Source organism: Streptomyces sp. NBC_01116, assembly GCF_041435495.1.
Lineage (GTDB): Bacteria > Actinomycetota > Actinomycetes > Streptomycetales > Streptomycetaceae > Streptomyces.
This window is the reverse complement of record NZ_CP108644.1, coordinates 7,952,107-8,621,271: the sequence shown is the minus strand read 5'-3', so window position 1 is coordinate 8,621,271 and position 669,165 is coordinate 7,952,107. Positions and strand designations below refer to the sequence as shown.

Annotated in this window: 478 protein-coding genes, 1 tRNA gene, 11 pseudogenes and 3 riboswitches; of the genes and pseudogenes, 232 read left to right on the top strand and 258 right to left on the bottom strand. The window is 72.0% G+C overall.

Annotation, left to right across the window (positions count from 1 at the left end):
- The coding region (locus OG245_RS37330; protein ID WP_371627759.1) for an RHS repeat-associated core domain-containing protein at positions 1-5,820 on the bottom strand (5,820 nt) is incomplete at its 3' end.
- A gap of 877 nt (positions 5,821-6,697) precedes the next feature.
- Here OG245_RS37330 and OG245_RS37325 point away from each other — a divergent pair.
- A pseudogene (locus OG245_RS37325) lies at positions 6,698-12,861 on the top strand (RHS repeat-associated core domain-containing protein).
- A 1,053-nt stretch (positions 12,862-13,914) separates the two neighbouring features.
- On the opposite strand, the gene OG245_RS37320 reads toward OG245_RS37325, so the two are convergent.
- Both OG245_RS37320 and OG245_RS37315 read right to left on the bottom strand, forming a co-directional pair.
- Positions 13,915-14,598: a transposase gene (locus tag OG245_RS37320; protein ID WP_371628097.1), complete on the bottom strand. Its 684-nt coding sequence runs from the start codon at positions 14,596-14,598 to the stop codon at positions 13,915-13,917.
- Positions 14,599-14,716: 118 nt separating this feature from the next.
- On the bottom strand, positions 14,717-15,082 hold the full coding sequence (locus OG245_RS37315; protein ID WP_371621465.1) for a DUF4440 domain-containing protein: 366 nt from the start codon (positions 15,080-15,082) through the stop codon (positions 14,717-14,719).
- A 174-nt stretch (positions 15,083-15,256) separates the two neighbouring features.
- Between OG245_RS37315 and OG245_RS37310 the strand changes: the two genes are divergently transcribed.
- From OG245_RS37310 to OG245_RS37280, 7 genes are all read left to right on the top strand, one after another.
- The gene (locus tag OG245_RS37310) at positions 15,257-15,613 is read left to right on the top strand and encodes a hypothetical protein (RefSeq protein WP_371621466.1); all 357 of its coding nucleotides are present in this window, start codon (positions 15,257-15,259) and stop codon (positions 15,611-15,613) included.
- Between the two features lie 2 nt (positions 15,614-15,615).
- A complete protein-coding gene (locus tag OG245_RS37305; protein WP_371621467.1) occupies positions 15,616-15,945 on the top strand; it encodes a DUF6233 domain-containing protein in 330 nt (109 codons plus the stop codon).
- A gap of 301 nt (positions 15,946-16,246) precedes the next feature.
- Positions 16,247-16,684, top strand: coding sequence for a hypothetical protein (locus OG245_RS37300; protein ID WP_371621468.1), 438 nt, complete (start codon positions 16,247-16,249; stop codon positions 16,682-16,684).
- A 125-nt stretch (positions 16,685-16,809) separates the two neighbouring features.
- Positions 16,810-17,298, top strand: a complete 489-nt coding sequence (locus OG245_RS37295) for a hypothetical protein (protein WP_371621469.1) — start codon at positions 16,810-16,812, stop codon at positions 17,296-17,298.
- A 287-nt stretch (positions 17,299-17,585) separates the two neighbouring features.
- A complete protein-coding gene (locus OG245_RS37290; RefSeq protein ID WP_371627758.1) occupies positions 17,586-19,700 on the top strand; it encodes a helix-turn-helix domain-containing protein in 2,115 nt (704 codons plus the stop codon).
- Between the two features lie 3 nt (positions 19,701-19,703).
- A complete protein-coding gene (locus OG245_RS37285; RefSeq protein WP_358728147.1) occupies positions 19,704-20,261 on the top strand; it encodes an XRE family transcriptional regulator in 558 nt (185 codons plus the stop codon).
- 96 nt (positions 20,262-20,357) lie between these two features.
- On the top strand, positions 20,358-23,912 hold the full coding sequence (locus tag OG245_RS37280; RefSeq protein ID WP_371627757.1) for a Helicase associated domain protein: 3,555 nt from the start codon (positions 20,358-20,360) through the stop codon (positions 23,910-23,912).
- On the opposite strand, the gene OG245_RS37275 is transcribed toward OG245_RS37280, so the two are convergent.
- Together OG245_RS37275 and OG245_RS37270 are read right to left on the bottom strand one after the other, a co-directional pair.
- Positions 23,883-24,653 carry a hypothetical protein gene (locus OG245_RS37275; RefSeq protein WP_371621472.1) on the bottom strand — a complete coding sequence of 257 codons (771 nt, stop codon included), beginning with the start codon at positions 24,651-24,653 and terminating at the stop codon, positions 23,883-23,885. The two genes, OG245_RS37280 and OG245_RS37275, sit on opposite strands and share 30 nt — an antisense overlap.
- Entirely contained in the window at positions 24,647-25,255 is a 609-nt protein-coding gene (locus OG245_RS37270; protein WP_358728159.1) for a hypothetical protein, read from the bottom strand. The genes OG245_RS37275 and OG245_RS37270 overlap by 7 nt, the downstream gene beginning before the upstream one ends.
- 188 nt (positions 25,256-25,443) lie before the next feature.
- Here OG245_RS37270 and OG245_RS37265 point away from each other — a divergent pair, with 188 nt between their 5' ends.
- The 4 genes from OG245_RS37265 to OG245_RS37250 all read left to right on the top strand — a co-directional run bounded on the left by OG245_RS37265 (position 25,444) and on the right by OG245_RS37250 (position 30,917).
- Positions 25,444-26,841, top strand: a complete 1,398-nt coding sequence (locus OG245_RS37265) for a DNA-binding protein (protein WP_371621473.1) — start codon at positions 25,444-25,446, stop codon at positions 26,839-26,841.
- A 190-nt stretch (positions 26,842-27,031) separates the two neighbouring features.
- The gene (locus OG245_RS37260; RefSeq protein ID WP_371627762.1) at positions 27,032-27,769 is read left to right on the top strand and encodes a TnsA-like heteromeric transposase endonuclease subunit; all 738 of its coding nucleotides are present in this window, start codon (positions 27,032-27,034) and stop codon (positions 27,767-27,769) included.
- A complete protein-coding gene (locus OG245_RS37255; RefSeq protein ID WP_371621474.1) occupies positions 27,766-29,880 on the top strand; it encodes a Mu transposase C-terminal domain-containing protein in 2,115 nt (704 codons plus the stop codon). The genes OG245_RS37260 and OG245_RS37255 overlap by 4 nt, the downstream gene beginning before the upstream one ends.
- Positions 29,874-30,917 carry a TniB family NTP-binding protein gene (locus OG245_RS37250; protein WP_371621475.1) on the top strand — a complete coding sequence of 348 codons (1,044 nt, stop codon included), beginning with the start codon at positions 29,874-29,876 and terminating at the stop codon, positions 30,915-30,917. The genes OG245_RS37255 and OG245_RS37250 overlap by 7 nt, the downstream gene beginning before the upstream one ends.
- Positions 30,918-31,393: 476 nt before the next feature.
- Here the strand turns inward: OG245_RS37250 and OG245_RS37245 are convergent, their stop codons facing one another.
- Entirely contained in the window at positions 31,394-31,528 is a 135-nt protein-coding gene (locus OG245_RS37245; RefSeq protein WP_371627756.1) for a hypothetical protein, read from the bottom strand.
- 183 nt (positions 31,529-31,711) lie between these two features.
- Here OG245_RS37245 and OG245_RS37240 point away from each other — a divergent pair, with 183 nt between their 5' ends.
- Positions 31,712-32,395 carry a hypothetical protein gene (locus OG245_RS37240; RefSeq protein ID WP_371627755.1) on the top strand — a complete coding sequence of 228 codons (684 nt, stop codon included), beginning with the start codon at positions 31,712-31,714 and terminating at the stop codon, positions 32,393-32,395.
- 169 nt (positions 32,396-32,564) lie between these two features.
- Here the strand turns inward: OG245_RS37240 and OG245_RS37235 are convergent, their stop codons facing one another.
- The gene (locus OG245_RS37235; protein WP_371627754.1) at positions 32,565-33,335 is read right to left on the bottom strand and encodes a transposase; all 771 of its coding nucleotides are present in this window, start codon (positions 33,333-33,335) and stop codon (positions 32,565-32,567) included.
- 38 nt (positions 33,336-33,373) lie between these two features.
- Positions 33,374-33,970, bottom strand: a complete 597-nt coding sequence (locus tag OG245_RS37230; protein ID WP_361758145.1) for a hypothetical protein — start codon at positions 33,968-33,970, stop codon at positions 33,374-33,376.
- 169 nt (positions 33,971-34,139) lie between these two features.
- On the opposite strand from OG245_RS37230, the gene OG245_RS37225 reads away from it, so the two are divergent.
- Positions 34,140-35,405: an IS701 family transposase gene (locus tag OG245_RS37225; protein ID WP_371627753.1), complete on the top strand. Its 1,266-nt coding sequence runs from the start codon at positions 34,140-34,142 to the stop codon at positions 35,403-35,405.
- A gap of 202 nt (positions 35,406-35,607) precedes the next feature.
- Here the strand turns inward: OG245_RS37225 and OG245_RS37220 are convergent, their stop codons facing one another.
- A complete protein-coding gene (locus tag OG245_RS37220) occupies positions 35,608-36,030 on the bottom strand; it encodes an RICIN domain-containing protein (RefSeq protein WP_371627752.1) in 423 nt (140 codons plus the stop codon).
- A gap of 124 nt (positions 36,031-36,154) precedes the next feature.
- On the opposite strand from OG245_RS37220, the gene OG245_RS37215 reads away from it, so the two are divergent.
- On the top strand, positions 36,155-36,325 hold the full coding sequence (locus OG245_RS37215) for a helicase associated domain-containing protein (RefSeq protein ID WP_371627751.1): 171 nt from the start codon (positions 36,155-36,157) through the stop codon (positions 36,323-36,325).
- A gap of 149 nt (positions 36,326-36,474) precedes the next feature.
- Here OG245_RS37215 and OG245_RS37210 read toward each other — a convergent pair whose 3' ends face one another.
- The 3 genes from OG245_RS37210 to OG245_RS37200 all read right to left on the bottom strand — a co-directional run bounded on the left by OG245_RS37210 (position 36,475) and on the right by OG245_RS37200 (position 40,214).
- Positions 36,475-36,711, bottom strand: coding sequence for a hypothetical protein (locus OG245_RS37210; protein WP_371627750.1), 237 nt, complete (start codon positions 36,709-36,711; stop codon positions 36,475-36,477).
- A gap of 1,053 nt (positions 36,712-37,764) precedes the next feature.
- Positions 37,765-39,207: an SLC13 family permease gene (locus OG245_RS37205; protein WP_371627749.1), complete on the bottom strand. Its 1,443-nt coding sequence runs from the start codon at positions 39,205-39,207 to the stop codon at positions 37,765-37,767.
- 254 nt (positions 39,208-39,461) lie between these two features.
- A complete protein-coding gene (locus tag OG245_RS37200; protein WP_371627748.1) occupies positions 39,462-40,214 on the bottom strand; it encodes an IclR family transcriptional regulator in 753 nt (250 codons plus the stop codon).
- 99 nt (positions 40,215-40,313) lie between these two features.
- Between OG245_RS37200 and OG245_RS37195 the strand changes: the two genes are divergently transcribed.
- Positions 40,314-41,480, top strand: coding sequence for an alanine--glyoxylate aminotransferase family protein (locus OG245_RS37195; RefSeq protein WP_371627747.1), 1,167 nt, complete (start codon positions 40,314-40,316; stop codon positions 41,478-41,480).
- Between the two features lie 49 nt (positions 41,481-41,529).
- Positions 41,530-44,481, top strand: a complete 2,952-nt coding sequence (locus tag OG245_RS37190; protein WP_371627746.1) for an FAD-binding and (Fe-S)-binding domain-containing protein — start codon at positions 41,530-41,532, stop codon at positions 44,479-44,481.
- On the opposite strand, the gene OG245_RS37185 is transcribed toward OG245_RS37190, so the two are convergent.
- The 5 genes from OG245_RS37185 to OG245_RS37165 form a co-directional block, all read right to left on the bottom strand.
- Positions 44,470-45,561, bottom strand: coding sequence for an IS630 family transposase (locus OG245_RS37185; RefSeq protein ID WP_371628096.1), 1,092 nt, complete (start codon positions 45,559-45,561; stop codon positions 44,470-44,472). The two genes, OG245_RS37190 and OG245_RS37185, sit on opposite strands and share 12 nt — an antisense overlap.
- A 148-nt stretch (positions 45,562-45,709) precedes the next feature.
- Positions 45,710-46,864 (bottom strand): transposase, encoded by a 1,155-nt coding sequence (locus OG245_RS37180; protein ID WP_371627745.1) that lies wholly within the window; start codon positions 46,862-46,864, stop codon positions 45,710-45,712.
- 138 nt (positions 46,865-47,002) lie between these two features.
- Positions 47,003-47,449 (bottom strand): ATP-binding protein, encoded by a 447-nt coding sequence (locus OG245_RS37175; RefSeq protein ID WP_371627744.1) that lies wholly within the window; start codon positions 47,447-47,449, stop codon positions 47,003-47,005.
- A 611-nt stretch (positions 47,450-48,060) separates the two neighbouring features.
- On the bottom strand, positions 48,061-48,942 hold the full coding sequence (locus tag OG245_RS37170; RefSeq protein WP_371627743.1) for an NAD(P)-dependent oxidoreductase: 882 nt from the start codon (positions 48,940-48,942) through the stop codon (positions 48,061-48,063).
- Between the two features lie 216 nt (positions 48,943-49,158).
- The gene (locus tag OG245_RS37165; protein WP_371627742.1) at positions 49,159-49,392 is read right to left on the bottom strand and encodes a hypothetical protein; all 234 of its coding nucleotides are present in this window, start codon (positions 49,390-49,392) and stop codon (positions 49,159-49,161) included.
- Between the two features lie 464 nt (positions 49,393-49,856).
- On the opposite strand from OG245_RS37165, the gene OG245_RS37160 reads away from it, so the two are divergent.
- Positions 49,857-50,150 (top strand): hypothetical protein, encoded by a 294-nt coding sequence (locus OG245_RS37160; protein WP_371627741.1) that lies wholly within the window; start codon positions 49,857-49,859, stop codon positions 50,148-50,150.
- Between the two features lie 98 nt (positions 50,151-50,248).
- Here the strand turns inward: OG245_RS37160 and OG245_RS37155 are convergent, their stop codons facing one another.
- Both OG245_RS37155 and OG245_RS37150 read right to left on the bottom strand, forming a co-directional pair.
- Positions 50,249-50,620: a hypothetical protein gene (locus tag OG245_RS37155; protein WP_371627740.1), complete on the bottom strand. Its 372-nt coding sequence runs from the start codon at positions 50,618-50,620 to the stop codon at positions 50,249-50,251.
- A complete protein-coding gene (locus tag OG245_RS37150; protein ID WP_371627739.1) occupies positions 50,617-51,672 on the bottom strand; it encodes a hypothetical protein in 1,056 nt (351 codons plus the stop codon). Before OG245_RS37150 ends, OG245_RS37155 begins: the two co-directional genes overlap by 4 nt.
- 981 nt (positions 51,673-52,653) lie before the next feature.
- Here OG245_RS37150 and OG245_RS37145 point away from each other — a divergent pair.
- The 5 genes from OG245_RS37145 to OG245_RS37125 all read left to right on the top strand — a co-directional run bounded on the left by OG245_RS37145 (position 52,654) and on the right by OG245_RS37125 (position 56,712).
- Positions 52,654-52,818 (top strand): hypothetical protein, encoded by a 165-nt coding sequence (locus tag OG245_RS37145; RefSeq protein WP_371627738.1) that lies wholly within the window; start codon positions 52,654-52,656, stop codon positions 52,816-52,818.
- A 995-nt stretch (positions 52,819-53,813) separates the two neighbouring features.
- Complete coding sequence (locus tag OG245_RS37140) at positions 53,814-54,086, top strand: terpene synthase family protein (RefSeq protein WP_371627737.1); 273 nt, start codon at positions 53,814-53,816, stop codon at positions 54,084-54,086.
- Between the two features lie 46 nt (positions 54,087-54,132).
- Positions 54,133-54,483, top strand: a complete 351-nt coding sequence (locus OG245_RS37135; protein WP_371627736.1) for a hypothetical protein — start codon at positions 54,133-54,135, stop codon at positions 54,481-54,483.
- A 281-nt stretch (positions 54,484-54,764) separates the two neighbouring features.
- On the top strand, positions 54,765-56,111 hold the full coding sequence (locus OG245_RS37130) for a cytochrome P450 (protein ID WP_371627735.1): 1,347 nt from the start codon (positions 54,765-54,767) through the stop codon (positions 56,109-56,111).
- A 280-nt stretch (positions 56,112-56,391) separates the two neighbouring features.
- Positions 56,392-56,712, top strand: a complete 321-nt coding sequence (locus OG245_RS37125) for an STAS domain-containing protein (RefSeq protein WP_371627734.1) — start codon at positions 56,392-56,394, stop codon at positions 56,710-56,712.
- Positions 56,713-57,016: 304 nt separating this feature from the next.
- On the opposite strand, the gene OG245_RS37120 is transcribed toward OG245_RS37125, so the two are convergent.
- The gene (locus tag OG245_RS37120) at positions 57,017-58,351 is read right to left on the bottom strand and encodes an aspartate aminotransferase family protein (RefSeq protein ID WP_371627733.1); all 1,335 of its coding nucleotides are present in this window, start codon (positions 58,349-58,351) and stop codon (positions 57,017-57,019) included.
- A gap of 75 nt (positions 58,352-58,426) precedes the next feature.
- On the opposite strand from OG245_RS37120, the gene OG245_RS37115 reads away from it, so the two are divergent.
- A complete protein-coding gene (locus OG245_RS37115; protein ID WP_371627732.1) occupies positions 58,427-59,176 on the top strand; it encodes an SDR family oxidoreductase in 750 nt (249 codons plus the stop codon).
- A gap of 173 nt (positions 59,177-59,349) precedes the next feature.
- On the opposite strand, the gene OG245_RS37110 is transcribed toward OG245_RS37115, so the two are convergent.
- From OG245_RS37110 to OG245_RS37080, 7 genes are all read right to left on the bottom strand, one after another.
- Complete coding sequence (locus OG245_RS37110; protein ID WP_371627731.1) at positions 59,350-59,880, bottom strand: DUF6309 family protein; 531 nt, start codon at positions 59,878-59,880, stop codon at positions 59,350-59,352.
- A complete protein-coding gene (locus OG245_RS37105; protein ID WP_371628095.1) occupies positions 59,877-60,656 on the bottom strand; it encodes a phytanoyl-CoA dioxygenase family protein in 780 nt (259 codons plus the stop codon). The genes OG245_RS37110 and OG245_RS37105 overlap by 4 nt, the downstream gene beginning before the upstream one ends.
- Positions 60,657-61,038: 382 nt before the next feature.
- Positions 61,039-61,953, bottom strand: coding sequence for an XRE family transcriptional regulator (locus OG245_RS37100; RefSeq protein WP_371627730.1), 915 nt, complete (start codon positions 61,951-61,953; stop codon positions 61,039-61,041).
- 1,356 nt (positions 61,954-63,309) lie between these two features.
- Positions 63,310-64,824: an FMN-binding glutamate synthase family protein gene (locus tag OG245_RS37095; RefSeq protein WP_371627729.1), complete on the bottom strand. Its 1,515-nt coding sequence runs from the start codon at positions 64,822-64,824 to the stop codon at positions 63,310-63,312.
- Positions 64,825-64,978: 154 nt separating this feature from the next.
- Positions 64,979-66,664, bottom strand: coding sequence for an acetolactate synthase large subunit (locus OG245_RS37090; RefSeq protein WP_371627728.1), 1,686 nt, complete (start codon positions 66,662-66,664; stop codon positions 64,979-64,981).
- Positions 66,665-67,382: 718 nt separating this feature from the next.
- Positions 67,383-69,161: an acyl-CoA dehydrogenase gene (locus OG245_RS37085; protein WP_371627727.1), complete on the bottom strand. Its 1,779-nt coding sequence runs from the start codon at positions 69,159-69,161 to the stop codon at positions 67,383-67,385.
- A 100-nt stretch (positions 69,162-69,261) separates the two neighbouring features.
- Positions 69,262-69,435, bottom strand: coding sequence for a hypothetical protein (locus OG245_RS37080; RefSeq protein WP_371627726.1), 174 nt, complete (start codon positions 69,433-69,435; stop codon positions 69,262-69,264).
- A gap of 139 nt (positions 69,436-69,574) precedes the next feature.
- On the opposite strand from OG245_RS37080, the pseudogene OG245_RS37075 reads away from it, so the two are divergent.
- Together OG245_RS37075 and OG245_RS37070 are read left to right on the top strand one after the other, a co-directional pair.
- A pseudogene (locus OG245_RS37075) lies at positions 69,575-69,784 on the top strand (HTH domain-containing protein); the annotation flags it as partial.
- A gap of 489 nt (positions 69,785-70,273) precedes the next feature.
- Entirely contained in the window at positions 70,274-71,290 is a 1,017-nt protein-coding gene (locus tag OG245_RS37070; protein WP_371628094.1) for an IS630 family transposase, read from the top strand.
- 152 nt (positions 71,291-71,442) lie between these two features.
- On the opposite strand, the gene OG245_RS37065 is transcribed toward OG245_RS37070, so the two are convergent.
- Complete coding sequence (locus tag OG245_RS37065) at positions 71,443-71,820, bottom strand: nuclear transport factor 2 family protein (RefSeq protein ID WP_371627725.1); 378 nt, start codon at positions 71,818-71,820, stop codon at positions 71,443-71,445.
- Between the two features lie 818 nt (positions 71,821-72,638).
- Between OG245_RS37065 and OG245_RS37060 the strand changes: the two genes are divergently transcribed.
- Complete coding sequence (locus OG245_RS37060) at positions 72,639-73,610, top strand: winged helix-turn-helix domain-containing protein (RefSeq protein ID WP_371627724.1); 972 nt, start codon at positions 72,639-72,641, stop codon at positions 73,608-73,610.
- A 177-nt stretch (positions 73,611-73,787) separates the two neighbouring features.
- Entirely contained in the window at positions 73,788-74,171 is a 384-nt protein-coding gene (locus OG245_RS37055) for a hypothetical protein (protein ID WP_371627723.1), read from the top strand.
- A gap of 650 nt (positions 74,172-74,821) precedes the next feature.
- Here OG245_RS37055 and OG245_RS37050 read toward each other — a convergent pair.
- Positions 74,822-74,914, bottom strand: a complete 93-nt coding sequence (locus tag OG245_RS37050) for a DUF6247 family protein (RefSeq protein WP_371627722.1) — start codon at positions 74,912-74,914, stop codon at positions 74,822-74,824.
- Positions 74,915-75,274: 360 nt separating this feature from the next.
- On the opposite strand from OG245_RS37050, the gene OG245_RS37045 reads away from it, so the two are divergent.
- Complete coding sequence (locus OG245_RS37045; RefSeq protein ID WP_371627721.1) at positions 75,275-76,678, top strand: cytochrome P450; 1,404 nt, start codon at positions 75,275-75,277, stop codon at positions 76,676-76,678.
- A 328-nt stretch (positions 76,679-77,006) separates the two neighbouring features.
- Here the strand turns inward: OG245_RS37045 and OG245_RS37040 are convergent, their stop codons facing one another.
- Both OG245_RS37040 and OG245_RS37035 read right to left on the bottom strand, forming a co-directional pair.
- Positions 77,007-78,050 carry a dihydrodipicolinate reductase gene (locus tag OG245_RS37040; RefSeq protein ID WP_371627720.1) on the bottom strand — a complete coding sequence of 348 codons (1,044 nt, stop codon included), beginning with the start codon at positions 78,048-78,050 and terminating at the stop codon, positions 77,007-77,009.
- Between the two features lie 214 nt (positions 78,051-78,264).
- A complete protein-coding gene (locus OG245_RS37035; protein ID WP_371627719.1) occupies positions 78,265-79,743 on the bottom strand; it encodes a glycosyltransferase family 39 protein in 1,479 nt (492 codons plus the stop codon).
- A gap of 123 nt (positions 79,744-79,866) precedes the next feature.
- Between OG245_RS37035 and OG245_RS37030 the strand changes: the two genes are divergently transcribed.
- From OG245_RS37030 to OG245_RS37020, 3 genes are all read left to right on the top strand, one after another.
- Positions 79,867-80,547 (top strand): response regulator transcription factor, encoded by a 681-nt coding sequence (locus OG245_RS37030; protein WP_371627718.1) that lies wholly within the window; start codon positions 79,867-79,869, stop codon positions 80,545-80,547.
- On the top strand, positions 80,534-82,192 hold the full coding sequence (locus OG245_RS37025) for an ATP-binding protein (protein ID WP_371627717.1): 1,659 nt from the start codon (positions 80,534-80,536) through the stop codon (positions 82,190-82,192). The genes OG245_RS37030 and OG245_RS37025 overlap by 14 nt, the downstream gene beginning before the upstream one ends.
- A gap of 165 nt (positions 82,193-82,357) precedes the next feature.
- Positions 82,358-82,675, top strand: a complete 318-nt coding sequence (locus tag OG245_RS37020) for a hypothetical protein (protein ID WP_371627716.1) — start codon at positions 82,358-82,360, stop codon at positions 82,673-82,675.
- Positions 82,676-83,129: 454 nt separating this feature from the next.
- Here the strand turns inward: OG245_RS37020 and OG245_RS37015 are convergent, their stop codons facing one another.
- From OG245_RS37015 to OG245_RS36995, 5 genes are all read right to left on the bottom strand, one after another.
- Positions 83,130-83,450 (bottom strand): hypothetical protein, encoded by a 321-nt coding sequence (locus OG245_RS37015; protein ID WP_371627715.1) that lies wholly within the window; start codon positions 83,448-83,450, stop codon positions 83,130-83,132.
- Between the two features lie 428 nt (positions 83,451-83,878).
- Positions 83,879-84,007 carry a hypothetical protein gene (locus OG245_RS37010; protein ID WP_371627714.1) on the bottom strand — a complete coding sequence of 43 codons (129 nt, stop codon included), beginning with the start codon at positions 84,005-84,007 and terminating at the stop codon, positions 83,879-83,881.
- A gap of 112 nt (positions 84,008-84,119) precedes the next feature.
- Positions 84,120-84,557 (bottom strand): hypothetical protein, encoded by a 438-nt coding sequence (locus OG245_RS37005; RefSeq protein ID WP_371627713.1) that lies wholly within the window; start codon positions 84,555-84,557, stop codon positions 84,120-84,122.
- Positions 84,551-84,853, bottom strand: coding sequence for a hypothetical protein (locus tag OG245_RS37000; protein WP_371627712.1), 303 nt, complete (start codon positions 84,851-84,853; stop codon positions 84,551-84,553). The genes OG245_RS37005 and OG245_RS37000 overlap by 7 nt, the downstream gene beginning before the upstream one ends.
- Positions 84,854-85,594 (bottom strand): hypothetical protein, encoded by a 741-nt coding sequence (locus OG245_RS36995; protein WP_371627711.1) that lies wholly within the window; start codon positions 85,592-85,594, stop codon positions 84,854-84,856. It abuts the gene before it with no gap.
- A 487-nt stretch (positions 85,595-86,081) separates the two neighbouring features.
- Here OG245_RS36995 and OG245_RS36990 point away from each other — a divergent pair, with 487 nt between their 5' ends.
- A complete protein-coding gene (locus tag OG245_RS36990) occupies positions 86,082-87,023 on the top strand; it encodes a phosphotransferase family protein (RefSeq protein ID WP_371627710.1) in 942 nt (313 codons plus the stop codon).
- Between the two features lie 308 nt (positions 87,024-87,331).
- Here OG245_RS36990 and OG245_RS36985 read toward each other — a convergent pair whose 3' ends face one another.
- On the bottom strand, positions 87,332-87,604 hold the full coding sequence (locus OG245_RS36985; protein WP_371628093.1) for an NAD-dependent epimerase/dehydratase family protein: 273 nt from the start codon (positions 87,602-87,604) through the stop codon (positions 87,332-87,334).
- Between the two features lie 36 nt (positions 87,605-87,640).
- On the opposite strand from OG245_RS36985, the pseudogene OG245_RS36980 reads away from it, so the two are divergent.
- Positions 87,641-88,067: pseudogene (locus OG245_RS36980) on the top strand (methyltransferase domain-containing protein); the annotation flags it as partial.
- Positions 88,068-88,392: 325 nt separating this feature from the next.
- On the opposite strand, the gene OG245_RS36975 reads toward OG245_RS36980, so the two are convergent.
- The 7 genes from OG245_RS36975 to OG245_RS36945 form a co-directional block, all read right to left on the bottom strand.
- Positions 88,393-89,475, bottom strand: a complete 1,083-nt coding sequence (locus OG245_RS36975; protein WP_371627709.1) for a protein kinase family protein — start codon at positions 89,473-89,475, stop codon at positions 88,393-88,395.
- Positions 89,476-89,887: 412 nt separating this feature from the next.
- On the bottom strand, positions 89,888-90,811 hold the full coding sequence (locus tag OG245_RS36970; protein ID WP_371627708.1) for a calcium-binding protein: 924 nt from the start codon (positions 90,809-90,811) through the stop codon (positions 89,888-89,890).
- Between the two features lie 1,174 nt (positions 90,812-91,985).
- Positions 91,986-92,627, bottom strand: a complete 642-nt coding sequence (locus tag OG245_RS36965; RefSeq protein WP_371627707.1) for a ScbR family autoregulator-binding transcription factor — start codon at positions 92,625-92,627, stop codon at positions 91,986-91,988.
- 1,459 nt (positions 92,628-94,086) lie between these two features.
- Complete coding sequence (locus tag OG245_RS36960) at positions 94,087-94,572, bottom strand: hypothetical protein (protein WP_371627706.1); 486 nt, start codon at positions 94,570-94,572, stop codon at positions 94,087-94,089.
- 61 nt (positions 94,573-94,633) lie between these two features.
- Positions 94,634-95,494, bottom strand: a complete 861-nt coding sequence (locus OG245_RS36955; RefSeq protein ID WP_371627705.1) for an IS5 family transposase — start codon at positions 95,492-95,494, stop codon at positions 94,634-94,636.
- 388 nt (positions 95,495-95,882) lie between these two features.
- Positions 95,883-96,368, bottom strand: coding sequence for a hypothetical protein (locus tag OG245_RS36950; RefSeq protein ID WP_371627704.1), 486 nt, complete (start codon positions 96,366-96,368; stop codon positions 95,883-95,885).
- Positions 96,369-96,979: 611 nt separating this feature from the next.
- Positions 96,980-97,705 (bottom strand): ScbR family autoregulator-binding transcription factor, encoded by a 726-nt coding sequence (locus OG245_RS36945; RefSeq protein ID WP_371627703.1) that lies wholly within the window; start codon positions 97,703-97,705, stop codon positions 96,980-96,982.
- Positions 97,706-98,030: 325 nt separating this feature from the next.
- Between OG245_RS36945 and OG245_RS36940 the strand changes: the two genes are divergently transcribed.
- The gene (locus OG245_RS36940) at positions 98,031-98,960 is read left to right on the top strand and encodes an aminoglycoside phosphotransferase family protein (RefSeq protein ID WP_371627702.1); all 930 of its coding nucleotides are present in this window, start codon (positions 98,031-98,033) and stop codon (positions 98,958-98,960) included.
- Positions 98,961-99,225: 265 nt separating this feature from the next.
- Here OG245_RS36940 and OG245_RS36935 read toward each other — a convergent pair whose 3' ends face one another.
- The 7 genes from OG245_RS36935 to OG245_RS36905 all read right to left on the bottom strand — a co-directional run bounded on the left by OG245_RS36935 (position 99,226) and on the right by OG245_RS36905 (position 108,246).
- On the bottom strand, positions 99,226-99,900 hold the full coding sequence (locus OG245_RS36935; protein ID WP_371627701.1) for a response regulator: 675 nt from the start codon (positions 99,898-99,900) through the stop codon (positions 99,226-99,228).
- A gap of 1 nt (position 99,901) precedes the next feature.
- Positions 99,902-101,086, bottom strand: coding sequence for a sensor histidine kinase (locus OG245_RS36930; RefSeq protein ID WP_371627700.1), 1,185 nt, complete (start codon positions 101,084-101,086; stop codon positions 99,902-99,904).
- A 4-nt stretch (positions 101,087-101,090) separates the two neighbouring features.
- Positions 101,091-103,361 (bottom strand): MMPL family transporter, encoded by a 2,271-nt coding sequence (locus tag OG245_RS36925; RefSeq protein WP_371627699.1) that lies wholly within the window; start codon positions 103,359-103,361, stop codon positions 101,091-101,093.
- 101 nt (positions 103,362-103,462) lie between these two features.
- A complete protein-coding gene (locus OG245_RS36920) occupies positions 103,463-104,203 on the bottom strand; it encodes a MerR family transcriptional regulator (protein WP_371627698.1) in 741 nt (246 codons plus the stop codon).
- Positions 104,204-104,566: 363 nt separating this feature from the next.
- Entirely contained in the window at positions 104,567-106,111 is a 1,545-nt protein-coding gene (locus OG245_RS36915) for an alpha/beta fold hydrolase (RefSeq protein WP_371627697.1), read from the bottom strand.
- A 137-nt stretch (positions 106,112-106,248) separates the two neighbouring features.
- Positions 106,249-107,526, bottom strand: coding sequence for a peptide synthetase (locus OG245_RS36910; protein WP_371627696.1), 1,278 nt, complete (start codon positions 107,524-107,526; stop codon positions 106,249-106,251).
- A 45-nt stretch (positions 107,527-107,571) separates the two neighbouring features.
- Complete coding sequence (locus OG245_RS36905) at positions 107,572-108,246, bottom strand: DUF3159 domain-containing protein (RefSeq protein WP_371627695.1); 675 nt, start codon at positions 108,244-108,246, stop codon at positions 107,572-107,574.
- A gap of 439 nt (positions 108,247-108,685) precedes the next feature.
- Here OG245_RS36905 and OG245_RS36900 point away from each other — a divergent pair, with 439 nt between their 5' ends.
- The 11 genes and pseudogenes from OG245_RS36900 to OG245_RS36850 all read left to right on the top strand — a co-directional run.
- Positions 108,686-109,342, top strand: coding sequence for a GntR family transcriptional regulator (locus tag OG245_RS36900; RefSeq protein WP_371627694.1), 657 nt, complete (start codon positions 108,686-108,688; stop codon positions 109,340-109,342).
- A 50-nt stretch (positions 109,343-109,392) separates the two neighbouring features.
- Complete coding sequence (locus tag OG245_RS36895; RefSeq protein WP_371627693.1) at positions 109,393-110,295, top strand: dihydrodipicolinate synthase family protein; 903 nt, start codon at positions 109,393-109,395, stop codon at positions 110,293-110,295.
- Entirely contained in the window at positions 110,292-112,046 is a 1,755-nt protein-coding gene (gene araD / locus OG245_RS36890) for an L-arabinonate dehydratase (RefSeq protein ID WP_371627692.1), read from the top strand. Before OG245_RS36895 ends, araD begins: the two co-directional genes overlap by 4 nt.
- 268 nt (positions 112,047-112,314) lie before the next feature.
- The gene (locus tag OG245_RS36885; protein WP_215103325.1) at positions 112,315-113,247 is read left to right on the top strand and encodes a carbohydrate ABC transporter permease; all 933 of its coding nucleotides are present in this window, start codon (positions 112,315-112,317) and stop codon (positions 113,245-113,247) included.
- Positions 113,244-114,155 (top strand): carbohydrate ABC transporter permease, encoded by a 912-nt coding sequence (locus tag OG245_RS36880; protein WP_371627691.1) that lies wholly within the window; start codon positions 113,244-113,246, stop codon positions 114,153-114,155. The genes OG245_RS36885 and OG245_RS36880 overlap by 4 nt, the downstream gene beginning before the upstream one ends.
- Entirely contained in the window at positions 114,152-115,393 is a 1,242-nt protein-coding gene (locus OG245_RS36875; protein ID WP_371627690.1) for a Gfo/Idh/MocA family protein, read from the top strand. The genes OG245_RS36880 and OG245_RS36875 overlap by 4 nt, the downstream gene beginning before the upstream one ends.
- Positions 115,390-116,244 carry a PmoA family protein gene (locus OG245_RS36870; protein ID WP_371627689.1) on the top strand — a complete coding sequence of 285 codons (855 nt, stop codon included), beginning with the start codon at positions 115,390-115,392 and terminating at the stop codon, positions 116,242-116,244. Before OG245_RS36875 ends, OG245_RS36870 begins: the two co-directional genes overlap by 4 nt.
- Positions 116,241-117,845 (top strand): family 43 glycosylhydrolase, encoded by a 1,605-nt coding sequence (locus OG245_RS36865; RefSeq protein WP_371627688.1) that lies wholly within the window; start codon positions 116,241-116,243, stop codon positions 117,843-117,845. The genes OG245_RS36870 and OG245_RS36865 overlap by 4 nt, the downstream gene beginning before the upstream one ends.
- Positions 117,842-119,176, top strand: a complete 1,335-nt coding sequence (locus OG245_RS36860; RefSeq protein WP_371627687.1) for a sugar ABC transporter substrate-binding protein — start codon at positions 117,842-117,844, stop codon at positions 119,174-119,176. The genes OG245_RS36865 and OG245_RS36860 overlap by 4 nt, the downstream gene beginning before the upstream one ends.
- A 295-nt stretch (positions 119,177-119,471) precedes the next feature.
- Positions 119,472-120,815 carry a polysaccharide lyase family 1 protein gene (locus tag OG245_RS36855; RefSeq protein WP_371627686.1) on the top strand — a complete coding sequence of 448 codons (1,344 nt, stop codon included), beginning with the start codon at positions 119,472-119,474 and terminating at the stop codon, positions 120,813-120,815.
- Positions 120,816-121,063: 248 nt separating this feature from the next.
- A pseudogene (locus OG245_RS36850) lies at positions 121,064-121,805 on the top strand (pectinesterase family protein); the annotation flags it as partial.
- Here OG245_RS36850 and OG245_RS36845 read toward each other — a convergent pair.
- Positions 121,793-123,361: a polysaccharide lyase family 1 protein gene (locus OG245_RS36845; RefSeq protein ID WP_371627685.1), complete on the bottom strand. Its 1,569-nt coding sequence runs from the start codon at positions 123,359-123,361 to the stop codon at positions 121,793-121,795. The pseudogene OG245_RS36850 and the gene OG245_RS36845 sit on opposite strands and share 13 nt — an antisense overlap.
- Positions 123,362-123,681: 320 nt before the next feature.
- Positions 123,682-124,242, bottom strand: coding sequence for a TetR/AcrR family transcriptional regulator (locus tag OG245_RS36840; protein ID WP_371627684.1), 561 nt, complete (start codon positions 124,240-124,242; stop codon positions 123,682-123,684).
- Positions 124,243-124,316: 74 nt separating this feature from the next.
- On the opposite strand from OG245_RS36840, the gene OG245_RS36835 reads away from it, so the two are divergent.
- Positions 124,317-125,189: an SDR family oxidoreductase gene (locus OG245_RS36835; protein ID WP_371627683.1), complete on the top strand. Its 873-nt coding sequence runs from the start codon at positions 124,317-124,319 to the stop codon at positions 125,187-125,189.
- A gap of 60 nt (positions 125,190-125,249) precedes the next feature.
- Here the strand turns inward: OG245_RS36835 and OG245_RS36830 are convergent, their stop codons facing one another.
- From OG245_RS36830 to OG245_RS36820, 3 genes are all read right to left on the bottom strand, one after another.
- Positions 125,250-126,722 (bottom strand): FGGY-family carbohydrate kinase, encoded by a 1,473-nt coding sequence (locus OG245_RS36830; protein WP_371627682.1) that lies wholly within the window; start codon positions 126,720-126,722, stop codon positions 125,250-125,252.
- Positions 126,723-126,873: 151 nt separating this feature from the next.
- The gene (locus OG245_RS36825) at positions 126,874-127,650 is read right to left on the bottom strand and encodes a DeoR/GlpR family DNA-binding transcription regulator (RefSeq protein ID WP_371627681.1); all 777 of its coding nucleotides are present in this window, start codon (positions 127,648-127,650) and stop codon (positions 126,874-126,876) included.
- Positions 127,651-127,655: 5 nt separating this feature from the next.
- Positions 127,656-128,306, bottom strand: a complete 651-nt coding sequence (locus tag OG245_RS36820; protein WP_371627680.1) for a histidine phosphatase family protein — start codon at positions 128,304-128,306, stop codon at positions 127,656-127,658.
- A 266-nt stretch (positions 128,307-128,572) separates the two neighbouring features.
- On the opposite strand from OG245_RS36820, the gene OG245_RS36815 reads away from it, so the two are divergent.
- The 6 genes from OG245_RS36815 (at position 128,573) to OG245_RS36790 (ending at position 135,895) form a co-directional block, all read left to right on the top strand.
- Positions 128,573-129,628 (top strand): 2-hydroxyacid dehydrogenase, encoded by a 1,056-nt coding sequence (locus tag OG245_RS36815; protein ID WP_371627679.1) that lies wholly within the window; start codon positions 128,573-128,575, stop codon positions 129,626-129,628.
- Between the two features lie 144 nt (positions 129,629-129,772).
- A complete protein-coding gene (locus OG245_RS36810) occupies positions 129,773-131,239 on the top strand; it encodes an FGGY family carbohydrate kinase (protein WP_371627678.1) in 1,467 nt (488 codons plus the stop codon).
- A gap of 167 nt (positions 131,240-131,406) precedes the next feature.
- Positions 131,407-132,441, top strand: coding sequence for a substrate-binding domain-containing protein (locus OG245_RS36805; RefSeq protein ID WP_371627677.1), 1,035 nt, complete (start codon positions 131,407-131,409; stop codon positions 132,439-132,441).
- An 83-nt stretch (positions 132,442-132,524) separates the two neighbouring features.
- Positions 132,525-133,388 (top strand): ATP-binding cassette domain-containing protein, encoded by an 864-nt coding sequence (locus OG245_RS36800; protein WP_371627676.1) that lies wholly within the window; start codon positions 132,525-132,527, stop codon positions 133,386-133,388.
- Positions 133,385-134,641 (top strand): sugar ABC transporter permease, encoded by a 1,257-nt coding sequence (locus tag OG245_RS36795; protein ID WP_371627675.1) that lies wholly within the window; start codon positions 133,385-133,387, stop codon positions 134,639-134,641. The genes OG245_RS36800 and OG245_RS36795 overlap by 4 nt, the downstream gene beginning before the upstream one ends.
- A gap of 57 nt (positions 134,642-134,698) precedes the next feature.
- On the top strand, positions 134,699-135,895 hold the full coding sequence (locus OG245_RS36790; protein WP_371627674.1) for a hypothetical protein: 1,197 nt from the start codon (positions 134,699-134,701) through the stop codon (positions 135,893-135,895).
- 6 nt (positions 135,896-135,901) lie between these two features.
- Here OG245_RS36790 and OG245_RS36785 read toward each other — a convergent pair whose 3' ends face one another.
- The 6 genes and pseudogenes from OG245_RS36785 to OG245_RS36760 all read right to left on the bottom strand — a co-directional run bounded on the left by OG245_RS36785 (position 135,902) and on the right by OG245_RS36760 (position 140,505).
- On the bottom strand, positions 135,902-136,669 hold the full coding sequence (locus OG245_RS36785) for an urease accessory protein UreD (protein ID WP_371627673.1): 768 nt from the start codon (positions 136,667-136,669) through the stop codon (positions 135,902-135,904).
- Positions 136,666-137,415 (bottom strand): urease accessory protein UreG, encoded by a 750-nt coding sequence (gene ureG, locus OG245_RS36780; protein WP_371627672.1) that lies wholly within the window; start codon positions 137,413-137,415, stop codon positions 136,666-136,668. The genes OG245_RS36785 and ureG overlap by 4 nt, the downstream gene beginning before the upstream one ends.
- On the bottom strand, positions 137,408-138,073 hold the full coding sequence (locus OG245_RS36775; protein ID WP_371627671.1) for an urease accessory protein UreF: 666 nt from the start codon (positions 138,071-138,073) through the stop codon (positions 137,408-137,410). Before OG245_RS36775 ends, ureG begins: the two co-directional genes overlap by 8 nt.
- Entirely contained in the window at positions 138,073-139,776 is a 1,704-nt protein-coding gene (locus OG245_RS36770) for an urease subunit alpha (protein WP_371627670.1), read from the bottom strand. The genes OG245_RS36775 and OG245_RS36770 overlap by 1 nt, the downstream gene beginning before the upstream one ends.
- Before the next feature lie 88 nt (positions 139,777-139,864).
- Positions 139,865-140,206 (bottom strand): annotated as a pseudogene (gene ureB, locus OG245_RS36765) (urease subunit beta); the annotation flags it as partial.
- The gene (locus OG245_RS36760) at positions 140,203-140,505 is read right to left on the bottom strand and encodes an urease subunit gamma (RefSeq protein WP_371627669.1); all 303 of its coding nucleotides are present in this window, start codon (positions 140,503-140,505) and stop codon (positions 140,203-140,205) included. The pseudogene ureB and the gene OG245_RS36760, both read right to left, overlap by 4 nt.
- Before the next feature lie 524 nt (positions 140,506-141,029).
- Between OG245_RS36760 and OG245_RS36755 the strand changes: the two genes are divergently transcribed.
- From OG245_RS36755 to OG245_RS36735, 5 genes are all read left to right on the top strand, one after another.
- Positions 141,030-142,220 (top strand): NAD(P)/FAD-dependent oxidoreductase, encoded by a 1,191-nt coding sequence (locus OG245_RS36755; RefSeq protein WP_371627668.1) that lies wholly within the window; start codon positions 141,030-141,032, stop codon positions 142,218-142,220.
- Between the two features lie 10 nt (positions 142,221-142,230).
- Positions 142,231-143,169: a sigma-70 family RNA polymerase sigma factor gene (locus OG245_RS36750; RefSeq protein WP_371627667.1), complete on the top strand. Its 939-nt coding sequence runs from the start codon at positions 142,231-142,233 to the stop codon at positions 143,167-143,169.
- A 388-nt stretch (positions 143,170-143,557) separates the two neighbouring features.
- Positions 143,558-143,836: a DUF3253 domain-containing protein gene (locus OG245_RS36745; protein WP_371627666.1), complete on the top strand. Its 279-nt coding sequence runs from the start codon at positions 143,558-143,560 to the stop codon at positions 143,834-143,836.
- A gap of 241 nt (positions 143,837-144,077) precedes the next feature.
- Entirely contained in the window at positions 144,078-144,626 is a 549-nt protein-coding gene (locus OG245_RS36740) for a GNAT family N-acetyltransferase (RefSeq protein WP_371627665.1), read from the top strand.
- A 182-nt stretch (positions 144,627-144,808) separates the two neighbouring features.
- Positions 144,809-148,153, top strand: a complete 3,345-nt coding sequence (locus tag OG245_RS36735; RefSeq protein WP_371627664.1) for a S8 family serine peptidase — start codon at positions 144,809-144,811, stop codon at positions 148,151-148,153.
- Between the two features lie 137 nt (positions 148,154-148,290).
- On the opposite strand, the gene OG245_RS36730 is transcribed toward OG245_RS36735, so the two are convergent.
- From OG245_RS36730 to OG245_RS36715, 4 genes are all read right to left on the bottom strand, one after another.
- Positions 148,291-148,878, bottom strand: coding sequence for a hypothetical protein (locus OG245_RS36730; protein ID WP_371627663.1), 588 nt, complete (start codon positions 148,876-148,878; stop codon positions 148,291-148,293).
- The gene (locus tag OG245_RS36725; protein WP_371627662.1) at positions 148,875-150,398 is read right to left on the bottom strand and encodes an ATP-binding protein; all 1,524 of its coding nucleotides are present in this window, start codon (positions 150,396-150,398) and stop codon (positions 148,875-148,877) included. Before OG245_RS36725 ends, OG245_RS36730 begins: the two co-directional genes overlap by 4 nt.
- Positions 150,395-151,078, bottom strand: a complete 684-nt coding sequence (locus OG245_RS36720; protein ID WP_371627661.1) for a response regulator — start codon at positions 151,076-151,078, stop codon at positions 150,395-150,397. Before OG245_RS36720 ends, OG245_RS36725 begins: the two co-directional genes overlap by 4 nt.
- Before the next feature lie 93 nt (positions 151,079-151,171).
- Positions 151,172-151,798 carry a class I SAM-dependent methyltransferase gene (locus OG245_RS36715; protein ID WP_371627660.1) on the bottom strand — a complete coding sequence of 209 codons (627 nt, stop codon included), beginning with the start codon at positions 151,796-151,798 and terminating at the stop codon, positions 151,172-151,174.
- 116 nt (positions 151,799-151,914) lie between these two features.
- Between OG245_RS36715 and OG245_RS36710 the strand changes: the two genes are divergently transcribed.
- Entirely contained in the window at positions 151,915-152,733 is an 819-nt protein-coding gene (locus OG245_RS36710; RefSeq protein ID WP_371627659.1) for an APH(3'') family aminoglycoside O-phosphotransferase, read from the top strand.
- 172 nt (positions 152,734-152,905) lie between these two features.
- Here the strand turns inward: OG245_RS36710 and OG245_RS36705 are convergent, their stop codons facing one another.
- The 3 genes from OG245_RS36705 to OG245_RS36695 form a co-directional block, all read right to left on the bottom strand.
- A complete protein-coding gene (locus OG245_RS36705; RefSeq protein ID WP_371627658.1) occupies positions 152,906-154,873 on the bottom strand; it encodes an NAD-binding lipoprotein in 1,968 nt (655 codons plus the stop codon).
- 171 nt (positions 154,874-155,044) lie between these two features.
- On the bottom strand, positions 155,045-155,872 hold the full coding sequence (locus tag OG245_RS36700) for a class I SAM-dependent methyltransferase (protein ID WP_371627657.1): 828 nt from the start codon (positions 155,870-155,872) through the stop codon (positions 155,045-155,047).
- Positions 155,873-156,125: 253 nt separating this feature from the next.
- Positions 156,126-157,538, bottom strand: a complete 1,413-nt coding sequence (locus OG245_RS36695) for a lipase family protein (protein ID WP_371627656.1) — start codon at positions 157,536-157,538, stop codon at positions 156,126-156,128.
- A gap of 357 nt (positions 157,539-157,895) precedes the next feature.
- Here OG245_RS36695 and OG245_RS36690 point away from each other — a divergent pair, with 357 nt between their 5' ends.
- Together OG245_RS36690 and OG245_RS36685 are read left to right on the top strand one after the other, a co-directional pair.
- Entirely contained in the window at positions 157,896-158,513 is a 618-nt protein-coding gene (locus tag OG245_RS36690) for a TetR/AcrR family transcriptional regulator (RefSeq protein WP_371628092.1), read from the top strand.
- A gap of 69 nt (positions 158,514-158,582) precedes the next feature.
- Positions 158,583-159,128, top strand: coding sequence for an MOSC domain-containing protein (locus OG245_RS36685; protein ID WP_371627655.1), 546 nt, complete (start codon positions 158,583-158,585; stop codon positions 159,126-159,128).
- A gap of 144 nt (positions 159,129-159,272) precedes the next feature.
- Here the strand turns inward: OG245_RS36685 and OG245_RS36680 are convergent, their stop codons facing one another.
- Positions 159,273-159,821 (bottom strand): hypothetical protein, encoded by a 549-nt coding sequence (locus OG245_RS36680; RefSeq protein WP_371627654.1) that lies wholly within the window; start codon positions 159,819-159,821, stop codon positions 159,273-159,275.
- A 195-nt stretch (positions 159,822-160,016) separates the two neighbouring features.
- Between OG245_RS36680 and OG245_RS36675 the strand changes: the two genes are divergently transcribed.
- The 3 genes from OG245_RS36675 (at position 160,017) to OG245_RS36665 (ending at position 163,194) form a co-directional block, all read left to right on the top strand.
- Complete coding sequence (locus OG245_RS36675) at positions 160,017-160,889, top strand: alpha/beta fold hydrolase (RefSeq protein WP_371627653.1); 873 nt, start codon at positions 160,017-160,019, stop codon at positions 160,887-160,889.
- Positions 160,890-161,836: 947 nt separating this feature from the next.
- Positions 161,837-162,493: a DedA family protein gene (locus OG245_RS36670; protein ID WP_371627652.1), complete on the top strand. Its 657-nt coding sequence runs from the start codon at positions 161,837-161,839 to the stop codon at positions 162,491-162,493.
- Between the two features lie 149 nt (positions 162,494-162,642).
- Positions 162,643-163,194: a tellurite resistance TerB family protein gene (locus OG245_RS36665; RefSeq protein WP_371627651.1), complete on the top strand. Its 552-nt coding sequence runs from the start codon at positions 162,643-162,645 to the stop codon at positions 163,192-163,194.
- Positions 163,195-163,325: 131 nt separating this feature from the next.
- On the opposite strand, the gene OG245_RS36660 is transcribed toward OG245_RS36665, so the two are convergent.
- The 3 genes from OG245_RS36660 to OG245_RS36650 all read right to left on the bottom strand — a co-directional run bounded on the left by OG245_RS36660 (position 163,326) and on the right by OG245_RS36650 (position 165,614).
- Positions 163,326-163,523, bottom strand: a complete 198-nt coding sequence (locus OG245_RS36660) for a ferredoxin (protein WP_371627650.1) — start codon at positions 163,521-163,523, stop codon at positions 163,326-163,328.
- Positions 163,524-163,528: 5 nt separating this feature from the next.
- Positions 163,529-164,779 (bottom strand): cytochrome P450, encoded by a 1,251-nt coding sequence (locus OG245_RS36655; protein ID WP_371627649.1) that lies wholly within the window; start codon positions 164,777-164,779, stop codon positions 163,529-163,531.
- Between the two features lie 343 nt (positions 164,780-165,122).
- Positions 165,123-165,614 carry an FBP domain-containing protein gene (locus OG245_RS36650; protein WP_371627648.1) on the bottom strand — a complete coding sequence of 164 codons (492 nt, stop codon included), beginning with the start codon at positions 165,612-165,614 and terminating at the stop codon, positions 165,123-165,125.
- 82 nt (positions 165,615-165,696) lie between these two features.
- On the opposite strand from OG245_RS36650, the gene OG245_RS36645 reads away from it, so the two are divergent.
- Positions 165,697-166,269, top strand: a complete 573-nt coding sequence (locus OG245_RS36645; protein ID WP_371627647.1) for a TetR/AcrR family transcriptional regulator — start codon at positions 165,697-165,699, stop codon at positions 166,267-166,269.
- A gap of 63 nt (positions 166,270-166,332) precedes the next feature.
- Positions 166,333-167,517: a GDSL-type esterase/lipase family protein gene (locus OG245_RS36640; RefSeq protein WP_371627646.1), complete on the top strand. Its 1,185-nt coding sequence runs from the start codon at positions 166,333-166,335 to the stop codon at positions 167,515-167,517.
- 205 nt (positions 167,518-167,722) lie between these two features.
- Here the strand turns inward: OG245_RS36640 and OG245_RS36635 are convergent, their stop codons facing one another.
- Entirely contained in the window at positions 167,723-168,301 is a 579-nt protein-coding gene (locus tag OG245_RS36635; protein WP_371627645.1) for a snapalysin family zinc-dependent metalloprotease, read from the bottom strand.
- A gap of 289 nt (positions 168,302-168,590) precedes the next feature.
- Between OG245_RS36635 and OG245_RS36630 the strand changes: the two genes are divergently transcribed.
- From OG245_RS36630 to OG245_RS36620, 3 genes are all read left to right on the top strand, one after another.
- Positions 168,591-169,475 (top strand): NAD-dependent protein deacetylase, encoded by an 885-nt coding sequence (locus OG245_RS36630; protein WP_371628091.1) that lies wholly within the window; start codon positions 168,591-168,593, stop codon positions 169,473-169,475.
- Between the two features lie 185 nt (positions 169,476-169,660).
- Positions 169,661-171,076, top strand: coding sequence for an NAD-dependent succinate-semialdehyde dehydrogenase (locus tag OG245_RS36625; RefSeq protein ID WP_371627644.1), 1,416 nt, complete (start codon positions 169,661-169,663; stop codon positions 171,074-171,076).
- Between the two features lie 67 nt (positions 171,077-171,143).
- Positions 171,144-171,974 (top strand): aldo/keto reductase, encoded by an 831-nt coding sequence (locus OG245_RS36620; protein ID WP_371627643.1) that lies wholly within the window; start codon positions 171,144-171,146, stop codon positions 171,972-171,974.
- 72 nt (positions 171,975-172,046) lie between these two features.
- On the opposite strand, the gene OG245_RS36615 is transcribed toward OG245_RS36620, so the two are convergent.
- The 5 genes from OG245_RS36615 to OG245_RS36595 all read right to left on the bottom strand — a co-directional run bounded on the left by OG245_RS36615 (position 172,047) and on the right by OG245_RS36595 (position 177,182).
- Entirely contained in the window at positions 172,047-173,069 is a 1,023-nt protein-coding gene (locus tag OG245_RS36615; protein WP_371627642.1) for an ABC transporter substrate-binding protein, read from the bottom strand.
- Between the two features lie 16 nt (positions 173,070-173,085).
- Positions 173,086-173,868, bottom strand: a complete 783-nt coding sequence (locus tag OG245_RS36610; protein ID WP_371627641.1) for an ABC transporter ATP-binding protein — start codon at positions 173,866-173,868, stop codon at positions 173,086-173,088.
- A complete protein-coding gene (locus OG245_RS36605; protein WP_371627640.1) occupies positions 173,868-174,977 on the bottom strand; it encodes a FecCD family ABC transporter permease in 1,110 nt (369 codons plus the stop codon). Before OG245_RS36605 ends, OG245_RS36610 begins: the two co-directional genes overlap by 1 nt.
- 100 nt (positions 174,978-175,077) lie before the next feature.
- A riboswitch (cobalamin riboswitch) is annotated at positions 175,078-175,206 on the bottom strand.
- Positions 175,207-175,308: 102 nt separating this feature from the next.
- Complete coding sequence (locus OG245_RS36600) at positions 175,309-176,463, bottom strand: endonuclease/exonuclease/phosphatase family protein (RefSeq protein ID WP_371628090.1); 1,155 nt, start codon at positions 176,461-176,463, stop codon at positions 175,309-175,311.
- Between the two features lie 23 nt (positions 176,464-176,486).
- Complete coding sequence (locus OG245_RS36595; protein WP_371627639.1) at positions 176,487-177,182, bottom strand: M15 family metallopeptidase; 696 nt, start codon at positions 177,180-177,182, stop codon at positions 176,487-176,489.
- An 86-nt stretch (positions 177,183-177,268) separates the two neighbouring features.
- Here OG245_RS36595 and OG245_RS36590 point away from each other — a divergent pair, with 86 nt between their 5' ends.
- The 3 genes from OG245_RS36590 to OG245_RS36580 are packed head-to-tail and all read left to right on the top strand — an operon-like array spanning position 177,269 to position 179,413.
- Positions 177,269-177,967 (top strand): response regulator transcription factor, encoded by a 699-nt coding sequence (locus tag OG245_RS36590; RefSeq protein WP_371627638.1) that lies wholly within the window; start codon positions 177,269-177,271, stop codon positions 177,965-177,967.
- Positions 177,960-179,084, top strand: a complete 1,125-nt coding sequence (locus OG245_RS36585; protein WP_371627637.1) for a sensor histidine kinase — start codon at positions 177,960-177,962, stop codon at positions 179,082-179,084. Before OG245_RS36590 ends, OG245_RS36585 begins: the two co-directional genes overlap by 8 nt.
- Positions 179,081-179,413, top strand: a complete 333-nt coding sequence (locus OG245_RS36580; RefSeq protein ID WP_371627636.1) for an antibiotic biosynthesis monooxygenase — start codon at positions 179,081-179,083, stop codon at positions 179,411-179,413. The genes OG245_RS36585 and OG245_RS36580 overlap by 4 nt, the downstream gene beginning before the upstream one ends.
- A 92-nt stretch (positions 179,414-179,505) precedes the next feature.
- Here the strand turns inward: OG245_RS36580 and OG245_RS36575 are convergent, their stop codons facing one another.
- Complete coding sequence (locus OG245_RS36575) at positions 179,506-180,051, bottom strand: AAA family ATPase (RefSeq protein WP_371627635.1); 546 nt, start codon at positions 180,049-180,051, stop codon at positions 179,506-179,508.
- A 132-nt stretch (positions 180,052-180,183) separates the two neighbouring features.
- On the opposite strand from OG245_RS36575, the gene OG245_RS36570 reads away from it, so the two are divergent.
- The 3 genes from OG245_RS36570 to OG245_RS36560 all read left to right on the top strand — a co-directional run bounded on the left by OG245_RS36570 (position 180,184) and on the right by OG245_RS36560 (position 194,994).
- Positions 180,184-192,921 (top strand): amino acid adenylation domain-containing protein, encoded by a 12,738-nt coding sequence (locus OG245_RS36570; RefSeq protein ID WP_371627634.1) that lies wholly within the window; start codon positions 180,184-180,186, stop codon positions 192,919-192,921.
- Positions 192,922-193,186: 265 nt separating this feature from the next.
- Positions 193,187-194,074, top strand: coding sequence for an SIS domain-containing protein (locus OG245_RS36565; protein ID WP_371627633.1), 888 nt, complete (start codon positions 193,187-193,189; stop codon positions 194,072-194,074).
- 50 nt (positions 194,075-194,124) lie between these two features.
- A complete protein-coding gene (locus tag OG245_RS36560) occupies positions 194,125-194,994 on the top strand; it encodes a class II fructose-bisphosphate aldolase (RefSeq protein ID WP_371627632.1) in 870 nt (289 codons plus the stop codon).
- 86 nt (positions 194,995-195,080) lie between these two features.
- Here OG245_RS36560 and OG245_RS36555 read toward each other — a convergent pair whose 3' ends face one another.
- From OG245_RS36555 to OG245_RS36535, 5 genes are all read right to left on the bottom strand, one after another.
- Positions 195,081-196,118 carry a hydroxyacid dehydrogenase gene (locus OG245_RS36555; RefSeq protein WP_371627631.1) on the bottom strand — a complete coding sequence of 346 codons (1,038 nt, stop codon included), beginning with the start codon at positions 196,116-196,118 and terminating at the stop codon, positions 195,081-195,083.
- Positions 196,115-197,044, bottom strand: coding sequence for a carbohydrate ABC transporter permease (locus OG245_RS36550; RefSeq protein WP_371627630.1), 930 nt, complete (start codon positions 197,042-197,044; stop codon positions 196,115-196,117). The genes OG245_RS36555 and OG245_RS36550 overlap by 4 nt, the downstream gene beginning before the upstream one ends.
- Positions 197,041-198,042, bottom strand: a complete 1,002-nt coding sequence (locus tag OG245_RS36545; protein ID WP_371627629.1) for a carbohydrate ABC transporter permease — start codon at positions 198,040-198,042, stop codon at positions 197,041-197,043. The genes OG245_RS36550 and OG245_RS36545 overlap by 4 nt, the downstream gene beginning before the upstream one ends.
- A 79-nt stretch (positions 198,043-198,121) precedes the next feature.
- Entirely contained in the window at positions 198,122-199,429 is a 1,308-nt protein-coding gene (locus OG245_RS36540; protein WP_371627628.1) for a sugar ABC transporter substrate-binding protein, read from the bottom strand.
- A gap of 223 nt (positions 199,430-199,652) precedes the next feature.
- Positions 199,653-200,789 carry a substrate-binding domain-containing protein gene (locus tag OG245_RS36535; RefSeq protein WP_371627627.1) on the bottom strand — a complete coding sequence of 379 codons (1,137 nt, stop codon included), beginning with the start codon at positions 200,787-200,789 and terminating at the stop codon, positions 199,653-199,655.
- Positions 200,790-201,191: 402 nt separating this feature from the next.
- Here OG245_RS36535 and OG245_RS36530 point away from each other — a divergent pair, with 402 nt between their 5' ends.
- Positions 201,192-203,621, top strand: coding sequence for a polysaccharide lyase 8 family protein (locus OG245_RS36530; protein ID WP_371627626.1), 2,430 nt, complete (start codon positions 201,192-201,194; stop codon positions 203,619-203,621).
- Positions 203,622-203,699: 78 nt separating this feature from the next.
- Here the strand turns inward: OG245_RS36530 and aac(3) are convergent, their stop codons facing one another.
- Positions 203,700-204,554, bottom strand: coding sequence for an aminoglycoside 3-N-acetyltransferase (gene aac(3) / locus OG245_RS36525; protein ID WP_371627625.1), 855 nt, complete (start codon positions 204,552-204,554; stop codon positions 203,700-203,702).
- A gap of 140 nt (positions 204,555-204,694) precedes the next feature.
- Between aac(3) and OG245_RS36520 the strand changes: the two genes are divergently transcribed.
- Positions 204,695-205,207 (top strand): DinB family protein, encoded by a 513-nt coding sequence (locus OG245_RS36520; protein ID WP_371627624.1) that lies wholly within the window; start codon positions 204,695-204,697, stop codon positions 205,205-205,207.
- A 64-nt stretch (positions 205,208-205,271) separates the two neighbouring features.
- Here OG245_RS36520 and OG245_RS36515 read toward each other — a convergent pair whose 3' ends face one another.
- The gene (locus tag OG245_RS36515; RefSeq protein WP_371627623.1) at positions 205,272-205,772 is read right to left on the bottom strand and encodes a GNAT family N-acetyltransferase; all 501 of its coding nucleotides are present in this window, start codon (positions 205,770-205,772) and stop codon (positions 205,272-205,274) included.
- Positions 205,773-206,237: 465 nt separating this feature from the next.
- Here OG245_RS36515 and OG245_RS36510 point away from each other — a divergent pair, with 465 nt between their 5' ends.
- Positions 206,238-207,746 carry a hypothetical protein gene (locus OG245_RS36510; RefSeq protein ID WP_371627622.1) on the top strand — a complete coding sequence of 503 codons (1,509 nt, stop codon included), beginning with the start codon at positions 206,238-206,240 and terminating at the stop codon, positions 207,744-207,746.
- A gap of 57 nt (positions 207,747-207,803) precedes the next feature.
- Here OG245_RS36510 and OG245_RS36505 read toward each other — a convergent pair whose 3' ends face one another.
- Positions 207,804-207,974, bottom strand: coding sequence for a DUF6381 family protein (locus OG245_RS36505; RefSeq protein WP_371627621.1), 171 nt, complete (start codon positions 207,972-207,974; stop codon positions 207,804-207,806).
- A 153-nt stretch (positions 207,975-208,127) separates the two neighbouring features.
- Positions 208,128-208,562, bottom strand: a complete 435-nt coding sequence (locus tag OG245_RS36500; RefSeq protein ID WP_371627620.1) for a hypothetical protein — start codon at positions 208,560-208,562, stop codon at positions 208,128-208,130.
- A gap of 193 nt (positions 208,563-208,755) precedes the next feature.
- Here OG245_RS36500 and OG245_RS36495 point away from each other — a divergent pair, with 193 nt between their 5' ends.
- Together OG245_RS36495 and OG245_RS36490 are read left to right on the top strand one after the other, a co-directional pair.
- A complete protein-coding gene (locus OG245_RS36495; RefSeq protein WP_371627619.1) occupies positions 208,756-209,250 on the top strand; it encodes a helix-turn-helix domain-containing protein in 495 nt (164 codons plus the stop codon).
- Complete coding sequence (locus OG245_RS36490; RefSeq protein WP_371627618.1) at positions 209,243-209,629, top strand: DUF4180 domain-containing protein; 387 nt, start codon at positions 209,243-209,245, stop codon at positions 209,627-209,629. The genes OG245_RS36495 and OG245_RS36490 overlap by 8 nt, the downstream gene beginning before the upstream one ends.
- 129 nt (positions 209,630-209,758) lie before the next feature.
- On the opposite strand, the gene OG245_RS36485 is transcribed toward OG245_RS36490, so the two are convergent.
- Positions 209,759-210,742, bottom strand: a complete 984-nt coding sequence (locus OG245_RS36485; RefSeq protein WP_371627617.1) for a sporulation protein — start codon at positions 210,740-210,742, stop codon at positions 209,759-209,761.
- Between the two features lie 383 nt (positions 210,743-211,125).
- Here OG245_RS36485 and OG245_RS36480 point away from each other — a divergent pair, with 383 nt between their 5' ends.
- The 5 genes from OG245_RS36480 (at position 211,126) to OG245_RS36460 (ending at position 215,259) form a co-directional block, all read left to right on the top strand.
- Positions 211,126-212,463 (top strand): hemolysin family protein, encoded by a 1,338-nt coding sequence (locus tag OG245_RS36480; RefSeq protein ID WP_371627616.1) that lies wholly within the window; start codon positions 211,126-211,128, stop codon positions 212,461-212,463.
- Entirely contained in the window at positions 212,460-213,476 is a 1,017-nt protein-coding gene (locus OG245_RS36475; protein WP_371627615.1) for a hemolysin family protein, read from the top strand. The genes OG245_RS36480 and OG245_RS36475 overlap by 4 nt, the downstream gene beginning before the upstream one ends.
- A gap of 125 nt (positions 213,477-213,601) precedes the next feature.
- The gene (locus OG245_RS36470; RefSeq protein ID WP_371627614.1) at positions 213,602-214,222 is read left to right on the top strand and encodes an L-threonylcarbamoyladenylate synthase; all 621 of its coding nucleotides are present in this window, start codon (positions 213,602-213,604) and stop codon (positions 214,220-214,222) included.
- Positions 214,223-214,297: 75 nt separating this feature from the next.
- Positions 214,298-214,918 carry a hypothetical protein gene (locus OG245_RS36465; protein ID WP_371627613.1) on the top strand — a complete coding sequence of 207 codons (621 nt, stop codon included), beginning with the start codon at positions 214,298-214,300 and terminating at the stop codon, positions 214,916-214,918.
- Between the two features lie 116 nt (positions 214,919-215,034).
- The gene (locus OG245_RS36460) at positions 215,035-215,259 is read left to right on the top strand and encodes a hypothetical protein (protein WP_371627612.1); all 225 of its coding nucleotides are present in this window, start codon (positions 215,035-215,037) and stop codon (positions 215,257-215,259) included.
- On the opposite strand, the gene OG245_RS36455 is transcribed toward OG245_RS36460, so the two are convergent.
- The 4 genes and pseudogenes from OG245_RS36455 to mptB all read right to left on the bottom strand — a co-directional run bounded on the left by OG245_RS36455 (position 215,244) and on the right by mptB (position 219,349).
- Positions 215,244-215,813, bottom strand: a complete 570-nt coding sequence (locus OG245_RS36455; RefSeq protein WP_371628089.1) for an AAA family ATPase — start codon at positions 215,811-215,813, stop codon at positions 215,244-215,246. The two genes, OG245_RS36460 and OG245_RS36455, sit on opposite strands and share 16 nt — an antisense overlap.
- Before the next feature lie 35 nt (positions 215,814-215,848).
- Positions 215,849-216,790: an ATP-binding cassette domain-containing protein gene (locus tag OG245_RS36450; protein WP_371628088.1), complete on the bottom strand. Its 942-nt coding sequence runs from the start codon at positions 216,788-216,790 to the stop codon at positions 215,849-215,851.
- A gap of 135 nt (positions 216,791-216,925) precedes the next feature.
- Positions 216,926-217,525 (bottom strand): annotated as a pseudogene (locus OG245_RS36445) (ATP-binding cassette domain-containing protein); the annotation flags it as partial.
- 309 nt (positions 217,526-217,834) lie between these two features.
- Positions 217,835-219,349 (bottom strand): polyprenol phosphomannose-dependent alpha 1,6 mannosyltransferase MptB, encoded by a 1,515-nt coding sequence (gene mptB / locus OG245_RS36440; RefSeq protein WP_371627611.1) that lies wholly within the window; start codon positions 219,347-219,349, stop codon positions 217,835-217,837.
- Positions 219,350-219,546: 197 nt separating this feature from the next.
- Here mptB and OG245_RS36435 point away from each other — a divergent pair.
- A tRNA-Trp gene (locus OG245_RS36435) sits at positions 219,547-219,622 on the top strand.
- 15 nt (positions 219,623-219,637) lie between these two features.
- Here OG245_RS36435 and OG245_RS36430 read toward each other — a convergent pair.
- Positions 219,638-219,907, bottom strand: coding sequence for a hypothetical protein (locus tag OG245_RS36430; RefSeq protein ID WP_371627610.1), 270 nt, complete (start codon positions 219,905-219,907; stop codon positions 219,638-219,640).
- 154 nt (positions 219,908-220,061) lie between these two features.
- Between OG245_RS36430 and OG245_RS36425 the strand changes: the two genes are divergently transcribed.
- The 6 genes from OG245_RS36425 (at position 220,062) to OG245_RS36400 (ending at position 225,608) form a co-directional block, all read left to right on the top strand.
- Positions 220,062-220,682 (top strand): DinB family protein, encoded by a 621-nt coding sequence (locus OG245_RS36425; protein ID WP_371627609.1) that lies wholly within the window; start codon positions 220,062-220,064, stop codon positions 220,680-220,682.
- Positions 220,683-220,805: 123 nt separating this feature from the next.
- A complete protein-coding gene (locus OG245_RS36420) occupies positions 220,806-221,639 on the top strand; it encodes a PP2C family protein-serine/threonine phosphatase (protein WP_371627608.1) in 834 nt (277 codons plus the stop codon).
- 63 nt (positions 221,640-221,702) lie between these two features.
- Positions 221,703-222,728 (top strand): MASE1 domain-containing protein, encoded by a 1,026-nt coding sequence (locus tag OG245_RS36415; protein ID WP_371627607.1) that lies wholly within the window; start codon positions 221,703-221,705, stop codon positions 222,726-222,728.
- A 332-nt stretch (positions 222,729-223,060) separates the two neighbouring features.
- The gene (locus OG245_RS36410; protein WP_371627606.1) at positions 223,061-223,255 is read left to right on the top strand and encodes an antitoxin; all 195 of its coding nucleotides are present in this window, start codon (positions 223,061-223,063) and stop codon (positions 223,253-223,255) included.
- Between the two features lie 265 nt (positions 223,256-223,520).
- A complete protein-coding gene (locus OG245_RS36405) occupies positions 223,521-225,122 on the top strand; it encodes a sigma-70 family RNA polymerase sigma factor (protein WP_371627605.1) in 1,602 nt (533 codons plus the stop codon).
- Between the two features lie 108 nt (positions 225,123-225,230).
- Positions 225,231-225,608 (top strand): VOC family protein, encoded by a 378-nt coding sequence (locus tag OG245_RS36400; RefSeq protein ID WP_371627604.1) that lies wholly within the window; start codon positions 225,231-225,233, stop codon positions 225,606-225,608.
- Positions 225,609-225,705: 97 nt separating this feature from the next.
- Here the strand turns inward: OG245_RS36400 and OG245_RS36395 are convergent, their stop codons facing one another.
- Both OG245_RS36395 and ctaD read right to left on the bottom strand, forming a co-directional pair.
- A complete protein-coding gene (locus OG245_RS36395) occupies positions 225,706-226,047 on the bottom strand; it encodes a hypothetical protein (RefSeq protein WP_371627603.1) in 342 nt (113 codons plus the stop codon).
- Between the two features lie 42 nt (positions 226,048-226,089).
- Complete coding sequence (gene ctaD / locus OG245_RS36390) at positions 226,090-227,763, bottom strand: cytochrome c oxidase subunit I (RefSeq protein WP_371628087.1); 1,674 nt, start codon at positions 227,761-227,763, stop codon at positions 226,090-226,092.
- Between the two features lie 400 nt (positions 227,764-228,163).
- Here ctaD and OG245_RS36385 point away from each other — a divergent pair, with 400 nt between their 5' ends.
- Positions 228,164-228,823 (top strand): NADPH-dependent F420 reductase, encoded by a 660-nt coding sequence (locus OG245_RS36385; RefSeq protein ID WP_371627602.1) that lies wholly within the window; start codon positions 228,164-228,166, stop codon positions 228,821-228,823.
- Positions 228,824-228,913: 90 nt separating this feature from the next.
- Here the strand turns inward: OG245_RS36385 and OG245_RS36380 are convergent, their stop codons facing one another.
- The 3 genes from OG245_RS36380 to OG245_RS36370 are packed head-to-tail and all read right to left on the bottom strand — an operon-like array spanning position 228,914 to position 230,558.
- Positions 228,914-229,252: an Asp23/Gls24 family envelope stress response protein gene (locus tag OG245_RS36380; protein WP_371627601.1), complete on the bottom strand. Its 339-nt coding sequence runs from the start codon at positions 229,250-229,252 to the stop codon at positions 228,914-228,916.
- Complete coding sequence (locus OG245_RS36375; RefSeq protein ID WP_371627600.1) at positions 229,249-229,980, bottom strand: hypothetical protein; 732 nt, start codon at positions 229,978-229,980, stop codon at positions 229,249-229,251. The genes OG245_RS36380 and OG245_RS36375 overlap by 4 nt, the downstream gene beginning before the upstream one ends.
- Entirely contained in the window at positions 229,971-230,558 is a 588-nt protein-coding gene (locus tag OG245_RS36370; RefSeq protein ID WP_371627599.1) for an RNA polymerase sigma factor, read from the bottom strand. The genes OG245_RS36375 and OG245_RS36370 overlap by 10 nt, the downstream gene beginning before the upstream one ends.
- Before the next feature lie 310 nt (positions 230,559-230,868).
- Between OG245_RS36370 and OG245_RS36365 the strand changes: the two genes are divergently transcribed.
- The 5 genes from OG245_RS36365 to OG245_RS36345 all read left to right on the top strand — a co-directional run bounded on the left by OG245_RS36365 (position 230,869) and on the right by OG245_RS36345 (position 233,995).
- Entirely contained in the window at positions 230,869-231,393 is a 525-nt protein-coding gene (locus OG245_RS36365) for an Asp23/Gls24 family envelope stress response protein (RefSeq protein ID WP_371627598.1), read from the top strand.
- A 4-nt stretch (positions 231,394-231,397) separates the two neighbouring features.
- Positions 231,398-231,625, top strand: a complete 228-nt coding sequence (locus OG245_RS36360) for a hypothetical protein (RefSeq protein ID WP_371627597.1) — start codon at positions 231,398-231,400, stop codon at positions 231,623-231,625.
- Complete coding sequence (locus tag OG245_RS36355) at positions 231,622-232,662, top strand: DUF6286 domain-containing protein (protein ID WP_371627596.1); 1,041 nt, start codon at positions 231,622-231,624, stop codon at positions 232,660-232,662. Before OG245_RS36360 ends, OG245_RS36355 begins: the two co-directional genes overlap by 4 nt.
- 4 nt (positions 232,663-232,666) lie before the next feature.
- Positions 232,667-233,257, top strand: a complete 591-nt coding sequence (locus tag OG245_RS36350) for a hypothetical protein (RefSeq protein ID WP_371627595.1) — start codon at positions 232,667-232,669, stop codon at positions 233,255-233,257.
- Positions 233,258-233,473: 216 nt separating this feature from the next.
- Positions 233,474-233,995: an SRPBCC family protein gene (locus OG245_RS36345; RefSeq protein WP_371627594.1), complete on the top strand. Its 522-nt coding sequence runs from the start codon at positions 233,474-233,476 to the stop codon at positions 233,993-233,995.
- A gap of 226 nt (positions 233,996-234,221) precedes the next feature.
- Here the strand turns inward: OG245_RS36345 and OG245_RS36340 are convergent, their stop codons facing one another.
- Positions 234,222-235,064 carry a pentapeptide repeat-containing protein gene (locus OG245_RS36340; protein ID WP_371627593.1) on the bottom strand — a complete coding sequence of 281 codons (843 nt, stop codon included), beginning with the start codon at positions 235,062-235,064 and terminating at the stop codon, positions 234,222-234,224.
- A 188-nt stretch (positions 235,065-235,252) separates the two neighbouring features.
- Here OG245_RS36340 and OG245_RS36335 point away from each other — a divergent pair, with 188 nt between their 5' ends.
- Together OG245_RS36335 and OG245_RS36330 are read left to right on the top strand one after the other, a co-directional pair.
- Positions 235,253-235,747 (top strand): hypothetical protein, encoded by a 495-nt coding sequence (locus OG245_RS36335; RefSeq protein ID WP_371627592.1) that lies wholly within the window; start codon positions 235,253-235,255, stop codon positions 235,745-235,747.
- 65 nt (positions 235,748-235,812) lie between these two features.
- The gene (locus OG245_RS36330; protein WP_371627591.1) at positions 235,813-236,040 is read left to right on the top strand and encodes a hypothetical protein; all 228 of its coding nucleotides are present in this window, start codon (positions 235,813-235,815) and stop codon (positions 236,038-236,040) included.
- Positions 236,041-236,078: 38 nt separating this feature from the next.
- Here OG245_RS36330 and OG245_RS36325 read toward each other — a convergent pair whose 3' ends face one another.
- Positions 236,079-237,158: an enoyl-CoA hydratase/isomerase family protein gene (locus OG245_RS36325; protein ID WP_371627590.1), complete on the bottom strand. Its 1,080-nt coding sequence runs from the start codon at positions 237,156-237,158 to the stop codon at positions 236,079-236,081.
- Between the two features lie 214 nt (positions 237,159-237,372).
- On the opposite strand from OG245_RS36325, the gene OG245_RS36320 reads away from it, so the two are divergent.
- On the top strand, positions 237,373-239,505 hold the full coding sequence (locus OG245_RS36320) for a SpoIIE family protein phosphatase (RefSeq protein ID WP_371627589.1): 2,133 nt from the start codon (positions 237,373-237,375) through the stop codon (positions 239,503-239,505).
- 245 nt (positions 239,506-239,750) lie between these two features.
- On the opposite strand, the gene OG245_RS36315 is transcribed toward OG245_RS36320, so the two are convergent.
- A complete protein-coding gene (locus OG245_RS36315) occupies positions 239,751-240,395 on the bottom strand; it encodes an LAETG motif-containing sortase-dependent surface protein (RefSeq protein ID WP_371627588.1) in 645 nt (214 codons plus the stop codon).
- Positions 240,396-240,641: 246 nt separating this feature from the next.
- Between OG245_RS36315 and OG245_RS36310 the strand changes: the two genes are divergently transcribed.
- Positions 240,642-241,343, top strand: a complete 702-nt coding sequence (locus OG245_RS36310) for a histidine phosphatase family protein (RefSeq protein ID WP_371627587.1) — start codon at positions 240,642-240,644, stop codon at positions 241,341-241,343.
- Positions 241,344-241,397: 54 nt separating this feature from the next.
- Here the strand turns inward: OG245_RS36310 and OG245_RS36305 are convergent, their stop codons facing one another.
- The 3 genes from OG245_RS36305 to OG245_RS36295 form a co-directional block, all read right to left on the bottom strand.
- The gene (locus OG245_RS36305; protein WP_371627586.1) at positions 241,398-241,886 is read right to left on the bottom strand and encodes an N-acetyltransferase family protein; all 489 of its coding nucleotides are present in this window, start codon (positions 241,884-241,886) and stop codon (positions 241,398-241,400) included.
- Between the two features lie 39 nt (positions 241,887-241,925).
- Complete coding sequence (locus tag OG245_RS36300; protein WP_371627585.1) at positions 241,926-243,077, bottom strand: DUF6397 family protein; 1,152 nt, start codon at positions 243,075-243,077, stop codon at positions 241,926-241,928.
- 109 nt (positions 243,078-243,186) lie between these two features.
- Complete coding sequence (locus OG245_RS36295; protein ID WP_371627584.1) at positions 243,187-243,600, bottom strand: roadblock/LC7 domain-containing protein; 414 nt, start codon at positions 243,598-243,600, stop codon at positions 243,187-243,189.
- A 140-nt stretch (positions 243,601-243,740) separates the two neighbouring features.
- Between OG245_RS36295 and OG245_RS36290 the strand changes: the two genes are divergently transcribed.
- Entirely contained in the window at positions 243,741-244,169 is a 429-nt protein-coding gene (locus OG245_RS36290) for a PPOX class F420-dependent oxidoreductase (protein ID WP_371627583.1), read from the top strand.
- A gap of 25 nt (positions 244,170-244,194) precedes the next feature.
- Here the strand turns inward: OG245_RS36290 and OG245_RS36285 are convergent, their stop codons facing one another.
- Entirely contained in the window at positions 244,195-244,776 is a 582-nt protein-coding gene (locus tag OG245_RS36285) for an ATP/GTP-binding protein (RefSeq protein ID WP_371627582.1), read from the bottom strand.
- A gap of 322 nt (positions 244,777-245,098) precedes the next feature.
- Here OG245_RS36285 and OG245_RS36280 point away from each other — a divergent pair, with 322 nt between their 5' ends.
- From OG245_RS36280 to OG245_RS36260, 5 genes are all read left to right on the top strand, one after another.
- The gene (locus tag OG245_RS36280) at positions 245,099-245,482 is read left to right on the top strand and encodes an ArsR/SmtB family transcription factor (RefSeq protein WP_371627581.1); all 384 of its coding nucleotides are present in this window, start codon (positions 245,099-245,101) and stop codon (positions 245,480-245,482) included.
- Positions 245,466-248,234, top strand: a complete 2,769-nt coding sequence (gene mgtA, locus OG245_RS36275) for a magnesium-translocating P-type ATPase (protein WP_371627580.1) — start codon at positions 245,466-245,468, stop codon at positions 248,232-248,234. Before OG245_RS36280 ends, mgtA begins: the two co-directional genes overlap by 17 nt.
- A gap of 88 nt (positions 248,235-248,322) precedes the next feature.
- Positions 248,323-248,487 (top strand): Sec-independent protein translocase subunit TatA, encoded by a 165-nt coding sequence (gene tatA, locus OG245_RS36270; protein WP_371627579.1) that lies wholly within the window; start codon positions 248,323-248,325, stop codon positions 248,485-248,487.
- Positions 248,488-248,637: 150 nt separating this feature from the next.
- The gene (locus OG245_RS36265) at positions 248,638-249,213 is read left to right on the top strand and encodes a TerD family protein (protein WP_371627578.1); all 576 of its coding nucleotides are present in this window, start codon (positions 248,638-248,640) and stop codon (positions 249,211-249,213) included.
- A gap of 78 nt (positions 249,214-249,291) precedes the next feature.
- Positions 249,292-249,894 (top strand): methyltransferase domain-containing protein, encoded by a 603-nt coding sequence (locus tag OG245_RS36260; RefSeq protein ID WP_371627577.1) that lies wholly within the window; start codon positions 249,292-249,294, stop codon positions 249,892-249,894.
- Between the two features lie 90 nt (positions 249,895-249,984).
- Here OG245_RS36260 and OG245_RS36255 read toward each other — a convergent pair whose 3' ends face one another.
- Complete coding sequence (locus tag OG245_RS36255; protein WP_371627576.1) at positions 249,985-250,890, bottom strand: oxygenase MpaB family protein; 906 nt, start codon at positions 250,888-250,890, stop codon at positions 249,985-249,987.
- Between the two features lie 202 nt (positions 250,891-251,092).
- On the opposite strand from OG245_RS36255, the gene OG245_RS36250 reads away from it, so the two are divergent.
- Entirely contained in the window at positions 251,093-251,953 is an 861-nt protein-coding gene (locus OG245_RS36250; RefSeq protein WP_371627575.1) for a hypothetical protein, read from the top strand.
- Between the two features lie 32 nt (positions 251,954-251,985).
- Here OG245_RS36250 and OG245_RS36245 read toward each other — a convergent pair whose 3' ends face one another.
- Together OG245_RS36245 and OG245_RS36240 are read right to left on the bottom strand one after the other, a co-directional pair.
- Positions 251,986-252,168: a hypothetical protein gene (locus OG245_RS36245; RefSeq protein ID WP_050362970.1), complete on the bottom strand. Its 183-nt coding sequence runs from the start codon at positions 252,166-252,168 to the stop codon at positions 251,986-251,988.
- An 80-nt stretch (positions 252,169-252,248) separates the two neighbouring features.
- Entirely contained in the window at positions 252,249-253,319 is a 1,071-nt protein-coding gene (locus OG245_RS36240) for a fatty acid desaturase (protein ID WP_371627574.1), read from the bottom strand.
- Between the two features lie 256 nt (positions 253,320-253,575).
- Between OG245_RS36240 and OG245_RS36235 the strand changes: the two genes are divergently transcribed.
- From OG245_RS36235 to OG245_RS36215, 5 genes are all read left to right on the top strand, one after another.
- Positions 253,576-256,683 carry an SNF2-related protein gene (locus OG245_RS36235; protein WP_371627573.1) on the top strand — a complete coding sequence of 1,036 codons (3,108 nt, stop codon included), beginning with the start codon at positions 253,576-253,578 and terminating at the stop codon, positions 256,681-256,683.
- Positions 256,680-258,083 (top strand): SWF or SNF family helicase, encoded by a 1,404-nt coding sequence (locus OG245_RS36230; protein ID WP_371627572.1) that lies wholly within the window; start codon positions 256,680-256,682, stop codon positions 258,081-258,083. Before OG245_RS36235 ends, OG245_RS36230 begins: the two co-directional genes overlap by 4 nt.
- Before the next feature lie 495 nt (positions 258,084-258,578).
- On the top strand, positions 258,579-259,166 hold the full coding sequence (locus OG245_RS36225) for an N-acetylmuramoyl-L-alanine amidase (protein ID WP_371627571.1): 588 nt from the start codon (positions 258,579-258,581) through the stop codon (positions 259,164-259,166).
- A 108-nt stretch (positions 259,167-259,274) separates the two neighbouring features.
- Complete coding sequence (locus OG245_RS36220; protein ID WP_371627570.1) at positions 259,275-260,534, top strand: GAF domain-containing protein; 1,260 nt, start codon at positions 259,275-259,277, stop codon at positions 260,532-260,534.
- Positions 260,535-261,157: 623 nt separating this feature from the next.
- Complete coding sequence (locus tag OG245_RS36215) at positions 261,158-262,681, top strand: aldehyde dehydrogenase family protein (RefSeq protein WP_371627569.1); 1,524 nt, start codon at positions 261,158-261,160, stop codon at positions 262,679-262,681.
- 169 nt (positions 262,682-262,850) lie between these two features.
- On the opposite strand, the gene OG245_RS36210 is transcribed toward OG245_RS36215, so the two are convergent.
- A complete protein-coding gene (locus OG245_RS36210) occupies positions 262,851-263,243 on the bottom strand; it encodes a hypothetical protein (RefSeq protein WP_371627568.1) in 393 nt (130 codons plus the stop codon).
- 165 nt (positions 263,244-263,408) lie between these two features.
- Between OG245_RS36210 and OG245_RS36205 the strand changes: the two are divergent.
- The 4 genes and pseudogenes from OG245_RS36205 to OG245_RS36190 form a co-directional block, all read left to right on the top strand.
- A pseudogene (locus tag OG245_RS36205) lies at positions 263,409-263,970 on the top strand (transposase family protein); the annotation flags it as partial.
- On the top strand, positions 263,967-264,560 hold the full coding sequence (locus OG245_RS36200) for a hypothetical protein (protein WP_371627567.1): 594 nt from the start codon (positions 263,967-263,969) through the stop codon (positions 264,558-264,560). The pseudogene OG245_RS36205 and the gene OG245_RS36200, both read left to right, overlap by 4 nt.
- A gap of 299 nt (positions 264,561-264,859) precedes the next feature.
- Entirely contained in the window at positions 264,860-265,411 is a 552-nt protein-coding gene (locus OG245_RS36195) for a hypothetical protein (protein ID WP_371627566.1), read from the top strand.
- The gene (locus tag OG245_RS36190) at positions 265,408-266,196 is read left to right on the top strand and encodes a hypothetical protein (RefSeq protein ID WP_371627565.1); all 789 of its coding nucleotides are present in this window, start codon (positions 265,408-265,410) and stop codon (positions 266,194-266,196) included. The genes OG245_RS36195 and OG245_RS36190 overlap by 4 nt, the downstream gene beginning before the upstream one ends.
- Before the next feature lie 206 nt (positions 266,197-266,402).
- Here the strand turns inward: OG245_RS36190 and OG245_RS36185 are convergent, their stop codons facing one another.
- Together OG245_RS36185 and OG245_RS36180 are read right to left on the bottom strand one after the other, a co-directional pair.
- Entirely contained in the window at positions 266,403-267,311 is a 909-nt protein-coding gene (locus OG245_RS36185; protein WP_371627564.1) for a RimK family alpha-L-glutamate ligase, read from the bottom strand.
- A 227-nt stretch (positions 267,312-267,538) separates the two neighbouring features.
- Positions 267,539-267,772 (bottom strand): carbohydrate-binding module family 14 protein, encoded by a 234-nt coding sequence (locus tag OG245_RS36180; RefSeq protein WP_371627563.1) that lies wholly within the window; start codon positions 267,770-267,772, stop codon positions 267,539-267,541.
- Positions 267,773-268,390: 618 nt separating this feature from the next.
- On the opposite strand from OG245_RS36180, the gene OG245_RS36175 reads away from it, so the two are divergent.
- Positions 268,391-268,696 carry a chaplin family protein gene (locus OG245_RS36175; RefSeq protein WP_371627562.1) on the top strand — a complete coding sequence of 102 codons (306 nt, stop codon included), beginning with the start codon at positions 268,391-268,393 and terminating at the stop codon, positions 268,694-268,696.
- A gap of 32 nt (positions 268,697-268,728) precedes the next feature.
- Positions 268,729-269,961, top strand: coding sequence for a hypothetical protein (locus tag OG245_RS36170; protein WP_371627561.1), 1,233 nt, complete (start codon positions 268,729-268,731; stop codon positions 269,959-269,961).
- Positions 269,962-270,198: 237 nt separating this feature from the next.
- On the opposite strand, the gene OG245_RS36165 is transcribed toward OG245_RS36170, so the two are convergent.
- The 4 genes from OG245_RS36165 to OG245_RS36150 all read right to left on the bottom strand — a co-directional run bounded on the left by OG245_RS36165 (position 270,199) and on the right by OG245_RS36150 (position 273,691).
- Positions 270,199-271,278, bottom strand: coding sequence for an arylcarboxylate reductase (locus OG245_RS36165; RefSeq protein ID WP_371627560.1), 1,080 nt, complete (start codon positions 271,276-271,278; stop codon positions 270,199-270,201).
- Positions 271,275-272,237, bottom strand: a complete 963-nt coding sequence (locus tag OG245_RS36160) for an ACP S-malonyltransferase (protein WP_371627559.1) — start codon at positions 272,235-272,237, stop codon at positions 271,275-271,277. The genes OG245_RS36165 and OG245_RS36160 overlap by 4 nt, the downstream gene beginning before the upstream one ends.
- Positions 272,238-272,543: 306 nt before the next feature.
- Entirely contained in the window at positions 272,544-272,897 is a 354-nt protein-coding gene (locus OG245_RS36155) for a helix-turn-helix transcriptional regulator (protein ID WP_371627558.1), read from the bottom strand.
- Positions 272,898-272,929: 32 nt separating this feature from the next.
- Complete coding sequence (locus OG245_RS36150; RefSeq protein ID WP_371627557.1) at positions 272,930-273,691, bottom strand: thioesterase II family protein; 762 nt, start codon at positions 273,689-273,691, stop codon at positions 272,930-272,932.
- A gap of 737 nt (positions 273,692-274,428) precedes the next feature.
- Here OG245_RS36150 and OG245_RS36145 point away from each other — a divergent pair.
- From OG245_RS36145 to OG245_RS36135, 3 genes are all read left to right on the top strand, one after another.
- A complete protein-coding gene (locus OG245_RS36145) occupies positions 274,429-274,581 on the top strand; it encodes a hypothetical protein (protein WP_371627556.1) in 153 nt (50 codons plus the stop codon).
- 404 nt (positions 274,582-274,985) lie between these two features.
- On the top strand, positions 274,986-276,869 hold the full coding sequence (locus OG245_RS36140; RefSeq protein WP_371627555.1) for a BTAD domain-containing putative transcriptional regulator: 1,884 nt from the start codon (positions 274,986-274,988) through the stop codon (positions 276,867-276,869).
- A gap of 100 nt (positions 276,870-276,969) precedes the next feature.
- Positions 276,970-277,632, top strand: coding sequence for an O-methyltransferase (locus OG245_RS36135; RefSeq protein ID WP_371627554.1), 663 nt, complete (start codon positions 276,970-276,972; stop codon positions 277,630-277,632).
- Positions 277,633-277,674: 42 nt separating this feature from the next.
- Here the strand turns inward: OG245_RS36135 and OG245_RS36130 are convergent, their stop codons facing one another.
- The 10 genes from OG245_RS36130 to hemA all read right to left on the bottom strand — a co-directional run bounded on the left by OG245_RS36130 (position 277,675) and on the right by hemA (position 340,990).
- Entirely contained in the window at positions 277,675-278,775 is a 1,101-nt protein-coding gene (locus OG245_RS36130; protein ID WP_371627553.1) for an HAD-IIIC family phosphatase, read from the bottom strand.
- Between the two features lie 35 nt (positions 278,776-278,810).
- On the bottom strand, positions 278,811-279,926 hold the full coding sequence (locus OG245_RS36125; RefSeq protein ID WP_371627552.1) for an acyl-CoA dehydrogenase family protein: 1,116 nt from the start codon (positions 279,924-279,926) through the stop codon (positions 278,811-278,813).
- Entirely contained in the window at positions 279,919-280,200 is a 282-nt protein-coding gene (locus tag OG245_RS36120; RefSeq protein ID WP_371627551.1) for an acyl carrier protein, read from the bottom strand. Before OG245_RS36120 ends, OG245_RS36125 begins: the two co-directional genes overlap by 8 nt.
- A gap of 22 nt (positions 280,201-280,222) precedes the next feature.
- Positions 280,223-281,092, bottom strand: coding sequence for a 3-hydroxyacyl-CoA dehydrogenase family protein (locus OG245_RS36115; protein WP_371627550.1), 870 nt, complete (start codon positions 281,090-281,092; stop codon positions 280,223-280,225).
- A gap of 17 nt (positions 281,093-281,109) precedes the next feature.
- Positions 281,110-287,478 carry a type I polyketide synthase gene (locus tag OG245_RS36110; protein WP_371627549.1) on the bottom strand — a complete coding sequence of 2,123 codons (6,369 nt, stop codon included), beginning with the start codon at positions 287,476-287,478 and terminating at the stop codon, positions 281,110-281,112.
- 31 nt (positions 287,479-287,509) lie between these two features.
- Positions 287,510-297,904, bottom strand: coding sequence for a type I polyketide synthase (locus OG245_RS36105; protein WP_371627548.1), 10,395 nt, complete (start codon positions 297,902-297,904; stop codon positions 287,510-287,512).
- 85 nt (positions 297,905-297,989) lie between these two features.
- The gene (locus OG245_RS36100; protein WP_371627547.1) at positions 297,990-309,860 is read right to left on the bottom strand and encodes an SDR family NAD(P)-dependent oxidoreductase; all 11,871 of its coding nucleotides are present in this window, start codon (positions 309,858-309,860) and stop codon (positions 297,990-297,992) included.
- A gap of 37 nt (positions 309,861-309,897) precedes the next feature.
- The gene (locus tag OG245_RS36095; RefSeq protein ID WP_371627546.1) at positions 309,898-325,092 is read right to left on the bottom strand and encodes a type I polyketide synthase; all 15,195 of its coding nucleotides are present in this window, start codon (positions 325,090-325,092) and stop codon (positions 309,898-309,900) included.
- A 16-nt stretch (positions 325,093-325,108) separates the two neighbouring features.
- Complete coding sequence (locus OG245_RS36090) at positions 325,109-339,496, bottom strand: type I polyketide synthase (RefSeq protein ID WP_371628086.1); 14,388 nt, start codon at positions 339,494-339,496, stop codon at positions 325,109-325,111.
- 249 nt (positions 339,497-339,745) lie between these two features.
- Positions 339,746-340,990: a 5-aminolevulinate synthase gene (hemA, locus tag OG245_RS36085; RefSeq protein ID WP_371627545.1), complete on the bottom strand. Its 1,245-nt coding sequence runs from the start codon at positions 340,988-340,990 to the stop codon at positions 339,746-339,748.
- 209 nt (positions 340,991-341,199) lie between these two features.
- Here hemA and OG245_RS36080 point away from each other — a divergent pair, with 209 nt between their 5' ends.
- The 3 genes from OG245_RS36080 (at position 341,200) to OG245_RS36070 (ending at position 344,950) form a co-directional block, all read left to right on the top strand.
- Positions 341,200-342,744 (top strand): AMP-binding protein, encoded by a 1,545-nt coding sequence (locus OG245_RS36080; RefSeq protein WP_371627544.1) that lies wholly within the window; start codon positions 341,200-341,202, stop codon positions 342,742-342,744.
- Between the two features lie 6 nt (positions 342,745-342,750).
- Positions 342,751-344,346, top strand: coding sequence for a long-chain fatty acid--CoA ligase (locus OG245_RS36075; protein ID WP_371627543.1), 1,596 nt, complete (start codon positions 342,751-342,753; stop codon positions 344,344-344,346).
- 358 nt (positions 344,347-344,704) lie between these two features.
- The gene (locus OG245_RS36070) at positions 344,705-344,950 is read left to right on the top strand and encodes a hypothetical protein (protein ID WP_371627542.1); all 246 of its coding nucleotides are present in this window, start codon (positions 344,705-344,707) and stop codon (positions 344,948-344,950) included.
- A gap of 300 nt (positions 344,951-345,250) precedes the next feature.
- Here the strand turns inward: OG245_RS36070 and OG245_RS36065 are convergent, their stop codons facing one another.
- From OG245_RS36065 to OG245_RS36050, 4 genes are all read right to left on the bottom strand, one after another.
- Complete coding sequence (locus OG245_RS36065) at positions 345,251-345,418, bottom strand: hypothetical protein (RefSeq protein WP_371627541.1); 168 nt, start codon at positions 345,416-345,418, stop codon at positions 345,251-345,253.
- Between the two features lie 995 nt (positions 345,419-346,413).
- Positions 346,414-347,754 (bottom strand): glycosyltransferase, encoded by a 1,341-nt coding sequence (locus OG245_RS36060; protein ID WP_371627540.1) that lies wholly within the window; start codon positions 347,752-347,754, stop codon positions 346,414-346,416.
- A 136-nt stretch (positions 347,755-347,890) separates the two neighbouring features.
- Positions 347,891-349,042 carry a non-hydrolyzing UDP-N-acetylglucosamine 2-epimerase gene (wecB, locus tag OG245_RS36055; protein WP_371627539.1) on the bottom strand — a complete coding sequence of 384 codons (1,152 nt, stop codon included), beginning with the start codon at positions 349,040-349,042 and terminating at the stop codon, positions 347,891-347,893.
- A gap of 81 nt (positions 349,043-349,123) precedes the next feature.
- The gene (locus OG245_RS36050; protein ID WP_371628085.1) at positions 349,124-349,876 is read right to left on the bottom strand and encodes a response regulator transcription factor; all 753 of its coding nucleotides are present in this window, start codon (positions 349,874-349,876) and stop codon (positions 349,124-349,126) included.
- An 876-nt stretch (positions 349,877-350,752) separates the two neighbouring features.
- Between OG245_RS36050 and OG245_RS36045 the strand changes: the two genes are divergently transcribed.
- Positions 350,753-351,160, top strand: coding sequence for a hypothetical protein (locus OG245_RS36045; RefSeq protein WP_371627538.1), 408 nt, complete (start codon positions 350,753-350,755; stop codon positions 351,158-351,160).
- 127 nt (positions 351,161-351,287) lie between these two features.
- Entirely contained in the window at positions 351,288-351,482 is a 195-nt protein-coding gene (locus OG245_RS36040) for a hypothetical protein (RefSeq protein WP_371627537.1), read from the top strand.
- A gap of 126 nt (positions 351,483-351,608) precedes the next feature.
- Here the strand turns inward: OG245_RS36040 and OG245_RS36035 are convergent, their stop codons facing one another.
- The gene (locus OG245_RS36035) at positions 351,609-353,018 is read right to left on the bottom strand and encodes an MFS transporter (RefSeq protein ID WP_371627536.1); all 1,410 of its coding nucleotides are present in this window, start codon (positions 353,016-353,018) and stop codon (positions 351,609-351,611) included.
- An 86-nt stretch (positions 353,019-353,104) separates the two neighbouring features.
- A complete protein-coding gene (lhgO, locus tag OG245_RS36030; RefSeq protein ID WP_371627535.1) occupies positions 353,105-354,352 on the bottom strand; it encodes an L-2-hydroxyglutarate oxidase in 1,248 nt (415 codons plus the stop codon).
- A 125-nt stretch (positions 354,353-354,477) separates the two neighbouring features.
- Here lhgO and OG245_RS36025 point away from each other — a divergent pair, with 125 nt between their 5' ends.
- From OG245_RS36025 to OG245_RS36015, 3 genes and pseudogenes are all read left to right on the top strand, one after another.
- Complete coding sequence (locus OG245_RS36025; RefSeq protein WP_371627534.1) at positions 354,478-355,140, top strand: GntR family transcriptional regulator; 663 nt, start codon at positions 354,478-354,480, stop codon at positions 355,138-355,140.
- A 586-nt stretch (positions 355,141-355,726) separates the two neighbouring features.
- Positions 355,727-356,452, top strand: coding sequence for an IclR family transcriptional regulator (locus OG245_RS36020; RefSeq protein ID WP_371627533.1), 726 nt, complete (start codon positions 355,727-355,729; stop codon positions 356,450-356,452).
- Between the two features lie 153 nt (positions 356,453-356,605).
- Positions 356,606-357,139 (top strand): annotated as a pseudogene (locus tag OG245_RS36015) (IS630 family transposase); the annotation flags it as partial.
- A 91-nt stretch (positions 357,140-357,230) separates the two neighbouring features.
- Here OG245_RS36015 and OG245_RS36010 read toward each other — a convergent pair.
- A complete protein-coding gene (locus OG245_RS36010) occupies positions 357,231-357,860 on the bottom strand; it encodes a class I SAM-dependent methyltransferase (protein WP_371627532.1) in 630 nt (209 codons plus the stop codon).
- 36 nt (positions 357,861-357,896) lie between these two features.
- Here OG245_RS36010 and OG245_RS36005 point away from each other — a divergent pair.
- The 3 genes and pseudogenes from OG245_RS36005 (at position 357,897) to OG245_RS35995 (ending at position 360,587) form a co-directional block, all read left to right on the top strand.
- Positions 357,897-358,806 (top strand): annotated as a pseudogene (locus OG245_RS36005) (IS5 family transposase).
- Positions 358,807-358,846: 40 nt separating this feature from the next.
- On the top strand, positions 358,847-359,617 hold the full coding sequence (locus OG245_RS36000; protein WP_371627531.1) for a transposase family protein: 771 nt from the start codon (positions 358,847-358,849) through the stop codon (positions 359,615-359,617).
- A gap of 104 nt (positions 359,618-359,721) precedes the next feature.
- Positions 359,722-360,587: pseudogene (locus tag OG245_RS35995) on the top strand (IS5 family transposase).
- Between the two features lie 30 nt (positions 360,588-360,617).
- Here the strand turns inward: OG245_RS35995 and OG245_RS35990 are convergent.
- Both OG245_RS35990 and OG245_RS35985 read right to left on the bottom strand, forming a co-directional pair.
- Entirely contained in the window at positions 360,618-361,061 is a 444-nt protein-coding gene (locus tag OG245_RS35990; protein WP_371627530.1) for a nuclear transport factor 2 family protein, read from the bottom strand.
- A gap of 192 nt (positions 361,062-361,253) precedes the next feature.
- Positions 361,254-362,024, bottom strand: a complete 771-nt coding sequence (locus OG245_RS35985; protein ID WP_371627529.1) for a transposase family protein — start codon at positions 362,022-362,024, stop codon at positions 361,254-361,256.
- Positions 362,025-362,363: 339 nt separating this feature from the next.
- On the opposite strand from OG245_RS35985, the gene OG245_RS35980 reads away from it, so the two are divergent.
- From OG245_RS35980 to OG245_RS35935, 10 genes are all read left to right on the top strand, one after another.
- Positions 362,364-363,104: an aspartate/glutamate racemase family protein gene (locus OG245_RS35980; RefSeq protein WP_371627528.1), complete on the top strand. Its 741-nt coding sequence runs from the start codon at positions 362,364-362,366 to the stop codon at positions 363,102-363,104.
- Between the two features lie 127 nt (positions 363,105-363,231).
- Complete coding sequence (locus OG245_RS35975; RefSeq protein ID WP_371627527.1) at positions 363,232-364,215, top strand: membrane dipeptidase; 984 nt, start codon at positions 363,232-363,234, stop codon at positions 364,213-364,215.
- A gap of 44 nt (positions 364,216-364,259) precedes the next feature.
- On the top strand, positions 364,260-365,867 hold the full coding sequence (locus OG245_RS35970) for a phytoene desaturase family protein (protein ID WP_371627526.1): 1,608 nt from the start codon (positions 364,260-364,262) through the stop codon (positions 365,865-365,867).
- On the top strand, positions 365,864-367,498 hold the full coding sequence (locus tag OG245_RS35965) for an ABC transporter substrate-binding protein (protein ID WP_371627525.1): 1,635 nt from the start codon (positions 365,864-365,866) through the stop codon (positions 367,496-367,498). The genes OG245_RS35970 and OG245_RS35965 overlap by 4 nt, the downstream gene beginning before the upstream one ends.
- A gap of 13 nt (positions 367,499-367,511) precedes the next feature.
- Positions 367,512-368,462, top strand: coding sequence for an ABC transporter permease (locus OG245_RS35960; protein ID WP_371627524.1), 951 nt, complete (start codon positions 367,512-367,514; stop codon positions 368,460-368,462).
- Positions 368,463-368,481: 19 nt separating this feature from the next.
- Positions 368,482-369,429, top strand: coding sequence for an ABC transporter permease (locus OG245_RS35955; protein WP_371627523.1), 948 nt, complete (start codon positions 368,482-368,484; stop codon positions 369,427-369,429).
- A 14-nt stretch (positions 369,430-369,443) separates the two neighbouring features.
- Positions 369,444-370,466: an ABC transporter ATP-binding protein gene (locus OG245_RS35950; RefSeq protein WP_371627522.1), complete on the top strand. Its 1,023-nt coding sequence runs from the start codon at positions 369,444-369,446 to the stop codon at positions 370,464-370,466.
- Positions 370,463-371,560: an ABC transporter ATP-binding protein gene (locus OG245_RS35945; protein WP_371627521.1), complete on the top strand. Its 1,098-nt coding sequence runs from the start codon at positions 370,463-370,465 to the stop codon at positions 371,558-371,560. Before OG245_RS35950 ends, OG245_RS35945 begins: the two co-directional genes overlap by 4 nt.
- A 58-nt stretch (positions 371,561-371,618) precedes the next feature.
- Positions 371,619-373,133, top strand: a complete 1,515-nt coding sequence (locus tag OG245_RS35940; RefSeq protein WP_371627520.1) for an aldehyde dehydrogenase — start codon at positions 371,619-371,621, stop codon at positions 373,131-373,133.
- An 84-nt stretch (positions 373,134-373,217) separates the two neighbouring features.
- The gene (locus OG245_RS35935) at positions 373,218-373,505 is read left to right on the top strand and encodes a muconolactone Delta-isomerase (protein WP_219613403.1); all 288 of its coding nucleotides are present in this window, start codon (positions 373,218-373,220) and stop codon (positions 373,503-373,505) included.
- Between the two features lie 226 nt (positions 373,506-373,731).
- Here OG245_RS35935 and OG245_RS35930 read toward each other — a convergent pair whose 3' ends face one another.
- The 8 genes from OG245_RS35930 to OG245_RS35895 form a co-directional block, all read right to left on the bottom strand.
- Entirely contained in the window at positions 373,732-374,781 is a 1,050-nt protein-coding gene (locus OG245_RS35930; RefSeq protein WP_219613402.1) for a glycosyl transferase, read from the bottom strand.
- Between the two features lie 14 nt (positions 374,782-374,795).
- Entirely contained in the window at positions 374,796-375,917 is a 1,122-nt protein-coding gene (locus OG245_RS35925; RefSeq protein ID WP_371627519.1) for a hypothetical protein, read from the bottom strand.
- Positions 375,914-377,680, bottom strand: a complete 1,767-nt coding sequence (locus tag OG245_RS35920; RefSeq protein ID WP_371627518.1) for an ABC transporter ATP-binding protein — start codon at positions 377,678-377,680, stop codon at positions 375,914-375,916. The genes OG245_RS35925 and OG245_RS35920 overlap by 4 nt, the downstream gene beginning before the upstream one ends.
- Positions 377,677-378,423, bottom strand: a complete 747-nt coding sequence (locus OG245_RS35915) for a nitroreductase family protein (protein ID WP_371627517.1) — start codon at positions 378,421-378,423, stop codon at positions 377,677-377,679. The genes OG245_RS35920 and OG245_RS35915 overlap by 4 nt, the downstream gene beginning before the upstream one ends.
- Complete coding sequence (locus OG245_RS35910) at positions 378,414-380,123, bottom strand: hypothetical protein (RefSeq protein WP_371627516.1); 1,710 nt, start codon at positions 380,121-380,123, stop codon at positions 378,414-378,416. The genes OG245_RS35915 and OG245_RS35910 overlap by 10 nt, the downstream gene beginning before the upstream one ends.
- Complete coding sequence (locus OG245_RS35905) at positions 380,107-380,835, bottom strand: TOMM precursor leader peptide-binding protein (RefSeq protein WP_371627515.1); 729 nt, start codon at positions 380,833-380,835, stop codon at positions 380,107-380,109. Before OG245_RS35905 ends, OG245_RS35910 begins: the two co-directional genes overlap by 17 nt.
- Positions 380,814-382,097: a YcaO-like family protein gene (locus OG245_RS35900; RefSeq protein ID WP_371627514.1), complete on the bottom strand. Its 1,284-nt coding sequence runs from the start codon at positions 382,095-382,097 to the stop codon at positions 380,814-380,816. The genes OG245_RS35905 and OG245_RS35900 overlap by 22 nt, the downstream gene beginning before the upstream one ends.
- 1,299 nt (positions 382,098-383,396) lie before the next feature.
- A complete protein-coding gene (locus tag OG245_RS35895; RefSeq protein ID WP_371627513.1) occupies positions 383,397-385,784 on the bottom strand; it encodes a helix-turn-helix domain-containing protein in 2,388 nt (795 codons plus the stop codon).
- A gap of 161 nt (positions 385,785-385,945) precedes the next feature.
- Here OG245_RS35895 and OG245_RS35890 point away from each other — a divergent pair, with 161 nt between their 5' ends.
- The 5 genes from OG245_RS35890 (at position 385,946) to OG245_RS35870 (ending at position 392,553) form a co-directional block, all read left to right on the top strand.
- Positions 385,946-387,037: an alpha/beta hydrolase gene (locus tag OG245_RS35890; protein ID WP_371627512.1), complete on the top strand. Its 1,092-nt coding sequence runs from the start codon at positions 385,946-385,948 to the stop codon at positions 387,035-387,037.
- Between the two features lie 34 nt (positions 387,038-387,071).
- Positions 387,072-388,229, top strand: a complete 1,158-nt coding sequence (locus OG245_RS35885) for a serine hydrolase domain-containing protein (RefSeq protein ID WP_371627511.1) — start codon at positions 387,072-387,074, stop codon at positions 388,227-388,229.
- A gap of 259 nt (positions 388,230-388,488) precedes the next feature.
- On the top strand, positions 388,489-388,713 hold the full coding sequence (locus OG245_RS35880) for a hypothetical protein (protein ID WP_371627510.1): 225 nt from the start codon (positions 388,489-388,491) through the stop codon (positions 388,711-388,713).
- A gap of 361 nt (positions 388,714-389,074) precedes the next feature.
- Complete coding sequence (locus tag OG245_RS35875; protein WP_371627509.1) at positions 389,075-391,102, top strand: protein kinase family protein; 2,028 nt, start codon at positions 389,075-389,077, stop codon at positions 391,100-391,102.
- Positions 391,099-392,553: a serine/threonine-protein kinase gene (locus OG245_RS35870; RefSeq protein ID WP_371627508.1), complete on the top strand. Its 1,455-nt coding sequence runs from the start codon at positions 391,099-391,101 to the stop codon at positions 392,551-392,553. Before OG245_RS35875 ends, OG245_RS35870 begins: the two co-directional genes overlap by 4 nt.
- Before the next feature lie 45 nt (positions 392,554-392,598).
- Here the strand turns inward: OG245_RS35870 and OG245_RS35865 are convergent, their stop codons facing one another.
- Positions 392,599-393,132, bottom strand: a complete 534-nt coding sequence (locus OG245_RS35865; protein WP_371627507.1) for a hypothetical protein — start codon at positions 393,130-393,132, stop codon at positions 392,599-392,601.
- A 578-nt stretch (positions 393,133-393,710) separates the two neighbouring features.
- Here OG245_RS35865 and OG245_RS35860 point away from each other — a divergent pair.
- Positions 393,711-394,187, top strand: coding sequence for a hypothetical protein (locus OG245_RS35860; protein WP_371627506.1), 477 nt, complete (start codon positions 393,711-393,713; stop codon positions 394,185-394,187).
- Between the two features lie 132 nt (positions 394,188-394,319).
- Here the strand turns inward: OG245_RS35860 and OG245_RS35855 are convergent, their stop codons facing one another.
- The 4 genes from OG245_RS35855 to OG245_RS35840 all read right to left on the bottom strand — a co-directional run bounded on the left by OG245_RS35855 (position 394,320) and on the right by OG245_RS35840 (position 401,871).
- Complete coding sequence (locus OG245_RS35855; RefSeq protein ID WP_371627505.1) at positions 394,320-398,918, bottom strand: hypothetical protein; 4,599 nt, start codon at positions 398,916-398,918, stop codon at positions 394,320-394,322.
- Between the two features lie 8 nt (positions 398,919-398,926).
- Positions 398,927-399,814, bottom strand: coding sequence for an alpha/beta fold hydrolase (locus OG245_RS35850; RefSeq protein ID WP_371627504.1), 888 nt, complete (start codon positions 399,812-399,814; stop codon positions 398,927-398,929).
- Between the two features lie 282 nt (positions 399,815-400,096).
- On the bottom strand, positions 400,097-400,435 hold the full coding sequence (locus OG245_RS35845; RefSeq protein WP_371627503.1) for a thioredoxin family protein: 339 nt from the start codon (positions 400,433-400,435) through the stop codon (positions 400,097-400,099).
- Positions 400,436-400,731: 296 nt separating this feature from the next.
- Complete coding sequence (locus OG245_RS35840) at positions 400,732-401,871, bottom strand: PucR family transcriptional regulator (protein WP_371627502.1); 1,140 nt, start codon at positions 401,869-401,871, stop codon at positions 400,732-400,734.
- A gap of 131 nt (positions 401,872-402,002) precedes the next feature.
- On the opposite strand from OG245_RS35840, the gene OG245_RS35835 reads away from it, so the two are divergent.
- Positions 402,003-403,013 (top strand): ferredoxin reductase, encoded by a 1,011-nt coding sequence (locus OG245_RS35835; protein WP_371628084.1) that lies wholly within the window; start codon positions 402,003-402,005, stop codon positions 403,011-403,013.
- Positions 403,014-403,020: 7 nt separating this feature from the next.
- Complete coding sequence (locus OG245_RS35830) at positions 403,021-404,139, top strand: fatty acid desaturase (RefSeq protein ID WP_371627501.1); 1,119 nt, start codon at positions 403,021-403,023, stop codon at positions 404,137-404,139.
- Between the two features lie 183 nt (positions 404,140-404,322).
- Here OG245_RS35830 and OG245_RS35825 read toward each other — a convergent pair whose 3' ends face one another.
- A complete protein-coding gene (locus OG245_RS35825) occupies positions 404,323-404,850 on the bottom strand; it encodes a DapH/DapD/GlmU-related protein (RefSeq protein WP_371628083.1) in 528 nt (175 codons plus the stop codon).
- Between the two features lie 609 nt (positions 404,851-405,459).
- Positions 405,460-405,699, bottom strand: coding sequence for a hypothetical protein (locus tag OG245_RS35820; RefSeq protein ID WP_371627500.1), 240 nt, complete (start codon positions 405,697-405,699; stop codon positions 405,460-405,462).
- Here OG245_RS35820 and OG245_RS35815 point away from each other — a divergent pair.
- From OG245_RS35815 to OG245_RS35795, 5 genes are all read left to right on the top strand, one after another.
- Complete coding sequence (locus tag OG245_RS35815) at positions 405,698-405,826, top strand: hypothetical protein (protein WP_371627499.1); 129 nt, start codon at positions 405,698-405,700, stop codon at positions 405,824-405,826. The two genes, OG245_RS35820 and OG245_RS35815, sit on opposite strands and share 2 nt — an antisense overlap.
- A gap of 150 nt (positions 405,827-405,976) precedes the next feature.
- Positions 405,977-406,465: a MarR family winged helix-turn-helix transcriptional regulator gene (locus OG245_RS35810; RefSeq protein ID WP_371627498.1), complete on the top strand. Its 489-nt coding sequence runs from the start codon at positions 405,977-405,979 to the stop codon at positions 406,463-406,465.
- 532 nt (positions 406,466-406,997) lie between these two features.
- A complete protein-coding gene (locus tag OG245_RS35805; RefSeq protein ID WP_371627497.1) occupies positions 406,998-407,402 on the top strand; it encodes a type II toxin-antitoxin system PemK/MazF family toxin in 405 nt (134 codons plus the stop codon).
- A gap of 153 nt (positions 407,403-407,555) precedes the next feature.
- Positions 407,556-408,821: a DUF6357 family protein gene (locus OG245_RS35800; RefSeq protein ID WP_371627496.1), complete on the top strand. Its 1,266-nt coding sequence runs from the start codon at positions 407,556-407,558 to the stop codon at positions 408,819-408,821.
- Positions 408,822-409,085: 264 nt separating this feature from the next.
- Positions 409,086-409,526, top strand: a complete 441-nt coding sequence (locus tag OG245_RS35795; protein ID WP_371627495.1) for a hypothetical protein — start codon at positions 409,086-409,088, stop codon at positions 409,524-409,526.
- Positions 409,527-409,578: 52 nt separating this feature from the next.
- On the opposite strand, the gene OG245_RS35790 is transcribed toward OG245_RS35795, so the two are convergent.
- Positions 409,579-410,730: a pyridoxal-phosphate dependent enzyme gene (locus tag OG245_RS35790; protein WP_371628082.1), complete on the bottom strand. Its 1,152-nt coding sequence runs from the start codon at positions 410,728-410,730 to the stop codon at positions 409,579-409,581.
- Positions 410,731-411,071: 341 nt separating this feature from the next.
- Positions 411,072-412,286 (bottom strand): MFS transporter, encoded by a 1,215-nt coding sequence (locus tag OG245_RS35785; protein ID WP_371627494.1) that lies wholly within the window; start codon positions 412,284-412,286, stop codon positions 411,072-411,074.
- A gap of 86 nt (positions 412,287-412,372) precedes the next feature.
- Here OG245_RS35785 and OG245_RS35780 point away from each other — a divergent pair, with 86 nt between their 5' ends.
- Positions 412,373-412,831: a winged helix-turn-helix transcriptional regulator gene (locus OG245_RS35780; protein ID WP_371627493.1), complete on the top strand. Its 459-nt coding sequence runs from the start codon at positions 412,373-412,375 to the stop codon at positions 412,829-412,831.
- Between the two features lie 30 nt (positions 412,832-412,861).
- On the opposite strand, the gene OG245_RS35775 is transcribed toward OG245_RS35780, so the two are convergent.
- Complete coding sequence (locus OG245_RS35775) at positions 412,862-413,812, bottom strand: arsenic resistance protein (protein ID WP_371628081.1); 951 nt, start codon at positions 413,810-413,812, stop codon at positions 412,862-412,864.
- Between the two features lie 158 nt (positions 413,813-413,970).
- Between OG245_RS35775 and OG245_RS35770 the strand changes: the two genes are divergently transcribed.
- The 3 genes from OG245_RS35770 (at position 413,971) to OG245_RS35760 (ending at position 417,032) form a co-directional block, all read left to right on the top strand.
- The gene (locus OG245_RS35770) at positions 413,971-414,552 is read left to right on the top strand and encodes a dihydrofolate reductase family protein (RefSeq protein ID WP_371627492.1); all 582 of its coding nucleotides are present in this window, start codon (positions 413,971-413,973) and stop codon (positions 414,550-414,552) included.
- A gap of 110 nt (positions 414,553-414,662) precedes the next feature.
- A complete protein-coding gene (locus OG245_RS35765) occupies positions 414,663-415,268 on the top strand; it encodes a TetR/AcrR family transcriptional regulator (RefSeq protein ID WP_371627491.1) in 606 nt (201 codons plus the stop codon).
- Positions 415,269-415,373: 105 nt separating this feature from the next.
- Positions 415,374-417,032, top strand: coding sequence for an acyl-CoA dehydrogenase family protein (locus OG245_RS35760; protein WP_371627490.1), 1,659 nt, complete (start codon positions 415,374-415,376; stop codon positions 417,030-417,032).
- Positions 417,033-417,141: 109 nt separating this feature from the next.
- On the opposite strand, the gene OG245_RS35755 is transcribed toward OG245_RS35760, so the two are convergent.
- Complete coding sequence (locus OG245_RS35755; RefSeq protein WP_371627489.1) at positions 417,142-417,882, bottom strand: TioE family transcriptional regulator; 741 nt, start codon at positions 417,880-417,882, stop codon at positions 417,142-417,144.
- Positions 417,883-417,940: 58 nt separating this feature from the next.
- On the opposite strand from OG245_RS35755, the gene OG245_RS35750 reads away from it, so the two are divergent.
- From OG245_RS35750 to OG245_RS35715, 8 genes are all read left to right on the top strand, one after another.
- Positions 417,941-419,143, top strand: coding sequence for an erythromycin esterase family protein (locus OG245_RS35750; protein WP_371627488.1), 1,203 nt, complete (start codon positions 417,941-417,943; stop codon positions 419,141-419,143).
- 114 nt (positions 419,144-419,257) lie between these two features.
- Positions 419,258-420,157: an LLM class F420-dependent oxidoreductase gene (locus OG245_RS35745; RefSeq protein ID WP_371627487.1), complete on the top strand. Its 900-nt coding sequence runs from the start codon at positions 419,258-419,260 to the stop codon at positions 420,155-420,157.
- A gap of 125 nt (positions 420,158-420,282) precedes the next feature.
- The gene (locus tag OG245_RS35740) at positions 420,283-421,377 is read left to right on the top strand and encodes a Rieske 2Fe-2S domain-containing protein (protein WP_371627486.1); all 1,095 of its coding nucleotides are present in this window, start codon (positions 420,283-420,285) and stop codon (positions 421,375-421,377) included.
- A 331-nt stretch (positions 421,378-421,708) separates the two neighbouring features.
- The gene (locus OG245_RS35735) at positions 421,709-422,470 is read left to right on the top strand and encodes a DeoR/GlpR family DNA-binding transcription regulator (protein ID WP_371627485.1); all 762 of its coding nucleotides are present in this window, start codon (positions 421,709-421,711) and stop codon (positions 422,468-422,470) included.
- 195 nt (positions 422,471-422,665) lie between these two features.
- Positions 422,666-424,033: a sugar ABC transporter substrate-binding protein gene (locus OG245_RS35730; RefSeq protein WP_371627484.1), complete on the top strand. Its 1,368-nt coding sequence runs from the start codon at positions 422,666-422,668 to the stop codon at positions 424,031-424,033.
- Positions 424,030-424,992 carry a carbohydrate ABC transporter permease gene (locus OG245_RS35725; protein WP_371627483.1) on the top strand — a complete coding sequence of 321 codons (963 nt, stop codon included), beginning with the start codon at positions 424,030-424,032 and terminating at the stop codon, positions 424,990-424,992. The genes OG245_RS35730 and OG245_RS35725 overlap by 4 nt, the downstream gene beginning before the upstream one ends.
- Positions 424,989-425,879 carry a carbohydrate ABC transporter permease gene (locus tag OG245_RS35720; RefSeq protein ID WP_371627482.1) on the top strand — a complete coding sequence of 297 codons (891 nt, stop codon included), beginning with the start codon at positions 424,989-424,991 and terminating at the stop codon, positions 425,877-425,879. Before OG245_RS35725 ends, OG245_RS35720 begins: the two co-directional genes overlap by 4 nt.
- Positions 425,876-426,865, top strand: a complete 990-nt coding sequence (locus tag OG245_RS35715; RefSeq protein ID WP_371627481.1) for a zinc-dependent alcohol dehydrogenase family protein — start codon at positions 425,876-425,878, stop codon at positions 426,863-426,865. The genes OG245_RS35720 and OG245_RS35715 overlap by 4 nt, the downstream gene beginning before the upstream one ends.
- A 470-nt stretch (positions 426,866-427,335) precedes the next feature.
- On the opposite strand, the gene OG245_RS35710 is transcribed toward OG245_RS35715, so the two are convergent.
- The 6 genes from OG245_RS35710 to OG245_RS35685 form a co-directional block, all read right to left on the bottom strand.
- Positions 427,336-427,764: a DUF4190 domain-containing protein gene (locus OG245_RS35710; protein WP_371627480.1), complete on the bottom strand. Its 429-nt coding sequence runs from the start codon at positions 427,762-427,764 to the stop codon at positions 427,336-427,338.
- A gap of 86 nt (positions 427,765-427,850) precedes the next feature.
- A complete protein-coding gene (locus tag OG245_RS35705; RefSeq protein WP_371627479.1) occupies positions 427,851-428,408 on the bottom strand; it encodes an FABP family protein in 558 nt (185 codons plus the stop codon).
- A 279-nt stretch (positions 428,409-428,687) separates the two neighbouring features.
- Positions 428,688-430,409: an ABC transporter ATP-binding protein gene (locus OG245_RS35700; RefSeq protein WP_371627478.1), complete on the bottom strand. Its 1,722-nt coding sequence runs from the start codon at positions 430,407-430,409 to the stop codon at positions 428,688-428,690.
- Entirely contained in the window at positions 430,402-432,120 is a 1,719-nt protein-coding gene (locus OG245_RS35695; RefSeq protein ID WP_371627477.1) for an ABC transporter ATP-binding protein, read from the bottom strand. The genes OG245_RS35700 and OG245_RS35695 overlap by 8 nt, the downstream gene beginning before the upstream one ends.
- Complete coding sequence (locus tag OG245_RS35690) at positions 432,117-433,001, bottom strand: alpha/beta fold hydrolase (RefSeq protein ID WP_371627476.1); 885 nt, start codon at positions 432,999-433,001, stop codon at positions 432,117-432,119. Before OG245_RS35690 ends, OG245_RS35695 begins: the two co-directional genes overlap by 4 nt.
- Before the next feature lie 8 nt (positions 433,002-433,009).
- Positions 433,010-433,807, bottom strand: a complete 798-nt coding sequence (locus tag OG245_RS35685; protein WP_371627475.1) for a siderophore-interacting protein — start codon at positions 433,805-433,807, stop codon at positions 433,010-433,012.
- A gap of 141 nt (positions 433,808-433,948) precedes the next feature.
- Here OG245_RS35685 and OG245_RS35680 point away from each other — a divergent pair, with 141 nt between their 5' ends.
- Positions 433,949-434,938, top strand: coding sequence for an ABC transporter substrate-binding protein (locus OG245_RS35680; protein ID WP_371627474.1), 990 nt, complete (start codon positions 433,949-433,951; stop codon positions 434,936-434,938).
- Positions 434,939-435,008: 70 nt separating this feature from the next.
- On the opposite strand, the gene OG245_RS35675 is transcribed toward OG245_RS35680, so the two are convergent.
- The 8 genes from OG245_RS35675 to OG245_RS35640 all read right to left on the bottom strand — a co-directional run bounded on the left by OG245_RS35675 (position 435,009) and on the right by OG245_RS35640 (position 489,754).
- Positions 435,009-450,503: an amino acid adenylation domain-containing protein gene (locus OG245_RS35675; RefSeq protein WP_371627473.1), complete on the bottom strand. Its 15,495-nt coding sequence runs from the start codon at positions 450,501-450,503 to the stop codon at positions 435,009-435,011.
- Positions 450,500-466,072 (bottom strand): amino acid adenylation domain-containing protein, encoded by a 15,573-nt coding sequence (locus tag OG245_RS35670; RefSeq protein ID WP_371627472.1) that lies wholly within the window; start codon positions 466,070-466,072, stop codon positions 450,500-450,502. Before OG245_RS35670 ends, OG245_RS35675 begins: the two co-directional genes overlap by 4 nt.
- Positions 466,069-483,708 carry a non-ribosomal peptide synthase/polyketide synthase gene (locus OG245_RS35665; RefSeq protein ID WP_371627471.1) on the bottom strand — a complete coding sequence of 5,880 codons (17,640 nt, stop codon included), beginning with the start codon at positions 483,706-483,708 and terminating at the stop codon, positions 466,069-466,071. The genes OG245_RS35670 and OG245_RS35665 overlap by 4 nt, the downstream gene beginning before the upstream one ends.
- 221 nt (positions 483,709-483,929) lie before the next feature.
- Entirely contained in the window at positions 483,930-485,957 is a 2,028-nt protein-coding gene (locus OG245_RS35660) for a multicopper oxidase family protein (RefSeq protein WP_371627470.1), read from the bottom strand.
- The gene (locus tag OG245_RS35655; protein WP_007458086.1) at positions 485,954-486,172 is read right to left on the bottom strand and encodes an MbtH family protein; all 219 of its coding nucleotides are present in this window, start codon (positions 486,170-486,172) and stop codon (positions 485,954-485,956) included. The genes OG245_RS35660 and OG245_RS35655 overlap by 4 nt, the downstream gene beginning before the upstream one ends.
- 164 nt (positions 486,173-486,336) lie before the next feature.
- On the bottom strand, positions 486,337-487,488 hold the full coding sequence (locus OG245_RS35650; protein ID WP_371627469.1) for a FecCD family ABC transporter permease: 1,152 nt from the start codon (positions 487,486-487,488) through the stop codon (positions 486,337-486,339).
- Positions 487,485-488,552: a FecCD family ABC transporter permease gene (locus OG245_RS35645; protein ID WP_371627468.1), complete on the bottom strand. Its 1,068-nt coding sequence runs from the start codon at positions 488,550-488,552 to the stop codon at positions 487,485-487,487. Before OG245_RS35645 ends, OG245_RS35650 begins: the two co-directional genes overlap by 4 nt.
- A gap of 308 nt (positions 488,553-488,860) precedes the next feature.
- Entirely contained in the window at positions 488,861-489,754 is an 894-nt protein-coding gene (locus OG245_RS35640) for a siderophore-interacting protein (RefSeq protein WP_371627467.1), read from the bottom strand.
- 190 nt (positions 489,755-489,944) lie between these two features.
- Here OG245_RS35640 and bla point away from each other — a divergent pair, with 190 nt between their 5' ends.
- Positions 489,945-490,889, top strand: a complete 945-nt coding sequence (gene bla / locus OG245_RS35635) for a class A beta-lactamase (protein ID WP_371627466.1) — start codon at positions 489,945-489,947, stop codon at positions 490,887-490,889.
- Between the two features lie 23 nt (positions 490,890-490,912).
- Here the strand turns inward: bla and OG245_RS35630 are convergent, their stop codons facing one another.
- The 3 genes from OG245_RS35630 to OG245_RS35620 form a co-directional block, all read right to left on the bottom strand.
- Positions 490,913-491,476 (bottom strand): type 1 glutamine amidotransferase domain-containing protein, encoded by a 564-nt coding sequence (locus tag OG245_RS35630; protein WP_371627465.1) that lies wholly within the window; start codon positions 491,474-491,476, stop codon positions 490,913-490,915.
- Positions 491,477-491,606: 130 nt separating this feature from the next.
- Positions 491,607-492,698 (bottom strand): glutamate--cysteine ligase, encoded by a 1,092-nt coding sequence (locus tag OG245_RS35625; RefSeq protein WP_371627464.1) that lies wholly within the window; start codon positions 492,696-492,698, stop codon positions 491,607-491,609.
- A 30-nt stretch (positions 492,699-492,728) separates the two neighbouring features.
- A complete protein-coding gene (locus tag OG245_RS35620) occupies positions 492,729-492,956 on the bottom strand; it encodes a DUF5133 domain-containing protein (RefSeq protein ID WP_371627463.1) in 228 nt (75 codons plus the stop codon).
- 334 nt (positions 492,957-493,290) lie between these two features.
- On the opposite strand from OG245_RS35620, the gene OG245_RS35615 reads away from it, so the two are divergent.
- The gene (locus tag OG245_RS35615; protein WP_164220640.1) at positions 493,291-493,539 is read left to right on the top strand and encodes a hypothetical protein; all 249 of its coding nucleotides are present in this window, start codon (positions 493,291-493,293) and stop codon (positions 493,537-493,539) included.
- Positions 493,540-493,634: 95 nt separating this feature from the next.
- Here OG245_RS35615 and OG245_RS35610 read toward each other — a convergent pair whose 3' ends face one another.
- From OG245_RS35610 to OG245_RS35555, 12 genes are all read right to left on the bottom strand, one after another.
- Positions 493,635-493,763 (bottom strand): LPFR motif small protein, encoded by a 129-nt coding sequence (locus tag OG245_RS35610; protein WP_018955864.1) that lies wholly within the window; start codon positions 493,761-493,763, stop codon positions 493,635-493,637.
- Positions 493,764-493,972: 209 nt separating this feature from the next.
- The gene (locus OG245_RS35605; protein WP_003964323.1) at positions 493,973-494,176 is read right to left on the bottom strand and encodes a cold-shock protein; all 204 of its coding nucleotides are present in this window, start codon (positions 494,174-494,176) and stop codon (positions 493,973-493,975) included.
- A 233-nt stretch (positions 494,177-494,409) separates the two neighbouring features.
- Positions 494,410-494,787, bottom strand: coding sequence for a DoxX family protein (locus OG245_RS35600; RefSeq protein WP_371627462.1), 378 nt, complete (start codon positions 494,785-494,787; stop codon positions 494,410-494,412).
- A gap of 66 nt (positions 494,788-494,853) precedes the next feature.
- The gene (locus OG245_RS35595) at positions 494,854-495,171 is read right to left on the bottom strand and encodes a hypothetical protein (protein WP_371627461.1); all 318 of its coding nucleotides are present in this window, start codon (positions 495,169-495,171) and stop codon (positions 494,854-494,856) included.
- Positions 495,168-495,608, bottom strand: a complete 441-nt coding sequence (locus OG245_RS35590; RefSeq protein WP_371627460.1) for a hypothetical protein — start codon at positions 495,606-495,608, stop codon at positions 495,168-495,170. Before OG245_RS35590 ends, OG245_RS35595 begins: the two co-directional genes overlap by 4 nt.
- Before the next feature lies 1 nt (position 495,609).
- Complete coding sequence (locus OG245_RS35585; RefSeq protein ID WP_371627459.1) at positions 495,610-496,473, bottom strand: hypothetical protein; 864 nt, start codon at positions 496,471-496,473, stop codon at positions 495,610-495,612.
- Positions 496,474-496,580: 107 nt separating this feature from the next.
- Positions 496,581-496,979, bottom strand: coding sequence for a DUF6221 family protein (locus tag OG245_RS35580; RefSeq protein WP_215103238.1), 399 nt, complete (start codon positions 496,977-496,979; stop codon positions 496,581-496,583).
- A 94-nt stretch (positions 496,980-497,073) separates the two neighbouring features.
- Positions 497,074-497,529, bottom strand: coding sequence for a VOC family protein (locus OG245_RS35575; RefSeq protein WP_371627458.1), 456 nt, complete (start codon positions 497,527-497,529; stop codon positions 497,074-497,076).
- A gap of 3 nt (positions 497,530-497,532) precedes the next feature.
- Complete coding sequence (locus tag OG245_RS35570; protein WP_371627457.1) at positions 497,533-499,215, bottom strand: MFS transporter; 1,683 nt, start codon at positions 499,213-499,215, stop codon at positions 497,533-497,535.
- A gap of 155 nt (positions 499,216-499,370) precedes the next feature.
- On the bottom strand, positions 499,371-500,387 hold the full coding sequence (locus tag OG245_RS35565; protein ID WP_371627456.1) for an NAD(P)/FAD-dependent oxidoreductase: 1,017 nt from the start codon (positions 500,385-500,387) through the stop codon (positions 499,371-499,373).
- Positions 500,384-500,917 carry an isoprenylcysteine carboxyl methyltransferase family protein gene (locus OG245_RS35560; protein ID WP_371627455.1) on the bottom strand — a complete coding sequence of 178 codons (534 nt, stop codon included), beginning with the start codon at positions 500,915-500,917 and terminating at the stop codon, positions 500,384-500,386. Before OG245_RS35560 ends, OG245_RS35565 begins: the two co-directional genes overlap by 4 nt.
- 15 nt (positions 500,918-500,932) lie before the next feature.
- Positions 500,933-501,985 (bottom strand): type III polyketide synthase, encoded by a 1,053-nt coding sequence (locus OG245_RS35555; protein ID WP_371627454.1) that lies wholly within the window; start codon positions 501,983-501,985, stop codon positions 500,933-500,935.
- A gap of 118 nt (positions 501,986-502,103) precedes the next feature.
- Here OG245_RS35555 and OG245_RS35550 point away from each other — a divergent pair, with 118 nt between their 5' ends.
- The 4 genes from OG245_RS35550 to OG245_RS35535 all read left to right on the top strand — a co-directional run bounded on the left by OG245_RS35550 (position 502,104) and on the right by OG245_RS35535 (position 507,876).
- A complete protein-coding gene (locus OG245_RS35550) occupies positions 502,104-503,066 on the top strand; it encodes a UbiA family prenyltransferase (RefSeq protein ID WP_371627453.1) in 963 nt (320 codons plus the stop codon).
- Between the two features lie 164 nt (positions 503,067-503,230).
- Positions 503,231-506,182 carry a CARDB domain-containing protein gene (locus tag OG245_RS35545; protein ID WP_371627452.1) on the top strand — a complete coding sequence of 984 codons (2,952 nt, stop codon included), beginning with the start codon at positions 503,231-503,233 and terminating at the stop codon, positions 506,180-506,182.
- A gap of 135 nt (positions 506,183-506,317) precedes the next feature.
- The gene (locus tag OG245_RS35540) at positions 506,318-507,397 is read left to right on the top strand and encodes a dihydrodipicolinate reductase (RefSeq protein ID WP_371627451.1); all 1,080 of its coding nucleotides are present in this window, start codon (positions 506,318-506,320) and stop codon (positions 507,395-507,397) included.
- The gene (locus tag OG245_RS35535; protein ID WP_371627450.1) at positions 507,394-507,876 is read left to right on the top strand and encodes a carboxymuconolactone decarboxylase family protein; all 483 of its coding nucleotides are present in this window, start codon (positions 507,394-507,396) and stop codon (positions 507,874-507,876) included. Before OG245_RS35540 ends, OG245_RS35535 begins: the two co-directional genes overlap by 4 nt.
- 90 nt (positions 507,877-507,966) lie before the next feature.
- On the opposite strand, the gene OG245_RS35530 is transcribed toward OG245_RS35535, so the two are convergent.
- Entirely contained in the window at positions 507,967-509,610 is a 1,644-nt protein-coding gene (locus OG245_RS35530; protein WP_371627449.1) for a GMC oxidoreductase, read from the bottom strand.
- Between the two features lie 156 nt (positions 509,611-509,766).
- Positions 509,767-510,609: a transglycosylase SLT domain-containing protein gene (locus OG245_RS35525; protein WP_371627448.1), complete on the bottom strand. Its 843-nt coding sequence runs from the start codon at positions 510,607-510,609 to the stop codon at positions 509,767-509,769.
- Between the two features lie 5 nt (positions 510,610-510,614).
- A riboswitch (cyclic di-AMP (ydaO/yuaA leader) is annotated at positions 510,615-510,802 on the bottom strand.
- Between the two features lie 452 nt (positions 510,803-511,254).
- Between OG245_RS35525 and OG245_RS35520 the strand changes: the two genes are divergently transcribed.
- Positions 511,255-512,646 (top strand): FAD-dependent oxidoreductase, encoded by a 1,392-nt coding sequence (locus OG245_RS35520; RefSeq protein ID WP_371627447.1) that lies wholly within the window; start codon positions 511,255-511,257, stop codon positions 512,644-512,646.
- A gap of 214 nt (positions 512,647-512,860) precedes the next feature.
- Here OG245_RS35520 and OG245_RS35515 read toward each other — a convergent pair whose 3' ends face one another.
- Complete coding sequence (locus OG245_RS35515; RefSeq protein ID WP_371628080.1) at positions 512,861-515,395, bottom strand: SpoIIE family protein phosphatase; 2,535 nt, start codon at positions 515,393-515,395, stop codon at positions 512,861-512,863.
- A gap of 160 nt (positions 515,396-515,555) precedes the next feature.
- On the bottom strand, positions 515,556-516,173 hold the full coding sequence (locus OG245_RS35510; RefSeq protein ID WP_371627446.1) for a hypothetical protein: 618 nt from the start codon (positions 516,171-516,173) through the stop codon (positions 515,556-515,558).
- Positions 516,174-516,442: 269 nt separating this feature from the next.
- Between OG245_RS35510 and OG245_RS35505 the strand changes: the two genes are divergently transcribed.
- Positions 516,443-517,945: a helix-turn-helix domain-containing protein gene (locus OG245_RS35505; protein WP_371627445.1), complete on the top strand. Its 1,503-nt coding sequence runs from the start codon at positions 516,443-516,445 to the stop codon at positions 517,943-517,945.
- 114 nt (positions 517,946-518,059) lie between these two features.
- Positions 518,060-519,067 (top strand): PHP domain-containing protein, encoded by a 1,008-nt coding sequence (locus OG245_RS35500; protein ID WP_371627444.1) that lies wholly within the window; start codon positions 518,060-518,062, stop codon positions 519,065-519,067.
- A gap of 118 nt (positions 519,068-519,185) precedes the next feature.
- On the opposite strand, the gene OG245_RS35495 is transcribed toward OG245_RS35500, so the two are convergent.
- Positions 519,186-519,377 carry a DUF6381 family protein gene (locus OG245_RS35495; protein ID WP_371627443.1) on the bottom strand — a complete coding sequence of 64 codons (192 nt, stop codon included), beginning with the start codon at positions 519,375-519,377 and terminating at the stop codon, positions 519,186-519,188.
- 269 nt (positions 519,378-519,646) lie between these two features.
- Here OG245_RS35495 and OG245_RS35490 point away from each other — a divergent pair, with 269 nt between their 5' ends.
- Positions 519,647-519,829, top strand: a complete 183-nt coding sequence (locus tag OG245_RS35490; RefSeq protein ID WP_371627442.1) for a DUF6480 family protein — start codon at positions 519,647-519,649, stop codon at positions 519,827-519,829.
- A gap of 265 nt (positions 519,830-520,094) precedes the next feature.
- On the opposite strand, the gene OG245_RS35485 is transcribed toward OG245_RS35490, so the two are convergent.
- Together OG245_RS35485 and OG245_RS35480 are read right to left on the bottom strand one after the other, a co-directional pair.
- Positions 520,095-520,274: a hypothetical protein gene (locus OG245_RS35485; protein WP_371627441.1), complete on the bottom strand. Its 180-nt coding sequence runs from the start codon at positions 520,272-520,274 to the stop codon at positions 520,095-520,097.
- A 75-nt stretch (positions 520,275-520,349) separates the two neighbouring features.
- Positions 520,350-520,739, bottom strand: coding sequence for a hypothetical protein (locus tag OG245_RS35480; RefSeq protein ID WP_003964352.1), 390 nt, complete (start codon positions 520,737-520,739; stop codon positions 520,350-520,352).
- Between the two features lie 87 nt (positions 520,740-520,826).
- Between OG245_RS35480 and OG245_RS35475 the strand changes: the two genes are divergently transcribed.
- Positions 520,827-521,192: a DUF779 domain-containing protein gene (locus OG245_RS35475; RefSeq protein ID WP_371627440.1), complete on the top strand. Its 366-nt coding sequence runs from the start codon at positions 520,827-520,829 to the stop codon at positions 521,190-521,192.
- An 18-nt stretch (positions 521,193-521,210) separates the two neighbouring features.
- Here OG245_RS35475 and OG245_RS35470 read toward each other — a convergent pair whose 3' ends face one another.
- From OG245_RS35470 to OG245_RS35405, 14 genes are all read right to left on the bottom strand, one after another.
- Positions 521,211-522,800: a hypothetical protein gene (locus tag OG245_RS35470; RefSeq protein WP_371627439.1), complete on the bottom strand. Its 1,590-nt coding sequence runs from the start codon at positions 522,798-522,800 to the stop codon at positions 521,211-521,213.
- A gap of 318 nt (positions 522,801-523,118) precedes the next feature.
- Entirely contained in the window at positions 523,119-523,862 is a 744-nt protein-coding gene (locus tag OG245_RS35465) for a hypothetical protein (RefSeq protein WP_371627438.1), read from the bottom strand.
- A gap of 112 nt (positions 523,863-523,974) precedes the next feature.
- Positions 523,975-524,169, bottom strand: coding sequence for a hypothetical protein (locus tag OG245_RS35460; protein WP_371627437.1), 195 nt, complete (start codon positions 524,167-524,169; stop codon positions 523,975-523,977).
- A 117-nt stretch (positions 524,170-524,286) separates the two neighbouring features.
- Complete coding sequence (locus OG245_RS35455) at positions 524,287-525,165, bottom strand: phosphatidylinositol-specific phospholipase C/glycerophosphodiester phosphodiesterase family protein (RefSeq protein WP_371627436.1); 879 nt, start codon at positions 525,163-525,165, stop codon at positions 524,287-524,289.
- Between the two features lie 266 nt (positions 525,166-525,431).
- The gene (locus OG245_RS35450; protein ID WP_217223512.1) at positions 525,432-526,112 is read right to left on the bottom strand and encodes an ABC transporter ATP-binding protein; all 681 of its coding nucleotides are present in this window, start codon (positions 526,110-526,112) and stop codon (positions 525,432-525,434) included.
- Entirely contained in the window at positions 526,105-527,034 is a 930-nt protein-coding gene (locus OG245_RS35445; protein WP_371628079.1) for an ABC transporter ATP-binding protein, read from the bottom strand. Before OG245_RS35445 ends, OG245_RS35450 begins: the two co-directional genes overlap by 8 nt.
- 65 nt (positions 527,035-527,099) lie before the next feature.
- The gene (locus OG245_RS35440) at positions 527,100-527,957 is read right to left on the bottom strand and encodes an ABC transporter permease (protein ID WP_371627435.1); all 858 of its coding nucleotides are present in this window, start codon (positions 527,955-527,957) and stop codon (positions 527,100-527,102) included.
- On the bottom strand, positions 527,950-528,915 hold the full coding sequence (locus OG245_RS35435) for an ABC transporter permease (RefSeq protein ID WP_371628078.1): 966 nt from the start codon (positions 528,913-528,915) through the stop codon (positions 527,950-527,952). Before OG245_RS35435 ends, OG245_RS35440 begins: the two co-directional genes overlap by 8 nt.
- A 23-nt stretch (positions 528,916-528,938) precedes the next feature.
- The gene (locus OG245_RS35430; RefSeq protein WP_371627434.1) at positions 528,939-530,555 is read right to left on the bottom strand and encodes an ABC transporter substrate-binding protein; all 1,617 of its coding nucleotides are present in this window, start codon (positions 530,553-530,555) and stop codon (positions 528,939-528,941) included.
- A 135-nt stretch (positions 530,556-530,690) separates the two neighbouring features.
- A complete protein-coding gene (locus OG245_RS35425; RefSeq protein WP_371627433.1) occupies positions 530,691-531,809 on the bottom strand; it encodes an acyl-CoA dehydrogenase family protein in 1,119 nt (372 codons plus the stop codon).
- Positions 531,806-532,999 (bottom strand): acyl-CoA dehydrogenase family protein, encoded by a 1,194-nt coding sequence (locus tag OG245_RS35420; protein WP_371627432.1) that lies wholly within the window; start codon positions 532,997-532,999, stop codon positions 531,806-531,808. The genes OG245_RS35425 and OG245_RS35420 overlap by 4 nt, the downstream gene beginning before the upstream one ends.
- Positions 532,996-533,961 carry an NADPH:quinone oxidoreductase family protein gene (locus OG245_RS35415; protein ID WP_371627431.1) on the bottom strand — a complete coding sequence of 322 codons (966 nt, stop codon included), beginning with the start codon at positions 533,959-533,961 and terminating at the stop codon, positions 532,996-532,998. Before OG245_RS35415 ends, OG245_RS35420 begins: the two co-directional genes overlap by 4 nt.
- Positions 533,962-534,080: 119 nt before the next feature.
- The gene (locus tag OG245_RS35410) at positions 534,081-534,680 is read right to left on the bottom strand and encodes a helix-turn-helix domain-containing protein (RefSeq protein WP_371627430.1); all 600 of its coding nucleotides are present in this window, start codon (positions 534,678-534,680) and stop codon (positions 534,081-534,083) included.
- Positions 534,681-534,766: 86 nt separating this feature from the next.
- Entirely contained in the window at positions 534,767-535,498 is a 732-nt protein-coding gene (locus OG245_RS35405; protein ID WP_371627429.1) for a PIG-L deacetylase family protein, read from the bottom strand.
- A gap of 170 nt (positions 535,499-535,668) precedes the next feature.
- Here OG245_RS35405 and OG245_RS35400 point away from each other — a divergent pair, with 170 nt between their 5' ends.
- The gene (locus OG245_RS35400) at positions 535,669-536,241 is read left to right on the top strand and encodes a rhodanese-like domain-containing protein (RefSeq protein WP_371627428.1); all 573 of its coding nucleotides are present in this window, start codon (positions 535,669-535,671) and stop codon (positions 536,239-536,241) included.
- A 62-nt stretch (positions 536,242-536,303) separates the two neighbouring features.
- Here the strand turns inward: OG245_RS35400 and OG245_RS35395 are convergent, their stop codons facing one another.
- A complete protein-coding gene (locus OG245_RS35395; protein WP_371627427.1) occupies positions 536,304-537,599 on the bottom strand; it encodes an alpha/beta fold hydrolase in 1,296 nt (431 codons plus the stop codon).
- A gap of 151 nt (positions 537,600-537,750) precedes the next feature.
- On the opposite strand from OG245_RS35395, the gene OG245_RS35390 reads away from it, so the two are divergent.
- Complete coding sequence (locus OG245_RS35390; protein ID WP_371627426.1) at positions 537,751-538,914, top strand: ABC transporter ATP-binding protein; 1,164 nt, start codon at positions 537,751-537,753, stop codon at positions 538,912-538,914.
- Between the two features lie 48 nt (positions 538,915-538,962).
- Here the strand turns inward: OG245_RS35390 and OG245_RS35385 are convergent, their stop codons facing one another.
- Entirely contained in the window at positions 538,963-539,262 is a 300-nt protein-coding gene (locus OG245_RS35385; RefSeq protein ID WP_371627425.1) for a DUF2087 domain-containing protein, read from the bottom strand.
- Between the two features lie 295 nt (positions 539,263-539,557).
- On the opposite strand from OG245_RS35385, the gene OG245_RS35380 reads away from it, so the two are divergent.
- A complete protein-coding gene (locus tag OG245_RS35380) occupies positions 539,558-540,463 on the top strand; it encodes a nitroreductase/quinone reductase family protein (RefSeq protein ID WP_371627424.1) in 906 nt (301 codons plus the stop codon).
- A 13-nt stretch (positions 540,464-540,476) separates the two neighbouring features.
- On the opposite strand, the gene OG245_RS35375 is transcribed toward OG245_RS35380, so the two are convergent.
- The 3 genes from OG245_RS35375 to OG245_RS35365 are packed head-to-tail and all read right to left on the bottom strand — an operon-like array spanning position 540,477 to position 542,792.
- Positions 540,477-541,427: an ABC transporter substrate-binding protein gene (locus OG245_RS35375; RefSeq protein WP_371627423.1), complete on the bottom strand. Its 951-nt coding sequence runs from the start codon at positions 541,425-541,427 to the stop codon at positions 540,477-540,479.
- The gene (locus OG245_RS35370; protein ID WP_371627422.1) at positions 541,424-542,089 is read right to left on the bottom strand and encodes an ABC transporter permease; all 666 of its coding nucleotides are present in this window, start codon (positions 542,087-542,089) and stop codon (positions 541,424-541,426) included. Before OG245_RS35370 ends, OG245_RS35375 begins: the two co-directional genes overlap by 4 nt.
- A 25-nt stretch (positions 542,090-542,114) precedes the next feature.
- Complete coding sequence (locus OG245_RS35365; RefSeq protein ID WP_371627421.1) at positions 542,115-542,792, bottom strand: ABC transporter permease; 678 nt, start codon at positions 542,790-542,792, stop codon at positions 542,115-542,117.
- A gap of 147 nt (positions 542,793-542,939) precedes the next feature.
- Between OG245_RS35365 and OG245_RS35360 the strand changes: the two genes are divergently transcribed.
- The 15 genes from OG245_RS35360 (at position 542,940) to OG245_RS35290 (ending at position 558,243) form a co-directional block, all read left to right on the top strand.
- Positions 542,940-543,632, top strand: a complete 693-nt coding sequence (locus tag OG245_RS35360; protein ID WP_371627420.1) for a hypothetical protein — start codon at positions 542,940-542,942, stop codon at positions 543,630-543,632.
- Positions 543,629-544,309, top strand: coding sequence for a DUF4166 domain-containing protein (locus tag OG245_RS35355; protein ID WP_371627419.1), 681 nt, complete (start codon positions 543,629-543,631; stop codon positions 544,307-544,309). The genes OG245_RS35360 and OG245_RS35355 overlap by 4 nt, the downstream gene beginning before the upstream one ends.
- Positions 544,306-544,953, top strand: coding sequence for a TetR/AcrR family transcriptional regulator (locus OG245_RS35350; RefSeq protein ID WP_371627418.1), 648 nt, complete (start codon positions 544,306-544,308; stop codon positions 544,951-544,953). The genes OG245_RS35355 and OG245_RS35350 overlap by 4 nt, the downstream gene beginning before the upstream one ends.
- A gap of 220 nt (positions 544,954-545,173) precedes the next feature.
- On the top strand, positions 545,174-546,232 hold the full coding sequence (locus OG245_RS35345; RefSeq protein ID WP_371628077.1) for a tetratricopeptide repeat protein: 1,059 nt from the start codon (positions 545,174-545,176) through the stop codon (positions 546,230-546,232).
- Complete coding sequence (locus tag OG245_RS35340) at positions 546,229-547,278, top strand: polyprenyl synthetase family protein (protein WP_371627417.1); 1,050 nt, start codon at positions 546,229-546,231, stop codon at positions 547,276-547,278. The genes OG245_RS35345 and OG245_RS35340 overlap by 4 nt, the downstream gene beginning before the upstream one ends.
- Before the next feature lie 114 nt (positions 547,279-547,392).
- A complete protein-coding gene (locus OG245_RS35335; RefSeq protein ID WP_371627416.1) occupies positions 547,393-547,983 on the top strand; it encodes a cysteine hydrolase family protein in 591 nt (196 codons plus the stop codon).
- Between the two features lie 370 nt (positions 547,984-548,353).
- The gene (locus OG245_RS35330; protein ID WP_371627415.1) at positions 548,354-549,520 is read left to right on the top strand and encodes a glycosyltransferase; all 1,167 of its coding nucleotides are present in this window, start codon (positions 548,354-548,356) and stop codon (positions 549,518-549,520) included.
- Positions 549,521-549,672: 152 nt separating this feature from the next.
- Positions 549,673-550,998, top strand: coding sequence for an exopolysaccharide biosynthesis polyprenyl glycosylphosphotransferase (locus OG245_RS35325; protein ID WP_371627414.1), 1,326 nt, complete (start codon positions 549,673-549,675; stop codon positions 550,996-550,998).
- Positions 550,999-551,000: 2 nt separating this feature from the next.
- Complete coding sequence (locus tag OG245_RS35320) at positions 551,001-552,359, top strand: O-antigen ligase family protein (protein WP_371627413.1); 1,359 nt, start codon at positions 551,001-551,003, stop codon at positions 552,357-552,359.
- Positions 552,356-554,068: a murein biosynthesis integral membrane protein MurJ gene (gene murJ, locus OG245_RS35315; protein ID WP_371627412.1), complete on the top strand. Its 1,713-nt coding sequence runs from the start codon at positions 552,356-552,358 to the stop codon at positions 554,066-554,068. The genes OG245_RS35320 and murJ overlap by 4 nt, the downstream gene beginning before the upstream one ends.
- Positions 554,058-554,870 carry a polysaccharide deacetylase family protein gene (locus OG245_RS35310; RefSeq protein ID WP_371627411.1) on the top strand — a complete coding sequence of 271 codons (813 nt, stop codon included), beginning with the start codon at positions 554,058-554,060 and terminating at the stop codon, positions 554,868-554,870. The genes murJ and OG245_RS35310 overlap by 11 nt, the downstream gene beginning before the upstream one ends.
- Complete coding sequence (locus OG245_RS35305) at positions 554,867-556,003, top strand: glycosyltransferase (protein ID WP_371627410.1); 1,137 nt, start codon at positions 554,867-554,869, stop codon at positions 556,001-556,003. Before OG245_RS35310 ends, OG245_RS35305 begins: the two co-directional genes overlap by 4 nt.
- The gene (locus OG245_RS35300) at positions 556,000-556,677 is read left to right on the top strand and encodes a lipopolysaccharide biosynthesis protein (RefSeq protein WP_371627409.1); all 678 of its coding nucleotides are present in this window, start codon (positions 556,000-556,002) and stop codon (positions 556,675-556,677) included. Before OG245_RS35305 ends, OG245_RS35300 begins: the two co-directional genes overlap by 4 nt.
- Complete coding sequence (locus OG245_RS35295) at positions 556,674-557,822, top strand: GNAT family N-acetyltransferase (protein ID WP_371627408.1); 1,149 nt, start codon at positions 556,674-556,676, stop codon at positions 557,820-557,822. The genes OG245_RS35300 and OG245_RS35295 overlap by 4 nt, the downstream gene beginning before the upstream one ends.
- Positions 557,823-557,961: 139 nt before the next feature.
- The gene (locus OG245_RS35290; RefSeq protein WP_371627407.1) at positions 557,962-558,243 is read left to right on the top strand and encodes a chaplin; all 282 of its coding nucleotides are present in this window, start codon (positions 557,962-557,964) and stop codon (positions 558,241-558,243) included.
- Between the two features lie 67 nt (positions 558,244-558,310).
- On the opposite strand, the gene OG245_RS35285 is transcribed toward OG245_RS35290, so the two are convergent.
- Together OG245_RS35285 and OG245_RS35280 are read right to left on the bottom strand one after the other, a co-directional pair.
- A complete protein-coding gene (locus OG245_RS35285) occupies positions 558,311-559,174 on the bottom strand; it encodes a tyrosinase family protein (RefSeq protein WP_371627406.1) in 864 nt (287 codons plus the stop codon).
- 19 nt (positions 559,175-559,193) lie between these two features.
- On the bottom strand, positions 559,194-559,667 hold the full coding sequence (locus OG245_RS35280; RefSeq protein WP_371627405.1) for a tyrosinase family oxidase copper chaperone: 474 nt from the start codon (positions 559,665-559,667) through the stop codon (positions 559,194-559,196).
- A gap of 253 nt (positions 559,668-559,920) precedes the next feature.
- On the opposite strand from OG245_RS35280, the gene OG245_RS35275 reads away from it, so the two are divergent.
- The 3 genes from OG245_RS35275 (at position 559,921) to OG245_RS35265 (ending at position 565,285) form a co-directional block, all read left to right on the top strand.
- Positions 559,921-561,210, top strand: a complete 1,290-nt coding sequence (locus OG245_RS35275; protein WP_371627404.1) for a cytochrome P450 — start codon at positions 559,921-559,923, stop codon at positions 561,208-561,210.
- A 122-nt stretch (positions 561,211-561,332) separates the two neighbouring features.
- Complete coding sequence (locus OG245_RS35270) at positions 561,333-562,580, top strand: glycoside hydrolase family 26 protein (RefSeq protein ID WP_371627403.1); 1,248 nt, start codon at positions 561,333-561,335, stop codon at positions 562,578-562,580.
- A 239-nt stretch (positions 562,581-562,819) separates the two neighbouring features.
- Entirely contained in the window at positions 562,820-565,285 is a 2,466-nt protein-coding gene (locus OG245_RS35265; protein ID WP_371627402.1) for a SpoIIE family protein phosphatase, read from the top strand.
- An 89-nt stretch (positions 565,286-565,374) separates the two neighbouring features.
- Here the strand turns inward: OG245_RS35265 and OG245_RS35260 are convergent, their stop codons facing one another.
- The 11 genes from OG245_RS35260 to OG245_RS35210 form a co-directional block, all read right to left on the bottom strand.
- Entirely contained in the window at positions 565,375-567,177 is a 1,803-nt protein-coding gene (locus OG245_RS35260; RefSeq protein ID WP_371627401.1) for an ABC transporter ATP-binding protein, read from the bottom strand.
- Entirely contained in the window at positions 567,174-568,913 is a 1,740-nt protein-coding gene (locus OG245_RS35255; RefSeq protein WP_371627400.1) for an ABC transporter ATP-binding protein/permease, read from the bottom strand. Before OG245_RS35255 ends, OG245_RS35260 begins: the two co-directional genes overlap by 4 nt.
- Positions 568,910-570,562, bottom strand: a complete 1,653-nt coding sequence (locus OG245_RS35250) for a nitroreductase (protein WP_371627399.1) — start codon at positions 570,560-570,562, stop codon at positions 568,910-568,912. The genes OG245_RS35255 and OG245_RS35250 overlap by 4 nt, the downstream gene beginning before the upstream one ends.
- Before the next feature lie 14 nt (positions 570,563-570,576).
- Positions 570,577-571,944, bottom strand: coding sequence for a YcaO-like family protein (locus OG245_RS35245; protein WP_371628076.1), 1,368 nt, complete (start codon positions 571,942-571,944; stop codon positions 570,577-570,579).
- Positions 571,941-573,593: a CocE/NonD family hydrolase gene (locus tag OG245_RS35240; protein ID WP_371627398.1), complete on the bottom strand. Its 1,653-nt coding sequence runs from the start codon at positions 573,591-573,593 to the stop codon at positions 571,941-571,943. Before OG245_RS35240 ends, OG245_RS35245 begins: the two co-directional genes overlap by 4 nt.
- Positions 573,590-574,597 (bottom strand): hypothetical protein, encoded by a 1,008-nt coding sequence (locus OG245_RS35235; protein ID WP_371627397.1) that lies wholly within the window; start codon positions 574,595-574,597, stop codon positions 573,590-573,592. The genes OG245_RS35240 and OG245_RS35235 overlap by 4 nt, the downstream gene beginning before the upstream one ends.
- 143 nt (positions 574,598-574,740) lie before the next feature.
- Positions 574,741-574,875 carry a streptamidine family RiPP gene (gene amiA, locus OG245_RS35230; RefSeq protein ID WP_007452728.1) on the bottom strand — a complete coding sequence of 45 codons (135 nt, stop codon included), beginning with the start codon at positions 574,873-574,875 and terminating at the stop codon, positions 574,741-574,743.
- Between the two features lie 73 nt (positions 574,876-574,948).
- Positions 574,949-575,857, bottom strand: coding sequence for an ABC transporter ATP-binding protein (locus OG245_RS35225; RefSeq protein WP_371627396.1), 909 nt, complete (start codon positions 575,855-575,857; stop codon positions 574,949-574,951).
- Positions 575,858-575,984: 127 nt separating this feature from the next.
- Positions 575,985-577,040: a FecCD family ABC transporter permease gene (locus tag OG245_RS35220; protein WP_371627395.1), complete on the bottom strand. Its 1,056-nt coding sequence runs from the start codon at positions 577,038-577,040 to the stop codon at positions 575,985-575,987.
- Positions 577,037-578,098 carry a FecCD family ABC transporter permease gene (locus tag OG245_RS35215; protein WP_371627394.1) on the bottom strand — a complete coding sequence of 354 codons (1,062 nt, stop codon included), beginning with the start codon at positions 578,096-578,098 and terminating at the stop codon, positions 577,037-577,039. Before OG245_RS35215 ends, OG245_RS35220 begins: the two co-directional genes overlap by 4 nt.
- Positions 578,095-579,078, bottom strand: a complete 984-nt coding sequence (locus OG245_RS35210; protein ID WP_371627393.1) for an ABC transporter substrate-binding protein — start codon at positions 579,076-579,078, stop codon at positions 578,095-578,097. Before OG245_RS35210 ends, OG245_RS35215 begins: the two co-directional genes overlap by 4 nt.
- A gap of 211 nt (positions 579,079-579,289) precedes the next feature.
- Between OG245_RS35210 and OG245_RS35205 the strand changes: the two genes are divergently transcribed.
- Positions 579,290-580,567: a hypothetical protein gene (locus tag OG245_RS35205; protein WP_371627392.1), complete on the top strand. Its 1,278-nt coding sequence runs from the start codon at positions 579,290-579,292 to the stop codon at positions 580,565-580,567.
- 69 nt (positions 580,568-580,636) lie between these two features.
- Here the strand turns inward: OG245_RS35205 and rpsN are convergent, their stop codons facing one another.
- Both rpsN and rpmB read right to left on the bottom strand, forming a co-directional pair.
- Complete coding sequence (rpsN, locus tag OG245_RS35200) at positions 580,637-580,942, bottom strand: 30S ribosomal protein S14 (RefSeq protein WP_371627391.1); 306 nt, start codon at positions 580,940-580,942, stop codon at positions 580,637-580,639.
- The gene (gene rpmB / locus OG245_RS35195; RefSeq protein WP_371627390.1) at positions 580,942-581,178 is read right to left on the bottom strand and encodes a 50S ribosomal protein L28; all 237 of its coding nucleotides are present in this window, start codon (positions 581,176-581,178) and stop codon (positions 580,942-580,944) included. The genes rpsN and rpmB overlap by 1 nt, the downstream gene beginning before the upstream one ends.
- Before the next feature lie 71 nt (positions 581,179-581,249).
- Between rpmB and rpmG the strand changes: the two genes are divergently transcribed.
- The 5 genes from rpmG to OG245_RS35170 all read left to right on the top strand — a co-directional run bounded on the left by rpmG (position 581,250) and on the right by OG245_RS35170 (position 584,988).
- Positions 581,250-581,414, top strand: coding sequence for a 50S ribosomal protein L33 (gene rpmG / locus OG245_RS35190; RefSeq protein WP_003964410.1), 165 nt, complete (start codon positions 581,250-581,252; stop codon positions 581,412-581,414).
- Positions 581,415-581,483: 69 nt separating this feature from the next.
- Entirely contained in the window at positions 581,484-581,738 is a 255-nt protein-coding gene (locus tag OG245_RS35185; RefSeq protein ID WP_371627389.1) for a type B 50S ribosomal protein L31, read from the top strand.
- Complete coding sequence (locus tag OG245_RS35180) at positions 581,735-582,889, top strand: GTP-binding protein (protein WP_371627388.1); 1,155 nt, start codon at positions 581,735-581,737, stop codon at positions 582,887-582,889. The genes OG245_RS35185 and OG245_RS35180 overlap by 4 nt, the downstream gene beginning before the upstream one ends.
- Before the next feature lie 142 nt (positions 582,890-583,031).
- Positions 583,032-583,280 (top strand): 30S ribosomal protein S18, encoded by a 249-nt coding sequence (rpsR, locus tag OG245_RS35175; protein ID WP_371627387.1) that lies wholly within the window; start codon positions 583,032-583,034, stop codon positions 583,278-583,280.
- A gap of 94 nt (positions 583,281-583,374) precedes the next feature.
- Positions 583,375-584,988, top strand: a complete 1,614-nt coding sequence (locus tag OG245_RS35170; protein WP_371627386.1) for an MFS transporter — start codon at positions 583,375-583,377, stop codon at positions 584,986-584,988.
- A gap of 216 nt (positions 584,989-585,204) precedes the next feature.
- Here OG245_RS35170 and OG245_RS35165 read toward each other — a convergent pair whose 3' ends face one another.
- Positions 585,205-585,648: a subtilase-type protease inhibitor gene (locus tag OG245_RS35165; protein ID WP_371627385.1), complete on the bottom strand. Its 444-nt coding sequence runs from the start codon at positions 585,646-585,648 to the stop codon at positions 585,205-585,207.
- Between the two features lie 416 nt (positions 585,649-586,064).
- On the opposite strand from OG245_RS35165, the gene OG245_RS35160 reads away from it, so the two are divergent.
- Genes OG245_RS35160 through OG245_RS35150 form a run of 3 tightly spaced genes read left to right on the top strand, consistent with a single transcriptional unit; the run spans position 586,065 to position 590,145 of the window.
- Complete coding sequence (locus OG245_RS35160; RefSeq protein WP_371627384.1) at positions 586,065-587,015, top strand: ABC transporter ATP-binding protein; 951 nt, start codon at positions 586,065-586,067, stop codon at positions 587,013-587,015.
- Positions 587,016-587,023: 8 nt separating this feature from the next.
- Complete coding sequence (locus tag OG245_RS35155) at positions 587,024-587,998, top strand: iron-siderophore ABC transporter substrate-binding protein (protein ID WP_371627383.1); 975 nt, start codon at positions 587,024-587,026, stop codon at positions 587,996-587,998.
- A 2-nt stretch (positions 587,999-588,000) separates the two neighbouring features.
- Positions 588,001-590,145 (top strand): iron ABC transporter permease, encoded by a 2,145-nt coding sequence (locus tag OG245_RS35150; protein ID WP_371627382.1) that lies wholly within the window; start codon positions 588,001-588,003, stop codon positions 590,143-590,145.
- A gap of 90 nt (positions 590,146-590,235) precedes the next feature.
- On the opposite strand, the gene OG245_RS35145 is transcribed toward OG245_RS35150, so the two are convergent.
- The 11 genes from OG245_RS35145 to OG245_RS35095 all read right to left on the bottom strand — a co-directional run bounded on the left by OG245_RS35145 (position 590,236) and on the right by OG245_RS35095 (position 600,721).
- A complete protein-coding gene (locus OG245_RS35145) occupies positions 590,236-590,901 on the bottom strand; it encodes a TOPRIM nucleotidyl transferase/hydrolase domain-containing protein (RefSeq protein ID WP_371627381.1) in 666 nt (221 codons plus the stop codon).
- 76 nt (positions 590,902-590,977) lie between these two features.
- Positions 590,978-592,183 carry an MFS transporter gene (locus OG245_RS35140; protein WP_371627380.1) on the bottom strand — a complete coding sequence of 402 codons (1,206 nt, stop codon included), beginning with the start codon at positions 592,181-592,183 and terminating at the stop codon, positions 590,978-590,980.
- Positions 592,180-592,629 (bottom strand): nuclear transport factor 2 family protein, encoded by a 450-nt coding sequence (locus tag OG245_RS35135; RefSeq protein WP_371627379.1) that lies wholly within the window; start codon positions 592,627-592,629, stop codon positions 592,180-592,182. Before OG245_RS35135 ends, OG245_RS35140 begins: the two co-directional genes overlap by 4 nt.
- A 91-nt stretch (positions 592,630-592,720) precedes the next feature.
- Positions 592,721-593,299 (bottom strand): MaoC family dehydratase, encoded by a 579-nt coding sequence (locus tag OG245_RS35130; RefSeq protein ID WP_371627378.1) that lies wholly within the window; start codon positions 593,297-593,299, stop codon positions 592,721-592,723.
- Positions 593,300-593,386: 87 nt separating this feature from the next.
- Positions 593,387-594,745: a hypothetical protein gene (locus tag OG245_RS35125; RefSeq protein WP_371627377.1), complete on the bottom strand. Its 1,359-nt coding sequence runs from the start codon at positions 594,743-594,745 to the stop codon at positions 593,387-593,389.
- A complete protein-coding gene (locus OG245_RS35120; RefSeq protein ID WP_371627376.1) occupies positions 594,732-595,757 on the bottom strand; it encodes an ornithine cyclodeaminase family protein in 1,026 nt (341 codons plus the stop codon). Before OG245_RS35120 ends, OG245_RS35125 begins: the two co-directional genes overlap by 14 nt.
- Positions 595,754-596,626 carry a CoA ester lyase gene (locus OG245_RS35115; protein WP_371627375.1) on the bottom strand — a complete coding sequence of 291 codons (873 nt, stop codon included), beginning with the start codon at positions 596,624-596,626 and terminating at the stop codon, positions 595,754-595,756. Before OG245_RS35115 ends, OG245_RS35120 begins: the two co-directional genes overlap by 4 nt.
- Positions 596,623-597,876, bottom strand: a complete 1,254-nt coding sequence (locus OG245_RS35110; RefSeq protein WP_371627374.1) for an aminotransferase class I/II-fold pyridoxal phosphate-dependent enzyme — start codon at positions 597,874-597,876, stop codon at positions 596,623-596,625. The genes OG245_RS35115 and OG245_RS35110 overlap by 4 nt, the downstream gene beginning before the upstream one ends.
- Entirely contained in the window at positions 597,873-598,742 is an 870-nt protein-coding gene (locus tag OG245_RS35105) for a cupin-like domain-containing protein (protein ID WP_371627373.1), read from the bottom strand. Before OG245_RS35105 ends, OG245_RS35110 begins: the two co-directional genes overlap by 4 nt.
- 39 nt (positions 598,743-598,781) lie before the next feature.
- Positions 598,782-599,795 carry a 4-hydroxy-2-oxovalerate aldolase gene (gene dmpG / locus OG245_RS35100; protein WP_371627372.1) on the bottom strand — a complete coding sequence of 338 codons (1,014 nt, stop codon included), beginning with the start codon at positions 599,793-599,795 and terminating at the stop codon, positions 598,782-598,784.
- On the bottom strand, positions 599,792-600,721 hold the full coding sequence (locus tag OG245_RS35095) for an acetaldehyde dehydrogenase (acetylating) (protein ID WP_371627371.1): 930 nt from the start codon (positions 600,719-600,721) through the stop codon (positions 599,792-599,794). Before OG245_RS35095 ends, dmpG begins: the two co-directional genes overlap by 4 nt.
- A 751-nt stretch (positions 600,722-601,472) precedes the next feature.
- On the opposite strand from OG245_RS35095, the gene OG245_RS35090 reads away from it, so the two are divergent.
- The 4 genes from OG245_RS35090 to OG245_RS35075 all read left to right on the top strand — a co-directional run bounded on the left by OG245_RS35090 (position 601,473) and on the right by OG245_RS35075 (position 607,579).
- On the top strand, positions 601,473-602,774 hold the full coding sequence (locus OG245_RS35090) for an MFS transporter (RefSeq protein WP_371627370.1): 1,302 nt from the start codon (positions 601,473-601,475) through the stop codon (positions 602,772-602,774).
- Positions 602,775-602,857: 83 nt separating this feature from the next.
- Positions 602,858-604,246 (top strand): hypothetical protein, encoded by a 1,389-nt coding sequence (locus tag OG245_RS35085; protein WP_371627369.1) that lies wholly within the window; start codon positions 602,858-602,860, stop codon positions 604,244-604,246.
- Between the two features lie 469 nt (positions 604,247-604,715).
- Positions 604,716-606,716: an ABC transporter ATP-binding protein gene (locus OG245_RS35080; RefSeq protein ID WP_371627368.1), complete on the top strand. Its 2,001-nt coding sequence runs from the start codon at positions 604,716-604,718 to the stop codon at positions 606,714-606,716.
- Between the two features lie 248 nt (positions 606,717-606,964).
- Positions 606,965-607,579, top strand: coding sequence for a YdeI family protein (locus OG245_RS35075; RefSeq protein ID WP_371627367.1), 615 nt, complete (start codon positions 606,965-606,967; stop codon positions 607,577-607,579).
- A 79-nt stretch (positions 607,580-607,658) separates the two neighbouring features.
- Here OG245_RS35075 and OG245_RS35070 read toward each other — a convergent pair whose 3' ends face one another.
- The 10 genes from OG245_RS35070 to OG245_RS35025 form a co-directional block, all read right to left on the bottom strand.
- Positions 607,659-608,291 carry a hypothetical protein gene (locus OG245_RS35070; RefSeq protein ID WP_371627366.1) on the bottom strand — a complete coding sequence of 211 codons (633 nt, stop codon included), beginning with the start codon at positions 608,289-608,291 and terminating at the stop codon, positions 607,659-607,661.
- A gap of 95 nt (positions 608,292-608,386) precedes the next feature.
- Positions 608,387-609,655, bottom strand: coding sequence for an ACP S-malonyltransferase (gene fabD, locus OG245_RS35065; protein ID WP_371627365.1), 1,269 nt, complete (start codon positions 609,653-609,655; stop codon positions 608,387-608,389).
- Entirely contained in the window at positions 609,655-610,719 is a 1,065-nt protein-coding gene (locus tag OG245_RS35060; RefSeq protein WP_371627364.1) for a ketoacyl-ACP synthase III family protein, read from the bottom strand. Before OG245_RS35060 ends, fabD begins: the two co-directional genes overlap by 1 nt.
- Positions 610,716-619,127 (bottom strand): type I polyketide synthase, encoded by an 8,412-nt coding sequence (locus OG245_RS35055; RefSeq protein ID WP_371627363.1) that lies wholly within the window; start codon positions 619,125-619,127, stop codon positions 610,716-610,718. The genes OG245_RS35060 and OG245_RS35055 overlap by 4 nt, the downstream gene beginning before the upstream one ends.
- Positions 619,120-623,622, bottom strand: coding sequence for a beta-ketoacyl synthase N-terminal-like domain-containing protein (locus tag OG245_RS35050; RefSeq protein WP_371627362.1), 4,503 nt, complete (start codon positions 623,620-623,622; stop codon positions 619,120-619,122). The genes OG245_RS35055 and OG245_RS35050 overlap by 8 nt, the downstream gene beginning before the upstream one ends.
- A 24-nt stretch (positions 623,623-623,646) precedes the next feature.
- Positions 623,647-634,467 (bottom strand): amino acid adenylation domain-containing protein, encoded by a 10,821-nt coding sequence (locus OG245_RS35045; protein WP_371627361.1) that lies wholly within the window; start codon positions 634,465-634,467, stop codon positions 623,647-623,649.
- Between the two features lie 946 nt (positions 634,468-635,413).
- The gene (locus tag OG245_RS35040) at positions 635,414-636,574 is read right to left on the bottom strand and encodes a Dyp-type peroxidase (protein ID WP_371628075.1); all 1,161 of its coding nucleotides are present in this window, start codon (positions 636,572-636,574) and stop codon (positions 635,414-635,416) included.
- 386 nt (positions 636,575-636,960) lie between these two features.
- On the bottom strand, positions 636,961-637,632 hold the full coding sequence (locus tag OG245_RS35035) for a hypothetical protein (RefSeq protein ID WP_371627360.1): 672 nt from the start codon (positions 637,630-637,632) through the stop codon (positions 636,961-636,963).
- Between the two features lie 548 nt (positions 637,633-638,180).
- The gene (locus OG245_RS35030) at positions 638,181-638,576 is read right to left on the bottom strand and encodes a multidrug efflux SMR transporter (protein WP_371627359.1); all 396 of its coding nucleotides are present in this window, start codon (positions 638,574-638,576) and stop codon (positions 638,181-638,183) included.
- Positions 638,577-638,891, bottom strand: a complete 315-nt coding sequence (locus tag OG245_RS35025; protein ID WP_371627358.1) for a multidrug efflux SMR transporter — start codon at positions 638,889-638,891, stop codon at positions 638,577-638,579.
- Between the two features lie 84 nt (positions 638,892-638,975).
- On the opposite strand from OG245_RS35025, the gene OG245_RS35020 reads away from it, so the two are divergent.
- On the top strand, positions 638,976-639,671 hold the full coding sequence (locus tag OG245_RS35020) for a TetR/AcrR family transcriptional regulator (protein WP_371627357.1): 696 nt from the start codon (positions 638,976-638,978) through the stop codon (positions 639,669-639,671).
- 229 nt (positions 639,672-639,900) lie between these two features.
- Here OG245_RS35020 and OG245_RS35015 read toward each other — a convergent pair whose 3' ends face one another.
- From OG245_RS35015 to OG245_RS35005, 3 genes are all read right to left on the bottom strand, one after another.
- Positions 639,901-641,580 carry a VanW family protein gene (locus OG245_RS35015; RefSeq protein ID WP_371628074.1) on the bottom strand — a complete coding sequence of 560 codons (1,680 nt, stop codon included), beginning with the start codon at positions 641,578-641,580 and terminating at the stop codon, positions 639,901-639,903.
- Between the two features lie 368 nt (positions 641,581-641,948).
- Positions 641,949-642,230: a hypothetical protein gene (locus OG245_RS35010; protein WP_371627356.1), complete on the bottom strand. Its 282-nt coding sequence runs from the start codon at positions 642,228-642,230 to the stop codon at positions 641,949-641,951.
- Positions 642,231-642,801: 571 nt separating this feature from the next.
- Entirely contained in the window at positions 642,802-643,407 is a 606-nt protein-coding gene (locus tag OG245_RS35005; protein WP_371627355.1) for a hypothetical protein, read from the bottom strand.
- A gap of 140 nt (positions 643,408-643,547) precedes the next feature.
- On the opposite strand from OG245_RS35005, the gene OG245_RS35000 reads away from it, so the two are divergent.
- The 3 genes and pseudogenes from OG245_RS35000 (at position 643,548) to OG245_RS34990 (ending at position 645,500) form a co-directional block, all read left to right on the top strand.
- Complete coding sequence (locus tag OG245_RS35000; RefSeq protein ID WP_371627354.1) at positions 643,548-643,934, top strand: helix-turn-helix domain-containing protein; 387 nt, start codon at positions 643,548-643,550, stop codon at positions 643,932-643,934.
- Positions 643,935-643,954: 20 nt separating this feature from the next.
- Positions 643,955-644,089, top strand: a pseudogene (locus OG245_RS34995) (LuxR family transcriptional regulator); the annotation flags it as partial.
- Positions 644,090-644,144: 55 nt separating this feature from the next.
- Positions 644,145-645,500 carry a hypothetical protein gene (locus OG245_RS34990; RefSeq protein ID WP_371627353.1) on the top strand — a complete coding sequence of 452 codons (1,356 nt, stop codon included), beginning with the start codon at positions 644,145-644,147 and terminating at the stop codon, positions 645,498-645,500.
- A gap of 743 nt (positions 645,501-646,243) precedes the next feature.
- Here the strand turns inward: OG245_RS34990 and OG245_RS34985 are convergent.
- Positions 646,244-647,209, bottom strand: a complete 966-nt coding sequence (locus tag OG245_RS34985) for a pirin family protein (RefSeq protein WP_371627352.1) — start codon at positions 647,207-647,209, stop codon at positions 646,244-646,246.
- 148 nt (positions 647,210-647,357) lie between these two features.
- Here OG245_RS34985 and OG245_RS34980 point away from each other — a divergent pair, with 148 nt between their 5' ends.
- Positions 647,358-647,723, top strand: a complete 366-nt coding sequence (locus OG245_RS34980) for a tetratricopeptide repeat protein (protein WP_371627351.1) — start codon at positions 647,358-647,360, stop codon at positions 647,721-647,723.
- Positions 647,724-647,832: 109 nt separating this feature from the next.
- Complete coding sequence (locus OG245_RS34975) at positions 647,833-648,495, top strand: hypothetical protein (RefSeq protein WP_371627350.1); 663 nt, start codon at positions 647,833-647,835, stop codon at positions 648,493-648,495.
- Positions 648,496-648,589: 94 nt separating this feature from the next.
- Here OG245_RS34975 and OG245_RS34970 read toward each other — a convergent pair whose 3' ends face one another.
- Positions 648,590-649,345: a CbtA family protein gene (locus OG245_RS34970; protein WP_371627349.1), complete on the bottom strand. Its 756-nt coding sequence runs from the start codon at positions 649,343-649,345 to the stop codon at positions 648,590-648,592.
- A gap of 59 nt (positions 649,346-649,404) precedes the next feature.
- Positions 649,405-649,620, bottom strand: coding sequence for a CbtB-domain containing protein (locus OG245_RS34965; protein WP_371627348.1), 216 nt, complete (start codon positions 649,618-649,620; stop codon positions 649,405-649,407).
- 45 nt (positions 649,621-649,665) lie between these two features.
- Positions 649,666-649,758, bottom strand: a riboswitch (adenosylcobalamin (AdoCbl) riboswitch).
- 126 nt (positions 649,759-649,884) lie between these two features.
- Between OG245_RS34965 and OG245_RS34960 the strand changes: the two genes are divergently transcribed.
- Positions 649,885-650,475, top strand: coding sequence for a histidine phosphatase family protein (locus OG245_RS34960; RefSeq protein WP_371627347.1), 591 nt, complete (start codon positions 649,885-649,887; stop codon positions 650,473-650,475).
- A 232-nt stretch (positions 650,476-650,707) separates the two neighbouring features.
- On the opposite strand, the gene OG245_RS34955 is transcribed toward OG245_RS34960, so the two are convergent.
- The 3 genes from OG245_RS34955 to OG245_RS34945 all read right to left on the bottom strand — a co-directional run bounded on the left by OG245_RS34955 (position 650,708) and on the right by OG245_RS34945 (position 654,732).
- Positions 650,708-651,430 (bottom strand): 4'-phosphopantetheinyl transferase, encoded by a 723-nt coding sequence (locus OG245_RS34955; protein ID WP_371627346.1) that lies wholly within the window; start codon positions 651,428-651,430, stop codon positions 650,708-650,710.
- Positions 651,427-652,407, bottom strand: a complete 981-nt coding sequence (locus OG245_RS34950; RefSeq protein WP_371627345.1) for a metallophosphoesterase — start codon at positions 652,405-652,407, stop codon at positions 651,427-651,429. Before OG245_RS34950 ends, OG245_RS34955 begins: the two co-directional genes overlap by 4 nt.
- A 156-nt stretch (positions 652,408-652,563) precedes the next feature.
- The gene (locus tag OG245_RS34945; protein ID WP_371627344.1) at positions 652,564-654,732 is read right to left on the bottom strand and encodes a hypothetical protein; all 2,169 of its coding nucleotides are present in this window, start codon (positions 654,730-654,732) and stop codon (positions 652,564-652,566) included.
- A 69-nt stretch (positions 654,733-654,801) separates the two neighbouring features.
- Between OG245_RS34945 and OG245_RS34940 the strand changes: the two genes are divergently transcribed.
- Positions 654,802-655,689 (top strand): glycosyltransferase family 2 protein, encoded by an 888-nt coding sequence (locus OG245_RS34940; RefSeq protein WP_371627343.1) that lies wholly within the window; start codon positions 654,802-654,804, stop codon positions 655,687-655,689.
- 16 nt (positions 655,690-655,705) lie between these two features.
- Here the strand turns inward: OG245_RS34940 and OG245_RS34935 are convergent, their stop codons facing one another.
- Together OG245_RS34935 and OG245_RS34930 are read right to left on the bottom strand one after the other, a co-directional pair.
- Positions 655,706-656,929, bottom strand: a complete 1,224-nt coding sequence (locus OG245_RS34935; RefSeq protein WP_371627342.1) for an MraY family glycosyltransferase — start codon at positions 656,927-656,929, stop codon at positions 655,706-655,708.
- A 674-nt stretch (positions 656,930-657,603) separates the two neighbouring features.
- The gene (locus tag OG245_RS34930; protein WP_371627341.1) at positions 657,604-659,181 is read right to left on the bottom strand and encodes an amidohydrolase; all 1,578 of its coding nucleotides are present in this window, start codon (positions 659,179-659,181) and stop codon (positions 657,604-657,606) included.
- 402 nt (positions 659,182-659,583) lie between these two features.
- On the opposite strand from OG245_RS34930, the gene OG245_RS34925 reads away from it, so the two are divergent.
- From OG245_RS34925 to OG245_RS34885, 9 genes are all read left to right on the top strand, one after another.
- A complete protein-coding gene (locus OG245_RS34925; protein WP_371627340.1) occupies positions 659,584-659,724 on the top strand; it encodes a hypothetical protein in 141 nt (46 codons plus the stop codon).
- A gap of 17 nt (positions 659,725-659,741) precedes the next feature.
- A complete protein-coding gene (ddaH, locus tag OG245_RS34920; RefSeq protein ID WP_371627339.1) occupies positions 659,742-660,554 on the top strand; it encodes a dimethylargininase in 813 nt (270 codons plus the stop codon).
- Between the two features lie 63 nt (positions 660,555-660,617).
- The gene (locus OG245_RS34915; protein ID WP_371627338.1) at positions 660,618-661,031 is read left to right on the top strand and encodes a hypothetical protein; all 414 of its coding nucleotides are present in this window, start codon (positions 660,618-660,620) and stop codon (positions 661,029-661,031) included.
- A gap of 107 nt (positions 661,032-661,138) precedes the next feature.
- Positions 661,139-661,996: a helix-turn-helix domain-containing protein gene (locus tag OG245_RS34910; protein ID WP_371627337.1), complete on the top strand. Its 858-nt coding sequence runs from the start codon at positions 661,139-661,141 to the stop codon at positions 661,994-661,996.
- 168 nt (positions 661,997-662,164) lie between these two features.
- Complete coding sequence (locus OG245_RS34905) at positions 662,165-663,253, top strand: iron-siderophore ABC transporter substrate-binding protein (protein ID WP_371627336.1); 1,089 nt, start codon at positions 662,165-662,167, stop codon at positions 663,251-663,253.
- Positions 663,254-663,300: 47 nt separating this feature from the next.
- Complete coding sequence (locus OG245_RS34900) at positions 663,301-664,380, top strand: FecCD family ABC transporter permease (protein WP_371627335.1); 1,080 nt, start codon at positions 663,301-663,303, stop codon at positions 664,378-664,380.
- Between the two features lie 116 nt (positions 664,381-664,496).
- Positions 664,497-665,510, top strand: coding sequence for a FecCD family ABC transporter permease (locus tag OG245_RS34895; RefSeq protein WP_371628073.1), 1,014 nt, complete (start codon positions 664,497-664,499; stop codon positions 665,508-665,510).
- 59 nt (positions 665,511-665,569) lie between these two features.
- A complete protein-coding gene (locus tag OG245_RS34890) occupies positions 665,570-667,387 on the top strand; it encodes an ABC transporter transmembrane domain-containing protein (protein WP_371627334.1) in 1,818 nt (605 codons plus the stop codon).
- Positions 667,384-669,132, top strand: a complete 1,749-nt coding sequence (locus OG245_RS34885; RefSeq protein WP_371627333.1) for an ABC transporter ATP-binding protein — start codon at positions 667,384-667,386, stop codon at positions 669,130-669,132. The genes OG245_RS34890 and OG245_RS34885 overlap by 4 nt, the downstream gene beginning before the upstream one ends.
- Positions 669,133-669,165 lie beyond the last annotated feature (33 nt).

Genomic DNA, 669,165 nt, shown 5'->3' with positions numbered 1-669,165 from the left:
TCGTCCGTCGAGGTCGTATTTGTTGAGGGGGTCGGCGGTGACGTATTCGTAGGCGTTGGCGTTGCCTCCGTATACGGGGTCGATGCTGAGGAAGCGTCCGGTGGTGGGGTTGTAGAGGCGGACGCCCATGAGTGTGAGGTTGTTGGGTGTTTCGGTGGAGCGTTGTTTGGCGCCGAGCCAGTTGTAGCGGGTGGGGGTTTGGCCGGTGCGGGGGTTTCCGTATTCGTCGCTGTCGAGTGCGACGGGGGGGTTGTTGATGTCCAGCGGGAGTTGCAGGGCGATGTCGCCGTGGATGGTTGTGAGGTGGAGGACGGTGTCGCCGGTTTTGGTGGTGGTGGCGGCGAGGTCTCCGGAGGTGGATTCGATGTTGCGGGTGAGGGTGCCGGTGGTGTCCTCGGTGATCCAGCGGGGGCTGTCGCTGTCGCTGTCGTAGTGGTTGGTCTTGGCTCCGGTCTGGGTCCAGGTGGTGCCGGTGGCGGTTTCGGTCGTCCAGGAGCGGAAGCGCAGTGCGGCGTCGAGCTGCCAGGTCTGGCGTTCGGTGCTGGTGGTGACCTGGTGGGCGAGGTCGTTGGCGTAGTAGCCGACGGTGCTGCCGGGCAGTGCGGTGGTACGGCCGAGGTTGTCGTAGGTGTAGCCGGTGTCGACGAGCCGGTCGGCGCTGTCGTAGGTGTGGGTGGTGGTGGTGCCGCCGGTGGTGGGGCAGGCCTCGGTGGGCTCGCCGGTGGCGGTGGTCAGGCCGGTGCGGTTGGTGCGTTTGTCGAAGGTGTAGGTGCGGCGGGTGCAGGTCTCGCCGGCGGTGTCGTGGACGTTGGTGAGGCGGCCGGCCTTGTCGTACTTGTAGTTCTGGGCGGACCAGCCCTGGTGGCTGGTGACCTGGCCGTGGGCGGACTCGGTGACGGTGTCGGTGTAGAGGCTCGTGCCGTCACTGTCGCGGGTGTAGGCCCGTGAGACAGCGGCTCCGGTCGGGTCCTCGGTGGCGGTCATGGTGTATCCGCCGGGCAGTTTCTCTGTGGCCAGGGATCCGTCGGCGTCGTAGGACGGGACGAAGTCACCGGCGACGGAGTCGCTGATCTTGGTGGTCAGGCCGCGGGGCTCGAGGTTGTGGTTGTAGGTGTAGGTGGTGGTCGAGGGGACCGTGTCGGACAGCTTGACGGGCCGGTCGAGCAGGTCGTACTCGGTCGTGGTCTTCCCCCCGTCGGCGTCGGTGTAGGTCGCCTGGCGGCCGAGCTTGTCGTAGGTCTTGGTGATGGTGCCCGCGGTCGGGGAGGTGATCTTGGTGATCTGGCCGGTGACCGTGTCGTACTCGTTGGTCGTCTCGGGGACGGCCTGGCCCAGGCCGCCGGTGACGGTGGTCTTCAGCGGGCGGGCGGCCGAGTCGTGGGTTGTGGTGGTCGTGCGGGTGGTGCCGTTGGCGGTGTCGGTGGCCTGGGTGACCTGGCCGAAGTACCCGTACTCGGTCGTCGTGTCGGGGAGATTGGCGGGCTGGCTGCCGCCGCCGGTGATGGCGCCTGCGGGACCGGTCCAGCAGGGCTGGTCGGCCCACTCGGGGCGGCCCTTGCACCATCCGGTGCCGTCCGCTGCCCAGTACTCGGTGATCCGGGTGGCGGCGTCGCTTCCGGTGCTGCCGGGCAGCCCCTGGGAGATGACACGGCCCTGGGCGTCGTAGCCGGTGGAGGTTCCCAGGTTCAGGCCTCCGGCGTCCTGGAGGGACAGCACGGGCAGGCCCTTCACCCAGTCGTACTGCGTCTGGGTGACGCGCTTCTCACCCATGAGGGAGTAGTGGTCCCGCACCCGGGCGCCGGTGATTTCCAGGGTGACCTGGTCCTTGACCGTCGCAGTTCCGTTGGTGGGGCGGCCCTCGTCGTATTCCTTGACCGTCCAGGAACGGGCCGGAACCGAGGTGCCGGCCGGAACGACCGTGGTGGTGCCGTCCTTGAGGTCCTCGGCCAGGTCCACACGGTGCAGCGGCCCGAACTCCTCCAGCTCGCGGGTACCTGTCTCGTTGTAGAGCGAGGTGGTCGACAGCACCTGAGCACGCTCGGACGAGGACTGGGCGATGATGCCCAGGTCGGTGAGGGTCTCCTTGTGCGCGTCGGTGGCGCCGAGCGCGAGTTCCCGGTTCCCGGCCGTCAGCTCACGGACGGTGTTGCCGAACCGGTCGTACTCGGTCGTGGTGATGTTCGCACCCGGGCTGAGGCTGTTGACCTGACGGCCGGAGACGTTCAGGTAGTTCACTGCGGCCCGCGCGTAGTTGCCGGGCGCCAGGTCCTCACCGGAGTTCGAGGTGGGAACGACGTCGGCGGGAAAGACGGCGGTGGCGTCGGTCGGGGCGTCGAACTGCCCCCACGCGGCCACGTTGCCGGCGCCCATCGCCACCGGAGCCTTGGCCCCGGTCAGCGGCACGCCGTAGACGACGGTGCTGACAGCGGTGCCTTCAGTCTGGTCGAGCGTGCCCTGCTTGAGTCCGGCACGTGAGACGTTCAGCAGCATGCCGTCGTTGGGGACCGAACCGCTGCCGGCGTTGCCGTAGTCGAAGGAGTAGGGCAGCTGCCCGTCCGATTCGGTCCATGTCACCCGGTCGCCCCAGTAGGCGTACTGGGTCTGGGCCTGCCGGCCTACCCGCGGGTCCCAGGACTGGCGCAGGGCGCCGGTGGAGTCGTAGCGGTAGCCCGCCACCGCGGTCGCCGTCGCGGCGGCGGCGCCGGGCGCGGTCGCCCACAGCTTGATCTGCTTGACCTGTCCGGTGAAGTCACCGAACTGGGCGTCCGAGCCGGTGCCCGTCGCCGTGGTGGCGGTGGCGTACTCGAACTCCAGCACCCGGCAGCCCTTGGTCGCCGGAGCGGTCTCGCAGGCCGCAGTCGTGACCGCGGAGGTCGGGGCGATGACCCGCTTGGGCCGCGCGAGCTTCTTGCCCGCCACGGTCACCGTCTCAGAGACGATCTTCGTGGTGGAATGCGTCAGCCCGTCCACCAGCGTGCTGGAAACCTGCCACGTCGTCGCGGCCGGATCGGGCTTGGTGAACGTGGTCACCGAGCCTTCGGTGTCCGACAGGGTGAACGTGGTGCCTACCGTGCCCTTGAGCGTCAGGCTTTCCAGCCCCGGCTCCGATACCCAGCCGGTCTTGGCGGCGTTGGCGGTGAAGTGGAGCGCGTCGCCCTCGAGCATCACCACGTCGACCGCGGTGTCGGAGACCCTGCGGACGTGGGAGTACTCGGACTCGCTGAGCTCGGCGACCGTGCCAGCCACCCAGTGCTTGCCGAAGATCGGGGCCTGGCCCTCCTGCTTGGCCGCCTTGTCCGGCACCCGCGAGGACGCCGTACGCGTGACCGACATCTCGAAGGCGGAGGCGTCCGTCTCGGAGAGGGTGTAGTCACCGGTCAGCAGGTTCAGAGAGCCGGGTCCGACCTCGGTCGTGGCCGCACCGTCGGCGTTGCGGTCCACCACCAGGTTCAGGGCGGGAGACGCGCTGGCCGCCGAGTTGGGGCCGGTGAAGTCGGCCTTCAGCTGGATGCTGCCGTCAGGGTTGACGGTGTCGGTGGTGTTCCACACCAGCGGAGCGTTCTTCCCGTTGACCAGCGGAACCGGCCAGGCCGTCAGCGCGGTGCCTCCGGAGGTGACGTCACCTGCGGGGATCTTCACCCACGGGTCGGCCTCCGAGCGGCGCCAGGAGAAGGACACCTGGTTGTATTTGCCCGCTTCGGCCTCGGCCACCAGCGGCAGACGCCGCGCGGTGCGTTCTCCCTCCGAGGGCTGGGAGAACCCGCCCGAACCGGCGTGGAAGATGTACTCGCGGGCCTCGGACTTGTTGTCCGCCTTGTCGGCCGACCGCACCTGCAGGGTGTGGGTGCCGTTACGGGGCGGGGTCACGCTGATCGCCTTCGCCGCGGACGAGCCGCCGGTGACGACCTTCGTCCAGGTCACCCCGTCCAGCGACCACTCCAGCCAGTTGTGATCAGCGGCCGGCGGCGTCACCGTGAACGTGCCCGGCTGGCCCGCGCCCTTGACCCACTGCCCGGAGGGGTAGTCGGTGGAGGTGATCTGCGTCGGCGCCGACGGTGCGGAGGTATCGACCGTGAACGTCTTCCACGCCGACCAGCCGGTGTTGTAGTGCGCCCCGTCGTAGGGGCTGGTGCGGAACTTGTAGGTCTTCCCGTTGACCAGCACGCCGGCGGGGACCGTCACGGACGCGGCCTGGCCCGATGCCACGTACTTCGAGACGATCGGACTGCCGACCTGCGTGTTGGTGACGTTGTCGTAGACCTGGAAGGTCCCGTTGACCTTGTCACCGTTCGCGTCGACGAACGTGTCCCGCAGCGTCGGTGTGAGGGTGTTCACGACGTAGTTGCCGGCGTAGGAGAAGAACGGAGGACCGGCCTCCTGCTTGGTACCCGTGCGCGGCCGGTGGTTGTAGGTCACCGACAGCTTCGGCGGGTTCTTCGCCGCGTTGGCGGAGTTCACCCGCTTCCACTGGGCCGTCACCGTCTCGCTGGTGGCCCGCAGACCCGTGTGCCCGCGGGTCGCCTTGGCACTGGCCCACTCCTGCGCCAGCGCCGTCACATCGGCGTTGATCCAGCCGTCCGTGACCGAGCCGCAGGCAGGGTTGCCCTTTGTCTCAGTGGAGGTGGCCTTCTTCGCCGTCCAGGCCGGCTGCGCGGTCCAGCGCGACGAGGTGGCCGGAGCCCCGGTGGACCACACCTCCCACGGATACGCCTTGCAGTCGGTGTTCGCAGAGTGGAAGTTCCACAGGCTCAGCTTCGCGCTGGAGACCAGCGAGTCCGCGATCGGCGCCGTGTTCCAGGTGATGAAGGAACGGGCCGTCCGGGGTGTCCCGTTCGCGTTCGTCGTGCCCGGGTTGCCGAGGTCGAGCTCGGTATCGGTGGACAGATCGGTCGTCTCACCCTGCTGCACATAGGTGTCGAACAGGTTCCCCAGCGCCGAGGTCGAAGGATCGACCGTGACCGGGTACTGCGTCTTCGGGTCCGCCAGGAACTCGGCGTCTGGCGTGACCACCAGGTCCACACCGCCCGGCGACTTCACGACCTTCATCGCGACGGGAGAACGCCGGGTGTGCTCGCCGGAGGCCTTGTCGACGCTCGCGTCCCACATCACCGGCGCCGGCATCACGGCCGTCTTCTTCGACTTCTTGTCCGTGAAGAGGACGCTGCCGTCCTTCTGCTGCTTGACCTTCAGACCCTTGGTCCTCAGCGGAAGCGTGTAGGAGAAACCCGCGGCAGGCGGGTTCTTCAGCTCGACAAACTGCTCGAACCCGGTACGGGTTGCCTCGACAATCACGTCGGCACCGGGCACCGCGTTGACATACGTGGCACGCGTCCCGTCAAGCTCGGGCGCCGGCAGACCGCCTCGCCACTGCAGCGTGATCTGCCCGTCACCCTCGCCCAGGGTCACCAGGTCAGTAGCGGGCGCCGCCTGAGAAGCCTTCAGCGACGAAGCTCTCTTCCCAGTCTTCCCTGACAGCCGCAGCCCTTCCGGATGAGCATGCGGGGCGACCGACCCGTCGGGCAATGCCTCCAGATCCACATTCACATCGCGCCACTGATCGGAATCATCCCTGAACCGGACAGGGCCAGCCGCGATCTCCGTCGTGAGGGAACCGTCCTTATTCACCCACGTCGTGGAGGAATCGGTCCTCTCCGACAGAGCTTCCACCCGTTTGCCCGACAAGCGGGCAAGGACACGGGCCGACGAAAGATCCCCTGCCTCCGTCGCGTACTTCCGCGATTCCTTGTCCGCAGGCTGGGCACTCTGCCCGGCAGGACCGGCAATCGCCGTCTCCGCCCCCTGCAGCACCGTAACCGCCATGGTCAGCGCGATGGACGTGGCAACCCCACGCTTCCACGCACCAGGCGCAGGCCGGGCAACACGGTGCCAGGCCGTAAACCGTTGATTCATCGAGAGAAACCCCCCAAGAAAAGCTGCCTTTTGGCAGCAAGGGAAACTAACCAACGTCAAAAGATGGCAAAGAGGGCTAACTGACCACAAAGGAGATCTTCACACAACGGTCACGAAAAACTTGTCTGGAAACAGCTCCACTCACAGGGAACTCTGAAACCAGACAACAAGCACGAAACGAACCTCCCCAAGCGGCACCCCCACCTCAACAAAACCCCACGAATGCAGGATCTGGAGTGCCGCGCGAAGCGACCGTCACGCGCATCCCCTCCCTCACACGGCCGGACCCTTTGCTTGCAAACCAAAGGTCCCGCCTACAACTGAGGGGCATCAACTCTCCTTCGACTCAAATGAGAGTTGATGCCTCAGTTGTAGGCATGACGCTTCGGTTCGCAAGGCATCCGCGCCTCCCGCGTCGCGGGGACCCGTCGTGACGGCGGCTTCGCACGGCAAGGCCAGAGCCTGCGAGCTACCTCGTGGGGTTTTGTTGAGGTGGGGGTGCCGCTTGGGGAGGTTCGTTTCGTGCTTGTTGTCTGGTTTCAGAGTTCCCTGTGAGTGGAGCTGTTTCCAGACAAGTTTTTCGTGACCGTTGTGTGAAGATCTCCTTTGTGGTCAGTTAGCCCTCTTTGCCATCTTTTGACGTTGGTTAGTTTCCCCTTGCTGCCAAAAGGCAGCTTTTCTTGGGGGGTTTCTCTCGATGAATCAACGGTTTACGGCCTGGCACCGTGTTGCCCGGCCTGCGCCTGGTGCGTGGAAGCGTGGGGTTGCCACGTCCATCGCGCTGACCATGGCGGTTACGGTGCTGCAGGGGGCGGAGACGGCGATTGCCGGTCCTGCCGGGCAGAGTGCCCAGCCTGCGGACAAGGAATCGCGGAAGTACGCGACGGAGGCAGGGGATCTTTCGTCGGCCCGTGTCCTTGCCCGCTTGTCGGGCAAACGGGTGGAAGCTCTGTCGGAGAGGACCGATTCCTCCACGACGTGGGTGAATAAGGACGGTTCCCTCACGACGGAGATCGCGGCTGGCCCTGTCCGGTTCAGGGATGATTCCGATCAGTGGCGCGATGTGAATGTGGATCTGGAGGCATTGCCCGACGGGTCGGTCGCCCCGCATGCTCATCCGGAAGGGCTGCGGCTGTCAGGGAAGACTGGGAAGAGAGCTTCGTCGCTGAAGGCTTCTCAGGCGGCGCCCGCTACTGACCTGGTGACCCTGGGCGAGGGTGACGGGCAGATCACGCTGCAGTGGCGAGGCGGTCTGCCGGCGCCCGAGCTTGACGGGACGCGTGCCACGTATGTCAACGCGGTGCCCGGTGCCGACGTGATTGTCGAGGCAACCCGTACCGGGTTCGAGCAGTTTGTCGAGCTGAAGAACCCGCCTGCCGCGGGTTTCTCCTACACGCTTCCGCTGAGGACCAAGGGTCTGAAGGTCAAGCAGCAGAAGGACGGCAGCGTCCTCTTCACGGACAAGAAGTCGAAGAAGACGGCCGTGATGCCGGCGCCGGTGATGTGGGACGCGAGCGTCGACAAGGCCTCCGGCGAGCACACCCGGCGTTCTCCCGTCGCGATGAAGGTCGTGAAGTCGCCGGGCGGTGTGGACCTGGTGGTCACGCCAGACGCCGAGTTCCTGGCGGACCCGAAGACGCAGTACCCGGTCACGGTCGATCCTTCGACCTCGGCGCTGGGGAACCTGTTCGACACCTATGTGCAGCAGGGTGAGACGACCGATCTGTCCACCGATACCGAGCTCGACCTCGGCAACCCGGGCACGACGAACGCGAACGGGACACCCCGGACGGCCCGTTCCTTCATCACCTGGAACACGGCGCCGATCGCGGACTCGCTGGTCTCCAGCGCGAAGCTGAGCCTGTGGAACTTCCACTCTGCGAACACCGACTGCAAGGCGTATCCGTGGGAGGTGTGGTCCACCGGGGCTCCGGCCACCTCGTCGCGCTGGACCGCGCAGCCGGCCTGGACGGCGAAGAAGGCCACCTCCACTGAGACAAAGGGCAACCCTGCCTGCGGCTCGGTCACGGACGGCTGGATCAACGCCGATGTGACGGCGCTGGCGCAGGAGTGGGCCAGTGCCAAGGCGACCCGCGGGCACACGGGTCTGCGGGCCACCAGCGAGACGGTGACGGCCCAGTGGAAGCGGGTGAACTCCGCCAACGCGGCGAAGAACCCGCCGAAGCTGTCGGTGACCTACAACCACCGGCCGCGCACGGGTACCAAGCAGGAGGCCGGTCCTCCGTTCTTCTCCTACGCCGGCAACTACGTCGTGAACACCCTCACACCGACGCTGCGGGACACGTTCGTCGACGCGAACGGTGACAAGGTCAACGGGACCTTCCAGGTCTACGACAACGTCACCAACACGCAGGTCGGCAGTCCGATCGTCTCGAAGTACGTGGCATCGGGCCAGGCCGCGTCCGTGACGGTCCCCGCCGGCGTGCTGGTCAACGGGAAGACCTACAAGTTCCGCACCAGCCCCTACGACGGGGCGCACTACAACACCGGCTGGTCGGCGTGGAAGACGTTCACGGTCGATACCTCCGCACCGTCGGCGCCGACGCAGATCACCTCCACCGACTACCCCTCCGGGCAGTGGGTCAAGGGCGCGGGCCAGCCGGGCACGTTCACGGTGACGCCGCCGGCCGCTGATCACAACTGGCTGGAGTGGTCGCTGGACGGGGTGACCTGGACGAAGGTCGTCACCGGCGGCTCGTCCGCGGCGAAGGCGATCAGCGTGACCCCGCCCCGTAACGGCACCCACACCCTGCAGGTGCGGTCGGCCGACAAGGCGGACAACAAGTCCGAGGCCCGCGAGTACATCTTCCACGCCGGTTCGGGCGGGTTCTCCCAGCCCTCGGAGGGAGAACGCACCGCGCGGCGTCTGCCGCTGGTGGCCGAGGCCGAAGCGGGCAAATACAACCAGGTGTCCTTCTCCTGGCGCCGCTCGGAGGCCGACCCGTGGGTGAAGATCCCCGCAGGTGACGTCACCTCCGGAGGCACCGCGCTGACGGCCTGGCCGGTTCCGCTGGTCAACGGGAAGAACGCTCCGCTGGTGTGGAACACCACCGACACCGTCAACCCTGACGGCAGCATCCAGCTGAAGGCCGACTTCACCGGCCCCAACTCGGCGGCCAGCGCGTCTCCCGCCCTGAACCTGGTGGTGGACCGCAACGCCGACGGTGCGGCCACGACCGAGGTCGGACCCGGCTCTCTGAACCTGCTGACCGGTGACTACACCCTCTCCGAGACGGACGCCTCCGCCTTCGAGATGTCGGTCACGCGTACGGCGTCCTCGCGGGTGCCGGACAAGGCGGCCAAGCAGGAGGGCCAGGCCCCGATCTTCGGCAAGCACTGGGTGGCTGGCACGGTCGCCGAGCTCAGCGAGTCCGAGTACTCCCACGTCCGCAGGGTCTCCGACACCGCGGTCGACGTGGTGATGCTCGAGGGCGACGCGCTCCACTTCACCGCCAACGCCGCCAAGACCGGCTGGGTATCGGAGCCGGGGCTGGAAAGCCTGACGCTCAAGGGCACGGTAGGCACCACGTTCACCCTGTCGGACACCGAAGGCTCGGTGACCACGTTCACCAAGCCCGATCCGGCCGCGACGACGTGGCAGGTTTCCAGCACGCTGGTGGACGGGCTGACGCATTCCACCACGAAGATCGTCTCTGAGACGGTGACCGTGGCGGGCAAGAAGCTCGCGCGGCCCAAGCGGGTCATCGCCCCGACCTCCGCGGTCACGACTGCGGCCTGCGAGACCGCTCCGGCGACCAAGGGCTGCCGGGTGCTGGAGTTCGAGTACGCCACCGCCACCACGGCGACGGGCACCGGCTCGGACGCCCAGTTCGGTGACTTCACCGGACAGGTCAAGCAGATCAAGCTGTGGGCGACCGCGCCCGGCGCCGCCGCCGCGACGGCGACCGCGGTGGCGGGCTACCGCTACGACTCCACCGGCGCCCTGCGCCAGTCCTGGGACCCGCGGGTAGGCCGGCAGGCCCAGACCCAGTACGCCTACTGGGGCGACCGGGTGACATGGACCGAATCGGACGGGCAGCTGCCCTACTCCTTCGACTACGGCAACGCCGGCAGCGGTTCGGTCCCCAACGACGGCATGCTGCTGAACGTCTCACGTGCCGGACTCAAGCAGGGCACGCTCGACCAGACTGAAGGCACCGCTGTCAGCACCGTCGTCTACGGCGTGCCGCTGACCGGGGCCAAGGCTCCGGTGGCGATGGGCGCCGGCAACGTGGCCGCGTGGGGGCAGTTCGACGCCCCGACCGACGCCACCGCCGTCTTTCCCGCCGACGTCGTTCCCACCTCGAACTCCGGTGAGGACCTGGCGCCCGGCAACTACGCGCGGGCCGCAGTGAACTACCTGAACGTCTCCGGCCGTCAGGTCAACAGCCTCAGCCCGGGTGCGAACATCACCACGACCGAGTACGACCGGTTCGGCAACACCGTCCGTGAGCTGACGGCCGGGAACCGGGAACTCGCGCTCGGCGCCACCGACGCGCACAAGGAGACCCTCACCGACCTGGGCATCATCGCCCAGTCCTCGTCCGAGCGTGCTCAGGTGCTGTCGACCACCTCGCTCTACAACGAGACAGGTACCCGCGAGCTGGAGGAGTTCGGGCCGCTGCACCGTGTGGACCTGGCCGAGGACCTCAAGGACGGCACCACCACGGTCGTTCCGGCCGGCACCTCGGTTCCGGCCCGTTCCTGGACGGTCAAGGAATACGACGAGGGCCGCCCCACCAACGGAACTGCGACGGTCAAGGACCAGGTCACCCTGGAAATCACCGGCGCCCGGGTGCGGGACCACTACTCCCTCATGGGTGAGAAGCGCGTCACCCAGACGCAGTACGACTGGGTGAAGGGCCTGCCCGTGCTGTCCCTCCAGGACGCCGGAGGCCTGAACCTGGGAACCTCCACCGGCTACGACGCCCAGGGCCGTGTCATCTCCCAGGGGCTGCCCGGCAGCACCGGAAGCGACGCCGCCACCCGGATCACCGAGTACTGGGCAGCGGACGGCACCGGATGGTGCAAGGGCCGCCCCGAGTGGGCCGACCAGCCCTGCTGGACCGGTCCCGCAGGCGCCATCACCGGCGGCGGCAGCCAGCCCGCCAATCTCCCCGACACGACGACCGAGTACGGGTACTTCGGCCAGGTCACCCAGGCCACCGACACCGCCAACGGCACCACCCGCACGACCACCACAACCCACGACTCGGCCGCCCGCCCGCTGAAGACCACCGTCACCGGCGGCCTGGGCCAGGCCGTCCCCGAGACGACCAACGAGTACGACACGGTCACCGGCCAGATCACCAAGATCACCTCCCCGACCGCGGGCACCATCACCAAGACCTACGACAAGCTCGGCCGCCAGGCGACCTACACCGACGCCGACGGGGGAAGACCACGACCGAGTACGACCTGCTCGACCGGCCCGTCAAGCTGTCCGACACGGTCCCCTCGACCACCACCTACACCTACAACCACAACCTCGAGCCCCGCGGCCTGACCACCAAGATCAGCGACTCCGTCGCCGGTGACTTCGTCCCGTCCTACGACGCCGACGGATCCCTGGCCACAGAGAAACTGCCCGGCGGATACACCATGACCGCCACCGAGGACCCGACCGGAGCCGCTGTCTCACGGGCCTACACCCGCGACAGTGACGGCACGAGCCTCTACACCGACACCGTCACCGAGTCCGCCCACGGCCAGGTCACCAGCCACCAGGGCTGGTCCGCCCAGAACTACAAGTACGACAAGGCCGGCCGCCTCACCAACGTCCACGACACCGCCGGCGAGACCTGCACCCGCCGCACCTACACCTTCGACAAACGCACCAACCGCACCGGCCTGACCACCGCCACCGGCGAGCCCACCGAGGCCTGCCCCACCACCGGCGGCACCACCACCACCCACACCTACGACAGCGCCGACCGGCTCGTCGACACCGGCTACACCTACGACAACCTCGGCCGTACCACCGCACTGCCCGGCAGCACCGTCGGCTACTACGCCAACGACCTCGCCCACCAGGTCACCACCAGCACCGAACGCCAGACCTGGCAGCTCGACGCCGCACTGCGCTTCCGCTCCTGGACGACCGAAACCGCCACCGGCACCACCTGGACCCAGACCGGAGCCAAGACCAACCACTACGACAGCGACAGCGACAGCCCCCGCTGGATCACCGAGGACACCACCGGCACCCTCACCCGCAACATCGAATCCACCTCCGGAGACCTCGCCGCCACCACCACCAAAACCGGCGACACCGTCCTCCACCTCACAACCATCCACGGCGACATCGCCCTGCAACTCCCGCTGGACATCAACAACCCCCCCGTCGCACTCGACAGCGACGAATACGGAAACCCCCGCACCGGCCAAACCCCCACCCGCTACAACTGGCTCGGCGCCAAACAACGCTCCACCGAAACACCCAACAACCTCACACTCATGGGCGTCCGCCTCTACAACCCCACCACCGGACGCTTCCTCAGCATCGACCCCGTATACGGAGGCAACGCCAACGCCTACGAATACGTCACCGCCGACCCCCTCAACAAATACGACCTCGACGGACGATGGAGCTGGTGGAAGAAGAAGCGCCGGAAGCACGCTAGCTATGACATGTTGCATTCAACGGTAATGTTCGGGGCCTACTTCACCCCTGGAGGGTGGGCTCGGTCAGCCAAGAATGCCTGGAATATCCGGAAGATCAGAAGGTCGTGCGGGGGGAGATGGGGACGGTCTCGCTGTGTGGGTAGCGCTCTTTCTGTAACAGGAATACCCAGCGCCTACTGGCACGGGAGGAATGTCGTTCGCCACGGCCGTAGGTTCGCCTGGAACGGTATGGCCCACATCTACAATCGCGCCACCCCCCGGTGGTACCCGAAATACACCATCCGAAGGTGGCGTGGCCGATTCTGACGGCTCGCATCGGACAATAAACTTCAGCCGAGAGGCCCGTCTTCGCCCTGCCGAGGCAGGGCGAAGACGGGCCTCGCCCGAGAGGGATTACCCCCGTGACACTTGAGTGTAAATGGTGAATTCCAAAAGAGAATCAACGCTCACCTCGCTGCTAGTCGTACTAATTCACGCTTGCGCACTATGGGCAGCCATAACGCAAAGACTGGAAATCTTCTTACTCTTCATCCCCCCCGCAGTCGCTTCACTTGCCGTTCCATTCCTCATACATAAATCAATCACGCTCCGTCGGTCCGGTTTGCGAAAAGATGATCCGGGTCGCGATAATTCATGAGTGATTTGCGCAATAGGCCTACGCCGGCATCACCGTCAGTCCCGAAGCCCGCGCATCAAGAATTTGCCGTGCCCGCCACGGATTTCCTCAAGTAGGCTCGGACGCGCACAACAGGACAAAGGTTGCCAGAAAGCCTCAACCAGCGGCGAAGAGTGGACACTTCGATGCGATCTGAGTGCGCGCTGCGAGATCGTCGGCAGGCACACTTCGCCAAGCAGAGCCGGACGCGATGATTCCGGTCAAAAGTTACTTTAAGGAGTATTCTGTGTCAGATGGGATTGAGTTGTGGCTGCGCAGAACTGGGTTCTGGTGGCTCATATGCTTTGGCGCAGCAGTCTTCTCTGTTGACCACGATGGGTGGCTCCGGCTCTCTGCTGCCACAGTCACGCTCGTAGCTCTGAGCGGGGGACTTCTAGGCACATGGTGGCTGATCCGTAGTCCGGAGCCCTCTGCTGAAGCCCTCGACCGGCTAGATGGCAAGGGTGAGGAAACTGGCCCGATCGGAAAACCTTCGGTCGTGACAGTGGCGGGCGATGGCCTAGCGGCGTCTTCTCCAGGCGAACCAGTTCAGTGCGTGGGTGACGGGATCGTGGTCGGCTCGGGGATGAGGCAGGAGAGTGTCCAGGAGCCGCCGGATCTCCGCCACGGTGAGCGGGACGAGAGCTGATCCGTTTCTGCAGCCCCTTTTACGGCCTCGACGGCGGCCTGGGCGGCGAGTGCGGTCAGAACGGCGTGGGCGAGCATGGCGAGGGTGGTGTGCCGGTACCAGCCGGGGTAGCGGCGGACTTCGTACTCGTCAAGGCCACATTCGTTCTTCGCGGCTTGGAAGCATTCCTTGACCGCCCACCGCCCACCGCCCACCGCCCACCGCCCACCGGCTGCCGGCGCCCCGGGAGAGTTCTTCGGTCTCGATGCCGACGGGCGCGTGAGCGAGGTAGTAGGCGATCTCGGCGGGGTCGGAGAGACTGCGGCGGGCCAGCACCCAGCGGTGATGGGTCGGCAGATCCGGATCGAAGATGATGTTGGCGGGCAGTTTCGCCGCGGCCCAGTGGTAGACGCGTGGGCCCTTCGCCCCGTCGCCACAGGACAGCCGCTGCCGGGCATCGACGGGGGGCTTCGTCGATGAGCTCGTCGATGCGCCAGATCCCGGCCAGGGACTTGATCTGCTGGGACTTGAGCACCGCCACCACGTAACCGAGGCCAAGCTGTTCGAGCAGGCGGCGGAAGTTCCAGTCCTGCCCGTACGCCTCATCCGCGGTCACCCAGGCAGCCGGTAGACCCGCGGCCAGACAGCGGCGCACGATGTCTCTGGCCAGCTCCCCCTTGGTCGCGAAGCCCCGCTCGTCGGGGATCTTCGCCGCCTGGCAGCGGTCACGGTCGGAGGTCCAGGACTTCGGTAGATACAGATCCCGGTCCGCCAGAGCTCGACCCGAACCGGAGTCGGACCAGGCGGTGAAGCAGCCGCTCGCCCGGCGGGTGCGCAGCGCCCAGCCCGCCGCCCCGCTCGGCGGTCGGTGGGGTGCCTCAACCGGTCAGAGTGGCCTGGTGGAAGTACATCCGCCAGCCCGACGCTGTCAGACGCCACAGAGAGCTCCGCCATGCCCTGCGGCCCTGGTTGTCGGCGAGGTACGTCAGATGAACGACACCTGGAGCGAGGGCGGTGCCGGTCATCTCGCTGACCTTGACCGGGGACTCGGGGGACACCGAGTCTCCGCTCGTCACGGTGAGGATCGACTCCACGTCCCACCGGCGCCCGGAAGCCCCGAACTCGATGAACTCCGGATCCAGAAGCTCCAGGACACGGTCCGGGGAGGCGCGCACCTCGGGATCGAGGAGCCGCATCTCCCCGTCGATGGCCGCCTGCATGGCCCGCTCACTCTCATCCGTCATGCGCAAACCCTACGGACGCTGCTTGCGAAGGCACAGTTGATTGATCGCTCGCCGCGACGACGGCACCGCGGTGCCGTCAGAACTCGCGAACGCACTCCGTCGGCCGGGGGAGCGGCGGCCGGATCCCGGTGCGGCTGCTCGCATCCGAAAATCGAACAGACGTACCATTAGGGGGTGTCCAAGAACGAGACCGTCTTCGACTTCCCGAGCGATCTCCTCGATGCCCAGGTCGCTCTTCACCGCGCCCGCCACGCCTCCGAGGAATACGCCCGCACCCTCCCCTGGTCCGCCGAGCCCATGGCCGGGTGGGAAGCCGACAGGCAATTGCACTCCTCCTACCGGTCCGGCAAGCCGGACAGTCCCGGCTACACCGACGACCAGCGGTCCGAGGTGGCCCGTCTGCGTGCGGAGGTGCTGCGGCTGTCCGCCGTAGTGTCCACGCACCCGTTCTGGGAGACGGTCGAGAACGGCAAGGTGGTCGAGGCCAGGATGCGGCTGAAGCACGCCCACGAGTCGGCAGCCGAGGCGTAGTCGTGCCCGACGATGACGCCCCGGAGGGCCGGCCGGCCGAGGGGCCATCGCTGCTGGAGAAGAACAGGGCGTTGGAGGAGTGGCTGCGCTGGCAGCTCGGGCAGGTTCAGAAACGCATCCGGGACCTGGAGGAGCAGGAGCGTGCCGCGCTGCGGTGGAAGATCCAGCAGAAGACGCCGACGTCGCCAGCACTGCTGCACCGCGGGGACTGTGGGCTCTACCAGGCCCGGATCGGTTTCATCGACCGGGACTATGCGCTGGTCGCGGTGACGATGCCGGATATCCAGTCGTGTGAGGCGTGCCGGCCGGGTGCAGGGCTCGGTCAGGAGTAGGAGCGGCTGTTCCGTGGAGATGTTCACGCCGAACGGGCCGTCGGGTGCCGAGGCCGGGGCCGTCGTCGGTCATCCGCGTCACTGGTGCAGTGGGTGGGAGGTGGCCCGGGGCCTCTCAAGAGACCTCTGCCCGTTTCCGGGACACGCGACCGGGTACCGCGCACCGACGACGGTACCGTTCCGTCGTCGGTCGCGGGGACAGAAGTCGGGACATGGGGTCGCCGTGATGGTGGGACACCCGTTCCGGTGACCGCTGGCGAAAGCCCTCTCGGACAGGGGCAGGACCGCCCACCATCAGGCCGTGACCACACTTCCCCGTTCCGATCGTCCCGCCCCGGCCCCCGCGCGTCGGCCTCTGGGAGCCGCCGGCTTCGCCCTTGTTGGTCTGCTCGGTGCGTACAGCCTGTTCTGGGGGGTTGTCTGTTTCCCGTCCCTCAACGCCCTGATCGCCACGCATGATGTGCCTGCCTCGCCGGTCCCCGCGGTCGTGGCGATGCTCGGCCCCGCCCTGTTCTGGGCGTTCATCGGGCTGGGGCTGGGCCTGAGCTGCACAGGCTGGGCGGCGGGGCTCGCTCTGACCGCGTCCCTGATCACGCTGACCTACGCCTCGCTCGCCGCGCAGTCCACCGGACACGGGTTCACCTACTGGTTGTTCCTCACGCTCCTCGTCGTCTGCAGCCTCGCTGCGTTCTGCCTCATCCCGAACGTCCTCGTCCGGATCGCTGTCGGCCGCCGCTGAGGAGGGCGGCCACCGTCGAGGTGGCGCCCGCACACACGGAAATCGGCCTTAAGTAGCACTTTCAGCCGTCTTTCCGTCATGAGGCGGTTTGGGTTGCGGTGCTGCTCAAGGATGACGTGGTGAATATGTCGAAACCCTCTCGCTCACCGCGTACGGCCCTGGCCGTCGCCGCTGTCGCCGGCCTCGCGCTGGCAGGTTGCACCCAGTCCCCGGCCAAGCACGACGACCGGCTCACCAAGGCCGCCGGCATTGCCCGGGTCACGATCGTCTGCTCGAAAGACCTGTGGAACGAGACGAAGCCGGACGGTGTGAACCCCAGCAACGGACCCACGATCACGGTGAAGGCGACGGTGTCCGGGATCTCCACCGGCCCGCGCGCCAACCGGGGGCTTGTGGAGGTGTCGATGACCGGCACGAACCTCGTGGCCTACCTCAAGGAACTGGACGCCAACGCTCACACGTCGAAGTGGAACAACACCCCGGAGAACGCGGCGGCTTCCCGCCGGGTGTACAACGCTATCGCCCCCGCGATCGACCGGATCAAGGCCGCCACGAGTCCGGATGATCCGGAGCCGGAGATCGTCATCGACGACACGATCCCCGAGAAGGTGTAGCCCACGCTCTGCTGACTCCGGAGGGCTGCACCGTGGACTCACGGTCTGGCCGAGGTCAGGGGCACAGAGCCCGAGTCCGTCCGCCTGTGAGCCTCTTGGGGTGTTTCCGCAGGTGAAAGTCCTTCTGGCGAGTCTGTGAGATGTGAGACCGAAGGCCGTCCGGCATCCGCTGGACGGCCTTCCGCGTGTCCACACCTCGCCCGCCAATAAATCAGAACGGGTTAAAAAAAGAGGCTAAAAGCTAGGGTAAACACTGCTAGGGTGAGGGCACGAAAGGAGACCCACCCATGGCGTCTGAGGAAGAGCTGTTCGCGAGCGTGGACGCGCTGTTGGAGGAGGAGCCGCAGCTCCCGCCTCCGGCGGAGCGTGCCCGGCTGCGTGAGGCCGCCGGCATTACCCAGGCCCGCCTCGCGGTCGCGCTGAAAACGTCGACGCAGACGGTGAAGAACTACGAGAACGGCCGCTCAGAACCGAAGTCGCCGCGCCTGGAGGCTTACCAGCGGCTCCTGAAGGGGTGGGCAGCGAAGTACCCCGCGCACACTTCCCCGGCCGCGCCCGCACCGGTCGTCGCGCCGCAGCCGGAGGTGCCCGAGACGTTCACCGGCTCGGCCGCCCCGGAGCAGGCGGAGGTTGCCGCGCCGGTTCAGGCCGCGGCCGTCCTGGCGGTGTCCGAACGTCCCGCACGTTCGGTGACGTCGCGGCGTCCGGCGGCCAAGAAGGCTGCCGCGCCCGCCGTCGACCCGCGCTTCCCCCACGGCCCGCTCGCCGTGCTGGACGGCGACGGCTCCGCGTACGGCGCGGGCGGGATCGTGCTGGACTGCCCGGCGGCCACGATCCCGGAGCTGGTGGAGTGGACGCTGCGCGAGTCCGGCCTCGGTGCCGCGAAGCTCAACCGGTACGGCAAGGACTCCGACCCGCTGATCGTGCTCACCGCGGCCGCCGCCGTGAAGCTCGGACTGCCCGAGCGCCTGGAGGGCCACGAGCAGCGCCGCTCCCTGCGCCTCCCGGAGGACCACCCCGTCGTCAAGCAGGTGACGAAGGCCAAGTGGCAACTCACCCAGCGGGGCTTCGGCCCGTGGGCCCGGATCTACCGCAAGGCGCAGGGCCGCGAGCGGCAGTGCGTGCAGCTGGCAGTCCTGTCGTGGAACGCGCTCGATGAGCGGTCCTGGCCCGGTGTCAGCGAGATGGAGCCGGCCGATATCGCCCGCGTGCTGGGGGTGTACGCGATGCGGGTCATCACGCCGCGCGGCTCGACGGCCGTGTCCGGGCTGGAGCTGATGACGGCGCTGCGCCCGCCGACGAAGGCCGTGCGGGACGAGGAGACCGGGAACTGGGTGTCCGGCTACAACGCGGGCTCGCTCGGGACGGAGCCGATGGACCCGGCGCCGCCGGAGGCCACCCCGGAACACCCCGTCGTCGTGAACTCGGGCTGGAAGGGCGGCTTCCTGAACGAAGAGGCCTACCAGTGGGTGCGGTCGGTTCAGACGCTGTCCGATGAGGAGTGCACCCTGCCCTTCGCGGTCGGCCTGGACCTCAACACGGCGTTCCTCGCCGCTGCGGCCCGCCTGGTCGTCGGCCTCTCCGCCCCGGACCACTTCCACACCCCGAAGTTCAACCCGAAGATCCCCGGGAGCTGGCTGGCCGACCTCAGCCACATCGAGCTGGACCCGCGCCTGCCCTCCCCGTTCACCCCCGACGGCACCCGGCCGACGGGACCGGCCTGGTACCAGACGCACACCCTCGCCTACGCCCAGGAGCTCGGGCACGACGTGCACCCGGTCGAGGCGTACCTGCGCCGCGAGACCGGGGCGTACCTGGACCCGTGGCACGACCGGCTGAAGAACGCCTACGTCGACACCCTCGCCGACCTCGGCGTCACCAAGGACCTCACCGACGTGGAGTTCCTGGCGGCGATGGAGCAGCACAAGCAGAACGACCCGGCGCTGGCCGCCGTCCTGTCCGCGATCAAGGCCACGGTGAAGGGCGGCGTCGGCAAGCTCCGCGAGCGCCCGCAGGGCAAGTCCTACAAGGAGGGCGAGACGTGGCCGGCCCTGGCCCGGCCGACGTGGCGCCCCGACATCCGGGCCGCCGTCATCAGCAAGGCCCGGGTCAACATGCACCGCAAGCTCAACAACATGGTCAAGATGACCGGCCTGTACCCGCTCGCCGTACTCTCCGACTGCGTCGTCTACCCGAGCCCGGGTGAGAGCCCGCTCGACTTCCTCCCCTACGCCGCGTCCGGCAAGCCGCAGCCCGGCGCCTTCCGCCTCGGACCCACCCCGGGCCTGGCAAAACTGGAAGGCGTCCAGTCGATGCTGTGGGCGGTCGACCTCATGGAGAAGGGTCTCAACCCCGCCCGCCACATCAAGGGCGGCGACGCCGTCCTGGACGAAGGAGAGTAGACCGTGGGGGAGATCGAGGACGCCATCGAGCGGGCCGACCGGGAGAGCTTCACCCGCCAGCCGCCCAAGACCCTCAAGGGCCAGATCGGCTATCTGCTCAAGCAGATGGGCAGCGCCAAGGCCGTCGCGGCGGAGCTCGGGGTCACCGCCGACTCCGTCAACCGCTACCGGCGCGGCGCCCGCAAGCACGCCCGCGCCGACGTCGCCGCGAAGATCGATGACGCCGTACGGCAGCGCTGGCAGCCCATGGTCCGCAAGCGTCGGCAGAAGCAAGCCGCCGCCACAGGCGGGATCACCGTGGAAACCCGGGCCCGGTTCGGCTACACCGCGCCGGTCGGCACCACCGACGACGGACGATTCCGGCGACTCACCGTGCACCTCCCCGCGACGTACGCACAACGCCTCTTCGACGCCCGTGAATCCGGAGTCAGCGAGCAGGAGATGCGCGGCATCATCGCCGAAGGCTTCAAAGAGATCTACTTCCAAGACGGCGGAGACCGAGCGGCAGGTCTCTCCGACGTCACCCTCAACGACATCGACTACCTCGACCTCGACTACTGACCGGACACCGGCCGCGGGCCCGGCACTGCCTGTTGTGGTCGGGTAGCCGGATCACACTGTTGAGCCGAAGCACGATAGCTGTCACAAGCGACGGGGGTGGGGAAGCTGTTGCTGGCCGCGGGCGCCTTTCGGGTGGCTCCTCTGCAAGGTGAGATGACGCTGTCGTTCCTGGAGCGGATCGCGGACAGGTACGGCCTGTCAGTGCGGAGTCTGCTGTCGTCGGTTACCGAAGTGGCCGGCCGCCAAGGCGTGGCCGGGGCTCTGCAGGGCGACAGTGAGGTGTTCTTGAACGCTGCGGCCCGGGACCGGGTCGCAGCGCTGTCTCGGGTGCCGCAGGTGGATCTAGGCCGCGCGTTGCCAGCCTGGATGCGAGAGGAGCCGCTGGGCCCCTCGAAAGAGAGGCCGACGGCGCGGCTCCACAACGGGGTGGAGACGGTTGCTGCCTGGGGTCCGGCGTGCCCGGGCTGTGTGGCTGCGCGGACCGGTCGCGTTGCACCGGCCCGGGTGTACCTGGCGGCGCACCAACGAGTCTGCCTACGCCACCGGTACTGGTTGATGAGCGTGCCTGGCAGCGGGGGCCGTGTCGTCGAGCTGGCCGGATGCCCGGAGGTGGTCCAGGCCCAGGAGGATCACCGGAAGCTGCTGCGCCGCTCCCCCGTCGCTGGTTCGGCGTTCGAGGTCGCTGAGGCGGTCACAGCCTGGTGGTGGGCCCAGCAGTGGCCTGAGGAGCACCTGTGGCCGATGCGGCTGGATGCGGCCATGCCCGCGGGCGAGGATCCGCAGCGGTGGCGGATCCTGGGGCGGGATCTGGTCACCTATCCCGAGGCCGTCGCCCTCGCAACGCTTCTGGCCAGCCCGGCCTGGCGGCTCCGTGTCGCTGCTGGCGGTGGTGGTCACCTGCCCTACCGGTTAGCTGATGTGCCCTGCGTGCCCTGCGAGCTAGGCCATCGCTTGTGGCGGCCGTGGCTCACCGAGCGTCTTGCCGCCTGTACCCACGGACCGCTGTTTGCCTGGGCGTACCAGTGCATCCGTACCAAGGGCGGCGGTGTAGACGACGAACAGCGGCTGTGGCAGGTCCCCTTGGCGTTCCGGCCCCGGCCTCTCGCCGACGCTCTGGCGGGTTACCAGCATCGGCAGACCGCAGGCACAGAGGGCCTGCCGGCTCAGAAACGGCTTCGGGGCCACAGCGTGCACGCCGAGAGCGCCTTCGCCACCGGCCTGGCCCACGCGCGCACCTACGCCGCCCAGCACGGCCACCTCGCCACCCAACGCGACACCCGCGTCGGCTCCTTCGCCCTGGGAAAATGGGTGCACAACCAGCAGACCCATGCCCTGGCCCTGCCGGAAGAGAAGGCCGCCGCCCTGAAGGATGTGGATCCGTGGTGGAACATCCCCTGGTCGGTGAAGTGGCAGCGCTCCTACTACCGCGCCCGCGATCACGCCAGGCGCCACGGCCCCCTCACCGCCGCCGATGGCTTCCCCGCCACCCACGTGCTGACTGGGGAGTGGCTGTATCTGCAGTGCACCGACTACGACTCACTCCATCCTGAGCAGCGCCGTCTGCTGGCCGTCATCGGCATCACGGCCCAGGCGGCCGCCAGCGCACGCCCACGCCGAACGAGCCGGACAGCGGGCATCGATACGGCTCTTGTCCGTGCGCGCGCCTTCGTCGCCGAGCACGGATGCCTTGCTCTGGCCACCAAGAACATCTCTTACCAGGGATTTCCGCTGGGGCAGTGGCTCAATGCCCAGCGTTCCCTCGGTCGCCGTCAGGACGAAGCCGGCCCGCACCTGCAGGTACTCGACGAGATCGACGTGTGGTGGAACCCGCCGTGGCCCTTGGCGTGGCAGCGGACCTGGCACCGGATCCGCGCTCATGTCCGAGACCGGCGCCAGGCGGCTGCGGGAGGGCACTGGCCGGACGGCAGTGACGGCTGGGCCACGTGGCTGTCTGTACAGTGCATCGGCTACAAGCAGTTGCGTCCGCCGCAGCAGCATCTGCTGGCGGAGATCGGCATCACCGCCGAAACCGCCGCTGTTCGCCCCCACGAGGTCATCGCGCAGCTCTGCGGTACGGCCCCCGGGCTGGCCCACGCGCGCACCTACGCCGCCCAGCACGGCCACCTCGCCATTCCCCGGAGTGCGTATTGCGAGGGGTTTCCGTTGGGCCGGTGGCTGAGCGAACAGCGCCGCAAGGCGCGGGAGCACCATCGCGGTACGGGCGGTACGTGGCCAGTCAGTACGCTCCTGGCGGCGCTCGACCCCTGGTGGAGTCCGACCTGGTCCTTGGAGTGGCAACGCAATTGGAGTCGCGTGCGGAAGCGGTCAGAGTCCGCGTACGCAGTCGACGACGGCGGTAGTACGAGCATTGCGGACCTTGAGGAGGAGCTGGCCGGCTGGCTGAGGCGTCAGTGCGCCGGCTACGGCACGCTCCACCCCGAACAGCATCATCTGCTGGCCAGGATCGGCATCACCGCCGAAACAGCCCGCGCCGCCCAGCCACCGGCTCCCTCCACCGAGCCCGATCTTTTGGACACCGCGCTCGCACACGCCCGCACTTACGCCGCCCGATACGGCCACATCGCCGCTCCCACCAGCACCATCCTCAACGGGTTCCGGTTGGGAAAGTGGCTGGCTTGGCAACGACGGCGCGCCCATCAGGGGCGCCTCTCCTCTGCCCGGGCCAAAGCCCTGGCCATGATCGATCCGTGGTGGAATCCGGCCTGGCCCCTGCAGTGGCAGCAGGCCTACCACCGCCTGTGCACGGCAGCTGCGGGTGCCGACGGCGTAACGCCCACGAACCACCCCCGAGGCCTTTACCGCTGGATCCGTGTCCAGCAGGAGTCCTGGGAGCATCTCCACCCCGGCCAGCAGGATCTCCTGACCGCCCTCGGCATCACACCCCACACTCCTGTAGGCGAACGCCCCGCCCCGGCCACACGCTCCTACCCCGTCAGCCCCGGACTCGACCACGCACGCGCCTACGCCGTCCAGCACGGCCACCTCACCCCGGACAAACACACCCGACAAGACGGCTTCCCCCTCGGCACATGGCTGAGCCGCCAACGCCGCAACGCTCGCGCCGGCACCCTCTCCGCCACCACCGCAGCCGCCCTCGCCAGCCTGGACCCGTGGTGGAACCCGCCCTGGCCCTATACCTGGCACCGCACCTACCAGCAATACCGCACCGCGATCAACGGAAGCACGCCCCTCCCCGACGCACTCCACCGCTGGATCGCCCAGCAACGCGCCCGCTGGCACACCCTCCACCCCCACCAACAACACCTCCTCACCCACAGCGCTGATTCGACTGACCACAGCACGCGCTTCTGGGACTCCGTAGCTAGCCCTACTCGGCCTGCTGCACGCTCACAGCACGCCGTGGCCACTCAGCCTGCAGAAGCCGAGCCAGCGGAAAGGGCAGCCGGATGTGGAAACCCCGCGCGGAGGCGGCGTCCCGTCATGCCGGCAGCTACGGCCCGGCCTCCTCACGGCTGCGGCTGCTCCCGAGCCCGGTCACGGTGTGAGACTGCGGGAGGGTGTGATGGATGCCTGTTGCCCAACTGCGGGCATAGGTCACGACGTGGAATCCGCCGGTGTGGTAACCGCTACTGCGGATCGTCACCTCTGTTTCGGAGAGCTCGACAGTGAGACTGCGTCGCGCGCCCCACGGGCCCACCAGATAGTGGTTGCCCGCCACGGCAATGTAGCCGTCCGTGTCTGGGACGGCTCTGCCCTGGCATCGGGTGGCGAGTAGTGCCAGAGCGCGGCGAGGAAGGCTGACATCCGGTCGGCGACGTCGGTGGTCATGCGTGCGGTGAGGGCGTCGACAGCATCGCGGGTGGGAACGCGTTCTCCCGCGCGGGCGGCTTCCGCTCCCTGGACGACCGTATTCAGGAATTCCTCGGTGGCCGGTCTGTCGAGGGTGCCGCGGCCGCCTTCGAGGACGGAGCGAGACACCAGCTGAGGGATGCCGGGAGAGTCGTCGGCCGGCTGGAGGGCGCCGAGCGCGGAAGCGTCGAGGAGGAGCGACGTGCTGCTGCCGGGTAGCGGGGGGAGGTCTCCTCGTTGCCGCGTGGAGGGCAGTTGACCGAGCGCGAGAAGCACCGGCCGGTCTGCACGGGGAAGACGTTGCAGGTCGTCCTCGAGTTCGCGCTGGTCCGATGTGGTGCGCAGGTAGATGAACCGGCGGGGTGTGCGGGGTCTGCCGGGCCATTCCAGGACCATGTCGGGGACGTGGGTGTGGTTGAAGAATTCGGTTTTGGTGACGGTGGCGCCGGGGTCCATGCGGCGCAGGTGCCGGGCGACGATGTCCTTGACCTGGGTGAACATCATCCGGTCGTCGGGCTCGTCCATGGCCTGGGCAATCGACTGTTCGACGAGGTTCACCACGAGCCCTCTCTGCGGGTGAGTTCGGCGGCGACGATGGCTGCCCAGTCCTTGAGCGGCAGGAGGGTTTCCTGCTTGTCCGAAAGGACGATCAGCCACAGGCGTGCGGCGACCGACTGGGCGAGTTCGCTGTCCAGGATTTTTCGGGCTTCCGCGGGGTCGCTGGTGCCGAAAACGCGGCTGCTGTGCTGAAGGACTGCGCTCTCCACCTGGTCAGGTGAGTTGAGGGTGGACCAGGAGTTCGCCCGGAACGGTGCCCAGGTGATCCACATGAAGTGGTCGCTGAGATGGTGCTGGGCCTGGGCGGCGACATAGCACTTGGCGAGGAACTCGTCGAACTGCGTGCCCTGGTCGCTGGGTTGGGCGTAGTTCTTGACCTCGGCGCAGAACATGTCGTTCTGGTAGGGATCGCCGCGCATGGCGCCGCCCAGATCGAAGGAGAAGGTCCGACCTCCGTACGGCCAGGCGAGGGTCAGCCGACGGCCGCAGGACTCCGAGTCCGTGTTCGCGTACGCACCGAAGATGCGCATCGTGCCCTCGAGCCACTGCTTGGCTCTTCGAGCCCCCGAGAAGCCCTTCACCTGAGCGTCTTCACCAACCACCACAGGCGTAGCTTAGTGCGATCGGATCATCACGGTGTGCTCGAACGGGCTAATCTCCCGTCGCGTTGCGGCCGTTGGCTTCAGGAAGGGGCAGCTGCGGCCCTGAGGAAGTGAGCCAAGGACGGCCGCAGGATGGAAGGAACTGCCGCGAAGACGCCCTCCTTGATCGGCGGACACGAGACCGTGGTGGAGTGATCCTTCCTCCCGGCCTTCTGCGTACCGCTCCCCTGCACGGAGAGACGACGTCGTCGCTGATCTGCCGCATCGCCGGCCGCTACGGTCTCGAAGCAACGGCGTTGCGGTCCTGCTGGAAGTGGCGCAGCCACCAGCCTCGGCACGACGGAGGGGGCGCGCGGGCAGACGCCGAGGTGTTGTTGAACACGGCGGGGCGGCGGCTCCTGGCAGGCCTGTGCGGCGTCGAGGACGGTGTGCTGGCGCGGGCGTTGCCGTCCTGGGGGCGGGAGGATGCCAGGCTGCCGGCCGCGGATGCCGGGGAGCCGGTGGCGGCGTGGCGGATCGGTGGTGCGGTTGCCGGGCCGGTGGCGTTCGGCTGTCGTCTGTGCACGGCCCGGCGTACGGGGGCGGCTGGGCGGTCGGTGCTGTACGCCTCGCGGTGGGACCGTGTGTGTGTCCGGCACGGGCGGTGGCTCCTTGATGCGGATGCCGACCAGCCTCACGAGTATCTGGACGTGCGGCGTCTGCCGGAGGTGGGCGCGGCGCAGCGGCGGTGGGCGGGGGTGGTGCGGCGTGCGGTGCGGGCGGGGGCCGAGCCGGAGAGGGTGTTCGCGCTGGCGCAGGCGGTGGTGGCCCGGTGGTGGGAGCAGGCGCTGCATTGGGAGCGGGAGAAGGTCTGGCCGTGGCGGTTGCATCGGGTCGCGGGCGGTGATGCCGGGGGTGATCTGGAGTGGTGGCGGATCGTGGGGCGGGACGCGGTGGTCTTTCCCGAGGTGGTGGCCGTAGCCGACGCATTGCTGGATCCGGGCATGGCCGAGCTGGTGTGGGTGGACAGCGGTGCCGGGCGGCCGCAAGCGTTGCCCGTCGACGGGTTGTTCTGCCGTCGGCTCGGTGAGCGGGTAGGCCGGGGCTGGCTGGGGCCGCTGGTTGCGGCGGATCATGGCGGTCCGCTGATCGCGTGGATGGGCAGCGTGATCCGGCTGCGCCGCGGGGCCGGTGGGCCTCCCGGATATGACAACGACCCCTGGTGGCTGCGCCGGGAGCATCAGCCGGTGACGATGGCGGGGCAGTTGCGGGTGCTGGGCAAGGAGAAGAAGGCACCCGGTTCGGGGACGATGTGGCGGGCGGTGGTGCCGGCCGAGCAGCGGATGCGGATCGGCAGTCTCATCGGCAGTGCCGAGGAGCAGTTGCTGCAGCTGCGCGGCGTGCAGAGCGGGCCGACCGCCGAGGTCGCCCGGCAGCTGCTGCAAGGCCTCGGTCACAGTGCCGGTCTGGTCGAGGCGGCCTGGAAGCGGACCGCGGTGGCGGCGGTGAACGGCGGGGTGCCGTTGGAGGAGGTGGCCCGGTGGGCGGATATGTCCCCCGGGACACTGAGAAGGATGCTGACGGCAGGCGGGCAGGAAGAGGACGGCTGAGATCAAGGTGGGCCCGGGCGCATCGCCTGTTAGCTGATACAGCACTCGTTTGTGGCAGAAACCCTGAAAACGACGATGCTTGTCGGCGGGAGCGGCTTGGCTGACGCGGGTGATCAGCACAGGAGAGGCCGCCCGGCCCGGGGGCCGGGCGAGGCGAGTGGCCGTGGATCGTGGGAGCGGGTTCGAGGCGATGTTCCTCGATCCGGTGGGGCAGCCGGTTCAGCAGCGGTGGGCGGATGCCGCCATGACCGTGGGATTCGAGGAGTTGCGACCGGTGTCGGCGTTCCCGGTGATCCCGGGGCGCCGCTGGGGGCCGGGTCTGTGGTGGTCGGCAACCACCGGGCGGCACGTGGCCGCGGGTTCGAACGCGATGCGTACCCAGCTGATGGTCCTGGACCGCGACCCCGATGTGACCGGGCTCGCGGGGCGTCCGGTACGCGTGTTGTGGCGCGAGGAGCGGGGCCGGGTGCGTTCCTGGGTGCCGCAGCTGTTCGCCCGGTACCGCGACGGCACGGGTCTGCTGGCCGACTGCCCCAGCCACCCGGAGGCCGGCGGCGACCGGGCGGTGAAGGCCGCCGAAGCGGTGAGCGCGGCGTGTGAGGAGATCGGCTGGACCTACCGGCGCCTTGCGCCGCTCGACGACGTCCGGGCCGCCAATCTGAAATGGCTGGCCGGCTACCGCCACCCCCGCAACGCCGGCCGCACCGGCCTCATGCCCGCGGTGGTGGAGGCGTTCGCGCGGCCGCGGCCGCTGATCGAAGGTGCCGAAGCGGCCGGTGACCCGATCGAGGTCCTGCCGGTGGTCTTCCACGCCGTGTGGCACGGGCGGGTGACGGCAGCCCTGGAGGCGCCGCTGCATGAACGTGTCCTGGTCGGTCCTGCGGGCTGGAGTGGCCCGGGGCCGGGCATGGCGGGAGGGGCTCGGTGACCGCGCGGCGCAATGCCCGGCCATCGGTGAAGGTCGGGGCGCAGGTCCGGTTCCGCGGTGTGAAGTGGCAGGTGGTCGCCCTGTCCGGGCAGACCATTCACCTCGTCGGCCCGGGCGGCGGTGGCGAGGCGGTGCTCGCCGGGTACCTGTTCGCCGATCCCGGCTTCAGCGTCATCGGGGCCGATGTGCCGCAGGCGGTCCCGCAGTGGGGGCTGTTCGAGACCGCCCCCGCCGCGGCGCGGGAGAAGGCTCTGGCCTGGCAGCGGCACGTGAGGGAAGTCGAATGCGGCCTTGCCGGCGGGCCCGGCAGTGCTGGAGCGGTGCGGGAGCAGTACGACCCAGAGCGGCACACGCTGGCCGAGCGGGAGCAGGCCAAGGCCGAGGAGCTGACCGCGCTCGGGTTCGGCCGTATCTCGCGCACCACGGTGCAGCGCATGCGGCTCGCTTATCGCAAGCAGGGACTGTGGGGGCTCTTGGACCACCGCACCACTCGTGCCTCCAGCCCTACCGGGCGGTCCGACGAACGGGTCGTCGCCGCCGTCCGTGAAGCGCTGCGCCGTCGGCGCGGGCGCTCCAAAGGCACCATCAACGGCCTGTTCCCGCTCATCAACCAGATCCTCGAAGATCAGCATGGCCCCGGCGCGGTGCCCGTGCCGTCCCAGGCGACGCTGTACCGGCTCGTCACCTCCCTCGCCCGCCCCGGCGAACTGCCCAGTGGTCCGGTGCGGCAGGTGCCCGCGAGTGTCGAGGGGCGGGCCTTCGCCCCTGCCACGGCGCTGCGGCCGGGCGAGCAGGTCCAGATCGACACCACCCGCCTGGATGTCCTGGCCCTCTTCGACGACGGGCGCCTGGCCCGGCCCGAGCTGACCATCGCCGTCGACGTCGCCACCCGCGCCATCCTGGCCGCCGTGCTGTGCCCCAGCGCGACCAAAGCCGTCGACGCGGCCCTGCTGCTCGCGGAGATGGCGGTCCCGCACCCGGCCAGGCCAACCTGGCCGGACATCCTGCGCATGGACCACGCCCGCGCACTCCCCCACCAGCGGCTGGTCACGCTGGATGAGCGTCTTGCCGGTGCGGCGGCCCGGCCGGTCGTCCTGCCCGAGACGATCGTCGTCGACCGTGGCAAAGTCTTCGTCTCCGTCGCGTTCACCGCCGCCTGCGAGAGCCTCGGCATCAGTGTCCAGCCGGCCCCGCCCCGCGCCCCCACCGCGAAGGGCATCGTCGAGCGCACCTTCGGCTCCATCAACGCCCTGTTCTGCCAGCACCTGCCCGGCTACACCGGCTCCGACGTCACCCGCCGCGGCCCCGACACCGAGAAAGACGCCTGCTACAGCGTCGCCCAGCTGCAGGACCTCCTCGATGAGTGGCTGGTGCACTACCACCACCGGCCCCACGAAGGGCTGCGCCACCCGATGATGCCCAGGAAGGCACTCACGCCGAACGAGATGTGGGCCGCGCTCGTCGCCGTCGCCGCCTATGTGCCCGTCCCGTTGACCGGGCGCGACTACCTCGAACTGCTCCCCGTGCGCTGGCAGGCCATCACCCCCGGCGGCATCACCATCCACCACCGCACCTACGACGCGGACCTCCTCGCCCCGCACCGCGGCCAGGCATCCCCCGTCGCCGGCCGCGGCGGGAAATGGGAGATCCACTACAACCCCCACGACGTGCGCCAGATCTGGGTCCGCCTCCCCGACGGTGAACTCACCGAGATTCCGTGGATCCACCGCGACCACGTCCACCGGCCCTTCGACGAACGCACCTGGCAGCACATCCGCACCCAGGCCGTTGACGGCAACCACAGCGACGCCGAGCAGCACGAAGCCGGCCTCGCCGACGCCCTCGACCAGCTCATGCGCCGCGTCCACAGCGGCCACGCCACCACAACAGAGCAGGCACTCCTCGCCCGCACCGCTCACCTCCCGCTCCCCGAAGCCCGCGATGAGGACCACCGCACCGAAGCACCCGCCGACAACTTGGCGCAGCAAGGCAACGAAGGCAACGACGACTGCATCGACGACCTCGATGACCTGCCCGACGACGACGTCAGCCCTGCCCCGGCCGCCGGATTCGGGCTCTACAACGCGCACGAGGAAGCCGACAAGTGGTGAACCCGAGCCCGCCAAACGCGAGCAGCACACCAGCCGGCGACAGCGGCGGGGCCGAATTGTCCTGGCCGCTGACCACCTGGCAGGGCTGGCACCGCTTCGCCACCGCCGACCCCGTCGTCCCTCCCCGGCCCGGCGACCGGCCCCGCAGTACGGAGGAACGCCTGGCCTACCACTCCAGCTTCGTCACCATCCGCACCCCCGCCATCCACACCCTGGCCACCCAAGTCCGCACCCTGATGATCCTCGGACGCCATCAGCAGACCACCGCACGGCCCTCACTGATCGTCACCGGACCCGCCGCAGCCGGGAAAACCACCGCCCTCCTGAACGTCGGACGTACCTGCCACCTCGCCCACACACGCAAAAACCCACCGCCACCGGGATCAGCACACGCCGCGGTACCCGTCGCGTATGTTCTGGTCCCGCCCGGCGCCACCGCGAAAACCCTCATCACCGAATTCGCCCGCTACCTCGGCATCCCCGTAACCGCGCGCATGACCCAGACCCAGATCACCGAAGCCGTCTGCCACACCTACACCCAAGCCGGCATCCAGCTGGTGATGATCGACGAGATCCACCGCCTCAACCCCCGCACCACCACCGGCGCCCAAACCGCCGACCTTCTGAAAGACCTCAGCGAACGCCTCCCCGCGACATTCGTCTACGCCGGCATCAACGTCACCGACACCCCCCTGTTCACCGGCACCCGCGGCGCCCAACTCGCCGGACGCGCCACCCTCGTCGACTGCGGCCCCCTCTCCGCCCGCCACGGCAAGCGTGAACCCTTCCGCGACGTCATCACCGACATCGAAAACCACCTCGACCTCCAGCAGCACAAACCCGGCACCCTCCCCCGCCACACCCCCTACCTCCACCAGCGCACCGCAGGCCGCATCGGATCCCTCACCCGACTCATCCGCCAAGCCGCCATCACCGCCATCCACGACGGCACCGAACGCATCACCAAAACCACCCTCGACACCATCCGCCTCGACCACCTCGCCGAAACCCAACACCGCCCGCGCCGAGGCCGATAGGCACACCTGGCAGCCAGGCAAAAGGCTCTGACCAGCACAAACACCAATCGGGCCTTTACACGCTAGAACTACCTACAACACACCCAGCTGCCCTCAGCGCAGAACACATAACCCCAGCTCAGATACGCCGACCCAGCTGCCAAGACCGCCAATCCCACCTCTCAGCGAACCAGCAACACCCCAGACCAGCCGCCCCGCCGCACACCAACAAACCCCCCTCCCAGCGTTAGCAGTGCAGAGGTCTGCACTACGGTGTGCTGCCGCCCCACTCCCCCAGCCGGCGGGTGCGCAGCACCGAGCGTGCCGAAGACCAGGAGACGTCGAACCAGATGAGGCTGTGCACCACGCACCCCATGGTGCGACGCACGTGGACCGTGGAGCTACGCCCCGAAAAGGGAGGGCCTGTGCTCCACTGCCCGCAGTGCCCGCCCGGCAGCCCTCCCGTGCGAGGTACCGCGTCCCAGGTCTTGGCGCACCTAGCCCGGCACGCCCGGCACGATGCCCTGCCCCAGCATCTGCGGACCTGCCAGTGCCACCCCCATGGCTGCCGGTGGCACCCTCGCCACCGCGGCTGCTCCGGCCCCGTCCTGCTCGTCCTCACCCGTGAACACGGAGGCCGCCTCTGGCGCCTCGCCGATGTCTGCGCCGCTTGCGCGGCAGCGACCGCCCATGCCGCCGTCGTGCCCGACACTGTCCTTGTCACAGCGTCATCGGCAGAGTCGGAGAGACGGACCCGGCGGAAGCAGCGCAGAACCAGGCCGTGCGGGCCCTCGGAGCAAGTCCGCGTGCGGGAAATGCTCAGCTACCTGGCCGCTGCCCTCCCCGCTCAGGCCTCTGCTTCCGCCCGCCTGCTGGCCTTGCAGTGCGCCCTGCGTTCCACCACAGCTGGGATGGTGAGCATCCCCACCGGTCTGATCCGCGGCATGCAACTCGGTCCCGGCACCACGGCGCTCGGCGAACTGCAGGGGGCTCAATGGCTCCACGCATTCACTACCCCGCAACCCGGGAGTGAAGGTTTCACCGCACAGCTCCTGGATGTCGCTCTGCGAACACAGGCCCCGGCCAGGAAAGACCGCGCTCGCGCAGCCGACTGGAGTCTGCGCACCTGCCGGGTGAAAACCTTACGCCAGCTGGGCCCGCTCCCGCGGCTGCTGGTACTCGTGCTGGCGACCCACCCCCAGGCCGACAACTCCGAGGAGGAGTCCAGCGCCGATCAGGCACACCTGGCGCGGATGTGCGGCCTGGCACCGCAGAGCCTCCTACACACACTCGGACTACTCGCGGACACACACTTCTTGCAGTCCTGGACACACGACCTCACCCGCGAGGAAGTGCGCTGGAAGCTCGCCTTGCCGATGCAGCAGCAGCCGTCCCCCGGCACAGACCAGAAACACCCCCACGGAGCACCCATCACCCAGCCGCGGGAGCCGCAGCCCCCGTCCGGCCATGGACCATTGATCTGCCGCAGCAACGAATGACCATCAACCTAAGGGCTTGCAGAGAATCAACTTGCTGTCGAACACCGTGCATGAGCTGCGGTGTCAAGAGCGCGAGTGCGCAACTTATTGTTCTGCAAGCCCTAAGGGCTGTCCCGTAAAGATCTTCGAGTCAGCTCGGCCGTGATCGGCTGCTGTCCGCTCGGCTCGCCTATCGGCCGAGTGCGAGGTTGCGCAGGCGGGCGATGCCGCTCATTGCGTGATGGACGCCGTCGCCCTTCAACCGGCAGTCTCGGAGGATCTTCCAGGTCTTCATGCGGGCGAAGGCGTGCTCGACACGGGCGCGGACCTGACGGTGAGAAGTGTTGTGTTCTTCCTTCCAGGCCGGCAGTTCGCTCTGCCCGCGCTCGCGACGGTGCGGGATCACCAGGCCGGTGCCCCGGTAGCCGCCGTCGGCGATGACGGTGGTGCGGCCGAGGGCCTCCTCGGCTCCGGACAGTGCCCACGCCTTGCAGTCGTTGCGGTTGCCGGGCAACGGCCTGCCGACCACGACGACGCGCCGGGTGTCGGCGTCGATGACGACCTGGTGATTGGTGGAGTACCGGTAGTTCTTGGACCGCTCGGCCGCCGTGTGGTCGCGGGTGGGGACCAGAGTTCCGTCCACGACGAGCACGGTGTCCTTGCGGAACCGTCTGCGGGGCTTGAGCGCGAGCCGGGGGCCGAGGTGACCGACGATGCGGCTGGCCGCGGACTTCGAGACGCCGAAGAGCGGTGCGAGCTGGCGCAGTGTCAGGTTGGTGCGCCAGTGTGCGGCCACCAGGAGCAACCGGTCTTCCAGCGGAATCCCCCACGGCCGGCCGCGCCGAGCGATGTCGGCGCCTTCGCGCCGCAGCGCACGCACCACCCGGTTGAACTGGCGCGGAGCCACACCGGTGAACGGGACTATCCAGGACGGCTCCGAGGCCGTGATCACACCAGGCACGACAGAGATCATTTACATCGGCATCAGCCGGGGCAATCTCAGCCGAGGAAGTCCTTCCAGAGCGGGACGGATGCCTGCGGATTCCAGGGCGCGTCCTCGTCGATCTCGCCGAACTCGCGGTCGATGTAGTCGGCCAGATCGTGGCCGTAGCAGATGATGTCGGTCCCCCACACCGATAGGACCGGATGTCCCGGAGTGTCACGACCTGCGGGTATGAAGCGGTGCGCGTAGATAGGAACGAGTCGTGGTGCTCGTGCAAGTACCGCTCGGGCTACCTCCAGAGCCTCTTCCTTGGAGGTGGGGCGCGCTCCCAGGGCCGGATGCCAGCTGCCATGAGCGACGTCGCCCAGCACTTCTCGTACCGGCCACTCCAGCCGATGGCGCAGGTCGTCTTCATCAGCGTGACGCCAGTCGGGCCAGGGCTGCTGCCACGTCGCGCCTTCCTCGGGAGGTGAAGCGACCGGCAGCCCTGCCGCTAGAAAAGCACGATGCTCCGGGGAGAACTCGAGCTCATAGGTCGCCTCGATCCGGCTGAGCTCTTCCTCCGTGAGCCCTGGAGCTATCTCACAGCAGTCCGCCTCCGCCAACCGCCGCGCGGCCTCCGCACCCAACCAAGCGCCATCAAAGTCGATCACTCCGGCACCGTACACACGCTGCGTGCACGGCATCGCATCTTTTCGAGCCTCGACTCGGGCCTCCAGGTCATTGCGGGACAGCCCTTAGGCAAGATCTTTTGAAGAAGGGCTTGGTCATCTTCATTCGTGAGTGGCGTGTCTGTGGATGCTTGGGTGTCGTTGGGGTGGTGTGACACCTGAGGAGATGGCCGGGGTCCGGGAGGACCTGGAGGCGTTTGCTGCGGAGTTGTTCGACGGGTTCTTCCGTGCGGATCAGCGGCGGTGGGGACAGGCGTATGTGCGGGGGTTGCTGCTGGACGGGCGGCGCAAGTCGGTTGAACCGATGGCGGCCCGTCTCGGTGAGGACGGCAACCGGCAGGCCCTGGCCCACTTTGTGACGACGAGCCCGTGGGATCCGGCGCATGTGCGGGCCCGGACGGCCTGGAGAATGCAGGAGGCGATCGGCCCGGAGGCGTTGATCGTCGACGACACCGGGTTCTTGAAGGACGGGGACGCGTCGGCGTGTGTGTCGCGGCAGTACACCGGCACCGCGGGCAAGGTCACCAGATGCCAGGTCGGGGTGTCGCTGCACCTGGCCCGGGATCATGCCTCGGCTGCGGTGAACTGGCGGCTGTTCCTGCCCGCGTCCTGGGATCCGGCCTCTCCGGAGGCGGACCCGGGCAAGGTTGCCCGCCGCAGCCGCTGCGGCATTCCCGCAGGAGTGGGGCATGTGGAGAAGTGGCAGCTGGCCCTGGACATGATCGACGAGACCCGGTCGTGGGGCATCGATGTTCCCCTGGTCGTCGCGGACGCCGGTTACGGGGATGCCGCAGCTTTCCGCCACGGCCTGGAGAAACGCAACCTGCCCTATGTGGTGGGCATTTCCTCTCGCCACACTGCTCATCCGGCCGACGCCCGGCCGGCCCGGCCCGCCTACGCGGGCACCGGCCGGCCACCGGCAATGCAGTACCCCGAGCCCGCGCAGACCATGAAAGAGCTGGTCATCGCAGCCGGGCGGGCAGCTGCCAGGCCGGTGTCCTGGAGGGAAGGCTCCCGGCCCGGCAAGGGAATCAGCGCCTTCAAACGCATGTACTCGCGGTTCGTTGCCCTGCGCGTGCGACCCGCCGGACGAGGCGTCCGCAAGACCACCGACGGTCCTGAACTGCCCGAACGCTGGCTGCTGGCCGAGTGGCCCGCCACCGAACCCGAGCCGGTGCAGTTCTGGCTGTCGGACCTGCCCTCCGGGATGCCGCTGGCCACTTTGGTGCGGCTGGCCAAGCTGCGCCGGCGCATCGAGCACGACTACCGCGAGATGAAACAGGCTCTGGGGCTTGCCCACTTCGAAGGCCGCACCTGGAGCGGCTGGCACCACCACGTCACCCTCGTCTCCGCCGCCCATGCCTTCTGCACCCTGCAACGACTGGCCCACCACCCAAAAGCCGCGGCGCAGGTCTGAGCCTCTACCAGGTCGTCCACGAACTCCAGACACTCCTCGCCACCTGGAACGGCACCTGCCCCACCTGCCACCACGACATACCCACCCCCATACGAACCTGACCAAGCCCTACTAGGCCCCGGCCGCGACGCTGGCGCCAGGCATCTGACACCTGGTGTCCGAAGGGCCCGCCGGCAGTCGGCGGGCCCTTCGAGGTGGGTCTTTAGCCGAGGCGGAACTGCTGGTTGGGCTTGTCCTTGTCGGTCCACTGGACGAGCTTGCCGCCGTCCTTGGTGTCTTCGGCGAGTACCGACAGGACCTTGCCGCTGTGGCGGGCTTCGAGCGCGAAGTAGCCGTCGTCCTTCTGGACGAGCTTCCACTCCTGGTTGGGCTTGTCCTTGTTCGTCCACTGGACGACCTCGGCACCGTCCTCGGTCTCCGAGGCGAGGACCGACAGGGCCTTGCCACTGTGCACCGCGAGAACGTGGTAGTAGCCGCCGGTCGTGGCCACCAGGTTCCAGTGCTGGTTCGGCTTGTTCTTGTCCGTCCACTGGACGACCTCGGCACCGTCCTGGGTCCCCGAAGCGGTCACCGAGACCAGCTTGTCGCTGTGACGGGCCACCAGAGCAGCAGTGAAAACAGCCATGACATCCTCTTCCTCATACAACGAAAAAATGGGTCAATCACCGTAGTAACAGCGCTTGTCCGCTCGTTGTCCGGCATTGGGGATCTCTGGCCGCAGGACGCCCTCGGACGGCCTGGAAAATTCGGTGCAGCACTCGAACGCAGACGAACGGAACAGCACTGATCAAGGAGGCCCCCACGGGCCCGTCCGGCTGGGCACCTGGATCAGCAATACCCGCAGCAGGCGGGAGAAACTGACCGACCACCAGCGCGAGCAGCTCGCCGCGCTCGGCATCGACTGGGCCACGGCGGCCTAATCCGAACCAGGGCAGTCCGGTGCCGGTGGCTTCCGCCACCGGCACCGCCGGTTCGGGCCGTACTCCGAAAGACCCGCCCTGTCCCGCGCACCCATACGGCACGGTCTGTCCCTGACCCTATCGAGCCTGCGGCGGCCGGACCGGCCGGATCACGCGGCGCCCTCCGACCGCCGCTCTCCCCCGGCCCGCCGCCTCAGCTCCACCCGCGCCGCAGGCGTCCCCGCCGGGGTGGACCAGAACGGGTGCTGCTCGATGCGGACGGACAGGTGGAGCAGGCGGCGGCGCAGCAAGGTGCGGCGGGGGGTGGGCACGGCGAGGGCGCGGTAGGTGGTGTGCCAGTCCTGCTGGGCGCGGATCAGGTCGTCGGGGAAGCGGAAGCGGCCCATCCACCAATCAGAACATGCGTTTCGAATTAAGGGGCCAGTCCGTATCCGCAGGGCCCCGGCTCACGTTGCTGAGTTTCGTTTCGCTGGGCTGGGCATTCTCACGAGGCGCCCGCCGTTGCCTCACCGGGTGCTGAGGAAGCGCTGCCCGGAACCCGTTGCCTCAGACACCAGAGCGAGAACGCGATCCGTCGTGAAAGTGAGAGTCAGCATCCAGGAGCAGGCTGACCGGACGGTGGAGTACCCACTGCGGGAGGAGAGCGAGGCCGTTCTCGTTTGAATGGGCAGCGGCCTCGCGGCGGTCGGGCTGACCGAAGGCGCGGCGCTGGACGACTGGACGAGACGGGCAAGAACGCCGCGCGGCGGCTGATGCGGGGGTGCTTCGCTGTCCTCTACCGTTCGTCGGCCTCTGCGGTTCCGGCCGTCAGGACGTGTGGCCAACGATCAACTGCGGGGGCGGTCACGGGTGGGCAGGCCCGTTGTGGAGCCTCGAAGCTGAGACAGCGTCACTCTTCACAGGACAGAGCCCTGTGACAACACTCTCGCTACACGCGGTCGAGGTGGGCCACCCCCACGTGCCCGGCGAGCACCGAAGTCATATTCGGTGGGCACGGCACGAGCGGCTCACCCTTGTTCGAGCGGAGGTGCGGCTTCCGTTGAACGCAAGGGCCTGGTCGCTCGGAGGCAGGCCCCGCCGAGGGTTGTGGATCGGAGCCGGGTCGTGCTGGACGGAACGGGCGCACTTGAGTGCCAGCCTCACACCCTGCACGAGGTCGTCGGGAGCCGTGCTGGAAGTAGCTGGAACATGGATCCTGCTCGACCTCGTCGACCTGTTGCCGCCCGGGTGTGCCGCCGGGCCGGGGCGCGGGCGGATCTCGCCACCAGGGCGTTCTCCACGGTTCTGGAATTCCTGGCCCCTGGGCCGGGTGGTTTCCCAAGCGGACCTGCTGAGTTCGGGGCCGGCGCGGAGCAGGGGTACTCGGGCGAGACGGAACACGGTGAGCGGTCGCCTGCCCCGGCTGCCCTCCGAGGCGGCGACTCGCCCGCGCGCGTCGTTCAGAGCCGACCGGGCAGGATGAAGATCAGCCAGGTGAGCAGCGGTGTGATCACGGCCATGCATAGCCCCCACTGCATCAGTCGTCGGAAGACCGCTTCGCGCTGTTCCTCGGGTGCGCTCGCCGTGACCAGCGCACCGCTGGTGGAGATGGGGGAGGAGTCCACGACGGAGGAGGAGATGGCGAGTGCCGCGATCAGTCCGACCGCGCCGATCTCGCCGCTGAGGAGGAACGGGATGGCGATCGGGATGAGCGCACCGAGGATCCCGGTCGTGGAAGCGAAAGCGGAGACCACCGCGCCGATCAGGCAGATCAGCAATGCGCCGAGCAGAGGCGCTCCGATGCCGGCGACCTCCCTGCCGAGATGGTCGATGGTCCCGATGCGCTCCATCACACCGACGAACGTCACGATGCCGCACACCAACAGCACGGTGGACCAGGCGCAGCTGTCGACCGCTCCTTCGGCGGATGCGGGGGACAGGAGCGTCAGCAGCACCGCCACCGTCAGGGCCAGCAGCCCCACGTTGAGGTCGAAGAACAGCGCCCCGACGACGAGGCTGAGCAGTCCGAGGAGGGTGACCACCCGGATCGGGTCGAGGCGTGGTGCGGTGCCGTGGGGACCCGCGCCCTGATGGAACGCGGCCCCGGCGCCCGGGTTCGCGATCGTGAGCGTGGTGGGCCCGGCGGCGGATGGAGCGCTGACGCCACCCGTCTCCGGACCGGCGCGTGGTGCGGGAACGGCGCTGCCCGGTGGCTCCGCTGCTCCGGGAAGCTGTGCGGCTGTTCCCGGAAGCTGTTCGGCGTCGCCGCTCCCGGGGGGAGTGTCGTGTGCCCGGCGGCCGGTCAGCTGCCGTCCGCCGAAGAGGAGGAACACCACTCCGCTGAGGGCTACGTTGAAGGCGAAGGTGCTGGCGAACAGGAACGCGGGGCTTCCGGGCAGGCCGCTGCGTTCTACCACACCGTTGGTGATGCTGCCGAAGATGCCGATCGGCGAGAACCCCCCTGCGCTGGCGCCGTTGATGACGAAGAGGCCGAGCAGTACGGGATGGATCCGGTGCCGTGCGGCGAAGCCCATGGCGAGCGGGGCGACGAGGGCGACGGCGGCCGGGACCACCGCGCCCACAGCGGTGAGGGTCGCGGTGATCAGGAACATCACCCAGGGAATGAGGGCGATCCTGCCGCGTACGGCCCGGGTCGAGGCGTGGACGAGCCACTCGATTGTTCCATTGTTCTTCGCGATGGCGAACAGAAGGGTGACGCCTACGAGGACGACGAACAGGTCGCCTGGGAATCCCTGGAAGATGTCGTCCGCGGACTGGTCGAAGAAGAGTGTGCCGGTGATGAATGCCGCGGCGATGGCGAGTGCTCCCATGTGTGCCGAGGTGAAGGTCGCGAGGGTGAAGATCAGTACCAATGCGATGAGAGCGATGACGTGATCGGACACGAGGGTTCCTCGCCTTCGGTCGAAGGTCGCTGTCCGGACGTGCGCAGCCCCTCGCCGGGGCGAATCGGTGGGGCGGACGGCGGGGGACGGAGCGTGGCGGCCTGCGGTGTGGCATGCCATTGACGCCCGCATGGATTCCGCTATGCGGAATTCGAATTCCGTGATGATGGGTATCGAAGACCCGCCCGACGTGGTTCGTCAAGAGGTGTCACGGAAGTTCCCGGCGGCTGCCGACAGGTGACCGCCCCGCCCTGTCAGTCGCCCCGCGTCCGCTTCAGTGCCTCGCTCACCGTCTTCGCCGCCTCGCGCAGCGCCGCCCCGAAGGCGGCCCGGGAGTCCTCGGTCATCCTGCTCGTGGGTACGTTGACGCTGATGCTCGCCACCGGGAGTCCGGCGTCTCCGAGGACGGCGGCGGCGACCGCGGAGACGTCCGTACGCCACTCGCCCGCGTTGGTTGCATAGCCCCGCAGTCGGATCTCGGTCAGCTCGGCCCGCAGTAGCCCCGGGTCGACGATCGACGTCTCGGTGAACCGGGTGAGGCCGTCGGCGATATGGCGCTCGACGGCCTCGTCGGAGCTCGCCGCGAGCACTGCCTTGCCGTTGGCCGACGCGTGCGCCGGCAGGTTCTGGCCGAGCGGCAGGATGATGCGCACCGGCTTACTCGTCTCCAGCCGCTCGATCAGCACGATGTTGCCGCCTTCCGGCACGGCCAGGTGCACGGTCTCGTCCGTCGCGCGGCGCAGCTCCTCCATCACCGGCACGGCGATGTCGCGCAGTCCGAGCTCGCCGGTTGCTCTCCGGCCCACGTGCAGTGCCTTGGTGCTGATCATCCAGCGGGTGGGCGTCCCCCCCGCGGGCCGGATCCAGCCCGCGGTGTGCAGCGTGAGCAGGGCCCGCTGCACTGTGCTCTTCGGCGATTCCATGGCTCTCGCCAGGTCTGCGACCCCGACCGGTTGCCGCGTCGCGACCTCCTCCAGAACGCGCAACGCGTTGAGAACGCTCTGCATCCATTGACTCCCTCGCTGGGCCGCACCTATGCTCCGCCGTGCCGCTTGATGGTACGCCGTGCCACATGATGGCACAACACTTTTCGGAGGTGTTCTCGAATGCCCACTCGCACCGGACGCCACTTCCTCCAGATCCCCGGCCCCACGAACGTCCCGGACCAGGTCCTTCGCGCCATGGCGGCGCCCACGATCGACCACCGGGGGCCGGAGTTCGCGGCCCTGACGGCCCATCTGCTCCAAGCGGTCAAACCCGTGTTCGGCACCACGGGCCCCGTCGTGATCTACCCCGCCTCCGGCACGGGCGCCTGGGAGGCCGCACTCGTCAACACCCTCAGCCCCGGCGACGAGGTGCTGTGCTTCGAGACCGGGCACTTCTCCACCCTCTGGCAGGACATGGCGAGGGCGCTCGGCCTCAACGTCACCTCGGTGCCCGGCGACTGGCGTCACGGAGCCTCGCCGGAGGAACTCGCGCGCCGGCTCGCCGCGGACTCCGCCCACGCACTCAAGGCCGTGTGCGTCGTCCACAACGAAACCTCCACCGGTGTCACCAGCCGGATCGCCGACCTCCGCCGGGCCCTCGACAGCACGGACCACCCGGCGCTGCTCCTCGTCGACACCATCTCCTCGCTGGGCTCCATCGACTACCAGCACGACGAGTGGGGCGTCGACGTCACGGTCGCCGGATCGCAGAAGGGCCTGATGCTCCCTCCAGGGCTCAGCTTCAACGCCGTCAGCGACAAGGCGCTCGCCGCGTCGAAGACCTCCCGCCTGGCGAAGTCCTTCTGGGACTGGGCCCCCGTCCTCGAAGCCAACCGGCGCGGCTTCTTCCCCTACACCCCGGCCACCAACCTCCTCTACGCGCTGGCCGAGGCGCTGGAGATGCTCGCCGCCGAAGGGCTGCCCCAGGTCTACGCCCGGCACGCCCGGCACGCGGCGGCGACCAGGGCCGCCGTCCGAGGCTGGGGGCTGGAGGTGCTCTGCGCCGACGAGCGCGAGCACTCCGGATCGCTCACCGCCGTCCTGATGCCCGAGGACTGCGACGCGGACGAACTGCGCGCCGTCGTCCTGGAGCGGTTCGACATGTCCCTGGGAGCGGGGCTCGGCCGGCTGGCCGGGCGCATCTTCCGAATCGGGCACCTCGGCCACTTCAACGACCTCACCCTCGCCGGAACCCTGGCCGGCGTGCAGATGGGCCTCGGAATCGCCGGATTCCCGGCCGACCCGGCCGGCCTCCCCGCAGCCCTGAAGGTCCTGAGCGCCCGGTGATCCCGCCCCTGACCCCGCTCCCGTCCACCACCGCAGTCGGAGCCGCCCCATGACCTCCCGTACCGGACCGACCCCCTCCTCCCGGCAGCCCGTGGCCGCCACCGCCCAGGACGGACTGGAACAGCGCCTGCGTCACGACCTCGACGGCGACGTGGCGTTCGACGACTACACCCGCCACCTCTTCTCCCGCGACGCCAGCATGTACGCCATCACCCCGCGCGGTGTGGTCTTCCCCCGGCACACCGGTGACATCGAGGCCGCGGTCGCGGCCGCCGCCGAGTACGACGTACCGCTCCTCGCACGCGGGGCGGGCACCAGCCTCGCCGGACAGACCGTGGGGCCCGGACTCGTCCTCGACCTGTCCCGCCATATGAACCGCATCCTGGAACTGGACCCCGAAGCGGGCACCGCACTCGTCGAGAGCGGCGTCGTCCAGGACGAGCTCAACCGGGCGGCCGCACCCCACGGCCTCATGTTCGGCCCCGACACCTCCACCAGCAGCCGCGCCACCATCGGCGGGATGATCGGCAACAACTCGGCCGGCAGCGGATCACTGCGCTACGGCATGACCATCGACCACGTCCGCGCACTCGACGTCACGCTCTCCGACGCCTCCACGGTCCGCCTGGAGCCCGTCGACGAAACCGAACGCGCGCGCCGCGCGGAGCTGCCCACCCTGGAGGGCCGGCTGTACCGGGAGCTTCCGGAGCTCGTCCGGGCCAACTCCACCGCAATCGCCGAGGGGTTCCCCCGGTTCTGGCGCCGCGCCTGCGGCTACCGCCTCGACCGCCTCGCCAGGGAGGAGATGCCGTTCGACCTGGCCAAGTTCATCGTCGGCTCGGAGGGGACCCTCGCCGTCACCTCCAGGGCCGTCGTCGATCTGGTTCCGAAGCCCCGTCACACCGTGATCGCCGTCGGACACTTCGCCTCCGTGGCCGGGGCGATCGAGGCCACCGAGTCCGCGCTGTCCTGCGACCCGGTGGCCGTGGAGCTCATGGACCGGACGATCCTGGACCTCTCCCGGCAGAAGATCGAGTACGCGTCCCTGGGCAATCTCCTTCAGGGCGACCCCGAAGCACTGCTCTTCGTCAGCTTCACCGGCGACGACGAGACCGAGATACGCGATCGGATGCGGCAGCTGACGCTGCTGTGGAAGCAGTACGGTCACGGCTACCACACGCTTCAGGCCGTCACCCCCGACCAGCGCGGCGCGCTGCTGAAGGTCCGCAAGGCGGGCCTCGGACTGCTCATGGCCGCGGGCGAGGGCACCCGCCGGCCCCTTGCCTTCATCGAGGACACCGCGGTCGACCCCGTCCACCTCGCCGCCTACACCCGCCGGTTCAAGGAGATCCTGGACCACCACAACCTCTCCGCGGGGTTCTACGGGCACTGCTCCGTCGGCTGCCTGCACATCCGGCCCTTCGTCGACCTCACCGACCCGGACCAGGTCCGCACCATGCGGGCCGTCGCCGAGGAGATCAAGGACCTTGTCCGTGAGTACGGAGGGGTCAACTCCAGCGAGCACGGCGACGGCCTGGCCCGCAGCGAGTTCAACCGGGAGATCTTCGGCGACGCGCTGTACGAAGCGATGCGCCAGGTCAAACGGATCTTCGACCCGCACGACCGGATGAACCCCGGCAAGATCGTCGACGCGCCCGCCATGACCGACCACCTCCGCGACCCCGCCCTCCCCTCGGCCCCTGAACTGCGCACGCGGCTGGCCTTCGACGTCGTCGGCGGAATGCGAGGCGCGGCCGACCGCTGCATGAACATCGGCCTGTGCCGCAAGAGCGGAAGCGGAGCGATGTGCCCCTCCTACATGGCCACCCGCAACGAGGAGGACTCCACCCGGGGCCGGGCGGGCGCACTCGTCAAAGCACTCTCGGAACCGGATCCCCGCAAGGCCCTGGGGGACGAGCGGCTCCACGAGGTCCTCGATCTGTGCCTGATGTGCAAGGCGTGCAAGAGCGAGTGCCCGCTCGGGGTCGACATGGCGTCACTGAAGGCCGAAGCCCTCTCCCATCACCACGACTTGCACGGTGTGCCGGTCCGCTCCCGGCTCTTCGGCTCGATCCGCCTGCTCAACCGGCTCGGATCGGCTACCGCCCCCCTCTCCAACGCCATGGGTGCGCTCCGCCCCGCGCGTTGGCTCATCGACCGCCGGCTCGGCATCACCCCGGCCCGGCCGCTGCCCCGCTTCGCCCGCCGCAACCTGGTCCGCTGGTTCCGCCGACGCGACACCAAGACCGGGGTCCGCCGCCCCGCGCCCCAGGGCGTCCTCACCTATCTCGCCGACTCCTTCACCACGTACACCGAACCGACGATCGGCAGCGCCGCCATCGAACTGCTGGAACACGCCGGATGGGAGGTACGCCTGGAGAGCCGGGGCTGCTGCGGTCGCTCCAGCCTCTCCAAGGGGCTCATCGACGACGCCAACGAGAAGGCATTCAAACTCGTCCACCTGCTCGCCGAGACGACTCCGGCCGGATCGCCCGTGGTCGGCTGCGAGCCCTCCTGCCTGATGACTCTGCGCGACGAGCACCTGTCGATGCTGCCCGACGACACCGCCGTCCAGGACATCGCCGGACGTGTCCGACAGGTCGAGGAACTCCTCCTGGAGGCCCTGGACGACGGACGACTCCACCTCGGGGCGGAAACCTGGCCCGCGGGCAGGCGATTCCTCTACCACGGCCACTGCCACCAGAAAGCCGAGGTCGGCACGGCGGCGACCGTCGAGCTGCTCCGCCGGATCCCCGGCGCCGAAGTGGTCGAACTCGACGCCGGATGCTGCGGGATGGCCGGTTCCTTCGGCTTCGAGTCCGAGCACTACGACCTCTCGATGACGATCGGCGCCGACCGGCTCTTCCCGGCCGTCGACGCGGAGCCCGAGGACACCGTCATCGTGGCCACCGGGGTCTCCTGCCGTCAGCAGATCTTCCACGGCACCGAACGAGACGCCTGGCACCCGGTCCAACTGATCCATGCGGCCCTAGTGACCTGAGTCAGAGATTCGTTGGCAGTAGCTGGCGACCTTGTCGAGGATTTCGTCGGCGGTCTTGGTCCAGATGAAGGGCCGTGGGTGGTCGTTCCAGTCCGCGACCCAGGCCCGGATGTCGCGTTCCAGTGCTTGGACGGAACGATGGACGCCGCGTTTGAGTTTCTTCTGCGTGAGCTCGGCGAACCATCGTTCCACCAGGTTCAGCCAGGACGAACTGGTGGGTGTGAAGTGCAGGTGGAATCGGGGGTGGGACAGCAGCCACTTCTTGACCGCCGGTGTCTTGTGGGTCGCGTAGTTGTCGAGGATCAGGTGCACCTCGAGGCCGGCCGGCACTTCCTTGTCGACCTTGGCCAGGAACTTCTTGAACTCAGCTGCCCGATGGCGCCGGTGCAATGGGCCGATGACTTTGCCGGTCGCCACCTCCAGAGCCGCGAACAGGGTGGTGGTGCCGGCACGGATGCAGTCGTGGCTCCGGCGTTCCGGGACGCCCGGCATCATCGGGAGCACGGGCTGGGACCGGTCCAGGGCCTGGATCTGCGACTTCTCGTCCACGCAGAGGACCAGCGCTCTTTCCGGTGGATCCAGGCAGAGGCCCACCACGTCGCGGACCCTGTCGATGAAGAACGGGTCCGTGGACAGCTTGAAGGTCTCAGACCGGTGCGGCGCGAGTGCGAACGCCCGCCAGATCCGGGAGATCGCCGACTGCGACATGCCCGTGGCGGCAGCCATCGATCTGGTCGACCAATGGGTGGCGTTCTTCGGCCTCTCCTCGAGGGTCCTGACGATGACCCGCTCGACGTCGGCGTCACTGATCTTCCTCGGCGCACCGGGCCGCGGTTCGTCGGACAGGCCGTCCAGGCCACGTTCGATGAACCGCCGCCGCCAGGTGCGGACCGTGTCCGCGGCAACACTCAACCGGCGGGACACCTCCAGGATCGAATGCCCCTCGGCGCACTCCAGCACGATCCGCGAACGCTGAGCCAGAGCCTGGGCCGTCGAACGACGACGCACCCAACCCTCCAGCACAGCCCGCTGGGCATCAGTCACCGACAACGGCGGAATCTTCGGACCGGGACGACTCATGAACAACCAACGACGAACCTGCGACTCAAGTCACTAGTAGGGCTTGGTCATGTTGGTGCGGGGTCTGGCATGTCGCGGTGACAGGTGGGGCAGGCGCCGGTCCAGGTCGCGAGGAGTATCTGCAGCTCGCGGACGACTCGGTAGAGGCTCAGGCCGACGCCGTCTCTTTTGGGGATCGGCTCAGTCGCTGGAGTGTGCAGAAGGCGTGGGCGACCGAGACGAGGGTGACGTGGTGGTGCCAGCCTGGCCGGGTCCGGCCTTCGAAGTGGGCCAAGTCGAGGGCCTGTTTCATCTCGCGGTAGTCGTTCTCGATGCGCCACCGGAGCTTCGCGGTGCGCACAAGGACGGGCAACGGGGTGGTTGCGGGCAGGTTGGAGAGCCAGAACTGCACGGGTTCGTCCTGATCGGCGGTCCATTCGGCCAGCAGCCAGCGGACCGGAAGCTCGGCGGCGGCCGTGGCCTTGCGGTTCTCGCGTCCGGCGGGCCGGATCCGCAGGGCAACGAAGCGGGAGTACATGCGCTTCACCCCGCTGCGGCCGCTGCCCGGCCGTGATCCCTCCCTCCACTGCACCGGCCGTGCGGAGGATTTGCCGGCCGCGATGACCAGGTCCTTCACCCGCTGTGCCGACTCGGGATAGGCAGGGACCGGCCGCCGGCCCCTGCCGACGTAGGTCGGGGTCGACGGCCGTGCGTCCTCGGGTTGTGCGGTGGTTGTTGTCGAGATGCCCACCACGTAGTCGAGTCCGCGTGTCTCCAGGCCGAGCCGGAAGGCAGCGGTGTCCCCGTAGCCACCGTCAGCGATGACCTGGGGCACTTCGATGCCCCAGGACCGCGTCTCGTTGCCGAGGTCCAGGTCGCGGGCGATGTCAGGCCCTCGGTCAGCGGGCTCCAGACGTTCCTCGCGTCGGTGCTCACCGCGGGGGCGGCCCAGGGGTCGGGCTTCTGCCCGGCGTGGGAGCGGACGGCGCGGCAGCCGCCAGAGCAGGGGCGGGTGCGGCGGCGGCCGGAGCAGGGATGGGAGCGGTCGGTGCGGAAGCGGCGGGGCCGGAGTCGGGGTGACGGCGGCGGCGATGGCGATGGCCTGGTCGACGGCGTGGGCGTGGGCGTGGTTGAGGATGTTTCTCACGAGGTGCCGACCATCGTCTTGCCAGGTGCTGAGGAAGCGCTGCTCAGAACCCGTTGCCTCAGACACCAGAGCGAGAACGTAACCCGGCGCGGAAGTGAGAGTCAGCACCGGGAGCGAGGGCCGGGCGGTGCACTGGGGCGCCGCCCGGGGATGTCCTGTTGCCCGGACGGGCGGCATGTCGGAGGGGCGTAGCGCCGCGCATTTCTGACGGTCTGTCAGAGTAGGTGCAGCGTACTGGTATGCGGGTGGGATCCCGAACGTCCGGGGTCTACCGCTGGTGTCCCTGGCGTTGTGCGGGGACGGTGGTGCTGCTGGTCAGGTGGTGTCGTCGGGGCTGAGGACGTGGCCCGGCTCCGGGTATCCAGGCGGAACGAAGCAGGCGGTCACCGTCTTGCCGTCTCGTTGCGGATGGTGTTCCCAGCTGTCGGAGAGCGCCTCGATGATCATGAGGCCCCGGCCGCCGGTCGCGTCGAGGCCCCGGTCGGCCGGGGCCGGCGGTTCCGGGCTCGCGTCGTGGACACTGACGTGCAGGCAGGTACTGTCCCAGGTCAGGACGAGCTGGGCATCGCTATGAGCGTGCTTGTGCGCGTTCGTAATGAGCTCGGTCACTGTCAGAAGCACCGAGTCCACCAGATCGGGTGCGTTCTGCGCCCATTCCAGCGAGTCGAGATGTCCCCGCGCCCAGCGGCGTCCGGCCCGCGCCCCCTGGGACATGGGGAAGGACTGCGCCCAGCCCACCGCCCTCATTTCAGAATCGGCCACGTCGGTGCCTCTCATTCTTTCGTCACGGGAGCCAGGGTCGTTCGTCGTCTTCCGCCACGTCTCCTGCCCGCCCGCGGGGAAATGACGTCCGACCGGCTCCGGACCGCGTTCAGGTGCGGTGCCCCGGCCCCGGTCACGGCGGGTCCGCCAGAGGGCTCGACCATGTCCTCGACGAGGTCGAGCATGCCGGCGTGGCTGTTGGCGAAGAGGTGGGGGCGTTCGTCCGGGAGTGTCGTGGTGCGGAAGCGGTGGGCGGGCGCGGCAGGTTCGGCGGGGCGGGCTGCCTCGGCGGCGCGGGGGCCGGGTGGTGGGGCGGGGAGGTGGCTGCGGTGGTGGAGCCGCGGAGGCCGGCGGGTACCACGGCCCGCCCTCCGGGGCCACCGGCAGGGAACCGGAAGTCGGTGAGCGACTACCGCCGGGCGACCGGCGCACGGGCCTCGCAGCGCATCTGCCCGAAGGTCCTGGCGGATCTGCCGCCGCAGCCTCACCCGGGCTGCGGCCCTCCAGCCATCCGGATCCGACCGGAACGGATGCCGCTCGTTCCGGGTCGACGGCATCAGCGGGCGGCAGCGCAGCTCGGGGGCGTCGCTTGTGGGGCGGCACGTGGCGGGTCAGTGCACCAGCAGGTCGATCACGCCCGTCAGGTCCTCCTCGCCGACGCCCTTGGCCAGGCGGCGGCGCATCAGCTCGAAGTAGGGACTGAGCAGTTCCGGGCTGACTCCCTGCTGTGCGGCGGTGTCCAGGAAGGTCGGTGTGCCGGCCACCTGCATGGCGAGGTTGGAGACGACGCCCTTGGTGTAGTCACCGCTTCGCAGCTGGTCGGCGGTCTGGTGGACTGACGGGGCCATCGCGACGAGCCAGTCGGCGAGGAGCGGGGCGAGCGCCGCGGGGTCGATGTCCTCCTTGCGGATCAGGGCGAAGGCGTGCGCGGCCCCGGCGAACATCCCGTACATGGCGCTGAGCAGGGCCACGTCGTGCAGGGCCGCGAATCCCGGGTTCTCGCCGACGTAGGTGGTGCCGACCGGGATGCCCAGGGTCTGCTGGTGTCGTTCGAACAGCTCCGGCGAGCCGCTGTAGAAGACGTAGCCGCCGGCTTCCGGGACTCCGACCATGGGAGGGACGGCCATGATACCGCCGTCCAGGTAGCGCGCACCGCGGCCGCGGGCCCACTCGGCGCGGGCACGGGCCTGGGCAGGGGTGCTGGTGGTCAGGTTGACCAGGTCCTTGCCGGCCAGGTCGGTGCCCGCCAGCACCTCGGCGACCGAGGTGTCGTCCAACAGACAGACCACGACCAGGGTGTTCGCCGCGACGGCCTCAGCGGCGGCGTCCGCGGCCTCTGCGCCCTCGGCGGCGAGCGCCGTGGCTCGGGCCGGGGTGCGGTTCCAGACGGTGAGCGGGTGACCGGCGGCAAGCCATGCACGAGCCAGCGCGGTACCCATCGCGCCGAGACCCAGCAGCGTGACGGGAGTCTTTTCAACAGTGTTCTGTGCCATGCCGATCAGCGTGGTCACAAACCCGGGGATGATCAAGTACGCACTTGGCAGTGGGTGGTTACCCCGAGGTGAGCAAGCACGTCGGAAGGGTGGGGGCAGACACTGCGCCGCTCGGAGCGACCTGAGGGGACCAGCTCCGTATCCGTCCCGAAGAGCCGCGTGCGGGTCACACCGGCCGGGGCGATGATGCAGCACCTTCACGGCAATGCAGCCACATCAGGCGTCTTCTCCGGGATCCAGGAAGACCGGGGTGCCACACCTCTGATCGCCTCTTCTCCGTGTCAGCCGGTCCCAGTCCCGGCCCATCGCTGAGGCGAGGGACAGGTACCCGCGCTCCTGGAGCCCGCGGTCGGCGGCATCCAGGCCGACTGTCGTGAAGCAGTCGCGGACGACCCCGCCGGCCTGGAGCAGGCTGATGTGCCAGCCGCCGCCGAAGGCGGGGCAAGCCACCGCGTACCAGGGTGCCGGAGTCTCCCCGGACCGCCTCGAGCACCTCCGGTCCCCAGGCCGCGGCAGGATCGGACTGGGCAGGGTACGAGCGCGGGTGCGGGTGCGGCAGGGAGGGTGGGTCGGGTACGGCGGGCGCCGCCACGGCGGGTAAGCGGCTCATGATCCGGAACCTAGCAGTGCTTCAGCAGGCTGGTCGGAGGGCTTCCGGACAACCTGCCCGGGGACCGGTCCCCGGGCAGCGGCCGCGCTGAGTGGTGGGTGAGGCCACCGAGCGGCCGGATCTCCACTCGATAGATGCTGATGCTCTCCGGCCGGTTCCGGGTTCCCGGCAGGCTGGGGCCCGGGCGGGGTTCGGGACGGAGTCCGGCTGCCGGGCTGCGTGGTGCGTGGTGCGGAATTCCGGAACACGGCCACGGCACGGCACGGGTCTACCGCCTGTGTTCCTGTCGTTGTGCAGGGAGGGTGTGCTGCTGGTGGGCGGTGTGTTCCTGGTCTATGGCGCGCTGCAAGTGCCAGAGGGTGACTGCGGGGAGGAAGCCGCCGAGCCGGGCAGCGGCCCGGAGGTCTTCCACGGCACCGGCCAGGAAAGCCCCGGCGGTGTTCCCGGGGTCTCCGGGCCGGTCGGGGACGCCGGCGGCGGTTTCGAGGAGGTCGGCGAGTTCGGTGATGCCGGGGTCATCGGGTACGTGTCCGCCCCAGCGCGCTGCTGCTTCGGCGAGCTGGGTGACACGGCGGCCGTGTCCGGCTGCCAGGCGTGAGGAGAGCTCCCGGTTGATCACACCGGCATCATCTCCCAGGCCATGGGCGCCATGCCACAAAAGCCTGTGCAGGAGCGGCTGTTGGGCCCGGGTGGTAGTTACCGTCCGCGTCCTTGACTGGGCGCGGGGGCGGTGTTCCGGCGGTGTGCGGGTGCGGCGGGGTCTGCGAGGGCGGGCCGCTTGGGCACGGCGGTGTCCAGGACGGTGGTGGTGGAGCGGGAGCGGGCTGCCGTGGTGGGGACACGCGGGCCGGCGGGCAGGGGCTGGTCAAGCGGTGTGGTGAGGGCTTGGTGAGCGGCCAGGAGAAGGCGGGCGGCGATGCCGGAGGGCGGGCCGGTGCGCCAAGGGGCGGTGTCGGGTGCGATGCGGGCGAGGCGCGCGTCGAAGGGCACGTTCTGCTGGGCCATGCGGTGCATGCGGTGCATGCGGTGCATGCGGTGGGCGAGGACGGGCCACTGACGGGAGCTCACCAGGAACGCCTCCTCCTGCGCGGAGAGGGTCTCGTTGACCTGGTCACCAGGGTGCGGTGAGCGGCGGAGGTGACGCCGAGCTGGTCCAGGGCGCGGGCCCGGTTACCGAAGTCGAGGTCCCGGGGGATGTTCAGGCCCTCAGCCAGCGGGCCCAGAGGTTCTTCGCGTCGGTGCTCACCGCGGGAGCGGCCCAGGGGTCGGGCCTCTGCGCTGTGCCGGGAGTGGGCGGCGCGACGGCCGGAGCAGGGGCGGCGGGCGCGGCGGGCTGCGGTGTGGTGGCGGCCGACGCGGCAGGGGCCGGCGCGGGCGCGGCGGCCGGAGCAGGAGCGGAGCGAAAGCGGGTGGAGTCGGCGCGGTAGCCGGAGCGGGCGCGGCGGCACGGGTGGAGCAGTGGCGGGACCCTGAGCGGGAGCGGTGGCCGGGGCGGGTGTGGTGGCCGGTGTCGGGGTGACGGCGGCGGCGATGGCCTGGTCGACGTTGAGGCCGGCTGTGTGGGCGTGGTTGAGGATGCGGGCGACGTCGACGCCCTGGTCGTGGAGGCGGCCCATGGTGGCGGCGATGTCGGGCCAGGCCGGGGAGGCGAGGATCGCGTCGCGGACCAGGCCCTCGGGGATGGTCGTGCGCAGGAGGTCGGCCCAGCGGTCGGTGCCCTCGGCCTGGATGCGGGCGGTGTTGCGGGCGACGGCCTGCTCGACGCCGGAGGCCATGGTGCCGAGGTTCGGGAGGAACGTCGTGAGGTCGACGCCGGCGTGGCTGAGGGAGATGAGCTGGCGGGCCATCACCGGCCAGTCCTCACTGCCGGTGAGGTGGTCGAGGAGAGACTCGGGCAGGTGCTTGCCGAGCTCGTCGGCGGACCACCAGGACTCCGCGATCTGCCCGAGGTCCTCGGACAGGTCCTGCTCCTGATTGTGGTGGTGTTTCTGGGAGGCGCAGCGGACCGCGTCCGCGATCGCGAGGATCAGCCGGACCGACATCCCGGCGGCCTGCGCCGCCTCGGACAGGGCCTCGGAGAACGGCTCACCCTGGAGCTGGGCGGGCGCGGGGGTCGTCACGGGGAAGGCTCCTTCGTCGTCGGTCAGCGCACCCGGCCCCGGGCCCTGGCCGGGTCCAGGGCCGGGGGCCGGGTGCGCTCCGGTCTGGGGCCGGGGCTGTACACCGGTAACGGGCGGGGGCGGGGCGGGGCCACGCCCGGTGGTGGGTGTCACCCGTACGGTGCGCGGCGCCGTCCGGGGCACCGGGCGGGGTGTCGTGGCGCGGGCGGGGGGCGCCGGTCAGGTCGGCGGCCTCGCGGAGGAGGACGGCCGCCCGGGCGGCAACTGGTCTGGTTGCTGTTCTCGTCCAACAGACTGAGCTGTAACCCTGGTTTGGGCGCTGTTCTCGTCCAGCGGCCGGTCGTCCGCCGGCTGTGCTCGAACGAAGCACTCGGGCGGAGCGCCGGCAGCGCAGGTGCAGGAGACAGCCGCCCCACGATGCTGGGCTGATGCAGTGTCACGGGCAGGTACCGGAACGGTCGGATCAAGGACGCTCCGTCGGGCCGGGGCGATGACGTGGTCCTGGTTCCGGGCAGGGCAGGGCAGGGGACGTGAGGGTGGCCGGAAGCAGGCGTGCGGCCAGGATGGGTTCGGCGGTCTTGGGGGGTTCGGCGGGAATCGCCTTCCTGGTGGGGATCGTGACGAACTACGTCACCGCGGAACTGCCGGAGTGGGCGGAGAACACGTCCTGGTGTGGTCGGTGTTCGGGGCGCTGGCTGTGGTGTCGCTCGGGCTGTTCTTCTGGGAGCGGCGCCTGGCCGCCGGGCCGCGGGACGACGGTGTGCGGCCTGTGCCGCTGGGGCGGCGCACGGCAGGGGGCACTCGATGAACCCGCCTGAGGTCTCAGCGCGGGTGCGGGGGCGTGCGCCGGAGCTGGAGCGGATCGGCACCCTGGTTCGGGGGCCTGGCGGGGCATGGCGGTGGTGTGCGGGGCCGGAGGGCTGGGCAAGACCACGCTCGCCGCGGAGGCCTCCGGCCCGGGCCCGGGCCGAGGGGCGGGTGGTGGTGTGGATCTGGTGGCGCGACGATACCGCCCAACTCGGGCAGGACCTTGCCCAAGCCGCTCACATCCTCGGCCTGTCCGAAGCCCGGCTGGAGGCGGCCCGGACGGGAAGGGTGTCGCTCGTCGACGCGGTCTGGGAACACCTGGCCACCGCCAAGGGGTGACTGATCGTCATCGACCACGTCGACACCCCCTCCCTCGTCGGGCCCGGGACACGGCCGCCGGCCGCCTACCGGGGGCGGCTACGCCCACACGGAGGCGGAGTCCTGCTCGTCACCAGCCGCGACACCCGGGACACCGCCGTCGGGGCCATCGCGACGGACGAGATCCCGGACGCGGCGGACGCGGTCGCCGGGCTCTGCCCCCCGTCGGACCTGACCTGGGCTGGATACGCCTCCGTCGTGCCAGTTCACGTCGATCCGCCCGGGCGTCAGCGTGGAGAGGCTGACGTTGGGCACCCAGGGCGCGCCCGTGTCCGGGCCGTCCGCGAACCGCGTGAGACCTGGATCAGGACCACCAGCAAGCACCCGGGGCGGGAAGATCATCGGCTTCGGGAACATGACGCAGCAGAACAGCACCCGCCAGCTCTCCACGGTCGCGGACTGGGCCGGGGCAGGGTGCTTTTCCTAGCAGGCCTTCGTCTGGCCCGCCCCCCTGGTTCGCCTGCACAGGACCGTTCAACACGTTCACGCCCTTTTGGTTACCGAGACCTTCCCTTCCTGGGGTGGTACTGGCTCTCTTGAAAGGAAAGGAACCGGTGGGCCGCAGCCCCGCCACTGTCAGGACAAGGACCAGGGAGTGATCATGGATCTCGCAGGCCCTCAGCTCCGCCTCGATCTGCCGTCCAGGCTCCACCCCCACGAAGACCGCGCCCAGCAGCACACCCAGGCGTCGGTACAGGAAATGGGCATGATCGCCAACAGCCCGAAAGCGCGAGAGGTCAACGACTCGTTCCTGCTCGGAAGGCCGGCCGCCCGGGTCTATCCCCACGCCTCCGTCGGCCGTTTATACGTCCTGGCGGACTGGATGAGCGCCTACTTCATCCTGAACGACGTCCTGGACGACACGGTGGGGCCCGCGACCCGGAGGTGGCCACCGAGATCGCCGACCAGTTCATCGCCCCCTTCCTCGCACCGCCCCGCGAACCGGGCCCCACCGGGTGGGCGACGTCCTCGCGGTGTCGAGGATCCGGGAAGGACTGGCCGACCTGTGGGCCCACACCCGGCCGGGCATGACCGCCGCGTGGGCCAGCCGCCTCGTCCACGACACGACCGACTACCTCTACTCGCACGTCCGCCAATCGGAGATCAACTTCTCCGAAACCCCCTTCGCAGAGGACGCGTACTGCGCCCACCGGCTCCTGACCAGTGCCATCTACGTCGCCGCCGGCCTCATCGAGGTCGCCCCGCCAAGCCGGTGCCCGGCCACCTGATCCGCAACCCGGACGCCGCGACCATGCGCGAAGCCGCCCCCACGTCGTGGCCTGGGTCAACGACCCGTACTCCGCGCCCAAGGAGATCCGCCTCAACGACCTCTCCAACATTGTCGTGGCCCTGACCAGCAAACTCGACGTCTCCTTGCAGGAAGCCGCCGATCTCGTCGCCCAGCGGGTCGACGTCCAGGTCGGACGGGCTCCTCGCCGCCGGGAGCCGCGCCGAGGCCGTCCTCTACCTCCACCTGCAGCCCGACGACCGCCAGCCCTCACCGAAATGGTCGAAGGACTCAGGACCTGGATGGCCGGCAACGCCCTCCGGGCAGAGGAAACCGCCCGCTACACCGACCGCGCGACCCGGCGACCGGCCCCGTGCAGCACCTCGCCACTCATCTGACGCCCCGACAGCAACTGCGGCACAGGCCCCGCACAGAATGCCCGCCGGCCATGCCCGGCGCCGCCGAGGATGCCCCATGACGGACAGCGGGTCACCGGGCAGTGCCGTTCCACGCCCGCACGCGCCAAGCCCCAAGCACCCAGGGCGCACCGGGTTGAACCGGCGGGGTCGCGGGATCCGCCTCCCCGGAACCGGCACCGGGCTCCACCCGCAGCAACCGGCCCCGCGCACCCCGCGTCCCCGCTTCATCCACCGCACCGCCGACCCGAGAGTGGACAGCTATGACAACGGACGTTCCGATCAGCCAGGCACCGGGAGCGCTGCCTCTCCTCGGCCACCTCCTGCCACTGGCACGCGACCCTCTGAAATTCCTCACCTCACTGCCCGCCCACGGAGACCTGGTCCACATCCGAGTCGGCCCCATGAAGGCCCTTATGGTGTGCGACCCGGGACTGACCCGCCACGTCCTGGTCAACGACCGCACCTTCGACAAAGGCGGCCCGGCATTCGACCAGGGCAGGGAAGTCCTGGGCAACGGCCTGCCCCTCTGCCCCCATACCGACCACCGCCGCCAGCGACGGCTGGTCCAGCCCGCCTTCCACCCTGCCCGCATGCCCGCGTACGCCCGCCTGATGACCGAACAGACCGACAGCATCACCGGCTCGTGGACCGACGGCCAGACCATCGACGCCTATGCCGAGATGCAGAACATCGTCGCCCAGGGCCTGGTGGCAACCATGTTCGCCGACACCCTCAACCCCACCGCCATCACCGAGGTACTGGAGGACCTCGGCGCCATCACGGACGGCATCTTCCGGCGCATGATCACACCACCGCGCCTGAACACGCTCCCCACCCCCGGCAACCGCCGCTACTACCAGGCCCAATCCCGCCTGCGCCAGACCATGGCCCGCGCCACCGCAGACCGCCGCTCCGCCGACACCGGCCACGACGACCTGCTGTCCGTACTCCTCGGCAGCCCCGATTCCCCCGAGGACGGCCATGACCAGAACCTTTCCGACGCCGAGGTCATCGACCAGCTGATGGCCTTCTTCTTCGCCGGCATCGAGACCGCGGCCGCCACCCTGGCATGGGCACTGCACGCACTGGCCCAGCATCCCCACATCGAAGAACAGCTCCACGCCGAGGCCGACAGCGTTCTCGCCGGCGCCGCAGCCACACTCGACGACGTGCCCAGGCTGGAATACACACGCCGCGTCCTCATGGAATCCCTGCGACGCCATCCGCCGGCCTGGCTCGTCAGCCGCACCACCACCACCGACACACACCTCGGCACGCACCCCGTCCGCGCCGGCACGGCCGTCTTCTTCAGCCCCTATCTCATCCACCACCGAACCGACCAGTACGACAACCCCGAGCAATTCGACCCCGACCGGTGGAGCAGCTCCCGCCACCTCAACCCACCGGACGGCTCCTTCATCCCGTTCGGCGGAGGCGCCCGCAAGTGCGTCGGCGACCAGTTCGGCATCACCGAAACCGTCATCATCCTGGCCACGATCGCCGCACGGTGGCGCCTGGAACCCCTGCCTGGCCGCCCCGTCCGCCCCGCCCTGGCCCTCACACTCAGCCCGCAACGGCTGCACATGCGCCTCAGGCCCCGCACATAGCACCGCCCGGTTCCCGAACCCTGCACCTGTCGCTGTCGCCGCTGCCTCTCCTGAGAGAGCAGTCAGTCGCGCTCGCGGTCGGCAGCTGGACACGGCTGGGGCACGTGGCGCGGTGCGCACGCCGTTGATGCTGAGAGTCCGTGCCGGCGGTGGGAGTCCGCGCTCGGGCGGCTGGCATCGCCGGTGCGGAACGACCTGTCGTCCGGTGTCCCGGGCGCGGGTGCGGGTGCGGGTGCGGGCCGACGGAACTCCCCTCGGAACGCTTGGGGATAATCACGCGATGACGACACCTCAGCCCGACCGCTCCTACTCCGACCCACTGCCGGTCATCGCGCCCGAGGGCGAATTCGACATCGACGCCCTGCCTCCCCTGGAGGCACAGATCGATGCGGCCATCACCGGCTACGGCGGACTGATCCTGGACGCCAGCCGCATCACGTTCGCGGACTCGATGTTCCTGAGACTGATCCTCACCGCCCACGACCGCGCCGACCTGCGCATCGCCGCCCCCTCCCCCACAGTCCAGCGCCTCTTCACCGTCGTGGGAGCCGACCAGGTCCTACGCATCCATTCCACCCTCGACGCCGCCCGCCACGCCTGACACCAAACACCCGGCCAGGCCATGATCGAACCGTCGGACCGGCGACCACTCCACGCCGGTCCGACCACCACAGTCCGCTCTCACCGCCCACGCCGACCGGGTTCGGGCGGCCACCGTGCGCAGATCAACCTCCAGCTCATCGGCCATCCACGGTGCGTGGCCGCCGACGTCCCCCAGCGGTTCGAGGCGCTCCCGGCGGGAGCAAGGGGTCGACCCTCGGCACCGCACCTCCGGTCCGCCCACCACCGGCCGGCACGGAGTACCTCTATCTTGCTGCCCCTGGGCGGGCGAGGGTCTTGCGTCGTCATCTCAGGACTGCGAATGCCTCTTCCACGGCCCGGCAGGTGGCTGACAGGTCGTCCTCGGAGACGACTGCGGGAACGAACCAGCAGGCCATGGCGTAGGCGTTGGAGTGCACGCCACGCTTGAGGAGTTCGTGCCGGAAGGCGTCGTAGCGGCCCGTGTCCGCGGCGAGCAGGTCGCGGTAGCGCCGGGTGGGTGCGCCGTCCGAGGAGAAGACCACCTGGAACATCGCGCCGACGCCCTGGACGGCGCAGGGCACCCGGTTGTCGTGCGCGGCCCGGCGGATGGTTTCCATCAGGCGCTGTCCGGCTTCGTCGATGCGTTTGGTGACGGCGGGGTCGTTCAGTTGCCGGAGGGTGACGAGTGCGGCCGTCGCGCACAGTGGGGAGGCGTTGTAGGTCCCGCCGTGCTTGACCTCGCCGCGGGCCAGCGGTTCCATCACGGCACGGCGGCCGGCGAAGGCGGCGATCGGAAGCCCGCCGCCGAGCGCCTTGGAGAAGACCGCGATGTCCGGCAGGACGCCGAACAGGTTCTGGGCTCCGCCTGGGCCTGTGCGGAATCCGGTGCATACCTCGTCGAAGATCAGGACCAGGTCGCGTGCTGTGCATTCCTCGCGGAGGAGGTCCAGGTAGCCCGGGTCGGGCATCGTGCAGGCGTTGTTGGCGACGATCGGCTCGCAGATCACGGCGGCCAGGTCCGGGTGGGCGTCCAGGACGTCCCGCAGTGCCGTGGGGTCGTTCCACGGGCAGACCACCACGTCGTCGATGACGCCTGCTGGGATGCCGGGTGAGTGTGGGACAGGATGCGGTGTCGCGTAAGGTCCGGCCTGGGCTGCGGAGGGCCGGTTCGAGATGGCCAGGGTGTCGCTCCAGCCGTGGTAGTGGCCCTCGAACTTGAGGATCGTGGAACGCCCGGTGAATCCGCGCGCCGCCCTCACCGCTCCCTGCACTGCCTCGCTGCCCGAGTTCGCGTACCGCACGAGATCGGCGCACGGCACCATCCGGCAGATGAGTTCGGCCAGTTCCACCTCGGGGACGTTGCATGTGCCGAACATCGTCCCCGATTGCAGGACCTGGGTGAGCGCTTCGGTCAGCAGCGGCGAGGCGTGTCCGAGCACGGCGCTGCCGTACGAGATGAGGTAGTCGATGTACTCGTTCCCGTCGACGTCCGTGATCCGGGCCCCTGAACCGTCCGCCATGTAGAGGGGATACGGGTGCGGTCCGGTGGAGGTGAGCCGGGAGGATGAGCTGATCCCGCCGGCCAGCGAGTGCTGTGCTCGTTCAAACCAGGACCGGCTGCCGCTGGTGCCGCCCAGTGCCGGGATGAAGCCATTCATTGCTGCTCCTGTTTGGTCGGGGAAGCGCAGGGACACGCTCGGAGAGCTGGCCCACGTGGAGAGGAAGTGCACATCATGGCTGTACGGACTGCTGTGGTCACCGGGGCGGGCAGCGGGGTAGGAAGAGCCTGCGCGCTGGGCCTGCTCGCCGACGGCTGGACGGTCGTTCTGACCGGGCGGCGCGCGGCTGCGCTGGCGGAGACGGCCAGACTCGCACCTGCCGCGGACCGCGAGCGGGCAGTGGCGATGCGGGCGGACATCACCGAACCCGGTGATGTCGACGCGTTGTTCGCCGGGGTGGCCGACCGGTTCGGCCGACTGGATCTGCTGTTCAACAACGCCGCCGACACCATGCCGTACACGCCCACGGAGGAAGTGAGTGCCGCGGACTGGCACAGAGTGATGGATTCCATCGCCACCGGCACCTTCCTCTGTTCGCAGGCCGCTTTCCGCATGATGAAACTCCAGTCACCGCGGGGCGGCCGGATCATCAACAATGGGGCACCGTCCGCCCAGGCACCCCGCCCCGACTCCATCGCCTTCACCGCGGCCAAGCACGCTGTGGCCGGGCTGACCCGGTCGCTCTCCCTGGACGGCCGCCGCTACGACATCTCCTGCGGCCAGATCGACATCGGCAATGTCACACCCCAGGACCGGCCGCAGCCCGAGGTACGCCAGGCGGACGGCTCCTTCCAGGTCGAGCCGACGATGGACATGCGCCATGTCGTCGAGACCGTCCGCGCCATGGCCGCGCTACCGGCGGGAGTCAACATGCAGTCCGTCCTCCTCATGCCCAGCTCCATGCCCTTGATCGGACGCGGCTAGGGCGTGTTTCGAAAGTAGCGCCGTCCGCCCGGAGGGCGGGCTCGGCGGCGTCTGGTGCGTGCGATCGCAAGGCGGAGGGTCGCCCCGATACTGGATGTATCGGGGTGATCCCGACAACGCGGCGAGCGTGCGTGCCAGGCGTCGCCGAGCAGGAGGGACTTTCGAAACACGCCCTAGGCCGACTCATCGGGCAGTCCCGCGACGTAGGCCTCGACCCAGCGGCCCGGGGCCAGCAGGCCGCTGCGGTGCCATGCCAGCATCCGGTGCAGGCCGTCGAGATGGACCAGGCCTTCCCGGACGGTCAGCGCGGCGTAGTCCCGGGTGGGCATCGCCCGGGTGCTCAGGTACAGCGGCCGGGCCAGGTGGGTCTGGCGCGTCAGCTTGAACGCGCAGAGCGGATTGGTCTGCGCGTACGTGGCGTCGAGCGCGGCGAGACGGATCGCCGCGGCGGCCACTGTGAGGCCGGCCGGCGGGATCAGTTCGACGTCGCCGTCCTCGCCCAGGTGCCAGGGCAGTACGACGTCGAGTACCTCGGGCCCCTCCAGCAGAACCCGGTGCCAGCGTCCGCCAAGGACGTGCTGCGCGTCATGGATGTGCGCGGCGGCCTCGTCGTTCGAGTTGGCCTCGTCGCAGGGGTCGTAGGGGTGTTCCCGGGTGAAGCGGCTCATGAGCGCGTCGTAGCTGACGGCTTCCAGGGTCTTCACGCCGACGGCCTGCGGGTGCGGGGGACGTACGGACTGAAGTGCCGTTCGGAGAAGAGTTCGGGCCACTGTGCCCGGGCCGGTTCCAGCGTCCGTCCCACGGCCAGCACGGACCGCCAGTACGGCTTGACGGGCGGCCACGGAGCCCCGGTTGTGCAGTACGAGGCGTCGACCATGTACCGGGGGGCTGCGTCTGCCGGGCCTCGGGCGGCTCGGCGGGTGTGGAAGAGCGCCGAGTGCAGGAGCACGGTGGTGCCGCGGGGCAGGTTGTCGATGGTCTCCTCCCCGGGCTGCCAGGCGGTGCCCAGACCGCTCATCTCGTCTTTCTCGGCGATCTGGTGGTGGGATCCCGGCAGCACGGCCAGCGACCCCATGCCGGGTCTGAGGCCGCCGAGGTAGTGCAGTGCGTGGATCATCGGCAGGGCTCGGTCCCGCTGGGGGTGCTGTTCGTAGTCGTGGTGCCAGCTCTTGCCGGCTCCGCCGGGCGGCCGCCGGTCGCTATGCAGGTGATGGAAGACGAAAGAGGGCCCCAGCAGGTTCTCGTCCCGCAGGAGTTCCAGGAGCGGAGCGTGGACGGCGAGCTCCGCGTGAGCCGCCATCTGTAGTTCGAGTTTCGGCGGAGAGTCGTCCTCCGTTAAGGAGCAGGCATCGATGGATAACTGTCTGAGGCCGGTGTCCACCCAGCGGTCCACCTCGGGTACGAGACGATCGACCAAGGAGGCGGGGAGGAATCCGGGCAAGATGAGGAATCCGAGTTCAGGGAAGTTCTTTACCCGCATGTCGAGGTCCGTGCAACCGCTCATTCGAGATACCCCCGTCTGTCAGCAGAGAAGCCGTCAGGAATCCACCGTTCGTACGCGGAACGTTTCTGTCCCTCCCACCTGGGTTGCACGCGTTGACGCCACACATTGGCCAAATGACCGGTGGGTGGCCGGAACACATGTTCCCGGCGGCAGCGCTATCCCTGCCCGAGGGGGCGCGCAGAGTCACATAGAGCATGCCTCAAGCAGACCGGCCCCGCCGTCTGGGGTGCCCGATCAGCGAGGGACTGTTCCAGGCCTTCGGCCTCCAGCGCGCTCCCGCACCTCCCTGCCTGCGATGGCGGTGGGGTTGTCCTCGTACGTGTCGGGCAGCGCGCGGGCACGCCGGACGAAATGTGCTTCAGGAAGCACATTCTTGCCCTTCCGGCGCACGGCCCGTGCCCTGGTCGACCTGAAGTTGGACGTACATGTCAAAGGGTTCGCCGTTCGGGGTGTCCTGTGCCCATACCTTCAGGGTGGTGATGCGGGTCCATGAACTGCCGGACGCCTCTGGCACGACGAGCGCGTCGCCGATCGCTACCGTGGTCTGCGGGCAGGAGACCGACGGTGTGGTGACGAAGAGCGTGGGGCCATCGCTGGTGGATGCCCCAGGCACGCGGATACGAACGTTGCCGTCTGGCGACGCCCAGGACTTCTTGTTCACAGTCAGCACTGTTTCGTAGCTGCCGGACTCAAACCGCGGCGTACCGGCTGTCGGGCCTCCGGTGGGTGTCTGGTTCCGGTCGTCGATGAGGGTTACGGCTCCCCAGGCCGCTGCGGCGACGCCCAGTGCGGTGACCGTACCCACCACCCACACCAGAGTCGGTTTTCTGCGTGGAGCGTGTACCGGCGCCTCGTCTTCGCGCGCTCCTTGATCCGGATCAGCCGCCTCTCCGCCTCCGCCCGGAGCGATGGAGGAGTGGCTCGTCCCTGACCCGGCGACGGCACTCTCGGTCTCCGGGCCGGGGGCGGGACTGTCAGGGGTCGGTGCGGTGTCGCTCTGCGTGGCGGTTGGGGTGCGGGCGGCGTCGGCCTGCTTCCAGCGGCGCAGGCATTCCTCGACCGCGGCCGGGCCGCCCAGGACCCGGGCGATCGGCTCCACCGTCGTCCAGCGCGGTAGGCGTTTGCCGTTGAGGGTCTCGGAGATCGTGCTGACGACCACACTCGCGGTCGGATCGGCCAACCGGATCCGGCGCACGATCTCGGTGTAGCTGGGCTTCTTCGCTTCCCGGTGCAGGTGACGCAGCCAAGCGGCGAACTTCTCGACCGGGTCCACACCGCCACCTCCTGCTCTCGTCGCTGTTCGTCGCTGTTCGGCGTCGTTCGCCGTCCTTCGGACCACCCCACCGAACACTTCAGGGCTGCCTCAATGAGTGGCGTCAGCCCGTTCCCTACCGGAAGCCACCCTCGTGATGATGCTCATTGTGCCGCTCGCCGGCCTCGTGCTGGGCGTTCTTGGTCCGCTCCTGGCAACCGCCGTCGCGGTTCTCGCCCACGATCCCGACCGGCGCGCCGATGCCCGCGAAGTCCTCTGTCTCCTGTTGACGCGCCCCAAGCTCAGGCGAAGCCGCGACGAGTTCCCCCCGCCGTCACCGGCCCCATGGACCCGTGACCACCCGGGACTACCCCAGCGGCATGCAAAGTGACGAGGACCCCGAGGAGCGGCGTGCAGCCCTTGTGGCCGGCACGAGGAAACGGCCTGCACCGAATCCTCGGCCTCCCCGCCTGCTGGGGCAGATCCCCCGTACGGGGGATCTGCCCCAGCAGGCGGGGACCGACATCGCACGGAACACGAGGACTCGGACCGGCGACCATTCCTCGCCGGTTCGACCACCACGGTGCGCCCTCACGCCCCGACTCCCCAGCCCCTGGGGGAAGGCCGAGCAGCATGGCATGGAAGAGCGGGGCGTCGTCCAGGCGGGGGCGCAGGTCCCCGAGGGTGGTCCAGCCCCGGCCCCGGTACAGGGCGTGGACTTTGGGGTGGTCCTGGTCGACGAGGAGCGTTGCATCCAGTTCGGGCCGGGTGGTGAGCAGGGTGTCGTGGAGCTGGCGAGCAAAGCTGGTCATCCGCCAAGGAGTGCGGACCATGCCCGGGGCCAGTGGGCGACGCCGCCCGGCTTGAGCTCCGCCTCGACCAGAGCCGCATCCCTCTTGTAGGTGTCCCAGGACCGGGGGCTGACCCCATGCATGCAGCGCCGCGCGCTCCCGGCGGCCCCGGAGGTCACCGTCATCGGCCTCCGGCAGCGGAGGGACCCGTTCGTCCTGCTGCGGCTTGCCGAGGACATCGTCGGGCCCGCCACGGCCGCGGACGGGGGCAGAGCTGTCCGCAGGCTCCTTCGCGCTGGGCGAGGTCGGATGCGCGCTGCGGGACTGGGCGCGGGACTCCCCCGTCACGGCGGCGCCGGGCATCGCCCGCGGCATCATCCGGTTCACGGTGAACGTGATCCCGGACCCCGAGCACCCGGACACCGCCGACACACTGGAGGCGATGTGCGATGAGCACCTGGTGCTCGCCCAAGCGGTGCGCACCGAGTCCATCCGGTGCGCACCGCGATGCGCACCACCGTCCACTCGGTGCGCTCCACTCGATGGGCGTGCTGCGCGAGGCATGACGGTTGGCCGAGTAGCTGGCTCAGGTGGTAAGCAGTTCGGCGATCTCATGGGCGAGCTCCGGGCCGAGCGAGCCCCAGCCATCCTTGTAGCCGTACACACTCCCCAGGCTGCGGGCGTCGTAGTCGCCGTTCAGGATGTCTATGTCGGTGGGGGTGATGAGCGACGGGTGGGGGACACCGACGGCGCCCGAGACCTTCAGCAACTCCCTGCGCAGGGTGCGCAGGTACATCGCGGCCCGGATGCCTTTCGAGGGCGCGTCGATGCCGCGCGCCAGCCACGGGTTCTGGGTGGCGATGCCGGTGGGGCACTTGTCGGTATGGCACTTCTGGGCCTGGATGCAGCCGATGGACAGCATCGCCTCACGGCCCACGTTGATCATGTCGACGCCGAGGGCGAACGCGACGACGGCTTTCTCGGGCAGGCCGAGCTTGCCGGAGCCGATGAAGGTGATGTCGTCGGTCAGGCCCCGCTCGGCGAACACGCCGTAGACGCGGGAGAAGCCCATGCGGAACGGCAGGGACACCGAGTCGGCGAAGATCAGAGGAGCCGCCCCGGTGCCGCCCTCGCCACCGTCGACGGTCACGAAGTCGACCCCTCGCTCGCCCCGCTCCATCAGGGTGGCGAGTTCCTCCCAGAAGTCCATCTCCCCGATGGCGCTCTTGATCCCGACCGGCAACCCGGTCTCCGTGGCCAGCAGTTCCACGAAGTCGAGCATCGAGTCCACGTCGTGGAACGCGGTGTGCCGCGACGGCGAAGCGCAGTCCTTGCCTGCGGGAATGGCGCGGATCCCGGCAATCTCGTCGGTCACCTTTGCGCCCGGAAGCATGCCGCCGAGCCCCGGCTTCGCGCCTTGCGAGAGCTTGATCTCGATCGCCTTGACGGGCGCGCCCGCGACCATGGACTTGAGCTTGTCGAGGTTGAACGTCCCGTCCTCGTTGCGGCAGCCGAAGTACGACGTACCGATCTGGAGGACGAGGTCCCCGCCGTTGAGGTGGTAGGGCGACAGGCCGCCCTCGCCGGTGTTCTGCATCGTCCCGGCCAGCGCCGCGCCCTTGTTGAGCGCCGTGACGGCCGCGCCGGACAGCGAGCCGAAGCTCATCGCCGAGATGTTGATGACGCTCGCCGGGCGGAACGCCTTCGCGCGGCCGCGCGGTCCGCCGAGCACCTTGGCCGAGGGCAACGCCGCCTGCGGATCGATCAGGTCGGGCAGCGCACCGGCGAACGTACGCTGCTTCACGTATGCATGCCCCTGCACGTGCTCGATGTCGTTGTCGGTGCCGAACCCGAAGTAGTTGTTCTCCCCCTTCGCCGACGCGTAGATCCAGCTGCGCTGGTCACGGCTGAAGGGACGCTCCTCGTCGTTGGACGTCACGATGTACTGCCGTAGCTCGGGGCCGATCGTCTCCAGCACATACCTGGCGTGTCCCACCAGGGGGAAGTTCCTCAGCAGCGCGTGCTTCTTCTGCACGAGGTCGCGGGCGGCCACCAGCGCCAACCCCGTGGCGGCTGCCGCACCTACGCTCCGAGCACGCATGACGAAAGTTCCTCTCCTCGACCGGTCGAACCTCACGGTGGCCATCTACCCCGCCCCGCCGGAATGCCACGGGATACCGCAGACCCGAGGACACGGCCCCTGCGGGAGGGCCGCGGCGCAGCCCGTACGGGGGTCGGGCCGCGCCGCGGGCTGGTCAGAGCGCCGAGTCGAGGTGCCCGAGGTGCTCGATGAGGTTCATGTTCTCGGCGTAGTCCACCGGGCAGTTGATGATCGACACGCCCGGGTCCGCCAGTGCCTCACGGAGCGTCGGCAGCAGGTCCCCAGCGGACTCGATGTCGTAGCCCTTCGCGCCGAAGCTTTGGGCGTACTGGACGATGTCCGGGTTGCCGAAGTCGGTGTTGGAGTGTTCCCCGACCTCCAGGTCCATCTTCCACTTGATGAGCCCGTAGCCGTTGTCCTCCCAGATCAGCACGGTCAGCGGGATGTTCTCGCGAACCGCCGTCTCGATCTCCTGGGAGTGCATGAGGAACGAGCCGTCGCCGACCGCCGCCAGCACCTTCGTCTGCGGCCTGGCGAGCTGAACCGCGAGCGCGCCGGGCAGCGAGAAGCCCATGGTGGACAAGCCGTTGGAGATGAGGCAGGTGTTCGGCGCGTACGTCGGGTAGAGCCGGGCCATCCACATCTTCAGCGCGCCGGTGTCGACCAGCACGATGTCGTCGCGACCGAGCGCGGCGCGGGTGTCGGCGATGACGCGCTGCGGGGCGAGCGGGTAGCGCTCGTCCGCGGCGCCCCGCTCGAGTTCCTTGGCCAGCAGCGTGCGGGTGGCCGTGGTGTCCTTGTCGTCGATGGTCCAGCGCTGGCCGTCGAGTTCGGTGGCGAGGGCGTCGAGGGAGGCGGAGATGTCGCCGATGATGCCGACGTCGACCGAGTAGCTTTTGTCCACCTCGGCCGGGACGCGGTGGATGTGGATGATCTTCTTGTCCCCGTCCGGGTTTATCCGGGACGGGTCGAACTCCTGCAGCTCGTAGCCGACGGCGATGACGACGTCGGCCTCCTCGAACCCGAAGTTGGTGTAGTCGCGCCGCATGAAGCCGAACGTGCCGGTGGCGCACGGGTGGTCGTCGGGCAGGACGCCCTTGCCGTGGAAGGTGGTCGCCGTCGACACGTCGAGCGCGGTGGCGAACGCCGCCAGCGACTCCTCGGCGCCGCCCCGCGCCGCGCCGTGTCCGGCGAGGATCACCGGCCGGCGGGCCTCCCGCAGCAGTTCCACCGCCCGCTTGATCTGCTTCGGGGACGGTGCCTCGGGCTGCACGACGTTCCTGCGCAGCGGGCGCAGGTCCGAGCCGTCCGTCGCCTCGTCGACGTCCTCGGGCACGGCGAGGTAGATGGCGCCGGGCCGCTCGGACTCCGCGGTCTTGAACGCGCGCCGCACCATCTCGGGGATGGCCTGGGTAGCCGGTACCTCCGCCGACCACTTCGTGACCGGGGCGAACATGCTCACCAGGTCCACGAACTGGTGGGACTCCTTGTAGTTGCGCTCCTTGCCGACCTGCGCGGTGATCGCGACAACGGGCGTGCTGTTCGTCATGGCGTCGGCGACGCCCAGCATCAGGTTGATCGCGCCGGGCCCCAGCGTCGCGGACATCACACCCGCCGAGCCGGTGAGCCGGCCGTGCATCTCCGCCATGAAAGACGCGGCCTGCTCATGCCGGGTGAGGACGTAGCGGATCTTCTCCGAGCGGGCGAGGGCGTTGGTGAAACGGATGTTCTCCTCGCCCGGTACGCCGAACACCACCTCGACGCCCTCGTTCTCCAGGCAGCGAACCAGAAGTTCGGCCGCTCCGTCGGGGGTCTGTTTCCGGTACTCGGCGTCGCTCACGCTGATCGTGTCCTCTCCTGAGTTCCGGCCGCGCCGATGGGCGGACCGGTCAGCCGTCTACCCCGGCCGGCCGGACGGACGCCTGCGGGCCGGGGCTACGAGAAGCTCAGTTCGACCCGGGGGCGGCGCCGTCCGGGCCTTCGGCGGCGAGGTACGCCCTTCGCGTCCCGCATCACGTTCGCGGACTCGACGTTCCTCAGACTGATCATCACCACCCACGACCGTACCGACCTCCGCATCGCCGCTCCCTCGCTCATGGTGCAACGCGTCCTGACTCTTACGGGGGCCGATCAGGTCCTACGCATCCACAGCACCATCGACGACGCCCGCACCGCCTGACACCACCCTGCCAGGGCATGATCGAAGTGTCGGACCGGCGACCACCCCTCGCCGGTCCGACCAGCACGGCCTGCTCTCACCGCCCGGTTCCCCCGGCTTCCAGGGGAAGGTCGAGCAGCATGGCGTGGAAGATCGGGGCGTCAGGACGGGGACGTAGGTCTCCGAGGGTGGTCCAGCCTCATGACTGGTACAGGGCGTGCCCTTTGGGGCGGGTCTGGTCGACGAGCAGTGTCGCGCGTCGTTCGTCAGGAAGACGGTTCCCCAGTCCACGATGGCGCCCTGCGCGACCATGCGGCACAGGCCCAGCAGACCTCTGACCCGTCGCTCCGGCCGCCTCCCCCGCCGGGCGGCCGTGGACCTGTCTCCCTCGTGGTTCTGGTCAGGCGCTGAGCATCGGGTGCGTCTCCAGCAGCGCCTCGGATACACCGAAGGCTCGGGTGAGGGTCAGCGCGTGCGGCTCCAGGAAGCCGAGGACCGCCTCGACCGCATCAGGCAGGTACTCGACCTGATCGGCCGTCAACCGGCCCCGTGCCAACAGGTCCCCGCTGTGCGCGGCGACCCGGCGCAGGGCGAACAAGGCATGCAGCCCGCGCAGCAGGTCCGCCGGGAGTCCGGAGGGAACCTGATCAGCGGCGGTCAGCAGGGACTCGGCGGCGAGTCTGTGGACATGGGCGTCGGCCAGCGCGACGGCGGGCGTCACCGATGCGTTCCAGCGGGCGAGCGGGGATGCGGCACGCTGCCGGAGCCGGGCTTTCGCACGGCTGTGGGAGATGTGCTCGATGTCGGCCAAGAGATCCTGGAGGAACTGGGGGTCGGTCAGCTCCCGGTCCGCGGGCGCGATCTCGCTCTCCGGCTTGAGGTCAACACCGCCGAGCAGCATCTCGCCCCCTGCCTTCTGCATGATCACCGCGTTGTCGCCCTCGGCCGTGATCGTGCCCTCGATGGAGGCGAGCTGCAGCGCGATGCCGTTCGCCTGGATCAGGCCCTGGGCACCGCACCGTTCGCGGCACTCGGTCATGACCGCGCGGGCCCGCCAGGTGATCCAGGCCTTGCTGATCGCTGTCAGCCGCTCGTACGCCTCACGCTCCTCGCCCGTCGCCCGGTCCCACTGCCGTACGACCGACCGTTGGAGCAGCGTGGCGGCGTAGGTCGTCGCAACGGCGTCGAGCAGGGGTGTGTGATGGCCGCGGTGGGCGATCAGCGGCACGCGCTGCCCGTTGGTCATGCCGGAGGTGATCCGGGTGTGGGCGTAACGCATGGCGATGTCGAGTGCGTGCCGCATGACGCCGAGGCTGTGGGCGGTCATGCACAGCTTGCCCATCGTGACTCGCCCGATGGACTGGAGGAACCGTCGCCGGGGGCTTCCGAGCGCGCTGGTGAACTCGCCGCCGGGGGTGAGGTGGCCGTGGTCGCCCTGGAGGAGAGCGCTGTGCGGGAGGCGGACATGGTGGAACGTCGTGGCGCAGTGGTCGACGGGGCTGCTGGCCGTCTGGGGCAGCGGCCGTACCTCCACACCCGGCAACGGGCTGCCGTCGCCGTCGCTGAGGGGCGTCAGGAACAAGAAGACACCGTGGTCGGTGCCGTCGACGATCAGGCGGGCCGCGACGACGGCCCCCTTCGCTCCCCCGGCCGGGCCGGTGTTGGGCATGAACTTCGCCGCGGCGGGCGTTGGGGTGTTCAGCACGAACTCGCGTGTCGCCCGGTCGTATGTCGCCGTGGTCTCCATATGCGCGGCATCGTTGCCATGGGCAACCTCGGTGCAGAGGAACGTTCCGATGCGGCCCGCGCGGACGTACTCGCCCAGGTCGCGCCCGGCCGCCTCGTGGTCTACCAGGCTCCCGAAGAAGAGGTTGTAGTGGATGGCGACGATGGTGGCCATGCCGGGGTCCACCGCACCGGCCCACTCGTGTATGGCGGTGAGTTCGACCGGATCGTTCGCCAGGGCTTGCGGAGCCTCCACGGCCTCGTTGACCAGGCGGAGCCGGTCGTAGCTCAGGTCTATGCGTTCTCGGTGGGTCAGCCCCTCCTCGAAGCGGAACTCGGCGGAGCTGAAGAGGCGCCTCCATCGATCATGCGTTGCGCCCAGCTGACCGGCGAACAGGACGTCGGCGAGCGCGGCGGAGGCTGATGCGGAATTCGGAATCTGAGAGACAGTCACACCTGATAAAACTAGCCTGATCGATCACGTCTGACGGGGTGACGATCAACACGATTGAGCTGGGCGAAAACACGGTAGGTACCCGCTCCGTCACCGACTTTCACCTGACTCGGTGGCCGCCGAGCGTGAGCGGGTCGAGCTCGGCGTCGAGCCGTTCGCGGGCGGTCATTTCCCGCAGTCCGGACGGCCCGGCGGCGTGAAGACCGGCGGAGAGCGGGATCTGTCCGGGCCCGGGACGGGTGCGGGCCTGGCGGCGGAGCTCGGTCGCCTGCAACAGGTCCCGCCCTCGACGTGGGCAACTAGCTGCTGAATGGTGTCGCGCTTCATAGCGAATCTCCGTTCGGTTCGCCGGCACGCCCGATCATGAGGCTCACACCTGACACCTGCCGACAGGAATGGGAGGGACTCGGTGGATGAAGTTCGACCGCTTGCTCTCCACCCTGCTGTTACTGCAGCGCGATCTGGTTCCGGCCACGGAGCTCGCCGAGCAGCTGGAAGTCTCCGTGCGTACGGTCTACCGCGGCGTCGAGGCTCTGCCCTCCGTCGGCGTTCCCGTCTACGCCGAGCGCGGCAAGTACGGCGGCATCCGGCTGTTTTTCAGATTCCGTACCGACATGTCCGGGTGGCCGACCGGGTCTGCCTGGAGATCGAGCACATCTTCTACGACGCCGCCGACGACGACATACGGCGCACCACGCCGGAGCTAGGGCGTGTTTCGAAAGTAGCACCGTCCGCCCGGAGGGCGGGCTCGGCGGCGTCTGGTGCGTGCGATCGCAAGGCGGAGGGTCGCCCCGATACTGGATGTATCGGGGCGATCCCGACAACGCGGCGAGGGATGGGGCCTCCCCTGCTCGAGCGAAGCCGAGAGCTTGGGGAAGTGCCAGACGCCGCCGAGCAGGCGGGACTTTCGAAACACGCCCTAGTGCTGTGACCGCATAGGTTCGCTGGGTTGGCCGCCGTGGCGGTTGGATGTGCGGTGACGTCCGATCCGACCGCTGGAGGCGCGGTGGCCGATCCCTGTCCGTGTGAGCGGACTGACCGACCAGGAGGGGCAGCGGCTGCGGCAGATCGTGCGCCGGGGCAGCACCAACGCGGTGCGCTATCGGCGCGCGATGATGCTGCTGGCCTCGGCCGGCGGGAATCGGGTGCCGGTGATCGCCCAGCTGGTGGCGGCCGACGAGGACACCGTGCGCGATGTGATCCACCGGTTCAACGAGATCGGCCTGGCCTGCCTGGACCCTCGGCGGGCGGGAGGCCGTCCCCGCCTGCTCAGCGATGACGACGAGGACTTCGTCGTCCAGACGGCCACCACCCGCCCCACCAAGCTCGGCGAGCCTTTCACTCGCTGGTCGCTACGCAAACTCGTCGCCTACCTGCGCACAGTCCACGGCCGAGTGATCCGCATCGGCCGCGAGGCATTACGCGGCTTGCTCGCCCGCTGTGGAGTCACCTTCCAGCCAACCAAGACCTGGAAGGAATCCACCGACCCCGACCGCGAGGCGAAGCTGGACCGGATCGAGCACGTCCTGGACCGTTTCCCCGACCGGGTCTTCGCGTTCGACGAGTTCGGCCCACTCGGGATCCGGCCCATCGCAGGCTCGGGCTGGGCCAGCCAAGGGCGCCCCGACCGGATCCCTGCCACTTACCACCGCACCCACGGGGTCCGGTATTTCCACGGCTGCTACTCGGTCGGCGACGACCGCCTGTGGGGTGTCAACCGCCGCAGGAAAGGTGCCGTGAACACGCTGGCCGCCCTGAAGTCGATCCGCGCCGCCCGATACGACGGAGCACCGATCTACGTGATCATGGACAACCTGTCCGCCCACAAGGGCACTGACATCCGCCGCTGGGCGAAGAAGAACAAGGTCGAGTTGTGCTTCACCCCGACCTACGCCTCCTGGGCGAACCCGGTCGAAGCCCACTTCGGACCGCTGAGGCAGTTCACCATCGCCAACTCGAATCACCCGAACCACACCGTCCAGACCCGGGCCCTGCATGCCTACCTCCGCTGGCGCAACGCTAACGCCCGTCACCGCGATGTCCTGGCCGCCGAGCGCAAGGAACGCGCCCGCATACGAAGCGAGAAGGGCATCCGTCGGGGCGGACGCCCCCTCAACACCGCAGCCTGACCAACCGCGAACTTACACAGCCGCAGCGCATCATCGGTCCGCTCGTGGCCAAGCGCGGACGACCGAAGCGTTGTGAAGATGATCTCGGCTGGGCAGACCCGGAGCCCCGAACGGGCCGGTTCAGGAGAAGGACGGCGCCAGAGGAGGATGACTCAGGAGGCGGACGGCGCGATCTCCCCCGCGAAGACGATGACCTGGTCGATGAGGCTCCGCCGCAGATGGACGACGTCCGTTCCCGCCAGGCGGGGGCCTCCGTCCGGCGTCGTGAAGACCCACTGGTACCGGGCCCACTCGTCCGGCATGTCCACCGCCGAACAGCGCACCATCGTGCCGGTCCCCGCGGGGTGGCGCCGGATGTCCAGCACGAACCGCTCGACCGCCTCGATCCCCTCACTGCGGCCCAACGGTCCCCAGAAGACCACGTCCGAGGTGAGGGCCTGGGAGAGCAGCGCAGTCACATAGCTGTCGTCCGAGGCGTTGAACGCGGAGATGAACGTGTCGATCGCGGACCGCGCGGTCTCTTCCTGCATGCACCAGTAATACCACTCGCCTCGCGGACCGCGCTCGTCCCGTGCGCCATCTCACGACCACGGTGAACCATCCCGGTCACAGCACTAGCCCGGGAGGCCAGCGCCAGCCGTGGGCCCGCTCGTCTCCGCCGTCGTAAACCTCGCCGAACTCGCCCGGCCACGCCATGTCCTCAAGCCTTCCGATCCGGCTCTCGACAGCTGCGTCCCGGCTCCGTGCCCCGTACCTCCAGCGGCAAGGTACAGCGCCGCGAAGCCGCCCGCCGCTCGGCGGCAGGCGAACGGGGCCCCGGATCGCCGTGGCCACCGCGTCGTGATCGACGTCCCGGGAGTCGTACGCAACGGTTTCGGCCAGGATCACGGCGCGCAGGAGCCCAGGGGCGGTGGTGTCGGGCACGCCGAGCCGTTCTGCCGACGGCCGGGTGGGCGTCCTCGGTGGTGGCCTCGATGTCCTGCGGGTGGTGGTTGACGCCGTGGTGAACGATGACGGAAACTCCCAGCCGATCACCGGGCGCAACCGTCCCGCCTCGGCCAGTGCCTTCGTCGCCAGACGCAACCTCTCCGCCACACCGAACTGCGCGCCCGCGATACCCCGACCGGTGATGCCGCGGGCGCGTAGATCCTCCTCGTCAAGCTCGGCGAATACGCCGCTCGACGCTCCATGGGCAGAAACACGTCCGCCACCGGCCACTAATCCGAGAGCCCGCTCAGCGAGTTCACAGGGCTGGGACACTCGGGTGCAGGGCAGAGAACGGCGGGGAGCGGGGCGATCGGTGACCAAGCGCATTCATTTCACGGCGGAGGATCTCTCACGGACCAGGGTGACCACCACCCTCGGTGTCGCCGCCGAGACTCTGGACGGCATCAAACGGCTGCGGGAGGGTGACCGCACCCCGTCCTTCCACCGCTGGCGAGGCTCGGTCGGCAGGCAACTGGGCGGACGCCTGTACGAACAGGCGGGCCCCCTACTCGCGTTGATGCCCGCGCACGGACCTCAGATCGACATAGCGAGCCTCGCGGGCGACACCACCTGCATCGACGAGGCGGTCGATAACTTGCTGGCCGCTCCACGCGTACTGACGCGCCTCGAAGTGGAGTACCTCGACGTCCATCCAGCTCATCGTGCGTGGGCCCGGACCCTGGCCGACGGCGACCGTGAGGCCCGCCTCCAGTTGGCCGTGGCGCTGCGTGCCTGCCACCGGGCGGCCATCGCCCCGTACTGGCAGCAGATGCGGCTGGACCTCGCTACGGCCCGCGCGGGCTATGTGCGCACGATGGCCGAGGGCGGAGTCGAACGGTTACTGGAGACACTGTGCGACCCGCTGGTGCGCTGGCGGCCTTCCGTACTCGAAGTGCACCATCCCCGCGACGCGGACATCCGTCTGCGTGGGCGCGGGCTCATCATCGCGCCGACGGTGTTCTCGTCGCAGCAGGCGGAGGTTCTGCAGAACCTCGTGGACCATGAGCAGCCTCCTGTCCTGGCCCTGCCCACGGTCGGCGAAGGGACGGACGGCTCCGCTCACTGGCTCGCCGAGGAGCCGGCCGAGCGCTCGCTCGACGACCTGATGGGGCGGACCAGGGCCGCCGTCCTCGCAGCCGCGGCCGACGGCTGCAGCACAACCGGTCTCGCCCGCCGTCTCGGCATCTCGCCCGCGACGGCCAGCCAGCACGCGAGCGTGCTGCGCAGGGCCGCCCTGATCACCACCCGCCGCGACGGCAAGGCGGTCCTGCACACGACCACGCACCTGGGCGCCGCGCTGTTGGCCTCCACCACCCGTGGTTTCGGTCCCTGACGAAAGGATTGCTGCCTCCTGCCTGCCGCGAGGAACGTTGTCCCCGCCGCAGCATCCGGAGTGACGGCACGTGCGAGCGGAAAGCCGCGTCTGCCGTCCGCGGTGAGAGGAGCCCTGCTCCACCGGTTCGTCCATCGCGTATCCGGCTCCGTCCGGAGACCCACACCAGGAGGAAACGTGTCCGTACGCAAGAAGACGGCCCTGGCTCTCGCCGCCCTCGCCCTGACAACAGGTTTGGCCACGGGGGCCGGCCCTGCCACAGCCGCCCCTGCCTCCGGGCGGAGCACCGCCGCCGACTGCGGTGTCCGCGCCGACGGCAAACTGTGGTGCGGCAACCGCGTCGGAGCCAAGGGCTATGCGCACCGCTCGTACACGTCCGGGGTCAGGGGCTCGCTGACCTCGAGCTTCAGTTGGTTCGTCTGCTGGGGACCCGGCGACGGCCATGCCGGTGGAAACAACATCTGGTACTGGACGCTGCTCGACAACGGCCAGTGGGGCAACGTCCCGGCCGTGGACGTTTACACTCCCTCCGACCCGTGGGAGAACCTGCGTCAGTGCTGACGCAGCGTGGCCGGGGACGGGCCGCCTCTCTCCACGGGGAGGCGGCCCGTCCGCGTCGTGTCGTCAGGCCGTCGACCTGCCCGGCGTATCGCCGCCCAACTCCCCAGAGCCATCGACGCTGCTCGCTCCAGTCGCCAACTGAACCGCTCAGTCAGAGATTCCCTGCGGCCACCGTGACGGGTCCGAGGTTCTGCTGCTTGGTACCGGAGCGTCGGCTGGAGGCCGCAGCGCCTGCGCAAGGTGCAGCAGCCGGCCATACCGCACCGGCCGAAGTCACCTGCTACCCGGGCAGCAGCCGTGCGCCGCCTGACTCATGCAAATGCCGCGCTGCGCCCGCGACACCCTCAGAGATTTCCGTTCAGGTGGTCGGCCGCCGCGCGAGCAGCAGCGAGAGCGTCAGCCAGGGCAGCTTGCCGGACAGGGCGCGGCGGCTGCCGGATATGGCGCAAGGGCAGGCAGCGGCCCTGGGTAGTAACCGGGAAACGGAGGTTCGCCTGCACGACGCCCATGTGGTCAGCGGACCGCGTAGGGCTGTTCGCTCACTGGCGCCTTCGCCTTCCCCGAGGATTCGCCATGTCGATGGCCTCGCTGTCGTCCTAGCCGGAGGCGACGAACGCGTCGACAGCCGGGGCGTGCGCGATGCGGCCCTGTCAGTCCTGGAGAACCGCGGACAGCCCGCCGAGGGAGAGCGTCCGGCGGGACTCCTCCAGCGCGGCCGCCCATTCCCGCTCGAAGGCCGCCACCCACTGTGCGGCACGCCCCGCCGGTCGGCGCGCAGCTGGTGGAGCAGTTCGGCCGGCGCCCCGGGCGCGGGGCGCATACCGCGTGACGGGGGGCATGGTCAGGTTGCGCGCTTATCGGCCGGACCTCTTCTTGTGGAGTGCCCGCCCGCACACGGTCATGCGTCGTTTCACGGTACGCGCCGGATGGCCGTGGATCGGGTCTTGGGCGGATCTCATCGTGTGGAGAGTGACGCTGTCTCAGCTTCGAGGGTTCGCACCATCCCGGCCCACCCGTGACCGCCCCCACAGTTGATCGTTGCCCACACGTACTGACGGCCGGAGCCGCAGAGGCCGACGATAGTGAACAGGACAGCGAAGCTCATGAGTGTGGACAGGACAGCCTGCCCCGGACAACCGTCCGTGCCGCCCGGCGCGGGAGTACTCGCGCACTCCCGCGCCCTGCGGTTCTGGCTGGACCCGGCCAACCTCGCGGCCCGCCTCGAACAGGCGGGCCCGGTCTTCCCGACCCGGACAGGCCCGGCGACCGCATTCCAGGTCAACGACCCGGTACTGCTGCGCAAGGTCGGCAGTGATGAGGACACCTTCCGGTTCTGGGGGCCGGACCCGAGCCTGCGCGACTTCACCGAAAACGGAGTGGTCGGTCTTGAGGGCGCCGCCCACCGGGAGCGGCGCGCCGTGATGAGGCCCGCGTTCGCTGCGTCCCGGCTCACCGGTCTCGGGCCCAGCGTCCAGGCCCGTACCCGCCGGCTTCTCGCCGACCTGCCCGCAGACCGACCGCTCGACATGCAGGTGGAGATGAGCCGACTCGCCTGCGGCCTCCTCGTCACCTGTGTCCTCAACAGCGAGCTCACGCCCGACACCCTGTCCAAGATCGCAGCCGCCCGCTCCACCCTGTCCGGTGGCATGTTCTGGCGCTACGCCCTCGCACCCTGGCCCTGGGTGCCCGTGCCCCGGCGCCGCGCCTGCCGTCGCGCGCTCGCCGAACTGGACGAGGCCGTCCGCCAGGTGCGAGCCGGCCACCGGCCCGACCCGGACGGCCAGGACCTGGTGTCCGTGCTCGAAGCTGCCGCTCCCGGGGACCCCCACGCGGTGGAGCGCGACATTCGCGCCCTGCTGATCGCCGGCATGGAGACCAGCGCCTCCACCCTCGCCTGGGCCTGCTATGAGTTGGGCCGAAACCCGCACTACCAGCAGGCGCTCCAGGACGAAGCCCACGCCGCACCCGAAACGAGCCGCCTCCAAGCGCACCAGCTCCCCCTCGCGACCGCATTCATCCATGAGGTCACCCGCCTCCACGGGATCCCGTTCCTAGTCCGCCGCACCCGCCACCAGACCTGCCAGGGCGGTGTACGGATCCCGGCCGGAGCCGTGGTCACCCTGCCCCTGGGCGCACTGCGCCGCGACAGGAACCGCTACCGCGACCCGGACGTGTTCGACCCGCAGCGCTGGCTCCCCCACGCCGAGCCGCAACCGGCCCCCACCGCGCTGCTCGCCTACGGCCTGGGCCCCCGATACTGCCCCGCGGCAGCCGCAGCCGCAGCCATGCTGCCCGTTGCCCTCGCGACCCTGGCCAGCTCACGCACACTGCGCCCGGCACGGCCTGGCCGCAAGATCGGCGTGAGCCTGGAACTCACCCCGACGCCCAAGGGCCTGAACATGTACGCCACACCATGCAAACCTCGGATCGCGGACACTGGGCCGACGCCCGACACGAACAACGTTTCCCGTTCTGGGGGCACTTCCACCGAAAGTGCACACGCGTAACCCGCACCCTCTTGCACCCCGCCACTTGTGCCCGTCAGGTGCAAGGTGTCGTACCCAGGACCGTTCCCCGCACGATCGGAGATGAGCGTGGACGTGCCCGTCGAGGTGGAGCGGTACCTGGTGCAGTTCTGGCCGGCCAGTACCTGAGAACCTGCGGGCAGGGCATCGGGCCCTGCCCACAGGGCGCGTCAGGAAGTCGAGACGACCTAAGGGCTGTCCCGCAGTCGATCGAGGTCCGCTTCGGTACCAGCCTCGCCGGGGCCCGGGCATGGCACACGGCCGGGTCCATCCGGGGTGCCGGCCGCCGCGCGAAGGCGTGTCGCCCGGCTCAGGCCGGGCGGCGCAGGCTCCGATGGCGCAGCTGCGGCAGTCGGTCAACCGTGACGATGCCCGGCTCCGCGTCGATCACGTCCGGGATTCGGTTGACGAGCGTCGCACAGGTGGTGTGCGCGGTGTTCAGATCGCTGTTGCGCAGATGGAGTGTCGGCAGTCCGGACGAGTCCGCCAGGCTCCACTCGTTGTAGTCCCTCTCACCCTCGCCGTAGACCGATCCCTGTGAGCTGATGGACAGGGTGACGCCTTCGGTTGTGTGCAGGGTGTCGGTGTCGGTGTAGCCCAGAAGCCTTCCCCGCGGCACGGTCGCTCCGAGGGCCTTGGAATGGGTGCCGTGTTGGGCGATCACCGGCTCGGTCGTGGTGACCACGGTTCCGCGCGGGGTCAGGCCGATGGTGGCTGCCAGGGCGTGGAGGGAGTAATGGCCGAAGGTCGGTGCCCGTTCGGCGGCCGCTTGCCATACGGCGAACTCCTCGGCGGTCGCGTTGACGCGCTGTTGTTCCGCGAGGGCGCGGCCGAAGTCGTCGACGTTCCAGGAGAGCCGTCCGCTCACGCTCCCCAGGTCGTGGGTCGAGCCTGCCAGCACGCTGATGAGGTTGACCCAGTAGGCGTCCTGGTGCCCTGTGCCGGTCACGGTCACCTGGTGCCGCTCTGCCAGGGTGTCCAGGGCGCGGGCGCGCGGGTTGTCCGTGGCGAAAGGGTAGAGCATCTCCTCGGCGAGCGTGATCACATTCGCCCCGGCCCTGACCGCGGCAGAGAAGATCTCGTACTGGGCGTCATCGAGGTAGGTGCTGACGGTGACGATCACGATGTCCGGGGCGGCCTCGTGCAGGGCCTGCTCGGCATCGCCCCGGGCAGGTAATCCGAGTGGGCCGACACCCGCGAGCTCACCCAGGTCCCGCCCGCCCTTGTCGGACCCGGGCCGGACGATTGCCGCGACAATGTTCGCACCCCGGCCGTGCAGGATCCTGACGATCTCCAGCCCCATGGCGCCGAGTCCGTGGACGGCGATGCGCGGGCTCTTCTCAATCGCGGACATGTTCCCCCTTGTTCCGTGCGGACGGCGGACCGGCCGCCGCCTCCGACAAGCCATCATCTCCGCCGCACCAGCCATCGCGAGGGCTTTCCGGGAGTACTCGGCTTCCCGGCAGCAGTTGCTCCAGCACGTGAAACGGAAGCCGTGGGACAGGTCGGGCGAACCCGCCCCGCACCCGGTCAGCGGCCGGGCTCCTGCCGCAGGAAGCGCCGAATCTTCATTCCGGGTGTATTCGGGTATATAGCGTCACTCTCGCGCCGTTGACCTCGTTCGTCGTGTGCGCACGGAAGTGGCGACGCAGAGTGTCCCTTTTCGCTTGTTCTCGCGGATTCCCGGGCTTGTGCATTCCTACGGCCCTCACCACGACGATCCGGTCGAACCGTTTCATACGTGCGGCGATCTCGGGGGCGGGGCGCTCGATACCCGCGAGGGTGTTCGATGCCACGGGGTCCCGCGCCAGGGCGATATCGACCAGGAGGCGGGTGTCGTCGGGGTCGGCGGCGGTCAGCGTCCGTTGCTGACCGGAAAGGTAGAGCAGCCCGTCGCCGGGGCGGCCTTCCGTGCGGACGGCGGCGGCGATGGCTGTGGCGTCGTTGCTCCGGCTCTGGGGTGTCCTCAGCGAGCTGCTCAGCGGTGCGAGCGCGACCAGAGCCGCGGGCACGGCGACGTACACGGTCCAGGAGTATCGCGGCAGCCTGTGGACGTACTCCAGGAAGGCGCCCAGCAGGAGGGCGAGCCCGATGTCGCTGAAGAGGACATAACGGTCCACGAAGATCGGCTTAACCAGGGAGACGATCAGCAGCAGGGCACCCGGAAGCACGAGAAGCGGCGCAGCGAGTGCGGTCAGCTGGATGGTCCCTTGGCTCCGCAGGGGTGCTCGTGTGCACACGAGCCCGACAACCACCGCAGCCAGCCAGGGGTAGGGGCGCACCGGTTCGCCGATCCAGGACACCTGCTCCGACTGCCCCGCGCTGACGATCGCCAGCGGCAACAGCGCTGCTACCACGCCGGCAGCGGTGACGCTCCACGCCTTCAGCACGGCCTTCGAAGGGCGCGAGACGATCAGCGTGACACCGTGTGCGGCAAGGGCCAGAACCGCGAACTCGTGGAGCAGGCAGGCCAGGAGCATGGCGAAGCCGTACACGGACCACCGCCAACGATCGCGCCGTGACGAGCTGACCACCAGGGCACAGGTCGCCCAGACGATCAGTGCGCAGACCATGGCGTAGGACCGGCCCTCCTGCGCGTACTTCTGCACCTGAGGGAGGAGAGCGAACACGAGCCCGGCCGAAACCCCGGCACGAGGTCCCGCCAGACGCGATCCGAGAAGACCCACTCCACCCGCCGCAGCGGCCATGGCCAGTACGGACGGAAACCGCAGGGAGAACAGCCCGGTGCCGAATACGTCGAAGACGACGTGCATCACTGCGTAGTACAGGGCGTGGACGAGGTCGACCTGCTGCACCGTCTCCCACAGCTGGTGCAACTCTCGTTGCGCGAGCCGGTAGGTAACGGCCTCGTCCCCCCACATCGTGTTCTGCCTGCGGATGCCCCAGAGTCCCAGAGCAAGGGCCAGTGCCGCGGGGGCGATGACGGCCAAGGCCCTCATCGAGACGGAGGACGGCCGGTCAGTGGGCGGCCGCCCCGGGAAACCGGCGGCGGGGGCCGGGGTGGGCGCAAGTACAGCGAGCGACATCGTCGGAAGGGCCTTTCAGGCGGCGGGGATACCGCCAGCGTGCCCGGCCCACTTGACCGACTGCTGATCCAACCTGATCGGCCGGTCAGGAACGGCTCCGGGCCCTGTGCGAGGCTACGAAACATGCGCATCCTGGTGGTCGAAGACGAGGTGGACCTCGCCCGCACCCTGCACACCGGTCTGACGGCCGAGGGGTACAGCGTCGACCTCGCCCACGACGGGCGGCAGGGGCTGTGGATGGCCAGGACAGGTGCATACGCCGCTGTCGTCCTGGACTTGATGCTGCCCGGCCTCAACGGCTACAAGGTCTGCGCCCAGCTGCGCCGCGAGCGCAACGCGACTCCGATCCTGGTGCTCACCGCCAAGAACGGGGAAGGGGACCAGACGGAGGCACTCGACACGGGCGCCGACGACTACCTGGCCAAGCCCTTCTCCTACCTGGTGCTCGTCGCACGGCTCCGGGCCCTGGTCCGACGTGCCGCGGTCGTCGCCCCACCCGTCCTCGCCGTCGGGGACCTCTCGCTGGACATCGCCGCTCGGGTCTGCCGCCGGGCCGGAGCTCGGGTGGATCTCACCCCCCGGGAGTTCGCCGTTCTGGAACTCCTCGCCCGCCGGCCGGGCCAGGCCGTTTCCAAGGCGGATCTGCTCTACCACGCGTGGCCCGATGACGCCCTGGACCCGAATCTGGTGGAGGCGCGCGTCAGCCTCCTGCGCAAGAAGGTGGACGCCCCGTTCCACCGGCAGTCCCTGCAGACCGTGCGAGGCATCGGCTACCGGCTGGTTGACGACCGTGAACGCGGCTGAGGCTCGACGGCGCCGGTGGCCCCGGTCCGTACGCTCCCGTACCGCTGTGACCGTTGCCTCGACCGTCGCAGCCGTCCTGGTCGCCATCGGCTGGTGGCTGCACCACGACGTCTACCGTCAAAGCGCCCAGATCGCCGAGGACCAGGCCCAGGCCCCTCTCCTCGCGCTCGCCGACCAACTACGGCAAGGAGCGACTCCCAGCCCGAGGAGCGCCGTGCCGTACGAGGTGGTCGCGACCGGCCGCAACAGCCCCGTCGTGTCCGGAGGAGGGATGGACGCTTTCCCTCCCGGCAGCCACCATGTGCTTCCCGCGCCACCCGCCTCCTCCAGACCCATTGATGATGACGATGGGGGCTTCGGCTACGCGACCTACGAACTGCGCGTCCCGGAGCGCTCCGACGCCACCGCGGCCGGCGGCTTCGACCTGGGCGGCAGGACCTACCCCGTTCTCACCACCGACATCTGGGCCGGCGAACTGACCAGGGAGCAGAGAGACGCCCTGGGTGTTTCCCCGGACGCCACCTTGCGGGTCTATGTGGTGGTGCTCCCCCACACCGCCGAGGCGATCACGGCCAACATCGATTTCCTGCTGCTGCGAGCCGGACTTGCCGGCCTGCTGCTGGTCTCCGCCGTCACCTACTTCACCGTACGCATCGCCCTGCGGCCGGTCGAAGCGATCCGCACCGCCACCGCCTCGGTCACCGCCGGCGACCCGAGAGAGCGTGTCACCGTGCCCGCCACAGGACACGAGATCACCGCCCTGGCCACCACCATCAACACCACCCTGCAACGTCTCGACGAGGCAGCAGCCCGGCAGAGACGCTTCGTCGCGGATGCCGCGCACGAACTCCGCAGCCCCCTCACCACCTTGCTGACCAGCCTGGAAGTAGCGCTCGCCTACCCCGAACGCACTGACTGGCCCGTCGCGGTCGACACCGCAGCGCGGCAGACCCGACGCCTTCAAAACCTCGCCGAGGATCTGCTGCTCCTCGCCCGCCTCGATGCCCATACACCCACGGTGGACAGCGGTTCCTTCGACTTGGCCGCCCTCGCCCACCGCCTCGTCGAGCAGGGGGTGCCACCGGGCCGACCGGTGACTCTCACCGCGCACACCACCGCTCCCGCCTACGTGCACGGCAGCCCCGGTGACCACGAACGGCTCCTGCGCAATCTCATCGACAACGCCGCCCGCCACGCCGCAAGCCGCGTCCGGATCACCGTCCGGAATCAGGTCGCACACGTCGAACTGTCCGTCCACGACGACGGCCCGGGCATCCCCGCCGAAGAATCCGAGCGGGTCTTCGAACGTTTCGTCCGGCTGGACGAAGCCCGGACCCGAGGCCGCGGGGGCACCGGCCTCGGACTCCCCATCGCCCGTGAACTCGCCCATCGCCACGGCGGCAGCCTCGTCCTGGTCCCCTCGGACCTCGGAGCATGCTTCCAGCTACGCATCCCCCGCGTGCCCCCGAACCGTCGTCCTGGCGCAACCACCGTCCGACGAGACCTCCCTGACCTTGCGTGGACTGCCGACCGATCCGATCCGAGCAGTCCTGCGCAGACCGACGACCACTGCAGCCGTTCCGCACAGCTTGCCGGCCCAGGGGCAGACCACTGCGACAACGGGCCCCACACCGCCCAGAACTAACACCAGGCCACCCGGAACGAAGCCGTCGCCCTGAGGCTTCACCACCGAAGAAGCACGGCGCGGGCCGCCGAGGGCGTTGCCGCGTGCACGGGATGCCGGCCGGACACCGCGCTCGGCGCGCTCGACTGACGGGCCCGTCGTGGGTATGGGTAGGCTCCGGATCCTATGAGTGCCATACGACCCCGGGTCCAGACCAAGCTCGCGGACAGGCCCGCGGCTGCGATCGTCGTTCTTGGTGACCTGCTCGTCTGTGCCGTGCTGCTCCTGGCATCCATAGGGGTCATCGGTGCGGAGCCAACGACCCGGGCGGAGGAGACCGCCGCTTGGCAGTCTGCCGGGAAGCTGTACCTCGGCTGGCTGGTGGTAGGTGCGACGTCTTTCGCCGTGTTGCGCATGCCGAAAACCCTGCTCGCGCACGTGTCGACGATGTTGCTCTCGCCCATGGCCCTGTTCGTGCTGCTGCTCGCGTCCGGTTCCGGTTGATCCCGGTTGGTCCCGGGCATGCAGGTGCGGCCCGAAGAAGCAGGCCCGGCGATCGTCGCCTTCGCAAGGCCCGTCACGACCTCGGCGCCTGGCCGAGTGGCCGACAACCAGACAGCCCGTCGCGCCCGGGGGCCGGACGTACGAGCGGCCCCCGGGCGCGACGCGAGCAGCGCGAGGTCGAGGATCAGGGAGCTTCGATGTGCTCGCCGGCGGCCATGCCGCGCCGGAAGAGGTCGGTGACACCGTGGCGTCCGGCTCCGGGAGTCCGTAGCGCAGGGTCTGCTGATGCACGCGCGCCCATGCCCGCTGCTGCTGGAGCAGGTGAGCCCATCCGGCTCGGAGCGAGACGCAGGTCTACTCAGTGGCCCGTCACCGAGGCCGGAGGAACCTGGAGCCGATACGCCCCGGGCGACCACGCGCGGTGACACCTGGACCGACCGCACCCAGACGGCACTCAGCGGGCGAGCCCATCGGTCCCGCGGCCATTCTCGGCGGACCTGATCTCGTCGGCGGTCATCCGCAGATCCCGCCAATCCTCGACAGCCAGCCGGGCGAATCGGATCATCCGCGCGAGATCACCCTGGGCGCACGTCAAGATGTCCTCGACCACGTTCTCGCTCGGCGTGGTGTCGCCGTAGCAGTCGTGCCACGCGAACTCGACCAGTTCCAGCAGATCGAGCGCTGCGGGAGCCGCACCCTTCCCGATCGCCTCCTCAACTCTCGCCGTGCGTTCTGCCCGACGAGCCGCCCTTCCCACTGCCACAAACTCCTCCACCCGGAAGACGTGTTACCGACAAGACATGAACTCGCACAGAAGCACCCGCCAGGGCACCGCGGCCTCGAACATTCTCCAGCCCGGCGGCCGTGTGAACAATGCCGAGGGTGGGCCAGCGGACTGGCTCTGGGCCCGGTTGGTCACCCCGCTCGTCCCGGTGCCGGGCCGGGGCTACCGCCATCCTTCTCATCGGCAGCACGCGGAGCACCGGCGGCGACGTCCGGCCCGGCGTTGTCGTGACCGACTGGGTTCCGGTCGATGTGACCCGGGCGTTCGCGCCGCTCGGTCAGTCCCCGCGGCCGGGCAGCGTGTGCCACCTCGCCCATGACGCGCTCTTCGCCGAACCGTCTGGCACAGGCTTCCCGTCATCATCGTCACGGGCTCGGACACGGCGGACCTGCCCCGCGAGGGCGTGGACTCCTTCGGATTCACTGTGCCGCCGGACTGGGCGGTCTGTGCCATGGCGGGCGCCGAGTGGCCGGGATGATCTCCTGCAGGCTCAGCCACCACTCCTTCTCCCTGGTGGTCAGCACGACGATGCCCTCGTTGCTCGACACGTACCCTCCCTGAGGATTGCCCCCGAACTCGCTGGTCACGGGTGAGATGCTCTGCCGCCGCGGTGCCGTGCCGGCGAGCTGCCGTGCCCCCGACTGCCTCAGCCGCGGCGGATCACGAGGGCGGCGGCGTGTCGTCCCTGATCCCGTCCGCGCCGGTCGCGGCGGCGGCCACCAGAGCCTCCGACAGTGCCTGCGGATCATCCTCGTACCGGAGGGCCAGCGCCTCCATCGCGCCGTGCGGCACCTGGTCGTGGACCCCGTCCGACATCAGGACCACCAGCGGGGACCGGGTCCAGGCCTCCGACACGGTGGCGACGGCGGCACTCCGCACGGTCGTGCGGACCCATGTGGCGGCCCGGCGCGGGGTCTCGGCGGTGTACCCGGCCAGGGCCAGGCGCTCCGCGAGGTTGTGGTCGGCGGTCAGCGGCCATAGCCGTACGCCCTCCAGTGCGTAGGCGCGGCAGTCGCCGACCCACGCGACGCGGATCCGCTCCTCTTCGGCCGACGCGGACGTCGAACAGGACTCCGTCGCCGTCGCCGTGGCTACCACTGCGACGGCGTCCGGCTCCGGTTCGTCACTCCCGCGCCCTTGTCGGCCACCAGCTCGGTGCCGGTGAGCAGGCCGGCGAGGCTTCCCCGGCGCGCCGCGACTCGTACCATGACGGTGGCGAGCAGCTCCGCCACGGACGCGACGCGGTGGCTGTGGCCGATGCCGTCGACCACGGCTGCTGCGGTGGTGCCGTCGGCCTGGACGTGGATGGCTATCGCGTCTCCGCTGGGGGTGGCGGTGCCGGTCCGCGCGGCCACGGCGATGCGGACGTTCCCGTATCCGAATTGCGTGGTCATTCAGACGACCTGGACGAGAACGGCGGACTGCACGATTCCCACGCCCTCGCTGAAGACGACGGCGTGGTCCCCCGGGGAGAGTTCGCCCGACGCGATCGAGTAGTGGAGGGCAGCGATAGGATCCGCCCCGCCCAGATGTCCGATCTCGCGTCCCCGTTCCTCGCTGGAGCGCGCGGGTTCGAGGTCTCCGAGGTAGGGGGAATACCCTTCTTCGAGGACCTGGCGCCCTCTGAATGGGAGCACCACACGGGCCACTTTTTCGCGTGCGACGCCGGCATCCGCCAGTACTTTGTCGATGACGGTGCCAATTCCTTCTCCGCGCATCTTCCAAGCTTCTTCGCGAGAGATGTCGGACGTCTCGTAAAAGGCTCGGGAACGCCGGGAGAGGACCACCGGAAGGCTGACGCCCCGGCCAAACACGCGAGGGCCTCGGTGTACCCCCTCGAGATGCGGCTGCGTGTGGCTGACGGCCGCGAGAAGGCGGGCGATCCCGTGGTCCCTGGACATGACCAGCGCCGCTCCGCCGTCTCCGAACGAGGTGTCCGGGTCGACGGTCCACCGGTCGATCACCTCTTTCGACTGCCAGCTCTCGGCGGCGGTGACCAGCGCGGCCCCGTGTTCGGTCTCGCAGGTGAGGCGGGCGGCGGCCCAGCGCATGCCGTTCACCACCCCGTCGCAGCCGTTCATCAGCTGCGCCACGTCACGGAAGCCGCCCGGTCCGATCTCCCGCTCGAGCCACATCACGGGATTCGACATCCGGGGCGACGGGTCCAGGACCGACGTGTGGACGAGCAGCCCGACATCGTCGAAGGCGTACCCCGACTCCGCCAGGGCCGCCTTCGCTGCGCGCGGGCGGCGAACGCGGCCGGGGGCTCGTCCGCCGGAGCGGCCGCGACGGTGCGCTGCAGTGTGCGCCCCGCGAGTTTCTCCGGATAACTGTCGTCCGCCACCGCCTCGGATACCGGGACGGCGGGCGGCAGGTCCACCGCCGTCGCCGCGATGTAGATATTCTCCCAACGCGCCATGAAGAGTTCCGTCCAGTTCACCCTGATGCGGGTTGCAATTCTTCGGTCGGCCTCGTCTTTTCGACGGAACCATAACAGAGTTCGGCCCGGCCGTTGATGCGGCGAAGTCGCTTTCGGAAAACGGAAGTTCGGGCCCGCCGCATACGCTTTCGCCGTCTGGCACCGCGTGTTCAAATGACCCTGTGCATACCTTTCATGACGACATGAATCTGCGGCCGAAGACTCTCGCCTGGGTGAACCGACATCTGGACAGCGGCGAGCGGGTCGTCAAGACCGCGACGCTGCACGGCGGCATGACCGCGGAAATGCTCAAGCTGACCATCGGCACCCAGGACGCCGTCACCCGTCACCTCGTGCTGCGCAGTTTCGTCGACCCGTTCTACTTGCGGAATGCCGAGGAGTGGCTGACCAGGGAGGCCGGCGCCCTGGAACTCCTCGGTGGGACCGGGGTGCTCGCGCCGGATCCGGTCGCGGTCGACCCGACGGCCGCGCACTGCGAGTACCCCTCACTGCTGATGACGCACCTGGAGGGCCGCTCGGTCCTCGACGACGAGGGCGTCGAGACCCGCGCTCCCCTGCTGGCCCGTCAGCTCGTCGCCATCCACGCGCTCCAGCCCGTCGTGCGACCCCGGACGTTCACTACGTTGACGACGCCAGAGTCGGTCGTCGTGCCGAAGGGCGGCCAGGAGGCCGTCTGGGCCGCGGCGACCGACGTGATCCGCGAGCCCGCCCCGTCGTACGAAGGCCGGTTCCTGCACCGCGACTTCCAGCCGGGCAACGTCCTGTTCGACGTGCCGCCGTCCCGCCCGGACGAGGCCCGGATCATCGGCGTCGTCGACTGGTCACAGCCCTCCTGGGGTCCGGCGGACCTCGATGTCGCCCACTGCTCCACCAATCTGGCGCTCCTCCACGACCTGTCGTGGGGGCTGCGTTTCGCCGAGGCGTACGAGGAGGCGGGCGGGAAGCTGGCGACGAAGCCGGGCGAGCGCCTGTACTGGCTGGTGCGGGACGCGCTGTCGTGCTCCGAGGAGATCGACCTGTGGGCGCAGGCCTACCAGTCCGCAGGGCGGACCGATCTCACGACCAGCGTCCTGGAACAGCGCCTGGACAGCTACGTCACCGGCCTGATGGCCGCCTTGGGCTGACGTACCGGCGGCGTGCGCCACGCCCCCGACCCGTACGGTTCGCCGTGCCCGCGCCGCCGAGCGCCACGCGGCACGGCGAACCGTACGGACGCGTCAGGAGCCGACGGGGACGCTGTTCGCCAGGAACCAGTCGATGGTCCTCTTGATCCCGGCTTCGATACTCACCGCCGACCGCCGGCCGAGGGGCCGTTCGGCCCGGCTGATGTCCGGCCGCCGCAGGCCCGGGTCGTCCTGGTGGCGGGCGACGAACTCGATGGACTAGGACGAGCCGACGATGTCGCGGATCATCTGGGCGGTCGCGAGAACCGTCATCTCGTGCGTCCCGCCGATGTGTTCACCGGCCCCTGTTCGCCAGGCGCCCACAGGAGCCGGAGGATGCCGTCCACGGTGTCGCTCACGTAGCACAGCGAGCGGGTCTGGCTGCCGTCGCCGGTCACCGTCAGCGGTTCTCCGGCGATGGCCTGGCGAATGAAGGTGGGGATCATCCGGCTGTCGTCGGCACGCGTGTGCGGCCCGAAGGTGTTGAAGATCCGTACGATCCGGGCGTCCAGGCCGCGTGCGTCCCGATGCGCGACGGTCAGCGCCCCCTGAACCGCTTCGACTCGCGGTCATGCGGGGGGCAGCGCCCTCCCGGCGCGGCACCGTGCGTGGCCGCCGCCGCGGAGAGCCTGCCGTTCGAGGAAACTCCTTCGACGTCTCGATGGCCGTTTCCACCGTGCACCACTGGGGGGCCCGATAGCGGGGTTGCGCGAGATGCGGCGGGTGGCCCGCCGCGTTGTGGTGCTGACGTTCGACACCGACGAGCCCGCATGGCAGGACCGCTTCTGGCTGACCCGCGACTACCTGCCCGAGTTCGCCACCGTCCTCGCTGAATTCCCCTCGCTTGCGGGGATGGCCCACGCGATCGGCGCCCGCGCTGAGCCGGTGCCCATCCCGTGGGACTGCGCTGACGGCCTGTTCGAGGCGTCCTGGCGCAGACCGGAGGTGTATCTGGAGGATCACGTGCGCCGTGCGATGTCGGTGTGGACCAGGGTCGGGCCCGACGACCGGGGCCTGCGTTCCTCACGGAACCCAGACGCGCCCGAGGACGGTGCCGAGGAGGAGTAAACCGGGTCAGTCGGTACCCGTGCCCATTCAAGCTATGAGCAAGCGGAGGCCGAGATCTCAGGACCGCGGCGGTGATGTTGACCTGGTAGCGGCCCTGGAAGTTGACGTGCCGGTCCTTGAACGGGGAGAGCCGGGCGACTTCCTCGTCCTAGATGGCGTGGCCCGGCGCGGAGCTGAGCGACGGCGGCGTCCGGGTAACGGGTGTTCGTTCCACAGCACCACGGCGTTAACGCACGGAGCGCCATTGCAACCTTTCACGAATTTATGGAAGGAATGAACCGCTCAGCTGGCGGATCGCCTCCAGCGGGTACGGCGTCTGCCTACTCTGGTGCTGGAACGTGCGGTTGAACTCGGACATCACGGTGGCGATCGGCGCATGGCGAGCGAGTAACGTGGCGGCCTCTTCCGGGATTCCCGTAGGGCGCTTGCCCGCCGCGTAGGACCGCACCAGCGCGTGGCGGATCTCCTGGTCCCCCCTCTGGTATCCGTAGAGCTCGGTGACCAGCCAGTTCACCATATACGTCGCGGTGTAGCAGCGGTCGTAGGACTGGTGCCGGGCAAAGAAATCGGCTTCGCCCGGCGACAACTCGAAGCCGGAGGAGATAGCGAGGCCAAAGTCTGCGAAGTAGAGGCGCCGGCCGTCAGTCAGAATGTTCTCGAAGTGGGCGTCGAAGTGCAGGAGCCCGCGGCTGTTGATGAACGAGGTGCCGTCCACCAGTTCCTTCTCCACCATGGCGCAGGCGCGGCCGACGTTGTGGTGCCCTGCTTCGATCCTGGCACCCAGCCATTGGTGCAGGTTCTGCGGGATGTACTCCAAGAACAGTGCGATGCTCGCTGAGGACTGCTGAAGAGCCTCGATCCGGCCGCGTACTTGCGATCCACCGCCCCAGTAGGCGACGGCCCGTTCGACGTCGGCCAGTTCTTCGGGCAGCGGCTCCGAGTCCGGCACGATCCGCCAGTGGTACATCAGCGGGAAACCCTCGTACTCCGCTGCGAGCACCCAGTTCGTCGTCATGGCGTGCACGGCGAGCTCTCGCCAGACTCCGAAGCCCGGTCCGCCAATGGTGCCGGTGCCGTAGTGGCAGAAGAGGGGAAGCTCGAACAGGTTCGCCGTGGACCGGACGTTCTCGGGTTCCCTTTCCAGGTCGGTGAGAGGCACCCGCTTCACGAAGACCGGGGTTCCAGCGACCTCGGCCAGGGCAGACGTCCCGCCGATGCCGGAACCGAGCGGTAGAGCCGTGTCGACGAGTTCACGCAAGGCGCGATCGCTGCACAGATCCAGGGCTGTGGAGACGGCGCCGTAGGCGGTCAGCCGTGCACCGTGCGACATGTCAGGGTCCTGCATGGTGGCCTCCCCTGGGCGCGGACCTCGATTCTGCACCGCCCACGAATACTGCAGAGCCAGAACACTGCCTCTTCACCAGTGGACCAGACCGTCATCGACGCGTTGCCCGCACGCCTCGCCGCCGTCGCAGCCCTCCGCTCTGGACGCCCGGCCAGTGCCAGGACGTCGCTGTGCGGGTCGGCACGTTCATTGAGCGAGCCCATCCACGCCTCGACGACGGCCATGGCACCGACCTCACAGGGCAATACAACTAGGGCCTCGGTCCGAGGCCCATCCCCTTGTCGTCCCGAAAGTGCTCCGGACGGGAGCGGAGCTGGCGGACCGCGTCACCGGAACCGCAGACAGACCAGCACCGGGACGAGTGCGGGTCCGTCGCCTCCGTGACCCGGTGTGGTCAGTCAGGTCCGAGAACTCAGCGCACGTCGACGCAGTCACCGGTGGCGGCGACCGGCGGTGTGGTGGAGGTGCCCTCGAACTTGTAGCGGTAGCAGCGGTCGGTGGTGGCGGTGCGTGTCTTCTTCTCGACCCCCGCCAGGCTGCCGGTGCCGGTGCGGTGGCTGCTGGTGGTGGCGTACGAGCCGGTCAGCGAACGCTCCTGGAGGTGAACGGTCTGCTGGGTGTATCCCGCGTACTTGTGGGTGTCCCAGTTGGCGCGCTCCAGCTTGCCGGTGATCGTGATCGTCTTGCCCTTGGCGACGGGCTCGGGGGCCGCGTTGGTGCTCAGCCGGGACCAGCGCTTGAGGTACCAGGTCTTGGCGTTGTCGGTGCGCACGTCGGTGGCCGAGTCGGTGATTGCATAGAGGGAGATCTTCCAGGCTCCGGCATCCTCGTTCGTCAGGTCGCTCTGGGGGTCCATCTTGAAGGTGGCCCTGCAGCTGAACGTGGCGTCGCCGGACCGAACGCAGGGGTCGGCGTCCGCATCGAACTGCTCGGAGTTGATGAACCGCTTCATACCGCTGTCGAGGTCGGTGCCGCGCCAGATCGACGCGTGGCTGCCGTAGAGCGTCGACCCGCCGCTGACCGTCCACTTCACGGTGATCGTCTGTGTGTTCGTCGTCCCGACGTGGGCGCTGTTGCCGCCGTTGACGGTGACTCCGGAGACGACGGTGGAGTCGGCAGTGCGCGCGGCCCGGGGCCTGGGTGCGGCGGCCTTCGTTGCCGACGCGTCGGCGGCCGCAGCCTCGCTCTGCTCCAGCGCCTCGGCAGCACCGGTTCCCCCTGCCGTCGCGGACGGTGTGACGAGCAGGCCGACGCCGAGCCCGGAGGCGGCCAGTGCGCTGACGCCCAGGATCACCTTCTTGCCGGTCGTCAACCTCTTGCGGGAGTGCTGGGGCATGAGGAGTCTCCATTGTCGACTATCGATGGGCGGTTACAGGTCGGGAAAGGGCGGACCATAGATCGCGCACCGCCACGGCGACCGCACATTCTTGATCGACAACGAACCGAAAGGGTTGTACGCGCGCGCAGTTGAGTCTCGTGAGCTGCATCACGCGTCGGTGTCGTGTTGTGGAGGGGGCATGTCGTGGGGGCATGGCTTCCGCAGCGCGACGCCTGTCCCCCGCGAGACTCCCGATTGCCGATTCTGCCTTCAGAACGGACATGGGAGTCCTTCGCTGACGGTCATCACAGTGTCGGCGAGCTCCTTGAAGTAGGAGCTGTCTGGCGAAACGGCGAGATGCGAGGCATCAGCCACTTCACCGGTTCGGGGCGTCTCGACGCGCGGCTCCGTGCGCGGTTCGACGCGCGGTTCGACGCGCGGTTCGACCCGTACCTCAACGCGCGCTCGGCGGGCTTCGGCAGCTCCTCGGAGGTGAGCGCCGGACCGTGGGCGAAAATGGTCCGCCGCAGGGAACGCAGTTCACTGCACGGTTCGAGACTCATGCCTCTGGTCAGGACGGACGCAGGCGGCTGCTGCACTGCACACGTTCCTGTTCCAGGGCTCAGGCACCCGTGTAGTACGCAACCCAACGTGACGTGGCGCACGGTGAACGACTTTCGCGGGCGACCTGGTGGCAGTGTTCAAGCAGAACAATATACCGTTCGGCAGGTATATTTCTGGGTGCTGAGTCACCGGCCCATCCGTCAGGGACCGCGTCCTCCCCGGCCGACGCTCCCCCCTTTCGCGAGCACAGCGGTGAACACGGGTGCCGGATCGCGGCGCGGTCCGGCAGCGCCGGCCGCTGAGGGAACGCGCCTCGATGTCCCGCACCCCCCGCGCCCGATCGGACACCGGGTCAGACACAGGGGCGGGCACGGGTCCAAGGGTGCGCGCGTGCGGGTGCAGGCGTAGGTGCGGGGGCTGAGTCCTGTGCGGCGGTGTCCAGAAGGCAGACCGGCCGCTGCGGACCGGTCGACGAGAAGCCCGTGGCGCCGACCGGCCACCGCCCTCTGTCACCGGCTACCAACTGCGCCCCCGGCTCCGCGGACGACAGGCGGGCACTCCGGCGCCGGGGAGTATCGGCGGAGCGGGCGGAATAGCCGGCCCGATCCAACGCCCATTCGGGTCCGCGTCAGCCACCGGCCGCCCGGAAGTCCACCAACAGGCGCTCGGCCCTGTACGGCGACAGGTCCAGCTTCGCCAGCACCCCCGGAGTCACCAGGTTCGGCAGGATGAGATGGAAGAGTTCCGATATCTCGGTCGACAGTCCGGGGCTATCGGGCAGCGCTTCGGACACCATCTGCACACCGGTCCACGCACCCACGAACAGCCGTGCCGCGACCCGAGGTTCGACGTGCACCTGCAGCTCGCCGCGCTGCTTCGCTTCAGTGAGCAACTGCGTCCCCAGCTCGGTCCATCCCGGCCAGGGAGTGCCGAAAAGATCCCTGGCCCGCGGATCGACGGACAGCCTGACCGAGGCGCTGAGCAGCGGCTCGCCGGGCAGCCGGTGTGCCAGGACGAGCGCGGCGTCGATCCACTCCTGGACCTTGAGCGCCTGCGGGGCGACACCGTCCGTCGTCACCGCCTCGGCCAGCACCCCCCGCGCCAGCTCTTCCTTCGACGTGAAATGGAAGTACAGCGCGCCCCGCGTGAGTTGGGACCGCTCAAGGATCATGGAAATGGACGCGGCCCCGTAACCGAACTCGTTGAAGACTTCCGCAGCCGCTTCCAGGAAGACTCTGCGCGTTCGGACTGCACGTTCCTGTCTCGCCAACTGATTCCCCACACTCGACCTGGCCTTTGCCTGCGATTGAAAAAGACCGGTGGATCGGTATTCTACCAGCGCGACTCCGTCTCAAGTTTTCACATCGCGCGGGCCCATCATGTCCGAAACAACTTCCTGTCTGACCGCTCCGCATACCAGCACCGACGGCCCAGGACCCGCGACACCCTAGAGGTGCACACACCTCCGCCACCAGGACAGGGTTCTCGTAGGAAGCTGGCCCCAGCGGGAGCCCGACGCGTTCTGCCTCACCGCCCTGTGGCCCGCACGCACCGACGACAGCGCCTACGACTCAGGCCTCATCACCTCGACCATCCGGCAGGCCGAACTAGGGCGTGTTTCGAAAGTCCCGCCTGCTCGGCGACGCCTGGCACGCACGCTCGCCGCGTTGCCGGGATCACCCCGATACATCCAGTATCGGGGCGACCCTCCGCCTTGCGATCGCACGCACCAGACGCCGCCGAGCCCGCCCTCCGGGCGGACGGCGCTACTTTCGAAACACGCCCTAGTCGTCGCCCACTCCAAGTACGGCGCCCCGCCGGCCCGCCAGACCCTGCTCTACACCTTCAACTACCGTGCCACACCCGGCTTCTGCGCCCCGAAGGCGTCCATCTGCCTCTGACCGTCGACTGAGCACGGTGGGACGTCCCAACCCTGTGTCGCTCCACACCGCCCCCATCGACCTACCGCACACCCACCGCCGGCAAACTGCGCAACGACACGCCCAACACCCTTCCATACGACCACCCAGTCGACCACGGCCCGGGACCTATCGCCTTCCACGCCAAACGCTCAGGCACCTACCCCTGACACACTCTCATCAGCTACAGCGACCGCCACAGGGATCCCAACACAGCACACCCGAAATCCCACCCCACCAAACGCCGCGAACCTCCGGACCATAGAGCGGTGCACCCCCGCCCGGCCCCCGGTATCTGCGGCGGGGAGTTCAGAGAGCCTGGCACACGTTCCGCGAGTCGGTCACCTAGCGCGATTGACTTGGCCGTGGCCAGCACACGGGATCACTCGGATTGCGCTCCTCGCAGAGGCAGCAAGACCCAAAGACGTCCGCTGCGGACGATCTCGCATATACGAAGCAGGAGTTGCTGTTCCTCCGGGATTGAGGCGAGGGCGCGGTCGGCCTCCTTCGCGACCGAGGTGATCTTGTAGGTGCGGCCGGCGGTGCAGCCGAGGACGATCACCGGGGCGGGGATGCCGTTGTCCAGTCTGCGGAAACCGAGGTCGGCCGACGCCCCGAGGCCGGCGGCGCGCAGGCAGGCCAGGATGCGGTCGTGGCGGGCGGCGGTGATGTCGTGGGTCCGGCCCCGAGGACCCGGGAGGTGCGGATATGCACATCGGGCGACCGTTCTCGTAGGTCAGGGCGAGGAACTGCAGGCGTGGCCACGGTGCTTGCCGGAGCAGTTCCCCGGCCGGCCTTGCCGGTGCGGCGCTAAGGCCTGTCACCCTGACCGTCTACAGGCTGGGGCGTTTGCGGGTGGTTCGTGGTGGTGCCCTCAGGATTCCGCCCGAAGGCGGCTTCTAGAAAGTCGGAGAGGTCTTCCTCGGGGACCGTGGTGCGCACGTCCGCCAGTACCTGGGGAAAGTCGTCATCGTCGATGGCGCCCATGTGCTCCTGACGGAGTTGGTAGATGATCTCGACGAGCTCCGGTCTCAGCCGCATCCAGGCACGAGAGGTACGGATCTCTTCATCGACCTGGTGCATGAACCAGCGCATGACCTTGTATGGGACGTCAGTGTGTCCTGCATTCGCGTTGAAGCACACCGTGGGTTCCCGTGCCGGATCCTCGTCGGGGACGATTGCGGTCACGAGAGTCCGTTGCCCGGCCACGAGGTCCAGTTCCAGATACCAGGCGTCATCGGGCACGGAGTACATCGCGGTGATCGCGTAGTCGCCGTCGGGGTGTCGAAAGGCCATTGCCGCACGCTGCCACGCTGGGCCGAGGACGTGCCTCTCCAAATTATGCAGCCCGACGCCCCTACGCCCGGACCCAGATGAGGATGGCGGCAAGGTAGAGCGCTGCCCCGTAGGCGATGGCGAGTTTGTCCGTTCGCATGGCCGGCCCCCGCCACTGCTTGAGCCGGCTGATGTATCGCTCGACCGCGTTGCGCTGCTCGTACGCCTCGGCGTCGAAGGCAGGCGGTCGGCCACCTAAACGGCCTCGGCGCCGGCAGTGGCCAATCTGGTCGGACGGCTGGGGAATGACAGCGCGGATCCCGCGTTGGCGGAGATGCTTCCGGATCGCGCGTGACGAATACGCGCGGTCCGCCAGAACGGTGTCCGGTCGGGTTCTCGCTCTTCCCGGCCCGCTTCGCGGAACTCGGATACCGGCCATGACGGCCTCGAAGGCCGGTGCGTCGCCTGCCTGACCCGCGGTGACGCGGAGGGTCAAAGGGCGCGCATGGCTGTCGCTGGCGAGGTGAACCTTCGTGCTCAGGCCGCCGCGGGAGCGACCAAGCGCGTGATCGTCGGGCTCAGCCCGATCGGGCGCCCCCCTTCTTCTGGCCCTGGCGGCGTGCTGGTGGGCCCGGCAGACGGTGGAGTCCACTGACACGGTCCAGCAGATGTCGGCATCAGCGTCTGCTGATGCCGGAACCGCGGCGAGGATGCGTTCCCAGGTGCCGTCCACGGCCCACCTGAGCAGCCGTTCGTGACCGGTCTGGAATGAGCCGAGCTCCTTTGGCAGGTCCCGCCAAGGCGAGCCTGTGCGGTACTTCCACACGATGGCTTCCAGGGTGCGACGGTGATCGGCCCACCGTCGACCGTGGACCGGATCGGCAGGCATCAACGGCTTGATCCGGTCCCACATCGCATCAGTGATCACTAATCGGACGGACATGTCCGATCAACCGGCAAGCGGATCAAGGAGACGTGCTCTAGGCGCGGATGAGGGTGCCGTCGATCAGGACCACCTCCCGCCCTGCCTGACGACCTTCCTTGTGAGCACGCACGGTCCAGGCGCGTTTCCCGGGGCGGCCCGCAGTCCGATCAGCTCGTCGCGCCAGCAGCGGACGGTAGACGGCACTGATACGCAACCCGGCAGGCCTCGGCGTGCTCGTCGGCATGTGTCACACAACTTCAACGGCCGTCGGGGGCAACCCGGTTATACCGGTGCCAGCCGTTCCGAGTGACTGCTTTCGCCTGGCGGTTCTGGCCCCACTTGAACGAGTAGCTCTGGCCCCACTTGGGCTCCGACGCTGAGTCAGGCCTTCGCACAGGAAAGGTGATCAGCGGGGCGGGAAGGACACCAGAGAGAGGTCCCACTGGTCAGCCGCGTGAAGCAGCGCCGCGGCGTCCATCGTCACTTCCAGGACGTACTGGTAGATGTCAGCCCCGTCGTCACCTCGCTGCCACGGGGGCGCCGCCTCCAGGGACAGATGAACGCGGATCACCGAGGTCCCGCTCTCGCTTCGACCCGCGAGGCTGAAAGCCACCACCGGCTCGGTGAACCACGTGTCCGGCGACAGCTCACCTCCGGAATCGGGCTCGGACACGGCCACCGTCCCCGCCGCCACCGCGCGCAGCCACGCCGCCACCTGCTGAGCTTCATCGGTGAGCAAACACGGATCGGCGAAGACCCAGCTTCCCTCAGGAGACATCACCGCACCATCGATGACCAGCCAGTTGTCGTCGTGCCAATCGCCCTGGGCCGTGGCGAACTGATAGCCCACCGGGCGCAGGCCGACACTGCTGACGAGATCGTTCAGGAACACCGAGCCAGCATGTCATGCGCCGGCCGACGGCATGGACTATGCCGTCCAGCACGAATACCCGCAGAACCTGTCACACCAGCCCCGCAGGCCACTCACACCCACAGCCGCTGACCGCGCTCCCCCGGTGACCCCCGCCGGCCGCAGGGCAGACCGCGATCATTGCCCCGCGGCTACCGGCAGCCGGAACTCAGGCCGCCCTGTAGCGGGCGAAGTCGCGCGACTTCCGCCGCAGCGCAGCCGCCCACTCCCATCCACAGGAGCCCGGAACTGCCCCGGCACAGCCATCCTCCGCACGCTCCGCCGCCTGCCGGTTCGCCTCGATGCCCGCCTCCCGGTCACAGACAGAATCGTGCCAACGAACCCTTACGACAGGGCGGCCATCACGGCGTTCCTGGCTTCACCATGCCAGGCGAGCGGAGCATCGACGAACCCTGCGAATACGACAACACCCCAGCCCTTAAGGAGCGGAACACCCTCGACCCGGCCCACGCCTCCGACAATCCACCCACGAACCCGCCGCCCGCCCCGCACCCACCAGTCGGCATCAGCCTGACTGAAAACCGCTCAACCACCCACACGAAACTCGGATAAAAAAACCTTTCGATCGGTTTTCAGATGCCTGAGCCGCCCGACCCGCCACCGCCCTCCCCGGCACGACCGCAAACCTCTCCGGCACCGGCACCCAGCACACAGGGGCACCCATCCCCCCAGGCCGGCACCCCCGGCCCCGCCGCATCCAGCTCCGCCCTGACCGCCTCCGACGACAACCCCGGCAGCATCAGATCCCAGAACCGCGTCACCGCACCACGCGAACGCCACCGCGCATCACCGCGCGCCAGGACCTCGAACCCCACCACGGCCGCAGTCACCGCAGCATCCGCATCCTCCAGCACCACCCCCGCTGCCAGATTCCCCTCGCCCCCCGCCGCCGACAGCACCCCTCTCACCCAACTCCGCCACTCCAGCCACAACTTCGCCCCCGAATCCACATTCCACGTCGCATCACTCCCCAGCCCGAATCCCGCACGCAGCACCACATCCTCTTCCAGCCCCCGCGCCAGCAGATGCGTCGCATCGACCAGCACCTGCAAAGGCGGTGACTGCCCCGTAGGAGCGCTCGCGACAATGCACCGCAACGCCTCCGCCGCCGCCTCCTCCACCGCCTCCCCCAACTCCCTCTTGGTAGGAAAATGAAAGTTCAACGCCCCCGCACTCACCCCCGCCCCACTACTGATCTCCGACAACGACGACGTAGCGAAACCCTGGCGTCCGAAAGCCTCCGCCGCCGAACGAATCAACTCCCGACGCGTGCGAACCGCACGGTCCTGCTTGGCCATACTGCCGCTCCGTGGGATGGTCACCAACCAACAAACACACCTGCCGCACACAGAACGAGCACGCTAACAAAACGGATGTATGGTTTAGAATACAACCCGCACCAATGGCCGAAAACAATCTCCACTCCCGCAATGCGTGTGAGCATGCGGGCGGCAGGTCCGCACAACGTGGACGCGCGCGCACGACACCGAAGCCGAAGCGCGCAACTCCAATGCTCCGCAAACGCACCTTCTGCGAACCCACACCCCGCGGCAGCCGCCGCATGGCTGCCGTCACTACCCGTGGTCGCGGTCGGAAGCCCAACTCTCATAAGGACACCTCCGCATGAGTTCGCCGCAGGATCTTGACGTCCCTGAAGCCCTGGTCGCGTCGTACACGAGAAGCGGGGACGAAGAACAACGCACCTGGATCGCACGGCTGCCCTCATTGGTGGCAGAGCTGCTCGACCGATGGGAACTGGAGCGCGACGGCGGCACCAGGTCCGGCGAGGCGTCGTTGGTGGTGCCGGTGCGCCGCAAGGGCACGGACGGTACCCGCGCCGCGCTCAAACTCCAGATGCCCCGCGCGGAGACCACCGCCGCGCTGATCGGGTTGCGGACATGGAACGGCAACGGCATCGTGCGGCTGCTCGACCACGACCCGGAGAGCAGCACCATGTTGCTGGAACGGCTGGACGGCTCACGCACCCTGGCTTCCGTCGAGGACGACGACGTGGCCATGAACCTCTTGGCCGGACTCTTGGCCCGGCTGCACTCCGCCCCGGCGCCCGAGGGACTGCGCGGCCTCGGTGACGTGGCGGGCGACATGTTGGCGTCCGTACCGGCGGCCGTCGCCGCCCTACCGGACGCCGAGGACCAGCGGCGACTGCAGGGCTGGGCATCAGCGGTCACCGAGTTGGCCGGCGAACCCGGCGACCGGATGCTGCATTGGGACCTGCACTACGACAACGTACTCGCCGCCGAGCGTGAGCCGTGGCTGGCCATCGACCCCGAACCTCTCGTCGGCGAACCGGGCTTCGACCTGTGGCCTGCACTGGACAGCGGCTGGGAGAAGCTCCGCACTACCGGGGACGCTCCCCGGACGGTGCGACGCCGCTTCGACCTGCTGACGGAGACGCTCGGGCTGGACCGCCAACGCGCGGCAGGCTGGACCCTGGCCCGGCTGCTGCAGAACTCGCTGTGGGACATCGAGGACGGGCGGACCACCATCGACCACTCCCAGACCACTGTGGCCGACGCGCTACCCCGCCGCTGAACACCTCACCACCGGGCGCGACAGACCCGCGAACCTCCCCCAACCCACCATGGGCACCCCGGCGTACGGCTTGGAGGACCCGTCCCCTCACCGAGCACTCTGCCAGGAGAGGGCGGAGCCAAGCCGGGTGCAGGCGGCGGCGATCAGCCAGGCTCGCTGATCAGTGCCGTACGGACCACGGAGCTCGGAGCACGGGCCTGTGCTCGCGTAGTGTCGTTGCGCCGTGCTGCCGTCGCGCCGTGCTCCCGTTGGTCAGGGCACGACGTCAGCCGCCTTCCGCTGTCCCCCGGGGCCTTTCCAGCAGGCCGAGTTCGAGTGCCCTGACCACCGCGTGCGTCCGGTCGCCCACGTCGAGTTTGGCGAAGACCCTCAGCAGGTGCGTCTTCACCGTCGCCTCCGCGATGACCAGCCGGCGGCCGATCTCCACGTTGGACAGCCCGTCCGCCACAGCGCCCAGTACATCCACCTCCCGTCTGGTCAGCGCCACCGGCTCGGGCCTGCGCATCCGGGCCACCAGCCGCGCCGCGACGCGCGGAGCCAGCACGGTCTCGCCCCGGGACGCGGAGTGGACGGCCTCCACCAACTGCCCGCGGGTGGCGTCCTTCAGCAGGTAGCCGACGGCGCCCGCCTCGACGGCGCGCTCGATCTCCGCGTCGGTCTCGTACGTGGTCAGGATCAGCACCCGGGTCCGGGCGGGCCCGGCGACGATCTCAGCGGTGGCGCTCGTCCCGTCGAGGACGGGCATCCGCAGATCCATCAGCACCACGTCGGGCTCCAGCCGTTCCACCAGGCCGACGGCAGCCCGGCCGTCCTCCGCCTCGCCGACGATCTCGATGGTGGGTTCGTCCGCCAGCAGGGCGACGACCCCTGCACGCATCACCGTGTGGTCGTCCGCCAGGAGGATCCGGAGCTTGTTCTGCGCTGTCGGCCCGTGGTGCATCTCAGCCCTGCCTGTCGGTGGGAATCATGGCGAGGACACGTGTGCCGTCGCCGACCGAACTGGTGACGGTGAGCTCGCCGCCGAGTTCGGCCAGGCGCTTGCGCATTCCGTGCAGCCCGAAGCCGTGGGAGTCCTCGGTCACGAATCCCGCGCCGTCGTCGGTGATCTCCAGCTCGATCCCGTACGGCTGCGCGGTGAGGGCCACCTCCACGGTGGAGGCCGCCGCGTGCTTGCGGATGTTGGCAAGGGACTCCTGGGTGCAACGCAGGAGAGCGATACGGGTCTGCTGGTCGCAGGTGACGTCCGGCAGATCGGAGGTGACGTGGGTCCCGGTGTCCTCGGCGAACCGCCGCAGGGTCCGTCGCAGGGTGTCCGCCACCGAGCCGGCGACGACACCGCTCTGCGGGGCCGAGCCGACGAGGACGCGCGCCTCGGCGAGGTTCTCGCGCGCGGTGTTCTCGATCGCGAGCAGGTGTTTCCCGCTCCTGCCAGGGTCGGTCGCCAGACCCGCTCTGGCCGCCTCCGCGAGCACGACGATGGACGCGAATCCCTGGGCGAGCGTGTCGTGGATCTCGCGCGCGAGACGTTCGCGCTCGTCAGCCGCCCCCTGGCGGTGGTGTGCTTCGATGAGCCGGAGCCGTGCTTCCTCCAGTTCGGCGCTCAGCCGACGGGCCCGCTCGTCCGCGTCCTCGGTGATGTGGCGTACTCCCAACCCGATGAGCACGCCTGCCGCGTACCCGATGAGCGTGAAGATCACGTTGCCGGTGAAGAACTCTCCGTCCCAGCCCTGCCGTACGACGTTGCCGGCCACGACGCCCGCAGCGGCGAGACCGCTCAGGGCGATCGCGGCACGCGCGCTCGCGGTGTAGATCCAGAAGTGCGGCAGTGTCACCACGAAGAGCGCCGCGCTGCCGTCGAGCAGGTACGACATGGCTCCGAGGCCCACGACGAGTACGTACAGGTAGGGGCGGGGGCGCAGGGTGTGGTTGCCGGGGAACAGCCCCACGGCGCCGTACGACAGGGCGAGCACGGCCAGCAGCCCCAGCACCGGGAAGCGCGTCGTCCCGGGTGCGTCGGCGACCGCGAGGGCCGGCGGGACCATGCCCAGCAGCACCCAGAAGACGGCGTTCCACCGGTGCAGCGACGGTACGGTCAACGCGGTTTCGGGCTGCGGCCGTTGATTCACCGCGTCAGCCTACTTCCGTCAGGGGCCCGGCGACGGGTTCCTGCGCCCGCCCGCCCCGCCTGCCCCTGCCGAACCGGCCGGGGCGCCTGGCCGGCCACCAGGCACGCTCACCGAGGAGCAACAGCACCGACGGCAGGACCATGAGCCGGATGACCACGGCGTCCAGCAGGACGGCCACGGCCAGGCAGAATCCCATCTGTTTCATCTCGGTGAGGTGCAGGGCCACGAACGCGCCGAACACCGTCACCATGACGATCGCCGCGCTGGTCACCACCTTGGCCGACCGGTTGATGCCCTCCAGGACCGCCTCACGGGCGGACATGCCGTTCTGCCGGGCCTCCTGGATCCGGCTGACCACGAACACCTGGTAGTCCATCGACAGGCCGAAGAGGATCACCACGAGGAACAACGGAACCCTGGACGCGATCGCCCCGAGGGAGTCGAAGTTCAGCAGTCCCTCCGCCCACGTCCCCTGGAATACCAGGACCAGCATGCCGAGCGAGGCGCCGGCGGAGAGCAGGTTCAGTACGACGCCGATCACGCCGATCACCACCGAGCGAAACGCCCACACGGTCATCAGGAAGGTCATCAGCAGCAGGAGGCCGAGGACCAGCGGCAGCTTGTCGCTCTCGTGACTCACGTAGTCGCGGCCCCGCGCGACATCGCCGCTCACCGCCGTCTCCACGCCGGACAGGCGGCCGACGGTCGCGGGGATGTGGTCCTGGCGGAGGTGGGTGAGCGATGCGATCGCCTCGGCGGAGGGCGCGGGATGAGGAACCGAGAGCTCCAGCACGCTGATCCGGCCGTCGGCCGACGTGCGGACGGTCGGAGGGGAGTTCTCCGGAGTTTCCGCGTTCTCCGCGTTCTCCGGGTTCTTCTGAGCCTGCGCGAACAGAGGGTCTGTCTGGGCACGTCGGCCGAGGTCCTCCAGGGCCTGCTTCACCTGTGCCGCCCGTTCCGGCGTGGAGCGGGTGACGACCTCGTGGGTGACGAGGAGTTCGGGGAAGCTCTCGGTCAGCCGGTCGTAGACCCGCATGGCCGGGATGTCGCGGGAGAAGGTGTCCCTTCCCGGATCGATCAGTTTCAGGCCGAGCGCGGGCACGGCCAGACCGAGCATGACGAGGACCGACAGGCACAGGGTGAGGGCGGGGCGGGTCCGGGCCGGGCGCAGCAGAGCGGCGAACACCCGTCCCGTCTCCGGCTCCCCGGCCCGGGCCGGCTCGCCGCGCTCGGCCCGGCGGGCGGCCCTGCGGGGGGCGAGGCGGCCGGTCCGGCGGCCGATGACGACCAGCAGCGCGGGGAGCACGGTGAGCGAGCTGGCCACGGCGACGGCCACGACGAGGATGGTCCCGGTCGCCAGTGAGGAGAAGATGACGTCCGTGGCCAGATACAGGGTGGCGGTGGAGACGACCACGGCGAGACCCGAGATCACGATGGCCCGGCCCGCTGTCGCCGCCGCCAGCTCCACGAGGGCTTCCGGGCCGAGCCGCCCGCCTGCGCGCGCCCGTTCCTCCCGTTCGCGCTTCAGGTAGAAGAGCGTGTAGTCGACGCCGACCGCCAGACCGATGAGGAGGATCAGGTTCGTGCCGACCCCCGCGTCGGGCATGACGTGCGAGGCGACCATGGACAGTCCGATCGCCGCGGCGATCGAGGAGAGCGCCAGCAGCAACGGCACACCCGCCATGATCACCGAGCCGAACACGATCAGCAGGGTGACGACGGTGACAGGCAGGCTGATGCGTTCGGAGAGCGCGAGATCCGCGTCGCGCTGGTCGTTGACGCCCTTGCTGATGGCTGGGGATCCGGTCTCCTCCACCACCAGGTCCGGGTGGTCGGCGCCCACCGCCGCCGTCTGCTCCAGGAGCGGTACGACGTTCTTCCTGCCTTCCAGTTCGGGTCCGTTCAGGACCACCGACACCAGCAGGACCTCACCGTCCTTCGAGCGGACGGGGGCGGCCACGCTCTCCACCTCGGGCAGCTCCCGCATCCGCGCGGTCACGTCCCGGGCCGCCGCACCGGCCGCCGCCATGTCCAGCTCTCCCGATCCGGCCCGGATCATGAACCGCTCGGTGGGGGAACGTTCCAGGCCGCCCTCGGTCGCCATAGCCTCGGCGCGTCCGGCCTCGCCGACCCAGAAGTCCTTGGTGGTGGCCTCGTTGGTGCCCAGCGCGATGCCGGCCACGAGGCACAGGACGACGAACGCGAACCAGCCGACGATCGCCCGCCCGGCGTGCCGGGCGCTCCATCGCGCCATACGTACAGGTAGGTGTCTCATGCCGGAAATCCTGGCCGCCGGGGTGCGGCGCCGGACACGTCCGGCCGACTGAACCTGTTGTCCACCGACCGGTGGACATGGGGGCCGCCGGGGCCGCCGGGTCAGACAGCCGTGTTTCCTCCCTCCGGCCGAGCGAGGAGAGTCCTGAGGCGACGCATCACGTCGACCTGGGCGGGGTTGCAGAGGTCGGTGATCGCTCTGCCGATGGTCTGCGCGGTGTGCTCCGGGCCGCGTGGGGCGTCCGAGGAGAGGTCGTCCAGTCCCGGGTGCTTCACATACAGGGCGCGGACGTAGGGCACGAGGCGTTCCGCGAGGTCTTGGCGCGTCGGTTCGTCGGCGTCGGCGGGGAGGTCGTCGAGTTCCAGGGCGACCGCGTCGGGGTCATCGCGCAGCATGTCCGCGTAGGCGTCCATGCCGTCCGGGCCGAGGATCGTGCCCAGGACGGTGGTGAACGAGCGCTCCGGATCGGGTAGTTCGGCGGGATCGGCCGCCTCGGCGAACCGGAGTGGCAGATCGGTCGCGGCGGTCTTCTTCAGCAGTGCCGAGACCTCGACGCGGGCCCGTTGGAGGCGTTCGATGGTGGCGGCCAGTTCGGTGTCGAGGGCTTGCAGGGCGTCCCGGGGGTGTTCGTGGTCGCGCAGGGCGGCGATCTGGGCCAGGGAGAATCCGAGGGCCGTGAGGCGTTTGACCCGCAGCAGCCGGACGAGGTGGGTGACCCCGTACTGCTTGTAGCCGTTGGAGCGCCGCTCCGGCTCGTCGAGCAGCCCGATGTCGTGGTAGTGCCGCACCGTCCTCAGGCTGGTGCCGGCGAGCTCCGCGATCTCGCGGGTGCTCCACGCCATATCGGGTCTCTCCCTCGGCAGCTGGTGGTGTCGGCGCGGTCGCGCCGAAGAGGTCCATGGGAAACCATGCCGCAGCGGCATGGTCAAGCGCGGGGGTGCGCGCGGGGCCTATCTGGCCCCGGCAGCGCACGGGCGGGTCGTCCCACCGGGAGACACGGGTGTCGTTCCCACCGGGAACAACAGGTGTCGCTCCCGCCGGGAACCAAGGTGTCGCTTCCGCCCGGAACCACAGGCTGTCGTTCTTCCTCCGCTGTCCGGCGAGGGAAAGAAGACACGCAGATGTGCTGCTTCCCCCCTGTCGGGCGGGGGAAGCAGCACACGGGACGCGCGCATGCGTTGACCGGCGGACCTCGGCGGAAGGTGTCAGAGCGTGCAGGTGGTGCTTTCGGACGGGGTTCGCAGGTGGATCAGATAGTCGGCCACGGCCTTGTTGACGCAGGCGTTGGCCCCTGATGCGGCGATGGTGTGCTGTTCCCCCTTCACCGTGAGCAGGCCGCCGCCGAGGGTCTCGGCCAGGTTGACGCCTGCCTGATGCGGGGTGCTCGGATCGCCGGTGATGGAGATCGTCAGGGTGGCGGGCAGCCCGTCGACGCGATCGGGGAAGGGGTACGTGGTCTTCGGCTCGGCCGGCCAGAACTCGCAGGTGTCCCTGGCCCCTTCGGTGCCGGTGCCCGGGTCTACGAACGGTGCCGCCCGGTAGGTCCTGCCGCGCGTCTCGACCGCTTGCTCGGGGGTCATGCGTGCCTCGTCCATGCAGGTGATGGCGTAGTTGGCCACGTCGAAGTTGCTGCCGCTCCCATCGGGGCCGCGCCCGCTGAAGGCGGCGGAGATGGCCAGGAGTTGTCCGGGGTTGCCCGCCCGCACCTCGGCGATGCCCTTGGTGATCTTCGGCCAGACCGCTTGGTAGTAGAGGCCGGAGATCACGGCGTCCATGAGGTCGTTGTACGTGAACCGCATCCCCTTCCCGTAGGTGAGCGGCTTGTCGAGCAGTGGGCCGGCGATCTTCTGGAACTTCTCGGTCGCTTGCTCCGGATCGGTGCCCAGGGGGCAGTCCTGGCCGGCGGCGCAGGCCTCGGCCATCTTGTCGAAGGAGCGTTGGAAGCCGCTGTACTGGGACAGCAGCCGCTCGCTCCCGAGGTGCGGGTCGACGGCGCCGTCGAGAACCATGCTGCGTACGTTGCCCGGGTACTGCTCGGCGTACAGCGCTCCGATGCGGGTCCCGTAGCTCTGGCCCAGGAAGTTCAGCTTCCTCCCGCCGAGAGCGGACCGCAGGAGGTCCATGTCGCGGACCGTGTCGCGGGTGCTGACGCTGCCCAGGTTCTGTTCCCCGCCGGAGCCCCGCGCGCATTTTCCGACGAGTCGCCCGGTGTCCTCCTCGGTGAAGCGGCCTGCGGTCAGGACGAGTTCGGTCCGTACGTCACCGGCGAGGTAGTCCTTCCTGCTGAAGCAGCTGATCGCCGGTCGGGACGCTCCGACGCCACGGGGGTCGAATCCCACGAGGTCGAAGCTCTCGGTCACGGGGCTCTTCGCCGGAGCCGTGCCGGTCTGCGCCGCGAAGTTCTGGCCGGTGCCGCCGGGGCCGCCCGAGTTGAGGAGCAGGGGCCCCTTCGACTTGCCCCGTGCGGGAACCCGGAGCACCGCGATCTGCCTGGTCCTGCCGTCGGGTTCGCTGTAGTCCAGCGGCACATCCAGTCGCGCGCACTGGAGACGGGGATCGGCGAAGGCCTTCTCGTCCGCAGGAGTGGTGCCGTACCCCTTGCACGAGCCGAGTGCGAGGTTCTGGTCGTAGAAGCGGTCCAGCTCACCGGGTTGTTTCGTCGAGGCTTTCGCCGACTGCGAGGCGTCGGACGTGCTCGGGCTGCACGCTCCGACGAGAAGCAGCAGCGGCACGGACACCGCGATCGTCATCGGGCGTAGTCGGGTCGGCAGGTAGGACAACGTCGCTCCTGGTGGAGGGGTAGGGAGGAGGAGAGGGTGGGCGTGCGGTCGTGCGCGGCGGACCGGCTCCCGGCGGGACGGGGGACGGCGCGCGTGGGTGGGAACGGTCACGCGGGGTCCGCGTCCCGGTCCGAGGCCGCGCAGGCCTGGGCGAGAACCGCGGCCATCTCCGGGAGCAGGCCGGCCACGGGGTCGTGCGTGAGTTCGGTCATCCGCAGGCGCCCGCCGACCGTGACGACACCGAGGACGTGCTCCCCTCGCACCTGGGTGATCTGCGCGGGCCCCCAGAGAGCCGTGACGGAAGACGGGACGGGTCCGTACGCCTCCGCCGCACCGAGGTTGGTGATCTGGATATCGGCCGCTGTGACCGCGGCCATCATCGCCTCGGCGTCCTCGGGGGTCTCCGGTGGGCTCTCGGAGAGTGCCGCGGAACCGGCCCGGAGCGCGTGCGGTGCGCGTTGCCGCGCGAGCGACTCGTGGTGCCGCCGGGCGAGAGCCCAGAAGTCGTCGGCCCGCGTCGCCTCACTCGCCGTCCGGGCCCCGGCGAAGCGGTTGGCGACGTCGTCGGGCAGGCCGGCCGCGCGGCGCAGGTCCACCGGACTCAACACCCGCACGAAGTCACGGCCCCGCCGGTGGAACACCGTGGAGGCGGCCGAGCAGAGGGCCGCGTGCACCGACGTGCCCTCCGCACGGCAGCGGCCGACGAGCCTCGTGGTCAGTTCGCGGTCCAGGGCCAGGGCGGACACGTGCGGCAGCAGCGCGGAGAACGGGACGAGCTCTCCGGGTGCGCTCATACGCTCGTCCTCCGCCGGGGAGTCCACGGGAGCCGCGGCGTCGCCGGTCTCCGCCCGTACGTCGCGGCCGCCGAGGAGGTCCTCCTGGGCCCGCGGTACGCCGTCGGCCCTTTCGCGTACGCCGCCGTCGAGAGCCGCGATCAGCTCAAGCAGCACCTGTAGGCCGCCGACTCCGTCGGTGATCTGGTGGGCGAAGGTCAGCACGACGGAGCAGTCCGTGTCTCCGGGGATCAGGACGGCTCGCAGCAGGGGCCCCGGCTCCGGCGGAATGGGGCGGGTCTGTTCGGTGGCCACGACCGCCTGCCACGGGGTGCCCGCGGCACGTGTCGCGACCTCGACGGCGCCCTCCGCCGAGCGGTACAGGGTTTCCACCGCGCTTCGGTCGACCGAGGCCGCGAGCAGCGGATGCCGCTCCTGGAGGCGCGCCAACGCCCGTGCCAGCGTCACCGCCGATACCTGCCGGTCGATGCGGGCCACCAGGGAGAACTGGACAGGATTTCTGTACATGTAGAGATCGATGGTCTTCTCGAATGCGCCGAGCGCGCGCAATGCGGTTCCCGGGCTGATTCCCGGGCTGATGCTGATCGTCACTTTCCCGCCCTTTCCGAATGATGTCGCCGTGCGTTCGTGGGCCGGTCAGGGTTCACGGATCAGCCGCTGGGAGCTCCGCCGGAAAGCCCAGGCGGCGACGAGTGCGGCCACAATCGTCAGCGGGGTGCCCATGGCGACCTTCGCGAACGCCAGCCAGCCGGTGAAGTCGTGGACGTAGAGCCACTGCTTGACGACGAATCGGCCACCGAACACGATCGCCGCGGCCAGCGTGGCGATGTCGTGCGCCCGCAGCACCACGGCGTCCTCCCGCCAGGCGTGCTTGCCGCCGTGGAGGAGGTTCCAGGCGACGCCGGTCAGCGGCCGACGGACCAGGAGCGAGCCGAGGGCGGCGAGGAATCCGGCGAGGGCCGCCCAGATCCCGAGCAGGAAGAAGTCCTTGGCCGAGCCGGTCAGCGCGACGATGCCCGCGGCGAACGCCACGCCGACGAGCCCGCCGACCGCCGAGGCGAAGCGCTCGCCGCGCAGCAGGCGCACCACGGTGAGCACCACGCCGGTGGCCATCGCCACGGAGATGGCCACCGCTGTGGTCCCCAGGGAGTCTCCCACCACGAAGACGACGACCGGAATGGTGGAGTAGACGAATCCCGCCGGGCCTCCCATGGATTCGAGCATGGTCGGTTTCGGCTCAGGAACCGGTGCGGACGCCAAGGGTGCGACGGTCTCCTGAGGAGTGCTGCGGTCCCCTTCCAGAAAAGTCATGGAGTTCTCCTGGGTAGTCGGTTCCAGGACCACCCTGAATCGAATGCAATCCCTTTTCCCACGTCATCGCGTTTTCGTCGAACGACGCCAGGCTTGGGTATCGAAGGGCGTTTACCTCGTCGATTCCCGGCGAAACCCGTGACGTTACGGCACAGTTCGACGAATAGGAGGTCACGCACGTCCGGGCAGCGGAGGCGAAGCAGGTCCAGTCAGGCCGGGTCGGGTCGGGTCGGTGCCGCACGGCAGGGTCGTGTTCCACCGGTGGGGCCCCACCGGGACGGGCGGCCCGCGCACCGGCGTGGTCAAGTAGCGCCCGGGCCGCGGAAGTTCTTCGGTCGGAAGCGTTGACGAAACATTCCACGTGGCCCTAGCTTCATCGCGTCGCACTTCGTACGTCATATATGAGACGCGATACGCGAGATGTGAGAGCCCGTCACCCATGACCTTCGCCCCTGCCCCGATCCCGTCCCGGACCCAGTACGTGCTGGAGGCCATCAAGCACGCCATCCTCACCGCGCGGTTGAGACCGGGACAGGCGCTGGTGGAGACCGAACTCGCCGCGCAGTTCGGGGTGTCGAAGACTCCCGTCCGCGAGGCGCTCAAGACGCTCGCGGGCACGGGGCTCGTGGTGATGAGCCAGTACAAGGGCGTCACCGTGCGGCTCGTCGACGCGACCATGGCCAGGGAGGTGTACGACGTGCGCCTCCTGCTGGAACCGGAGGCGCTGCGCCGCTCCATCACCCGGGGCGCCTCGCTGGAGGCGGCCCAAGAGGCCCTGGAGCGGGCCGACTCGGCGGCCGACACAGCAGACAGGTCGCTGGCCAACCGGGACTTCCACCGGGCCCTGTACCTGCCCTGCGGCAACCCGCTGCTCTCCCGGATGCTCGACGAGGTCCGCGACCAGGCGGCGCTCGTGTCGACCGTGGCCTGGTCGGCCGTCCCGTCGTGGGAGCGCGAGGCGGCCGAGCACCGCGAGATCCTGCGGCTCGCCATCGCCGAGGACGCGGAGGCCGCCGCCGGGGCCCTGCACCACCACATCGCGTCGTTCGTACGCCGCGCCTTCCCCGACGACGAAGACGGGGGCGACGCCGCGTGAACCGCCCGCCGGACACGCTCCACCAGCACCTCGACGAAAGGCCAGTCCGCATGGACCACTCTCCGCTGAAGGCGGCCCTCGCAGACGTCGTGGCGATCCCGGTGACACCGTTCGCCGAGGACGGAAGCATCGACTCCGCGACCCATCGCGCCCTGACGCGCAGGCTGCTCGACGGCGGCATCCGCACCGTCACCCCGAACGGCAACACCGGGGAGTTCTACGCCCTCACCCCGGACGAGCGGCGGCTGGTCACCGAGCTGACGGTGGAGGAGGCCGCGGGAGGCGCCACCGTCCTGGTGGGCGTCGGCCACGACGTGCCGACCGCGGTGGCCGCGGCCGAGCACGCCGCCGAGGCCGGTGCCGCGATGGTGATGGTGCACCAGCCGGTGCATCCGTACATCGCGCAGGAAGGGTGGGTCGACTACCACCGGTCGATCGCCGAGGCCGTGCCGCAGCTCGGCGTCGTCCCCTACATCCGCAGCCCGCGGCTGGCCGGCGAGCGGCTCGCCGAACTCGCCGACGCCTGCCCCAACGTCGTCGGTGTGAAGTACGCGGTCCCCGACGCGGCCCGCTTCGGCGCCTTCGCCCGGGACGCCGGCCTGGAGCGGTTCGTCTGGATCGCCGGTCTCGCGGAGCTGTACGCCCCCTCCTACTTCGCCACCGGCGCCACCGGCTTCACCTCCGGTCTGGTCAACGTCGCCCCGGCCGTCTCCCTCGACATGCTGGAGGCGCTGCGGGCCGGGGACTACGTGGCGGCGATGAAGGTCTGGGAGCGCATCCGCCGCTTCGAGGAACTCCGCGCCGAGGAGCAGTCCGCCGACAACGTCACCGTCGTGAAGGAGGCCCTGTCCGCGCTGGGGCTCTGCCGTCGCGACGTACGCGCTCCGAGCCGGGTCCTGCCCGACACCCGCCGCGCCGAGGTCGCCGGGCTGACAGCCGCGTGGTCCCTGTGAGCGACGCGTCGACCCGGGTCCCGGGAGGCCGCCGTATCGCGCCCGAGGAGCTGCGCAGCCACCGGTGGTTCGGCACGGACGGGCTGAGGTCCTTCAGCCACCGGGCCCGCACCCGTCAGCTCGGCTACCTCCCCGAGGAGCACCTCGGCAAGCCGGTCATCGCGGTGCTCAACACCTGGTCCGACATCAACCCCTGCCACAGCCACCTGCGCGAACGGGCGCAGGCGGTCAAGCGGGGGGTCTGGCAGGCGGGCGGGTTCCCGCTGGAGTTCCCGGTGTCCACCCTGTCGGAGACCTTCCAGAAGCCGACCCCGATGCTCTATCGCAACCTGCTGGCGATGGAGACCGAGGAGCTGCTGCGCTCCTACCCCGTCGACGGGGCCGTGCTGCTGGGCGGCTGCGACAAGTCGACGCCCGCGCTGCTGATGGGCGCCGCCTCCGTGAACCTGCCGACCGTCTTCGTGCCCGCCGGGCCGATGCTGCCCGGGCACTGGCGCAACGAGGTCCTCGGCTCCGGCACGGACATGTGGCGGTACTGGGACGACCGGCGGGCCGGGATCATCGGCGACTGCGAGATGGCCGAGCTGGAGAACGGTCTGGCCCGCTCCCCCGGCCACTGCATGACGATGGGCACCGCCTCCACCCTGACGGCCGCCGCCGAGGTGCTGGGGGTCGCCCTGCCGGGGGCGTCGTCCCTACCGGCAGTCGACTCGGGGCACGAGCGGATGGCCGCGGCTTCGGGGCTGCGGATCGTCGACCTCGTCCTGCGGCAGGTGACGTTGTCGCAGATCCTGACACCGCAGGCGTACGAGGACGCCGTCGCCACGGTTCTCGCGCTCGGCGGCTCCACCAACGCGGTGATCCACCTGATCGCCATGGCGGGCCGGTCCGGCGTGAAGCTCACCCTGGACGACTTCGACCGGATCGCCCGTACGGTGCCCGTGCTCGCCGACCTCCGCCCCGGCGGACGGTACTTGATGGAGGACTTCCACTTCGCCGGCGGTCTGCCGGGCTTCCTGGGGCGACTCACCGACGTACTGCACCTGGACCGGCCCACGGTCGCGCACGCCACCCTGCGCGAGCAGCTCGACGGTGCCCCCGTCCACAACGCCGACGTCATACGCGAGCGCTCCGACCCACTGGCCGGGGAAGGCGGGGTGGCCGTGCTGCGTGGCAACCTCTGTCCCGACGGGGCCGTCATCAAGCACATCGCCGCCGAGCCGCGCCTGCTGCGCCACACCGGGCCCGCCGTCGTCTTCGACGACTACCGGGAGCTCCAGCGCACGATCAACGACCCGGCCCTCGGCCTCACTCCGGACCATGTGCTCGTGCTGCGCAACGCCGGACCCCAGGGCGGTCCCGGCATGCCCGAGTACGGCATGCTGCCGATCCCCGACTACCTGCTGAAACAAGGTGTGCGGGACATGGTGCGGATCTCCGACGCGCGGATGAGCGGCACCAGTTACGGGGCGTGCGTCCTGCACATCGCGCCCGAGTCCTTCGTCGGCGGGCCGCTGGCCCTGGTCCGCACCGGCGACCTCATCACCCTGGACGTCGAGGCCCGGCTCCTGCGGCTCGACGTCGACGACGAGGAACTGGAGCGGCGCCGGGCCGCCTGGTCCCCGCCGCCCGCCCGTTACGGACGGGGTTACGGGGCGCTGTACCAGGACCAGATCACCCAGGCCGACACCGGATGCGACTTCGCGTTCCTGGCCCGGGAGGGAGAAGTGCCCGACCCGTACGCGGGATGAACCGACCCGTGATCGGGATGAACCGGATCCCGTGAACGTACGCGGGTCCCATGACCGTACGCGGGCCCCGTGAACGTCGCCGGGCTCCATGACCGTACGCGGCTCCGTCACCGTACCCGGACGGAGCCGGGAACCCCCTTGCGCACCTCGCTCCCCCGGGTCGCTCCAGCCCTTCTCAGCAAGCGCTTTCACAGCTGCTTTCACAGCCAAGTCCAGCAGGCCCGGACGTCCAGCGCATCCAGCACCTCCCAGAGATCGGAGACGTGTCATGGCCCCCACCGCAGCCGTGGCCACACCGCCGCCCAAAGAGTCCCGGCGCCGCCGGGCGAGCCCCCGCCGACTGCCGTATCTGCTGATCGCGCCGGCGGGCCTCCTGATGCTGGGCTTCATCGCCTATCCGGTGCTCAGCGTCTTCTACTACAGCCTGCAGAACTACAACGTCACCAAGCCGTGGCGGAACGGTTTCGCCGGGCTCGACAACTTCCGGCGCGTCTTCACCGAGGACGACCAGTTCTGGCCGACGCTCGGGTTCAGCGCCCAGTGGGTCTTCACGCAGGTCACGCTCCAGCTGCTCCTCGGCCTGGCGCTCGCCCTGATCGTCAACCAGACGTTCATCGGGCGCGGCATCTCCCGGGCCATGGTGTTCTCCCCCTGGGCGGTCTCCGGTGTGCTGACCAGCACGATCTGGATCCTGCTCTACAACTCCTCGACGGGCTTCAGCCGCTACCTCGCGGACGCGGGGATCGGCGAGTACGGCACGTCGGTGCTCTCGGACACCGGAACCGTCTTCTGGGCGGCCACCGTCACCGAACTCTGGCGCGGCGTCCCCTTCTTCGCGATTCTCATCCTCGCCGACCTCCAGTCCGTCTCGAAGGAGTTGTACGAGGCGGCGTCGGTCGACGGCGCCGGCCGGCTGCGGCAGTTCTTCCACATCACGCTGCCCCACCTGCGGGACGCGATCATCCTCGCCACCCTGCTGCGCGGTGTCTGGGAGTTCAACAACGTCGACCTGCTCTACACCCTCACCGGCGGCGGTCCCGCGGGCGAGACCACCACCCTGCCGCTCTACGTGGCCAACACCGGCATCGAGGGCCACGACTTCGGGTACGCCTCCGCGCTCACCACCGTCGCCTTCGTAATCCTCCTCTTCTGTTCGATCGTCTATCTGCGCCTGAGCAAGTTCGGAGGCGACCGCACGTGACCGCCCTGCTCACCGAGAAGAACGGAGCCGCCCGGCGGTCCTCCGCTCCCGGCTCCCCGCCGTCCGCCCCGCGCCGCCGCCCAGGGCGGGAGCGTGCCTTCGACGACGTGCCGCGCTGGCAGATCTATCTGCCGCTCGGTCTCTACCTGCTCTTCACGCTCATCCCGTTCTACTGGATGCTGCTCTTCGCCGTACGGCCCGCGGGTTCCACGTCGCTGGTGCCCTGGCCGATGACCGGAGCGCACTTCTCCAAGGTCTGGAACGAGCGGAGTTTCGCCGTCTTCTTCCAGAACAGCATGATCGTCGGCGTCGCGACGCTCGTCGCCACGACCCTGGTCGCCCTGGCCGGCGGCTACGCCCTGGCCCGGTTCGACTTCAGGATCAAGGGCGCGTTCATGCTCGCGCTGCTCTGCTCGCAGTTCATCCCGGGCGCCCTGATGCTCGTACCGCTCTTCGAGATCTTCCGGAACCTCCAGATGATCAACTCGCTGGGGAGCGTCGTCATCGCGGAGACGGTCTTCCAGCTCCCGCTGTCGATCATCCTGATCAGCGGCTTCATCAAGAACGTCCCCGTCTCCCTGGAGGAGGCCGCCTGGGTCGACGGCTGCTCGCGCTTCACCGCCTTCCGCACCGTCGTCCTGCCGCTCCTGCGTCCCGGGCTGATCGCCGTCGGCTCCTTCGCGTTCGTGCACAGCTGGAACCACTTCCTCTTCGCCCTGATGTTCCTGAGCGAGCAGGACAAGCAGACGATCCCGGTCGGTCTGAACACGCTGATCGGCGCGGACAGCGTCGACCTGGGCGCGCTCGCGGCGGGCGGCGTCATCGCGGCCGTCCCCGTGGTGATCGTGTTCGCCTTCATCCAGAAGTGGCTCATCACGGGCTTCAGCGCCGGCGCGGTGAAGGGATGAGGAGAGTGACCGTCCCCGCCACGGACCCGGCCGCCCCCGTGCCCGACGTCCCGTCCGCCTCCACGCCCGCCCCCGTGCCCGTCGTCCTGGCGGGCGCCCGGGGACACGGCCGGTGGCACCTGGCCAATGTGCGCCGGCTCCAGCACCAGGGCCGGATCAGGCTGGCCGGCATCTGCGAGCTGGAGCCGCTGACCGAGGATGAGCTCGCCGCCGCCGGGTTCGGCGCCGGCGAGTCGCCCGAGCAGTCCGCCGACTTCGGGGCGCTCCTGGACGTCACCGGAGCGCGGGCGGCCATCATCTGCACCCCGATCCAGACCCACACCGAGCTGGCGCTCACCGCCGCCGCCCGGGGCGTCCACCTGCTGCTGGAGAAGCCGCCCGCCGCCCTCTGGGCCGACTACGCGCGGATGACCGAAGGCGTCGAACGAGCCGGCGTCGCCTGCCAGGTGGGGTTCCAGTCATTCGGGTCGCACGCCCTGCCCGCCATCCGCGAGCTGGTGGCCACCGGGGCCATCGGAAACGTCACCGGCTTCGGGGCCGCCGGCGCGTGGGTCCGCGACGACGCCTACTTCCGGCGGGCGCCCTGGGCCGGGCGGCGCAGGATCGGCACCACCGACGTGGTCGACGGCGTCCTCACCAACCCCCTGGCGCACGCCGTGGCCACCGCACTCGAACTGGCCTGCCGGGGCCGGGCCGAGCAGGTCACCGCCATCGAGACGGAGCTGTTCCGGGCGCACGCCATCGAGGCGGACGACACCAGCAGCGTCCGCATCACCACCGCCGACGGGCCGCGCGTCACCGTCGCCGTCACCCTGTGCGCCGAACGCCCCGGGGAACCGTACGTCATCGTGCACGGCGAGAAGGGCCGGATCACCTTCTGGTACAAACAGGACCGCGTCCTGGTGCAGCGCGCCGGGCGGGGCCCCGAGGAGACCGTCCACGGGCGGACCGATCTCCTGGAGAACCTCCTCGACCACCTGGAGCACGGCACACCGCTGCTGGTTCCGCCCGCGTCGACGGGGGCGTTCATGCGCGTCGTCGAGGCCGTACGCACCGCCCCCGAGCCCGCCCCGCTGCCCGACCACGCGTGGGAGACCCGGCACGACGGGCCGGACGGCGGGGCGCGGCGGGTCGTGCCGGGCATCGACTCCCTGGTCGACGCCGGGGCCGAGTCCCTCCGCCTCTTCTCCGAACTGGGCGCCCCCTGGGCCCGGGTGGACGAGGTGGCCGCCTCATGAGGCAGCACGCGACGGACCCGTTCCCCGACCTTCCTGCCACCCTTGCCTGCGGCGCCGACACCGTCGCCCACTACGGCTACGCGCCGGGACCGGACGGCCGCCCGCGTCTCCACCCCGTCACCACCCTCGGCGGGGTCACCGTCACCGAGGAGCGCCCCGCCGACCACCTCCACCACCTGGGCGTCTCCGTCGCCGTCCCCGATGTGGCCGGGTACAACTTCTGGGGCGGGCGCACCTTCGTACGGGGTCGGGGACCCACCGCACTCGACAACCACGGCGTCCAGCGCCATCTGGCCCGGCCGCACCGGAGCCCGAACGGCTTCACGCAGGAGCTCGGCTGGGAAGCGGCCGGCGTCGAGCTCCTGCGTGAGCACCGCACCCTCTCGGCCACCCGGATCTCCGGCACCGCCTGGGAGCTGGACTTCTCCTTCGTGCTCACCAACACCGGGGACACGGACCTCTCCATCGGCAGCCCCGCGACCAACGGGCGGCCGGGGGCCGGGTACGGCGGCTTCTTCTGGCGCGCCCCCAAGGAGGCGGCACCACCCACCGTGTTCAGCGCCACGCGCGAGGGTGAGGGCGAGGTCCACGGCCGCACCGCCGACTGGCTGGCGCTCTCCGGGAACGGCTGGACGCTCGTGTTCGCGGGGGCGACCGGGGAGACCCGGCGGGACCCGTGGTTCGTGAGGACCGCCGAGTACCCGGGCGTCGGCTCAAGCCTCGCTGCGCACGAGCGGCTGCCCGTACCCGCCGGGGCCTCGGTCGTACGCCGGATCATCACCGTCGTCGTGGACGGCAGGACGGACCGGGAGACCGCAGCCCGGTACGCGCGCGAGGCGGTGGCCCGGTGAGCCGCCCCTGGACCTCCGACCTGGGTGACGGGACGTACCGCAACCCGGTCCTGAACGCCGACTGGTCAGACCCGGACGTCGTCCGCGTCGGCGACGACCACTACCTCACCGCGTCCAGCTTCGGCCGGTCCCCCGGGCTGCCGCTCCTGCACTCCCGCGACCTGGTCAACTGGACCGCCGTCGGGCACGCGCTGGACCGCCTCGAACCCGCCGACGAGTTCGCCGCCCCCCGCCACGACCGCGGAGTATGGGCGCCCTCGCTGCGCCACCACGGCGGACGCTTCTGGATCTTCTGGGGCGACCCCGACCACGGTATCCAGCAGATCAACGCGGACCGCGTCGAGGGGCCCTGGAGCACCCCGCATCTGCTCAAGGCGGGCAAGGGGTTCATCGACGCCTGCCCGCTGTGGGACGAGGAGACCGGCGAGGCCTATCTCGTCCACGCGTGGGCCAGGTCCCGCTCCGGCGTCAAGAACCGCCTCACCGGCCACCGGATGAGCCCCGACGGCCGGGAACTCCTCGACGACGGATCGACGTTGGTGGACGCCGACCGGATACCGGGCTGGTTCACCCTCGAAGGCCCCAAGCTCTACCGCCGCGACGGGTACTTCTGGATCCTCGCTCCGGCCGGCGGCGTGGAGACCGGCTGGCAGGGCGCGTTCCGTTCCCGCGACTTCTTCGGCCCGTACGAGGAACGCGTCGTCCTCGCCCAGGGCCGCACCGACGTCAACGGCCCCCATCAGGGCGGTTGGGTGCACACCTCCGCGGGCGAGGACTGGTTCCTCCACTTCCAGGCCCGGGGAGCGTACGGGCGGGTCGTCCACCTCCAGCCGATGCGCTGGAACGCCGAGGGCTGGCCCGTCATCGGCGACCAGGGCGAACCCGTCCCCGTGCACACCAAACCCGTCGCCCCCGCACAGCCGGTGACGGCACCCGCCGTCGACGACGACTTCCCCGGGGGCCGTCCCGGCGCACAGTGGCAGTGGACGGCCAACCCGCACCCCGGCTGGACCACCCGGCACAGCGGGGACGGGCTGCGGCTCACCTGCGTACGGACCGCGTACGAGCACGACCTGCGGCTGCTGCCGAGCATCCTGGTCCAGCGGCTGCCCGCCGAAGAGTTCACCGTCGACGTGGACCTCGCCCTGGACAGCCGCGAGCCGGGCGCCAAGGCCGGACTCGCCGTCCTGGGCGACGCCTTCGGCTGGATCGGCCTCGCCCTCGCGGAGGACGGCACACCGCGGCTCGTCCACCGCTTCGCCGAGGGCGTCGCCGTACACGAACGGGACGCGGCCGACTCCCGCGCGTCCCCCGACGGACGGGCCCGGCTGCGCGTCGAGGTCACGGCGGGGGCCCGCTGCCGCTTCTCCGCCGACACCGGCGACGGGTTCCGGCCCTCGGGCCAGGTCTTCGCCGCCACCCCTTGGCGCTGGGTCGGGGCCCTCCTCGGGCTCTTCGCCACCGCACCGGCCGGGACGGGCCCCGCCGGAACGGCCCGCTTCACCTCATTCCGCGTCACCGGCCCCCACCCCCCGCAGAAGTACACACGTCACGACCCATCACACCCGCATCACCAGCAGACAGAAAAGAGCCGACGATGAACATCTCGAAGACACAGCGGGGGCGTGCCACGGCCGCGATCTCCCTCACGGCGGTGCTCGCGCTGACGGCGACCGCGTGCGGCGACGACGGCAGCGGCTCCGGCACGGAGGGCAGCGGAAAGGGCGAGATCACCTTCTGGGACAACAACGGCGGTCCGCGCACCGCCGTCTGGACCGAGATCATCAAGGACTTCGAGAAGCAGAACCCCGACATCGAGGTCACGTACGTCCCGATCCCGATCGCCGACGTCCAGTCGAAGTACGACACCGCGATCGCGGGCGGCGGGCTGCCCGACGTCGGCGGCGTCGGCACGGCCTACCTGGCCAACATGGTCTCCCAGGAAGCTCTGGAGCCGGTCAACGACCGGCTGGAGAAGTCCGCGCTGAAGGGCAAGCTGGTCGAGTCCATGGTCGAGAGCGTCCGCGCCGCGGCCGGCCGGGGCGACGACGTCTACTCCGTACCGACCTCCGCGAACAACGGCGTGCTCTGGTACCGCACCGACCTGTTCGAGCAGGCCGGTCTGAAGGCTCCCGACACCTGGGCGAATTTCTACACGGCGGCCGAGAAACTGACCGACGCGAAGGACAACAGGTTCGGCTACACGATCCGCGGCGGCGCGGGCTCCATCGCGCAGGCGCTGGACGCCGTCTACGGCCAGTCCGGCATCACCGAGTTCTGGGACGGCGACAGGACGACGCTCAACGACCCGAAGAACGTCGCGGCACTGGAGAAGTACGCCGGGCTCTTCAAGAAGACCACGCCCGCGGCCGACGTCAACAACGACTTCACCAAGATGGTGGCCCAGTGGGACACCGGCACGATCGGCATGCTGAGCCACAATCTCGGCTCCTACCAGGACCACCTCAAGGCCCTCGGCGAGGACAAGTTCGCGGGCATACCCGCACCCGTCGGGGACAGCGGCACCCGGGTGCAGGTCTCCAACCCCGTCGACGGCCTCGGCCTCTTCCGGTCGAGCCGGAACAAGACCGCGGCGTGGAAGTTCATCGAGTTCGCGGCCTCGCACGCGTCCAACAGCAAGTGGAACGAGTCGGCGGGCGCCATCCCGGCCAACGCCGAAGCGGCGAAGGACCCGTGGATCAAGGAGACCGAGTCGACCGCGCTGGCCGCGAAGACCCTGACCGACGGCTCGACGAAGATCGTCGACCTGCCGTACTACCTGCCGGACTGGAACAACATCAGCAAGGCGGACAACGAGCCGGAGTTCCAGAAACTGCTGCTCGGCAAGATCACGGCCAAGGAGTTCCTGGACGAGATGGCCGAGGAGCTGAACGCCGCCAACAAGGAGTGGAAGGAGATCGGCAACGGCTGATCGGGCCTCGCTTTCTGTCCCCTCCCCCGCTGACGGGGGCCGGCGGCGGTCCGGGCAGCGCTCCGCCGCCGGCCCCTCGGGCGCTGCCGGGTGAGGACGTGCTCGCCGAGCGCGGCGTCCGCCGACTGGACGAGCGGGTCCCGGTGGAGTGGATCACCTGGTCCAAACCCGCCTGACGTGCCCTCACTCTCCTCTCCCCTCTCCCTGTGCTTCCTCTGTCCTCCGTGAGTCCTCCCTCAGTCCTCGTCCTGTCCTTCTCCCTTCTCTCCCTTCCGACGACACAGAAGGATTCGCCATGCCCGCACGCAAGCGTCACACCCGCGCCATCGCCGTGACCCTGGGCTGCGCCTCCCTGGCCCTCGCCCTCGGCACCCCCGGCCGGGCCACCGCACACCCGCGCCACCCCGGCCCCGGCATCGAGCGCGCGGTGCTTCCCGCCGGAGACGGCTGGGCCGCCGCCGAGGGCTCCACCACGGGCGGCGCGAACGCCACCCCCGACCACGTCTACTCGGTGACCAACCGGGCCGAACTCGTCGCCGCCTTGGCGGAGGCGGGCGACGCGCCGAAGATCGTCAGGATCTCCGGGACCGTGCACGGCAACTCCGACGTCCACGGCACGCCGATCGACTGCGAGCAGTATCAGACCGGCGGCTACACGCTGGAGAAGTACCTCACCGCCTACGACCCCGAGGTCTGGGGCCGGGACGCGGTCCCCTCGGGTCCGCTGGAGGAGGCCCGCGCCGCCTCCGCGAAGCTCCAGGCAGCCTCCGTCCATATCAAGGTCCCCTCCAACACCACCCTGGTCGGCGTGGGGAAGAACCCGAAGGTCGTCGGCGCCTCGCTCCAGGTGAGGGACGTCTCCAACGTCATCATCCGCAACCTCGGCTTCGAGGACACCTATGACTGCTTCCCCCAGTGGGACCCCATGGACGGGGCCGAGGGCGCCTGGAACTCCGAGTACGACAACCTCGTCGTGTACGGGTCCCGTCATGTCTGGGTGGACCACAACACGTTCAGCGACGGCGACCGCCCCGACGCGGAGCAGCCCCACTACTTCGGCCAGGTGTACCAGCAGCACGACGGCCTCTTCGACATCGTGCGCGGCGCGGACCTGGTCACCGTCTCGTGGAACGTCCTCAGGGACCACGACAAGACCATGCTCATCGGCAACAGCGACGGCGCGGGCGCCACCGACCGGGACAAGCTCCGCGTCACGCTCCACCACAACCTCTTCAAGGACGTGAAGGAGCGGGCGCCGCGCGTGCGGTTCGGCCGGGTCGACTCGTACAACAACCACTTCGTGGCAACAAAGGGCAGCGCCTACGGATACACGTACGGCATCGGCGCGGAGTCCCGGCTGGTGGCCGAACACAACGCGTTCACCCTGGCGCGGGACGTGGACCGGGCGACGATCCTGAAGAAGTGGTCGGAGTCGTCACTCACGGCGGCGAACAACTACGTCGACGGGCGGAAGACCGACCTGGTCGCCGTGCACAACGCGGGGGTGCCGGGCGAGCACCTCACCGAGGGCGCCGGCTGGACGCCCCGCCTGCGGACGGCGGTCCACCACCCGCTCGCCGTGCCGGTGCTCGTGGCGCTCCGTGCGGGAGCGGGCAGGGCGAGCACGACGGGCCGCTGAGCACGCACGCCCGACCGCACGTAACCGACCGTTCGCGAACCGGCCGGAGCGGCACCGCATGCTTTCCACCACCCCGGAGAGCGCCGCTCCGGCCTTTCGCCATCCGCCGCGAGGAGCCCCATCATGCCCAACGGCCCCTGCCCACCCGACGGCCCTTCTCTGCCCGGGAATCCGTACCTGACCAGCGGCCCTTGCCCGACCAGCAGGCGCACCGCCCTCTCCCTGCTCGCCGGAACGGGTGCGGCCCCGGGTTCGCCGCCCGCGACCTGACCTTCGCCAACGACCGGCTGCGCTCCGACAACCCCGAGTACACCGGCACGCAGACCGTCGCCGTCAAGGTCCAGGGGGACCGGTCGGCGTTCCACGGCTGCCGGTTCCTCGGCCTCCAGGACACCCTGTACGCCGACTCACTCGCCGTCACCGCGTCCGCCCGCCAGTACTACCGCGACTGCTCCGTGGAAGGCGACGTCGACTTCGTCTTCGGCCGCGCCACCGCCGTCTTCGACCACTGCCACTTCCGCGCGCTGAACCGCACCGACCTGGCCTCGGCCCCCCTACGGCTACGTCTTCGCGCCGAGCACCGCCGGGACCAACCCGCACGGTTTCCTCGTCGTCCTCTCCCGGGTCACGAGCACCGCCCCCGACGCGCACCACAAGCTCGCCCGCCCCTGGGTGCCCTCGTCGGACCTCACGGCACACCCCATGCTGACCGTCCGCGACAGCCGGCTCGGCCCGGGGATCGACGCGAGGACGCCGTACGCCACCATGTCCGCGGGCTTCGCGTGGCAGGATCAGCGCTTCGCCGAGTACCGCAACACCGGCCCCGGCGCCGGCGTCACCGGCCCCGCGAACCGGCCGCAGCTCAGTCCGGTCGAGGCCCGTGCCCACGTCCCGGCCCGCCGGCTGGACGCCCGGGACCCGCACCTCCCGACCGCGTGGGAGGTGCGGGTCGTGGATCGTGGGAGCGGTCCGTGTGGTCAGCCCGCGTAGGTCTCGAACTCGGCGATCCTCGGAGTGCCGGTCGAGCCGGTGATCTCGAAGGTGATCTTCCGCAGGGAGGTACGGGGAAAGCTGATGGCGCCCGCTCCTTCGCCGGAGGTCAGGACGGCGCCGGTGTCTCCGTTGAAAAGCCGCCAGCCCTTGATGGCACCGGTGGAACCCGCTGCCTCACGGATGACGACCGAGGAGATCTGGGTGGCGGAGGCCCACTTGATCGAGGCGGAGCCGGTGGGGCCGGCGGGTGACCAGTAGGTGTTCCGGTCGCCGTCGCGCAGATCGCCGTAGCTCGTGCCGGCGGCCTTGCTGGAGCCGTCGGAGCCGGCTCCGATGCTGAGGTTGGTCCCGGTGGGCGGGGTGGGATCGGTCGGGCCGGGCGTCGGGTCCGTCGGTCCTGGCGTCGGGTCGGTCGGCGTCGGCGTCGGCGTGGGCGTCTGCGGGGTGCAGTTGCCGTCCGAGACCTTCAGGCCCGTGCCCGCGCCCGCCGTGCGGCTGACGACGTCCGGCACGCAACCGGCCGTGTCGGCACGGTAGGTGTAGGGGATGTCGACGGTGGTGGTGGACTTCATGTCGGGCCCTGCGGGGTTGGTCGTGCCGCCGGGGCTGGACCAGGTCACGTTGTCGAGGGTGTTCCCGCCGGCCTGCCAGTAGCCGGCCTCGTCGGTGTAGAAGGTGCCGAGGACGTCCTTGGAGTCCTGGAAGTAGTTGTTCTCCACCTTGGCGCGGGCCCCGGCCCGGGAGTTGATGCCGGACTCGTTGAGCCGCACGTAGTGGTTGTTGTAGATGTGGGCGATGCCGCCGCGCAGCAGGGGCGCGCGGGAGTCGATGTTCTCGTACAGGTTGTGGTGGTAGGTGATGAATCCGTTGGAGAGGTCGCTCTCGCTGGACCCCACCAGGCCGCCGCGGCCGGAGTTGCGCAGGATGCTGTACGAGAGGGTCACGTACTGCGTGTTGGCCTTCATGTCGAAGAGTCCGTCGTAGCCCTCCGACTCCCCGCCCGACGCCTCCAGGGTCGTGTGGTCGACCCAGACGTTGCGGACGCCGGACTCCATGCCGATGGCGTCGCCGCCGTTGGAGGTGGGCGAGCCGGACTTCTTGACGTTCCGGACGGTGACGTTCTGGATGATGATGTTGCCGGCCTCGCGCAGGTGGATGCCCAGCTGGTCGAAGACGGCCCCGCTGCCGACGCCGACGATCGTGACGTTGCTGATCTGCTTGAGCTCGATCACGCCGGCGGCGGTGCTGCAGCTGTCGCCCGACACCTTGGCGGTGTTGCCGTGGTTGATGGTGCCTTCGACCTCGATCACGATCGGGGTACTGCTGTCGGCCCGCCCGCACAGCGCCTCGTGGATCTGGGTCCCGGTGGTGGCGCGGACGGTCTGCCCGCCCGCCCCGCCGGTGGTCCCGCCGTTCTGGGTGGCGTAGCCGGTGGCGCTCCCGGTCGCCGCCGCCGCCTCGGGCGCCGACAGCCCTGCTCCGGCCGCGGCCGCGGCCGCGATGGCCAGAGTTGCCACGGCGGCTTGCAACCGCCGTGCGACTGGTCGTTCCATGGTCGTCTCCCCTGCGTAATCGGTCGGTCGGTGATGGATGACAGAGAACGCACACATGGCGTGCTCATGACATGTGGGAGCGCTCCCGCATGCCGCCGCACAGAAGCGGCTCCGTCGGTCCGGGGGGCATGCGGCAGCGCTCCGGCGCCCCGGGCTCCACACCGCGAGCGACGGGACAGCAAGCGCTTTCTAAAGTGAACGTAGAGGGGTCCGGCCAGCATGGCAAGGTCCTTGCGGCAGCGGCTTTCCCGGAACCGCTCCCGTATCGAAGTACCGTGACCCACGCGCCCGTTCGGGACGGCTCAACGCCAACAGCCCGCTCATCGGGCGCTGATGGCACCGCGAAGGGTCCAACGGATCAGGTCGTCGACCCCGTGGCGTGCGACGAGCCCGTCACCGGTCGCGTGGAGGCCGGTGTAGACGATGCTCCACAGCATGCGCTGGATCCACTGGGCCGGGACGGCGGAGTCGAGCTCACCGTCCCGTTGCCCCCGCCGGATCTCCGCGACGAGGATCTCGTCGACCTCGCCCGCGACCGGGGCGTCCGCGCGGGAGGGCTCCTCCCCCGCCGAGGCGAACAGGAACAGCACCCGGTCGCCGACGTGGACCATGGCACTGACGATCCGGTCGACCACCTCCAGCACCGGGCCGGAGCCGGGAGCGGCCTCCACGATCGCCGCGTGGAGGGCGGCCCAGGAGTCACTGGTGAGCGCCGACCGGAGATGTTCGCGGTCGGGGAAGTAGCGGTGGACGGTGGCGCGGCCGACACCGGCCGCCGCGGCGATGCGCCCCAGGCTCACGGCGGGATCCCGCGCCCACTCACCCGCCGCCGCATCGAGGATGGCACGACGCGTGCGCTGCTTCTGCGGTGACAACTCCATTGCCGGATCATAAGGCACAGTGTCATTATGAGACTATGAAGTCTCACTTTGATAGTTCATTGCCTCTTACCGTCGTGACCGGTGCGACCGGCGTGCTCGGGCGGCGCGTCGTCGATGGGCTGCTGAGCGGCGGCCGGCCGGTGCGAGCCGTGTCCCGGCGGCCCCGGCAGCGCGTTCTGCCGCCTGCCGTGGAGGTGGTGGCCGGCGATGTCCATGAGCCGTCGACGCTCGGCACCGCCTTCGAGGCGGCCAGGTCACTGGTGCTCATCGCGGTGCCGGACACGGCAGTCGCGGTCGTCGAACGCGCGCGGAAGGCGGGGATCGAGCACATCGTGGTCGTGTCGTCCGCCGCCGTGACCGCGGGCCATGACACCACCTACAACCTGCCCGTCGAGCGCGCGGTGCAGGCGTCCGGGCTCGACTGGTCGATCGTCCGGCCCGGTGAGTTCGCCACCAATGCCCTGCTCATCTGGGGTCCGGCCATCCGCTCCGGCCGGCGGGCGGTCGAGCCGTTCCCCGACCAGGCCGGCAACCCGATCCACGAGCAGGACATCGCCGACGTCATCCTCGCCGACCTGCTCGATCACGACCGCCGCGGACGCATCGACACGATCATCGGCCCCGACAGACTCACCAAGCGCGAACAGGTCGCCCTCATCGCCGGGGCGGTGGGAGAGGACATCGCCCTCGACGAGGTGACGCCCCAGCAGGCGCTCGACTTCTACCGCGAGCAGGGCGGGTTCGCGGCCGACAACGCCGACTGGCTGTACGGCCTCACCAGTTACGACGGGGTGGAAGGCGTCACCGACGAACCCGGCGAAGTGAACCCCGCTTCCGACGACGCCTACCTCACCCTCGCCGAGGTCCTCGGCCGACCGGGACGCTCCTACGCGCAGTGGGCCGGCGACCACGCCTCCGACTTCACCTTCACCGGAACGGTCGGCTGAGGATCAGTGCGCGCTGACGCTCTTTCCCCTCGTCTACGGGTACGGGCGGGGCGCGACGCGTCAGTCGGCCGGGAGCCAGCCCCGCTCGCTCAGCGCCGTGACGAAGCGGCCGTAGGCGTCGTCCAGGGCGGGGCGTTCCTCCGGTACCGGCTCGACGAGGGCGCCGCCGCGCACCATCGCCGCGGCGCTCGCAGCGAGGTCCTCGTGGAGCGTGCCGGTCGCGGCGAGGAGCGCGGCGCCGAAGGCCGTCTCCGCGCGCTCGACGACCCGGATCGGGCGGTCCAGGACGGTGGCCCGGATCGTCGTCCACACGGCGCTGCGGCTGCCCCCGCCGGCCGCGTGCAGGGGGCCGAGGACCGGAACGCCCAGACGCTCGACCCGGTCCAGGGCCAGGCGTTCGACGAAGGCGACTCCTTCGAGTGCGGCCCGGTGGGCGTCCGCCTCGTCGCGGGGGCGGCCCAGCTCGAATCCGCGTGCCGCGCCGGAGACGAAGGGGAACCGTTCGCCGTCGCGGCACAGCGGGTAGCGCACGTACGAGGCGGGGCCCCGGGCCGCAGCGGCGGCGTCCAGCGCGGGCAGGCGGGCCGGGGCTACGTCGGCCAGGCACTCCCCTCCGGTGTTGGAGGCACCGCCGGGGAGCCACCAGCCGTCGGGGTGACGATGGCTGTAGAACGCGCCGGTCGCGTCGCGGACCAGGTCCGCGGAGACTCCCTTGAGGACGTACGTGGTGCCGAGCACGCCCACGAAGCGGCCCGGCTCGACCGCCCCGGTGGCGATCTGGCCCGCGCAGCCGTCCGTCATCCCCAGGCGTACGGAGCATCCTTGGGGCAGGCCCGTGGCCTCGGCCGCCTCCGGGCCGACGACTCCGGCCTCCGTGGCGGGGGCGCGTACGGAGGGGAGCAGCGCGAGCGGGAAGTCGAAGGCGTCGAAGACCTCGTGCGCCCACTCCGCGGCACGGGCGTCGTAGCCGGACTTGAGCGCGTGGCTCCAGTCGGTGGCGACGGGGCGGCCCGTCAGCGCGCGCCCGACGACCTCGGGTGTGTGCAGGACCTGACGCAGAGCGGAACCGTATGTCCGCAGGCACCAGACGGCCCGGCCCAGCGCCGCGGTGGGCCCCACGGACAGGCCGAGCGCGTCCCACCGGGCGCTGCCCGCCCGCTGGGCCCCGGCGTTGGCGTCGGCGGCCCGCCGGTCGTCGTACATCAGGGCCGGGCCGAGCGGGACACCGTCGGTCCCGGTGGGCACGATGGTGCCGGACGTGGCGGACACGGCCACCGCGATCACCTCGCGGCCGCCCCGGGGCAGCGCGCCCGTCGTGCGGCGCAGCGCCGACCGTACGGCGGGCCACCACGACCGGGCGTCCTGCTCGCTCGTCCCGGCGGCGGTCCGTACGGGGGGCGGCAGTTCGCCCCGGGCCTCGGCGAGTACGCGCCCCTGGCCGTCCACGCACACCGTGCGGACGGACGCGGTGGCCACGTCGACGCCGATCACGGCCGGGGCGTGGGGAGTGGTGCGACGGGATGCACTGCTCATGGCGGAAAGCGTCCTTCCCCGGCGGGACGGGCCTGTGACGTCCACCGATCAGGTGGCGGTCCGTCGCGGTGGCTGCGTGCGTGTGAATTCACCATGCGTTCCATCATGGCGGCGGGGCGGGAGGAACGGCCTACTGGCGGAACGAGCGGCGTCAGGGGACGACCGCCGCCACCGTCACCCGGGTCCTTTCGCGGAGTTTGCCGAGCAGTTCGGCGTCCGCCCCGTCGTCCACGACGAGATGGTCCAGGTCGCCGACGGGCCCCACGCGGTGCAGCGCGGTCCGGGCCAGCTTGGTGTGGTCCATGAGCATCACCTTCGTGGCCGCCGACGTGAGCATCGCCCGTTTCACCAGCACCACGTCCTGCTCCTGGTGGTAGGCCGTCCTGGCGTCGAGGGCCGAGGTGGAGACCGCGACGAGGTCGACGGAGAGCGCCTCCACCGCCTCGACGCAGGGCATTCCGAGGAAGGAGTCATGGGTGCGCGAGTACTCGCCGCCCAGGGCGATCAGGCGGATGCCCTCGCACCCGGTGAAGACGTCGAGCACCCGGCGGGCGTTGGTGACGACGGTGAGCGGGGCGAGGTCGACCAGCAGGCCCGCCATGACCAGGACCGTGGTGGAATCGTCGAGCATCACCGACATCCCGGGCTCCACCAGCGCGGCGGCGGCGCGCGCGACAGCGTTCTTCTCCGCCGTGTTGACGCCGAGCCGGTAGTCGAGGCTCGACTCGAACACCGTGGACGGCAGGGCGGACGCGCCGCCGCGGAAGCGCCGCAGCACCCCTTGCCGCGCGAGGTCGTCGAGGTCGCGGTGGACGGTCATCAGGCTCACGCCCGCGAGCTGGGCGAGGGCGGCGCCCGTGGCCGTGCCCTGCTCCACGACATGGTCGGCGATGAGCCGTCGCCGTTCTTCGGCGGATCTCTTGGTCATGGGGGTCAGTCTCCCGCAGGGCCCGGGCCGGGCGCGGGGGCGGGGGGCGCGGTGGTGGGCACGTTGAGCGAGCGCAGCGCCGTCTCCGCGCCGCGGATCTCGATCTCCGTGACAGCCCCGTTGTCCAGTCGCGGGAAGATCCGCCGGTAGCGTCCGAGGGGCAGTCCGAGGAGTTCGCACAGGGCGATGCGCAGCAGGGTGTTGTGGGCGACGACCAGCACCTTCTCTCCCTGGTGTCGGTGGGCGAGGTCGCGCAGGGAGCCGGTCGCCCGCGCCGCGGCCAGGGCGACCGGCTCGGAGCCGGGGAAGGCGCCGGTGCCGGCGTCCTCGCGGAACCGCCGTACGGCTTCGGGGTCCTCCTCGGCCATCTCCTCGACGGTCCTGCCCTCGCCCCATCCGAAGTCCACCTCCCGCAGCCCCTCCCGGACGTCCGCCGTCAGGCCCAGCGCCGCCGCCGCGGGAGCCGCCGTCAGGCGCGCGCGGCCGAGCGGGGAGCAGGCGACCGCGTCCACGCCGTTGCGGGCGGCCCAGGATCCGAGGTCGGCTCCCTGGGCCACGCCCTTGGGCGTCAGGGCGACGTCGGTGACACCGGCGTACCGGTTCTCCGCGTGCCACTCGGTCTCGCCGTGGCGTACCAGCAGGAGCCGAGAGGTCATGGAGAGGCCCTTTCGAGGTCGAGGCGCAACCGCAGGATGAGCAACCACAGGAACGGCGAACGCGGGAACAGCAGACGCAAGGTGAGCAACAGAACGCGAGGTGAGCAACAGGCCGTACGCGCCGGGCGCATTGCCGGTTCACGTGGGCGCTGTTAAATTTAACAGAAATTCCACAGTCCAGGACCGCCCTGTCACGGCTCGGATCACCCTCCGGCCTGCTCGCCACGCAAGCCCACCGGCTCTCCTCGCAGAAGGAATCCGACGTCATGCGCATCCTCGCCGCAGGCGACCACTTCGTCCGTCCCTCGTTGATCCGCGCGGCAGTGAGCCAGGAGCTGTCGCGTACGGCCCGGGAGCTCCCGGAGTTCGCGGAGCTGACCCTCCCCTGGCCCCACGAGCCCTTCGGCCCGGTCGCGGAGGTGCACGAGGCGAGCGGTACGGAGGACGAGCTCATCGAGGCGCTGTCCGGGGCCTCGGTCTGCGTGACGCAGATGGCCCCGTTCACCGGCCGGGTGTTCGCCGCGTCGCCCGCGTTGCGCCTCGTCGCCGTCTCCCGGGGCGGGCCGGTCAATGTGGACCTGGCCGCCGCCACCCGTCACGGGGTCAGGGTCAGCTTCGCCCCCGGCCGCAACGCCCAGGCCGCCGCGGAGTTCGCCGTGGGGCTGATGCTCGCCGCGATGCGCCGCGTCACCACCGCCGACGCGGAGCTGAAGCGGGGCATCTGGCGGGGCGATCTGTACGCGTACGAGGAGAGCGGCGGCGAGCTGGGCGGGGCCACGGTCGGACTCGTGGGCTACGGCGCCATCGGCCGCATCGTGGCACGGGTGATGCGCGCCTTCGGGGCCCGTGTGCTCGCGGCCGACCCGTACGCCGATCGGGCGGCGATCGAGGCGGACGGGGTCGAACCGGTCGAGCTGGACGACCTCCTGAGCCGGAGTTCGGTGGTGAGTCTGCATGCCCGCCTGACGGAGGAGACCCACCACCTGCTCGACTCCCGCCGCCTCGGGCTGCTGCCGCACGGCGCGGTCCTGGTGAACTCCGCCCGTGGCGGGCTGCTCGACCACAGGCCGCTGCCGGAGCTGCTGCGGGGCGGCGCCCTCGGGGCGCTCGCCCTCGACGTGTACGACATCGAGCCGATCCCCGCCGACTGGGCCCTGCGCGACGTGCCGAACGTGATCACGACCCCCCATCTCGCGGGCGCGACCCGGCAGACGGCGCACCGGGCGGCGTCCGTCACCGCATCCGAGGTCGGCCGCTTCCTGCGCGGGGAGGAGCCGGCCCACCTCGCGAACCATGACGTCCTGGCGGCCGGTCGGACCTGACGGCGACCGCCCTCGCCGTGACCGTCGCCCGGGAGCTCGTCCGCCCCCCGCCGGCCCCACTCCGCACCATCTGCTCGCTTCCGCCTCTATCCGTTCTTGTCTACTGATATCGGCCCGCATCGTCTCGTACGGGAGGCACCAGGCGTGAGCACCATCATCGGTGTGGACATCGGGACGTCGGTCACCAAGGCCGTGGCGTTCGACGGGGCGGGTGACGCGCTGGCCTCCGCGAGCCGGCGCTCCCATCTGGACATGCTGCCGGGCGGTCGCGTCGAGCAGGATCTCGACGACGTCGTGGCCGGTGTCGGCGAGGTCGTGCGCGAAGTCGCCGCCGCCGTCGGCCGGACACCGGACGCCGTGGCGCTCACCGGTCAGGGGGACGGTCTGTGGCTGCGGGACTCCGAGGGCCGCCCGGTGCGGCCCGCCATCTCCTGGATGGACGCGCGGGCCTCGGACGTGGTGACCCGCTGGCTGGTGGACGGCACGGTCGGCACCGCTTACGCGCACACCGGCTCCGGCATGTTCCCGGGATGCCACGGCCCGCTGCTGAACTGGCTCCAGGAACACGAGCCGGAGTCGCTGGACCGGGCCGCCGTCGCGGGGTACTGCGTCGACGCTGTCGCCCAGCGCCTCACCGGCCGGGTGTGCCTGGACGCCTCCGACGCGACGCTGCCGTTCCTCGACCCCCGTACCCGTCGCTACGCACCCCAGGCGCTGGCGGCCTGCGGCGTCGAGGAACGGGCGGGTCTGCTGCCGCCTCCCGCCGCCCCCGGCACGGTGCTCGGGCTGGACGGCCGCGGCGCCGGACTCCTGGGGCTCCCCGAGGGGCTGCCCGTCGTGGCGGGGCCGTACGACCTGCCGGCGTGCGCGATCGGCAGCGGGGTGCGCGAGGTGGGGGACGGCGTTCTGATCCTCGGCACGACCCTCGCGAGCCAGGTGCTGACCGACCGCGTCGATCTCGATCCGCTCGCCGAGCCCGCCGGCATGTGGTTGTGCACACCCGTCCCCGGCCGCTGGCTGCGCGCCATGCCCGCGATGGTCGGGACGGCGGCGCTGGAGTGGGTGCTCGCCCTCGTCGGCGCGACCACGGCCGACGTGGACGCCCTGCTCACCGACAGTCCGCCCGGAGCCCGGGGCGTCCATGCCTTCCCCTTCCTGTCCGAAGCGGGCGAACGGGCCCCGTTCGTCGAGCCGGCGGCCCGGGGCAGACTCGACGGGCTCAGCCTGGCGACGGGCCGGGAGGACGCTGTGAGGGCCGTCTGCGAGGCCATCGGCTACGCCGCCCGGCACTGCCTGGACACGGCTGGGCTGAGCGGCACCCTGGCGCTGTGCGGCGGTGGCACCCGGTCGGTGATGTGGGCCCGGCTGATCGCCGACGTCCTCGGCCGGCCCGTCCGCGTTCCGCTGGAGGAGCAGGTCGGGGCGCTCGGCGTGGTGTCCGTCGCGAGGGCTTCCCTGTCCCCCGGGTACGAGGCGCCGCCGGGGCGCCACCAGGTCGTCGAACCGCGTGCGGACGTACGGGCGCTGTACGAGGACGGATACGAGCGGTACCGGGCGGAGTTGACGACGGCCCGCACCGAATGGCGGGCTCGCGCGCGGTTCAGCGGTTGACCGGCCGCCTCCGGACGAGCCCACCACCCTGTTATTTATGACATGCCCATTGACACTACTAACACGCGCGCTGTTAATTTGACGCGAAGGAGGGCTCTCCGCCTGAAGACCGGGAGATTCCAGTGAAGCAACGCTCTGTCAGATCGTTCGCCGCTGCCTTGTCCGTGATGACGGTGATCGTCTCCGCCGCCGCTTGTACGACGAAAGCGCCGAACAGCACGGACGCCAAGTCGCCGCGGGACGCGAAGATCGCGTTCCTGATGCCCGATATCGCCTCCACCCGGTACGAGTTGTACGACGCCCCTCTCTTCAGGGCCAAGGTGAAGGATCTCTGCGGTGGTTGCGAGGTCCTCTACCAGAACGCGGGCGGCGACGCGGCGAAGCAACAGCAGCAGGCCGACTCGGCTCTCGCGCAGGGCGCCGACGTCATCGTGATCGATCCGGTGGACTCCGCCGCGGCCGCCAGCACCGTCCGTACGGCGCAGGGCCGAGGGGTCCCCGTCATCGCGTACGACCGGCCGATCCCGGCGGTCAAGGCCGACTACTACGTCTCCTTCGACAACGAGAAGATCGGCTCCATGATCGGCGCTTCCCTGGTGGAGCACCTCAAGGCCACCTCCTCGAAGGGCGGGCTCCTCCAGGTCAACGGATCGCCGACCGACGCGGCGGCGGGCCTGATCAAGAAGGGCGTACACAGCGCGGTCGACTCCAGCGGATTCGATCTCCTCGCCGAATACGACACGCCGGCCTGGGAACCGGGCAAGGCCCAGAGCTGGGTCAGCGGCCAGATAGCCAAGTTCCCGGGGAGGATCGCCGGAGTGGTGGCCGCCAACGACGGCACGGGCGGCGGCTCCATCGCCGCGTTCAAGGCGGCCGGAGCGAAGGTCCCGCCGGTGACCGGGAACGACGCCGAACTCGCCGCCGCCCAGCGGATCATCAAGGGCGACCAGTACAACACCATCTCCAAGCCCATCAAGACCGTCGCGGAAGCCGCGGCCACCGCGGCGTACGCCTTCGCCGAGGGCAGGAAGCCCCGGGGCGACACCACCCTCTTCGGCACTCCCTCGGAGCTCTTCACCCCCACCGTGGTCACCCGGGAGAACATCGCGGAGGTGCTGGTGGGCGACGGAAAGCCGCTGAAGACCGCCGAGGTGTGCACGGCGACGTACGCCGCCGCCTGCGCCGAGATCGGCCTGACCTAGCCCGCGCTGTCCCCTCCTGCCTCTGCTCGTCTGCTGCCTCTGCTCCCCTGCCCGTCTGCCCGTCTGCCTCGGAAGGTCGGTCGATGTCCGCTGACTCCTTGCCCTCGCCTCACGAGGCGTCGGGGGGCTCGCTGCTCTCCCTGCGCGGGATCAGCAAATCCTTCGGCGCCGTCGCCGCACTCACCGATGTCGACCTCGACGTCGCCGCCGGGCAGGTCGTCGCTCTGGTCGGCGACAACGGAGCGGGGAAGTCCACCCTGGTCAAGGTCCTCTCCGGGGTGCACCGGCCGGACGCCGGAACCGTCGGCTTCGGCGCCGGGACCGTGTCCATCCCCTCCCCGGCCACCGCACAGCGGCTCGGCATCGCGACCGTGTTCCAGGACCTCGCCCTGTGCGAGAACCTGAACGTGGTGGAGAACCTCTTCCTCGGGCGCGAGGTGCGCGGGCTGCGCCTGGACGAGGTGGCCATGGAGGTCCGCTCCCGCGTCCTGCTCGGGGAGCTGTCGGCGAAGATCCCCTCGGTACGCGTCCCGGTCGCGGCCCTGTCCGGCGGCCAACGGCAGACGGTGGCCATCGCGCGGACCCTCCTGGGCGACCCCAAAGTGATCATCCTGGACGAGCCGACAGCCGCCCTGGGCGTGGCGCAGACCGCGGAGGTCCTCAATCTGATCGAGCGTCTGAGGGAGCGCGGCCTGGGCGTCATCATGGTCAGCCACAACATGGCCGACGTGCGGGCCGTCGCCGACACGGTGGCCGTCCTGCGGCTCGGCCGCAACAACGGCGTCTTCGACGCGGCCGGGACGACGCCGTCGGAGCTGGTGGCGGCCATCACCGGAGCCACCGACAACGTGGTCAGCCGCCGCGCCGGCCGCGACCGGGCCACGGGCCACGGAGCCGGAACGGCGCACAGGCGGACCGGATCGGCGCACGAGGGGGAAGCACCATGACGGAACCGGCCGCTGTCACGAGCCCGGAGCTCCCCCGGGGTGAGCCCCTCAAGCCGCCGTCGCGGTCCGCCCGTCCGCGCGACCGCCTGCGGGCGCTGTCCGTCCGGCTGCGCGGCGGCGACCTCGGCCTCGCGCCCGTCCTCGCCGGGCTGGTCGTGATCTGGGTCGTGATGCAGATCCTCAACCCCGTCTTCCTGTCGAGCGCGAACCTCACGAACCTCGCCCTCGAAAGCGTGCCGGTCGGCATCATCGCCCTCGGAGTGGTCTGCGTCCTCCTCGTCGGCCAGATCGATCTGTCGGTCGGCTCGATCAGCGGCCTCGGCGCTGCCGTACTGGCGGTCCTCTTCGTGGACCGGGGGCTGCCGGCCTGGCTCGCCGTCACCGTCTCCCTGGCTCTCGCGGGTCTGATCGGGTGGTTCTACGCCCAGGTCCACAACCGGATCGGGGTGCCCAGCTTCGTCATCACCCTCGGCGGCCTCCTCGGCTTCCTCGGCGTGCAGCTGTGGATACTCGGGCCCAAGGGGTCGATCAACCTGCCCTTCGACTCGGGTCTGGTGGCCTTCGCCCAACTCCACTTCCTGCCGGCCTGGTTGGCGTACACGCTGGTCGTCGCGGGCGCGGCGGCGCTGTACGCGACCGGTGCCGCCCGTGCGGCGGAGCGCCGTCGGGCGGGGCTCACCGCCTCCTCGCGGCGCCTGCTCGCCGGACGGAGTCTGGCGCTGCTGGCCGGTCTCGGCGCGGCGGTCTGGTACCTCGACCGGGACCGGGGGGTCGGCTGGATGTTCGTGTTCTTCCTCGCCCTGGTGCTGGCGCTGCACTACGTCCTGTCCCGCACCTCGTTCGGCAAGTCGATGTACGCGGTCGGCGGCAACATGGAGGCCGCGCGGCGTGCGGGCGTGAACGTGAAGGCCGTCCTCACCACCGCGTTCGTGCTGTGCACGACGCTCGCCTGTGTCGGCGGCGTCCTCTCCGCCTCACGGCTCGCGGCTGCCAACCAGAGCAGCGGCGGCGGTGACGTCAACCTCAACGCCATCGCGGCGGCCGTCATCGGCGGCACCAGTCTGTTCGGCGGCCGGGGCACCGCGTTCGCCGCGCTGCTCGGTGTGCTGGTGATCCAGTCCATCTCCAGTGGGCTCACGCTGCTGAACCTCGACTCCGCGTACCGCTTCATAGTGACCGGCGGGGTACTGCTGCTGGCGGTGTCGTTGGATGCCGTGGCCCGGCGTTCACGGGTCTCCCACGGCAGGGCCTGAGTCCTCGCTCGTCTCCACCGACGCCGCACATCCCAGGACCACGATCCCGGAGGATCCATGCGAAGCCGAGCACCGGTGCGCCTCGCCGCCCTGTTCCTGTCGATCGTCGTCGCGTCGGCGCTCCTGGCGGTGGGCGGAGGCTCGGCACATGCCCGAACACCGTCCCCGTCCCCGTCCCCGTCCCCGTCGCCGTCGCCGTCCCGCTCACTGCCCGCTTCCGTCGACGGCGGGGCCTGGTCGTCCGGGCATCTCCAGGGCACAGCCATCGACCGCCGCAAGGGCCACATGTACTTCTCCTTCACCGATCTGCTGGTGAAGACCGACCTGTCGGGCAGAGCGATCGGCTCGGTCACCGGCTTCACCGGGCACCTGGGCGATCTGGACGTCAACACCGGCGACGGCCGGGTCTACGGCTCCCTGGAGTACAAGGCCGCGGAGGCGTTCTACGTCGCGATCTTCGACGGAGCCCGCATCACCCGGATGAACATGGACGCCCGGACCACCGATGTGGTCTCGACCGTCCATCTCCGGGAGGTCGTTCGGGACTACACCGCCGATATGAACGGCGACGGGGTCTTCGACGGGAACACCGGCACTACCCCCGACCACCGCTACGGCTGCAGCGGCATCGACGGGGTCGCCTTCGGCCCCGACCTGGACCACCGGGGCGGCGTCCGGCTCACCGTCGCGTACGGCGTCTACTCCAACACCGCCCGCACCGACAACGACCACCAGGTGCTGCTCCAGTACGACGTGCGCGACTGGAGAAGGTACGAGAGGCCGCTCGTCGAAGGCGCTCACCACACAAGCGGCCCCGCCTCCCCCGACGGCACGTTCTTCGCCTACACCGGCAACACCACGTACGGCGTCCAGAATCTGGAGTACGACCGGCACAGCGGCAACTGGCTGATGGCCGTGTACAAGGGCAGGAAGACCGCCTTTCCCCACTACTCGCTCTACGTGGTGGACGGCTCGGAGCCCGCCCGCCGGGGAGAGGTGAAGGGACAGCCGCGCCCCGAGTCCGGCCGTATCCTCTCCCTCCTGCCCCGCGGGCTGCACCACGAGCCGTCCGGCGTGTACGGCTTCGAGTCGGGCGGCCAGTACGGTCTGGTCTCGCTCGACGACGGCAGGTTCTACGTGGCCGAGGCGGGCACGGCCGACTCCGGAGGAACCACGCTGCAGACCGGACGCGCGGTGCTGCATCGCTGGACAGGGGCGACGCCCAACCCCTTCACGGTGTGGGGACGCCCCTGATCAGCGTCACTCGCCCGCGTTCCCGGTCCGCCAGTGCTCCCACAGCGCCGACAGCTCCGCTTCCAGCGCCGGAGCCTCGGTGTCCAGCAGTCGCACCTGGGCCCCGGGGCCGGCGAAGTCCGTCCGGTAGGGGTGGGGCGGTCCGGGTGGGCGTGCGCCGAGGGCGGTGACGGAGCCGATGATCCGGTTGGGGCCGAGGACCCCGGGGAGTTCGCGTGTCTCCGGATCGGTCAGGTCGAGGTCCTCGACCAGCAGTTCCCGGTCGTCGTGCACGGCCCGGGTCCTGGCCCGGACGTGGCCGCCGCGTTCACCGGAGCGGCCCAGGACGAGGGTGTCGCGCCACAGCATCCGGGCACCGGGCGCGAGCGCCACCTCCATCGTGCGGTCGACCCACGCTCCGTGCGCGACCACGAACGGCTTCCCGTCCCAGTCCAGCCGGCCTCCCGCGGCGATGTCGATCCTGGCCCGCCACGCCGATCTGCCGCCCCGGTGGTCGTACGCCACCAGACCGGAGGGTTCGACCAGTTCGAGGCGGGCCCCCGGGCCGACCGAGACGTGCAGCCGGAGGTCATCGCCGGCCAGCAGGCCCGCCCGGGTGCCGACGAGGGCGATCCGCAGGCGGTCCTCGCACGGCAGCAGGGGGCGGGGGGCGAGGAACGCGCCGGGAGACAGCTCGCGGGCGAGGTGCCTGCCGGAGGCGTCGCGCTCGACGGCGACGACCGTGGGGTCGTCGGGCTCGGCCGGGTGGACGGCGGGCGCGGGCGGGCCGGTCACGAGCCGTCGTGGCTGTGGCTGTGGGGCGCCATCGGGCCGGGGTCGGTCGGGACGTGGGTGCCGGAGCGGTGGCGTACCAGCACGGCGCGCACCCAGTCGGCCAGGTGGGCGATGGATTCCGGGTCGTGCTTGGACAGCGCGAGGACGGGAAGACCGTCGCGGGCCCGTTCGGCGTCGGCGACCATCGCGGCCACGTCGACCTCCACATGGGGTGCCAGGTCGGTCTTGTTGATGACGAGGAGATCCGCGCCGGTGATGCCTGGGCCGCCCTTGCGGGCGACGTCCCCGCCGCCGGCGACGTCGATGCTGAAGAGCTGTGCGTCGGCGAGGGCGGGGCTGAACGTGGCGGTGAGGTTGTCGCCCCCGCTTTCGATGAGCACCAGGTCCAGAGGCCCGTAGGCCTCCTCCAGGTCCTCGACCGCGTCGAGGTTGGCGCTCACGTCGTCGCGGATCGCGGTGTGGGGGCAGGCTCCGGTCTCGACGGCGCGGATGCGCTCGGTGGGCAGGACGCCGGCCGAGCGGAGGAAGCGGGCGTCCTCGTCGGTGTAGATGTCGTTGGTGACGACGGCCATGGAGAGCTCGCCGGCCAGTTGGCGGCAGAGGGTGGCGAGGATGGAGCTCTTGCCGGTGCCGACGGGGCCGGCGACGCCGATGCGCAGGGCGCGCGGCTGGTTGAGCGGCTGGTGGTAGTGCTCGTTGGGGCCCTGGGCGGGCTGGGCGGGCTGGGCGGATGCGTTGTCAGGCAAGGAAGAGTCTCCGTTCGCGTCGGTCGTGTTCGAGTGCCCACTGCTCGGTGAGCGGTGGTGTTCGGGCGGGGAGTTCGGCGGGGGTGCGTACGGCCAGCGCCTCGCTGACGGTGGCCGCGGCGTCCGCCTCGGCGGCGATGATCCACGCGACCGAGTCGAGGGGGTCGCCGGGCAGCAGCTTGAGCGCGGCGGAGGCGATGGTCTGCAGTTCGTCGTAGACGACGCCGTGGACCAGCGCCTCCTCCCCCACCCCCACGACGGCCCCGAGCGCCCCGAGGGTGACCGGCCGCAGGGGGCGCGGGTGGAGCCGGGTCAGGGCGGTGACCGCGGGATGGTCCGGGGCCAGCCGGCGGGCGAGGCGGTGTACGCCCCGGCCCAGTGCGGCGGACGCCTCGCGCAGCGGCGCCGTCGGCGTCCGGGCGGCGAGCGCCTCCTGCACGGGCGCGTAGTCCACCGGATCGCGCAGGGCCGCCCGCAGGGCGAGTACGGCGGCGGCCGCTTCGGTGACGACGCTGGTGTGCAGGCGGGCCCTGAGCAGGGCGGGAATCTGCGCGCGCGTGAGGCCCGCCGCGACGGCCGGTTCGAGGCCGGCGCTGTAGGTGTGGGCGCCGACCGGGAGCCGCCCGTCGGCGAGGAGGTAGGGGGCGAGCAGCGCCATCAGAACATGCTGTACCGCTGGGCCAGCGGCAGTTCGGCGGCGGGGGCGGGCTCGACGAGCTCCCCGTCGATGCGGATGGCGAAGGTCTCCGGGTCCACGTCGATGTCCGGGAGCGCCGTGTTGTTCGGCAGGTCCGCCTTCGTGAGGTGCCTGGTGGGCCTCACGGCGACCAACTCCCTAACGAGGCCGAGCCGTTCAGCCAGTCCGTCGGCCAGTGCCAGCGGGGAGACGAAGGTGACCGAGAGGTGGGGCGCGGCGTCGGCGGCGGCGGTGGCGCGCAGGAGGACCGGCTGGGTGGTGGGGATCGCCGCGCCCGCGTCGCCCAGGGGCGCGTACACGGCCATGCCGCCCTTGATGACGGCGGCGGGCCGGATCCCGAAGAAGGCGGGATCCCAGAGCACCAGGTCGGCGAGCTTTCCGGGCTCCACGGAGCCGACGACGTGGTCGATGCCGTGGGCGACGGCCGGGCAGATCGTGTACTTGGCGACGTAGCGGCGCGCCCGCTCGTTGTCGGCGGGCAGTTCGCTGCCGCGGTCGCCGAAGCGCTGCTTCATGACGTGGGCGACCTGCCAGGTGCGGCAGACGACCTCGCCGATGCGGCCCATCGCCTGGGCGTCGGAGGAGGTGATGGAGAGTGCGCCGAGGTCGTGCAGCACGTCCTCGGCGGCGATGGTGGTGGCCCGGATCCGGGACTCGGCGAACGCGAGGTCCTCGGGGACCCGGGGGTTGAGGTGGTGGCACACCATCAGCATGTCGAGGTGTTCGGCGACGGTGTTGACGGTGTGCGGGAGCGTCGGGTTGGTGGACGCCGGGAGGATGTTCGGGTGGGAGGCCATGGTGATGATGTCGGGAGCGTGGCCGCCGCCCGCGCCCTCCGCGTGGAAGACGTGGATGCCGCGTCCGGCGATGGCGCCGAGGGTGCCCTCGACGTAGCCGACCTCGTTGAGGCTGTCCGCGTGCAGCGCCACCTGGAGGCCGTAGGCGTCCGCCGCCCGCAGCGCGGCGTCGATCGCGGCCGGGGTGGCGCCCCAGTCCTCGTGGACCTTGTAGCCGCCGGCGCCGCTGAGGGCCGCCTCGCGCAGGGCTTCCTCGCCGACGGTGGAGCCCTTGCCGAACAGCATGACGTTGAGCGGGACGCGGTCCAGGGACCGGTGCATCATGGCGAGGTTCCAGGCGCCGGGGGTGACGGTGGTGGCCTTGGAGCCCTCGGTGGCGCCGGTGCCGCCCCCGATGACGGTGGTGGTGCCGGTGGCGAGCGCCTCGTGGAGGGTCTCGGGCATCAGGAAGTGGACGTGGGTGTCGACGGCTCCGGCCGTGAGGATGCGCCCCTCGCCGGAGATCACGTCGGTGCCGGGGCCGATCACCAGGTCCGGATGGACGCCGTCGCTGATGTCGGGGTTGCCGGAGCGGCCGAGGGCGACGATCCGCCCGTCGCGGACGCCGATGTCGGTCTTGACGACGCCCCAGTGGTCCAGGACGACCGCGTTGGTGATGACCAGGTCGGGCGCACCCTCGGCCCGGGACGCGGTGGCCTGCGCCATCGACTCGCGGATGGACTTGCCGCCCCCGAAGACGGCCTCGTCGCCGCCGAAGCACCGGTCCTCCTCGACCTCGATCCACAGGTCGGTGTCGGCGAGGCGGATCCGGTCCCCGGTGGTGGGGCCGTAGAGCGAGGCGTAGGCGGCGCGGGTCAGCTGGGCCATGTCACAGGTCCTCCGTTCGAAGCGCGGGGGTGAGGGCGGGTTCGGCTTCGGGGGTGGGTGCGGGTTCGGGTGTGGGTGCGGGTTCGGGTGTGGGTGCGGGTTCGGGGGTGGGTGCGGGGTCGGGTTCGAGAGTGCGGGTCTCCGGCAGCACGATGCCGGGAACGCGGCGGCGGCCCCGGAGCTCCACGAGGCTGACGTCGGCGCCGACCCCCGGTTCGAAGCGCAGCGACGTGCCCGAGGGAATATCGAGCCGATAACCCCGAGCGGCGGCCCGGTCGAAAGAAAGTGCCGGATTCGCGTCGGAGAAATGCAGATGTGATCCGACCTGAATGGGCCGGTCTCCGTCGTTCACCACAGTGAGAGGCAATACCGTGCTTTCGGCATTGATGTGCACCACTCCGGAGCCGGTCCGGATCTCGCCCGGGATCACGGGATCGGAGAGGTGATCGTGACGAGCTTGCGCCCGTCCGGGAAGGTCGCCTCGACCTGGACGTCGTGCAGCATCTCGGGGACGCCTTCCAGCACTTCAGCGCGGGTGAGCACCGCCCTGCCCGCCGTCATCAGCTCGCTGACCGAGGCCCCCTCTCGGGCCCGCTCCATCGCCCAGCACGCGAGCAGGGCGACGGTCTCCGGGTAGTTGAGGCGGACGCCGCGGGCACGCCGGTCGCGGGCGATCATTCCGGCAACACTCAGTAGCAATTTCTCCGTGTCGGACGGAGTAAGAAACATGGGAAACCTCCATGGCGGCCTCCCCGGAATTCCCGGCGGCGCCTGAACCACATGCCTCTTATAGCCCTTCTCTTCGCGGCGTGGCAAATCTCTGCGCACGGCAAAAAATCCCTTTTTGTGGTTACGACCCACTACATACGGGCAAAACGTACAAAATTCGGTCGGCTGGCTACCGGACTCAGCGCGTCTCAGCGGTCCGATCGGAAGGTTCCGGTGGTGCCCCCTCGCGCGGTTCTCCCCGGTGCCGCGCGGGGCGTGGTGGTGACCGGACGGCGTCGCCGGTCCGTGCCCCCGGAAGGTCCGGCGTCTCGAAGCGGGGCGGAAGGTCAGGGGTGAGCAGTGCTCGTGTCCGGGTCATCGATCCCACCTGTTCCCTCGCAAGAAGTCCGGTCCCCTCACCAGTGATTCGGAGCCGGACGGCGAAGGGATGGGGCCGCCGGGTGACCCGCCTCACACAGGGCCCCTGTCAGCAATCGGAGCGCGGTCCCGTTCAAGGGGTACGCGAACGAGACAGGAGCCATGACATGAAGCACCGCATCGTCGTCCTCGGCGCCGGCTACGCCGGGGCTTTCGCCGCCGGCAACCTGGCCCGCCGGCTCTCCCCCGCCGACACCGAGATCACCGTCGTCAACGCCGCACCCGACTTCGTCGAGCGGATGCGGCTCCACCAGCTCGCGAGCGGCCAGGATCTCGCGTCCCGCGAGCTCGCGGACGTGTTCGCGGGCACCGGGGTGCGGCTGCGCCTGGCGCGGGTCACCGGCATCGACCCCGAGCACAGGTCCGTCGCCGTGACCGGCGAGGACGGCGACGGTGAAGTCGCCTACGACACCCTTCTCTACGCGCTCGGCAGCTCCGTCGCCCACCATGACGTCCCCGGCGCGGCCGAGTACGCCTTCGACGTGGCCGGCCGGTCCTCGGCGCTGCGCCTGCGCGAGCGCCTGGCCGGCCTGGGCGGGGGCGGCACCGTCGTGGTCGTCGGCGAGGGGCTGACCGGCATCGAGACCGCGACCGAGCTCGCCGAGTCGCGTCCCGGGCTCTCGATCGCGCTCGCGGCCCGCGGCGAGCCGGGCGCCTGGCTCTCCCCGAAGGCGCGCCGTCATCTGCGCGGCGCCTTCGACCGACTCGGCGTCACCGTGCACGAACACACCGCTGTCGCGGCCGTCGGGCCGACACAGGTGATCACCGCCGACGGCAGGTCCGTCCCGGCCGATGTGACCGTGTGGTCGGCCGGGTTCGCCGTGCACCCGATGGCGGCCGCCGCCGGCCTGGAGGTCTCCGGGACCGGCCGGATCGTCGTCGACAGCTCCATGCGTTCGGTCTCCCACCCGGACGTCTACGCCGCGGGCGACAGCGCGTACGCGATCGGCGAGAACGGCCGGCCGCTGCCGATGTCCTGTGCATCGGCCGGTCTCACCAACATGCGGGCGACCGCCGCGATCATCGCGCGCCTGACGGGCGGCGAGGCCCCGGCCACCGGGCTGAAGTACTTCGGCAACCACATCAGCCTCGGACGGCGGGACGCCATCTTCCAGATGGTGGACGGGGACGTCCGGTCGAAGAGCTGGTTCCTGGGCGGCCGAACCGCCGCACGGCTCAAGTCGGGTGTGCTCAAGGGAGCCGATTGGGGCATCGCCCATCCGACCTTCGGCCTGCCGAAGCGCAGGCAGCGGCTTGCCCCCGCGCCCGGCCGGACCGCTACGCGGGCCGCGGCCTAGGCTGTTGCGCATGGACAGCGCTGCCGTCGATCGGTTCGAGGCCGGCCGGAACAGGCTGGCCTCGCTCGCGTACCGTCTGCTCGGTTCGGCGGCCGACGCCGAGGACGCCGTGCAGGACACCTTCCTGCGCTGGCAGGCCGCGGACCGCGAGCGGATCGAGGTACCGGAGGCCTGGCTGACCAAGGTCGCCACCAACCTCTGCCTCGACCGGCTCCGCTCGGCACAGGCGCGTCACGAGCGAACGGCCGGCGCCTGGCTGCCCGAACCGCTTCTCGACGGCGACCCGATGCTCGGTCCTGCCGCCACCTTCGAGCAGCGTGAATCGGTGACTCTGGCCGTGCTGACCCTCCTGGAGCGCCTGTCGCCGGCCGAGCGGGCCGTCTACGTCCTGCGTGAGGCGTTCGCGTACAGCCATGCCGAGATCGCCGCGATCCTCGACATCACCGAGTCGGCGAGCCAGCAGCACGCGCATCGGGCGCGGACGCGGGTCGCGGCCGAGCGCCGACACGGCGGCGCGGCCGACCCCGCGTCCGCGCGCCGGGTCGTCGAGGAGTTCCTCGCCGCCGCCACGTCGGGGCGCACCGATCGGCTGGTGGCGCTGCTCACCGACGACGTGACGGCGGTCTCGGACGGCGCCGGACTGGCCAGGCGGCTGCTGCGGCACAGGTCGCGCGAGCGGGTCGCCTCCTTCGTACGGGCGGGTTTCAAGGCGACTCCGGCGAAGCGGCGGCTGGCCGGCGGCCCGCCGGCGATGCATCTCGCGCGGGTCAACGGCACCCCGGCCGTCGTCGCCGTGGTCGGGGGACGGGTCGTGGGCGCCGTGGCGTTCGAGGTCAGCGACGGCAAGGTCGCGGCCCTGTACGGCATCGCCGCCACGGACCGGCTGGCGCGCCTCGACGAGGCGTGGCAGCACCACGAAACCGACGTACCGGTCATCGACGCGTGGTGACACCCGTGATGACCGGCCGGTGGTGACCCCGCCCGTGGTGGACGGTCACCAGTCGATGTGCGCGCTGATCCACGCGTCGAGCGCGTTCTCGTCAGCGGCGGGCGGCAGTTCGGGAGCGCAGGTGAGAGGAGTGGGGGACAGCTGGAGATGGGTGAGGTAACCGTAGGGGCCGTTGTCGGCCGCCGGGCCGAGGACCAGGGGCCACCGCTGGAACCACGCTCTCGTAACGATCGTAGAACCGAAGATCGTAGAAACGGTACGGGTTCCATCGTCCCCGTGAACACCGAGGTGAACGCGCGACCCGCTGCATACCGTGGTCGCCTGCCGGACCCGGCGAGGCGGTCCCCGGCACCGCGCGCCGCCGACGTGCGGGTGCCACCATGGAGAGGTGCCCGAGGACGAACGACGGACCGGCCGACGCCTGGAACAGGCGATCGTCGACCTGCTGGAGCGGCGTGGCCCGAACGCCACCATCTGCCCCTCCGACGCCGCGCGCGCCGTGTACCGGGGTGACGGCGACGGCTGGCGTTTTCTGATGGAGCCCGCCCGCCAGGCGGCCCGGCGGCTGGTCGGAGCCGGTCGGGTCGAGATCACCCAGGGAGGCCGCCCCGTCGCACCGGACGAGGCCCGGGGCCCGATCCGGATCCGGATGCGCCGCGGCCACTGACGTCCGCGCGCCGACTCATCGCGCGGACCACCTGACGCGCCGACGCGGGCGGCGGCTACATTGCCGCAACCTCGGCGCCCGCTCGCGGAGCGGGCGCGGGAGGAGCCTGCCAGGGCGGGAAGGCCGCGGCAGCGGTTGGGCCGGTGTCACGGGTCCGCTCAACACAGCGCGCACCGAGCCATGGTGGACCACCAGGGCAGATCAGCCCGCCCCTCCGGGCAGGCGCGATAGTTTGCCCGCCATGACCGAACTCGCCTGCGTCGCCTGGCCACCTGACCCGATCGATACGGCGCGGCTCGTGCTCCGTGGGTCCGAGGCCCGGGACCGTGCGGCCTTCATCGAGTTGTTCGCTTCCCCGGAGGTGGGCGCCTACCTCGGCGGCCCCCGTCCGCCCGATGAACTGGAACAGGCTGTTCCGGAGGTTCCGGGACAGCGCCGAGGTGTCTTCGTCGTGGAGCTCGGCGGGGCGATGGTCGGCACGGTCACGCTCGAACGCCGGACCGCCGAGCGTCCGGACGGCCTCGGCCCCGACGGCGACCACGCCGAGCTCGGCTACATGTTCCTGCCCCGGGCGTGGGGGGCCGGATACGCAGCCGAGGCATGCACCGCCGCACTCGGCTGGTTCGCCGCCGCGCGGCCCGGCGAACCGGTGGTGCTCTGCACACGGATCGCCAACGCCCCTTCGATGCGCCTCGCGCGGAAGCTGGGGTTCACCGAGGTCGCACGGTTCGAGGAGTACGGCGCCGAGCAGTGGTTCGGCCGGTGGAGTCCGGGCACGGGGTCCGGTTGATCCCGGGGCCGGGCACCCTCGCGAGCAAGGCGGACCAGGGCGCTCCGCTGTTACACAACGATCATTGAGTGGGTCCGAACGGCCTCGGCATACTTCAGGAATCCGGGGCCGAACGCATATCCGAACGCGCCCCGTGCGGCCGGGCCTTCGCCCGCCCGAACCACTCCTGAGCAGGGGCAATCTTGCGAAAAAGATCAACGAGGGCGTACGCCCTCGTCGCCGCGGCCTCGGTCGCCCTGACGGCGGGCATGACCGCTCCGGCGTCGGGGAAGACCGCCGGCCCGGACACGGCGTCCCCCACCACCGCCAAGGCCTTAGAGGCAGGCGACCGGACCGTCGACACCGTCACCCTGATCACCGGCGACCGGGTCCTCGTGGACGCCAAGGGCCGGATCGGTGGCATCGAGCGGGCCAAGGGCCGGGAGGACATCCCGTTCTTCACCGAACTCCACGACGGCCGCACCCATGTCGTGCCGCGTGACGCCCGGCAGCTGATCGCCGACGGCAGGCTGGACCGGCGGCTGTTCGACATCACCGCACTGGCCAGACCGGAGAGCCTCAAGGCCCACCGGGCCGGGCTCAAGGTGATCGTCGGTTACCGGGGCGCGGCGGCCGGGGCCGCCCGCGCCGAGGTGCGGTCCGCGGACGGCACCACCGTCCGCCGGACCCTGTCGGCCCTCCACGCCGATGCCGTCACCAGTGCCGCGGCCACCGACGACAAGGGCGCGCTGTGGGACGCCCTGACGCGTCAGCGGGAGGACGGTTCGGCGGCCACCGCGTCCGGCATCGCACGGATCTGGCTCGACGGTGTGCGCAAGGCCTCGCTCGACCGCAGCACCGGCCAGATCGGCGCCCCGGCGGCCTGGGCCCGGTCGTTCGACGGCACCGGTGTGAAGATCGCCGTCGTGGACACGGGCATCGACGCCACCCATCCGGACCTGGCGGGCCGGGTGGCCGCGGAGCGCAACTTCAGCGCCTCCCCGGACGCCCAGGACCGTGACGGCCACGGCACGCACGTGGCCTCCACGGCGGCCGGCACGGGAGCGAAGGACGCCCGGTTCAAGGGCGTGGCCCCCGGCGCCCGGCTGATCAACGCGAAGGTGCTCGACGACCGGGGCGTCGGTGACGACTCCGGCATCATCGCGGGGGTCGACTGGGCCGTCGCCCAGGGCGCCGACATCATCAACATGAGCCTGGGCGGCCTCGACACTCCCGGAATCGACCCGCTGGAAGCCCAGGTCAACAAGGTCTCCGCGGAGAAGGGCGTGCTGTTCGCGATAGCCGCGGGCAACAACGGGCCGGACCGGGGCACGGTCGCCTCACCGGGCAGCGCCGACGCGGCCCTGACCGTCGGAGCCGTCGGCGACGACGACCGGATCGCCGACTTCTCCAGCGTCGGTCCCCGTATCGGTGACAAGGCCGTCAAGCCCGACATCACCGCACCGGGCGTGTCGATCACGGCGGCCGCCGCGGCAGGCGTGGCGGGGCAGAACCCGCCCGGATACCAGAGCCTGAACGGCACGTCGATGGCGACTCCGCACGTCGCGGGGGCCGCGGCGATCCTCAAGCAGAAGAACCCCACCTGGACGGGCGCCCGGATCAAGGCCGCCCTGACGGGCTCGGCCAAGGACGGCTCCCACTCGGTCTTCCAGCAGGGCGCGGGCCGGCTCACCGTCGACAGGGCGATCGACCAGACGGTCGTCGCCGAGCCGGTCTCCGTGAACCTGGGCACCCAGTCCTGGCCCCACACCGACGACACCCCCGTCACCAAGAAGGTGACGTACCGCAACGACGGCAGCGCCGACGTGACGCTGGACCTGTCGCTGTCCGCGCCGACCGGCGGGGACGGACAGCCCGCCCCGGCCGGCTTCTTCACCCTCGGGGCGCAGCGGGTCACGGTGCCGGCGGGCGGCACCGCCGCCGTGGACCTGACGGCCGACACCCGCCTCGGCGGTACGGTCGACGGCTCCTACTCGGCCACGGTCGTGGGCACCGGGGGCGGCCAGACCGTGCGCACCGCGGCCGCGGTGGACCGGGAGGTGGAAACGTACGAGGTCACCTTCAAGGCCACCGGACGCGACGGCGCGCCGAGCACCGGCTGGCAGGCCGACCTGAAGGGGCACACCGGCATCGCCTCGGGCCTGCGGTTCTTCCCGGATCTTTCGTCCGGTTCGACGACGGTCCGGCTGCCGCGCGGCACGTACAACCTGTCGGCCGACATGCTGGTCGACCCCGCGGCCCCGGGGAAGGGGGCCGACCTCATCAACAACCCCCGGTTCTCGGTGACCGGCCCGACCACGGTCGAGCTCGACGCCCGGACCACCCGGCCGGTGTCGTTCACGGTGCCGGACGCGACGGCCACGCCGACGCGTGCGGGAATGATGTACCACCTCAACACGCCCGAGACGAACGTCACGCTGTGGAGCGACTTCACCAGCTTCGACAACGTCCGCACCGCGTACCAGGGCTCCCCGGTGACCGGCGACTCCTCCCTCTACCAGCAGTGGTCCGCGCACTGGAAGCAGGGGGCCACCGAGTACAACGCACTCACCGGCACCATGGTCCCGAAACTGGCCACGGGCTACAACAAGACCTACACGACCAAGAACATGGCCCTGGTGAAGGTGCGGATCGGGTCGTCCGCACCCGGGGTCGACGGCATCGTCCAGGCGTACGGCGAACTGGCCCACGGAGGCATCGAGCCGGCCTTCACCGTGCACCCCCTGACGGGGACCCGGAAGGTCTACCTGTCCACGGACGACGACGCCGTCTGGAACATCTCGGCGGGCGTGCTGGGTGAGAAGGACCCGGCGGGCGGCCGGCATATCGAAGCGGCCTACTCCATGGACACGGCACGGCGGTTCGAGCCTGGCACGACGCACACCGAGACCTACCACGCCGGTGTGATGGGGCCGCAGATCAAACCCGGCGATGGGCTCGTGCGCGACGGCGACAACCTCTACGGTTCGCTGGCGCTGGTCAGTGACGGGGCGGGCCATCCCGGATTCGCCAGGTACGCCGGTGCGACCACCACCATCCACCGCGACGGCGTGCTGTACGCGAAGGAGGACGCGGCCATCGACGAGCGGTTCTTCGCGCTGCCGCCGGAGTCCGCCACGTACAAGGTGGCGACCACGATCGACCGGAACCCGGCGGTCTACCGCGCCGGTAGCCGGATCGACGCCTCGTGGACCTTCACCTCGGCCCGCACCGAGACCCCTGCGACGCTGCCGGTCTCCACGGTCCGTTTCCAGCCGCAGCTCGCACTGGACTCCACCGTGGTGGCGGGCGCCAAGCAGACGTTCCCCGTCGTGGTGCAGGGCGCGGCGGCAGGAGTCGGTCTCAAGTCGCTGCGGGTGACCGTGTCGTACGACAACGAGAAGTGGCTGCCCGCCAAGGTCACCGCGGGCAAGATCACCGTGAACGCCCCGGCGAAGGGCAAGGCGATCTCGTTGCGTGCCGTCGTCACCGACACGAGCGACAACGAGTCGGCGGTCACGGTCCACAACGCCTTCTTCGGCAGGTGAGACCCCGCCGGGCGGAACATCGCCCGGGGTGATGCCAGGGGCAGCGGCCCGTCGGAACGGAAGTTCCGGCGGGCCGCTGTCCTGCTGTCGGCGTGGCGGGCGCTACCGCCGGCCGTTTCCGCTCCCCCGGCGCGGGCTCAGCGTGCCGGAGCCGGGACCGGGCGGAGGGAGCAGTAGGCGGGGGCGAGTCTGCCGTCCTGTCCGACCAGGGTGACGGGCATGGCCCCCTGGGCGTGCGCGGCAAAGGCTGCCGTGCAGACGAGCTGGTCGCGGGCGGAGGCGGACAGCCGCCTGACCCGCAGGCTCAGCCTGACCTCCACGGTGGTGCCGCGGGTCACGACCCGGTCGGCGGCGGACGCCTCGCGGGGCAGCGAGGGGGCGTTGCGGAGCCCGGCCCGCCGTTCGGCCTTGTTCGGCCCGTCGAGGAGCGTGGTGACGGCCGTCAGGGGCGACAGGGCCTCGCTCGCCTCCCCGCTGTCCGGGGTCGACGTCCCGGAGCCGCCCTGCCAGGGGACGTGGACGTGCCGCGGCACGGGAAGCAGTTGGTCGTCGGGGGAGAAGAAGAACAGCAACACCCGTGAGTCACGCGGGGGCAGGAGGTCGCCGACCGGCGGTCTCCCGGCCCCGACCACGCCCGTCTCCTGAATACCGCAGCCGGAGAGCGGCGCCCCGGCGAGCAGCAGCAGCGTGGCGAGCCGGACCCCGCGGGGCACCCGCCGCCTCACGCGGTGGCCTCCGTGCGGTCCGGGCCGGTTCCCTGCCCCGCGCCCTGTGGGGCCGCCGGAGCGTCCGGCGCGCCGCTCCCCGACGCGGGTCCGTCGAAGGGCAGTTCCACCGTGAACAGCGTGCCGTCGCCGGGCGCGCTCGCAGCGCGGATCGTGCCGCCGTGGAGTCGCACGTTCTCCAGGGTGATCGCGAGGCCGAGGCCGCTGCCCGATGAGCGGGACCGTGCGGCATCCGCCTTGTAGAAGCGGTCGAAGATGTTCGGCAGCGCGTCGGGGGCGATCCCGGGTCCGCTGTCGTGCACCTCGGTGACCAGGGCCCCCGCGCGGGCCGACAGCCGTACGGTGACCGGTTCGGCTCCGTGGTGCAGGGCGTTGCCGACGAGGTTGGCCACGATGACGTCGAAGCGGCGCGGGTCGAGTCGGATGCGGATGCCCTCGGGCAGCTCCGCACGGACCCGGTCCTGCCACTGCCTGCCGGACAATGTTCTGCGTACGGCCTCCGCCGCGTCCACCTCGTCGGTGTTGAGTCCGGCCGCGCGGGCGTCGAAGCGGGACATCTCCATCAGGTCCTCCACCAGCACGGCCAGTTTGCCGGTCTCGGCGCTGATCAGGCGCACCGCCCGGGCGGTGTCCGGGTCGAGCGTCCCGGCGTCCTCGTCCAGCACGTCCGTGACGGCGAGCATCCCCGCGAGGGGGGTGCGCAGTTCGTGCGAGACGTCCGAGGCGAAGCGCCGGGCCCGCGCCCCGGCGTCCCGGAGTTCCTGTACGGAGTGTTCGAGGCGGGCCGCCGAGCTGTTGAACGTCCGGGCGAGGTCGGCCATCTCGTCCCTGCCGCGTACGGTGATCCGCGTGTCGAGCCGCCCACCGCCCATGGAGTGCGCGGCACTGCGCAGTTCGCGGACGGGGCGCAGCACGCTGCGCGCCGCGAACAGGGCGGGCACCAGGGCCACGGCCAGTCCGGGCAGCGCGCCGTCGCGGGCGGCGGTCACCAGTGCGTCGATGTCGGCCTCCTCGTTCGCCATGGGCATCACCGCGTACAGGACCAGGCCGCTGGGCACCGCACGGCCGCCAGCGACGACCCGTGTCATCACCGGCATCCCGACCGTCAGATATGCCTGCCCGTCCTTGACGACCCGTTGGAAGCTGCCGTGCGGCGCGGTCCGCGCGGCACGGCGCAGCTCCCCGGTCAGCACGCCGGAGACGGGGCGGTCGCCCGAGGAGACACGTGCCGAGCCGTACTCGGCGAACACGATCCACGGATGCGGTTTGGAGCGGGCCGCGATGTCGTACAGCTCCCACCGGACCGATTCCAGGTCCAGGGGCAGGCCGGGGACGAACCGCTCGACCTCCTCGCGGAAGGAGGCGACGGCCGTGTCCTGTGCGCGTTCGAGGACCGCGCTGCGCGCCTCCCGGTAGGTCAGCGCGGCCGTCGTGACCGCGCTGACCGCGGCCACCAGGAGGAACGCGAGAACCAGTCGGGTGCGCACCCCGAAGGCTGCGGCCGCCCCGGGTATCTTCACAGCGGGCCGAAGCGGTAGCCGAATCCCCGCTGGGTCTGGATGTACCGAGGGCTGTCGGACAGGTCCTCGATCTTGATGCGGAGTCGGCGCACGCAGGCGTCCACCAGGCGCACATCGCTGTGGTAGCTGTGGTCCCAGACCTCTTCCAGGAGGCGCTGCCGGCTGAAGACCTTTCCCGGCGCCGCGGACAGGAACAGCAACAGCTTCAGCTCGGAGGGTGCGAGCGCGACCGGCTCGCCCGACTTCACGACGGTGTGACCGGCACGGTCGATGTCCAGGTCGCCGTGGTGTTCGACGGCGGGCCGCACACCGACCGGGGCTTCGATGCGGCGCAGGACGGCACGGATGCGGGCCTCGATGACCTCGGTGCGGGCGGGCTTGACGACGTAGTCGTCCGCACCGGCCTCCAGGCCGACGACGATGTCCACGTCATCGCCGCGCGCGGTGAGCATGATGATCGGCAGCTGGCTGTTCGCGCGTACGCGGCGGCACACCTCGACGCCGTCCATCACGGGCAGCATCAGATCGAGCAGCAGGAGGTCGGGGCGGAACACCTCCAGCGCCTCCAGGCCGGCCTCACCGGTCGCGGTGGCGAGGACCTCGTGCCCGCGGCGGCGCAGGCCCATCTCGACCCCGTCGCGTACGGACGGATCATCTTCGACGAGGACGACGCGTGGCATGCCGGTATCTCCAGGTCCTGGTACAGGAAGGATCGCGAACGGGGGCTTTCGGTGAGCGAGTGGCGGGAGCGGACTCCCGGAGAGACCGCGGGTTCACGCGGCGGGGCGGGTGTGCACACTGACCGCGTAGCCGCCGTCGTCGTCGTAAGGGTCGCCGCTCCAGGTCGCGTAGCGCTGCCGGAGGGTCAGTCCGGCCCTGGAGCACCACTGGTCGAACTCGGTGATGGTCACCGGCGCTTCGTCGAGCGGCAGGTGTGCCGCGTCCAGTCCCATGCCGGTGACCAGCAGGCCGCCGGGTCGCAGGGCGGCGGCCAGGTGTCGGACGACGGCCTCTCCGGTGCCGGGGGCCAGCAGGGGGATGACGTTTCCGGCGGCGAGCACCAGGTCGAAGTCGGGATCCAGGCCGAGGGCGTCCAGCCGGGCCAGGTCGCCGAGGAGCCAGTCCTGTGCGGGTGCTTCGCGGCGGGCGACGGCGAGCATCGAGGAGTCGACGTCCACGCCCGTGCAGTGGTGGCCCAGTTCGGCGAGACGGATCGCGATCCGGCCGGTACCGCAGCCCGCGTCGAGCACACGGGCGGCCGGTTTCAGCAGCGCGGCGCAGAAGGATGCCTCGCCGTGGATGTCGTGTCCCGACTCGGCGAGCCGTGCGAACCGCTGGGCGTACTCCTCCCCAGCCTGTCCACCGGTCAGTTCCGCCCAACGGTCGCGTTGCCCAGTCATGTTCAGCTTGCCTTCCGGTCAGCCCCCAGCGGGAGCATAAACGAGCCTGTCGCACGGAGTCCGGTTCGGGTGGCTCCGGGCCGGGCCGGTACGCCGGTCTGGCTAGAGTCTCCGTCATGAGTGATCACTGCGGGCCGGGGGCGGTCTCGCCTGTGCTGTTCGGCGTGGAGGGTGACTGGCTGCCCGTCGCCGCGGGCGAATCGGGTGCCTCCGTCTTTCGCGCCGCGGACGCCACCCGGTACGCCAAGTGCGTGCCCACCGCGGATTCGGCCGCTCTGGAGGCGGAACGCGACCGGATCGTCTGGCTGAGCGGCCAGGGTGTACCGGGTCCCCGGGTGCTCGACTGGTACGCCGGTGACGCGGGCGCCTGCCTGGTCACCCGTGCCGTCACCGGCGTACCCGCTGATCAGGTGCGCGCCGAGGATCTTCGGGCTGCCTGGGGGCACATCGCGGACGCGGTCCGCCGGCTGCACGAGGTGGCCGTGGCCTCGTGTCCGTTCCGCCGGGGGCTGGACTCCGTGGTCGACGTCGCACGTGACGTCGTGGCCCGGGACGCCGTGTATTCCGAGTTCCTCCCGACGGAGCAGCGACGCGTGCCCCCAGCGGAGCTGCTGGCCCGCCTCACCGGGGAGGTTCCCCGGCGACGGGATCAGGAGGCCGCCGACACGGTCGTCTGCCACGGAGATCTGTGTCTGCCCAACATCATCCTCGATCCGGAGAGCCTGGAGGTGTCGGGCTTCATCGACCTGGGCCGCCTCGGAGCGGCCGACCGTCACGCCGACCTGGCGCTGCTGCTCGCCAATGCGCGCGAGACCTGGGTGGACGAGGAGCGGGCACGGGTCGCGGACGCGGCTTTCGCCGAGCGGTACGGCATCGCCCCGGATCAGGAGCGCCTGCGCTTCTACCTCCATCTGGACCCGCTCACCTGGGGCTAGGTCCTGTCGTCGAACTGCCGTCGTCGCCCGGAGGGCGGCCCTGCGAGGTCAGGTGCGTGCTCCCGGTGTGCCGGGGGCTGCTCCTCGTACGGGACCGTACTCGGGCCTGTGCCCGGTGCGGCGAGAGCACGTGCATGGCACCGCGGGGCAGGCGGCAGTTGGACGACAGGGCCTAGGCAGAGTCCGGGACGGCGGATTCGCCCGGTCCGGCGGCGACCGTGGGCAGCTGGTGGTGGGCCGTGGCGACGACCACCACCTGGTCCTCGGCGTGCCAGACGCGCCGCTCGCCCTTCGGTGGGTTGAGCCGGATGCCGTGGTCCCCGGGCCCGGTGCGGGCGGCGTCGTGCCGGCGGTAGCCGATCGCGCATTCGCCCCGGTCCCGCGCGGCGGCGACGACGGCGGCGAACGCGGCCTCGGCTCCTGGGCGGATGTAGGCGCCGGCCGGCCGCAGACAGACGTTGTTGCCCTCCGCGGAGAACAACTCCTCGAAGACGGGGGCCAGATGCCGGTTCTGGGCGATCTGAGCCATGAGAAGACCGATCAGCAGCCCGCTGACGATGACGTCGGAACCGCTGTTCACGGGCGCCAGGGGGCGGTTCCGGTCATCGACGAGCTCGGTGACGACACGCGTCTCGCGTCCGGTCCGCTGTTCCAGCAGTCGCACGGCCAGGAGCGCGACCAGGGTCCAGTCGTCCGGGTGGTCGGGGCCGTCGCCACGGTCCGGGCCGAGGACGACCACCGCGTCGTACGGATCGAGGTCGAGGCCGAGCAGGCTCTCGGGCCGCGACAGGGGAGCCGACCGGAACCGCACGTCCGGCCCGACCGCTTCTCCGCCCCCGCCCTCCGGCTCTCTCGGTCCGGGTACGGCACTGTCGACGACCACGTCCACGACGGAGCCGGGGCGGGCCGTGCTCCGCAACTGGTCCAGGACCAGGGGGGCCCGGCGGTTCCAGCCGAGCAGCAGCAGCCGGGAGGGACCGGCCCGCTCGGGTCGTGCAGCGACGATCGCCGAGACGTCGACGAGGTGCCGGCAGTCCTCGACGCGGGTGCTGTGGTCATCGCGCGCGAGCACGATCAGGCGGCTTCCCGGCGGGACGACGGTGTCGGCGGGCGGGTTCAGCAGCGTACGGCCTTCGGGGGTGAGCAGCCCCACCACGCAGGAGTGCGGGTGGCTGAGCAGGGTCGCTCCGAAGGGGCCGTGGTGGAAAGCGGTGGCGTCGGCGAGATGGAACTCGTCGCCCGCGAAGTCGAGAAGGTCGCGCAGGACGAGCGAGAGGCCGGCCCGGCCGACGCACTGCGCGATCAGCCGGGCCGTGACCGTGTCGGTCTCCAGGACCGTGCCGCGGGGGCCGGCGGCCAGCCGGGCCGGGGCCCGGTACCGGTCGTCCCGGACCGCGGCGAGCACCGGCGGCCCGTCCGTGTCCTCGCCGAGGACCGCCCGCAGGGCCAGCAGGATGCGCAGCACCTCGGCGTCGGCGGTCGGTTCCGCCGACGGCAGCACCACCACGGTGCTCGCCGACCTCGGGCTGACGAGTGCGAGTACGTCCGGGTCACCGGCGGGACCGCTGCGGCAGATGATCCGGGCGCGGGGGGCCGGGGCGACCCGCGCGGTCAGTGCCCCCTCCATCTCGGCCTTGTCGCGGTCGGCGAGCAGCACGATGGCGCGCGGGCGCCGCGGGGTCCGGGCGGCGACCAGTTCGCCCACCACGGTGGTCACCTGGTCCGACCAGCCGAGCACCAGGACGTGTCCCTGCTCCAGGACCGTGGACCGTCCCCTGCTCAACTCCGCCATCCGCTCGGCCAGTCCGGTCGTGATCACCCCGACGAGGGTCGAGACGCAGAGCAGCGCGACCAGCCCGAGCACCGCGGAGAGCAGCAGGCGCAGTGGCGTACCGGTGGCCGCGCCCAGGCGCAGCGTCTCGGCGCTGATTCGCCATGTCGCGATCAGCCGCTCCGAGAGGGACGCGGGCGATCCGGGGTCCGTCCAGACCAGCAGGAGGCTGACCGGGACGACGACGGCCAGGCAGGTGATGACCAGCCAGCCCATCAGGGTGCCGGTGGAACGGGCCAGCGTGCGGTCGAACCGGTAGCGTGCCCAGTCGCGCAACGGCACTCGCGGCCGGCCCTTGGCTGAATCCACTGCCACTCCCCCTCGCCCGCCGCCGCACCCACGGTGGGTGCGGCACCGGCCGTCCCTCCCGGCAGAGTGCGGCCTCCGCCCTCGGGGCACGCCGGGTTCGGCGGCCGATTCATCCTTTCGGGCGCTCGGGCGCTACGCGACGCATACATTCCGGCCGGTGGCCCGTGCCGGTCAGCCCGTGAGCCTCCCGGGCTTCCGCCCCCAGGCCGTGAGCATGCCGGCCGACAGCGCGGCGCACGCGTCGCTCTCCAGGTACCGCACCGCCGCGTCGACGGCCGCGTCGTCGACCAGGCCGGTGGAGAGCATCGCCTCCCTGCTGCGCTGCCAGGTGTCGGCCCAGAAGCGGCTGATGGCGGTGCCGGGCCCCAGCGGCGGCACGTGGATCTCCGCCGCCACCTGTTCGAGCCCCGCCCCGCGCAGGAGGTCCGGGTAGGACGGGACCCAGGAGACGTCGGTGCCGATGGTGGTACGCAGCCCCTGCCACATCGCCCGCATGGCCGTGGTGTACGGGGTGGGCGGCGTCCGGTCGCTCGTCAGGTCGACGGCGTCGCTGAGCACCAGGACACCGCCGGGCGTGAGGAGTTCGGCCAGGTGTCCGATCAGGCGGTCCCGCTCGGGCAGATGCATCAGCACGAACCGCGCGTGAACGAGCCGGAAGCCGCCGGGCGCGAACCCGGGGCGGGTGATGTCGGCCTGGAGCACCTGGAGGCCGGGCACTGGGCGCGCGCTCAGGAACCGTACGTCGCGGTCCACGGCGAGCACGCTCGCCACCCCGGCCTCCTCCAGCAGCCGGCGGGAGACCGTGCCCGTTCCGGCGCCGATGTCGAGGCAGCGCCATCCCGGGCCGGCTCCGAGGGAGCGCAGTCGGGCCATCGTGAAGTCGTCGTAGGCGACGGCGCCGAAGTCGATGCGCTCCTCCTCCCCCGCCCGGTCGGGGCGGAAGCAGTCCTCGCCGTAACGGCCTTCGCCCGGCGCGCTTCCGGGCGGAGGGGCGTTCACGCCGTCACCGGTACGGCGTCGTGTCGGGCGTCCCTGTACCGGCGCGGCCCTCGGCCGTCGGTCAGGGGGATCAGCTGGTCGTCGAGCGGTTTCATGGCCGGGCCTCTCCACGCGACGGGGCGGTGCGGTCGGGGGGCGGTCCCGGCCGGGGCCGCCCCCGGCCATCCTCCACCTGCGCCTGTCCGCGCGGCCGAGGCTCGCCGCACCCGGGGCCGATCGATGCGGACCGGGCGGGTGCGCGCGAAGCCCGGGGTCAGGGCTGGACCGGCATGGACCAGCAGTTGGAGGTGGACGGTTTGCCGGAGAGGCGGTCGGTCAGCCAGCCGATCGCATCGCCCTGGTCGGTGAGGAGTGGCACGAGATGGTTGGTGAGGATCTTGTCGCCGAGGTTCGGCAGTACGACGGCGTCATAGGTGACGTCGCCGCCCTTGCGGCACCAGTCGACGGCCAGTTGACGCGCCTGGGAGTGGGGGACGATGTCGTCGTGGACCCCGGTGGCCAGACGCACGGGGCCGGACGGTTTGAGCGCTCCGATGCGCTGCCTGTCCAGGGCGGCCTTGGCCCGGGGCTCGGCGGCGATGATCTCCCCGATGGTCTTTCCGCTGGTGGTCCATGTACTGCTCCTGGTGAAGCCGTGGCCGAGGAGCGCGTCTCCGACGCACATGGTGGAGGCGTCCGCCAGGGCGGCCTTCCCGGTGGTGCTGATGTTCGCCTCGACCACCGCGCGGAGGTCGGGGTCGGCCTGGGCGAAGCCGTTGATCGACCAGGCCAGCGCACCGGCGAGCGCACTGCCGTCGATGCCCTTCATGACCGACGTCAGGTCGGCCGGGGGCGCGCCGGCGTAGGTTCCGGCGAGGCGGACGTCGGGGGCGTAGGAGGGCTGGAGTTCGGCTGCCGCCGCGCTGGCGCCACCCCCCTGGCTGTAGCCGTACAGGCCCGTGCGGGAGACCGCGGTGACCGAGGCGCCGGGCACGGAACGCGCGGCGCGGGCCGCGTCCAGGAGAGCGTGTCCCTGGTCGACGCGGTTGACGTAGGTGTGCAGGCGGTCGGTCGCGCCGAGGCCCACGTAGTCGGTGACGACGACGGCCGCCCCGGTGGCCAGGATCCGGTAGACGGCCAGGGCTTCGTAGCCCACGGACACGGTGTCGCCGTTGAGGGTCAGCGGGTGCTGAAGGGCGAAGGACGGGGCGCACTGGTCGCCCTGGCCCATGGTGCCGGAGGCGAGCGCGACCAGGGGGCGCGGTCCGGAGCCCCTCCAGGTCGCGGAGGGCTCGATGTAGGCCCCGGTCACGGCGACGGGCATCCCGGCCGAGTCGGTGGACCTGTACATGAGGCGGGTCGCGGTTCCCGGCATCGGGCGGCCGTCGAGGCCGGGGATGTTCAGCCCGAGGGGAAGGGCCTCGCTGCGGATCAACGCGCCGTTGTCGGCGGGCAGTGCGGCTGGGGGCGTGTAGAACTCCGGGATGGTGACGCCCCGGGAGACGACCGGAGGTGCCTTTGCCGCGGACGCCGGGACGGCCGACAGGCCGGCGCAGGCGGTTCCGGCGGCCACGGTGCAGGCCAGGAGGCGCAGGCGGGCCGAGGGACGGCGGCGTGCCCCTGTGGGGAGGGCGGTTTCCGGGTCGGGGGTGGCGGCTGAACGGGAACGGGTGCTCGTGCGGCTCACGGTGTGCTCCTCGTTGCTCGTACGGATGTTCGTCGGGGTGGGCCGGGAAGACGGACCGCGCGGGCGTGAACGTGGCGCGGGCGGCCGACGCGGCCGGTGGGAGTGTCGACCGGGATCCGGTGTGGCCGGGACGGGTGGGACCGGGGGTGATCGCACGTCCGCATGCGGTGGTTCACGCCAAGTGCTCTGGGAATCAGTCGTGTTACTCGCTGGTTACCTTCGGCAGCGTAGGTCTGAGTGTCACTCAGTGACAAGACGTCTGCATGCGCCACTTCCTCCGTGGGTCGCTATGCTGCCGGGACAGGACCGAGGCCGGGGGTGCGGGTGCGTGACTTGCCGTCCGCGGAAGGCGGACTCATCGCCGGGGAGACCGCCGCCAAGCCGTCGCTCGCTCAGCGACGCAGAGCCGCCCTCCGCCTCGAAATCGCCGGCGAGGCGGTCCGCCTGTTCACCTCTCGGGGCGTCACCGGCACCACGGGCGAACAGATCGCCCGGGCCGTGGGCATCTCGTCCCGCACGCTGTGGCGCCACTTCCCCACCAAGGAGAGCTGCGTCCTCCCCCTGCTCTCGGCGGGGCTTGAGATGGCGGTGGCCCAACTGGCCGCGTGGCCGCCCGGGATGACACTGCTGGACTTCGTGACGCGGTCCAGCCGAAGCGGCGCGCTGCCCCCGGCGGCGCCGGCCGTCCTCGACCTGATCCGGATGACGTCCACCGACCCCGCGCTCCGGGCGGTCTGGCTCCAGGCCCACGACGACGCCCTGCCGGTCCTCGCGGAACTGCTGGCCCGGCGATCGGGCGGCAGCGCCGAAGCGTTGGGAACGAAGGTGCACGCGGCGACGCTCAACGGCGCGCTGCGCGCGGCGGCCGAGGAGTTCGCCCAGCGGTACGCGGACGATCCCGAGGCTTCGGGCGAGGAGATCACGGCCTGCGTGCTGGCCGCTCTGCGAGCCGCCTCGCAGGGCCTGCCCTACTGACCGGCGCCCGGGCCCCGGACAGGCCCCGTACGATCGGGCGGTGACGGACGACGACACACGGAGGGCACCATGGGCGGCCGGGTCACCGCGGTGAGCCGTAACGAGCGGTACGGGTTCAGCAAACCCACCCACCCGTTCATCACCCTGCTCGCCGGACTCGGCGTGGAGGGGGACGTGCACGCGGGCACGAAGATTCGCCACCAGTTCCGCATGACGTACGAACCGGACCTGCCCAACCTGCGCCAGGTCCACCTGATGCACGAGGAGCTCTTCGAGGAGCTCGCGCTCAAGGGCTTCGACGTGTCGGCGGGCCAGCTCGGCGAGAACGTCACCACCGCGGGAGTGGATCTGCTCGGCCTTCCCACCGGAACCCTGCTGCGCCTCGGCGAGGAAGCGGTGCTGGAGGTGACCGGGCTGCGCAATCCGTGCGCGAAGATCAACGACTTCCGCCAGGGGCTGCTGGGCGAGGTCTTCGCCCTGGACCCCGTGTCGGGCGAATTCACCTTCAAGTCGGGCGTCATGGCCGTGGTCCGCGCCGGCGGGACGGTCCGCGCCGGCGACACCGTCACGGTCGAACCGCCGCCGCCCCCTCACCGGGCACTGGAACGCGTCTAGACGCCCGACCCCCGGCCCGGCCGGGGAACGCGGGACTGCCACCCGGCCAAGGCCGTCCGGTCCTACCCGGCAGCTGATTCCCGCATCGGACGCGGCCCCGGCCGGACCGGAGAGCCGGCACCGGGGCCACGTTTCCGCCCGCCCTCAGTCCTGCGGCTCCAAGGAGTCCGCGAACGCGCGCAGCGCATCGGCCAGATCCTTCTTCGTGGGCAGCTCGTCGACCTTCTTCTCCAGGTCCTCGATCCGCTGGGCGACCTCCGCGAGATCGGCCGGAGCCGCCGGCGAAGGGCTGGGGCCGACCGTGGGATCCGGGCCGCTCGGGTGGGCACTGGGCTCGGGCCCCCCGGTGGATCCGGAATCGCCGCCGTCCGACCCTCCGGAACCGCCCACGGTCCAACCACCGGTCTCTCCGGAACTGCCGTCCGACCCTCCGGAACCGCCCACGGTCCAACCACCGGTCTCTCCGGAGCCGCCCTCCGACCCTCCGGAGCCGCTCACGCTCCCGCCGTCCGACCCTCCGGAGCCGCCGTCGGAGCCGCCCGAGACGTCGCCACCTCCGCTCGATTCTGCGGGCACGCTCTCCGCGGGCACCGGGTCCGGTCCTGTCGGCCCTTCGTCCGACGTACCCACGGCCAGCGCACCGCCGACTCCGAACAGCACCGCGGCAGCGGCTCCGACCACTGCCGCCGTCACACGTCTCGCCCGTCGATTCCCCATGGTCTCCATTCCTCAGACCCTAGCCATCACACCTGGCGGAGGGACGGGTTCCTCCCATCCCGCGATTTTTCGACATACCCCTACCCCCCTAACCCCCATTATCCAACTTGACAGGTTAGGTTCGAGCGGCATGATGGCACTAACCAGTAAATTGATCCAGAGGGGTTAGCCATGACTTCGGTCCACCACCGCTACGCGGACGTCCAGGGACAGCGCGTCTTCTACCGGGAGGCCGGCGACGCCGACGCACCCGCCGTCGTGCTGCTGCACGGCTTCCCGACCAGTTCGTTCATGTTCCGCGACCTGATTCCCGCACTGGCCGAGCGCTTCCACGTGATCGCGCCCGACCACCTGGGTTTCGGTCTCTCCGCCGCGCCCTCGGTCGATGCGTTCACCTACACCTTCGACGCGCTGGCGGACCTGACCGCGCGACTCCTCTATCAACTGGGGGTGAGTCGCTACGCGATCTACGTCCAGGACTACGGGGCGCCGATCGGCTGGCGGCTCGCGCTGGCCGACCCCGGGGCCATCACGGCGATCATCACGCAGAACGGCAACGGCTACGACGCGGGGTTCGTCGAGAGCTTCTGGAAGCCGATCCGGAGCTACCAGAGCGAGCAGACACCCGAGAACGAGGCGCACGCGCGCGGCGCGCTGACCCTGGACGGCATCAAGTGGCAGTACGTCACCGGCACTCCGGACGAGAGCACCATCAGCCCCGACACCTGGCACCACGACTTCGCCCTCGTCTCCCGCCCCGGCAACGACGAGGTCCAGTTGTCGCTGTTCCGTGACTACGCCAGCAACTCGCCGCTGTACCCGGCACTGCACGCCTACCTTCGCGCCCACCGGCCGCCGGTTCTCGCGGTATGGGGCCGGAACGACCCGATCTTCGGCCCCGACGGCGCCCGCGCCTTCGCCGATGACGTCCCGGACGCCGAGATCCACCTCCTCGACGGCGGGCACTTCCTGCTGGAAAGCGCCGGTGACACGGTCGCCGCGCTCATCCTCGATTTCCTGGGCCGCGTCCACAGCACGGCCTGACCACGCCAGGGCCCTTCGGCGGGAAGCCGGAGGCGGCGTGCGCCCGCCGACCTCTGGGGCCGACCCGCCGACCCGCCGGCCCGGCCGGGCCGGCGGGCGTACGGTCGCCGCAGCGCGTGAGCCGTACGGCGAAATGAGCTTCAGGTTCGCTTCAGTTCGGGCTGTTAGAGTGCAGTCGTGCGGCGGCAATTCGCCGAGCGGCTTCGGCACTTCGCCCAACGAGCCGAATCGACCGGGACAGGGAGCGTAGGAATGCGCTGCAGGGAGATGCTGGCCTTCTGCGCCGGTATCGCCGTGCTCCTGATGATTTCCGCGTTCGCTCTCGGCACCTCCGCTCAGACCCTGCAGACCGTCGGCACGGCAGCTCATTCTCCGTCCGTGTCCGTATTCGACGGGTCGGGGCCCAGCACTCCGCTGGAGGGCGTCGACGGTGACGTCACACTCCAGCACCGCCACAAAGCGGGAAGCTCGACGGCCTCGCCTCCCGTACAGGCAGGCATTCCCTCCTCATCACCGGATCTCCACGACTGCGCGACGGATGTCGCCCGGCAGCATTCTTCGCACTCCGGATCGCGAAGCCCTGCCCGTGTCCAGATCCTTCGCTGCTGAGCGGAGCCTCCGACCACCCTGCGGCAGCCCTCCGGGCCCCGCACAGCCTGACGCCCCGCGGTGGCTCGGCGCTCGACCCGGTGAGTCGCACCACGCTCGCCCCGGTCGGCGGGCAGGGCCTCCGATGGCCACCCAGGCCTTGATCTCCCGCTCGCGGACTCGTGCTCTCACGTCCCGCGTCATGCGGCATTCCGCCGCGATTCCCTCGTGATGGGTCCCGGATTCCTCTCCCGGCATCCGCCCGAATCCTGGGGGATTCACCGCCCCGAAAAGTTATGACGCCGAGTTGGTCAGCACTCCGGCCTCGGCCTTCCTACTCAGTCCTGGAGCAGACGCACATGCAGCATTTCCCTCTCGCCTCGGAGCCGGCGAGCGGCATCGCGGGCTGGGCGACCAGCCTTGTCGAAACCATGGGCGGCCCCGGGGCCGGACTGGCGATCGCCTTGGAGAATCTCTTTCCGCCGTTGCCGAGCGAAATCATTCTGCCGCTGACGGGTTTCGCCGCGGGGCAGGGAGTGATCAGCCTGTTCTCCGCCCTGTTCTGGACGACGCTGGGGTCGGTGGTGGGGGCTGTCGCCCTGTATCAGATCGGCGCTCTCTTCGGCCGGGACCGCATGTACGCCCTGTGGGAGCGACTCCCCCTGGTGAAGGTCTCCGACCTCAAGAAGACCGAGGAATGGTTCGTCAAGCACGGCATGAAGGCCATCTTCTTCGGCCGGATGATCCCGATCTTCCGCAGCCTGATCAGTGTCCCGGCCGGCGTTGAGCGGATGCCTCTGCCGACCTTCGTACTCCTCACCGCCTTGGGCAGCTTCATATGGAACTTCATCCTCGTCATGGCCGGATATCTGCTGGGTGACCAGTGGGAGCTCGTGGAGAGTTACGTCGGGGTGCTCTCGAAGGTCGTTCTGGTAGTGGTGGTCGTGGCGCTGGTCGTGGCGGTCGGTCGCAGGCTGCGTTCCCGCCGAGGTGATCGGCGGAAGGACCGCGTGTGATCGGTTCGACGAGCCTCCCGGAGCCGCCTGCTTCGGGAGGCTCACCGGTCACCGGGCGAGGGCCGGCGACGCGCGGTCCACGAAGAATGGTTGCAAGAGGCCGCGCGCACATCGCGCGGACCATCGATCCGATCGACAAGGTGGCACGCATGGCTATGTGGGACCGCATCAAGGACCAGGCCAAGGGGCTTCAGCAGCAGTCGCAGGGCACGAGGGGCCCCGCCGGGCAGCAGCAGCCGGGTACGGGAGCCGCGGGCGGCTCGAAGGAGAAGTTGGTGGGGCTGCTCAAGTCGCAGCTCGGCTCCCTCAAGACGGAGCTCAAGAGCGGGGCGTACCGGGACGCCAGTATGGCGATGTGCGCTCTGGTCGCGGCCGCCGACGGGTCCGTCGACCCCGCCGAGCGGCACCACGTGGAGACGCTGATCCTGCAGAACGACGTCCTGCAGAACTTCCCGCCCGAGCAGTTGCGGCAGAGGTTCAACAAGCATGTCGATCAGATGATGTTCAACTTCCAGCAGGGCAAGACCGAGGCCATGCAGGAGATCGCGAAGGCCGCGAAGAAGCCGGTGGAGGCCAAGGCGGTCATCCAGACCGGTTTCGTGATCGCCGGAGCGGACGGGTACATCGCCCCGGCCGAGGCACAGGTTCTGCGAGAGGCGTGCATGGCGCTCGGGGTGTCCCCGCAGGAGTTCGGCCTCTGATCCGGCCGGTGCGTTTCCCGTAGCGACGGGGCCCCGGCGGGCGCGACCGCGTCGCGTCCCGCCGGGGCCCGGCCAGACCTTCACGTCAGGCCCGTACCTCTTGCCCCTCCGGTCAGTGCCCGTCGGACCCGTCAGTCGTCGGTCAGGGTTACCGCCCCGACCGGGCAGGCCCGCACGGCCTCCCGCACCAGCGGGTGGTCCCCCGGCTCCACCGTGCGGCCGGGAAGCATCTCACTGAAGCCGTCGTCGTCCTGCGTGAACACGTCCGGCGCGGTCAGCGCGCACATGCCGGCCCCCACGCAGCGTTCCTTGTCGACCTGGACGCCCATGCCGCTCACCAGGCCACGGGCAGTTCCAGCAGACCCTGGATCGTGTCCCCGGGTTTGTGCTGGATCTCGTGCGCGGGCACGGCGAGCCTGAGCGCCGGCAGCCGCTCGAAGAGCGTGCGCAGGGCGATGTCCAGCTCGGTGCGGGCCAGGTTCTGGCCCAGGCACTGGTGGACACCGAAGCCGAAGGCCAGATGGTGGCGGGTGGACCGGTCCCAGTCGAGCGTCTCCGGGTGGTCGTACACCTCGGTGTCGCGGTTGATGAGCGAGGTCGAGAAGAGCACGCCCTCGCCCTCGCGGATCGTCGTCCCGTCCACGTCGATGTCCTCGGTCGCCAGCCGCTGCAGGCCGTCGGCGATGGACAGGAACCGCAGCAGCTCCTCGACCACCGCGGCCGTCGTCGCCTCTCCGGACCGCAGCGCGGCCAGTTTCCCGGGGTGCCTCAGCAGCGTGAACGTACCGAGCGAGATCATGTTCGCCGTCGTCTCGTGCCCCGCGACGAGCAGGATCACGGCGAACGAGACGAGGTCGTCCCGGTCGACGGGTCCGCCCGGGTGGTCCCGGTGGATCAGCTCGTCCAGGAGCCCCTCCCCCGGCTCCGCCCGCTTGCGGTCGATCAGGGCGCCCAGATAGTCCTCCAGCTCGATCCGGGCCTTGTCCACGTCGGCCGCACCCGGGCCCCTCAGGAGCCGCCGCGAGCAGCCCTCGAAGAACTCGTGGTCGGCGTACGGAACACCGAGGAGCGCGCAGATCACCATCGACGGCACCGGCAGCGCGAAGTCGGCGACCAGCTCGGAGGGCGGCCCCTGCCGCTCCATCGCGTCCAGCAAGCGGTCCACCGTCTCCTGGATGCCGGGGCGCAGCGCGGCGATCCGCTTCACGGAGAAGCTCGGAATGAGCATCCTGCGCTGGGAGTTGTGCTCGGGGTCGTCGACGCCGAGAAGGGCCACGCGCCGCCGCGGCACGTTCACGAACCGCTCGGCCGGAACGGGGAAGTCGGGGTGGGTGCGGTCGGTGGACAGCCGCGGATCCGCCAGCAGCCGGCGGGCCAGGGCGTGGCCGGTGACCGCCCAGACCGGACGCCCGTCGAAGAGGGTGACCCGGCTCAGCGGCCGGTCCGCGCGCAGTGGTCCGTACCCGTTGGGCGGGTGGTAGGGGCACTCGCGGTCCTGCGGGAACGAGGTCGCGGAGGTCGGTTCGGTGGAAGGACTGGTGAGAGCGGGGTCCTGGCGGGCCGGTTCCGTCGTGGATTCCGTCATGGGAGCGGTCGCCTCGCAGTGCTCGGTGATAGGTGCGGAGCGGATCGCTCCGCACCTCACCCAATTGGATGCCCCAGGCACCTATTGGGTCGACGCCCGGACCGGCCACTTCGCGGGACCGCGAGATCTGGCCGGTGTCTTTCGCACACGGTCGAACGGTTTCGTATCCGTTCAGGTCCAGCGGGTGCGGCGGAGCCGCACCCGGGCGTACACCGCCCCTTGCACGGCCGGAACCGATCACCACGGCGTCCTGAACCTTGCCGTCGATCGACACCGCCGACGACCGACGGAGGCACACCCCTGCTTCCCGTACCGCATGGCGATGGTCAGGGGCCGCGCCGGATCACACCGTCACCTTGGCGATGAACGCCACGAGATTCGCCACGGTCCGCTCGATCTGCTGCTCCAGGGTGAGGGACTCGCGGAGCCGTGACCCGACGCCCGCGTCCTTCTTGCCGCGTACGTAGAGCGAGCAGGCGAGGTCGCTGCACATGTAGGCGCCGACCGAGTTGCCCTGCTGGCCCGCCTTCCCCGACTTGGGGGCGACCAGCAGGGAGACGCCTCCGGTGTGGACGGTCATGCACAGCGAGCACATGCTGCGGCGGGTCTGCCAGGATCCGGCGTCGGAGGAGCGCAGCTGGATGGCGACGGGGCTCTCGCCCGAGGCGAGCACCAGGTAGGCCCGGTCGGGGGCCTGAGGGTCGCGCCAGCCCAGGAAGTCCAGGTCGCCCCAGGGCCGGTCGGCGAGGTCGCGGGGAACGGACAGGCGCTTGGCCTCGCCCTTGGTGCAGTTGACGAAGGCGGATCGGATCTCTTGCTCGGTCAGAGGCTTCATGAAACTCACGCTAATTTGCCTAATCTCATTAGGCAAACGTATATTTGCTTAGGCAATCACAGCTGAGCGTTCGGAGGGTCACATGGCGCGAGGAGGACTGACCGCGGAGCGCGTCGTGCGGGCGGGGGCCGAGCTGGCGGACGAGATCGGCTTCGAGCAGGTGACCCCGTCGGAGCTCGCCCGGAAGCTGGGCATCAAGACCGCGAGCCTGTACTCGCACGTGCAGAACGCCCACGACCTCAAGACGAAGATCGCCCTGCTGGCCCTGGAGGAGCTGGCCGACCAGGCGTCGGCGGCACTCGCGGGACGGGCGGGCCGGGACGCGCTCACCGCCTTCGCCGACGCCTACCGCGACTACGCCCTCCAGCACCCGGGGCGCTTCGCCGCGGCCGGGTTCCGGCTCGACGCGGACGCGGTGGCCGCGAGCGCCGGCGTCCGGCACTCCCGGATGATGCGGGCGATCCTGCGCGGCTACGACCTGACCGAGCTCCAGCAGACGCACGCGGTGCGGCTTCTGGGCAGCGTCTTCAGCGGCTACGTGGGGCTGGAGGCGGCCGGCGGTTTCCACCACAGCTCGCCCGACTCCCAGGAGAGCTGGACGGAGATCCTCGGCGCGCTCGACTCCCTGCTGCGCAGCTGGCCCGCCCCTTCCTGATCCCTCCTCCCGCTCCTTCCCGCCCCCTCATCCCGCCCCTCGACGAACGAAGAGGCCGAGAACATGCCCTCCCGGCACGACTGGACGACGACCGCCATCAGCACCGACATCCTGCGGGGCGCGCTCGACCTGGAGCGGACCGAGCGCGGAATGCTGCCGCACCGGCTGCCCGCGCGGGCTCGGCGGCAGATTCCCGACGACCAGCTGGCCATGGCCGCGTCACAGCCCTCCGGGGTCCGGCTGGCGTTCCGCACCCGGGCCACCGCCGTCGAGCTGGACGTGGTGGCCACGAAGCGGGTCTATCCCGGGGCGCCGCCGCGCCCCGACGGCGTGTACGAGCTGCTCGTGGACGGCCGCCCCACGGCGCGGGCCAGCGCCCGCGACGGTGACACGCTCACCGTCGACCTGGCCTCGATGACTTCGCGGACCCGGCCCGGCCCCGTGGAAACGCTGCGCTTCACCGGCCTGCCGGACGAGGAGAAGGACGTCGAGATCTGGCTGCCCCACGACGAGACCACGCTCCTGGTCGCCCTGCGCACCGACGCGCCGCTCCGGAGTCCCCGGCCGAGCGGCCGGCCGGTCTGGCTGCACCACGGCAGTTCCATCAGCCACGGATCCAACGCCACCGTCCCGACCGGCACCTGGCCCGCCCTGGCCGCGCGCCTCGGCGAAGCCGAGCTGATCAACCTGGGATTCAGCGGCAGCGCCCTGCTCGACCCGTTCACCGCGCGCGCCATGCGCGACACCCCCGCCGACCTGATCAGCGTCAAGATCGGCATCAACCTCGTCAACGCCGACCTGATGCGGCTGCGCGCTTTCGGCCCGGCGGTCCACGGCTTCCTGGACACCATCCGCGAAGGTCACCCCACCGCACCGCTGCTGGTGGTCTCGCCGATCTGCTGCCCCATCCACGAGACCACTCCGGGCCCCTGCGCACCGGACTACAGCGCGATGAGCGAGGGGCGGCTCCGGTTCGTGGCGATGGGCGATCCCGCGGAGAGCGCCGCCGGGAAGCTGACCCTGACCGTCATCCGCGACCAGCTGGCCCGGATCGTCGCCGAACGCGCCGCCACCGACCCTCATCTGCACTACCTCGACGGCCTCGACCTCTACGGCGAGAGCGATCACGCCGAACTTCCGCTGCCCGACGACCTGCACCCGGACCCCGCCACCCACCGCCTCATCGCCGAACGCTTCGCCCGCCTGGCCTTCGCCCACGACGGTCCGTTCACACCGCGCACCCCGTAACGCCGGGCACGGCCGACGGCACGGGGGCGCGGCGAGGCGGTGAGCCGTCCGCGTCCCCCGTCGGACGCCGCCGTCCGGGCGGGCACGCACTCGGGGGACCCGGTCCCCCCGTTCCCGGGTTCCGGCAGCGGGCCGGCCGGGAACGGAGGTCACCGGGCGCCGGATCAGGTCGGGGCCGGCGCCCCGTACGCCCTCGTACAGCCGGTTACGGGGCGTCCACCAGGACGCGTCCGTCAGCCGGCACGCGCGGGGCGAGGCCGCCGGCGTAGGCGGACTCGACGCGGGACTGCTCGGCCGCGTTCGGTACGGCGTTCTTGCAGCTGATGCCGGCGCTGGATCCCGACATCAGCTGGGAGCAGGGGCCGGGCTTGGTGTCCGGCAGCCCCAGGCTGTGGCCGATCTCGTGAGCGGCGATACGGGTCTTGTCGTGGCCCTGGGCGACCGCCTGGCTGCCCAGCTCCACCCTGACCTGGCCGCCGGGCCGGACCGGGCCGAGGGTGGCCTGCGGCCAGCCGCTGGTGGCCACGATCTGTATCTCGGCCCGCGTGCCGGGCGCGGCCTCGACCAGCCTGACGTTGTCGACGGTGGAGTTCCACGAGGCGACTCCGGCCGCGATCTGCGCCTCCCAGCCGCCCGCTCGGCTGTCGTCGTACCGGAGCGTCACCACCGCCGACGCGCCCTCCGCCACCGGTTCCGGCGCGGGGGCGGCCTGCGCCGCCGTAGCCGTGGCCAGGGTGATCGCCGCGGCGACACCGACTGCCTTGAGCCATCTGGATTCCAGCATGTGCTGTCCCTTCACTCATGGGGGGTTCGGCTCCGCGCGGAGCCGAGGGAGTGGGAGGGCGGCGGCCGCGAACCGTACGGGCGCACGGGGCGGCCGCCGATCCTCCCGGGGCCGCAGAACCTATGCCGCGGTCGCAGCTTGATCATGCCCCTGTCATGAAATGAGGCCGGAAACGAACCCTGCCGGGATCTTCGGCCCGGGGCCCGCCGTCCCATCGGGTCGCCCCGGCGTCCCCGCCGCCCGTCCACGTCGCCATCGGGGGCGTGTTCCGTACCCTGAGGACATGCGCATGCGACCCACCCTGAGCTGGACCTCCGCCGAGGAGCCGCCGCCGTGCACCACGGACCTGGCGCCGGTCGTCGAGGCGCTGCGCGGTGGCGGTGTGCTGGTCCTGAGCGGCGCGGGCATCTCCACGGAGTCGGGCATCCCCGACTACCGGGGCGAGGGCGGGAGCCTGAGCCGTCACACGCCGATGACCTACCAGGACTTCACCGCCGACGCCGGGGCCCGTCGCCGCTACTGGGCGCGCAGCCATCTCGGCTGGCGTACGTTCGGCCGCGCCCGTCCCAATGCCGGGCACCGGGCCGTGTCCGCGTTCCGGCGGCGGGGTCTGCTCTCGGGTGTGATCACCCAGAACGTCGACGGCCTGCACCAGGCCGCCGGCAGCGCGGACGTCGTCGACCTGCATGGACGTCTGGACCGGGTCGTCTGCCTGTCCTGCGGCGCCTTCAGCCCGCGCCCCGAGCTGGCGCGCCGGCTGGAGGAGGCCAACGAGGGGTTCGCGCCGGTGGCCGCCTCGATGAACCCGGACGGCGACGCCGACCTCACCGACGAACAGGTCGGGGACTTCCACGTGGTGCCGTGCACGGTCTGCGGCGGCGTCCTCAAGCCGGACGTGGTGTTCTTCGGCGAGGCCGTGCCCCCGCAGCGGGTCGAGCGCTGCCGCGAACTGGTCCGCGAGGCGAGCAGCCTGCTGGTCCTGGGCTCCTCGCTGACGGTGATGTCCGGGCTCCGGTTCGTCCGCCAGGCCGACCGGGCCGGAGTGCCGGTGCTGATCGTCAACCGGGATCCGACCAGGGGCGACCGGCACGCCCTGACCCGTGTCGGCCTCCCGCTGGGTGACGCCCTCACCACCGTGGCCCACCGGCTCGGCGTGCCCGTCGACCTCCCGTAACGCCTCGGAGCGGGGCAGGAGCGGGGCAGAAGAGCCCAAGCCTGCGATTCCGCGACTCTGCGTGAGTGCGCCATTACCGATATAGGTGCTTATAGGCAGTTTTCTGCCCGCCCAGTCGGGTACCCGCAGAGAGGCGGAGCGCACCGTTCCGCCCTCTGCACCACAACCGTCGTTCTGGAGATTCCATGTCAGAGCAGCGCAAGAGTTCGTTCGCCACCGTCAATCCGTACACCGGGAAGACGCTCGCGGAGTTCCCGGTCATCGAGGGTCGGGAAGTCGACGCGGTGCTGGAAACCGCCGACGGCGCCTTCGACGCGTGGCGGAAGCGGCCCGTCGAGGAGCGCGCCGCGCTGGTCGGCCGCGTTGCCGGGCTGATGAGGGAGCGCAAGGAGACCTTGGCGCAACTCATCACCCTGGAGATGGGAAAGCTCATCTCCGAGGCACGGGGAGAAGTGGACCTCGCCGCCTCCATCCTGGCGTACTACGCGGAGCACGGGCCCGGTTTCGCGGCCCGCGAACCCCTCGACGTCGAGGAGGGACAGGCCTACCTCGTCAGCGAGCCCCTCGGCGTCCTGCTCGGCGTCATGCCGTGGAACTTCCCGCTCTATCAGGTGGTGCGCTTCGCGGGACCCAACCTGGTCCTGGGCAACACCGTCCTGGTCAAGCACGCCGGGATCTGCCCGCAGTCCGCCCTGGCCCTGGAGGCGCTCTTCCGTGACGCGGGCGCACCCGAGGGCGTCTACACCAACCTGTTCGTGAGCCACGAGGAGATCTCGCGCATCATCGACAGTCCGGCGGTGAAGGGCGCGTCGCTGACCGGTAGCGAACGCGCGGGGGCGCAGGTCGCGGAGCGGGCCGGGCGGAACATGAAGCCCAGCCTGCTGGAGCTGGGCGGCAGTGATGTCTTCATCGTCCTCGACGGTGAGGGGCTGGAGCGTACGGTCGGCGCCGCGGTGGCCGGCCGGATGGCCAACACCGGGCAGAGCTGCGTGGCATCGAAGCGGTTCATCGTGCTGGCGGACGTCTACGACGACTTCGTGGAGCGCATGCGACGCGCCTTCGAGGCCCTGGAGCCCGGCGACCCGGCCGACGAGGCGACCACGCTGGGGCCGCTCTCGTCCGAGCGGGCCGCCTCCGACCTGGTCGAGCAGATCCGCGAGACGGTGGAGCAGGGAGCCGAACTGCTGACCGGCGGCGACCGGATCGACCGTCCCGGAGCCTTCGTCCGGCCGACGATCCTCACCGGCGTCAAGCCGGGCATGCGCGCGTACGCGGAAGAACTGTTCGGCCCGGCCGCGGTGATCTACCGGGTCCAGGACGAGGACGAAGCCGTAGCGCTCGCCAACGACAGCCAGTACGGCCTGGGCGGATCCGTCTTCTGCGCGGACGTGGAGCGGGGCCGCCGGGTGGCCGAGCGGGTGGAGACCGGCATGGTCTGGGTCAACCACCCGACCTCGACCCAGCCCGATCTGCCGTTCGGCGGGATCAAGCGGTCGGGCTACGGCCGGGAACTGTCGCAGCTCGGTATGCGGGAGTTCGTCAACCGCAAGCTCGTCCGGGTGCTGCCGCCCGACGCCGAACTCCGCGGCATCGCCGGCTGAGCGGCGGCCCCGTCCCCGTACCTCCCTCACACCGCCTTCCGAGGCGTCGACACAGCAAGGAGCAACCGTGCCCTCAGTACCCTCCATCACGCTCAACAATGGTGTGACGATCCCCCAGCTCGGCTTCGGGACCTTCCAGATCCCGCCGGACGAGACCTGTGAGACCACGCTCGCCGCCCTGGAGACCGGCTACCGGCACATCGACACGGCGCAGATGTACGGCAACGAGAAGGAGGTCGGCCAGGCGGTCCGCGAATCGGGACTCGACCGCGCCGACGTCTTCGTGACGAGCAAGCTGAACAACGGGGCGCACGCACCCGACGAGGCGCTCCGGGCGTTCGACCGCTCCATGGAGGAACTGGACCTCGACTACCTCGACCTCTTCCTCATCCACTGGCCCCTGCCAGGAGGTTCGGGGGACTTCGTGGAGACGTGGAAGGCCCTGGAGGAGATCTACCGGTCCGGACGCGTCAAGGCCATCGGGGTCTCCAACTTCCAGGAGAACCACCTGCGGCGGCTGCTGGACAACAGCACGGTGGTGCCCGCCGTCAACCAGATCGAGGTGCACCCGTACCTCACGCAGGATGCCCTGCGCGCCTTCGGGGCGGAGCACGGCATCGCCACGGAGGCGTGGTCGCCCATCGCCCAGGGCAAGGTGCTCGCGGACCCGACGGTCACGCGCATCGCCGAGCGGCTGGGCAGGACCCCCGCACAGGTGGTGCTGCGCTGGCACCTGCAGCGTGGGGACATCGTGTTCCCCAAGTCCGTGACGCTGAAGCGCATCCAGGACAACTTCGCACTCTTCGACTTCGAGCTCACCGAAGGGGACGTCGGCGAGATCGCCGCCCTGAACCGGGACGAGCGCACCGGGCCCGACCCGGACACGTTCAACGGCTGAACCGACCGGGCGGGGCCCGGCCCGGGAGGGTCTCCGGGCCGGGCCCCGCCCCGCCGCACCCGGCGGGCCCACCTACCGGGCGAACTTCCTCAGGTCCTCCGCCAGCGAGCTGATGGCCGCCGGATTGCGCGGGCTCTCGACCAGGTCCACGTAGTCGAGTACGACGATCCGGTCGTTCACGATCGCGGAAACGCCGGCGAGCGGCTTGTAGGACTTCAGGAACTTCCGCTTCTCGTCCGCCGTGGTGTCGCCGTAGTCGTTGATGACGATGACCTCGGGATCGCGGTCGACCACGGTCTCCCAGCCCACCGTCGTCCAGCTGTCCTCCAGGTCCTTCATGACGTGGTCGCCGCCGGCCTTGGTGATGATGTCGTGCGGTCCGGCGTACGCGCCCGAGGTCAGCGGCTTGTCCTTCCCGTCGTCGTACAGGAAGACACGGAGGCGGTCACCGCCCTCGGCCGCCTTCGCCCGTGCGTCGGCGACCTCCTCGCGGAACGACGTGATGAGGGTGTCCGCCCGGTCCTCGACGTCGAAGATCTTTCCGAGGTTCCGCAGGTCGGTGTAGAGCGCTTCGAGCGGGGGCATGACTCCGCGGGCCTTGCCCTGCCCGTTGCGGCACGACTCGCTGAGCAGATACGAGTCGATGCCCACGCGCTCCAGTTCGGCGGGGGTGAAGCCCTCCCCCTCGTTGAATCCGTAGTTCCAGCCGGCGAAGACCAGGTCGGCTCGCGCGTCGAGGACCAGCTCCTTGTTGATCCGCTCCTTGGAGAGCCACTTGGTCTTCGTGTAGCCGTCCTTCCAGGGGACGGACGTCAGGTCACCCTTGTCGTCGGGCATCACGTACCCGGCCATGTGGTCCTCCAGCCCGAGGGCGAACATGATCTCGGTGATGCCGGTGTCGTTGGTGACGACGCGCTGCGGGGCCTTGTCGTACGTCTTCCTCTCCCCGCAGTTCTCGACGGTCACCGGGTAGTGGCGGTCGGCCTCGGACGTGCGGTCCTTCCCGTCGGCCCGTGGGGTGACGTCCGCTCCGCAGCCGGTGAGTGCCAGGGCGGCCGCGAGCACGAGAGCTGCGGGACGCAGGGGGTTGGGCATGGTGGTCGAGGCTCCTTCAGGAGGTGGGACGGGCAGAGGCAAGGTCGAAGAGCAGTTGGAGCGCGCCGGTCTCCGGATGTGCGACGCGGTGCGCCCGTACACCGAAGACGTCGGCCAGCAGCTCGGTGGTCAGGACCGCGTGCGGGGAACCGGAGGCGACGATCCGGCCGCGGTCGATGACGTGGACCAGGTCGCAGTGCAGGGCCGCCAGATTCAGGTCGTGCAGGGCGGTGAGGACGGTCAGGCCGCTGCCGCGGACCAGGGCGAGGACCTCCAACTGGTGCGCGATGTCCAGGTGGTTGGTGGGTTCGTCGAGCACCAGGACCCGGGGCTGCTGGGCGAGGGCGCGCGCGATCAGGACGCGCTGCCGCTCGCCGCCGGAGAGGGTGAGGAAGCCGCGTTCGGCAAGGTGTCCCGCGCCGACCCCCGCCAGCGCCTCGTCGCAGAGGCGGCGGTCCTCGTCGGACGCCCGGGCGACGGGCCCCTGGTGCGGCAGCCGCCCCATGGCGACGATCTCGGCGACGGTGAAGTCGAATTCGGCGACCGCGTCCTGCGGAAGGGCGGCCAGCCGCCGGGCGCCTTCCCGGGTGCTCAGGGCGTGAAGGTCCTCACCACCGATCCTGACGGCGCCCGCCGAAGGGCGCAGGGCCCGGTAGACGCAGCGCAACAGGGTCGACTTCCCGCTGCCGTTGGGACCGACCAGGCCGACGAGCTGGCCGTCGGCCGCGCCCAGGGTGACCTGGTTGACCAGCCGTGCACCGGCGATCTCGACGGTGAGCGCGTCGATGTCGATCCGCATCAGATGCCTCCGAAGGAGTAGGCGCGCCGGCGCATGAGGAGGAGGAAGCAGGGAACGCCGATGACCGCGGTGAGGACGCCCACCGGCAGCTCGGCCGGCGCCAGCACCACGCGCGAGAGGATGTCCACCCAGATCAGCAGGACGGCTCCCGCCAGGGGTGCGACGGCCAGGAGCCGGCGGTGGTCCGCGCCGACCAGCATCCGTGCGGCGTGCGGGACCATCAGGCCGACGAAGCCGATCGCCCCGCTCACCGCGACCACCGCCCCGGTCACGGCCGCGGAGACGAGGAAGAGCTCCTTGCGCAGCCTCCCGGGATCGACCCCGAGGGCGGCGGCGGTCTCGTCCCCCATGGCGAGGGCGTTCAGGCGCCGTGCCGACCAGCAGAGATGCGCGAGGCCGGCGAGCACCGCTCCGGCGGCGATCGGCACGGCGGCCCAGTTGGCCCCGCTCAGGCTGCCGAGCAGCCACATCATCGCCGAGCGGGCCGCTTCCCCGCGCTCGGCCGCGAACACCATGAACGTGGTCACGGCGGAGAAGCCGTAGTACATCGCGGTGCCCGTCAGGACGAGCCGGAGCGGGGTCAGTCCGCGTTCGGTGCGGGCGATCGCGTACACGAGCAGCATGGCGAGGAGTGCGGAGAGGAACGCCGCCGTGGACAGGGCCCAGATGCCCAGCGCTCCCAACGTCCCGAAGATGAGCACGGCGTTGGCGCCGACCGCCGCGCCCGAGGAGATGCCGAGCACGAACGGGTCGGCCAGCGCGTTGCGCACCATGGCCTGGACGGCGACGCCGATGGCGGACAGGCCGGCCCCGACGACGGCGGCCAGCACGGCCCGTGGCAGGCGCAGTTCCCAGACGATGGTGTAGCCCGGGACCTCGTCGGGGCCGATGGCTCCGCCGGCCAGCCCTGCCCACAGATAGCGCGTCACCTCCGACCAGGAGAGCCCCGACGCCCCGAGTGCCGCTCCGCAGACGAGGGAGAGGGGCAGGGCCGCGCACAGGCCGGCAAGGAGGAACGGCAGGGGCACGCGCCGGGGTGGCGCCGGTCCGGTGCCGAGGTGCGCGGGGCGCGACGGCTTGGAGGGTATGCGGTCGAGGGACGTGGCCACAGGCAGGTCGCTTTCGCCTCGGGCCGTGCGTCGCGCGATGAGGAGCGGCCCCGGACGGCGGCCGCCCCGCGCAGCGCCCATTCGCAGTCCACGGCGAATCGTCAGGAGCCTTCTCCGCCGCGGGTGATCGGGCTCACGGAACCCGGGGGCTCCGTCTACCGTTGCGGGTCAGCGCCGGATTTCGACCGGACTTCCCCCGTGGCGGAAAGCAGCCTAGCGCGTGCGTTGATCGCGCCCCGGCGGCGGGTGAACCGCAGCGGGACGCGGAGGGTCCGGGCGCCCGCCCCGAGGCCGTCGGGGATTCCCGGCGCCTCCGGAGCCCTCCGCGGTGTCACCAGCTGACGCGGGCCGCCACCGGGAGATGGTCGCTGCCGGTCGCGGGCAGCACCCACGAACTCTCCGGCTCCACGCCGCGGACCAGGATCTGGTCGATCCGCACCACCGGGGAGGTGGCGGGCCAGCTGAAGCCGAACCCGTCGCCGGACGCCTCCTGCGCCGATCGCATCCGCGAGGTGATGCCCGCGTACGCGCGGTCGTCCAGGGTGCCGTTCAGATCGCCGAGCAGCACCACCCGCTCGTTCTGCTCGGCGGCGAGGGCCTGGCCGAGCGACCGCGCGCCGGCGTCCCGTTGCCCCGACGAGAGGCCCGCCCTGGGATTCACCCGTACGGATCCGAGGTGCGCCACGTACACCGCCAGGGGCCCGTGGTCCGTGGCCACCGTGGTACGCAGTCCCCGGTTGTACTCCAGCTTGACGTCGGCGGGCTTCGCGTCCCCCAGCGGCCCCGCGTCCATCTCGACGTCGACCGGCCGGGTGTCCGACAGCGGCAGTCTGCTCCACACGCCGACCGTGCCCAGCACCGTGTGGTGCGGATACGTGGTCGCCAGCTCCCTCTCGTACGTCCCCCGGGCCCCCGGGTCCAGCTCTTCGAGCGCGAGCACGTCCGCGCCGGAGGCGACCAGGGCGCGTGCGGTGCCCACCACGTCGGGGTTGTCGGCGCCGACGTTGTGGCTGACCACGGTGAGGTCGCCGCCCGGGTGGGACTTGTCGGTGAGCAGTCCGCCGAAGAGGTTCAGCCACACGACGGCCGGCAGCAGGAGCGCGACGGCCGCGAGGACGGAGCGGCGCAGCAGCGCCCCGGCCAGCAGCACCGGGATGAACAGGCCGGACCACGGGAGGAAGGTCTCCACCAGACTGCCGAGGTTCCCGATCCGGTTCGGGATGCTCGCGTGCAGCAGCATGAGCAGGCCCAGCAGCAGCGACGCCGCCGCGAGCACCCGGCCGCGCGTCCAGACGCCCTTCCTCGTGCCGGTGTGCCGGGGGCCGGTGCCCCCGGGGTCCGCGTCCCGGAGACCGGCGTCGCCCTGCCGGGAACAGGCCGCGTCCACGTCGCTCTGCGCGGTCCCGGCCGTAGGCCCGTCACCCTGTGCGGTCCCGGCCGTAGGCACGTCGCTCTGTACGGTCCCGGCCGTGTCCACCGGCGTCATCGTCCGTCCTCGCTCGCTGCCGGTCACTTTCGCATCCTCGGGTCCTGGGTGGGGTCGGCATACATGCGCGGGCAACCCCGGTCGATCGCTTCCGTGCGCAGTTCGTAGTGCCAGGGTTCGTTCCGGTAGGTCTGGCACAGCCCGTATCCCGCGCCGTGCTCGGACAGCCACTCCGTCGCGTCCGCCGGTCCGATGTCGACCGCGTCCCCCGACACGTGCGGCGACGTCTTCGCGGTGGCCACCCAGCGGGCGGCCTCGGCCTCGGACCCGTACCGCGCGATCGCCTTGCGGAGCAGCTGATCCTGATATTCCGGTGATCGCCAGCCGCTGTTGACGACGAACTCGACGCCGTCCCGCGCCGCCTCCCGTGCCGCCCGGCGGAGGGCCGGGAGCAGATCCGGGTCGAGGTTGGCGACGGCCGGGATCCCGTCGTCGAGCACCGTCACGCCGTCGGGGACGGCCCCGTCGGCCTCTCCCAGCGCTCCACCGAGCTCACGGTGGAGCGGAGGCTTTAGAGGTGCCGGCGCCGAGGAGGGATCGGCGGACGGGAAGCGCGGCGAGGCGGAGACCGAGGCCGAGGGCGACGGGACAGGTGAGGGGTTCAGCAGGGCGTGGCCGAGGGCCGTCGCGATCGCTGCCACGACGGACACCGCACCGACGACGAGGGGCCCGCGCGTCCGGCGGGGTGTGGTTCGCGCTGACGGAGGTGGTCGAGTCATACCGCCAGTCAAGGCGGCGCGGTGTTGCCGACCCGTATGCGGTTTTCGATACGCCGACGATAGGTGGCGACTCGTAGCATCGAACCATGCGCGTGCTGATCGTCGAGGACGAGCCCTATCTCGCGGAGGCCGTCCGCGACGGCCTGCGTCTCGAAGCGATCGCCGCGGACATCGCGGGCGACGGGGACACCGCTCTGGAAATGCTGAGCGTCAACACCTACGACATCGCCGTCCTGGACCGCGACATCCCCGGGCCGTCCGGCGACGAGATCGCCGAACACATCGTCGCCTCCGGCAGTGGCCTGCCGATCCTCATGCTCACGGCGGCCGACCGCCTCGACGACAAGGCCTCCGGGTTCGGGCTCGGCGCCGACGACTACCTCACGAAGCCCTTCGACCTCCGGGAGCTTGTGCTCAGGCTCAGAGCGCTCGACCGCAGACGCGCCCACAGCAGGCCCCCCGTGCGGGAGATCGCGGGGCTGCGGCTGGACACGTTCCGCAGGGAGGTCTACCGGGACGGCCGCTACGTCGCTCTGACCAGAAAGCAGTTCGCGGTGCTCGATGTCCTCGTGGCCGCCGACGGCGGTGTCGTCAGCGCCGAGGAGCTTCTGGAACGCGCGTGGGACGAGAACGCCGACCCGTTCACCAACGCCGTACGCATCACCGTCTCGGCCCTGCGCAAGCGCCTCGGCGAACCGTGGATCATCGCCACCGTGCCGGGCGTCGGCTACCGCATCGCCCCGGCGTCCGGCACCGGTACCGGTGAGGGAGCGGACCGTGGCTAGGCGGCCCGGGTTGAGCGTCCGCCTCAAGCTCACCCTCAGCTACGCCGGGTTCCTCATGGTCGCCGGCGTCCTGCTGCTCACGGCGGTGTGGGTGTTCCTCCTGGAGTACGTTCCCGACGACTGGGACAAGCGGATGCTCCACGAGAACCCCAACCGCCAGCTCCTCGCGTACACGTTCGCCCCGGCGGCCGCCACCGTGCTGGCGGTCCTTCTCGTCTTCGGACTCCTGGGAGGATGGGTCCTCGCCGGCCGTATGCTCGCCCCGCTGACCCGGATCACCGAGGCCACCCGCGAGGCCACGCGCGGGTCGCTCGCCCACCGGATCCGGCTGCCGGGCCGCAGGGACGAGTTCCGGGAGCTCGCCGACGCGTTCGACACGATGCTCGCCCGGCTCGAAGCAGACGTCGCCGAGCAGGAGAGGTTCGCGGCCAACGCCTCCCACGAACTGCGGACCCCGCTGGCGATCTCGAAGGCTCTTCTGGAGGTGGCCCGCACCGATCCGGACCGCGACACCGACGAGATCATCGACCGCCTGTACACCGTCAACGGCCGGGCGATCGACCTCACCGAGGCGCTGCTCGTGCTCAGCCGCGCCGACCGGCGTTCCTTCGCCCGGGAACGCGTCGACCTGTCACTGCTGGCGGAAGAGGCCACCGAGACCCTCCTTCCCCTCGCGGAGGAGCAGGGCGTCACCGTCGAGACGGACGCCGAGGTCGCCCTCGCGATCGGATCTCCGGCGCTCCTGCTCCAGCTGACGACGAACCTCGTGCACAACGCGATCGTCCACAACCTGCCCGAACGCGGCACTGTCCGGGTCACCACCGGCGTCCACCGGGGGACCGCGGTGCTCACGGTCGAGAACACCGGCGCGAAGGTCACCCCCCAGCTGGCCTCGACGCTCACCGAACCGTTCCGGCGCGGCGCCGAACGGGTGCGCACCCACCACGCGGGCGTCGGCCTCGGCCTGGCCATCGTGCAGACCATCACCCGCGCACACGACGGAACGCTCACTCTCGCCCCGCGCGCGGAGGGCGGGATCCGCATCACGGTGGAACTTCCCGCGACAGCCCCGCCCGCCGACGGAGTCCGGACGTCGTACGGCAGGATGGAGCCATGAGCGTAGTCAAGATCAATGTGCTGACCGTCCCCCAGGAACAACGCGAGACGCTGGAGAAGCGCTTCGCTTCCCGGGCCCATGCCGTGGAGGGCTCCGACGGATTCGAGTGGTTCGAGCTGCTCCGGCCCGTCGAGGGCACGGACGACTACCTCGTCTACACGCGCTGGCGTGACGAGGCCTCCTTCCAGGCGTGGATGGAGGGGCCGATGAAGGCGGCCCATCAGGGCGGCGGCGGCGCCGGGAGCGCCGAGCGCCCCCAGCCGGCGGCCAGCGGGTCCACGGTGTGGTCCTTCGAGGTCGTGCAGCAGGCCGCCCCGACCGGCGCGTAGCCGGGCGGGCGCAGCTGTGTGACCTGCCCGGCCGGACCGCGACCGGCCGGGCGGGGCGCTGCCTCCTGCCGGGCCGGGCAGGCCCCGGGGTGTCAGCGGTCGACCGGCGGCAGGCCGTCCAGGCCGGTGTCACGCATGATGCGGTCGACGGTCCCGGCCAGGACGCTGTCGGGACCGATCACGGTCTCGACACCGTCGGGCAGCACATCGCGGGGGCGGTACCAGTCCCGCAGCTGGTTCTCGTCGACCGCGTCGGCGATCGGCTTGGTGGCGTGCCGGGCCACGGTCTCGGCGAACGGGACGTCCAGGTAGTACCCGTGGGTCGGGCCGCGGTGGTCGGCGCGCAGCCGGGCGAGCATGTCACCGTAATGGTCGGCGTAGAGGATGCCCTCGACCACCACATGGAAGCCGGCGTCCAGGGCGTAGCGCGCCGTCAGGTCGATCAGGCCGATGTTGGCCGCCCCCGGCCGGTCGCGTTCGCGCAGCACGGTGCGGCGGAGGTTGTCCTGGCCGACCACGGCCAGTCCCCGGCCGAAGCTGTCGCGGAGACCGGCCGCCACACTCGACTTCCCCGACGCGCTGTTGCCGCGCAGGACGATCAACCGGGTCTCCTCGGTCCCCACGTTCACGGTGGACACGCTAAGGGCTGTCCCGACCCGAACCCGTCCACCAGGTCACTCCCAGGGTGCATGCGCTCTCCTCCCGACGGCTGATTCCCCGCGAGCTGAGCGTTTTTAAGATCATTCTCCGAGGAACGAACCGACGGACCGGTGGAACACGACATGACATTGCTGGATGTACTGCTGGACGCGGTCCGTGAGGCTCCCGGGCAGGTCGTCGTGCATGTCCGCGGCGACGGCGGCGAGTTGACGGTCGGCCTGCGCGAGCTCCTGGACGACTCCCTGCGCGTGGCCGGAGGCTTCCGGGAGGCAGGAGTCGCGCCCGGGACCTGTGTCCCGTTGCTCGCCGACCGCAGCGAGGACTTCCAGCCGATGTTCTGGGGTGCGGTGGCGGCCGGTCTCGTTCCGGTCCCGCTGGCGCCGGACGCCCGTCGGGTGCTGCCGGTCTGGGAGCACCTGGGGCGGCCGCCCGTCGTCGTGGACGCCTCGACGGCGTCGCTGACCGGTGAACTCCCGGGCGCCGTACGCACCCTGACCCTCGATGTCCTTCGGGAGGGACCCGTCCTGCGGGAGCCTGTCACCGCCGGGCCCGACGACGTCGCGTTCGTGCAGTTCTCCTCGGGGAGCACCGGTGCGCCCAAGGGGGTGGAGGTGACGCACGGCGCGGTGCTGGCCAATCTGGAGCAGATACGGGCCGCTTCGGCGCTGGGCCCCGACGACGTGGTGGTCAGCTGGATGCCGTACTTCCACGACATGGGGCTGATCGGCACCCATCTCGCTCCGCTGGCCGCCCGGGCCCGGCAGGTCAAGATCGGTCCGCTGTCGTTCGCCAAGAGGCCCCGCCTGTGGTTCGAGGTGGCGGCCCGGCACCGGGCCACGGTGCTGTCCGCCGCCAACTTCGCCCTGGCACTGGCCGTACGCCGTGTTCCCGACGAGGTCCTGGCCCGGCTGGACCTCTCTGCCGTGCGGCTGGTCCTGGTCGGGGCGGAGCCGATCGCGCCCGCGGTGTGGCGTGCCTTCGCCGACAAGACCCGGCCTTCGGGGCTGGACCCAGCGGCGGCCCAGCCGGTCTACGGCCTGGCGGAGGCGACGCTGGCGGTGACCTTCCCGCCGCCGGGGGAGGTGGCCGAGCCCCTGGTCCTGGACCGGGCGTCGTTGAGCCGCGGCGTGGCGGTGGACGCCGAACCGGGCGATGGGGCCGTCGAGTTGATGGACGTCGGGCGGCCGGTGGCCGGCTGCGCCGTGCGCATCGTCGACGACGCGGGCACCGTCCTCGGAGACCGGCGGACCGGGCACATCATGGTCAGCGGCCCCCAACTGGCCCGTGGTTACCACCGTCTTCCCGACGTCAGCGCGGAGGTGTTCGCCGGGGGATGGCTCCGCACCGGTGATCTCGGGTTCCTGCGCGACGGCCGACTGTGCGTCACGGGCCGGCACAAGGACGTGCTGTTCCTCAACGGCCGCACCTTCCACGCCACGGACATGGAGGAGGTCGCGGCCGCGACGCCCGGACTCCCTCCCGGCACCCCGGCGGTGGTCGGGTCGACCGACCCGGTCACCGGTGCTGAGCGCGTCGTGGTGTTCGTCCCCTGGGCACGGCCCGCGAGCGAGGCTGCGGACGTACTCGAACGCGTCGCGGCCCGGGTGCGCGAGGCCCTGCTCCACGACGATGTGCGGGTGCTGGCCGTGCCGCCGGGCGCGTTTCCGCGTACGACGAGCGGCAAGCTGCAACGTCGGCGGCTGCGGGAGCGTTTCGAGGAGGGCGCGTTCGGGTCGGGTGAGCGGCGGGCCGGTGAGCCGGAGGCGGGGAAGGGCGCCGCGGGTGACGGAGGTGGCAGCGCGTCTGCCGTGACCGGTCCGGCGGAATCCGCACGGCCTGCGGCGGAACCTCCCACGACGGCGCCCCGGGGCGGGGCGGAGACCGTCGAGATCGTGCGGGATGCGTGGGCACGGGTCCTGGGGCGGCCCGCCGGGTCGATCGGGGCGCACGAGCCGTTCGGGAGCCTCGGAGGGACGTCGCTCAAGGCCATGGAGGTGCTGGTGGCGCTGGAGGACGCCTTCGGTGTGACACTGCCGCCGGCGGTCATCCGCGACCACGGCACGGTGGCCGCGCTGGCCGGTCACCTTCTGACGGTGGTGCCCGGTCCAGTGACGCCAGGTACGGGAGCCTCCGATGCGGAAACCTTGGAGAGCGGCCCTCGGCGGACCGGAGGAACGGCCGCGGTGGGCGCGACCGGGCCCCAGGGTGCCGCCACCGCCGCGGCCGTCATCGGGATGGCCTGCCGGTTCCCCGGCGCCGACAGCCCCGAGGACTTCTGGGAGCTGCTCGTCGACGGGCACGACGCCGTCGCCCCCGTACCACGTGGACGATGGGACGACGGCCAGGACCTTCCGAATGCCCGACCGGGTTCGGCTCCGGCGGCTCCGGCAACACCGATGACTCCGGCAGTTCCCCGGAAGCGATGGGCTGCGCTCCTGGAGGATCCGGCCGCTTTCGACCCCGGCTACTTCGGCATCGGCGAGGACGAGGCACGCGCACTCGACCCGCAGGCCCGGCTCTTCCTGGAACTCGCGCACGAGGCCCTCGAACGTGCCGGATACGCGGGGCCCCGCCGACGCGGTCGCAGGATCGGTGTGTTCGCGGCGGTCGGGGACAGCGGCTATCGGGAAGTCCTGGAGCGGGCCTCGGGCTACGGCTCCCCGCTGCCCGGGGTGCTCACCGGAAACCTGCCGGCCCTCGTCGCCGCCCGGGTCTCGCAGAGTCTCGACCTCGACGGTCCCGCGCTCGCGGTGGACACGGCCTGCTCGTCGGGCCTGGTGGCTCTGCACCTGGCCCGGCGCAGCCTCCTGGACGGCGAGTGCGACCTCGCCGTCATCGGCGGGGTCAACCTCCACCTGACCTCGGCCCCGCACCGGCTGCTGGAAGAAGCGGGGGCCCTCTCCCCCACCGGGCGCAGCCGCGCCTTCAGCTCCGACGCCGACGGCTTCGTGCCCGGCGAGGGCGGCGCGGCCATCGTCCTGACGCGCCTCGACGCCGCCCACCTGAATGGCGATCCGGTGCTCGCGGTGGTCCGGGGCACGGCCGTCAACAACGACGGCCGGTCGATGAGCCTCATGGCGCCCAACCCGTTGCGGCAGCGGGAGGTCATCACCCGGGCGTACGAGGCGGCGGGCGTCGATCCCGCCTCGGTGAGCTATGTGGAGGCCCACGGGACCGGCACGGCCGTGGGGGACCCGATCGAGCTGCGTTCGCTGGCCCACGCCTTTCCCGGACTACCCGACGGCGAACCGCGGTTGCTCGGTTCGGTGAAGACCAACATCGGGCATCTGCTGAACGCCGCGGCACTGCCCGCGCTGGTGAAGGTCGTGCTGGCGCTGGGCCACCGCAGGCTCCCGCCGTCGCTGCACCACTCCCCAGCCTCTCCTGGCCTCGCCGCCGCAGGTTTCACCGTGGTGGCCGAGGCACGGCACTGGACGTCCGCCGAGCCCCTCGTCGCGGGGATCAACGCGTTCGGCTTCGGCGGCACCAACGCCCATGCCGTCCTCGAACAGGCCCCGCCCCCGGCGTCCCCGGTTGTCTCGGCAGTCCCTGCCGCCTCGGCTGTCCCTGCCGTCCCAGCTGCCCGGTCGACGGGTGTCGCGGGTGAAGTCGCGGCCGAAGGGCCTCACCTGCTGACGCTGTCGGCGCGCAGCGCGGGCGCGCTGCGGGACTCCGTGGCCCGGCTCGCCGCGCACCTGGAAAGCCGTCCGCTTCTGCGCGAGGGCGACGTCTGCCGAACCGCGAGCACGTCCCGGGACGATGGGCCCCACCGGCTCGCCGTCATCGCCGACGGTGACCTGCGGGACCGGCTCTCCGCCATCGCCGCCGCGGGAACGGGAGTGGCGGGCGGGCAGGTCGGGAGCCTCGTCCGCTCCCGGCCGCGCGTGGTCTTCCTGTTCCCCGGGCAGGGTTCGCAGTTCCCCGCCCAGGACCTGGCGCTGTACCGGACGGCCCGGGTGTTCCGGGACACGCTCGACGAGGCGTCCGCGCTGCTCGGTCCGGTGTACGGGCGGCCCCTGCTGGACTGGGCGCTGGACCTGGAAGCGGACCCCGCCGCGCAGGCCGCGACCGAGGTGGCGCAGCCGCTCCTCGTCGCCTCCGGGGTGGCTCTCGCCCGTCAGTTGCGCACCTGGGGCGTGGAGCCGGACGCGGTGGCCGGGCACAGCGTCGGGGAGATCACCGCCGCGTGTGTCAGCGGGGTGCTCACTCTCGGGGAGGCGGTGCGGTTCGCAGCCGAACGCGGCCGTCTCATGGGCGCGTTCACCGAGCCTGGAGCCATGATCGCCGTGCGCGGGGGTGAGGAGGCCGTCGCCGCGGCGGTGGTGGAGTCCGACGGGGCGCTCGCCGTGGCCGCGTACAACGGTCCGGGGCTCCAGGTCCTCTCCGGGGGCGTCCGTGCGGTGGAGCGCGCCGCCGCCGACCTCGAAGGGCTGGGCTTCCCCACGCGTCGGCTGCGGGTCTCCCGGGCCTTCCATTCACCGCTGATGCGGCCGGTCGCCGACCGGCTCGCCGACGCGGCCCGTGCGTTGGACCCGCAGGTGCCGTCCGTTCCCCTCCTGAGCACCGTCACCGCCGAGTGGCAGCCGGTCCTCGGCCCGGAGTACCTGCGTGACCACGCCGAGCGTCCGGTGCGGTTCGGGGCGGCCGTGGAGCGGCTGGCCCGGGAGGGGTACGACACGTTCGTGGAGATCGGCCACGGCGCGACCCTGTCGGGTGCGGCCCGCGCGACGACGGAGGCGTACGCGGCCGGCATAGCGGTGGAACGCGTCGGCGGAGCTGGAACGTCCAGTACGCCCACCACCTCCGCCGGGTCCGGTACGTCCAGTACATCCAGCTTGTCCAGCGACGCAACGATCGTGGTGTGCGCCCTTCCGGGACGTTCCGACGGCCGCACGGACGCGGAGCGGCTCCCCGACGACGGGCACGGCGGGCGCGGGGCCCTGCTCGGAACCATCGGCCGCCTGTGGTCGCACGGCGTGCCGCTGGACCGCACCGCGCTCGACGCGGAGCACCAGCGGATTCCTCTGCCCACGTATCCCTTCCAGCGCAGCCGCTACTGGGCCGATCCCCCCGCGAGCCCTCTGCTGCACCAGGTCCTGTGGGAGGACGCCGCCCTGCCCGCAACGACAGCGGCAGCGGCAGCGGCAGCGGCGACCGTGCGTTCGGTGCTGCTGACAGGGCCCGACTCCGCGTACGTCGACCGGCTGGCCTCGCAGCTCTCCGCCGAGGGTGTCCGGATGTACGAAGCGGGCGACGGGCCGCCGGATGCCGTGGTCCTGGTGGCCGGTCCCGCTCCCGTCCAGGACACCGCCGACGCGCTCGGCCGGGCCCAGGACGCCTCGCTGGCCGCCTTCGGCGAGGCCCTCGCACGGTTCGACGAGGCACGCGCGGACCGGCTGCTGGTGTTGACCGAGGACGTCCACGCCACGGGGGCCGTGCGGGAGAGGCCCCGGCCGGCCCACGCCGTGCTCGGCGGGCTCCTGCTGGCGCTGCCGCAGGAGACTCCGGGCGCCGCTGCCACCGCCCTCGACCTCTGCTCACTGGACACCCCGGCCCAGCGCCTCACCTCCGTGCTGGCCGAACTGACCGAACTGAAATCGGGCGCCGGCACGCCGGGCACGGTCGCCACCGTGGCCTGGCGCGCGGGGCGGAGGCTCACCCGCCGTTTCGCACCGCTGACGAGCGGCTCGACAGCACCGGATTGGGCGACGCGGTCACCGCTGCCGGCCGACGGCACCTTCCTCATCACCGGGGGCGGTGGCGGAGTCGGCGCCGCGCTCGCCCGGGACCTCGCCGGCCGGGGCAGCCCCACCCTCGTACTCGCCGGGCGCTCCCCCCGTCCTCCCGCAGGACTGGCGGAGGAACTCCGCTCGCTGGGCGCCACCGTCCACTACCGCGTGGCCGACGTCTCGGTGGAGCAGGACGTCGACGCACTGCTCGCCGGACTGCCCCGCCTCGACGGCCTCTTCCACGCCGCGGGGGCAGTGCGGCCAGGGACCCTCCGCAACAGGCGCGCGGAGGAGACGGCGGAAGCGCTGGCCGCCAAGACCCGGGGCAGTCTGCTGCTCTCGCTGGCCCTGCGCCGGCACGGGCTCGACCCGGCGGTCCGTGTCGCGTTCTCCTCCGTCAGCGCCGCGCTGCCCGGCCTGGCGGGAGCCCTGGGCGACTATGCCGCGGCCAACGCCTTCCTCGACGCGTTCGCCGCGTCGGAACGGCACGCCGGCAAGCCCTGGCAGTCGGTGAACCTCGCGGCCCTCACCGGGACGGGCATGGCGGCGGCCCTCGGAACCGGGGCGGGAGGCGCCTCCGCCACCGTGCGGAGCCCCGGGGGACGGTCCGTTGCCCTCGGTCCCGCGCTGGCGGCGCTCCGTACGGCGTGCGGCATCGACGCGGCGCAGCTGCTGATCGCCGACCTCACACCGCCCCCGGGACCCGCGGGCACGGCGGGCGCGATCCCGCCGACGGAATCCACGGGAACGGAACCCGGAACGGAATCCCGCACGGAACCGGCGCCCTCGGGCCGGGCCCCCCACATCGGCACGATGGTGGACAGCAGTACGGGCGCGGGCGCCGGACCCCGTACCGGCACCGCGCCGCTGCTTCGGCGGCTGCTGGCCTCGGCGCTGCGTCTGCCTGCCGCCGGGGTCCTCGACGACGAACCGTTCCTCGCCCTCGGCCTGGACTCGCTCGCCGCCGTCGACCTCGTCAGGCAGCTCGAAAGGGAGCTGGGCAGGCCGCTGCCCGCCACGCTCTTCTTCGAGTACCGGACGATCGCCGAACTGGCCGCGCACCTCGACTCCACACCCTCCCCCGCACCGTCGGCCGACTCCACCCGCGCCCTCCCGCCCGCCGCGACTCCCGCGCCGGACGGGGTCGCCTTCCCGCTCACCCCCGTCCAACTCGCCCTGCACACCAGCAGTCGGCTCCACCCGGACATCCCGGCCCACGGCTACGTCCGCCAGACCGTCCGGGGCCCCCTGGACAGCCGGCTCCTGGGCCGGGCGCTCACCGCGCTCGCCGACCGGCACAGCATGCTCCGGATCCGCATCGAAAGCGCGGGAAGCACCGGAACCGGAAGCACCGACGACGGGATGCGGGACGGGATCGGCTCGGCGACGCCGGCGCAGTACGTCGCGCCGCCCGCCGCGCTGTCCGACTGGTACGAGGTCCGCGAACTGAGCGGCCGCATCGAGGAGCTCGAAAAGGCCCTGTGCAACCGGCCGTTCGACCTCTCCGCCGAGCCTCCCGTGCGCGCGCTCCTCGCCCGGGAGAACCCGGAGTTGTCCCATCTGGTCCTGGTCATCCACCACGCGGCCGGTGACGGATACAGCCTCAACGTCCTCGCCGGGGAACTCTGGTCGCTGTACACCGCCCTCGCCGACGGGCAGACACCGACGCCGCCCGCGCTCGGCACCGACTTCGCCCGGTACGCTGCGGCCACCTCCGACGAGCGGTCCTCCGTGGACGGGGTGAGGGCCCTCGCCGCCGACCGGCGGTACTGGTCGGGGCGGCTGGAATCCCTGGGCGAACCGCTGCGACTGCCGTACGACGGTGATCCCTCCGCCCTGCCCGCGGCGCCGATGACCACGCGTCAGAGTGCCCTCGACCCGGTGCTGACCGCCGCGTTGACGAGGCGGGCCGCCGCTCACGGGGTGAGCCTCTTCCATCTGCTGCTCGCCGTGCACGTACGCTGTCTGGCCCGGTGGAGCGGGCAGCGGGCGATCGCGGTGAACGTCGCCCGCGCCCGGCGGGACGATCGCCTGGCGGGCCTGGACCGGCTCGTGGGGCCGCTCGCCGACACCCTTCCGCTGCTCTGCCGGACGGACCCGGACGAGTCGGTGGAGGCGCTCGCCGGGCGGCTGGCGGGGATCTGGCTGGAGAGCGAGCGACACGCGAGCCTCACCGGCCTGGACCTGGCCCGGCTGCTGCCGTCGGAGCCGTCCGGGTCCGGCCCCCGGACCGTGAGCCCGGCCGGCTTCAGCTTCTCGCGCTTCCCCGCCGCTCTCGACGGGCGTTGCCCGGTGAGCGTGCGGCCGACCGCGGCCGGCACCGCCACCGCCGCGACCCGTCTGAGCCTGCTGTGCTGGCAGGACGAGGCGGTGCTGCGCTTCTCGTGGAACTTCCCCGTCCGGCTCTTCGACCCGGCGACGGTGGCACGCCTGGACCGGGACTTCCACGACGAGTTGGCCGCACTCGTCGAGCCTCGGCCCGACGCCCCGGCCGTCACGGAGCCCCTGCCAGTCCACGGCACCGGCACCGGCACCGGCACCAACGACGGTTCCGCCCCCGCACCCGCCTCCGCCTCCGCCACGATCGTGCGTCGGCTCGTCGAGCGGTTCCGGGCCACTCCGGGCGCGGTCGCCGTCGACAGCGGCTCCACCACCCTGACGTACGCCGAACTCGACCGTGCCTCCCACGTCCTCGCGACCACTCTCCTGGCCCGCGGCGTCACCCCGGGAAGCCTCGTCGGGCTTCTCACCGAACCCGGCGCCGATACCGTCGTGTCGGTCGTCGCGGTCCTGCGCGCCGGGGCGGGCTGGGTCCCGCTGGACGCCGGCCACCCGACCGCACGGCTGACGGACCAGCTCACGCGCTCGGGCGCCCGTACGGTGCTCTGCCACAACGCCACCCGTGCCGTGGGGGAAGCGCTCGGCGACGTCGCCCTGGTGTTCGTCGACGCTTCGGCGCCGCCTTCCAGGGGCGCGGGTTCCGAGCCTGCCGGAGGCCCGGACCGGGTCGCCGTTTCCGTTCCGTCGCCGGACGGACTGCCCGCACCCGACGGCCCGGTCGTCGCCGACGACATCGCCTACGTGATCTTCACTTCCGGATCCACCGGCCGCCCCAAGGCCGTGCCCATCACCCATCGGTCGATGGAGAACTACCTCGACTGGGCGATCGACACCTTCGGATACACCGAGCGCGACCGGCTCGCCCAGACCGCGTCGCCCTGCTTCGACGCCTCCGTCCGCCAGCTCCTCGCCCCGCTGCTCGTCGGCGCCACCGTGGTCACCGTGGCCTGGGACCTGCTGCGCGATCCCGACCGGCTGCTGACCCACGTCGTACGCAGCGGGATCACCGTCTGGAGCTCCGTCCCCACGCTCTGGGAACAGCTCCTCGGCGCTTCCGAGGAACGCGTACGCAACGGCGCGCCGGTGCCGGACCTGACCGCGCTCCGGTGGATCCATGTCGGCGGCGAGGCCCTGTCACCCGCCCATGTACGCCGCTGGTTCGACCTCTTCGGCGACGGCCAGCACATCGCCAACCTGTACGGCCCGACCGAGGCCACCATCAACACGAGCTGCCACATCATCCGGGCCCGGCCCGGCGACCAGGTGCGGCGGCTTCCCATCGGCCGTCCCGTCTCGGGCACGGAGGTGGAGGTCGTCGGCCCCGACGGAGAGCCCGCGCGGCCCGGCGAGCCCGGTGAGCTCCTCATCTCCGGAGTCGGCCTCACCGCGGGCTACCTCGGCGAACCGGCCCTCACCGAGGCCGCGTTCACGGTGCGGCGTGGTCGCCGGTGGTACCGCAGCGGCGACCGGGTGCGGTGTTCCGAGGACGGCGTACTGGAATTCCTCGGGCGGCTGGACGACCAGGTGAAGATCCGGGGCAACCGTGTCGAGCCGGGCGAGATCGAGGCGGTGCTCCAGACCCACCCGGACGTCACCCACGCCGTCGTCCTCGCCGAGAACGGACGCCTCACCGCCTTCGTGACACCGGGGCCCGCGTCCTCCGGAGCGGATGCCGTGGCGCTCCGGCTCCATCTCGCGGAGTCTCTGCCCGCGTACATGCTTCCGTCCCGGATCACCCGTGTCGACAGGATGCCGCTCACCAGCACGGGCAAGATCGACCGACGTGGGCTCCCCGCACTCCAGGAAGCGACCGAACCGCACGGGACGCACACGGACACCGGCAGCGGCGTGCGCGCGGGCGACGTCCGTACACCGCCCCGCACTCCCACCGAAGTACGGCTGGCCGCCATCTGGTCCACCCTGCTCCAGGCCGACGGCGTGTCCCGCGAGGACGACTTCTTCGTCCTGGGCGGCGACTCCCTTCTCGTGCTGGAAGTGTTCGCCCGGCTGGAGAAGCAGGGAGGTCCGCTCCCCCGGCCGACCGTCATCTACCGCAACCGCACACTCGCGGCCCTCGCTTCCGCGGTGGACGCGGCAGAGGTCACCGCCGCGGACCCCACGGACGCCACGGACCCCACGGATGCCACGGATGCCACGGGTGTCGGCGTGGACGCTCCGAAGGCTGTGGACGCCTCTGACGCCCTTGACGCCGCAGCGGACGCGTCGCCCCGGGAAGGCGACGCGGTCGGTGGCCGCACCGGGACGCTCGATCCGGCCGCCGCTCCCCCGCCCTTCCCGCTCACTCCCACCCAGCGGGGCTTCCTCCTCGCCGAAGCCATCGCACCGGGCGCGACCTCTTCCTGGCTCACGCGGTTGCGTCTGCACGGCCGCCTCGACACCGCCCGCTTCCAGGGCGCGGTGGACACGCTCGTCGGGCGCCACCCGATGCTCCGTACCGTCTTCCCCGCCGGGGCGCGCCCGCCCGTCCAGCAGGAGCTTCCGTCCTCGCTGCGCCTGCCGGTCGACTTCGAGACCCTCACCGACCCGGAGCAGGTGGAGGAGCGGATCACCGCCGAACGGGCCCGCCGTTTCGAACCCTGGGCGTGGCCCCTGTTGCGCCTGCGGGTGCTCACCGTCGCACCCGACGAACACGTCCTGGTGGCACACGCCCACCACATCATCGGCGACGGCTACAGCGCCGCCCTCCTGGTACGGGAGCTGACGGCCGTGTACGACGCCCTGTCCAGCGGCGAGGAACCGGCCCCGGCCCCCCTGCGCAGTTCCTTCCGCGACCACGCCCTCCGGCTCGCGGAGCGCACGGACACGCCCACCGCCCCGACCGGTGCGGACCGGTGGGCGCGGCTGAGGGCGCCCTACCGGCCGCCCGTGCTCGCCGCCGGGACGACCACCACCGGCTCCCCTCCGGGCAGCCACGCCGGCCCGCTCTTCCGCACCTGCGGGTTCACGGTCGACGCCGACCAGGTGGCGGCGCTCCGCGAGCTCGCGGCGCGCACCGGGTGCACCCTCCACGCCCCGGTGCTCACCGCCTACTACCGGGCCCTCGTGTCCGCCACGGGACGGCCGGATCTGGTACTCGGTCTCGCGGTGAGCGGCCGGGACCGTTCCCTGCCCGACGCACACCGGGTGTTCGGTCCCTTCGCCACGGCCGTTCCCCTGCGGCCGGCGGGTCCGGCGTCGAGGCGGTCCGACAGCGCGGGTTTCGAGGACGATCTGCGGCGCGTCGCCGCCGAGGCCGCCGAGGCGCGGGCGTACGAGGGGGCCGTGCCGGCGCTGTCCAACGGCCTGCCCATGGCCTCGCAGTTCTTCTTCACCTATCTGGACTTCTCCGCCCTGGGTCCGGAGAGCGGCAGGACACTGGCGGTCACCCGGGAGAGCGGCGACAGTGTGTACACCCCGCCACCGGCCGGTACGGACGTGTTCCTGGCGGCCGTTCCGGACGGCGGGCGGCTGCGAATCACCGTCCGCGCGGCGGCGACCGCGTTCACCGAGGAGGGGCTGACGGCCTTCACGGACTCGATGCGCGTCACGCTGGCGCACGCGGTGGCCGCACCCCGGCCCGGCCCCGATCGCCTCGGCGACCCGGACGGCCCCGGCCTCGACGCTCCGCTGGACGCCGCGCTCATCGGGTATCTGCCGTCCCCGGCCGACCTCGCCCGGCTGGCAGGTCTGCCCGAGGAGGCGCTGCCGCGCGAGCAGGTGCGGAACCTGCTGTTCCCGGACGGGCGGCCACGGCTGCTGGAGACCCTGACGACGCCGCTGGGCGGTTCGGGCTTCGTGTGCGTCCCGCTGTTCGCGGACGAACTCTCCCCCGGCGACGCCCTGGTCGGGCACACCACGCGGGGAATGGAGCTCGCCTCGTCCCTCGGTGCGCGGGCCGTTTCCCTGGCGGGCATGATCCCCTCGCTCACGGGCTACGGCTTCGACGTCCTGCGGGCCGTCGGCAGTGCGGATAACGGGCCCGTCGTCACCACCGCGCCCGTCGTCACCACCGGTCACGCGGCGACCGTCGTTTCCGTCGTCAGCACCGTACACGCGGCTCTCGGCGCGACCGGGCAGCACCTGGAAGCTCTCACCGTCGCGTTCGTGGGGCTCGGCTCGATCGGTTCCTCCTCGCTGGAGTTGCTGCTCACCAGGGCCCAACGGCCGCCTGCCCGGCTGCTGCTCTGCGACGTGCCGGGCAGCGGGCCACGGCTGAAGGAACTGGCCGAGAACCTGCTGGAACGCGGCCTCGTGGAGATCGTGGAGGTGGTCGAGTCGGCCGAGTCCGACCATGGGCTGCCCGACGCCGTGTACGACGCCCGCCTGATCGTCGCGGCGGTCAGCGGGGGCGGCGCACTCCTGGACATCGACCGCCTGGCACCGGGTACGACGGTGGTCGACGACTCGTTCCCGCACTGCTTCGACACGTCCCGCGCCATCGGCCGGATGGAACGGGCGAAGGACGTTCTGGTCGTGGGCGGCGGGCTGCTGAGCGCCGGCCCGGCGGAGCGGCGGGTGGCCGAGGGCCTCCCGGCCGCCGCGGTGGCCGGATACCTCGCGCAGCCGATGGTGCCGGACACCGTCGCGTCCTGCCGGCTGGAGTCCCTGCTCCAGGCCTCGGGGGCCGACGTACCGCTCGTCCACGGCACGGTCGACGCGGCCACCGGACTGGCCTACTGGGAAGCGGCGGAGGCGACCGGCGTCCGCGCAGCGCCCCTGCATCTGCTCACCCGCACCATCGGCCCGGACATGTTCACCCGACGCCCCTGGAGTTCATGACCCTCGGGAACCGGAGGACCTGGCCGTCTTCCATCACGCCGCCGCGCGCCGGATCCGCTGGCCCGGCCCCGATGTTGATCCGTGGGGCGGGGCGGATCTTCCCGGCCCGGCGCACGGCGCTGAACACGTGCGTGCCACCATGCGCCATCGGGCCGGGGATCGTCCGGCGGCCTGCGCGAACCCGACAACCGGCTGCTTGATATTGCGCGAAATGCGCGCCTAATATGCAGCTTCGAGCATCGATCGCCGGGAACAGGGAGCACAGATGACGCACGTGGCTCAGGAGCTGGCCAGTCAGCCCGACTGCTGGCAGGTGGCCGCCGGCATGGCGGACGGGCTCGCCCACCGGCTTCCGGCGGCCGGCGAGCGCATCGCCGTGGTCGGCTGCGGTACGTCGTACTTCATGGCCCAGGCCTACGCGGCGCTCCGGGAGGGCAGCGGCCAGGGCGAGACCGACGCCTTCGCCGCTTCGGAGTTCCCGACCGGCCGCCCGTACGACCGGGTCGTGGCGCTGAGCCGCTCCGGCACCACGACGGAGGTGCTCGGGCTCCTCGGGGAGATCGGTGGCACGACCCGCCGCACGGTGGTCATCGGCGACCCCGACACCCCGATGGCGGCGATGGCCGACGACACGATCGTGCTCGAGTTCGCCGACGAGAAGTCCGTCGTGCAGACCCGCTTCGCCACTTCGGCGCTGACCCTGCTCCGCGCCCATCTGGGCCTGCACACCGACGCGGTCGTCGAGGACGCCCAGGTCGCGCTCGCCGAGCCGCTGCCCGTCGGCCTCGTGGAGTGCAGCCAGTTCACCTTCCTCGGGCAGGGCTGGAGCGTGGGGCTCGCCAACGAGGCCGCGCTGAAGATGCGCGAGGCCGCGCTCGCCTGGACCGAGGCGTACCCGGCGATGGAGTACCGCCACGGACCGATCAGCATCTCCACCCGTTCCACCGCGACCTGGATGCTCGGCGAGGCCCCGTCCGGGCTGATGGACGAGGTGCATGCGACCGGTGCCCGCTGGGTGGCCGGCGGCCTCGACCCACTGGCGGAGCTGGTCCGGGTGCAGCGTCTGGCCCTGGCCATCGCGAACGCCCGCGGTCTCGACCCGGACCGGCCGCGCCACCTCACCCGCTCGGTCATCCTCAGCAGCACGGTCTGACGGCCCCGGCCGCCCCTCCCAGCCCGACGGTCCCTCACCCCGGAGTCGCCATGTCCATCGCAGCCACCGGCGATCTGATCGCCGAGGCCGCCGCACAGCACCGTGCGGTCGCCGCGTTCAACGTCATCACCCTGGAACACGCGGAGGCCATCGCCGAGGGCGCGGAGGCGGCGGGATCGCCGGTGATCCTGCAGATCAGCGAGAACGCGGTCGCCTACCACCGGGGCCGGCCGCGGCCGCTCGCGCGCGCCGCGGCGGAGGTGGCCGACCAGGCCGCCGTACCCGTCTCCCTGCACCTCGATCATGTGCAGTCGACCGAACTGCTGCACCGGGCGGCGGACTGCGGTTTCAGTTCGGCGATGTTCGACGCCGCCCGCCTGCCGTACACGGAGAACCTGGCGGCCACCCGTGCCGCCGTCGTCTGGGCGCACGAGCGGGGCCTGTGGCTGGAGGCCGAGCTGGGGCAGGTCGGCGGGAAGAACGGGGAGCCCGCGCTCGACGCCCATGCGCCCGGGGCCCGTACGGATCCCGACGAGGCGCGGTCGTTCGTCGCGGCCACCGGGGTCGACGCGCTGGCCGTGGCGGTCGGCACCTCGCACGCCATGACCTCGCGGGACGCCGTCATCGACCACGGTCTGCTGAGCAGGCTGTGTGAGGCCGTACCGGTTCCGCTGGTGCTGCACGGTTCGTCCGGAGCCTCCGACGAGGAGCTGGCGCGCGCCGTGGCGGGCGGGATCCGGAAGGTCAACATCGGCACCGCGCTGAACATCGCGATGACCGGGGCGATACGGGAGCGGCTGGCCCGCGACGACCGGGGCGTGGATCCGCGCCGCTATCTGTCGGACGGCCGGGACGCGATGGCCCGCACGGTGGCCCGCATGATCGCGGTGCTGCCCTCGGGGCGGATGCACGCCGCGTGACGGTACGCCGGGGACGTCCCGGACAGGGCGTCCCCGGCGTATCGGCAGGACCGGCGCGCGGGACCGGTGTGCGGGCGGAGCAGGGGTCAGGCCTGCTGGTGCAGGGTGCGGGGGTCCACCGGGTGGGCGAACGGCAGGCCGTGCGCGTAGCGTTCGAGTTCGTCGACGGCGGCGTCCGCGAGCCGGTGGAGTTCCCCGCCCTGCGACCCGGCGATGTGCGGGGTCAGGAGCACGTTCCGCAGGTCGTAGAGAGGTGAGTCGGCGGGCAGGACTTCCGGCTCCGTGTGGTCGAGCACGGCGTTCAGACGCCCCGAGACCAGCTCCTTCACGAGCGCGTCGGTGTCCACCAGGGAGCCGCGCGCGGTGTTGACGAGGGTCGCCCCGTCCCGCATGAGGGCCAGACGCCCGGCGTCGAACAGATGCCGCGTCGAGGGGAGTTCCGGGGCGTGGATGCTGACGACGTCGCTCCGTGCCGCCAGGTCGTCGAGGTCTGCGCGCTCCACGCCCAGGGCCCGGGCGCCGTCCTCGTCCAGGTACGGATCGTGGACCAGGACGCGCAGATCGTAGGGGCGCAGCAGTTCGACGACGCGACGTCCGATGCGGGAGGCTCCGACGATGCCCACGGTGCGGCGGTAGTTGCCGACGGCGGGGAACCGCCTCAGGGCGTTCACCCGGGAGCGGGTCTCGCGGTAGACGCGGGCGCTCTCCAGGATCTGCTTGTTGGCGAAGAGGATCGCCGCGACCGTGTACTCCGCGACCGGGAGGGCGTTGGCCGTCGCGGCGGTGCTGACGGCGATGCCCCGGTCCCAGACGTCCTGGGTGATGTGGTGCTTGACGGAGCCGGCGGCGTGGACGACCGCGCGCAGCCGGGGCATGGCGCCCAGTGCCGCCGGGCCGAGCGGCGGGCAGCCCCAGCCGGTGAACAGGACCTCGGCCTCGCGGAGCCCGGTGCGCTGGGCGGGGTCGTCGTCGCCGAAGTCGGTGACGAGGAGGCCGGGGACGAGGTCGGCGACGCGGGCGAGCCGGTCCAGGGCTTCCGGGGCCAGGATCGCCGTCCGGGTCTCGCCGCTCATCGCCAGGACGGTGCGGGGGCGGGTCCGCTGGGGCGCGGCGGAGTGGCTCACTTGACGGCTCCTGCGGTGAGGCCCGAGCGCCAGAAGCGCTGGAGGCAGAGGAAGGCGACGATCAGGGGGACGACGGCGACGAGCGAGCCGATGATGACCAGCGGGTAGAGCTCGGGCTGCTGGTAGACGTTCTGGTTCCACATGTAGAGGCCCAGGTTGACCGGGTAGAGCCGGTCGTCGTTGAGCATCATGAGCGCGCCGTAGAAGTTGTTCCAGCTCGCGGTGAAAGAGAACAGGAAGATGGTCACGAAGCCGGGCGCCATCATCGGCAGGGCGACCTTGACGAAGGTCCGCACTTCCCCCGCCCCGTCCATCCGGGCCGCTTCCAGGACCTCGCCCGGTACGTACCCCTCGGAGAAGACGCGGGCCAGGTAGACGCCGAACGGGTTCACCAGGCTCGGGATCAGGACGGCCCAGTAGGTGTTGACGAGGCCCAGTTCGGAGGCCATCAGGTAGAGCGGGAGCTGGACGACGGTCGAGGGGATGAGGACGCCGACGAGGACGACCCCGAACCACTTCTCCCGGCCGCGGAAGGCGTATGTGTCGAAGGCGTAGCCGCAAGCGACCGAGATGAGGGTGGAGAGCCCGGAGGCGACGACGGTGTACAGGAGGCTGTTGAGCAGCCAGCGGACGAAAACCCCGTCGTCGTAGGCGAGGAGGGCGTCGAGATTGGCCAGGAACTGGAAGTCGCCGAGGCTGAACGGGTTGGTGGCGAACAGGTCCCGGTAGCTCTTGGTGGAGGCGATCAGGAGCCAGGTCAGCGGCATCAGGGTGTAGACGGCGACGACGGCGAGGACGCCGTTGACCATGACGCGGGAGGTGATTCCCCGGCCCCGGCGGTCGGGCGGCGGGGCGGAACGGCGTCCGGCGCGGCGGGGCGGCGTCGGCGCGGGCGGTGCGTCGGGGGTGGCTGTCTGGGTGCTCATGAGGCCTTCCACCGGTTGCCGAGCTTGGTGACGACGAAGGACAGCAGTCCGGCGACGAGGGCGAGCAGGAGGGAGCTCGCGGCGGCCAGGCCGTAGTCGTGGCCCTTGAAGGCCGCGGTGTAGATGAACATGGTCGGCGACCAGTCCTCGCCCATGGTGTTGGCGCGCAGTTGTACGAGCTTGGGGGCGTCGAAGAGCTGGATGGCGCCGACGCAGGTGAACAGCAGGGTCAGGACGACCGTGGGCCGGATCATGGGGATCTTGACCTGGAGGGCGGTGCGCAGGGCTCCGGCGCCGTCGACGGTCGCCGCTTCCAGGACCTCGCGGGGAACGGCCTGGAGACCCGCGTAAAAGATGATCATGTTGTAGCCGGTCCACTGCCAGGCGGAGATGTTGACGACCGAGAAGATCGCCTCGTCCTGGCCGAAGAAGTTCCACTGGGCGCCGAGCGCGTCGAGGGCGTCGGTGATGGGGCTGAGACCCGGCGTGTAGAGGTAGAGCCAGATCAGCGAGGCGATCAGGCCGGGTACCGCGTGCGGCAGGAAGTAGGCGATCTGGAAGAAGCGCCGGGCCCGGGCCATGGTCGAGTCGACGAGCAGGGCCAGGACGAGCGCTCCGCCGACCATCGCGGGGATGTAGAGCGCGCAGTAGAACGCGATGTTCCCGAACGAGCGCAGGAACGCCTCGTTGCCCAGGGCTTCGGTGAAGTTGCCGAGTCCGGCGAAGACCCGCTCGGTGCCGCCGAATCCCAGACCGGAGGATTCCTCGCGGTAGAGGCTCATCCAGGCCGCGTAGATCATCGGCAGGACCGTGACGGCGGTGAACAGGGCGAAGAACGGGACCGTGAACAGGGCGACCGCCCGGCGCTGTCCGCGTCGGGTGCCGGGGCCGCCCGGCCTTTCCGGTCGGGCGGAGACGGCCGGACCGGCGGGACCTGCGGGCGGCGGCGCGGCCTGGGGCGCCGAGGTCTTGGCCGGCCGGGCGAGTGGGGCTGCCACCTGATGCTCCTTCGGCTGGATGGGGTGGGCGGGGAGGGGGCGCGGGCTGCCCGGCACGGTGTCCCGGGCAGCCGTGCGGCTACTTGTCGAGCTTCAGGCCGCGGTCGGTGATCGCCCTCTCGCCCTTCGCCTGACCGGAGCCGAGCATCTTCGTGTGGTCGCTGCCCGCGGCCATCTGCGCCGAGACGACCTGCTGCTGCACCGGGCCCCAGGTCCAGCCGGGCACGATGGTGTCGGCGGCCTCGCCGGCCACGGCGTAGACGTCCTGGCCGGCGAAGTAGGAGGTGTCGAACTCCTTCGCCGCCGCGGCGCGCATGCCCTCGTTGGCGGGCAGGGCGCTGCTGGGGGCCTGGAGCGAGCTGAGGCGGGCGGTCATGGCCGCGGGGTCGGTGGTGACCCACTTGATGAACTCGGCGGCCGCCTCGGTGTGTTCGCTGCCCTTGGGCACGATGTAGGAGGTCCCGCCGTACATGCCGGTGCTCGGCTCGCCGTCCCAGGTGGGCAGGGGCGCTATGCCCCACTTGCCCTTGCTGTCGGGGTAGCTGACGGGGAAGGTCCCAGCGCTCCAGGCGGCGCCGATGACGGTGGCGACCTTGCCGGTGGAGCGCTCCTTGGCCTCGCCCTCGCCCCAGAGCGGGGTCCGGGAGGCGAGGCCGTCGCCAAGGAGGTCGTCCCAGTAGGCGGCGACCTTGCGGGAGGCCGGGTCGTCGATGTTCACCTTCCAGGCGTCGCCGCTGGTGCCGTACCACTGGGCGCCGGCCTGCCAGGCGAGGCCGGAGAGCAGGGCGGGGTCGCCGCCGCCGAAGTTGGTGATGGTGACGTCGGGGTCGGCCCGGTGGATCTTCTCGGCGGCCGTGCGGTACTCGGCCCAGGTCGTCGGCACCTCGACGCCGTGCTTCGTGAACAGGTCCTTGCGGTAGAAGAGCTGGATGGGCGTGACGTCGAACGGCACCGCCCAGGTGGAGCCGCCGAGGTTGACCAGGGACTGGACCGCCTCGGGGAACTCCTTCTTCACCAGCTCTCCTGAACTGGGCGTGAGGTCCACCAGGTTGCCCTCGCTGGCGTACTCGGGCAGGGCGGAGTAGTCCATGGTGGCCACGTCGGGGGCGTTGCCGCCCTTGACCGCGTTGGACAGCTTGGTGACGCCCTCGGGCCCCGCGGGCACCAGGGAGAACGTGACCTTGATGCCGGTCTGCGACTTGTTGAACGCGTCGGCCGTCTCCTTGGCGCCCAGGGCGGACGACCAGAAGGTGAGGGTGACGGGCTTGCCGTCGCCGGGACCCGAGGCATCCGAGGCCGATCCGCCGCCGCAGGCGGTGGCGAGCAGGGCGAGTGAGGCGGCGGACGCCGCGAGGGCGAGGCGGGACGTGCGGGCGTTACGGGGCATGGGCCGGCTCCTACGGGACCTCGAACTGCGGGAGATGAGGTGAACGGCACACATCATTTTGCGCGGAAGTGATCGCCGTCAAGAGCAAATGACCAAATCAATCGAATCGATCATCTCCGAATTGGAGTCCCGGCGCCGAACCGTCGCCGTCCGGACACGCGAAGAGCCGTACCCGCAGGGCCTGTTGACCCCGGACACGGCTCCTGGCGCGGCACTTCCTCCGTCAGGGGGCGGCTGCGACCGCCCCGCAGGAGACCCGGATCCGCAGGGTGGGCAGGATGTCCAGGTGCCGGCGGGCCCCCGGGCCCCGGGCCGCCTCCCCCGCCCTCGCGTCCTTCGCGCCCGGCGCCGCCACGCCGAGGCGGTCCAACAGGAGCCGGGCGGCGGCGGCTCCCACGGCGTGCTTGTCCGGGGCCACGGCGGTGAGCGGCAGGTCGGCGAGTCCGGCGACCTCGTCGTCGTAGGCGATCACCGCGAGGTCCTCCGGCACCCGCACACCCCGCGCCTGGAGCCGCGGGATGAGGACGATCGCGTCCGCGTCGCTGTGCACGATCGCGGCGGTCACGTTGCCGCTCGCCACGGCCTCGCACAGGTACTCCAGGGTCCGCTCGAACCGCTTCGCCTCCGAACGCGACGAGGCGTCGTCCAGCGGCGCGGCCGACACCGGGGTCAGCCCCAGGGCCTCCACGGCGGCCCGGTATCCGACCCGGAGCCGGGGAGCGGTCGGGCTGTCCTGCACGGCGAGCGCGATCGCCCGGTGCCCCAGCCCGGCCAGGTGCGCCACCGCCTCGGCGGCGCCGTGCGCGTGGTCCGAGCGCACCCGGTCCAGGCCCGCCGCCGGATGGCCGAGGGGCGCCGAGCGCTCCACCAGGACGACCGGGACCTCCTGCTCCACCGTCCACAGCCCCTCACCCCGCTCCGGGCAGCCGCGCTCCCAGCTCGGCGTCAGCAGGAGTCCGTCGGCACCGGTGGACAGCAGCCGGCGGGCCTGGGCGGCGTCCTCGTCGGGGAGGTAGCGGGAGAGCCCGATCGTCAGCCGGGCGCCCGCGGCCTCGACGGTCTGCCGGGCGCCGCGCACGACGTCCGCGTAGTAGTACTCGGTGGTCGGCACCACCATGCCCACCACCAGTCCTTCGGCGGGGGGCGCGGCGGCCGGAGCCGGCCGGGACTGCCCGGTGGGCCACACCACCGCACCGTGCAGCCGCTCCACGAGGCCCTGGGCGGCCAGCGCCTCGACGTCCCGGCGCAGGGTGACGGCGGACATGCCGAGCTCCTCGGCGAGTTCGGCGACGCGCAGACTGCCGCGCTCGCGGACGAGCTCGAGCACCCGCTCGTGGCGCTGGTCGACGTGCAGTCGCATGGATCCCCCTGGACTCGGAGACGGCTGGGCTCTGGTCTGACGGTGTTCCGGCGGACGGTGGGCCGTCGCCCGGGCGACGGCAATCGCCCGGACTCCTGTTCCCGCACGGCTGCCTCCCGGGACGCGTCCGACACGCCTCAACCATATCGATCACATGCGCTCGAAACGATCCGTGCGCAGTTTTGCCCCGATGCGACGGGCGCACGCCGGTTCACGCCCGGACAGCCAATACACACCCCGAGAAACGATCGATACGATCAATTCGGCCAAAATCATTGAGCGAGTCGTCTGGCGGCTGCTAGAAAGTGCCCGCCCGCTCAGAACAGTCGGATCCCGGGAACAGTTCAGCGCCCCGCGCGCCGGGTTCCCGGCGGAGACACGTCACCGACCCGGAGCTCCCTCATGACTTCTGCCTGGTCCCGCCGTACGTTCCTGGCCACCTCCGCGGCGCTCACCGCCGCGAGCGGCGGAGCGCTGACGCTCGCCGCGCCCGCCACTGCCGCCCCCTCCGTCTCCCCCTCCGCCCCCGAGGACGATCCGTACCCCGCGCTCCGCGCCGCCTGGAGCGCGCTGATCCTCGGCGAGGGCTTCAGCCCGACCGCCGAACCCTTCAAGAGCCGGCTGGCCGACCTCGGCGCGAGCGCCTCGCACCTGCTGGAGACCATGGCGCCGGCGGAGGGCTCGCTCTGGCCCGACGCGGTGTTCGCGGATCCGGACCCGGACACGGACGCCGAGTCGTACGTCTTCTCGGGACGGATGGCCGACAGCTTCATCCGCCTGAACACCCTGGCCCAGGCCTACCGCCAGCAGGGCACCGGCCTCACCGGGAGCACCGGGCTGCGCGACGCGGTGCTCACCGGCCTGGAGCACCTCAGCACCCAGGTCTACCACGACGGCCAGGCCCGGTACGGAAACTGGTACAGCTGGCAGATCGGCGCACCACAGGCCCTGCTGGACGTATGCGTACTGATGTACGACGTCATCGCCCCGGAGCGGCTCACGCGCTACTGCGCCGCCGTCGACCATTTCGTACCGGACTCCGCCGTCGCCTCGTACACCGGGACCAGCACCGGGGCGAACCGCGTCGACCTCTGCCGGGTCCTGGCCCTGCGCGGGGTCGTCGGAGGGAGCGCGGCGAAGATCGCGCTGGCCCGGGACGCCCTCTCCCCCGTCTTCCCGCTGGTGACGAGGGGCGACGGCCTGTACGCCGACGGCTCGTTCATCCAGCACACCACCGTGCCGTACACCGGCAGTTACGGATCGGTGATGCTCGGCGGACTCGGTCTGCTGTTCGCGCTGCTGAAGGGGACCGACTGGGAGGTCACCGACCCCCAGCGGCAGGTGGTGTTCGACGCGGTGGAGAACGCCTGGGCCCCGTTCCTGTTCAACGGCCTCGTCATGGACTCCGTCGCGGGGCGCGCCATCAGCCGCGGCGCGGTCGACGACCACCGGCGCGGACACCCGATCCTCGCCTCCGTCGTCCTGCTGGGCCGGGGCGCGTCGGACGCCGAGAACAACCGGTGGCGGGGGCTCGTCAAGGGATGGGCGCAGCGCGACCACTACAGCCCGCCGCTGAGCAACCCCTCGCTCGGGCTCACCGCGCTGGCCCGGATCAAGGACGTCCTGGACGACACCTCGCTCACTCCGGTCCCCGAGCCGGAGGGCCACCGGCTCTTCCCCGACATGGCGCGGGCCACGCACCGCCGTCCGGGTTGGGCGGCGTCGCTGAGCATGGCCGACCGGCGGATCACCTACTACGAGACCGGCAACGGCGAGAATCTGCGCGGCTGGCACACCGGATCGGGGATGCTCTACTGGTGGGGCGACAGCTTCGCCAACGGCCAGTACAGCGACGCCTTCTGGCCCACCGTCGACCCGTACCGGCTGCCCGGCACCACGGCCTCGCGCAAGGTGCTGGCCGACGGGGCGGGCGGCGACTGGGGCACGTCGCTCCCCGATGTGAACTGGGTCGGCGGCGTCACCGACAAGAAGCGAGCCACCGTGGGGCAGTACCTCAAGGGACTGTCCAGCACGCTGATGGCGAAGAAGTCCTGGTTCTTCCTCGACGACACCGTCGTGTGCCTGGGCGCGGGCATCCACAGCCGCGACGGCGCGGCCGTGGAGACCACCGTCGACAACCGCAACCTCGGGCCGACGGGCAACGCCCCCTTCACCGTCGACGGCTCGGTGAAACCCCGCACGGTCCCCTGGTCGGCGACGCTGACCGGCACGTCCTGGGCGCATCTCGGCGGGCACGGCGGTTACGTGTTCCCGGGCGGGGCCACCGTGAAGGCGCTGCGGGAGGACCGTACGGGCCGCTGGCGCGACATCAACAAGGCGGGCTCCACGGACCCGCTCTCCCGGAAGTACCTCACCCTCTGGTTCGACCACGGCAAGGACCCGTCCGACGCCGCGTACGCGTACCAGCTCCTGCCCGGCGCGTCCGAACAGCGCACGGCGGCACGAGCGGCGGACTACGGCTGGCTGAGGGTGCTCGCCAACACGGACGATCAACAGGGGGTGGCGGTGGACTCGCTCGGGCTGACCGCTGTCAACTTCTGGTTCGGCGGGAGCGTCGGGCCGCTGGCGGCGGACGCCCCGTGCTCCGTGATGGTCACCGAGCACGCCGACGGGACGGCGACGGTGTGCGTGAGCGACCCCATGCGGATGCGGACGAGCCTGACCCTCACGTGGAACCGGGCCGTCGCCTCGGTCGTGTCGAAGCCGGCGACGGTGTCGTCGGCGACCGCGGGGCCGTCGCTGCGCCTCGTCTTCGGCGACCTCTCCGGGACGCGCGGGGCGACCCAGACGATCAAGGTACGGCTGTCCTGAACGAACCGCCCGGCGGATCGCGTGGCGGTTCAGAACAGCCGCACGCTGCCCGCCGGGCACGGCGTTCGGGGGAGGGCGTCAGGCGTCCCGGTTCAGGTGCTCCTCGATCCAGCGGACGCCGAACTCCACGGCCGGACCGGCGTCGAACAGACAGCTCCTGGCCGCCCCGACGAGACCCTCCCGCCCGATACCCGCGGCGAGCATGCTCCCGACGATCGCCGCGAAGGGGTCCTGGCCTTCGGGCACGGCCGAGGAGTAGTCGAACGCACCGTGCTCGGAGTCGATGTCGTGGAAGGTGCGCCAGACCCGCTCGCCCTCCACCTCGATGGGCTGTTCGTACGTCACGAACCGTTTGCCCGGGGCCTGGGCCAGCGCTTCCGCATGGTGGAGCAACGTCATCGACTCCCGGGGCGCGCCGAGGAGCAGCACCCGGCCACCGCGGGCCACCAGACGCGCCAGCGGGCTGCCGGGGCCGTGCGGGTCGTCCCACGGGTGGGCGTCCATCAGGGCGGCGGCCGAGGCGCCGAGCGCCGCGAGACTCACATCGGGGTGACGGCTGCGTACCGCCCCGGGCCTGCGGCGCACGGCCTCCGGGAGGCGGCCGTTGGCGTGCTCGGCCTCGCTCGTCTCCGGGTCGAACGCCGGGTGGTGGGCGCGCACGGCCTCCTGCCAGGCACGGGGCCAGGCGGTGAAGTCGTAGGGCGGAGCGTCGTTCCAGCCGCAGGTGACCAGCAGCGTGCCGGTCGGCCCCACCACGTCCAGCAGGGCGTCGATGACGGTCCGGGAACCGCCGGGGACGTAGCCGATCGCGGAGAGCCGCGTATGGAACATCACGGTGTCGCCCGCGGCGAGACCGAGTCCGGCCAGGTCGTCCCGGATCCGGCCCCGGGTCACCGGCCCGTCGGAGCGTCGCAGCAGTTCCCTCTCGTCCATGCCTCACCACCCTAGGTGTTCTGTCCAGGGAGGTTGTGGACGGGTGAGGCCGGGCCTGACCGGGCGGACACGGGCCGGTCATACTGTCGGCCGGAAACGGACCGGGAAACGGACCGGCGAACGGACTGGGGGACATCATCATGACGAACGACGACCGGATCGGGCCTCCGCTGCTGGGGAGCGAGCGCGAGACGCTGCGGGCCTTTCTCGACTACCAGCGGGAGACCCTCGCCATGAAGTGCGCGGGGCTGGGCGACGAGGAGTTGCGCGAGCGGTCGATGCCGCCGTCCACCTTGTCCCTGCTGGCTCTGGTGCGCCATCTGACCGAGGTGGAACGCGCCTGGTTCCGGAGGGTCTTCGAGGACGAGGCGGCACCGATGGTGTGGTCGGAGGAGGCGTTCGACTTCCAGGCGGCGTACGACGCGAGCGCCGCGACCCGGGCCGAGGCGTTCACCGCCTGGGAAGCGGAGGTGGAGACCTCGCGCCGGATCGAGCGGGAGGCGGCCTCGCTGGATCTGGTGGGGCGTCAGCCGCGCTGGGAGAAGGACGTCTCGCTGCGGATGGTCATGGTGCACGTCCTGCTGGAGTACGGCCGCCACAACGGTCACGCGGACCTGCTGCGCGAAGGGGTGGACGGCACGGTGGGCGCCTGAGACCGCGGCGGGCGGCCGGCCCCCCGCGCGCTCGACCGATGCGAGGGGAGAGGGCGGCCCCGTCTCAGCGGCGGCGGGTCAGCACGCGGGTGGTGCTGCCGTCGTCCTCCTCGATGTCCCTCATGTGCTCGAAGCCGATTCTGCGGAGCAGCGTCAACGAGGCCTCGTTCGCGGCGGCGACCGTGGCGTGGACCTCGGTCAGCCCCAGGGTGCCGAAGCCGTGGGCGACGACAGCCCGTGCCAGCTCGGTCCCCAGGCCGGCGCCCCAGGCCGTGGGGGCCAGGGCGTAGATGATCTCGTGGCCGCCGACGGCGTCGGTGCGTTTGATCTCGGCATGCCCGACGAGGCGCCCGTCGCGGCGGACGGCCCAGACGGCGAACAGGTCCTGGGCGTAGACCTTGGTGAAGACCCGCCCGAACACGGCCCGGTCCTCCGCCTCGGAGGAAGGGCCGTCGCCCATCCAGCGGGACACCTCGGTGTCCTGGAACAGGGCGACGAAGTCCTCTTCGTCCTCGGGGACGTACGGCTCCAGCAGGAGCCTCTCGGTGCGCAGGGTCGGGGTCACGGCGCGCGACGCTACCCGCGCGACGACCGCCCGGCAATCGATATTTCCCGCACACCGACGAGGGCTCAGACACCTCGACGGAGGGATCGGCCACTCTAACGAGGTAATGCCAGACAGCCGCACGGGCCAGTACCTTGGGGATGACAACGAGAAGACAAGCGACTGAGCTTCAGATGGGCCCATGTCCGAGCGCCCGACGCGGTCGGCCCAGTGGCGGAATCGCGAAGACGGGCCGACACGGCCGCTTCTGTTCCCACCCCAAGAACACGCCCCCTGCGGCAGCACGTAGCTGGAAGACGGTCGACGTCACGCCAGACGCATCCAGGCGAACGGTCGCCAGGACTCTTCTTCCACTCCTCGGCCGAGCGGCCGAGCGGCCGAGAACTCGGCAAGACCACCAACACCGTCAGCACTTCCAGCACTTCCAGCAGCGTCGACACTCGATCGTCTCAACGGAGTTGATTCATGAGCGGATGCGGCTGCGGGCAGCCACCGATCGCCATCGGTGGCTGTCAGCCCCCCAAACCCCCCTGCCCTCCCGTTACTTGCCCCGATCCCAAGCCGTGCGAGCACTGCGAGACGATCTCCCTGCGCGACTCCGCGCCGTACCGGATCCCAGCGACCGCGATCAGCACCGACCCGACGCCGTACTACACCATCGCCAACACCCATGCCGCACTGGACCCTGTCGTCGCCCAGACGATCCTGAACAGTGGCACGGGAGAGTTCCCGGCCGACGACGGGACGCACAACGGCCAGCACACCTGGCTCGCCGGCGTCGTCCACATCGACCCGGCGTCACTGCGCGGCAACCCCACCGACGTCACGATCAGCGCCTCGGTCCATGTCCACAACGACGGCAGGAACACGGCCTGCCGGCTCTACGGCCGCTTCGCCCTGTGGAACGGCACGACCCCCATCCGCGCCGATCTCCTGGGACCGCCCGACCTGCCGGCGGGTGGAGACGACAACGGCGTCATCCCACCGACCGCCGTGCCCCTCGCGGACGTCCTCGCGGGCAGGGTCGTCGTCGAGCTCAACCTGGAGACCGGCAACGACGACGCCTGCCGAGTCGGCCCCAAGCAATGGACCGTCGACAGCCTCGTCCTCACCGTCCAGGCGTCCGCCCCGGGCTGCGGCAGGCCGTTCCTCCGTACGACCTGCCGCACCTGCGACGGCACGGTCACCTGCACGACCGACACCCTCGACGGCTCGACCCCCTATGCCCCGGTGCCACCGGTCGTCCCGGTCGCCTCCTGCCAGGACGGCTGCGCCACCGCCCTCCCGCCGTGCATCTCCACCGACCGGGACAACGCCATCGTCCGGGGCAGCGACGGGTGTCTGTACGCGCCCGACACGCCGTCCCTGGACCCGTCCCCGTGCAATGCCGCACGGAACACCACCGGTGGACTACTCGTACCGCGGGTCGACCTGTCGGGTCTCGCGCCAGGCGGCAACGTCGGCGTCGAGCGCTCGGTGGACATCGATGTCACCGGAGCGTCCGGCTGCCCCGAGAGGTGGGAGATCGGCGCCCGCCTCACGCCGGTGAGCGCGTTCCGCAACGCCGAGCGGCAACACGCCGACCTCCTGGCCCGGACCGGTACCGACGTGCCGATCCCCGAGTCCGACATCGTGCTCCCGGAAGCCGGCGTCTACCACATCGACAGCGACGTACGGTACGCGCTCGGTTCCGCCACCGGCGGCAGCGGCTACATCATCGGCTGGCTCAGGGACGAGACCACGGACACCCTCCTGACGAGCTTCACGCAGATCGCGGCGATCAACGCCACGAGGCAGGAACAGCAGGGCGGGACCACGCACATCATGACCGAGTACACGGTCGCCTCCGGCCCCCGGACCGTCCGCCTGCACCTGATGTTCGTCCTCACCGGCGGGAAGATCTCCGACGCCGAGGCCGGCGGCACCGACAGCAACGGCGCAACCCGGATGCGCTTCCTCAAAGTCAGGGATTAGGGCGCCGCCGCGTTCCGAACGCGTTCACTCCGGCAGGCCTGTCAGGAGGGGCGGGAGTCAGGAGGGGCGGGAGTCGGCAGCCGGTTCCTCGCGCAGCAGCCGCAGAGCCTTCTCCCGCAGCCGCTGCCGGTGCTCGGGGTCGGTGGTCCGGTCGGCGGCGCGGCCCAGTTCCTCGGCGCGTTCACGGGTGCGGCGGGCTCGCTCCACCGGGGTTTCGTGCAAGCTCATGGGATGTCCTCCGTCGTCGGTCCTCCGTCGGCAAACTACGTTGCGTGCGCGACCTGAGCCCCAGCGTCACCGGAGTCGGTCCGGTCCGCATCTCGTGCGGCTACGTTCGGTGACAGCGGGAGGAGACGGGTTACCGGAGGGGGCGGCGGCCCGTCACTCAGCGGTGTGATCCGGATGTCCCGCGGTCCGCCGGGCCGCCTTCATCTCGGCCTCGTAGAGGTGATCGCGGCCGTCGGCGAGCTTCTGCCTGATCTGCCGTTCGATCGTCCGGAACACGTCGTAATAGGTGGTGTTGTACTCCTCGACGATCTGGAACGTCCAGTGTCCGGGGATCACATTGCGGCCGAGGATCTCCCGTTCGACCCGCTCGGCGTCCGGTTCGTGCCCCGCGGCGCGGAGCAGTCGTACGGCGTCGTCCAGCGCGAGGTCGGCACTCCCGGTGAGCTGATGGAAGTCGTAGAGGGCACCGCGGGCACGCTCGGCGGTCTCCAGCGCTTTGGAAAGGGCCCCGAGCGCCTCTACCGTCGCGTCGGTCACGCCTTCGGGTCGCTGGTGCCGCGGATCGGGCGGCCGGGATTCGAGGTTCATGGGATTCCTTGTCCGTGGGCGGCCGTTCGTCTCCCCCCCTGGCTGCCGGGGCTTTCCCACTCTGCTACTCGGGACTTCGTCTCACCCGCCGAGTACGTCAAGGAGGGCGAACGTCAGCACAGTCCTTCCCTAAACAACCCTATCCACGGTTCATGGAGTCCATTGAAGGTTTTTTAGAGTAGGTTACGTTCCTATGGGGAACGACGAGCGGGAGCTCTACTCGGTCGGCGAGGTGGCCGAGCTGCTGGGGCTGCATGTGCGGACCGTCCGGAACTACGTCCGCGACGGGCGGCTCAAGGCCGTCCGGATCGGCAAGCAGTACCGGATCAACAAGGAGGACCTGGCCGTCCTGACCGGTCGGCCGGCCGACGACACGGCCACGCGGCCGACGGCCGCGCCCGGACACGTGGAGGTGTCCAGCGTCGTGCAGATCGACGCGCTCGATCCGGGCGCCGCACACCGGCTGAGCACGTTCGTCACGGCGGGCGCGCAGTCCGGGCGGGACGGGTCGGACCCCCTGCGCATCCAGACGGTCTACGACAAGGAGCGAACCCGAATGAAGATCGTCGTTCTCGGCGGCGCCGCGGCCACCGCCGATCTGCTGCACATGATCGACGGCCTGCTGGGCCCGGACAGCGGCTTGTTCACCTCCACCGCCACGTCCACACCGGGGGCGGACCGTGCCTGACGTCGTCGAGTACCACGGCGTTCCGGTCCTGGTGTGCGACGCCGACGGGGTCACCGTCGCCGATGTTCAGGACGCCCTCGACCATCTGATCGGTGCCGCGTTCGCGTGTGCGGAGGTGGTCGCGTTGCCGTCCACAAGGCTGGACGACCGGTTCTTCGACCTGAGCACCGGCCTCGCCGGAGCCATCCTGCAGAAGTTCGCCAACTACCGGCTCCGCCTCGTGGTCGTCGGAGACATCGACCACCATCTGTCGGCCAGTTCTGCCCTTCCCGATCTCGTCCGCGAGGCCAATCGGGGCCGGGACATCTGGTTCGTCCGGGATCTGGACGCTCTCGCCGACCGGCTTGCTCCGAAGGTGGCCGACCGGTCGTCCGGCTGAGATCACCGCCTCCGAGGGGACGACGACCGAAAGGAGCGACGGCCGAAGGCGCGGCGATCTGCGGGGCGCCGACCGGCGGGCGGAAGGAGAAATCCCGCCCGCCGCCCCGGACCGCGTACGACGGGAGGGTCAGCCCTCGTCGTCGCCCCCCTCGCCCTCGCCGCCCTCCTCGTCCTCGAAAGCGTCGCCGATCTCGTCGACCACTTCGGCGGCGACCATGCCACCGACGACGCCGACGGCCACGCCCGCCGCGACCCCGGCCACCACCGCACCCGTGCCGGGACCCGGCCGGTGCCGGTCACCGTGGTGCTCGACGCCCGAGTGCGGCGTCGCACGGGCCTCGTGACCGGCGATGACCTCCTTCAGCCAGCCGTCCACCTGGGCGTTCCAGTCGGTGTGCGGGACCGCGTGGTGCGAGGCGGTGAAGCGGTGGACCGTGTCCTGGCCGTCGGAGAACAGTCCGGCGCGCTTGTCCGCCTCGATCACGATCTCCAGACCGCCCGACGCGGCGATGAAGGTCACCTCGATCTCGTTGACGGCGTGCGCGTGCCCGGCCGGCGGGAGGATCTCGATCTCCTGGTAGCAGGGAAGCTGCTGACCGGTGCCCCGGATGTGTCCGAGCTCCAGGTCGGCCGCCCTGAACGCGTAACCGAGCTGCCCGAAGGACTCCAGGATCGCCTCCTGCGCGGGCAGCGGCCCCACCGCGAGTGCGTCGAGGTCGCCCTTGTCCCGCGCTCCCGCGACCTCCAGCTCCGTCCGGATCCCGAGCACGGGTCCGAGGTGCTGGCCGTGGAGCTCGGTGATCGGCGTCTCCCACGGCAGGGTGACGGTGAACGGCACCGTGTGCTCGGCCTCCTCCGCAAGCCGGAACCCACCGCCGACGGTGAATCGTTCGAGGACGACCGTCCCCTCGTGCTCCTCGTCCTGGCCCTCCATCTCGACCCGGGCGACGAGAAGGAGTGAGATCCGGTCGACCGTCACGTCCGATCCGCCGCCCCGCAGGCGGACCTCTCCGGTGAGGAGGCCACCGGGCACGGCGGGACCGGGTTCCAGAACGGTGTCGACCGAGGGTCCGCCGACCCCGAGGGCTCCGAGCAACTTCTTGAACACCATGTGCGGCGTCCGCTCCTTCTGTGGATGAATGATCTCTACGGACAAGTGATCTCTACGGATGGATGATCGAGGTTGCGTGAGCCACCTCCCCGGGCAGAACATCCCGGGAAGCAAAGGGTTTCCCAAGCGCGCGCCCCCTACGCACAGTTCCGGCCATCAAGATCGCGCACCGCCCGACCGCCCCGTGCGGCTCACCGTGTGACGCCCGCCACTCCCCATTGCTTTGCGTTCCCTTTACTATCTATGGGGCGGGTTCACACCCGTCTTCCACCGTCGATCCCGACGCCCCGAACAGAGAAGGAGCTGCGCACCGCAATGGGTGAGCCTCCCAGTACGAACCGTGTCATCCCTGACCCCACGCACCGGGGGACGGAGGTGACACGGTGAGCGAAGTGGCCCTTCTCCTCCTTGCCCTCGCGCTGACACTGGCCTGTGCGGTGTTCGTCGCGGCCGAGTTCTCGCTCACCACCATCGAGCGCAGCGAGCTCGAACGCGCCGTGAAGGCCGGTGAACGCGGTGCCGAGAGCGCGCTCAAGGCAGCCAAGCGACTCACCTTCCAGCTCTCCGGCGCCCAGCTCGGCATCACCGTGACCTCGCTGATCATCGGCATGCTGGCCGAGCCGTCCCTCGCGGTGCTGCTGCGCGGCCCGCTGGAGAGCGCCGGGCTTCCGGCCGGCGCCGTGTCCACGGTCGCCACCCTCCTCGGTGTGGCCGCCTCCACCGTGGTGCTCATGGTCATCGGTGAGCTGGTCCCGAAGAACTGGGCGATCTCCAGCCCGCTCACGGTGGCCAAGGTCGTCTCGACCCCGCAGCGGGCCTTCACGGCCTGTTTCGCTCCGCTGATCCGGCACCTCAACAACACCGCGAACCGTTTCGTGCGCCGCCTGGGCCTGGAGCCGGCCGAGGAGCTGGCATCCGCCCGTACGCCGCAGGAGCTGATCGCGCTCGCTCAGCACTCCGCCCGCGAAGGCGCCATCGAGCAGGATTCGGCCGAGCTGTTCGTCCGCACCCTGCACCTGGCGGAGCTGTCCGCCGAGAACGTGATGACGCCGCGCGTCGACGTCCGGGCGCTGGAGGCCCACGCCACCGCCGCCGACGCCGCCAACCTCACGCTGGCCACCGGTCTGTCCCGCTTCCCGGTCTACCGGGACAGCCTGGACGAGGTCATCGGCACGGTCCACATCCGCGATGTGCTCGCCCTGGACGAGTCCGAGCGGGCCCGGACCCCCGTCACCGCCCTGGCGACCGAGCCCCTCCTCGTACCCGACTCGCTGCCCGTGGACCGGCTGCTCGCGCAGTTGCGCAAGCGCCGGACGATGGCCGTGGTGATCGACGAGTACGGCGGCACGGCAGGGGTCGCCACCGTCGAGGACATCGTCGAGGAAGTCGTCGGCGAGGTCCGCGACGAGCACGACCCCCATGAGCGACCCGACCTCGCACCGGCCGAGCCGCTCGGCGACGGACGCCCGGTCTGGGAGGCCGAGGGCAGCCTCCGGCTGGACCAGCTCGACCGGATCGGCTTCGGCGCGCCGGAGGGCCCCTACGAGACGCTCGCCGGCCTGCTCGCCAACCAGCTGGCCCGCATCCCGGTCCGTACGGACCGGGTGGAGGTCGACGGCTGGCAGTTCGACGTGCTCGACATCGAGCACCACCGGGCCGACCGGGTCCGCATCAGCGCGCCCGCACCGGCGCCGGCCCTCGTGGAGGAGGACGCCCGATGACCGCCATCCAGCTCGCCATCGGTGTGCTCACCCTCCTCACCAACGCGTTCTTCGTGGGCGCGGAGTTCGCCCTCATCTCGGTCCGACGCAGTCAGATCGAACCGCAGGCTCTACGGGGCGGCCGACGTGCGAAGAGCGCACTGTGGGGCCTCGAACACCTGTCGGCCGCCATGGCCACCGCGCAGCTCGGCATCACCATCTCCTCCCTGGTGCTGGGCGCCGTGGCGGAGCCGGCCATCGCCCATCTGCTGGAGCCGCCGTTCGACGCGGTCGGCGTGCCGGAGGCGCTGGTCCACCCGATCGCCTTCGTGATCGCGCTGACGCTGGCGACGTATCTGCACATGCTCATCGGCGAGATGATCCCGAAGAACATCGCGCTGGCCGCCCCCGTCGCCACCGCGCTGGCGCTGGGGCCGCCCCTGGTAGGCCTGACCCGGGCGCTGCGGCCGGTCATCTTCGGCATCAACGCCTTCGCCAACATGCTGCTGCGGCTGCTCAAGGTCGACCCCAAGGACGAGGTCGCCTCGGTGTTCACCGACGACGAGCTCGTACGGCTGGTCAAGGACTCCAGCGACGCCGGGCTGCTGGCCCCGGCCGACGGGGAGCGTCTGCGGGACGCCCTGGAGCTCGGGACCCGGCCGGTCGGCGAGGTGATGGTCCCGCTGAACCGGACCGTCACCGTCGGCCTGGGCATCACCCCGCAGGGTCTGGAGCGGGCCGCCGTCGCCTCGGGCTTCTCCCGGCTGCCGGTCACCGGACCCGACGACGGGCTGCTGGGCTACTTCCACATCAAGGACGCCCTCGGCGTGGCGGAGCGCACCAAGGCGCTGCCCACGAGCGCCCTCCACCCCGTCATCCGGGTCGAGATCGACACCCCGCTCGACGACACCCTCACCGCGATGCGTGCCGCCGGTACGCATCTCGCGGCGGTCGCCGGGGACAAGGGGACGGTCATCGGCTTCGTGACCATGGAGGACGTACTGGACGAGCTGGTGGGGGCCGCCGCGGTCTGACCGGACCGGCGGTGAACACCGCCGCGCGAAGCGGAAGAAGAGGCGGCCCGTCCTACGACGGGCCGCCTCTCACTCTTCCCGGCCGAGGGCTCTACCGGTCCGGCCCGAGCGCGTAAGCTCGGCGAATGGCCAAGTACTTCGACGTGCACCCCGCAAATCCCCAGCCCCGCACCATCAGCACGGTGGTCGACAGCATCCGGTCCGGTGCGCTCGTCGCGTACCCGACCGACTCGTGCTACGCGCTCGGCTGCCAGTTGGGCAACCGTGACGCCCTGGGCCGGATCCGGTCGATCCGGAACCTCGACGACAAGCACCACTTCACGCTGGTGTGCCACGACTTCGCGCAGCTGTCCCAGTTCGTCCGCGTGGACAACGACGTGTTCCGGGCGATCAAGGCGGCGACTCCCGGCAGTTACACCTTCATCCTCCCGGCGACGAAGGAGGTTCCCCGCCAGCTGCTGCACCCGAAGAAGAAGACGGTCGGCGTGCGCATCCCCGACCACGTGGTGACCCAGGCGCTGGTCGCCGAGCTCGGTGAGCCGCTGCTCTCCAGCACCCTGCTGCTGCCGGACGAGGAGGAGCCGCTGACGCAGGGCTGGGAGATCAAGGAGCGGCTGGAGCACGAGGTGGACGCCGTCCTCGACTCGGGCGACTGCGGCACCGAGCTCACCACGGTCATCGACTTCTCCGGCGACGATCCCGAGATCGTACGTCGCGGAGCCGGGGACACGTCCCGTTTCGAGTAGCCCGTACGGCGGCGGGGCCCGCCGCGCCGGCCGCCGGTCCTGCCCCGCCGCCCGTGACGGGGGAGACTGGCGGGCGTGACAGGTGAGCGACTGCGGTTCGACGGCTGGATCGCCGGTGTGGGTACCTCCTCGGGCACCCGGCTGGTGGTCGGCCACTGGCCGCGTTCCCCGTTCGGGGCGTTCAGCGACGTCATGGTGGAGCATCGTGACGGCGAGCGGGTCCTGCTGGCCCCGTCCGGGCGGATCGCGGACTTCGTGGCCGCCACCTACCGCTTCGACCGGATCGAGGTGGTGCCCGTGACCGTCACCGTCGCGGGCGACACCTGGATCGTCGAGGCGGGGTCGCTGCGTCTGCGGCTGCGGACGGGCCGCCGCTCCGCACTCGGCCTGCTGTTGTCCGCCGTGCCGGGCCCGCTCGCCCGCAGCCCGGTCTGGGCCGCGCTGTGCGACGTGCCGGCCCGGCTGCTGATGCCCGGCGTACGCACCCTGGGCCGTGCGGGTCCGGGACGGCGTGAGTGGTACGGGGCGCGGGGGCTGAGGCCGGTCGTGGCCGCCGACGCCACGCTGGGCGGGGTGAGCCTGGGACGGCTCACCCCGCTCGATCCGCCCGTGGCCTTCGGGTTCGGTTCCGCCCCGCGCAGCCCCTCCCTGGTGCGTGTCACCACAACGGTGGAACTCGGATCCGCCGGGCGCTGAGGCCCTCCTCGGCCCCGGGGGAGGGCGCGGATGCCTTTTCCGGAGCGGCTTCGGTTCGCCTTCCGAGGGTGCGGGCCGGGGATGCGAGGGCTCGGGGCGCGTCGCAGGGTGGACCCATGGCAAATCCCCCGATCGTCATCCACCGGCCGACCTCTTCGGGCGGCCGCCGGGTGACCGTGCACTATGAGGGCCGGGACGAGATACTCGGGCTGGCCCACAGCGACCACGACGTGATCGTGTTCCTGAACGAGGCCGGCCTCGAAGAAGCGGACCGGATTCTCGACAACCCGGTCTGGGTGGAGTGGCGGGGCGGGCGGGCCCACCACTACGAGGCGGCCTGAGGGGCCGCGTCACCTGTACCTCCCGCACCGCGCAGCCCGTCGAGGATGGCCGAAACCGTCTCCTCGGGCGTCTGACCGGATGTGTCCAGCCACAGGCCGATACGGGGCGTCCCGCTCCGCAGGTGCGCGTCGAACGCTTCGACCGTCCACTCCCCGTACCCCGTCTTCGCCCGCGTTTCCTCCCTCTCGCGCACGGTCGCGGGCGTGGGGGCGAGCACGACGACGTGGAGCGGACGGGTGCGGACCCTGGCCACGTAGCGGGGCAGGTCCTCGCCGAGGACGATGTCCTGGACGACGGCCGTCCATCCGTCGTCCGCGTAGGCGTCGGCCACCTGTGCCGAGAGCCGCTGGCGCAGGTCGAGCTGGCTCCGTGCCTCCTGCGCCTCGTCGGGTGTCATCTCCGCGCGGCCGGAGACGATCATGCGGCGGAAGACGTCTCCGCGCACATGGACCGCGCGTGGCAGGCGCTCGGCCAGGAGCTGGGCGACGGTGGACTTCCCCGCGGCCATCACTCCGGTGATCAGTACGACACAGGGGCCGAGGTCGGTGCCCATCCGGATCTTCTTCTCCTTCGCTCGTGCGGTCGGTGTCACGCGGTGCCCGCCGGGGTCGGGTCCGGGTTCCCGAACAGTTCGCGGACCTGCTCGGCGTCGGTCTCCCGCAGTTCGTCGTCCAGCAGGATCCAGCGGCTGATGCCGACGGACTCCAGGAACGGCAGGTCGTGGCTGGCGATGACGAGCGCGCCCTCGTAGGACTCCAGGGCGCTCGTCAGCTGGCGCACGCTGGCCAGATCGAGGTTGTTGGTCGGCTCGTCCAGCAGGAGCAGTTGCGGCGCGGGGGCGGCGAGCATCGTCGCCGCGAGAGCGGCCCGGAAACGTTCACCGCCGGACAGGGTGCCCGCCGGCTGCTCCGCGCGGGCCCCCTTGAAGAGGAACCGGGCGAGTTGGGAGCGGATCTGGTTGTCGGTGGTGCCCGGGGCGGTGCGGGCGACGTTGTCGGCGACGCTCAGCGCGTCGTCGAGGACGTCCAGCCGCTGCGGGAGGAACTTCAGCGGCACCGCCGCCACGGCCTCCCCGGTGCTCGGTGCGAGCTCTCCGGTGAGTGCCCGCAGCAGGGTCGTCTTGCCGGCTCCGTTGCGGCCGACCAGGGCGATGCGTTCGGGTCCCTTCACCTGGAGGCTGCCCTCGCGCAGCCGTCCGTGGGGCAGGCTCAGGTCGCGTACGGTCAGCACGGTGCGGCCCGCGGGCACCGCGGTGTGGGGCAGGCTCACCTTGATCTCGGCGTCCCGGCGAACGGCTTCGGCGGCTTCCTCCCTGCGCTCGCGGGCCTCGTCGAGCCGGTCCTCGTGGAGGCCGCGCAGCCGGTCCCCGGACTCCTGGGCCGAGCGCTTGCGTTCCCCGGCGACGATGCGCGGGGCCTTGCGCCGGCCGTCCAGCTTCTTGTCGTGGCGCTGACGGCGGGCCACCTTGATCCGGGTCTCCTCCAGTTCGCGCTGCTGACGGCGTACGTCGGCGTCGGCGGCGCGGAGCATCCGCCCGGCGGCCTCCTGCTGGGTGGCGAGGGCCTCCTGGTAGGCGGACCAGCCGCCCCCGTACCAGCCGACCGAGCCGGATCGCAGTTCCGCGATGCGGTCGACCCGTTCCAGCAGGTCCCGATCGTGGCTGACGACGATCAGGATGCCGGTGCGCCAGGAGTCGACGGCGTCGTAGAGCCTGCGGCGGGCGAACAGGTCCAGGTTGTTGGTCGGCTCGTCGAGGAGGAGGACGTCCGGGCGTTCCAGGAGCAGCGCGGCCAGGCGCAGCAGGACGGTCTCACCGCCGGACAACTGCCCGACGGTGCGGTCCAGGTCGACGGCGCCGAGACCCAGGGTGCCGAGGGTGGCCAGGGCGCGCTCCTCGACGTCCCAGTCGTCGCCGACCGCCGCGAAGTGCTCCTCCCGTACGTCTCCGGCCTCGATGGCGCGCAGGGCGGCCCGCCGCTCGGCGATGCCGAGGGCGGCGTCGACGCGCAGTGTGGTGTCCAGGGTGATGTTCTGCGGCAGGTAGGCCAGGTTTCCGCCGACCGAGACGGACCCCTCCGAGGGGCGCAGGAGTCCGGCGAACAGACGCAGCAGGGTCGACTTGCCGGCGCCGTTGGCCCCGGCCAGACCGGTGCGTCCCCGGGGGACGGTGAGGGAGAGCCCGTCGAAGAGCTTCGTGCCGTCGGGCCACCGGAAGGTGAGGTTGGAGGCTGCCACGGAGGCGCCGGGCGCGGTGGGATGGCTCATGTGGTTCTCGCAGTCGGAAGCAGGAGGAACGGGGGGGCTTCGTATGCGAACAGCACGCGGCGACCCGGCCGGGGCCGGAAGGTGGTGGGAAGAACAGTCCTGAGAAGGTGAGGGACGGCTCAGCACCGAGGTCGCATCCACGCGGACGTCACGGGCGGCAGAAATGCCGACAACGTCGTGACGGTGTACGGGCCAGGGCCGTACCGCGCGATGATCGCGGACCTCAGATGCGCAACGTCCACCTCAATCGGAGACAACAGGACCCGCTCAGCGTAGCCGAGGATCTTGCCGGGCGTCGAGGGGATTTGTTCAGGGAGCGCTCTGCGGCGCCGGGGCGGGCGAGGCGGCGGACGCGGAGGTGCCCTGGCTCTCCTGCGAGCCCGGCGCGTCCGAGGAGTCCCGCCGGCCGGGCAGTCGGACGCCGGGTGGCACGACGGGGGTACGCCGGAGCGCGAGAGTGCCGAGGACGGCGGCGAGGCCGGCCAGGGCGAATCCGTAGGGCGGGGTGGCGCCCATCGGGTGGGTCTCGTACACCAGCGCCGCGGAGAGCACGGTCAGGACGGCGGAGAGGCGGCCGTACTGTTCGGTCGCGGCGACCACGGCCATGCCCCACAGCAGGTACCAGGGCTGGACCATGGGTGAGAGGGCGACCAGGACGAGCAGGGAGACGCCCAGGGCGTGGGCCGGTGTCGTGCTGCCCCGCATCGCACGCCGGGCCAGCACGACGATCACGACGAGAGCGGCCGCCAGACCCAGCGTCTGGACGGCGGACTTGACCGGCTCCGCGTCGACGCCCAGGAGCAGCCGGGCCAGCTCCCCCAGTCCGAGGCCGATGTCGCTGGTGACGGAGAGGGCGGTGTGGATGTTCGCGGCGACGCCCTGGGTGTGGAGCCAGCCGAATCCGGTGCCGCTGATCAGCGTGGCCCCTCCGGCGACCGCGCAGGCGATCAGACCGGGTGCGAACAGTCCCTTGGCCCAGCGGCGCCACCAGGGGCCGGTCGCGGACGCGTGCACGAGAACCCCGATGAACAGGAGTGCCACGGCGGCCGGGGACTTCACCATCATGGCGAGGCCGACCACGGCACTGCCCGCGATCCACCTGCCGCGCAGCGCGAGCACCAGGCCGGCGAGCATCAGGCCGATCATCAGCCCGTCGTTGTGCACGCCGCCCACCACGTGCATCAGCAACAGCGGGTTGAGAGCTCCCAGCCACAGGGCGCGGCTCTCGCTGCGGCCGTGTTCGCGGGCCAGGCGGCGCAGGGACCAGACGATCAGGGCGAGGGAGACGAGCGCGACGAGCCGCAGGGCGAGGACGGCGGGGACGATCGTTCCGCCGGTGATCCAGGCGACGGCGGCGCAGAGCATCAGGAAGAGCGGTCCGTACGGGGCCGGGGTGTCGCGCCAGTGGTTGCCGACGCTCGCGGCGGCGTCGCCGCCGATTCCGCCGGGGTCAAGGGCGGAGGGGCCGACGGTGTAGACGTCGTGCCCTTCGACGACCATCGCGCCCTGCGCGATGTAGCTGTAGACGTCGGCGCTGTAGAGCGGGGGCGCGAGCAGGAACGGAGCCGTCCACCAGGCGAGGGTGGTGAGGGTCTCGCGGACGGTGGAGGCGGTCTTTCCGTACTGCCACCAGGCCACGAGGAGGACGGTCAGTCCGACGTACGTGAGGACGGCCGCTGCCGCCTTCGTGGCGGATCCCTGGTCGGTCCACAGACCCCAGGGGTCGTGGACCGGCAGCTTTCCGGCGAACCAGCCGCCGACGACGATCGCCAGAGATCCTGCCGCACCCAGCCGACGGTGCCCGACCGCGCTCAAAGCCCACATGACCGGCCAACCTATCGGACCGTCGTGGTCCGGCCCGCAGCCCCTCCCCCGGCTTGCCCGGCGTCCTGAGGGGTGGCACCCCGCCGCATCGGCCCCGGCCGGTCGTGGGGACGTTCGGCGCGGCGGGGCCCAACGCCGCAGCCGCGTAAATCTGTTGGCGTCCGAGGACGGGCATGCCAGGCTTCACCCATAACCAAAGGGGCGTAGCTCAGCGGCCAGAGCGGCGGTCTCCAAAACCGTATGTCGCAGGTTCGATTCCTGCCGCCCCTGCCATCACCACCCGGCCTTTCACCGCACGTCGCCGCGCCAGTCCCACTGGTGGCTGTCCGGCGACCGCGGCCCGTACTCGGCACGTCCACCGGGCCCGTAGGCGCCGATCTCGGTGACCAGCCCGACGCCGTCGCGCAGGTCCGCCTCGCCCCAGTCGGTGACGTCCAGCAGCAGCCCGTCGAGCGGGCCGCCGACCAGCTCCCGATAGTCGTGCCCCGGCCTCGGCCCGGGGCGGGGGTCGTCGTGGTCGGTGCCGTACACCCGTCGCTGCCTCATCAGCTCGTCCATGCGGGCAGCATCCCACCGGGCACTGACAACGGCTCGGTACGAGGGTCCATCCGGCCAGGCTCGGCCGCCCGACCCCGCCGGTCCGGACCGGCGGGGTAGCGACCCCCGGAAAATGGGGTGTGCGCCCGCCCGTCGGCCGTGAAACGCTCCACCGATGAGCCTTCCACCGCGCCTGATCCCGTTGCTGGAGCAGTTCGACTTCGCCTGTGAGCGGCTTCTCGCCCGCCTGACCGGTCCCGTCATGGACAGCGGCAACGGAGTCGACGTCGGCGTCACCCCGCTCGGCGACGACGAACACCTCTGGGAACCCGTGCCCGACTGCTGGTCGGTACGCCGTCGCGGCGACGGCCCCGGGGCGCGGGCGACCGCTCTGGCAGGAACCGGGGAGTGGGGGCGGGACTCGGCTGAATCCCCGCACCCGTTCCCTCCGCCGTTCACCACCATCGCGTGGCGTCTGAGCCATCTCGCCGAGATGCTCACCCTGCGTGCCGATCACACCAGTGGCAGCAGGGCGCTCACGCGCGACGGCTACCGCACTCCGGGTGAGGCCACCGGGGCGGTGACCGCTTTCGGGACCGCGGCCGCAGCCTGGCGCGAGGCCCTGCTCAGCGCTGACGACACGGCCCTGGACACCGTCGGGTACAGCACCTATCCGAACGGCAGCGACGCCGAGGATCCCTTCCTCGACATCGTCTGGTGGGTCAATCAGGAGGTGCTGCACCACGGTGCCGAGATCGCCCTGCTCCGCGATCTGTACCGCTCCCGGCCCTCCTGAGCCTCACCCCGGTGGCGTCCTGGGCCTCACTCCGGTGGCTACGGGAGCGCGGAGGCGCCCGCGGTCGCCGCTCCGGGGCGCCCGCCATATGATTCAGGGACATAACGCACCGCGGAGCGGCACATGAACCGGCGTCGGACTCCCCGCTCAGCAAGCGCCGAAGACCTGCTCAACACCCTGCAGAACCTCACGGCCCGCGCTCGGCGCGAGGTGGAGTTCCACCAGGCCAGGGTCGAACTGGCGCAGGCGCTCCAGCGCGAGATGCTTCCGTCCGCCCTGCCCACGCTCCCCGGTCTCCAGGCCGCGGCACGCTACGCGCCCGCCCGCCACGGCCTGGACATCGGCGGTGACTGGTACGACGGTTTCCCGCTCGCGGACGGGGCCCTGGGCTTCGCCATCGGCGACGTACAGGGACATGATGTCGAGGCCGCCGCTTTCATGGGGCAGGTCCGCATCGCGATGCGGGCCATCGCGGGCACGGTGTCCGATCCGGGCGAGGTCCTGGGGCGGACGAACGACCTCCTGGTGTCCGTGGACTCGGGCCTCTTCGCGACCTGCACGTTCATGCGTCTGGACCCGACGACCTGGCAGCTGCACAGCGCGCGGGCCGGGCACGTGGCGTCCGTGTGGGCCACCACGGAGGGCCGGTCCGGTGTCACGGAGGACCCGGGCGGCCTGCCGCTCGGCATCGAGCCCGGCGAGGTCTATCCCGTCACCCGGCGCACCCTCGACTCCGACGGGGCGATCGTGCTGCTCACCGACGGGGTCGTCGAGGGGCCTTCGCTGCTGATCGAGGACGGCCTGGAGCGGGTCCGGCAGCTGGTCGCCGCGCACGCCGGGGCGAGCGCCGCCCGGCTGGCCGACGAGGTCCTGGGCGCGACGGAGGTGACGGGGCACGAGGACGACGCCGCCGTACTGGTCCTGCGGCATGCCGCCGCCCGCCGCGGACCGCGGTGACGCCTGCCCGTACCGCGCGTGTCACCTGCCGGGTCCCGCCGCGGTCGGTGTCTGATGAGTGGTGTGATCCGCACCGAAAGAGCCAGACGTCGGGCCGTGTACATGGCGCAGATCCTGGGCGTGGCCGGCGCCTACTACCTGGTGGGGCATCTCGGGCTGATGCGCCAGGTCGTCGTGGACGGCGCGGTGGTCACACCTCTGTGGCCGCCCACCGGCATCGCTCTGGCCGCGGTGCTGTGGCTGGGCCCCCGTGTCTGGCCGGGTATCGCGCTGGGCACGCTGGTCACGGTCTCCGAGATCGGCGACGCGTTCACCCTGAGCCGTCTGGCCATCATGTTCGGCAACACCATCGCCCCGCTCGCCTCGTACGCCCTGTTGCGGAGGGTCGGCTTCCGCAGTGAGCTGGTGCGGCTGCGGGACGGGGTCTGTCTGGTCTTCCTCGGCGCGTTCGCGGGGATGCTGATCAGCGCCTCCATCGGGAGTCTGACACTGCTGCTCGACGGCAAGGTCCCGCCGGGACGCTTCTGGCTGGTCTGGTCGTCCTGGTGGGCGGGGGACGCGATGGGGGTCCTGGTGGTCACCCCTGTGCTGCTGGTCCTGCGCGGGGTGCGGTGGCCGCGCCCGTCCGACCGGTGGCTGGAGGCGTCGGTCCTCGCCGCCGTCGTGGTCGTGTCGTCGCTGATCGCCACGCGCAGCTCGCTGTCGATGATCTACCTGGTGTTCCCGGTGATCATCTGGGCGGCCCTGCGCTTCCAGCTGCCCGGCAGCGCTCCGTGTGCCCTGGTCGTCTCGGTGCTCGCCATCATCGCCGGTACGGATGCCGTAGGGCCGTTCGCGGGGCACAGCCTGATGGAGATCATGGCCAATCTCTCCGTGCTCAACGCAAGCGTCGCGCTCACCGCGCTGCTGCTCGGGGCCGTCGTCGCGGAGCACAAGAACATCCGCCGCGAGACCGAGTACGCCGTCGAGGAGCTGGAGGCCCTGGTGGAGCAGCTGGCACCGCTGTCGGGGCCGGCGGCGGGGCGGTACGAGGACAGACCACGGCGGCACGGACCGCTCGACGGCGGCCCCCAGCCTGATCACCGCTGAGGGCTGCCCCGCGATTCCGGGCGGCCGCACCCGTACCCCGGAGGGGTGGGCGCGCCGATGTTCAGTACGGCAGGGGGCGACCGGACGGGGTTCGCAGATCGAGGGGCGGGGGCCCCGAAGGGGGCGGGGGACGACGGACGACGACTCGGATGCGGCCCATTGCCACCACCTCCTCCTGGTCAACCGGTATGTGCCCAGTCGACGCGGCTTCACACTTCCCGTCCCCTCCCGTCCCACCTGTCGGCGTCCTCGCCGTGCCCGGCGCGGATGCGGGCGGTGCCCGGTGCGGTGACCCTTGATGTGGGGGGGCGCAGAGTCGACGAGGAGGACGCATGTCCGCACTGGACAAGATCAAGAGGATGCTCAAGGGCCATGAGGATCAGGTAGGAAAGGGCATCGACAAGGGCGGCGACATGGTCGACGACCGTACGAAGGGCAAGTACAAGGGGCACGTCGACACCGCCCAGGACAAGCTCAGGCAGCAGTTCGGGACGGACCGTGACCAGGGCGGACCGCCCCGCGCCTGAGCAGCCCCGCCGGCGACCGGGCGGCCGCCACCTGTCCCGCGCACCGGTCCGTGCCACGGAAAGTGATCCGTGGCACGGACCGGTGCGCGGGGTACGTCGGGCCCACCGCGCACACCGCCGCCACAAGGGCCGACGATGCCCGTTCCGGGTGGCGGCGTCGAACGTTTCCGGGGTTGCCCGCCGGATTCTTGTTATTGTCCCGCCCGCACCGCATCTCCCGAGTGTGGGAAGTGACAGCACCGGACCCCGGAAGAGTGAGCACAGCATGGGCAAGGATCACCCGACGGTCTTGATCGCGGCGGCGCAGGGCGGCGACCAGCAGGCCAAGGACCAGCTCGTCTCGGCGTACCTGCCGCTGCTGTACAACGTCGTCGGACGCGCGCTGGACGGTCATGCGGACGTGGACGACGTGGTGCAGGAGACGGTGCTGCGTATGCTCCGGAGCCTGCCCGAACTGCGCGACCCGGAACGTTTCCGGTCCTGGCTGGTGGCGATAGCCATGAACGAGATACGCACGCACTGGCGTGAGCGGCAGTCGGGTGCGCTACCGGCGGACCGGCTGGAGGCGGCGTACGACCTGCCGGATCCCCGGGCGGACTTCGTCGAGGTGACGATCCTGGAACTGGGCCTGACCGGCCAGCGCCGCCAGGTCGCGGAAGCGACGCGCTGGCTGGACGAAGACGATCGCGCCCTGCTGTCGCTGTGGTGGCTGGAGACCGCCGGGCATCTGTCCAGGGCCGAGGTCGCCGCCGCTCTCGAACTCTCCGCGCAGCACACCGCCGTACGGGTGCAGCGGATGAAGGCACAGCTGGAGGCGGCGAGGGTCGTGGTGGGCGCGCTGGCGGCCGAACCGCCGTGCGTGCTCCTGCAGGACATCGCCGTCGGCTGGGACGGCGTCCCCTCCGCCCTGTGGCGCAAGCGGCTGGCCCGCCACGCCCGCGAGTGCACGGTGTGCTCGGGACACCGCTCGGGGCTCGTGCCCGCCGAAGGGCTGCTGGTGGGACTCGCGCTGGTCCCGGTGGCCGCCGCGGGGACGGGGGCGGCTCCCGAACTGCTCAGCACGGCCGCACACCTCCAGGCGCCCGGTCCGGGCTCGCACGGCGCAGGTGCGGGGCGCGCGGAGCGCAGACGGGTGCAGGCCCGGCGGCGCCGTCGTAACTCGGCCGTCGCCGCCGTCGTCGCGGTCGCCGCTCTGGGCACGGGTGGCGCGGCGGTACACCTGTACACCGACGGCGACGACCGGGACGCGACGACCGTCACGGCCGACGCTCCGGCCCCCCGTTCCGAGGTGCCCACGCCGGCCTCCACGACGTCGTCCCCCTCCCCCTCGGCCTCCGCGTCCGCCTCGCCCAGCGCGTCCCCGTCGCCGAGCCCCTCGCGTACGCCCAAGGCCAAGCCGAAGCGGAGCACCCCACCACCGCCCGCGCCCACCACCGCCGCCCCGGTCCCGAAGCCGGACCCGCCCGCGCCCGCGCCGCCCGCCCCGGCGGGGACCGCCGGCCAGGTCACCGAGCTGGTCAACACGGAGCGGGCCAAGGAGGGCTGCGGCCCGGTGACCGTGAACGATCAGCTCAGCACGGCCGCACAACGGCACTCCGCCGACATGGAGGCCAAGGACTACTTCTCACACACCTCGCAGGACGGCAGGGACCCCGGAGACCGGATCACGGCCGCTGGGTATCAGTGGTCCACCTACGGCGAGAACATCGCCAAGGGCCAGCGGACCCCGGCCGATGTGATGCGGTCCTGGATGGACAGTCCGGGACACCGCGCGAACATCCTCAACTGCTCCTTCAAGGAGATCGGTGTGGGGAAGCAGGACTCCGGCGGCGGTCCGGTGTGGACGCAGGTGTTCGGGGCCCGCTGAGTCCACGGGAGGGGCGGCAGCCGGGAAGCCGAGATCCCGGGGCGGCGGGTGCCGCGCCGGGCTTCGTGAACGCGGCCGGAGTGAGCAGGTCACCCCTAAAATGCGGCCATGATCGCTGAACTGGACTGTGTGGTCCTGGACTGCCCGGATCCGAGGAAACTGGCCGACTTCTACGCGTCCTTGCTCGGGGGCGAGGTCGACCTCCCCGACCGGCGATGGGGGTGCGACGAGGACTGGTCCACTCTGCACACGCCCGGCGGACTCGTCCTCGCCTTTCAGCGGGTGGCCGGCCACCGGCCCCCTCGCTGGCCCGACCAGGACCCGCCCCAGCAGTTCCACCTGGACTTCGGCGTCACCGATCAGGAGCGGGCGCACGGCGAGGCCCTGGCCTGCGGGGCGTCCCCGCTCGACACCGGGGACGCGGGGCGCGGCTGGCGTGTGTACGCCGATCCCGCCGGGCACCCTTTCTGTCTGGTACGGCGCTGACCGCTCCGGCACCGCTCGCGCACCCCGGGCCCGTCCGGTGCGGCCGTCGACCGGCCGCACCGGATCCCACGCGATCCCAACGGATTTCACCGAGGGGTCAGCGCAGGACCAACGCCAGCGCCGTGCCGAGGCAGGCCGCCACGCCCACAGCACCGGCCGAGACAGCCACGCACCGGGCCCGGAGCCGGGCGTAGCGCCCGGCATACTCAGCGCGCAGTTCGTCCGCACGGTCCCGGATACGGGTGAGCGACTCCCGGGAAGCGGTGACGCGTTCGGCGATGAACACCCGCTCGACGTCCTCGCGCTGCGCCGTGGTCAACCAGGGCAACTGGCCGGTGAACCGGCGCGCCTGCCGCCGCGCCCGCTCGACCTCGGCGTTCCAGAGCAGAAAGCCCTCCAGCTGCGCCAGCCCCCGGGCGCCGTCCTTGTCGGGTTTCACCCCGTCCTCCTCTCCGTCGCTTCGTCAGGGCCGGGCCGCATCTCACTCGTGCCGGTCCCCCGGGGCGACGATCGTGGAGTTCTGGGGGCGATTGGTGGCGCCTTCCAGGGAGCGGACAGCCGGGTGGTGTAGGTCGAACGCCGGGGATTCGGAACGAATCCGCGGCAGGGTGACGAAGTTGTGCCGGGGCGGCGGGCAGGAGGTGGCCCATTCCAGCGAACGACCGTAGCCCCACGGGTCGTCGACCTCGATCTTCTTGCCGTACTTGGCGGTCTTCCAGATGTTGTAGAAGAACGGCAGGATCGACAGTCCGAGCAGGAAGGAGGAGATGGTGGAGATCGTGTTCAGCGCGGTGAATCCGTCGGCGTCGAGATAGTCAGCGTAACGGCGCGGCATGCCCTCGGCGCCGAGCCAGTGCTGAACGAGGAACGTGCCGTGGAATCCGACGAAGAGCGTCCAGAACGTCATTTTGCCGAGCCGTTCGTCCAGCATCTTGCCGGTGAACTTCGGCCACCAGAAGTGAAATCCGGCGAACATCGCGAACACCACGGTGCCGAATACCACGTAGTGGAAGTGGGCGACGACGAAGTACGAGTCGGAGACGTGGAAGTCCAGGGGCGGTGAGGCGAGGATGATCCCGGTCAGGCCGCCGAACAGGAAGGTGACCAGAAACCCGACGGCCCAGAGCATCGGGGTCTCCATGGAGAGGGAACCCTTCCACATCGTGCCGATCCAGTTGAAGAACTTCACGCCTGTCGGCACGGCGATGAGGAACGTCATGAACGAGAAGAACGGCAACAGCACACCGCCCGTGACGAACATGTGGTGCGCCCACACGGTCGCGGACAGACCCGCGATGGCGATGGTGGCCGCGACCAGGCCGATATAGCCGAAGACCGGTTTGCGGCTGAAGACCGGGAAGATCTCGGTGACGATGCCGAAGAACGGCAGGGCGATGATGTAGACCTCGGGGTGGCCGAAGAACCAGAACAGGTGCTGCCAGAGCAAGGCGCCGCCGTTGGCCGCGTCGAAGACGTGCGCGCCGAACTTGCGGTCGGCCTCCAGCGCCAGCAGGGCCGCGGCGAGGACCGGGAAGGCCAGCAGGACCAGCACACCGGTCAGCAGGACGTTCCAGACGAAGATCGGCATGCGGAACATCGTCATGCCGGGTGCGCGCATGCAGATGATCGTGGTGATGAAGTTGACCGAGCCGAGGATCGTGCCGAAGCCGGAGAAGGCCAGACCCATGATCCACATGTCGGCGCCGATGCCCGGTGAGCGGACCGCGTCGTTGAGCGGGGCGTAGGCGAACCAGCCGAAGTCCGCGGCGCCCTGCGGGGTGAGGAAGCCGGCCACCGCGATGAGCGAGCCGAAGAGGTACAGCCAGTAGGCGAACATGTTCAGCCGGGGGAACGCCACGTCGGGCGCGCCGATCTGCAGCGGCATGATCCAGTTGGCGAATCCGGCGAACAGCGGCGTCGCGAACATGAGCAGCATGATCGTGCCGTGCATCGTGAACGCCTGGTTGAACTGCTCGTTCGAGATCAGCTGGATGCCGGGCCGGGCCAGTTCGGCCCGCATCACCAGCGCCAGGAGCCCTCCCACGCAGAAGAACGCGAAGGAGGTGACGAGGTAGAGCGTGCCGATCGTCTTGTGGTCCGTCGTGGTCATCCACTTGATGACCACGTTGCCGGGTTCGCCGCGCCGTACCGGCATTTCGTCCTGGTCGGCGGTATCGGTCTCCACCGGTTGCGAGATGCCCCTCGTCGTCACTACGACGCTCCTTCGGTCGACGGCCCGTGTGGACTCGGCGACCAGAATGGACCCGCGGCGATCAGTGCGGTGGGACATCCTTCCCCGTCCGGGGCTTGCGGCCGACAAGGACACTCAAATGGCCTACGGCGAACGCTTCGGCCTCGGTCGGCGCGACCGAAAGGGGATGCCAACGTCCGGGGGCCGATCGAATATTCCCGAGCTGACTCCGGAATAGCTTCTCCGACAGCGGAGTTGGTGAACCGACAGCACCACTTCCCACTCCCTCACTTCGCTGCTCGTCCCCACTGCTCCCACTCCTCTCCCATCCTGTCCACGCGGCAAGCTTCGAAAGGTCGGATTCATGAAGATCGGCATCATCGGCGCAGGCAACATCGGCGGCAACCTCACGCGTCGTCTGACCGCCCTCGGGCACGAGGTCGCGGTTGCCAACTCCCGCGGTCCTCACACGCTCACCGCCCTCGCCGAAGAGACCGGGGCGAGGCCGGTGACAGCGTCTGAGGCCGCGCTCGGCGCCCAGGTGGTCGTCGTCACCGTGCCGCTGAAGGCCGTGCCGGATCTGCCCGCGGGATTTCTCGACGGTGCCGCGGAGGGCGCCGCGGTCATCGACACGGGCAACTACTACCCGCAGCAGCGTGACGGTCGCATCAACGCCATCGAGGACGGGCTGCCCGAGAGCCGGTGGACGGAACAGCAGATCGGTCACCCCGTGATCAAGGCGTTCAACGGCACGTACGCCCAGGACATCCTGGACCGGGGCCGTCCGCAGGGCACTCCGGGCAGGCAGGCGCTCCCGGTGGCCGGCGACGACTCGGCGGCCAAGCAGGCGGTGCGCGACCTCATCGACGAGTTGGGCTTCGACACGGTCGACAGCGGCGGCCTGGACGAATCGTGGCGCCAGCAGCCGGGCACGCCGGTGTACGGCAGCCAGGGCGACATCGACGCCATCGTGAAGGCTCTCTCGGAAGCGTCGCAGGAACGCACTGCGGAGTGGCGCGCCTGACGCCGGTCGTCGCGCGGGAGAGACGACCGGGCCAACGCTCCGGCCGAGTGGGAAACGGGGGTACCCGCCCGGCCGGAGCGTCCGCCGCCCTCAGACCACGCCCGTCACGGTGATCCGCACCGAGACCACGGGCTCCCCGGGCAGCGCGGCGACGACCGCGGCCCGCACCGCCCGGGTGATGTCGAGCGCCCGGTGGCCGCGGCACAGGACGAACCGGATGTCGATGTGCCAGCCGTCGTCCTCGTCCCGGCCGACCCGCACTCCCGGCGCCCTGTTCCCGCTCTGTGGGGCGCGGAACGGAGTGCGCTCGGCGATCCGAGCGCGCAGCAGGTCCGCCACACCGGGGCGCAGGAAGGCGACGCCCGGCACGCCGCGAGCGGCCTCGGCGGCAGCGACCGCCACCCGGTCCCTGCGTGTGACCGCGGTCATCGCGCTGCTCCCGTCCCGTGTCCGTCGGCCAGTCCGTCAGCGTGACCGCTGGTGGCCGCTTCCGTGCCGTCGTCCCCTTCGCCGTGCACATGGTGACCGACATCTTCATAGAGGATGTCGAGGGTGTCGGCGCTGTCGAGGATGTCGACGACCAGGACGTCGGTGGTGGCGAGGCGGATGCCGATGTCCCGGTCGGCAACCTCGGCGACCCGCGCGCGCACGGCGTCGGCCAGGTCCCGCAGGGGCAGGCCGAGGCTCGCCGCGACCTCGACCCGGATGTGCAGTTCCCCGGTGGGATCCGCGGGGTCGAGGGGGGCGATGCGGCAGCTCCCGGCGCGCACCCCGGGCAGTCTGTCGACCGCCTCCCGCAGTATCCGTGCGACCGCGGCCTCGACCATCCAGTGGTCCTCCCCCGGTTCTCCCAGCGGCAGTGGGCGTCCCGGGCGCATTTCGAGCCGTACGAGGTCCATGACCCTAGCCGTTATGGCCGTGGTGTCCGGGGGGCCCGGCTCCTGATCACAGGTGTGACGTACCGCGTCGCCGAGGCTCGTGAGATCGGCCAGGGCGGCCGAGCAGAAGGGGCAGGCGGCGAAGTGGGGGTCGCTCGCCGAGCGGCCGGTGTCCCAGGCCTCCCAGACGTCGGTGAGCAGCCGCCCGCAACCGAGCCGCTCGTCCTCCTCCTCGTACCGGCTCTCCTCCGGCCGGTCCGGATTGGCGCTCATCGCCATGCGCTCATCGCCTCCGTCAAGGAGCGGCGCGCCCGGAAGACCCGGCCGCGGACCGCCTGCAGACTGATTCCGACCGTTCCCGCGATGCTCTCGTACGACAGTCCCTGCATCTCACGCAGCACCCAGCACACGCGTTGTTCGGGCGAGAGACTCGCCATCGCCTCGGCCAGCGCGTCGACGGCCGCCCGGGACTCCACCGCACGGGCGGGGGACGCCTGATGCTCGGGGGCGGCCTGTTCCGGGACCGAGTCAAGGTCCGCCGCCGGTCTGCGGGCTCTGAGTCGGTTGAGGCAGCGATTGGTGACGATGCGGTAGAGCCATGTGTGGAACGAGGCATCCCGGCGGAATTCGGGGAGTTTACGCCAGGCGCTCACGAAGGCGTCCTGTACGGCGTCCTCGGCGTCCGCCCGGTCGCCGAGAAGCCGCGTCGCCAATTGCAGCATGACCGGGCCATGTCTGCGCACGAGCACCTCGAAGGCCACCTCGTCCCCCTCCCCGGCCCTCACGGCCAGCAGCGCCTCGTCGGCCGCCACGGCGTCCGGCACGCGCTCCGTCAGCTGATTCCCGTCACCGGGCACGGACCAACTCCTTCCCCACTCATTTCCACGACGCTCGCTCCTGGTTCTGCACGCGTCCGGCGCACGGCCCCGCACATATCTCTCCACGTGCCCTCGTGACCGCTTCTCGTTCGTTGGACACACCGCGGGACCGAACGTCACGCACTCACATTCCCTCGTCTGCACGGCACGGCGGACCACCGCCCACGTCGCCCGGCTGCGCCCGGCTGCGCCCGGAAAATTCTTCCGCGAACCCGCGTAACGAATCGGCGGACAGCGTGTCCAACGAGATGTCAGGCAGAACGAGCCGAGCGAGACGCGAGGAGTTTCCATGACCACCATCCAGCCAGCAGCGACCGTTCCCTCCGCGGGAGCCGCTTCACGGACGGGTTCGACGAAGCAGAGCGGCTCCGCGGGCGGGACCACCACACTCGGCAGCGGGGCCACCGGGGCGGCCGAGCCGGCGGCGACCCGGGGCCGTACCTCCATCGCGGACACCGTCGTCGTGAAGATCGCGGGGATGGCGGCCCGGGAGATTCCCGGCGTCCACGACATGGGCGGCGGCCTCTCCCGCACCCTAGGCGCGGTGCGCGACCGGGTGCCTGGCGGCCGGCCGAACGTCGGGCGAGGTGTCAAGGTCGAGGTGGGCGAGCGCCAGACCGCCATCGACCTCGACCTTGTCGTCGAGTACGGCGTCGCGATCACCGATGTGGCGCACGATGTCCGCGAGAACGTCATCGCGGCGGTGGAACGCACCACGGGCCTTGAGGTCGTCGAGGTCAATGTGACGGTCAACGACGTGCATCTGCCCGAGGACGACGACGAGGCCGCCCCTTCCGAGACCCGCGTGGCGTGACGGCGTGACGCGGCAGACGGATGCGTCCGGCCCGGAGAGCGGTGCGCCGGGCCGGGGTGTGTACGGCGCGGCGGCGGGCATGGCGCTGGGGTTCGCCGGTTGGTTCGGCGGGTTCGGAGCCTTCCTCGTGGTCGCGTCGCTCGGCGCGGTGGGCTGGTTGGCCGGGCACCTCGTGGACCGGGGCACCGGCCTGCGCGAGTTCCTGGACACAATGGCGGGGCGGCGGCCATGACGGTCCCCGCCGCCGGGCGTGGCACCACGACGGTGGCGCCCCGAGCAGTACGGCGGATCGCCGAGCGGGCGGCGACCGAGGCGCTGACCGAAGGCGGCGCGGTGACTCGCGCCTCGGCTTCGGTGCGCGGAGCGACCGCGCGGGTCACGGTCGGCGTCCGGCTGCCGTATCCGATACAGGCAGATGAAGCGGCCGGTCGAATCCGGGAACGGGCACAGACCCGGACCGCGGCCCTGACGGGCCTGTCCGTTCCGCACGCCGACATCCGGATCGACGCGCTCTCGGTGCTTCCTCTGCCACCCGGCCGGAAACCTTCGGACGGTGAGCCACCTGGGCCAGATGATGCGGCGCGCACGGCGGAGCACACCGTACGGAGCGGTGGCCGGGGCAGCCGGATCCGGGCGCAGCGCCGGATTCCTGCGGTGCTGACGGCGGCCGTTGCTGCGACCGGCTGTGCGCTGCTCCTGGTGGACGTCGTCGCAGTCCGGCTCGGCGGCACACCCGCCGCCTGGCGGATGTGGCTGGTCGACTGGGCGTCGACGCACGGCCCGACGGACACGGCGGTCCGCGCCGGCGGGGCGCTGGCCGCGCTGACCGGCGTCTGGCTGCTGGGGTACGCCCTGCTGCCGGGTCACGGGCGAAGACTGACGATGGCCGCGCCCGCGCCGCGACTGCGGGCCGTGCTCGACCGTTCGGCCGCCGCCCGGGTCGTCCAGGATCGGGCCGCCACCGTGGCCGGAGTGGTTCGGGCCCGGGTGAGTGTCCGGCGGAGGCGCGTAAGAGTGCTGGCAGAAGTGGGCTACGGCGACCCGGAGCAGGTGCGGGCCGAGGTGCTCCAAGTCCTTGAAGCGACCTTGCCGGAGCTGGGTCTGGTGCGGGCTCCGGCGCTGCGGGTCAGCATGCGAGTCCGGCGGGAGCCGCCCGGGCAGCCGCCGTCCATCGAGGAGCCGGCGGAATGCATGGCTGGTTCGACGACAGCGACACCGGCACCGGCACCGGCTCCGGCTCCGGCTCCGGCTGAGCTGATGAGGGAGTGAGGGGATGTCGGTGAACAGACGTGGCGTGGTCAATCGGTCGCTGCTCGGCGCCTCCGGGCTGTTGCTGGTGGCCTGCGGAGGCTGGCTGGCCGTGGGCGACGGATCGGCGTGGATGCCGATGGTGGACCGCGTCCCGCACTGGTGGCCGGTGCCCGCGGCGGACGGGGTGATGCTGGACCGCGGACTGTTCGCACAGCTCCGGGAGAGCGGCTGGTGGGGCCCTGCATCGATCGCCGGGCTCACCCTCGTTCTGGCGCTGCTGGTGTGGTGGTTGGCCTGTCAGGCGCTGTCGGGCAGACCCCGGTGGGCGGTGCTCCCGCAGGCCGGGCCGGTGTTGCGCAGGCGTGCGTGGGAACGGGCGATGACGACGCGGGTGGCGGCGTTCGACAATGTGGTGCGTGCCCGCGTGCGTCTGGTGGGCCGGCCGCTGCGGGCGGTGGTGACGGTGGTCGTGGAGCCCGGAGCCCGGCCCGCGCAGGTCGTGCGGTCGGTGGCCGGGGTCGTCACGGAAGCCCGTGACAGCGGCGGCATACGAAGCCTGTCGGCCGATGTACAGGTCCGGGTTGCGAACCGCCGGGAGCGGCGCACGCGCTGAGCCGCCGGGACCCGGGGGCCAGGAGCCGGATCGTGTCACGGTGGGCCGGCCGCAGCGCTCACAGATGTGTGTGGTCTGCGCTCAGGAGTTGCTCCCACCCGCCCCCCCCCCCACAGAATCTACTCACGAGTAAGGTGTGAGTTCCGGGATGTCGGCCCACGGCCCGTACGACACCCGGGCGTGTCCATCGACGGCCGTGGACAAGGGAGTCGCGCCATGCCCCGCACCATGTCCGTAGCGGACAGCATCGTCATCGACGCCACCCCAGCGCAGGTCTACGAGCAGCTCAGTGATCCCACGGCGATGGGGCGTTGGAGCCCCGAGAACCGTGGTGCGACCGTGAAGGGCGATCGGCGTGGTACGTACGTCGGCATGGTCTTCGAGGGGCGGAACAAGCGCGGGGCGGCGCGCTGGACGACACGGTGCACGGTGACGGCGGCCGATCCCGGCGAGCGCTTCGCCTTCCGGGTGCACGCGATCGGTCTGCGACGCCCTCTGCTCCCGGGGCCGATCGCCACGTGGGACTACCGCTTCGAGGCGGTGGACGGCGCGACCCTGGTCACCGAGACCTGGACAGACGACCGGCGTCGCTGGCCTGACTTCCTCGCCCATGCCTTCGACCGGGTCGCCACGGGCGGGAAGACCTTCGCGCAGTTCCAAGGCGGCAACATCCGGACGACGCTGACGCGCCTCAAGGCGGCCCTGGAGGAGGACGTCCGGGGAGGAACCGGAAGTTAGCGCATCTCCCGCAATCTTGAGGCTCAGGCTTGGCCTTCGTCGCCGCGGCGTCGGCGAAGTGCCTAAGGGCTGTCCCGTAATCCCTGGCGGGCGCGCGACGACAGCTACGGCACCTCGCCGCGTTGTCGGAACGTCCCCATACATCCAGTATGCGGACGTCCCTCCGCCTGGCGACGCACCGCATCCGACGCCGCACGCAGATCCACCAGGGGGCACGGGACAGCCCTTAGGCGGCCCAATGCGGAGGGCGGCTCAGAGATGAGGGAAGAGCTGTCTTCGCGTTGCCCCTCGCTGCGTTGAGCTGGGCCTGGGTGAGGAACAGGCTTCCCGTGAGGTCGGCGCCCGAGAGATCGGCGTCGCGGAAGTCCGCGCCGATGAGGTCGGCCAGGCGGAGGTCGGCGCCGGTGAGGTCTGCGGCGATCAGGTAGGCCCCGCGGAGGTCCGCTGCGCGCAGGTCGGCGCCGCGCAGCCGGGCCCCGATGAGATCGGCACCGCGGTGGTTGCGCTTCTTGCGGCGGGGCGCGGCGGCCCGGACGAGTTCGCTGGTACGCAGAAGCAGCCCGGCGACCCTGTCCCGATGACCGGCGACGTCCAGTTCCGCGAAGTCGACGGCCGGGCGCGAGGTGTGTCGTTCCGTTGCTTCCAGGGCCCGGCGGATCTCGGTGTACAGGGGGCGCGCGTCCGGCAGGGTGAGTGCCTCGGTGAGATACCACAGCAGCTCATGGAGCTGGCGCATGACAGGGAAAACCTGGAACATCTGCGCGGCGAGGTCGGGGGACGAACGCCAGTCGCGGCCGTCGTAGGTCACCTGGGAGACCTTCTGGCCGGCGCCGAAGCAGTCGTACACGGTGCAGCCGGAGAAGCCCTTCGGACGTAGCCGGGTGTGGATGCCGCAGCGGTTGTCGTCCTGCAGGTTGGGACAGGGCCGCCCGGCGTCCTTGTCGATGGCGAAGTCCGACGAGGCCGTGAGCGTGAGGGCGACGCAGCAGAGAGCGAAACAGTTCGCGCAGTCCGCTCGCAGGGCCTCGCGTCCGTTGCCGGGCACGGCGGTCGGTTCGTTGTCGGACACGGGGGTGGAATCCTCGCTGACTGGTGCTGCGCAAGTTACGGGTGCAGAGCACACGAGTCTACCGAGAAGCCGGGGTGGCGATGCTCCCGGAGGCTCCGTCTGCACCCTGTCGACTCCGGGACTCCCAACCGATGCCGCTGGCCGGTGCAGGTGCACACTGGGCACGGTATGGATCGTGAGGGGGAGGTATGGAAACCGAGGAGAGCAACGGATTCGAGCCCGCGACCGGCGACGGCCCACCGGCCGCCGAGCCCGCTGCGGCACGGGCTGCCTCGGTGCGGACCGCGTTCGAGGGGCTGCTGCAGATCCGTCGGCTCACCGGTGCCGGGCGGCCCGACCCCGTGGCCGCGCCGGCTCCGTGGGAACTGAACCGGCCCATCAGGGCGGTCGCGTTGGCGCTGGAGAGGTCAGGGGCCTCACCTTCGGCCGTGGACCCGTCGGGACGCCGTGTCTCCGCCGGATACCGGGTGAGCGAAGGGGAGTCGGCAGGTTCGGTGCGGGTCGAATGGACCGGACCGCCCGGCAGCGGTGCCGCTCACCACGAGGAGGAGGCGCTGGCCGGCTGCGCATCGGCCTTGCGGGAACTGGGATGGACGGTGCTGCTCTACCGGGGGCCCCGCAGACGGCGCTACCTGGAGGTGGAGCCGCCGAGCGGGTTGTCCGGCGGGCACGGCCGGGACTGAGTCGGCGTTGTCAGACCCATGAGGAATGCTTGACGGTCCGACAGCTCTGAGGAGGAGACGCAGAGATGGACAACGACGAGCTCGCCGCAGCGCAGGCGTACGTCCGCTTGCTGGAAGCCACCCGGGCGGCCCTCGCGGACCCCGACGACGCACCGGTCTACCTGCCGCTGCTCACCTCTCCGATGCGGGAGGCCGACCATGCGCTGCGCAGGGCGGGGCTGACAGGCAATGAGGACCGGCTGTTCGCTCTCGTACGGGCATTGCAGCCGAGCCTTTCCGGCAGCGACAGATAGGCGCGCCGGGGGCACGCGTCGGACCGACACGCGCCGGCCTAGGCGTGGGTGGGGCCCGGAGCGAGTCCGAGTTCCTGTTCGCCGGGGCCGAGCGGTGCGAAGAACCGGGCGACCTCCTGGTCGGCGATCTCGTTGAGGGAGCCCGGCTTCCACTGCGGTTCGTTGTCCTTGTCGATGATCCGGGCTCGCACACCTTCGACGAAGTCCGGGTGTTCGAAAGCCCGGCTGGAGACACGGAACTCCTGGTCGAGAACGGCCTCCAGGCTGTCGAGCCGGGCTGCCCTGCGGAGTGCGGAAAGCGTGACCTTGAGCGCGAGCGGCGACTTGGTCAGGAGTTCGTCCGCCGCCGCCCCGGCTGCTGGAATGCCGCTCTCGCGCAGCCGCCGGAGGATCTCCTCCACGCTGTCCGCCGCGTAGCAACCGTCGATCCAGTCGCGCTGGGCCGCGAGCTCACCGGCAGGCGGCTCCGTGGCGAAGCGCTGGACGATGCCCGCCACCGACGTGTCCTGGCCGGTCGCCTCGTCCAGCGCTTCGGTCAGGGCAGGCAGAAGGCGGGCCGGGACGTGGTGATCGGCCAGGCCGCAGAGAACGGCGTCGGCCGACCCGACGGAACGGCCCGTGAGCGCCAGGTGAGTGCCCAGTTCACCGGGGGCGGTGGACAGGAGGCGGGTGCCCCCGACATCGGGCACGAAGCCGATCGCGGTCTCGGGCATGGCGACGCGTGAGCGTTCGGTGACGACGCGGATCCCGGAGTGTGCCGAAACCCCGACTCCCCCGCCCATCACGATGCCGTCCATCAGTGCGACGTACGGCTTGGGGAATCGGGCGATGCGGGCGTTCAAGCGGTACTCGTCACGCCAGAACTCCAGGGACTCGCGTCCCGAGGCCCGTGCGTCGTCGTGCAGGGCGCGAATGTCGCCGCCGGCGCACAGGCCCCGGTCGCCGGCCCCGGACAGCAGTACCGATGCGATTGATTCGTCCTGCTCGGCGCGGGACAGGGCCTCGTCGAGAAGCCGCACCATGGTGTGGCTGAGTGCGTTGAGCGCGCGCGGGCGGTTCAGCGTGAGGTGCAGGCAGGTGCCCCTCTTCTCCAGGAGGACGGGCTGGTCGTCGTTCATGTGTGCGCTCCGCTCGCTGGGCTCGTGGACACGTGGTACGCCCTCCATGGTCGCGGACGGCCCTCGGCGGCCGCTCCGTGCCCCCCGCCTCCCGGATCGGGCCGAAAGGAGTAGCGGGCACTCCGCTGTGGCACTCCGATGGCTGCGGCTCGACAATTGAGGCCTACGGAGTCCGCCGACGTGCGACCTCCGCCGGACGACCTCCGGAGCTGGCATGACCGACGACGAACGGCGGCAGGACGCCGAAGCCTCTTCGCTCCGCCGGATCGACCGGAAGACCAACGGTGAGATCCGGCCGACGGAACGCCTCGCCATGAACCGGACCGGAAGCTTCGACTGGGACCTGGACACCCGGACCCTGGACATCGACGAGGCCGGGCTCATGGTGTTCGGCGTGGATCCGGCGACCTTCGACGCACGCCCGGGCGCACTGCTGGAGCACCTGGAACCGGCGGAACGGGCCCGGCTCGACGTCACGATCGACGAGGCCGTCACCGGCGGCAGCAGTTCCTTCAGCGTCCACCTCCGCGTGCCGCTGGACGACGGGACCACACAGTGGACCCATGTCCAGGCCCGCATTCTGCGATCGAAGGACGGAAGGGCTCACCGGATCGTGGGGGTCGTCCGGGACGCGACGGCGGAGGTCACCCATTCGGCCTTCGTTCTCGATCTGGAGAAGCGGCGGCAACGTCAGACCAATATCGTTGAACGAACAACGAGCGCCATGTCCCGTGCCGTGACCGTGGACGACGTGACGGCCGCCCTCACCGGCCCCGGCGGGCTGGCCCGGCTGGGCGCCGACGGTCTCGCCCTGGGGCTCGTGGAGAGCTCCGCGCTGAACATCGTCGCGCTGAGCGGCGAGTCGCTCGAGGTGCTCGACGGGCTCGGCTCCGGTGACCTCGACCGCAACCTCCCCCTCGCGGACACCATCCGCAGCGGACGCCCCCGGTTCATCACCTCCCTCGCCGCGCTCGCCCGTCGATACCCGGAGCTGGAGTCGCATCTCGGGAGGCTGAGGTTCAGGGCGGCGGCGTATCTGCCGCTGGTGGCCCAGGCCCGGTCGCTCGGTGGTCTGGCCCTCTTCTACCGCGAGCGCACGGTCTTCAACGCGGACGAGCGCATTCTGTGCCTGGGCCTCGCCGCCATCGTGGCCCAGTCCCTCCAACGGGCGATGCTCTTCGACGAGGAGCGGGAGTTCGCCACCCAGCTCCAGTCCGCGATGCTCCCGCCCCGGATACAGGATGTCGAGGGCGGCGAGATCGCGGTCCGCTACCACGCGGCGTGGAGCGGCCGACAGGTCGGTGGCGACTGGTACGACGTGATCACCCTGCCCAAGCACCGTTACGGGCTGGTCGTGGGGGACGTGCAGGGGCACGACACCCACGCCGCCGCGATCATGGGCCAGTTGCGTATCGCCCTGCGCGCGTACGCCGCCGAAGGGCATCCGCCGGCCACCGTCCTGGCACGGGCCTCCCGCTTCCTCGCCGAACTGGACACCGACCGTTTCGCCACCTGCACCTACGCCCAGGTCGACCTGGCGTCCGGAACGGTGCAGGTGGTCCGGGCCGGACATCTCGGTCCGTTGATCCGCCACCTCGACGGGCGGGTGGGCAGCCCGCAGGTGCGCGGCGGGCTGCCGCTGGGCACCTCCACGGACCTCCAGGACGAGGAGTACCCGGAGACCCGGCTGGACCTGGTGCCCGGTGAGACGTTCGTCCTGTACACGGACGGGTTGGTGGAGGAGCCGGGGGCCGACCTCGACACCGGGATCGAAGCGCTGCGCAACGAGGTGAGCGCCGGGCCCGCGGGGGCCGAGGCGTTGGCCGATCACCTGTCGGAACGGCTGTGGGAACGGTGGGGGTCGGGGGATGATGTGGCGCTGCTCGTCCTGCGCCGAAGCCCCGACGTGGGGTCGTCGCATGCGCCGCGGCTGCACCAGTACATCCACCAGGCCGACCCGGAAGGGCTCTCCGACGCCCGTGCGATCGTGCGCCAGGCTCTCGCCGACTGGGACATGGCCGAGTTCGCGGACGATGCCGAGCTCGTCACGGGCGAGTTGCTGGTGAACGTGCTCCTGCACACCGAGGGCGGGGCCGTCCTGACGCTGGAAGTGCTGCCCGAACCGGTGCGGCGGATCCGGCTGTCGGTCCAGGACCGGTCCAGCGCCTGGCCCCGCCGGCGCACGCCGGGCGAGACGTCCACCTCCGGCCGGGGGCTGCTCCTGCTCGACGCGGTCGCCACGCGCTGGGGCATCGAGCCGAGAGGCGAGGGCAAGGCCGTCTGGTGCGAGATCGGCCCCGCTCCCTCGCCGGCCACCACACCGCCGCAGACGGTCGCAGAGCGGTGACGGACCAGACGGGTGTGCCGAGTCACCGGGGTGATGCGGCACACCCCTTGACCGCGGGAGCGTCAGTCCTAGGGCGTGTTTCGAAAGTCCCGCCTGCTCGGCGACGCCTGGCACGCACGCTCGCCGCGTTGTCGGGATCACCCCGATACATCCAGTATCGGGGCGACCCTCCGCCTTGCGATCGCACGCACCAGACGCCGCCGAGCCCGCCCTCCGGGCGGACGGCGCTACTTTCGAAACACGCCCTAGGCGGTACGCCGCTTGCGGACGGCCCACAGGATGCCGCCCCCGGCCAACAGCACAGCTACCGCGGCGCCACCGATGACCGGAGTCGACGACGACGAACCGGTCTCGGCCAGGTCCGGCGAGCTCGGGCTCGTGGCGGGCACGGCCGGCGCGGACTCCGAGGGCTGCTCACTGGGGGTGGCACTCGGCTCGGGCGTCCCGGTGGACGGCGTCTCGGACGGGGTCGCCTCGCCCGGAACCGACTTGGTCGGGGTCGGGGTCGGAGGCGTGGGGCTGGGCTCCTCTTCGCACACCTCCGCCGTCTTCGTCTCGTCGATGGAGTGCTTGCCCTCGCCCTCGGCGTCCTTGACGACCAGTCGGACGGTCACCGGCTTGTCGTGCTCGGGAAGCGTCAGCTTCTTGCGGAACTCACGACCGAACGTCTCGGTGGGCAGCAGGTCGTTGCCGTCCACCGTGACGGTCACCGTGTTGGGGACGCTGCTCGTGTAGTCGGTGAGCGCGACAGTCACCTCGGAGCAGGTCACGGCCCAGGTGGGGGTGTGAGCCGCGGCCGGACCGGCGGAGACGACTCCTCCGGTCAGACCGACGACCGCAGCGGCCACGAGTGCTCCCGCGCCACGCCACGATCTCCTGGGTATGGTCATGAATTATTCCTCCAGATACGTCTCATCGCCCGAATGGCGGTGTGGCGCACAGTACTGCCATCGCGCGGGCACGGCACATCCGCCCCATCCGTAGACCGTCGTACCAACTCCGGCCACGGAACCGACACTTCCAGCGCGGCGAACAGGCCTCACATCGCGCTGTCCCCGGTCCGGCCGAGTGAGAGGGTGGACTGTGCACCTGTCTGCCGCCGCCTGCGCGCCCGAGCCTGGAGCCTGACCCGTTCTATGCGAATGCTGCTGATCCGTCACGGCCAGACAGTGTCCAACGTCGGGCACTTCCTGGACACCGCACGGCCTGGCCCCGGCCTCACCGACCTGGGGCTTCGGCAGGCTGCTGCCCTGCCCGGAGCCCTCGCCGGGGAGGACATCGCAGCGTTGTACGCCTCCACCCTGACCCGTACGCAACTCACGGCCGCACCCCTCGCCGCAGAACGGGGCATCGAGGTCCGGATCCGCGAGGGAATCCGCGAACTGTCGGCCGGTGACCTGGAGATGCGGGCCGACGAGGACGCCGTGCGGCAGTATCTGACGACCGTCTTCGCCTGGTCGGCGGGGGACATCGCCCGCCGGATGCCCGGGGGCGAGAGCGGGACCGAGGCGCTGGCCCGCTTCGACGCCGTGGTGGCCGAGGCAGCGGGGTTCGGGGAGCAGAGGACCGTGGCGCTCGTCAGTCATGGTGCTGCCATCCGTGTGTGGACAGCCGCCCGCGCACGGAACGTCACGGTGGAGTTCGCCGCCGAACACCGCCTGGACAACACGGGCGTGGTGGTGGTCGAGGGCTCGCCGGACTCGGGATGGACGGCGCTCTCCTGGGCCGGGACGGTCGTCCCGGGGGTCACCGCGAGCGGCGCGGCGGACGGTGGTCCGGCAGGCCGCACGCTGCCGGGCCCGGAGCTGGGGCCGACAGCGGACCATCCCTTCGCCTGATCGCCGCGCCCGCTCCGGCCGTGGCCGACATGGCGATGTGAGGGTGCTCTGTCGTCACAGGGCCTTGTGCATGATGTGAAGCCCCACATAGCCCTCGGTGGGGTGGTCGAAGCCCTCCGGAAGGGTTCCGATCACGTCGAACCCGATCGACCGGTACAGCCTGACCGCGTGGGTGTTGGTCTCGACCACCGCGTTGAACTGCATGGCCCGGTACCCTTCGGCGCGAGCCCAGTCGACCGAGTACACACACAGCGCGCGCCCCACCCCCTGGCCGGAGCGTGCGGGGTCGACCATGTACGTGGCGCTGGCGATGTGCGACCCGTTGCCCATGTGGTTGCGATTCATCTTCGCCGTGCCGAGCACGGTCCCGGCGTCGTCCACGGCAACGACCACCCGGCTCGGCGCCGCGACGAACCACCATCCCTCGGCGTCCTCCTCACCGAGGTCGAGCGGATAGGTGAGCGTCTCGCCCGCGGAGACGATCGAATGGAAGAACGGCCAGATGGCGGGCCAGTCCTCGGAGGTTGCTTCCCTGATCAGCATGCGGACAGGATGGCTCATCCGAGTGATCGGCGCGAAGACTTATCCGGCGCCACGCCCACGCCACCCCAGCCTGGCGAGCAGCCCCTTCCCGGTCGGCGCTCCCGTCACGGCCGAGCGAGCCGCCCCGGCACGGGCGAGCAACGGTGCGGGCTCGGCGGCGGACTCCGGAGTCGCGGCACCGGTACTGGCCCCGGCATCGGTCCGGGCTGCGGTATCGGTCAGGGCGGCAGGCGCCGGTCGGCTTACGCCGTCGTCCCCGGGGAGCGGGGCCGGCCGCTCCGCTCGCGCCTCATCCAGCTCCAGCACCAGGTTGACCCTCCGCCAGAGAATCTCGTCGGGATCGTCGGCCAGCATCAGCTCCCCCATGGCTTCCCTCGCCGCCATGGACCCCGGGCGTCCGAAGACCGGATCCGGCCGGACCCGCGCGAGATAGGCGCGCTCATAGGGGTCGTCCACCACTTCCGCCAGTTGCACCGGGTCCAGCGCCGACGCCTGGATCGCCGTGCGCACCCAGGGGTCCCGCGTGCGGTTCAGCAGCCGATCGATGCGCTGGGAGCGCCAGTTCCGCGGCCGCCAGTCGGCGCCCGACTCAAGGATCGTGCGCATCCTCACGGGTGTCCGCCCCGCAAGCAGCTCCGGCTCCCGGGCCGCGAAGGCGGCGAGCTCGTCCGCGAGGTAGAGCCAGACCACCGCGCGATACCGGTTCAGATAGAACGTGACCGGTGAGACACAGCCTGCCCGGGCGAGCCGGGTGAAGCGCGCCGGAGCGATGCCCAGCAGTGCCGCTCCCTCCGCTGTTCCGACGGTGCGGACCCGCTCCGCCAGGTCATCGGGAAAGCCCGGCCGCTCCCGCAGGCGCCCGATCTCCTCCTCGTGCACCCGTGGCCGCCCGCCTCCCGGTGCGCAGACGACGCCGATCAGCCCCAGGTGCACCGCGAGCTCGAACTCCGCACGCCGGATACCCAGCTCCTGAGCCGCGCGCCCGGCCGCGACCGTCGCCGCCGCCGGGGTGGCGGACGGAGTGTCCCCGCCCTCGTTCTCCACCCCCGTACTGACATCCGCGGCATGGACCTCGGCCCGTACCCTCGCGCCCCCGGCCCGCGCGGCCCGGGTCCTGGCCCGCCCGGGCCGGGACCCGACGTCCGCGCCTCGGGTCCTCGTGTGCGCCCGCAGCGCTTCCCTGACCGTCATGGCAGCCCTCCCCCGTTGATTCGAATACTCTCCGTGATCACGGTAGCCCGAGGGAGTCATCACCCGTCACCCCTGTGGATAACTCTTCATCGGCGGCGAGAAGTGCAGCTCAGAAGGGTCCGAGGTCTTCGGGCCCGCCTTGGCGGACGGAGACTCCGAGGTGTTCGCCGACCCTGTTGACGAGCAGGGTCATCTCGTAGGCGACCTGGCCGACATCGGCTTCGGCGGCCGTCAGGACGCACAGGCAACTGCCGTCGCCCGCGGCCGTCACGAAGAGCAACGCCTCGTCGAACTCGACCATGGTCTGGCGGGCGCGCCCCGCCCTGAAGTGGCGCCCCGAGCCGCGCGCCAGACTCTGCAGACCGGAGGAGACCGCCGCCAGGTGCTCCGCGTCCTCGCGGGCAAGCCCGGTGCTGGCCCCGGTGACCAGTCCGTCGTTCGACAGCACCAAGGCGTGCCGTATGAATTGCACCCTGCTGGTGAGATCGTCAAGGAGCCAGTCAAGTCCCCGGTCAAGCGGCATATGCTCGTCCTCCCCGTACCTTCGTTCCCCGTGCCCCGCTACGCGCGTAAGCCTTGCGCAACGGCCCCGTGGGGGCAAGCGCCCCCACCCTCGCGGGGCGCCGCTTCGCGCCATGCGGCGATCGGGCTCAGGATGGGCCCATGGCACACCACATGACCGAAGAAGAATGGCGCGCCTTTCTCTCGCAGGGCACGCGCACGGCGAAGGTCTCGACGGTGCGGGCCGACGGCAGTCCCCATGTCGCACCCGTCTGGTTCCTTCTCGACGGTGACTCGGTGGTCTTCAACACCGGCAAGGAGAGCGTCAAGGGGCGCAACCTCGCACGCGACGGGCGGGTCGCTCTCTGCGTCGATGACGACCGGCCACCGTACGCGTTCGCGGTGGTGCGGGGGCATGCCGAACTGAGCGAGGACCCCGGGGAACTCCTGCGGTGGGCCACGTTGATCGCCCACCGTTACGTGGAGGCCGACGCGGCCGAGGAGTTCGGCCGGCGGAACGGCGTGCCCGGTGAACTGGTCGTTCGCGTGAGGATCGACCAGGTGGTCGCGATGGCTGACATGGCCGGCTGACGGACGGGGCCGCGATGTCGCGCCGTCAGCCGACGGAGGCGAGGAGCCGTGCGGTGTGCATACGCCCGGCGTACTCGACCGTACGGATCAGGACTTCTTTTCCGGATGCCCGGTCGCGGGCGTCGCACGGCACGACCGGCGTGCCTCGGGCGAGGTCGAGCGCTCGGGCGAGGTCGTGCTCCGTATGGTCAGCAGCGCCGGGGAACCGGTTGACGGCGACGACGAACGGAACCCGCCCGCGCTCGAAGTAGTCGACGGCGGCGAAACAGTCCCCGGGACGCCGGGTGTCCGCGAGCACGATCGCCGCGAGGGCGCCCTCGCACAGCTCGTCCCAGAGGAATCGGAAGCGGTCCTGACCCGGCGTGCCGAACAGGTGGAGCGTCAAGCCTGAGTGGGCGGTGATACGGCCGAAATCCATCGCTACGGTCGTGGTGCCCTTCCGCTCCATGCCGTCGGATTCGTACCGGCCACGCCCGTTCCCGCTCAGCGTCTCCTCCGAGTGCAGCGGGCGGATCTCGCTGACCGAGCCGACCAGGGTCGTCTTCCCGGCCCCGAAGCCGCCCGCGACAACGATCTTCAAGGTGAGCGCGATGTCCTCTCCGATCATGCTCCTGCCCACGTTTCCGGGGGCGGCGGGCGGTACCGGAGCTCTCGCCGCCGTCGATGTGTTCGGAGGACATGCGCCCCTGCTCTCTTCGCGAATCGCCAGGGGCCGACAGCATGGCAACCGGTCGGGATCGTTCGAGTGGGTTGATCGTTCTCGACTGATGTGGCTCGGTCACGGTCGCTCCTTGCCGTTGGTCGGGCCGGATGCCCTACTCGGACCTCGGGCCCTTCCGCCACGGCCCCTACACTGGATGTTTCGGCTGTCCTCAACGGGCACCGGTGCCGGGTCCCGACAGGCGGCCCGGGGACGAGGAGATTCGAGCGTGTCGACAGGTTCCGGCGGCGGTTTCCAGGATCCGCCCGCGGAGGTGCTGGCGGAGGCCGCGGCGGCGTTCGGGCTCCTGGCGACACCGGCACGCCTGCACATCGTGTGGGCGCTGGCCCAGGGCGAGAGCGATGTCACGGGGCTCGCCGAGCGGGTGGGCGGGACGCTTCCCTCGGTCAGCCAGCATCTGACGAAGCTGAAGCTGGCCGGTCTCGTCCGATCGCGCCGTGAAGGCCGTCGGCAGGTCTATCTGGTCGACGATCCCGACGTGGTGATGGTCGTACGACTCATGGTCGGGCAGTTGACCGAGCGCGCCGGGCACTCCGGACATCCCGGCCGCTCCGCCCGGAATCCGGTCCGCCTGCGTGAGCTCGGTGCCTGAGAGCGGTTCGGCCGCGGGCCCCGGACGACACGCCACCGCCGGTACGCCGGCCTCCGTCACACCGCTACCCGGCATCGGCCCCGGCACGTCCGCCGCGGCAGCACCCGGTGAAGACCGCACGGGCGCCGCTCCGGCGTCCGGCGCCGGGCCCACTTCGCTGCAGACGCTGCGAGCCCTCGACAGCGGACCTCGCGGACTGCTGGAGACGGAGGCGGAGATCCGGCTCGGCCGGACGGGCGGGAACGTGCTGCCGACCCGGCGGCCCGTGCCCTGGCCCCGCCGCTTCCTGCGGAGCCTCCGGGATCCGTTCACCTCCGTACTTCTCTGTCTCGGCCTGGTATCGGCACTCGTCTCCGCGTGGGGCACCGCGTGCGTCATTCTGGCCCTCGTCATAGTGAGCTGTCTGCTGCGCTCGGTCGAGGAACATCGCGCCGACCGTTCGGCCGCGGCGCTGCGCGAACTGGTGGCGACCACGGCGACCGTGGTGCGCAGGGCCTCGGACGACGCACCTCCTCTGGAACGGGAGCTACCGGTCGCCGACCTGGTGCCGGGGGACGTGATCCGGCTGCGGCCGGGCGACCTGGTCCCCGCCGATGTGCGGCTGCTGCGCGGCGACGGCCTCACCGTGCATCAGTCGGCGCTGACCGGGGAGTCGGTGCCGGTGGCCAAGCAGGCGCTCGACGTCCCCGACCCCGCGCTGTCCGGGGCCGGACCGTTCGCGCAGCCGGAATGGTGCTTCCAGGGCAGCAGTGTCACCTCCGGCAGTGGCACGGCGGTGATCGTTGCCACCGGAGGGGAGACCCGGTTCGCCGCCGCCCACGACGGCCGGGCCGGGCAACGGGGTGCGAGCTCCTTCGACCGGTCGGTCCAGGGCATCTCCTGGACGCTCATCCGCTTCATGCTCCTGACTCCGCCCCTGGTGCTGATGGCCAGTGCGGCGCTGCGCGGCCGGGGCCTGGAGACACTGCCGTTCGCCGTGGCCGTCGCCGTGGGTCTCACCCCGGAGATGCTGCCGGTCATCGTGACGACGACACTCGCGCGGGGAGCCGCTCGGCTGGCGCGTACGAGCGGAGTGATCGTCAAACGGCTCCCGGCGCTGCACGACCTGGGGGCGGTCGATGTGCTGTGCCTGGACAAGACCGGCACGCTGACCGAGGACCGGCCCGTCGTCGCGGAGACGACCGACGGTACGGACCGGTCCGACCCCGACGTACTGCGGTGGGCGGCCGTCAGCGTGTGGTGGACGCTCCAGCTGGCGGACCTGCCCGCGGCCGACGCACTCGACGAAGCGGTGCTGGACGCCGCCGAGCGGTGCGGACCGTCCGCTGGCGGGGAGGTGGATCCGGAGGCGTACGAGGGTGTCGCCGTACTGCCCTTCGATCCGGTGCGCCGGGTCGCGACCGCCGTGGTCGGGCGACCGGGCCGGCTCGGTGTCCACACCCTGGTCACCAGGGGCGCGGTCGAGGCCGTGCTCGACCGGTGCGCCGTGGACCGGGAGGAGCGCGATCGGCTGCTCGCCCTCGCCGACCGGAAGGCGGAGACGGGGCTGCGTCTGGTGGCCGTGGCCCGCGCCGACCGGGCGGCCCGGGCGGGCGCGTACACCCCGGCGGACGAGCGGGGGCTGACCTTCCTGGGCCTGGTGGCGCTGCGGGACATCCCGGCCCCGAGCGCCGCCGACGCGCTGGGGGTGCTCGCGCGCCGGGGTGTGCGGGTCAAGGTGCTCACCGGGGACCATCCGGGCACGGCCGCCCGGGTGTGCGCGGACCTCGGCCTGCGCCCGGAGGGTCGCCTCGGCCCCGACGACGTGGTGACGGCCGAACTGGTGGACACCCTGTCGGACGCGGAGCTGGTCCCGGTGGCGGACCGGGCCACCGTGTTCGCGCGCTGCACCCCCGAGCACAAGGCCCGGATCGTCTCGGCCCTGCGCTCCGGCGGCCACACGACCGGCTTCCTCGGCGACGGCGTCAACGACCTGCCCGCCCTGCACGCCGCTGATGTCGGCATCTGCCCCCGCAACGCCGTGGACGTGACCAGGGAGGCGGCGGACGTCGTCCTGGCGGAGAAGGACCTCACCGCGATCGACCGTGCGGTGCTGGCCGGCCGACACAGCAGTGGGAACATCGCCACCTATCTGCGGATCACCCTCTCGTCGAACCTCGGCAATGTCATCGCCATGTTGACGGCCGGGCTGATGCTGCCCTTCCTTCCCATGCTCCCCGCGCAGGTGCTGGTACAGAACCTCTGCTTCGACGCGGCGCAGTTGGCTTTCGCTTTCGACCGCCCGGCGGCGTCGGTCCTGCGCCGCCCCACCGTGCTGCGCCCACGCGACTTCCTGCGCTTCATCACGGGTTTCGGCCTGCTCAACGCGGCCGCCGACCTCGCCACCTTCGGGGTGCTCGCGCTCGCCCTCCACAGCGCGTCCGGGGACAGCGGGGAGGCGGCGTTCCACGCCGGTTGGTTCACGGAGAACCTGCTCACCCAGGCCCTGGTCATGGTCCTGCTGCGGACCGGCCGCACTGCCGCCGAGCGCAGGGCGGGCGGGCCTCTGCGGGCCGCCGCGGCGGGCCTCGCCGCGGTCGGCGTACTCCTGCCGCTCACACCGCTCGGGGCACTGCTGGGTATGAGCGCCCTGCCACCCCTCTACTACCTGTCGCTCGGCTCGGTCCTGGGACTGTACGCGGTCGGGCTGGCGGCGGCCCGCCGCCGCTACGAGCGCCGCCGGCCGCACGATGACGAGCCTGCCGAACGCTGAGGGGTGCCGTTTCCGATCCGCATCATCAGTTGTACAGTTGCGCAATGCGGCAACTGTTGTCGTGCGAACGGAGAGAGGCAGGACCAGAGTGTTGCGCAACGGACTGGAACCCTGGCACCTGCTGATCCTGGCGGTCATCGTGATCGTCGTCTTCGGCTCGAAGAAGCTGCCGGACACCGCCCGCGCGCTGGGGAAGTCCCTGCGCATCCTCAAGAGCGAGGCCAGGGCGATGAAGGACGAGAACGCCCGCTGACCGCGCTATGGAAGCAGGGGAGCCGAGCGTTCGCACAGGTAGCGGCGACAAGAGTGACAGCAGAACAGCACCGGTCACCGGGCCCGGACGCGGTGAAGCCGCAGGGGCCGGGATCGCCGGTGCGGACCGACGGAGCACTGGAGGAAATTCATGGGTGTGACTCTGGCCAAGGGCGGCAATGTCTCCCTGTCCAAGGAGGCCCCCGGCCTGACCGCCGTGACGGTCGGGCTCGGTTGGGACGTTCGGACCACGACCGGAGCCGATCACGACCTGGACGCCAGTGCGCTGCTGTGTTCCGCGGCCGGGAAGGTCCTCTCCGACGGCCACTTCGTCTTCTACAACAACCTCAACAGCCCCGATGGTTCGGTCCGCCACACCGGCGACAATCTGACGGGTGAGGGCGAGGGAGACGACGAGTCGGTCGAGGTCGACCTGTCGTCGGTCCCCGCCGAGATCGCGAAGATCGTGTTCCCCGTCTCGATCCACGACGCCCAGAGCCGGGGCCAGAGTTTCGGTCAGGTGCGCAACGCGTTCATCCGCGTGGTGAACCGGGCCAACGGCGTGGAGCTCGCCCGCTACGACCTGAGCGAGGACGCCTCCACCGAGACCGCGATGGTCTTCGGCGAGCTGTACCGGCACGGCGCCGAGTGGAAGTTCCGCGCGGTCGGCCAGGGTTACGCCTCCGGCCTGGCGGGCATCGCCTCGGACTACGGGGTCAATGTCTGACCGGGCGTCATCGTCAGGCCTGACGGGGCGGGTTCCGATGACGGTCGCACGCCGCGCCGGTTGCGCGATCATGTCTCAATGACCGACGACCACACCCATCACGTCCTGGACTTCTTCACGCCGCGTGCGGCCGGCTGGGACAGCCGGTTCCCCGACGACGGCCCCGCCTACGCCGCCGCGGCCGGATTGCTCGGGTTGCGTCCCGGCGATGCCGTGCTCGACGCGGGCTGTGGGACGGGGCGGGCGCTTCCCGCACTGCGGGCGGTGGTCGGGCCGGAGGGAACGGTGCTGGGCGCCGACCTCACTCCGGCCATGCTGGAGGCGGCGGTGCGGGCGGGACGTGGAGAGAGCGGTGCACTCGTCCGTGCCGACGTCGCGCGGCTCCCGCTGCGTGACGGAGTCCTGGACGCGGTGTTCGGGGCCGGGCTGATCTCGCATCTGGCCCGGCCCGAGGCCGATGCGGCGGAACTCGCCCGCGTGGTGCGACCGGGCGGAGTCCTTGGGCTGTTCCATCCGATCGGCCGGGCCGCCCTCGCCGCACGCCAGGGACGCGGCGTCACCGACGACGATCTGCGGGCCGAGCCCAGGCTGCGTGCGCTGCTGGCCGGTGCGGGGTGGCGGCTGGAGTCCTATACCGACGAGGACGACCGCTTCCTCGCCCTCGCCGTCAGGCAGGCCTGAGGCGGCGGGCGCGGCCGGGCCCGCCGCCGCCGTACAGGCAGCGTCCGAGACGCGGAAGCTCGACGCAGGGGCCGGTCGGGACCCGGCGCATCAGTCGGCGTGCGACGGCGACGGCCGGTGGCCGGGGACCGGGCAGCCACGGACGCCCGGTGTGGGGAACGTTCCCAGCTCCGCGATCTCGTACCCGTTCGGATATCCCTTGATCTCGGGGTTCTGGCGCGCGTAGTGGGGCTTCCGCCGGGGCGGCAGGAGCCGGACGGCACGAGCCCGGAGCCGGAGCGCTCCCCTGGCCGCTCCGCGGGCCACCGGCCCCGGGCGGCGGTAGCGGAACGCCCTGAGCAACGAGTCGTCCAGGAGCGCGAGGCTGGCGCCGCGCACCAGCGGGGCGAGGGGCGCCGGATACCAGGACCCCATCAGCGCCAGGGTGGCGTCGGACACCCGGCGGCCCCCTGCGTCCCAGCCGAAATGCTCGTTCTCATAGGCGTCGAGGGTGCGCTCGAAGTCCTCGTAGGTCTCCGGAACGTCCTTGATCCCCATGCGGGTGCCGAGCGTACGGTAATAGGCGGCGAAGGCTCTCAGCTCGTGGCAGCACAGGCGGCGCCAGCCGAAGTTGTCCAGCCAGCGCTTCGGGGTGACGACGAACGTGCACAGGACGTAGCGCATGTCCTCGTTGCTGATGTCGTAGCCGCGGTGCATCAGGTTGATCCGCCGGACGGCCGTGCGGCCTTCGTCGGTGTCGAAGCCGTGCTCCACCACCGTGTCGAGCAGCAGGGCGGTGTCGTCGTAACGTTTCTGGGATCGCTCCGTCAACTCCGCCGTCTCGTCCAGGAGTCGGCCGATGCTGGGCACGGCGTAGGTGCGGTAGAGGGCCAGTTCGAGGGCGCGGGTGACGTCCCACGGGAACTCGTAGGTGACGGTGAGACGGTAGATCTCCAGGAAGTCCCGCTCGGGGTCCAGCCGCCGAATCTCCTTGAGCCGGTCGTACCGCTCCACCACGCTGCCCCCTCGTTCGGCCGGACCTCCAACCTTACGCGGACGCCTTCCCCACGCCCGGTCCTTCGGCTTTCCCAGCTCCCGAACAGGGCGAGTACAGCTCCGTTCAATCCTTACCGTCGAGGCCTCGACGAGGAGGTTACCGAGTAGTTAGGGTGCGCCGACGGAGCGAAGGACGCAGGGCCGAGCGGTGTGGAGGCGGGCGATGATCGATGGGGAGGACACCATGGAAGGTGCGGACGACGCGGTCGCCGACGACGCGCTGCTGGTGCTGACCGCGATGCTGCTGACGCCCGCGCGGTTTCCCAGCGTGCTGGGGGACGACTATGTGGCCGCGTGCGGCGCTCTCGCGCTCGAACCGTACGAGGAGGGCTACGGTCTCGTCCTCGGCCAGGACGGCGAGGGAGCTCGGTGGACCGTGGTCGTCGAGGACGCCTCCCAGGTGGCCGTCGCCATCGCCGCCTGGGACTGCGGCATGGAACACGAGCTCTCTCCCGACGAGCGCTCCATGGTGTGTGCGCTGCCGGGCTGGCCCATGGAGCTCGCCGTCTCCGCGCCCGGCGTGCCGGATCCGCACGATCCGGAGACGGACGGGGAGGGCCCGGCGGCGCTGGCTCCTCCCGATGCGGAGGCCTGGGGCCCGGCGCAGCGGCGGCTCGGAGCCGACGAGATCGCCGCGCAGTGGCCGGTGTGGCGCGAGCAGCTGGACGACGTGCGGTTCCCGCGGCCGGGAGCCGGGGGAGGGCCGGAGAGCAGCGTCGAGGGTGAGCCGGAGGGCGGTCCTTCCACGTCCCCCCGGCACCCCGGCGTACGCAGAGCCCTCGCGGAGGCGACCGCCTACACCGAAGCCCCACCGCCGCCCGGGCGGATCCGTTCCTCCTACGCCTCGGCCGACGCACGTACCCTGCGCGTCGACGGTCCTGGGTGGTCGATGGTGGCCCGTACCGACGACATCGCTCTGTTCCTGCTGGACGAGGAGCCCGGCACGGTCATTCCCGTCGGGCGTGGAGCGGCCTTGCCCGGCCTGCTCGCCGCCCTGGACGGGCTGGCCGTTCACCCCGCGTGACGCCCACGCCGGTCACGCGGGGCGATTCATGCTCAGCGACCGATCTCCTTGCGGTTGATCCTGCGGAGCCTGCGCCGCTGGGACGGGTCCAGCAGCAGATAGCCCGCCACGGGAACACCGATCACGATCAGCAGCGCCCACCAGAATCCGATCAGGGGCCACAGGATGGCTGCCGCGAGCACTCCCCCGATAGCGACCTTCGCACCATTCGACATGGTCCACGCCTCCTTCGCGGCCGGCGCCGCTCCTGTTGTGTGAACGCGTCCGCGCGTCCTTACGTTCCCCGTAGGCCGTGCTATCGCAGCGGTTCGCCGACCTCGTGCATGTGCGACAGCGCCTGTCGGTAGGACTCGATCAGCCCGGTCTCCGCATACGGCATGCCGATACCGGAGCAGTACGCCTTGACCAGGGGCTGGGCGAGACGCAGGTTGGGCCGGGGCATGCTCGGGAAGAGGTGGTGCTCGATCTGGTAGTTCAGCCCGCCGAGGAACCAGTCCGTCAGGACGGCGCCACGTACGTTGCGCGAGGTCAGGACCTGCCGCTGGAGGTGGCCCCAGCGCTCGCCGTCGGGGTCGGGCATCTCCATTCCCTTGTGGTTCGGGGCGAAGGCCATGCCCAGGTGCAGGCCGAACAGCGCGTGCAGCACCAGGGCGAAGACGATCGCCTTGCCCGGGGACAGGGTGCTGAGCAGCAACGTCGCGCAGAGGGCGAGGTGCGCGGTCAGCAGCAGCCCCGAGACGACCCGCTCCCGGAGGGGCTGGCGGCGCAGGAACTGGAATCCGTAGATCTTCAGCGCGATGCCTTCGAGCAACAGCATCGGGAAGAACAGCCGGGCCTGGTTCCTGGTCAGCCAGCGGGCGAGTCCCTCACGCTGCGCCGCCTGCTTCTGGGTCCAGACCAGGGCGCCGACACCGACATCGGGGTCCTTGTCGATGTGGTTCGGGTTGGCGTGGTGGCGTACGTGCTTGTCGTTCCACCACGCCTCGTTCATTCCGAGAAGCAGATTGGCGTGAACGAGACCGATCACTCTGCTCGTCCTGCGGTCGCCGGATATCTGTGCGTGTCCGGCGTCATGGGCGATGAAGGCCGTACGCGTCCACAGCACCGCCAGCGGCAGGGTGAGGAGCAGGCTCCACCAGCTGTCGCCCAACAGGACGAAGCCGGTGATCACCGCACCCAGGGCCACCAGATTGACGGCGATGCCGAGCACATACCGATCAGTACGGCGCTCCAGCAGCCCCTGGTCCCGCACGGCACGCAACAGCGGCGCGAAGTCGCTGCCGGGTGCCGCCTCGCGGACGCCGGCCGGACGGTCAGGACTGCTTTCGTCCGCAGGATCCGCAACAGTGGCTGTCGCCTGGGGCATGACGTCTCCGGTCTCTGGAACATATGCGCTGACCTCATCGAACGTACGGATCGGGGCCGGTGGGGACCATGGCGCCACCACCCGGGCTCCCCTGGGGCAGACCCCCGTGCTCGATGGTGGGGCTGGCTGCACCATCGGGGCCGCACCACGAGAAGAAGTGACGCATACCACACAGCCCAACGGCCTGTCGCCACACGAAATGGAGTACCCTCGGCGACTCCGCCCACTAGTCAAATTTGAGGAATCTGACATCGCTGTGCACAGGCACCCTGCGGCAACGCCCTCCGAGATCGCCGAACTCTCCCGCTGCTCCGCGGTCTTCGTCCCCGCGGATCCAGCCCGTACCGGCGGGATCGCGTTCTGGAACCCGGACGGTAGCACCCCTTCCGACGCTCCCGGGACTTCGTCGGAACTGACCGTCGTCGGATCCGATCTGCGACCTCGTACGGTCACGGCACGGTACCTCCCCGTACGGGACGCACTGCCCGTCCTGACCCGGGCACGCGCCGTCGCGGGTGCCTCACCCGCCACCACCTTCTGGGGCGCCGCCGCGCTTCTCGCGCTCCAGTTCGTGGCCCGCGGCCTCCTGTTGCCGGGGTTGAGCGGCACCGACCATGACGCCTGGCGGATCGGGCCGTTGAGCGCCGACGACCTCCACCGGATCCGGGAACTGGCGGCTTCGATGCCGCCGACCGCCCACGCGACCCCCGTACCCGACGAGGGCGACGAGCAGCCGACCGGACGGGGCGGACCGGGCGGGGCGGGCAACAAGGGGGGCGCGGGCGGGCCGGGCCGAGCGCGGGAACAGGAGCGGGAGCGGGGCACGACGAACGGTGCCGACGGCGGCGAAACGTTGCTGCCGTTGCCGCCCTTGCTGCCCGAACCGGAGCACCTGCTGCGTGCGTTCCTCGATGCCGTGGCCGACGCGATGCCCCGTACACCGGCCGCAGGGCTCGCCACCGCCGGCCCGGCTTTCGCCTCCCGGAAGCCGCAGCACCTGCCCGAGGGGCGGGCCTGGGCCGCCGACGTGGCGGCCGGTCACGACGCGGGCGTGCGGCTCTCGTTGCGTATCGAGGTCGCAGGCGTGACCTCGCCGCAAAGACACACGGAGGCCGCCCCGGAAGCGGTGGGGCCGGGGCCCGGTCCGGAGCCGGCCCCACCGTCGTTCCGTGCCGTACTGCAGATTCACAGCGTCAGCGATCCCACCCTGGTCGCCGACGCGGCCGAGGTGTGGGCGGGCGACTCGCGGACCGCCGCCGCGTTCGGACCGCGGGCCCGCATGGACGCCCTCCTCACCCTGCGCCGGGCCGCCCGCGCCTGGCCGCCGCTGGCGCCGCTGCTCTCCGCCGCGGTGCCGGACTCGGTGGAACCGGCCGACGAGGAGATCGCCGAACTGCTGGGGTCCGCCTCGCGTGCCCTGGCCGGCGCCGGTGTGCAGGTGCACTGGCCCAGGGAACTGGCCAGGAAGCTCACCGCGCGCGCAGTGATCGGCCCGGACGACCGGGACTCCGCGGATCCGGATTTCCTGGACCGGGACTTCATGGACCGGCAGGGCGACGGACAGGCGGCCGGGACACGGGGACGCAGCGCCACGGATATGCCCTCGTTCCTCTCCGCCGACGCGCTGCTGTCCTTCGGCTGGCGGTTCGCACTCGGCGACCAGAAGTTGACCCGCGAGGAGCTGGACCGGCTGGCCGAGTCCACCAGGCCCATCGTGCGACTGCGCGACCAGTGGGTGCTCATCGACCCCGAGGAGGCGCGCCGGGCGCGGGAGACCCAGGACCGCAAGGTCACCCCGATCGACGCCCTCGGCGCGGTGCTGACCGGTTCGACGGAGGTGGGCGGCCGTCGCGTCGAGGTGGCGGCGACCGGCTGGCTCCAGCAGTTGCGGGACCGGCTGGCCGACCCGGAGTCCGCCTCCCAGCAGTCGATCGGGCAGCCCGAAGCGCTCAACGCGACCTTGCGCGACTACCAGCTGCGCGGTCTGAACTGGCTGAACACGATGACCTCCCTCGGTCTCGGCGCCTGCCTCGCCGACGACATGGGCCTCGGCAAGACGATCACGCTCATCGCGCTGCATCTGCACCGGCAGAGCGACCGGGACGCGGCCGGACCGACGCTGGTCGTGTGCCCGACGTCGTTGATGGGCAACTGGCAACGGGAGATCGAGCGGTTCGCTCCGGGCACCCCCGTCCGCCGCTTCCACGGCGCGTCACGTTCCCTGGAAGGCCTGGTGGACGGCGAGTTCGTGCTGACGACGTACAGCACGATGCGCCTCGACGCGCCCCGGCTCGCCGCTGTGTCCTGGGGCATGGTCGTCATCGACGAGGCGCAGCACGTGAAGAACCCGCACTCGGCGACGGCCAAGCAGCTGCGTACCCTCGGCGCCCGTGCCCGCGTCGCGCTCACCGGCACGCCCGTGGAGAACAACCTCTCCGAGCTGTGGGCGATCCTGGACTGGACGACGCCTGGCCTGCTCGGACGGCTCAGCACCTTCCGTACGCGGTACGCGGCGGCGGTCGAGGGCGGAAACGATCCGGGCGCCGCCGAGCGGCTCGCCGCGCTGGTGCGGCCGTTCCTGCTGCGCCGCCGCAAGTCCGACCCGGGAATCGCGCCGGAGCTGCCGCCGAAGACCGAGACCGACCGGGCCGTGTCGTTGACGCCGGAACAGACCGGCCTGTACGAGGCGGTGGTCCGCGAGACCCTCGCGGAGATCTCCGCCGCCGACGGTTTCGAGCGGCGGGGCCTCGTGATGAAGTTGCTGACGGCCCTCAAGCAGATCTGCAACCACCCGGCGCAGTACCTCAAGGAGGAGCGACCGCAGATCACGGACCGGTCGGGGAAGGTCGAGCTGCTCGACGAACTCCTGGACACGATCCTGGCCGAGCAGGGTTCGGTGCTGGTCTTCACGCAGTACGTGCAGATGGCCCGGCTGCTGGAGAAGCACCTGGCCGCGCGCGGGGTGGACACGCAGTTCCTGCACGGCGGTACGCCGGTGGCCCGGCGCGAGGAGATGGTGGCGCGCTTCCAGGCGGGCGAGGCACCGGTGTTCCTGCTGTCCCTCAAGGCCGCGGGCACCGGGCTCAACCTCACCCGGGCCGGTCACGTCGTGCACTTCGACCGCTGGTGGAATCCGGCGGTCGAGGCGCAGGCGACGGACCGGGCGTACCGGATCGGCCAGACCCAGCCGGTACAGGTGCACCGGCTGATCGCCGAGGGCACGATCGAGGACCGGATCACCGCGATGCTCGCCCGCAAGCAGGGCCTCGCGGACGCGGTGCTCGGCTCGGGCGAGGCGGCACTGACCGAACTGACCGATGCGGAACTGGCCGACCTGGTCGAGCTGCGAGGGGGCACGCGATGAGCGACGACTACGAGGACGACTACGCGTACGGGGCGGAGTACAGGGTGGGCGACGCGGACGCCTCCGATCGGAGCGACGACGAGACGTCGCGGGACGGCCGGCGCGGAGCGGAGCGGGTGTTCGCCGCGCTTCCCCCCACGCAGGGCCGGGGTTTCGCCACGTCCTGGTGGGGACTGGCGTGGCTCAAGGCTCTGGAGGACACCGCGCTGGACGGCCAGCAGCTCAAGCAGGGCCGACGGCTGGCCCGTGAGGGCAGGGTCGGGGCGGTCTCCGTACGGCCGGGGCGGATCACGGCCGTGGTGCGGGACCGCGACGGCACGGCCTACCGCAGCGACGTCCTGCTCCAGCAGCTCGGCGCGGGCGCCTGGGACCGGTTCCTGGACATGGCCGTGGACCGGGCCGGGCACATCGCGGCGCTGCTGGACCGGGAGATGCCGCCGCACCTGGTGGAGGACGCGGCGGGCGCCGGGGTCGATCTGCTGCCCGGCATCGGTGATCTGGAGCCGGAGTGCACCTGTGAGGCCTGGGACCACTGCCCGCATTCAGGTGCTCTCTGCTACCAGATGGCGCGTTTGCTGGACGAGGACCCGTTCGTCCTGCTGCTGATGCGGGGGCGCGAGGAGCGGCGGCTGCTGGACGAACTCCAGGTGCGCAGCGCCGCCCGAGCGGTCCGGGCGGACGGCGACGTGGCGCGGGAGGGCGCCGACGACGTGGAGAGGGAGGTTCGCGGGGTCCCGGCCGACGAGGCGTTCGCGGCCGCCGGGATCCTGCCGCCGCTGCCCACTCCCCCGCCGGCCCCCGATGAACCGGGACAAGGACCTTCCCTGGACACGGAGACCGCCCCCGCGCCCGGAATCGACCCGGCGGCGCTGGAGGTGCTGGCGGCCGACAGCGCGGTGCGGGCCCACCGGATGCTGCTGGACGCTCTGGCCCCGGGGCACGAAGGGCAGCCGCTCCCCCTTGAGCTGACTCCGCGGCAGGACGCGGTGCGGCTGGCCGCGGACACCCGGCCGGAGACGAGGATCGGGGCCCGGCTGGCCACGGGGTCCGGCCGGCCGGCCGCGGACCTGGACGCGGCGGTCCGCGCCTGGCGGTACGGCGGGGCCGCGGCACTCGCGGTGCTGGACGAGGAGTGGACGCCCGGCCCGGAGGACCTGGCGCGGGCCCGTGCCCGGCTCGGCGAGGCATGGGAGGCGGGCGAGCGGCCGGCGCTGCGGTCGGGCGGCCGGGCCCGCTGGACCGTCGCGGGCGCCGACCTCCAGCTCCGGTTCGACCGGAACGGACGGTGGTGGCCCTACCGGAAGGAGCGCGGTCGCTGGGTACCCGCCGGACCGGCGGACGACGACCCGGCGGGGGCGCTGGCGGGAGCCTGCGGCGGGGCGGCGGACGCGGCTGTCTGAACCGGGGGGCCTGGGGCCGGTCAGTCAGAGGGGACGGGGCTGAAGGGCTGGAGCTGAGGGACTGAGGGGCTGAGGGGCTGAGGGGCTGAGGGGCTGAGGTCAGGGCGCCTGGCTATCCCATCGCTCGCGAGGAAACGACGGCTCCGACGCTGGAGACCGGGAGACGCGGAAGAGGTGGGAGACCGGGAGGCACAGCCCCTGCTCCCGTGTGCGCGCCGGGAGCCGAGGCCTGTCCGGACACCGGCTGCGGGGAACCGGATGTCCGGCGGGCTCGTCATCTGCTGAGGCGGGGCGGTCGAGGGCCCGAGAGGAGAGCTGTTCCGGCTCAGCTCCGTACGCCTCTGCCTCCGTAAGCCTCCGCCTCTGCTCCTCACCTCGCACCTTTCCCTGCCCCCTGTTCCCACCTCGCACCTGTCTCTGTCCCCTGTCCCCTGTCCCGCACCTTCCCGCCCACGCCTCGGCCCCTGGCCCCTGGCCCCGGCCTCAGGAGTGTCGTTGCACCGCAGAAGGATCATTCAGTGCGCCGCCGCGACGATGGCGGCGGCCGTCCTGCCCGCCTCCGCGCGGGCCGTGACAGCGGCGCCGAAGGGCCCGACCGACTACGCGACCGCGCTCTGGGCTCCGGCCGCCCCCGCCAACTTCACCGTCCCCGCCCGCCCTTCGGAGCGGAGGATCGACCGTGTCGTCATCCACGTCGCGCAACAGCTGTTCACGCCGACCGCGGGCATCTTCCGCGACCCCGCGAAACAGGTGTCGGCCCACTACGTGGTGCGTTCAGGCGACGGGCATGTCGCCCAGTGCGTACGCGAGAAGGACATCGCATGGCACGCGGGCAACTGGAACTGGAACACCCGGAGCATCGGCATCGAGCACGAAGGTTGGGTGGATCGCCCGGAGTTCTTCACGGACGTCATGTACCTGCGGTCCGCCAGGCTCACCGCGGACATCTGCGACCGCCACGGCATACCCAAGGACCGGAAGCACATCGTCGGCCATCACGAGGTTCCGGGCAGCGACCACACCGACCCGGGCGTCCATTGGGACTGGGACCGCTATCTCCGGCTCGTCGTCGACGCCGTATGAGGTTCGTCCCCAGCCACCCGTGGTGATGACTCTCCGCACCGGCCTTGTCGCGGAGGCAGTCGGCGACGACGATGGGAGGGCACGAAACCCCTTGGGCGGGAGGGTGAGTTGACGGATCCCTGGGTGGCTCTGGAAGCGGACACCGATCCCGGCGCACGGAGCGGCGAGTTGCGCCGCGCACATGACGTGTTCACCTCGGCGGGACGCCTGGAGCAGCCGGTCCGTGCGGTGGTCGGCGCGTCCTGGCGACGCTCGGCACGGGCACGGGTCAGCCCGGACGACGCCCCCGCGGTAGAGCTCGGCCCGGACGAGCTGGGCCCGTACCGGGCGGCGCATCCCCTGTCCCGCGCGATGCCCGTGATCCGCGAGCTGATGGGTGCGTACGCGGCGGACGGGGAACACCTGCTGGCCGTCTGCGACGCCCACGGACGCCTCCTGTGGGTCGAGGGGCACAGGGCGGCGCGGCGGCGGGCCGGCCTGATGAACTTCGTGGAGGGCGCCCGCTGGGCCGAGTCCGTGGCGGGGACGAACGCACCGGGAACGGCCATCGCGGTCGACCGTCCGGTCCAGGTCTTCGCCGCCGAGCACTTCCTGCGACCGGTCCAGCAGTGGACCTGCGCGGCGGCGCCGTTGCACGACCCCCGGACGGGCCGGGTGCTGGGAGCCGTGGACATCACGGGCGGCGACCGCCTCGCCCACCCGCACAGTCTGGCGTTCGTCCAGGCGGTGGCCCGGGCCGCCGAGTCGCAGCTCGCGCTGCTCGCGCCGTCGTCGGAGTCCGACGGCGCGTCGGTGCGGCTGACCGCGCTGGGCAGGGACGAGGCGCTGCTGGTGGCGCACGGGCGCCGGCTGCGGCTCAGCCGGCGGCACAGTGAGATCCTGGTCGCCCTGACCCGTCGGCCGGAGGGCCTGAGCGGGGACGAGCTGCTGGTCGAGCTGTACGAGGACGAGTCCGTGACCCCGGTGACGCTACGAGCCGAACTCTCCCGACTCCGCCGCCTGTTGGGTCCCGACCTGCTGGAATCACGCCCGTACCGGCTGTCCGTCCCGGTGGACGCCGATTTCGACACGGTGACGCGCAGGCTGGCTTCGGGCGCGGTGGCGGCGGCGCTGGGCGCGTACGCCGGCCCGTTGCTGCCGGGTTCCCGGGCTCCTGCGGTCGTACGTCTGCGGCGGCGGATCTCGGAGCAGCTGCGGGCGGCGCTGATCGCCCGTGGCGATCCGGGGCTGCTGGCCGACTGGGCCTACAGCCCGTGGGGCGAGGAGGACCTACCCGTGTGGAGCGCCCTGGCCGGGGCGGCTCCGGTGGACCAGCGGGCGGCACTGCTGGCCCGGGTACGGGGGCTGGACGCCGAACAGCGCGGCTAGGACGGATGCGGGTATCGGAAGCACGGGGTGTTCTCCCGTACCTGTGTCTCGCACGGCGGTGCCATCCTTGGCCGGTGTGCTCATCCGACCATGCGGGTGCCGTGTTCTTCGATGTCGATGGCACTCTCGTCCCAGGCACGAGTTCGTCGGTCTTCCTGGCCGGCTTTCTCCGCCACCGGGACGAGCTGTCCCTGGCCGAGGACGCCGACGCTTCTGGCGACCCGGGCAACCGCCAGGTCTCGGAGCCGGATGCCAAGGGCTGGGCCGGTGCGTCCGAAGGCCAAGTCTCCGGCTGGCTCGACGGGCTTCCCTTGGTCTCTCGGGTATCGCGGCGACCGTGGGCTGGTGCCGTCGGACGGGCTGGTGCCTGTGTTGGCCACTCGTTGACGGCAGCGACGACCACGGTCGCCTCGGGGCGGATAGCGAGCCTGTGGTATCGCGTGGCGACGGCACGGCGGCGTTCGAGGCGATTGATCCCGCTGTCGATCGACAGGCCACTACGACGGAGAAAGGGCAAATGATGCTCCGCGGCGCCGGTGCAACGCCCTTGCAACGTCCCCGACCCTAGCCTCGCCCCGAAGGCCGTCCAACGGCGGGCGGCACCGGATCGGGAGGCCACTGAGATGACCCGTTACGCTGCGCCGGGCACCGAGGGCGCGATCGTCACCTACGCGTCCCGCTACGACCACTGGATCGGCGGCGCGTACGTCCCACCGGCCCGAGGTCAGTACTTCGAGAACCCGAGCCCTGTCAACGGCCGGCCGTTCACCGAGATCGCGCGCGGCACGTCCGACGACGTCGAACTGGCCCTGGACGCCGCTCATGCGGCTGCCCCGGGCTGGGGCGCGACATCAGCCGGGGACCGGGCGTCGGTGCTGAACAGGATCGCCGACCGGATGGAGGCTCACCTCGAAGAGCTGGCGGTCGCCGAGAGCTGGGAGAACGGCAAGCCCGTACGGGAGACACTGGCGGCCGACATCCCACTGGCCATCGACCACTTCCGCTACTTCGCGGGGGCTCTGCGCGCTCAGGAGGGCTCGCTCAGCGAGATCGACGAGGACACCGTCGCGTACCACTTCCACGAGCCGCTCGGCGTGGTCGGCCAGATCATCCCGTGGAACTTCCCGATCCTGATGGCCACCTGGAAGCTCGCTCCCGCCCTCGCCGCGGGCAACGCGGTGGTGCTCAAGCCGGCCGAGCAGACGCCTGCCTCGATCCACTACTGGCTGAGCCTGGTGGCGGACCTGCTTCCGCCCGGCGTCGTCAACATCGTCAACGGCTTCGGAGCGGAAGCCGGGAAGCCGCTCGCCTCCAGCCCGCGCGTCGCGAAGATCGCCTTCACGGGTGAGACCACGACGGGGCGGCTGATCATGCAATACGCCTCCGAGAACATCAAGCCGGTGACGTTGGAGCTGGGCGGCAAGTCGCCGAACATCTTCTTCGACGACGTCTCGCGCGCCGACGACGACTTCCTCGACAAAGCTCTCGAAGGCTTCACCATGTTCGCCCTCAACCAGGGTGAGGTGTGCACCTGCCCGTCGCGTGCCCTCATTCAGCGCGGCCACTACGGCGCGTTCCTGGAAGCGGGCATCGCCCGTACGGAGCAGATCCTGCCGGGTCACCCGCTGGACACCGACACGATGATCGGCGCCCAGGCCTCCAACGACCAGTTGCAGAAGATCCTCTCGTACCTGGACATCGGTCAACAGGAGGGAGCGAAGATCCTGACGGGTGGCCAGCGCGTCGAGCACGACGGTGAGCTGGCGGGGGGCTACTACGTACAGCCGACGGTCTTCGAGGGCGACAACCGCATGCGGGTCTTCCAGGAGGAGATCTTCGGCCCGGTCGTGGCCGTGACGTCCTTCACCGACTTCGACGACGCCATCAGCACGGCGAACGACACCCTGTACGGGCTGGGGGCCGGAGTCTGGACCCGTGACATCAGCACTGCCTATCGGGCGGGACGCGGGATCAAGGCAGGCAGGGTCTGGACCAACTGCTATCACGCCTACCCGGCGCACGCGGCATTCGGCGGCTACAAGCAGTCGGGCATCGGCAGGGAGAACCACAAGATGATGCTGGAGCACTACCAGCAGACGAAGAACCTTCTGGTGTCGTACTCGCCGAAGAAGCTGGGCTTCTTCTAGGCACAGCAAAAGGGTGCCTGACCAGGGGATTTCTCTGGCAGGCGCCCTTCGTTACGCACATTGGACCCGTGGGTCGAATTACGAGGCTACTCCCGATATCTCCCACCGCTGTCCCACCTCTGACCAGCTGTTCCGGGGCATTTCCGGGCCAAGGTCCGACTCGAGCGCCCTACACACCGCTCTCCGGCTCGTCCCACCGCCGCATCGACTCCTCTATCAACGTGTTGGCGTGGTTGCGCGCCTCGGCCAGGAACTTGGCGCAGTAGCGGAAGAGGGCCTGGATGCTCTGTCCTGCTCTGCGCGCGCACTCCGCGGGGTCGACGCCGGAGGCGAGCCAGAACGAGATTCCCGCGTGGCGCAGGTCGTAGGGGCGCTTCGCCAGCGCAAGGGCGTGCTCGTCGAGGGTGAGTGTGGCCTCACGTGCCCGTCCCCATGTGATGCCGTACGCCGCGGCCTCGATGTAGTTTCCCGCCGCGTTGCGAAACAGACGTCCGTCAGGCGCGACACCGAAGCGTTCTATGTGCTCGCGCAGCATGCGGACGAGTACGGGCGGGATGGGCACCGTTGAGAAGACCCCACCCGCTGGCCGGTAGGCGGCACTGGGCCTGAGCCCTTTCCAACCTGACGGCGGGGTTGTGGTGTTGGTCGGTGTGGGCTGTACGGAACGACGAAGCTCCTGGTAGACGGGTTCTCGACCAAGATCACCCGTGCCGCCAGGAGCTTCGCGGGCATCGCGACCGTCTACCGGTACATACGCGAGGCCATCGAAGTTCTGACCGCTCGCGCACCGACCCTGGCCACGGCGATGGAGGCGGCCCGGACGAAAGCGTTCGTGATCCTGGACGGCACGCTGTTGCCGATCGACCGGATCGCCGCCGACACCCCTACTACTCGGGAAAACACAAGCGGCACGGCATGAATGTCCAGGTCCTCACCGACCCGTTCGGCCGACTGCTCTGGGCGTCACCAGGCCTGCCCGGAGCCACTCACGACCTGACCGCGGCCCGAGGCCATGGCATCATCGAGGCGCTCGCCACCGCAAGCCTGAAGTGCTGGGCGGACAGGGCCTACCAAGGCGCCGGCCGGCACATCCGAGTCCCCTTCCGGGGCCGCCGGCTCAAGCGCTGGAAGCGACGGCACAACAGCAGTCACGCCAAGATCCGCTGCGTCGGCGAGCAGGCCATGCCGTGCTGAAGGCTTGGCGCCTCCTGCGGAAACTCCGCTGCAGCACCAACCGGATCACCGACATCGTGAAGGCAGTCCTCGTCCTCCACCACGCCTCAACATGAGATTGGAAAAGGCTCACTGTCCCGCCTGCCTGGCCGACGATCAGGGGCGGTGGCAGCTGCACTGGCGCCTGGGCTGGGCCTTCGCCTGCACGCGGCACAACCTGCTGCTGCTGGAGCGCTGCCCGGCCTGCGGCAAGCACCCGCCGGTGGCCAGCGGCGGGAACCACCGCATGCTGCCCCGCCCGGAAGCCTGCCGCGCCCTGACCGACCGGACCGGGCGCGGGGCACGCTGCGGGTTCCCCCTGACGAATGCTCCCGCAGTCGGCCTCAGTTCCGGCGGGGCAGTCCTGCTCGCCCAGGCGCATGTGAACGCGACGGTCATCGCCGATCACCACAACCCCTCAGCACTGGAGCGGGCCGGTGAGCTGTCGTATCAGCCTCGTCCCCCACCACGGCGTGGCGTGACACCAACGGCTGCCGCCTCGTACCCGGCCGACACGCGTACGAGGCGGCAGTCTCCTGCCGCCTCGTACGTGCCCCCTCCCCTTTCCGGGCGCCCGGGCTCTGCCCTCGCCTGGAGGACGCCGTCGGCACCCTCGCAGCGGAGTGCGGCTCGGGAGGGCGAGCCGCCCGCCTGGCCGTTATGGTGATTTTGAATCTATTTGCGCTTATTTGTTGTTCGTTGCATGAGGTGACGGCTGCATGGGCGCGGCAGGAGTTGATCTCGATGGCCGGCAGTGCCTGGAACATCGCGGACGCCGTGGGAGCCGATCCGGTACCGGGGCGGAGCGACCGTCCGCGGACCCCGACCTTCAACGATGACGCGACCCCTCCCCCCGCGGGGGCAGCGGTCAGCCCCCAGGCGGCGCCCGAGAACGGTGCCAGTGTGGAGGAGCTCGTGGCCGCCCGCCGCCGTCTTATGGGCTGAACCGCCCCCCGGGGAGTGTGGATGAGCGGTTTCGACGCCGGGATCGCCGCGGTGTTCGCCCTCTGGCTGGCGCTGACCCTGTGTGCCCAGCTGCCCGCGGCGTTCCCGAGGTGGGAGAAGCTGCTGAGGTTCGACGTGCTGCGGCTGCTGCCGCGGTATCACTTCTTCGCGCCCTGCCCGGACACCTACGACTACCACCTGCTGGTCCGGGTCCGTCCTGACGGGGGGAGGGCCGGGCCGTGGCGGGAGATCACCGCCGAACCGGTACGCCCGTGGTGGAGCTGGGGGTGGAATCCGGGCCGCAGGGAGTGCAAGATGCTGCGCGATCTCGCGGAGAGCCTGCGGCTGTCGGATCCGCGATGCACCGATCCCGGCACACTGCTGTCCGTCCCGTACCTGCTGATCCTCAACCACGCGGTCGCCGCCCTGCCGGCTGAGGAGCCGACGGCGGCGGGGCGCGAGGTGCAGTTCCTCATCGCGACCACCACCTACCGTGCCAGTGCCGTGCCTCAACCGTTGTTCCTGTCCCGGCACCACCGGGTACCCCCGACACATCCCCGGGGCGGTAGGTGACGCTCACCGCCGCCGAGGCGCTGCGCGCCGTCGAGGTCCTGGCGGCCACCGGCGTGCTGATCACCTCCGCCGAATTCCTGGCCCGCCCGGCGCTGCTCGACAACAGGTCCCTGGCCAGCTGGAACGTTCTCCGCCTGAACCGCCGTCACGGGGCTCGTCTGGACCATCTGTTGGCCTATCCGCGGATTCTGGTCGTGATCGGTGCGCGGGCAGCGGCCGCGGCAGCGCTGATCTGCTGGTCGGCCCCCGCGCCGCCCGCCCACGCGGTGCTGCTGGGCATCGTCGTCCTGGCCTCGGTCCTGCTGCAGTTACGCGGACCCTACGGCGGGGAGGGCGCGGACCAGATACTGCTGCTGGTCTTCACCGTGCTGACCGTCACCGCCCTGCACCCGCACACCTCCACCATGCGCCTGAGCCTGTACTTCCTGGCCGCACAGTCCGCCCTGGCCTACCTCACCGCCGGCCTCTACAAGGCCGCGTCCCCGGTATGGCGCGACGGCACCGCTCTGGCGGGCATCCTGGGAACCCGCTGCTTCGGCAACCCACACCTGGCCGCCCTGGCCGCCCGGCACCCCGGCCCCACCGCCTGGGCCGCCCGCGGGATCATCATCTTCGAGATCCTCTTCCCCCTGGTTCTGCTCACCCCGCCGTCGGCACTGTTCCTCGTCCTGAGCGCCGGGGCCCTCTTCCACCTGGCCTGCGCCACAACGATGGGGCTGAACGTCTTCCTCTGGGCCTTCACCGCCACCTACCCCGCCCTCGCCCACACCGCCCTGACCCGGTAACCACCCGCCCGCGTTCCGCCAGGCGTCCGAGGGCAGCACAGCGGCCCACTGACCTCTCCTCCCGGCAGAACGCCCCGCTGCCTACTGTCACGGCGGTGCCCCGGCGCGGGCGCTTAAAGTAGAGCCCGCGAGCGGCGCCATCGTGGCACCCGCGCTTGTACGGGGCAGGTGCGCGCCGGCCGGTGGTGACTTCCTGGACTCCGACTTCAGGTGCGCTTCAGCTCAGATGGTGTCCATGCTTTGAGGCGGTGATCGATGCAGTCGGTGATGGCGGGTGTTACCGCCGTCATTTCAGGTCGCCAGCCGGGGACGGCATTGACCTCGCAGATCGTGAACGTGTCCTCGGAAGCGAAGAGAAGGTCGACACCGGCGATGGCGAGCCCTATGGCCGAGGCAGCCCGGGCGGCCAGCTCCTCCGCCTGCGGATAGCGTCCCAGGCACAGGGTCGCTGCCCCGCCCCGCCCGATGTTCGAAGCCAGGCCACCATCACGGGATGTACGCACCGCGGCGGCCACCGCGACGCCGTCGATCACGATCACCCGCAGATCCCGGCCGTGCGAATGGGACACGTACTCCTGGAAGAGGTGCGGTGTCTCCTGCGCCAGGGCACCCACAACCGAGTGCAGCAGTTCCGTACCCGGTGCGAGGAACACCTGTCTTCCCTTGTGGCCGGTGACCGATTTGACCACGCACGGGGTACTGAGACGGGTGCGGACGACACCCTCAAGAGGAGCGGTCGCAAAGGACATGGTGTCGGGCACGGGCAGCCCGGCCCGGGCCAGTTCCTGCAGCTGCCAGATCTTGTTCCGGCACACCAACTGCGCCTCCAGCGGGTTGAGGAGCATCGCTCCCATACGCTCCAGATGCCGCAGCAGAGACACCTCCCGGTCGTCGCGCAGCGACCCGGGCAGCTGACGCACGCACACGACCTTCGGGGCGGGAACATCCGCGCCGCCCAGCGTCCGCAGGACCAGCCTCCCCTCGAGGACACCGAAGACGAACTCGTCCGTGTGCCACACGGCGAACCCCGGCCCGTGGATCGCCGCGAGAGCATCGGCCAGTTCCCGGGTCGCTCCCCGCAGTGGAAAAGGACGCTCCCGCGCGAGCAGCCACACATCGACCGGCGGCAGTAACACCCCACGTTCCATACCAACCCCCACCCCGGGACCGAGCCGGGACAGACGTATCCCGCAGCCTCGCCAGCCATCACGAGGACTTCCGGCCTTCTCGACAACGCCAACGACCGACCGGCGGCAACAAGCACCGCGCGAGCACACTCGTACGGCAGCTCGGCAGCTCGCGTGCTGCCGCCCGGTACGCCAGACGTTCAAGCGCTTGACTGTCAGAACAGCCCATCGGAGTTGATGAGTCCCGCATAGTCACAGGTCAGCTTGTTCGAGTCGAAGAGCAGCCCCGGGGAGCATTTCCCGATGGTGTGCTCGTCGCCCATGGGCGCGGCAGCGGCGACGGTCGTGCCGACCGTGGCCGGGGCTGGACTGGCGGCCAGGGCCGGGGCGGCCGACCCCAGGGCGACGGTTGCCGCGAGCAGCGACGCGGTGAGGATCTTCTTGGGCATGGGCGTCCCTTTCGGAGGTGACCTTGTGGGCATCCAACGGATCGGGGCGGCGCAAGGTCACGTGAAGGAGTTGTCCTCGCTGGTACCCGTCCGCCCCGTGTCCGAAAGCCGTCGTCACCGTGGCCGCCGGCCGGACACCAGGTACTGCAGCGATCCGGCGGCCTCTGTGTCGTCTCCGACCCGAGGGGCTACGTCGTCAGACGCCCGGGTCTGGGTGTCGGGGCCGTCGACGGCCCGGAAGGTCGCCCGTCCTGACCCCGTGGGCCCTGCAAGGTGAGCTGGCCTCGTTCCGACCGGCGGTCCCCCTGAAATCCGCAGGGTCCGCTCTGTCTGCTCGCGGTCGTGATGTTCCAGGCCCAGGCTCAAGGCTCTGGCACACCCGAGAGGGAGCTCTGCGGAGATCCTGGAGCACGCACTGTGTTCCTCCTACCGGCCAATCAGACGTGCTCAGGCGGATAGTTGTGCACGGATGGGCAGAAAGGAGTAACCCTCTCCTCGCCGCGCGGGGGTGTGACCGGAACGTGGCTGTGTCGTTGATCGGGTGCGGCCGAACCACGCACGGCGCAGCAAAACGGACGGGCCCGGCAGCCGGGGCCGAACAGACAGAGGGAGACCGCGGTGGACTCGCAGGCACAGGGACATAGCCGTATCGGCCGTACGAGCGCACGAGCAGCCGTTTTGGGGGCGGTGGCCGGTGTGGCACTGCTGCCGGCGGGTGCCGCGCAGGCGAATGTCGTCGGGGTCGGGAACGCCGCGTTCGGCAACACCTGCATCGCCCAGGGAGGTGCGCAGAACGCCGGCGCGACCGTGGCCGGCAGCGGGGCGGTAAGTGGCAACCACATCGGGCTGCCGCTGCATCTGGGACGCAACCAATGCGGCAACAGCGGCATCGTCTGCACGGCCCTGTTCCGCCCGGCCGAGTGACGAACACGGTGGCCGGTACCCAGGAGCGGGCAGTGTCCGAACTGCTGTCCTTGAGCGGCAGGGCGCTACCTCTCCTGCAGCAGTGGGTGCACCGTGAGCCGGACTGCGGAGTCGCCCGCGGACTGCTCACCCTGGTGACGGCCGACCGGCTTGGCGACGAGGACCTGCGGGAACAGCTGGTGATCGCCCACCGGGACGCCCGCTTGGCCGGCCCACGGGAGACAAGCCTTGTCCACGGCGTCTTCCTGCACACGCACCGGCATCACCGACTGACTGCCGATCACCTGGTGGGCCACTTCGCCCGTTGGCCCACCGACGAGCAGGCCGGGCTGCTCATGGGTGTCTTCGCCGAATGCGGAGACGACGCCTACCGTGCGCAGGGCGAGCTCCTGGTGGAATCGCAATGGGAACTGGCCGGACCGGACAACTGGCCGTGGACGAGCTGGCTCGCAGCGATCCGGGCCGAGCAGGGACGGGCCCGTGAAGCACACGGCCTTGCCGAGCTGGCGCTGACCCTGCACCCGCGCTCGGGCGTCGCCGCACACGCTCTCGCACACGCCGGACACGAACTGGGCGCAGGCCCCGCCTCGGTCAGCTTCCTCGACCAGTGGCTGGCGGCCGACCCGGACGCCATGCACACCCGCCACCTCAACTGGCACGCCGCACTGCAGTCCATCGCCTGCGGCGACTTCCCCGACGCCCGCCGCCGGGCCGATACAGCACTCGCCTATGAGGATGTCGGGATGCGGGCAGCGACGAACTGGCGCCTGCTGCTCGTCGGACAGGCACCGGCCGGCCGGAGCGATCTCGAACACGTCAGGGAACTTCTCACCGCCCCGGGCGGTATGGCAGAGATCTTCCACACCTTCAATCTCGCGCTCGCCCTCGCGGTGGAGGCCGCTACCGAGGACCTGCTCGCCCTCGCCAGGCGGGCCGGCGACGACGAACGTCCCGACTACCGCGACGTCCTGGCACCCGTGGCCCGAGCCCTGGCCGACATCACCGCCGGCCGCCCCCGGGCAGCAGCCGACCTGCTCAGCTCGCTCGGCGAGAGAGCGGAGCGCATCGGCGGCGTACGGGTGGAACGAGAGATCATCCAGGACACCCTCGCCCGCGCCCTTGCCGATGCCGGCGAACCCGCCCGAGCAGCTGCACTGCTCCATCACCGCACCACCACCCGCCACCATCACACCTACGAAACCCACCTCCTCACTCCCGGCCGAGTGACCGGCCACGAGGATGATCGCAGGTCAGCCCTGCCATGATCCTCTCCGGGGGTAAGCCGTAGGGCAGGGCTGCCCAGTGGTGGGCGGGCTATGCGCGGCTCCCATATGGGCGTGCTTTCTGCACGTAAGGAGGCGCCAAGCCTTCAGCACGGCCATGGCCTGCTCGCCGACGCAGCGACCAACACCACAACCCCGCCGTCAGGTTGGAAAGGGCTCACTCGCCGACAGCCCGGGGCGGATGCCCCCGGTAACGTGCCGTTGCCCAGGGGCGACGGGTCAGTAGAGGCCCTCGGGGGACGAATTGGTGGTCTGGAGGGGGCGGACGTTGGCGACGCCGTCGGTGGGCCAGTGGTCGGTCGGATGGCGGAGGGCCTGGTCGCGTTCCAGGATGTTGGGGAGGAAGAGGTCCTCGTGGAGGACAGTGAGTTGGACCCGGCCGACCGTGCCGGGGTCGACCGGGGTCGAGAGGTCGCCCTTGTCGACCACCGCCATGGTGACCTGGGGGTAGTTCGGAACGTAGCTGATCAGCTCGCCGTCGTGCTCGATGTCCAGGCAGGCCGCGTTGCCGAAGGTGTTGCCGTAGGTCAGTCCGCAGATCCCGCCCTGCAGGGCGGTGGTGAAGGTCCGGTACATGTCGGCGCTGATCTGGGTGCCGCTCAGGCGTACGCCGTCCAGGGCGGCGACCAGTTCGGGCCGGCGCTCGCGGAGGGCCTGGAAGAGGGCCGGGGTGGTGTTGAGGTAGTGGACCCGGCCCTGCTTGAGGACGTCGGTGATCTGCTCCAGCAGGTGGGTGGTGTAGTCGCCGACCTCGGCCAGGCGTCCCGCCCGGATGAGGCGCTTGACCCACCGGGGGTCCATGTCCACGGCGTACACCTGGCCGGCGTGGAGTTCGGAGACCTCCCGGACTCCGTTCCCGATCAGGTGCGGTCCGGTGGGGGTGGCCTGCAGCCAGGTGCGGCCCGGTGCGAATCCTTCCCGTACGAAGGACCAGCGGCGCCAGAGCGCCCTGTGCAGCAGCATGTCTGGGGTGTAGAACGCCCGGCAGGGGGTTCCGGTGGTGCCTCCGCTGTCCCAGATCCGTCCGGCGAGCGGCCTGGGCGCCGACAGCGGGACGAGGTCTCCGGGGTCCTCCTCGCGCAGCCGGTCGAGCGGGAACGGGCCGAAGGCTCCGAGCTGGTCGTAGCGGGTGATGTCGCGGGGGTCGAAGTCCAGCCGGGGAGCCTGCCCGAGCCAGTAGGGACTTCCGGACACCGGGTCGAAGTGCCGTCGGACCACGGTGCGGGTCCACTCGTCGAGGTCGGTGTCCAGCCATCGCGCGATCTGGGCGTCGGGGTCGGCTCGGGTGGCGGCGGTCATGACAGGGCCGAGGCGCCGGAGAGGTCGATGCCGAGGTCGTAGGCGGTGGTCAGGGCCTGTTCGATGTGCTCGGGCTGCTCGATGTGCACCACCGGGAAGGGAAACGCGAGGATGCCCTCGGGTATCGAGGGGCCCATCACCAGCCCGAGTTGTACACCCTGCTCCTTCATCCCGCCATAGACGTCGACCAGGCTGATCGGGTCTGTGGAGTTGCGCTGGAAGAGGTCCCTGACGTCGGCTGCGGTGCGCAGGACCTTGGGCTCCAGGCAGGACAGCAAGGGGATCTCGGGGTCGGTGAAGGGGATCGCATCGATCCTCGGGGCCATGAAGTCGCGGTAGGGCCGACGCAGCGGGGTATGGACGGCAATGGTGCGTCCGGGGAGCGGGACGACCGTTCCCGGTGGGACCTCGGCGGCGAGCACGCCGAGTGCTTCGGTGTGGCCGGCGAGCATCATGATGCGCTGGGTGCCGTCGGCCGTGGGGCCGAAGTCGCCCGCCAGGTAGATACCGGGGACACTCTCGCCCGGGTGGGAGGGGGCGCCTTCGGCGAGCGAGCCGAAGGCGATGGCTATTCCCTGCTGCGGGTCTTCGGCGGGCGGTTCCGGGGTGTCGCGGGAGCCGGCCAGCATCTCGAACAGCTCCCGTCGCCCCAGCGATCCGGCGAGGCAGCTGGCGGTCATCGCGCCGAGGCTGAGGCCGCCGATGGCTGCGGGGCGCAGGTTGAACGAGGCGAGTACGTCGTGTACGCCGATCGCGAGGGCGGCTTCGCGGATGGTGCCGACGCTCTGGCGCTCCTCCCGGGCGGTCGGAAGGTCTTCCTCCAGGATCTGTCCGACCGTCAGCCCGGTCCACGCGGAGACCTGTTCGTACCAGCCCTGCACGACCTCGTAGGTCCGGTAGAGCTCCAAGCCGTGCGGCTCGGTCCCGACGCCGCCGCCGAACAGGTACCCCAGACTCATGACAGCTCCTGTGAATTGGTGGGAAAGGAGGGGGCGGTGGTGCGGACCGAGCGTAGTGCGGCGGAAGTAAGCCTGACAACACAATGCGCAGAATCCGGAGTTCGGCCGGACCTTCGAGAACCTGTCTCTTGACGCGATATCGATATGATATCGGGGCCTGGGAAAATCTCCGGCATCATGCCGACGGGGTCTATTTTCCACCTCCGGAAGGGACACTTTCGACACTCCCTCCGGGAGGGATCTCACGGAGGGAGATCGAGGAACAGTACGCTCTGCCCTCTTCCGAACAGTGCACCCCGCCCTCTTCTAGGACTCAAGGAATTCCGGGAGGACGCGGGGTGGCCATGCCCCGACGCTCAGCACACCGAGGGAGTGCGCCCGGGAGACCAGAGCGGGCCGGTTCGCGGCCTGGAAATGGCGCATCATCAGCCCGATGCGGTACTCGATGCCCTGCGGGCTCAGATAGAGCGATGCCGCCAGCCGGACGGTCGAGGTGCCGACCGCGACACCTTCCAGGATGCGGACATCCACGGCGGTCAGCCGCCGGACGCACGCGCCGCCGGACGGGCCCCCGCCCGCCGGACCGGCGCCGCCGGCGGCTTTCGACCTCGGCGGCCGCTGCGCGGGCTTGATCTCCTCAGAGGTCGCTGACGGTGTCACTTCCGGGTCCCCCTTCTCTGTCGTCCGTGGTCTCAGGTGCGCAGTGTGCCGGCGAGGTGGTCACGGAGCATGCCGGTCACCTCGTTCGCCCGGCTGCTGAGGTAGAAGTGCCCGCCGGGGAAGACCTTGAGGTCGAACGCGGCCGTCGTGCGGTCGCGCCAGTGCGCGGCCTCGGGGACAGGTGTCCAGGGGTCCTGGTCCCCCACCACAGCCGTGACCGGGCAGGTGACCGCGGCGTCGCGGTCGGCCCGGTAGCCCCCCAGGGCCCGGTAGTCGGCGCGCAGCACGGGCAGCACCATCCGCAGCAGTTCCTCGTCCTCCAGGAGCCGGACGTCGGTGCCGCTCATGGCCCTGACCTCGGCCACGATGCCCTCGTCGTCAAGTGGGCGGGAGAACTCAGGCCGGTCCGCGGACGGCCCCTTGCGGCCCGAGACGAAGAGGTGGTCCATCCGGCCGCCCCCGCGCTCGATCCGCCGGGCCACCTCGAAGGCGACGAGCGCGCCCATACTGTGCCCGAAGAAGGTCAGAGGGAGGTCGTCCCAGCGGCGCAGCGCTTCGAACACTTCGTCGGCCAAGCGGTGCAGGTCCTGGACCCCAGGTTCCTCCCGGCGGTCCTGCCTCCCGGGGTACTGCACGGCCAGGAGGTCGACCGGGCCGCGCAGTGCGGCGGATACCGGAAAGTAGAAACTCGCCGATCCGCCGGCGTGCGGAAAGCAGACCAGTCGGCGCGTGGCCATCGGCGAGGGATGGAAACGACGGCACCACAGGTCGCTATCCAAGGAGAGCGAGGTCATATCGGCCTTTCATTCCTTTCTCGGAATCCACGCAGTGCCGATGGGCGGGGTGCGGTGATCACGTGTGACACCCTCCGCACCGGTGGGTCGGCTGGTACGCGCTAATACCGGGAGCGCCGATCGGCGATGATCGGCGAGTCACGGGCACCGCATATGGCAGCCTGCCATGTCCCTCTGAATTTCAGCAAGTCTGCATCGGGGCACATCCGGCCACGCATGTCCGGGTTCAATTTCGGCTGTTTCTTCGGTGAATGGCGAGAACGTTGCGGTGCGGAGCGATCCTGTGGGATCTACTTGGCTCCGACTCAGCAGCAACGGTCGCGGCAGCCGGACGCGCACCGCGAATCCGGCCGAGGAGGCGAGGACACCTCATGGCAAGGCTGTACGCCGTCAGCGATCTCCATGTCGCGCGTCCGGAGAGCATTCCTCCTGTACGACTACAGCTTCCGGCCGCCCGGGATGGTGGACGCGGGGACGGCGCCGGCCCTGGCGGAGGCCGCCGGCGTGGTGTGCAGCGACGCGTTCCTGCTGCACCCGGACCCGTATCCGACGCGGGCCGACTGGTGCCGCGCGCGGGTCGCCCGTACCCAGGCGCGCCAGGCCGCCTGCGATCCGGCGGGTGCCGGCGCTGCTGGTGAATCATTTCCCCCTGATCAAGGAGCCGACAGAGGTGCTGCGTCATCCGAAGTTCGCGCCGTGGCCCCGCACCACAGCGCGAGCGCGGACTGCCCTCCGCCGTGGTCTACGGGCACCTGCACATTCCGCGGACCATCCGCGCGGCCGGGGTGCGGCATCAAGAGGTGTCCCTCGGGTATCCGCGCGAATGGAAGTGGTGGGGCAAGCCCGATCCGCTGCTGCGCGAGGGCTTCCCGTCCGGGGAGCAGCGGTGACGGGCGTCGGCCGGTGATCGAAGACCTGTTGTCGACGGCGGTCGAGGTGAAGGAGTCCGTGTACAAGGCGTGGTTCCCTCTGACGGGGCGGCCGTTGGACATCCTCGACGCATTCGTGCGGCTGGATCCCGCACGGGGGTGTTCCCGGCCACGCTGATGGTGCCGGGTCACCGGGCCGACGGCGGTGCGGTGGTGAGCGGTTTCACGGGCCGCTGGGCCGTGATGGGCGGCCTGGTCCTGATCCGGCCTGCGTTGTGGTGCCGCGCAGCGTAAACCCGGCATGAGCGCAAGACCTGCGCTCTAGGAATACATCTAGATACGACAGGACCGCGTTGACCCCTACCTGGTCACCCAAGACGCTGGAAGCAGTCTTGCCCACCGGTCGTGCGATGAAGAGGACTCCCGTGAACTTTCTGTTGCTGGGCCCGCTTTCCGTCCGGTTGAACGCGCGTGAGGTGCACGTGTCGGCGCCGAGGCAACGCGTGGTCATGGCGGCGCTCCTCCTCAACGCCAACCGGGTGATCTCGGTCGACCGGATCGCCGAGTACGTCTGGGACGGCGCCCCGCCGCCGAGTGCCGCCGCGACCGTCCGCACCTACGTGATGCGCCTGCGGCAGTCGCTGGGCGAGCACGCCTCCGCCCGCATCCTTACCCGGGCCCCCGGCTACCTCCTGGAACTCGGCGAGCACGAGAGCGATCTCGGACAGTTCACGGCCCACCGCCGGCGCGCGGCGGAGCTGGCCGAGCGCGGAGACCTGGAGAGCTCCTCCGCCGAGCTGGCCGAGGCACTCGCCCTGTGGCGCGAGGAGCCTTTGGCGGACATCCCGTCGCGGACGCTGCGCGATGTGGAGGGCCGCTATCTCCAGGAGCTCCGCCTGCAGACCATGGAGCTGCGGTTCGACGCGGAGCTGGCGCTGCTCCGGCACGCCAAGGTCGTGCCGGAGCTGGTGCGGCTGGTGCGGAAGCACCCCTTACGGGAGGCCCTGGTGGGCAAGCTGATGCTTGCGCTGTTCCGCTCGGGCCGGCAGTCGGAGGCCCTGGATCTCTACCGGCGCACCCGGACACTGCTCGTCGAGCAGCTCGGCGCCGAGCCGAGCGCCGATCTGTGCGAGGTCCACCGGCACATCCTCTCGGCCCGCGACCGGCCTCGTACGCCTGACCCGCTGGAGCACCCCGCGAAGGCCCCGGAGGCGGCCGTCGCACCGGCGTCGGCCGCTGCCTGGGAAAGGTCCTGCTGGCCCAGTCCGGCGCAGCTTCCCTCGGTGCCGCTGCCGCTGTCGGCCCGCTCCGATGCGCTGGCGCGGCTGCAGCGCTTCCTCACGAACGGCACGATGCCCGCGGGCATGGTGGCGACGGCAGTGGTGACCGGCCGGGGCGGTATCGGCAAGAGCGCCTTGGCCCTGCACGCGGCGCACGCCGTGCGCGATTCCTCGACGCACGGCCAGCTCTATGCGGATCTCGGCGGAGCGGAGCGCCCACTGACCTCCCGGGCGGTGCTGCCGCGGTTTCTGGCGGACCTCGGTGTGCCCCGGGGCGAGATACCCGAGGAGGAGTCGGAACGGGAGAGCCTCTACCGCTCGCTCACCGCGGGCCGCCGCCTGCTGGTGGTACTCGACAACGCCTCCAGCACCGCGCAGGTGCGGCCACTGATACCGGGCAGCGGCAGCAGCAGACTGCTGGTGACCAGCAGACGGCGGCTGGCCGATCTGGAGGGGGCGCGCACCCTTCTGCTCGGCCCGCTGGACAAGGCCGGGTCGCTGGAACTGCTGGGCAGCATCGTCGGCCCGGACAGGGTCGGTGTCGAACCGCGTGCGGCCCGTACGGTGCTGACGGTCTGCGCGGGCCTGCCGCTGGCGATCCGCATCGCGGGGACCCGGCTGCTGGAGCGCCCGCACTGGAGCATCGGGCACTTCGCCCGGCGGCTCACGGAGGCCCCGCGGCTGCTGGACGAACTGTGCGCGGGCGACCTCGGTGTGCGGCCCTGCCTCGACGCCGACCACGCCGGGCTCCAACGGACGGCGCCGGCCGGGGTCGACCCGGCCGAGGTGTTCACCGCACTGGGAGCCGCCGGAGCGTGTTCGGTCTCCAGCAGCAGGGTCGCCGTGATGACCGGCTGTTCCGAGGCACAGGCTGAGGAGGCCCTGGACTCCCTGGTCGAGGCGAATCTGCTGGGTGCGCCGACGGCGGGCCACTACCAACTGGACGCGCTGCTACGGGCGTACGCCCGCGAGCGGGCACAGGCAGTCGCCGTACGGCAGCACGGTCACCCGTACATGCGCGCCGGGTGACCGTCCCGGTGACGGGTACCCGGCGGCCCTGTCCCCCTCGCCCCGATCCTTTCGACCCGATCTCCTTCGACCCGATCCCCTTCGAGAGGACACTCGCGCCATGGCCGACCAGACAGCAGCGACCCACGACCTTCTCGCCTACGTCCGGAAGGTCTCCCTCCGTGACGACGATCTCCTCAGGGAGCTGCGGGAGACCACCGCGGACCTGCCGGGCGGGACCGCCATGCAGGTGATGGCGGAGGAGGGCCAACTGCTCGCCCTGCTGGTCGGATTGACGGGGGCGCGGGCAGTGCTGGAGATCGGCACCTTCACCGGCTACAGCACCCTGTGCATGGCCCGCGCGCTCCCGGCCGACGGCGTGCTGGTGTCCTGCGACATCGACGACCGGTGGCCGGCCATCGGCGCCGACTTCTGGAAGCGGGACGGGGTCGACTCGCGGATCGACCTGCGGATCGGCGATGCCGCCGCGACCCTGGACGCACTGCTGGCGGAGCGCGGGCCGGAGAGCTTCGACCTGGTGTTCATCGACGCGGACAAGGCCAACTACGTTGGCTACTACGAGACGTCGCTGGCGCTGCTGCGCGCCGGCGGTCTGATCGTGGTCGACAACACCCTCTTCTTCGGCCGGGTCGCCGATCCGGCCGCCGTGGACCCGGAGACCGCCGGGGTCCGGGCTCTGAACCGGGTGTTGCACAAGGACCCTCGGGTGGAGCAGTCACTGCTGGTGATGGCCGACGGGATCACCCTCGTCCGCAAGCGCTGAGGGTTGGGGGCCGGAGCCCGGGAGCACCGGCCGCCGCGGCGGTCACGACGTTCCCGGGCCCCCTTCCGGCATGCTCAGGTCGGGTGCGTCCACGCTCATGACGGTGGACACCACGCGCGGGCCGGGCACCAGGTGGAGGCGCTGGAGTCCGGTGCTCTCCGGAGCCGGTGCGAGGACGGCGGCGCACGGGCACGGGGTTTCGTCCAGGCCCCCGAGGCCCGCGAACCGGTAGGCGATCTCCATCATCCGGTTGCGTTCGGTAGCCCGGAAGTCCGCCACCAGGTGGACTCCGGACCGGGCGGCTGCGTCGGCCAGCCAGTTCAGCAGGGTCGCGCCGGCGCCGTAGGCGACGACCCGGCAGGAGGTGGCGAGCAGCTTGAGGTGCCACAGGCCCGGGTGCCGCTCCAGGAGCAGGACGCCGACCGCGCCGTGCGGGCCGAACCGGTCGGTGAGGGTGACCACCAGGACCTCGTGCCGGGGGGCGGTGATCAGGCCGCGCAGCACCGCGTCCGGGTAGTGGACCCCGGTCGCGTTCATCTGGCTGGTGCGCAGGGTGAGTTCCTCGACCCGGGAGAGCTCATCGCCGGTGGCCCGGCCGATACGCATCCGCAGGTCCAGGGAGCGCAGGAACTCCTCGTCGGGGCCGGGGGCGGCGGCCCGCTCGGCCTCGCGGCGGAAGCCCGCCTGGTACATCCGGCGGCGCCGCCGGGAGTCGACGGTGCTGGTCGCCGGGGTGAACTCGGCGAGTTCGGGGAGGGCGAGGACCTGCTCGGCCGGGTAGCACCGTACGTCGGGCAGGTGGAAGGCCACTTCGGCCCGTTCGGCGGGCCGGTCGTCGACGAAGGCGATGGTCGTGAGCGCGAAGTTCAGCCGGTCGCCGATCCGGCGCACCGACTGGGACTTGGCGCCCCACCCGATCTCCGGCAGGACGAAGTACTCGGCCACGCCGAATGCCTCCAGCCGGGCCCAGGCGTGCTCGTGGTCGTTGCGGCTGGCGATGGACTGGAGGATGCCGCGGGAGTCTAGCTCGATCACCACCTTGCGCACCTCGTCCGGCAGGTGCACCTCGCCGTCCTCCAGCAGGGTGCCCTGCCAGAGGGTGTCGTCCAGGTCCCAGACCAGGCACTTGACGGTCTCGGCCATGTCGTCCTTCCTCGTCTCGTCGGCCGCGGGCCCGCTCACGGTGCCCCCGGGGCGGAGAGGGCGTGCTGGGCCAGCATCAGCCGGCACAGCTCGTTGCTGCCCTCGATGATCTCCATGAGCTTGGCGTCCCGGTACGCCCGGGCCACCGCGTGCCCGTCCCGGGACCCGGCCGAGGCCAGTACCTGGACGGCGGTCGCCGCGCCCCGGGCGGCCTGCGTCGCGCCGACGTGCTTGGCCAGTACGGTCGCCACCACCTGGTCCGGCGACCCTTCGTCCCAGCAGCGGCTGGCGTGCTCGCAGACCCGCGCGGCCACCTGCTCGGCCGTGTAGATGTCGGCGATGTGCCCGGCGACGAGCTGATGCTCCGCGAGCGGTCTGCCGAACTGCTCCCGTCCGGCGGCGTGCGCGGTGACCGCAGCCAGACAGGCCCGCAGGATGCCCACGCACCCCCAGGCGACGGACATCCGCCCGTAGGCCAGCGCGGTCGTCACCAGCAGGGCGGTCGGCAGCCCGTGACCGCCCAGGACGCTGTCGGCCGGCAGCCGCACCCCGTCGAGATGTACGTCCGCGTGTCCGGCCGCACGGCAGCCGAGCGGGGCGGCGATCCGCTCGATCCTGACGCCGGGCGTGTCGGTGGGCACCACGACGGCCACCGCGCCGTCCTCGTAGCGGCCGACGACGACCAGCAGGTCGGCGTAGTGGGCGGCGGTCACCCACTTCTTGTGTCCGTCGACGACGACCGCGTCGCCGTCGCGGCGGACGGTCGTCGTCATCGCCGCGAGGTCGCTGCCGGCGCCGGGCTCGCTGAAGCCGACCGCCGCCAGTCCGCCGCCGGTCAGCTGGGGAAGATGGGCGGCCGACTGCTCGGCGGTGCCCAGGCGTTGGATGGTCCATGCCGCCATGCCCTGGGAGGTCATCACGCTGCGCAGCGAGCTGCACAGGCCGCCCACGTGGGCGGTGTACGCGCCGCTGTGCAAGCTGCTGAGCCCCCAGCCGCCGTACTGCTCCGGAATTTCGGCGCACAGCCGGCCCTCGGCGCCCAGGTCGCGGAGCAGGTCCAGCGGGATGAGGCCGGTCCGGTCCCACTCCCCCGCCAGGTCTCCGACCCGAAGGGTGACGGAGGTCATGGCGCCGCTCAGGTCCTCACCCATGCCGGCCCCCGGCGGTGGGCACCTGGAGCCGGTCCACCAGCTCCGCCATCCGCCGTACGGTGCGGAAGTTGTCAAGCCGCAGGTCCGCGCCGCGGACGGCGATGGCGTAGGTCTTCTCCAGGTGCACCACCACCTGCATGGCGAACAGGGACGACAGGCCGCCGGCGTCGAACAGGTCGGTATCGGCGTCCCAGGCGGTTCCGGTGCGTCCTTCCAGGAATCCCAGCAGTTCCTTCTCCAGGTCGTGGGTGTTGGGCGTGTTCGCTGTGGTCATGGCCGTCTCCTCGTCGGGGTGATCAGGTGTAGTCGTAGAAGCCGCGTCCGGACTTACGGCCCAGCCGGCCCTCGCGGACCAGCCGGAGCAGCAGTTCGGTGGGACGGCAGCCGTCGTCGCCGGTGCGTTCGTGGAGCACGGTGAGGGAGTCGACGAGATTGTCGATGCCGATCAGGTCCGCGGTGCGCAGCGGGCCGGTGGGGTGCCCCAGGCAGCCCTGCATCAGAGCGTCGACGTCCTCGGCGGTCGCCGTGCCCTCCTCCACGACGCGGGCCGCGTCGTTGATCATCGGGTGCAGGATGCGGCTGGTCACGAAGCCGGGTGCGTCCCGGACGACCACCGCCCGCCGCCTCAGTGCCGTGAGCAGGGCCGCCACGGCGGCCATCGCGGGGTCCCCGGTCCTGGCGCCGCGGACCACTTCGGCGGTTCCGATCAGATATGGCGGGTTCATGAAGTGGGTACCGACCAGTTCTTCCGGCCGCTCCAGGGCCCCGGCCAGTTCGTCGACGGGGATGGAGGAGGTGTTGGTGATCAGCAAGGTTCCGGGCCGGACCAGTCCGGAGACCTCGGACAGTACGGCGGCCTTGATCGCGGCGTTCTCGGTGACCGCCTCGACGACGGCCGTGGCTCCGGCGGCGGCCTTGAACGAGGTGTCGGTGGCCAGGGTTCCGAGGGGCGTCCCGGCGGGCAGGGCGCCCATCAGCTCGGCCAACCGGAGTTCGCCGTCGATCAGGTCCGCGGCTCGGTCGAGCCGTTCCCGGTCGATGTCGACCAGGTGGACCGGCAGGCCGTGTCCGAGGGCGAGGACGGTGATGCCGACGCCCATCACCCCGGCTCCCAACACGGTGAGGGCGGGTCGCTGGGACGGGTCGTCGTACGGGGCCGCGGTCAACGGGTTCTCCTTCGTTGTCACAGGTCGTCGGGGGTGAGGAGAGTGGTGCCGAGCCAGTCGGCGACGGCGTCGCCGGTTGTCGCGACATGCTGTTCCATGATCGAGAAATGGTCTCCGGGAACGTCGACGACGGTGTCGGCACCGGCCCAGGACGAGCGCCAGTCACCGGCTTCGGCGGACGGGCGGCCGAGCGGGGTGGAGGCGCGGACGACCAGCAGCGGGGCGCGGACCGCCGGAGGGTTCCAGTCGTCGAGCAGACGGAAGTAGCCGCCCATCGCGGTCAGCCGGGTTCCGTCCATCGGGGCCGCCCGGTCCTCGCGGGCGAACATGCCGCCCAGCAGGACGTCGTTGAACTGGGTGATGCCCTGGTTGTCGGAGAGGTAGGTGTCCAGCAGCACCACGGCCGCCGGGCCTCCGCCGCGCTGTTCCAGCGCGGCGGCCACTCCGTGGGCGAGCGTGCCGCCGGAGGAGGAGCCGACCAGGACGAGCGTCCGTCCGGGCAGTTCCCGGAGCAGTGTCGTCGCCTGGAAGTCCAGCAGGGCCGGCATGTCGGCGGGCAGTTCCTCCTCGGGGGTGAACCCGGGGGCGTCCAGGGCGACGACGGCGTATCGGTCCCGGAAGCGGGAGGCGAACCGGGCGTACTGGTGGGCGCCGCCGAGGGCGACGACGGAGCCGAAGCAGACGAGTACGGGGGCGTCGGCGCGCTCGTTCAGGCGCACCAGCCGCGGCCCGGTGCCGGCGGCCGCGAGGTCGCTGCCGCTGTGGAAGGCCGGGCGCAGGGCTGAGGCGTTCTTGATCAGGGCGATGCCCTCGTCGATCCGACCGAGTGCGCAGGCCCGGCGGAACAGCACGCTCACCGGGTCGGTGTCGGCGGTATCGGTGCCGGGTGCTCCGGCTCCGGTTGCCGTTTCGTCTCCGGTTGCCGTTTCGGTTCGGGGGGTGTCCGTCGGGGCCTCGGCGGCGAGGCGCGCCGCGAGCGCGGCGGGGGTGGCGCTGTCGAAGACGGCGGAGGGCCGTAACCGCAGTCCGGTGATGGCGGCCAGCCGGTTGCGGAGCTCGACCGCGGTCAACGAGTCGAATCCGACGGAGAGGAAGGGCACTGTCGCGGACAGCGCCCCTGAGTCGGTGTGGCCGAGGACTTCGGCGGCCTGGGCGACGACGAGTTCGCACAGGACCAGCTCGCGTTCCTGTGCGTCGGCGGCGGTGTCGAGCCGGTGCCGCAGCGCTGCGGCGGCGGTCGGCGTCCCCTTCGCTCCGGTCGTCGCGGTCGGGCTGCGCCGGACCAGGGAGCGCAGCATAGGGTGCACCGGACCGCCGCCGCGCGCGCTGAGGTCGAGGTGGGCCAGGACGACGGGGCTCCCGTCTCCCGGCGGGGCGGCGTCCACGGCGCACGCGGTGTCCAGCAGCGCCATGGCCTCAGCGTCGGAGAGGCCGCGGGCACCGCGCCGGTCGATGCGTCGCCGTTCGGCATCGCCGAGCTCCGCCGTCATCCCGCTCACCCGCTCCCAGGGCCCCCAGGCCAGGGACAGGCCCGGCAGCCCGAGCCGTCGGCGTTCCGCGGTGAGGGCGTCGAGCGCGGCGTTGGCGGCCGCATAGGAAGCCTGGCCGGGGCTGCCCAGTACGCCCGCGGCGGAGGAGAAGACGACGAACGCCGAGAGGTCCGCTCCGCGCGTCAGCTGGTCGAGGTGGCGGGCGGCGTCGAACTTGGGCCGCAGGACGGCGGCCATCCGCTCCCCCGTCAGCCCGTCCAGCAGACCGTCGTCGAGCACTCCGGCGGTGTGGACCACGGCGGACAGCGGATGGCGTTCGGGGATGGCCGCGAGGGCGGCGGCCAGTGCCTGACGGTCCGACACATCGCAGCTGACGGAGGTCAGTTCGGCTCCGACCTCGGCCAGCTCCGCCGTCAGCTCCGGCATGCCGGGGGCGGCGGCGCCGCGGCGGCTCAGCACGAGGAGGTGACGTACCCCGTGCGCGGCGACCAGGTGGCGTGCCAGGACGGCCGCGAGAGTTCCGCCGCCGCTCAGCAGTACCGTCCCCTCGGACGGCCCGAACGAGCCTGGCGACCGGGTCGCTGTCGCGGGGCCGGGGGGCGTGGTGGAGGTGGTGGCCGCCGGCCGTACCAGCCGGGGCGCGTACAGGACGCCGCCGCGCAGGGCCGCCTGTGGTTCGCCCGTGGCCAGGAGATCGGCGAGCGCGTCGCCGAGACCGTCCGGATCCGGCCCTTCGGTGTCCAGCAGCACGAACCGGTCGGGGTGTTCGAGCTGAGCGGTCCTCAGGATGCCCCAGACGGCCGCCGCGCCGAGGTCCGCCGGCTGCGGCCGCGCGCCGAGCGGGCCGGTCGCACCCCCGGTGAGCACCACCAGGGGCGTACGGGCGGTGGTGTCGTCGGCCAGGTGGGCCTGGATGCGGCCCAGGACCCCGGACGCGACCGCGTGCACCGCCTCGGGGTCCTGGTCATGGGCAAGAACGTCCGCGGTCGCACCGTCCGCGGTCACGGTGTCGGCGGACGGGGGGCAGGCCAGCAACATCGCGTCGGGTGTCGCGGACCGGGGTTCGGCGGGGAAGGCGACCGGCAGCAGCCGCTCGTCCCGCGGGCCGAGGAGGCCCCAGCGGGTGACTGGGCGCGGGCCGGGCCCGGCAGTGACCGGCGTCCAGCCGACGTGGAAGACGGAGCCTGAGGACGCTCGCAGCGCGGCGGTGGACGCCGTGCGCAGGGTGAGCGAGCCGACCGTCGCCACGGTACGCCCCGAGAGGTCGGTGATCCGCGCGGCGACGGCGTCGGGGCCGTCGGGGCGCAGCCGGACGCGCAGCACCGGCTCATCGGAGGTTTCGATCGCGACGCGCTGCCAGGAGAACGGCAGAGGGACGCCGTCAGCGGGCTCCGCGGTCCCCGCGCTTTCGCGCAGACCGGCCGTCTGGAGGGCTGCGTCCAGGAGGGCCGGGTGCACTGCGAAGCCGTCCGCTCCGGTACCGGAGAGGTCATCGGGCAGGGCCACTTCGGCGTGGATCGTGTCCGTGGTGCGCCAGGCGGCGCGCAGGCCCCGGAACGCCGGGCCGTAGGCGACGCCCCGGGCTTCGAGCAGCCCGTACAGTTCGTCCACGTCCAGGGGGACGGCGTCGGGCGGGGGCCACGCGCCGGCCGGTTCGGCCGTGTCGTCCCCGTCGGCCGAAGGGTCCCGGGGGCCGACCGTGCCGGTCGCGTGCCGGGTCCAGGTCCGGGCGGCTGCGCCGGGAGTGGCCTCGGGCCGGGAGTGGAACTCCACCGGGCGCCGCCCCGTCCCGTCCTCGGCCCCCACCCGTACGCGCAGTTGCACGGCGTGGTCGTCGTCGGCGTCGCCTGGCAGCAGCAGCGGGGCGGCGAGGGTCAGTTCCTCCACGAGAGCGCAGCCGAGGCGGCGGCCCACGTGCGCGGCCAGCTCCACGAGGGCCGCGCCGGGCAGGATCACGGCTCCGGCCACGGCGTGGTCGAGTAGCCAGGGGTGTGTGGCCGAAGAGAGCCGGCCGGTGAAGAGGGTGCCCGCGTCGTCGGGCAGTTCGACCTCGGCGCCGAGCAGCGGGTGGTCCACGGCGGACTGGCCGGTGGCCGCCGGGTCCCGGTCGGCCGGCAGGGCGTCGAGCCAGTAGCGGCGTCTCTGGAAGGCGTAGGTGGGCAGGTCCACCCGCTGGGCGCCGGTTCCCGCGAACAGCTGCTCCCAGTCGACGCGCAGGCCCCGGACGTGTGCCTCGGCGAGGGCGAGCTGGAGCCGGCGGAGCCCTCCGGCCCCGCGCCGCAGGGTGTCGAGCACCAGCGTCTCCGGGGCGCCCGCGTCGGCGGCCGTGTCCTCGATCCCGTACATCAGGGCGGGCTGGGGGCTGGACTCGATGAAGACGCGGTGCCCGGCCGCGAGGAGCGAGCGGGTCGCCCGCTCGAACTCGACGGTCTGCCGGAGGTTGCGGTACCAGTACTCGGCGTCCAGGGCCTTCGTGTCCAGCAGGCCGCCGGTCACGCTGGAGTAGTACGGCACCGCACCCGAGAGGGGGGTGATGCCGTCCAGGTCGGACAGCAGGCGCTCGCGGATCTCCTCCACGTGCGAGGAGTGCGACGCGTAGTCGACTTCGACGGGACTCGCCCATACCCCTTCCGCCAGGAGTTCCTGCACCAGTGCCGTGACCGCGTCCGCGTCGCCCGACACCACCGTCGACGACGGGCCGTTGACCGCGGCCACCGACAGCCGGCCCGCCCACGGGCCGGTGCGCTCCCGTGCCACGTCCACCGGCAACGGCACCGAGGCCATGCCACCGCGGCCCGCCAGCACCCCCACCGCACGGGAACGCAACGCCACCACACGGGCCCCGTCGTCGAGGCTCAGGCCGCCCGCCACGCAAGCGGCCGCGATCTCGCCCTGGGAGTGGCCGACCACAGCGTCCGGAACGACGCCGAACGCACGCCACACCTCCGCCAACGACACCATCACGGCCCACAGCACCGGCTGCACCACGTCGACCCGCGCCAGCAGCCGCTCCGAGCCCAGCGCTTCCGCCAACGACCAGTCGATGTACGGCGCCAGAGCCCGCCCGCACTCCGCCATCCGTTCCGCGAACACCTCCGATTCACCCAGCAGCTCCGCCGCCATCCCCACCCATTGCGAGCCATGGCCAGGGAACACGAGCACCGAACGGCCCGGGAGCAGCCCGGCACCGGCCACCACGCCCGACGAGCCCACACCCCGTGACAGGGCGGCGACACCGGCCAGCAGCTCATCCCGGTCCGCCCCCACCACCACGGCGCGCTCCGCGAACCGCGAACGCCCCACCGCCAGCGAATGACCCACGTCCACCACGCTCAGACCTGGTTCCGCCACCACCCGCTCGTGCAGCGCCGCCGCCTGCGCGCGCAGCGCATCCGGGGTACGCGCCGACAGTATCCAGGGGACGGCGGTGGGCACCGGCTCCGGCGTGACGGTCCGGTCAACCGGCCTGTCGGTGGCGGCCGTTGGGCCGGTGGGGGCGGGCGGGGCGGCGGGGGCCTGTTCGAGGACGATGTGGGCGTTGGTCCCGCTGGCACCGAAGGAGGACACCCCGGTCCGGCGCGGCCGTCCCGTCTCCGGCCAGGGGGTGGCCTCGGTGAGCAGGGAGACGGCTCCCTCGGTCCAGTCGATGCGGGGCGAGGGGCGGTCGACGTGCAGGGTGCGCGGCATCAGGCCGTGCCGCATCGCCAGCACCGACTTGATCACCCCGCCGACGCCCGCGGCGGCCTGGGTGTGGGACAGGTTGGACTTCAGCGATCCCAGCCACAGCGGACGTCCGGCGGGCCGTTCCTGCCCGTACGTGGCCAGCAGCGCCTGGGCCTCGATGGGGTCGCCGAGCGTGGTGCCGGTGCCGTGCGCCTCTACCATGTCCACCTCTGACGGGACGAGTCCCGCACGGGCGAGCGCCCCGCTGATGACGCGCTGCTGCGCGGGCCCGTTCGGCGCGGTCAGCCCGTTGCTGGCGCCGTCCTGGTTGACTGCCGAGCCGCGGATGACGGCCAGGACGGGATGCCCCGCGCGCCGGGCGTCCGAGAGCCGTTCCAGCAGGAGCAGGCCCAGTCCCTCCCCGAACCCGGCGCCGTCCGCCGCGGACGAGAAGGACTTGCTGCGACCGTCGGGGGCCAGGCCACGCTGGCGGCTGAATCCGACGTACAGGCCGGGGGTGGACATCACGGTCACCCCGCCGGCCAGGGCGAGGGTGGTGTCGCCGGAGCGCAGCCCTTGGCAGGCGAGGTGGACGGCGACCAGGGAGGACGAACAGGCGGTGTCCAGGGTGACCGCCGGGCCTTCCAGGCCCAGGGTGTAGGCGATCCGGCCCGAGGCGACGCTGGGGATGGTGCCGGTACCGAGGAAACCTTCCACTTCGTCGGGCACCTGGTCGAGCCGGGACGCGTATTCGCTGTAGATCACCCCGGTGTATACGCCGGTGCGGCTGCCGCGCAGGGTCGTCGGGTCGATGCCCGCACGTTCCACCGCTTCCCAGGACGCTTCCAGCAGCAGCCGCTGCTGCGGGTCCATGGCAAGGGCCTCGCGCGGGGAGATGCCGAAGAAGCCGGGGTCGAAGCCGGTCGCGTCGTGGAGGAAGCCGCCTTCACGGACGTAGAAGGTGCCGGGGGCGTCGGGGTCGGCGTCGAAGCCGCCCTCGACGTCCCAGCCGCGGTCGGTGGGGAACGGCGAGACCGCGTCGCGTTCCTTGACCAGCAGCTCCCACAGGTCTTCAGGGGTACGCACGCCGCCGGGGTAGCGGCAGCTCATCGCCACGATGGCGACGGGCTCGGCGGAGTCGTCGCGGAGCCGTCGGTTCTCCTGCCGCAGGCGCTGGTTGTCCAGCAACGAGGCACGCAGGGCGGTGACCACCTGGTCAGTGTCGGTGGGCATGGGGTTCGGCTTCTCCTTCTGCGGCTGTCGGTCAGTCACGTTCGCCGCCCAGGGCCATCCGGACGAGTTCGCCGACGGTCATGCCATTGATGTCGTCGGCGGCGGAAGCCGGCGCCTCCGGTCGGTCGGCGAGGTCCAGGAGCGCGTCGAGGAGACCGGCCCGGCGCAGTGCAGCGGGTGGGATCGCGGCGAGCAGGGAGCTGATCTCGTGGTCCTCGCGGTCCGCCCGGCCCGGCGTCCCGGCGGCCTTCCCGGTGGCGGCGGGACCGCCCGGCCCGTCGGGTACCAGGCACCTGGTGAGGTAGGCGGCGACGGCGGCCGGGGTGGGGTGGTCGAAGACCAGGGTCGCGGGCAGCCGGCGGCCGGTGGCGGCGCTGAGCCGGTTGCGGAGTTCGACGGAGGTGAGCGAGTCGAAGCCGAGGTCCTTGAACGCCTGGTCCGGTTCGATGCTCCCGGCTCCGCCGTGGCCGAGCACTTCGGCGCCCCGGCTCCGTACCAGGTCGAGCAGGGTAGCGACGCGTTCCTCCGGGGTGAGGGCGGTCAGCCGGCTGCGCAGCGAGTCCGCTTCCGCGGCGTCCGCCCCGGAGGCGGGGCGGCGTGGGGCGCCGGGTACCAGAGCCGAGAGCAGGGCCGGGACGGGTGCGGTCCGGGCCGCCGTCCGGAGCCGGCCGAAGTCGATCTTGACCGGGACGAGCAGCGGTTCGTCCAGGGTGAGCGCCGCGTCGAACAGTGCCAGACCTTCTTCGCTGCCGATGGCCGAGGTGCCTCCCCGGGCCATGCGCCGCAGGTCAGCGGCGGTGAGCGTCCCGGTCATCGTGCTGCGGTGCGCCCACAGGCCCCAGGCGAGTGACTGGGCGGGCAGTTTCAGGGCCCGGCGATGCTGGGCGAACGCATCGAGGAAGGCGTTGGCTGCCGCGTAGTTGCCCTGCCCGGCGTTGCCGACCGTGGCGGACGCGGAGGAGAACAGGACGAAGGCCGACAGCGGCAGATCACGGGTGAGGGCGTGCAGGTTGAGGACCGCGTCGACCTTGGGCCTCAGTACGTGGCGCATCCGCGCGGGGGTAAGCGACTCGACCGTCCCGTCGTCCAGGACGCCGGCCGCGTGGACGACCGCGCTCAGCGGACGGCCGACGGGGATGCCTGCGAGCAGGGCGGCGAGCGCGTCCCGGTCGGCGACGTCACATGCCTCCACGTCCACCCGGGCGCCGACTCCGCGCAGTTCGGCGGCGAGGTCGGCCAGTCCCGGGGCGTCCGCACCGCGCCTGCCGACGAGCAGCAGGTTCCGTACGCCGTGCGCGGTCACGAGGTGCTGTGCCACCAGGCCGCCGAGCGCGCCGCCGGCCCCGGTGACAAGGACGGTTCCCCCGTTCGCGGCGATACCGGACGATGTGTCCGGGTCCGAGCCCGAGAGCACGTCCGTGCCCGGGTTCGGGTCCGTCGCGATGGTGGCCCTGGTGAGACGGGCGGCGAGGAGCTGTCCGACGCGTATCGCCAGTTGGGGTTCCGTTCCGGCCAGTGCCCGGGGCAGCAGACCGGTCACGGCGGCCGCGTCGTCGGTATCGATCAGCAGGAAGCGGTCCGGATGCTCGGACTGGGCGGAGCGGACGAGGCCGCGGACCGCGGCGCCGGTGAGGTCGGTGACCTCCTCACCGGCTGCCGTGGAGACCGCGCCCCGGGTGACGATTACGAGCCGGGTGCCGTCGTCCCACCGCGGGTCGGCCAGCCAGTCCTGGACGAGCCGCAGGACATCATCCAGTGCGGTGTGCACGGACGCGGCGTCGGGCGGGGACGGGAGGCGCGGGGTGCGGTCGCACCAGGCCAGCACCACGGCGGGCGACGGCGCTCCCTCGTCCAGCTCGGCGCCGAGCGCGGCCAGGTCGGGATGGCTGTCCGGGAAGAGTTCCCCGCCGCCGAGGACGACGCAGTGTCCGAGCGGGTCGGCGGGTGCGGTGGCGGGCGCCGCCGACCACTGCAGTCGGTAGAGGGACTCCGGGCCTCCGCCCGGGCGGAGGGTGTCGAGATCGATCGGGCGGACGGCGAGCGCCTCGACCGACGCGACCGGAAGTCCGTTCGGGTCGGTCGCGTCGATCGACACCGATCCGTCCGGTCGGAAGCCGAGCCGCACCCTGAGCGCGGTGGCTCCGGAGGCGTACAGCCTGACTCCGCTCCAGGAGAACGGCAGGCCGGCGGACGGCCGGTCCGGGCCCGGTCCGGTTTCCGGCTGAGCGCGCAGGAACAGCCCCTGGAGGGCGGCGTCCAAGAGGGCGGGGTGCACACCGAAGGCGGAGGCGGACCGGTGCTGATCCTCGGGCAGGCGTACCTCGGTGAAGATGTCGTCGCCTCGGCGCCAGGCCATGGTGAGCCCGCGGAAGGCGGGTCCGTAGCCGTAACCCGAGGCGTGGAACCGCTCGTACAACTCCTCGACGGGGACCGGGACGGCGCCGGGCGGGGGCCAGGAGCCGACGCCGTCCGGTGCCGGTGCGGACGGCCGCTCGCGGGTCGTGGCGTCGGCGGTGAGCACGCCGGTAGCGTGCGCGGTCCAGTGCGGGGTCGTCGCGTCCTCGCGGCAGGAGAACAGGTCCAGGGAGCGGCTGCCGGACGCGTCCGCGACGCCGACCCGCACTTGCAGGCGGACGGCGGTGTCAGCGGGTATCAACAGCGGTGACTGGAGCGTCAGTTCCTCCACCGCTTGGCATCCGGCCTCGTCCGCCGCGCGTACGGCGAGTTCCGCGAAGGCCGCGCCGGGCAGCAGAACCGTACCGGCCACAGCGTGGTCGGCGAGCCAGGGGTGGGTACGCAGCGACAACCGGCCGCTGAGCAGCAGCTCGCCCGTGTCGGCCAGTTCGATGGCCGCTCCGAGGACGGGGTGGTGGGCCGGGTCGAGCCCGGCCGAGCCCACATCGGCCGCGGTGGTGGGCGCCGGCTCGGGCCAGTAACGTCGCCGCTGGAAGGCGTACGTCGGCAGCTCGACGCGCCGCGCCCCCGGGAACACACCCGACCAGTCCACCTCCAGGCCGCGCTCCCACGCACGGCCCACCGCACGCAACACCTGCTCCGGCCCGCCCTCATCACGCCGCAACGTCCCCAGCACCGCGGCATCCACACCCGCGGCCTCCACCGACTCCCCCACCGCAACACCCAGCACCGGATGCGGGCCGGCCTCCACGAAGAACCGGAAACCATCGGCCAGCAGCGCACCCGTCGCCCGCTCGAACTCGACGGTCTCCCGAAGATTCCGGTACCAGTACCCCGCGTCCAGAGCCTTCGTGTCCAACAGGCCACCGGTCACGCTCGAATAGAACGGGACCGAACCCGAAACCGGAGCGATACCCGCCAGATCGGAGAGCAACCGCTCACGGATCTCCTCCACATGCGAGGAATGCGACGCGTAATCGACCTCGACACGACGGGCCCGGACACCCTCACCGATCAGTTCTCCAAGAAGCCCCGCAACCGCGTCCGCGTCACCCGAAACCACCGTCGACGACGGGCCGTTCACCGCCGCCACCGACAACCGGCCACCCCACCCCACAAGACGCCCAGCCACCACACCCACCGGCAACGGCACCGACGCCATACCACCCCGACCCGCCAACACCCCCACCGCACGAGAACGCAACGCCACCACACGCGCCCCGTCACCCAAACTCAGACCACCCGCCACACACGCAGCGGCAACCTCACCCTGCGAATGACCCACCACACCATCCGGAACCACACCGAACGACCGCCACACCTCCGCCAACGACACCATCACCGCCCACAACACCGGCTGCACCACATCAACCCGCGCCAACAAACACTCCGAACCCAACGCCTCCACCAACGACCAGTCCACATACGGAGAAAGAGCCCGCTCACACTCCGCCATCCGCCCCGCGAACACACCCGACCCACCCAACAACCCCGCAGCCATCCCCACCCACTGCGAACCCTGACCCGGAAACACCAACACCACACGACCCTCGACCGTCCGACCGCCGTCCCACCCTCCCGAGTCGTCGTCGGCCATCCGGCCGAGCAGGGTGTGGAGTTGGTCCCGGTCTCCGATCAGTGCCTTCCGGTACTCGAAGGCGGTGCGCGCGTGCAGGGCGGACCCGATGTCGCGCGGTTCGGGTACGGGGCTGCCGTCCAGGTGGCGGCGTAGGCGGTCGGCCTGGGAGCGCAGTGCCCGCGGGTTCTTGGCCGACAGCAGCCAGGGCACGGCCGGCAAGGGGGTGCCCTCGGCCGTCGGGCCGTCGTCTTCGAGGGGGGTGTGTTCGAGGATGGTGTGGACGTTGGTGCCGCTGAGGCCGAAGGAGGACACTCCGGCCCGGAAAGGGCGACCGTGGGGCGGCCAGGGCTGCTGCTCGGTCGCGAGAACCAGCTCTCCGCGCGTCCAGTCGACGTGGCTGGAGGGCCTGCCGACATGCAGGGTTCGGGGCACCTGCCCGTGCTGCATGGACAGCACCGTCTTGATGACCCCCGCCACACCCGATGCCGCCTGGGCGTGGCCCAGGTTGGACTTGAGGGAGCCGACCAGCAGGGGACGATCGGCGAGCCGGTCCTGGCCGTACGTGGCCAGCAACGCCTGCGCTTCGATGGGGTCGCCGAGAGTGGTGCCGGTGCCGTGCGCCTCCACCACATCCACCTCGGACGCCGACAACCCCGCATCCGCCAACGCCGCACGGATCACCCGTTGCTGGGAGGGGCCGTTGGGGGCGGAGAGGCCGTTGCTGGCGCCGTCCTGGTTGACAGCGGAGCCGCGTACCACCGCCAGTACCGGGTGTCCGTTGCGCCGGGCGTCCGACAGCCGCTCCAGCAGCAGGACCCCGACGCCCTCGCCCATGCCCATGCCGTCCGCGTCGTCCGAGAATGCCTTGCAGCGGCCGTCCTCGGCGAGTCCCCGCTGGCGGGAGAAGCTGATGAGGGCGCCGGGGGTCGCCATCACGGCGACGCCGCCGACCAGGGCGAGGGAGCAGTCGCCGCCGCGCAGCGCCCGGCCTGCGAGGTGCATGGCGACGAGTGAGGAGGAGCAGGCGGTGTCGATGGTCACCGCGGGGCCCTCCAGACCCAGGGTGTAGGCGACCCGGCCGGATACAACGCTGGGTGCGCTGCCGGTGAGCAGGTGGCCGTCTCCTTCCTCCGACCGGGCGACGACGGCCGCGTAGTCGGCGTAGTTGACGCCGGTGAACACTCCGGTGGGGCTGCCTCGCAGGGCGGTCGGGTCGATGGCGGCGCGTTCGATCGCCTCCCAGGTGGTTTCCAGCAGCAGCCGCTGCTGCGGGTCCATGGCCAGGGCCTCGCGCGGCGAGATGCCGAAGAACTCCGCGTCGAAATCGGCCGCGTCGTGCAGGAAGCCGCCCCGCCGGGTCGTCGAGGTGCCGGGGCGGTCGGAGTCGGGGTCGTAGAGGGCTTCGATGTCCCAGCCCCGGTCGATGGGGAAGTCGGAGACGGCGTCGCCGCCGTCGGCGAGCAGGCGCCACAGGTCTTCGGGTGTGCCGATGCCGCCGGGGAAGCGGCAGGCCATGGACACGATCGCGATCGGCTCGTCGTCGGGTGCGGGCGGGTGCGCGGCGGAGTCCGGACCGGAGAGGTCCGGGGCGGAGGGGCGCGGCTCGGTGGCCTGCCGGCCGAGCAGTTCGGCGCGGATCTCCTGGGCGAGCGCGGTGGACGACGGGTGGTCGAAGACCAGGGTGGACGGCAGCCGCAGTCCGGTGGCGGCGTTGATCCGGTTGCGGAGTTCGACTGCGGTGAGGGAGGCGAAGCCCATGTCCTGGAAGGCCCTGCCGGGCCGGATCGCGTCCACCGTGGGATGGCCGAGGACGGCTGCCGCGTGGGTGCGGACCAGGTCGAGCAGCAGGCGGTGCTGCTCGGATCTGCCGAGGGTGGCGAGCTGTTGGCGCAGCAGTGCGGCGGCGGGTGCCTCCGAGTCGCCGGTCGCGGCCTCCAGGGCGCGGCGGGCTTCGGGGATGCCGGTGAGCAGCGGGCTGGGGCGGGTGGAGGTGAAGACGGCGGCGAACCGCTCCCAGTCGACGTCGGCGACGGCGAGTACGGTCTCGTCGTCGTCCAGCGCCTGTCGCAGGGCGTGGACGGCGAGATCGGGGTCGATCCGGGGCAGGCCGTGCTGCTCCAGTTTGAACAGGTCGGCGTCCTCTCCGGCGATGCGGTCCTGCCAGGGGTTCTCGGCCTGCCAGATGCCCCAGTCGACGGTGGTGGCGGTGAGGCCGCGGGCCCGGCGGTGCTGGGCCAGGGCGTCGAGGTAGGCGTTGGCCGCGGCGTAGGCGCCGTGGTCGCCGCTGCCCCAGACTCCGGCGATCGAGGAGAACAGGACGAAGGCGTCGAGTTCGCGGTCGAGCAGGGCGTCGAGGTGTTCGGCGCCGGCGGCCTTGGCGGCGACGATCTGTTCGAACGCGGACATCGGTGTGCCGTCCAGGGGGGCGAGCGCTACGAAGGCGGCCGCGTGGACGACTGCGGCGACCGGGTCGCCCGCCGTCTCCAAGCCGCTGAGCAGCGCCGCCACCGCCTGACGATCCGCCAGATCACAGACAGGCAGGGTGAGTCGTACGCCGAGGGCGGCCAGCTCCGCGGCGAGTTCGGCCGCGCCGGGTGCCTGGGGGCCACGGCGGCCGGGCAGGACGAGGTGGGTGGCGCCGCTGCGGGCCAGCCAGCGGGCGAGGTGCGGGCCGACGGCTCCGGTGCCGCCGGTCAGCAGGACGGTGCCGCGGGGCTTCCAGTGCTTCGCACGGCCGCCGCTCCGGGGGGCGCGCCGGAGGCGGCGGGCCAGGAGGCCGGTGGGGCGCAGGGCGAGCTGGTCCTCGCGGCCGACGCCGTCGGTGCCGGGGCCGGAGGCCGTCAGTACGGCGGCGAGCCGGGTCCTGGCGCGGGCGTCGAGGTCCGGCGGCAGGTCGACGAGTCCGCCCCAGCGGGCGGACAGTTCCAGCGCGGCCACCAGTCCGGTGCCCCAGACCAGTGCCTGGCGGGGGTGGGTGACCAGGTCGTCCGGGCCCGTGGACACAGCCCCGGCGGTGGCGCACCAGAGGGGTGCCGTGAGGGCGAGGTCGCCCAGGGCCTGCACCAGGGCGACGGTGAGTGCCGTCCCGGTGGGCAGGGCCGGGTGGTCCGGGTGGGGCTGGTCGGCGGCGGCCAGCAGCGACAGCACGCCCGTGGGGGCGTGGTCGCCGAGGGCGGTGGCGAGCGTGTCCGCGAGGTCCGTGCGGCGGATGGCGTCGGCCGTGAGTTCGGCCGTGACGACGGTGGCGCCCGCTTCGGTGAGTGCGAGCAGCGGGCCGCGTACCTGTGCGTCGTCGTCGTGTCCGGCGGGCAGGACGACGAGCCAGGTGCCGGCGGCGGGGGCGGCGGCCGCCGGGTCGGGCAGGGGCTGCCAGCCGATGCGGTAGCGCCAGGAGTCGATGACGCTCTCGTCGCGCCGCTGTTTGCGCCAGCCCCGCAGGGCCGGCAGTACGGGGGCGAGGGCGTCCTCGTCGACGGCGAGGTGGGCGGCGAGCTCGGCCGGGGCGTCGTGGTCGACCATGTGCCAGAAGGCCGTGTCGTGCGGGTCGGCGGCGGCCGGTCCGGTGTCGGGCGCCGCCTCCGGCTCCAGCCAGTAGCGCCGCAGTTGGAAGGGGTATCCGGGCAGGGCGGTCGGGCGGGCGCCGGTGCCGGCGTACACCGCGGACCAGTCGACGGCCGCGCCCGCCACCCACAGTTCGGCGGCCGAGCGCAGGGCCCGGCGCAGTCCGCCGTCGTCGCGGCGCAGGGTGCCGACGACCACGGGCGGCTCCGCCGCGCCGGTGGCCTCGGCGGTGTCCTGGAGGGCCATGGTCAGCACCGGGTGCGGCGACACCTCGACGAAGACCTCGTGGCCCTGCTCGACCAGGGAGCGTACGGCCGCGTCGAAGCGGACGGTCCCGCGGAGGTTGCGGTACCAGTAGTCGGCGTCCATGGCCGTGGTGTCGAGCCGGTCGCCGGTGACGGTGGAGAACAACGGGATCCGGGCCGGGAGAGGGCGTACGCCGGCCAGCGCGGCCAGCACTTCGGACCTGATCCGTTCGACCTGGGCCGAGTGCGAGGCGTAGTCCACGGGTACGGACCGGGCCCGTACACCCTGTGCGGCGCAGTGGGCGAGCAGTTCGGCGAGGGCCCGGGGCTCCCCCGAGACCACCACGGCGGCGGGCCCGTTGACGGCGGCCACCGACAGCTTCTCGGCCCAGGGGGCGATCTCGGCGCGGACCCGGTCCTCGGGCAGCGACACCGCAGCCATGCCACCGAGTCCGGCCAGCGCCCGGATGGCCCGGCTGCGCAGGGCGACGACCTTCGCCCCGTCCTCCAGGCTCAGCGCTCCCGCCACCACGGCGGCGGCGATCTCTCCCTGGCTGTGCCCGACCACGGCGTCGGGCCGGACGCCCCAGGACTCCCAGTGCGCGGCCAAGGACACCATCACCGCCCACAGCACCGGCTGCACCACGTCCACCCGTTCCAGGGAGGGCGCCCCGGGCGCGCCCTCAAGGACGGCAAAGAGCCGCCAGTCGACATGGGCGGAGAGGGCGGTGTCGCAGGCGGCGAGGCGGTCCCGGAAGACGGGGCTGGTGGCGAACAGGTCCCGTGCCATGCCGGCCCACTGGGAGCCCTGGCCGGGGAACACCAATGCCGTCCGGCCCTCGACGACCCGGCCGGTGCCCGTGACGACGTCAGCGGGCGTGGCCGGGGCGGGAGCCAGGGCCGGGCCGGTGGGGAGGTCCGTGCCCGGTCCGGTCAGGGCGGCGAGCCCGTTCAGCAGTGCGGGGTGCCCGTCGCCGATCACCACGGCCCGGTGTTCGAAGGCGGACCGGGTGGTCGCCAGCGAGAACCCGATATCGGCCGGCCGTGCGGGCGCGTCCGTGGCGAGCCGGGCGCGCAGCCGGGCCGCCTGGTCCCCGAGCGCGGACGCGGTGCGGCCGGACAGCACCCAGGGCATCGCGGCCCCGGGCGCGCCCGCCGGCTCCGCCGACGGCCCGGACCCGGGCGCCGGACCGGCCCCCGCGCTCGGCCCGGCCACGGTGTTTGGCCCGTCGGTCACTGCTTCCGGTCCGTCGGCCGGTTCCGGCTCCGGCGCCTGTTCGAGGACGACGTGGGCGTTGGTGCCGCTCATGCCGAACGAGGACACCCCGGCCCGGCGCGGCCGGTCGACGACGGGCCAGTCGCGGGCCTCGGTGAGGAGTTCGACGGCGCCCGAGGACCAGTCGGCGTGCGGGGTGGGCGCGTCCACGTGCAGGGTGCGCGGCAGGACGCCGTGCCGCAGCGCGAGCACCGTCTTGATGACCCCGGCGACTCCGGCGGCGGCCTGGGTGTGCCCGATGTTCGACTTCAGCGACCCCAGCCACAGCGGGCGGTCGGCGGGCCGGTCCTGACCGTACGTGGACAGCACCGCGTCGGCTTCGATCGGGTCGCCCAGCCGGGTCCCGGTGCCGTGCGCCTCCACCGCGTCGACCTCGGAGGCGGTCAGTCCGGCGTCGGCGAGGGCCGCCCGGATCACCCGCTGCTGGGACGGGCCGTTGGGGGCGGTCAGACCGTTGCTGGCACCGTCCTGGTTGATCGCCGAGCCGCGCAGCACGGCCAGCACCGTACGGCCGTTGCGGCGCGCGTCCGACAGCCGCTCCAGCAGCAGCATCCCCACGCCCTCGCCCCATCCGGTGCCGTCCGCGGCCGCCGCGAACGGCTTGCAGCGACCGTCGGGGGACATCGCGCCCTGCCTGCTGAACTCGACGAACACCGCCGGCAGTGCCATCACGCTGACCCCGCCGGCGAGCGCGAGCGAGCACTCACCGGCCCGCAGGGACCGCGCCGCGAGGTGCAGCGCCACCAGCGAGGCCGAACAGGCGGTGTCCACGGTGACGGCGGGGCCTTCGAGACCGAGCGCGTAGGACACCCGCCCGGACATCACGCTCATCGAGTTCCCCGTCATCAGGAACCCCTGGACGGCTTCGGCGGCGCCGGAGCCCAGCGTCGCGTACCCCTGGTCGATGGCCGCGGCGTACACCCCGGTACGGCTGCCCCGCAGGGTGAGCGGGTCGATACCGGCCCGCTCGACGGCCTCCCAGGACGCCATCAGCAGCAGCCGCTGCTGCGGGTCCATCGCGATCGCCTCACGGGGCGAGATGCCGAAGAAGTCCGGATCGAAGTCCGCCGCGCCGTCCAGAAACGCCCCCTGCCCGGGTACCGTACCGCCGGACGGCCAGGCGGTCTCCCAGCCCCGGTCGCCGGGGACGGGCGCGACGGTGTCGCGGCCTCCGGCGAGCAGTTCCCACAAGTCCTCCGGGGTGCGGACACCGCCGGGGAACCGGCAGCTCATCGCCACGATCGCGATCGGCTCGCTCGTACGGGCCTCGGCCTCCCGGAGCCGCTGCCGGGTGTCCCGCAGGTCGATGGTCACCCGGTTGAGGTAGTCGCGCATCCTCTGGTCGCTCACTGGACACCGCTGCTTTCGTCTCGGGATGCTCGGGGCTCGTCTCGGGATGCGCGGGGGGCGGGGACGGCGCGGTCCGGTGCCCTGGTCATGCGGATCCCAACTGCCGGTCGATGTAGTCGAACACCTCGTCGTCGCTGGCCGCCTCGATCAGGTCGGGGGCCAGGTCGTCCGCGTCGCCCGTGGGGCGGGCGGTGGTGGCCGGTATCCCGCTCGGCAGCGGGCGGGTCAACACTCCCCTTATCCGGGCCGCGAGTTCGTCGCTGACGCCGTCCGGCGGCAGGGCGTCGAGCAGGGCCTCCAGGGTGTCGAGCCCGGCCCGGACCGCCGCGTCGTCCGTCGGGCGGGCGGCGGTAGCCCGCTGGGCGAGGTGGCGTGCCAGTGCCTCCGGGGTGGGGTGGTCGAAGACGAGGGCGGCCGGCAGCCGCAGCCCGGTCGAGGACGCCAGCCGGTTACGCAGTTCGACCCCGGTGAGGGAGTCGAAGCCGACGTCCTTGAACGGGCGGGCCGAGCGGATCAGATCCGGCGAACTGTGGCCGAGCACCGCCGCGGCGTTGCCACGCACCAGGTCGAGCAGGGTCCGGTACAGCTCGGCCTCGGGAAGCTCGGCGAGCTGCCGCGCCATCGAGCGGGCCGGTGCCGCGGCGGCGCCGGTACGGGCGGGACGTACCAGGCCGCGGAGCACGGCGGGCAGCCGGTCGTCCGCCCGCAGCACGGACGGGGCGATCCTGGCCGCGAGCCGGTAGGCGTACGGGGAGTCCAGCGCCGCGTCGAACAGGGCGAGGCCCTCCGCCGAGGTCAGTGCGCCCGCCCCGGCGCCCCGGCCCGCGGTGACGGCGGCGGTCATCTCACTGCGCTCCTCCCACAGGCCCCAGCCGACGGACAGGCCGGGCAGTCCCTCGGCCCGGCGTTCGGCGGCGAGGGCGTCGAGGACCGCGTTGGCCGCGGCGTAGTTCGCCTGCCCGGCCGCGCCGAACAGGGCGGCGCCCGAGGAGAACAGGACCAGCGCCGCGAGGTCGAGGTCGCGCGTTAGTTCGTGCAGGGCCAGCGCCGCGTCCACCTTGGGCCGCAGGACGCGGTCGAGCCGGTCCGGGGTCAGCCCGGCGATCGTGGCGTCGTCCAGGACACCGGCCGCGTGGACGACGGCGGTCAACGGGTGCACGGCGGGCACCGACACGAGCAGGGCGGCGAGCGCGGCGCGGTCGGCGACGTCACAGGCGGCGACGGTCACCGACGCCCCGAGCCTGGTCAGTTCCCCCACCAACTCCGGCATTCCGTCGGCGGAGCCGCCCCGCCGGCCCGCCAGCAGCAGGTGCCGGGCGCCGTGCGCGACGACCAGGTGCCGGGCCAGGAGCTGTCCCAGGGTGCCGGTGGCCCCGGTGACCAGGACGGTTCCCTCGGGGTCCGGCGGAACGGGCATCAGCAGGACGTTCTTGCCGACACCCCGGGCCTGGCTGAGCGAGCGCAGGGCGGCCGGGGCCTGCCGGACGTCCCAGCCGGTGACGGGCAGGGGACGCAGCACTCCCTGCTCGAACAGGCCCAGGACGTCGGCGAGCATCTCGCCGACACGCTCCGGACCGGCCTCCATCAGGTCGAACGCCCGGTAGCGCACCCCGGGGTGCTGCCGGGCGACCGTCTCGGGGTCGCGGACGTCGGTCTTGCCCATCTCCACGAACCGGCCGCCGTTCGGCAGCAGCAGCAGACCGGCGTCGACGAACTCCCGCGCCAGGCTGTCGAGGACGACGTCGACGCCCCGCCCACCGGTGGCCGTCAGGAACTTCTCGGCGAAGCCCGTGGTCCGGGTCGAGGCGATGTGTGCGTCGTCCAGCCCGCCGGCCCGTAGGACGTCCCACTTGGCGGGGGAGGCGGTCGCGAACACCCGCGCACCGGCGTGCCGGGCGAGCTGCACCGCCGCCATGCCGACACCGCCGGCCGCGGCGTGGACCAGGACCGATTCCCCGCGCCGCAGTCCGCCGAGATCGAACAGACCGTAGTAGGCGGTGAGGAACACCACCGGCACGGATGCGGCGCGGGCGAAGGACCAGCCCGCCGGTATCCGGGCGACGGTACGGCGGTCGGCGACGGCGGTCGGGCCGAACGCACCCCCGAAGATCCCCATTACGCGGTCCCCGAGCACCAGGTCGTCCACACCCGGGCCCACCTCGATGACGGTTCCGGCGCCCTCGCTGCCCAAGCCCTGCTGTTCGGGGTCGGGGTCCAGGCCGAGCGTGGCGATGACGTCGTGGAAGTTCAGCCCGGCGGCGCGCACCGCGATCCGTACCTCGCCCTTGGCCAGCGGGGCGAGGGCCGCGGGAGCGGGCTCCGCCGTGATGTCCTCCAGGGAGCCCCGGCCGTCGGTGGTGAGCCGCCAGGCGGCGCCGTCCGGCAGGGACAGCGTGCCGTCCGGCCGTCCGCCTCGGACCAGGCGCGGCAGCAGCGGCGGGCCGGTCCGCAGCGCCAGCTCGGGTTCCCCGGCGGCGAGCGCCGCGGTCAGGGCGTCCGCCGGCTCGCCGGTCCCGGCCGCGTCGATGAGGACGAAGCGCCCGGGGTGCTCGGCCCGCGCGCTGCGCACCAGGCCCCACAGCGCGGCCTGGGCGGGATCGACGGGACGGTCGACCGGTCCGGTACGTACCGCGTCCGTGGTGAGCAGCGCCAGCCTGGCCGCTGCGAACCGCTCGTCGGCCAGCCACTGCTGTACGAGGGCGAGGCCCCGGTGTGCGGTGGCGCGGACCCGGTCCGCGGAGTCGGGCAGGTCGGCGGTGGCGACGGTCGCCACGATCACCTCGGGGAGGGTGGCGCCCGCTCCGAGGGCTGCCCCCAGGGCGTCGAGGTCCTGCCATGACACCACGCCGGGAAAGGCACCGCCGAGGGCGGCCCAGGTGGGCGCGGCGCTGCCGGCCGGTTCGGTGGCCGGGGTCCAGTCGAGGCGGTACAGCAGGTCGGCGTGGGCAGTCGCGGAGAGCGGCCCGCCCTCGGCCGGCGGCCTCAGCAGCAGGGACTCCACGCCGAGCACCTGTCGGCCGGACAGGTCGTGGGCGTGCAGGGTGACGGCCTCCGGCGCGTCGGCGGCGAGCCGTACGCGCAGCATGGTGGCGCCGGTGATCCCGCAGGTCACACCATTCCAGCTGAAGGGCAGCCGGGCCCGACCGTCCTGGTCGGGCAGCAGCGCGGCAATCTGGAGGGCCGCGTCCAGCAGCGCGGGGTGCAACACGCATCCGGCGGCGTCGGCGTGCTGCGGCTCCGGCAGCACCACCTCGGCGAACACCTCACCGCCGCGGAGCCACGCGGCACGGATGCCGCGGAAGGCGGGGCCGTAGTGGTGGCCGGCCTCGGCGAAGCGCTCGTAGAGGTCGCCGGTGTCCACGGGTTCGGCACCGGAGGGCGGCCAGCTCAGCAGACCGGCCGCGGCCGGATCCCCGGCGGGCCGGGGCGCCAGGGTGCCGGTGGCGTGCTCGGTCCAGGGCGCGTCGGCGTCCCGTGCCGTACGGGCGAACACGCTGAGCCTCCGCCGACCGTCGCCGTCGGGCGCGGCGACCCGGAGCTGTAGGCGGACGGCTCCCTCGTCCGGTAGCACCAGCGCCGATCCGAGGATGAGTTCCTCGACCACCGGGCAGTCCGCCTCGGCCCCGGCGCGCAGCGCGAGTTCGAGAAAGGCGGTGCCGGGGAAGAGGACGATGCCCGACACCGCGTGGTCGGCGAGCCAGGGGTGGGTGTCCAGCGCGATCCGGCCGCTGAGCAGCAGCTCATCGGAGTCCGCGACCTGCGTCGCCGCACCGAGCAGCGGGTGTCCGGTCGTGGCGAGACCCGCCGAGGCGACGTCCCAGCTCGTGGTCGGAACGTCGAGCCAGTAGCGGTTGCGCTGGAAGGCGTACGTCGGCAGCTCGACGCGCCGCGCCCCCGGGAACACACCCGACCAGTCCACCTCCAGGCCGCGCTCCCACGCACGGCCCACCGCACGCAACACCTGCTCCGGCCCGCCCTCATCACGCCGCAACGTCCCCAGCACCGCAGCATCCACACCCGCGGCCTCCACCGACTCCCCCACCGCAACACCCAGCACCGGATGCGGACCGGCCTCCACGAAGAACCGGAAACCATCGGCCAGCAGCGCACCCGTCGCCCGCTCGAACTCGACGGTCTCCCGAAGATTCCGGTACCAGTACCCCGCGTCCAGAGCCTTCGTGTCCAACAGGCCACCGGTCACGCTCGAATAGAACGGCACCGAACCCGAAACCGGAGCGATACCCGCCAGATCGGAGAGCAACCGCTCACGGATCTCCTCCACATGCGAGGAATGCGACGCGTAATCGACCTCGACACGACGGGCCCGGACACCCTCACCGATCAGTTCTCCAAGAAGCCCCGCCACCGCGTCCGCGTCACCCGAAACCACCGTCGACGACGGGCCGTTCACCGCCGCCACCGACAACCGGCCACCCCACCCCGCAAGACGCCCAGCCACCACACCCACCGGCAACGGCACCGACGCCATACCACCCCGACCCGCCAACACCCCCACCGCACGAGAACGCAACGCCACCACACGCGCCCCGTCACCCAAACTCAGACCACCCGCCACACACGCAGCGGCAACCTCACCCTGCGAATGACCCACCACACCATCCGGAACCACACCGAACGACCGCCACACCTCCGCCAACGACACCATCACCGCCCACAACACCGGCTGCACCACATCAACCCGCGCCAACAAACACTCCGAACCCAACGCCTCCACCAACGACCAGTCCACATACGGAGAAAGAGCCCGCTCACACTCCGCCATCCGCCCCGCGAACACACCCGACCCACCCAACAACCCCGCAGCCATCCCCACCCACTGCGAACCCTGACCCGGAAACACCAACACCACACGACCGGAAACCAATCCGCCGCCAGACACCGCAGCGGCCTGTGACAGCGCGGTCAGGTGCTCGGCAGAGTTCTCCTCCGTGCCCACCAACACCGCGCGGTGTCCCAGCGCGCTGCGGCCCGTGGCCAGGGAGAAGGCCACGTCCGCGGCGCGGACGCCCGAACCGTCTCCGATCCGGTCCAACAGCGCCGCGGCCTGGGCGCGCAGCGCCTCCGGAGTGCGCGCCGAGAGGAGCAAAGGGACGGCGGCGGGTACGGCCTCCGGTGTCCCGGGCCCGTCAACGAGCGTGTCCGCGGCAACTGCCGGGTCGGTCGGGGCCTGTTCCAGGATCAGATGGGCGTTGGTGCCGCTGACGCCGAAGGAGGACACCCCGACCCTGCGCGGGCGTCCCGTGTCGTCCCACGCACGGGCCTCCGTCAGCAGTCGGCCGGCTCCGGCCGACCAGTCCACCTCGGGCGTGGGACCGTCCACGTGCAGCGTCTTGGGCATCACCCCGTGCCGCAGGCCGAGCACCGACTTGATGACCCCCGCCACACCGGCAGCAGCCGAGGTGTGGCCGATGTTCGACTTCAACGAGCCGATCCACACCGGCCGGTCCACCGGACGGTCCTGCCCGTACGTCGCCAGCAGAGCCTGCGCCTCGATCGGGTCGCCCAACCGCGTCCCCGTACCATGCGCCTCCACCACATCCACGTCCGACGCCACCAGCCCCGCGTCCGCCAACGCCGCACGAATCACCCGCTGCTGCGACGGACCATTCGGCGCCGTCAGACCATTGCTCGCACCATCCTGATTCACCGCCGAACCACGCACCACCGCCAGCACCGGATGCCCACGGCGCCGCGCGTCCGACAACCGCTCCACCAGCAGCATGCCCGTGCCTTCGCCGAAGGCGGTCCCGTCAGCCGCCGCGGCGAAGGACTTGCAGCGGCCGTCCGGGGCCAGTCCGCCCTGTCGGCTGAACTCGACGAACAGTTCGGGGCTGCACATCACGTTGACGCCGCCGGCCAGGGCCAGTGAGCATTCGCCGGATCGCAGCGCCCGTACCGCGAGGTGCAGGGCCACCAGCGAGGACGAGCACGCCGTGTCCACGGTGAGTGCGGGGCCTTCCAGGCCGAAGAAGTAGGCCAGGCGTCCGGAGACGATGCTTCCCGAGTTGCCGGTGCCGAGGAATCCTTCGACGTCCTCGGGGATGTAGGGCAGCAGCCGGGCTGCGTAGTCCTGCTGCATCAGGCCGACGTACGTGCCGACCGGGGTGCCGCGCAGGGTGGACGGGTCGATGGCCGCACGCTCGAAGAGTTCCCAGGTGGTTTCCAGGAGCAGCCGCTGCTGCGGGTCCATCGCCAGGGCCTCGCGCGGCGAGATGCCGAAGAACTCCGCGTCGAAATCGGCCGCGTCGTGCAGGAAGCCGCCGTCGCGGGTGATGGAGGTGCCGATGCGGTCGGGATCGGGGTCGTAGAGCGTGTCCGGGCTCCAGCCCCGGTCGGTGGGGAAACCGGAGATGCCGTCGCGGCCCTCGGCCAGCATCCGCCACAGGTCCTCGGGTGAGCGGACACCGCCGGGGAGGCGGCAGGCCGCGGAGACGATCGCGATCAGGTCGTCGTCCGCGTCCCGGTCCCGACCGGCCGGCCCCGTGGGCACGGCGGGCATGACGGCCCTGGCCGCTTCCGTGCCCGTGAGCCCGGCGCCCAGGAATTCCGCGAGCGCCGCCGGGGTCGGGTGGTCGAACACCAGGCCGGCGGGAAGCCGCAGGCCGGTGGCGGCGTTCAGGCGGTTGCGCAGTTCCACCGAGGCCAGCGAGTCGAATCCCAGTTCGCGGAAGGCCCGTCCGGGGTCGAGGGTGTCCGGGGACGTGTGGCCGAGGACGGCTGCCGCGTGGGTGCGGACGAGTTCGACGAGCAGCCGGGTCCGTCCGTTGGCGTCGAGGGCCGCGAGGCGCCGGCGCAGGGCGTTGTCGTCGACCGTCGCCTCCGCAGCCGTGGCCGCCCGGCGCGGCTGTGTGCGCACCAGGCCGCGAAGCAGCGGCGGCAGGGAACCGTCCGCCGCCGCGGACCGCAGGGCCGCGGCGTCGAGGCGCATCGGGAGCAGGGCGGCCCGGTCCACGGCGAGGGCGGTGTCGAAGAGCGCGAGCCCCCGTTCGGTGGAGAGCGGTGGCATCCCGGACCGGGCGAGGCGTCGTACGTCGTCCGCGTCCAGGTGTCCGGTGAGGGCGCTGGGCTGCTCCCACAGGGTCCAGGCCAGGGACTGGCCGGCCAGCCCCGCCGCTCGGCGCTGGGCGGCCAGGGCGTCGAGGAAGGCGTTGGCGGCGGCGTAGTTGGCCTGCCCGGGGCCGCCGAAGGTGCCCGCGGCCGAGGAGAAGAGCACGAAGTGCGTGAGGTCGAGGTCGCGGGTCAGTTCATGCAGGTGGAGGGCGGCGTCGGCCTTGGGGCGCAGTACGGCGTCCACCCGTTCGGGGGTGAGTGCGGTGACGACGCCGTCGTCGAGGGTGCCCGCGGTGTGGACCACGGCGGTCAGCGGGTGCGCGGGCGGCAGGTCCGCGAGCACGGCGGCCAGGGCGACCCGGTCGGCGGCGTCGCAGGCGACGATGGCGATCTCGGCTCCCAGCGCGGCGAGTTCGGCCCGCAGTCCTTCGGCTCCGGCGGCGGCCGGGCCGCCGCGGGAGAGGAGCAGCAGGTGCCGGACGCCGTGCCCGGTGACCAGGCGGCGGGCGACGTGGGAGCCGAGCAGGCCGGTGCCGCCGGTGATGAGGACCGTGCCGTCCGGGTCGAATGCCCGGAGAGGCCCGGCCGCATCGGCTGAGAGATCCGGATCGTTCCTGAGGACCCGGGCCAGCCGGGGTACGCGGACGTCGTCGCCGCGGACCGCGGACTCCGGTTCCCTCGAGGCGAGGGCCGCGGCGACGCCCGCGGAGGTGCCGTGCTCGTCGTCGGCGTCGAGGTCGAGCAGGGCGAAGCGCCCGGGGTGTTCGGACCGGGCCGAGCGAACCAGCCCCCAGAGCGCGCTGTGCGCGGGGTTGCGTACGTCCTCCCCCTCCACCTCCCCGGCGCTGACCGCACCCCGGGTGGCGAACACCAGGCGCGAGCCGGCGAAGCGGTCGTCGGCGAGCCAGGTCCGGACGTCGGTGAGGGCCTGGTGGACGGCCGCGCGGACCGCCGCGTCCGGACCGGCCGCGTACGCGGGCTCCGCAGGCTCCGCGCGGGCGAGCAGGACCGTTTCGGGCACCGGGGCTCCGGCGTCGACGGCGGCGAGCAGCGTGGCCAGGTCGGTGGTGCGGTGGACGGGTGCGCCGCTGCCGCGAGGGGGTGTGGTGACCCACTCCGTCGCGTAGAGGTCCTGGTGGCGGCGGCCCTGAGCAGCGCGGTCGGCGCCGAGGCCGACAGTGCCCACGGGCCGCAGGACCAGCGCGTCGACGGTCGCCACGGGGGCACCGGTCGCGTCGGCGACGGTGAGCCTCACCGCGTCGGGTCCGGCCGGGGCGAGCCGGACGCGGATCGCGCCGGCGCCGGTGGCATGCAGGGTCACGCCGCTCCAGGAGAACGGCAGCCGTCCCTCGGGGTGGGCGTCCGCGCCGGAGGTGCCGGGCACGCCTGTGGCGTGCAGGGCGGCGTCCAGCAGGGCCGGGTGCAGGCTGAAGCGGGCGGCGTCGGGAGCGGGCACTGCGGCCTCCGCGAACAGCTCGTCGCCGCGCCGCCAGGCCGCGTGCAGACCCTGGAAGGCGGGGCCGTAGGCGAATCCGCCCGCCGCGAAGCGGTCGTACAGTCCGTCGAGGGCGAGAGGTTCGGCGCCGGGCGGCGGCCAGGGCATCGGTCCGTCGGCCTCGGCGCCTTCCGCGCCGTCCTTAGCCAGGACGCCTTCGGCGTGCCTGGTCCACTCGTCGTCGTCGGGGTCGCCGTCGGCGGGTGTGTCCGGCCGGGAGTGCAGACTGAGCGGGCGGTGGCCCAGGGAGTCGGGGGCTCCCACAGTGAGGCGCAGCACGGTGCCGCCGTGCTCGGGCAGCACCAGGGGGGCTTCGAGGGTGAATTCCTCGACCCGAGGGCAGCCGACGCGGGCTCCGGCCTGGAGCGCGAGTTCCAGGAAGGCGGTGCCCGGGAGCAGTACCCGGCCGCCGACGGCGTGGTCGGCGAGCCACGGGTGGGTGCGCGCCGACAGGCGGCCGGTGAGGAGCAGGCCGTCGCTGTCGGCGAGGACCACGACGGCGCCCAGCAGAGGATGGTCCGCGGGGGTCAGTCCGGCGGCGGTGACGTCGGCGGCCGGCGTGGCGCTGTCCTCCAGCCAGTACGGGTCGCGCTGGAAGGCGTAGGTGGGCAGTTCCACCCTTCCGGGGCGGCGGTCGGCGAAGACGGTGTCCCAGTCCGGGGACACTCCGCGCAGGTGGAGTTCGGCCAGGGACTCCGTGAACCGGCGCGGGCCTCCGTCGTCGCGGCGCAGGGTGCCCATGGCGGTGGCGTCGGCGCCCGCGTCCTCGACGGTCTCCAGCATCCCAACGGTGAGGACCGGGTGTGGGCTGCTCTCCAGCAGGACCTGGTAGCCGTCCGCGAGCAGGGCGCGGGTCGCCTGTTCGAAGCGGACGGTCCCGCGCAGGTTCTGGTACCAGTAGCCGGCGTCCAGGACGGAGGTGTCCTCCAGCAGGGCGCCGCTGACCGTGGAGTAGAACGGGATGGCGGACGGGCGCGGGGTCAGTCCGTCCAGCTGAGCGAGCAGTTCCGTACGGATGTCCTCGACGTGGGCGCTGTGCGAGGCGTAGTCGACGGGGATGCGCCGGCTGCGGATGTCCAGGGCAGTCGTCCGGTCGAGGAACGCGTCGAGCGCGTCGGTGTCTCCGGAGACCACGGTGGAGGCGGGTCCGTTGACGGCGGCGACGGAGAGCCGGCCGTCCCAGGGGGCGAGGTGCTCGGCGACCTGTTCGGCGGGCAGGGCCACCGAGGCCATGCCGCCGCGGCCGGACAGGGCGCGGATCGCCCGGCTGCGCAGGGCGACGATCCGTGCGGCGTCGTCCAGGGAGAGGGCGCCGGCGACGCACGCCGCCGCGATCTCGCCCTGGGAGTGGCCGATGACCGCGCCGGGGGTGATGCCGTAGGAGCGCCATAGCTCGGCCAGGGAGACCATGACGGCCCACAGCACCGGCTGCACCACGTCGACGCGTTCGGCCGGCGGGGTGCCGGGGGCGCCGCGCAGGACGGCCTCCAGGGACCAGTCGACGAAGGGGGCCAGGGCGTGCTCGCAGTCCGCGACGCGGGCGGCGAAGGCGGGGGCGGAGTCGAGGAGTTCGACGGCCATGCCGGCCCATTGGGATCCCTGTCCGGGGAACACCAGGGCGACTTCGCCGCCGGTTCCTGCGGTGCCGCGGACCAGGCCGGGGGCGGTGCGGTCGGCCGCCAGGGCGTCGAGGCCGTCCCGGAACTCGTCGGGGTGGGACCCGATCAGGACCGCCCGGTGCTCGTGCGCGGCGCGGGTCGTCGCGAGGGCGTGGCCGACCTCGGCCGGGCCGGGTCCGGGATGGGCGCCGAGGTGGTCGCGGAGCCGTACGGCCTGGGAGCGCAGCGCGTCGGCGGTGCGTCCGGAGAGCACCCAGGGGAGGACGGGTGGCGGTGTGCCGTCGGGGTGCGGGGTGTGCCGGGCCGCGTCCTGGCCGGCGGGAGCGTCGGCGTCTTCGGAGGCGGCCGGAGCGGCAGGTTCTCCCCGCTCGGCGGGGTCTGCGGGGTCTGCCGCCTGTTCCAGGACGACATGTCCGTTGGTGCCGCTGACGCCGAAGGAGGAAACCGCTGCCCGCCGGGGGCGCCCGGTCTCGGGCCAGGGGGTGTTCGCGGTGACCAGGCGTACCGCGCCCGTGGTCCAGTCGATCTGCGGGGACGGGTCCTGCGCGTGCAGGGTGGGCGGGACGGTGCCGTGCCGCATGGCGAGGACGGTCTTGATGACGCCGCCGACGCCGGCCGCCGCCTGGGTGTGCCCGATGTTGGACTTCAGCGAGCCGAGCAGCAGCGGCTGCCCGTCCACGCGGTCCTGCCCGTAGGTGGCCAGCAGGGCCTGGGCCTCGATCGGGTCGCCCAGCGGGGTGCCGGTGCCGTGCGCCTCGACCACGTCCACGTCTGCGGGGGTGAGTCCGGCGTTGGCCAGGGCGTGGCGGATGACGCGCTGCTGGGCGGGGCCGTTGGGGGCCGTGAGCCTGCTGCTGGCACCGTCCTGGTTGACGGCGGTGCCGCGGATCAGGGCGAGGACCGGGTGGCCGTTGCGCCGGGCGTCGGAGAGGCGCTCCAGCAGGAGCATGCCGACGCCCTCGCCCCAGCCGGTGCCGTCGGCGGCGGCGGCGAAGGACTTGCAGCGGCCGTCCCGGGCCAGGCCGCCCTGGCGGCTCATCTCCACGAACGGGACGGGTGTCGACATGACCATCGCTCCACCGGCCAGGGCCAGGGTGCAGTCGCCGGCCCGCAGGGCCTGGGCGGCGAGGTGGATGGCGACCAGCGAGGAGGAGCAGGCGGTGTCGATGCTGACCGCCGGGCCCTCCAGACCGAAGGTGTAGGCGACGCGGCCCGAGGCGACGCTGTCGGAGCTGCCGCTGCCGATGTAGCCGGCCACGTCGTCGGGGATCTGGCGCAGCCGTACCGCGTAGTCCTGGTACATCACTCCGGCGAAGACACCGGTCCTGCTGCCCCGCAGGGTCGCGGGGTCGATGCCGGCCCGTTCGAACGCCTCCCAGGTGGTTTCCAGGAGGAGTCGCTGCTGCGGGTCCATCGCGAGCGCTTCGCGCGGGGAGATCCCGAAGAATCCGGGGTCGAAGTGCCCGACGTCGTCGAGAAAGCCGCCCAGGGCGGTGTGGCTGGTGCCCTCGCGCAGTTGTTCCGGGTCGTCCAGGTGGTCGAGGTCCCAGCCCCGGTCCCGGGGGAAGCCGGTGATGGCGTCGGTGCCGTCGGTGACCAGGCGCCACAGGTCCTCGGGGGACCGTACGCCGCCGGGGTAGCGGCAGCTCATCGCGACGAGCGCGATGGGTTCGCGGCCCGCTTCCTCGGCTTCGGTCAGGCGCCGGCGGGTGTGGTGCAGGTCCGCCGTCACGCGCTTGAGGTAGTCCCTCAGCTTGTCGTCGTTCACCATCGGGAGCCGCCGTCCTGGTTCGCGTGTCGGGTCGGTGTCATGACAGGCCGAGCTCGTTGTCGATGAGGTCGAAGAGTTCGTCGTCGTCGGCGCCGTCCATGCGGTCCTCGATGGAGTCGGCTGCCGTGCCGTCGCCGTCCGCCGCGGTGGCCGCCGGGTCTAGGCGGCCCAGGAGTTCCCGGAGCCGCCCGACGAGCCGTTCACGGTCCGCCGGGTCGTCGACACCGCCGTCGAGGGCGCCTTCCAGGCGATCCAGTTCGGCGAGGCCGGGGACCGGGCCGGGCCCGGCGTCGGGGACCAGTTCGGCGACGAGGTGTCCGGCGATCGCGGCAGGGGTGGGGTGGTCGAAGAGCAGGGTGGCCGGCAGGGGGTGGCCGGTGGCGGCGCGCAGCCGGTTGCGCAGTTCCACCGCGGTCAGCGAGTCGAAACCGACCTCCAGCAGACCGCGTCCGGGCTCGACCGCGGCCGGGCCGCTGTGGCCTAGTACGAGGGCGGCGTGGGAGCGGACCAGGTCGAGGAGGACCCGGCCGCGCTGGGTGTCGTTGAGGGAGCCGAGGCGCTGCTTCAGGGCTTCGGGCCCGTCTGGGCCGGCACCGGCGGCGGGGCCCGCGGCGCCGCGCCGGGCGGCGGGGCGCACCAGGCCGCGAAGCAGGGCGGGGACGCCGCCGGTGGCGGCCTGGGCGCGGACGGCCGCGGTGTCGAGCCGCAGCGGGAGGACCACCGGCTCGTCGAGAGTGCCGGCCGTGTCGAACAGCGCCAGTCCCTGGGCCGGGTCGAAGGCGACGATCCCGCCCCGGGCGATCCGTCGCAGGTCTGCCTCGGTGAGCCCGCCGGTCATCCCGGTGCTGTTGGCCCACAGGCCCCAGGCGAGGGAGCGGCCGGGCAGCCCGTCGGCGCGGCGGCGGTGGGCCAGCGCGTCCAGGAAGGCGTTGGCGGCGGCGTAGTTGCCCTGGCCCATGCCGCCGAAGACTCCGGCGATGGACGAGAACAGGACGAACTCGGACAGGTCCAGGCCGGCGGTGAGTTCGTGCAGGTTGATCGCCGCGTCCACCTTGGGGCGCAGGACGAGGTCCAGCTGCTCGGGCGTCATGGTGGCGACGACGCCGTCGGCCAGGACGCCCGCGGCATGCACCACCCCGGTCAAGGGGTGTGCGGGGGGCAGAGCGGCCAGCAGGGCCGCGAGGGCGTCGCGGTCGGCGGCGTCGCAGGCGATGATCTCGGCGTGCGCGCCCAGGGCTGCGAGCTCGGCGAGGAGTTCCGCCGCGCCGTCGGAGGCGGGGCCGCTGCGGCTGGTCAGCAGCAGGTGCCGGACGCCGTGTTCGGCGGCCAGGTGACGGGCGACGTGGGCGCCGATGGCGCCGGTTCCGCCGGTGATCAGGACGGTTCCGACGCCGTCCCAGCCGGGTGCGCGCCCGGTGGCGGCCAGCGGTACGCGGGCCAGCCGGGCGATGTGGACGGCCCCGGCCCGGATCGCGAGCTGGGGTTCCCCGGACGCGAGGGCTTCGGCGAGTACGGCGGGCGGGATCTCGTGGGCGTCCAGGTCCAGCAGGACGAAGCGGTCGGGGTTCTCGGTCTGCGCCGAGCGGACCATGCCCCAGAGCGCGGCCAGGGCCGGATCCGGGACGTCGTCGCCGGTCACCGGGACCGCGCCCGCGGTGACCAGGACCAGCTTGGAGCCGGTCAGGCGCTCGTCGGCCAGCCAGTCGCGGAGCAGGGCGAGGACCGTGCCGAGGCCGTCGTGGACCGCGTCGCGGAGGGTGCCGGGCGGCGCGTACGGGGCTGGCGGGCAGGTGGCCAGGACCAGCCGGGGTGGCGTGGCGCCCGTGTCGAGCAGTGCGGACAGCGCGGCGAGGTCGGTGACCGTACCGCCGGGAAGCGGCGCGGCGCCGGAGGGCAGGGGGGTCCCGGTGCCGAGCACGGTCCAGGACTCCGGGCCGAGGACGGTGACCGCCGGCGTCCCGGCGCGCTCGGGCACGGCCTGCCACTCGGGGCGGAACAGTTCCTCGTGGTGTCCGGTGCGAGTGGCCTTGAAACGGTCGGGCGAGACGGGCCGCAGGACCAGGGAGCGGGCCGAGACCACCGGCCGCCCGGTGGCATCGGTCGCCCGTACGGCGACGGCGTCGCGGCCGGTGGGGGTCAGCCGCAGCCGGAGTTCGGTGGCGCCGGAGGCGTGCAGGCGCACCCCGTTCCAGGAGAACGGCAGCCAGCCCTGCGCGGGTCCCTCCAGTACGTCGAACACCAGCGCGTGCAGGGCGGCGTCCAGCAGGGCCGGATGCAGGCCGAACGCGGCGGCGTCCGGCTGCTGCTCTTCGGGCAGGCTCGCGACGGCGTACACCTCGTCGCCGAGCCGCCAGGCCGCGCGCAGGCCCTGGAACGCGGGGCCGTAGGCGAATCCACCGCCCGCGAAGCGGTCGTACAGGCCTTCCGTGTCGAGGGGGACGGCTCCGGGCGGCGGCCAGGCCACGGGGTCCGCCGGGTCGGCCGGGTCCGCCGGGTCGGGGTCTGCGGCGGAGGTGAGCAGGCCGCTCGCGTGCCGGGTCCAGGGGGCGTCGGGGCCGTCGTCGGCCGCACGGGCGTGGACGCTCAGCGGGCGGGTGCCGGAGGCTTCCGGGCTTCCGACGGCGAGCTGAAGTACGACGGCTCCGTCCGCCGGGAGCACCAGCGGTGCCTCCAGGGTCAGTTCCTCGACCTGGCCGCAGCCGACCTGGTCGCCCGCGCGGACCGCGAGTTCCAGGAACGCGGTGGCGGGGAACAGCACGCCCTCGTAGACGCCGTGGTCGGCCAGCCAGGGGTGGCTGCGGACCGAGAACCTGCCGGTGAAGAGGAAGCCGTCGGAGTCCGCGAGTTCCGTTCCGGCACCGAGCAGCGGGTGGTCCACCGTCCGCAGTCCGGCCGCGGGCAGGTCGGCTGTGGCCGGGCCGGCCTCCAGCCAGTAGCTGCCGCGCTGGAAGGCGTAGGTCGGCAGGTCGACGGCGGAGCGGGACGGGCCGCCGGAGTGAACGGCGTTCCAGTCCACGCGGACGCCCGCGACGTGCAGCCGGGCCAGGGCGGCCGTCGCCGCGGGCGCTTCGGGCCGGTCCTTGCGCAGCAGGGGCAACAGCAGCGTGGAGCTGCCTGTGGCTCCGGTGCTGTCGGTGGCTCCGGTGCTGTCGGTCAGGCAGTCCTGGCCCATGGCGGTGAGCGCGCCGTCGGGTCCGAGTTCCAGGAACGCGGTGACGCCGTCGCGTTCCAGGTGGCGTACGCCGTCCTGGAAGCGGACGGTGCCGCGCACGTGCTCCACCCAGTAGTCCGGTGAGCCGAGCTGCTCGGAGGTGGCCGGCTCGCCCGTCAGGTCGGAGATGACGGGGACGGTGGCCTCCCCCGGGACGATCCGCGCCGCGACCTCGCGGAACTCGGCGAGCATGGGCTCCATGAGGGGCGAGTGGAAGGCGTGGGAGACGCGCAGCCGTCGGGTCTTGCGCCCGCGCGCGGCGAGTACGGCGGCGATCTCGTCCACCGCCGCCGCGGCACCGGAGATCACGGTCGAGACCGGGCCGTTGACCGCGGCGAGGCCGACGTCGCTCTCGCGGCCCGCGAGCAGGGGCAGTACCTCCTCCTCCCCGGCGGCGAGGGCCGCCATCGCGCCGCCCGCCGGGAGAGCCTGCATCAGCCGTCCCCGCGCGACCACCAGTTCCGCGGCGTCGGGCAGGGCGAACACGCCAGCGACGTGGGCGGCGGCCAGCTCTCCCACGGAGTGGCCGAGCAGCCGGTCGGGTCGTACGCCCCAGTGCTCGACGAGCCGGAAGAGTGCGACGCCGAGGGCGAACAGGGCGGGCTGGGTGTACTCGGTGCGGTCCAGCAGGCCGTGGCCGGGGTCGCCGGGGCCCGCGTCGATCACCTCCCGCAGCGGGCGGTCGAGCAGCGGGTCGAGTTCCGCGCAGACCGCGTCGAAGGCGTCGGCGAAGACCGGGAACCGCGCGTACAGTTCGGCGCCCATGCCGGTGCGCTGGCTGCCCTGGCCGGGGAACAGGAAGGCCGTCTTCGCGACCGGGCCGGTGACTCCGCTCACCAGGTCCGCCGACGGCTCGCCGGCGGCGAGGGCGGTGAGCCCCTGGAGCAGGGTCTGCCGGTCCGTGCCGGTGAGGGCGGCCCGGTGCTCGAAGGCGCTGCGGTTCAGCGCCAGGGAGCGGCCCAGGTCCGCGACGGCGAGGGCCGGATCGTGCTCCACGTGCCGCAGCAGCCGGGCGGCCTGCTCCCGCAGCGCCTTCGCGCTGCGGGCGGAGAGCAGCCAGGGCAGGGCGGGCGCGGCGGGGGTGGTCGCCGGGATCGGCGCGGGGTCGACGGCCGGGGCCGGTTCGAACCCGGCGGGGGTGTCGGCCGGGGCCGGTTCGGTGGGCTGTTCGAGGATGGTGTGGGCGTTGGTGCCGCTGACTCCGAACGACGACACCGCGGCCCGCCGGGGGCGCCCGGTCTCCGGCCACGGGGTGTCGTCGGTGAGCAGCCGGACCGCGCCGGCCGACCAGTCCACGTGGGGTGTCGGCGTGTCGACGTGCAGGGTGCGCGGCAGCGCCCCGTGCCGCATGGCCTGCACCATCTTGATGATGCCGGCGACTCCGGCGGCGGCTTGGCTGTGCCCGATGTTCGACTTCAGCGACCCCAGCCACAGCGGCTGCCGCTCGCCGCGTTCCCGGCCGTACGTGGCCAGGAGTGCCTGGGCCTCGATCGGGTCGCCCAGCCGGGTCCCGGTGCCGTGCGCCTCCACCGCGTCGACCTCGGAGGCGGTCAGTCCGGCGTCGGCGAGGGCGGCCCGGATGACCCGTTGTTGGGAGGGTCCGTTGGGGGCGGTCAGGCCGTTGCTGGCGCCGTCCTGGTTGACGGCGGAGCCGCGTACGAGGGCGAGCACCGGGTGACCGTTGCGCCGGGCGTCCGAGAGGCGTTCCAGGACGAGCAGTCCGGCGCCTTCGGCCCAGGAGGTGCCGTCGGCGGCGGCGGCGAACGGTTTGCAGCGGCCGTCCTCGGCGAGCACCCGTTGCCGGCTGAACTCCACGAACGCGCCCGGTGTCGACATCACGGTCACCCCGCCGGCGAGCGCCAGCGAGCATTCGCCCGCCCGCAGCGATTGGGCCGCGAGGTGGACCGCGACCAGCGACGAGGAGCACGCCGTGTCGACGGTCACCGCGGGCCCTTCGAGACCGAGGCTGTAGGAGATCCGCCCGGACGCCACGCTGCCCGCGCTGCCGATGCCGAGGTAGCCCTCGAACTCTTCGGAGGGCTCGGTGACGCGCGACCCGTAGTCGTGGTGGCTGCATCCGACGAAGACGCCGCTCGCGCTGCCCTTGAGTGACAGCGGGTCGATGCCGGCGCGCTCGAACGCCTCCCAGGAGAGTTCGAGCAGCAGCCGCTGCTGGGGGTCGATGGTCAGCGCCTCGCGCGGGGAGATCCCGAAGAAGGCCGGGTCGAAGCGGTCGGCGTCGTGGAGGAAGCCGCCTTCCCGTGCGTAGGTGCTGCCGACCCGGTCCGGGTCCGGGTCGTAGAGGCCGTCCAGGTCCCAGCCGCGTCCGGTGGGGAAGCCGGTGATCGCGTCCTGCCCGCCCACGACGAGCTCCCACAGCTCCTCGGGGGTGCCGACGCCGCCGGGGTAGCGGCAGCTCATGGCGACCACGGCGATCGCCTCGTCCTCGGGCACCGCGACGGCCGCGGGCACCTGCCCGGGAGCGTCGGGCGTCTCCGTGGCGGGTGCCCCCGGCAGTTCGGTACGCAGGTGTCCGGCCAGGTCCGTGGCCGTGGGGTAGTCGAAGGCCAGGGTCACCGACAGGCGAAGGCCGGTGGCCGCGGCGAGCCGGTTGCGCAGTTCGACGGCGGTCAGCGAATCGAAGCCGATGTCCTTGAACGCCTGGTCAGGTCCGACCGCCTCGGGCCCGGGGTGGCCGAGCACGGCGGCGACCTCGCGGCGGACCAGGTCCAGCAGGGCCCGGTCCCGTTCCGCCGGGGGCAGTGCGGCCAGCCGCAGGGCCGGCGGCTCGGTGCCGTCGGCCGTGCTCCGGGACCCGCCCGCGGCGGCGAGTGCGTCCCGTACCTCGGGCAGGTCCCCGAGGGCGGCGCTGGGCCGGAGCGCGGTGAACGCCCGGGTGAAGCGGTCCCAGGCGAAGTCGGCGACGAGGACGGCCGTGTCGTCGTGGTCGAGGGCCTGGCGCAGCGCGACCGTGGCCGTGGCGGGATCCATGGCGGGCAGGCCGTCGCGGATCAGGCGTTCGGCGACCGCTCCGGAGGCAAGGCTGTCGCCACCCCACAGGCCCCAGGCCACCGAGGTGCCGGGCAGTCCGAGGTCGCGGCGCTGCCGGGCCAGGGCATCGAGGTAGGCGTTGGCGGCGGCGTAGCTGCCCTGGCCGGTGCCGCCGAGCGTGCCGGCGAGCGAGGAGAACAGCACGAAGGCGGTCAGGTCGAGTTCTCGGGTGAGCGCGTCGAGGTTGCGTGCGCCGTCGAGCTTGGGGCGCAGAACGCCGGCCGCGCGTTCGGGGGTGATCGAGTCGATCACCCCGTCGTCGAGGACGCCCGCGGTGTGCAGTACGGCGCGCAGCGGGCGCTCGGCCGGAATACCGGCGAGCAGTTCCGCCAGTGCGTCGCGGTCCGCGACGTCGCAGGCCACCGCGGTGGCGGCGGCGCCGAGGCCGCGCAGTTCGGCCAACAGGGCGTCGGCCCCCGGAGCCTGTGCGCCGCGCCGGCTGGTGAGCAGCAGGTGCGCGGTACCGGTGCGGGCGAGCCATCGGGCGATCTGGGCGCCGAGACCGCCGGTGCCGCCGGTGATCAGGACCGTGCCCTCGGGTGTCCAGTCGCGTACGGGGGCGGTACCGCCGAGTCCGGCGTGGACGACCCTGCGGCCGTAGAGGCCGGTGGCACGTACCGCCAGCTGGTCCTCTCCGTCGGGGCCCGTCAGTGCTTCGGCGAGCCGGGTCGCGGCCCGGTCGTCGAGCCGTCGCGGCAGGTCGACCAGGCCGGCCCACCGCTGCGGGTACTCGACGCCGGCGACGCCGCCGATCCCCCAGACCAGGGCCTGGAGCGTGCTGTCGATCCGGTCGGAGCGGCCGACCGACACCGCGCCCCGGGTGGCGCACCAGAGCGGGGCGTCGATGCCGAGGTCGCCCAGGGCCTGGAGGAGCGCGACTGTCAGGGTGAGGCCGCGGGGAAGCGCCGATCCGTCCCCGTGGGGTTCTTCGGCCAGAGCCAGCAGCGACAGGAGCCCGGCGGGCGGCCCGTCGGTGTGGTCGTGGGCGTCGCGGAGCAGCGCGGCGAACCGTGTCCGGTCGGTCGCGTCGGGGCCCGCTTCGACCAGGACGGGTGTGGCGCCGTGTCCGCGCAGGGAGTCCACGGCGAACGCGACGGCCGGATCGCCGGCGGCGCCGGCCGGGGCGACGACGAGCCAACTACCGGTGAGCCGGGGCCGCTCGGGTGCCGGCAGGGGCTTCCAGGCGACCCGGTAGCGCCAGCTGTCGGCGGTCCGGTCGCCGGCCCGCCCGCGCGCCCACTCGGCGAGGGTGGGCACCAGGGAGGCGAGGGAGGCCCTCAGTTCCCCGTCCTCGACCCGCAGGGTGGTGGCGAGGGCGTCCAGGTCCCCGTGGTCGACCGCCTCCCAGAAGCCGGAGTCGGCCGGGCCGGTGCCGGTCATGGCGGTGGCGGGCCGGTCGGGGGCGGTGGTGTCCAGCCAGTAGCGCTGCTGCTGGAAGGCGTAGGTGGGCAGGGGTCGCTTGCGCGCGCCGGTTCCGGCGAACACCGTGCCCCAGTCCACCGGCATTCCACGTACCTGGAGTTCGGTGAGCGCGGCGAGGAAGCGGCCGGGGCCGCCCTCGGTGCGGCGCAGGGTGCCGACGACGGCTCCGTCGTCGGCACCGGCCGCTTCGACGGCCTGCTGGAGCCAGACGGTCAACGCGGGGTGGGTGCTGCACTCGACGAAGGTGTGGTGTCCGTCGGCGATGAGCGCGTCGACCGCCCGTCCGAACTCCACGGGCCGGCGCAGGTTTTCGTACCAGTACGCGGCGTCCAGGCCCAGGGTGTCCAGGGGGCCGCCGCTGACCGTGGAGTAGAACGGGACGTCGGACGTCCGCGGCGCGGTGTCGGCGAGGAGGGTGAGCAGTTCCTCCCGGAGTTCCTCCACCTGGGGCGAGTGCCCGGCGAAGTCCACGCCGGGGACCGGCCAGGTCAGGACGCCCGCCTCGGAGTACTGCTCGCGCAGTCGTTCCAGTGCCGCCGGGTCGCCGGAGACCGTCACCGCCGTCGGCCCGTTGACCGCGGCGACGTCGAGTGCCCCGTCGTGGGCGGACAGTACTTCGCGTACGGCTTCGACCGGCTGCGGCACGAACAGCATGCCGCCGCGTCCGGTCAGGGCCAGCAGGGCCCGGCTGCGCAGAGCGACGATCCGGGCCGCGTCGTCCAGCGAGAGCGCGCCGGCCACGCAGGCGGCGGCGATCTCCCCCTGGGAGTGGCCGACCACGGCGTCGGGGACGATCCCGTGCGCCCGCCACAGCTCGGCCAGCGACACCATCATGGCGAACAGCACCGGCTGCACCACGTCGACACGGTCCAGCGGGGGCGCGTCGGGCTCGTCCCGCAGGACCGCTAGCGGCGACCAGTCCAGGTGCGGGGCGAGGGCGCGTTCACAGGCCGCGATCCGGTCGGCGAAGGCCGGGGCGTGGTCGAGCAGTTCCCTGGCCATGCCGGCCCACTCGGATCCCTGGCCGGGGAAGACGAAGACGGTCCTGTCCGATCGGGCGACAGTGCCTTCGACCAGGCCGGGCGCGCGGTCTCCCGTGGCCAGCGCGGCCAGGCCGCCCAGCAGGGTCGCGAGGTCGTCACCGACGACGGCCGCACGGTGCTCGAAGGCGGTCCTGGTGGTGGCCAGGGAGTAGCCGACGTCGACGGGGGACAGCTCCGGATGCTCCGTCAGGTACGTGTGCAGCCGCTCCGCCTGGGCTTTCACCGCCTCGGCGGTCCGCCCGGACAGGACCCACGGGACGGCGGCCCACGGAGTGCCCGGGTCCGTCGAACCGGATCCGGCGGACGACTCTGCGGTGAGTGCGGGTACGGGTACGGCGGGTGCGTCGGACACGACGGCGGGTGCGGCAGGCTCGTCGGATCCGACGGCGGGTACGGACCCGGCCGGCAAGGCGGGCAGCGGGAGTGCGTGCTCGGCTGGCGGCTGCTCGATGACGACATGGGCGTTGGTGCCGCTCAGGCCGAACGAGGACACTCCGGCCCTGCGCGGCCGTCCGGTCTCCGGCCAGGGTGTGGCCTCGGTCAGCAGCGCGACGGCGCCCGCCGTCCAGTCGACGTTCGGGGACGGCCGGTCGATGTGCAGGGTCCGCGGCAGCTCGCCGTGCCCCATGGCCAGCACCATCTTGATGATGCCGCCGACCCCGGCGGCGGCCTGGGTGTGCCCTATGTTCGACTTCAGCGACCCGAGCCACACCGGCCGGTCGGCGGGCCGGTCCTGGCCGTAGGTGGCCAGCAGCGCGTCGGCCTCGATCGGGTCGCCCAGCCGGGTACCGGTGCCGTGCGCCTCGACTGCGTCCACGTCGGCGGCCGTCAGCCGGGCGTTCGCCAGCGCGTCGCGGATCACCCGCTGCTGGGCCAAGCCGCTGGGCGCGGTCAGCCCGTTGCTCGCGCCGTCCTGGTTGATCGCCGAGCCGCGCAGCACCGCGAGCACCGGGTGGCCGTTGCGGCGGGCGTCCGAGAGGCGCTCCAGCACAAGCAGGCCCACACCCTCGGCCATGCCGAAGCCGTCCGCCGAGGCGGCGAAGGACTTGCAGCGCCCGTCTTCGGCGAGCCCGCGTTGCCGGCTGAAGCCGGTGAACGACAGCGGGGTGCCCATCAGCGTGGCGCCGCCCGCCAGTGCCAGCGCGCATTCGCCCGAGCGCAGCGACTGCGCGGCGAGGTGGACCGCCACCAGTGACGAGGAGCAGGCCGTGTCCACGGTCACGGCGGGCCCCTGGAGGCCGAGTTGGTAGGCGACCCTTCCGGACAGGACGCTGGTGGAGATGCCCGCGATGAACAGGCCCTCCAGTTCCTCGGGGACGTCGCGCAGGGTGCCGCCGTAGCCCTGGTAGGAGGCGCCGGCGAAGACCCCGGTCGGGGTTCCGTGCAGGGACGTCGGGTCGATACCGGCGCGCTCGATCGCCTCCCAGGAGGTTTCGAGCAGGAGCCGCTGCTGTGGGTCCATGGCCAGTGCCTCGCGCGGTGAGATCCCGAAGAATCCGGGGTCGAACCGGTCCGCGTCCCGGACGAATCCGCCCGCGGCGGCGTAGCTCCTGCCGGGCCGGTCAGGGTCCGCGTCGTACAGCGCGTCGAGGTCCCAGCCGCGGTCGGACGGCAGCCCGGAGACGGCGTCGCGCCCGTCGGCGACCAGGCGCCACAGGTCCTCGGGGGTGCGTACGCCGCCGGGGTAGCGGCAGCTCATGGAGACGATCACGATGGGGTCGTCGTCCGCGGCGGGTGCCGCCGACGGGGGCTGCCGGACGGTGGCGGGCTCCTCGGCGGCGTCCAGCAGTCCGGTCTCCAGGTGCCGGGCGAGCGCTGTCGCCGACGCGTAGTCGAAGACGACGGTGACCGGGAGCCGCAGGCCGGTGGCGGTGTTGAGCCGGTTGCGCATGTCCACGGCGGTCAGAGAGTCGAAGCCCAGGTCGCGGAAGGCACGGCCGGGGGCGACCGCGTCCGGCGAGCCGTGGCCGAGGACAGCGGCCGCGTGGGTCCGGACCAGGTCGATCAGCACCCGGGTCCGCTCGGCTGCCGGGAGCGGCTCCAGACGGTCGCGCAGCGCCGAGGACGTCCCCTCGGCCCCGGTCTCGCCGGTCTCCGGTTCGGCGGCCAGCGCGGCGCGCACCTCGGGGAGTTCGCCGATCAGCGGGCTGGGTCGCGCCGAGGTGAACACCGTCGCGAAGCGGTCCCAGTCGATGTCGGCGATCACGACCACCGTTTCGTCGTGGTCCAGGACCTGCTGGAGCCCGGTGATCGCGACCGCGGGCGGCATGAAGAGCACACCGTGGCCGCGCAGGTTCTCCTCCACCAGTTCGGCCGCCATCCCGGCCCCACCCTCGGGGCTCCAGATCCCCCACACCACGGAGGTCGCGGCGAGGCCACGGCTCCTGCGGTCCTCGGCGAGGCCGTCGAGATAGGCGTTGGCGGCGGCATAGGCGCCGTGGACGGCACTGCCCCACACCCCGGAGATCGAGGAGAACAGCACGAACGCGTCGAGCGTGTCCCGGTCGAAGAGCACGTCCAGGTTCCTGGCCCCGCCGGCCTTGGCGTGGAGGGTGTCGGCGAACTCGTCCACGTCGGTGGCGGGCAGTGGCACCAGCAGCCCGGCCCCCGCGGCGTGGAAGACGGTACTGATCCGGTGGCCGTCCTGTTCGAGGCCGTCCTTCAGGGCGCGCAGGGCCTCCAGGTCGGCGACGTCGCACGAGGCCAGGGTGACCTGGGCGCCTGAGGCGGCGAGTTCCTCGGAGAGCTCCGGCGCACCCGGCGCGTCCGCGCCGCGCCGGCTGACCAGCACCAGGTGACCGGCTCCTCGCCGGGCCAGCCAGCGCGCGATCTGCGCGCCGATCCCGCCGGTACCGCCGGTGATCAGCACGGTGCCCCCGGGCCGCCAGCTCCGCCGCGGCGCGGTGTCGCCCAGGGCGGACCGGACCAGCCGCCGGCCGTGGCAGCCGGTGGCCCGTACGGCCACCTGGTCCTCGTCTCCGGCCGCGCCGGCCAGCACCCGGCACAGCCGAGGGGCGGTGTCCGCGCCCAGGACCTCCGGGAGGTCGATCAGACCGCCCCAGCGCTGCGGGAACTCCAGCGCGGCGACCCGGCCCAGGCCCCAGAGCAGATTCTGCGCGGCGCTGACCGCACTCCCGGTGTCCGTGCCCCCGACCGACACCGCACCCCGAGTAGCCCACCACAGGGGCGCGTCGGTCCCGGTGTCACCGAGGGACTGCACCAGGGCCAGGTTGAGCGCGGTGCCCAGCGGGACGGAGGGATGTGCGGAGTGCGGGCGCTCGTCGAGGCCCAGCAGCGACAGCACTCCTGTCACCGGGCCGGGCAGCGCGTCGAGGGACGCGCGGACCCGGTCGGCCAGAACGGCGCGGTCGGCCTCCGCCTCGGTGAGCCGTACGTGGACCACCGAGGCTCCGGCCTGCTCCATGACGTGGACGGTCGTCTCCGACCGCCGCACCCCGTCCTCGGGCTGACCGTCCGACGACAGTACGAGCCAGCTGCCGTCCAGTGCGACCGGGCGGCCCTCGGGCAGGGCTCGCCAGGTCACCCGGTAGCGCCAGGAGTCGGCCACCGAACGCGCGGTGCGCTCGGTGCGCCAGGTGGCGAGCGCGGGGAGCACCACGTTCAGCGGGTCCTCGGGCGCCACGCCGAGGGTCGTGGTGAACCGGACCAGGTCACCCCCGCCCAGGGCGTCCCAGAAGTCGTCGCCCTCCGAGGAGGTTCCGGAAGGACCGCCCGCCGCCGGGCCGGTGTCCTCCAGCCAGTACGGGCGGCGCTGGAAGGGGTAGGTGGGCAGGGAGACAACGTCCGGACGGTGTCCGGCGAACACACGGTCCCAGTCGGGCGACAGACCACCCGCGTGGGCCTCCCCCAGGGACGTCAGGAAGCGGTCGAGGCCGCTCTCGCCGCGCCGCAGCGTGCCCACGACCACGGCGGGGCCCTGCGCGGAGGCGGCGGTGTCGGCCTCGTCGGCGGTCTGCTGGACACCGAAGGTGAGCACGGGGTGGGGGCTGGCCTCGACGAAGAACCGGAAACCCTCCCCCAACAACGCGCGGGTGGCCTCCTCGTACCGGACCGTCTCCCGCAGGTTCCGGTACCAGTACCCGGCGTCCAGAGCCTTCGTGTCCAGCCAGCCACCCGTCACCGTCGAATAGAACGGGACCGAACCCGAAACCGGAGCGATACCCGCCAGATCGGAGAGCAACCGCTCACGGATCTCCTCCACATGCGAGGAATGCGACGCGTAATCGACCTCGACACGACGGGCCCGGACACCCTCACCGATCAGTTCTCCAAGAAGCCCCGCAACCGCGTCCGCGTCACCCGAAACCACCGTCGACGACGGGCCGTTCACCGCCGCCACCGACAACCGGCCACCCCACCCCACAAGACGCCCAGCCACCACACCCACCGGCAACGGCACCGACGCCATACCACCCCGACCCGCCAACACCCCCACCGCACGAGAACGCAACGCCACCACACGCGCCCCGTCACCCAAACTCAGACCACCCGCCACACACGCAGCGGCAACCTCACCCTGCGAATGACCCACCACCCCATCCGGAACCACACCGAACGACCGCCACACCTCCGCCAACGACACCATCACCGCCCACAACACCGGCTGCACCACATCAACCCGCGCCAACAAACACTCCGAACCCAACGCCTCCACCAACGACCAGTCCACATACGGAGAAAGAGCCCGCTCACACTCCGCCATCCGCCCCGCGAACACACCCGACCCACCCAACAACCCCGCAGCCATCCCCACCCACTGCGAACCCTGACCCGGAAACACCAACACCACACGACCCGACGACACACCATCGCCCCGCACCAGCCCCGGCACCGACCGGCCCTCAGCCAGCGCCTTCACGCCGTCGATCAGCCGGTCCGGTCCGGTTCCCACGACCACGGCCCGCCGCTCGAAGGCGGTACGCGTGAGGGCGAGGGCGCGGCCGGTGTCGGCGGCACGCAAGGGTCCTGGGCCGGCGCTCAGGTGTGCCAGCAGCCGGGCCGCCTGGTCGCGCAGCGCCTCGTCGGTACGCCCCGACAGCACCCAGGGCAGCGGATGCGCATCGCCGCCGGCCGTGGGTTCGGCCTCCGGTTCGGATTCCTCCGCCGGGGCCTGTTCCAGGATCAGATGGGCGTTGGTGCCGCTGACGCCGAAGGCGGACACACCCGCCCGGCGCGGGCGTTCCGAGTCGTCCCAGGCGCGGGCCTCGGAGAGGATTGCCACGGCTCCCGAGGCCCAGTCCACCATGGGCGTCGGCCGGTCCGCGTGCAGGGTTCTGGGCAGTTCGCCGTGCTCGATCGCCAGCACCATCTTGATGACGCCGCCCACTCCGGCCGCCGCCGAGGTGTGGCCGATGTTCGACTTCAACGAGCCGATCCACACCGGCCGGTCCACCGGACGGTCCTGCCCGTACGTCGCCAGCAGAGCCTGGGCTTCGATGGGGTCGCCGAGAGTGGTGCCGGTGCCGTGCGCCTCCACCACATCCACCTCGGACGCCGACAACCCCGCATCCGCCAACGCCGCACGGATCACCCGCTGCTGCGACGGTCCATTCGGCGCGGTCAGGCCGTTGCTCGCACCGTCCTGGTTCGTGGCCGAACCGCGGATGACGGCCAGCACCGGGTGCCCGTTGCGCCGGGCGTCCGACAGACGCTCCACCAGCACTACACCGGCGCCCTCGGACCAGCCCGTGCCGTCCGCCTCCGCCGAGAACGCCTTGCACCGTCCGTCGGCAGACAACGCGCGCTGGCGGCTGAACGCCACGAACGCGTCGGGGGTCGCCATCACCGACACCCCGCCGGCCAGGGCCAGCGTGCAGTCGCCCGCCCGCAGGGCCCTGATCGCCAGGTGCAGGGCGACCAGGGAGGAGGAGCAGGCCGTGTCCACGGTCACGGCGGGCCCTTCCAGGCCCAGGGTGTAGGCGATCCGGCCGGAGACGACGCTGCTCGCGGTCCCGGTGTCCAACAGGCCCTGAACGTCGGGGAGGTGGCGCGAGCCCGCGCCGTAGCCGTTGCCGATCGCCCCGAGGAAGACACCCGTGCCGGTGCGCCGCAGCGTGCGGGGGTCGATCCCGGCCCGCTCGACCGCCTCCCAGGCGGTCTCCAGCGCCAGCCGCTGCTGGGGGTCCGTCGCCAGGGCCTCGCGCGGCGAGATGCCGAAGAACTCCGCGTCGAAATCGGCCGCGTCGTGGAGGAAGCCGCCGTGCCGGGTGTAGGAGGTACCGGGCCGCTCGGGGTCCGGGTCGTAGAGGCCCTCCAGGTCCCAGCCGCGGTTGACCGGCCAGGCGGAGACCGCGTCGGCGCCCCGGGAGAGCAGATCCCACAGTAGTTCGGGTGTGTGGGCGCCACCGGGGTAGCGGCAGGCCATGGAGACGATGGCGATCGGTTCGTGGCGGGCCTGCTCGGCTTCGCGCAGCTGCCTGCGGGCGTCGCCGAGGTCCGCGGTGGCACGCCTGAGGTAGTCGAGCAGCTTCTTGTCGTCGGACATCGGTGCCAGCTCTCTCTCAGGAATTGCCGAAGTCGTTGTCGAGCAGGGCGAACAGCTCGTCCGCTGTCGCCGTTTCCGTCGCCGTGGTGGTGTCGTCCACCGGCCCGGGCGGTGGAGCCTCGCCGCCCGGCGCGTCGGCGCGTCGGCCCCAGCCGCGCAGCAGTTCGTTCAGTCGTTCGCCGACCCCGTCGGTGTCGGCCGCTCCGGGCGGAACGGCCGAAAGGAGCGCGTCCAGCCGGGCCAGCTCGGCCAGCAGCGGCGAGGGCGGTTCGGGCGCGGCGGTCAGCTCCGCGTCCAGGTAGGTGGCGAGCGCTTCGGGCGTCGGGTGGTCGAAGACGACCGTCGGCGGGACGGTCAGCCCGGTGGCCTCGCACAGCACGTTCCTGAACCGCACCGCGAGCATCGAGTCGAAGCCGACCTCGGAGAAGGAGCGTTCCGGGCGCACCGGACCGGATCCGGGGTGGCCGAGGACCGCGGCCGCGTGCCGGATGACCAGGTCGAGTACCGCTTGACGGCGTGCCTGCCGGTCCAGCGGGGCCAGCCGGGCGGCCAGTCGTACGGCGGGGGCGCCGTCGTCGTCGCCCGCGGCCTCCGAAACACCCTCGACCGGTACCCCGGTGATGGCCGAGGAGGCCGTCCGGCCCGGTGTGGGCAGCCAGTACCGGTCGCGCTGGAAGGGGTACGTCGGCAGCGGCAGGGGTGCCGGGCCGCCCGGGACCGAGGCCCCCGTCCAGGGCGACCAGTCCACCGGACCGCCGCCGGCCGCCCACGCCTCGGTCAGTGAGGCCAGCAGCCGGTCCCGGCCACCGTCGCCGCGCCGCAGCGTGCCGACCGCCGACACCTCACGTCCGGCCTCCGCGGCCACCGCCTCGATCCCGGCGAGCAGCACCGGATGCGGGCTGACCTCGACGAAGAGGGTGTGACCCGCTTCCAGCAGGGTGCGGGTCGCTCCGACGAAGTCGACCGGCTCGCGCAGGTTGCGGTACCAGTAGGCGGCGTCGAGCGATTCTCCGGCGACGGGTTCGCCGGTCACCGTCGAGTGGAGCGGGACGGCCGAGGCGCGGGGGCGTATCCCGATGAGGGCTTCGCGCAGTTCGTCCTCGATCTCGGCGACCTGGGCCGAGTGGGCCGCGTAGTCCACCGGGATCGCCTTGGCCCGTACGCCTTCCCGGTCGCAGGCCGCGAGCAGGGCGGCCAGCTCCTGGGACTCCCCGGCGACGACCACGGCTCCGGGCCCGTTCACCGCGGCCACGCACACGCGTCCGCCGGCGGGCAGCAGGCTCGTGGTCCGCTCGGTGGACGCGGCGACCGACACCATGCCGCCGCGCCCCGCCAGCCTCAGCAGTGCCCGGCTGCGCAGCGCCACCACGAGGGCCGCGTCGTCGAGCGACAGCGCTCCGGCGACGCAGGCGGCGGCGATCTCGCCCTGGCTGTGTCCGACGACCGCGTCCGGGGTGACCCCGGTGTCGCGCCAGTGCGCGGCCAGCGCGACCATCACGGCGAAGAGCACCGGCTGGACGACGTCCACGCGGTCGAGCGTCGGTGCGCCGGGCACGCCGCGCAGCACCTCGGTCAGGGACCAGTCGGTGTGGGGGGCGAGCGCCCGTTCGCAGGCGGCGATGGCGGCGGCGAACGCCTCGGAGGTGTCGAGCGCCGCCACGGCCATGCCGGCCCACTGCGAGCCCTGGCCGGGGAAGACGAAGACCGTGCGGCCGCCGCGCGCCCGGTCCCGCACGGCGTCGGGCGCGGGTTCGCCCGCCGCGAGGGCGTCAAGCCAGCCGAGGAGCGCGTCGCGGCCGCGGCCGGTGGCGGCCGCCCGGAAGGGCAGGGCGGGGCGAGTGGTGGCGAGCGCGCGGGCCGGTCCGGCGGCGTCCCCGTCGGGGTCGGCCCGCAGGTGCTCCCCCAGCCGGCGTGCCTGTCGGCGCAGGGCCGCGGGGGTCATGGCGGAGAGCAGCCACGGAACCGTGGTCCCGGAGTCCTCGGACGGTTCGCCGTACGTGCCTCGGGGCAGTGGGGCCTCGGCGGCGGGTGCTTCCTCCAGGATGGCGTGGGCGTTGGTACCGCTCATGCCGAACGCGGAGACGCCGGCCCGGCGCGGCCGGTCCCCGTCCGGGACGTCCCAGGGGCGGGTGTTGGCGAGCAGCCGGACCGCACCGGCCGACCAGTCCACCCGGCTGGACGCCTCCTGTGCGTGCAGGGTGCCGGGGAGCACGCTGTTCCGCAGCGCGAGCACCGTCTTGATGACCCCGGCGACTCCGGCGGCGGCCTGGGTGTGCCCGATGTTGGACTTCAGCGACCCCAGCCACAGCGGGCGGTCGGCGGGCCGGTCCTGGCCGTAGGTGGCCAGGAGGGCCTGCGCCTCGATGGGGTCGCCGAGCACGGTGCCGGTTCCGTGCGCCTCGACCAGGTCGATATCGGCGCCGGACAGTCCCGCCGTGGCCAGCGCGGTCCTGATCACCCGCTGCTGTGCGGGGCCGCTCGGGGCGGTGAGGCCGTTGCTGGCACCGTCCTGGTTGACCGCGGTGCCCCGTACGAGGGCGAGGACCGGATGCCCGAGGCGGCGCGCGTCGGAGAGGCGTTCCACGAGCAGTACGCCCACCCCTTCGCCCCAGCCCGTACCGTTCGCCCCTTCGGCGAAGGAGCGGCAGCGGCCGTCGGGCGACAGGCCCTGCTGACGGCTGAACTCGACGAAGACGTCCGGGCTCGCCATCACCGCGGCGCCGCCGACCAGGGCGAACGAGCAGTCGCCGGCGCGCAGTGCCTGGCCGGCCAGGTGCAGTGCCACCAGCGAGGACGAGCAGGCCGTTTCCACGGTCACGGCGGGGCCGCCGAGTCCGAGGGTGTAGGCGACGCGGCCGGAGGCGACGCTGGTGACCGTGCCGCTGAGGAGGTGCCCCTCGACCTCGTCGGACGGGTTCTGCGGGCCGGTGCCGTAGCCCTGGGCGGCGACGCCGACGTAGACGCCGCCCTCGCTGCCGCGTACCGACGCGGGATCGAGTCCCGCCCGCTCCAGTACCTCCCAGCTGGTTTCGAGCAGCAGTCGCTGCTGCGGGTCCATGGCCAGTGCCTCGCGCGGGGAGATGCCGAAGAACTCCGCGTCGAACTCTGCCGCCCCGTCCAGGAATCCGCCGCCGGTGGTGTAGAAGGTGCCCGGGTGCAGGGGGTCCGGGTCGTAGAGGGTGTCCAGCGACCAGCCGCGGTCGGCGGGCAGCGCGGCGACCGCGTCCACTCCGTCGGCCACCAGTCGCCACAGGTCCTCGGGCGAGCGGACGCCGCCCGGGAATCGGCAGGCCATCGAGACGATCGCCAAAGGCTCGTCGGCCGCCGCGGGCCCGGCCGTGCCGGTCGTGCCGTCGGCGTCCGGTTCCGCGCCGCTCAGCCCGGCGAAGAGGTGCGCGGCGAGGGCGGCTGCCGTCGGGTGGTCGAAGACGGAGGTGAGCGCGAGCGGCAGAGCGGTGGCCGCGACCAGCCGGTTGCGGAGTTCGACGGCGGTGAGCGAGTCGAAGCCCACCTCACGGAACGGGCGGTCGGCTGCGAAGCCGACGGCCGACTCGTGGCCCAGCACTGCGGCCGACTCGCTCCGGACCAGCTCCGTCAGCAGTTTGCGACCCTCGGGCTCGGACAGCCGGTGCAGCCGGTGCAGCCACGACGGGTCGCCGCCCGTACCGGGTCCGGACCCGGCGGAGGTGTCCGCCGCCGCGGGGCCGCCGTGCGCCGCCCGGGGCTCCGGGACGGCCGGCAGGCCGCGCAGCAGCGCGCTGTCCCTCACCGAACCGAAGGTGGGCGCGAAGCGGCTCCAGTCCAGCTCGGCGACGACGGGTTCGCCCTCGCCCAGGGCCAGGGCCAGGCCGAGCGCGGAGAGCGCCGCCGCGGGGGCCATCGGCACCAGCCCGTGGCGGCGCAGGCCGTCGCCCACGGCGCCGTCGGCCATGCCGGCGCCGGCCCAGGGGCCCCAGGCCACCGAGGTCGCCGTCAGGCCCCGGCCACGCCTCGCCGCGGCGAGGCCGTCCAGGTAGGCGTTGGCCGCCGCGTACGCGCCCTGGCCGCCGCTGCCCCAGGTGCCCGAGATCGAGGAGAACAGCACGAAGGCGTCCAGCGGGCGGCCTTCGAACAGGGCGTCGAGGTGGGCCGCGCCGCGCGTCTTGGCCGCCGTCCGCCGGGCCAGTTCCTCCGGCGTGCAGTCCATCAGCGCGGTGTCCGAGGTGAGTCCCGCGGTGTGCACCACTGCCCGTACGGTGTCGCCCTCGTCGTGCAGCCGCTCCAGGACCCGTTCCAGCGCGGTGCGGTCGGCAACGTCGCAGGCCAGTAGGGTGCTCCGGGCGCCGAGCGCCGCCAGAGCGTCGATCAGCTCGTCGGCTCCGGGAGCCTCGGGGCCCCGTCGGCCGAGGAGGACGAGGTGTTCCGCGCCGTGCTCCGCGAGCCAGCGCGCCACCTGGGCGCCGAGGCCGCCGGTGCCGCCGGTGACGAGGACCGTGCCGCGCGGCGTCCACGGTGCGGGCGCGGGGGTCGCGGGCTCCGGCGCGGGGACGAGCCGGCGGCCCAGCGGTACCGGCGTGCGTACGGCCACCTGGTCCTCGCCGTCCCGTCCGGCCAGCACCGCGCACAGCCCGTCCAGCGCGGGCCCGTCCAGCAGGTCCGGCAGGTCGACCAGGCCGCCCCAGCGCAGTGGGTGCTCCAGTGCCGCCACCCGGCCCAGGCCCCACACCTGGGCCTGCTCGGGGCTGACCTCCTCCGTGCCGTCGGCCGCCACCGCGCCGCGGGTGGCGCACCACAGCGGTGCGTCGATGCCGCTTTCACCCAGTGCCTGCAGCAGCAGCAGGGTCCCGGTCAGGCACGCGTCGAGCGTCCGCAGGCCCGGGTGGGGCCCCTCAGCCAGGGCCAGCAGGGACAGGATGCCATCCAAGGCGCCGAACTCCGGTAACAGCAAGGCCAGTTCAGTGCGTTCGACGGCGGCGCCGATCCGGATCACGACCACGTCGGCGCCATGTCCGGCGAGGGCCTGTTCGCAGGCGAGTGCGGTGTCCTCGGCGCCGGGCCCGTCCGGCGTGACGAGCAGCCAGCGACCGGAGAGGCGTGGCTCCGCGGGCGCGGTGAGCGGCTCCCATGCGATGCGGTAGCGGTGGGGGCCGGCGGGGACCGCGGTACTCCGGCGGCGCCAGGCGGCGGGGGCCGGGTCCAGGGCGGCTTCCGGCCAGAAACGCCTGCGCTGGAAGGCGTAGGTCGGCAGGTCGACCCGCCGCACGTCGGTGCCGCTCCAGCCCGCCGACCAGTCCACCGGTACGCCGCGCAGGTGCAGCGAGGCGAGTGCGGTGCGGACCGCGTCCGGCTCGCCACGGCCGTCGCGCAGCAGCGGCACCGTCCCGGTGCCGCCGGGGACGGGAGTGGCGGTGGGGTCGGGCAGGCAGGCGTGGAGCATGCCGGACAGCACGCCGCCCGGTCCGAGTTCGAGGTACGTCGTCGCACCCTCGTCCCGCAGCCGATGGGCCCCTTCCAGGAAGCGCACGGTGCCCCGGACGTGGCGTACCCAGTGATCAGGGGAGCGGAGTTCCGCGGCCGTGGCGGTACGCCCGGTCAGGTTGGAGACAATCTCGATTCCGGGCGCGTGGTAGGTCAGCGACTCGGCCACGTCCCGGAAGGCGTCGAGCATCCCGTCCATCCGGGAGGAGTGGAACGCGTGGCTCACGCTCAGACGGCGGATGCGCCGTCCTCGGGAGCGGAACGCCCCCGCCAGGCGCCGTACCGCGTCCGCGTCACCGGACAGGACCACCGAGGTGGGCCCGTTGACGGCGGCGATGTCCACCGCTTCCCGGCCCGGGTCCTGATCCGGGTCCCGGACCGCTTCCCGTTCCGGGACGGGGTGCCCGGTGCGGTCGTCCAGCAGAGCCCGGCGCACTTCCTCCTCGGTGGCCTCCACCGCCACCATCGCCCCGCCCTCGGGCAGTTCGTCCATCAGCCGTCCCCGGGCCGTTACCAGCGCGCAGGCGTCGGGCAGGTCCAGCACGCCCGCCGCGTGGGCGGCGGCGAGTTCACCGATGGAGTGCCCCATCAGCAGGTCGGGCCGCACACCCCAGTGCCGTACGAGCCGGAACAGCGCCGTCTCCAGGGCGAACAACGCGGGTTGCGTGTACCGGGTGCGGTCGAGCAGGTCCGCACCCGGGGTTCCCGGCCCGGCGAACAGGATGTCGCGCAGGCTCAGGTCAAGATGCGGGTCCAAGCCGGTCAGCACCTCGTCGAGGGCGTCGGCGAACACCGGGTCGTCGCGGTAGAGCTCAGCACCGGCTCCGGCCCGCTGGCTGCCCTGTCCCGGGAAGAGGAAGGCGGTCCGGCCGGAGCGTACGGCGCCGCCGGTGAGCAGTCGGCCCGCTGCCGTGCCGCGCGCGAGTGCGGTGAGAGAGCGCCGGACGGACACCCGGTCCCGTCCCAGGACGGCGGCCCGGTGTTCGAGCGGGGCTCGTCCCGCGGCGAGCGAGTAGGCGACGTCCACCAGTTCGACGTCCGGGTCGGCATCGAGTCGGCTCACCAGCCGGCCGGCCTGCGCCCGCAGGGCCTCTGGTGTCCTGGCCGAGAGCAGCAGCGGCACGGGTGGGCCGGTACGGCGGGCGGTGGGGGTGTCGGTGACCGCCGCGATGGCCATCGCGGCGGTGGCGGCGGTGTCCGAGGTGGGCACGGCCGAGGTGTCGGTCCGGTCCCGGGTGCCGGTCCCGGCCGGGGCGGGCACGACCGCGATGACAGGCGCCTGCTCGATGATCGTGTGCGCGTTGGTGCCGCTGATGCCGAACGACGACACGCCCGCGCGACGCGGGCCCCCGGTCTCCGGCCACGGGGTGCGCGCGGTGAGCAGGCGGATGCCACCGCCTGACCAGTCGACGTGCGGGTTCGGTGTCCCGACGTGAAGGGTTCCCGGCAGTTCGCCGTGGCGGATGGCCAGCACCATCTTCATCACCCCGGCCACCCCGGCCGCCGCCTGGGTGTGTCCGAAGTTCGACTTCACCGAGCCGAGCCACAGCGGACGGTCCGCCGGGCGGGCCGGTCCGTGGACGGCCTGGAGCGCTTGCGCTTCGATGGGGTCGCCGAGCCTTGTGCCGGTGCCGTGGGCCTCGATCGCGTCGATCTGGTCGGCTCGTAGTGCGGCGTCGGCCAAGGCGGCGCGGATGACCTGCTGCTGGGACGGGCCGTTGGGGGCGGTGAGCCCGTTGCTGGCGCCGTCCTGGTTCACGGCGGTGCCACTGATCAGCGCGAGTACGGGGTGGCCTTGGCGCAGGGCGTCGCTGTGGCGCTCCAGCAGCAGCACTCCGGCGCCCTCGCCCCAGCCCGTGCCGTCCGCCTCCGCCGAGAACGCCTTGCACCGTCCGTCGGCGGCGAGCCCGCGCTGACGGCTGAACTCCACGAAGAGCCGCGGGGTGCTCATCACGGTCACCCCGCCCGCAAGGGCCTGCTCGCAGTCACCGCGCCGCAGTGCCTGCACGGCCAGGTGCAGCGCCACCAGCGACGAGGAGCACGCGGTGTCGACGGTGAGCGAGGGCCCCTGGAGGCCGAGAACATAGGACAGCCGCCCTGACAGCACGCTGGCCGTGTTCCCGGTCAGCAGATGGCCCTCGGATACTCCCTCGGCGCCCTCCAGCAGTGCGGAGTAGTCCTGGCCGTTGGTACCGATGTAGACGCCGACCTGCCGGTCCTTCAGCGCGGTCGGGTCCTGCCCGGCGCCCTCGACCGCCTCCCAGGCGGTTTCCAGGAGCAGCCGCTGCTGCGGGTCCATGGCCAGGGCCTCGCGCGGCGAGATGCCGAAGAACTCCGCGTCGAACTCGGGGACGTCGTGCAGGAAGCCGCCCTGCCTGCTGTACGTGGTGCCGGCGCGGTCGGGGTCCGGATCGTACAGGCCCTCGGTGTCCCAGCCCCGGTTCGACGGCCAGTCGCCGACGGCGTCGGTGCCCTCCGAGAGCAGGCGCCAGAAGTCCTCGGGGTGTGCGATCCCGCCGGGGAAGCGGCAGCCCATGCCGACGATCGCGATCGGCTCGTTGCTGCCGGACTCCACCACCCGGCCCGCCCCGGTCCCGGCGGTGCCGGCCGTGCCGCTCCCCGCGCCCCGCAGGTCCAGGTCCAGGTCCAGGTCCGCGAGCAGACGGTCGGCCAGTGCCGACGGTGTGGGATGGTCGAACAGGACGGTGGCGGGCAGGGCGAGTCCGGTGGCGGTGACGAGCCGGTTGCGCAGTTCCACCGCCGTCAGCGAGTCGAAGCCGAGCGCGGAGAAAGCCTTCTCGGGCTGGACCGTGTCGGCGTCGGGGTGGCGCAGGACCGTCGCCGCGTGGGTGCGCACCAGTTCGGTGAGGGTCCTGACCCTGTCCTCGTGGCGCGGCAGTAGGGTGACCTGTTGCCGCAGCGCGTCGGCGGAGCCGCCGCCTTCCCGGGCCGCCGGCGGTACTGCCGGGTCTGGGACGGGCGTCGCCGCGGCCGGGTCCGGTATCCCGTCGAGCAGGGCGGCGGACCGCAGCCCCATGCCCGCGGTGAAGCGCCGCCAGTCGACATCGGCGACCACGACCAGCGCGTCGTCCTCCGTGAGTGCCCGGCCGATCGCGGTCACGGCCGTTTCGGGCTCCATCACCGGCATGCCGAAGTCCCGCAGTCGCGCGGCGACATCGTCCGCCAGCATGCCGGGCCCGGCCCAGGCGCCCCAGGCCACGGCCGTGCCGGGCAGCCCGGCCGCCCGGCGGGCGGCGACGAGTGCGTCGACGGCGGCGTTGGCGGCCGCGTAGTTGCCCTGCCCGGCGCTGCCCACGACACCCATCACCGACGAGAACACCACGAAGGCCGACAGGTCGAGACCCGCGGTGGCCTCGTGCAGGTTCCGTGCGGCGGTCAGCTTGGCGCGCAGCACGACGGCGAGCCGCGCGGGGTCCAGCGCGTCGAGCACACCGTCGTCGAGGACTCCCGCTGCGTGGATGACGGCGGACAGCGGGTATCGCGCCGGGATGTCGGCGACCAGCGCCGCCAGTGCGGCCGGGTCGGCGACGTCGCAGGCCGCGAAGGCCACTTCGGCGCCCAGCGCCGTCAGTTCCACCCGCAGCGCGTCCGTGCCGGGTGCGTCGGCACCGCGACGGCTGACCAGCAGCAGCCGCTGCGCGCCCTGGCCCGCAAGCCAGCGCGCCGTGTGCGAGCCGACTCCACCGGTGCCACCGGTGACGAGGACCGTGCCCTGCCATCGAGGCCGTGGCCCGGCGGCCGGACCGTTCTCACGGGCCTTCGGCGGCACGGACGGAGGGGCGGGCCGGAGACGGCGTCCGTGGACCCCGGTGGAGCGCACAGCCACCTGTTCCTCATCGGCCGCGGCTCCCGCGAGCACCGCGCACAGGCGGCGGGCAGCCCGTACGTCCAGCGCCTCGGGCAGGTCGACCAGACCGCCCCGCCGGTGCGGGTGCTCCAATGCCAGCGTCCGGCCCAGGGCTGCCGACGCGGCCTGACCGACGTGTCCGGGCCGCTCCGCGCCGCCCAGGACCGCCGTTCCCTTCGTAAGCGTCCAGAGCCGGGCGTCGATGCCCGTGTCCTCCAGCGCCTGGACCAGCGCGAGGTTCAGCGCCGGACCGCCGGGCAGGTCGGGGTATTCGGGGTGGGGTCGCTCCTCCCAGGAGAGCAGCGACAGCACGCCGGCGATCGGCTGCTCCCCCACGGTCTGTGTGAGGAGGGATGCCAGTTGTTCGCGGGTCGCGCCCGGATCGGCGACGACGCGGGGGAGGACGTCGGCTCCGGCCGCGCCGAGGGTGTCCAGGACGGCCGCCGCGTCGTCGCCCTCGGGGCGCAGGGCGAGCCAGCGACCGGCGAGGCCGTCCGCCGGCGCGACCGACAGGGGTGCCCAGGCAACGTGGTAGCGCCAGGATTCCGCCCTCCGCTCACGGTTTCTGGCGGAGCGCCAGGTCGCCAGGGCGGGCAGGACTTCGTCCAGGGCCTCACGGCCGACCCCGAGGGTTTCGGCGAGCTGGGCGGGGTCCTGTAGTTCCAGGTCGTCCCAGCGGTGCTCGACAGGGGCGGCCGGGACGGCGGCGGGGGCCGTCAGCCAGTAACGTCGCCGCTGGAAGGCGTACGTCGGCAGCTCGACGCGCCGCGCCCCCGGGAACACACCCGACCAGTCCACCTCCAGGCCGCGCTCCCACGCACGGCCCACCGCACGCAACACCTGCTCCGGCCCGCCCTCATCACGCCGCAACGTCCCCAGCACCGCAGCATCCACACCCGCGGCCTCCACCGACTCCCCCACCGCAACACCCAGCACCGGATGCGGACCGGCCTCCACGAAGAACCGGAAACCATCGGCCAGCAGCGCACCCGTCGCCCGCTCGAACTCGACGGTCTCCCGAAGATTCCGGTACCAGTACCCCGCGTCCAGAGCCTTCGTGTCCAACAGGCCACCGGTCACGCTCGAATAGAACGGCACCGAACCCGAAACCGGAGCGATACCCGCCAGATCGGAGAGCAACCGCTCACGGATCTCCTCCACATGCGAGGAATGCGACGCGTAATCGACCTCGACACGACGGGCCCGGACACCCTCACCGATCAGTTCTCCAAGAAGCCCCGCCACCGCGTCCGCGTCACCCGAAACCACCGTCGACGACGGGCCGTTCACCGCCGCCACCGACAACCGGCCACCCCACCCCACAAGACGCCCAGCCACCACACCCACCGGCAACGGCACCGACGCCATACCACCCCGACCCGCCAACACCCCCACCGCACGAGAACGCAACGCCACCACACGCGCCCCGTCACCCAAACTCAGACCACCCGCCACACACGCAGCGGCAACCTCACCCTGCGAATGACCCACCACACCATCCGGAACCACACCGAACGACCGCCACACCTCCGCCAACGACACCATCACCGCCCACAACACCGGCTGCACCACATCAACCCGCGCCAACAAACACTCCGAACCCAACGCCTCCACCAACGACCAGTCCACATACGGAGAAAGAGCCCGCTCACACTCCGCCATCCGCCCCGCGAACACACCCGACCCACCCAACAACCCCGCAGCCATCCCCACCCACTGCGAACCCTGACCCGGAAACACCAACACCACACGACCCGACGACACACCATCGCCCCGCACCAGCCCCGGCACCGACCGGCCCTCAGCCAGCGCCTTCACCCCACCGAGCAACTCGCTCCGGTCCCCACCCACCACCACCGCACGGTGTTCGAAAGCCGCACGCCCCACCGCCAGAGAATGCCCCACGTCCACCACATCAAGTCCGGGCTCCGCCACCACCCGGGCCGACAGCGCCGCCGCCTGTGCCCGCAGGGCGTCCGCGCTGCGCGCCGACAGCGGCCACGCAACCACCCCCGGACGCCGGCCTCCCTCTTCCGCCCCGGCCGGAGCCCCACCAGGGGCAGACTCCAGGATGACGTGGGCGTTGGTCCCGCTGATACCGAAGGAGGACACCCCGGCCCTGCGCGGGCGTCCCGTGTCGTCCCACGCACGGGCCTCCGTCAGCAGTCGACCGGCTCCGGCCGACCAGTCCACCTCGGGCGTGGGACCGTCCACGTGCAGCGTCTTGGGCATCACCCCGTGCCGCAGGCCGAGCACCGACTTGATGACACCGCCCACCCCCGCCGCGGCCTGGGCGTGGCCGATGTTCGACTTCAGCGAGCCGATCCACACCGGCCGGTCCACCGGACGGTCCTGCCCGTACGTCGCCAGCAGAGCCTGCGCCTCGATCGGGTCGCCCAACCGCGTCCCCGTACCATGCGCCTCCACCACATCCACGTCCGACGCCACCAGCCCCGCGTCCGCCAACGCCGCACGAATCACCCGCTGCTGCGACGGACCATTCGGCGCCGTCAGACCATTGCTCGCACCATCCTGATTCACCGCCGAACCACGCACCACCGCCAGCACCGGATGCCCACGGCGCCGCGCGTCCGACAACCGCTCCACCAGCAGCATCCCCACGCCCTCGGCCAGGCCGAAGCCGTCGGCGGCTGCCGCGAATGCCTTGCAGCGGCCGTCCGGGGCCAGACCCCCCTGTCGGCTGAACTCCACGAGCATGCCGATCGTGGACATCACGGTCGCGCCGCCGGCCAGCGCCAGCGAGCACTCGCCCGACCGCAGCGCCCGTACCGCGAGATGCAGGGCCACCAGCGAGGACGAGCACGCCGTGTCCACAGTGACCGCCGCGCCCTCCAGACCCAGGGTGTAGGCCAGTCGGCCCGACGCGACGCTGCCGGTGTTGCCGGTCAGCAGGTGGCCGCCCTCTTCGGCGCCCTGCTCGAGAGAGGGCCCGTAGTCCATGGTCATCGCCCCGACGTAAACGCCCGTCCGGGTCCGGCGCAGGGTGGCCGGGGCGATCCCGGCCCGCTCCAGTACTTCCCAGGTCGTCTCCAGCAGCAGCCGCTGCTGCGGGTCCATCGCCAGGGCCTCGCGCGGCGAGATTCCGAAGAACTCCGCGTCGAAGTCGGCCGCGCCGGCGAGCGAGCCCGCCTCGCGCTGGTAGTACCGGCCCGGCGTCCCCGGTGCGGGGTCGTACCGTCCCGTGGTGTCCCAGCCGCGGTCGCCGGGCAGCGCGGAGACGGCGTCGGCACCAGCAGACAGCAACTCCCAGAGTTCGTCGGGGCTGCCGACACCTCCGGGGTAACGGCAGCCCATGCCGACGATCACCACGGGGTCGTCGTCCGCGGCCCGCCGCACCGGCGCGTCCGCGTCCGTGTCCCAGTCGGACCGGTCGGACCGGGACCCGCTGATCTCGGCGCAGAGGTACGCGGTCAGGGCCGCCGGGGTCGGACAGTCGAAGACGATCGTCGCCGGGATGCGCAGCGCCGTCGCCGCGCTCAGCCGGTTGCGCAGCTCCACCGCTGTGACGGAGTCGAATCCCAGGTCGAGGAAGGCCAGGTCGCCGGTGATCGGATCTAACCGCCCGGTCAGTGCGGCGATCTCCTCGCCCACCAGCCGGGCCAGCGTTGCGCGCCGCTCCGGTTCGTCCATGCCGGCCAGCTCCGCGCGGAACGCGGCGCCCGCGCCGCGGTCGCCGCCCGCGCCGCCTTCGCCTTCCGGCCCGTCCGTGTCCGCGGGGCCGGGCTCCACGAGCGCGGCCAGGGCAGCCGCCGGCAGTTCCCGTACCGGGGCGTCCCGACCGGCGGACAGCGTTTTCCGGTCCGGGGTGACACCGCGCACGTACAGGTCACCGAGCGAGGTCAGAAAGCGGCCCGGACCGCCCTGGTCCCGGCGCAGCGTCCCGAGGACGGCGGCCTGCGCGCCGTGTTCCTCCGCGCAGTCCGTGAGGGCTGAGGTCAGCACGGTGTGCGGGCTGACCTCCAGCAGGACGCCGTGCCCGTCCCGCAGCAAGGCCCCGGTCGCCTGGTGGAACCTGACCGTGTTTCGCAGGTTGCGGCACCAGTAGTCGGCGTCCAGTACCGGGACGTCCAGTCGTCCGCCGGTCAGTCCGGAGTAGTAGGGCAGATGCGGTGTGCGGGGCCGGATCGGTGCGAGGTCGGCGCGCATCCGGGGAATGATCGCGTCGATGTGGGGGGAATGGGCGGCCAGGCCGACCGCGATCCGCCGTGCGTGCACCGCGTCCGAGGCCAGGTCGGCAAGGAGTTCGGCCGCGGCGTCGCGGTCACCGGAGACGATGACGGACTGCGGGCCGTTGTGCGCGGCGACGACGAGGCGGCCGTCCCAGCGGCGCAGCCGCGGCTCGACCTCGTCGGCCGGGGACAAGACGGAGACCATGTCGCCCTGCCCGGCCAGGGTCGCCTGGGCCTGGCTCCACAGGGCCACCACCCGGGCGGAGTCGTCCAGGGACAGCGCGCCGGAGACCGCGGCGGCGGTGACCTCTCCGACGCTGTGGCCGAGCACGGCGGCCGGTTCCACGCCGTGGGAGCGCCACAGCGCGGCGAGCGACACCGTCACGGCGAACAGCAGGGGCTGCACCACGTCGGCCCGGTCCGCAGCGGGTGCGCCCGGTGCGTCCGGGTCGCGGAGCACGTCGATCGGCGACCAGTCGACGAACGGTTCCAGGGCCTGCGCGCACGCGTCCATCCGGTCGCGGAACACCGTGGACGTGTCCAGCAGGTCCACCGTCATCCGGGGCCACTGCGCGCCCTGCCCGGGAAACACGAAGGCGACCCGGCGGGCGGTCCCTGCGGTGCCCTCCACCAGGCCGGGCATGCTCCTGCCGTCGGCGAGCGCGGCCAGCCGCCGCAGGAGTCCGTCACGGCCGTCCGCCACCAGCGCCGCCCGTCGGCTCCCCTCGGAAGCGGTGCGCGCGAGGGTGAGCGCGATGTCCTGGGGGGTCCAGTCGTCACGACCGGCCAGGTACGCGTGCAGGCCGCGCGCGCCGGCCGCCAACGACTCCTTGCCGCTGCCGGCCAGTGTCCACAGCAGCGGTGCTTCCGTACCGTCGGGGTGCGCCATCGTGTCTTCGGACTCCTTCACGGCAAGCAGAACCATCGGTCACCGGAGCGTGGCGGGCGCCCAATCCCACGGGTCGCCGGCCGGCCGGGACGGCTTCGTCGTGCCCGGCGTGTACCGCGGCCGGACCTGCGAGGTCGATCTTGCCCAAGTCGCATAGCGGCCCGATAGCGCAGGCCGCGACACGGTGCGGTTGCGGGGAACGGGCGGGCCGCGGCGCGGCGGAACAGCCATGCGCACTCCGTGGGCGGGTCAGCCGTCCGTTCCGGCGGACCGGTGCGGGAGCGGGGCTCGCGTCACTCCCAGCTCCCGCCAGATCCCGTCCAGTGCCGCGACGAACTCCTCGACCTCCGCGGGCTCGTGGACGGCGCCGGGCGCGCTCCTGAGGATCTCCTGGCCCGCGCGCACGCTCGGTGCGTTGATCGCCTGTACGTAGATGCCATGGCGTTCCAGCAGCAGGGCGGAGATCCGCTGGGCAAGTGCGTCGTCCCCGACGGAGATCGAGACGATGTGGGACCCGTCGGAGACGAAGGGGATGCCGTGTTCCGTGAGCAGCCGGTGCGTCAGTCGCGCGTTCTCGCGGAGCCGGTCGCGTTCCACCCCCGAGGTGCGCAGGTGCCGGACCGCGGCGAGCGCGCCCGCCACGACCGCCGGCGGCAGGGCGGTGGTGAAGATGAAGGAGCGGGACAGACCGCGCACCGCGTCGACCAGCTCGGCCGGAGCCGCGATGTATCCGCCGGTGGTACCGAATCCCTTGGCGAGTGTTCCCATGATGACGGTGAATTCGTCCGCGATACCCAGGCTCGCGGCCATACCAGCTCCCTCCGGCCCGTACATTCCGACCGCGTGGACCTCGTCGAGGAAGGTCATCGCGCCGTACTCTCGGGCGATCCGGGCGATCTCGGCGAGCGGGGCGACATCACCCCCCATCGAGTAGACCGATTCCATGACGATCATCTTCGGCCGATCTGGATCGGTGGCGGATATCAGCTCTTCCAGATGCTCCGTGTCATTGTGGCGGAAAATTCGCTTCTCGGCGCCACTGTGGCGGAGTCCGTCGATGATCGAGGCGTGATTCATCTCGTCGGAGAAGACGACGCAGTTCCCCAGCCGGCCGGCAAGGACCGTGAGGGCTCCATCATTGGCGGTGTACCCGGAGGTGAAGAGAAGGGCGTCAGCCTTACCGTGCAGGTCTGCCAGTTCCTTCTCCAGCAGCACGTGGTAGTGGTTGGTCCCGCCGATGTTCCGCGAGCCGCCCGAGCCCGCACCGTACTCGTCGAGGGCTTCGCGGGTCGCCGCCAGGACCAGCGGGTGCTGGCCCATTCCCAGGTAGTCGTTACTGCACCACACGCTGATCTCGGAGGTGATCCCGTCTCGCACACTCCGGGCGGCCGGAAACTTCCCGGCGAGGCGGCCGACCTCGAGAAACTCCCGTTTCGCCTCCGAGTGTTCCCCTTCCTTCATATGCTGCGAGAAGAGCTCCAGGTAATGGTTCATGACGACCCTTTTCTCCGAAGGCTATGCCGATGCGGGGCCCGGACCGGTAGAGGGGATTGTCTCAGAGAGGAATATCACTTCGATGACGCGGCCTGCGACAATTCAAAACCTCCCGGGCATCCAGTTCTTCAATTCACACTCCTGGCGCACCTGCTTTGCGTGTTGTAGGCTCTGCGGAAATTCCTCGACACGGCACCACTGGAGTTTCTATGCCGTCGAACGAAACGTATGTCAGCCAGATCCTTCAGGTAATCTCCGCGGAACCGGAGAAGGTGGTCCTTTCCTGGCGGGACAGGACGCTGACCGCGGCGGAGCTGACCTCCTTGGTCCGGTCGGCCGCGCAGGCGCTGCACCGTCACGCGGGCGGAAGCGATGGCGGGGCCGTGGTCGCCATCCTGACCGTCACCAACACCGCCCCCACCCTGGCCCTGCGGTACGCCGCGAATCTGGTCGGGGCCACGGTGGTCCATCTGCACACCACCAACGCGGTCGACCCGGCGGACCACCTGGCCGTCGGCGCCAAGCTCAAGATCCTCCGGGAGACCGGTGCGACGTACCTGGCCGTCGACGCGGAGAACGTCGCGACCGGCCGTGAGTTGTGCGAGCGGCTGGGCGCTCCGCTGGCCCTCGTCGCCCTCGGCGATCTCGGCCCCGATGTCCTGGACCTGACGGCCGGGGCCCCGGACTCGCTGGATCCGGCCGGCATCGAGATCGGACCCGACCGGACCGCGGTGGTGACCTACACGAGCGGGACGACGGGTGAACCGAAGGGCATCGCCTTCGACTTCCGGACCCGCAAGGGTTTCATCTCCGCCGGACTCAAGATGGGCTGGCGGTCGGTTTACCTGGCCTGCCTCCCGCTGAGCCACTCCAGCGGCGCCACGGCCGACGACTCACTCGCGTCCGGTGGCTCGGTGGTCCTGCGGGACGGCTTCGACCCAGGTGATGTGCTGCGCTCCATAGAGCGGCACAAGATCACCCGGATGCTGCTCTCCCCTCCACAGTTGTACCTGCTCATGGACCATCAGGAGGTGGACTCGACCGATCTGTCCAGTCTCCAGATGGTCACGTACGTGGGCTCGCCCGCATCCCCCGAGCGGCTGGCCGAGGCGGTCAAGGTCTTCGGCGACGTACTGATCCAGGTGTACGCGACCAGCGAGGCGGGCTTCGTCAGCATGCTCTCGCCCACCGAGCACCTCGACCCCCGGCTGCGGGTCACGGTCGGCCGGCCGATGCCCGGCTGGGTCCGGATCACCGATCCGGACGACCACCGCGACCTGCCGCTCGGCGAGATCGGCGAGGTCTGCGTACAGTCGGCGTTCACCATGAGCGAGTACGTGGCTGAGCCCGAACTCACGGCCCGGACCGTACGGGACGGCTGGGTGCACACCGGCGACCTCGGATTCGTCGATGGTGACGGCTACCTTCACCTGCGCGGCCGGATCGGCGAGGTGATCAAGACCAACGGCATCAAGATCCATCCGGTGACGGTGGAGAACGCCTTCCTGACCCATCCCGATGTCGTGCAGGCCGCCGTCTTCTGCGTCCGGGACCGGGACCGGATCGAGCACCTGCACGCTGCCGTGGTGCTGCGCGAGACCGGCACGGCCGGCCCCGAGGGGCTGGCGGAACACATCCGGGCCGCCATCTCGCCCAAGCACGTTCCCGCGCAGATCCACGTCCGCTCCACGCTGCCCCTCACCGGCGTCGGCAAGCCGGACAAGGCGCGGCTGGCCGTGGAAGCGAGCGGCTGAAACCCCATGGCCCTCTCCGTGGCATCCATACTCGCCGAGTCCGCGCTACGGCGACCGGAGCACCCGGCGGTCGTGTCCGGCACCCGGAAGTTCACCTATCGCGAGCTGTGGGACGAGGCGCGGAGGTACGCGGCGGCGCTGCGCGCGCGGGGCATCGGCCCCGACGACAAGGTGGCACTGCTGCTGCCCAGTACACCGCACTTCCCGCCGGCCTACTTCGGTGTACTCGCGCTCGGCGCGATCGCGGTCCCGGTCCACGCCCTGCTCCGGGCGGACGAGATCGCGTACGTCCTGAAGGACTCCGGGGCGGCGGCGCTGATCTGCGCCGCCCCGCTCCTGACCGAGGGCGGCAGGGCGGCGGAGGCGGTCGGCACGCCCGTGCTCACCGTCATGGAGGGGGAAACGGACGAGGGAGGAAGGGGCGCCCGCGCGCCGCGGCTGGACGCGCTCGCGGCGCGGACCTCGCCGATCGACCGTCAGGTGCCGCGCGAGCCCGGGGACATCGCCGTGATCCTGTATACCTCCGGCACCACCGGCCGGCCCAAGGGCGCCCTGCTCACCCATCTCAACGTGGTGATGAACGTCGACACGACCATGCTGTCGCCGTTCGACTTCACAGCGGACGACGTCATGCTCGGCTGTCTGCCGCTGTTCCACGCCTTCGGCCAGATCTGCGGCATGAACACCTGCTTCCGGGCGGGGGCGACCCTGGTGCTGATGCCCCGGTTCGACGGGCCGGGGGCACTGGATCTCATGGTGCGGGAGAGCTGCACCGTGTTCATGGGAGTCCCGACGATGTACACGGCACTCCTCGACGCTGCCCGCGCCGACCCGCGCAGGCCCGCGCTCGACCGCGCGTTCTCCGGCGGCTCCGCGCTGCCGGTAGCGGTCCTGGACGCGTTCCGAGAGGCGTTCGGCTGCCCGGTCCTCGAAGGGTACGGGTTGACCGAGACGTCTCCGGTGGTGGCCTACAACCAGAAGGCGTGGCCGCTCAGACCGGGCACGGTGGGCCGGCCGATCTGGGGCGTCGAGGTCGAGATCGCCAGAGCGGATGTGGAGGGCAGGATCGAGCTGGTGCCCACCGGCGAGACGGGGGAGATCGTCATCCGGGGGCACAACGTGATGGCCGGCTACCTGAACCGGCCGGAGGCGACCGCCGCGGCCATCGTTGACGGCTGGTTCCGTTCGGGTGACCTCGGCGTCAAGGACTACGAGGGTTACCTGTCCGTCGTCGACCGCAAGAAGGACGTGGTGCTGCGCGGCGGGTACAACGTCTACCCGCGCGAGGTGGAGGACGTCCTGGCCCGTCACCCGGCGATCGCCCAGGCAGCCGTCGTCGGGCTCCCCCACCCCGTACTCGGCGAGGAGGTGTGCGCGGTGGTGAGGACCCGCCCCGGCACGGCGCCTGGCCCGGCCCTCGGCGCCGAGATCGTTGCCTGGAGCAGAGAGCGGATGGCCCCGTACAAGTACCCGCGCCGGGTCGAGTTCGTGGACGGCTTCCCTCTCGGCCCCAGCGGCAAGGTACTCAAACGGGAGCTGGTCGCCCGGCTGGGAGCTGCGGATCCGGACGAGCCGCCGGACGGCCCGCCGAGCCCTCACTGAGCACGAGCCCGAGCGGTCGAACTCCCCGCGGGGACGGGCATCGGCGCGCGACAGCTCGTAGGGCCACTGTCATCCCGGGGCGCAGCACGCTTCCCCGGCAGCCGGACACACCCGGGCCGCCGGCATGGCCAGCCGCTAACGGTTGCAGGGGAACGAGACTCCCGGTCGGCTGCCAGTCAGCGGAGCGCACCTGCGAGCGTCCAGGCCGTCAGCGACGGCCGTACCGAGACCGGCGAGGGCAGAGAGCGAGGCCATCAAGGCGTCGAGGGCGTGTGCGAATGCAGTGCGCGGTACCAGCACGTCCGACGTGTCCCGCGGGTTGCAGCTGATCTGACTGCGAAACTTCCCGCGCCTGACTTTGCCACTGGTAGCAGCCCCCGCCGTCATCTCCCGTGATCCCCAGGACGACTCGCGGCTGCGGGTCGCGGACATCAACCGCTGGGCCGTCGTCAACAGCCTTGAGTTCACGGCGCATGCCCCGGACCGGGCCGAGAGCCACCCGAACCTCGCCCGCGCACTCCCTCATCTGCCCGACAATTACGCCATCGACAGTCTCCTGGACAAGTCCCTGCCCCGTCATCCGCGAGAGGCCCCCAACTGCTGAGCCACTGCTACCCCTGTCGGACACCAGATCCCGTTGAACCAGCTGAGGACGCCGCTCCGCCGTCGGCATACTCTCCGACAACACCGACAGCGCGAGGCAACTAGGTGCACGGCACACTGGTCCCCAGCCTTGGTCCCCAGACCTACGCCGCCACGGCACCCGTCGACCGACGCAGACGATCACCGGGAGAAGGACCGGTTTAGCTAACCTGCGAAAGTGCTGCGCACCTTGCTTCTACTGGCGGTTCGTACCACTCGGCACGCGCGCCGGATGACCGTGAAGGTAGACGTGTGGCTGGCGTCAGAGGATGTTCCACCCAAGAAGCGGGTCGTGGTGGCGTAGCCCGTCCACCCGCCGCTGGACCTCTTCCAGGCTGTTCGGGGCGTGGTGGACCTTCCGCGCGTTTGTCGTGATCATGCGCAGCTCACGGATCACCGCCAGGGTGCCGTAGCCAGGCCAGCGCGTCACGTCCCAGCCGTAGCACTGGTGGAGTGTCGGTATCCGAGAGCTGCGGTATTCCCTTCCGGCGGGGCTGGGCGCCGGTCGCGGCTACGACCGAGGACGCAGCGCCGATCGAGTCGAACAGGGTGACGGCGTCGCGCTCGGTGCCGGTGCACTGGCCCGTGGTCTCCAGGCTGACCGCGCCGTGCGTCTGCTACGACGGACTGCGCGTAGCCGAGGTCAAAAAAAGCAGGGGCGGGCACCGCCCGGCCGTGACGGCAACAAAGAGCCGGTGACGTGCGCACGGCGTACCTGCACGACACCGACCAGTAGGAAGAGGGAATCTCGCCCGGCCCCGGAACGAGGTCATCGAGTCTCCGTGGACTGAGCGTCCAACTGGAGGATGGAGGAGGCCCGCGCCGACCTGGACGCCGTACAGTCGGTCAACCCTGGCCTGACCGTGGCGCTGAACTAGCGCCAGGGCGAACGGCTCTGACCGCGACGGCGGCGCGGCGCTGGCACTCTGCCGCGCATTGCCGCCGTCCTTGGCGGCTCGGCGGTCAGGCCTGGCCCGCGGTCCCGGTTACGGTCACGCTGATGAACTCGGACGGGCGTACCGCGGCGAGGCCAGCCATCAGGACGACTTCGCCGGCCTTGACGTCCTCCTCGGTCATGGTGGCACCCTGGCCGATCCGAACGTGGAATCGAGCCGCCCGGGCCGGGTTATGGAGGACTGGGCCCGCCGACGCTTCCTCGCTCCCGGACGGCGCCGCGCGCTCTTTCCCTCCACGCGGTTGATGCCGCAGCCGCGGGCCACTTCACCGAGGTGAGTTGGCGGCAGGGCAGCAAAGGGCCGATGACCTCACGGTTCGCCGTCTTGGCCTTGCGGTCGGCGGGCAAGCAGGTCCTGGCAGGTGCCCAGGCCGCAGGCGGCGGACGCAACCAGTGGGGTGGGACGGCGTCCTGTGTCATGACCGTCCTCCGTGCGGATCTCATGGGTCGGGCGTGGGTCCGGTGCCGGGTCAGGCTTCGGTTGCGGTGGGGCCGGTTCCGACCGTCTCGGCGTTGCGTCGGGTCTTGGCCCAGCCGGTCCTGCCGCGCAGGAGTCGTACGGAGCCGCGGGCCGAGACGATGAACAGGTGGTAGGCGTACAGCCACAGGGTGATGCCCCACACCAGTCCGGTGGCACGGGAGCGTTCGGGGGCGAACTCCCGCCGGTAGACCGGGCCCCACAGCAGGAAGGGCACGACCGACAGGATCCCCAGCGCCAGCGCGAGCGGCCAGGCGGCGAACAGCACGGCGCCCCCGACGCCGGTGGCGAGAACGAACAACAGGAACGCGGTCAGGGCGAGGACCGTGAGGTGGGCGATCGGCTGGAAGAAGGTGTACAGCGATTCGAGGACACCGCGGGCGCGGTAGTGGCGCGAGCCGATGATCCGGCCCGTGTACCGCACGCACTGGATGTTGCCCTGGGCCCACCGGGTGCGCTGGGTCAGGAACCGCCGGGTGTACGGCAGGGCCTCCTGCGAGACCCAGGTGTCGGCGACATGGGTGACGCGGTAGCCCGCCAGGCGCATCTGCATACCGAGCTCGTAGTCCTCCAGGAGGGCGTCCTGCTTCCAGGGCCGGCGTTCAGCGGCGGCGATCCGGTCGAGAGCGGTAAGGCGGGTGAACTGGCCGTTGCCGCCCAGGCCGACCGATCCGGTGCGGCGGCGCAGCAACTGCATTCCGGTGTTGGAGACGGCGAACTCCGCGTCCTGCATCCGGACCAGCAGGCGCGCGTAGGCGTTGGCGAGCCGGCCGCGGTCGGGTAGCGGCCGTGCGTCGTCCACGTTCCGCATACGTACGCCGATCTGCACGCCCCCCGTGTCCGGGTCCCCGAAACCGTCCGGGCCGCTGACGTACGCCGCTGCGTCGGGTGACAGCCGACCGTCGGCGTCGACCACGCAGACGACGACCCGGGAGCGGTTCACCTCACCCAGATGGGTGTTCATCGCCTCATACGCGGCGTTGAGCGCGGCCCCCTTCCCGATCCGGGCGTCGGGGCGGCGGCGGGAGACGAGCCGGACATAGCTGTCCTCGGCGGCGAGGGCCGCCACGATCTCACCGGTGCGGTCGTCACTGGCGTCGTCGATGACCCAGACGTGGGAGGCCGGGAAATCGGTCCGCAGGCGGGTGACCGTGGTCGCGATCACGGCTTCCTCGTCCCGGCACGGAACGAAGAAGTGCCAGTCGTGCGCGGCGGGATCGCCCGGCTCGGTGGGACCACTACGGGCGTAGGCGTGCCGGGAGCCGGCCCAGTAGAGCAGGAAGCCGCCGAGGAGCAGGAAAGGGAACAGGTAGAGAAAGAACTCCGGGATCATGTGGACCTTCCACGGGATCGGTAGCGTGCGGCCGGCTTCCGCTCGGCGTCACACAAGCAAGCGTGTGGAAGCGGGACCGTCGGCTGCTCCTGAGCGGGGCGGGCACGGGGCGGGGCCGTCGGCGGCCCGCCGCTGGTCAGGCGTCGGCCATCTCGGGGGCGGGTGCGGCCGTACGCGGGGTGCTGTCCGGCATCATTCCGGTGATCAGATCCGCGATACGGCGCGAGGCGGTGCCGTCACCGAACGGGCTGGGCAGTGCCGCAAGCCGGCGCAGCCCTTCGGGGCCCTCGGCGAGGCGGCGGCGCACCGCCGCACCGGTGCCGGGGCCGGGTTCGACGAGGTCGGCGAAGTCGATCAGTGCCTCGGGGCGTTCGGTGGACCGTCGGACCACCACCAGCGGGCGGCCGAGGACCGTCGTCTCCTCCTGGATCCCGCCGGAGTCGGAGACGATGACGGCGGCGTGCCGGGCCAGCGCGAGGAACGTGCTGTAACCGGTCGGGGAGATCACCGTCAGCTCGTCGAGGAGCGGCCGCAGTCCGGCGGCCTCGATCCGGGCCCGGGTGCGCGGGTGCAGGGGCAGCACGACCGGGTGGGTGCGGGTGATCCGGGCCAGCTCGCGCAGAACGCGCGCGAGCACGGCCGGGTCGTCGGTGTTCTCCGGCCGGTGGACCGTCGCCAGGACGTAGCCGTCCGGCGTCAGGCCCAGACCGTCGAGAAGGTCCGTCCGTTCCTGCCGCGGCGGCAGGTGGGTGCGGACCGCCTCCACGACCGTGTTGCCGGTCACCGCGATGCGCTCCTCCTCCAGCCCTTCGGCGAGCAGCAGGGCACGGTTCTGCGGGGTCGCCGCGCACAGCACGTCCGCCAGCCGGTCGATGAGAACCCGGTTGTGCTCCTCGGGCATCGCCCGGTCGTGGCTGCGCAGCCCCGCCTCGACATGGATCAGCGGAATCGACCGGGCGTTCGCGACGAGGGCGCCGGAGAGGGCAGCGTTGGTGTCGCCCTGGACGACGACGACGCGGGGCGGATCGGCGGCGAACCGCTCGTCGAGCGCGGCGAGGGCGGCCGCGACCTGCACGGCCCTCGGCTGCCCGCCCACGCCGGTCAGATATTCGGGCCCGGGCAGTCGCAGCTCTTCCAGGAAGTCGCGGGAAAGGTCGTCGTCGTAGTGCTGGCCGGTGTGGACCACCCGGGCGGCGGGGCCGAGCAGCCGGATGAGTTCGGCGAGCTTGACCAGTTCGGGGCGGGTGCCGAGGACGACGGCGACGCTACGGTCTGCTGGGAAAGTCATGACCCGAGCTTTACGGTTCGCGGTTGTCGCAACCGTTGCCCATCGGTTGCCCGACGGTTGCTTCGTCCGATTCGAACCACTTCAGGACTTTGGGCCCGGGTCCTCCGTCCCCGGTGGGAGGGGACTGTCGGCCTCCGGCGGTTCGTCCGACTCGCCGCTGACAAACCGGTATCCCAGGCCCCGCACCGCCTCGACGGGGTCTCGCGCCTCCGGACCGCCCGCATCGCGCAGCTTCCGGCGCAGCCGCAGCACCCCGAACTTGACCCGGTCGGCGCCCAGCGCCGAGTCGTCGTCCCACACACGCGTCAGCAACTGTTCGGTCGTGACGACCCGGCCCCGGTTGCGGACGAGGAGCTGCAGCAGCCGGTACTCGATATCACTGAGCCGCACCTCACCGCCGTACCACACCACGGCCCGCCGCTCCGGCACGAGCCGCAAGTGCTCCCCCACACGCTCACCGGTCCACTGCCGGTGCCCGGCCCGGCGCAGCAGAGCCTCGACCCTCGCCAGCAACTCCTCCCCGTCGTACGGTTTGACCAGGTAATCGTCGGCGCCCGCACGCAGCGCCTTCACCCGGTGCCCGACGTCGTCGAGCCCGGAAAGCACCAGGATCGGCAGGTCGCTCATGTCCCGGGCGCGCGCCATGACCCGCCAGCCGTCCAGTCCGGGCACCCGCAGATCCAGGAGCAGCAGGTCGGGCCGCTCCGCGAACAGCAGCCGCAGCCCCTCACGGCCGTCGGCCGCCGACTGCACCGTGTACCCGCCCCGCACGAGCAACGCCCGCAGCGCCAGCACCGACGCGGTGTCGTCCTCCACGATCAGCAGCATGGGCATCGCGCACCGCCACCCCGGCGAAGGCATGGACCGGTCCTGGAGAAGTCGGGCCACGCGACCGGCGGCCGGTCTTCCGCTCCGGAACAACGGAGGAGTTCCGGGGCCTTCCGTTCCATGCTCCAAGGATCGGGGAGGTCCCGTGGGACAGGTAGGTGGGCACAGCCGATCGGGTGAAGGCGCAAGGTCCCCCGCGCCTCGGTGCGAAGCTGCCCGTGGACGCGGTCTCTGGTCCGGCCAGGCGACAAGGCCGGGCCTTCCCAGTGCCCCAGCAGTACCAGTTTCCAGCGTCTGCCCAGGCTGTTCTCGGAATGCGCCGCCCTCCGCAGCGTCCGGAACCGGCCCGAACCACCGGACGGAAACGGCGGGAAACGGTGCCCCTCCACATCCGTGTTCCAGTGATGTTCCCCGCCGCAGTCGCACTCATAGATCCCGCTGGGCGGGAACGATCTCACCAGGATGCCAGGTCACCGTGTCGTCGCTCATGGTTCCGTCTACGGCCCTACCGCGCCCTGCGCCAGCTGGGCGGAGCTAGACGATGCCTGCGGGGAAAACCGATCTGGGAGGCCCTGCCGTAGGTGTGCCAGGCCCGCAGATGAAGGGTTGCTGAGGTTCACCTGCGCGGAGACCACGGGAGGCGGATGCACGGGCTGCGGGCCCGCCTCACGTGGTGGAGGCCGGTCGGCACATGGCTCGGAGGGGAGCGGCAATGAGGCACATTCTTGGGCCCGGCTGCAGGAGCGCAGCAGGTGAGCGAAGCCGGAGCGAGATGACCTGTGGAGGAGCAGTTCGCCGTCCGCTACGGGCAACGCCCGGGCTGACAGCTTGTGTGCGTGCTGGCGCTTGCGCCTCGGCGGTCCTGCTTTAGAGCTCGGCCCGGTGGACCTTGCCGTAATTGCCTTCGAGGGCCATCGGTTCGACGGCCAGGTCATCCCCGCGCTGCGGGAACCGCAGCAGAAGAAGTCGGTGCGGATTCGCGATCTCGCCTTCGTCCCGAAGGCGCCGGACAGCTCGGTCACGGTTGTGGAGCTGACCGGCCCCGGGGTAGCCGAGACGCTGCGGCAGGTCACGGACGCCCAGTTCGATCTGCTCAGCGACGAGGACCTGCGGACGGTGTCCGACGCCCTGGGTGACGGGTCCTCCGCGCTCGTCGTGACCTGCGGGAACGCCTGGGCCGCGCGGCCGGCGGCAGCGGTGCGCGAATCCGAGGGCGAGCTGGTGATGATGGAACGTGTTCTGCGGGACGAAGTCGTCGAAGCGATCGCCTCACTCGACGACGGCAGCTGACAAAGACGATGGAGGAACGGGCCAGTCATGCCTCAACGATTCCGACGGCCCGGGCTGCTGGGCACCATCGCCCGCACCGCGGTCATCTCGGGCACCGCGACCGCGGTCTCCAACCGGGTGGAGCGTCGTGACATGCGGCGCCAGGCGGCCGCCCAGCCCCCACAGGGGGCCTGGCAACCGCGCCCCCTCCCCCGGCGCCGACACCGGTTCCGGGGTCACGGACCGGGTTTCCCAGCTGGCCCAGCTCGCCGAGCTAGAGACCCAAGCGCTGCTCACCGAGGAGGAGCTCGCCACCGAGAAGGCCCGCATCCTGGAGGTCTGAACGGGTGCCCCGCGGCGGGTATCAGGTGGATGCGCGGCTGAACGGGGCGGCCCGGACCGGAGCACGGTCCTGGCCGCCCCGTTCAGCCGCTCGCGCTCCCGGGTGGCTCGCGCCTTGGCCCCGCTCTCAGCGGGCCTGACCCGCTCGGACGTCGTCACGGTCCGGTGCCGGGCCCAGGGTCACGTCGGCACCGGAGTCACCCCGTACGGGAAGCGAGGCCGGTCGGGCGCCTCGGTCGAAGGCCGCGCCGATGACGACCACAACGCCCGCGGCGACGAGGACGAGGGAGACGCCCCAGGTGGCGTTGGTCGCGCTGGCACCGACGATGGCCAGGGCAGCCAGCGGGGCCAGTCCGCCCGAGAGCGCGGCGCCGATCTCCCGGCCCGTACCGACTCCACTGACCCGGACGTCCGGCGGGAACTGGCGGGAGAGCAGAGAGCCCTGCGGGGCGAACATGGCCGGCGCCAGCAAGCCCGTCGCGATGACCAGGGACAGCCAGATCAGGATCGAGTTCCCCGTGTCGAGCAGGACGAAGAACGGGAAGGCGAAGAGCGCCGAGGCGATGCCGCCGACCGCCAGCACCCGGCGGCTGCCGAAGCGGTCGCTGGCCCAGCCGAAGATCGGCACGGTGACGAGGGCGGCGGCACTGGCCAGGGTGATCCCGAACGCGCCGACGCTCGCCGAGACGTCCTGGAAGTCCGAGAGATAGGCCAGCGAGAAGGTCTTGAAGATGTAGCTGAGGGCGTTATATCCCAACGAGACGGCCAGGACCACGAGAAGACCGCGCCGCTCCTTGCGCAGCAGCGTGACGAACGGCATCTGCGGTGCCGCCTCCCGCTCCTGCTTCTTCTGGCTGTCGCGGAAGTCGCGCGACTCCGGCACGCGGCGCCGGACCCACAGGCCCACGCCGGCGAGGGCGAAGCTCGCGACGAACGGGACGCGCCAGCCCCAGGACAGCAGCACCTCCTCGTCCAGCATCGTCAGCACCGTGACAGTCAGCGACGACATCAGCAGTCCAAGGTTGAGCCCCAGGGCCGGCCAGGCACCCTGGCGGCCGCGCCGGTTCTCGTCGGCATGCTCGTAGGCGACGACCGCCGCGCTGCTGTACTCGGCTCCGGCACCGAGGCCCTGGAAGATGCGCAGGACCACCAGGGCGACGGGGGCCGCGAGTCCGGCGGTCCCGTACGTGGGCAGCAGCCCGATCAGCCCGGTGGAGACGCCCATCAGGACGAAGGTGATGATCAGTACGTTGCGTCGACCGATGCGGTCCGCGAGGTGTCCGAACAGGATGCCGCCCAGCGGGCGGGCCAGGAATCCGGCCGCGAAGGTCGCGAAGGCCGCCATCGTGCCGGTTGCGCCGTCGGTCTGCGGGAAGAAGATCTTGCCGAAGACCAGGGCGGCCATGGAGGCGTAGAGATAGAAGTCGTACCACTCCAGCGCGGAGCCCACGATGGTGGCGGTGGCCACGCGGCGGCGGGCGGTGGCGGCGGCGGATGGTCCGGGATCCTGCGCGTCTGTGTGCGGGGCGTTCGCCATGGGCTGTCCTCGATCACCGTTGAAGGAGAGGGGAAGTAGGGGGAGGGAGAGGTGGGGAAGGCGGGAAGGCGCGAGGCCGGGAACGATCAGGCCACGGCGGACTCTTCACGTGCGGCCCTGGCCGACTCCTCGTGGCCGAGCTGCTCGAAGACGTCGGCCGCAATCCGGCTGCCGATGGGGAGGCTCGATGTGGCCGCGGGCGACGGAGCGTTGAGCACGTGGACGGCGCGCGGGGTGCGGCTGATGACGAAGTCGTCGACCAGTCGCCCGTCCGACGTGACCGCTTGCGCGCGGACACCGCTTCCGTGCCGCCGCATGTCCCTGCTCTCGATCTCCGGGATCAGGCGGCGGACGTCGCGGACGAACAGCGGCCAGATCAGGGACCGGCTGATCTCGGTGGCCCCGTGTCGCCAGAAACGTCGCGCGAGACCGCGCAGGGCGGGGTCCCGCAGGAGCTCGCCCACCATGCGCGGGTCCACGTCGCGCCAGCGGTAGCCCTGACGGGCCAGCGCGGGCACGGCGTTGGGCCCTACATGGACCGAGCCGTCGAGCATGGGTGTGATGTGCACGCCGAGGAAGGGCAGTTCGGGGTCGGGCACGGGGTACACCGGGTTGTTGACCAGTCCGCGGCGGGCGGGCCTGATCTCGGCGTACTCGCCGCGGAAAGGCATGATCCGTACCGGCGGGCGGTCACCGACCGCGGCCGCGACCTTGTCGCTGTGCAGACCCGCACAGTTGACCAGGATCCGGGCCCGGAGTTCCTCGGCGGGCGTGCGGATCACGGTCCGGCCCTCGGCCTCGGCGAACGAGAGGGCGGGTGACCGGGTGCGCAGGTCGGCGCCCAGTTCGGTCAGCTCGGCCGCCAGTGCGCGGCAGACCTGGCCGAAGTCGGTCATGGCGGTGTCGGCGACCGCCAGCGCGGCCACCCCGGCGACATGCGGTTCCCGCTCGGCGAACTCGGTGCGGCTCAACCGCTGTACGGTGACGCCGTTCGCCCTGCCGCGCTCCGCGAGTGCCTCCAGGGCGGGGAGCTGGGCCGTGGACGTGGCCACCACGAGTTTCCCGGTGCGCTTGACGGGCACCTCTCGCTGCTCGCAGTACCTGATCATCTCCTCGCCGCCGGCCCGGGCCAGCCGGGCCTTGAGGGAACCGGGCGCGTAGTACAGGCCGCTGTGGATGACGTTGCTGTTGTGCCCTGACTGGTGGGCGCCCCAGCGTTCCTCCTTCTCCAGGACCGTGACGGACAGACCGGGCCGGGCACGCAGCAGCGCCCGAGCCGTGGCGAGTCCGAGCAGTCCTCCTCCGATGACGGCGACGTCTATGGCACGTGACATCCGGCGGCCTTTCTGGTGGCTTCCTGGCAACGCGAACACGACATCGCAGCGTCTGTATACATTCGCTGCGAGTGGGGTGAATGTATACAGCCGCTGCGGCGGTGCACAAGAGATAGAGTGAGGCGGTGACCCGACCAGCCCGGACCCCCAGCAGCACGAGGAACGGCGCCGCCGTCATCGCCGAACGGCTACGTGCGTCGATCCGCGACGGCGGGCTGCTCCCCGGCACCCGCCTGGTACAGGAAAAGCTCGCGACCGAGCTGAAGGTGAGCCGCATCCCGCTGCGCGAGGCCCTGCACACGCTGGCGGCCGAAGGACTGATCGAGGTCCAGCCACAGCGCGGCATGCTCGTGGCGCAGCTCAGCCACGGCGAGATCGCCGAACTCTTCGAACTACGCCTCCAGATGGAACCGCCGCTGGCCGAGGAGATCGTGCGCGGCTGCCGCGACCGCGACATCGACGAACTCCAGGAGATCGCCGACGAGATGTGCCGCCGCGGTGCCGACGCCGCCGTCCGGGCCTCCCTCAACTACGAGTTCCACCGGCGCGTCTACGCCCTGTCCGAACGACGGCTCACGCTGCGCTTCGTCGACCAACTGCTGCACCTCGTCGAGCCGTACAGCCGACGCTGGGTGCGCTCGGGCCACGACCTCGAACGCATCGACGACGAGCACCAGCGTATGGTCGACGCCCTGCGCGACCGTGACTCCGCAGCGCTGCGCCGCGTGATCGTCGCGCATGTCGAAGGCGCCCGCGATCACGTCATGGCCGCCCAGCAAGGGCAGTGACCCCCGTTCGCCCTCGACGATCGTCATGTTCGACACGTCCGCGAGGGGGTATTTCTGCCTGACCGCCTCGTTCGCCTGTGCGACGGCCTGCTCGGCGGGCTCGGCGTCAGCGCTCCGAGCCATCTCGAACTCTTTCGGGGCAGCGGGCAGCGGACAGAAGGCTCGATCCCGAAGGACGCGGCCAGTGCCATCCTCGCCCCGCGCAGCCGCCGGCACGAGCGGATGCAGGCCGTCCGGGGACCGCCGCAGGCACACGGCCGGTGCCCGCAGGAGAGGGGCCGCACAGCGCTGAGCCCCGGCCGGCCTTCCCACCGCCTCACCGCCGCGACGGCCGACGAGTGTCGCCGTGGATGACGGGGTGTGGCCACTGTGTGATAATCGCGAGCGATCATTCATGCAACGCGCGGACAGGGTCCGGGGCCGCCCTGCGGGCGTACCCCGCACCGGGCCCTGCTTCCCCAGGGAGAGGACCGGCCCGATGGTGAACGAACAGGGGCCGGAGCCTACGGAGACTCCCTCGTCGTCCGATGAGCCGGCGGCGGGCACGGCGGGCAAGCGTAGGCCGCCCGCGAGCACGGTGCAGATCGTGGACCACGCCCTGCTGGTGCTCAAGACGATCGCCGAGGCCGATCGGCCGCGCGGGCTGCGGGAACTGAGCCGGGACCTGGACATCAGCAAGAGCTCCACCCAGCGGATTCTCGCCTCGCTGGAGCGCGTCGGGCTCGCCGTCGTCGACGAGAACTCCCGCAAGTACGTGATCGGGCCGGCCGCGCTCACCCTGGCCTGGCGACACGCCGCCAACAGCGACCTGGTGAGCGCCGCCTCCGAGGCTACGGCCCGCATCGCCGCCGCGACGGGAGAGACCGCGTGCGTCTCGGCCGTGGTGGACGGGCGCCGGGTGACGGTGTACGAGGTGGAGAGTTCCCAGCCGCTCCGGCTGATCACCGGAGTAGGCCGGCCCTACTCCCTCTTCTCCGGCGCGACGGGCCGCGTACTGCTGTCGATGCTGCCCGAGGACCACCTGAAGCACCTGGTGGGCGAGCATGTCTCCGCGACCGGCGCGACGGACGCGGCGGAGATCGCCGACCGGGTCGCGGCCGCCCGCGACCACGGTTACGCCTTCAGCCGCGGCGAGTGGATCATGGGCGGGTGCGGGGTGGCCGTCCCCATCGGGACGCAGGGCACCGTAACGGCGGCACTGAGCATCTACGGCCCCGAAGCACGGCTCGCGGACCAGCGGATGGCCGACCTGGTCCCGCTCCTCCAGTCGGCCGCGGCCCAGATCGCCATCCGCTGGCGCCAGCCCGCCTGATCCGAACCCCCTGATACCTTTCCGCGGCCGACCGGCCGGGCCTCCGGCCCGGTCGGCGGGACCGCCACCTCTGCCGACGGGGCCGCCCGACGGCCGAGCCCTGCGCCGAATCGGCATACCGGGCGTCGGGCTCGCCTGACCGAGGGGCGGCCCCTGGACCGGTCCCAGCCCGTGCTCCCGATGATGCCGGGCGTCCCGGAACGCCGGAGCCACGACTGCATCCGTGCCGGCACCACCACCCTGTTCGCGGCTCTGGAGGTGGCGACCGGCAAAGTCATCGGCCCATTGCACCGGCGCCATCGGGCAGCTGAGTTCAAGAAGTTCCTGGCCAAGGTCGACAAGGAAGTGCCGGCCGGCCTCGAGGTGCACCTGATCCTCGACAACTACGCGACCCACAAGACACCGGCGGTCAAGAAGTGGCTGCTGTCCCACCCCCGATTCCACCTGCACTTCACACCCACCAGTTCGTCCTGGCTGAACCTGGTGGAACGATGGTTCGCCGAGCTCACGCAGAAGAAGCTCAAACGCGGCGTCCATCGTTCCGTCCAAGCACTGGAACGCGACATCCGGGCCTGGGTCGCGGACTGGAACGACCACCCACGGCCCTTCATCTGGACCAAGACCGCCGACGAAATCCTCGACAAGGTCGCCAGCTACTGCCAACGAATCTCTGACTCAGGTCACTAGGGGGTGTCTGACAATTCCGATCTGATCAGCGAGATTCGGCTGAGCTGGCAATCCGGAGGTGCGCCGATCGGCTGGGGGGACTGGGTGGTGGCTACGAACGGCGGGCCAGTAGATGGGCGTCGAGGAAGCCCCGATCAGAGGCTGGATCGTGGAGCAGCCGGGCGAAGGGATCGAGCCCAGCATCGCCCAGCAGTTCGGATAGGCGATTCACCGGCCAGCTGTAGGCGGGCGCCACTTTGTGGTCGAACCGGACCGGTTCGTGTCCGTCGGTCCCGAAGAAGGAGACCAGGAGCAGACCGTCCGGTGCCAGGACGCGTACCTGTTCGGCGAGCAGCTCCGGTAGTTCCCCCGGAGGGGTGTGAATCATTGAGTAGTGGGCCAGTACGCCGCCGAGCGCGGCGTCCTCGATCGGCAGGGATTCCATCCGCGCCTCTTGGAAGCGCAGCGCCGGATGGGCCTGCCGGGCGTGGTCGACCATGCCGGGGGCAAGGTCTAGTCCGAAGGCGTCCAGGCCGAGTTCGTGCAGCATGGCTGTCAGATGTCCGGGCCCGCACCCGACGTCCGCTGTCCGCAGGTTGCCCGTCGCGCGCACCAGTTCGGCGAAGGTGCCGATCATGGCCCGGGAGAAAGGCTGTGTTTCCAGCCGGTTTGCGAACAGCGATGCGTACAGCTCGACGACACCGTCGTAGGCGGTCCTGGTCTCGTCCTGATGATTCGCCACGGGCAGGACTCTATAGCCGGTCTGATAATTGATCTTGTGGCAGGTCGAGGTGAGTTGACGGATGCGGCATGGAGGCGGATAGAGCCCCTTTTGCCTCAGGTGGACGGACGGGGCCGTCCGTGGCGTGATCACCGGCAGGTGGTCAACGGGGTGCTGTGGCGGCTGCGGACCGGGGCTCCGTGGCGGGATCTTCCCGACCGGTTCGGGCCGTGGCAGACCGCCTATGAGCGGTTCGCCCGCTGGGAGGCGGACGGCACCTGGGCACGGTTGCTGGAGCACGTTCAGGTCCGCGATGACGCGGTGGGCCAGGTGGAATGGACCGTCTCCGTCGACTCCACCATCAACCGAGCCCACCAGCACGCAGTCGGCGCCCGCAAAAAGGGGATGTGAACGGGGACGAACTGGAAGATCTGGGCCGCTCGCAGGCGCGCCAGGCCCTCGGCCGCTCCCGAGGCGGACTGACCACCAAAGTCCATCTCGCCGTCGATGGCCGGGCCTGCCCCTGTCGATTGTGCTCACGCCCGGCAACGTCAACGACGCGACGGCGTTCGGCCAGGTCCTCGACGGCATCCGCACCCCGCGCCTCGGCACGGGCCGCCCGCGCACGACACCGGACCGTGTGCTGGGTGACAAGGCGTATTCCAGCAGGCCATCCGCCATCTGCCGAGGCGCCGGGGCATCGCTGCCACGATCCCCGAGCGCCGCGACCAGGCGGCGAACCGCCACCGACGCGGGGCCCTCGGCGGCCGGCCGCCGGCCTTCGACAAGGTCACCTACCGCGACCGCAACGTCGTCGAACGATGCTTCGCCCGCCTCAAGCAGTTCCGCGCGATCGCGACCCGGTTCGACAAGCTCGGCGACCGCTACCGTGCCGGAGTTGTCCTCGCTTCCTTGATCCTCTGGCTCCGCGAGTCCACGGGGTAATCATTTGTCAGACAGGCCCTAAAGGTTGTTGCGGAACGTCTGGGATAGGGCATTCCTCTTGTATGGGTGGGGTGTTGCGGGCTGAGCCGTTGTGGGTGGAGACGTTCACCGGTCTGCGGATGGGCCGGTTCGAGAAGTTGGTGAAGGCAGTACGGGAGCGGGGAGGGAACGGTCCCGGTGGAGGGCGTCCGTGGTGCCTGCCGCTGGCGGAGCGGGTCCTCCTGGTGGCCGTCTACTACCGGACCAACCTCACGATGCGCCAGCTTGCCCCGCTCTTCGGCTGTTCCCCGGCCACCGTCTGCCGGGTCATCCATCGCCTGCGGCCGCTTCTTGCGCTGGAGCCGGCGCCGCGGCCCGTCGCGGATGTCGAACGGTTGTGGATCGTGGACGGAACCCTGGTCCCGGTCCGCGACCGTACGGTCGCCGCGTCCTCCCGCAACTACCGGTTTTCGGCGAACGTGCAGGTCATCATCGACGCGGACAGCCGCCTGGTGATCGCCTCAGCCCGCCCCGTCCCCGGGAACAAGGCCTACGCCCACGCCTGGCGGGAGTCGGGCCTGCCCGCCATCGCGGCCGGGACAACGGTCATCGCGGACGGTGCCTACCTGGGAACCGGACTGATCGTCCCGTACCGCAGAAGAGCCGGACGCCCACTCCTGCGCGGCCAGGAGGAGGACAACGCCGAACACCGACGCGTCCGCGCCCGCGTCGAGCACACCTTCGCCCGCACGAAGAACTGGGAGATCCTCCGCGACTGCCGCCAGAACGGAGACGGACTCCACCACGCCGTCCAAGCCGTCGCCACCATGCACAACCTCGCCATGACAGACTGAACCAGCAGGTCAAACACCACGCCGACCTGTCCACACCCACCCTTCTGCAACAACCTTTAGGCCGTGTATCGAAACTGGATCTTGAGTTGTGATGATCACGGTTCATGGGACGGAGAGATCTTACGGACGAGCAGTGGGCAACGCTGAAGCCGTTGTTGCCGAGGGGTATTAGGTCGGGACGGCCGCCGGTCTGGCCTCGGCGGCAGTTGATCGACGGCATACGGTTCCGGGTCCGGACCGGAGTTCCATGGCGCGATGTCCCTGTTGAGTACGGACCGTGGAGCCGGATCTACGACCTGTTCCGCCGATGGCAGCGGAACGGCACCTGGCAGCGGATCCTCACCCGGCTCCAGTCCCTGGCCAACGCGAAAGGGGAGATCGTGTGGGACCTGAGCGTCGACTCCACTGTCTGCCGTGCCCATCAGCATGCAGCCGGGGCTCGCAAGCAGGGCGACCTGCAGAAGGAACCACCGGGCGGCATTTTCGCCGAGCCCCGTGATCACGGGCTGGGAAGATCACGCGGCGGATTCACCACCAAGCTGCACCTGGCCGTTGAACAGGGCCAGAAGCCCATGTCGATCGTGGTGACGGCCGGGCAGCGCGGGGATTCGCCGCAGTTCGAGCCGGTGCTGGATAAGGTCCGAGTGCCGCGCATCGGGCCGGGCCGACCACGCGTCCGTCCCGATCGGGTGCGGGCCGACAAGGCGTACGCCTCTCGCAGAAACCGCGCCTACCTGAGGCGGCGCGGGATCCGCTGCACCATCCCTGACAAGGTCGACCAGGCGCGCAACCGTCGGAAGCTTGGCTCTCGTGGCGGCCGGCCGCCCCATTTCGACCCCGCCGACTTCACGCGGTCGAGTTGGGGATCAACCGCCTCAAGAGGCACCGTGCTGTCGCCACGCGCTTCGACAAACTGGCGGTCCGCTACGAGGCAACCGTCCTCGTCGCGACCATCAACGAGTGGCTGTGAGCAGCGCCTTCGCGAATGGCCGGTGGTCTTTCACTGATCCTTCGCTTCGAATGCCTGGGCGACGGCCAGGCTGTCCTCGTAGACATGGTGCCGGGTGACAAGGCCGTCTGCGACGGTGATATGCAGAGCGAAGCGCGCCTTGTAGGCACGTCCGGTGGGCCGGGCGGTCTGACGGATCTCGCCCAGCACGACCGCGTCGCTTCCGTCGACAAGGATGCGCTCAACCTCAGTTGCCACATGTTCCGGCACGTGGTGCTCGGCAAGCTCGCGATAGTGGGCGGCCGCGTCGGCCCGGGTATACCGGTGGCGGATCCACGGCGTGGCAGTACGGCCGTGCTCGGCCTCCGGCCAGTCGAGCTTCCAGTCACCCTGCTCGGCATACATCTCGGCGATGCGCTCGGGGTTGCCCTCGCCAATTCTGCGCAACAACTCCTCAACCACGGTGCGCGTGTTGGCCGGTGTGGCTATGGACATGACTGACCTCTCCGTCCTGGTCCGCGTCCTCCGACGCGGACGGATCACCAACCCTGCCAGCATGGGCACGCAGAGACGATTACCTCGGACATAAGGCGAGCAGATCACCAGGATCCACTTTCGATACACGGCCTAAAGGTTGTTGCAGAAGGGTGGGTGTGGACAGGTCGGCGTGGTGTTTGACCTGCTGGTTCAGTCTGTCATGGCGAGGTTGTGCATGGTGGCGACGGCTTGGACGGCGTGGTGGAGTCCGTCTCCGTTCTGGCGGCAGTCGCGGAGGATCTCCCAGTTCTTCGTGCGGGCGAAGGTGTGCTCGACGCGGGCGCGGACGCGTCGGTGTTCGGCGTTGTCCTCCTCCTGGCCGCGCAGGAGTGGGCGTCCGGCTCTTCTGCGGTACGGGACGATCAGTCCGGTTCCCAGGTAGGCACCGTCCGCGATGACCGTTGTCCCGGCCGCGATGGCGGGCAGGCCCGACTCCCGCCAGGCGTGGGCGTAGGCCTTGTTCCCGGGGACGGGGCGGGCTGAGGCGATCACCAGGCGGCTGTCCGCGTCGATGATGACCTGCACGTTCGCCGAAAACCGGTAGTTGCGGGAGGACGCGGCGACCGTACGGTCGCGGACCGGGACCAGGGTTCCGTCCACGATCCACAACCGTTCGACATCCGCGACGGGCCGCGGCGCCGGCTCCAGCGCAAGAAGCGGCCGCAGGCGATGGATGACCCGGCAGACGGTGGCCGGGGAACAGCCGAAGAGCGGGGCAAGCTGGCGCATCGTGAGGTTGGCCCGGTAGTAGACGGCCACCAGGAGGACCCGCTCCGCCAGCGGCAGGCACCACGGACGCCCTCCACCGGGACCGTTCCCTCCCCGCTCCCGTACTGCCTTCACCAACTTCTCGAACCGGCCCATCCGCAGACCGGTGAACGTCTCCACCCACAACGGCTCAGCCCGCAACACCCCACCCATACAAGAGGAATGCCCTATCCCAGACGTTCCGCAACAACCTTTAGGGCCCTGCGGGCCGCCGTGCCGCCGCCGCACGTCCGGCAGCGCCTCTTCGAGCCAAAAACCTACCCATTGACCTGACCAAAACGCGTAGGTACATTGTCCCAAACGATCTGGTCCACTGTCCCAGATTGCGCGATGGCAGCGCCGACCTCGGCCGATCGCCGAGAGAAGCAGGACCTTCGCCGCTGTACGGGCGACGTTCGCGCAGCAAGAATCCATGCACCATTTCAAGCCACTGCGAGCCCGCTCGACACCCCACCCTTCCGTATCTACAGCTCATCTCAGGAGAAATGCCCCATGATGCTCGGCTGGCGTGCACGAATCGGACAGATCCGCCCGGCGACCGCGATCGAGGGAGCGGAGGAATGGCGCTCGGTCGCGCCCACCGGAGTGGCTTTCGCCGACGCCCGGACCATCGTTCCCCGCGTCGACGCCGCGGGCCTGCGCGAGATGATGAGCCAGGTGCTCGAAGCCTCCCGGCAGCTCGCCACCGCGAAGGTGGACCTCATCGTGCAGTGCGGCGCGCCCGGCACCTTCATCCCGGGCCCCGGTACGGACGAGAAGGTCACGGACGAGATCAAGGCCGAGACCGGGATCCCGGCGATCACCATGATGCAGGCGACCGTCGACGCCCTGCGCGCCGTCGGCGCCACCTCCGTCGCCGTCGGCAGCATCTACACCGACGAGGTCAACGAGGCGCTGCGCGCGTACCTCACCGCCGTCGGCTTCGAGGTGCCCGTGATGGAGGGGCTCCAGATGACCGACCCCTACGAGGCCAGCGTCCATGACGCGGACAGCGCCTACCGGCTCGGTCGCAGGCTGCACAAGGCCGCCCCCGACGCCGACGCGCTGCTGATCTCCTGCGGCACCTACCGGACCTTCGAGATCCTGCCCTACCTCGAAATGGACACCGGCCGCCCGGTGGTGACCAGCAATCAGGCCTCTCTCTGGAGCGCCCTGCGCACCCTGGGCCTCCGCGACGAGATCCCCCAGCTCGGCCGCCTCGGCCACGTCGGCCGCGTCGGCCGCGAGGTCTGACACCGGACCGAACGCACCACCGCACGGCGGTGGCCACGCCCACCGCACCCCATCGTCCACACCGAGTCGCACGGCCGGGCCGTCAGCTCGCCCGGTCCACCCGGCTCACTTGCGAAGAGGAAAGCACGTGCTGGTAGACGCATTGCAGTTCGTCAAGCCCGCCCGCGAGCGTTTCGAGGAGTGGCACGCCGCCGGCATAGCCGGCGTCCACGCCACCGTCGCCATCTGGGAGGACTCCACCGAGACCATGCGCGAGGTCGGCCGCTGGCAGCGGCTGCTCGCGGAGAACAGCGACCTCCTCACGGAAGGCCGTTCCGCCGACGACGTCCGCACGGCCGGGAACGACGGCCGTACCGCCGTCATCCTCGGGTTCCAGAACAGCAGCCCCTTCGAGGACGACCTCGACCTGGTCGGAGCCTTCCACCAGGCCGGAGTGCGGATCTGCCAACTCACCTACAACACGCAGAATTCCGCGGGCGCGGGCTGCTGGGAGAGCGACGACGCCGGCCTCTCCCGCACCTACGGAATCAATCTGGTCCGGGAGATGAACCGGGTGGGCATGCTCATCGACGTCTCCCACTGCAACGAGCGCACCTCCCTCGAAACCCTGGAGGCGTCCGAACGGCCCGTGGCGATCACCCACGCCAACCCCCGGGCCTTCGTGGGCGAGAACGTCGAGCTGGCCTTCCGCAACAAATCCGACACCGTCCTCAAGAAGGCAGCAGAATCCGGCGGCGTCGTGGGCCTGAGCATGTACCCGCGCATCGCTCCCAACGGTGTCGGCTGCACCATCGACGAATTCTGCGACATGGTCGCCTACACGGTCGACCTCATCGGCGTCGACCACGTCGGGCTCGGATCCGACTACTACGCCGGCCAGGGCGACGAAGAACTCCACTGGTGGCGGCAGGGGCGCTGGAGCCGCAAGCCGATGGTCCCCATCTCCGGACCGGTCGAGTTCCCCGAATGGTTCGCCGCGGGCAGTGGCTACGCCATCGTCCTGGAGCACCTGCGCAAGCGCGGGTTCAGCGAGAGCGAGGTCGAGCGGATCGCCGGCGGCAACTGGCTGCGCATGTTCGACGCCGGCTTCGTGGCCGATCCCCGGAACTGACGGCCGCCGGGAAGACGGCGTGGACACGGAGAGGAGCGGTGGGCATGAACCGGTTTGACGTCGTGGTGGTCGGGGGCGGGCACAACGGGCTGGTGACAGCCGCCTATCTGGGCCGGGCGGGACTGCGCGTCGCCGTGGTCGAAGCCCGTCAGCGCCTGGGCGGACCCTGCGGAGGATACGAGTTCCTGCCCGGCCGCAGCCTGGCCTTCACCAACTCGCCCGGGTCGCTGAACCCGCGGGTCGTCCATGAACTCCGGCTCGCCGACCACGGTCTCCGGTTCGTCCGGGCCGACCCGACCGTGGTCCAGCAGTTCGACGGCCGGTGCTTCCTGGGCTGGCGCGACCCCGCCCGCGTCGACCGGCAGCTCGACGCCTTCGCGCCGGGCGAGGCCGACCGCTACCGGGAGCTGATCAACGGTCTGGAACGGCTCGGCGCGAGCCTGCGGGTTTCCCTCGACGACCCCCCGCCCGCGCTCTGTGCCCTCCGGGAGCGGCTGACCGACCCGGAGGAGCACAAGCTCTTCACCGCCGTCTTCGAGGGCAGCCTCACCGGGCTGCTCGACGAGCGTCTCGTGTCGGACCAGGCCAAGGCGCTGCTCGCCCTGCTGGCGCTGAACGCCCAGCTCGTACCGCCCTCGACGCCCGGCAGCGCCGTCGGACTGATGATGCGCCCGTTCGCCCTGGCCGCAGGGGGCGCACCCCACTCCGGCGACGCCGCCGAGCGGGTCGCGCTCCGCGGCTCCACCGGTCTCCCGGTCGGGTCGATGAGCGCGATCGTGGACGCGTTGGAGGACAGCTGCCGCGCCCACGGCGTCACCCTGCGCACCGGTTCCCCGGTGGTACGGGTCCTGCACGGGAACGCCGGGGTCCGGGGCGTGGTCACCGCGTCCGGCGAGGAGTTCACCGCCGACCGGGTGGTGTCGGCGGTCAACCCCGTCCACCTCTTCCGCGATCTGCTGGACGACGCGGCGATGGGGCCCGAGATCCGGGCCGAGGTCACGAGCACCGCGATGCGCGGATCGGCGTTCAAGGTCGTCCTGGAGGTGGACTCGCTGCCCGCCTACGCGGGGCTCCCCGAGGACGCGGATCCCGAGCAGGTGCGGGCCTGCCAGTTCCGGGTGGGATCCTCGCTCGGGCAGATCGAGGAGTCGGTCTCCCGGGCGCTGCGGGGCCACGCCAGCGAACAGCCCCTGATGTGGGGGCTGATACCGACCCTCACCTCGCCCGGCCTCACTCCCGGGAACACCCATCTCATCAGCGTCAACGCCTGGCACGCCCCCTACCGTCCGCACGACGGGCCCTGGGACGCCGAGCGCACCGAGCGCTTCGGCCGACGGTGCGTCGAGGAACTCTCCCGGCTGATGCCGGGACTCGCCGACCGCGTCGTCGATCACCGGTTCATGAATCCGGTCGAGATCGAGAGCGAACTGGGGCTTCCGGAAAGCAACATCACCCACGGGGACATGCTGCCGGGGAATCTCTTCGGGGCCCGCCCGCACCCCGAGGTCGCCGGCTACCGCACCCCGCTGAAGGGCTTCTACGTCAGTGGCGCCGGAACCTGGCCCGGCGGCTACATCACCGGAACACCCGGCAGGAACACGGCCCAAGCGGTGCTCCACGACCTTCACCACGAGCAAAGGCGACAAGCATGAGGCTTTCGCGCCGCACTGGGCCACAGCGCCCACGCACAGGAATACTCCGCCGGACGGTCGGCTGTACGGCCGTCGTGGGTGTCCTGCTCACCGGCTGCAGTGCCAACCCGTCCTTCGGCCGCGACGAGCAGACCCTGATCATCGGCGCCGAGGGAGAGATCCCCACCCTGGATCCGCACCGCGCATCCGGCACCCCGGTGCTCCGGGTCATCGACGCCCTCTTCGATCCGCTGATCCGCGAGGACCTCGGCACCGAGACGGCCCGGGCTCCCGAACTCCGGCCCGCGCTCGCCGAATCCTGGCAGGCGTCACCGGACGCGCGGACCTACACCCTCAAGCTCCGCGAGGGGGTCGAATTCGCCGACGGCTCACCCTTCGACGCCGCCGCCGTGAAAGCGAACTTCGACCGGATCATGGACGAGAGCTCCGCCTTCCACGACCCGGCGGCCGCCGGGAACATGAAGTTCCTGACCCGCTGGATCGAGAAGGTCGGCGTCCGCGACCCGCACACGGTCGTCCTCGGACTCACCGAGCCGTACGCCGGGCTCCCCCGGGTGCTCACCGACCGCCGGATGTCGATCATCAGCCCCAAGGCGCTCCGCGCCCACCGGCCCGACGACATCGGCCTGAACCCCGTCGGCACCGGCCCCTTCACCCAGCAGTCCGCCGATCGCGGCAAACGCATCACGCTGAAGCGGAACGCGGCCTACTGGGGCGGATCCCCCAGGACCCCCTCCATCATCGTGGAGTCCGTCACCGACCCCACCACGCTCGCCATCGCCGCGCAGACCGGTGAGGTGGACGCGATCCTCAGCGCCGGGGCCCAGCAGGTCCAGCAGCTCGCCGAGGGCGGCACCATGACCGTGCAGTACCCCGAGCCCGCCAACCAGTACTTCATCCGCCTCAACACCAAGATCGCCCCCACCGACAACGCCGTCTTCCGGCGGGCGCTCAACCACGCCGTCGACCGCCGGGCGATCGCCACCCTCACCGGCCGACAGGTCGCCCCGTCCACCGGGCCGTTGCCCCGGGGCAACGAGGCGTACCAGGAGAGCCCCGGGGCCGCCGCGGACACCTACGACCCCGAAGAGGCCCGCCGGCTCATCCGGGAGAGCGGCGTGCCCACCCCCGTAACGCTGCGGATGCTCGCACCCGACAGCGGCCCCGGTTTCTCCCAGGCCACCGAGATCATGTCCCTCGTCCAACAGGACCTCAAAGCGGTCGGCGTCCGCCTGAACACCCAGTACATGGAGTTCGCCTCACTCGTCGCCGAGGAGGGCAACGGCTACAACGACACGACCCACGGCTCGTTCAACGGATGGACCACCGGAGCCGACGCCGCCGACTTCCTGGAGCGCATGTTCAGCGGGGAACTGCATCCGCCCGACGGTGTGAACCGCGGCTGGTACCGCAACAGGGACGTCGACGCCCTCTTCGACCGCGCCAGGGGCGAACCCGACCCGGAACGCCGCACGGCGCTCTACCGGGAAGCCGCCGACGGCATCGCCGCCGACGCGCCCTGGGTCTTCCTCTACCAGGACCGGCTGCCCCGACTGCTGAGCCGGAAGGTCGACGGGGTCGTGCCCGCCGCATCCGTCTACATCGACTACACCACCATCCGCCGCCGGTGAGGAGACCACAGCCATGAAGGCCACTGCGGCACCACCCCGCCCCGCCGCCGTGCGGGCCGCGCCCCCTCGGCGGCGCACCCGCCTGCGCGCACTGCTGGGCTCCGGCAACGCCACCGCCCTCATCGGCGGCACCATCGTCGCCGCCACGATCATCGTCGCGCTCCTCGCGCCCCTGATCGCCCCGGACGACCCGCTCGCCACCAACCCCTCGTCCATCGGTCTCGGCCCCTTCAGCGGCGGCCACCTCCTCGGCACCGACGAGGTCGGCCGTGACATCCTCAGCCGGCTGATGTACGGCACCCGGCTCGCCCTGCTGGTCGCCGTGGTGCCGACCCTGGTGGCGCTCGCCATCGGCGGCTGCCTCGGACTGCTCTCCGGCTATGTCGGCGGCTGGCTCGACAGCACCCTGATGCGCGTCTTCGACGTGATGTTCTCCTTCCCCGGGATCCTGCTCGCCCTCGGCATCGGGGTCGCCCTCGGCCCCGGCGTCACCTCGATGGTCATCGCCATGGTGGTGGTCACCGTCCCCGAGTTCGGCCGGATCGTCCGCGGCAATGTCATCGCCCTGCGCCAGGAGCAGTACGTGGAGGCCGCCGGCGCCCTCGGCTACAGCCATCTGCGCATCGCCTTCCGCCACATCACCCCGAACCTGCTCGGCGGCGTGGTCGTCTTCGCCACCCTCCAGACCGGCCGCAACGTCATCCTCAGCTCCAGCCTCGCCTTCCTCGGACTGGGCGCACAGCCGCCCACCCCCGACTGGGGCCAGATGCTCAGCGGCGGGCGCGCCCTGCTGGTGACCGCACCGCACGTCGCCACCATCCCCGGCCTCGCGATCGTCGTGCTCGCCGTCGGGTTCAACCTGCTCGGTGACGGCATCCGCGACCGTCTCGACCCGCGCAGCCGCACGTCCCGGGCCGTGCGCGGCGGCGGACGCACCCTGCGGACCCGGTGGAGCCGGTCATGAACAGCCCTGGAGATTCACCATGCTGACCTTCACGCTGCGCCGCGCGCTGCACATGCTCCCGGTCGTCCTCGGGGTGACCATCGCCACCTTCGGCCTCGGCCAGATCATCCCCGGCGACCAGGCCAGCGCCCTGCTCGGCCCCACCGCCTCCGAGGCCGACCGCCAGGCGCTCCGCGAGGACCTCGGTCTGGACCAACCGGCCGTCTCCCGCTACTTCACCTACCTCAGCAGCCTGTTCAACGGCGATCTGGGCCGGTCGCTCTCCTTCGGCCGGCCGGTCTCCGAAGTTCTGTCCGACCGGCTGCTCAACACCCTGCTGCTGTCGGGCACCGCGATCGTCGTCGCTGCGGTCGTGGGCGTCGCCATCGGCACCTGGGCCGCCCAGAAGCCCGGCTCGCCCCGGGACCGGAGCCTCACCGTCGGCGTCCTGTTCTTCAACTCCGTACCGTCGTTCTGGTTCGGGCTGGTGCTCATCATCGTCTTCTCGCTCCAGTCGAGGATGCTTCCCGCCACCGGGATGACGTCCATCGGCGGCGGTGGAGCCCTCGACGTGGCGGCCCACATGGTGCTGCCGGTGATCACCCTCGCCGCGTGGTCGCTGGCGGTCATCGCCCGGATGACCCGCTCCTCGGTGCTGGAGGTCATCGGCAACGACTACGTCCGCACCGCCCGCTCACGCGGTGTCGGTGAGTTCCGGGTGATCGTGCGCCATGTGCTCCCCAACGCCATGCCGTCCGTCATCACGGTGATCGGCCTGCAGGCGGGCTTCCTGCTCAGCGGCGCGGTGCTCACCGAGACCGTGTTCTCCTGGCCCGGCATCGGCCTCGCCCTCCACCAGGCCATCTCCGCCCGCGACATCCCCCTCGTACAGGGCGGGATCCTCGTGATCGCCATCGCGTTCGTACTGATCAACTTCCTGGTCGACGTGCTCCAGGCGTACTTCAACCCGAAGATCAAACTGGCTTAGAGGGAGACGTCACCGTGACCGTACTGGAAGTCGAACACCTCAACGTCGCCTACCGCGGCCAGGACCAGGGCGACGACGCCCCTCTGGAGACCGTGCGCGACGTCTCGTTCAGCGTCGCCGCCGGCGAATCGCTCGGCGTCGTCGGCGAGTCCGGCTGCGGCAAGAGCCAGACCATGCTGGCGGTCCTGCGGATGCTCGCCCCCGCCGGCGTCGAGATCTCCGGCCGGGTGACCTTCGACGGCAAGGACCTGACCGCGCTCACTCCCCGGCAGATGCGTACCGTCCGGGGCTCCGGCATCGGGCTCGTCTCCCAGGACGCGCTCTCCGCGCTCAACCCGGCCATGACCATCGGCAGGCAGATGGCAGAGCCCCTCATCCACTACGACGGGTTCAGCCGGCGGGCGGCCGCCTCCCGGTGCGCGGAGCTCCTGGACCTCGTCGGCCTCCCCGCCGCGGGCGAACGGCTTCGCAGCTATCCGCACGAGCTCTCCGGCGGCATGCGCCAGCGCGTTCTGATCGCCATGGCCATCAGCCGCGAACCCCAGGTCCTGATCGCCGACGAGCCCACGACCGCCCTCGACGTCACCATCCAGTCCCAGGTGCTCCAGCTCATCGACCGGCTCCGCAAGGACCTCCGGATGGCCCTCATCCTCATCACCCACGACCTCGGGGTCGTCGCCGGGGTCACCGACCGGATCGCGGTGATGTACGCGGGCCGGATCGTGGAGACGGCCCCGACCACCGCGCTGTTCGACCGGCCGAGCCACCCGTACACCCAAGCGCTGATGGAGTCCGTTCCGCGGATGGACCGCGAACGGGTAGAGCGCCTGCCCGCCATCCCCGGCTTCCCGCCCGACCCCGCCGCACCGCCGCCCGGCTGCGCCTTCCAGCCCCGGTGCACCGCCGCCCGCGCGAGCTGCGAGGACGCCGTCCCGGACCTCCTCCCCCTCGCCTCCACCACCTCCGGCCACTTCGTCCGCTGCCCCTGCACCGCACCGGTCCTCGTCGGGGCGGACCACCGAGAGGAGCGCGCATGAACGCCGCCGACGCCCTGCCCCCCACCACCTCGGGACCACCCGAGAACGACACCGACGCCGTCGAAGTCATCGACCTCCGCGTCCACTTCCCACTCCGTACCGGGGTGCTGCGCCGGGTCACCGGCACCGCGCACGCCGTGGACGGGGTCTCCTTCACCGTGCCCGCCCGCAGCATCGTCACCATCGTCGGCGAGAGCGGCAGCGGGAAGACCACGACCGGGCGCGCCCTGGTCGGCCTCTCGCCCATCACCTCCGGCCGGGTCAGCGTCCACGGCCGCCCCCTGGACGAGATCCGCCGCGCGGGGGCGCTGCCCCGGCTCGCCCAGATCGTCTACCAGGACCCGTACGCCAGCCTCAACCCGAGGATGACCATCAGGGCGATGATCCGGGAGGTCGTCTCCGTCCACCGGACGACGCCCCGGGAGAAGACCGGGGAGCGGGTCGAGGATCTCCTCGCGCAGGTCGGCCTCCGTACGGAGCTGGCCGACCGCTATCCCCATGAACTCTCCGGTGGTCAGCGCCAGCGCGCCGCCATCGCCCGCGCCCTGGCGGTCGAGCCCCGCTTCATCGTCTGCGACGAGATCGTCTCCGCACTCGACGTCAGCATCCAGGGCCAGATCGTCAATCTCCTCAAGGACCTCCGCAGCGAACAGGACGTCAGCTTCCTGTTCATCTCCCACGACATGAGCGTGGTGCGGCACATCTCGGACCACGTCATCGTCATGTACGGCGGTCTGATCATGGAGAGCGGCCCCTGCGACGAGGTGTTCTCCACGCCCCGCCACCCCTACACCCACGCGCTGCTCGCGGCCGTGCCCGTGCCCGACCCCCGGGCGCCCGGCCTCCGCGGCGAGATCCGCACCAGGGCGGAACCCCCGGACCCGGCCGATCCGCTGCCCGGCTGCCGCTTCCAGCGCTCCTGTCCGTTCGCCACCGAGGTCTGCCGCGAAGGCGCGCCGCCCCCGACCGTCGCCGCCGGGGCCACCGGACACACCCTGGCCTGCCATCACGCCGACGCCCCCGAGGTGCTGGCCGCGCTGTCCCGAACCGGCCCGCCCCCGGAAGCCGTCTCCTCGCGAACCCCTTCGCCGTAAACCCTTCCCAGCAAATCCCGTCCTCGGAAATCCCGTCCTCGGAAAGGACCACCGCTCCATGAACACCCCCGGCAACACCTCCGAGAACGCTCCCGACAGCCTGCCGGCCGTGGAGGACTACACCTCCCACACGGGCGGTGCCCGGCGCGCGCCGGCCGGCACGGCGGTGCCGCTGACCGACCCGGCGACCGGGAAGGTCTGGGCCCGTGCGCACCAGGACCCGGACGCGGTGGACGCCGCCGTCGACGCCGCCCGTACCGCCTTCCTCGCCCCGTCCTGGGGCGCGCTGCCCGCCCACTCCCGCGCCGACCTGCTCCACCGACTCGGCGATGTGCTGGTCGCCCATACCGAGGAACTCGCGGCACTGGAGACCCGGGCCAACGGCAAACCCCTCACCGCCACCCGGGGCGAGGTCGGCGCCCTGGCCCGTTGGTACCGCTACTTCGCGGCCGTGGCGGAGACCATGGAGGACGTCTCACGTCCGCTCAGCGGCACGGCGAGAGCGCTCATCACCCAGGAACCGCTGGGCGTCGTCGCCGCGCTCACGCCCTTCAACGGCGCGCTCTCCCTGGGCTCCTGGAAACTCGCCCCGGCGCTGGCCGCGGGCAACACCGTGATCCTCAAGCCGCCGCCGCAGGCCCCGGCCTCCTCGGTGCGCCTGGCCGAACTGGCGCTGGAGGCGGGGTTCCCGCCCGGGGTGATCGGCGTCGTCATCGGCGGCGCCGAGGAGGGCCGCCGCCTCACCGAGCACCCCGACGTCGCCATGGTCACCTTCACCGGCAGCACCGCCGTCGCCCGGACGCTCGGGGCGCGCGCGGCCGAGCGGATGAAGCGCTACGTCTGTGAGGCCGGCGGCAAGTCCGCGCACATCGTCTTCGCGGACGGCGACCTCGACTCGGCCGTCCTCGCGGCCCGGCAGGGCGCCTTCTCCGCGGCAGGCCAGACCTGTGTCGCGGGCTCCCGCGTCCTCGTGCAGCGCGAGGTGTACGAGGAGTTCCTCCGCAGGTACGGGGAGGCGGTCGGGCGGCTGCGGGTCGGCGACCCCCTCGATCCGCGTACCCACGTCGGGCCGGTGGCCTCGGCAGTGGCTCTGGAACGGATCGAGGGATATGTGGACGACGCCCTGGCGAAGGGCGCGCGGGCCGTCACCGGCGGAAAGCGGGCCACCGTCGCCGCGCCGGCCGGGGCGGGCTTCTGGTACGAGCCGACCGTGCTGGCCGACGCCGGGCCCGATCTCGCGGTCTGCCGGGAGGAGGTCTTCGGCCCGGTCGTCACCGTGCACCCCTTCGACACCGAGGACGAGGCGGTAGCCCTCGCCAACTCCGTCGAGTACGGCCTGGCCGCGGGCTTCTGGACCCGCGATGCGGCCCGCGCGCACCGGGTGGCTCGACGGCTGGAGGCGGGCGTCGTCTGGGTGAACACCTACCGGCTGCTGCACTGGAGCGTGCCGTTCGGCGGCTACAAGCAGTCCGGCCTGGGCCGGGAGAACGGCGTCGAGGCCGTCACCGAGTTCCTCCAGACGAAGTCCGTCATCACCGAACACGGCACCCCGGCCGACCCGTTCGGCGACTGACCACAGCCCGCCCTCCCCCGCCGGGCCGCCCGATACCGCGGCCCGCCCTCCGGAATCCCCCGTCTCAGGAACAGGACCTGCCCCATGGAATTTCTCGTCAACATCCGGATCACCTGGCCCGAGGCCATGGACCCCGACGTCAAAGCGGAGGTCTCCGACGACGAGCGCCGCCGTGCCGCTGAACTCGCCGCGTCCGGGTCTCTGGTCCGCATGTGGCGGGTGCCCGGCCGGACCGAGAACTGGGGACTGTGGCGTGCCGCCGACCCCACCGAACTCCACACGATCATCTCGTCGCTGCCGGTCTGGCCCTGGATGGACGTCACGGTGCACGCCCTGGCCGATCACCCGGTCGACCCGGGGCCGGCGGCTTGATGCGGTGTCACGGCTGACCGTCCTGGCCGTGCCTGTCAGCGGCACGGGCACTTCGGCGCGCACGGGTCCACCGGGACGGCCCGGCGGTCCCGCGGGCGGCCGCGACCGGTCTTCCCGTACGAGAAGGGAGCCCGTAGGTACACCCGTGCATACGGAGACCGGCCCGTACGGCAGGATCCCGGGAAGGGAACCGGCCCGCACGGGGAGAACCCGGGAAAGCGCGGCCTCACCCCGTACGGCCGTGGCCGAGTATCCGGGTGGCGACGTCCAAGGGGTCGGCCCAGACGTCCCCGGGCGCCGGATCGTCGGACCGGCCGCGCATCTCCCGCACCCTGTCCCACAGCGCCGCGGGGTCCTCGTCGGCGTGGGTGCGGGTCAGCAGACCGGTCCGCTCCAGCATGTCCATGCGCTCGGCGAATCCGACACGCACCGCCCGGCCGGGGTCCGGGGTGACGGAGGCGATGACCGGGACGCCGTTGGCGACGAGTTCGCAGCCGGTGAAGCCCAGCGCGTCGGCCAGTACGACATCGGCGGCCCGGTAGTACAGCTCCGGCCGATCGCTCCGCCCGACCCATCGGACGTTGGGGGTGACGGGGGCCCGCCCGCGCGTGGGGGGCGGGTCCGCCAGGAGGAGGAGCTGATCCGTCGGGGCGGCGTATCTGCTCCACGCCCGGAGCGCCTGCAACTGGATACGCAGGGCGGCGATACGGTCGGGGCGACCGCCCGCCGCCACCGTCAGGACGAGCGCGTCCTCGTCGAGGCCGAGGGCCTTGCGCGCCTCCGCCCGCTGTGGTGCGAAGGCGTCCACAAGGGGTCCGCAGAACCACACCGGCGCGGTCGTGGCCGGTGTGACCGGATGTGCCTCGGGAAAGTCCGGGACCACCACCTCCAGCGCGTCGTCCATGATCGAGTCGGCGTCGGGCCAGCCGAGCTCGGTGAAGAACCAGTCCGTGATCAGCACGTTCGGAACGTCGAGGACATGGCGGCAGAAGCCGGGCACGGTCAGGAACTCGTCGCTCACCACCAGGTCGGCGTCGGCACGCTCGTACAGGAATCGCCAGACGCGCCAACTCGCCGCCTCACCCATGTCGTCGGCGTCGTCGAAACCGAGGTCGACGGCCTCGACACCACGGGAGCGGTAGTAGTCCGCTCCGCTCCCCGCCGAAGCCAGCCTGATCTGTACCCCGGGGTTCACCTGGCGCATCGCGGTCATGATCCTCAGGTCTCGGGCAGCGTGGCCGTAGCCGTGACCGCGTGAGACGAAATTGACTCTCATCGATAAGTTCCTCTTCAGCCGCTGAGCGACCGGTGGTCGGGGAATCGCCCGTCACGGGCACCGGACGGCGTGACGCCCTCGGTGAACGCCGTGCGGGCGAAGGTCTCCAGGACGGGTGACAGTTCCAGGAGTCGTTCCGGCAGCATGTACTGGTCGAAGATCCCGGGGCCGATGTTGGCCAGAGCGATCTGCCCCAGTCTCCGGTCGAGCACCTCGACCGGGTCCACGGCATGGTCGCCGAGGAGCCGGCGGAGTTCGGCGCCCGCCAGCCATGCGGTGATCCACAGGCTGATGACGATGTCGGGCCGCAGATCAGGTTGGGCGCGGTGCAGATCCGCCGACCGGCGTGCCGCCGTGCGTTGCAGTGCGGGCACATCCACGTCTCGCCGCCGCAGCGTCTCGAGCAGGCCGCGCTGCGACCAGCCCGAGACGCTGCCGGGGTCCCGTTCCAGGTAGTACGGCCTTCCGTACGAGCGTGAGAAGCAGGGCAGCAGGTCCACCCGGGCGTCGACCACCGGCGCGGTGTCGCTGTGGGGTGCGGTGGAGTAGCAGGCGGCCAGCCGCAGGCCCATCGGGGTATTGCCGGTGAGACTCACCTCGGTCGCGTGCTGGACCAGATTCGGGACGGTCACGTACTCGGGAACCCCGAGCCGGCGCAGCACGCCGGCGATCATGACGTCGTCCTGCGGAACCTCCGGTCTCTCCCTAGCCAGTTCACGGGCCGCCTCCGCCGGCAGAACGAGTCCGATACAGGGTGTGTACGGGTCGCACACCTCGGCGAAGGACTGTCCGAGCCAGGCCGCGAGGTGGACGGCGGACGACGTGGCCGAAGCCCATTCCGTGTAGAGGCTGATCGCGGCGGCCGGCCGCTCACCGACCCTACGCAGTACACGTTCCCGCAGGTCCGCGACGGGGACGGCATCGTCCTGAAGGACCAGGTGGTGGGTGGCCTCGGGGGCCACTGCCCCCCATGCGAGCACCGCGGTCCTCGCCGAACAGGAGCCGGGGCCGTAGGGGTCGGGATCCTCGACGACCTGGAGGCTCAACTCCGGAAGGCTGTCCCTGAGTGCGAGGGCTCTCGCCCTGCGGGCGGGGTGGGTCATGATCGCCGCGGAGAGTCCGATGGGGGAAGTCATGGCGTCGTACCCGCCTCGGACAGGTCCTCGTCGCGCATGCGCAGCAGGTCGGAGTACCGGCCGGGCGTGGTACGGAGTTCGCCATGAGTGCCGTTCTCCGCGACGATCCCTTCCGCGAGAACCACCACCCGGTCGGTGTCCTTGACTCCGGACAGCCGGTGGCTGATGACGACCGTGGTCCGGTTGCCCCGCAGTTCCTCCAGTGCTGCCTGCACCGTTCGTGCGGTCGCCCAGTCCAGAGCGCTCGTCACCTCGTCGAGCACGACGACGGGGGCGTCCGACAGCAGTGCGCGGGCCAGCCCGAGCCGCTGGCGTTCGCCGCCGGAGAGCTGGTAGCCCCTTTCGCCGACCGAGGTGTCCAGTCCCTCGGGGAAGGAGGAGACGAGATCGTCGAGAGCCAGTCGGGACAGCACCTCACGCAGTTCGGCCTCGGTGGCACCAGGGCGGGCGAGGAGGAGGTTGTCCCGGAAGGAGGCGTTGAAGATCCCGGGCTCCTGGGGTACCAGCAGGACCGTCTCGGACGGCTTGCCATCGCCGCCCGACACCCGGACCGTACCGGCGCCGGGCTCCAGCAGTCCCGCTACGAGGTAGCCCAGGGTGCTCTTTCCGGAGCCGGTCGAACCCACGATCATGGTGGTGGAACCGGCGGGGAAGTCCAGGTCGATCCCGCGCAGTGTGCTCCTGCCGCTCTCCGGATAGCGGTAGGAGACCTCGCGCAGCGTGATGCCGACCGCGGGTACCCGGGCCCCGGTGTGCGGGATCCGCGGCGCGGGCAGGGCCGCCGTCGGTCCGAGGTCGATGTACTCGAAGATCCGGTCGAAGTGCGCCAGTGAGCGCCGCACGGACGTGCTCAGGCCGAGCAGTGCCTGGATCGGCTGCGCGAGCTGGAGTTGCAGCACGACCAGCACGATCGCGGTGCCGATCGACAGGCTGGTGAAGCCGCCGCCCGCCATCCAGTAGACCACCGGCGGGATCACCGCGAAGGAGACGCCGATGATCGACTCCGCGCTGGTCGCCATGGAACGCTCACGGATCGTCAGGTCGGCGATGGCCGACGACGACGCCCGGAACCGGTCCCGCTGGCCGTCCCAGCAGCGCAGCGTACGTCCCATGAGGACACCGGGCAGGGAGAGGTGCTCGCCGGTCAGGCGCATCATCTCCGATGTGTGCTCCTGTGCCTCGACAGCCAGGAGCCGTTGCCGTTCGGCGTAGCGCTGGTTCATGATGACCAGCCCCAGTGTGAGACCGATCGCCACCAGGGCGACGGGCCAGCTGAGGATGAACATGGCGGTCCCGATGGTGATCACCATGGTCAGTGACCCGAGCGCGCGCTGGGCGGTGAAGGTGATCACGTCGGAGATGCCGCCGATGTCGCTGGCCAGCCGTGTCTGCACCTCTGCCCCCGACCGGCCGGCGTGGAAGGTGATCGGCATCGACTGCACCCGCTCGTACACATCCACCCGCAGATCGTGGACCACCCCGAGTCCGATCGAGTTCGTCAACCGGCTCTGCAGGTAGAAGAAGCCGCTCTGGGCGATCCCCACGCCGAGCATGCCCAGACACATCCACATCAGCAGCTCCCGGTCGCGCTGGGGCACCGCCTCGTCGACGATGACGCGGAGGAACAGCGGCCCGCTGATCCCGAGCGCCGTGGACAGCACGACGGTCAGCAGGGACAGCGCGAAGCCGGCCTTGTGCGCGGCGAATCGCCGTAGTACGCGCCGGCCGAGAGCGCGTATCTGTATCCGTTCGGTGTCACTCACGGTCCGGACTCCTGCGGGGCTTCGGCGGGATGCCCGAGCACCAGGGTGAAAAGGTGCCTCGCCGGTGTACCGGTGTACCGGCGCACGATGCGGGTCACCTCGGGTGAGGAACGGCCGTACACGCTGCCGCCGAGACCCGCCGCGACCGCCGACAGCCAGGCGTTGTAGCCGAACGCCGACGCCCGCAGGAGCGCCCGCCCGTAGTCCGAGCCGGTGTCGTCGGACCCGGTGTCGGGGTCGGTGTCGATGTCGTCGGTGATCTGCGCGCAGATCAGGATCGTTACCGGGGCCGGGGCGTAACGCGTGGCGAGCAGGGCCGGTTCGGGGCTGTCGCCGCGGTCGGTGAACTCCCCCGCCGTGGTCTGTCCCGCCGTGGACCGCCGCGAGATGTACTGGCGCAGCCGCGCTCCCGAGGTACCTGTCACGCCGCTGACGAGCCATGCCTGCGGGGTGGTCGCGGCCGTACCGTGCGGCCACATCTGCCGGTCGGTCGACGTGGCCAGATCCAGAAGGGTGGCGAGGTCGGTGTCGGGCACCGGGTCCTGCCGGAACCGGCGGACCGATCGACGGGCTGTCAGCACGTCGTGGAGCGGCACGCTCCGAGAGATCCGGGAGGCCGGGGAGGTCCGGGAGGGGTCCTGGGCCGACGGCCCGCCCGGAGGGGTGCGCTCGTCGGGGCGGTCGGCGGGGGCGAGGGCACGCTTCGCCAGCGACCACAGGTCGGTCTCATTGATCAGGGGCATCGCGCGCTCCGCGGGGTCCACAGGCCGGCCACGGCCATGACCTGTTCGTCTTCCTTGAGTTCCAGCAACGTCGGCAGCGTCGGCTGCCAGCGGTCGTTCAGAGTGACGCGTGCTCCGCTGTCGGTGGCCACCGCGTGCAGTTGCGCGAGGGCGCACCCGGCGTCGAGGTGCCCCAGCCGGATCCCGAAGGTGCTGTACTTGAGCTTCAGTCTCCAGAGCGCGCCGACGACGACCAGAACGACGTCCGGAGTGTCCGTGATCCCGGTCGCGTCGAGCATGGACCGCCAGAGGCCGGGCCCGTGGGTCCGACGGGTGACGAGGAGCCGGTGGGCGATGTCGTCGTACTTCAGGAGGGTGTGCGCGGGCAGCCCGGAGACCGTGTCCGCGCACATCAGATACAGCTCGACCGACGCGAGGTCTCCCCCGGACGCGGTCCACCTGCGGGGTCCGCCGTCCCCGCGCCGTCCCGCCACCATCGCCGCCAGGTCGGCGACGAATGCCGCGTCGGCGGTCCCCACCGTCCCGGACGGGCCCGCCTCGGACACGGCCGGCACCTCGTCACCGGTCGGGGCGGCGGACGCGGTCGCCGGTGGCGGAGGCAGTGGTATCACCGGTGCGGTGGGGAACGACTCGCGTTCCTTGCCCAGCGCCGTCAGGCGCTTCTCCCGGCCGGCGGTGACCGGAGGCTGAGGCCGGTCGGCGAGCGGTTGCGCGGCGACGACGTCCTCGTACGCCTCCAGTACGGTTGCACGCTCTCCCGAGCGGCGGGACGTCGTCGCGCACGATGTGCAGTCGGCCTCGGCTGAGACCGCGTACCGCACCGCGGTGGAGTCCGGCAGGGTCCAGCGGACGAGAGCCTGACTGGTGCGCATGCTGTCGACGTCGGCCAGGTAGGCCAGCGCTTCGCCCACCACGAGTCCGGCGGCGACCGTCCCCGTGGCGGTGTCGGCCGGGGCCGGCTGTTCGCTTCCGAACTCCGCGAGGTAGCCGCTGGTGAAGCAGCGTCGGCACAGCGTCGCCCGCGGATGCACCAGCGGACCGAGGTCGACCTGCCCCTGGTGCGCCGCGTAGTGCAGTACCGCGATGTCGCGGGCCGCGCAGTCGTCGGTGAAGCTGTCCGTGCCGTCATCGTGGCGGGGCGGGCCGTACAGCACCACGAGGCTGCCCGCCGCTTCCCGCAGGCTGTCGAGCACCTCGTTCCCGACCCCGGCCGGCGTGGACGCGCTGTGGACTGTTCCGACGCCGCTCATCGCCAGGTCGTCGCGGACGGCTTCCGTGTGCCCCGGTGGGGCGACGATCAGCACCGCGCATCGCGACAGGCGTTCCAGTACCTCGGAGGCGTCGCGGAACGTGGCCGAGGAACCAGCGGTCTGTTCCAGGTAGTCGACGACGCCGGCCGCCAGCGGCTTCGGCGATGAGACCTCCCCGGAGAGGACGAGGCCCTGCTTCACCAGCAGTGCCACGGCCTGGGCCACCGCCTCGTACGGAAGGTCCGTCGCTTCGGCGAGGTCGCCGACCGTGCGGCGTCCGTCCATCGCCGACGCGATCGGCAGCAGGAGCCGGAGGGCGTCCCCACCGCCGATCCTCTTGCGGATCTGTCCGGCCGAGAAGACGACCTGGCCGTCGGCGGCGGAGACCGCCACCCCACCGCGCAACCGGGGCCGGAGGCCGCCTGCGGGGAAACTATCGGTGCTCGTCATGAGTGACGCCTCCCACGGTACGGAACAGGTGATCGAGCTGTCGCGACATGAGCGTGCGTTCGGTCTCGTCGCCGCAGTGCGGGCAGCCGTGGCAGCCGATCACCTGGTCCGAGCGGACCGCCGCCGTGCGGAGATCGACGGTGACCACCCGCCCGCGAACCTGCTCGGCCAGCGACAGGCTCAGCAGCCCCGCGGCGATGCGCGCCTGATGCGGCAGGACCCCGGCCGCCGCCTCGACGCCGAGTCCTTCCTCCGCCGACGCGGGGGCCGATGTGTGCGAACAGTCCGGTGCGTGGGCGTGTCCGTGGTTGTGCTCGTGCGTGTGCTCGTGCTCGTGCCCGGGTGCGGGTTTCCGGAGGGGAGCCGGCTTGTCGGCGTGCTGGTCCTCACGCGCGTAGAAGCAGTCCAGGCATGGGCCGGCCGCAGGATCGAAGTACGGTCCCACTCGGATGACGGGGTGATCGAACTCCACCAGGAGCCACGGCTTTCCCGCCTCGGAGGCCACCTGCCGGAATCGGCGTGCCAACCGCCGGGCTGGACGGTCCAGTACCAGCACGGCTGCATCGGCATCGACGAGCATGTCGCAGGTGATCTCCGGACCGACCTGGGTGACGGCCAGGCCCGAGATCTCCGGCAGCAGTTCGGACGCCCGGGCGCCGAAAGCCCCGGTACCGAGGACGGACAGACGGGTCAGGCGAACGGCTGCGGACACGGGTTCAACTCCTCGACAGGCAGTACGCGATATCCCATCGCCGCGGGGGCGGAGTAGAGCCGGGGATGTGCGTGATACTGGGCGAGCGGCACGAGGGACATGGGCTGGAGGTCCGGGATGACCACGGTCGCCGAGTGCAGTCCGACCGAGGCGAGTTCCGTCGTCGTCCGGTCCACGGCGATCACCGCCATGTCCAGCTCGGCGAACCTCCGGACAGCGCGGGTCAGCCCCTCAGTGGCATCGGCGGCGTAACGGCCGCGATCCTGGAACGAGGGCCGGTCGGGGTGGTCATCGGTGAGGAATGCGAAGTGCGGGGCGTTCTCCGGCTTGCCCGTGTACTTCGCGCCGTCCGAGATATCGGTGTAGTCGGCGAAGGACTCGGGCTCCTCCCACTCCACATGCAGCGAATCACGGAAGCAGGTGACTTCCAGCAACGCCTTGTACGCGGCATCCTGAATGGTGAGCCCGGTACCGCACCCGACCATGGTGCGTATCGTCTGGTCATGCGGTGCGGTCTGCATGCAGTACACCGTGGGTACACCGATGTCACTGGTGGCATCCAGCAGCACGGTGTCGAGGAAGCGATCGTGCGCCCACTCGACCACGGTGAGTTCCCGCTCGTCCAGCACGTCGAAAGGAATGTGCGGCAGCGGCAGCTTCTGTAGCCACAGAACGGCGATCATGTCCCGCTCGACGACCTCGCTCAGGCCGCCGAAGACAGCACTCGCGGGATCGGTGTGCACGGCGCAGCCCGTCGAGATGCTCGCCACGAAGCGCTCGGCCGGGAGACGGCGCCCCGACCGGTAGGCCGCCATGGAGAGCGGCAGCCAGGTGGGGTCTCCGTCCCGGAGATCCACCCCCCGCACCCACCTGATCGGCGCGGCCGGATCGAAGGGGACGAGCGGGCACCGCGGATGCGCGTACTCCGCGTCGGACAGACGCGGAACCCGCGACCAGTCGAGCACCCTGCCATCGAGATCGTGCGCGGCGGCGGTCACTACGCCCTCCGTGCCGAACTGCGCCCCCGAGTAGCGCTCGCATCCCTCGGCGATGGCGAGCAGGCGTGCCCTGTCCTTGTCTCCCAGCGCATGCCCTCCGGCCACGACCCGGTCGTCCGGGCGTGCCTCGAAGCCCGGGAAGCCGCTGCCGAGATCGACCCCGTAGGAGCTCAGCTCCGGCAGACCTCGATAGCGGGACGGGGAGAGGTCGAAGGCGTCCCCGACGACGCCGTAGCGCGAGAGAAGCGGATCAAGCTGTTTCATGTTCACGTCATTCAGGTCAGGCAAGGAACACCGTGGTTCCTTGTCCGGGTGGCACCCGCCGACGGGTACCACCGCCGGCGGGCCGAGTCGCTACCTACCGCCTCGACCGGCGGGGTCGGCCGGGGACGGCACTAGCAGCACGCGCTGCCACACGTGGCGCACTTCCAGCCGCCGCTCATGCAGTTCAGGCCGCAGCCGACACAGCCGGCACAGTTACAGCCGTTACCACCGCAGTCCGTGAGGATGCGCGAGGGGTCCGCCGGGCCCGCGATCAGATCGCGTACGAGGTCCTCCCAGGACTCATCGGCATCGCCGACGACGAGGTCGACCGCTCCTCCTGGCGTGGGATCGGTATCAAGCATCTGCTCTTCCCTTCTCTCGCGAATACACGTCATCTCCCGCGCGAGATCGGCCGATCTGCGCGCCGGAGTCAGGCTCAACCTAGGGTCGCTGATCACTTTTCACGCTCAAGAAAGTGTGAAGGAAATATGAGACAACAGGCAGCTGAGTCTTCAACTCTCGTGCTTGCGGAGGATTGTGACGGCCCATCAGATGATCACCGGAGGGCGTCGCGACTGTTTGACCTGATGGGAGGCGAGAGCGGGCGCAGATTGGTTCGAAAAAGAGACGAACCACGGAGCGCGTCAGAGGTCACGCCGACTCCGGACCGGATCCGGCAACGCCGGATTCCAGCCTCGCGGCCGCGTTTCTGCGGGTCTCCGCGCGCCCCTTTGACGTCCTGCGGGCGCCACCTCGACGGCGGTACTCCGAGAATCCGGCGTACGGGGCCGGCCCTGCGGCCTTCGGCACGCGGGAAGTGTTCCGTCGAGTTCCGTCGAGCTGTGCACCGCCGGGGCTCGCCCTGGAGGCGAACGTGACACGACGCTCGCCGAGCGGGAGGTCCACACCGCTGTACCACCCTCATCGGAGCCCAGCTGGTTGACAGGAAATCAGCGGCGGACCCGGCGCGAAGCGTTCCGTCGAGGAGCCGTTGCAACGGATCTACAGCGCGACCGGGGTAGAGAAGGGACGGACTTGCTCAGCCGCGTGCGGAATGGGTCACGCGATGGAGACCTCCGCGACTGTGCGGGCACTCCTGCGCATGGCCCATCCGGTCATCCCCGCACCAGAAGGAGTGATGGCTCGTGACGGAGGCGAAAAGCGTCCAGCTCGATGGCCTCCAGCGGCAAGACGAGTGGATCCTGGGCTCCGCTCTGCCGGGAACCGCTGTCTGGATCTGCCGTCGATCACACCGCACGCGCCCCCGCTCTTCCTCTCAACGAGCGTTTCGATGCCCTGTCAGCGGGCTTGCTCCGTGTCCTCTGGTGTGCGGTCGGTGTGCCGATCGCGGTAGGACCGGGCGAGGTGTTGCTGCAGCCGGACGTGGCGGAACTGATAGACGGCACCGGCTTGGCGCAGCACGCCCCGTTGGTAGGCGTCCTCCAGGAAGGCGGCCGTGTCCCAGGGCAGTCTGCGCGTCATCGGCAGCCAGACCCGGGATGATGTCAGCCACTGTCCCCATGCGGTGAACACGAGCACATAGGCCGTTGCCCCGCCCAGTCCTCCGGTCGCCCCGAGGAGAGCAGCTCCATGCAGCGGCCAGAGCAGTGTTCCCAGCAGCCCTTGGAACAGGTGGACCACGGCGTACCCGCACAGGACAACCCCGAGACCGAGTGCCGGAACGAGCACGAGGAGCTGTCGGCCCGCCGCCGTACGGTCGACGGACAGCAGCCGGATCGGCGTGGCCGCGGCGGTGATGTCCATGGGTGCTTCGAACACTGCCAGGAGTCCGAAGACCAGCCCGGCCGTCAGGCCGATGATCAGCCCGTAGAGCAGGGTGTTGATGAGCACGATCTTCAACAGCTGTGTGTGCGTCAGCGTGAACTCGGTCCCCAGCACACTCACCAGGGCGACCGCCCAGCTGTACCCGACTCCCAGCACAGAGCCCCCCAGCAGCATGAAGCCGAAACGGGTGAAGAAGGTGCGGACGGGTCTCCGCTCGGTCCGGTGGTCCGCGGCGGACATTCTGAGCCGCACCCGGGACGGAACGGCGGTGGTTCGGCCGGACACGGCCAGTACCGCGTACGTGACGCCGAAAGCGGCGCCGGAGCACACCCCGACCAGCAGTCCGTACGACACGGACGGTCCCAGCCCTGTCGGCTCGACGAGCCCGGAGGCGGTGACAAGCAGCTGCACGAGCCAGGTGGCCAGGGCCATGCACAGCGTGGAGACCAGCACGGTGTGCAGGATGCGTGTGGAAACCCGCAGGTCCTGACTGAGCCGCCACCATGCGAGGTCCTGTTGGTCGTGCGCGCCCTGGCTCAGAGTGTGCGCCAGATAGCCGAGCCAGCGCTGGGCCTGATCCGGGTCCCGGTTCCGCTGCCTGCGGTCGGCGTCGAACCGTTCAAGAGCGCGGTGCCGGTAGACCGTGGGTACGAAGCCCGCCAGCAGGTGTTCTTCAAGGTGGCCAGCAGTGGGAAAGCGTGCGGTGCTGAGCAGTTCCTCCGGATTCTTCCCGGGTGCTTCGCTGTACATCGTCCGCGCCAGAATGACCATCAAAGGGGTGCGCAACACCTTGGCGAGCTGGGTGCTCGCCGGCGTGTCATGGACCCGCAGCCGCTTCAGGACGGCCTCCCACACGCCCGCCCCACCGCCCTCGCCACCGTGAGCGACGAGCCGGTCTGTCCGGGGGAGATACGCGGTCAGGTCCTCGATGGTGAGGTCGGTGAGTTCGATGCCGGCGGCCCACACCAGCGGTGCGTGCACCGCGCGGACCGCACGGGCGTACTCGTCCCGGCGGCTGGTCAGGACCAGCGGAAGAGAAGTGGCGTTGAGCGCTTCGAGCGCCGTTGCACGCAGGGCTTCCGCGATCTCGTCGAACCCGTCCAGTACGGGCAGTATCAGGTCGGCGTCGACCAGCGCGGCGGCGAGCGTCGAGCCACTGGGCATCCGGCGGGCCAGGTGCGGATGATCCCGTAGGAGCAGGCCGACCAGGAGGTCCCGCAACGTGGTGGTGGCCGGGTCCCACGCCCCGATGCTGAAGATCACCGGTACCCGATCCGGGGCGGCGGGAGCCGCGAGGAGGTCGAGGGCGAACTTGATGGCCAGCACCGACTTTCCGGAGCCGGCCCGGCCGAGTATCACCAGCCTCCTGGAGGCGATGCTCCGGTAGGTCTCGACCACGCTCCGCAGGTCGCCACTCAGATGCAGGTCATGGGGCGTGGCTCCGGGTTGCAGGCGCTGGATGTTCTCCGGGCGATCCATCAGCTCAGCCGGAACCGGCTGCCATCGCACGGGGAGCGGAAAGGGATCGTGGACGCGGCGGTGCCCCTCCTCACGTTGCCAGCGACGCCTGACCTCGCGGGCCAGCGAGGCGGCGGCGTCGTCGAGCCCACCGGCCGGCGGACCGGCAGGCGCGGTCGGTGCCGGTTCCGGTTCCGGCGGATCGACGGCCGTTGCCTCCTGTGCCCTGTCCAGGGTGTCCGTGAGCTGCCGCCGCTCCTCCGTCCCGACCTCAAGGGCGTCCGCCAGCAGGTGCAGTGTCCTCAGCCGGTGGTCGGTGGATCTGCCCGTCTCCAGCCTGCGAATAGTGCGCACACTCACCGTGGACCGCTCCGCCAGCTGCTCTTGCGTGAGGCGGGCGCGCTTGCGTAATCGGCGTAGGAGCGCGCCTTGTTCGTCCGTCAATCAGGGCTCCGAGCTCGCACGGGTACCTAGGACCAGCTAGAGCGTAGCGTGACGACCGGCCACACATGGCCGGTCTCCTGGCCTGTTCCCTGAGCTGCGCGAACGCCACCGTTGTGGAGCCGGCGGCATCGCCGGTCCCATCACACAGAGGAGACGCCAGGTTGAGATCTCTGACGCCCCGCGGCCTTCGCACCATCGGCGTACTGCTCGCGGCCCTGGTACCGATCGCTCTCATCGGCCCCGTCGCCCGGGCGGACGCCCCCGCCGTTCCCGACTTCACCGACGGCTTCGGCCTGACAGAGGTCGCCGATGCGACCGAGGTGCACTCCAGCACCGACTTCACGATCACCGTGACCACCCCTCAGGTGTCCGGCCCTCATAAGATCCGCGTCTTCCTCCCCCGCGGATATTCCGCCGACCCGGACAGGCGGTGGCCCGTCACGTACTTCCTGCACGGAGGCGGCGGCAACGTGAACGACGCGGTGGCCGCCCCCGCCCTGCGCTCCGACGAGATGATCACCGTCGTCCCCGACGGAGGCCTCAAGGGCTGGTACACCGACTGGCTGATGCAGCACACCGCGGTGGGAGCGGCCAAGTGGGAGACCTTCCACCTGGAGCAGGTCATCCCCTACATCGACGCCAACCTGCGCACCGTTCGCGACCGCGCGCACCGCGCAGTGGTGGGTCTGTCCATGGGGGGCTCCGGCGCCCTCCACTACGCCCAGGCCCGGCCCGATCTGTTCGGCCACGCGGCTTCGCTGTCCGGAGGGATCGACTTCGCCATGGCCGAGGTCCGCGCGGCGGTCCTGGCCACAGAGCTCAACCTCACGGGTGCCTGGTGCGCGGTGAGCAGTTCCTCCAGCTCGTCCGGCACCGGCGCGTGCACCGGCTACGGCCCGTACGTCGACAGCGACGCGGTCTTCGGCTCGCCGTACCCGATTCTGGGCGCCGACCGCCTCTGGAACGCCTACGATCCCGCCGCTCCGGCCAACCTCTCCAAGCTCCACGACACCGAGGTCACGCTCTACACCGGTGACCGGGGCCTGATCGACGCCCGCACCGCGACTGCTGCCGCTACCGTGAAGGCCCGTCTGGACCGCCTCGGCATCCCCGGCAGACTCGTCGACTACGGCAACGGGGCATCGCTCTCCCCCACGTGCGACGGCGGCCACAACTACGGCTGCTGGGCCCCCGCGTTCGCGGACTACGTCCCACGTCTGGAAGCCGCCTTCGCAACAGCGGCAACGAACTGACATCGCAGTGACCTTTCTCCAAGGAGTGGACACCATGGTGATCAAACGGAACAGCACGAAACTCTCCCTCGTGGTCGGCGCCGTGTGCGCGACGATGCTGACGCTGGCGGCCCCGGCGGCGCACGCCGGGACTGCCGAGGACGATCACACCGCAACCCTCGCGGCGCTCAAGGCGTTCCAGGCAAGCGCAGGCCCGGGCGCCGCGATCCACGCCGGGGGCCCCGGTCAGTCCTGGACCCTGTCGGCGGGCACGGGGACCATCAACAGCGTCCGACCCATCCGGCCGGACGAGCACTTCCGCATCGGCAGCCAGACCAAGACCTTCACCGCGGTGGTCCTGCTGCAACTGGTCGACGAGGGCAAGGTCTCGCTGGATACGCCCATCGCGGACTACCTGCCCGGTGTGGTCACCGGCAACGGCTACGACGGCACCCGGATCACCGTGCGCCATCTGCTGCAGCACACCGGCGGCCTCGCCGCGTTCAACCCGCAGGTGGTCATCGACAAGCCCGTATCCAACCCGGACGGCACATACGCACTGGCCGAGTTGGTGCGCAAGGGGCTGAGCTTCGCACCGGTCTCCGCACCCGGGGCCGGCTTCACCTACTCCAACACCAACTATCTGATCCTCGGCATGCTGGTCGAGAAGGTGACGGGGCAGCCGGTGCACGAGACCGTCACCAAGCGCGTCATCGAACCGCTGGGCCTGAGCCGAACCGTCTTCCCCGCCCCCGGCGACCGCGCCCTGCCGACCCCGGCCGTCAACGGCTATCACGGGTTGCGCGTCGGGAGCTTCTACTTCTGGACGCCCGCCCTCACCTACGACCCGTCCCTCTTCAGCAGCGCGGGAGCGATGATCTCGACACTGAAGGACGTCACCGCCTTCTACCAGGCACTGGTCGCGGGCAAGGTCGTCTCGGCCGCGGGCCTGGCCGAGATGCAGAAGGTGCGGGAGGCCGAACCCGGTGTCAGCGCCGGCCTCGGCATCCACAGGAACGAGCTGTCCTGCGGCATCGTGGCCTGGGGCCACAGCGGCGGGGTGCCTGGCTACACGTCGAAGACCCTGGTCGCCGAGAACGGCCGGCACGCATCCGTCGTGACCAACGCGCTGTTCCAGGTCAACCCACCGGTCGGCCAGCTGCGCGAACTCCTGGACACGGCTCTGTGCGAGGACACGGCGCAGCGCTCCTGACCGCGCGCCCGCTCCGTGCGGAGCGGCACCGGGTGGGGAACGGTTCGGCCGTTCCCCACCCCTTCCCACGGCTCGCTGTGTCCGCCGGCCAGGCCCTGGCCGCTCCTCCGACGAGCGGGCGCCGCCCTCCATGGCCGCGCGGGGCCGGTCTTTCATCACTGACCCCGTCGGCCGGCCCTCCAGCCCGTATCCGTCCACACCGAGGCCGGTGTGACACCACCCGCCCATCCTTCCCGTCACGTCACGTCAAGGAGCCGACATGGCATACCGCTACCGGTGCGGCGAATGTGGTTTCTCCACACGGTGGACCACCCAGTCCGAGGCCGAGGACCTCTCGGTCGCCCACTATGCCGACCGCCACCCCCGTCTCGTTCCGGGCGGCAGCGTCGAGACCAACCGGAAGAACCCCCAATCCAGCGGCTGCCTCCCGCTGATCGGCATCGCACTTCTCCTGCTCCTGATCATCGCCTCGTGCCGGTGGTAGGCGACCGGCTGTCGGCCCTACGGGCTACCGACCGACCGAAGGGAACGACATGACCGAGCCGACTCCCACGCAAGGATCGGCGGCGCTTTTGCTGGCCATACAGCGGCATTCCGCAGGCAGGTGTCGGATCCAGGTCCCCGAACGCACCGCAGCGGACTGGAGAATGCCGGTCACCGGCGTATTTTCCCGGACCGCGCGCCGTTAAGCCGTCGAGCGGGTGATGATTATTCGATGGTGTGGCCCCTGGACAGGCAGTAACGGGTCGTAACGTGCCAGGCGTTGGTTCACAGGGCGCCCTCGCGGAGACATCCGGTATCACATGGTGGGACGTCAACTGGTTCGCAGAATAGGAGACTTAGACATGAGCTCAGGGACGGGGCAATCTTTGGGCGCGGACGACCCGCGGCAGGCAGGGCCGTACCGGCTGGAAGCACGGCTGGGGCAAGGGGGCACGGGAGCGGTCTTTCTGGGGCGGGCCCGCAGCGGCCGCGCGGTCGCGGTGAAGGTGATCGCGCTGCAACTCGCCGGGGATGAGGCATTCCGGCGTCGGCTCGCCCAGGAGTTGGACGTGCTGGGGCGGGTCAGGGGGACAGGGTTGCCGGAGACAGTGGCCGCCGACCCCACAGCCGACCGGCCGTGGGTGGCATCCCAGTACGTCCCTGGTGCCTCACTCGCCGAAGCGGTGCGGGCGGCCGGTCCCCTTCCGTTCGACTCCGTAAGGGTGTTGGGCGCAGGACTGGCCGAGGCACTAGCCGCCCTGCACGGCGCGGGGCTGGTGCACACTGCGCTCCAGCCGCACAAGGTACTGCTCGCCACCGACGGGCCCAGGCTTACCTCTTTCGCTGCCGTCCGCGCGTTTGCCGCCGCCGATCCATCTCGCACAGTGAACGCGGTCGATGGCCGGTTTCTCGCTCCTGAGCAGGCTCGTGGTCACCACGCCGGACCGGAGTCGGACATCTTCGCGCTGGCCGGACTGCTGGTCCTGGCCCTCACCGGGCGCGCGCCGTTCAGAGATGGGCTGGGTACGGAAACACTACGGTCGATCATCGAGGACGACCCAGATCTCACAGCAGTACCGGAACCACTGCGCTCGCCACTCGCCGCTGCGCTGGCAAAGGACCCGGAACGACGGCCCGGCCCGGAGGTACTGGTTCGCCGGTTTGCCCCGTCCGCGGCGAGGGCCGTCGGCTGGCTGCCGCCGCCCCTGGCTGTGCAGGCGGCAGACTCGGCTGGGCAGCACTGGTCCCGGCGGCGGGCACTGCTCCTCGCCGTGGGCGGTGCCGGTGTGCTCGGTGTCGCAAGTACCGCGACCGTACTGTTGTCAGGCTCCGATGACGCGTCCGGAAGCAAGAAGCGGAGCGGAGCGAAGGCCCCCGGCAGCCTCGTGATGACCCCTTTAAGCACCCTTGATCTGGGGAAGTCTCAGCACGGCAGCCATATTGCGTACAGCCCGGACGGCAAGCGGCTCGCCATCACCTTGGAGGACCGAGTTACGGTCTGGGACGCCACTACCAACCGCAGGCTGAGCGATCTGGCTGCCGAGAACGCCATGGGTTCCACCGCCGTCGCCTTCGGCCGAGGTGGACTGCTAGCTCTCGGCTACAACCGCAAATTCGTCTTGCCCGATTTTGACAGCGACCTCGGCGGCATCACTGTCTGGGACAGCCGTGGCGACACGAGAAAGCCGATCGCACAATTGAAGTCGCCCAGCGAGAGCAAAAGTTTGCAGGGCATGACGGCAGTTGCGTTCAGCCCCGACGGAAGACTTGTGGCCGGGGCGCGCAATGCACAGGGCGCAATCGGTAAGGCGCAGGTGTGGGATGTCCGGAGTGAAAAGAAGGTGGCAGACCTGCTGATCGGCAGCGGCATGGGCAATAGAATGAGTGCCGCTCGTTCTCTTGCCTTCAGCCCTGATGGAAAGACCCTCGCCGTGGGCTGGGGGGTGGAGCTGAACGGGGGGGTGACCCTTTTCCGTACCAGCGACTGGCAGCAGGCGAGGGAGTTGCCGCTGAAGGAGACCGATGCCTTCGGAGTGACCTCACTCGCCTTCACCCCCGACGGCCGCACCCTCGCCGGGTCTTTCGGCGGACTGGCTCTGTGGGACGTACCGGTAGGTAGGCTCATCGCCCGCGTCGGCACGGCCAACGATGGGAACCAGACCCTCGCTGTCAGTCCGGACGGCCGTACGGTTGCGCTGGGTGGCGGGGGGCATGCCAGCGCCGGCAGGGTCGCGCTCTACGACCTACGCACTCGGAAGCAGAGGGTCACCGTGCCGTCCGGCCGCAGTGGAACTTCCGATCTGGCGTTCCATCCCGACGGGCGGACCCTCGCCGGGGCGGTGACGACGGCGAAGATGGTCAGTGCCGTACAACTGTGGACGCTGGAATGAGCGACCGGCAGAACGTGGACTCCCAGCTCGGCGCAGGGGACCCGCGACGGATCGGTTCTTACCGAACGGTGGCACGACTGGGCCGAGGCGGAATGGGGCAGGTGTATCTGGCCCGTTCGCCGGGTGGGCGGCCGGTTGCGGTGAAGGTCGTCGCGCCGGAATTGGCCGACGACCCCGAGTTCCGCCGTCGCTTCGCTCTGGAGACGGAGGCAGCCCGCCTGGTCGGTGGCTTCTACACGGCGCAGGTAGTGGAAGCGGCGCCGGATGACGCACGGCCCTGGCTGGTCACCGCGTACATCCCAGGCCCTTCCCTGCAACAGGCCGTGCAGGACTACGGCCCTCTCCCCTCGGACGCACTGCGAGTCCTTGGGTCCGGACTGGCGGAGGGGCTCGCTGCGATCCATCGCAGCGGGCTGGTGCACCGTGACCTCAAGCCCGGCAACGTGATCCTCGCCGAGGACGGGCCACGGGTGATCGACTTTGGTATCTCCCGCGCTCTCGACGGAGCCTCGGCCACCAGCTCCATCCTGGGCACGCCCGGGTACATGTCCCCTGAGCAGTGCCGGGGCGAGGAGACCGGACACGCCTCCGACATCTTCGCGTTCGGCTGTGTGCTGGTGTACGCGGTGAGCGGCCGCAGCCCGTACGGCGAGGGAAACGGGCTGGCTCTCCAGTACCGCACCGTCCACGGGAAACCTGATCTGGCAGGGGTTCCGGAGGAGTTGCTGCCTTTCCTGACGCGATGCCTGGACCACGACCCGGAACGACGACCTACGGTTGAGGAGGCCCTGGCCACATTCACGACCCCTGTCGGGGACGCCTCCTGGCTACCCGACCCGGTGAGAGCCATGATCGAGCACCGGCGTGCCCAGGCTGCACGGTTGCCTCCGGAGGAACCCTCCCGAGGAGCAGGGCGTAGGCGGCGAACCATCCTGGTCGCCGCCGCTGGGATGATGCTGGCGGGCGCAGGGGCGTGGACCGCGTCCGCCTGGCCCGACCGCGGCGAGGGGCCCCCGTCCACGACCCGCTCCATGAATCCCTGCGACGTGCTGGACAACAAGCTCATCCAAGATCATCAGCTCACCGACACCGGAAGCCCCGGAGGCTACGACAGCGGGGCGCTGCGGGTGCGGACCTGCAAGTGGGCAACTGCTGAGTTCGGCAGTGCCGAGGATGGCTACCAGGGGTACTACACGCTCGCCTACGGCCCGGCCTCCCTTGAGCTGGTCGAGCGGAACCGCCACCGCTACCCGGTCGATCTGAAGGGCCTCTCCGGAGCACAGGCATACGGAGACGCGTCCGAGTATCCGCATGCCTGTGAGGTCACCTGGCGTACGTCGTTCGGCCGGGCCACTGTCTATGCGGACCAGCCATCCACCTTGATCGGCGGCATGGGGTGCGACAACGTGGCCGACTTCGCAAGGTCGGTCTTCCCGAAGGCCCCCATGTAGTCCTCGGACCGGTACGGCCATCGCGCCTCTCCCCTTACCGCCATCTCAGCAGGAGAGGCCGAGCCCCGTACGCGCGCTGAGCGTGCCCAGCACCTGCCTGGCCCATTCGGTGCGCTCTGCCGCGCACGCCTCCAGACAGCGGAGCGCTGTTCTCTCTCCGTCGCCCTTGTCCGCCCTGCCACTGTCGGCGGCCAGCCGCCTTATCTCTTCCGCCGCCCGGCGGAACGCGGTGAAAGCGGGGTTCGTCCTCGGCTCGCTCATGCCCAGATGGGCAAGCTCCGTGAGACGCAGGCGCAGTTCGTCGGAGCAGCGCACAACGTCCTCATCGAACCGGGCGATGTCCAGACGGCTCTCCAGCGCGGCCTGGTAACCCCTGCGCAGGAGGTCCAGCCACTGGTCGGCGGCAGTCCGAGCGTTGACGTACCGGGCGATGTCGGCGGCGGCTCTGTCCTCCGTCCTCACCTCGCGCTCCAGTCGCTCCCGCCGCCGTTCCAGTTGGAGCGGGCCGAAGTAGGCAACCACGGCTCCCACCACCGTTCCAGCGGCGCCGCAGATCACCCCCAGCAGTGCCGTATCCATCTCCACCCCGTTCCGCCACAGCCGGGATCACCCAAAGCCGGTCGTCCTGAACCTGGTTCTCCTGTGGCCAGTTGCCGGAGCACACTAACCGATCCATCCCTCGTCCGGAGACACACTGAGTCTTCCGGCCCGCGGCGATGATGCCGGGTAGTTGACGGTGGTTCTCCCGAGCTCCAGCAGCACGTCGGCGTGGCGGGTGAAGGAGCACCCTTCCGCGTACCGCTAGGCACTGCCGAGTCGGGTGCTCCTGCGGCTGGGCGGCAGCTTTGGGCGCGGAGCTCCTCGAGGGCCTGGCGGCCGTCGGCGAAGTCCTCCCGCGGCGTCTCCCGCCGCCGGCTGCCGGGCCGGAACCGCGGCACCAAGCCCTCGCACTACTCACGCAGCCGCTGCGGGTACGGGCCGTACTGTCCGACCACTCGATCGTCCGGCTCACCTCCGCCCGAGTGGAGGCCGGCGAAGAAGAAGGGACGCGGAACGGCACGCGCTCTCACCGTCGTTCGGGTCGGTTGATCCGTTCCCGTCTGCCGGCCGCTACGCCCGTCCTACGATGAGGTTCGTATTCGAGCCGGGAGGCTGCTGTGGGCGCCGTTGAGCACACTCCGGACTACCCGCCGAAGACCCCGCCACCGCCGAAACGCCCGGTGCAGCCGCAACGCCCGGACACCAGCCTGGAAGGCACAGCAAGGGCCCGGATGCTGGTGCGGAACCGGCGGTCGGCGAACTGGTCGCTGGAGACAGCCCCGTGGGCCCCGCGGAAGGCTTCAGGACTCGTCCTGGAGCGGTTGCACGCGTGGGGGTACCGGGAGGCCGACCAGATCGCGGCCGGGCTGACGGAGGCCTTGGTGCGTGCCGCGGTTGCCGATGGCGGACGGCGGGTGTCCGTGCACCTCGCGGACCGGCACCGGCAGGCGCTCGTCGTCGCCCTGTCGCACCGAACCGGGTTGACGGTCGTGAACACCGCGGTCCTGCCGGAGCTGACCGGACTGGGGGCCGTGTCGTGCGGGACGGACGCGGCGGAGGACGGGCGCAGGATGTGGGCGGTCCTCGACCTGTAGGTGGGACGGCGAGAATCTCTGGGTCCTCCGCGCGATCCCCTGGTCCTCTCCGCGCGGGCGGAGGTGAGCCGGTGGGGCCCTGGACACCGCCTCCGCCCCACCTGTGCGGGGCCGGAAGACCGAACCCGGGCGCTACGGTCCGGACAGTCCCCGGGGCCGGCCCGGAACGTCCCGCCCGGCAGCCGCCGTCGACCGGCCCCCGCTGCTACCGGAGCCGGTCGTCCGGGGTGTCGGGAACCGGCGCGTGGCCCTCTTCGGGCCATCGGCCGGCTCGGGTGCCGGCGAGGTGCCGAAGACATGGACGTCCGTTTCCGCGCAGACCACGAGGCGTCCGTCGGCGGCGAAGACCAGCGCGGTGACCGGTGCGCCGCCGGGCATGGCGAACGAGTCGGCGGCGTCGCACGCGGGAAGCGGCCAGGCCCCGGCGTGCGCCTCCCACACCGTCACCCGCCCGTCGCCGGCCCCCACCGCGCACAACAGCCGCCCGTCCACGACCCGTGCCGCAAGTGCGGTGACCCGGTTCGCCCGAATCGCCGTCGCGGACGTCTCCGGCTCGCCGTGCCGTTGTTCCCAGCGGGCCACGGTGACCGTGTCGGTGCCGTCCCAGGCCCGGATCACAGCGTCGTCGCATGCGATGAGGGCCACGGGGTCACCTCCCACGCGGACACAGGCAACCGCGACCGCCTCCCAGCCCTCCCGCAGCTCGTGGGGGTTCCGGTGGCTGCCGTCGCGCCACATCGCGGCCGAGCCGTTCGCCCGTGCGGCGACCACGGCGAGCGCTCCGTCCCCGGGAGCGCACGCGAGCGCCGTCACCGGAATCGGGCCCGGGCCCTGTTCGAGCCGGAGCAACGAGACACCGGTGATCAGGTCCCACACGTCCACGTGGTGCGTACGGCCGGCGGTGACGGCGACCGGGCGGCCGTCGTACCGGCCGACGGTCTCCGCCACGGGCCAGCGGGGCGACTGCCGGTCCATCGACATGCCGCTGGACAGGTCCCACACCTCCGCCGGGCGGTTGGCGGCCCGGGTCAACGCGAGCAGTCGGCCGTCGACGGAGGCGGCGGCCACGCCGGTGAATGCCGAGACGCCGTCCGTGAGCGGAGGCAGTGCGCTCGCCCCCGTGTCCATCCGCCAGATCCGAACCGTCCTGTCGGTGCTCGCGGTCACCACGTATCGCGACCGGTCCTCGCCCCCGAGGCAGGCCGCGGCCGTAACGGGCCGGGTATGGCCGGTGCTTGGTGCTCCGGGCGGCGCCGTTACGTCGCACACGTGCACGGACCCGTCCGGTGCGCCCAGAACCGCGGTGACGGCACCGTCGGTGTAGGCGTGGGTGTGCAAGGTGGTGAACGGCGGCGCCGACGTGGAGCCGGGTGCCTCGCCCGCCGCCTCCGCCTGGGAGGGCAGAGGCACCGCCGAGGAGGCGGTCAGCCGGCGGCTCTCAAGATCGAGCAGGTGTACGGTGCCGTCCTCGCAGGCCAGTACCGCCGTGGGACGGCCGTCCAGGACGGCGCACGACACCGCGACCGCCGGAGACCGCATCGGCATCGTGCGCACCTCGCGGGGCGGGCGCGCCCGCCGCAGCGACCAGATGCGCACGGCGGAGCGGTCCGCCGTCACGACTACGGGCAGAGCGTGCACCAGGGCGCAGCCGACCGAGTCGATGGCAGGACGGTTCGGGTCCGCCGCGGTCGTGGTGAGGATGCCGCTCGGCGGATCCCAGACGTACAGGACGCCCTGGGGGCCGCCGGCTACGACCAGGTCCCGCCCCCGGTTCAGGGCGGGGTCCTTCGCGCGCGGGTCCGCGTCCACGGTCACGACCGTCAGGCCGCTGCGGCAGCCGCCGGGCAACCGCTCCCGCCACGGCAGTGCCCTGGCGTCGGCGAGGTCCCAGGCCCGCAGCAGCCCGTCGGCCGACGCGCCCACCACGATCCTGCGTCCGTCCGTTTCGAGCGTGACGAGCGCCTTCGAGGGGGCACTGCTCCCGCCCACCGGTTCGGCCGTGCGGGTCTCTCCGGTGGTGAGGTCGTGCAGGTGAAGTGCACCGGTGGTGGTGCTGGTCACCAGCAGTCCGTGGCCGGCGAGCGAGGTCGCGGCCAGGGCGGTGACCTGCCGGCCCGAGACCGCGTCCGGCAGCGTGGCGGAGCGCCCCGTCGCGAGCGCCCAGGCCTGCGGCGGTCCGTCGCCGAGGGTGACGACGGTGGCCCGCCCCGCGGCCCTGACGATGGCTGCCGAGACGACCGGTCCCCGCCCGTCCGCGAGTCGCTGTACGGAGAGAGTGGTCGGCGCGCTGCCGGCGGCCGCCCACTGGGGGCGCCGGCGCCCCACCCGGCCGCCGGAGTTGAGACTCGTGAGCAGCACGGCATGCCGATACCTGGCGGCGTCGCATGCGAGGACGTGCCGGCGCTCGTCCCGGGTCATGTCCCGATGGAGGTTCAGGTGGGCGCGGTAGACGGCGACCGCCGAGCGTGCCTGCTCGGTCCGCGGGCCGTGCAGCCAGGGGGCGAGTCCGGCGGGGTCGGCGTGCACGAGGAACTCGCCGTCGGTGACCAGTTCGTCGAGTCGGTCCGCCGCCGCGGCCTTCGCCGCCAGATGGCGCAGGACGTACGGGTCGGCCGCATGCCAGAGCATCGTCCCGTCCGCGGCACGCGGCACCGTGCCCCGGAGCCGTACGTACCACTGGGTTTCGGCGTCCGGAGGCGCGTCGTGCCGGCGCAGCTCGTCGGCGAGCGCCTGGTGGTAGAGCCGGTACACCGACCGGTCGTCCTCGTCGAGAGCCTCGACGAGGTAGGGGCCGACGGCCTCGTGGCCCAGCAGCAACGTCAGCCGCTCCGCCGTGGCACCGGTCCGCGCGGGCCCGTCGGCGGCGAGGGCCGCCCAGATCGGGGCGAGAGGCATGCCGTGGCCCTCCGCGTACGCCAGCGGCAGCAGCAGCGTGCTGACCTCGGCGACCTCCGCCGGGGTCAACTGCTGTGCCAGTGCCCATCGGAAGGCGCGGCCGACCTGGGCCGCGGGGCCCGCCGCCGGGTCGCGAACGGGCAGCGCCAGCGGCTCTTGCGCGCCCAGCAGTCCGGAGGCGGCGACGGAGCGCGCCATCAGCCGGGCCACGAGGTAGATCGGGGCGGAGGCCCGCGCGATCTGGGCCGCGGCCGAGTCGATCGCGGCGTCCGGTACACCGGTGCCGCTCTCGGGCCCGAGCGGTGACCTGAGGACGCTCGCGGCGTACCGCACGAGGTCCTCGGGCTCGGTCCAGTCGGTGGACGCGAGGTCGACGACACGGGCGTACGGGGCGCCGTCCGCGACCGCGCCCGCGAGGTGGGGGCGGGTGCCCACGAGGAGCCGCAGCCGGGGTGCCGAGGCAACCAGTTCGGCGAGGAAGCGGGCGATGCGGCGCTCCTCGTCGTGGGCGACGCCCGATTCGTCGAGGGCGTCGACGACGACGGTGGCCGGGTCGTCGAGTTCCGCGAGACGTGCGCGCAGCGCCGTCTCGGTGGGCTCCGGGCAGCCGAACGCGGCGGCGAGCGCGGAGACGACCTGCGGCAGCGACAGCGCGCGGGCGTGCAGGGCGACGGTGACCGATCCGGAGGGCGGCGCCGTGCCGGGGGTGACGGTGTCGGCGGGGACGATGCCGCGCGCGTCGTCGTCGGCCAGCGCGACGAGCCGGCCCAGCACCGCGGACTTGCCCACTCCCGGAGGGCCGGTCACGACATACAGCCGGGCGTCGTTGTCGGTCCCTCCCCGCAGCCAGCCGGCCAGGCGGGTCAGCACGCGGACCCGGCCGGTGAAGTAGTGCCCCGTCTCCTGGACGGTCTGCCGGCCCGTGCCGCGCGGCGAGAAGTGCTCGACCAGGTCCTTGTAGCGGCGCTGCCGCTCGGCGGCCCCGTAGCCGGACGCCGCCTTGAGCCGCCGTACGAAGTGCCGCTGCTCGGCGACGTCGAGGTCGCGGTCGATCAGGTCCAGCTCCGGCACGTGGAAGGGGTTCCGGAAGAACCCGGTGGCGGTGTCCCCGCGGACGGTGTCGTCGCACAGCTGGGCCCAGTCCGCGTGGTGGTCGACGCCCCGGCGCCGGAACTCGGCGTTGAGCGCGCCGGTGAGGTCGGGCAGCGAGATGTGGCTGGCGCGGCGGCCGAGCCAGCTCTCGTCGCCGAGGACGTGGGCGAGCGCCGCGCTGAACGCGCCGTCCTGTGCTTCCTCGGTGATCCGGGCTGCGCTGAGCACACCGAAGGACTTCAGGAAGCGGTGGTCGGTCTTCGGCGCGTGGGCGACCGCGTGCTTGGCCGCGACGGCCCAGGTGAACGCGTCCACGGCGCCCTGGGCCGCGTAGCAGGCGTCGATGACGAGCAGAATCCGCCGGACGCCCTTGCGGGCTGGCAGTTCCACGAGTTGACGGGTGCTGAGGGCGGTGATCCGGACCTCGGCCGCACCCGGATCGGACTCCGCGCACATCAGGAAGTGCTCCTGACCGTCCGCCTGTCCGTGACCGCTGTAGTAGACGAGGAGGGCGTCGTCGTTCTCGAAGCCCTCGGGGATCCAGTTCAGCAGCGGCCGCAGGACGTCCAGAGGGCCGGTCGGGTCCATGCTGCCCTCGGGTGAGAAGGGCACCGGTTCGTACCCGACGCCGGCGAGCGAGCCCAGCACCCTGGGCAGGTCGTCGGCGACCTGCGGCAGTTCGGTCAGTTCCTCGTGCGCGTAGTGCGCGGTGCCGAAGGCCAGCACGTACCGCCTCGGCTCCATGGCCTCCGTCACCCCGCCCGCAGCCCCTCGCCGATCGCCGCGCCCGTCTCCCGCGCCGTGAGATGGCGCAGCAGGTCGTGGACCTTCCACCCGTTGTCGACCGGTACGTCGCGCAGCACGCCGCCCTTCGCGGCCCCGGCGGGCCGGAACAGGTCGGCGAGCTCCTTCACCGAGGCCACCACGTCGTGCCGGTCGGCGAGGTTCGTCCAGTGCGTCAGGCCGGCCGGCCAGTGGCCGCGGCCGGCGACGGGGGCGGGGCGCAGCCTGTCGTGGACGAGCGTCGGCATGCCGAGCGGGGAGCCGAGGGTCACCAGGGTGCGGACGGGCCACTCGGGGTGGGCGCAGAGGGCCTCGTACGCGACGACGGAACCGAGCGAGTGGCCGACGAGCACGGTCGTGTCCGGCTCCACCCGGTCGGTGACCGCCTCGATCGCCCGGGCGCGTACGGCGTCCTCGCCGAAGTAGCGGCGGACCTGCCGGAGCACACCGAGCAGGAACCGCTCCGCCACGGGTCCCGGAAGGAAGGGCGAGCGCAGCAGGGTGTTCATGGCGCGCTGCAGGACCTGCGGCGTCGGTGCCTTGGTGCCGGTCCGCGGCGCCTGCCCGCGGGCCGCCGCGTCCGCCCACGCGAGGAACAGTTCCTGCTCGTACGGATCGGTCACGTCGTCCACGGAGAGCGGACCCGACGGCGCGGCCTTGGCGCCGGGGGTGCGGAACACGTTGCCGTAGAAGGCGACGTCCACGTCCTCGACCGCCGGCACCGTGTCCGCGGGCACGTCCCCGGCGTTCGCGGCCGTCTCGACGCCGTCCGCGACCGCGGCGGCGACAGGCGCCTGGAGGGTCCTGCGACCCAGATACTCCTGACCCACCCCGTGCACGACCACGACTCGCGCCATAACGGCCCCCTGTCCCCGTTGTCCGGACAGCCATGATCTCCCCAAGTCGGGTCCCGGGACAGCCCGTTCACGTACTCAGTCCAGTCGTGAGGTACCCAGTGGACTGGGGTACGCGACCATGCCCCTACCGGAAGAACACGTTCGGTCAGCGCATGGTCGAGGTCCGACAGGTCCGGTCGGGACCGGTCGCTCCGGGCCCGCGTCTCCGCGCAGCACGCGCCGCTCGCGCAGCTCCTCGGACGGGAGGTGCCGGGCTTCGCGACCGGGTGGTTCGGCGGCCGCTCAGAGGTGACCGTCCAAGAACATCCGTACCTCCTCGATGGTCATCGGCCCCGTGCCGTGTGCCACCGACTCACCCTCCTTCAGCAGGAGGCAGGACGGGGCTCCAGTGACCCCGTATCGCTCGGTTGCCGCCGGGCAACGCGTGATGTCGGTGCGGACGACCGTCAGGCGGCCCGCGTAGTCGTCGGCGACGTCGCCCATGACGAGGTCCATCACCCGGCACGGCTCGATGGCCTTGGGCCATGCCCCGGTGAAGTACGCGAGGACCGGAACCCCGCTCATCCCTAGGATGAAACTGAACTCCGCGTCCTCACGAGGTCGGTGAACCCGCTGTGCCATGGAAGCTCCTGACCTCACGTTTCGTATGCCACCCCATCATCCCTCGCGCGGTGTGCCGGCTCGGCCACGGTCGCTTCGTCCAGCTGGATCGGCCGGCCCGTCGCCTCCGGTGGCCCGGCCCGGCGGCCCTGGCGGCCACCCGGCCGCAGCTCCACGCGCGCTCGTTTGCCTGGTGTTGCCAGGACTGCTCCATCCACGACGACATGAAGACCGTTCTCACGGTCTTGGCGGCGTGGCGCCGGGAGCGAGGGCCGATTCCCGGCCGCTCGCGGACGCGGCGGTATACGGGTGACGCGTCAGCCGCCCCGGAGACCGACTGCCAGCGTCAGCTCAAGGACCCGCTGTGGTGACGCGAGATCGGGAAACAGCTCCCGCAGCTGCGACATCCGGTAGCGGACCGTCTGGGGATGGACGAACAACGCCGCCGCGACCTCGTCCCGCCGCCCCTGGTGCAGCAGCCACGCCCGCAACGTCTCCTCCAGCCGTCGTGCGGTTGCGGCGGGCAGGGTCTGCAAGGGGGCGAGGGCGCGGGCGCGCAGGTCTGCGAACGCGTCCACGTCGGCGCTGAGCACCAGTTCGGGCAGGTGGTCCTCGGTGTCGCGAATATCGGAGGAGAGGGAGCGCGCACGTACGGCACGTGCGTACGAGGCGGACGCACGCGTCCATGGACGGGCCGGGCCGACCACGGCGGCGCGGTCGGTCAGCAGCCGCAGGAGGCGTGACCGGTCGGCATCGGGAACGAGGAGCACACCGGTGGCATCGGGCAGATCGTCGAGGACGAGGGTGCTCGGGTCGAGTGTCCGGTAGGCAGGTCGTGCCTGGGCGGCGGGCAGCAGGACGGCGGTCAGCGAAACGGGGGGCTGCCACCTGGCCCGTTGACCGGAGGCCAGCAGCACGTCCGGGCTCGCGCCGGCGAGGAGGTCGCGGGCCAGGTGCTCCAGGTGGCGCTCGTGGGCTCTGCCCCGGGCGGCCAGTTCGTCGGCGTGGCCCGCGGCGCTCGCGGCGGAGAGCTCGTCGATGTAGGCGAAGGTCAGCTCCGCGAACTTGGCGACCTCGGCGGCGGGCAGACCTGCGGGTACGGCACCCGCTGCCAGGCAGCGCCAGGCGACGCGGGCGCCGACCCGGTAGGCGCTGAGCAGAGCGTCCATCGAACGGCCGTCGCGCACCTCGCCGCGGCCCAGCTCGTAGGCGGCGTCACCGGCGTCGCCGCCTGTGGCGGCCCCGCTCGCGAGGTCGAGGTAGTGCCCCAGCGCGGTGCGGACGGCTCTGCGGATGGTGGCGCCCATGCGACCGGAGAGGGCATTGGCGTAGGGAGGGACCTCGTCGATGATCGCCTGGACGACTTCGTCGGCGGTGGTCCTCAGTGCGGCCCGAAGGGCGGTGACCGTCGTTTCGTCCAAGGCGAGCTCGCTGGCTCTCCGGATTGCATAGCTCATTTTTTGTTCCCTGCGAACAATTCTGCCGACCAGATTCACGTCTTCCGGTCAGGACTTTACGCCGTGGGGCGCAGCAAGCTGGGGTCATGACGAGTGCAGCCCTCCGCAGTAGGGCGTGGAAACTGCTGGAGATGGTCACGACGCCGCTGCTGCCGTCGGACTACCTCGACCTGGTCAGCCCGCTGCGTGCGGGCGCTGACCTGTGTGGGCGCATCGAGGCCGTGCACTCCGAGACGGGTGACGCCGCGACTGTCGTGATCAGGCCGGGGCGGGGTTGGCGCGGCCACACGCCCGGTCAGTACGTGAGGGTCGGGGTCGACGTGGACGGAGTGCGCCTGTGGCGTGCCTACTCCATCACTTCGCCGACAGACCGCCGGGACGGCCGTATCACGATCACCGTGAAGGCGATCCCGGACGGCAAGGTCAGCACGCACCTGGTCCGCAGGGCGAAACCGGGCACGCTGATCCAGCTCGACCAGCCGACCGGTGACTTCGTGCTGCCGCAGGCCAAGCCCAGCAAGGTGCTCTTCCTCACGGCCGGCAGCGGCATCACGCCCGTGATGGGCATGCTGCGCGACATCGAGTTCGACGACGTCGTCATGGTCCACTGCGCGCCACAGCCGCGCGATGTGATCTTCCGCGCGGAACTGCACGGCCTGGTCGCGGACGGGAAGCTCCGGCTCACCGAGGTGCACACCGACACGGACGGCAAGCTCGACATCGCCCGTCTCGACGAACTCGTGCCCGACTGGGCCGAGCGCGAGACCTGGGCCTGCGGGCCCACAGGCCTGCTCGACGCCGCCGAAGAGCACTGGACCGAGCACGGCGTCCATGAACGCCTGCACACCGAACGCTTCCGCCCCGGCATCGTCGTCGCCGGCGACGGCGGCGAGGTCACGTTCAGCACCACCGGCAAGACCATCGACGCGGACGGCGCCACGCCGTTGCTCGACATCGGCGAGGAGGCAGGCGTGCTCATGCCCTCCGGGTGCCGCATGGGCATCTGCTTCGGCTGCGTCACGCCGCTCAAGGCGGGCGCCGTCCGCGACCTGCGCACCGGCGAGATCACCGAGGCCGAGCCGGGCGTCCTCATCCAGACCTGCGTGTCCGCCGCGGCGGGCCCCTGTGACATCGAACGGTAGGAGCACCTTGACCGCCATCGACCCCACCGCCCACCTGACCGCGGAACAGATCGAGGAGCTCGGCCGCGAGCTGGACGCGATCCGCGACGAGGTGATCGCCGACCGCGGCGAGAAGGACGCCGCCTACATCCGTAAGGTCATCTCGGCGCAGCGCAAGCTGGAGCTGGTCAGCAGAGGCGTCTTGCTGTTCTCGCTCTTCCCGCCCGCGTGGCTGCTCGGCACCGCCGGACTGTCCGTGGCGAAGATCATGGACAACATGGAGATCGGCCACAACGTCCTGCACGGCCAGTGGGACTGGATGCGGGACCCGAAGATCCACTCCACCACCTGGGAGTGGGATCACGTCTCGCCGTCCGATCAGTGGAAGCACTCGCACAACGAGCTGCACCACACGTACACGAACGTGATCGGCAAGGACAACGACCTCGGCTACGGCATCATGCGCGTGGACGAGGACCAGAGGTGGCACCCCTTCCACCTCGGCCAGCCGCTGTGGAACTTCCTCAACGCCTGCTTCTTCGAGTACGGCATCGCAGCGTACGACCTGGAGCTCGGCAAGAACCTCAGCAAGCGCCGCCGCAAGAATCCGGAGTTCCGCGCGCGGGCCAGGGCCGTCGGCCGCAAGATCCGCAAGCAGGTGCTCAAGGACTACGTGATCCACCCGCTGCTGTCGGGCCCCTCGTTCCTCACCACACTCGCCGCCACGTTCACCGCGAACCTGGTCCGCAACGTCTGGACCCACTCGGTGATCATGTGCGGGCACTTCCCCGAGGGCGTACAGGTCTTCGAGAGGCGGTCGATCAAGGGCGAGACACGCGGCCAGTGGTACCTGCGCCAGATGATGGGCTCGGCGAACATCAGCGGCAGCAAGGCCCTGCACTTCATGACCGGCAACCTGTCGCACCAGATCGAGCACCACCTGTTCCCGGACCTGCCGAGCAACCGGTACGCCGAGGTCGCGGTGAAGGTGCGGGCCCTGTTCGAGAAGTACGAGCTGGAGTACGTCACCGGCCCGCTGCCCAAGCAGGTGTTCTCCGCGTGGCACAAGGTCTTCCGGCTCGCGCTGCCGAACAAGCAGCCCAAGGCCACGACGCCGGACCGCGAGCAGGATCTCGTCGCCGCCTGACTCCCGGTACCGGTCGGCCTCTTCGGCCGTACCGGGCTTCCTGGAGGAATAGACCGCGCCCGGCGACCTGCACGACACCTTCCGGCCCGGGCGCGGCGGCGCAGCCTCCCGCTGCCATGAGCCGGAGGTGTCAGGATCGGGGCGTGGACCCGCTGCGCACCTGGTCCAGCAGCCCGGCAGGGTTCAGTCGATCTCCTTGATCACGCGGGCGGGCACTCCCGCGACCACGGTGCCGGCGGGAACATCACGGGTGACCACCGCACCGGCAGCGATCACCGCACCGGCTCCGATGGTCACGCCCTGCGTGACCACGGCAGCCGCTCCGATCCAAACGTCGTCCTCGATGACGATCGGGGCGTAGGAGAGGTACTCGCGGCGCTCGGCCAGGGGCAGTGGATGGCCTCCGGTGATGAGGCTGACCTTCGGGGCGATCATGACGCCGTTTCCGATACGGATGCCTCCCCTGTCCATGAAGGTGCATCCCTGGTTGACGAAGACGTTCTCCCCGAACGTCGTGTTCAGTCCGTGCTCGGTGAAGAACGGCGGGTAGATCATCACCGATTCCGGCAGTGGGCCACCGAACACAACAGCAAGCAGTTCCGCGCGACCTCCGCTGTCGCTGAACGTAAGCGCGTTCAGCCGGGACGTCGCATCCGTCACCTCCACGATGCGCTCGACATGACGCGTGAATTCAGGCGTCTGGACATACATGACCTGCTCGGTACGGGTGGACATGGACTGATCCCATCACCGTGCGGAGCACACGATCAAACAACCCTGCGCCACTCGGATACAACCAACGGTTGTGGAATCAGCGTGGATGTCGACCGCATGTGCCGTGGAATCCGTCGACGGAGCACGCAGGCCGGGGCCCGAGTGTCAGGAGACCGGGCCAAACCGTCGTCATCCTGCGCGGCCACGCCTTGGCCATATGATCCACACAGCACGAGAACCCGGACTTCTTAGCCCACCACCGGGCCTCTCCAACACACTTCAGGTGTACACCCCGCCCTCAAGGGTGTCGAAAAGTTCTACCCATTCGCTGTACTCATGGGCGAACGGCAGCGGGTCGACGAGCCGGATCGCGTCGTGGATGGCCCCGACTTCCCGCTTCCGGCGCTCGGTGGGGAAGACCGGAGGAGACCGGAACCTGTCAACAGGGCGCAGAGCCCGGAGACCGTCAGGCCCGCGCCGATCGACGTGAGCGACAGGCCGGTGAGCGAGTGGACGAACAGCATCGTCAGCGGCACGTATACGCCGTCGCCGATCGAGCTGACCACGCTGGCGGCAATGAGTCGGCGCCGGGTACGAACGCCGGGTTCAGTGGAAGTCAAGCGCACCGCGACCCCGCTTCGGCCCGGCGAACGCTCCCATCCCGGCCAGGGTCCGAGGGGCCTGGAACAGCCGGTTCGCTTCCTCGCCTCTCGGTACGGCGGTGAGGACGGGGCCGAAGAGGCCGACGCCGTTCACGGCGACCACGGGTGCCCCGGCCTCCTGGCCGGGGCACTTCCTGGCCGGCCCGGTGGCCGGCGCGCGGAGCCGTGTCGAACGCGTCGGCATGCGCGGCCTTGCCTGGGTCACTTCCCGATGGCTGCTCGAAGCCGAACGGCTTCAGCCGATCGGCTTGACCTTCCGGATCATGAGTCCGTCCGCGCTCAACGAGCATCGCGAACCCGACCTCTGGTAAAGCGAGTTCAACGACCGGCCCTGGGGCCCGGCCCGGGTGCGCGAAGGGGCAGGTGGCATCGGAGTGGAGCACGCGCGGGACGGCGGTACGAGGGACAGTGAAGTCTTCCATGGAAGCTAAATTACCATCCGTGGAAGATATAGTGGCGGCATGCAGAACGACGCCATCGCCGCCATCGTCGAACAGTGGGAACACGAGCGCCCCGATCTGGACGCGGCGCCGATGCTCGTCATCGGCCGACTCTTTCGGCTCACCGGCGGGCTGGACCAACGACTGCGCCCGCCCTTCCAGGCCGCAGGCCTGGGTGGCGGTGACTTCGATGTACTGGCGGCGCTCCGGCGTTCGGGGGAGCCCTACGCACTGTCCGCAGGCGAGCTCAGCCGCACCGTCCTGGTCACGACCGGCGCGATCAGCAAGCGGGTCGACCGGCTCGAAGCCCGTGGCCTGGTCAGCAGATCCGTCGCCGAGAGCGATTCACGCGGTCGCCTCGTCACGCTCACCGTCGAGGGCGTGGAACTGACCGACGAGCTCATCGCCGTCCACCTGGACAACCAGCGTCGTCTCCTCTCCGGACTCAGCGCGGACGAGCAGACGCAGCTCGCCGACCTGCTCGAACGGCTCGCCTCGACACTGCCCTAGGGCGTGTTTCGAAAGTCCCGCCTGCTCGGCGACGCCTGGCACGCACGCTCGCCGCGTTGTCGGGATCACCCCGATACATCCAGTATCGGGGCGACCCTCCGCCTTGCGATCGCACGCACCAGACGCCGCCGAGCCCGCCCTCCGGGCGGACGGCGCTACTTTCGAAACACGCCCTAGGCACGCCCGGATGCTCTTCGAGTCGACCACACTGACGGACGATCTGCTCCACGAACCACCGCCCACGACCAGCACGATCACCCCGACCGGCCGTCACACCAGCCCTCTGACCCGCAACTTCAAGTTGGCGGAGGCTCAGTTCCTTCGCGGCGGGTCCGACAGCGGCCCGAGCACCAACCGCCAGACCCGACGCCGGGGTTCGCCCCGCGCGAACCGGACCGCTATCCGGGCCATCGGGCCCTCGAACGCCTCCTGCCGGCGGGCGGGCTCTACGCTGTGACCCCAGCAGTCAACCGTCTCCACAGCGCGTCAGGGTCGCGCAGCGTCTGCCTGCCGTCATGTGTCTGGAGGACTTGTGCGACGTGGCGAAGTCTGGTGGGTCCAGTTCGACGAGCGGAGGCTGGTCGTACTGCTGTCGGGAGACGACCCGTCCGGGATCCGGGTGATGCAGGTCGTCGCTCCGGCAGGCGTCGACATCAGCGGTCTGGCCATCGAAGTGACGGTCGGCGCCGGTGAAGGGCTGCCCTTCGAAGGCGTACTGCGGCTCGCGTTCCCGCATCCGGGCATCACCCCGTGCACGTGGCTGACCACGGTGTCCCGGGACGACCTGATAGAGCGGGCGGCCGTCCTGTCCTCCGTGAAGCTCAGCGAGCTTGACGACGCCCTCCGACGCGCTGAACAAGCGCAGGAGCCGACCCCGGCCACGACCGCGCAGCTCAGCGGGATGAGGGATGCACTCCGTCTCGGTGAGCGCGGGTAGGCGGGGAAGGAACCGGTGCCCGCGACGGCGTGGGCGGTCTCGGGCGAGCTGATCGACGCCGGCCATCTGCCGCACCCACTCCCCCGCGACGTGTGGCACCGGCCACGCGGCGGCCCCGGTCGGTGACCCGGGTCGCTGAGGGAGACTGAACTCATGAACGACATCGTCTTCACGCGCCGGAGCGGCTGGATACCTCATGTGATCCGTGAGGACGGTGAGCTGAAGTTGATGCTCGGCGCCGGGGCCGACGCCAACCATGACCCCCGTGAGTTCGCGTTCTCGATCACGGAAGCCCATCTTGCGGTGATCCGGGAGGACCTGGCCAGACACCTGCTGTTGTGGTGTGCGGTCCTTCCGCTCTGCGACGCCGCCGGAACCCGGGGCCGGCTCGACGAGGAGGCTGCCGTCGCTCTCCTGGACCCGGTCCTCCTCTCCGCGCCCGCGGACGTCGACGCGCTCTTTCAGCGCATCCAGTGGGACAGAGGTCGGCTCATCGCCCATGGGGCCGACATCGATCTGCTCGAACGCGGTCAGGTCTGCGCGGCGATGCGCGCGGCGACGGAGACCTCCGACGGGAAACGAGCACAGAAGTACCACGCGGACCGCCGTCGCACCGAACGCGGAACAGTTCTCGGTCCGCTCGACGCCGCGATTCTGATGTACACGGGCCAGTATCTGCACGGCGCGACGGTTCCGAGGCGGATACCCGGGGCCGTCGACCCAGCGCCGCTGCTGCCCGATGTCATGCGTGTGATCGCCACCGCGGAGCAGGCGTGCGCCGGGATGCGGATCGGCCGCGATCCGCGGCGGGGAAAACGCGCCACGGACAAGCGTGACTGGGATCGGATGGCGGCGGCGGTCGACGCGGCCGTGCGCCGAGCGCACCCTGAACTCGTCGATGACGCGGTGCGTACCGTGAGCTTTCTGATGTGCTCGGAGGCCGCGGAGCGCTCCAGGAGTGCGCCCTTGGAGGACGACGAGCAGGATGTCGGCGACCGCGCCGCCTCCGGTGGGCGTGAGGGCAGGACGATCCTGTCGTTCACCGACGACAAGGGCCTGGAGAAGAAGTGGCTCCCGGACGGTCCCCGCGCTGCCACCGCGGAGTTCTGGGAGTTCGTCGCCGACCGCTCTGCCGCGGACAACGAGGTGTTCACCCTTGAGGACGAGGAGAGGGGCGAAGGGATCCAGCTCCACTTCTACGCGGACTCCATCGCCCGGATCACGACGGTGACCGAAGGCGAAGGCGGGTCGGATCCGGAGTACCGGGTCGAGTACAGCCTGGTCGACGGGATCGGCGGGTACCGGAAGCTGGTGAGCGCCTTCGTCCGTGGCGGTTGCGCCGCCCTCGAACAGCACGGCTCCTGGATGTCGGATGTCGCTCAGTTCGAGCGAGCGCGCCGGCGGCGCGGCACCGAGTAGTCGACGGGCGGAAAGTGTCCGTCGTCGTTTCCGGAGAGGGCCGGAGCGCGCCTCTTCCGCCGGACCGGGCCTCTCCTCGGGCTCCTCGGCCGACGGCCCCGCAGACCACGTCGTCGGCCGGTGCGGCCCCGGCAGGACTCCACGCCGCGGCCGCCTCGCCTGGTCGGCATGATGATCCGAGAGATGCTGCCTGACGGCCGGGAACGGCGACGGGAACCTTCCCCGGATGCACGGGGTGGCCGCCGAAGAGGCTAGTTTGCTCGGATGAGTCTTCTCCATGATGTGGCCGAGCGCGATGGCTGGCGCTGCTGGGTGTGCGACGAACCGGTCGACCCGGACAAATCGGTGAACGATCTGCAAGGGCCGAGTGTCGACAGTCGGACCGCCGACCGGAAGGCCAAGGTCGCCGAGCGGCTCGCGCACCGCGGGTGCAACTCCCGCAAGGGTGCGGTCAAGGTATCCGTCGCCTGGCCGGACCGTCCCTACGTGGCCGAACCCGCGCCGCTGATCACTGTCGCCTCGCGGCTGGAGCGCAAGGGAGGCCGTGAGATGGTGGGCCGTTGCCCGAGCCGGCAGGACGCCCAGGAAGCGGCGGACTGGCTGGTGGACCGGTTCTCCCGACTGGTACCGGGGCTGCCGGTGACCGCCGACATCGAGCAGGGCGGCGGCCAGTTCCTCCTCGTCCTTTCCGCCGGCCGCCGCTGAGCGGCAACCGTCTGACGACCGTAAGGCGCGGGCCGGGCCGGTCATGAGTGCGTCAGTCGCGGATTCCCGCCGCGCGCAGTCTGCTGCGCACGTTGTCCCAATCCGGCGCGATCGTCTCGGTTGGGCTCATGCCGACGCTGCGGTTCTTGAAGCCGCTGGAGGTGGAGACGCAGACCACCGGGCCGTCGAACGCGTCGAGGTTGTCGGCGGTCCGCAGTCCTGCGAGTCCGGCGGCGCTGGAGAGTTCGGTCCACAGTCCGACACGGGCGAGCTCCTGCTGGGCGGCCAGCAGCTGTGCGTCACTGAGTTCGAGAACCTGGCCGCCGCTGTCCTGGATGGTGACGACGCCTCGGTAGCCGCTGACCGGGGCGACGATGGAGTACGCCTCGGTCTGCCCCACCGTGACGTGAGCCGCGGCTACGCCGCGCCGCATGGCCTCGGCCAGCGGCGCGGCGGCGATCGGCTGGCACGCGTACATCCGTGGCAGCCGATCGGTCAGGCCGAGGCGCCGCAGTTCGGTGAAGCCCTTCCAGATGCCGAAGAGGAGTTCGCCGTACGACGTGGGGACGAACACGGCCGAGGGGACGCCGAGGTCCTGGTGGATCTCGTAGGCGATGGTCTTGTATCCCTCGGGGCCGAAAGCGTGTCCGGTGTGGGTGGTGGTGAGGCTGCTGACCGGGTGCAGGCCCGTCCGGTCGACGATCCGGCGCATCAACGGCCCCCGCTCTTCCCAGGGCACGGGCAGGATCACCGGCTCGTAGGCGTGCAGGAAGGAGTCGACGGCGGGCGGCAGTTCGGGGCCCGCGACCACCACGCAACGCAGGCCGGCACGGGCGGCGTAGGCGGCCGCGGAGGCTCCGTGGTTGCCGGACGACGCGACGACGATTCCCGGGGCTCCGGCGGCCACGGCAGCGCTGACGGTGCTTCGGTTCATCCGGTCCTTGTGGCTCCAGGTGGGGTTGCGCGACTCATCCTTGATGAAGACCCCGGTCTCGACCTCGATCAGCGGCGTTCCGCCTTCGCCCAGCCCCGGTGCGGCGAGCGGCGGCAGCAACGACGCCCAGCGGTCCAGCCCGTCACCCCGGAACGCGGCGGTTGCGGGGGCGGTGGCGAACATGACGGGATCGACCCGGTCGTAGGCGTAGTCGACTTCGACGGGATAGGAGACGCTGTCGGTGCTCGTACGCGGACATCCGCTGGTCATCGGTGGCCACAACGGGTAGCTGATCGTGGGATCGCCCAGCGAGCGCTGAAGGGTCGCCAAACTCCGCTCCGTCGTCACCACTTGAGCCTATCGATCGGAGCGGGCCTCCGCCGAGGGCGGGTGCGGCTGCTCTCCTGTGCGGCCGAACTCCGGTGTACAGACCGACACCGTCGTGCGGCCGACGCCATCATGCCGGTGGATGCGACCACTTCGTCCTCCGCCCAGGGCTGCCGCGGAACCGTCGGACGCCCCTTGAGAGCCTCTCCGTGCTGGGCGGTGGCGGTACGTTTCGTCGCGTGAACACCACGAGCGCACGCGATGCTCGTTCCTGGCCCTCGTGTTCACGATCGAAGCGGGCCGGAGAAAGTGGTGTCGGCGAGCCGGGTGTGCGACTGCGGCTGATCGCCGACCGGCCGGTCGGCGATCAGCCGGACGAGCAGCGCGCACGCCGCGAATCCGGCTCCGAGGAGGCTGGAGCCCGTCCAGCCGTACGTCGTGAAGATCGCGGTGGTCGCCGCCGCGCCGAGGGCGGAGCCGAGTGCGTAGAAGACCATGTAGCCGCCGATGACGCTGCTCAGACGATCCGGGTATGCGGCGGTGAGCACATGCTGATTGCTCACGTGGACGGCCTGGACCGCGAAGTCGAGGGCGACGATTCCGATGATCAGGAGCCACAGGGACCACGGGAGCTGGGCGATCGCCGCCCAGGAGAGGATCAGCAGGGCGAGCGCGAGGCCGCTGACCCGGGCCGCCCGCCCGCCGTCCGCCCACCGTCCGGCGCGCGCCGCGCCGAGTGCGCCGGCCAGGCCCGCGATGCCGAACAGTCCGATGTGGGTCTCGCTCAGATGCCAGGGGCCGCCCGCAAGCGACGTGGACAGCCCGCTCCACAGGGTTCCGAACGATGCGAACAGGAAGAACGCGATGAGGCCGCGCGTCAGGAAGGTGCGCTGCCCCAGCAACCCGCCGAGTGAGCCGACCGCCTCCCGGTACTTCGCGGGCGACGTCGCACGGGTGTCCGAGGGCAGGACGACCAGCACCAGGGCTGCGAGGCCGAGGGAGAGCACCGCGAGCACGACGTAGACGCTGCGCCATCCCCCGATGTCGGCGAGCGCGCCGGCAGCGATCCGTGCGCCCAGGATCCCGACCACGACTCCCGAGGTCACCACCCCGATGTTCCGCCCGCGTACGGCGGGAGGGGAGACCGACGCCACGTGGGCGACCGCGATCTGGACCACGACCGCGAACACCCCGGCCGTCGCGAGCCCCGCGAGCGCCTGCCACCCGGCCGACGCCCATGCCGTGAGCATCAGCCCGGCCGAGGTGATCGTCAGGTGCACGGCGATGAGGCGGCGCCTGTCGACCACGTCGCCCAGCGGCACCAGCAGCAACAGGCCCGCCAGGTAGCCGAGCTGACCGGCGGCCACGAACCATCCGGTGAGTTCCGGCGGCACGCCGAGGTCGCGTCCCATCGGCTCCAGGACCGGCTGCGCGGCGTAGACGCCCGCCACGGCGACACCGCACACCACCGCCAGCAGCACTCGATGCCATGCGTTCATCGCAGCCCCATTCAATCAGTAGCATATTGCAACCGTTTTGACGGTACGGCATGATGGTTTCAATCAGCAACTCATCGGGAGGCGTCATGTCAGGTGCACCCCAGGGCGCCCCGGACCCGCGGTGGTCGGACCCCGACTGCCCCGTCGCCCGCACCCTCGACCTCGTCGGCGACCGCTGGAGCCTTCTCGTCATCCGTGACGCGATGGACGGCGCGGCCTCGTTCACCGAGTTCCAGCGGCGGACGGGCATCGCGCGCAACATCCTCACCGACCGCCTCCGCAAGCTCCTCGCCCACGGGCTCCTCGCCCGGCGCACCGCCTCATCGGGCCGTCGCCAGGAGTACGTGCTGACCGACTCCGGCCGCGCCCTGTTCCCCGTCGTCCTCACCCTGCGCCAATGGGGCGAGCGGCACGCTTTCGCGCCGGGCGAGGCCCACTCCGTCCTGGTCGACCGGCACGGCGACCCCGTGCCGGACCTCACGCCGGTCGGCGCGGACGGCACGCCCCTGGACGCCGACTCCACCCACGTACAGAAGACCCCGTAGCCGCCGACGCGCCCGGGGCAGGTGTGCGGGTCAGTCCCGGAGCGGCAGCAGCCGGGGTACGGCCCGGACGTAGACGACCATGCCGATGACCTCGACCAGGGTCTGGGCGACCACGACCACGGCGGCGACGGCCAGCGCGTCCGGCAGCGCCAGGGCGAGGGGCAGGACGACCAGGGAGTTGCGGGTCGCTCCCGTGAACACGATCGCCCGGCCGGCGGGGGCGTCCAGGCGGAACAGACGGGCTACGCCGAGCCCGGCGAACGCCATCACGACGAGGAAGAGCACGAAGAACGGCACGACACGGCCCACGTCCCCCAGGCTGCCGGCGTCGCCGAGCTTCGGCACCTGGGAGGCGACCACGGTGAGCAGGACGGCGGCCATCAGCGGCACCATGGCCGCGCCCGTCGCATCGGCGGCCTTCTGTCCGGCCGGGCGGCGTGCGGCCCACGCCTGGGTGAGCCAGGCCAGCGCGAGCGGGACGGCGATCAGCACGGCGAACGCCTCGACGAACGGTCCGGCCTCCACCACGTCGGCCAGGTCCGGGCCCATGAACAGGGACAGATAGACCGGCAGGAGCACCATCTGGGCGAGGAGCAGCAACGGGGTGGCGGCGAGCAGACGTTCGCTGCTGCCGCCGGCGAGACCACTGAAGACGATCACGTAGTCGATGCAGGGCGCCAGGAGGACCAGCAGCACGCCGAGGCGGACCGCCCGGTCGTCCGGGAGGAAGCCGAACATCGCGGCCACCACCAGCGGCACCACGACGAAGTTCACCACCAGCGTCGCGGCGAGGAAGGGGCCCGCCCGCACCGAGCGGACCAGCTCGGCGGCGGGCACCTGCAGAAACGTCACGTACAGCAGGGCGGCGAGCACCGGGTTGATCGCGTGCTCCAGGCCCGGTCCCGTACCGGGCGCCGCCCAGCCCACCAGGCCCCCGGCGGCCAGGGCGCCCACGTAGACGGCGACCTGGTGACGTTCCATGGCCGCGACCGGGCCGGATGGCGACGACAACGTACGTACTCCTTGTTCGGGAGGAAGAGGAAAGGGAGGGGGGCCGGTACGTCCTCCACCCGATGAGTTCTCCCGTCGGACGCAGTCTGTATCTGTGTCCACCCACCGGATTCGTCCAGGAGAGCATCATGACCGCCACCTACACCTTCGACGTATTCTCCAGCCTCGACGGTTTCGGCTCCTACAACGGCGACGGCGACTGGGGCGGCTACTGGGGCAAGCAGGGCCCCGAGCTGCTCGAACGCCGGCTGTCCCTCTACGGCGAGGATCAGCGCATGGTCTTCGGGGCCCACACCTATCGGCAGTTCGTGCGGCTCCTGGCCCCGGGCACGAAGGAGTCCGGCGTGGGTGACGCGTGGGTCACGCGGATGCGGAGCCTGCCGGCGACGGTGGTGTCGACCACGCTCGAAGGGCCCCTCGACTGGCCGGACGCGACCGTCGCGCACGGTGACGCCGTCGACGTCGTCGCCCGTCTCAAGGAGGAGTCCGCCGTGCCGTTGCGCTCGCACGGCAGCCTGTCGATGAACCGGGCGCTGATGGCCGCGGGCCTGGTCGACCGCGTCCAAGTGACGCTCTTCCCCGTCATCACCGGCCGGACCGGTTCGGAACCGGTCCTGCGGGGTGCGGCCGACTTCGACCTCGAACTGATCGGGAGCCGGACGCTCGACGGCCGCACCCAGGAGCTCACCTACCGGCCCACCCCGCACTGACCCCGCACCGGCCTGCGCGGATCCACTCGGTCCTGTGCCGAGGCGCTCGCCCCGGGGATCGCTGCCTGCCGAGCCTGGCAGGAAACTCTGAATGGTGATTCACTTCATCCATGGCCTACCGCAGGACCCCAGCCGAGGCCCGTCGGCTCGAAGCCGCCCGGGAGCATCTCGTCGCACGCGCCACCGAGGTCGTGGCGGAGGTCGGCTGGGCGCAGGCGTCCGTGACCGCTGTGGCCGACGCGGCCGGGATCGCCGCCGGCTCCGTCTACCAGCACTTCTCGTCCAAGTCGGCGCTGGCCGTGGAGGTGTTCCGACGCGCCGCGCGGCGCGAGGTGGACGTCCTGGGCGAGGTGCTGGAGGGCGACGGCGATCCCGCCGAGCGGTTGCGCCGAGGGGTGGAGGTGTTCGCCCGCCGCGCCCTGGAGAACCACGGTCTGGCGTACGCGCTGCTCGCGGCGCCCGCCGAACCGGCGGTCGGCGCGGAGCGTCTCGCCTTCCGGCGCCGCTACCGGGCGCTGTTCGCCGCGGTGATCGACGAGGGCGTCACCGCGGGCCTGCTGCCGGACCAGGACGCGGAGATCACCGCCGCCGCGCTGACCGGAGCCGTCGGCGAGGTCCTCGTGTACCCGCTGAGCACCTCGGCCGCGTACGACACCGACCGGCTCGTCACCCGCCTCTCCGCCGTGGCCCTGCGCTGTGCGGGCGCGGCTCCCTGACCCTGCCGCGGCGGCCGGGCGCGGACCGCGCCCCCTCGTCCCCGTACCGCCGTCCCCGTACCTCATGGGCCGCACCCCGCCGTCCCGACTCCCGGAGGAGCACCGATGCCCACGCCTACCGCACCGCGCAGCAACCCGACCGCCGTGACCCACGAGGTGACGAACCAGCCGCCGCCGCTCACCGGGCACGACGCCGCCGACGACGCGGTGCTGCTCGAAGGGATACGCCGCGAGGGCGCCGCATGGCACCTGGACGACCTGCACCGCTTCGGCCGCTACGTCGGCGGCGAGGAGGCGCAGCACTGGGCCGACCAGGCCAACCGCCACGAACCGGAGCTGCGTACCCACGACCGCTACGGCCACCGGATCGACGAGGTCGAGTTCCACCCCGCCTACCACAGCCTGATGGACGCCTCGGTGCGTGCGGGTCTGGCGGGCGCCGCCTGGGCCGACGGGCGCCCCGGGGCCCATGTCGCCCGGGCGGGCGGTTTCATGCTGGCCACGATGCTGGAGCAGGGCCATCTGTGCCCGGTCTCGATGACGTACGCCGTCGTCCCGGCACTGCGCCACTCCCCCGACCTCGCCAAGACGTACGAACCGCTCCTGACCAGCCGGGTGTACGAGCCCGGGCTGAGCACCCCCGCCGCCAAGCGCGGCCTGCTCGCCGGCATGGGGATGACGGAGAAGCAGGGCGGCACCGACGTGCGCGCGAACACCACGGCCGCCGCCGAGCAGGCGGACGGCACCTGGCGGCTGCGCGGGCACAAGTGGTTCACCAGTGCGCCGATGAACGACCTCTTCCTGGTGCTCGCCCAGTCGCCCGGCGGCCTGTCGTGCTTCCTGGTGCCACGCGTGCTGCCGGACGGGAGCCGGAACACGTTCCGGCTCCAGCGGCTCAAGGACAAGCTCGGCAACCGCTCCAACGCCTCCAGCGAGCCCGAGTTCGACGACACCGTGGCCTGGCTCGTCGGTGACGAGGGCAAGGGCGTGCGCGCCATCATCGACATGGTGACGATGACCCGGCTCGACTGCGTGCTCGGTTCCGCCGCCGGCACCCGTGCCGCGCTCGCGCAGGCGGCCCACCACGTGCGCCACCGCTCGGTGTTCGGTGCCCGGCTGATCGACCAGCCCCTGATGCGCAATGTCCTGGCGGACCTGTCCCTGGAGTCCGAGGCCGCCACGACCCTGGCCCTGCGCCTGGCGGGGGCCGCCGACCGTGCCCACCGGGGCGACCAGGGCGAACGCGCCTTCCTCCGGCTGGCCACCGCCATCGGCAAGTACTGGGTGTGCAAGCGGCAGCCCGTGGCGGTCGCCGAGGCCCTGGAGTGCCTCGGCGGCAACGGGTACGACGAGGCGTCGGGGATGCCGCGGCTCTACCGCGAGGCACCGCTCAACGGGATCTGGGAGGGCTCCGGCAATGTCAACGCCCTCGACATGCTCCGGGCGTTGACGCGGGAGCCCGCGTCGCTGGAGGCCTTCCACGCCGAGATCGAGGCGGCGGCCGGAGCGGACGCGCGCCTCGACGCGGCCTGGCAGGAGCTGCGCGCCGACCTCGCGCGCACCGAGGACGCGCAGCTCCGGGCCCGCCGGGTCGTCGAACGGGCCGCTCTCGTACTCCAGGGCTCACTGCTGGTGCGTCACGCGCCGGCGGCGGTGGCCGACGCGTTCTGCGCGTCGCGCCTCGCCGGGGACCAGGGGCTCGCCTTCGGCACGCTCCCCGCGGACACTGACTTCTCGGCGCTGCTGGGGCGGCTGCCGGCCTGACGGGGCGGGGCGGGCAGCGCGGGGCGGGGCAGCGCGGGGCGGGGCGGGGCGACGAAAACCTCGCCCCCGCCCGCCGGGGGGGCCGTTTCGGCGGCCCGTTGTTGTTCCGTCAGGGGGCTTCGGTTACGTGGCGGAGGTAGGCGTCCAGCTCGGCGGCCCCGGCCAGCATCGCCCTCCCCCGGACGGCCAGCCGCGCGTGCCAGTCGCGCAGGGCGGCCGCCAGCGGCTCCAGACCGCCGGCCGCCCGCACCTGGGCGATCAACGGTGCGATCTGGTCAAGACGGTAGCCGCCCCGCCTCAGCTGGTGGGCCAGTCCGGCATCCCGTACGTCGGCCTCGGCGTACACCCGGTAGCCGGTCCTCGGGTCGCGGCGCGGGGTCACGAGACCGGCGCGCTCCCACTTCCGCAGCGTGGCGGGCCCGATACCCAGCCTTCCCGCCAGCGGCCCCACGAACATCCCGCCGGGGCTCGACGCGTCGCCAGGTGCGGGCGCGGCGTCGGGGCCCAGATCGCGCAGCGCTCCCTCGACCGCTTCCAGCGTCCGGCGGTCCTCAAGGAGCTGGGCGTGGCTCTCGTCGACGATACGGAACGCCTCCTCCGGATCGTCGCGGTTCACCGCCCGCATGATCGACGCCGCGGTCCCGTGCCCATGACCGGGTACCAGCGCGAGGAACGCCGCGAGGGCGAGCGCGTGCAGCGGTGCGTAGGTGCGGTAGCCGTGCGGTGTGCGCCCGGCGGCCGGGAGGATCCCCGCCGCCTCGTAATTCCTGATCGCCTGCGTCGACAATCCGTGCCGGCGGGCCAGATCGACGGGCCGGAGTCGGCCTGCTGTTTGAGGGTTCTGCCTCATGAATGCAACGGTATCGCGTAAAAGTCTCCACCGTTGGTTCAGCGATACGGTTGAAGCCATGGCTGACGACATCAAGGACATCGCCCACGCCGTCGACGCGGCTTCCGTCATGAGGCTCTTCGCCTCCCCGCCCCGGATACTGACTCTGGGCGAGCCCACCCACGGAGTGGACGCCCCTCTCCTGCTCCGCAACGCGCTCTTCCGGCAGCTCGTCGAACGGGAGGGCTACCGGACCGTCGCCATCGAGAGCGACTGCGTGGCGGGACTGCTCGTGGACGACTATGTGACGACGGGCGGCGGCTCGCTCGACGAGGTGATGGAGCGGGGGTTCGGCCACGGCTTCGGGGAGTCGGGGGCCAATCGTGAACTGGTCCGCTGGATGCGCGCGTTCAACGACGGCCGGCCCGCGTCCGACCGGGTCCGCTTCGCCGGCTTCGACGGCCCGCTGGAGATGGCGTACGCCGCGAGCCCGCGCGAGGCGCTCACCTCGCTCCACCGCGTTCTCGCCGACCACGTGGACACGGGCCTGCTCCCCTGCACCGCCGAGACGCTCGACCGTCTGCTGGGCGCCGACGACCGGTGGACCGACCCCGCGGCGATGCTGGACCCGTCCGCGTCCTTCGGCCGGTCGGCCGAGGCCGGGCAACTGCGCCTGCTCGCCGACGACCTGGGGGCTCTGCTCGACGCGTGGACGCCCCACCTGATCGCGGTGACCTCACGGGACGCGTTCGACCGGGCCCTCCTGTACGCACGGGCCGCCTCGGGGCTGCTGCGGTACCACTTCTGGATGGCGGACGCATCACCGAGCCGGCTGTCACGGCTGACGGGGCTGCGGGACCAGATGATGGCCGCCAACCTCCTCGCGCTCGCCGAGCGGAGGCCCGTTCTGGTGCACGCCCACAACAGCCATCTCCAGCGGGACGTGAGCTCGATGCGGATGGGCGGCCGGCGGCTGGAGTGGTGGAGCGCGGGCGCCGTCGTCAACGCCCGCCTGGGCGAGGGGTACGGCTTCCTGGCCACCGCCTTCGGCACGATGAGGCATCAAGGGGTCGACGTGCCGCCGCCGGACACCCTCGAAGGAGCCCTGTACGCGCTCCCGGAGGAGTCCTGCCTGATGGACGCCTCCGAGCTGGCCGACACCCTCGGCGCCACGGGCTCCGTCCGGCGCACATCCCCGTACTTCGGGTACGCCCCGCTCGACCCGGGGCACCTGGACCGTATCGACGGAGTCGTGTTCATGAAGGACGTCCCGGAGGACTGACGACGCTCCCTACGCCCCTCCCCCGAGGGCCTCCGATCACCTGCCCCGCGCATCCGGACGGGTGAATCGCCGTCGAATCAGGAATAGTTGGGCCGGACCGTTGTTGGTCACACCATGACTTCTGAGATTTCCGGAACGGGCAGGACATTCGGGCGTGTGGGGATCTGGAGCAGCGCCCTGCACGCCTCGCGGGTGGACGACGCGGGCGGGAAGGCGATCGCGGAGGCGCTCGCCGAGCTCGAAGGACTGGGGTACGGCACCGTCTGGATCGGGGGCAGTCCGACGCCCGAGGACGCCGCCGCCGTCGTGGCGGCCACCCGGTCGATCACGGTGGCCACCGGCATCCTGAGCATCTGGAACCACACGGCCGAGGAGGCGGCGGCCGCGATCGCGGCGATCGATGCCGACTCGCGCCGTCGCTTCGTCCTCGGTCTGGGCGTCAGCCACGGACCGATGGTGCCGCAGTACGCGAAGCCGTACAGCGCGATGGTCTCCTACCTCGACGCACTCGATGCCGCCGAACCGTCCGTGCGCTCCGGCCATCGGGTCCTGGCGGCCCTCGGTCCGAAGATGCTGAGGCTCGCGGCCGACCGGTCGCTGGGGGCACATCCCTATCTCGTCACCACCGAGCACACCGCGGAGGCCCGCGAGGCGCTCGGAACCGACGCGCTGCTCGCCCCGGAGCTGACCGTGGTGCTGGACACCGACCTCGACCGGGCCCGCACCACCGCGCGGACGATGCTGGGGATGTATCTGCAGCTGCCCAACTACACCGACAACCTGCTGCGCCTGGGGTTCACGGAAGGCGACTTCGACGGCGGCGGCAGTGTCCGTCTTCTCGACGCCCTCTTCGCGCTGGGCGACGCCGAGCAGGTGAGGCGTCGGACCCGGGAGTACCTCGACGCCGGCGCGGACCATGTCGCGTTGCAGGTGCTCACCGCCGACGAGGGAGGCGGCGGCCTGCCGCGCGCCGCATGGCGTGAGCTGGCCGAGGCCTTCGGCGACGAGCTCTGACGGAACCCGCCCCGGTCCGTCAACACGCGGCATCCCACATCCCGTTCAGGTGATGTGCGGTGTGTCGCGAGGATCCCGGGGCGGCTCTGGGCAGCCTCCGTGCGACCGATCGTGGAGGGGGAGTCGTGGGAGTGGCACGTGAGTACGGGCACACCATCAGTGAGGGCCCGACACCGGCCGATGCGGCAGGAGCGCCGGCCCTGCCCTATCCGAGCGGCTGGTCGGCCCTGGCCTTCTCGCACGAGCTGCGGCCGGGCACCGTGCTCACCCGGCCGCTCGCGGGGCGCGACGTCGTCCTGTACCGCACCGGCACGGGAACGCTCCGCGCCGTCCGCCCGTACTGCCCGCACCTGGGGGCCCATCTCGGCCTGGCGAAGGTCGAGGGGGAGGATCTCACCTGCCCGTTCCACTTCTTCTCGTTCGGCCCCGACGGCACCTGTGTCCGCACGGGGTACGGCACACCTCCGCCGCGGTCCCCGCTGACCCAGCTGCCCGTCCAGGAGGTGAACGGGGGCGTCTTCGTCTGGCGGCACCACGACGGCCGGGATCCGGACTGGTCGGTTCCGCAGTGGCACGAGATCGGGCACAGGCCCGCGCGTACGGCCGCCTGGGAGCTGGCCGGCAACGTCCAGGAGGTCATCGAGAACTCGGTCGACCTCGGGCACTTCGCCACCCTGCACGGCTGGGCGAAGGCTGAGATCGACGGTCCCGTGGCGTACGACGACGCGAAGTTCCATGTCGCCATGCGGGCCCACGAGTCGGCGCCGCTCATGGGCGACTTCACCGTCGACGTGAGGGTGGACGGCTATGGACTCGGCTGCCTGCACGCCGACGTCCACACGCCCCGCTTCGGGCTGCGGATGTGCACGATGGTGATGCCGACGGCCATCGGCCCCAATCGGATGCAGTTCCGGCAGCTGAACCGCATCGCCTTCGACGAGCCGGGGCGGCTGCCGCCCGGGCTCGCCCGGATCGTCAGCCGTACCGCGGCCCGGCTCCTGGACCGCCCCGTCTTCCGGTCCAGTTGCGAGTTCACCGCCGCCGACTTCCCGATCTGGCACCACAAGCAGTATCAGCAGCCGCCCCGGCTGGCGTCCGGTGACGGACCGATCGGCCCGTTCCGGCGCTGGGCCAAGCGGTTCTATCCGGAGACACCCGGCAGGGGCGCGGTGACCCGTCCCCACCGCAGCGAGGGGGAGGACAGCGCCGTCCTCCGCTGACGCGACCCGAGTGACCCGAGTGACCTCCGTGACCCCTTGCCCCGGCCTTCGCGTGCCCCCGTCCGGGCGCCGCGGACGCCGGGGCTCCGCACTTCGGGCGCCATCCGGGCGGCAATCACGGGAAAGCGGGCGGCTCCGACGACCGGACCGGCGGCCGACACCGGTGTGACCAGCACGGTCGCACCGGGCGACACGGGCACGATCGGGCTGAGGGGATCTGGTGAAGCGGCTGGTAGTCGCCCCGGGACTGCTTGTACAAACGACACATGAGCCCGAACGGACAGGCGGGCTCCGCCCGCAACGGGCCCAGCAGCGACCAGGGAAGTGCGCCGTGGACACCGAGGAACGCCGGCGGGGAATTCTGGACACGGCCCGACGGGAGGGGTCGGTCGGGGTGAACGCCCTCGCGGGCCTGTTCAAGGTGGCCAAGGAGACCGTACGCCGCGATCTGCATGTGCTGGAGGAGCACGGACTCGTCCGCCGTACCCACGGCGGCGCCTACCCGGTGGAATCGGCCGGCTTCGAGACCACGCTCGCCGTCCGCACCACGCGCAACGTTCCGCAGAAGTCGCGGATCGCGACCGCCGCCGCCGATCTGCTCGGCGACGCCGAGACGGTCTTCGTCGACGAGGGCTTCACCCCGCAGCTCGTCGCCGAGGCGCTTCCCCAGGACCGGCCGCTGACCGTGGTCACCGCTTCCCTGGCCGTCGCCACCTCCCTCGCCGGGGCCGAGAAGACCTCGGTGCTCCTGCTGGGCGGCCGGGTACGCGGCTCGACGATGGCGACCGTCGACCACTGGGCCTCCCGGATGCTCGCGGACTTCGTCATCGACCTCGCGTATCTCGGGGCCAACGGCATCTCCCGCGAGTACGGCCTCACCACCCCGGATCCCGCCGTCGCCGAGGTGAAGGCACAGGCACTGCGCAGCTCCCGGCGCAGGATCTTCGCCGGGATCCACAGCAAGTTCGGGGCGGTGAGCTTCTGCCGGTTCGCCGGGGTCGGTGATTTCGAAGCGATCGTCACCGACGCGGGGCTCTCCTCGGCCGAGGCCCAGCGCTACTCCCTGCTGGGGCCCCAGGTCATCCGCGTCTGACCGGCCCCGCCCGACCGGACTGCCCGACCGGGCCCACACGGGCAGACCCCGTCGAACGCCCCGTCCCGACCGGCCCCGCCCGTACCGCCGACCGCACGGCTCCCGCACCCGCGCTCCGCCCTCACCGCCGGGGCCCGGTCCACCATGCCCTCAACGACCCGATCACCGAGCCGCTACGACTGATCAGGAGCCCCCATGCCCCATCCAGGACGCCGCCGCCGACCACGTGTACGCGGTCGAGCCGGTGCCGCGACCGCCGCTCTGGCCCTGCTCGCCACCGGCTGCGCCGGAGCCGGCGGGACCTCCTTCGGGGGCGGTGACGCGCTGAACGTGCTGATGGTGAACAACCCGCAGATGGTCGAACTCCAGAAGCTCACCGCGGAGCACTTCACGGAGGAGACCGGCATCAAGGTCCACTTCACCGTGCTGCCCGAGAACGACGTTCGCGACAAGATCAGCCAGGACTTCTCCAACCAGGCCGGTCAGTACGACGTCGCCACCATCAGCAACTTCGAGCTGCCGTTCTTCGCGGAGAACGGCTGGCTGCACCCCCTCGACGGCTACGCGAAGGCCGACACGGCCTTCGACCAGGAGGACATCCTCCAGCCTCTGCGGGAATCGCTGACCGCCGAGGACGGCAGGCTCTACGCCCAGCCCTTCTACGGCGAGTCGTCCTTCCTCATGTACCGCAAGGACGTCTTCGAGGAGCAGGGCCTCACGATGCCCGACAAGCCGACCTGGCAGCAGGTGGCGAAGCTCGCCGAGCGGACGGACGGGGCGGAGCGCGGGATGAAGGGCATCTGTCTGCGCGGGCTGCCGGGCTGGGGCGAGGTCATCGCCCCGCTCACCACGGTGGTCAACACGATGGGCGGCACCTGGTTCACCGAGGACTGGGAACCGCGCCTGACCGCACCGGAGTTCAAGAAGGCGACGCGGTTCTACGTCGATCTCGTGCGGAAGCACGGAGAGCTCGGCGCCCCGCAGTCCGGCTACGCCGAGTGCCTGAACAACATGACCCAGGGCAAGACCGCCATGTGGTACGACGCCACGGCGGGCGCCGGGTCCCTGGAGGCGAAGGGCTCCCCGGTGAAGGGGAAGATCGGGTACGTCCCCGCCCCGGTGGAGCAGACCAGGAGCTCGGGCTGGCTCTACACCTGGGCCTGGGGTCTGCAGAAGGCCTCCACGAAGGCGGACGACGCCTGGAGGTTCGTGTCCTGGGCCTCCGGCAAGGAGTACGAGGAGCTCGTCGGGGCCACCAGCGGCTGGTCCAACGTGCCCGCCGGCAAACGGGCCTCCACCTACACCAACCCCGACTACCGGGCGGAGGCGGGCGCGTTCGCCGACGTCACCCGGCGGGCCATCTCCGAGGCCGACCCGAAGAACCCGGGCACCCAGCCCCGTCCGACCGCGGGCATCCAGTTCGTCGGCATACCGGAGTTCACCGACCTGGGCACCCGGGTGGCGCAGGAGATCAGCGCCGCCATCGCGGGCCGCCAGTCGGTGGACGCCGCGCTCGCCGCCTCCCAGAAGCTGGCCGAGAAGGTCGCCGAGGAGTACCGATGACCGTCACCGCAGCCAGAGGGACCACGTCCCCGCCCGCTCCGGCGAGGAAGCAGGGCGGTGGTGGCCGGCGTCGCGCCTGGGCGACCCGCGCTCCCCTGCTCCCGGCGCTGGTCTTCCTGATCGCCGTCACCCAACTGCCCTTCGTGGCGACGCTGGTGATCTCGCTCTTCGACTGGAACTCCCTCAAGCCGGAGAAGCGCCACTTCACGGGGCTCTCCAACTACGCCTCCGTCTTCACCGACGAGGCGTTGCGTGAATCGGTCGTGACGACCGTCGTCCTGACCGCGTCCGTCGTGATCGTCAGCGTCGTGCTGGGGCTCCTCTTCGCCCTGCTGCTGGACCGCGCCTTCTTCGGCCGGGGGTTCGTGCGCACGCTGCTGATCACCCCGTTCCTGCTGGTGCCGGTCTCCGCCGCGCTGCTGTGGAAGCACGCGCTCTACAACCCCGAGTACGGGCTGTTCAACGGGGCCCTCACCTGGTTCGGCGAGATGTTCGGCATCGAGTCGATCGCCCAGCCCGAGTGGACCTCGCAGATGCCGCTGATCGCCATCGAGGCGTCGCTCGTGTGGCAGTGGACGCCGTTCATGATGCTGATCCTCCTGGCCGGGCTGCAGAGCCGGCCCGCCGAGATCATGGAGGCCGCGCGGCTGGACGGGGCCGGCCCCTGGCAGATGTTCCGCTATCTGACCCTGCCGCATCTGCGCCGGTATCTCGAACTCGGCGTCCTGCTCGGCTCGGTGTACATCGTGCAGAACTTCGACGCGGTGTTCACGATCACCTCCGGCGGTCTCGGCACCGCCAACCTCCCGTACACCGTCTACGAGACCTTCTACCGGGCCCATGAGTACGGGCTGGCGTCGGCGGCGGGCGTGGTCGTGGTGATCGGCACGATCGTCATCGCCACCTTCGCGCTCCGGACGGTCTCCTCCCTCTTCCGTGAGGAGGCGAGCCGCGCATGAGCGCCTCGACCACGACATCCGCATCCGCATCCGCGAAGGCATCCCTCAACGCCGTCACGCGCAGGGCGCGTCGGCGGTCGGCGGCCCTGGGCGTGGCCGCCTGGGTCGTGGGGATCGGCTTCTGCCTGCCCGCCCTGTGGATGGCGCTGACGTCCTTCCACGCGGAGGCCGACGCCGCGACCAACCCGCCGTCGATCGCCGCCGCGCTGACGCTGGACGGCTACCGCACCTTCTTCGGCGGTGGAGGCGGCCCGACGCCGTGGCCCCCGCTGGTCAACTCGCTGGCGGCCTCGCTCTTCTCGACCGTGCTGGTGCTGCTGCTCGCGCTTCCGGCCGCGTACGCGCTGTCCATCCGGCGGGTCCGCAAGTGGACGGACGTGATGTTCTTCTTCCTGTCCACCAAGATGCTTCCCGTCGTCGCCGGGCTCCTGCCGGTGTACCTGTTCGCGAAGAACACGGGGCTGCTGGACAACATCTGGCTGCTGGTCCTGCTCTACACCTCGATGAACCTGCCGATCGCGGTGTGGATGATGCAGTCCTTCCTCGCGGACGTCCCCGTCTCCATCATCGAGGCGGCGCAGGTCGACGGGGCCCGGCTGCCTACGGTGCTGCGCCGTGTCGTCGCCCCGGTCGCCGGCCCCGGCATCGCCGCGACCGCCCTGATCTGCTTCATCTTCAGCTGGAACGAGCTGTTGTTCGCCCGGGTGCTGACCGGCGTGGTCGCCGGAACCGCGCCCGTCCATCTGACCACCTTCGTCACCAGCCAGGGCCTCTTCCTCGCCCAGCTGTGCGCGGCGTCCGTGGTCGTGTCCCTGCCGGTGCTCGTCGCCGGCTACGCCGCCCAGGACAAACTCGTCCAGGGCCTCTCTCTTGGAGCAGTCAAATGAGGGCAGCCATCGTCGAAGCCCCCGGCAAAGTCTCCGTTACCACCGTCCCGGACCCCGTGCCCGGCCCCCGCGACGTGGTCGTCGAGGTGGCGTCGTGCGGGCTGTGCGGCACCGATCTGCACATCCTCCAGGGCGAGTTCGCTCCGACGCTGCCGATCGTGCCCGGACACGAGTTCGCCGGGGAGGTCGTCGGCCTCGGCAGGGACGTCACGGAGCTGTCCGTCGGCGACAAGGTGGCCGTGGACCCCTCGCTGCACTGCCACGAGTGCCGCTACTGCCGTTCGGGCCGGGGCAACCTCTGCGACAACTGGGCGGCGATCGGCGTCACCGTGCCCGGGGGCGCGGCGGAGTTCGCGGTGGCGCCCGTCGCCAACTGCGTCATCCTTCCGGAGCACATCGACGTCCGGGACGCGGCGCTGATCGAGCCGCTGTCGTGCGCGGTGCGGGGCTACGACGTCCTGAGCGGCAACCTCGGGGCCCAGGTGCTGATCTACGGGTCCGGGACGATGGGGCTGATGATGCTGGAGCTGGCCAAGCGCACCGGCGCCGCGTCGGTGGACATGCTGGACGTCAACGCCCGGCGGCTGGCCACCGCGACGGCTCTGGGCTGCACGGGTGCGGCGGCCGGAGCCGAGGAGCTGGACCGTCCGGGCGGCTGGGACGTCGTCATCGACGCCACCGGGAACGCCGCCGCCATCCAGGACGGTCTGGGGAGGGTCGCCAAGGGCGGCACGTTCCTCCAGTTCGGGGTCTCCGACTACGCCACCACCGCGGTGATCGAGCCGTACAGGATCTACAACCAGGAGATCACCATCACCGGTTCGATGGCGGTCCTGCACAGTTACGAGCGGGCCGCGGCGCTCTTCGCGAGCGGGGTGCTGGACGCGTCGGTGTTCATCAGCGACCGGCTGCCGCTGGAGCAGTATCCGCAGGCGATCGAGCGCTTCCGAGCGGGGATCGGCCGCAAGATCGTGGTGGAGCCGTGACGGATTCGCCGGTGTGCGCCAGGGCGGGAACGGAGCCCGCGGCCCCGCTGGGGGTGTGAACCCGGCAGGTACCGGGCATCAGCATGAGGACCCGAGTTCCGCACGGCCCTCCCCCGGCCCACGGAAACCGCATCGGCCCCACCGGGCTCCTCCGCCCGGTGGGGCCGATGCGTCGCCTCAGCTCTGCGGACGCCTGCCGTGGTTCGCGGCGTTCTTGCGGCGGGCCTTCTTCTTACGACGTCGCTTCGATGACATCGAACCCTCCTTCTCTCTGCTCTGCACTCCGTTGCGGACGGTCCACCGGGCGGTGAGGCCCGGAGACCACCGGGCCGCCTACCCAGGAACACCGTGGCAAACACCCGGTGCGCGTGCAACCGGCGGCGCGCCGCCGGGCGGGTACGGACAGGTGTGCGGAGGCCATCGGCCCGGGGCTCAGGCCGATGGCGCGGAGGGTCGTCGTCCGGGACCGGTCAGTTGGTCAGCTCGTCGATGAAGTCCTCCGCGCACCGGTCCTCGGCCGCCTGGCCGTTGGCCCGGTTCATGCAGTCCTCCAGGTTCTTGAACTCCTGCGAGTCGAACACGGAGACGGCCACCACGAGGACGATCACGGAACCGATGAGCCCGAGCGCCCCGAACGCGGCGCCGACTATCGCCATCACCCGGCGCGGCGCCCGGCCCTGGCGGGTGCGGAGCGCGGCGATGATCCCGAAGACGACGGCGAGCAGGCCGAGCAGCAGCCCGCCCACCACGGTCCAGAAGAACAGGCAGGCGATGAGGCCGAGCACGAGTGCGGCGACCGCGAAGCCGTTCGTCCGGGCGGGCGCCTGGCCGCCGTAGGGGTCGTGGCCGGCGGCGGGCTGCCCCGGGTACGGGGAGTCCGGGTACGAGGGAAGGGACATCGGGGAGGTGCTCCTGTTCTCCTGGCTTCCCGTCCACCTGCCCGGTGGGCCGTGCTCCATGCACGCCCTTGGTCACACTCCGGCAACTAAATGCGCTGGCCAGGGGCTTCTCGGCGGAGTCGCGCCGACAGGTGGTGCTGGAGCGGCCGGCCGACCGCGGCGAGGTCGTGGACGAAGACGAGCGTGTCCGGATCCGTCAGGGTGTAGCGGCGGCGGGTGGCGTCGACCTCCTTGGCCGTCGGGGCGAGGGACACCCGCTCGGTCGCGAGGTCCACGGCGCCGTCACGGGCCTGGCCGGCCGAGATCTCCGCGATGCCGGTGGGCTGGGTGATCAGGGCCTCCACCCGCCCGTCCGACTGCAGGCGCCACCAGCCGGTCTCCCGGGCGGACGGCCGCAGCGGTTGCCCGTCCGCGTCGAGCAGCCAGGCTCGGGCCTCGTACGCGAGGAAGGGCCGTCCGTCGTGGCTGAAGGTGACCTCCTGCGCGTAGGTGAAATCCGCCTCCAGCGTCGGGTACCCGCCGCGGCCCGTGCCCCGCCAGGTGCCGATGTACCCGGTCACCGGGGCGAGCAGCGGATGCGGCGCGGGGGACGCCTCGGGTCGGAGGGCGTCGGGGAAGGGGAGGGCGGAGACGGGGTCGTGCATGCGGGTGCGCTCCTGGGTCGGTGCCGGTACAGGGTCGCAGCCTAGGCCCTGTCGTCGAACTGCCGTCGTCGCCCGGAGGGCGGCCCTGCGGGGTCAGGTGCGTGCTCCCGGTGTGCCGGGGGCTGGTCCTCGTACGGGACGTACTCGGGCCTGTGCCCGGTGCGGCGAGAGCACGTGCATGGCGCCGCTGGGCAGGCGGCAGCTCGACGACAGGGCCTGGAGGTCCGGTGCGTACGGAGGCGGCCCCGCGCCCGGTGTGCGGGGCCGCCGGTCGCGGGCTCAGTTGTGGGCGAGCAGGGCGTTCTCGTCGAGGCGGATGATGCGGGCAAGCCGCTTGATGGTCGCTTCGCGGTGGGCGATGACGATGAGGGTGCGGTCCGCGCGCAGGGTGTCGATCGCGGTTTCCAGGGTGCGCGCCGTATCGGGGTCGATGTCGGCGGTGGCCTCGTCGAGGACGAGGACCGCCGGGTCCAGGAGGGCCGCGCGGACCAGGCCGATCAGTTGGAGTTCGCCGGCCGAGAGCCGGCCCGTACCGCGCCCGAGGTCGGTGTGCAGGCCCCCGTCGAGTGAGCCGGTCCAGTCGGCGAGGCCCAGGCGTTCGACGGCTTCGGCGATGCTGTGCTCGTCGGGGTCGCCCGGCACCAGCCGGAGGTTGTCGAGGAGGGTTCCCTCGATCATGTGGACGCGCTGCGGGATCAGGACGATGCGGCGGCGGAGTTCGGCGGGGGCGAGGGCGGCGAGGTCGTGGCCGTCGTAGCGGACGGTGCCGCTGTCCGGTGCGTAGAGGCCGGTCATCAGTTTGGCGAGGGTCGTCTTGCCGGAGCCGGTGGGGCCGACGAGGCCGACCCGTTCGCCGGGTTCCACCCGTACGGAGATGCCTCCCAGGACCTCGGTGCCCGCCACGTAGGAGTAGCGGAGGTCCTCGATCTCCAGCACGCCGCGTTCGGCGGTGACCGGGCCGCCCTGTCCGGCGTCGTCGGGTGCCGGGCGGGGGGCGTGGATCCCCGCCCGGGGGGCCGTGGTGGTGAGCAGGTCGAGCAGCCGGGCGAGGCCGACGAGGGAGATCTGCACCTGTCCGACGAGGTTGGACGCCTGGGTGGCGGAGTCGAAGAGCTGGCGGGTGGCGAGGATGAAGACGACGACCGTGCCGACGCTGATCGAGCCCCGGGCGGCGAGCCAGCCGCCGACCAGCAGGAGCACGGCCGTCGTGAGGCTCTGGACGATACGGGCGAGGCTGATCAGGAACAGACTGCGCTGGCTGCGCCGGGCCGCGCGGTAGCGCCGTTCGTTGTCCGCGAGGAACCGCTCGCGCCAGAAGCCGATGCCACCGCCGGTCTGGAGCATCTCGCGGGACTGCACCAGCTCGCGGTAGGTCGTGGCGACGGTGCCGGCGGCGGCGGCCTCGGCGGCGAAGGCCGGGTTGGCGGCCTTCTTGAACAGCCGCAGGACGCAGACGATGGCGGGGACGAACACGAGGGCCAGGGCGAGGGTGAGCAGCGGCGAGTAGGTGAGCAGCAGCACGGTCGTGAAGAGGAGGTAGGCGCCGACGGTGAGGACGTCGGGCAGCTGGCCGCGGACGAAGTTGGCGAGGTCGGCGATCTCGGTGGTCGTGCGTCGGAGCAGGTCGCCCGAGGGGTGTCCTTCGAGGAAACGGAGCGGTGCCCGGGAGAGCCGGGTGACGGCCAGTTCGCGCAGGGCGCGGACGACGCGTTCGCCGACGGCGATGAGGAGCAGTTCGGACTGGCGGAACAGGAGAAGCCGCAGCAGCGCCAGCACGGTGAGGGCGGCGACGGCGGTGAAGAGGCCGGTACGGTCCCGCTGGAGGATCTGGTCGACGCCGGCGCCGATGACGGCGGGCACGGCGACGGTGGTGGCGGTCGCGGCTGCGCCGGCGAGCAGGGCGAGGGTGATGCCCCGGCGCTCGGGCCGCATGTGGGGCCAGGCCCGGCGCAGCACGCGGCGCTGGTCGGGGGTCGCGGTCAGGCGCTGGTGCTCAGCCACCGGTGGTCACCCGCTCTTCCGTGTCGTCGGGGGCGGCCGCCTGGGCCGGGGCGAGGGTGAGGGTGCGGTCGGCCGCGTCGAGGAAGCCGCCGCGGTGGGTGGCGCAGACGATCGCGGTCTCGCCGGACCAGGCGCGGAGCCGGGCCAGCAGGGTGCGTTCGGTGGTCGTGTCGATCGCGGAGGTGATGTCGTCGAGGAGGAGGACGGGGGGCTTGCGCAGGACGGCGCGGGCGAGGGCCAGGCGTTGGAGCTGGCCGCCGGAGAGGGTGCTGCCGCGTTCGCCGACGGGGGTGTCCAGTCCGTCGGGGGCCGCGTCGAGGTAGTCGTCGAGGGCGGCCGTACGGCAGGCGTGGCGCAGTTCGTCGTCCGTGTGGGCGGAGCCCAGGCGGAGGTTGTCGGCGAGGGTTCCGCTGACGGTGACGGGGCGCTGGGGCACATAGCCGAGCCGGGCGTGGACCTCGGCGGTGTCGGCCTCCTCCAGCGGGAGGCCGCCGAAGCGCACGGTGCCGGTGGTGGGCGGGAGGAGTCCGGCGAGGATTCTCAGGAGCGTCGTCTTGCCGGAGCCGGTGGGGCCGGTCACGGCGACCAGCTCGCCGGGGCGCACGGTGAGGTCGACCGGGGCCAGGATCGGGTGTCCGCCGGCGCTGTGGCTCACGCCCTCGGCGGTGAGGTCGCCGGTCGCGGGCAGCGGCTCCGTTCCCGGGGCCCGGTCCGTGGGGTGCGGCAGCAGGACGTCCTGGAGGCGGCGGGCCGCGGTGGTGGCCTGGCTGAGCTGGCTGATCCGCAGGGTGATGACGCCGACCCACAGGACGAGCATGCTCATCCAGCTGGTGAAGGCGACGATGCCGCCGACGGACATGGTGCCGCGCAGTACGGCGATGCCGCCGAGGCCGAGGCCGGCGCCGATGGCGAGGGCGGGCACGAAGGGCGAGAGGGCGGCCCAGCCGGCGGAGACGCGGCCGGTGATCAGGGTGTGCTCGGTGACCGCTGCGCTGCGCTCGTGGTGGCGTCGCACCAGGGCGGGCTCGCCGCCGAGTCCGCGTACGGCGGCGCTGGCGGAGAGCAGTTCCTCGACGGCGTCGGCGCGGCTGCCGTGGGCGGCGGAGAGCGCGGTGTTGGCCGCGCCGAACCGCTTGGGGAACCAGTAGGTGTTGATCCACACCAGGGGCGGTACGCACAGGAGGCAGATCAGGGCGAGGAGCGGGTCCAGCCGCATGATCGCGACGATCATGACGGCGAAGCCGGTGACGCCCGTGAGGAACGAGGCGACGCCGGAGAGCCAGCTCCGGACCAGGTCCACGTCGCGGGTACCGCGCATGCCGAGGTCGCCCTCCCCGTACCGGGCGAGGGTCCGGGTGTCGAGGCGTGAGACCCGGTCCGCCAGGGCGATGTAGAGGCGGTTGCCCTGGGTGGTGGCGAGGAGGGTGGAGTACCAGCCGAGGACCATTTCCGCGAGGGCGGCCAGGATGCCGGCGCCCACGATGACCAGGGACCAGCAAAGCAGGGCGGAGCGGTCCTCGTGGACGATGCCCTGGTCGACGGCGCGTTCGATGAACCAGGGCAGGGCGATCAGGGCGAGCTGGTAGACGAGTCCGCCGAGCACGGCGAGGGCGGCGAGGGAGGGGCGGTCCCGGAGGCAGCCGGCGAGGAGTCTCAGCCCGTCGCGGGCGGTGGGCTCGTACGGGCCCGGTCGCTCGGCCGTGGCGTTCACGCGGCACCCCGTCCGGAAACGGATACGGGTGCGGGCACGGCCCGGCCGGGGGCGGCGGGGTGCTGCGCCGCGGGGTGGCGGGCGAAGAAGTCGAGCATGGCGGCGTTGACCTCCGCGGGGCGTTCGAGATGACCGTAGTGGCCGCAGCGTTCGAGCTCGGTGTAGCGGGCTCCGGGGACGGTGTCGGCGATCTCCCGGGATGCGGCCGCCGGGATCATGACGTCGTCGGCGAAGCCGATGCACAGGAGCGGCACGTCGAGCGTCGCGTACCGGGGCAGTTGGTCGACGCCGGTCATGGCCTCGTACTGGGCGCGGACGCCGGGGCCCGTCGCTCCTTCGGCGTAGGCGAAGACGTCCAGCCAGTCCTGTACGGCGGCGGGGTCGCGCAGGGTGTGGGGCGACAGGTAGCACAGGGCCTGGAAGACGGCCCGGTGCGAGGCGGGGACGGGGTTCCCGCTGTCGTACAGGTCGGCGGCGGCGCTGGAGACGGCGCCGCCGAAGGCGTCGACGCGGGCCCGGCCGGCCATCAGCACGGCCTGGCCGACGAGTTCGGGCCGGGTGAGGAGAAGTTCGCCGACGATCGACGCGCCGAGGGAGAAGCCGACGACGCGGCAGGGCGGGAGCGCGAGGTGCTCGATCAGCGCGGCCAGGTCCGCCGCCATGGCCTCCAGGGTGATGCCGCCGGGCGGTAAGGCGTTCGGCGGGATGCCTCGGTTGTCCGGGGCGATGACCCGGTAACCCGCGGCGACCAGGGCGGGCGTCTGGTGGGCGCGCCAGGCGGAACGGGTGGCGCCGGTGCCGTTGACGAGCACCACGGGCTCGCCGTCGCCGCCCGTGTCGTCGTAGACGAGGTCGAGTCCGTTGAGGGATGCGGAAGGCATGGTGGGGGTCAGACCTCGCTGTCCTGGGTTTCGCCCTGGGTCCAGTAGGCGGTCAGGTGGGTGTCGGCGCGGTCGAGGCCGCGGACGTGGACGAAGTGGTGGCGCAGGTCCCGCATGGCGCCGCGCTCCGCGCCGCCCCACACGCGCCCCCGGCCGTCAGGGAGTTGGAGGGCGGTGGCGTGTTCGCGCAGGAGTTCGCCGTGGACGCGGCCGTGGCGGTGGAGCCAGGTGACGGTGGCGTCGGCCCGGGTGGGGAGGGGCTGTTCCTCGGCCCGGTCGGCGACCTCGACGGCGGCCAGGACGCGGTGGCCCGGGGGCAGTTCTTCGAGGATCGCGCCGATGGCGGGCAGGGCCGTCTCGTCGCCCAGGAGGAGGGTCCAGTCGGTGACGGGGGCCACCGGGTAGGCGGGGCTCGGGCCGAACCAGATCACCTCGTCGCCCGGCCGGACCCGCTCGGCCCATCCGGAGGCGAGCTGGTCGGGTCCGTGCAGCACGAAGTCCATGTCGACCTCGTGGAGTTCGGGGCGGTGGTCACGGATGGTGTAGCGGCGCAGGCGCGGTTTGGCGGTGGGCAGCAGGGCCCGGGCGGCCTCGGTGGTGAAGGGGCGCGGCAGTTCGACGCCGGGCTCGTAGAAGTAGAGGGCGACATGCTGATCGCTCCCGTTGCTGACGAACTCCGACAGGTCGTCACCGCCCAGGGTGAGCCGGACCATGCCGGGGGTGATGCGTTGCGATCTGCGCACGGTGGTCACATGAATGCGCCCTGGCCTGCGGTTTCGGTGCGTGTCGGTCGCGACCGTGCTCATGGCGTGCGGACTCCTCGTTGCTGTTCGGGATGGGTCGGCTCCCTGAATCCTGCCCGGAAGCGATAGGTTAGGCATACCTTACTTCTGGTGGCGTCCTGATGCTGCCGGAAGATCTCTCTGTTTCTGAACGAAGGAGTGAACATGGCACGTTCACGTGTCTTGTCCGGTCCGGTGGAGCGCAGGCGCGTCCTCGGCGGACTCACGGGTGCCGCGGCGGCGTTAGGGCTGACGGCCTGTGGCGTGAGCGAGTCCGACGACAAGGCCTCGGACGGCGGCTCCAAGGAGACGGCCGGTGCGGCGACGCGCAGCCTGGAGACGGACAACGGGACCGTGAAGGTCCCGCAGAAGCCCGAGCGGGTGGTGGTCCTGGAGAACTACGACGCCCTGATGCTCCTCGACCTCGGACTGGTCCCGGTCGGCGTTCCCGACGGGGCCGCCAACCCTCAGCTGCTGCCCAAGGACGTGTACGAGCAGCTCAAGGACGTCGACACGATCGGCGCCTCGGGCACGCCCAACTCCCAGGCGATAGCCGCTCTCAAGCCGGACCTGATCATCGATCAGTTCTACAAGGAGAAGTCGGCCCCGCTCAGGACCATCGCTCCGGTGGCGTTCTACGACTGGCACACCAGCGGGGCGTTCTGGAACGAGCAGATCGCCAAGCTGGCGAAGGCGGTCAACCGGGAGAGCCTGCTGACCGAGAAGAAGAAGGAGTACGAACGCCGGATCACGGAGGTGAGAACCGCCTACCGGAAGCAGATCGAGACCACCACGTGGGCCCCGCTGAGCGGCGGCCCGAACGGCAAGTTCTTCCTGGGGACGCCACTGGTCACGGTGATGCGCGACGTCGGTCTGAAGATCGGGGCGGGGCTGCCCGAGAAGGAGGCGGGCTTCGTACCGAAGAGCTACGAGGAGATGGACGTCCTCAAGGACTGCGACGCGCTGATCTACTCGGTGCAGGCCGACGGCAGAGCCACGCCCACGACCCAGCAGTTGCTCGACCACAAACTGTGGAAGGGCGTTCCCGCGGTCAAGGCCGGGCGGGCCTTCCCCTCGCGGCACTTCGTGATGGCCAACTACAGTTTCGCGATCGCCACGGTCGACGAGATCGAGGGCATGCTCAAGAAGATGTAGCGGTCCGCAGGACCTCTCGGCCCGTCGGCGGCGTGTGCCGCCGACGGGCCTTCGTGCGTGGTGCGGCCGTTCAGCCACCGTCGCTCGCGTCCCGCCGCCGCAGTCCGGCGGCGAGGCCGGCCGCGGTGCGGTGCCGGAAGACGTCCCGGGGAGCCGCCTCCCAGCCCCCGTCCCGCAGGAGCCCGGCGAGGCGCACCGTGACGATGCTGTCGCCGCCGAGGGCGAAGAAGTCGTCGTCGGCGCCGATCCGGGGCAGGGCGAGCACCTGGGCCATGGCGGCGCACACCGCGCTCTCCCGCTCCCCCAACGGCTCCCGGCCGCCGACCGCGGCGCCGAAGTCGGGGGCGGGCAGCCGGTCCCGGTCCAGCTTGGCGTTGGCGGTCACCGGCAGCGCCGCCAGCAGCACGACCGCCGCGGGGACGAGGTGGCCGGGCAGCCGCTCCGCCAGCCAGGCCCGCAGCGCGACCGGGTCGGGGGCGGTGCCGGGGCGGGGCACCCCGTACGCGACCAGGCGGCGCACCCCGTCGTCCTCGCGGGCGACGACGACCACCCGGGAGAGGTCCGGGTGGGCGGCGGCGGCCGTCTCGATCTCGCCCGGCTCGATCCGGAAGCCCCGGATCTTCACCTGGTCGTCGACCCGGCCGAGGAACTCCACCGCCCCGTCCTCCGTCCAGCGCGCCAGGTCCCCCGTCCGGTAGAGCCTGCTGCCGTCGGCGGCGAACGGGTCGGCGACGAAGCGTTCCGAGGTGAGCGCCGCCCGGCCCCGGTAGCCCCGGGCCAGCCCGGCCCCGGCGAGGTACATCTCCCCCGGCACCCCCGGCGGTACGGGCCGCAGGCCCGCGTCGAGCAGGTGGATCCGGGCGTTGTCCACCGGTCGCCCGATCAACTGGCTCTCGCTGTCACGGACATGGGCGACCATCGCGTCCACGGTGCCTTCGGTGGGGCCGTACAGGTTGACCACGTCGGTGCCGGGCAGCTCCCGCAGCCGCGCCCACTGGCTGTCGGGGACGGCCTCGCCGCCGACGCCGAGCAGCGGCAGCGGGCAGCTGCCGCCCTCGGTCAGTCCGGCTTGCTCCAACTGGGCGAGCACGGTGGGGGCGACCTCGATGAAGTCGATGGCGTGGTCCCGCAGATAGCGGTGCAGCCGGTCCGGGTCGCGCTGGATGTCCTCGGCCAGGACATGGACGCAGTGGCCGTGGAACATCCACAGCTGGGGCTGCCAGGAGGCGTCGAAGGAGAACGACCAGGCGTGCCCCACGTGCAGGCGGGAGCGGCCGGTGCTCTCGACGACCGGCTCGTACAGGGCACGGCGGTGGCTGTGGAAGAGGTTCACGACGCCCCGGTGGGTGATCACGACCCCCTTGGGGACGCCGGTGGAGCCGGAGGTGTAGATGAGGTAGGCCGGGTTCTCCGGCCGCAGCGGGCGCGACCGGTCGGCGTCGGTGGGCGGCCGGCCGGACCGGGCGGCGAGCGCCGCCCGCGTCCCGGGGTCGTCGAGCAGCACGGTGGCCGGGTGCCCGGTGCGGTCGGCGAGGGCGGTGGTGGTGAGCAGGACGGCGGGTGAGGCGTCGGCCAGCATGAACGTCAGGCGTTCGGCCGGGTAGTCGGGGTCCAGCGGCAGATAGGCGGCTCCGGCCTGGTGCACGGCCAGGATGCTGATGAGCATCTCCTCGGTGCGCGGCAGCATCAGCGCCACGAGGTCCTCGGGTCCGACGCCCCGGGCGATCAGCTCGTGGGCGAGGCGGGCGGCGCGCTCGGTGACGTCGTGGAAGCTCAGGACCCGGTCGCCGCAGACCAGGGCCGGGGCCCCGGGGTCGACGGCGGCCGCCTCGGCGAAGAGGCCGGGCAGGGTCTGCTCCGGGTGGGGCCGGGGTGCGGGGTTCCAGTCGTCGAGGATGCGGCGGAGCTCCAGGGGTGCGAGGGCCTGGAGGCGGTGGACGCGGGTGTCGGGGCGGCTGCCGATCTCGGCGAGCAGGTGGGTGAGCCGGCCCATCAGGGCGGCCGCCTGCTCCGGCCCGAAGAGGTCGGGCCGGTATTCGAGGGTGAGGTGTCCGCCGGGGACGACGGCGAGGGTCAGCGGATAGTGGGTGGCGTCGGTGTGCTCGCTGCCGGTGACGGTGAGTTCCCCGGACCGCTCGGCGCGGCGCAGCCCTTCCCCGTCGACGAAGTAGTTCTCGAACACCAGGAGGGTGTCGAAGAGTTCGCCCGCTCCGGCGCTCCGCTGGATGTCGGCCAGGCCCAGGTGCTGGTGGGCGGAGAGCTTCGCCTGTTCGGCCTGGAGCCGCGCCAGGGCCTGGCGTACGGTGCCGCCCGCGCGCAGGTCGACGCGGACCGGGAGGGTGTTGATGAAGAGGCCGGTCATGCTCTCGACGTCCTCGATCTCCGGTGGCCGTCCGGAGACGGTGGCCCCGAAGACGACGTCCTCGCGCCCGGTGTGGCGGGCGAGCAGCAGGCCCCAGGCGAACTGGACCACCGTGTTGAGGGTGACGTCGGCGCTCCTGGCGAGCGTCTGGAGCCGTTCGCGCAGGGGCGCGTCGAGCCGGTGCGGGATCCGGTCGGAGAGGGCGGGGCGCCTGCCGGGGTCGGCGGGGGCGATGAGCGTCGGCTCCGTGATCCCGTCCAGTGCGGTGCGCCAGGCGTCCTGGGCGGCCCGCTCGTCCTGGACGGTGCGCCAGGCCAGGAAGTCCCGGAACGACCGTCGCCGGGCCGGGGGTTCGGCGGGGCCGGTGAGGGAGGCGTACAGCGACAGCAGTTCCTGGATCAGGACCGGCACCGACCAGCCGTCGAGGATCGCGTGGTGGTTGGTGACCAGCAGGGCGTGTTCCCGCTCCCCGGTGCGCACCAGCCGCAGGCGCAGCAGCGGCGGCGCGGTGAGGTCGAAGGGCCGGGTGCGGTCGTCCTCGGCGAGCGCCCGCAGCCTCTCCTCGCGGGCGTCGGCGGGCTCGGGGCGCAGGTCGTTCTCGGACCAGTCGGGGACCACGTCGTCGAGCACGGTCTGTACGGGACGGCTCCCCGCGCTGACGAAAGCGGTGCGCAGACCGGGGTTGCGGTCGAGCAGGGCGGCCGCGGCGCGGCGCAGGGCGGCCGGGTCGAGGTCGCCGGTGAGGCGCAGGGAGAGCTGCATGGTGTAGACGTCGATGTCGTCGCCCGCGAGGTGGGTGAGAGCGTACAGCCCTTCCTGGAGCGGGGTGAGCGGCCAGACGTCGCTGAGTGCGGGCGACCGCTCCTGGAGCGCGTCGACCTGTCGCTGGTCCAGTCGTACGAGGGGGAAGTCGGACGGGGTGTGGGCGGGGTGGGAGGGTGCGTCGGCGAGGGTGTTCAGCGCCTCGCACCACAGGTCCAGCAGGCGTTCGGTGTCGTGGGCGTCGAGGATGCCGGTGGCGTACGTCCACCGGGTGGCGAGCCTCGGTCCGTCCGGGCCGTCCACGGTGGAGGAGATGATCTCCAGCGGGAAGAGCACGGGGGGAGCGTTGCGGGCCGGACGCAGGGCGGGGAGCGCCTCCGGGGCGGGCGACCAGGCGGCCGGTTCGGTGTCGCCGGCCGTGCCGTCGGGCCCGGGGAAGCGGCCGAGGTAGTTGAGCACGATCTCGGGGGTGCGGGAGGGCCCGGCCGGGTCGTCCAGGTGGTGGAGCAGCCCGTGGCCGATCCCCTGGTCGGGGGTCTCCCTCAGGTGCTCCTTGACTGCCATCAGGGCGCGGAGGGCCTCGGCACCGGCCGTCCCTGCCGGAGAGGACAGCTCCGGTGCGGAAAGGTCCGGTGCGGAAAGGTCCGGTGCGGAAAGGTCCGGTGCGACGGGGTACCAGCTGGTGAACCACCCGACGGTGGTGGACAGTTCGGCTCCCGGCACGACGTTCTCCTCGCGCCCGTGGCCCTCGACGGCGATCACGTCGTGCCCGGCCCGCTGGACGCGTTCCCGGCGCCAGCGGGCCAGCGCGAGGGCGGCGGCGGCCACGAGGACGTCGTGGACGGAGCCGTGGACGGCGGCGGGGACGCGGGTGATCAGGGCCCGGGTGAGGTCGGGGTCCAGGGTGCGTTCGAGGTGGGCGACGGTCTCCTGGGTGTCGAGGGCCGGGTCGAGGGGGCGGGCCCCGAGGGCGGGGGCGTCGCGCTCCTCGCGGGCCCGCCAGGCTGGGGCCTCGGCGCGGCGGGCCGGGGCGGTCGCGGCGTCGGCGAGCCCCAGGGCCCACTGCCGGAAGGAGGTGGAGCCGCCGGGCGGGGCGGGCGGGTTTCCGGCGAGGACGTCGTCGTGGGCCGCGGCGAGGTCGGCGGTGAGGATCCGCCAGGAGACCCCGTCGACGGCGAGGTGGTGGACGACCAGGACGAGGCGCCCGCCGCGGCCGGGGCCCCGGTCGCACCAGACCGCCCGGACCAGCTCGCCCGCGGCCGGGTCCAGCTGGTCGACGGCTTCGGCGGCCAGGGCGGCGGTCAGCTCGGCCGCCCGCTCCGCGCTCTCCGCTCCCGCGTCCACGGGGAGCAGCACCGGTTCGGCGGGCGGGTCGGCGGGGCCGGGGATGTGCAGGGCCTGGTTGCCCGGCTCCCCCACCAGTGCGGCCCGCAGCATCGGGTGGCGGCCCATCAGTCGGGTGATCGCGGCGGTCAGGGTGGCGTGGGTGGCCTCCGGCGGGGTGACGAGGTGGGCGTACTGGTGGAGCCCGTCGACCGGTCCGTGCTGGAGCGCCCATCGCATGATCGGGGTGAGCGGGGCCCGCCCGGCGGGGTCAAGCCGGGGTACGGAGGCGGGCCCGGCGGTCGCGGCGGCGCGGGCGAGCGCGGCGGGCGTCCTGTGCTCGAAGACGTCCCGGGGGGTGAGGGTCATTCCGGCCTTGCGGGCGCGGGCGACCAGTTGGATGGAGAGGATGCTGTCGCCGCCTAGGGCGAAGAAGCTGTCCTCGGCCCCGGCGGCCGGAATGCCGAGCAGTTCGGCGAAGAGCGCGGTGAGCACCGCCTCCCGGATCCCGCGCGGGGCGATGGCGGTGGCTGTGGCGGCGAGGTCGGGTGCGGGCAGGGCGGTGCGGTCGAGCTTGCCGCTGGAGGTGAGCGGCAGGGCGTCCAGGGTGATCAGGGCGGTGGGGACCATGTGGTCGGGGAGCCGTCGGGCGATGCGCTCGGTGATCTCCCCGGTGTCGGGCGCTTCCGTGCCGCCGGCGGGGACGAGGTAGCCGGTGAGAACCGGTCGTCCGGGGATGTCCTCGCGCAGGACGACGGCCGAGGCGGCCACGTGCGGTTCTTCGGCGATGACGGCCTCGATCTCGCCGAGTTCGACGCGCAGGCCGCGCAGCTTGATCTGCCCGTCGGTCCGGCCGAGGTAGACGAGGGCTCCGTCCGCCCGTCGGCGTACGAGGTCGCCGGTGCGGTAGAGGCGTTCACCGGGGGCGCCCAACGGGTGGGCGACGAAGCGGTCGGCGGTGAGGGCGGGCCGGCCGAGGTAGCCGCGGGCGAGCTGCGGGCCGCTCAGGTACAGCTCGCCGGTGACACCGTCCGGGACGGGGCGCAGTCCGGCGTCCAGGACGTAGGTGCCGGTGTTGTGGACGGGGCGGCCGATGGGCACGCTGCCGCCCGGCTCTCCGGTGGCCTCCCAGGCGGTGACGTCGATGGCCGCCTCGGTGGGCCCGTACAGGTTGTGCAGGCTCGCGCCGGGCAGGACGTCGCGCACCGTCCGGGCCAGGGCTGCGGAGAGCGCCTCGCCGCTCGCGATGATCCGGCGCAGTCCGGTGCATTCGGCGGCGCGGGGTTCTGCGGCGAACGCGGCCAGCATCGAGGGGACGAAGTGCACGGTGGTGACGCCGTGCCGGACGACCGCCTCCGCGACCTCGGCGGGGTCGCGGTGGAGCCCGTCGGGCAGGACCACGAGGGTCGACCCGGTGAGCATCGGCAGGAAGAACTCCCATACGGAGACGTCGAATCCGGCGGGCGTCTTCTGGAGGACGCGGTCCTCGGGCCCGAACGGGAAGTGGTCCGCCATCCAGCGGAGCCGGTTGACGAGGGCGGTGTGGGTGATGACGACGGCCTTGGGCCGGCCGGTGGAGCCGGAGGTGTAGAGGACGTACGCGGCGTGCTCGCCGCGCAGCCCGGGGTGGACGCCGACCGGTGCGGCCCCGTCCAGTTCGGCCCGTACGTCCGGGGCGTCCGTGGCCAGCACGGCGAGGCCGTCGGGGACGGGCAGCTTCTCCCGCAGCGCGGTCAGGGTGATCAGGAGGCGCGGGCCGGCGTCGGCGAGCATGTGGGCGACGCGGTCGGCCGGGTGGTCGGGGTCGAGGGGCACATAGGCTCCGCCCGCGCGCTGCACGGCGTGCAGGGCCACGACGAGGTCGCTGCTCCGGGGCAGGGCCACGGCGACGCGTGTCTCGGGGCCGACGCCCCGGTCCCGGAGGAGGGCGGCGAGCCGCCCCACGCGCCGGTCGAACTCCCCGTACGAGAGGCTGTTCCCGGCGTCGATCAGGGCGGGTACGGACGCCCCGGCGGCGTACCGCTCGGCGAGGAGCCGCGGCAGGGGCGCGTCCGGCAGGGGCCGCTCCTCGCCGGAGGACGCCGCGAGCACCCGGGCCCGTTGCGGGGCGCTGAGCACGGCGGCCCGGTGCACGGGGAGTTCGGGGCGGGCGACCAGGGCGGCGAGGAGGGTGACGTAACGGTCGGCCAGGGCCTGGGCGGTGGCGTGGTCGAAGAGGCTGGTCTGGTAGATCAGCATGCCGTTGATCCCGGCCCCGTCGGGGCGCTCGGCGAGGGTGAACTGGAGGTCCAGCTTGGCGACTCCGGGGTCCGCGCTGACCGGGGTGACGTCGAGGCCGGGCAGGGTGAAGGTGTCCTCGGAGATGTTCTGGAAGACCAGCAGCACCTGGAAGAGCGGGTTGCGGGCGAGGGTGCGCTCGGGGGCGACGATGTCGACGAGCTGCTCGAAGGGCAGGTCGGCGTGGTCGAAGGCGGCCAGGTCGGTGTCCCGGACCCGGGTGAGCAGTTCGTGGAAGGTGGGGCGGCCGCTCAGGTCGGTGCGCAGGACGAGGGTGTTGACGAAGAAGCCGATGAGGTCGTCGAACTTCTCGTCGGTGCGGCCGGCGACTGGGGTGCCGAGGGGGATGTCGGTGCCCGCCCCGTGCGCGGAGAGGAGGACGGCCAGGGCCGCCTGGACCGCCATGAAGACGCTGGTGCCGTTGCGGGCGGCGAGGCTCCGCAGGTCGGCGTGGACCGCCGGGTCGACGGCGAAGGTGACGGTGGCCCCCTCGTGGGTCTCCTCGGCGGGGCGGGGCCGGTCGTAGGGCAGGGCGAGTTCGTCGGGCGATCCGGCGAGCGTGCGCTCCCAGAAGGCGGCCTGGCGGGCGACCTGGCTGGTGGGGTCGGTCAGCTCGCCGAGGACGTCGCGCTGCCAGAGCGCGTAGTCCGCGTAGTCGACCGGGAGCGGCTGCCAGTCGTGGTCGGTGCCGGTGACGCGTGCGGTGTAGGCGGTGCGCAGGTCGTCGACGAGGGGGCGCATCGACCATTCGTCCCCGGCGATGTGGTGCAGGGTCAGGGCGAGGACGTGGTCGGTCCCGGTGTCCAGGAGCTGCGCCCTGAGCGGGATCTCCTCGATGATGTCGATGGGCCGCGTCACCCGGGCCCGCAGCGCCTCTTCGAGATCGGCCTCGGCGACGTCGGCGATCTCGGTGAGGGACAGGTCGCAGGCGGCGCGGGCGCTCTCCTCGTCGAGGATGCTCTGGTGGGGCAGTCCGTCGGCGTCCGGGTAGACCGTGCGCAGGCTCTCGTGGCGGGCGACGACGTCGCCGACGGCCAGCCGCAGTGCCTCCCGGTCCAGCTCTCCGCCCAGGCGGACCACGATGAACAGGTTGTACGTGGCGCTGGGGCCGTCCAGGCGGTGCAGGAACCACAGGCGGCTCTGCGCGAACGACAGCGGGATGCTCTCGCCGGGGCGTCGTTCGCGGCGTGCCGGGGCGGTGCGGGCGGCCGGGCGCGGCAGCACGGTCCTGGCGAGTGCGGCCGGGGTGGGGTGCTCGAAGATGTCGCGCAGGGCGACCTCGGTGCCGAGGGTGGAGCGGAGCCGGTTGGCGAGCTGCATGGCGAGCAGCGAGTGTCCGCCGAGGTGGAAGAAGTCGTCGTCGGGCCCGGCGCGGTCGAGGCCGAGGACGTCGGCGAACAGCTCCCCGAGGACTGCCTCGCGGGCGTCCCTGGGCGCGCGGGCCCGCTCCCCTCCGGAGGCCTGGGGTGCGGGCAGGGCCGCCCGGTCGACCTTGCCGTTGGGGGTGAGGGGCAGGGCGGGGAGCCGCATGACCACCGAGGGGACGAGGTGCTCGGGCAGCCGTTGTGCGAGGTAGGGGCGCAGCCCGGTGGCGGCGCCGGTGACGTAGGCGACCAGGCGCACGGAGCCGCCGGTGTCGGGCAGGCCGACGACGACGGTGTCGGTGACCTCGGGGTGGCCCCGCAGGACGGTCTCGATCTCGCCGGGCTCGACGCGGTGGCCGCGCACCTTCAGCTGGTGGTCGGTGCGGCCGAGGACGCACAGGGTGCCGTCGGCCTGGAGGCGGGCCAGGTCGCCCGTGCGGTACATCCGGCTGCCGGGTGCGCCGAACGGGTCGGCGGTGAACCGGGAGGCGGTCAGCGCGCCCCGGCCGAGGTAGCCGCGGGCGAGACCGGCGCCGCCGATGTACAGCTCGCCGGGCACGCCGGGCGGCACGGGCCGCAGCCAGGTGTCGAGGACGCGCAGGGTGGTGTTGCGCAGGGCGTGTCCGACGTGCGGGGTTCCGCCGTCGGGGGCGAGGTCGGCGACGGTGGACCAGATGGTGGTCTCGGTCGGCCCGTAGAGGTTGAGCAGCCGCGCTCCCCCGGTGGCGAGCCGGTCGGCGAGGTCGGCGGGCAGCGGCTCGCCGCCGCTGAGGACGCAGAGGCCGTCCAGCAGCCCCGGGGCGGCGTCGATGATGCCGCGCCACAGGGAGGGGGTGGCCTGGAGGTGGGTGGCGCCGGTGCGCTCGGCGAGGCCGGACAGGAGCAGCGGGTCCAGGACCTCCTCCCGCTGGGCGAGGACGACGGCGGCCCCGGTGACGAGCGGCACGAACAGTTCCAGGGCCGCGATGTCGAAGCTGACGGTGGTGACGGCCAGGAGCCGGTCTCCGGGGCCTGAGCCGAGGGTCTCCGCGATCGCGTCGAGGAGGTTGGCGAGGGCCCGGTGGGTGACGACCACGCCCTTGGGGTTCCCGGTGGAACCGGAGGTGTGGATGACGTACGCGGTCGTTTCGGGATCGGGCGCGGTGCCGGGCAGTTCGGTGCGGGGTCCTTCGTGGGGTCCCGGGGCGAGGACGGGGTGGCCGGGGCGGATCACCAGCAGCGGGTCGGAGTCCTCCAGGAGGTAGGCGACGCGGTCGGCCGGGAAGTCCGGGTCGACGGGGACGTACGCCGCTCCGGTGGCGGAGACCGCGAGCAGGACGGCGACCAGGTCGGCGCTCCGGGGCAGCGCGACGGCGATCAGCCGTTCGGGGCGGGCTCCCAGGTCCCGCAGCCGTCCGGCGACGGCGGTGACCCGGGCGGCGAGGCCGGCGTAGCTCCACTCCTCGTCGCCCGCGATCAGCGCGGTCGCGTCGGGGGTCTCGGCGGCCCGGCTCAGGAAGCGTCCGGTGAGGCCGAGCGGGGTGATGGTGCGGGCGGGCCCGTCGAGCCGGGCCGGTTCCGCGAGGGCGGGCAGGACGGTGCACGCGGTGCTGTCGGGGTGGTCGACGAGCTGTTCCAGGACGGACAGCAGCTGTGCGCCGATGGTGGCGACCTCGTCGGCGGTGAGCAGTTCGGGGCGGTGGTCCAGGGCGAGTGCGAGGCGGTCGCGGCCGGGCAGGGCGACCAGGACCAGCGGGTAGTGGGTGGCGTCGTGCCCGCGGGCTCCGGTGACCAGGAGTCCGGCGGCCTCCTCGGTGCGGCGCAACTGCTCGGCGTCGACCGGGAAGTTCTCGAAGAGGACGAGGGTGTCGAAGAGTTCGCGGTGCCCGGCGAGACGCTGGAGCTCGGCCAGCGGCTCGTACTGATGATCCATCAGCAACGCCTGCTGTGCGCTCAGTTGTCGCGCGATGGCGGCGAGGGTCTGGTCGGGGCGCGGGGTGACCCGGGAGGGCACGGTGTTGATGAACAGGCCGATCATGTCGTGCGAGCCGTCGAGGTCGGCGGGGCGCCCCGAGACGGTGACGCCGAACGTGACGTCGGTGCGGCCGGTGAGCCGGCCCAGCAGCAGGCCCCAGGCACTCTGGAGCACGGTGCTGACGGTGACGTCGTGGGCGCGGGCGAAGGCGTGGACGCGGGCGACCAGGTCGTCCGGCAGCGGGACGTCGACGCGTTCGGGCGTGCCCGCGGGCATCGCCGCGGCTTCCGGGACGAGCCGGGTGGGGCCGTCGATCCCGGCGAGCGCCTCCTGCCACAGGCCCCGGGTCGTCGCGCGGTCGCGGCCGTTCAGCCAGAGCAGGTAGTCGCGGTAGGGGCGGGGGGCGGGGCCGGGAGCGCCCCGGTAGAGGGCGAGCAGGTCCCGTACGAGCAGGGGTCCGGACCAGCCGTCGAGGAGGATGTGGTGGGAGGTGACCGCGAGCAGATGACGGCGCTCGCCGAGCCGGACGAGGGTGAGCCGCAGGAGCGGCGGCGTGGTCAGGTCGAAGCCCCGCCGCCGGTCGGCCGCCAGGATGTTCTGCGCCCGGCCCTGCCGCCGCCCCTCGGTCAGGTCTCGGGAGGTGAGGTCGTAGGCGTGCACGGGGATCCCGGCCTCGGCGGGGACGACCTGGAGCGGGTCGGCCCCCCGGCGGCCCAGGAACCCGGCCCGGAGGTTCGGGTGGCGGTCCAGGAGGGCGCGTCCGGCCCTGCGCAGCCGCTCGGCGTCGAGGTCGCCCTCGATGTCGAGGACGGTCTGGGTGGTGTAGACGTCGGGTCCGTCGCCCTCCGCGCCGAGGCCGGCGAGGAAGTACAGCCCGGCCTGGAGCGGGGAGAGCGGCAGCAGGTCGGCGAGGGGCGCTCGGGCCTCCAGGGCGTCGATCTCCTGCTGGTCGACCTCGACGAGGGGGAAGTCGCCGGGGGTGTGTCCGCCGGCCGCCGGGTCGGCCGGCAGGCGGCCCAGGTCCCGCAGGGCGGTGGTCCAGAGGGCGGCGAGGCGCTCGACCTCGGCGGTCTCCAGCAGTCGCCCGGGGAAGCTGAAGCCTGCCTGGAGTACGGGTCCCTCCGGTCCGTCCACGACGGAGGCGTTGAGGGTGAGGGTGTGGGCCGCGGGCAGCGCGTCGTCCGCTCCCCCGCCGAGGGAGCCGGTCAGGGCCGGGGACCAGGGGGCGGGCGCGCCGGCCTGCTCCGTCGCGCCGGACGCTCCGAAGCGGCCCAGGTAGTTGTAGGCGATGCGTGGTTCGGGCAGGGCGGCGAGGCGGTCGCTCAGGTCGGGGTGGAGGTGGCGCAGCAGGCCGAAGCCGAGGCCGTTGTCGGGTGCGGCCCGCAGTTGTTCCTTGACCCGCTTGAGGGCGGCCGTCAGTCCGTCGCCGCTCGGGGTGCCGAGACCGCCCAGGTCCAGGCGGACGGGGTGCACCGAGGTGAACCAGCCGACGGTGCGCGACAGTTCCGCGGCGGGCACCAGGTGGTCGGCGCGCCCGTGGCCCTCGATGTCCACGACGACCGGTTCGGTGTCGCCGCGCCAGGCCGCGAGGGCGAGGGCGAGGGCGGTGACCAGGAAGGCGTCGGGGCCGGTGTGGAAGCGCTCGGGCAGGACGGTGAGGAGGGGCAGGGTGTGCTCGGGCGTGAGCTCGACCGGGACGGTGGTCACGGTGGCGAGGGTGTCCCGGGCCGGGTCGAGGGCGGGCAGCGCCGCTCCCCCGTCGCCGAGGACGGCGGTCCAGTGCGCGGCCTCGGCGACCCGCTCGGGAGCGAGTGCCGCCCGCTGAAGACCGTGGGCCCAGTCGGCGAAGGAGGTCTCCACCGCCGGGAGTTCGGCGGTGCGGCCGTGGCGTGCCGCTTCGAGGGAGACGGCCAGGTCCTGGGTGAGGACGCGCCAGGAGACGCCGTCGACGACCGCGTGGTGGATCAGCAGGGCGAGCAGTCCGCCCCGGTCCGGCCCGGCGTCCAGCCAGACGGCGCGGACCATGGTCCCCGTGTACGGGTCGAGCAGCCGGGCGGCTTCGCGGGCGTGGGTGCGCAGGGTCGGCAGCAGGTCCGCGTCGGCCGTCTCGACGGCGTCGACCCGGGTCAGCGGCGACGGGCCGGTTTCCCCGTCGGGGGCGGGGATCTCCAGGGTGCGGTCGGTGAGCCGGGCCCGTAGGACGTCGTGGTGGTCGAGGACGCGCCCCAGTCCGGCGGTGAGCTGTGCGGCGGTCGCACCGGCCGGGGTGTGCAGGACGGTGGACTGGTGGTAGTCGGCGATGGGCCCGCCGCGCTCCACCAGCCAGCGCAGGACGGGGGTGAGCGGGGCGCTGCGCGCGGTGCGCTCGGCGGGGGCCGCGGTATCGTCCACCGTACGGGCGAGGGCGGCGAGTTGCTCGACCGTACGCCGTTCGAAGACGTCACGGGGGCTGAACCTGAGGCCCCGGCGGCGGGCGGCCCCGACGAGCTGGATGGCGGAGATGCTGTCGCCGCCGAGCGCGAAGAAGCTGGTCCCGACACCGACTTCGGGCACGTGGAGGATGTCGGCGAAGAGGTCGGCGAGTTCCTTCTCCCGGTCGGTGCGCGGGGCGGTGCCCTCGCCGTCGGCGGTGAAGTCGGGTGCGGGCAGGGCGGATCGGTCGGTCTTGTTCGCCGCGGTGAGCGGCAGTGCGTCCAGGAGCACGACCGCCGCGGGGACCATGTGGTCGGGCAGGACCTCGGCGGCCCAGGCGACGAGGTCCGCCGGTCGCGGTGCGTCGCCCGGGGCGGGGACGGCGTGGGCGACGAGCCGGCGGACGCCCCGGTGGTCGGTGTGGCCGGTGACGACGGCCCGGGCGACGGCGGGGTGGGCGGTGAGGCGGGCCTCGACCTCGCCGGGTTCGACGCGGAAGCCGCGGATCTTCAGCTGGTGGTCGGTGCGGCCCGCGTACTCCAGCTCGCCGCGTTCGTTCCAGCGGGCCAGGTCCCCCGTGCGGTACATGCGGGTTCCGGGCTCGCCGAACGGGTCGGCGACGAAGCGGTCGGCGGTGATCCGCGGACGCCCGAGGTAGCCGCGGGCGAGGCCGGGCCCGCCGATGTACAGCTCGCCCAGGACGCCGGGGGCGACCGGCCGCAGGGCGTCGTCGAGGACGTAGGCGCGCTTGTTGACGTCCGGGGGGCCGATCGGGACGGGGCCGCCGGTCCATGCGGCCGGAACCTCCCAGGTGGCGGAGTTCACCACGGCCTCGGTGGGCCCGTAGGCGTTGAACAGGCGGTGCCGGTCCGCCCAGGCGCGGACGACCTCGGGGGGCAGCGCCTCGGTGCCGACGACGAGGGCCATGTCCTCGGGGAGGGTGGCGTCGAGCGGCAGGGAGGCGACGACGGTCGGCGGGATCACGGCCAGGGTGATGGCGGCCCGGTTCAGGAAGTCGGCGAGCGGTGCTCCGGCACGGTCCTCCTCCGGGACGATCACCAGAGTGGCGCCGGAGAACAGGGAGTTGGCGAGTTCGGCGAGGGTGACGTCGAAGCTGGGGGACGCGAACTGGGTGACCCGGTCGCCGGGCCGGGTGGCGAAGCGGGCGTGGGACCAGGCGATGAGGTCGACGAGCGGACGGTGTTCGACGAGGACGCCCTTGGGCCGGCCCGTGGAGCCGGAGGTGTGGATGAGGTAGGCGCCGTTGTGCAGGCGCAGGGGTGCCCGGCGGTCGGCGTCGGTGGGGTTGTGGTCGGGCAGGTCTTCGGGCAGCCGGTCGGTCGCGATGACGGTCGCGTCGCCGGACCAGGCGGTGTGGTCGGTGCCGGAGTGGGTGAGGACGACGACGGCCCCGCTGCCGGCGATCAGGCCGCTGAGGCGTTCGGCGGGCTGGTCCGGGTCGAGCGGGGCGAAGACGCCGCCCGCCTTGCCGACGGCTAGCTGGGCGACGTGGACGTCGGCTCCCCGGCGCAGGGCGACGGCGACGACGTCCTCGGGGCCGGCGCCCGCGGCGATGAGGGCGTGGGCGAGCCGGTTGGCGCGGGTGTTCAGCTCGGTGTACGTGAGGACGTGTCCGGCGTCGTCGACGGCGGGCCGGTCGGGGTGTGCGGCGGCCTCCCGTTCGAAGAGCACGGGCAGGGTGGCGGGTTCGATGTCGGCGGTGTCGGCGTTGAAGGTGTTCAGGACCCGGTCGCGTTCCTCGGGGGTGAGGAGGTCGGTGCGGGGCAGCGGGCGGTGCGGGTCGGCGGTGAACTCCTCGACGGCGCGCCGCAGTCGGGCGGCGATGCGCGCGGCGTCGTCCTGGCCGAGGGCGTCGGTGCGGTAGCTCAGCCGCAGGACCGGCCCCCCGTCGGCCCCGGGGGCGGCGACCAGGGTGAGCGGGTAGTGGGTGGCGTCCCGGCCGGTGACGGCCTCGACGCGCAGCCCCGCGAACTGCTTCTGCTCCGAGCCGCCCCGGTCGTCGTCGGATCCGGTGTCGACGAGGTAGTTCTCGAACACGCAGAGCGTGTCGAAGAGGGGACCGCCGCTGTCGGTGAGCTTCTGGATCCGGGCGAGCGCGACATGGTGGTGCGCCAGGAGGGCGGCCTGTTCGGCGGCGGTGCGCCGGACCAGTTCGGCGAGGGTCTCGTCGTGCCGGATGCGGACGCGTACCGGAAGGGTGTTGATGAACAGCCCGACCATGGACTCGGCCCCGGCCAGTTCGGCGGGCCTGCCGGACACGGTGGTGCCCGAGACGACGTCCCGGCGTCCGGTCAGGTCGGCCAGGACCAGGGACCACAGGGTCTGTACGACGGCGGGCACGGTGACGTCCAGCGCCCGGGCGGCGGCGGCCAGGGTCCTGGCGGAGCCGGGGGGCAGGTCCACGTCCCAGGAGGCCGGCTGGGCCTGCGGCTGCCCGTCGAGACCGGGTGCGAGGACGGTCGGACCGTCGAGGCCGGCCAGCGCCTCGCGCCAGGCGCGCTCGTCGGCCGCGGTGTCCTGGGCGGCGGCCCAGGCCAGGTAGTCGCGGTAGGGGCGGACCTCGGGCAGGGCGGCGGGCGACCCGTCGGCCGCGTACAGGGCGAAGAGCTCCTGGACGACGCGGGCGGTGGACCAGCCGTCCAGCAGGAGGTGGTGGTGGGTGAACAGGAGCCGGTGGCGATCGGGCGCCAGGCGGATGGCGGTGAAGCGGATCAGCGGCGGGCGGGCCAGGTCGAAGCGGGTGTGCCGGTCGGCTTCGGTGAGGCGTCCGGCCCGCCGGTCGCGCTCGGCCGCGTCGAGGCCGGAGAGGTCGGCGTCCTGCCAGGGGAGGTCCACGGTGTGCGGGACGACGGTGACCGGGTCGCCGTTGCGGCGGGTGCGGAAGGCGGCCTTGAGGTTGGGGTGGCGGTTCAGGAGGGCCCCGACGGCGCGGCGCAGACGGTCCGTGTCGAGCGGTCCCGTCAGGTCCAGGCCGAGCTGCACGTTGTAGACGTCCAGCGCGCTGTCGTCGTAGGACGACAGGAAGTAGAGCCCCTGTTGGAGCGGGGACAGCGGGAGTATGTCCTGCAGTCCCTGGGGTGCGCCGGTCACGTGGTCCTCCACTCGTCTTCGAACTCGTCGATTTCGTCCTGGCTCAGCGACAGCAGGCCGAGGTCGGACGGGGTGTGCCCGGCGGCCTGGGTGCGGGCGGCCGCCACCAGGGTCTCCAGGGCGGTGCGCCACCAGCGGTCCAGGACCGCGATCTCCTCGTCGCTCACGAGCCGGCTCGCGTGGTGCCAGCTGACCGAGAGCTCGGTGCCCGAGGGGCGGCGCAGCGCGGTGATGTCGAGATCCACCGCGGTGTGGACGCCGAGCGCGGGGGCCGGACGCCACACGGCGGCCGACTCGGGGCTCGGGGTCCAGGGTTCGGGGGCCGCGGCGTCGTCCTCGCCGATGTCGTAGCGGCCCAGGTAGTTGAAGCCGGTCAGGGGTTCCGGGCGGGCGGCGAGCGCGGCCCCGGACGCGGCGTCCAGGTGGCGCAACTGCCCGTAGCCGATGCCGTGGTCGGGAACCGCGCGGAGCTGTTCCTTGAGCTGCTTGAGGAGCCGTCCGGCCGCGTTCGGGTCCGCGATGGTGGTGTCGGGCCCGGCTTCCGTGAGGCGTCCCCGGAACGGGTACTGGCTGGTGAACCAGCCCACCGTCCGGGCGGGGGCGGCGACTTCGGGGAGTGCGGCGTCGCGGCCGTGCCCTTCGAGCAGTACGAGGACGCCTCTGTCGTTGCGCCAGCGGCTGTGGGCGAGGACGAACGCGGTGAGCAGGACGTCCTGTTCGGTGCAGTGGAACGCGGCGGTCACCTCGTTGAGCGCGGGTTCGGCCAGGTCGGCGGGGACGGTGGTGATCAGCCGGTGGACGGTGTCCGGGGTGTCCGTGGCGGGGTCGGGTTCCCGGCCGTACGGGGCGGGTCCGGCGTCGCCCAGCACCTCGCTCCAGTAGGGGAGTTCGGCGCGACGGCCGACGGCGGTGGCGGTCAGGGCGCGGGACCAGGTGCGGAAGGACGTCTCGACCGGGGGCAGCGGCGCGTCGGGGTCGGCGCACAGCTGGGCGAGGTCGGGCAGCAGGATCCGCCAGGACACCGCGTCGACCACCAGGTGGTGGGCGACCAGCAGCAGCCGGCCCGGTCCCCCGTCGCCGGGGTCGAGGAGGACCGCGCGCAGCATCCGGCCGGTGTGCGGGTCGAGTTCGCCGACGGCGGTGCGTGAGGCCGCCGTGATCGCGTCCGCGAGGGGCGCGGACCCTACGGTGGTCAGCGCGTCGTCGGTGAGAGCCGGGTCCTCGGGAACGCGCAGCGTCCACGTGCCGTCCTCCGTGCCGTCCAGCCGGGCGGCGAGGACGGGGTGGTGGGCGACGAGACGCCCGAGCGCCCGGCGCAGCCGCTCGGCGGTGAGGCCGGGCGGGGTCGTCACCAGGAGGGACTGGTGGTGGGCGCGGTGGTCGCCGCCGCGCCGGCGCAGCGCGTGCATCACGGGCGTGAGCGGCACCGCTCCGGCCCCCGGGTCGTGGACCAGGGCGGCGGCCTCCTCCCGCCGGGCCACCCGGGCGAGGGCGGACACGGTGCGCTGTTCGAAGACGTCACGGGGGCTGATCACGAGCCCCCGCCGCCGGGCGGCGCCGACCAGCACGATGGAGGTGATGCTGTCGCCGCCGAGCGCGAAGAAGCTGCTCTGCCGTCCGACCGCGGGCACCTTCAGCAGGTCGGCGATCAGTTCGGCGAGAACCTCCTCGGCCGGGTCCTCCGGCCGCTCCCCCGCCGTCGGGTCCGCGACGGCGGGCGCGGGGAGTGCGGAGCGGTCCACCTTCCCGCTCACGGTGCGCGGGAAGCGGTCGAGGACGACGACGTCGGAGGGCACCAGGGCCCCGGGCAGGAGGCCCGCGCTGTGGGCGAGCAGATCGGCGGGGAGCGGTGGGGCGGCCGGGTCGCCGGGGGTGACGTAGCCGACGAGGCGTGCCGCGCCCGGCAGGTCGTCGCGTACGAGGACGAGGGCGTCCCGGACGTCCGGGTGGCCGAGCAGGGCGGTCCGCACCTCCGCCGGTTCGATCCGTACGCCGCGCAGCTTCACCTGGTCGTCGGCGCGGCGCAGATACTCCAGCTCGCCCCGCCCGTTCCAGCGGGCCACGTCGCCGGTGCGGTACAGCCGCTCCCCCGGCGCGCCGAACGGGTCGGCGACGAAGCGTTCGGCGGTCCCCGCGCTCCTGCCCAGGTAGCCGAGCGCCAACTGGGCCCCGCCCAGATACAGTTCCCCGCTCACCCCGGGCGGCACGGGCCGCAGCGCCGCGTCCAGGACGTAGGCGCGGGTGCCGGCGCCCGGGGCGCCGAGCGGCACGAGGGGACCTTCGCCGGGTACGGCGGTGCGGGCGGTGACGTCGACGGCCGCCTCGGTCGGCCCGTACTGGTTGACGACGGGGGCCGGGAACACCTCCGCGCAGCGCCGCACGAGCGTGTCGGTGAGGGCCTCACCGCCGCTGAAGACCCACCGCAGCGAGGTGCAGTGCGCCGCGTCCGGTTCGGCCGCGAACAGGGCCAGCATCGAGGGCACGAAGTGAACCGCGTGGACGCCGTGTTCGCGGATCAGCCCGGCGATACGGGCGGGGTCCCGGTGCTCGTCGGGTCCCGCGACGACGACGGCGGCCCCGGCGAGCAGGGGTCCGGTCAGCTCCCAGACCGAGACGTCGAAGCCGGGGGCCGCCTTGGCCAGCATCCGGTCCCCGGGGCCGAGGGGGAAGCGCCGCTGGGTCCAGGCGAGCCGGTTGGCGAGCGCCCCGTGCGGGACGACGACGGCCTTGGGGCGGCCGGTGGAGCCGGAGGTGTGCAGGACGTACGCGGGCTGGGCGGGGTGGGGTGCGGCGGGGACGAAGTCGGCGGGAGCCGCCGGGCGCGGGTCGTCGAGGAGCAGGACGGGCCGGCCGAACCCTTCGGGCAGCAGGTCCCGGTGGGCGCGGTCGGTGAGGAGCACGGCGGGCGGGTTCGCGTCGAGCATCGCGGACAGCCGGGCCGCCGGGTGGTCCGTGTCCAGCGGCATGTACGCCCCGCCGGCCTGGAGCACGGCGTGCGCGGCGGTGACCAGGTCCGCCGACCGGGGCAGGAGGACGGCGACCGGTTCGCCGCGGCGTACCCCGTGCCCGCGCAGCGGGACGGCGAGCGACCGTGCGTCGCCGAGGAGTTCGCCGTACGCGACGGTCCGGTCGCCGTGGATCACGGCGGGGGCGTCCGGCGTGCCGGCGGCGCGCTCGGTGAACTCCCGGGCGACGGACGGCGCCCGCACCGGCTCCTCGGCGGTGTTCCAGGCAGTGAGGAGCCGGTGGTGCTCGTCGTCGGTGAGCAGGCGAAGACCGCCGACCGGCCGGTCGGGCCGCTCCGCGAAGGCGGCCAGGACCCGCTCGTACCAGTCGGCGATCCTCCGTACGGTCGCCTCGTCGAAGAGCCCGGTGCGGTAGGTGATGCCTCCGTTCAGCACGCCCTCGGCTCCCGGTTCCTGGACCAGGGTGACGGTGAGGTCGAACTTGGCGGTGCGGGTGTGCACCGCGACGGGAGTGCTGCCCAGGCCGCCGAGTTCCGGTCCTTCGGCGGTGCGGCTCTGGTAGTTCAGCATCACCTGGAACAACGGGTGGCGTTCCAGGGAGCGTTCGACGTCCAGGAGGTCCACCAGGCGCTCGAAGGGAACGTCGGCGTGGTCGAGTGCGTCGAGCGTGGCCGACCTGGCACGGGCCACGAGCTGGGCCGGGGTCGGGTCGCCGCCGACGTCGGTGCGCAGGACCAGGGTGTTGACGAAGAAGCCGACGAGGTCGTGCACGGCGGCGTCGTCGCGTCCGGCGACGAGCGTTCCGACGGGGACGTCGTCGGTGCCGCCGATCCGGTGGAGCAGGACGGCGAGCGCCGCGTGGGCGACCATGAACGGGGTCGCGCCGGTGCGGGAGGCGAGCCGCCGCAGCCCTGCGCCGACCTCGGCGGAGAGCCCGAACGCGACGATGCCTCCGGCGTGGCCGGTGTCCGGCCGGCGCGGCCGGTCCATGGGGAGGGGCAGTTCCGCCGGGAGTCCGGCGAGCTGGTCCCGCCAGTAGCGGACCTGCCGGCCGATCTCACTGTCCTCGTCGGTCTCGTCGCCGAGCAGCGCCCGCCGGCGCAGCGTGTGGTCGGCGTACTGGAGGGGCAGCGCCGCCCACCGGGGGTCCTGGCCGTCCCGCCGGGCGGCGAGGGCGGCGGCGAGATCGTCGAGCAGCGGGCGCACGGACCATTCGTCCCCGGCGATGTGGTGCAGGACGAGGAGCAGCACGTCGTGGTGCGGGCCCGTCCCGTCCTCGCGGGCCACACGGAACAGGCCGGCGCGCAGCGGCGTCTCCCGCTCCAGGGCGAAGGGCCGGCTCGCGGCCTCGGCCAGCGCGGCGTCCAGGGCGTCCGGCGTCGTCGGCCGGACGGTGAGAGGTACGGGGGCGTCGCCCGGGGCGAGGATGCGCTGGACGGCGCGGCCCTCGCGTTCGGGGAACACCGTGCGGAGCACCTCGTGCCGGGCGGTGAGGTCGGCGAGCGCCCGCTCCAGCGCCTGTTCGTCGAGGGTCCCGGTGAGGCGGAGCGCGATGGGCACGTTGTACGCGGCGGTGGGTTCCTCCTCCAGCCGGTGGAGGAACCAGAGGCGTTGCTGGGCGGCGGACAGCGGCGGTTCGGCGGGGCGCGGAAGGTGCGCCGGTTCCGAGGTCCGGGAGGTGCTCCGGGCTCCGCGCAGCAGGGCGGCGGTCGCCGCCGGGGTGCGCGCGGTGAACAGGTCGCCGACGGACAGTTCCGTGTCGAGGAGTGTCCGGGCCCGTCCCACCAGGCTCATCGCGGACAGCGAGTGCCCGCCGCGCCCGAAGAAGTCCTCGTGCGGGCCGAAGCCGTGCAGTCCGAGGGCGTCGGCGAAGATCCGGCAGAGCAGTTCGGTGCGCTGGTCGTGCGGGGGCAGGTGGCCGGGGCCCGCCGGTTCGGCGGTGCGGGGGGCGGGCAGGGCCGCGCGGTCGATCTTGCCGTTCTCGGTGAGCGGCAGCGCCTCGACGGCGACGAGGTGGGCGGGGAGCTGGTAGTCGGGGAGGCGGGCGGCGAGGCGGGCGCGCAGCGCGTCGGTGTCCAGCACGGTGTCCGGTGCGGGGACCGCGTATGCGACGAGGGCGGGGCCGCCCGGGAGGTCGGTGCGCAGGACGACGGCGGCGCGGGCGACGTCCGCCTCGGCGAGGAGGGCCGCCTCGGTCTCCCCGGGCTCGACGCGGTGGCCGCGCAGCTTGATCTGGTCGTCGGTGCGGCCGAGGAAGTCCAGGGCCCCGTCCGGCCGGACGCGCACCAGGTCGCCGGTGCGGTACAGGCGCTCCCCCGGCCGCCCGTGGGGGTCGGCGACGAAGCGTGTGGCGGTGTCGGCGGGGCGGCCGTGGTAGCCGCGGGCGAGCCCGGCTCCGCCGATGTACAGCTCGCCGGGGACTCCGGGCAGGGCCGGGCGCAGGGCGGTGTCGAGCACCCGGAGGGTCATGCCGTCGAGCGGCCGTCCGATGGGCAGCGGCCCTTCGTCGGGCGCCCCGGGGCCGAGGGGGTGGGCGGTGGCGAACGTGGTGGTCTCGGTGGGCCCGTAGCCGTTGACGAGACGGAGGTGCGGGGCGGCGGCGTGGGCGGCGGCCACGGCCCCGGGGGACACGACGTCGCCGCCGGTCCACACCTCGCGCAGGGCGGTGAACGTCTCGGGGGCGTCCTGGGCGAGGAGGGCGAAGAGTCCGGCGGTGAACCAGGCGCTGCCCGCCCCGCCCCCGGCTCCTGCCTTCTCCCCGCCGGTCAGCAGGGAGCGCCAGCGCGCCGGGTCCAGCGGTGTGTCGGGGGCGAGGAGCAGTTCGCCCCCGCGCAGCAGGGTGCCCCACACCTCGTGGGTGGCCGCGTCGAAGGAGTGCGGCGAGTGGACGAGCACCCGCCGGTGGGCCTCGCCGGCGAACCGGCTGTCGGAGGCGAGGGCGAGGACGGCGCTCTCGGGGACGGCGACGCCCTTGGGCTCGCCGGTGGAACCGGAGGTGTACATCACGTAGGCGAGCCGGTGCGGGGCGGCCGCAGCGGGTGGCGTACCGGTGCGTCCAGCCGGTGCGTGGTCCACGGTCGGGTGGAGCACCGGCACCGGGCCGTACGCGGCGGTGTCGGCTCCGGACCGGCAGACCAGGGCGACCGCGCCGGCCGCGCCGAGGACGGTCCGGACGCGCTCGGCGGGCCAGTCGGGGTGCAGGGGCAGGTAGGCGGCTCCGGCCCAGGCCACCGCGAGTTCGGCGACGACCAGGTCCACGGAGCGCGGCAGCAGCAGGGCGACCACCTGCTCGGGTCCGGCCCCCGCCGCCCGCAGGCGGTCCGCGAACCGGGCGGCGCGCGCGACGAGTTCCGCGTAGCCGACCGGCTGTCCGCCGTCGAGGGGGCGTACGGCGACGGCGTCCGGGGTCCTCGCGGCGACGGCGGCGACGGTGGCGGCGCAGCCGAGGGCGGCGGGTGTGGCCGGCCGGCCGGTGAGGGCGGCCGGTGTCTCCGGCGCGAGGTCCATCTGTCCGGCGGGGAGGTCCGGCCGGTGGGCGAGGTGGTCCAGGGCGCGGGTCAGCCGGTCGAGGACCGCCCGCGCGGCCGGGGTGTCGTAGAGGTCGGGGCGGTGCTTGAGGACGAGCCGCAGTCGACCGCCCTGGAGGGTGATCGCGAGGGTCAGCGGGTAGTGGGTGGCGTCCCGCCCGCCGACGCCGCGTACGTCGAGCCCGGCGGCGCGTTCGCTGCCGGAGAGCGCGTCGTCGTCGAAGGGGTAGTTCTCGAAGACGGTCAGGGTGTCGAGGAGCGCGGGCATGCCCATGAGGCCCTGGATGTCGGCGAGCCCGAGGTGCTGGTGGTCGAGCAGGGCGACCTGGCGCGCGTGCAGGTCGGCGACCGCGTCGCCGAGCGTGCGGGCGGGGGCGGTCCGCACCCGGGTGGGCAGGGTGTTGACGAAGAGTCCCAGCATCCCTTCCACGCCGTCGAGTTCGGCGGGGCGGCCGGACACGGCGCTGCCGAAGACCACGTCGTCGCGTCCGGTGAGCCGGGACAGGACGAGCCCCCAGCCGGTCTGGACGACGGTGTTCAGGGTGGTGCCCGTGGCGCGGGCGCGGTCCTGGAGCGCGGCGGTGAGGGCGGGGTCGAGGACGGTCGCGGTCTCCTCGGGGATCAGGGCGGTGGACGGTGTGCCGGCGGGGGCGGTGAGGGTGGGTTCGGTGATGCCGTCCAGGGCGGTGCGCCAGGCGGCTTCGGCGGCCGGCCGGTCGCGGTCGGCGAGCCAGTGCGCGTAGTCGGCGAAGGGGCGGCGGCGCACCGGGGGGCGTCCGGCGTAGGCGTCGAACAGGTCGGTGAGCAGGAGCGGAGTGGACCAGCCGTCGAGCAGCAGGTGGTGGCTGGTGAACAGCAGCCGCCACCGGTCCTCGGCGGTGCGGATCAGGGTGAATCGCAGCAGCGGGGGCCGGTCCGGGGTGAAGGGGCGGGCACGGTCGTCGACGACCAGGGCGGTGAGGGCGTCGTGGCGTGCCCGGTCGTCGGTGACCGGGGCCGGGGCCGGGTTCGCGGGAACGTCCGGGTGGACGCGCAGGTCGTGCTCGGTCCACTCCGGCGGGGCGTCGGCGGTCGTGTACTGCACCAGGCGGCCGGTGGCGAGGCGGCGGAATCCGGCGCGGAGGTTGGCGTGCCGGTCCACGACGGCCCGGGCGGCCTCGCGCAGGCGGCCGGGGTCTAGCGGTCCGCTGATCTCCAGCTCCAGCTGGACGACGTAGGGGTCGGTCCCGGCCTCCTCGGTCAGCGCGTGGTAGGCGAGGCCGTGCTGGAGGGGGGTCAGGGGCAGTACGCCGTCGAGTGCGGGGACCGCCGTTTCGAGCTCGGTGATCTCGTGCTGGTCGAGCACTACCGGGAAGTCGGCCGGACTGTGTCCCGCGAAGCCGGGGTCGTCGCGTCGGCGGACCAGTTCGGTGAGGGCCGAAGTGAACCGGTCGGCGACGGCCCGGATCCGGTCGGGGCCGATGAGGTCGGCGGCGTACGTCCAGCGGACGGTCAGCACGGGACCCTCCGGGCCGTCCAGGGTGGAGGCGTTGAGGTCCAGGACGTGTCCGCCGAGGAGGACCGGCTGCGGTCCCGGGTGCACGGCGTCGGATTCGGGGGCGGGGACCCAGTGCCCGTCCGGGGTGTCGGCGGTGAACCGGCCCAGGTAGTTGAAGGCGATCTGGGCCCCGCTGGGGGCCTGTTGGCGGAGTGACCCGTAGCCGGCGCCCCGGCCGGGGACCGCCGCGAGCCGGTCACGGACGCGCTTGACGTCCTGGCCGACGCCTCCGGTGCCGGGGTCCAGCCGGACGGGGTACTGGGTGGTGAACCAGCCGACGGTGCGGGAGAGGTCGGCTCCGGGGGTGAGTTCCTCGTGGCGGCCGTGGGACTCCAGATCGACCAGGACCGGACCGTCGCCGCCGACCGCGTGGACGAGCGCGGCCAGGAGGAGCTCGTCGGGGCGGGCGTGGAAGGCGGCGGCGGTGGCGGTGAGCAGGGGCGCGGTGAGACCGGGGGCGAGTTCGGTGCGGAGTTCGCCGGGGGTGTGCGGGGCGGCCGCCGCGTCCCGGGGGGCGAGCGGGGCGGGCGGGTCCGCCAGGAGGCTTTCCCAGTAGGGCCGTTCGGGGACGAAGCGTTCGGCGTCGCCGTACAGGTCCTCCGCCCAACGGGCGAAGGAGGTGTTGGGCCGGGCGGGGGGAGTTCCGGTGGCGACGGCGTGCGCGAGGTCGGGCAGCAGGATGCGCCAGGAGACTCCGTCGATGGCCAGGTGGTGGACGAGCAGCAGCAGTCTGCCGTCCCGGCCGGGCCCGCGCGGGAACCAGACGGCCCGGATCAAGAGGCCGTTTTCCGGGTCGAGTTCGGCGGCCCGGGCGCGCGAGTGGGTCTCGATGGCCCGGCGCAGCCCGGCGTCGTCGCCGGTGACCGGGGCGACGGTGAGGAGCGTCGCCGGGTCGGGGGCGGTGCCGGAGGGGGTGAGCCGGGGGCGGCCGTCGGGGTGGTCGGTGGTGACGCGGGCGCGCAGCAGGTCGTGGGTGGCCAGGAGGTGTCCGACCGCGGTCCGCAGCCGGTCCTCGGTGAGCGTGGACGCCACGGTGACCAGCATCGACTGGTGGAAGGCGCCCCAGTGGTCCGGGCTGCGGCGCAGCCAGTGCATGAGCGGGGTGAACGGGGCCGGGACGTTCCGGTCGGAGTCGGCGGGCCGGGGTCCGGCGGGGGCGATCCGGGCGATCACCTCCGCGAGGGCGCGCGGGGTGGGGTGCTCGAAGATCTGCCGGGCGCTGAGCACGAGACCCGACTGCCTTGCGCGGGCGACTAGTTGGATGGAGGAGATGCTGTCGCCGCCGAGGACGAAGAAGGAGTCGTCGCCGCCGGGCCGCGCGTCCAGGCGCAGGATGTCGGCGAACAGGTCCGCCAGTGCGGCGGCGGCGCCGGTCAGCGGGGCGTCGTCGGCGGTGGTGGCCGGGGCGGGCAGCGCCGCGCGGTCCACCTTGCCGGTGGGGCCGAGCGGCAGGGCCGGCAGCACGGTCACGGTCGCCGGGACGGCGTAGTCGGGCAGAGTGCGCGCGAGCGCCGTGCGCAGTTGGCCGGGGTCGAGGTCGTCCCCCGGCCGGGGGACGGCGTAGCCGGCGAGCAGCCTGCTGCCTGGCCGGTCCTCGCGCAGGACGGCGGCGGCCTGGCGTACGCCGGGGAGCGCGGTCAGGGCAGACTCGATCTCGCCCAGCTCGATGCGGAATCCGCGCAGCTTAACCTGGTGGTCGGCGCGGCCCAGGTACTCCAGCTCTCCGTCGGCACGGCGGCGGGCCAGGTCGCCGGTGCGGTACATCCGGGTGCCGGGCGGGCCGTAGGGCGCGGCGACGAAGCGGGTCGCGGTGAGGCCGGGGCGGCCCAGGTAGCCGCGGGCGAGCCCGGACCCGGCGACGTACAGCTCGCCGGGGGTGCCGGGCGGTACCGGCCGCAGCGCCGCGTCCAGGACGAGGGCGGCGGTCTCGGCGACGGCGGTGCCGACGGGGACCGGGCTGTTGTCGTCGGCGCGCAGCCGGTCGGGGTCGCACCGCCAGAGGGTGGCGTCGACGGTGGTCTCGGTGGGGCCGTAGGAGTTGAACATGCGGGTGCGTCCGGCCCAGGCGCGGACGAGGGCGGGGGTGCAGGCCTCTCCGGCGACGATGAGCGTGGTGCCGGGGGCGACGGCGTCGTCGGGGAGTGCGGCGAGGACGGCGGGCGGGACGGTGAGGTGGGTGACGCGGTGTTCGGCGAGGAAGTCCGCGAGCGGTTCGCCGAGCCGCCGGTCGGCGGGCACGATCTCCAGGGCGGCGCCGGAGAACAGCGCCATGACGATCTCCCAGACCGACGTGTCGAAGCTCAGCGAGGCGAACTGGAGGACGCGGTCGCCCGGCCCGGCCCCGAAGGCGTCGGCGAGGGTGCGGGCCAGGGCGGGCAGCCCGGTGTGGGTGACGGCCACGCCCTTGGGCCGGCCGGTGGACCCGGAGGTGTAGATGATGTACGCCGCCGTGTCGGGCCGTTGGGTGTGCCAGTGGCCCGGGTCGTCGGCGGGGCCGGTCGGGGTGCCGTCGATCTCCAGCCGGGAGGCACCGTCGAAGGCGGGTGTTCCCGGGGCGGTGAGGACGAGGGTGGGGGCCGCGTCGGTGAGCATGTGCGCGATCCGCTCCGCCGGGTAGTCCGGGTCGACGGGGAGGTAGACGGCTCCGGTCTTCGCGACGGCGAGCAGGGCGACGACGGCCTCGACGGTGCGGGGCAGCATGACCGCGACCCGGTCCTGTGCCCGTACGCCGTGTTCGACGAGCCGGCGGGCGAGGGCGTTCGCGGCGGCGTCGAGCCCCCGGTAGTCCAGTTCGGTGCGCTCGCCCGTGGCCAGGTCAGGTCCGGCGAGGGCGGGTGCGTCGGGGTGTGCGGCGGCGACGGCGGCGAAGAGTCCGGGCAGGGTGGTGGAGGCGTCACCGTGCGGGGCGCCGACGTCCTCGGGGCGGCCGAGGAGAGCGGTGCGTTCGGCGGGGCCGAGGATCTCCAGCCGGTGCAACGGTGTCGCGGGGGCGGTGACGGCCTCGGCCAGGAGGCGGACCAGGCGGTCGGCGAGTGCCTGTGCGGTGGCGGGTTCGAAGAGGTCCTCGGCGTACTCCAGGACGCCTTCGATGCCGTCGGTCCCGTCGCGTTCGGCGAGGGTGAAGGTCAGGTCGAACTTGGCGGAGCGGCCGAACGCCGGAACGGTCGTGGTGGTGAGCCCGGGGAGCCCGATCTCGCCCGCCTGCCGGTTCTCGTACGCCAGCATCACCTGGAACAGCGGGTGCCGGGCGAGGGAGCGGTGCGGGGCGAGGGCGTCGACGAGGTGCTCGAACGGGACGTCGGCGTGGGCGTACGCGGCGAGGTCGGCCTCCCGCACCCGGTGCAGGAGGTCGCGGAAGGAGGGGTCGCCGGACAGGTCGGTGCGCAGGACGAGGTTGTTGACGAAGAAGCCGACGAGGTCGTCGAGCGCGGTGTCGTGGCGTCCGGCGACGGGTGTGCCGATGACGATGTCCCGGCCCGCCCCGGTGCGGGCGAGCAGTGCGGCGAGCGCCGCGTGGGCGACCATGAACAGTGAGGTGGACTCGGTCCGGGCGAGCGTGCGCATCGCGGTGTGCACCTCGGGCGGCACGGTGAAGCGGGCGAAGCCGCCGCGGTGGCTGGGGACCGGCGGACGCGGCCGGTCGGCGGGCAGCGGCAGTTCGGCGGGCAGGTCGCGCAGAGCGGTCCGCCAGTGGTCGAGCTGGGCTGCGGCGACACCGTCCGCGTCGGGTGCCTCGTCGTCCCAGCCGAGGGTGTCGCGCTGCCACAGGGTGAAGTCGGCGTACTGGACGGGCAGCGGCGGCCAGGCGGGCGCGTCTCCCCCGCTGCGGGCGGCGTAGGCGGTGGCGAGGTCGGTGAGGAGGGGGCGGGCGGACCACTGGTCGGCGGCGATGTGGTGGACGACGAGCACGATGAGGTGCTGGTCGGGGGCGATCCGCAGCAGGCCCGCGCGCAGCGGCACGTCCCGCTCGACGTCGAAGGCCCTGCCCGCCGTCTCCTCGACGTACTGCCGGAGTTCGCCCTCGGCGCCGGTGGCCTCGGTGACCGTGAGCGGATCGGCGAGGTCGGACGCGTCGACGATGTGCTGGCGCGGCCGGCCGTCGGTGGCGGGGAAGACGGTGCGCAGCGCCTCGTGACGGGTCATCACGTCGGTGACGGCGGCGCGCAGGGCGGGGACGTCGAGGGGGCCGGTCAGCCGGGCGGCGAAGGGGATGTTGTAGTCGGCCCCGATGCCGTGGAGCTGCTGGAGGAACCAGAGCCGGCGCTGCGCCGGGGAGAGCGGCAGCTCGGCGGGGCGCGGCCAGGGCCGCAGCGGTTCGGGGGCCCGGCCCGCGTGCTGGGCGCGGCGGGCGAGGGCGGCGACGGTCGCGGCCTCGAAGACGTCGCGCACCGACAGGGACACGTCGAGAGCCGCCCGGATCCGGGAGGCGAGGCGGGTCGCGAGGAGGGAGTGGCCGCCGAGGGCGAAGAAGTCGTCGTCGGCGCCGACCTGTTCGCGTTCGAGGATCTCCGCGAAGAGGTGGGCGACGATCTCCTCCTGCGGGGTCGCCGGGGCGCGCCCGCCGGGGGTGGCGGCCTCCGGTTCGGGCAGGGCGTTGCGGTCGAGCTTGCCGTTGACGGTCAGCGGCCAGTGGTCCACGGGGATGACGGCGGCGGGGACCAGGTAGTCGGGCAGCCGTTCGCGCAGGGCCTCGCGGAGCCGGTCCGGGGCGAGCGGGCCGGCGGCGGGGGTGGCGTAGGCGAGGAGCCGGGTGCCGCCGCCGGGGGCGGGGCGGGCGAGGACGACGGCGTCGGCGACCTCGTCGAGTGCGGCGAGTGCGGCGCGCGCCTCGCCGGGTTCGACCCGGAAGCCCCGGATCTGGACCTGTTCGTCGGCGCGCCCGAGGTAGTCGAGTTCGCCGTCCGCCGTCCAGCGGGCGAGGTCTCCGGTGCGGTACATGCGGGCGCCGGGCGCCCCGTACGGGTCGGCGACGAAGCGGGTGGCGGTGAGGGCGTACCGGCCGAGGTAGCCCCGGGCCAGGCCGGGCCCGGCGATGTACAGCTCTCCGGTGGCCCCGGGAGCGACCGGGTGCAGGGCGGAGTCGAGGAGTCGGGCGGCGAGGTCGTCGAGCGGTCGCCCGACGGGGCTCGTGGGGGTGTCCGCGGCGGCCGTCCCGTCGGCCTCCAGCGTCCGGTGGGTGACGTGCACGGTGGTCTCGGTGATGCCGTACATGTTGACCAGTTCGGGACCGTCGTCGCCGTACCGCTCGAACCAGCCGGCGAGCCGTCCGGGGTCGAGCGCCTCGCCGCCGAACACCACGGTGCGCAGCGCGAGTTCCATCTCCTCGGAGGCTCCGAGGAGGACGTCGGCGAGCTGGTGGAAGGCGGACGGGGTCTGGTTGAGCACGGTGACGCGTTCGCGGCGCAGGAGGGCGGCGAACTCCTCGGGCGCGCGGGTGGTGGCGCGCGGTACGACGACGAGGCGTCCGCCGTACAGCAGGGCCCCGAAGATCTCCCAGACGGAGAAGTCGAAGGCATAGCTGTGGAAGAGCGTCCACACGTCGTCCGCGCCGAACCCGAAGTCGTCGTCGGTCGTGTCCAACAGCCGGAGCACGTTGTGGTGTCCGACGACGACGCCCTTGGGGCGTCCGGTGGAGCCGGAGGTGTGGATGACGTAGGCGGCGGCGCCCGGGGAGATGGCGGGGGCGGTGTACGGGGTGTCGTCCGGGGCCGCCGCGGGGAGGTCGTCGAGCGTCAGCCATCCAGCGCCGGGGCGGTCGGCGGCTCCGTCGGTCGCGGGCAGGCCGTCCCGCTGTCGCGGGGAGGCGGTGAGGCCCACCACCGGTCGCGCGGAGGCGAGTTGGGGGCGGATACGGTCGGCGGGGGCGTCGGTGGGCAGCGGCAGGTAGGCCGCACCGGTCTTGAGGACGCCGAGGATCGCGCCGATCTGCTCGGCGGACGGTTCGAGCGAGAGGGCCACGAAGGTGCCGGGGCCCGCACCGTGTGCGCTGAGCAGATGGGCCATCCGGTCGGCGAGGGCGGTGAGTTCGCGGTAGCTCAGGGCTCGGTCGCCGTCGGTCACGGCTGTCGCGTCGGGGTCCAGGGCGGCGGCCCGCGCGAACCGCTCGGGGATGGACCCGGTCGGCGCTGCGGCCTCGGGGGCGAGGGCCTCTCCGTCGTCGAGGACGCGGCGGCGGTCCCGCGCCGTGAGGAGTTCCACGGTCCCCGCCGGGGCGGTGGGTGCGGTGGCCAGGGCCTCCAGGACGCGGACGTAGGCGGTGCCGAGGGCCCGAGCGCGGTCGGCGGTGAGGAGGTCGGGCCGGTAGCGCAGGGCGATCCGGGTCTCGGGGCCCGGGTGGACGACGACGGTGACGGGGTAGTGCGTGGCGTCCTCGCCGCGGACGGACCGCACGGTGAGGCCGCCCGCCGCCTGGGCGTCGGCGAGCCCCCGGGTGTCCACGCCGAAGTTCTCCACCACCAGCAGGGTGTCGAACAGCTCCCCGGTTCCGGCCAGTCGCTGGAGGTCCGGGAGCCCGAGGTGTTCGTGGCCGAGGAGCTTCGCGCGGCCTGCCTGGAGGGCGGTGGCGATGTCGGCGAGCGGGGCGCGCGGGGGTGCGTGCACGACGACCGGGAGGGTGTTGATGAACAGGCCGATCATGGACTCGGCGCCGTCGAGGTCGGCGGGGCGGCCGGAGACGGTGGTGCCGAACGCCACGTCCGCCCGGCCGGTCAGCCGGGCCAGCGCTGTGCCCCAGGCCGCCTGGTGGACGGTCGCCGCGGTCAGTTGCCGGGCCGCGGCGAAGGCCCCGAGGGCTTCGCCGGTCGGGGCGGAGAGCCGCAGGTCGAGCTGGACGGGGGCCTCGGGCACGACCGCGCCCGTGGCGGCGGGTGCGAGGAGGGTGGGTGCGGTCAGCGGGGCGAGCGCCTCGCGCCAGGCGCTGATGGCGGCGGGCCGGTCCTGGGCGGCCAGCCAGGCCAGGAAATCCCGGTAGGGGCGGACCGCGGGCAGGGCGGGTGCGGCGGGGGCCTTGGTGTGCTGGGCGTAGGCGGTGAACAGCTCCTTGCCGAGCAGCGGCACCGACCAGCCGTCCAGCAGGATGTGATGGGCGGTCAGGATCAGGGTGTGGTCCTGGTCGCCGTGGCGCAGCAGGGTGAGCCGCAGCAGCGGGGGCCGGGTCAGGTCGAAGCGGTGGCCGCGCTCCTCGTCCAGGATCCGCTGCTCCTCGGCCCGCTGCCGGCCGGGGTCGGCGTCCCGCAGGTCGATCTCCCGCCAGGGCACCTCGGCCGCGCGGGGGATCGCCTGGACGGGCCGGTCGAGACCTTCCTGGAGGAACGCCGCCCGCAGGTGGGGGTGGCGGTCCAGCACGGTGTCCGTCGCGCGCCGCAGCGCGGGGGTGTCGAGGTCGCCGCCGAGGCGGAAGACCAGACGCATGGTGTAGACGTCGAGTCCATCGGTCGCCCCGGGGGCTCCCTGAGCGTCGGAGAGGTCCGCGTGGAAGAGCAGGCCCTCCTGAAGGGGCGCCAGGGGAAGGATGTCTTCCAGGCCGTGGTCCGCACTCACCGGTTCCTCCATCGCGCTTCGAGCATGGCTGTCTGTTCGGGGCTGAGCGGGGACAGGCCGTGGGCGGGCCTGTCGGTGAGCCGGTCCGCGGGCGGGTCGGCGGGCCCGGCCGTGGGCTCCGGTTCCGGGGGCGGCGGGGCGTCCGTGGCGAGGGCGGCCAGCGCGCGCTGCCAGCAGTCGGCGAGGGCGTGCGCCGCCCGGTCGTCGAGAGCCGCCGGGGCCCAGGTGAGCCGGGTGTCCAGCTGGGGGCCCTCGGGGGTGTCCCGGGTGAGGGCGTTGATCTCGACGGCGTGCGCCATGGTCAGCGCGTCGTCGATCGCGCCCCCGAGCACGCCGGCCCCGGGCGCCGGAGTCCAGGCCGCTCCCCCGCCCGTGGGCGCCGTGCCGAACCGCCCGAGGTAGTTGAACGCGACCAGGGGTGCGCCGGGGCCGTCCGCCTCCCCCCGCGGTGAGCCCGCCGGGGGCTGCGCCCCGTACCGCAGCAGGCCGTAGCCGATGCCGCTGTCGGGCAGGCGCGCCAGGTGGTCGCGGGTCCGGGCGAGGGTGTCGCCGGGCCCCTCGGTGGCCGTCGCGGTCAGCCGTACGGGGTAGAGGCTGGTGAACCAGCCGACGGTACGGGAGAGGTCGGCGCCGTCCTCGATCTGCTGTTCCCGGCCGTGTCCCTCGACATGGGCGGCGAAGTCCACCCGGTCGCGCCCGCTCCACTCGCGTACGGCGCGGGCGAGGGCGGTGAGCATGAGGTCCTGGACGCGGGCGCCGTGGCGTTCGGCTGCCCCGGTGAGCAGGGTGCGGGTGTGTGCGCCGTCGAGGGTCCGGACCAGGTGGCGTGCCTCGGCGACCGTGCCCAGGGCGAGCGGCGCGGCAGGGCGGGACGCCGCGGTGGGAGGCAGGCCCGGGGCGGGGAGCCGGTCGGGGGCGGGGAGCCGGTCGGGGGCGGGGAGCCGGTCCGGCGCAGCCAGTATCCCCTCCCAGAGCGGCAGTTCGGCGGTGCGCTCGGACACCTGCCTGCCGAGTACGTGGGCCCAGTTCCGGAACGGGGTGGTCGCGGGCGACAGGTGCGGGGCGCGCCCCTCGGACACCGCGTTCCAGGCCTCGGCGAGGTCGTCGAGCAGGATGCGCCAAGAGACGCCGTCGACGGCGAGGTGGTGGACGACGAGCAGCAGCCTGCCGGGCTCCCCGGCGTTCCCCGGATAGCTGCGGGCCCGCACCATCAGTCCCCGGGGCGGGTCGAGCCGGGCGGCGAGCTCGTCGACCTCGCGGATGAGGGCCTCGGGGCTCGACCCCATACCGGGCGGTCCCTCGTCCAGGGCCGGGGCGGGGGCCTCGTCCGGCTCCGGGATGACGAAGGTCCCGGCGTCCAGGTCGATGCGGGCGCGCAGGACCGCGTGGTGGCGCAGGACCGCGCCCAGCACCTCGGCCGTCTCCTCCGGGGTGATCCCGGGCGGCAGGGTCAGCACCATGGACTGGCTGAACCTGCCGGTGGGGCCCGGCCGTTCGGACAACCACCGCATGATGGGCGTGAGGGGCACGGGCCCGCTCTCCGGGAGGGCGGGAGCCCGGAGGCCGGGAGCCGGGTCCGGCTCGCGGCCGGAGACCAGCGCGGCGAGCGCCCGGACGGAGGGCTGCTCGAAGACCTCGCGCGGGGTGATCCGCAGACCGGCGGCGCGGGCGCGGGCGACCAGCTGCATGGAGAGGATACTGTCGCCGCCGAGGGCGAAGAAGCTGTCCTGCGCGCCCACCGACGGCAGGGCCAGCACCTCGGCGAAGAGTACGGCCAGCGTCTCCTCGGCCGGTCCTTCGGGAGCGGTGTCGCCGGTGGCCGCGCCGAAGTCGGGAGCGGGCAGCGCGTCGCGGTCGAGCTTGCCGTTCGCGGTGACCGGCAGCCCGGGAACGGTCACGAAGGCGCTGGGCACCATGTGGTCGGGCAGGACGCGGGCGAGGGCGGCGCGCAGGGCGGTGGTGTCGGGCTCCGACGCCCCGGGCTGCTGGTCGGTGACGCCGGACGGCGCGGCGCCCGCGGCTTCGGCCGGGTACGCCGACGGGACCAGGTAGGCGACCAGCCGGCGCGGGCCCGCCGGGTCGTCCTGGCGCAGCACGACGGCCGCCGCGCGGATCTCCGGGCGGGCCTGGAGGGCGGCGACGATCTCGCCCGGCTCGACGCGGAAGCCCCGGACCTTCACCTGGTCGTCGGCGCGCCCGTGGTAGAGCAGGGAGCCCTCCGGCGTACGGGACACCAGGTCGCCGGTGCGGTACATGCGGCTGCCGGGCGGGCCGTCCGGCTCGGCGGCGAAGCGTTCGGCGGTGAGCCGGGGGCGGCCCAGGTAGCCCTGGGCGACGCCGGGTCCGGCCACGTACAGTTCGCCGGTCCCGCCGGGAGGCACGGGCCGGAGCAGGGTGTTCAGGACGTGGACGCGGACGCCGTGCAGCGGGGTGCCGATGGGCGGGGTCGCGCCGGGGTCCAGGGGTGCGCTCATGGTGACGCAGGCGGTGGCCTCGGTGGGCCCGTAGGCGTTCACCATGCGGCGGCCGGGGGCCCAGCGGGCGGTCAGCGGTGCCGTGCACGCCTCGCCGCCGACGATCAGGGTCCGCAGGCAGTCGAGTCCGTCCGGTTCGAGGCCGGTGAGGGCGGTGGGCGGGATCAGGGCGTGGCTGACGCGGCGGCGCCCGATCGTCTCGCCGAGCAGCGGTCCGGCGAGCGGTCCGGGTTCCGGGACGACGAGGGTGGCGCCGGTCGCCAGGGCCATCAGCGTCTCCATCACGGAGGCGTCGAACGACGGGGAGGCGAGCTGGAGGACCCGGCTGCCGTCGTCGATGCCCAGCCGTTCCGCCTGGGCGGTGGCGAGGGCGGCCAGGCCCCGGTGCGGGGTGACCACTCCCTTGGGGCGGCCGGTGGAACCGGAGGTGAAGATGACGTAGGCGGGGTGGTCGGGGGTGACGGCGGGCCGCGGCGCGGCAGGCCGGCCCGGCGGTGCCGGCGCGTCCGTGAGCAGCGCCGTCGGGTAGCGGTCGGCGAGCGCCCGGTGGGTGAGGATCCCGGCCGGGCGGGCGTCCTGGAGCATCCCGGCGATGCGGTCCTCGGGGTAGTCGGGGTCGATGGGAAGGTGGGCGGCGCCCGCCTGCTGGACGGCGAGCTGCGCGACGACCAGGTCGACGGAGCGCGGCAGGACCACCGCGACGAGCTGCCCCGGACGGATGCCGGCGGCGTCCAGGGTTCTGGCCAACTCTCCTGCTCGCCGGTCCAGTTCCGCGTAGGTCAGGGTGGCGTCGGGCGCGTCCACGGCCACGGCGTCCGGCCGCCGGTCGCGCTGTTCGGCGAAGAGCCGGGCCCAGGTGCGGGCCGCCGGTGCGGGCGGTCCGGCGCGGTGTGCGGTGAGCGCCGTGCGTTCGCCGTCCGTCAGCGGGTCCAGTGCGGCGACGCGGGTGTCCGGGGCGGTGACGAGCGTCCGCAGCAGGTGTTCGACGCGTGCGGCGAGGTCCCGTGCGCGTGCCGGGGTGACGGCCGCCGGTCGGTAGGTGAGGCGCAGGGTGAGCCGTTCGCCGGGCACGGCGGCGAAGGTCAGCGGGTAGTGGGTGGCGTCCCGGCCCCGGATCTCCTCCAGGCCGAGGCCGGTGGCCCCGGCGAGCGCGGGGATGCCGTCGGCCGGGTAGTTCTCCAGGGCGGTGAGGGTGTCGAAGAGGACGCCGTGTCCGGCGGCCCGCTGGATGGCGGCCAGGCCCAGGTGGTGGTGCGGCAGCAGTGCGGTGAACTCGTCCTGGACGCGGGCCGCCAGAGCGCCGAGTGTCTCCTCGGGGCGGATGCCGACGCGCACAGGAACGGTGTTGACGAACAGGCCGATCATGTCCGTCACACCGGGCACCTCTGCGGGCCGGCCGGAGACGACCGTGCCGAAGACGACGTCGCGCCGTCCCGTGTGGGCGCTCAGCACCAGCCCCCACGCGGTCTGGGTGAGGGTGCTCAGGGTCAGTTCGCGTTCCCGGGCGAACGCCGCGAGCCGGGCGGTGAGTTCCGCGTCGACCACCACCGTGCGCTGGTCGGGGAGTTCCTGCTCGCCGGGGTCGTCGGGGACGAGCCGGGTGGGCTCGGTGACGCCGGCCAGCGCGTCACGCCAGGCGTGGGCGGCGCCCTGCTCGTCCTGGGCGTCGAGCCACGCGCGGTGGAGCGGGTAGTCCGGCGGGGCGGGCAGTTCCCGATCCGCGTAGGCGTGCAGGAGTTCGCGGACGAGGAGAGGCAACGACCAGCCGTCGAGCACCAGATGGTGTCCGGTGAGGACGAGTTCGCAGGTTTCCGAGCGGCGGACGAGCGTGGTGCGCAGCAGCGGCGGCGCGGCCAGGTCGAAGCGGCGGCGGCGTTCGTCGTCGGCCCGCCGGACGGCTCGGCGCTCCTGCTCCTTCGGCTTGCGGCGGCGCAGGTCCAGCTCGTCGAACTCCGTTTCCGCCTCCGCGTGCACGCGCTGCGTCCAGCCGTTCCCGTCGCCGGTGAACGCGGTGCGCAGGGGTGCGTGGCGGCGGACGACGGTGCGCAGCGCGGCGCGCAGACGGTCGGTGTCGAGGTCTTCGGTGAGACGGATGACGACCTGGACGTGGTAGACGTCGAGCGGGTCGCCGTCGGCGCCCGTGGACCCCGGGCCGTCGTACTGGGAGAGGAAGAGCAGCCCTTCCTGGAGCGGGGTGGGCCGGCCCTGGGCACCGTCGTCCGGTGCGGCGGGAAGGGCACGGGTCGGGGCCGCCGGGGTGGCGCGCTCGGCGACGGTGAGCAGGCCGGCGACCGTCCGGTGGCGGAAGACGTCCTGGGGGGTGAAGACGAGTCCGGCCTTGCGGGCCGCGCCGACGAGCTGGATGGACAGGATGCTGTCGCCGCCGAGGGCGAAGAAGCTGTCGTCGACGCCGATGTGCTCGGTCCGCAGGAGTTCGGCGAAGAGGGCGGCGAGCCGCAGCTCCTCGTCCGTGCGGGGTGCGGTCCGGGTCGCCGGGGAGGTGAGGCTCGGGGCCGGGAGCGCGGCGCGGTCCAGCTTGCCGTTGGCGGTGACGGGCAGGTCGGGCAGCGGGATCAGGGCGGTGGGGACGAGGTGCGCGGGGAGCCGGGCGGCGAGGTGTTCCGCCACACCGGCGGGCAGCGCGGAGCCGCCTCCCGTACGGGGGACGACGTAGCCGATCAGGTGGGTGGCGCCGGTGGCGGGGTCGTCGTGGGCGACCACGGCGGCGGCGGCGATCTCGGGGTGGGCGTCGAGCACGGCCCGGATCTCGCCGGGCTCGACCCGCTGGCCGCGCAGCTTGATCTGGTCGTCGACCCGCCCGAGGTGCTCCAGCGTCCCGTCGGCCCGCAGCCGGGCGAGGTCGCCGGTGCGGTAGAGGCGGCTGCCGGGCGGGCCGTAGGGGTCGGCGACGAAGCGTGTCGCGGTGAGGGCGGCGCGGCGGTGGTAGCCGTACGCCAGTTGGGCTCCGGCGAGATACAGCTCGCCGGCCGCGCCGGGCGGGGCCGGGCGCAGCCGTGCGTCCAGGACGAGGGTGGTGGTGTTCCACACCGGGCGGCCGATGGGGATGTGTCCGGAGGCGAGGTCGGCGGCGGTGACGGGGTGGGCGGTGACGTCGACGGCGGCCTCGGTCGGCCCGTAGAGGTTGTGCAGCTCGGCGCCCGGGGCGAGTCGCAGCAGTCCTCCGGCGGCGGCCGGGGTGAGGGTTTCGCCGCTCGCGAGGACGCGGCGGAGGGTGGCGCAGTCGTCGGGGGCGGCGACGCCGGTGAAGGCGGTGAGCATCGACGGCACGAAGTGGACGGTGGTGACGCGGTGTTCGCGCAGCAGCCGGGCGAGCGTGGCCGGGTCGCGGTGGTCGTCGGGTCCCGCGGTGACGAGGGTGGCGCCGGCGAGCAGCGGCCAGAAGAGTTCCCAGACGGATACGTCGAAGGTCGCCGGAGTCTTGAGGAGGACGCGGTCGTCCCCGGTGAGCCGGTAGGTGTCCTGGGCCCAGCGGAGCCGGTTGGCGACGGCGCTGTGCGGGACGGAGACGCCCTTGGGGCGGCCGGTGGAGCCGGAGGTGAAGAGGAGGTAGGCGGGGTCGGCGGGGCGGGGCGGGTCGAGGACCGTGCTGAAGCGGGGCACCTCGTCGGCGGTGACGTCGAGGGTCGGCAGGTCGCCGACCGCTTCCTCGGGCAGGGGTGCGGCGGGGTCGGTGATCAGCAGGGCCGCTTCCGCGTCCTGGAGTTGGGAGCCGATGCGCGCGGCCGGCTGGGCGGGGTCGAGCGGCAGGTAGGCGGCGCCGGCGCGCTGGACGGCGTGGACGGCGAGGACGAGTTCGGCGGAGCGGGGCAGGGCGACGGCCACGGTGTCGCCGCGTCGGACGCCGTGTTCGGTGAGGAGTCCGGCGAGCCGGTCGGCCTCGGTGTCGAACTCGCGGTAGCTCCAGCCGCGGGTGCCGTCGCGCAGGGCCTCGGCGGCCGGGGTCCGGGCGGCCTGTTCGCGCACCAGGTCGACAAGGGTGCGTGCGGGCAGCGGAGTGCCGGGGCCGGTCGAGTCGGCGAGCACCCGTCGTGTCTCCGCCCCGTCCAGGACGGGCACCTGGTCGACGGGCAGACCGGGGTGGGCGCAGAGCCGGTGGAGCAGGGCGGTCAGCCGGTGGGCGAGGGCGTCGACGGTCGGGCGGTCGAAGAGGGCCGTGCGGTAGTTGAGGGCGGCGCGCAGCCCGTCCGTTCCGGGTTCCTCGACGACGGCGAGGGTCAGGTCGAACTTCGCCGCGCGGGTCTCGACGAGTTCGACCTCGGCGGTGCCGGGTCCGAAGGGGTGGGTGCGGTGCGGGGCGTTCTGGTGGATCAGGGCGACCTGGAAGAGCGGGTGGCGGGAGAGGGAGCGCTGCGGGGCGAGGGCGTCGACGAGTCGTTCGAAGGGCAGGTCGCCGTGGTCGAAGGCGTCGAGGTCCACCGCGCGGACCCGGGAGAGGAGTTCGGTGAAGGTGGGGCTTTTCGAGGTGTCGGTGCGCAGCACCACGGTGTTGGCGATCAGGCCCGGCAGCTCCTCCAGCGCGGGCTCGCCCCGGCCGCTGAGCAGGGTGCCGATCGGCAGGTCGTGGCCCGCGCCGTGCCCGGTGAGCAGGACGGCGAGGGCGGACTGGAGCACCATGAAGAGGGTCGCGCCGTTCTCGCGGGCGATCCGGACGGCCGCCCGGTGGGTGTCGGCGGGGATGGTGAACTCCACGGAGTCCCCGTGCTCGTCGACCTCCGCCGGCCGGGGCCGGTCCAGGGGCAGGGTGATCTCCTCGGGGGCTCCGGCGAGCGCCGTGCGCCAGTAGGCCAGCAGCCCGTCCTCCCGGGCCGCTGTCGCCTCGCGGTGCCAGAGGGTGTAGTCCGCGTACTGGAGCGCGGGGGCTCCGGGCGCCGGGTGGTCCGGGTCGAGTTCGGCGGCGTACAGCTCGGCGAGGTCCCGGACGAGGGGCCCGGTGGAGGCCTCGTCGTAGGCGATGTGGTGGACCACGAGCAGCAGGGCCCGCTCGTCGCCGGGGCCGGTGAGCAGATGTGCGCGCAGCGGGGGCCGGTCGGCCAGGTCGAAGGGCTCGGCCGCGAGCCGCCTCGCCGCGTCCTCGGGGCTCTCGCCGTCCAGGAGTGCGGTCGTCAGGGGTACGGGGGCGGCCTCGGGCAGTACCTGCTGGACCGGGCGTCCCTCGTGCTCGGGGTAGCAGGTGCGCAGGATCTCGTGGCGCCGGGTGAGGGCGGCGAGGGCGCGGCCGAGGGCGTCCTCGTCGAGGGCGCCGTGCAGCCGCAGCAGCAGGGGTACGGCGTAGGTGAGCGCGGATCCGCCGAGCCGGTGGAGGAACCACAGGCGGGCCTGGGCGGGCGACAGCGGGAGCCGTCCGGGGCGTTCGGCGGCCGGCGCGAGCGCGGGGACGCGGGCGTCCGGGGCGCGGGTGAGGCCGGTGAGCCGCGCGGCGAGGGCGGCGACGGTGGGGGCTTCGAAGAGGGCCCGGACGGGGACGTCGAGGCCGAGTTCGGCGCGGACGCGGCCGGCGAGGCGGGTGACCAGCAGGGAGTGGCCGCCGAGGGCGAAGAAGTCCTCGTCCACGGCGGCGGGGGCGCGGCCGAGGACCTCGCCGTAGAGCCGGGCGACGAGGTGCTCGTGGGCGGTGCGGGGGGCGCGTCCGGCGGGCGGCTCCCCGGCCCCGGCGTCCGGCAGCGGCAGGGCGGTCCGGTCGAGCTTGCCGTTGGCGGTCAGCGGGAGCCGGTCGAGGGCGACGAAGGCGGTGGGCACCATGTACGCGGGCAGCCGTGCGGCGCAGGCCGCGCGCAGGTCGGCGGCCCGGACGCCGCCCGTCGTATAGGCGACGAGACCGGGCCCGGTGGGCAGGTCCTCCCGCAGGAGAACGGCGGCGGAGCGGGCTCCACCCGGGTCGCACAGCACGGCCTCGATCTCGGCGGTCTCGATGCGGAACCCGCGCAGGGAGACCTGGCTGTCGGCCCGGCCGAGGTAGAGGAGCGTGCCGTCGCCCGACCAGCGGGCCAGGTCGCCGCTGCGGTACATGCGTGCGCCGGGCGCGCCGAACGGGTCGGCGACGAAGCGTTCGGCGGTCAGCGGATGACGCCCGCGGTAGCCGCGGGAGAGCCCGGCCCCGGCGACGTACAGCTCACCGGTGACGCCCGGCGGGACGGGGCGCAGGCGCCGGTCCAGCACGTAGGTCCGCAGGTCGTCGATGGCCCGGCCGACGGGGCTCACGCCCGGGACGGGGGCCCCGGGGGCGAGGTCGTGGGTGGTGACGTGCACGGTGGTCTCGGTGATCCCGTACATGTTGACCAGCCGGGGCCCGCCGGGGTTCCGGAGCCAGGGCGCGAGGCGGGCGGGGTCGAGTGCCTCGCCGCCGAGGACGATCAGACGCAGGGCGGGCGGGAGGCCGGGCGAGCCGGGGGCGGTGAGGGCCTCGGTGAGCTGGTAGCAGGCGGACGGGGTCTGGTTGAGGACGGTGACGCCCTCGTGGTGCAGCAGCTCCAGGAATTCGTCCGGGGACCGGGTGACGGTGCCGGGGACGATGACGAGGCGGCCGCCGTGGAGGAGGGCGCCCCACATCTCCCAGACGGAGAAGTCGAAGGCGTAGCTGTGGAAGAGGGTCCACACGTCGTCGGGGCCGAAGGCGTCCTCGGCGGTGGCGTCGAAGAGGCGGGCGAGGTTGCGGCCGGTGACGACGACGCCCTTGGGGCGGCCGGTGGAGCCCGAGGTGTAGATGAGGTAGGCGGCGTTGTCCTGACGCGGCGGCCCGGTGCGTTCCGCGTCGGTGACCGGGCCGTCCGGCTGCCGTCGCCGACTCCCCGCATGGGGTTCGTCGTCGAGGGCGAGTACGGGAGCGGTGCAGGTGGCGGGGGCGCTGCCGACGGTCGCCGTGTCGGTGAGGACGAGGGCGGGGGCGGCGTCCTGGAGGGTCCAGGCGATGCGGTCCTGGGGGTGGGCGGGGTCGACGGGGACATAGGCGGCCCCGGTCTTGGCGACGGCGAGGACCGCTTCGACGAGGGTCGTGGAGCGGGGCAGCAGCAGGGCGACCCGGTCCTCGGGGCCGACCCCGTACGACATCAGCAGCCGCGCCAACGCGTTGGTGCGGGCGTCGAGATCGGCGTAGGTGCAGGTGTCGCCCCGGTCGGTGAGTGCGGGGGCGTCGGGGTGGTCGGCGGCGGCGCGGGCGAACCGGTCGAGGACGGAGGGGGTGCCCCGGTGGTCGCCGGTCGGGTTCCACCGGCGCAGGAGGGTGTCCTCCTCCCCCGCGGTCAGGAGGCCGATGGAGCCGATGGGGGTGTCCGGGCGGGCCACCGCGCGGGCCAGGACGGCCACCAGCCGGTCGGCGAGCGTCCGGACGGTGGTGGCGTCGAAGAGGTCGGCGCTGTAGTTGACCGCCCCGTCGATGGAGCCGCCGGCGAGGTGGTCGGTGAACCCGACGACGAGGTCGAACTTCGCGGTGTCCGTCTCCCGCAGGGTGAACGCGGCGTCGAGTCCGGGTGCGGTGAACGGGATCGCGGTGCGGTTCTGGTACGTCAGCATCACCTGGAACAGCGGGTTGGCCGGACCGCGTTCGGGGTTGACCTCCTCCACGACCCGCTCGAAGGGCAGTTCGGCGTGGTCGAAGGCGTCGAGGTCCACCGCCCTTACCCTGCCGAGGAGTTCGCGGAAGGTCGGGTCTCCCGACAGGTCGGTGCGCAGGACGAGCGTGTTGACGAAGAAGCCGATCAGTTCTTCCGTGCGACGCTCGCCCCGGCCGGCGGTCGGGACGCCGAGGGGGATGTCGTCCCCGGCCCCGAGTCCGGCGAGCAGGGCGCACAGTGCGGCCTGGGTCACCATGAACGGGGTCACTCCGGCGTCGGCGGCCAGGGAGCGCAGACCGGAGGCGACCTCGTCGGGGACGGTGAAGGAGACGAACCCGCCGCGTCCGGTGGGCGCTTCGGGCCGGGGCCGGTCGGTGGGCAGGTCGAGGACGGCGGGTGCGCCGAGGAGCGTCCGCCGCCAGAAGTCGATCTGGTTCCCGAGGTGGCCGCCGTCCAGGAGGGTGTGCTGCCAGTGTGCGTAGTCCGTGTAGCGGGCGCCGAGCGGCGGCAGGTCGGGGGGCCCTCCGGCGAGCCGGGCCCGGTAGGCGGCGGACAGGTCGGTGAGCAGCGGTTCGACGGACCATTCGTCGGCGGCGATGTGGTGGATCAGCAGCAGGACCCTCGTGCGGTCCGGTTCGGTCAGGACGGTGGCGCGGAAGGGCGGTTCGGTGGCGAGGTCGAAGGGTTCGGCGCTCAGCGCGCCGAGCGACTCCTCCGCCGCCTCGGGACTCCGCGCGGTCCTGAAGCGGACCGGTGCGGCCCGGTCCAGGATGTGCTGGACCGGCGCCCCGTCCGCCTCGGGGAACACGGTGCGCAGCACGGCGTGCCGTTCGGCCAGGTCGCCGACGGCGGCGGCCAGCGCGTCGCGGTCGACCTCTCCCGTGAGGGTCAGGACGAAGGGCAGGTGGTAGCCGGGGCCGGGCTGGAGGCGGCTCAGGAACCACAGCCGCGCCTGGGCGGGCGAGAGCGGCAACGGTCCTTCGTGGGTGACGGGTTCGAGTGGGGGCAGTGCGGTGTCCGGGGTCGTCGGCCGGGCGGCGAGCGCGGCGACGGTCGGGGTGTCGAAGACCTGCCGGACGGAGAGCGGCCGGCCGAGGACCTCGGCGGCCCGGCCCGCGAGTCGGGCGGCGAGCAGGGAGTGACCGCCCAGGGCGAAGAAGTCGGCTTCCGCGCCGACCTGTTCGAGGCCGAGGAGGTCGGCGAAGAGCGCGGCGAGCAGTTCCTCGCGCTGCCCGGCCGGGGCGCGTCCGACCGGTGCGGCGGCCTGCCGGGGCGCGGGCAGGGCGGCGCGGTCGAGCTTGCCGTTCGGGGTGAGGGGGAGGGCGTCGAGCGGCAGGCAGAGGTCCGGGACGAGGTGGCCGGGGAGCACGGCTCGCAGTTCCTCGCGGACCCGGGCGGCGGTGGCGGTCCGGGCCTCGGCGGAACCGGTGAGCCCGGTGAGGTGGGCCACCAGGCGGGGGCCCGACCCCGACGGGTCCTGGTGGGCGACGACAGCCGCGTCCTCGACGGCGGGGTGGGCGCGGAGTGCCGCGGCCACCTCTCCCGGTTCGACTCGGTGGCCGCGGATCTTCACCTGGTGGTCGGCGCGGCCGACGATCTCCAGTACGCCGTCGGCGCGCAGCCGGGCGAGGTCGCCGGTACGGTACATGCGGCTGCCGGGCGGGCCGCAGGGGTCGGCGGTGAAGCGTTCGGCGGTCTGCCCCGGGCGGCCCAGATAGCCCTGGGCCAGTCCGTCACCGGCGAGGTAGAGCTCGCCGGTGACCCCGGCGGGCAGCGGGACCAGACCCCGGCCGAGGACCAGGGCGCGGGTGTTCCACAGGGGCGTCCCGATGTGCGGGGTCTCGGCGTCGGCCGCGTCGAGGCGGCCCGCGGCGGACCAGATGGTGGTCTCGGTGGGCCCGTACAGGTTGACGAGGTCCGCGCCGCGGGCGACGAGCCGTCCGGCGAGGTCGGGGGCGAGGGCCTCACCCCCGGCGAGGGCCAGCAGCCCGCGCACCGCGTCGGGCGCGGTGTCCAGGAGGGCCCGCCACAGGGAGGGGGTGGCCTGCATGACGGTGGGCCGGGCGGTGTCGACGAGTCCGGCGAGGAGGGCGGGGTCGCGGACCTGTTCCCGGTCGGCGAGGATCACCGTGCCGCCGGTGATCAACGGCAGGAACAGTTCGAGGACGGCGATGTCGAAGCCGACGGTGGTGACCGCGAGGAGGCGTTCGCGGCCGTGGAACTCCAGGGTGTCGGCCAGGCAGAGCAGGAAGTTGACGACGGCGGCCCGGGTGACGACCACGCCCTTGGGGCGGCCGGTGGAGCCCGAGGTGTGGATGACGTAGGCGGGTGAGTCGCCGTGGGCGGGCCGGGGCGCGAGCGGGGCGGCCCCGGCGGCGGCGCGCACGGTCGCGGGGTCGTCCAGGAGGAGGGCGGTGACCGGATCCGCGTCGAGGGTGCGGGCGGTGGCGCTGTCGGTGACCAGGAGCGCCGGTGCGGCGTCGGCGAGCAGCATGCGGATCCGCTCGGCCGGGAAGCCGGGGTCGACGGGGAGGTGGGCGGCCCCGGTCCGGGCGACGGCGAGCAGGGTGACGAGGAGACCGGCGCCCCGGGGCAGGCTGACGCCGACGAGGACGCCGGGGCCTGCCCCTCGTTCGGCCAGCAGCCGGGCCAGCCGGGCGGACCGCGCGTCGAGGTCCGCGTAGGTGATCTCGTCGGCCCCGCTGATCAGGGCGGTGCGGGCGGGTGTCCGGGCGGCCTGGGCGGCGCACAGCTCGGCGAGCGAGGTGGCCGGGACGGGGTGCGGATCCGGTGCCGCGCCCCGTTCGCCGGGGGCGGTGGCGGGGGTGACGACGGCTGCGGTGCCGGTGGTGACGACGGGGCGTTCGGGGGCGGCGGTGACCTGGTCGAGGACGTGCAGGAACGCCCGGGCGAAGCGGTCGGCGGCGGAGGCGTCCCAGAGGTCGGTGCGGTATTCGAGCTGCCCGGCCGCCCCGGTCGCCGGGTCCTCGCTGATGGTGCACTGGAGGTCGAACTTGGCGGTCCGGGTCGTGACGAGGCGGGGCCGGCCACTCTGGCCGGGCAGCACGGGCCGGGCGGGAAACTCCTCCCGTACGGCGAACAGCACCTGGAACAGCGGGCTCACCCCCGGCAGTCGGGGCGGGTTGACCTCGGCCACGATGCGCTCCAGCGGGAGGCGCTGGTGGGCGAGGGCGGTGAGGTCGTCGTCCCTGGTCCGCTCCAGCAGGTCCAGGAAGCTGGGCGTCCCGCTCAGATCGGTGCGCAGCGGAAGGGTGTTGATGAGGAAGCCGACGCTGTCGCGGAGCGCCTCGTCGTCACGTCCGGCGACGGGCGTGCCGATGACGAGGTCGTCGCCGCAGCCGAGCTGGGAGAGGGTGGCGGCGAACGCGGCGTGCAGCACCATGAAGGTCGTGGTGCGGGTGCTCCGGGCCAACATCCGTACGCGTTGGTGCAGTTCGGCGTCGATGGCGAAGTCGTGGGTGCGGGCGGGGCCGCCGGCCCGGACGGGCCGTGGCCGGGCCCACGGCAGGGTCAGCTGTTCGGGGGCTCCGCTCAACCGGGTGCGCCAGTAGGCCGCGTCCTCGTCCTCGCTCGCGGTCACGAGGTCCCGCTGCCAGAGCGTGAAGTCGACGTGGTCCACGGGCGGGCGCGGAAGGTGGGGGCCGGTGCCGCCGAGACGGGCGGTGTAGGCGACGGCGAGATCATCGAGGAGGGGCGGCAGCGACCATTCGTCGGCGGCGATGTGGTGCAGGACGAGCAGCAGCGTCTGCCGGAGCGGCGCGCCGGTCTCCGCTTCGGCGACCTCGGGTTCGGCAACGCCCGGTTCGGCAAACTCCGGTTCGACAGAAATCGGTTCAGCGATCCCCGGTTCGACAGCCCTCGGTTCGGCAGCCCCCGCCTCGGCACGATCCGGTTCGACGGTGAACAGGACGGCGCGCAGCGGGGTTTCGCGCTCGACGTCGAACGGCCTGGCCGCCTCCGCCGTGACACGTTCCGGTAACCGCGCTTCACTCACACCGACTTCTCTCAGCCCGGGTTCCGCCGCCGCGATCTCCAGCACCTGCTGCCAGGCCTCTCCGTCCTGGACGGGCAGCACGGTGCGCAGGATCTCGTGACGGTCGGCGACGTCGCGGAGCGCGCGCCGCAGCGCGTCCGGGTCGAGGCGGCCCGTGATGTCGAGCGCGAGAGGAATGTTGTACGAGCCGTCCTCGCCCTGGCTGCGGGCGAGGAACCACAGCCGCCGCTGCCCGAAGGAGAGGGGCGGCCGCGCGGGCCGGGGCCGCCGGACCAGCGGCGGCGCACCGGCCGCCCGGACGGGGACTCCGGCGTTCTCCGCCCGGTCCGCCTCCTCCAGAACGGCGGCCAGGCGGGCCGGGGTCGAGTGATCGAACAGGGCACGCACGGGCAGTTCGGTCCCGGTGCGGGAGCGGAGCGCGGTCACCAGCCGGGCTGCGGACAGCGAGTGCCCGCCGAGGAGGAAGAAGTCGTCGTCGGGCGATGCTCCGCTGCGGCCGAGCACGTCGGCGAACAGGTCGCACAGCAGCGATTCGGCCCCGGCCCGCGGGGCGCGCCCGGCCTCGGGGCCGGCGGAGGGCCCGACGCCGGGCAGCGCGGCCCGGTCGGTCTTGCCGTTCGGGGTCAGCGGCAGCCGCTCCAGCGCCACGAAGTGGCCGGGCACCAGGTGCTCGGGGAGCTGCTCGGCGAGCGCGCGGCGCAGCGGACCGGCCCAGCGGTCGTCCCCCGCCGCCCCGGCCACGGACTCCTTCCGCGCGGTCACGAGAACGCAGTAGGCGGCGAGGGTCAGGCCTCCGCCCGGTGTGGGAACGGCGGTGACGGCGGCCTCCGCGACCGAGGGGTGCGCCAGCAGGGCGGCCTCGATCTCGCCGGGCTCCACGCGGTGACCGCGGATCTTCACCTGGTGGTCCGCGCGGCCCAGCACCTCCAGGGTGCCGTCGTCGCGGAACCGGGCCAGGTCACCGGTCCGGTACATCCGGCCGCCGGGCGTCCCGTAGGGGGCGGCGACGAAGCGCGTCGCGGTGAGGGCGGGGCGGCCGAGGTAGCCGTCGGCGACCCCGTCCCCCGCGAGGTGCAGTTCGCCGGTCGCTCCGACGGGGGCGGGGGCGAGGGTGCGGTCCAGGACGTAGGCGCGGGTGCGGCGCACGGGCCGGCCCACGTGCGGCGGTGCGCCGTCGCCGAGGACGGCGGCGGTGGACCAGATGGTGGTCTCGGTCGGCCCGTAGAGGTTGACGAGCCCATCTGCGTGCCGGGTCAGGCGGTCCGCCAGGTCGGCGGGGAGCGGCTCTCCTCCGCTGAGCGCGCGCAGGCCGCCCAGGGCGTCCGGGGCGGCGTCGGCGAGGACGCGCCAGAGCGAGGGGGTCGCCTGCATCACGGTGGGCGTGCTCGAACGGATGAGCGCGGAGAGCGCGAAGGGGTCGGTCACGTCGTCGTCGGCGGCGAGCACCACGGTGGCCCCGCCGAGGAGCGGAACGAAGAGTTCGAGGGCGGCGATGTCGAAGGAGACGGTGGTGACCGCGAGTAGCCGGTCCTCGCCGGACAGGTCGAGCAGCCGGCCCATGGCGGCCAGGAAGTTGGCGAGGGCCAGGCGGGACACGACGACGCCCTTGGGGCGGCCGGTGGATCCGGAGGTGTAGATGACGTAGGCCGGGTCGCCCGGGTGACTGTCCACCGGGCCACCGGGATGGGACGTCTCCGGCGGGGCAGGGCTGTCGGCAGCCCTGGTCGCGGCCTCCGCACCGGTTTCCGGACGGCCCTCCGTGCCGGTTGCCGCACCAACCTCCCCGCCGGCCTCCGCATCCGTGTCGGGAAGTGTTCCGTCCAGGGCGACGGTGAGCCGGGGCAGACCGGCGCCCCAGGGGTGGGCCCGGTCGGTGACCAGGAGGAGGGGGTCGCTGTCCGCCAGCATGTACCGCAGCCGGTCGGCCGGGTAGCGCGGGTCCAGCGGTACGTACGCGGCTCCCGCCGACGCGACGGCCAGCAGGGCGACCAGGAGCGCCTCGCCCCGGGGAAGGGCGACGGCGATCAGACTGCCCCGGCCCGCGCCCCGGGCCGTCAGGGCCGAGGCCAGCCGACCGGCCCGGTCCGCCAACTCCCCGTAGGTGAGGTGGCCGTCGCCGCAGCGGAGGGCCACCGCGTGCGGGGTGCGACGGGCCTGGTCCGCGAAGCCCTCGACCAGGCCGGGGGCCGGGGCGGCTTCGGCGTCCTCGTCGGCCGGAGCGTTGAACTCCTCCAGGACGCGCAGGCGTTCGGGCTCCCCCAGGAGTGCGACGCGAGCCCCGGGGAGGCCGGGTTCCGCGCGGGAGAGGCGGTCCAGGAGAGCGGCGAAGCGGTGGAGGTGGGCGTCCAGCTCCTCGGGTCCGTACAGGTCGGGGCTGCCGTCCAGGACGAGGTCGAGGCCGGTGAGGCCGTCCGGGCCGCCCCGTCCGCTAACCGTGACGTTGAGGTCCTCGACGGCTCCGGCGGCCAGCGAGTGGACCGCGCCCGCGCAGTCGCCGAAGGTGAGGTCCGTGGCGAACGGCTTGATGTTCAGCTGGGGTCCGACGAGCCGTCGGCCGTGCCCGAACAGCTGGAGGTCGCGGCGGAGTCGCTCGCCCCGGTAGCGCTGGTGGCGGCGCTGGCGGCGCAGGGTCGCGGTGACGCGGCGCAGCAGGTCGCCGACCGGCTCCCCTTCGTCGACGGTGACCCTGAGCGGGACGACGTTCACGGCGGTGACGGGGGTGCGGGCGAGGACGCTGCCGGTGCGGTTGCTGACGGGGAGACCGATGACGGCTTCGGGCGCGCCGGTGAGCCGGGTCAGGTACAGCGCCCACGCGGCGGTCACGGCCTCGGGCCAGGTGGCGCGGGACCGCTGCGCGAAGGCGGCGAGCCGTTCGGCGTCGTCGGCGCCGAGGGTGAGGCGGCTGCGCAGGAAGCGGGGGGCGACGCGGGTGGGCGCGGTGCGTGCCGGGGTCGGCGGGTGCGGACGGTCGGCCAGCAGGTCCTGCCAGAACCGGGCGTCGGCGGCGTGCTGTTCGGAGTCCGTGTAGCGCCGGTCCTCCTCGACCGCGTCGCGGAGCGAGCCGAACGACGTCGCGGGGGGTTCGGTGCCCGCGCACGCGTGGCCGTAGAGCTCGGCGACGCGTGCGGCGAGGCGGGCGTAGCCGTAGGCGTCGAGCAGGATGTGGTGGCAGCGGTGGTACCACAGCCACCGCTCGTCGCCCGTGCGCAGCAGCGTGTGCCGGTAGAGCGGGCCGTGCTCGATGTCGACCGGGGTGGAGCGCTCTTCCTCCATCCAGGCCAGGGCGGCGGCGCCCGGGTCGTCGGCGGTGCGGAGGTCGAGGACGTCGGGGCCGGCCGGGCGGATCGCGCCGGTTTCCTGGTGGACGTCGTCGCCGTCGGCGGTGAAACGCACGGAGAGGCCGTCGGCCTCGTCGACCGCCCGGGTCACGGCAGCCGTGAACGCCCGCTCGTCCAGCGGCCCCGTCAACTCGACGTATTCCGCGGTGAGATAAACGGGGTTCGCCGGGTCGATTCGCTGCGCGGACCAGAGACCGAGCTGGGCCTCGGTCAGCGGCAGACGTTCGCGGTGGGTGCTCATGCGCATTCTCCCGGCAGGAAACCTCGGCCGGATCTCCCGGTGAGGTGGACAGGTTCGTGGGCTGGGCGCGCCGGAGGGCACGCGGACGGGACCGTCGGCGCGACGGTGTGACGGTGGGCGGCGGATGCGGGGCGGATCAGGGGCGGGGCGGGCGCGGGGGTGCGCCGGGACCGGCCGGTGGTGCGGGCCGGTGCCCGGTGCGGTCGCGCCGCGGGCGCGGGTCAGGCGTGCGGTCTGTGGCCGTGGTGGGGGGCGAGGTCCATGACGGCTTTCGGCTGCACGACGAAGGGACGCATCATCATCATGTCCTCGTGCTCGTAGACGTGGCAGTGGTGCATGAACCGGCCGGGCGGGCCGTCGAACGTGGCCCCGACGGTGATGAGCTGTGCGGGTGCGAGCGAGATGACGTCCTTGGGTCCCCGCTCGGCCGCGGTCAGCGGGGCGCTCCCGCGCCGGCGGATCGGGGTGGTGGTGCCGGCTCCGTAGCCGCCGCCCGCCAGCTCGAAGTAGGTGAAGGAGCTGACGTCGTACACCTCGCGGCTCAGCCCCTGGAACGCGACCGCGTGGAGGTGCATCGGGTGCGGGTAGGCGCCCGCGGACTTCTCCAGGCTGAGGAATCTCCAGCGTTCGGTGGCTCCGGCGGCGACGGTGAAGCGCACCGGGTCCTCGAAGGTGGCGGAGACCCGCCGGAAGGTGCGGACCGTGCCGCGCTCGTCCTGGATCTGGACGATTCCGTCGATGGGGAGCTTGCCCTCGGGGGCCTCGGTCTCCTCCATCTCCCAGAGTTCGGGGTCCTTGGGGTAGACGGGAGTGACGATGACGAGGCGTTCGGGGGCGGAGGCCGGGGGCTCGACCGGGGTGAAGGAGGTCGCGAGGCGTTTCGGCGGGACGAACGTGTCGTGCCCGGCCCGCGAGGCGACGCGGAACTCCATCAGGTCGGGGCGGGCTCCCGGTTCGGGCAGGGCGTTGACGAGCCGGAGCCGTCTGCCGCGCAGGGCGGAGAAGTCCACCAGGAGGTCGGCGCGTTCCCCGGGGGTGAGCGGGACGCCGCCGGTGACCGGGTCGGGCTTCGGCAGCAGACCGCTGTCCGTACCGATCAGCCGGAAGGCGTCGGCGGAGAGTTCCCCGCCCTCCTCGTCGAGGATCTTCAGGAGGTAGGGGCGGTTGTTCGAGGCGTTGAGGGCGCGGAAGCGGTACCAGCCCGCCTCCACCTCCAGGTGCGGCCAGATCACCCCGTTGACCAGGTTGAACGGTCCGGTGAAGGGGCGGACCAGTTCATAGGGGTCGTCGACGACGACGATGCCCTTGTAGAGGAGGTCGCCGGTGAACGCCCCGTCGTCGTCGAGGTCGAGATTGCGGTCGAAGAAAACGAGGGGGATCTCCCGGTCGCCGGATGGCAGTCGTAGCCTTCGCTCCTCCTCGTCCCGGATGAGGTAGGTGCCCGCGCCGAGGCCGGTCATCACGTTGAGGTGCGTGATGTGCATGGCGTGGTCGTGGTACCAGAGTCCGGCGGCGGGCTGCTCGTTGGGGTATTCGGCGAGCTGGGCGGCGCCCGGCAGGACGGCGTTCTCCGCCCAGCCGTCGTTGCCGCCGCCCGTGACGGCTCCGTGCAGGTGCACCACGGCCCATGGGGGCAGCGCGGCGACGTCCGCGCGCGCCGCGGCGCCCTCCCGGCCCGGCCGGTCCCACATGAGGGGCAGTTCGGGGTCGTAGGCGAACGGGACGCGGACGGCCGGCAGCGGGTAGTCGCCGGTGAGGTCGTTCTCCCAGGCGATACGGAGTCGGCTGCCGCGCCTCGCCTCGATGGTCGGCCCGACGTGTGTGCCCTCGTACGTCCACAGCCGGGTGTGCGGGAGGCTGCGGTGGAGGCGTACGCGGGCCGAGCGCATCGTGACGGTCAGCTCCCCCTTGCGTCCGCCGATCACCCGGGGCACGGGCAGCGGATCCAGGAAGGGCACGAGGGTCTTCGCCGCCCTCACCGCGCGGGCGGCGTGCTCGGCGGCGGCCCCGGTGAGCCGGGGCCCGGCCTCCCGGGCCTCGCGGACGGCGTCGGGCAGGTCGTCGAGCGGGGTGCCGAGGGCCGCCGTCATCAGGGCCGACCGGGGCGGGGCAGTGGCGGCCGCGGCACGGCCGGATCCGCCGGGGAGGGCGAGTCCGGTGCCGAGGGCCGCCCCCGCGCCGACGACGCCGGCTCCGACGAGGAACCCTCGGCGGGCGACCAGGTCCGACAGCTTGGGGGGAGTTCTCATGTGGGATCGGCCGCCATGCTCTCTATCAGGCTCTTGGGCCGTAGATCGGTCCAGTTCCGCTCGACGTAGTCCAGGCAGGCCTGGCGGGTGTCCTCCGGATGGGCCACGGTCCATCCGGCGGGCACCTCGGCGAACGCGGGCCACAAGGAGTGCTGCCCTTCGTCGTTGACGAGCACCAGGTAGGCGCCGTCCTCGTCCTCGAACGGATTGGTCACCGCATCCTCCAGCTACTTAGGTAAGGCTATCTTTACTTGATCGCTAGCGACCCTACCCACCTGCTCCGCGGTTGACTCACCGAATCCCTCAACTCACTTTCTCGACACCGCTTTTGATGGCTTGAAATGACCGCCCCGGACACCTAGGCGTCCGGGGCGCCCGCTCACGCGGTACCGGTGCCGCGCCGCTTGAACAGCACCCATCCCAGGTACGCACCGCCCAGTACGGCGGTGGTGACGCCCACCGGCAGCAGGTTGTTGCGCTGGGACTCCTCCACGACGTGCACCCATCCGACGTGCCGGTCGGCCCACACCAGGGCGGAGAAGAACTGGCTGGAAGAAAGATGCGCGGCCGAGAGCAGTCCGGCGCCCACCGCCCCTGCCGAGGCCAGGCTGACGCCCGGACTGCGACTGACCATGGCGGCGATCTGCGGGGCGGCCAGGGCGATGAACGGGATGGGCCCGGCACTCGCCACCGCGACCCCGCACAGCCCGATCCCCAGCACCGTCAGGGCGAGCCGCGAGCGGTTCACCCGGACGCCCAGACCGGTGGCGAGATCGTCGCCGAGCTCCATCATCCGCAGCCGCCTGCCGAACAGCAGCACCGGCGGCAGGAGGAGCACCAGGGCGACGGCCATGATCTGCACGGAGCTCCAGCCCCGCCCGTTGAGCGTGCCGACGAGCCAGATGTGCGCGTTCTGGGCGTCGTTGAGGGAGGACCGGGTCAGCAGGTAGGAGTTGACCGATCCGAGCATCGCGGTCACGCCGAGGCCGATGAGGACCAGCCGGATGCCGTGCAACCCTCCCCTGCTCGCCAGCACCGAGACCAGCAGAGCGGTGACCAGGCCGCCGACGATCGCTCCGGCCGCCACCGAGGCGGCGGCGCCCCCGAACGTCACGATGACCAGGATGGCCCCGGTCGCCGCCCCGCTGTTGAAGCCGATGACGTCGGGGCTGGCGAGCGCGTTGCGCGACACGCTCTGGAAGATCGCGCCGCTCATGCCGAGTGCGGCGCCGACCAGGATCGCCAGCAGGGCCTGGGGCAGGCGCTCCTGGTTGACGAAGTGGACGGCCAGCCGGTCCCCCGTCCCGTGGAACAGGGCCCGCGCCACGTCGGGCACCGGCACCGGGTAGGAGCCGACGCCCAGGCTGACCAGCAGCAGGAGCGCCGCGAACAGCAGGGCGCCGCCGCTCACCAGGACCGTACGCCGGTGCATCCGGAAGCTGACCCGTCCGGACCACCACCGCACCGGCCGGGCGGCGTCCGACGTAGCTCCGCCCGCGTCCGGTACCGGACGGATCTCCGTCGCCGTCACAGCGAAGCCTCCTTGCGCCGGCAGACCATCGCGATGAACACCGGGGCCCCGATCACCGCTGTCACGGCGCCGACCTCCAACTCGTCGCCGGGCAGGGCCACGCGGCCGATGATGTCCGAGAGCAGCAGGAGCACCGGAGCCAGCACCATCGAGTACGGCAGCACCCAACGCAGGTCGGGCCCGGTCAGCCAGCGCGCGACCAGCGGAACGACCAGGCCGACGAAGCCGATCGGCCCGGCGGCCGCCGTCGAGGCCCCGCAGAGCAGGGTCACGGCGATCACCGCGGCGATCCGGGTCCGGGCGATCCGGGCCCCGAGCGCTCGGCCCAGCTCCTCGCCGAGGGCCAGGGAGTTCAGCGGGCGGGCCAGCAGCAGGGCGATCAGCAGGCCGACGGCCACGAACGGCAGCAGCTGCACGACGAGTTCGGGCTCCCGTCCGGCGAGCGATCCGACCATCCAGAATCGCAGGTAGTCGTAGGTCGCGGAGTCGAAGACGGTGAGCCCGGCGATGACGCCGCTCAGGCTCGCGCTCACCGCGGCCCCGGCCAGCGCGAGGCGTACGGGCGTGGGCCCGGCCCTTCCGGAGGCGCCGAGCACGTACACGATCACGGTGGTGAGGGCCGCGCCGACGAAGGAGAACCACACCAGCGAACCGAAGCCGGCCAGGCCGACGATGCCGATGCCGAACACGACCGCCGCCGAGGCTCCCGCGTTGACGCCGAGGAGACCGGGGTCGGCCAGGGGGTTGCGGGTGACGGCCTGCATGACCGCTCCCGCCACGCCGAGCGCCGCACCGGTCATCAGGCCGACGAGCGTGCGCGGCAGGCGGAGTTGGCGGATCACGTCGGTGGCGTAGGAGCCGTCGTCGTTCCAGAGCGCGGTCCACACCTGGCCGAGCGTGGTGTCCTTGGTGCCGATCCAGGTGCTCAGCATGACGAGGAGCAGGAGCAGTCCGGCCAGGACGAGGAGGCCGCCGCCGCGCAGGGCGGACCGGACGGCGGTGGGTTCCGGCTGCGGCTTCCGGGCGGCGGACCGGCGGCCGAGGGCGGTGGCCGGGGCGGTCACGTCGGTGTCCCGCCCGTCCGGAGAGGCCGATGGGGGCTCTCGTGTAACGCCTGCGGCGCGTGAGGCCCCCAGACCCCAGAGCCGAACATAACCACCCGCATGGTGCAGCCTTCCGTCGCGTCCGCTGTCATCGCGGCGGCGCAGCACGCCACCAACCAGCCTTTCCCACAAGCCGGTTGACTGGTACGAGCGAAACGGAACCCCCGCGAAGTAAGGCTGACCTTACCCAAGAAGGCATCGGCTGAGGAGCCCGGCCGGGCGAGGCGGCGGCGCGGCCGGCCCGGCCCGGCCCGGGACAGGGGGACCGGTCAGAGCCCGAGGTCGCTCAGACGGGCCTCGTAGCGGATGGTGAGGTCCTCGGAGTCGCCGGCCGGGTTGTCCCAGAGGGCCTCCAACTCGGAGCGCACGGCGTCGGGCAGCGCCTCGTACCGCTCGGACCAGGTGTCGGAGTTCGGTATCCAGTAGCCGACGACCTTGAAGCGGTCCGCCGGGAGCCCGAGGTCGCGACGGAGGTAACGGCGCACCGAGCGCAGGGCGTTGGTCTCCCCCGCGACCCAGACGTATCCGCCGGCGAGGTCGGTGCCGGGCGGGACGGCGGCGGCCACCAGGTCGGCCAGGCGGCTCGGCCCGTGACCGTTCCCGCCGTAGGTCCAGGTGACCTTGGAGTCGGAGGGCTCCCGCAGGGGAAGCACGGCCGAGGGCCCGGGCGCCTCCAGCACCACCCGGGTCCTGATGTGGTCCGGCGTGTTCTCCAGCAGACGCGCCGCCGCGGGCAGGCCGGTCTGGTCGGCGACCAGCACCTGCCAGGAGAGGTCGGCCGGGGGGCTGTAGAGGCCGGTGGGATCATTGACGCCCACGACGTCCCCGGGCCGCGCCTCGGCGGCCCAGCCGGATGCCACACCGCCCTCGTGCAGCACGAAGTCGATGTCGACCTCGCCCGCCTCCGGGCGCACGGCGCGGATCGTGTAGGTGCGCATCGGTGCGACGGGCCGCCCCTCGGGGGTCTCCCATCCGCCCTGCTCGGTCGTCCGGGGCAGCGAGACGTCGGTGCGGTCCGGACCGTGCGGAAGGAAGATCCGCACGTACTCGTCACCGACCCCGGTGGTGGTGAAGCCCGCCAGGCCGTCCCCGTGGAGAGTGACGCGGGTCATGGTTCCGGTGAGCGGCTGCACCCGGGCAACGACGGCTCGGTGGATCGTCATGGACTCTGCCCCTTCGTACGCGTGGTCGGCCTGAGCGTCTCGCCCGCCGGGACGAGAGAACCGAATTGACTTAGGTCAGCCTAACCTTCCACGGGCGGCAGATCGATACGGCATCGCCCGACGGCCGATCACATGTCGGACATGTCTACTGCCGTGACGCCGCTGACCCAGGGGTGTCTAGCATGACGGGATGAGTCGACTGCCGAACCCCCACGCCCGGCGTTCCGTACTCCGCCTGCTGGGCGGCGCCCTCGTGTCCGTGCCGCTCGCCGCCTGTGGCACGGAAGCCGACTCCCCGGCGCCCTCGCCCGCCGGGAAGCCCGCCGGATCGCCCTCGGCCGCCGCGCGGGACGCCGGGCGCGCCTTCGCGGCGCTGGAGGAGGAGTACGCGGCGCGGCTCGGCGTGTACGCCGTCGACACCGGGACCGGGCGCACGGTCGCCCACCGTGACGGGGAGCGGTTCGCCTACGCCTCCACGTTCAAGGCGCTCGCGGCTGGGGCCGTGCTCCGCGAGCACGGACTGGGCGGGCTGGAGCGGGTCGTGACGTACCGCCGTGAGGATCTGGTCGACCACTCCCCCGTCACCGAGAAGCACGTGGCCACCGGAATGAGCCTGGGCGATCTGTGCGACGCCGCCGTGCGCTTCAGCGACAACACCGCGGGCAACCTGCTGTTCGACGCGGTCGGCGGGCCCCGGAAGCTGCAGGCGGTGCTCGCGGAGCTGGGGGACGGCGTGACCCGGATGGAGCGGCGGGAGACCGAGCTGAACGAGTGGACTCCCGGCGCCACCCGCGACACGAGCACGCCCCGGGCCCTGGCCGGGGATCTACGGGCGTTCGTCCTGGGCGACGCCCTCGGCAGGCCCGAGCGGGCCCGGCTCACCCAATGGCTCACCACCAACACCACCGGCGGCGAACTCATCCGGGCAGGAGTCCCGAAGGGGTGGACCGTCGGCGACAAGACCGGGGCGGGCAGTACGTACGGGACGCGCAACGACATCGCCGTGGTGTGGCCGCCGAAGGCCGCGCCGCTGGTGCTGGCGGTGCTCTCCAACCGCACGGACGCGGACGCCGACTACGACAACGCGCTGATCGCGAAGGCGGCGTCCGCGGCCGTCTCCGCCCTGACCCGGTAGCAGGGCATTCCGTGGCGGACTGCTCAGGACTCGTCGAGCACGGCGTCGATCTCGCCGAGGAAGTCGTCCAGGTCGCCCGGGTTCCTGGAGGTGATCAGCGGCCAGCCCGCCGCGTCGTCGCGGACCACCGGCTTGTCCACCCAGGTGCCGCCCGCGTTGGTGATGTCGGTCCGCAGCGACGCGTAAGAGGTCAGCGTCTTGCCCCGGACGTAGCCGCCCTCGACCAGTGCCCACGGCCCGTGGCAGATGGCGGCCACCGGCCGCCCGGAAGCGGCGAACGAGCTGACGATCCGGGTGGTGGCGTCCTCCAGACGCAGCGAGTCGGCGTTCAGCGTGCCGCCCGGGACCAGCAGCAGGTCGTACGCGGCGGGGTCGACGTCGTCGAGCGTGAGGTCGGGCCGCACGGTCTCGCCCGGATCGCGGTCGCCGACGAGGGTGCGGATCCCGTCGGCGGAGACCGCCGCCACGCTGACCTGCGCCCCGTGTCCGCGCAGGTGTCGGACGGGGACGACGAGTTCGTCCTGCTCGACCCCGTAGTTGGTGACGATGGCCAGGATCCGGCGGTCGTCGAGAGCGGTGGAGGACATGGGCTGCTCCGTTCCTTGTGTGTCGTTGGTGTCGTTCGTCCGTCGCCGTTCCCACGGTCGTGGTCGTCGGGGCGGGTCTCGTAGGCCGTGTCGGCCGGGGGTGATGCCGGCGAGGTGCCGGCAGGATCGCTCATCCGGCCGTGATCCGGACGCATTCCGCGACGGTGTCGCGCAGGCTCCCGGTCCGCGCGAGGACCTCGCGCTGGATCCGCGCCCCGTTCCCGCGCCGGTCCACGGCGGCCAGGGCCCGCTCCACGGCCACCAGGTCCCCGCTGTCCTCCAGGGCCTCCCGGACATGGTCCACCAGGGCCCGCAGGACGTCGGGGGCGGGCTCCGGACGCAGGGTGCGGGGGTGGACCAGCCGGTCCTCCAGACCCGATCGGCCCGCCTGCCAGGAGGCCGCACGCAGCAGGGACGTACTGACGTCCCAGGGCGGCTCACCGGCCCGCCACTGACGTGCGGCCGTGTCCACCAGCCCTCGTACCAGCGTGGCCAGCAGCACGGTGTCGGCCGGATCCAGGCAGACGTCCGCGATCCTGACCTCCACGGTGGGGTAGCGGTACGAGAGGCGCGCGTCGAAGTAGACCATCCCCTCGTCCCGGAGCACCCCGGTGCCGACGAGGGACCGCACCCGGGCGTGATACGCCTCCGCGGAGCCGTGGACGTCCACCGGACCGGCCGACGGCCACCGTCCCCACACCTGGCTCCGGTAGCTGCTGTACCGACTGTCCTGCCCCTGCCAGAACGGGGAATTGGCGCTCAGGGCGAGCAGGACGGGCAGCCAGCAGCGCATCCGGTCGAGCACGGCGACGCCCTCTTCTTCCGAGGCCACCGAGACATGGACGTGGCAGCCGCAGGTCAGCTGCTCCTGAGCGGTCAGCCCGAAGCGCTCGGCCAGCCACCGGTAACGCTCCCCCGTGCCGATCGTCGGGCTGACCGGGAGCGGCGAGGTCGCCAGGGCCACGACCGACGCCCCGGCGTCCTTGGCGTGCCGTACCGCCTCGGTACGCCACCGGTGGACCGAGGCGGCCAGTTCGTCCATGTCGGCGCAGGGGTGCGTGGAGAACTCCACCTGCTGGCGGTGTAGTTCCGACTCGAAGGCCGACTCCCCCACCGCTTCCTTCTCGGCTATCGCCAGCACCGCCGAGGACAGTGCGCGGGCCTCTCCACTCTCCGCGTCGACCAGCAGCAGCTCTTCCTCGACACCCACCGTGCGGACCACAGTGCCCTCCCCTTCCACGGTCGAGTGCGATCAGGCGGAGAGGACGGAGTCGTCCTCGGGCCGGGCGCCGGGCAACTGGTGGCGGGCGGCGGCCAGCGCGCTGTCGACGTCACCCGTGCCGGTCGACACGCACAGCGTGTACGCCACGTCGTCCATGCGCTGCCGCGCCTCCTCGCCACCGCTCTCCGCGTTCAGCACGCGCAGCGCCTCGTACTGCTCGATCAGGTTGCGCAGCACCGTGGGGTGGGCCATCAGCATGCGGGTCATCCTTCCGCCGGAATCGTCGGGTGGCGTTCTGCGCCCGGGTGGGGCACCGCCCCGGGTACCCGCTCACGGGCGGGCCACACACGCCGGAGCGAGCGTCCGCCTCTCCAGTTCCGCGCGACGCGCCCCGGGCCGGTGGCCGGAGCTCCAATATGGCCGGGCGGCATGGCCGCCGCATCTTCACCGCCCTCTCCCGGAGTCCTCCGGGAGAGGGCGGTGTGTCCCGGCCCTCATCGGAGCCGGGGACTGCTTCGCCCGGCAGCGGGTACCCACCAGGGCGCATCACCCATTCCCCGGTCGCACCGGGGCAGTACGGAAGGAAGCTCTCATGACCGACCGCAGGCCGGAAGGCACCGCCTATACCGGGGCTTCCGGCAGCCCGCCCCCCGTACCGGCGGACATGCAGGACCAGCAGACGCAGGAGGGCGAGGACGCTCTCGACATCCCGGTGCCGGACCGGGTGGCCCGTCAGGGCGGACAACCCGAGCTGGACGAGGCCGGCGCGGGCCGGAACGCGCCACGCAACGCGGGCGCGCACCCCGACAGGCATCCGACCCCGGACGAGTCGACGGGCTAGCCGCGGCGAGCTGAACGGCTCACCACTGGACGCACAGGATCGTGCCCCGGCCCTTCCCGGCCGGGGCACGATCCTGTGCGTCCAGTCCTGTGCGTTCAGTGGTGGCCGCGCGCACTGCTCGACGCGCCGCCGAACAGCCTGGCCAGGGCCCGGAAGGGCAGCGTGACCACGGTGGCGATGGCTCCCGCGATGGAGCGGAGTACGTCTGCGATGGCCTTCAGCATGGTTGGTCGCCCTCCATTTCCCGCCCGGACCTTCCGGAAGTTCCGGAACGATCGGCGCGAGAGCCTCCGCGTACCCGGTACACGCCGTCCCAACCGGAGGACCGCCCGACGGGAACCGGGCCGGTCCGCGCGAAAGGCCCGGACGCCCGGAACGCCCTGGAGCCCCGGAGCGCATCGCGCTCCGGGGCTCCAGGGTCGGTCAACCCGGATCAGGCGGTGGTGATGTTCTCCGCCTGCGGGCCCTTCTGGCCCTGGGTGATGTCGAAGGTCACCGCCTGGCCTTCCTGGAGCTCACGGAAGCCGGTGGAGTTGATGTTGGAGTAGTGCGCGAAGACGTCGGGACCGCCGCCGTCCTGCGCGATGAAGCCGAAGCCCTTTTCCGAGTTGAACCACTTGACGGTTCCGCTGGCCATGCCCGTACCTCTCAGCAGTAAACGGATCCGCACCGCGCGGACCCGGAGGTGATCGCCCTGGTTCTCAGGCACTGCACAGCAAAACGCCCGCGCCAGGCGCGGGCAGGTACTGCGAACCACGACTACTTCCGGCGACGCTACACGGCGGGATCACTCCTCACCAGAGAGCAACGCCATTTTGCTGTGGATCACCTTCACGGTCACCGGCTCGCGCGACACCGACTACGGTCCGTTCAGGGGCCGTCGGCGCCCCGCGCGACGCCGCGCGCCCACAGGACCAGCGGTATCTGGAGGGGCAGCCGGGCATAGGCGGCGACCTGCTGCGGCCGGGGCCGGTGACGCCAGTCGACGGCCATCTGCACATTGGCCGGAAACACACCGACGAAGAAGCCCGTGGTCACCCGAGCGGCGGCCACCCGGGTCCGGGGGTGGGCGAGTCCCGCGGCCAGGGCGAGTTCGACCACTCCGCTGGCGTACGTCCAGGTGCGGGGCTTTCCGGGCAGAATCCGGGGAACAGTGCCGTCGAAGGCCTTCGGGACGGCGAAGTGAAGAACCCCCGCTGTGCCCATGAGGCCGGCGAGCAGGACGGCGGAACGCCTCTGGCGGGACATGCGTCTCCTTCGGCAACGGAACCTACTTAGCAGTAAGTTACGGGCTCCCGGCCCGGCGCGCACCCCTTACGGCGCGAGCAGCCGCCAGAGCAGCAGCAGACCCACACCGCAGACGAGCAGTCCGGCGAGCAGGGCCAGCGCGCCCCGCCGCACGTTGTCGGGCTGGAAGCCGCCGAGCACGCTGAAGCACAGCCGTACGCCGTAGGCCGTGGCCAGTGCCCCGCACATAGCGACGGCGAAGCCGACCGCGATGGCGTCCCACTGGTCCTCGAACGCCCGCTGATACGGCCCCGGCTCCCGGGTGGCCAGTACGTATCCGGCCGAAGTGAACAGTGCGGCGGGGAAGGCCACCAGGCCGAAGAAGACGGTCAGTCGTCGGATCACCGGAACGACCCCCCTTCCACGGGAAAGCGGGAGAGCCGTTCGCGGACCGACCGCTTCAGCCGTTCCTCCCACCGGTCCCGCTCCGCGATATGGGTGAACAGCTCCCGCATCCGGTTCACGTCTTCGATCATGGTGCGTTCCTCCTCCGCGAACCGGCGGTTCAGCGGCCGTTCGATCCTCAGCAGGAGGGCGACGCACGCCGTGAGCGAGAGCCCGGCTGCGGTCAGGCCGACCGCGACGAGCACGCCCCCGGGCCCGCCGCCCGTGGCGGCGGCGACGGCCAGCACCCCCGGGATCAGCGCGGCGAGCGAGGCCGTGGCGATCCGGGGCCGGCGGACCCGTCGCCGCCGCGCGCTCAGGGCCTGGACGGCGGCCAGCCGCCGTTCCGCGGCCGCCAGCATCCGAAGGAACGCCGCTCCGCCGTCGATCGCGCCCATGTCAGTCCCCGTTCCGCTGCGTGATGAACGAATGGAGTTCCTGGCCGAAATGGGTGCGCAACGCGCCGATCTGCGCGTCGTCCAGCTGCGAGGTGCCCACGGGCAGCCCCGGGAGGTACTGGTGGCGCATGAGCCGGGACACCATCGGGAGGACGGACAGGCGCAGCGACGTCTCGCTCTCCAGGTCCCGCATGAGCAGGGCGAACGGGGACTCCGTACGGGCCCGCCCCGGGATGTAGTAGTCGCGTGCCTCGTCCAGCCGGTCCCAGTAGAGATCGCACTTGGAGACCGCGACGATCAGCCACCGCAGCCTTTTGGCCACCTGCCGGTCGATGATCTCGTCGACCAGGAGCCGGAAGTCGGCCGCCTCCTTGCGGCGGTGCCAGTTCCGAACGGCTTCCTGGTCGACGTCACCGTCGGCGGCGAGCGCCTCGCGGACGTCACGCTGGGAGGCGCGCTGCCAGATCCTGTTGTGCCCCCAGGAGACGACGTGGACGATGCCGTGCGGGGAGGCGTCGCCCCGCATCGTGTCCTGAAGGGCCTGTTCCCGCTGGGTGGACAGCTGCCCGGGGATGACGGTGACGGCGGCTCGGGTCCGGCGGTTGCCGAAGCGCAGGACCGTGGCGTGCTTCTCGATGCCGGGGCTGCGGGAGCTGTCGCTGTCACCCGTACGGATGGACTGCGTCAGCGCGTCGTACAGGACGCTCTTGCCCACCCCCGCCTCGCCGGTGACGGCGATGGGGTTGACCGAGAGGCCGAGCCGTCCGTGCAAGGTGGCCGCGACGGCCCCGGCCCCCGGGCCGCCGTCCACCGCGTGCCGGACGCTCTCCCACCGTGATCGGGTGTTCTCCCAGACGTCGGGCACGCGCGCAGCTCCCCCGGTAGGCCGATGGGGAGATGCTATCGATCAACTGGACGCGCCGCACCGGCACTTACGGGATTCGCCGGCGGCCCGGAACCCCGGGTCCCGCGCTACTGGATGAACCGCGGCAGCCAGCGCGCCTGGTAGTCGGGGTGGCCCGCGTACTCGGCGGCCAGTTGCCGTACGGCGAAGCCCAGGCCCACCGCACGGCCGGAGCGGAAGTCCTCGGCCGGGCGGTCGGTGTCCAGGTCGGCCACCTCGACGTACTCGCCGAGCATGACCCGGTTCGTCTCGATGCGCTCCAGGGTCCGCGCGGGGTCCTGGAGCGCGATGTGCTCGTCGAAGCCCCGGCCCCGCACCGTGAACGCCACCCCGCCGGTGCGGTCGTGGACCTCGCCCGGCACATCGGCCGGGCACCGCCATCGGTCCCCGCCGGCGGCCAGTGCGACGTGTTCCTCGTCGGCGAGCCGCGCCCGGACGAAGGCCACCATGTCTGCGTTGGCGCCCATTGGATGCCGCTCCCTTGCGCTGATGGATCTCTGCACTCGATACGGGGAGCATTCTGGTGGACCGGGCGCGGGCCGATCCACCTCCGTATCCGGTTCACCCCACCGTGTCCCCGTCGTCGCTCCCGGCCAGGTCGGCGAGGACCTTGTGCAGGGGTTCGGTCTTCCGGCGGCGGTACTCCTGCACCGCCCAGCCGTTGCCGTCCGGGTCGGTGAAATACATGAAGGTCGCCCCGTCGTCGGGGGTGTACCGCTGCGGTTCGGAGACCTCGACGCCCCGGCCGACCAGTTCGGCGTGCGCGGCGTCGATGTCGGTGACGCAGAGCTGGAGTCCGTGGTACGTGCCCGGCTGCGGGGTTCCGGTCGGGTTGGGCAGCCCGGCGGTGAGGGCGATCGAACAGCCGGATCCGGGGGGCGTCAGCTGGACGACGCGGGCGCCCGGCATCACCTCGTCGTCGAGGTCGACGTGGAAGCCGATCCTGTCCCGGTAGAAGTCCCGGGCCCGGTCGACGTCGGTCACGGGCAGCACGATCACTTCGAGGATCCAGTCCATGGTTCAGCTCTCTTTCGCGGGTCGTTCGGCGCCCGGGTCGGGCCGTGGCTCGTCGATGTCCGGCCGTTGCTCGTCCGTTCCGGGCCGTGCCCCGTCCGTGCTGCCGGGCCGTGCCCCGTCCGTTTCGGCGTCGTCCGTCCCCTCACCGGCGAGCGGTGCCGCGCCGCCCTGGAGGCGGGCCAGGTCGGCGGGCCTGACCTGGATGACGAACAGGGCGACCATGGCGGCGACCACGGCGAAGCACGCCGCGACGACGAAGGCGCTGGAGACGCCCGAGGTGAGGACCTGGTCCCCCCAGGGGCCCGGCAGCTGACCGGTCCTGCGGAACTCCTGGAGCTGGGCGGGGGTGGCCTCCTGGAGGAATGCCGGAGCCTGGTCGGTCGCCTCGTTGCGGCTGGCCGTCCCGAACGTCGTGACCAGGATCGACAGTCCCAGGGACCCGCCGACCTGCTGGGAGGCGTTGAGGGTGCCGGACGCGGCGCCCGCCTCCTTCGGGGCGACGCCCGAGACCGCCATCAGGGTCAGCGACACGAACTGCATGCCCATGCCGAAGCCGAAGACGAGCATCGGGCCGAGGATCGAGCCCAGGTAGGAGCTGTGGACGTCGGTCCGCGTGAGCCAGCCGAGCCCGGCGGCGGCCAGGATCGCGCCCACGACCATGAAGGGTTTGGGCCCCCACCGGGGCAGCAGCTGGGATGCCAGGCCCGCGCTGATCGCGATGACGACGCTCACCGGCAGGAAGGCGAGTCCGGCCCGCAGCGGGCTGAAGTCGAGGACGTCCTGGACGAAGAGGGTCAGGAAGAAGAACATCCCGAAGATGGCCGCGGAGAGGCACAGCATCATCGTGTAGGTGCCGGCCCGGTTGCGGTCGCGAAACAGCGCCAGCGGGGTGATGGGCTGTCTGGAGCGGCTCTCGATGGCGATGAACACACCGAGGAGCACCACGGCGGCGCCGAACGATCCGAGGGTGACCGGGTCGGTCCACCCTTCCTCGGAAGCGCGGATGAAGCCGTAGACCAGCAGCACCATGCCGGCCGTGGAGGTGAGGGCGCCCGCCACGTCGAAGTGGCCGGGACGGCGTTCGGACTCGGGGATGTAGCGAGGGGCCGCGAGGGCGATCAGCAGACCGATGGGAACGTTGACGAACAGCACCCAGCGCCAGTCGAGCCACTCCACCAGCACACCGCCGGCCAGCAACCCGATCGCGCTGCCGCCCGCCGAGACGGCCGCGAACACCCCGAACGCGCGGTTGCGTTCGGGGCCCTCGCGGAAGGTGGTGGTGATCAGCGACAGCGCGGTGGGTGAGGCGATCGCGCCGCCGACGCCCTGGAGGGAGCGGGCGGCCAGCAGCTGCCAGCCCTCCTGCGAGAGTCCGCCGAGCAGCGAGGCGAAGACGAAGAGAAGCACGCCGAAGATGAAGACCCGCCGACGGCCGAGGATGTCGCCGAGGCGTCCGCCGAGCAGCAGCAGGCCGCCGAACGTCAGCGTGTACGCGTTGATGACCCAGGAGAGGTTCTCGGTGGAGAACCCCAGGTCCTTCTGCATGTGCGGAAGCGCGATGTTGACGATGGTGACGTCGAGCACCACCATCAGCTGGCACGAGGCGATGACCAGGAGGGCCAGTCCGCCGTGGTGCCGGTCGGTGGACTTCGCCGTGTCCGCGGGGGTCGCTCGGGAGCCCGTCATAGTGGAAGCCGTCTCTCGTGCCGAGGGCAGCGCGCCCCCGGGGGGCGGCCGGTCTCCGCGTCGGTCGGATGAACGCGGACGCTCACCCGACCGACGTTATGCCGGAACCAGGAGCCCCGCCATTCGGACGATCCGGGGCCCGGACGCGCCCCGCTTCACTGGAGGGCGTGGACCGCGGCGCGGAAGAGGACGGGCGCCCGGTGGGCGGCGGCGACGATCAGTCGGCCCGAGGACGGATGGCCCGCGGCGCCCAGCAGGGCCGCGGTGAGCAGGCGGTAGCGTCGGGTGACCCGCGCCCACCGCCGCGGGTAGTCGTCGGGCCGCCCTGCGGTCAGGCAGTCGACCGCGGCCGTCGCGGTGGCCACGGCGAGGGCGATCCCCTCCCCGGTCAGGGCGTCCACGTAGCCCGCGGCGTCGCCGACCAGCAGGACGCGCCCGGCCCGCGGGGACCGTGCCCGCTGCCGCAGCGGCCCGGCCCCGCGTACGGGGGTGGCTCCCGGGCTGTCCGCGAGCCGGGCCGCGAGGGCGGGGAAGGCGGCCAGATGCCGGTCGTAGGGGCGGCGGTCGCGGCTCAGGACGGCCACCCCCACCAGGCGCTCGCCGACCGGGGTCACGTACGCCTCGCCGTGGCGCGACCAGTGCACCTCGACGTGGTCCGTCCACGGGGCGAGCGGGTAGTGGCGGCGCAGACCGTAGCGTCCGGGCCCGGTGACGGGCCGGTCGAGGCCCAGGGCGCGGCGCAGCGGCGAGTGGAGGCCGTCGGCGGCGACGAGCCAGCGCGCGGTGAGTCCGGCGGCGGTGACGGTGTCCTCGTCCTGGCGGATCTCCCCCGCCTTCGCGGCGACGACGCGTACGCCGAGGGCGGCGGCCCGCGCGTGCAGGGCGGTGTGCAGTTCGGTGCGGCGGACGCCCGCGCCGGGGCCGCCCCGGAACGCCGCCTCCGCGCTGCGCCTGCCGTCGGTGTAGCGGATGCCGCTCAGGTCGTGGCCGCTCACCCGTACGCCGAGGTCGCGCAGGGCCGCGACGCCGCCGGGCATGATGCCCTCGCCGCACGCCTTGTCGACGGGGGTGGTGCGCGGTTCGACCACCACCGCCTCCAGGCCCGCCGAAGCGGCCCGGATCGCGGCGGCCAGTCCGGCCGGTCCGCCGCCCACGACCAGGACGTCGATCACGCGGGCGCGTCCGCGGCCGGGAGGCGGGCGAGCGCCCCGTCCTCGCACCGGATCCGCACCGCCATGAGCACGGCGTTGAGTGCGGTGAAGACGAGGGCGGTCACCCAGGCCCCGTGGACCAGGGGCAGCGCGAGGCCTTCGGCCGCGACGGCGACGTAGTTGGGGTGGCTCAGCCACCGGTAGGGGCCGCCGGTGACCCGGGGCAGGCCGGGGACCACGATGACCCGGGTGTTCCAGCGGGGGCCGAGGGTGCGGATGCACCACCAGCGCAGCACCTGCGAGGCCACGACGACGACGGCCATCGCCCAGCCCAGCACGGCCGGGAAGGGGCGTTCGGCGAGGCGGACCTCCGCCAGACAGCCGAGCAGGAGTGCGGTGTGCAGCGCGACCATCGCCGGATAGTGCCCGCGGCCCGACTCGACGCCGCCCCGGGCGAGGCTCCAGCGGGTGTTGCGGCGGGCCACGACGAGTTCGGCGAGGCGCTCGGCCGCGACGGCCAGTACCAGGAGGGTGTACCAGGTCGAGGTCATGGGGGTCTCTCCTTCCTACCAGCGCAGCAGCACCAGTTCGCAGCAGAATCCCGGGCCCATGGCCAGCAGCAGTCCGGGGGTTCCCGGCTCGGGGCGGCGCTGTTCGATGGTGTCCCGCAGGACGTGCAGGACCGAGGACGAGGACAGGTTGCCGACGTCGGCCAGCGAGCGCCAGGTGACGTCGAGCGCGCCGTCGGGCAGATCGAGGACCTCGGTGACGGTCTCCAGGACCTTGGGGCCTCCCGGGTGGCACACCCAGTGGGCGACGTCCTTCGGTTTGAGGCCGTGCTCGTCGAGGAACTCCCGTACGTCGTCGGCGAGGTACTGGCGTACGACGTCGGGGACGGCCGGATCGAGGACGACGCGGAACCCGGTGGAGCCGACGTCCCAGCCCATGACGTGCTCGGTGTCCGGGTACATCCGGCTGCGGGTGGCCACGATCTCGGGGCCGGCGACGGCCCGTCGGCCGCCGAGGGCGACCACGGCGGCGGCTCCGTCGCCGAACAGCGCGGTCGCCACCAGGTTGGCGGGCGACGCGTCGTCGCGCTGGAAGGTGAGGGAGCAGAGCTCGACCGACAGGAGCACGGCCACGTCGTCGGGGCGGCCGAGGAGGTAGTCGTGCAGCCGGGCCGTCCCGGCGGCTCCGGCGACGCAGCCGAGGCCGAAGACGGGCAGCCGTTTGACGTCCGACCTCATGCCCAGCCGGGTCACGAGCCGGGCGTCGACGGAGGGGGCGGCGATGCCCGTGACCGAGGTGAACATCAGCAGGTCCACATCGGTGGGCCGCAGCCCCGCCGCCCGCAGCGCACCGCGTACGGCCTGGGCGCCGAGGTCCACGGCGGACCGGATGAACACGTCGTTGGACGCGCCGAAGCCGTCGAGTTCGCGGTAGCCGTCCAGGGGCAGCACGGTGTGCCGGGTGCGGACCCGGGCGTTTTCGTGGAGCCGGTCCAGGACGCGGCGGTCGGCTCCGGGCGGCAGGCAGGTGCGGGCCACCATGTCGGTGACCTCGCGCTGGGTGTGGCGGTGGGGCGGCAGGGCCCCGTGAACCGCGGCGATGCGGGTCATTCTGCCTCCTGCGTCGGTGGCGTCATGGCCCCATCCTGCCCACAAGAACCGATGTAACGGCGTAAAGGACCCGCCCTGTCGTCGCATTGACGGGGCGCCAGGCCCCTACGATCGCCCGATGGACGCCACGGACAGGGTGAGCCCGGCCGGAGCGGATCCGGCCGGGCCGGTCGGAGCGGACCCGGTCGACGCCGGGCCGGTCGGAGCGGACGCGGCCGATGCCGGGCCTGCCGCGGCGGATCCCGCCGGCGCGGGGCGGCGCGGCAGGGTCGCGGGGCTCGCGCTCGCGTGCCACCCGGGACCGGCGCTCGCGGTGACCGCGCTCACCTTCGCCCTCGCGCTCGGCTCCGGTCTCGGCGGCCCCCGCTCCGCGCTGGTCACGGCGGCGGTGCTGACCGGCCAGCTCTCGGTGGGCTGGTGCAACGACGCGTACGACGCGCGGCGGGACGCCGACGCCGGCCGCCGGGGGAAGCCCGCGGCCGACGGCACGGTCGGGGCGCGTGCGGTGTGGACGGCGGCGACGATCGCGCTCGCCCTGTGCGTACCGCTCTCGCTGGCCTGCGGGGTCCTCGCCGGCACGGTGCACCTCGCCGCGGTCGCCGCGGCCTGGCTCTACAACCTGCGGCTCAAGGCCACCGCCCTGTCCTGGCTGCCGTACGTGGCCGGATTCGGCGCCCTGCCCGCCACCGTCGCCCTCTCCCTGCCCGGCGGGCCGTGGCCCCGGTGGTGGACGGTGACAGCCGGGGCGCTGCTCGGGTTCGCGGCGCATCTGGCCGACACGCTCCCGGACATCGCGGCGGACCGGGCGGCCGGGATCCGGGGCCTCCCGCACCGGCTGGGCGACCGGGGCACCCGGCTGCTGCTGCCGGTGCCGCTGCTCGGCGCCACGGCGGTGCTGGCGTTCGGGCCGCCAGGGCCGGTGGACGGCGGGGGTGCGGCAGCGCTCGCCCTGGCCGGTGCGGCCTCGCTCGTGGGCCCGGCTCTCGGCCGCCGGTGGCGCAAGGCCGCCCTGGCCGGAGCGGTGGCCGTGGCGGCGGTGGATCTGGCGCTGCTGCTGGCCCGGGGTGCCGCCGGGGCCTGAACGAGCCCACCCGAACACTGATCTGACGTCGCGTCAGCCAAGACACCCGAATGACATGGCCATGCGAAGACCGTTGACAAATCAGAAACAGGGCAGAAATCTATGAACCTCTCACCGCAAAAGATTGACTTGTGGACTCAAATATCGTGGAAGCAGAGGACATCATGAGATGGAAAAGACTCACCGGACAGTCGATCACCGGGCTGCTGATAGCCGGGATGGTCTCGGTCGGGCTCCTGCCCGTCGCCGCGAGCGCGGCTGAGACCACCGATCTGGCCCGGGGCAAGCCCGTCGTCGCCAGCGGATCGCACGGCGGGTTCCCGGCCCCCAACGCCAACGACGGCAAGGTCAACACCTACTGGGAGTCGAACGGACTGCCGGCCGACCTCACGGTGAAGCTCGGCGCCGACGCGGACCTGCAGTCCGTGGTGGTCAAGCTCAACCCCGACCCGATCTGGGGCAGCCGGACCCAGGACATCCAGGTGCTCGGCCGGACCCAGGACGGCACCGCGTTCACCTCGCTCCGGGCCCGCGCCGGCTACGCGTTCAACCCGTCGGGCAACCAGAACACGGTGACGATCCCGGTGGACGGCAGGGCCGCCGACCTCCAGCTCAGGTTCTTCGCCAACACCGGGGCGCCCGGCGCGCAGATCGCCGAGGTCCAGGTCCTGGGGACGGCCGCGCCCAACCCGGACCTGACCGTGAGCGCGCTGTCCTGGAGCCCCTCGTCCCCGTCCGAGACGGACGACATCACCGTCCAGGGGACCGTCCGCAACGCCGGTACGGCCGCCTCCCCCGCGACGACCGTCCAGGTGAGCCTGGGCGGCGCGGTCGTGGGCAGCGCGCCGGTGGGGCCGCTCGGCGCGGGAGCGTCGGCCCCGGTCTTGGTCGCGGTCGGCAAGCGGCCGCAGGGCTCGTACACCGTCTCGGCGCTGGTGGACCCGACCGACACGGTCATCGAGTCGGACAACGCCAACAACAGCCGCACCACCGCGACCCCGCTGGTCGTCGGGCAGAGCCCCGGCCCCGACCTGGAGGTCCGCTCCATCTCCGCCAGCCCGGCCAACCCGGCCGTCGGCGCGGCGGTCACCTTCACCGTGGCGGTGCACAACCGCGGCACCAGCGCGGTGAGCGCGGGCACGATCACCCGTCTGACCGTCGGTTCCACGACGCTCAACGGCACCGCACCGGCCATCGCGGCGGGCGCGACCGCGAACGTCACGATCGGCGGCAGCTGGACGGCGGCGAGCGGCGGCGCGACGCTGACCGCCACCGCGGACGCCACGAACCGGGTCGCGGAGACCAGCGAGACCAACAACACCTTCGCCCGCTCCATCGTCGTCGGCCGCGGCGCGGCCGTGCCGTACACCGAGCTGGAGGCGGAGAACGCCACCTACCAGGGCACGCTGCTGAAGTCGGACGCCGAGCGCACCTTCGGGCACACGAACTTCGCCACCGAGTCCTCAGGACGCGAGTCGGTGCGGCTCAACTCCACCGGACAGTTCGTGGAGTTCACCTCGACCGCCCCGTCGAACTCCGTCGTCGTGCGCAACTCCATCCCCGACGCACCGGGCGGTGGCGGCCGCGAGGCGACCATCAGCCTCTACGCCAACGGCCAGTTCGTCCGCAAGATCGACCTCTCCTCGAAGCACAGCTGGCTGTACGGGAACACCGACAGCCCCGAGGGGCTCACCAACACCCCCGGCGGCGACGCACGGCGGCTGTTCGACGAGTCGCACGCCCTGCTCACGCAGACCTATCCGGCGGGCACGAAGTTCCGGCTCCAGCGCGACGCGAGCGACAACGCCTCCTTCTACATCATCGACCTGATCGACCTGGAGCAGGTGGCGGCGCCCTCGGCCCAGCCCTCGGGCTGTGTGTCCATCACGACGTACGGCGCGGTGGCGAACGACGGGATCGACGACACGGCGGCGATCCAGCGCGCGGTGACGGCGAACCAGAACGGTCAGATCGACTGCGTGTGGATCCCGGCCGGCCAGTGGCGCCAGGAGCAGAAGATCCTCACCGACGACCCGCTCGACCGGGGTCAGTTCAACCAGGTCGGCATCCGTGATGTGACGATCCGGGGCGCGGGCATGTGGCACTCCCAGCTCTACACCCTCACCCCGCCGCACGAGGCGGGCGGCATCAACCACCCGCACGAGGGCAACTTCGGTTTCGACATCGACGAGAACACGCAAATCTCCGACATCGCCATCTTCGGCTCCGGCACCATTCGCGGCGGTGACGGCAACCACGAGGGCGGCGTCGCGCTGAACGGCCGGTTCGGCAAGGACACGAAGATCAGCGGCGTCTGGATCGAGCACGCCAACGTGGGCGTCTGGGCCGGTCGCGACTTCACCAACATCCCCGAGCTGTGGAACCCGGGCGACGGCGTCGAGTTCACCGGGATGCGGATCCGCAACACGTACGCCGACGGCATCAACTTCGCCAACGGCACCCGCAACTCCACGGTCTACAACTCGTCGTTCCGCAACACCGGCGACGACGCCCTCGCGGTCTGGTCCAGCAAGTACGTCAAGGACCAGTCCGTCGACATCGGCCACGACAACAGCTTCCGCAACAACACCATCCAGCTCCCGTGGCGCGCCAACGGCATCGCGATCTACGGGGGTTACGGCAACAAGATCGAGAACAACCTGATCTCCGACACGATGAACTACCCGGCCATCATGCTGGCGACCGACCATGACCCGCTGCCCTTCTCCGGGCAGACGCTGATCGCCAACAACGGCCTGTACCGCACCGGCGGAGCCTTCTGGAACGAGGACCAGGAGTTCGGCGCGATCACCCTCTTCCCACAGAATCTGCCGATCCCCGGAGTCACGATCCGCGACACGGACATCATCGACTCCACCTATGACGGCATCCAGTTCAAGACGGGCGGCGGCCTGATGCAGAACGTCAAGATCGAGAACGTCCGGATCGACAAGTCCAACAACGGATCCGGCATCCTCGCGATGGGCGGCGCGCGCGGCAACGCGTCGCTCACCAACGTGACGATCACCGGTTCGCGCGACGGCCACGTGCTCATCGAGCCCGGTTCGCAGTTCACGGTCTCCGGCGCTCCGAACGGCGCACGGGCCGAGCGGTAGCCGCTGTCGTGTTCCCGGGCGGGCGGAACGTCTCCGGCCCGGGAACACCCGTCCTCGGGAACCCCCCTTTCCACCGGACGAACTGGGTCCCGCACGGCTCTGGGAAGTGCAGGGTCCGGGGGCTACCCTCCGCGCATGATTCCCACGGTTGTCTGGGGTACCGGCAACGTCGGCCGCGCGGCGATCCGCGCCGTCGAGGCTCATCCGGCGCTGACACTCGCCGCCGTCCTCGTGCACGACTCCGCCAAGGTCGGCCGCGACGCGGGCGCACTCGGCGGGGTCGGACGCACGCTCGGGGTCGCGGCCACCGACGACATCGCCGCCGTCCTGGCCGCCCGCCCCCGGGCGGTCGTCTACGCGGCGTCCGGCGACATCCGTCCCGACGACGCCCTCGCCGACATCGGCCGGGCGATCCGGGCCGGCGCGGTGGTCGTCACGCCCTCCCTCTATCCGCTCTACGACCAGCGCAACGCCCCGCCGGAGCTGCGGGACCCGGTCCTGGCCGCCGTCGCCGAGGGGGGCGGTTCCCTCTTCGTCTCCGGGGTCGACCCCGGCTGGGGCAATGACGTGCTGCCCCTGCTGGTCAGCGGCCTCGGTACCGAGGTGGACGTCATCCGCTGCCAGGAGATCTTCGACTACTCCACGTACGAGCAGGAGGAGTCGGTGCGCCATCTGATCGGCATGGGGCACCCGATGGACTACGAACCGCTGATGCTGGCGGAGAGCGTTCCGACGATGGTGTGGGGCGGTCAGATACGGCTCATGGCGCGGGCGCTGGACGTCGAACTGGACGAGATCCGCGAGACCTTGGACCGTCGGGCGCTGGAGTCGACGGTCGGCACCCGCACGATGGGCGAGTTCGCGGCGGGCACACAGGGGGCGGTGCGCTTCGAGGTGCAGGGCATCGTGGACGGCGTGCCGCGCATCGTCATCGAGCACATCACCCGGATCCATCCCTCGTGCGCCCCGGACTGGCCTTCCCCGCCCGACGGGGTGGGCGCGCACCGGGTGGTGATCGAGGGCCGTCCCCGTATCGAAGTGACGGTCGAGGCCTCCGACGAGGACGAGAACCGGTCGGCGGGCGGGAACGCCACCGCGGTCGGACGCCTCGTCTCCGCCATCGACTGGCTGGTGGACGCGGAGCCGGGCCTGTACGACGCACTGGACGTTCCGCTGCGGCCTGCGGTAGGCAGGCTGGGAAGGAGACCGGCATGATCATCGATATCCCGGAGGGCCAGGAGCCCATCGGTTACGTGTGGGGGGAGATGGTCCCCGGCATCGGGATGGCCGCCGCCACGTTCTCGATGTCCGTGTACGAGCACACGACGCTGGGGCTGCGGGAGTTCGAGGCGGCCAGGCTGCGCGTCGCGCAGATCAACGGGTGCCTGTTCTGCCTGGACTGGCGGACCGAGCGGGACGGGGCGAAGGTCGAGGAGGAGTTCGGCGCGGCGGTGACCGCGTGGCGTACGACCGACGCCTTCGACGAGCGGACCCGGCTGGCGGCGGAGTACGCCGAGCGGTACACGCTCGACCACCACGGCCTGGACGACGCCTTCTGGAAGCGGATGACCGCGCACTACAGCCAGACGGAGATCGTGGAGCTGACGATGAGCGTCGGCTCGTGGCTGGCGTTCGGACGGCTCAACCACGTGCTGGGGATCGACGCGGTGTGCGTCCTGCCCGGTCACGGGTGAGAGGCGGTCGCCTCCTGACGGAGTCCGGGGCCGCCGGGTTGGCACTCCCGGCCCCGGACTCTCCGTGGCTCCCCGTGTCCTCCGGGGCGCCTACAGGTCGGTGGCGATGATCCGTTCGATGTTGCGCTCGGCGAGCGCGGTGATGGTGACGAACGGGTTCACGCTGGTGTTGCCGGGGATCAGTGCGCCGTCGATGACGTACAGACCCGTGTAGCCGTGCAGCCGGCCGTAGTTGTCGGTGGCCCTGTCCAGGACCGCGCCGCCCAGCGGGTGGTAGGTGAGGTGGTCGCCCCAGATCTTGTGGACCCCGAAGAGGTCCGTGCGGTAGATCGTCCCCTCCTTCCGGTTGATCTTGTCGAAGATGGTCTTCGCGGCGTCGATGGACGGCTGCTTCCACGCCGTCTGCCAGTCCAGCTCAACCTTCCCCGCCGCGGCGTTCCAGGTGAACCGGGCCCGGTTCGGGTTCTTGGTGATGGAGAGGTAGAACGAGGCCCACGTCTCGATCCCGGTGGGCAGCGGGGCGACCTCGGCGAACGCCCCGCCGGCGTCCCAGTTGTCGATGCCGCCGGTGGGGATGGACGACTGCACCTGCCCCGTGGGGTCCCAGAGGTGGTTGGCGCGGCCGCACATGACGTTGCCGTTGTCGCCCCAGCCCCGGCCGACCTCGTTGTTGAGGAGGGGCAGCGCGCCGGTGGCCTTGAGGCCGACGAGCAGCTTGCTGGTGCCGACGCTGCCCGCGGCGAAGAACACCTTGTCCGCCGTGACGGTCTTGGTGGCGGCCGTCCGGCCGGTGGTGTCCAGCTGGTCGATGAGCACCGTGTAGCCGCCGCCCGGGGCCGGGGTGACCGTGGTGACCTTGTGGAGCGGGGAGATGGTGACCCGGCCGGTGGCCCTGATCCGGTCGATGTAGGTCTTCTGGAGCGATTTCTTGCCGTAGTTGTTGCCGTAGAGGATCTCGGCGTCCAGGGCCGACTTCGGAACGGTCCCGGCCGCCTCCTGCTTCATGTAGTCCCAGTCGTAGACGGCGGGGACGAAGAGGAACGGGAAGCCGGAGCGCTGGGCGTGTTTCCGGCCGACACGGGCGTACTGGTAGCAGTCGACGCTGTCGAACCAGGCGGGGTCGATGGTGGTGACGCCGAGTCCGCTGTTGGCGCGCGGGTAGTAGGTGCTGTACATCTCCTGGGCGTTCACCGTGGGGAGGATCGCGCCGAAGTTCTCCCGGCGCGGGGTGACGGCCATACCACCGTTGACCAGGGACCCGCCGCCCACGCCGCGGCCCTGGTAGACGGTGATGCCGCCGAACTCCTCGGCGTCCAGGATGCCGGTGTAGCGGTTGACGTTCTTGTCGATGGGAAAGCCGAGGAAGTTGCTCAGCGGCTGTTTGGTCCGGGTCCGGAGCCAGAAGGAGCGGTCGTCCGGCCTGGTGGTGTTGGCGAAGATCTTGCCGTCGGCGCCCGGTGCGTCCCAGGCCATGCCCATCTCGACCATATGGACGTCGACGCCGGCCTGGGCGAGCCGGAGGGCGGCCACGGAGCCGCCGTAGCCGGTGCCGACGACCAGCACCGGCACCCGGGCCCCGGAGCCGATCGGCGCTGCTGCCGCCCGGACGCCCGCCCACGCCGGTGCGGTGTGCCCGGCGATCGCCGCAGCACCCAGAAGAGAACCTGTTCCAGTGATGAATCTTCGACGCGAGACACCCTCGGTCCCGCTATTCGACTTGCTAGCGTCCCTCATGTGACACCCCTCACTCTCGACAGAGTGGAACAGGTTCTACTGTCGATCGCGTGGTAAGTCACTAGAAACCCGGGGGTAACTTGCCGGCGCCGCCCGGCACACCCGAGGGGCCCCGGACCATCAGGTCCGGGGCCCCTCGGGCTCGGTCGCGAAGGATCAGTAGGCGCCGAAGACGTTGTCGATCGAGCCGTACCGGTCCGCGGCGTAGTTGCACGCGGCCGTGATGTTGGCGACCGGGTCGTAGCTGTCGGTCGAGGTGCCGGGCACGTGGTAGGCCTGGAAGGTCGGGTCGATGACCTGGAGCAGCCCCTTGGACGGGGTGCCCTTGACCGCGTTGGAGTCCCAGTTGTTGATCGCGGCCGGGTTGCCCGAGGACTCACGCATGATGTTGCGGTGGATGCCCTCGTAGGTGCCGGGGATGCCCTGCTCGGCCATGACCGCCAGCGACTCCTTGATCCAGCCGTCGAGGTCGTTCGTGTACGTGACGGCCTTTTCGGCGGCCGGAGCGGCCTTCGCCACGGGGGCGGCGTTGATGCGCTCCGAACGGTCGGCACGGTCCGCCTCTCCGCCGCGGGCGGCGGACGGGGAAGCCTTGGCGGCCTTGCCCGCCTTGTCCTCGGAAGGAGCCTCGGCCTTGGTTCCGAGGGTCAGCTCGATACCGGGGTGAATAAGATCGGGATTCTCTCCGATGATCTTCCGGTTGCCTTCGTACAGCTTCTCCCAGCCGCCGCTGACGGAATACTCGCGGGCGATCTTGGAAAGCGTTTCGCCGGCCGCCACGGAATGCTGGGCGGGCGCGGCCTTCTTGGCGGAATTCGCCTGGGCCGCCGAGGCGGGCGCCACGGCCTGCTGCGGCGCGGCGACGGGGGTGGGAGCCGCGAAGGCGCTGGTGGTGCCGATCACCGGGAGGGCGAGAACGGCTCCACCGGCGGTCACCGCGACGAGGCCGCGGCGCAGCGAGATGGACGGGGAACGACGGTGCTTACCCTGTGCGGGCATGGGGGATTTCCTCTCCGGCGCCTGCGAGGTGAGCTGTCGGGTTCAGACGGGAGATGTCTGGCCGCACGCTCGTGCGACTTCACCCCAAGCCGTTCCGGTTACGGATCGGCGACTTACCTGGGTCCCCCGCTCCTGCCGTACGTGAGTGGGTTTCGGATTCCCGGACGGCGGCAGGATTCGGCGTTCCATCCGGATTGACGGTGACCGTAGGCGAGAAAGGCCGAACAGAACAAGCCCCGCATTCCGGATTCCCCTTTCCATGCAAGATCGAAAGGCGTAATTACCGGGTCGGGCCACCCCGTCACGCCGTCAACTTTGTTCGCACAGAAGGGAACCGATGCTTCCGCTTCCGCGTCCGCGCTCCCGGACGTGACGCTCACCACTCGCTCGCGGTGATGGCGAAAACAAGCTCAAGCAAATGCCCCAGGGTTCACGATAAGCCCTACATCGAGCAGAATTCCCAAAAGAACCAAATCGCCCATACCGTCACACGAAAAAGGGCCAATCGGACACTCTAGGCAGGGGCGACCGAAGGGCCCGCGGGGCGATCGCTTACGGTGTGCGGTGGAGACTAGTAAGCCAACCCTTACCTCCGACGTACGCTGTACCTGCCCGCGTTCGCCCGCCCCGAAGGATCACCACGCCATGACACGCCCCGTCCGCGTCGCCATTGTCGGAGCCGGCCCCGCCGGTATCTACGCTGCGGACGCGCTGCTCAAATCCGAGGTCTGCCAGGACCCGGGGGTCTCCATCGACCTCTTCGAGCGCATGCCCGCGCCCTTCGGTCTGATCCGCTACGGCGTGGCCCCCGACCACCCGCGGATCAAGGGCATCGTCAAGGCCCTGCACCAGGTGCTGGACAAGCCGCAGATCCGTCTCTTCGGAAACGTCAGCTACCCGCACGACATCGGCCTGGACGACCTGCGGTCGTTCTACGACGCGGTGATCTTCTCCACCGGCGCCGAGGCCGACCGGGCGCTCGACGTGCCCGGCATCCAGCTGGAGGGCTCCTACGGCGCGGCCGAGTTCGTCTCCTGGTACGACGGGCACCCCGAGGTCCCGCGCACCTGGCCGCTCACCGCGGAGAAGGTCGCCGTGCTCGGCGTCGGCAACGTCGCCCTGGACGTGGCACGCGTCCTGGCCAAGACGGCGGACGAGCTGCTGCCCACCGAGATCCCGGACAACGTCTACCAGGGCCTCAAGGAGAACAAGGCGCTGGAGGTGCACGTGTTCGGGCGGCGTGGCCCCGCACAGGCCAAGTTCAGCCCGATGGAGCTGCGGGAGCTGGACCACTCCCCCAACATCGAGGTCATCGTCAATCCCGAGGACATCGAGTACGACGAGGGCTCCATCGCGACCCGCCGGGAGAACAAGCAGGCCAACATGGTCGCGCAGACCCTGGAGAACTGGGCGATCCGCGACGTCGGCGACCGCCCGCACAAGCTGTTCCTGCACTTCTTCGAGTCCCCGGTCGAGATCCTCGGCGAGGACGGCAAGGTCGTGGCGCTGCGCACCGAGCGCACCGAGCTGGACGGCACCGGCAACGTCCGGGGCACCGGCCGGTTCACCGACTGGGACATGCAGAGCGTCTACCGTGCCGTCGGCTACTACTCGGAGGAGCTGCCCAAGCTCCCCTTCGACGTGGCCTCCGGCACCGTGCCGCACGAGGCGGGCCGCGTCATCGCCGGCGACGAGCACATGAGCTCGGTCTACGTCACCGGTTGGATCAAGCGCGGTCCGATCGGTCTGATCGGGCACACCAAGGGCGACGCCAACGAGACGGTCGCCTGTCTCCTGGAGGACCGTGCCGCCGGGCGGCTGCCCCAGCCGGCAACGCCCGCTCCGGAGGCCGTCGAGGCCTTCCTGGAAGACCGCGGCGTGCGCTTCACCACCTGGGAGGGCTGGCACAAGCTGGACGCCCACGAGCAGGCGCTGGGCGCGGCCCAGGGCCGTGAGCGGGTCAAGGTCGTGGAGCGCGAGGGCATGCTGGAGGCCTCCGGCGCCTTCGCACCGGCGAAGACCCCGGCCGATGCCTGATCAGCGCCTGATCAATGCCTGATCGACAGTACGGCCGCTAGGGCGTGTTTCGAAAGTCCCGCCTGCTCGGCGACGCCTGGCACGCACGCTCGCCGCGTTGTCGGGATCGCCCCGATACATCCAGTATCGGGGCGACCCTCCGCCTTGCGATCGCACGCACCAGACGCCGCCGAGCCCGCCCTCCGGGCGGACTGCGCTACTTTCGAAACACGCCCTAGGGGGCCGGATCCCGTGCGCCCGCCGTGCGCCCCGGGTCCGGCCCCCTGAACGTGCGCCACAGGTCGGGCCCGGGCACTCCGGCCTCCCGGGGCTTCCGGACCGTCCCGGTCCCCGCCCACCGGGCGGCGAGCAGGAGCGCGATGTCGTCGGGGCGGTCGATGGCCTCCCTGGCCTCTCCGATGACCTGGTCGGCCGTCTCGGCCAGGGGAACCGCACCGATGCGTTCGACGGTGGAGCGCAGCCTCTCGATCCCCTCGTCGATGTCCGTCCCCGGGCGCTCGATCAGCCCGTCCGTGAACAGGGCGAGCATCGCGCCCGGTTCGAGCCGCATCTCCGTGACCGGGTAGGACGCCCGCTCGTCGATCCCGAGCACGATGCCGCCGGGCAGGTCCAGCACCTCCGTCCGGCCGTCGGGCCGCCGCAGCACGGGCTGCGGATGCCCCGCGCGTACGGCGCGGGCCACTCCGGTCACCGGGTCCAGCGCGATGTAGCAGCAGCTCGCGAACTGTCCCGGGTCGAGGTCGATGAGCAGCCGGTTGGTGCCGCTGATCACGTCCTGAGGGTCGTAGTTGGTGAGCGCGAACGCCCTCACCGCGCTGCGCAGTTGGCCCATGGTCGCGGCGGCGGCGACGCCGTGGCCCTGTACGTCGCCGATGATCAGGGCGAGTTCACGACCGGTATCGATGACGTCGTACCAGTCGCCGCCCACGTCCATGCCCTGGGTGCCGGAGAGGTAGCGTCCCAGGGTGTCCACCCCGTCCACCTCGGGCAGTCGGTGCGGCAGCAGGGCGTCCTGGAGTCCGCGGGCGAGGGCCGATTCGCTGTCGTAGCGCTGGGCGCGCTTCAGGGCCTGGGCGATGAGTCCGGCCAGTGCCGTCAGGACCGTACGTTCCTCAGGGCTGAAGCCGCGCGGGCGGTCGAAGCCGAGGATGCAGGAGCCGACGGGCCGCCCCGAGGCGATCAGCGGCAGGAACGCGCGCGCTCCGACGTCCGCGTCGATCGGGATGCCGGGATAGGCTTCGGCCAGGCGCTGCATGGATTCGAAGAACATCGGGCGGCCCGTGGTCAGGGTCTCCACCCCGGGAATGCTGACGTCGAGCTCGACCCCTTCGAAGCGGTCGAGGAAGCCCTTGGGGAACCCGGTCTCCCAGGCCAGATGGAGATGGCCCTCGTCCAGCAGGTAGATGGCGAGCTGACGCCCGCCGAACGCGGGGAGCAGCTCCTCCGTGACCACCTCGGAGACCTGACGTGCCGTCACCGCCTCGGTCAGCGCGATGGCGAGGGCCACCGGTCGGTACAGCGCCGAGGAGCGGTCGGCGGTCGAGCCGATGCCCAGGCCGGGCGCGGTGACCGAGCCCGGGGTGTAGTCCGGCCGGTCGGTCCCCTGGAGGACGACGCTCACCCCGTCGTGGCCCGGGTACAGGGACACCGAGAGCCAGTGCGAGGGCGGGCGGCGGGCGAGGAAGTGGACGGGCTCGTCGGCCATCAGGGCTGCCCGGTAGTGGTCCTCGTAGGACTCGTGTCCGAACCACGGCAGGGCCTGCCACACGACATGGCCCACGAGCTCCTCCCTGGAGTGGCCGAGCAGCTCCTCGGCGAGGCCGTTCGCGTAGGTGATCCGGCCCAGCCGGTCGAGGGAGAGGATGCCGCGCGGCAGCCGGTCGGCGGCCTCCGGCACGACGGGTCCCGCGCCGAGGTCGACCAGGAAGCCGCTCAGACGGCTGGCGGACGCGTCGCCGTCCGGGTGGGTCCAGCGGCCGGACAGCTCCAGCAGATGGGACCGGCCGTCGGGGCCGCGCAGCCGCATCCGCCGGACGACCGGCTCGGCCGATTCCACCGTCCGGCGGGCCAGCGCCCACAGCCCGTACACGTCCTCCGGGACCAGCCGCCCGGCGAGCGCGTCCACGGTGCCCGGGAAGGCGTCGGGCGCGAAGCCGAGGATCGCGCAGAGTTCGTCGTCGGCGGTGACCTGTCCGGAGTGCAGGTCCCAGTCGAAGCGGCCGACCCGGACCGGGGGCGTGGTGGCGGCGGGCAGTTGCACGGGGACCGGCTCGTCCTCCCATACGCAGTCGACGCCCCGTTGCTCCAAAGCGGTGAGCGCGTCGCCGAGCCGGTGGCCCAGCCGGTGCAGCCGGTCGCCGTCTGCGGGGGCGACGGGCCGCCCCGGCGTGGAGGGCCGCAGGATCGCCAGCACGCCCAGGCTTCCCCGGGGTCCGGTGATCGGCACCCACAGCGAACCGAACGGGAACGGCAGTCCGGCCATCAGCTGCGGGAACCGGCGCATCGCGTCCTCCGCGTCGGAGAGCAGCACCGGTCGTCCCGAGCGGTAGGCCTCGGACAACGGGAAGGGCCGGTTCACCTGCATCCGCCACCAGGGCCGGAACAGCGGGCCCGGCAGTCCGGCGAGCACCGCGAGCCGCAGGAGTCCGGGCGTCCGGCTGCGGAGGAAGACGCCGCCCGCGTAGCCGTCGCTCGACTCGACGGCGCTCACGAGGGCCTGCGCGAGTACGAGGGACAGCTCGTCGGGCACCCGGCCACCCTCGTCTCCCCCGGCCGCGGCCCCGTTTCCGGCGGGCGGGGGATGCCGGGGCGTTTCGTGCCGGGTCACACAGCCAGCATGCTCCCGGTGCGGGGTACCCCGCACCTCCGGCGACCGGCCGCCCCCCGACGGCCGGTCGCGGACAGTGGCCTCAGTACAGCTTGGCGACGGCGGTGCGTGTCGTCTTCTTGAAGCCCTCCAGCGGAGCGCCGTCGAGTTCGCCCAGCTGTCCCCACTCGACGACGGTCACCGCCCTGCCGTCGCGGCCCACGGAGTAGAGCCCGATGTCGGTGGAGCCGACCTCCGGGTAGGACGTGTCGATGCTGTAGACGTGCGCGCCCTCCTCGATGGCGACGCGGCCCTGGTAGAACGCCTCCCCCTCCAGGCCGGGGTCCTGCTCCTTCAGCCGGTCGAGGCAGGTCTCCAGGGCGCCGCGCAGTTCGGCGGCGAGCGCCTCGGCCCGAGCGGTGGTGGCGGCGACCGTGATGGTCTGGCGGGCGCCGGTGTCCAGTTCGGTGCGGAAGTCACGGTGGCGGGTGCCGGTCGCCGGGGCGATGCCCGCGGTGCACACCGACCCTTCCGCCGGCACTCCCTGGCGTACCGGACCGGCCGTCCAGGGGGTGAGGGAGGCGGGCAGCTGGCCCGCGCTCAGGAACTTCGGCTGGACGGGAGCGGGGGCCGGCGCCGCGGTGGCGGGCACCTGGGCCAGGGCGGTGACGGTCAGGCCGGCGACAGCGGCGGTCAGAAGGGCGGTCCGAAGAGTACGCATGGTGAGGTTTCCCCGTTTCGGATGGTTCGGATGGTTCGGGCCGTGCGGGCGGGGTGGTCAGGTGGTCGTACGGCGGCGCGCCGGCGTACGGGGTCCGGTGAAGGAGCCCTGCGGCGGCGGTACGGGAACGGACACCAGCCTGGGCCGCCGCCCGGGCCCGGACAAGCACGACACGGCTTCGCGCCGGGCTGGAACCGTCCCACCCCTGGTGACGTGGGTGTTCTCGGGGGGCTGGAACGCCCTGGGGACGGCTGCGGGGGAGGTCGAGCGTGTCGGGTGACGCCGAGGGGGCCGCACGGGCGGTGCTGGCGGAGCGGCTGAGCGCGCTGCGGGAGCGGTCGGGCCGGACGTACGCGTCGCTGGCCCGCCGCATCGGGGTCAGCGGCTCGACGCTGCACCGGTACTGCACGGGGCGGACGGTGCCCGCGGAGTTCGCCCCCGTGGAGCGGCTGGCCCGCCTGTGCGGCGCACCGGCCGGGGAGCGGGAGGCGCTGCACCGCCTGTGGATGCTGGCCGACCGCGAACGCCTCGACAGGCAGGGGGCCGCGGAGGCGGCGCCGTCCGAGGTCGTGCGGGTGGAGGTCGCGCCGGTGGACGCTCCGGCCGGGGAGGCGCCACCGCCCGGGCGGCGGGCGGCGCCCCACGCCTCCGGGGCCGGTCCGTCCGGCGGGACCGTGTCCGGGCCGCCGCCGTCCACGGCCCCGGTTCGGTCAGGCGAGGACGAGCCTCGCCCGGGGCGGGATTCCGGCTCCGAGGAGGTGGCCACGATCGGGAGCGGGCCTCCCCGGAGGCCGCTGTTCCGCTCGCGTCGGGCACGACGGTACGGGCAGGGGATCGGCGTCCTCGCCGCCGCGGCCCTGGTCCTCGCCCTGATCGCGGCTCTCGGAGGGACGACGCTCCCGGCCCCGGGCCGGAGCCCTTCGGTGGCCCAGCGGCCGGGCGGCCCTCCGGCGGACAGCCCGGAGCCGTCGCCTTCCGGCTCCCCCACGCCCGGGAAGCCGCGGGCCACGCCGAGCGGGACCCCGCGCGCAACGCCGTCCGGCGGCGCCCGGCCGAGCGGGCCGCCCGGCGTCGGACCGCGCGGGGAGGCACTCCCCGGGCCGTCCGGAGGAGCCCCGGCCCCGAGGACCGGACGTGTGCCGTTCACCTGGACCGCGGACGACCACGTCTGGAAGAACGGCTGTGACCACTCCTACCTGGTCGACCGGGCGCCCGCCGCCGTTCCGCCGCCCCCGGTGGAGGCGGACGCGGAGTCCTGGGCCGGGGCGCTCGGCGCGGTGCACGCGGGCGAGGCCGGTGTCCGGATCACGTTGCAGGGGCGGGACGAGCGGGCCGTGGTGCTGGAGGCCCTGCGGATCCGGGTGGTCGAGCGTCGTTCGCCGGCGGAGGGCCGGGTCTACCGGATGAGCTCCGGCTGCGGCGGGGCCCTCACCCCGAGGATGTTCGACGTGGATCTCGACGTGCCCCGCCCCGTCGCGCGTCCGGTCGCGGGCAACGACTCGGGCGAGCCCATCGAGGCGGTGGCCTTCCCGTACAGCGTCTCCGTCACCGATCCCGAGGTCCTGCTGATCACGGGTCGTACGGTCGGCTGCGACTGCGACTGGTTCGCCGAGCTGACCTGGAGCGCCGGCGGCCGGTCCGGCACGGTGCGCGTGGACGACGGCGGACGGCCGTTCCGCACGAGCGGGGTACGGGGGCGGCCCGGGCACGACTACGACACGGCCACCGGCCGCTGGGTGTCCGCGGCGGACGCCGGGGGGACCGCGCCCTGAAGCGGCGACCGCGGCGCGGAGGCGCGCGGGTGCGGATGCGCCCATCCTGGTGGGGCGGGCGGATGGCCCGGCGCGGTCCTGCGTCGGCCGCGGAGGCTCCTGCTGGAGGTGCCGATGGACCCGGTCACCGCTCTGCGGCGGATCGCCTTCCTGCTGGAACGCTCGCAGGCCGCCACCTATCGGGTGAAGGCCTTCCGTACGGCCGCGGGCGCCGTGGATGCGATGGCCGCCGGGGAAGCGGCCGAGCGGGTGGCCGCGAACTCCCTGGAGTCGGTCGCCGGGATCGGCCCCCGCACCGCCGAGGTGATCCGCGAGGCCCTGGCCGGGGAGACGCCCGGGTATCTGGACCGGCTGGAGAAGGAAGCCGCCGCCGAGCCGCCCGTCGAGGGGGGCGGGGAGCTCTTCGCCCGGCTGACGGGCGACTGCCATCTGCACTCGGACTGGTCGGACGGGGGCAGTCCGATCGAGGAGATGGGCCGGACCGCCGCGGAGCTGGGGCACGCGTGGGCCGTCCTCACCGACCACTCGCCCCGGCTGACGGTGGCGCGCGGCCTGTCGCCGGAGCGGCTGCGGGAGCAGCTCGCGGTGGTGGAGCGGCTGAACGAGGAGTGGGCCCCGTTCCGGCTGCTGACGGGGATCGAGTGCGACATCCTCCCGGACGGTTCGCTCGATCAGGAGCCCGAGCTGCTGGAGCGGCTCGACGTCGTCGTGGTCTCCGTCCACTCCAAGCTGCGGATGGACCCGGGGCCGATGACGCGGCGCCTGGAGACGGCGGTACGGCATCCGCGGGCCGATGTGCTCGGCCACTGCACGGGACGTCTGCTGGCCGGGCGCGGCCGTCCGGAGTCGCGGTTCGACGCGGACCGGGTCTTCGCGGCCTGCGCCGAGGCGGGCACGGCGGTGGAGATCAACTGCCGCCCGGAGCGGCGGGATCCGCCACTGCGGCTGCTGCGCGCGGCCGTCGCGGCGGGGGCGCTGTTCGCGATCGACACGGACGCGCACGCGCCGGGGCAGCTCGACTGGCAGCGGTCGGGGTGCGCCCGGGCCGAGGAGTGCGGAGTGGCGGCCGACCGGGTGGTGACGACCTGGAGCGCGGACCGGCTCCTGGAGTGGGCCGGCTGACCGCGTCGGGGGCACGCGTCGGCCGGCCGGGGCACGCGTCCGGCCTCCGGGGAAACGTGTCCGCCCGCTTCCGGGGGCACGCAGGTCCCTCCGGAAGCGGGCGGACATGTCGGCCGGGCTACTTCTGGGGGTAGATGTCCCCGGCTTCCATGGCGCTCTGCTGCTCGCTCCGGTCCCGGATCGTCCGGGACTTCTTCTCCAGCCGCTCGCGCTCGTGCGGGTCGCTCGCGTGCTTCGCGGCCTCCGCGAGCTGTTGGGCCTTCTCACGCATCTGCCGAGCCAGGTCGGCGGGTTCGTCCGAACCGCTCATCACCACTCCTTGGACGCTGGGGACCTCTGCACCCAGCGAACCAGCGACCGGCCGCCCTCGCATCCCGCACGGCCCGCGCTCCCGTGCCGGAAGCGGGGTGTCGACAGGGCCTCCGCGTCGGCGGGCGCGTCCAGGACGACCCGGCGGAGGAGCCCTGGCCTCACCCTGAGGTCGAGGGTGAGGCTTTCCCTCCGCCTGCCGAGGGAGGCATCGGCCCTCCACGATGTCGTGGGCGTGCGGCGGGGCTCGGACGGAGAGACCCTGGAGGCATGGCTGTTCTACTGAATCCCCCAGGAGAGACACCGCCGGCCGAGGGTTCCATCAGCGAGGCCCACGAGGAACGCGCGGACGGAGGAATATGGGAGCACCCCGGCCTCTGGACCGCTCTGATCGTGATCGGAGCGCTGGTGGTCGCCGGGTTCTTCCTCGCCCGGATCTTCGGCTACGGGTGAGCCGCGAGGTCTCCGATTCGGCGCGCCGGATCACCGCCGCGCTGCCGGAGGGGTGCGGGCGGGCCGATGTCTTCGTACGCGGAGCGCAGGGCCTCCGGAAGCGAGCACGCCGTGCGGCGAGGCCTCCACGGGCGCCGGGGACGGCGGCCTCCCCGAGCGCCGGGGAGGGCCGCCTCTGCGGGCGCCAGTAGCAGCCTCCGCGGGCGCCGGTCGGACTCGCGAAGGCGCCCGTGCCGTACGTGACGGCACGGGCGCCTTCGCTCTCTCAGCGGTCGGAGGCCGTCCGCGCCGCGCGTGCCAGGGCCTCCTCGCGGCGGGCCTCGGCCTGTTCCTTCCTGCCCTCGGCCTTCAGCCGCTCGTTCTCGAGGGCGATGCCGTCCGACTCCTTGATCATGCCTTTGAGCCTCCGCGCCTTGGCGCGGGCGATGTCGGTGCTCTTTCCCACAGCTGCCTCCATGCCGCGAGGGAGATACGCGCTTTCCCCTCCACTATGCATACCCGCGCGGCGGAACGCAGGCCGCTACAGCAGGGGATTCTCGTCGTCGTCCGGTCCGCCGCCCTCGACCCGCAGCGCGAGGTCCTGGAGGACGTCCGCCGACGACACGTCGGTCTGCCCGGAGTCGTGGACCTGGGCCAGCATCGTGAACGCGAGGGTGAAGGCGCTCACGAGCTGTTCGACCGCACCGCCGACCTCGCGCCCGACGACGGTGACCACCTCCTCCACGGAGAAGTCGTCGGGGATGGCGATGTGGGGCATCGTCTCGTTCAGCAGGGCGGTGACGGCGCCCGCTCCCGCGTCCAGATCTTCCCGTTCGAGGTCCGCCTCCAGCAGACGCTGCATTTCGCGCGCCTCTGTGAGGATGCCGATCACGCGCTTCACGACTTCCCGTTGCTCCATGGCCGCGAGCATAGGGCGTGCAACCCGGTCGCAACGTCCGGTCGAGTTGACTCGCGTCCGGTTGTCGCGGCGTCGCCGTGGCCGAGAAGGGGCAGGTCCATGGAGTGTGACCCGAAATCGCCCGCCGTCGAGCTGACGGCGGGCGCGGCCGGTCTGCTGCTTCGGCTGCGGGCGGAGCACGGTCCGTTGATGTTCCATCAGTCGGGCGGCTGCTGCGACGGCAGCGCGCCGATGTGCTATCCGGCCGGTGAGTTCCGCACCGGGAACGCCGATGTGCTGCTGGCGGAACTCGTCGTCGAGGGAATGGCCGAGAGCGTGCCCTTCTGGATGTCGCGGAACCAGTACGAGGTGTGGTCCCACACCCGGCTGATCGTGGACGTGGTGGAGGGCCGCGGCAGCGGGTTCTCGCTGGAGGCTCCGGAGGGGGTGCGGTTCCTCATCCGTTCCCGTCTGGTGGACGGATGAGGAACCGCACCCCGCCCGTCAGGCGGTGTCGCGCACCGCGACGATGCCGTTGAAGACGCCCGCGTACGCGGTGCCGTCGGGGCCGATGGTGATGGGCGCCCAGTTGTTGTCGTACGCGGGTCCGGTGCCGGTGAGCGTGCGCCAGCGGCGTTCTCCGGTACGGAAGTCGACGGCGGTCAGATACCAGGCGTCGATGCCGAGCGCGTTGGGCTCCTTCTCGTAGAAGTAGAGCAGCCCGTTGGCGGTGGACAGCTTCGGCACGGTGGAGGGCGAGCGGACGGCGCTCTCCCACACGGTGTCGCAGCCGCTGCCGTCGGGCCTGACGTCGATACGGGTGACGCCGCCGACGACGCTGCGGCCGAGCAGCAGCGAGGCGGGGTTCTCGTAGCCGTAGTTGTTCTCGACGACGAGGCTGTCGCCCCAGCTGATCAGCGAGTTGTCGGTGGTCGACTGGCCCCGGCCGAAGACGGGGACCGAGCAGACGAGGCGACGGTCGGCGGGGATGTCCGCGCCCCGGCGGAAGACGAGGACGTTCATCCGGTCGTCCGCGTTGTCGGTGATCGCGACGTACTTCTCGCCGGTGCCGAACAGGTCGGGGGTGGTGCCCGAGCCCTGGTTCACCGAACCGGGCTTGGTGCCGGTGCCCCGGTCGTACGTCTGCCGCCAGCCGATCCGCGGGGTGCCGTCCGGGCCTGCCGTGAAGCTGTAGAGGGCGTGGTCGGAGACGATGGAGACCGCGTCCCGGTCCACGGAGAACGAGTTCTGGATCTCCTCGCCGTCGAGGCGGACGGACCGGACGGCCGAGGTGTCCGGGTCGACCGTCCCGACCCGGCCGAGCCGGGTGACCCACCAGATCCGGCCCTGCCAGTCGGGCATCACGGAGGTCACCGGGTCGCAGGTGCCGCTGGGGAAGAGGTTGGTCCAGGACACGCAGTCGTGCGGGACATGGCCGGTGAGGTCCCAGTCGTCCTCGACGACGAACTCCCAGCGGCCGTCGGCGCCCTGCCGGTGGGCGATGCGCAGGATGTGCTGGCGCGAGTCGGCGAGGACGACCCGGTCCTGGTCGTCCAGGTAGAAGTAGGCGCCGCCCGAGGTGTCCTTGAAGATCCTGGAGAAGTCGAGGCGGGTGATCGCCTCGACCGTGGAGGACCGCTGCGGCAGCTTGTACTCGGCGAGCGTGTCGAGGGTGCGCGGGTCGAGGAGCTTGAGCAGGAAGCCGGTGAACGTCCCGCAGACCGTGATCAGCCGGCCGGCCGCGTCGAACGTCGCGGTGGCGCACTCGCCGCCGACCGGGGCGATCTTCTCGCTGGTCACCTCGGGGCTCCGGCCGAGCGGTCCGGCGTAGGGATGGGTGCCGCTGCCCGCCGCGTCCGCGTGCATGCCGCTGCGCCCGTTGGGCGCGAGGAAGGGGTGCTGCGGGGGCGCCTGTCCGGGGACCGGCGACGCGGTGGCGGGGGCTCCCTCGTACCTCTCGACCAGGCGGTGGCCGGGGGCTCTGGGGATCTCGTCGGCCACTGCGGGGGATGTGGGCCCGGCCAGCGTGAACGTGGCGACGGCGAGGGTCAGGGCCAAAGCACGGGCGAGCGCTCTGCGGTACGGCGGGGGCATCGGGCTCCTCGGTTACGGACGGGGGTCGCGCCGCCGCCCGACGTTAGGAGCCGCACCGTGAAGTGTCCATGGAGACGAGAAGGGTTTCGCGTGCCCGACACGCCGCCGCAACACCGCGCCACGTGCGGCAACGCCCGCAACACACCGCGCGGCGCCCTAGGGTCTTTCGTTTGGATCAGGTCGGATCAGGGAGCGGGGTCCGGTGCGTGCGGCTGCAAGGCGGAGGAGGGAGTCACTGCGGAGCATGGGCGACTGACGACAACGCCGCAGATGCGCGCACCGGACCCCGCGAGCCCGACATGATCCAAACGAAAGGCCCTATCCGCGCGGCGGAGGCTTCCGGTGCGAGCGGTTCTCCAGCATCGCCCGGCGGATGCGGGCCGCCGCCGCCCGGGCGTGCTCCGGCGTCGCGGTGTGGTCGGCGACCGAGGTGACGAAGCGGTGCAGCGGCTGCCGGCAGCGGGTGCACGGGGTGTCGGTGGTGACACGGTGGCCGTCCTCGCACTGCGGGTCGGAGCACGAGCCGGGCATCAGCAGCTGTTCGGCGATGTCCTGGGCGCTCCAGCGGCGGCGGCCGTCCTCGTCCTTCTCGTTGAGGGCGTGGGCCCAGCGCAGGTTCCAGCGGCGTTCGATGCGCTCACGGAGGAGACCCGCGCTGCGGTTCGCCAGCTCCTGGTGAATCAGGTCGTGGACGGTGCTCGGGACCCGGCCGCCGAGCGCCTGGAGGAGCTGCTGCGGCAACGCCTGGAGGACATAGCCGCGCGGGTTGCTCTTGGCGTTCTCGCGCCAGCGGTCGCAGGAACAGGTTCCGTCGGGCCGTTTCGGGGCGTGGCAGCGCCCGCACAGGCCGCGGCACTCGGCGCACAGCCCTCCGTCGAGACCGTCCAGGTGGGGCGCGGGCGCCCGGCCGCAGGACTGGCAGCAGGCCGCGCACGGCCCGCAGAGCCGCTCGTTGCCCGCCTTCGTCGTCCAGATCCGCATCTGGCACCGGCAGCACAGGCCGGTGTTGCAGTACTCGTGGTGGGCGGCGCCCGAGTGCCGGCCGGAGGGCGGAAAAGACATCTGTCCATTGTGCGGGATGTCCGGGACCGGCGTGGACCGGCCGCCGGCAGGGGCCGGGCCGGCAGCGGGGTCCGCGGCGCGGCCGGGGCCAGGGCCGGGAGTGGGGCCGGGGTCAGGGGTCGAGGCCGCTGACCAGGTCGGCGGTGGCCCCGACGCCGTCGTGGATGGTCGGCGCCATGCTCGTACCGGCCAGGAAGAAGCCCAGCAGGACGCAGACCAGTGCATGGGAGATCTTCAGTCCGCCGTTGCGCAGGAAGATCACTGCCAGGATCAGCATGAGCAGGACCACCGAGATCGAAACGGCCATGGCCAACCTCCTCCGCCGCGCCGGATTTGCGGCATTCGGCCGCCAGTGTGGCGCAGCGGAGGGGCTGTTCGGCGCACTGGCGTGTCGGCCGAACGGGTACTCCCCGGCCGGGAGGCGTTACGGGGTCGGGGCGCCGTTCCCGCGAGCGCGGAGGAATCGTTCGAGCCCGGGCAGGTCGTCGGTGTTGAGGTGGTCGACACCGGCGGCGAGCAGTTCGGACCAGACGGCCTCGCGTTCGGGTCCCGGCAGGTCGAGTGTGGCCCAGAAGCGGATGCGGCGGCCTTCCCGGTGGGCGGTGGCGACGAGGGCGCGGAGCCGGTCGCGCTCGGCCCGGGGGAAGGGGCCGGCTCCGCGCCAGCCGAAGGTCTGGGTCCAGTTGGCGCTGACGAGCGGGGCGAACGAGGCGGGGGCCGCGGTGCCGAGGTCGTCGAGGCGGCCGTCGTAGAACGCGTACCGGGTGCGCTGCGTCTCCATGGGCGCCCGGGCGGCGCGGTCGCCGGAGATCACCGGGGTGACCGCGCCGGGGTGCACGCGGCCGTGGCTGTAGCGGGTGAGGATCCGGTGGTGGCGGCGCAGCTGCCGGTCCAGTTCGCGGTAGGCGGCGACGCCGTCGGCCTTGATGTCGATGAGGAGTTGCAGCGGGGCGCGGTGGTGCGGGTGGACGCTGCCGTGGCCCGCGCGGACCAGGGCGGCGAGCGGGTCCAGGTAGAGCGAGGCGAGGGTGCGGGTGGGGTCGAGCGTGGCGGGCTCGTGGGCCACGAGCAGGTCGCCGCCGACGAGGAAGACGTCCGCCTCGACGCTGGTGAACCCGTGGGCGAGGGCGTCGTGCAGCGGCCGGGCGTGCAGGTAGTCGTTGTGCGCGTGGGCGTGGCGCAACGGGCGCGGGCCGCGCGGGCGGGCGGGCGCGGCGACCGCCGTCGCGGTGGGGGCGGCGACGGCCACGGCGGCGGTGGCGAGGGCGACCGTGAGCGCGCGGCGGCGGGTGGGGTGGACCATGAGGACTCCCTGAGCGGCGGACGGACGGGGGGGGACGGTCGCGTCGAGTATGGAGTCGCGACCTCGCCGCTGGGCAGGTACCTGCCAAGAGTTGGCTGGACCGTCGCCCGCCGGTCGGCCGGGCCGCATCGGTTGTTCGCCGGGTGCCATGGGCCGTGCGCCGCACGCCGTTCGCTGTTCGCCGCTCGTGCGCGCAGCCGTTCGCGGGGGGCTCGGGCACAGGTCCGACTCGGGTGACAGCCCCTGCTCGGGTGTGACAGACCCGCTCAGCCGACCGCCACGCGCTCGCTTCCGGCGGTCCGCTCGCCCCAGCGGACCGTACGGTCGCACCAGCGCTCCAGCAGCACCCGGTCGTGGCCGACCGCGAGCAGGGCCGCCCCGGACGCGGAGCGGTAACGCTCGACCACGGCGACCAGGGCGGCCGTCGTGGAGGCGTCGAGCATCGCGGTCATCTCGTCGCAGATCAGCAGCCGGGGCTCCAGCACCAGGGCCCGTGCCAGACAGGCCCGCTGGAGCTGGCCGTCGCTCACGGCGTGCGGGCGGCGCTCCAGCAGTTCCTCGGAGAGGCCGACCAGCGGGGCCAGTTCCGCGACCCGCTCGGGGACGTCCCGGCGGCGCCCGGTGGATCGCAGCGGCTGGGCGATCAGTTCGCGCAGGCTGAGCCGGGGGTCGGCGGAGAGCCGGGGCTGCTGGAAGACGACGCCGACAGCCGTGCGCTGCTCGCGCGGGGCCCGGTGCCGCCAGCCGCGTACGACCGTGCCGTCGAGGGTCATGGTTCCGGCGTCCGGGCGGTGCAGGAGGGCGGCGACCTTGGCCAGGGTGGACTTGCCGCAGCCGCTGGGGCCCAGCAGCCCGACCGCCTCGCCCGCCGCGACGTGCAGGGAGACCTCACGGACGACGGGGTCGCGGCGGTCGTATCCGGCGGTGATCCGGGTCAGCTCAAGCATCGGCGGCCTCCTTCAGGGGGTGCGTCCGGCCGGTCGGCGCGTGGTGACAGGCCAGGTCCGCCTCGAAGGCCGGACGTTCGCCGGTGCAGCGGGCGTCCGCGTGCGCGCAGCGGGCGGCGAAGGCGCAGCCGTCGGGCAGCGCCCCCAGCTCCGGCGGCATCCCGGGGATCGGGGCGAAGTCCCGCTCGGGCAGGGCGTCCAGCAGACCTCGGGCGTAGGGGTGGCGGGGGCCGGGTGCGCCGAAGAAGGGAGTCGCGTCGGCGATCTCGACGATCCGGCCCGCGTACATCACCGCGACCCGGTCCGCGATCCGCATCGCGGCGGCCAGGTCGTGGGTGATGATCAGCAGCGCCCGGCCCTCGTCGGTGTGGCGCCGCAGCTCGTCGACGGTCCGCTCGACGAGGTCCCGGTCGAGCCCGGTGGTCGGTTCGTCGGCGAGCAGCAGCGGGGCGTCGCCGATCAGGGCGAGGGCGGTGGCGGCGCGCTGGGCGAGGCCGCCGGAGAGCTCGTGCGGGTAGCGGTCGAGGTGGCCCTCGGGGAACGAGGCGCGGTCGGCGGCCGCCACGGCGGCCTTGGCCAGCCCGCTTCCCCGCACCCCGGTCAGCTCGCGCAGGCTCTCCTCCAACTGGGCCCGGACCGTGCGCACGGGGGTGAGGTGGGCGGCGGGACTCTGCGGTACGAGGCCGATGCGCCGTCCCCGTACGGTGCGGGCGAGGGTGCGCTCGTCGGCGGTCAGCAGGTCCGTGTCCCCGCCGAGCACCGCTCTGCCGGTGGTCTGGGCGTTGGCGGGCAGCAGGCCGAGCAGGGCGGAGGCCAGGACGGACTTGCCGCAGCCGCTCTCGCCGACCAGGGCCAGGCACTCCCCCGGCGCGACGGAGAAGCGGGCGTCGGTGACGGCCGCGATGTCCCGGCCGCCGCGCATCCGGAAGCGGACGGAGAGGTTCTCGACGGCGAGGACGGGGGGCTCGGCGGATTCTGGGGCGCGGGTCACAGCATCAGCTCCGATTTCCGGCGCGGGTTGATCCGGTCGCGCCAGGCTCCGGCGAGTCCGGCGAGCGCGAGGGTCGGGATGATCAGGAAGAGGCCGGGGAAGAGGGTGGGCCACCAGTCCCCCGCGAGCAGCGAACCGCGTGCGGACTGGACGAGGTTGCCGAGGCTCGCCTGGTGGGCCGGGAGCCCCAGCCCGAGGAAGGACAGCGCGGACTCGTGCCACATGGCGTGCGGCACCATCAGCACCGCCGCAAGCCCGGCCTGCGGGAGCACGCCCGGCAGCAGGTGCCGCACGACGACCCGGGTGCGGGAGGCGCCGCCGGAGACGGCCGCGTCGATGAAGGGGCGCGAGCGCAGCGAGAGCACCTCCGAGCGGACGATCCGGGCCGTGGAGAGCCAGTGCGTCAGGGCCACCGAGATGATCACCGGCCAGACGCCGGGCCGGAACATCGCGACGATGAAGATGCCGAGGAGCAGGTGCGGCACCGAGGACAGGGCGTCGACGACCCGCATGACGACCCGGTCCGTCCAGCCGCCGAACGCCCCGGCGAGCGCGCCGATCGCGGTGCCGATGACGGTGGCGGTGAGGGCCGCGACGAGGCCGACGAGCAGCGATACGCGCAGGCCGTAGATACAGCGGAGCAGGAGGTCGCGGCCGACGTCGTCGGTGCCGAACGGATGGGCCCAGGACGGCGGGTCGAGCTTGTTGGCCAGGTCGACGGCCTGCTGGTCCAGCTGGGCCAGCGGCGGGACGACGAGGACGGCGAGCGCGACGGCGATGACGATCGTGGCCGAGGTGACGATCCGGACGCGGCGGGTGGTGCGGCCGGGGAGGGCGAGCGCGGTCTCAGCCATCGAAGGCCACCCGGGGGTCGGCGAGTCCGTAGAGGAGGTCGGAGAGCAGGTTGCCGAGCAGCACGGCGGCGGTGGCGAGCACCGTGAGCGCGGCGAGCAGGGAGAAGTCCACCGAGGTGGCGGCCTCCACCGTGGCGGCGGCGATGCCGGGCCAGCTGAACACCGTCTCCACGAGCAGTGCGCCGGTGATGAGTTCGGGGACGCGGGAGCCGATCAGGGTGAGCATCGGCAGCATCCCGGAGCGGAGGGCGTGGCCGAGGAGCACGGTGCGCTCGCTCAGCCCCCGGGCGCGGGCGCCGCGCACCGGATCCTCGGCCAGGGCGTCGGCGACCCCTTGGCGTACGTAGAGGAAGAACCACGGCAGTTGGGAGATGCCGAGGACGGCGGCGGGCAGCACCAGGTGGGAGGCGACCTGGCCGAAGGTGACGACGTCGCTGGCGGCGTCGGTGAGCCCGCCGGCCGGGAGGACGTCGAGCTTCAGGGCGAAGAACCAGATGGCGAGCAGCCCGAGCCAGAAGGCGGGGGCGGCCTCCAGGGTGTACGCGGCGGAGCTGACGCACCGGTCGAGCCAGCCGCCGGGCCTGCGGGCGGCGAGGACGCCGAGGCCGGTGCCGAGCAGGATCGCGACGAGGAAGGCGGTGGCGGCGAGCAGGACGGACCAGCCCATGCGCTCCGCGATGACGTCGGCGACCGGCTGGCGCATCACGCTGGAGTCGCCGAGGTCGCCCCGGAGCGCGGAGGTCAGCCAGTCCCACCAGCGGGCGACGAGCGGCTGGTCGACGCCGAGGTTGGCCCGCAGCTGGTCGAGGTTCTCCTGCGATGCGGTGAGCCCGGCGGTGCCCGCGTAGGCCTTGACCGGGTCGAACGGGGACGCGGCGGCGACGGCGAAGACGCCGAAGGTGACGACGCCGAGGACGGGGACGGCGAACAGGGCCCGGCGTCCCGCCATCCGCGCCATCGGCCCCCAGGGGAGGCGTCGGCTCACTTCTTCGAGCCTCCGGCGCCCTCGGTTGACCACTTCTCGACGTTCCACCAGGGGCCCGAGGCCAGCCCGTGGTCGTGCGGCTCGACCTGGGTGGTGAGGGGGCCGAAGCGGTCGTCGACGACGTACAGGTGGTCGATGTGGGTGAGGAAGGTGTAGCCCGGGTTCTTCACCAGTTCGCGCTGGACGGTGTCGTACGCCTTCTTCCGCTCGGCCTTGTCGCCGCTCTTCCGGCCGGCCTCGATCGCGGCGTCGACGGCCTTGTTGTCGTACCAGGCCATGTTGTTGAAGCCGTCGCCCGCGAGGGAGGACTTCAGCAGGGTGTACTGGTCGAAGTCGGGGTCGGCGGGCGATCCGCCGCCCGCGAGCACGGCGTCGTGCTTCATCCGGGGCTCGATGACCTCCCAGGTGCCGGCCTCGGCGGTGATGGCGATACCGGCCTTCTTGGCGTCGGAGGCGTAGGCGAGGGCGTGCTCCTGGCGGAGCTTGTCGCCGGTGAGGTACCAGAGCGGGAAGGCGGCGCGGACGCCGTCCTTGACCCGGACGCCGTCCTTGCCGGGCTTCCAGCCCGCCTCGTCCAGGATCTTCTTCGCGGCGGCGAGGTCGTGCTCGCGCTCGGTGCCCTTGGTGAACCACTCGCTGTCGGTGGGGACGGGGCCGTAGGCGGGCTTGCCGTCGCCGTTGAGGATGGCGTCGACCATGGTCTCGCGGTCGACGGCGACGTCGAGGGCGCGACGCACGGCGGTGTCGCCGGCGACCTTGTTGTGGGTCGGGAGGGTCACCGTGCGGTAGTCGTAGGTGGTGGCGGCGTACGTCTTCTTGCCCTTGTCGTCCGCGAAGCCCTTGGCGAGGTTGGGCGGCAGGATCGCGCCGTCGAGGTCGCCGGAGCGCAGCCGGGTGGCGCGCACGTCGTCGTCCTTGATGATCGCCATGGTGAACTTCTTCACCTCCGGTGCGCCGCCCCAGTAGTGGGGGTTGGCGGTGAAGCTGAGCTTCTCGCCCTTGGACCACTTGGTGAGGACGTAGGGCCCGGTGCCGACGGGGCGGGTGGTGAAGGCCCCGGTGTTGACGTCCTGCTTGCCCGCGATGTGCTGGGGGGCGATGGGCAGGACGGTGCGCTGGGCGAACGGCGCGTAGGGGTACTTCAGCGTGAAGACGACCGTGTCCTCGCCCTTCGCCGTGACGTCCTTGACGGCGTCCAGCTCGGTGCGGGAGGCGTTGTTGGTCTTCTCGTCGAGGATGGTGCGGTAGGTGAAGACGACGTCCTTGGCCCCGAACGGCTTCCCGTCGCTGAACTTCACGCCCTGGCGCAGCTTGTACGTGTACGTCAGGCCGTCGGCGCTGACCTCGGGGAGCTCGGCGGCCAGGGCGGGGCGGAGCTTCATGTCCGCGTCCAGGGCGAGCAGTCCGTCGAAGATCTTGGAGTTGCCGTCCTTGCCGTAGCCGAGCAGCGGGCTCAGGCTGTCGGGCTCGTAGGCGATGCCGACGACGGCCGAGGTGGACCCCGATCCGGATCCGCTCTTGGCCGTGTCCGGGTTCGAGCAGGCGGCTGCGGTCAGGGACAGGGCGGTGGCCATCGTGGCGGCGACCGCCACCCGTATCGATCGGGCCGTCATAGTCTGCACATCCCTGTTCAAGATCGGTTGTTATTGCGAACAGTGTGCAATTAAACATCACGTAAAAGACCCTGGTACAGCCCGCCTCGACAGACGAGACGGGTGCACCAGGGCCGATGCGTCGAAGGACGCCCCCTACGGAGCCGGAAGTTCCACCAGCTCGGCGACGGCCCGACGGTGGCTGCCCGCCGTGCCGTACGCGATCGAGTCGGCCTTGGCGCGCTTCAGGTAGAGGTGCGCCGGGTGTTCCCAGGTCATGCCGATCCCGCCGTGCAGCTGTACGCACTCCTCGGCGGCGTGGACCGCTACGCCGGAGCAGTACGCCTGGGCCACCGCGACCGCGAGCGGGGCGTCGGGGCTCCCGGTGGCGAGGGCGTCGGCGGCGTTGCGGGCGGCGGCGCGGGCCGAGACGACCTCCAGCCAGAGCTGCGCCATCCGGTGCTTGAGCGACTGGAACGAGCCCACGGGCCGGTTGAACTGGTGGCGGTCCCGGGTGTACCGGACGGTCTCGGTCAGACACCACTCCGCGAGGCCGAGCTGCTCGGAGGCGAGCAGTCCGGCCCCGGCGAGCAGTCCGCGCCGTACGGCGGTGGCGCTCGCTCCCGCGTCGGCCAGCAGCGTCCCGGTGGCGCCGGTCAGGGTGACGGTGGCCAGGGGCCGGGTCAGGTCGAGCGGGACGAGCGGTTGTACGGCGACGCCGTGGCCGGCCGTCCCGACGGCGTACAGTCCCTCGGCGGTCGGCACCAGCAGCACGTCGGCCACCGCCGCGTCGGCGACGCCGCGCACCGTCCCGTCCAGCGAAGCGAGCGCCGCGCCCACCCCGGTGGGCGGGGTCGCGAAGGGCACGGCGAGCACCGCCGTACGGGCTCCGGAGGCCAGCTCGCCCAGGAGCGCGGCGGCCGGTCCGTCCGCCGCGCCCAGCGCGAGGAGGGTCTCGGTGGCCACGACGGAGCTGGTCAGATAGGGGGCGGGGGCCACGGCCCGGCCGAGCTCTTCCAGGACCACGGCGGCCTCGCGGTGGGAGGCGCCCTGGCCGCCGAGCTTCTCGGGCACGAGGAGTCCCGCCGCGCCGATGCCGGTGGCCAGCGAGGACCAGAGCCGCTGGTCGTACGGCGTGTCGGACTCGGTCGCCGCGATCACCGTCGGCGCGGCGGCCCGGTCGGCGAGGAGGGCGCGCACGGCGGAGCGCAGGTCCTCCTCGTCCTGCGAGTAGAGCAGGTCGGGGGTGGCGGGGGGCTGGGCGGGCGCGGTCATCGGCTCAGGTCCTTCCAGGCGACGTCCTTGTCGTTGCGGGGTTCGGAGGGCAGTCCGAGGACGCGCTCGGCCACGATGTTCAGCAGGACCTCGCTGGTGCCGCCCTCGATGGAGTTGCCCTTGGAACGCAGATAGCGGTAGCCGGCGTCCCGTCCGGTGAAGTCGACCAGCTCCGGGCGGCCCATGGTCCAGTCGCCGTACAACAGGCCTTCGTCACCGAGCAGTTCGACCTCAAGGCCGCTGATCTCCTGGTTGAGCCGGGCGAAGGCGAGCTTCATGCCCGAGCCCTCGGGTCCCGGCTGTCCGGCGACCAGCTGCTGGCGCAGCCGCTCGCCGGTGAGCCGGGCGACCTCGGCCTCCACCCAGAGGGTCAGCAGGCGCTGGTGGGTGTCGGGGGTGCGCAGCTCGGGACGCTCGCGCCAGGTCCGGGCGACCGGGCCGATCATGCCGCCCTCGCGCGGGATGCGGGAGCCGCCGATGGAGACGCGCTCGTTCATCAGGGTGGTCTGGGCGACCTTCCAGCCCTCGCCGACGGGGCCGAGGCGGTGGCTGTCGGGGATGCGTACGCCGGTGAGGAAGACCTCGTTGAACTCGGCCTCGCCGGTGATCTGGCGCAGCGGCCGCACCTCGACGCCGGGGTCGGTCATGTCGCAGATGAAGTAGCTGATACCGCGGTGCTTGGGCAGGTCCGGGTCGGTGCGGGCGATGAGGATCGCCCAGCGGGCCAGGTGGGCGCTGGACGTCCAGACCTTCTGGCCGTCGACGATCCAGTCGCCGCCCTCGTCCCTGACGGCTCGGGTGGCCAGGGCCGCGAGGTCGGATCCGGCGCCGGGTTCGCTGAACAGCTGGCACCACACCTCCTCCCCCACCCACAGCGGGCGCAGGAAGCGGCGCTTCTGCTCGTCGGTGCCGAAGCCGAGGACGGTGGGCGCGGCCATGCCGAGGCCGATGCCGATGCGGCGCGGGTCGTTGTCGGGTGCGTCGGCGGCGGCGAGTTCGGAGTCGACGGCCTGCTGGAGGGAGCGGGGCGCGTCGAGCCCGCCGAGGCCCACCGGGTAGTGGACCCAGGCCAGGCCCGCGTCGAAACGGGCCTTCAGGAAGTCGGTGCGGTCGGTCGTGGCGGGCGGGTGCGCGGCGAGCAGCTCGCGGGTGCGGCGGCGGACCTCGGCGGCGTCGGGAGCGGGGCTCATCGGGCGCCTCCGGGCAGGACGACGATGCGGCCGGTGCTGGTGCCGTCGGCGACGCGCTGGACGGCGTCGGCCGCTCCCGCCATCGCGACGCGCTCGCTGACCAGGGGTGTGACGATGCCCTGCTCGGCCAGCTTGGTCAGCTCGTCGTGGCAGGCGCGGACGGCGGCCGGGTCCTTGGCGTTGTACAGGCCCCAGTGCAGCCCGACGACGGAGTAGTTCTTCACCAGGGCGTGGTTGAGGGCCGGGGCGGGGATGACGCCGCTGGCGAAGCCGACGACGAGGATGCGCCCCTCGAAGGCGACGCACTTGGCGGACTTGGCGTACGCGTCGCCGCCGACCGGGTCGTAGACGACGTCCGCGCCGTGCCCGCCGGTGGCCTCCTTCACGGCGGCGACGATGTCCTCGCTCCGCCGGTCGATGACCAGGTCGCAGCCGAGCTCGCGGGCGACGGCCGCCTTCTCCGGGCCGCCGACGACGCCGATGACCTTCGCGCCCGCCGCCCTGCCGAGCTGGACGGCGGCGCTGCCGACGCCTCCGGCCGCCGCGTGGACGAGGAGGGTCTCACCGGGCTGGAGGCGGGCACGGCGGTGCAGGCCGAACCAGCCGGTCTGGTAGCCGATGTGCAGGGCGGCCGCTTCGGCGTCGTCCAGTGCGTCGGGTGCGGGCAGCAGGGCCGCCTCGTCCGCGACCACGAAGTCGGCGAAGCCGCCGTGCGGCAGGGCGGGGGTGGCGAGGACCCGCCGCCCGTCCTCGGTGGTGCCGCACACCTCGACGCCCGGGGTGAAGGGCAGCGGCGGCCGGACCTGGTACTGGCCCCGGCAGAGCAGGGCGTCGGGGAAGTTGACGTTGGCCGCGCGGACCTCGACGAGCACCTGCCCGTCGCCGGGCACGGGCCGGTCCGTCTCCTCCAGCCGCATCACCTCGCCCGGCTCGCCGTTCCGGTGCACTCGCCATGCCTGCATGAGGGGCCTCCACAACACTGTCGGCTTCAACCGCTGCCGCGGTCGGCATTACCACTGCTGCGCCGCATACTAAGCGGTCGCTTGCCGATCTGGGAACACCTCCGGCCCACCCCCGGGCTTCAGGCGCGCTTCGGCCTCGCCCGCACGTGCATGCGCTCGCCCTGCGGACCGAAGAGGCTGAGGAACTCCACCGTCTCGTCCTCGGCCGGGCCGAACCAGTGCGGCAGCCGGGTGTCGAACTCGGCGGCCTCGCCCGGCTCCAGCACCAGATCGTGGTCGGCCAGCAGCAGCCGCAGCCTCCCCGAGAGCACGAACAGCCACTCGTACCCCTCGTGCGTGCGCTGCTCCGGCGGGCCGCCGCTGCCGGGCTCCTGGATCAGCTTGTACGCCTGGAGGCCGCCCGGCCGGGCGGTCAGCGGCAGCATGGTTCGGCCGTGCTGCACGATCGGCTTGGCCCTGACCCGCGGATCGCCGACCGGTGCGGCGCCCACGAGGTCGTCGAGCGGCACCTCGTGGGCGCGGGCGATCGGCAGCATCAGTTCGAGGCTGGGGCGACGGCCGCCGGACTCCAGCCGGGAGAGCGTGGAGACGGAGATGCCGGTGGCCGCCGAGAGCGCGGCGAGGGTGACCCCGCGGTCCTTGCGCAGCCGCCGCAGTCGGGGGCCGACGCCGGAGAGGACGGACTCCAGTTCCGGGTCGTCCCGGTCGTGTTCCTTCATCCGGCCATTGCAGAATCGGCAAGCCCGTTTGTCAACCCGCCAAATCCGTCGACGCCAGCCCCGGGACAGCCCCGGTGGACTCCTCCTCAGGCGGCGAAGACCTCGAACGTCACCGCCGGCCGGCCGCCGAACTGCGCGGCCGCCTCCTTCGTCAGGCCCTCCAGGAGGGTCCGGCAGTACCGCTCCGGGTCCTCCTGGGTCAGCGCCTCGATGTAGGTGCGGTGCTCCAGCAGCGACCGGACCGAGCGTTCGAGACCGGCGGTCGCGTCGACCGCGTGGGTGGGCCGGTCGCTGCCCGCCACGGCGGTCCAGCGCACCCCGTCCCACGGATCGAGTCCCCGCTCGCCCAGCTCCGGGAAGATCCAGCGGTTGCCCGCGTCGGCGACCGCGTCCAGGGCGGCGCGCCCGACCGCGCGGTGGTCGGGGCTGTTCCAGGCGACCCCGCCCCAGGTGTCCCGGTGGTTGACGGTGACCACCAGCTCGGGGCGGTGGCGGCGGATGGCCGCGGCGATGTCGCGGCGCAGGCCGGTGCCGTACTCGATCACGCCGTCGCGGTGGTCCAGGAACTCCACGGTCCGCACCCCGACGACGGCGGCGCCGGCCCGCTGCTCCCGCTCGCGCACCGGCGCGCACTCCTCGGGCGACAGCGTGTCGATCCCGGCCTCGCCCCGGCTGGCGAGGAGGTAGACGACCTCACGGCCGCCGTCGGTCCATTCCGCCACGGCCGCGGCCGTTCCGTACTCCAGGTCGTCGGGATGGGCGACCACCGCCAGGGCGCGCTGCCAGTCGACGGGCATGGGTTCGAGTAACTGCGTCATCGCGTCAGGCTACCAACGTGCCGTCACCGCACGGTCTTCCCGGCACCGGCGCCGGGCGTGCGAGGCTGGAGTCCGGTGACGCTCACCGCGGACACGGCTCACCCGGCCTGTCCGGGCCGGGTGAGGGATACCCTCCGCCCACCGCTCCGGCGAACGAAAGGAACCCGCTCGTGCCCAGCCCCGCCTCCCTCTCCCCCGCCCAGGCCGCAGCCCGTCTGGAGGAGTTCACCGTCATCGATGTGCGGGCTCCGGGCGAGTACGCCGCCGGGCACGTCCCCGGCGCCCTGAACATCCCGCTCGACAAGCTGCCGGACGCGCTGCCCGCGCTCAAGTCCGCCTCCGCGCGCGGTTCGCTGCTGGTGGTGTGCGCTTCCGGGGTCCGGTCCACGCGGGCCTGCGAGATCCTCGCGGGAGCGGACATCGAGGCCGTGACGCTGACCGGCGGAACGTCGGCCTGGGAGGGCGACGGCCGCGGCCTGGACCGTCCCGAGGGCGCGCGCACCACCTGGCCCATGGAGCGTCAGGTCCGGCTCGCGGCGGGTTCGCTGGTGGTGGCGGGGCTGGTGGCGGGCATCCGCGTGCCCGCGGCACGCTGGCTGTCCGCGGGCATCGGCGCGGGCCTGGTGTACTCGGCGCTCAGCAACACCTGCGGGATGGCCGCGGCCCTCTCGAAGCTGCCGCACAACCGGGCCCCGCGCACCGCCGGCGACCTGGACGCCACGCTGGAGGAGCTCCAGCGCTGATCCGGCGGGCCGGCCGGTCCACGACCGGCCGGCCCCGGGGCGGGCGCGCGGGGCCCGGCCGGTCAGGCCTCGTCCCGCACCAGCGCCAGCAGCCGGTCCAGGACGCGGGGACCGCCCGCGCGCACGCCGTCGTGCTCGTACTCGTTCGTCACCCAGGCCCGCGCCCCCCGGATCGCCGCCGCGGTGCGCAGCGAGTCCTCGGCGTGGACGTACATGTCGTCGTGGTAGACGGCCGCCGCGACCGGGACCTCGTTGGCGGCGAGCCGCTCTGCGTCGTACAGCACGGGCCAGTCGGTGCGCTGAGCGAGCAGTTCGGCGGTCTCGCGCAGCGGGCGCAGGGCAGGGTCGACGTCGAAGTGCCAGGGGTGGATGGTCTCGCCGGTGAAGAGGACCGGACCGTCGCCCGCCAGCGCCTTCGCCGCGTCGAACTGCGGGAACTCGCCCCGGACCCGCTCGGCGGCCCAGGCGGTGGGGCGCTCGCCCTGTCCGTAGATGGCCTCGTGGAGCAGGGCGTAGAGCGGGTGCCCGGCAAAGGAGGCGGCCGTGCGCATGGCCTCCTGGAAGGCGTCGGAGAGTTCGGTGCCGCCCGGGGTGCGGACGAACGCGTTCTCCAGCAGGTAGTGGAGCTGGTGGCTGCCGCTGCCCGAGCCGAGCATGATGCCGAGCGACTGGAAGCCCTCGGGCGTCAGCCGGTGCCCGGCGCTCTCGGGCCGGTGCTCCGCGAGGTGCGCGGCGATCGCGCGGGCGCGCTCGACGTCCTGGGGGTAGCGGGCGTAGTGGGCGGCGACCTTGCGTTCGATACGCGGGTACGCGGCCCGGTAGACGTCGTCCGCGTGCGCGTCCAGCGAGGGCAGCCCGCCGGTGATCAGGACCGCCTTCAGCCCTTCCGGCGCGGTGGAGAGATAGTGGACGGCGCAGAAGCCGCCGAAGGACTGGCCGAGGACCGTCCAGGGGGCTCCGCCGGTCAGCTGGGGCCGGATCAGCTCGCAGTCCCGGACGATGGAGTCGGAGCGGAAGTGGGCGAGGTAGTCGGCCTGCTCGCGCGGGCCGCCGCGCAGCGGGAGGGTCTGCCGGTTGGCCGGGGTGGACAGTCCGGTGCCGCGCTGGTCGAGCAGGAGCACCCGGAACTCGCGCAGGGCGCGGCCGAGCCAGGCCTCCGTGCCGACGAACCGGCGCGCGCCGAAGCCGGGGCCGCCCTCCAGGTAGACCAGCCAGGGCAGATCCTCGCCCGCCCGGGAGGTGGCGACCGCTTCCCGGCCGTAGACCTCGATCTGCTCGCCGCCGGGGTCGCTGTGGTCCAGGGGCACGGTGAAACGCCGGTCCGTGAGGACGACGCCGGGCTGGCGGTAACTGTTCACGGGAACTCCTGATTCCGAGGTGCGGGCCGATCCGGGCCAAAGGGCCAGTCCAGCACATGCCCGCGCCGGTCCGGCGGAGGGGTCCTCGGGAGATGCCCCGGACGGTCCCGGCCCGTGTGCGGTGCGGCGGGGGCGCTTCTAGCGTTCAGACATGATCCGGTTCGAGCAGGTCGGCAAGGTCTATCCGGACGGGACGACGGCGGTCGACGGGCTGTCCTTCGAGGTGGCGGCGGGCGAGCTGGTGACCCTGGTGGGACCGTCCGGCTGCGGCAAGACCACCACGATGATGATGGTGAACCGGCTGATCGAGCCGACCTCGGGCCGGATCCTGGTGGACGGCGAGGACATCGCCGGGATCGACCCGGTGAAGCTGCGCCGCCGGATCGGCTATGTGATCCAGCAGGTGGGCCTCTTCCCGCACCGGACCGTCCTGGACAACACCGCGACCGTTCCGGCACTGGTCGGCTGGAAGCGCTCCCGGGCCCGGGAGCGGGCGGCGGAGCTGCTGGACCTGGTGGGCCTGGACCCGGGGACGTACGGCTCGCGCTATCCGGCGCAGCTCTCCGGCGGGCAGCGCCAGCGGGTGGGCGTGGCGCGGGCGCTCGCGGCGGATCCGCCGGTGCTGCTGATGGACGAGCCGTTCGGCGCGGTGGACCCGGTGGTGCGGGAGCGGCTCCAGAACGAGTTCCTGGCGCTCCAGCAGCGGATGCGCAAGACGGTGCTCCTGGTGACGCACGACATCGAGGAGGCGGTGCGGATGGGCGACCGGATCGCGGTGTACGGGGAGGGGCGCATCGAGCAGTTCGACACGCCGGCCGCCGTGCTCGGCACCCCGGCGACCCCGTACGTGGCCCGGTTCGTGGGGTCCGACCGGGGGCTGAAGCGGCTGTCGGTCACCGCGATCGAGCCGGAGGACCTTCAGGAGCCGCCGGTGGCCCGGCTGGAGGAGCACGCCGGGGCCGCGGCGGCCCGGCTCGCGGCCGCGGGGGCCCGCTGGGCGGTGGTCCTGAACGGCGCGGGCGAGCTGCACGGCTGGGTGTCGGCGGACGCGCTGCAATCGGCCGGGGAGGAGGAGACGGTGGGCGGCCTGGCCCGCCGGATGGACGCGTGGGTGCCGGTGGGCGCCCCGCTGAAGCAGGCGTTCAGCGAGATGCTCCAGCACGACGCGGGATGGGTGGCGGTGCTGGACGGGGCCAGGTTCCTCGGGGTCCTCACCCCGGCGAAGCTGCACGAGGCGCTGCGCCGGTCGGTGGACGCCGACGCGCAGGGGGTGGGCCGTGAGGAGGTGGAGTTCGATTCCGTGGCGGACGCGTAAGGGCTGGGGTGACCCGCCACCCGGCCCTCAACCGACCCGGACGACCGGTCAGCGGCCGCGACGGTAGCTGCTGCCGTCCCGGGGCCGGACCAGCAGCCCCGCCACGACGAGGTGGCGGCGCAGCGCGGAGCAGTCCTCGTGGACGGTCAGGAGCGCCTCGTTCACCTCGCGCTCGGTGTACGAGCGCTCCCGCTCGAACAGCGTGTCGGCGAGGTGCACGAGCAACTGCTCCCGCCGGGCCTCCTTGCGCGGGATCGCGACGAGGCGGCCGTGCGAGAAGAGCGCCTCGACCCGAGGGGTGCGAGGAGTCTGCGACGGCGGAGCAAGGGTCTCTTGTTCGGCGGACATGGCGGGAAGCCTCGCAGGCGTCCGGAGGTCGGGCAACGCCTTTTCGGCGTTGCCCGACCTCGCGTTGACAGACCCGTCCCGTCCGGGTTGTGATGGTGCACGTGCAGCGTGACGTCGGCCAAAGAGATCTGGGCCGGCCGGCGGTCAAGCCAGCACCTTCTTCCCGGGATGACGCCATGAGTCCACTCATCGCCCCCTGCCTCTGAGCACCCCAGCCTCCGAACACCTCGCCGCGGGCACTCCGCGACGCCGGGCCGTCGCCTGCCCGCATTCCTTCCGGGAGACCCAGACCTCCATGCCCCATGCCTTCCAGCAGTCCGTCATCGCCGAATTCCGCGCCAACGCCGGGAAGGTCGGCGGCCCCTTCGAGGGCGCCGATCTCCTCCTGCTCACCACCACCGGAGCCCGCTCCGGGAAGCCGCACACCACACCCCTCGGATATGTGCGCGACGGCCGCCGGCTCCTCGTCGTCGGCTCCAACCTCGGCGCACCGCTCCACCCCGACTGGTACCGCAATCTCCTCGCCCGTCCCACCGTGCGGGTCGAGTTGGGGGACGAGGAGTTCGAGTCCCTCGCCGTACCGGCCGAAGGAGCCCGACGCGACGAGCTCTTCGCCCGGGTGGTCGCCCGAGCGCCCGGGTACGCGGACTACCAGGACGCGACGGACCGGGTGCTGCCGGTCGTGATGCTGGGACTGCCCGACCCCGGCACGACGGCCCCCGCGATCACCTCGCTCGCCGACAAGCTGGTGGAGGTGCACACCTGGCTGCGCGATCAGTTGCGCCACGTCGGCGCCGAGACGGAGGCCCACTTCGCCGCGCGGGCTTCCCACCCGGGCGGGGGCGAACCGCCCGCTCCCGGTCTCGGGCTCCAGATCCGGCAGCGCTGCCTGGCGTTCTGCCAGGCGCTGGAGTTCCACCACACGGCCGAGGGCGGCCATGTGTTCCCGACGACGGAGGGCTTCCACCCTCATCTGGGGCACGTCTTCGACCGGCTGCGGGAGGAGCACCGGAGCATCGGGGCCCTCCAGACGGCGCTCGCCGCCCTGCTGGCCGACGTCGCGATCGCGGAGCCGGACCGCTTCCGCGCCGAGCTGGCCCGGATGACCGACGAGCTGACCGCCCATCTCGACTACGAGGAGGAACACATCGTCCCCCTGCTGGCAGGAGTGCCCTGGCCCCCGGCACCGCCCGCCTCCTGAGCCGTCGGGCGGCTCAGGCCTCCGGGAGGAGCTTCCTCGCCTCCAGGTAGGTGCGCGCGACATCCTCGGGCAGCCTGCGCCAGCTGTCGACCTGTTCGTTCATCGAGGCCAGGTCGGCTGTGGTCAGCACGGTGTTGAGCCGGCCGAGGGCGTCGCGCACCCCGGTGCTCCCGGCGCGGGCGCGGTTGACGACCGGAACCACGTAGTCCGCGTTCTGGAGTTTCTTGTCGTCCTCCAGCAGCACGAGGCCGAACCGGTCCAGTGTGGCGTCGGTCGTGGTGGTCAGCACCATCTGGTCCTGACCGCTCTGCACCGCCTGCTTGGCCTGGGTGGTGCCGACGCCCTTCGGGTCGACGGCGACGACGTCGATGCCGTACGTCTCGCGCAGGCCGGGTGCGCAGTAGGGCCGCTGGACGCATTCGTCGCCCGCCGCCAGCCGTACGGGCAGCTTCGCGGCGCCCACGTCGCTGAGGGTCCTCAGTCCGTGTTCCTTCGCGTACGCGGCGGTGACGGCGAAGGCGTTCTGGTCGACGGCCCGGCCGGGGTCGAGGACGGTGAGGCCGCGCGGGGCGGCCAGCGAGCGCAGCTCCCTCATGGTGGTGGCGAGGTCGGGCGATCCGACCGGGGGCGCGTCGGCGCCGTTGGCCTTGGCGTTCAGCCAGTCGGCGAAGGTCGCGGCGTACTCCGCCACCACGTCGATCTGGCCGTTCTCCAGGGCGGGTTCGTAGATCTCCCGATTGGTCACGGAGATGATGTCGGCGGAGTACCCGGCGTGCTCCAGGAGCAGCGCGTAGAGCTGGGCCAGCAGGTCGCTCTCGGTGAAGCCGGCGGACCCGACCGTGAGGTGCCTGCTGTCGCCGGGCGGTGCGGTGACCTCGCCCCGGTTCTCCAGCGCCGGGCCGGCGGTGCAGGCCGTGGCGGCGAGGAGGGCCAGCGTGGCGAGGGCCCGGCGGGCGCGGTTCACGCGGTCTCCCGTCCACGCCCCAGCCGCTGCCCGGCCTCGAAGAGGCTCTCGACCAGGAGTGCGAAGACGGCCACCAGGATCGCTCCGGCCACCACCTGCGGGGTGGAGGCGAGGTTGAAGCCCGCGGTGATGATCCGGCCCAGTCCCCCGCCGCCGGCCAGTGCCGCGATGGTGGCGGTGGCCACCAGCTGGACGGCGGCGATCCGCACTCCGGTGAGGATCAGCGGCAGCGCGAGCGGGAGTTCCACGCCCAGCAGCATCTGGCGGCCGGTCATGCCCATGCCCCGGGCGGCCCGGACGACGTCCCGGTCGACCTCGCGCATCCCGACGTAGGCGTTGGTCAGCAGCGGCGGCACGGCGAAGAGCACGAGCGCGATGATCGTCGACCACTGGCCGTGCGTCCCGATGGGAGTGAGCAGCAGCAGGACCAGCAGGGCGAAGGTGGGCACGGCCCGGCCGATGTTGGAGAGGTTGACGGCGAGCGCGCCGCCCTTGCCGAGGTGGCCCAGGACGAGGGCGACGGGCAGCGCGATCAGGCAGCTGATGAGCAGGCAGACGACGGTGAGGTAGAGGTGTTCGCCGAGCCGGTTCCCAACGCCGTCCGGGCCGGACCAGTGGGCGGCGGTGGTGAGCCAGGACCAGGCGCCGGAGAGGGCGTTCACCCCTGCCTCCCCTTGCTGGGCGTGTTCACGCCTGCCTCCGGGTCCAGGGGGTCAGCAGCCGTCCGGCTCCCAGGAGCAGCAGGTCCGCGGCGACGGCGATGACGACACACAGGACGGAGGCGGTGAGCACCTGGGCCTTGAAGTAGGTGTTCATGCCGGAGTAGATGAGGTTGCCGAGTCCGCCGTGGCCGACGATCGCCCCGATGGTGACCAGGGAGACCGCGGAGACGGTGGCGATGCGCAGCCCGGCCATCGCGGCGGGCAGCGCGAGCGGGAGCTCCACGGCGAGCAGCAGGCGCAGCGGCCCGTATCCCATGCCGCGTGCGGCCTGCCGGGTCTCTTCGGGGACGGCGCGTAGCCCGGCCAGGATGTTCCGGACGAGCAGGGTCAGGGAGTAGAGGACGAGCCCCGCGATCACCAGCGCGGCGGAGAGTCCGTACAGCGGCAGCAGCAGCGAGAACATCGCCAGCGACGGGATCGTGTACAGGATCGTCGTCAGTCCCAGCACCGGTCCGGCCGCCCAGCGCCATCGGCGGGCGGCGATCGCCAGGGGGACCGCGAGCAGGAGGGCGACGGCCACCGCGGCGCCCGTCAGCTGGAGGTGTTGCAGCACCGCGTCCGCCAGGATCTCGCGGCGGCTGGAGAGGTAGGCCCCGCAGATCCACTCGTTACGGGCGAGGCAGTCGTCCGGGGGCGCCGTCACCCGTCCATTCGAGCGTGCCAGGGGCCCCGTCGCGCGTCGGGGGCGGCCGTTCGGGGGGTGTTTGAGCGAGTGCTCAACTCTCTGGTAGCGTCCCCGGGCACAGGGGTTGAGCACTCGCTCAAACACCCGTGGCGACCGGGGGCACGCATGGGGCTGTACATAGAGGCGTTGATCCGTACCGATCCGGAGCGCCTGTGGGCACGGACCCAGGACCCCGGTCAGCATCAGCGGTGGGACCTGCGCTTCACCGAGATCAGCCATATGCCCGGCCCGCCGGGTTCCGCCCAGCGGTTCCGCTACGCGACCCGGGTGCTGCCCTTCCTGACCGTCGCGGGGACCGGGACGAGCGCGGGCGAGCGGCACCGGGAGGACGGCGAGCGGGTCTCCGCACTGCGCTTCGCCTCCCCGGAGAGGCTGTCGCCGCTGTCCGAGGGCAGCGGCTACTGGCGTTACGTTCCCACCGCCGACGGCATCCGCTTCCTGACCGGCTACGACTACCGGACCCGCTGGGGCCGCTTCGGCACGGTCGCGGACCGGTTGGTGCTGCGGCCCTTGATGGGCTGGGCGACCGCCTGGTCCTTCGACCGGCTGCGGCTGTGGTGCGAGCGGGACATCAGTCCGGCCCGGTCGCTGGCGTACGCCCTGGCGGAGATCCTGCTGCGGGTCCTCGCCGTGGCGGCAGCCCTTCCCTTCGGCCCGGCGGCCGTACTGCCCGCCGCCCTGGCCGCACTGCTGGCGCCCCCGTCCCGCCGCACGCCCGCCGCCCGCCGCTGCCTGCGCAGACCGCCCGGCCGCCCGGCCGCCACCCCGTCCCTTCTCGCCCGCCTGGAGCGCCCGTGACCTCGATATTCGCCCGTGCGATGGGAGACGACTTCGCCCGGCTCCACCCGCAGTTGCGACGGCGCTTCTCGGTCGGCCTGGAGAGCGGGGAGGCGTGCGTCGGGCGCGGTTCCATGGACCGGATCTGGCACGGCCGGGCGTTCGTGAAGCCGTTCCTCGCGCTCGGCGCCACGCGCAACATCCTGGTGCCGAGAACCGGCCGCGACGTCCCGTTCACCATCGAGAACGTGCCCTACACCGACGCCCACGGCCGGGAGACCGTGACCTTCGTCCGGACCTTCGCCCTGCCGGGCGGTCCGCGCCGCTTCGACGCCACGATGGTGCACAGCCCCGAGCGCTCCTGTGTGCTGGACTACCTCGGCACCCACCAGCACCTGGCCACCGACCTGCGGCTCACCGCGGAGCCCGACGGTTCCCTGCTCATCCGTTCCGGGGAACACCGCTTCCGCGAGGGGCCCGTCGACGTCCGGGTGCCCCGGCTGATCGGGGGCGACGCCGAGGTCCGCGAGTCCTTCGACGACGCCACGGGCCGCTTCCGCATCCGGGTGGCGGTGACCAACCGCCGCTTCGGCCCGCTGTTCGGGTACGAGGGAACGTTCCGCGCCCGCTATGTCGACGCCCTGCGCCACGGCGTACGGGCGGGTCTGCGCCCGGTCCGCGAAGAGGCGCGGGCGTGACGGGGAGCGCGGCGGGGGCGGACACCCGGACGAAGCTCCTGGAGGGCGCGCTGCGCACCCTCGCCGAGCAGGGGATCGCCAAGACGTCGGCCCGCTCGGTGGCGGCCTCGGCCGGGGTCAACCAGGCACTGGTCTTCTACCACTTCGGCTCGGTCGACGAGCTGTTGGCGGCGGCCTGCCGGTACGGCGCGGAGCAGCGGGTGGCCCGGTACCGCGACCGGCTCGCCGCCGTCACCTCCCTCGCCGGGCTGCTGAAGTGCGGGCGCGAGCTGCACGAGGAGGAGCGGGCCGGCGGCCATGTCGCCTTCCTCGCGCAGGTGCTCGCGGGAGCGCAGACCCAGCCGAGGCTCGCGCCCGCGACCGCCGCCGGACTCGGCCTGTGGACCGCCGAGATCGAGAAGGCCCTCACCCGGATCCTGGCGGACTCGCCGCTGGGCGAGTTCACCGACCCGGCGGGCCTGGCCCGGGCGGTGACGGGGTCGTTCGTGGGCCTGGAGCTGTACGAGGGCGTCGACCCCGCGGGGGCCGGGCGCGCCTTCGACGCGCTGGAGCAGCTCGCCGCGCTGGCCGGGGTGCTGGACGAGCTCGGCCCGGTCGCCCGGCGCGCCGTGCGCCACCGGCTGCGGCGCACGGGGAGTGCGTGAGGGGACGCTCGCGGAGGGGATGCGGAACGACCTGGACTTCAGGAGCAACCCTCCTCGCCCGGCCGCCGTCTTGATCGATGACAGGACGGTGCGCCGCGTGTGACGCGCGGCGCCCCACCCCACAAGATCCGGGCCTGCACGACCGCCGGACTATACCTTCCGCGTATACATGAAGAGTATAGTCCGCGCGGTGCGGCCCGGCACCGCGCGGAAGGCCCCCATGCAGACCAAGGCACTGGCGCCCGAGTACCAGGGAGCACTCACCAAGATGTCGGTGAACGCCTCCCTCACCGACGTACTGGCCGAAGGCGTACGCCACTTGAGGCAGGCCGAGATCTCCGGATCGCAGGAGGAGGTGGCGCGTTCGGGCCTCGCCGTGGCCGAGGCGCACCGCAGGCTCGGACAGGTCGCGGAGGCCGACCGGGCCTGGAAGGCCAGCTACCGGGCCGCGCGGACGGCCGGGAACACCGGGGCGATGGCGTGGGCGCTGTGGAGCGGGGGCACGCTGGCACGCCAACGCGGTTCGCTGCGCCTCGCGTTCAGGCTGCTCGGTCTCGCCGCGGAGCTGGGGAAGCGGGGCGGCGACGTGGTCGCCCGCGGCTATTCGCTGGCCGGCCTCGCCGAGACCGGACGGATCCAGGGCGACTACGCGACCGTCGCGACGCTGCACGAACAACTGCTGGCCGAGGCCCGTGCCCGGGGCGAGGCCCGGCACACTGTCTGGGCCCTGGAGGGCATCGCGCAGATCCACCGCAACACCGGTTCGCTGGACACGGCGTTGGAGATGTTCGAGGAGGCGGCCGCCCTGGCGGGCGACGCGGACGACCGGCGGGGCCGGGCCTGGGCCCTGCGCGGCATCGCCGACATCGTCTCCCTCCGGGACGGGGCGACCGGGCGCGCCCTCGACCTGCTCTCCGAGGCCGAGGTCACCTGCCGCGAGATGAACCTCTCCAGCGCCCTGGCGTACAACCACAAGATGCGGGCCAACGTGCTCTTCCGGGCCGGGCGTTACGAGGAGGCGCGCGAGGTCTACAAGCAGGCGCTCGGGGAGTTCCGCGCGATGGACGAGCCGCGGGGCGAGGCGCTCGCCTCGCTCGGCCTGGTCAAGGCCCGGGCCAGGCTCGGCCGGGACCGCGACGCCACCGCCGCCGAGCTGGACGAACTGCGCGGCAGGCTGAGCCGGATCGGGCTGCTCAACGCCCAGGAGATGGTCGAGAAGGCGTACGCGGAACTCGGCGTGGAACCGGCCTCCGCGGGCGAGAGGGACGGCCGCCGATGACGCTCTCCACGACCAGCCGGGCGAGCGCCACGCAGATACTGGACCGCTGCCGCGAGCTCGTGCGCCCGGCCCTGGCGGAGTCGGTGGGGCGGCTGCACCCCTGGCACGCGGAGACCGCGGCCTTCTCGCTGGGCTGGAGCGGGACGGGTGGCGAGGCGGCGCCCGGATCGCAGGGCAAGGGGGTCCGCCAGGCGCTCGCGGTGCTCGGCGCGGAGGCCGCGGGCGGCAGCGCGGCGGACGCGGTGCCGGGCGCGGTGGCCGTCGAGCTGATCCACACCTTCTCCCTGATCCACGACGACATCATGGACGGCGACGAGACCCGTCGGCGGCGGCCGACGCTGTGGAAGGCGTACGGCACGGGCCCGGCGGTCCTCGCGGGGGACGCGCTGTTCGCGCTGGCCGTCTCCACGCTGGCGGAGGCTCCCGGGCCGGGCGGCGCGGCGGCGGTCCGGCAACTGGCCGGCGCGCTGGGCGATCTGGTGCACGGTCAGGCGCAGGACCTGCTCTTCGAGTCCCGGCCGTGGACCGGGCCCGGGGCGGTCCTGCCGCAGGAGTACCGGTCGATGGCCACCCACAAGACGGGCGCCCTGCTCGGTTGCGCCGCCGCCCTGGGCGCGGTGCTGGCCGGCGCCCCGGCGCGCACCGTCGAGGCGCTGGACCTGGCGGGGCGGCATGTGGGGGTGGCGTTCCAGGCGGTGGACGACCTGCTCGGGATCTGGGGCGATCCGCAGGTGACCGGCAAGCCGGTGCACAGCGATCTGCGGCGGCTGAAGAAGACGTACCCGGTGCTCGCGGCCCTGTCCGCCGACCACCCGGCGGCCCGGCGTCTCGACGCGCTCCTCACCTCCGCCGGGCCGCTCGACGACCCCGCGGCGCGCCGTGCGGCCGAGCTGATCGGCGAGGCCGGCGGACGGCGGGCCGCGCTGGCCGAGGCGCACGAGCACCTGGCGGCGGCCCGCGCCTGTCTGGACCGGGTGCCGCTGGCGGAGGGCGCGCGCGGGGATCTGCTCACCCTGATCCCGTACCTCGTGGACCGCACCGGCTGACCCGTGGCCGCCCGCCGAAAACGGCGGGCGGCCACGGCCCTTCGTACGGCACGATGGGCTCCGGGCGGGCCTGCGCCCACGCACCCGCCGCGACGACGTGAGGACTCCCCCGGCATGAGCGCCCTTCCCGCCCCCGTCACGGCGCTGCTCGTCGTCGACGTCCAGTCGGCGTTCGTCGCGGGGGACGCCGCCGTGCCCGACGCGACCCGGCTGGTGGACCGGGTGACGGACCTCGTCGGGCGGGCCCGGGAGGCCGGGGCACTCGTCGTCCACCTGCAGAACGACGGCCCGGCCGGAGAGCCCGACGAGCCGGGGACGCCCGGGTGGGAGCTGCACCTGCCCGTGCGCACCGGGCCGACCGAGACGGTGATCCGCAAGAGCGAGGACGACGGTTTCGAGAAGACGTCGCTGGAGGCCGAGCTGTCGGCGGCGGGCGTCCGGGCGCTCGCCGTGTGCGGGGTGATGTCGGAGATGTGCGTGCTCGCCACCGCCCGCCGGGCCCTGGAGCTGGGCTACCGGGTCGTCCTGCCCCACGACGCCCACGCCACGTACGACATTCCGGCCGCGCCGGACATCAGCGACGTGGTGCCGGCGGCGATGGCGTCACGGGTCGCGGAATGGGCTCTGGGCGACGAGGTGGAGATCGTGGCGCACACCGCGACCGTCTCTTTCGCCACTCCGTCCGCCACCACGAGAACAGCCTGAGGGCTGTCCCGTGATCGCCCATAGATGGTGCCGCCATCCGGTGCGGCGATCGGCGCAGTACGTCATGCCGGAAAAAGGCTGACGATATAAACGGCTCGATCCGTACGGAACACCTCCGCCCTTCCGTACGGAGGCGGACGACAAGCCCTTTCACCGGCTGCCCGCGAAAGGCCCGCGGTCATGCGCCGATCTGCCCCGCGACCACTCGAACGGCCCTCCTTCCCACGTCACCCCCCTGTGATCGTATGAGCGAGTCACGCGCACGATTTCGCCATATTTCTGTCAAAGTGCGATTCGGCTTTAGACCCGCCGGCCACGGCCGGTGGATCTTACTCACCGGATTGAGCGAAGAGAGCCGTGCGTGCTGCACATGCGTCGTACTGAAGAAAGCCCATTGACGGTCCTTCATTTGGTTCAGCCCGTGGACGGCGGAGTGGCCCGGGTCGTCACCGATCTCGTCAGGGCCCAGGCCGGGTCCGGGCTGCGCCCGGTGGTGGCCTGCCCGCCCGGCAGCCCGCTGTCCCTCGGGGCGGCGGCCGCGGGCGCCGAGGTCCACGGCTGGTCCGTCACCCGCGCCCCCGGGCCCCGGCTGGCCCGGGAGGTGGCCGCCGCGCGCGGGATCGTCCGCGCGAGCCGCCCGCACGTGGTGCACGCCCACAGCGCCAAGGCGGGACTGGCCGGGCGGATCGCGGTACGCGGCCGGGTCCCCACCGTGTTCCAGCCGCACGCCTGGTCGTTCGAGGCCGTCGGCGGACGCACCGCGGCACTCGCGCTCGGCTGGGAGCGGTTCGGCGCACGCTGGGCCGATCACATCCTGTGCGTCAGCGAGTCCGAACGACGCACCGGACAGGAGGCGGGCATCGCCGCCCGCTGGTCGGTCATCCACAACGGCATCGACCTCGACCGTTTCCGGCCCGGCGGAAGCAGGGACCGGGCGGAGGCCCGCGCCTCGCTGCCCTTGCTGGAGAGCCTCGGCCGGGACGCCCCGCTGGTCGTCTGCGTCGGCCGGCTGACCCGGCAGAAGGGGCAGGACGTGCTGCTGCGGGCCTGGCGCCGGGTGCCGCACGCCGGGGCCCGTCTCGTCCTCGTGGGCGACGGGCCCGACCGGGCCGGGCTGGAGGCGTCGGCGCCGCCGGGCGTGCTGTTCACCGGAGCCTGCGAGGACGTGCTGCCGTGGATCCACGCGGCGGACGTCCTCGTGCTGCCCTCCCGCTGGGAGGGCATGGCGCTGGCCCCGCTGGAGGCGATGGCCTGCGGGCGCCCCGTCGTGATGACCGACGTGAACGGCGCGCGGGAGAGCCTGCCGCCCGGCCACGAGGACCACTGTCTGGTGCCTCCGGAGGATCCGGAGGCCCTGGCCGCCGCGCTGACCGCCCTGCTCATCGACCCGGAACTGCGCGAGGCGCTGTCCCGCCGGGCCATGCGCCACACCCGCGCGTCTTTCGACGTCCGACGGACCGCGGGGGCGGTCGCCGGTCTCTACCAGGAACTGGTCGGCCTGTCCGGCCCCACGACGAGGAAGCGCACCGAGCGATGACGATGGAGAGTGCACCGGTTCCCGGCCCTGGACAGGCAACAGCCGTACAGGCGCACACGGTTCATCCGCAGCGACGAAGCGGCGGCGGTGCGCGGGCGCAGCCCGGCGAGCGCCGGACCGTCCGGTACGGCCGTCTCGCGCCGCTCCTGTGCGTGGACGCCCTGGCCCCGGCCGTGACGTTCGCCCTGGTCGTCCCGGCCCCGTGGCCCTGGCTGCTGGTGGCCGTCCAGGCGGTGGCACAGGTGCTGCTCTTCGCTCAACGCCGCCTGTACGGGATGCGGCTGTCCCCCTCCGTCCTCTCCGAACTCCCCGCCCTGCTCGGCCTCACCCTCCTCCAGTGGTACGTGACCATGGAGGTGCTGGCCGTCTGGGCCCCGCAGCAGGCGATCGGCTGGACGGTGCTCGCGTACGGGGCCGCCACGCAGACCGCGCTGACCTGCGCGGGACGCGCGTCCGTGTACCGGGCGCGGCGACGGGCCGCGGTCCGCCGCCCTCTGTCCACGCTGGTCGTGGGCCAGGGGCCGCCGGCCCGTCAGGTGGCGGCCGCGCTGCACGACCACCCCGCCTACGGACTGCGGCCGGTCGGTCTGGTCGCGCCCCCGGTGTCCGGGGACGAGAAGCAGCCGACGGGTTCCGGCTCCGTGCCGCTGCCGGTCCTGGCCTCGCCCCAGGAGGTGGGGCGGGCCGTCGTCCAGAACAGCGTGCGGCACGCGGTGTTCACGGCCCCGCCCGAGTCCACCCCGGACGGCGTCGCTCTCTTCGCGCTGCTCACCGGACACGGCTGCCGGGTGTGGCTGGTCACGGGTCCCGGTGCCGTCGCGGGGCTCCCGGCGGAAGGCCGCTCCGATCATCTGTGGGGCTTCGCCGTCCAGCCGCTGCAGGACGGGACGGACCGTCCTCTCGGCCACGGGGCGAAGCGGGCGATGGACGCCGTCCTGGCCGCGGTCGGGCTGCTGCTGGCGGCCCCGGTGCTGGCGGCCTGCGCCCTGGCCGTGCGGCTCTCCGGCGGGCCGGGCGTGATCTTCCGTCAGGAACGCGTCGGCCGGCACGGGCGCCCCTTCGTCCTGCTGAAGTTCCGTACGCTGCGGCCCGCCGACGCCCAGGAGTCGGCCACCCGCTGGAACGTCGCCTCCGACGGGCGGATGAGCCGGGTCGGCCGCGTGCTGCGCCGGACCTCCCTCGACGAGTTGCCGCAGCTGTGGAACGTCCTGCGCGGCGATATGAGCCTCGTCGGCCCCCGCCCCGAACGCCCCTTCTTCGTCGCGCAGTTCAGCCGCGCCCATCCCGGCTACCAGGCGCGCCACCGGATGCCCGTGGGCATCACGGGTCTCGCCCAGGTGAACGGGTTGCGCGGTGACACCTCGATCGAGGAGCGGGCCCGCTTCGACAACCGCTACATCGAGACCTGGTCGCTGTGGCAGGACGCGTGCGTGCTCGCGCGGACCGCGGGTTCCGTGTTCCGGCTCGGAGGCAGCTGATCATGGCCGCCGTACTGACCCCGCCCGTGCCGTCGACGGCGGCCGCGCCCCGCGCCGCCACCCGTCCCCCGTGGGGTGGCCGGCGCGGCCGCTGGCCGCTGCTGCCGCTGGTCGCGACCGTGCTGCTGCCCGCCCTGCCGTCCGGGTCCTCCGGCGGGGGCGGCCCCGCCGACGTGGCCTCCGGCCTCGCGGTGCTGGTGTGCGTGGGGCGGCTGCTGTATCTGCGGCAGCGTCCGCTGAGCGCCACCGCCGCGCTGGTCCTCGGCCTGCCCGCCGTGGGCTTCGCGGTGGCCACGGTCACCGCGGTGGACCCGGCGGCGGCCCTGCCGGGGCTCGTCCGCCATCTCCAGGTCTTCGTGCTCGTACCGATCGCCGTGTATCTGCTGCTCCGGGACGTCCACGGGTTCAGGATCGTCGCCGGCTCGCTGGTCCTCCTGGCGGTCGTCCAGGGCGTGACGGGCGTCCACCAGTACGTCACCGGGACCGGCGCCTCCTACATGGGCGAGGACATCCGGGCGGTCGGCACGTTCGGGCCCAGCGACATCATGGGGATGGCGACCGTCGTCGCCTACGGGCTGCTCGCCGCCGCGGCCTGCGCCCTGCGGACGCCGCGGAACGCCCCGGCCTGGCTGCGGCCGTGCGCCGCCGTCCTCGCCGTCGCGCTGATCGTGCCCCTGGCGCTGTCGTTCAGCCGGGGCGTGTGGATCGCCACGGCCGCCGCGGTCCTCGTCGTCCTGGCGCTGACCGGGCGGCGGCAGGCCGGGACGTCGCTGGCCGTGCTGGGCGCGGCCGGGGTGGTGCTGGTCGGCGGGTTCGGCATCGGCTCCGAGATGATCGCGGACCGGGCCGCCAGCGTGACCCGGGTGACCAGCACCCCGGACCGGTCGGTCAGCGACCGCTACGCGATGTGGAGCGCGGCGGGCGCGATGTGGCGGGAGCGGCCGGCCACCGGGGTCGGCCCCAAGGGCTTCCCCGACCACCGTGACGGACACGCCTCCATCGGGCTCTCCTCCGGCAGCGACACGGCCGGGGCGGGCCAGGAGTTCCGCCGGCAGGCTCTCCTCTCCCCGCACAACATGTATCTCCTCGTCCTCAGCGAGCAGGGCCTCATCGGTCTGACCGCGCTCCTCGGCAGCTGGGCGGCGATCCTTGCCGGCGCGGTCCGCAGACTGTGCGTCGCCCGCTCGCGCGGACACGCGGCCCTGGACTGCGGGCTGGCGGCGGTGGCCCTGATGACCTGGCAGTGCGTCAACTTCCTGTACGCGGACATCGGCGGGCCCACCACGGTGCTGAGCGGGGTCGTGCTGGGGCTGGCCGCCTGGTGGGCGCTGGCCGGGCCGGACCGGGTGGGCTCCGTATGAGCGACACCGGCACGGGGACCGAGGCCGGGGCGCGTCCGGCGGACGCGGCGGCCCCTCCACTGCTCCCGGCCCCGGGAGGAGGACCCGAGGGGCCCCTCACCCCCGGGGCCCCGCCCGGGACGGCCGCCGGCGAGGCCCCCCGGCTCGGGTCCTTCCTCGCCCGTGCGGCGGCGGGGACGGCGGTGCTGACCGTGGTGGCCGCCGTCCTCGGTCTCGTGCGGGACCAGGCCATCGCCCGGTACTTCGGGGCGAGCGACGCGAGTGACGCCTTCCTGATCGCCTGGACCGTGCCCGAGATGGCGGCGACGCTGCTGATCGAGGACGGGATGGCGCTCCTCCTCGTCCCGGCCTTCAGCCTCGCCCTGACGCGGCGGGCGGCGACCGGAGACGCTCCCGGCCCCGACCCCGTACGGGATCTGGTGGCCACGACGCTCCCCCGGCTGTTCCTCCTGCTCTCCGGCGGCGCCGCGCTGCTGGTGGCGGGTGCCCCGTGGGTCGTGGGCGTGCTGGCCCCGGGCCTCGCCGATCCGAGGCTGGCGGTGGACTGCACCCGGCTGACCTCGGTCACCGTCCTCACCTTCGGGATCACCGGGTACTTCAGCGCAGCGCTGCGCGCCCACCGCAGCTTCCTGCCGCCCGCCGGGGTCTATGTCGCGTACAACCTCGGCATCATCGGCATGACGCTGGCCCTGCACACGGTGTGGGGCGTACGCGCGGCGGCGGTGGGGGTCGCGGTCGGCAGTGTGCTGATGATCCTGACCCAACTGCCCGTGTTCCTGCGGCTGGTACCGCTCGCGCGGCCCCGGCTGCCCAGGTTCGGACGGGGTCCGCGTGCGGCGCGGACCGCTCCGCTGCTGGGCTTCGCGGTGCTGGCCCCGGTGGTCCTGTTCGTGGTGAGCCGTCAGTCCCAGGTGCTGGTGGAACGGTTCCTGGCCTCCACGCTGCCGGCGGGCGCGATCTCGCATCTGAACTACGCGCAGAAGGTCGCGCAGATGCCGATGGTGCTGTCGCTGATGATCTGCACGGTGACCTTCCCGGTGGTCGCGCAGGCCATGGCCGCGGGGGACCGGGAGAAGGCCCGGCTGCGCGTCGAGCGGGACCTGGCACTGGCCGGGATGGTGGTGCTGCTCGGCACGGCGGTCGTCCTCGGCTACGCCCCCCAGATCATCGAGGTGCTCTTCCAGCGCGGCGCGTTCGACACCGCCGACACCGCGTCCACCGCCCAGGTGATGCGGGTGTACGCGCTGGGACTGCTCGGCCACTGCCTGGTCGGCGCGCTGAGCCGGCCGTTCTTCTCGTCCGGGCGGCCCACCTGGTTCCCGGCGTTCGCCATGGGCACCGGGCTGCTGGTCACGATGGGCGCCGGGTACGCCCTGACGTACCGCTTCGGCGTGGACGGCATCGCGACCGCCAACGCGATCGGGATCAGCACGACGGCGCTGCTGCTCCTCATGGGCCTCGGCACCCGGGTGGTGCCGATCCGGACGCGGGCCGTGGCGCTCTCGCTGGGCCGGCTCACCGGGGCGTCGCTGGCGGCGGGCACGGCGGGCTGGGCGTGCGCGCCCCTCGTCCCCGATCCGGTGCTGAGCCTGGCCGCCGGGTGTCTCCTCGTCCCCGCCGTGTTCTTCCTGACCGGGCTGGCCCTGCGCTCGCCCGAGGTCGTATCCCTGCTGGCACTCACCCGACGGAGGTTCCTCGATGGCCGCTGATTCCTCGGCCCACTGCGCCGACACTCCCTCGTCCCGGCTCCGCCCGCACACCCGCCGTCAGCCGTGGATCCTCACGTATCACTCGGTGACGGACCCGAGCGACGATCCGTACGGCATCACCGTCTCCCCCGACCGCCTCGACGAGCAGCTGTCCTGGCTGCGGAGCCGGCGGCTGACGGGGGTGGGGGTGTCCGAGCTGCTGCGCGCGGGGGACGCGGCGCGGCGCGGGCTGGTCGGGCTGACCTTCGACGACGGGTACGCGGACTTCCTCGACGAGGCGCTGCCGGTGCTGCGCAGGCACGGGTTCCGGGCGACGGTCTTCGTCCTGCCGGGCCGGCCGGGCGGCGTCAACGCGTGGGATCCGCTCGGCCCGCGCAAACCGCTGCTCACCCACGACGGCGTCCGGCGGGTAGCCGCAGCGGGCATGGAGGTCGGCTCGCACGGTCTGTACCACCGGGATCTGACGGCACTCGCGGACGTGGAGCTGCGCCGGGAGACCGTCCGCAGCCGGGAGCTGATCGGCGACCTCACCGGATCGCGTCCTGAGGGGTTCTGCTATCCGTACGGCATCCTCGACCGCCGGGTCACCGAAGCCGCGCGTTCGGCGGGCTACGGCTACGCGTGCGCGCTGGCCCCCGGCCCGCTGCTGAGCCGGTTCGCGCTGCCCCGCACCCACATCAGCCAGGCGGACCGCGGGGTGCGGCTGTGGGCGAAGGACCTGCGGCACGGGCTGCGGCAGGTGGCGGCGCCCGGTGCGGGCGCGCGGGTCGCCGGGCCGGTGCGGACGGGCGGCCCGCGATGAGGGCGCTGCACGTCATCACCGGGCTCGGGGTCGGCGGCGCCGAGCGGCAGTTGCGGCTGCTGCTGCGTCATCTGCCGGTGGAGTGCGATGTCGTGACGCTCACCAACCCGGGGGCGGTGGCCGAGGAGCTGCGGTCCGACGGCATCCGGGTGACCCACCTCGGGATGCGCGGCAACCGGGACCTCAGCGCCGTCGGAAAGCTGGCCCGGCTGATCCGGGACGGCCGCTACGACGTGGTCCACACCCATCTGTACCGGGCCTGTGTGTACGGCAGGATCGCGGCCCGGCTCGCCGGGACCCGGGCCACCGTCGCGACCGAGCACTCCCTGGGACGGGCCGAGATCGAGGGCCGCCCGCTCACCCGGTCCGTCCGCGCCCTCTACCTCGCGACCGAACGCCTCGGGGCGGCGACCGTCGCCGTCTCCTCCACCGTGGCCGGCCGGCTGCGGGACTGGGGGGTGCCGGCCGACCGGATCCGGCTGGTGCCGAACGGCATCGACGCGGACCGGTTCCGCTTCGACGCCGGGCGCCGGGCCTCCGTGCGGACGGAACTGGGCATCCCCGCCGAGGCGTTCGTCGTCGGCGGGGTCGGGCGGCTGGTGCCGGGCAAGCGGTTCGACGTGCTGATCCGCGCGGTCGCCGCCCTGCCGGAGGCCCGCCTGCTGCTGGCCGGGGACGGGCCGGAGGCCGGGGCGCTGCGGGCGCTGGCCCTGCGCCTCGGGGCGGTGGACCGCATCCGGTTCCTCGGGGAGTGCGACGAGCGCGGGGACGGCCCGGTCCCGGGTGTTCCGGCGCTGCTGAGCGCGGTGGACGCCTTCGTCTCCACGTCCCGCGAGGAGTCCTTCGGGCTGGCCGCCGTGGAGGCGCTCGCCGCCGGACTGCCGGTGCTCCACGACGCCTGCCCGGCCATCGACGACCTGCCCGCCGCCCATGCCCCCGCGGCCACCCGGATCGCCGGGAGCCCGGAGGAGCTGACGGCCCGGCTGCGGCAGCGGATACAGGCCGGAGCCGACCGGCGGCCGCCGCCCCGGGCCGTCGGCCATTACGACATCAGGCGCAGCAGCGAGCGCCTGATGGACGTGTACGCGTACGCCCTCGACACCGCCCCACCGAACCGGAGAGCCCTTTCATGACCGACTCACCCGAGCAGCAGCGTCGACATGTCGTCGTCCGCCGGCTGCGCACCGCCATCGCCCGGCTGCCGCACTGGTGGCCGCTGCCCGTCTCCGTACTGATCGGCACCGCGTCCGGGCTCTCGTACAGCGCGCTCGCCGCGGACCGGTACGAGGCCACCAGCTATGCGATGGCGGTCGCCGAGGCCGGGACGGACCCCTCGGCGGCCCTGGGGTACGCCCAGTCGTACGGGCGGCTGACGACGAGCGACGCGACGCTCTCGTACGCCCAGGGCGCGGCCGGCGAGCCGATGCGCGAGCTGCGGTCCCACGTCCGGTCGGAGACCTCTCCGGACTCTCCGATGATCGCGGTGACGGGCACGTCCGAGGACCGGCACAAGGCGGCGGACATCGCCAACGCGGTCATCGAGGCCGTCATCGTGAGCAGCGGCCATGTCTCCAAGGACACCGGGGTGAAGCTGATCAAGTTCACCCACGCGATGACGCCGGACCAGCCGGTCTCGCCGTCCGTGCCGCTGGGCGCCGCCGTGGGGGCCGCCGCGGGCGGGCTGCTGGGCGGCCTCGTGCTGCTGGTCCGGCCGCGCCGGGCGGGCCCGCGCGTCTCGGCGCAGGTTCCCGGCCAGACGGCCGAGGGCGGCGGCATCGCCCAGGACGACCGGGAGCTCGTCCGATGACGGGGCGCCGGGCGGGCGGCCTCGTCGTGACCCTGTGCCGGGACTTCGGGGAGTTCGGCGCCCTCGCCGGGGAGTGGGACGCGCTGCACCGCCGCTGCGCCACCGCGACCCCGTTCCAGAGCCACGCCTGGCTGCACTCGTGGTGGCTCTCCTACGGTCAGGAGGGCCGGCTGCGGGTGCTGCTGGTCCGCCGCTCGGGGCGGCTGATCGGGGCGGCGCCGCTGATGCTGGTGCACCGTCCGATGCCGCTGCTCGTTCCGATGGGCGGGGCGATCTCCGACTTCTTCGACATCCTGCTGGACGAGGAGGAGGCCGGGTACGCGGTGGGGGCGCTGGGGCGCGGTCTGGACCGGGCGGCCCGGCACACCGTGGTGGACCTGCGGGAGGTCAGGCCCGACGCGTCGGCGCAGTTGCTGTTCGGGCGGTGGGCCGGGGCCCGGAGCCGGCTCACGGACTCGACGTGCATGGAGCTGCCGGCCGAGCCGCTGGGCGACACCGTGGCGCGGCTGACGGGCTCGCGGGGCCAGCGGCTGCGCTCCAAACTGCGCAAGGTCGACGCCCTGGGCGTCGAGGCGCACCGGATTCCGCGGGACGGCGTGCCCGCCGCGATCGGCACGCTGCTGCGGCTGCACGAGAGGCAGTGGGAGGGCCGGACGGTCAACCCCGAGCATCTCAGGGCGCGGTTCTCGGACCATCTGATCCGGTCGGTGGGACGGATGGTGGGGGACGGCACGGCGGCCATGACCGAGTTCCGGCTGAACGGCGAGGTGGTGGCGTCCAACTTGTCGTTGCAGTCCGGGCGGCTGATGGGCGGCTATCTGTACGGTGCGGATCCGGCGCTGCGCGAGCGGAAGGTCGATGTGTCGACGATGCTGCTGCGCGAGGTCGCCCAGCAGGCCTCGGACGGCGGGCGGGCGGTGCTGAGCCTGCTGCGCGGTGCGGAGAGCTACAAGAACCACTGGGGGCCGGTGCCGGTGGTCAACCAGCGGCTGCTGCTGGCGCGGCCGGGCCTGGAGCCGCTGCTGCGGCTGCGCGAGTCCCAGGTGGCGGTACGGGAGCGGGCGGTGGAGACCGTGAAGGCCCGGTTCCCGGCGGCGCGGGACTGGCACGAGCGGTTGACGGGACTGCCGGTGATCGGGCGCTGACGCGCCGGGCGTACGCCGGACAGGGGCGTCGGAGATATCACCTATGAGCTGATCCGTTACCGTCCGGCCTCTCCCGCGTTGTCAGGGGGTGCGGGCCTCGCGTCCGCAGCACACCCCCTATCTGTTCTAGGAGTTCCGAATGTCTCGTATGACGAAGGTCGCCGCAGTCATGGCCGGCACCGGCGCCCTGATCGCCGGCGGCGCAGGCATGGCGTCCGCCGACGCCGGCGCGCAGGGCCTCGCCGCGGCCTCCCCCGGCGTCCTCTCGGGCAACGCCGTCCAGGTCCCCGTGCACGTGCCGGTGAACCTCTGCGGCAACACGATCAACGTGATCGGCCTGCTGAACCCGGCCTTCGGCAACACCTGCGCCAACGTCGACGCGGGTCACCACGGCAAGGGTGGCTACGGCTACGGCCGCTGATCCCCCGTCGTTCCGGAACGCCCGGCTCCCTCCTCGCGGTGGGGGCCGGGCGTTCCTCCGTCCGGGCTCAGGCGTAGCGGTAGAGCTTGCCGTGGTCGAGGAGTTTCCTCGGCGTCACTCCCCAGGGGGGCATCGCGTCGTCGAGGCCGAAGACGTAGTCGCGGTCCGGGCCCGGTGAGGCGGGTTTGCGGCCCGGCAGGTAGGCGGACTTCGGGTGGGCCTTGCGCCACCGGTCCCACAGCAGGTCGATGAAGGAGTGGTGGAGCCAGAACACCGGGTCCTCGGGGGAGGCCGCGCCCGCCATCGGGCCGCCGACCCACTGGTGGACCTGGTTGTGGAGGCCCACCCCGCGCACGTCCCGGATCCCCCACCCCTCGACGCGGTTGCGGAAGCCCTCGGTGCAGACGCTGTTCCAGGGCTCGGTGTCGTAGACGGGGTCCTTGAGCGCGCGCTCCAGGTCGTTCCTGGTGGGGAGGGAGACCGGGTCGCGGCCGGGCCTGCCGAAGTTGCGGGTGAGGTAGTGCTCGTCGGTGACGCCTCTGCCGACGCTCCAGTTGCCCGCCCCGTAGGCGAAGGCTCCGGTGGTGACCTGCCGGTCGCCCTGTCTTCCGTTGCCGCCGAGGAAGTCCTCCGCCCAGAGCGACGAGGTCGGTCTGTTGTCCTGGGTCCAGTCCCAGTACGGGACGCTGACGCCGGCGTCGACGGCTCGGAGCGCCTTCTCGAACTCCAGCAGGTACTGACGGTGCCAGGGGAAGAACGAGGACGTCATGTGTGCCGGGCGCGGCCGGCGCTCGGTGTCCATGACGTAGTACTCCCGGTGCATGACGACGAAGTCGTCGTAGCGGCCCGAGCGCTTCAGTTTCAGGATCGCGTCGACGAGTCGGCGCTTCTCGGTGCGCGTGAGGTCGCGCTGGTTCTTGCGGGTGTACACCGGTGCTGGTCCTCCTGGTTCACATGCGGTGTGCGACGGGGTGGGCGAGTCCGGCGGCGCCCAGCTCGTCGACGGCGGCACGGGCCGTCTCCAGCAGCGTGGGATACGACTCGTAGTGCCGGACGTCGCTCAGATAGGTGCCGTCGGCCCGCCTCATGACGTGCAGGGGCCTGCCGTCGATGCGGACCTCGGCGCCCGGTCCGGCGGCGATCGCGACCCGGTCGTCGGCCGTGGCGCCGGCGGGGACGACGGCCGTGGCCGTCCCCCGGATCTCCCGGCCCCGGTACATCTCGGCGAACTCGTCCGCCGTCGGCACCGGGCCGGATGCGGTCGCCCGGGGCGCGGGCCGGGCCGCGGCGGCCCGCTCCCGGTCGAGCAGCGGGAGCAGGGTGCCCGCGGTGCCGGTGACCACCGCGGCGGTGAAGGCTCCGCGCAGGACGATCCGGCGGGAGGGAACGCGGGTTCCGCCCGGATTCGCTGGGGTGGGGCTCATGAGCTGAGTGCCTGCCTCTCCTTGACTCGCCTCATTGACTCGTTAACTCGTCCGAGGTGCTTCTGATGGCGATGTTGACAACGAGGCGCAGGCGAAACAGTTCTCGTGCCTGCGGCGTACGGCGCACGGATGGCGGTTCCGTTCCGTCAAACGCGTGAGGGTGCGGGCTCATCGGGAGCGACGGGCCGCGTCGACGAGGCGCCTCGCCTCGACGGGCCGGACCATGGCCTGGCGAACCGTGGAGGTGATGGGCATGACCGTTCCGTACCAGTTGTCCGAGGACCGTGCACTGCGCGCGGCGGACGTCGATCTGGCCGACCCGGCCTTCTGGCGGCTGCCGCGCCCCGTCAGGCTCAGGGCGTTCGCCCTGCTGCGGGAGCTGGACGCACCGGTCCTGTTCACGCCCCGGGCCGGTGCCGCGCGCACCGCCGGCAAGCCGTTCCACGCCCTGGTGCGCCATGCGGACGTGCGGACCGCGAGCCGCACGCCCCAGGTGTTCGCGAGCGCTCCGGGGGTCACCACCCCCGAGCCGGCCGGCTGGGCGAAGGCCCTGTTCGGGAACTCGATGGTCAACATGGACGGGCCCGAGCACGCGGCGCTGCGCCGGATCATCTCGCGGCGGTTCACCCCCCGGCTGCTGGCGGACGTCGAGGAGAACGTCGGCCGGCTCGCCGGGCGGCTGGTGGACGAGCTGATCGCCGAGCGCCCCCGGGACTTCATGCCGTCGGCGGCCTCGCGGCTGCCGCTGGAGGTGATCTGCGACCTGATGGGCATCCCGGAGGCGTACCGGGAGCGGATCGCGGAACAGATCGACCACGCCTCGGAGCACGTCGGCGTCGAGCGCCGGGGCCGGGCCCGGCTGCGGATTCCCGGCCGTGGGCTGGCGTCGCTGGCCCGGATGCAGTTCGTCATGGGGCGGCTCGCCCGGGAACGGCGCCGCCACCCCGAGGACGACCTCGTCTCGGCGCTCGTCAGCGCGGACATCGACGGCGAGGCGCTGTCCGGGCAGCAGCTCGGGGCCTTCTTCTCGCTGCTGCTGGTGGCCGGGGTGGAGACGACCCGCAACGCCATCGCGCACGGGCTGTTCCTGCTCGACCGGCATCCGGAGCAGCGGGAGCTGCTGCGGGCCGACTTCGACGGGCACATCGACGGCGCCGTCGACGAGATCGTGCGGCATTCGACCCCGATCATCCAGTTCCGCAGGACGGTCACCGCGGAATGCGCACTGGGCGGCCGCACGTTTCTCCCGGGGGAGAAAGTCGCCCTCATTTACGCGTCGGCCAATCGCGACGAGGCGGTTTTCACCCATCCGGATCGCTTCGACATCACCCGGTCGCCCAATCCCCATCTGGGATACGGCGGCGGGGGCCCGCACCACTGCCTGGGAGCGCATCTGGCGCGGCTCGAAATGACCGCCCTCTTCCGGGAACTGATCGCCCGTCGTCCCGTCATGCGAAATCTGGGAGATCCCGCTCTGGTCGACTCGAATTTCGACAACCGCGTCGGCTCGCTGCCCTTCACGTTCGGCCCCACATTCACCTGAACGGCACGCCCGCAACGCCGAATACGATAAATGGACTCCTGCACATGCCTCCGGTGCACGAAGATGCGACTCTCTCCCTATCAGGCCGAACCGGCCGGAATTCACCGCAGCCAGGAGGAGTAATGCCGGCTAAGCGCCGTCTTATCGTTTCGTGCATCGCGGCGGCTGCTCTCAGCCTCCTGGCGGGTGGCGGCATCGCGGGCCAGTCACCGCCGGGCACCGATTCCGTCGACGGCGCCGCACCCGGCCCGACGCGGGCGGCGAGCAGCACGGCGCACGGCGCGTATCTGGACTACGGGCCCGCCGGGATCAGCAGGATGGCCGAACTGTCCCGCTGGCTCGGCGGGGCGGAACTGCGGGTGGGACACACGTACCTGCCGGGCGATCTGTGGGTGAACATCGAGGGGACACCTGATTTCCTCGAATCCTGGGCGGACTGGAGACAGGCGGACGCTGAACGGATGTTCGTCCTGAACGTGCCGATGCTGGAGCGCAACGAGGAACGGGTCCCGGACGGCGAGGTCCGCACCCTGCTCCGGGCAGGCGCGGCCGGGGAGTACGACCAGCACTTCACGCGGCTCGCGGAGCGCCTGGTGGGGCTGGGCGTTCCCGACACCGTGATCGTGCTCGGCTGGGAGATGAACGGCACCACCTACACCCATCGGTGCGGTCCCGATCCCGCGTCCTGGAAGGCGTACTGGCAACGGATCGTCACGGCGATGCGCGCGGTGCCCGGTCAGGACTTCCGCTTCGACTTCACGCCGAGCCGGGGGCGGGACGCGGTGCCGTGGACCGAGTGCTACCCGGGCGACGACGTCGTCGACATCATCGGGATGGACTCCTACGACCAGCCTCCCGGTGAGACCTTCGACGACCAGATCACCGACCCGTACGGGCTCCAGAAGCACGTCGACTTCGCCGCGGAGCACGGCAAGCCGATCTCGTTCCCGGAGTGGGGGCTCTTCCGCAACGGCGACAACCCCGAGTACATGCGGCGGATGCTGGAGTGGATCGACCGGCAGGAGCCGCTCTACCAGACGGTCACGGACTACTGCCCGCACGGCGTCTGGCAGTGCGGGAGCAATCCGCGGTCCTCGAAGGTGTTCCGGACGATGCTGACCGAGATGGCCGCGCCGTCCGCGCCCGCGCCCAGCCCGACACCGAGGCCCACCTCTACGCCCACGCCCGACCCGACGGGTCCGGCCCCCTCCCCCACGGTCCCGCCGTCCGTGGCGCCGTCCCCGGCGGCGCCCTCGCCCACAGCCCCGGGGGCCGGGGGACCGCCCGCCCGCGAGTGGTGCGTGCCGGTCCCGTTCGGCGACTGGCTGGGCCCGTGGCTGCGGGAGCGCGAGATCTGCTTCCGCTACTGATCCCGGGCATCCCGGGCATGGAAACGGCTCCGGCCCTCCTGTCGGGGCCGGAGCCGTCCACCCACACGAGTCCAGCGCGGGGGCAGGTGGACAAGCAACCGCTTGTCACCACCACCAACGTGGACACGGCCCGCTCCGTCACGCCGCCGAACGAGGGAAAACCCGCGCCCGGACTCCGCACCGGGCGCGGTCCGGGGCCACGAGCGACCATGGAAACCTACAGAGGGTGGTGAGGTGCAATGGCATCCGCCGACGAGGGCTCCCCGGCGGAGCCCGGCCCGCTGCCCTCCGGGGACGGGCTCGGACCGGCGCGGACGACCGACGGCGCGGCGGCGGTGATCGCCGGGGACGGCACGGTCATCGGCTGGACCCGCGGCGCCCAGGTGCTGCTCGGGTATCCGGCGGCCGAAGTGGTCGGACGGTCCGCCGCCCAGCTGCTCATGGGCCCCCCGGACGCCCGGCGCACGGCTGCGGTGGCCGCCCGCTGCCGGGCCGGTTCGGGATGGAGCGGACTGGTCCCCCTGCGGGCCCGGGACGGCCGGTCGCTGGACATCGACGTACGGTCCACCGCCTCGTTCCTGATCGCCGGTCGGGAGGGCTTTCTGGTCTCCGGGCGGGAACTCACCCCGCACTGGACGATGCACGGGTCCGTGGTCGACGGCTTCCTGGCCCGGTCGCCGGTCGGCATGGCGGTGCTCGACCCCGACCTGCGCTACCTCTGGCTGAACGACACCCTGGAACGGGTCGACGGCGTGCCCCGGGAACAGCGTCTGGGGCGCCGGCCGAGCGAGGTGCTGCCCGGAGCGCTGGCGACGCCCATCGAGCGGCTGATGCGGCAGGTCCTGTCGACCGGCGAGGCGATCACGGACTACGAGTACCTGGGCTGGAGCTGGCCCGATCCGCGCCGTCGGCGGGCGTTCACGAGCTCGTTCTTCCCGCTGGCCGACGCCGGGGGCCGACCGATCGGCATCGGCTGCATGGTCCTCGACGTCACCGACCGGTGGAACGCGCGCCGGCTGCTCGCGCTGGTGAACGAGGCCGGAGCGAGCATCGGCTCCACCCTGGACGTACAGCGTACGGCGCAGGAACTCGCCGACTTCGCGGTGCCCCGGTTCGCGGACTTCGTCTTCGTCGACCTGTTGGAGAACCCGTTCGGCGGTGACCGTCCGGGGACGGTGGCGCCGGCCGAAGGGCAGCGGCCTGCCATGCGCCGGGCCGGTATGAGCTCGGTGCGGGAGGGCTGCCCGGAGGCGGTCGTGCGGGTCGGGGAGCCGGTCGACTTCGTGCCGCCGCCGTACGACGCGCGCTTCCTCCTCGACGGCGACCCCGTTCTGCTCCCGGCGCTCGATCCGGACCACCACGGGTGGACGGTGGAGCAGCCCGAGCGGGCCGACCGGCTGCGGGAGTTCGGTCTGCACTCGCTGATCTCCGTACCGATGCGGGCGCGCGACACCGTGCTGGGGCTGACCACCTTCATGCGGTCGCAGAATCCGGTGCCGTTCGACGAGGACGATGTGGCGCCCGCCCGGGAGCTGGTGGCGCGCGCCGCCGTGTCCGTGGACAACGCCCGCCGCTACACCCGGGAGCACACCGCGGCGCTCGTCCTCCAGCAGAGCCTGCTGCCGCACACGCTGCGCGGCGGGACGGCACTGGACGTGGCGTCGTCGTACCTTCCGGCCGACCCGAAGGACGGGGTGGGCGGCGACTGGTTCGACGTGATCCCGCTGTCCGGGGCCCGGGTGGGTCTGGTCATCGGCGATGTCGTCGGGCACGGCATCGGGGCCGCCGCGACCATGGGCCGGCTGCGGACCGCCGTACAGACGCTGGCCGACATGGATCTTCCCCCGGACGAACTGCTGGCACGCCTGGACGATCTCGTCCTGCGGCTCAGCGAGGAGGAGCGCGCGGGGGGACCGGCGGAGCGGGGCGGGACGACGGTGGTGGGGGCCACCTGCCTGTACGCCGTCTACGACCCGGCGAACGGCTGCTGCACGATGGCGCGGGCCGGTCACCCGCCGCCGGTGGTCGTCCTGCCGGACAGCACGGTCAGCTTCCCGGACCTGCCCGCCGGCCCGCCACTGGGACTGGGCGGGCTGCCCTTCGAGGCCCTGGAGATCGAGCTGCCCGAAGGAAGCCTCCTCGGCCTCTACACCGACGGGCTCATCGAAGGGGCAGACAAGGATCTCGAACGCGGAATGGACCGGCTCGGCCGGGCGGTGTCCCGGGACGGTATGCCGCTGGAGCAGCTGTGTCCGGCGGTGGTCGGGGAGTTGCTGCCCGTCCCGCAGCCGGACGACATCGCGCTGCTCCTCGCCCGGACGCATCGCCTGAGTCCCGAGCACCTGGTTTCGTGGGACGTGCCCGTGGACCCCGCGGCGGTCGGCGAGACCCGGGCCAGGGTCTCCCGCCAGCTGGAGGCGTGGGGGCTCGCGGAGCTGTCGATGACGACGGAGCTGATCGTCAGCGAACTGGTGACCAACGCGATCCGGTACGGCGCGGGGCCGGTGCGGCTGCGGCTCCTGTTCCAGTCCGTGCTGACCTGCGAGGTGTCCGACGCCAGCAACACCTCGCCGCGGCTGCGGCACGCCAGGACGACGGACGAGGGCGGCCGCGGACTGTTCCTGGTCGCGCAGCTCGCCCATCGGTGGGGCACGCGCTACACACCCCAAGGGAAGATCATCTGGGCCGAGCAGCCTCTTCCCTGAACCGGCCCGGCCCGTGGAACGCCCCATCAAGGGCTTGCCTCAGGGGCTCTCCCCGAGGTTCTCCCCGGGGCTCCCCTCATCAGCTCTCGTCAGGGGCTCTCCTCGCGGGCGAAGAGGCGGGTCAGCGGGCCGCCCGCCCGGATCAGCTCGTCCCAGGTGCCCTCCTCGACGATGCGCCCGCCGTCCAGGACCGCGATCCGGTCGGCCCTGCGGACCGTCGCCGGGCGGTGGGCGATCACCAGGGTCGTCCGGGTGGCCGAGTCGGCCGCGAGCGCCCGGGACAGTTCCGCGTCGCCCCGGTGGTCCAGATGGGCCGTCGTCTCGTCCAGGACGAGGACCCGCGGGCCGCTCAGCAGTCCCCGGGCCAGGGCCACCCGGGCGCGCTGGCCGCCGGACAGGGTCGCTCCGCGCTCGCCGACGGCGGTGTCCAGCCCGTCGGGCAGGGCGTCGGCGATGGGAGTGATGCCGCAGATCCGGGCCACCTCGCCCAGCTCGTCCATCGTGGCGCCCGGAGCGCCCAGGCGGAGGTTCTCGGCGAGGGTGCCGTGGAAGAGCGGGGCCTCCTGCCCCACCACGGACACGGCGGCACGCAGGTCCTCCTCGGCGAGGTCCCGCAGGTCCAGCGGGCGGTCCGGGGCGGTGGGCAGGAGCTCCACGGCGCCGGCCTCGGGGTCCCAGTACCGCGCCAGGAGGTGGGCGCAGGTCGACTTGCCCGCCCCGGACGCTCCGACGAGGGCCACGGTCTCGCCCGGCCGGACGGTCAGGTCGACGCCGTCCAGCACGGCCTCTCCCCCGTAGCCGAACCGGACTCCGCGCAGCCGCAGGCCGAGCGGCCCCGGCGGAACGGGGCGGGGGGCGGCGGGAGCTGGGGCCCCGGCGGGGGCGTGCACGGCGGCCCGGACCCGGGCGGCGGCTGCGCGCAGGCCCCCGGCACGGCCGAGTGCGGCCGCCGATTCGGCGACCGGCGCCAGGGCTCCCAGGGCGAGTGCCATGGCGGCCGGGGCCCACGCCCCGTCCAGACGTCCGGTGGACGCGGCGTGGGCGGCGGCCGCCACGACCGCGATGACGGCGGCGACGACCAGCAGATCGCGGGTCGCGCCCGCACCGGTCTCCCAGGACTGTTCGGCGCGCTGGGCGCGGGCGAGCCGACGTCCGGCGGACCGCAGCCGGGCCCGCCTGCGGTTCAGCGCCCCCGTCATCAGGAGCTCGCGCAGCCCGTCGACGCTCTCCACCGTCTCCGACGAGACCTCGGCGAGCGCGCTCCGGGTCCGCGCCCCGCGCTCCGCGCGCCCGCGCGCTTCGAACAGCGGCGACCAGACCAGGAGGAGCGCGGCGGGCACGACGGCGAGCAGCAGCCAGGGGCCGAGGGCCGCCAGGACAGCGGCCGACACCGCGAAGACCACGCCGGAGGCGAGGAGTTGCGCGATGGCGTGGGCGTAGAAGAACTCCAGGGCCTCGACGTCCCCGAGCGCGGTGGCCGCGAGGTCGCCGCTGCGCCGGCCCGCGATCCGGGCGGGGGCGCTGCGGGCCAGCCCGTCGAAGACCCGGACGCGCAGTTCGGCGAGGACCCGGTAGGCGAGGTCGTGCGAGAGGTCCATCTCCCGCCAGGTGGCGAGGGCCCGGAGCAGGACCAGCCCGATCAGGACCGCGACGGTTCCCGCGGCGGGCGGCCGGTGCTCGGTGACGGCCGTGCCCACCGTGTACGCGGCGAGGGTCACGAGGGCGACCAGGGCGGCCTGGTCGACGAGGGCGGCCAGACAGGTGCGCAGGACGGTCGCGCGGTGCGCGCCGAGGACCGGGAGGAGCGAGCGCAGGGCACCGGCAGCGTCGTCCACGTCTGCGGCGGGGCCGGGGGGACGGGCGGGACCGGTCGGGGCAGGGGTCGAGGTCATGCGGCGCGCTCCTCCTGAGCGGTGCGTCCGGCCGCGACGAGCGAGGCGTACACGCCGCCGCCCGCGAGCAGGGTGGTGTGGTCGCCCGTCGCGGCGACACGGCCCGCGTCGAGGACGACGATGTGGTCGGCGTGGCGTACGGCGTCCAGCCGGTGGGCGACGACGACACAGGTGCGGCCTCGGCCGGCCGCCGACAGTTCCCGCACGATGCGGGCCTGGCCGCGCTCGTCGACCGCGCTGGTGGCCTCGTCCAGGATCAGGACGGGGGCGTCGGCCAGCAGCGCCCGCGCGAGGGCGAGCCGTTGGCGCTGTCCGCCGGAGAGGGTGGCGCCGCGTTCGCCGACGAGGGTGGCGTAACCGTCCGGCAGCCGGGCGATCTCCTGGTCGATCCCGGCGGTGCGGGCGGCGGCGCGCAGTTGTTCGTCGGTGGCGGCCGGGCGGGCGATGCGCAGGTTCTCCGCGATCGTGGCGTGGAAGAGGTAGGTGTCCTGCGAGACCACGGCGATGCCCCGGCGCAGCGAGGCGAGGGTGTACGCGGCGGTGGCCGTCCCGGCGACGGCGAGGCGGCCGCTGTCCGGGTCCCGCTGCCGCAGCAGCAGGCTCAGCAGGGTCGACTTCCCCGCCCCGGACGGACCGACGACGGCTGTGGTGCGCCCGGGGGCGGCGGTGAAGGTGACGCCGCGGAGGGCGGGCCGCCCGCTTCCCGGGTGGGTGAAGTGCACGTCCTCGAAACGGATTTCGGGTGCGCCCTCCCAGGCGGCGGTCACGGTTCCCCGGTCGGGCACGGCGGCTTCGGCGGTGCGCAGGCCGGCGATCCCGTCGGCCGCGGACACCCCGAGGTATCCCGCGTGCCATTCGCGGGACAGGTCGCGGACGGGGCGGAAGCATTCGGAGGCGAGGAGCAGCAGGAGGTAGGTGCCGGTGGCGGCGGTACGGCCGGTGGCGGCCGACGAGCACGCCACGAGGACGGCGGCGGCCGTGCCGCCCTGGACGGCCAGGTCGGTGAGGCCGGTGTCGACGAGCGAGACCCGGAGTTTGGCGACGGTGGTCCGGTGCAGGGCGGCCGACCGCCGCTCCAGCCGTTCCCGTACGCGGCCCACCGCACCCGTCGCGCGCAGGGTCGGCATCCCCTGGAGCGCCTCCAGGTAGTCGGCGGCGAGGGCTTCGTAGGAGTCCCAGTGCTCCTTGCCCCGCCGCGCGAGCAGCCGGTCCCACCAGCGGGGCCCGAACAGGGCGAGCACCAGGGCGGGGCCGAGGGCCAGAGCCGCGTACGGCTCGACGAGGGCGACGGCGACGAGCAGCAGCGGCGGAACGGCGCAGGTGATGAGCGCTTGGGGCAGATAGCGCGAGACGTAGGCGTCGACGCCCTCGACGCCGTCCACCAGTGTGGCGCGCACGGCTCCGGCGCGCGCACCGGTGATCGCGGTGGGGCCGAGTGCGCCGAGCCGCTCCAGCAGGGTGTCGCGCAGCCTGATCCGTACGGTGGCTCCCGCCGTGACGGCGGTCAGGCGCTGGGCGCGGCCGAGTCCGGCGCGGACCAGGACGACGGCGATGACGGCGGTGAGCAGCGGAACCAGGGCGGACGTCTCCCCCCGGGCGATCCGGGCGAGCACGAGGGCGAGAAGGACGGCCTGGGCGAGGTGGGTGGCGGTGACCGCCGCGAGCAGTGCGGTGGCGAGGCCGAGCGGGCGGCGCGCGGTGTGCGCGGCGCGCAGGAGTTCGGGGTGGAGCATCATGGGCGTTCTTCCTCGCCGGGCGGTGCCGCCGGAGCGGCGGCGGTCGGGGCTGCGTCTGTCGGGGTTGCGGGTACGGGTGCCGGGGTCGGGGCTGCGGGTGCGGGTGCCGGGGCGGCGGGTGCCGGGGTCGGGGCTGCGGGTGCGGGTGCGGGTGTGGGTGTGGGTGCCAGGGTCGCTGTGGCAGGGGCCGTCCGGGCTGATGGCCCTTCGGGGGTCCGTGGGCGTCGGGCGGAGTCCGGGGCTACGGGGCCCGGCGGCGGGGGTGCTCCCACCGCCACGCCGTGCACGATCCAGTCGCGTCCGGGCGCCTCGCCCAGCGCCGCGCCCAGGTCCGCCCCCTGCCAGGACCCGATGGGCCGGGAGCGCAGGCCCAGCGCCGTGGCGTGGGCCTGGACCGCTCCGGCCGCGTACCCGGCGGCGAGGTGGCAGGTGCGAACAACGGCCGGCGGGGCGTCCATGGGGCAGCCGTGGGCGAGGAGCACCGCGCCCGTGCCGCCGATCCACCGCTGGCCCGCGGCCCAGTGGGCGAGGGTGGGACGAGCGTCTCCGGCGGCGCGGACATCGAGGCCCCGGCCCTCGGGCGCCTTCGCGTACAGGGCAGGATCGCCACCGCCGACCGCCGCGGTCCAGGCGGGTCCGTCCGGCCGTGCTGTCCCGGCTGTGGTCAGGAGCAGGGTGAGCAGATCCCGGCCCGGTGGGCGGGTCAGGTCGTCGGGCGGGGCGCTCCGGCGCGCTGCCAAGGCCGCGTCGGTCACCGGTCCCGGGCGGAGGGCCGGGTGCCAGGTGCCGCCCGGCTGCTCGGGGGATGCCGCGATGTGGCGCAACAAGTGCCGTGCGGAGGCGAGTTCGCGGGGCGGGATGGTCTCCGCACCGGGCTGCGGCGACGGGGTCGTCGCGGCACGGGGCGAATCGGCCCACGCGCTCAGTGTCCCGTGGGACTCGGCGGTCGTGCCCGCGGGCGTCAACCTCACGGCCGCGAGCGGCAGTTCCGGTTCGCCGCCGGGCCGGGCCCCGGGCCGGTCCGGAGCGGCGGGCAACCCTGCGGCGGCGGAGAGGAGGGCGGCGTCCGCGTCGAGGCAGACCAGCACGTCGGCGGCCGGCGACCCGGCCAGCGCCAGGGCCGCGGCGGCGTGGCCCGTGTCCAGCAGGAGCAGCGGCCAGGCGCGGTGGCCGTAGTGCGCGACGGTGCGCGAGGCGGCGGCGGTGAGGACGACGAGCACGCCCGGGGGCGGATCGTCGGGGGCGGGGCCGCGCTGGTGGGCGCGGTGGGCGCGCGGGTCGTAGGCGTAACGTCCGGGTGGCAGCGAACACCCCGGCCCGACCAGGAGGTGCGCGCACACCGGGTGCAGGGCTCCCGCCGAGGGAACGGGCCGCAGCCGGCCCGGGGCACCGGCGGGCGCGGCCAGCGAGAGGCGCAGGACGCGGTCCAGGTCGACCGCGGCCCGGCCCCCTGGGCCCATCCCGGGCCGGGGTTCGTCCCCGGCCAACGGCAGCCCGGCCCCGGGCCCGGGGAACGGGCGCTCGGGGACGTACGGGGCGGGGCCCGGCGCACGCGAGGAGCGGACGTCCGCGAGGGCCCGGCGCAGGAGGCCGGACGCGGGTCGCGCCCCGGATTCGGGTGCGGCTGTCCGGGCCGAGGGGTCGGGCATGGCGGCACGCTCCTTCACATGTGCGGGGGCGGGGCGAGGGTGAAGTCCCCCGGAGCGGTGGGCGGTCGGGTTCGCCAGCCCCGGGCGAGCGCGGCGTCCGCGAAGCGCGGGCAGCCGAAGTAGCCGAAGGCCGCCGGGGCGTTGGGGATCAGTCCGGAGACCAGGACGCGGGCGACGCGCAGCGGCGTCTCGGCGACGTCCTCCGTGGTGAGGTCGGCGGTGATCACCCGGTGTCCGCCGGCGGCGAGCGCCGCGTCGAGCGCGGTGCGGCTACCGGGGGTGATCTCGGTGACCGGGACCGGGCCGAGGGCGGGCTCGGTGAAGCGGCGGGCGAGCGGGGACATCCGGTCGTCGAGCCAGACCTGGACATGGGCCCCGAGGTCCCGCACGGCGGCGAAATCGGGCCCGCAGTCGTCGAGATAGCGCCGGTCGGCACGGTGGTCGAGGTAGAGGCCACGGGCGAGCATTCCGGCTTCGACCGCCCGGTACACCCAGCCGTCGGCGTCCACCGCTCCCTGGGTGAACACCCAGGTGTGCACCGCCTCCAGCACGGCCTTGCGGGCCGCCTCCGCCGGGTCGTAGCGGCAGGCGAACCCGGCCGCGTGAATGCCACGCACGGGATCGTGCGCGAGGGCCGCCACACAGGGGGCGAATTCGGACGGCATCTCCACGATGCGCACGTCCAGCCCGCAGCCGGCCAGATCCTCGGTGAGGCCGGGGACGCTCGCCGGGTCGATGCCCCGGGTTGGCCCGTCCAGGTGCCACCACAGCTCCAGGGCGTCGCGCTCGACGACTTCGAGGAGACCGCGCTCGACGGCGTCGTCGAGGCCCTGCCCGGTGGCGATGCCCGCGTAGTTGAGGTGGTGGGTCCGGGGCAGCGAACGCAGGCGGCCCTGGCGCCAGTTGAGGTGGGTCAGTGCTACGGGGGCCCAGCAGGGCCGCCCGTTCTCGGTGGCCCTGGTCCACAGCGCCGGTGTGTCGGGGGTGAGTCCGGCGTACGGGAATCCCCGGCGGCCGTACTGCCAGGGGGCGTACGCCGGCAGAGCGCCGGGTCCGTAGAGGCGGTGGCCCTCGGCGGTCAGTTCGGCGGCGGTGGCCCGGCGGGGCTCCTGGGGGTGTCCGGGCGGGGGGAGGCGGTTGCCGCAGTAGCGCTCGACGGCCTCGGCCACCGCGGCGATCCAGGCGCCCCGGGGGTCGCCGAACGTGGTGCCGAGCGAGACGCGGTCGGCGGGCCAGGCGCCGAGGCGGCGGGCGTCGGCGACGTCGGCGGTCATCGCGGTGTAGCGGGGCGGCGCACCGGTGGGGTGCTCGACGGGTGCGACGTCGCGGATGATCCCGGTGACGGGATCGACGAGGGCTTCGATGGGCAGGGCGCTGGTCAACGGCATATCTCCGGTGCGGGCTCGACATAGCGGCGTCGGGCGACGACGGGCAGGTGGAGGGCGCTGCCCCGGGCGTTCACGGTGCGGCGGGACGGGGTGAGCCGGGTGGCGGTGACCGGGTCCTGGCCGGTGTGCGGGTTGCGGGCGTGGGCGGGAAAGTGGTGTCCGGCGATCTCCGCGCGCAGCCGGGTGCCGGCGGGCAGCCGACGGCCCAGCGTGCCGAGCGGCACGGTGATGTCCGCGGCCTCGCCGGGTGGGCCGGTGCGCCGGACGATGCCGAAGGCGAGCGGATCCGCGCGGCCGGACGGGTCGAGCGCGGTCAGCCGTACGGCCCAGTCGGCACTGGGCGTGTCGGCCGTGACGTTGATCCGGGCGACGGCGGCTCCCGCCAGGTCGAGCGGGCGGGGCAGCGGTGGTGAGAGGAGCAGGCAGCGGTCGGCGCGGCCGTCGTCGTCCGGGACGGCGAGATCGTCGGAGCGCACGGGACGGTCGGGGTCGGCGCTGAACTCGGCTCCGTGGAGCAGCCGTAGCCCGGTGGGCGTGTCGAAGGGCCAGCGGTGGTCCGCCTCCGGCCGGTCCGGTGGGGTGGCGCCGGGAGTGATCGCCGCTCCCTGTGTGCTGTGCCAACGGCCACTGTCGCCGAGGGCGATGACACCGTGCCGGGTCGGCGCCAGCCGACCGGAGAGCGCCGCGCGGGCCCACCGTACGTACAGCGCACCGAGGTTGACGCGTGCGCGGGCCGGTACGGCCGGGTCGGCGGTGAGGCGGTGGCCCCAGGGGCCGAGCAGCAGGCGGGACGGTCCGCCCCAGCCGCGCCAGAGGGCCACGGTGTCGTCGGCGAAGGGGTCACGGGTGCCGCCGACGGCGAGCAGCGGTAGGCGGGCGGCGGAGCCCAGCGCGACGAGCCGGCCTCGCTCTCCGGCGCTCCAGAGCCGGGGCCAGGAGGGCAGTTCGCGTCCCAGGCCCTCGGCCAGCCGTGCGGCGAGGCGCATGACCGGGAGGTGTTCGAGCAGCCGGGGGTCGTCCGCCAGGACCCGGGCCAACGCGTCCGGGTCGGAGTCGCGACGGTCGCCGTGCGCCGCCCACCAGCCGGCCCTGGCCCACAGCCGCTCCGGGCCCGCGGGCTCCCGCGCCGTCTCGGCCAGTCCGAGCGCGGGGACAGCGGCGATGACGGCGTCCGGGACGCCGTCGCGGTGGAGGTCGCCGGAGTCGGTCCCGGGTCCGGCCGCGCGGGTTGTGTCACCGGCGGCGTCAGGGGCGGTGCCGGGTGCGGTGTCAGGGGCGGTGCCGGGTGCGGCGAGCGCGGTGACGAGGGCGCAGTACGCGGCGTAGGAGGCGCCGACGGCGACGACCTCCCCGTTGCTCCAGGCCTGGGCGCGCACCCAGGCGACGGTGGCCGCGCCGTCCGCCGTCTCGTGACCCCGGAACGGGTGCCACTGCCCCGGTGAGTCGTGGCGGCCGCGTACGTCCTGGGCGAGGGCGGCGAATCCGTTCGCCGCCCAGCCGCGCAGCTCGGCGCGGTGGGCGACGCGCCCGTAGGGGGTTCTGATCAGGACGGCGGGAAGGGCGCGGGTTCCGTCCGGAAGGCAGACGTCGGTGGCGAGCGCGGTGCCGTCCGGCGTGGGGACGTACACGGTGCGGGTGTTCACGGGCGCGCCGTGGCTGCCGCGGACCCGGCACGCGCCCGCGTCGGGGCCGGGACGGAGGCAGGGGCAGGAGCAGGAGCATGGACAGCGGCAGGCAGGGGCGCGACGTCCGGGACGGGGAGCACGGGGTGCTCGGTGAGGGTGAGATCCCGCAGGTCGATCCGGCGCAGCCGACGGCGCGCCGGGAGAACGGCCGCCCGGCCCGGCCCGGCATCGGCCGGGGCCCTGCCCCTGCCCCCGGCTTCGGCTTCGGCTTCGGCTTCGGCTTCGGCTTCGGCTTCGGCTTCGGCCCAGGCGATCAGGTCGGCGGTGAGGAGTGCGGCGATCAGGGCGGCGGAGGCTTCGCTGGGGTGCGGTCCCGTGTCGGGGGTCCGGTGTCCGGCCCAGTAGGCGGCGAGTTCGCGGTGGGCGGGGGTGGCCGCGAGTCTGCGGAGCCGGACGTGACGGGAGGTCACGTCTCCCGGGACCGCGGCAAGGGGTTCGGTCCAGCTGTGGACGCCCTCGCGGTGGCAGCGCAGCCAGGCCACGCGCCGCCCGGGCAGCCGGTCCGCCGTGCCCCAAAGCCCTTCGGGCACGGGTGAGTCGAGGCACCACACCACCGCGACGCTTCCTTCCGCACCACGGTCCGGGGCCGCCCGGACCAGCTCCGCCACACCGTCCGGGGTGATCCGGTGGACCTCGGCCCCCTCCGCCCCGGCGCAGCGTGCGAGCGGCTCGGTGAGCACGGGCGCGCCGAGGACGTGGACGGTCCGGCCGTCGAGCGGGGCCCGCGGCGGGGTGGACACCGCGTGCCCGCCCGTCTCGAAGGCCGCGACGAGCCGGGCGAGTCCGGTGGTGTCCGCACCCTCGCCCGGCGCCTCCTCCCCCGTCAGCCGGCGTACCAGGTCCTCAGCGGCGACACCGCCGGTGTCGATGCGCAGGAACTCCCCGCCGGAGGTCCGGAGCACGGGGGCGCCACCGGGGACGGTGACGATCCCGGTGCCGGGAGCGAGTCGACTGCGGGTCACGGAATCCTCCGGAGCTGGAAGCGGGAACGGGAGCAGAGGTGCGGGGAGGTTCGGGGCCGAACGGGGCGGGCCCGCCCGGGATGTGACCGGGCGGGCCCGCCCCCGCGCTACGCGGGGAATCTGCCGTCAGCGGCAGGCGTCGCTTACTTCTCGGCCGCGGTGTCGGCCTCGACGGCGTCGTCGAAGGGGTTCTCGACGAGGGCGTTCGAGTGGGTGGCGGAGAGGTGGGCGAGCTGGCCCTGGTCGGCGATCGGGCTGAACACCTTGTTGTTCTCCATGAGTTGAATCTCCATTCGGTCGGATCGGATGGGTGTTTCGGTCGCGGCGCTGGTGCGTGCCGCAGCACAGACACTAATGAATATGATTTTCATTCCGCAATAGCTGGAGCGGATCGAGAGGGTGATCTGGGTAACAGACGGGCCAGCCCCCGGCGCTGTCGATCCCCACCCGGCCCTCCACGCCGAGGACTTCGGCCAGCAGACGCCGGGTGACCACCTCGGCCGGAGGCCCGTCGGCGGCGACGCGCCCCTCACGCAGCGCGACGATGCGATCGGCGAACCGCGCGGCGTGGTTGAGGTCGTGCAGCACCATCACCACCGTCAGCCGACGCTCGGCGCGCAGCCGTACGACCGTCTGGAGCACCTCCAGTTGGTGCCGCAGATCGAGATAGGTGGTCGGCTCGTCGAGGAAGAGCACACGGGCGTCCTGGGCCAGGGCCATGGCCAGCCGGACCCGCTGGCGTTCACCTCCGGACAGCACGTCCACGGGCCGGTCGGCCCAGTCGGTGACACCGACGTCCGCGAGCGCCCGGGACGTCACCTCGTCGTCGCCCTCCCGCAGCATCCCGAGCGGCCCTCGGGCCGCATAGCGGCCCTGCCGCACCAGTTGACGCACGGTCAGTCCAGGTACCGCGGGCGCCGATTGGTGGAGCAGCGCGACGCGCCGGGCCGCGGTGCGGCGGGGGAGCCGCGCCACGTCGTCGCCTTCGAGCAGGACGCGCCCGCCGCTCGGGGTGAGCAGTCCGGCGGCGAGCTTGAGGAAGGTGCTCTTGCCGCAGCCGTTCAACCCGATCAGGGCGACCAGTTCGCCGGCGCGGACGCTCAGGTCCACCCCGCGCAGGACCATCCGTCCGGGGTAGCCGAAGGCCAGCCCCTCCGCCCGGACGACCTCCGGGCCGGGCACGACGTCCGGCTCCGCTTCCGGACCGGCCGCCGTCCCCACCGGGCCCGGCTCCACTTGTCCGGTCAGACCTTCCGGCATGCCACCCTCCTCATCCGCCGTCCTCCACTTCCGTTGATGTCGATGTGTCGATGCCGATGTATAGATGCCGGTGCCGGTGCCGCGCCGACACCCGTTTCGCCGCGCCGTGTCCGCGTACCGCTCTCCGTCATCGCTCGTCCGCCCGCCGCCGCGCCACGACCATCAGCAGCCCCGCCCCCACGAACGTGGTCAGAGCGCCGACCGGAAGGGTCAGCCGGTCCGCGTCCAGCCCGGTGGCCAGCAGCCGGGACAGCAGTTGGGCGGCGGCGTCCGCCCCGCACACCACCGCCGCGCCGAGCAGCGCGGCGCCCGGCAGGGTGATGCGCAGGTCGGCCCCGAAGACGGCCAGCGCCAGATGGGGCACCAGCAGCCCCACGAAGCCGAGCGCCCCCACGGCCGACACGGCACCGGCCGTCAGCGCCACGGCGCAGACCAGCGCCGCTCCCCGGCCCCGGCCGGTGGCCAGGCCCGCGGCAGAGGCCTGTTCGTCGCCGCAGCGCAAGAGGGTCAGCGGCCCCGCGAGCAGCCAGGCCGCCGCGCCCCAGAAGACGGCCCACGGCCAGAGCAGATTCCAGTGCTGCCAGACCCGGCCCTCGGTGGATCCGATCAACCACTGCACGACGCTGCCGAGTTCGCCGGGGGCCACCAGGAGGACGACGGCGGTGAGCCCGGCGAGCACCGCCGACACGAGGACCCCGTACACGGCGGTCTGTTCCGGGTCGCCCCGGTCCCGTCCGGCGAGCAGCCACAGCAGACCCGCCCCGGCGAAGCCGCCGAGACAGGACGCCACGACCACGGCCGTGGGGGATTCCCAGCCCGCCAGGCCCAGGCCGGTCGCGGCGACCGCGCCGAGCACGGCACCGGGAGTGACGCCGGTGACTTCGGGCCCGGCCAGCGGGTTGCGCAGGGCCGACTGGAGCACGAGCCCGGCCACCCCGAGGCAGGCTCCGGCGACCAGCGCCACCAGCAGCCGGGGCAACCGGAGCCGGAGCACGATGTGGTCGGCGGTGGGATCGCCTCCGCCGAGCAGCACCGCCCGTACGCCGTCAGGGGTGACGCCCCGTCCGGCGAACAGATCGGCGCAGGCCACAGCGGCGACGAGCAGCGCCAGGCCGCCCATCCGGACGCCCGGTGCACGCAGGGCCCGGCGGGCAGGGCCGGGCACGGTGTCGATGAGCGTCATCGTTCCGCCTTCCGCAGGACGGGAGCGGGGAGATCCGGCGGGCCCCCGGGTGCGGACGGGGCCACGGGGGCCCGGTCCCGGGCGGGCCGCCTCCCCCGCTTCAGCAGCACGACTCCGACCGGCACCCCGATCAGAGCGGTCCAGGCGCCGACCGGCGTCTCGACCGGGGCGAGGGCCAGCCGGGCCGGCTGATCGGCGCACAGCACGACGATCGCGCCGCACACGGCGGACCGGACGAGCCACCCGGCCGCGCCGCCGTCCGGGCGGAGGCGGCGGGCGAGGTGGGGGGCGAGGAAACCGACCCAGGCCACCGGCCCGCAGACGGCGACGACGGGAGCGATGAGGACGACGGCGATGCCCAGCGCGGCGACTCGCGCGCGTTCGACCCGTACGCCCAGCGCGCGGGCGTCGTCGTCGCCGAGGCGCAGCACTCCGAGCACCGGCACGCACAGCACCAGCGCCGGGACGGCCACGGCGAGCCAGGGCAGCAGACCGGTGACGTCGTCCCAGGTGCGGGCGGACAGACTGCCCAGCAGATAGCGGTAGATGAGCTGGAGGTCGAGCTGATCGGCCATCACCATGAGGACCAGCAGCGCCGCCTGGAGCGCGGCGGCGACGGCTGCTCCGGTGAGCAGGACGGCCGAGGGGCTCCGCCCGAATCCGGCGGCGACCAGGGTGAGCAGACCGCCGAGCGCCGCCCCGGCCAGGGCGAGGAACGGTTGCAGTCCGAGGGGAACCCCCAGGGCCAGGACCAGCGGTGCGGCGACGCCCAGGGCGGCCCCGGAGGAGACGCCCAGCATCTCGGGCACGGCCAGCGGGTTGCGCAGGGCCTCCTGGAGGACGAGGCCCGCCGCGCCCAGGCAGGCTCCGGCGATCAGCGCCAGCACCAGGCGGGGCAGCCGCAGTTCGGTGACGACGAGCCCCGCGAGCCCGTCGGCCCCCAGCGTGGCCGGGAGCCTGAGGGGCGGGACGTACGGCGTGCCGAGGCCGAGCGCGCAGACCGCGCCCGCCAGGGCCGCCGCGCCCAGGCAGAGCGGCGCCACGGGCGGACGCCTCACCGCAGTGCGGCCGTCGCCTCGTCGAGGACGACGCCCAGCGAACGGGTGCCGCGCCCCTTGGCCCAGACCTCGGAGTCGACCTCGATGACCTTGCCGTTCTTCACCGCCGGGATCCGTGACCAGAGCGGGTTCTTCGCCAGCTTGTCGGAGAGCTTGCCGTCCGGCGCGCCGAAGGACAGGGTCTCCACGAACAGGACGTCGACGTCCCGGGCGAGGATCTCCTCCAGGCTGTAGCTGCCGTCGACGCCCCGGCTCTTCCAGGGGTAGTGAGTGATCTTCGGGAAGAGTCCGGCCGCCACATCGGTCTCCGGGGTGGCCACGCCGAAGTTCTCGTCGCTGCCGTAGACGATGAGCGCGGTCTTGTCGCTCTTCGCCTTCTCCGCCTGTGCGAGGCGGCCGCGGAAGCCCTTCTCCGCCTTCTCGCCCTGCTCGGTGCGGCCGGTGAGCGCGGCCAGGTCCCGCAGATAGCCGACGCTGTCCTGCCAGGATCCGGGCTGGACCGGCCAGAACGCCGTGGCGCCCTTCAGCGCGGGAGCCAGCTTGCCGTGGGTGTCCTCCAGGCCGATCACCAGGTCGGGCCGGTGGGACAGGATCGCCTCGACCTCGGGGCTGAGGAAGCCGCCGGGCACGACCGGTATCCCCGCGGCCTTCTCCCGGCCCAGGAACTTCGGGTGCGCCAGCACCTGGGAGTTGGTGGCGGTCGGCGTCATGCCCAGCTCGACGAGGATGTCGTCGCAGAGGGCGACCAGGCAGACGATCCTCTCCGGCGGCTTGGGCAGGGAGACCGTGACGCCCTTGGCGTCGGTGATCCGGGTGGCGGCCTCGATGGGCCGCACGTCCGTGCTCGTGCGGGCGCCGGCGCCCCCCGGAGCGGCGGCCGGTCCTCCGGTGTCCGCCTCCCCGGTTCCGCAGCCGGCCAGCAGGCCTCCCAGTACGGCGATCGCGGCCCAGCGGCGGACTCTCAGCGCGGTTCGTGGCATCGACGGTCCCTCAACGTTCCTGTGCGGTCCCGGGGATGGGGCGGATACGGCGGCGGAGCCCCGGGAACGATCCCCCGCCACAGACCGGAACCTTACACATGATTATCATTTCCAATAAAGTGCCGGTGCCTCTCCCCCGTTTTCGACGGCCGTCGCCGGGCCCCACCGGCCCCCATCGCCCCTACCACCCCACCGACCGCAGGAGTTCGCCATGCCGCAGCCCCCACCCGCCTCGCCCCACGCACCGCCGCGCCTGCTGGTCTCCGACCATGTCGCCGGCCGGATCAGCCTGCTGGACCTCCCGGACGGCACGGAGCGCGCCGAGCTGCGCCACCGGCACCTCTCCGAGCACGCCGGCTTCCTCGCCCTGCCGGGCGACCTCACCGCCTGCGTGGACGACCGGGCGGGCGAGCTGCTGGTGCTCGACCCCTACGGCCCCGGCGCCGGCCGGCCGCTGGTCCGGCGGCGGATACCGGTCGCGGTCCCCGCCGAACACCTGGCGGCCGCCCCGGGAGGCCGGCTTCTCGCGGCGACCACCGGTCTCGGCCGCAACGAGGAGGCATGGACCGGGCTCCTGACGGCCGTCGACCTCGACGCACCGGACGGCGCCGTCGCCGTACGCGTACGGGGGCGGACGGGCGAGCCGGGGGTCACGGTCCTCGGTGGACCGTCCCCCCTCGTGGTGCTGCGCCACCGGGAGCCGGGCGAGCTGCTGGCCCACCGGCACCCCGACCTGATGCGCTCGGCCCCCGCCTGCCCTCCGGCGGTCCCGGCCCAACGGGTCGCCCTGCCGGACGACGACGGCCACGGCGACGCCCACGACCCGCTCACCGGCCGGGTGTTCGCCGCCGCCGGGTCAGGAGTGCATCGCGCACGACGGGAAGGGGACGGCCTCGTCCGCGAGGACCCCCTGCCCTGGTCCGCCGACGGACGTTCCGGCGGACGCGGCCACTACCTGCGGCTCGACCCCGTGCGGCGGATGCTCTGGTCCTGCGTGCGCGGCGGACCGGGCGACCCCGGACAGTGGCCCCACTGGTCCAACGACGCCTGGTGGCACCACCTCGACACGGGCGTGACGGGCCGGCTGGACCTGGGCCCCGGGCTGGTCTTCCGGCTCGCGGTGGCCGCCCGCCACATCGCGTTCACCCGGGTCCACCCGGACGGCGACGAGCTCGTCCTGCTCACCGCGCCCCCGGTCGCCGGATCCCGCCCGGAGGTCGCCGTGCGCCTGCCCCTGCCCGCCATGTCCGGCGCACCCAGGCCCGGCGGGACCCCCTGGGACGGCGTACAGCGGCGGGCCGTCGCCGCCTCACCCGGCGGGGACCTGGTCGCGGTCAGCCGGGGAGGCCATGGCGAGGTCCACGTCTTCGACGCGGACCGGGCGGACCTGCTCACGACGTTGAACGTCCCGACACCCCTGGACGACGGAGGGCACCTCGCCCTCCTCACCCCCGGGGACAGGGCCCACCTCGACCCGGTCGGGCGCTGAGAGACGCGACGCGGGTGGTGGCGCGACGCGACCGCCGTACCACCACCCGCCCCGGCGTTCGGGCCGGTGTCACCAGGAGGACTTGGTGACTCCCGGGAGGAATCCCGCGTGGGCCTGCTCACGCATCCGGACCCGGGAGAGCCCGAACCTGCGCAGGTGACCGCGGGGCCTGCCGTCGACGCTGTCGCGGTTGCGCACCCGCGTGGCGCTGGCATCGCGCGGCTGACGCCGCAACTCCTGCACGGCCGCGTCCCGTTCGCGCTCCGGCGTACCGGGCCGGCGGATGATCTCCTTCAGCTCGGCCCTGCGGGCCGCGTAGCGGTCGACGGTCGCCCGCCGTCGGTCGTTCCGCGCGATCTTGCTCTTCTTCGCCATCAGACCTTCCCTCCCCGCGCACGGATGCGCGCGACCGCGGCCTCGACGCCGATGCTGTCGACGGTCCTGATCGCCCGGGCGCTCAGCGTGAGGCGCACATAGCGGCCCTCGCCGGGCAGCCAGTACCGCTTGCGCTGGATGTTCGGGTCGAACCGGCGGGAGGTCCGGCGGTGCGAGTGGGAGATGTTGTTGCCGAATCCCGGCTTCGAACCGGTCAGTTGGCAGTGGGCGGACATGGAAAGTTACCTGCCTCTCCTTCGACGCATCCATTATTGAAAATGGAAACCATTGCCATATAGTAGCGCCCATGGCTCGCAACGAAGTACGCCCGGTCATCAAGCTCCGCTCCACCGCGGGGACCGGCTACACCTACGTCACCCGCAAGAACCGGCGGAACGACCCCGACCGGATGGTGCTGCGCAAGTACGACCCGGTCGCCCGCCGCCACGTCGACTTCCGCGAGGAGCGCTGAGGCCGGCGAAGGCCCCGGCGCTCCCCCGCCGCACCCCCGCACCCCCGCACCCGACCCCAGGACACCTTCATGAAACCCGGCATCCACCCCTCCTACGGCCCCGTCGTCTTCCGCGACAGGGCCGCCGACTTCGCGTTCCTCACCCGCTCGACCATGACCAGCGACCGCACCGTCACCTGGGAGGACGGCAACACCTACCCGGTGGTCGACGTGGAGATCTCCTCCGCGAGCCACCCCTTCTACACCGGCACCGCCCGCGTCCTGGACACCGCCGGACGCGTCGAGCGCTTCGAACGCCGCTACGGACGTGGTGAGGCCCGATGAGCGGGCACCGCACGAAACTGCCCGTCGTCATCGTCTGCGGCCTGCACTCAGAGGCACGCCGCGACGTGGTGGAAGGCCTGCTGCGGGACGTCCCGCACAGCGTCGCGCTGCACCACGACCTCTCCACGGCAACCGGCGGCACGGTACGCCGCTCCCTGCGGGATTCCGGCGGCGAGCTGGACTCCGGCGAGACGCCGCTGGTGAACGCGTGCGCCTGCTGCGCGATGCGCGAGGACCTCGTCCCCGAACTCGAACGCCTCGCGGGGGACGGGCGGACCCGCCTCGCCGTCCTGGAGCTCTGGGACTCCGTCGAGCCGAAGTCGATGGCCGAGGTGATCGCCGCGCACACCACCGCCGCCGAGGTCACCGGCGTGTTCGCGGCGGTCGACCCCACGCTCGTCCTGCCCTGCCTCTCCAACGGCGACGATCTGGCCGAGGCCGGTCTCGCGGCGGCGCCCGCCGACCGGCGGACCATCGGCGACACCTGGGCCCGGCAGGTGGAGTACGCGCCCGTCCTGGCCGTGGCGCCGAGCCAGGCGACCGACGACGAGGACCTCGCCCTGATCCGGCAGCTGAACCCGACGGCCCGCCAGGCCGCTTCCGGATCCGCCGAGTTGGCCCGGCTCGCCTTCGCGGGCTTCGACGTGGAGGCGGCGGACGCGGGCCAGCACCCGGCCTGTGCGCTGCTTCCGCAGGAGGCCGACGAGGCAGGGGTGGGCACGCTCGTCTGGCGACGGCACCGGCCGTTCCACCCCGAGCGCCTGCTCGACGCCCTGGAGGACCTGAGCTGTGCGGCGGCCCGCAGCCGGGGCCGGTTCTGGCTCGCGGACCGGCCCGACACCCTGCTCTCCTGGGATGCCGCGGGCGGCGCGCTCTGCGTGGAGAACACCGGCCCCTGGCTCGCCTCGCTCCCGGACGCCGCCTGGTCCATGGTGCCGCCCTACCGGCGGGCTGCCGCCGCGCTGGACTGGCACCCGGAGCACGGCGACTGCTGCCAGCACCTGGTCTTCGTCTCCCCGGGCCTCGACCGCGACGGCCTGACCGGCCTGCTGGACTCCTGCCTGCTCACGGACGAGGAGTACGGCTCCGGCCGGGAGGCGTGGAAGAGCCTGCCCGCCGCGTTCGACGCACTCCTCGACCCGGTCCACTGACGCCCGCGCACCGTCCCCGTACCCGTCCCCCGCGACGCGCGACCCGAACGACCACCGACCACGCACACCGCACACCGCACACAGAGCACCGCACACCGAGCACCGAGCACCGAGCACCGAGCACCGAGCACGAGGAAGCCCCATGGCCCGTCAGCAGGACCCCCGCAAGCCGCTCAAGAACCGCCCGAATTCCCTGGACGCCGCAGGGATCACGTACATCGACTACAAGGACACCGATCTGCTGCGGAGGTTCATCTCCGACCGCGGGAAGATCCGCAGCCGCCGGGTCACCCGGATCAGCGCCCAGCAGCAGCGGCAGGTGGCCGCGGCCATCAAGAACGCCCGCGAGATGGCCCTGCTGCCGTACACCGGATCCGCGACGGGCACGTAGCGCGCGACGCCCCGCCACGACGTGCCCGCCGTCGCGGCGAGGCAGCCCCGCGGCTCGGGATGCACCAAGGCGGCAGCCCGGCGACCATGGACCCATGGCCAGAGAAACCCCCGAAAGGGGCGGTCCGCGTCCTGGATCGCCGGAACCGGCGGCAGGGGGCCTGCGGGGCGGCCCGCCGAACCAGGGCCTCGCTCTCACGGCCATGCTGTTCGCCGTGTCGATGACCTTCATCGACCAGACCATCGTGGCGATCGCGGCCCCGGACATCATCGACGAACTCGGGCTCACCTCCTCGCAGATGCAGTGGGTCGTCAACGCCTACCTGCTGACGCTGGCCGCCTTCTTCGCCCTGGGCGGGCGGTTGTCCGACCTCTTCGGGCACCGCCGCGTGATGCTGATCGGCACACTGGTCTTCGTGACCGCCTCCGCGCTGTGCGGTGCGGTGCCCTCCGGGGGCTTCGCGCAGGCCTGGCTGATCGGCTTCCGCGCCGTCCAGGGCATCGGCGCGGCCCTGATGTTCCCGGCCGCGCTCGCCGTGGTCATCGCCGTGTTCCCGGTGGAGCGGCGCGGACGGGCCCTGGCCCTGTTCTTCGGGGTGTCCGGGGCGCTCACCGCGGTCGGGCCGCTGCTCGGCGGCTGGCTCACCGGGTGGACCTGGCGGGCGATCTTCTGGGTCAACGTCCCCGTGGCCGTCGTCGCCGTCGTGCTGGCGGTACTGGCCCGCATCCCGGACCGGACCCGCCGCGAGCCCCTCGACCTGCCCGGAGCGGCGCTGGTCGCCGTCGGCATGGGGCTGACGGTGCTGGGGCTGCAACAGGCGTCGGCCTGGGGCTGGGACTCCGTCGCCACCTGGGCGTGCATCGCGGGCGGTCTGCTGGTGCTGGCGGCCTTCTGCCGACTGGAACTGCGCACGCGTTTCCCGTTGATCAACCTCAAGGTCTTCCGCGACCTGGCGTTCCGGGTGGACAACGCCGTGCTGTTCTTCGCCATGATGGCCTTCGTCCCGGTGTTCTTCTTCGCCTCCGTGTACGCGCAGGTCTCGCTGAGCGCGTCGCCGAACCAGGCGGCGCTGTATCTCCTGTACTTCTTCATCGGCTTCGGGCTCGCCTCCCAGTGGGGCGGCCGGATCCTCGACAAGCGCGGCGCGCGCCCCGCGATGAAGCTCGGCACGGCGCTCGGCGCGGTCGGATTCGCCCTGTGGGCCGGGAAGTTGACCACGCTGTCCATGCATGACCAGTGGCTGTACGCGGCGATGGCGGGCGCGGGCATCGGGCTGCTGCTGGCGCCGGCCTCGACCGACGCCGTGAACCGGGCGATCGACGCGAGTTATGGCGAGGTCACCGGCATCACCCAGACCGTACGCAACTTCGCGGCCAGCATCGGGCTGGCCGTCTTCGGCACCGTGCTGACCCACAGGACGATCACGGAGGTGGGCGGGACCCTGCGGGACAAGGGCGTGCCGGACGGTGCGTCGCACGGAGCCGCCGAGTCCGTCGCCCAGTCGGTGACCGGTCAGGCGGACTCCCGGGGGCCGTCCGGCACGGGACCGGTGGCCGAGACCGTACGGGACTCGATGTCGGCGATCCGGATGGACTTCGCCGAGGCGAACCAGTGGGTGTTCTACGGGATGGCCATCGCCCTGGGCGTGGCCTTCCTGATCTCGCTGCGCCATCCGGGGACCCGGGTGACGCAGGAGTCCTCCGACTAGCGAGAGGTCCGCCCGATGACTCGGGAGGGTCCGGTGACGAACCGGCCGGGGCGGGTCGCTGCCGGCCGCGGCGGAGACGGCCGGTGCGGCCGCACGGCTCCCGGCCGTCGTGAACGGGGGCGTGTGCGGGGCACGCGGGGCGGGGCGGATCGCCGTACGCGGTCGGGCGGGACGGAGTCGCGCTCCGTCATCCCGGCGTCGGCGCGCCCCGGTGGCTCAGAAGGCGAATACGGCGTTGTCGTTCATGCTGCCCGCCATCTCGCAGGCGTTGCCGTAGGTGGTGCTGAACTGGACCCGCTTGCCCTGCCAGACGCCGTGGGCGGTCACGACGAGCGGGTCCCACTGGCGGGTACAGGTCCGGTTCGACGGACCGGCGGTCAGTTCGGAGAACTCCCCCTGGACCGCGGCCAGTTCCTGGCAGGCCGCGGCGGGAGCGGGGTGCGTTCCCCCGGCGGTGGGGGCGCAGGTGAGCGTCACGGCCCGCTCGACGGTGGCCGTCAGCGCGTCATCCCCGCGGGCCACGGTGAGGACGAGGGCCGAGGGCGCGTAGAGGCTCTCGGCCCTGGCCGGTGCGGCCTGGGCGGTGGCGGTCGCGAGTCCGGTGAGCAGAAGGGTGCTCGCCGTGACGGTTGCGAAGACTGCCTGAGGGTTGCGTCGCATCGGTGAAGACTCCTTGGTCGTGTGCCTGATTGCGGTCAGGAGTCTTACGCATGCGGAAAGTAAGCGCACATCGACGGCCAGCTTCCAGCCGCAGACGGGCGTTCGAGCCGACCGAATGGTCATTCGGGCAGCTCAGGCACCTCGCGCGAGCCGTCCAGCATATGGACGAACTTCGGCGGTTCAACGCAGAACTACCGCCTGACCTGCACACACGAAGAGATCCCCCGATGCGCCACATAGCCGCTTCGGCCGGAAAGTACCGCCACCCGGAGCCACGCACCCTCGCGAGGCCCGCGACCACCTCCTCGGCGGCGACCACCGACGACCGCGCCGCGAACCGCCCGCGGGTCACGCGGAGGACACGATTCCGAATCCCGCTTGACCTGGGCAATTTAGGGTAGGCTAACCTCACGGTCGTGATCGTTCCTGCCCTCGACCGAGAAGACCCACCGCCACGTCGGCGCTCCGCGCCCGCTGCCGGTGCCACCGCCGTGCCCACCGCCGCCCCCGGGCCCGGCCCGGCCGCGCCCTCCGCCACGCCCGACGTCGGCCTCGACGCCCGCGACATGACGATCGCGTACGACCGCACCGACGTCGTGCACGGGGCCGACCTGCGGCTGCCGCGTGGCCGCGTCACCGCGCTCATCGGGCCGAACGGCAGTGGGAAGTCCACCCTGTTGCGGGCCGTGGCCCGGCTGCACAAGGCCCGTACCGGCAGCGTGACCGTGGCGGCCGGGGCCGAGGACGCCACGCCCGTCGACGCCCTCGCCCTGTCGCGCTCCGACTTCGCCCGCCGTGTCACGCTGCTCGCGCAGAGCCGGAACGCGCCGGCCGGTCTCAGCGTGCGCGACGTGGTCGGATTCGGCCGGCACCCCTACCGGGGCCGGCTCCGGGGAACCGATCCGGACGGCGCCCGCATGGTCGAACACGCGCTGGCCGTCACGCATCTCACCGAGTTCGCCGACCGCGGGGTGGAGAGCCTGTCCGGCGGGCAGCTGCAACGCGTCTGGTTCGCCTGCTGCCTGGCCCAGGACACCGACGTCCTCCTCCTCGACGAGCCGACCACCTATCTCGACCTGCGCTACCAGGTCGAGATCCTCGACCTCGTACGCGACCTCGCCGACAGCCACGGCGTCACGGTCGGCGTCGTCCTGCACGACCTGGACCAGGCCGCCGCCGTGGCCGACCAGGTCGTCCTCCTCTCGTCCGGGCGGATCGTCGCCGCGGGCACGCCCGCGGAGGTGTACGCCCCCGAGCGGCTCAGCGACGCGTACGGCATCCGCATCGACGTCGAGCCCGACTCCTCCACCGGCATCCCGCGCACCCGCGCGGTCGGCCGCCACCACCTTCGTTCCGAAAGGCCCTGAACACCCTCATGAAGAACCAGTACCTGACGTGGCCCGCCCTCGCCGCCGCGGCAGCACTCGCCCTCACGGCCTGCGGCACCACCGAGGCGCCGAAGAAGGAGTCCGCCAAGGACAGCGCGGTGACGATCACCGACTCCCGCGGCAAGGAGATCACGCTCGACGGGCCGGCGACGCGCGTCGTCGGCACCGAGTGGAACGTCGTCGAGTCGCTCGTGACCCTCGGCGTCCAGCCGGTCGGCGTGGCCGACGTCAAGGGCTACACCGCCTACAACACCGCCGCGCCGCTCACCAAGGGCGTCAAGGACATAGGCACCCGGGGCGAGCCCAGCGTCGCCACCGTCGCGAGCCTCAAGCCCGACCTCATCGTCGCCACCACCGACCTGTCCGACTCCGCCATCGCGCAGCTGTCCAAGGCCGCCCCGGTCGCCGTGGTCCGCTCGGCCGACGCGAGCCGGCAGATCGACCAGATGGTCGACACCGTCGAGCTCATCGGCAAGGCCACCGGCAAGGAGGACAAGGCCGAGTCCGAGGTCGCATCCTTCCGCAAGGCGGTCGCGGACGGCAGGAAGAAGCTCGCGGACGCCGGTCTCGACGGCGAGAAGGTCGCCTTCGCCGACGGCTGGCAGGAGGGCAACCAGGTCTCGGTGCGCCCGTACGTCAAGGGCTCGCTGCTCGCCGACGTGAACACCGAACTCGGTCTCGTGGACCCGTGGAAGCTGAAGGGCGACAAGGCCTACGGCCTGGCGGCGACCGATGTCGAGGGCCTCACGAAGATCGGCGACGCGCGGTTCGCGTACATCGCCAACGACTCCGACGGCGGCGACCCGTTCGCCGACGGCCTCAAGGACAACGCGGTGTGGAAGTCCCTCCCGTTCGTCAAGAACGACGAGGTCCACCGGCTGCCCGACGGCATCTGGATGTTCGGCGGCACCGCGTCGATGCGTGAGTACATCGACGCCCTCGTCGGCGCGCTGACCGCCTGACGATGAGCACACGCACCACAACCGCCCCGCCCGCCCCGGTGAAGACCGGGGCGGGCGCGGCCGGTCCGGCCGGGGGCGGGTCCCCGGCGGCCGGCCCGCCGGCCCGTCGCGGCCGGATGTTCCTCCTCGCGGTCACGGGGATCGTCGCGCTGGCGGCCCTCGCGATCGTGCACGTGGGCCAGGGCACCGCCGCCGTCGACCTGCACACGCTCTGGCAGTTGGCCACGGGGGCCGCCTCCGACCGGAGCGCCGACGAGCAGACGGCCGCCGTCGTCCTGGACTCCCGGCTGCCCCGGCTCGCCGCGGGGCTCCTCGTGGGCTGCGCGCTCGGCGCGGCGGGCGCGGCCCTCCAGTCGGTGTCGCGCAACATGCTGGCCTCCCCCGACACGCTCGCCGTGAACGCGGGCGCGTACCTCGCGGTCGTCGCCGTCGCCGCGTTCGGGATCACGCTGCCCGCGCTGCCGGCCGGGGCCACGGCGTTCCTCGGCGGGCTGCTGGCGGCGGGCGTCGTCCTCGGCCTGTCCCGGGCGGGGGCCGGACCGATCCGGCTGGTGCTGGCGGGTTCGGCGCTCACCCTCGCCCTGTCCGGGCTGAGCGGGATGCTGCTGCTCCTGCGCTCCCAGCAGACGACCGGGCTGTTCGCCTGGGGCAACGGCTCGCTCGCCCAGATCGGCATGCAGTCCATCGACCGGCTCGCCCCGGTCGCGCTCCTGGCGTTCGCCGGGCTCATGCTGATGGGCCGCCGGCTGGACATCCTGGCCCTCGGCGACGACGGAGCCGCGGTCGTGGGGGTGAGCCCCCGGCTGACCCGCAGCACGGCCGTGATCCTCGCGGTGCTGCTGGCGGCGGTGTCCGTGGCGGTCGCGGGGCCGGTCGGCTTCGTCGGGCTGTGCGCGCCCGCCGTGGTCCGCCTGCTCAGCACGTGGATCCCGGGCCTGGTCCGGCACCACGCGTTCATCCCCGCGTCGGCGCTCGCGGGTGTGCTGGTCGTGCTCGGTGCGGACGTGGCCCTGCGCGCGGTGTTCGGCGCCCAGGCGGGTGCCGAGGTGCCCACCGGCATCGTCACGACCTGCTTCGGCGCGCTCGTCCTGATCGTCCTGGCCTACCGGTCGCGCGACATGGGCACGGACAGCGGCTCGACGGCGTTCGCCCGGCTGCGCGGTCGCCGGGCGTTCGTCCTCACGCTGGTGGCGACGGTCGTGGGGCTCCTCGGCGCGGTGGTGGCGGCGACGCTCTTCGGCGACGCGACGCTGCTCCTGGGCGATGTGGGCAACTGGCTCACCGGCCGGGCGGGCCAGTTCGTCGGTTACGTCCTCGACACACGCGTCCCCCGGGTCGCGGCGGCCCTGCTGGCCGGTGCGGCGCTGGCCGTCGCGGGTGCCGTCGTCCAGGCGGTGTCGCGCAACCCGCTGGCGGAGCCGGGCGTCCTCGGCGTCGTCAGCGGTGCGGGGGTCGGGGCGGTCGCCGTCCTCACCGTCGTACCGCTGGCGAGCTTCTGGCTGATCGGCGGCTCCGCGCTGGCCGGTGCGACGGCCGCCGCGGCGCTGGTGTTCGGTCTCGCCGCACGCCGCGGGCTGGAACAGAACCGGCTGGTGCTGATCGGCATCGGCGTCCAGGCCGGGGCGGGCGCGTTCGTGAGCCTGCTGATCGTGCTCACCGACCCGTACAACGAGACGAAGGCGCTGGCCTGGCTCGGCGGTTCGACGTACGGGCGAACGTTCCCCGAGCTGATCCCGGTGCTGGTGGGCCTGGTCGTCGCGCTGCCCGTCCTCGCGTTGATGCGCCGCGAGCTGGACCTGATCGGGCTGGACGACGAGACGCCCGCCCTGCTCGGCGTGCGGATCGGCGCGACCCGGCTGGCGCTGCTGAGCCTGGCCGTCCTCCTGACGGCGGGTGCCGTGGCGGCGGTCGGCGTGATCGGTTTCGTCGGCCTCGTCGCCCCGCACGCGGCACGTGCCCTGGTGGGCCGCAGTCATGTGCGGGTCGTTCCGGTGAGCGCGCTGCTCGGCGCGCTGCTGGTGGTCGTGTCCGACCTGGTCGGCCGGGCGGTCATCGCCCCGGCGCAGATCCCGGTCGGACTGCTGACGGCCGTGATCGGCGCCCCGTACTTCATCTGGCTGCTCTGGCGGTCGCGGCGCGAGGGGTGAGCGCGAGCTTTCCCGGTTCCGGAGCCGCGCGGTCGTCGACCGCGCGGCTCCGGCGTTTCCCCGGGGAGGGGTTGCCGGCAGCGCCCTCCGTCAGATGTGGGAGAGGAGTCCGTCCAGCGGTCCCGGCGGTCGCGCGAGGTCCAGCGCCCGGGTCAGCGCTCGCGCATAGTGCTCCTTGCGGCCGCCGATGGTCCCCATGAAGCGCCGCAACTGCGCCTCGACCGTCCGCTCCCGCTGGGCGGGCTGGCGTTGGAAGATCCGGAACGTGCGCAGGTCCCCCTGGTCGTCGATGACCTGCCGGACGCCGTCCGTGCCGAGCGCCCGGATCAGCTCGTCCTCCAGGTCGGCGCGGCAGGTGAAGAAGCCCAGCGCCGCCAGGTCGTCGGAGGTCCGGGCGGTGCCGAAGCCGGTCCGCTCCAGGCCCTGGACGAAGAAGCGCTGCTCCGCCGCGTCGCACAGGCCCGCGGGCCGGACGTCGAGCCCGTCGGGCCCCAGCAGGCGCAGGAAGCGGGTGATGCTGGTGGCGCCCCCGAGCGGCACGACCACGACGCCCTCGGCGCTCAGGCGGCGCCCCTGACGTTCGGCGAGGGCCTCGACGGCCGCCCGGTCGCTGACGCCCTCGACGAGCACCACGGTGCGCAGGCCCAGGACGGCCGCGAGTTCACGGGCGGCCCCGGCCTCGGCGGGCGCCGGCGGGTGCCCGTCTCCCGCGGCCCAGGTGATGACCGTCTGCCGGAAGCGCGTCGCTGTGTCCACGGGGCCAGTCTCGCACCGTGATCCGCGGGTACGGAAAGGTTTTTCCGGTACGTCGCCGAGGGCTTCCCCGGGTACGTCAACGGGGTACGGGAGGGCGCCGCGCCAGGTACAGCCCGACGCCGAGTGCGAGTGCCAGCACACAGCCGGCGAAGGTCAGCCCGGCGTTCCTGAGCCCGATACCCAGGGTGAGGGCGCCGACGCCGACCACGGGCAGGGAGATGCCGAGGTAGGCGATGACGAAGAAGGCGGAGACGGTCGCGGCCCGGTGCTCGGCCGGCGCGGCGGCGCTGATCGCCGTCACCGCGCCCCGGAACGCGAGCCCCTGGCCGAGGCCGCCGCACAGCGCACCGGCGACGAGCAGGGGAAGCGAGGCGAACAGCAACGAGGCTCCCACCAGCAGGAGTCCGGCGACCAGCACGAAACAGCCGCCCGGCAGGGCACGCCGTTCCCCGACCCGTCCCATGAGCGCCTGCCCGGCCGTCGAGGCGAGGAAGACGGAGAAGACGACGAGTCCCGCCAGGGCCAGGTTGTGCACGTCGAGCGTCTCGGACACGAACGCGGGGGCGACCGCCGTGAAGAGGCCCAGCAGGGAGAACCCGGCGAAGGCGGCCAGCGCCGAGGTGGCGAACACGCCGCGCATCGCGGGCGGGACGGCCAGTCCCTGAGGGCGCAGCCGCACTCCCCGTACCCGGGAGCAGGCGACCGTCTCGGGGAGGAGCCAGGTCAGCACGGCGGCCACGGCGATCAGCGCCAGGTGCACGAGGAAAGGGAGCCGCAGGGGCCAGGGGGCGTACTCGGCGAGCAGCCCGGACAGCAGCGGGCCGCACCCCAGGCCGCCCATGTTGGCGGCGGTCGCGGCCAGTCCCGCCCGCGCCGCGCGCCCCGGCGGGGCCAGTTCCATCACGGTGACGGTCGCCGCGCCGCTCAGCAGTCCGGCGGCGAACCCGGAGAGGAGCCGTCCGGCGAACAGGGCGGGGAGCCCGCCCTCGAAGAGGAAGCAGAGGGCGCTGGCCGCCGAGAAGACCAGGGCGGCCAGGAGGACGGGCCGGCGCCCGGCCTCGTCGGAGACGTTCCCGGCGAGCAGCAGGGTGGCGATCACGCCCAGGGCGTAGACGGCGAACACCACCGTCACCATCAGTTCGGAGAAGCCGAGCCGTTCCCGGTAGAGGCCGTAGAGCGGTGTGGGCAGTGTGGTGCCCGCCATGCCGATGGCGAAGACGACCGCCGCGGCCGGGTAGCCGAGGCGCTTCCTCCGGTGGGCGGAGCCGGGCGTCCGGCTCATGCGTCGGGCGGAGGGTCCGTCGGGGCGGCGGAGGTGATGTGGGTGAGCGCGCACAGCCAGCGGCCGTCACGCCGGACGAAGACGTCCGTGACCCATTCGTCGGCGTCGAGGCGACGGCCACCGTAGTGGGCGGTGTTCGTCATCCGCGCGGTGACCGTGGCGGTGTCCCGGTGGACGCGGACCCTCGACGGACCGATGGTGCGCATCGCCGAGTGGGTCAGGTCGCCGGACGCGACGTAGCCGAGGAACGCGTCGCGGTCCGTGATGCCGGACTCGGAGACGATGACCCATTCGTCGGCCATGAAGGCGTCGATCCGCGGCACGTCGTTCGAGACGATCGCGGCGGACCACTCCTCCACCAGGGCGACGAGCCGGGCCCGGACCGCGGGGTCCTGGGCGTCGGCGCCGTCCGGCGGCGGTCCGGAGCCGGCTCCGCTGTCTTCCATGGTCCGAGCGTAACCGTGAGGTGCGCGGGTCGCAGTTCATGGGCGGCCGGGTGGACGGCCGCCCCTGGACCGGGCGGGCACGGGGCGGTACTCACGGGGCCGGTGGCTCCGTGCGTCCGTCCAACGGGCCGCCCTCGTCCGTGGCGGTCACGTCTCCTGCTCCTCGGCCCGCGGGCCGGCCGGGCAGCTCACGGCAGCGGACCATGAAGGACCGCTCGAAGACGATGACGGTCTCCCCCGTCGACTTCGTGCCCGTCGTCTCCACCGTGATGATCCCCTGCCCCGGCCGGGACCGGGACAGCCGTTTGTCGAGGATGCGGCTCGTCGCGTAGAGGGTGTCGCCGACGAAGACGGGGCTCTTCAACCGGACCCTGTCCCAGCCCAGGTTGGCCACCGCCCGCGCCGACAGCGCCTGCACGGTCATCCCGCCGACCAGGCACAGCGTGATGCCGCTGTTCACCAGGACCTTTCCGTACTCGGTGCCGGCGCCGTAGTGCTGGTCGAAGTGGAGCGGGTGCTGGTTCATCGTCAGCAGGGTCAGCCAGGTGTTGTCGGCCTCGGAGAGGGTGCGGCCCGGCCAGTGCCGGATCACCATGTCCGGCTCGAAGTCCTCGTAGTCCCCGCCGTGTTCCTCGGCGTACTCGTTGTCCTTGACGTGGCGCAGGGTCATGCGGCATCTCTCCGGTGACGTCACTCGGTCGGGGGCGGCGCGGAGTGGCGCGCCGGTACGCGGGTCAGGCCGTGCGGGGTGCTGCCGTCAGATCGCCACCATCACGTTGTCGGAGCTGCTCGTTCCGCCCCGGACGCTGACGATCCCGGCGGAACCGTCGCCGAAGAACCGGCAGAACAGCCCGGCCGGCCGGCCGCCGAACACCAGGGGCCCCAGCACCGGGGCGACATCGGCGTCGTACGGCTCGTCGACCCCGTCGGCGATCAGCGCGACCCGGCAGGTCTCCGGCCGCACGAACTCCTGCACCACGCTGGTGCGGCCCTCGACGGCCTCGGCGACGGCCGACTCCCAGGCGGCCTGTCCGGCCTCGCGGCCGATGACGACCTGTTTCCCGCTCTCCCCGAGGGCGGCCTTGAGCACCAGCCGTTCGCGGTTCTTCAGCACGAACGGCAGCAGGTCGACCTGACGGCCCTCGCGGTCGGTCCTGCGCTCCGAGAGGATCCGTGTCCACGGCAGGTACCGCTCGACGAGCCCGCGGTCTCCCTCGGTCATCCAGGGCCGCCCCTCCGACAGCAGCCCCATGGTGAGCTTGCTGTGCAGGAACGTCGAGGTCTGGGTGCCCACCAGCAGGCAGCCGTGGTCCAGCGCGTCCTGGACCGGTGCGGTGTCGAGGCCCGCGTCGAGCCAGTCCGGAAGGGTGAAGTTGCGCAGTCCGACCGGATAGCGCAGATGCGGGGCGCAGTCCCACGCCTCGGGCAGCTCCTCCGGCTCGAAGAAGCGTGCGGTCAGGCCGTGGCTGTTGTAGTAGTCGGCCTCCATCTCGAAGTACCGCCGCTCGACGCCGGTCACCCGGGCGCTGCCGACGACGGCCACCCTCGGCGCCACCGCCGACTCCGCGCTGAGCGACCGGAACATCTCGGCGCGTACGGCGAAGGGGCTCGGCGACCGGAACGGGGCCCGGCCCTCCTCGTCGGCGTGGAGTCCGCGCCACACGGCCAGACGGCTCTGGGTCTCCACCACGCCGCCGAGCGCACCGCTGACGTTGAACTCCAGGAACCGCGGTCCGTCGGGCCCGATGACCAGATCGGGGCGGACCACGGAGTCGGCGTACCGCTCCTCGACGAACGGGTCGCGCACCCACAGCCGGTCCTCGGTGGCGGGCATCCGGTAGGCCGTCAGCCGGTCGGCGGTGGTGTGCCCGCTCTCCAGGGCGGCACGGCGCAACAGGTCGACCAGCGCGACGCTCACCCGGAAGATCTCGGCGTAGGCCGCGCGCGGGATCGCCAACGGCGCCGCGGGAAGGACCTTCTGGTACGGCCAGCCGGTGTCCCGCAGCTCGTGCCGCAGCATCCGGCGGATCGTGTCCGCCGACGCGGCGGGCCGCAGCCGGTGGCGGCCGAACCACGGGTGCCCCTGTCCCGGGCCGAGGTCCTCATGCGTGCCCATCCGGCACTCCCTCCTCTGTCGGCGCGACGGCGGTCGGGCCGCCGCTTCCCCGCTCGGCCGTGCGGCGCTCCTCGAACAGCGCCACCGCGGCGGCGGTGTCCTCGATGGCCATGCCGACCGTGCGCAGGACCGTGGTGCGGCCGGCGACGTCGACCGCGCCGCTCACCAGGCTGCCCAGCTCGTGCAGGTCCTCGGCCTTGATCAGGCCGTCGGCCAAGGCGGCCCGGATCTCACCCGCGCCGTCCAGTGCCGCGGTCCGGTCCTCGACGACGGTCACGGCATCGGCCAGCAGGGCGGGGGCGAGCTCGACGGCGTCCGGGTGGGTGCCGCCGATCACGTTCACATGCGCCCCGGGGGTCACCCAGTCCGCCTCCACCACGGGGGTGGCGTCGTCGGTCGAGGTGGCCGTGCAGATGATCGCCGCGTCGGTGACGGCTTCCCTCGCGGTGCCGCAGACCGTCACGCGGACGGGCCGTGGTGCGGTGTCGCGGATCCAGTCGGCGAACTTCTCGGCCCCGGCGCGCGTGCGCGAGTGGACGCGGACGGTACGGATCGGGCGGACCGCCGTCACCGCCCGGAAGAGGGCGCGCGCCTGGACCCCCGCGCCGATCACCCCCAGGTCGTCGGCGTCGTCGGGCGTGCACCAGCGGGTCGCCAGTGCGGCGACGGCGCCGGTGCGGACGGCGGTGAGTTCGGCGCCGTCCAGGAGCGCGGTGATCTGCCCGGTCTCCAGGTCGGTGAGCGCGACGATCCCGTGGATCAGCGGCAGGCCGCGTACCGGGTTGTCGGGGGTGAGCGTGGTGACCTTGACGCTGCCCACCGCGCGCTGCTCCCAGACGGCGGGGCTGACCAGGAGGACGCGCCGGTCGCCGTGCTCGACCACCGTGCGGGCCGGGGAGCGGGTGCGGCCCGCGGCCAGGTCGACGAACATCTCGCCGAGCACGTCGACGACGCGGAGCATCCGCCGGGTTCCGGCCATGTCGGCGGCCCCGACCATCACGGGCGCGCTCACGCGGTTCCTCCGGTGCGGCCGCCGAACCGATTGGTCCAGGCGTCGTCGCGCGCCACCGTGGTGCGGGCCAGCCGGGCGAACGGCGGGCCGACCATGTTGCCCTCCAGGACGGCGATCCCGCCGTCGGCCGCCGTCACGGCCTCCACCACGCGGCGGGCCCGTCCCAGCTCGTCGGGCCGGGGCCGCAGGAGGCGGTTGATCACGTCGAGTTCGCCCGGGTGGACCGTCGCCTTGCCGTGGAAGCCGAGCGCCCGGGCCCGGGTGGTCTCCTCGGCGAGGACCGCCGGTTCGGCGAGCCGGTAGTTGGCGGTGTCGACGCACGCCGTGCCGTACCGGGCGCAGGCCATCGCCATCGCCTGCCGGGCGGCCAGCATGGCTTCCCAGCTGATGTCGACACCGAGTGTGGCGGCGAGGTCGGCCGAGCCGAGCACCAGGCCGTCGGCGGAGCGCGCGATGGGGTCGATGCGGGTGACCGCCTCGGCCGTCTCCACCGTCACGTAGATCTCGGGGGAGGCGCCCGCCGACGCCAGCATCCGGCGCAGCAGGACGACCTCGTCCGCCGAGGTCACCATCGTCATCAGGACGATGCCGGGCCGCACCGGGCTGTCGGCCAGCATCAGGACGTCCTGGACGCCCGCGAGGCTGCCGAGCTCGTTCATCCGCACGGCGACCTGTCCCGGCCTCGGCGTCTTCTCCAGCGCGGCCCGGCAGACCGTGCGGGCGGCCCGCTTGTCGGCGGGCGGTACGGAGTCCTCCAGGTCGATCAGGTGGACGTCCGCGTCGTACGACCAGGCCTTCACCACCTTGTCCGGCGAGAGGGCCGGCGTGTAGAGGATGCTGCGCGGGATCGCCCTCGGCGCCCCGGTCACCGGTTCACCGCCCCGGGGATCGTGCCCGCCGGGCGGGCCCCGGCCTCGACCAACGCGGTGCAGAGCCGCTTGATCTGATCCGTGCTCTGGCCGGCCCGCAGCATCACCCGCAGTCCGGCGGTACCGCGTGCGACGATCGGGAAGAAGACCGGTGAGGTGTAGAACCCGGCCGCGAAGACCTGTTTGGCCGCCTCGACGACCGTGTCGTCGCTCATCGGCACCACCCGGATCGGGTAGGTGGCCTCGGCCTGCTCGGTCTGGACGAGGGAGTCGAACAGCGCGATGTTGGACCGCAGGCGCGCCTGCAACCGGGTGAGTTCCCCGGTGCGGTGGATCTCGGCCGAGGCGAGTGCCGCACCGACCGCGGCGGCGTTCATCTTCTGCGAGTAGCCCAGCGGCCCCGCGAACCGTTCGATGAGCCGGCGGGTCTCCTCGGGGTAGCCGTCGAGCAGGATCGCCGTGCCTCCGGCCCCGAACCCCTTGGTCAGGGTCGCCACGGTGATGGTCCGCTCGTCGAGCACCGGGGAGTGGGTGCGTACGTAGCCGATGCCGCGCTCGCCGTACGCGGACAGTGAGTGCGAGTCGTCGTAGAAGACCAGGAGGTTGTACTTCTCCTGGAGTTCGGCCAGCTCCTCGACGGGCGCGTAGCCGCCGAGGCTGTCCGAGCCGTCCACCACGTAGCAGACGCGTTCATAGGTGCGGCACATGTCCGCGAGGAAGTCGAGGTCGTGGTGGCCGCAGGTCACGACCTCGCTCTCGTCGGCGCAGCTCGGTTTGGCGTTGCCGAGCGAGACATGGGCGTTCCTGTCGAAGACCATCAGCGGTCTGGTGCCGTTGCCGAGGTGCCCCGACGCGATCATCGGAAGCAGACCGGTGCTGGCCGCCGCGGTGGAGATCGCGCTGATGACCATCGCGCCGAACAGCTCGCCCAGCGACTCCTCCAGCTCCAGCAGTACCGGTGTCTGGACGCGGGTGCGCGGTATGCAGTGGTCGAGCACCCCGAAGCGGCGCAGCGAGGCGACCGCACCGTCGATGACCTTGGGGTGGGTGTCCAGGTCCAGGTAGGAGCAGACGGTGAAGTTGACGAATTCATGCCCGTCGGGCGTGTGGAACACGCCGTCCTCCAGGTCGCCGACGATGCCCGCGACCCCGTTCTCGTAGGACTTGCTCCAGAAGGTGTTGCCGATCCCGATGAGTTTGTCGTTGTTGCGGTACCGGTGGGTGGGGGTGATGGTCCTGCGCTCGCTCATCGGGAGTTCCCCTCGGTGGGCTTGTAGCTGTAGACGCCCTTGAGCCTCCGGTAGGCGTACGTGTACAGGGCGACGCCGAGCACGTGCGGCCGGTGGAGGATCTTCTTGGACTTGAGCCAGAAGTTGACGTTGATGTTCATCTCGTCCAGCGACTCGGCCTGGTGCCACCAGCCGAGCGGCAGGTAGAGCATGTGGCCCGGTTCGAGGACGAAGTCGCGGCGCTGGGCGAGCTTGGCCGCGAGCCTCGGGTAGCGCGCCAGGTCGACGTCGTCGAGGTCGACCACGTTGGACTTGTCGCCGAACCCGCGCAGTACCGACCTCGGGTAGTAGGCCCGAACGCCGGGTGGGGCGATGATGAACCGTTTGCGGCCCTCCAGCGCGATGTTGAAGTTCTCGAACTCGTCGAAGTGGTTCTTGGTGAACACACCGCGGTGGCTGATCCACAGGTTGGCCGCGTACAGGCTGTCGCCGTAGCCGAAGAACTCCTCGGCGTCGAAGCCGATGACGGCGTTCACGTCGGCGGGGCTGCTGCGGATGTTCGACACCACCCGGTGCCAGGTGTCCGTGCTGGTCAGGTGCTGCTCGTCCGCGAAGAACTCGCGGAGCTTGATGTCGCGTGTCTCCCAGCGCCCCGGGTGGTTCTTGTCGCCCGGCTCGGTGAACAGGGTGACGGTCATCTCGGCCAGGCGCGCGGCCACTTCGTCCCGTCCGAGCCCCTGCACGTCGGCCGGCAGCTCGATCACCACGGGACGGTCGGCCTTGTACAGCCCCCGAGGGCCCAGGGCCAGGAATGCGTCGAACGACATACGGGTGACCTCGACACCCGCCGTCCCGTCCGACTCGGGCACAGCTTCCGGAACCGCCATGTCGCCGGTCCTCCTCTCTTCGCCGGGTCTCTTACCGTGTCAGCCGTCGGTCCCGCGGCCGCTCAACTCCGCGACCACGTCCACGATCAGGTCCTCCTGGCCGGCGATGGCCTGCCGCCGGCCGAGTTCGAAGAAGACTTCGCGCGGGTCCACACCCGCGGCTGCGGAGAGTTCGACGACCCGGTGCTTGAAGCCGGAGAACACTCCCGCCAGGCCGCTGACGATGCTCATCGAGGCGGTCACGGGTGGTGCGGGCATGAGTTCGCGCTCGGCGAGGTCGGCGGCGTCCAGGAGTGCGTACAGGTCGATGCCCGTGGCGAACCCGCTCCGCTCCAGCACCGGTACCAGCACTTCGAGTTGGGTGTTGCCCGCCCCGGCCCCGAAGCCGCGGGCGCAGCCGTCGATGATCAGGGCGCCCGCGTCGGCGGCGGCCACCGAGTTGGCGACGGCCATACCGAGGTTGTTGTGTCCGTGGAAGATCACCGGCACGGTGCCGACCGCCTCGACGATCGCCCCGATCCGCGCGGTGACGTCCGGAGGGAGGAAGTGCCCCGCGGAGTCCATGATCCCCACGGCCTGCGCCCCGTAGCCCACGGCCCGTGCGGCCTGTTCGGCCAGCTCGTCCGGCGAGGCCATATGGCTCATCATCAGGACGCAGTGGGCTTCGGCGCCCGCGTCCCGCAGGAAGCCCAGATGGTGTTCGGCGAGGGACGCCTCGGTGGCGTGCACTCCGACGCGGAAGACGTCGACCCCGTGGGCGATCGCCCGTCGCAGGTCGTCGGAGGTGCCCCAGCCCGGCAGCATGAAGGTGCCCAGCCGGCTGTGGCGCAGCGCCTCGCGGACCGTCGACAGCATCGCGTCGTCGGTCGCCGCCGCAAGGCCCACCTGCAACGAGGAGGCGCCCAGACCGTTGCCGTGGCCGACCTCCACCACCGGGATCCGCGCCGCGTCCGCCGCTTCCGCGTAACGGCGCAGGGCGGTCAGGCCGAGCTGGTGGCGGACGGCGTGCTGGCCGTCGCGCAGCGTCGGGTCGTGGATCACCACCCGCTTCACGACGTCACCCCCGTCCGGGACACCCGGTCCGGGCGGGCCGCGTACTGCTCGGCGACCAGGACGGCGGCGGCGTTGATGATGTCGAGGTTGCCCGCGTACGGGGGCAGGACGTCGCTGTGGGCCGTGACCTTGAGGACGATCGTCACCAGGTCCCCGGCCGCGGTGCAGGCGACGACCTCGTACCCGGGAGCGAAGGACCGCACCTGTTCGGCCGCCCGGTCGACCACCGCGCGCACCGCCGTCGGATCGGCGTCGGGCACCCGGGCGTGGATGACGGTCCGGAAGGTGGCCGGCGGTACCGCGGGGCTGATGTTGAGGATCACCTTGACGTCGCTCACACCGGAGAACGTCGTCACGGCGTGGCCGGTGGCCGTCACGTACTCGTCGAGGTTCAGCCTGGTCGCACGGCCGGCCACGTCACTCGCCACGGTCGACACGACCTCCAGGTACGTCACCGGGAAACGGGCCGCGAGCGCGTGCGCGACCGGAACGGCCGCTTGGCCGCCGCAGCTGATCAGATTGACGTTGCGCGCGGACTCGGCCGCGACCCCGGTCACGGTGGGCGCCACCATCTGCCCCACCTTGCTGGGGGTCAGGTCGATCACCAGCGTTCCGAGCGGCTCCAGCAGCGGCCAGTGGTCCCGGTGGGACGCGGCGCTGGTGGCGTCGAAGACGACGTCGAACGGGCTCGCCGCCGCCAGTACGGCCTCGATGCCGGCGGCGGTGGTGGCGCAGCCGAGGCTTGCGGCGTACCGCAGGCCCGCCGAGTCCGGATTGCGCCCGGCCACCAGTCGGCAGTCCAGGGTGGGCGACCGGTCGATCTTGCCGACCAGATCCCGCCCGATCGCGCCCGTGCCGATGACGGCGACCGTCACCGTCCCGACGACGCCCGGACGGGCGTTCCTCCGGCCCGCCACGAGACTCAACGCCGGCCTCCGAGGAGGAGGGTGTGGATCAGCGGATGACGTGAGAGGCGGCAGCGGGCGCCGGTCGTCCGTCTCGACGCACCGGGTTCGTAGGTTCTCATGAACGTTGTTCCCACCTTTCCATCTGCGCGCGGCTGCTCCGTGGCAGCCACGGTCCGCGTACGGCCAGGTGCCTCACCGGGGTGCCCGTCCGTTGCGGACCCCGCGCCGAAGCGGTCGGGCACGGTGCCTCCCGTGCGGACGTCGGTGCCGGTCGGCCGCCGAGAGGCGAGAGGTGTTCGGTGAGGCGAAACGCGGTCGGGTGCTTGGAGGACGAGGAATCACCAGCCGCAGGTGATCGCGCCGAAACAAGCGGCCCTGAGCACGAACCGGAGGCCTGACGCTGTGTGTTGAAGCCCCGTTGACGGCATGTCCTCCCCTGCACGCACGTCGCCGGCCGCCGATTCACCCGCCCAGCGGCGGTGAACATATCAGAAGACCGCAGGACACAACCCCCCTCATTCGTCAGCGGGTTGATCTTCCCGGGAGGTGCTCGGCGGCTTCGCCCCGGGCACGGGAGCCGCGGTCGCGCGCCTTTCCCGCCGGACCCGATCTTCCTCTCGACGCCGCCGTGGGCGCCGACTAGGCTCGGGATCCCCGTGCGCCCGCTGTGCGGGTCCCGGCGACCGACGGGCCGGTGGGGCGTCGACGGCGGGGCAGCCACATCGAAGGGGGAGGCAATGTACCGCCGGTCACACTGCCGCGCGCTTTCATGACCTCGTCGACGACCGACAGGGCCGACGCGCAACGGCCCGTGCTGGGACGTGACTTCTCCCGGCTGTGGTGGTCCGCCGCGGTCTCCTCGCTCGGCGACGGGGCCACGATCGCCGCCGCACCCCTGCTCGCCACCCGCCTGACCGACGACCCCCGTCTGATCGGCGCGGCCTCGGTCGCCTTCACCGCGCCGTTCCTGCTGTTCGGCATCCCGGCGGGGCTGCTGGTGGACCGCGTCGACATCCGGGCGATGATGGTGCGCGTCGACGTCGGCCGGGCCGTCCTGCTGGCCGTGCTCACCGCCGGAATCCTCGGTGGCTGGGGCGGATTGCCGCTGCTCTACGTCTGCATGTTCCTGCTCGGCGTCGGCGAGGTCCTCTGCCGCAACGCGGCGCAGGTACTCGTTCCGTTCATCACCCCGCAGGCCGGCCTCTCCACCGCCAACGCCCGCATCATGGCCGCGCAGGAGGCCGGCACCGGCTTCATCGGCCCGCTCGTCGGCGCGCTGATGTTCGGTGTGGCGACGGCCCTGCCCTTCGGTGTGGACGCGGCCACCTTCCTGTGTTCCGCCGTCCTGATCAGCCGCATCCGCCGCACCCGGCCCGTCAAGCGTGGACCGGACGGCTCCGGTGTGCTGTCGGAGATGCTGGCCGGCGCCAGATGGCTGTTCTCGCATCACCTGCTGCGCAGCCTCGCCCTGGTGTCCTGTCTGATCAACCTCGCCGGCAGCGCGATGCTCGCGGTCCTCGTGGTGCACAGCGGGAAGGAACTCGGCCTGGGTCCGTTCGGCTACGGCGTCCTGCTCGCCTGCCAGGCGGTGGGAGCCGTCCTCGCCTCCCGCTTCGCACCCGCGCTGACGGAACGTCTCGGCCGGGAGGGAGCGCTGGTCGCCACCGCCGTCCTGATCACCACGAGCGAGACGGTGCTCGCCGCCGTGCCCTCGGTGTACGCGGCCGGGGTCGCCCTGGCGATCTTCGCGTGCGGGACGGTGACGTGGAACGTCGTCGTGGTCGTCCTGCGGCAGACCCTGGTGCCGCAGCACCTGCTCGGGCGGGCGAACAGCGTGTACCGGCTCGTGGCCTGGGGCGGACTGCCCGTCGGTGCGGCGGCCGGCGGCGTCGTCGCCGCCGCGGTCGGCACCCGTGCCGTGTTCGGCGCCGGCGCGGTCGTCATGGCGGTGGTCGCGATGGGGCTCCTCGTCGGCGCCCGCCGACGGTGGATCACCCGCGCGGAGCCGGCTCCGGGCACGGCGCAGACGCAGACGCAGACGCAGACGGAAGCGGAAACGCAGACGGACTGAGCGGACACCGCACGCACACGCCGCACCGCGTCGGCCGCGGCACCGTACCGACCGCACGGCCCGCTCCGGGAAAGGGACGCCCCATGACGACCACGAGTCCGCCCACGTCGCCCAGGTCGCGGTTGGGCCACGCGTACGGGGAGCAGCTCGCGCGGAACGCGTCGCCGGGCCGCCCCACCGCCGCCGCCCTGGAGTCCGCCACGCTGAGGCTGGCGTACCAGGACCGGTTCCTGAACGGCCCCGCCTTCCTCGGCGAGAGCGAGCTGCGCACCCTCGTGGGAGACCTCCACACCGTCTACGGGCTGCTGCGCTCGCTGCCGGAGCGGCGGTTCGGCGGCAGCATCACCGCGCTGGCCTCGGCGGTCGGCCTGAATCCTCCGCAAGCGGCGCTGATCACGCGGAGCGCCCGGACCGGGTCGCTCCTCCCGCTGGGGCGCGCCGACCTCTACCACGACGGTACGGGGTTCAGGCTTCTCGAATTCAATGTGACCAGCGCGCTCGGCGGCTTCGAGAACGCGGACATCAACCGGGCGATGCTGGCCTATCCACCGCTCGCCGAGTTCGTACGGCGGCACGGGCTCCGCTACGAGGACACGCTGGGCCACATGGTGCGGACCATGTACGCCGAGTGCGCCGCGAACATCCCCACCGACCGGGCACCCGTCGTCGCCGTGGTGGACACGGTGGAGAACTTCGCCGTCGTGGGACCGCGGCTGCGGGTGTTCGCCGAGAAGCTGGCCGACCACGGGGTCGAGGGGATCGCCTGCGACCTCGGCGGGATCACGTACCCGAACGGCCGCCCGACGGCCTCGGGCCGGACCGTGGACGTCGTCTTCCGGTACTTCCTGCCCGAAGACCTCACCGATCCCACCGCGGCGGCCCAGCTGGAGCCGCTGCTGACCGCGGTCGAGCAGGGCAGGCTGGGCCTGTTCAGCCGGCTGGACGCCGAGCTGTACGGCAACAAGGGCACCCTGGCGATGCTCTCCGACGAGCAGTACCGCGACCGGTACGACGCCGCCGAACTGGCCTGCCTGGACCGGATCCTGCCGTGGACGCGGTACGTGCGCCCACACGCGACGGATCCCGGCGGTTCCCGGGTCGACCTGCTCGCCCACGCCCTGGGTCACCAGCACGAGCTGATCCTGAAACCGACGCTGCTGCACGGCGGCAACGGAATCATCGCCGGCTGGAAGGTGGGCCCGGCCGAGTGGGAAAGCAGGGTCGCCTCGGCGATGAACGCCCCGTTCGTGCTCCAGCGCCGTGTACGTCCCACCGCGGAGCCGTTTCCCGACGGCGCCGGCGGCATGCGGGAACTCTTCCTCAATTGGGGCGTCTACCTGGGCGCACGCGGCGCCGGGGACGACGGCTACGCGGGAGGCTTCGTACGCGGGAGCGCCGATCCGGCGGTGGGGGTGGTCAGCATGGGCAGCGGCGCGACGGTCGGCTGCGTCTTCCACGGCGGCGACCGCTGATCCCACGCGTCCCGAAGACGCACTTCCTCCAGCGCGACGGGCATCGCGTTTCAGCCAACTGCTCTTCAGATCACCGGCCTTGGCCAGGCGGGGTCGATGTATCCGGCACTCACGCGTCACCCTTGGGACGCCGGAATCCGACTCCGTCTCAAAAACGTGTGTTCGAAAAGCGTGGGCGGCTCGTTGAGCCCGGCAACGCACACTCAGCACTGCCTCAACTCGCGAAACCTCTCGAACCTCTCGACCGTCTCGAACCTCGCGAAACCTCCCGAACGATCTCGCTGGAGGACACCATGCATCCTGTGCCCGCCCCTCGGCTCACCGCACCCGCCCAGCGCCTCCGCTCCGGACGGCCTCTCCGCTCCGGACGGCCTCTCCGCTCCGGACGGCCGACCGGCCGCGGCGCGGCCCGCCCCTGCCCGGACACCGTCACGGGCGCCCCGGCACGACCGGATGCCAGGGAGCGCTCATGACCGGCGCACCCTCGGGCGGCACACCGTCCGACGCGCGCGTATCGGCTTCCGAGACACTGCTGTTCGGCGGCGAGCTCGCCTACGACACGGGGTGGAGCCGGCACCACGACGCCTGGCTGAAGCTCAGCCTGAGGACGATGGCGCTTTCCCTGCCCCGGCAGGTCGCTGTGGCGATCCGGCTCGCCCATCAGGCCGACCGGCGGGCGCTGTACGCCGTCGCGGCCGCCGAGGTCGGGCGGGGCCTCGCGCAGGCGGCTTCCTTGGTGATGGTGAACGCTCTGCTGGTCGAACTGCTGGCTCCTGGAGTCATCGAGGAGCGGCTGCGGTCGGCGCTGCCGTCGATGATCGTGGTGGGGCTGCTCGCGGTGATCGGGGCGGTTCTGGCCTCGGCGTCGGCCGCGGCCACCGGGATCCTGGAGCCGAAGACCCAGCGGGTGGCGACCGAGCGGTATCTGGCGCTGGTGGCGCGGGTGGAGCTGGAGGCGGTCGAGGACGACGCGTTCCACCGGCTGATGGACTCCGCGCAGTACGGCGCGGACGCGGCGCGGAGGATGCTGGTGTACTGCGCGGCGGTGGTCACCGCGGCGATCTCGCTGGTCGCCGCCGGTGGGGTGCTGGCCGTGCTGCACTGGGCGTTGCTGCCGCTGCTGGCCGCGATGGCGGCGCCCCGGGCGTGGAGCGCGCTGACGATGGCGCGGCACCGGTATGTGAGCTGGCACCGGTTCGTGCAGCACGTGCGCGCCTCGCAGCTGATCAGCCGCCTGCTGATCGACCAGCAGGCGGCCGGTGAGGTACGTGTCCACGACGTCGGGCCTTTCCTGCTGAAACACTTCCGGGGCATGGCCCGGACCAGCGAGCGGGAGCAGACCCGGCTGGCGAGGATCGGGGTGCGCATCACCCTCGGATCCGACGCCGCCGCCGGGGTGGCGACACTGATGACGTACGGGGTGCTGGGGCTGCTGCTGTGGCAGGGACAGATGGCCCTCGCCGTCGCCGGCACGGCGGTGCTGGCGATCCGCACGGGATCGGCGAGCATCACCGATCTCGTGGTGCGCGTCACCGACGTCCAGGGCGAGGCCCTGTTCGTCGCCGACCTGGAAACGCTGTGCGACGAGGCGGCGCGGCGCGCCATCCCGACAGGAGGGCGGGCCCTTCCGGAGGAGATCGGGGAGATCCGTTTCGAGAAGGTCACCTTCACCTACCCCGGCGCCGGTGCCCCCTCGCTGCACGAGGTGGATCTGGTCATTCCGCGCGGGCGGACGGTGGCCCTGGTGGGCCGCAACGGATCGGGCAAGTCGACGCTGGTCAAGCTGTTGTGCGGGCTGCGGCTCCCGGACGGCGGGGAGGTCCTGTGGGGCGGGGTGAGCACGGCCGAGGCCGATCGCGCCCAGGTCTTCGACCGGGTGGCGATGGTCGCCCAGGACTTCTACCGGTGGCCCTTCACCGCCCGTGTGAACATCGGTGCCGGGCGGCCCGCCGCGCCCATGGACGACGCGGCCATCGCCCCGGCCGCCGCGTACGCCGGGGCCGACGAGGTCGTCGAGGGCCTGCCCCGGGGGCTGGACACTCTGCTCGCGCGCGGATACAGGGGCGGCCAGGAGATCTCCGGCGGGCAGTGGCAGAAGGTGGGCCTGGCCCGCGCCCGTCACCGGCAGGGGCGGGTGCTGATCGTCGACGAGCCGACCAGCGCTCTCGATCCGGCCGCCGAGCAGCGGGTCTTCGACCAGATCCACCGGCTGGCCGAAGCGGGTCAGACCACCGTGCTGATCACCCACCGTCTGCACAGTGTCCGTGAGGCCGACCGCATCTACGTCCTGGACGAGGGCCGCGTCGTCGAGCACGGCACCTTCGCGGAGCTCATGGACCCGGCCACCGGGACCGGCGCGTTCCGGGACGCGTACGAGCTGCAGGCCAGGCAGTTCCGTACGCCGACCGTGCCGGGCCAGCCGGGCGCGAGCGGCACCGGCGTCCGGACCGAGGGGACGGCAGCCACCTGAGCCGGATCCCCCGGCGTGCCGCTCACCGGCGGCCGTGAGCGGCACGCCTGGTTGGCGGAGCCCGTCTGAGAAGCCCGGCGCGCGTAAGCCCCGTCGGCAGGACGCCTTCCGTGCATCCGGGCGGACGACGAGCACCGCGTGGTGAGGGCGAGCACCGCGTGGTGAGGGCGAGCCGCGCCGATGCCGAAGCCCCGGCTCGACGACATACCCCGGCAGGTCGTAACACCAGGCTGCGGCATTAGTCTGCGGTGGTGACCGCAACCGAGCTGGATGAGTTGATCGTTGCTGACGGCGCGGCGCTGCGCGCGTGGCTGCTGGACAACCACACCGCCTCTCCGGGCGTGTGGCTCGCCCTGACCAGGAAGGGCGGCTCTGTCACCACGCTGACCTGGCAGCAGGCGGTCGACGAGGCGCTGTGCTTCGGCTGGATCGACGGACAGGCCCGCAAGCGCGACGAGGAGAGTTCCTGGAGGCGGTTCACCCCGCGCCGGGCCCGTAGCGTCTGGTCCCGGCGGAACGTCGCCAACGTGGCCCGATTGGAGGCGGCCGGCCTGATGATGCCCGCCGGCCGCGCCGCGGTGGACGCCGCGAAGGCCGACGGACGGTGGTCGGCCGCCTATGCGCCGTCATCGGAAGCGGAGGTGCCGGCCGACCTGCTGGCGGCGATCGCCGCCGACCCGGCGGCGCAGGCGATGTTCGAGGTGCTCACCAGGACCAACCGCTTCGCCCTGATCAACCGGGTCAATGCCGTCAAGCGGGCCGAGACGCGTGCCCGGAAGATCGCCGAGTACGTGGCGATGCTGAGCCGGCACGAGACGCTCCACCCGCAGCGGGCCAGGCCGGCGGCCCCGCCGACGTCGTGACCGGGCACCCACCGGACCGGACGAACTCGTACGGTCCAGCGGAAGTCGTCCACGCGGCGGCGGTCTCGTCCCCTCCGCTTCAAGGGGCGTGAAGGTCTCCGCCGGTCTGCTCGGCGGCGGCCCGGGCGGACGGTTCCGGGTCGCCCTGTGCCCTTCGGCCGGCTCGGGAGGTCTGCCGGTACTCGTGAACGCTCCGGAAGAAGGCATGGCGTTCAGCCGCGGTGAACACCGCTCGGTGTTCCCGGTGTCCGCGCACGACGAACCCGAACCCGATGACACAAGCTCTGATCAGACCTTCGGCAGCCATGAGCGATCCGCACACCATGACCGTCCTGAAGGCCTTCCTGGCCAGCTCCGGATCGATGCCCGGCTCGTGCGTACCGGCCCAGCGCAGAACGTTGATCTGGACATCGAGCAGCACCACGCACGCGGCGGCCCAGACGGCGGCGGCGACGTAGGGTGCGCCGGTCATGGCCACGCGGAGCATCCACCGCACGGGCCGAACGACGTTCAGCTTCTCGAAGTCCTCCGGGTCCGGGCTCCGTCCCGCCTTCAGGGCCTCGGTGATCCTGTGCCGGGCCTCGTATCCCTCCTGGTAGAAGCCGCGCATCAGCACGCTCCACCGTTTGAGGAGAGACACGAGCTGGACCGTGCCGATCGTGAGAAGCGCGACGATCAGCGTGCTGATGATGGCCGCGTAGTCGTGGCTCATGGCCCACTGCATGCATCCCCCCGGGCAGCTCGGAAGCGGTGGGTAGCGAACCTACCGGTACACCGCCCCCGAAGTAGCGTCGCCTTCGGCGCTCGTCACGCCAGGGCGCGGATGGCCTCGATGGTGCGGTCCACGCCGAGGGTCCCGCTCGCGCAGTCGCGCAGCAGGGCCGTCACCCGTTCGTCCTGGTACTCCCGCAGAGGCGCGGGCGGGGCCTCGGGCACTGCTGCTGGAGTATCGGGCGCTGCGGCTCGGGTGATGTCGTCGCGGGTCAGGAGATGGTCCGCCAGTGCGGCACAGGAACGGTGCTGGAAGATGATGTCCGGCTTGATCGGCACACCGAGGACCGTCCCGGCCCGGCGGGCCAGGCGGACGTAGATGATGGAGTTCAGACCGAGCTGCCGGAACGACGCGTCGTCGTCGAAGCCCAGCGCCTCGTCTCCGATCTCCGGCTGGAGGATCTCGCGCTTGATGCGCTCGATCAGGTCTCGGCGCGGGTCGGGCGCGGTCTCCTGCGCGGTGGTGATCCGGTCGATGAGCGAGGTGAGCACCTTCGACTCGCCCAGTTCCGTGAATGCCGACACGCCGGCGGCCCGCAGATACCGGATGCAGTCGGTCCAGCGGACGGGCTTGACGATCTGCTCGGCGAGCAGTGCGCGGACTTCCCGCGCATCGGGGCCAAACGGCCGGCCGGTCACGTTGGAGATGACCGGGGTCCGCAGTCCGCCCACGTCGACCGAGGCCAGCAGGTCCCGGAAGCGGTCGGCGGCCGGGGCCATCGCCGGTGCGTGGAAGGGACCGCTGACGCGGACCGGGACGAAGCCCCGGACACCCTCCACCTTCTCGAAGACCGGCTTGATCCGTGCCAGTTCCTCACGGCTGCCGGAGAGCACGAACTGCTCGGGCGCGTTGTGGTTGGCGATGACGACGCCGGCGGCGTCGTGCCGCTTCAGGGTCTCCTCGACGATCTGCTCGGAGACACCGACGACCGCGGCCATCGCACCGCCGGTGACCTGGCTCATCAGTTCCGCACGGCGTCGCACCAGCGTCAGGCCGGTGTCGAAGTCGAAGGCGCCGGCCGCGAACAGCGCGCTGTACTCGCCGAGGCTGTGGCCCGCGAAGAAGTCCGCGGGTGGCAGATCCTCCCGCGCCGCCGACCAGTGCAGCGCGTTGACGACGTAGATCGCGGGTTGCGCGTACACGGTCTCGGACAGCCGTCGTTCCGGGTTCTCCAGACACAGCTCCTCGATGGAGTATCCGAGCAGCCGGTCGGCGCGGGCACGGAGGTCGGGGAACCTTTCGAACAGGCCGCGTCCCATCCCCTTCTTCTGGGTTCCCTGCCCCGGGAACACGTAGCAGCGCATCAGATCCGCCCGCCTCCGAGGCCGAGTCCTGAGGACGGCGTCGGCCACCGGGGAAGTTCGGTGATCCGGACCACGGCAGACGTCCAGGTGAAGCCGGCGCCGACGCCGAGCAGCATGCAGAGGTCGCCGACGTCCACGGCGCGCTCCTCCACGAGGTGGTTCAGTCCGGCGATCTGGTCGCCCGCGCCGAGGTGGCCGACGGTGCGGCCCCAGGACCAGGTCGTGAGGTCGAGGTCGATGTCGAGTGCGGCGAGGACCTCGCGCTGCAGCACGATGCGTCCGAAGTGCGGAACGACGAACCGGGCGACGTCGCCCAGCCGTATGTCCGCGTCGTGCAGGGCCCGGTCGACGCAGGCGCTGAGGCCGGCCCGGAAGCGGCGGGTGAACTCGTCGAGCTCCACGTCTCCCAGGTACTGGAGTTTCCGCAGCCGCAGGTCGATGGGGAGCGTGGGGTCGTGGTGAGGCGTGAAGGGCGCGTCGCCGCGGTGCAGGCGCTCGAGGGTGGGGTCCGACACCGTGGAGGTGCTCAGCACCTGGGCGAACCCGGACCTCTTGCTGAGCACCATCGCCGACGCGCCGTCGCCGGGGACGATGCCGATGTCGCTGTTCCAGCGGTCGATCGCCGGCGGACCGACCTTGTCGGCGGTGGTCACCAGCGCCGCCACGTCGTCGGTGGCCGCGAGGGAGCGCGCCGCGATGTCCAACGCGGTCATGCAGCCGTTGGAGGCGTTCTTGACCTCGAAGGCGAGCGCCGAATGGTCCCCGAGCACTTCGCGGTGGATGTAGGAAGCCGTCGGGTAGAGCTCCAGGCCCTGGAAGTACACGCAGGCGTGCAGCAGCAGCGCGATGTCCTCGGCCCGGTGACCCGACCTTTCCAGGGCGTCTCCGGCAGCGGCCACCGCCATCTCGGGCGGAGCTTCGTGCGTGGCCTCGCAGACCGACTCCAGCTGCGTGTCCTCGGCGTCCTGGGCGTCGAACCGGCCGTCGGCGACGGCTTGTCCGACCTTGGTCGCCGGGGGCAGGTAGGTTGCGGTACCCGCGATGAACAGGGCCTCTGTCTTCACTTCTCGTTCCCTCTCAGGGTGGTGGCGTCGTGGAGCAGGAGCCCGGCGATGGCCTCGGCGGTCGGGTAGTCGAACACCAGGGTGGCGGGCAGCGTGGTGTCCAGCAGCTTGGCGAGGCGCTTGCGCAACTGGACCATGGTGAGCGAGTCGATCCCGAGGGAACGCAGTGCTCGGTCGGCCGGCACGCTGTCGGGTCCGGGCAGGCCGAGCACGTCGGCGACTTCGCTGCGGACGAGGTGCAGCAGCAGAGCCGGCCGTTCGGCCTCGGAGGCGTCCGCCATCCGCGTATCGAGCGACTGCGCGGTCCCGGAGACCTCCGCTCGGCGCCCCTCCGTCGCGCGCGCCAGCATGTCGCGCAGCAGAGGAGGCGCTTCCGCGTCGCCGAGCGCGTGTCGCAACGATGCCAGCTCCAGGCGTACGGGCATCAGCTGGGTCTCGGGCCGTGCGAGTGCCACATCCAGGGCGTTCAGGCCCTCGGGCAAGGTCAGGGCACCGATCCCCTGACGCCGCAGGCGTCCCAGCTCGGCCTTGCCGAGGTGGGCGGTCATGCCCACTCCGGCCTGTTCCCAGAGCCCGAAGGCGAGGCTGAGTCCGGCCAGACCCCGCTTGCGCCGGTTCGCCGCCAGGGCGTCCAGCGTCGCGTTCGCCGCGGCGTACCCGCTCTGTCCCGCGGTGCCCAGCGTTCCGGCCGCCGAGGAGAAGAGGACGAACGCGGCCAGGTCCAGCCGTTCGGTCAACTCGTCCAGCAGGCGCGCGCCCTGGACCTTGGGGGCCATCACCCGGTGCAGCCGCTCCGCGGTGAAGCCCTCCACGAGGCCGTCGTCGAGCACGCCGGCGAGGTGGAACACGGCCGTGAGGGGATGGTCCGGGTCGATGCCTTCCAGTACCGCGGTCACCGCGGCCCGGTCCGCGACGTCGCCCGCGACCAGGTCCACCCGCTCGGCGCCCGCGGCTTCGAGCTCCCGCACGGACGAGTCGGCTCCGGGGGCGTTGCCGCCGCGCCGCGACAGCAGCACGAGCCGCCGCGCTCCGTGCGCGCGCACCAGGTGTGCGGCGAGTGCGCCGCCTAGCTCGCCGAGACCGCCGGTGATCAGCACCGTGCCGTCCGGGTCCAGGGCGCGTGGCACGGTCAGTACGGTCGGGTGCGCGGGCTTCCGCCGCGCGTGGCGCAGGGCGTACGCCGCGTCGCGTACGTCGAAGGCGGTGAACGCCCCCGTGTCGTGCCCCGGATCGGGGGCGGACGGATCGGCGGCCGCCTGTGCGAAGGTGAGGTTCGCGGGCATCGGCCTGAGCGTGGCACCGTCCACGCGGATCCGGTTGCCGAGCACGCCCGTCGCACTGCCCGTGACCCGGTCGCCCGCGTGGACGGAGGCGACGCCGCCGCCGACCTCGGTGACGATTCCCGCGAACTCCAGGACCGGTGCGTTCCCCGGGGTCATCACGGCGGCGCGCACCTCGACGCCGACCGCTGATGGCGTGAGCGGCTCCGGTGCGCCCTCGTCGTGCGTGGCGGCGACGACGTCCAGCCGGTCGTCCTCCCGTCGACGCACCTGCCAGTCGTCCGCGTCCGGCAGGACGAGCGCCTCGACCTCCTCGACGGTCGGCCTCGCTCGTGGCACACGGGCGGTCTCGCCGCGCAGCACGCACTCCGGCTCGCCGCCGCTCTCGACCGCACGCGCCAGGAGCCGGAAGTCCGGGGTTCCGGGATCGAGGTCGATCAGGCGCAGGACGCGCTCGGGCTGTTCCGTGCGGGCCGTGCGCACCATGCCCCACACCGCGGCATGGGCCCAGTTCCCCACCTGGTCCCCGGGGCTCGACGACACCGCGTCACGGGTGATCCAGATGAGCTCCGCGCCCTGGAGCCGGGCGTCGCCGAAGCACACCTGAAGCGTCCGCAGCGCTTCGGCGGCGCTCCGTTCCGCGTCGTACCACTGGGCGGACGCGCGGTCGGGGAGCGCGAACAGCAGTCGCCGAGGCGTATCCGCCCGGGCGTCGAGCCGCTTCACGAGGGCGTCCAGGTCGGGTACGGCGTCGGCGCCGAGCCCCGCGCCCAACTCCGCGTCGCCGACCACGAGGGTGCCCGCGAGGTCGGGGGCTTCGGCCACGAGGTGTACGCGTTCGAAGCCGACGCGGTGGAGGTGCTCGGCGAACGGGTGTCCGCGGCGCCTGCCCCGCTGGAACCTCAGACTGCCGATCCGGGCCACCAGGTGGCCTGCCGGGTCGGACAGCCATACGGTGGCCGGCGCGAGGCCCTCGTCCCCGCCGGATGCGAACGACACGCGCACGGCCAGTTCTCTGCCCGCGGCACGGAACAGCTCGACGTCCGACCAGATGAACGGGACGATCGGCCCGGGAGCCGCGCCCGCCTCCATCAGACCGGCCACGACGACCTGGAGTGCCGCGTCGAACAGCGAGGGATGCAGGCCGTGGCCGGCCGGATCCAGCGCGTCCGGAAGGGATACCCGCGCGTGGTAGACGCCGTCACCGCATGCGAGTTCGCGCAGTCCTCGGAAGGCCGGGCCGTAGTCGAGCCCGTTCGCGCGGGCGCGTCCGTAGAAGGCTTCGATGTCGAGGGCCCGGGCATCGGGCACCGGCCCGTGGTCGATGTCCGGCGGCGTCGTGGGGCCGTCGCTCGCGCGGGTCACGCACTCTCCGGTCACGTGCTGCTGCCAGCTCAGCGGCTCGTCCGTGTCCTCGGGCCGGCTGTAGAACGCGAAGGGGCGTCGTCCGTGCGCGTCCGGATCGCCGACGGTGGCCTGGATCCGCAGCGCGCGGCCCGGAAGGAGGACGACCGGCTCCAGCAGCGTCACGTCTGCCACGGCGTCGGCCCCTGCGGTCCGGGCGGCGAACAGCGCGGCGCCGACCAGACCCGCGCCCGGCACGTAGACCTGCCCGCCGACGAGGTGATCGGCCAGCCACGGAGCCTCGTCGAGCGACAGCCGGCCGGTGAACAGGTACCCGCCGCCGCCGGCGAGAGCCGTGATCGCGTCGAACCACGGGTGACCGTCCGCCAGCTGAGGAGCCGTCCTGGCAGCGGGCCCGGCCGGAAGTTCGCCGAGCCAGAAGCGTTGGCGCTGGAACGCGTACGTCGGGACGTCGATCCTGCCGGCGCCACGGGACCCGAGGACCCGCTCCCAGTCCAGAGGGAAGCCCCGCTCGAACAACGTGGCTGCCGCTCGCCAGAGCTGGTCCACGCCGCCCGAGGCGCCTTCAGCCGGTGGGCCGACCTCGACGAACACGCCGAAGCCCTCGCCGCGCAGCCGCTCCCGTGCGCGGTCGAGCCCCACGGGCTCCGGCTCTTGCTCTTGCTCCGGCAGGTCTCGGAACCAGTAGTCGCCGCCGACGTCCGGGCCCGGCACGACCTCGCCCGTCAGGCGCGAACGGAAGGGGATCGACGTCCGGGCAGGGACGATCCCTGAAAGCGCACCGCCGGCCGCGTCCCCGGAGCGCGCGCCGGCTCGCAGGGCGATGACGCGGGCGCCGTCCTCCAGGCTCAACGCCCCGCAGACCACGGCTGCGGCGACCTCCCCCTCTGCGTCGCCCACCACCGCCGCCGGCTCCACACCCCAACTGCGCCACAGCGCCGCACGTCCGAGGTAGGTCGCGAACAGCGTGCACGGCAGCACGTCGGGGCCGTTCGCGTCCTCCTCGCCGCGCAGCACCTTCAGCACGGACCAGCCGGTCATCGGCGAGAGGACCGCGTCGCACTCCGCCACGGTGTCGCGGAACACCTCGCTCTGCTCCAGGAGTCGACCGCTCGTACCCGGCGGCTGCGCGCCCTGACCGCCGAACACGAAGGCGATGTCCCCCGGCGCCGTTCCGGAGCCCGGCTCGACCGCCCGCAGGGCTTCGGCGGCGTCCCCGGCGCTGCCCGCGAAGACCACGGCGCGCGCGTCGAAGTGCGTACGGCCGACGGCGGAGGTGTGGGCGATGTCCCGCATCGACGCGGCGGGCCGCGCGTCGAGCCACTCGGCCCAGTGCTGGGCCTGCGCACGCAGGGCGGCCACGTCGGTGCCCGAGATCACCAACGGGTGGACGAGATCCTCGCCGGCCGGGTGGACGAGATCCTCGGCGGGCCGGTCCGCGACGACGGTCTCCGGTGCTTCTTCGATGATGACGTGCGTGTTCGTACCGCTGATACCGAACGAGCTGATGCCGGCGCGACGCACCCGCCGGGTCCGCGGCCACTTCCTCGGCTGCCGCAGGAGTTCCAGTTCGCCGCCGGTCCAGTCGATCCGGGTGTTCGGCTTCTCCGCGTGGAGCGTGCGGGGCAGCCACTCGTGCTGAAGCGCCAGCACCATCTTGATGACGCCGATGACACCGGAGGCCGCCTGTGCGTGCCCGATGTTGGACTTGGCCGATCCCAGGTGCACGGGCCGCACACGGCCCGAGAACACCGTGGCGAGGGCGCCGACCTCGATGGGATCGCCGAGCACGGTGCCCGTGGCGTGCGCCTCGACGGCGTCGATGTCGGCCGGGGCCAGTCCCCCGTCGGCCAAGGCGCTCCGGAGCACGCGCTGCTGCGCGAGGCCGTTCGGCGCGGTGAGCCCCTGGCTGCGGCCGTCCTGGTTCATGGCGGTGCCCCGGACGACGGCCAGCACACGGTCACCGTCGCGCCGCGCGTCGTTGAGCCGCTTGAGCACCAGGACGCCGCAGCCTTCCGCCCAGCTCGTCCCGTCGGCGTCGTCGGCGAAGCTCTTGCAGCGGCCGTCGGCCGCGAGCCCGTTGAGGCGGCTGAACTCGACGAAGATCTGCGGGGTGCTCATCACGGTCACCCCGCCGGCGAGCGCCAGGTCGCACTCGCCGCTGCGCAGCGCCTCGCACGCCAGGCGCAGGGCCACGAGCGACGAGCTGCACGCGGTGTCGATGGTGAGCGCCGGCCCGGACAGTCCGAGGGTGTAGGCCACCCGCCCGGAGATCAGGCTCGACCCGTTGCCGGTGATCTTGTAGCCGTCGCTGCTCCCGACGTCCCAGCGGCGAGCGATGTCGTAGTCCGAACTCATCGCGCCGAGATAGACGCCGGTGTTGCTGCCTTCGAGGGACGTGGTACGCAGATTGGCCCGCTCCAGTGCCTCCCAGGCGACTTCCAGAACGAGCCGCTGCTGCGGGTCCAGGGACAGCGCCTCACGCGGGCTGAGTCCGAAGAACGCCGCGTCGAAGTCCTCGACGTCGCGTACGAAGCCGCCCTTGCGCTCGAAGCGCCTGCCCGTGGCGGCGCGCTCCGCCTCCTCGATCGTGCTGAGGTCCCATCCGTCCCAGCGCCGCGGGAACGGGGAGGAGGCTTCGCGGCCGTCGACGAGCAGGTCCCAGAACGCTTCGGGCGTGTCGATGCCGTCCGGGAGCCGACAGGCCATGGAGACGATCACGACGGGGTCGTCGTCGTCGGACCGCACGGGCGTCGCGGCGACGACGGCGGGCGGGACGTGCGGGTCCTCGTACCGCGCGTCGGCGTGCGTCAGCAGCAGTGCCGCGATCGCGCGCGGTGTGGGGTAGTCGAAGGCGAGCACGGTGGGCAGGGGGACCCGTGTCCGTGCGCTGAGCCGGTTGCGCAGCTCGACCACCATGAGGGAGTCGAAACCCTGTTCGCGCAGCGTCGCGTCGGGGCGCACGCCTTCCGCGGGCCGGCCGAGCAGGGCCGCGGCCACCTCCGTGACGAGTGCGACCATGAATCCCGGGCGCTCGGGTTCGGGCAGCGCCATCACGTCCTCGCGCCACGAGGCACCGGTGACGGCCGGGACCGCGTCGTCGTGTTCGTCCAGCCAGTAGCTGCGGCGTTCGAACGCGTACGTCGGAAGATCCGCCCTGCCCGTGTCCGAGGTCGGGAACACCCGCTGCCAAGGGATCGGAACCCCTTGGCTGTGCAGCTCCGCCAGCGCCCGCAGCGCCTGTCCGATGCCGCCGTGATCGCGGCGCAGGCTGCCCACCACGACGGCCGCCCCGCCGGCTTCGGTTCCCTGCGCCAGGGCTATCTGGAGCACCGGATGCGGACTCACCTCGACGAAGGTCCCGAACCCGTCCGCTCGCAGGCGTTCCAGCGCGCGGTCGAAGCGCACCGGCCGGCGCAGGTTGCGGCACCAGTAGTCCGCGTCGAGCTCCGGCCCCGCTGCCCGCTCCCCCGTCACGCTCGAATAGAAGGCGATCCCCGCGTCCGCGGGGGCCAGGCCCGTGAGCTGCTCGCGCAGCCCGGGCAGCAGCGCATCCATGTGCGGGCTGTGCGACGCGTAGTCCACGTCCACGCGCTGGCAGTACGCGCCGGTCGCCTCCATCTGCGCGAGGAAGCGGTCCACCGCCTCGGCGTCTCCGGCCACCACGGTCGATCGCGCGGTGTTCACCACCGCGACGGACAGCGCCTCGCCGTAGGCCGCCAGCTCCTCGGTGACCTCGCCCACCGGGCGCTCCACGAGGCCCATCGCGCCGTCCGGCGCGTGGTCGTGCACGGCACGGGCGCGCAACGCCACGATGCGAGCGCCGTCCGCCAGGCTCAACGCCCCGCTGACGACCGCAGCGGCCACCTCACCCTGGCTGTGGCCGACGACCGCCGCGGGCTCGACGCCCCAGGCGCGCCACATCGCGGCGAGACCGACGTACATCGCGAACAGCGCCGGCTGCACGACGTCCGTGCGCGTGAAGGCCGGCGCGCGACCGTCCTGCCCACGCACGACCGCGGCGACGGAGAACCCGGTGTGCGGGGCGAGGGCCTCGTCGCAGGCGGTCACGGCTTCGCGGAACGCGTCGTTCCGCTCCCACAGCGAGCGGCCCATCCCCCACCACTGGGCACCCTGGCCGGGGAAGACGAACGCGACGCGGCCGCGATCGGCAGCCGCGCCCGTCACCACCGCGTCGTGGCTCTCGTCCGCGGCGAGTGCCCGGAGACCGGCCACCGCCTCGTCCGTCGTGCCGGCGATCACCACCCCGCGCGCGGGGTGGTGCGTGCGGGTCGTCGCCAGCGAGTGGGCGATGTCGGACAGCCTCGTCCCGGGCGACTGCCCGAGGTGGCTCGCCAGCCGTGCGGCGTTGCGCGCGAGCGCGTGCGGGCTCGTGCCGGACACCGGCAGGCAGACCGGACCGCCCGCACCATCCGGTGCGGCCGGCGCCGGCGCGCCCCCGGGCGCCTCGCCGAGGGCGATGTGGGCGTTGGTACCGCCGTATCCGAAGCTGCTCACCCCCGCGAACCGCGGCCCGGCCGGCCACGCGGCTGCCTCGGTGACCACTTCCAGACGGTGGGCGGCGAAGTCGATGCGCGGGTTCGGGGTGCGGAAGTGCAGGCTCGCCGGAATGACGCCGTGGTGCACCGCCAGCGCGGCCTTGACGAGCCCGAGCACGCCGGCCGCCGGCTCCAGATGGCCGAAGTTCGTCTTCGCCGAGCCGATGCGCAGCGGCGCGGGCCGGTCGGGCCCGAACACGGTGCCGAGCGCGCCCGCCTCCGTCACGTCGCCCAGGGGCGTGCCCGTGCCGTGCGCCTCGACGTACGACACGGCACGCGGCGCGACACCGGCGTTCTCCCACGCCGACCGCAGCACCTCCGTCTGGGCCTCGTGGCCGGGGGCGGTCAGTCCGTCCGTCGCTCCGTCGTTGTTGACGGCGCTGCCGCGCACCAGCGCGTAGACGCGGTCGCCGTCGGCGAGCGCGTCGGACAGCCGGCGCAGCACGACCACCGCGCAGCCCTCGCCCCGGGCGTAGCCGTCGCCGTCGCCGTCGAAGGCCCGGGACAGGCCGGCGGGGCTCTGCGTGCCGAGTTTCGTCAGGGCCACCGAGGTGTTCGGATGCAGCATCAGGTTGACGCCGCCGGCCAGTGCGAAGTCCGACTCGCCGGAGCGCAGGCTCTGCACGGCGAGGTGCACCGCGACCAAGGAGGAGCTCGACGCGGTCGCCACACCCATCGCGGGGCCGCGCAGCCCCAGCGCGTAGGCGATGCGGGACGGGATCACCGAGTTGTCCCAGCCGATGGCCGAGTGGGCGTGGATCGCCTCCGGGGCGCCCTGGGTGAACAGCGGGTACTCCTGCCACATCGCGCCCATGAAGACGCCGGTGCGCGTGCCCGCGAGACTCGCTGTGGAACGCCGCGCGTCCTCGACCGCGGCGCACGCCACCTCCAGGGCGATCCGCTGCTGCGGGTCCATCTGCCGTGCCTCGGCCGAGGGGATGCCGAAGTACTCCGCGTCGAATCCCGTGACGTCGTCGAGGAATCCGCCCCGGCGGTTCGCCGCCGCGCCGGACGCCTCCGCGTCGGCCCATGCGGTGGCGTTCCACCGGTCGGCAGGCACCTGGGACACCGCGTCGACGCCCTGGAGCAGAGCCTCCCAGAGTGCGGTCGGGTCCTCGATCCGTGCCGGCAGTCGGCAACCGATGCCGACGATCGCCACCGGCTCGTGGCGGTCGTACGTCCGGTCGGTGGTCCGGTCAGCCACGGGAAGCCCCGATCTCGTCGGGCGCGTAGAGCGCCAGGCATGTCTCCTCGATCGCGGCGAGTGGCTCCGCGTCGTTCAGGATGGTCATGTGGTTCGCGGCGTCGATCTCCACCAGGCGGAGGCCCGGCAGTTCGCGCCCCCAGTCCTGCTGGTAGTTCACGTGGTCGAGGGAGAAGGTCTCGCCGGTGACCTGGAAGTAGGGTTCGGCCTCGCCCAGGAAGAGCCCGCGCCGGTTGTGGAAGTAGGTGCACACCACGGCTTCCGGCCGTGGCAGGGGCCTGATGGTGTGCTCGCCGAGCCGGTAGGCGAGCTGGATCGCCATGTTGCGTCTGACGAACCGCGTGATCCGGTCCGGTCTCATGGCGAGCCCGCGCTCGGCCGCCAGCTCCGCGAGCCGGGTGACGAACGCGTCCTCGTCCAGGTCCTCGGTGACCTCGTCGCGGTGGACGAGACGGGCGCGCAGGACCGCCGGGTCCTTCTCCCCCGCGGGCCAGAGCAGGGAGTTGACGACCTGGAGGGCCGCGCTGTGCGCCGACTGGAACCCGTTCGCGTTCGACTTCGCCAGGCCGGTCTCGTCCGGCGAGTCCACCATCGTCAGTGAGGCCACGTCCTGGCCCTGTTCCTGTAGCCGCCGGGTCACCTCATAGGCGACGATGCCGCCGAGGCAGAATCCGCCGACGTCGTACGGCCCCTCGGGCTGCACCGAGCGGATGGCCTCGGTGTAGTGCTCGGCCATGGCCGTGAGGCCCTCGATCGGCGGGTCCTCGGTCAGCAGGCCACGGGCCTGGATGCCGTAGAACGGGCGGTCGATCCGCTCGGCGATCGTGCGGTAGGACTCGACGCCGGCGAGGGCTCCGTGGATCCAGAAGACCGGTCTGCCGTCGGTCGCGCCGTTGAGGCGGACCAGCTCCGGGGCCGGCGCGCGGGTGGAGCGGGCCCGGGCCTCGGGCAGCTTCGCGACCACGTCGTTCAACGTGTCGTGCGGCTGCCACCATTCGGGCCGGAAATCCGGGAAGACGCTGCTGATCCGGCCCAGCATCGCGACCAGGAGGAGGGAGTTGAGGCCGTAGTCGGCGAGCGACCTGGTGCCGTCGATCTCGTGGCGCGGGATGCCCAGCACCGAGGCGACGAGGTCGGCGACGAAGGCTTCGCCGTCCGGAGGGCCGACCTCCGTGTGCGCGGGCTGATCCGCCCGCGGCGCCTGCTCGGCGAAACAGGACAGGCGGGCGAAGGGGTAGCCGGGCAGGCCGATCCGTCTGCGTCGAGCGCCGCGATGCATCAGCTCCCAGTCCACGGGCGTGCCCGCGGCCCAGCGTTCCGGTACGCGGTCGAGCCGCGCCGGCTCCCCGTCGTGCGCGTCGGCGGCGCCAGGTTCGACGCCGTCCGCGAACGCCACATGGGTGAGCGTGTCCGGGTCGCCGTCGAGCCAACCGCCCAGAGTGCGGGCGGCCTCGTCCGTGCTCCGCGCCACGAACGCCAGCCGGCAGCTCATCGCTTCCCGGCCGACCTGCAACGTGTACGCGATGTCCGCCCAGGAGCGCGGATCCGCTTCGGCAAGCCGATGCATCAGCCGGCGCGCCCGCTCGCGCAGAGCGTCGACGCTGCGCGCGGAGAGCACCAGGACCTGCGCGCCCGGTTCGTTGTCCGGGGCGGTCGCCGGGTCGGCGGAGGCGATGTGCTGCTCCAGCACGACATGCGCGTTCACGCCGCCGATCCCGAAGCTGTGCATGCTCGCGCGGCGCGGCAGCAACCGGCCGGCGTCGTCGGTGCGCTCGGGCCACGGCAGGTTCCGCTCGGCGATGCGCAGCCGCGTCCCCTTGAGGGAGAGGTCGCGGTGCAGCCGCCCGAAGCCCGGGACCGCCGGGACAACGCCGTGCCGCATCGCCTGCGCGGTCTTCACCAGCGCGGCCAGGCCGGAGACGACCTCCGTGTGCCCGATGCAGGGCTTCACGTTGCCCAGATACGTCACGCCTTCGCTGTCGTGCTCGGTGTCCTGCTCGCTGTCGTGCTCGCTGCGGAGTCCGGCGCCGAGCGCCGCCAGCTCCGCGCTGTCCGCCAGCATCGAGCTCATACCGTGGGTCTCGATGTAGTCCACGGCGCCCGGATCGATCGCGGCGTCGGCGTAGGCGTGCGCGACGGCTGCCTTCATGCCCCTGATGTTCGGTGCCGTGAAGGACACCCCCCTGCCGCCGTGGGCCACGCCGGTGCCGCGCACGACGCAGTGGACGAAGTCCCCGTCCTCGATGGCCCGGCTCAGTGGTTTGATCAGTACGGCGGCTACGCCCTCGCTGCGCGCCGTACCGTCGGCGCCCTGCTGGAACGGCCGGACGTCACCGCGTGGGCTGAGCATCCCCGCGGCCAGCATCCCGCCGAAACCCGCGGGCGACATCACCAGGTTCACCCCGCCGACGAGCGCCTGCTCGCACTCGCCGTCGCGGATGGACCGGATCGCCCGGTGCAGGGCCACGAACGAGGACGAGCAGGTCGTGTCGCACTGCTCACTGGGGCCGTTGAGGTCGAGGAGGTACGAGATCCGGTTGGGCACCATCGAGGGCGACGGCAGACTCATCAGGCCCATGGCCGCGGGCCGGTACTCGCTCTGCGTCGTGGCGACGAACACGCCCGTGGGGCGCTTCCGCAGCTCGGCCGGCCGATAGCCCGCGTCCTCGACGGCGTTCCACGCCGTCATCAACAGCAGGCGCAGCTCCGGCGTCACCTGGCGTGCCTCGGTCATCGACATACGGAAGAAGAGAGGGTCGAACTCATGCACCCCGTCGAGGAATCCGCCCCGCAGCGCGGCCGCCTCCTCGCCGTGGCCCGCCCAGTCCGCACGGTCGTGCGGCGGTACGGTGATGCACCGTCTGCCCTGCTCGACGATCCGCCAGAACGCGTCGACGTCGTCGGCCCCGGGGAAGCGTGCCGCCATGCCGACGACCGCCATGCCGTCGAGCGCGGCCTCGTCGGGCCCGGGCCGAGGCCGGGGCCGCACGGGCTCGGGCGCCCGGTCAGGCGGCACGGGCTCCGGCGGGAGCACGTCCCGCAGCTCGTCGGCGTATGCGGAGACGATGAACTCGCCCAGCTCGGCCAGGGTGTTGTGCTCGAACAGCACAGTGATGTCCAGGTCGATGCCGAGCGTCCCGCCGAGGGTCCGGGCCACGTTCACCGCGAAGATCGAATCGAGCCCGTAGTCCGAGAAGGGTTCGCCCCGCCCGATCCTCGTCCGCGGGATGTCCAGGGCCTCTGCCAGTACACCGAGCGCGACCGCCTCGATGTGGGCGCGCAGCCGGTCTCCGGCCCCGTTCCCGGCGCTGTGATCGGCCACGGCCCACGCCGGACTCTCGCGCACCGGCGCCACCTGCGGCGCGGCGGGCGCCCTATGCGGCGCGGAGGGCACCACCTGCGGCGCGGACGGGCGCGGCACGGCTCTCGCCTGCCGTATGACGCCGTCGCTCTCGGCCACGATGATCTGCTGTCCCAGATCCTCGGCATCCTGCGCGGGCAGGGTGACCGCGCGGAATCCCTCCTGCGTCAGGACGTGCCGCCAGCGCTCCGTGGAGAGCAGCGGGCTGCCCTGGATGCGCAGGTGCGGATCCTCGTAGCGCCACCATCCGTCGAGGAGGCCGAACGAGAACTGGCTGAGCAGGTTGTTCGCGGTCAGCTCGTTCAGGACCAGCAGTCCGCCGGGCCGGAGAAGCGCCTTGGTGTTGCGGAGGGTGTGGCGGATGTCCCGGGTGGCGTGCAGGACGTTGGCGGCGACCACGACGTCGTACCCGCCGAGGGTGGGGCCCTGATCTGCCACCGGGCGCTCGATGTCCAGGATTTCGCAGGTCAGCGAGGGATTTTCCGCACCGAACGAGCGCTCCGCGTGGTTCAGGAAGGCCCTTGATATGTCGGTGTAGCAATACTCGCGGACGTCCAGCCGCGCGGACCGCAGCGCCTCCAGGACGACGGCGCTCGTGGCCCCCGTCCCGGCGCCGATCTCCAGGATCCGTGCCGCGTCGGCCGTCACGGCTCGTGCCCGCCGTCGCAGCCGCGCCACCAGGTCGGCGGCCAGCACCTGGTTGAAGAACGCTGACGCCGGGTTGGTCGCGTAGGCGTTCTGCACCAGCTCCAGCGATCCCCCGGGGAAGATGACCTCGGTGGCCGGTCGCCGCCCGCCGAGGATGTCGGGAAAGGCCCGCAAGGTGGTCTCCACCAGAAGGTGGGTGGCCGCGAGGTCGGGGTTCTCCCGCCACGCGGGCCCCTGCTTCTCCCACTCGCGCCACAGCTGCTCGACCGGCCGATGCCGCACGGCGTCGTCGAGCAGGATCCTGCCGCCCCGCCGGTCGAGGTAGCCGGCCCCCTCGAAGACGCGCAGGCACTCGTCGAACCAGCCGCCGTACCTCGGCGCGAGGCCCGCCGACTCCCGTGCGGCCTGGGGAGTCTGCCCGGATTCACGGAACGCGCCGAGCGTGCGCAGATGGGACCAGAGGAAGTCGAGCAGCAGCTGTTTCATGATCAGTCCCTTCGAAGGCCGCGATCAGATCGCGAGCGCGGTCAGCTCTGCGGTGCGGGCGCGCAGTCGCTCCAGTTCGCCGCCCGGCGCCGCCGCGGGTTCTGGGACGTCGGCGGGCAGGGCGTCCGGCACCACGGCCGTGGGGAGGATGACGTCGTCGTCGCCCAGAACGATGCCCCGGTCGTTGAGCGCGGGAGAGAACTTCATCAACGTCAGCCGGCTGACCGGTCCCGCGCACAGCCGTTCGACCGCCGCCGTCAGCTCGTCCGGCTGGATGAGCGGCGCCTGCGCTCCGACCACCGCGCCCCGGTCTCCCCCGGTGGGTGCGTTGTTGAAGCAGTAGCCCAGGTTCAGCACCTTGCCGACCGCTCCGTAGCGGCGTCGCACCGTCAGTGCGAACGAATCGAGGAACGTGCAGGCGGCCGCGTAGTTCGCCTGCTTGATCGCTTTGAGGTAGGAGTTGATCGAGGACAGGAACAGGGCGAAATCGAGTGAGTCACCGCCGAACACCTGCATGCACCGGACGCTCGCGTCGACCTTGCCGCGCAGCACGTCCTCGAACTGCGCCTCGCCCATCCGGGCCAGGCTCGCCCCCGAGAACACGAGGCCCGAGTGGATGACGCCGTGCACCGGGCCGAACCGTCGTACGATCTCCTCCTTCGCCGCCTCCAGGGACGCGAGGTCGGTGGCGTCGGACCGCAGGTACAGCGGCGCGGGCCCGTCCGGGCCGGCCGCCCGAGCGATGGCGGCTTCGACCCGCGCGTCCTGCGGCCTGCGTCCGAGCCACACCACCTGGGCGCGGTACCGGCGGATCAGGTGCTCGCTGATGACCGTGCCGAGGGCGCCCGCCCCGCCGATGATGACGTACGTGCCGCCCTGCCTCAGCCGGGACGAGGTGGGCGAGGCCGGCTGAACGGTCATCAGCCGCTGCTCGTGCCACCGGCCGTCGCGGTGGATACGCAGGTTGCCGTCCGGGTCAGCGGCCAGGTCGAGCACCGCGGCGAGAGAAGGCGCGTCGTAGTCCTCGACGTCCGCCACCCGCACCCGCCAGTTCGGGTACTCCTTCGCGGTCGACCCCGCCAGGCCGGCCACTCCGGCGTGCGCCGGGTCGACGGCCTCGGCCTCGTGGACGGCGTGCGCCCGCTCGGTAACCAGGGTCAGGCCCAGGGAGCGATCGCCGTACCCTGCGGCCAGCAGTGCTCGCACCGTACGGAAGGCGTGCAGCGAACCGCCCGCCTGGCTCTCGACGACGCTCGCACCGGACCGGTCGACCACGGCGCCGGGCGCCACCCAGATCAGGTGGTCGAGCTCCGGGACCGACCGGAGAGACGCCTCCAGGTCGTCGCGCGTACGCTGCGACGGGTCCGCGAGCACGTGCGCGCCCGGCAGGCGCGCGAGGAGAACGTCCCGCGCCTTCCCCGGGGACGCGATGATGCCCACTGATGCGGAACTCCGCGGCCACGTGGCGGACTCCGTCCGCTGAAGGGGGTCCCACACCGGTATCAGCGTGGCGACGCCGTCCGCCGGGCCCGGCCTCTGCTCCGGCTTCCGCTCCGGTGTCTGCTCCGGCCTCTGCTCGGCTCGACGGCCTGCGATGCCTCGCAGCCGCAGGCACACCGTGCCGTCACCGGTCGCGAGGTCGATGTCGATCCGGTCGGCGCCGCGCGCGTCCTCGGCACGGCGTATCAGGGCCCACATGGTGGTCGCGCCGGGGGCGAGGACTTCGGCCGACTTGATGGTGAACACCAACCCGACCCGATCGCCGGCGTCGAGCAGGCGCATGCACTGCATCGCCGAGTCCACCAGCGCCGGGTGCGGGACGGGGCCGTCCACGGTCCCTGACGCCGCACCGGGCAGCCGCAGTTCGGCGAGCACCGCGTCGTCGCCGCGGTGCACCGCCACGACCCCCTGGAACGTGGGGCCGTAGGCGATGCCGCGCTCCCGCCACTCGGCGTAGAACCGCCGGGGGTCGAATTCCATGGTCCGGAATTCCCGAAGCAGCGCGGGCAGGTCGAGCGCCTGCGCACCCGTCGGTTCCCCGGCGGACACCTCGCCCTGACAGTGGAGAACGGGCTCGTCTCCGGCGGACTCGGTGGAGGACACCGTGAACCGGGTGACGTCGCCGTCCGCGCGAAGGTCCACCCGCAGGGCGCGCGGCACCGCCGCTACCGAAAGGGGGCGCAGGAAGACGATGTCGTGCAGGCGGACCGCGTCGCTCGCGGTCCGCACCGCCGCTGCCGCGACCCACCGCAGATACATGGCCCCCGGGGCGATCCCGGTCCCCTGCACCTGATGCTCCCGCAGGTAGAACTCGTCGCCGGTGAGGGCTCCCCCATCGCACCGCGGCCCGTCGTCAGCCGTCGCGCGGATCGGCAGCGCATAGCGTTCCCCCGCGAAGGGGTAGCCGGGCAGCGGAACGCGGCGGTAACGGCTGTCGCGGAACAACTCGGCGAAATCCGGTGCCTCACCGTCGAGGAACCGCTGGGCGAGTGCCCGTACCCCGGAGTCGGCGCTCCTCGTCGGAAGGTCCTGGCCGGAGAGCCGGGTGGTGCACCGGCTTTCCAGTTCCGCGATGTCCCGGACCACACACGCCCATCGGTGCCGCAGGTGCCTGCGGCCGAGCAGGAGTGTGTGGCTCACCTCGCCGACATCGAGGTCCGGGTGCTCCCGGCAGTGGCGCGCGAGCCGGGCCACCTGTTCGCTCAAGGCGTGCTCCGTCGCCGCCGACAGCACGATCAACCGGTCCCCGCCCTGTCTGCTCCGCGTCGGCGTGGGCGGGTGCGACGGCTGCTCGATGACCGCGTGGGCGTTGGTTCCGCTCGCGCCGAGCGACGTGACCGCGGCACGCCGTTTGCCGCCCTCCGGCACGGCCCACCGCCTCGGCTCCGTGTGTACGAAGAACGGGCTGCCGGCCAACGTGACACTGGAGTTCGTCGCGGTGTGGTGCGGCAGGCCGGGGATCACCTCGTGCCTCATCGCCAGCAGTGTTTTGATGACGCCGATCACGCCGGCCGCGGCCTGCGCGTGGCCGATGGACGCCTTGGACGAGCCGAGCGAGCAGAACCGCTCGGCGTCCGTGAAGCCGCGGAACGCGCGATCGAGGGCCCGGAATTCCACCGGATCGCCGAGCTTGGTTCCGGTGCCGTGTGCCTCGACCAGCCCGATCCCGGCGGGGTCGATGTCGAAGTCCTGGTAGATCTGCCGGATCAGCCGTTCCTGCGAGGTCCCGTTCGGCGCGGCGATCCCGTTCGTCGTGCCGTTGTGGTTGATCCCGATTCCACGGATCACGCCGTGGATGTGGTCGCCGTCCGCCTCCGCGTCCGAGAGCCGTTTGAGGATCAGCGCACCGACTCCCTCGGCGGGCACGAATCCGTCGGCCGCCTGGTCGAACGAACGGCACCGGCCTGTCGGGGAGAGCATCCCCGCCCGCGACGCCGCCAGGTACAGCCGCGGCGAGTTCTGTACGTAGACGCCGCCCGCGATCGCCGTGGTGACCTCGCCCGCCCACAGCGCCTGACACGCCAGGTAGAGGGAGACCAGCGAGCTGGAGCACGCGGTGTCGACCGCGATCGCCGGTCCGTGCAGGTCCAGGTAGTACGCGATGCGGGACGGCACGAGCGAGTTCATGTTGCCCCACAGCGCCTGGCCGGGGTAGTCGGACGGCCCCGTCAGATCCAGGTAGTCGCCGGCGGCGCAGCCCACGTAGATGCCGCACCGGTCGCGGTCCAGCGACTCGCCCGCGTGGCCCGCGTCCTCCAGCGCCCGCCACGCTTCCTGAAGGAACAGCCGCTGCTGCGGCTCCATGTAGACCGCTTCAGCACCGGAGATCCCGAAGAAGAGCGGGTCGAACTCGTCGACGCCGTCCAGGAGGCCGCCGTCCAGGCAGACGCTGCCCAGCGACGCGAGGTCCCAGCGGTCCACCTTCGAGACAGCGTCGCGGCCGGAGGCCAACAGGTCCCAGAACTCGTCGGCATCCCGGGCGCCCGGGAACCGGCCGCTCATACCGACGATCGCGACGGGCTCCCGGACACCGCCGGACGGCCCGGAGGGGGCGGACGGCCCGGATACGGTGGACCGCTCGGATACGGCGGACAGCTCGGACACCGGGGACGAATCGGACACCGCGGACCGTTTGGGCGCCACGGACGGCTCGGGCACCGCGGACGCCTCACGTACCGCAGGAGCCTCGGGTACCGGCGACGGCGCGGGCACCGCGGCCACGATGGCGGCGCCTTCCTCGTCGACGATGAAACCGGTCAGCCGCCTGATCGACGGGTTCTCGAACAGCACGCTCGGATCGAGATCGGTGCCCAGCGACTCGTTGAGCCGTTGCACCAGCGAGACGCCGGTGAGCGAGTCCAGTCCGTAGTCGGCGAAGGGCTTCTCGGGCGCGAGCTCGTCCGCGGTCAGCTTCAGCGTCTCGGCGAGGATCCGCTCGACGGTCGCGCGGACGTGCTCCGGAAGCGAACCGGGCGCGGCAGGCCGCGGATCCCGGCGCGGGACGGGCGAACCGGCGCGCGCCAGCAGCACCTGCTGGCCCAGGTCGCGGGCGGGCTCCGCCAGCAGTTCGACCGTGTCGAACCCGCACGCGCGCAGCACGTCGCGCCACGCCTCCGAGGACAGCGCCGGTCCCCCCTGGATACGCCTTCCGTCCGTGAACCGCCACCACCCGTCCAGGAGCCCGAAGGTCAGGTGCGACCACCAGTCGTTCCGGGCGAGCTCGTTGAGTACGAGGACTCCGCCGGGCCGCAGCAGTGCTCTGGCATGACGCACTGCCTGCACGATGTCCTTGGTGGCGTGCAGCACGTTGTTGGCGATGACGATGTCGTAGTCGCCCGCGCCGAGCCCCTGTGCGCCGGGCTCCCGCTCCACGTCGAAAGCCGAGAAGGACACGTACGGCACCCGTCCGGAGAACCGCCGCTCCGCGTCGATCAGGAACGCCTTCGAAACGTCCGTGTAGCGGTACTCGGCGACGTCGCGGCCCGTCAGCCGGGCGAAGACGCGCTCGCTGGTGCTGCCGGTGCCCGCTCCGATCTCCAGCAGCCGGATCCCGCCGCGGCGGGCGTCCGCCTCCGCGCGCACCGCGCCGGCCGTCACCTCGTTGAAGTAGTCGGCCGTCGCGTTCCCCCGGTACGCCGGTTCGACCAGCGAGAACGAGCCACCCGGGAACATCACCGCCGTGGCCTTCGTCCGCCCGGACAGGATCGCGGGCAAGGCCTCGACCATGCGGTCGGTCAGGCCGGTCTTGGCCGCCAGCTCCGGGTCCTCGGCACGGGCGTCCTTCCACGCGCGCCAGGCGCGCCACGCCTGTTCGAGGCCCGGCGCGCCCTGCCCGGGCGCCACGAACTCGCCCTCACGCACGAGTTCACCGTGGCTCAGCAGCACGGTCACCGTATGGTCGAGCCACTGGGCGAAGGACGGCGCGATTCCGGTGATTCCCGTGATCCCCTGCCCACTCGGGTCGCGACGAACGGGCGCGTCGAAGAGTCCCGCCGCCACGAGCTGTGCGAGCACGAGCGGGCGCGAGAGGCCGTCCATCTCCTCCGTGGCGGACGTGCGGCCGGACAGGAACGTCTCGACGCTCTCCGGCCCGGCAGCGGCCACGAGCAACGACGCCGCGTCGAGCGGGTCGGCGGCCCGAGGGACCGGCACCGCGTCGGCGGTCGGCCAGTACCGTTTCGCGGCGAACGGATACGTCGGCAGGCTCACCCGCACCGGCGGATTCGCGCCGTGGTGGGCGTGCCACTCGACGTCGACGCCGTTGACCCACAGGGGCGCGATCTTCTCCCACTCCCCGTGTTCGAGCCACCCGGCGACCAGGTCCCGCAGCTCCCCGGGGCGATCGAAGAGACCGAGCAGCTGGTCCTCGGGCCGTCGGGCCGTACCTTCGAAGACCGTTCCGCGTGCCCCGCGCTCGACGTAGCCCTGAAGGGTCGCGATCAGCCCGTCGACGTCGTTCGCGACGAGGACCACGCGTTCGGCCATCGCCCGTCGCCCGACCTGGAGCGTGTACGCGAGTGACGCCAGATCGCCGTGCGCGTCCCGGTACCCCGGCAGGAACTCCAGAAGCTGCCGCGCGAGGACGCCGAGCCGCTCCCCGTCACGGGCCGAGAGGACCACCGCCTGGGGGCCGGGGCGTCCGGCGGTCCGCGCACCGGTCGGCGCCTGTTCCAGTACCGCGTGCGCGTTGGTGCCGCCGATCCCGAAGGAGCTCAGCCCCGCACGCGCGGGCTGGTCGCCGTCCAGCGGGAGATTCCGGTCGGTCACGAAGAACGGCGACTCGTCCCAGTCGATCTCCGAGCTGGGCGCGTCGCAGTGCAGGGTCCGCGGAACCTCTCCGTGCCGCAGGGCCAGGGCCACCTTGATGAGGCCGGCGATCCCCGCGGCCGCGTCCAGGTGGCCGATGTTGCTCTTGACCGAGCCGATGCCGCAGAACCGGCTGCGTTCTGTGTAGTCGCGGTACGCCTCGGTCAGGGCGGCGACCTCGATGGGATCGCCGAGCCTCGTGCCCGTGCCGTGCGCTTCGACGTAGCTGATCGTCGACGGGTCCGTGCCCGCCTTGTCCAGCGCCTTGCGGATCACCTCGGCCTGCCCGCGCACACTGGGCGCGTAGAACCCCGCTTTGTCGCCGCCGTCGTTGTTCACCGCGACGCCGCGGATCAGGCAGTAGATGTGGTCGCCGGCGGCTATCGCCTCACTGGCGCGCTTGAGGACGACCACGCCGACACCCTCACCGCCGGACATGCCGTCGGCGCCGTCGGCGAAGGCGCGACTGTGCCCGTCGCTCGAGAAGTTCAGGCCCGGCTGGTGCACGTAACCCAGTTCCCCCGCGGAGAACAGGCTGGCCGCGCCGACGATCGCCTGGTCGGCATCGCCGGCCAGGAGTCCCTGGCAGGCGACGTGCACCGCGCTCAGCGCCGATGAGCAGTTGGTGCTCACCGCCATGCTGGGACCACGCAGGCCCAGCTTCGTGGAGATCATCGTGGGCACCGTGCCGCCCTGGGCGAACAGCCACGCGGCGTACGTCTCGGAGTTCGCCAGGACCCGCGGGCCCGACGCGTTCGCCATCAGCGCCGGGAGCAGGGCCTGGTAGAAGTTCGTGCTCGTGGACGTGGTGACGCTGGTCCCGGGCACGTCCTCCGGGCGGTAACCGGCGTCCTCCAACGCCTGCCAGGCGTGCTGCAGCAGCAAGCGCGCCTGCGGGTCCATGAACTCGGCGTCGCGGGGGGAGATGTCGAAGAACGCCGCGTCGAACTCCGCCCTGCCGTCCACGACCGACCGCTGCGGTACGTATCCGGGTCGGCTGATCAGCTCCTCCGGCACTCCGAGCGTGCGCAGTTCCTCGGCCGACCATGACGTGCCGCCGCTGCGTCCTTCGACGAGCCCGGACCAGAATGCGCGGTGGTCCTGGGCTCCCGGGAACCGGCAGGAGATGCCGATCACCGCGATCGCGTCACCGAGCGAGGCGTCGTCGGCCGCCGGAGTGGCGGGGCGCGGACCGGGGCGCTGCTCGGGCTCGACCGGCTGGGCGACAGGTGCCTGCGGGGCAGGTGCCTGTCCCGCGGGTATGCGCCCAGCGGATGCGCGCCCGGCAGATGCCTGCCCGGCGGGCAGCAGCCCCGTCAGGTGTCGGGCCATCGCCGCGACGGACGGGTGCGCGAAAAGGCTGGTGGGCCGCAAGGAGCAGCCGTACTCGCGGTTGATCCGTTCCACCGCTTCGATGGCCGCGAACGAGTCTCCGCCGATGTCGAAGAAGCCTGCGGCACGCTCGATGTCACGGGAGCCGAGCACCTCTTCGAAGATCCCGCGCACGGTCCGCTCGACGTCGAGCGCGGCCACCGGGCTGTCGGCGGCCGGGCTGTCGGCGGCCGGGAGCGGCACCGTCCGGGCGCCCTCGGTCAGCTTCGCGCGGTCGACCTTTCCGTGCGCCGTGAGCGGAAAGGCGTCCAGGGCCACGAATGCGGCGGGCAGCATGTGGGCGGGGAGGGTCCTGGCGAGTTCCGCGCGCAGCAGCGCGGCGTCGACCGGCCCGTCCCCGCTCCCGGTGCAGTAGGCCGTGAGCCTGTCCGACAGTCCGACATGCTCCAGCACGACGACGCTTCGGTCGATCTCCGGGCGGGCTTCGAGCACCGCCTCGATCTCACCGGGTTCGATGCGGTGGCCGCGCAGTTTGACCTGGTTGTCCATCCGGCCCAGGACGACGATCTCGCCGTTCGGCAGTCGGCGCGCGCGGTCACCGGTCCGGTACAGCCGTCCTGGCGCGAACGGGTTGTCCAGGAAGCGCTCGGCCGTCAACTCCGGCTTCCGGTGGTAGCCGAGCGCGACCCCGTCGCCCGCGATGTGGAGCTCGCCGGTCACACCGACAGGCAGGGGATTCAGGTTCTGGTCGAGGACGTACAGCTGGGTGTTGGCGATGGGGCTGCCGATGGTCACCGGCTCCTCGCTGCGCAGCCGCTTGGCCGCTGACCAGATGGTCGTCTCCGTGGGCCCGTACAGGTTCCAGGCCTCGCCGCGCGCCACGAGTTGGTCCTTCAGGGCGTCGGGCAACGCCTCGCCGCCGCACAACACCTTGACGCCCTCGGTGTTCCGCCATCCGACGCGCACCAGCATGGCCCAGGTGGCCGGGGTGGCCTGCATGATGGTGGGCCGCCAGTCGGCGACCTTCTCGGCGAGCAACGTGGCGTCGGCGGCCGTGGCCGACTCACCGACGCAGACCTGCCCGCCGGTGATCAGCGGAAGGTAGAGCTCCAGGGCGGCGATGTCGAAGCTGTGCGTGGTGATGGCCAGCAGACGATCGCCGGACGTCACTCCCAGCGTCTCCGCCATGGCCAGCAGGAAGTTGGTCAACGCCGCGTGCGGAACCACGACGCCCTTGGGTCTCCCCGTGCTGCCCGAGGTGTAGATGACGTAGGCGGCCGGAGGCGTCGAGGCTCGCGAGTCCGGCGTATCGGCGGTCGCCTCCCCCGCCGCCGCCCTTGGCCGGGCGGCCTGATCGTCCGGACGGTCTGTCGGATACAGTCTCGCCTTCGGCGTCCCCGGGGCGGCCAGTCTGTCCATCACCGCCTCATGGCAGATGATGAGGTGCGCGCCGCTGTCCTCGACCATGTAGGAGAGGCGTTCGGCCGGCAGCCGGCTGTCCAGGGGCAGGTACACCGCGCCGAGCCTCATGACGGCGAGGAGGGCCACGACAAGGTCGATCGACCGTTCGTAGCAGACCCCCACGACATCCCCGGGCCCGACGCCTCGACGCGTCAGCTCCTGGGCCAGCGCCGCGCTGCGGTCCGCGAGTTCGCTGTAGGTGAGAGTCCGCTCCCCGCAGGTGACCGCCGGAGCACCCGGGTTCGCCCCCGCCTGCTCCGCGAAGAGATCCCAGCACGTCCGGTGCGCGGGAAAGTCGGCCCCGGTGCGGTTCCACGCCTCGATGACGAGGTGCCGTTCCTCGTCGTCGAGCAGGTTCAGCCTGCCGATCGGCGACCGCCCGTCGGAGTCGAGGATGCTGTCCACCAGGGTGGCGAAGTGTTCCGCCATGCCCGCGACGGCGTGGGCCGAGAAGGCGTCCGGGTGGTATTTCCAGTTCACCAGGAACCCGTCACCGGGAGCCACGTCCACCGTGAGGTCGTACTCGCCCAGCTGGTACAGCCCGTCGACGAGCTCGAAGTCCGTCTCGCCGGTGGTGCGGGCCCGCTCGCCCAGGTATCCGGAGAGAGCGGAATCCTGGTAGTTGTAGACGATCTGGTAGAGAGGCGACCGCGGGTTCGCGCCCCGTGCGCCGAGATCGCCGACGATCCGGTGGAACGGGTAGGTCCCGTGCTCAAGCACTTCGAGCACCGTGCTCTGAACGCGCCGGGCGAACGACGTGAACTCCTCGTCGGCGTTCGGCCTGCTCCGGACGGGCAGCGTGTTGACGAAGCAGCCGACGATCGGGTCGAAGCGTTCCGTCGGACGCCCGGCCACCGGCATCCCGATGACGAGGTCCTCGCTTCCGGTGTACCGGTGCAGCAGAGTCAGGAAGGCCGCCAGGAAGAAGATCCCCGGGCTGATCCCCTGTGAAGCGGTGAAGGCCGCGATGGCGGCGGCCTGCTCGTCCGGCAGCCGACTGGTGTGTACCTCGCCCACATGAGGCGCGTCCGGCAGCAGAGCCACCTGTGAGGGTAACCCGGTGAGGACGTCCGCACCGGCGAGCTCCCGCACCCAGAACGCGCGGTCCTCCTCAGCGTGCTCACCGGCGAGCACGTCCCGCTCCCACGCGACGAACTCACCGAACGAGGCGGAGCCCACCTCGATCGGCACGTCCCGCCCCTCGACCCGCGCCCGGTACGAACGGAACAGCGTGTCGACGACGAGACGCGCCGACACTCCATCGATCACCAGGTGATGGACGACCAGCAGAACGTACGCCTCGGACGCGGAGCGACGCAGGACAGCCAGCCTGGTCAACGGCTCACCGGCCAGGTCGAACGGCCGCCTCGCCCTTTCCTTCAAGGAGTCCGGCACCCGACCGGACGGCACATCGGAGATGTCCACGCGCTCGACGAGGAAGCCGTCCGCATCTCCAGGGGACAGACGCGGCCCGTCCTCCGTCTCGCGCACCGAGGCGGAGAGAAGCGGATGCCGGGAAAGCGTGTCGCGGAACGCGGCTTGAAGCGCCGCGGCGTCCACGTCCGCGATCGAGAAGCACACGGGAACGTTGTACGCGTACGTCTCCGGCTCCATCTTGGCGAGCGCCCACAGGCCGCGCTGCCCCTCGGACAGAGGAATGTCCACGCGTCTGTCGAGTTCGGCCAGTACCTCGATCGTCGATATCTCCCCGTCGGCGTACATGCGGGCGAGCGCTCGAAGGCTCATGACGGACTCCTTCCTGCCACGCCACCCAGGCATGACGCCGCGGCAGAAGATCGCGAGCGAACGCGAGGACTCTGCCCGAGCCCGCACGGAGCGGGCTTCCCGTTGTCTTCCCCTGTCCACGCCTGCGCCCGGCCGACCACGACCGCTCCTTGATCATCGTGGCCGAACGTCGCGTCCCTGTACCGGGCCGCGTCCCCGAGCGGCTCCCGCAGCGGCACCGACTCCGGATTCCGGGTGCCGAGGACCGATCGGCGTGGTGATGCGACGTACAGCACCTCGACCGGATGCCACTCGGTGGTGCCGAACGATTCGGGACGGTCTACCCGCTGCGACCCGCTCACCAACGCGTCGGCCAGGTCGTGGGACCAGCCGCGGTGGGTACGGACACGCTTGCGGATCGAGCGGATAACGCCGCGGCACACCAGGGCGCCGCGGTGAGGGCACGCGTCGAGGCAGGCACGGATCGGGGCCAACCCACGCCCCCACGCCTGGCGGTAGCGTTCCGCATCGGTGAACACGGCACGGTCCACCGGCCTGCCCTCGGCGTCGACCGGCCCGAGAGGCCGGCCGAACGCGACATCCCGGCCGGGCGCTCGAGGCCTGCGCGCAGCAACGAACAGCAGGCGCCCACGGATATGGCCGTCGGTGTCATGACGATCAGTATGGCCCGCAGAGCGCTGCGTGTTCTCGCCTTCGTTCCGCTGTGGGGCACATCACTTATACGTTTCGGCCAGCGCGGATCGCGTGATGCACGCTGCCGCCGGGAGTCCGTGTCCGGGCGCTGACACTCCGTCTTCGGCCCACCGCACGCGGCGGGTTGGCAGACACGCTCGGACGAGCTTCTCCACCCGCGTCTTCGCATGCCTCCGGCCGGGAGAGGAAGGGCATGGTGTCGACGGCGGAGATGTGCGGGAAGGTCACCTTCGGGACCTGTGCCGCTCGGAGATCATTTACGGGACCCTCCCCGGCCCAGCAGTGCGGAGGCGTAGGAGTCCGATCCGTCGGCCACTCCCGGCAGTACGAGAAAGTAGCCGCCGCCCGTGGTGACGCTGAAGTCCGCGAACCGCTCGCCTTCCAGCCGCTTCTGCACCGTTGCGAACTGCCGGGCCAGATCCCGCTGGTAGCAGCAGAAGATCAGCCCTACGTCGAGCGTTCCGTCGGACGCGAGGCCCCGGTCCAGGTTGTAGCTTCGGCGCAGCAGGACCGAGTCCTCGCTTCCTCGGGTCCGCGGATTGGCCCGGCGGATATGGGAGTCCAGCGGCGTGACTCGGCCTTCCGGGTCCCGCCCGTAGTCGGGCAGGTCGCTTTCCTTGCGCCCGTCGAGCGGTGCACCGGTGGCTTTGCGCCGGCCGAAGATCTGCTCCTGCTCGGCCGTCGGGACCCGGTCCCACTCCTCCGCCTGGAGCCTCACGGTGCGCAGGACCTGGTAGGCGCCGCCGCGCGCCCAGGCGGGTCCCTCGTGGCCGACCCAGACGAGCCGGTCCATCTCTCGCCTGGATGTGGTGTCGGGGTTCGCTGTGCCGTCCTTGAAGCCGACGAACGACCGCGGAGCGCCCTCGGGCCGCGGTGGGTTCAGGAAGCCGTCGGCCCGCCACCGCGTTCGCAGCAGCCCTGCGGTTTCCCGGGCCAGATCGCGTACGACGTGGAGAACGGCGTCGGGGTGCTGGGCGCAGATCTGCAGGGAGAGGTCGCCGTGACTGTGTTCGGGGTCCAGCCGGTCCCCGGGGAACTCGGGCATGTCCACGAGTCCGGGTGGCCGCGCTCCTTCCAGTCCGTAACGCCTGTCGAACAGCGACGCGCCCACGCCGACGGTGATGGTCAGCCGGTCCTGCGGGCCGCGCACCGCCGCTACGTCCGGGTCGTTCGGTGTGACACCCGCTGTCAGGGTGCGGCACCGCTCGGTGAGCTTTTCGAAGAGGGCCGCCAGTTCCGTCCGGTCGCGCGCGAGCACGTCGAAGGCGACGAAGCCGCCGAACGGCTGCTGCCGGGTCAGGATCCCTGCCTGGTGTGCACCGTGGAACGGCACCCGGCCGTCGCCGGAGGCACTGGTCGGGACGGCGGAGGCGGGGCTGACCGACACCGTTGCGGCCAGGCCTCCGGCTCCCACCAGGCCGGCAGCGCCCCGTACCAGGGCGCGTCGGCCGGGATGCGGAGCCCGGGCGTGGTCATGTTCTGTCATGGCCGTTCTCTTTCCGGGGGGTCGTACGGCCTGCTCTGTCCCCGTCACCTCTACCCGGCCGCAGCGATAGCTGGGCGGGCGAGGCATCTCCCGCATCCGATTGGCGTACGGAGAGGTGGGCCATGAGATCTACGGCGGCCCGGCGCCAGTCCCCCGGCCGCTGTCGGGCGGACGACACCGCGTGGCCGCTCCGCCGGAGACCGACGGGGCGGCCACCGCGGGCCGGACGGGGTCGGCGCCCCGCGCATCCACAGCAGGGTGCCGAGGAGCGTGGGCGCCCTCGGGAAGGCCGAGACGGTGCGATCGGGCCCGGTTCACGCCAGGGTGTATCCCAGTGCGCCTCCGTGGATCTGGCCCTCACAGTTCGCCTGAATGGAATCGAAGATCTGGCGGTTCTCGTTCCGCAGGCATCGGAAGAGTTGAACGGTGGCGACTCCGGCAGGCTGGGTGGTGTGGAGCCAACCGAGACGCGTCACATACTGCTGGCCCTCACAGGCGACGTCCGTGCTGGTGAAGTGGTCGCCCCTGACCTGGCAGAGGTACAGCGGCGTGGTCCCCGCGGCCGCGTAGGTGTACAGCGAACCGAGGGGCCCCTGGAGCTGGTAACCGTTGGGGTGGTACCAGCTGTTGCTCTGCGTGTCGGAGCTCTTGTGATACCGGTTGAGGACGAACGTGGGCCCAGGTGTGTAGGGGTCACCCGCACAGAGATACTCGACCGCGACCTGTACGTAGCCGTTCGGGAGCTGGTTGACGACCGTGGGGCCCTTGACCAGGTTGCACCTGGCGGGGTCGAACCCCTTGGACACGGCACTGTCCATCGCGGTGCCGACAGCTGACTGCACCGCGACGTTGTACGGGCCGCTTCCCAGGCCCCCGATGTAGAGCTGCACCGGTCCAACGGATGCGGCCGCCCGCTCGGCCGGGGCCGGGGCGGCGGATGCCGGGGGAATGAGAGCCAGAGTGAGCGCGGCGATGGCCGCGGTCATCACGCCGAGACGGCACGTTAAATTCATCAAGGCCATATCCTCGGGTCAGTTGAATCACGCGGTGAGTACGGGCGATGCGTGGAATACCAAAAGCGAGAGGGTTGCCATCCGCGGCAAGCCCGCGCCCAGCTAAGCACGGACACGTCCTATGGGCCAGAACGCCTGCGGCACTGGGCTCGAAGCACGGTCTTTTCGAGACACTCCGGTAGCCATTACTGGTGTGCTGAATCGGCCATTCGCGATGGGGTCGGCCTGCCCGGGGAGATGCGAGTGCTGACCGAGAGCCTGAAGGTGTGCCCGGGCGCCGGGAAAGACGCATCGGGATCTGTCCGACAGAACCAGGACCCCGCGCGGGCCGGCCGTCGGCAGAGCACCGCGGACTTCCTCGGCCGCCGTCTCGTGCCGACGAGCGGGCGGAGTGAGGGGCGGAACAACGATCTCCCGTCGCTCCGCCGGACCGAAGCCGCCCGGCGCACAGCGCGTGCGCCGGGCGGCTTTCGCGGTCCCGGGCGACCGGGCCGTGCCCGCCCCGTCGCCCGGGACGGATCTCAAGAGGTCCGGTTCGGTGCCGCGGTGCCGTCGGGGCGGTCTTCCGTGCCACGGGGACGGGAGTCGTTGCCGGGCGGGCTCGGCTTGGACAGCTTGAGTCCGGCGATGCAGCCGATGATGCCGATCAGGAACAGCACTTTGAGCGTGCTCGCCGCCTCGCCGCCGGTGGCCATGGCCCAGGCCACCGTGAGGGCGGCACCGGTGCCGGTCCACACGGCATAGGCGACGCCGATGGGGATGTGCTTCGCGGCGCGCGACAGGCCGATCATGCTCAGGACCAACGCGATGAAGAAGACCACGCTCGCGACGGGCCGGGAGAGGCCGTCGCTGGCGCCGAGCGCGGTGGCCCAGACGGCCTCCAGCACGGCACTGAGGAAGAGAATCAACCAGGGCATTCAGCTCACCGCTTTCAGTCCGACGACGCAGCCGATCAGTCCGGCCAACAGGGCCGCGCGCAGGGGCGTCAGCCTCTCCTGACCTCGCGCGGCGGCGATCAGGACGGTCAGGACGGCACCGATGCCGACCCACACCGCGTAGGCGGTGCCGGTGGGCAGCGAGGTCATCGCATAGGCCAGGCCCGCCATGCTCAGTGTCATGGCGACGGCGAAGACGACGGTCGGGGCGGGCCGCCGGAACCCCTGGGACATCCCCAGGGCGGTGGCCCAGACAGCCTCCAGCACAGCGGAGGCGATCAAGACGATCCACGCCATGTCCACGTTTCCTCTCCATGTTTTCGTACGACTGTGCCAAAAAGAAGGTAGCACGTAGTCGCACAGTCGTGCGACAATGACGTCATGCCTCGTGTGATCGACACCGATGAACGCAATCGCCGGGTTACGGAAGCGGCATGGAGGGTTCTGGTGCGTGAGGGCATCCCGGCGCTGTCGGTTCGCAAGGTCGCCGCCGAGGCGGGGCTTCCGCCGAGCTCACTGCGCTACACCTTCCCGACGCAGGCGAGCTTGCGGATCAGGGCGTACGACCTGGTGGTCGAGCGTCTGGCCGACCGGGTCGCCTCGATCGCGCCGGGCGCCGACTGGGCGCGGGCGGTACTGCTGGAACTGCTGCCCCTGGACGAGTCGCGGCGCTTGGAGATGGAGATCACCGTGGTCCTCGGCACCGCGGCGATGGCGGACGGCGCCCTGCGCGCGACGCACCGGACGGCGCACCAGGCCGTAAGAGACCTCTGCGAACGGGTGGTGCGCGCACTGGAGGTGACCCCGGAGTGCGTCCGGGTCGAGACGGAGCGCCTGCACGCGATGGTGGACGGGCTTGCCCTGCACATGATCCGGCAGGGCGAGAGCGAGGGCACGGACTGGGCCGTAGGCGTCGTGGACACCCACCTGGCGAATCTGGAACGGTCCTCCTCGCCTCAGGCACCGCCACCGCCACCGGCGCTCGGGGAGCGTCCCCGCCCGGTCGAGAACGGCCGGCCGGAGAAGGGCCGGAATCTCCGGCGCCCCGGAAGCGGCTGTGGCCGCCCCGGCGACTGATCAGGACCAGGCCGGCCGCTGACGCCGCCGGGAACGGTCACCGTCCAGTGCCGCCACGGTGAGGACGCCGTCCGGTTCTCCGCCGACTCCCTCGCCCTGCCCATCGGCGACAACGCGGGTATTCGGCCTCGCTATCGCGCGACGGTCATTGCGCCGGGACACACCGCGAAGTCCGCCAAGCCGGCCTGGCCACGGCGGGACGGGGCGGTGGTGCCTGCTGGAACGTCGTTCAGTCGCAGGTGACTTCGTCGCGCGGGTCGTATCGCGTCTCGAAGGTCTCCGTCCTGACCGCTCTGCCGCCGTTCTTGAAGACCTGGTCGACGGCGACGTCGAAGCCTTCGAGCGGAGTCTGCGGCACGCACTTCTCTCCGGATGCCCCCTCGCGGGTCTCCGGCTGCTTCACGGAGGTGCGCGGGCCCTTGGCCGCTTCGATCTCGTCGTACTTCTTGGTGCCGAGGAAGGTGATCGTGACAGAGGTGTCGGTGGCGCGCGCGTCGATGTATATCGCGTTGCCGGAGTCGTTCCTGAACTTCAGGTCGAGGCTGCCCCAGGCCACCGTCGCCTCCCTGCCCTCCGGGTAGCGCTCGATGTAGAAGGAATGCGCACCGTACTCCACCGGTTTCACACCCGCGAAGAACATGGCGTTGAAGACCGTGGTGGCCACTGCGGAGACACCCCCTCCGTTGGCCTTCTCGTACCGATCGTTGTTGATGATGACGCCTTCCACGAACCTGTTGGCCTCGGTCCGCTCGCCCACAGTGCGGTTGAAGCTCCAGATCTCGTCGGGCAGTACAACCGACCCGTTGATCAGTTCCGCGGCACGGCCTATGTTGGTGACGCGGTAGGGAGCGGGCTCGAAATCGACCGTGAAGCTCGACATCTGCTCCTTGATGCCCAGGCGGTGCAAGGTGTCACGGGTCAGCCTGGGCTCGGTCTCTTCGACGCCCACCGCTCCTGTGCGGGCTGCCCCGCTCTTGGCCAGCAGGGGCAGTACGGCCTTCTGGAGCGCCGCGGCCGTGACGTCCTGCCCGGCCTTGCCGTCCGAGGCCACCGCCACTCGGCCGCCGTCCAGCCTCAGTTCGGCGTCGACCGGCTCGTCGAGGACAAGCGCGAGCCGGTTCGCGACCGCTGGTTCGGCCAGGAGCCCCTTGCCGTCCAGCGCTGGGGCCAGCAGCTTGTCCCCGTCGGGCTTCATGACGAGGTGCTTGCCGAGCGTCGCCGGGCTGATCTCGATCTTCTGACCGCCGACGCCGAGCACGACCGGCGCCGACATCGCCGGAGTGGCGAATTCCCTCATGGCGCGCTTCACCTCCGCCGCACCGACCTGCGGCTCGGTCGTGCGAACCGGGAGCCGCACCGGCTCCGCCCCCCGCCCCGGGACCTCCGAAGCCAGCTTCTCGACCGCGCCGTCCACATCCAGGGATCGCCCGGCGACCGGTCGCACAGGCACCGGCTCACCCGCTTCGAAGGTGACGCCACCCTCCCGCGCCTTCCGGGCGTACGACTTCGCCTCTTCGGCCAGAGAAGCGCTCGCCTCCGCCTTGTCCACACGAATCACCGGCTCGACCTCGCGGTCACCGCTCGCGAAGAGGCGGCCGATCACCGTGAACGGATCGGCTCCCATCTGCCCGGCCCGGGCGACGGTTTCCTCCGTGTCCAGAGAGATGCCGGATACGCGGACCGTGCCGTCAGTGTCACCGAGGCGCACCTGCACCGGCTCCGACCAGGCCTTGCCCAGGCTCTCGTCCAGCCTCTCCCGCGCCTGCGCGTCGCTCAGCCCCCCGATGTCCACGCCGCCCACGCGTGCTCCCGCGGGAACACCATCGCCGGCCGCGAGCAGCCCCACGAGGTACAGTCCGCCGAACCCCGCACCCGCGACTCCTGCGACAATCGCGGCGCTGCGGCCTATTCGGCGACGGCCGGCCGACGCAAGGCCGCCGAGTGGGCCGGAAAGAGGTGGGCGACTCACTGATTCTCCTCGTCTGTGACTGCGGCCGGCTGCGGCCGGGGCCCGTACAGAGGGCAGCCTTCCGAGTCATGACCAAAGGGTCCGCCTCGGCCGGTTCGACACACCCTAGCCCGCGAGAAAACTAAGAAGATTAGTAGGGCACGGTAATTTCGGTCACGATCACCGATGACCGCGAAAGCGGGCAACGGCGGGCTCCGTTCCGGCGACGGGACCCTCCGGGACGAGTCACCTTCGGCTCGCCTCGGCCAGCACTCCCGAACACCACGTCCGTACGTCCGAGGAGTCACCGCAACCGTTAGCTTCGAGCCCTACTCACGGTGGACGACCTGCCGGCAACCGCAGTCCGCGAACCCTCCCACCGTGGTCGGCCAGGGTGCGCAACAGGATCTGGCATCGGCACGGTCCCTCAGCTCCTGCAGCTGCGCGCGCTCGTCGGTATCCGTCGTGCCGGCCAACTGCTCCTCGTACCACGGCAGGAACTCTTCCGGCTCGGCCTCCGCCGCAGCCGCACGCCACCCGGCCACATCGATGCCGGTGGTCACGTCGTACTCGTCGTGCCAGTCCACGGCCAGGCGCGTGAGCAGCAGCATCGACTTCTCACGCGCGGCAGCAGGTCCCGCGACGGCGATCCCTCGCGAGGAACGGCACGGCGACCGGAGAGGCCGAATAGCGACTGCCCTGATGGAAGATGCTGTTGAACAGGCTGTTGAACGCCTGCTTGCGCGCCTCGTCGTCGTCCCCGCACAGGGTGCGTATATGCCCTGGAACGTCATGCGCCGACTCATAGGCGTGGGACAGGCCGGCCCAGTCCACATCGTCCAGCCCGCCAACAGCTTCTCGTACTCGTTGATCATCGAAGAAGAATCGCAGGAGAGACTGACACAGCCTCCGCGGCACAACAAACAGCTGGTGGCCTGTTCGCCGTCGCCAACCCCCACTCCGGCGCCGGCGTACCCGGACGGCAGTCATCCGTCGACCTCGTCGAGGGGTTCTAGGAGACCATCCCATTTGGCGAGTCTGCGGTAGCAGATGAGGGTGCAGGCGATGCTGGTGAAAGCCAGGAAGTGGTCGCCGCCCGCGGAGCAGGTGGGCTCGACAGCGGCGCGCCCGGGTTCCGGCCGCGCCGCTGTCGAGGTGTGGTCGGCCCTCGGGGACCCCGGGTCAGTGGAGCTTGTTGACGGCGGTCTTCGTCGTGGTGCGGAAGGCGGCCAGCGGGGCGTCCTCGAGGTCGCCCATCTGGCCCCAGCGGACGAGAGTGACGGTGCGGCCGTCGCGGCCGACGGAGAACAGGTGGATGTCGGAGATGCCGATCTGCGGGTCGGAGGTGTCCAGGCTGTAGACCCAGGCACCCTCCTCGACGGCGAGCTTGCCGTGAGAGGCGCTGACGGCCTGCAGGCCCGGGTTCTGCTGCTCCAGCAGGGAGCCGCAGCCGGCGAGGGCCCCGCGGAGGGTGTCAACCAGCTTCACGGCGTCGGCCTCGGTACGGGCGACGGTGGTGACCTGGACACCGTTGGTGTCGAGCTCGGTGCTGAACTCGCGGTAGCGGGTGTTCTGCGCCGGGATCTTGTACGGGGCGCAGAGGACGCCCCCGTTCTCCGGGACGCCGGTGAAGACCTGGGTGGCGGTCCACGGCGTCGACGACGGCGGCATCTGGGCGGCGGCGAGGAAGGCGGGCTGGGCAGCGGCCTGCACCGGGGCTGTCGCGAGGACCGCAAGGCCCAGCGCGGCAGCGGCTGCGGTGGCGAGTGCGGAGCGGAGCTTGTTCATGGTGATGGATCCCCCGTCGGGTCGTTCGTTCGGTCAGTGCTCAACCAGCGTGCAGCCACCGCCCGCCAGCCGCAACGCTCACGCGCCCACCCGCCGTCCCGAACCCATTCCACCCCCGCTGACGTGCAAGGACGTGGAGGATGGGACGCAGGGTCGAGGGGGATGGAATACCGAAGGACGCCGCCGTCGAGGAGCTCGCGGGGCTCGTGCGCGCGCCGAAGGCGCGGGAAGGGAGGAGTCAGGAGGCGCTGGGCCGGCGGCTGAGCGTCAGCGCGTCCACCCTCCACCGCTACTGCTCGGGCGCGACCGTCCCGGAGGAGTTCGCCGTGGTCGACCGCCTCGCCATGCTGTGTGGGGCGGACGAGGAAGCCGTGGGCGCTGTGGTGGACGATGGCTTGCCGCTGCGGCCCAAGCCGGTCCGCAGCATCCGTCGCCCGGAAGACCCCTACACCTCTGCGGAGATCGTGCTCCGTAAACGCCTGCGAGCCCGGATCCAGGCTCACCCGAACACGGAGATCCGCAGCTGAAAGAGTGGTGGCATCCCGTTATGAAGGTCCGCACCTGCAGCGGCCACGTCGCTAGACTCTCCGCCGCCCCCGGCAGCGGCAGCCGCACCCAAGTCGGCTACCTCATCGCCCGCTCGGGCATTCCCGACGGTCGCACGGCCCACCAGGCGGACTGAAACCGGCCCATCTCTGCCGTACAACCATCCGCGGATCTCTCCTGTCTTGATCCCCGTGAAGAAGACGCTCATAGCCTCCGCCGCCGTACTCGGCGCGCTCGCCGCCGTCACCGGCCCGGCCGCGGCCCCCGCCACGGCCGCCTCCGACGCACTGTGGCTCTGGTCCGACCCGTACGAGATCACCCTCCCGGGCCCGTCCGAGGACGGCTCCCCCGCACCGTCGCAGTCGCTGACCGTGCAGATCAGCCACGACAACACGGCGACCACCGTCCCGGCCGGCACGCTCACCGTCGACGCCTCCGACGTCGCCTCGTTCGCCGAGGTCACCTGGCCCGCGAACTGCCGCCCGGAGAACGAGACCACCGCCGTCTGCACCACCCCCGAACTCCCCGGCGGCGCCAACGCGCCCGCCGCGCGGATCGACCTGACCCCCAAGCCGGGCGCCACGGACGGCAACGCCGGCTACGTCCGCTACACCGCCCAGGCCGGCGGCATGAACGCCTACCCGGGCGAGACCCACGTCGCCGTCAACGACGGCCCCGCACTCGGCCTCACCCAGGCCGGGTACCGCACCGGCATGGCACCCGACCAGCCCTTCGACTCCTCCGTCGTCCTCGGCAACCAGGGCAACCGCACCGCCGACCGCACCCTGCTCACCGTCTTCACCTCCCGCGGCATCCGCCTCGGCATATCCGTCCCCTCCAACTGCGAATCCACGAACGCCGTCACCGGCCGTACGTTCCTCTGCGTCCTGGACGAGCGGACGACCCCGGGCTCGTACCACTCCCTCCCGCTGAAGTTCCGCACCAAGGACATGGCACTCTTCGACCGCGTCGACTATTCGGCGCAGCCCTACTCCGAGCAGGCGCTCGCCGAGGCCCGCGCCGGCCGCGCCTTCACCCCGGGCGCCGGCCCGGAGCTGAACCTCACCCCGGCCGCCGCCCCCTCCGACGAGCTCCAGCCGTACCGCAGCTTCACGGTGAAGGCCGTCAACCAGGCCGACTACCGGCTGACCGCTTCCACCGTCTCCGGCGCGGCCGGCGACACCGTCCCCGCCACCGTCACCGTCCACAACGCGGGCCCCGCCTGGGTCGCCTCCCTCGGCGCGGGCGAACCCGCCGCGACCGTCGACATCGACATCCCCGCCGGCACCTCGGTCGCCACCGCCCCCGACGCCTGCTGGTCCCAGTCCGAGACCCGCTACCGCTGCAACACCCCCATCTACCTCACCGAATCCGGCAAGCCCGCCACCCGCACCTTCCGCTTCACCCTTCACATAGACGAGGTCATCCCGAACGCCACCGCCCGCGCCGCCATCTACAACGACGCCTACGAACCCGCCGTCCGTACCTTCGACCCCGACCTGACGAACAACACGGCCACCCTCACCGTCAACCCCTCGACGAGCTGACGCACGCCCCCTCCGGCTGCCCGGCCCGACCCCTGCGCGGGCCCTGTCCGAGCCGGGCAGCCGACCCTCGCACCGACGGAGCATGCGGGCGCTTGCTGCTGTTGGTGGTGTCAGGTGGTGCGGGCGGTGTTCAGGGTGGGGTAGATCCGCAGGTAGGTCATCCGCTGGACCGCGCTGAGCCCTTCGTCGCCGCTTCGGGGCCGGACCCCGCAGCTGTTCGATGGGATCTGAACGCCTGGCCTGCGGTTTCCGAAGCCGGGCTGGAAGCGATTTCGCAGAAGTATGCCCATCTCACGCTGACAGTGAATTCCCGGGACCTCTACCAGGACGAACCGTCGCGGGACCGCACCGTCCACGTCCGGGATCGGACTGGCGATCAGATCCCCCGCGTCCACTGGCTCGCCGATCAAGTGGGTGGCCGATTCCCGTCGCCGGACACATTCGCCGCTCGGGCCCTGCGGCACCCAGTCACGCTCAGTGGCTCCGTCCGGGACCAGTTTCCGGCATCCGGTAACAGACAGCTACCATCACCTGACTGGCAATCAGGAAGGTCGGCAAGAGGTCAGCATCGATCCGATCGGCCCCTGACACACAAGCTCGAACACGAGACTCGACATGCCTCCCCTGGAACCCACTAGCCGCCCGGGCCCCGGGACCCGAGCACAGAACAGAATACGGATCGGGGCCCCACCATGGCGGCCGTCAGCAGCGGAACGGCCAGCCCACCTCTAGGTTTCCCCAGGTCAGCGCACTCGTCCACGTGGCTTCAGCGGGGTCGTGGGCAGTTCCGGGGCGGACAGGCGGGCGCCGTCGTAGCCCTGCACCTCGCCGAACCGCGAGCCTTCCTCCCAGTCTTTTCGCGCCTGCGCGATCTCCTCACCGGATCGGGCGATGAAGTTCCAGAACATGACGAGTTCCTCCTCGAACGGCTCGCCGCCCAGGAGCATCAGACCGGCGTCGGAGACGGCGCGCAGCGGCAGTTCGGTGCGGCCGCAGCCGAGGTAGAGCATCGAGCCGGGCAGCACGGGGACGCCGTCGACCTCGGCCTCGCCCGACATGGACAGGACCGCGTACTCGAAGTCGGGTTCCAGGGGCAGGCGGGCCTCGGCGCCGCCGGCCAGGGCCAGGTCGGCCCCGACGATCGGGGTGTACGCGGTGCCGGGCGAGGCCGCACCGTCCAGTTCGCCCAGGATGACGGTGGCGGTCACACCGGGGGCGGTGACGAGGGGCAGGTCCGTGTGGTGCTGGAAGTGCGGCTCGATGGTGCGGTGCGCTTCCGGGAGGGCCACCCAGAGCTGTGCCCCGTGCAGAAACCGGGCGTGCTCCTTCGGGCTCTCCTCGGAGTGGCTGATGGCGCGCCCCGAGGTCATCAGGCCCAGTTCGCGGGGGCGTACCGTCTGCAGGCTGCCGAGGCTGTCCCGGTGGAGAACCTCCCCGTCGTGGAGCCAGCTGACGGTCTGGAGGCCCATGTGGGGATGGGGCGGGACCTGCATTCCGGGCTCGTCGGCGATGTCGTCGGGTCCGTAGTGGTCCACGAAGGCCCAGGCTCCGACCATGCGCCTGCCGAGGTTGGGCAGCAGGCGGCGGACCTCGGTGCCCTCGCCGAGCTGGACGCGACGGGGAGCGAGAAGCTCGCGGACGGGTTCGGCGACGACGAAGCCGCGCCCTCCGCAGACGGAGGGTGTGGCCTGGCGATCGAGATTGCTCATGGCGCTCAACCTATTCCCGTAGGGGCGTGCGGCACCGGGTCCCACGCCAGATTCTTAGTGGAATGTTCAACCATTGTGCGGTGTTGTCATGGCTGAACGGACGGCGGGGCGGGCCCGGAACCGGCCCGCACCACACGAAGGAGGACACGTGAGCGAGACCGAGACCTACTACGAGTTCGGCACCGCCGCCGACCGGTGGGACCGGGCGCAGATGTTCTTCGAGGCCAAGGAGTACCTGACGGCCGCGCGGATCCTGGGCGGTCTCGTCGAGGAGGAGCCGAAGCAGGTCGCCCCGCGGCTGCTGCTGGCCCGCTCCTACTACCACTCCGCCCGGCTGGGTAAGGCGGAGGAGGAGCTCCGGGCCATTCTGGAGCTCGACCCGGTGGAGAGCTACGCGCGCCTGATGCTGGGCCGGACGCTGGAGCGCCAGGGACGGACCGCCGACGCGGCTCCGCATCTGCGGATGGCCGCCGCCCTCACCGGCGACTTCGGCCCCGGAGCCGCCCGCTCCTGAGCCGCCCCGCGCGACCGGCCGGGCCCGCACCCCTCGATGCGGGCCCGGTCTCCTTTACCCGCCGGTACCGGCATCGGACAATGGGATCTCAGGGACGAAGGGGTGGGAGATGCACGGAGCCAGGAGTGTCGCGTTACGCCGGGTGCGGTCGGCCGCGCTCATCGGGCTGGCGGTGGCGGTTTCGGCCGGCTGCTCCGGCGGCGACGACGGAAAGAGCGGAGAGACGGCGGAGCGGGCCGCTCGCCCGCCGGGGACCCACAGCTGGACCGGCAGACCGTGCGAACTCCTCACGGGTGCGGCGCCCGCCGAGGGCTTCACTCTCGGCAGCACCACCGACTCCGCCTCCTCCGACGCGCAGGAGGACATCGGGGAGAACGGGGCACGGCCGCTCTATCGGGAGACCGGCTGCCTCGCGGACCTGAAGGCTCCCGACGGCACGTTCTGGAAGCTCAGCACCAGGGCCTCGGTGTACGAGGACCCCGAGGCCGCCCGTCACGCGTACCGCGTCAAGGAGGACCTCGACCGCGCTCACGGGCGCGGGCCCGAGAAGGTCCACGACGCCGCCTACGCGATACCGGCCGACGACGGGGGCCGCCCCGGCCGCACCCTCCTCCTGTGGAACGGCGACCTCGTGCTCACGGTGTCCGCGTACGCACCGCACGGGAGCACGGAACACGACGTGCAGCAGAGCCTCGAACGGATCGTCGGCAACGCCGCCCGCCGCACCGAGGACGGCCTGCGCGACCCCGACGCCTCCTCCCCCGCGCCCTGAAGACCTCTGCGACCCGCCGCCTCTGACCTCACCTGTCCGGACGCAAACGTCTCCGTGCGGCACGCGTACGCGTGCTGTACGGAGACGGTCCGGCTCAGTTCACCGCGCTCGCGGTGCGGGGCGTCGCGGCAAGGGCGGCGGGCGCCAGCAGCCGTTCGGTGAGGTGGCCGAAGACGACGCCGAACACGGTCCACAGCGTCACCTGGACCGCGAGCGTGGAGAGCCGGAACTCCCACAGCAGGCCGGCCGGGAAGTCCTTGCCCACTTCGTCGAAGGAGGGCAGAAAGGCGTAGGCGAGGCCGATCAGCAGGACGAAGCCGGCGCCTGCCACGACGGTCGCGTTCCAGTTGCCCAGGCGAGGAGCGAGCCGTCTGCCGATGATGACGGCGGCGACGGCCAGCAGCACGCTGAGGGCGACCATCAGGAAGAACAGGGCGGTGCGTTCGCCGATGGTGTCGGGGTTGCCGACGGCGGGCGGGTTCGCCGGGTATTTGAGGAACGGCACGACGTAGACCGTGAGCAGGGCGGCACCCGCGATCAGCGCCGCCGTGGCCCGGGGGCCGAACCCGCCGATGCGGCCCAGCGCGTAGCAGAACACGAGGGCGGCGATCCCGCCGACCGCGACGCCGAACACCAGGACACCGGTGGCGAGTCCGCCGGTGGCCTGCATGGTGCGGCTGACCAACTCCTCGCCGCCGCCGTGGTCGTGGCTGTGGGCCTCTTCGAGGGCGATGGCCGCGTCCACCTGGGACTCACCGAGGAAGTAGGCGACGGCGAGCGCGAACGCGCCCGCGATCAGGCCCGCGAGCATGCCGCGCACGAGCAGGGCTCTGACAGATATGGAGTTCACGATGGTTTCCTGATTTCTCTTGCTTCCGTGTCCGCTGATTCCCTGGTTGTTCAGGTGCCTCAGTGGCAGGGGAAGCCGAGCAGGTGACGGCCGTCGTGGACCCACTCGTGGACGCCTTCGCCAGAGATGAGCGCGGTGGCGCCCTGTTCGGCGCCGACGAAGTACAGCAGGACGAGCATGAGGATGCCGAAGAAGACCGCCCAGGGGGCGATGGCCTTCGCCGAGATCGGGGCGATCGTGGCTGCCCCTGTCGCCGGAACGGCGGACTGTGCCATGGCAGAACCTCCTGTGGGAACACGCGTCCCTGTCGTGGTGCCTCGGACGAAGGTGGCGGGTCTGACTTCCCCGCGGACGCGGGTTCACAGTGGCGCGACCGTGCCGGATTCCCACCGGACTTCCGTCGCACCCTCGTCATGGTCGACGTGACCATACCGCCTGCGCGCAGGCACCGCCATGGTCCAATCTGCGGGGTGGCGGAACGCGGATTCCTTGGGGCGACAGGGCTCTGGGGTCTCTGATGGAGAAGTGAAGGCAGGGACATGACAGTTCGCGTGATGTTGATCTCACCGGCGATGAACGCCGCGTTGCGGGAGGCCCGATTCGACGGCGACGCTCCCCTGGACCGGTCCGGCCGGGAGCGTGCGCTGGCGGCGGCCGACGCGGTGCCCGTGGCCGGAATCGCGCTGAGCGGCCCCTCCGAGCGGTGCCGCGGGACCGCCGAGGCCCTCGGCCTGGCGGCGCGGACCGAACCGGCTCTGACCGGCTGGGACCTGGCGCGGTGGTCCGGCCGCCGCCTCGACGATGTGGCGGCCGCCGAACCCGCTCAGCTGACCGCCTGGCTCGGCGATCCGTCGGCGGCTCCGCACGGCGGCGAGTCGCTGCGGGACCTGGTCGGGAGGATCGGAGGGTGGCTGGACTCCCTCGGTGGGCCGGACGCACCCGACACGGGCTTTCTCGCCGTGGCCGAGGTAGCCGTCGTACGGGCGGTGGTCGTCCATGGCCTGCGGCTGCCGCTGGAGGCGTTCTGGCGGCTGGACGTCGCCCCGCTGACGCTGACCGGACTCAGCGGGCGGGCGGGCCGGTGGAACGTGGCGCTGGGCCGCCCGCTGACCGCTCCCACGAGCGGCTGAACGCCACTGCGACACCGTCAACGGCCCTCGGCCGGCTGAACGCCACGCACCACCACCGCCAACGGCCCCCAGCTCAGCGAACGCCACCGCGCAGCCCTCGCACCACCCGTCGGACCTCACCGCACGACGCGCTCCCCGGCCTGCCGACCGCTCCCGCGAACCCGAACCGGAAACAGCGCACCGCGAACCACGCAAAGCGAACCGCGAACCACGCGCACCGGCCGACCGGACGTCACGACCCGTCGCTCGCCCGCCAGTCGGGCCGGACCAGCACGGCCGTGGCGACGATGCCGTCCTCGATCCGCCACTGCCCGTGCAGCGTCGTCGGCAGGGCCGGGTCCGTGAGAAGCAGACGTGCGGCGAACGTTCCCTCGGCGGTGCCGGGCCCGCCCTGAAGCCTCTCGCCGCCACCCTGATCCTGCACCCGATGGAACGTCAGATCGGCCTCGATGAAGTCGAGTTCGACTCCCGTGATCGGGTACCAGGTCTTGAAGACACTCTCCTTGGCGCTGAACAGCACACGGTCCCAGTGGATTTCGCCCGTGCCTTCCGGCGCGGGCGGACCGATCCGCTCACGCTCCGCGGGCAGGGTCACCAACTCCCGTACGCCGGTGGGGAGCGGAGCGTGCGGTTCCGCGTCGATGCCCAACGACAGCACGTCCCTCGCACGGGCCAGCGCGGCCGCCCGGTACCCGCCGCAGTGGGTGAGGCTGCCGACGATCCCCTCGGGCCACAGCGGTCGCCCCCGGTGACCGTGGAGCACGGCGACGGGCGGCAGGCCGAGTCCGGCCATCGCGCGCCGGGCGCAGGCGCGGGCCGTCGCGAAGTCGTTCCTGCGTTTGGCCACGCTCTTGGCGATCAGCGCCTCCTCCTCCGGGAAGAGGGTTCCGTCGGCGACGGTCTCCGCGCGGGTGGCCGCGCAGGAGACGTCGGCGGGCAGCAGCCGCTCGATCACGAGGTGCCTCCGGGGGTGCTCCGCCGTGCGGACGGTTCGACGTCGGTGCGGGCCTGTGGGGCGGGTTCGCCCTCGTAGGGGAGGATCTGTCGCAGCAGGCCGCGCGGGTGCCCCCTCTCCCGCCACTCCCTGGGGTAGCCGATGGAGACCTCCTCGAAGCGCACCCCGTCGTACCAGGTCGTACGGGGGATGTGGAGGTGTCCGTAGACGACGGCGGTGACGTTGAAGCGGCGGTGCCAGTCGGCGGTCAGTTCGGTGCCGCACCACTGGGCGAACTCCGGGTACCACATCACCGACGTGGGTTCCCGGACCAGCGGCCAGTGCCCGGCGAGGACGAGAGGTATCTCGGGGTCGTGCTCCGCGAGCCGGCGTCCGGTCGTGGCGACCCGGGCGCGGCACCAGTCGTCCCGCGTCGGGTAGGGGTCCGGGTGCAGGAGGTATTCGTCGTTGCAGACGATGCCGGACTCGTGCGCGACGGCCAGGGATTCCTCCTTCGTGTGCGTTCCCGGGGCCCGGAAGGTGTAGTCGTACAGGAGGAAGAGCGGCGCGATCGCCACCGGTCCGTCCGGGCCCGGCCAGAGCGGGAACGGGTCTTCCGGAGTCGTCACTCCGAGCTCCCGGCACAGCTCGACGAGGTGGTCGTAGCGGGCCTGGCCGCGCAGTTGGACCGGGTCCTTGGGCAGGGTCCACAGCTCGTGGTTGCCGGGGGCCCAGATCACGTGGGCGAAGCGCTCCGCGAGGAGCCCGAGGGTCCACCGGATGTCCTCGGGCGTCTCGGCCACATCGCCGGCGACGATCAGCCAGTCCGCGTCGGACGTCGGGTGCAGGGACTCCACGATGGCGCGGTTGTCGGTCACCGCCGCGTGCAGGTCGCTCACGGCCAGCAGACGGCCCGCGCCCTGCTGTCGGTCCCCGTCGCCGGGGGCGGGAACGGCGGCGGGAGCACCGTGCGGTGCGGGGTCGCTCGGAGGCGTCATGGGCGCTGTCTTCCCGATCTGTCGGCAGTGGTCCGGCTCCGTCCGCACGGTGGGGAGCCGCTGGGAACGTAGCCTCTCACGCTCCCCTCGTGGTTCCCCGGGGTTTCGGACGGCAGGCACGTCGGGCAGGGGATCCACCACATCGGTGACGTTTCGTCAGTTCGCGTCGGCACGGGTTGAGTTCAGTTCGTCCACCGCGCCGAGCGCGTCGCCGACCGTCGTGTAGTCGACGGCGATGAAGGTGACCGGACTGCCGCGTTCCGCCTCGCAGGCCCGGGCCCGCTCCAGGACCCACTCGCGCGCGTTGACGCGACCGGCGTCCAGGCGGCTGCCGCCCGCGTTCGTGATGAAGTGGTTGAGCAGGAAGAGCCGTTTCCCGGTGCCGCCCCGGTGGGGCGCGCACGTCATCTCCGATGGGCTCCGGAAGGCGAACGGGGTCTCCATTCCGTACCGGTAGAAGTTGCGGTACCAGGGTGCCGGGCCGTCGGCCTTCTCGGCGAACACCACCAGGCGCCGGCCGCTGTCGATCATCTCGCCCAGGGTGGGCCACGGGGCGTCCGGGTCCGCCGAGGGGGTGTGCAGGAGGTCCTCCAGGCCGGCGGCGCGGAACGCCTTCTCGGTGTCCTCGGGGCTGATGTCGTCCTGGACGATGAGCGTCACGATCTCGTCGGGGTGGGCGCGCAGCCAGTCGCCGATGTCCTCCAGGGCCGGGACCAGTTCGACGGCCCCGGCGCGGCAGACGCCGTGGCAGAGCCAGAGCCCCTCGCGCGGCGGGTTGGCGCGGTCGATGGCGCCGGAGATCAGACGTCGTTGCTCGGGGGTGAATTCCGGTGAGTCGAGGCGCGCGGCGATGTCCTGCGGGCGCTCCCAGCGGTACGTGTCCAGTTGGAGGGCCCGGACGCCCGTGTTGAGCTGGGTGGTGATGTCGGGGTCCTGGAGGGGGCCGATGAACCGGTCCGCGGTGGTGGACATGGCGTTGTGCGAGGTGAGGTAGGCGGCTTCGTCGTAGCGCAGTTCGCACAGGCGGCTGCTGCCCAGGCACTGGCGGGGTGCGGACGGGCCGAACACGGGCGGCACGAGCAGGACGCCGGCCAGTGCGGCGCAGGCCACGCCCGCCGCGGTCGTCCGCACCGCTGTCGGGGTCGGCATCCGGCCCGGACGCACCAGCAGCGCCCAGCCCGCGCCCGTGAGGAGCACGCCGCCGACGAGAGCCATGAGCGCGGCGCCCAGTCCGGTCGCCGCCGCCTGGTCCACGGCGTTGCGCTGGAGGTCGTCGACGAGCGCGGTGACGCTCGGGGCCCAGGAGGACGGCGGGGTGAGGAGGCGTCCTCCGGAGGCCGACCGGGCCAGGAGCACGACCGCGGCGGCCAGGACGCCCGCGCAGGCGAGCGCCTGCCCCAGCCGCATCAGGCGGCGGGCCGGGGCGGCGGGACCGGTGGACCAGAGCGTCGCGAGGGTGCCCAGGGCGAGGGCGAGGGCGAGCGTCCGGACCAGGGTCAGGAGGCCGATGGCGTCACGGGCCCGCTCCAGGGCCGCGAGGTCGGTCCCGGCGGTGGTCAGGGTGCCGGTGAGGTCCCACGTACCGTCCTGGAGGATCGTACGGAGGTCGGCGGCGGCGGTCCGTGAGCCGTCGGAGAGCGCGGCGGCCGCGGTGGCCGCCAGGGCGGTCGACACGTCTCCCTCCCCCAGGGCCACCTCGATCTCGGGGCGCAGCGCCGGCCGGTCCTGCTCCGGGACCGCCGCGAGGAGGGCGTCGGCGGCGCGGTCGGCCTGGCCCTCGGTGAGCGGCAGCGTGGGCAGGTTCGGGGCGCGGCCCTCCTTGAGCGCGTCGAGCGCCGTGGCGAGGTCGGCGGTGAAGCGTTCGAAGTCCGGCTGTTCGCCGCCCTGGATGCCGGCCACCAGGTCACCGAAGTAGACGCGCGCGAGGTCGGCGAGGTTCTCCAGCACCGGGGCCAGGTCGACGGTCAGCCGGAGTTCGTCGCGGTCGCCGCGCAGATAGCCGGTCACCGCCTCGATCTGCTGGTCGGTGAGGGCCCGGACCGTGGCGGGCGGCAGCACGATCTTGATGTTCGACGTCACCAGCGCCTCGGGCACGGGCAGGTGCGCGAGCAGGTCGCGGGTGACGGGAGAGGTCTCCGGGTCGACGAGCACCTCGCTGTAGAGGCGGTCGTAGGCCGACTCCTCGTCCAGCACCGCCTGGTAGAAGCCGGGTGAGGCGACCGTGGACCGGACGGTCGCGGTCAGGGCGACCGTCGTCACGCACAGGACCGTCAGCAGGAAGGCGAGCACCGGCCCGAGCGGGTTCGCGGGCGGTTCGGCACTCACCCGCCCAGCCTATGCGGAATATCAGCTTTTATGCATGAATGATGAGATTGAGGAGCTGAGGAGCCCGCTGTGCACTCCGTTCACCTGGCCGTGCTGATGACGAGTCACGACCGTCGCGCGCGAACCCTGTCCGCGCTGCGCGCCCTGGAGGAGCAGCGCGGGCTCCCCGCCGGGACGACGCTCGGCGTGCACCTCGTGGACACCGGCAGCACCGACGGTACGCCGGAAGCGGTCAGGCTGCGGCATCCGGCGGTGGAGGTCATGTCGGTGGGCGCGGACGTCTCCCACAACCAGGCGCTGCGCATCGCGAGCCGCAACAGCCGGAGCGGCGGCGGGGGCGGCGGTCCGCTCGGCGGCGCGCCCGGCGGGCCGACCCATGCGTGGACGCATCAGCTCTGGCTCGACGACGGGGTCGAACTGCTCCCGGACGCCCTCGCGAACCTGGTGCGCACGGCCGGGGCGGCCGGGCCCGGGGCCGTCGTCGTGGGCGCGGTGCGGAACGCGTACGGGGACACGGTGTACTCCGGCCGGCGGGGCCGCTCCCTGGCGCTCGTCGAGCCCGCCCAGCACCGGCCCGTGCCCTGCGACACGTACGACGGGCGCGTGGTCCTGGTGCCCCGCGCCGTGTACGACCTCGTCGGGGACCCCGACAAGGTCTTCCGCCACCGGATGGCCGACTACGACCACGGCCGCCGCGCGCGGCGGGCCGGAGTGAGCGCGTTCGTCGCCCCGGGTCACGCCGGTGAGTGCGTGGGCGGGCCGGGCGTTCCCGGGTCCCGGGAGCCGGGGATCGGAGTCCGGGAGGCGCTGCGCCGCGCGACCTCGGTACAGGAGCTGCCGCTCCGCCCGTGGTGGGTGTACTGCCTGCGGCACACCTGGCCGTGGGCGCCGTATCTGATGCTCTCGCCGTACGCGCGCACCGCGGCCCGTGCGACGCTCGGCCGGCTGCGGGGGTGATCACGGGCGGGCGGTGTCAGCTCCGCTCGGCGGCGACCGCGGCGGCGGACCGGCCGGTGGGCGGGGGCGGCACCGTGGGGTGCCTCGCGGCGGTCCTGGCGGAGGCGGAGGCCGTGCCCTTCCCGGGGGCCGGTCCCGTGGCACCCGGCGCGAACGCGGCGGAGGGGATCGCGGCGCCGGTGGTGGAGGCCGTGGTGCGCCGGGCGGCGGTACGGGGCCGGGTCGTGCGGGGCCGGGTCGTGCGGGGCGGGGCGTACGCCGGGATCCTCAGCAGGGCGAACACGGCGGCCACGGTCCCGGCCAGCGGCAGGAGGAGGAACGCGGGGTGCAGCAGGTCCGCGTACACCAGGGTCCCGGTGGCGACGGGCACAGCCGCCCACAGGGCGAGGAGGACCGACGTGCCCGGCACGGTGACGCGGACCCGGCGCAGGCGGTGGGCGATGTGGTCGTCCGTGTCGCGCAGCGGGGAACGCGCGGCGCGGCGGCGGGAGATCAGGACCAGGGCGGTGTCGGCGAGGGCCACCGTCGCCAGGACCGGCAGCGCTGCCCACGCGGTGCGGCCCGGCGGGGCGGCCGCCTGGATCAGCGCGCCGGAGGCGGCCAGCGTGAATCCGATGAACTGCGCACCGGACGCGCCGAGCCGGAGGCGGGCGGGGTGCCAGTTGTGGAGCAGGAAGCCGGCCAGACCCGCCACCAGGGCCGTGGGAAGCAGGGCGAGGGCGGAGTCCTCGCCGAGGGCGGCGCACGCGAGCAGCCCGGCGGCGGTGACCAGGCCGACGGTGGTCAGCAGCCCGTCCACGTGGTCGAGCAGAGCGAAGGCGTTGGTGACGAGGACGATCCAGAGCACGGCCAGGGCGCCCGCCGCCGGTGACAGTCCGGCGAGGCAGACGACGAGGATCGCGGCGGCCGTCTGAACGGGGAGGCGGAAGGCGGCCCGGAACGGCTTCACGTCATGGACGAGACCGAGCGCGGCGGCGATTCCGGCGCCGGCGAGCAGCCCCGCGACGGAGCTCGCGGCGTCGTCCGCCGCGCCGAGCCACAGGGCCCCGCCGGCCGCCGCGCCGACGCCGAGCACGACCGTCGCACCGCCTGCCGCGCGCAGCGCTTCGGCCCGTGGCGCACGTCCGCCCGGTTCGTCCGGGGCGTGGGGGCGGAGCGCCGCACGGCGGGCGACCTTGGCGAGTGCGACCGTGATGAACAGCGCGGCCACACCGGAGGCGATGATCCCCAGCACGTTCACCTGCCCTGCCTTTCCTCGTTCGTGACCTGCGGCGCACGATGCCGGGCGGCCGGTGGAACGGCGGCCGCCCGGCGCCGGGCCGGTTGCGGGTCGGGGACATGGAACGCCACGCGGGTGGCGTTTCTCCCCAACCTACGGGCCAATGCCCTCATTCACCCTAAATAACACGAAAAGGGGCATGTATTGTTCTGCTGCCCCACTGCCGTCCGACTGCCACCGGGCTTCGGCAGGGCGCGGGTCGACCGGTCCTCGGCCCTCAAAGAGGCTCCACGGGAACGCGGTTGGGAGAGAGAGCGGCCGGAGGGATCGTCAGCCTCCGAGGCCTCGCCCGGCGTTGCGCTCGGCGGCGGCATGCCACCACCCCGGCGGAGAGGGACCGGTGACCACGGCGGAGGGCTGGTCGGGGTGCAGGCCCACGACGCGCAGCGCGTCCGCGTGGACACGGACGACGTACCGGCCGCGCCAGTGCCCGTCCGTCGGCGCCGCAGAGGAGATCGAAGCGGACGAGATTCCCGGCGAAGGGCATCCAGTCGACGCCGCGGTCCCGCAGTCAGGCGCGGAGGGCCGCCGGGGGCCGCGGACCGCCCGGCAGGTTCTCGTACGACACGACGGCCACCCACTCGGCGACCGGCCCGCTCTCCGCCTTCTCCGCACGCATGGCGTCGAGCGTGGCGTCACCTCGCGGCGCGGGCGTCCCGGCCGTCCACGAAGGTCGCGACGATCTCGATGTCCCCGATCCGCGAGGGGTCCACGCGGTGCGGGTCGTCGCCCAGCACCACCAGGTCGGCGCGCATGCCCGGCGAGAGGGCGCCCGCCGACCCCTCCCAGCGGCAGGCGTGGGCGCCGGCGACCGTGTAGGCCCGCAGCGCCTCGTCGACGGTGACGGCCTCGTCCGGGCCGACGAGGCGGCCCGACACCGAGGCGCGTTCGACCATGAACTGGATCGCCCGCAGCGGTGAACCGTCCGCGACGGGGCGGTCCGAGCTGCCGACGAGGGCGACCCCGTGGTCCAGGAAGCTCCGGCCCCGGTACATCCAGCCCTCCCGCTCCTGACCCATCACCGTCGCGTAGTCGTCGCCGAAGTGGCGCAGGAAGGCGGGCTGGACCACCGCGCTCACACCGAGCCCGGCGAACCGGGGCAGCTGGTCGGGGCGGATCAGCCCCGCGTGTTCGATGCGGTGGCGCGCGTCCGGGCGGGGGCGCAGTTTCTGGGCCCGCTCCAGGGCGTCCAGGGCGAGGTCGGCGGCGCGGTCGCCGATGGCGTGGACGGCGAGCTGCCAGCCCGCGAGGTGCCCGTCGACGATGAGGCCGGCGAGGCGGTCGGGGTCGTCCTGGAAGCGCCCGACGTTGTCGGGCGTGCCCTCGTACGGGGAGGTGAGGGCCGCCGTGCGCGCCATCATCCCGCCGTCGGTGTAGATCTTCAGGGCACCCAGGGACAGCCAGTCGTCGCCGAATCCGGTGCGCACGCCGAGATCCAGGGCCCGGGGGAATCCGTCGTCGGCGTGGGTGGCACGGGGGCGCAGGGTGTCACCGGATGCCATGAGCTGGATGCGCAGGGGCAGTCGGCCGCGGTCCCGGAGCAGCTGGTAGGCGCCCAGTTCGACGGGGCTGTGACCGAGGAGGCCGCCGCCTATGCCCGCCTCGGCACAGGCCGTGATGCCCTCGTCGAGGCAGGCGCGGGCGGCGAGCCCGATCGCGTCGGCCAGTTCTTCCTGGGAGTAGGGCAGCCGCAGCCGGCGGGCGGCGGTCATGGCGCTCTCGGCGAGGAAGCCGTTCTCGTGCGGCGTCCCGTCCGGCAGCAGCTCCAGCACGGCGGTGTTGACGACACACGCGTGCCCGGAGTCGTGCATCAGGAAAACCTTGCGGCCGTGGCCGACCCGGTCCAGTTCGGCCGCGGTCAGGTGCCGGCCCAGGGCCCTCTGGTCGTAACCGGCGATGTCCACCCAGGCGCCGGAGGGGGCCGGCCGCCGGGCCGCAGCGTCCACGACGGCGAGGATGTCCTCGACCCGCTCGCACGGGGCGACGCTCGGCGTCACGGCCTTCAACCCGGCCCAGGCCAGGTGGACATGGCTGTCGATGAAGCCGGGCAGCACGGTGGCGCCGCCCAGGTCGAGGACCTCGCGGGCGGGCAGGGAGGTCACGGCCTCGTCCACACCGACGACCCGGCCCCGCCAGATGCCCAGGTCGTGGGCGACGGGGCGGCGGGGGTCCATCGTGAGGATGCGCGCGTTCGTCAGTCGCGTACAGAGCATGGGCAGTCCGTCCGTCGAAGTTTCGGGGGGCCGGCGCGGGATCTCCCGGAGCCGTACGGCCGCGAGGGCCTCGCCGCCGAGAGCTCCCCGCCGTCCGCCGGAATGTAGCGCCGGGGCGCGGCGGGCACCATCGGTCCCCCGGTCGGACGCGGGGCGGAGAAGGGCGCGGCATGACGCACACCGACCTTCAACAGCCGATCGGTCAAGGGTGTTTACGGACAGCCGCCACGCCGACGGGCTCAACTGGCACGGCGAAGAAGCACCGTTGTTTTCTTAGGTAAGCCTTGCTTTACTTGTGCGCCGGTTGATCGTTCTCCCGAGAAGCCTCGGATCCGCCGTCGCACCCGAAGGCGCCGCGACGGCACCCCGAGCCGCTTCCTCCACCACGAGGGCGATCACCTCGTGATCGCCACCGGAGCCGACGCCCGCTCCGGCCGCGCCCGCGGCCCGGCGATCACGCGCGCACGGACCGCGGGCGGCCACGAGCCGCCCGCGGCCGAGCACTTCACCTCGATGGGCGGCCATGACACCGGCCGCCCCTGACGATCGGGACCCCACCCATGCGTACCGCACGTGCCCGGCACTACCTCATGTGCCGGCCCACCTACTTCGACGTGGTCTACTCCATCAACCCGTGGATGGACCCGACGAAGCCCGTCGACACCCCCTTGGCCATCGCCCAGTGGGAGCGACTGCGCGAGGTCTACCTGAACCTCGGGCACACCGTGGACACGATCGACCCCGTCCCCGGCCTCCCCGACATGGTCTTCGCGGCCAACGGCGCGACCGTCGTCGACGGGCGGGCCCTCGTCGCCCGGTTCCGCGACGCCGAGCGCATCGCCGAGGGCCCGGCCTACCGCGACTGGCTGCACGACAACGGATACCCGCAACCGCGCACGGCCGCGTTCGTCAACGAGGGCGAGGGCGACTACCTCCTGGCCGGCGACCGGCTGCTGGCGGGCACCGGGTTCCGCAGCGATCCCCGCTCCCACGACGAGGCGCAGGAGTACTTCGGACGCCCGGTGATCGGGCTGACGCTCGTCGACCCCGACTACTACCACCTGGACACCGCCCTGACCGTGCTCGACGAACAGACGGTCGCCTACTATCCGGCGGCCTTCTCCCCCGGCAGTCTGGCCGTGCTGCGGCGGCTGTTCCCGGACGCCCTCCTCGCCTCCGCCGCCGACGCGGCCGCGTTCGGGCTGAACGCGACATCGGACGGATACAACGTGGTGCTGCCGCAGAACGCGACGGATCTGGCCGGCCGGCTGCGCGAGCGCGGGTTCCGCCCGGTCGGCGTGGACCTCTCGGAGCTCCTCAAGGCGGGCGGCAGCGTGAAGTGCTGCACCCTGGAGCTGCGCCGGGGCGCCTGAGCGGACGGCCTCCCCACGAGAATTCCGTGGGGAGGCCGCCGGTGCGTCGATACGGTGGCACGCATGACCACCGAGCCGAGGACCTTCCCTCCCCGCACCCTGTCCGCGGTCAAGGCCGTGTACGCCCGGCAGGCCGGCTGCCCGTCCTCCTTCGCCCTGGCGGTGGCGGACTTCGAACCCCGCGCGGAGGGAGTGCGGTTCGGGACGGCGGACACGTGCACGGTGCCGGGCTGGCCGGACGCCCGGGTCACCGAGTTGCAGGAGGCCTTCGGCTCCGGCGTGCGCGAGGAGCTGGAGGAGTTCGCGACGCTGAACCCCGGCACCACGGTGGCGGTCGCGGTCGTCCTGCGGTCCATCAAGGTGCACGAAGTGGACTCCCACCCCCGCGCGTTCCGGCAAGTGGGGCGACAAGCCGTCCAGAACGCGTTGGCGGCGGCGTACGGACCGCCGTCGACACCTTGGCCGAGGCTGTCCTGAGCCCGCGCCCCGACCCCCACCGGCCGGCCGTACGTGGCCCGCGATGACCAGGACCGCCTCCATCGCCGCCGAGCGACCGCCCGGGATGGTTAGGGTAACCTAACTTCATGCCGACCGCCGCCTCCCGCCACCCGCACGTCGAGGCCACCTCGACGGCCTCGCAGGCCTGGGCCGAACCCCCGGCCGGCGGGGCCGAGGTGGCCGAGCCGTATCTGCTCACCACCGCGGTGTTCGACGACTCCGAACCGACAGGGCCGGTGACCTCGGGCGTGCACACGCACACCGACGCACTGCTGGTCTGGCCGCACACCGGCTCGATCACCCTGCGCACCCGCGCCACCGTGCGCCGGCTGCTCCCGGGGCAGGGCGCCTGGCTTCCCCCCGGCACGCCGCACGCGGCCTCCCACGAGGCGGGCGGCATCAGCTGCTACACCTACGTGGCGCGACGGGCCGTCCCGCCGGGGTGGTCCGCCGCCCGCCCGATGCGGGTGGGCCGCGCGCTCCAGGAGATGCTGCTGCACCTCGACGCGACCGCGATGCCCGACGACCTCCGGCTGCGGACGCAGCGCGTCGTCATCGAAATGCTGGAGGAGGACACCCTTCCGGCGATCGAGGTGCCCGTGCCGGAGGACCGGCGCATCCAGGTGCTGGCGGACGACGTCATGCGCGACCCGGAGAGCGACCTCTCCGTGGAGGGCTGGGCGGCCAGGCACGCGCTGAGCGTACGCACCGTCACCCGGACGTTCAGCCGCGACGTCGGCATGCCGTTCGCCCGGTGGCGCTCACTGGTCCGCATGTCCGCCGCCACGGCCCTGCTCGCCCAGGGGCACCCGGTCAACCTCGTGGCCCACCGCAGCGGTTACGCCACCACCAGCGCGTTCTGCGCGGCCTTCCGCCGGGTCACCGGCGCCAGCCCGACGGAGTACCTGCGCGAGCAGGCCGCTCCGGCGCCGGCCGCCCGCTGACCCCCGGCCGCCCGCCGCCTCCGACCACCGCGACGCCGCGGGCTGAGGCCCATCCGCAGGGTGGCCGATTCGCGACACACCCTGGCCGGTACGCGACCCCTGAACGACTCCGGCCTTCCTAATGTCTCTCCAGGTGAGGGTTGCCTTACCTCGGAATCAAGGAGAGACATGTCGATATTCATCCCGGCCCGACGCGGGCCGGGCGCCCTGGTCCGCGCCCTGACGGTGGCGGTCGCCGCGGTCGTCGTCCTGGCGGGCTGCGGTGGCACCACGTCCGGCTCCGACGCCCCGGAGGCGAAGTCCGGGGGGAAGTCGGCCGCGTTTCCCGTGACCATCGAGCACGGCCACGGAAGCACGACGATCAAGCAGAAGCCGAAGCGCGTCGTGGCGGTCAGCTGGATGTCCCTGGACGTGGTCGCGGCACTCGGCACCGTGCCCGTCGGCGTGGACAAGCAGTGGGGCGGCGACAAGCAGGGCTACACCCCGTGGTTCCGCAGCACGGTCGAGAAGCTCGGCGGGCCGCTGCCCGAGACCCTCAACTACGGTGACGCGGGCGAGATCGACTTCGAGCAGATCCTCGCGCTGGAACCCGACCTGATCGTCGGCCTGTACTCCGGCATCTCCGACGTCGACTACAAGCGGCTCTCCCAGATCGCCCCGACCCTCCCCTATCTCAAGAAGCCGTGGGACGGCGGAACGTGGCAGGAGATGACCCGGACCATCGGCACGGCTCTGGGCGAGACCGGCAAGGCCGAGAGCCTCGTCACCGACGTCCAGGGGCAGCTGGCCGGGGTGGCGAAGGACCACCCGGAGTTCAAGGACACCACGTTCGCCTACGGGCTGGCCCTCGCGCCCGGCTCCACCGACCTCGGCCTCTACATCGACTACGACGCCCGGGTCCGCCTCCTCACCGAGATGGGCTTCGAGAACACCCCCTCGATGGAGAAGATCGCCTCCACCGTCAAGGGCACCAACTGGTACGGCGGCATCAGCCTGGAGAAGCTCGACACGATCGACGCCGACATCTTCGTCGCCTGGGCCAACGGGGCCGAGGAGGTCGAGCACACGCTGAAGGACCCGCTCTTCACCCGCTGGAAGCCGATCGCCGAGCGCAAGTACGCCTTCGTCCAGGACGCCACCATGGGCATGGCCACCAGCGGCCCCTCGGTGCTCTCCATCCCGTGGGCGATCGACCGTTACGTCCCCCTGCTCGCCGACGCCGTGGCGGGCCGGGGCACCGCCGGCGCGGGCTCCTGAACCCCGTCCCCGCTCCGCCCAGGTGACGCCCTCCCCCAAGGACAACCATGACGACCGCCCCGCCCACGGGTGACCTCACCGCCGCCGAGCGCACCGCGCCGGGCCCGCGCGACGACGCGGGCCCGGCCCGGCGCCACCGGCACCGGCCGCTGATCCTGCTCACCGCCGCCGCCCTGCTCCTCGTCGTCGCCGTCCTCAGCGTGATGATCGGGGCGCGCGCCATCGCACCCGGCACCGTGTGGGACGCGCTGCTCCACTTCGACGACTCCGACGAGCACGTCATGGTGCGCGAACTACGCGTCCCGCGCACCGTGATCGGGCTGGTGACCGGCGCGGCTCTCGGCCTCAGCGGCGCGCTGATCCAGGCGTTCACCCGCAATCCCCTGGCCGACCCCGGCATCCTCGGCGTCAACGCGGGGGCGAGCCTCGCGGTGACGTTCGCGGTCGCCGTGCTCGGATACACGGCCGCCGGACAGTTCATCTGGTTCGCCCTGGGCGGGGCGTTCGGGCTGACCGTTCTCGTCTACGCCCTCGGCTCGATCGGGGCGGATCGCGGCACACCGGTCAAACTCACCCTGGCGGGGGTCGCGTTCACCGCCGTGTGCGGCGGATTCACCAGCGCCATGGCGCTCAAGAGCACGACCACCTTCGACGTCATGCGCTTCTGGGGCGTCGGCTCCATCGGCGGGCGGTCGCTGGACATCCTGCCGGTCGCCCTGCCGCTCATCGGCGCCGGTCTCCTGCTCGGGCTGCTCAGCGCGGGGGCGCTCAACGCCCTCGCGCTCGGCGACGACATCGCCCGCTCCCTGGGTACGCGCCTGGCGGTGACCAGGGTCTCGGTGGTCCTGGCCGTCACGCTGCTGGCCGGAACAGCGGTCGCCGTCGCCGGTCCGATCTCGTTCGTCGGGCTCATGGTGCCGCACATCGTGCGCTGGTTCGTGGGGCCCGACCAGCGCTGGATCCTGCCGGTCACCGTCATCGTCGCCCCCGCCTTCCTGCTGACCGCCGACATCATCGGCCGGGTGGTGCTGCCCTCCGGGGAGCTGCGGGTCGGCCTCGTCACGGCGCTCGTCGGCGCCCCCGTCCTCGTCGCCCTCGTCCGGCGGCGGAAGGTGAGCACCCTGTGAGCACCCGCACCGCGTCCCAACCGCCCCGGACCGCGCCGCCGACCGCCGGGGCCGCACGGACGCGGGGTCCGGTCCGACCGCCCGGCAAGGTCGGCTCCGGCCGGGCCACCTGGACCCTGCGGCGCGGCGGGGTGGCGCTGCGCGTGGACCGGCGGGCCTTGTTCGTCTGCGCCGTCCTGGCCGTCGTGGTCGCCGCCCTGGGCGTCCTGACCCTGGGCTCCGGGTCGATCAGCCTGACGCCCCTCCAGGTGCTGTCCGCCCTCCTCGACCCGGACGCCGACCCCCGGGCCCGCCTCGTCGTGGTGACCTGGCGGCTGCCGAGGCTGCTGTTCGCCGTGGTGTGCGGAGCGGCCCTCGCGATCAGCGGCGCCCTGTTCCAGTCGCTCACCAAGAATCCGCTCGGCTCCCCCGACGTCATCGGCTTCGCCTCCGGTTCGTACGCGGGCGCGAGTGTCGTGATGCTCCTGCTCGGCACGGCCAACTACCTGGCGGTGGCGTCGGGTTCCCTGATCGGCGGGGCCCTGACGGCACTGCTGGTGTACCTGCTGGCCTACCGCGGCGGGCTGCGGCCGTTCCGGCTGATCATCGTCGGCATCGCCGTAGGCGCGTTCCTCGGCTCGCTCACGTCGATGCTGCTCCTCTCCGTCAGCCCGCAGCAGGCGATGCTCGCGGCCACCTGGGGCGCCGGTTCCCTCAGCGGGCTCGGCTTCGACCAACTGCGCGCGACCGCAGCCGTGTTCGCCGTTCTGCTGATCGGCTCCGCCCTCGTCGTACGGCCCCTGGTCCATCTGGAGATGGGGGACGACGCCGCCGTCGCGCTGGGAGTGCGTGCCCAGCGCGCCCGGCTGACCGCCACCGTCGTCGGCGTGGCGCTCACCGCGCTGGTGACCGCGGCGGCGGGCCCGATCGCCTTCATCGCCCTCGCCGCTCCGCAGATCGCCCAGCGTCTGACCCGGAGTCCGACCACCCTGCGCATCGTCCCCGCCGCCCTCGCCGGGGCGGCCGTCCTGGTCGGCGCGGACTACCTGGCCCAGCGCATCGACCTGCCGGTCGGCGTCGTCACGGTGTGCGTCGGCGGCGCCTACCTGGCCTGGCTGCTCGCCCGCCAGTACGCGGGCCGCCGCCGATGACCGCCCGGCGGACGCCTCCACCCGCGCGGCCCACCCCTTTACCTCCCGAGGAGCGACCTGTGAGCACCACGATCCCGGCGGCCCGGCCCCCGGCAGCGGACCACCCGGGGAAGGGCCTCGGGCCCCGCGCGCCCGAGGCGGGCCAGGAGCCCGAACCCGCCTCCGTACAGGCGCTGTTCCGTACCGCGCTCGTGCGGGACGGTCGCGGCCTGCGGCTCGGTCTCACCACGGCCGCGTTCATGGTCCATCAGCTGTGCGAGGCCCTGGTGCCGGTCCTCGTCGGGGTCGTCATCGACCGGGCGCTCGCCCCTTCCGACGGCCCGGCCCTCCTCGGGTGGCTGACCGTGCTCGCCGGGGTGTTCACGCTGCTGTCCCTGTCGTACCAGCGGGCCTCGTCCGCGATGGTGACCGTCTACGGATACGGCGAACAGGCGCTGCGCCTGCGGACGATGGCCAGGCTGCTGGACCCGCGCTCGCTGCGGAGGCCGCCCGGGGCGGGCGAGGCGCTCTCGTTGGTCTCCTCCGACACCTACCGGGTCGCCGGGGTCTCCTGGAGCGTCGTCCAGCAGGCGTCCACGATCACCGCCATCCTGACGGCGTCGGCCGTCCTGGTGCTGATCTCCCTCCCGCTCGGCGCCGGGGTGATCGCCGGCACCGTCCTGCTGCTGCTGGTCATGCGCCGGATCTCGATGCCGCTGGAGGCACGGGGGCTGGCCGAGCAGAGCTCGGCGGCCCGGGCCGGTGACGTGGCCACGGACATGATCACCGGCCTGCGGGTGGTCACCGGCATGAACGCCCGCGCCGAGGCGGCCCGCCGCTACCGCGTCGCGAGCCAGGAGTCGCGCCGGGGCGCCGTCGCCGCCGCGCGGTCGGTACTGACGTACTCCAGCGTGAGCCTCCTGCTGTCCGGGCTCTTCCTGGCCGTGCTCGCCACCGCCTCCGGACATCTCGCTCTCGACGGCGGCATCACGATCGGTCAGCTCGTCACCGTCCTGGGCCTCGCCCAGTACCTCCAGGGCTCGCTCGCCCACGTGGGCACCTTCGCCTCCAACTGGATCCACAAGCGCGCCTCCGCCCGCCGGCTCAGCGACCTCATCAACGAACCGCCCCTGATCGACGCCGCCCCCGGCCCCCGGGGCGGCCGGCCCGGGGATCCGGCCGACCCCACCGCCCCGGCGCTGCTCTGGCACCCGCCCGGCCACGACGAGCCGGTGCGGCTGGGGCGCGGCGAGCTCGTCGGCGTCGTGCCCGGCCGGCCGGGCACGGCCCGGGATCTCGCCGACCGGCTCGGCTACCGCGTGCCGCTCGCCCGCGGTGAACTCCTGGTGGGCGGCGTCGACGCGGTCGAGCTGGGGCCGGAGCGGGTACGGGAGTTGATCGCCGCGCCGCCCCACCACGGCGCGGTGTTCTCCGGCACGCTGCGGTCGAACCTCGTCCCCCCGGGCGGTGACCCGGACCCCGCCGTGCTGCGGGCGACGATGCTCGACGACGTGATCGAGGACATCGGCGGGGACGGGCGCGACGTCGGCGAACGGGGACGCAAGCTCTCCGGCGGGCAGCGCCAGCGGCTGCTGATGGCCCGGGCGCTGCACACCGGGGCGGAGGTCGTGGTCCTCGACGAGCCGACCACCGCCGTCGACCCGGCGACCGAGCAGCGCATCGCCGAGGGCCTGCGTGCCCTGCCCACGACCACGCTGCTGGTCACCACCAGCGGCATCCTGCTCTCCGCCTGCGACCGGGTCGTCGACCTGTCGGCGGAAGCCGGCACCGCTCCGTGTGCCACCACTGCCGCCGCCACTTCGGGCACGGCGTACGACACCACCTCCGGCACCGCTCCCGCCACCGACCGCCACGAACCGAACGGAGCCCCCCGGTGACCCCGGCACCCGCCACCCTCCCCATCGCCGATCCCCGCCGGACCCGGCGGGAACTGCTGCGCCGCCTCGGCGCCCACCGCCTCCGGCTCTGCGCGGCGCTGGGGACCCTCCTCGCCGGAACGGCGGTGACCCTCGCCACCCCGCCCCTCCTCGGCTCCCTCGTCGACGCGGTCGCCGAAGACTCCGGGACGGGCCGGGTGACCACGCTCGGCCTCGCCCTGCTGGTCGTCGCGGCCACCGGCGCCGCCCTCGCCCTCCTGGGCGGGCGCATGCTGGTCGCCCTGGTCCAGGACGTCCTGGCGGCGCTGCGCGAGGACGTGTTCACGACCGCGATCGGGCTGCCCGTCGACCTCGTGGAGTCCTCGGACAGCTCGGACGTGGTCTCCCGGGTGACCCGCGACGTCGAGGCCGTCTCGGAGGCCGCGTCCGACGTCCTGCCCGAGGTGACCGGCGCGGCCTTCACCATCGGTCTGAGCCTGGTCGGGCTCGCGGTCCTCGATCCCCGCCTCGCCCTGGCAGGCCTGGTCTGCCTCCCCGTCCACGTCCTGGCCACCCGCCGCTTCCTCGCCGGCACCCACCAGGTGTACGGGGACATCCGCGGGCTGGAGTCCGCACGCGGGCAGAGCGTCATCGAGGCGGTGCACGGCGCGGAGACCATTCGCGCGTACGGAACCCAGGGCACGCACCTGGCCGAGCTGTCCGAGCGGGGCGAGCGGGCCATCGAGCGGCAGCGCGACGGCGTACGGCTGCGCAACCGCTTCACGGGGTGGCTCAACGCGGCGGAGTTCCTCGGCCTGGCCGCCGTCCTCGCGACCGGGTACGCGCTGCTCGGCGCGGGGGCGATCTCGCTCGGCGCGGCCACCGCCGCCGCCCTCTACTTCCACCGCCTGTTCGGACCGGTGGGCGCGCTCCTGGGCAGTCTGGACGACATCCAGCGGGCCACGGTGGGCTTGGCCCGTCTGGTCGGGATCACCGACCTGGCCGACCGGCGGGACGACGCGACGGCCGTGCCGCGCGCGGCGCGCGCCCCGGGCTCCCCGGAGATCGCGGTGCGGGACGTCTCGTTCTCGTACGACGGAGTGCGCCCCGCGCTCAGCGAGGTGACCCTGACCGTGCCGGCGGGCGCCAGCGTCGCGCTCGTGGGCGCGAGCGGCTCGGGCAAGTCCACGCTGGCGCGGCTGATCGCGGGCCTGGGCGAACCCACCGGCGGCCGGATCACCGTGGGATCGTCCGCCGGGGCGCCCGCCGCCCGGTATCTGGTGACGCAGGAGGTCCACCGGTTCGGCGGCACCCTCGCGGACAATCTCCGGCTGGCCCGCCCCGGGGCGTCCGACGAGGAACTCCGCGCGGCGCTGCGCGCGGTGGGGGCCGGCTGGGCGGAGGCCCTGGAGTCCGGCCCCGACACCGTGCTCGGCCCGGGCGGGGCGCCCCTGGACGACGGCGCGGTCCAGCATCTGGCGCTGGCCCGCGTCCTGCTGGCCGATCCGCCCGTGGCCGTGCTCGACGAGGCCACCGCCGAGTCCGGGGCGGGGGCGGGCGATCTGCTGCGGACGGCGCTCGCCCGGGTGACCCGGGGCCGGACCAGTGTGATCGTCGCCCACCGTCTGGACCAGGCGCGCGACGCGGACCGTATCGTGCTGCTCTCCGGCGGCCGGGTCGCCGAAGAGGGCACCCATGACGAACTGCTCGCGCACGGCGGCGAGTACGCCGCACTGTGGCGGGCGTACAGCCGGGGTGCCGGCTGAGTCCGAGGACGCCGATCGGCCCTTGGCGCAGGT

Excerpts from the sequence above, each read along its gene's own strand:
- OG245_RS35785 (WP_371627494.1), bottom strand. The coding sequence starts at position 412,286 with ATGAACGCATGGCATCGAGTGCTGCTGGCGGTGGTGTGCGGTGTCGCC.
- OG245_RS36295 (WP_371627584.1), bottom strand. The coding sequence starts at position 243,600 with ATGCCGCTTGACCGGGGACTTGACTGGCTCCTTGACGATCTCACCAGC.
- OG245_RS36895 (WP_371627693.1), top strand. The coding sequence starts at position 109,393 with ATGGACCACTCTCCGCTGAAGGCGGCCCTCGCAGACGTCGTGGCGATC.
- OG245_RS35030 (WP_371627359.1), bottom strand. The coding sequence starts at position 638,576 with ATGCCCTGGTTGATTCTCTTCCTCAGTGCCGTGCTGGAGGCCGTCTGG.
- OG245_RS36830 (WP_371627682.1), bottom strand. The coding sequence starts at position 126,722 with ATGAGCAGTGCATCCCGTCGCACCACTCCCCACGCCCCGGCCGTGATC.
- rpsR (WP_371627387.1), top strand. The coding sequence starts at position 583,032 with ATGGCCCGTCAGCAGGACCCCCGCAAGCCGCTCAAGAACCGCCCGAAT.
- OG245_RS37115 (WP_371627732.1), top strand. The coding sequence starts at position 58,427 with ATGGCTGTACGGACTGCTGTGGTCACCGGGGCGGGCAGCGGGGTAGGA.
- OG245_RS35250 (WP_371627399.1), bottom strand. The coding sequence starts at position 570,562 with ATGCCCGACCCCTCGGCCCGGACAGCCGCACCCGAATCCGGGGCGCGA.
- OG245_RS35800 (WP_371627496.1), top strand. The coding sequence starts at position 407,556 with ATGAACGACATCGTCTTCACGCGCCGGAGCGGCTGGATACCTCATGTG.
- OG245_RS36995 (WP_371627711.1), bottom strand. The coding sequence starts at position 85,594 with ATGTGGCTCGAGCGGGAGATCGGACCGGGCGGCTTCCGTGACGTGGCG.
- OG245_RS35880 (WP_371627510.1), top strand. The coding sequence starts at position 388,489 with ATGGCATACCGCTACCGGTGCGGCGAATGTGGTTTCTCCACACGGTGG.
- rpmG (WP_003964410.1), top strand. The coding sequence starts at position 581,250 with ATGGCTCGCAACGAAGTACGCCCGGTCATCAAGCTCCGCTCCACCGCG.
- OG245_RS35320 (WP_371627413.1), top strand. The coding sequence starts at position 551,001 with ATGGCCGCCGTACTGACCCCGCCCGTGCCGTCGACGGCGGCCGCGCCC.
- OG245_RS35815 (WP_371627499.1), top strand. The coding sequence starts at position 405,698 with ATGCGCGGCCTTGCCTGGGTCACTTCCCGATGGCTGCTCGAAGCCGAA.
- OG245_RS35300 (WP_371627409.1), top strand. The coding sequence starts at position 556,000 with ATGACCGACTCACCCGAGCAGCAGCGTCGACATGTCGTCGTCCGCCGG.
- OG245_RS36350 (WP_371627595.1), top strand. The coding sequence starts at position 232,667 with ATGTCGGTGAACAGACGTGGCGTGGTCAATCGGTCGCTGCTCGGCGCC.
- OG245_RS35425 (WP_371627433.1), bottom strand. The coding sequence starts at position 531,809 with ATGACCGCGCCCGCCCAGCCCCCCGCCACCCCCGACCTGCTCTACTCG.
- OG245_RS36720 (WP_371627661.1), bottom strand. The coding sequence starts at position 151,078 with ATGCCACGCGTCGTCCTCGTCGAAGATGATCCGTCCGTACGCGACGGG.
- OG245_RS36000 (WP_371627531.1), top strand. The coding sequence starts at position 358,847 with ATGGGTGGGGTGTTGCGGGCTGAGCCGTTGTGGGTGGAGACGTTCACC.
- OG245_RS35840 (WP_371627502.1), bottom strand. The coding sequence starts at position 401,871 with ATGAGCTATGCAATCCGGAGAGCCAGCGAGCTCGCCTTGGACGAAACG.
- OG245_RS35965 (WP_371627525.1), top strand. The coding sequence starts at position 365,864 with ATGAGGCTTTCGCGCCGCACTGGGCCACAGCGCCCACGCACAGGAATA.
- OG245_RS35295 (WP_371627408.1), top strand. The coding sequence starts at position 556,674 with ATGACGGGGCGCCGGGCGGGCGGCCTCGTCGTGACCCTGTGCCGGGAC.
- OG245_RS36560 (WP_371627632.1), top strand. The coding sequence starts at position 194,125 with ATGTCCATCGCAGCCACCGGCGATCTGATCGCCGAGGCCGCCGCACAG.
- OG245_RS36715 (WP_371627660.1), bottom strand. The coding sequence starts at position 151,798 with ATGACTGGGCAACGCGACCGTTGGGCGGAACTGACCGGTGGACAGGCT.
- OG245_RS36150 (WP_371627557.1), bottom strand. The coding sequence starts at position 273,691 with ATGACCTCGCTCTCCTTGGATAGCGACCTGTGGTGCCGTCGTTTCCAT.
- OG245_RS36795 (WP_371627675.1), top strand. The coding sequence starts at position 133,385 with ATGACGGAACCGGCCGCTGTCACGAGCCCGGAGCTCCCCCGGGGTGAG.
- OG245_RS35500 (WP_371627444.1), top strand. The coding sequence starts at position 518,060 with ATGGACCCGGTCACCGCTCTGCGGCGGATCGCCTTCCTGCTGGAACGC.
- OG245_RS36770 (WP_371627670.1), bottom strand. The coding sequence starts at position 139,776 with ATGGCCCAGCTGACCCGCGCCGCCTACGCCTCGCTCTACGGCCCCACC.
- OG245_RS35915 (WP_371627517.1), bottom strand. The coding sequence starts at position 378,423 with ATGCCCCTGATCAATGAGACCGACCTGTGGTCGCTGGCGAAGCGTGCC.
- OG245_RS36290 (WP_371627583.1), top strand. The coding sequence starts at position 243,741 with ATGGCACACCACATGACCGAAGAAGAATGGCGCGCCTTTCTCTCGCAG.
- OG245_RS35960 (WP_371627524.1), top strand. The coding sequence starts at position 367,512 with ATGAAGGCCACTGCGGCACCACCCCGCCCCGCCGCCGTGCGGGCCGCG.
- OG245_RS35550 (WP_371627453.1), top strand. The coding sequence starts at position 502,104 with ATGGACGCCACGGACAGGGTGAGCCCGGCCGGAGCGGATCCGGCCGGG.
- OG245_RS35755 (WP_371627489.1), bottom strand. The coding sequence starts at position 417,882 with ATGAGGCAGAACCCTCAAACAGCAGGCCGACTCCGGCCCGTCGATCTG.
- OG245_RS36060 (WP_371627540.1), bottom strand. The coding sequence starts at position 347,754 with ATGATCCCGGAGTTCTTTCTCTACCTGTTCCCTTTCCTGCTCCTCGGC.
- OG245_RS35630 (WP_371627465.1), bottom strand. The coding sequence starts at position 491,476 with ATGTCCTCCACCGCTCTCGACGACCGCCGGATCCTGGCCATCGTCACC.
- OG245_RS36940 (WP_371627702.1), top strand. The coding sequence starts at position 98,031 with ATGAGTTCGCCGCAGGATCTTGACGTCCCTGAAGCCCTGGTCGCGTCG.
- OG245_RS35775 (WP_371628081.1), bottom strand. The coding sequence starts at position 413,812 with ATGGAACGTCACCAGGTCGCCGTCTACGTGGGCGCCCTGGCCGCCGGG.
- wecB (WP_371627539.1), bottom strand. The coding sequence starts at position 349,042 with ATGACTTTCCCAGCAGACCGTAGCGTCGCCGTCGTCCTCGGCACCCGC.
- OG245_RS36400 (WP_371627604.1), top strand. The coding sequence starts at position 225,231 with ATGATCGCTGAACTGGACTGTGTGGTCCTGGACTGCCCGGATCCGAGG.
- OG245_RS35010 (WP_371627356.1), bottom strand. The coding sequence starts at position 642,230 with ATGCTGCTGCTCACGCGCCTGGCCGTGGACTGGCACGACGAGTACGAC.
- OG245_RS37035 (WP_371627719.1), bottom strand. The coding sequence starts at position 79,743 with ATGTCGCTCGCTGTACTTGCGCCCACCCCGGCCCCCGCCGCCGGTTTC.
- OG245_RS35690 (WP_371627476.1), bottom strand. The coding sequence starts at position 433,001 with ATGCCTTCCGCATCCCTCAACGGACTCGACCTCGTCTACGACGACACG.
- OG245_RS35135 (WP_371627379.1), bottom strand. The coding sequence starts at position 592,629 with ATGGAAGACAGCGGAGCCGGCTCCGGACCGCCGCCGGACGGCGCCGAC.
- OG245_RS35345 (WP_371628077.1), top strand. The coding sequence starts at position 545,174 with ATGCAGACCAAGGCACTGGCGCCCGAGTACCAGGGAGCACTCACCAAG.
- OG245_RS35340 (WP_371627417.1), top strand. The coding sequence starts at position 546,229 with ATGACGCTCTCCACGACCAGCCGGGCGAGCGCCACGCAGATACTGGAC.
- OG245_RS35220 (WP_371627395.1), bottom strand. The coding sequence starts at position 577,040 with ATGACGCTCATCGACACCGTGCCCGGCCCTGCCCGCCGGGCCCTGCGT.
- OG245_RS36540 (WP_371627628.1), bottom strand. The coding sequence starts at position 199,429 with ATGCCCCGTAACGCCCGCACGTCCCGCCTCGCCCTCGCGGCGTCCGCC.
- OG245_RS37065 (WP_371627725.1), bottom strand. The coding sequence starts at position 71,820 with ATGCAGGAAGAGACCGCGCGGTCCGCGATCGACACGTTCATCTCCGCG.
- OG245_RS36685 (WP_371627655.1), top strand. The coding sequence starts at position 158,583 with ATGGGCGGCCGGGTCACCGCGGTGAGCCGTAACGAGCGGTACGGGTTC.
- OG245_RS35305 (WP_371627410.1), top strand. The coding sequence starts at position 554,867 with ATGAGGGCGCTGCACGTCATCACCGGGCTCGGGGTCGGCGGCGCCGAG.
- OG245_RS35930 (WP_219613402.1), bottom strand. The coding sequence starts at position 374,781 with ATGAGAGTCAATTTCGTCTCACGCGGTCACGGCTACGGCCACGCTGCC.
- bla (WP_371627466.1), top strand. The coding sequence starts at position 489,945 with ATGAGTCGACTGCCGAACCCCCACGCCCGGCGTTCCGTACTCCGCCTG.
- OG245_RS35725 (WP_371627483.1), top strand. The coding sequence starts at position 424,030 with ATGACCGTCACCGCAGCCAGAGGGACCACGTCCCCGCCCGCTCCGGCG.
- OG245_RS36565 (WP_371627633.1), top strand. The coding sequence starts at position 193,187 with ATGACGCACGTGGCTCAGGAGCTGGCCAGTCAGCCCGACTGCTGGCAG.
- OG245_RS36425 (WP_371627609.1), top strand. The coding sequence starts at position 220,062 with ATGAGCCTTCCACCGCGCCTGATCCCGTTGCTGGAGCAGTTCGACTTC.
- OG245_RS35770 (WP_371627492.1), top strand. The coding sequence starts at position 413,971 with ATGACCGCCACCTACACCTTCGACGTATTCTCCAGCCTCGACGGTTTC.
- OG245_RS36790 (WP_371627674.1), top strand. The coding sequence starts at position 134,699 with ATGCGAAGCCGAGCACCGGTGCGCCTCGCCGCCCTGTTCCTGTCGATC.
- OG245_RS35535 (WP_371627450.1), top strand. The coding sequence starts at position 507,394 with ATGATCATCGATATCCCGGAGGGCCAGGAGCCCATCGGTTACGTGTGG.
- OG245_RS35360 (WP_371627420.1), top strand. The coding sequence starts at position 542,940 with ATGGGGCTGTACATAGAGGCGTTGATCCGTACCGATCCGGAGCGCCTG.
- OG245_RS36320 (WP_371627589.1), top strand. The coding sequence starts at position 237,373 with ATGACCGACGACGAACGGCGGCAGGACGCCGAAGCCTCTTCGCTCCGC.
- OG245_RS35260 (WP_371627401.1), bottom strand. The coding sequence starts at position 567,177 with ATGACCTCGACCCCTGCCCCGACCGGTCCCGCCCGTCCCCCCGGCCCC.
- OG245_RS35025 (WP_371627358.1), bottom strand. The coding sequence starts at position 638,891 with ATGGCGTGGATCGTCTTGATCGCCTCCGCTGTGCTGGAGGCTGTCTGG.
- OG245_RS36590 (WP_371627638.1), top strand. The coding sequence starts at position 177,269 with ATGCGCGTGCTGATCGTCGAGGACGAGCCCTATCTCGCGGAGGCCGTC.
- OG245_RS35070 (WP_371627366.1), bottom strand. The coding sequence starts at position 608,291 with ATGAGCCACGACTACGCGGCCATCATCAGCACGCTGATCGTCGCGCTT.
- OG245_RS35620 (WP_371627463.1), bottom strand. The coding sequence starts at position 492,956 with ATGCTGATGGCCCACCCCACGGTGCTGCGCAACCTGATCGAGCAGTAC.
- murJ (WP_371627412.1), top strand. The coding sequence starts at position 552,356 with ATGAGCGACACCGGCACGGGGACCGAGGCCGGGGCGCGTCCGGCGGAC.
- OG245_RS35990 (WP_371627530.1), bottom strand. The coding sequence starts at position 361,061 with ATGTCCATAGCCACACCGGCCAACACGCGCACCGTGGTTGAGGAGTTG.
- OG245_RS35545 (WP_371627452.1), top strand. The coding sequence starts at position 503,231 with ATGAGATGGAAAAGACTCACCGGACAGTCGATCACCGGGCTGCTGATA.
- fabD (WP_371627365.1), bottom strand. The coding sequence starts at position 609,655 with ATGCGCTGCTACGTGTTCCCGGGGCAGGGAACCCAGAAGAAGGGGATG.
- mptB (WP_371627611.1), bottom strand. The coding sequence starts at position 219,349 with ATGTGGGCTTTGAGCGCGGTCGGGCACCGTCGGCTGGGTGCGGCAGGA.
- OG245_RS35410 (WP_371627430.1), bottom strand. The coding sequence starts at position 534,680 with ATGAAGGAACACGACCGGGACGACCCGGAACTGGAGTCCGTCCTCTCC.
- OG245_RS35765 (WP_371627491.1), top strand. The coding sequence starts at position 414,663 with ATGGCCTACCGCAGGACCCCAGCCGAGGCCCGTCGGCTCGAAGCCGCC.
- OG245_RS36990 (WP_371627710.1), top strand. The coding sequence starts at position 86,082 with ATGAATCTGCGGCCGAAGACTCTCGCCTGGGTGAACCGACATCTGGAC.
- OG245_RS36345 (WP_371627594.1), top strand. The coding sequence starts at position 233,474 with ATGCCCCGCACCATGTCCGTAGCGGACAGCATCGTCATCGACGCCACC.
- OG245_RS35810 (WP_371627498.1), top strand. The coding sequence starts at position 405,977 with ATGCAGAACGACGCCATCGCCGCCATCGTCGAACAGTGGGAACACGAG.
- OG245_RS36970 (WP_371627708.1), bottom strand. The coding sequence starts at position 90,811 with ATGCCCCAGCACTCCCGCAAGAGGTTGACGACCGGCAAGAAGGTGATC.
- OG245_RS36600 (WP_371628090.1), bottom strand. The coding sequence starts at position 176,463 with ATGACGCCGGTGGACACGGCCGGGACCGTACAGAGCGACGTGCCTACG.
- OG245_RS36530 (WP_371627626.1), top strand. The coding sequence starts at position 201,192 with ATGACTTCTGCCTGGTCCCGCCGTACGTTCCTGGCCACCTCCGCGGCG.
- OG245_RS36125 (WP_371627552.1), bottom strand. The coding sequence starts at position 279,926 with ATGGGTGAGGACCTGAGCGGCGCCATGACCTCCGTCACCCTTCGGGTC.
- OG245_RS36655 (WP_371627649.1), bottom strand. The coding sequence starts at position 164,779 with ATGACGGAATCCACGACGGAACCGGCCCGCCAGGACCCCGCTCTCACC.
- OG245_RS36325 (WP_371627590.1), bottom strand. The coding sequence starts at position 237,158 with ATGAACGACGACCAGCCCGTCCTCCTGGAGAAGAGGGGCACCTGCCTG.
- OG245_RS36315 (WP_371627588.1), bottom strand. The coding sequence starts at position 240,395 with ATGACCATACCCAGGAGATCGTGGCGTGGCGCGGGAGCACTCGTGGCC.
- OG245_RS35520 (WP_371627447.1), top strand. The coding sequence starts at position 511,255 with ATGACACGCCCCGTCCGCGTCGCCATTGTCGGAGCCGGCCCCGCCGGT.
- OG245_RS36955 (WP_371627705.1), bottom strand. The coding sequence starts at position 95,494 with ATGTCCGTCCGATTAGTGATCACTGATGCGATGTGGGACCGGATCAAG.
- OG245_RS36380 (WP_371627601.1), bottom strand. The coding sequence starts at position 229,252 with ATGACCGCGGTCACACGCAGGGACCGGGTGGCGGTCGCTGCCGCCGAG.
- OG245_RS36535 (WP_371627627.1), bottom strand. The coding sequence starts at position 200,789 with ATGCGACTGCACGTCGACCAGCGCCACGAGCGGGTGCTCGAGCTCGTC.
- OG245_RS36665 (WP_371627651.1), top strand. The coding sequence starts at position 162,643 with ATGGCTATGTGGGACCGCATCAAGGACCAGGCCAAGGGGCTTCAGCAG.
- OG245_RS37000 (WP_371627712.1), bottom strand. The coding sequence starts at position 84,853 with ATGACCACGCAATTCGGATACGGGAACGTCCGCATCGCCGTGGCCGCG.
- OG245_RS37105 (WP_371628095.1), bottom strand. The coding sequence starts at position 60,656 with ATGCGGGTAAAGAACTTCCCTGAACTCGGATTCCTCATCTTGCCCGGA.
- OG245_RS36775 (WP_371627671.1), bottom strand. The coding sequence starts at position 138,073 with ATGGCGCTGCTCGCCCCCTACCTCCTCGCCGACGGGCGGCTCCCGGTC.
- OG245_RS35715 (WP_371627481.1), top strand. The coding sequence starts at position 425,876 with ATGAGGGCAGCCATCGTCGAAGCCCCCGGCAAAGTCTCCGTTACCACC.
- OG245_RS35130 (WP_371627378.1), bottom strand. The coding sequence starts at position 593,299 with ATGACCCTGCGCCACGTCAAGGACAACGAGTACGCCGAGGAACACGGC.
- OG245_RS36645 (WP_371627647.1), top strand. The coding sequence starts at position 165,697 with ATGGCGCGAGGAGGACTGACCGCGGAGCGCGTCGTGCGGGCGGGGGCC.
- OG245_RS35710 (WP_371627480.1), bottom strand. The coding sequence starts at position 427,764 with ATGTCCCTTCCCTCGTACCCGGACTCCCCGTACCCGGGGCAGCCCGCC.
- OG245_RS35390 (WP_371627426.1), top strand. The coding sequence starts at position 537,751 with ATGATCCGGTTCGAGCAGGTCGGCAAGGTCTATCCGGACGGGACGACG.
- OG245_RS35600 (WP_371627462.1), bottom strand. The coding sequence starts at position 494,787 with ATGTCCCGCCAGAGGCGTTCCGCCGTCCTGCTCGCCGGCCTCATGGGC.
- OG245_RS35385 (WP_371627425.1), bottom strand. The coding sequence starts at position 539,262 with ATGTCCGCCGAACAAGAGACCCTTGCTCCGCCGTCGCAGACTCCTCGC.
- OG245_RS35110 (WP_371627374.1), bottom strand. The coding sequence starts at position 597,876 with ATGAGCGAGCGCAGGACCATCACCCCCACCCACCGGTACCGCAACAAC.
- OG245_RS36825 (WP_371627681.1), bottom strand. The coding sequence starts at position 127,650 with ATGACCAAGAGATCCGCCGAAGAACGGCGACGGCTCATCGCCGACCAT.
- OG245_RS35510 (WP_371627446.1), bottom strand. The coding sequence starts at position 516,173 with ATGCGTACTCTTCGGACCGCCCTTCTGACCGCCGCTGTCGCCGGCCTG.
- OG245_RS35865 (WP_371627507.1), bottom strand. The coding sequence starts at position 393,132 with ATGGATACGGCACTGCTGGGGGTGATCTGCGGCGCCGCTGGAACGGTG.
- OG245_RS37095 (WP_371627729.1), bottom strand. The coding sequence starts at position 64,824 with ATGCGTGCTCGGAGCGTAGGTGCGGCAGCCGCCACGGGGTTGGCGCTG.
- OG245_RS35170 (WP_371627386.1), top strand. The coding sequence starts at position 583,375 with ATGGCCAGAGAAACCCCCGAAAGGGGCGGTCCGCGTCCTGGATCGCCG.
- OG245_RS36500 (WP_371627620.1), bottom strand. The coding sequence starts at position 208,562 with ATGAACCTCGAATCCCGGCCGCCCGATCCGCGGCACCAGCGACCCGAA.
- OG245_RS35455 (WP_371627436.1), bottom strand. The coding sequence starts at position 525,165 with ATGGTCCACCCCACCCGCCGCCGCGCGCTCACGGTCGCCCTCGCCACC.
- OG245_RS35205 (WP_371627392.1), top strand. The coding sequence starts at position 579,290 with ATGCCGCAGCCCCCACCCGCCTCGCCCCACGCACCGCCGCGCCTGCTG.
- OG245_RS36095 (WP_371627546.1), bottom strand. The coding sequence starts at position 325,092 with ATGTCCGACGACAAGAAGCTGCTCGACTACCTCAGGCGTGCCACCGCG.
- OG245_RS36640 (WP_371627646.1), top strand. The coding sequence starts at position 166,333 with ATGCCCTCCCGGCACGACTGGACGACGACCGCCATCAGCACCGACATC.
- OG245_RS35470 (WP_371627439.1), bottom strand. The coding sequence starts at position 522,800 with ATGCCCCCGCCGTACCGCAGAGCGCTCGCCCGTGCTTTGGCCCTGACC.
- OG245_RS36625 (WP_371627644.1), top strand. The coding sequence starts at position 169,661 with ATGTCAGAGCAGCGCAAGAGTTCGTTCGCCACCGTCAATCCGTACACC.
- OG245_RS36520 (WP_371627624.1), top strand. The coding sequence starts at position 204,695 with ATGACGAACGACGACCGGATCGGGCCTCCGCTGCTGGGGAGCGAGCGC.
- OG245_RS35475 (WP_371627440.1), top strand. The coding sequence starts at position 520,827 with ATGGAGTGTGACCCGAAATCGCCCGCCGTCGAGCTGACGGCGGGCGCG.
- OG245_RS37030 (WP_371627718.1), top strand. The coding sequence starts at position 79,867 with ATGCGCATCCTGGTGGTCGAAGACGAGGTGGACCTCGCCCGCACCCTG.
- OG245_RS35720 (WP_371627482.1), top strand. The coding sequence starts at position 424,989 with ATGAGCGCCTCGACCACGACATCCGCATCCGCATCCGCGAAGGCATCC.
- OG245_RS35970 (WP_371627526.1), top strand. The coding sequence starts at position 364,260 with ATGAACCGGTTTGACGTCGTGGTGGTCGGGGGCGGGCACAACGGGCTG.
- OG245_RS37170 (WP_371627743.1), bottom strand. The coding sequence starts at position 48,942 with ATGGCACAGAACACTGTTGAAAAGACTCCCGTCACGCTGCTGGGTCTC.
- OG245_RS36470 (WP_371627614.1), top strand. The coding sequence starts at position 213,602 with ATGGCCAAGTACTTCGACGTGCACCCCGCAAATCCCCAGCCCCGCACC.
- OG245_RS35940 (WP_371627520.1), top strand. The coding sequence starts at position 371,619 with ATGAACACCCCCGGCAACACCTCCGAGAACGCTCCCGACAGCCTGCCG.
- OG245_RS35580 (WP_215103238.1), bottom strand. The coding sequence starts at position 496,979 with ATGGGCGCCAACGCAGACATGGTGGCCTTCGTCCGGGCGCGGCTCGCC.
- OG245_RS37220 (WP_371627752.1), bottom strand. The coding sequence starts at position 36,030 with ATGGCTGTTTTCACTGCTGCTCTGGTGGCCCGTCACAGCGACAAGCTG.
- OG245_RS35760 (WP_371627490.1), top strand. The coding sequence starts at position 415,374 with ATGCCCACGCCTACCGCACCGCGCAGCAACCCGACCGCCGTGACCCAC.
- OG245_RS36330 (WP_371627591.1), top strand. The coding sequence starts at position 235,813 with ATGGACAACGACGAGCTCGCCGCAGCGCAGGCGTACGTCCGCTTGCTG.
- OG245_RS35575 (WP_371627458.1), bottom strand. The coding sequence starts at position 497,529 with ATGGACTGGATCCTCGAAGTGATCGTGCTGCCCGTGACCGACGTCGAC.
- OG245_RS35525 (WP_371627448.1), bottom strand. The coding sequence starts at position 510,609 with ATGCCCGCACAGGGTAAGCACCGTCGTTCCCCGTCCATCTCGCTGCGC.
- OG245_RS35085 (WP_371627369.1), top strand. The coding sequence starts at position 602,858 with ATGACGACCACGAGTCCGCCCACGTCGCCCAGGTCGCGGTTGGGCCAC.
- OG245_RS36905 (WP_371627695.1), bottom strand. The coding sequence starts at position 108,246 with ATGACTTTTCTGGAAGGGGACCGCAGCACTCCTCAGGAGACCGTCGCA.
- OG245_RS36180 (WP_371627563.1), bottom strand. The coding sequence starts at position 267,772 with ATGCCCAAGAAGATCCTCACCGCGTCGCTGCTCGCGGCAACCGTCGCC.
- ddaH (WP_371627339.1), top strand. The coding sequence starts at position 659,742 with ATGCGTACCGCACGTGCCCGGCACTACCTCATGTGCCGGCCCACCTAC.
- amiA (WP_007452728.1), bottom strand. The coding sequence starts at position 574,875 with ATGGAGAACAACAAGGTGTTCAGCCCGATCGCCGACCAGGGCCAGCTC.
- OG245_RS37180 (WP_371627745.1), bottom strand. The coding sequence starts at position 46,864 with ATGCCGCCCGTCCGGGCAACAGGACATCCCCGGGCGGCGCCCCAGTGC.
- OG245_RS36580 (WP_371627636.1), top strand. The coding sequence starts at position 179,081 with ATGAGCGTAGTCAAGATCAATGTGCTGACCGTCCCCCAGGAACAACGC.
- OG245_RS35020 (WP_371627357.1), top strand. The coding sequence starts at position 638,976 with ATGCCTCGTGTGATCGACACCGATGAACGCAATCGCCGGGTTACGGAA.
- OG245_RS35610 (WP_018955864.1), bottom strand. The coding sequence starts at position 493,763 with ATGCTGAAGGCCATCGCAGACGTACTCCGCTCCATCGCGGGAGCCATC.
- OG245_RS35750 (WP_371627488.1), top strand. The coding sequence starts at position 417,941 with ATGGCTGACGACATCAAGGACATCGCCCACGCCGTCGACGCGGCTTCC.
- OG245_RS35155 (WP_371627383.1), top strand. The coding sequence starts at position 587,024 with ATGAAGAACCAGTACCTGACGTGGCCCGCCCTCGCCGCCGCGGCAGCA.
- OG245_RS36160 (WP_371627559.1), bottom strand. The coding sequence starts at position 272,237 with ATGAGTCTGGGGTACCTGTTCGGCGGCGGCGTCGGGACCGAGCCGCAC.
- OG245_RS35955 (WP_371627523.1), top strand. The coding sequence starts at position 368,482 with ATGCTGACCTTCACGCTGCGCCGCGCGCTGCACATGCTCCCGGTCGTC.
- OG245_RS35480 (WP_003964352.1), bottom strand. The coding sequence starts at position 520,739 with ATGCTCGCGGCCATGGAGCAACGGGAAGTCGTGAAGCGCGTGATCGGC.
- OG245_RS35150 (WP_371627382.1), top strand. The coding sequence starts at position 588,001 with ATGAGCACACGCACCACAACCGCCCCGCCCGCCCCGGTGAAGACCGGG.
- OG245_RS35615 (WP_164220640.1), top strand. The coding sequence starts at position 493,291 with ATGACCGACCGCAGGCCGGAAGGCACCGCCTATACCGGGGCTTCCGGC.
- OG245_RS36260 (WP_371627577.1), top strand. The coding sequence starts at position 249,292 with ATGACCGACGACCACACCCATCACGTCCTGGACTTCTTCACGCCGCGT.
- OG245_RS35900 (WP_371627514.1), bottom strand. The coding sequence starts at position 382,097 with ATGAAACAGCTTGATCCGCTTCTCTCGCGCTACGGCGTCGTCGGGGAC.
- OG245_RS35680 (WP_371627474.1), top strand. The coding sequence starts at position 433,949 with ATGGCACGTTCACGTGTCTTGTCCGGTCCGGTGGAGCGCAGGCGCGTC.
- OG245_RS34910 (WP_371627337.1), top strand. The coding sequence starts at position 661,139 with ATGCCGACCGCCGCCTCCCGCCACCCGCACGTCGAGGCCACCTCGACG.
- OG245_RS35440 (WP_371627435.1), bottom strand. The coding sequence starts at position 527,957 with ATGGCTGAGACCGCGCTCGCCCTCCCCGGCCGCACCACCCGCCGCGTC.
- OG245_RS36165 (WP_371627560.1), bottom strand. The coding sequence starts at position 271,278 with ATGACCGCCGCCACCCGAGCCGACCCCGACGCCCAGATCGCGCGATGG.
- OG245_RS36870 (WP_371627689.1), top strand. The coding sequence starts at position 115,390 with ATGAGGCAGCACGCGACGGACCCGTTCCCCGACCTTCCTGCCACCCTT.
- OG245_RS35165 (WP_371627385.1), bottom strand. The coding sequence starts at position 585,648 with ATGCGACGCAACCCTCAGGCAGTCTTCGCAACCGTCACGGCGAGCACC.
- OG245_RS36630 (WP_371628091.1), top strand. The coding sequence starts at position 168,591 with ATGCGACCCACCCTGAGCTGGACCTCCGCCGAGGAGCCGCCGCCGTGC.
- OG245_RS35835 (WP_371628084.1), top strand. The coding sequence starts at position 402,003 with ATGGTCACGACGCCGCTGCTGCCGTCGGACTACCTCGACCTGGTCAGC.
- OG245_RS35555 (WP_371627454.1), bottom strand. The coding sequence starts at position 501,985 with ATGACCCGCATCGCCGCGGTTCACGGGGCCCTGCCGCCCCACCGCCAC.
- OG245_RS36365 (WP_371627598.1), top strand. The coding sequence starts at position 230,869 with ATGACCACCATCCAGCCAGCAGCGACCGTTCCCTCCGCGGGAGCCGCT.
- OG245_RS35435 (WP_371628078.1), bottom strand. The coding sequence starts at position 528,915 with ATGGCGCGGATGGCGGGACGCCGGGCCCTGTTCGCCGTCCCCGTCCTC.
- OG245_RS36035 (WP_371627536.1), bottom strand. The coding sequence starts at position 353,018 with ATGGCGAACGCCCCGCACACAGACGCGCAGGATCCCGGACCATCCGCC.
- OG245_RS37125 (WP_371627734.1), top strand. The coding sequence starts at position 56,392 with ATGACGACACCTCAGCCCGACCGCTCCTACTCCGACCCACTGCCGGTC.
- OG245_RS35985 (WP_371627529.1), bottom strand. The coding sequence starts at position 362,024 with ATGGGTGGGGTGTTGCGGGCTGAGCCGTTGTGGGTGGAGACGTTCACC.
- hemA (WP_371627545.1), bottom strand. The coding sequence starts at position 340,990 with ATGAACCATTACCTGGAGCTCTTCTCGCAGCATATGAAGGAAGGGGAA.
- OG245_RS36265 (WP_371627578.1), top strand. The coding sequence starts at position 248,638 with ATGGGTGTGACTCTGGCCAAGGGCGGCAATGTCTCCCTGTCCAAGGAG.
- OG245_RS37120 (WP_371627733.1), bottom strand. The coding sequence starts at position 58,351 with ATGAATGGCTTCATCCCGGCACTGGGCGGCACCAGCGGCAGCCGGTCC.
- OG245_RS36760 (WP_371627669.1), bottom strand. The coding sequence starts at position 140,505 with ATGTTTCTTACTCCGTCCGACACGGAGAAATTGCTACTGAGTGTTGCC.
- OG245_RS35685 (WP_371627475.1), bottom strand. The coding sequence starts at position 433,807 with ATGAGCACGGTCGCGACCGACACGCACCGAAACCGCAGGCCAGGGCGC.
- OG245_RS35495 (WP_371627443.1), bottom strand. The coding sequence starts at position 519,377 with ATGAGCGGTTCGGACGAACCCGCCGACCTGGCTCGGCAGATGCGTGAG.
- OG245_RS35450 (WP_217223512.1), bottom strand. The coding sequence starts at position 526,112 with ATGCTTGAGCTGACCCGGATCACCGCCGGATACGACCGCCGCGACCCC.
- OG245_RS36310 (WP_371627587.1), top strand. The coding sequence starts at position 240,642 with ATGCGAATGCTGCTGATCCGTCACGGCCAGACAGTGTCCAACGTCGGG.
- OG245_RS36510 (WP_371627622.1), top strand. The coding sequence starts at position 206,238 with ATGAGCGGATGCGGCTGCGGGCAGCCACCGATCGCCATCGGTGGCTGT.
- OG245_RS35825 (WP_371628083.1), bottom strand. The coding sequence starts at position 404,850 with ATGTATGTCCAGACGCCTGAATTCACGCGTCATGTCGAGCGCATCGTG.
- OG245_RS36945 (WP_371627703.1), bottom strand. The coding sequence starts at position 97,705 with ATGGCCAAGCAGGACCGTGCGGTTCGCACGCGTCGGGAGTTGATTCGT.
- OG245_RS36820 (WP_371627680.1), bottom strand. The coding sequence starts at position 128,306 with ATGACCTCTCGGCTCCTGCTGGTACGCCACGGCGAGACCGAGTGGCAC.
- OG245_RS35640 (WP_371627467.1), bottom strand. The coding sequence starts at position 489,754 with ATGACGATCCACCGAGCCGTCGTTGCCCGGGTGCAGCCGCTCACCGGA.
- OG245_RS35980 (WP_371627528.1), top strand. The coding sequence starts at position 362,364 with ATGATGCTCGGCTGGCGTGCACGAATCGGACAGATCCGCCCGGCGACC.
- OG245_RS36130 (WP_371627553.1), bottom strand. The coding sequence starts at position 278,775 with ATGGCCGAGACCGTCAAGTGCCTGGTCTGGGACCTGGACGACACCCTC.
- OG245_RS35590 (WP_371627460.1), bottom strand. The coding sequence starts at position 495,608 with ATGGGCGCGATCGACGGCGGAGCGGCGTTCCTTCGGATGCTGGCGGCC.
- OG245_RS35080 (WP_371627368.1), top strand. The coding sequence starts at position 604,716 with ATGACCGGCGCACCCTCGGGCGGCACACCGTCCGACGCGCGCGTATCG.
- OG245_RS36215 (WP_371627569.1), top strand. The coding sequence starts at position 261,158 with ATGACCCGTTACGCTGCGCCGGGCACCGAGGGCGCGATCGTCACCTAC.
- OG245_RS35255 (WP_371627400.1), bottom strand. The coding sequence starts at position 568,913 with ATGATGCTCCACCCCGAACTCCTGCGCGCCGCGCACACCGCGCGCCGC.
- OG245_RS36195 (WP_371627566.1), top strand. The coding sequence starts at position 264,860 with ATGAGCGGTTTCGACGCCGGGATCGCCGCGGTGTTCGCCCTCTGGCTG.
- OG245_RS36230 (WP_371627572.1), top strand. The coding sequence starts at position 256,680 with ATGAGCGACGACTACGAGGACGACTACGCGTACGGGGCGGAGTACAGG.
- OG245_RS34950 (WP_371627345.1), bottom strand. The coding sequence starts at position 652,407 with ATGACGCCTCCGAGCGACCCCGCACCGCACGGTGCTCCCGCCGCCGTT.
- OG245_RS35540 (WP_371627451.1), top strand. The coding sequence starts at position 506,318 with ATGATTCCCACGGTTGTCTGGGGTACCGGCAACGTCGGCCGCGCGGCG.
- OG245_RS36240 (WP_371627574.1), bottom strand. The coding sequence starts at position 253,319 with ATGCCCCAGGCGACAGCCACTGTTGCGGATCCTGCGGACGAAAGCAGT.
- OG245_RS35730 (WP_371627484.1), top strand. The coding sequence starts at position 422,666 with ATGCCCCATCCAGGACGCCGCCGCCGACCACGTGTACGCGGTCGAGCC.
- OG245_RS36900 (WP_371627694.1), top strand. The coding sequence starts at position 108,686 with ATGACCTTCGCCCCTGCCCCGATCCCGTCCCGGACCCAGTACGTGCTG.
- OG245_RS35380 (WP_371627424.1), top strand. The coding sequence starts at position 539,558 with ATGCCCCATGCCTTCCAGCAGTCCGTCATCGCCGAATTCCGCGCCAAC.
- OG245_RS35465 (WP_371627438.1), bottom strand. The coding sequence starts at position 523,862 with ATGTCTTTTCCGCCCTCCGGCCGGCACTCGGGCGCCGCCCACCACGAG.
- OG245_RS35925 (WP_371627519.1), bottom strand. The coding sequence starts at position 375,917 with ATGACTTCCCCCATCGGACTCTCCGCGGCGATCATGACCCACCCCGCC.
- OG245_RS34905 (WP_371627336.1), top strand. The coding sequence starts at position 662,165 with ATGTCGATATTCATCCCGGCCCGACGCGGGCCGGGCGCCCTGGTCCGC.
- OG245_RS35855 (WP_371627505.1), bottom strand. The coding sequence starts at position 398,918 with ATGGAGCCGAGGCGGTACGTGCTGGCCTTCGGCACCGCGCACTACGCG.
- OG245_RS35125 (WP_371627377.1), bottom strand. The coding sequence starts at position 594,745 with ATGGGCACGCATGAGGACCTCGGCCCGGGACAGGGGCACCCGTGGTTC.
- OG245_RS34975 (WP_371627350.1), top strand. The coding sequence starts at position 647,833 with ATGCACGGAGCCAGGAGTGTCGCGTTACGCCGGGTGCGGTCGGCCGCG.
- OG245_RS36815 (WP_371627679.1), top strand. The coding sequence starts at position 128,573 with ATGCGCATCCTCGCCGCAGGCGACCACTTCGTCCGTCCCTCGTTGATC.
- OG245_RS35420 (WP_371627432.1), bottom strand. The coding sequence starts at position 532,999 with ATGAGCCCCGCTCCCGACGCCGCCGAGGTCCGCCGCCGCACCCGCGAG.
- OG245_RS35310 (WP_371627411.1), top strand. The coding sequence starts at position 554,058 with ATGGCCGCTGATTCCTCGGCCCACTGCGCCGACACTCCCTCGTCCCGG.
- OG245_RS37315 (WP_371621465.1), bottom strand. The coding sequence starts at position 15,082 with ATGACGGATGAGAGTGAGCGGGCCATGCAGGCGGCCATCGACGGGGAG.
- OG245_RS36200 (WP_371627567.1), top strand. The coding sequence starts at position 263,967 with ATGAGATTGGAAAAGGCTCACTGTCCCGCCTGCCTGGCCGACGATCAG.
- OG245_RS36100 (WP_371627547.1), bottom strand. The coding sequence starts at position 309,860 with ATGGTGAACGACGACAAGCTGAGGGACTACCTCAAGCGCGTGACGGCG.
- OG245_RS35875 (WP_371627509.1), top strand. The coding sequence starts at position 389,075 with ATGAGCTCAGGGACGGGGCAATCTTTGGGCGCGGACGACCCGCGGCAG.
- OG245_RS35790 (WP_371628082.1), bottom strand. The coding sequence starts at position 410,730 with ATGACCAGCGGATGTCCGCGTACGAGCACCGACAGCGTCTCCTATCCC.
- OG245_RS37045 (WP_371627721.1), top strand. The coding sequence starts at position 75,275 with ATGAGTGTGGACAGGACAGCCTGCCCCGGACAACCGTCCGTGCCGCCC.
- OG245_RS37260 (WP_371627762.1), top strand. The coding sequence starts at position 27,032 with ATGTTCCTCGATCCGGTGGGGCAGCCGGTTCAGCAGCGGTGGGCGGAT.
- OG245_RS37295 (WP_371621469.1), top strand. The coding sequence starts at position 16,810 with ATGTCGAAACCCTCTCGCTCACCGCGTACGGCCCTGGCCGTCGCCGCT.
- OG245_RS36595 (WP_371627639.1), bottom strand. The coding sequence starts at position 177,182 with ATGACTCGACCACCTCCGTCAGCGCGAACCACACCCCGCCGGACGCGC.
- OG245_RS36455 (WP_371628089.1), bottom strand. The coding sequence starts at position 215,813 with ATGGGCACCGACCTCGGCCCCTGTGTCGTACTGATCACCGGAGTGATG.
- OG245_RS35745 (WP_371627487.1), top strand. The coding sequence starts at position 419,258 with ATGACTTCTGAGATTTCCGGAACGGGCAGGACATTCGGGCGTGTGGGG.
- OG245_RS35605 (WP_003964323.1), bottom strand. The coding sequence starts at position 494,176 with ATGGCCAGCGGAACCGTCAAGTGGTTCAACTCGGAAAAGGGCTTCGGC.
- OG245_RS37200 (WP_371627748.1), bottom strand. The coding sequence starts at position 40,214 with ATGCAGAGCGTTCTCAACGCGTTGCGCGTTCTGGAGGAGGTCGCGACG.
- OG245_RS34930 (WP_371627341.1), bottom strand. The coding sequence starts at position 659,181 with ATGCTCTGTACGCGACTGACGAACGCGCGCATCCTCACGATGGACCCC.
- OG245_RS35795 (WP_371627495.1), top strand. The coding sequence starts at position 409,086 with ATGAGTCTTCTCCATGATGTGGCCGAGCGCGATGGCTGGCGCTGCTGG.
- OG245_RS35665 (WP_371627471.1), bottom strand. The coding sequence starts at position 483,708 with ATGAGCACCCACCGCGAACGTCTGCCGCTGACCGAGGCCCAGCTCGGT.
- OG245_RS35265 (WP_371627402.1), top strand. The coding sequence starts at position 562,820 with ATGGCATCCGCCGACGAGGGCTCCCCGGCGGAGCCCGGCCCGCTGCCC.
- OG245_RS35430 (WP_371627434.1), bottom strand. The coding sequence starts at position 530,555 with ATGACGGCCCGATCGATACGGGTGGCGGTCGCCGCCACGATGGCCACC.
- OG245_RS35140 (WP_371627380.1), bottom strand. The coding sequence starts at position 592,183 with ATGAGCCGGACGCCCGGCTCCGCCCACCGGAGGAAGCGCCTCGGCTAC.
- OG245_RS35035 (WP_371627360.1), bottom strand. The coding sequence starts at position 637,632 with ATGACCGCGGCCATCGCCGCGCTCACTCTGGCTCTCATTCCCCCGGCA.
- OG245_RS35705 (WP_371627479.1), bottom strand. The coding sequence starts at position 428,408 with ATGCACGACCCCGTCTCCGCCCTCCCCTTCCCCGACGCCCTCCGACCC.
- OG245_RS36450 (WP_371628088.1), bottom strand. The coding sequence starts at position 216,790 with ATGCTCCGCGCCGCCGACGCCGACGTACGCCGTCAGCAGCGCGAACTG.
- OG245_RS36610 (WP_371627641.1), bottom strand. The coding sequence starts at position 173,868 with ATGCGGATCGACATCGACGCGCTCACCGTCGAGATCGCCGGTGCACGG.
- OG245_RS36080 (WP_371627544.1), top strand. The coding sequence starts at position 341,200 with ATGCCGTCGAACGAAACGTATGTCAGCCAGATCCTTCAGGTAATCTCC.
- OG245_RS36885 (WP_215103325.1), top strand. The coding sequence starts at position 112,315 with ATGGCCCCCACCGCAGCCGTGGCCACACCGCCGCCCAAAGAGTCCCGG.
- OG245_RS35105 (WP_371627373.1), bottom strand. The coding sequence starts at position 598,742 with ATGGCGGTTCCGGAAGCTGTGCCCGAGTCGGACGGGACGGCGGGTGTC.
- OG245_RS36740 (WP_371627665.1), top strand. The coding sequence starts at position 144,078 with ATGACCGAACTCGCCTGCGTCGCCTGGCCACCTGACCCGATCGATACG.
- OG245_RS36860 (WP_371627687.1), top strand. The coding sequence starts at position 117,842 with ATGAACATCTCGAAGACACAGCGGGGGCGTGCCACGGCCGCGATCTCC.
- OG245_RS35530 (WP_371627449.1), bottom strand. The coding sequence starts at position 509,610 with ATGAGGGACGCTAGCAAGTCGAATAGCGGGACCGAGGGTGTCTCGCGT.
- OG245_RS35490 (WP_371627442.1), top strand. The coding sequence starts at position 519,647 with ATGGCTGTTCTACTGAATCCCCCAGGAGAGACACCGCCGGCCGAGGGT.
- OG245_RS35405 (WP_371627429.1), bottom strand. The coding sequence starts at position 535,498 with ATGACGCAGTTACTCGAACCCATGCCCGTCGACTGGCAGCGCGCCCTG.
- OG245_RS37020 (WP_371627716.1), top strand. The coding sequence starts at position 82,358 with ATGAGTGCCATACGACCCCGGGTCCAGACCAAGCTCGCGGACAGGCCC.
- OG245_RS35935 (WP_219613403.1), top strand. The coding sequence starts at position 373,218 with ATGGAATTTCTCGTCAACATCCGGATCACCTGGCCCGAGGCCATGGAC.
- OG245_RS35870 (WP_371627508.1), top strand. The coding sequence starts at position 391,099 with ATGAGCGACCGGCAGAACGTGGACTCCCAGCTCGGCGCAGGGGACCCG.
- OG245_RS35780 (WP_371627493.1), top strand. The coding sequence starts at position 412,373 with ATGTCAGGTGCACCCCAGGGCGCCCCGGACCCGCGGTGGTCGGACCCC.
- OG245_RS36635 (WP_371627645.1), bottom strand. The coding sequence starts at position 168,301 with ATGCTGGAATCCAGATGGCTCAAGGCAGTCGGTGTCGCCGCGGCGATC.
- OG245_RS36375 (WP_371627600.1), bottom strand. The coding sequence starts at position 229,980 with ATGGCGATGAGCGCCAATCCGGACCGGCCGGAGGAGAGCCGGTACGAG.
- OG245_RS36805 (WP_371627677.1), top strand. The coding sequence starts at position 131,407 with ATGACGGTGATCGTCTCCGCCGCCGCTTGTACGACGAAAGCGCCGAAC.
- OG245_RS36485 (WP_371627617.1), bottom strand. The coding sequence starts at position 210,742 with ATGGTGTTCAAGAAGTTGCTCGGAGCCCTCGGGGTCGGCGGACCCTCG.
- OG245_RS36650 (WP_371627648.1), bottom strand. The coding sequence starts at position 165,614 with ATGAAGCCTCTGACCGAGCAAGAGATCCGATCCGCCTTCGTCAACTGC.
- OG245_RS35850 (WP_371627504.1), bottom strand. The coding sequence starts at position 399,814 with ATGGCGCGAGTCGTGGTCGTGCACGGGGTGGGTCAGGAGTATCTGGGT.
- OG245_RS36135 (WP_371627554.1), top strand. The coding sequence starts at position 276,970 with ATGGCCGACCAGACAGCAGCGACCCACGACCTTCTCGCCTACGTCCGG.
- OG245_RS36800 (WP_371627676.1), top strand. The coding sequence starts at position 132,525 with ATGTCCGCTGACTCCTTGCCCTCGCCTCACGAGGCGTCGGGGGGCTCG.
- OG245_RS36385 (WP_371627602.1), top strand. The coding sequence starts at position 228,164 with ATGAAGATCGGCATCATCGGCGCAGGCAACATCGGCGGCAACCTCACG.
- OG245_RS35090 (WP_371627370.1), top strand. The coding sequence starts at position 601,473 with ATGACCTCGTCGACGACCGACAGGGCCGACGCGCAACGGCCCGTGCTG.
- OG245_RS35275 (WP_371627404.1), top strand. The coding sequence starts at position 559,921 with ATGACCGTTCCGTACCAGTTGTCCGAGGACCGTGCACTGCGCGCGGCG.
- OG245_RS35845 (WP_371627503.1), bottom strand. The coding sequence starts at position 400,435 with ATGGCACAGCGGGTTCACCGACCTCGTGAGGACGCGGAGTTCAGTTTC.
- OG245_RS35570 (WP_371627457.1), bottom strand. The coding sequence starts at position 499,215 with ATGACGGGCTCCCGAGCGACCCCCGCGGACACGGCGAAGTCCACCGAC.
- OG245_RS36250 (WP_371627575.1), top strand. The coding sequence starts at position 251,093 with ATGATCGATGGGGAGGACACCATGGAAGGTGCGGACGACGCGGTCGCC.
- ctaD (WP_371628087.1), bottom strand. The coding sequence starts at position 227,763 with ATGCCGGTACGGCGCGGCGAACCCGGCAACGTGGTCATCAAGTGGATG.
- OG245_RS35290 (WP_371627407.1), top strand. The coding sequence starts at position 557,962 with ATGTCTCGTATGACGAAGGTCGCCGCAGTCATGGCCGGCACCGGCGCC.
- OG245_RS36710 (WP_371627659.1), top strand. The coding sequence starts at position 151,915 with ATGAGTGATCACTGCGGGCCGGGGGCGGTCTCGCCTGTGCTGTTCGGC.
- OG245_RS35885 (WP_371627511.1), top strand. The coding sequence starts at position 387,072 with ATGGTGATCAAACGGAACAGCACGAAACTCTCCCTCGTGGTCGGCGCC.
- OG245_RS35445 (WP_371628079.1), bottom strand. The coding sequence starts at position 527,034 with ATGCGCGGCGGCCGGGACATCGCGGCCGTCACCGACGCCCGCTTCTCC.
- OG245_RS37070 (WP_371628094.1), top strand. The coding sequence starts at position 70,274 with ATGATGCTGCTGGCCTCGGCCGGCGGGAATCGGGTGCCGGTGATCGCC.
- OG245_RS36960 (WP_371627706.1), bottom strand. The coding sequence starts at position 94,572 with ATGGCCTTTCGACACCCCGACGGCGACTACGCGATCACCGCGATGTAC.
- OG245_RS36110 (WP_371627549.1), bottom strand. The coding sequence starts at position 287,478 with ATGCCCACCGACACTGACCAGGTGGTCACCGCCCTGCGTGCCTCGTTG.
- OG245_RS36050 (WP_371628085.1), bottom strand. The coding sequence starts at position 349,876 with ATGCCCATGCTGCTGATCGTGGAGGACGACACCGCGTCGGTGCTGGCG.
- rpmB (WP_371627390.1), bottom strand. The coding sequence starts at position 581,178 with ATGTCCGCCCACTGCCAACTGACCGGTTCGAAGCCGGGATTCGGCAAC.
- OG245_RS34915 (WP_371627338.1), top strand. The coding sequence starts at position 660,618 with ATGACCACCGAGCCGAGGACCTTCCCTCCCCGCACCCTGTCCGCGGTC.
- OG245_RS36495 (WP_371627619.1), top strand. The coding sequence starts at position 208,756 with ATGGGGAACGACGAGCGGGAGCTCTACTCGGTCGGCGAGGTGGCCGAG.
- OG245_RS36410 (WP_371627606.1), top strand. The coding sequence starts at position 223,061 with ATGTCCGCACTGGACAAGATCAAGAGGATGCTCAAGGGCCATGAGGAT.
- OG245_RS35660 (WP_371627470.1), bottom strand. The coding sequence starts at position 485,957 with ATGAGAACTCCCCCCAAGCTGTCGGACCTGGTCGCCCGCCGAGGGTTC.
- OG245_RS36615 (WP_371627642.1), bottom strand. The coding sequence starts at position 173,069 with ATGCCCAACCCCCTGCGTCCCGCAGCTCTCGTGCTCGCGGCCGCCCTG.
- OG245_RS37040 (WP_371627720.1), bottom strand. The coding sequence starts at position 78,050 with ATGTCCGCGATTGAGAAGAGCCCGCGCATCGCCGTCCACGGACTCGGC.
- OG245_RS35415 (WP_371627431.1), bottom strand. The coding sequence starts at position 533,961 with ATGCAGGCATGGCGAGTGCACCGGAACGGCGAGCCGGGCGAGGTGATG.
- OG245_RS35225 (WP_371627396.1), bottom strand. The coding sequence starts at position 575,857 with ATGCCGGAAGGTCTGACCGGACAAGTGGAGCCGGGCCCGGTGGGGACG.
- OG245_RS35280 (WP_371627405.1), bottom strand. The coding sequence starts at position 559,667 with ATGAGCCCCACCCCAGCGAATCCGGGCGGAACCCGCGTTCCCTCCCGC.
- OG245_RS36935 (WP_371627701.1), bottom strand. The coding sequence starts at position 99,900 with ATGCACCACGGGCCGACAGCGCAGAACAAGCTCCGGATCCTCCTGGCG.
- OG245_RS35185 (WP_371627389.1), top strand. The coding sequence starts at position 581,484 with ATGAAACCCGGCATCCACCCCTCCTACGGCCCCGTCGTCTTCCGCGAC.
- OG245_RS36755 (WP_371627668.1), top strand. The coding sequence starts at position 141,030 with ATGAAGCACCGCATCGTCGTCCTCGGCGCCGGCTACGCCGGGGCTTTC.
- OG245_RS36840 (WP_371627684.1), bottom strand. The coding sequence starts at position 124,242 with ATGGAGTTGTCACCGCAGAAGCAGCGCACGCGTCGTGCCATCCTCGAT.
- OG245_RS36090 (WP_371628086.1), bottom strand. The coding sequence starts at position 339,496 with ATGGCGCACCCCGACGGTACGGAAGCACCGCTGCTGTGGACACTGGCC.
- OG245_RS36875 (WP_371627690.1), top strand. The coding sequence starts at position 114,152 with ATGAGGAGAGTGACCGTCCCCGCCACGGACCCGGCCGCCCCCGTGCCC.
- OG245_RS36335 (WP_371627592.1), top strand. The coding sequence starts at position 235,253 with ATGGAAACCGAGGAGAGCAACGGATTCGAGCCCGCGACCGGCGACGGC.
- OG245_RS35005 (WP_371627355.1), bottom strand. The coding sequence starts at position 643,407 with ATGAACAAGCTCCGCTCCGCACTCGCCACCGCAGCCGCTGCCGCGCTG.
- OG245_RS35330 (WP_371627415.1), top strand. The coding sequence starts at position 548,354 with ATGCGTCGTACTGAAGAAAGCCCATTGACGGTCCTTCATTTGGTTCAG.
- OG245_RS36660 (WP_371627650.1), bottom strand. The coding sequence starts at position 163,523 with ATGGGCGTCCAGGTCGACAAGGAACGCTGCGTGGGGGCCGGCATGTGC.
- OG245_RS35045 (WP_371627361.1), bottom strand. The coding sequence starts at position 634,467 with ATGAGCCTTCGAGCGCTCGCCCGCATGTACGCCGACGGGGAGATATCG.
- OG245_RS35335 (WP_371627416.1), top strand. The coding sequence starts at position 547,393 with ATGAGCGCCCTTCCCGCCCCCGTCACGGCGCTGCTCGTCGTCGACGTC.
- OG245_RS35050 (WP_371627362.1), bottom strand. The coding sequence starts at position 623,622 with ATGAAACAGCTGCTGCTCGACTTCCTCTGGTCCCATCTGCGCACGCTC.
- OG245_RS36920 (WP_371627698.1), bottom strand. The coding sequence starts at position 104,203 with ATGGCGTGGAGCACCCGCGAGATCGCGGAGCTCGCCGGCACCAGCCTG.
- OG245_RS35180 (WP_371627388.1), top strand. The coding sequence starts at position 581,735 with ATGAGCGGGCACCGCACGAAACTGCCCGTCGTCATCGTCTGCGGCCTG.
- OG245_RS36855 (WP_371627686.1), top strand. The coding sequence starts at position 119,472 with ATGCCCGCACGCAAGCGTCACACCCGCGCCATCGCCGTGACCCTGGGC.
- OG245_RS34960 (WP_371627347.1), top strand. The coding sequence starts at position 649,885 with ATGACAGTTCGCGTGATGTTGATCTCACCGGCGATGAACGCCGCGTTG.
- OG245_RS35000 (WP_371627354.1), top strand. The coding sequence starts at position 643,548 with ATGGGACGCAGGGTCGAGGGGGATGGAATACCGAAGGACGCCGCCGTC.
- OG245_RS36915 (WP_371627697.1), bottom strand. The coding sequence starts at position 106,111 with ATGACGATCGCGGTGTCCGTGCCGCTGCTGCTTCTCGTCGGAGCGTGC.
- OG245_RS36420 (WP_371627608.1), top strand. The coding sequence starts at position 220,806 with ATGAACCGGCGTCGGACTCCCCGCTCAGCAAGCGCCGAAGACCTGCTC.
- OG245_RS36925 (WP_371627699.1), bottom strand. The coding sequence starts at position 103,361 with ATGAGACACCTACCTGTACGTATGGCGCGATGGAGCGCCCGGCACGCC.
- OG245_RS37240 (WP_371627755.1), top strand. The coding sequence starts at position 31,712 with ATGCTCAGCTACCTGGCCGCTGCCCTCCCCGCTCAGGCCTCTGCTTCC.
- OG245_RS36120 (WP_371627551.1), bottom strand. The coding sequence starts at position 280,200 with ATGACCACAGCGAACACGCCCAACACCCACGACCTGGAGAAGGAACTG.
- OG245_RS36355 (WP_371627596.1), top strand. The coding sequence starts at position 231,622 with ATGACGGTCCCCGCCGCCGGGCGTGGCACCACGACGGTGGCGCCCCGA.
- OG245_RS35460 (WP_371627437.1), bottom strand. The coding sequence starts at position 524,169 with ATGGCCGTTTCGATCTCGGTGGTCCTGCTCATGCTGATCCTGGCAGTG.
- OG245_RS36430 (WP_371627610.1), bottom strand. The coding sequence starts at position 219,907 with ATGGACGAGCTGATGAGGCAGCGACGGGTGTACGGCACCGACCACGAC.
- OG245_RS35210 (WP_371627393.1), bottom strand. The coding sequence starts at position 579,078 with ATGCCACGAACCGCGCTGAGAGTCCGCCGCTGGGCCGCGATCGCCGTA.
- rpsN (WP_371627391.1), bottom strand. The coding sequence starts at position 580,942 with ATGGCGAAGAAGAGCAAGATCGCGCGGAACGACCGACGGCGGGCGACC.
- OG245_RS37185 (WP_371628096.1), bottom strand. The coding sequence starts at position 45,561 with ATGAGTCGTCCCGGTCCGAAGATTCCGCCGTTGTCGGTGACTGATGCC.
- OG245_RS34900 (WP_371627335.1), top strand. The coding sequence starts at position 663,301 with ATGACGACCGCCCCGCCCACGGGTGACCTCACCGCCGCCGAGCGCACC.
- OG245_RS37210 (WP_371627750.1), bottom strand. The coding sequence starts at position 36,711 with ATGGGCCGCTTCCGCTTCCCCGACGACCTGATCCGCGCCCAGCAGGAC.
- OG245_RS36670 (WP_371627652.1), top strand. The coding sequence starts at position 161,837 with ATGCAGCATTTCCCTCTCGCCTCGGAGCCGGCGAGCGGCATCGCGGGC.
- OG245_RS36285 (WP_371627582.1), bottom strand. The coding sequence starts at position 244,776 with ATGATCGGAGAGGACATCGCGCTCACCTTGAAGATCGTTGTCGCGGGC.
- OG245_RS36750 (WP_371627667.1), top strand. The coding sequence starts at position 142,231 with ATGGACAGCGCTGCCGTCGATCGGTTCGAGGCCGGCCGGAACAGGCTG.
- OG245_RS36245 (WP_050362970.1), bottom strand. The coding sequence starts at position 252,168 with ATGTCGAATGGTGCGAAGGTCGCTATCGGGGGAGTGCTCGCGGCAGCC.
- OG245_RS35820 (WP_371627500.1), bottom strand. The coding sequence starts at position 405,699 with ATGCCGACGCGTTCGACACGGCTCCGCGCGCCGGCCACCGGGCCGGCC.
- OG245_RS35945 (WP_371627521.1), top strand. The coding sequence starts at position 370,463 with ATGAACGCCGCCGACGCCCTGCCCCCCACCACCTCGGGACCACCCGAG.
- OG245_RS36405 (WP_371627605.1), top strand. The coding sequence starts at position 223,521 with ATGGGCAAGGATCACCCGACGGTCTTGATCGCGGCGGCGCAGGGCGGC.
- OG245_RS36550 (WP_371627630.1), bottom strand. The coding sequence starts at position 197,044 with ATGAGCACCCAGACAGCCACCCCCGACGCACCGCCCGCGCCGACGCCG.
- OG245_RS37195 (WP_371627747.1), top strand. The coding sequence starts at position 40,314 with ATGCCCACTCGCACCGGACGCCACTTCCTCCAGATCCCCGGCCCCACG.
- OG245_RS35910 (WP_371627516.1), bottom strand. The coding sequence starts at position 380,123 with ATGACGAGCACCGATAGTTTCCCCGCAGGCGGCCTCCGGCCCCGGTTG.
- OG245_RS37290 (WP_371627758.1), top strand. The coding sequence starts at position 17,586 with ATGGCGTCTGAGGAAGAGCTGTTCGCGAGCGTGGACGCGCTGTTGGAG.
- OG245_RS37190 (WP_371627746.1), top strand. The coding sequence starts at position 41,530 with ATGACCTCCCGTACCGGACCGACCCCCTCCTCCCGGCAGCCCGTGGCC.
- OG245_RS34985 (WP_371627352.1), bottom strand. The coding sequence starts at position 647,209 with ATGAGCAATCTCGATCGCCAGGCCACACCCTCCGTCTGCGGAGGGCGC.
- OG245_RS36460 (WP_371627612.1), top strand. The coding sequence starts at position 215,035 with ATGGCAAATCCCCCGATCGTCATCCACCGGCCGACCTCTTCGGGCGGC.
- OG245_RS36505 (WP_371627621.1), bottom strand. The coding sequence starts at position 207,974 with ATGAGCTTGCACGAAACCCCGGTGGAGCGAGCCCGCCGCACCCGTGAA.
- OG245_RS36305 (WP_371627586.1), bottom strand. The coding sequence starts at position 241,886 with ATGCTGATCAGGGAAGCAACCTCCGAGGACTGGCCCGCCATCTGGCCG.
- OG245_RS35270 (WP_371627403.1), top strand. The coding sequence starts at position 561,333 with ATGCCGGCTAAGCGCCGTCTTATCGTTTCGTGCATCGCGGCGGCTGCT.
- OG245_RS37130 (WP_371627735.1), top strand. The coding sequence starts at position 54,765 with ATGACAACGGACGTTCCGATCAGCCAGGCACCGGGAGCGCTGCCTCTC.
- OG245_RS35560 (WP_371627455.1), bottom strand. The coding sequence starts at position 500,917 with ATGACCTCGACCTGGTACACCCTCCTGGTACTGGCCGTCGCGGCCGAG.
- OG245_RS36675 (WP_371627653.1), top strand. The coding sequence starts at position 160,017 with ATGACTTCGGTCCACCACCGCTACGCGGACGTCCAGGGACAGCGCGTC.
- OG245_RS36475 (WP_371627615.1), top strand. The coding sequence starts at position 212,460 with ATGACCGCCATCCAGCTCGCCATCGGTGTGCTCACCCTCCTCACCAAC.
- OG245_RS36845 (WP_371627685.1), bottom strand. The coding sequence starts at position 123,361 with ATGGAACGACCAGTCGCACGGCGGTTGCAAGCCGCCGTGGCAACTCTG.
- OG245_RS36975 (WP_371627709.1), bottom strand. The coding sequence starts at position 89,475 with ATGCAGGACCCTGACATGTCGCACGGTGCACGGCTGACCGCCTACGGC.
- OG245_RS34965 (WP_371627348.1), bottom strand. The coding sequence starts at position 649,620 with ATGGCACAGTCCGCCGTTCCGGCGACAGGGGCAGCCACGATCGCCCCG.
- OG245_RS36300 (WP_371627585.1), bottom strand. The coding sequence starts at position 243,077 with ATGACGGTCAGGGAAGCGCTGCGGGCGCACACGAGGACCCGAGGCGCG.
- lhgO (WP_371627535.1), bottom strand. The coding sequence starts at position 354,352 with ATGTCACGTGCCATAGACGTCGCCGTCATCGGAGGAGGACTGCTCGGA.
- OG245_RS36075 (WP_371627543.1), top strand. The coding sequence starts at position 342,751 with ATGGCCCTCTCCGTGGCATCCATACTCGCCGAGTCCGCGCTACGGCGA.